The sequence below is a fragment of the Streptomyces sp. NPDC012835 genome, assembly GCF_042900885.1.
In the GTDB taxonomy this organism is placed as follows: domain Bacteria; phylum Actinomycetota; class Actinomycetes; order Streptomycetales; family Streptomycetaceae; genus Streptomyces.
Genome location: NZ_JBIBBW010000001.1, coordinates 528,498 through 1,225,478, shown reverse-complemented (window position 1 = coordinate 1,225,478; position 696,981 = coordinate 528,498). Strand labels below are relative to the sequence as shown.

Annotated in this window: 559 protein-coding genes, 3 tRNA genes, 7 pseudogenes and 2 riboswitches (1 of these 571 cut by a window edge); of the genes and pseudogenes, 307 read left to right on the top strand and 262 right to left on the bottom strand. The window is 71.8% G+C overall.

Features of this window, described 5'->3' with window-relative positions; translation table 11 throughout:
* Positions 1-121: 121 nt before the first annotated feature.
* The 4 genes from ACFY6S_RS04985 to ACFY6S_RS04970 all read right to left on the bottom strand — a co-directional run bounded on the left by ACFY6S_RS04985 (position 122) and on the right by ACFY6S_RS04970 (position 3,578).
* Positions 122-589: a hypothetical protein gene (locus tag ACFY6S_RS04985; protein ID WP_388822952.1), complete on the bottom strand. Its 468-nt coding sequence runs from the start codon at positions 587-589 to the stop codon at positions 122-124.
* A 255-nt stretch (positions 590-844) separates the two neighbouring features.
* Positions 845-1,738 (bottom strand): SigB/SigF/SigG family RNA polymerase sigma factor, encoded by an 894-nt coding sequence (locus ACFY6S_RS04980; RefSeq protein ID WP_388822889.1) that lies wholly within the window; start codon positions 1,736-1,738, stop codon positions 845-847.
* A 29-nt stretch (positions 1,739-1,767) separates the two neighbouring features.
* Entirely contained in the window at positions 1,768-2,337 is a 570-nt protein-coding gene (locus ACFY6S_RS04975; RefSeq protein ID WP_388822887.1) for a hypothetical protein, read from the bottom strand.
* Positions 2,325-3,578 carry a molybdopterin-dependent oxidoreductase gene (locus ACFY6S_RS04970; RefSeq protein WP_388822885.1) on the bottom strand — a complete coding sequence of 418 codons (1,254 nt, stop codon included), beginning with the start codon at positions 3,576-3,578 and terminating at the stop codon, positions 2,325-2,327. The genes ACFY6S_RS04975 and ACFY6S_RS04970 overlap by 13 nt, the downstream gene beginning before the upstream one ends.
* 214 nt (positions 3,579-3,792) lie before the next feature.
* Here ACFY6S_RS04970 and ACFY6S_RS04965 point away from each other — a divergent pair, with 214 nt between their 5' ends.
* Positions 3,793-4,098 (top strand): 4a-hydroxytetrahydrobiopterin dehydratase, encoded by a 306-nt coding sequence (locus ACFY6S_RS04965; RefSeq protein ID WP_388822883.1) that lies wholly within the window; start codon positions 3,793-3,795, stop codon positions 4,096-4,098.
* 96 nt (positions 4,099-4,194) lie between these two features.
* Here ACFY6S_RS04965 and ACFY6S_RS04960 read toward each other — a convergent pair whose 3' ends face one another.
* The 3 genes from ACFY6S_RS04960 to ACFY6S_RS04950 form a co-directional block, all read right to left on the bottom strand.
* Positions 4,195-5,022, bottom strand: coding sequence for an aldo/keto reductase (locus ACFY6S_RS04960; RefSeq protein WP_388822881.1), 828 nt, complete (start codon positions 5,020-5,022; stop codon positions 4,195-4,197).
* A gap of 115 nt (positions 5,023-5,137) precedes the next feature.
* On the bottom strand, positions 5,138-6,961 hold the full coding sequence (locus tag ACFY6S_RS04955; protein ID WP_388822879.1) for an AMP-dependent synthetase/ligase: 1,824 nt from the start codon (positions 6,959-6,961) through the stop codon (positions 5,138-5,140).
* A 278-nt stretch (positions 6,962-7,239) separates the two neighbouring features.
* Entirely contained in the window at positions 7,240-8,154 is a 915-nt protein-coding gene (locus ACFY6S_RS04950) for a LysR substrate-binding domain-containing protein (RefSeq protein ID WP_388822877.1), read from the bottom strand.
* Between the two features lie 205 nt (positions 8,155-8,359).
* Here ACFY6S_RS04950 and ACFY6S_RS04945 point away from each other — a divergent pair, with 205 nt between their 5' ends.
* The gene (locus tag ACFY6S_RS04945) at positions 8,360-9,472 is read left to right on the top strand and encodes a bile acid:sodium symporter family protein (protein WP_388822875.1); all 1,113 of its coding nucleotides are present in this window, start codon (positions 8,360-8,362) and stop codon (positions 9,470-9,472) included.
* A gap of 29 nt (positions 9,473-9,501) precedes the next feature.
* Here the strand turns inward: ACFY6S_RS04945 and ACFY6S_RS04940 are convergent, their stop codons facing one another.
* Positions 9,502-10,143: a TetR/AcrR family transcriptional regulator gene (locus tag ACFY6S_RS04940; protein WP_388822873.1), complete on the bottom strand. Its 642-nt coding sequence runs from the start codon at positions 10,141-10,143 to the stop codon at positions 9,502-9,504.
* A gap of 272 nt (positions 10,144-10,415) precedes the next feature.
* Here ACFY6S_RS04940 and ACFY6S_RS04935 point away from each other — a divergent pair, with 272 nt between their 5' ends.
* On the top strand, positions 10,416-11,240 hold the full coding sequence (locus ACFY6S_RS04935) for an SDR family NAD(P)-dependent oxidoreductase (RefSeq protein WP_388822871.1): 825 nt from the start codon (positions 10,416-10,418) through the stop codon (positions 11,238-11,240).
* Between the two features lie 29 nt (positions 11,241-11,269).
* On the opposite strand, the gene fdhD is transcribed toward ACFY6S_RS04935, so the two are convergent.
* Entirely contained in the window at positions 11,270-12,109 is an 840-nt protein-coding gene (gene fdhD, locus ACFY6S_RS04930) for a formate dehydrogenase accessory sulfurtransferase FdhD (RefSeq protein ID WP_388822869.1), read from the bottom strand.
* Positions 12,110-12,369: 260 nt separating this feature from the next.
* On the opposite strand from fdhD, the gene ACFY6S_RS04925 reads away from it, so the two are divergent.
* From ACFY6S_RS04925 to ACFY6S_RS04835, 19 genes are all read left to right on the top strand, one after another.
* Positions 12,370-13,725, top strand: a complete 1,356-nt coding sequence (locus ACFY6S_RS04925) for an OFA family MFS transporter (RefSeq protein WP_388822867.1) — start codon at positions 12,370-12,372, stop codon at positions 13,723-13,725.
* On the top strand, positions 13,688-13,834 hold the full coding sequence (locus tag ACFY6S_RS04920; RefSeq protein WP_388822865.1) for a hypothetical protein: 147 nt from the start codon (positions 13,688-13,690) through the stop codon (positions 13,832-13,834). The genes ACFY6S_RS04925 and ACFY6S_RS04920 overlap by 38 nt, the downstream gene beginning before the upstream one ends.
* Positions 13,835-13,947: 113 nt before the next feature.
* Entirely contained in the window at positions 13,948-14,895 is a 948-nt protein-coding gene (locus tag ACFY6S_RS04915) for a beta-ketoacyl-ACP synthase III (RefSeq protein WP_388822863.1), read from the top strand.
* Positions 14,896-15,102: 207 nt separating this feature from the next.
* A complete protein-coding gene (locus tag ACFY6S_RS04910; protein WP_388822861.1) occupies positions 15,103-15,780 on the top strand; it encodes a GntR family transcriptional regulator in 678 nt (225 codons plus the stop codon).
* Between the two features lie 249 nt (positions 15,781-16,029).
* Positions 16,030-17,211, top strand: a complete 1,182-nt coding sequence (locus tag ACFY6S_RS04905; protein WP_388822859.1) for an ROK family protein — start codon at positions 16,030-16,032, stop codon at positions 17,209-17,211.
* A gap of 317 nt (positions 17,212-17,528) precedes the next feature.
* Positions 17,529-19,067 carry a sugar ABC transporter ATP-binding protein gene (locus tag ACFY6S_RS04900; protein ID WP_388822857.1) on the top strand — a complete coding sequence of 513 codons (1,539 nt, stop codon included), beginning with the start codon at positions 17,529-17,531 and terminating at the stop codon, positions 19,065-19,067.
* Positions 19,064-20,140 (top strand): ABC transporter permease, encoded by a 1,077-nt coding sequence (locus ACFY6S_RS04895; protein WP_388822855.1) that lies wholly within the window; start codon positions 19,064-19,066, stop codon positions 20,138-20,140. The genes ACFY6S_RS04900 and ACFY6S_RS04895 overlap by 4 nt, the downstream gene beginning before the upstream one ends.
* 57 nt (positions 20,141-20,197) lie before the next feature.
* Positions 20,198-21,238, top strand: a complete 1,041-nt coding sequence (locus ACFY6S_RS04890; RefSeq protein WP_388822853.1) for a substrate-binding domain-containing protein — start codon at positions 20,198-20,200, stop codon at positions 21,236-21,238.
* 130 nt (positions 21,239-21,368) lie between these two features.
* Complete coding sequence (locus ACFY6S_RS04885) at positions 21,369-22,535, top strand: Gfo/Idh/MocA family protein (protein WP_388822950.1); 1,167 nt, start codon at positions 21,369-21,371, stop codon at positions 22,533-22,535.
* A gap of 11 nt (positions 22,536-22,546) precedes the next feature.
* Complete coding sequence (locus tag ACFY6S_RS04880; RefSeq protein ID WP_388822851.1) at positions 22,547-23,551, top strand: sugar phosphate isomerase/epimerase family protein; 1,005 nt, start codon at positions 22,547-22,549, stop codon at positions 23,549-23,551.
* 352 nt (positions 23,552-23,903) lie between these two features.
* Positions 23,904-27,584, top strand: coding sequence for a ThuA domain-containing protein (locus ACFY6S_RS04875; RefSeq protein WP_388822849.1), 3,681 nt, complete (start codon positions 23,904-23,906; stop codon positions 27,582-27,584).
* 136 nt (positions 27,585-27,720) lie between these two features.
* Complete coding sequence (locus tag ACFY6S_RS04870) at positions 27,721-28,923, top strand: inositol-3-phosphate synthase (RefSeq protein WP_388822847.1); 1,203 nt, start codon at positions 27,721-27,723, stop codon at positions 28,921-28,923.
* Positions 28,920-29,867 (top strand): SCO3242 family prenyltransferase, encoded by a 948-nt coding sequence (locus ACFY6S_RS04865; protein ID WP_388822845.1) that lies wholly within the window; start codon positions 28,920-28,922, stop codon positions 29,865-29,867. Before ACFY6S_RS04870 ends, ACFY6S_RS04865 begins: the two co-directional genes overlap by 4 nt.
* Positions 29,864-30,709, top strand: coding sequence for a sugar phosphate isomerase/epimerase family protein (locus tag ACFY6S_RS04860; RefSeq protein ID WP_388822843.1), 846 nt, complete (start codon positions 29,864-29,866; stop codon positions 30,707-30,709). The genes ACFY6S_RS04865 and ACFY6S_RS04860 overlap by 4 nt, the downstream gene beginning before the upstream one ends.
* Positions 30,706-31,350: an EboA domain-containing protein gene (locus tag ACFY6S_RS04855; protein ID WP_388822841.1), complete on the top strand. Its 645-nt coding sequence runs from the start codon at positions 30,706-30,708 to the stop codon at positions 31,348-31,350. The genes ACFY6S_RS04860 and ACFY6S_RS04855 overlap by 4 nt, the downstream gene beginning before the upstream one ends.
* The gene (locus ACFY6S_RS04850) at positions 31,350-32,198 is read left to right on the top strand and encodes a TatD family hydrolase (RefSeq protein WP_388822839.1); all 849 of its coding nucleotides are present in this window, start codon (positions 31,350-31,352) and stop codon (positions 32,196-32,198) included. The genes ACFY6S_RS04855 and ACFY6S_RS04850 overlap by 1 nt, the downstream gene beginning before the upstream one ends.
* Before the next feature lie 4 nt (positions 32,199-32,202).
* Positions 32,203-33,372, top strand: coding sequence for a metabolite traffic protein EboE (gene eboE / locus ACFY6S_RS04845; protein ID WP_388822837.1), 1,170 nt, complete (start codon positions 32,203-32,205; stop codon positions 33,370-33,372).
* Positions 33,369-34,757, top strand: a complete 1,389-nt coding sequence (locus ACFY6S_RS04840) for an alkaline phosphatase family protein (protein WP_388822835.1) — start codon at positions 33,369-33,371, stop codon at positions 34,755-34,757. The genes eboE and ACFY6S_RS04840 overlap by 4 nt, the downstream gene beginning before the upstream one ends.
* 46 nt (positions 34,758-34,803) lie before the next feature.
* Positions 34,804-35,883, top strand: a complete 1,080-nt coding sequence (locus tag ACFY6S_RS04835; RefSeq protein ID WP_388822833.1) for a sugar phosphate isomerase/epimerase family protein — start codon at positions 34,804-34,806, stop codon at positions 35,881-35,883.
* Between the two features lie 60 nt (positions 35,884-35,943).
* Here the strand turns inward: ACFY6S_RS04835 and ACFY6S_RS04830 are convergent, their stop codons facing one another.
* From ACFY6S_RS04830 to ACFY6S_RS04810, 5 genes are all read right to left on the bottom strand, one after another.
* Entirely contained in the window at positions 35,944-37,314 is a 1,371-nt protein-coding gene (locus ACFY6S_RS04830; RefSeq protein WP_388822831.1) for an OFA family MFS transporter, read from the bottom strand.
* Between the two features lies 1 nt (position 37,315).
* On the bottom strand, positions 37,316-37,450 hold the full coding sequence (locus tag ACFY6S_RS04825; protein ID WP_388822830.1) for a hypothetical protein: 135 nt from the start codon (positions 37,448-37,450) through the stop codon (positions 37,316-37,318).
* Positions 37,451-37,529: 79 nt separating this feature from the next.
* Positions 37,530-39,698, bottom strand: coding sequence for an acetate--CoA ligase family protein (locus ACFY6S_RS04820; protein WP_388822828.1), 2,169 nt, complete (start codon positions 39,696-39,698; stop codon positions 37,530-37,532).
* A gap of 1 nt (position 39,699) precedes the next feature.
* Positions 39,700-40,956: a formyl-CoA transferase gene (frc, locus tag ACFY6S_RS04815; protein WP_388822826.1), complete on the bottom strand. Its 1,257-nt coding sequence runs from the start codon at positions 40,954-40,956 to the stop codon at positions 39,700-39,702.
* 16 nt (positions 40,957-40,972) lie between these two features.
* On the bottom strand, positions 40,973-42,655 hold the full coding sequence (locus ACFY6S_RS04810; protein ID WP_388822824.1) for a thiamine pyrophosphate-binding protein: 1,683 nt from the start codon (positions 42,653-42,655) through the stop codon (positions 40,973-40,975).
* A 407-nt stretch (positions 42,656-43,062) separates the two neighbouring features.
* Here ACFY6S_RS04810 and ACFY6S_RS04805 point away from each other — a divergent pair, with 407 nt between their 5' ends.
* From ACFY6S_RS04805 to ACFY6S_RS04790, 4 genes are all read left to right on the top strand, one after another.
* Entirely contained in the window at positions 43,063-44,619 is a 1,557-nt protein-coding gene (locus tag ACFY6S_RS04805) for an aldehyde dehydrogenase family protein (RefSeq protein ID WP_388822822.1), read from the top strand.
* Between the two features lie 195 nt (positions 44,620-44,814).
* Positions 44,815-44,902: transfer RNA gene (locus ACFY6S_RS04800), tRNA-Leu, on the top strand.
* Positions 44,903-45,542: 640 nt separating this feature from the next.
* Positions 45,543-46,370: a trypsin-like serine peptidase gene (locus ACFY6S_RS04795; protein ID WP_388822820.1), complete on the top strand. Its 828-nt coding sequence runs from the start codon at positions 45,543-45,545 to the stop codon at positions 46,368-46,370.
* A 411-nt stretch (positions 46,371-46,781) separates the two neighbouring features.
* Positions 46,782-47,048: a chaplin gene (locus tag ACFY6S_RS04790; RefSeq protein ID WP_388822818.1), complete on the top strand. Its 267-nt coding sequence runs from the start codon at positions 46,782-46,784 to the stop codon at positions 47,046-47,048.
* Between the two features lie 711 nt (positions 47,049-47,759).
* On the opposite strand, the gene ACFY6S_RS04785 is transcribed toward ACFY6S_RS04790, so the two are convergent.
* Both ACFY6S_RS04785 and ACFY6S_RS04780 read right to left on the bottom strand, forming a co-directional pair.
* Positions 47,760-48,548 carry a peptidase S1 gene (locus ACFY6S_RS04785; protein WP_388822816.1) on the bottom strand — a complete coding sequence of 263 codons (789 nt, stop codon included), beginning with the start codon at positions 48,546-48,548 and terminating at the stop codon, positions 47,760-47,762.
* A 139-nt stretch (positions 48,549-48,687) separates the two neighbouring features.
* Positions 48,688-49,770, bottom strand: a complete 1,083-nt coding sequence (locus tag ACFY6S_RS04780; protein WP_388822814.1) for an RICIN domain-containing protein — start codon at positions 49,768-49,770, stop codon at positions 48,688-48,690.
* Between the two features lie 268 nt (positions 49,771-50,038).
* On the opposite strand from ACFY6S_RS04780, the gene ACFY6S_RS04775 reads away from it, so the two are divergent.
* Positions 50,039-52,471, top strand: coding sequence for a helix-turn-helix domain-containing protein (locus ACFY6S_RS04775; RefSeq protein ID WP_388822812.1), 2,433 nt, complete (start codon positions 50,039-50,041; stop codon positions 52,469-52,471).
* A gap of 335 nt (positions 52,472-52,806) precedes the next feature.
* On the opposite strand, the gene ACFY6S_RS04770 is transcribed toward ACFY6S_RS04775, so the two are convergent.
* The 3 genes from ACFY6S_RS04770 to ACFY6S_RS04760 all read right to left on the bottom strand — a co-directional run bounded on the left by ACFY6S_RS04770 (position 52,807) and on the right by ACFY6S_RS04760 (position 56,416).
* The gene (locus tag ACFY6S_RS04770) at positions 52,807-54,114 is read right to left on the bottom strand and encodes a hypothetical protein (protein ID WP_388822810.1); all 1,308 of its coding nucleotides are present in this window, start codon (positions 54,112-54,114) and stop codon (positions 52,807-52,809) included.
* 111 nt (positions 54,115-54,225) lie between these two features.
* Positions 54,226-54,462, bottom strand: coding sequence for a phosphopantetheine-binding protein (locus tag ACFY6S_RS04765; RefSeq protein ID WP_388822808.1), 237 nt, complete (start codon positions 54,460-54,462; stop codon positions 54,226-54,228).
* Between the two features lie 31 nt (positions 54,463-54,493).
* Positions 54,494-56,416: an amino acid adenylation domain-containing protein gene (locus ACFY6S_RS04760; RefSeq protein ID WP_388822806.1), complete on the bottom strand. Its 1,923-nt coding sequence runs from the start codon at positions 56,414-56,416 to the stop codon at positions 54,494-54,496.
* A gap of 762 nt (positions 56,417-57,178) precedes the next feature.
* Here ACFY6S_RS04760 and ACFY6S_RS04755 point away from each other — a divergent pair.
* Complete coding sequence (locus tag ACFY6S_RS04755) at positions 57,179-58,840, top strand: carbamoyltransferase N-terminal domain-containing protein (protein WP_388822803.1); 1,662 nt, start codon at positions 57,179-57,181, stop codon at positions 58,838-58,840.
* Positions 58,841-58,953: 113 nt separating this feature from the next.
* Here the strand turns inward: ACFY6S_RS04755 and ACFY6S_RS04750 are convergent, their stop codons facing one another.
* Positions 58,954-59,580 carry a hypothetical protein gene (locus ACFY6S_RS04750; RefSeq protein WP_388822801.1) on the bottom strand — a complete coding sequence of 209 codons (627 nt, stop codon included), beginning with the start codon at positions 59,578-59,580 and terminating at the stop codon, positions 58,954-58,956.
* Positions 59,581-59,667: 87 nt separating this feature from the next.
* Entirely contained in the window at positions 59,668-61,053 is a 1,386-nt protein-coding gene (locus ACFY6S_RS04745) for a condensation domain-containing protein (protein ID WP_388822799.1), read from the bottom strand.
* A gap of 438 nt (positions 61,054-61,491) precedes the next feature.
* Here ACFY6S_RS04745 and ACFY6S_RS04740 point away from each other — a divergent pair, with 438 nt between their 5' ends.
* The 8 genes from ACFY6S_RS04740 (at position 61,492) to ACFY6S_RS04705 (ending at position 79,225) form a co-directional block, all read left to right on the top strand.
* Positions 61,492-62,451 carry a TauD/TfdA family dioxygenase gene (locus ACFY6S_RS04740; RefSeq protein WP_388822797.1) on the top strand — a complete coding sequence of 320 codons (960 nt, stop codon included), beginning with the start codon at positions 61,492-61,494 and terminating at the stop codon, positions 62,449-62,451.
* Positions 62,452-62,531: 80 nt separating this feature from the next.
* Entirely contained in the window at positions 62,532-63,644 is a 1,113-nt protein-coding gene (locus ACFY6S_RS04735; RefSeq protein WP_388822795.1) for a glycine amidinotransferase, read from the top strand.
* Between the two features lie 42 nt (positions 63,645-63,686).
* Positions 63,687-73,376, top strand: a complete 9,690-nt coding sequence (locus ACFY6S_RS04730) for an amino acid adenylation domain-containing protein (RefSeq protein WP_388822793.1) — start codon at positions 63,687-63,689, stop codon at positions 73,374-73,376.
* Complete coding sequence (locus ACFY6S_RS04725) at positions 73,373-74,449, top strand: branched-chain amino acid aminotransferase (RefSeq protein ID WP_388822791.1); 1,077 nt, start codon at positions 73,373-73,375, stop codon at positions 74,447-74,449. The genes ACFY6S_RS04730 and ACFY6S_RS04725 overlap by 4 nt, the downstream gene beginning before the upstream one ends.
* 128 nt (positions 74,450-74,577) lie before the next feature.
* Positions 74,578-76,314, top strand: coding sequence for an ABC transporter transmembrane domain-containing protein (locus tag ACFY6S_RS04720; RefSeq protein WP_388822789.1), 1,737 nt, complete (start codon positions 74,578-74,580; stop codon positions 76,312-76,314).
* Positions 76,311-78,071, top strand: a complete 1,761-nt coding sequence (locus ACFY6S_RS04715; RefSeq protein ID WP_388822786.1) for an ABC transporter ATP-binding protein — start codon at positions 76,311-76,313, stop codon at positions 78,069-78,071. The genes ACFY6S_RS04720 and ACFY6S_RS04715 overlap by 4 nt, the downstream gene beginning before the upstream one ends.
* Positions 78,072-78,117: 46 nt before the next feature.
* Positions 78,118-78,873 carry an SDR family oxidoreductase gene (locus tag ACFY6S_RS04710; RefSeq protein WP_388822784.1) on the top strand — a complete coding sequence of 252 codons (756 nt, stop codon included), beginning with the start codon at positions 78,118-78,120 and terminating at the stop codon, positions 78,871-78,873.
* A gap of 58 nt (positions 78,874-78,931) precedes the next feature.
* Positions 78,932-79,225 (top strand): Dabb family protein, encoded by a 294-nt coding sequence (locus ACFY6S_RS04705; protein ID WP_388822782.1) that lies wholly within the window; start codon positions 78,932-78,934, stop codon positions 79,223-79,225.
* A gap of 87 nt (positions 79,226-79,312) precedes the next feature.
* Here the strand turns inward: ACFY6S_RS04705 and ACFY6S_RS04700 are convergent, their stop codons facing one another.
* Positions 79,313-80,389, bottom strand: coding sequence for a protein kinase family protein (locus tag ACFY6S_RS04700; RefSeq protein WP_388822780.1), 1,077 nt, complete (start codon positions 80,387-80,389; stop codon positions 79,313-79,315).
* 384 nt (positions 80,390-80,773) lie between these two features.
* Here ACFY6S_RS04700 and ACFY6S_RS04695 point away from each other — a divergent pair, with 384 nt between their 5' ends.
* Positions 80,774-82,807 (top strand): ATP-binding protein, encoded by a 2,034-nt coding sequence (locus ACFY6S_RS04695; RefSeq protein ID WP_388822948.1) that lies wholly within the window; start codon positions 80,774-80,776, stop codon positions 82,805-82,807.
* A gap of 146 nt (positions 82,808-82,953) precedes the next feature.
* The gene (locus ACFY6S_RS04690) at positions 82,954-84,156 is read left to right on the top strand and encodes a cytochrome P450 (protein WP_388822778.1); all 1,203 of its coding nucleotides are present in this window, start codon (positions 82,954-82,956) and stop codon (positions 84,154-84,156) included.
* A gap of 49 nt (positions 84,157-84,205) precedes the next feature.
* Here ACFY6S_RS04690 and ACFY6S_RS04685 read toward each other — a convergent pair whose 3' ends face one another.
* The 4 genes from ACFY6S_RS04685 to ACFY6S_RS04670 all read right to left on the bottom strand — a co-directional run bounded on the left by ACFY6S_RS04685 (position 84,206) and on the right by ACFY6S_RS04670 (position 87,928).
* Entirely contained in the window at positions 84,206-85,030 is an 825-nt protein-coding gene (locus tag ACFY6S_RS04685; RefSeq protein ID WP_388822776.1) for an MIP/aquaporin family protein, read from the bottom strand.
* A gap of 206 nt (positions 85,031-85,236) precedes the next feature.
* Complete coding sequence (locus ACFY6S_RS04680; protein WP_388822774.1) at positions 85,237-86,451, bottom strand: FAD-dependent monooxygenase; 1,215 nt, start codon at positions 86,449-86,451, stop codon at positions 85,237-85,239.
* A 179-nt stretch (positions 86,452-86,630) separates the two neighbouring features.
* A complete protein-coding gene (locus ACFY6S_RS04675) occupies positions 86,631-87,290 on the bottom strand; it encodes a lytic transglycosylase domain-containing protein (protein ID WP_388822772.1) in 660 nt (219 codons plus the stop codon).
* Between the two features lie 95 nt (positions 87,291-87,385).
* Positions 87,386-87,928 (bottom strand): PH domain-containing protein, encoded by a 543-nt coding sequence (locus ACFY6S_RS04670; RefSeq protein ID WP_388822770.1) that lies wholly within the window; start codon positions 87,926-87,928, stop codon positions 87,386-87,388.
* Between the two features lie 192 nt (positions 87,929-88,120).
* Here ACFY6S_RS04670 and ACFY6S_RS04665 point away from each other — a divergent pair, with 192 nt between their 5' ends.
* Both ACFY6S_RS04665 and ACFY6S_RS04660 read left to right on the top strand, forming a co-directional pair.
* A complete protein-coding gene (locus ACFY6S_RS04665; protein ID WP_388822768.1) occupies positions 88,121-89,662 on the top strand; it encodes an alkaline phosphatase in 1,542 nt (513 codons plus the stop codon).
* 133 nt (positions 89,663-89,795) lie between these two features.
* Positions 89,796-90,353, top strand: coding sequence for a hypothetical protein (locus ACFY6S_RS04660; RefSeq protein WP_388822766.1), 558 nt, complete (start codon positions 89,796-89,798; stop codon positions 90,351-90,353).
* Between the two features lie 148 nt (positions 90,354-90,501).
* Here the strand turns inward: ACFY6S_RS04660 and ACFY6S_RS04655 are convergent, their stop codons facing one another.
* The 3 genes from ACFY6S_RS04655 to ACFY6S_RS04645 all read right to left on the bottom strand — a co-directional run bounded on the left by ACFY6S_RS04655 (position 90,502) and on the right by ACFY6S_RS04645 (position 91,535).
* Positions 90,502-90,828, bottom strand: a complete 327-nt coding sequence (locus ACFY6S_RS04655) for a plasmid stabilization protein (RefSeq protein WP_388822764.1) — start codon at positions 90,826-90,828, stop codon at positions 90,502-90,504.
* A gap of 89 nt (positions 90,829-90,917) precedes the next feature.
* Positions 90,918-91,163, bottom strand: a complete 246-nt coding sequence (locus ACFY6S_RS04650; protein ID WP_388822762.1) for a DUF6296 family protein — start codon at positions 91,161-91,163, stop codon at positions 90,918-90,920.
* A gap of 144 nt (positions 91,164-91,307) precedes the next feature.
* Positions 91,308-91,535 (bottom strand): antitoxin, encoded by a 228-nt coding sequence (locus ACFY6S_RS04645; RefSeq protein WP_388822760.1) that lies wholly within the window; start codon positions 91,533-91,535, stop codon positions 91,308-91,310.
* Positions 91,536-91,772: 237 nt separating this feature from the next.
* Here ACFY6S_RS04645 and ACFY6S_RS04640 point away from each other — a divergent pair, with 237 nt between their 5' ends.
* The gene (locus tag ACFY6S_RS04640) at positions 91,773-96,065 is read left to right on the top strand and encodes a hypothetical protein (RefSeq protein ID WP_388822758.1); all 4,293 of its coding nucleotides are present in this window, start codon (positions 91,773-91,775) and stop codon (positions 96,063-96,065) included.
* 13 nt (positions 96,066-96,078) lie between these two features.
* Here ACFY6S_RS04640 and ACFY6S_RS04635 read toward each other — a convergent pair whose 3' ends face one another.
* The 4 genes from ACFY6S_RS04635 to ACFY6S_RS04620 all read right to left on the bottom strand — a co-directional run bounded on the left by ACFY6S_RS04635 (position 96,079) and on the right by ACFY6S_RS04620 (position 100,332).
* A complete protein-coding gene (locus tag ACFY6S_RS04635) occupies positions 96,079-97,437 on the bottom strand; it encodes an NAD(P)/FAD-dependent oxidoreductase (protein ID WP_388822756.1) in 1,359 nt (452 codons plus the stop codon).
* 144 nt (positions 97,438-97,581) lie between these two features.
* On the bottom strand, positions 97,582-97,773 hold the full coding sequence (locus ACFY6S_RS04630) for a ferredoxin (RefSeq protein WP_388822754.1): 192 nt from the start codon (positions 97,771-97,773) through the stop codon (positions 97,582-97,584).
* Between the two features lie 29 nt (positions 97,774-97,802).
* Positions 97,803-99,038 carry a cytochrome P450 gene (locus ACFY6S_RS04625; RefSeq protein ID WP_388822752.1) on the bottom strand — a complete coding sequence of 412 codons (1,236 nt, stop codon included), beginning with the start codon at positions 99,036-99,038 and terminating at the stop codon, positions 97,803-97,805.
* Between the two features lie 64 nt (positions 99,039-99,102).
* Complete coding sequence (locus ACFY6S_RS04620; RefSeq protein ID WP_388822750.1) at positions 99,103-100,332, bottom strand: cytochrome P450; 1,230 nt, start codon at positions 100,330-100,332, stop codon at positions 99,103-99,105.
* A 313-nt stretch (positions 100,333-100,645) separates the two neighbouring features.
* Between ACFY6S_RS04620 and ACFY6S_RS04615 the strand changes: the two genes are divergently transcribed.
* From ACFY6S_RS04615 to ACFY6S_RS04570, 10 genes are all read left to right on the top strand, one after another.
* A complete protein-coding gene (locus ACFY6S_RS04615) occupies positions 100,646-101,542 on the top strand; it encodes a proline iminopeptidase-family hydrolase (RefSeq protein WP_388822748.1) in 897 nt (298 codons plus the stop codon).
* Between the two features lie 38 nt (positions 101,543-101,580).
* Complete coding sequence (locus ACFY6S_RS04610; protein WP_388822746.1) at positions 101,581-102,516, top strand: ACP S-malonyltransferase; 936 nt, start codon at positions 101,581-101,583, stop codon at positions 102,514-102,516.
* A 24-nt stretch (positions 102,517-102,540) separates the two neighbouring features.
* Positions 102,541-102,792 carry a phosphopantetheine-binding protein gene (locus ACFY6S_RS04605; RefSeq protein ID WP_388822744.1) on the top strand — a complete coding sequence of 84 codons (252 nt, stop codon included), beginning with the start codon at positions 102,541-102,543 and terminating at the stop codon, positions 102,790-102,792.
* Between the two features lie 25 nt (positions 102,793-102,817).
* Positions 102,818-104,491, top strand: coding sequence for an AMP-binding protein (locus ACFY6S_RS04600; protein ID WP_388822742.1), 1,674 nt, complete (start codon positions 102,818-102,820; stop codon positions 104,489-104,491).
* Positions 104,492-104,512: 21 nt separating this feature from the next.
* A complete protein-coding gene (locus tag ACFY6S_RS04595) occupies positions 104,513-106,045 on the top strand; it encodes an AMP-binding protein (protein ID WP_388822740.1) in 1,533 nt (510 codons plus the stop codon).
* A complete protein-coding gene (locus tag ACFY6S_RS04590) occupies positions 106,042-107,298 on the top strand; it encodes a type III PLP-dependent enzyme (RefSeq protein WP_388822738.1) in 1,257 nt (418 codons plus the stop codon). The genes ACFY6S_RS04595 and ACFY6S_RS04590 overlap by 4 nt, the downstream gene beginning before the upstream one ends.
* Positions 107,298-107,738 carry a cobalamin B12-binding domain-containing protein gene (locus ACFY6S_RS04585; RefSeq protein ID WP_388822736.1) on the top strand — a complete coding sequence of 147 codons (441 nt, stop codon included), beginning with the start codon at positions 107,298-107,300 and terminating at the stop codon, positions 107,736-107,738. Before ACFY6S_RS04590 ends, ACFY6S_RS04585 begins: the two co-directional genes overlap by 1 nt.
* Positions 107,735-108,982 (top strand): methylaspartate mutase, encoded by a 1,248-nt coding sequence (locus tag ACFY6S_RS04580; RefSeq protein ID WP_388822734.1) that lies wholly within the window; start codon positions 107,735-107,737, stop codon positions 108,980-108,982. Before ACFY6S_RS04585 ends, ACFY6S_RS04580 begins: the two co-directional genes overlap by 4 nt.
* Positions 108,983-109,069: 87 nt before the next feature.
* On the top strand, positions 109,070-120,046 hold the full coding sequence (locus tag ACFY6S_RS04575; protein ID WP_388822732.1) for an SDR family NAD(P)-dependent oxidoreductase: 10,977 nt from the start codon (positions 109,070-109,072) through the stop codon (positions 120,044-120,046).
* A 69-nt stretch (positions 120,047-120,115) separates the two neighbouring features.
* On the top strand, positions 120,116-130,780 hold the full coding sequence (locus ACFY6S_RS04570) for an SDR family NAD(P)-dependent oxidoreductase (RefSeq protein ID WP_388822730.1): 10,665 nt from the start codon (positions 120,116-120,118) through the stop codon (positions 130,778-130,780).
* 90 nt (positions 130,781-130,870) lie between these two features.
* Here ACFY6S_RS04570 and ACFY6S_RS04565 read toward each other — a convergent pair whose 3' ends face one another.
* Positions 130,871-133,594: an AAA family ATPase gene (locus ACFY6S_RS04565; RefSeq protein WP_388822728.1), complete on the bottom strand. Its 2,724-nt coding sequence runs from the start codon at positions 133,592-133,594 to the stop codon at positions 130,871-130,873.
* A 764-nt stretch (positions 133,595-134,358) separates the two neighbouring features.
* On the opposite strand from ACFY6S_RS04565, the gene ACFY6S_RS04560 reads away from it, so the two are divergent.
* The 4 genes from ACFY6S_RS04560 to ACFY6S_RS04545 all read left to right on the top strand — a co-directional run bounded on the left by ACFY6S_RS04560 (position 134,359) and on the right by ACFY6S_RS04545 (position 164,320).
* Complete coding sequence (locus ACFY6S_RS04560) at positions 134,359-139,863, top strand: SDR family NAD(P)-dependent oxidoreductase (RefSeq protein ID WP_388822946.1); 5,505 nt, start codon at positions 134,359-134,361, stop codon at positions 139,861-139,863.
* Positions 139,863-144,656, top strand: a complete 4,794-nt coding sequence (locus ACFY6S_RS04555) for a type I polyketide synthase (RefSeq protein ID WP_388822726.1) — start codon at positions 139,863-139,865, stop codon at positions 144,654-144,656. The genes ACFY6S_RS04560 and ACFY6S_RS04555 overlap by 1 nt, the downstream gene beginning before the upstream one ends.
* Positions 144,657-144,834: 178 nt before the next feature.
* Positions 144,835-160,389, top strand: coding sequence for a type I polyketide synthase (locus ACFY6S_RS04550; RefSeq protein ID WP_388822724.1), 15,555 nt, complete (start codon positions 144,835-144,837; stop codon positions 160,387-160,389).
* Positions 160,390-160,423: 34 nt separating this feature from the next.
* Positions 160,424-164,320, top strand: a complete 3,897-nt coding sequence (locus ACFY6S_RS04545; protein ID WP_388822722.1) for a type I polyketide synthase — start codon at positions 160,424-160,426, stop codon at positions 164,318-164,320.
* 111 nt (positions 164,321-164,431) lie between these two features.
* Here the strand turns inward: ACFY6S_RS04545 and ACFY6S_RS04540 are convergent, their stop codons facing one another.
* Positions 164,432-164,704, bottom strand: a complete 273-nt coding sequence (locus ACFY6S_RS04540) for a PqqD family protein (protein ID WP_388822720.1) — start codon at positions 164,702-164,704, stop codon at positions 164,432-164,434.
* A gap of 360 nt (positions 164,705-165,064) precedes the next feature.
* Here ACFY6S_RS04540 and ACFY6S_RS04535 point away from each other — a divergent pair, with 360 nt between their 5' ends.
* From ACFY6S_RS04535 to ACFY6S_RS04520, 4 genes are all read left to right on the top strand, one after another.
* Positions 165,065-165,865: an ABC transporter ATP-binding protein gene (locus ACFY6S_RS04535; protein ID WP_388822718.1), complete on the top strand. Its 801-nt coding sequence runs from the start codon at positions 165,065-165,067 to the stop codon at positions 165,863-165,865.
* 5 nt (positions 165,866-165,870) lie between these two features.
* Complete coding sequence (locus ACFY6S_RS04530) at positions 165,871-168,384, top strand: FtsX-like permease family protein (RefSeq protein ID WP_388822716.1); 2,514 nt, start codon at positions 165,871-165,873, stop codon at positions 168,382-168,384.
* A gap of 101 nt (positions 168,385-168,485) precedes the next feature.
* On the top strand, positions 168,486-169,799 hold the full coding sequence (locus ACFY6S_RS04525; protein WP_388822714.1) for a sensor histidine kinase: 1,314 nt from the start codon (positions 168,486-168,488) through the stop codon (positions 169,797-169,799).
* Entirely contained in the window at positions 169,763-170,407 is a 645-nt protein-coding gene (locus tag ACFY6S_RS04520) for a response regulator (protein WP_388822712.1), read from the top strand. The genes ACFY6S_RS04525 and ACFY6S_RS04520 overlap by 37 nt, the downstream gene beginning before the upstream one ends.
* Before the next feature lie 22 nt (positions 170,408-170,429).
* Here ACFY6S_RS04520 and ACFY6S_RS04515 read toward each other — a convergent pair whose 3' ends face one another.
* The gene (locus ACFY6S_RS04515; protein ID WP_388822710.1) at positions 170,430-171,641 is read right to left on the bottom strand and encodes an MFS transporter; all 1,212 of its coding nucleotides are present in this window, start codon (positions 171,639-171,641) and stop codon (positions 170,430-170,432) included.
* Positions 171,642-171,679: 38 nt separating this feature from the next.
* Here ACFY6S_RS04515 and ACFY6S_RS04510 point away from each other — a divergent pair, with 38 nt between their 5' ends.
* Both ACFY6S_RS04510 and ACFY6S_RS04505 read left to right on the top strand, forming a co-directional pair.
* A complete protein-coding gene (locus tag ACFY6S_RS04510) occupies positions 171,680-172,258 on the top strand; it encodes a CGNR zinc finger domain-containing protein (protein WP_388822708.1) in 579 nt (192 codons plus the stop codon).
* Positions 172,259-172,483: 225 nt separating this feature from the next.
* Entirely contained in the window at positions 172,484-173,458 is a 975-nt protein-coding gene (locus ACFY6S_RS04505) for an aldo/keto reductase (protein WP_388822944.1), read from the top strand.
* A 122-nt stretch (positions 173,459-173,580) separates the two neighbouring features.
* On the opposite strand, the gene ACFY6S_RS04500 is transcribed toward ACFY6S_RS04505, so the two are convergent.
* From ACFY6S_RS04500 to ACFY6S_RS04485, 4 genes are all read right to left on the bottom strand, one after another.
* Positions 173,581-174,450, bottom strand: a complete 870-nt coding sequence (locus ACFY6S_RS04500) for a helix-turn-helix domain-containing protein (protein WP_388822706.1) — start codon at positions 174,448-174,450, stop codon at positions 173,581-173,583.
* A 133-nt stretch (positions 174,451-174,583) separates the two neighbouring features.
* The gene (locus ACFY6S_RS04495) at positions 174,584-175,441 is read right to left on the bottom strand and encodes a carbohydrate ABC transporter permease (RefSeq protein ID WP_388822704.1); all 858 of its coding nucleotides are present in this window, start codon (positions 175,439-175,441) and stop codon (positions 174,584-174,586) included.
* A complete protein-coding gene (locus ACFY6S_RS04490; protein ID WP_388822701.1) occupies positions 175,438-176,394 on the bottom strand; it encodes a carbohydrate ABC transporter permease in 957 nt (318 codons plus the stop codon). Before ACFY6S_RS04490 ends, ACFY6S_RS04495 begins: the two co-directional genes overlap by 4 nt.
* Positions 176,391-177,749 (bottom strand): extracellular solute-binding protein, encoded by a 1,359-nt coding sequence (locus tag ACFY6S_RS04485; RefSeq protein ID WP_388822942.1) that lies wholly within the window; start codon positions 177,747-177,749, stop codon positions 176,391-176,393. Before ACFY6S_RS04485 ends, ACFY6S_RS04490 begins: the two co-directional genes overlap by 4 nt.
* A gap of 426 nt (positions 177,750-178,175) precedes the next feature.
* Here ACFY6S_RS04485 and ACFY6S_RS04480 point away from each other — a divergent pair, with 426 nt between their 5' ends.
* From ACFY6S_RS04480 to ACFY6S_RS04470, 3 genes are all read left to right on the top strand, one after another.
* Complete coding sequence (locus tag ACFY6S_RS04480; protein WP_388822699.1) at positions 178,176-179,648, top strand: M14 family zinc carboxypeptidase; 1,473 nt, start codon at positions 178,176-178,178, stop codon at positions 179,646-179,648.
* Positions 179,649-179,694: 46 nt separating this feature from the next.
* Positions 179,695-182,463, top strand: coding sequence for an AAA family ATPase (locus tag ACFY6S_RS04475; protein ID WP_388822697.1), 2,769 nt, complete (start codon positions 179,695-179,697; stop codon positions 182,461-182,463).
* A 190-nt stretch (positions 182,464-182,653) separates the two neighbouring features.
* Positions 182,654-183,496 carry a pentapeptide repeat-containing protein gene (locus ACFY6S_RS04470; protein WP_388822695.1) on the top strand — a complete coding sequence of 281 codons (843 nt, stop codon included), beginning with the start codon at positions 182,654-182,656 and terminating at the stop codon, positions 183,494-183,496.
* On the opposite strand, the gene ACFY6S_RS04465 is transcribed toward ACFY6S_RS04470, so the two are convergent.
* Together ACFY6S_RS04465 and ACFY6S_RS04460 are read right to left on the bottom strand one after the other, a co-directional pair.
* Complete coding sequence (locus ACFY6S_RS04465; RefSeq protein WP_388822693.1) at positions 183,474-184,841, bottom strand: D-alanyl-D-alanine carboxypeptidase family protein; 1,368 nt, start codon at positions 184,839-184,841, stop codon at positions 183,474-183,476. The genes ACFY6S_RS04470 and ACFY6S_RS04465 overlap by 23 nt on opposite strands.
* Positions 184,842-185,071: 230 nt before the next feature.
* Positions 185,072-185,962 (bottom strand): helix-turn-helix transcriptional regulator, encoded by an 891-nt coding sequence (locus tag ACFY6S_RS04460; protein ID WP_388822691.1) that lies wholly within the window; start codon positions 185,960-185,962, stop codon positions 185,072-185,074.
* Positions 185,963-186,646: 684 nt separating this feature from the next.
* Here ACFY6S_RS04460 and ACFY6S_RS04455 point away from each other — a divergent pair.
* From ACFY6S_RS04455 to ACFY6S_RS04435, 5 genes are all read left to right on the top strand, one after another.
* Positions 186,647-188,365, top strand: coding sequence for an ATP-binding protein (locus ACFY6S_RS04455; protein ID WP_388822689.1), 1,719 nt, complete (start codon positions 186,647-186,649; stop codon positions 188,363-188,365).
* Positions 188,362-188,769: a roadblock/LC7 domain-containing protein gene (locus ACFY6S_RS04450; protein ID WP_388822687.1), complete on the top strand. Its 408-nt coding sequence runs from the start codon at positions 188,362-188,364 to the stop codon at positions 188,767-188,769. Before ACFY6S_RS04455 ends, ACFY6S_RS04450 begins: the two co-directional genes overlap by 4 nt.
* On the top strand, positions 188,769-189,140 hold the full coding sequence (locus tag ACFY6S_RS04445) for a DUF742 domain-containing protein (RefSeq protein ID WP_388822941.1): 372 nt from the start codon (positions 188,769-188,771) through the stop codon (positions 189,138-189,140). Before ACFY6S_RS04450 ends, ACFY6S_RS04445 begins: the two co-directional genes overlap by 1 nt.
* Entirely contained in the window at positions 189,121-189,735 is a 615-nt protein-coding gene (locus ACFY6S_RS04440; protein ID WP_388822685.1) for an ATP/GTP-binding protein, read from the top strand. The genes ACFY6S_RS04445 and ACFY6S_RS04440 overlap by 20 nt, the downstream gene beginning before the upstream one ends.
* Positions 189,736-189,861: 126 nt before the next feature.
* Positions 189,862-191,490, top strand: coding sequence for a cytochrome P450 (locus ACFY6S_RS04435; protein WP_388822683.1), 1,629 nt, complete (start codon positions 189,862-189,864; stop codon positions 191,488-191,490).
* Between the two features lie 77 nt (positions 191,491-191,567).
* On the opposite strand, the gene ACFY6S_RS04430 is transcribed toward ACFY6S_RS04435, so the two are convergent.
* The gene (locus ACFY6S_RS04430; RefSeq protein ID WP_388822681.1) at positions 191,568-192,650 is read right to left on the bottom strand and encodes a hypothetical protein; all 1,083 of its coding nucleotides are present in this window, start codon (positions 192,648-192,650) and stop codon (positions 191,568-191,570) included.
* A gap of 642 nt (positions 192,651-193,292) precedes the next feature.
* Complete coding sequence (locus tag ACFY6S_RS04425) at positions 193,293-193,910, bottom strand: TetR/AcrR family transcriptional regulator (protein WP_388822679.1); 618 nt, start codon at positions 193,908-193,910, stop codon at positions 193,293-193,295.
* 249 nt (positions 193,911-194,159) lie between these two features.
* Here ACFY6S_RS04425 and ACFY6S_RS04420 point away from each other — a divergent pair.
* The 4 genes and pseudogenes from ACFY6S_RS04420 to ACFY6S_RS04405 form a co-directional block, all read left to right on the top strand.
* Positions 194,160-195,146, top strand: a pseudogene (locus ACFY6S_RS04420) (hypothetical protein); the annotation flags it as partial.
* Between the two features lie 552 nt (positions 195,147-195,698).
* A complete protein-coding gene (tdh, locus tag ACFY6S_RS04415; protein ID WP_388822677.1) occupies positions 195,699-196,727 on the top strand; it encodes an L-threonine 3-dehydrogenase in 1,029 nt (342 codons plus the stop codon).
* A gap of 23 nt (positions 196,728-196,750) precedes the next feature.
* Positions 196,751-197,986 carry a glycine C-acetyltransferase gene (locus ACFY6S_RS04410; RefSeq protein WP_388822675.1) on the top strand — a complete coding sequence of 412 codons (1,236 nt, stop codon included), beginning with the start codon at positions 196,751-196,753 and terminating at the stop codon, positions 197,984-197,986.
* Between the two features lie 82 nt (positions 197,987-198,068).
* On the top strand, positions 198,069-198,983 hold the full coding sequence (locus tag ACFY6S_RS04405; RefSeq protein WP_388822673.1) for a LysR family transcriptional regulator: 915 nt from the start codon (positions 198,069-198,071) through the stop codon (positions 198,981-198,983).
* A 139-nt stretch (positions 198,984-199,122) separates the two neighbouring features.
* On the opposite strand, the gene xylB is transcribed toward ACFY6S_RS04405, so the two are convergent.
* On the bottom strand, positions 199,123-200,598 hold the full coding sequence (gene xylB, locus ACFY6S_RS04400; protein ID WP_388822671.1) for a xylulokinase: 1,476 nt from the start codon (positions 200,596-200,598) through the stop codon (positions 199,123-199,125).
* Positions 200,599-200,867: 269 nt separating this feature from the next.
* On the opposite strand from xylB, the gene xylA reads away from it, so the two are divergent.
* Positions 200,868-202,037 (top strand): xylose isomerase, encoded by a 1,170-nt coding sequence (gene xylA / locus ACFY6S_RS04395; RefSeq protein WP_388822669.1) that lies wholly within the window; start codon positions 200,868-200,870, stop codon positions 202,035-202,037.
* A gap of 155 nt (positions 202,038-202,192) precedes the next feature.
* Here xylA and ACFY6S_RS04390 read toward each other — a convergent pair whose 3' ends face one another.
* From ACFY6S_RS04390 to ACFY6S_RS04380, 3 genes and pseudogenes are all read right to left on the bottom strand, one after another.
* Complete coding sequence (locus ACFY6S_RS04390) at positions 202,193-203,452, bottom strand: ROK family protein (RefSeq protein ID WP_388822667.1); 1,260 nt, start codon at positions 203,450-203,452, stop codon at positions 202,193-202,195.
* A 57-nt stretch (positions 203,453-203,509) separates the two neighbouring features.
* Positions 203,510-203,938 carry a hypothetical protein gene (locus ACFY6S_RS04385; protein ID WP_388822665.1) on the bottom strand — a complete coding sequence of 143 codons (429 nt, stop codon included), beginning with the start codon at positions 203,936-203,938 and terminating at the stop codon, positions 203,510-203,512.
* Between the two features lie 116 nt (positions 203,939-204,054).
* Positions 204,055-204,507, bottom strand: a pseudogene (locus ACFY6S_RS04380) (ATP-binding protein); the annotation flags it as partial.
* A gap of 204 nt (positions 204,508-204,711) precedes the next feature.
* On the opposite strand from ACFY6S_RS04380, the gene ACFY6S_RS04375 reads away from it, so the two are divergent.
* The 3 genes from ACFY6S_RS04375 to ACFY6S_RS04365 all read left to right on the top strand — a co-directional run bounded on the left by ACFY6S_RS04375 (position 204,712) and on the right by ACFY6S_RS04365 (position 206,686).
* On the top strand, positions 204,712-205,575 hold the full coding sequence (locus tag ACFY6S_RS04375; protein WP_388822663.1) for a helix-turn-helix domain-containing protein: 864 nt from the start codon (positions 204,712-204,714) through the stop codon (positions 205,573-205,575).
* Complete coding sequence (locus ACFY6S_RS04370) at positions 205,576-205,812, top strand: DUF397 domain-containing protein (protein ID WP_388822661.1); 237 nt, start codon at positions 205,576-205,578, stop codon at positions 205,810-205,812.
* Positions 205,813-205,885: 73 nt separating this feature from the next.
* Entirely contained in the window at positions 205,886-206,686 is an 801-nt protein-coding gene (locus tag ACFY6S_RS04365) for an SAM-dependent methyltransferase (RefSeq protein ID WP_388822659.1), read from the top strand.
* Positions 206,687-206,778: 92 nt separating this feature from the next.
* Here ACFY6S_RS04365 and mmsB read toward each other — a convergent pair whose 3' ends face one another.
* The 6 genes from mmsB to ACFY6S_RS04335 all read right to left on the bottom strand — a co-directional run bounded on the left by mmsB (position 206,779) and on the right by ACFY6S_RS04335 (position 214,046).
* Positions 206,779-208,029: a multiple monosaccharide ABC transporter permease gene (mmsB, locus tag ACFY6S_RS04360; RefSeq protein WP_388822657.1), complete on the bottom strand. Its 1,251-nt coding sequence runs from the start codon at positions 208,027-208,029 to the stop codon at positions 206,779-206,781.
* 5 nt (positions 208,030-208,034) lie between these two features.
* On the bottom strand, positions 208,035-209,555 hold the full coding sequence (gene mmsA, locus ACFY6S_RS04355) for a multiple monosaccharide ABC transporter ATP-binding protein (RefSeq protein WP_388822940.1): 1,521 nt from the start codon (positions 209,553-209,555) through the stop codon (positions 208,035-208,037).
* Positions 209,556-209,617: 62 nt separating this feature from the next.
* Positions 209,618-210,724, bottom strand: a complete 1,107-nt coding sequence (gene chvE, locus ACFY6S_RS04350; protein WP_388822655.1) for a multiple monosaccharide ABC transporter substrate-binding protein — start codon at positions 210,722-210,724, stop codon at positions 209,618-209,620.
* Between the two features lie 7 nt (positions 210,725-210,731).
* Positions 210,732-211,709, bottom strand: coding sequence for a hypothetical protein (locus tag ACFY6S_RS04345; RefSeq protein ID WP_388822653.1), 978 nt, complete (start codon positions 211,707-211,709; stop codon positions 210,732-210,734).
* A gap of 163 nt (positions 211,710-211,872) precedes the next feature.
* Positions 211,873-212,886 (bottom strand): zinc-binding dehydrogenase, encoded by a 1,014-nt coding sequence (locus tag ACFY6S_RS04340; protein ID WP_388822651.1) that lies wholly within the window; start codon positions 212,884-212,886, stop codon positions 211,873-211,875.
* Entirely contained in the window at positions 212,883-214,046 is a 1,164-nt protein-coding gene (locus ACFY6S_RS04335; protein WP_388822649.1) for a mandelate racemase/muconate lactonizing enzyme family protein, read from the bottom strand. The genes ACFY6S_RS04340 and ACFY6S_RS04335 overlap by 4 nt, the downstream gene beginning before the upstream one ends.
* Positions 214,047-214,212: 166 nt before the next feature.
* On the opposite strand from ACFY6S_RS04335, the gene ACFY6S_RS04330 reads away from it, so the two are divergent.
* Positions 214,213-214,983 (top strand): IclR family transcriptional regulator, encoded by a 771-nt coding sequence (locus tag ACFY6S_RS04330; protein ID WP_388822647.1) that lies wholly within the window; start codon positions 214,213-214,215, stop codon positions 214,981-214,983.
* A gap of 29 nt (positions 214,984-215,012) precedes the next feature.
* Positions 215,013-215,474, top strand: coding sequence for a YchJ family protein (locus tag ACFY6S_RS04325; RefSeq protein ID WP_388822645.1), 462 nt, complete (start codon positions 215,013-215,015; stop codon positions 215,472-215,474).
* Positions 215,475-215,589: 115 nt separating this feature from the next.
* On the opposite strand, the gene ACFY6S_RS04320 is transcribed toward ACFY6S_RS04325, so the two are convergent.
* From ACFY6S_RS04320 to ACFY6S_RS04305, 4 genes are all read right to left on the bottom strand, one after another.
* Complete coding sequence (locus ACFY6S_RS04320) at positions 215,590-217,689, bottom strand: MDR family MFS transporter (protein WP_388822643.1); 2,100 nt, start codon at positions 217,687-217,689, stop codon at positions 215,590-215,592.
* Between the two features lie 162 nt (positions 217,690-217,851).
* Positions 217,852-218,583, bottom strand: coding sequence for a glycosyltransferase family 2 protein (locus tag ACFY6S_RS04315; RefSeq protein ID WP_388822641.1), 732 nt, complete (start codon positions 218,581-218,583; stop codon positions 217,852-217,854).
* A 94-nt stretch (positions 218,584-218,677) separates the two neighbouring features.
* Entirely contained in the window at positions 218,678-219,742 is a 1,065-nt protein-coding gene (locus ACFY6S_RS04310; RefSeq protein WP_388822639.1) for an NAD-dependent epimerase/dehydratase family protein, read from the bottom strand.
* 86 nt (positions 219,743-219,828) lie between these two features.
* On the bottom strand, positions 219,829-220,902 hold the full coding sequence (locus tag ACFY6S_RS04305; RefSeq protein ID WP_388822637.1) for an ATP-dependent DNA ligase: 1,074 nt from the start codon (positions 220,900-220,902) through the stop codon (positions 219,829-219,831).
* Between the two features lie 158 nt (positions 220,903-221,060).
* Here ACFY6S_RS04305 and ligD point away from each other — a divergent pair, with 158 nt between their 5' ends.
* Both ligD and ACFY6S_RS04295 read left to right on the top strand, forming a co-directional pair.
* Complete coding sequence (ligD, locus tag ACFY6S_RS04300) at positions 221,061-222,077, top strand: non-homologous end-joining DNA ligase (RefSeq protein WP_388822635.1); 1,017 nt, start codon at positions 221,061-221,063, stop codon at positions 222,075-222,077.
* Positions 222,078-222,174: 97 nt separating this feature from the next.
* On the top strand, positions 222,175-222,315 hold the full coding sequence (locus ACFY6S_RS04295; protein WP_388822633.1) for a hypothetical protein: 141 nt from the start codon (positions 222,175-222,177) through the stop codon (positions 222,313-222,315).
* Here the strand turns inward: ACFY6S_RS04295 and ACFY6S_RS04290 are convergent, their stop codons facing one another.
* Together ACFY6S_RS04290 and ACFY6S_RS04285 are read right to left on the bottom strand one after the other, a co-directional pair.
* The gene (locus ACFY6S_RS04290) at positions 222,316-222,792 is read right to left on the bottom strand and encodes an SAM-dependent methyltransferase (protein ID WP_388822631.1); all 477 of its coding nucleotides are present in this window, start codon (positions 222,790-222,792) and stop codon (positions 222,316-222,318) included. It abuts the gene before it with no gap.
* 68 nt (positions 222,793-222,860) lie between these two features.
* On the bottom strand, positions 222,861-224,255 hold the full coding sequence (locus ACFY6S_RS04285; protein WP_388822629.1) for a Tat pathway signal protein: 1,395 nt from the start codon (positions 224,253-224,255) through the stop codon (positions 222,861-222,863).
* Positions 224,256-224,603: 348 nt separating this feature from the next.
* Here ACFY6S_RS04285 and ACFY6S_RS04280 point away from each other — a divergent pair, with 348 nt between their 5' ends.
* The 4 genes from ACFY6S_RS04280 to ACFY6S_RS04265 all read left to right on the top strand — a co-directional run bounded on the left by ACFY6S_RS04280 (position 224,604) and on the right by ACFY6S_RS04265 (position 226,267).
* Positions 224,604-225,047, top strand: a complete 444-nt coding sequence (locus tag ACFY6S_RS04280) for an ATP-binding protein (protein WP_388822626.1) — start codon at positions 224,604-224,606, stop codon at positions 225,045-225,047.
* 312 nt (positions 225,048-225,359) lie between these two features.
* Positions 225,360-225,554 carry a hypothetical protein gene (locus ACFY6S_RS04275; protein WP_388822623.1) on the top strand — a complete coding sequence of 65 codons (195 nt, stop codon included), beginning with the start codon at positions 225,360-225,362 and terminating at the stop codon, positions 225,552-225,554.
* Positions 225,547-225,735, top strand: coding sequence for a hypothetical protein (locus tag ACFY6S_RS04270; protein ID WP_388822620.1), 189 nt, complete (start codon positions 225,547-225,549; stop codon positions 225,733-225,735). Before ACFY6S_RS04275 ends, ACFY6S_RS04270 begins: the two co-directional genes overlap by 8 nt.
* A gap of 199 nt (positions 225,736-225,934) precedes the next feature.
* Positions 225,935-226,267 carry a hypothetical protein gene (locus ACFY6S_RS04265; protein WP_388822617.1) on the top strand — a complete coding sequence of 111 codons (333 nt, stop codon included), beginning with the start codon at positions 225,935-225,937 and terminating at the stop codon, positions 226,265-226,267.
* A 418-nt stretch (positions 226,268-226,685) separates the two neighbouring features.
* Here the strand turns inward: ACFY6S_RS04265 and ACFY6S_RS04260 are convergent, their stop codons facing one another.
* Positions 226,686-227,594 carry an amidohydrolase family protein gene (locus tag ACFY6S_RS04260; protein WP_388822613.1) on the bottom strand — a complete coding sequence of 303 codons (909 nt, stop codon included), beginning with the start codon at positions 227,592-227,594 and terminating at the stop codon, positions 226,686-226,688.
* 45 nt (positions 227,595-227,639) lie between these two features.
* The gene (locus ACFY6S_RS04255) at positions 227,640-228,383 is read right to left on the bottom strand and encodes an SDR family oxidoreductase (protein WP_388822610.1); all 744 of its coding nucleotides are present in this window, start codon (positions 228,381-228,383) and stop codon (positions 227,640-227,642) included.
* Between the two features lie 202 nt (positions 228,384-228,585).
* Between ACFY6S_RS04255 and ACFY6S_RS04250 the strand changes: the two genes are divergently transcribed.
* Both ACFY6S_RS04250 and ACFY6S_RS04245 read left to right on the top strand, forming a co-directional pair.
* Entirely contained in the window at positions 228,586-229,542 is a 957-nt protein-coding gene (locus tag ACFY6S_RS04250; protein ID WP_388822607.1) for a LysR family transcriptional regulator, read from the top strand.
* Between the two features lie 108 nt (positions 229,543-229,650).
* Positions 229,651-230,211, top strand: coding sequence for a GNAT family N-acetyltransferase (locus tag ACFY6S_RS04245; protein ID WP_388822603.1), 561 nt, complete (start codon positions 229,651-229,653; stop codon positions 230,209-230,211).
* Positions 230,212-230,505: 294 nt separating this feature from the next.
* On the opposite strand, the gene ACFY6S_RS04240 is transcribed toward ACFY6S_RS04245, so the two are convergent.
* Both ACFY6S_RS04240 and ACFY6S_RS04235 read right to left on the bottom strand, forming a co-directional pair.
* On the bottom strand, positions 230,506-232,689 hold the full coding sequence (locus tag ACFY6S_RS04240; protein ID WP_388822939.1) for an OmpL47-type beta-barrel domain-containing protein: 2,184 nt from the start codon (positions 232,687-232,689) through the stop codon (positions 230,506-230,508).
* A 71-nt stretch (positions 232,690-232,760) separates the two neighbouring features.
* Positions 232,761-235,196 (bottom strand): ThuA domain-containing protein, encoded by a 2,436-nt coding sequence (locus ACFY6S_RS04235; protein WP_388822600.1) that lies wholly within the window; start codon positions 235,194-235,196, stop codon positions 232,761-232,763.
* A gap of 269 nt (positions 235,197-235,465) precedes the next feature.
* Here ACFY6S_RS04235 and ACFY6S_RS04230 point away from each other — a divergent pair, with 269 nt between their 5' ends.
* Together ACFY6S_RS04230 and ACFY6S_RS04225 are read left to right on the top strand one after the other, a co-directional pair.
* Positions 235,466-236,491 carry a multicopper oxidase domain-containing protein gene (locus ACFY6S_RS04230; protein ID WP_388822938.1) on the top strand — a complete coding sequence of 342 codons (1,026 nt, stop codon included), beginning with the start codon at positions 235,466-235,468 and terminating at the stop codon, positions 236,489-236,491.
* 307 nt (positions 236,492-236,798) lie between these two features.
* Complete coding sequence (locus ACFY6S_RS04225) at positions 236,799-237,101, top strand: WhiB family transcriptional regulator (RefSeq protein ID WP_388822597.1); 303 nt, start codon at positions 236,799-236,801, stop codon at positions 237,099-237,101.
* A gap of 153 nt (positions 237,102-237,254) precedes the next feature.
* Here the strand turns inward: ACFY6S_RS04225 and ACFY6S_RS04220 are convergent, their stop codons facing one another.
* The 4 genes from ACFY6S_RS04220 to ACFY6S_RS04205 form a co-directional block, all read right to left on the bottom strand.
* Positions 237,255-238,229, bottom strand: a complete 975-nt coding sequence (locus ACFY6S_RS04220) for an acyl-ACP desaturase (protein ID WP_388822594.1) — start codon at positions 238,227-238,229, stop codon at positions 237,255-237,257.
* Positions 238,230-238,343: 114 nt separating this feature from the next.
* A complete protein-coding gene (gene ddaH / locus ACFY6S_RS04215; protein WP_388822591.1) occupies positions 238,344-239,120 on the bottom strand; it encodes a dimethylargininase in 777 nt (258 codons plus the stop codon).
* A gap of 144 nt (positions 239,121-239,264) precedes the next feature.
* Positions 239,265-240,908, bottom strand: coding sequence for an ABC-F family ATP-binding cassette domain-containing protein (locus ACFY6S_RS04210; RefSeq protein ID WP_388822588.1), 1,644 nt, complete (start codon positions 240,906-240,908; stop codon positions 239,265-239,267).
* A 370-nt stretch (positions 240,909-241,278) separates the two neighbouring features.
* Positions 241,279-241,695 (bottom strand): SsgA family sporulation/cell division regulator, encoded by a 417-nt coding sequence (locus tag ACFY6S_RS04205; protein ID WP_388822937.1) that lies wholly within the window; start codon positions 241,693-241,695, stop codon positions 241,279-241,281.
* 356 nt (positions 241,696-242,051) lie between these two features.
* Here ACFY6S_RS04205 and ACFY6S_RS04200 point away from each other — a divergent pair, with 356 nt between their 5' ends.
* The 4 genes from ACFY6S_RS04200 (at position 242,052) to ACFY6S_RS04185 (ending at position 247,582) form a co-directional block, all read left to right on the top strand.
* Positions 242,052-242,792 carry an endonuclease V gene (locus ACFY6S_RS04200; protein ID WP_388822585.1) on the top strand — a complete coding sequence of 247 codons (741 nt, stop codon included), beginning with the start codon at positions 242,052-242,054 and terminating at the stop codon, positions 242,790-242,792.
* A 144-nt stretch (positions 242,793-242,936) separates the two neighbouring features.
* Positions 242,937-244,073, top strand: coding sequence for a CaiB/BaiF CoA transferase family protein (locus tag ACFY6S_RS04195; RefSeq protein WP_388822582.1), 1,137 nt, complete (start codon positions 242,937-242,939; stop codon positions 244,071-244,073).
* Positions 244,074-244,108: 35 nt separating this feature from the next.
* Positions 244,109-245,323, top strand: coding sequence for an acetyl-CoA C-acetyltransferase (locus ACFY6S_RS04190; protein WP_388822579.1), 1,215 nt, complete (start codon positions 244,109-244,111; stop codon positions 245,321-245,323).
* A gap of 51 nt (positions 245,324-245,374) precedes the next feature.
* Positions 245,375-247,582, top strand: a complete 2,208-nt coding sequence (locus ACFY6S_RS04185) for a 3-hydroxyacyl-CoA dehydrogenase NAD-binding domain-containing protein (protein ID WP_388822576.1) — start codon at positions 245,375-245,377, stop codon at positions 247,580-247,582.
* Positions 247,583-247,659: 77 nt separating this feature from the next.
* Here the strand turns inward: ACFY6S_RS04185 and ACFY6S_RS04180 are convergent, their stop codons facing one another.
* From ACFY6S_RS04180 to ACFY6S_RS04165, 4 genes are all read right to left on the bottom strand, one after another.
* A complete protein-coding gene (locus ACFY6S_RS04180) occupies positions 247,660-248,319 on the bottom strand; it encodes a TetR/AcrR family transcriptional regulator (protein WP_388822573.1) in 660 nt (219 codons plus the stop codon).
* Between the two features lie 38 nt (positions 248,320-248,357).
* Positions 248,358-250,196 carry a bifunctional sugar phosphate isomerase/epimerase/4-hydroxyphenylpyruvate dioxygenase family protein gene (locus ACFY6S_RS04175; protein ID WP_388822570.1) on the bottom strand — a complete coding sequence of 613 codons (1,839 nt, stop codon included), beginning with the start codon at positions 250,194-250,196 and terminating at the stop codon, positions 248,358-248,360.
* Between the two features lie 11 nt (positions 250,197-250,207).
* Complete coding sequence (locus ACFY6S_RS04170; RefSeq protein WP_388822566.1) at positions 250,208-251,077, bottom strand: shikimate dehydrogenase; 870 nt, start codon at positions 251,075-251,077, stop codon at positions 250,208-250,210.
* Positions 251,078-251,150: 73 nt separating this feature from the next.
* Positions 251,151-252,623 carry an MFS transporter gene (locus tag ACFY6S_RS04165; RefSeq protein WP_388822563.1) on the bottom strand — a complete coding sequence of 491 codons (1,473 nt, stop codon included), beginning with the start codon at positions 252,621-252,623 and terminating at the stop codon, positions 251,151-251,153.
* 333 nt (positions 252,624-252,956) lie between these two features.
* Between ACFY6S_RS04165 and proP the strand changes: the two genes are divergently transcribed.
* The gene (proP, locus tag ACFY6S_RS04160; RefSeq protein ID WP_388822560.1) at positions 252,957-254,582 is read left to right on the top strand and encodes a glycine betaine/L-proline transporter ProP; all 1,626 of its coding nucleotides are present in this window, start codon (positions 252,957-252,959) and stop codon (positions 254,580-254,582) included.
* A gap of 64 nt (positions 254,583-254,646) precedes the next feature.
* On the opposite strand, the gene ACFY6S_RS04155 is transcribed toward proP, so the two are convergent.
* The 4 genes from ACFY6S_RS04155 to ACFY6S_RS04140 form a co-directional block, all read right to left on the bottom strand.
* Positions 254,647-256,065 carry a GH1 family beta-glucosidase gene (locus ACFY6S_RS04155; RefSeq protein WP_388822556.1) on the bottom strand — a complete coding sequence of 473 codons (1,419 nt, stop codon included), beginning with the start codon at positions 256,063-256,065 and terminating at the stop codon, positions 254,647-254,649.
* A 143-nt stretch (positions 256,066-256,208) separates the two neighbouring features.
* Complete coding sequence (locus ACFY6S_RS04150; RefSeq protein ID WP_388822553.1) at positions 256,209-257,120, bottom strand: carbohydrate ABC transporter permease; 912 nt, start codon at positions 257,118-257,120, stop codon at positions 256,209-256,211.
* The gene (locus tag ACFY6S_RS04145) at positions 257,117-258,100 is read right to left on the bottom strand and encodes a carbohydrate ABC transporter permease (RefSeq protein WP_389461404.1); all 984 of its coding nucleotides are present in this window, start codon (positions 258,098-258,100) and stop codon (positions 257,117-257,119) included. Before ACFY6S_RS04145 ends, ACFY6S_RS04150 begins: the two co-directional genes overlap by 4 nt.
* A gap of 103 nt (positions 258,101-258,203) precedes the next feature.
* Positions 258,204-259,508, bottom strand: a complete 1,305-nt coding sequence (locus ACFY6S_RS04140) for an ABC transporter substrate-binding protein (RefSeq protein WP_388822550.1) — start codon at positions 259,506-259,508, stop codon at positions 258,204-258,206.
* A gap of 244 nt (positions 259,509-259,752) precedes the next feature.
* Between ACFY6S_RS04140 and ACFY6S_RS04135 the strand changes: the two are divergent.
* A pseudogene (locus ACFY6S_RS04135) lies at positions 259,753-262,002 on the top strand (glycosyl hydrolase); the annotation flags it as partial.
* 55 nt (positions 262,003-262,057) lie between these two features.
* On the opposite strand, the gene ACFY6S_RS04130 reads toward ACFY6S_RS04135, so the two are convergent.
* Positions 262,058-263,095 (bottom strand): LacI family DNA-binding transcriptional regulator, encoded by a 1,038-nt coding sequence (locus tag ACFY6S_RS04130; protein ID WP_388822546.1) that lies wholly within the window; start codon positions 263,093-263,095, stop codon positions 262,058-262,060.
* Between the two features lie 381 nt (positions 263,096-263,476).
* Here ACFY6S_RS04130 and ACFY6S_RS04125 point away from each other — a divergent pair, with 381 nt between their 5' ends.
* Positions 263,477-265,534 (top strand): Xaa-Pro dipeptidyl-peptidase, encoded by a 2,058-nt coding sequence (locus tag ACFY6S_RS04125; protein WP_388822543.1) that lies wholly within the window; start codon positions 263,477-263,479, stop codon positions 265,532-265,534.
* Positions 265,534-266,826 (top strand): M14 family metallocarboxypeptidase, encoded by a 1,293-nt coding sequence (locus ACFY6S_RS04120; RefSeq protein WP_388822540.1) that lies wholly within the window; start codon positions 265,534-265,536, stop codon positions 266,824-266,826. Before ACFY6S_RS04125 ends, ACFY6S_RS04120 begins: the two co-directional genes overlap by 1 nt.
* 131 nt (positions 266,827-266,957) lie before the next feature.
* Here ACFY6S_RS04120 and ACFY6S_RS04115 read toward each other — a convergent pair whose 3' ends face one another.
* Entirely contained in the window at positions 266,958-267,941 is a 984-nt protein-coding gene (locus tag ACFY6S_RS04115; protein ID WP_388822537.1) for an NAD(P)/FAD-dependent oxidoreductase, read from the bottom strand.
* A 213-nt stretch (positions 267,942-268,154) separates the two neighbouring features.
* Between ACFY6S_RS04115 and ACFY6S_RS04110 the strand changes: the two genes are divergently transcribed.
* From ACFY6S_RS04110 to ACFY6S_RS04100, 3 genes are read left to right on the top strand one after another with little or no spacing between them, the layout of a single operon-like run.
* A complete protein-coding gene (locus tag ACFY6S_RS04110) occupies positions 268,155-268,472 on the top strand; it encodes a hypothetical protein (RefSeq protein ID WP_388822534.1) in 318 nt (105 codons plus the stop codon).
* A 31-nt stretch (positions 268,473-268,503) separates the two neighbouring features.
* Complete coding sequence (locus ACFY6S_RS04105) at positions 268,504-270,243, top strand: NlpC/P60 family protein (protein ID WP_388822531.1); 1,740 nt, start codon at positions 268,504-268,506, stop codon at positions 270,241-270,243.
* A gap of 33 nt (positions 270,244-270,276) precedes the next feature.
* Positions 270,277-271,914: an ABC-F family ATP-binding cassette domain-containing protein gene (locus ACFY6S_RS04100; protein ID WP_388822528.1), complete on the top strand. Its 1,638-nt coding sequence runs from the start codon at positions 270,277-270,279 to the stop codon at positions 271,912-271,914.
* Positions 271,915-272,029: 115 nt separating this feature from the next.
* Here ACFY6S_RS04100 and ACFY6S_RS04095 read toward each other — a convergent pair whose 3' ends face one another.
* From ACFY6S_RS04095 to ACFY6S_RS04085, 3 genes are all read right to left on the bottom strand, one after another.
* Positions 272,030-274,420 carry a Tex family protein gene (locus tag ACFY6S_RS04095; RefSeq protein WP_388822526.1) on the bottom strand — a complete coding sequence of 797 codons (2,391 nt, stop codon included), beginning with the start codon at positions 274,418-274,420 and terminating at the stop codon, positions 272,030-272,032.
* A gap of 90 nt (positions 274,421-274,510) precedes the next feature.
* A complete protein-coding gene (locus tag ACFY6S_RS04090) occupies positions 274,511-275,371 on the bottom strand; it encodes a hypothetical protein (RefSeq protein WP_388822524.1) in 861 nt (286 codons plus the stop codon).
* 172 nt (positions 275,372-275,543) lie between these two features.
* A complete protein-coding gene (locus ACFY6S_RS04085) occupies positions 275,544-276,323 on the bottom strand; it encodes an enoyl-CoA hydratase/isomerase family protein (protein ID WP_388822521.1) in 780 nt (259 codons plus the stop codon).
* A 240-nt stretch (positions 276,324-276,563) separates the two neighbouring features.
* On the opposite strand from ACFY6S_RS04085, the gene ACFY6S_RS04080 reads away from it, so the two are divergent.
* Entirely contained in the window at positions 276,564-277,067 is a 504-nt protein-coding gene (locus tag ACFY6S_RS04080) for an ATP-binding protein (RefSeq protein WP_388822518.1), read from the top strand.
* Here the strand turns inward: ACFY6S_RS04080 and idi are convergent.
* The 3 genes from idi to galE all read right to left on the bottom strand — a co-directional run bounded on the left by idi (position 277,042) and on the right by galE (position 279,829).
* Entirely contained in the window at positions 277,042-277,635 is a 594-nt protein-coding gene (gene idi, locus ACFY6S_RS04075) for an isopentenyl-diphosphate Delta-isomerase (RefSeq protein ID WP_388822515.1), read from the bottom strand. The genes ACFY6S_RS04080 and idi overlap by 26 nt on opposite strands.
* Positions 277,636-277,733: 98 nt before the next feature.
* Positions 277,734-278,672 (bottom strand): cation diffusion facilitator family transporter, encoded by a 939-nt coding sequence (locus ACFY6S_RS04070; protein WP_388822512.1) that lies wholly within the window; start codon positions 278,670-278,672, stop codon positions 277,734-277,736.
* 164 nt (positions 278,673-278,836) lie between these two features.
* Positions 278,837-279,829: a UDP-glucose 4-epimerase GalE gene (gene galE / locus ACFY6S_RS04065; protein ID WP_388822509.1), complete on the bottom strand. Its 993-nt coding sequence runs from the start codon at positions 279,827-279,829 to the stop codon at positions 278,837-278,839.
* A 265-nt stretch (positions 279,830-280,094) separates the two neighbouring features.
* Here galE and ACFY6S_RS04060 point away from each other — a divergent pair, with 265 nt between their 5' ends.
* The 17 genes from ACFY6S_RS04060 to ACFY6S_RS03980 all read left to right on the top strand — a co-directional run bounded on the left by ACFY6S_RS04060 (position 280,095) and on the right by ACFY6S_RS03980 (position 298,549).
* Positions 280,095-282,026 (top strand): DUF5941 domain-containing protein, encoded by a 1,932-nt coding sequence (locus ACFY6S_RS04060; protein ID WP_388822933.1) that lies wholly within the window; start codon positions 280,095-280,097, stop codon positions 282,024-282,026.
* Positions 282,023-282,772: a sugar phosphate nucleotidyltransferase gene (locus tag ACFY6S_RS04055; protein ID WP_388822506.1), complete on the top strand. Its 750-nt coding sequence runs from the start codon at positions 282,023-282,025 to the stop codon at positions 282,770-282,772. Before ACFY6S_RS04060 ends, ACFY6S_RS04055 begins: the two co-directional genes overlap by 4 nt.
* Positions 282,760-283,821 carry an iron-containing alcohol dehydrogenase family protein gene (locus ACFY6S_RS04050; RefSeq protein ID WP_388822503.1) on the top strand — a complete coding sequence of 354 codons (1,062 nt, stop codon included), beginning with the start codon at positions 282,760-282,762 and terminating at the stop codon, positions 283,819-283,821. Before ACFY6S_RS04055 ends, ACFY6S_RS04050 begins: the two co-directional genes overlap by 13 nt.
* Positions 283,799-284,578, top strand: coding sequence for a CDP-alcohol phosphatidyltransferase family protein (locus ACFY6S_RS04045; protein ID WP_365385678.1), 780 nt, complete (start codon positions 283,799-283,801; stop codon positions 284,576-284,578). The genes ACFY6S_RS04050 and ACFY6S_RS04045 overlap by 23 nt, the downstream gene beginning before the upstream one ends.
* Before the next feature lie 44 nt (positions 284,579-284,622).
* A complete protein-coding gene (locus ACFY6S_RS04040) occupies positions 284,623-285,468 on the top strand; it encodes a glycosyltransferase family 2 protein (RefSeq protein ID WP_388822931.1) in 846 nt (281 codons plus the stop codon).
* A 100-nt stretch (positions 285,469-285,568) separates the two neighbouring features.
* Positions 285,569-286,498: an ABC transporter permease gene (locus ACFY6S_RS04035; RefSeq protein ID WP_388822499.1), complete on the top strand. Its 930-nt coding sequence runs from the start codon at positions 285,569-285,571 to the stop codon at positions 286,496-286,498.
* Positions 286,491-287,276 carry an ABC transporter ATP-binding protein gene (locus ACFY6S_RS04030; protein WP_388822496.1) on the top strand — a complete coding sequence of 262 codons (786 nt, stop codon included), beginning with the start codon at positions 286,491-286,493 and terminating at the stop codon, positions 287,274-287,276. Before ACFY6S_RS04035 ends, ACFY6S_RS04030 begins: the two co-directional genes overlap by 8 nt.
* Before the next feature lie 377 nt (positions 287,277-287,653).
* Entirely contained in the window at positions 287,654-288,574 is a 921-nt protein-coding gene (hpnC, locus tag ACFY6S_RS04025) for a squalene synthase HpnC (protein WP_388822493.1), read from the top strand.
* Complete coding sequence (gene hpnD / locus ACFY6S_RS04020; protein WP_388822490.1) at positions 288,571-289,521, top strand: presqualene diphosphate synthase HpnD; 951 nt, start codon at positions 288,571-288,573, stop codon at positions 289,519-289,521. The genes hpnC and hpnD overlap by 4 nt, the downstream gene beginning before the upstream one ends.
* A gap of 142 nt (positions 289,522-289,663) precedes the next feature.
* Positions 289,664-291,055: a hydroxysqualene dehydroxylase HpnE gene (hpnE, locus tag ACFY6S_RS04015; protein WP_388822487.1), complete on the top strand. Its 1,392-nt coding sequence runs from the start codon at positions 289,664-289,666 to the stop codon at positions 291,053-291,055.
* A 53-nt stretch (positions 291,056-291,108) separates the two neighbouring features.
* Complete coding sequence (locus ACFY6S_RS04010) at positions 291,109-292,167, top strand: polyprenyl synthetase family protein (RefSeq protein ID WP_388822929.1); 1,059 nt, start codon at positions 291,109-291,111, stop codon at positions 292,165-292,167.
* A gap of 134 nt (positions 292,168-292,301) precedes the next feature.
* The gene (gene shc / locus ACFY6S_RS04005) at positions 292,302-294,317 is read left to right on the top strand and encodes a squalene--hopene cyclase (protein ID WP_388822484.1); all 2,016 of its coding nucleotides are present in this window, start codon (positions 292,302-292,304) and stop codon (positions 294,315-294,317) included.
* The gene (locus ACFY6S_RS04000; protein ID WP_388822481.1) at positions 294,317-294,976 is read left to right on the top strand and encodes a 1-hydroxy-2-methyl-2-butenyl 4-diphosphate reductase; all 660 of its coding nucleotides are present in this window, start codon (positions 294,317-294,319) and stop codon (positions 294,974-294,976) included. The genes shc and ACFY6S_RS04000 overlap by 1 nt, the downstream gene beginning before the upstream one ends.
* Before the next feature lie 5 nt (positions 294,977-294,981).
* Positions 294,982-296,001, top strand: coding sequence for an adenosyl-hopene transferase HpnH (hpnH, locus tag ACFY6S_RS03995; protein WP_388822478.1), 1,020 nt, complete (start codon positions 294,982-294,984; stop codon positions 295,999-296,001).
* Positions 296,002-296,212: 211 nt separating this feature from the next.
* On the top strand, positions 296,213-297,607 hold the full coding sequence (locus tag ACFY6S_RS03990) for an aspartate aminotransferase family protein (protein ID WP_388822475.1): 1,395 nt from the start codon (positions 296,213-296,215) through the stop codon (positions 297,605-297,607).
* Between the two features lie 73 nt (positions 297,608-297,680).
* Positions 297,681-298,304 carry a helix-turn-helix domain-containing protein gene (locus ACFY6S_RS03985; protein ID WP_388822472.1) on the top strand — a complete coding sequence of 208 codons (624 nt, stop codon included), beginning with the start codon at positions 297,681-297,683 and terminating at the stop codon, positions 298,302-298,304.
* Positions 298,305-298,327: 23 nt separating this feature from the next.
* Positions 298,328-298,549 carry a DUF6126 family protein gene (locus ACFY6S_RS03980; protein ID WP_388822469.1) on the top strand — a complete coding sequence of 74 codons (222 nt, stop codon included), beginning with the start codon at positions 298,328-298,330 and terminating at the stop codon, positions 298,547-298,549.
* Between the two features lie 15 nt (positions 298,550-298,564).
* Here ACFY6S_RS03980 and ACFY6S_RS03975 read toward each other — a convergent pair whose 3' ends face one another.
* The 8 genes from ACFY6S_RS03975 to ACFY6S_RS03940 all read right to left on the bottom strand — a co-directional run bounded on the left by ACFY6S_RS03975 (position 298,565) and on the right by ACFY6S_RS03940 (position 306,339).
* On the bottom strand, positions 298,565-299,389 hold the full coding sequence (locus tag ACFY6S_RS03975; RefSeq protein ID WP_388822466.1) for a tyrosine-protein phosphatase: 825 nt from the start codon (positions 299,387-299,389) through the stop codon (positions 298,565-298,567).
* Positions 299,390-299,661: 272 nt separating this feature from the next.
* Positions 299,662-300,339: an HAD-IA family hydrolase gene (locus ACFY6S_RS03970; protein WP_388822463.1), complete on the bottom strand. Its 678-nt coding sequence runs from the start codon at positions 300,337-300,339 to the stop codon at positions 299,662-299,664.
* Between the two features lie 14 nt (positions 300,340-300,353).
* Positions 300,354-301,007: a ribulose-phosphate 3-epimerase gene (locus tag ACFY6S_RS03965; RefSeq protein ID WP_388822461.1), complete on the bottom strand. Its 654-nt coding sequence runs from the start codon at positions 301,005-301,007 to the stop codon at positions 300,354-300,356.
* A 35-nt stretch (positions 301,008-301,042) separates the two neighbouring features.
* Positions 301,043-302,146 (bottom strand): DegT/DnrJ/EryC1/StrS family aminotransferase, encoded by a 1,104-nt coding sequence (locus tag ACFY6S_RS03960; RefSeq protein ID WP_388822458.1) that lies wholly within the window; start codon positions 302,144-302,146, stop codon positions 301,043-301,045.
* Positions 302,147-302,334: 188 nt separating this feature from the next.
* Positions 302,335-303,447, bottom strand: coding sequence for a dehydrogenase (locus ACFY6S_RS03955; RefSeq protein ID WP_388822456.1), 1,113 nt, complete (start codon positions 303,445-303,447; stop codon positions 302,335-302,337).
* Entirely contained in the window at positions 303,429-304,571 is a 1,143-nt protein-coding gene (locus ACFY6S_RS03950; protein ID WP_388822453.1) for a sedoheptulose 7-phosphate cyclase, read from the bottom strand. The genes ACFY6S_RS03955 and ACFY6S_RS03950 overlap by 19 nt, the downstream gene beginning before the upstream one ends.
* Positions 304,568-305,632 carry an ROK family protein gene (locus ACFY6S_RS03945; protein ID WP_388822450.1) on the bottom strand — a complete coding sequence of 355 codons (1,065 nt, stop codon included), beginning with the start codon at positions 305,630-305,632 and terminating at the stop codon, positions 304,568-304,570. The genes ACFY6S_RS03950 and ACFY6S_RS03945 overlap by 4 nt, the downstream gene beginning before the upstream one ends.
* Positions 305,632-306,339 carry a 6-phosphogluconolactonase gene (locus ACFY6S_RS03940; RefSeq protein WP_388822447.1) on the bottom strand — a complete coding sequence of 236 codons (708 nt, stop codon included), beginning with the start codon at positions 306,337-306,339 and terminating at the stop codon, positions 305,632-305,634. The genes ACFY6S_RS03945 and ACFY6S_RS03940 overlap by 1 nt, the downstream gene beginning before the upstream one ends.
* Positions 306,340-307,315: 976 nt before the next feature.
* Positions 307,316-307,476, top strand: a riboswitch (cyclic di-AMP (ydaO/yuaA leader).
* Between the two features lie 4 nt (positions 307,477-307,480).
* On the opposite strand from ACFY6S_RS03940, the gene ACFY6S_RS03935 reads away from it, so the two are divergent.
* Both ACFY6S_RS03935 and ACFY6S_RS03930 read left to right on the top strand, forming a co-directional pair.
* A complete protein-coding gene (locus ACFY6S_RS03935) occupies positions 307,481-308,494 on the top strand; it encodes a peptidoglycan DD-metalloendopeptidase family protein (protein WP_388822444.1) in 1,014 nt (337 codons plus the stop codon).
* Between the two features lie 182 nt (positions 308,495-308,676).
* Positions 308,677-309,501, top strand: a complete 825-nt coding sequence (locus ACFY6S_RS03930; RefSeq protein WP_388822442.1) for an SGNH/GDSL hydrolase family protein — start codon at positions 308,677-308,679, stop codon at positions 309,499-309,501.
* Between the two features lie 123 nt (positions 309,502-309,624).
* Here the strand turns inward: ACFY6S_RS03930 and ACFY6S_RS03925 are convergent, their stop codons facing one another.
* From ACFY6S_RS03925 to ACFY6S_RS03900, 6 genes are all read right to left on the bottom strand, one after another.
* Positions 309,625-310,542, bottom strand: coding sequence for an STM4011 family radical SAM protein (locus ACFY6S_RS03925; protein ID WP_388822439.1), 918 nt, complete (start codon positions 310,540-310,542; stop codon positions 309,625-309,627).
* A 36-nt stretch (positions 310,543-310,578) separates the two neighbouring features.
* Entirely contained in the window at positions 310,579-311,922 is a 1,344-nt protein-coding gene (locus ACFY6S_RS03920; RefSeq protein WP_388822436.1) for an STM4012 family radical SAM protein, read from the bottom strand.
* Positions 311,919-312,731, bottom strand: a complete 813-nt coding sequence (locus ACFY6S_RS03915; RefSeq protein ID WP_388822927.1) for an STM4013/SEN3800 family hydrolase — start codon at positions 312,729-312,731, stop codon at positions 311,919-311,921. Before ACFY6S_RS03915 ends, ACFY6S_RS03920 begins: the two co-directional genes overlap by 4 nt.
* 40 nt (positions 312,732-312,771) lie before the next feature.
* Positions 312,772-313,935 carry an STM4014 family protein gene (locus tag ACFY6S_RS03910; protein ID WP_388822433.1) on the bottom strand — a complete coding sequence of 388 codons (1,164 nt, stop codon included), beginning with the start codon at positions 313,933-313,935 and terminating at the stop codon, positions 312,772-312,774.
* 3 nt (positions 313,936-313,938) lie between these two features.
* On the bottom strand, positions 313,939-314,916 hold the full coding sequence (locus ACFY6S_RS03905) for an STM4015 family protein (RefSeq protein WP_388822431.1): 978 nt from the start codon (positions 314,914-314,916) through the stop codon (positions 313,939-313,941).
* 99 nt (positions 314,917-315,015) lie between these two features.
* Positions 315,016-315,894 carry a carbohydrate kinase family protein gene (locus ACFY6S_RS03900; RefSeq protein WP_388822925.1) on the bottom strand — a complete coding sequence of 293 codons (879 nt, stop codon included), beginning with the start codon at positions 315,892-315,894 and terminating at the stop codon, positions 315,016-315,018.
* Positions 315,895-316,324: 430 nt separating this feature from the next.
* Between ACFY6S_RS03900 and ACFY6S_RS03895 the strand changes: the two genes are divergently transcribed.
* From ACFY6S_RS03895 to ACFY6S_RS03870, 6 genes are all read left to right on the top strand, one after another.
* Entirely contained in the window at positions 316,325-317,572 is a 1,248-nt protein-coding gene (locus ACFY6S_RS03895; RefSeq protein ID WP_388822428.1) for an MBL fold metallo-hydrolase, read from the top strand.
* A 428-nt stretch (positions 317,573-318,000) separates the two neighbouring features.
* Positions 318,001-319,974, top strand: coding sequence for a sensor histidine kinase (locus ACFY6S_RS03890; protein WP_388822425.1), 1,974 nt, complete (start codon positions 318,001-318,003; stop codon positions 319,972-319,974).
* Positions 319,975-319,981: 7 nt separating this feature from the next.
* Positions 319,982-320,419, top strand: coding sequence for a roadblock/LC7 domain-containing protein (locus ACFY6S_RS03885; RefSeq protein ID WP_388822422.1), 438 nt, complete (start codon positions 319,982-319,984; stop codon positions 320,417-320,419).
* 2 nt (positions 320,420-320,421) lie between these two features.
* On the top strand, positions 320,422-320,793 hold the full coding sequence (locus ACFY6S_RS03880; RefSeq protein WP_388822420.1) for a DUF742 domain-containing protein: 372 nt from the start codon (positions 320,422-320,424) through the stop codon (positions 320,791-320,793).
* Positions 320,771-321,418, top strand: a complete 648-nt coding sequence (locus tag ACFY6S_RS03875; RefSeq protein WP_388822418.1) for an ATP/GTP-binding protein — start codon at positions 320,771-320,773, stop codon at positions 321,416-321,418. Before ACFY6S_RS03880 ends, ACFY6S_RS03875 begins: the two co-directional genes overlap by 23 nt.
* Positions 321,419-321,449: 31 nt before the next feature.
* The gene (locus ACFY6S_RS03870) at positions 321,450-321,980 is read left to right on the top strand and encodes a GAF domain-containing protein (protein ID WP_388822415.1); all 531 of its coding nucleotides are present in this window, start codon (positions 321,450-321,452) and stop codon (positions 321,978-321,980) included.
* Positions 321,981-322,054: 74 nt separating this feature from the next.
* On the opposite strand, the gene ACFY6S_RS03865 is transcribed toward ACFY6S_RS03870, so the two are convergent.
* Positions 322,055-322,573, bottom strand: coding sequence for a DUF664 domain-containing protein (locus ACFY6S_RS03865; protein WP_388822412.1), 519 nt, complete (start codon positions 322,571-322,573; stop codon positions 322,055-322,057).
* Between the two features lie 250 nt (positions 322,574-322,823).
* Between ACFY6S_RS03865 and ACFY6S_RS03860 the strand changes: the two genes are divergently transcribed.
* Positions 322,824-322,900, top strand: a tRNA-Pro gene (locus tag ACFY6S_RS03860).
* A gap of 295 nt (positions 322,901-323,195) precedes the next feature.
* Positions 323,196-324,155, top strand: a complete 960-nt coding sequence (locus ACFY6S_RS03855; protein ID WP_388822408.1) for an alpha/beta hydrolase family protein — start codon at positions 323,196-323,198, stop codon at positions 324,153-324,155.
* A gap of 219 nt (positions 324,156-324,374) precedes the next feature.
* Here ACFY6S_RS03855 and ACFY6S_RS03850 read toward each other — a convergent pair whose 3' ends face one another.
* Positions 324,375-324,944: a PadR family transcriptional regulator gene (locus ACFY6S_RS03850; RefSeq protein WP_388822404.1), complete on the bottom strand. Its 570-nt coding sequence runs from the start codon at positions 324,942-324,944 to the stop codon at positions 324,375-324,377.
* A gap of 93 nt (positions 324,945-325,037) precedes the next feature.
* On the opposite strand from ACFY6S_RS03850, the gene ACFY6S_RS03845 reads away from it, so the two are divergent.
* Positions 325,038-325,469, top strand: coding sequence for a nuclear transport factor 2 family protein (locus ACFY6S_RS03845; RefSeq protein ID WP_388822401.1), 432 nt, complete (start codon positions 325,038-325,040; stop codon positions 325,467-325,469).
* A 149-nt stretch (positions 325,470-325,618) separates the two neighbouring features.
* On the opposite strand, the gene ACFY6S_RS03840 is transcribed toward ACFY6S_RS03845, so the two are convergent.
* Positions 325,619-327,172 (bottom strand): MFS transporter, encoded by a 1,554-nt coding sequence (locus ACFY6S_RS03840; RefSeq protein WP_388822398.1) that lies wholly within the window; start codon positions 327,170-327,172, stop codon positions 325,619-325,621.
* An 89-nt stretch (positions 327,173-327,261) separates the two neighbouring features.
* Between ACFY6S_RS03840 and ACFY6S_RS03835 the strand changes: the two genes are divergently transcribed.
* A complete protein-coding gene (locus ACFY6S_RS03835; RefSeq protein WP_388822396.1) occupies positions 327,262-327,684 on the top strand; it encodes a winged helix-turn-helix transcriptional regulator in 423 nt (140 codons plus the stop codon).
* A 34-nt stretch (positions 327,685-327,718) separates the two neighbouring features.
* On the opposite strand, the gene ACFY6S_RS03830 is transcribed toward ACFY6S_RS03835, so the two are convergent.
* The 6 genes from ACFY6S_RS03830 to ACFY6S_RS03805 form a co-directional block, all read right to left on the bottom strand.
* Positions 327,719-328,942 (bottom strand): cytochrome P450, encoded by a 1,224-nt coding sequence (locus tag ACFY6S_RS03830; protein WP_388822393.1) that lies wholly within the window; start codon positions 328,940-328,942, stop codon positions 327,719-327,721.
* Between the two features lie 12 nt (positions 328,943-328,954).
* Complete coding sequence (locus ACFY6S_RS03825) at positions 328,955-330,358, bottom strand: NAD(P)/FAD-dependent oxidoreductase (RefSeq protein ID WP_388822391.1); 1,404 nt, start codon at positions 330,356-330,358, stop codon at positions 328,955-328,957.
* Positions 330,348-330,557 (bottom strand): ferredoxin, encoded by a 210-nt coding sequence (locus tag ACFY6S_RS03820; RefSeq protein WP_388822388.1) that lies wholly within the window; start codon positions 330,555-330,557, stop codon positions 330,348-330,350. The genes ACFY6S_RS03825 and ACFY6S_RS03820 overlap by 11 nt, the downstream gene beginning before the upstream one ends.
* A gap of 197 nt (positions 330,558-330,754) precedes the next feature.
* The gene (locus tag ACFY6S_RS03815; RefSeq protein ID WP_388822385.1) at positions 330,755-332,197 is read right to left on the bottom strand and encodes a pyridoxal phosphate-dependent decarboxylase family protein; all 1,443 of its coding nucleotides are present in this window, start codon (positions 332,195-332,197) and stop codon (positions 330,755-330,757) included.
* Between the two features lies 1 nt (position 332,198).
* Positions 332,199-332,867, bottom strand: a complete 669-nt coding sequence (locus ACFY6S_RS03810) for a GNAT family N-acetyltransferase (RefSeq protein WP_388822382.1) — start codon at positions 332,865-332,867, stop codon at positions 332,199-332,201.
* A 41-nt stretch (positions 332,868-332,908) separates the two neighbouring features.
* Positions 332,909-333,871, bottom strand: a complete 963-nt coding sequence (locus tag ACFY6S_RS03805; RefSeq protein WP_388822379.1) for a polysaccharide deacetylase — start codon at positions 333,869-333,871, stop codon at positions 332,909-332,911.
* Between the two features lie 320 nt (positions 333,872-334,191).
* Here ACFY6S_RS03805 and ACFY6S_RS03800 point away from each other — a divergent pair, with 320 nt between their 5' ends.
* Together ACFY6S_RS03800 and ACFY6S_RS03795 are read left to right on the top strand one after the other, a co-directional pair.
* Positions 334,192-335,712, top strand: a complete 1,521-nt coding sequence (locus ACFY6S_RS03800) for a glutamate--cysteine ligase (protein ID WP_388822377.1) — start codon at positions 334,192-334,194, stop codon at positions 335,710-335,712.
* A gap of 38 nt (positions 335,713-335,750) precedes the next feature.
* On the top strand, positions 335,751-336,986 hold the full coding sequence (locus ACFY6S_RS03795) for an amidohydrolase family protein (protein WP_388822373.1): 1,236 nt from the start codon (positions 335,751-335,753) through the stop codon (positions 336,984-336,986).
* Positions 336,987-337,022: 36 nt separating this feature from the next.
* On the opposite strand, the gene ACFY6S_RS03790 is transcribed toward ACFY6S_RS03795, so the two are convergent.
* Together ACFY6S_RS03790 and ACFY6S_RS03785 are read right to left on the bottom strand one after the other, a co-directional pair.
* Positions 337,023-337,445: a YjbQ family protein gene (locus tag ACFY6S_RS03790; protein ID WP_388822370.1), complete on the bottom strand. Its 423-nt coding sequence runs from the start codon at positions 337,443-337,445 to the stop codon at positions 337,023-337,025.
* Between the two features lie 248 nt (positions 337,446-337,693).
* The gene (locus ACFY6S_RS03785) at positions 337,694-338,632 is read right to left on the bottom strand and encodes a GlxA family transcriptional regulator (RefSeq protein ID WP_388822367.1); all 939 of its coding nucleotides are present in this window, start codon (positions 338,630-338,632) and stop codon (positions 337,694-337,696) included.
* 212 nt (positions 338,633-338,844) lie between these two features.
* Between ACFY6S_RS03785 and ACFY6S_RS03780 the strand changes: the two genes are divergently transcribed.
* The 4 genes from ACFY6S_RS03780 (at position 338,845) to ACFY6S_RS03765 (ending at position 340,862) form a co-directional block, all read left to right on the top strand.
* On the top strand, positions 338,845-339,534 hold the full coding sequence (locus tag ACFY6S_RS03780; protein WP_388822364.1) for a DJ-1/PfpI family protein: 690 nt from the start codon (positions 338,845-338,847) through the stop codon (positions 339,532-339,534).
* Positions 339,535-339,613: 79 nt separating this feature from the next.
* Positions 339,614-339,940: a hypothetical protein gene (locus tag ACFY6S_RS03775; protein WP_388822361.1), complete on the top strand. Its 327-nt coding sequence runs from the start codon at positions 339,614-339,616 to the stop codon at positions 339,938-339,940.
* A complete protein-coding gene (locus ACFY6S_RS03770) occupies positions 339,937-340,392 on the top strand; it encodes a hypothetical protein (RefSeq protein ID WP_388822357.1) in 456 nt (151 codons plus the stop codon). Before ACFY6S_RS03775 ends, ACFY6S_RS03770 begins: the two co-directional genes overlap by 4 nt.
* On the top strand, positions 340,389-340,862 hold the full coding sequence (locus ACFY6S_RS03765; protein WP_388822354.1) for a hypothetical protein: 474 nt from the start codon (positions 340,389-340,391) through the stop codon (positions 340,860-340,862). Before ACFY6S_RS03770 ends, ACFY6S_RS03765 begins: the two co-directional genes overlap by 4 nt.
* A 270-nt stretch (positions 340,863-341,132) precedes the next feature.
* Here the strand turns inward: ACFY6S_RS03765 and ACFY6S_RS03760 are convergent, their stop codons facing one another.
* Complete coding sequence (locus ACFY6S_RS03760) at positions 341,133-341,591, bottom strand: ribonuclease domain-containing protein (RefSeq protein WP_388822352.1); 459 nt, start codon at positions 341,589-341,591, stop codon at positions 341,133-341,135.
* Between the two features lie 223 nt (positions 341,592-341,814).
* Here ACFY6S_RS03760 and ACFY6S_RS03755 point away from each other — a divergent pair, with 223 nt between their 5' ends.
* Together ACFY6S_RS03755 and rpmF are read left to right on the top strand one after the other, a co-directional pair.
* Positions 341,815-343,365, top strand: a complete 1,551-nt coding sequence (locus ACFY6S_RS03755) for a hypothetical protein (RefSeq protein WP_388822349.1) — start codon at positions 341,815-341,817, stop codon at positions 343,363-343,365.
* 55 nt (positions 343,366-343,420) lie between these two features.
* Complete coding sequence (rpmF, locus tag ACFY6S_RS03750; RefSeq protein WP_388822346.1) at positions 343,421-343,591, top strand: 50S ribosomal protein L32; 171 nt, start codon at positions 343,421-343,423, stop codon at positions 343,589-343,591.
* Positions 343,592-344,361: 770 nt separating this feature from the next.
* Here rpmF and ACFY6S_RS03745 read toward each other — a convergent pair.
* Both ACFY6S_RS03745 and ACFY6S_RS03740 read right to left on the bottom strand, forming a co-directional pair.
* Positions 344,362-346,761 carry a zinc-dependent metalloprotease gene (locus tag ACFY6S_RS03745; RefSeq protein WP_388822343.1) on the bottom strand — a complete coding sequence of 800 codons (2,400 nt, stop codon included), beginning with the start codon at positions 346,759-346,761 and terminating at the stop codon, positions 344,362-344,364.
* Positions 346,762-346,892: 131 nt separating this feature from the next.
* Positions 346,893-347,798: a GntR family transcriptional regulator gene (locus tag ACFY6S_RS03740; RefSeq protein WP_388822340.1), complete on the bottom strand. Its 906-nt coding sequence runs from the start codon at positions 347,796-347,798 to the stop codon at positions 346,893-346,895.
* A gap of 362 nt (positions 347,799-348,160) precedes the next feature.
* Between ACFY6S_RS03740 and ACFY6S_RS03735 the strand changes: the two genes are divergently transcribed.
* The 7 genes from ACFY6S_RS03735 to ACFY6S_RS03705 all read left to right on the top strand — a co-directional run bounded on the left by ACFY6S_RS03735 (position 348,161) and on the right by ACFY6S_RS03705 (position 356,370).
* Positions 348,161-349,375: a peroxidase-related enzyme gene (locus ACFY6S_RS03735; RefSeq protein WP_388822337.1), complete on the top strand. Its 1,215-nt coding sequence runs from the start codon at positions 348,161-348,163 to the stop codon at positions 349,373-349,375.
* A 138-nt stretch (positions 349,376-349,513) separates the two neighbouring features.
* Positions 349,514-350,602, top strand: a complete 1,089-nt coding sequence (locus ACFY6S_RS03730; protein ID WP_388822334.1) for an ABC transporter substrate-binding protein — start codon at positions 349,514-349,516, stop codon at positions 350,600-350,602.
* The gene (locus ACFY6S_RS03725) at positions 350,595-351,767 is read left to right on the top strand and encodes an ABC transporter ATP-binding protein (protein ID WP_388822331.1); all 1,173 of its coding nucleotides are present in this window, start codon (positions 350,595-350,597) and stop codon (positions 351,765-351,767) included. The genes ACFY6S_RS03730 and ACFY6S_RS03725 overlap by 8 nt, the downstream gene beginning before the upstream one ends.
* Positions 351,764-352,705, top strand: a complete 942-nt coding sequence (locus ACFY6S_RS03720) for an ABC transporter permease (RefSeq protein ID WP_388822328.1) — start codon at positions 351,764-351,766, stop codon at positions 352,703-352,705. The genes ACFY6S_RS03725 and ACFY6S_RS03720 overlap by 4 nt, the downstream gene beginning before the upstream one ends.
* On the top strand, positions 352,702-353,502 hold the full coding sequence (locus ACFY6S_RS03715; protein ID WP_388822325.1) for an ABC transporter permease: 801 nt from the start codon (positions 352,702-352,704) through the stop codon (positions 353,500-353,502). The genes ACFY6S_RS03720 and ACFY6S_RS03715 overlap by 4 nt, the downstream gene beginning before the upstream one ends.
* Positions 353,503-353,572: 70 nt before the next feature.
* Entirely contained in the window at positions 353,573-354,613 is a 1,041-nt protein-coding gene (locus ACFY6S_RS03710; RefSeq protein WP_388822322.1) for a dipeptidase, read from the top strand.
* 2 nt (positions 354,614-354,615) lie between these two features.
* Positions 354,616-356,370, top strand: coding sequence for an FAD/NAD(P)-binding protein (locus ACFY6S_RS03705; protein ID WP_388822319.1), 1,755 nt, complete (start codon positions 354,616-354,618; stop codon positions 356,368-356,370).
* A 23-nt stretch (positions 356,371-356,393) separates the two neighbouring features.
* Here the strand turns inward: ACFY6S_RS03705 and ACFY6S_RS03700 are convergent, their stop codons facing one another.
* Positions 356,394-357,314 carry an AEC family transporter gene (locus tag ACFY6S_RS03700; protein WP_388822315.1) on the bottom strand — a complete coding sequence of 307 codons (921 nt, stop codon included), beginning with the start codon at positions 357,312-357,314 and terminating at the stop codon, positions 356,394-356,396.
* Positions 357,315-357,618: 304 nt separating this feature from the next.
* Between ACFY6S_RS03700 and ACFY6S_RS03695 the strand changes: the two genes are divergently transcribed.
* On the top strand, positions 357,619-358,947 hold the full coding sequence (locus ACFY6S_RS03695; RefSeq protein WP_388822312.1) for an aldehyde dehydrogenase family protein: 1,329 nt from the start codon (positions 357,619-357,621) through the stop codon (positions 358,945-358,947).
* Between the two features lie 51 nt (positions 358,948-358,998).
* On the opposite strand, the gene ACFY6S_RS03690 is transcribed toward ACFY6S_RS03695, so the two are convergent.
* Positions 358,999-360,363: an MFS transporter gene (locus ACFY6S_RS03690; protein ID WP_388822309.1), complete on the bottom strand. Its 1,365-nt coding sequence runs from the start codon at positions 360,361-360,363 to the stop codon at positions 358,999-359,001.
* Positions 360,364-360,736: 373 nt separating this feature from the next.
* Between ACFY6S_RS03690 and ACFY6S_RS03685 the strand changes: the two genes are divergently transcribed.
* Complete coding sequence (locus tag ACFY6S_RS03685) at positions 360,737-361,651, top strand: 5-dehydro-4-deoxyglucarate dehydratase (RefSeq protein WP_388822306.1); 915 nt, start codon at positions 360,737-360,739, stop codon at positions 361,649-361,651.
* On the top strand, positions 361,648-362,925 hold the full coding sequence (locus tag ACFY6S_RS03680; RefSeq protein ID WP_388822923.1) for a glucarate dehydratase family protein: 1,278 nt from the start codon (positions 361,648-361,650) through the stop codon (positions 362,923-362,925). The genes ACFY6S_RS03685 and ACFY6S_RS03680 overlap by 4 nt, the downstream gene beginning before the upstream one ends.
* 39 nt (positions 362,926-362,964) lie before the next feature.
* On the opposite strand, the gene ACFY6S_RS03675 is transcribed toward ACFY6S_RS03680, so the two are convergent.
* Complete coding sequence (locus ACFY6S_RS03675) at positions 362,965-363,378, bottom strand: ATP-binding protein (protein WP_388822303.1); 414 nt, start codon at positions 363,376-363,378, stop codon at positions 362,965-362,967.
* 417 nt (positions 363,379-363,795) lie between these two features.
* On the opposite strand from ACFY6S_RS03675, the gene ACFY6S_RS03670 reads away from it, so the two are divergent.
* The 4 genes from ACFY6S_RS03670 to ACFY6S_RS03655 all read left to right on the top strand — a co-directional run bounded on the left by ACFY6S_RS03670 (position 363,796) and on the right by ACFY6S_RS03655 (position 367,737).
* Positions 363,796-364,941 (top strand): PP2C family protein-serine/threonine phosphatase, encoded by a 1,146-nt coding sequence (locus ACFY6S_RS03670; RefSeq protein ID WP_388822921.1) that lies wholly within the window; start codon positions 363,796-363,798, stop codon positions 364,939-364,941.
* Positions 364,938-366,698: a CHASE3 domain-containing protein gene (locus tag ACFY6S_RS03665; protein WP_388822300.1), complete on the top strand. Its 1,761-nt coding sequence runs from the start codon at positions 364,938-364,940 to the stop codon at positions 366,696-366,698. Before ACFY6S_RS03670 ends, ACFY6S_RS03665 begins: the two co-directional genes overlap by 4 nt.
* Positions 366,695-367,138 carry a response regulator gene (locus ACFY6S_RS03660; RefSeq protein WP_388822297.1) on the top strand — a complete coding sequence of 148 codons (444 nt, stop codon included), beginning with the start codon at positions 366,695-366,697 and terminating at the stop codon, positions 367,136-367,138. The genes ACFY6S_RS03665 and ACFY6S_RS03660 overlap by 4 nt, the downstream gene beginning before the upstream one ends.
* Positions 367,139-367,269: 131 nt before the next feature.
* Positions 367,270-367,737, top strand: a complete 468-nt coding sequence (locus ACFY6S_RS03655) for an ATP-binding protein (protein ID WP_388822294.1) — start codon at positions 367,270-367,272, stop codon at positions 367,735-367,737.
* 35 nt (positions 367,738-367,772) lie between these two features.
* Here ACFY6S_RS03655 and ACFY6S_RS03650 read toward each other — a convergent pair whose 3' ends face one another.
* A complete protein-coding gene (locus ACFY6S_RS03650) occupies positions 367,773-369,014 on the bottom strand; it encodes a PP2C family protein-serine/threonine phosphatase (RefSeq protein WP_388822290.1) in 1,242 nt (413 codons plus the stop codon).
* 96 nt (positions 369,015-369,110) lie between these two features.
* On the opposite strand from ACFY6S_RS03650, the gene ACFY6S_RS03645 reads away from it, so the two are divergent.
* The 3 genes from ACFY6S_RS03645 to ACFY6S_RS03635 all read left to right on the top strand — a co-directional run bounded on the left by ACFY6S_RS03645 (position 369,111) and on the right by ACFY6S_RS03635 (position 370,768).
* Positions 369,111-369,644, top strand: coding sequence for a MarR family winged helix-turn-helix transcriptional regulator (locus ACFY6S_RS03645; protein ID WP_388822287.1), 534 nt, complete (start codon positions 369,111-369,113; stop codon positions 369,642-369,644).
* 162 nt (positions 369,645-369,806) lie between these two features.
* Positions 369,807-370,196, top strand: a complete 390-nt coding sequence (locus ACFY6S_RS03640) for an STAS domain-containing protein (RefSeq protein WP_388822284.1) — start codon at positions 369,807-369,809, stop codon at positions 370,194-370,196.
* A gap of 149 nt (positions 370,197-370,345) precedes the next feature.
* Entirely contained in the window at positions 370,346-370,768 is a 423-nt protein-coding gene (locus ACFY6S_RS03635) for an ATP-binding protein (protein WP_388822281.1), read from the top strand.
* A gap of 82 nt (positions 370,769-370,850) precedes the next feature.
* On the opposite strand, the gene ACFY6S_RS03630 is transcribed toward ACFY6S_RS03635, so the two are convergent.
* Positions 370,851-373,268, bottom strand: coding sequence for a discoidin domain-containing protein (locus ACFY6S_RS03630; RefSeq protein ID WP_388822278.1), 2,418 nt, complete (start codon positions 373,266-373,268; stop codon positions 370,851-370,853).
* A 292-nt stretch (positions 373,269-373,560) separates the two neighbouring features.
* Between ACFY6S_RS03630 and ACFY6S_RS03625 the strand changes: the two genes are divergently transcribed.
* The 4 genes from ACFY6S_RS03625 (at position 373,561) to ACFY6S_RS03610 (ending at position 379,927) form a co-directional block, all read left to right on the top strand.
* Complete coding sequence (locus ACFY6S_RS03625; protein ID WP_388822276.1) at positions 373,561-376,869, top strand: family 78 glycoside hydrolase catalytic domain; 3,309 nt, start codon at positions 373,561-373,563, stop codon at positions 376,867-376,869.
* Positions 376,870-376,995: 126 nt separating this feature from the next.
* Positions 376,996-377,715, top strand: a complete 720-nt coding sequence (locus ACFY6S_RS03620; RefSeq protein ID WP_388822273.1) for a (Fe-S)-binding protein — start codon at positions 376,996-376,998, stop codon at positions 377,713-377,715.
* Positions 377,712-379,163 carry a LutB/LldF family L-lactate oxidation iron-sulfur protein gene (locus tag ACFY6S_RS03615; RefSeq protein WP_388822270.1) on the top strand — a complete coding sequence of 484 codons (1,452 nt, stop codon included), beginning with the start codon at positions 377,712-377,714 and terminating at the stop codon, positions 379,161-379,163. The genes ACFY6S_RS03620 and ACFY6S_RS03615 overlap by 4 nt, the downstream gene beginning before the upstream one ends.
* Positions 379,160-379,927 (top strand): lactate utilization protein C, encoded by a 768-nt coding sequence (locus tag ACFY6S_RS03610; RefSeq protein ID WP_388822267.1) that lies wholly within the window; start codon positions 379,160-379,162, stop codon positions 379,925-379,927. Before ACFY6S_RS03615 ends, ACFY6S_RS03610 begins: the two co-directional genes overlap by 4 nt.
* A gap of 66 nt (positions 379,928-379,993) precedes the next feature.
* Here ACFY6S_RS03610 and ACFY6S_RS03605 read toward each other — a convergent pair whose 3' ends face one another.
* Entirely contained in the window at positions 379,994-380,482 is a 489-nt protein-coding gene (locus ACFY6S_RS03605; protein ID WP_388822264.1) for a DUF309 domain-containing protein, read from the bottom strand.
* A 106-nt stretch (positions 380,483-380,588) separates the two neighbouring features.
* Here ACFY6S_RS03605 and ACFY6S_RS03600 point away from each other — a divergent pair.
* Positions 380,589-380,662: transfer RNA gene (locus tag ACFY6S_RS03600), tRNA-Pro, on the top strand.
* A 56-nt stretch (positions 380,663-380,718) separates the two neighbouring features.
* Here ACFY6S_RS03600 and ACFY6S_RS03595 read toward each other — a convergent pair.
* The 6 genes from ACFY6S_RS03595 to ACFY6S_RS03570 form a co-directional block, all read right to left on the bottom strand.
* Positions 380,719-381,177 carry a tyrosine-type recombinase/integrase gene (locus tag ACFY6S_RS03595; RefSeq protein ID WP_388822262.1) on the bottom strand — a complete coding sequence of 153 codons (459 nt, stop codon included), beginning with the start codon at positions 381,175-381,177 and terminating at the stop codon, positions 380,719-380,721.
* A 186-nt stretch (positions 381,178-381,363) separates the two neighbouring features.
* Positions 381,364-381,978, bottom strand: coding sequence for a TetR/AcrR family transcriptional regulator (locus ACFY6S_RS03590; RefSeq protein WP_388822259.1), 615 nt, complete (start codon positions 381,976-381,978; stop codon positions 381,364-381,366).
* Positions 381,978-382,826: an oxidoreductase gene (locus ACFY6S_RS03585; RefSeq protein ID WP_388822256.1), complete on the bottom strand. Its 849-nt coding sequence runs from the start codon at positions 382,824-382,826 to the stop codon at positions 381,978-381,980. The genes ACFY6S_RS03590 and ACFY6S_RS03585 overlap by 1 nt, the downstream gene beginning before the upstream one ends.
* 346 nt (positions 382,827-383,172) lie before the next feature.
* Positions 383,173-383,595, bottom strand: coding sequence for a hypothetical protein (locus ACFY6S_RS03580; protein ID WP_388822253.1), 423 nt, complete (start codon positions 383,593-383,595; stop codon positions 383,173-383,175).
* A complete protein-coding gene (locus tag ACFY6S_RS03575) occupies positions 383,592-384,422 on the bottom strand; it encodes an IS5 family transposase (protein WP_388822250.1) in 831 nt (276 codons plus the stop codon). The genes ACFY6S_RS03580 and ACFY6S_RS03575 overlap by 4 nt, the downstream gene beginning before the upstream one ends.
* Before the next feature lie 517 nt (positions 384,423-384,939).
* A complete protein-coding gene (locus ACFY6S_RS03570; RefSeq protein ID WP_329823996.1) occupies positions 384,940-385,866 on the bottom strand; it encodes a LysR family transcriptional regulator in 927 nt (308 codons plus the stop codon).
* Positions 385,867-385,960: 94 nt separating this feature from the next.
* Here ACFY6S_RS03570 and ACFY6S_RS03565 point away from each other — a divergent pair, with 94 nt between their 5' ends.
* The 6 genes from ACFY6S_RS03565 (at position 385,961) to ACFY6S_RS03540 (ending at position 391,797) form a co-directional block, all read left to right on the top strand.
* Positions 385,961-387,070, top strand: a complete 1,110-nt coding sequence (locus ACFY6S_RS03565) for an epoxide hydrolase family protein (protein WP_388822246.1) — start codon at positions 385,961-385,963, stop codon at positions 387,068-387,070.
* On the top strand, positions 387,067-387,846 hold the full coding sequence (locus ACFY6S_RS03560) for an SDR family NAD(P)-dependent oxidoreductase (RefSeq protein WP_388822243.1): 780 nt from the start codon (positions 387,067-387,069) through the stop codon (positions 387,844-387,846). The genes ACFY6S_RS03565 and ACFY6S_RS03560 overlap by 4 nt, the downstream gene beginning before the upstream one ends.
* Positions 387,843-388,733, top strand: a complete 891-nt coding sequence (locus tag ACFY6S_RS03555; RefSeq protein WP_388822240.1) for a fumarylacetoacetate hydrolase family protein — start codon at positions 387,843-387,845, stop codon at positions 388,731-388,733. Before ACFY6S_RS03560 ends, ACFY6S_RS03555 begins: the two co-directional genes overlap by 4 nt.
* Before the next feature lie 57 nt (positions 388,734-388,790).
* A complete protein-coding gene (locus ACFY6S_RS03550) occupies positions 388,791-389,696 on the top strand; it encodes a hypothetical protein (RefSeq protein ID WP_388822238.1) in 906 nt (301 codons plus the stop codon).
* 469 nt (positions 389,697-390,165) lie between these two features.
* Complete coding sequence (locus ACFY6S_RS03545; RefSeq protein WP_388822235.1) at positions 390,166-391,038, top strand: tyrosine-type recombinase/integrase; 873 nt, start codon at positions 390,166-390,168, stop codon at positions 391,036-391,038.
* A gap of 351 nt (positions 391,039-391,389) precedes the next feature.
* Positions 391,390-391,797, top strand: coding sequence for a hypothetical protein (locus tag ACFY6S_RS03540; protein ID WP_388822232.1), 408 nt, complete (start codon positions 391,390-391,392; stop codon positions 391,795-391,797).
* Between the two features lie 52 nt (positions 391,798-391,849).
* Here ACFY6S_RS03540 and ACFY6S_RS03535 read toward each other — a convergent pair whose 3' ends face one another.
* Genes ACFY6S_RS03535 through ACFY6S_RS03525 form a run of 3 tightly spaced genes read right to left on the bottom strand, consistent with a single transcriptional unit; the run spans position 391,850 to position 394,829 of the window.
* Positions 391,850-393,427, bottom strand: a complete 1,578-nt coding sequence (locus tag ACFY6S_RS03535) for a hypothetical protein (protein ID WP_388822229.1) — start codon at positions 393,425-393,427, stop codon at positions 391,850-391,852.
* A complete protein-coding gene (locus tag ACFY6S_RS03530) occupies positions 393,427-393,753 on the bottom strand; it encodes a helix-turn-helix domain-containing protein (RefSeq protein WP_388822226.1) in 327 nt (108 codons plus the stop codon). Before ACFY6S_RS03530 ends, ACFY6S_RS03535 begins: the two co-directional genes overlap by 1 nt.
* Complete coding sequence (locus tag ACFY6S_RS03525; RefSeq protein ID WP_388822223.1) at positions 393,750-394,829, bottom strand: tyrosine-type recombinase/integrase; 1,080 nt, start codon at positions 394,827-394,829, stop codon at positions 393,750-393,752. The genes ACFY6S_RS03530 and ACFY6S_RS03525 overlap by 4 nt, the downstream gene beginning before the upstream one ends.
* A gap of 299 nt (positions 394,830-395,128) precedes the next feature.
* Here ACFY6S_RS03525 and ACFY6S_RS03520 point away from each other — a divergent pair, with 299 nt between their 5' ends.
* From ACFY6S_RS03520 to ACFY6S_RS03505, 4 genes and pseudogenes are all read left to right on the top strand, one after another.
* Complete coding sequence (locus ACFY6S_RS03520; RefSeq protein WP_388822219.1) at positions 395,129-395,572, top strand: hypothetical protein; 444 nt, start codon at positions 395,129-395,131, stop codon at positions 395,570-395,572.
* On the top strand, positions 395,572-396,090 hold the full coding sequence (locus ACFY6S_RS03515) for an AMP-binding protein (protein WP_388822216.1): 519 nt from the start codon (positions 395,572-395,574) through the stop codon (positions 396,088-396,090). Before ACFY6S_RS03520 ends, ACFY6S_RS03515 begins: the two co-directional genes overlap by 1 nt.
* Positions 396,042-396,830, top strand: coding sequence for an AMP-binding protein (locus tag ACFY6S_RS03510; RefSeq protein ID WP_388822213.1), 789 nt, complete (start codon positions 396,042-396,044; stop codon positions 396,828-396,830). Before ACFY6S_RS03515 ends, ACFY6S_RS03510 begins: the two co-directional genes overlap by 49 nt.
* Before the next feature lie 45 nt (positions 396,831-396,875).
* A pseudogene (locus ACFY6S_RS03505) lies at positions 396,876-397,217 on the top strand (VOC family protein); the annotation flags it as partial.
* 54 nt (positions 397,218-397,271) lie between these two features.
* Here the strand turns inward: ACFY6S_RS03505 and ACFY6S_RS03500 are convergent.
* Positions 397,272-397,871, bottom strand: coding sequence for a TetR/AcrR family transcriptional regulator (locus ACFY6S_RS03500; RefSeq protein ID WP_388822209.1), 600 nt, complete (start codon positions 397,869-397,871; stop codon positions 397,272-397,274).
* A 118-nt stretch (positions 397,872-397,989) separates the two neighbouring features.
* On the opposite strand from ACFY6S_RS03500, the gene ACFY6S_RS03495 reads away from it, so the two are divergent.
* From ACFY6S_RS03495 to ACFY6S_RS03485, 3 genes are all read left to right on the top strand, one after another.
* Complete coding sequence (locus tag ACFY6S_RS03495; RefSeq protein ID WP_388822919.1) at positions 397,990-398,742, top strand: SDR family NAD(P)-dependent oxidoreductase; 753 nt, start codon at positions 397,990-397,992, stop codon at positions 398,740-398,742.
* A 13-nt stretch (positions 398,743-398,755) separates the two neighbouring features.
* Positions 398,756-399,505 (top strand): SDR family oxidoreductase, encoded by a 750-nt coding sequence (locus tag ACFY6S_RS03490; RefSeq protein WP_388822206.1) that lies wholly within the window; start codon positions 398,756-398,758, stop codon positions 399,503-399,505.
* Between the two features lie 103 nt (positions 399,506-399,608).
* A protein-coding gene (locus ACFY6S_RS03485) for an IS5 family transposase (RefSeq protein WP_388822203.1) occupies positions 399,609-400,518 on the top strand; the annotation gives its coding sequence in 2 pieces (ribosomal slippage) (positions 399,609-400,304 and positions 400,306-400,518; 909 coding nt in all).
* A 37-nt stretch (positions 400,519-400,555) separates the two neighbouring features.
* Here the strand turns inward: ACFY6S_RS03485 and ACFY6S_RS03480 are convergent.
* From ACFY6S_RS03480 to ACFY6S_RS03450, 7 genes are all read right to left on the bottom strand, one after another.
* A complete protein-coding gene (locus tag ACFY6S_RS03480; RefSeq protein ID WP_388822200.1) occupies positions 400,556-401,053 on the bottom strand; it encodes an EF-hand domain-containing protein in 498 nt (165 codons plus the stop codon).
* Between the two features lie 464 nt (positions 401,054-401,517).
* Positions 401,518-403,623 carry an aminodeoxychorismate synthase component I gene (pabB, locus tag ACFY6S_RS03475; protein WP_388822197.1) on the bottom strand — a complete coding sequence of 702 codons (2,106 nt, stop codon included), beginning with the start codon at positions 403,621-403,623 and terminating at the stop codon, positions 401,518-401,520.
* Positions 403,624-403,649: 26 nt separating this feature from the next.
* Complete coding sequence (locus ACFY6S_RS03470; RefSeq protein ID WP_388822195.1) at positions 403,650-404,672, bottom strand: diiron oxygenase; 1,023 nt, start codon at positions 404,670-404,672, stop codon at positions 403,650-403,652.
* Positions 404,673-404,997: 325 nt separating this feature from the next.
* The gene (locus tag ACFY6S_RS03465) at positions 404,998-405,828 is read right to left on the bottom strand and encodes an arylamine N-acetyltransferase (RefSeq protein WP_388822192.1); all 831 of its coding nucleotides are present in this window, start codon (positions 405,826-405,828) and stop codon (positions 404,998-405,000) included.
* 14 nt (positions 405,829-405,842) lie between these two features.
* Positions 405,843-406,670, bottom strand: coding sequence for a 4-hydroxybenzoate octaprenyltransferase (locus tag ACFY6S_RS03460; RefSeq protein ID WP_388822189.1), 828 nt, complete (start codon positions 406,668-406,670; stop codon positions 405,843-405,845).
* A gap of 79 nt (positions 406,671-406,749) precedes the next feature.
* Complete coding sequence (locus ACFY6S_RS03455) at positions 406,750-407,904, bottom strand: cytochrome P450 (RefSeq protein ID WP_388822186.1); 1,155 nt, start codon at positions 407,902-407,904, stop codon at positions 406,750-406,752.
* 318 nt (positions 407,905-408,222) lie between these two features.
* Positions 408,223-409,260 (bottom strand): polyprenyl synthetase family protein, encoded by a 1,038-nt coding sequence (locus ACFY6S_RS03450; protein WP_388822183.1) that lies wholly within the window; start codon positions 409,258-409,260, stop codon positions 408,223-408,225.
* 690 nt (positions 409,261-409,950) lie between these two features.
* Between ACFY6S_RS03450 and ACFY6S_RS03445 the strand changes: the two genes are divergently transcribed.
* Positions 409,951-411,390, top strand: coding sequence for a cytochrome P450 (locus tag ACFY6S_RS03445; protein ID WP_388822180.1), 1,440 nt, complete (start codon positions 409,951-409,953; stop codon positions 411,388-411,390).
* 366 nt (positions 411,391-411,756) lie between these two features.
* Here ACFY6S_RS03445 and ACFY6S_RS03440 read toward each other — a convergent pair whose 3' ends face one another.
* Complete coding sequence (locus tag ACFY6S_RS03440; protein WP_388822177.1) at positions 411,757-412,590, bottom strand: methyltransferase domain-containing protein; 834 nt, start codon at positions 412,588-412,590, stop codon at positions 411,757-411,759.
* Between the two features lie 260 nt (positions 412,591-412,850).
* Positions 412,851-413,762 (bottom strand): SAM-dependent methyltransferase, encoded by a 912-nt coding sequence (locus ACFY6S_RS03435; RefSeq protein ID WP_388822174.1) that lies wholly within the window; start codon positions 413,760-413,762, stop codon positions 412,851-412,853.
* 553 nt (positions 413,763-414,315) lie between these two features.
* Here ACFY6S_RS03435 and ACFY6S_RS03430 point away from each other — a divergent pair.
* The gene (locus ACFY6S_RS03430; protein WP_388822171.1) at positions 414,316-414,804 is read left to right on the top strand and encodes a 1-deoxy-D-xylulose-5-phosphate synthase N-terminal domain-containing protein; all 489 of its coding nucleotides are present in this window, start codon (positions 414,316-414,318) and stop codon (positions 414,802-414,804) included.
* On the opposite strand, the gene ACFY6S_RS03425 is transcribed toward ACFY6S_RS03430, so the two are convergent.
* Positions 414,686-414,970 carry a LuxR C-terminal-related transcriptional regulator gene (locus tag ACFY6S_RS03425; protein ID WP_388822168.1) on the bottom strand — a complete coding sequence of 95 codons (285 nt, stop codon included), beginning with the start codon at positions 414,968-414,970 and terminating at the stop codon, positions 414,686-414,688. The genes ACFY6S_RS03430 and ACFY6S_RS03425 overlap by 119 nt on opposite strands.
* Positions 414,971-415,030: 60 nt before the next feature.
* On the opposite strand from ACFY6S_RS03425, the pseudogene ACFY6S_RS03420 reads away from it, so the two are divergent.
* Positions 415,031-415,716 (top strand): annotated as a pseudogene (locus tag ACFY6S_RS03420) (transposase); the annotation flags it as partial.
* Here the strand turns inward: ACFY6S_RS03420 and ACFY6S_RS03415 are convergent.
* From ACFY6S_RS03415 to ACFY6S_RS03405, 3 genes are all read right to left on the bottom strand, one after another.
* On the bottom strand, positions 415,685-416,050 hold the full coding sequence (locus ACFY6S_RS03415; RefSeq protein WP_388822165.1) for a hypothetical protein: 366 nt from the start codon (positions 416,048-416,050) through the stop codon (positions 415,685-415,687). The pseudogene ACFY6S_RS03420 and the gene ACFY6S_RS03415 sit on opposite strands and share 32 nt — an antisense overlap.
* Positions 416,051-416,550: 500 nt before the next feature.
* A complete protein-coding gene (locus tag ACFY6S_RS03410; RefSeq protein ID WP_388822163.1) occupies positions 416,551-416,811 on the bottom strand; it encodes a polyprenyl synthetase family protein in 261 nt (86 codons plus the stop codon).
* A gap of 406 nt (positions 416,812-417,217) precedes the next feature.
* Entirely contained in the window at positions 417,218-417,403 is a 186-nt protein-coding gene (locus tag ACFY6S_RS03405; RefSeq protein WP_388822160.1) for a hypothetical protein, read from the bottom strand.
* Positions 417,404-417,953: 550 nt separating this feature from the next.
* Between ACFY6S_RS03405 and ACFY6S_RS03400 the strand changes: the two genes are divergently transcribed.
* The gene (locus ACFY6S_RS03400; protein ID WP_388822157.1) at positions 417,954-418,556 is read left to right on the top strand and encodes a peptidase inhibitor family I36 protein; all 603 of its coding nucleotides are present in this window, start codon (positions 417,954-417,956) and stop codon (positions 418,554-418,556) included.
* Positions 418,557-419,006: 450 nt separating this feature from the next.
* On the opposite strand, the gene ACFY6S_RS03395 is transcribed toward ACFY6S_RS03400, so the two are convergent.
* Together ACFY6S_RS03395 and ACFY6S_RS03390 are read right to left on the bottom strand one after the other, a co-directional pair.
* Positions 419,007-419,870, bottom strand: a complete 864-nt coding sequence (locus tag ACFY6S_RS03395) for a hypothetical protein (RefSeq protein WP_388822154.1) — start codon at positions 419,868-419,870, stop codon at positions 419,007-419,009.
* A 58-nt stretch (positions 419,871-419,928) separates the two neighbouring features.
* The gene (locus tag ACFY6S_RS03390) at positions 419,929-420,633 is read right to left on the bottom strand and encodes a GntR family transcriptional regulator (RefSeq protein WP_388822151.1); all 705 of its coding nucleotides are present in this window, start codon (positions 420,631-420,633) and stop codon (positions 419,929-419,931) included.
* A gap of 148 nt (positions 420,634-420,781) precedes the next feature.
* On the opposite strand from ACFY6S_RS03390, the gene ACFY6S_RS03385 reads away from it, so the two are divergent.
* The 3 genes from ACFY6S_RS03385 (at position 420,782) to ACFY6S_RS03375 (ending at position 422,894) form a co-directional block, all read left to right on the top strand.
* Positions 420,782-421,321 carry a YbhB/YbcL family Raf kinase inhibitor-like protein gene (locus ACFY6S_RS03385; RefSeq protein ID WP_388822148.1) on the top strand — a complete coding sequence of 180 codons (540 nt, stop codon included), beginning with the start codon at positions 420,782-420,784 and terminating at the stop codon, positions 421,319-421,321.
* 203 nt (positions 421,322-421,524) lie between these two features.
* The gene (locus tag ACFY6S_RS03380; protein WP_388822917.1) at positions 421,525-421,893 is read left to right on the top strand and encodes a PadR family transcriptional regulator; all 369 of its coding nucleotides are present in this window, start codon (positions 421,525-421,527) and stop codon (positions 421,891-421,893) included.
* Complete coding sequence (locus ACFY6S_RS03375; RefSeq protein WP_388822145.1) at positions 421,890-422,894, top strand: hypothetical protein; 1,005 nt, start codon at positions 421,890-421,892, stop codon at positions 422,892-422,894. The genes ACFY6S_RS03380 and ACFY6S_RS03375 overlap by 4 nt, the downstream gene beginning before the upstream one ends.
* Positions 422,895-423,098: 204 nt before the next feature.
* Here the strand turns inward: ACFY6S_RS03375 and ACFY6S_RS03370 are convergent, their stop codons facing one another.
* Positions 423,099-423,605, bottom strand: coding sequence for a DUF4232 domain-containing protein (locus ACFY6S_RS03370; RefSeq protein ID WP_388822142.1), 507 nt, complete (start codon positions 423,603-423,605; stop codon positions 423,099-423,101).
* A 278-nt stretch (positions 423,606-423,883) separates the two neighbouring features.
* On the opposite strand from ACFY6S_RS03370, the gene ACFY6S_RS03365 reads away from it, so the two are divergent.
* Positions 423,884-424,039 (top strand): DUF6131 family protein, encoded by a 156-nt coding sequence (locus ACFY6S_RS03365; RefSeq protein ID WP_388822915.1) that lies wholly within the window; start codon positions 423,884-423,886, stop codon positions 424,037-424,039.
* Here ACFY6S_RS03365 and ACFY6S_RS03360 read toward each other — a convergent pair.
* The 5 genes from ACFY6S_RS03360 to ACFY6S_RS03340 all read right to left on the bottom strand — a co-directional run bounded on the left by ACFY6S_RS03360 (position 424,030) and on the right by ACFY6S_RS03340 (position 430,302).
* Positions 424,030-425,100, bottom strand: a complete 1,071-nt coding sequence (locus ACFY6S_RS03360) for an AI-2E family transporter (RefSeq protein WP_388822139.1) — start codon at positions 425,098-425,100, stop codon at positions 424,030-424,032. The two genes, ACFY6S_RS03365 and ACFY6S_RS03360, sit on opposite strands and share 10 nt — an antisense overlap.
* 475 nt (positions 425,101-425,575) lie before the next feature.
* Positions 425,576-426,283 carry an aspartate/glutamate racemase family protein gene (locus ACFY6S_RS03355; protein WP_388822136.1) on the bottom strand — a complete coding sequence of 236 codons (708 nt, stop codon included), beginning with the start codon at positions 426,281-426,283 and terminating at the stop codon, positions 425,576-425,578.
* Positions 426,284-426,421: 138 nt separating this feature from the next.
* On the bottom strand, positions 426,422-427,162 hold the full coding sequence (locus ACFY6S_RS03350; protein ID WP_388822133.1) for an AroM family protein: 741 nt from the start codon (positions 427,160-427,162) through the stop codon (positions 426,422-426,424).
* Between the two features lie 147 nt (positions 427,163-427,309).
* Positions 427,310-429,037, bottom strand: a complete 1,728-nt coding sequence (locus ACFY6S_RS03345; protein ID WP_388822130.1) for an OPT family oligopeptide transporter — start codon at positions 429,035-429,037, stop codon at positions 427,310-427,312.
* Positions 429,038-429,300: 263 nt separating this feature from the next.
* Positions 429,301-430,302, bottom strand: a complete 1,002-nt coding sequence (locus ACFY6S_RS03340; protein WP_388822127.1) for a DUF1177 domain-containing protein — start codon at positions 430,300-430,302, stop codon at positions 429,301-429,303.
* Between the two features lie 392 nt (positions 430,303-430,694).
* Between ACFY6S_RS03340 and ACFY6S_RS03335 the strand changes: the two genes are divergently transcribed.
* Both ACFY6S_RS03335 and pepE read left to right on the top strand, forming a co-directional pair.
* Positions 430,695-431,510: an IclR family transcriptional regulator gene (locus ACFY6S_RS03335; RefSeq protein WP_388822124.1), complete on the top strand. Its 816-nt coding sequence runs from the start codon at positions 430,695-430,697 to the stop codon at positions 431,508-431,510.
* Positions 431,511-431,696: 186 nt separating this feature from the next.
* Complete coding sequence (gene pepE, locus ACFY6S_RS03330) at positions 431,697-432,428, top strand: dipeptidase PepE (protein ID WP_388822121.1); 732 nt, start codon at positions 431,697-431,699, stop codon at positions 432,426-432,428.
* Between the two features lie 89 nt (positions 432,429-432,517).
* On the opposite strand, the gene ACFY6S_RS03325 is transcribed toward pepE, so the two are convergent.
* From ACFY6S_RS03325 to ACFY6S_RS03305, 5 genes are all read right to left on the bottom strand, one after another.
* Positions 432,518-433,279, bottom strand: a complete 762-nt coding sequence (locus tag ACFY6S_RS03325) for an SDR family NAD(P)-dependent oxidoreductase (protein ID WP_388822913.1) — start codon at positions 433,277-433,279, stop codon at positions 432,518-432,520.
* Between the two features lie 130 nt (positions 433,280-433,409).
* The gene (locus ACFY6S_RS03320) at positions 433,410-434,075 is read right to left on the bottom strand and encodes a bifunctional 4-hydroxy-2-oxoglutarate aldolase/2-dehydro-3-deoxy-phosphogluconate aldolase (RefSeq protein ID WP_389461331.1); all 666 of its coding nucleotides are present in this window, start codon (positions 434,073-434,075) and stop codon (positions 433,410-433,412) included.
* A 14-nt stretch (positions 434,076-434,089) separates the two neighbouring features.
* On the bottom strand, positions 434,090-434,314 hold the full coding sequence (locus ACFY6S_RS03315; RefSeq protein ID WP_388822115.1) for a hypothetical protein: 225 nt from the start codon (positions 434,312-434,314) through the stop codon (positions 434,090-434,092).
* Positions 434,311-435,261, bottom strand: coding sequence for a sugar kinase (locus ACFY6S_RS03310; RefSeq protein ID WP_388822112.1), 951 nt, complete (start codon positions 435,259-435,261; stop codon positions 434,311-434,313). The genes ACFY6S_RS03315 and ACFY6S_RS03310 overlap by 4 nt, the downstream gene beginning before the upstream one ends.
* Before the next feature lie 98 nt (positions 435,262-435,359).
* Positions 435,360-435,974 carry a TetR/AcrR family transcriptional regulator gene (locus tag ACFY6S_RS03305; RefSeq protein ID WP_388822109.1) on the bottom strand — a complete coding sequence of 205 codons (615 nt, stop codon included), beginning with the start codon at positions 435,972-435,974 and terminating at the stop codon, positions 435,360-435,362.
* 72 nt (positions 435,975-436,046) lie between these two features.
* Between ACFY6S_RS03305 and ACFY6S_RS03300 the strand changes: the two genes are divergently transcribed.
* The 6 genes from ACFY6S_RS03300 to ACFY6S_RS03275 all read left to right on the top strand — a co-directional run bounded on the left by ACFY6S_RS03300 (position 436,047) and on the right by ACFY6S_RS03275 (position 441,074).
* Complete coding sequence (locus tag ACFY6S_RS03300) at positions 436,047-436,664, top strand: GNAT family N-acetyltransferase (protein WP_388822106.1); 618 nt, start codon at positions 436,047-436,049, stop codon at positions 436,662-436,664.
* Positions 436,665-436,842: 178 nt separating this feature from the next.
* Positions 436,843-437,802, top strand: a complete 960-nt coding sequence (locus tag ACFY6S_RS03295) for an ABC transporter substrate-binding protein (RefSeq protein WP_388822103.1) — start codon at positions 436,843-436,845, stop codon at positions 437,800-437,802.
* Entirely contained in the window at positions 437,799-438,641 is an 843-nt protein-coding gene (locus ACFY6S_RS03290; protein WP_388822100.1) for an ABC transporter permease, read from the top strand. Before ACFY6S_RS03295 ends, ACFY6S_RS03290 begins: the two co-directional genes overlap by 4 nt.
* Positions 438,638-439,414 carry an ABC transporter permease gene (locus tag ACFY6S_RS03285; RefSeq protein WP_388822097.1) on the top strand — a complete coding sequence of 259 codons (777 nt, stop codon included), beginning with the start codon at positions 438,638-438,640 and terminating at the stop codon, positions 439,412-439,414. Before ACFY6S_RS03290 ends, ACFY6S_RS03285 begins: the two co-directional genes overlap by 4 nt.
* A gap of 11 nt (positions 439,415-439,425) precedes the next feature.
* On the top strand, positions 439,426-440,205 hold the full coding sequence (locus tag ACFY6S_RS03280; RefSeq protein WP_388822094.1) for an ABC transporter ATP-binding protein: 780 nt from the start codon (positions 439,426-439,428) through the stop codon (positions 440,203-440,205).
* A 116-nt stretch (positions 440,206-440,321) separates the two neighbouring features.
* Positions 440,322-441,074: a DedA family protein gene (locus ACFY6S_RS03275; RefSeq protein WP_388822091.1), complete on the top strand. Its 753-nt coding sequence runs from the start codon at positions 440,322-440,324 to the stop codon at positions 441,072-441,074.
* 52 nt (positions 441,075-441,126) lie between these two features.
* On the opposite strand, the gene pgm is transcribed toward ACFY6S_RS03275, so the two are convergent.
* Positions 441,127-442,767 (bottom strand): phosphoglucomutase (alpha-D-glucose-1,6-bisphosphate-dependent), encoded by a 1,641-nt coding sequence (pgm, locus tag ACFY6S_RS03270; protein WP_388822088.1) that lies wholly within the window; start codon positions 442,765-442,767, stop codon positions 441,127-441,129.
* A 256-nt stretch (positions 442,768-443,023) separates the two neighbouring features.
* Between pgm and ACFY6S_RS03265 the strand changes: the two genes are divergently transcribed.
* The 3 genes from ACFY6S_RS03265 to ACFY6S_RS03255 all read left to right on the top strand — a co-directional run bounded on the left by ACFY6S_RS03265 (position 443,024) and on the right by ACFY6S_RS03255 (position 445,087).
* Positions 443,024-443,479 carry a helix-turn-helix transcriptional regulator gene (locus ACFY6S_RS03265; protein WP_388822085.1) on the top strand — a complete coding sequence of 152 codons (456 nt, stop codon included), beginning with the start codon at positions 443,024-443,026 and terminating at the stop codon, positions 443,477-443,479.
* Between the two features lie 10 nt (positions 443,480-443,489).
* Positions 443,490-443,900 carry a VOC family protein gene (locus ACFY6S_RS03260; RefSeq protein WP_388822082.1) on the top strand — a complete coding sequence of 137 codons (411 nt, stop codon included), beginning with the start codon at positions 443,490-443,492 and terminating at the stop codon, positions 443,898-443,900.
* Positions 443,901-444,019: 119 nt separating this feature from the next.
* Entirely contained in the window at positions 444,020-445,087 is a 1,068-nt protein-coding gene (locus ACFY6S_RS03255) for a LacI family DNA-binding transcriptional regulator (protein ID WP_388822079.1), read from the top strand.
* A gap of 95 nt (positions 445,088-445,182) precedes the next feature.
* Here the strand turns inward: ACFY6S_RS03255 and ACFY6S_RS03250 are convergent, their stop codons facing one another.
* Positions 445,183-445,647 (bottom strand): SRPBCC domain-containing protein, encoded by a 465-nt coding sequence (locus ACFY6S_RS03250; RefSeq protein WP_388822076.1) that lies wholly within the window; start codon positions 445,645-445,647, stop codon positions 445,183-445,185.
* 101 nt (positions 445,648-445,748) lie between these two features.
* Here ACFY6S_RS03250 and ACFY6S_RS03245 point away from each other — a divergent pair, with 101 nt between their 5' ends.
* Positions 445,749-446,453, top strand: a complete 705-nt coding sequence (locus ACFY6S_RS03245; protein ID WP_388822073.1) for a TetR family transcriptional regulator — start codon at positions 445,749-445,751, stop codon at positions 446,451-446,453.
* Between the two features lie 76 nt (positions 446,454-446,529).
* Here the strand turns inward: ACFY6S_RS03245 and ACFY6S_RS03240 are convergent, their stop codons facing one another.
* Entirely contained in the window at positions 446,530-446,796 is a 267-nt protein-coding gene (locus tag ACFY6S_RS03240; protein WP_388822071.1) for a hypothetical protein, read from the bottom strand.
* Between the two features lie 90 nt (positions 446,797-446,886).
* Between ACFY6S_RS03240 and ACFY6S_RS03235 the strand changes: the two genes are divergently transcribed.
* The 4 genes from ACFY6S_RS03235 to yicI all read left to right on the top strand — a co-directional run bounded on the left by ACFY6S_RS03235 (position 446,887) and on the right by yicI (position 452,338).
* Positions 446,887-448,116 (top strand): extracellular solute-binding protein, encoded by a 1,230-nt coding sequence (locus tag ACFY6S_RS03235; protein ID WP_388822068.1) that lies wholly within the window; start codon positions 446,887-446,889, stop codon positions 448,114-448,116.
* A 15-nt stretch (positions 448,117-448,131) separates the two neighbouring features.
* Positions 448,132-449,091: a carbohydrate ABC transporter permease gene (locus ACFY6S_RS03230; RefSeq protein WP_388822065.1), complete on the top strand. Its 960-nt coding sequence runs from the start codon at positions 448,132-448,134 to the stop codon at positions 449,089-449,091.
* 5 nt (positions 449,092-449,096) lie between these two features.
* Positions 449,097-449,930, top strand: coding sequence for a carbohydrate ABC transporter permease (locus tag ACFY6S_RS03225; protein ID WP_388822062.1), 834 nt, complete (start codon positions 449,097-449,099; stop codon positions 449,928-449,930).
* Between the two features lie 92 nt (positions 449,931-450,022).
* Positions 450,023-452,338: an alpha-xylosidase gene (yicI, locus tag ACFY6S_RS03220; RefSeq protein WP_388822059.1), complete on the top strand. Its 2,316-nt coding sequence runs from the start codon at positions 450,023-450,025 to the stop codon at positions 452,336-452,338.
* A 156-nt stretch (positions 452,339-452,494) separates the two neighbouring features.
* On the opposite strand, the gene ACFY6S_RS03215 is transcribed toward yicI, so the two are convergent.
* Positions 452,495-453,226, bottom strand: a complete 732-nt coding sequence (locus ACFY6S_RS03215) for a chitinase (RefSeq protein WP_388822055.1) — start codon at positions 453,224-453,226, stop codon at positions 452,495-452,497.
* A gap of 118 nt (positions 453,227-453,344) precedes the next feature.
* Positions 453,345-453,863, bottom strand: coding sequence for a lytic polysaccharide monooxygenase auxiliary activity family 9 protein (locus ACFY6S_RS03210; RefSeq protein WP_388822052.1), 519 nt, complete (start codon positions 453,861-453,863; stop codon positions 453,345-453,347).
* A 455-nt stretch (positions 453,864-454,318) separates the two neighbouring features.
* Here ACFY6S_RS03210 and ACFY6S_RS03205 point away from each other — a divergent pair, with 455 nt between their 5' ends.
* The 4 genes from ACFY6S_RS03205 to ACFY6S_RS03190 all read left to right on the top strand — a co-directional run bounded on the left by ACFY6S_RS03205 (position 454,319) and on the right by ACFY6S_RS03190 (position 457,447).
* The gene (locus ACFY6S_RS03205) at positions 454,319-454,519 is read left to right on the top strand and encodes an antitoxin (RefSeq protein WP_388822049.1); all 201 of its coding nucleotides are present in this window, start codon (positions 454,319-454,321) and stop codon (positions 454,517-454,519) included.
* Positions 454,520-454,739: 220 nt separating this feature from the next.
* A complete protein-coding gene (locus ACFY6S_RS03200; RefSeq protein WP_388822046.1) occupies positions 454,740-455,972 on the top strand; it encodes an SGNH/GDSL hydrolase family protein in 1,233 nt (410 codons plus the stop codon).
* A gap of 157 nt (positions 455,973-456,129) precedes the next feature.
* Positions 456,130-456,675 carry a DoxX family protein gene (locus tag ACFY6S_RS03195; RefSeq protein ID WP_388822043.1) on the top strand — a complete coding sequence of 182 codons (546 nt, stop codon included), beginning with the start codon at positions 456,130-456,132 and terminating at the stop codon, positions 456,673-456,675.
* 127 nt (positions 456,676-456,802) lie between these two features.
* Complete coding sequence (locus tag ACFY6S_RS03190) at positions 456,803-457,447, top strand: aspartate/glutamate racemase family protein (RefSeq protein ID WP_388822040.1); 645 nt, start codon at positions 456,803-456,805, stop codon at positions 457,445-457,447.
* A 373-nt stretch (positions 457,448-457,820) separates the two neighbouring features.
* On the opposite strand, the gene gndA is transcribed toward ACFY6S_RS03190, so the two are convergent.
* A complete protein-coding gene (gene gndA, locus ACFY6S_RS03185; protein ID WP_388822037.1) occupies positions 457,821-459,260 on the bottom strand; it encodes an NADP-dependent phosphogluconate dehydrogenase in 1,440 nt (479 codons plus the stop codon).
* 357 nt (positions 459,261-459,617) lie between these two features.
* On the opposite strand from gndA, the gene ACFY6S_RS03180 reads away from it, so the two are divergent.
* The 8 genes from ACFY6S_RS03180 to ACFY6S_RS03145 all read left to right on the top strand — a co-directional run bounded on the left by ACFY6S_RS03180 (position 459,618) and on the right by ACFY6S_RS03145 (position 468,939).
* Entirely contained in the window at positions 459,618-460,715 is a 1,098-nt protein-coding gene (locus ACFY6S_RS03180; protein ID WP_388822034.1) for a DUF1996 domain-containing protein, read from the top strand.
* 92 nt (positions 460,716-460,807) lie between these two features.
* Positions 460,808-462,553 (top strand): discoidin domain-containing protein, encoded by a 1,746-nt coding sequence (locus ACFY6S_RS03175; RefSeq protein WP_388822031.1) that lies wholly within the window; start codon positions 460,808-460,810, stop codon positions 462,551-462,553.
* Positions 462,554-462,889: 336 nt separating this feature from the next.
* Entirely contained in the window at positions 462,890-463,651 is a 762-nt protein-coding gene (locus tag ACFY6S_RS03170) for a DeoR/GlpR family DNA-binding transcription regulator (protein WP_388822028.1), read from the top strand.
* 122 nt (positions 463,652-463,773) lie between these two features.
* The gene (locus tag ACFY6S_RS03165; RefSeq protein WP_388822025.1) at positions 463,774-465,132 is read left to right on the top strand and encodes an ABC transporter substrate-binding protein; all 1,359 of its coding nucleotides are present in this window, start codon (positions 463,774-463,776) and stop codon (positions 465,130-465,132) included.
* Entirely contained in the window at positions 465,129-466,112 is a 984-nt protein-coding gene (locus ACFY6S_RS03160) for a carbohydrate ABC transporter permease (protein ID WP_388822022.1), read from the top strand. The genes ACFY6S_RS03165 and ACFY6S_RS03160 overlap by 4 nt, the downstream gene beginning before the upstream one ends.
* Positions 466,109-467,008 (top strand): carbohydrate ABC transporter permease, encoded by a 900-nt coding sequence (locus ACFY6S_RS03155; RefSeq protein WP_388822019.1) that lies wholly within the window; start codon positions 466,109-466,111, stop codon positions 467,006-467,008. The genes ACFY6S_RS03160 and ACFY6S_RS03155 overlap by 4 nt, the downstream gene beginning before the upstream one ends.
* Positions 467,009-467,998: a zinc-dependent alcohol dehydrogenase family protein gene (locus tag ACFY6S_RS03150; protein ID WP_388822016.1), complete on the top strand. Its 990-nt coding sequence runs from the start codon at positions 467,009-467,011 to the stop codon at positions 467,996-467,998.
* Positions 467,995-468,939 carry a carbohydrate kinase gene (locus ACFY6S_RS03145; RefSeq protein WP_388822013.1) on the top strand — a complete coding sequence of 315 codons (945 nt, stop codon included), beginning with the start codon at positions 467,995-467,997 and terminating at the stop codon, positions 468,937-468,939. Before ACFY6S_RS03150 ends, ACFY6S_RS03145 begins: the two co-directional genes overlap by 4 nt.
* A gap of 133 nt (positions 468,940-469,072) precedes the next feature.
* Here ACFY6S_RS03145 and ACFY6S_RS03140 read toward each other — a convergent pair whose 3' ends face one another.
* Genes ACFY6S_RS03140 through ACFY6S_RS03125 form a run of 4 tightly spaced genes read right to left on the bottom strand, consistent with a single transcriptional unit; the run spans position 469,073 to position 473,672 of the window.
* Positions 469,073-470,428 (bottom strand): GH1 family beta-glucosidase, encoded by a 1,356-nt coding sequence (locus tag ACFY6S_RS03140; RefSeq protein WP_388822010.1) that lies wholly within the window; start codon positions 470,426-470,428, stop codon positions 469,073-469,075.
* Between the two features lie 50 nt (positions 470,429-470,478).
* Complete coding sequence (locus ACFY6S_RS03135; protein ID WP_388822007.1) at positions 470,479-471,357, bottom strand: carbohydrate ABC transporter permease; 879 nt, start codon at positions 471,355-471,357, stop codon at positions 470,479-470,481.
* Complete coding sequence (locus ACFY6S_RS03130) at positions 471,350-472,354, bottom strand: carbohydrate ABC transporter permease (protein WP_388822004.1); 1,005 nt, start codon at positions 472,352-472,354, stop codon at positions 471,350-471,352. Before ACFY6S_RS03130 ends, ACFY6S_RS03135 begins: the two co-directional genes overlap by 8 nt.
* Before the next feature lie 10 nt (positions 472,355-472,364).
* Complete coding sequence (locus ACFY6S_RS03125; protein WP_388822001.1) at positions 472,365-473,672, bottom strand: ABC transporter substrate-binding protein; 1,308 nt, start codon at positions 473,670-473,672, stop codon at positions 472,365-472,367.
* Between the two features lie 154 nt (positions 473,673-473,826).
* Here ACFY6S_RS03125 and ACFY6S_RS03120 point away from each other — a divergent pair, with 154 nt between their 5' ends.
* Positions 473,827-475,224, top strand: coding sequence for an ROK family protein (locus ACFY6S_RS03120; protein WP_388821998.1), 1,398 nt, complete (start codon positions 473,827-473,829; stop codon positions 475,222-475,224).
* A 43-nt stretch (positions 475,225-475,267) separates the two neighbouring features.
* Here ACFY6S_RS03120 and ACFY6S_RS03115 read toward each other — a convergent pair whose 3' ends face one another.
* Both ACFY6S_RS03115 and ACFY6S_RS03110 read right to left on the bottom strand, forming a co-directional pair.
* Positions 475,268-476,386 (bottom strand): LacI family DNA-binding transcriptional regulator, encoded by a 1,119-nt coding sequence (locus ACFY6S_RS03115; RefSeq protein WP_388821995.1) that lies wholly within the window; start codon positions 476,384-476,386, stop codon positions 475,268-475,270.
* A 16-nt stretch (positions 476,387-476,402) separates the two neighbouring features.
* On the bottom strand, positions 476,403-478,958 hold the full coding sequence (locus tag ACFY6S_RS03110; RefSeq protein WP_388821992.1) for a glycoside hydrolase family 3 C-terminal domain-containing protein: 2,556 nt from the start codon (positions 478,956-478,958) through the stop codon (positions 476,403-476,405).
* A gap of 258 nt (positions 478,959-479,216) precedes the next feature.
* On the opposite strand from ACFY6S_RS03110, the gene ACFY6S_RS03105 reads away from it, so the two are divergent.
* Positions 479,217-480,506, top strand: a complete 1,290-nt coding sequence (locus tag ACFY6S_RS03105) for a transglycosylase family protein (RefSeq protein WP_388821989.1) — start codon at positions 479,217-479,219, stop codon at positions 480,504-480,506.
* On the opposite strand, the gene ACFY6S_RS03100 is transcribed toward ACFY6S_RS03105, so the two are convergent.
* The 6 genes from ACFY6S_RS03100 to ACFY6S_RS03075 form a co-directional block, all read right to left on the bottom strand.
* Positions 480,387-481,343, bottom strand: coding sequence for a DMT family transporter (locus ACFY6S_RS03100; RefSeq protein WP_388821986.1), 957 nt, complete (start codon positions 481,341-481,343; stop codon positions 480,387-480,389). The two genes, ACFY6S_RS03105 and ACFY6S_RS03100, sit on opposite strands and share 120 nt — an antisense overlap.
* 192 nt (positions 481,344-481,535) lie before the next feature.
* Positions 481,536-482,552, bottom strand: a complete 1,017-nt coding sequence (locus tag ACFY6S_RS03095; protein ID WP_388822911.1) for an ABC transporter permease — start codon at positions 482,550-482,552, stop codon at positions 481,536-481,538.
* A gap of 5 nt (positions 482,553-482,557) precedes the next feature.
* Positions 482,558-483,523, bottom strand: coding sequence for an ABC transporter permease (locus ACFY6S_RS03090; protein WP_388821982.1), 966 nt, complete (start codon positions 483,521-483,523; stop codon positions 482,558-482,560).
* Complete coding sequence (locus ACFY6S_RS03085; RefSeq protein ID WP_388821979.1) at positions 483,516-485,045, bottom strand: sugar ABC transporter ATP-binding protein; 1,530 nt, start codon at positions 485,043-485,045, stop codon at positions 483,516-483,518. The genes ACFY6S_RS03090 and ACFY6S_RS03085 overlap by 8 nt, the downstream gene beginning before the upstream one ends.
* 1 nt (position 485,046) lies before the next feature.
* Entirely contained in the window at positions 485,047-486,138 is a 1,092-nt protein-coding gene (locus tag ACFY6S_RS03080) for an ABC transporter substrate-binding protein (RefSeq protein WP_388821976.1), read from the bottom strand.
* Between the two features lie 184 nt (positions 486,139-486,322).
* Positions 486,323-487,366 carry a LacI family DNA-binding transcriptional regulator gene (locus ACFY6S_RS03075; protein ID WP_388821973.1) on the bottom strand — a complete coding sequence of 348 codons (1,044 nt, stop codon included), beginning with the start codon at positions 487,364-487,366 and terminating at the stop codon, positions 486,323-486,325.
* Positions 487,367-487,576: 210 nt separating this feature from the next.
* On the opposite strand from ACFY6S_RS03075, the gene ACFY6S_RS03070 reads away from it, so the two are divergent.
* The 8 genes and pseudogenes from ACFY6S_RS03070 to ACFY6S_RS03035 all read left to right on the top strand — a co-directional run bounded on the left by ACFY6S_RS03070 (position 487,577) and on the right by ACFY6S_RS03035 (position 498,856).
* Complete coding sequence (locus tag ACFY6S_RS03070) at positions 487,577-490,162, top strand: PA14 domain-containing protein (RefSeq protein WP_388821970.1); 2,586 nt, start codon at positions 487,577-487,579, stop codon at positions 490,160-490,162.
* A gap of 157 nt (positions 490,163-490,319) precedes the next feature.
* A complete protein-coding gene (locus ACFY6S_RS03065; protein ID WP_388821967.1) occupies positions 490,320-491,105 on the top strand; it encodes a GNAT family N-acetyltransferase in 786 nt (261 codons plus the stop codon).
* Between the two features lie 161 nt (positions 491,106-491,266).
* Complete coding sequence (locus ACFY6S_RS03060) at positions 491,267-492,757, top strand: SDR family NAD(P)-dependent oxidoreductase (RefSeq protein ID WP_388821964.1); 1,491 nt, start codon at positions 491,267-491,269, stop codon at positions 492,755-492,757.
* Between the two features lie 256 nt (positions 492,758-493,013).
* Positions 493,014-493,187, top strand: a complete 174-nt coding sequence (locus ACFY6S_RS03055) for a hypothetical protein (protein ID WP_388821961.1) — start codon at positions 493,014-493,016, stop codon at positions 493,185-493,187.
* A 441-nt stretch (positions 493,188-493,628) separates the two neighbouring features.
* On the top strand, positions 493,629-494,702 hold the full coding sequence (locus ACFY6S_RS03050; protein ID WP_388821958.1) for a DUF6777 domain-containing protein: 1,074 nt from the start codon (positions 493,629-493,631) through the stop codon (positions 494,700-494,702).
* Between the two features lie 83 nt (positions 494,703-494,785).
* Positions 494,786-496,858: a SpoIIE family protein phosphatase gene (locus ACFY6S_RS03045; protein WP_388821955.1), complete on the top strand. Its 2,073-nt coding sequence runs from the start codon at positions 494,786-494,788 to the stop codon at positions 496,856-496,858.
* Between the two features lie 113 nt (positions 496,859-496,971).
* The gene (locus tag ACFY6S_RS03040; RefSeq protein ID WP_388821952.1) at positions 496,972-498,006 is read left to right on the top strand and encodes an aldo/keto reductase; all 1,035 of its coding nucleotides are present in this window, start codon (positions 496,972-496,974) and stop codon (positions 498,004-498,006) included.
* Positions 498,003-498,856: pseudogene (locus tag ACFY6S_RS03035) on the top strand (amidohydrolase family protein). The gene ACFY6S_RS03040 and the pseudogene ACFY6S_RS03035 overlap by 4 nt, the downstream one beginning before the upstream one ends.
* 98 nt (positions 498,857-498,954) lie before the next feature.
* Here the strand turns inward: ACFY6S_RS03035 and ACFY6S_RS03030 are convergent.
* Positions 498,955-499,671, bottom strand: coding sequence for an alpha/beta hydrolase (locus tag ACFY6S_RS03030; protein WP_388821949.1), 717 nt, complete (start codon positions 499,669-499,671; stop codon positions 498,955-498,957).
* 172 nt (positions 499,672-499,843) lie between these two features.
* Between ACFY6S_RS03030 and ACFY6S_RS03025 the strand changes: the two genes are divergently transcribed.
* The gene (locus ACFY6S_RS03025) at positions 499,844-500,719 is read left to right on the top strand and encodes an Fpg/Nei family DNA glycosylase (protein WP_388821946.1); all 876 of its coding nucleotides are present in this window, start codon (positions 499,844-499,846) and stop codon (positions 500,717-500,719) included.
* Between the two features lie 39 nt (positions 500,720-500,758).
* Here ACFY6S_RS03025 and ACFY6S_RS03020 read toward each other — a convergent pair whose 3' ends face one another.
* A complete protein-coding gene (locus ACFY6S_RS03020) occupies positions 500,759-501,421 on the bottom strand; it encodes a zf-HC2 domain-containing protein (RefSeq protein WP_388821943.1) in 663 nt (220 codons plus the stop codon).
* A gap of 114 nt (positions 501,422-501,535) precedes the next feature.
* Between ACFY6S_RS03020 and ACFY6S_RS03015 the strand changes: the two genes are divergently transcribed.
* The 4 genes from ACFY6S_RS03015 to ACFY6S_RS03000 are packed head-to-tail and all read left to right on the top strand — an operon-like array spanning position 501,536 to position 505,303.
* Positions 501,536-502,288 (top strand): LytR/AlgR family response regulator transcription factor, encoded by a 753-nt coding sequence (locus ACFY6S_RS03015; protein WP_388821940.1) that lies wholly within the window; start codon positions 501,536-501,538, stop codon positions 502,286-502,288.
* Positions 502,285-502,647, top strand: coding sequence for a hypothetical protein (locus tag ACFY6S_RS03010; protein WP_388821937.1), 363 nt, complete (start codon positions 502,285-502,287; stop codon positions 502,645-502,647). Before ACFY6S_RS03015 ends, ACFY6S_RS03010 begins: the two co-directional genes overlap by 4 nt.
* Positions 502,644-504,110 (top strand): cation acetate symporter, encoded by a 1,467-nt coding sequence (locus ACFY6S_RS03005; protein ID WP_388821934.1) that lies wholly within the window; start codon positions 502,644-502,646, stop codon positions 504,108-504,110. Before ACFY6S_RS03010 ends, ACFY6S_RS03005 begins: the two co-directional genes overlap by 4 nt.
* Entirely contained in the window at positions 504,107-505,303 is a 1,197-nt protein-coding gene (locus ACFY6S_RS03000; RefSeq protein ID WP_388821931.1) for a sensor histidine kinase, read from the top strand. Before ACFY6S_RS03005 ends, ACFY6S_RS03000 begins: the two co-directional genes overlap by 4 nt.
* Positions 505,304-505,379: 76 nt before the next feature.
* Here the strand turns inward: ACFY6S_RS03000 and ACFY6S_RS02995 are convergent, their stop codons facing one another.
* Positions 505,380-505,901: a hypothetical protein gene (locus tag ACFY6S_RS02995; protein WP_388821927.1), complete on the bottom strand. Its 522-nt coding sequence runs from the start codon at positions 505,899-505,901 to the stop codon at positions 505,380-505,382.
* A 122-nt stretch (positions 505,902-506,023) separates the two neighbouring features.
* Between ACFY6S_RS02995 and ACFY6S_RS02990 the strand changes: the two genes are divergently transcribed.
* Positions 506,024-506,239, top strand: a complete 216-nt coding sequence (locus tag ACFY6S_RS02990; RefSeq protein WP_388821924.1) for a zf-HC2 domain-containing protein — start codon at positions 506,024-506,026, stop codon at positions 506,237-506,239.
* On the opposite strand, the gene ACFY6S_RS02985 is transcribed toward ACFY6S_RS02990, so the two are convergent.
* A complete protein-coding gene (locus ACFY6S_RS02985; protein ID WP_388821921.1) occupies positions 506,176-506,754 on the bottom strand; it encodes a sigma-70 family RNA polymerase sigma factor in 579 nt (192 codons plus the stop codon). The two genes, ACFY6S_RS02990 and ACFY6S_RS02985, sit on opposite strands and share 64 nt — an antisense overlap.
* 263 nt (positions 506,755-507,017) lie before the next feature.
* Here ACFY6S_RS02985 and ACFY6S_RS02980 point away from each other — a divergent pair, with 263 nt between their 5' ends.
* From ACFY6S_RS02980 to ACFY6S_RS02935, 10 genes are all read left to right on the top strand, one after another.
* Positions 507,018-508,196 (top strand): CapA family protein, encoded by a 1,179-nt coding sequence (locus tag ACFY6S_RS02980; RefSeq protein WP_388821918.1) that lies wholly within the window; start codon positions 507,018-507,020, stop codon positions 508,194-508,196.
* Between the two features lie 285 nt (positions 508,197-508,481).
* The gene (locus ACFY6S_RS02975; protein ID WP_388821915.1) at positions 508,482-508,790 is read left to right on the top strand and encodes a GNAT family N-acetyltransferase; all 309 of its coding nucleotides are present in this window, start codon (positions 508,482-508,484) and stop codon (positions 508,788-508,790) included.
* A 16-nt stretch (positions 508,791-508,806) separates the two neighbouring features.
* The gene (locus ACFY6S_RS02970; protein ID WP_388822909.1) at positions 508,807-509,103 is read left to right on the top strand and encodes a (4Fe-4S)-binding protein; all 297 of its coding nucleotides are present in this window, start codon (positions 508,807-508,809) and stop codon (positions 509,101-509,103) included.
* A 909-nt stretch (positions 509,104-510,012) separates the two neighbouring features.
* Positions 510,013-510,675, top strand: coding sequence for a hydrolase (locus ACFY6S_RS02965; protein ID WP_388821912.1), 663 nt, complete (start codon positions 510,013-510,015; stop codon positions 510,673-510,675).
* A 277-nt stretch (positions 510,676-510,952) separates the two neighbouring features.
* Positions 510,953-511,102: a hypothetical protein gene (locus tag ACFY6S_RS02960; protein ID WP_388821909.1), complete on the top strand. Its 150-nt coding sequence runs from the start codon at positions 510,953-510,955 to the stop codon at positions 511,100-511,102.
* Positions 511,099-511,980, top strand: coding sequence for an EamA family transporter (locus ACFY6S_RS02955; protein ID WP_388821905.1), 882 nt, complete (start codon positions 511,099-511,101; stop codon positions 511,978-511,980). Before ACFY6S_RS02960 ends, ACFY6S_RS02955 begins: the two co-directional genes overlap by 4 nt.
* A gap of 67 nt (positions 511,981-512,047) precedes the next feature.
* Positions 512,048-513,379 (top strand): PLP-dependent aminotransferase family protein, encoded by a 1,332-nt coding sequence (locus ACFY6S_RS02950; RefSeq protein ID WP_389461293.1) that lies wholly within the window; start codon positions 512,048-512,050, stop codon positions 513,377-513,379.
* Positions 513,380-513,580: 201 nt separating this feature from the next.
* Positions 513,581-513,874, top strand: a complete 294-nt coding sequence (locus ACFY6S_RS02945) for a Dabb family protein (RefSeq protein ID WP_388821899.1) — start codon at positions 513,581-513,583, stop codon at positions 513,872-513,874.
* Positions 513,875-513,877: 3 nt separating this feature from the next.
* Positions 513,878-514,453: a hypothetical protein gene (locus ACFY6S_RS02940; protein WP_388821896.1), complete on the top strand. Its 576-nt coding sequence runs from the start codon at positions 513,878-513,880 to the stop codon at positions 514,451-514,453.
* 258 nt (positions 514,454-514,711) lie between these two features.
* Positions 514,712-515,179: a MarR family winged helix-turn-helix transcriptional regulator gene (locus ACFY6S_RS02935; RefSeq protein WP_388821893.1), complete on the top strand. Its 468-nt coding sequence runs from the start codon at positions 514,712-514,714 to the stop codon at positions 515,177-515,179.
* A gap of 62 nt (positions 515,180-515,241) precedes the next feature.
* Here the strand turns inward: ACFY6S_RS02935 and ACFY6S_RS02930 are convergent, their stop codons facing one another.
* Complete coding sequence (locus ACFY6S_RS02930) at positions 515,242-515,703, bottom strand: universal stress protein (protein WP_388821890.1); 462 nt, start codon at positions 515,701-515,703, stop codon at positions 515,242-515,244.
* A 60-nt stretch (positions 515,704-515,763) separates the two neighbouring features.
* Here ACFY6S_RS02930 and lysX point away from each other — a divergent pair, with 60 nt between their 5' ends.
* Positions 515,764-518,514 (top strand): bifunctional lysylphosphatidylglycerol synthetase/lysine--tRNA ligase LysX, encoded by a 2,751-nt coding sequence (gene lysX, locus ACFY6S_RS02925; RefSeq protein WP_388821887.1) that lies wholly within the window; start codon positions 515,764-515,766, stop codon positions 518,512-518,514.
* Between the two features lie 104 nt (positions 518,515-518,618).
* Here the strand turns inward: lysX and ACFY6S_RS02920 are convergent, their stop codons facing one another.
* The 4 genes from ACFY6S_RS02920 to ACFY6S_RS02905 form a co-directional block, all read right to left on the bottom strand.
* A complete protein-coding gene (locus ACFY6S_RS02920; RefSeq protein WP_388821884.1) occupies positions 518,619-519,065 on the bottom strand; it encodes a hypothetical protein in 447 nt (148 codons plus the stop codon).
* Positions 519,066-519,336: 271 nt separating this feature from the next.
* Positions 519,337-520,536 (bottom strand): hypothetical protein, encoded by a 1,200-nt coding sequence (locus ACFY6S_RS02915; RefSeq protein WP_388821881.1) that lies wholly within the window; start codon positions 520,534-520,536, stop codon positions 519,337-519,339.
* A 1,104-nt stretch (positions 520,537-521,640) separates the two neighbouring features.
* A complete protein-coding gene (locus tag ACFY6S_RS02910; RefSeq protein ID WP_388821878.1) occupies positions 521,641-521,967 on the bottom strand; it encodes a helix-turn-helix domain-containing protein in 327 nt (108 codons plus the stop codon).
* Positions 521,964-522,992 carry a tyrosine-type recombinase/integrase gene (locus tag ACFY6S_RS02905; RefSeq protein WP_388822907.1) on the bottom strand — a complete coding sequence of 343 codons (1,029 nt, stop codon included), beginning with the start codon at positions 522,990-522,992 and terminating at the stop codon, positions 521,964-521,966. The genes ACFY6S_RS02910 and ACFY6S_RS02905 overlap by 4 nt, the downstream gene beginning before the upstream one ends.
* Before the next feature lie 250 nt (positions 522,993-523,242).
* On the opposite strand from ACFY6S_RS02905, the pseudogene ACFY6S_RS02900 reads away from it, so the two are divergent.
* Together ACFY6S_RS02900 and ACFY6S_RS02895 are read left to right on the top strand one after the other, a co-directional pair.
* Positions 523,243-523,791 (top strand): annotated as a pseudogene (locus tag ACFY6S_RS02900) (amino acid--tRNA ligase-related protein); the annotation flags it as partial.
* Between the two features lie 158 nt (positions 523,792-523,949).
* Positions 523,950-524,798: a polysaccharide deacetylase family protein gene (locus tag ACFY6S_RS02895; RefSeq protein WP_388821875.1), complete on the top strand. Its 849-nt coding sequence runs from the start codon at positions 523,950-523,952 to the stop codon at positions 524,796-524,798.
* Between the two features lie 29 nt (positions 524,799-524,827).
* On the opposite strand, the gene ACFY6S_RS02890 is transcribed toward ACFY6S_RS02895, so the two are convergent.
* Positions 524,828-525,487 (bottom strand): class F sortase, encoded by a 660-nt coding sequence (locus ACFY6S_RS02890; protein WP_388821872.1) that lies wholly within the window; start codon positions 525,485-525,487, stop codon positions 524,828-524,830.
* A gap of 313 nt (positions 525,488-525,800) precedes the next feature.
* On the opposite strand from ACFY6S_RS02890, the gene ACFY6S_RS02885 reads away from it, so the two are divergent.
* Complete coding sequence (locus ACFY6S_RS02885; protein ID WP_388821869.1) at positions 525,801-526,286, top strand: hypothetical protein; 486 nt, start codon at positions 525,801-525,803, stop codon at positions 526,284-526,286.
* Positions 526,287-526,444: 158 nt separating this feature from the next.
* On the opposite strand, the gene ACFY6S_RS02880 is transcribed toward ACFY6S_RS02885, so the two are convergent.
* Positions 526,445-527,008 carry a hypothetical protein gene (locus tag ACFY6S_RS02880; protein ID WP_388821866.1) on the bottom strand — a complete coding sequence of 188 codons (564 nt, stop codon included), beginning with the start codon at positions 527,006-527,008 and terminating at the stop codon, positions 526,445-526,447.
* Between the two features lie 176 nt (positions 527,009-527,184).
* On the bottom strand, positions 527,185-527,949 hold the full coding sequence (locus ACFY6S_RS02875; RefSeq protein ID WP_388822905.1) for a hypothetical protein: 765 nt from the start codon (positions 527,947-527,949) through the stop codon (positions 527,185-527,187).
* An 840-nt stretch (positions 527,950-528,789) separates the two neighbouring features.
* Here ACFY6S_RS02875 and ACFY6S_RS02870 point away from each other — a divergent pair.
* The 3 genes from ACFY6S_RS02870 (at position 528,790) to ACFY6S_RS02860 (ending at position 532,929) form a co-directional block, all read left to right on the top strand.
* Entirely contained in the window at positions 528,790-529,746 is a 957-nt protein-coding gene (locus ACFY6S_RS02870) for an SCO0930 family lipoprotein (RefSeq protein WP_388821863.1), read from the top strand.
* 208 nt (positions 529,747-529,954) lie between these two features.
* Complete coding sequence (locus ACFY6S_RS02865; RefSeq protein ID WP_388822903.1) at positions 529,955-530,764, top strand: SAM-dependent methyltransferase; 810 nt, start codon at positions 529,955-529,957, stop codon at positions 530,762-530,764.
* Positions 530,764-532,929 (top strand): putative bifunctional diguanylate cyclase/phosphodiesterase, encoded by a 2,166-nt coding sequence (locus ACFY6S_RS02860; RefSeq protein ID WP_388822901.1) that lies wholly within the window; start codon positions 530,764-530,766, stop codon positions 532,927-532,929. Before ACFY6S_RS02865 ends, ACFY6S_RS02860 begins: the two co-directional genes overlap by 1 nt.
* Before the next feature lie 2 nt (positions 532,930-532,931).
* On the opposite strand, the gene ACFY6S_RS02855 is transcribed toward ACFY6S_RS02860, so the two are convergent.
* Positions 532,932-533,855, bottom strand: coding sequence for a LysR family transcriptional regulator (locus ACFY6S_RS02855; RefSeq protein ID WP_388821860.1), 924 nt, complete (start codon positions 533,853-533,855; stop codon positions 532,932-532,934).
* Between the two features lie 192 nt (positions 533,856-534,047).
* Between ACFY6S_RS02855 and ACFY6S_RS02850 the strand changes: the two genes are divergently transcribed.
* Genes ACFY6S_RS02850 through ACFY6S_RS02840 form a run of 3 tightly spaced genes read left to right on the top strand, consistent with a single transcriptional unit; the run spans position 534,048 to position 537,419 of the window.
* On the top strand, positions 534,048-534,716 hold the full coding sequence (locus ACFY6S_RS02850) for a succinate dehydrogenase (RefSeq protein WP_388822899.1): 669 nt from the start codon (positions 534,048-534,050) through the stop codon (positions 534,714-534,716).
* A 1-nt stretch (position 534,717) separates the two neighbouring features.
* Positions 534,718-536,676 carry a fumarate reductase/succinate dehydrogenase flavoprotein subunit gene (locus ACFY6S_RS02845; RefSeq protein ID WP_388821857.1) on the top strand — a complete coding sequence of 653 codons (1,959 nt, stop codon included), beginning with the start codon at positions 534,718-534,720 and terminating at the stop codon, positions 536,674-536,676.
* Positions 536,673-537,419: a succinate dehydrogenase/fumarate reductase iron-sulfur subunit gene (locus ACFY6S_RS02840; protein WP_388821854.1), complete on the top strand. Its 747-nt coding sequence runs from the start codon at positions 536,673-536,675 to the stop codon at positions 537,417-537,419. The genes ACFY6S_RS02845 and ACFY6S_RS02840 overlap by 4 nt, the downstream gene beginning before the upstream one ends.
* Before the next feature lie 4 nt (positions 537,420-537,423).
* Here ACFY6S_RS02840 and ACFY6S_RS02835 read toward each other — a convergent pair whose 3' ends face one another.
* Positions 537,424-538,446: an LLM class flavin-dependent oxidoreductase gene (locus ACFY6S_RS02835; RefSeq protein WP_388821852.1), complete on the bottom strand. Its 1,023-nt coding sequence runs from the start codon at positions 538,444-538,446 to the stop codon at positions 537,424-537,426.
* Positions 538,447-538,507: 61 nt separating this feature from the next.
* Positions 538,508-538,723 (bottom strand): dodecin, encoded by a 216-nt coding sequence (locus tag ACFY6S_RS02830; protein WP_388821849.1) that lies wholly within the window; start codon positions 538,721-538,723, stop codon positions 538,508-538,510.
* A gap of 366 nt (positions 538,724-539,089) precedes the next feature.
* Between ACFY6S_RS02830 and ACFY6S_RS02825 the strand changes: the two genes are divergently transcribed.
* On the top strand, positions 539,090-540,340 hold the full coding sequence (locus tag ACFY6S_RS02825) for an extracellular solute-binding protein (RefSeq protein ID WP_388821846.1): 1,251 nt from the start codon (positions 539,090-539,092) through the stop codon (positions 540,338-540,340).
* A 119-nt stretch (positions 540,341-540,459) separates the two neighbouring features.
* Here the strand turns inward: ACFY6S_RS02825 and egtD are convergent, their stop codons facing one another.
* From egtD to ACFY6S_RS02800, 5 genes are all read right to left on the bottom strand, one after another.
* The gene (egtD, locus tag ACFY6S_RS02820) at positions 540,460-541,422 is read right to left on the bottom strand and encodes an L-histidine N(alpha)-methyltransferase (RefSeq protein WP_388821843.1); all 963 of its coding nucleotides are present in this window, start codon (positions 541,420-541,422) and stop codon (positions 540,460-540,462) included.
* Positions 541,419-542,228 (bottom strand): ergothioneine biosynthesis protein EgtC, encoded by an 810-nt coding sequence (gene egtC / locus ACFY6S_RS02815; protein WP_388821841.1) that lies wholly within the window; start codon positions 542,226-542,228, stop codon positions 541,419-541,421. Before egtC ends, egtD begins: the two co-directional genes overlap by 4 nt.
* On the bottom strand, positions 542,228-543,577 hold the full coding sequence (gene egtB, locus ACFY6S_RS02810; RefSeq protein ID WP_388821838.1) for an ergothioneine biosynthesis protein EgtB: 1,350 nt from the start codon (positions 543,575-543,577) through the stop codon (positions 542,228-542,230). Before egtB ends, egtC begins: the two co-directional genes overlap by 1 nt.
* Positions 543,574-544,848, bottom strand: coding sequence for an ergothioneine biosynthesis glutamate--cysteine ligase EgtA (egtA, locus tag ACFY6S_RS02805; RefSeq protein ID WP_388821835.1), 1,275 nt, complete (start codon positions 544,846-544,848; stop codon positions 543,574-543,576). The genes egtB and egtA overlap by 4 nt, the downstream gene beginning before the upstream one ends.
* Before the next feature lie 337 nt (positions 544,849-545,185).
* The gene (locus ACFY6S_RS02800; protein ID WP_388821832.1) at positions 545,186-545,665 is read right to left on the bottom strand and encodes a type II toxin-antitoxin system PemK/MazF family toxin; all 480 of its coding nucleotides are present in this window, start codon (positions 545,663-545,665) and stop codon (positions 545,186-545,188) included.
* Positions 545,666-545,766: 101 nt separating this feature from the next.
* Here ACFY6S_RS02800 and ACFY6S_RS02795 point away from each other — a divergent pair, with 101 nt between their 5' ends.
* Positions 545,767-546,036, top strand: coding sequence for a hypothetical protein (locus ACFY6S_RS02795; RefSeq protein WP_388821829.1), 270 nt, complete (start codon positions 545,767-545,769; stop codon positions 546,034-546,036).
* A gap of 33 nt (positions 546,037-546,069) precedes the next feature.
* On the opposite strand, the gene trxA is transcribed toward ACFY6S_RS02795, so the two are convergent.
* Entirely contained in the window at positions 546,070-546,468 is a 399-nt protein-coding gene (gene trxA, locus ACFY6S_RS02790) for a thioredoxin (protein ID WP_388821826.1), read from the bottom strand.
* Between the two features lie 142 nt (positions 546,469-546,610).
* Between trxA and ACFY6S_RS02785 the strand changes: the two genes are divergently transcribed.
* Positions 546,611-548,050: a dihydrolipoyl dehydrogenase family protein gene (locus tag ACFY6S_RS02785; protein WP_388821823.1), complete on the top strand. Its 1,440-nt coding sequence runs from the start codon at positions 546,611-546,613 to the stop codon at positions 548,048-548,050.
* 151 nt (positions 548,051-548,201) lie between these two features.
* On the opposite strand, the gene ACFY6S_RS02780 is transcribed toward ACFY6S_RS02785, so the two are convergent.
* The gene (locus tag ACFY6S_RS02780; RefSeq protein ID WP_388821820.1) at positions 548,202-548,780 is read right to left on the bottom strand and encodes a DinB family protein; all 579 of its coding nucleotides are present in this window, start codon (positions 548,778-548,780) and stop codon (positions 548,202-548,204) included.
* Between the two features lie 205 nt (positions 548,781-548,985).
* Between ACFY6S_RS02780 and ACFY6S_RS02775 the strand changes: the two genes are divergently transcribed.
* The 3 genes from ACFY6S_RS02775 to ACFY6S_RS02765 all read left to right on the top strand — a co-directional run bounded on the left by ACFY6S_RS02775 (position 548,986) and on the right by ACFY6S_RS02765 (position 555,661).
* Positions 548,986-550,002, top strand: a complete 1,017-nt coding sequence (locus ACFY6S_RS02775) for a helix-turn-helix transcriptional regulator (RefSeq protein WP_388821818.1) — start codon at positions 548,986-548,988, stop codon at positions 550,000-550,002.
* Between the two features lie 145 nt (positions 550,003-550,147).
* On the top strand, positions 550,148-552,169 hold the full coding sequence (locus ACFY6S_RS02770) for a cellulase family glycosylhydrolase (RefSeq protein ID WP_388821815.1): 2,022 nt from the start codon (positions 550,148-550,150) through the stop codon (positions 552,167-552,169).
* A gap of 270 nt (positions 552,170-552,439) precedes the next feature.
* Entirely contained in the window at positions 552,440-555,661 is a 3,222-nt protein-coding gene (locus ACFY6S_RS02765) for an alpha-L-rhamnosidase (RefSeq protein WP_388822897.1), read from the top strand.
* A gap of 499 nt (positions 555,662-556,160) precedes the next feature.
* On the opposite strand, the gene ACFY6S_RS02760 is transcribed toward ACFY6S_RS02765, so the two are convergent.
* The 6 genes from ACFY6S_RS02760 to ACFY6S_RS02735 all read right to left on the bottom strand — a co-directional run bounded on the left by ACFY6S_RS02760 (position 556,161) and on the right by ACFY6S_RS02735 (position 562,571).
* Positions 556,161-556,346: a hypothetical protein gene (locus ACFY6S_RS02760; RefSeq protein WP_389461274.1), complete on the bottom strand. Its 186-nt coding sequence runs from the start codon at positions 556,344-556,346 to the stop codon at positions 556,161-556,163.
* A gap of 655 nt (positions 556,347-557,001) precedes the next feature.
* Positions 557,002-558,276: a serine hydrolase domain-containing protein gene (locus ACFY6S_RS02755; protein ID WP_389461271.1), complete on the bottom strand. Its 1,275-nt coding sequence runs from the start codon at positions 558,274-558,276 to the stop codon at positions 557,002-557,004.
* A 20-nt stretch (positions 558,277-558,296) separates the two neighbouring features.
* Complete coding sequence (locus ACFY6S_RS02750; protein WP_388821807.1) at positions 558,297-559,277, bottom strand: DUF6895 family protein; 981 nt, start codon at positions 559,275-559,277, stop codon at positions 558,297-558,299.
* Complete coding sequence (locus tag ACFY6S_RS02745; RefSeq protein ID WP_388821805.1) at positions 559,277-559,939, bottom strand: hypothetical protein; 663 nt, start codon at positions 559,937-559,939, stop codon at positions 559,277-559,279. The genes ACFY6S_RS02750 and ACFY6S_RS02745 overlap by 1 nt, the downstream gene beginning before the upstream one ends.
* Positions 559,940-560,031: 92 nt before the next feature.
* The gene (locus tag ACFY6S_RS02740; RefSeq protein ID WP_388821802.1) at positions 560,032-560,205 is read right to left on the bottom strand and encodes a hypothetical protein; all 174 of its coding nucleotides are present in this window, start codon (positions 560,203-560,205) and stop codon (positions 560,032-560,034) included.
* A gap of 104 nt (positions 560,206-560,309) precedes the next feature.
* Positions 560,310-562,571 (bottom strand): APC family permease, encoded by a 2,262-nt coding sequence (locus ACFY6S_RS02735; RefSeq protein ID WP_388822895.1) that lies wholly within the window; start codon positions 562,569-562,571, stop codon positions 560,310-560,312.
* A 381-nt stretch (positions 562,572-562,952) separates the two neighbouring features.
* Here ACFY6S_RS02735 and ACFY6S_RS02730 point away from each other — a divergent pair, with 381 nt between their 5' ends.
* Entirely contained in the window at positions 562,953-563,342 is a 390-nt protein-coding gene (locus ACFY6S_RS02730; RefSeq protein ID WP_388821800.1) for a hypothetical protein, read from the top strand.
* 160 nt (positions 563,343-563,502) lie between these two features.
* Positions 563,503-563,997, top strand: coding sequence for an ATP-binding protein (locus ACFY6S_RS02725; protein ID WP_388821797.1), 495 nt, complete (start codon positions 563,503-563,505; stop codon positions 563,995-563,997).
* A gap of 30 nt (positions 563,998-564,027) precedes the next feature.
* On the opposite strand, the gene ACFY6S_RS02720 is transcribed toward ACFY6S_RS02725, so the two are convergent.
* Positions 564,028-564,528: a DUF5709 domain-containing protein gene (locus tag ACFY6S_RS02720; RefSeq protein ID WP_388821794.1), complete on the bottom strand. Its 501-nt coding sequence runs from the start codon at positions 564,526-564,528 to the stop codon at positions 564,028-564,030.
* Positions 564,529-564,837: 309 nt separating this feature from the next.
* Between ACFY6S_RS02720 and ACFY6S_RS02715 the strand changes: the two genes are divergently transcribed.
* Positions 564,838-565,194: a WhiB family transcriptional regulator gene (locus tag ACFY6S_RS02715; protein WP_388821792.1), complete on the top strand. Its 357-nt coding sequence runs from the start codon at positions 564,838-564,840 to the stop codon at positions 565,192-565,194.
* A 194-nt stretch (positions 565,195-565,388) separates the two neighbouring features.
* Positions 565,389-566,354, top strand: a complete 966-nt coding sequence (locus tag ACFY6S_RS02710; protein WP_388821789.1) for a pirin family protein — start codon at positions 565,389-565,391, stop codon at positions 566,352-566,354.
* A 63-nt stretch (positions 566,355-566,417) separates the two neighbouring features.
* Here the strand turns inward: ACFY6S_RS02710 and ACFY6S_RS02705 are convergent, their stop codons facing one another.
* Positions 566,418-567,119 (bottom strand): class I SAM-dependent methyltransferase, encoded by a 702-nt coding sequence (locus tag ACFY6S_RS02705; protein ID WP_388822893.1) that lies wholly within the window; start codon positions 567,117-567,119, stop codon positions 566,418-566,420.
* Positions 567,120-567,633: 514 nt separating this feature from the next.
* Between ACFY6S_RS02705 and ACFY6S_RS02700 the strand changes: the two genes are divergently transcribed.
* The 3 genes from ACFY6S_RS02700 (at position 567,634) to ACFY6S_RS02690 (ending at position 572,470) form a co-directional block, all read left to right on the top strand.
* The gene (locus tag ACFY6S_RS02700; protein ID WP_388821786.1) at positions 567,634-568,620 is read left to right on the top strand and encodes an LLM class flavin-dependent oxidoreductase; all 987 of its coding nucleotides are present in this window, start codon (positions 567,634-567,636) and stop codon (positions 568,618-568,620) included.
* Positions 568,621-569,208: 588 nt separating this feature from the next.
* Positions 569,209-571,242, top strand: coding sequence for a condensation domain-containing protein (locus tag ACFY6S_RS02695; RefSeq protein ID WP_388821783.1), 2,034 nt, complete (start codon positions 569,209-569,211; stop codon positions 571,240-571,242).
* Positions 571,243-571,672: 430 nt separating this feature from the next.
* Positions 571,673-572,470: an FkbM family methyltransferase gene (locus ACFY6S_RS02690; RefSeq protein WP_388821780.1), complete on the top strand. Its 798-nt coding sequence runs from the start codon at positions 571,673-571,675 to the stop codon at positions 572,468-572,470.
* Between the two features lie 207 nt (positions 572,471-572,677).
* On the opposite strand, the gene ACFY6S_RS02685 is transcribed toward ACFY6S_RS02690, so the two are convergent.
* The 10 genes from ACFY6S_RS02685 to ACFY6S_RS02640 all read right to left on the bottom strand — a co-directional run bounded on the left by ACFY6S_RS02685 (position 572,678) and on the right by ACFY6S_RS02640 (position 582,133).
* Positions 572,678-573,145, bottom strand: coding sequence for an NUDIX hydrolase (locus ACFY6S_RS02685; protein WP_388821777.1), 468 nt, complete (start codon positions 573,143-573,145; stop codon positions 572,678-572,680).
* A 231-nt stretch (positions 573,146-573,376) separates the two neighbouring features.
* Complete coding sequence (locus ACFY6S_RS02680) at positions 573,377-573,868, bottom strand: NUDIX hydrolase (RefSeq protein ID WP_388821774.1); 492 nt, start codon at positions 573,866-573,868, stop codon at positions 573,377-573,379.
* Positions 573,869-574,119: 251 nt separating this feature from the next.
* Positions 574,120-575,394 carry a DegT/DnrJ/EryC1/StrS family aminotransferase gene (locus ACFY6S_RS02675; RefSeq protein WP_388821772.1) on the bottom strand — a complete coding sequence of 425 codons (1,275 nt, stop codon included), beginning with the start codon at positions 575,392-575,394 and terminating at the stop codon, positions 574,120-574,122.
* On the bottom strand, positions 575,387-575,953 hold the full coding sequence (locus ACFY6S_RS02670; protein ID WP_388821769.1) for a hypothetical protein: 567 nt from the start codon (positions 575,951-575,953) through the stop codon (positions 575,387-575,389). Before ACFY6S_RS02670 ends, ACFY6S_RS02675 begins: the two co-directional genes overlap by 8 nt.
* Complete coding sequence (locus ACFY6S_RS02665; protein ID WP_388821766.1) at positions 575,950-576,969, bottom strand: hypothetical protein; 1,020 nt, start codon at positions 576,967-576,969, stop codon at positions 575,950-575,952. Before ACFY6S_RS02665 ends, ACFY6S_RS02670 begins: the two co-directional genes overlap by 4 nt.
* Entirely contained in the window at positions 576,966-578,183 is a 1,218-nt protein-coding gene (locus tag ACFY6S_RS02660) for a methionine adenosyltransferase (RefSeq protein WP_388821764.1), read from the bottom strand. The genes ACFY6S_RS02665 and ACFY6S_RS02660 overlap by 4 nt, the downstream gene beginning before the upstream one ends.
* A 40-nt stretch (positions 578,184-578,223) precedes the next feature.
* Positions 578,224-579,027: a histidinol-phosphatase gene (locus tag ACFY6S_RS02655; protein ID WP_388821761.1), complete on the bottom strand. Its 804-nt coding sequence runs from the start codon at positions 579,025-579,027 to the stop codon at positions 578,224-578,226.
* Positions 579,028-579,033: 6 nt separating this feature from the next.
* Positions 579,034-580,056, bottom strand: a complete 1,023-nt coding sequence (locus ACFY6S_RS02650; RefSeq protein WP_388821758.1) for an inositol-3-phosphate synthase — start codon at positions 580,054-580,056, stop codon at positions 579,034-579,036.
* A 113-nt stretch (positions 580,057-580,169) separates the two neighbouring features.
* Positions 580,170-580,940 carry an SDR family NAD(P)-dependent oxidoreductase gene (locus ACFY6S_RS02645; RefSeq protein WP_388821754.1) on the bottom strand — a complete coding sequence of 257 codons (771 nt, stop codon included), beginning with the start codon at positions 580,938-580,940 and terminating at the stop codon, positions 580,170-580,172.
* Between the two features lie 254 nt (positions 580,941-581,194).
* Positions 581,195-582,133, bottom strand: coding sequence for an aldo/keto reductase (locus ACFY6S_RS02640; protein ID WP_388822891.1), 939 nt, complete (start codon positions 582,131-582,133; stop codon positions 581,195-581,197).
* 309 nt (positions 582,134-582,442) lie between these two features.
* On the opposite strand from ACFY6S_RS02640, the gene ACFY6S_RS02635 reads away from it, so the two are divergent.
* From ACFY6S_RS02635 to ACFY6S_RS02600, 8 genes are read left to right on the top strand one after another with little or no spacing between them, the layout of a single operon-like run.
* Positions 582,443-583,435 (top strand): hypothetical protein, encoded by a 993-nt coding sequence (locus ACFY6S_RS02635; RefSeq protein ID WP_388821751.1) that lies wholly within the window; start codon positions 582,443-582,445, stop codon positions 583,433-583,435.
* A gap of 35 nt (positions 583,436-583,470) precedes the next feature.
* Positions 583,471-584,211, top strand: a complete 741-nt coding sequence (locus ACFY6S_RS02630; protein WP_389461258.1) for a class I SAM-dependent methyltransferase — start codon at positions 583,471-583,473, stop codon at positions 584,209-584,211.
* Positions 584,212-584,254: 43 nt separating this feature from the next.
* On the top strand, positions 584,255-584,899 hold the full coding sequence (locus ACFY6S_RS02625; protein WP_388821745.1) for a hypothetical protein: 645 nt from the start codon (positions 584,255-584,257) through the stop codon (positions 584,897-584,899).
* Between the two features lie 31 nt (positions 584,900-584,930).
* Positions 584,931-586,106 (top strand): hypothetical protein, encoded by a 1,176-nt coding sequence (locus ACFY6S_RS02620; protein ID WP_388821742.1) that lies wholly within the window; start codon positions 584,931-584,933, stop codon positions 586,104-586,106.
* On the top strand, positions 586,103-587,167 hold the full coding sequence (locus tag ACFY6S_RS02615; protein WP_388821739.1) for a phosphotransferase enzyme family protein: 1,065 nt from the start codon (positions 586,103-586,105) through the stop codon (positions 587,165-587,167). The genes ACFY6S_RS02620 and ACFY6S_RS02615 overlap by 4 nt, the downstream gene beginning before the upstream one ends.
* Complete coding sequence (locus ACFY6S_RS02610; protein ID WP_388821736.1) at positions 587,164-588,654, top strand: class I adenylate-forming enzyme family protein; 1,491 nt, start codon at positions 587,164-587,166, stop codon at positions 588,652-588,654. Before ACFY6S_RS02615 ends, ACFY6S_RS02610 begins: the two co-directional genes overlap by 4 nt.
* On the top strand, positions 588,651-589,895 hold the full coding sequence (locus ACFY6S_RS02605) for a type III PLP-dependent enzyme (protein WP_388821733.1): 1,245 nt from the start codon (positions 588,651-588,653) through the stop codon (positions 589,893-589,895). The genes ACFY6S_RS02610 and ACFY6S_RS02605 overlap by 4 nt, the downstream gene beginning before the upstream one ends.
* 20 nt (positions 589,896-589,915) lie before the next feature.
* Entirely contained in the window at positions 589,916-591,073 is a 1,158-nt protein-coding gene (locus ACFY6S_RS02600) for an acyl-CoA dehydrogenase family protein (RefSeq protein WP_388821730.1), read from the top strand.
* A 42-nt stretch (positions 591,074-591,115) separates the two neighbouring features.
* Here the strand turns inward: ACFY6S_RS02600 and ACFY6S_RS02595 are convergent, their stop codons facing one another.
* Together ACFY6S_RS02595 and ACFY6S_RS02590 are read right to left on the bottom strand one after the other, a co-directional pair.
* On the bottom strand, positions 591,116-592,249 hold the full coding sequence (locus ACFY6S_RS02595; protein WP_388821727.1) for a nucleotidyltransferase family protein: 1,134 nt from the start codon (positions 592,247-592,249) through the stop codon (positions 591,116-591,118).
* Positions 592,250-592,718: 469 nt separating this feature from the next.
* The gene (locus ACFY6S_RS02590; RefSeq protein WP_388821724.1) at positions 592,719-592,967 is read right to left on the bottom strand and encodes an acyl carrier protein; all 249 of its coding nucleotides are present in this window, start codon (positions 592,965-592,967) and stop codon (positions 592,719-592,721) included.
* 549 nt (positions 592,968-593,516) lie between these two features.
* Between ACFY6S_RS02590 and ACFY6S_RS02585 the strand changes: the two genes are divergently transcribed.
* From ACFY6S_RS02585 to ACFY6S_RS02570, 4 genes are all read left to right on the top strand, one after another.
* Positions 593,517-594,380 carry an HAD family hydrolase gene (locus tag ACFY6S_RS02585; RefSeq protein WP_388821721.1) on the top strand — a complete coding sequence of 288 codons (864 nt, stop codon included), beginning with the start codon at positions 593,517-593,519 and terminating at the stop codon, positions 594,378-594,380.
* 186 nt (positions 594,381-594,566) lie between these two features.
* Positions 594,567-596,501 (top strand): ABC transporter ATP-binding protein, encoded by a 1,935-nt coding sequence (locus ACFY6S_RS02580; protein ID WP_388821718.1) that lies wholly within the window; start codon positions 594,567-594,569, stop codon positions 596,499-596,501.
* A gap of 74 nt (positions 596,502-596,575) precedes the next feature.
* A complete protein-coding gene (locus tag ACFY6S_RS02575) occupies positions 596,576-598,408 on the top strand; it encodes an ABC transporter ATP-binding protein (protein WP_388821715.1) in 1,833 nt (610 codons plus the stop codon).
* Complete coding sequence (locus ACFY6S_RS02570; RefSeq protein WP_388821712.1) at positions 598,405-599,805, top strand: condensation domain-containing protein; 1,401 nt, start codon at positions 598,405-598,407, stop codon at positions 599,803-599,805. The genes ACFY6S_RS02575 and ACFY6S_RS02570 overlap by 4 nt, the downstream gene beginning before the upstream one ends.
* 113 nt (positions 599,806-599,918) lie before the next feature.
* Here the strand turns inward: ACFY6S_RS02570 and ACFY6S_RS02565 are convergent, their stop codons facing one another.
* The 3 genes from ACFY6S_RS02565 to ACFY6S_RS02555 form a co-directional block, all read right to left on the bottom strand.
* Positions 599,919-600,809: a phytanoyl-CoA dioxygenase family protein gene (locus tag ACFY6S_RS02565; RefSeq protein ID WP_388821709.1), complete on the bottom strand. Its 891-nt coding sequence runs from the start codon at positions 600,807-600,809 to the stop codon at positions 599,919-599,921.
* 494 nt (positions 600,810-601,303) lie between these two features.
* A complete protein-coding gene (locus ACFY6S_RS02560; protein WP_388821707.1) occupies positions 601,304-602,599 on the bottom strand; it encodes a cation:proton antiporter in 1,296 nt (431 codons plus the stop codon).
* Between the two features lie 751 nt (positions 602,600-603,350).
* Entirely contained in the window at positions 603,351-603,758 is a 408-nt protein-coding gene (locus ACFY6S_RS02555; RefSeq protein WP_388821701.1) for a DUF5997 family protein, read from the bottom strand.
* A 58-nt stretch (positions 603,759-603,816) separates the two neighbouring features.
* Between ACFY6S_RS02555 and ACFY6S_RS02550 the strand changes: the two genes are divergently transcribed.
* Positions 603,817-604,575 (top strand): LysR substrate-binding domain-containing protein, encoded by a 759-nt coding sequence (locus ACFY6S_RS02550; RefSeq protein ID WP_388821698.1) that lies wholly within the window; start codon positions 603,817-603,819, stop codon positions 604,573-604,575.
* Positions 604,576-604,705: 130 nt separating this feature from the next.
* Here the strand turns inward: ACFY6S_RS02550 and ACFY6S_RS02545 are convergent, their stop codons facing one another.
* From ACFY6S_RS02545 to ACFY6S_RS02530, 4 genes are all read right to left on the bottom strand, one after another.
* A complete protein-coding gene (locus tag ACFY6S_RS02545; RefSeq protein WP_388821695.1) occupies positions 604,706-605,392 on the bottom strand; it encodes a DUF5825 family protein in 687 nt (228 codons plus the stop codon).
* 108 nt (positions 605,393-605,500) lie between these two features.
* The gene (locus ACFY6S_RS02540) at positions 605,501-607,456 is read right to left on the bottom strand and encodes a RiPP maturation radical SAM C-methyltransferase (RefSeq protein WP_388821692.1); all 1,956 of its coding nucleotides are present in this window, start codon (positions 607,454-607,456) and stop codon (positions 605,501-605,503) included.
* Between the two features lie 351 nt (positions 607,457-607,807).
* Complete coding sequence (locus ACFY6S_RS02535; protein ID WP_388821689.1) at positions 607,808-609,820, bottom strand: alpha/beta hydrolase family protein; 2,013 nt, start codon at positions 609,818-609,820, stop codon at positions 607,808-607,810.
* On the bottom strand, positions 609,817-611,382 hold the full coding sequence (locus tag ACFY6S_RS02530; RefSeq protein WP_388821687.1) for an MFS transporter: 1,566 nt from the start codon (positions 611,380-611,382) through the stop codon (positions 609,817-609,819). The genes ACFY6S_RS02535 and ACFY6S_RS02530 overlap by 4 nt, the downstream gene beginning before the upstream one ends.
* A gap of 960 nt (positions 611,383-612,342) precedes the next feature.
* On the opposite strand from ACFY6S_RS02530, the gene ACFY6S_RS02525 reads away from it, so the two are divergent.
* The gene (locus ACFY6S_RS02525) at positions 612,343-612,924 is read left to right on the top strand and encodes a snapalysin family zinc-dependent metalloprotease (RefSeq protein ID WP_388821684.1); all 582 of its coding nucleotides are present in this window, start codon (positions 612,343-612,345) and stop codon (positions 612,922-612,924) included.
* Between the two features lie 322 nt (positions 612,925-613,246).
* Positions 613,247-614,101, top strand: a complete 855-nt coding sequence (locus ACFY6S_RS02520) for a family 16 glycosylhydrolase (RefSeq protein ID WP_388821681.1) — start codon at positions 613,247-613,249, stop codon at positions 614,099-614,101.
* A 255-nt stretch (positions 614,102-614,356) separates the two neighbouring features.
* On the opposite strand, the gene mftG is transcribed toward ACFY6S_RS02520, so the two are convergent.
* Complete coding sequence (gene mftG / locus ACFY6S_RS02515) at positions 614,357-615,910, bottom strand: mycofactocin system GMC family oxidoreductase MftG (protein WP_388821677.1); 1,554 nt, start codon at positions 615,908-615,910, stop codon at positions 614,357-614,359.
* 409 nt (positions 615,911-616,319) lie between these two features.
* On the opposite strand from mftG, the gene mftR reads away from it, so the two are divergent.
* From mftR to ACFY6S_RS02465, 10 genes are all read left to right on the top strand, one after another.
* Positions 616,320-616,964 carry a mycofactocin system transcriptional regulator gene (mftR, locus tag ACFY6S_RS02510; protein ID WP_388821674.1) on the top strand — a complete coding sequence of 215 codons (645 nt, stop codon included), beginning with the start codon at positions 616,320-616,322 and terminating at the stop codon, positions 616,962-616,964.
* 241 nt (positions 616,965-617,205) lie between these two features.
* On the top strand, positions 617,206-617,328 hold the full coding sequence (gene mftA / locus ACFY6S_RS02505; protein ID WP_388821672.1) for a mycofactocin precursor MftA: 123 nt from the start codon (positions 617,206-617,208) through the stop codon (positions 617,326-617,328).
* Between the two features lie 8 nt (positions 617,329-617,336).
* Complete coding sequence (gene mftB / locus ACFY6S_RS02500) at positions 617,337-617,627, top strand: mycofactocin biosynthesis chaperone MftB (protein ID WP_388821669.1); 291 nt, start codon at positions 617,337-617,339, stop codon at positions 617,625-617,627.
* Complete coding sequence (gene mftC, locus ACFY6S_RS02495; protein WP_388821666.1) at positions 617,624-618,874, top strand: mycofactocin radical SAM maturase; 1,251 nt, start codon at positions 617,624-617,626, stop codon at positions 618,872-618,874. The genes mftB and mftC overlap by 4 nt, the downstream gene beginning before the upstream one ends.
* Before the next feature lie 367 nt (positions 618,875-619,241).
* Complete coding sequence (gene mftD / locus ACFY6S_RS02490) at positions 619,242-620,444, top strand: pre-mycofactocin synthase MftD (protein ID WP_388821663.1); 1,203 nt, start codon at positions 619,242-619,244, stop codon at positions 620,442-620,444.
* Positions 620,441-621,253 (top strand): mycofactocin biosynthesis peptidyl-dipeptidase MftE, encoded by an 813-nt coding sequence (gene mftE / locus ACFY6S_RS02485; RefSeq protein ID WP_388821660.1) that lies wholly within the window; start codon positions 620,441-620,443, stop codon positions 621,251-621,253. The genes mftD and mftE overlap by 4 nt, the downstream gene beginning before the upstream one ends.
* Positions 621,250-622,635, top strand: coding sequence for a mycofactocin biosynthesis glycosyltransferase MftF (gene mftF / locus ACFY6S_RS02480; protein ID WP_388821657.1), 1,386 nt, complete (start codon positions 621,250-621,252; stop codon positions 622,633-622,635). Before mftE ends, mftF begins: the two co-directional genes overlap by 4 nt.
* Before the next feature lie 235 nt (positions 622,636-622,870).
* Complete coding sequence (locus ACFY6S_RS02475; RefSeq protein ID WP_388821654.1) at positions 622,871-623,716, top strand: mycofactocin-coupled SDR family oxidoreductase; 846 nt, start codon at positions 622,871-622,873, stop codon at positions 623,714-623,716.
* 374 nt (positions 623,717-624,090) lie between these two features.
* On the top strand, positions 624,091-625,299 hold the full coding sequence (locus ACFY6S_RS02470; RefSeq protein WP_388829718.1) for an MFS transporter: 1,209 nt from the start codon (positions 624,091-624,093) through the stop codon (positions 625,297-625,299).
* 231 nt (positions 625,300-625,530) lie between these two features.
* Positions 625,531-625,686: a hypothetical protein gene (locus ACFY6S_RS02465; RefSeq protein WP_388829736.1), complete on the top strand. Its 156-nt coding sequence runs from the start codon at positions 625,531-625,533 to the stop codon at positions 625,684-625,686.
* 131 nt (positions 625,687-625,817) lie between these two features.
* Here ACFY6S_RS02465 and ACFY6S_RS02460 read toward each other — a convergent pair whose 3' ends face one another.
* The 3 genes from ACFY6S_RS02460 to ACFY6S_RS02450 form a co-directional block, all read right to left on the bottom strand.
* Entirely contained in the window at positions 625,818-627,386 is a 1,569-nt protein-coding gene (locus ACFY6S_RS02460) for an alpha-1,2-mannosidase (protein WP_388829715.1), read from the bottom strand.
* 254 nt (positions 627,387-627,640) lie between these two features.
* On the bottom strand, positions 627,641-628,075 hold the full coding sequence (locus ACFY6S_RS02455; RefSeq protein WP_388829712.1) for a pyridoxamine 5'-phosphate oxidase family protein: 435 nt from the start codon (positions 628,073-628,075) through the stop codon (positions 627,641-627,643).
* 558 nt (positions 628,076-628,633) lie between these two features.
* Positions 628,634-630,409, bottom strand: coding sequence for a flavin-containing monooxygenase (locus ACFY6S_RS02450; protein WP_388829709.1), 1,776 nt, complete (start codon positions 630,407-630,409; stop codon positions 628,634-628,636).
* 271 nt (positions 630,410-630,680) lie between these two features.
* Here ACFY6S_RS02450 and ACFY6S_RS02445 point away from each other — a divergent pair, with 271 nt between their 5' ends.
* Positions 630,681-631,700: an SMP-30/gluconolactonase/LRE family protein gene (locus tag ACFY6S_RS02445; RefSeq protein WP_388829707.1), complete on the top strand. Its 1,020-nt coding sequence runs from the start codon at positions 630,681-630,683 to the stop codon at positions 631,698-631,700.
* Between the two features lie 12 nt (positions 631,701-631,712).
* Here the strand turns inward: ACFY6S_RS02445 and ACFY6S_RS02440 are convergent, their stop codons facing one another.
* The gene (locus ACFY6S_RS02440) at positions 631,713-632,300 is read right to left on the bottom strand and encodes a TetR/AcrR family transcriptional regulator (protein WP_388829704.1); all 588 of its coding nucleotides are present in this window, start codon (positions 632,298-632,300) and stop codon (positions 631,713-631,715) included.
* Between the two features lie 183 nt (positions 632,301-632,483).
* Positions 632,484-632,562, top strand: a riboswitch (cobalamin riboswitch).
* A 122-nt stretch (positions 632,563-632,684) separates the two neighbouring features.
* On the opposite strand from ACFY6S_RS02440, the gene ACFY6S_RS02435 reads away from it, so the two are divergent.
* The 3 genes from ACFY6S_RS02435 to ACFY6S_RS02425 are packed head-to-tail and all read left to right on the top strand — an operon-like array spanning position 632,685 to position 635,671.
* Positions 632,685-633,794, top strand: coding sequence for a FecCD family ABC transporter permease (locus ACFY6S_RS02435; protein ID WP_388829701.1), 1,110 nt, complete (start codon positions 632,685-632,687; stop codon positions 633,792-633,794).
* Positions 633,794-634,579: an ABC transporter ATP-binding protein gene (locus ACFY6S_RS02430; RefSeq protein WP_388829698.1), complete on the top strand. Its 786-nt coding sequence runs from the start codon at positions 633,794-633,796 to the stop codon at positions 634,577-634,579. The genes ACFY6S_RS02435 and ACFY6S_RS02430 overlap by 1 nt, the downstream gene beginning before the upstream one ends.
* A 51-nt stretch (positions 634,580-634,630) precedes the next feature.
* A complete protein-coding gene (locus tag ACFY6S_RS02425; RefSeq protein WP_388829695.1) occupies positions 634,631-635,671 on the top strand; it encodes an ABC transporter substrate-binding protein in 1,041 nt (346 codons plus the stop codon).
* A 102-nt stretch (positions 635,672-635,773) separates the two neighbouring features.
* Here ACFY6S_RS02425 and ACFY6S_RS02420 read toward each other — a convergent pair whose 3' ends face one another.
* A complete protein-coding gene (locus tag ACFY6S_RS02420; protein ID WP_388829692.1) occupies positions 635,774-636,460 on the bottom strand; it encodes a hypothetical protein in 687 nt (228 codons plus the stop codon).
* A 142-nt stretch (positions 636,461-636,602) separates the two neighbouring features.
* On the opposite strand from ACFY6S_RS02420, the gene ACFY6S_RS02415 reads away from it, so the two are divergent.
* Complete coding sequence (locus ACFY6S_RS02415) at positions 636,603-637,097, top strand: DinB family protein (RefSeq protein WP_388829690.1); 495 nt, start codon at positions 636,603-636,605, stop codon at positions 637,095-637,097.
* Positions 637,098-637,122: 25 nt separating this feature from the next.
* On the opposite strand, the gene ACFY6S_RS02410 is transcribed toward ACFY6S_RS02415, so the two are convergent.
* Positions 637,123-638,211, bottom strand: a complete 1,089-nt coding sequence (locus tag ACFY6S_RS02410) for an IS630 family transposase (protein ID WP_388829687.1) — start codon at positions 638,209-638,211, stop codon at positions 637,123-637,125.
* A gap of 46 nt (positions 638,212-638,257) precedes the next feature.
* Here ACFY6S_RS02410 and ACFY6S_RS02405 point away from each other — a divergent pair, with 46 nt between their 5' ends.
* The 7 genes from ACFY6S_RS02405 (at position 638,258) to ACFY6S_RS02375 (ending at position 646,333) form a co-directional block, all read left to right on the top strand.
* A complete protein-coding gene (locus tag ACFY6S_RS02405) occupies positions 638,258-638,587 on the top strand; it encodes a hypothetical protein (RefSeq protein WP_388829684.1) in 330 nt (109 codons plus the stop codon).
* Positions 638,588-638,787: 200 nt separating this feature from the next.
* Positions 638,788-641,556: a class IV lanthionine synthetase LanL gene (lanL, locus tag ACFY6S_RS02400; protein ID WP_388829680.1), complete on the top strand. Its 2,769-nt coding sequence runs from the start codon at positions 638,788-638,790 to the stop codon at positions 641,554-641,556.
* 74 nt (positions 641,557-641,630) lie between these two features.
* Entirely contained in the window at positions 641,631-641,753 is a 123-nt protein-coding gene (locus tag ACFY6S_RS02395) for a hypothetical protein (protein ID WP_388829677.1), read from the top strand.
* A gap of 131 nt (positions 641,754-641,884) precedes the next feature.
* A complete protein-coding gene (locus ACFY6S_RS02390; RefSeq protein ID WP_388829674.1) occupies positions 641,885-642,016 on the top strand; it encodes an ALQxL family class IV lanthipeptide in 132 nt (43 codons plus the stop codon).
* 150 nt (positions 642,017-642,166) lie between these two features.
* Positions 642,167-642,814 (top strand): flavoprotein, encoded by a 648-nt coding sequence (locus ACFY6S_RS02385; protein ID WP_388829671.1) that lies wholly within the window; start codon positions 642,167-642,169, stop codon positions 642,812-642,814.
* A complete protein-coding gene (locus tag ACFY6S_RS02380; protein ID WP_388829668.1) occupies positions 642,792-644,546 on the top strand; it encodes an ABC transporter ATP-binding protein in 1,755 nt (584 codons plus the stop codon). Before ACFY6S_RS02385 ends, ACFY6S_RS02380 begins: the two co-directional genes overlap by 23 nt.
* A complete protein-coding gene (locus ACFY6S_RS02375) occupies positions 644,528-646,333 on the top strand; it encodes an ATP-binding cassette domain-containing protein (protein ID WP_388829665.1) in 1,806 nt (601 codons plus the stop codon). Before ACFY6S_RS02380 ends, ACFY6S_RS02375 begins: the two co-directional genes overlap by 19 nt.
* A 58-nt stretch (positions 646,334-646,391) precedes the next feature.
* Here the strand turns inward: ACFY6S_RS02375 and ACFY6S_RS02370 are convergent, their stop codons facing one another.
* From ACFY6S_RS02370 to lanKC, 3 genes are all read right to left on the bottom strand, one after another.
* Positions 646,392-648,806: a LuxR C-terminal-related transcriptional regulator gene (locus tag ACFY6S_RS02370; protein WP_388829662.1), complete on the bottom strand. Its 2,415-nt coding sequence runs from the start codon at positions 648,804-648,806 to the stop codon at positions 646,392-646,394.
* Positions 648,807-648,917: 111 nt separating this feature from the next.
* Positions 648,918-649,043, bottom strand: coding sequence for a SapB/AmfS family lanthipeptide (locus ACFY6S_RS02365; RefSeq protein ID WP_388829659.1), 126 nt, complete (start codon positions 649,041-649,043; stop codon positions 648,918-648,920).
* A gap of 125 nt (positions 649,044-649,168) precedes the next feature.
* Positions 649,169-651,769: a class III lanthionine synthetase LanKC gene (gene lanKC / locus ACFY6S_RS02360; RefSeq protein WP_388829656.1), complete on the bottom strand. Its 2,601-nt coding sequence runs from the start codon at positions 651,767-651,769 to the stop codon at positions 649,169-649,171.
* Positions 651,770-651,966: 197 nt separating this feature from the next.
* On the opposite strand from lanKC, the gene ACFY6S_RS02355 reads away from it, so the two are divergent.
* From ACFY6S_RS02355 to ACFY6S_RS02340, 4 genes are all read left to right on the top strand, one after another.
* Positions 651,967-652,116: a hypothetical protein gene (locus ACFY6S_RS02355; RefSeq protein WP_388829653.1), complete on the top strand. Its 150-nt coding sequence runs from the start codon at positions 651,967-651,969 to the stop codon at positions 652,114-652,116.
* 222 nt (positions 652,117-652,338) lie between these two features.
* Complete coding sequence (locus tag ACFY6S_RS02350) at positions 652,339-652,767, top strand: XRE family transcriptional regulator (RefSeq protein WP_388829650.1); 429 nt, start codon at positions 652,339-652,341, stop codon at positions 652,765-652,767.
* 62 nt (positions 652,768-652,829) lie between these two features.
* Positions 652,830-653,312, top strand: a complete 483-nt coding sequence (locus tag ACFY6S_RS02345; RefSeq protein ID WP_388829647.1) for a ParH-like protein — start codon at positions 652,830-652,832, stop codon at positions 653,310-653,312.
* A gap of 22 nt (positions 653,313-653,334) precedes the next feature.
* Complete coding sequence (locus ACFY6S_RS02340) at positions 653,335-654,528, top strand: MAB_1171c family putative transporter (RefSeq protein WP_388829644.1); 1,194 nt, start codon at positions 653,335-653,337, stop codon at positions 654,526-654,528.
* Between the two features lie 68 nt (positions 654,529-654,596).
* Here the strand turns inward: ACFY6S_RS02340 and ACFY6S_RS02335 are convergent, their stop codons facing one another.
* The 11 genes from ACFY6S_RS02335 to ACFY6S_RS02285 form a co-directional block, all read right to left on the bottom strand.
* Positions 654,597-655,772 (bottom strand): S8 family serine peptidase, encoded by a 1,176-nt coding sequence (locus ACFY6S_RS02335; protein WP_388829641.1) that lies wholly within the window; start codon positions 655,770-655,772, stop codon positions 654,597-654,599.
* A 163-nt stretch (positions 655,773-655,935) separates the two neighbouring features.
* A complete protein-coding gene (locus ACFY6S_RS02330) occupies positions 655,936-656,136 on the bottom strand; it encodes a hypothetical protein (protein WP_388829638.1) in 201 nt (66 codons plus the stop codon).
* Positions 656,137-656,342: 206 nt separating this feature from the next.
* Entirely contained in the window at positions 656,343-657,554 is a 1,212-nt protein-coding gene (locus tag ACFY6S_RS02325; RefSeq protein WP_388829635.1) for a CoA transferase, read from the bottom strand.
* A complete protein-coding gene (locus tag ACFY6S_RS02320; RefSeq protein ID WP_388829632.1) occupies positions 657,529-658,725 on the bottom strand; it encodes an acetyl-CoA C-acetyltransferase in 1,197 nt (398 codons plus the stop codon). The genes ACFY6S_RS02325 and ACFY6S_RS02320 overlap by 26 nt, the downstream gene beginning before the upstream one ends.
* Positions 658,722-659,540 carry an enoyl-CoA hydratase/isomerase family protein gene (locus ACFY6S_RS02315; protein ID WP_388829629.1) on the bottom strand — a complete coding sequence of 273 codons (819 nt, stop codon included), beginning with the start codon at positions 659,538-659,540 and terminating at the stop codon, positions 658,722-658,724. Before ACFY6S_RS02315 ends, ACFY6S_RS02320 begins: the two co-directional genes overlap by 4 nt.
* Positions 659,537-660,451, bottom strand: coding sequence for an HpcH/HpaI aldolase/citrate lyase family protein (locus ACFY6S_RS02310; protein ID WP_388829626.1), 915 nt, complete (start codon positions 660,449-660,451; stop codon positions 659,537-659,539). The genes ACFY6S_RS02315 and ACFY6S_RS02310 overlap by 4 nt, the downstream gene beginning before the upstream one ends.
* Positions 660,448-661,311: a MaoC family dehydratase N-terminal domain-containing protein gene (locus ACFY6S_RS02305; RefSeq protein WP_388829623.1), complete on the bottom strand. Its 864-nt coding sequence runs from the start codon at positions 661,309-661,311 to the stop codon at positions 660,448-660,450. The genes ACFY6S_RS02310 and ACFY6S_RS02305 overlap by 4 nt, the downstream gene beginning before the upstream one ends.
* Complete coding sequence (locus ACFY6S_RS02300; protein ID WP_388829619.1) at positions 661,308-662,600, bottom strand: MFS transporter; 1,293 nt, start codon at positions 662,598-662,600, stop codon at positions 661,308-661,310. Before ACFY6S_RS02300 ends, ACFY6S_RS02305 begins: the two co-directional genes overlap by 4 nt.
* 285 nt (positions 662,601-662,885) lie before the next feature.
* Positions 662,886-663,635, bottom strand: a complete 750-nt coding sequence (gene fabG / locus ACFY6S_RS02295; RefSeq protein ID WP_388829616.1) for a 3-oxoacyl-ACP reductase FabG — start codon at positions 663,633-663,635, stop codon at positions 662,886-662,888.
* Positions 663,636-663,657: 22 nt separating this feature from the next.
* On the bottom strand, positions 663,658-664,512 hold the full coding sequence (locus tag ACFY6S_RS02290) for a MaoC/PaaZ C-terminal domain-containing protein (RefSeq protein ID WP_388829613.1): 855 nt from the start codon (positions 664,510-664,512) through the stop codon (positions 663,658-663,660).
* Positions 664,509-666,635 carry an acetate--CoA ligase family protein gene (locus ACFY6S_RS02285; RefSeq protein ID WP_388829610.1) on the bottom strand — a complete coding sequence of 709 codons (2,127 nt, stop codon included), beginning with the start codon at positions 666,633-666,635 and terminating at the stop codon, positions 664,509-664,511. The genes ACFY6S_RS02290 and ACFY6S_RS02285 overlap by 4 nt, the downstream gene beginning before the upstream one ends.
* Positions 666,636-666,754: 119 nt before the next feature.
* On the opposite strand from ACFY6S_RS02285, the gene ACFY6S_RS02280 reads away from it, so the two are divergent.
* From ACFY6S_RS02280 to ACFY6S_RS02255, 6 genes are all read left to right on the top strand, one after another.
* Positions 666,755-667,660 (top strand): LysR family transcriptional regulator, encoded by a 906-nt coding sequence (locus tag ACFY6S_RS02280; protein ID WP_388829607.1) that lies wholly within the window; start codon positions 666,755-666,757, stop codon positions 667,658-667,660.
* A 154-nt stretch (positions 667,661-667,814) separates the two neighbouring features.
* Positions 667,815-668,588 (top strand): helix-turn-helix domain-containing protein, encoded by a 774-nt coding sequence (locus ACFY6S_RS02275; RefSeq protein WP_388829604.1) that lies wholly within the window; start codon positions 667,815-667,817, stop codon positions 668,586-668,588.
* Between the two features lie 366 nt (positions 668,589-668,954).
* A complete protein-coding gene (locus ACFY6S_RS02270) occupies positions 668,955-669,992 on the top strand; it encodes an iron-siderophore ABC transporter substrate-binding protein (protein WP_388829601.1) in 1,038 nt (345 codons plus the stop codon).
* Positions 669,989-671,032: a FecCD family ABC transporter permease gene (locus ACFY6S_RS02265; RefSeq protein ID WP_388829598.1), complete on the top strand. Its 1,044-nt coding sequence runs from the start codon at positions 669,989-669,991 to the stop codon at positions 671,030-671,032. Before ACFY6S_RS02270 ends, ACFY6S_RS02265 begins: the two co-directional genes overlap by 4 nt.
* Positions 671,029-672,081 (top strand): FecCD family ABC transporter permease, encoded by a 1,053-nt coding sequence (locus tag ACFY6S_RS02260; RefSeq protein ID WP_388829595.1) that lies wholly within the window; start codon positions 671,029-671,031, stop codon positions 672,079-672,081. The genes ACFY6S_RS02265 and ACFY6S_RS02260 overlap by 4 nt, the downstream gene beginning before the upstream one ends.
* Positions 672,078-672,929, top strand: coding sequence for an ABC transporter ATP-binding protein (locus ACFY6S_RS02255; protein ID WP_388829592.1), 852 nt, complete (start codon positions 672,078-672,080; stop codon positions 672,927-672,929). Before ACFY6S_RS02260 ends, ACFY6S_RS02255 begins: the two co-directional genes overlap by 4 nt.
* Before the next feature lie 69 nt (positions 672,930-672,998).
* Here the strand turns inward: ACFY6S_RS02255 and ACFY6S_RS02250 are convergent, their stop codons facing one another.
* From ACFY6S_RS02250 to ACFY6S_RS02210, 9 genes are all read right to left on the bottom strand, one after another.
* Positions 672,999-673,763, bottom strand: coding sequence for an SDR family NAD(P)-dependent oxidoreductase (locus ACFY6S_RS02250; protein ID WP_388829589.1), 765 nt, complete (start codon positions 673,761-673,763; stop codon positions 672,999-673,001).
* Between the two features lie 213 nt (positions 673,764-673,976).
* Positions 673,977-674,870 (bottom strand): ketose-bisphosphate aldolase, encoded by an 894-nt coding sequence (locus ACFY6S_RS02245; RefSeq protein ID WP_388829586.1) that lies wholly within the window; start codon positions 674,868-674,870, stop codon positions 673,977-673,979.
* A 98-nt stretch (positions 674,871-674,968) separates the two neighbouring features.
* A complete protein-coding gene (locus ACFY6S_RS02240; protein WP_388829583.1) occupies positions 674,969-675,862 on the bottom strand; it encodes an SIS domain-containing protein in 894 nt (297 codons plus the stop codon).
* A 78-nt stretch (positions 675,863-675,940) separates the two neighbouring features.
* A complete protein-coding gene (locus ACFY6S_RS02235; RefSeq protein WP_388829580.1) occupies positions 675,941-677,269 on the bottom strand; it encodes an alpha-glucosidase/alpha-galactosidase in 1,329 nt (442 codons plus the stop codon).
* A complete protein-coding gene (locus tag ACFY6S_RS02230; protein ID WP_388829577.1) occupies positions 677,266-678,240 on the bottom strand; it encodes a carbohydrate kinase family protein in 975 nt (324 codons plus the stop codon). Before ACFY6S_RS02230 ends, ACFY6S_RS02235 begins: the two co-directional genes overlap by 4 nt.
* Positions 678,241-678,297: 57 nt before the next feature.
* A complete protein-coding gene (locus tag ACFY6S_RS02225) occupies positions 678,298-679,221 on the bottom strand; it encodes a carbohydrate ABC transporter permease (protein WP_388829574.1) in 924 nt (307 codons plus the stop codon).
* Positions 679,218-680,240 carry a carbohydrate ABC transporter permease gene (locus ACFY6S_RS02220; protein ID WP_388829571.1) on the bottom strand — a complete coding sequence of 341 codons (1,023 nt, stop codon included), beginning with the start codon at positions 680,238-680,240 and terminating at the stop codon, positions 679,218-679,220. Before ACFY6S_RS02220 ends, ACFY6S_RS02225 begins: the two co-directional genes overlap by 4 nt.
* Before the next feature lie 10 nt (positions 680,241-680,250).
* Positions 680,251-681,591, bottom strand: a complete 1,341-nt coding sequence (locus ACFY6S_RS02215) for an ABC transporter substrate-binding protein (RefSeq protein WP_388829568.1) — start codon at positions 681,589-681,591, stop codon at positions 680,251-680,253.
* Positions 681,592-681,829: 238 nt separating this feature from the next.
* On the bottom strand, positions 681,830-682,648 hold the full coding sequence (locus ACFY6S_RS02210; protein WP_388829565.1) for an endo alpha-1,4 polygalactosaminidase: 819 nt from the start codon (positions 682,646-682,648) through the stop codon (positions 681,830-681,832).
* Positions 682,649-682,935: 287 nt separating this feature from the next.
* On the opposite strand from ACFY6S_RS02210, the gene ACFY6S_RS02205 reads away from it, so the two are divergent.
* Positions 682,936-683,694, top strand: a complete 759-nt coding sequence (locus ACFY6S_RS02205) for a DeoR/GlpR family DNA-binding transcription regulator (protein WP_388829562.1) — start codon at positions 682,936-682,938, stop codon at positions 683,692-683,694.
* Positions 683,695-683,881: 187 nt separating this feature from the next.
* On the opposite strand, the gene ACFY6S_RS02200 is transcribed toward ACFY6S_RS02205, so the two are convergent.
* The 6 genes from ACFY6S_RS02200 to ACFY6S_RS02175 form a co-directional block, all read right to left on the bottom strand.
* Positions 683,882-684,268 (bottom strand): hypothetical protein, encoded by a 387-nt coding sequence (locus tag ACFY6S_RS02200; RefSeq protein WP_388829559.1) that lies wholly within the window; start codon positions 684,266-684,268, stop codon positions 683,882-683,884.
* Between the two features lie 178 nt (positions 684,269-684,446).
* Entirely contained in the window at positions 684,447-685,862 is a 1,416-nt protein-coding gene (locus ACFY6S_RS02195; RefSeq protein ID WP_388829556.1) for a cellulase family glycosylhydrolase, read from the bottom strand.
* A gap of 141 nt (positions 685,863-686,003) precedes the next feature.
* A complete protein-coding gene (locus ACFY6S_RS02190) occupies positions 686,004-687,113 on the bottom strand; it encodes a cellulose binding domain-containing protein (protein WP_388829733.1) in 1,110 nt (369 codons plus the stop codon).
* Between the two features lie 445 nt (positions 687,114-687,558).
* Positions 687,559-688,650: a Gfo/Idh/MocA family protein gene (locus ACFY6S_RS02185; RefSeq protein WP_388829553.1), complete on the bottom strand. Its 1,092-nt coding sequence runs from the start codon at positions 688,648-688,650 to the stop codon at positions 687,559-687,561.
* 145 nt (positions 688,651-688,795) lie between these two features.
* Complete coding sequence (locus ACFY6S_RS02180; RefSeq protein ID WP_388829550.1) at positions 688,796-689,677, bottom strand: aldo/keto reductase; 882 nt, start codon at positions 689,675-689,677, stop codon at positions 688,796-688,798.
* A 467-nt stretch (positions 689,678-690,144) separates the two neighbouring features.
* A complete protein-coding gene (locus ACFY6S_RS02175; protein ID WP_388829730.1) occupies positions 690,145-690,957 on the bottom strand; it encodes an MBL fold metallo-hydrolase in 813 nt (270 codons plus the stop codon).
* Positions 690,958-691,159: 202 nt separating this feature from the next.
* Between ACFY6S_RS02175 and ACFY6S_RS02170 the strand changes: the two genes are divergently transcribed.
* On the top strand, positions 691,160-691,555 hold the full coding sequence (locus ACFY6S_RS02170; RefSeq protein WP_388829547.1) for a MerR family transcriptional regulator: 396 nt from the start codon (positions 691,160-691,162) through the stop codon (positions 691,553-691,555).
* A gap of 17 nt (positions 691,556-691,572) precedes the next feature.
* On the opposite strand, the gene ACFY6S_RS02165 is transcribed toward ACFY6S_RS02170, so the two are convergent.
* The 5 genes from ACFY6S_RS02165 to ACFY6S_RS02145 form a co-directional block, all read right to left on the bottom strand.
* Positions 691,573-692,118 carry a transposase family protein gene (locus ACFY6S_RS02165; RefSeq protein WP_388829543.1) on the bottom strand — a complete coding sequence of 182 codons (546 nt, stop codon included), beginning with the start codon at positions 692,116-692,118 and terminating at the stop codon, positions 691,573-691,575.
* A 127-nt stretch (positions 692,119-692,245) separates the two neighbouring features.
* The gene (locus ACFY6S_RS02160; RefSeq protein WP_388829540.1) at positions 692,246-693,112 is read right to left on the bottom strand and encodes a helix-turn-helix domain-containing protein; all 867 of its coding nucleotides are present in this window, start codon (positions 693,110-693,112) and stop codon (positions 692,246-692,248) included.
* A 439-nt stretch (positions 693,113-693,551) separates the two neighbouring features.
* Complete coding sequence (locus ACFY6S_RS02155) at positions 693,552-694,277, bottom strand: dienelactone hydrolase family protein (protein WP_388829537.1); 726 nt, start codon at positions 694,275-694,277, stop codon at positions 693,552-693,554.
* A 355-nt stretch (positions 694,278-694,632) separates the two neighbouring features.
* A complete protein-coding gene (locus ACFY6S_RS02150) occupies positions 694,633-695,670 on the bottom strand; it encodes an L-idonate 5-dehydrogenase (protein ID WP_388829534.1) in 1,038 nt (345 codons plus the stop codon).
* On the bottom strand, positions 695,667-696,981 hold the 3' portion of the coding sequence (locus tag ACFY6S_RS02145) for an MFS transporter (protein WP_388829531.1). The gene runs 83 nt beyond the window's last position; 1,315 of the gene's 1,398 nt are visible here — the last part of the coding sequence; the start codon falls outside the window, past its right edge — the gene reads right to left on this strand; the stop codon is at positions 695,667-695,669. The genes ACFY6S_RS02150 and ACFY6S_RS02145 overlap by 4 nt, the downstream gene beginning before the upstream one ends.

Here is a 696,981-nt window from a genome sequence, read left to right as displayed (position 1 = left end):
GCCGGTCCCTGTTAACCCCCCGGCGGCGCCGGGGGGGGGGGCGGCCCCCTGCCCGCCGGGGGGGGGGGGGCCCCCGGGGGGGGGGGCCCCCCCCCTCCCGCACGTCGGTCCGCTCACCCGCTCACTTGCTCAGGACGTTGGCCCCGATGATGAACAGCCCGAGCAGCATGTCCACCCCGCCGACCCGGCACGCCGCCGCCCGGCCCCGCCCGGCCACGCGCGCGGCCCAGAAGCCCCAGCCGAACAGGGCGAGCGTGTTGAGGGCCAGCGCGACCTCGATCGCGGCGCCCTCGCCCCACCACCCGGCGTACGAGCCGAGCAGCGCGGCCACCGTCGGCAGGACCGCTGCCAGCAGCGGCCACTCGGCCAGCACGGCCCGTACGGCACTGACGGTGACCGCCGCCCTCTCCGCCGTCTGACGGGCGATCGTATGGGCGTAGCCGTGGGCGGCCGCCGAGGCCAGGGCCGCCAGCAGCACCCACACCGCGTCGTATCCGGGGTCGTCGGGGCCGGCGTCGTGGTCCAGGGCCGCCGCCAGCGCGCTGGCCAGGACCGTGCCGTAGACACCGCCGAACAGCAGCCGTTGCAGGCGTTCGGCGCGCTCCTCCCGACCGGCGTGCGCCGCGTGTGCCCCGTGCCCGGCCGGGTCCCTGGGACCGCTGTCGCTGTCGCGCAAGGTACCGCCTCCCGGGGCGAACGAGTCGTTCCGCTTCGAGAGATGTAACCGCACACAGCGCGGATCCCCGGGGAACGACGCCGTACGCGCCTTCGCCGGGGATCCGCGCCCTGACAGGATTTCCGCACCGGACATCCGGACCGGAGACGTCCGGACCGGGCGGTTTGCTCACTCCTCGACGAGCATCCCCGACCGCAGCCGCGCGATGATGCGGTTCAGCAGCCGCGACACGTGCATCTGCGAGACGCCCAGCTCGGCGCCGATCTGGGACTGCGTCATCTCCCGGCCGAAGCGCATCTCCACGATGCCGCGCTCGCGCTCGTCCAGCTGCTCCAGCAGCGGGGCCAGCGCGTGCAGGTTCTCGACCTTCTCCATGGCCGGGTCCGCCTCGCCCAGCACATCGGCGAAGGTACGGCCGCCGCCGCCCGTCCCGCCCTCGTCACCGGTGGGCATGTCCAGGGAGCCCGCCGTGTAGCCGTTGGTGGCGACCAGACCCTCGACGACCTCTTCCTCCGTGATGCCGAGCAGCTCGGAGATCTCCTTGACCGTCGGATCCCGGTCCAGGGTGGTGGCCAGGTGCTCCTTGGCCTTGGCCAGCTCGACGCGCAGCTCCTGGAGACGGCGCGGGACGTGGACGGCCCAGCTGGTGTCGCGGAAGAAGCGCTTGATCTCGCCGACGATGTAGGGGACTGCGAAGGAGGTGAACTCGACCTCGCGGGAGAGGTCGAAGCGGTCGATCGCCTTGATCAGACCGATCGTGCCGACCTGGAGGATGTCCTCCATGTCGCCGCCGCCCCGGTTGCGGAAGCGGCTCGCGGCGAACCGCACGAGCGACTGGTTCATCTCGATGAGCGTGTTGCGCGCGTAGCTGTACTCGTGCGTGCCCTCTTCGAGGACCTGGAGCTGGTCGAAGAACAGCTTCGACAGGGCCCGCGCGTCCTTCGGGGCGACCTTGCCGGGGTCCTCGATATACGGCAGCGCGTCGACGGGGGCCGTCGAACCGTAGGTCAGGACGCCCTCCGCCTGCTCCAGTTCGGCAGCACGCACAGTTGTGGTCGTCATGACTTCACTCCTCCATCGCGGTGGACCGTTCAAGATGCGCTTCTGCCCCCCTTTCGCCGGCCCATGCGCGATTCTCGCATCCGATCTCGAAATTCAGGTTTACGTACCGCGGCTCCCAGCGCGCAGAGCGCCGACAGCCCGCACAGCACGGCGCTGATCAGCAGCCAGCGGCCCAGGAAGACGTCCGGGTCCAGGCCGGTGGCCTCCTGGTAGGGACCGGGCGCGCGCAGCACCAACGGCCAGTACACCAGCAGCATCAGCAGGGAGAGGAAGACCGGCACGCGGACGTAGCCGACCCCCGTACGGCCCAGGGGCCGCCCGCGCCGCCGCGCCATGCCCTGGAGCGCGCGGTCCCCGAGCGTGTACAGCGGTACGAGCACCAGATCGTGCAGGAGCGCCGCGCCCACGAACCAGATCAGGATGGACACCCACTCGCCCCGCAGCAGCCTGACACCCGCGTATCCGCAGAGCGCGAACGAGGCCAGCAGGAGCAGCAGCACACGGGGCGACCCCGGATACGCCCGCTTCAGGCGCTTCAGGCGCTTCAGTCTGCTGAGCGGCCCGCGGCGGTGCCTCGGGTCCCCTGTCACGTGGGCCATGTCGACTCCCCGAAGTTCAGCTGCCGCACCCACTTGGTGTTCATCACGCCCGGCGCGCCCGGCACGATGACCCGGGCCGGATACCCGTGATCGGGCGACAGCTCGGCCCCGTTGACCCGCAGGGCGAGCAGCGAGCGGGGATCGCGGACCTGGTCCGCGCTGAGCGCGACCGTCCGGAAGGAGCCGTGCCGCTGCACCGACTCCACGAAGACGGCGGGCGGCGCGTCCCCCAGCCCGACCAGCGCGGCGAGATCGGCCAGCCGGACGCCCTCCCACTCCTGGTCGGAGGTGGACCAGCCCTCCACGCAGGCGATGGGCAGCGCCGCCGTGTGCCGGGGCAGCCGCGCCACCTCCTGCCGGGTCAGCACGGACCGCCGTGCCCCGCCCCGTACGGTCAGCCGCCAGTCGGGACCGATGTCGCGCTCCTGGATCCGCGCCGACCGCATCCCCTTGTTGATCTGGAACCCGTTCGGGCCGCTGCCCGGCTCCCGCCCGTGCGGCGCCAGCAGGGCCGTACCCCGCAGGGAGCCGCCGATGCTCTGCCCCGCCGTCACCACGAACAGCGTCAGCGAACCGAGCCCGACCATCGCGAGCGCGCCGCGCCGCGAGGCGGTCGGCGGCGCCGGGTCCCGGGAGACCAGACCGGTCGCGTCCAGCGGCTCGGTCGGCGAGCCGCGTGGACCACGGCGGCGCAGCGTCCGCACCGTACGCGGCAGCCGCAGAGCGACGTGCGTGACGAACGCGCCGATGAACACCCAGGCCCCGTAGAAGTGCAGCGGATAGAACGAGCCGGGGAACACGTACTGCAACTGGATGTTGAGCACACCGGTGACGAACTCGAAGAGGGCCCCGCCGACGAGCAGCAGCAGCGACAGCCGCTCCAGGCCATGGGCCAGGGAGCGCACCGGCGGCATCTCGAAGAGCTTCGGCACCACCGACCACAGCTTGGCGAGCAGCACCGGTACGAGCACGATGCCGAGCGTCACATGCACACCTTGCGTGACCCGGTAGAGCCAGTAGGGGCGGGTGGGCCAGGAGAAGAGATAGAAGCCGAGCAGCCCCTTGTCCGGCGTCTTGTCGTTGACCGGCGTCAGGCCCGGGTTGTAGGCGGCGTACGACAACAGACCCGTCACGAACAGGACGGGGATACCGACCAGCAGCGCCACCGCGAAGACCGAGGTCAGCCACGGCCCGCGAAGCGGGCTGCGCCACCGGGGGAGGAGGCGGTCGAGAGCGTTCATCCACGTGACCGTAGGGCCCCTCCGGGCCGGACGCTGTCGCGACGCGGGGCGCGGGCGCGATCCCGCCCCGTACGGCGGCGGCCGCTTCGCCCGGTCGCGCGCGGCGCGGCGACCCCGGTGCCCGCGCGAGCACCGGCACGGCGGCCCCGCGCCGCGCGCCGCACACCGTATCGTCGGCCGGGTCGCTGCCCGCACCCGGAAGGAGCCGTCGGCCATGGTCGCCGAACCGCTGTCGCAGCACGAGGCCGAGGAGCGGCTGCGGCCGTTGCCCGGCTGGTCGCTGGAGAACGGGCGCGTCACCCGTACCTACCGTCTGGGCACGCACGCGGCCGCCGCCGCGATGGTGGTCCACATCGCCCAGATCCAGGACGAGTTGAACCACCACTCGGAGCTGACCCTCGGCTACAGCACCCTCACCCTCGCGGTCTCCACCCATGACGCGGGCGGCGCCGTCACCGGGCTGGACATCGCGCTGGCCGAGCGCGTCGAGTCGATCGCCGGGGCGCACGGCGCGCACTGATCGGGCTCCGGGCTCCGGAGCCCGGTACGCCACGGCGCCACCTGCCCGTACCGGCCGGTGGCGCCGTGGCGTACCGCGTGCGTCGTCGTGCGCGGGTCAGTTGACGTCCGCCGGGTGGGAGCCGATGCGCCGGCCCTCGTCGAGCGCGGTGAACGCCGCCAGGTCGTCGGCGTCCAGTTCGAATCCGAAGACGTCGATGTTCTCCTGGATCCGGGACGGGGTCACGGACTTGGGAATCACCACGTTTCCCAGCTGGAGGTGCCAGCGCAGCACCACCTGGGCCGGGGTGCGCCCGTGCTTGCGGGCGATCGCCACCACGGTCGGGACCTCCAGCAGGCCCTTGCCCTGGCCCAGCGGCGACCAGGCTTCGGTGACGATGCCGTGCTCGGCGTGGGCGGCGCGCGACTCGGCCTGCTGGAGCTGCGGGTGCAGCTCGATCTGGTTGACCGCAGGGACCACGGAGGTCTCGCCGATCAGCCGCTCCAGATGCTCGGGCAGGAAGTTCGAGACGCCGATGGCCTTGGCACGGCCGTCGGCGAGGATCTTCTCGAACGCCTTGTAGGTGTCGACATAGGTGTCGGCGGCCGGCTTCGGCCAGTGGATGAGATACAGGTCGACATAGTCGAGGCCGAGCTTCTCCAGCGACACGTCGAAGGCGCGCAGGGTCGAGTCGTACCCCTGATCGCCGTTCCACAGCTTCGTGGTGACGAAGAGGTCCTCACGGGCTATGCCGGACTCCGTGATGCCCTTGCCCGTGCCCTCTTCGTTGCCGTAGATGGCGGCGGTGTCGATGCTGCGGTACCCGGCCTCCAGCGCGGTGGCGACCGCCTTCGTCGCCTCGTCGTCGGGCACCTGCCAGACGCCGAAGCCGAGCTGGGGCATCGTGGTGCCGTTGTTGAGAGTGAGGTGGGGGACCTTGCTCACGAGCGGTCGATCCTAACGTCGTCGGTTGCTTCTCGATCGTCCAACGATCTCAGGGGCGGACGGATTCCCCGTCACCCCCACCGTCATCGTTTCCCCGGCGGGCCCGGACAATGCCTCAGCGGTAGAGCGCGTCGATCTCGACGCGGTACGCCTCCTCTATCGCCCGGCGCTTCAGCTTCAACGACGGTGTCAGCAGCCCCTGTTCCTCGCTGAAGGGCTGGGCCAGGATGCGGAAGGTACGGATCGACTCGGCCTGGGAGACCCTCGTGTTCGCGGCCACCACCGCGCGTCTGATCTCCTTCTCCAGCTCCGGGTCCCGCACCAGCTCCACGGGGCTCAGCGGCGGCTTGCGCCGGATGGCGAGCCAGTGCTGCACGGCCTCCGGGTCCACGGTGACCAGCGCCGCGATGTACGGCCGGTCGTTGCCCACGACGATGCACTGGGCCACCAGCGGATGCGTCCGTACCCGCTCCTCCAGCGCCATGGGCGCCACGCTCTTGCCGCCCGACGTCACCAGGATCTCCTTCTTCCGCCCGGTGAGCGTGAGATAGCCGTCCTCGTCGAGCGTCCCGAGATCGCCGGTGGCCAGCCAGCCGTCGCGCAGCACCGCGTCGGTGGCCTCCGGGTCGCCCAGGTAGCCGGAGAAGACCTGCCCGCCGCGCAGCCACACCTCGCCGTCCGCCGCAATGCGCACCGACGTGCCCGGGATCGGCTGCCCGACCGTGCCGTACCGGGCCAGCCCAGGGGGATTGGCGGTGGCCGCCGCGCACGTCTCGGTCAGCCCGTACCCCTCGTACACGGTGACGCCCGCTCCGGCGAAGAACAGCCCGAGCCGCCGGTCCATCGCGCTGCCGCCGGACATCGCGTGCCGGACCCGGCCGCCCAGCGCCTCGCGGACCTTGCCGTAGACGGCCCTCTCGAAGAACTGATGGCGCATCCGCAGCCCGGCGGAGGGGCCGGGCCCGAGGCCGGACGCCCGCTGCTCCACGGCCTCCGCGTAGCGCACCGCCACCTCCACCGCCCTGTCGAAGGCCGGCGCCCTGCCGTCCGTCTCCGCCGTGCGCCGCGCCGCGTGGTAGACCTTCTCGAAGATGTACGGCACGGCCAGCACGAAGCTCGGCCGGAACGCGGCCAGATCGGGCAGCAACGCGCTCGCCCGCAGGACGGGTTGGTGGCCCAGCTTGACCCGGCCCCGGATCGCCGCGATCTCGATCATCCGCCCGAAGACGTGCGAGAGCGGCAGGAAGAGCAGGGTGGACGCCTCGGCGCCGAGGCCGCCCCGGAAGACCGGCTCCCAGCGCTCCAGGACCGTATCGGCCTCGAACATGAAATGGGAGTGGGTGATCACGCAGCCCTTGGGGCGGCCGGTGGTGCCCGAGGTGTAGATCACCGTGGCGACGGAGTCCGGGGTGACGGCCCTGCGGTGCCGGTGCACCGTCTCGTCGTCCAGCCCCGCGCCCGCAGCGAACAGCTCGCCCAGGGCGTCCGCGTCCAACTGCCAGAGCCGGGTGAGCCGGGGCAGCCGGTCTATCACCGAGCCGACGGTCATCGCGTGGTCCCCGTGTTCGACCAGACAGGCCGAGACCTCCGCGTCGTGCAGGATCCAGTGGACCTGCTCGGCCGAGGACGTCGGATAGACCGGTACGGGCCGGGCGCCGACCGTCCACAGCGCGAAGTCGAAGAGCGTCCACTCGTAGCGGGTACGGGACATGATCGCGACCCGGTCGCCGAACCGCACCCCGTGCGCCAGCAGCCCCTTCGCCAGCGCGAGGACCTCGTCACGGAATTCCGCCGAGGTCACGTCCCGCCAGCGGCCCTCCCCGTCCTTGCGGCCGAGCGCGACCCTGGCCGGATCGGACAGGGCATGTTCGAAGACCGCGTCCGCGAGCCCTCCCACGTGAGGGGCGGCCGGCAGAGGGGGGACGGTGAACTCGCGCAATGACTCGCTCCTTGTGGCGCTCCGCACAGCGCCGGTGACGGTACCCCACCGCCCGACCCGGCGCCGAGGCGTCCGCGTCACCGGTGCGAATCCGTGTCGCCCCAGGTCAGCGTGGGATCAGCGGCCGGTGGGCGGGGAGTTGACGAGGGGCGGAGAAACCATCTGACCCCGAGGTAACCCCAGCGGACGCGAATCTCCACCGAATCAGAACACGTCGGTCACCGACGCTCTACGAAGCCGCCCGCCGGGACCGTCCCCCGCGGTCCTCCTCTCAGCCGTCAGCCCTCCGCCGGGGCCGGGCGGTGCAGCCGGTCGCCGCCGGCCAGGACCGCGGCGGCCAGCGCGTCCGCCGCCGCCCGCGTCGCCTCGCGGTCGCGCCCCGGACCGCCGTCCGCCGGACCGCCGCGCTCCCGGTCGCCGTGGAGCAGGACGAAGTCCACCCCGCCCAGCTCGGGCAGGAGCCTCGTCCGCAGCGGCACCAGCCCCGGCGGGACCAGGTCGCGGGTGTGGGCCATCACGCCGAGACCCGCGCGGGCCGCCGCGATCAGCCCGCTCAGACTGGCGCTGGTGCACGCGACGCGCCAGGGTCTGCCGTGCGCCTCCAGGACCTCCAGGGCGCGGGCCCGGGTGAGCGCGGGCGGCGGGAAGGCGATCAGCGGGACCGGCCGGTCGGGGTCCAGCCGCAGCTGCGGGGCTCCGATCCAGGTCAGGGTGGACTGCCAGACCAGCCGGCCATGGGTGTCGCCGGGGCGGCGCTTGGCCAGCACCAGATCGAGCAGCCCCGCGGCCAGCCGCTCGTGCAGGATGCCCGACAGTTCCACCGTCAGTTCGAGATCGACCTCGGGGTGGTCGCGCCGGAAGGACTCCAGGATCTCCGGGAGCCGGGTGAGGACGAAATCCTCGGAGGCACCGAACCGCAGCCGGCCGCGCAGCCGGGTGCCGCCGAAGAACGCCGCCGCCCGGTCGTGGGCCGCCAGGATCGACCGGGCGAAGCCGAGCATGGCCTCCCCGTCCTCCGTCAGCTCCACGCTGTGCGTGTCCCGGGTGAACAGCGGCCGTCCCGTCGCGTCCTCCAGACGCCGCACATGCTGGCTCACCGTGGACTGCCGCAGCCCGAGCCGGCGCGCCGCCTGCGTGAAGCTGAGCGTCTGGGCCACGGCGAGGAAGGTGCGCAACTGTCCCGGCTCGTACATCCCACCAGGCTACGGTCTTATCGCGGAACGCGATGACAGTGAGAGCGGTATACGGGATTCCCGATCAAGTCGAACAGGTGGACCATGGGGAGGCGCGATCCGCGGCCGCCGCGCGATCCGCGCCCGACAGCGAAGGCCCCCGAACGGGAGAGTCGAACCGAACCGCCCGGCCCGCACCGCCGGACAGCAGCCAGTAGTGGAGCACATGAACCGCCGCACGACATCCGCACCGCCCGAGCCGTCCGCACGGTCCGCCTCCTCCCCGCCTCCACCCCGGCCGCGGCGCCGGCTCCGCCCACCGTCCTGGCTGCCCGTCGACCCGTATGTGCTGGCGCTTCTCGCGACCGTCGCCCTCGCCTCGCTGCTGCCGGTCTCCGGCCACGCGGCGGATGTCGCGAGCGGCGCGTCGACCGGCGCGGTGGGGCTGCTGTTCTTCCTGTACGGCGCGCGCCTGTCCACCGGCGAGGTGGTCGAGGGGCTGAAGCTCTGGCGGCTCCATGTCACCGTCCTCGCCTGCACGTTCGTGCTCTTCCCGCTGCTGGGGCTGGCCTCGGCGGGTCTTGTGCCGTATGTCCTGACCCCGCAGCTCCAGGCCGGGCTTCTCTTCCTCTGCCTGGTGCCCTCGACCGTCCAGTCCTCCATCGCGTTCACCTCGATCGCCCGCGGCAACGTGCCCGCCGCGATCTGCGCGGGCTCCTTCTCCAGCCTCGCCGGCATCGTGATCACCCCGCTGCTCGCGGCACTGCTCATCGGCGGCGGGACCGTCGGCATGTCGGCGGACTCGCTGCTGCGGATCGTCGCCCAGCTGCTGTTGCCCTTCGTCGCCGGCCAGCTGCTGCGGCGCTGGATCGTCGGTTTCCTCGCCCGGCACAAGCGGGTTCTCGGTCTGGTCGACCGGGGGTCGGTGCTGCTGGTCGTCTACACCGCGTTCAGCGAGGGCGTGGTCACGGGCATCTGGCACCAGGTGACCCCGCTGCGGCTGGCGGGACTGCTGGCCGTGGAGGCCGTCCTGCTCGCCGCGATGCTCGCGGCCAGTTGGTACGGCGGCCGGCGGCTCGGCTTCGACCGCGCCGACCGGATCGCCATCCAGTTCGCCGGGTCGAAGAAGAGCCTGGCGGCGGGGCTGCCGATGGCGACCGTCCTGTTCGGCGCGGGCGCGAGCCTCGCGGTGCTGCCGCTGATGCTCTTCCACCAGATGCAGCTGATGGTGTGCGCGGTGATCGCGAAGCGCAGGTCGCGCGACGAGGAGCCGGGCCCCGCCGAGCGGACCGAGGGCCCGGAAGCGGTGGCCGCGGGGGCGGCGGCCGGTACGGCCTGAGAGCGGCGGCCGGCCCGGCCCGCCTCACGTCAGGCGCCGCTCCCGGGCTCGGCCGCGACCGGCGCCCACTGCGCGCCGATCATGGTCCGGACCGCCGAGTCGACCAGCGCGTCGGCCGTCTCGCGGGTGGGCTCCCCCAGGCGGCCGTCGAGCAGCAGCGAGGTGAGCCCGTGTACGAGGGCCCATACGCCGATCTTGAGGATCTCGCGGTGCTCGGGAGCCGCGAAGGCGGCGATCCGCGCTGTCACGACGGCCTGGGCCGCGTCGGAGGCCGCGATCACCTCGGGCAGGCCCACGCAGACATGCCCGAACATCAGGCGGAACAGACCGGGATGGTCGAGCGCGTAGTGCACCGTGGCGCGCGCCATCGGCGCCACCGCGTCCGCCAGGGCCGCCTGCGGGGAGCGGGCGCCGCTCCCCGCGCCGTCGGCCGAGGTGGCCTCCAGACGGGCGGCGAGTTCGGTGAACCCGTGCGAGGCCAGCGCGGCGAGCAGCGCTTCCTTGTCGCGGTAGTGGCGGTAGGGCGCGTTGGCGGACACCCCGGCGTCCCTGGCCACGGCCCGCAGGGACAGCGCGTCCACGCCGTCGACGTCCAGGAGCCGCAGGGCGGACCGCAGCAGGGCGCCCCGCAGATCGCCGTGGTGGTAGCTCTGCCGATCAGATGTTGACACTGCACACTTCCTTGGGTGATAGTGGACACCGTACACATTCTGCGCCGGACTCGGCGGGGTGACGGGCGGGGCGTCCCCGGCGCCGGGCATCGGTGTTCGGCGGCTCCCCGCGAGCGGCCCGGCGCCGGTACGCCGGGCGGCGGCATCCGGCGCCGGGCGCGTGCGACGACTCGGGCCGCCGCTGACCGCCGGGGCGCGCCCGCGCTTCACCCGGCCCTCCCTCCCGCCACCTGATCCGGCCTCCCGCCCCCGTCCGAAGGAGCCCCTCGGCCATGTACGACTACCGCGGCACCACCACGCTCGTCACCGGAGCGTCCAGAGGGATCGGCAGGGCCTGCGCGCGCGAACTCGGCCGACGGGGCTCGGACCTGGTCCTGGTGGCCCGCTCGACCCCGGACCTCGAACGTCTCGCCGCCGAGATCCGCGCCGAGCACCGGGTGAGCACCCTGGTGCTCGGCGCGGATCTCGCCGACCCGGCCGGCGCCGGGAGCGTCGTCGAGGCGCTGCGCGACCGGCACACCAGCGTCGATCTCCTGATCAACAACGCCGGGACGGGCTCCATCGGCCCCTTCTTCGACCGTCCCTTCGAGCAGAGCCTGCGGTCGGTCGACCTCAATGTCACCGGCCTGATACGGATGACCCGCCTGATCGGGGCGGACATGCTCGGACGCGGCTCGGGCGGGATCATCAACGTCGGTTCCACCGCGGCGTTCCAGCCCATGCCGTACCAGGCGAGCTACTCCGCGACGAAGGCGTTCGTCCTGTACTTCACCGAGGCGCTCGCGCGGGAGCTGCGCGGCACCGGAGTACGGGTCATGGGCGCCCACCCCGGCGCGACCGGGACCGGCTTCTTCGACACCACCACCGCCGTCATGGACCCCCGGGTCACCGACAGCCCCGAGTCGGTCGCCGCGAGGACCCTGGACGACTTCGCGCGCGGCAGAGCGGCCTCGTACCCCGGCCGGGCCCTCCACCGCTGGTCCACCTGGCTGCCGCGGCTGCTGCCGCGCACGACCGTCACGCGTGTCGTCGCCGCGATCAACCGTAGGGCGGGCTTCCACGACGTCCGGGACGTCGCGAGCGGCTCCGCTTCCTGACGCCCCGGCCGTGCGGTGGCCGGGGCCGCTCACACCTCGCTGCGCAGGGCGATCCGCTCGTCGCCCGCGTACACGTTCATCGACGGGCCGCGCAGGAAGCCGACCAGGGTCAGCCCGCTCTCCGCGGCCAGGTCGACGGCGAGCGACGACGGCGCGGACACCGCCGCCAGCACCGGGATGCCCGCCATCACCGCCTTCTGCGCCAGCTCGAACGAGGCGCGGCCGGAGACCAGCAGGATCGCCCGGGACAGCGGCAGCAGATCCTGCCGCAGCGCCCGGCCGACGAGCTTGTCGACGGCGTTGTGCCGCCCGACGTCCTCCCGGATGTCCAGCAGCTCGCCGTCCTCGGAGAACAGCGCCGCGGCGTGCAGCCCCCCGGTCCGGTCGAAGACCCGCTGCGCGGCCCGGAGCCGGTCGGGGAGGCCGGAGAGCAGGGCGGGTTCGACCCGGACCGGGGGAGTGTCGGCGATCGGGAAGCGGGCCGTCGTCCGTACGGCGTCCAGGCTGGCCTTTCCGCACAGCCCGCACGACGAGGTCGTGTAGACGTTGCGCTCCAGGGTGATGTCCGGGACCGGCACTCCGGGCGCGAGCCGGACATCGACCACGTTGTACGTGTTCGAGCCGTCCTCCTTCGCCCCGGCGCAGTACACGACGGAGCGCACGTCGGCGGCTGCCGCGAGCACGCCCTCGCTCACCAGGAAACCGACGGCCAGCGCGAAGTCGTCGCCGGGGGTGCGCATCGTGATGGCGAGCGGTCTGCCGTCGAGCCGGATCTCCAGCGGCTCCTCGGCGACCAGGGTGTCGGGCCGCGCGGAGACGACCCCGTCCCTGATCCGGATGGTGCGGCGGCGCTCGGTGACCCGTCCCATGGTGATCAGTCCTACTCGTCGACGTGGTGCTGACGTGATGCTCCCGTGTGGCACTCATTGTCCGGCACCCCGGGGACCCCTCGCCCGTTCCTCCCCGGCACTTGTCTACAGTATGCAGTTCCGTGCGCGGCACCTCCGGCGGATACGGGACATCCGGCCGGTAGGAGGTATCGGGCCGCTACGCGCTCCGCGATCCGCTCCGCGATCCGCTCCGCCGAAGATCTTCCCAAGGCGCGATCCGCTTCCTAGAGTTCGCGACCATGACCCCACCTCTCGCCCCCGCAGGCTGGAGCCGCTGGCTGGTGCCGCCCGCCGCGCTGTCGGTCCATCTCTCGATCGGGCAGACCTACGCCTGGAGCGTCTTCAAGCCACCGCTCGAATCCGCGCTGGATCTCTCCGGCACCCAGAGCGCGCTGCCCTTCCAGCTCGGCATCGTGATGCTCGGGCTGTCCGCCGCCTTCGGCGGCACTCTCGTGGAGCGCAACGGGCCGCGCTGGGCCATGACGGTCGCCCTGTGCTGCTTCTCCTCCGGCTTCCTGCTCGCCGCGCTCGGCGCCTTCACCGAGCAGTACTGGCTGATCGTGTTCGGCTACGGGTTCGTCGGCGGGATCGGCCTCGGTATCGGCTACATATCCCCGGTCTCCACCCTGATCAAGTGGTTCCCCGACCGTCCCGGCATGGCCGCCGGCATCGCCATCATGGGCTTCGGCGGCGGCGCGCTCATCGCCTCGCCGTGGTCCGCGCACATGCTGGCGTCCTACGGCTCCGACAGCAGGGGCATCGCGTTCGCCTTCCTGACGCACGGACTGGTGTACGCGGTCTTCATGTCCCTCGGCGTGCTGCTGGTCCGGGTGCCCCCGCCCGGCTACCGGCAGCGGACGCCGGAGGTTCCCGAGCAGCGGGCCGCGCCGGAGAGCGGGCCCCGGGTGTCGGCGCGGTCGGCCGTGCGCACCCCGCAGTTCTGGTGCCTGTGGGTCGTCCTGTGCATGAACGTCACCGCGGGCATCGGAATCCTGGAGAAGGCCGCCCCGATGATCACGGACTTCTTCGCCGGGGCGGCCACACCGATCTCCGTCTCCGCCGCCGCCGGCTTCGTCGCCCTGCTCTCGGCCGCCAACATGGCGGGCCGTATCGGCTGGTCCTCGGCCTCGGACCTGATCGGCCGCAAGAACATCTACCGGGTCTATCTGGGCGCCGGGGCGGTGATGTATCTGCTGATCGCCTGGTTCGGCGACTCGTCGAAGCCGCTGTTCGTCATCTGCGCGCTGGTGATCCTCTCCTTCTACGGAGGCGGCTTCGCCACCGTCCCCGCCTACCTCAAGGACCTCTTCGGCACCTACCAGGTCGGCGCGATCCACGGCAGGCTGCTCACCGCGTGGTCCACCGCAGGAGTGCTCGGCCCGCTCATCGTCAACAAGGTGGCCGACAGCCAGGAAGCGGCGGGAAAGAGCGGCGCGGGGCTGTACGGTCTCTCGTTCGCCATCATGATCGGCCTGCTGGTCGTCGGTTTCGTCGCCAACGAACTGGTCAGGCCCGTACACCCCCGCCACCACGCACGAGACCCGAAGGAGACAGCCGATGAGCAGGTCAGCAGGGACACCGGCCGCACGGTCTGAGCCCAACCGGGCCGGTCTGGTCGTCTTCGCCTGGCTCTGGGTGGGTATCCCTCTCGCGTACGGTGTGTACGAGTTGGTCCTCAAGGCGGCTCAGCTTTTCACCCGATGATGTGGACTCTCCAAACCGCACAGGAGAATCCTGTTGGTTCACCTGCACCCGTACCGGTGAGTCGCTGACAAGACTGGAGCATTCCTGACGTCGAAACAGAGGGGGTCCCGGGCATGACCGGCACTCGTATCGCCGCGCTCGGGCACTATCAGCCCGCCAAGGTGCTCACCAACCATGATCTGGCGGCGATGGTCGACACCAGCGACGAATGGATCAGCAGCCGGGTCGGCATCAGAACCCGGCATGTGGCGGGCCCCGACGAGCCGGTGGACGCGCTGGCCGCGCACGCCGGCGCCAAGGCGCTGGCCGCGGCCGGGCTGACCCCCGCCGACATCGACATGGTGCTGGTCGCCACCTCCACCGCCATCAACCGCTCGCCCAACATGGCGGCCCGGGTCGCCGCCCGGCTGAGCATGGGCTCGCCCGCGGTGATGGACCTCAACGTCGTGTGCGCGGGGTTCACCCACGCCCTCGCCACGGCCGATCACGCCGTACGGGCCGGCTCCGCGAGCCGGGTGCTGGTCATCGGCGCGGACAAGATGACCGAGATCGCCGACTGGACGGACCGTACGACCTGCGTGCTGCTCGGTGACGGCGCGGGCGCGGCGGTGGTCGTGGCGACCGGACCCGACGAGGAGCCGGGCATCGGCCCGGTGCTCTGGGGCTCCGTGCCCGAGATGGGGCACGCCGTACGGATCGAGGGCACCCCGCCGGTGTTCGCGCAGGAGGGGCAGTCGGTCTACCGCTGGGCCACCACGCAGCTGCCGCCCATCGCCCGCAAGGTCTGCGAGCGGGCCGGGGTCACCCCCGAGGAGCTGGCCGGAGTCGTGCTGCACCAGGCGAACCTGCGGATCATCGAGCCCGTCGCCCAGAAGATCGGCGCGGTCAACGCCGTGATCGCCCGCGATGTCGTGGAGTCCGGCAACACCTCCGCCGCGTCGATCCCGATGGCGCTGTCCAAACTGGTGGACCGCCGGGAGATCCCGTCGGGCGCGCCGGTGCTGCTGTTCGGCTTCGGCGGCAACCTCTCCTACGGCGGTCAGGTCGTGCGCTGCCCCTGACGCCCGCCGGGCCGGCTCGCGTGTCGCCGGCCCCCCCGTATCCCCGATGTCCTCGGCCGTGCGACCCGGGGGCACGCGGCTCGAACTCCCGGCCCCAACTCCCCGTCGGTCGGTAGACTGTAGACGATAACCAATGTATGGATGTCGTCACTCTCGATACGTCGGCCGCCGCCGACGTGTCCACGGCCGGCCAGGAGGGGTACCACGATGTTGTCCGCGAAACTGGCACAGGGCGCCCTGCCCAAGCTCGAACGCCCGGGTCCACTGCGTGAGCGCGTGTACGAGGCGCTGCTCGAACTGATAACGACCCGGGCGCTCCAGCCCGGCCAGCATCTGGTCGAGAGCGAACTCGCGGGCCACCTCGGGGTGTCGCGGCAGCCGGTGCGCGAGGCGCTCCAGCGCCTCAACACCGAGGGCTGGGTCGATCTGCGCCCGGCCCAGGGCGCGTTCGTCCATGAACCGACCGAGGAGGAGGCGGATCAACTGCTCACGGTCCGTACGCTCCTGGAGGCGGAGGCCGCCCGGCTGGCCGCGGCCAACTCCGGTACGGCGGGCATCGCGGCGCTGGAGGAGCTGTGCGCCCGGGGTGAGCGGGCCGTCGCGGACGACGAGGTGGACCGGGCGGTCACCGTCAACGCCGCCTTCCACGCCAAAGTCATGGAGCTGGCGGGCAATGTCGTGCTGGCCGAACTCGCGGCGCAGGTCGACCGCAGGGTCCGCTGGTACTACACACCGGTCGCCCGGCAGCGGGGCAAGGACTCCTGGATCGAGCACCGGCAGCTGATCGCCGCCATCTCCGCACGGGACGAACAGGGCGCCACCGAGATCATGAAGGCCCATACGGAACACACCAGAACCAGCTACCACCAGCGCGAACGCACCTGATCGCGAGCGGTGCCGGCGGCTGCCCCGGGCAGCGTCCGGCGCCCGTGGAACTCCGGGCCGTCATGCGTGAGACGCGTGGCGGCCCTCCCTTTGTCCTCGGTGTGGAGAAAGTTGGGACGGATTCACGCGCAACTTCTTCCCCCTGCGGGCAAGCGCTGCTACGTTCCCTCAAAAGCCCGGGACACACCTCCGGGCGCGATCCATCCGAGGGACGGCCGGCCGAGAGGCGGGGAGGGGCGCGTGAGACGTATGACGGCACGACCTGCCAACGCGCACCAGGCGCGACTGCTCCGGCTGTTGCGTGACGGTGGTCCCAACTCCCGCGCGCAGCTGGGTGATCAGGTGGACCTCTCCCGCTCGAAGCTCGCCGTCGAGGTCGACCGGCTGCTGGAGACCGGACTGGTGGTCGCGGACGGACTCGCCGCCTCGCGCGGCGGCCGGCGCTCCCACAACATCCGGCTCGCACCCGCCCTGCGCTTTCTCGGCGTCGACATAGGCGCCACCTCCATCGATGTCGCCGTCACCAACGCCGAGCTGGAGGTGCTGGGGCATCTCAACCACCCCATGGACGTCCGCGAAGGGCCGGTCGCCGTCTTCGAGCAGGTGCTCGCGCTGGCGGCCAAACTCAAGGTCTCGGGTCTCGCCGAGGAGTTCGACGGAGCGGGCATCGGAGTCCCGGGTCCGGTCCGCTTCCCCGAGGGCGTTCCGGTCGCACCACCGATCATGCCGGGCTGGGACGGTTTCCCGGTCCGGGAGGCGCTCAGCCAGGAACTGGGCTGCCCGGTCATGGTCGACAACGATGTGAACCTCATGGCGATGGGGGAGCAGCACGCCGGAGTCGCCCGCTCGGTGGGCGACTTCCTCTGCGTCAAGATAGGCACCGGCATCGGCTGCGGCATCGTCGTGGACGGCGATGTCTACCGGGGCACCACCGGCAGCGCCGGCGACATCGGCCACATCCAGGTCGAACGCGACGGCCGCGCCTGCGCCTGCGGCAACCGCGGCTGCCTGGAGGCGTACTTCAGCGGCGCCGCGCTCGCCCGCGACGCCGAGGAGGCGGCCCGCGAGGGCCGTTCGCCCGGACTGGCCACGCTGCTGGAGACCGCCGGCCGGCTCACGGCCGTGGACGTCGCCGCCGCGGCGGCGGCCGGTGACCCCGCGGCCCTCGAACTCATCCGGGCGGGCGGGAACCGGGTCGGCCAGGTCATCGCCGGACTCGTCAGCTTCTTCAACCCGGGGCTCGTGGTGATCGGCGGCGGGGTGACCGGCCTCGGCCACACGCTGCTGGCCAGTGTCAGGACCCAGGTCTACCGGCAGTCACTGCCGCTGGCCACCGGCAACCTCCCCATCGTCCTGGGGGAGTTGGGACCGACCGCCGGAGTCACCGGCGCGGCCCGGCTCATCAGCGACCACCTCTTCTCGCCGGTCTGACGACCGGTGGCGCCCGATCCGTTCCACCCGCTCCACCGCTTCACCCGCACGGCCCCGCACCACCCGTACCGCCCGCGCCATCCGTAGCACCCGCAGCACCTGTACGAGCCGCACCACCGCACGAGCCGCAGTCCCCGTCCGGCCGCGCCCCACCGCGTCGCCGGACAACAGACGCACGAGCCGCACGAGCCGCATCCGTACGACAGCTCCGCCGCACCCTCTTTCCACCCCGCTCCGCACCACCCCCAGCTCTCCCACAGCTCAGCTCTCCCACAGCCCTGCCCGCTCACCGGCCGCATCCGCCGAGGGGATACGCCATGGCATCCACACCACCCACGACCCCGCTGCTCACCATGTCCGGCATCACCAAGACCTTCCCCGGTGTCCGCGCCCTCGACGGTGTGGACCTGGAGGTCGCGGCGGGTGAGGTCCACTGTCTGCTCGGCCAGAACGGCGCCGGGAAATCCACACTCATCAAGGTGCTCGCCGGCGCCCACCAGCCCGACGACGGTGTGATCAACTGGTGCGGCGAAGAAGTCACACTGAAGTCGCCCATCGCCGCGATGCGGCTCGGCATCGCCACCATCTACCAGGAACTCGACCTGGTCGAGGGCCTGTCGGTGGCCGAGAACATCTTCCTCGGACACGAGCCGACCACCGCCGGGTTCGTCGTACGGGGACGGGAGGCGAGGAGCGCGGCGACCGCGCTGCTGGCCCGCCTCGGCCACCCGGAGATCCGGGCCCACCAGCTCGTCGGCTCGCTCTCCGCCGCCCAGCAGCAGATCGTCTCCATGGCCCGCGCCCTCTCCCACGACGTACGGCTCATCGTGATGGACGAGCCGTCCGCGGCCCTCGACCCCGACGAGGTCGACAATCTCTTCCGCACGGTGGCCACGCTCACCGCCGACGGCGTCGCGGTCATCTACATCTCCCACCGGCTGGAGGAGATCCGGCGCATCGGTGACCGGGTGACCGTCATCAAGGACGGGCGGACCGTCGCCGTCGCCCTGCCCGCGAAGCAGACCCCGACCCGTGATGTCGTCGCGCTGATGACCGGCCGGAACGTCGAGTACGTCTTCCCCGAGCGGCCCGCCACGCCCACCGCCGGCGCACCGCGCCCCGAACCCGTGCTGCGGGTCGAAGGGCTTTCCAGGGAAGGGGAGTTCGCGCCCCTCGACCTCGAACTGCGGCCCGGCGAGATCGTCGGCCTGGCCGGGCTCGTCGGATCGGGCCGCTCCGAGATCCTGGAGACGGTCTACGGGGCGCGCAAGGCCACCTCGGGCCGCGTCCTCGTCGACGGCGTCCCGCTGCGGCCCGGCAGCGTCCGTGCCGCCGTCCGCGCCGGACTCGGCCTCGCACCCGAGGAGCGCAAGGCCCAGGGCCTGCTGATGCTCGAATCGGTCACCCGCAACGTGTCGGTGTCCTCGCTGCCCCGCTTCGCCCGGGCCGGCTGGGTCGACCGCGCGGCCGAGCGCACCGCGGCCCGCGAGGCGACCAGGGAACTCTCGCTGCGCCCCGACAACCCGGACGCCCGGATCCGTACCCTCTCCGGCGGCAACCAGCAGAAGGCGGTCCTCGCCCGCTGGCTGCTGCGGGGCTGCCGGGTGCTGCTGCTCGACGAACCGACGCGCGGTGTCGACGTGGGCGCCCGTGCCGAGCTGTACGCCGTGATCCGGCGGCTGGCCGACGAAGGGCTCGCCGTACTGCTCGTCTCCAGCGAGGTCCCCGAAGTGCTGGGCCTCGCCGACCGGGTGCTGGTCCTGCGCGAAGGGCGGGTCGTCCACCGGGCGCCCGCCCGGGAGCTGGACGAGCACCGAGTCCTCGACCTTGTGATGGAAGGGAGCCCGACACCATGAAACAGCCTGCCTCCGAGGCGCGGCAGGGCGGGCCCGACGCCGCGGCCACGCCCGAGCCGAGCCCGTCGACCGCCGCCTCCGACCCGACCGCGAAACCCCCTGCGAAGAAGGAGGGTTGGCGGGCGCTCGGACTGCGGATCGATGTCCGTAACCTCTCCCTGCTCGGAGTGCTGGCCGCTCTGGTCGTCGTCGGCGGCATCACCAAGCCCGACCAGTTCCTGGACACCAACAACCTCCAACTGGTGCTGACCCAGGCGTCGGTCATCGGTGTCGTCACGGTGGGCATGACCTTCGTCATCACCAGCGGCGGCATCGACCTCTCCGTCGGCGCCATCGTCGCCCTCTCCTCGGTGTGGGCCACGACACTGGCCACCCAGGAGTTCGGGTTCGCCGGCATCCTCTTCACCGCCGTCCTGGTGGGGCTCGGCTGCGGGCTGGTCAACGGTGTGCTGATCGCGTACGGCGGGATGGTGCCGTTCATCGCGACGCTCGCGATGCTCGCGTCCGCCCGCGGCCTCGCCCTGATGATCACCGACGGGAAGACCCAGATCGTCACGGTGACCTCGGTGCTCGACCTCGGCGTCCCCGACTCGTACGTCCTCGGCATCCCGCCGCTCGTGCTGGTCTTCGCAGCCGTGACCGTCGTCGGCTGGCTGATCCTGAACCGTACGACCTTCGGCCGCCGCACGGTCGCCGTCGGCGGCAACCCGGAGGCCGCCAGGCTGGCCGGTATCGATGTCCGCAGGCAGCGGCTCTATCTCTACCTGTTCTCCGGGCTCTGCTGCGGCATCGCCGCCTTCCTGCTGATCATCCTGGCCGGCTCGGGACAGAACACCAACGGCAACCTGTACGAGCTGGACGCCATCGCGGCGGCGATCATCGGTGGCACCCTGCTCAGCGGTGGCCGCGGCACGATCGTCGGCTCCGTGCTCGGGGTCCTCGTCTTCACCACCATCACCAATATCTTCGCTCTGAACAATCTCCAGAGCGACGTTCAGCAGATCGCCAAGGGCGCCATCATCGTCGCCGCCGTACTGGTCCAGCGCCGCACCCTGCGCAACGGCGATAGCTGACACAACGTCAGTCATCGCACCCGCAACCCCCCGCCCTACCCGAAGGGTTGAACCGCCATGCCAGAAACCAGTCGCAGAGGACTTCTTTTCGGCACCGCCGCCGTCTCCGCCGGTGCCCTCCTCACCGCCTGCACCAGCAACGAACCCTCGAAGCAGGAGCCCGCCACGAACAGCGGGCCGGCCGCCTCGGGCGACAAGCCCGGCAAGCCCGTCACCATCGGCTTCGCCGGCCCCCAGGCCGACCACGGCTGGCTGAACGCGATCAACGAGCAGGCCAAGTCGCGGGCGAAGTCGTACGCGGACGTGACGCTGGACATCACCGAGGGCTCCAACGACATCGCCGCGCAGATCGGCCAGGTCGAGACGCTGATCAACAAGAAGGTCGACGTCCTGGTGATCCTGCCCGCCGACGGCAAGGCGCTCACCCAGGTCGGGCTGAAGGCCATGCGCGCCGGAATCCCGGTCATCAACCTGGACCGGATCTTCTCCGACCCGCAGGCGTTCCGCGCCTACATCGGCGGCGACAACTACGGCATGGGCGTCAGCGCCGGCAACTACATCGGCCGGCTGCTCAAGGACAAGAAGGACGCCAAGGTCGTCGAGCTGGCGGGGATCGACGGTCTGGAGCTGACCCAGCAGCGCTCCAAGGGCTTCGACGACGCGCTGAAGAACTACCCGAACATCAAGAAGGTCGCCCGGCAGGCCGCCGACTTCACCGTCGAGTCCGGCCAGGCCAAGATGGCGCAGCTGCTCCAGGCTCAGCGCTCCTTCGACGCCCTGTGGAACCACGACGACGACCAGGGCGTGGGCGCGCTGCGCGCCATCCAGCAGGCGGGCCGCGACGACTTCCTGATGGTCGGCGGCGCCGGGGCCAAGGCGGCGATGGACGTCATCAAGGCCGACAACAGTGTGCTCAAGGCGACCGTCCTCTATCCGCCGACCATGGCCGCGTCCGCCATCGACCTGGCCCGCGCCCTCGGCCAGTCCAAGGGCATCAGCGGCCTCGCTGAGCTGGAGATCCCCGCCCAGGTCACGCTCTACTCGGCGGTGGTGGACAAGGGCAACGTCGACCAGTACCTCCCCACGGGTTTCCGCTGACCGGCCCCGGCCGGACCAGCGGCCCAGCTGTCCCCACTGTGCGAGATGACGAGGAGTTATCCGGATGACCCCCAGTCCCACGGAAGCGTCGGAGCAGGAAGCCGGTCCGCCGCCCGCACTCGGCATCGGCATGGTCGGATACGCGTTCATGGGCGCCGCCCACTCACAGGGCTGGCGCACCGCCGGACACGTCTTCGACCTGCCGCTGCGGCCCGTACTCGCCGCGGTCTGCGGCCGTGACCGGGCGTCCGTCCGGGCCGCGGCAGCGAAACACGGCTGGGCCGCGGCCGAGACCGACTGGCGGCGGCTGATCGAGCGCGACGATGTGCAGGTGGTCGACATCTGCACCCCGGGGGACAGTCACGCGGAGATCGCCATCGCCGCGCTGGAGGCGGGCAAGCACGTCCTGTGCGAGAAGCCGCTCGCCAACTCGGTCGCCGAGGCCGAGGCGATGGTGAGGGCGGCGGAGGCGGGCCGGGCCCGCGGGCAGCTGTCCATGGTGGGCTTCAACTACCGCCGGGTGCCGGCCGTCTCGTACGCCAGGAAGCTGATCGAGGACGGCCGGCTCGGCACCCTGCGCCATGTCCGGATCACCTACCTCCAGGACTGGCTGGCCGATCCGCTGGCCCCGCTGACCTGGCGGCTCGACCGGGAGCGCGCCGGGTCGGGGGCGCTGGGCGACCTGGGGGCGCACATCGTCGACCTCGCGCAGTTCCTCACCGGGGAGCCGCTGGCCGGGGTCTCGGCCCTCTCGGAGACCTTCGTCCGCGAGCGGCCGGTCCTCGGCGGGCCGGGCGCCGGGCTGTCGGGAGCCGCGGGCAGCGAGTACGGCCCGGTGACGGTGGACGACGCGGCGGTGTTCACCGGCCGGCTCGCCTCGGGCGCGCTGGCCTCCTTCGAGGCCACCCGGATGGCCTCGGGGCGCAAGAACGCGCTGTCCCTGGAGATCAACGGTGAGCGCGGTTCGCTCTCCTTCGACCTGGAGCGGCTCAACGAGCTGTCGTTCCACGACCACGCCGAACCGGCGGCCTCGGCCGGCTTCCGCCGGATTCTGGTCACCGAGCCGGAACACCCCTATCTGGAGGCGTGGTGGCCGCCGGGGCACGGGCTCGGGTACGAGCACACCTTCGTCCACCAGGCGCGCGATCTGGTGACGGCGATCGCGGCGGGGTCCGACCCGGCACCGTCCTTCGCCGACGGGCTCCAGGTGCAGCGGGTGCTGGCCGCCGTGGAGGAGAGCGCGGCGAAGAACGCCGTGTACACGCCCGTACCGCCCCCGTCGGGAATCCCTGCCTAGGAGGAAGCCGTATGCCCCGTCCCTTCACCCTCTTCACCGGCCAGTGGGCCGACCTTCCCCTGGAGGAGGTGTGCCGGCTCGCCCGTGACTTCGGTTACGACGGACTGGAACTCGCCTGCTGGGGAGACCACTTCGAGGTCGACAAGGCCCTCGCCGACCCGGCCTACCTGGAAGGCCGGCACCAACTGCTCGACAAGTACGGGCTCAAGTGCTGGGCGATCTCCAACCACCTGGTGGGACAGGCCGTCTGCGACCACCCCATCGACGAGCGCCACCAGGGCATCCTGCCCGCCGGGATCTGGGGCGACGGTGAGGCCGAGGGGGTCAGGCAGCGCGCCGCCGCCCGGATCAAGGACACCGCGCGGGCCGCCGCCGCCTTCGGCGTCGACACCGTCATCGGCTTCACCGGCTCCTCGATCTGGCATCTGGTCGCGATGTTCCCGCCGGTGCCGCCCGGCATGATCGACCGGGGGTACGAGGACTTCGCGGAGCGCTGGAACCCGATCCTGGACGTCTTCGACGCCGAGGGGGTGCGCTTCGCCCACGAGGTCCATCCGAGCGAGATCGCCTACGACTACTGGACCACGCACCGCGCCCTGGAGGCGGTCGGCCACCGGCCCGCTTTCGGGCTGAACTTCGACCCGAGCCACTTCGTCTGGCAGGACCTCGACCCGGTGGCGTTCCTCTACGACTTCCGGGACCGGATCTACCACGTCGACTGCAAGGAGGCCCGTAAGCGCCTCGACGGGCGCAACGGGCGGCTCGGCTCCCATCTGCCCTGGGGGGAGCCCAGGCGCGGCTGGGACTTCGTCTCCGCCGGGCACGGCGACGTGCCCTGGGAGGACGTCTTCCGGATGCTGCGGTCGATCGGTTACGCGGGTCCCGTCTCGGTCGAGTGGGAGGACGCGGGCATGGACCGGCTGGCCGGGGCGCCGGAGGCGCTCGCCCATCTCAAGCGCTTCGACTTCGACCCGCCGTCGGCGTCCTTCGACGCGGCGTTCGGCGGCGACCGGTAGCACTTCGCGTCCGGGCCGGACCTGACCGGCCCGGACGCGGGGCCGGACACCGGACGGGCGGGGACGCCGCCCGTCCGGTGTCCGGGCGCACCTCTTTGTCCTGAGCCTGGGGAAAGTTCAACTTAACCCCCGCGCAAGGTCTTTCGGTCCGGGACGAACCCGGCTACGGTCCTTTGAGGTGTACAGGACATGGCCGGTGCGGGACACCACCGGCCGACACCGCAACAGAGTCGCTCTCCGATGTGACGGCGCACGTCGGTGACACAGCCACCCGGAGGCCGGGCGCGGGACGCGCACCGCCCTTCCGGCGCGGCAACCCGCACGTACGAACAGCCCACTGTGGAGGACTTTCGTGCCCAGAAACCGCCCCAGAGCCAGATCCCTCCTCGCACTCCTGACGGGCGCCGTGCTCGTGGGATCGAGCCTCGGAGCCGTGCCCGCCACCGCCCACGACCCGGCCCCCGCGCCCTCGGAGGAGAGCTTCCAGCAGGTCACCCTCGCCAAGGGCGCCGACGAGGTGGGCGAGCCGATGTCGCTCGCCGTGCTGCCGGACCGCCGGGTGCTGCACACCTCGCGCGACGGCACCCTGCGCATCACCGACGCCGGCGGCGACACCACGGTGGCCGGCCGCCTCGACGTCTACAGTCACGACGAGGAGGGCCTCCAGGGCGTCGGGGTCGACCCGGACTTCGCCGAGAACCGGGCCGTCTACCTCTTCTACGCCCCGCCGCTCGACACCCCGCCCGGTGACGCCCCCGAGAACGGGACCGCCGCCGACTTCGCCCCCTTCGACGGCTACAACCGGCTCTCCCGCTTCACGCTGAACGAGGACTTCACCCTCGACAAGGGCAGCGAGAAGAAGGTCCTGGACGTCGCCACCTCGCGCGGCACCTGCTGCCACGTCGGCGGCGACATCGCCTTCGACGCGGACGGCAACCTCTACCTGTCGACCGGCGACGACACCAACCCGTTCGCCTCCGACGGATACAGCCCGCTCGACGAACGCCCCGACCGCAACCCCGCGTTCGACGCCCAGCGCAGCTCCGGCAACACCAACGACCTGCGCGGCAAGGTACTGCGCATCAAGGTCGCCGAGGACGGCTCGTACACCGTCCCCGAGGGCAACCTCTTCGCACCGGGCACCGCGAAGACCCGCCCCGAGATCTACGCGATGGGGTTCCGCAACCCCTTCCGGATCTCCGTCGACCAGCAGACCGGTGTCGTCTACGTCGGTGACTACGGCCCCGACGCCGGCGCCGCCTCCCCGACCAGGGGACCGGCCGGAATGGTGGAGTTCGCCCGGGTCACCGAGGCCGGGAACTTCGGCTGGCCCTACTGCGTCGGCAAGAACGAGCCGTTCATCGACTACGACTTCGCCACCAAGGCGTCCGGCGCCGCCTTCGACTGCGCGGCCCCGAAGAACACCTCGCCCAACAACACCGGACTCACCGACCTGCCGCCCGCCCAGCCGGCCTGGATCGACTACGACGGCGGCAGTGTGCCCGAGTTCGGCACCGGCTCCGAGTCCCCGATGGCAGGCCCGGTCTACCGCTACGACGCCGATCTGGACTCCCCGGTGAAGTTCCCCGAGGCGTACGACGGCGACTTCTTCGCGGGCGAGTTCGGCCGCCAGTGGATCAAGCGCATCGAGCAGTCCGACGACGGGACGGTCGGCACCATCAACCCGTTCCCGTGGTCCGGCACCCAGGTCATGGACATGGAGTTCGGCCCGGACGGCGCGCTCTACGTCCTCGACTACGGGCTGTCCTGGTTCGGCGGCGACGAGCACTCCGCGCTCTACCGCATCGAGAACGCCACCGGCGGCAAATCGCCCATCGCGGTGGCCGCCGCGAACAAGACCTCCGGTACGGCCCCGCTGAAGGTGACCTTCTCGTCGGCCGGCACCTCGGACCCCGACGGCGACCCGCTCGACTACGCCTGGGACTTCGGCGACGGCGGGACCTCCACCGAGGCCGACCCCGTGTACAAGTACAAGAAGAACGGCACCTACACGGCCCGGCTGACGGTCACCGACCCCACCGAACGCACCGCCACGGCATCCGTACGCGTGGTCGTCGGCAACACCGCACCCAAGGTGACCCTCGAACTGCCCGCCGACGGGACGCTGTTCAACTTCGGCGACAAGGTCCCCTTCAAGGTGAAGGTCACCGACCCCGAGGACGGCACCATCGACTGCTCCAAGGTCGTCGTCCGCTACATCCTCGGCCATGACAACCACGGCCACCCGATCACCTCCACCAACGGCTGCGAAGGCACGATCACCGCACCCGCCGACACCGAGCACGACCCCAACGCCAACATCTTCGGAGTGATCGACGCCGAATACACCGACGGCGGAGGCGGCGGCCAGGCCCCGCTCACCAGCCACGGCCAGGCCCAGCTCCAGCCGCGCCACCGGCAGGCCGAGCACTTCACCAACTCCGCCGGCATCAACGTCATCGAGAAGGCGGCGGCCAACGGCGGCAAGACCGTCGGCGACATCGACAACGGCGACTGGATCTCCTTCAAGCCGTACAACCTGACCGGGTCCAAGACCCTCACCGCCCGGATCTCCTCCGGCGGCGCGGGCGGATTCCTGGAGGTGCGCACCGGCTCCGCCGACGGCAAGCTGCTCGGCTCCTCGCCGGTCCCGGTGACCGGCTCGTGGGAGACCTTCCAGGACATCGACGTACCGCTGCGCTCCGTGCCGAAGAAGACCACCGAACTGTTCCTGGTCTTCAAGGGAGGCTCCGGCGCCCTCTTCGACCTGGACGACTTCAAGATATCCACGGCCGCGCCCGGCAGGACCGAGAAGCGGGTCCTGGTCTTCTCGAAGACCGCGGGCTTCCGGCACGACTCGATCCCGGAGGGCGTGGCCGCCCTCAAGGAGCTGGGGAAGACCACCGGCATCACCGTCGACTCCACCGAGGAGGCCGGCCAGTTCACCACCAACAACCTGGCCAGGTACGACGCCGTGGTGTTCCTCTCCACCACCGGTGACGTCCTCAACTCCGACCAGCAGAAGGCGTTCGAGAACTATGTGAGCACCGGCGGCGGCTACATGGGCGTGCACGCCGCGGCGGACACCGAGTACGAATGGCCCTTCTACGGCGGCCTGGTGGGCGCCTACTTCGACTCCCACCCGGCGATCCAGGACGCGACCGTCCGGGTCGAGGACAAGAGCCACCCGGCGACCGAGCACCTGGACGACGAGTGGCAGCGCACCGACGAGTGGTACAACTACCGCACCAACCCGCGTGAGCAGGCCCGGGTCCTCGCCACCCTGGACGAGACCACCTACCAGGGCGGCACCATGAAGGGCGATCACCCGATCGCCTGGTGCCAGACCTACCAGGGCGGCCGGTCCTTCTACACCGGCGGCGGCCACACCAAGGAGTCCTACGCGGACCAGCCCTTCCGGCAGCACCTGCTGGGCGGACTGCGCTACGCGGCCGGCCAGGTGAAGGCCGACTGCAAGCCGAGGACCGGTTACCGCTCCCTGTTCAACGGCAAGACCCTGGAGGGCTGGAAGCAGGCGGGACCCGGCAGGTTCGACGTCGTCGACGGCGAGCTGCGCTCCGAGGGCGGCATGGGGCTGCTCTGGTACCAGGCCAAGGAGCTGAAGGCGTACTCGCTCAAGCTCGACTGGAAGATGCGGGGCGACGACAACTCCGGTGTGTTCGTGGGCTTCCCGCCCTCCGACGACCCCTGGTCGGCGGTGAACAACGGCTACGAGGTGCAGATCGACGCCACCGACACCCCCGACCGCACCACCGGCGCGATCTACGGATTCAAGTCCGCCGACATCAAGGCAAGGGACCGGGTCCTGCGCCCGCCGGGCCAGTGGAACAGCTACGAGATCAAGGTCCAGGGTGAACGGCTGCGGGTCTTCCTCAACGGTGTGAAGATCAACGACTTCACCAACACCGACCCGGCCCGCAGCCTCACCGGCGGACACATCGGCCTCCAGAACCACGGTGCCGACGACCAGGTGTCGTTCCGCGACATCCAGCTCAAGGAGCTGCCCTCCTAGAGGCTTCCAGGAAAGCCCCGGGGCGGCCCGTCAGCCGGCGGCGGGCGGGGAGGCGCCGTACTCCCCGCCCGCCGTCCCCACCGATCCACCTCCGCGTCCACGCACGTACCTACATACACCGGCAGGGAGGCAGCCCATGACGACGACCGGTCCCATGACGACGACCAGAAGCGCACCGAACGCTGTACGCACCGGAGTGTGGTTCGTCGGAGCGCGCGGCTCCGTCGCCACGACGGCCGTCGCGGGATGCGCGGCGGTCACCGCCGGACTGCACCCCCCGACCGGCATGGTCACCGAGACCCCGCCCTTCGCCGTGGCCGGACTCCCCGCCCTGTCCTCCCTCGTCTTCGGCGGACACGACACCGCCGGCTGCCCGCTGCCCAAACGCGCCGAGGCGCTGACCGCCGCCGGCGTGCTGCCGCACGGCCTCACCGCCGCGATCCACACCGAACTCGAAGCGGCCGACCGGGAGATCAGGGCCGGCGGACCGCACCCCGGCGACACCAGGAGCGACGAGGAGATCATCGCCTCCTTCGCCGACGACCTCACCGACTTCGCCCGGCGTACCGGCGTCGCCCGCACGGTCGTCGTCAACGTGTCCTCCACCGAACCCACCCCGGCACCCGACGATCCCCGGCTGCCCGCCAGCTCGCTGTACGCCGCCGCGGCCGTCCGCGCCGGCTGCCCGTACGTCAACTTCACCCCTTCCACCGGGCTGCGCACCGGCCCGCTCACCGCCGCCGCCGAGGCCCGCGGACTTCCCCACGCGGGCCGCGACGGCAAGACAGGCCAGACGCTGCTCCGTTCCGTACTCGCCCCCATGTTCGTCCAGCGCGCCCTGACGGTACGGGCCTGGTCGGGCACGAACCTGCTGGGCGGCGGGGACGGAGCGGCGCTGGCCGACCCGGCCGCGGCGGCGGCCAAGAACGCCGGCAAGGAGCGCGTCCTCGCCGACACCCTGGGCACGGCGCCCGAGGGCGAGGTCCACATCGACGACGTACCGGCCCTCGGCGACTGGAAGACCGCCTGGGACCACATCGCCTTCGACGGCTTCCTCGGCTCGCGCATGATCCTCCAGACCATCTGGCAGGGCTGCGACTCGGCGCTCGCCGCGCCGCTCGTCCTCGATCTGGCCCGGCTGGTGGCCCGCGCCCACGAGGCCGGGCTGAGCGGACCGCTGCCGGAACTCGGCTTCTACTTCAAGGACCCGGACGGCGGCTCCGCCGCGCTCTCCGACCAGTTCGAGACGCTGCTGTCCTTCGCCGGCCGGCTGGCGCCCGAGCCGGCCACCGCGCCGCCGGGCGAAGACGCGGCGCGGACTGTGGGGGAGGCCCGGTGAACGCCCGCGCCTGGGCCGAACTCCTGCGGGTGTCCGCCCTGTTCACCGTGCCGGGCGACGCCCTGGCGGGCGCGGCGGCCGTGGGCGCGCGGCCCGGCCGGGGCACCGCGCTCGCCGTGGGCGCCTCGCTCTGCCTGTACGAGGCGGGCATGGCGCTCAACGACTGGGCGGACCGCGCCGAGGACGCGCGCGAACGCCCGCACCGCCCGATCCCCTCGGGCCGGATCTCCCCGACGGCCGCCCTCGCCGCTGCGGGCGGTCTGACGGCGGCGGGCCTCGCCCTCGCCGCCCGCGCTGGCCGTCCCGCCCTGGCGGTGGGCTCCGCCCTCGCGGCCACCGTCTGGTCCTACGACCTGTGGCTCAAGCACACCCCGGCGGGCCCGGCGGCGATGGGCGCCGCCAGAGCGCTCGACCTGCTGCTGGGCGCGACCGCCACGGCGCACGGGACGGCCCCGGCGGGAGCGGCCGAGGCTGCCCGGATACGTGCCGCGCTGCCGTCCGCCGCGCTGCTCGGCGCACACACCGTCGCCGTCACCACCGTCTCGCGGCGCGAGACCCAGGGCGGATCGACGGCGGCGCCGCTCGCCGCGCTCGCGGTCACGGGCGCGCTGGGCGCGTCCGTGGCACGGCGGCGGTCCCCGGCGCCCGCACCGGGCGGCACCACCACCACGCCCCCCGGTACCACCGCCCGTTCCGTCACCGGTTCCGTCCTCACCACCGCCCTGGCCGCCGTCTACGCCGGTACCGCGGGACGGCCCCTGCTGCACGCCGCGCTCAACCCCTCCCCGCCCCTCACCCAGCGCGCCGTCGGCGGGGGCATCCGGGCGATGATCCCGCTCCAGGCCGCCCTGGCCGCACGCGGCGGCGCGACCGGGATCGCGCTCGGCGTCATGGGGCTGGTTCCGGCGGCCCGTACCCTCGCACGGAGAGTGAGCCCGACATGAGACCGCGTTTCGGCTACGGCACCAACGGGCTCACGGATCTGCGGCTGGACGACGCGCTCGCGCTCCTCGCCGACCTCGGCTACGAGGGGGTCGGGCTGACCCTCGACCACATGCATCTCGACCCGCTCGCCCCCGACCTGGCCGCCCGCACCCGGCTCGTCGCCCGGCGACTGGCGGAGCTGGGACTCGACGTCACCGTCGAGACCGGCGCCCGCTATGTGCTCGACCCGCGCCGCAAGCACGGCCCCACCCTGCTGGACCAGGACCCCGAAGGCCGCGCCGCCCGGACCGCCCTGCTGGTCACGGCCGTCCGAGTGGCCGCCGACCTCGGCGCCGGCGCCGTCCACTGCTTCAGCGGCGTCACCCCGCCCGGCACGGACACCGACACCGCGTGGAAGCGCCTCGAAGAGGCCATGGGCCCCGTACTCGACGCGGCGGACACCGCCGACATCCCGCTGGCCATCGAGCCGGAACCCGGCCACCTCGTCTCCCGCCTCGCCGACTTCCACCGACTCAGACACCTCCTCGGCGACCCCGACCCGCTCGGCCTCACCCTCGACATCGGCCACTGCCAGTGCCTGGAGCCCGCGCCGCCCGCCGACTGCGTACGGGAAGCCGCGCCCTGGCTGCGCCACGTACAGATCGAGGACATGCGGCGCGGAGTCCACGAGCACCTCCCGTTCGGGGACGGCGAGATCGACTTCCCGCCGGTCCTCGACGCGCTCGCGGCCACCGGCTACCAGGGCCTGACCGTGGTCGAGCTGCCCCGGCACTCGCACGCGGGGCCCGAAATGGCCCGCAGATCCATGGACTTCCTCCGTACGGCAGGGGTGAACACATGACACCGAAGCGCCTCCCACCCACCGGCGGCGGGGACCGGGGCACCCCACCGGCCCGCGAGGAGCCGGCCGCCCCGCCTCCCCCGGACGCCGTGGCCTGGCTCGACACCGCCCTGGCCGAGGCGGCGGCCGGGCGCGGCGCGGACGACGGCCGCGCCGCCGCCTGGGAGCTGCGCTTCGCCGCCGCGGGCCGCCACTGCGGCCCGGAGCAGGCCGGCCCCGCACGCGCCCGGCTGCTGGCGGCGGCCGACGCCGGGACCGCCACCCTCACCCGGCTCTACCGGGGCGGCACCGCCACCGAACGCCTGGCCGTCCTGAACGCCCTGCCGGAGCGGGTACCGGGGCCCGAGGCGCTGCCCCTCGTCGAGGACGCCCTGCGGACCAACGACACCCGGCTGATCGCCGCGGCCGTCGGCCCGTACGCCGCCGCCCATCTCGACGCCCACGCCTGGCGTCACGCGATCCTCAAGTGCCTCTTCACCGGGGTACCCCTCGGCGCCGTCGCCGGTCTGGAGCGACGCGCCCGCGGCGACGCCGAACTGGCCCGGATGCTCGCCGACTTCGCGGCCGAGCGCACCGCCGCCGGCCGTCCCGTACCCGCCGACCTGCACCACGCGTCGCATCTCACCGGCGAGGAGTCCTGATGCGCATCTTCGACCCCCACATCCACATGACCTCCCGCACCACCGACGACTACCGGGCGATGTACGCCTCCGGAGTCCGCGCCCTGGTCGAGCCGTCCTTCTGGCTCGGCCAGCCCCGCACCTCGCCCGCCAGCTTCTACGACTACTTCGACGCGCTGCTCGGCTGGGAGCCCTTCCGCGCCGCCCAGTACGGCATCGCCCACCACTGCACACTCGCCCTCAACCCCAAGGAGGCGAACGACCCGCGCTGCCTGCCGGTCCTGGACGAACTGCCCCGCTACCTGGTCAAGGACGGTGTCGTCGCCGTCGGGGAGATCGGCTACGACTCCATGACCCCGGCCGAGGACACCGCCCTGGCCACCCAGCTCCAGCTCGCCGCCGACCACGGTCTGCCCGCACTCGTCCACACCCCGCACCGCGACAAGCTCGCCGGACTGCGCCGCACCATCGACGCCGTACGGGAATCCGCCCTGCCGCCCGAGCGGGTCCTGCTCGACCACCTCAACGAGACGACCGTCAAGGAAGCGGCCCTGAGCGGAAGTTGGCTCGGCTTCTCCATCTACCCCGACACCAAGATGGACGAGGACCGGATGGTGGCCGTCCTCAAGGAGCACGGCACCGAGAAGGTGCTCGTCAACTCGGCGGCCGACTGGGGCAACAGCGATCCCCTCAAGACCCGCAAGGTCGCCGACGCGATGCTCGCGGCCGGATTCGGCGAGGAGGACGTCGAGACGGTCCTGTGGCACAACCCCGTCGCCTTCTACGGACTCAGCGGCCGGCTCCAGCTGGACGTCCCCGCCCCCGAAGCGCTCCACGAGGGCAACTCCGTGCTGCGCGGCGGGGAGTGACCGCATGCGCTTCCGCCACCCCGACGGCTCCACCGTCCACCTCGCGTACTGCACCAACGTCCACCCCGCCGAGACCCTCGAAGGGGTACTGGGTCAACTGCGCGACCACTGCGAACCGGTCCGCAGACGCCTCGGCCGGGACCGGCTCGGCATCGGCCTCTGGCTCGCCAAGGGCGCGGCGAAGGCCCTGATCAACGATCCGGTGGCGCTGCGCGGGCTGCGCGCGGAACTGGACCGGCGCGGCCTGGAGGTCGTCACGCTCAACGGCTTCCCCTACGAGGGATTCGGCGCCGAAGAGGTCAAGTACCGCGTGTACAAGCCGGACTGGGCCGACCCCGAACGGCTCGCGCACACCAGCGACCTCGCCCGGCTGCTGGCCGCGCTGCTGCCCGACGACATCACCGAGGGCTCCGTCTCGACCCTCCCGCTCGGCTGGCGCACCGCCTGGGACGCCACCGCCGCCGACACCGCCAGGACCGCGCTGACCACCCTCGCCGAACGGCTCGACGCACTGGAGGAGCTGACCGGGAAGTCCATCAGCGTCGCCCTGGAGCCGGAGCCGGGCTGCACCGTCGAGACCACCGCCGACGCCATCAAACCCCTGACCGGCCTCGCCCCGCACCGGATCGGGGTCTGCGTCGACACCTGCCACCTCGCCACCTCCTTCGAGGACCCCACCACCGCCCTGGACGCGCTGGCGGCCGCCCGCATCGCCATCCCCAAGGCCCAGCTCTCCGCCGCGCTGCACGCCGAACAGCCCCATCTGCCCGAAGTACGCGAGGCGCTCGCCGCCTTCGCCGAACCGCGCTTCCTGCACCAGACCCGGGCCCGCACGGCCGCCGGGCTGCTCGGCACCGACGACCTGGACGAGGCCCTCGCCGGAGAGACACTGCCCGACGACACACCCTGGCGTTCCCACTTCCACGTCCCGCTGCACGCGCCGCCCGCCCCGCCGCTCACCTCCACCCTCCCCGTACTCCGGGACGCGCTGACCCGGCTCGTCGGCGGACCGGCGCCCCTGACCCGCCACCTGGAGGTCGAGACCTACACCTGGCAGGCGCTCCCGGCCGAACAGCGCCCCCGCTCGCGCGGCCGGCTCGCCGACGGGATCGCCGCCGAACTCACCCTGGCCCGCGATCTGCTGATCGACCTCGGCCTGAAGGAGCTGCCGTGACCGAGAGCCCGAGCCCCACACCGCTGCTGGTCCTCGACGTGGTCGGCCTCACTCCTCAGCTGCTCCGCCACATGCCCCGCCTCAAGGAGCTGGCCGCCACCGGTTCCCGGGCGCCGCTGACCACGGTGCTGCCCGCCGTCACCTGCAGCGCCCAGTCCACCTTCCTCACCGGCACGCTCCCCGCCGAGCACGGCATCGTCGGCAACGGCTGGTACTTCCGCGAGCTGGGCGACGTACTGCTCTGGCGCCAGAACAACGGACTGGTCGCGGGGGACAAGCTCTGGGACGCCGCCCGCCGCGTCCACCCCGGCTACACCGTCGCCAACGTCTGCTGGTGGTACGCGATGGGCGCCGACACCGACTACACCGTCACCCCGCGCCCGGTCTACTACGCGGACGGGCGCAAGGAGCCCGACTGCTACACCCGGCCCCCCGAACTGCACGACGAACTCACCGAGGCGCTCGGCACGTTCCCCCTCTTCCACTTCTGGGGACCCGGCGCCGACCTCGTCTCCTCGCAGTGGATCGTGGACGCCACCCGGCACATCATCGACACCCGGGGGCCCGATCTGGCCCTGTGCTACCTCCCGCACCTCGACTACGACCTCCAGCGCCACGGCCCCGACGACCCGCGCTCCCACCGGGCGGCCGCCGACCTCGACGCCGTCCTCGCCCCGCTTCTCGACGACGCCGCCGCGCAGGGCCGTACCGTCGTCGCGCTCTCCGAGTACGGCATCACCCGCGTCTCCCGGCCCGTCGACATCAACCGGGCGCTGCGCAGGGCGGGGCTCCTGGAGGTGCACACCCAGGACTCCATGGAGTACCTCGACCCCATGGCCTCCCGCGCCTTCGCCGTCGCCGACCATCAGCTCGCGCACATCTACGTGCGCCGCCCCGAGGACCTGGAGGCGACCCGCGAGGCGCTCGCCGGGTTGCCCGGGATCGACGAGATCCTGGACGACGAGGGCAAGAAGGCCCACGGACTCGACCACCCCCGCTCGGGCGAGCTGGTGGCCGTCGCCGAACCCGACGCGTGGTTCACGTACTACTACTGGCTGGACGACGACCGGGCGCCCGACTTCGCCCAGCTGGTGGAGATCCACCGCAAACCCGGCTACGACCCCGTCGAGCTGTTCATGGATCCGCTCGATCCCTGGGTACGCCTGAAGGCCGCGAAGGCCGTCGCGCGCAAGAAGCTCGGCATGCGCTACCGCCTCGCGGTCGTCCCCCTGGACCCCTCGCCCATCCGGGGCAGCCACGGACGCCTTCCCCGCAGCGACGACGAGGGTCCGCTCCTCATCTGTTCCACCCCCGGTGCCGTCGGCGACCGCGTCGCGGCCACCGATGTGAAGTCCCTGCTCCTCCGACTCGCCGGACTGCGCTGACCACCACCGCACGACGGCGAGCCCCCGACACAAGGAGTCCCCCCTCATGAGCCGCAAGAAGTCAGCCGACCCCGAACTCGCCCACCAGCTCAGCAGACGCGGCATGCTCGGTGTCACCGCCGGTGTCTCCGCCGCCGCTCTGCTGGGCGCCTCGGCCATCCCGGCCGCGGCCCAGGGCGCCCCGGCCGGGCACGGGCACGGGCACGGCCACGGGTCCGGCCCCGGGTCCGGCCCCGGCAAAGGACAGCCCGTCCTGACCCCGGGCCGGCTCGGCGTCCAGCTCTACTCCCTGCGCGACAAGGTCTCCACCCTCGGCTTCGCCAAGGTCTTCGACGAGCTGGAGCGCTTCGGCTACGACGAGATCGAGTACGCGGGCTACACCCAGGGCTCGGCCGGGGCGATCACACTGCCGCAGCTCAAACGGCTCGCCAGGGACCACGGCCTCAAGGGCATCGGCAGCCATGTCAACTACTACGACGACAACAACCCCGGCGCCTACAGCTTCGCGCAGAACCTCACCAAGGTCCTGGACGACGCCCAGGAACTCGGCCTCGAACACATCGGCACGGCCTCGGGACCGTTCCGCTACGGATCGACCGTGGACGCCTGGAAGCGGGCCGCCGCTGACTTCAACACCTACGGCGCGGCGGCCAGACGGCGTGGCATGAAGTTCTACCAGCACAACCACGCGGAGGAGTTCTCCTTCGCCACCGACCGGCCGAACGTCCGCCTCTACGACGTGCTGCTCGCCGAGACCGATCCGAACCTGGTCTATCTGGAGATGGACATCTACTGGGCGTTCGCCGGCCAGTTCCGCTTCAGCAGGACCGCCGAGGGCCGGCCCGCCCCCTTCGACCCGCTGGAGTACGTACTGAGGCAGCCCCACCGCTATCCGCTCTTCCACGTGAAGGACGGGATAGCGGACATCGCCGCCCGCGACGGCTACCGGATGGTGGACGTCGGGGACGGCGACATCGACTACAGGCGCTTCATCTCGGCGGTGAACAAGACCCGCGACGGGCGCCGCGCGCACCACTGGCAGGTGGAGCACGACGAGCCGGTGGACTCGCTCGCCTTCGCCCGGAAGTCGGCCGCGCATCTGCACTCCCTGCGCGAGAGGCGCTGACCGGCTCCCGGGCCCCGCGGCGCACACCGCGGGCGTACGTACGGTCCGCCGCGAGGTCGCTCAGGCGCCTCGCGGCGGGCCGCCCGGCTGTCGCAGCGTCAGCGAGATCCCGGCGGCGATCAGCGACACCACACCGGAGGCCGTGTACGCGCCGACGTACCCCCACGACGCCACCACCACCGCGCCGACGCCCCCGCCGAACAACCCGCTGACCAGCTTCGCGCTGTACACCATGCCGTAGTTCGAGGCGTTGTTGTTCTCTCCGAAGTAGTCCGGTACGAGAGCGGCGAACAGCGGATAGAACGCGCCGCCGCCGAAGCCGGAGAGAAAGGCGAAGACCAGGAACAGCGTCTGGTTGCGTACCTCCCCGGCCCACAGCACACCGAACTGTGCCACGGCCAGCACCAGACAGACATACGTCAGTGTGGTGCGCCGGCCCAGCTTGTCCGAGAGCCACCCCACCACACCGCGTCCGGTGCCGTTGATCACCGACATCACCCCCATCGACGAGGCGGCGATCAGCGGACCGAACCCCATCTCCTTCGCGAAGGGCACCTGGAACGAGATCCCGAAGATGGAGACGCCCGCGCAGCACAGCATGCACAGCCACATCAACGGGACCGTGCCGGTCCCCAACGCCTCGCGTGGGGTGAACTGCCGTACCGCCGGAGGGTTCTTGACCAGCGCGGCCGAGGACTTGGTGTTCCCCGTGCGGTTGACCGGATCGACATGCGCCGGCCACCAGTTCTTGGGCGGGTCCTTGAAGAACAGCCCGGCGATCAGCGTCAGGGCCAGCACGTACACACCGACGAGGTCGAGCACGGTGTGGTAGTTCGCGGTGTCGAAGCCGTAGGTGAACAGGAAGATGAACGGCACCGCGCCGTAGGCGAAGGCGCCGTTGACGAAACCCGTCTTGCCGCCCCGGCGCTCCGGGTACCACTTGCCGACCATGTTCACACTGGTCGAGTAGATCAGTCCCGAGCCCACCCCGCCGAGCAGCCCGAATCCCGCCAGCGCGAACCAGAAGTTCGGCGAGTGACTGATGCTGAGGAAACCGAGCAGCGAGCAGAGCGAGCCGATGAGCATGGCGGATCTGCTCTTCAGGATTCCCTTCTCGCGTAACCGGCCGGCCGGGAAGGAGACCGCCGCCTGGAAGAAGATCCAGACACTGAGGACCCAGAACGTGTTGGTCGAGGTCCAGTGGTGTGCTTTGGAGAGCGTCTCCTCCGCGGCCCCGAAGGCGTACTCGAACACACTGATGGCGAGCATGGCGAGCCACGGCAGTGCCACCATCGTCCAGCGGGGAAGGCCGAGGATCTGCCGGTCGGACTCGCCGACCCGGTAGACCCGGCCGCGTTCGTCGGTGATCTCGTGGTAGTCCGTGCCGGCCGCGGCCGGCACGGACGTACCTGAGAGAGGTTCCGCTGTCATATCAGTCGATCTCCCGGATGAGCGGATTCGGACGGGTCATGACCTGCTGGGCGTCCGGCCTGCCGGGCGCTCTCGCGTGACCGCCCGGCGAAAGGGCGGTGGAGCTGTCCTGTCGTACGAGTCGTGTGCTTCTCATCGGTGTCGCACCCCTTGCGTCGAAAGAACCGGCCGGCGTCCCCCGTCCCAACCTCCGTGCCCACCCGGGTGGGCTCAGGTCATCGACCGCCCCCCAGCAGCCCCGCGGCGCGGGCCCACGCGTACTTGGCACCCAGCACGGCGACCGGCCGTTCCGTGGTGTACGGATAGGCCACCACCCCGTGCTCGAAGAGGTACTGGCACGCCTCCTCGACCTCCACATCGCCCGCGAGCGACGCGACGACCGGCTTGCTGATGCCCCGCTCCCGGAACTCCGCCACCACCCGGGCCGTCAGCTCGGCGAACACCATCGGCGGGGTGACGATCGTGTGCCAGTAACCCAGCACCAGCGCGTGGATCCGCGGGTCCTCCAGGCCGAGCCGGATCGTCGCCTCGTAGGTGGACGGCGGTTCGCCGCCGGTGATGTCCACCGGATTGCCCGCAGCGCCGAAGGGCGGGATGAACGCCCGGAACGCCTGGTCGAGATCCGGCGGGATCTCCATCAGGGAGAGCCCGTTGTCGACGATGGCGTCCGAGAGCAGCACCCCCGAGCCGCCGGCGCCGGTGATGATGACGACGTTGTCACCCTGCGGCGTGGGTAGCACCGGCAGCGCCCGCGCGTACTCCAGCATCTCGCTCAGCCCCGGCGCCCTGATGACCCCGGCCTGGCGCAGGATGTCGTCGTACACCGCGTCGTCCCCGGCGAGCGCGCCGGTGTGCGAGCCCGCCGCCCTCGCGCCCGCCGCCGTCCGTCCGGCCTTGAGGACCACCACCGGCTTCTTCGGTACGGTGGCCCGCGCCGCGGCCACGAAGGCGCGGCCGTCCTTGAGGTCCTCCAGGTGCATGGCGATGCACTCGGTGTGCGGGTCCTCGCCGAACCAGGTCAGCAGATCGTCCTCGTCCAGATCGGACTTGTTGCCGAGCCCGACGATGGCGGACACCCCCGTCCTGGTGGTCCGCGCGAAGCCGAGGATCGCCATCCCGATGCCGCCGGACTGCGAGGTCAGCGCCACCCCGCCCCTGACGTCGTACGGGGTGCAGAAGGTGGCGCACAGGTCCTGCCAGGTGGAGTAGTAGCCGTAGATGTTCGGCCCGAGCAGCCGCACACCGTAGCGCTCCGCGATCTCCACGATCCTTTCCTGGAGGGCGTGTTCACCGGTCTCCGCGAAGCCGGAGGGGATCAGCACGGCGTTCGGGACGCCCTTGCGGCCCACCTCCTCCAGCGCCGCCGGAACGAACTTCGCGGGGATCGCGAACACCGCCACGTCGGGTTCGCCCGGCACGTCCGTCACGCTCTTGTACGCCTTGCGGCCGCAGATGTCGTCGGCCTTGGGATTCACCGGATGGATCTCACCGGGAAACCCGCCGTCGATCAGATTGCGCATGACCGAATTGCCGATCTTGCCCTGCTCGTTGGAGGCGCCGATCACCGCCACCGAGGCGGGCTTCATCAGCCGGCCCATCGAGACGAGGATCTCCTCGCGGGTGTAGGTGCGCCGCCGGGCCGGCTGTTCCGTGGTGAGCAGGATCCGTACGTCGGCGGCCATCACCCCGCTCGCCGAGGCGAACACCGGGTTGAGATCGACCTCCGCGATCTCGGGGAAGTCCGCCGCGAGGCGTGACACCCGTACGATCAGCCCGGCGAGCGCCTCCCGGTCGACGCCGGGGGCGCCGCGCACCCCGCGCAGGATCTCCGCCGCGCGGATGCCGTCGAGCATCGACCGCGCGTCGTCCTCGGTGGCCGGGGCGAGCCGGAAGGTGACGTCCTTGAGGACCTCCACCAGCACTCCGCCGAGGCCGAAGGCCACGATCTTGCCGAAGGTCGGGTCGGTGACCGTACCGATGAGCACCTCGGTGCCCTCGGGCACCATCTGCTGCACCTGGACGCCGAGGATCCGGGCGTCCGGCGCGTAGGCACGGACGTTGGAGACGATCGCGGAGTAGGCCCCGCGCACCTCGGCGGCCGTGGTGAGGCCGATCCGCACCCCGCCCGCGTCCGTCTTGTGCAGGATCTCGGGCGAGACGATCTTCATCGCCACCGGGAACCCGATCCGCGCGGCGAACGCCACCGCCTCGTCGGCGGTCTCGGCGAGCGCCTCGGCGGGGGTGGGGATGCCGTACGCGTCCGTGACGGCCTTGCCCTCGGGCGCGGTGAGCGAGGTGCGCCCTTCGGCGAGCGCCGCGTCGAGGACGGCGCGTACCGCGCGTACGGTCTCCGCGCCCTGCTGACTGTCGTGCGTGGTGTCCACGTCAGATGACTCCGTCCGTCTTGAGAAGTCGCAATTCCTCTTCGCTCAGGCCGAGTTCCTCGCCGTACACCTCCGTGTTGTGCTCGCCCAGCAGCGGTGAGGTGACCACATCGACGGGGGAGTCGGAGAGCTTGAGCGGAGAGCCCACCGTGGTGAAGGAGCCGCGTTCGGGGTGGGGGACCTCGACGACCATCCCGTTGGCGGCGAGCGAGGCGTCCTCGACGATCTCCCTGGTGGAGAGGATCGGACCGCACGGGATGTTGTGGGCGTTGAGCCTCTCCAGCACCTCCCACTTGGGGAGGGTGGCCGTCCACTCCTCGATGAGCTGGAACATCTTGCCCAGCTTCGGCAGCCGCGCCTCGGGGGTGGCCCACTCGGGGTCGTCGGCCAGTTCGGGACGGCCCATCAGCTCGGTGACCGGCCGCCAGCCCACCGGCTGGACGATCACATACACGTAGTCGTTGGGGCCGCCCGGTGCGCAGCGCACGGCCCAGCCGGGCTGCCCGCCACCGCTCGCGTTGCCGCTGCGCGGCACCTCGTCGCCGAAGTCGTCGTTGGGATACTCCGCGAGCGGTCCGTGGGCGAGCCGCTGCTGATCACGGAGTTTCACCCGGCAGAGATTGAGCACGGCGTGCTGCATCGCGACATTGACCCGCTGGCCGCGCCCGGTGCGCTCCCGCTGGAGGAGCGCGGCGAGAATGCCGGCGACCGCGTGCACACCGGTCCCCGAGTCGCCGATCTGGGCGCCGGTCGCGAGCGGGGGACCGTCCTCGAACCCGGTCGTGGACATCGAGCCGCCCATGGCCTGCGCGACGACCTCGTACGCCTTGAAGTTGGTGTACGGGCCCTCGCCGAACCCTTTGATGGAGGCGTACACGATGCGCGGGTTGATCTCCTGGATGCGCTCCCAGGTGAACCCCATCCGGTCCACGGCGCCGGGGCCGAAGTTCTCCACCATCACGTCGGAGCGGCGGATGAGTTCCGTGAGGATCTCCTTGCCGCGCTCCGTCTTGGTGTTGAGGGTGATGGACCGCTTGTTGCAGTTGAGCATGGTGAAGTAGAGCGAGTCGACATCGGGGATGTCGCGCAGCTGCTTACGGGTGATGTCGCCGGTCGGCGCCTCCAGCTTCACCACGTCGGCACCGAGCCAGCCCAGCAACTGCGTTGCCGAGGGGCCCGACTGAACGTGCGTCATGTCCAGCACGCGGACACCGGAGAGCGCCTTCGTGTCCACCGGGTTCTCAAGAGCCGAGGTCATGGGAGGGCTCCTTCGCTTACTTGTACATGGTCTGGTTCATGGTTCCGGGGGCGTACGCGTCGGGGTCCACCCAGACGTTGATCAGCGACGGCAGTCCGGACTCGCGCGCCCGCCGCAGGGCCGGCGCGATCTCGGCGGGGTCGCGGACCTCCTCGCCGTAACCGCCCAGCATCTGGGCGAACTTGTCGTAGTGGACATCGCCCAGGGTGTTCCCGACGCGCTCGCGCTCGTCGCCGTACTTGGCCTTTTGGCCGTAACGGATCTGGTTCATCGAGGAGTTGTTGCCCACGATGCCGACGAAGGGCAGGTTGTAGCGGACGAGCGTCTCGAAGTCCCAGCCGGTCAGCGAGAACGCGCCGTCCCCGAAGAGGGCGACGACCTCCTTGTCGGGCCTGGCCTGCTTGGCGGCGAGGACGAACGGCACACCGACCCCGAGGGTGCCGAGCGGACCGGGGTCCATCCAGTGGCCCGGTGACTTGGGCTGGACGACCTGCCCGGAGAAGGTGACGATGTCGCCGCCGTCCCCGATATAGATCGAGTCCTCGGTGAGGAATTCGTTGATCTCGCTGACCAGCCGGTACGGGTGGATGGGCGAGGCGTCCGAGCGCAGCTGCGGCAGCCGCTTCTCGACGGCCGTCTGTTCGGCGGCGCGCAGCTCGTCCAGCCATGCCTTGCGCTTGACCGCACCGCCGTTGAGCCGCCCGCTCGCGGCCTGGGTGACGGAGGCCAGGACGAGCCCGGCGTCACCGACGATGCCGAGGTCGACGTCGCGGTTCTTGCCGACCGTGCGGTAGTCGAGGTCGATCTGCACGACGGTCGCGTCGGGCGAGAGCCGCTTGCCGTACCCCATGCGGAAGTCGAAGGGCGTACCGACGATGACGATGAGGTCGGCGTTGGAGAAGGCGTAGCGGCGGGAGAGCTGGAAGTGGTGCGGGTCACCGGGCGGCAGGGTGCCGCGCCCCGCACCGTTCATGTACGCGGGCACGTTGAGGGTGCGCACCAGCTCGACGGCCGCGTCCGTCCCCCGGGTCGTCCAGACCTGGCTGCCGAGCAGGATCGCCGGCTTCTCGGCGCGCACGAGCAGATCGGCGAGCTTCTCGACGGCCTCGGGGTCACCGGTCGAGCGGGTCGAGGCCCGGTAGCGGCCGGCCTCGGGGATCCGGGCCTTCGACACCGGCACCTTGGCGTCGAGCACATCGCGCGGGATTTCCAGGAAGGACGGCCCCGGTGCGCCGTGGTAGCACTCGCGAAAGGCCATGGACACCATGTCGGCGGCGCGCGCCGTGTCCGGCACGGTGGCGGCGAATTTGGTGATCGGCGTCATCATGTCGACATGCGGCAGGTCCTGGAGCGAGCCCATCTTGTGCTGGGAATGGGCCCCTTGGCCGCCGATGAGCAGCATGGGGGACTCGGCGCGGAACGCGTTGGCGACACCGGTGACGGCGTCGGTCGTCCCGGGGCCGGCGGTGACCACCGCACAGCCCGGCTTGCCGGTGATCCGGGCATAACCGTCGGCGGCGTGCGCGGCCACCTGCTCGTGGCGTACGTCGACGACATCGATGCCCTCGTCGACGCAGCCGTCGTAGATGTCGATGATGTGGCCGCCGCAGAGTGTGTAGATGACCTCGACACCCTCAGCTTTGAGTGCCTTGGCGACCAGATGACCACCGGAGATGAGTTCCTGGCTGTCGTCGGGCATGAGGAGGTCCCTGTCCCTTCGTAGGGGAGGGCGACCGCCCTCCCTGAACATTGCATACAGTCGACGAATACTGTATGAAGCTTGTTATCCCGCATCCGGTCCGCGGTGTCCAGAGGGCGTCCGGCACTTTCCGGGCCGGGGGCCGGAATCGGCGGCGGGACAAGGCCGGTGGGGGAGCCACCGGCATCGGCGCGTGACGTCCCTCATAGTTGAAGGAGAGTGCGTGTCAGCACGTGCCCGAATGGCTACCGTCCAGTAGCAAGGCGCGGCGACCACGGGCGAACCGTCCCGCGCCGTGCGCTCTGCCCACCGGGCCGGACCGCCCTTCGGGCCACACGCGGCCGGAGCGCCGGCCCCACGCGCAACGGAAGCCACGCACCTCCCGCCTTCTCCGAGCGGAGACCCCCATGGCCCCCACAACCCCCTCTTCGCCCCTCGTCCTCAAACCGGGCACGTCCTGGCCCGACGCCTGGGAGCGCTGCCTCGCCGTCGCCCCCGAGGCGTTCCGCGACGACCGCGTACTCAATCTCTGGGCGTCGTCGTGGCAGGCCGACGGCCGCGCCCTGCCGGCCACCAGCCCGGTCGACGGCACCCCGATCGCCGGCCCGCCGCGGCTGGACGCGGCCACGGCGCACCGGGCGGTACGCGCGAGCCTGGACGCCCACCGCGACTGGCTCCAGGTCCCCCTGCCGGAGCGCAGGGCGCGCGTCGCGGCCACCCTCGACGCCCTCGCCGAACACCGCGAGCTGCTCGCCCTCCTCCTCGTCTGGGAGATCGGCAAGCCCTGGCGGCTCGCCCGCGCGGACGTGGACCGGGCCATCGACGGCGTGCGCTGGTACGTGGACGGCGTCGAACCGATGCTCGCGGACCGCACCCCGCTGCCGGGCCCCGTCTCCAACATCGCCAGCTGGAACTACCCGATGTCGGTCCTCGTCCACGCGATGCTGGTCCAGGCGCTGGCCGGCAACGCGGTGATCGCCAAGGCCCCCACCGACGGCGGCGTGGCGTGTCTGACCCTGGCCTGCGCGCTCGCCGCCCGCGAGGGCGTCCCCGTCACCCTGGTCAGCGGCGGCGGCCGCGAACTCTCCGAGGCGCTCGTGCGCGCGCCGGAGATCGGCTGCGTCTCCTTCGTCGGGGGCCGCGACACCGGGGCCAGGATCGCCACGGCGGTCACCGACCTCGGCAAACGCCATGTCCTCGAACAGGAGGGCCTGAACACCTGGGGCGTCTGGAACTTCACCGACTGGCCCGCGCTGACGTCCGTGATCCCCAAACTCTTCGACTACGGCAAGCAGCGCTGCACGGCCTACCCGCGCTTCGTCGTCCAGCGCACACTCTTCGCCGACTTCCTGGCCGCCTACCTCCCCGCGGTGCGCTCCCTGCGCTTCGGCCACCCCCTCGCGGTGGAGCGGCCGGAGGACGCGTTGCCCGAGCTGGACTTCGGGCCGCTCATCAACGCGGCCAAGGCCAAGGAGCTGTCCGACCAGGTCGCCGAGGCGATCGGCCGCGGAGCCGCCCCGCTCCACCGGGGCTCGACGGCCGACGGCCGCTTCCTCCCCGGCCAGGACACGAGCGCCTACCTCCCGCCCGTCACCCTGCTGAACCCGCCCCCGTCCTCCCCGCTGCACCACGCGGAGCCCTTCGGCCCGGTCGACACCGTCGTGCTGGTGGACACCGAGGCCGAACTGCTGGCCGCGATGAACGCCTCGAACGGCGCCCTCGTCGCCACCCTCTCGACCGACGACCCGGGCACCTACGACCGTCTCGCCCCCGAGATCCGCGCTTTCAAGACCGGCCACGGCGTCCCGCGCTCGCGCGGCGACCGCGACGAGCTGTTCGGCGGCTTCGGCCACTCCTGGCGCGGCGCCTTCGTCGGCGGCGACCTGCTCGTACGAGCGGTCACCACCGGCCCGCCCGGCGAACGCGCGCCCGGCAACTTCCCCGACTACCACCTGATGCCCTGAGCCCCGCCGGGCGCCGCCCCGACCTCCGGCGGCGCCCGGACGCCCTCCCCGCACGGCACGCGCCCACCCGCCCCCACTCCGCGCACGCCGCGCCGCCGCGCACCGCTGACCACCGGATATGGCGGTGAGAGCGGCCCCCGTGCCCTGGTATTGTTGACTCTGTCGCCGCGACCACGGGAAGCGGTTCGACCACTCGTCCGGGTGGCGGAATGGCAGACGCGCTAGCTTGAGGTGCTAGTGCCCTTTATCGGGCGTGGGGGTTCAAGTCCCCCCTCGGACACCAGGGGTAATCCACGTAATCGCCCCGCTTGGCTTCACAGAACTCCCAGCACGGATGCGTCCGGGCTGGGAGTTCTTCGTGTTTTTGGGATCTTGTTCGGTTCCAGGCGTGCGGGGGGGGCATGGCGAGGCCGACGTAGGAGGGCCTCGGTCTGATCACGTCCGTGCCTGTCGTGTGCCGTCCGCCCCACAGGTTCACAGCGGACGGGGCGCCCTTCGGCCCGCGGCAGGCGGTTCCCCGGCCCGCACCGCCCGGCCGGTGTCGTGTTCACCGCTGCTGCGGACGGCCGGGTTCCCGGACGGGTGTCGTTGCGCCGTCCGGGACGCTGTCTGTCCGATAGTGAACTGCTGCGTTGCGCAGGGCGGGCGTCGGCGGAGGAGGACACGGTGTGCACGAGCCGGCGGTGTGTGGCCATGCCAGGTACGGATTGCGGGGCCGGTGGGGCAGCCGACCCGCTCGCGGTGGCAGCCGCTCGGGGGAAGGGCGACCTCCGGGAGAGGCGCGTCGGCGAACTGGGCTATGGCGTGCTGCCCAAGTCCCGCCCGGCCCACGACGCCTGGCACGCACGCTCGCCGCGTTGTCGGGATCACCCCCGTCCGCCCAGTACGGATCGACAGATCACCCCCCCCACGTTGGAGAAGCCATGCGTAGAAGTCGCAGGTACGTAGTTCTCGCCACCACCGCAACGCTCGTACTCACCTCTGCCGCGTTCGCCACGGCCGCCCCCGACAAGGATGGATTCCAGGCGAGTCCCACCCCCTACAAGGACGCGGACTTCAGCCGCATCACCGGCCGTCTGGTCTCTTCGTTCAACTCGGGTACGGGGCTGTGCTCCGCCTCTGTGGTGAAGTCGACCAGCCGCAGTGTTGTTGTCGCAGCCGCTCACTGCGTCTACCACAAGGACACCAAGGAGACGGCGTACGAGAGCTACTTCGTCCCTGCCTCAGAGGGCAGGGAACTCATCATGGGGCAGCCGTACGGGGCGTGGAAAGCCGCGCACATCTACGTCGATGACAGCTACAAGGCGCACAGTGCCACGCACAACGACTTCTCGCTGATCCGGCTGGAACCACATGGGTCCCCCGACGCGATTGATCCGGTCATCAACAAGCCGGTCGAGGACGTGGTCGGGGCCTTCGCGCCGCAGGAACTGAAGGGCGACCACATGATGCGTCTGGTCGGCTACCCCGTGGGAGACACCGAGAACTACACGGACGGAACCCAGGTCTACTGCGACGGCGACTGGGCCTACGACACGACAGCCGACCCCAAGGGCAGCTTCCTGACCCCGGACTGTATCGCTCACAGCGGCAACAGCGGTGGTCCGCTCCTCAAGGGCTCCGAAAAGGACGGTTGGGTCTTCGCGGGAGTCGGCGCGAACATTGACAGCGTCAGCGGGAAGACGGTCACGAAGGTCGCCCCGGTGAACGACATCTTCAAGAACCTCTTCGCGCGGGCCGACCGCCCGTAGGGGCCAGGGCTCAAGGCCCCGGCGAACCCAGCCACCCGCCCTGCCGGCCGCACCGGCCCACCAGGCAGGCCCGCTGTGCCCGCCGGGGGCCGACTCCACCCGGACGGTTCGCTCAGCTCGTCGTGTCCGACTCCTGCGAAGGCCCCAGCCTTCCGGACCTTCCGTCCGTCCGTGAAGTACGGCGTCACCAAGCCCTTGAAGGAGACGGCCCTGGGTGCCGGGCGGTCGGGCCGTCACACTGCCCGACCGCCACAGCAGCAGGCCGGCCCGGGTCCGATGGCCGTGGTCGAGGAGGCCGCCCCTGCCCGAGTCAACTGACCGGGCAGGACACGCTCCGATCGGCTGAATCCGGGCTCCGACAGGGCTACGCACGGTGTGATGGCGAGCAACTGCCCCGTCCTTTGGAGAGACATGCGCACTCGAACCACTGCCGTTGTCATCGCTCTGGCTGCCGCCGGCATCCTTGCCGGCGGCGGCTCCGCCTTCGCCGACACCGGCGCCCGGGGTGGCGAGCCCTCATCTCCCAGCGTCAACTTCGCGGCAAGTGGCTCCGTCGGGGACATTTACTGCGGCGGCGTCATCAATGTCCCGGGCCGCCAGGAGCCGAACATCCACAATTCCTGCGCCAACCAGCGCCAGGAGCTGGAGCAGGAGCAGGAGCAGGGCAACGCCGGCTGACGAACGTCTGGCTTCCGAAGCCCTGATACGGGCCCGCCGGTACGCTCTCCGGGGATCCTGAACCAGTGACGCAGAGACCGGGTCCCGGACGGCCCGTCACCGCGCTGCCGCAGTGGTGACGGGCTCTCGGCGTTCGACCCGGCCGATGAGGACATCCAGGAAACAACTGTGCGCTCTACTCCGGTACGTCCGCCCCGCGCACCAAGCGGTGGAACCGGCCGCCCCTGGACGGACCCGGCGTGACGGACCCGGCGCCCAGCCGCACAGAACCGCTGAGCTGAGCCCGTGCTCCAGCTTGGTCGTCCCCTCCGTGAGCGACCGGGGAGGCGGCAGCAGCCTCTGCGGCTGACCCGCACCATGCGCCGGCCGGGGGACGGGCGGGTCCGGCGCGAGAGGGAATGCCGCCTCCGCCGGACCCGTGGCGTCCGGCCAATGGCCCCGCCGGGGGGCCTCGCCCACGATCAAGTGAAGGCGCGGAGCGCTGTACACCCAATGGGTCGGCTGGGGGCCACTTCAAGAAGTGGGCGTTGAAGCGGCCGACGGGCTTCGGGCCCGGCCCGGTAGGATCCCGCCGCCTGGGGCAGCCGTCTGCCGCTGAGTCCTGGTGGCTGTCCGAAGCGGGCCGCAGTGGGTGCGGGAGAGCGTCCACGGCCGGACTGCGAACGACACGGGTCCGGTGTCTGCGCGTGGCGGCCGGTCCGGCGGCGGGTTTCAGGTGGTCAGATGGAAGCCGGTGCCGACGCCTCCCCGGTTGGTCATCTCGTCGATGATGCTCTGGATCGGCGAACCGTGCAGGGCGCCCCAGGCGTTGCCCACCAGCGTCGTGCCGGCGACGACAGGGGAACCGGAGTCGCCGGAGTCGGTCCAGATCAAATGGGAGAACCAGATCCCGTTGGTGCCGGTCCGCACGCCGCACGTGCGGCCCGTCCGGTGGCCCTGCTTGCACATGCGGGTCCCGACGGCGGGCGGGGTGCCGATCGAGGATATGGTCACGTCGCCGACCGTGTCGGTGGCCTCCACCCGGCTTTCGTCCAGTGCGACCACCGCGTAGTCGAGGCCCTTGGGCCCGTCGCTGAACAGGTTGTTGGGCGTGCTGACGTAGGTCACCTCGCCGATGGCGCCCGTCACCAGGTCGGGACGGGAGTCGGCGACCGGCGCCGGGGCGAAGGCCGTTCCGGCGGGTGAACTGTCCCGGTGGACCTTCGCGCCGACGAGCTTGTTGCCCTCGCCGTCGATGAAGCAGTGGGCGTTGGTCAGGCCGACCAGGTTGCCCAGGGTGTCGCGGCCGACCGCGGTGAGTGTGCAGGTGTAGTAGCTCCGGTAGTCCTCCGGGCTCGGAGCCATCCGGAAGATGATGCCGGTGCCACCGCCGACGGGCGTACGGGCTTCGGCGGCGGCGTGGACAGAAGACGGTGTTGTCGCGGCGGCGCCGGGGGCGGACACGAGTGCCGTGCCCATCAGGGCGAAGGCGATTGCGAGGGCTCGAACGGCGTGCGTCATGTGTTCACTTCCTGGGGGAGTCGGGTCGGGCGGGGCATCGGTCACGGCTTCGCCCGGATGCCCGGTGGGCGGAACGTCGCGCGCCGGGCCGTCCGGTGCCGCTCCGGCGAGCACGGAGGCGGCACCGGGGCCGGCGGGCTCAGGCGCAGGAGGTGAAGACCGGATGGGTGTTCGCGATGTAGTGGGTCGCGCCGCCCGCCGGGTCGTCCTCCAGGGGCACGGTGACGGTGTCCTCGGCGGTCCAGGGCAGTCCGCGCGCGTCGAACGTCCAGGTACCGGTCACCTTCGTGGCCAGCACGGAGAGGGTCACCCAGCCGTACTGTGCGGCCGGGACGGGCACCGCGACCTGGTTGTTGACGCTCTCCGAGCCGCTCCAGACATGGGTCAACTGGTTCTCGAGGGTCGCCGTGACCTTCAGCGCCAGATTCGGGAGATCGCCCGTGGTGAAGCCGGACGACATCTTGGTCGAGACGGAGCTCTGCCAGCCGGTGGTCTTGTTCACCGCGAAGGTCTGGGTGATGGGCCCGCTGGTGTTGTTGAGCCAGACCGATGACGCGCAGACCGTGGGCAGCGGAACCGGAGAGCTTTCACTCTTCGCCGCCCAGGAGCAGGTGGACGTGTCCTTCTGGCACTGTTTGGCGGCGTACTCCACCGCCAGTTTTCGTGCTTCGGGGACGGTGGACCACTGCTGATTCGCCCGGCCGTGGCAACTGGACTGCCCCGTCCACGCGTCGTCGTACTGAGCGCCGGCGATGAGGTCGAGACACGAGTTGTCGTTCTTGTTGCGGATCATGAACGCGTTGGCCGCCCCCGGAACCGGCTGGAAGTACCACTGCTGGCTGTTCTGCCCCCTGCAGGTCTGCTGGCGCAGGGCGGGCCAGCCGATGTCGACGCACTTGCCTGTCGTGTTGTTCACGATGGTGAAGGACGAGTCGGACGAAGCGACGTTCAGGCGCCACGACTGGTGGTGGCCGGGTGCCGTGTTGGTGACGATGAAAGCCCCGTCACCGAGTGACCCGTTCTGCACATCGAGCACCCGGCCATTGCTGAGCGAGGTGAAGTCCAGGCACTGGAGCGGTGATCCGCAGTTCTCCTCGGCGCGGGCCTCGGGCGTCTGGGACGGGGATGCCACGACGCCCAGGGCGACGCAACAGGTCACCAGGACAGCGGCGAGCGCGCGCAGGCAGGGAGACGGTCGCCTGGGGAAGGAAAGTAACGCCATGACGGGGTGGTTCCTCTCATGTCGGGTTCAGGTGGTCGGCACCAGGAGCGCGCCCCCAACGGCCGGAGCGAGCGCCGCAATCCCGGCCCGGAACGCGGTCCACGAGGCCCTGAGCGGAGCGGCCGTGGCCACAGCGCGCTGTCGCGGGTGCCACCTGATGCTGGCGTTCCCGTCGCTCGGCCGGACAGGTCACCGCACCGGTCATATATGACCGGTGGTCACGGTAGGCTCCCCGCACACGGGACACGCAGGCAGAGAGGACGCCGAAGTGGCCGATCAGCTCGGGACGCTCTTACGCCGGCTGCGCAAGCAGTCGGGCCTGACCCAGGAACGGCTCGCGGAGCGGTCGGGGGTGAGCGTCAGCACCATCCGCAGGCTGGAGACCGGTAGTTCCAGGGATCACCGGCTGGGGACGCTGAGTCTGCTGGCGGACGCTCTGGAGATCGGCCCCGAGGAACGGCGGCAGTTGCTGGCCACGCCCGCGACAGCGCGGAGCGAACCGGATCGAATACCTCCGGAACCGGTCACCGTGCCGGCCGCGCGAGTCACCGACGTACCTGATCCGACCGTGGCACAGCGCCGGCAGCCCTCCACTGCGGATCGTGCCGCGCCCCCGAACCTCGCCGCCGCCGCCGACGAACTGGCCGTCGAAGTCAGGCGGCGTTGGCGGCGCGAGGAGGAGCATCGCCGGGTGCACGATCCCTTTCCGCTGCCGGTGCGCTGGCAGGAGGCGCCCGCGCTGCTGACGGACCACTCGGAGAACATCCAACGTCTCCCGCCGGGAGCGACCTCGTACGCGCCCGATCTGACCGGCGACTTGGGGAACGTGGCCGAGGTCTACCGGCGAATCTCCTCCGGACGACTGGTGGTTCTGGGCCGGGCCGGCTCGGGCAAGTCGATTCTCACGATCAGATTCGTCCTGGACCACCTGACGACCCGGGCCCCTGGCGACCGGGTACCGGTGATCTTCACTCTCGGGTCCTGGGACCCGACGACCGTCGCGCTGCGGGACTGGCTGACCGACCGGCTGGTGCGCGACCATCCGCACCTGGCCCGCACAGCACCCGGCGGAGCGACGCTCGCCGCGGCACTGGTCGACGCCGACCTCGTGCTGCCGGTTCTGGACGGGTTCGACGAGACCGCCGAAAGCCTGCGGTGCGCCACGCTCCGAGCGCTCAACGACACCTCGCTTCCCCTGCTCCTGACCAGTCGGGCCGACGAGTTCGGCGAGGCGGTCCGGGCGGTGGGCGCGCCGTTGGTCTGGGCCGCCGGCATCCAGCTCACCGACCTCACCCGCGACAACCTCCTGGCCTACCTGCCCAGGACCGCCCGGCCGATCGCCGGCGGCGACGGCCACGGCCGGACCGGGGCGGTATGGGATTACGTCCTGGCACAACTGAGCGCCCGCGAGGAGACCGCGGCGAGCGCGCACCTCGCCGGCGTCCTGAGCACGCCGTTGATGGTCGCCCTGGCACGGACGATGTACAGCGAAACACCCGACCGCGATACGGCGGAACTCCTGGACGCCCAACGGTTCCCCGCCGAGCACTCCCTTGAGGAACACCTGCTGGCGGGCTTCGTGCCCACCGTCTACCGACGTGGTGTCCCCGAGCGAGCCGACGGCGGTCACCGGCCCCGGAAGCGGCGCTGGGACCCGGAGCACGCCGAACGCTGGCTCGGCTACCTCGCCCACCACATGGTCCGGCTCGAGCGGCAGGACCTCGCCTGGTGGCGGATCGGGGAAACGCTGCGGCGCTCGACGCGGGTCATGATCGTCGTGGCGGTGTCCGCGCTGTGCGCAGCGGCGGCCGACGGGCTTTCGACGCTGCTCCTCCACCAGGCCACGTTCGGCCGGTCCCTCGTCCGGGCCGCCTTCACGGGGTCGGTCGCCGGCCTCACCGTCGGAACGGTGTACGCGATCATGATCGCGCTCGGGAACGAGATCATCGAACCGGCCCCGGTACGGCTACGGCTGCCCGGCAGAGGCACCGGACTGGGACGCGGGACGGTCCGCACGTTCATCGCCCGCTTCGCGACCGCGCTGTTGGGCGGATTCGTGCTGGGCATCGGGAACGGGTGCAGCCGCGCCGTCCAGGGCACGCTGTACCGCGACCTCCCGCTCCCGAACGGTGAGGTGATCGAGAGCGTCCTCGTCGACATGCTGGTCTTCGAGCTGATCTTCGGGGTGGGGGGCGGCCTGGTCTTCGGGCTGTTGGCCGTGTTCGAAGCGCCCCAGGACGCCGCCTCGGCGGCCACTCCCGTCAGCCTGCTGGCCTCGAACCGCGCGACGGTGAGCCGACAGGTCCTCTTCCTCGCACCGATGCTCGCCCTGGCGGTCGTCTTCGGCGGGAGCCTGATCGTCCATCTGTTCCAGGGATCTCTCGAACCGGCCGCCTGGGGAGTGTCCGAGGGGCTCAGTGCCGGTGCCGTCTACGGGTTCGCCGGCTCGCTCACCTACGCGCTCCTGTTCACCGCCTGGGGACAGTGGGTGGTCTTCTCGCGCGTCTGGCTGCCTCTGACCGGCAAACTGCCCTGGGACACCGATGCCTTCCTGGACGACGCGTACAACAGGGGGGTGCTCCGCCAGGTCGGCGCGGTCTATCAGTTTCGCCACATCCGGCTCCAACACCATCTCGGCCGTTCGTTCCGCGGCCGGCGGACGGAAGTCGAGCGGCTCGGTGAAGGCGAACCCCCGATGTGAGGTATCAGAACAACGCCGGGCGAGCGAGCGGCGGTACAGGCAGGAATCCTGCTGCTGTCCCCCCGGGCACCGTCCCTCCGGCCGCCGGCGCCGGACGGTAGGAAGACACGACCGGAATCGCACCCGATGCTGACCACGCTCCGAACGGCCGTCGACGACGCCGGAGGGAGCGGCTCCGTGGAGGAGGGTGAGGGCATCACCCCGCCTTCCGGCCTTCCGCGCCCAGCTGCGGGGGGCAGCGTGGCGCAACCTCCCCGCACGTCGGACGCGCGGGCGCCCGGCGGGATGGTGGCGTGGCCGGCGATGTTCGGTCTGTTCGCCGTCCTCCTTGCGGGTCAGCGAAACGCGAGCGAGATCAAATCCTGCTCCAGCGCGGTGAGGAAGTCTCTCATCTCGTTCCGGCTGAAGCATGAAGGATTGGCGAACATGGTAATTCCAAGGTCTGATTCCAGCTCGTCGAACTGAACCAGAAAATGCCAATTGCCCTTGCTCATCGGAGCTTCCTCCTCCAGTGTGGTGGATTCTCCGAGGCGGGCGATCTCCGCAGGGGTGAGGTCCTGCTCGGTCCGCGTTCGCGGATGACTCAGAAAGTTCGCGTGATAATGGAAGTCGTCTGCTTTGAACCCGCGCCGCACGGCGATGGACCTCTCCGTCTGGTTGCGTTCGGCGGGATCGTATGCCCCGTTGAGCAGGGAGAGGAAAACCTCTCGGTTAGCCGATCTGCTGCCTGCGATGCTGCCGTCCCGTCCGGAGTCGAAGAGGGCGATGCTCCGCTGTGCAAGCACTCCGATGTAATCGCGGGAGGCTTCCGTATTCCTGTTGGACGACATGACCGGGAGTGGACACTGCGGAACGTCGAAGTGCCGGCAGAGCCGTTGCGCCAGAGCCCCGAAGTACACCGCCGATCTGAGGCTCCTGCTGAGCCCGACGAAGCGATCGACCGAGTGCAGGGCAAGAGGGGAGGTGAGCAGCATCCTGAGCGTTTTCGAGCCGTTTCTGCTGGAGGGAGGCAGCAGGGGCGCCGACAGTTTCGACAGGCGATCCGCCCAGTGCTTGACCCCCTTGGCGCCTGCCGGTTTTCCGTCCGGGGAGAGTTCGTACGCTGCTTGCTCCAGCGGCTGCCGGCCCAGCGGCGGCAGCGTGGTTCCCCGCAGGTGTCCCAGGTAGCGCTCGCTCAGGAGGGCGCCGCCCATGGCGTCGGACACCAGCGGGCTGGCGATGAGCGAAGCGCTGTGAAGCTTTCCCCTGTGGGAGAACAAGGCCACTCGGACGGGAGGGCTTTTCGTGTAGTCCAGATGTTCCGAAAAAGTCTCGTCGGTCAATTCGCGCACGCCTCGGCCCGCAGGTATGTCATATATTTCAACGGGCATCGAATACTCGGACCGAACTGTCTGCCTGAGTTCTCCGCCGACGTCGGAGTACGTGGTCCTGAGCGTCTCGCAGTCCTGGACGAGCCGAGCCAGTGCCGATAGCCCCGCCGAAACCTCCAGGCCGTGGGGAATCGGTAGTTCCAGGACGGTATTGAGGTTCCCCTGATGGCCTTCCAGTGTTTGCAGCGAATCCCATTTATCCTGTTGCGCCCAGGTCAGCGGGGCGGATGCGCCACCCCTTGATCCTCGGATGTGGATATCTTCGATGTGCACTGGCAGGACACCCCCGTCTTTCGGTGTGGCCGGATCGGCCGAGCGCTCGCCGGAAGCAGCCCCGATGCCTGCCGGAAATCTCTTCCGGGCAGCCCCGGAGCGGCGGAACTGTCACCGGTGGCCAGGTTCTTCTGTCATGGCCGTCGAGAATTCTTCGAAGTTTTGGACGCTGAGGAGGTCGATGATGTCGACCTCCCTGCCGAGGCGTTCCTCCAGTTGGGCCGTCAACTGTACGGCGACAAGCGAGTTTCCGCCGAGGTCGAAGAAATTGTCGGCCGCGCCGACTTCTGTGCCGAAGATCTCGCTCGCTGTGGCGAGTACCACCGCAAGGCAGTCCGCGGTCTCCATGATCCCTCCTCCGGTGGAGTGAAGCGGGCGCTCAGGCTGTGGCGGACGGCTGCTCGGCGAAGTCCGGGCTTGCCATGAGTTCGGCGATCGTCGGGTACGCGAACAGCGAGGCGATGGTGATGGAGATCTCCAGGTCGGTCTCAAGCCGATTGATCAGCTTGATGACCAGCATGCTGTTGAGACCGAGGCGGAACAGATCGTCGTCCAGGCCGACCCGATCCGGTTCCACGCCGATGATCTCCGCGACCAGTGCCTGGACCTTCGTCTCCAGTTCCGTCCGGGGAGCCGCGCCGCCGCCCTGTGCCACGGGCTGGAGATCGCGCAGTGCCTGGGTGTCCAGTTTGCCGTTGGCCGTCATGGGCAGCTCGGTGACGTGCACGAGCACACCGGGGACCATGTAAGCGGGCAGCTTGAGTTCCAGATGCGGGAGGAGTTCCTCCGGAGCGAGCGGAGTGTCGGCGACGTAGAACCCGACGAGGGAGTCCGCTCCGGCCGCTCCCGGGTGGTGCTCCGCGGGCCCAGCGGGCAGGACCACGCTCTGGGTCACGCCCGGGTGCTCGTCGATGACCGCCTCGACTTCGGCGACCTCGACCCGGAATCCCCGGACCTTGATCTGGGAGTCGTTGCGGCCGACGTAGTCCAGCACACCGTCCAGGCGCCAGCGGGCCAGGTCCCCGGTCTGGTACAGGCGGGCGTTGCGCCCCTGATCGCCGTACGACAGATCGGCCTTCTCCGCGTCGCTCTGGAAAGGGTTGGCGATGAACTTCTCCGCCGTCAGCTCCGGTTGGTTCAGATAGCCGCGCGCCAGCCCCGCGCCGGCGAGGAAGACCTCCCCCACGGCGCCTGTCGGCACCGCACGCAGCGACTTGTCCAGCACCAGGACGTGGGAGTTGTCGTGCGGGCGGCCGATCGCGAGGTCGAACTCCCGTACGAGGTAGGAGACCGTGGAGATGGTGGCCTCCGTGGGGCCGTACTCGTTGAAGACAGGAACCTCGTTGGCCCGCGTCATCTCGCGGAAGCAGGCGGTGTCGAGGGCCTCGGCCCCGACCACCAACCGCTTCAGGCTGGGGACGGTACCGAGACCCATGTGTTGGAAGAAGGTCGGTGTGCCGTTGATATGGGTGACGCCGTGCGTGTTGAGGTAGTCGGTGAATTCCTCGCTCCTGGACCACAGCTGAGGAGGCGTCAACAGGAGGGTGTTTCCGGTCAGCAGGGCCAGGATCATCGGATAGACCCCGCCGTCGAACGCGTAGTTGAGGAGTTGCAGCACGACCTCCTCGCCGGAGGCGGTCATTCCGTACCGGGCGGCGCTGACACAGACGTGGTTCAGCACGGAACGGTTCTCGATCGCCACCCCCTTGGGGGTGCCGGTGGTTCCGGAGGTGAAGATGACGTAGGCCAGGTCACCGGCGCCGGCGCCGGTGACCTGCGGTACCGGATGGTCGCCGCCCTGGCGGGACCGCAGCCAGGGGCCGTCGAAGACCCTGACGGCCGTGCCGTCCGAGGACGCGGTCAACCGCTCCATGCGGGGGCGGTGTTCGTCACCGCTGAGCACCACGGAGGCGGCGGTTTCCTCCAGTATGTACCGTGCGCGACCGTCCGGGATCTCCGGGTCCAGGGGGACGTAGGCGCCACCGGCCTTCCACACGGACATGATGGCCACGATCATCTCGATGCTCCGGCTGAAGCAGAGCGCGACGAGCCGGTCCGGCCCGATGCCGTGCTCCTCGACGAGATCGCAGGCGACCCGGTCGGACCACGCGTCGAGTTCCCGATAGGTGAGCCGCGCGTCTCCGAGGACCACCGCGGTCGAGTCGGGGGACGCGCCGGCTCGCTCCCGGAAGACCTCGGCAATGGTCTTCTCCGCCGGAAAGGGGCGGTCGGCGCCCCTTCCGAGCGCGATGAGCCGGTCCCGTTCATCGCCCGGCAGGAGGTTCAGATCACCAATCTTCATGACACCCTCGCAAGTGCTGGAGAAGGGACGGGGCGCTGCTTGTCGCTGAGTGAGCCGCGCGCGAGCAGGCAGTCATCGTTACCGGAGGACGGGGACGCCTGCCGGGAATTCTCTGCGGAACTCTGGCGTAAGACTCCGGATTGTTCCGGAGGGCGAATGCTTATACGAGTGGCCTGAACTGTGACCGAAACGCACTCCTGCGCATGACGATCGCGACCTGTACGTGAGGGCCGTCCGACTCGAAGAGGGCATGGCGCATGAATGCCAAATTCGATTCCCCGAAACGCTACCCGGCGCAATCGAGCGATGTCAACCAGGCAAACGGATCGCCTTGCGTCGCTTCCGCGCCCGGGTACTCCGTATTGACCCGACGGTCCTTCGCGTGGAAGCATCTGCGGGGCCATTGAGCGCATGCCGGGGTGCCGAGGTGGAGTCGGTTTGAGCCGCTACCGGCAAGGGAAGCTATCCCCGGGCAGCATGAAATCACGTCATGCGGGCATGTCTTTCGGTTTTCTCTCGTATCGGCGTCACCCTCCTTTCCATCTCGGCTCCTCATTGCGCAAGGCCGAGGCCGGGGGCTCCTGTTGCTTTCTTCATACGGCATCACCGACCTGGTTTTCCGGAGTGGGTGACGTATTCGTTTCCGATGTCAGACGGGCAGGGCGTCTGTGTGGCGTGCTTCGATGTGACCGAGTCCGTCCGCGTGCCGATGTGCCTGCCGGACTCCAGGCCGCTGCGCGGCCAGAAAGGTGCGGCTGACCCATGCTCATATGCGGAATCAAGGCATCGCACGACGGCGGCGTGGCCGTCATCGAGGACGGGCGCCTGCTCTTCAGCGTCGAAATCGAGAAGTTGAATAACGGAGAACGTTACAGCGCTCTCGGAGACCTGGGGCGGGTGGCTGACATCCTCGCCGCGGAGGGCCTCTCACCGGCCGACGTGGACCAGTTCGTGATCGACGGCTGGTACACGAAGGACGCCGCGGGCGAGCCGGCCGTCGCCGTGAACGCCGACGGCCGGCCGGTGCGGCTCCGGGTCGCACCGTACGTCGAGAGCCCGGGGGACGACGGGCCGCTGCAACGGCACACCTACAGCGGCCACGGCTTCGACGGCTACGCGAGCTTCACCCATGTCGCCAACCATCTCCTCGGCGCGTACTGCGCGAGCCCGTTCGCCGCCCGGCAGGAAGACGCGTTCGTCCTGGTCTGGGACGGCGGCATCGTGCCGCGCCTCTACCGGGTGGAGGCCGCCACCCGTGAAGTGACCATGATCTCGGCCCTGATGCCCGTCACGGGAAGCAGCTTCGCGGACTTCTGCGGGCAGTTCGACCCGTACCGGCGGGACACCGACGACCTCTCGACGGATCAGCAGATCCGCCACCATCTCTCCATCGCGGGAAAGGCGATGGCGTACGCGGCCAAGGGCCGGGTGGAGACCGGTGCCTTCTCCGTCATCGACGACCTCATCGCCGAGTTCCCCGACATCACCACCGAGAAGGTCGGCGTACTCGGAGCCAAGGTCGCCTCCAACCGCGACGAACTGATGCCGGGCCTGTCCAACGCCGACATCATCGCCACCTATCAGGCGTACCTCGGCCGCAACCTGCTCCAGCGGCTGACCTCGGTCGTGGAACGCCGCTTCCCGGAAGGCGGTCGCAACCTGGTGCTCGGCGGCGGCTGCGCGCTCAACATCAAGTGGAACAGCGCGATCCGGGCCAGCGGGGTCTTCCAGGAGGTGTTCATCCCGCCCTTCCCCAATGACGCGGGAGCGGCGATCGGCACGGCCGTCTGTGAGATGTTCCGGCGCGGACGGACCGCACTGGAGTGGGACGTCTACAGCGGACCGCGCATCACCACCGGCACACTCCCCGACGGGTGGCGGGCGCGGGCCTGTGACGAGCGGCTGCTGGCCGCCCTCCTGCACACCGAGGGAGAACCGGTGGTGGTCCTGTCCGGCCGGGCGGAGCTGGGTCCGCGCGCCCTGGGCAACCGGAGCATCCTGGCGCCGGCGACCGACGTCCGTATGAAGGACCGGCTCAACGACATCAAGAACCGGGCCGCCTACCGGCCGGTCGCGCCCATCTGCCTGGAGGACCGCGCACCGGAGGTCTTCAGCCCCGGCACGCCCGACCCCTACATGCTCTTCGAGCACCGTATGCGGCCCGGCTGGGCCGAACGCGTCCCGGCGGTCGTCCACCTGGACGGCACCGCCCGTCTGCAGACCATCGCCTCGACCCAGGACACCGACACCGCCCGTATCCTCACCGCCTACGCGGAGATCAGCGGCGTGCCCGTCCTGTGCAATACCAGCGCGAACCTGGAGGGACGGGGCTTCTTCCCCGACGTGGGGTCGGCGGCCCGTTGGGGCGGGACGCGCCACATCTGGTCGGAGGGGACGCTGTACACCGGTCCCGACGCGGGGTAAGGGGTGACGCCTTCCCGCTGAAACGCGCCCATGGGCTCCAGGACATCCACGGCTGTGGAGTCCTGGAGCCCATGGGCGCGCTCGGGTCTCGTCGCCGCCGGCGCGGCGTCCGGTCATCGCGCGCCGGCGTCCTCCGCCCGCTCGAACACCACGAAACTCATGGGAGTTCCGATCGACAGCACATCGATGACGGTCATGCCGTAGTACTCGGCACAGGTGGCGTTGGTGATCGCCACCGCCCTTCCTGTGTCGACCATCGCCCGGCGGCAGGCGAGGCTGTTCGACGTGACCGGCTCGGTTTCCACGGGCCTGACGCCGTCGAGTGATTCGAGAAGCTTGTTCGTGGCCGGGTGGTAGTAGATCTTCAAGAATTCAGTGGCCCGCTGCGTGCGCCGGCCGGGAGCCGCCAGCACCATGTCGGGAAGCGGGGCCACGAATGCCTCCACGGCCCGCAGAGCGGGATCGAAGAAGAAGGACCGGATCTCCGGGTAGGCCCCGGCCACCAGAAGGGCGTCGTGCTTGCCGGTTTTCACGTTCTCGGAGGCCGCCTCGTATGTCGGGTACCCGAGAAGGGCACCCGCCCGCCCTCGGGCCGCCCACTTCAGTCCCACCGTGACGCTGCAGGTGAGTCCCGCGGGGTCGTCGGCGAGCGTGGCGGCTGACCTGTAGCGGGGGACACAATCGACCTCCGTGTGGAAGGCCGGTTCCAGACCGGTCGGCACGTGCAGTTCCGTACTCAATGACTTCACCGTTCCCGAAGAGTGTCAGGGATGACGCAAGGGAATGAGGTTGTGGCGGAGCTGCCGGGGTGACAGCGCACAGCGCGCTCAGGCCGCCGGGCCGGCCTCGGGCAGACAGGCGATGAGGGCTCGCTCCAGATCGCGCAGAAACCCCGCGATCTCGCTTGGGGCGAGCGCCGCCGTGTCGGCCCGCAGCGAGATGGAGAAGTCCGCCGAGTTCCCCTGCGCGGCCAGGTAGAAGCGCTCGTTCTCCACGGGGGTTCCCTCGACGTACTCGTACCGGGACTCGGCCAGCAGGCGCTCGGCCCGCTCCCTGGTGACCACGGTGCCGGCCGTCGGCGCTCCCGCGGTGCCCGCGGGGTCCGGCAGGTGAAGGTTCACGACGCACGCCAGCCGCGCGCGGGTCTTCTCCGGGCCGTACGACTCGCGCAGCACGTCGGCCAGGTCGTCGGGGTCGCAGTAGCCGGCCAGGGCCGCGAGCATCCCCGCGCGGTGGGTCCGCGTGATGAGCTGACGCGGTGTGCCGCCGGCCACGTCGACGGCCACCGGGACGCCCTGGACGAGAGTGCCGGGATAGCTCACCGCGTCGGGGTCGAACCGGTGGCTCGCCGCCATGACGAAGCCGCATGTCCGGCTTCCCGTCCGCTGGGCCACCAGCGTCGCGGCCATGGCGTGCACGGCCGATGCCGTGGTGACGCCCAGCTCCGCGGCGAGGTGGAGCGCGGCGACGCGTACGGCGGCGGAGCGCAGCGCGAACGTCTGGTAGCGCGGGCTCTCCGGCCGGTGACCGGAATACGGAAGGGGGTCGTCCGGAAACTTGGCGAGTTCCCGCTCCCAGAACTGGATGCCCCGGGCCGATCGTCGGGCGCTGTCCGCTTCGGCCTCTTCGCGCGCCCGGTCGGCCGGGTGCGTCACGCGGCCGGGGTCCGATGCCTCGGCACCGACCGGATCTCCGGCCAGGAGGGAGGTGAAATCGTCGAGGACGGAGACCATGCCGTGGCAGTCCATGGCCATGTGGAAGGAACAGATGACGACGAACCTCGGAACGCCCTCCGAGGTGACGACCGCCGCGCGCAGGGAGAGTTCGGGAAGCGTGAACGGCACGCTGTTGAACTCGGCTTCGAGGGTGCCGGCCGCCGCCTCGGCGTCGTCCGCCGCGACGTCTCGTACCTCGGCCCGGAGATGGCCTTCGGCCAGAATCAGCTGGCGCGGTTTTCCGTCGGTGGAGAGGCAGAAGCTGCTGCGAAAGGTTTCGTAGCGGCTGAGGAGTGCCGAGAGGGCTTCGGACACGTCATTCATGTTGCATATGTCCGGAATTGCTACGGTGTAGCTGTCGCCCAGGTCGGCGTAATGCGGAGCGCGTGCTGCCACCAAGTTCCATATCCAGCGCTGACCCCATGTGAGCGGAAAATCTCCTGACCGCCTCCCGCTGAATGGGATGTTGAGGAAGTGTGGTTCCGTGGTTAACCGCACATCTCTCCCTCGCCCTGCCTTTCCGTGAGCCCAATGGGTGACGGGGGCCGCTTGTCACCTCTCATCGGGGGAGGGGTTCGAGCCATGAGACTGTTTCAGGCCATCGTGAGGCGCCCAGGAAATGACGCGTCTTCATTTTGAAGCTAGCACGGCGGCAGATGTCATGTCACCGGCGACGTACTGTTGACATTGATCGACGGGGCCGCTTAGCGTTTCAATCAGGAACTCGCTTGCCCCCGCTCGTTTCCGCACGATTGTTCGACGCGACACGTGGTCCGTCATTTCCGTCTCAGTCCTTGAAGCGGTCTGCCGATGCTTCGGTGAAAAGGCACTGCGAGGGGCAGATTTCCATCCCTGTTTCCGGGATTCACCGTACCTCTCCGCGAGTACGGGTGCCCGCGTGTGCCGCAGCACTGGTGACCAGGCTAGGAGCCCAAGGTGAAACACCCCGGCGATGGCGAGGGTATCGAGTTCGCTTCGAATGACGGCCGCGGCCCCGTGCTGTTACGTCCCGGCGCGGGCGCGGACCCTTTCTCGTGGCTTGCCGAGAACCTGTCCCGTACCGAGGAACTCCTCACCACCTACGGCGGGGTCGTCCTGCGCGATCTCGGCATCCATTCGGTGTCCGAGTTCAACCGGGTGGTGCAGACGTTCGGTTCGGACCTTCTCGAGTACGTTCACCGCTCCACGCCCCGCACCAAGGTCGGCGGAAAGCTGTACACGGCGACGGAGTACCCAGCGGACCGGACGATCCCGTTGCACAACGAGAACTCGTACACCGACTCTTGGCCCAGTCGCCTCTACTTCTACTGCGCGGTGGCCGCCGAACAGGGCGGTGAGACCCCGACGGCCGACTCGCGGCGCGTGTACCAGGGGATCGACCCGGTGGTACGGGAGAAGTTCGAGCGTACGGGCGTGCTCTACGTCCGGAACTTCACCGAGGGCATCGACCTGAGCTGGCAGGAGGTCTTCCAGACCTCCGACCGCGCGGAGGTCGGGGCGTACTGCGCGGCACACGGCATCGAGGCCGAGTGGGAGCCGGGGGGCCCCGTGCTGCGCACCCGCCAGCACTGCCGGGCGACCCTGCCGCACCCGCGGACCGGAGAGCGGGTCTGGTTCAACCAGGCGCATCTCTTCCACATCTCCGCGCTCGCGCCCGCCGAACAGGGCTCGCTCGTCCAGGAGCTGGGCATCGACAACGTCCCCCGCAACGCGTTCTACGGCAACGGGGATCCGATCGAGCCGGCGGTTCTGGAGCACATCCGCGAGATCTACGAGCAGGAGAAGGTGGTCGTTCCCTGGCAGCGGGGAGACGTCCTGGTGGTGGACAACCTCCTCTTCGCGCATGGCCGCAACCCGTATCGGGGTGCCCGCAAGACAGTCGTCGCGATGAGTTGACCCACGGGGCCTGTCCGCCGTGTTGGTCACGCACGTTCCGCACGCACCGACATCCTCAACTCGCCATCGGAGGAAGGTACATGCCTGAGACGCTCGGCAACCCCACGCAGCGGGTGGTCAATTCCCACAATGGCTGGGACCCGCTCGAAGAGGTCATCGTCGGGAGTGTGGCGAACTCGGCGAGCCCCGGCTTCGAACCCGCCCTGCGGCCCTACTTCCCGGCCCCCGGGCAGCGGACGTTCCAGGCGGCACGGCGCAGTGACGCGGAGATCGAGGCGGCGACCCGACAACTGGACAACCTCGCAAGGGTGCTTGAGGGCGAGAACGTCATCGTGCGCAGGCCCACGCCGACCGACTTCTTCACCGAGGTGAAGACGCCGTCGTTCCACGTGCGCAGCCAGAACACCAGCGCGTGCCCCCGCGACGTCCTGCTCGTCGTCGGCGACGAGATCATCGAGGCCCCCATGGCCATGCGGAGTCGCTTCTTCGAGTACCTGCCCTACCGCAGGCTGGTGCGGGAGTACTTCCGCCAGGGCGCCAAGTGGACGGCCGCTCCCAAGCCGAGCATGGCCGACGAGATGTACGTCCAGGACTTCTCCGTCGAGGACGGTCCCTTCGACGCGGACGAACACCCGTCGCTGACCGACGTGGAACCCTGCTTCGACGCGGCGAGTTTCAGCCGCATGGGGAAGGACATCTTCTACCAGCCGGATGTCGTGACGAACGACTTCGGTGCCGGCTGGCTGGCCCGGCACCTCGGCCCGGAGTACCGCCTCCACCGGGTCCGCTTCCGTGACCCCCACCCTCAGCACATCGACGCGACGATGGTGCCGCTCCGCGCCGGGCTCGTCATGATCAACCCCGAACGTCCGCCGATCGGCGATACGATCGCGTTCTTCGAGGAGAACGGCTGGCGGGTGATCACCGCGGAGCCCTCGGTCCGGGGCAGCTTCTACAGCACCCCGGAGGTCAGCAACTGGATCTCCATGAACGTCCTCAACGTGAACGAGGAGACGATCATCTGCGAGGAGCGGGAGAAGCCGATGATCGAGCTGTTCAAGTCACTGGGGTTCCGGGTCATCGCCATCCCGTTCGCCAACGTCTACCACTTCGGCGGCAGCTTCCACTGCTGCACGGTGGACATCCGGCGGGCGGGCGGCAGGCAGTCGTACTTCCCCACGCTGGGTTCCTGACTCGTCCGAGAACCGTTCGCCCCATCTCTGAGGAAGATGCGCATGCGTCGTTCGCACGATGACTCCGCCCCGCCCGCAGGGACCTTGGTGCACCATCTGTTCGAGAAGCGGGCCCGTGAACACCCGGAGGCCACCGCCGTCATCTGCGGCGACACCAGCCTGACGTACCGGGAGCTCGACGGCCGTGCCACCGCCCTGGCCCGGATTCTCCGGCGTACGCACGCGGTGGGGCCGGAGTCCCTGGTGATGCTGGTCATGGAACGCGGGCCGCACGTCGTCGTCGGCATGCTCGCGGTCCTGAAGGCCGGAGGCGCGTACGTGCCGGTCTCGCCGGACACCCCGGACGACAGGATCAGGCTCCTTCTCGGCGAAACCGCCTGCCGGGTGGTGCTGACCGACCGGGCCCACCACGCGCGCCTGACGGACATCGTCCGGACCGGCGGCCCGGGCGACACCGCGGTGCGCGCGGCCGACGAGCCCGTGCCGGCCGGGGAGCCGTCGGCGGCGGACGAGGCGGTCGGGGACGAACCCGCCACGGCGGACCGGCTCGCGTACGTCATCTTCACCTCGGGCACGAGCGGCCGCCCCAAGGGCGTCATGGTCGAGCACCGGTCCGTCGTCAACTACATCCGCAACGCCAACGTCCACCTGGGCCTGTCCGCCGAGGACACCTGCGACTACTCGACGTCCGTCAGCTTCGACCTGACGGTGACGACGACCCTGGCCCCGCTCGCCCTGGGCGCACGCGTCGCCGTCTACGACGGGCCGGTCCAGGACGCGGACGCCTACCGGGAGTTCCTGGCCCGGCGGGAGGTCACCTTCGTCAAGCTCACGCCCGGCTACTTCGCCCTGATCGCGGACGGACTGCACAGGACCGGCGTCCGGACGGTCGTCCTGGGCGGGGAGAAGCTGCACCGGACGGTGCTGGAGCGGATCCGTACGCGTCCGGGGCAGGACCTGACGGTGTACGACGAGTACGGTCCGACCGAGGCGACCGTGGGGACATGTGCCGGTCCGGTCCATCCCCTGCCGGCCGGGGCGGTCCCGAACATCGGCCGCCTCTACGACGGATACCGGGGCTACGTGCTCGACCCCGAGGGACGGCCGGTGCCGGACGGCGAGGCCGGGGAGCTGTTCATCGGAGGCATCGGCCTCGCCCGGGGCTATCTCGGCCGGCCGGAACGGACCGCCGAACGTTTCCGGGAGCACCTCCTCCCGGCAGGGGCCGGCGACGGTGCCTCCGGACCCGTTCCCGACGGCGGCGGTCCCGTCCGGCTGTACCGGACGGGCGACTTGGTGCGCCGCCTTCCCGGGGGCGAATTCGAGTACATCGGCCGCAACGACGACCAGGTCAAGATCCGTGGGTACCGCATCGAGCCGGCCGAGGTCGAGCACGCGATACAGACCCACGGAGACGTGCTCCAGGCGGTCGTCGTCGCCCGCGCGGCAGGCGAAGGCCGGCGGTCGCGCGCGCTGGTCGCGTATGTGGTGGCGGGCGAGTTCGGCTGCTCGGAGCAGGAACTGGCCCAGTACCTCGCCGGAACGCTGCCGCCCTACATGCTGCCCGCCGCCTACGTCTTCCTCGACGCTCTCCCGCTGACCGCGCACGGCAAGGTGGACCGCGCTGCCCTGCCGGAGCCCGAACAGCTCCGGCAGAAGACCTATGTGGCCCCGCGTACCGACCTCGAACGTGCGGTGTGCGAGGTCTGGTCCGAGGTGCTCGGCCACGGCGCGGAACCGCTCGGGACCACCGACGACTTCTTCAAGCTGGGCGGTGACAGCATCGTCGCCATCCAGATGCTCAGCAGGGTGCGCCAGCGGTTCGGTGTCCACCTCCTGGTCAACGAGGTGCTCGACCAGCCCACCGTCGCGGCCCTCTGCGCCCTGCTGACCCGCCGGTTGAGCGAGGGCGCCGGGGCGCCGGACGGCGGCGCGGTGAGCGAGGCGGCGGTACCGATGGGTGAGGCGCCGCTGCTGCCCGTCCAACGGTGGTTCTTCGACCAGGAGTTCACCCGGCCGGACCACTGGAACCAGGCGTTCCTGATCGCGACCCCGCCGCTGGATCAGGAACGGCTGCGGCGGGCCGTGCGGGAACTCGGAGACCGGCACGGCGCGTTCCGCCTCCGGTACCGGTACGGCACCGACGAGGAAGCCGGCCAGTACTACACGGACGACTTCCGGCCCACCGACCTGGCGGTGGCCGCGGCCGACGGCACCGAAGACCTCCAGGAACTGTTCACCGCCTGGCAGAGCGACTTCGATCTGCGCCGCGGCCCGGTCTACCGCGTGGGCTACGTGGACGGGCTTCCCGACGGCAGCGCACGGGTGTTCGTCGCCTGCCATCACCTGATCGTCGACGCCGTGGGCTGGCGGATCCTCACCGAGGAACTGGAGGCGCTGTACCACGGGCGCGCCCTGTTGCCGGCCGGCAGCGGCTACGGGCAGTGGGGCGAGGCCCTCCAGCGGTACGCGGACGGGCATCCGGACGAGCGGGACCACTGGCAGCGGACGGTCGAGGGGTTCGCGCGGACCGGCGACGCGGCGCTGCGCGGACTCGTGCTCAGCGAAGACACCCACACGGTGTCCGGACTGACCCTGGACCGGGACACCTCCCGCAGGCTCCTGCGGGAGAGCCACCACACCTACCGCACCCAGATCAACGACCTGCTTCTCGCCGCCTTCGCGCAGGCCCTCCGCGACCTGACCGGCGAGACGGACCACTACATCCTGCTGGAGGGGCACGGCCGGGAGGAGATCGGCCCCCGGCTGGACGTGTCCCGTACCCTCGGCTGGTTCACGACCATGTTTCCCGTGCGGCTGAGCGCCGGGCCCGACCGTCTCGCCGGTCTGCGCGCCACGAAGGAGACGCTGCGCGCGATCCCGGCGAAGGGCATCGGATACGGCGCCCTGTACGGGTACGACGCCGGCCGGCTGCCCCGGATCAACTTCAACTACCTCGGTCGGCTCGACCACGACGAGGCGCCGGGCCCGGAGGCGCGCTGGCGGCTCACCCGGGAGGACGCGGGCATCGCCGTGGACCCGGCCAACCGGGACGGCAACATCATGACGGTCAACGGCTGGGTCGTCGACGGCCGCCTCACGTTCACCCTGGCGAACAAGCTGGGGCAGGAGACCGGCGACCGCTTCGCCCGCCGGTTCGAGGAGTCGCTGACCGCTCTCGTCGACGAGCTGTCGCGGATGGAGCGGACCTACCTCACCCCCTCCGACGTCGACCGCGTGGTCCGCCCGGAGTACCTCGACGAGCTCCAGGCCGACCGCGAGATCGACAGCGTCCACCTGGCCAACAGCCTTCAGCAGGGCTTCATCTACCACGCCCTGACCCAGGGCGGGACCGACGACGCCTACATCGTCCAGATGATGTGGAGCTACGCCACCGCGATCGAGCCGCGGCTGCTGCGCGAGGCGTGGCTGGCCGCACAGCGCAAGTACCCGAGCCTGCGGCTGCGCTTCGGCTGGCAGGACGACCTGGTCCAGATCGTCGACGCGCACGGCACACCGGACTGGCGCTACCACGATCTGAGCCACGAGCCCCCCGAGCGCCGGGCCGAAGCGCTGCGGGCGATCCGGGAAGAGGACCGTGCGGAGCCCTACGACCTCGGCCGCGGCCCGCTGTTCCGGATTCATCTGGTGCGGCTGGGGGACGGGCACCACACCTGCCTGTTCAGCCACCATCACTCGATCCTGGACGGCTGGAGCATCACCGTCCTGCTGGACTTCGTGCACGACACCTATCAGGCTCTGCTCGCCGGCCTGCCCGTGGACAGCGCTCCGGACCGGGGCTACGGGGCGGCACAGCGCTACCTCCAGGACCACCACCGCGACGAGGACGGCTACTGGCGCGAGTACCTCGCCGGGTACGAGGACCGGATGGACCTGCGGGGGCTGCTGCGCCCGGCCGCGCGGGCGGGCGGCGTACGGACCGAGGAGATCCGGCGCGTCGAGGACATGCGGGAAGCCGCGGTCACCATCTCCGGTGAACCGCTCGCCCGGGTGCGGCGGCTGACCCAGCAGGCAGGGGTCACCTCGAACGCGCTCTTCCTCAGCCTCTGGCACAAGGCACTGGCCTGCTACAGCGGCTCGCGGCAGACCATCACCGGTGTCGTCGTGTCCGGCCGCAACATCCCGACGGACGACATCGACCGCACCGTCGGCCTGCTGATCAACACCCTGCCCCTGGTGCTGACGAGCGGCGCCCCGGACGAGCTGGTCGTGGACACCCTGCGTGACGTGCAGCGCCGCATCAATACGCTGAACGCGCGGAGCACCGTGAACCTGTCCGCGCTGCACGAGGGTGCGAACCGGCTGTTCGACTCCCTCTTCATCTACGAGAACTGGCCCAGGATCAGCCCCGACGGCTGGCAGAAGGCGTTCTCGGTACGGGACGCCGAAGAGTTCGAGAAGCTCGACTACCCGCTGTCCATGATCGTCTCCGAGACGCCCGACAGCATCAGGCTCCGACTGGCCTACGCCGCCGAACTCTTCGACCCACACCTGGCGGAGGAGCTGCTGCGGATGCAGCGTCACCTGCTGGACGGGGTGCTCGCCGGGGCCCAGCGCCCCTGGAGCGCGATCCAGCTGCTGACCGAGGAGGAGCGCGCGCGGGTCACCGGCTTCCTCAACCCGCAACCGCCCCAACCCGCCACCGCCGGTACCTTCCTCGACCGGTTCGAGGCTCAGGCGGAACGACGGCCGGAACACACCGCCGTGAGCTGCGAGGGCGCCGCCCTCACCTACCGCGCCCTGGACGAACGCGCCAACCGGCTCGCGCACCTGCTGGCCGGGACGGACGGTCTCGATCCCGAGGAACCGGTCGTCGTCTGCATGGGCAAGGGCATCGACCTCATGGTGGCGATCCTGGCCGTGGCCAAGGCGCGGGGCGCGTACGTGCTCCTGGACCCCAGCTACCTGGACGAGCGGATCGCGTACATCCTCACGGACACGAAGGCGGCGACGGTCCTCACCACCCACCGCGACGCCGCGCGTCTGGCCGGCCTCGGCGAGCCACGCCGGAGCCCGGCGGTCCTCGCCCTGGACACTCCGGAGACGGCCGCCGCCCTCGCCGCGGCGCCCCCCGTCAGCCCCGGTCCGCGTCCCGCCGCCGACGAACTGATGTATGTCCTCTACACCTCCGGCACCACGGGCGACCCCAAGGGCGTCATGGTCGAGCACGGGTCGTTCGACCTGCTCGTCTCCCAGGTGAGCGAGCGGTACTTCCCCGACCGGGAATCCGTCAGCACCTACAGCCTGACCAATCACGTATTCGACATCTTCGGCCTGGAGTACGGCCTGCCGCTGTCCACCGGCGGCATGGTCGAACTCGCCATCGGAATCCCGGACACCCTGGACTGCCGGCCGTACGACTTCGTACAGGCGACACCCACCGTGTGCGACGTGCTGCTGGACCGGCTGACCGGCACCGACGGCACACTGCTGCTCGTCGGTGGGGAGAAGCTGGACCAGGAGCTGCTCGACCGGGTGACAGCGGCCTCGCTGGACCTCGTCCATGTCTACGGGCCGACCGAGACGACGATCTGGTCCACCTCCTGGCGCTACCGGCACACGGAGCCGCGTGACGGTCTGCCGGTCAATCTCGGAAGACCCTTCGGCAACGAGACCGCCCACGTCCTGGACGCGTTCCACCGGACGCTCCCGGTAGGCGCGGTCGGTGAACTGCACATCGGCGGCGGGGGACTGGCCCGCGGCTATCTGCACAGGGACGATCTCACCGCCGAGCGGTTCGTGACCCTCCCCCCGGCCGTCACGGGCGGCACGGCCCCGGTCCGGCTCTACCGCACCGGAGACCTCGTACGCCTCCTCCCCGGTGGGGTTCTGGAGTTCATCGGGCGCAATGACGCCCAGGTCAAACTGCACGGCCATCGCATCGAACTCGGCGAGATCGAGGCGGCCCTGCTGCGCCACCCCGCGGTCCGGCAGGCCGTGGTCGTCGTCAAGGACATCGGCCGTCCGCTCCTGATGGGCTACTACGTCTCCGACAGCGCCCTGGACGCCGACGAACTGACCGGCTTCCTCCGGCGCAACCTGTCCACGCACATGGTGCCGGCCGCCTGTGTCCGGCTCGCCGCCCTGCCGCGCACCATCAGCGGCAAAGTGGACCGCGCGGCCCTGCCCGATCCGGAGTTCGCCCCCACGCCGGAGATCACACCGCCCCGCTCACGCCTGGAGGCCGACCTGTGCGCGGCCGTCGCAGGACTGCTCGGACTGCGGACGGAGGAGGTCGGCATCGACGACGACTTCTTCCGGCTCGGCGGCAACAGCGTGCTCTCCGTCAAACTCGTCTCGCTGGTCCGGCGCGAACTCGGCCTGGCGGTGACCGTCGCACACCTCCTGGAGACCAGGACGGTCCGGGCGTTCACCGAGGGGCTCGACATCCGGCGTGCCCACCCCGCCGAGATCACCCCCACCGTCTTCGACCGACCGGAGGACCAGCTGCTGTCCTTCGCGCAGGAACGCCTCTGGTTCATCGAGAAGTTCGAACGCGGAACCCACGCCTACAACGTTCCGCTCGTCCTCGGCGTCGCCGACCACGTGGACAGCGGCATCCTGCTGGCCGGCGTGCGCGCGGTGGTCGAGCGTCACGAGATCCTGCGGACCCTCATCAAGGAGACCCGCAACGGCGTCGGATACCAAGTCGTACGGGAGAGGGACGAGGCGCCGCCGCCCGTCGTCCGGGTGCCCGACACCGAAGCCCTGCGCGAGCACCTGCGGCGCGATGTGGAGCGGGTCTTCGATCTCGCGAACGAGGGTCCGCTGCACATGCGGCTCTACGAGGTGGAGCGGCCCGCGGCCCGTTATCTGGCGTTCGTGATCCACCACATCGCCTTCGACGGGTGGTCGACCGATGTGCTCCTGGAAGACCTGACGGCCGCCTACGCCCTGCTGGAGCAAGCGCCGCCCGGCACCGGCCCCGCACGGCGCCTCCCCGCCCCGGAGCTGAGCTACCGGGACTTCGCCGCCTGGCAGCGGCGGTACCTCACCGGCGAGCGGGCCGACGCGCTCGCCCGGTTCTGGGCGGAGAAACTCCAGGGGCACGCGCGCCTGGAACTCGTACCGGACCGGCCACGGCCGGACACCATCGACTACCGGGGCGCGGACGTCTACCTCACCGTCGATGCGGAGGTGTCGCACGGGCTCCGGCGACTGGCGCAGCAGATGCGGGTCAGCCTCTTCAGCCTGCTGCTGAGCGCCCACCACCTCGCGCTGCGCTGTTTCAGCGACCAGGACGACATCGTCGTCGGCGTGCCCGTCGCGAACCGGGACCACCCCCGGCTGGAGCGTCTCGTCGGATTCTTCATCAACACCCTGCCGCTGCGGGTGCGCGTCGACCCGGCCGGGACCGTCGCCGACCACATCGAGGCGACCTCGCGCGAGGTCATGGACCTGCTCCTGCACCAGGAACTGCCCTTCGAACAGCTGCTGACGGCGCTGGACGTCCCCCGTGACATGAGCCGCCACCCGGTCTTCCAAGTGACCTTCAGCGTGCAGAGCTTCGGCGCTCCCTCGCGCGGCCGGCGGGACGGGCCGCGCGAGATTCTTCGCACGACGAACCTGACCCGTGAGCTGTACCGGGTCGCGAGGTTCGACCTCAGCACCTCCGTCGACGACTCGTGCGACGAGCTGGAGGTCAACGTCAACTACGCGACCGGTCTGTTCGACCACGCGACCGTCGAGAGCTTCGGGGAGACATACGTCCAGCTCCTGCGGCAGTTCGCCGGTCTCGCCGGGGACGCGACGGCACAGCGGCGGCTGACGATCCCGGACCTGACGTACCGGCACGACGACGACACCGCCCACGCGGGCCACGGCCGGATGCGGTCCGTCCATGTGCTCGACAGCGACCTCCGGCCGCTTCCTGTCGGCGCGGTGGGCGAGCTGTGCATCGGCGGTGCGGGGCCGGGGCCCGTGGACGGCTCCGGCAACGAGCCCCTGTACAGGACCGGCAACCTGGTGCGGTGGGCCCCGGACGGCAGTCTGCGGTCCGTCGGGCGCCGCGGTGTCCCGGCTGAGGCGCCGCCCGCTCCGGCGGCCGGCCCCCAGCTCACCGGGGGCGGCCGGTTCACCGCTCCCCGCAACGGGACGGAGGAGAAGGCACGGGCCGTCATGGCGGGGGTCCTGGCGATGGATCCCGACCGGATCAGCGTCCACGACGACTTCTTCGGACTGGGCGGCAACAGTCTCCTGTCGATCAAGCTGATCAGCGGTCTCGCCGCCGAGACGGGCATCGACCTCGGCGTCGCCGCGGTCTTCCGGTACCGGACGGTCGCGAACCTGGTGGAGGGTCTGGACACCGTGGCGGCCGGGCCCGTACCGATCGAGCCGGCCCGGCCCTCGGACCCGTCGCGGCAGCCGCTGTCGTTCGCCCAGGAAAGGCTGTGGTTCATCGACCAGTACGAGCAGGGCAGCGATGTGTACAACATCCATCTCAGCTACGCGTTGCTGCCGGGCGTCGAAGTGGCGCTGCTGGAACGCTGCTTCCGCGCCGTCTACGAACGCCACGAGGTGCTCAGGACGGTGATCCGGCGCGCCCCCGGCGGGGACCTGCACCAAATGGTCCTCGACCACCGCCACGTGCCCATGGTGGTACGGCACCGCACCGCCGCCGGTGAGGCGGACCTGACCGCCGAGGCCAGGGCCGAGGCCGGCCACCACTTCGACCTCGCCCGGGAGGCGCCGGTCCGGATCACCTTCTACCAGCGGGGCGTGGGCGCCGAACGGCGCGCCTTCGTGGGCATACTGGTGCACCACATCGCCTTCGACGGCTGGTCGGCGGATCTCCTCCTCGCCGAACTCGACGCACTGCACCGGCACTTCACACGGCCGCCCACCGAGAGGGACGCGCGGCCGGCCCTTCCCGCGCTCACCGTCCAGTACCGCGACTTCGCGGCCTGGGAGCGCGGCAGGCTGAGCGGCGACCGGCTCGGCAAACTGCTGGCGTACTGGCGGAACCGGCTGGAAGGGCGCCAGCCGCTGGAGCTGCCGACCGACCGCGTGCGGCCGCGCCGGGCGGACCACCGGGGCGGGCAGCTCGTGGTCGAGCTGGGGGAGGAGACCACGACGGCGCTGCGGCGGCTGGCCCGGGAGGCCGACGCCGGTCTGTTCAGCGTGTTGCTGGCCGCCTACTACCTGCTGCTCCAGGCGTTCACGAACCGCGCCGACCTCGTCGTCGGCATCCCGGCGTTCAACCGCACACACCACCAGACCCACGATCTGATCGGCTGCTTCGTCAACTCGCTCGCCCTCGACTTCGACATCGACCGCGAGGACGACGTCCGGACGATGATCGGCAAGGTCGCGGCACGGGTGATCGAGGCCCAGGAACACCAGGAGATGCCGTTCGAGCGGCTGGTGGGCCATCTGAACCTGCCGGCCGACCCCAGCCGGCACCCGCTGTTCCAGGTCTGGTTCGACGTGAACTCCTTCGCCGAGGCCGAGGCGGACCGGGCCGACAGCGCCGGAGCGGCCGGGCAGGGGCTGCTGCGCACCCACGACCTCACCGGCTACGCGGCCGAAGGGCAGTCGCCCACCGGTGCCAAATTCGACCTCGGACTGGTGATCAACGACGGTGGCCGGGCGCTCGCCTGCGTCTTCAGCTATGCCACAAGCCTGTTCGAGGAGAGCACCGTGGACAGGTTCGCCGACACCTACCGGGCGATCCTCGAACAGTTCGCGGGAGCGACGGGAGGAGACCGGTGAGCGCGGACTTCCCTCTGACGCGGACGGCACACCCCGTGCCGGAGGCCGAACGGGCCCGGATACTCGGCGCACCCGTGTTCAGCCGGTACTTCACCGATCACATGGCCTTCGCCTCATGGACACCGGACAACGGATGGCACGACCGGGGCATCGGCCCGCTGGAACCCTTCACGTTCCACCCGGGCGCCGCCGTACTGCACTACGCCCAGGAGATCTTCGAGGGTTTGAAGGCGTACCGGCACGCCGACGACAGCGTGTGGCTGTTCCGCCCGGAGGCCAACGCACGCCGATTCGCCCGTTCCGCGCGGCGCCTGGCGCTGCCCGAGCTGCCGGTCGAGGACTTCCTGGCCAGCGTGGAAGGACTGATCCGGGCGGACGAGCCCTGGGTCCCCGCGCCTGACGGCGAACGGAGCCTGTATCTGCGGCCCTTCATGTTCGGCGCCGACCCGTTCCTCGGTCTGCGACCCGCCCGGCAGGTCACGTACTCGGTGATCGCGACCCCGACCGGCTCCTATTACTCCTCCGGCATCACCCTGTGGGTGAGCGACCGGTACACTCGCGCGGCCAGGGGCGGCACCGGGGCGGTCAAGTGCGGCGCCAACTACGCCGCGGGACTGGCCGCGCAGACCGACGCCCGGGAACACGGCTGCGAAGAGGTCCTGTACCTGGACAGCTCGGGGGAGGGAAGGCTGGAGGAGGCCGGGACGATGAACCTGTGTCTGGTCCTCTCGGACGGCCGGCTGGTCACACCCGCCCTCGGCACGATCCTCGCGGGGGTGACCCGCGACAGCGTGCTCGGGCTGGCCGCCGCCTTCGGCCTGGTCCCGGAGGAGCGGACGGTCACCCTGGACGAGCTGCGTTCCGGGGCCGAGGACGGCACCATCACCGAGGTGTTCACCGTCGGCACTGCCGTCGTGGTCACCCCGGTCGTGGCACTGAAGGGGGACGGCTATGAGTTCGTCATCGGCAACGGCACCCCCGGAAAGCGGACGACGGCGCTCCGGGAGCACGTGCTGGACATCCAGCACGGCCGGGCGGAGGACCCATTCGGCTGGATGCGGAGAGTGCTCTGAGGGCACTGGACCACCCGGCGTATCACCTGACGCATCAACCGACGGGAGCAGCGTGAGAACCACCATGACGACGGCGTTGATCAAGGACGCACCGGCCCCTGTCCGACGAGTGGTGTGAGCGGGCACAGATGTCATCTCACTCCTTCCGGGACGGGACGGCCCCGGCCCCCGGTTCCGCGCTGAAGCTGCTGCTCCGGGGAATCCGCCGCAACCGGGTCGCCGTGGCACGCTCCTTCGGCCTGCTGGCGGCCTGGCAGCTGTCCGAGGCGATGGTTCCCGTGGTGGTCGGCCTGGTCATCGACCACGCGGTCGCCGGGGGAAGCGTCACCAGCCTCGCCCTGTGGGGCGGCGTGCTGGTCATGGTGTTCGCCTCGCTGATGTTCACGTACCGCTTCGGTGCCGCCGACGCGTACCGGGTCGACCAGCGGGAGAACCACCGGCTTCGGGGCGAGATCGCCCACCACGTACTGCGGCCGGCCGGTGCGCGCACCGGCACCCTGTCCGGCGGCACCCTCTCCCTGGCCACCTCCGACACGGCGAGTGTCGGGGGCCTGGCCAGGGCCGTGGGCTATACGTTCGCCTCGGCCGTCGCGGTGCTGGTGAGCGCGGCCGTGCTGCTGCGCATCGACCTCGCGATCGGGCTCGCCGTACTGCTCGGCGTGCCGCTCGTGCTGGCCGTCATCCAGTTCGTCACACCCGTGCTGTCCCGCCGCAACCGCGACCAGCAGACCGAGATCGCCAGGACCAGCGGCACGGCGGCGGACCTGGTGCGCGGTCTGCGCGTCATCAAGGGCATCGGCGCCGAGGACGAGGCCGCCGCACGCTACCGGGCACGGAGCCAGGTCGCCAGGGCCGCCGGCATCCGGCTCGCGGGCTCCCACGGGGTCATGGAAGGCATCACCACCGGGCTCAGCGGACTCCTCCTGGCGGGGGTCACCCTGCTCGCCGGCAAGCGGGCGCTGGAAGGCGGCATCACCATCGGGGAGTTGGTCGCCATCGTCGGACTCACCCAGTTCCTCGCGATGCCCCTCCAGGCCCTCGGCCGGGTCGGCGCGCAGGTGGCCGCCGCCCACGCCTCGGCGGCCCGGATCGTCGACTTCCTGGGTACGCCGCCCCTGCTGGCCGACGGTCCCGAGGAGCCGCCGCCCGGCCCGGCCCCCGCGGTCTCCCTCCAGGACGTGACCATCGGCCCCCTGAACGGATTCACCCTCACCTCGCGGCCGGGCGAACTGCTCTGCCTGGTCGTGGACGACCCGGTCGTCACCCGGACCCTCATGGGCCTGCTCGCCGGTGAGATCCACGGCCCGGACATCACCGGCGAGGTCCTGCTCGACGGCGTCGCGATCGGCGAGCTGAGCCTCCGGGCGCGCACCGCGCGCCGCCTGGTGAACCCCCATCACACCGAACTCCTGGAAGGCACGTTGCGCAGCAACCTCGACCCCGACAGCCGGCACAGCGACACCGATCTCATGGGCATCCTCGGCGCGGCGGCGGCGCAGGACATCGTCGGCCTCGACGAACAGGGCCTGGACCAGCGGGTGGTGCCCACGGGAGCGACCTACTCCGGCGGCCAGCGCCAGCGCATCGCGCTGGCCAGGGCGCTGGCGGCCGACCCTCCGGCCCTGCTGCTCGACAACCCGACCACCGCGGTGGACGCGGTCACCGAGCAGCACATCGCGCGCGGCATCAGCGCCCGGCGGCACGGCTCCGTGAGCACGCGCACCACCTGGATCGTGACCACGAGCCCCGCGCTGCTCGCCCGGGCGCAGCGCGTGGTGTTCGTGGCGGGCGGCCGTGTCGTCGAGGAGGGCACCCACCGCGAGCTGCTCGGCCGCCCCGCGTACCAGGAGCTGGTGCTGCGGTGAGCCGGGACCTGCTGCCGATCGGCACCTACCGGCAGACCTTCGCCTTCCTCGGCCCCCTGGCGTGGCGCCGCGGCAACCGGCCGACGGCCGTCACCGCGGCCCTCGCGACGGTGCTGGCCGGTGCCTTCGGGCTCGTGGCACCCTGGGTGCTCGGCACGATCGTCGATGACATCCGCGCCGGCCGGGACACCATCCTCTCCTCGGCGCTGGCCATCGCCGCCGCGACGGTCGCGTCCGCGCTGCTCGGCGGAGTGTCGGTCGCCGCGCTGGCTCGGGTGGCCGAGCCCGCGCTGGCCGCGCTGCGGGAGCGCGTGTTCGTCCGGGCGCTGCACCTGCCCGCGGACCGGATCGAGCGGGCCAGCACCGGGGACCTGCTCTCCCGGCTCTCCGACGACGTACGGACCGTGTCGGAAGGGTTCAAGGATGTCGTGCCGATCGTCCTGAACTCGGCTGTCACCGTCGCGTTCACCGCCGCGGGCGTGCTGGTCCTGGACTGGCGGCTCGGCCTGGCCATGCTCACGGCGGTGCCGCTGTACGTGGGCGGCCTGAGATGGTTCCTGCCGCGCTCCGAGCGGTTGTACCGCGAGCAGAGGATCGCCCAGGGAGAGCGCGCCGAGGCGCTCCTCACCAGCCTCAACGCCGCCCCGACGGCGCGTGCCTTCGGGATCGGGCACGGACTGCTCCGGCGGATCGAGGACACGTCCGACCGGGCCGTCGGGATCTCCGTCTCCGTGTACCGGCTCACGCTCCGCTTCCTGAACCGCAACAACGTGGCCGAACTCTTCGGCCTGAGTGTGCTGCTCGGTCTCGGGTTCGTCCTGGTGCGCGAAGACCTCACCACCGTCGGCGCCGTCACCGCGGCGGCGCTCTACTTCCTGCGTCTCTTCACTCCCATCGGAGGGCTCCTCTTCACCTTCGACCAGTTCCAGGCGATCGGATCGGCCCTGGCCCGGCTCGTGGGCATCGCGACGATGCCGCCCGCCCCTGACCCCGGGCCGGCCACCGGGCCAGGGGAGGTCGTGCTGTCGGGGATCACCCATCAGTACGTGCCGGGCAAGCCGGTCCTGCGCGACATCGACCTGCGGATCGCCGCGGGGGAGCGGGTCGCCGTCGTCGGTGCCACCGGAGCGGGCAAGACCACCCTGGGCGCGATCGCCGCCGGGGTGCTGCGGCCGACCGGCGGCACGGTGACCGCCGCCGGTGTCCCCTACGACCCGGAGCGGTCCGGGACGGGCTCAGGCGTGTTCCTGGTGACCCAGGACGTGCATGTCTTCGCCGGTACGGTGCGGGAATCGCTCACCCTGGTCGCACCCGGGGCGTCGGACGAGGAGATCCGGGAAGCGCTGGCCGTGACGCTGGCCGACCGGTGGGTCGCGGCGCTCCCCGACGGCCTGGACACCGTCATCGGGGACCAGGGACATCAGCTGACGGCGGACCAGTCGCAGCAACTCGCCGTGGCGCGCATCGTGTTGAGCGACCCTTGGTTCGTGGTGCTGGACGAGGCCACCGCGGAGGCCGGCTCGACGGGCGCTCTCGTACTGGAGAGGGCGGCGGAAGCGGCGATGCGGGGCCGTACCGCTCTCGTGGTGGCGCACCGGCTGGCTCAGGCCCGTGCGGCCGACCGCGTCCTCGTGATGCACGACGGATCCGTCGTCGAGCAGGGGACCCACGACGAACTGCTCGCGGCCGGCGGCCGTTACGCCGAGCTGTGGCGCGCCTGGTCGGACCGTCACACGGCGGCCGGACGGCAGCCCTGACATCGCCCACCGACCCGACTGGACGCGAGGCTCATGGAGTACGGTCATGGATCTTGAACTGAAAGCCAGGACATTCGTCGTCACCGGGGGATCGCGAGGGCTGGGCCTCGCCGCCGCCAGGGAGCTGGTGGCCGAGGGCGCGCGGGTCGTCCTCGCGGGCCGCGACGGGAGCCGCGCCGAGAAAGCGGCCGCCTCGCTCGGCGGCGGCGCCGCGGGAGTGGCGGCCGACACCGCCGACCCCGCCACTGCCGACCGGCTCATCACCGTCGCACGTGACACCTTCGGGAGCTTCGACGGCGTCCTGATCAGCACCGGAGGCCCCCCGCCGGGAACCGCGGCCACCAGCACGGAGGCCCAGTGGCGGGCGGCGTTCGACTCGGTCTTCCTCGGTACGGTACGGCTCGCCCGCGAAGCGGCCGAACAGCTCCCGGAGGGCGGGGTGATCGCCCTCGTCCTCTCCAGTTCGGTGCGTGAGCCGATTCCCGGCCTCACCATCTCCAACGGCCTCCGCCCCGGCCTGGCCGGGTTCGCCAAGTCCCTGGCTGACGAGGTCGGTCCACGTGGCATCAGGGTCGTGGGTCTCCTCCCGTACCGCGTCGCCACCGACCGGGCGCGCGAGATCGACGCCCGCACCGGTGACGTGGCGGCCGCCCGCGCGCGCAACTCCGCCGACATCCCGTTGCGTCGGTACGGCGCTCCGGCGGAGTTCGGAAAGGTCGCGGCGTTCCTGATGTCCCCTGCCGCTTCCTACCTCACCGGCGTCATGGTCCCGGTGGACGGGGGTGGTCTGCGCGGCTTCTGACGTCGGCCCCGGACCGTGCCCGAGTGACTCGTATCCGCGATTTCGCGACGGAGGATTGATGATCTGCCATGTGGTCCTGTTCAAGTTCCATGACGGGGTGGGTTGGGACGACCCGCGTTTCCTCGAAGCGGACAGGGACGTCCGTGTTCTCCCGGAATCGATTCCTGAGATCCTGGAGTGGAAATGCGGCCGGAACATCGCCGACCGGGAAATAGCGTACGACTACGCCGTCATCGGCGGTTTCGCGGACAAGAGCGCCGTGGAAACGTATCTCTACCATCCGGTTCACCAGCGGGGCGTGGACCAGTGGCGGCAGTTCTCCACCTGGGCGGTCACGGACTTCGAGCTGTAGCCGTGCGATCCGGCCGGGCCGGCGGCGCACCGCGGGCGCGGCCGGATCGCCGGGCGGCCCGCGGTCGCCCCGAAGGAGGCGGCGGCGTCATCCGTGAAGGGGCGGCCCGTCCGTGCGGCTGATCCGGCGGATCTCCTCCAGCGGGTAGGGGGTCTCCCTGCTCTCGTACTGAAGCTTGCGAAGGAAGTCCGCCATCACCGCGGTGAGCGGCGCGTGGCGGGTGAGGACGGCCGCGGCCGCCTCGGGGATTCCCGTGGGGCGCTCGCCACGGGCGTACGCCCGCACCTGCGCCTCGCGGTCGTCTCTCCCGTACCCGTACACGGCGGTGACCAGCCAGTTCACCAGGTAGCTGACCGAGTAGCAGCGGTCGTAGGTCCGATGCCGGTCGAAGAAGCCGACCTCCTCCCGCGACAGCTCGAACCGGGCGGAGAGCGCGAGGCCGTAGTCCGAGAAGTACAGGCGCCTGCCGTCCGTCAGGATGTTCTTGAAGTGGGTGTCGAAGTGCAGGAGACCCCGGGTGTTCATGAACGAGGTCCCGGCCTCCAGCTCCCTCTCCACCATGACGCAGGCCCGGTCGGCGGCCTCGCCGCCGGCCTCGATCCGCTCGCCCAGCCACTGGTGCAGGTTCTGCGGGATGTACTCCAGGAACAGCGCCAGGCTCGCCGAGGACCGCTGGAGGGCCTCGATCCGGCGGCGCACCTGCGGCCCGCCGCCCCAGTAGGCGACGGTCCGTTCCACGTCGGCCAGCTCATCGGGCAGGGGTGTCGAGTCCGGCAGCACCCGCCAGTGGTACATCAGGGGGAAGCCGCCGTATTCGCCCGCGAGCACCCAGTTCGTCGTCATGGTGTGCGCGGCCAGCTCCCGCCAGGCCCCGAAGCCCGGCCCGCCGATTCCGTACTGGCAGAAGACCGGCAGCTCGAACAGGTTCGCCGTGGACCGGACGTTCTCCGGTCGTCCCTCCAGGTCGGTGAGGGGTACGCGCTTCACGAAGACCGGGGTCCCGCCGACCTCCAGCAGGGCCGACTTCCCGCCGATGCCGGAACCGATGGGCACGGCCGCGGCCACCAGTTCGTACAGTGCGCGATCGCTGTAGGAGGCCAGGGAAGCGGAGACGGCCCCATGGGCGGCCCGACGCGCACCGCGCGACCTGTCAGGGGACTTCAACCGCTGCCTCCACCTGGGCACCTACCTCGATCTCCTGTGACGGCTGCGCGTTCCCGCCGAGCGCGGCCACGCGACACGTGGCGGGGCGGTCGGGCCTCCGGAGAGGGCAGGGGAGTGGCCGGGATCTGTGCGTGACGACCGACCGGAACACCACCCTGATCGCACCTTATGCGAAGACCGGTGACCGGACAGCGGGAACCCGACCCCTTGGCGGGCATCGTCAACTCGGGCGTGGCGGCGAACGGGAGCGACGCGATCGAGCGGCGGCGTATGACGGCGAAACGTGCAGCCCCTTGAACGTCTGAGACTATTCCTGGCCGTTTCTGACCAATCTCCGCTACAGGTATCGGCGGCGGATCGTAACGGGTCCAGGATGTACCCGTGCTGGGCAACCTTCCCGTCGTCACCACCAGTTTCGTCGGCCGAAAGGGCGAACTGGGCGCTGTCGCGCGGGCATTAAAAGAACATCGGTTGGTCACTCTCACGGGCAGCGGGGGAGTCGGCAAGACCCGCCTCGCGCTGCGCGCCGCCGGTCTGGCCCGTGACCACCACCCCGACGGGGTGTGGTGGGCCGATCTGTCCCACCTCCACGACGACCGGCTGCTCATCGCCACGGTCTGCGACGCGGTCGGCCTGCTGGACCACAGCCCCCGCCGGCCCGTGGAGGCGCTGGCCGAATGGCTGGCCGGCCTCCGGCCACTGCTGGTCCTCGACTGCTGCGAACGGACCGTGGCCTCCTGCGCCCGCCTGGTCGCCGACCTCCTCGCCGCCGCGCCCGCGCTGACCGTCCTCACCACCAGCAGACAGCCGCTGGGCACCGAGGGGGAGCACCTCCTCGACGTCGGACCGCTGTCCTCGGGCGGGGACGGCACGGAGGCCGTACGCCTCTTCCGCGACCGCGCCGCCACCGCCGCGCCCCGCCTGCCGCTGGACTCCCCGAGCGCCGGGGCGGCGGTCGCCGAGATCTGCCGCAGACTCGAAGGAATCCCCCTCGCGCTGGAGCTGGCCTGCGCCCGGCTCGGCGAGAACAGCGTCGAGGAGATCGCGGGCCGGCTCACCTCCCGGCTCGACCTGCTCACCGACGACACCGTCTGGCCCCAGCGCCACCGGGCGCTGCGCACCGCCATCGGCTGGAGCCACGAACTCTGCTCCCCGCTCGAACGCCTCCTGTGGGCCAGGCTCTCCGTCTTCCCCGGCACCGTGGACCCCGCCGACGCGGGGGCCGTCTGCGCGGGCGGCCCGCTCGCCGCCCGTGACGTACCCGCGCTCCTGGAGGGCCTCGCCGCGCAGTCCGTGCTCCAGCGCGTGGGCGACCGCTACCGGATGCTCGACACACTGCGCGAATACGGCGCCCTGTGGCTCGGCGAACTCGGCGAGGAAGACCTCCTCGCCCGCCGGCACGCCGCCCACTTCGCCGATGTCGCCGCCGACGCCCACGCCGGCTGGCTCGGCCCGCGACAGGTCGACTGGTACCGCAGGATCGCCGACTCCCACGCCGACCTGTGCGCCGCGCTCGACCACCTCCTCGAAGAGGACCCGGAGCGGGCGGTGGAGATGGCCGGGCGCACCGGGCTGTTCTGGAGCTGCTGCGGCCATCTGCACCAGGCCCGCGGCTATCTCGAACGCGCCCTCGCCCGCTCCTGCGCGCGCGGGCCGCACCGCACCCGTGCCCTGTGGGCCCTCGGCATCACCCGTACCCTCCAGGGCGACCACGAGGCCGCCCGCCTGCTGGGCGAGGAGTGCACCCTCGCCGCCTGGCACGACCAGGACCCCGAGTCCATGCTCTCCGCGGCCCACTCCGTCAGCTTCACCTATCTGATGATGGGCCGCCCGCAGGCCGCCCACACCGTCAGCGACCGCGCCCTGAACCAGCTGACCGGCGACCCCATGGACGCCCCCTCCCATCTGCGCTGCCGGGTGATAAGACTCTTCGCGCTGTCCGCGCTCGGCAGACTCGACGAGGCGTACGAGGACGCCACCGGGCTGCAACGGCTCAGCCGGAGCTACGGCGAGCACTGGGCCCGCGCCTACGCCGACCACCAACTCGCCCTCATACAGCTCCTGCGGGGCCGGCCGGGCGACGCCGAGGGCCACGCGCGCGCCATGCTCGCGGGCAAGTACCGGCTGCGCGACAGCCTCGGTATCGCCCTCGGCCTCGACCTGCTCGCCGGGGCCATCGCCGCGCAGGGCGACGGCGTGGCGGCCGCCCGCACCTCCGGCACCGGACACACCTACTGGCGGATGATCGGGCACCCCCACCGGGGCAGCCCGGAGCTGAGCGCGATCCGCGACCAGTGGGAGCGCCAGGCACGTGAGGCGGCCGGCAACCCCGCCTACGAGAGCGCCTACCACCGGGGCGTCGAGCAGGACGCCGAGAGCGGTCTCGCCCTCGCGCTCCAGGGCCAGCTGCCGTCGTAGGCCGGGCCGGGCGCCGCGGCCCGCCCGGCCCCGGCCCCCCCGTGGAGTGCCGTGCCGCCCGCGCGTACCGCCGGGCCGGTGCCGCCGCGCCCTCCCGCACGGCACCCCCCTGGCTCGCGGGCCGCGCCGCCGGTTACGGTCCTGCCATGCCCGACTTCGCTCCCCGGTCGCCCGCCTTCCTTGCCGACCCCTACCCCGCCTACGCCGAGCTGCGGGCGCGGGGCCGCGCGCACTACCACGAACCCAGCGACCAATGGCTCGTCCCGCACCACGCGGACGTCTCGGCCCTGCTGCGCGACCGGCGGCTCGGCCGCTCGTACGGGCACCGGTTCACCCACGAGGAGTTCGGCAGGACCCCGCCGCCCCCCGGCCACGAACCGTTCCACGAGCTGAACGACCAGGGGATGCTGGAGCTGGAGCCACCGGACCACACCCGTATCCGGCGCCTGGTCTCCAAGGCGTTCACCCCGCGTACCGTCGAACGGCTCCAGCCGTACGTACGGAAGCTCGCGGCCGAACTGGTGGGCCGGCTCGTGGCGGAGGGCGGCGGCGACCTGCTGACCGCCGTCGCCGAACCGCTGCCGGTCGCCGTCATCGCCGAGATGCTCGGCGTCCCGGAGGCGGACCGCCCGCTGCTGCGGCCCTGGTCGGCGGCGATCTGCGCGATGTACGAGCTGAACCCGTCCGAGGACACCGCCCGCCACGCCGTCGCCGCCTCCGCCGAGTTCTCCGCCTACCTGCGCGCCCTCATCGCCGAGCGGCGCACCGCGCCGGGCGACGACCTGGTCTCGGAACTCATCGCCGCCCACGACGAGGACGAGAAACTGACCGAGGCCGAGATGGTCGCCACCTGCGCCCTGCTGCTCAACGCGGGCCACGAGGCCACGGTCAACTCCACCGTCAACGGCTGGCACGCCCTGTTCCGGCATCCCGCGCAACTCGCCGCCCTGCGCGCGGACCGCGCCCTGGTGCCCACCGCCGTGGAGGAGCTGATGCGCTACGACACCCCGCTCCAGCTGTTCGAACGGTGGGTGCTCGACCCGGTCGAGATCGGCGGAACCACCCTCCCGCGCGGCGCCGAGGTCGCCCTCCTCTTCGGCTCCGCCAACCACGACCCCGCCGTCTTCGCCGCGCCGGACGACCTGGATCTGGGCCGCCGGGACAACCCGCACATCTCCTTCAGCGCGGGCATCCACTACTGCATCGGGGCCCCGCTGGCCCGCATCGAACTGGCCGCGTCCATGACCGCCCTGCTGGAGCTGGCCCCCGGACTGCGCCCGGCGGGGGAACCCGTCCGCAAGCCGAACTTCGTGATCCGGGGACTGGAGGGGCTGCCGGTGGTGGTGTGAGCGGTGCGAGCGGCACCCGCCGGACGCCCGGTGGGCGCCCGGCACGCTCTCACCCGTTCTCGGGCGCGGGCAGCCGGCCGACCTCCTGGCCCTCGCCCGTCGGCAGATATCTGCCGATCAGGAACTTGTACAGGGCCGCGCCGAGCGGGCCGCCGATCAGCGGGCCGACGATGGGCACCCAGAAATAGATATTGCCGTACTGATCTCGCCATGCGCCGTGGTACCCGGTGATGAAGCTGGCCAGCCGGGGGCCGAAGTCACGGGCCGGGTTGATGGCGTACCCGGCGTCGGTGCCCCACGCCATGCCGATCGCCACGACCAGCAGACCGATGAGCAGCGGACCGAGGTTGGCGCCCGGCGGGGTGTTGAGCAGGTCGGTCAGCGCGAAGAGGACCAGGCCCAGAATGGCCGTACCGATGATCTGGTCCCGCAGCGCGCCCCACTCGCTGACCGGGAGGGTGCCGTTGCCGGGGAGCGTGCTGAAGACGATCTGCGACTTGTAGGTGTGGCCCGGGTCGAACTTGGCCAGCACCTCCGTGTAGTTCCAGCGCACCAGCAGCGCCGCGACGAAGGCCCCCAGCGTCTGCGCCAGCACGTAAGGGAGCACCTTGCGCCAGGGGAAGCCGCGGAAGAGCGCGAACGACAGCGTCACGGCCGGGTTGATGTGGGCGCCGCTGATCCGGGCGGCCACATAGACGCCGAGGGCGACACCGAACCCCCACGCCCAGGCGATGCTGTCGTGGTCGCCGAGCCCCGCCGCCAGCACCTGGGCCACCACTCCGCAGCCGAAGAGGATGAGGACCATGGTCCCGGCGAACTCCGCGGACAGTTCACCGATGATCCCGCCGCCTCTTTTGCCTACGCGTTCCTTCATAGGTTTCTGCCTCCCGCGATCCATGGGCCGACTGCGCTGTACTTCTCGGCATTCTGTGCCGGGGGCGGATGCCCCGCGACGTGCGGACGGCACGCGGAACGCTGCGCCGAGCGTGGTGCGGACGGTGCCGTTGCTGAGGCCGGGCCGCCGCTCCTGGCCCTGTGACGGGTTCCTCCCGGAGGGCCATTGGAGTGGCGGCGCGGGGCTCAGTCCCGGGACGCCTGCGAACGGGCGTGCAGCACCCTGGCGACCCTGGGGCCCAGCCGGCGCTTGAGCCCGCGCAGGACGTCGAGCCGCTCGGCGGTCCGGTCCAGCCGGTAGTAGAGCCCCGGCGGGAGGTGCGGCAGCAGCGGCGAGTGCCGCTGGCCGAGCAGCGCGAACATGCGCTCCGGAGGCAGACCGGTGTAGCGGGGGAGGTTCTCGTACCACTGGGCGCTGTAGCGGGCTGCGCTCTGCACCGGCAGCAGCGCCGATCTGCGCTCCCGCTCGTAGCGGGCGAGCGCGGACCGGGGCTCCCGCTCCGCGCGCAGGGCTCCCGCCAGCGCGATGGAGTCCTCCAGTGCGAGGGTGGTGCCCGCGCCGATGGAATAGTGCGTGGTGTGCGCGGCGTCCCCGAGCAGGACCAGGTTGTCCCGGTACCACCTGCGGTTGGTGAGTGTACGGAAGTTCAGCCACCGCGCGCTGCCGTCCTCCTGAGCCCGGCCGATCAGCGCGTGCCCGTCCAGGGGCCCGGCGAAGAGTTTCTCCAGGACGGCCAGGCCGTCCGCCTCGTTGGCCTCGTGGAGCCCGAGGCCGGTCCAGGTCTCGGCGGAGCACTCGACCACGCAGGTGCTGTGCTCCGCGCTGAACCCGTATCCGTAACACCAGATCCAGCCGTGGTCCGTCTCCACGAAGGCGAAGGTGAAGGCGTCGAAGACCTTGGTGGTGCCGAGCCAGATGTACATGTTCCGGCCCGCGACCGCGCGGGTGCCGAAGTGGTCCGCGTGGCGTTCGCGCAGGGCGCTGTTGACGCCGTCGCAGGCGACGACCAGATCGGCGGCGGGCGGCTCGCCCCCGGCGGGGACCTCGTGCTCGAACTCCACCCGTACGCCGAGGGAGGCGGCGCGCTCGGCCAGGATGCCCAGCAGCCGGTGCCGGCCGATACCGAACCCCTGGTCGCCCCGGTGCCTGGTCGTGCGGTCGCGGATGTGCGCGACCCCGTCGCTCCAGCAGACCGAGTTCTCGCCGATCGCGCGGGCGGACTCGGGGTCGTGGCCGTGCAGGGTGTCGAGGAGGCCGCCCCAGTAGGTCACCCCCCACCCGTAGGTCGCCCCTGCCGGGTTCCGTTCGAGGACGGTGATGTCATGGGACGGGTCCTGCCGCTTCAGCAGGATCGAGAGATACAGGCCGGCGGGCCCGCCGCCGGCACAGACGACCTTCACACAGACTCCCTGACGTCACGCGGGGTGATGACCGAGTGACCAAAGGTAGCGGTGGCGGTGCGGGCCGGGCGGGCGGCGCGCGGTACGAGGGGGCCCGCCCGGCGGCGCGCACCGGCCGCTGCCGCGAGTGCCCGCGGACACGGAGGCCGTCGGCGGGGCGGTGCGGGGCCCGGCCCCGGTCATTTCCTTACGGCGTCCGCGGACTTGGCCCAGTTGGCGCGCAGCCGCTGAACGTACGAGGCGGCCTGGGCGCCCGGTGTCACGCCGCGCGCGAAGGCCAGCATGTTGCCCGCTCCGGCGTTGTAGCCGAGGGCCATCAGCTCGTCCTTTCCGTACGATCCCGATGTCCCGGCGGGCAGTTGGGCGGCGAGGTCGTGCAGATGCCAGGCCGCCGCCTCGATCGCCAGGTCACGGTCGTCGGGCAGCTCCTCCCACCGGCGACCGGCGAAGTCCCGCCCCCGTTTGGTGTCGTCGAAGGCGGCCCGGTGCATATTGGCGATGCCGAACGAGGCTCCGGGCTTCTGGCGCTGCCAGGCCCGCTCCAGCTCCGGATCGTGCGGCTTGTACGCCTCGTTGTAGAGGATCGCCATCAGCAGCCGGGCGCTGATCCCGGCCCGCTCGGCGTACGTCCGCACCGGAGCGGCGAACGCCGCCGGGTCGTATCCCGCGGCGGGCGTGGCGGCGGAGGCGCCGGGCGACGGGGCGGACGAGGAGGGCGCGGAGGACGAGGCGTCGTCCGGTCCCGGCTCCGCCGGCGCTTCGCAGCGGGCGGCCACCGCCAGGGCCGACGCCAGGACCAGCACCGCCCACCACCGTCGTCGTGCTCCTGTACCGGCCATGGTGTCCGCCCTTCCGCCGCTTTCCGGTGCTCTCCGCGCCCCGGGGACACGGTACGGCCCCCGCGGCGCGTGTCCGGTGGTCCGGTCCGTACCGGTCAACCGCGCGGCACGGGCGCCTGACCGTCGGGACCGCCGTACCGGTCGCCGCCCTGCTCCGCGTCGACCGCCGCGTAGATCAGGTCCTTCAGCCCCTCCGGGTCCGGCACATGCCTGAGCGTGAGCATTCCCTGCTCGGACGCCGACTGGATGGACAACGTCCCCTCGCGCAGGAGGCGTTCCCACAGCGTCGCGCGGAACGACACGTCGTTGACCCGGATCAGCGGGATGCTGTGGCCCGTTTTCGTCAGGAAGCCACTGCGCTTGTAGATCCTCTTCGTGGTCACGATATAGACGGTGCCGCGCCACTTGAGCAGCGGTATCAGCCAGAACCAGAGGGAGGCGACCAGGGCCAGGCCGACGATCACGTAGTCTGCGTCGGTGCCCCAGCTCGCGTCCGAGGGGGTGAACCAGAGAAGGACGGCCGCCACGATCCAGATGAGCGCCAGGATCAGGAACTCGCTGACGATCTCGGTCCAGTGCTGGCGGGTGGCGTGCACCAGCTGTTCATCGGGCGCCAGATGGCGGTCTACGGAAACCATGTGCGGAATCCTGGCACAGCGCGTGTCCCGGCCGGAACACGCCGCCCGGGGGCGGGCTGTTCGACGTGGTGTCACCGCGCGGTGGTGGCGTGTTCATGTCCCGCTCCTAGCGTCGGCCTCCTGACCGACGACGTAACCGCGCGCTGACGGCCGACCCGTGGCCGCGTGGGAAGACACGAGGAGTTGCCCCCTATGCGACGCAGACCCGCCAAGGTTCTGACCGTCCTGGCCGTGACCGGCACGCTGGCCGCGGGTACCGCGGTCGCGGCCCATTCCGCTCCGCAGCGCGGTACCGGCGGCACCGAGATCCGCAACGTGATCTACCTGGTCGGTGACGGCATGGGCCGTACGCACGTCACCGCCGGCCGCGACCGCTTCTACGGCGCCGGGGGCAAGCTCGCGATGGAGCGCCTGCCCTACACCGGGGCGGTCGCCACCTACGCCGTCGAGAAGGACAGCGACAAGCCGGCCCTGGTCACCGACTCCGCCAGCTCCGCCACCGCCTGGGCGTCCGGCGTCAAGACGTACAACGCCGCGATCGGCGTGGACTCGTACGAGAAGCGGGTCGTCACGATGATGGAGCAGGCCAAGTCGGCCGGCTTCGCCACCGGCAACGTCTCCACCGCCGAGATCACCGACGCCAGCCCCGCCGCCCAGTTCAGCCATGTGCTGCTGCGCGGCTGCCAGGGACCGGTCTACTCGGACGCGGCGTGTCTGCCGAAGAAGGACGACGGCTCCTACGAGACGAAGCCCAAGGACAAGACGCTGATCACGCCGATCGCCCAGCAGATCGCGCGCAACGGCACCGCCGACGTGATCCTCGGCGGCGGCCTCGCCCGCTTCCAGCCGGACGACCAGAAGGCGCTCAAGGCGCAGGGCTACGACGTGCTCGGCAGCTTCGGCGACCCGAAGCTGGCGACCCAGACGGCCGCGAGCCAGCGGGTGGCCACCGGCTCCGACCTGGAGAAGACCCGCGCGAAGAAGGTCATCGGCCTGTTCAACCGCGGCAACCTCACCGTCGAGCAGGCGAAGAAGGGGCTCGGGGCCGGTGCCCCGGAGAAGAAGGAGCCCACGCTCGCCGAGATGACCAGCAAGTCGATCTCCCTGCTGACCGACGCGCGGCGCGGCCAGGGGAAGGGCAAGTCCAAGGGCTTCTTCCTCCAGGTCGAGGGCGCCCAGATCGACAAGCGTTCGCACGCCAACGACGCGGCGCAGACGCTCGGTGAGATCAAGGCGTTCGACGACGCGGTCAAGGCCGCGCACGACTTCGCGAAGAAGGACGGCCACACCCTGGTCGTGGTCACGGCGGACCACGAGTGCGCCGGCTTCAACATCATCGAGAAGGGCAGCCACGTCAACGCGGAGGCGGCCGCTCCGCCCGCCAACACCGACTCCGGCAACACCGCGAACAACAGCACCCCCTCGCGTTCCGCCTCGGGCGCCAAGGACCCGGCCCGCTCCAGCGGTATGGTCAACGGCTCGGGCTCGGGCGACGCGAAGAACTTCGGCCCGGCCACCTTCCGTACGCCCGACGACGCGAAGAGCGTCAAGGACGGCAGCGCGGACGCCAGCCTGTGGCTGACCTACCTCTCGGGCAACCACACCGGCGCCGACGTGCCGATCTACGCCTACGGCCCGGGCGCCGGCACCTTCGCCGCCAGCCAGAACAACACCGAGCTGTACGGCAAGATGTACCGCTCGCTCTTCGGCAAGGCGGCCCCCGGCCGGCGCTGACCCCGGCCCTGCCGACAGCGCCGGCGCCGGTCGTCGGCACCTTCCGCACGCACCCCCTCGGGGGCCGGAGGGGCGGGCCCGTACCCCGCCCCTCCGGCCCCCGGCCCCTCCGCGACTCCTGGAGCCACCACCGATGAAGCACCTGACCCGCGTGACGGCGTTCGCGCCGGCCGTGGCCCTGCTCGTCGCCCTCACCGCCGGTTGCGGCGCGGGCGGGGACACGGGTGACGGCGCGCGCGAGAAGCCCGGCGAACCGGCCGCCACCGCGACCTCCGTCGCGCTGCCCGCCCCGCGCTCCGCTCCGGAACCCGCCGCCGAGGTCGCCGCACCCACCCGGTCCGGCGAGGTACGGATCGAGCCGGGGCCGTTCACCGACCGGGTGCGGATCACCGGTCTGAAGCTGACCGGCGGACCCGCTGTCACCGGCCGTCTGACGATCACCACCGACGTCAGCCATGTCCTGGCGCTCGAAGTGCGCGCCGCCTACTACGACGACGCCGGACGGCTGCTGGGCACCGGCTCGTTCGAGTACCAGGAGGAGGGCGGGGAGGGCGGCCACGCCCACGCCGACGCGGCCCACGAGGGCTCCCACGCGGGTGGTGAGGGCATCGGCTTCACCGTGCCGGCGAAGAAGCTCACCGGCACGCCCGCGGCAGCGGTGATCTCGGTGCCGGTCCTGGTCAACGAGTAGCCGCCGTTCGCGTCGGACGGTCCGCACAGGCGTGCCGTCCGCGCGGAGGGCGGTGACACCGCACCCGGCCGCCGCAACCGTACGCGTGCGCCCCGGCGGCCCGGACCGCGTGCGGTCCGCGCCGCCGGGGCGCGTCTGCGGGGGCGGGTCAGCGGCCGAGCGCCTTGGCGAGCTGCTGCTTGTTCATCGACGAACGCCCTTCCACACCGCGCTTCCTGGCCTCGGCGTACAACTGGTCCCTGGTCGGCCCCCGCGCACCGCTGTGCGAGCGCTGACCCCCGCGCTGCGACGCGGACTTCGGGTCCCGGAGCGAGGTCCTGCCGGCCGTCCGCGACTCACCGGAACGCGCGCGTTCCTTGTTGACCGTGCGGGACGCGATCTCCTTCGCCCGCCCCGTCGGCTCGCCGCGCTTCTCGGCGCTCTCCTTGATGTGCTCGTACTGACGCTCCCGCTTGGGACTCGCACCTCGTGGCATGGAATCTCTCCTTCGACTGGACCGCGCGCCGCCCGCGCCCGGGGGCCGTGGAGGGTGGCGCCCGGACTCCCTGCCCGGTCCGGGCCGGCTCACACGGGGCGCGCCGTGACCGACGTGGGGAGGTCCTGCTGCCCGCCGCTGGCGATCATCCGTACCTCGTCGAGGTCGCTGATCTCCGCCAGGACGATGCCCGTCTCGTCCGCGTACAACGGGTGCCCGCCGGGCCCCTTGCGGTCCGTGCGGCGCACCACGACCACATCCGCTTCGTCGCCCGGGACGGTCTCCGGTGGTCCGGAGGGGGAGAAGACCAGCTCATAACGGTCGGACCTTCCCATGTCGCCTCCTTGACGAGGAAGCCGTACATGTCCGACCTTCAGTGTAATCGCGGTGGGGCGGCGCCGTCGCGGTGGAGCGGTCCCGGTCCGGACGGGGGAGGCCGGGACCGGGACCGCGCGACGCCGCCCCGGCCGCCGCCGGGGTCAGGACTCCTTGACGGTGTCCGCCTCGCCGCTGCCGTCCTTCTCGTCCAGACCCGCGATGAAGTCCTTCGCCTTCTCGACGCCGGTGTCGAGATGGTCGCTGTACTTCCCGTCGGTCTTGTCGTCGATCACCGAGGCGACCTTCTCCAGCCCCTGACCGATCATCTCGCCGTGCTCGCTCGCGAGGTCGGTCGCCTTTTCCTTGAGTTCCTTCAGCCGGTCAAACACGAATGCTCGCTCCTCGGGATGCGCTCAGCCACCACCGACAGCAACCGTCGGCCCAGCACGGAATCATATCGGCGGCGGACCCGCCGGTGGCCCGCGAACACCTGTCCGCCGGGGGAGTGCTGACCCGCCGTCGGCAGGGGTCCTGGTGCGAGCCGCCCGCGCCCCGCAGGATGGGAAAGCACCGCGCTCGCCGTTCCACGCCCGCCGCCGCACGCATGAGCCCCGGAAGGGTCACGCATGACCGACAGCGCCCCCGTACCGCGACCGAGCCGCCACGCGCACGAGCTGCTGACCCGCTTCACCGATCCGGAACCCCGGTTCGGCCCGCTGCCGATCTGGTGGTGGAGCGGTGCGACGATCACCAGGGAGGAACTGCGCCGCCAGATGGGACGGATGGTGTCCCAGGGCATCCGGCAGGCCGTCGTGATGTGTCTGGCCCCCACCGGACCGATGTTCGGCTCGCTGGCGGACGACCCGCCCTTTCTGAGCCCCCGGTGGCTCGCACTGCTCGACACCGCCTGCGCCGACGCCGAGGAACTCGGTTTCAGCCTGTGGATGTACGACCAGATCGGCTTCTCCGGCGCCAACTTCCAGGGGCGGCTGACCGCCGACCGGCCCGAGTTCGCCGGACTCGCCCTCCACCGCTCCACGGCCCTGTGCCCGGAGGGCGCGCAGACCGTCCTCGCCCCGCCCGAGGGACACACGGCCCTGGCCGCCTACGCGCGGACCGGGCAGGGGGACGGCGCCCCGCGCGTCCCCGTCCCGCTCACCGGCGGCACGGCGCGCTGGAGCGGCCCCCCGGCCCGTCTCACCCTCGTGCACAGCGGGACCCGCGGATTCGACTACTTCGGCGAGGAGGCGTGCGCCGCGCTGCTGGACCAGGTCCACGGCACGCTGGAGCGTCATGTGGGGCACTGGTTCGGCCGTGCCATCGGCGGCTTCTTCCAGGACGAGCTGCCCGCCATGCCCACCTGGGGCAGGGACTTCGCCGAGACCTTCACCGCGTGGTACGGATACGACCCGCTGCCCCGGCTGTGGGCGCTGTGGGAGGACGGGGCCGGTGACGGTACGGACGACGACGCGGCGGCCCGGTTCCGGCGCGACTACCACGCGCACCGCGCCCGCCTCGGGCGGCGCGGATTCTTCGACCGCCTCGACGCCTGGTTCGCCCGGCACGGCCTGATCTGCGGCTTCGACCAGCCGTCCCCCGCCCGCGAGGGCGACCCCAGCGGCGGCGTCCAGGTGTACGGCGACTATCTCGCCACCCACGCCGGGTACGGCGCCCCCGGCAGCGACCACTGGGGCGATCCGAAGCCGCACAGCTCCCTCGCGCACGCGCGCGGGCACGAGCGGACCTGGATCGAGGCGTTCCACTCCACGGGCTGGGGCGGCACCCTGGAGGAGACCTACGACTGGCTGGCGCCCCTGCTGCGCCGGGGCGCCAATCTGTACGACCCGCACGCCGTCTACTACAGCACCGCCGGCGGCTGGTGGGAGTGGGCGGCGCCCTCCACCTGCTGGCGTCAGCCGTACTGGCCCTCGTACCACGTGTTCTCGGGGGCCGTCGCCCGGCTGTGCTCGGTCCTGACGGCCGGGTCCCACGTGTGCGACACCGTGCTGCTCTCCCCGACGACCACCGCCCAGGCGTACCAGCGGCTGGACGGTCCGCTCGGCCCGGCCCGCGACGCTGCGGCCGTCTACCACCGTCTCAACGGCCGGAGTTCGTGGTACGCGGAGGAGCGCGGGTTGCTGGAGCGTGCCGGGATCGACCACGACGTGCTGGACGAGACGACCCTCGCGGCCGGGACCGTCGACACCGACGGCGGTCCCGGACTGCGCGTCGGGGACGAGACGTACCGGACGGTCGTCCTGCCGTCGGTACGGGCCCTGCACGTGCGCGCGGCCCGTACGCTGGTCCGCTTCGCGGCGGCCGGCGGCCGGGTGATCTGCGTCGGCCGGCCGCCCGACCTCTTCCTCGGCGAAGAGGCGGCCGGGTGCGCGGAGGGCGCTGATCCGCACGAGGGCACCCCCGGCCCGTACGGAGGCGCTTCGGACCTGTCCGGGGAGACCTCGGCCCCCCACGGGGACACCGCGGCCCGGGCGTTCGCGGCCGCCCTGGCGCGGGGCGCCTTCGTCCGGGCCGAAACCGCCGAGCAGGTGGCCTGCTCGGTGGCGAGCGGCCCGGTGCGGGTACGGGCGGACGCGCCGTTCCTGCTGCGCCGGCACGGCGACTGCCACGTACTGACCCTGATCGCGCACGACGAGCGGTCCGGCACGGCGGCTCCCGTCGTCCCGCTGGACGCCGACGGCTGGTGGACCGGCGGCTTCCCCTGGGAGGAGTACTGGGAGCGGCTGCGCACCACCGGCTACCGGTTCCGCCCGGCGGGCCCGCGCCGGGCGCGGGTACGGGTGGCGGGCCTCGACCGGCCGCGTGCCCAGCGGTGGGCCCCGGCGACCGGAGACCGTACGGAGCTGGAGGTGGCCCGCACCCCGGACGGACAGTGGCTGCTGGACGTCGGCTTCGAGGACGGGCCGGTCACGCTGGTCGTCCTCGCGGGCGCGCTGCCCGCGCCGACGCGTGAACCGCTCGGGGACGAGAGCGACAGTCTTCCGGTCGACGGCCCGTGGACGGCGCTGGCGACCTCGACGCTGGACAACAGCGGGGGAGACCTGGCGGCGGCCGACCGCACCGGCGTCCTGCCCATCGAGGTCTGGCGCATGGACCACCTGAGCGACGGCGACGGCAGGGGCGGCGACGGCAGGGGCGGCGGCGACCGGGCGGGCCGGCGCGGCGGCGCGGGCGACCGGGCGGCCGCCGTGCCCGGCCCGGCGGCCCCCTGGCGGCCCGTCGTCGCGGGGTACGGGCCGTTCGCGCTGGTACGCGGCCCCTGGACCGGGGCCGAGCCGCCCGTCGACGGCTGGCGACCCGCCCAGTGGTCGCTGTCCCGGGGCATCCGCAACGACCCGGCCCATGCCGACGCGCTCGGCCCCAAGGGATACGTACCCGAGGAGTTCCTCGACTGGAGACGGGTTCCGGCGGGCGGCCGCGTCGCCGTCCGCACCCATCTGACACTGCCCGACCGCGACGGGCTGTACCTCGCCGTGGGCGCCAACGCGGCGCGCCGGGTCACGGTCGACGGCACGCCCGTCACCGTACGCGGCTCCGGCTACCAGTCGGTCGGTCTGCTGCCCGCGCGGGCGGCGGGACGCACCGTCGAGCTGGAGATCGAGCTGGAGGCGGCGGTGGACGGGCCGGTCAGGGCCTCCTTCGCGGTGGTGCGCGGGCCCCTGTCGTACCGCCGCCCGGCCTGGCTCGAAGCGGCCGACGACAGCGCCGCCGTCGTCGGCGAGACCAGGGACCTGACCTTCCACGCCCGCCTCGACGCGCTGCCGCCCGACTGCACCGTCCAGGTCGGCAGCGACGGCCCCTGCGGGGTGTTCGTCAACGGCGTCGAGGTCGGCAGGCAGGGCGACTTCAACCCGTACCCAGGCCATCGCGAGATCCGCCTCCACCCGTACGACATCCGGGACCGGCTGCGGCTCGGCGAGAACACCGTCGTGCTGCGGGTCAGCCGGGCGGGCCCGGCCACCGGCGCCGCCGAGGGCGCGCCGCCCGCGCCGACCGCCGTCGTCCTGGACTCCCGGCCCACACCCCGTGGCGGCCTCGGCTGGCTCAGCGGCCCCGGCTGGCGGGCCTACCGCGACGGCGAACGGGTCCCGCTGCGCACCCGGCTCGCCAGCCCCCGCGACCCGCGCTTCGTGTGCCTCTGGGCCAGGCCCCACCCGCTGCCGGGCGCGCACTGGCTGGAGCCGGCCGCCGCGCCGGGCGGGGTGGTCGAGCCGCTCGTGCCCGACCTGTCACCGGACGGCGGGCGGACCGAGTGGCTGCGGCTGACCGCACCGCTCGGCACCACCTCGCTGGGTGTCCCCACCTCCCTGCCGACCACCGTCCTGGTGGCCGGGAAGGAGTACGCGACGGTCGGGGGCCGGGTCGCCCTGGGCCGCCCCCTCGACGCCGGTACGCCGGTGTATCTGCGGATCACCGCCACCGACGGCCGCCGGGGCGGAGCCCTGCTCGACACGGCCGTGACAGCCCAAGTCGCCGAGACGACAGCCCCGTTGGTGAGCTGGGAGGAGCTGGGGCTGCGCTCCCTGGGCGGCGAGGTGCGCTATCGGACGACGGTGCGCGCGCCCGAGCGGTGGTTCCGGCACACCGCGGCGGGTACGGACGGCGGGCGGGTGCTGCTCGACCTCGGCGAGGTCCGCGGCTGCGCCGATGTCACGGTCAACGGCACCCTCACGGCGCAGCTCGTCTGGTCGCCCTGGACCAGCGATGTCACGGACGCCCTGAGACCCGGCGAGAACCGCGTCGAGGTCGTGGTGCGCGGCACTCTCGCTGGCTACCTGGACGACGCCTCACCGACCGGCGCGGTCGCGGCGGGCCAGCTCCGCACCGGCCTCTTCGGACCCGTACGGCTGGTGCGTCACACGCGCGCGCCCGCACCGGCCACCACCGGGTCCGGCCGGTGACCACGCGCGCCGGTCAGTGACCCTTCGTCAGTGCACCGGTGCGGGAGCGGATCTGATCATGCGTCAGATAGGAGTCGGTGTACTCGAAGTCGCGCAGGGTGGCCGGGCGCCGGCTCTGGAATCCGGTACGGACGTAGTCGTCGCCCGCGGCCGCGTTCAGCAGCCAGTTGGTCATCGTACGGACCTTGGCGACATTGGTGCGCAGCGCCATCAGGTGATAGCCGCGCGCCACGGCCTGGGCCGGGAGACCGGTCAGTTGCAGTCCCAGGGGGCGGGACACGGCGTCCCGGCCGCCGAGGTCGACCACCAGACCCATGTCCTTGTGGACGTAGGAGCGCAGGGCGGTGCCGCGCAGGGCCGCCGCCACGTTCTCGGCGGCCGTCCTGCCCTGGCGCTGCGCGTGCTGCGCCGTGGGCGGGCAGACGGCGTCCTCGCCCTTGGTGAGGTCGGGCACGGCGGCGGCGTCGCCCAGCGCGAAGACACCGTCGGCGCCGGGCACGGTGAGCCGGCTGGTGACCGTGAGCCGGCCCCGTACGGTCTCGGCGCCCAGGGTGGCGACCAGCGGACTCGCGGTGACGCCCGCCGTCCAGACGAGGGTGCGGCAGGGCAGCGCGCGGCCGTCGGTGAGGGTGACCAGCTCGGGGTCGACCTTGGCGACCGAGACGCCGAGGGACACCTCGATGCCGCGACCGCGCAGGACGCGCAGGGCGTCCGCGCCGAGCTTGTCGCCCAGCTCCGGCATCAGCTTGGGCGCCACATCGACGATGTGCCACTTGATCAGCCGCGTGTCCAGCCGGGGGTAGCGCCGGGCCGCCGCCATGGTGACGCGCTGGAGGCAGGCCGCGGTCTCGGTCCCCGCGTAGCCCCCGCCCACCACGATGAACCGCAGCCGGGAGGCGCGCTCGGCCTCGTCGGTCGCCGCGTCCGCCAGATCGAGCTGGGCGATGACGTGATCACGCAGATACGCCGCCTCGGCCAGCGTCTTCATGCCCAGCGCGTGCTCGGTCAGGCCGGGGATGTCGAAGGTCCTGGTGACGCTGCCGGGCGCGAGGACGAGATAGTCGTACGGTTCGTCGACGATCTCGTCGGTGATCTTCTTGACCACACACACCTTGGCGTCCGTGTCCACACCGATGGACCCGCCGGGGATGACGCGCGTGTGGCGCAGCCCGCGCCGCAGCGAGACCGCCACGGACTGCGGCGTGAGCACCCCGGAGGCGACCTGGGGCAGCAGGGGCATGTAGAGCTGGTAGCTGAAGGGCGCCACCAGGGCGATCCGCGCCTGCTCGGGCGAGAGGAGGTGTTCCAGGCGGCGGGCGCACTCGACTCCGGCGAAGCCGCCTCCGACGATGAGGATCCTTGCTCGTGTCATGGTCCCTCTTCTGCTCGCTCCGCGAGAGTTCCAGTCCCCGGCGTCCGGCATTCGGGGGTAACCGGGCCCGTACGGATGAAACGCGGCCGAAGGGGACCCGGCCGGCACCCGGAGCGCGGTGGTCGCACCGGGTGCCGCCGGGTGTCATTCCGCGATGTGGATGAGACGGGTCGGGCACATCATGGCCGACTGCCGCACCTCCTCGTGCGTCCCCTCGGGCGGCTCGTCCTGGAGCAGCAGGACGATGCCGTCGTCCCCCTGGTCGAAGACATCGGGCGCGAGCATCACACACTGGCCCGAGCCCACACACTTGTCGGGTTCGATGCTGACACGCATGGCGGACACACCTCTCTTCCGGGCTCCGGTCACCAGGTGACGGGCAGTTCGTAGACTCCGTAGACCATCGCGTCGTCCTTGAACTGGAGTTCGTCCAGGGGCGCGGCGAGGCGGAGTCCGGGGATGCGGCGGAAGAGGGTGCCGTAGACGATTTCGAGCTCCAGGCGGGCCAGGTTCTGGCCGATGCACTGGTGGATTCCGTAACCGAAGGCGAGGTGGTTACGGGCCTCCCGGCGGATGTCCAGGGTATCGGGGTCGTGGAAGACGGCCTCGTCGTGGTTGGCTGCGTTGTTGAGGGCGAGGATGCCCTCGCCGGCCCGGATGGTGGTGGTGCCGACCTCGATGTCCTCCAGGGCGACGCGGGCGGTACCGGAGTCGGAGATCGAGAAGAAGCGCAGCAGCTCCTCGATGGCCCTGGGCAGCAGGGCCGCGTCGTTCTTGACGGCGTCGAGCTGCTCGGGGTGCTCCAGCAGCGCGAGCACACCGAGCGCGATCATGTTGGCGCTCGTCTCGTGTCCGCCGACCAGCATCAGCCGGGCCATGGTCACGATGTCGGTGTGATCGGCGACCGGCTCGGCGCGGTTCTTCTCGATGAACCGGCTGATCAGATCGTCACCGGGCGCGTTCTCCTTCGTGGTGACCAGCTGGTCCAGATACCTGTCCAGACCGGCCACCGCCGCCCCGTACTCCTCCTGGCTGATGTCGCGGTTCATCATCAGCGCCGACCACTCCTCGAACTGCTTGTGGTCCTCGTAGGGGACCCCGATCAGTTCGCAGATGACCAGCGAGGGCACCGGCAGGGCGAGGGCGGTCACCAGATCCACCGGGCCGCCCGAGGCGAGCATCGCGTCGATCCGCTCGTCCACGATCTCCTGGATCCGCGGCCGCATCTCGCGCACCCGGCGCGCGGTGAACTCGGGGATCAGCATGCGGCGCTGGTCGGTGTGGTGCGGCGGGTCCATGGACAGGAGCATCAGCCGGACGGACTGGAGCATCTCCTCCGGAATGTGGAACTGGTGCGGATAGCCGGGGAGTTTGAGATTGGAACTCACCCGGGCGTCGCCGAGCACCTCCTTGACGTGCTCGTGCTTCGTGACCAGCCAGGTGGGCTTGCCGTTGACCTTGAGGGTGGCGCGGGAGACCGGCTCGGTCTCCCGCAGCTTGGCGTACTCCTGCGGCGGCGCGAACGGACAGGTGCGCACCATCGGGAAGGCGGGATGCTGCTCCGCCACCTCGTCCCGGGTGCCTTCGGCGGACTGGGTCATGGGTGCCCTCTCGAATCGGAACGGGGTGCCGGTGCGGCGGTGGCGCGGGGTGCCGGTGCGGCACTCACCAGGTGACGGGCAGCTCGTAGACGCCGAAGACCATCGCGTCGTCCTTGAACCTCAGCTCCTCCAGGGGCGCGGCGAGGCGGAGTCCGGGGAGGCGGCGGAAGAGGGTGCCGTAGACGATTTCGAGCTCCAGGCGGGCCAGGTTCTGGCCGACGCACTGGTGGATTCCGTAACCGAAGGCGAGATGGCTGCGGGCCTCCCGGCGGATGTCCAGGGTGTTCGCGTCGGGGAAGACCGACTCGTCGTGGTTGGCGGAGTTGTTGAGCGGCAGGATGCCCTCGCCGGCCCGGATGGTGACGCCGCCGATCTCGATGTCCTCCAGGGCGACGCGGGCCGTGCCGGAGTCGGAGATGGAGAAGTAGCGCAGCAGCTCCTCGACGGCCTTGGGGAGCAGCGACGGGTCCTTCCTGACCGCGTCGAGCTGGTCCGGGTTCTCCAGCAGGGCCAGGGTGCCGAGCGCGATCATGTTGGCGGTCGTCTCATGACCCGTGACCAGCATCAGCCGGGCCATGCTGACGATGTCGGCGTGGGTCACGGCCGGCTCGGCGCGGTTCTGCTCGATCAGCCGGCTGATCATGTCGTCGCCCGGATCGGACTCCTTGGTGGTGACCAACTGGTCCACATACTGGTCGAGTTCATAGTGCGCGACGCCACGTTCCTCGTCGCTGATGTCGTGATTCATGATCTGCCAGGCCCAGATCTCGAAGCGCTCGTGGTCCTCGTAGGGCACCCCGAGCAGCTCGCAGATGACCAGCGAGGGGACCGGCAGGGCGAGGGCGGTCACCAGGTCCACCGGGCCGCCGCCGGCGAGCATCGTGTCGATCTGGTGGTCCACGATCTGCTGCACCCGCTCCCGCAGCGCACGCATCGAGCGGACACTGAACTCCGGCGCCAGCATCCGGCGTTGCACCGTGTGGTCCGGCGGATCCATCGACAGGAAGGTGAGCGGCACCGCCTGGAGCATCTCCTCGGGGACCGGTACCTGGAGCGGATAGCCGGGCAGCTTCAGATTCGCGGTCACCCGCGAGTCGCCGAGGATCTTCTTGATGTGGTCGTGCTTGGTGATCAGCCACGCGGGCTTGCCGTTGACCTTGAGGCTCGCGCGGGAGACCGGCTCGGTCTCCCGGAGCTTCGCGTACTCCTCCGGCGGGCTGAACGGGCAGGCGCGCGCCATCGGGAACGCCGGATGCCGCATCGTGTCGTGGTCCTGTTCGGCTGGTTGGGTCATGATGCCCTCTCGAACTCGATACGTCGTACGCGCGGACACGGCGGGCAGCCGCCCGTGGCGGTGCCGGGCACGGTGCCTTCCGACCGCTGCTCGCACGCTAAACAGCACACCGCCCGGATCACACCCCTATACCCCCCTGGCGCGCTCCGCCGCTGGTCCCGGGCTTCCCCGGACCCGGACGGGTCGTATCGCCAAGCCCCCTACGGGTAGGGGCTGTTAGGGGTCCAGATGCGTGGCGCCGCCGGGTTAGCGTCGTCCCGGATCACGGTTCCGTGCATCCTCCGGATCAGGTCTGTCGAGTGAGGTGGTCACCGTGTCCCCGGACCCCAGCGCGAAGGGCACCGTCCCCTTCGGGGAGTACCGAACGTGGTACCGGGTCACCGGTGACCTCGGCAACGGCCGGCCGGCCGTCATCGCCGTGCACGGCGGCCCCGGCAGCACCCACGACTATCTGCTCAGCCTGGCCTCGCTCGCCGAGAAGGGCTGGCCGGTGGTCCACTACGACCAGCTCGGCAACGGCGGATCGACCCATCTGCCCGACAGGGAAGCCGACTTCTGGACGGTGGAACTCTTCCGCGCCGAGCTGGACAATCTGATCGCCGAACTCGGCATCGGCTCCGACTACGTCCTGTTCGGACAGTCCTGGGGCGGACTGCTGGCCGCCGAGCACGCCAAGGCCCGGCCGGCCGGACTGCGCGGGCTGGTGATCGCCAACGCCCCCGCGTCGTACCCGCTGTGGCTCAGCGAGATGGCGGTGCTGCGGGCGGCGCTGCCGCCCGGCGTGCAGGAGACACTGCTGCGGCACGAGGCGGCCCGTACCACCGACACCGACGAATACCTGACGGCCATGCGGGTCTTCTACGACCGCCATGTGTGCCGGCTCCAGCCGTGGCCGCGCGACTTCCTCTCCTCGTTCATGGAGATCTACAACGACCCGACCGTGTACTACACGATGAACGGGCCGAACGAGTTCCATGTGATCGGCACCCTCAAGGACTGGGGCGTCATCGACGGACTGCCGTCGATCGAGGCACCGACCCTGCTGCTCGGGGGCCGCCACGACGAGGCGACCCCGGTGACCATGCAGCCGTACTTCGACCACATCCCCCGGGTGCGCTGGGAGATCTTCGAGAACTCCAGCCACCTTCCGCACCTGGAGGAGCCGGAGCGGTTCGACGAAGTGATGGTCGAGTTCCTGAAGAGTCTGTAGCGGGACGCGAGTCCGTGCTGAGAGAGGGAGGCAAGGCCGTGGCGAACGAAACAGCGATCGTCTTTCCCGGTATGGGCCCGTCCGCCTTCGCCGACGTCGGCAGGTTCATGGTGGTCAACCCCTACGCCAGGAAGCTGGTCGCCATCGCCGACGAGGTGCTCGGCCACTCGCTGGTCGACGCCTTCCGGGAGGCCGACGGCGACTACTCGGAGGCCGCCCAGGTCGCGTTCCTGGTGAACTGTCTCGCCTCCGCGCACTGGGCCACCCGCGCCCTGTCCGTCGAACCGGCGATGTGCGTGGGCGCCAGCTTCGGCGAGAAGGCCGCCATCGCCTACTCCGGAGCGCTGCCGGTCGCCGAGGCCATCCGGATGACCGTGGAACTCGCCCGCTGCATGGACGAACACTTCCGCCACGAACACACCGACATCGTCTGCCTGTCCTTCGTGCGCACACCCGAGAAGGAACTCGACGCGATCCGCGCGGAACTCGACGCGGAGGGCGAGTGGCACGACATCACCTGCTACTTCGACGAGGGCTTCTACATGCTCGCGCTGCGCGAGGGGCTGGTGCCCCGGCTCCAGAACCGGCTGCGCGCGGTGGGCGGCATGTCGCTCTACACCATGCGACCGCCCATGCACTCGGCCGCGTTCGGCGCGCTGCGGGACAAGGCCGAGCGGGAGGTCCTGTCCACCCTCGACTTCCGTGACCCGCACCTGCCGGTCGTGGCCGACCAGGACGGCACCGTCGTCGACACCGCCGACGGCATCCGCACCATGCTGCTCGACAGCTTCGTGCGCCCCCTGAACTGGCCGGAGGCCGTGGCCGCGCTGAAGCGGTCCGGTATCCGGCGGGTCTGTGTCGCGGGACCGGACAGCCTGTTCGGCCGCGTCCCCTGTACGACGAGCAACTTCGAGGTCATCCCGGCCAATCCGCGGCTTGCGATGACACCGCGGCGCCGGGTCGGCGCCGCGTGATCACACCGACCCTTTGGAGTCAGCATGTGGGACGACCAGTTCGAAGAACTGCTGCGCAGGTTCCTGCCCTTCCTGCCGCCGCAGGAGCCGCTGGAGAGCGACGTCAAACTCCGTGACCTGGGGCTCGACTCGCTCGGCACCGTGGAGCTGCTCGGCAATCTGGAGAACGCCTACCAGGTGCGCTTCCTGGACGGCGCGCTGACCATGGAGACGTTCGAGACCCCCGGCGTCCTGTGGAAGACCCTTCAGAACATGCTCCAGCGCACCGCCGGATAGCGGGACACCGACGGTGAGGGCCCCGATGGACGAGATCGACAACGACGCGGCCGGCGGCGTCGACGGCAGCACCCACGACACACTGCCCGGACGGTTCCTGCGCGGACTGGCCAAGTCCCCCGACCGGGTCGCCGTGCGGTCCGGCGAGGTCACGCTGACCTACCGGCGGCTGCACGAGCGCGCCCTGCTGCTGGCGGGTTCGCTGCTGGCCGCGCTGGACACCCGGCCGCCCGCCGTCGGCGTGCTGGCGGGCAAGGGGGCCTCGGCCTACGCGTCGGTCCTCGCCGGTCTCTACACCGGGATCACCATGGTCCCGTTGCAGCCCGCCTTCCCGGCCGGGCGCACCCTCCGGATGATCGAGGCGAGCGGTGTGCGCGCGTTGATCGCCGACGACGACTCACTGCCCGCGCTCATCGCACTGCGCGACCTCGGTGTGGACCTCCCGGTGCTGTACGGGCCGGCCGGGGCGCAAGCGGACGGGGACGGGGCGGACCACGAGGGAGCGGAACACACCGCGACCGGCCGGCTCAGGACCGTACCGCTCGATCCGGCCGCCGCGCTGACGGAACCGAGGCCGGTACGGGCCGAGGACACCGCGTACATCCTGTTCACCTCGGGCTCCACGGGCCGGCCCAAGGGCGTGCCGGTCACCCACGCCAACACCGCGCACTACTTCGGTCTGCTCGACGAGCGCTACGACTTCGGGCCCGACGACGTGTTCTCGCAGAACTTCGATCTCAACTTCGACTGCGGGATGTTCGACCTGTTCTGCGCCTGGGGCGCCGGCGCCACCCTGGTGGCGCCACCGCCGCAGGCGTTCCGTGACATGCCCGCCTTCGTCGCCGCCCACGGACTGACCGTGTGGTTCTCCACCCCGAGCGCCATCGCGCTGATCCGGCGCATGGGCGGCCTGTGTCCCGGATCGATGCCCTCCCTGCGCTGGAGTTTCTTCGCGGGGGAGGCACTGAGCTGCCAGGACGCCGAGGACTGGCACCGGGCCGCGCCCGGCGCTGCGCTGGAGAACCTGTACGGACCCACCGAGCTGACCATCACCATCAGCGCCCACCGGTGGACCGGCGAGCGCGGACTCAACAACATGGTGCCGATCGGCTCGGTGCACGCCGGACACGACGTCCTGCTGCTCGACCCGCCGGAGGACGCCCCGGGCGGTCCGGCCGGCGAGGAGAGCGCCACCGAGGGCGAGTTGTGCATCGCGGGCCGCCAGCTCACCCCCGGCTATCTCGACCCGGCCGACGACACCGGCCGGTTCTTCCACCGGTACGGCAAGCGCTGGTACCGCACCGGCGACCGGGTCAGCCGCGCGGACGACGGTGTGCTCCAGTACCTGGGCCGCAAGGACGCCCAGGTCCAGGTGCACGGCGTACGGGTGGAGCTGGCCGAGGTGGACGCCGCGGTGCGGGCCGGCGACGGGGTGCAGGACGCGGTCACCGTGGCCGTCCCCGCCGACGGGTCCGTGGAGCTGGTGGTGTTCTACACCGGCACCCCCGTCCCCGCCGTCCGGCTGGCCCGTGACGCACGCGCGGTGCTGCCCGCCGCGGTCGTCCCGAGGAAATACGTGCATCTCGACGAGTTCCCCCTGAACTCGAACCGAAAGACAGACCGCCGGAAGCTCGCCCTCCAGGCCGCGACGACCGTCGACCGAGACGGCCCGTCCCCCGGCTCCGCGCGAGGGCTCTGAGGAAAGGTAGTACGGGGCGCCGTGAACCGTAATTCGACATCGGAAGCCCGGCCTGACGTGCTGGTGCACCAGGTGCTTGACGAGGCGACAGCGGACACCGGTCCCGGCGCCGTCGCGGTCTGCGACCGCGACGGACGGTGGACCTACCCCGAACTCGTCGCCCACAGCCACGCGGTCGACGCGTGGCTGGAGTCACGGGGGATCGGCCCCGGCGACCGGGTGCTCGTCCAGGTGCCGAGCACCCGCGAGCTGGTCGCGCTGTTCTACGGGGTCTCCCGGCGCGGTGCGGTGTTCGTGCCGGTCAACACCGGCATGAAGGACTACCACCTGCGCTCCGTCCTCACCAACTGCGAACCCCGGCTGGTCATCGCCGCCGACGCGTCGGTGGCCACACTCGGCACGTTCGCACCGGTCACGGTCCTCGGGCTCACCGAGGTCTGGGACGAGGTCTCCGCGCTGTTCACGGCGGGCGCCCGGGCGGCCACCGCTGTGGAGACCGGGCCCGAGGACATCGCGGTGCTCGTCTACACCTCGGGCAGCACCGCCGCGCCGAAGGCCGTCATCTGCCCGCACGGCCGCATGGTCTTCGCCTCGGAGGCCATCAATCTCGAACTCGGCTACCGCCCCGACGACGTGGTGTTCTGCCGGTTCCCCATCTCCTGGGACTACGGGCTCTACAAGATCCTGCTGTCCGCCCTCGGCCGCTCCGAACTGGTGCTCGCCGACGGCGAGTCGGACCTGGTGCTGCTGCGCCGGATCCGCGAGTCCGGGGCGACCGTGGTCCCCATCGTGCCGTCCCTGGCCACGATGATCTGCTCCCTCGCCGAGCGCGAGCCGGAACAGGTCTCGCGGGTACGGATGTTCACCAACACCGGCGCCGCCCTGCCCAAGCAGACCGCCGACGGGCTGCGGGCCGCCTTCCCCGGCGCCGAGGTGGTGCGCCAGTTCGGCCAGACCGAGTGCAAGCGCATCTCCGTGCTCCCGCCCGAGTTCGAGGACAGCAAGGCCGACTCGGTCGGCCGGCCGCTGCCGGGAACGGCCGTATTCATCCTCGACGAGACCGGGACCGAGGTGCCCGTCGGCGAGACGGGCGAGATCGTGGTCGAGGGACCGCATGTCATGCCCGGCTACTGGCGCGCCCCGGAACTCACCGAACGCACCTTCCGCCCCTCACCGGTCGACGGCCGGCGGCGGCTGCACACCGGTGACTACGGCCATGTGGACGAGGACGGCTTCCTGTACTACGAGGGCCGCCGCGACGACGTGTTCAAACGCAAGGGCGTGCGGATGAGCACCACCGAGATCGAGGCCGCCACGATGGACATCCCCGGTGTCCGGGCCGCCGCCGTACTGCCGCCCGCCGGCGACCGCGACCTCGCGGTCTTCGTCGAGGGCGAGGTGCAGCCGCACACCGTGCTGCGCGAGCTGTCCCTGCGGCTGGAGCCGGCCAAGGTGCCGGGCGTCTGCCGGGTGATCGACGAGCTGCCACTGACCCTGCACGGAAAGCACGAGCGCAAGCAGCTCGCCCTGATGCTCGAAAGGACCCTGTCGTGACCGGCCACACCGAACTCGCCAAACGCTTCGGCACCCCGTCGTACGTGTACGACCTCGACCGTGTCGCGGCGGCGAAGCGCGACCTGTTCGCGGCGCTGCCCGACGAGGTCGACGTGTTCTACGCGGTGAAGGCGAACCCGCACCCCGAGATCGTCCGGGAGATGGGCGTCGGCCAGGAGCGCGGCGCCGCCCGGCGGCGCGGCTGCCGGGCGGAGATCAGCTCCGTCGGGGAACTGACCGCCGTCCTGGACGCCGGGCTGTCCGCCGACGAGGTGCTGTACACCGGACCGGGCAAGACCGACGAGGAGATCGCGGAGGCGCTGGCCCGGGGGGTGCGGCTGTTCTCCGTCGAGTCCCTGGGCGACCTGCGGCACATCGGCGCGGTCGCGGTGGGCCTCGGAGTCGTCGCGGACTGTCTGCTGCGGGTGAACAGCGCCAGCGCCAGCGCGTCGACCAGCATCCGGATGACCGGTGTCCCCTCGCAGTTCGGCTTCGACAGCGAGACACTGCCGGGGCTGCGCGAGGAGCTGACCTCCGTCGCCGGAACGGGCGTGGCCGGGCTGCACTTCTTCCCGCTCTCCAACTCCGCCGACGAGCCGAGCCTCATCGCCGAGTTCCGGCACACCATCGCCCTCGCCGCCCGGTTGCAGGACGAACTCGGCATCACCTTCCGGTTCGTGGACATCGGCGGCGGTTTCGCCGCGCCCTACGCGGTGACCGGCGAGCGGCCCGTCTACGGCGAGCTGCGCGCCGCGCTGGCGGAGAGCCTCGACACCCACTTCCCCGGCTGGCGCGACGGCGGCCCGCGCATCGCCTGCGAGTCGGGACGCTATCTGGTCGCCGACAGCGGCACCCTGCTGGTCGGTGTGGTCAACCTCAAGGAGAGCCGCGGCCGGCGCTTCGTGATCCTCGACGGCGGGATCAACTCCTTCGGCGGGATGTCCGGCCTCGGCCGTATCCTTCCGGTCTCCGTGCGACCGTACGAGACCGGGGCGCCGCACGAACAACTCGCGAGCCTCGTCGGTCCGTTGTGCACCCCGGGGGACATTCTCGGGCGGGACATCGAACTGCCCGCGCTGGCGCCGGGAGACACCGTCGCCATTCCCAACGCCGGTTCCTACGGGGTGACGGCCAGCCTGCTGATGTTCCTCGGCAGGCCCGCCCCCGTCGAAATCGTCGTCAGGGGCCCGGAGGTCGTATCGGCCTCCCGCATTCAGCACATTCGTGACTACGAACCGGGACGGGGGCTGTGATGAGCACAGCGGTCAACAGGGGCGAGACGGTCGTCGTCGCCGGCGGGACATCGGATTCGCACACCTGGAATCTGGTCTTTCTGCAACTGCTGCTGGAGGAAATGGGATTCGACGTGGTCAATCTCGGCCCGTGCGTACCCGAGGACCTGCTGATCGCGGAGAGCCTCGCCCGCCGGCCCGCCCTGCTCGTGCTGAGCAGTGTCAACGGCCACGGGTACCAGGACGGAATGCGGATGATCACCCGGCTCCGGGAGCGCGCCGAGCTGAGCGCCCTCCCGGCGGTCATCGGCGGCAAGCTGGGCATCTCCGGAGCGCAGGACGCGGCGGAGCGGGCCAACCTGCTCCAGGCCGGATACGACGCGGTGTTCGACGACAGCGCCGGCGACATCGACACCTTCCGCCAGCTGCTCGACTCGCTCCCGCAGCGCACCCCGGCGTGACGGGCACCGGGTTCGGCGCCTTCGTGCGCCGGGCCCACGACGCGGGGAAGCTGGTCGTCCAGCCCCGGATGGGGATGAGCGAGCCGGACAGGATGCGGGCGGGGCTGCGCGCGACCCGGGACGCCCGGGCCACGACCGTCGGCACGATCACCCTGGACAGCTACACCCGGGTGGGCGATCTGGAGTCCGCCGAACTCGCCTTGCTGGAAGGGGTGTCGCTCAACGGCTACCCGATCGTCAGCCACGACCTCGCCACCACGGCCGGGGTCGTGGAGGGCCTGTACGGCGCCGGCTTCCCCATCCAGGTACGGCACGGCTCCGCCACCCCCGAGGCCATCTTCCGGGCGCTGATGACCGCGGGACTCGACGCCTCCGAGGGCGGGCCGGTCTCGTACTGCCTGCCGTACGGGCGGATTCCGCTCAGCGAGTCGATGGCCAACTGGTCGCGTTCCTGCGAGCTGTTCGTCCGCTCGCGCGAGGCCGGGATGGACCCGCATCTGGAGACCTTCGGCGGCTGCATGCTGGGCCAGCTCTGCCCGCCGAGCATGCTGGTGGCGATCAGCGCGCTGGAGGCGCTGTTCTTCCACCGGCACGGAGTGCGCTCCATCTCGGCCAGCTACGCGCAGCAGACCAACGCGGACCAGGACGCCGAAGCCGTGGCGGCCCTGCGCCGGCTCTGCGCCGAACTGCTGCCGGGCGCGGACTGGCACGTGGTCGTCTACGCCTACATGGGCGTGTACCCCGTATCGCCACAGGGCGCCTACCGGCTGCTCGGCCGGGCGGCGGAACTCGCCGCCGGATCGGGTTCCGAGCGGCTCATCGTCAAGACCGTCGCCGAATCCGTCCGTATCCCCACGATCGAGGAGAATGTCGGGGCGCTGGAATACGCGGCGGAGGCGGCGGCCCGCACCCCGGTCGAGCCCGCCGACTCCGACTCGCAGACGTACGCGGAGGCGGCGGCGCTCGTCGACGCCGTACTGAACATGGCGCCGGACCTCGGCACCGCGCTGCTGCTGGCCTTCCGGCGCGGATATCTCGACATCCCCTACTGTCTGCACCCGGACAACGGCGGGCGCAGCAGAAGCTATATCGACAGCGAAGGCCGGCTGCGCTGGGCGGATATCGGGAAATTGCCCCTGGGTGGTCTGGTGGACACCCTGGGGGCGCGCGCCATTACATCCGGCGAACTTCTGGAGTCCCTTTCCTATATCCGCCGGAAGTTCGACTGCGAAACGACCGTGTGACCCGTAGGGGTACGTAAGGGTGTAGCCCCTCTTTGGACGTCACTACCGTGTGGAAAAACGGTTTCGGCCGAAAGTGGAGATGCGTGGATGAACGAGTCCGGTTCCAGTTCCCGTCCCGATTCAGCACTGGCACGGCTGCTGGCCACCACCCCGCCGTCCGAGCATCACAGGGTCGTGCTCGACCTGGTGCACACCTGCGCGCTGGCGGCGCTCAGGACAGCGCGCCCCGACACGGCCGACACACTGGACACCACGCTCTCCTTCGCCGAGCTGGGCTTCGACTCGCTCGCCGCGGTCGATCTGCACCGCAGGCTGAGTGAGCACACCGGCCTCGAACTCCCGGTGACACTCGCCTACGACTGCCCGACCCCCGGGGCACTCGTGGAGCGGCTGCTGACCGGGGCGTTGGGCGCCGGGGCCGCGACCGTGGCCCCGGTGCCCGCCGAAACCGCCGGTGGCGAGGCCGACGAACCCATCGCGGTCGTCGGCATCGGCTGCCGCTTCCCGGGCGGGATCGACACGCCCGACGCGTTGTGGCGGCTGCTCGCCGACGGCGGCGAGGTGCTGTCCGCGTTCCCCGACGACCGGGGCTGGGACCTGGCCGGGATGTTCGACGAGGACCCCGACGTACCCGGCAAGAGCTATGTCCGCAGCGGCGGATTCCTCGACACCGCCACCGAGTTCGACGCCGAATTCTTCGGCATCAGCCCGCGCGAGGCGCTCGCCATGGACCCGCAGCAGCGGGTCGTGCTGGAGACCGCCTGGCAGGCGCTCGAACACGCCGGGATCGACCCCACCGCGCTGCGCGGCACGGCGGCCGGGATGTTCTTCGGCGCCGAGGTGCAGGAGTACGGTCCCCGGCTGCACGACGCGCCCGACGGCCTCGACGCCTACCTGATGACCGGGAACGCCTCCAGTGTCATCTCCGGACGCGTCGCCTACGTGCTGGGCGCCCAGGGCCCGGCCGTCACCGTCGACACCGCCTGCTCCGCCTCGCTGGTCGCCATCCACCTCGCCTGCCAGTCGCTGCGCCGGGGCGAGTCCTCGCTCGCGCTGGCCGGCGGGGTCGCGGTGATGGGCGGCCCCGGTGTGTTCACCGCGTTCAGCAGGCAGCGCGGGCTCGCCCCCGACGGCCGCTGCAAGGCGTTCGCGGCCGCCGCCGACGGTACGGGCTTCGCCGAGGGCGCGGGCGTCCTCGTCCTCGAACCGCTCTCCCGGGCACGGCGGCTGGGCCACCCGGTACTGGCGGTGGTCCGCGGGTCGGCCATCAACCAGGACGGCGCGAGCAACGGACTCACCGCGCCGAGCGGCGCCTCGCAGCAGAGCCTGGTCCGCCAGGCCCTGGCGAATTCCGGGCTGACCGCCGACGAGGTCGACGCCGTGGACGCGCACGGTACGGGCACCACCCTCGGTGACCCCATCGAGGCCAACGCGCTGATCGCCACCTACGGCCGGCAGCGTCCGGCGGACGAGCCGCTGCTGCTGGGCTCGGCCAAGTCGAACCTGGGGCACACCCAGGGCGCCGCCGGTGTGGCCGGTGTCATCAAGATGATCCTCGCCATGCGCCACGGCTACCTGCCGAAAACACTGCACATCGACACACCGAGCCCGCACATCGACTGGTCGGCGGGGTCCGTCGAGCTGCTCACCGAGGGCAGGCCCTGGCCCGACCGGGGCCGGCCGCGCAGGGCCGGGGTGTCCTCGTTCGGCGTCAGCGGCACCAACGCCCACCTCATCGTGGAGCACACCGAGGGCCCCGAGCACCCGGACCTTTCGGAGGCACCGGAGCGTCCGGACCGCCACACCGCGCCGGACGATGCCCCCGGCGTACTGCCGTTCGTCCTCTCGGCACGCGGTGAACAGGCGCTGCGGGCCCAGGCGTCCGCGCTGCTCCCCCTGGCCGACGAGGCACCGCTCACCGATCTGTCGTACTCCCTGGCCACCACGCGCGCCGCCCTCCAGGACCGCGCCGTGGTCGTCACCGAGGACCGCGACGCACTGCGGGCCGCGCTCACCGCGATCGCCGCGGGATCGCCCCACCCCGACGTGGTGACCGGCGCCGGCTCCGGGGCCGGCGCCGGGGGAGCGGGTGGGAAACTCGCCTTCCTCTTCACCGGACAGGGCAGCCAGCGCCTCGCCATGGGGCGGGAACTGGCCGACCGGCACCCGGTGTTCGCCGAGGCGCTCGACGAGGTGGCCGGCTATCTGGACATGCAACTCGAACTTCCCCTGCACGAAGTGCTGTTCGCGGAGCCGGGCTCGAACCTGGCGGAGCTGCTGCACACCACCGAGTACGCCCAGCCCGCGCTGTTCGCCGTCGAGGTCGCCCTGTTCCGGCTGATGGAGAGCTGGGGCGTGCGCCCCGACTACCTGGCCGGACACTCGATCGGCGAGCTGGCCGCCGCGCAGGTGGCCGGAGTGCTGACACCGGAGGACGCGGCGATCCTCGTCGCCGCGCGCGGCCGGCTCATGCAGGCGCTGCCCGCCGGCGGCGCGATGGTCGCCGTGGAGGCGAGCGAGGCCGAGGTGACGCCGTCGCTGACCCCCGGCGTCGCCGTCGCGGCGGTCAACGGCCCCGCCTCCGTGGTGCTGTCCGGCGCCGAGGACGAGGTGGAGCGGATCGCCGAGGCTCTCGCCGGACGCGGGCTGCGCACCAAACGGCTGCGGGTCAGCCACGCCTTCCACTCGCCGCTGATGGAGCCGATGCTCGACGAGTTCCGCCGGATCGCCCAGGTGCTGGACTACGCCGAGCCCACGATCCCCGTCGTGTCGACGGTCACCGGAGAGCCGGTGGGCGCCGAACTGAGCACCCCCGAGTACTGGGTGGAGCAGATCCGCGCCCAGGTCCGCTTCCTGCCCGCCGTCCGCAGACTGGAGAGCGCGGGCGTCCGCACCTTCCTGGAGATCGGCCCCGACGGGGTGCTCAGCGCGATGGGCCAGGAGTGTGCCGAGAGGCCCGAGAGCGCCTTCGCACCGCTGCTGCGCAGGGACAGGCCCGAGGAGTGCGAAGCGGTCTCGGCCCTCGCGACGGCCCACGCGCGCGGCGCCCGCGTCGACTGGGAGCGATTCCACGCCGGACGCGGCGCGCGCCGCGTCGAGCTGCCCGTGTACGCCTTCCAGCGCCGCCGGTTCTGGCTGGAACAGGGCTCGGCCACCACGGACACGGCCGACCTCGGCCAGCTCGCCGCCGGCCATCCGCTGCTCGGCGCGGTCGTCGCCGTCGGCGCCGACGGCGTGGTGCTCACCGGACGGCTGTCGACGCGCGCCCAGCCCTGGCTGGCCGACCATGTGATCTCCGGCCGGGTGCTGTTCCCCGGCACCGCTTTCGTGGAACTGGCCCTGCGCGCCGGGGAACAGGTGGGCGCGGGCGCGCTGGAGGAACTCACCCTCGGCGCACCGCTGGTGCTGCCGGCCGACGGCGCCGTCGCGGTACAGGTCGCCGTCGCCGAGCCGGACGAGGCGGGCCGCCACCCGCTGACGATCCACTCCAGGGCCGAGGGCGCCGAGGCCGGGCCGTGGACCCGGCACGCCACCGGTGTGCTCGCCGCCGCCACCGACCCCGCCCCGGCGGCGCGGGCCGCCTGGCCGCCGCCGGGCGCCGAACCCCTCGACCTCACCGGTGTCTACGACGCCCTCGCCGCCCAGGGATACGGATACGGGCCCGCCTTCCAGGGCCTGCGCGCGGCCTGGCGGGACGGCGACGACATCTGCGCCGATGTCGCGCTGGACGACGGGGCCGCGCCGGAGGCGGCCGGGTTCGGCCTGCACCCCGCCCTGCTGGACGCGGCGCTGCACGCCTCCGACCTGGGCGCGCCGCCCCGCTCCGAGGTGCTCGTCCCGTTCGCCTGGAGCGGGGTGCGGCTGCACGCGGTCGGCGCCTGCGCGGTGCGGGTGCGGATCTCCCGCACCGGCCGGGACACGCTGGCCCTCGAACTCGCCGACGCCACCGGGGAGCCGGTGGCCACCGTGGGGGCCCTCGTGTCCCGGCCGGTGCCGGACGGCGACGTGCTCTACGCGGTACGGCCGGTGCCGCTCGGCCCCGTCAGCGCCCCGCGCGCGCAGGACGGTACGCCGCGGATCGCGCAGTGGGACCCGGACCTCGACGCGCTCGCCGGATCCGGGCCGACACCACCGGACGCCGTGGTGCTGCGGGTCGCGGACCACCCCGGAGCCGACCGGGGCGGGGCGGTCACGGAGGCGGCCAGGGCCGCCACCGGGGCCGTACTGTCAGCCCTTCAGCAGTGGCTCGCCGACGACCGGTTCGGTGAGGCCCGGCTCGTCGTGGTGGTGAACCGGTCGTCGGCCCACGCGCCGGTCCTCGGCCTGGTGCGCTCCGCGCAGGCCGAGAACCCCGGGCGCGTCGTGCTGCTGACCCACGAGGGCGCGCTCCGCGAGCCGGAGCTGACCGCCGCGCTCGCCACGCGGGAGCCGGAACTGATCCTGGCGGAGGGCGAGCTGTCCGCGCCCCGGCTCACCGCCCTGCCGCCGGCCGCCCGCCCGGCCCCGGAATGGGGCACCGTCCTGATCACCGGGGGCACCGGCGGACTGGGCGCGCTGGTCGCCCGGCATCTGGTGCGGGAACACGGCGTACGCTCCCTGGTCCTGGCCAGCCGGAGCGGAGCGGCCCCCGAGCTGCACGCGGAACTGACCGCTCTCGGCGCCGAAGTGACCCTGGCCGCATGTGATGTGAGCGACCGCCAGGCGGTGGCGGCGCTGCTCGACGCGCACCCCGTCGACTCGGTGGTGCACGCCGCCGGCGGTGTGCGCGACGGGGTGATCGGCTCCCTCACCGACGAGATGATCGACGAGGTGTTCCGGGCCAAGGTGGACGGCGCGTGGCATCTGCACGAGCTGACCCGGGACCGGCCGCTCTCCGCCTTCGTGCTCTTCTCCTCGCTCGCCGCCGTACTGGACGGCGCCGGGCAGGGCAACTACGCGGCGGCCAACGCCTTCCTCGACGGCCTCGCCACCCACCGCGCGGACCTCGGGCTGCCGGCCACCGCCCTCTCCTGGGGGCTGTGGGCGACCGACACCGGCATGGGGGCGGCGCTGGACACGGCCGCGCTCGCCCGCATCGCCGGGTACGGCCTGCCGGGACTGAGCGCGGCGCACTCGCTGCGCCTGTTCGACGCGGCGGTGCGGACCGGCGAGCCCCGGGTGGCGCCGGTCGAGGTGGACACCGCCGCCGTACGCGACCGGGCCGACGGCATCCCGCCGCTGCTCGGCGCGCTGGTCCGGCCGGCGACCCGGCGCGCCACCGCCGCCAGGGCGCGGCGCGCGGCCGGGGCCGACAGCGCGCTGGCCGCGCTGCCGCCCGCGGAGCGGGACCGTACCCTGCTCGAACTCGTACGGACCGAGGTCGCGGCCGTCCTGCGCCACGAGGGCGCCGCCGCCATCGACCCGCACCGGGCGTTCACCGAGATCGGCTTCGACTCGCTGTCGGCGGTCGAACTGCGCAACCGGCTCAACTCCGCCACCGGGCTGACGCTGCCCGCCACGCTCGTCTTCGACTATCCCGCGCCCCGGGCGCTCGCCGACCACATCCGCGACACACTCTTCGGCGCCGAGCCGGCCGCCCCGGCGCCCGTCGTGACCACGGCCGCCCCGGACGAGCCGATCGCGATCGTCGGGATGAGCTGCCGCTATCCGGGCGGCGTCAGCTCGCCCGAGGAGCTGTGGCGACTCGTCGCCGACGGCGTCGACGGCGTGTCCGGGTTCCCCGCCGACCGGGGCTGGGACACCGAAGCGCTCTACGACCCCGAGCCGGGAAAGCCGGGCAGGACCTACACCCGCGAAGGCGGATTCCTCTACGGGGCGGCGGAGTTCGACGCCGACTTCTTCGGCATCAGCCCGCGCGAGGCCGTCGCCATGGACCCCCAGCAGCGGCTGCTGCTGGAGGTCTCCTGGGAGGCGTGCGAGCGGGCCGGGATCGACCCCGCCACCATCCGCGGCACCAGCACCGGTGTGTTCGCCGGGGTGATGTACCACGACTACGGCACCTGGCTCACCGACGTACCCGACGATGTCGCCGCCTACTTCGGCAACGGCAACCTCGGCAGTGTGGTGTCGGGCCGGGTGGCCTACGCCCTCGGCCTCGAAGGCCCCGCGGTCACCGTGGACACGGCCTGCTCGTCGTCGCTGGTCACCCTGCACCTGGCGGCGCAGGCGCTGCGCCGGGGCGAGTGCTCGCTCGCCCTGGTCGGCGGGGTGACCGTGATGTCCACCCCGGACACCTTCGTGGACTTCAGCCGGCAGCGCGGGCTGGCGGCCGACGGCCGCTGCAAGTCGTTCGCGGCCGGAGCCGACGGCACCGGCTGGGGCGAGGGCGCCGGCATGCTGGTGGTGGAGCGGCTCTCCGACGCCCGGCGCAACGGCCATCAGGTCCTCGCCCTGGTACGCGGCAGCGCGATCAACTCCGACGGCGCCTCCAACGGGCTCACCGCGCCCAACGGCCCCTCCCAGCAGCGCGTCATCCGCGCCGCCCTGGCGGGCGCCGGACTGACGGCCGCCGAGGTCGACGTGGTCGAGGCACACGGCACGGGCACCACCCTGGGCGACCCGATCGAGGCGCAGGCCCTGATCGCGACGTACGGGCAGGAACACACCGACGACCGCCCGCTGTGGCTGGGCTCCATCAAGTCGAACATCGGTCACACCCAGGCCGCCGCCGGTGTGGCCGGTGTGATCAAGATGGTGATGGCCATGCGCCACGGCACCCTCCCCAAGACCCTTCATGTGGACGCGCCTTCGGACCAGGTGGACTGGTCGGCCGGGGCGGTGGATCTGCTCACCGAGTCCCGGCCCTGGCCGGCCGACGGCGATCCGCGCCGGGCCGCCGTGTCCTCGTTCGGGATCAGCGGCACCAACGCGCATGTGATCCTGGAGGAGGCGCCCGAGCCCGGCACCGCAACCGCCGAAACCCCGGCCGGCCCCCCGGCGTCCGGCCTCGTCGCGCTGCCGGTCTCCGCGCGCGGCGCCGACGCGCTGCGCGCCCAGGCCGACCGGCTGCGGACGAGCACGGCCTCGGTACCGGACCCGGTGCCCCTGCCCGATCTGGGCCACGCGCTCGCCACCACCCGGACCGCGCACACCCACCGCGCGGTGGTCATCGCCGCGGACCGCGCCGCGTACGACACGGCGCTCGCCGCGCTGGCCGAGGGCGCGTCCGCGCCCGGCCTGGTCACCGGCGCCGTCGCCGAGGGCGGCCTCGCCTTCCTCTTCTCCGGCCAGGGATCGCAGCGCCCCGGCGCGGGACGGCAGTGGTACGAGACGTTCCCGGTCTTCGCCGAACACTTCGACCGGGCCGCCCGCCATCTCGACAAGACGCTCGAACGCCCGCTGGCCGAGGTCGTCTTCGGCGAGGACGCGCAGACGCTGGGCCGGACGGCGTACACCCAGGCCGCGCTGTTCGCGACCCAAGTGGCGCTGTTCCGGCTGCTGGAGTCCTTCGGCCTGCGCCCGGACGCGCTGGCGGGCCACTCCATCGGTGAGTTCGCCGCCGCGCACGTCGCCGGTGTGTGGTCGCTGGAGGACGCGGCCACCGCCGTCGCCGCCCGGGGCAAGCTCATGCAGGCCCTCTCCGAGGGCGGCGCGATGGTCGCGATCCAGGCCACCGAGGAGGAGATACGTCCCCTGCTCGGCGCGGGCGTCGGCATCGCGGCCGTCAACGGACCGCGCTCCGTGGTGGTGTCGGGCGACAGCGAGCCGGTGCTCGAACTCGCCGCCCGCTTCCCCACGTCCAAGCGGCTGAAGGTCTCGCACGCCTTCCACTCGCCGCGCATGGACCCCATGCTCGACGCGTTCCACGAGGTCGTCGCCGGTCTCACCACCGCCGATCCCGTCATCACCGTCGTCTCGACGCTGACCGGCCGGGCCGCCACGGCGGCGGAGCTGCGCTCGCCCGAGTACTGGGTGCGGCATGTGCGCCGGACGGTGCGGTTCGCTGACAGCGTCGACACCCTGCTCGCCCAGGGTGTCTCCACCTTCCTGGAGCTGGGGCCGGGAGCCGTTCTCACCGCGATGGGCCAGGAGTGCGCCGAGGGCCGCGCGGAGGGGGCGGCGGCGGCCGAGGCGGTGTTCGCGTCGGTGGCCCGCAAGGACCGGCCCGAGGTGCCCGAACTGCTGGGCGCGCTCGCGCTGGCGCACACCCGCGGCGCCGAGGTCGACTGGTCGCCGCTGCACGGCGGCCGTACCGGGCGCCGGGTCGACCTGCCCACCTACCCCTTCCAGCACCGCCGCTTCTGGCTCGACGGCCCCGTCGCGAAGGGCGACGCGGGCGGACTCGGCCAGTCGCCGGTCGACCACCCGCTGGTGAGCGCGGAGATCAGGCCGGCCGCCTCCGACGGCGTCATCCTGACCGGGCGGCTCTCCGCCGCGACCCACCCGGCGCTCGCCGACCACGCGGTGTTCGGCACCGTACTGCTGCCGGGAACGGCGCTGGTCGACCTGGCGATCCGCGCGGGTGACGCGCTCGGCCTGCCGGTGCTGGAGGAACTGACCCTCCAGACACCGCTGTCGCTGCCCGCACGCGGAGCCGTACAGCTCCAGGTGGTCGCGGACCCGGACGGCGGGGTGGAGATCTTCTCCCGGCCGGAGAGCGCCGCGCCCGCCACCGGCTGGACCCGCAACGCCACCGGAACCCTGACGGCCCGGAGCGCCGGCCGGCCCGAGCGGCTCACCGCGTGGCCGCCGCCCGGCGCCGTCCCGGTCGATGTGACCGGGCTCTACGAGCGGCTGTACACCGACGGATACGAGTACGGGCCCGTCCACCGGGGGCTGCGCGCCGCCTGGCGACGCGGCGGCGAGGTCTTCGCCGAGCTGGGACTGCCCGGATCGGCGGCCCAGGAGGCCGCACGCTACGGGCTGCACCCCGCCGTACTGGACTCCGCCCTGCACGCCACCACCCTGTTCGAGGACGCCGAGCAGGCGGCGGACGGCCAGGTCCTGCTGCCGTTCGCCTGGCACGACGTCGCCCTGCACGCCACCGGGGCCCGCGCCGCCCGCGCCAGGCTCGCCCGTGACGCCACCGGCCGGGTGCGGATCGAGCTGGCCGACGAGGGCGGGCTGCCCCTCGCCACCGTCGGGGGATTCGTCACCCGGCCGGTGACGGCCGAGCGGCTCGGCGCACCCGGCGACTCGCTCTACGCCGTGCACGAGGTGCCGCTGCCCGGTCCGGTCGCGGCCGCCGCCGGGCCGCGCGACTACGCGGTGCTCGGCGCCGGCGACCTGGGCCTCGGACTGCCCGTCCACCCCGATCTCGCCGCGCTCGCCGAGGCCGGGCCGGGCGCGCCGCCCCGGGTGGTGCTGCTGCCCGTGCCCACGGGAACCGGCGAGCCGCCCGAGGCCGTACGGTCGGCCCTCACCGCCGTGCTCGCGCAGCTGCGGCCGTGGCTCGGCGACGAGCGGTTCGCCGCCTCGACCCTGGTCGTGCTCACCGGATCCGGCCTCGCCGACGCGGCGGTACGGGGACTGGTGCGCGCCGCGCAGGCCGAGGACCCGGGCCGGGTCCTCCTCGCCGACGCAGGGGACGCCCCGCTCTCGCTGCCGGCGCTGGCCGCCGCGCTGGACTCCGGGGAGCCGGAGGTGGTGCTGCGCGGCACCGAGGTCCGCGTACCGCGCCTCGTCGCGGTCACCGCCCCCAAGACACCCGGCGCCGAAGCGACCGCCCCCGGAGCGACCGCCACCGAAGCGACCGCCACCGCCCCGTCCGGCGGCGGCCGGGACTGGGGGACCGTCCTGATCACCGGCGGCACCGGCGGCCTCGGCGCGCTCGTCGCCCGGCACCTGGTGCGCCGCCACGGCGCCCGCAGCCTCGTCCTGGCCAGCCGGCGGGGCCCCGAGGCCCCCGAGGCCAAGCGCGTCCAGGACGAGCTGGCCGAACTCGGCGCGCACGCCGAGGTGGTCAGCTGCGACGTCGGCGACCGCGCGTCGCTCGCCGCGCTGCTCGCCGCGCATCCGGTGGACAGCGTCGTGCACACCGCGGGCGTCCTCGACGACGCGCTCATCGGATCGCTCACCCCGGAGCGGTTCGACACCGTGCTGCGTCCCAAGGCCGACGCCGCGTGGCACCTGCACGAACTGACCAGGGAGCGCGGTCTCGCCCACTTCGTGCTGTTCTCCTCGTCCGCCGGCACACTCGACGCCACCGGGCAGGGCAACTACGCGGCGGCCAACGTCTTCCTGGACGCCCTGGCCGAACTCCGCAGGGAGCAGGGGCTCCCGGCCCTCTCCCTGGCCTGGGGGCTGTGGCGGGAGGCGGGCGGCATGGGCGGACAGCTCGACGCGGCCGACCTCCAGCGCATCGAGCGCTCCGGAATCGGCGCGCTGGACCGGGCCGAGGGGCTCGACCTGTTCGACGCCGCGCTGCGCGCCGACCGGGCCACGCTCGTACCCGTACGGCTGGACCTCGCGGCGCTGCGGGGACGCGGCGACGCCGTCCCCGCCGTACTGCGCGACCTGGCCGGGCCGGTGGCCCGGCGCGCGGCGCGCGGCGCACACCGCGACCCCGGGGCCGCCTCCGCCGTGCCCGCGCTCGTCCAGCGGCTGGGCGCACTGCCCGCCGCCGACCACGAGCACGCGGTGCTCCAGGCGGTACGGGGCGAGGTGGCCGCCGTCCTCAACCACGAGGGCGCCGCCGCGATCGAACCGAGGCGCGCCTTCACCGAGTTGGGCTTCGACTCGCTCGCTGCGGTGGAGCTGCGCAACAAACTCAACGCGGTGAGCGGACTGCGGCTGCCGTCCACCATGATCTTCGACTACGCGACCCCGGTGGCGCTGGCGTCCTATCTGCTGGAGCGGCTGGCGCCGGAACCCACCGAGCCCGCCGGACCGGCCGAGGACGCCGACGACCTCCGGCTGCGCGAGGTGCTCGCGGGCATTCCCATGGCCCGCATCCGTGCGGCCGGTCTGCTCGACACCTTGCTGAAGCTGTCGGAGCCGCTGCCGGAGCAGACCGGGGCGGCGACCGCCGCCGATCCGGCCGCACAGGACACGAGCGCGGCGATCAAGGGCATGGACATCGCCGCTCTCGTCCGCACCGCGCTCGACCACAGCGACGCCAAGTAACCAGCGACGTACGGCAATCAGCGGCGCCAGGAAATCAGCGACGCCAAGCAATCAGGGAGCGACACGGACGTGGATACATCTGTCGAGCAGATCGTCGAGGCGCTGCGCGAGTCGTTGCTGGAGAACGAACGGCTGCGCCGGCGGAACGCGGAGGTCACGGCCGCCGCCGAGGAGCCCGTCGCCATCGTGGCGATGAGCTGCCGCTACCCCGGTGGCGTCGACTCGCCCGAGGGGCTCTGGCGGCTGGTGGACGAGGGTGTCGACGCCGTCGGGGACTTCCCGGCCAACCGTGACTGGGACGTCGAGGGGCTGTACGACCCGGACCCGGACGCGCCGGGCAGGACCCATGTGCGCGAGGGCGGATTCCTCTACGACGCACCGGAGTTCGACGCCGGCTTCTTCGGTGTCTCGCCCCGCGAGGCCATCGCCATGGACCCGCAGCAGCGGCTGCTGCTGGAGACCGCGTGGGAGGCGTTCGAGCGGGCCGGCATCGACCCGCACACCCTGCGCGGCAGCCGCACCGGAATCTTCGCCGGGGTGATGTACCACGACTACGGCAGCTGGCTGACCGAGGTGCCCGAGGGCGTCGAGGGATACCTCGGCAACGGCAACCTGGGCAGTGTGGCCTCCGGCCGCGTCTCCTACACGCTGGGGCTCGAAGGCCCCGCCGTCACCGTGGACACCGCCTGCTCGTCCTCCCTCGTCGCGCTGCATCTCGCCGCCCAGGCGCTGCGGCAGGGCGAGTGCTCGCTCGCGCTCGCCGGCGGGGTCACCGTGATGTCCACCCCCGACACCTTCGTGGACTTCTCCCGGCAGCGCGGGCTGTCTCTGGACGGCCGCTGCAAGTCGTTCGCCGAGGGCGCCGACGGCACCGGCTGGGGCGAGGGCGTGGGGCTGGTGCTGCTGGAGCGCCTCTCCGACGCCACCCGCAACGGCCATCCCGTCCTCGCCCTGGTCCGGGGCAGCGCCACCAACCAGGACGGCGCGTCGAACGGACTGACCGCCCCGAACGGCCCCTCCCAGCAGCGCGTCATCCGGCAGGCGCTGGCCAACGCCCGGCTCACCGGGGACCAGGTGCACGCGGTGGAGGCGCACGGCACCGGCACCCCGCTCGGCGACCCCATCGAGGCGCAGGCGCTGCTGGCGACCTACGGCCGGGACCACGCGGAGGACCGGCCGCTGTGGCTGGGGTCGATCAAGTCGAACATCGGTCACACCCAGGCGGCGGCGGGCGTCGCCGGTGTGATCAAGATGGTCATGGCGATGCGGCACGGCAGGCTGCCGAAGACACTCCACGCCGACCGGCCCACCTCTCAGGTGGACTGGGAGGAGGGCGCCGTCGAGCTGCTGAGCGAGGCGCGGGAGTGGCCCGAGGGCGACGCGCGGCGCGCGGCGGTGTCGTCGTTCGGGATCAGCGGCACCAACGCGCACGTGATCCTGGAGGGCGTCCCCGAGGCCGCGCTCCCGCACGAGCCCGCCGAGCCCCTGCCGGACACCGCGCCCGCGCGCGGCACCGACGCGTGGACCGGCCCGCTGCCCCTGGTCCTGTCCGGGAAGGGCGAGGCGGGACTCGCCGCCCAGGCGCGGCGGCTGCTCGGCCACCTGCCCGGCGCCCCTCTGCCCGATCTCGCCCACGCGCTGGCCACCACCCGCGCGGCGCTCGACCACCGCGCGGTGGTGATCGGAGCGGACCGCGAGGAACTGACCGCGGGGCTCACCGCGCTCGCCGAGGGACAGGCCGTGTCCCACGTCGTACGGGGCGACCGGGGTGCCGAGTCCAGGATCGCCTTCGTCTTCCCCGGACAGGGCTCGCAGTGGATCGGCATGGCCGCCGAACTGCTCGACGCGGAACCGGTGTTCGCCGCCGCCATGACCGAATGCGCCGAGGCCCTCGCACCGTTGGTGGACTGGGACCTGCTGACGACCCTGCGCGACGGACGGCCGCTGGACCGGGTGGACGTGGTCCAGCCGGCGCTCTGGGCGATCATGGTCTCGCTGGCGCGGATGTGGCGCTCGTACGGGGTGGAGCCCGCCGCCGTGATCGGCCACTCCCAGGGCGAGATCGCGGCGGCGTGCGTCGCCGGGGCGCTGTCGCTGAGCGACGGCGCCAAGGTCGTCGCCCTGCGCAGCCGGGCCATCGCCGGGGAACTCTCCGCACGCGGCGGGATGATGTCGGTCGCCCTGCCGGTGGAGCGGATCCGGGAACGGCTGACGCCGTACGACGGCCGCGTCTCGGTCGCCGCCGTCAACGGGGCGACCTCCGTGGTCCTGTCCGGCGACGCCGGGGCCGTCGACGAGCTGTGCGAGACGCTCAAGGCCGAGGGCGTGCGGGCCAAGCGGCTGCCGGTGGACTACGCCTCGCACTCGGCGCAGGTCGAGTCGATCCGCGACCGGCTGCTGACCGAACTGGCCGGGGTCGCGCCCCGGTCGGCCGAGGTGCCGTTCTACTCCACCGTGACCGGAGCGCTGTTCGACACCGCCGGGCTCGACGCCGAGTACTGGTACACGAACCTGCGGCAGAGTGTGCTCTTCGCCGACACCACCCGGGTGCTGCTCGACGGTGGCTACGGTGTGTTCGTCGAGTGCAGCCCGCACCCCGTCCTCGTCCACAGCATCGAGGAGACCGCCGACGCCGTCGGCGCCGAGGTGACCGGCATCGGCTCGCTGCGCCGCGACGAGGGGGGAGCGGCCCGCTTCCTGGCCTCGCTGGGCGAGGCGTTCACCCGGGGCGTCCCCGTCGACTGGCGAACGGCCTTCTCCGGCACGCCGGTTCGCCGCTTCGATCTGCCGACCTACGCCTTCCAGCGGGAACGCTTCTGGCTCGGCCGCTCACCCGGCGTCGGCGATGTGACGGCGGCCGGACTGACCACCGCCGGACACCCGCTGCTGGGCGCCGCGGTCACCGTCGCCGAGGGCGGCATGCTCTTCACCGGCCGGCTCTCGACCGCCGCCGCGCCCTGGCTCGCGGACCACGCGGTGGGCGGTACGGTCCTGCTGCCCGGCACGGCCTTCGTGGAGCTGGCCGTACGGGCGGGCGACGAGGCCGGCTGCGGACAGGTGGAGGAGCTGACGCTGGAGGCGCCGCTGATCCTGCCCGAACGCGGCGCCGTCCAGATCCAGGTGCGGCTCGGCGACGACGACGGCACCGGCCGCCGGCCGCTGGCCGTGCACTCCCGGCCGGAGGGCGGCGCGGGCGACTGGACGCGCAACGCCTCCGGTCTGCTGGCCCCCGACGCCACCGACGCCGGATTCGACCTCGCGGCATGGCCGCCCCCGGACGCCCGGCCCCTGCCGCTCGACGGTGTGTACGACCGGCTGGCCGGGCAGGGCTACCACTACGGCCCCGCGTTCCGTGGACTGCGCACCGCGTGGACGCGTGGCGACGAGACCTTCGCCGAGGTCGAACTCCCCGTGGAACCCTCCGACTTCGCCCTGCACCCGGCTCTCTTCGACGCCGCGCTGCACGCCGCAGGTCTGGCCGGTCCGCCGGACACCGAAGCCCGGCTGCCCTTCGCCTGGAACGGTGTGTCGGTGTTCGCCGCCGGCGCGACCGCGCTGCGGGTACGGATCAGCGGCACGGACACCTTGCGCATCCAGCTCGCCGACGCCACGGGAGCCCCGGTCGCCTCCGTCGAGGGGCTCACCACCCGCGCCGTCGACCCGGCCGCGCTCTCCTCGGCACCCCGCTCCGAGGACCTCTTCCGGCTCGACTGGCCCCAGCTGCCCGCCGCTGCCGCTCCCGCGACCGCGCCCGGCTACGCGGTGCTCGACGCGGGGCTGCTGGGGGCCGTCGGCCCGGACGCCGACGGCCTCTACGCGAGCGGCCTCGACGCCCTGGAGACCGTGCCGGACTTCGTGGTGCTCCCGATCGGCGGCACCCAGGACTCCGGGCGGGGCCGGGACGCGGCCCACGACCCGGTCGCGGGCGCGCGGGAGGCGGCCGTCCAGGTACTGGAGACCGTACGGCAGTGGCTGACCGACGACCGGTTCACCGCCGCGCGGCTGATCGTGCTCACCCGGGGCGCCGTGGCCGTGGGCGCCGAAGGCGTCGACGACCTGCCGGGCGCGACCGTCTGGGGGCTGGTGCGCGCCGCCCAGGGCGAGAACCCCGACCAGTTCGTGCTCGTCGACGTCGACACCGCGCCGGACGGCGCCATCGAGGCGGCGGTCGCGGCCGCCGCCTCCGGCGAACCCCAACTCGCCCTGCGGGAAGGCCGCGTCCACATCCCCAGAATGGCCAGGGCCCATCCCGCGCGCCCCGAAGGCGAGGCGGCGGGCGGGACCGGCGGCGGTTCCTTCGGCCCCGAGGGCACCGTCCTGATCACCGGCGGAACCGGCGTGCTCGGCGGCCTCGTCGCCCGCCATCTGGTGACCCACCACGGGGTGCGCCGGGTGCTGCTGGCCGGCCGAGGCGGCGTCGCCTCGGACGACCTCTCCGATCTGACCGCCGACCCTGACATCACGGTCACCGTCGCCGCGTGCGACGCCGCCGAGCGCGATCAACTCGCCGCGCTGCTCGCCTCCGTACCCGAGCGGCACCCGCTCACCGGGGTGGTCCACCTGGCCGGAGCGCTGGACGACGGCCTGATCTCCGCGCTCACCCCCGAGCGGCTCGACACCGTGCTGCGTCCCAAGGCCGACGCCGCCTGGCATCTGCACGAGCTGACCCGGGACCTCGGGCTCTCCGCCTTCGTCCTGTTCTCCTCGGCCGCCGGCACCCTGGACGGCGCCGGCCAGTCCGGTTACGCGGCGGCCAACGCCTTCCTCGACGGACTGGCCCACCACCGCGCCGCCCTCGGACTGCCCGCCACCTCGCTGGCCTGGGGCTTCTGGGAGCAGCGCACCAAGATGACCGCGCATCTCAGCGACGCCGACGTGGCGCGGATGGCACGCTCCGGCGTACGACCGCTGTCCACCGCCGACGGGCTGGCCCTGTTCGACACGGCGCTGGCCGGCACCGGGACCGTACTGCTGCCGATCGGCCTCGACCTGCCCGTACTGCGCCGGGCCGGGTCGCCGCCGCCGCTCCTGCGGGGGCTGGTCCGGGCACCGGCCCGGCGGGCCGCCGCCTCGGTCGCGGCGGCCGACACCCTCCAGGACCGGCTGATCGCGCTGGCCCCGGCCGAACGCACCGCCTTCCTCATGGAACTCGTCCGTACCCATGTCGCCGCCGTGCTCGGCCACGGACCCGACATGGTCCTCGACCCGCGCCGCGCCTTCCGGGAAGCCGGATTCGACTCGCTGACGGCGGTGGAGCTGCGCAACCGGCTCGGCGCCGCCGTCGGGCTCCGGCTGTCCGCCACCCTCGTCTTCGACTACCCGGACTCGACCGCGCTCGTCGGCCATCTCCTGGCCGAGCTGGTCGGCTCCGCCGAACCGGCCGCCACCGCGCCCGCAGCCACCGCCCCCGTCAGGGACGAACCCATCGCGATCGTGGCGATGAGCTGCCGCTATCCCGGTGGTGTCAGCACCCCCGAGGAGTTGTGGCGGCTGCTCGCCGACGGCGGCGACGGGATCTCCGCGTTCCCGGCGGACCGCGGCTGGGACGTGGCGGGGATCTACGACCCCGAGCCGGGCACGGCGGGCAAGTGCAGTACGCGGGAGGGCGGATTCCTGTACGACGCCGCCGACTTCGACGGTGACTTCTTCGGGATCTCGCCACGCGAGGCCCTGGCGATGGACCCGCAGCAGCGGTTGCTGCTCGAAGTGTCCTGGGAGGCGCTGGAGCGCGCGGGCATCGACCCGCACTCGGTGCGCGGCAGCCGCACCGGCGTCTTCACGGGCGTCATGTACCACGACTACGGCAGCAGGCTCAGCAACGCCCCCGAGGCGGTGCGCGACTACCTCGGCAACGGCAGCCTCGGCAGCGTCGCCTCCGGCCGGGTCGCCTACACCCTGGGGCTTGAGGGCCCCACGCTCAGTGTGGACACCGCCTGCTCCTCCTCGCTGGTGGCACTGCATCTGGCGGCCCAGGCCCTGCGGCAGGGCGAATGCACCCTCGCGCTGGCCGGCGGCGTCTCCGTGATGTCCACCGTCGACACCTTCGTGGACTTCAGCAGGCAGCGCAATCTGGCCGCCGACGGCCGGGCGAAGTCCTTCGCGAACGCCGCCGACGGCACCGCGCTCTCCGAGGGCGCCGGGATGCTGCTGCTGGAACGCCTCTCGGACGCGCGGCGCAACGGGCACGAGGTGCTGGCGGTGGTACGCGGCTCCGCCGTGAACCAGGACGGCGCCTCCAACGGGCTCACCGCCCCCAACGGTCCCTCCCAACAACGCGTGATACGGCAGGCGTTGGCCAGCGCCGGTCTGGCGGCGACCGATGTGGACGCGGTGGAGGCGCACGGCACGGGGACCACGCTCGGTGACCCGATCGAGGCGCAGGCGCTGCTGGCGACGTACGGTCAGGACCGGCCCGAGGGCAGCCCGCTCTGGCTCGGGTCGATCAAGTCCAATATCGGGCACACGCAGGCCGCAGCCGGGGTGGCCGGTGTGATCAAGATGGTGCTGGCGATGCGGCACGGGGTGCTGCCCAGGACTCTCCATGTGGACGAGCCGTCCGAGCAGGTGGATTGGTCGGCCGGTGAGGTGAGGCTGCTCACCGAGGAGCGGGAGTGGCCGGCGGCCGGACGTCCGCGCCGGGCCGGGATCTCCTCCTTCGGGATCAGCGGCACCAACGCCCACACCATCGTCGAGGCCGTCGAACCGGAGCCCGCCGGGACCACGGACGCGCGGCCCGCCGGGCCGGCGCCGCTGCTCCCCGTCCTGCTGTCGGCCGCCACCCCGGAGGCACTCGCCGCACAGGCCGGGCGGCTGCTGCCGCTGGTGGACGAGCCGATCGCCGATCTCGCGCTCTCGCTCGCCACCGGCCGGGCGGCCCTCGCCCACCGCGCCGGGATCACCGCCCGCGACCGGGACGAACTCCACGCCGCGCTCAGCGCGTTGGCCACCGGAGCGGCCGGCTCCACCGTGCCCGGCACGGTGCTGGGCAAGCAGGCCGGCGGGAAACTCGCCTTCCTCTTCACCGGTCAGGGCGCCCAGCGCCCCGGAATGGGGCAGGCCCTCCACACCGCGCACCCCGCCTTCCGCACCGCGCTGGACGAGGCGTGCCGTCACCTCGACCGCGAGTTCGCCGCTCAGCTCGGCACGCCTCCCGCGCCCGCGCTGCGCGAGGTGATCTTCGCCGCGCCCGGCACCGCCGAGGCCGGACTGCTCGACCGCACGATGTACACGCAGAGCGCCCTGTTCGCCGTGGAGACCGCGCTGTTCCGGCTGCTGGAGTCCTGGGGCGTGCGCCCCGACCTGCTCGCCGGCCACTCCATCGGCGAGCTGACCGCCGCCCACGCCGCCGGGGTGCTCACCCTGGAGGACGCCGCCCGGCTGGTGGTGGCCAGGGGCCGGCTCATGCAGGCGCTGCCCGAGGGCGGCGCGATGCTCGCCGTCGACGCCACGGAGGAGGAGGTGCTCGCGCACCTCGGCGACACCGTGAGCATCGCGGCCGTCAACGGCCCGCGCGCCGTGGTCGTCTCGGGCGACGAGGAGGCCGTGGCGGCGGTCGGCGCGGCCTTCGGGGACCGCCGTACGAAACGGCTCCGGGTCAGCCACGCGTTCCACTCGCCGAGGATGGAACCGATGCTCGCCGAGTTCGCGCGGATCGCCGAGGGGCTGCGGTTCGCACCGCCCGCGCTGGCGATCGTCTCGAACCTGACCGGCGCCCTCGCGACCACCGAGGAGCTGACCTCGCCCGCTTACTGGGTGCGCCATGTGCGCGAAGCCGTCCGCTTCGGCGACGGAATCCGCACCCTGGAGGCCGAGGGTGTGCGCACCTTCCTCGAACTGGGACCCGACGCCGTGCTCTCCACCATGGGCACCCACTGCCTCACCGACCCCGAGCGCTCGGCGCTCGTCCCCCTGCTGCGCCGGGACCGCGAGGAACCCGTCGCGCTGAGCACCGCACTGGCCACTCTGCACGTACGCGGCGCCGCCCTCGACCGGCACCGGGTGTACGGAGGCGGCGGCGCCCGCAGGATCGGCCTGCCGACCTACCCGTTCCAGCGCGAGCGGCTCTGGCTGGAGGACGGCCCGTCAGGCGCCCTCGATGTCAGGGGACTCGGTCAGCTCCCGGCCGAACACCCCCTGCTCGGCGCCGAGATCGCGCTCGCGGAGGGCGACACCGTCGCCCTCACCGGCCGGCTCTCCCTCGACACCCACCCCTGGCTCGCCGACCACGCCGTCGCCGACGTGGTGCTGCTGCCGGGCAGCGCGTTCGTGGAGCTGGCGGTCGGCGCGGCCGACCGGGTGGGCGGCGCGCTGGTCGAGGAACTGACCATCGAGCGCCCCCTGATCCTCCCCGCGCACGGCGCTGTCCACCTCCAGGTGGTGGCCGCGGCGGCGGACGGCACCGGCCGCCGCCAGGTCACCGTGCACGCCCGCGCCGAGGACGACGGCGCCGACGCGGGCTGGACCCGGCACGCCACGGGCTTCGTCGCGCCGGAAGCGGCCCCGGAACCCGACGCGCTCGGCGTCTGGCCGCCGGCCGGCGCCGCCCCCGTCGACCTGACCGGCTCGTACGACCGGCTCGCCGAACAGGGCTACGGCTACGGCCCCCTCTTCCGCTGCCTGCGCGCCGCGTGGCGGCTCGGCGAGGAGGTCTACGCGGAGCTGGCCCTGCCCGAGGGCGCGCAGGCCGCCGGGTTCGGTCTGCACCCGGCGCTGCTCGACTCCTGCCTGCACACGATCGATCTGCTCGACGGCCAGGACCCCACCGTGATGACCCTGCCGTTCGCCTGGGAAGGAGTGTCGCTGTACGCGGCGGGCGCCTCGGCGCTCCGGCTGCGGCTCACCCCGCACGGCGCCGAGCGGATGAGTCTCCAGCTCTTCGACCCGGCGGGCGCGCCCGTCGCACGGGTCTCCTCGCTGCGGATCCGGCCGGTGACGGCGGAGCAGCTGACCCCGGCCGCCCCGGCCGGCGGGGACCTCTTCGAGTTGCACTGGACGCCGCTGGCGCTCTCCGACGGCCCGGCGCACCCGGCCGGAGCACCCGCCGACCGGGTGCTGTTCGCCCCCGCGCCGGGCGCAACGAGCACCCCCGTCGCGGCCCGCGAGGTGGCGGCCCGGGTGCTCGCGACACTCCAGGAGCGGCTGTCCGACGACACCGCCCGGCTGGTGGTCGTCACCAGGGGCGCGGTCGGGGTGGACGGGGTCGACGACGAGCCCGAGCTGACCCAGTCCGGGATCTGGGGTCTCGTCCGCTCCGCCAACGTCGAATACCCCGGCCGGCTGGTCCTCGCCGACCTCGACGACGACCCGGACTCCGAGTCCGCGCTCGCCGCTGCGCTCGCCACCGGGGAGCCGGAGTTCGCGCTGCGCGGCGGACAGGCGTACGTCCCGAGGCTCCGGGCGGCCACCGGCGGCGGCTCCTTCGCGGGGCTCGACCCGGAGGGCACCGTACTGATCACCGGCGGTACGGGCGGCCTCGGCCGGCTGCTCGCCCGCCACCTCGTCGACACGTACGGCGTCAAGCACCTGGTCCTGAGCAGCCGCGGCGGCTCCACGACCGGGCTCGACGGCCTCGGCGCCGCGGTCACCTCGGTCGTCTGCGACGCCGCCGACCGTGACGCGCTGGGCGACCTGCTGGCCTCCCTGCCCACCGAGCACCCGCTGACGGCGGTGGTCCACGCGGCCGGGGTGCTGGACGACGGCCTGGTCTCGGCGCTCGACCGGGACCGGCTCGACACGGTCATGCGGCCCAAGACCGACGCCGCGTGGAATCTGCACGAGCTGACCCGGGATCTCGATCTCGCCGCCTTCGTGCTGTTCTCCTCGGCCGCCGCCACCCTGGGCGCCGCCGGGCAGGGCAACTACGCGGCGGGCAACGGCTTCCTCGACGCGCTGGCCGCCCACCGGCGCGCCGCCGGACTGCCCGCCCACTCGCTGGGCTGGGGGCTGTGGGACACCGCCTCCGGTATGGCCGGCGGGCTCGGCGAGGCCGAACTGCGGCGACTGGCCAGGGACGGTGTGGAACCGCTGCCCGCCGACCGGGCGCTGGCGCTCTTCGACCGGGCACTCGCCTCGGACCGCGCCGTACTCCTGCCGATGCGGGTACGTCCCACCGAGGACGCACCGGCGCTGGTACGCGGGCTCGCACCCGCTCCGGCCCGGCGGACGGTACGGGAGACACCGGCGGCGGCCGAGCGGCCGCAGCCGGAGGCGCTGGCGGGCCGGCTCGCCGCGCTCAGCCCCGCCGACGCCAGGAAACTGCTGGTGGAGACGGTGTGCGGCCATGTCGCCGAGGTCCTGGGCCACACCAGGGCCGAAGCGGTCGACCCGGAGCGGGGATTCGGCGAGCTGGGCGTGGACTCGCTGTCCGCCCTGGAACTGCGCAACCGGATCAGCGCGGACACCGGAGTCAGGCTCTCGACCACGCTGACCTTCGACTACCCGAACCCGGCAGCCATCGCCGGACTCCTCTTCGACGAACTGGCCGTCGCCGAGGAGACGGCGGCCCCGGACGCCGAGGCCGAGGTGATGCGGCTGGAAGCCCTGCTGGACGCCGCGGCCGTCACCGAGGAACAGCGGTCGCGGGTCGGACTGCGGCTGCGGGCGATGGCGGCGAAGTGGACCGGCGGACCCGGCGGGACCGGGGAGCCGGAGGGCGCGAGCGGACCGGGGCTCGAATCGGCCTCGGCGGACGAGCTGTTCGGCATCCTCGACAACGAGCTGGGCACGTACAACTGACCGGGAAACGGGCGACGGCCCGCCGGCGGAGCCGGCGGGCCGTCGCACCCGGTGCGGGGGAGAAGGCGGAGAGGAGCGGGTCGCCCGGGCTCACACGGCCGGCGACCGGCTCCCGGGTATTCGTTCCGACATGGTGGGGATCCGGTGTTCCAGTACCTTCGACGGCAGCTCCGCCCGGCTGGCGACGTTCAGCTTCCGGTAGACGCGGGTCAGATGCTGCTCGACCGTGCTGACGGTCACATGGATCCGGCTGCTGATCTCCCGGTTGGTGTACCCGAGCGCGGCCAGCCCCGCCACCCGGCACTCGGCGTCGCTCAGGATCGGCGCGACATCGTCACCGGCCGGGGGGCCGGTCGGCGGGGGATTGTCCAGCCGGTTGCCCACCGGCGAGGCGATCCGGCAGACCTCCGCCTCCTGGGCGGCCTGGCGCGCCACCAGACGGGCCCGCGCGTAGTCGCCCAGCTCGTAGTGGGCCGCCGACAGATCCGCGAACGCCAGCGACAGTTCCAGCCGGTCACCGCACGCCTGGAGCAGGTCGATCGCCTTGCGCAGCAGCGAGGCGCGGTGCCGGGGCTGACTGGCGCCGGCCAGCACCCGCAGCGCCATGGCGTGCGAGCGTGAACTGTGTCCGCCGGGCAGCCGGATCTGCTTCTCGGCCCACTCCTTGGCGAGCCTGACCTTGCCGATCCGCAGATTGGCCTGGGCGATGTCGATGCGCCAGGGAACGCCCTGCTGGAGATCGGGGTTCCGGTCGCGCATCAACTGGCCGCACGCCTCGAAGTCGTTGAGCGCGCCGAACGCCCGGTCGGTGGCGAGATGGTGATGGCCCCTGGCCCGCAGATACTGGATTCCGAAGATCGTCTGGAACATGGTGTCCGGCACCTTGCGCTTGAGCAGCTCGGCGGCGGCCGCGTGGTTGCCGAGGTGTGTGTGCGCGAAGACCGCCGTGGACAGCGGCAGTCCGACCAGCACGCCCCAGCCCTGCGGATGCAGCAGATCCAGAGCCTCGGTGGCACGGGTGCAGGCGGTCACCACATCGCCCTGGAGCATGGCCAGTTCGGCCCTGATGCTGCTCAGCAGAGCCTGCCAGGTGGTCGCGCGGCGCTCCACCGCGCACTCCAGCAGCGCGTCACAGGTCTCGACGGCGATCGCCGTCCTGTCGGTGTGCGCGATGGCCAGCAGTGACATCGCCACCAGCTCCAGCTTCAGATGACTGAACTGGTAACTCTGGAGCGACTCCGCCACATTGGCCACGGACTCGTCGGTGGCGACCCCGTTGACCAGCAGCGCCACCTTCGTCCACAGACTGTCCGCGCTGTCCGGCGTGGCGCGCTCCAGAACGGCGGTCCTGGTCAGGTCGGCGCGCCGGCTGACGCGCGGCACACCGTAGAACCAGTGTCTGATGAAGTCGACCTCGGCCATGACCTGGGCCTCGGCCACGGTGTGCGCCCCGCTCAGGGTGGTCACCGTCTCGGCGGCCAGTTCGGCGTCGCCCTGCCACAGCATGTGTCGCAGCACCGTCGCGGTGTCCTGCACATTGAGGGTCTCCTCCAGGACGGCCTGGCGCAGCGGCACGAGGTGCGGCGCGGCGGCCGCCGGATTCACCCGCCATTCCGCGCGGGCCAGTTCGGCGGAGAGCGCCTGCCACTCCTGCTTGTCCTCGCACTCCCGCAGGGCCAGTTGGAGGAAGTCCGTCGACTGTCCGACGTTGTCCACCGCCAGCTCCTGTTCGGCGGCCAGCCGCAGTACGGCGGGGCCCCACGGCTCGGTGACCTGATCGGCCGCCACCAGATGCTTCGCCACGTCGGGCGCGGGCGCGCCGTCCAGATAGAGCAGCCGCGCGACCGCGCTGTGCAGCCGTGAGCGCTCGGCCGGCTCCAGATCGCCCAACACCGCGCTGGCGGCGGCCGGGTGGCGGAACCGGTAGCCGCTGAGCAGCCCCGTGGAGTCGAGGACCTCGACCACTTCCTGGACCGAGCCGGGCGACGCGTTCGCGAGGGGCGCGGTGGTTTTGGCGGTCGCCTGTTCGCCGAGCGCGGCGATCGCCCTGGCCACCCGCAGCTGGAGGGGGTCGCCCCGGTGGAGGCAGTCGAGCACGGCCTGCCGGTAGGCGACGCTGGCGACGGGCTCCCCGATGGTGGTGCCGAACCGGGCGCTGTCGTCCAACAGGGCGTTCAGCAGCATGGGGTTGCCCGCGGTCGTGCGGTGGTAGACACCGCTGGCGTCCGCCGGCAGCGGCTGGTCCGTCTGCGCGGCGAGCAGGCGCGCCACGCCCTGCGGGGAGAGCGGCCTCAGCCGGACCCGGCGGTGCGGCAGCCGGATGAGCTCCGCGTGGACCCGCGGCCCGGTCGGGCCGGACTGTTCCCAGCTGACACACACCACCATGATCTTCTTCGACCGTATCTGTCTCAACAGACGGAGAACGGTCTGCAAAGACGCGTTGTCCATGAGATGCGCGTCGTCAATGGCGATGACCATCGGGCGGTCCTTCGCCAGTTCCAGCAACGCGCCGGATACGTCATGGGCGGATTGTGTGTCGCATTTCACCTGATCCAGGGAAGCGGCGGATCCGCCTCCGTTGTGCAGCAATTGCCGGACGACATCCATCGGCTGCGACCTGCCGGTGACGGAGCCAGTGGCCGTCAGTAATGTTACGTCTGTTACGCCCGCAGTATTCAAGAATTCATCGATGAGTCCGGTCTTCCCTGATCCGGGGCCTCCGGTGATGATGACGAGTTGCCCTGATCCGTCGATGCAGTCGGCGAATGCGGCACTCAAGATTTCCAGTTCTTTGTCGCGATCGAACAGGTACATCGTGGTCCCCAGTGGTCAGCATTCCCGGTAGGTTGCCCACCTCCCACGCCAGTTCCGGCAGGCATGGCCGTCCGCTGGTCGTGGGGGGCGAACTGGTGACGTCCGTCAGGTGCCGTGCCATACGGCCGGTCGTGGCACCGGGCGTCGCGGAAGGAGGTGTTCCAGGATCTGCACTAGTCGCGGCGGCGCGCGGGAGCACGGGGTGCCTTTTTCGGCCGCGGTCGAACGGTCGGAAACGGGGAGCGCCCCCCGGTGGTCCGTCCGGCGGTCTCCGGTGGTCGGCCGGGCCGTCGGGGGCGCAATTCATCAAAAAGTAACAAACAATTCATTGCCATTGAAGTTTCCATGGCCCCCGCGCGTATTTATTGACGATGAAAACTAAATCACGTTTTGAGCCTGGCAGGATCGGATGCTAATTGGCTTCGGTAACGATGTCAACCGGCGCTTGAGGGGGCGCACACCGGTACCGACCCGGTCGAAAGTGCTGGTGAGTTTTTGTTGGATCATGGGCAACCGAAAGGCATCGGGGAGTCCGGGATACGGGCGAGCGGAGCGTGCCATTCGGGCTCCGGACGGCCTCCCGGCCGCCCGATCGGACACCGTACGGGTCCCGCTGGGGGCGGTAGGGGTTGGCCGCCGCCTCCCCGGCTCCTTAGCCTCCGACTGGCGGGGACGCGGACGGAGAAGCAGACGTACCCCCTCGCGACGTCAGGGACCCCATCATTCCGAAGGCTTGTTTCGATTTCGATCGGATGGCTGCGCTGGTGAACAACGAGGACCAACTGCTCGACTATCTTCGGCGAACGGCTTCGGATCTGCGTGAGACGCGGCGGCGGTTGCGCGAGTCCGAGAACCGGGCGCACGAACCGGTGGCGATCGTGGGCATGGGATGCCGGTACCCCGGTGGTGTCAGCGCTCCCCAGGAGCTGTGGGACCTGGTCGCCGCCGGCACCGACGCCGTGTCGGACTTCCCCGCGAACCGCGGCTGGGACATCGACTCCCTCTACGACCCCGACCCCGGCCGGCCGGGGAGGACCTATGCCCGCACCGGTGGATTCCTGCACGACGCGGCCGACTTCGACCATGACTTCTTCGGAATCAGCCCCCGCGAGGCGCTGGCGATGGACCCGCAGCAGCGGCTGCTGCTGGAGACGTCCTTCGAGGCGTTCGAGGACGCCGGCATCGTGCCGTCCGCGCTGCGCGGCAGCAGGACCGGGGTGTTCGCCGGGGTCATGTACAACGACTACGCGACCAGGCTGAGTTCGGCCCCCGACGACCTGGACGGCTATCTCGCCAACGGCAGCGCCGGGAGCATCGCCTCCGGCCGGGTGGCCTACACCTTCGGTCTGGAGGGACCGGCCGTCACCATCGACACGGCCTGCTCGTCCTCGCTGGTCGCGCTGCACTGGGCGGTGCGTGCCCTCCAGTCCGGCGAATGCACCCTGGCGCTGGCCGGCGGGGTCACCGTGATGTCGACCCCCGAGACCTTCGTGGACTTCAGCCGCCAGCGCGGACTCTCCCCGGACGGCCGCTGCAAGGCGTTCGCCGCGTCCGCCGACGGTACGGGCTGGGGCGAGGGCGCGGGCATGCTGCTGGTCGAGCGGCTCAGCGACGCGCGCCGCCTCGGCCACCGGGTGCTGGCCGTGGTCAGGGGGACGGCCATCAACTCCGACGGCGCCAGCAGCAGGCTGACCGCGCCCAACGGCCCCTCCCAGCAACGGGTGATCCGCCAGGCGCTGGCGAGCGCGGGACTGAGCGCGGCGGACGTCGACGCCGTCGAGGCGCACGGCACCGGCACCTCCCTCGGCGACCCCATCGAGGCGCAGGCCCTGCTCGCCACGTACGGGCAGGACCGCCCCGAGGGGCGGCCGCTGCGGCTCGGTTCGATCAAGTCGAACCTCGGGCACACCCAGGCCGCCGCCGGAGTGGCCGGGGTGATGAAGATGGTGCTCGCGATGCGGCACGGCGCCCTTCCCAGGACGCTGCACATCGACGAACCCTCGGCGCAGGTCGACTGGGACGCGGGCGCCGTGGAGCTGCTCACCGAACAGGTGGAGTGGCCGGAGACCGGACGGCCGAGGCGTTCCGCCGTCTCCTCGTTCGGCATCAGCGGCACCAACGCGCACGTGGTGCTCGAAGAGGCGCCGGCCGAGGAGCCCGCCGAGGAGCCCGCCGAGGAGCCCGCGGGTCCGGCCCCGGACACCGCCCGCCCCGCCGACCGCCCCGCGGCGCCCGCCGAGGGCTCCACCGTGGTCCCCTGGCTCCTGTCGGGGCGCACCCCGGCCGCGCTGGCCGCCCAGGCGCGGCGGATACGGGAGTGGGCCGCCGCCCGCCCCGGCCTCGACCCGGCCGACGTGGGCCACTCGCTGGCCACCACCCGTACCCACTGGGAACACCGCGCGGTCGTCGTCGGCGCCGACACCGAAGAACTCCTCGCCGCGCTCCTCCCGCTCGCCACCCGGTCCGCGGCGGACGCCGAGGGCGAAGCCGGGAACGACCGCGGCGGCGCGCTCGCGGCCCGGGGCAAAGTGGCCTTCCTCTTCACCGGCCAGGGCTCCCAGCGCCCCGGCATGGGGCGCGAACTGCACCGCGCCTTCCCGGTATTCGCCGCCGCCTTCGACGAAGTCGCCGCGCTGATGGACCCGGAGCTGGAACGCCCGCTGGCCCGGGTGATCGAGGAGGACGCCGAGGCGCTCCACCGCACCGACCACGCCCAGGCGGCGATCTTCGCCGTCGAGGTGGCGCTGTTCCGGCTGCTGGAGTCGCTGGGCGTGCGCCCCGACTTCCTGGTCGGCCACTCGGTCGGCGAGATCGCCGCCGCGCACGTGTCGGGCGTGCTGACGCTCCGCGACGCGGTCACGCTGGTGCTCGCGCGCGGCGGGCTGATGAGCCGGCTGCCCGAGGGCGGCGCCATGACGTCCGTACGCGCCTCCGAGGCCGAGGTACTGCCGCAACTGGCCGAGTGGGCGGGGCGGGTGGGGATCGCCGCCGTCAACGGCCCCCGGGCGGTGGTGATCTCGGGCGAGGAGGAAGCCGTCGCGCAGGTCGCGGCCCGGTTCCCCAAGACCCGCCGGCTCACCGTGTCGCACGCCTTCCACTCACCGCTGATGGACCCGATGCTGGCCGAGTTCGGCGAGGTCGCCAAGACGCTGACGTACGGCACACCGGCCGTCCCGATCGTGTCGACGCTCACCGGCGCCCTGGCCACCGCCGGGGAACTGGGCTCACCCGACCACTGGGTGGACCATGTGCGCGGGCCGGTACGGTTCGAGGCCGCGATGCGCGCGCTGACCGGCCTCGGGGTGCGTACCTCGGTCGAGCTGGGCCCCGACGCGGTGCTGACGGCGATGGCCCAGGACTGCGTGCCCGACGGACTGCTGTCCGCCGCGACCCTGCGCCGCGACGGCGGCGAGGAGCGCGCGCTCCTCGGCGGGCTCTGCCGGCTGCACACCCACGGTGTGCCGGTCGACTGGGCCGCGTACTTCGCGGGCCGCCGCGCCGCCCGCCCGGCGGCCCGGGTCGATCTGCCCACCTACCCCTTCCAGCGCGGCCGGCTCTGGCTGGAGTCGACGGGCGGCGGCGGCGACGCGACCGGACTCGGCCAGCTGTCCGCCGGTCACCCCCTGCTGGGCGCGGTGACCGAACTGCCCGACACCGGCGGCGTCGTGCTGACCGGACGGCTCTCGCGGTCCGCGCAGCCCTGGCTCGCGCACCACGCGGTCTTCGGTACGGTCCTGCTGCCCGGCACCGCCTTCGTGGAGCTGGCGCTCCAGGCCGGCGACCGCGTCGGCTGCGGGACGGTCGAGGAACTGACCCTCCAGGCGCCGCTGGTCCTGCCGGAGCGGGGCGCGACGGTGGTACAGGTGGCCGTCGGCGCCGACGAGGAGGGCCGGCGCTCACTGACGGTGTACTCCCGGCGCGCCGACGCGCCCGAGGCGCCGTGGAGCCGCAACGCGAGCGGTGTGCTGCGCGGCGAGGACGCCCCCGCGGCCGGCTTCGATCTGGGCGTGTGGCCGCCCGAGGGCGCCGAACCCGTCGCACTCGGCGAGCTCTACCCCCGGCTGGCCCGGGTCGGTTACGGCTACGGCGAGGTCTTCCAGGGGCTGCGCGCGGTGTGGCGCCGGGGCGAGGAGCTGTACGCGGAGGCCGCGCTGCCCGAGAGCGCGCGGGCGAGCGCCGGAGCGTACGGGGTGCACCCCGCGCTGCTCGACGCCGCGCTCCATGTGAACCTGCTCGAACTCGGCGACGGCCAGGCGGTCCTTCCCTTCACCTGGAGCGGGATCGCGCTGCACGCGGCCGGAGCGGACACCCTGCGGCTGCGCATCACCAAGGACGGCGAGGAAGCGGTGGCGCTGGCCGTCGCGGACGGTACGGGCGCGCCGGTCGCCTCCGTACGCGCCCTGGTCGCACGGCCGGTGTCGGTGGACCAACTGGCCGGTGAACCCGGCGAGTCGCTCTACCGCCTCGACCTCGTACCCGTGCCGCCGCCCGCCGGGCCCGCCGCCCTCGACCTGGCGGTGTGCGGACCCGACGACCTCGGCCTGGCCGCCGCTCACCACCCCGACCTCCGCTCGCTCGACGGACCGGTGCCCGGCATCGTCGTCCTGCCCGTACCCGTGAGCCCGCTCGCCGATGTGCCGGGCGCGGTCCGCGAGACGGTCGGCCGCACACTGGCGGCCCTGCGCGCGTGGCTCGCCGACCGGCGCTTCGACGGCTCCCGGCTCGCGGTGGTGACCCGCGCGGGCGAACTCGGCCACGCGCCGCTCGCCGGGCTGGTCCGCGCCGCCGAATCCGAGAACCCCGGCCGCTTCCTGCTGGTGGAGACCGACGGCAGCCGCGACCTGACCGCCGCCCTCGGCTGCGGCGAGCCCGAAGTCACCGTACGGGACGGCGGGTTGTGGGCCCCCAGGCTGGCCAGGGCGAAGCCCGGCGGCCCGCCCGGCTGGGACGTCGGCGCGACCGTGCTGATCACCGGCGGTACCGGGGGACTGGGCGGGCTGCTCGCCCGTCACCTCGTCACCGACCACGGCGTACGCACCCTGCTGCTGACCAGCAGGCGCGGCGAGGACGCCCCCGGCGCCGCCGGACTCCGCGCCGAACTGGAGGACCTGGGCGCGCGGGTCACCATCGCGCGCTGCGACGCCGCCGACCGCGAGCAGCTCGCCGCACTGCTCGACCGGCACGACGTACGCGGCATCGTGCACGCGGCCGGCGTGGTCGACAACGGGATGCTCGACTCGCTCACCGACGAGCAGGTGGAGCGCGTGCTGCGGCCCAAGGTCGACGCGGCCTGGAACCTGCACGAGCTGACCCTCGACCGTGACCTCACCGCCTTCGTCCTCTTCTCCTCGACCGCGGGGCTGCTGGTCGGCGGCGGCCAGGCCAACTACGCCGCGGCCAACACCTTCCTGGACGGGCTCGCGGCGCACCGCCGCGCGGCGGGACTGCCCGCCGTGTCCATGGCCTGGGGACTGTGGTCGGAGGTCGGCGGCCTGGCCGGACAGGTGGACGCGTCCGACCTCGAACGCATGCGCAGGATCGGGCTGCCCCCGCTGACCGCCGCCCGCGGCCTGGAACTCTTCGACGCGGCACTGGAATCGCCGGACGCGCTGGTCGTCCCGGTGCGCCTCGACCTCGCGGCCGTACGGGACCGGGCCGACGGGGTACCGACCCTGCTGCGCGGGCTGGTCAGGGGCGCGCCCCGGCGCGCGGCCCGGGCCACCGGGACGGGCGGGGGCGGGGAGACCCGGTCCTGGCGCGAGCGGCTCGTACCGCTGCCGGAGCCCGAACGGGACCGCGCCCTGCTGGAGTTGGTGCGTACCCATGTCGCCGCCGTCCTCGGACACGCCTCGGCGGAGTCGGTGGATCCGGGGCGCGCCTTCCAGGAGATGGGATTCGACTCGCTGGCCGCCGTGGAGCTGCGCAATCTGCTCGGCGCCGCGACCGGCCTCTCCCTCCCGGCGACCCTGGTCTTCGACCAGCCCGCGCCCGTCGCGCTGGCCGCCCACCTCAAGGCCGGGCTCGTACCCGGCCCCGCCGACCGGGCCCGCTCCATGGTCGCCGAGGTGGACCGGCTGGAGGCCGCGCTGACCGCGCTGCCCGACCAGGACGGCTCGCACGCCCGGATCACCGCCCGGCTGGAGGCACTCCTGCGGACCTGGCACGACACCCACGGCAGGACCGGCGACGCCGGACCGCCCGAGGACATCGGTACCGCCACCGACGACGAACTCTTCGCGAGGATCGACAACGAACTGGGAGCCCAGTGATGGAACAGCAGGCCGGCGTCGACAAGCTGCGTGACTATCTCAAGCGGGCGACGACCGAACTGGAGCGCACCCGCCGCCGGGTGCGCGAGCTGGAGGATCAGGACCGGGAGCCGATCGCGATCATCGGTATGGGCTGCCGCTACCCCGGTGGCGCCCGCTCGCCCGAGGATCTCTGGCGGATCGTGGACGAGGGCGTGGACGTCGTCTCGGGATTCCCGGTGGACCGGGGCTGGGACGTCGAGTCGATCTACGACCCGGAGCCGGGGAAGACCGGCAAGAGCTATGTGCGCCACGGCGGATTCCTGCACGACGCCGCCGAGTGCGACCCCGCCTTCTTCGGGATCAGCCCCAAGGACGCGCCCGGCACCGACCCCCAGCAGCGGCTGCTCCTCGAAGTGTCCTGGGAGGCGTTCGAGCGGGCCGGGATCGACCCGCAGTCGGTGAAGGGCAGCCCGACCGGTGTGTTCGTCGGGCTGATGCACCACGACTACGTCGGCGGCACCATCTCCGGCTCCATCGTCTCCGGCCGGATCGCCTACACCCTGGGCCTCGAAGGGCCCGCGGTCACCATGGACACCGCGTGCTCCGCCTCCCTGGTCGCCCTCCACCTGGCCTGCCAGGCGCTGCGCAAGGGCGAGTGCACCCTCGCGCTGGCGGGCGGCGCCGCCGTGATGGCGAGCCCGGAGATGTTCATCGAGTTCAGCGAGCGGCGGGCGCTGTCCGCCGACGGCCGCTGCCGCTCCTTCTCCGAGGACGCCTCCGGCGCGGCGTGGTCCGAGGGCGCCGGGATGCTGCTGGTGGAGCGGCTATCCGACGCGATACGCAACGGGCACGAGGTGCTCGCCGTCGTCCGGGGCAGCGCGATCAACCAGGACGGCGCCTCCAACGGCATGACCGCCCCCAGCGGCCCCGCCCAGATCCGGGTGATCCGCCAGGCGCTCGCCGACGCGCAGCTCTCCCCGAACCAGGTCGACGTCGTCGAGGCGCACGGCACCGGCACCACCCTCGGCGACCCCATCGAGGCACAGGCCGTCATCGCCGCCTACGGCCAGGACCGGCCCGAGGGGCGGCCGATGTGGCTCGGCTCCATCAAGTCGAACATGGGGCACCCGCAGGCCGCCGCCGGGGTGGCCGCCGTGATCAAGATGGTCATGGCGATGCGCGCCGGTGTGCTGCCCAAGTCCCTGCACTCCGACCGGCCGACCACCGCCGTCGACTGGACGGCGGGCGATGTCGAGCTGCTGACCGAGGCCCGGCCCTGGACCACCGAAGGACAGCCGCGCCGCGCCGGGATCTCCTCCTTCGGGATCAGCGGCACCAACGCGCACACCATCATCGAGGAGGCCCCGCCCGTCGAGGCCGGGTCCGCCGCGGAGCGCACGCCGGTGGCGCTGCCCGTCGTGCCGTGGGTGCTCTCCGCCCGTACCGCCGACGCCGTGCGGACCCAGGCGAGCCGGCTGCTCGCCGTCGCGGCCGACCACGACCCCGCCGACATCGGCTACTCGCTGGCCACCACCCGCTCCGCCTTCGCCCACCGGGCCGCCGTCACCGGCCGGACCCGCGAGGAACTGCTCGACGGGGTGCGGGCGCTCGCGGAGGGACACACGGCGCCGGTGGTCGCCGCCGAGCCGGGACGGCTCGCCGTGCTGTTCTCCGGGCAGGGCTCCCAGCGCGCCGGCATGGGGCGTGAACTCTACGACTCCTTCCCGGAGTTCGCCCGGGCCCTCGACGAGGTGGGCGCCGAGTTCGACGCGCACTTCGCCGCCCACCCGGACGCGGCCACGGACGCGCACGGCGGGCGGCCGCTGCGCGAGGTGATCCTCGACGCGGACTCGGAGCTGCTGCACCGGACGATGTACACGCAGGCCGCCCTGTTCACCTTCGAAGTCGCGCTGTTCCGGCTGCTGACCGCCTGGGGCATCCGCCCTGACCTGCTCGGCGGCCACTCCATCGGCGAGATCGTCGCCGCCCACGCCGCCGGGGTGTTCTCACTGTCCGACGCCGTCGCCCTGGTCGCGGCGCGCGGCCGGCTGATGCAGTCGCTGCCCGCCGGCGGCGCGATGGTATCGCTGCTGGCCAGCGAGGACGAGATCACCCCCCTGCTCACCGAGGGCGTCGACATCGCCGCCGTCAACGGCCCGCGCTCGGTGGTCGTCTCCGGCGAGGAGCGGGCCGTCACCGCGCTGGCCGGGCACATCGGGAAGACCACCCGGCTGCGCGTCTCGCACGCCTTCCACTCGCATCTGATGGACCCGATGCTGGAGCCCTTCCGCGAGGTGCTCAAGGGGCTGACCTTCCACCCGCCGCGGCTGCCCGTCGTGTCCAACGTGACCGGACTGATCGGCGACGGACTCACCTCGCCCGAGTACTGGGTCAGGCACGTCAGGGAAGCCGTCAGGTTCCACGACGGGGTGCGCACCCTCGCCGCCGAGGGCGCCACCCGCTTCCTGGAGATCGGCCCCGACTCCGTGCTCACGAGCATGGCCCAGGACACCGTGGACGAGGTGATCGGCACCCAGCGCCGCGACCAGGAGGAGGCGCGGGCGCTGCTGACCGCCGTCTGCCGGCTGCACACCGGCGGACTGACCCCCGACTGGCGGGCGATCTTCGCCGGGGCCCGCGTCGTCGGCCTGCCCACCTACCCCTTCCGGCGCGACCGCCACTGGGAGAACGCCCCCTCGCTCACCGGCCCCGCCACCACCGGCGGCCCGTCCGACGAGGGGGACGCGTTCTGGGAGCTGGTACGCGGCCAGGACATCCCGGCCGTCGCCGCCACCCTCGGCGTGAGCGACGAGGCGTCGGTCGCCGCGCTGGTACCGGCACTCGCCTCCTGGCACGACCAGCGGCAGGCCAACTCCACCGTGGACAGCTGGCGTTACCGCGTCACCTGGCAGACGTTGCCCGGTACGGAGGAGAGCGCGGCCCCGACCTCGGGGCACTGGCTCGCCGTCGTCCCCGAGACCCGGGCAGCGGACGGCTGGACCCGCGCCGCGCTCGACGCGCTCACCGGACGCGGCCTGCTGGTCGACACCCTCGCCGTACCCGCGAGCGCCATGGAACGGGCCGCGCTGGCCGGACTCCTCGTGGAGAAGGGGGAGTTCGACGGCGTGCTCTCCCTGCTGCCGCTGGATTCCCCGCTCACCGCGACCTCCGCCCTCGTCCAGGCGCTCGGCGACGCCGGAACGGCCGCCCCCCTGTGGACCGTCACCCGCGACGCCATGGCCCACGAGCCGTCGGCCCGCCCCGACGGCTTCGACGGCGCCCGCGTCTGGGGACTCGGCCGGGTCGCCGCGCTGGAACACCCCGAGCGCTGGGGCGGCCTCATCGACCTCCCCGCCGACCCGGGGCCCCGCGCGTGGGCCAGGTTCGCCACGGTGCTGACCGCGCCCGGCGACGAGGACCAGATCCTCGTCCGCGAGTCCGGCGCCTTCGGGCGCCGCCTGGAGCACGCGCCGACCCGCGCCGGCGCGCCCTGGCAGCCCACCGGCACGGTGCTGGTCACCGGCGCCACCGGCGCGGTCGGCACCGAGATCGCCACCTGGCTGGCGGCCGAGGGCGCCGAGCACCTGCTCCTCGTCAGCCGCCGGGGCGAGGACGCCCCCGGCGCCGCCGAACTGGTGCGCGCGCTGTCCGGGACCGGTACGAAGGTCACCCTCGCCGCCTGCGACGTCGCCGACCGCGACAGCCTCGCCACGCTGCTGGAGACCGCCGTACCCGCCGAACACCCGCTGACGGCGGTCATGCACCTGGCCGGGGTGCTCGACGACGGCGTGCTCGACGCGCTCACCCCCGACCGCTTCGACGCCGTTCTGCGTCCCAAGGCCGACGCGGCCCGCAACCTGCACGAGCTGACCGAGCACCTCGGGCTCAGCGCCTTCGTGCTGTTCTCCTCCCTCACCGCCACCGTCGGCGGCGCGGGACAGGCCAACTACGCGGCGGCCAACGCCTACCTCGACGCCCTCGCCGGATACCGGCGCGCCTCCGGGCTCGCCGCCACCTCGGTGGCCTGGGGGCCCTGGGGCGGCGCCGGCATGGCCGACCACGGAGCCGTACGCGACGCGGGCCGGGGACTCGGTATCGCCTCGATGGACCCCGCCCGCGCGGTCACGGCGCTGCGCCGCGCGCTGGAGTCCGGCGACACCACCGTGACCGTGGCCGACGTGGACTGGACGAAGTTCGTCCCCGCCTTCACCTCCACCCGGCCCAGCCCGCTCCTCGCCGACCTGCCCGAGGTGCAGGGGCTGGCGACCGCCCGCGACACCACCGTCCCCGACGACCTCGCCCAGCGGCTCGCCGCGATGACCGGCGGCGAGCGGGACCGCGCGCTGGAGGAACTGGTCTGCGGCCAGGCCGCCTCGGTGCTCGGCTACGACGGCGCGGCCTCGGTCGAGCCGACCACCGCCTTCCGCGACCTCGGCTTCGACTCCCTCACCTCCGTCGACCTGCGCAACCGGCTCAGCACCGCCGCCGGGGTGCCCCTGCCCGCCACGCTCATCTTCGACTACGCGACCCCCGCCGCGCTCGCCAAGTACCTCGGTACGGAGCTGGGGGAGCCCGACGACACGTCCGCCGACTCGGTCCTCGCCGAACTGGAGCGGCTGGAGGCCAGGCTCGCCGGGCTGAGCGCCGAGGACATCGAGCAGAGCCGCCTCACCTCACGGGTGCAGACGGTGCTCAACGGACTCAACGAGACGCTGGCCGCCGGCAACGGCGTGTCGGTCGCCGGACGGCTCGAGGACGCCTCCGCCGACGACGTCTTCGCCTTCATCGACAACGAACTCGGCTCGGCGTGACCGGCTGACCGGCCGGCCGGGCGGTACGGCCGACCCGGGACCGTACCGCCCGGCCCCGATCACGGACCCCGGCCCCCGAGCACGGAGGGGCCGGCCGCCGTATCCGCACCGCCCGGTCCGCCGGCCACGCGCGCACCCGCCAGAGGCCAACCCTTCCGCACAGAAGTGGCGACACTCGATGACCAACGACGACAAGCTGCTCGACTACCTCAAGAGGGTCTCCGCGGATCTGCACCAGACTCGGCAGCGGCTGCGCGAGGTGGAGACCGAGGAGAAGGAACCGATCGCCATCGTCGGGATGAGCTGCCGCTTCCCCGGCGGTGTCAGCACGCCGGAGGAGTTCTGGCGGCTGGTCCACGACGGCACCGACGCCATCACCGACTTCCCCGACAACCGGGGCTGGGACGTCGCCTCGCTCTACGACCCCGACCCGGACGCGGCCGGCAAGAGCTATGTGCGCAGGGGCGGATTCCTGCACGACGCGGGGGAGTTCGAGCCGGACTTCTTCGGCATCTCGCCGCGCGAGGCCATCGCCATGGACCCGCAGCAGCGGCTGCTGCTCGAAGTGTCCTGGGAGGCGCTGGAGCGCGCCGGAATCGCGCCGGACTCGGTGGCGGGCGCCCGGATCGGGGTGTTCGCCGGCACCAACGGGCAGGACTACCGCGATCTGCTGGCGAAGCTGCCGCAGGACACCGAGGCGGCTCTCGGCACCGGCAGCCTCGCGGCGGTGATCTCGGGGCGCATCTCGTACACCCTCGGTATCGAGGGCCCCTCCGTCACCATCGACACGGCCTGCTCCTCCGCCCTGGTCGCGCTGCACCTGGCCGTACAGGCGCTGCGGCAGAAGGAGTGCACCCTCGCCCTGGCCGGCGGGGCGACGGTCATGTCCACCCCCGGCTCCTTCGTCGCCTTCAGCCGCCAGCGCGGACTGGCGCTCGACGGCCGCTGCAAGTCCTTCGCGGACGCCGCCGACGGCACCGGCTGGGGCGAGGGCGCCGGGATGCTGCTGCTGGAACGCCTCTCGGACGCGCGGCGCAACGGGCACGAGGTACTGGCGGTGGTACGCGGCTCCGCCGTGAACCAGGACGGCGCCTCCAATGGCCTCACCGCCCCCAACGGCCCCTCCCAGCAACGCGTCATCCGCCAGGCGCTGGCGTCCGCCGGGCTGGGCGCGGCGGATGTCGACGCGGTCGAGGCGCACGGCACGGGCACCACCCTCGGCGACCCGATCGAGGCGCAGGCGCTCCTCGCGACCTACGGCCGGGGCCGGCCCGAGGGGCAGCCGCTGTGGCTCGGGTCGGTGAAGTCCAACATCGGGCACACCCAGGCCGCCGCCGGAGTGGCCGGTGTCATCAAGATGGTCATGGCGATGCGCCACGGCGTGCTGCCCAGGACCCTGCACGTGGACCGGCCCTCCGACCAGGTCGACTGGACGGCGGGCCAGGTCGCGCTGCTCCACGAGGCGCGGCCGTGGCCCGAGGCCGACCGGCCGCGCCGGGCCGGCATCTCGTCGTTCGGCGCGAGCGGCACCAACGCGCACACCATCATCGAGCAGGCGCCCCCGGCACCCGCCGGCGACGACACCGCGACCGCGCCCGTCACCGCGCCCTCCACCCTCCCGTGGCTGGTCTCCGGACGCACCCCCGAGGCCCTGCGCGCCCAGGCCGCCCGCCTGCTGACCGCCCTCGCCCCGGCGGACGCCGTGGACGCCGCGTACTCCCTGGCCACCACCAGGACCGCGCACCAGTACCGCGCCGTCGTCCTCGGACAGGACCGCGAGCAGCTGCTGCGCGGGCTGACCGCCGTCGCGGACGGCTCGGCCGGGGTGGCGCGCGGCCGTACGGTCAAGGGGCTGACCGCCTTCCTCTTCACCGGCCAGGGCTCCCAGCGCCCCGGCATGGGCCGGGAGCTGTACGCGGAGTTCCCCGTCTTCGCCGCCGCCTTCGACGAGGTCTGCGGCCACTTCGGCGCCGGACTGCGCGACCTCGTCTTCGGCGCCGACCCCGAGCCGCTGAACCGTACGGAGCACACCCAGGCCGCGCTGTTCGCCGTCGAGGTGGCCCTGTTCCGGCTGGTCGAGTCCTGGGGGCTGCGCCCCGACTACCTGGCCGGCCACTCCATCGGCGAGCTGGCCGCCGCCCATGTCGCCGGGGTGCTCTCGCTGCCGGACGCGGCGACCCTCGTCGCGGCGCGCGGCCGGCTGATGGGGGCCCTGCCGGCGGGCGGCGCGATGATCGCCGTACAGGCCACCGAGGACGAGGTCGCCCCGCTGCTCTCCGACCGGGTGAGCGTCGCCGCCGTCAACGGCCCGCGCTCCGTGGTCGTGTCGGGCGAGGAGGCCGCCGTCGTGGCGCTGGCCGCCCGGTTCGAGAAGACCAAGCGGCTCCCGGTCTCGCACGCCTTCCACTCCCCGCTGATCGAGCCGATGCTCGCGGAGTTCCGCACGGTCGCCGAGTCGCTGACCTACGCCAGGGCCACCGTGCCGGTGGTGTCGAACGTGACCGGGCGGCTCGCCACCGACGAACTGACCTCGCCCGAGTACTGGGTGCGGCACGTACGCGACGCGGTGCGGTTCCACGACGGGGTGCGCGCCCTGGAGGCCGCGGGCGTCACCCGCTTCCTGGAGCTGGGGCCCGACGCCGTCCTCACCGCGATGGCCCGCGAGTGCCTCGGGCCGGAGCGCGCCGAGGACGCCGTGCTGGCCTGCGCCACCCGGCGCGAGCGCCCCGAGACGGAGTCCCTGCTGACCGCCGTCGCCCATCTCCACATCGGCGGCCGCTCGCCCGACTGGAGCGCCCTGTTCTCCGGGGCGACCCGCATCGACCTGCCCACCACCGCCTTCCAGCGCGAGCGGTTCTGGGCCGACGCGCCGCCCTCCGCCGGGGACGTCGGCTCGGCGGGGCTCGACCCGGCCGACCACCCGCTGCTCGGCGCCGCCACCATGCTGGCGGACTCCGAGGGCGCGGTCCTCACCGGCCGCCTCGCGGTGCGCACCCACCCCTGGCTGGCCGATCATGTCGTCGGCGACTCCGTCGTCCTGCCCGGCACCGCCATGGTCGAACTCGCCGTCCGGGCCGGCGACCAGGTCGGCTGCGGCCGGCTGGAGGAGCTGGCCCTCGAAGTCCCGCTGATCCTCCCCGAGGACACCGGCATACGGGTCCAGGTGACCGTCGGCGCCCCCGACACCACCGGCGCGCGCGGCGTCAGCATCCACTCGCGCGCCGAGGGCGCCGCCGCCGACCAGCCGTGGACCCTGCACGCCGCCGGACTGCTCGCCCACAGCCCCGCGCTCCCCGGCGAGCCGCTCACCGAATGGCCCCCGGCCGACGCCGAACCGCTCGACGCCACCGGCCTGTACGAGCAGCACGCCGCGTCCGGCCTGCACTACGGCCCGGCCTTCCGGGGCCTGCACGCCGCCTGGCGCCGTGCCGACGAGGTGTTCGCCGAGGTACGGCTGCCCGAGGGGCCCGCCGCCGACGCGGGCCGCTTCGGACTCCACCCGGCCGCCTTCGACGCCGCGTTGCACGCGCTGGCGCTCATCGGCGACGGCTCCGACGACGAGACGGCCCGGCTGCCGTTCATGTTCTCCGGGGTGTCCCTGCACGCGGTGGGCGCCTCCGTCCTGCGCGTACGCCTCACCCCGTCGGGACCGCACGCCTTCGCCGTCGACCTGGCCGACGCCGCCGGCGCCCCTGTCGCCACCGTCACCTCGCTGGCCTCCAGGCCGCTGACCAACCTCCGCCCCGCGCGCGGAAGTTCGTCCGAAGGGCTGTACCGCCTCGACTGGGCCGCGCTCCAGCCGGCCGAGGACGGCCAGGACACCGAGTACCGCACCCTGCACACCACCCCGGGCGCCGACGCCGAGGCCGTGCGGGCCGCGACGCACACCGCGCTCGCCGCGCTCCAGGAGGACGACGCGCGCCCCCTGGTCCTCGTCACACGCGGCGCGGTCGCCGTCGCGGGCGAGGACGTCACCGACCCGGCCGGCGCCGCCGTGTGGGGCCTGGTGCGCTCCGCGCAGTCGGAGAACCCCGACCGGTTCGTCCTGGTGGACCTCGACCCCGCCGTCACGGACGCCGACGCGCTCCTCCCCTCGCTCCTCGCCCTCGGCGAACCCCAGATCGCGGTACGGGACGGTGTGTCGCACGCGGCCCGGCTGACCCGCGCCGAGATCGCCGCCGACGCCCCCGCCGAACTCGGCCCCGACCTCGACCCGGAGGGCACCGTCCTGCTGACCGGCGCCACCGGCGGGCTCGGACCCGTACTGGCCAGGCACCTGGTCACCCGGCTCGGGGTGACCAGGCTGCTGCTGCTCAGCAGGAGCGGCGCCGCCGACGCACTGGTCGACGAGGTGACCGGGCTCGGCGCCCACGCCACGGTCGCCGCCTGCGACGTGGCGGACCGCGACGCCCTCGCCGAGGTGCTGGCCGCCGTCCCCGCCGCGCACCCGCTCACCGCCGTCGTCCACGCCGCCGGTGTCCTCGACGACGGGGTGGTCGCCTCGCTGACCCCCGAGCGCCTCGACGCCGTACTGCGGCCCAAGGTCGACGGAGCGCTGAACCTGCACGAACTGACGGCCGATCAGAACCTGGCGGCCTTCGTGCTGTTCTCCTCGGTGGCCGGCGTGGTCGGCGCTCCGGGGCAGGGCAACTACGCCGCCGCCAACGCCTTCCTCGACGCGCTCGCCGCCCACCGGCGCGCCCACGGCGCGCCCGCCCTCTCGCTCGCCTGGGGCCCGTGGGTCCCGGCCGGCGGGATGACCAGCGCCCTCGACGACGCGGACCGCGCCAGGATCTCGCGCGGCGGCATGACCGAACTGACCGCCGAGGACGGCGTCGCCCTCTTCGACCTCGCCCGCCGCACCACCCACCCCGCCGTCGTCCCCGTACGGCTGAACCTCGCGGCGCTGCGCGGCCAGGGAGCCGCACTCGCCCCGGTCTTCCGCGCGCTCGTCGGCGGCCGTGCGGTACGGCGCGAAGCCTCGTCCAGGGACTCCGGGTTCACCTTCGCCGAGCGGATGGCGGAGCTGACGGACGCCGAGCGCGCCGACGCCCTGCTGCACCTGGTACGCGTCCAGGTGGCCGCCGTGCTCGGGCACACCACGCCCGAGGCCATCGAACCGGAGCGCGCCTTCAAGGACTTCGGGTTCGACTCGCTCGCCGCCATCGAACTGCGCAACGCGCTCACCGCCGAGACCGGACAGCGGCTGCCCGCGACCCTCGTCTTCGACTACCCCTCGCCGGACGCCCTCGCGACGTATCTCGCGACACAGCTCGGCGGCGGGAAGGCGGGCCCGCGCAAGCGCACCCGCACCAGGGCGGCACGGGCCGACGAGCCGCTCGCCATCGTCGGCATGTCCTGCCGCTACCCCGGCGGCGTCGCGTCCCCGGGCGAGCTGTGGCAGCTCGTCGCGGACGGCACCGACGCCATCTCGGACTTCCCGGACAACCGGGGCTGGGACACCGACCGCATCTACGACCCGACCGGTGAACGCCCCGACACGACCTATGTGCGCTCCGGCGGATTCCTGCACGACGCGGGGGAGTTCGACGCGGCGTTCTTCGGTATCAGCCCGCGTGAGGCGTTGTTGATGGATCCTCAGCAGCGGCTGCTGCTGGAGGGTGCGTGGGAGGCCCTGGAGAGCGCGGGCATCGACCCCGGAACGCTGAAGGGAAGCCGGACCGGTGTGTTCGCCGGGGTGATGTACCACGACTACTTCGGCAGTTTCGGCAGTGGCAGCATCGTGTCGGGGCGGGTGGCGTACACGTTGGGTCTTGAGGGTCCGACGTTGTCGATCGACACGGCGTGCTCGTCGTCGTTGGTGGCGCTGCACCTGGCGGCCCAGTCCCTGCGGAACGGCGAATGCACCCTCGCCCTGGTCGGCGGGGTCGCCGTGATGGCCACCCCCGACACCTTCGTCGAGTTCAGCCGGCAGGGCGCGCTCGCCGCCGACGCCACCTGCCGCGCCTTCGCCACCGGCGCGAGCGGCACCGTCTGGGGCGAGGGCGTCGGCGTCCTCGCCGTGGAACGCCTCTCGGACGCCCGGCGCAACGGGCACGAGGTGCTGGCGGTGGTACGCGGCACAGCCGTGAACCAGGACGGCGCCTCCAACGGTCTCACCGCCCCCAACGGCCCCTCCCAGCAGCGTGTCATCGAACAGGCCCTGGAGAACGCCCGGCTGACGACCGCCGACGTGGACGTGGTGGAGGCGCACGGCACGGGGACCACCCTGGGCGACCCGATCGAGGCGCAGGCGCTGCTGGCGACCTACGGTCAGGACCGGCCCGAGGGCAGCCCGCTCTGGCTCGGCTCGATCAAGTCGAACATCGGGCACACGCAGGCCGCCGCCGGGGTGGCCGGTGTGATCAAGATGATCATGGCGATGCGGCACGGGGTGCTGCCCAGGACCCTTCATGTGGACGAGCCCTCGGACCAGGTGGACTGGTCGGCCGGTGAGGTCAGGCTGCTCACCGAGGAGCGGGAGTGGCCGGCGGCCGGGCGTCCGCGCCGGGCCGGGATCTCCTCCTTCGGCATCAGCGGCACCAACGCCCACACCATCATCGAGGAGCCCCCGCGCGAGAACGCGCCCCACCGGGCGGCCACTTCGGAGCGGCCCACCGGCGCCCCCGTACCGTGGCTGCTGTCCGCGAAGACCCGCGCGGCACTGCCCGCCCAGGCCGGACGGCTGCTCGCGTACGTCGACGCCCACCCGGAGCTGACCCCCTCGGACATCGGCGCCTCGCTCGCCACCGCGCGGGCGCACTTCGCCCACCGGGCCTCCCTCCAGGGCGCGGACCGTACCGAACTGCGCGACTCGCTCGCCGCCCTCGCCGCCGGCGCCTCAGCGCCCGGCGTCGCGGAAGGCGTCGCCGCCGGGACCGCGCGACCGGTCTTCGTGTTCCCCGGACAGGGCTCGCAGTGGACCGGCATGGCCACCGAACTCCTCACCTCCTCACCCGAGTTCGCACGGAGCATGGACGAGTGCGCCGCCGCCTGCGCGCCGTACGTCGACTGGGACCTGCTCACCGAACTGAGCGGACCGCTGGACCGGGTGGACATCGTCCAGCCGGTGCTGTGGGCGGTCATGGTGTCGCTGGCCCGCACCTGGTCCGCGTACGGAGTCCGGCCCGCGGCCGTGATCGGCCACTCCCAGGGCGAGATCGCCGCGGCCGTCGTCGCCGGGGCCCTCACCCTGGAGGACGGCGCCCGTATCGTCACCCTGCGCAGCAAGGCCATCGCCGACGACCTGTCCGGCGGAGGCGGCATGATGTCCGTCGCCCTGCCCGCCGGGCCGCTCGCCGAGCGGCTCGCCGCCGACTGGGAGGGACAGCTCTCCGTCGCGGCCTTCAACGGCGCGGGATCCACCGTGGTCTCCGGCTTCCCCGACGCGCTGGACCTGCTGCGCGACCAGCTCAAGGAGGAGGGCGTCAGGGTCAAACGGCTGCCGGTGGACTACGCCTCGCACTCCGCCCAGGTCGAGACGATCCGCGAGCGGCTGCTCACCACCCTGGCCGAGGTCGCGCCGCGCCCCTCCGAGGTGCCGTTCTACTCCACGGTCACCGGCGCGCTCATCGACACGACCGAGCTGGGCGCCGAGTACTGGTACACCAACCTGCGCCGTACCGTCCTGTTCGAACAGGCCACCAGGGCGGCCGTCGCCGCGGGCCACGGTGTGTTCATCGAGTCCAGCCCGCACCCGGTGCTCACCGTCGGCATCCAGGAGACCGACGACGCGGTGAGCGCCGTGGGAACCCTGCGCCGGGACGACGGCGGGCAGCCCCGCTTCGTCGGCGCGCTCGGGGAGGCGTACACCCACGGGGTACCGGTCGACTGGAGCGTCCTGCTCGACGGCCCCCGGCCCCACCGGGTCGAACTGCCCACCTACGCCTTCCAGCACGAGCGGTACTGGCTGGACAGCGCGGCCGACGGCGGGGACGTCACCTCGGCCGGTCTCACCCAGACCGACCACCCGCTGCTCAGCGCCGCGATGGAGCGCGCCGACACCGACGGCGTGGTGCTCACCGGCCGGCTGGCCGCGGGCACCCACCCCTGGCTCGCGGACCATGTGGTCGGCGGGGAGACGATCTTCCCCGGCACCGGATACCTCGAACTGGCGGTGCGCGCCGGGGACCAGGTCGGCTGCGGCCGGGTCGCCGAACTGACCCTGCACGCACCCCTGGTGCTGCCCGAGCACGGCGCGACCCAGTTGCAGGTCGTGGTCGGCGCGGCCGAGGAGTCCGTCCGCCCGGTCACGATCTACTCACGCCCCGAGAGCGCGGCCGACGACCAGCCCTGGACCCGGCACGCCGACGGGCTGCTCGCCCCGGGAGGCACCCCGCCGGAGCCGGAGCCGGCGGTCTGGCCGCCCGCCGGTGCCCAGCCGGTCGACCTCGACGGGCTGTACGACCGGCTCGCCGAGGCCGGACTGCGCTACGGGCCCGCCTTCCAGGGCCTGCGAGCCGCCTGGCTGCTCGGCGACGAGGTGTACGCCGAGGTGGGACCCGCCCAGCAGGTCGACGGATACGGGCTGCACCCGGCGCTCTCCGACGCCGCGCTGCACGCGGTCGGCCTGACCGCGGCGGCGGGCGACGACGCCCTGCTGCCGTTCGCCTGGTCCGAGGTACAGCTGCACGCCACCGGCGCCACCGACCTGCGGGTACGGCTGCGGCCCACCGGCTCCGGGACCACCGGGCCGGCGGCCGGCGGCTCCGGGGCCACGGTGTCGCTGACGGTCGCCGACGCCACCGGAGCCCCCGTGGCGACGATCGGCTCCCTCGCCCTGCGGCCCATCCCGGCCGAACAGCTCGCCGCCGCCGCCAGGTCGGCCCGCGCCGGGTCCCTCTACCGCGTCGACTGGACACCGGCACCGGCCACCTCCGCCCCCGGCACCACCCCCGGCCCGGAGGTGCTGCACGCCCCGGCGGGGATGAGCGCCGCCGAGGTCCGCGCCGCCATCGACGCCGTACTCGACGCGCTGCGCGAGCGGCTGGCCGACGACCGGTACGCCGACACCACCCTGGTGGTGGTCGCGGGCGCCGATCTGGCCGGCGCCGCCGTCGGCGGACTGGTCCGCTCGGCGCAGACGGAGAACCCGGACCGCTTCGTGCTCGTCGAGACGGACGGCACCCCGCTCACGGACGCCCTCCTCGCCACGGCCGTCGCCGCCGGGGAACCGCGCGTCGCGCTCCGGGACGGCGCCGTCCACGTACCCAGGCTCGCCAGGACCGAGGCACCGCGGGAACAGGGCCCGTCGGACCTCGGCCAGCCGGACGGCGGCCCCGGCACCGTCCTGGTGACCGGAGCGAGCGGCGCGCTCGGCTCCCTCGTCGCCCGCCACCTGGTGACCGAGTGGGGCGCCACCCATCTGCTGCTGGTCAGCCGGCGCGGCGCCGACCCGGAGTTCGTCGCCGAACTGACCGCGCTCGGCGCCTCCGTGGAGTCGGCCGCCTGCGACGTCGCGGACCGTACCGCCCTCGCCGCCGTGCTGGCCGCCATCCCGGCCGAGCGGCCCCTGACCGCCGTCGTCCACGCGGCCGGGGTCCTCGCCGACGGGGTGCTCTCCTCGCTCACCCCCGAACGGCTCGACACGGTGCTGCGCCCCAAGGTGGACGCGGCGGCGAACCTGCACGAGCTGACCGCCGGGCTCGACCTGCGGGCGTTCGTCCTCTTCTCCTCCGCCTCCGGCACCCTCGGCTCGCCCGGCCAGGCCAACTACGCCGCCGCCAACGCCTATCTCGACGCGCTGGCCGCACACCGCCGGGCGCTCGGCCTGACCGCCGTCTCCATGGCCTGGGGGCTGTGGGCGCACGCCAGCGGAATGACCGGCACCCTCGACGACACCGACCGGTCCCGGATCTCCCGGGGCGGGGTGGCGGCGCTGGAGACCGCCGAGGGCCTCGCCCTCTTCGACGCGGCCCTGCGCTCGCCCGACCCGGCGGTGCTGCCGATGAAGCTCGAACCCGCCGGGCTGCGCGCCCAGGGCGAGGGCCTCGCCCCGCTGTTCCGCGGCCTGGTGCCGGTACGGCGGCAGAGCGCGGCCGCCGCTCCCGCCGGGGGCGCGGACTCGCTGCGCCGCCGCCTGGCCGCCCTGCCGGAGACCGAACGCGAACCCGTACTGGTCGATCTCGTGCGCGGCCACGTCGCCACGATCCTCGGCCACCGCTCCCTGGAGACGGTCGGCCGTGCCACCGCCTTCCGCGAACTGGGCTTCGACTCGCTGGCCGCCGTGGAGCTGCGCAACGGGCTCACCACCGCCACCGACCTGCGGCTCCCCGCCACCCTCGTCTTCGACCACCCCACCCCGGTCGAACTGGCCCGCTACCTCCTCGGCGAGCTGGCCGGAGGGCCGGTCGCCGGCCAGGACCCGGCGGCCCCGGCCCCCGCCCCGGCCGCCGACGACGATCCCATCGCGATCATCTCCATGAGCTGCCGCTTCCCCGGCGGGGTCGACTCGCCGGAGGCGCTGTGGCGGCTGGTCGCCGAAGGGACCGACGCCGTGGGGGAGTTCCCCGCCGACCGCGGCTGGGACCTGGACACGCTCTACGACCCGACCCTCGACCGCCCGGGCACCAGCTACGCCAAGGAGGGCGCCTTCCTCTACGACGCGGGGGACTTCGACCCGGCGTTCTTCGCCATGGACGCCGAAGAGGCGCTCATCACCGACCCGCAGCAGCGGCTGCTGCTGGAGACGGCCTGGGAGGCGCTGGAACGCGCCGCCATCGACCCCGCCCGGCTGCGGGGCAGCGCCACCGGTGTGTTCGCGGGCGTCATGTACCACGACTACTTCGAGAGCTTCGGCTCCGGCAGTGTGGTCTCCGGGCGCGTCGCCTACACACTCGGCCTGGAAGGCCCCACCATCTCGGTCGACACCGCCTGCTCGTCGTCCCTGGTCGCGCTGCACCTCGCGGCGCAGTCACTGCGGCAGGGCGACTGCACACTCGCCCTCGCCGGCGGTGTGACGGTGATGGCGACACCCGGCACCTTCGTCGAGTTCAGCCGCAGGCGCGGGCTGTCCCGCGACGGCCGGTGCCGTCCCTTCGCCGACTCCGCCAACGGCACGGGATTCGGCGAGGGCGTGGGCATCCTGCTGCTGGAGCGGCTCTCCGACGCCCGCCGCAACGGACACCAGGTGCTCGCCCTGCTGCGCGGCACCGCCGTCAACCAGGACGGTGCCTCCAACGGACTGAGCGCGCCCAACGGCCCCGCCCAGCAACGCGTCATCCGCCGCGCCCTCGCGGCGGCCGGAGTCTCCGGCGCCGAGGTCGACGTGGTCGAGGCGCACGGCACGGGCACCACCCTCGGCGACCCCATCGAGGCACAGGCGCTCATCGCCACGTACGGCAGGGAACACACCGAGGACAGCCCGCTGTGGCTCGGCTCGGTCAAGTCCAACATCGGCCATACGCAGGCGGCCGCCGGCGTGGCCGGTGTGATCAAGATGGTGCAGGCCATCCGGAACGGAGTGCTCCCCAGGACGCTGCACGTGGACGAGCCCTCCCGGCACGTCGACTGGACCGACAGCCACGTACGGCTGCTCACCGAGTCCCGCGAGTGGCCCGAGCGCGACCATCCGCGCCGGGCGGGGATCTCGTCGTTCGGGATCAGCGGCACCAACGCGCACGTGGTGATCGAGGCGGCCGAGACCGCCGTCGCGCCCGCCGCCGAAACCGGCGAAGGACCGGACCCCGCCCCGGTGGCGGGCGCCCCCTGGCTGCTCTCCGGGCACACCGAGGAGGCGCTGCGCGCCCAGGCCGACCGGCTGCACACCCACCTCACCCGCACGGACCGCGACCGGGAACCCGCCCCGCACGAGATCGCGGGCGCCCTCGCCACGGCGCGCACCGCGCTCACCCACCGGGCCTCGGTGACCGGACGCCACCACGAGGAACTCCTCGCCGGACTGCGGTCGCTGGCCGACGGCCTCTCCTCGCCCTCCGTCACCACCGCCACGGCCACCGACGCCAAACTCGCCTTCCTGTTCTCCGGACAGGGATCGCAACGCGCCTCCATGGGGCTCGAACTGGCCAGGGACTTCCCCGCCTTCGACCGCGCCCTCGACGAGGTGTGCGGCCATCTCGACCCGCTGCTGGAGCGCCCGCTGCGCGAGGTGCTGGCCGACGGTGAACTGCTCGCCAGGACCGAGTACACCCAGCCGGCGCTGTTCGCCGTCGAGGTCGCGCTGTTCCGGCTGCTGGAATCGTGGGGCGTACGGCCCGATCTGCTGGCCGGGCACTCCGTCGGCGAGTTCGCCGCCGCCCACGCGGCCGGAGTGTGGTCCCTCGCGGACGCCGCGACGCTCGTCGCCGCGCGCGGCCGGCTGATGCAGGCGCTGCCCGAGGGCGGCGCGATGGTCGCGGTCAACGCCCGCGAGGACGAGGTCACACCACTGCTCACCGATCAGGTCTCCATCGCCGCGGTCAACGGACCCGAGTCCGTCGTGCTCTCGGGCGAGGCGGCGGCAGTCCGGAGGATCGCGGGACACTTCGCGCGCACCAAGGAACTCGACGTCTCGCACGCCTTCCACTCACCGCTGATGGACCCCGTGCTCGACGAGTTCCGGGAGATCGCCGCCGGCCTCACCCACCGGCCCCCGCGCATCCCCCTCGTATCGGCCCTGACCGGGGACCGGATCACCGCCGAGGAGATCGGCTCGCCCGAGTACTGGGTGCGCCACGCCCGCGACGCCGTGCGGTTCGCCGACGCGGTGCGCGCCCTCGAAGAGGCGGGCGCCCGGCGGTTCGCCGAGATCGGCCCCGGCGGAGTGCTCACCGCGATGGCCGCCGAGTGCCTCACCGAGGACGCGGCGCTGGTCCCGCTGCTGCGCAAGGACAAGGACGAGACCGCGGCCGTACTCACCGCGCTCGGCACCCTCCACGCACACGGAGTCGCCGTGGACTGGCCCGAGTTGCTCCCGGCCGGACCCGGCACCGAGCTGCCCACCTACGCCTTCCGGCGCAGCCGCTACTGGATGGAGAGCACCACCACCGGACAACGGGGCCCCACCGACCACCCGTTGCTGGGCACGGCGGTCGAACTGGCCGGTACCGACGGGGTGCTGTACACCGGCCGCCTCGCGCTGCGCGACCATCCGTGGCTGGCCGACCACGCCGTGGGCGGGGCCGTGCTGCTCCCCGGTACCGCGTTCGTGGAGATGGCCCTGGCCGCAGGCGCGTCCGTGGGCTGCGGCGCCGTCGAGGAGCTGACCATCGCGGAGCCGCTCCTGCTGCCCGAGGACGCGGCGGTACGCGTCCAGAGCACCGTCGGCGCCCCCGACGCCTCCGGCGCCCGTACGTTCCAGGTCCACTCCTGGACGGGCGACGACACGCCCTGGACCTGCCACGCCACCGGTCTGCTGCGCGCGGGCCGCGAACAGGCGCCGTTCGCGCACCCGTCCTGGCCGCCGGCCGGCGCGCTGCCGCTCGACCTGACCGGCACGTACGAACGACTGGCCGAGCTGGGAGCCGACTACGGGCCGCGCTTCCAGGGGCTGCGCGCCGCCTGGCGCGTGGGCGACGAGGTGTACGCTGAGATCGCCGTCGAACCCGGTGAGGAAGCGGTGGGCTCCCCGGACTCCACCACCCCCATGGGCATCCACCCCGCGCTGTTCGACGCCGCGCTCCACGCGATCGGACTGCGCGAGGGCGCCGCCGAGCGGATGACACTGCCGTTCGCCTGGAGCGGTGTCGAGCTGTACGCGGCCGGCGCGAGCGCGCTCAGGGTACGGATCGCCCCCGGCGGGTCCGGCTCCGTACGGATCGAGGCCACCGACGGCGCCGGAGTCCCGGTGCTGGGAGTCGACTCACTGGTGCTGCGCGAGATCGCCGCCGACCGGCTGGCCTCGGCCGCCGCGGGCCGGCACGACTCGCTGTTCGCGGTCGAATGGGTCGGCTCCCCGGCCGACGCCGTGCCGTCCGCCGGACACTGGGTGGTACTCGGCACGGACGCCGCGGAGGCGGCCGCCGCGCTGGCCGGCGAGGTCGCGGTGGTGCACACCGCCGCCGGGCTCGACGAGGCCGCCGACGCGGCGGCCGGACCGGTCGACACGGTGGTCCTCCCGTACACCGGCGGGAGCGGGCCGCACGCGGTCCGCGCCGGGGCCGGGGAGCTGCTGGAGCGACTGCGGGCCTGGCTGGCCGACGAGCGGTTCGCGCGGTCCACACTCGTCGTCGCGACGAGCGGCGCCGTCGCGCTGCCCGGCGAGGACGTCACGGACCTGGCCGGCGCCACGGCGTGGGGACTCGTCCGCTCCGCGCAGTCCGAACATCCGGACCGCGTCGTCCTGGTCGATCTCGATCCCGCCGACGCCGGCGCGGAGTCGTACCGGCTGCTGCCGGTCGTGGTCGCGTCCGGTGAACCGCAGACCGCGCTGCGCTCCGGCGCGCTGAGCACACCGAGGCTCCACCGGGCCGCGCTGTCCGCCACCGGGCAGCCCGTCGACTGGACGGGCGGGCCCGTACTGATCACCGGCGGGACCGGCGCGCTGGGCCGGCTGGTGGCACGCCATCTGGTCACCGAGCACCGCGTCGGCGAGCTGCTGCTCCTCAGCAGGCGCGGCCCCGAGGCGCCCGGCGCCGCCGGACTCGTCGAGGAACTCACCGCACTCGGCGCCGAGGTCACCCTCCTCGCCTGCGACGCGGCCGACCGGGACGCGCTGGAGCGGGTGCTCGCCGAGCATCCCGTCTCCGCCGTCGTCCACACCGCCGGGGTACTGGACGACGCGACGATCGCCTCGCTCACCCCCGAGCGGATGGACGCCGTGCTGCGGCCCAAGGTGGACGCGGCGTGGAACCTGCACGAACTGACCCGGGAACGGCCGCTGTCGGCGTTCGTGCTGTTCTCCTCGGCGTCCGGTCTGCTGGGCAGCCCCGGGCAGGGCGGATACGCCGCGGCCAACGCCTACCTCGACGCGCTGGCCGCGCATCGCGCGGCGAGCGGTCTGCCGGGCCTGTCACTGGCCTGGGGCGCGTGGGCCGGCGGCGGCATGGCCGACCGGCTCAGCGGCACCGACGCCAGGCGGCTGGCCCGGTCCGGGGTGCTCGCGCTCGACGAGGAGGCCGGACTCGCCCTGTTCGACACGGCCGTGGGCCGCGCGGAGACCGTACTGCTGCCGGCCAGGCTCGACCTGGCCGCGATGGCCGGGACGGGCCGCGTGCCACCGCTGCTGCGCGGCCTGGTCAGGACACCCGCGCGGCGGGTCGTACGGGCGGAGTCCACGGAGTCGGCCGCGCTGCGGCGCGACCTGGCGGCCCTGGCCCCCGAGGAGCGCACCGGACGGCTGCTCGCCCTCGTCGGGGAGCAGGCGGCCGGGGTCCTCGGTACCGGCGCGCCGGAGCCGGGACTCGCCTTCAACGAGCTGGGGTTCGACTCGCTGACGGCGGTGGAGTTCCGCAACCGGCTCAACGAGGTCACGGGGCTGCGGCTGCCGGCCACGCTCATCTTCGACTATCCCAGCCCGGAGGCGCTCGCCGGTCACCTCGCCACCGCACTGGCGCCCGCCTCACCCGCCGAAGGCGGCTCGGGGGAGGAGGACATCCGCCGGGTCCTGACGGCCATCCCGCTCGCCAAGCTGCGCGACTCCGGGCTGATGGACAGCCTGCTGGAGCTGGCCGGGATGAAGCCGCCCACCGACACCGGCGCCGGCCCGGAGGACCGGGCGTCGATCGACGCGATGGACGCCGAGAGCCTGATCAGTCTCGCCCTGGACGACGGTGCGGACGACGACGACATCCTCTGACCCCGCGACAATGCCTGTGACAAGGAGTGGGAACGTGGCTCAACCCGGGAACCCGGACGCCAGGATGGTCGAAGCCCTCCGCGCTTCGCTCAAGGAGACCGACCGGCTGCGGGAGCGCAACCGCGCCCTGACCGCGGTGATCCGGGAGCCGATCGCCATCGTGGGGATGGCCTGCCGCTACCCCGGCGGTGTGGGGACGCCCGACGAGCTGTGGGAGCTGGTCGCCGGGGGCGGGGACGGCATCACCCCCTTCCCCGACGACCGGGGATGGGACCCCTGCCTCTACGACCCCGAACCGGGGACCGAGGGGAGGAGCTACACCGACGAGGGCGGATTCCTGCACGACGCGGGGGAGTTCGACGCCGGTTTCTTCGGCATCGGCCCGCGTGAGGCGTTGTTGATGGATCCTCAGCAGCGGCTGCTGCTGGAGGGTGCGTGGGAGGCGCTGGAGAGTGCGGGGATTGATCCGGGGTCGTTGAAGGGGAGTCGGACCGGTGTGTTCGCCGGGGTGATGTACCACGACTACTTCGGCAGTTTCGGCAGTGGCAGCATTGTGTCGGGGCGGGTGGCGTACACGTTGGGTCTTGAGGGTCCGACGTTGTCGATCGACACGGCGTGCTCGTCGTCGTTGGTGGCGCTGCACCTGGCGGCCCAGTCCCTGCGGAACGGCGAATGCACCCTCGCGCTGGCCGGCGGGGTCACGGTCATGGCCTCGCCGGGCACCTTCGTGGAGTTCAGCCGGCAGGGGGCGCTCTCCCCGGACGGACGGTGCAAGTCGTTCTCGGCCGGGGCGGACGGCACCGGATTCGCCGAGGGCGTCGGGGTCCTGGTGGTGGAACGCCTCTCGGACGCCCGGCGCAACGGGCACGAGGTACTGGCGGTGGTACGCGGCTCCGCCGTGAACCAGGACGGCGCCTCCAACGGCCTCACCGCCCCCAACGGCCCCTCCCAGCAACGCGTCATCCGCCAGGCGCTGGCCGGTGCGCGACTCTCGGCCGGTGACGTGGACGTGGTGGAGGCGCACGGCACGGGGACCACCCTCGGTGACCCGATCGAGGCGCAGGCGCTGCTGGCGACCTACGGTCAGGACCGGCCCGAGGGCAGCCCGCTCTGGCTCGGCTCGATCAAGTCCAATATCGGTCACACGCAGGCCGCCGCCGGGGTGGCCGGTGTGATCAAGATGATCATGGCGATGCGGCACGGGGTGCTGCCGAGGACGCTGTACGCGGACGAGCCGTCCGACCAGGTCGACTGGTCGGCCGGTGAGGTCAGGCTGCTCACCGAGGAGCGGGAGTGGCCGGCGGCCGGGCGCCCCCGCCGGGCCGGGATCTCCTCCTTCGGCATCAGCGGCACCAACGCCCACACCATCATCGAGGAGCCCCCGCGCACCGACCCGGCTCCGGAGCGGGACGGACCGGACCAGGGACAGCCGCCCGCCGACGCGGTCCCGCCCCTCGTCATGTGGCCGCTGTCCGCGAAGACCCGCGCGGCGCTGCCCGCCCAGGCCGACCGGCTGCGTGCCTTCGTCGAGGAGCGCCCCGGGCCGGCCCCCGCCGACCTCGCCGTCTCACTCGGCACCGGAAAGGCCGCCTTCGGTCACCGGGCCGCGGTCATCGGCGCCGGCCGTGAGCAACTCATCGACGCACTCGCAGCGTTGGCCGCCGGGGAGAGCCCGCCCGGCGTGGTCACGGGCCGGGCGCGCCCCGGCGCCCGCACGGCCTTCCTGTTCACCGGACAGGGTGCGCAACGGCTCGGGATGGGCGCCGAACTGCGCGCGCACCACCCCGTGTTCGCGGACACCTTCGACGAAGCGGCGGCGCGGCTCGACATCGGCCTGGCCGATGTCCTCTTCGGCACGGACGCTGACCTCGCCGACCGTACTCTCTACGCGCAGACCGGCTTGTTCGCCTTCGAGGTGGCCCTGTTCCGGCTGCTGGAGTCCTGGGGCGTACGGCCGGACTTCGTCGCCGGGCACTCCATCGGCGAGCTGGCCGCCGCCCATGTCGCCGGGGTGCTCACCCTGGAGGACGCCTGCCGCCTCGTCGCGGCCAGGGGGCGGCTGATGCAGGCCCTGCCGGCCGGCGGCGCCATGGTCGCGGTCCGGGCGGCCGAGGAGGAGGTCCGGCCGCTGCTGACCGAGCGGGTCGGGCTGGCCGCGGTGAACGGACCCCGGGCCGTGGTGCTCTCCGGCGACGAGGAGGAGGTCCTGCGGATCGCGGCGGGCTACGCGCGGACGAAGCGGCTGAAGGTCTCGCACGCGTTCCACTCGCCGCTCATGGAGGACATGCTCGCGGAGTTCCACGAGGTCGCCCGCGGCCTGGACTTCCACGAGCCGCGCATCCCCCTCGTCTCCAATCTGACCGGCGGCCGGGCGGACGGTGACCTGCTGCGCGACCCCGGCTACTGGGTACGGCACGTGCGCGAGCCCGTACGGTTCGCTGCGGGCGTCGCGGCGCTGGCCGAGGCCGGGGTGAACCGCTTCGTGGAGGTGGGCCCCGACGCCGTACTGACCGGGATGGCCGAGGAGTGCGTCGACCGGACGGCCGCCGAGTTCATCCCCCTCGGACGCCGGCGCGGTCCCGAGACCACCGCGCTGCTCTCCGGGATCGCACGGCTGTACGTGGACGGTCTCGCCCCGGACTGGCCCGCGCTGTTCCCGGGAACGCGGCCGGCGCCCGTCCCCGGCTACGCCTTCCAGCGCGAACGGTACTGGCTCGCGGCGGACGTCGCCCTGACCGTGGGACTGCCGTCCCCGGCCGCCGGGCAGGAGCCGCCCCTCGCCGTCGAGCCGCTGCGCGACCGGCTGGCCGCCGCGTCCCGGCACGAGCAGGTGGAGCTGCTGACCGGGCTGGTACGGGCACGGACCGCCGCCGTACTCGGCCATCCGGGACCCGAGCTGGTCGAGCCGGACGTCGGCTTCCTGGAAGCCGGCCTGGACTCGGTGTCGGCGGCCGAACTGCGCACCGCCCTCGCCTCCACCACCGGGCTGCCGCTGTCCGCCGGTGTGGTCTTCGACCACACCACGCCCACCGCGCTGGCGGAACACCTGCACGAGAAGCTCACCGTCGGGGAGACCGGGCCCGCCGCTGACACGGGACCCGAGGACGAGTCCATCAGCGGTCTGCTGCGCCGGGCGGCCGCAGCGGGCCGGATGGCGCAGGGCCTCACACTGCTGAGCGCGGTGGCCGACATCCTGCCCGGCTTCTCGTCGGCGGCCGAACTCGGGCCGCCGGACGAGCCGGTACGCCTCGCCCGGGGCGACGAGGGGCCCCGGCTGATCTGCCTCCCGTCGCCGATGGCACTGGGCGGAGCCCAGCAGTACGCCCGGTTCGCCTCGCACTTCCGGGGCCGCCGCGAGGTCGTCGTACCGCCCGTACCCGGCTTCGGTACGGACGGGACGCTGCCCCTGACCGCCGGCGCCGCGGTCGAGGTGTTCACCGAGGGGGTGCTCGCCGCCGCCGGGGGAGAGCCCTTCGTCCTGCTCGGCTACTCCTCCGGCGGCCAGTTCGCGCACGCGACCGCCGAGACACTGGAGAAGGCGGGCACCCCCGCCGAGGCCGTCGTCCTGCTGGACACCTATCTGCCGGGCGACGAGGGCGACAGCGAACTGTGGCGCCAGATGCTCCAGGGGATGCTGGACCGGGAGTCGTCCTTCGGCCGGTTCAGCGCCGCCCGGCTCGCCGCCATGAGCCGCTACAGCGATCTGATCCAGGACTGCCTGCCGGGCGCGCTGTCCGCCCCGGTCCTCTTCGTCAGACCCACCGAGTCGTTCGCCGCCGGTACGGGGACGGAGAACTGGCGCGCCTCGTGGGACGGCGAACACACACTGCGCGAGGTGCCGGGAAACCACTTCACACTGCTGGAGGAGTCGGCCCTCACGACCGCCGAGTCGGTCGACGGCTGGCTGGCGCGCCTGCGGCGGGCGGAGTGACCGGCCGGAGCTGAAGGCCGGTGGAGGCCGGGGCCTCGGGCCCCGGCCTCCACCGGTCCGTTCCCGGCGGTGTGGTGTGCCCCGGGACGCGCCCGTCCCGGGGCACACCGGTCAGCAGGGGGTGACGGTCACCAGTCCTGCGGCGCTGAAGTGGCGCACCCACGCGTCGATGTCGGCGCGCAACTCGTCGGCCTCGGTGCCCCATTGCGCGGCGAGCGCCCGCGCCGCCGACTCGGGCCGCCAGTCGTGCTGTTGCAGTACGACCCACATCGTCGTCCCGATCGGTCCGCACTCGTGCCTGATCCCGGTACGTGGCGAGTACAGCTCGATGTGGCCGTTGGGCAGCACGACCGCGGACAGCTCACGCTCGGCCTCTATCCGCACGCGCGCCTCCACCGCTGCCCAACCTGCCGGCCTCTGGCGACGTACTGCACCGCGCACATGACTCATGATTCCCTTCGGGGGGGTGTGAGGGCATGCGGACCGGTTGTCCCTGTGCGGTCCGGCCCGCCGTTCGGCCCTGTGTCATACCCGACGCTACCGACCGGTGACGGAACGTGGAACACCGCTGGCAGCCATTCGTACGGTGGTGTTGTCGCCACCACGGGGACGGAGCTTTCTGGGGGGTGGAGAAACTTCTACCCCGCATACACCTACTAGGCCCAATGTGGCGGGCCCGCGCCGCTCCTAGTGTGAGGAATCGGCTCACGCGAGGTGCGTGACATACGTTGTTGAGAGGCCACAGTGCACACACGGGACAGCAGTCGACAAGAGGTGGCGGTACGGCTCCAGGCCGTCAGGAAGATCTACGGCAAGGGCGACAGCGAGGTTGCCGCGCTCAAGGAACTGACCATGAGCTTCGGCACCGGCACCTTCACTGCGGTGATGGGACCGTCCGGCTCCGGCAAGAGCACGTTCCTGCACTGCGCCGCCGGACTCGTCCAGCCCACCTCCGGTTCGGTCCTGGTCGGTGGCACGGACCTCGCGGAGCTGGACGAGGTGCGGCTGACCAAGCTGCGCCGCGACCGGATCGGCTTCATCTTCCAGTCCTTCAACCTGCTGCCGGCGCTGACGGTGATGCAGAACATCCTCCTGCCGCTCCAACTGGCCGGAAAGCGGCCGGACAAGAGCCAGATCCGGATGGTGGTGGACCGGGTGGGGCTCTCGGAGCGCCTCGGTCATCTGCCCGGCCAGCTCTCCGGCGGCCAGCAGCAGCGGGTGGCGATCGCCCGCGCGCTGGTCACCCGGCCCGCCGTGGTCTTCGCCGACGAACCGACCGGCGCGCTGGACACCCGCACCGCCGCGGCGGTGCTCGGCCTGCTGCGGGAGTCCGTGACCTCCATCGGCCAGACCCTCGTCATGGTCACCCATGACCCGGTGGCCGCCTCGTACGCCGACCGCGTGGTGTTCCTCGCCGACGGCCAGTTCGTCGGGGAGCTGTACCGGCCCACCGCCGAGGCCGTCGCCGCGCGCATGACCCGGCTGGGCGCCTGGGACGACGACGCGTTCCAGTCGGCTCCCGCCGTAGCGGAAGGCCGCCGCTGATGTGGATGCTCGCGTTTCGCACACTGAAGTTCCGTAAGACCAGCTTCGTCGCCACCTTCGTCTCGATGTTCCTGGGCGCCGCGATCGTCATGGCCTGCGGCGGACTGATCGAGACCGGCGTCCGGATGGCGGCGCCGCCCCAGCGGCTGGCCGCCGCCCCGATCGTGGTGACCGGTCAGCAGGACCACGACTCCACGGCCCTGACCGAGCGCAACCGGATCGACGCCGGCCTGGTCGAGAAGGTCGCCGCGGTCCCCGGTGTGGAGAAGGCCATCGGCGATGTCTCCTTCCCCGCCTCCGTACTGACCGAGGACCGCCGGGTCGCCGGCGGGTCCGACGCGTCGTACGGACACGGCTGGGACAGCGCCGAGCTGGCCCCGTACCGGCTGACGAGCGGCCAGGCACCCGCCGCCGACGGCGAGGTCGTCCTCGACGCCGGGCTGGCCGCCGCCTCCGGCGCGAAGGCGGGCTCCGACATCGACGTCGTCGTGTCGGGCGCCACCCGGACCTTCGTGGTGACGGGCGTCGCCGCGCCCCGCGACGACACCGTCGAGCGCTCCTCGCTGTTCTTCTCCGGCCCGCAGACCGCGCGGCTGGCCACCGAGAGCGGCAAAATCGACTCCATCGGCGTACTGCCGGCCCCCGGTACCGACCTCGCCGCCCTCACCGACAAGGTGAAGTCGGCCGTCGGCGACGGGGCGACGGTCCTCACCGGCGAACGCCGCGGCCTCGCGGAGCTGCCCGGCACCCTCGCCAGCCAGAAGACGGTCACCATCCTCGGCGCGATCTTCGGCAGCTTCGCCGTGCTGGTCGTCATGTTCGGTGTCGCCTCGACGCTGGCGCTCTCCCTCCAGCAGCGGCAGCGCGAGATGGCACTGCTGCGGGCGATCGGCACCACGCCCGCCCAGATCCGCCGGATGATCGTCGGAGAGACCGCCGTACTGTCACTGCTCGCGACGGCGCTGGCCATCGTGCCCGGCTTCCTCCTCGGCGAGGCGCTGTTCTCCGTGCTCACCAGCAGCGGTGTGGTGTCGGCGGAGATCACCTTCCACGAGGGCCGCGTCCCCATCGCGGCCGGCGCGCTGGTGGCGATCGTCGCGGCGCTGGGCGCCACCCTGTTCGCCGGCCGGCACGCGGCCCGCACCGACCCGGTCGCCGCGCTCGCCGAGAGCGCCGTACAGACCCGCTGGCTCACCCCCGCCCGGCTGATCCTCGCGCTGTTCTTCCTCGTCAACGGGGTCGCCCTGGCCTTCGTCACGGCCACGGTCATGGACGACGGCCCGACGCTCGCGAGCACCGCGGGACCGGCCTGCGTCCTCTTCTCCATCGGCCTCGCGCTGCTCGCCCCCGGCATCACCAAGGCGATCGTCACCGCGATCCGCTGGCCGGTGCGCCTGGTGTCGGGGATGTCCGGCTACCTGGCGGTCCGCAACGCCACCACCAGCAATGTGCGGATGGCGGGCGCGGTCGCGCCGATCGTGCTGCTCGTCGCCATCGCCACCGGCACCCTCTACATGCAGTCGACGGAGGACGAGGTCTCGGCGAGCAGCTACGCGCAGAACGTCCTGGCCGACTACGTGCTCAACTCGTCCACCGGCGGCTTCGCGGCCGGCGCCGCGGACCGGGCCCGGGCGGTGCCCGGAGTGGCCGGCGCCTCCGAACTCGTCACCTCCAACGGCTTCGTGGACAAGAACGGCGGCTCCGAGACCGAGCTGTACGGAGTGTCCGGCGCCGACGCGGCGAAGGTCCTCGCCCTCGACACCGTCGCCGGCTCGCTCGGGGACCTGGAGGGCGACACCGTCGCCCTGTCGCAGAAGAAGGCCACCGAGTACGGCGTCGGCGTCGGCGACACCCTGCCCGTCCACTTCGGTGACGGGGCCGGGGCCACCCCGAAGGTCGTCGCCCTCTACGCCGACAACCCGCAGCAGGAGTATCTGCTGCTGCCCTCCCGCACGCTCGCCCCGCACACCACCGACGGCATGCCGCGCCAGATCCTGATCCGGGCCGAGGCGGGCGGCGCCGACCGGCTCGGCCCCGAACTCGGCACACTGGCCGCCTCGTGGCCGGGCACCCGGGTCGCCGACCGGTCCACACTGACCAGCGAGAACAACCAGATCCAGCAGATTCTCGTCTCGGCGAACTACACCATCGTCGCCATGATCGTCGGATACGCGGCGATCACCGTCGTCAACACCCTGGTCGCGGTGACCCGCAAGCGGCAGGGCGAGTTCGGGCTCCAGCGGCTGACCGGCGCCACCCGGGCCCAGGTGATCGGCATGCTGAGCGTCGAGGGCGCACTCGTCGCCGTCATCGCCACGGTGCTCGGCACCCTCGCCGCCGCCACGACCATCGTCCCGTACAGCCTGGTCAAGACCGGCTCCCCGATGCCGCTCGGCTCCATCGGGATCTATCTGGGGATCGTCGGGGGCTCGCTCCTGCTGATCTTCGGCGCGACCCTGGTGCCCTCCTGGCGCGGGATGCGCACCCCGCCGATCGAGACGCTGACGAAGGCCGCGTGACCGCCACCGTCTCCACCGGCTGTCCTCAGTGCCGTGCCGCCTCCGGGAAGAGCAACTATGCTGACCGGAGGCGTGCCTGTACCCACGACGCATGGGGGAGCATGAGCGAGCGGCGGTGGGCCGGGCCACTGGCGGTGGTGCGTGTCCGCGCGCGCACGGCCGGAGCCGACACCCTGATGGGCATCGCCGTCGCGGCCGGCGCGCTCGCCTCGGTCTGTCTCTTCCTGGTGACCACTTATTTCGTGGGCCTGTTCGTCATCGGTATCGGCGCCGCGGCGCTGCCGGTGGTCACCGGAGCGGTCCGCCGGCTGTGCGACGCCAACCGGCGCGTCGCCGGACGCTACGGGGTGCCGGTCGGCGATCCGTACCGGCCGGAGCCCGAGTTCGAGAAGGACATCGTCGGATGGATGCGCCGCTGCAAGTGGATCCTCACCGACCCGGCGAGCTGGCGCGATCTGCTGTGGCTGCTGCTCAACAGTGTGGTCGGGCTGATCGGCTTCGTTCCCGCGGCGGCGCTCTACTACGCGCTGGAGGGGCTGGCGCTGGCCGGCGGAGTGTGGCGGCCGGTGCTCCGGGCCGGTGGCGAGGGACGCTGGTACTGCCTGGTCCCGGTGGACGACTGGCCCAGCGCCCTGGCGGCCGGGGTGCTCGCCCTCGGGGTCCTCGCCCTGTGGATGTGGGCCGGCCGCTGGCCCCTCGTCGCCCACGCCCACTTCACCCGCTTCCTGCTGGGACCGACCGAGCGGGCCGTCCTCGCCTCCCGGGTCAGGCATCTGGCCGAGACCCGGTCCGGCGCGCTGGACACCCAGGCCGCCGAACTGCGCCGGATCGAACGGGATCTGCACGACGGGGCCCAGGCCCGACTGGTCGGCCTCGGGATGACCCTCGGCGCCGTCGACCGGCACCTCGACGCCAACCCGGAGGAGGCGCGCCGACTGCTCCGGGACGCGCGCACCTCCTCCGTACTGGCCCTGCGTGAACTGCGGGACCTGGTAAGGGGGATCCATCCGCCGGTCCTCGCCGAACGGGGCCTCGCCGACGCGCTGCGCGCCCTGGGACTCGCGAGCCCGCTGCCGGTGGAGACCGCCGTCGACCTCCCCGGCGAACTGCCGCAGCCCGTCGAGTCCGCCGTCTACTTCTCCGTGTCGGAACTGCTGACCAACGCGTTGAAACACGCGGGCGCCGAACACGTCACGATGCGGACCTGGTACGAGGACGGCGCGCTGCACGCCCGGGTCACCGACGACGGGCGGGGCGGCGCCGTCGCGGGGCGGGGCAGCGGTCTCGACGGCATCCGCCGGAGGCTGGCCACATTCGACGGAACCCTGCACATCAGCAGTCCCCCCGGCGGCCCGTCCGTCATGAACATGGAGATACCGTGCGTGTTGTCCTCGCCGAAGACCTCTTCCTTCTGAGGCAGGGTCTCATCCAACTGCTGGAGGCATACGGGTTCGAGGTGGTGGCCGCCGTCGACAACGGCGAGGACCTGTCGGCCGCGCTCGTCGCCCACCGGCCCGACATCGCCATCGTGGACGTCCGGCTGCCGCCCACCTTCACCACCGAGGGGCTGAAGGCCGCCCTGCGGGCCCGCCGCGAGCTGCCGGGGCTGCCGATCCTCGTGCTCTCCCAGCACGTCGAGCAGATGTACGCGCGTGAACTGCTGGCGGACGGCACGGGCGGAATCGGCTATCTCCTCAAGGACAGTGTGTTCGACAGCGACGAGTTCGTCGGCGCCATCCGCAGGGTCGCGGCAGGCGGTACGGCCATGGACCCGGCGGTCGTGGCCCAGCTGATGGTCAGTCACTCCCGCGACGAGCCACTGGGCACCCTGACCGCACGCGAGCGGGGCGTGCTGGAACTCATGGCGGAGGGGTGCTCCAACACCGCCATCGCCGGACGGCTCCACATCAGCGAGGGCGCCGCCGCCAAACACATCTCCAGCATCTTCTCCAAACTGCTGCTGCCGCAGGACAGCGACAGCAACCGCCGGGTCCTCGCGGTTCTCGCCTACCTCAACGCGTGAGCGGACGTTCCGGGGCGCCCCCTCACACCGACGCGGCCCGCCCCGGTCCGCCCCGGAGCGAGGCGAAGGCCAGTACGGCGAGCATCTGGGCCGCGGCTCCGGTCAGCAGGGCGCCCGGCAGCGACCGTTCGGCCAGGGGGCCGGCGAGGGCCGCGCCGAGGGCGAATCCGGTCATCTTCAGACTCGCCCCGATGGTGAAGACCCGGCCGCGCAGCCGCTCGGGAGCCTCCCGGTGACGCACCGCGAACACCGCGGTGAGCTGGGGCCCTTCGGCGACACCGGCGATCACCACCGCGACGGCCAGCAGCAGAGGCCGGCCGGCCGCCGCGAGCAGCAGGGCCGACGCCAGGGCCGGCGCCGCGCACCACACCACGGTGTCGGGGCGCGGCTGCCGGGGCAGGCGGGCCAGAACGGCGTTGGCCGCGAGCGCGGCGGCGGCGACGACGGAGAGCAGCAGCGCGCCCCGGTCGGCCGCCCCGAAGTCCCGCGCGGCGAGCGGCGGGCAGCAGGCGACCAGCACCCCGGCGCCCACGCTGGAGAGCACCGAGGTGGCCGTCGTACGGGCCAGCGGCCGGTTGCGCACGATCGCCCCGAACCCGGCGGTCAGCGCGGAGCCCAGGGATTCAGCGGGTCGGCCGGGCGCCCCCGCGCGTTCGCCGCTCCCCGGCCTGGCGGGCGCCGGGGGCAGCGCCAGCGCCGAGGGCACTGCGAGGCAGATCAGCGCGGCGGCGACCACCACGCCCGCCCGGGCCCCGAACACCCCGGCGGCCACCCCGGCCAGCGCCGGGCCCACCAGACTGGCGACGTTGAACGTCATCGCGTCGAACGCCGTGGCACGCGGCAGTGCGGCGCGTCCCACCAGCCGGGGCAGCTGCGCCGTCCAGCCGCCGGACAGGGCGGGGCCCAGCAGCCCCGCCGCCACGGCGAGCAGCACCGGAACCACCACCGGCACCCGCCCGAGGCCCGCCACCACGACGACGAGCACCGACGCGTACCCGGCGAGCGCCCCGGCCAGCAGCCGGCCCGGCGCGGCCACCCTGTCCAGCAGGACGCCCAGGACCGGCCCGCCGACCGCCGCCGACACCGTCAGGGCCGCGAGGAGCGACGAGGCGGTGGCCGCCGAACCGGTGACCGCCAGCCCCGCCAGCAGCAGCGCGGGCCCCGACATCTCGTCCCCCGTACGGGCGACCGCGGCCCCCGCGAGGTACAACCCGGTCCCGTCACGCCCGCCCATGCGCGGTACGTTACGCGAGTAACGCAAACCTTCGCCACATGCGTTACATTGGCCGAGTGCCGACCCCGAACGACGACTGGTCCACCCGCCACTCCGTCCAGGCCATGGCCCGGCGGACCGTCGCCCTCGTCAATGTCCTGTCCGGCGACCGGCCCGGCCCCCGCCCCGACGCCGTCGCACAGGTGCTGCGCGCCCACGGCGAGAGCGTCCCGCTGCCGCTCTCCGAGGAGGACATCGCACAACTCCGGTCCGCCGCACTGCTGTTGCGGGAGGTCTTCGCCGCCCCCGACGCCGAAGGCGCCGCCCGCGCGCTCAACAGCCTGCTGCCGCGCCACGCCGGCGCCCTGCGCCTCACGTCCCACCACGGCACCGCACCCTGGCATCCCCATCTCGACAGCGACGACGAAGCGCCCTGGGGCGAGTGGTTCCTCGCCTCGTCCTGCCTGGCGCTGACGGTGCTCCTGTGGGACCGGCAGCGCCCGCCCGGCGGCCTCTGCGCCTCACCGAGCTGCTCCGACGTCCACCTCGTCCAGAGCGGCGGCCCACCGCGCCGCTACTGCTCACGCCGGTGTGCGACGCGCGAACGCGTGGCGGCCCACCGCCGGGCCGGAGCCTGAGAGCCCGCGGGCCCGACCCTGCGGGCTCCTGACAGCTGTTGGTATCTGTCGGAAATATTCGGAACTTGTTCGCCGTTCCCAACGACGTTTTCCGTGTGTAGCGTTCACCGGGACCGGACGCGGCCCGCGCGGAGCCGCCCCGGTCCTTCCCAGGTCTCGGCCATGTTCCAGGAGAGTTCGTTGAAACCACCGCCCTACCTCGCCGCCGCCGACCGCTACGCCGACATGCGGTTCGCGCGCAGCGGTCACAGCGGGGTCAAGCTGCCCCAGGTCTCCCTGGGGCTGTGGCACAACTTCGGTGACACCACCCCGCTGGAGAAGCAGCGCGCCGTGCTGCGCCGCGCGTTCGACCGGGGCGTCACACACTTCGACCTCGCCAACAACTACGGTCCGCCCTACGGCAGCGCCGAGGCCAATTTCGGCACGCTCTACACCCAGGACTTCCGGCCCTACCGTGACGAGCTGTTCCTCTCGTCCAAGGCGGGCTACGACATGTGGCCGGGCCCGTACGGCGAGTTCGGCTCGCGCAAGCACGTGCTGGCCAGCCTGGACCAGTCGCTGGCCCGGATGCGCGTCGACCACGTCGACCTCTTCTACTCCCACCGCTACGACCCCGACACCCCGCTCGAAGAGACCATGGGGGCGCTCGCCTCGGCCGTCCGGCAGGGCAAGGCGCTCTACGTCGGGCTCTCCAACTACCCGACCGAGCAGATGCGCCAGGCCGCCGGGATCCTCAAGGACCTCGGCACCCCGCTGCTGATCAACCAGCACGCGTACAACATCCTCGGCCGCGAGATCGAGGACAGCGGGCTGATCGCCGCCTCCGACACGGTGGGCGCCGGGGTCATCGCGTACTCGCCCCTCGCTCAGGGGCAGCTGACCGGGCGTTACCTCAACGGGGTGCCCGCGGACTCCCGGATGGCCGTCGGTCACTTCCTGAAGCGGGACGCGCTCAGCGAGTCCAAGGTCGCCCTGCTGCACGCGCTCGACAAGCTCGCCGGGGAGCGCGGCCAGACGCTCGCCCAGCTCGCGCTGACCTGGGTGCTGCGGGACGCGCGCGTCACCTCCGTCCTGATCGGCGCCAGCAGTGTCGAACAGCTCGACCAGAACCTGGTGGTGCTGGAGGCGAGCGCCCTCGGCGACACCGAACTCGCCGCGATCGACGCGCTCCTCGCCGAGCACGGCTTCGCGGGCGCGTGAACCGGCACCCGTAGTCCCGCCCGCGCGTCCCCCACCCGTCGCCGGGGGACGCGCGGGCGGTGCGGTGCCGCGACCGGCCCCCCGGCAGGCACCGCACCCCGCTCACGCCCGCCCTCGCGCCGTCACCGGTCGAGTTCCGCGCGGAACCCGGTGAGCAGGTCTTTCGTCCGGGTGGCCGGCTCCGCGTGGGTCACCATCATGTCCATCGCCCGCATGTGCGCGGTGACCTCGCGGTCCTCGTCGAGATAGAGCGCGCCGGTCAGGTACTCGATGTAGACCATGTCGCGCACCTCCGGGATCCCGAAGCGGAACAGGACGAACGGGCTGTACGTGCCTGCGTGCGGCCCCGTGGCGAACGAGGCGATCTGGAGGGTCACCCTCGGCAGCTCGATCACCTCCAGCAACCGGTCGAGCTGCGCCCGCATCACGGCCCTCGAACCGACCGCCCTGCGCAGCACCGTCTCGTCCAGGACGGCCCAGAAGGCCGGCCCGTCGCGGCGGTCGAGCAGCGCCTGACGCTCCAGCCGCAGCGCGACATGGCGGTCGACCCGGCCGCGGTCGACCGTACGGCCCACCGATCCGGTGGTCAGCACGGCATGCGCGTACGCCTCGGTCTGGAGCAGCCCCGGCACGAAGTGGGGCTCATAGGCGCGCATGGTCCTGGCGGCCTCTTCGAGGCTGACGTAACCGCTGAACCAGTCGGGCAGTATGTCGTGGTACCGCTGCCACCAGCCCGGTTCGTTCGCCTCCTCGGCCAGCCGCAGGAAGACCTCGGTCTCCGGCGCGGTCAGCCCGTAGGCGGGCAGGAGGAGCCGTACGTACGGGATCTTGAGCGCGACCTCCGCCGTCTCCATCCGCCGGACGGTGGCGACGGCGACACGCAGCAGCCCGCCCGCCTGCTCCCGGCTGAGCCCGGCCTCCTCGCGCAGGGCCCGCAGCCGTCTGCCGAGAACGAGCTGCCCGATCGTCGGGGCGGACCGGGGCTCGCTCACACCCCACCCCCGTGTGCCGGCTCCATGCCCGGGGAGTTTGCCACACCGCGCGGGCCGGAGGCAGGGGAGCGGAACAACTCCCGCGCACAAAAACTGTCCTGACGGCGCGTGAGATGTAAGCCGGTGCCGGCGGTCACTGCCCGGCCAACCCCGTCCTCGCCACGCCCCGGACGATCTGGCGCTGGAAGAGGACGAAGACCACCAGCAGCGGCAGCCCCGCGATCACCACGGACGCCATCATCTGCGCGTACCGCAGCCCGTACGAGGACTGGACGTTGACCAGACCCACGGGCAGCGTCATCCCGTTCGGATCGGTGGTGACCAGGAACGGCCAGAGGAAGTTGTTCCAGGTCGAGATGAAGGTGAAGATCGCGACCGCGGCGAGCACCGGCCGCGACAGCGGCATCACGATGGTCCAGAAGACCCGCCAGCGCCCGGCGCCGTCCACGAACGCGGCCTCCTCCAGCTCGCGCGGCACCCCGTCGAGGAATCTCACCAGGATGAAGACCATCGCGGGGACGGCCACCTGCGGCAGGATCACACCCCAGTAGGTGTCCACCAGCCCCAGCCGGACCATCTCCGCGAACAGCGGTGCCATCAGCACCTGCGGCGGCACCATGATCCCGGCGAGAACCACTCCGTACAGCGCCTTGCGGCCCCGGAAGTCGGTGCGCGCGAAGCCGTAAGCCGCCATCGCGCAGAACACCACCGTCAGCAGTGTCGTGACCACCGAGACGAACGCGGTGTTGAACAGCCAGCGCACCAGATCGCCGGCCTCCCACACCTGCCGGTACGACCGGAGTGTCACGGTGGAGCCGATCCAGCGCAGCGGTGTCCTGGTCGCCTCCGCCTCCGGTTTGAGCGAGACGGCCACCGCCCAGGCCAGCGGCAGCACCCACACCGCGGCCAGCAGCAGCGATCCCGCCAGCAGGACGGCCCTGCCGGGTGTCCAGCGGGGCCGCCGGCCCTCGTCGTCCGCGACCGTGCTCACGAGGACTCCTCCCCACCTCGGCGGGACAGCCGCAGCTGCACCAGGGACACGATCACGATCAGGGCGAAGAAGAGATACGAGACGGCGGACGCGTAGCCGATGCGGTAGCCCGTGAAACCCTTCTGGTAGACGTACTGGAGTATCGGCCGGGTGGATTCGTCGGGTCCGCCGCCCGTCATGATGTACACCTGATCGAAGATCTTCAGGGAGGCCAGCACCTGGAGGATCAGCACCACCCCGGTCGTCCGGCGCAGCATGGGCAGGGTGATGTGCCACAGCCGCTGCCGGGCACCCGCGCCGTCCAGCTCCGCCGCCTCGTACACGTACCGGGGGATGGACTGCAACGCCGCCAGATACAGCAGGAAGTTGAAGCCCACCGTCCACCACACGGTGGCCGCGACGACCGACAGCATCGCGTACCGCTCGTCGGTGAGCCAGCCGATGCCGGGACGCAGTCCGAACGAGGCCAGCAGCTGATCGGCGAAGCCGAAGTCCGACGGGAAGATCACCCAGAGGAAGAGCAGCCCCACCACCCCGGACGGCAGCAGGAACGGGGCGAACCACGCGAGGCGCCACAGCCACTGGACGAAGCGCAGATGGTGGGCGAGCAGCGCGAAGACCAGCCCGCCCAGCACCAGCGGGAGGGTGGACAGGACGGTGAACCACACGGTGTGGCCCATCGATGACCAGACATCGGGGTCGCCGAGCGCCTCCGCGTAGTTGTCGAAACCGACGAACTCGCCGCCGGAGCCGGTGATGTTGTCGCTGCGCAGGCTCATCCCGGCACCGGAGACCAGCGGCCACAGCAGGAAGAGGGTGTAGGTGAGCAGGAAGGGGGCGATGAACAGCAGCCCGTGCTCGGTCCACCGCCGGCGGATGCGGATGGTTCCGGCGGTTCCGGCGGGTCCGGTCGCCCCCTCGCGGCCGGCGGTCCCGGCGGCGCGCGTGGTCATAGGGAACCTCCCAGCGGATCCGGGGTGTCCAGCAGCGCGCGGAGCCGTGCCTTGGCCTCGCGCAGGGCCTCGCGGGGCGTACGGGAGCCGGTGAGCACCCCGGAGAAGACCGCTCCCAACTCGATCCACATGACGGACGCCGACCCCGCGAACCAGGCCGGCTGGTCGAGCGCCACATCGTCGATGACGGAGCGGTACGCGGATTGCGGTGTGAGCCGCAGATACGCCGGGTCGTCGAGCGTGGGCAGATAGGCCGGCACATGGCCGCCCTCGGCCCAGTCCACCGAATGCCGGACCATCCAGGCGACGAAGGTGTGCGCGGCCTCGTTCGCCGGTCCCGAGCGGTCCTGCCGGTGCGGCAGGACGAAGGAGTGGCAGTCGGCCTGGGCGGCGGCGCTGCCGAGCAGGGCGGGCACCCTGGTCATGGAGAACGGCAGCCCGGAGACGGTGAACGTGGTCACCTCCCACTCGCCGTTGAGGTGGAAGGCGGTCCTCCCGTCGTTGAACAGGCCGATGGCCCCCGGGTAGTCGGTACGGCGTGCCATCAGACCCTCGTCGGTGAGCAGTGCCATGTAGTCGAGGGCCCGCAGTGCCTTGGCGTCGTCCAGGGCCAGCCGTTTCCCGTCGGCGGAGAGCACGGCGCCGCCCGTCTGCGCGTACAGCGTGGCGAACAGCCGCCAGGGCGTCGCCGCGTCGGGCCCGAGCGTCTCGGCGGTCAGGGCGGGAACGCCGGTGGCTTTTTTCGCGGCCCGCAGTGCGGCGGTGAACTGCTCCGTCCCGACCATCGGCCGCAGCGTTCCGTCCTCGCCGAGCAGTCCGGCCCGCCCGCAGACCTCGGTGTTGTAGTAGAGCACCATCGGGTGGGTGTCCAGCGGGATCGCGTACTGCCGGCCGTGGAAACGCCCGCGCCGCCAGATGTCCGGGGGAAACCGGTCGGCGACGACACCGTGCCCGGCCAGCAGGTCCAGGTCGAACGGATCGAGCAGCCGGCCCGGCGCGAACCCCGCGAGCCGCGCCAGGTGCGACACCGCCACCTCGGGTGCCCGCCCGCCGGCCCCCGCCATTCCGAGCTTCGTGTAGTACGGGCTGCCCCACTGGAGTTGGGTCGCCTCCAGGCCGATGTCCGGGTGCGCGGCGGTGAAGGCGCGGACCATCCCCGCCATGGTCACACCGTCCCCGCCGCCGAAGAGGTGCCAGTAGCGCAGCCGGGTCTTTCCCGCCACCGCGCCGGAGGGTGCCGCGCACCCCGTCATCACCGCGCCGAGCCCGCCGAGCCCGCCGGTGGCGGCCACCGCTGTGCCCAGCCCGGCGAGGGCGCGTCTGCGGGACAGGGGCGGGGACAGGGGCGGGGACAGGGGCGGGGCCAGGGGCGGGCTCGGGTACGGGGCGGGCTCCGGCCTCGGCCCCGGTCTGCCGTCCGGTGCCGGCCGTCCGTCCGGCGCGGATCGTCCAGGTCGTCCCATACCTCACCTCGTTGTTCGGTATTTCGGATGACGCACGTCATTGCGAACGGGACGCGACCGTAGGGGTGTTGGCGCATTCGCGTCAACGATGCGCGCACGCGGGGGCTCGAATTCCGACCGGGCTCCCCCGTCGACCGTCCCCGCTCCGACGCCCGGTACCGAACCGAGGAGACCGGCGAGCGGGACCGGTCGTGCGCGACCGGTCCCGCACCGCTCCTCGCGCGGGGTGTTGACGTGTGCGCACCTGGTGATGGAGCATCAGTCGCCACGCTCGGTCGGGGGAGCCCTGCGCCGCTACGCCGAAGGAGCCGGTCATGGGTGGAACAGCGAAGACCGACGGCCCCGCGACCGGTCCCTGAGCCGGTCACCATGCCGGGCCGCTATCTCGACATCGACGAACTGACCCTGCGGGCCGAGGCGTTGGTCGCTGCCCGTCCCGACCAGGTCGTCCTGCGCCGGATCGGATCCTCCCGTTCCGGTGAGCCGATCCGGCTGCTCTCCGTCGGCCGGGGCAGCCGCGACATACTCGTGGTGGCCGGGCCGCACGCCAATGAACCGGTCGGCGGTGTCACGGCGCTGCGGCTGGCCCGCTATCTGTGCGGGATTCCCCGGCCGCCCGCGCCGGGCCGCTGGTGCGGGCCCGCCGACACGACCTGGCACTTCGTCCTGTGCGCCGACCCCGACGGCGCCCGCCGCAACGAGCGGTGGATCAAGGGGCCGATGACCCTCTCCCACCACTTCAGCAACTTCTACCGCCCCGGTTTCTCCGAACAGCCCGAGTGGCTGCCCACCGAACCCGGCGCGGTCGCGCTTCCGGAGACGACCGCGCTGCTCGGTCTCCAGGACGAGCTGCGCCCGTATCTCCAGTGTTCGCTGCACGGTGTGGACGTGGGAGGCGCCTTCGTGCGGCTGACCAGCGGCCTGCCCGGCCTTTCCGGCAGACTCACCGAATCCGCCCGCGACCTCGGCATTCCGGTGGAGCGCGGACCGTACGACGCCTTCTTCTGGCCGAGTCCAGGACCGGGCGTCTTCGACATGCCGTGCCCCCAGGAGACGGACCGGTTCGCCGCGCTGCCCGCCGTCACGGTCGACTCCACCTGGTCGCATCCGCGCCGGTACGGGACCGTGACCGCGGTCATCGAGTCCCCGATGTGGGCGGCCGACGTGGTCGCCGACGCCTCCGGCCACCCCGACCCGTACGCCGCCCTGGAGACCGTCAGCCGTACGCTCGCGCGGGACACGCGGTATCTGTCCGGCCTGCTGGAGCGCGTGCGCCCCGGGCTCCCGGACAGCGCGGCCCCGCTGCTGACCCCGGTCGGTGAATATCTGGCCGCTTCGGCGGACCTGGCGCAGGAATGGTCACCCGACGTGGCCCTCGGCGCGTCCGGCACGCTGCCGCCGATGAACCGCGCGCGCGTCACGGCGCTGCGGATCGCCGCGCGCCGGCTCATGCTGCGCTCGGCGGGGCTGCTGCACCAGATACTCGACGACGGCGGCGAAGGCGCTTCGGGACACCGGGTCGCACAGGGGCCCGCCCCCGAGGTACGCGTCGAGCTGCAACGTTTCCTCACCGAGGGGTGCGAAGCCTTCGAGGCCGACTGCCGCGTCCGCTGGATACCCGTCAGCGACCAGGTGGAGCACCAGTTCAGGGTGGTACTGGCCACGGCCGAACTCGCCGCACGGTCCGCGCCGGCCCCATTACTCCTCAAACGGCCGACGCACAGTCGAACGGCGAAAATCGTGCGGAATCCAGGCCGCCAGGGGTTCAGCGGGGCTACCCTCGACACTTGACCTGCGCACTGTTCGAGAAGATCCGAGAAGCACGAGAAGGGACGGGATGCCGGTGCACCGGCCACAGCACACGGTCGCCCTCCCACTGCTGGAGCGTGAGCCCGAACTCGCCGCGGCGGCCAACGCCGTGGACGCACTGTGCGGCACCTCGCCCACCGGCGGCCTCCTCGTCTACCGGGGCGCGGCCGGCCTCGGCAAGACGGCGCTGCTCACCGAGGTGCGGCGGCTCGCCGAAGGACGGTGCGCGGTGTGGACCGCGCGGGGCGGCGAGACCGTCACGCCCGGCCCGTTCGCTCTCGTACAGCAGCTGCTCCGGCCCATCCTGACTCCGCGTCAGCCCCCGCTGCCGCCGGACCGGTCGGCCGGCCCCGGCGACCTCGGTGACGCGGACGGCGTGAGCGACGCCGGCGCGGCACCCGGCGACCGCGCGGCCCCGGAGCTCCCGGCGGCCGGGACGGTGAACGTCAGGGAACTGCTCGGGGACCGCTACGACATCGTCGGACCGGCCCTCGGCATAACACCTCCCGGCGAGCAGCACGCCGATCCCCAGGGGGTCAGGGACGGTCTCGACGCCCTGGTCGAACGGCTCGCCACCACACACGGCCCGCTGCTCCTGATCGTGGACGACGCGCAGTGGGCCGACCTGGAGACACTGTCCTGGCTCGCCTCCTTCGCCCGGCGCCCCGGCCGCGGACTGCCCGTCCTGGTGGTCGTGGCCTACCGCACGGAAGAGGCCGTCGACGAGACCGAGCGGTATCTGCGTATCCTCGGCACCCACGCCCGACTGATCGTCACGCTGCGCGAGTTGACCGGCGAGGCCACCGCGGCCCTCACCCGGAGCGCGCTCGGCGAGTACGCGGACGACGTGTTCTGCCGCGAGGTGTGGGCGGTCACGGGCGGCAACGCCTACGAGGCGGTGGAACTGCTCGCCAAGGTGAGCGACAGCGGGCTGCGGCCGGTCGAGGAGAGCGCGGGCGAACTGCGCGCCCTGGGCGCTTCGGCGCGCGGCACCGGTCTGATCGCCCGGCTGGAGGAACTCGGCACGGCCACCACCCGGTTCGCCTGGGCCGCCGCGGTCCTCGGCACCGACATCTCACTGGATCTCGCGGTCACCCTGGCGGGCATGGACCACGAAGAGGCGGCCGAGTGCGCCGAACGGCTGCGCACCGCGCGCATCCTCGTGGGCACCGACCCGCTGGAGTTCGTCCACCCGCTGATCGCCGGATCCGTCTACCGCGCGACCCCGCCCGCGGTGCGCGCCGCGATGCACGGCCTGGCCGCGTGGGCGGTCTCCCGCAGTGGCCGGGGAGCCGCCGCGGCGGCGCCGCACCTCCTCGAAGTACATCCGGACGGCGACCCCGAACTGGTCGAGCAGCTGCGGGAGGCCGCCGCCGAGCACCTCGCGGTGGGTGCGCCGGACGCCGCCCGCCGCTGTCTCGAACGCGCCTTGCTGGAACCGCCGTTGGCCTCCGTGCGTACCGTACTGCTGTACGAGCTGGGGTGCGCGACGCTGCTCACCTCACCGGCCACCACGGTCGGCCATCTGCGGGCGGCGCTCGACACCCAGCAGCTGGACGATCCGCTGCGGGTGGACGTGGTCTTCCGGCTCTCCCAGGCGCTCACCCACAACAACCAGACCGGCGACGCCGCCCACGTGGTGGCGGCCGAGGCGGCCAGAACCCCCGAGGGTCCCGCCAGGATGCGGCTCCAGGCCGCACACTTCCTCTGGGAGGGTGTCCAGGCCATCGAGGACGACGGACCCGACCGCTCGCGCAGGCTGGCCAGGATGGCGAGCGGACTCGCCGGACGCGGCAACACCGAGCGCGTGCTCCTGATGCTGCGCGCCTTCGACGGCACGGCGCGGGGCGAGAGCGCCGAGGAGATCGTCCAGATCGCCGAACGGGCCCTGGTGGACGGCGGACTGCCGGCCGGCGTCGGCTGGACCGACACCGCGTGGGGCTTCGAACCGCCGGCCCTGCTCGGTCTCTCCTACGCTTTCGCCGACCGGCTCGACCGCGCCGAGTCGCTGTTCACCGAGGCGCTGCGCGCCTTCGAGATCTCCGGCTGGAGCGGCGGGCATCTGGCCTTCGCCCACGCCCTCGTCGGATACACCCAGCGCAGGCGCGGCCGGCTCGCGGAAGCCGAGATGTATCTGCGCGAGAGCCTGCGGCTGGCCGACCGCGTCGGCAACGGCCTGCCCATGCACTGGGACGCGGCCTGCATGCTCATCGACACCCTGCTCGCGCGCGGACATGTCGACGAGGCCGCCGCTGCGGCCGAACGCTACGCGTTCGCCACGCCGTACTCGTCCTCGATCGTCATTCCTGACGCGCCCTCAGTACGCGGACGGCTGCTGCTCGCCCTCGGCCGCCGGGATGAGGCGGTCGCCGAACTCACGGCCACCGGAGAGGCGTTGATCTCGCGGGGCCGGCACAGCGTCGTCATGGCACCGTGGTCCCTCGACCTGGCGCGGGCCGTCGCGGAGGACGAACCGAGGCGCGCCGCCCAGCTTGTCTCGTACGCCCGCGACCGGGCCGAACGCTTCGGTACGCACACCGCCATCGGTGTCGCCCTGTGCGGCGCCGCCGCTCTGAAGGAGGGCCCGGCCAAGGTCGAGCTGCTGGCCCAGGCCGTCGCCCACCTCGAAGCCTCGCCCTGCCGGTACGAACTGGCCGTCGCACGCGTCGAGTACGGCATCGCGGCCGGCTTCCCCGCCGAGCTGGGCTGGGGACTCGAACTGGCGGAGAGCTGTGGCGCGGACGGCCTGGCCGACCGGGCCCGCCGCGCGATGGAGTCCCGGCACGCCCAGCGCTGACCGGCGTTCGCGTGCCGGCGCCGGTGCCCAGTGCCAGCGCCACCGCCAGCGCCAGTGCCACCGCCATCGCCAGTACCGGTGCCGGCGGGGGAGCGGTCGGCCACGGGCCGCCCGGGGACGGCCGCACGCCGAAAGGTACGCTCGCCGCCTGGCCACCCGCCCGTCCACGCTGTCCCAGGAGACCGGACCCTTGCCCGAGCAGCCAGCCCCTACCGCCCCAGGCACCGTCCCCGCCCCGGCCTTGCGGGCCGACTGCGACAACTGCTTCGGACTGTGCTGTGTCGCACTCACCTTCTCGGTCTCGGCGGACTTCCCCGTCGACAAGAAGGCCGGTGAGCCCTGCCGCAATCTGCGCGCCGACTTCCGCTGCGGCATCCACCGCGAGCTGCGCGGACAGGGCTTCCAGGGCTGCACGGTGTACGACTGCCTCGGCGCCGGTCAGAAGGTCTCCCAGATCACCTTCGGCGGCCGGGACTGGCGCCGGGCCCCGGAGAGCGCCGGGCAGATGTTCGCCGCGCTGCCCGTGATGCGGCAACTCCACGAGCTGCTCGGCTATCTCGGAGAGGCGCTCGCCCTGGAACCGGCCCGGTCCCTGCACCGGGAGATCCGCCACGCCCTCGACGAGACCGAACGCCTGACCCTGACCGGCCCCGAGGCGCTGCTGGAGCTGGATATGGCGGCGCACCGCGCGACCGTCAACCCCCTGCTGCTGCGCGCGAGCGAGCTGGTGCGTGCCCAGGTGCGCGGCAAGGGCAAGCGGAAGAACCACCGGGGCGCCGACCTCTTCGGCGCGCGGCTCAGGGGCGCGGACCTGCGCGGCGCCGATCTGCGCGGGGCGTATCTGATCGCGGCGGATCTGCGCGGCGCCGACCTGCGCCAGGCCGATCTGATCGGCGCCGACCTCCGGGACGCGGATCTGCGCGGCGCCGATCTGACGGGTGCCTTCTTCCTCCTCCAGCCCCAGCTGAACGCGGCCAAGGGGGACGCGGCCACCAGCATCCCGCCGTCGCTCAGTCGGCCGGGCCACTGGTAGAGCCGGCCCGCCCCGACCGCCGTACGAGAAAGAGCCCGGCGGCGGCGAGGCAGGCGCCGCCGATGAGCACGGCCGGAAGCACGGGCGAGGACTCCCTGTCCTCCCCGCCGCTCGCCGCCTCCGCCTGCGCGACGTTCGCGGCCGGCGCCGCCGACCCCGCGGGCGCCGTGCGCAGCGCCCGCGCGACGGGCCCCTTCTCCGCACCCGCGGGCGCGATCTCCCCCGGCGACACGGGGGGCAGCGGGGGCAGCGGCGGCGTGGGTGGCTGGAGCGATCCCACGGGGGAGACCCGGTGCCGGGCCGCGAAGCCCCAGTCCAGCAGTGACCGCGCCTCCTCGTAGACCGCGTAACCGCCGCCCGCCTGCGGGTTCATCACCGTCACCAGCAGGGTCCGGCCGCCCTGCCGGGCCGCCGCGACCAGCGTGTTGCCCGCGTCGGACGTGTAGCCGTTCTTGACGCCGATCAGCCCCGGATAGGGTGCGACCCCGTCTTCGCCGCTCAGCAGCCGGTTGGTGTTGATGATGCCGAACGTGCCGCCGCCGTCACCGGGGAACTGCGCGTCGACGGTCGAGCTGTACCGGACGAAGTCCGGCGAGGCCAGCCCCGTACGCGCGAAGACCGCCAGATCGTAGGCGGAGGTCACCTGACCCGGCGCGTCGTAGCCGTCGGGGGAGACGACATGGGTGTCCAGCGCGCCCAGCAGCTTGGCCTTCTCGCGCATCTGGGCCACCGTCGCGTCCCAGCCGCCGTTCATCGCGGCGAGCGCGCGCACCGCGTCGTTGCCCGAGCTGAGGAAGACCCCTCGCCACAGGTCGGCCACCTCGTACGACTGACCCGGTACGACGCCCACCAGACTGCTGCCCGGTCCGATGTCGTCCAGCTCCGATTCGCTGACGGTGTGCCGGGCGTGCCGGGGCAGACGGGGCAGGGCCGTGACGGCGAAGAGCGTCTTCAGGGTGCTCGCGGGCGGGAGTTCGAGGTGCGCGTTGTGGGCGGCGAGCACCTCGCCCGTGCGGGCGTCCGCGACCAGCCAGGACAGCGCGGACACATCGTCGGGCAGCGCCGGCGCGCCCCGCGCGGGCCGGATCTGGGTCCCCGGCCGGTGGAGCAGGGAGCTGTCGACGGGGGCGGCGGGGGCCGGCGGGGCGCCGGGGGCGGGTGAGGCGGGCGGCGAGGCCCCCGCGACCGCGATCACCGGGGCGCCGGGCAGCCCCGGTGCCCGTACGACCGGATCGGTTCCGGCGTCCGCGGCGGCCGGGGCGGCCATGGGCAGCAGGACCAGCAGGCCGGTGGCGAAGGCCACCGTGCCGGAGAGCGCGGAGCGCGTCACGGATCTGATGATCATTCGGCCACGGTAGGAAGAGACCGTCCCCCGCGCCCCTCGCGTGAGCCGACCGGATGTATCGCCGTCCGACCGGTTCCGGCGGCGGTCCACACCCGTTCGGGTGATTTCCGGCGCACCCGGTTCTCCGGCGCGGCCGGTTCTCCGGCGCACCCGGTTCTCCGGCGCGGCCGGTACGCACGTACCCGGTCGGCGGTTGTCCGTCAGCGGCAGTCAGCGGCAGTCAGCGGCAGTCAGCGGTCGGCGGCCGGGGCCGGCTCGGCGGCAGGGGAGGACCCGCCCGTCATGGCGGTGCCCTCGGCACCGAGCACGTCCAGCAGCTTCAGCGTCTTGGCCGCCTCGGTGCCGGGGACGGCCGAGTGGGCGACCACACGCAGATCGCAGCCCGGCACGGTGAAGGTGTCGCAGTCGAGCGTCAGGGGGCCGACGTCCGGGTGGTGGAAGGTTCGCACGCCGCTGTCGTGCGACCCGGCGATCCGGGAGTTCCACAGCCCTCCGAACCGCTGGCTCACCCGCCGCAGCTCGCCGATCAGGAAGCGCAGCCGTACATCGGTGGGGTAGTGGACCGTCGCGGCCCGCAGGTCGGCGACGAGGGCGGCCTCGAAGCGCGCCTCCTGCTCCGGGGTGTACGAGATCCGGCTGGGCTGGCCGGTGAAGTGGTGCCAGGCCGCGTTGCGGGCCCGGGGGGCGATCTCCGCCGGATCACCGACGAGCGCGGCCCACAGCGGATTCCAGGTGATCAGGTTCCAGGAGGCGTCGTGGACGCCGACCGGGGTCACGGGGAGCCGGCCGAGCAGTCGGCGCACGCTCGGCGGGACGAGATCCGGCACCCGCCCCACGGCCGGGGGGGACTGCCCGGCCAGGAGGAAGAGATGTCTGCGTTCGTCGTCGGAGAGCCGCAGGGCCCGCGCCAGCGAGGTGAGCACCTGGACCGACGGGGAGGTGGCCCGTCCCTCCTCCAGCCGGCCCAGATAATCCACGGACAGCCCGGTGAGCTGGGCCAGCTCCGGCAGCCGCAGTCCCGCGGCGCGGCCGGACTCGTCGGCGGGCAGCCCGGCCTCGGCCGGTGCGATCCGGTCACGCCAGCGGTGCAGGGCCGTGCCCAGCTCTCCGTGTCGGGTCATGGAGTCAGTATCGGTGTGTACGGCGTGATTCGCCTGATACCGCCCAGTACCTTCCGATGTCGACGGCCCGTACCGGGCCCGCTGCCACGCGTTCCGCCCTTCCCGGCGCGTGCTCCTGAGCCGCCGGGCCGTGACGCGCTCGCGCCGTCCGGTGCCGGTGGTGCCCGCCGTGGCGCGAGGCGCCGGGTCAGGAGCGCCGGGGCCGGGTGCCGGGGCAAGGGTGCCGGGGCAAGGACGCCGGGCAGTGGTCCGGTGCGGCCGGGAGCCGCGCCGAAAGCGCCGACCCCGTATCCGCTGACCCCCGCCCGGCCGTGCGAATCGCCCGCGATCGTCAAGGAACTCCTCCCTCCCCTCGCGGCGGACGCACCCGCCTGACCGCATCTCCCGTCCCTCCGGAGGCGGTTACCGCCGGGGGAGACCCTTGTCGCGTTTCCCGGCCGGATGTTCGCCGCTCGTACGGAAGTCGTCACGCGCGGTGCCGCGGCGGCAGCACTGCGTGCAAACGCGCGAGTGTATGCCCGATGGTGTGGCCCGTGCAGGAGGTTGCGCGAATATGCCGAAGTGGCGTGTGGGGCGGGCTAAGCTCTGGCAGAGTGCGCCGAGTTGATACGTAATAAGGCACTTGTTCCCAGGTTCCTTGATTGTTCGAATTACCCGACCTGAATCGATCGCCAGAGGGCTTACATGGTTCGTGTTGAAGCACCCCCGAATGATCAAGCGCCCGCCGCCGTGCGCGCGCTCGTGCTCCCCGTCGTCCTGACGGCGGGCGCCACGGCGGCGTCGGTGGCGCTCGTGCCGGAAGCCGCGCGCATACCACTCGCGCTGTACGGCGTGGTCGCGATCGGTCTGTTCGCCTGGTGCGCACGCGAGTTGTCGCGTCGCCGGGCGGCCGTCATCGCCCTGCGGGAGCAGCACGCCGACCGGGTCGCGGCGCTGGAACACCGGCTCGCCGAGCACGACGAGGAGACCGTCCGGCTCGGCAAGGAGCTGATGCCGGCCGCGATCCACCGGCTCCGGCAGGGCGAATCGCCCATGGAGGTGATGCGCGCCGTCGTGGACGGCGACGCGCGGTATCGCGAACTGCCCGACGCGCAGCGCTCGTTGCTCAAGTCGGTGCTCCAGATCGTCGACGACGAGGACGCCATGCGCGAGTCCGCGCAGCGCTCCTTCGTGAACATCGCCCGGCGCGTGCAGTCGATCGTGTACCAACAGGCCAGCGAACTCCGGGAGATGGAGGAGGCCCACGGCCGCAATCCCGAGGTCTTCGACGACCTGTTGCGCATCGACCACGGCACGGCGCTGATCGGCCGGCTCGCGGACAGCGTCGCCGTACTCGGCAAGGCCCGTCCCGGCCGCCAATGGCCCAAGCCCGTACCGCTGTTCAGCGTGCTGCGGGGCGCGATGTCCCGGATTCTGGAGTACCAGCGCGTCGATCTGCACTCGATCGCCAAGGTCGCCATCATCGGCACCGCCGTCGAACCGCTCATCCACGCCTGCGCCGAACTCCTCGACAACGCCACCCGCTACTCGCCGCCGCAGACCCGCGTGCATGTCACCGCGGTCGAGGTGCAGACCGGCATCGCCATCGAGATCGAGGACGGCGGCGTCAGCCTCAGCGAGGAGGCGCGGGCCAGGGCCGAGCGCATGCTGGCCCAGGCTCAGGCGGGCATGGACCTCAACGACCTCGGCGAGACCCCCAGGCTCGGCATGGCCGTGGTCGGCCGGCTCTGCCGGATGTACAACCTCCAGGTCTCGCTGCGGCAGTCGGCGTACGGCGGGGTGCGCGCCGTACTCATCGTGCCGCGCGATGTGATGACCACCGGGCCCGCGCCCGGTGTCGCCCATGGCATCGGCGCCGCGGCGGGTCCCAAGGGCAGCACCAACGACCTGCCCACCACGGACGTGCTCCGGCCCGCCAACCGCCCGCCGCGGCCGGTCACAGGCCCCCGGCCGACGGCCCCGTTCGTGGCCCCGGCCATGGAGGACGACATTCCCGTGGTGACCGAGTGGACGGAAAACGGGCTGCCGCAGCGGCGCAGCCGCGGCCGCGCCCCGCTCGGGTCGCACAATCTGGGCCTGGTGAACAACGCCCGCGCGGCCGACCGTACCGCCGCCCCCGGCGGCGCCGGCGGGTCCGCCCCGGCGGACGCCTTCGGCGGCGGCCCGGCCCGGCGGCCCGACAGCGGCGGCAGCCACGGCGCCGGCGGCGGTGCCCACGGCGACGGCGCGGGTCAGGAGGGCACGGCGGAGCGGAAGCCGGGCCCCGGTATCTGGCTCGAAGCGTTCACGAAGGCGGTCAACGGCACCCCCCAGGAGCCGTCGGCCGGGACAGCACAGCCGCCGGACCTGCCAGGTGACCGCGGCGAATCCGACGATGTGTGGGGCAAGGGAGATCTGAAGTGATCCAGCAGCGGGCGAACATGGACTGGATGCTCAAGGAACTGGCCGACGGGGTGCCGCAGATCCATCAGATCGTGGTGCTCTCGGCGGACGGCCTGCGGATCGCCCGGCACGGCGGGGACCCGGACGCGGCCGACCGGCTCGCGGCGGCCTGCGCCGGGCTCCAGAGCCTGGCCGCCGCCGTGGCCGTCGAGATCCCCCGCAGCGACGGCCGCATGCGGCTCGTCGTGATCGAGATCGGGGGAGGCTTCTTCTATCTGATGGAAGCCGGTGCGGGCGCCTACCTCGCGGTCCTCGCCGACGACACGGTGGACGCCGGGCTGGTGGGTGCCCGCATGCGGGACATGGTCGTGCGGATCGGAGCCCATCTGACGAGCCCGCCCCGTCACGACGGGCCGACCGGATGATCAACCCTCCCCAGCGGGAACGCCGGCGGCCGGACGCCGACGTCTCGGACCCCGAGCGGCTGTACGTGATCACCGGCGGCCCCGACGGCGCCGAGCGCGCCTCCCTCGATCTGGTCACCATGATCGTGGCGCGGGTGGCCCCGTCCCCCATGGTCCCGCCGGAGCAGGCCACCATCCTGCGGCTCTGCGGGGCGCCGCTGTCCGTGGCCGAGCTGTCGGCCTATCTCAGCCTTCCCTTCAGCGTGGTGACCGCGCTGCTGACCGAACTCCTCGTGACCGAACTGGTCGAGTCACGCGCGCCCATCGTGCGCGCCGCACTTCCCGACAGGTCCCTCCTCGAAGCGGTGATGCATGGACTTCAGAAGCTCTGACACGATCACCGGTCCCAGAAGCGAGGACATTCTGCCCACCACGGCCACCTCCGCCGTGAAGATCGTGATCGTGGGCGGATTCGGGGTCGGCAAGACGACCATGGTGGGCTCGGTCAGTGAGATCCGTCCGCTCACCACCGAGGAGACCATGACCCAGGCCGGGGTGGGGGTGGACGACAACTCCGGTGTCGAGTCCAAGACCGCCACCACCGTCGCCATGGACTTCGGCCGCATCAGCATCACCGAACAGCTGGTGCTCTACCTCTTCGGCACCCCCGGTCAGGAACGTTTCTGGTTCCTGTGGAACGGCCTGTTCGAGGGCGCGCTGGGAGCCGTGGTACTGGTCGACACCCGCCGCCTCCAAGTCAGCTTCGACGTGATCGGCCGGCTGGAGGAGCGCGGCGTACCGTTCGTCGTCGCCGTCAACACCTTCCCGGACGCCCCGCACCACCCCGTCGAAGCGCTGCGCAAGGCCCTCGACCTGCCGGACGCGGTTCCGATGGTCGACTGCGACGCGCGGCAGCGGGCGTCGAGCCGGGATGTGCTGCTCACCCTGATGGGCTATCTGCACTCGCTGGCCGCGCAGTCGCGCTGACGGCGCGCGTGCGGTGGCGCGGGGGCGCCCGTACCCGTACCCGCGCCCCCTCCCTGTCCGCAGGCCCGTGCCCCTGCCCCGTCCCCTCCTTCTCTCTTCCTTTCCGGCCCCATCCCTGGAGCGACCGTGAACACCCCCTTCTCCCACCGGCCCGGACCGGACGACCACGCGGCCCCGCCGCCGGGCTGCCCGGCCCACGGCCTGAGCCCCCACGACATGAGCGCCCTGAGCGGCCTGAACGGTACGGCCCCGGGCGCGACCGCCCCGACCGCCCCGACCGGCGGACCCGGCTCCCCGGCCCCGGGCGGGCTGCGGCGGCTGTACGGTCCCGAGGCGGAGAACGACCCGGTGGGGCTGTACGAGAAGCTGCGCGCCGAGCACGGTTCCGTGGCACCCGTACTGCTCCAGGGCGATGTGCCCGCCTGGCTGGTGCTGGGGCACAGCGAGAACCTGCACATGACGCGCACGCCCTCGCAGTTCTCGCGCGACTCCCGGCGCTGGCGCGCGCTGCACGACGGAACCGTGCCCCCCGACCACCCCCTGGCCCCCATCTTCACCTGGCAGCCGATCTGTGTGTTCGCCGACGGCGCCGACCACGAGCGGCTGCGGGGCGCGGTCACCGACTCGATCGCGCGCATCGACCACCGGGGCGTGCGGCGTTACATCAACCGCTACAGCAACCGTCTGGTGAACGACTTCTGCCAGGACGGCAGGACGGATCTGGTCGGCCGGTTCGCCGAGCACCTGCCGATGATGGTGATGGCGCAGATCATCGGAATGCCGGAGGAGTACAACGAACGGCTGGTGCAGGCCGCCCGCGACATGATCAAGGGCACCGCGACCGCCAACGAGTCCAACGCCTATGTGATGGCGGCCCTGATCCGGCTGGTGAAACGCCGCAGGGCCGTGCCCGAGGAGGACTTCGCGACCTGGCTGGTGGAGCACAAGGCCGGGCTGACCGACGACGAGGTCAGTCAGCATCTGCGGCTGGTGCTCATCGCGGCGTACGAGACCACCGTCAACCTCATCGCCAACGCGCTGCGCATGGTGCTCACCGATCCGCGGTTCCGGGCCCAGTTGAGCGGCGGCCACATGACCCTGCCGGAGGCGGTGGAGCAGACCCTCTGGGACGAGCCGCCCTTCACCACGATCCTCGGCCGCTGGGCGGTCGGTGACACCGAGCTGGGCGGCCAGCGCATCAAGGCGGGCGACGCGCTGATCGTGGGAATCGCAGCGGCCAATGTGGACCCGGTGGTACGACCCGATCTCGACGCCCATATGCAGGGCAACCGCGCCCACCTCGCCTTCAGCGGGGGGCCCCACGAGTGCCCGGGGCAGGACATCGGCCGTGCCATCGCCGACACCGGCATCGACGCGCTGCTGATGCGGCTGCCGGATCTCCAGCTCGCCGTGGACGAGCGCGAGCTGCGCTACTCGGGCCAGCTGATGTCCCATCAACTGATGGAACTACCGGCGACGTTCGCGCCGCGGCCCCCGCAGGACATCACCGGCCACCCGAGCCCCACGGCCGCCGTGAACCGGCCGCAGTGGCAGGTGGAGTCGCCCCGCCCCCGGTCCGCGCCGTCATCGACGCCGAGCGCCGGGGGAACCGCCACCGAAGCGGCCCCGGCCGCCACCGCCACGGCCGACGCCCCCGACGCCCCGGGCACCGCCACCTCGATCCCGGAGCAGCGCACGGACAGCGGGCCGCAGCGCGCGTGGCAGGCGCTGTCCCGCTGGTGGAACGGGGACTGACGGCGCGGCGGCGCGGCCCGGGGCCCGGTCCGGCGCTGGCCAGGACCGGACCCCGGCGGCCCGCCGTGCGGGGCGGGTCAGCGTGCCGGCTCCAGCTGATCCCACCACCAGGCGATGGCGGGAATCGGGAGCGGCTCCAGGCTGTCGTCGGCCGGCTGCGGCTTCCACCAGCCGCCGGGGGTGGCCTTCGGCCCGGACGGCACGGCGTAACGGGGGCAGGACGACGCCCAGTCCAGATGGCCCCTGATGAACTGGCCGAGTCCGCTCACGTACCGGCGCAGTTCCTCGCTCGCGCCGTCGAGGACCTGCGCGGACAGCCGGTCGAAGAGCACCATGACGCGGTCCCGCATGGTCACGACCCGGACGAGCGCGCCTTGGGGCTCGCACTCCTGTTCCTGACAGACCACATCGATCAGGTTCAGGTTGTCGTCGGCCCGCTCCAGCTCCTTGTTGCGGGAGTAGAGGTCGTTGTCCCAGCTGACGAGGGTCCAGGTGATCTCGGTGAGGGCCCGGACCCGGGGGTCCTGGAGATCCTCGTCGGCGACCGTGAAACCACCGACGATCTCGATCATCGCGGTGGACGGCGCCATGCCGATGGCCCGCATCCACAGGGTGACGTAGTCGTCCAGCGAGGGAAGTTCGGACCGCCGGCGCCAGGACGCCTCCCACACCAGCCCCGAGGTGTAGACGCGCATGGCGTCCGTCATCCGGCGCACCTGGCGCGGCGAGGCGTGCCGCTCCAGCTCCACCCGGAGCCGGCGCAGCGCCGCCGTGTGCGGCGAGTCGTCGCGCGAGCCCGCTTCCGGCGACTCCACGGCGCGCATGATCCGCGAGGTCTCCTGGGCGAGCAGGTCCGCGGTGGCCTCGGACTCGTCGCACACCCCGTCGTCCAGCGAGAAGAGCACGGCGTGGAACTTCGCCATCAGGGTGAGCGGTTCGAGCCGCCCGTAAGGCATGGTCGAGGCGGTCAGCCCGCCGAAGTCGCACACGGCGAGCCGTTTGAGCTGCTGTTCGTCCGTGTCGAGCCGCTGTTGGAGCATCCACCGTACGGTCTGCTCATTGAGTTCCTCGACGGATCGGTGCCGCGCGGGCGGGACAGGGCAGTAGAACGGCACAGCCGGGAGCTGCTGGACCAAGCGCTGTTCCGAGACGCAGGACATGATCGGCCTCCTGGTGCGGCGGGAATACGGTGCGGGGGGAAAGGTGCGGGGGACAGGGAACGGTGCCGTTCGGGGAGCGTATATGGCCAGGTCGAATCGTCAATAACGAGGCAACTTGACATCTGCTGGCTTGAATTGACTGATTGTGAGCTAGCTCGGCCAACTCCGGTCACCTCCGTTCCGTCGGGGCACATCCCCAACACGCGCTCCCTCATTGCTCCGCCGCCTCCGCCGCGCCCCCTCACCTGCCGTGGTCCGCGCATCGCCTCCGCCCGACCGGGCCGCGTTTTCGTCACGGCTCGTATACCGCGCACCCGGGGCGCGGCAGGGGGCTGGTTCAGTACGACTACGTCAATTGATGGATACGCGGAGAGCCTCTGTGCGTACGTTATGTGAGATCCGCGCGTGACCGCGCGGCCAGATCGCCGCGAGGGACCGGATCGGTCGGAACAGTCGGCTCCGTGGAGGAACGCCGGGGCCGCCCGGACCGTGCGAGCGGCGCCGGCCGGTTCCGGGCCGCGATGTGCGACAGGCCGGTGGGCCCCTCATGGGAGGGCCACCGGCCTGTCGGCGCGCCGCGCCCGTCCCCACGGTGCGGCGCGGGCGGTCCGTCGTCATCCGCTCGGACGACGGGCCGCCCGTCTAGAGAGGGGCGGCCGTACGGCTCAGCCCCAGGGAGGGGAGGATCGAGGCGTCGAGGAAGCGGTTGAGATACGCCTCGTCGGCGTGGCGGCCCTCCAGCGTCGGACGGGCGCGCAGAATGCCGGTCAGCTGGACCGCGACGAACTCCGCAGCGGGGTTGTCCGCCGCGATCTCGCCCCGCTCCACCGCCCGCCCGACCATCGTGTTGATCGCCGCGATCTCCGGGTCGATGACAGCCTCGCGCAGCGCTTTCTGCAACTCCGGATGCTGGAAGGCGGCCTGGCTGAGCGCCCGCATCAGCGGGACGTCGCGCCCCGAGAACGCCGCCGCCGACCGGGCCACGGCACGCAGATCGCCCTCCAGCGTTCCGGTGTCGACATCCGCCAGCCGGAAACACCTCGTGCCCCGCAGCGCGGCGGCGACCAGCTGCGGCTTGGTGCCCCACTGCCGGTAGAGCGTGGACTTGCCGCAGCGGGAGCGTGCCGCGACGCCTTCCATGGTGAGCGCGTCGTAGCCGCCCTCCCGGAGGAGATCGAGAGCTGCCCGGTAGAACTCCTGCTCGCGTTCCGGCGTGATCTTGGAGCGGCGTTGCAGCGTCATCGTCTCCCTGCCCCTCATGGCATCGATACGCCAGTGTACCGATACGCAAGTGTACCGATACTCAATCGTATCGGTACACTTGCGTATCGATAAGGACGCGGTCCAGGGCGCGTCGCCGTAACGCCACCCCGCCCCGCGCGCCGTGGCGACCATGCGAAGGGGTCGGGTGGTGAACATCAACGCCCGCACGGGGCCCGCCGGACACGTAGGGGCGCGGCGGACACGCACCGCGCCGGCCGGCGCCGCACCCGGCCCGGGAGCGGCGCGGTGAACGGCGCGACAGCGGTCGCCGTGGTCCTCTCGCTGGTCTCGGCCTTCGCGTACGCCTCGGCCGCCGTGGCGCAGGAACGCCTCGCCGCCCGCACCGTGCCCGGTACCCCTTCGCTCACCCTGCTCGGGCGCGGCGCCTGGTGGGGAGCGGTCGGACTGAACGCGGGGGGCGCGCTGCTGCACGTCGTGGCGCTGACGTACGGGCCGCTCACGGTCGTCCAGCCGCTCGGCGCGCTGACGCTGGTCGCCGCCGTGCCCCTGGGCGCGCACCGGGCCGGGCGCCGGGTCGGCAGGGGCGAGTGGCGCGGCACCGCGTACACGCTGGTGGGGCTCGGCGTCATCCTGCTGACCGCCGCCGGTACGGTCCCGGGCGCGACGCTCACACTGGCGCAGGCGCTCGCCGTCGCGGGACTGGCGCTGGCCCTGGTCGCGGTCCTGACCAGGCCAGGAGCCCGTCCCGGACTGCGGCACGCGGCGGCCTCCGGGATCACCTCGGGCGTCGCATCCGCCCTCACCCAGACCGTCACGGTCGCCGCGACGGCCCGTGGCGCGGGCGCGCTGCCGTGGTGGCAGGTCGCGGCGGTGGCGCTGGTGGTCGCGGCCTTCGCCTCGGGCGGTCTGCTGCTCTCCCAGACGGCGTACCGCGGCGGCCTGGGGGCGCCGCTCGCGGTCCTCACCCTCGCCAACCCGGTCGCCGCCTCCGTCATCGGCCTGGCGCTCCTCGGCGAGCGCCTCCGGGGCGGCGCCGCGGGGATCGTGGCGGCGCTGGTGGGCGCGGTGCTCGCGGCGCGCGGTGTGGTGCTGCTGACGCGGGCCGCCGTTCTGCCCGTACCCGTACCGGTACCCGTGCCCCGGACGTCGGTCGAGCCGTACGAGCCGGTGGCGACGGTGGTTCCGGCGACATGGGCACGGACCCCCGCGCCGGCCTCCGCGCGGCTCAGGGCTCAGCCCCGGAGCCCGGCCCCCGGACCTGTGCGGGCCGCCCCCGCCGGCCTCGTCGGGCAGCGTTCCCGGCTGCCGCGCCTCCCCCGGCGCACGGGCGGGCGGCCCGCCCCGGTGCCGGAGACCGGCACGGAGCCGGGCGCGGTCCCCGGCGTGCTCCCCGCGCTGGGGCAACTCGTCGCGGAGCGGCCCGCCCCGGTGCCGGAGACCGGCACGGAGCCGGGCGCGGTCCCCGGCGTGCTCCCCGCGCTGGGGCAACTCGTCGCGGAGCGGCCCGCCCGCCGCGCGGGCTCCCGGGTACGGGCGCTCCAGGAACGCGGCCGGCGCCTGCGGCTGCGCCGCGTCCACCGGCGCGACCCGTGCACGTACCGGTAGATCCGGCCCGCGCGTACCCCGAAGCGTGCGGGCCGAGGCACCCGAACACGGCGCGTGTGAAGCTGAGCTGTTGCCCCGGTTAAGAAATCCTCGATGGACCGAACACCCCCGGGCTCGGCACATTGGTGCACGACCACGGAGCGGTGATCACGCACGAGCGGTGCCCACCGCGCGGACGACCGTCGCCGTTCAGCACCACCACCGCGGGAGCCGCCGTCCATGAAGGCACTTGTCAAACATCGGGCCGAACCCGGGCTGTGGCTCATGGACGTGCCGGAGCCGCGCACCGGCCCCGGCGACGTCCTGATCAAGGTGCTCCGCACCGGCATCTGCGGCACCGATCTGCACATCCGCTCCTGGGACGGCTGGGCCCGCAAGGCGGTCACCACCCCGCGCGTCCTCGGCCACGAGTTCGCCGGCGAGGTCGTCTCGGTCGGCGCCGCCGTGCGGGATGTCGCCGTCGGTGATCTCGTCAGCGGCGAGGGGCATCTCGTCTGCGGCACCTGTCGCAACTGTCTGGCCGGGCGCCGCCATCTGTGCCGCAGCACCGTCGGCCTCGGCGTCGGCCGTGACGGCGCCTTCGCCGAGTACGTGGCCCTGCCCGCCAGCAACGTCTGGGTGCACCGGGCGCAGGTGGCCCTCGATGTCGCCGCGATCTTCGACCCGTTCGGCAACGCCGTCCACACCGCCCTCTCCTTCCCGCTCGTCGGCGAGGACGTGCTGATCACCGGCGCGGGCCCGATCGGCATCATGGCCGCGGCCGTCGCCCGGCACGCCGGCGCGCGCAACGTCGTGATCACCGACGTCAGCCCGTACCGCCTGGAGCTGGCCCGCAAGGCCGGCGCCACCCTCGCCCTCGACGTCTCCGGCACCGACATCTCCGAGGCCCAGCGGGTGCTCGGCCTCAAGGAGGGCTTCGACATCGGCCTGGAGATGTCCGGCCGCCCCGAGGCCATGCGCGACATGGTCGCCAACATGACGCACGGCGGCCGGATCGCCATGCTCGGGCTGCCCGCCGAGGAATTCGCCGTCGACTGGTCGAAGATCGTCACCTCCATGATCACGGTCAAGGGGATCTACGGGCGCGAGATGTTCGAGACCTGGTACGCGATGACGGTGCTGCTCGAAGGCGGCCTCGACCTCACGCCGGTCATCACCGGCAGCTACGGCTACCAGGACTTCGACAAGGCGTTCGACGAGGCGGCGACCGCCCGCAGCGGCAAGATCATCCTCGACTGGACAGTCTGACCACCAAGAAAGAAGGAGCCCCCATGTACGGGTCCGTCCGGGACGAACTGTCCGCCACGCTCGACGAGATCCGCGCCGCCGGTCTCTTCAAGCCCGAGCGCGTGATCTCCACCCCGCAGAGCGCCTCCGTCGCCGTCACCGCCGCCGCCGGACCGGGCGAGGGCGGGAGCGACGAGGGCGCCGTCCTCAACTTCTGCGCCAACAACTACCTCGGTCTGGCCGACCACCCCGAGGTCGTCACCGCCGCCAAGGACGCCCTCGACCGGTGGGGCTACGGCATGGCCTCCGTACGGTTCATCTGCGGCACCCAGGAGATCCACAAGGAGCTGGAGCAGCGGCTGTCGGCCTTCCTCGGCCAGGAGGACACGATCCTCTACTCCTCCTGCTTCGACGCCAACGGCGGAGTCTTCGAGACCCTCCTCGGCCCCGAGGACGCCGTCATCTCCGACGCGCTCAACCACGCCAGCATCATCGACGGCATCCGGCTCTCCAAGGCCCGCCGGCTGCGCTACGCCAACCGCGACCTGGCCGAACTGGAGTTGCGGCTCAAGGAGTCGGCCGACGCCGGACGGCGGCTGATCGTCACGGACGGCGTGTTCTCCATGGACGGCTATGTCGCACCGCTCGACGCGATCTGCGACCTCGCCGACCGGTACGACGCGCTGGTGATGGTCGACGACTCGCACGCGGTCGGCTTCGTCGGCCCGGGCGGTCGCGGCACCCCCGAGCTGCACGGCGTCATGGACCGGGTCGACATCGTCACCGGCACCCTCGGCAAGGCGCTCGGCGGCGCCTCCGGCGGCTATGTCGCGGCCCGCGCCGAGATCGTCGCCCTGCTGCGGCAGCGCTCCCGCCCCTACCTCTTCTCCAACTCGCTCGCGCCGGTCATCGCCGCCGCGTCGATCAAGGTCCTCGATCTGCTGGAGGGCGCGGGGGAGCTGCGGGACCGGCTGAACGCCAACACCGCGCTGTTCCGCGGGGAGATGACGGAGGCGGGCTTCGAGATCCTGCCCGGCGACCACCCCATCGCCCCGGTCATGATCGGTGACGCGGCGCTGGCGGGCCGGATGGCGGAGCTGCTGCTGGAGCGCGGGGTGTACGTGATCGGATTCTCGTACCCGGTCGTGCCGATGGACCGCGCGCGGATCAGGGTGCAGCTGTCCGCCGCGCATTCGACGGCCGACGTGCGCCGGGCCGTCGCGGCCTTCGTCGACGCGCGTACGGCGCTGGAACGGGAGAGCCTGCCGACGGCGGGCTGACGACGGGGGCCGGCCGGGGCGGAGACGGGGGCCAACCGGGCCGATACGGTCGATACCTCCCCGGCCTGGCAGGATGGCCCGCGTGATCGATCCCCGGCGGCTGCGTGTCCTGCGGGCCGTGGCGGACCACCGTACGGTGACCGCCGCGGCGGCCGCGCTCTATCTCACCCCCTCGGCCGTCTCCCAGCAGCTCGCCGCCCTGGAGCAGGAGACCGGCCACGCACTGCTGACCCGCAGCGGCCGGGGCGTGCGGCTGACGGCGGCCGGGGACATCCTGCTCGGCCACACCCATGAGGTCCTCGCCCAACTGGAGCGCGCCGAGGCCGAACTCGCGGCCTACGCGGGCGGCTCGGCGGGCGAGGTCACGGTCGCCGCGTTCGCCACCGGCATCGCCGAGGTACTGGCCCCGGCCATCGAGGGACTCGCCGGAGGGCACCCCGGCATCCGGGTACGGGTACGGGACGCCGAGGGCGACGAGAGCCTGCCGCTGGTGCTCGGCGGCCAGGCGGACCTGGCCCTCGCGGTCGAGTACCGGGGCGCGCCGCGCGAGGACGACCCCCGGCTCTCCCGCGTGCCGCTCTACGCGGAGCCGTTCGACGTGGTCCTGCCCGCGGCGCATCCGCTCGGCCTCGCGGAGCGGGTGGCGCTCGCCGAGCTGGCCGACAGCGACTGGATCGGCCCGTACCCGGGCAACCCCTGCCACGACGTGATCCAGCTGGCCTGCGAACTGGCCGGCTTCCAGCCGAGGCTGACGCACTCCTCGGACGACTTCCGCGCGGTCGTCGCCCTCGCGGGCGCGGGCGCCGGGGTGGCGCTGGTCCCGCGTTCGGCGCTGCGCGGGATGGAGCTGAAGGGGACGGCCGTACGGCCGGTGGCGGGCCCGGCCGCCACCCGCCGGGTCTTCGCCGCGGTCCGCAGGGGCGCCGAGGACCACCCGCTGATCCGCCCGCTGCTCGACGCGCTGTCGCTGGCGGCGGGCGGACTCAGAACGGGCTGACGGGGCGCGGCCGGAGGCGCGTCCCGCCCGTCCCGCCGTGCCCGGCGCGCCTGCTCCCGGCCCGTCCGCTCCCGCCCCTCCTGTTCCCGCCGCCCGGCGGGGCTCCGGCAGGCGTCCCGCCGTGCGCGGCGGGCCCGGCTCAGCTCAGCAGGCTCGGCGCCGCCCGGTCCAGGACCGAGCCGACCCGCTCCCATGTCCCGGTGTCCCGCTCGACCGGCGGCAGCAGCGGACCCGCGCCCGTCTCCCAGGAGGTCGCGACGGCCACCGGGTCCTCGCCGGTGGCCGCGCCCGCCGCCAGGGCCGCCGCGCCGAGGGCGACCAGTTCGCCGCTGGCGGGCACGATCAGCGGGCGGCCGGAGAGCCGCCGTACCGTCTCGACCCACATCCGGCCCTGCGCGCCGCCACCGACCAGCCGCAGCGGACGGTCGGCGGCCTCGGGGGCGGCGGGGTCGAGACCGCAGGCGCGCATGACCTCGTCCAGGGCGCGCAGTACGGTCACGGCCGCGCCCTCGTAGGCGGCGCCCAGCAGTTGCTGCGGCGTGGTGTCGTGCCGGATGCCGGTCAGCAGACCCGAAGCGGCCGGCAGGTCGGGGGTGCGCTCGCCGTCCAGGTACGGCAGGAGTACGGCCTCGCCGCCCGGCGTCGCGTCCTCCCGGTCGAGCCGGAGCAGCGCCGCCACCTTGTCCACGGCGAGCGTGCAGTTGAGGGTGCAGGCCAGCGGCAGATACGTACCGTCGGCGGCGGCGAACCCGGCGAGCGCGGCGGACCGCGGGCGGGTGCGGGTGGCGGCGAAGACCGTGCCCGAGGTGCCCAGGCTGAGCACCGGGTGGTCCAGCAGCCCGGCGCCGCCGAAGCCCAGGCCGACGGCGGCGCTCATGTTGTCACCGGTACCCGCCGCGACCGCGATCCCGGCCGGCAGGCCCAGCTCGGCGGCGGCGCCCGGCGTGAGCGAGCCGATCCGGGCGGCGCCGGTGGTGGCGACGGGCGGCAGCAGATCGGTGTCGAGCCCGAGGAGCGCCAGCAGTTCGGCGTCGTACTCCCCGGTGGCGGTCGAGTACCAGCAGGTGCCGGAGGCGTCGCCCGGGTCGGTGGCGGGGGTGCCCGCGAGCCGTTCGGTCAGGAAGTCGTGCGGGAGCCTGATGGCGGCCGTGGCGTCGGCGACGGCCGGGTCGTTCTCGCGCAGCCACTGCCACTTGGAGGCCGTCATCGACGCCACCGGCACCGAGCCCGTACGCGCCGTCCAGGCGTCCGGGCCGCCGAGGGTCTCGGTCAGGGCGGCGGCCTGGGGGGCCGAGCGGGTGTCGTTCCAGAGCAGCGCCGGGCGCAGCGGGCGGCCGGCGCCGTCCAGCACGACCAGGCCGTGCTGCTGTCCGGCGACGGCTATGCCGATGACGGCCGAGGGCTCCACACCGGACTCCTTGAGCCCGGCGCCGACCGCGTCGCGCAGCGCGTTCCACCACACCTCGGGGTCCGTCTCGCGTGCGCCGCCCTCCCCGGTCACGCGGTGCGGCGCGCGGCCCACGGCGAGCAGCCGGCCGGTGGCGGCGTCGGTGAAGGCGGCCTTCGTGGACTGGGTGGAACTGTCCACGCCGATGACGACCTGGCTCTGCGACATGCGGCTCTACCTCCGGTTTTGGATCTGGGAGAACAAATTACGCGATGGCGCGACGCACGGGAACAGCGAGGACGATCAACCTCCGGCGGGTCACGTCACCGGCCCCGTCCGGGCGGTTGCGCCGGTCCGGACACCGCCGAATCAGGGTAAGGACGATTCCGGATCGCCGTTCGGTCTTTTGCCCGTCCGGACTCCGTGCTTTATTAGTCATGTCAGGAAACAAATAGCTCCGGCGCGAACCGGGGCTAGCCATCGAAGGCGGCCAGAGGATGACGGAACGCTTCACACCCACCCCCGCGGACAAGTTCAGCTTCGGCCTGTGGACCGTGGGCTGGCAGGGCCGGGACCCGTTCGGCGACGCCACGCGCCCGGCCCTGGACCCCGTCGAGTCCGTACAGCGGCTCGGGGAGCTGGGCGCGTACGGCGTGACCTTCCACGACGACGACCTCATCCCGTTCGGCTCGTCCGAGACCGAGCGCGAGTCGCACATCAAGCGCTTCCGGCAGGCACTGGACGCCACCGGGGTCGTCGCGTCCATGGTCACCACCAACCTCTTCACCCACCCCGTCTTCAAGGACGGCGGTCTCACCGCCAACGACCGCGACATCCGCCGCTTCGCGCTGCGCAAGGTCCTGCGCAACATCGACCTCGCCGCCGAACTCGGCGCGAAGACCTTCGTCGCCTGGGGCGGCCGTGAGGGCGCGGAGTCGGGCGGCGCCAAGGACGTACGGCTCGCCCTCGACCGGATGAAGGAGGCGTTCGACCTCTTCGGCGAGTACGTCACGGAACAGGGCTACGACCTGCGGTTCGCCATCGAGCCCAAGCCCAACGAGCCGCGCGGCGACATCCTGCTGCCGACGGTCGGTCACGCCCTCGCGTTCATCGAGCGCCTGGAGCGCCCCGAGCTGTACGGCGTGAATCCGGAGGTCGGCCACGAGCAGATGGCCGGGCTGAACTTCCCGCACTCCGTCGCCCAGGCGCTCTGGTCGGGCAAGCTCTACCACATCGACCTCAACGGCCAGAACGGCATCAAGTACGACCAGGACCTGCGCTTCGGCGCCGGTGATCTGCGCGCCGCCTTCTGGCTGGTCGACCTGTTGGAGAGCGCGGACTGGCAGGGCACCCGGCACTTCGACTTCAAGCCGCCGCGCACCGAGGACTACGACGGGGTGTGGGCCTCCGCCGCCGGGTGCATGCGCAACTACCTGATCCTCAAGGAGCGTGCCGCCTCCTTCCGCGCCGACCCGCTGGTCCAGGAGGCGCTGCGCGCCTCGCGTCTCGACCAGCTGGCCGAGCCGACCGCCGCCGACGGGGTGGCCGGACTGCTGGCCGACCGCACCGCGTACGAGGAGTTCGACCCCGAGGCGGCGGGCGCCAGGGGCATGGCCTTCGAGCACCTGGACCAGCTCGCGATGGACCACCTGCTGGGCGCGCGCTGACCCCGAAAGTCCGATGACGCGCGCGGCGCGGGGCGGGGTCGGGGCTGCGGACGCTCAGGGGCAGGGGCAGGGGCAGGGGCAGGGGCAGGGGCAGGGGCAGGACGGGCGCGGGGTACGGGGGAGCCCGGCGGCGCCCCGTCGCCGACCGACCGGCCTCAGTCCGTCCCCCGCCGCGCCCCGTCCGCCCCGTGCCCCGCGTACGCCACCGGATCGGCCAGCACCGACCGTACGACCAGGGCCGCCGCGCCGCGCGCGGCGTCACCGGCCGAGGAGGAGGCGCGCAGCCGTCCGCTGCCGGGCGGCCACAGTCCCGAGACGACCCGGGCGGTCAACTCCCGGTCGGCCGCCGGGGACAGACGGGGCATCAGCTCCCGGTAGATTCCGCCCAGCACCACCGCGTCCGGGTCGAGGAGATTCACCGCGCCCGACAGCACCCGGCCGAGCATCGTCCCGGCCCGCTCGACGGCGGCCACCCCGAGCGGGTCTCCGGCCGCCACCCGGCGCGTCAGCTCGGCCAGGCCGGGCGCGCCGGAGTCCTCGCCGATGCCGGCGGCCCGCAGCAGCGCCGACTGGCCCGCGTACTGCTCCAGGCAGCCCCGCGAGCCGCACCGGCAGAGCGGGCCCGCCGCGTCCGCGACCACATGCCCGATCTCCCCGGCGAAGCCGTGTGCCCCGCGCAGCAGCTCGCCGTCGAGCACCAGCGCCCCGCCGACCCCGATCTCGCCGGTCAGATAGAGGAAGGTGCGGACCGGGCCCAGGCCGCCGAACCACAGCTCGGCCAGCGCCGCGAGATTCGCCTCGTTCTCCGAACTCACCGGCAGCGCGGGCCCGTCCGGGCGCAGCCCGGCGAGCGCCCCGGCGAACAGCTCCTCGGCGGGGACCCGGTTCCAGCCCAGATTGGGCGCTTGGCGGACCGCACCGCCCGACACCAGCCCCGGCAGGGCCAGTTGGACACCCACCGGGTGCAACTCCTGCTCGGCAGCGGACTCCAGGGTCCGCGCGGCGATCCGCGCGGCACGCGCCAGGACCTCGGCGGGACGGGTACCGCGGTTGTCGAGATGCTCGGTCAGCCGGACCCGGTCGGTGCCCGCGAGGTCGACCACGCACACCGACACATAGTCGATGTTGACCTCCACGCCGATTCCGGCGGGCCCGGAGCGCGTCACCTTCAGCACCGTGCCCGGTCGGCCCGCGTGTCCGCTGAACGTCTTCCCCGACTCGGAGAGGAACCCGCTGTCCAGCAGCTGTTCGACCAGCGACGACACGGCCGCCCTGGTCAGCCCCACCCGTCCCGCGACCCCGGCCCTGGTCGTCTCGCCCTCGTCCCGTACCGCCCGCAGCACGAGGCTCAGATTGTGCCGGCGCACGGTCTCCTTGTCGGCCTTCGGGCCGAGGGAGGTGTGGTTGCTGTTCATCTCGCGCACGAGCCTAAGCGATCGGCCACGCGGGCCGGCGGCGCTCGGCGCCCGCCCCTACTCGCCGGCGGCCGTCAGCGCCTGGGAGGCACCGTTGCGCGTCCAGGCGGGAGCCGTGCCGGAGAGCTGGCAGACCATGAGGTAGAAGGGGATGGGCGGGGTGTACGGAGTGTGCGCCTCGGGCCAGTGGATCAGCCGGGGGTGCTCCGCGGGGACGGCCGTACCCGTGACATAGCGGGCCGGTGACGGCCAGGTCAGATCGAGGTCCGAGCCCGCCGGTACGATCCACCACCACCAGTCCGCGTCGGCGAAGACACAGCCGGTCCTCGGCAGCCGTGCCATCAGCCGGAAACCGTGCTCCGCCGGGACGCCGACCGCGTCGCACCCCAGCGCCGCCGGCAGCGTGGGCGGCAGCGGCAGCTCGACCCGTCCGGCGGAGTGGTCACGCCGGCCCCGGGCGAGGCGGTGCAGGGCGCTCCTCAGCACGGCGTCCCCGATCCGCGCGGAACGCCGCCCGATCCCCGTGACACACCGGTCGTCCCGTGGGCCACACCGGTCGCCGGCGCCCCCGGGTGGGCGTCGCCCGCACCCGCGCGCCCGCTGTGCGGCAACTCGGCCCAGACGACGCGGCCGGGGCCGTACCCCGAGGTGTCGTGGGCGCCCCAGCCGCTGCACAGGGAGTCGACGAGAAAGAGACCGCGGCCCCCCTCGCCCTCGCTCTCGTCCGCGCCGGCGTGGTGCAGCTGCGGTCCCGTCGGTCCGTACCCCTGGTCCTCCACGGCGATCCGGAGATGTCCCCCGCCTTCGCGCAGCTCGCAGAAGACCCGGTGGCCGGCCGCGTGCACGATCGCGTTCGTCACGAGTTCGGACACCACGAGGACCGCCGTGTCGAGGGTGGACTCGTCCAGATCCCAATGGGCGAGCCGGTCGCGGGTGAGTTGTCTCGCACGCTTGACCGACTCCGCGTGGGCCGGCAACTGGAACCCGTAACGACGGACGGCGCTGCCGGGGCACAGGGCGATGAGCTGGGGGGTGAGCGCGTTACCAGGTGCCACGACCGATTCCTAACGGTGGGGGAGCAGCGGATGAGCGCGGGCCTCTCCCATGGCAGAGCGCGACAACCGCGTGTACTGGTTCACCGATCCACTCTCCACCCGCCGAGGACACTTGGCAAGTGGCACTCTGAAAAATTCAGAGTGCCGTGTTCTTCGTCCTAAAGGCATGGCAGACTGCTGTCAACTGTGCGTGGGGAGGTAGAAGTGAGTGAACCGCGGTCCGCCCCGACCGTGGGTCAGGTCGTGCTCGGCAGACGTCTGCAAGACCTGCGGGAGCGGCGCGGCCTGAAACGCGAGGAGGCCGCCAGGCTCCTGCGGGTGGCTCCGGCCACGATCCGCCGCATGGAGACGGCCGAGGTCGCGCTCAAGGTCCCCTATGTGCAGCTCCTGCTCAAGGCGTACGGCATCCCCGACGACGAGGCCGACGCCTTCGTCGAGCTCACCGAGGAGGCGAACAAGCCCGGCTGGTGGCAGCGGTTCCACGACATCCTGCCGGACTGGTTCAGCATGTACGTCAGCCTGGAGGGCGCCGCGGCGCTGCTGCGGGCGTACGAACCGCACTTCGTCCCCGGCTTGCTCCAGACCGAGGACTACGCCAGATCCGTCATGGTCGCCGGGGCCGTGGGACAGGCCCGCCCGGACGACATCGAACGCCATGTGGCGCTCCGGATGGAACGCCAGTCCCTGCTGACCCGGGAGAACGCGCCCAGATTCTGGGTGATCATGGACGAGACCGTGCTGCGCCGTCCCGTCGGTGACAGTCCGGACGTCATGCGCGGACAGATCGACCGGCTGCTCGAAGCCGCCGCCCTGCCGCATGTGACGATCCAGATCGCGGAGTTCGCCAGCGGGCATCATCCCGGCACCTACGGGCCGTTCGTGATCTTCCGTTTCGCCGTACCGGAACTGCCGGACATGGTCTACAGCGAGTACCTCACCGGCGCCGTATATCTCGACGCCCGTCCCGAAGTGGCCACCCACCTGGAGGTCATGGACCGGATGGCGGCTCAGGCCGCGACTGCACAACGCACGAAGGAGATCCTCAAGGATGTCCGCAAGGAGCTGTGAATGGACCCCATATACAACGGCATGCCCGCCGCCGAACTCGGCGCCGAAGGCTGGCGCAAGCCGTGGAGCGGCGGCAACGGAGGCAACTGCGTCGAGGCCATGAAGCTGGCCGACGGCAGGGTCGCCATGCGTCAGTCCACCGACCCCGACGGGCCCGCGCTGATCTACACCACCAGTGAGATCGCCGCGTTCATCCAGGGAGCCAAGTCGGGCCAGGCGGACTTCCTGCTCACCTGATCCCGCCCGGCTCAGCCGTCCGCCCGCCGATCGTCCACCGAACGCCCACCGATCCGAGACCCAGGGAGCGCACATGACGGTGCCCGACTCGATCGACACCACGACGCCGCATCCCGCCCGGGTCCACGACCGGTTACCGGACGGCCGGGACAACTACCCGGCGGACGAGGAGATGGCGCGGCGTCTGGTGGCCCTGGACACCCGGGCTGCCGAGACGGCCCGGGTCAACCGGGCCTTCCTGCTCCGCGCCGTCCGGTGGCTCGTCACCACCGCCGGGGTGCGCCAGTTCCTCGACATCGGTACGGGGATTCCCACCGAGCCCACCCTGCACCGGACGGCGCAGGAAGCCGCCCCCGAGTCCCGAGTCGTCTACACGGACAACGACCCGGTCGTGCCGCGCCACGCCGAGGCCCTGCTGCGCTCCACGCCGCAGGGCGCGGCGGAGTACGTCCTGGCCGATGTGCGCGAGCCCGAGGCGATCTTCGAGGCGGCGGCCAGGACCCTGGACCTGGAGCGGCCGGTCGCGGTCTCGCTCATCGCGCTGCTGCACTTCGTCTCCGACGAGGACGGCGCGTACGAGCTGGTGCGCCGGCTGCTGGCCCCGCTGCCGTCCGGCAGCTATCTGGTCCTCTCCCACGCCACGGGGGACTACGACCGGGACAGTGCGGACCGGGCTCCACAGATGTACCGGGACCGGGGTCCGGCTCTCGCCACACGCTCCCGCGAGGAGTTCGCCGCGTTCTTCCGGGGGCTCGAACTCGCGGAGCCCGGCGTCTCGTTGGCCGCCGACTGGCGACCCGGGCCCGGGGAGCCCGTCCCGGTCCCCTGTGGTGGCCCCGTCCCCGGATACGTGGGCGTGGCACGCAAGCTCTAACCGAATCACGGGGGCGCGGCGTCGCAGCACTTTCAGGTGCGCTGCGGCGCCGCGTTTTTTCATCCCCCGCGGGGCCGGGCCCGGTCAGCGCGTCAGGCGCCCACCCGCCGCTTGTTCCAGACGTCGAAGCCGACGGCGGCCAGCAGCACCAGCCCCTTGATGACCTGCTGGTAGTCGGTGCCGACGCCCACCAGTGACATGCCGTTGTTCAGCACGCCGAGCACCAGGCCGCCGATGATCGCGCCGAACACCGTGCCGACGCCCCCGCTCATCGACGCGCCGCCGATGAACGCGGCGGCGATGGCCTCCAGTTCGAAGTTGATGCCCGCCTGCGGCACACCCGCGTTGAGCCGGGCCGCGTAGACCACGCCGGCCAGCGCCGCGAGCACCCCCATGTTGACGAAGACCAGGAAGGTGACACGCTTGTCCTTGACCCCCGACAGCTTCGCCGCCGCCTGATTGCCGCCCAGCGCGTACACATGGCGGCCGATCACGGCGTTGCGCATCACATAGCCGAAGCCGATGAGCAGCGCGGCGAGCAGCAGCAGGACCACCGGGACGCCCCGGTAGCTGGCCAGGGTCATCGTGAAGGCGAGCACGGCGGCGGCGAGCGCCACGCACTTGAGGACGAACAGATTGAGGGGCAGCACCTCCAGTTCGTACGTCTGCTGGCGGCGCCGGTCCCGGAACTCCTGGAAGAGCGCGAAGGCCAGCAGGGCGAGCCCCAGCAGCACGGTCAGATTGTGATAGTTGGTGTCGGGGCCGACCTCGGGCAGATAGCCGGTCGAGATCTTCTGGAAGCCCTCGGGGAACGGGCTGAGCGAACGCGACCCCAGGAAGATCTGCGTGGCGCCGCGGAAGAGGAGCATCCCGGCGAGGGTGACGATGAACGAGGGGATGCCGATGTACGCGATCCAGAAGCCCTGCCAGGCCCCGGCGACCGCCCCGATCAGCAGCCCGAGGATCAGCGCGACGACCCAGGGCATGTCGTGTTTGACCATCATCACCGCGCTGGCCGCGGAGACGAACGCGGCCAGCGAGCCGACCGAGAGGTCGATGTGGCCCGCGATGATGACGATCATCATGCCGATGGCCAGCACCAGGATGTAGCTGTTCTGGAGCACCAGATTGGTGACGTTGTTCGGCTTGAGGAGCACACCGTCGGTCCATATCTGGAACAGGACGACGATCAGGCCGAGCGCGATGAGCATGCCGTACTGCCGCATGTTGCGGCGCGCGGCCTCCAGCAGCAGCTCCCTGGTGGCCGAACGCCCGGCGGGCGGCTTCGGCGGGGAGCCCTTCGGTGTGTCGCCCCTCGGCGTGGCGGTGGTGACCGGACCCATGTCGACTACCTCGTGTTCTTGGTCATGTGGCGCATCAGGACTTCCTGGGTCGCTTCCGCGCGCGGGATCTCACCGGTGAGCCGGCCGGCCGCCATCGTGTAGATGCGGTCGCACATGCCCAGCAGCTCGGGGAGTTCGGAGGAGATGAAGATGACGGCCTTGCCCTCGGCTGCGAGCTTGTCGACGACCGTGTAGATCTCGTACTTCGCGCCCACGTCGATACCGCGTGTCGGCTCGTCGAGGATCAGCACATCGGGGCCCGCGAAGATCCACTTGCTGAGGACGACCTTCTGCTGGTTGCCGCCCGAGAGCCGGCCGACCTGCTCGAAGACCGTCGGCGCCTTGATGTTCATGCTCCTGCGGTACGACTCGGCGACCCGGCTCTCCTCGTGCTCGTCGACGATGCCGCGCCTGGCCACCTTGGACAGCGCGCCCAGGCTGATGTTGCGGCCGATCGTGTCGATGAGGTTGAGCCCGTAGTGCTTGCGGTCCTCCGTCACATAGGCGATGCCGTGCCCGACCGCCTCGGGCACCGTGCGGGTACGGATCTCCCGGCCGTCCTTGACCACCGTGCCGCTGATGTTGCGGCCGTAGCTGCGCCCGAAGACGCTCATCGCCAGCTCGGTGCGGCCCGCGCCCATCAGCCCGGCGATCCCCACGATCTCGCCCCTGCGGACCTGCACCGACACCCCGTCGACCACCTTGCGCTGCTGGTCGATCGGGTGGTGCACCGTCCAGTCGCGCACTTCGAGCGCCGGATGCGCGCCGGGCTCGCCCTCGTAGGGGGTGCGGTCGGGGAACCGGTTGTCGAGGTCACGGCCCACCATGCCCCGGATGATCCGGTCCTCGGTCGTGGACTCGGCCCGCACGTCGAGGGTCTCGATGGTCCGGCCGTCCCGCAGGATGGTGACCGAGTCGGCCACCTCGGCGATCTCGTTGAGCTTGTGCGAGATGATGATCGAGGTGATGCCCTGCGCCTTCAACTCCCCGATCAGGCGCAGCAGCTGGGCGCTGTCCCCGTCGTTCAGCGCCGCCGTCGGCTCGTCCAGGATCAGCAGCTTCACCTTCTTGGCGAGCGCCTTCGCGATCTCCACGAGCTGCTGCTTGCCCACGCCGATGTCGGCGACCCTGGTCTGCGGATGCTCGTTCAGACCGACCCGCTTGAGCAGCGAGGCGGCGTGCCGCAGCGTCTCGTTCCAGCTGATGAAGCCCCGCTTCGCGTGCTCGTTGCCCAGGAAGATGTTCTCCGCGATCGACAGATAGGGGACCAGGGCCAGTTCCTGATGGATGATCACAATGCCCTGGGACTCACTGGCCTTGATGTCCTTGAACGCGCACGGGGACCCGTCGAAGAGGATCTCGCCCGAGTAACTCCCGTGCGGATGAACGCCGCTGAGCACCTTCATCAGGGTGGACTTGCCGGCGCCGTTCTCGCCGCAGACCGCGTGCACCTCACCCCGGGCGACCGTGAGGCTGACGTCCGAGAGCGCCCTCACCCCGGGGAAGGTCTTGACGATGGAACGCATCTCCAGGACCGGGGCGGCCGGTGTACCGGACGCCGCCCCGGCGGCTGGTGCGCAGACTCCGCTCACTTCAGGTCACTCGCCTTGATGTAGCCCGAGTCCACCAGCTCCTTCTGGTAGTTGGACTTGTCGACGCCGACCGGGTCCAGCAGATAGGCCGGGACGACCTTCGCCTCGTTGTCATAGGTCTTCTCGTCGTTGACCTCGGGCTTCTTGTCCTTCAGCACCGCGTCCGCCATCTGCACGGCCTGCTCGGCGAGGGCCCTGGTGTCCTTGTAGACCGTCATGGTCTGCTGCCCCGCGATGATCGACTTCACCGAGGCGACCTCCGCGTCCTGCCCGGTGACCAGCGGGTACGGCTTGGACGGGGTGCCGTAGCTGTCGGACTTCAGCGACGACAGGATGCCGATCGAGATGCCGTCGTACGGCGAGAGCACGGCGTCCACCTGCTTCGAGCCGTACGCCTTGGTGAGCAGGTCGTCCATCCGCTTCTGCGCGGTTCCGCCGTCCCAGCGCAGGGTGGTGACCTGGTCCAGCCGGGTCTGCTTGCTCCGGACGACGAGCTGCTTCTTGTCGATGTACGGCTTGAGGGTCTTCCACGCGCCGTCGAAGAAGTAGCGGGTGTTGTTGTCGTCCGGTGAGCCGGCGAACAGCTCGATGTTGAACGGGCCCTTCTCGCTGCCGTCCTTCAGACCGAGCTTGTCGACCAGGTAATCGGCCTGGAGGACACCGACCTTCTCGTTGTCGAACGACGCGTAGTAGTCGACGTTCTTCGTGCCGAGGATCAGCCGGTCGTACGAGATGACCTTGATGTTCTGGTCGGCGGCCTGCTGGAGCACATCGCTGAGCGCCTTGCCGTCGATGGCCGCGATGACCAGGACGTCCACGCCCTTGGTGATCATGTTCTCGATCTGGGCGACCTGCTGGGCAACGTTGTCTTCGCCGTACTGGAGGTTGGTCTTGTACCCCAGCTTCTTGAACTGCGCGACCATGTTGTCGCCGTCGGCTATCCAGCGTTCCGACGACTTGGTGGGCATCGCGATGCCGATGGTGGCGTCCTTGGGGTCCTTCGCGCCCTCCTTGCTGCCGCCCTCGCTGTTCTGCCCGCAGGCGGCGAGGGAGAGAACGAGGGAAACGGCGGTGACGGCGAGTGCGGCTCGACGGTTTCGCATGGGTGCATCAGTCCTTGTCGTGGGTCAGGGAGAAGCGGTGGAGCGGGCCCGGCAGCCGGGAACCGAGCGGCGACATTCCGCCGTCGGCCCCGTGCCGGGCGAGCAGATCGAGCACGAGCCTGCCGCGGCGGACCCGCTCGCGGGCAGTGCTCAGGGCAGTCTCGCGAAGCTGGGCCCCATAGGGATAGATGCCGGGGGACTTCGACAGACCGAACTTCAGATAGAGCGGGGCGCCGCGCCGGATCAGCTCGGCGGCCTCGTACATCCGCACGTAGCCGCCGAGGTCGTCGGGCGCCTCGATGTAGAGGTCCATGGGCGCGCGGCTGACCCGGCGGATCTCGGTGAAGTGGGCCAGCGTCAGGTCCGAGGGGATGTTGACCGAGTCGGCGCCCAACTGCTCGAACACGGCGTACGACGCGGGATTGACCGGGCCGATCAGCGCCGACACCTTGAACGTGGTGTCGGCGGGCAGCACACCGCGCTCACGCAGCCGGTGCAGGGTCCACAACACCCCCTCGTCCGCGACGAGCAGGCACTTCACCCCCAGCCCGGTGGCGCGCACGGCGTCCTCCACACAGCCCGCCAGCGCGTCGTGGCCCCGGGCGCGCAGCCCCGCGCCTCCGGAGTCCGTACGGACGGAGGCACCGGTGTCCCAGGTGCCGCGCGGCCCGGTGAACAGGCACAGCTCGATGTCACGGGAAGCGCAGGCGTCGACCATCTCGGTGATGTCGGCGTCGGAGAGCATCCAGACGCCGCTGCCCTGGCTGACGCGATGGACGGGCACATCGAGCCTGGCGGACTCCTTGAGCACCTCGGCCAGGCACTCCGGGCCCTCCACGGAGGGGACTTCGGTACGCCAGGTGCCGCCGTCCGGGAACGTGTGCGGGGAGGTGTCCGCGGGGTCGAGGTCGGGCGCGGCCAGCCCGAGCGCGGCGAGCGCCTGCGCGCCGGGGCGGCGGGGGGCGGGGGCGGAAGCTTCGGTCACGGACGAGTCCTTCGGTTCGGTGATGCGCGTGGTCGTGGTGCGGGAACGCGCGGGACGAGCGGTGGTGCTGCGTCGCCGAGGCGGCCGGAGCGGCCGGGAGAGCGCGGGCCGTGGTGGTGTCGCGGGCCGGGGAGAGGGGCGCGGAGACGGTACGGGCGTACGGTCAGGGGCGCAGCAGCACCTTTCCCGTCCCCGGGTCACCGCCTCCGACGAGTGCGACGGCCTCGCCGAACCGCTCCAGCGGGAACTCATGGGTGATGAGCGGCGCCGGGTCCAGCAGACCACCGGTGAAGGCCCGTACGGCATAGGACCAGGCGGCCGACGGCGCGCCGAAGACACTGCGCACCGTCAGCTGATGCAGCGACAGATGCACCGGGTCGATCCCGGTGGCCCCGGGGGTGAACATCCCGGTGAGCACCACCCGGCCGCCGCGCCGCGCCAGCAGGCACGACGAGGCGGCGGTGGAGGGCGCTCCGGCCGTCTCCACCACCAGGTCGAACCGTCCGTGCAACTCCTTCGTATCCTCCGGCGTTCCCGCTCCGCTCGCCCCGAACTCCCTTGCCTGCGCGGTCCTTCGGGCCCTCGGGTCGATCACCGTCAGCTCGCCGGGGGAGGAGGCGGCGAGCAGCTGTACGGCGAGGAGCCCCAGGGTGCCCGCGCCGACCACGGCGATCCGCTCGCCCGGCTCGGGCCGGCCGGCGCGCACGGCGGCGGCGACCACGGCGGCGGGCTCCAGCAGGGCGGCGGCGCGCAGGTCGGCGTCGTCGGCCAGCGGATGCAACAGCCGTGCGGGGACCACGACATGGTCGGCGAAGGCACCGGGCACGGTGAAGCCCGTCTCCTCGTAACCGGCGGCGCACAGCGAGGTCTCGCCCTCCCGGCACCGGTCGCACGCCCCGCAGGCGCGGAAGCCCTCCGCGACCGTGCGGCGGCCGATCAGCTCGCGGGCGACACCCTCGCCCACCGCGTCCACGGTCCCGGCCCACTCGTGACCTGGCGTCACCGGGTAGCGCACATAGGCCGCGTCACGCCGACCGTCGTACACCTCGCGGTCGCTCATGCAGATCCCGGCGGCGGCGACCCGTACCCGTACCTCGCCGGGACCGGGCACCGGCTCGGGGCCCGTCACCAGCCGGTGAACGCCGGGCCGCTCGACGACGACCGACCGACCGCTCACCGGCCTGCCTTCGGGTCGCGCTTCTCCCAGCCCTCGGCCCACAGGTCGAACCGCGCGCGCTGCTGCGGGAATTCGGCCGCGGCCTCCACGTCGAACTCGACACCGAGGCCCGGCGCGTGCGAGATCTCGAAGCAGCCGGTCTCCGGGTCGACCTGCGGCGCGCCCCTGACGACCTTCTTGATCTCCGCGTCCGCGAAGTCGTTGAAGTGCTCAAGGATCTTGAAGTTGGGCGTGCAGGCGGCCACTTGGAGACTCGCGGCGGTCAGCACCGAACCGCCGACATTGTGCGGCGCGATCAGGGTGTAGTGGGTCTCGGCGGTGGCGGCGAGCTTCCTGGTCTCCAGGATGCCGCCGATGTGCCCGACGTCCGGCTGGATGATGTCGGCGGCCTGGGACTCGAACAGCTCGCGGAACTCGATCCGGTCGTGGATGCGTTCACCGGTGGCCACCGGAAGGTCCACCTTCCCGGCCACCTTGGCCAGCGCCTTGAGGTTCTCCGGCGGCACCGGCTCCTCCAGCCAGGCCGGCTCGTAGGGGGCCATCTCACGGGCCAGCCGGATGGCGGTCGATGGACTGAACCGCCCGTGCATCTCCAGCATCAGCTCTGCCTCGGGCCCGATCGCGTCCCGTACCGCCTCGATCAGCGCCACCGCGTCGTTGCTCGCCGCCCGGTCCAGCTCGAAGTGGCCGGTCCCGAACGGGTCGATCTTCAGGGCCCGGTAGCCGCGCGCCACCACCGCCTGGGCCGCCTTGTGATAGGCGTCCGGGGTCCGCTCGGTGGTGTACCAGCCGTTGGCGTACGCCTTGACCCGGTCGGTGACCTTGCCGCCGAGCAGCTGCCACACCGGTACACCCAGCGCCTTGCCCTTGATGTCCCAGCAGGCCATCTCGACGACCGCGATGCCCGACATCACGATCTCGCCGGCCCGTCCGTAGTCGCCGTACTTCATCCGGCGTACGAGATCCTCGACGGCGAACGGGTCCGAGCCCTGGAGGTGGTTGGCCTCGGCCTCCCGCAGATAGCCGATGAGCGCGTCGGTTCTGCCGAGCATCCGCGTCTCGCCGACTCCGGTGAGACCATCGTCGGTATGGACCAGGACGTAGGTGAGGTTACGCCACGGCGTACCGACGACATGCGTGCTGATTCCCGTAATGCGCAAGGCGGTGCCCCTAGGGTGCGTTCGAAATTTCGTCACACGTTCGAAATCGTGGCGTGACGGTATTCAGGCTCTCCGAGGGGTGTCAATGGGTAGTGCACCGGTTAGCCTGTGTTCGTCATCTCGGCCGACGGCCGAAGTACCGAACAAGAGGGGTGGGTGGTCGCTCGTGGGTCGCCTGGTCCCCGCGGTGACGCGGGCCCTGGACATACTCGAACTCTTCCTGGAGGGCGACGGCACGCTCTCCGCGCCCGATGTCATCCGCAAACTCCAGCTGCCGCGCACCACCGTGCACGAACTGCTCACCACCCTCGCGGCCCGCTCCTATCTGGCCGCGGTGCCGGGACAGCCCGGCCGCTACCGGCTCGGGGTGCGCTCCTACCAGCTCGGCAGCCGCTACGCGGAGCAGCTCGACCTCGCCGCCGAGGGACGGGCGGTCGCCCGCGAGATCGCCGAGACCTGCGACGAGACCGTCCATGTCGCCATCCTGGAGGACACCGACGTCATCTACATCGCGAAGGTCGACTCCACGCACGCGGTCCGGATGGTCTCCGCCGCCGGTCGCCGGCTGCCCGCCCACTGCACCTCGGTCGGCAAGATGCTGCTCGCCTCGCTGCCCCAGGACGATCTCGAACTGCGCATGACCGACCACGAGTTCGTCGCGATGACCCCCGCCAGCCTCACCGACCCGGAGGCGCTGCGCGCGGAGCTGACCGGGATCAGGGAGCGCGGCTTCGCCGTCGAGCACCGCGAGTCCAACCCGGACGTGAGCTGTGTGGCCGCGCCGGTACGCGACCGGGTCGGCCGGGTGGTCGCGGCGCTGTCCATCTCCGTACCGATGATTCGCTGGAGCGACGAGCGCGAAGTGGAACTCGCCCAACTGGCCGTCAAGGGCGCGGGCGCGCTCTCCGCGCGGCTGGGACACCGGGGCCGCCACTGAACGCGCGGAACACGGGGGACAATGGCGGCATGGCCCGTCGTACCTCCCGTACCGTTCGCACCGCCCACCGCGCCGTCGCCGCCGGCTCACCCTGCCCCTGCGGGCGGAGCGCCCCGCACGGACAGCCGATCCCGTACGGCGAGTGCTGCGACCGCTTCCACAGCGGCGCCGCCGCCGCGCCGTCGCCCGAGGCGCTGATGCGCTCCCGCTACAGCGCTTTCGTGCTGCTCGACGCGCCGTATCTGCTGCGCACCTGGGACCCCGCCACCCGGCCCGCGCGGCTGGAGCTCGACCCGGGGACGCGCTGGACCGGGCTGGAGATCCTGGAGACCACCGACGGCAGCGCGTTCCACACCACCGGGACCGTCACCTTCCGCGCGCGTTTCCGACAGGACGGCGAGCCGGGGGTACTCCTCGAACGCAGCCGTTTCGTCCGGAGCGAGGGCCACTGGGTGTATGTGGACGGCACCTTCCCTGAGGTCCCCGAGTGATGCCCGTCCGGGACCTCGCCGGGTGACCGGCCCCAGGTGACCGGCCCCAGGAGACCGGCCCCAGGAGACCGGCCACGGGCCACCGGCCACCGGCAATCGGCGGGTGATCCGGCGCTCAGCGGGCTGTCGCCCGGGTGGCCCCCGACGGCCGCAGTCCGTGGCCGCCCGGCAGATCGTGCGCCAGATCCTCGGCGAGCAGCCGCTTCGCGATGGCGTCCACGGCGTCGCGCAGCTCGCTGTCGCTCGGCCGCCCCCGGTCCGCTTCCAGCCGCTCGCCCAGCCAGCGCCCCCAGGCCCCGGTGATCACGGCGGCCTCACGGCGTCCCGCCTCCGTGTGCGCCAGCAGATTGCCGGTCCTGCTCAGATACCCCTCCTCCACCATCCGGTCGAAGACCGGCAGCAGCACCTCGGGCGGGATCCGGTGGCGTCCGGCGATCAGCCCCAGACTGGCGTGGCCCACCATCCGGGTGAACAGTTCGACCTGCATCACGGCCCACGCCCCGGCCGTGTCCAGCCGCGTATCGGCGGACCTGAGCACTCCACGCGCCTCCTCCCGGCGTGTGGAGCGCAGGATCTGGCCCACGGACAGCTCCAGCAGCCGGGCCGAGTCGCCCGAGCCCGGCGACGCGAACCCCTCGCCCATGTCGGTCGAGTTCGCCCGGGCCGAGTCGCGCAGCTTCACCTGCTTGAGGAAGAGGGCCACCACGAACCCCAGCAGCGCCACCGGCACCGTCGCCAGGAACACCGTGTGCAGCGAGTCCGCGTACGCCTGGATCACCGGCCCCGACTGCGCGGCGGGCAGCCGGTGCAGCCCTTCCGGACTCTGTGCCGCCTTCGCGACGGCCGCCGGATCGGCCCCCGCGCCCGCCGCCCGCACGGCCTCGGCGACACCTGTGCGCAGACGCGGCTTGAGCGAGTTGCTGTAGATCGTGCCGAAGACGGCGGTCCCGAAGGCGCTGCCCAGCGTACGGAAGAAGGTGACCCCGGAGGTGGCCGTGCCGAGGTCCGCGTAGTCGACGGTGTTCTGCACGGCGATCGTCAGCACCTGCATGGAGAGCCCGATCCCCAGCCCCAGCACGAACATGGCCCCGGACTCCCGCCACACCCCGGAGTCCGGCCCCATCCGCGACAGCAGATAGAGCCCCACCGCCATCACGAGCGAGCCGATGATGGGGAACAGCCGGTACGACCCCGTCCTGCTGACCACGTTGCCGCTGAAGACCGAGGCGATCAGCAGCCCGACGACCATCGGCAGCGTACGGACGCCGGAGATCACCGCCGAATCGCCGTCGACGTACTGGAGATACGTCGGCAGGAACGTCATCGCGCCGAGCATCGCGAAGCCCACGATGAAGCTCAGCACCGAACAGACCGCGAAGACCGGAGTACGGAACAGCCGCATCGGCAGCATGGGTTCGGCCGCACGCGTCTCCACCACGCAGAACAGCGCCAGCGCGACGATCCCGCCCGCGAAGAGTCCCAGGATGACCGGGGAGCCCCACGCGTACTGATTGCCGCCCCAGCTCGTCGCCAGGATCAGCGCGCTCGCGCCCACGGCCACCAGAGCGATGCCCGGATAGTCGATGACGGGACGGGACACCGACTTGACGGACGGGATGGTCCGGGCGGCGGCGACCACCACGGCGATCGCGATCGGCACATTGATGTAGAAACACCAGCGCCAGGTCAGATTGTCGGTGAAAATCCCGCCGAGCAGCGGTCCCACCACCGTCGCGACCCCGAAGACCGCCCCGATCGCCCCCTGGTACTTGCCCCGCTCGCGCAGCGGGATGACATCGGCGATCAGCGCCATCGCCGTGACCATCAGCCCGCCGGCCCCGATCCCCTGGAGCGCGCGCCAGGAGATCAGCAGTGTCATGTCGGTCGCCAGACCGCACAGGAAGGAACCGGTGATGAAGACGACGGCCGAGATCTGGAAGATGAGCTTGCGGCCGAAGAGATCACCGAACTTGCCGACCAGGACGGTGGCGACGGTCTCCGCGAGCAGATACGAGGTGACCACCCACGACATGTGCGCCGCGCCGCCCAGGTCCGACACGATCGTCGGCAGCGCCGTACCGACGATCGTCTGGTCGAGCGCCGCGAGCAGCACACCGAGCATGATCGTGGCGAAGACGACGTTGCGCTGCCGTTTGTCGAGCACCGGCGGCGCGGGGACCGACGAGGGAGGCCGGGTCACGCTGGCAGTCGTCATCTCTGCACCGTCACACCCCGGACGGCGGTACGCATGCGGGGGCGGCCAGACCGGTGAGAGAGCGTTCAACCGGGTCTACGGGGCCGGGGCGGGACCGGGGCCCGGCGTACGGTTTCGACGGGCCCCCGTCTCCACGGCTCCCGGTGCCGCGGCCCCACGGTGCTACGGCCGCACGGCCGCGCCCGCCCGCGCCGGACCGGCCGACGCGGCACCCGCGGGCACCGGCGCCTCGGCCAGCACCCCGCGCATGTCGCGCACCGCCTGCCAGGTGCCCCGCCAGGTGCCGGTCACCTTGGACTTCCCCGCGCGCGGCAGATACGGAACGTCCCGTTCCGTGACGCGCCAGCCCGCGTCGGCGGCCCGTACGACCATCTGGAGGGGATAGCCGCTGCGCCGGTCGGTCAGCCCCAGATCCAGCAGCGCCGCACGGCGCGCCGCCCGCATCGGGCCCAGGTCGTGCAGCCGCACCCCGGTCCTGCGGTACGTCATCCGGGCCAGCGCCAGATTCCCGGCCCGCGCGTGCGGCGGCCAGGCGCCCCGGGTCAGCGGTCTGCGCCGGCCCAGGACGAGATCGGTCCGGCCCGCCGCCACCTCCGCGACGAAGGCGGGCAGCAGCCCCGGATCCAGGGACGCGTCGCAGTCGCAGAAGCAGACGAACTCGGCCTCGGCGGCGAGCAGTCCGGTGTGGCAGGCCGCCCCGAAACCGCGCCGCGGCTCGCGCACCACCGTCGCGCCGAGCCCGGCGGCGATCTCCGGCGACCCGTCGGATGAGCCGTTGTCGACGACGATCGCGCGCCAGCCGGGCGGCACGCGCTCCAGCACCCAGGGCAGGGCGAGGGCCTCGTCGAGGCAGGGAAGCACGAGGTCGACCGTCGTGGGGGTCGAGTGGGTCATGACCAGCACCGTCCGAATTCCGAAGCCGACAGGAGAGTGAGAAGGGTGAGAGGGGTGAGAGGGACAGGGGCGATGACGGGGGACGGCGCCCGGCTCAGGAGCCGACGGCCACCGCCCGCTGTCCCGCCCGCGCGAATTCCGTCATGCCCGCGTCGAACGTGACGGCGGGAGCCCAGCCCAGCTCGGCCCGCAGCCGCCGGGACGACGCCGTGATGTGCCGGACGTCGCCGAGCCGGTACTCGCCGGTGACCACGGGGTCGGGACCGCCGTGCGCTGCGGCCAGCGCCGCCGCCATCTCGCCCACCGTGCGCGGGTCACCGCTGCCGGTGTTGAACGCGCTCAGCACGCCCGGCTCCCGCTCCCGTACCGCGCGCAGCGCCAGCGCGTTGGCCGCCGCCACATCCCGTACATGGACGAAGTCCCGGCGCTGGCCGCCGTCCTCGAAGACCCGGGGCGCCTCCCCGCGCGCCAGCGAGGAGCGGAAGAACGACGCGACGCCCGCGTACGGCGTGTCGCGCGGCATCCCCGGCCCGTACACGTTGTGGTAGCGCAGCGAGACAGCCCGGCCGCCGGTGGCCCGCGCCCAGGCCGCTGCCAGATGCTCCTGGGCCAGCTTGGTCGCCGCGTACACATTGCGCGGATCGGTGGCCGCCTCCTCGCCGATCAGCCCCGGCACCAGCTCGGCGCCGCAGCGCGGACAGCCGGGCTCGAAACGTCCGGCCGCCAGATCGGCCGCCGCCCGGGGCCCCGGCGCGACCCGCCCGTGGAGCGGGCAGTCGTAACGCCCCTCGCCGTACACGACCATCGACCCGGCCAGCACCAGATCCCGTACGCCCGCGGCGCTCATGCCCGCGAGCAGCGTGGCCGTGCCCAGGTCGTTGCAGCCCACATAGGCGGGCGCGTCGGCGAAGTCCTTGCCCAGCCCCACCATCGCCGCCTGATGACAGACCGCGTCCACGCCACGCAGGGCGCCCGCCACGGCCGCCGCGTCCCGTACGTCCCCGTGGATCCACTCGACCCCGGGCGGGCGTGTCGGCGGTACGGGATGGGCCGAGGGGAGCAGGGCGTCCAGGACCACGGGCTGATGGCCGAGCGCGGTGAGAGCCGCGACGATGTGCGAGCCGATGAAGCCCGCGCCTCCGGTGACGAGTACACGCATGGGGCGACGTTAAGCGCGCCGCGCCCCGCCGTCCGCCTCACGCGCCGCAGCGTCACCGCTCCGTGGGACCGGCTCCCCCCACCGGGTCACCGGTGGTCCGGCGGCGCCAGCACCTCCGCCAGGTCGTAGCGGACCGGTTCCTCCAGCTGCGCGTACGTACAGGTCTCCGGCGTACGGTCCGGGCGCCAGCGGCGGAACTGCGTCGTGTGCCGGAACCGGTCGCCCTCCATATGGTCGTACGCCACCTCGCACACCCGCTCCGGCCGCAGCGCGAGCCACGACAGATCCTTCGTCCCCGACCAGCGGCTCGGCCCGCCGGGCAGCCGGGCGTTCTCGTGCGCCGACTCCTCCGCCCAGGCCGCCCACGGATGGCCCCGCGCCGTCTCCATCCGCAGCGGCGCCAGCTCCTCGGCCAGCTCCGCCCGGCGCCGCATCGAGAACGCCGCGCACACCCCGACATGCTGGAGGACGCCGGCCGCGTCGTAGAGCCCCAGCAGCAGCGATCCGACGACGGGGCCGCTCTTGTGGGCCCGGTAGCCGGCCACCACCACGTCCGCGGTCCGCTCGTGCTTGATCTTGTACATGGACCGGGTGTCCGGCCGGTACGGCGAATCGAGCGGCTTGGCGACCACCCCGTCGAGCCCGGCCCCCTCGTACCGCTCGAACCACTCGGCCGCCAGCTCCGCGTCGGTGGTGGCGGGCGCCAGATGAACCGGCGCGTGCACGCCCGTGAACACGGCCTCCAGCGCCTCCCTGCGCCGCTCCTGGGGGACCGGAAGCAGCGACACGTCCCCCAGCGCGAGCAGGTCGAAGGCGACGAAGCTCGCCGGTGTGCGCTCCGCGAGCAGATCCACCCGGGACTTCGCCGGATGGATACGCTCGGTGAGCAGCTCGAAGTCGAGTCGGTCCTCGTGCACGATCACGATCTCGCCGTCCACCACGCACCGCTCGGGCAGCTCCGCGAGCAGCGCCGCCACCAGCTCGGGGAAGTAGCGGGAGAGCGACTTCCCGGTCCTGCTGCCGATCACCACCTCGTCCCCGTCGCGGTGCACGATCGCCCGGAAGCCGTCCCACTTGGCCTCGTACTGCATACCCGGCGGGATACGGGCCACGGACTTGGCGAGCATGGGTTTCACGGGAGGCATGACCGGAAGATCCATGCACCGATTGTGCTCGGGAACGCCCCGCTCCGCCCGATATGGGCCCGCCCGACTTGGGTCCGCCCGAGACACGACCGGCCGACATCCCGGAGATACGACCGCCGATAGGGCGACCGGCCGATATGCGCCCGGCGCCCGCCCGGCCTACCGTGGCGCACATGGCATCGGGACAGGCGGTGGAGCTGGAGGCGGGCGGCAGGACCGTACGGCTGTCCAGCCCCGAGAAGGTCTACTTCCCCGCGCGCGGCTTCACCAAGCTGGACGTCGCCCGCTACTACCTGGCCGTCGGACCGGGCATCGTCCGCGCCCTGCGCGACCGGCCGACCACCCTCGAACGCTTCCCCGAGGGCGTCGACGGCGAGTCCTTCTTCCAGAAACGCGCCCCCAAGAACCTGCCCGAGTGGATTCCCACCGCCCGCATCGACTTCCCCAGCGGCCGGTCGGCCGACGAGATCTGCCCCACCGAGGTGGCCGCCGTGCTCTGGGCGGCGAACCTCGGCTGCCTCACCTTCCACCCCTGGCCGGTCCGCAGAGGTCGCACCGACCACCCCGACGAACTGCGCATCGACCTCGACCCGCAGCCGGGCACGGACTTCGCCGACGCGGTCAGGGCCGCCCACGAACTCCACGCCTTCCTCGACGAACAGGGCCTGCGCGGCTGGCCCAAGACCTCCGGCGGCCGGGGGCTGCACGTCTTCGTACCGATCGAACCCCGCTGGACCTTCACCGAGGTACGCCGCTGCGCCATCACCATCGGCCACGAACTGGAACGGCGGATGCCCGGCCGCGTGACCACCGCGTGGTGGAAGGAAGAACGCGGCGAGCGCATCTTCGTCGACTACAACCAGACCGCCCGCGACCGCACCATCGCCAGCGCCTACTCCGTACGCCCCCGCCCCCACGCCCCGGTCTCCGCGCCGCTGCGCTGGTCGGAGCTGGACGAGGTGGCGCCGACCGACTTCGACCTGGCGACCATGCCCGTGCGCTACGCCGAACTCGGCGACGTGCACGCGGACATGGGGGAGCGGTCGCACAGTCTGGAGGGCCTGCTGGAGCTGGCCGACCGGTACGAACGGGACCACGGCCTCGGCGACATGCCGTATCCCCCGGACTACCCGAAGATGCCGGGCGAACCGAAACGCGTCCAGCCGAGCCGGGCGCGGCACGAGGAGTGACGGGGGCGGGCGGTCACCGCGTGGCGCGGTCGGGCCGGAGAGGGGCCAGGGGCAACACGCACATCGTGTGTCCTATCGCGGTACCACGGGCCGGGTCATGGACGCGAAGACCGGTGAGTCCGAAGTCCCGGTGGCGCACCTCGGAGTGGATGCCGAGGATCGCCAGCCGGACTCCGGGAAGCTGTTCGGCGGCTTAGTGACGGATCTCGACGGTCACGTGGAGCCTCCCGCACGGTGATCAATGCCGAGGGGACCAGTAGTCGGACAGCATGTCGCCCGGCCAGGAAGGCTCGTGGACCGTGCCACGCGGTCCCATTTCGGTGAAATACGGAGCCAAGTCGTAGACGGCCGTGCCGTCGACGGCGTCCAGGTCGGTGACGTGCAGATCCAACCCTTCAACCTTCAGCAAGCGGGGGAAACTCGTCGCCAACTGGTTGGGCCTCCGATGGTTACGGTGTGCGAACGTGCCGGAAGGAGGCCAGGACGGGTTGTTGCGGGGGCTGCGCGCGTGCAGTGCCACATCGCCCGGCGAGGCCCGGTCGAAGTGCCACACGACGATCAGGTGCGAGAACTCCTCCAGCCCCTGGACCACTTCCGTCGGGTAGTCCGGGTTGAGACGGATCACCGAGTCGACACCACCCCAGTAGTCGTCTGCCACTTCGGGCCGGCCTCCGACCACCATGCCGATCGGCTTGATCTCAAGTGCCCGAACCATGTCAACGTCCTCTCGATCCATATCGCCGTGGGAAGGCTGGGAGGTCTGCGGGATATAGGTCCAGGTGGTCAATGTACCTGTGCCAAGTACGCGTTGGCCCGTGCGTCCACGACGGCGACAGCGGGAATGTTGCGCAGTCTGTAGGGGGAGAGCAGCCGCCGCATGTCGACAACCGCCTGGCGGGCCCGCCCGGAATAGATGCCGTCCTCCATCGACTCCAGTAGCCCGTTCCAGGTGGCGCAGGCTTCCTCGACTCCGCCGGCGACGATCTGTGTCGCTCCCAGGTATCCAAGCGTTACGGCGTGGGTGCGGCGAAAGGCCGCCCCGCGTGTACGAGAGGAGTGCCGGAACTCGCGAATGGCGCCCTGACGGTCACCGAGGTCTCTGAGGGTGCAGGCTGTCTCGTGGGCCAGCGCCGCTTCGCCGAAGAAGAAGGTCCGGTTGGGCTCTGGGGCACTGTCGCCCGCAGAAGCGAGGTCGTCCTCAGCGCGCAGGAGTGCCTTCGTCGCTTGCCCCCTCCTGCCGGTGGCCGCCAGGCATCGTGCGTGGATGACGCCGAGTAACGCCCGTTCCCTGGGCGTGGCCGAGGCATACCGAGCGCCCCGCAAGGATGCTGTCGCGAGTTCGAGTCCCCGGTCCGCGAAGCCGAGGTCCAGCGACTGATGTGCCATGGCTCGAAGGACATGGCCGCTGAGCGGCGGGTCGTCGGCCTGCGCGGCAAGTTTCACGGCGAGGACGAAGTACCGCTGGGCGGTGCTGTGTTCACCGCTGTCGAAGGCCATCCAGCCGGACAGGTAGGCCAACTCTGCGGCGGCAGAGAACATGCCCCTGCGTACCTGATCGCTGTGAAAGCTGCCGTGCAGAAAGTCGCGGACGTCGGAGTGCAGATACTGAACCAGGGCGGTGCGGCCGTGACCGCCGCCCCGCTGCTGGTCCATTGCGGAGAAGGCGGCGGTCAGCTCTTGGACTGTCCGGACATCGCTCTGACCGACTCGTTGGCCGCCTGACGATTGCTTGTCGGGCTGCCGGGCCATCGTCACCCACCATTCGTCGTCCGGGATCGCCAGGCCCACGGCCGAATACACAGCGCCGGTCAGCATCTTTCGTCGGTCCGCATCCAAGTCGGATCTCCCCAGGTAGGTCAGGGCGGTCAGCGGATCGACACGCCAGTCCAAGGCCCCCGGCGTTTGTAAGGCGGCGGATACGAATCCGAGTTCCTCGGGGGCCACGACACGCTTCAGGCGACGGGACAACGCCTGGGCCAAGATTAACGGGGCGGCCCCCGAGGGCTGGGTGCCGCCCACCCACATGCTCATGTGCGAGCGGCCGATACAGGCGTTCTCGCGGTGGCCGCCGCTGCCCGATTCTGCCGCGACGCGGTTGTACGCGCTCACCGCCTGAGCCCGTGACCACCCCACTTCTTCGAGCAGCCTGGCAAGCCGCTCGTTTCGTACGCGCGCCATGACGCTCTCCCGGCTGCAAGACGATCTCTGACCATATTGACCGGACCCGCGATGGCGATGAGGTCTCGCGCCTGCGGCCGGAGCCTCCAACCTACGACTGGCAGCACGTCAGATCTGCGATCTGTAACGACATCACCCATCAGGGATGATCTTTGACCACTTTGACCACCCGGCGGATCGCTGCCCCATACCCAGGCAGCCGGCGAGGCGGTTCTCTGTATGTGTCCACCCGGCAGGCGACATCGGCCGCGCGTCGGTGTGCACCTTTCATGCCGTCCGCGCGCGGGCGGTGAGTCAACGCTCCTGTCCGGGGGCGCGCCAGGCCCATGACGGAGGGGACTTGCCATCGTGACCAGAACCGAGTCGGCGGAGACATTCTCGGTAGCCCGTGAGTGGTCGCTGAAGTACACGATGGTGCCTGGCTCGGTGCGTCTCGCGCGGATACACGTACGTCGGCACGTCACCGCGATGGGTTGGCGGGGCGACGTGGAGGACGCGGTCCTCATCGCGTCCGAGCTGGTGTCCAATGCCATCGCGCACGCGCGGGTCCCGGAGGAACTGCTGACGGTGCGTGCGGCGGTTCTCGATGAGGGGGCCCTGCTGGTGGATGTGTCCGATCCGGTCTGCTGCTTCGGCGCGGTGGGCGGGGAGGGAGAGGAAGCGGAGAGCGGCCGGGGGCTGGTCATCGCCCGGGGGCTGGGGGCGTTTGTCTCCTGGTTCCTGCGCGAGGGCGGCGGCGGGAAGACGGTCCGCGCGTACGTACCCGTCGTACCGGCGAGGCGGCCCCGGTGATCGCTGCCGGGCCGGCTGATCGCGCCGGGCGGGCGTCGGCCGTGCCGGAGATGCTCGACCTGTGGGCGGTGTGATGGCGTCGGATGTCCCGGAGAGCGAGGAGCCCCCGCGCGGAACAGCGCTGACGTGGCCTCCCTGCGCGTGCCCCATAGGAGACCGGTGCCCGGAGCGGCCCGGCGCCGGTGTGACGGAGGGCGGCGAGGACCGGTCGGACAGTACCGCCATGGAACGCATCCGGCCGTTGCTCGCCGCGCGCAACCGTCGTACGGACTGGGGGCGCCGGTGACGGCTGGGCGGCGCTTTTCGTGGCGTGTGGCGCGCTGGGCGGTGCGTTGGCGGCTGTGGCGGCAGCGCCGGGACCAAATCGCGTACCTGGTGGACGTCGTCATTGCCGCGGAACAGACAAGGAACCGTGTGGTGCTCACCGAGCTTCAACTGCTCGACAACAAGGCTTTCTTCGACCGTGTCTTCGGACAACTGCCCCCGGAGGGAAACAACGATGGCTGAGAAGCCGTGCGCCACATGCCTGACGCTGAAGGAGGAGTTGGCGTCCGCCGAGCGGGCCGGGGACAGGTCCAGGGCGCTGGATTGCGTCGTACTCCTCCGCCGACACCCGGACCATGGCGCTTCGCCCGTGGCCGCGCCTCCGGAGAGCCGGCCGCAGTGGTACATCGAGGGCTACGGCTGAGGCCGGTGGAGAAGTGCTCGCTCCCCGGGTTCGCCCGGGGGATCGGGGCGGGCACTGTCCGGGCCCCTGCCTCCCTGTTCCTTTTGATGTCCGTCATCCGGTACCGAGTGACAACCGGGGAAATCCTCTCGTCGGCTGTTTTCTCAAGGGGGGCTCAGTGTGAACTCCATCTGCCTACCGTGACTTCGAGCACGCGTACGTGGACGTACTCGATCACATCGCGGGGAATTTCGAGTACCGGAACGCGCCGCGGGGGAACGCCGCCGGCGAGTGTCTCGGGCTCAGTTTCCAGATCGTCAACCCGCGTGAGCGTCTGCCCTGTCTGGCCGCGCGCAGGGTCAATCCGGTTCTCTCTTTCGCCGAAGCCCTCTGGTATCTGGCGGGCCGCACCGACCTGGACATGATCGGCTGCTACGCGCCCCGGATGCGTGACAGCTCCGGTGACGGTAGGCGGATTGACGGGGCCGCCTACGGTTCACGGGTCTTCAACCCGTCGGCGGCGACACGCTGTCGTCTTCGACCGGGTCATTGAGCTGCTCCGCCCCGCGCAGGACAGTGAGCGCGGGGCTCATGCCGATCCTCACTGCGGCGAACTGGCGGTGGCCGACAACCCTGACGTGTCCTGTGTCGTCGCCCTCCACACGAGCGCGTGTGCCGGGTCCTGGATGAGGCCAGGGGGCGATACCGGCCGGTGCGGGAGCCGTTTCCCGCCATGCCTGTCGGTACGTTCTTTCCCGCCGAGTGGACGAAGGCCAGGGTGTGGGCCAGGCGCCACCGCCTTCACCAGCATCGCCCGCACCCTCGTCTGCTGCCGCAGGCTCACCAATTGAGCTGACTTCTCAGACAAGACATAGCAGCCTGGGGGCGGCGCGCTGGAGATCTCGCCGCTGCGGTCGCACGGCGAGGACGTGCCGCTCGCGGCGGACGAGTCGAGCGGACGCCGCGTTACGTCAGTTCGCCAGGCGATGGGATTCGGCGGCAGGAGCAGGGGACTGGGCGGGTGGCCATCCCATGATCCGGCGTGTGGTGGCGCCGAACAGCGCGGTCCGCTCCGACCGGGACAGCTCGGGCCGGTCGAGCAGGTAGTGCAGACCTTGAGCGTAGGAGTGGTAGCCCGGGTACCTCGGTACGGGATCGAAGCCGTGCAGCCGACCGAAGACCCGGTGCTGATCGGTCGCCCACATGCATCGGTCGGCGCCGAACGCGTCGAGGATCTGGCGCAGTTGGGGCCAGACGTCCGGATACGGGTACGTCCGGGTGGACAGTGTCGGGGCGCCCGAGAGTTTGACGAAGACGTTCGGTAGTTCGGCGAGGGACAGCAGCTGGCCGAGGTCACGCCACGGTGGCTCGTCGGCCGGTGCGAAGGGCGGCTGGTTTAGCCCCATGTGGTCGATCACCAAAGGGAGTTCAGGGTGTGCGTGTGCCACTGGCGCAACGTCGGACAGAACACCCGAGGCCAGGAGGCAGACCGGCATCCGGTGCTGTTCGGCGGCGGTCAGCAGTTTCTCGTAGGCCCCGGCTCGCAGGCGCTCAACGGCAGCAGGGGGGAAAGCGAGGTTGACCCGGAGTCCCAGAACGCCTGGTTCCTCTCGTGCGCGGGCCACCTGACCGGCGATGTCGGGCGAGGTCTCGTCGAGCGTCAGCACGGTGGCGAGACGCCCGGGGTGCCGGGCAGCCGCTGCCTTGCACCACTCGACGGGAGCGACGTCCGGGTGGCTGACGAGGACGGCCGCGTCCACGCCTGCCGCGTCCATCTGCGCGAGGACGATCTCGGACAGCAGGTGCGGGTACGACTCGTCGCCGTGTGCCCACCGCGACCAGGGCCGTGGCAGATGCAATTGTGCGTCGATGATGTCCATGGGTGACTTTCTCCTGTGCTGCCGAACGGGTGGGTGGAGGGATGTTCAGGCCGCGATTCCGCTGCCTCCGCCGACGACGATGTTCTGGCCAGTCACATAGCCGGAGGCGTCGGAGGCGAGAAATGCCACGGTTTCGGCGACCTCGCGGGCTGAACCCATGCGTCCGAAGGGGATGTGGACGGCCATGTTTTCGGCGACCGCCGAGAGTTCCTCCGAAGAGAGGCCCGACTTCGACCAGATCGGGGTTTCGATGGCCCCCGGGCTCACCGCGTTGACGCGTATGCGCCGGGGAGCCAGTTCGATGGCCAATGAGGGGACCATCGTCAGCAGGGCCCCTCTGCTGGCGGCGGTGAGGCTCCCGCCGGGGACACCACGGATCGCGCCGATACCCACAGTGAAGATCACCGAGGCGCCGTCGCGGAGCAACGGCAGTGTCCTCTGGAGCGTGAAGAACTGCCCTTTCGTGTTGATCGCGAACACGTCGTCGTAGGTTGCCTCGTCGACCGCCTCCAGCGGCGCGGCACGACTAATCCCGGCATTGAGGAAAAGAGCGTCGAGTGAGCCGAAGCGCGTGCGGACCTCGGACGTGAGGCGGTCGGTGTCGGACGCCGAGCGCGAGTCCGCCCGGAGTACGACGACGTCTTCGGGTAGCTCTTTCCTCGCGGCCGCGAGGGTGTCCGGGTTCTGTCCGGTGACCATCACCCGGTACCCCCGCTGATGCAGCAGTTCGGCCGTCGCCTTGCCGATGCCGCTGGTACCTCCGGTGATCAGGGCGGCAGGTGAGGACATGGTGCGACTCCGATCGGACGGTGAGCCGAAAAAGGGATGCAACGCGGTACCGGGGGCCGGCCGGGCCGCTGATCCTCAGTCTGCGTCCACCGCCCGCCGACCGGCCAATGAATGTTTCGCACCAAGCGATACTCGTCGCGTATCACTCAAGCTCACAGGCGTGAGCGGCATCCTTTCGTCCCTCCCGGAGGTAGGCTCAGGCATGCCCGACGTGCCACCGACATTCCCCGACCTGGATCTGAGACTGGTCCGCTGTTTCACCGTCGTCGCCGAGCACCGTCACTTCGGTCGCGCCGCCGAAGCCCTGCACACCACTCAGCCCTCACTGAGCCGCCAGATCCGGCGTCTTGAACGGCAGATGGACGCCTGCTTGCTCGACCGTTCCCCGCAAGGCACCGAGCTGACCGAGGCCGGTGAGACCTTCCTCCCGCTCGCTCGGACCCTGCTGGAATCCGCCGCCCGGGCTATGACCTACGCCTGGGCCGCCGCCCAGCCCAAGCGCGTCACCGTCGGCTACACCACCAACCTCATCGTCACTCCGGCCGTCGTCGAACTGCGTCGCCGCAACCCGGACACGGAGGTACGCGCCGTGCACCTGCCGTGGAACCAACCGCGCGAGGCACTGCTCGACGGCCGGGCGGACATAGTGGTGACCCGGCTGCCACTGCGCACCGAGGGCCTCCAGACCACTGTCCTGCGCGAGGAGTCCCGGATCCTCCTGGTCCCCCTCGGCCATCCCCTGGCCGACCGGGACTTCGTGACTCTCGACGACATGGCCGACGAACCCATCCCCCGGATGCCCGACCCGGGCTGGAACGCCTTCTGGCGCGTCGATCCCCGGCCCAGCGGACGTCCCGCACCCGACGGTCCGCTCGTCGAGGACATCGAGGACAAGATCGAACACATCGCCGCCGGGCAGGCCGTCGCGATCGTCCCCGCCGGCGAGTACCTCAACCGCCTGCGCCCCGGACTCACCACTGTTCCCCTGCAAGGCGTCACACCCAGTCACGTTGTCCTGGCCACCCGCGCCGGCGACCACAACCAGTTGGTGAGGGCATTTCGGGAACTCGCGGCACACCACCTGGCCCTACCACCAGGAGAACGGCCGACGGCGAGCGGATCGACCCGGTCACCCTGGCGACGCCGACCGCCACCCTGAGGCCGCGACGGCGCCTCCGGCGAACGTCCCGAGGCCCGAGCGAGCACCACCTGCCGGAGATCGGAAAATCGGTGGCGGGCCCGGCCATCCCCTGGTGAAGATCGCGGCATGGCCAACTTCCTGGAGACCGACCGGCTCGTCCTGCGCGCGTTCACAGCGGCCGACACCGACCACCTGCTCGCCCTGGACAACGACCCCGAGGTCATGCGTTTCATCAACGGTGGCCGTCCCACCGGCCGCCAGGCGATCGAGACGCAGACGCTGCCCCGGTTCCTGCACGATTACCCGTGCTGGAAGACCCGCGGCTACTGGGCCGCACAGGAGAAGACCACCAGCACTTTTCTGGGCTGGTTCGAGTTCCGCCCGTTGGAAGAGCACAGCACCGCCGTGGTCGAACTGGGCTACCGGTTGAACCGGGCGGCGTGGGGACACGGGTACGCCACCGAGGGATCCCGGGCCCTGATCCACAAGGGGTTCACGGACCTGGGGGTCGAGCGGGTCACGGCGAACACCATGGCCGTCAACACCCGTTCCCGTCGCGTCATGGAGAAGTCGGGCCTGTCCTTCGTCCGGAACTTCACCGGGGACTGGCCGGAGGCGATCGAAGGCTCCGGGCACGGTGAAGTCGAGTACGAACTCACCCGGACCGGGTGGGAACAGACCCTATAGACGTCAACGATCGCTCCCAGCGCGCAGCGGCCGCAGGCTTCTCCAGGACGCACCGTCACACTGCTCTGCCCACCGAAGGGATCATGGCCCAGGGCGTCGCGGGCGAACTGGCCCTCACGGTCGGCTGCCCCGACGTCATCCGCTCAGGCACCTGGTCGTCGCCCGTCCTCGGAACGTACCCCACCGGCCGCGTCCCGCACACGACAAAGCCGGCCCCCGGAACCATGATCGGGTTCCGGAAGCCGGCGTCACCGTTCGGGCCGTACGGATCAACTCACCGTGCTGATCAGGTGCTTACAGCTCCTTGATCCGGATGTCGCGGTACGAGATGACGTCCGTCGCGCCGTGCACCTGGAGCCCGACGTAGCCGGTGGCGTAGCGCCGGCCGTCCGTGCCCGGGTCACCGGCGCGTGCCGGGTAGAAGTCCTGGCCGCCGACGTTGTCGAACTCGTTGATCAGGACGCCGTTGCGCAGGATTTCGTAGTGCTGGCCGACCACCCGGATCTCGTAGTCGTTCCAGGTGCCCTTCGGAGTCACCCCGGCGCCGCCCAGGCCCACGCGGTCGAAGCCGTAGACCGAGCCGGTCTTGTAGAGGTCACCGTCCGGCTTGTCGAGGATCTGGATCTCGTGGCCGTAGTTGATGGCGACCCACTCGGGCCGGGACTCCTCGGGGTGGTCGTGGACGAACGGGAAGCGGACGAAGACACCGCCGTTGGCGTTGCCGTTGCCCGGCGCGTCGTCGCGGAACTGGAGCTTCAGCGAGAAGTCGCCGTACTTGCGCTGCGGGAACCACAGCATGCCCATGCCGTCGACCGTGGTGCTGCTGGTGATGGCGCCGTCGTCGGAGAGCCCGAACGCGCCGCCGCCGACCTGCTCCCACTTGGCGAGGGACGCCGCCGTGCCGTCGAAGAGATCACGGTAGCCCTCGGTCTGGCCCGGGGTGCCGATCTTCGAGTCCGTGGCGGCCTTGGTGATCTTCTCGAACTCGCGCTCGTCGATGACGTTGTCGAAGAGGAGCTTGTCGAGCACGGAGCCGACGTGCTTGAGGAAGAGGGCCTGTGAGGTCCACTCCTTCTCGTCCTCGATCAACTCGTTGATCGTGCACCGGTTCCGGGTGAGCCGGTTGGGCACGCCCGTGTCGACCGTACCGACGAACACCGTCAACCGCTCGTCGAACTCGGGGCAGTTGGGCGCCGGAACGCCACCGCTCTGGGCGACGGTGAACGACACCTGCTTGGCCTGCGCGGTGTTGCCGGCCTTGTCCGTGGCCCGGTACGAGAGCGCGTGGTAGCCGACCCGGTCGACGATGACCGGGGCGGTGTAGGCCAGGTAAGGGCCGCTGTCCAGGGAGTACTCGATCTTGTCCACGCCCGACTCGGAGTCGGTCGCGGTGACGGTCACCTTGGCGCTGCTGATGAACGCGCCGTTGGAGTTCTTGTCACCCGTGACCGTCACACCCGTCACGGGCGGCGTGGTGTCCTTCACCGGCGGCGCCACGACGGTGAAGGTGACGGTCTTGGCCGCCGCCATGTTGCCCGCCTTGTCCGTCGCGCGGTAGCGCACGGTGTGCGCGCCGAGGTCGTGCACCATCACCGGAGCGGTGTACGGCTGCCACGCGCCGTCGGTGCCGAGGGCGTACTCGATGGTGTTGACGCCCGAGCCGGTGTCCGAGGCGGTGACGGTGACCGTGGCCATCGACAGGTAGTCGCCCTGGTCGTCCTGCTCGCCGCTGACCGTCGCCGAGGTCTCCGGCGGCGTGGTGTCGTCGTTCGACGGGGCGACGACGGTGAAGGTCACCGACTTCTCCTCCGCCACGTTGCCGGCCTTGTCGGTCGCCCGGTAGCGGACCGTGTGCTCACCGACCTGGTCGATCACCACCGGAGCGGTGTACGGCTGCCACGCGCCGTCCGCCCCGACCGCGTACTCGGTGGTCGCCACGCCCGAGCCGTCGTCGGTCGCGGTCACGGCCACCGTGGCGGAGCCGACGTACGCGCCGTCGGCGTTCTTCTGCCCGGTGACCTCGGCCGAGGTCACCGGCGCTGTGGTGTCCTCGCCGTCGCCCGCCTCGGTCACGGTGAGGGTCCCGGACATCTGGCCGTGGCCCGGGATGACGCAGTGGTAGCGGTAGGTGCCGGGGGTCAGATTGACCTCGACGCTGTACTTGCCGCCGTTGCTGTCGCCGGGGTTGGCCAGGATGTTCACCTGGACATCGCTGTTGTACGCGGGGTCGGAGGTGTCGAAGGTGAGGGTGTGCGGCATGCCGAGGGTGTTGCCGGTGGCCTCGCTGTTCTCGAAGACGAGTGTCGCGGGGCCGGCCTCGGCCGTGGTGGGGGCGGTGAGGTAGTGGTCGATGGGGTCACCGGCGGTCCAGGTGAGGACCTGGGCCGCGGCCACCTTGTCGCTCCCGCCCGCCGGCTGGGCGCCGGCGGGGTCGCCGCCGCGCCCGTACGCGGCGGTCGAGGTCAGCCCGAGCACCATCACCAGCGCGCCCACCAGCGCCGTCCACAGACGCAGGGCCCGGTGTGCGGGCCGATTTCTCAAGCGCTGTCTCACTGATTCGCCTTTCTGACCAGATCCTTGGCGGCCGGGGTCGGCGCGCCGCCCTTGTACGTCACGCGCCACAGCGCGGACTGGGAGTCGGAGGTGAAGAAGCCGCGCCCGTAATCGAGGACGTAGAGCGAGCCGTCCGGGGCGAACTTCCAGTCCATCAGATTGCGGATACCGCCCTGACCGACCGGGATGATCTTCCGCAGCGACTCGGCGGAGGTCGGCAGGCCGCCCTTGGCCATGTTCTTCGGGTCGGTCAGCACCGCGTGGCGCGGGTTGTCGCCGTCGTAGAAGTCACCCACGAACCACTTGCCGTCCCAGTAGGCGGGCCACTTCTCGGTGCTGGTGCTCCGCTCGTCGTACCGGTAGACGGGGCCGTCCATGGCCGCCTGGCCACCGCCCTTGAGCCACGGCAGCAGGTACGTGCCCTGGCTCTCCTGGTAGCTGGGGATGCCGTTGGCGTCGCGCGGGAAGTCAGGCCCGCCGCCCTGCGGCGAGTACCAGATGTTGCTGGGCGTGACGGGCGGCAGGTTCACCAGGCCGTTGTTGTTCGGGGACTCGTTCTTCGGGGCGGCGCAGTCGTACCAGCCCAGCGGCTTGGTCGGGTCGGGAAGATTGCGGTCCCGGTAGGGCTGGTTGTTGCCCATGCAGTACGGCCAGCCGTAGTTGCCCGGCTTGGTGATCGCGGAGAACGACTCGTACTTGGCGGGGCCCCAGGTGGGGGACGGGCCGCCCGCGTCGGGGCCGACCCAGCCCGCGTAGAGGGTGTCGGTCTTCTTGTCGATCGAGATCCGGGACGGGTTGCGCACCCCCATCACATAGATCTCACCGCGGGTCTTTCCGCCGCCCTCGGCCTGCTCCTTGCCGGTGAAGAGGTTCCCGTCGGGAAGGGTGGCCGTCCCGTCGGGCTCCGGGTGGATGCGCAGGATCTTGCCGTTGAGGTTGTTGGTGTTGCCCGCGGTCCGGCGCGCGTCCGCGAACGAGACGCCCTTGTAGGCGGGTTGCGGGTTGTTGCCGGAGTAACCGTCGCTGAACTGGGACGAGTTGTTGTCCCCCGTCGCGATGTACAGGTTGCCCTTCGAGTCGAAGGCCATACCGCCGCCGGCGTGGCAGCAGCTGTGGACCTGTACCGGCCACTTCAGCAGGACCTTCTCGGACGCGAGATCGAGCTTGTACGTCGTCCGGTTCAGTGTGAAGCGGGAGACGCGCCGTTCGGCGATCCGCTTGTCGCGGTCGAGTCCGGAGTGCGGGGTGTAGTGCAGGTAGACCCAGCCGTTGGACTGGAAGGCGGGGTCCAGCTCGATCCCGAGCAGCCCTTCCTCGACCTTGACCAGCTCGTCGCCGCCGCCCTTGTTGCCGAAGACCGTCAGCGCGCCGGCGAGCGTCACCTTCTTGGTCAGCGGGTCGTAGACGTGGATCTGACCGAGGCCCTTGCCGACGTCGGGGTCGTTCCAGTCGGTCACCACCGGGTCGCTGTTGTCACCGCCGCCGCGGCTGATGTACAGCACCCGTCCGTCGGGCGCGGTGACCAGTCCGTGCGGCTCGCCGATCTGGTCCTGCTCGCCCGGCTGGTTCGGCTGGGTGACGCGCTCCGCCTTGTAGTTGGCGTCGATGGTCGCCTTGCAGTCGGCGGCGGAGATCCGGGTGGTCCACTGGAGGGCGCCGCGCAGATGGTCGCGGAAGTCGGTCTCCGCGTAGGAGTCGGCGGTGCCGCCCATCCCGGTGTAGAAGGACCGGCCGCCGTCGTAGTCACGGCACCAGGAGATCGGGTGATCGGCACCGTTGGCACCGGTCCCGGGCTTGTAGGTGTTCTCCCTGACCCGGGCGACGGTGTGCACCTTGCCGGTGGGGTTGCCCGACCAGTTGAACCACTTGTCGGGCCGCTTCCACTCCAGCGGGAGGTTCTTGGTCGCCGGATGGATACGGTCGCCGACCTCGACGGTGGCGCGCTGGACACTGCTCGGGGCGCCGGTCGGCCGGGCGCCGATCAGCCCGGTGAACCAGTCGGAGTACGGCTCCGTACGGGCCGCCTCGTGGATGCCGAGGAAGCCGCCGCCCGCCTTGACGTAGGCTTCCAGGCCCGCTTCCTGCTCCGGGTCGAGCACATCGCCGCCGCCGGTGAGGAAGACGATCGCGTTGTACGTACCGAGCTTGTCGGCGTTGGTGAAGACCGAACCGTTCGCCGTGGCCTCGGTCTTGAACCGCCCGGCGGCCGGCCCGGTCAGGCCGATCGACTCGATGGCCTCGATACCGGCGTTGACGACCGGCGACTCGTCGGTGGCGGAGGCGTGGAAGACCAGCACCTTGACATCCTCGCCGCCCGGCGGCGAGGGAAGGGACAACGTTGTCGACGCCGGTTCCGGGTACGCCTTGGCCGTGGCGGTGGTGCCGCCGAGCAGAGACGCCGCCATCGTGCCGGCCACCAGACCCGCGGCCATGGCACGTCTGGACCGGGACGATCTCGACCGGTGACGTGGTGCGCGCTGCATCTGTTCACCCACCCCTCTTTGGTCACAGCAACAGTTCGTTCACAGCAACAGCGCCTGAAGCTAGACCTCTTTCGCCAACTCGCCAATAGGTACGACCGCAATCACCCCAACTTTGTCCTGAGTGTGGATAAACAAAGATCCCTGGTCTACCGTGTGGCCGTCCCCGGGGCCTCCTGTGCCCCGCAACTCCGTACGGCATCGGGGAGTTCGTTATGGCCATGGACAGACGGAGCTTCAACCGGCGGCTGCTGGCGGGAGGGGCGGTCGCCGCGACCGGGATCACCTCGCTGTCCGTGGCCTCGGCCTCGGCCCCGGCCGCGCGCGCGGCGGACACCCCGCCCAGAACGGCCCCGGCGGGCGGTCAGGTGCGCCGCCTCACGATGTACGCCGAGACCCTGCCGAACGGCCAGATGGGGTACGGCTTCGAGCGGGGCAAGGCGTCCGTCCCCGGTCCGCTGATCGAGCTGAACGAGGGCGACACCGTCCATATCGAGTTCGAGAACACGACGGATGTTCCGGTCAGCCTGCACGTCCACGGCGTGGACTACGACATCGCCAACGACGGCACCCGGATGAACAAGAGCCATGTCGAACCGGGCGGCACCCGCACCTACACCTGGCGTACCCACGCCCCCGGCCCGCGTGCGGACGGCACCTGGCAGCCCGGCAGCGCGGGCTACTGGCACTACCACGACCACGTCGTGGGCACCGACCACGGCACGGGCGGCATCCGCAAGGGCCTCTACGGGCCGGTCGTCGTCCGCAGGAAGGGCGACATCCTGCCGGACAAGCAGTTCACCATCGTCTTCAACGACATGACGATCAACAACAAGCCCGCCGCCGAGAGCCCCAACTTCGAAGCCACCGTGGGGGATCGCGTCGAGATCGTGATGATCACGCACGGCGAGTTCTACCACACGTTCCATATCCACGGGCATCGCTGGGCGGACAACAGAACGGGCCTGCTGACCGGCCCGGACGACCCCAGCCGGGTGATCGACAACAAGATCACCGGGCCGGCCGACTCCTTCGGCTTCCAGATCATCGCGGGTGAACGCGGAGGCGCGGGCGCCTGGATGTACCACTGCCATGTCCAGAGCCACTCGGACATGGGCATGGCCGGCCTGCTGCTGATCGCCAAGCCGGACGGCACGATCCCTGGGTACGAGCCGCACCATCCGGGCCACTCCTCCGCCTCCGCCGACGCCGCCGGTTCCGGCGGCGCCGCGCACGCGGGTCACTGAGTCCGGCCGGGGCGGGCGGTCAACCGGTCCGGGTCCGGGCGTCGATCCGGCCGGCCCGGACCCGGAGCCCTCGACCCGGCCGGCCCGGACCCCGAGCCCTCGAACCGGCCCGTCCGGCGGCGCGCCGCGCCATGGCAACCGTTTCGTGGTGACGGACCGCGAGGCTACAGTTACGGCGGTGCGTGAGCCGGGCGAGGGGGCCGGGGACGGGGACGGGACGCGTCGCGCGGAGTGAACAGCCGTGCGGGCTCAGTCCGTTGACGGTTCGTCAATCACTTGTTTATCCCCTTCGGGCAGGGTGATCGGCATGCCGATCAACATCACCGCCAGCACCACCACTCCGACCGACCGCGCGGGCGCCGGCCGTACGGTCACCGCCCGCGCGAAGGACGAACTCTCCTGGCAGGAGAGCGCGTTGTGCGCCCAGACCGGCCCCGAGTTCTTCTTCCCGGCGCCCGGCTCCTCCACCCGTGAGGCGAAGCGGCTCTGCGGCGCGTGCGAGGGCCGGATCGCCTGCCTCCAGTACGCGCTCACGCACGACGAGCGCTTCGGAGTCTGGGGCGGGCTGTCGGAGAAGGAGCGGCAGGACCTCCGCCGTACCGCGAACTGAGACGGGGCCGCCCGGTACCGGGCGCCCCCGTCATCAGGGGAGAGCGGGCCCTCGCCGCGAACCGGCCGCCGGGCGGGTCCCGTACCGCTGGGGAGCGGTCCGGTACGGGGGTGTCCCCGCCGGGGCGGCCCTTCGCGCGGCCGGGGCCGGGTGTCAGCCCGCCGCGCGCGCGGCCATCCGCGCCTTGCGGGCGGCGAGCTTCTCGTCGAACTTGCTCGCCTCGGAGTCCAGGCCGTTCATGTACAGACCCAGCTCCTCCTGCGCCTTCAGGCCCTCCGGGCCGAGTCCGCTTATGTCCATGACCTTCAGGTAGCGCAGCACCGGCTGGATCACGTCGTCGTGGTGGATCCGCATGTTGTAGATCTCGCCGATGGCCATCTGCGCGGCGGCGCGCTCGAAGCCGGGCATGCCGTGGCCGGGCATCCGGAAGTCGACGACGACGTCACGCACCGACCGCATGGTCAGATCCGGCGCGAGCTCGAAGGCCGCGGCGAGCAGATTGCGGTAGAAGACCATGTGCAGGTTCTCGTCGGTGGAGATCCGCGCCAGCATCCGGTCGCAGACCGGGTCGCCCGACTGGTGCCCCGTGTTGCGGTGCGAGACGCGCGTCGCCAGCTCCTGGAAGGCGACGTACGCGACGGAGTGCAGCATCGAGTGCGCGTTGTCGGACTCGTACCCCTCCGCCATGTGCGCCATCCGGAACTGCTCCAGCTTGTCCGGGTCCACGGCGCGCGAGGCGAGCAGATAGTCACGCATCACGATGCCGTGCCGGCCCTCCTCGGCGGTCCAGCGGTGCACCCAGGTGCCCCAGGCGCCGTTGCGGCCGAAGAGGCTGGCGATCTCGTGGTGGTAGCTGGGCAGGTTGTCCTCGGTGAGCAAATTGACCACGAGCGCGATCTTGCCGACCTCGGTGACCTTGGACTGGTCCGGCTTCCAGGCTTCGCCGTCCTCGAAGAACCCGGGGAAGTTACGGCCGTCCGACCAGGGCACGTACTCGTGCGGCATCCAGTCCTTGGCGACCTTGAGGTGGCGGTTGAGCTCTTTTTCCACCACCTCTTCCAGCGCGAACAGCAGTCGGGCGTCTGTCCACGCGTCCGAACTGCCGAGATGGGGAGAGGTGATCGACACGGGTGCTCCTGGGGGACGGAGTTGTACCTACGGGTTCGTAGGTTACGACACCGTAGGTTAAGGCGCGGTAAGCGGAAGGCCAAGCCCGGTGGCCGAAGGCGTCCTTACGCTCTGTTATGCGTACAGGTCACGCAGGCGAACCGAGAGGCAGGTCACGCACCCTTCGAGCTTCTCGAACTCGCTGATGTCGACCGGGACCGGGGTGTACCCGAGATCCGTCAGCAGCCCGGCGGTTCTGGGCGCGCTCGCCGCGATCAGCAGTCTCCCACCACCGAGCAGCACCACGTGACCGCCGGACTCCTCCGGTACGGGCAGAAAACGCGGAAAGACGGACGGGGTGTCCACCAGCGGCCCGTATCCGATGACCGTGGAGTCCGGCAGCGCCGTCACCGCCGACTTCAGATGCAGCACCCTGCTCACCGGTACGGCCACCACCCGCGCCCCGAGCGGTTCGAAGGCCGCGCGCAGCTGCGCCACCCCCGCCGCGTTCGTCCGGCCGCCCCGGCCCACGTAGATCGTGTCGCCGACCTTGAGCACATCGCCGCCGTCGAGCGTGCCCGGCTCCCGTATCCGGTTCACCGAGCAGCCCAGCGCGGCGAGTCGGGTCTCCACCGCCGCCGTCTCCGGGCGGCGCGAGGGGGCGCCGGGACGCGAGATCAGGGCGACATTGCGGAACATCACCACCGCGTCCTCGACGAACACCCCGTCCGGGCAGTCGTCCACCGGCGCCACCTCGACGGTCTCCCAGCCGTGCCCGCGCAGCGTCCGGACGTACTCCTCCCACTGGCGCAGCGCGAGCCCGGCGTCGACGGCGGACCGCTCGACATGGGTCACCAGCCCCTCGGCGAGGCGCGGGCTCGGGCGGCGTATCAGGGCTTTCCTGCTGGTCACGGGCGAGTCTCCAGGGTGAGGGGAGCAGCGGTCGCTACCGCCCATCATGAACCCGGGGGCCGGGCCGCCGGAACCGGGGTGTCCGGGGCCCGTACGGACCGCTCAGAGCGTCCCGCCCACGGCTCGGCGGGTCCCGCCCGCCGCTCAGAGCGTCCCGCCCGCCGCGCGCACCTCCTCCGGAGTGGTGTCCCGCAGCTCCCCGTCGAGCAGCAGCCAGCGGGTGATCCCGATCGACTCCAGGAACGGCACATCGTGGCTCGCCACGATCAGCGCGCCCCGGTACGCCTCCAGCGCGGCTGTGAGCCGGCGCACGCTCGCCAGATCCAGATTGTTCGTCGGCTCGTCCAGCATCAGCAGGCGCGGCGCCGGATCGGCCAGCAGCAGGGCGGCCAGCGAGGCGCGGAAGCGCTCCCCGCCGGACAGCGTGCCGGCCGGCTGATCGGCCCGCGCGCCCCGGAAGAGGAAGCGGGCGAGTTGCGCCCTGATCAGGTTGTTCGTCGCCTCCGGGGCCAGCCGCGCGACGTTCTCCACCACGCTCAGCCCGTCGTCGAGGACATCGAGACGCTGCGGCAGGAAGCGCAGCGGCACCTGGGCCAGCGCCTCGCCGGAGACCGGTGCCAGCTGCCCGGCGATGGTGCGCAGCAGCGTCGTCTTGCCCGCCCCGTTGCGTCCCACCAGCGCGATCCGTTCGGGACCGTGGATCGCGAACTCGCCACGCGCCTCGGCTCCGTAGCGCAGCCGCAGATCACGCAGGGTCAGCACGCCGCGTCCCGGGTGGACCGTGGTGTGCGGCAGCTCGATCCGCACCTCGTCGTCGTCCCGGACCGCCTCCACCGCCTCGTCCAGGCGCTCCTTGGCCCGGCTGAGCCGCTCCGTGTGCATGATGCGGTGCTTGCCGGCGGACTCCTGGGCCGCCCGCTTGCGCGCGTTCATGACGATCTTCGGTTCGCGCTTGTTGTCCGCCATCTTCTGGCCGTAGCGCTTGCGCCGTGCCAACTTGATGTGGGCGTCAGCGAGTTCGCGTTTCTGGCGCTGTACGTCGGACTCCGCGACGCGGACCATCCGCTCGGCCGCCTCCTGTTCCTGGGCGAGTGCCTCCTCGTACGCGCTGTAGTTCCCGCCGTACCAGCGCGCCTCGCCGTCCCGCAGCTCGGCGATCTGGTCGACGCGCTCCAGCAGATCGCGGTCGTGGCTGACCACGACCAGCACCCCCGGCCAGGAGTCGACGGCGTAGTACAGCCGTCGTCGTGCCCGCAGATCGAGGTTGTTGGTCGGCTCGTCCAGCAGGAGCACGTCCGGGCGGGCCAGCAGCAGCGCGGCCAGCCGGAGCAGGACGCACTCGCCGCCCGACACCTCGCCGATGGTCCTGTCGAGTCCGATACGGCCCAGCCCGAGCTGGTCGAGGGTGGCGACGGCCCGTTCCTCGACGTCCCAGTCGTCGCCGACGGCGGTGAAGTGCTCCTCGCTCGCGTCGCCCGCCTCGATGGCGTGCAGCGCGGCACGGGTCCCGGCGATGCCGAGGGCGTCGTCGACCCGTAGCGCGGTGTCGAGCACCACGTTCTGCGGGAGGTATCCGACCTCGCCGGTGATACCGATCCGGCCCTCGGCGGGCGTGAGTTCACCGGCGATCAGTCTCAACAGCGTCGACTTCCCGCATCCGTTGAGCCCGATCAGCCCGGTTCTACCCGTGCCGACGGCCAGTTGGAAGTCTTCGAACACCTCGGTCCCGTCGGGCCAGGCGAAGGACAGGGCGGTGCAGGTGATGTGAGTGATGGGGGAGGGGGCCATGGCAGGTCTCCGGTCGCGGCGGGGGTTCCCGGGCGAGAGGTCGCGAGGGAACCCGGTGGTTCGGGGCAACGGATGGAGACACCGCGATCCGGAGAGTCCTGGGCGGACGGGAGAGATCCCGGTCGGGAGGACGGCTCGGCAGCCGAGGTCACACACGATCCGCGCGGCCACCGGTAACGGCGGGCGGGCGGCACGGTGTCTCAGGACCTCAGATGCGCAACGTCCTACTCCGATCGACGACAACAGGACATGACCCACGGTAGGGAGCGGGCTCGGCGGGTGTCAACGCGATTGACGCGCCCTCGGACACGCGATCGGGGGACCGGAAGGGACAGGGCGTATGGGGTGTACGGGGTGTACGGCCGAAACCTCAGCGCGCGTCGCGCAGCAGCTCGGTCAGATCCTGGTCCAGATTCAGATGGAGATGCTCACGGCCCGCCGGTACGAGCCCCTGCACCCGGTCCAGGAAGCGGCGCAGCTCCGAGGTGCGCAGATGGACCATCGCGGTGCCCTCGGGGGCGTGGAACTCCAGGACCGTACGCCCGTACCCGAAGGGCCGCACCCGCACATCGCCGACCCCGGCGGCCTCCGTCACCCCGGTGGCCAGCAGTTCGCGGGAGAACTCCCACGTCACCTCGGTCCCTTCCAGCGTCGCCGGGGGCGGGAAGGCCATCCGTACGGCGAACGGGTCGTCCCGGTCGTAGAGCAGCGTCGCGGGAACGGTCTCCATCCGGGGCGCGGACGAAACGAGTCTGGCCTGCACGGCCTGCTCGATGACGGGTGACATGTCCTGCTCCCCTTCGTCGCACGGCGGTCCGACGGCGTCGGACCGGAGATCGATCGCGGTCTTCCCCACCGGGAAAGACGGTCCACAGGGAAAGACGGTGGAGCGGCTCGATACGTGCGCGGAAAAGGGAGTGAGTTGTGTCACCGTACAACGGTGCGATAGCGCCCGCCGTCGCCGCCGGGCGCCCTCGGACTCCGCGATCAAGGAGTCCGGCACCGGGGCGCCGGACCCAACGGCCGGGACCGCCCGAGCGGTTCCGCCGGACCAGGCTCCCGGCACAGGTTCTCGGCACACGACCGGCACACGACCGGCACACGACGGGCATGGCCCGGCACAGGACCTAGGCTGGGGGCGCCATGAAGAAGATCGGAACACCCGCCGACGAGGCCGAGGCCCGCGCCCTCCAGGACGAACTGCGCCGACTGGTCGTGCGCGACGAACCGGGACCGCCGCCCGGCACCGGCCTGGTGACCGGCGTGGACGTGGCGTACGACGACGAACGCGACATCGTCGCGGCGGCGGCCGTCGTCCTCGACGCGGCCACCCTCGATGTCGTCGAGGAGGCCACCGCCGTCGGCCGGGTCGCCTTCCCCTACGTGCCCGGCCTGCTGGCCTTCCGGGAACTCCCCACCGTCCTGGCCGCCCTGGAGTCCCTGACCTCGGACCCCGGGCTGGTCGTCTGCGACGGCTACGGCCTCGCCCACCCGCGCCGCTTCGGACTCGCCGCCCACCTCGGGGTGGTGACCGGACTGCCGGTGATCGGCGTCGCGAAGAACCCGTTCACCTTCGCCTACGACCAGCCCGGCACCCGGCGCGGCGACTCCTCGCCGCTGCTGGCCGACGACGGGGAGGAGGTCGGCGCCGCGCTGCGCACCCGGGCGGACGTCAAGCCCGTCTTCGTCTCCGTCGGCCACCGGGTCGACCTGCCCACCGCCTGCGCCCACACCCTCCGCCTCACCCCGCGCTACCGTCTGCCCGAGTCCACCCGGCGCGCCGACGCCCTCTGCCGCCGGGCGCTGCGCGAGGCGACCGCGGCGACGGGGAGTTCACCGGGCCGGGGCGACGACGCCATGGGAGCCGACCGGCCCACGGCGTAGGCTCGTAGGTGCTGAGCGCTTGCTCACCACGACGGTGGGAACCGGGTGGGGACAGGGGCCCGGCGCCACGACCTGTACGTCCGTCACGCGGCCGCACGGTCACCATCAGTCGGATCAGTTGAGTCACAGAGCGCTGGGGGCCCCATGGCGGCGACAGGAAGCGGTCCGCTGACCGGTGTACGCGTGGTCGAGCTGGCCGGAATCGGTCCCGGCCCCTTCGCCGCCATGACGCTCGCCGACCTCGGCGCCGACGTCGTACGGGTCGACCGGCCGGGCGGCGCGGGGCTGGGCATCGACCCCGCGTACGACCTCACCAACCGCAACAAGCGCTCCGTGCTCATCGACCTCAAGGCCGACGGCGGAGCCGCCCGCGTCCTCGAACTGGCCGAGCGCGCCGACATCCTCGTCGAGGGCTACCGGCCGGGCGTCGCCGAACGCCTCGGCATCGGCCCCGGCCCGTGTCTGGAGCGCAACCCGCGCCTCGTGTACGGCCGGATGACCGGCTGGGGACAGGACGGCCCGCTCGCGGAGCGCGCCGGACACGACATCGACTACATCGCCGTGACCGGGGCCCTCTCCATGATCGGCAAGGACGACGAGCCGCCAGCGCTCCCGGCCAATCTGCTCGGCGACTACGCGGGCGGCGCGCTCTATCTGGTCATCGGGGTGCTCGCGGCGCTCCAGCACGCCCGTACCCCGGACGGCGCCGGACAGGTCGTGGACGCGGCGATCGTGGACGGCACCGCCCATCTCACCACCATGATCCACGCCATGATGGCGGCGGGCGGCTGGCAGGACAGGCGCGGGGCCAATCTCCTCGACGGCGGCAGCCCCTTCTACGGTACGTACGAGACCGCCGACGGCCGGTACATGGCGGTCGGCGCGCTGGAGCCGCGGTTCTACCGGCAGTTCGTGGAGCTGCTGGGCATCGCCGACCAGCTGCCCTCCCGCAACGACTTCGACCGCTGGGACGAGCTGCGGGAGGCCGTCGCCGCCCGCTTCAGGACGCGGACCCGGGCGCGGTGGACCGAGGTCTTCGCCGGGTCCGACGCCTGTGTCGCGCCGGTGCTCTCCCTCGGCGAGGCCCCGACCCACCCGCATCTCGCGGCCCGCGCCACCTTCACCGAGCACGCGGGTCTTGTCCAGCCCGCCCCCGCGCCGCGCTTCTCCGCCACCCCGTCGTCCGTGCGCCGCGCGCCCGCGCGGCCCGGCGCCGACGCCGTCGAGGTCGCCCGCGACTGGGGGCTGCCGAGCCACCACCCGGACGCCGGTCCCGCCTGACACACCCGAACCGACCGAACCGAAAGGCAGTCGCCGTGAGCAACGAAGCGTACGTGTACGACGCGATCCGCACCCCGCGCGGCCGGGGCAAGGCGGACGGAGCCCTGCACGGCACCAAGCCCATCGACCTCGTCGTCGGTCTGATCCACGAAATGCGCGCCCGCTTCCCCGGGCTCGACCCGGCGGCCATCGACGACATCGTCCTCGGCGTGGTCAGCCCGCTCGGCGACCAGGGCTCGGACATCGCCAGGATCGCGGCCGTCGCCGCCGGACTGCCCGACTCCGTCGCCGGCGTACAGGAGAACCGCTTCTGTGCCTCCGGCCTCGAAGCCGTCAACCTGGCCGCCGCCAAGGTCCGTTCCGGCTGGGAGGACCTCGTCCTCGCGGGCGGGGTCGAGTCGATGTCGCGGGTGCCGATGGGCTCCGACGGCGGCGCCTGGGCGATGGACCCGATGACCAGCTTCGCCACCGGCTTCGCGCCGCAGGGCATCGGCGCCGACCTGATCGCCACCCTCGGCGGCTACAGCAGGCGCGACGTCGACGAGTACGCCGCGCTCTCCCAGGAGCGGGCCGCCGCCGCGTCGAAGGACGGCCGCTTCGCCCGCTCGCTCGTCCCGGTCCTCGACGGCAACGGACTCACCGTCCTCGACCACGACGAGCATCCGCGCCCCGGCACCACCGCCGACTCGCTCGCCGCGCTGAAGCCGTCCTTCGCGCGGATCGGCGAGGCCGGCGGCTTCGACGCCGTCGCCCTGCGGAAGTACCACTGGGTCGAGGCCATCGACCATGTCCACCACGCGGGCAACTCCTCCGGCATCGTGGACGGCGCGGCCCTCGTCGCCATCGGCTCCCGCGAGACCGGCGAACGGTACGGGCTGACGCCGCGCGCCCGGATCGTCTCCGCCGCCGTCTCCGGGTCCGAGCCGACCATCATGCTCACCGGGCCGGCGCCCGCCAGCCGCAAGGCGCTCGCCAAGGCCGGACTGACCATCGAGGACATCGACCTCGTGGAGATGAACGAAGCCTTCGCCGCTGTCGTGCTGCGCTTCGTGGACGACATGGACCTCACCCTGGACAAGGTCAACGTCAACGGCGGCGCCATCGCGCTCGGCCACCCGCTCGGAGCCACCGGCGCCATGCTCCTGGGCACCCTCGTGGACGAACTGGAGCGCCGGGACAAGCGGTACGGGCTCGTCACGCTCTGCGTCGGCGGCGGCATGGGCGTCGCCACCGTCGTCGAACGCCTCTGACCGTCGCCCCCGACCGGCCCCGCCTCCCGATCCCCGATACGGAGCAGCAGCATGAGCGAGCCCACCGCCCCCGCTTCCCCCGCCTCCCCGGAATCCCCCGCCATCCGCTGGGAACAGGACGGCACCGGAGTCGTCACCCTCGTCCTCGACGACCCCGACCAGTCCGCCAACACCATGAACCAGGCGTTCCGGGACTCCCTCGCGGCGGTCGCCGACCGCGCCGAGGCCGAGCGGGACTCCATCCGGGGCATCGTCATCACCTCCGCCAAGAAGACCTTCTTCGCGGGCGGCGACCTCAAGGACATGATCACGTACGGGCCGCAGGACGCCCCGCTGATCTTCGAGGGCGGCATGGCCGTCAAGCACGCCCTGCGCCGCCTCGAAACCCTCGGCAAGCCGCTGGTCGCCGCCATCAACGGGGCCGCCCTGGGCGGTGGTTACGAGATCGCCCTCGCCTGCCACCACCGCATCGCCCTCGACGCCCCCGGCTCCCGGATCGGGCTGCCCGAGGTCACGCTCGGACTGCTGCCCGCCGGCGGCGGGGTCACCCGGACCGTACGGCTCCTGGGCCTGGCCGACGCGTTGCTCAAGGTGCTGCTCCAGGGCACCCAGTACGCCCCGGCCCGCGCCCTGGAGAACGGCCTGGTGCACGAAGTCGCCGCCACCGCCGACGACATGCTCGCGCGGGCCCGCGCCTTCATCGACGCCCACCCCGCATCGGCGCAGCCCTGGGACGTCAAGGGCTACCGGATGCCGGGCGGCACCCCCGCCGGCGGGCCGCTCGCCGCGCAACTCCCCTCGTACCCGGCTAACTTGACCAAGCAGCTGGGCGGCGCCCCGTTCCCCGCGCCGCGCGCGATCCTCGCGGCGGCCGTCGAGGGCGCGCAGGTCGACTTCGAGACCGCGCAGACCGTCGAGGCCCGCTACTTCACCGGGCTGGTGACCGGACAGACCGCCAAGAACATGATGCGGGCGTTCTTCTTCGACCTCCAGGCCGTCAACTCCGGCGCGAGCCGCCCCCGGGACATCGCGCGGCGCGAGGTGCGCAAGGTGGCGGTGCTGGGCGCCGGGATGATGGGCGCCGGCATCGCCTACTCGTGCGCCCGTGCCGGCTTCGACGTCGTCCTCAAGGACGTGTCCCCTGAGGCCGCCGACCGGGGCAAGGAGTACGCGCGCGGCCGCCTCGCCGAGGCGCTCGCCCGGGGCCGTACGACCGAGGCCGACCGCGACGCGCTGCTGGCCCGGATCACGCCCACCGCCGACCCGGCCGACCTCGCCGGATGCGACGTCGTCATCGAGGCGGTCTTCGAGGACGGCGCGCTCAAGCGGAAGGTGTTCCAGGAGGTAGAGGACTTCGTGGAGCCCGACGCGCTGCTCTGCTCCAACACCTCCACCCTGCCCATCACCGAACTGGCCGAAGGCGTCCACCGGCCGGCCGACTTCATCGGGCTGCACTTCTTCTCGCCGGCCGACCGGATGCCGCTGGTCGAGATCGTCAGGGGCGGGCGGACCGGCGACGAGGCACTGGCGCGCGCCTTCGACCTGGTGCGCGCCCTCCGCAAGACCCCCATCGTCGTCCGTGACGCGCGGGGCTTCTTCACCTCGCGGGTGATCGGGCGGTTCCTCGACGAGGGCGTCGCGATGATCGGCGAGGGCATCGAGCCCGCCTCGGTCGAACAGGCCGCCGCGCAGGCCGGCTACCCGGCCAAGGTCCTGGCCCTCATGGACGAGCTGACCCTCACGCTCCCGCGCGCCATCCGCGCGGAGGCCAGGCGGGCGACGGAGGAGGCCGGCGGAGTCTGGACCGGACACCCGGCCGACTGGGTCGTGGACCGGATGGTCGAGGAGTTCGGCCGTCCGGGACGCAGCGGCGGCGCGGGCTTCTACGAGTACGACGAGAGCGGCGCGCGCACCCGGCTGTGGCCGGGGCTGCGCGAGCACTTCTGTACGGAGGCCACCGACGTCCCCTTCCGCGACATGCGGGAGCGGCTGCTCTTCTCCGAGGCCCTGGACGCCGTCCGCTGTCTGGAGGAGAACGTGCTGACCTCGGTCGCCGACGCCAATATCGGCTCCCTGATGGGCATCGGCTTCCCCGCCTGGACCGGTGGCGTGCTCCAGTACATCAACGGGTACGAGGGCGCCCTGCCCGGCTTCGTGGCGCGCGCCCGCGAGCTGGCGGAGCTGTACGGCGAGCGTTTCGAGCCCCCGGCGCTGCTGCTGGCGAAGGCGGAGCGGGGCGAGACGTTCGGCGACGGCTGACGGCTGACGGCCGACGACGGGGGACAGGGGACGGCGATGGGCCGGCCGGTGGTGGGCCTCCCGGCCCACCATCCGGGTCAGGCGTCGGCCGTGAGATAGGCGATCACCATGTCGCCCAGCAGCGCGCGGTAGTGCTCCCGGCGGTCGGGCGCCGTCAGGTCCCGTCCGAACAGGCTGCTGAAGGTGTGCCTGTTGGCCACCCGGAAGAAGCAGAAGGAACTGATCGCCGCGTGCAGATCGACGGCGTCCACCCCGGCGGTGAAGACGCCCCGCTCCCTCCCCTCGTCCAGAATCCGGCCGATGACCCCGATCGCCGGGGAGTTGAGCGAGCCGAGGGTCGGCGAGGCCGCGATGTGCTCGGCCTCGTGGATGTTCTCGATCGAGACGAGCCGGATGAAGTCCGGATGCGCCTCGTGGTGGTCGAAGGTGACCTCGGCCAGCCGCCGGATCGCGGACACCGGGTCCAGATGCGCGACGTCGATCTCCTGCTCGGCGGCCCTGATCACTCCGTACGCCCGCTCCAGCACCGCGGTGAACAGCCGCTCCTTGCTGCCGAAGTAGTAGTAGATCATCCGCTTGGTGGTCCGGGTCCGCGCCGCCATCTCGTCCACCCGGGCGCCCGCGTATCCCAGCCGGGCGAACTCCCGCGTCGCGACGTCGAGGATCTCCTCCCTGGTCCGTGCCGCGTCCCGGGTGCGCGTGACAGGCGGTGTCGGCGGGGGGACGGCGGCTCCCATGGGGCTCCTCGCGGCGCGGTGCGTGACGGGCCCCGAGTCTAACGAGAGGGCTCCGTACCGTCCCCGCCCGGAAGCCGGAGCGGCCACCCCCGGTCGGCGGCGTCCTGCACGGCGAGCCGCACGGGCGCGTTCCGGGCCCCGTAGCCCCGGTAGCCGCCGGTGCGCTGCACGATCTCGAAGAAGACCCGGCCCACCGTGGCGGTGTAGCAGTGGTGGAACTCGCCGTCCCCGTCGCGGTCGTAGAGGATGCCGTACTCGCGCAGCGCGGCGAGTCTCCCCGGCGGCCACACGTAACGGGCCGCCAGATCGTCGTAGTAGTTGTCCGGAATGCGCAGCGGCCCGGCGCCGCGCTCGCGCAGCCGGCGCGCGGTGGCCACGATGTCGTCGGTGGCGAGCGCGATGTGCTGCGGGAGCGCCGCCCGGTCGCCGGGCCCGGGGGCGACGTTCAGGACGATCCGCAGGGAGCCGTCCCCGTTGGCCACGGCGCGGCTGCGCACCAGCCCGAACGGGTCCGCCGGCTCCAGGCTCTCGTCCGCTTCGAGGCCCAGCACGCTGCGGTGGAAGAGGGCCGCCTCGTCGAACTGATGCCAGGGCTGGGGCAGTGCGACATGGTCGATCCGGGTGAGACCGGTGGGTTCCCCGCTGTCCGCCGCTCCGCCGCCCGGGAAGTCGTCCCGCCAGCCTTCCGCCCCGTCCGCCGCCGTACCGCAGAAGAACAGCTCGGTGCCGTCGGGCGCCGCCACCGCGTCCGGCGGCGCGTCCCGCCCGGCCCGCCGACGCGGCACGACCGGCGCCAGCAGCGCCTCGGCCCGCCGTACGGCCGCGTCCTGGGCCGGGGTCCGCAGACCGAGCGCGGCGAGGTGCGCCCCGTCCCGCCGGCCGGCCCCCGCGGAGCTGAGCAGGATGCGCGCCTCTCCCTGCTCCCACAGGTCCACCGGCTGGGTGGCGTGCCGTCCCGTCCTGGCGAAACCGAGCGCGCGCAGCAGGGCGCGCAGCGGCTCGGTGTCGGCGGTGACCAGCTCCGCGAACGCGAACCCCGTCGGCACGACGGGCGCGGGCGGCGCGGCCAGCCCCGCCGACTCCTCCAGGGCGATCAGCGAACGCAGCGCGTCGACGGCCGTACGCCCCGCGTCCCCCTGCCGGAAGACGTCGTTGAAGACCTCCAGCGACAGCGGCCCGGCGTAGCCGGCCCGTACGGTGTGTCCCACCAGGCCCGCGAGGTCGAAGTCGCCCTGGCCGGGAAAGCAGCGGTAGTGCCGGCTCCACTGGAGCACGTCCATGGAGAGCCGGGGAGCGTCCGCCAGCTGGAGGAAGAAGATCTTCTCCCCGGGGATCTCCTCGATGCCCCGGGGATCGGAGCCGCGCGACAGGATGTGGAAGCTGTCCAGACAGACCCCGAGCGCGGGGTGCCCGGCCGCCTCGACGACGCGCCAGGCGTGGTCGTACGTATGGATGTGCCGTCCCCAGGCGAGCGCCTCGTAGGCGAGTCTGATCCCGTGCTCCGAGGCCAGCGCGGCGAGCCGGTGGAGGTGCTCGGCGGCGAGCGCGTCGTCGTCGATCGCGTCGGGCGAGACGCTGGAGCAGACCAGCAGCAGACCGGCGCCGAGCCGCTCCATCAGCGCGAACTTCCGCTGCGCGCGGCGCAGATTGCGGGCGAGGAGCTCCTCGGGCACGGCCTCCGCGTCCCGGAACGGCTGGTACAGCTCGATGGTCAGCCCGAGGTCGGCGGCGCGTGTCCGGATCTCCTCGGGGCTCAGGGGGCTCGCGATCAGGTCGTTCTCGAAGATCTCGACCCCGTCGAACCCGGCCGCGGCGGCCGCGCCGAGTTTCTCGGAGAGGGAGCCGCTCAGCGACACCGTGGCGATGGACGTGCGCATGACGGTCTTCCTCACGGAGTGGGGGCGCCGACGAGATCGGCGAGGTCTTCGAGCATCCGCTCGGGGTGCGGCTCCCGGCCGGTGAACAGCCGGAACGCGTCGGCGGCCTGGAAGACCGCCATGGCGCCGCCGTCCAGGGTGGCGCAGCCCAGATCGCGGGCCAGCCGCACGAGTTCGGTGTCGAGCGGCCGGTAGACCACCTCGGCGACCCACAGCTCCGGCCGCAGCAGCCCGCCCGGCAGCGGCAGCCCCGGATGGCCCGCCATGCCGGTGGGTGTCGCGTGCACGAGGCCGTCGGCGCGGGCGAGCTGCCCCGCCAGGTCCCGGCCCGCGAAGGCGACGGCCCGCCCCGGGCCGAAGTGCGCGGTGAGCGCGCCGGCGAGGGCCGCGGCGCGGGCGTGGTCGGTGTCGGTGAGCGCGAGCCGGTCCGCGCCGAGGGTGAGCAGCGCGTGCGCGACGGCGGCGCCGGCTCCGCCCGCGCCGAGCTGGACCACCCGGCCGGTGGGGACCCCCGGCAGCCCGCGGGCGAAGGACTGAGCGAAGCCGCTGACATCGGTGTTGTGCCCGATGGTCCGCCCCTCCCGGAAGACGACGGTGTTGACCGCGCCGAGCGCTTCGGCCCCCGGGGACAGCTCGTCCAGATGCTCGGTCACCAGCTGCTTGCAGGGGTGCGTGATGTTCAGCCCGTCGAACCCGAGCACGCCCGCGGCCCGCACCAGATCACCGACCGCCTCGGGCCCCACCCCCAGCCGGTCGATGTCGAGCACGCGGTAGAGCAGCCGCAGCCCGTGCCGGTCCGCCTCGCGCTCGTGGAGCGCGGGGCTGAGCGAGGGGCCGATGCCCGCGCCGATCAGCCCGGTGAGATACGAGGCGCCGGTCATCGGACCACCGCCGTCGGCCGGGCCGGCCGGGGAGCGGTCGCGGGGAGCGGAGCCGGAGGGGGCGAGGGATCGGTCATCGGGGGCTTTCCGGTGTGGGGGACGGGGTCCGGGGGAGAGGCCGGGGCGGGCCGGCCCCGGACCTGATCAGGCGGGCACGGAACGCGGGCTGCCGGTCCCGGCCGGGGTCGCCGCCGTTCCCGTCGCCCCCGCCCGCCGGCTCGCCCTTGGCGCCGAGCTCAGCGGTGGGTGTCCGGTGGGTCTCCCGGCCGGTCGCCACCGCGAGCGAACTGAGCGCGCAGAAGGCGGCGGTGAAGATCGCCACCCGGACCCAGCCGTCCCCGTCGGGCCCCGCGATCCGCGCCGCGAAACTCACGGCGAATCCGCCGACGGCGAAGCCGATCTGGGTACCGATCGCCATGCCGGAGAGCCGGACCCGGGTGGAGAACATCTCCCCGTACAGGGCGGGCCAGATGCCGTTGGCCGCACTGTAGACCACACCGAAGAAGGCGAGGCCCGCGAGGAACACCAGCGGATAGGAGCCGGTCGAGATCGCCCCCAGATAGGCGAAGATCATCACCCCGGAGCCGAGCGAGCCGATCAGGAAGACCGGCTTGCGGCCGATCCGGTCCGAGAGCCTCGCCCACAGCGGAATGGCCACCAGAGCCACCGCGTTGGCGCTCACCCCGACCCACAGCATGGGCGTCCTGCCCAGGCCGACGGCGTCGCTCGTCGCGTACGACAGGGCCCAGACGGTGAAGATCGTGGAGACGGTCGCGACGGTGGCCGCGGCGACGACGCGCAGGACATCCGCCCAGTGGTCGCGCAGCAGATGGACCAGCGGCAGCCCGGCCGGTGTCCCTTCCGCCGACTCCCGCCGGAAGAAGGGGGTTTCCTCAAGATTGCGCCGGATGACATACCCGGCGACCGCGACGAGGGCGCTGAGCAGGAACGGTATCCGCCATCCCCACGTGTGTAGCAGGTCGTCGGGGAGCGTGGCAACCGGGATGAAGACCAGGGTGGCGAGGATCTGCCCCGCCTGCGTTCCGTTCAGGGTGAAGCTGGAGTAGTAGCCGCGCCGGTCCTCGGGCGCGTGCTCCAGCGTCATCGAGCCGGCCCCGGCCTGCTCGCCCGCTGCCGAGACCCCCTGGAGCATGCGCATCAGGACCAGCAGGACGGGCGCGGCCGCCCCGATCTGGTCGTAGGTGGGCAGACAGCCGATGAGGAACGTGGAGACGCCCATCAGGACGAGGGTGAGGACCATGACCCGGCGCCGGCCGAGCCGGTCGCCCAGGTGCCCGAGGACCAGCGCGCCCAGCGGCCGGGTCGCGTACGCCACCCCGAACGTGCCCAGGGAGATCAGCGTCGCGGTCGCGGGATGGGCCGGGTCGAAGAAGACCCTGGGGAAGATCAGGGCCGCGGCGCTGCCGTAGATGAAGAAGTCGTAGTACTCCAGGGCGCTGCCGATCCAGGCGGCGACGGCCGCCTTGCGGGGCTTGCCCCGCGGGGGCGGTACGGATCGCGAGGCGTCGGGCGGGTGTGCGGACACGCGGGCTCCTCGGAGGGGGCGGACGGGGCAGGCGGCGCGGTGCGCTCGGTGCGCGAGGGCACTCGCCGGGCACGGGCGGCCGAGCAACGCACCGGCGGAGGCAGCTAATGAACGCACTGGATAGTTAATTGCGTAGCCAGGATCCTGGGACCGTGGCGGGACACTGTCAAGGCATCGCGCGCGCCCCTCTTCCGGAGGCTTACGGGGGCGCCGCGCCGCTCCGTCCACCGCGCGTCCGGTACGACACGCGGCATCCGATTGCTCCGCATCCGCCGGACGGCTCACCCAAGGGGAATAATGTGCCGGGTCCTGCCCGCCCGTGGACGGTGTCACATGAGTGCTGCACGACCGAAGTCACCGAAACCCCGACGGAGTGGGAAGCCCGAGCGCGGCGGCACGACCGCCAACGACCGGCTGCTCCGCATCCTGCTGCGCCGGCGCAAGGAACCCCTCAGCGCCGACGACGTGACGGTCACCGACAAGCCCGAGGTGCGCCGGGCGGTCTCCGCCGCCGCCCTGGGCAACACCATGGAGTGGTTCGACTTCGGGGTGTACGCCTATCTGGCGGGCACCCTCGGCAAGGTCTTCTTCCCCTCCAGCTCACCCGGGGCCCAAGTGGTCTCCACCTTCGCCACCTTCGCCGCTGCCTTCCTCGTCCGGCCCCTCGGCGGGCTGGTCTTCGGGCCCCTCGGCGACCGCATCGGCCGCAAACGCGTCCTCGCCGCCACCATGATCATGATGGCGATCAGTACGTTCGCGGTGGGCTTCCTGCCCGGATACGACGCCATCGGCTTCACCGCGCCGCTCCTGCTGCTGGTCTGCCGCCTCGTCCAGGGCTTCTCCACCGGCGGCGAGTACGCGGGCGCCACCACGTACATCGCCGAGTACGCACCGGACAAGCGGCGCGGATTCCTCGGCAGCTGGCTCGACTTCGGCACCTTCGTCGGCTACTCGCTCGGCTCCGGCATCGTCACCCTGCTCACGGCGCTCCTCGGGGAGGACGGCATGGTGCACTGGGGCTGGCGCCTGCCGTTCCTCGTGGCGGGACCGCTGGGACTGATCGGCCTCTACATGCGGCTGCGGCTGGAGGAGACCCCCGCCTTCCAGAAGGAGACCGAACAGGCCGAGGAGCGCGCCCGGCAGAGCGGCGCCGATCAGGACCCGGTGGAGGAGGCCCGGCAGTCCGGCAAGGGGCGGCTCAAGGAGATCTTCACCCGGCACTGGCACGCCGTACTGATCTGTATGGGACTGGTCCTGCTCTACAACGTCACCAACTACATGGTGACCTCCTACCTGCCCACCTATATGACCGAGACCATCGGCCAGGACGCCCTCACCGCCCAACTGCTGGTGCTCGGCACGATGATCGTGGTCGTCCTCACCATCACCACCGTGGGCCGCACCTCCGACCGGTGGGGCCGGCGCCCCGTCTTCATGGCGGGCAGCATCGCGCTGTTCGTGCTGGCGCTCCCCGCGTTCCTGCTGATCCGTACCGGCGGGATCGTGCTCTCGGCCCTCGGCTGCCTGATCCTCGGACTGCTCCTGGTCTCCTTCGCCGGTACCTCCGCCTCCACCCTGCCCGCCCTCTTCCCCACCCGGCTGCGCTACGGGGCCCTGTCGATCTCCTTCAACATCTCCGTCTCGCTCTTCGGCGGTACGACACCGCTGTTCGCGTCCGGCCTGGTGGAGCTGACCGGCGACGACTTGGTGCCCGCCTACTACCTGATGGTCGCGGGCGTCATCGGTTTCGTCGCGACCCTCTTCCTGCACGAGACGGCCGGCAAGCCGCTGAGCGGGTCCGGGCCGATGGTGGAGAACGAGGAACAGGCGCGCCGGCTGGTCGCCCGCAGCCGTACGGAGGCCGGGCGCCGGGCCAGGGACGTCTGGCTGCGGCTGCGCCATCCCCGCGCCCCCGGCCCCGACGACCCCGGCGGCCCCGACGGCCCGGACCGGGACTGACCGCCCGCCGGCCGCTCCGGTGCCGGGGCGTCAGGACCGCCGGGAGACGCCTCGCCCGGAAGGCTCAGCCGAGACCGCCCCGGCCGACGACGTCCGCGTACCAGCGCGCGCTGTCCTTGACCGTGCGGCGCTGGGTCGCGAAGTCGACGTGCACGATGCCGAACCGCTTGCTGTAGCCGTACGCCCACTCGAAGTTGTCCAGCAGCGACCACAGGAAGTAGCCGCGCACGGGCGCGCCGTCGCTGATCGCCCGGTGCACGGCGGTCAGGTGCCCGCGCAGGTACTCCACCCGCTCCGGGTCGTGGACCGCGCCGGACGGGTCGGCGTAGTCGTCGTAGGCGGCCCCGTTCTCCGTGACCATCAGCGGGGTGCCCGGCAGCTCGTCGCGCAGCCGCGTCAGCAGCTCGTACAGGCCGTCCGCGTCGACCGGCCAGTCCATCGCGGTGCGCGGCCCCGGCGCCGGTACGAAGCGCACGCGCCCCTCGGCCCCCGGCCACGGCGACGCCTCCTCCGGCGCCTCGGACGGGGCACCGGGCGAGGCCGCGGCGACGACCGTGGGGGAGTAGTAGTTGATCCCCAGCGAGTCGATGGGCGCCGACGCCGTCTCCAGGTCGCCGTCCCGGACGAACGACCAGTCCGTCACCGAGGCGGTGTCCTCGACCAGGTCCTCCGGCAGCCGCCCGTGGAACACCGGATCGAGGAAGATCCGGTTCCCCACCGCGTCGATCCGGCGCACCGCGTCCAGGTCCGCCGCCGAGTCCGTCAGCGGGCGCAGGGAGTGCAGATTGAGGGTCAGCGAGATCTCGGCCTTCGACGGCAGCGCCTCACGCAGCGCCCGGGTGGCCAGACCGTGCGCGAGATTGAAGTGGTGGGCGGCGCGCAGCGCGGCGGCCGGGTCGGTGCGTCCGGGGGCGTGCACCCCCGACGCGTATCCGAGGAACGCCGCGCACCAGGGCTCGTTGAGCGTGGTCCAGGTGGTGACCCGGTCGCCCAGCGCCTCGGCCGTGATCCGCGCGTACTCGGCGAAGCGCTGCGCGGTCTCGCGCTGCGGCCAGCCGCCCGCGTCCTCCAGCTCCTGCGGCAGATCCCAGTGGTAGAGCGTGGCGACCGGCTTGATGTCCGCCGCGAGCAGCCCGTCCACCAGCCGCCGGTAGAAGTCCAGCCCCCGCTGCACGGCCGGCCCGCGCCCCGTCGGCTGGACCCGCGGCCAGGCCACCGAGAAACGGTAGTCCGTGACGCCCAGCTCCTTGAGCAGCGCGATGTCCTCGTCCAGCCGGTGGTAGTGGTCGGCGGCGATGTCGCCGGTGTCGCCGTTGCGCACCCGGCCGGGGACACGGCTGAAGGTGTCCCAGATGGACGGGGTACGGCCGTCCTCGGCGGCTGCGCCCTCGATCTGGTAGGCGGCGGTGGCGGTCCCCCAGCGGAAACCGCGCGGGAAGCGCAGTTCCGTGGCGATCGGGGAACGGGCGTCGACAGCGGTCATGTGGCAGGAACTCCCGTGAGAAGAGGCGGAACGAGTGGGGGGAACGTATGGGGGAGCGGCGAGCGGTGCGGGCGGCGGCGGGAGACCGGCGGGGCGGCCGGGTACGGGCCCCGGCCTCCGGCAGCGCGCGGCCGGTACGGGTCTCAGCCCTTGACGGCTCCCTGCATGATGCCGCCGACGATCTGCCGCCCGAGCAGTCCGAAGACCAGCAGCACGGGCAGGGTGCCGAGCAGCGTGCCCGCCATGATCACGGACTGGTCGTGCACATAGCCGCCGCCGAGCTGGCGCAGCGCCACCTGGACGGTCGGGTTCTGCGAGGAGAGCGCGATGATCGGCCAGAAGAAGTCGTTCCACGCGGCCATGAAGGTGAGCATGCCCAGCACGGCCATCCCCGGCCGGGCGATCGGCACCACGATCGACCAGAAGATCCGCGCGGTGGACGCCCCGTCCACCCGCGCCGCCTCGATCAGTTCGTCCGGCAGCGACTGCACCAGGTACTGCCGCATGAAGAACACCCCGAAGGCGGAGACCAGTCCGGGCAGGATGACGGCCTGGAGCTGATTCACCCACTGGAGTTCCGCGATCAGCATGAACAGCGGGATGACGCCGAGCTGCGGCGGGATCATCATGGTGCCGATCGTGATGGCGAGCAGCGCGCCCCGGCCCCGGAAACGCAGCTTGGCGAAGGCGAAGCCGGCCAGCGTGCAGCACAGCACCGTACCCACCGTGATCGAGCCCGACACGATCAGCGAGTTGAGCAACGCCTTCCCGATGTCGGCCTGTTCGAGCACCGCCTCGAAGTTGTCGATCAGATTCGGTCCGGGCAGCAGGCTCGGCGGTACCTTCGCCAGATCGGCGTTGGAGCGGCTGGCCGCCACGATCGTCCAGTAGAAGGGGAAGGCGGAGAACAGCAGCGCGACGGTCAGGATCAGATACGAGAGCTTGCCGCCGTGCAGGGTGCGTCCGGCCCGGCTGCGGCGCCCGGCCGGCTCGGTCCTGTCCGCGGCCCCGGCCGGCTCGGTGGGCGGGGTCGGCGGTGCGGCGAGCGCGGTCATCGGCCGGCCTCCTTGCGGGAACGGCGCCGCGCGACCAGGGCGTTGGCCCCGACCAGCAGCACGATCAGAACGAACATCACCCAGGCGATCGCGGCGGCCCGGCCCAGGTGGAAGAAGCCCCAGCCCTGCTCGTACATGTAGAGGCCGAGCGTCTGGTACTGGTGCGAGATGCCACCCGAGATGGAACCCTCGAACAGCAGCGGTTCGCCGAACAGCTGGGTGGCGCCGATGGTGGACACGACGACGGTGAAGACGATCGTCGGCCGCAGCCCCGGCAGCGTGACATGGATGAACTGCCGCCAGCGCGAGGCGCCGTCGACCTCGGCGGCCTCGTACAGCTCGCTCGGGATGGACTGCATCCCGGCCAGATAGATCAGCGCGTTGTACCCCGTCCAGCGCCAGACGACGATGGAGGAGACGGCGACCTGCGAGGCGACCGTGCCGGTCTGCCAGTCCACCGGGCTGATGCCCACCAGCCCCAGCACGTAGTTGATCAGCCCGAAGTCACGGCCGAACAGCTGGGCGAAGACCAGGGTGGCGGCGGCCACGGAGGTGGCGTACGGCAGCAGCATCGCCGTACGGACGAAAGTCCGGCCGCGCAGCTTGTAGTTGAGCAGATGCGCCAGCCCCAGCGCCATCACCAGCTGCGGCACGGTCGACAGCACCCCGATGGTGAAGGTGTTGCGCAACGCGGTCCAGAAGAACTCGTCGCCGAAGACCGAGGCGTAGTTGCCGAAGCCGCGCCACTCCAGGTCGCCGGGGGTCTGGAGCTCCACCCGGTAGAGCGACACATACGCGGTGTAGAGCAGCGGAAAGAGCCCGAAGGCCGCGAACAGGGTGAAGAACGGGGCGAGATAGGCGTACGGCGAGAAGGCGCGCCAGGCGCGGCGCGCGGCGGACGCCCGGTCCGCGGGGCGTCCGGGCGGTGGCGCGGGCGCGGCCTTCGCGGCGCCCGTCTGCGGGGTGCCGGTGAGAGTCATGGAACGGCCTTCGGGAGCGGGGGAGGAGGTGGAGGAGAGGAGTCGGGACGGGGGCGAGTGGCCGGGGGCCGGTCCCGGACGGGACCGGCCCCCTCCGAGCCGCTCAGCCGATGACGTTGTCGACGCCCTTCTTCGCGTTCGACCACGCCTTGTCGGACGAGATGCCCTTGCGCTCCACCTCGCTCAGCGCGTTGGTGATCTGCTGGGCGACGTTCTGGTCGTGCACACCCAGGACCTGCACCGGCGCCTCCTTGGCCGCGTCGCCGAAGATCCGGCCCGTCGGCGCGTCGGAGAAGTACGGGTCCTTGGCGTCCGCGACCTTCTCGATGGCCCCCGTGGAGGACGGGAAGATGCCCTGGTCCTGGAAGAGCTTCGCCTGCTGCTCGGGGGCGGTGAGCCACTTGATCAGCTCGTACGCCTCCTTCTTGTGCTGCGCGGCGCGCGGTACGGAGAGGTACGAGCCGCCCCAGTTGCCGGCCCCGCCGGGCAGCTTGGCGATGTCCCACTTGCCGGAACCGCCCTTGCCCGCCTGGCCCTTGATGTAGCTGAGCATCCAGGCCGGGCACGGCATGGTGGCGAACGAGCCCGCCGCGAACGCCTGGTTCCACTGCGGCGACCACTGGTCGAGCTTGGCGCTCAGCCCGGCGTCCGCCGCCGCGACCGAGGCGTCCCACGCCGTCTTGACGGCGGGGTTGTTCTCGTAGATCAGCTTCCCGGAGGCGTCGTAGTAACGCTCCTTCTCCTGGCCGATCATGATCGCGTAGAGGCTGCCGACGCTGTCGAGCCAGGCGCTCTTGGCCGCCGCCTTCTTCTTGTACTCCTTGCCGAGCGCGAGGTAGCCGTCCCAGGTGGACCACTTCTTCGCCAGCTCGTCCCGGTCGGTCGGCAGGCCGGCCGCCTTGAACAGATCCGTCCGGTAGCACATGGCCTCCGGGCCGACATCCGTGCCGAGCCCCAGCACCTGCCCGTCCTGGGTCGTCGCCGCCGACCACTTGGCCTCGGCGAACTGGCCCTTCAGCCCGTCGGCGCCGTACTGCTTCAGGTCTTCGAACTTGTCGGCCTGCTGCTGGGTGACCGAGGCGATCCGGCCCACCTCGACGCCCTGCACGTCGGCCAGTCCGCCACCGCCCGCCAGCCGGGTCTGGAGCGACTTCCAGTAGTCGGCCTCGTCCTCGGTGTCGCTCTGCTTGATCGTGATCTCCGGGTGGAGCTTCTGGTACTCGGCGTAGAGCCCGGCCTCCTTGTAACCGAACGATCCGAAGAGGTCGACGGTCACAGTGACCTTGCCGCCCGCGCTGTCGGAGGTTCCTCCCGAGGAACCTGATCCACACGCGGCGAGCAGCGCCCCGGAGAGCACGACCGCACCCAGGCGGACCGCGGTCCTGCCGGCGGCTCGGGCGATGGGCATGAGAAGCCTCCTTTGGCTTCGAAGTGCAGACGAGAGCCTATTGAGAGCGCTCTCAAAACCTGGGGTGGAGCGTGCCCCGGCCTGCCCCGTCCCGTCAAGACTCGAACGCGTAACGGCCGGGTCTCGGCGGGAACTCCCGTTTGTGTCGGGCGTATTGACACTTCTGTTTCAGGAGTTTTACGTTTCTTTGCATCTGAGAGCGCTCTCGGACACCCTTTCCCCCCATGCCCTTGAGGTGTCGTCCATGTCCGTCTCCCGAGCCAGACCCACGTCCGCGCTGGTGCTGGTCGCCGCCCTCGCCGCCGCCGGCCTGGGCCCCGCCGCCGCCCCCGCGGCGGCGGCCGAGATCCCCGCAGGCGCGGGCAGTTACTCGGACACCCGGCCCGCCGGCACATCGGGTCCCACCAACAACACCGGAACTCCGGTCACCCCCAAGGTGACCGAGGCGGCCCGGGACAAGCCGGTGCCCACCAACGACTGGTGGTCGTCGCTGGCCTTCCAGCGGTACGGGGACAACCCGTACTCGACCCCGATGTACGGCCACCCGCTCACCTACCAGGCGACGGCCGGCGGTCTGGAGGTCGGCTATCCGACCACTCCGTCGATCGTCGGCGACGGCCGTCAGTACGAGTACGCCCACAAGGCGGATCTCACCGTGGGCCTGACCGGGCTCAACTCGCCCGACACCAAGGCCGACGACTGGTCGGACTGGACCGTCACCCCCTACTGGGCGGACGGTACCCGCACCCTGCGGACCACCATCGGCCACGGGCTGCCCTTCGTCTACGCCAAGGGCTCGGGCGGGGACGCCCGGATCACCACCGCCGCCGCGCCCGAGGTCTTCGCCGACGACGGCAACGTCCTCGGCATCACGGTCGCCGGCCACCACTACGCGCTGTTCGCGCCCACCGGCAGCGACTGGTCGCTCTCCGGGTCCACCGTGACGGCCGGACTCGGCGCCCACGACTACTTCTCGCTCGCCGTGCTGCCGTCCACCGACGCCCTCGCGACATACCGGAAGTACGCGTTCAGCTTCGTCACCGGATCCGAGGCGAGCTGGAGCACCGAGGACGGTACGGTCAGGGCGACCTACCGTCTGACCACCGAGCCGCAGGAGGGCACCGAGACCGGTACGCTCCAGGCCCTCTACCGGCACCAGTGGCTGCACACCACCGACGCGCTCACCCCCTACACCTACGTCTCGCCGCGCTCCACGATGAAGGTGCGCGAGGGCGCGTCCTTCACCACCGAGCAGGCGTCCTCCGGAGTGCTGCCCGCGCTGCCGGAGTCCAGCGGGGTCGACCGGGCGCGGCTCAAGGGATATCTGGACGAGGTGGCGGGCGCCGCCGATCCGTTCTCCGGCGCGACCGACACGTACTGGACCGGCAAGGCGCTCGGCAGACTGGCCCAACTGGTGCCGGTGGCCGACCAGATCGGCGAGGGCGCCACGCGCGACAAGCTCCTCGGGCTGATCAAGGACCGGCTGGAGGAGTGGTTCACGGCGGGCGGCGCGTCCGAGTTCTCGTACGACAAGGACTGGAAGACCCTGATCGGCTACCCGGCCTCGTACGGCAGCGACGCCGAGCTGAACGACCATCACTTCCACTACGGCTACTACGTGTACGCGGCGGCGATCGTCGCCCAGTACGACCAGGCGTGGGCGGCCGACTCCGCGTGGGGCACCATGGTCAGGACGCTGGTGCGCGACACGGCCAACCCCAGCCGCGACGACGCGGAGTTCCCCTTCCTGCGCGGCTTCGACCTCTACGCGGGCCACAGCTGGGCCTCGGGCCACCAGGGCTTCGCCGCGGGCAACAACCAGGAGTCCTCGTCCGAGTCCGTCAACCTGAGCGCCGCGCTGGTGCTGTGGGGATCGGCGACGGGCGACGACAACCTGCGCGACCTGGGCAGTTTCCTGCTCGCCACCGAGTCGGAGGCGATCGCGCAGTACTGGTTCGACGCCGACCAGGAGGTCTTCCCGGCCGGGTTCGACCACGGGACCGTCGGCATGGTGTGGGGCAGCGGCGGCGCGTACTCCACCTGGTGGACCGCCAACCCCGAGGAGATCCACGGCATCAACGTCCTTCCCGTGACCGGGGGTTCACTGCACCTGGGCCGGGAGAAGGACGCCGTCAAGCGCAACATCGCCGAGATGGAGCGGGAGAACGGCGGCCCGGCGGTCGAATGGCGCGACATCCTCTGGGAGTTCGAGTCGTTCGCCGACCCGGCGGCCGCGAAGGCCAAGTGGGACGCGGGACACGCCGACTACACCCCCGAGGAGGGTGAGTCCAAGGCCCACACGTACCACTGGCTCACCACCCTGGACGCGCTCGGTGCCCCCGACGCGACCGTGACCGGCTCCATCCCGACCTCGGCCGTCTTCGAGAAGGGCGGCACGCGCACCTACACGGCGCACAACTTCGAGCCGGTGGCGCGGACCGTCACCTTCTCGGACGGTACGACACTCGACGTACCCGCCAGGTCGACCGCGACCCGCTGACCACGGGAGCGCACCGCCGTACGGCGGGCCCCCGCCCGAGCCCTCCGGTTCAGGCCGAGGCCCGCCGTACCAGCGTCGTCGGGGTGATCACCGAGGACGGGGGGCCGTCCCCCGCGCGCTCCCGGTCCAGACCGCGCAGCAGCAGCCGCGCCATCAGCCGGCCCTGCCCCTCGATGTCCTGCTGGACGGTGGTGAGCGGCGGGTCGGTGGTCGTGACCACCGAGTCCACGTCGTCGAAGCCGACCAGCGCCACCTCGTCCGGCACCGTGCGGCCGTGCTCCTTGAGGACGCGCAGGGCGCCCGAGGCCATCAGGTCGTTGCCCGCGAAGACCGCGTCCAGATCCGGGCACCGCTCCAGCAGCTCCGCCATGGCGAGCGCGCCGCTCTCGGCGGTGAACGCGCCCTCCGCGATCAGCGCCGGGTCCCCGTCGGGCAGCACATCGCGGTAGCCGTCGAGCCGGTCGATGGCCGAGGTCTGGTCCAGCGGACCGGCGATGTGCGCGATCCGCCGCCGGCCCAGACCGCTCAGATACCGCACCGCCTCGCGCGCGCCGCCCCGGTTGTCGGCGTCGACGTACGACACCGTCTCCCGGTCCGCCGTCGGGCCGCTCGGCCGGCCACCGTAGACCGTCGGCATCCCGGCCCGCTGGATGATGGCCGGAATCGGATCGTCGGTGTGCAGGGAGAAGGCGAGCGCGCCGTCGACATGGCCCCCCGCCAGATAGCGGGCGATCCGGTCGTAGTCGCCGGGCCCTTCGAGCAGCAGCAGCACCAACTGCGTGTCGTGCGCCGTCAGTTCCTTGCTGATGCCACGGATCTGCTGGGAGAAGAACGGGTCGGAGAAGATCCGGATCTCCGGCTCGGCGATGATCACCGCCACGGCGCCGGTGCGCCGCGTCACCAGGGAGCGGGCCGCGTGGTTCGGTACGTATCCCAGCTCCTCCACCGCCCTGCGCACCTTGTCGGCCAGCGGCTCGCGCACCCCCGCGCCGCCTCGGACGACCCGGGAGGCCGTGGCCCGGGAGACCCCGGCGCGCGTGGCGACGGCTTCCAGCGTGGGACGGGACCCGGGGGACGGCTCGGACAAGACGTGCGCTCCTCGTGGGCGGTTGAGGCGGTTGACGCGGTTCGGGTGGTTCGGGTGGTTCGAGCGGTGGTGCCGCATTCGCCGCCCACCGGATCCGGCTGGACCGGTAGGGCGCGGATACGGCGGGACAAAGCCGGACGGCTACAGCGTAACCGCTCGTCCCGCCCGTCTGGGAGCGCTCTCAGGAGGTCGCGCGGGCCGGCGGTGCGGGGACCGCCGCTCCGGGGCCCCTCGTCCCCGGCGCCCTGACCCTGCCCGTCCTCCGTCCGCCTCCTGCCCGGTTTCCATGCTTCCCTTGTCTGACTTTCGCCCGTTCCAGGCCCCGGTGGGCCGGTGACTGCCCTCTTTTGAACGGGAGTTGACCGGGGTAGCTTCCGCCCCATGGAGATCCGTGCGCGGGCAGCCCGCAGGTCGTACAGAGCGCTGGTCACAGTGGCGTCCGCCACCCTGTGCGGGGTGCTGCTCGCCCCCGCGGGAGCACAGGCCGCGCCCCCGGGGCCACCGCCGGGCCAGGCACCGACCACGGGCCAGGCGCTGACGACGGCGTCGGCGACGGTGCCGGCGAAGGCGTCGGCGAAGGTGAGCCGGCCCGTCTACTCCTACGAGGACGCCGTCCGCGAGTCCGTCTGGGTGGACACCGGCCTGGACGGCGACGGCGACGGCAGGACCGACCGCGTCGCCGTCGACATCGTCCGCCCGCGGGAACCCGCCCGCCAGGGCCGGAAGATCCCGGTCATCATGGACGCGAGCCCCTACTACTCCTGCTGCGGCCGGGGCAACGAGAGCCAGAAGAAGACCTACGACGCCGACGGCGACCCCCTCGGCTTCCCGCTCCACTACGACAACTACTTCGTCCCGCGCGGCTATGCCTTCGTCGCCGTCGACCTGGCCGGGACCAACCGCTCCGACGGGTGCGTGGACGTCGGCGGACGCTCCGACATCCAGTCCGCCAAGGCCGTCGTCGACTGGCTGGGCGGCCGGGCCCGCGGCTACGCGAGCCGTACCGGCGGCGAGCGGGCTCGGGCCGACTGGACCACCGGCGCCACCGGAATGATCGGCAAGAGCTACGACGGCACGATCGCCAACGGCGTCGCCGCCACCGGCGTCGAGGGGCTCAGGACCATCGTGCCGATCGGGTCGATCAGCTCCTGGTACGACTACTACTTCGCCCAGGGCGCGCCCCTCTACAGCTCCGGCCCCGAATGGCTCTCCGACTACGTGGAGAGCCCCGAGGCCCGCACCCGCTGCCAGGCCGTCCAGCGCGATCTGGTCGAGGGCGCGCCGCGCACCGGCGACCGGACGGCGCTGTGGGACGAGCGCGACTACGTACCCGACGCGCACAAGGTCAGGGCCAGCGTCTTCGCCGTCCACGGCATGCAGGACCTCAACGTCCGTACGAAACACCTCGGGCAGTGGTGGGACGCGCTCGCCGACGCGGGGGTGGAGCGCAAGATCTGGCTCTCCCAGACCGGCCACGTCGACCCGTTCGACTTCCGGCGCGCCACCTGGGTCGACACCCTGCACCGCTGGTTCGACCACTACCTGCTCGGTTACGACAACGGCGTCGAGCGCGAACCCATGGCCGACATCGAGCGCGCCCCCGACCAGTGGTCCACCGACCGCGTCTGGCCGCCGCGCGCCACCGCCGCCACCACTCTGCGCCCCGGCACCGGAACGGTCCCCGGCGTCGGCACCCTCGGCCGCACCCCGGCGGCGCCCGGCACCACCGGGACGTTCACGGACGACCGGCGCCAGAGCGAGGAGGACTGGGCCGCCGCCATCGACCGGTCCACCCCCGCGAAGAACGGATTCATCACCCGGCCGCTCAGCCGCGACCTGCGGCTGTCCGGCTCCGGGAAGGTGACCGTCACCGCCACCCCCTCCACCACCAGCGCCCATCTGACCGCCGTCCTGGTCGACCTCGGACCCGACACGATCCGTGACTACGGGGCGTCCGGCGAAGGCATCACCACCCTGACCGAACGCACCTGCTGGGGGCCGAGCACCACCGCCGACAGCTCCTGCTACCGGGAGACCGCCGCCCGCACCACCGACGTGGCCCACACCGTCTTCAGCCGGGGCTGGGCCGACCTCGGTACGTACGCCGACCCGGACAAGGGCCGTCCGCTCACCCCCGGCACCCCGTACACCCTCACCATCGACCTCGCCGCGAGCGACCACGTCGTCCCGGCCGGCCACCGGCTCGCCCTGATCATCGGCGGCACCGACAGCGGTCTCATCGACCCGCCGTCCACGACCCCCACCCTCACCCTCGATCTGGCCCGTACGGCGGCGAAGCTGCCCCTGGTCGGCGGCGCCGCCGCGTTCCAGCGCGCCACCACCGGCCCCGTACCCCGGCCCGGCGTGTCCGGCGAGTCCCGTCCGAGCGGCGTGACCGAGCCCCGTCCGACCCCTCCGATTCCGGGAGACCGCAGCTGATGACCTTCCGCCCGGCACCACGCGTCCGCACCCTCGCCCTGGCGGTCACCGCCGCCGCGCTCATCGCGCCGATCGTCACGGCGCCCGCCCGGGCAGCCGCCGCCCCCGCACCGCCGCGCACCGGCTTCGAGGCCAACGGCGGTACGCGGTGGACCAGTCAGCCGCAGGAACAGGAACTCCTCTCGGCGGTGGCCCGGGACGGCGCCGCCTCGCTCACCACCATCGGCACCACCGAGCGGGGCCGCCCGCTCCGGCTCGTGGATCTCGGCGCCCGGCACGCGCCCGTCACCGTGCTGCTCGTGTGCAGCCAGCACGGCAACGAGCCCTCCGGCCGCGAGGCGTGCCTGAGCACCGTCCGCGACCTCGCCTACGCCGAGGACGGCGCCACGAAGCGGTTCCTGGCCCGTACGAACGTCCTCGTCCTGCCCACCGCCAACCCGGACGGCCGCGCCGCCGACACCCGCGGCAACTTCGACGGCGTCGACATCAACCGCGACCACATCGAGCTGAGGACGGCCGAGGCCCGCGCCATGGCCGCCGTCATCCGCGACCGGCGCCCCGACGTCATCTACGACCTGCACGAGTACGGCGCCACCCCGCGCTACTACGACAAGGACCTCTTCGACCTCTGGCCGCGCAACCTCAACACCGACACCCGTGTCCACGACGAGTCGCGCACCCTCTCCGAGCGCTACGTACGCCCGGCCGCGGGGACCGGCGGACACTCCACCGGCACCTACGGGATATGGACCGACCCGGTCACCGGCGACCCGATCCGGCAGACCGCGGGCGACGGCCAGGAACGCATCCTGCGCAACGCCTCGGGCGTCAAGCACGCGCTCGGGCTGCTCATCGAGAGCCGCGTCGATCCGCTGACCGAGGAGGAGAAGGCCGACGAGGCGGTCAACAACAGGCGCCGCGTGACCAGCCAACTCGACGCGCTCAAGGGTCTGTTCACCTTCGCCGGCGAGCGCGGGACCCGGATCGCCGCCGCGACGGCGACCGCCCGGCTGGCCGGTCTCAAGGACCGCGGACCGATCTACCTCGGCGGCGCGGACAACGATCCCGCCGCCCCCGACCGGATCATCCAGAACCCGCCGTGCGGCTACCGGCTCGACGCCGCCCAGTACGCGGACGTCAAGGACGAACTCGCCCTGCACGGCGTCCTGTCCCTGCCCTCCGGCAAGGGCGCGTACGTGCCGCTGCGCCAGTCGCAGCGCGCCTTGGCGGCGCTGCTGCTCGACGGGCGGGCGGAGTACCACCTGACGGAGGGGAAGCCGGTGATCTGCTAGGGCGTGTCTTCGAACTCCCGTCGTCGCCCGAGGGGCGGACGGGAGTTCGAAGACAGGTCCCGGGGACGTCCGGCAGGCCCGGACCGGCGGAACAGGGCGGTCGCGACCCCCCGGCGCGGGACCGGGAGGGCTCAGCGGGCCCCGGGCGGGAGCTGACCCGTCGCCAGCGCGGCGGCCTCCCGCGCACATCCCCAGGCCACGGTGACACCCGCCCCGCCGTGACCGTAGTTGTGCACCAGCCGGCCGCCGCCCGGCAGCGGCGCCGCCTCCAGCCGTACCTCGGGCCGCGCCGGCCGCAGTCCCACCCGGTGCTCCAGCACCCGCGCCCCCGCCAGCTCGGGACGGACCCTGACACAGCGCGCGACGATCGCGTCCGCCTCGGCCGTGTCGGGGCCCAGGTTCCAGGAGTGCTCGGTCGTGGTGCCGCCGAGCAGCACCCCGTACGGCTGCGGCATCACATAGGTGGTCTGGGCGGAACCCGGCGGCGTTCCCACGAACCACTCCTCGATCCCCGGGTTCTCCACGATCACCACCTGCCCGCGAACCGGCCGCACCGACGCGTCCGACGCCAGCTCGCGGGCGCCGAGCCCGGAGCAGTCCATCACCACGGGCGCCAGGGCCGCCGGTTCGGCGAGGTCCGTGACCGTGCGCCGCTCGACCGTGCCGCCCGTCGCGCGCAACCGCGCCTTGAGATACCGCAGGTGCACGGGCATGTCGATCAACGGCACGGTGGCCCGCAGCGCTTGGCCGAATCCCTCGGGCAACTCGTCGGCCCGCGCCTCGCGCAGGCCGCGCACCTTGGTGGCCCAGGCGCCCAGACCGTCCAGCGGAGTGTCCGCCATCAGCCCGGCGACCATCCGCACTCCGGTCCTGTCCGGATACCGCGCCAACTGCTCGTAGTGGCGCAGCGACTCCTCCAGCCAGCCGCCCACCCGGTGGGCGGGTTCGATGTGGTACGGCCAGAAAAGCGCCCCCGCCACCGCCGAAGTGGTCCGCCCGACCGGATCACGGGTCCACAACGCGACACGATGGCCGCCCTCCGCGAGAACCAACGCCGTTGTCAGTCCGATGACTCCGCCGCCGACCACGATCACATCGCTCTTACCGCCGCTCATGCCCGGACCGTAGCGGAAACCGGAGGCCAGGCCCATTCCGCGGCCGATACCCGGAAGTGATCATGGCGCCATGTCGCCGTCCCCGGCCCGTCACGCCCGGCCTGTCGGCCGGCAGGGGGGAACTTCCACCCAACTGAGTGGAAAGAGGGCGGAACCACACACGAAACGCGCTGAGAGCGCGAGACTTCGGCCCCTCACCCGAGAGAGGACGACATGGCGCTCATCTGTCCCCACTGCAAGGCCGCCGAGGCCATCTCCTATGTGGAGAACGAGGACGGCAAGACGCTCTTTCCCTGCCTCTTCTGCGATCTGCCGCCCGCGCCGAGCCACACCAATCACATCCTGACCGTGTCCGCTCCGTGCGCCACCGAGAGGTGCGGCGGCGAGGTCCAGGACGCGTACGAATACGGAATCCGGGGTCGCCTGATCACCACGGATCGCCAGCCGTGCGGCTTCTGCGGATCGTCCAGGACGGCAGCTCAGCACGCTCCGGGCATCCGGGGCCGGGCCCGTCGCGCCGCGCGCCCGTGATGGGGCGCGGGCGGAGTGTGATCATGGCGCCATGTCACTCCCTTCCGTTCCCTCCCGCTCGAGCGGCCCCTCCCGGCGCGGAGTCGTCGCCGCGTTCGGGGCCGCCGCCGCGCTCCCTCTCCTGACCTCCCGTCAGCGGGCTTACGCCCAGGCGCCCGTGAACGCCCCCACCGCCGCGGCACCCAGTGAGGCGGTGGCCGCCGCGCCCGCCGGTTCCGCCACCGGGATCACCGTCGCCGCGCGCGACGCCTCCGCCTTCGCGTCGCTGAGCCTGGGCCCCCTGACCGCCGTACCGCTGCCGGGCCCGCCCGCCGGGTTGTCCGTACGCGACGGTGACGCCGAGGTCGCCGTGCTCACCACCGGGGCGCGCACGGTACGGCTGACCGGCCCGGAGCGCACGTTCGTGGAGAACAAGAAGCCGTTCACGGACCTCTTCGCCCGGCAGAGACCCACCGACTGGGGCGCCGCGCCCGGCGGCGGCTCCTGGTCCCACGTGAACGGCGCCGCCACTGACTACGCGGTGCAGGGCGGCGCCGGGGTCACCGTGCTGAGCAGTGCGAACCTCAGCCGGCACGCCACGCTCAGGGACGACGCGATCGGCGACGTCGACGTCCGCGCCGACGGCTCCTTCGACCGCGCCCCGACCGGTGCGGCCCTCTCCTTCGCGCTGTCCTTCGGCTACCAGGACACCAGGAACCACTACCGGGCCCGCCTCGTCCTCTCCACCTCCGGCACCGCCGAGCTGCGGGTCGAACGCGAACAGGCCGACACCGTCACCCTGCTGGCCCCCGCCGTGGCCCTGCCGAGCCCCTCCGGCGACAGCCCCTGGGCGATCCGGGTGTGCCGCACCGGTGACGGCATCAAGGCCCGCGCCTGGCAGACCGCCAGGACCGAACCCACCACCTGGACGGTCGCCACGAGCGACGCGGCGTTCCCCCAGGGGCGGGTGGGCGTCCGGGCGCTCGCCTCCACCAGGGCCACCGGCCTGCCCGTACGCCTGCGCGTCACCCGCTTCCAGGTCCGCCGGGCCGGCTGGACGGCCCCGCCCTCCGTCACCCACCGGGACTGGATACGCGTCCTGCCGGAACCCTTCGACGGCACCTGGACCGACGACATCGAGCGGACCGTGCGCGGCTGGGCGGGATCCACCGCGCCCGATGTCCTCGCGTACGCCTTCATGTTCGTGCAGGGAGCGCCCGAGGTACGGTCCGCCGCGCTCGGCGGAGCGCGGGTGCTCGGCGAAGTGGGCTACGGGCCGCTGTCGACCGCCGGCGTCCCCGCCGAGGGCGCCGACTTCCACGAGTGCATGGGGCTGCCGTGGACGTTCCCGGTGGGCGGCAGCAGCCCGGCCGACTCGGACATCTGGCGCGACAAGCTGGACTGCTCCGGCTACGTCCGGATGGTGTACGGACACCACGCGGGCGTCCCGCTGGCCAAGGGCGACGACCCGACCCGTACCGCCCTGCCCCGCCGCTCGCACCACCAGTCCCTGCACGCCCCCGGCGTCACCGTGGCCCAGTCGGCCGCCGCGCCCCCGGCCGCACCGGGGCTCCGCGTCGGTGACCTGCTGTTCTTCGACGCCGACGAGTCCGACGCCGGTGAGATCGACCATGTGGGCATCTATCTGGGCACCGACCACGACGGACGGCGCAGGTTCCTCTCCAGCCGCAAGACCCCCGACGGCCCCACCGCCGCCGACCTCGGCGGTCCGTCCGTCCTCGACGGCGACGGCCTCTACGCCCGGACGCTCCGCAAGGTCCACCGACTCTGAGCCCCGGCAGCGGCCGTTAGGATCGACGGTCTGATGACTGCCACGCTCGTAGCCAAGGATCTCGCCGCAGGACACGGCGACCGTTCACTCTTCGCCGGGCTCGACCTGGTCGTCGCGCCCGGCGATGTGATCGGACTCGTGGGCGCCAACGGCGCCGGAAAGTCCACCCTGCTCCGGCTGCTGGCCGGGCTCGACACACCCGAGGACGGGCAGCTGCGGCTCTCGCCGCCCACCGCCGCCGTCGGCCACCTGCCCCAGGAGCCCGAGCGCCGCGCGGGGGAGACCGTACGGGACTTCCTCGGCCGCCGTACCGGCGTGACCGCCGCGCAGAGCGCACTGGACGAGGCCACCCAGGCGCTCGTGGACGGCGCGCCCGGCGCGGACGACGCCTACGCGGCGGGTCTGGAGCGCTGGCTCGCCCTCGGCGGCGCCGACCTGGACGAACGGGCCGAGGAGATCGCCGCCTCGCTCGGTCTGACCGTCGGTCTCGACCAGCCCATGACCACACTCTCCGGCGGCCAGGCGGCCCGCGCCGGCCTCGCCTCGCTGCTCCTCTCCCGTTACGACGTCTTCCTGCTGGACGAGCCCACCAACGATCTCGACCTCGACGGTCTGGAGCGCCTGGAGAAGTTCGTGACCGGTCTGCGGGCCGGGACGGTCGTCGTCAGCCACGACCGCGAGTTCCTGGTGCGCACGGTGACCAAGGTCCTCGAACTCGACCTGGTCCAGCAGAAGATCACCCTCTACGGGGGCGGTTACGAGGCGTATCTGGAGGAGCGCGAGACCGCGCGGCGCCACGCACGGGAAGAGTTCGAGGAGTACGCGGACAAGAAGTCCGCGCTGGAGTCACGGGCGCACACCCAGCGCTCCTGGATGGAGAAGGGCGTCAAGAACGCCCGGCGCAAGGCCACCGACAACGACAAGATCGGCCGGAACCTCCGCACGGAGTCCACCGAGAAGCAGGCGGCGAAGGCACGGCAGACGCAGCGGCTGATCGAACGCCTCGATGTCGTCGCTGAACCGCGCAAGGAGTGGGAGCTGCGGATGGAGATCGCCTCCGCCGACCGCTCCGGCGCCGTTGTCGCGACCCTGAACGGCGCCGAAGTGACCCGCGGCGACTTCCGCTTCGGCCCCGTCACGCTCCAGATCGACCGGACCGACCGGGTCGCCATCACCGGCTCCAACGGCGCCGGGAAGTCCACCCTGCTGGCCGCGCTGCTCGGCCGTCTCCCGCTGGACGCCGGGCACGCGACGCTGGGCTCCGGTGTGGTCGTCGGCGAGGTCGACCAGGCACGCGCGCTCTTTCACGGGCCGCAGAGCCTGCTCGACGCCTTCCGCCCCGCCGTCCCCGACACCGAACCCGCCGAGATCCGCACGCTGCTCGCCAAGTTCGGCCTGAAGTCGGACCATCTGACCCGCCCCGCGACGACCCTCTCCCCGGGCGAACGGACCCGCGCGGCGCTGGCGCTGCTCCAGGGGCGGGGCGTCAATCTCCTGGTCCTGGACGAGCCGACGAACCATCTCGACCTGCCCGCCATCGAACAGCTGGAGTCGGCGCTCGACTCGTACGACGGCACGCTGCTGCTGGTCACCCACGACCGCCGTATGCTCCACGCGGTCCGCACCACGCGACGTCTGGTGGTGGCGGACGGCGCGGTGACCGAGGAGTAGGCGCGGCGAGCGGGGCGTAGGCGCGGTCGCGGGGAGTACACGGTCGCGGGGCGCGGGACCTCTCAAGGCCCGCGCGGGGCGGAGGCCCTCGTGACGTCCTCCGCCCCGCGCCCCGTCAGCGCTTGCCGCCCCGTCCCGGGTCCGTCAGCCCCGCCCGGCGCAGCGCGTCCGCCATGGCGCTGTTCGCCGGGGCCGGGGCACCCTGGCGGCCACCGCCCCCGCCACCGCCGCCACCTCGACCGGCGCCGCGCCCGCCACCGCCCTGACGCGGCTGCGGCGGCCGGCCGCCGCCCGAACGCTCCCGCTCGGGCTTCGCCGCGGACGCCTCGTCGTCCAGCCGCAGGGTCAGCGAGATCCGCTTGCGCGGGATGTCGACGTCCATGACCTTCACCCGGACCACGTCGCCCGGCTTCACCACCTCGCGCGGGTCCTTGACGAAGTTCCTGGACATCGCGGAGACATGGACCAGCCCGTCCTGGTGCACCCCGATGTCCACGAACGCGCCGAAGGCGGCGACATTCGTCACGACCCCCTCCAGCACCATCCCGGAGGCCAGATCACCGATCTTCTCGACGCCGTCCTTGAACGTGGCCGTCCTGAAGGCCGGGCGCGGGTCCCGCCCCGGCTTCTCCAGCTCGCGCAGGATGTCCGTGACGGTCGGCAGACCGAAGGAGTCGTTGACGAAGTCGCCGGGCTTCAGGGAGCGCAGCACCGAGGCGTTCCCGATCAGGGACGCGACCCCGCCGCCGGTGGTCTTCACCATCGACCGGACGACCGGATACGCCTCCGGGTGCACGGACGAGGCGTCCAGCGGATCGTCGCCCTCACGGATCCGGAGGAAGCCCGCGCACTGCTCGTACGCCTTGGGACCGAGCCTGGCCACGTCCTTGAGCGCGCGCCGCGACCGGAAGGGGCCGTTGGCGTCGCGGTGCGCGACGATGTTCTCCGCGAGCCCGGCGCCGATGCCTGAGACGCGCGAGAGCAGCGGCGCGGAAGCGGTGTTGACGTCGACGCCGACGCCGTTCACACAGTCCTCCACCACGGTGTCCAGGGAGCGGGAGAGCTTCACCTCGGACAGGTCGTGCTGGTACTGGCCGACGCCGATGGACTTGGGATCGATCTTGACCAGCTCGGCCAGCGGGTCCTGGAGCCGGCGGGCGATGGAGACGGCGCCCCGGATCGACACGTCCAGCTCGGGCAGCTCCTGCGAGGCGAACGCGGAGGCCGAGTACACCGAGGCGCCCGCCTCGGAGACCATCACCTTCGTCAGCTTCAGCTCGGGGTGCTGGGCGCACAGCTCACCGGCGAGCTTGTCGGTCTCCCGGGACGCCGTGCCGTTGCCGATGGCGATCAGCTCGACGGCGTGGTCCTTCGCGAGCCGGGCCAGCCTGGCCAGCGACTCGTCCCACCTGTTCGCCGGGACGTGCGGGTGGATCGTGTCGGTGGCGACGACCTTGCCGGTGGCGTCGACCACGGCGACCTTCACACCCGTACGGAAGCCGGGGTCCAGGCCGAGCGTGGCCCGTGTCCCGGCGGGCGCGGCCAGCAGCAGGTCCCGCAGGTTCGAGGCGAAGACCCGCACCGCCTCGTCCTCGGCTGCGGTCCGCAGCCGCAGCCGCAGGTCGATACCGAGATGCACCAGGATCCTGGTCCGCCACGCCCACCGGACGGTGTCCACGAGCCAGGTGTCGCCCGGCCGGCCCCGGTCGGCGACGCCGAAGCGGCGCGCGACCATCGCCTCGTAAGCGCTCGGGCCGGGGGGTTGTGGTGCCTGCGAGGGCTCCTCCGGCTCCATGACCAGGTCGAGGACATCCTCCTTCTCGCCGCGGAACATGGCGAGGACCCGGTGCGAGGGCAACCGGGAGAAGGACTCGGCGAAGTCGAAGTAGTCGGCGAACTTGGCGCCCGCCTCCTCCTTGCCCGCGCGTACCTTCGCGGCGAGCCGCCCCCGGGCCCACATTCGCTCGCGCAGCTCCCCGATGAGGTCCGCGTCCTCGGAGAACCGCTCGGTGAGGATGGCGCGGGCGCCCTCCAGCGCGGCCGCCGCGTCCGCCACCCCCCGGTCCGCGTCCACGAACGGGGCCGCCGCCGCCCGCGGTTCCACCGACGGGTCGCTCAGCAGCCCCTCGGCGAGCGGCTCCAGACCGGCCTCACGGGCGATCTGCGCCTTGGTCCGCCGCTTGGGCTTGAACGGCAGGTAGATGTCCTCCAGGCGCGCCTTGGTGTCGGCGGCCCGGATCCGCGCCTCCAGGGCGTCGTCGAGCTTGCCCTGTTCCCGTACGGATTCCAGGATCGCGGTGCGCCGCTGCTCCAGCTCCCGCAGATAGCGCAGCCGCTCCTCCAGGGTGCGCAGCTGGGCGTCGTCGAGCATCTCGGTCGCTTCCTTGCGGTAGCGCGCGATGAACGGCACGGTCGAGCCGCCGTCCAGCAGCTCGACCGCGGCCCTCACCTGCCGCTCCCGCACACCGAGTTCCCCGGCGATCCGGTCTTCAATGGATGTCGTCACGCTCACGCTCCGCTGTTCATTGGTCCGCCGTGAGCATTGTGACAGGCGGTAGTGACATCGGCGGGCGCGGCCCGCTGCGGGGGACCGGGCTCAGCGCGTGCCGAAGATTTCCGCGGGGAACGCGCCGGCCGCCACCGCCGTCGCAGTGAACGCGCCCGCCAGCTCGGTGAGCCGGGCCACGCCCGCCGCGCCCAGCCCCTCGTACGGGGCCCGGTCCAGCCGGTCGGTCTCGTGCTCCAGGGCCTTGCGCAGCTCCACGCCCGCCGGGGTCAGCCCCTCCGCTTCGTCCAGCAGTCCGCGTGCCCGCAGCCGCTCCTGGGCGGCGGTCCACTCCTCCTGGCTCCAGCCGCGGCTGGAGCTGACCCACCCGTACGCCATGCCCCGGCCGCTCGCGGTGTGGCTGGCCAGCGCCTCCACCGGGTCGAGGCCCGCGGTCACCAGCACCGCGAGATGGGTGTCGCCCCGGTGTTCACGCAGCAGTGTCGCGGCGTGCCACAGCGCGAGATGCGGCTCCCGGGGCACCGGCAGGTCGGCGTTGGCCGCGTACAGCGGGCGCGCCGGGCGGGCGCCGGCCCCGGCCGCCACCAGCGCCAGCTCGGCCGCCTCGGCCAGCTCCTTCGACGCGACGGCCTCCTCGCCCAGCAGCCGCCGCAGCATCGAGTCGGCGGCGCGCAGGCGCGCTTCGAGCGCCCGCGCGGGGGAGGCGGTGTCCCAGAGGCGGGGGACGTACCGGCCGACCTGTTCGTGGTTGAAGTTGTAGAAGGCCGCGGTCACCACCCCCGCGCCGACGGGGCCGAGCGGGGCGGCGCGGGCCGCGAAATAGGCGCCCCGCGCGTCCACGTCGAGGCGCGCGAACTCGTCCGCGAGGTCGGGGGCGAAGTACAGAGCCGAGTGGAGCGGATTGAGAGCGGCATGACAGTGCCGCACGGCGCGATCGGACAGAGAAGTCATGGCAGTCATGTTACTGACCGGTTGGTACGAGGCCCAGGGGCGCGGTGAGGACGCTCGGGGCCGCGATCCGGCGGGCCCGGCACAGAAGGCGCAGGAGGAGAAGGTCCGGCACAGAAGGTCCGGCACAGAAGGCGCAGGAGGAGAAGGTCCGGCAGAAGGCCCGGAGCACGCCCTACGCGGTGTCCCGTGCCGGTGCCCCCTGGGGCGTCCAGGTGAAGCGCGGCTCCCGGCGCTCCAGGAAGGCGGCGACGCCCTCCGCCGTGTCGCCGCTGCCGCGCGCCTGGTCCGCCCAGTAGGCGCCGGTGCCCGCACGCCCCGAGGCGAACTCCTTGGCCGCCCCCTGGGTCAGCGCCGAGCGCGAGACGAGCAGCCGGGTGAACTCGGCCACCCGCTTGTCCAGTTGGCCGGACGGCAGCACCTCGTCCACGAGTCCCGTGCGCAGTGCCCGTTCCGTGTCGATCAACTCGGCGGAGAACAGCAGGTACTTGGCGGTCGCCGGGCCCACCAGCGAGACCAGCCGCCGGGTGGACGACTCCGGGTACACGATCCCCAGCCGCGCCGGGGTGACACCGAAGAGGGCGCCCTCCTCGGCGAAGCGCAGATCACACGCGGCGGCCAACTGGCAGCCGGCGCCCACGCAGTGGCCCCGCACGGCGGCGATCGTCGGCCGGGGGAAGGCGGCCAGCGCCTCTTCGGCCCGCACCGCGAGGCTCCGCGGATCGTCGCCTGGCCCGGCCGGCTCCCGCAGCGAGGAGATGTCCGCGCCCGCGCAGAACGTGCCGCCCTCGCCGGTCAGCACCAGCACCCGTACGGCGGGATCGGCCGCCAGCCGGTCCAGCAGCGGCGGCAGCTCCCGCCACATGGGTGCCGTCATGGCGTTGCGCTTCGCGGGGTGGTGCACGGTCACACGCGCCGTACCGTCGGTGACGGAGTGCAGCAGTCGGGGCTCCATGCGCCGGATGCTATCCCCGGGGCACATGCCCCCTCAGCACGACCGGTCAATCGACGGAAGAGATCGATCTGTTTCGCGCCGCTTTCCGTCAGAAGCGGTCCTATCCGGCCAATTGCCGCTGACTTCTGTTCAGTAGTCCGGAACGAACTATTTCGGTCCGCACACTCGGTGACCGTGGGAGTCCGTCGGGGCGGGCCCCCACGGGAAAACACCGTTCCGACCGAAGGTGGGTACCTCAGCATGGAGAGCCGCGCGAGTCTTCAGGCCCGGCCACTGCCGTACGAAGGAGTCTGGCGCTTCGCCGCCCCCGCCACCGACGCCTCCGTACCCCGGGTCCGGCACGCCGTACGGGACCTGCTCGCGCGTAAACGCGTACCGGTCAGGGACGTCGTGGTCCAAGGGGTGCTGCTCATCGTCTCCGAGCTGGTCACCAACGCCGTGCGTCACGCGGCGCTGCTCTCGCCCGAGGTGGCCGTCGAGATCGCCGTCGGCGCGGAGTGGATCCGGATCTCCGTCGAGGACAACCATCCCTACCGGCCCACCGCGCTGGAGACCGACCACGCGCGGACCGGCGGGCGCGGGCTGCTGCTCGTACGGGAGACCACCCGCGAGGCCGGCGGCGGCTGCGGCGTCGAGCACACCGCCGGCGGCGGGAAGATCGTCTGGGCGGTGCTGCCCTTCCTCTGCCCGGTCGCCGTGGAGCGTCCGCGCGAGAGCGTCACCAGCCCCCGGCAGGGCCTGTGAGCTCTCTGACCGCCGGACGAGCCGCGTCCAGCACGGTCATGAACCACGCGGAGAACGGCGCCGCGCTGTGCCGCTCGGCCAGCTCCGCCGGGGTGACGAACACGGTCTCGGCGACCTCCTCCGGGTCGGGGTCCGGCGCGGACTGCGCCAGCCCGACGAAGAGGTGGTTGTACTCCTGCTCCACCAGCCCGGACTCCGGGTCGGGGTGGTTGTAGCGCACCGTGCCCGCCTCGGCGAGCAGCGAGGGCGAGATGCCCAGCTCCTCGTGGGTGCGGCGGGCCGCAGCGGCGAACGGCGCCTCGCCCGGGTAGGGGTGCCCGCAGCAGGTGTTCGACCAGACGCCGGGGGAGTGGTACTTGCCCAGCGCGCGGCGCTGGATCAGCAACCGGCCCTGCTCGTCGAAGAGGAAGACGGAGAACGCCCGGTGCAGCCGGCCGGGCGGCTGGTGGGCGCTGAGCTTCTCGGCGGTGCCGATGGTGTTGCCGTTCTCGTCGACCAGCTCCAGCATGATCGTTTCTTGTGCGCCGTTCGACGAGCTGTTCGCCGTAGTGACTGGTGTGGTCGGCATAACCGTCCTTCGCTTCGGGCCTCGACCGCCAAGTCTGCCGTACAAAAGCCCCGCGTCCGCGCTCCGGGGGTGTGGGCATGTCCGTTCGGCCGGGAGCGTCAGTGGCAGAGCCTCGCCTCGTGCTCCGCGTGCCCACCCGGCTCCAGCTGGAAGGTGCAGTGCTCGACGTCGAAGTGGTGGCCGAGGCATCCTTGCAGGTCGTGCAGCATCTTTTCGTGCCCCGCCGCGTCCAGGGACTCCTGGTCCACCACCACGTGCGCGGAGAGCACCGGCATCCCCGAGGTGATCGTCCAGACGTGCAGGTCGTGCACGTCCGCCACCCCGGGCAGCGCCAGCATATGCGCCCGCACCTCGCCCATGTCCACGTCCTTGGGAGCCGCCTCCAGCAGCACGTCGAGTGTCTCCCGGAGCAGCTTGAGCGTACGCGGGACGATCATGAGGCCGATCAGCAGGCCCGCGATCGGGTCGGCGGTCTGCCATCCCGTGGCCAGGATGATCCCGGCCGAGACCAGCACCGCGAGTGAGCCGAGGGTGTCGGCGAGGACCTCCAGATAGGCGCCGCGCACATTGAGACTGTCCTTCTGCCCGCGCGTCAGCAGGGACAGGGAGACGAGGTTGGCGGCCATCCCGATCAGGGCGAAGACGATCGTCAGCCCGCCCCTGGTCTCCGGCGGTGTGATGAAGCGGTCGACCGCCTCGTAGAGCAGGAAGCCGCCGACGCCGAGCAGCAGCAGGCAGTTCGCCAGCGCGGCGAGGATCTCGGCCCGCGCGTAGCCGAACGTGCGCTTCGCCGTGGCCGGGCGGCCCGCGAAGTGGATGGCCAGCAGCGCCATGCCGAGCCCCACCGCGTCCGTCGCCATGTGCGCGGCGTCGGCGAGCAGGGCGAGCGAGTCGGCGAGGAGGCCGCCGACCACCTCCACCACCATCACGGACAGCGTGATCGACAGCGCGATCAGCAACCGGCCCCGGTAGGCGGCGGTCGCGGTCCCCGCCGGTGGCGCTCCGTGCGTGTGTCCGTGGTTGTGCCCTGCCCCCATGAGGACGCCTCCCGACCGTCTGGGCGATCTGCCGACCCACGCTAGTGAACACCGGAGGGGGGTATCGGGCAACACGGGACTGAACACCGTTGTCAACTGCTCTGACCTGCGGAAATGATCGCAGGTCAGAGCGTCGCCAAGGTCACCCGTCCGGGGTGGGCGGATCAGCCGACGGAGGCCGCCGGATGGTGCAGCCGCCAGCCCGCCCACGCCGACTCGACCATCTCGCGCATCCCGCGACGGGCCGTCCAGCCCAGCTCCTCGGCGATCAGCCCGACCGAGGCGACCGCCCGGGCGGCGTCCCCCGGCCGCCGCGCCTCGACCACCGGCGGGGTGCGGTCGCCGGTGACCTCCGCCACCAGATCGGCCAGTTCGCGCACCGAGACCCCCTCGCCCCTGCCGATGTTGACCGTGAGGTCCGCCGGCTCCCCGGCGGCGTCGCTGTCGGCCAGCCGGCGCGCGGCGGCGAGATGCGCCTCGGCCAGATCCGCGACATGGATGTAGTCGCGGACACAGGTGCCGTCGGGCGTCGGATAGTCCGCCCCGAAGATCATCGGAGCCTCGCCCCGGCTGATCCGGTCGAAGAACATCGGGATGATGTTGAACACCCCCGTGTCGGACAGCTCCGGTTGGGCCGCCCCCGCCACGTTGAAGTACCGCAGGCAGCCGGTGGCGATGGCATGGGTCCGCCCGGTCGCCCGCACCAGCCACTCGCCCGCCAGCTTGGTCTCGCCGTACGGACTGATCGGCACCGCCGGGGTCCGCTCAGTGATCAACTCCACATCGGGCACCCCGTACACGGCCGCCGACGAGGAGAAGAGGAAGTGCCGGACATCCGCCGCCACCACGGCCTCCAGCAGCACCGTGAGCCCGTGCAGATTCTCCCGGTAGTAGAGCAGCGGCCGCTCCACGGACTCACCGACCCGCTTCTTGCCCGCCAGATGCACCACCCCGGTGACCCCGTGGTCCGCGAGCGTACGGTCGACGAGCCCCCGGTCCAGCAGCGAGCCCCGCACCAGCGGGATCTCCGGCGGCAGCCGCTCGGCGAAACCGGTGGACAGATCGTCGAGGACGACCACCCGCTCCCCCGACGCGGCCATCGACCGCGCCACATGTGCCCCGATATAACCCGCTCCGCCTGTGATCAGCCACGTCATGGGGCCACATTAGACGGCCGCTCCCGGCCACCGCCCGGGACGGCGGGCCCGCCCACCGGACGCGGTTTGTCGGACGCGCACCGATCGACAATGATGATCTCCGGCCGGGCGGTTCCCCGCCCGGACCATGGCGACCACGGCGTAAACAGCCGGTGAACTCCCCCTTCCGTTCATCCGATAGCCTCTGCCGACATGCCGCCCCCGCCCGGATCCCGGGCGGTGCCGCCGCGCCCCCAGCCCTGTCAGTGCCAAGGAGTGAGTTCGTCTGCCGACCGCCATCCTCGCCGGTTCTCCGGTACCCGGATCGTCGCTCGAAGACGATCTGCGGGCGCTGGGTTTCGACGTACGTACCGCGCCGGGCGCCACCGAGGCCCGGGAGCTGATCGCCTCCGCCCCCGCCGCCGAGCGGGTCGCCCTGGTCGACCCGCGCTTCGTCGGTCATCTCCACGCGCTGCGCCTCGCGCTGACCGACCCGCGATTCCCGGCCGCCGCCGTCCCCGGCGCTCTCACCGCCCAGCCCGAGGCGCGCCCCGCGCTGCTGCGCGCCCTGACCGGGCCGGCGGCCGAGGGGACCCCGGCGCCGACCGTCGCGGCCGCACCGCGCCCGGCCGCCGCCGCGGCGCCCGCCCGGCCGGGCACCGAACCGTCCGGCCCCGCACCGGAGTTCACCGGGACCCCGTACCCGGCCGGACAGGACCTCACCGACCGGGTCGCGCGGGCGCTCGACGCCGGCGGCACCGCGGTCGCCCGGCCGGAGCTGGGCTCGCTCGTCGCCGTCGTACCGGCGGACGCGGGCGCCAGGGAACAGGCCGCCGCCGCGGTCGCCGCCGTGGACGACGAGGCGGTGCGGCTGCGCTCCGCGGTCAAGGCGCGCGACGGCTTCTTCACCACCTTCTGCATCAGCCCGTACTCCCGGTACCTGGCCCGCTGGTGCGCCCGGCGCGGGCTGACCCCCAACCAGGTCACCACCGCCTCACTGGTCACCGCCCTGATCGCGGCGGCCTGCGCGGCCACCGGCAGCCGGGGCGGCTATGTCGCGGCCGGCGCCCTGCTGATCCTCTCCTTCGTCCTGGACTGCACTGACGGGCAGCTCGCCCGCTACTCGCTCCAGTACTCCACGATGGGCGCCTGGCTGGACGCCACCTTCGACCGCGCGAAGGAGTACGCGTACTACGCGGGCCTCGCGATCGGCGCGGCACGCGGCGGCGACGACGTATGGGCCCTGGCGCTCGCCGCGATGGTCCTCCAGAGCTGCCGGCACTTCGTCGACTTCTCGTTCAACGAGGCCAACGCCGACAGCACCACCGCGGCGGCCGACGGCAAGGCCGTGGTGGGCACGCCCACCTCCGCCCTCTCCAGCAGGCTCGACAGCGTCGGCTGGACGGTCTGGATACGCCGCATGATCGTGCTGCCGATCGGTGAGCGCTGGGCGATGATCGCCGTGCTCACGGCCCTCACCACGCCCCGGATCGTGTTCTACGCCCTGCTCGCCGGCTGCGCCTTCGCCGCCTGCTACACCACCGCCGGCCGGGTGCTGCGCTCGGTGACCCGCAAGGCCGTCCGTACCGACCGCGCCGCCGGGGCCCTCGCTGACCTGGCCGACTCCGGACCGCTCGCCGAGATCGTCGCGCGGGTGCTGCGCCACCCGGCCCGTGCGCTGCGCGGCCCGCTGCCGTTCCTGGTCGCGCTGTTCGGCGGCGCCGTGGTCGTCTGCGCCGCGGCCTTCGCGCACCTCGACAGCCCGGTGCTCGTTCTCGGCGCCCTGGTGTACGTCCTGACCTCGGGATTCGTCGTCGCCCGCCGGATGGGCGGCGCTCTCGACTGGCTGATACCGCCGGTCTTCCGGGCGACCGAGTACAGCACCGTCCTGATCTTCGGCTTCCGCGCCGACGTGCCCGGCGCCCTGCCCGCGGCGTTCGGGCTGGTGGCGGCGGTCGCCTACCATCACTACGACACGGTGTACCGGATCCGCGGCGGCGCCGGAGCCCCGCCCCACTGGCTCGTCCGGCTGCTCGGCGGACACGAGGGCCGTACGTTCCTGGTCGTCCTCGCCGCCTTCTTCGCGCCCGAACGCGACCTCCCGCCGGCCCTGACGGTGCTCGCCGTCGCCGTGGCGCTCATCGCGCTCGCGGAGTCCATCCGGTTCTGGGTGTCCTCCGGAGCCCCCGCCGTACACGACGAAGGAGAAACCGCATGATCGGCCTCGTACTCGCCGCCGGTGCAGGACGGCGTCTGCGCCCCTACACCGACACGCTGCCCAAGGCCCTCGTGCCGGTCGACCCGGCGGGGGAGGGCACCACCACCGTCCTCGACCTGACCCTCGGCAACTTCGCCGCGGTCGGGCTGACCGAGGCCGCCATCGTCGTCGGCTACCGCAAGGAAGCCGTGTACGAGCGCAAGGCCGCCCTGGAGGAGACGTACGGCCTCAAGCTCACCCTGATCGACAACGACAAGGCCGAGGAGTGGAACAACGCCTACTCCCTCTGGTGCGCCCGTGACGTCCTCGCCCGCGGGGTCATCCTCGCCAACGGCGACACCGTGCACCCCGTCTCCGTCGAGAAGGACCTGCTCGCCGCGCGCGGCGGGGGCCGCCGGATCATCCTCGCCCTCGACACGGTGAAGCACCTCGCCGACGAGGAGATGAAGGTCATTACGGACGGTGCGGGGGCCGTCACCCGGATCACCAAGCTGATGGACCCGGCCACCGCCACCGGCGAGTACATCGGCGTCACCCTGATCGAGCCCGAGGCCGCCGCCGACCTGGCCGACGCGCTGCGGACCACCTTCGAGAAGGACCCCGACCTCTACTACGAGGACGGCTACCAGGAGCTGGTCCACCGGGGCCTGACCATCGACGTGACGCCGATCGGCGACATCCCCTGGGTCGAGATCGACAACCACGCCGACCTCGCGAAGGGCCGTGAGATCGCGTGCCAGTACTGACCCGGCTCATCCCCTCGCCGGTCGTCGTGGACATCAGCTGCGGCGCCCTGGACGACCTCGCCGGGCTCCTCGCCGACCAGCGCATCTCCAGCTCCGGCCGGGTCGCCGTGGCGATCAGCAACGGTTCGGGGCAGTCGTTGCGCGAGCGCCTCGCGCCGGCCCTGCCGGGCGCCGACTGGTACCCGGTCCTCGACGGCACGATCGACTGCGCGGTCAAGCTGGCGGACGACATCAAGGGCAAGCGGTATGACGCCGTGGTCGGCCTCGGCGGCGGCAAGATCATCGACGTGACCAAGTACGCGGCGGCCCGGGTCGGGCTGCCCATGGTGGCCGTCGCGACCAACCTGGCGCACGACGGCCTCTGCTCGCCCGTCGCGACGCTCGACAACGACAACGGCCGCGGCTCGTACGGGGTCCCCACTCCGATCGCCGTGATCATCGACCTCGACGTGATCCGGGACGCCCCCGTCCGCTATGTCCGTTCCGGCATCGGCGACGCCATCTCCAACATCTCCTGCGTCGCCGACTGGGAGCTGTCCCGCCGGATCACCGGCGAGTCCGTCGACGGACTCGCCGCCGCGATGGCCCGCCAGGCGGGAGAAGCCGTCCTGCGCCACCCCGGCGGCGTGGGCGACGACGCCTTCCTCACCACGCTGGCCGAGGGGCTCGTCATGACGGGCATCTCGATGTCCGTCGCGGGCGACAGCCGCCCCGCCTCGGGCGCCTGCCACGAGATCAACCACGCCTTCGACCTCCTCTACCCGAAGCGCTCGGCGCCCCACGGCGAACAGGTCGGCCTCGGCGCCGCCTTCGCCATGCGGCTGCGCGGCGCCGAAGAGGAGTCACTGCTGTTCACCGAAGTGCTGCGGCGCCACGGGCTGCCCGTGCTGCCCGAGGAGATCGGCTTCACCGCCGACGAGTTCGTACGGGCCGTCGCCTACGCGCCGCAGACCCGTCCGGGCCGCTTCACCATCCTTGAGCACCTCGACCTGTCCACCGACCAGATCAGGGACGCGTACGCCGACTATGCCTCGACCCTCAGTAGCTGAACTCCGCCCGGTCGTCCACCCGGCAGGAGTGAAGGACCGGCGCAGTGGTGAGCACTGGGCCGGACGTATGTACATGCGGGAAATCTCGCTGCGCGTCGACCGGTACCTGGTGAACACACGGGTCACGCCCAACCAGCTGACGTATGTGATGACCGTCGCCGGTGCCCTCGCCGCCCCCGCCCTCCTGGTGCCGGGCATCACGGGCCCGCTGCTCGCCGTGCTGGCGGTCCAGCTCTATCTGCTGCTGGACTGCGTCGACGGGGAGATCGCCCGCTGGAAGAAGCAGTACTCGATGACCGGGGTGTACCTGGACCGGGTCGCCGCCTATCTGTGCGACGCCGCCGTTCTGGTCGGCTTCGGGCTGCGGGGCGCCGACCTGTGGGGCACCGGCCGGACCGACTGGCTGTGGGCCTTCCTCGGTACGCTCGCCGCCCTCGGCGCCATCCTGGTCAAGGCCGAGACCGACCTGGTCGGCGTCGCCCGTCATCAGCAAGGGCTCGCCCCGGTCAAGGAGTCGGCCTCCGAGCCGCGCTCGTCCGGTATGGCGCTGGCCCGCAGGGCCGCCGGGGCGCTCAAGTTCCACCGGCTCATCCTCGGTATCGAGGCGTCCCTGCTGATCCTGCTCCTGGCGATCCTGGACTCGGTCAGGGGAGACCTGTACTTCAGCCGCCTCGGCATCGCCGTCCTCGCCGGGATCGCGATCCTCCAGACGCTCCTGCACCTGGTCTCCATCCTGGCTTCCAGCAGGCTGAGGTGAGCGACCAGCGACCGGGTCCGACCCTCGGCGCGGTCATCATCACGATGGGTGACCGCCCCGAGGACCTGCGCGCCCTGCTCGACTCGGTCGCCCGGCAGGACGGCGACCCCATCGAGACCGTCGTGGTCGGCAACGGCGCGCCCGTGGGCGCCGTTCCCGCCGGGGTACGGACCGTCGAGCTGCCGGAGAACCTCGGCATCCCCGGCGGCCGCAACGTCGGCATCGAGGCGTTCGGCGCCGCCGGCTCCGATGTGGACGCCCTGCTCTTCCTCGACGACGACGGGCTGCTGGCCCGCACCGACACGGCCGAGCTGATCCGGGAGGCGTTCGCCGCCGACCCCGCCCTGGGCATCATCAGCTTCCGGATCGCCGACCCGCAGACCGGAATCACCCAGCGCCGCCACGTCCCCCGGCTGCGCGCCTCGGACCCGCTGCGCTCGTCGCGCGTGACGACCTTCCTCGGCGGGGCCAACGCCGTACGGACGAAGGTCCTCGCGGAGGTCGGGGCGCTGCCCGGCGACTTCTTCTACGCCCACGAGGAGACCGACCTCGCCTGGCGGGCCGTGGACGCCGGCTGGATGATCGACTACCGCGCCGACATGGTCCTGCTGCACCCGACCATGCCGCCGTCGCGGCACGCGGTCTACCACCGCATGGTCGCCCGCAACCGGGTGTGGCTGGCCCGGCGCAATCTGCCCGCGCCCCTCGTTCCCGGCTATCTCGGCACATGGCTGCTGCTCACTCTGGTCAGACGCCCCTCCGCGCCGGCCCTCAAGGCATGGTTCGCCGGGTTCCGGGAAGGCTGGGCCACACCGTGCGGCCCGCGCCGTCCCATGAAGTGGCGTACGGTGTGGCGGCTGACCCGGTTGGGCCGACCGCCCGTCATCTGACAAGCTCGGCTCTGAGAGCATCGGGCGTACTCCTCCCGGGGCGCGGGCCCCCCGCCCGCGCCCGACCGGCTGCGCATCTTGAACACGAAAGTTTCAACTTGTGAGTGACACAACCCAAGAGGGTGCGATCGCTGTGAGCGCCCCCCCTTCGCCCGACGACGGTCTGTCCTCGGCCGATCTCGCCGCCAAGTACGGGCTGGCGGTGAGCGGTGCCCGGCCAGGACTGCGGGACTACGTCCGGCAGCTGTGGGGCCGGCGCCACTTCATCCTCGCCTTCTCCCAGGCGAAGCTCACGGCCCAGTACAGCCAGGCGAAGCTGGGCCAGCTGTGGCAGGTGGCGACCCCGCTGCTGAACGCCCTTGTCTACTACTTGATCTTCGGTCTGATCCTCGGGACCAGGAAGGGCTTCAGCCAGGACGTCTTCATCCCCTTCCTGGTCACCGGCGTCTTCGTCTTCACCTTCACCCAGAACTCGGTGATGGCCGGGGTCCGGGCGATCTCCGGCAATCTCGGTCTGGTGCGGGCGCTGCACTTCCCCCGGGCCTCCCTGCCGGTCTCCTTCTCGCTCCAGCAGCTCCAGCAGCTGATGTACTCGATGATCGTCCTGGTCGTCGTGGCCGTCGGCTTCGGCAGCTACCCCCGGCTGAGCTGGCTGCTGGTGGTGCCCGCGCTGGCCCTCCAGTTCGTCTTCAACACCGGCCTCGCGCTGATCATGGCCAGGCTGGGCAGCAAGACCCCCGACCTGGCCCAGCTGATGCCGTTCATCCTGCGGACCTGGATGTACTCGTCGGGTGTGATGTTCTCCATCCCGGTCATGCTGGAGAAGAAGCCCGCCTGGATCGCCGACGTCCTTCAGTACAACCCGGCGGCGATCTACATGGATCTCGTCCGCTACGCGCTGATCGACGGTTACGGCTCGTCCAATCTGCCCGCGCACGTCTGGATGGTGGCGCTGGCATGGTCGGTGCTGCTGGGCGTCGCCGGCTTCGTGTACTTCTGGAAGGCTGAGGAGCGGTACGGCCGTGGCTGAGGAGAAGAACCAGGGACGGGTCCCCACCGTCATCGCCGACGACGTGCACATCGTGTACCGCGTCAACACCGGCGGCAGCGCGCGAGGCAGCGCCACCGCGGCTCTGAGCCGCATACTCCGGCGCGACAAGGGGGAGTCGCGCGGGGTCCGCAAGGTCCACGCCGTCCGGGGCGTCACCTTCACCGCGTACCGCGGCGAGGCGATCGGCCTGATCGGCACCAACGGTTCCGGCAAGTCGACGCTGCTGCGTGCCATCGCCGGCCTGCTCCCCGCCGAGAGCGGCAAGGTCTACACGGACGGCCAGCCGTCCCTCCTCGGGGTCAACGCCGCCCTGATGAACGACCTGACCGGCGAGCGCAACGTCATTCTCGGCGGCCTCGCCATGGGCATGACCCGCGAAGAGATCCGGGACCGCTACCAGTCGATCGTCGACTTCTCCGGCATCAACGAGAAGGGCGACTTCATCACCCTGCCGATGCGCACCTACTCCTCGGGCATGGCCGCGCGGCTCCGGTTCTCCATCGCCGCCGCCAAGGACCACGACGTCCTGATGATCGACGAGGCGCTGGCCACCGGCGACCGCCGGTTCCAGATCCGCTCGGAGCGGCGGATCAGGGAGCTGCGCAAGGAGGCGGGCACCGTCTTCCTGGTCAGCCACAGCAACAAATCGATCAGGGACACCTGCGACCGGGTGCTGTGGCTGGAGAAGGGCGAGCTGCTGATGGACGGCCCGACCGACGAGGTGCTCAAGGCGTACGAGAAGGAGACCGGCAAGTAGTTCCCGGCACGGCCCCGCCGCGGCCGTACGGCCCCCGCCGGATCGCCTCCGGCGGGGGCCTTGTGTCAAAAGCCGGTCAAGTCCATTGCGCCCGGGGAACGTTGAGGCGCGCGGCGGCGCTGCCCCGAGGGGCTCAACACCCCGAGGTGTTCCTCCTAGTTGTACAACGTAAGCTGTGCTGGGCCGATTCGCGGCAAGTGGGGCCATACCCACTGAGCACCCTGCCCGCCGCGCGGCCTTCCGCACTCGCCGCGACCGGCGGCGTGTCCGAAATGGGATGTATTGAGTCGGCAGTGTAGAACGGGAGATGTGACGGCAATGACGGAAGATCTCCAGCTCCGCGAGGATTCCGCCGTCCCCGTACCGGGCAGCGCGCGGTGACCGGCGACCCACGGGTGGACCCCGGCGGCTCCGCGCGTGCCACCCTGGACAAGGCCACGGAGGAGAACTTCCCCGTGGCCCCGTTCTTCCTGCCGCGCGCCTGGCGGGACGACCTGATGGCCGTGTACGGCTACGCCCGGCTGGTGGACGACATCGGCGACGGCGATCTGGCCCCCGGCGGCGCTGACGCCCGCCACCTCGGTGTGGACCCGGCGGCCGCCGACGACCGGACCGCGATGCTGGACGCCTTCGAGGCCGACCTGCGGCGCGTCTTCGACCCGACGGGCCCGGCCCCCGCGCACCCGCTGCTGCGCGGCCTGATCCCGACCGTACGGCGCTGCTCGCTCACCCCCGAGCCGTTCCTCGGCCTGATCGAGGCCAACCGCCAGGACCAGCTGGTCCGGCGCTACGAGACCTACGACGACCTGCTCGCCTACTGCGAGCTGTCCGCCAACCCGGTCGGCCGGCTCGTCCTCGGGATCACCGGCACCGCGAGCCCCGAGCGCGTCCGCCGCTCGGACGCCGTGTGCACGGCGCTCCAGATCGTCGAGCACCTCCAGGACGTGACCGAGGACCTGGGCCGTGACCGGATCTATCTGCCCGCCGAGGACATGAAGCGCTTCCATGTCACGGAAGCGGATCTGGCCGCGCCGAGCGCGGGCGCCTCGGTGCGCTCCCTCATCGCCTTCGAGGCCGAACGCGCCCGGTCGCTGCTGGACGAGGGCACGCCCCTGGTGGGCAGCGTCCGCGGCAGGCTGGCACTGCTGCTCGCCGGATTCGTCGCCGGAGGGCGCGCCGCCCTCGTCTCGATCGCGGCCGCCGGGCACGATGTGCTTCCCGGGCCGCCCAAACCCACCAAGCCGCGTCTGCTGCGCGAAGTGGGAGCTGTCCTGCGCAGCGCGCACAGAGAGGGATGAGCCGGAACATGGAGGGACAGACGCCCATGTCCGCACCGGTACTGGCGGCCTACAGCTACTGCGAGGCCGTCACCGGGCAGCAGGCCCGTAATTTCGCCTACGGGATCAGACTGCTGCCGACCGACAAGCGGCAGGCATTGTCCGCGATGTACGCGCTCGCCCGCCGGGTGGACGACATCGGGGACGGCACGCTCGCGCCCGCCGTCAAGCAGGCGCGGCTCGACGACACCCGCGCCCTGCTGGAGCGGGTCCGTGCGGGCGAGGTCGACGAGTACGACACGGACCCGGTCGCCGTGGCGCTCGCCGACGCGGCGCACCGCTTCCCGATCCCGCTCGGCGGGCTCGACGAGCTGATCGACGGCGTGCTGATGGACGTGCGCGGCGACACCTACGAGACCTGGGACGACCTCAAGGTCTACTGCCGCTGCGTCGCGGGCGCCATCGGCCGGGTCTCGCTCGGCGTGTTCGGCACCGTGCCCGGCGCGCCGGGGGCCGAGCGCGCCGCCGAGTACGCCGACACGCTGGGACTCGCCCTCCAGCTGACCAACATCCTCCGGGACGTACGGGAGGACGCGGGCAACGGGCGTACGTATCTGCCCGCCGACGACCTCGCCAAGTTCGGCTGCTCCGAGGGCTTCCACAGCGCCACCCCGGCCGCCGGAGCCGACTTCGCCGGGCTCGTGCACTTCGAGGTGCGCCGGGCGCGCGCCCTGTTCGCCGAGGGGCTGCGGCTGCTGCCCCTGCTCGACCGGCGCAGCGGTGCCTGCACGGCCGCCATGGCGGGGATCTACCGCAGGCTGCTCGACCGGATCGAGCGCGACCCGCTGGCCGTCCTGCGCGGCCGGGTCTCGCTGCCGGGCCACGAGAAGGCGTATGTCGCGGTGCGCGGCCTCTCCGGTCTCGACGCCAGGACCATCTCCCGGCAGGCCGTCAGGAGGCGCGGCTGATGCGGCACTCCGTGCGCGTCGCTCCCCGTTCCGCCCGCTGCCCCGCCCCCGCACTCTCATCGAACGCGCGTGCGTACCGGTGTCGCTCAACCTCGGATGCGCATGACGCGTCCCGGACTACGTCAGCTGTGGGAGGGAACGTATGAGGGCGACCGAGGACGGCACCGGGGCCCACCACGCGGTCGTGGTCGGGGCCGGGCTCGCCGGGATCACCGCCGCCCTCCAGCTCGCCGACGCGGGGGTGCGGGTGACACTCGTCGAGGGACGGCCGAGGCTCGGCGGTCTGGCCTTCTCCTTCCGCCGCGGCGACCTCGTCGTCGACAACGGCCAGCACGTCTATCTGCGCTGCTGCACCGCCTACCGGTGGTTCCTGGACCGGGTGGACGGCGCCGCGCTCGCGCCGCTCCAGGACCGGCTGGACGTCCCGGTGCTCGACATCGGCTCCGCCCGCGGGCCCCGGCTGGGACGGATCCGCCGGAGCGGGCTGCCCGTACCGCTGCACCTGGCCGCGGGGCTCGCCGCGTACCCGCACCTCTCGCTCGCCGAACGGGCTTCCGTCGGCCGCGCCGCGCTCGCCCTCAAACGGCTCGACCTCACCGATCCCGCCCTGGACGACACCGACTTCGCCACCTGGCTGAGCCGGCACGGCCAGTCCGCGCGGACCATCGAGGCGCTGTGGGACCTGGTCGGCGTGGCGACCCTCAACGCCACCGCGCCGCACGCCTCCCTCGGACTCGCCGCGATGGTCTTCAAGACCGGACTGCTCTCCGAGCCCGGCGCGGCCGACATCGGCTGGGCACGGGTCCCGCTCGGCGACCTGCATGACACCCTGGCACGCAAGGCGCTGGACTCGGCCGGGGTAAGGACCGAGCTGCGCACCCGGGTCGGCGCGGTCTCCCGGGCTCCCGGCGGCGGCTGGCACGTCGACCTCGCCGGCGAGCGGCTCGAAGCGGACGCCGTCGTCCTCGCCGTACCGCAGCGCGAGACGCACGACCTGCTGCCCGAGGGCGCGCTCGAACACCCCGGCAGGCTGCTGGAGATCGGCACCGCGCCGATCCTCAACGTCCATGTCGTCTACGACCGCCCGGTGCTCCGGCGCCCCTTCTTCGCCGCGCTCGGCACGCCCGTCCAGTGGGTCTTCGACCGCACCGACGCCTCGGGGCTGAAGGAGGGCCAGTACCTGGCGCTCTCCCAGTCGGTGGCCGACGACGACATCGACGCGCCCGTGTCGGAGCTGCGCACGCGCTACCTGCCCGAACTCGAACGTCTGCTGCCCGCCGCCCGGGGGGCGGAGGTACGGGACTTCTTCGTCACCCGCGAGCGCACCGCGACGTTCGCACCCACCCCCGGCGTGGGCAGGCTGCGGCCGGCCGCCCGCACCCGCGCCCCCGGCCTCTTCCTGGCCGGCGCGTGGACCGCCACCGGCTGGCCCGCGACCATGGAGGGCGCGGTACGCAGCGGCTTCAGCGCCGCCGGGGCGGCCCTCCGCGAACTCGGCCGCCGCCACGAACACCCTTTGCGGGAGGCGGCATGAGCCCGAGTACCGCACCAACGAGTACTGGAACAAGAGGAGAGACCGTGCCGACTGTGCCCCCGGCCAATCCCGCTGTCGACACCGAGGATGTCCACGCGCTGCTGGAGCGTGGGAGGAGCCTGTCCACGCCGGTGCTGCGCGCCGTCGTCGGCCGGCTCGCCACCCCCATGGACACCGTCGCGGCCTACCACTTCGGCTGGATCGACGCCGAGGGCCGGCCCGCCGAGGGCGACGGCGGCAAGGCGGTGCGCCCCGCGCTGTCGCTGCTCTCCGCCGAAGCGGCCGGAGCCACCGCCGAGACGGGCGTTCCCGCCGCCGTGGCCGTGGAACTCGTCCACAACTTCTCGCTGCTGCACGACGATCTGATGGACGGTGACGAGCAGCGCCGGCACCGCGAGACCGTATGGAAGGTGCACGGTCCCGCCCAGGCGATCCTGGTCGGTGACGCGCTCTTCGCGCTCGCCAACGAGGTGCTGCTGGAGATCGGCACCCCCGAGGCGGGCCGCGCGACCCGCCGGCTGACCACCGCCACCCGCAAGCTGATCGACGGTCAGGCCCAGGACATCTCCTACGAGCACCGCGAGCGGGTCACCGTCGAGGAGTGCCTGGAGATGGAGGGCAACAAGACCGGCGCCCTGCTGGCCTGCGCCGTCTCCATCGGCGCGGTCCTCGGCGGGGCCGACGACCGTACGGCCGACACGCTGGAGGCGTACGGCTACCACCTCGGCCTGGCCTTCCAGGCCGTGGACGATCTGCTCGGGATCTGGGGCGATCCCGAGGCCACCGGAAAGCAGACGTGGAGCGATCTGCGCCAGCGCAAGAAGTCGCTTCCCGTCGTCGCCGCGCTCGCCGCGGGCGGCCCCGCGTCCGAACGGCTCGGCGAACTGCTGGCCGCCGACGCGAAAAGCAATGATTTCGAGACCTTTTCCGAGGAAGAGTTCGCCACCCGCGCGGCGTTGATCGAGGAAGCTGGTGGCCGCGAGTGGACCTCTCAGGAGGCCCGCAGGCAGCACGCGACCGCCATCGAGGCTCTTGATGGTGTGGACATGCCGGAAAAGGTCAGGGCGCAGCTCGTCGCGCTCGCCGACTTCGTCGTCGTACGGAAGAGATGATCACGATTCCCTTATGCCTCCTCACCTGGTGATGACCCCCATATCCCGAGCAGTCGCCGTCCGCCGCCCTTGACAGCGCCGGACGACGGAGACCCCAGCACAGCAGAAGCACACCACTGCACGAAGGGGAAGCCATGACAGCGACGACCGACGGAAGCACCGGGGCCGTGGGACCCCGCGCACCTTCGGGCAACGGAACCACCGACACCACCGTGTCCGCGCCGGGCGGTGACCCGATCAGGGTCGCCGCCGAGCGGGCCGCCGCACGATCCGTCGAGCATCTGCTCGGCCGGCAGGACGCCCAGGGATGGTGGAAGGGCGACCTCGCCACCAATGTGACGATGGACGCCGAGGACCTGCTGCTGCGTCAGTTCCTCGGAATCCTGGACACCCGCACCGCCCGGGACGCGGCTCTCTTCATCCGGGGCGAGCAGCGCGCCGACGGCACCTGGGCCACCTTCCACGGCGGCCCCAGCGACCTCTCCGCCACCGTCGAGGCCTATGTCGCCCTGCGGCTGGCGGGGGACGGGCCCGACGACCCGCACATGGCACGCGCCGCCCAGTGGGTACGGGAACACGGCGGAACCGCCGGGAGCCGGGTCTTCACCCGGATCTGGCTGGCCCTCTTCGGCTGGTGGAGATGGGACGACCTCCCCGAACTCCCCCCGGAACTGCTCTTCCTGCCCAAGTGGTTCCCGCTCAACATCTACGACTTCGGCTGCTGGGCCCGGCAGACCATCGTGCCGCTGACCATCGTCTCGGCCAAGCGCCCGGTACGGCCCGCGCCCTTCGCCCTCGACGAACTGGCCGCCGCCCCGGCCCCCGCCGCCCGGCGCGCCCGGCCGGCCCCGGTGACCAGCTGGGACGGCGTCTTCCAGCGGCTCGACAAGGCCCTGCACGTCTACCACCGCTTCGCGCTCCGAAGACTGCGCGCGAGCGCCATGAACGCCGCCGCGCGCTGGATCATCGAGCGCCAGGAGAACGACGGCTGCTGGGGCGGGATCCAGCCGCCCGCCGTGTACTCGGTGATCGCCCTGCACCTGCTCGGATACGACCTCGACCACCCCGTCATGCGCGCGGGACTCGAATCCCTCGACCGGTTCGCCGTGCGCCGCGAGGACGGCGCCCGGATGATCGAGGCATGCCAGTCCCCGGTCTGGGACACCTGCCTCGCCACCATCGCCCTCGCCGACGCGGGACTCAGCCCCGACCACCCGGCGCTGGTCAAGGCGGCCGACTGGATGCTCGGCGAACAGATCGTGCGCCCCGGCGACTGGGCGGTGCGCAGACCCGGGCTCACGCCGGGCGGCTGGGCGTTCGAGTTCCACAACGACAACTACCCCGACATCGACGACACCGCCGAGGTCATCCTCGCGCTGCGCCGGGTCGCGCACCCCGACACCGCGCGACTGCACGCGGCGATCGAGCGCGGCGTCGGCTGGAATCTGGGCATGCAGTCCAGGAACGGGGCGTGGGGCGCCTTCGACGCCGACAACACCAGCCCGTTCCCCAACCGGCTGCCGTTCTGCGACTTCGGCGAGGTCATCGACCCGCCGTCCGCCGATGTCACCGCCCATGTCGTGGAGATGCTCGCCTACGAGGGCAAGGCCCACCACCCCGGCACCCGGCGCGGAGTCGAGTGGCTCCTCGCCGAACAGGAGACCTTCGGCGGCTGGTTCGGGCGCTGGGGCGTCAACTACGTATACGGCACGGGCTCGGTGGTCCCCGCGCTGACCGCGGCGGGGCTGCCCTCCTCCCACCCCGCGATCCGGCGTGCCGTGTCCTGGCTCGAATCCGTCCAGAACGAGGACGGCGGCTGGGGCGAGGACCTGCGCTCGTACCGCGACGAGCAGTGGATCGGCCACGGCGCCACGACCGCCTCCCAGACCGCCTGGGCGCTGCTCGCGCTCCTCGCGGCCGGGGAGCGGGAGAGCAGGGCCGTCGAGCGGGGCGTCGCCTGGCTCGCCGGGACCCAGCGGGAGGACGGGTCCTGGGACGAGCCGTACTTCACCGGGACCGGGTTCCCCTGGGACTTCTCGATCAACTACCACCTCTACCGGCAGGTCTTCCCCCTTACGGCCCTCGGCCGGTACGTCCACGGAGAGCCCAAGGCCCTCACCGCCCTCGCCGGTACGCGCAAGGGGAGCTGATGGCGCGGTCCTCGGGGCCGTCGCCCCGTCCCGCTCCGCCCACCTCGCTCCTGATCGCCTGCGCCCTGTCGATCGAACGCCTCGCCCTGCGCGGTGGCCGGGGCGAGGCGGCCGGACCGGTGACCGTGGTGCGTACGGGCATGGGGCCCGGGAACGCCGAGCACGCCGTGGCGCGCGTGCTCGGGGAGCCCGCGCACCGGGACGCGGCCGTCATCGCGTCCGGATTCTGTGCCGGGCTCGCCCCCGGGATGAGGCCGGGCGATCTGATCGTCGCCGAGGAGACCAGGGGCCCGCGGTCCACCATCACCTGCACGGGGACGGGGCTGCTCGTCGACGCTCTGGCCAGGGCCGTCCCCGGGCGCACCGTCCACACCGGCCCGCTGACCGGCTCCGACCACCTGGTACGGGGCCGGCAGCGGGCCGCGCTGCGCTCCACCGGGGCACTCGCGGTGGACATGGAGTCGGCCGCGACGCTCCACGCCGCGCTCGCGTCCGGCCCCCGCCCGGTTGCGGCCGTCCGGGTGATCGTGGACGCTCCAGAGCATGAGCTCATCCGTATTGGCACAGTGCGCGGTGGAATATCAGCCTTTCGCGTTCTTCGTGCCGTCCTTCCCGCTTTTCATGAATGGCACCGTTCTTTGCTGCTCCCCAGGAGGTGAGCTAGATGGCCATGCCGCTCCGTCAGACCATCAGGGTCGGGACGTATCTCTTCGAACAGAAGCTGCGCAAGCGTGAGAAGTTTCCGCTCATTGTCGAGCTGGAACCCCTCTTCGCCTGCAATCTGGCCTGCGAGGGCTGCGGAAAGATCCAGCACCCCGCCGGGGTCCTGAAACAGCGCATGCCCGTCGCCCAGGCCGTCGGCGCGGTGCTGGAGTCCGGCGCGCCGATGGTCTCCATCGCCGGTGGCGAGCCGCTGATGCATCCGCAGATCGACGAGATCGTCCGTCAGCTGGTGGCCAAGAGGAAGTACGTCTTCCTCTGCACCAACGCCATGCTCATGCGCAAGAAACTGGAGAAGTTCACCCCCTCGCCGTACTTCGCCTTCGCCGTGCACATCGACGGGCTGCGTGAGCGGCACGACGAGTCCGTGGCCAAGGAGGGGGTGTTCGACGAGGCGGTGGCGGCCATCAAGGAGGCCAAGCGCCGCGGCTTCCGGGTCACCACCAACTCCACTTTCTTCAACACCGACACACCGCAGACGATCATCGAGGTGCTCAACTACCTCAATGACGAACTGAAGGTGGACGAGATGATGATCTCGCCCGCCTACGCCTACGAGAAGGCCCCCGACCAGGAGCACTTCCTGGGTGTCGAGCAGACCAGGGAGCTGTTCAGGAAGGCGTTCTCCGGCGGCAACAGGGGGCGCTGGCGGCTGAACCACTCGCCGCTGTTCCTGGACTTCCTCGAAGGCAAGGCCGACTTCCCGTGCACGGCGTGGGCCATCCCCAACTACTCCCTCTTCGGCTGGCAGCGGCCCTGCTATCTGATGAGCGACGGGTATGTGCCGACGTACCGGCAGCTCGTCGAGGAGACCGACTGGAGCAAGTACGGCCGCGGCAAGGACCCGCGCTGCGCCAACTGCATGGCGCACTGCGGCTACGAGCCGACGGCGGTCCTGGCCACCATGGGCTCGCTGAAGGAGTCCCTGCGGGCGGCTCGTGAGACGGTCGTCGGGACACGCTGACGTCATGCCTCCCGGGGGCACCGGCCGTGCCGGGCCTCCGGGTGCCACCGGCCCGGCCGGCCGCGACGCGCCGTTTCCGGCGCCGCGGCCGGCCGGCGCCGGTGGCGGTCGCCGGGGGCGCGGCCGGGGCCGCCCACCGGCGCCGCCGGACTCGCCCCGGTGGAGATCGCGGGACGGACCGGCATCGCCCTCGGCCCCAAGGAGACAAGGAATGACGACCGAACCCAAGGGCTTCGACCTGGGAAGGCTCCTCGCGGAACGGGGCGCCGAACGCTACGAGCTGCACACCAGGCACCTCAACCATCAACTCCCGCGCATGCTGCGGACGATCGGCTTCGACCGGGTCTACGAGCGGGCCGAGGGCGCCTACTTCTGGGACGAGGACGGCAACGACTACCTGGACATGCTGGCCGGTTTCGGCGTGATGGGTCTCGGCCGGCACCATCCCGTCGTACGCAAGGCCCTGCACGACGTCCTCGACGCCTCGCTCGCCGACCTCACCCGCTTCGACTGCCAGCCGCTGCCCGGACTCCTCGCCGAGAGACTCCTCGCCCACAGCCCCCATCTCGACCGGGTGTTCTTCGGCAACAGCGGCACGGAAGCCGTCGAGACGGCCCTCAAGTTCGCCCGGTACGCCACCGGCAGGCCGAGGATTCTCTACTGCGCGCACGCCTTCCACGGGCTGACCACCGGCTCGCTCTCGGTCAACGGGGAGGACGGCTTCCGCGACGGATTCGCGCCACTGCTGCCCGATACGGCGATCCCCCTCGGCGATCTCGACGCCCTGGAAAGGGAGTTGAAGCGGGGGGACGTCGCCGGATTCGTGGTCGAGCCGATCCAGGGCAAGGGCGTGCGCGAAACACCGCCGGGCTTTCTGCGCGCGGCCCAGGAACTCCTGCACCGCCACAAAGCGCTGCTCATCGTGGACGAGGTGCAGACCGGCCTCGGCAGGACCGGCGACTTCTACGCGTACCAGCACGAGGAAGGCGTCGAGCCGGACCTCGTCTGCGTGGCGAAGGCGCTCTCCGGCGGCTATGTGCCGGTCGGCGCGACCCTCGGCAAGGACTGGATCTTCAAGAAGGTCTACTCCTCGATGGACCGGGTGCTGGTCCACTCCGCGAGCTTCGGCTCGAACGCCCAGGCCATGGCGGCGGGTCTGGCCGTCCTCGCCGTGATGGAGGACGAGCGGACCGTCGCGAACGCTCGGGCCACCGGGGAGCTGCTCAGGACCCGGCTGGCCGCGCTCGTCGACCGCTACGAGCTGCTGCACGAGGTGCGCGGCCGGGGCCTGATGATCGGCATCGAGTTCGGGCGTCCCGACTCGATCAAGCTGCGCGGCCGGTGGACCATGCTCCAGGCCGCCCGCAAGGGACTCTTCGCGCAGATGGTGGTCGTACCGCTGCTCCAGAAGCACCGGATCCTCACCCAGGTCTCCGGCGACCATCTGGAGGTGATCAAACTGATCCCGCCACTGATCATCGGGGAGCGGGAGGTCGACCGCTTCGTGGCCGCCTTCACGGCGGTGATGGAGGACGCCCACGGCGGCGGCGGGCTCATGTGGGACTTCGGGAAGACCCTGGTGAAGCAGGCGGTCGCCAACAGATAGCGGTGGGTATATAAATTTTTGCCTCTGGGGCAAGGAATTTGCCCCAGAGGAAAGTAGCTGGCGCAATGGAGGTATGAGCCCACCTCCCGCCGGAGGGGCGTCCGACGGACCCCCCGACCAGCTGCCCGACGTCGCACCCCGCCTGCGTGAGCTGCGCCGGGGCCGGCGGCTCACGCTGGAGGCCGCGGCCCGGCGGGCGGGGCTCTCGCCGGCCCATCTGTCCCGTCTGGAGACGGGGCACAGGCAGCCTTCGCTGCCCATGCTGCTCGGGCTGGCCCGCATCTACGGTACGACGGTCTCCGAACTCCTCGGGGAGCTGCCGCCGGAGCACGACCCCATCGTCCGGGGCGACCGGATGGAACCCGTGGCGGCCGACGGCTGGACGTACCACCAGGCCGGCGCGCCCGGCAGGGCGATGCAGCCGCTCCGGCTCCGGGTGCCGTACGGGGCGCAGGGCGACCTCGTCCGCGTACACCCGGGGGAGGAGTGGCTCTATGTCCTCCAAGGGCAGCTGAGGCTGAGTCTCGGGGACACCACGCATGTGCTCGGCCCCGGGGACAGCGCCCACTTCGACTCGCTCACCCCGCACCGGATCGCCGCGGCCGGCCCCGAGGGGACCGAGCTGCTCTTCGTCCACACCCTGCTGCAAAGCCCCTCCGCCGATCTGTGCCTCGGCGGAGGAACCCACCGCCGCTGACCTGCCGAGAGAGGTCCTTCACCATGTCGGAGACAGAGAAGACCGCACCGTCGGCGGAACCCGCGGAACCCCTCGGACCGGAAAGCCCGGCGGCCGGCGCGCCCCCTCGTGCGCCGGACCGGGTGATGGACGAGGAGAAGACGTTCCCCATGGGGCTGGTCATCCGGCTCTTCGCCTATCTGGTGGCGGGCCATGTCCTGGCCTTCTTCCTCTACCTGCTCTTCACCGTGGGAGCCAAGGGGTAGCGGGCCGGGGCGCTGTCAGCCGTCGCCGCGGCCGTCGTCGAGGAGCCGGCCGCGCAGCCGCTCGCGCGTCTCCGGGGCGAGCCTGAGCCCCTCGGTCAGATAGCGCTCGGTGCTTCCCCAGGTCTTCCGGATGCTCTCGAACGCGGCGGCGAGGTACTCGGCGCGCGCGTCGAAGAGCGGGCCGAGCAGCTCCATCACCTCCGGCCCGGCCCCGGCCGGGGAGTCGGCGCCGCGCCGGACCCGGTAGCGGCGCGCGGGATCGTTCGACAGCAGGTAGTCGGCCTCGATCGCGTCGGGCTCCACCCCCACGGCCAGCAGGGTCACCGCGACGGACAGTCCGGCGCGGTCCTTGCCCGCCGCGCAGTGCATCAGCGCGGGGACGGCCTCCTCGGCGAGCGCGTGCAGCACCCGGCTGTGCTCGTCGGTGCGCTCCGTGATGATCGTCCGGTACGACGCGGTCATCCGGGCCGCCGCCTTCCCCTCGGCGAGCAGCGAGCGCAGCTGGTCGAGGTCGCCGTCCCGGACCATCCGCCAGAACTCCGCCCCGTCGGCCGGGTCGGAGAGCGGGATGTTCACGTGGCGCACCCCGGGCAGCTCGACATCCTCGCCGTCCAGCTTCAGATCGGCCGCGTTGCGGAAGTCGAACACCGTGTGCAGCCCGAGGCCCGCGAGGAACGCCGCGTCGGTGGCGGTGGCGTGGGCGAGGTGGCCGCTGCGGAAGAGGACACCGCCGCGCACCCGCCTGCCGTCCGTGGTCGGCAGACCGCCCACGTCGCGGAAGTTGCGCACACCGGACAGCTGGGGCTCTGTCGACGGGACTTGCGGAAGCTGCTGCGTCACGGCGTGCTCCTCCGTGTCTGCCGCCGGCGCGGCTCGCCGGCGAAGTCGACTCCCGACCTTACGACATCCGTTCGATGCTGATCAGGGGTAACGCCCCTGTTCCCGTACAGCGGCGGTCGGGTGGCGCGGAGCTTTCAGTGAACATCGGGCAGCGGTGGTGGTCTTCCGATCCTCGCTCCGGTTCCGGAGTGGGACCTGGGCTCCGGTCCTGGCCGGAGCCCAGGCAATGTGCGTGGGCGTCACCAGGGGTGGTCGCTCGGGTCAGGTCCTGTTCATGCGATCTTGGGATCGAAGGACGTGATCCCGACGGTGACTCCGTTGCGGCCCGGGGTCTGCTGGAACCGCACCTGTGACAGGTCCCGCACCGCAGCGTCGGCCTCCAGGAGCTGCTCGGCACGATGGGTGGTGCACAGGGCCACGACCTGTGTGCCCGCGGCCCGGGCGGCCTCGATACCAGCCGGCGCGTCCTCGAACACCAGGGCCCGGGCCGGGTCGACACCGACCCTTGAGCAGCCGAGCAGGTAGCCGTCGGGGGCCGGCTTTCCCCGCCGCAGCTCGTCGGCCGTGACCATGACGCTCGGTGGGATGATGCCGGCGAGCGAGAGCCGGGCTGTGGCGACCGGCAGGGTGCAGGCGGTCACCACCCCCCAGGCGACCTCGGCCCGGGTCAGCTCCTCTGTCGCCGCCACCGCTCCGGGCTCTGCCCTCACCTCGGCGATATGGCGCTCCTCCAGCGCGTCGATCTCCGCCGCGGCCTCCTCGGTGGCCAGGTGGGGGGCGGCCGCCCTGATGTGGTCGAGGGTGGTGCGGCCGTGACCGAGGGCGAAGGTCCGCTCGGCGTCGAGGCCGTTGCGTTCTGCCCACCGGAACCAGGCACGGGCGACGCACCGCGAACTGTCCACCAGTACGCCGTCCAGGTCGAACAAGATCGCCTCTGTCGTGAGCAGCATGCGGTGCCGTCCTGTCAGATCGCGGCGTGCAGGGCGGCGAAGGCCGCCGCCGCGTCACCATGGGTGGATTTGAACACGGCGGAGGCCGCGACCAGCACGTCGGCACCCGCCTCGGCCAGTTCCTTGATCCTCGCTTCCTTGATCCCGCCGTCGGCGACGATTTTCACCGACGGGAGTCCCCGCCCGTCCAGCAGGGCACGCAGCCGCTTGATCTTGTCCAGGGTCGCCGGGAGGAAGGTGCTGGTGCCGGGATTGCATGTCATCACCATGACCTGGGAGACCCGGTCCAGCACTTCTTCCACCGCGCTGAGCGGTGTGGCCGGATTGACGACAACCCCTCGGCCGACACCGGCCGCGGCCAGCTGCTCCAAGCAGATCGAGAGGTGCTGGGTGCTCTCCACGTGAACCGACACGGTCTCCACCCCGATGTCGGCCAGGTCGTCGAGGAGGCGTTCGGGACCCTGCACCTGGAGGTGGACGTCGAGGGGGAGGGCCGTGCGCTTCCGGACCGCCCGGACGGTGTTGAGCCCGAAACTGATGTCGCGGACGAAATTGCCGTCCATCACGTCCAGGTGCAGGAGTTCCACCGGGGCACGCTCGACATCGCTGATGGCGTCGGCCAGGGCCAACGGGTCCGCGCCGAGCAGCGCGGGTGCGATCGTGGTCATGTCTGCTCCATTCCTGCCGAGGATCAGTCGGCGGTCTACGGACGAGGAGACGTCGTCGCCTCGACCAGCGTCTGCGCTACGTACGTGATCTCCTCGTCGGTGAGGTTGGGCCGGACCGGGAGGCACATGGTGTGGTCGGCCTGTGCCTGGGCGTGGGGGTAGGACGTGCCCAGGTCCAGATCGGCGAAGGCCGGTTGACGGTGGATCGGGACCGGGTAGCGCACGACGGCCTGCACGCCGCGCTCGGTGACGTCCGCCAGTACGCGGTCGCGGTCCCGCACGGAGACCTGGTAGAGGTGGAAGACATGGCGGTCGCCGGCCGGTGGTGTCGCGGTCACGGCGGTGCCGTCGAACGCCTTCGCGTACCGGTCGGCGACGGACGCCCGGCGGGCGTTCCAGTCGTCCAGCAGGTCGAGCTTCGCGTCCAGCACCAGTGCCTGTACGGAGTCCAGCTTCGAGTTGCAGCCGCGTTCGACGTGCTCGTTCTGGGCGCGCTGCCCAAGGCCCCGCAGCACTCGGACACGGCGGTCGATCGCGGCGTCGTCGGTGACGATCGCGCCGCCGTCGCCGGCGGCCGCGAGGTTCTTGCTCGGGTGGAAGCTGAAGCATCCGACGTGGCCGAACCCGCCCACCCGTCGGCCGTTCCACCGTGCGCCGACCGCCTGGGCGCAGTCCTCCACCACGGCCAGACCGTGCCGTCGGGACACGGCTTCGACGCGTCCCATGTCCACCGCCTGCCCGAACATGTGGACGACGAGCACCGCGCGGGTGCGGCTCGTCACGGCCGATTCCAGCTGGGAGAGGTCCATCAGATAGGTGTCGGGCTCGCAGTCCACCAGCACGGGACGCGCACCTACGGCGGTCACGGCGAGGACGGAGGCGTGGAAGGTGTTGGCCACGGTGACGACCTCGTCACCCGGGCCGATGTCCAGCGCGCGGAGCGCCAGGACGATGGCGTCCGTGCCGCTGTTCACTCCGATCGCGTGGGCGACCGAGTTGTAGGCGGCGAATCGTTCCTCGAACCGGGCGACGGCGGGTCCGAGTACGTAGTCGCCCTTCAGCAGCAGGGCCCGTATCCGGTCGGTGAGTCCGTCCAGGTCGTCGAACTGATCACGGTAGTCGTACTTGGTGACGATCACGGTGAGCTCCGCAGGTCGTGGAACGGGGGACACTCCGAGACGCCGTGCGGCGGGCGGGGTGCCGTCGGGGGAGGGGGCAGGCTCTCGACGTCTCGCGCTCTCGACGTCTCGCGCCGAACCGGGGCGCCGGTCCGGGCTGACGAGCCGGTCCGGCGGTGGTCCGCGCGGCCGGGCTGACGAACCGGTCCTCACGTCAAATCCAGGTCGCTGATCTTCGTGACCGGGTCGACCGGGCGGTGGGCCCGGCCCGGCAGGAGCGGGTCGATCACCATCTTGACGCGCTCCCTCGCTCCGACCGGCACGGCGGCTCCCGACGCCACCGCGGGAATGACCTCCGCGGCCGCGGCCAGCGAGAGCACGTGGGTGATCAGTGGCGTGAAGGTGGCCGGAGACCTGCGCAGGAGGCGTTGAGCGGCTTCCAGGTGCCGACGGGTGGTACCCCGGTGGCCCGTGAGGCCGACCTTCCGTCCCGCCAGGGTGCGGGTCCACGTGACGGCTCCGTCGACCGGGTGACCGCACACGTTCGCCCGGCGGACGGCGCCCAGGTCCACGCCCGGCAGCCCTGTGTGCCGGTCCCCCGGTCCGAAGCCACCGAACAGGTCGATCACGCCGTCGGGGGCGAGCACGTCCAGCGCCTCGGTGAGCGCACCCGGCGCCGCCTCCCGCGGGAGGCACAGGAAAGCGGCCGACACCTCCGGCAGCCCCTCGGGACGGTGACGCAGGATCGTGCTGCCGAGGAGATCGCGTTCGGAGAGGTAGCGCAGCCGCTCCTCGCGGGGGTGCACGAGATGCATCTGGCAGCCACGCAACTCGCCGACCAAGGCGGCCAGTACGGCGGTGGTGCCGGAGCCCCACACGGCGACGGTGTCCGTGCGCGTGACACGGCTCAGCAGCTCCCAGCCGTACAGCACGGCGCCGAGCGGTTCCACCAGCGGTGCGAGGTCGGCGACGAGCCCGGCGTCGGCGTCCACCAGCCCGGGCCCGTCCTGATCGTGCAGGAACAGCTGCCGGAAGATGCCGTCGTAACTGTGCCCGAGCACGCGGTCCTGGACCGACGGATCCACGGGGTTGAAGATCACCGGGCGGGTCCCGCTTCCGGTGGACACCGCGGCCAGCCCTTCGTGGCCGAGGACCGCGGCGGCGTCGGAACGCACGCGTCGCATGATCTGCAGGTCGGTACCGCAGACGCCGGCGCGCAGAATCCGGCAGATCCGTTCTCCCGGCGCGGAGGCGGAGATCTCCCGCTGCTCCAGCGCGCATGCCGAACTGCCCCGGACCATGGTCAGATTGCTGCTCGCCACGCGGGCTCCCCCAGGTCGCTGATGGTCAGACTGCGCCGGTAGGCACGGCGGATCTCGGCCGGTGTCACGTCCTCGACGAAGACGGACTCGCCCAGCCCCACGGGCAGGGGAAGGTGCTGGTGACCGTCACGGTGCCGGACGGCGTCGGCGAATCCGCGCAGCAGCAGGTCGGTGGTGACGCCGGGATGGCTGAGGGGGAGGCCGATGCCGTGCATCAGGTTCAGCGCGCGCAGTGCGTCGGTCCTGGAGAGCAGTCCGCGTTCCCGCGCCAGCAGGCAGCACAGTGCCATGTCGATCGCCACTGCCTCACCGTGCAGCAGGGGTGGTTCCGTGGACAGCTCTATCGCGGGGCTGAACGTGTGGCCGAAGTCCACCAGCCGCCGCAGTTCGTGCTCCCAGAGATTGGGCGACAGTTCCGCGAGCATCCCGTCGACCGCGCGCTGTATCACCCGCTGTCCGACGCCCGGTTGCGGCATCAGCCGGACGATGCGGTCGGCGTGGGAGAACATCAGCTCGAAGAGGGTCCGGTCCCGGATGATCGCCATTTTGATGATCTCGGCCAGGCCGTTGACGATGTGCCGCGTGGGCAGAGTCCGCAGAAATCCCTGATCCAGCAACGTGACCGAGGCCGGGAAGTAGGAGCCGAGGCGGTTCTTGTGCGACTGGTAGTTGATGGCCGTCTTGACGCCGACGGCCGCGTCGACCATTCCGACCAGTGTGGTGGGTACCCGGACGAACGGTATGCCGCGCCGGAAGAGGCTGGCGGCCAGGCCGACGATGTCGGTCAGCACGCCGCCGCCGATGGCCACGATCGGGTCGGCGCGGCGGTTCAGCCCCGCCCGGTCGGCCGCGTCGATGACCGTGAAGAGTGTGTCCGCGTTCTTGTGCCGCTCGTCGGTATCCAGCACCAGGAACTCGGGGCGCACCCCCCAGTGGTGGAAGTAGTCGCGGATGGCGGCCCCGCGGAGCTCGTCGATCCGCACGTCGACCACCACCAGCCGGTGCGCCCCCGTCCGCAGCCGGGCCGCGTCACGCAGGTCCGGGTTACCCGGCGCGAGGACGTTCTCGGACGGCCGGATCTCGTAGCTCTCGTGCCGGGTGGCTTCCACGGTCCATGGCCTCATCGGCGATCCCCTGTCCGGCTTTGAGGGCGTGTCCCGGAGAGAGCGAGCGGTGGAGACGACCCCGCGTGCAGCCCGGCCCCGCGCAGGGCGTCCAGCCCGTCCCGGCTGCCGAGCACCATGCGCCGCTCGAAATAGCCGGGGTCCCGGTCGGTCACGCCGTAGACGCCTCCGGCGCCGAGGTTGCGCAGCACGCTGGCCCGGTACTCGTCGCCCAGCAGCTCGACCACGCCGCCGCTGAGCACGGTGAGGTCCACCTCGGGGTCGAGCGTCGTCTGGGTCAACAGGATGCGGGCGAGGGGCAGGGTGAAGGCGTCCAGCAGCCGGACGGCGCGGGGGTCGCCGTCGTGTACGGCCCGCGCCAGCACGACGATCGGACGGTCACCGGACCGGGCCGGGGAGCGCAGCCACGCCGCTTGGTCAAGCGTGGTGAGCAGGGCCTCGATGCCCCGGCCGGAGGAGTAGGCGGCGAGGTGTCCGGGCACGCCGCAGTCGCAGCGGGCCACCACCGGCCGGCCGTCCATCGCGAACTCGACCGGCAGGTGACCGATCTCGCCCTGTAGGCCGTACACGGGGTCGAGCGGGATGTGACCGGTCCGCAGGTCGATGGTCCGGTAGGCGATACCGGTACTGACGGTCACCGCGGCGGCCTTGGTACGGTCCGGCGGCGCCTGCGCACGCAAGGCGACCGCCAGGGCCGAGACATCGTTGATCACCTTCCAGGTGAGCGCGGGGAGTTCGGCTCTCAGCGGTGTCAGGAGGTCGAACGGGGCGATCTCGGCCCCCCAGAGCGGTGCGCTGGCCCAGATGCGCCCGGTGTGCCCGTTCAGCGCGGCGCCCATCGACACCCCGACGCGGTCCAACGCGTGCTCCCGCAGTGCTTCCCGCGCACTGCGGACCAGGAAGTCGACGAGTTCCGTCTGAAGGTCGGCGGTCGGCCGATCGGGGTTGCCGTGCCGGCTGACCGCGGGCACACGGCTCAGCAGCCGTACCTCTCCCTCTTCGGTCAGCAGTCCGACGCGCCACCAGGTGCCGCCGATGTCGAACGTGAGGACGGGCTCCATCACCGACCGACCTCGGCCCAGGCCGCCTCGTCGACGAGCAGCAGCCCGTCCCCGCCGAGAATGCGCGTGGCGGCGTCGTCCGGCGGGACGTGTCCGTTGACGAGCCGTGCGACCGCCGTCGCCTTGGACTCTCCGGCGGCCAGCACGATCCGCAGGCGTGCGGCGGCCAGCACGTCGACTCCCAGGGTCAGCCGGACCGTACCGTCGTAGGGCTTCGTCACCGAGACGGGTTCATCCGAGGTCACCGGCGCGTCATCCGCGAACAGTGAGGCGACGTGCCCGTCCGTGCCCATGCCCAGCAGGGCGACATCGATCCCGGCGCCCCCGGTGAGGGAGGCCAGTCGACCCGCGTACTCACCGGCACGTGCCGCCAGATCGTCGCCCGGGACCGCGCGGATGGGGTGCCAGTGTTCCTCGGGCACGGCCGCGGGTCGCACCAGGGTGTCTTCCACAAAGGCGGCCGAGGTGGCCGACCGCTCGCCGGACACCCGCTCGTCGGTCTGCACCAGGTGGGCCGCGCGCCAGTCGATATCCTCCTTCGCGAGTAATCGATAGGCGGTGGCAGCTGTACTGGCGCCGGTCAGCGCCACCACACCACCTCCGGGCCGCTCGGCAAGCCTGGCCAACTCCGACTTGATCAGGTAGACCACGTCATCCGACAATGCGGCCAGGGTGGGGAATTTCTTGCTCCTCAGCGATATGCGCACAGCAAAACCTCCGAATGCCGCGGATAAGACGCACTTCCACAAGCGATCTCGCGCCACATTCCAGAGTGACAATCCCCGTCCATCACGACGGAGCCGGCGTCTCAGAAAGATCGCTATTTCCTCATTCTGTGCCGCCGGTCTCCTCTCGCACCACAGAAAACTCGCCTATATACGAACGACGTTGACCGACAGATTTCGCACAAGGGGGAGTTCGGGCAGGCCAGGAGCGTGATCGGATTTCTGTCGGGGTTCTGGTCTCCGTAGCTCTGAACACGGTCTATGCACTTTCGGCCACGGAGTTGGCAGGGCTCGTTCGGCGAGGTCAGGCCGACGTGCGGACCCTTGTACGGCTCTGCTCGGCGCGCCGGCCGACTCTATTGTCTTCACCCGCCCGTTGGGTGCGGGGCGATATCGCTGCCTTGATCGCCCTGGCGAACTCCGCGTCGAACCGCTCCCTGCCGACCTTCTGCGCGAGCCCGGTCGGTACCGGACCTGCGCGGCGGTGGCCGGCTCCGTCCTCGCCTCCTCGGCGCGCTCGCGCCGCGGAGCGTGGATCCGCTCGTCCCGCTCCCCGCGGGCGGCCTCCGACTCCGTGCGGCTCACGGGATGTCGCGCCAACGGATGCGGCGAGGCGGGAACCGGATGCGTACCGACCGGATCACCCAGCGAGGCCGAAGGTCTTGCCACGAGAATCTGTCCGTAATGTTCCGTTGCGCCCAACCTGCCCTGTTAGCAGGGGAGATGGGGTGCGGCGGGTGAGCAGGATCATATCCGTGACGTTGCGTGGTGACGCCGGGAAGAGGGAGGGCCATCTCGTAGGGGAACGGAAGATCCTTAATCCACACAGGGTGACGGGTGGTGCCCGGCGATATTCGTGTGACAGGACGCGGCGGAAAACAGCCGCTTGTTCCGGCCGTCCGACTCGCTTACGTTCACCCTCAATCCGGACGGAACGCCGAATCCTGCCGCCGACCGGAACACACATCCACCCATCCACGTGTGGCAGGAGCGGGGGACCCAGGTAGTACGCCGATCCGGACGAGCCGGAGCGGCTAGGGGTGAAGTCGCGCACCACGCGCGGCCGGGCATCTCCAGCCCGAACCCGACAGCTCACCTCGTAGGCGCCGGAGAGGAACGCACCATGCCCGCCAAGGGTAAGCACCGCCGGCCCAAGGCCAAGCCGTTCTCGCGCGGAATCATCGTCGCGGGTACGGGTGGCGCCGCCATCGCGCTGCCGCTCATCGGCGCCACCGGCGCGCACGCGGCCCAGCAGGGCGCCCCCGCCGCCGCGCCCCAGGCGGCGCCCGCCACGGCGCACACGGCGTCGAGCCTGCCGCTGTCCGCGCAGCGGTCCGCCGTGACGGCGACGACCGCGACGCAGGCCGCCGCGAAGGCGACCGCGACGACGAAGACGACCAAGGTCTACTCCGTGGTCTCCGGCGACTATCTTTCCAAGATCGCCGCGGAGCAGCGGGTGCGGGGCGGCTGGCAGCAGCTGTACGAGGACAACCGGCAGGCCATAGGCGGCGACCCCGAGCTGATCCACCCCGGTCTGAAGCTCAGCATCGGGACGCGGGCGGCCTCGGCGCCGTCCACCTCGTCGGGTACCGAGACCGACTCGTCGGGTGCCAGGACCGAAACGCCGGCGAAGTCGTCCGGTTCCGGCACCACCGCGCCCAAGTCCTCGGCTTCCGGGTCCGGCACCTCCACCGGCACCTCCGCCTCCAACACGGCCGCACAGACCACCGGCGCCGGGTTCACCAAGCCCGTCGACGCGGCGGTCGGCACCTCCTACCGCGCGGCGGGCGGCAGCTGGTCCAGCGGCTACCACACGGGCGTGGACTTCATCGCCTCCTCCGGCTCCACGGTCAAGGCGATCGGCGCGGGCACCGTCGTGTCGGCCGGATGGGGCGGCTCGTACGGCAACCAGGTCGTCATCCGGCACAGCGACGGCAAGTACTCCCAGTACGCCCACCTGTCCGCCGTGTCCGTCTCCGCCGGCCAGAGCCTCTCCGCCGGCCAGCAGATCGGCCTCTCCGGCGCGACCGGCAACGTCACGGGACCGCATCTCCACTTCGAGGTCCGCACCGGACCCGACTACGGTTCGGACATCGACCCGCTGGCGTACCTCCGCTCGCAGGGCGTCACCGTCTGACCCGTCCCTGACGGCGATCCGCCACCGGCCCGTCCCGGCCGTCGCCCGGCACCTCGTGCCGGGCGACGGCCGTTTCCGGCTATTCCCAGTTGGGGGAAACTTGACCGATGGGGTTTCTCACCCCTGGTCAACCCCTCCTTACGGTCGCGTAGGTCACATCTCCGGGTGAAGGATGTACCGCTGTGGCAGACGATTCGAGATCAAGAAGAAATGGCACGTTCGGGTCGTACGCGGCGATCGGCGACAGTTTCACGGAAGGTGTGGGCGACCCGGGACCCGACGGTCTGTTCGTCGGCTGGGCGGACCGGCTCGCGGTCCTCCTCGCCGACCAACTCCCCCTCTCCGGTACGACGGCGGACACCGCGCACGGGGACTTCCGCTACGCCAACCTCGCCGTACGCGGCCGGCTCCTCGACCAGGTCGTCGAGGAGCAGATACCCCGGGCCAGGGAGCTCGCCCCGGACCTGGTGACCTTCATCGCGGGCGGCAACGACATCATCCGCCCCGGCACCGACCCCGACGATGTGGCCGAGCGCTTCGAGCGGGCCGTCGCCGACCTCACCGAAGCCGTCGGCACCGTCATGCTGGCCACCGGATTCGACACCCGGGGCGTACCCGTACTGCGGCATCTGCGCGGCAAGATCGCCACGTTCAACCTGCACACCCGGGCCATCGCCGACCGTTACGGCTGCCCCGTGCTCGACCTCTGGTCCCTCAAGTCCGTCCAGGACAGGCGGGCCTGGGACGGCGACCGGCTGCATCTGTCACCCGACGGGCACACCCGGGTCGCGCTGCGCGCCGCCCAGGTGCTCGATGTCGACGTACCCGCCGACCCGGACCAGGTGTGGCCCCCGCTGCCGCCGCGCGGCACCCTGGAGGTGCGGCGCGACGACATCCACTGGGCACGCGAGTATCTGGTCCCCTGGATCGGGCGCAGGCTGCGCGGCGAGTCCTCCGGCGACCACGTGGCGGCGAAGCGCCCCGACCTGCTGCCGCTGCACCACTGAGGCGAAGGGCGCTCGGGCGCGACGGGCCGGGCGGCGGACGCCTCGTGGCGCGGTCTCGTCCGACGCTCCGGCGTCGACCGCACCGACGGCGGAGCGCCCTTCACCCCGGCCTGCCGATCGGCGTCAGGCCGGGTCGACGGTCGCCGCGACGGGCGGCGCCGGAAGGAGCGGCAACGGCGTGCGGCCGCCGGCCGGCGGGACGGCTGCCGGGACACGCTCCAGCACGCCGCCGGCGAAGACGTCGTACAGCGGCAGCATCTCCAGGTGCACATAGCCGATGTGGCAGTCGCACACCGCCAGCGGGCAGGCCCTCGGCGCCGACGCCCGCCGGTAGGAGCCGTCGTACAGATTGCCCAGTTCGGCCCGGACGAAATGGCAGCGCCGCACCGTGCCCGCGCCGTCCACCGAGATCACCGACGCGCCCGTCCGGCAGGGCAGCCCGGCCGAGCGGTGCGGATGGCGGCTGTACGGGAAGAGCGGATCGAGGTCCGTCCAGCGGGCGGCCTCCTCGTCCGTGTACGTGTGCCCCTCGGCCGCGTTGATCCACAGGTAGACGTGCGCGGGCAGCTCGGCGCGCAGCCGGCGGGCCTGCTCCAGATGGCCGGCGAGACCGACGACCCCCACGCTGAACCGGATGCCCAGGGCCGACAGTTCATGGGTCTTGGCGAGGAAGCGGTCGTACGGCGTCTGCCCCGGGTGGTAGGTGCACCACAGCGCGAGCTTCCGGGGGTCGGCGTCCGCCAGCCAGTCGGTGCGGCAGCTCAGATTGGTCTGGATCGCCACCCGGCGCAGATGCGGGAGGTGTGACAGCTCGGTGAGCGTCCGCCGGTACCAGGACCGGACCAGGCCCTCGCCCCAGGGGGTGAACAGCACCGAGAGCCGGTCCTCCGCGGGCCGTGCGGCCCACGCGGCGAACCGCTCCAGGGCCGACCGGTCGGCGCGCAGCTGAGCGGGGCTGTCGCGCCGCTTGGCGAACGGGCAGTAGGGACAGTCGTAGTCGCAGGAGGCGAGCGGTCCGCGGTAGAGGATCGTCAGGTCCACAGGGATCTCACTTCGGCTCGGGCCGGTCGGCGCCGGTCACTTCGGCAGGTACGCGGCCATCGCGGCCCGCACGGCGGGGGAGAAGAGGGCCGGGCCCAGCGCGTCCGAGTGGGCGAGCCCCTCGGGTGAGAGCCGCAGCAACCCGGGGCCCGCGCTCTCGTCCAGCCAGCCGAGCGCGGCGAACCGGTCCAGCTCGGCCGGGAAGTCCTCGACGGGCGCGGCACCGAACCGCTCCCGGTACTCCGCCACCGCCATGCCCCGTGCCTGGAGCAGCGACTGGAGCAGATGACGGCGGCGGGCCTCGCCGCCGTCGACGCGGTACCCCACCTCGGCGCGGGTGAAGTCCTCCGTCGCGGTGTACGTGTCGATGATGGCCCGGATCTCGCGCATGTCGACGGCGTAGTCGAACGAGTAGTGGAGCGCGGAGGTGTAGGAGCGGGCCCCGCAGCCCAGCCCGACCATGCCGTCGGTCTGGCACGCGTGGTCGTCCGGGCCCTGCGCGGGGGAGCCGGGGCGGCGGAACATCCGCATGGACACCTGCTCGTACCCGTGGGCGAGCAGGTGGTCGCGGCCCTCCCGGTAGAGCCGCAGCCGCTGGGCGTCCCAGGCCGCCTCCCCGCCCGCGCCGAGTCTGCCGAGGCCGGTGAGCGGCCGTACGTAGAGGGGGTAGAGGTACAGCTCCTCAGGCCGCCAGGCCAGAGCGGCGTCCAGGGAGTGGCGCCAACTGGCCCCCGTCTGGCCGTCGATGCCGTAGATCAGATCGATGTTCAGCAGGGGGATGCCCGTGTCGCGTATCCGGCCGAGCGCCGCCTCGACCTCGGCACGGCGCTGCGGCCGTACGGCGGCCTTCGCCTCCGCCTCGACGAAGCTCTGCACGCCGATGCTCAGCCGGGTCGCGCCCCGGTCGGCGAGGACGGCCAGCCGGTCGGCGGTGGCCGTGGCGGGGGAGGTCTCGACGGAGAGCGGGACGGAGCGCAGATCCGCGCCCATGCGTTTCTCCGCGATGTCGCAGAGCCGCTCCAGCTCACCGGCGTCGAGGAAGGTCGGCGTGCCGCCGCCGAAGGCCGCGGCGGCGAACCGCACGGGACCGGACCCGCCGGGGCCTTCGATCGCGTCGCGTGCGGCGGTCGCCTGACGGTCGAGGGCGTCGAGGTAGCGCGTCGTCAGCTCGTCGGGGGCGCCGATCCGGGTGAAGAGGTTGCAGAAGCCGCAGCGGACCTCGCAGAACGGTATGTGCAGATAGAGGGAGAGTGCGTCCTTGCGCTCCCCGGCCCACAGCTCGCGCAGCGCGGGCCGGTCGGTCAGCGGGCGGTAGGCCGTCTTGTGCGGATAGGCGTAGACGTAGCTCTCGTACGGGCGTGGTGCGGTGGGTGTGCTCATGGGGCGGAACCGGGCTCCAGGAAGAAGTGGGCGTACGGCACGGTCCACACGGACGCGTGACCCAGCCGGTGGCCGGTCCAGCCGTCGTCCCCGTAGGCGGTGCCATGGTCCGAGCAGACGATGGTGAAACAGCGGCGGCGGCGGCTCGCGGCGGCGAAGAGACGGCCGATGTGCCGGTCGACGTACTCCAGCGCGGCGGCGTGCGTGGCCCGGGAGTCGCCGGCCTCGCGGGTGGCGCCGGGCAGATGGAACCAGTTGGGCTGGTGCAGCGCGGCCACATTGACGAAGAGGAACAGCCGCCGCTCGGGCTCAAGACCGGCGATCACCTGCTCCGCGCGGTCGATCTGGGCCTCGAAGGAGGTCGGCGAGGCGACGCCGAACTCCGGCTCCCAGTGGCTCTCCTGGAACAGTCCGGGCAGTACGGAGCCGAGCGCTCCCCGCTTGTTGAAGAAGCCGACCCCGCCGACGCACACGGTGCGGTAGCCCGCCGAGGCGAGCCCCGCCACCAGGTCGGGGCTGTCGAAGACGAAAGTCCCCCCGGCCGTGGACTCGCTGCCGCCGAAGCGCGCCGCGAACAGCCGGGGATGGGGCCCGGGGGCCGCGGGGGTGGGCAGGAACCCGGCGAAGATCGCCTGGTGCGAGGCGTAGGTGAAGCTGCCGGGCGCGTGCCGCCTCTCCCAGCGGCCTCCCGGCAGATGACGGGCGAGATGGGGTATCCGGCCCGCCGCGGCGAGTTCCTCCGCGACGTCGAACCGCAGGGTGTCGAGGGTGATGAGCAGCAGATCGTCCCGCCCGACGACCTCGTTCATGTCGATCGGGCCGGCCGGACCGGCGACGTCCCGCATCAGATCAGATCCCGGCACGCGTCACGCCCTCCCCCGTGCCACGGGCGGCGCGCCCGGGCAGCGCCGCGAGCTGAGCCGCGTAGGTGTCCAGTCCCTCGGCGCCGCTTCCCGGCAGTCCGGTCAGGCGGGGCAGCAGATCGCCGAAGGCGTTGACCTCGCAGACGGCGAACCGCCGCCAGCCCGGCGACGGCAGCAGGTCCACCCCCACGCAGTGGGTGCCAGGGAAGCACTCCGCCGCCTGCTCGCACAGGGCGAGGGCGGCGGACCAACTGCCGCCGGACGCCTCGGTCTCGGCGCGGACCCGGTCGAGATCGCCCCGTACGCCGCCGAGATGGAGGTTGGTCATGGGGGAGCGGCTGCTCCGCACGACGGCGTGCGTCGCCCGGCCCGCGACGACCACCACCCGGAGGTCCGCCGGTCTGCCGCCCGCCGTGCCCTTGGCCAGCCACCGCTCGATGTGCAGGCCGTCGGGGGCCAGGGTGTCGACGACGGCCGCCACGGTGCGCTCGCTCGTATAGCTCCGTACCCGCAGGGAGTTGTACAGCCGCCCCGCCGGGTCCCGCTCCACGGACGTGACGGCCCGCACCCGGCCGGGCCCCGCGATGTCCACGGCGAGGACCCCGGAGGCCGAGGAGCCGTGAGCGATCTTGACGAACGCCCGGCGCAGCCCCGCCCCGGCCATCAGGGCCCTGACATCGTCCCAGCCACGGACGGCCGGGGCGCCGGCGCCCGAGGTGGGCGACGCGGGAACCGCCACGCCCGCCGCTTCGAGCACGCCGTGGCACAGCCGCTTGTCGAAGAGCACCGCCAACTCCTCCGGGGCGTCCAGCAGATCGGCCCCTGCGCCCCTTACCCGCTCGCCCAGCTCCCGCGCTGCGGCGGTGAACCGCTCGTACCAGCGGCCCGTGCCCTCGACCCTGGTGGGGTCGTCGACGCCGCGCAGCAGCCGGTCCACCTCGGGGTCCTCGCCCGGCGAGTCGATCCGTACGGTCTCGCCCGCCGCGAACTCCGCCCGGCCGCGCAGCACATCGCGCCAGGACACCACCCGGGCGGCGGGCAGGCCGGCTTCGCCGACGGCGTCCTGGAACAGGGTCGTGCGGCGGTGGCCGGGGATCCCGACCACGGTCAGTCGCGGCTCCAGGCCCTGGCCGCCGGGGAGGGGACGCATCGGTTACTCGGCCACCGCGACGTAGCGGTGCTCCTCGCCATCGTCGTCATCCCACTCCTCCGCGCCCTCGATCTCGGACAGGTCGACCTCCACTCCGGCCGCGCCGAGGACGGACCGGAGACGCTCGCGCGTCTCCTCACCGACGTAGTTGTGACGCAGATCGAGTCTCCTCAAGTGCGTGAGCGACTGGCCGCCGAGGAGGGCTTCCGCGCCCTCGTCGCCCAGGGTGCCCATCGAGAGATCGAGACTCTCCAGACGGGCCACGACGGGGGCGCCGGACAGCGCGGTCGCGATCTCGTCCTGGATGACGCTGTTGCGCAGCGCCAGATGGCGCAGCCGGGGGAGCCGGGAGCCGGCCAGGATGGGCGCGAGGTCGGACACGCTCGTGTTCGCGCCGTATTCGTCCGAGCCGAGCCAGAGGTCCAGATGCTCCAGCGCGGGCAGGTCGCTCGCGCCGATGCCCCGCACCACCTCGGCGTCCAGGCCGCCCGTCTCGACGGTGAGCGAGCGCAGCCGCGCGTGCCGGACGGCGGGGAAGGCCAGCTGCTGACCGCCCCTGACGCCGAACTCCATCAGCTCGGGGAAGGCGTCGAGCAGCGGGGTCACCAGCCCCTGGGTGATCCAGGAGATCTCGCACTCCTCGGCGGTGATGTCACCGACGAACAGGGCGCGCAGCGCCGGCAGCCGGTCGCGGGCGGCGAGGATCGCCGCGATCACCGCGTCGGGGCCCGACTCGTACGCGTCGGGCCAGTGACCGACGATCAGCGCACCGACCTCGGTGGTGTCGACGGTGGCGGTGAAGCGGGCGAACGCCTCCTCCCACCGCTCTTCCTCGCGGTACGTCTCGGTGGCTATGCGCCAGGCCACGGAGGCGGCCTCCGGAAGCTTCGCGTCCGAACCCGAGACCGCGTCCGTGCCCGCTTCCGGGAAGTCGAACACGGGCAGCCCGTGGAACTCCCGCAGATGGTCCGAGATAGTCATGGCCGTGCTCCAGACGCCGGTGTGAGGATCGGTCGATCGGGAGCAGTTCTACCAAGCGCCACTGACAACGGGGGTCGCGGGGCGGCGCCCGTGCCCGGCTCAGACGCTGTCGGCCAGCAGCGCTTCGAGTCCGATCAGCGCGTCGCCGCCCTCCGCCGTACAGGCGTGGGCGCCCGCCAGCGCGCCCAGCCGGGCGCACTCCTCCAGTCCGCGGCCGGCCAGCCTGCCGTGCAGGAACCCGCAGACGTACGCGTCGCCCGCGCCGTTGGAGTCCACCACCGGTCCCGGCGGCGGGGTCGCGGCGACCGGACGGGGGGTACGGCCGCCCTCCCGGGTCATCACATACGAGCCGCCCGCTCCGGCCATCGCGATCACGGCCTCGGCCCGGCCCTCGCGGAGGATCTCCCGCATCACGGAGGCGATGCGCTCCTTCGCGCCCGCCGCGCTGAGGAACACCAGATCGGAGCGGAAGGCGAAGTCCCGGTGGTAGTCCGACAGACCGTCCCAGTCGTGCAGATCGGTCGAGACCGGCACGCCCAGCGTCTCGATGTCGTCGAAGAGGAAACGGGTGAAGTTGGTGAGGGAGAGATGCACATGACGCGTACGGCGCAGATGCGGCAGATAGAAATCGCGCGGCATCCGCAGATCGTCCGGGTCCCGGGCGTCGTGGAAGGACATCCTGCGGCCCGTCCTGTCCACGAGGTTGACGGCACGGCGGGTGCCCGCCGGGGAGATCAGGGCCTCGAAGTCCACGCCGCCGGCGGCCAGCCGCTCACGGACCTGGCCGCCCGTCCAGTCGTCGCCTATGTAGTCGAGGAACTTCACGTCCAGGCCCAGGGCCCGGCAGCCGAGCGCCACATTGCCGCCGGTGTGCCCCGGCCATTCGCGGATCGGCCCCACCGAGACCGAGTCGGCGAGCGGTACGGGCAGCGAGTCGACCCGGACGACGGTGTCCACTCCGCTGCCTCCGACGACCAGCACGTCGTGATGGGGCTGCTCGGTCCGATCGGTTCCCTGCTGAGCCACAATCTCCCTCTCCGGTGCCCTGATGTCCGCCGGCCCGCTGCGGCCGGCGTCCCTGTGCGTACCGCCGTGCTCCGGCGTCCCTGCCCTGTGGCGTACCGCCGTGCCTCCGGCCCCGCCCCTGCCCGCCCCCGCTGTCGCCGTCACCCTATCGAGCGGCCCGGCGGCCCCGCTCGTGCCCGGGCGTACCGGGCGTACCGTCCGCAGCGGAAAGCCGGTCCGGAGAGGGCCGGATTCCGGGCGTACCCGGGAATCCTCGGGGCACTGACAACGTTGGACCGGCGTATGAGACGCCGGGTCGTGTCTTGATCGAATGTGATCGACTCGACCCGCGCTGTTGTGCATACGCGGTCATAATGGACGAAACGAACCTTCAGGAGGTGCTGTGACAGGCGCTGGTTCCCCCCTTCCGCTGCGTTCACGGCTGCGCTCGCTGCGACCCACCGCCTTCGGGGCCGACTCCGCCGGGGAGAGGCTGGAGCGCATCCACCGCTCGCCCAACTTCGCGGACGGCGTGTTCCAGAACCCGGTGGGCTCCAGGACCAGGCCGTCCGGCGCCTCGGGCCTGGAACTGGCGAAGATCTACTTCCAGAAGGACGCGCGGACGCGCCGCGCCCCGTCGGGCGCCATCCCCGTGCACCCGACGACTCTCGCGGATCTCGCCCGGCCGCCCGCCTCGGGCCTGCGGCTCACCTGGATGGGGCATTCCACGGTCCTGGCCGAGATCGACGGCCGGCGGGTGCTCTTCGACCCGGTCTGGGGCGACCGCTGCTCGCCGTTCGCCTTCGCGGGGCCGAAGCGGCTGCACCCCGTACCGGCACCGCTCGCCGCGCTCGGTCCTGTCGACGTGGTGGTGATCTCGCACGACCACTACGACCATCTCGATCTGCCCACGATCAAGGCGCTGGTCTCCACCGACACGGTCTTCGCCGTGCCGCTGGGCGTGGGGGCCCATCTGGAGAGCTGGGGGGTGGCCCCCTCCCGGCTGCGGGAACTCGACTGGAACGAGTCCACCGAGGTCGGAGGGGTCACGCTGACCGCCACCCCCGCACGCCACTTCTGCGGGCGCGGTCTGCGCAACCAGCAGCACACCCTCTGGGCGTCCTGGGCGGTGACCGGGCCCGAGCACCGGATCTACCACAGCGGCGACACCGGCTACTTCCCCGGCTTCCGGGACATCGGGGCGGAGCACGGTCCGTTCGACGCCACCATGATTCAGATCGGGGCGTACAGCGAGCACTGGCCCGACATCCACATGACCCCGGCCGAGGGGATGCGCGCCCACCTCGACCTCCAGGGCGGCCGTCCCTCCGGTGTCATGCTCCCCATCCACTGGGGCACCTTCAACCTCGCCCCGCACCCGTGGGCCGAGCCCGGCGAGGGCACGGTGGCCGCCGCCGCCGAGGCGGGCGCGGCTCTGGCGCTGCCGGTCCCCGGGCAGCCGTTCGAGCCCACGGGGGACGGTGTTCCCGACGCCCCGTGGTGGCGCTCCGTTGCGGTGCCGCCGGCCGGTGGCTGGCCGGCGCGTCCCGCGCCCGTGATCGCCGAGGTGATCGCGGGCGAGGAGCTCGGCACCGGATCGCAGGAGACGGCCTCGACGGGCAGGGCCGAGGAGGCGGCGTCCTCCGCGTAGCCGCAGGGGAGGGCGCGTGGCGCCGCTCGTACGACGGACCAGTGGGGCCGGGCGATCGCCCGGCCCCACCGGCGTACCCGGCCCCACCGGCGTACCCGGCCCCACCGGCGTACCCGGCCCCGCCCGCCGAGGTCGGACACGCGAGCGGGGCCACGCGTCCGCCGTCCGCGCGCCACCTGTCGCAGACGATGTTCGACGTCCGAGTTCGAATGCCGTATTTCGTGCTGGTGTGCGATGCCTCATACCGGAGTGGGACGCTCTGTGGGGAACTTCGTCAACTGCCCACCCCGAGGGAGCGCTTGACGACTACCGTGTGTGCTCGGTGATCAACGGAGGGCTGAAGCGGCACGCGCCGGTCCTGCCGCTGCGCCGCTTTCCGGAACACCAGCACGACGCCGCTTCCTGGGGCTCACGTACCGAGGACACTGATGTCTCAACTTCGCGCACCCGCGCGGCCCGAGCGCCGCGAGGGCGGGCGGCACGGCCGCCCCGGCCCCCGCTCGCCGCTCTCCCCGGCCAGGGCGGAGGCGCCGACGCCGCCCGACACCCGCATACGTCCCCAACTCGTGCGCACGGCGGTCCTGCCCGCGACCGTCGCGGCACTGAGCGGCGCGGCGGCCGTGGCGCTCGTCCTGCGCTCCACCGGGGCGGAACCGACAGCGCAGACCTGGGCGGCCCTCTTCGGGACCGCGCTGCTCGCCTTCGCCGCCGTCGCCGCGGCCGCGCTCGGCGCGGAACGTACCGCCAGGTCCGTCCTCGGGCGCTGCGACGAACTGCGCCTCGTCAGCGTGCGGGGGCAGGCCGAACTGCGCGCGGTGGTCGAGCGGCTCGAACGGGGCGAGCGGGTCGGCACACGCCGATCGACCGGTGCGTCGGGCGACGGCGTGCCGGGCGGGCCCGATGCGGCCGCGATCGTCCTCGGCGACGAATTCGACCTGCTGGCAAAGGAGTTGCGCCGCTCCCAGGAAGCCGCCCTCGGGGCGGTGGTGCACGCGTCCCAGATCTCCGCAAGCGTCAAGAACGAACAGAAGGTGGAGGTCTTCGTCAATCTGGCGCGCAGGCTCCAGTCGCTGGTCCACCGGGAGATCCAGCTGCTCGACGAGTTGGAGAACGAGGTCGAGGACCCCGAGCTGCTGAAGGGTCTCTTCCACGTCGACCATCTGGCCACGCGTATCCGCAGGCACGCGGAGAACCTCGCCGTGCTCGGCGGGGCGGTCTCCCGCCGGCAGTGGAGCCGGCCGGTCGCCATGACGGAGGTGCTGCGCTCCGCCATCGCCGAGGTCGAGCAGTATCCCCGGATCAAACTGGTGCCGCCCATCGACGGCACCCTGCGCGGCCACGCGGTCGCCGACGTCATCCACCTGCTGGCCGAACTGGTCGAGAACGCCACGCTGTTCTCCTCACCGCACACCCAGGTCCTGCTGCGGGCGCAGCATGTGACGGCGGGTCTCGCCATCGAGGTGGAGGACCGGGGGCTGGGGATGCCCGCCGACGAGCAGCAGCGGATGAACGCGCTGCTCACCGACCCCGATCAGGTGAATGTGGCGCACCTGCTCCAGGACGGGCGGATCGGACTCTTCGTGGTCTCGGCGCTGGCGCGCAGACACGGGATCGCGGTACGCCTCCAGGCCAATATCTACGGTGGCGTCCAGGCCGTACTGGTCCTGCCGCAGACACTGCTCGGCTCGGACCGGACCGACGAGCCGGGACGCGGCCGTGGTCATGGCTCCGGACATGGCCCCGGCCACGGTTCCGGACCCGGGTCCGCTCACGGCTCGGCCGCTCCGGCGGTCCCACCCGTACAGCAGCCCCAGCCGGAGGCTCGGCCCCAGCCGTCCCGGCCCCGGCAGCAGGCCCAGCCGTACGGACAGCAGCGGCAGCAGCAGCTCCAGCAGCCGCAGCGGCCCCAGATGTACGAGAGGCCGCCCCACGCCCAGTCGTCCGAGAACGGCACCGGGCAGCCGGGCGCCCCCACCCCGCTGCCCGTACGCGGAGCACACGACCGGCGCCCCGGCCCCCGCCACGCCGACCGGCGCCCCGAGTCCGCCGCCGTGCCCCCGCCCCGGCCTTCCGCCGCCCCCGCTCCGGGCGGTGCGGACGCAGCCGTGGAGGCGGACGGCACGATCCACAGCGCCGCGAGCCGCCCTCAGCTGCCCAGGCGACGGGGCCAGGAACATCTCGTACCGCAGCTCCGGGACGCCCCCGCCCCGCCCCGGACCGGCGATCCGGTACTCCACGACCCCGGTCTGATGGCCGCCTTCCAGCGCGGCATCGGCCTCGCCGAATCCCGCCCTGACACCGACGCCGTGCCCGTCCCCCACGCCGATCCGCTCGACGACCGCCCCGCGGACCCTCTGCCGGAACCGCAGCGCCACGACACCACCCCCACTTCGAAGGAGTAGATGAACCATGGCGAGCGATGTACCCATCGGCCATGTCTCGGACCTGGACTGGCTGTTGAGCGGTCTGGTCCAGCGAGTCCCCTATACGCGCAGCGCCGTGCTGCTCTCCTCCGACGGCCTGGTCAGGTCCGTGCACGGGATGGACGCCGACAGCGCCGACCACATGGCGGCCCTGGCCTCCGGCCTCTACTCCCTGGGCCGCAGCGCCGGGGCCCGGTTCGGCGACGGCGGCGAGGTGCGCCAGGTCGTCGTGGAGCTGGACTCCACCCTGCTCTTCGTCTCGACAGCGGGCTCCGGCACCTGTCTCGCCGTGCTCGCGGGACGTGAGGCGGACGCGGCGGTGCTCGGCTACGAGATGGCGATGCTGGTCAAGAGCGTACGGCCGTATCTGGTCACCCCCCTGCGACAGGGCGCCGGTACCGCACCGGGCGCCGAGGCCCGCTGACCGTGCCGCTCCCGACGGAAGGACCGTGGCTCGACGACGCGGCCGGCCGGCTGATCCGTCCGTACGCCGTCAGCGGGGGCCGCACCCGGCCGACGACGGCGCTGGACCTGCTGACGCTGGTGATGTCCACGGGGTCGGTGCCCGAGGCTCCCCTCGGCCCCGAACACGCCCAGGCCGTGGGCCTCTGCCAGGGGCCGACCTCGGTGGCGGAGATCGCGGCGCATCTGCGGCTCCCCGCGACGGTCACCAAGGTCCTGCTCTCCGATCTGGTGGACTGCGGGGCGATCGCCGCACGTCCACCGGACAGCTTCGACAATCCCACCGACCGTTTCCTGCTGGAGGCAGTGCTCGATGGCCTACGACGACAGCTCTGACCCGCTCGCCGGATTCGCCTCCGGCGCCGGCCGGTTCCCGGCGGCCGAGCCGTTCCCGACCGCGCTGAAGGTCCTGGTCGCGGGCGGGTTCGGGGTCGGCAAGACGACGTTCGTCGGAGCGGTCAGCGAGATCGCCCCGTTGAGCACCGAGGAACTGCTGACCCAGGTCAGCGCGGCCACCGACGATCTGACGGGCGTCGAGGCCAAGTCCTCCACGACGGTCGCCATGGACTTCGGCCGGCTGACACTCGACGAACGCCACGTGCTCTATCTCTTCGGCACACCCGGCCAGGAGCGCTTCTGGTTCATGTGGGACGAGCTGTCACGGGGCGCGCTCGGCGCGATCGTGCTGGCCGACACCCGGCGGCTCGCCTACTCCTTCTCCGCCGTGGACTTCTTCGAGCAGCGCGGCATCGGATTCGTCGTCGCCGTCAATGAGTTCGACGGTTCGTACCGCTACGAACCGGATGAGGTGCGGGCCGCCATGGACCTCAAGCCGGAGGTGCCGATCGTGCTCTGCGACGCCCGTATCGCCAGCTCCGGTATCCAAACCCTGGTCACGCTCGTTCAACATTTGATCACCTCGTCCTCGTCGCTCCCGCCCGTACCGGAGAACGCCGAATGACCCTGATATCCCCGACCGACGGAGCCCGCCCATGACGTACGACCCGATCGGCCGTCTGCTGCTCACCCCGGTCGACCGGGAGGCGCCGGAGCGGGCGCTGCGACTGCGCGGCCTCGGACTGGGGGAGCGCCCGGAGCCGGCCCTCGACGCCTTCGCCGGTGAACTGGCCCGGATGACCGGCGCCCCGCACGCGATGGTCAACTTCATCGACGAACACCGGCAGTTCTTCGCGGGACTGCACGCGCCGCCCGGCGGCCGGGGCGAGCGGTTCATGGCCAGGGACCACGGCTACTGCCCCTATGTGGTCGTACGGCGCAAGGCCCTGGTCCTGGAGGACGTGAGGGACTACCCGCGGTTCGCCGGGAACGCCCTGGTGGACGAGGTCGGCATCCGCTCGTACCTCGGCGCGCCGCTGCTCGACCGGACGGGCATGGCGCTGGGCACCGTCTGCGTGGCGGACACGGAGCCGCGGCGCTGGGGGCGGACCGGGCTGGAGACCATCAAATCGTCCGCCGCGCAGCTGATGTCGGAGATCCACCGCAGGGAGTCCGGTCATCTCTGATCGACCGCCCGGACAGGACGGCTGCCGGCAGCCCGGTTGCTCGCGGTGCGGCCGGAGGCGGCGCCGGCGGCCGGTCAGGGGCGCTCCAGCCACCCCCTGACGAACGCGGCCTGTCCTGCGTGCTGAAGGTCGTCCGAGACGACGCTGACCAGCCGTGCGCCGAGGGTCACCGGCGGGGTCCACGCGTCGTCGACGATCCTGCCGAGATCCGCGTCGTCGAGTGTGCCGAGGTACGCGACGGTCCGCTCGTGCACGGCGTCGTGGTACCCGGCGAGCAGCTCGGCCCCGATGCCGCTGCCGCCGAGCGCGGCCACATCGTCCGCCCGGTGGCCGTAGCCCGTTGCGGAGGCCGGGAAGGGCAGCGCGAACCGCTCCGACCAGTGCTTCGCGAGCCAGACCTCCTCCGTGCCCGCCGCGTCCGCGACATGGTCGTCCTGGACCCGGGTGAGATGCCAGACGAGCCAGGCGATGGAGTTCGCGCCGTCGTCCAGCCGTACGGCCAGTTCGTCGGGGGAGAGGCCGTCCACGGCCTCGTGGACGATCTCGCGGATCCGGCCGAAGGCGTCGATCAGCAGGTCACCGCTGGCGGTCATGACTGGCTCCCCTCGTGGGGCGGACAGGACAGGACTCCAGGATCCCCCGTGCGGGCCGTACGGGCACGGGGGCCGCGCCTTCCGTGTCTCTCGCACCGCCCCTCCTGACCACCCCTCCCGCCGTCGCGCTTGGCCGCCGCGCGACCCCGCCGTGCACCCCCGCCCGGAAAGCGGTTCGTGATCACTACCAGGAGTGCGGTATTGTTCTCATGCGCGTTCAGGCCAGCGAAACCGCAGGTCAGACGGGCATCGGGACGTGGCGCAGCTTGGTAGCGCACTTGACTGGGGGTCAAGGGGTCGCAGGTTCAAATCCTGTCGTCCCGACCAGCGTTTTCGCAGGTCGTAGGCGGTATCGGAGAAATCCGGTACCGCCTTTTCGTGTTCCTGGGGGCGCGTGGGGGCCATGGGGTCCAGCGGCGTCGTCCTGCGGGCTCAACCCTGGATTCCTCCCGCTCACTCCTTCCTGGCTTCGACGGCTTTTGACGAAACGGAACCGTGCTCCGTATAGTAATCGGAACAACGCTCCGTTTCGTGTTCTGTCGAAACGGCACACTCCTGAGCCGCCTCGCCCGCTTCTGTGCCGGGCCTGAGCGGCGGAGTCCATGGAAAGGAAACGCGCATCATGAGCGCATCGACTCGCGCGGCCGGCCTGGTCGGCTCACCCGTTCCCGTCCTCTCGGTCAGTCCCGTGGTGCTGTCGACTCCCGGACGGGCCGTGGACCTTGAGGTGCGGGTGTCCGCGCCCATGACCGGGACCGATCTGCCGGTCATCCTGCTCTCGCACGGACAGGGCCACTCCCGCCACCTCTCCTCGCTGAACGGCTACGCCCCGCTCGCCAACTTCTGGGCGGCGCGCGGCTTTGTGGTGATCCAGCCCACCCATCTCAGCTCGCGGACGCTGAGCCTGGATTCCGGTGACCCCGAGGCGCCGATGTACTGGCGATCACGAGCGGAGGACATGCGGCGCGTCATCGACCGGCTCGACGCGGTCGAGGCGGCCGTTCCGCAGCTCGTCGGGCGGGTGGACCGGAGCCGGATCGCCGTGGCCGGGCACTCGATGGGCGGGCACACCGCGAGCATGCTGTTGGGCGCCCGGCTCACCGATCCGCTCGACGGGACGGAAGTGAACCTGACCGAGCCCCGGATCACGGCGGGTGTACTGCTTGCCGCGCCCGGCAGGGGCGGCGACGCCCTCTCCGAGTTCGCCGCCTCGAACTACCCCTTCTTCTCGGCCATCGACTTCTCCGGGATGGCGACGCCCACGCTCGTGGTCGCGGGCGACAAGGACGCCTCCGCCCACCTGACGGTTCGGGGCCCGGAGTGGCACGCCGATCCGTACGTACTCTCGACCGGCCCCAAGTCCCTGCTCACCCTGTTCGGCGCGGAGCACGGGCTCGGCGGGGTCTCCGGGTACGACGTCGCCGAGACCACGGACGAGGACCCGGAGCGACTGTCGGCGGTGCAGTGGCTCACCTGGGCCTACCTCCGCACCCAGTTCCACCCCGGGGATTCCGCTTGGCAGGAGGCGTGCGACGCGCTGGCTGCCCGCCCCGAACCGCTCGGACGGGTCGAATCCAAGTAGGGCGGTTCGTCCGGGCGTCCCGGCGGCTCGGCGGCTTGGCGGATCGGCTCATCGGCTCATCGGCTCATCCGCCGGGTGCGGGGGCGTCCGAGCGGCGTGGTCGAGCGGCGCACTCTCGCCGACGACGCCATCGTGCTCGCCCGCGCCCGGGCTCGTGCCTCCCGATGATCGCCGCGCCCTGCGGTGCGGCTGCTGCCCGGGGCGGTGCGGCGCACCTATTCACCGTTCTGCACGAGTGGTCTGCCTTTCCTTGAGGACGGCCGCGATCCGCAGGCACCAGTCCCGGTGCTCCCGCTCAAAAGCCAGTCCCCGCAGGCAGGTCAGGTACGGCCCGATCCGGTCGCCCCGGCGCAGGAAATCGTCCTCGTCCGCATCGCCGCGAAGCTGCCGCAGCAGCTTGCCGAGAAGCTCGATCTTGGCCTCGGCCGCTGACGCTCGTTCTTCGAGCTGTTCGATCACCGGCGCCGTGCCGACACGGTCGGCCGCCTGGACCTTGACGAGCAGGTCGTCACGGATGAACGAGGGCTTCGGTACGGCGGCGGCGAACTGCTCCAGCTCCGCGCGACCGGCGTCGGTGACCCGGAACAGACGTTTGTTGGGCCGGGTCTCCTGGACCACCTGCCGCCCCGCGACCAGCCCTTCCTTCTCCAGCTTCGCCAGCTCGGCGTACAGCTGCTGGGGCAGGGCGTGCCAGAAGTTCGCGACGCCGATGTCGAACGCCTTCGCCAGCTGGTATCCGCTGTACTCGCCGTCCAGCAGCGCCGCCAGCACGGCATGTCGCAAGGCCATCGCGGCAGCCCCTTCCCTTCCGTCGCCCGTCCCCGCATGATACTCAAGAAATTGACTAATCACTTTCTTGAGTACCGGTTACCGGGAGGGACCATGGAGACTGCCGAACGCTTCCGCGCCGCGGTGGAGAAGGGTGAACTGGACGCACTGGGCGACCTGTTCACCGAGGACATCCGCTTCTTCAGCCCCGTGAAGTTCACCCCCTTCGAGGGCAAACCCATGGTGCTCGGACTCTTCGGTGTCCTGCTGCGCACCTTCGAGGACTTCCGCTACATCGGACACTTCGAGGGCGCGGCCGAGACCAGCACCGACGGCGGCGAGGCTCCATCGGCGATCCTGGCGTTCCGGGCCACTGTGGGCGGCAAGCAGATCCACGGCATCGATCTGCTTCAGTTCGACGGCGCGGGCCGGGTGAAGGAGTTCACCGTGATGGTTCGCCCCCAGTCCGCCGTGCACGCCCTGGGCCAGGCGGTACTGGCGGGTCTGGTCGCCGACGGCCTCGTTCCCGGCACGGTCGACGGTTAGCGTGCTGAAGCGGGGGCGGGCACGATCTCGTTCGGCAGTCGGGTGCGACGCCGAGCCGGGCGTGCGCTGAGCGGATCTCCGCAGGCGCGACCGCGCCGCGCGGACCCGCCGGGTGTGGCCCCGACCTGGCCCGTCCGGCATGCGCCGGATCACCTCGCCCCGCGTGGGCGCAGCAGGGCCGCCGCCGTGGCCGCGGTGGCGGCCAGGCCGGCCGCCGCGATCACGGCGACCGTGGTGAAGCCGTGGTCGTACGCCCGGCGGGCCGCGCTCAGCACGGCTTCCGCGGTCGGGGCGGGCAGGTGGGTCGTCACGTCCTCGGCCGCGGAGAACGACTCGCCCACCGCGGCCCGTTCGTCCGGTCCGAGGCCGGGCACCGACGGCAGGCCGGTGCGGTAGACCATGGTCAGGACGGTACCGAGGACGGCGATGCCGAGGCCCGCGCCGAGTTCGAAGGACGTCTCCTGGATGGCCGCCGCCTCCCCGGAACGCTCCGGTCGCGCCGCGCTCATGATGGAGTCGGCGCCCAGGGTCATGACGATGCCGGCCCCGTATCCCGCGACGAGCAGGGACGGCAGGAGCGGGCCGTAGTGGGCCGTGTCGCCGAAAGCGGCGATGGCCGCGTAGGCGACGGCGAAGAGGGACAGCGCTGCGGTGAGCGCCCAGCGGGTGCCCCAGCGGTTCGCCAGCCGGGGCGCGGTGACCGCGCCCACCGCGTTGGCGGCGGCCAGCGGCGTCAGCGCGAGTCCCGCGCGCAACGGGGTGTAGCCGCCGACCAGTTGGAGCCACTGGGTCAGGAAGAACAGCAGGGCGACATAGCTGCCGAAGCAGCAGAGGACGCAGAGGGTGGCGGTGGTGAAACGACGCTCGCCGAACAGCGAGAAGTCCAGCAGCGGTTCGGGGATGCGCAGTTGGCGGCGTACGAAGGCGTACATGAGTACGGCCCCGCCGAGGCCGGCGACGAGGATCCCGGTGTGCACGCCCGCGTGCTCGCCGGCCTGCTTGAGCGCGTACACCACCCCCGCCAGGCCGGTCACGGACAGCACCACGCCGACCAGGTCCCAGCGGCGCGGGACGGGGTTTCTCGACTCCGGGACGACGTGGGCACCGACGACGAGGAGGACGACGATGACGGGGACGTTGACCAGGAAGACGGCGTTCCACCCCCACCGCTCGGCGACCAGCCCGCCCAGCAGTGGTCCGATCGTCGCTCCCACGCTGTGTGCGGAGGTCCACACCCCGATCGCGCGGGCCCGTTCGTGGTCGTCCGTGAACACGACCCGGATGATCGCCACGGTCGAGGCCATGATCATGGCCGCCGCGACGCCGAGCGCCGCGCGCCCGGCGATGAGTTGAGCCGGCGACGTCGAGAAGGCACAAGCGGCCGAGGCGAGGCCGAAGGCGAAGAGACCGCCGAGCACCATCCGGCGCCGGCCGATGCGGTCACCCAGGGTCCCGCAGGTCACCAGCAGGGCGGCGAGGGCCAAGGAGTACACGTCGACGATCCACAGCGACTGCGCGGTGCTGGGCCGCAGATCGAGGCTCATGCTCGGTACGGCGACGTGCAGCACGGTGAGATCGATTCCGCACAGCAGCAGGCCGCCCGACACCGTGGCCAGGACCAGCCACCGCTGCCGCGGCGAGGCCGCCGGCCGTTCCGATTCCGCTGCCGACCTCGCCGGCGCGGACGTGTCCCCGTTCACCATGGGCCCAGTTTCGGCAGGGACCGGCGCGGGCTACAAGTACGGTCTTTTCTGTCCCTCAGTGTCATTCGGTATACCGATGGAGGTCAGCTGTGCGTTCCAGCGTCGAAGAGGCTCCGGATTACTGCGCGATCGAGTTCGCCATGGAGGTTCTCGGGGGCCGCTGGAAATTGGCCATCCTCAAGCAACTGGTCTCCGGGACCCATCGCTTCGGCGAACTCGGACGCGCGTTGCCCGCCATCACGCAGCGCATGCTGACCCGTCAGCTGCGGGAGCTGGAGGCAGACGGTCTGGTGACCAGGACCGTGTACCGCGAGGTGCCGCCACGGGTAGAGTACGCACTGACCGACATCGGGCGCAGCCTGGACGCCATCACCGACCAGTTGGACAGCTGGGGGCGGTGGTATCAGGAGACGGTGCGCTCGCCGGGGTCGCCGTCCAGCCCTCGTCCGGATGCCCCGCCGTCCACCCCGCACCCGGCGGGACCGCCGTCCTGCCCTCACCCGGCCGGGTGAGCCTGGCCCGGCGCCGCCCTCACCGTCCCCCCCGCTACGTGCCTGACGCGCGCTCGACCCGAAGGTGCCGGGGGCCGCGCAGGATCGGGCTGTGGCGGTACGGCGGCGGGTCCTCGGACAGCCGGAAGCCCTCCAGCCGCGGGAGGAGCGCGCGCAGGGCGAGTTGGGTCTCCAGGCGGGCGAGCGGCGCCCCGAAGCAGCTGTGGACGCCACCGCCGAAGCCGAAGTGCTGGTTGTCCTCACGGGTCGGGTCGAAACGATCCGGGGCGTCGAACCGCAGCGGATCGCGATTGCCGGAGGCGAGGACGAGGACCAGTGGGCTGCCTCTGGGCACGGTGACGCCCGAGACCTCGACATCGGTGAGCGGTGTGCGCTGCGGGAGCAGGTGCACGGGCGGCTCGTAGCGCAGGAGCTCCTCGACGGCCCCGGGCATCAGCCCTGGATTCTCGCGCAGTCGCCGCAAGGCGTCCGGGCGGCGCAGGAGGGTGAGCAGTCCGTTGGTGATGAGGTTCACCGTCGTCTCGTGACCGGCGATGAGGAGAAGGGTCGCGGTCGCCATCAACTCACGCCGGGTGAGATGCCCGTCGGGTCCGGAGTCGTGCACGAGGGCGGAGAGCATGTCGTCCGACGGGTCGTCACGGCGCTTGTCGGCGAGGTCGCCGAGGTACGCCCCGATCGCCTGCCGGGCCTCCAAGCCCGCGTCCTCGCGGCTCTCCCGGGCCTTGCCGGGGCTCAGATCGAGACTGGCGATGATCTCGTTCGTCCAGGCACGGATCCGCGGCACATCCTCGTGCGGCACACCCAACAGCCGGCAGATCACGGTGACGGGGAGGGGATGGGCGAAGTCCTCCACCACGTCGAAGCGGCCCCTGTCCCGCAGACCGTCGATCAGTTCGTCGGAGATCCGGCCGATCTCGGCCCGCAGCCCGTCGATCCGGCGGGGGGAGTGGGGCGGCCCGAAGGGCCGCATCGCGATACGGCGGAGCCGGTCGTGCTCGGGGTCGTCGAAGCCGATGAAGGCCGCCGGCCGGCCGCCCCTCCTGAGCGGCGGGACGGTGTTCGGGTCGGTGCGGTTGCGGCTGTCCGAGCTGATCCGCGGGTCGTGGAGCAGCGCGGCGATGTCGTGGTACGCGCCGACCAGGTAGCTGCCGTCGGCCTGTCGCGTCACCCCGTTCTCACGGAGTTCGGCGTAGAGCGGGTAGGGGTCGGCGCGGTTCGCGTAGTCCGTGATGCGCTCGTGGAGAGTGTCCGGGGGCATGCGCGGGGCTCCTCAAGGACGGCCGGCGACGGTGGGAGGCGAGGGGCGCCGGACCATGGTCAGGCGCCGGTCCGGCAGATGGCCGGTGAGTGCCACGGTCGGGCCGTGCGTGAGCAGCCGGGGGTCCGGGACGTCGGAGGGTACGGGCTCGGCCGATTCGGGACGGTCGGCCGCGCCACGCCCGGGAGGGAAGGGGGCCGCCGTCTCGATGAGGTGGCGGTAGTGCTCCAGCCACTTGGCCCGGTTCACACTGACCGCCGCGGTGATCCGGCCCCGGTAGCCGTAGACCGCGACGAGCCGTCCCTCCCGCACCGACCCCTGGGCGATGACCAGCCGGTCGGAGAAGGTCGGCACGCCGACGGACTTGATGTTGAGGCCGAACTGACTGGACCAGAAGGCGGGCACCGCCAGATGCGGGCGCCTGTCCGGACCCGTACTCACCATGTTGTGGGCCGCCACCTCGGCCTGGGCGACCGCGTTGCCCCAGTGTTCGAGGGCGAGCATCTGGTACTCGAAGAGCGGATGCGGAAAGCGGGCCACGTCACCGGCGACGAACACATCGTCGGTGACGATCCCGTACATGTCGAACGCGCGGCATCCCGCGTCGCACGCGACGCCCCGCGGGCCCGCGGCCAGCCCGGAACCGGCGAGCCACTCGGTGTTGCGTACGGCGCCCAGGGCGACCACGGCGACATCGGCCTCGATCCGGCCGCCGTCGGAGAACTCGGCCCCCGTCAGCTGTCCGTGACGGCCCGTCAGCGCGGTGACCGTCACACCGCAGCGCAGATCGACCCCGTGCGCGCGTTGCAGCCCGGCGGCGAAGGCACCGAGTGTGCCGCCCAGCGCGCCGACGAGCGGCGAAGGACCGCGCTCGGCGACCGTCACCTCCAGACCGCGCTCCCGGCAGGCGGAGGCGATCTCCGAGCCCGTGAACCCGGCGCCGATCACCAGGACCCTGCGCGGCCCGGCGTCGAGCCGGGCCGTGAGCGCCGCTGCGTCCTCGCTCGTACGCAGGGTCAGTACGCCGTCGAGCCGGGCCTCCGCTGCGTTCGGCCAGGGGCGGGCGCGGGTCCCGGTGGCGATCAGCAACCGGTCGAACGGCAGCCGCTCACCGCCGGCGAGGACCACCCGGCGCCCGACCCGGTCGACCCGCTCGGCCCGTACCCCGAGCCTCCAGTCGGCGTGGATCTCACGGCGGCCCGGCAGCCCGACGTCCGCCGCGCCGGTCCGCCCGAGCAGCACCTGCTTGGAGAGCGGTGGCCGGTCGTACGGGGGCTGTGTCTCCTCACCGACCAGCGTCAGTGATCCGACGAAGCCCTCGTCGCGCAGCGTCTCGGCGGCACGCAGACCGGCCAGGGACGCTCCGACGATGACGACGCGGCCGCTGCGCAGGTCGCTCCTCGGGTCACTGCTCACCGGGGCCCGCCCGCTCGCCGACGAGGATGGCCTGCACCGGGCATGCCGCCGCCGCCCGGCGTACGGCCTCACGCTGATCGTCGGGGACGGCGGGTGTGGACATCAGGGCCTCCTCGCCACGCAGCTCGAACATCGCGGGAGCGAGGAACGCACACTGTGCGTAACCCTGGCAGCGATTGAGGTCGACAACGATCTGCATCCAGGCCCACTCCTCCGCGCGTCGCCCGCAGTCTCCGTCCTACGGCCTGCGGGCAGGAGCCGCGAGCGGTACTGGGCCAGGAGGGGCAGCGTGACCGGTCCGGGCCCACCGCCGGTCTCCGCCTCCCCACCGGTGCGGACGGCGGCTCGTCGCGCGAGCGGCCCACCGTCCGCCGGCCGCTGGCCACGGACGGCCGCTCAGGGCCGGGCGGAAGGTTCCGGGCCGGGTGCGGTGGGCTCCCGGTACGCCTGGAGGAACGCGGCCGCGGTGGCTTCGGCGCTCTCCCGGCCGCTCTGCCAGTTGGAGACGGAGATCCGGATCGCGGAGCGGCCGTTCCACGTCGTCGGGGTCACCCAGCACGAGCCGGCGCTGTTGAGCACGTCCACCACCCGCCGCGTACGGTCCTCCTCCCCGATGTGCAGGAGCACCTGGTTGAGTGTGATGGGAGCCAGCAGGTCGATGCCCGGCTCCCCCTCCAGGAGCTGACCCAGTTCGCGGGCCGCGGAGCAGTTGCGTTCGACGATACGCGCGATCCCGTCGCGGCCCTCGTGGTGCAGGATCGCCCACAGGGTCAGGGCCCGGGCCCGCTGGGATATCTCCACGCGGTGGTCCATCGGGTCGCGGCCGGTGCGTTCGCTGGTCTGCAGATAGTCGGCGCTGAAACGCACCGCGTCGACGAAGGGTTCCGGGTGGGCGCAGAGCGCGATCCCGCAGTCGTAGGGCGTGTTGAGCCATTTGTGGCCGTCGCAGGACCAGGAGTCGGCCAGTTCAAGGCCGTTGAGCCGGGGCCGCAGGGCGGGGGACGCCGCTGCCCACATGCCGTAGGCGGCGTCCAGGTGGAGCCAGCCGCCGTGTGCGTGGGTGATGGAGGAGACCTCGACCAGCGGGTCGACCGAGCCGCAGTCCGTGGACCCGACCTGCCCGCACACGATGAGGCCCCCGGGGGCCTTGGCCGCTAGCTCGGCCAGGTGGCGCGGGTCCATACGGCCGTCGCCACCGGCGTCGACCTGCTGGACCTGGCCGCCGAGCCCCAGCAGCCGCAGACAGCGCAGACCGGAGACGTGGGTGTGCTCCCCCGTGAGGACGGTCAGGGGCGGCGCCTCTCGCATTCCCCGCTCGTTGACCTCCCAGCCCGCCGCGCGCAGTTGCTGCTCGCGGGCGGCGGACAGGCACGCCAGGTTGGCCGTCGTGCAGCCCGAGGTCAGCCCCATGACCGTGCCCGTCGGCAGCCCGAACAGCTCAACGAGCCAGCGTTCACAGACCTGTTCGGCCACCGCGGCCAGCGGGCTGGTCTCGTAGACGGCCGCACACTGGTCCCAGAGGCTGACCAGCCAGTCGGAGGCGATACCGATCGGCAGCGCGCCCCCGACCACATAGCCGAAGCTGCGGGAGTCCCCCGACGGGAGCAGCCCCGCCTCGCCGGCCTCGACGAGCCGGCGCAACGTCGTGCGCTCCCCGTGCCCCTTCGCCGGGAGTTCTCCGTCCAGCAGCTGACCCAGTCGCTCCGGGTCGCGTGGCCGTACCGGACGTGGCGTCTCCAGGAAGAAACGCGCGTAACGGGCCACGGATTCGAGGAGGTCCAAGTCCTCCGGTATGACCCGGCCGTCCGCGATACGGCGCTGTCCGGCGCTTCCGGTCATCTCAGCTCCCACCGTGGACCGTGTCGGGGTGTGTCGGCGGGGCCGATGCCGACGGGGGCCGCCAGATGGGAAAAATCGGGGGGCCGTCGGGAAGGGTCAGCAGGGGCCCCCGGCGGCGCTGGCCCAGCCGTTCGTAGAGAGCCAGATTGCGTGGTGACGACGCCTCCGCGTAGGCACCGGCCCCGTCCGCGTCCGCCAGGGCGAACAGACATTTCTTGAGGCGGGTGCCGAGGCCGCCGCCCTGGTGCTCCGGACGGGCCGCGACGAAGGTGCCGTAGTAGTGCGGGGGAAGATCGCAGGGGTGCGAGGCGCTCAGCATCTTCAGGAGATGGACGGTCCGGTTGGAGTCGTCTCCGAGTTCGTCGCGCATCGAGTCGAGCAGCCGATCGCGTACGTCCTTCGGCTGCTCCACCGCGTCGGGCGGGAAATACATGCTGACCGCCCCGTAATCCTTCGTCTGCAGAACGCCGCCCCCGTGGGCGAATGTGTGACCGACCATGACGGTGAAGAACTTTTCGAGCAGAGCCGGACGTGTCTCAGCGTCCGGGAACAGCCATTGGAACACCGGATCCTTGTCGAAGGACTCCCGGTAGACGGAGACGATGTCGCCCTGCCTGTCGAGGGAGGCGGGGCCGCTAGAGAACTCGCTCGCCACAGAGGTGACGTTCATGGGGCATTCTCCTTCGCGAGGGTGAGAAGCCGGATCACGGGTCAGGCGGACGATTCCCGCGCGGAATCGGATGCGATCCCGATCCGGCTTCCGATATGCCGCGCCACCTCTTCGTGAGTGGCGAACCAGACACCCGGTCGGCTGCTGATGTGCGTCAGCAGTTCCCGCAGAACGAGCATGCGGGAACGGTGGCCGATCACATGAGGGTGCAAGGTGAGCTGGAAAAGGCCGCCCTCGGCGACCGCGCCGTCGAATTCGTCCTTCCAGATCTGTAGGACCTGACGGGGCGCCAATATCTGGCGTGCGGCCGGATCGTCGGGAAAGTACGGGGCGTCGTCCCGGATCCAGGCGACGGGGACCTCGACCATTCCGGTCCGCTCGCCGCGGTCCAGCAGCTCGTACGGCTCGTCGTCGGCCATCATCGAGGAGTCGTACAGCAGCCCCAGATGCCGAGCGACGGGAAGGGTGTGCTCGGTGAAATCCCACCACGGCGTACGCATCCCCCGGGGCATGAGGCCCGTGTGCCGGCGCAGGACGTCGGCGCTGCGTTCGGCCAGCGCGTACTCCTCGGCCTCCGAGAGATCGCCGCACCGCTCGTGGATCCATCCGTGCAGACCCACCTCGTGCCCTTCCTCGCGGACCCTCTCGACGGCGTCCGGTGCCAGCCGCATCGCGACGGCGGGCACGAAGAAGGAGGCGCGGGCGTCGTGTTCCCTGAGGAGCGACGTGATTCTCGGCAGACCGACGCGTGAACCGTAGTGGGCCTGGGAGACGCGGCCGGGAGATGTCTCGTCGAGGCAGAAGGGCGCCGTTTCGTTGTCGACGTCGAAGCTGAGGGCCACGGCCACGGAAACTCCGCCGGGCCAGCGGGAAAGCCCCGCGCCCCGGCCCGCCCCCACGCGCGTGGCCAACTTCCGCCACTTCTCCTCCGGCCAGCGCCAGGGCGGTGCGGCGGCGGGGTCTTCGGCGGATTTCCTCGTGGATTCTTCCGCGACTTCATTCACCGCGCTCTCCGTCCGGTTCTCCATCGGAATTAGTCCCATGGCATAGAGGGAAAATCAGTCCCATGACATAGAGGAAAGGGAGTCGGATGCCTGTCGAATTCCCGGCCGCTCCCCGGCGAGTGGCACGGCTCCACGCTATTGTCGTCCCGTCGGTGCCCGTGTGCCAGTCGGCCACGGATGGGCTGGTCCAACGGTCATGTACCGGCGGAATCAACTAGACTCGGGGACCGGACCCACCAGACTCGGAGAGGCAGCGCGAACGTCTCGAAAAGCCCGGACGACTCCTCATGCCAGGGAGCCCTCGTGTCACGGAGCAGAGTATGGGGTTGGAAATCGACCAGGAAACCTTCACAGAGGCCGACTTCTCCATTTTCCGCGGACGTCTGGGCGATTCCGTCGGGGCGCTGAGGGCGACGCTGGCCGCCCCCGGCTTCGGACAGTCGGAGATCAGCGTGGGGGCGGAACTGGAAATGTTCCTCATGGACGCCGACGGCCGCCCGGCGGCATTGAACGACCGCGTCCGGACAGATGTCTCGGACCACCGGATCACGCTGGAAGTCGATCAATTCAACCTCGAAGCCAATCTGACCCCGGCCGGACTGCGGGGGAGGCCCTTCACCGCGATGCGGTCCGAGGCCGACACCCTGATGGAGACGGTCGGCGCGGCCGCCCGCTCCTACGGAGCGCTCCCGGTGCCGATCGGCACGCTGCCCACCCTCACCGCCGCCGATCTGTGCCGGGCGGCACTGACCCCACAAGGCCGGTTCCACCACATAGACCGGGCGCTGTCCCGGTGCCGCAGCACGCCCTACCTCCTCGCCTTCGAGGGCGAGGAGCCCGTCACACTGCTGGCCGACTCCATCGCGGTGCAGGGCGCGACCTGCTCCTGGCAGCTCCATCTGGTGGTGAGACCAGGGGAGTTCACCCGCACCTACAACGCGGCGCAGCTCGCGACGGGACCGGTGCTCGCGGCGGCGGGCAACTCGCCCCTCCTGCTGGGGCGCCGGCTCTGGCACGAGACGCGCATCCCGATGTACGAACAGGGCTTCGGCGACGGGGGAGGGCCGCCGGGAGCCGAGCGTCCGCCACGAACCCCGGGAGCCGGGCCCTGTCCGCGAGCCTCCTTCGGTCAACGCTGGCTGGACGGCGGCGTCGTGCGCCTGTTCGCGGACGCCGTCCGCGAACACGACGTACTGGTCCCCGTACTGTCCTCGCGGGAGCCGGTGGTCCTCACCACGTCGGGCGCCGCGCCTTGGCTGGACGAACTGCGCCTGCACCAGGGGATGGTGTGGACCTGGAACCGTCCGGTGTACGACCCGGGCGGACATGTCCGTATCGAGTTCCGGGCGCTGCCCAGTGGCCCCACCTCCCTCGACATGGCCGCCAACTCCGCGTTCCTCCTGGGCCTGACCCTTCACCTGTCGCGGCAGCCGGACGATCCCCGTACCACCATGCCGTTCGAGACGGCCCGGGGGAACTTCTACCGGGCGGCCCGCTCGGGTCTGCGGGCCAGGATCTGCTGGCCCTCGGCGGACCAGGGCGCTCTCACGTGGAGCAGCGCCGAGGAGCTGCTGCCCCGTCTGCTGCCGCTCGCCGCCGAGGGGCTGGTCTCCGCGGGAGTCGACGCCGAGGAGGCCGAACGACTGCTGGGCGTGGTCGCCGGACGTGTCAGCGCCGGGCAGACCGGCGCGGTGTGGCAACAGCGCGCGCTGACGGCCATGGAGGAGTACGCCGACCGCCGTACCGCGCTGCGTCTGCTGACACACGCCTACACACGGCTGGCCGCGTCGGGTGCCCCGGTGCACACCTGGCGCGTTCCCACCCGGTCCGCCACCAGGTGAACACACCGGACCCCGCCGCTCCCCGGGGAGAGGACAACATGCGCGAAACGCCGCACCGCGACGTGTGGGTGAGACCGGACCGGCTGTGGGACGGGGTCGCCGACCGTCCGGTCGACGGCCTCTGCGTGCTGGTGCGCGACGGGCGCGTGGCCGAGCTGACCGGTACGCCGCCGGAGTCGTCCGACACCGACACCGTCGAGCTGCCCGGCTGCACACTGCTGCCCGGCTTCATCGACTGCCATGTGCACACATTGGACGAACGGCTCGACACCGAGTCGGCCGCCTACCAGACCCTCCAGGCGCTGCCCGCGCTCCGGACCCTGCTGGCGGGCGGATTCACCACCGTCCGTGATCTCGGAGGCGCCCACCAGGCGCTCAACACCGCACTGCGGCGCGCGGTCCGCGAGGGAATCGTCACCGGCCCCCGCATGCAGGTCGCGCCCAACATCCTCTCCCCGCGCGGGGGCCACGCCGACAAGTCGCCGGAACTCGCGGAACGGTACGGGATCGAGGTCGGCACCCTCGCCGACGGCCCCGACGAACTGCGCCGCGCCGTCCGCCAGCAGGCGCGCGCGGGAGCGGACTGGATCAAGTTCGTCGCCAGCGGCGGCTTCTCCTCACCTGCGGACAGCCCCGACGACACCGCCTACTCGCAGGCGGAGATGGACGCCCTGGCCTCGACGGCCCGGGACGTCCATCTCCCGTGCGCCGCCCACGCCTTCGACGACGAATCCATCACGCGCGCCATCCGGGCCGGGGTGCGCAGCATCGAGCACGCCTGTCTGGCCACACCGTCGGCATACGCGCTCATGGCCGAGTACGGCACCTATCTCGTACCGACCCAGTACGCGCAGACGTATTTCCTGGAGAGGCTGGACGACGAGGCTCTCTGGCAGGACCAGCCGCCCAAGATGCGCCACGCCTACCGCCGGTACGCGCAGGATCTGCGCGAAGGGCTGCGACGCCCCGCCCGGACCGATGTGAAGATCGCCTTCGGCACCGACGCCGGGATGTTCCCGTACGCCGAGAACTGGCGGGAGTTCCCCACCCTGGTGAGCAACGGCCTCTCCCCGCTGCGCGCTCTGCGCGCGGCGACCGGCGTCGCCGCCGAACTGCTCGGCCGGCCCGACCTGGGCCGCATCGCGCCCGGAGCCACCGCCGACCTCGTCGCGCTGAGAGGTGACCCGTTCCAGGACATCAACGCCACCGGACGCGTCGGTCACGTCATGCAGGGCGGCCACTCCTTCCCCGCGGGGCCGCCGGGGAGGGCGTGACCTCGCCGCCGGGGGGAGGGGACGGGCCGCCGGGGCTCAGCCGAGGAAGCTCAGCCGGACCTGACGGTCGGGATTGTCCCTGTTCGTGTCCACCAGGCAGACGGACTGCCAGGTGCCGAGTTCCAGTCGGCCCGCGACCACCGGCAGTGTCGCGTGCGGCGGTACGAGCGCGGGGAGGACATGGTCCCTGCCGTGGCCGGGGGCGCCGTGGCGGTGGTGCCAGCGGTCGTCGGCGGGGAGCAGGGTCCGCAGGGCCGCGAGCAGGTCGTCGTCACTGCCCGCGCCCGTCTCGATGACCGCCACCCCCGCGGTGGCGTGCGGCACGAAGATGTTCAGGAGGCCGTCCCGGCCCGCCGCCGCCTCCCGGAGGAATTCCGCGCAGGAGCGGGTCAGGTCGGTCACCGTCTCGTCGGTGCCGGTGGTGAGACGCAGGATTCTGGTGGTGAACGCGTGAGACATACGTACATCTTGCCGACCGCCGGGCGGGATCGCGCGTCCACGGGCCGACGCGGGCGGCGCGCGGGCGGTCATGGGTGCGAGGGGTCTCGCCGCCCCTCGCGCCCGCCGGATCCGTCAGCCCTTTCCGCTCTCTGTGATCCGAGTGGCGCTCGGTCAGGTGAGCGAGGCGGGGTCCCGTCGTCGGCGTCCGACCGGATTGATCTTGCTCGGGCGGAGGACCGTGTGGGAGAGCGGCGCGAGGGGCCGGCTCAGCTGAAGGTGCGGCGATAGGTGTGCGGGCTGACGCCGGTCGTCTTCTTGAATCGGTCGCGGAAAGCGGTGGGCGAGCCGAATCCGACCTGGGCGCCGATGCGTTCGACGGAATGATGTGTGGTCTCCAGGAGATGCTGGGCTTGGCGGACGCGTGCGCGGTGGAGCCACTGGAGCGGGGTGGTGCCGGTCTGTTCGCGGAAGCGCCGTATCAGGGTCCGGGTACTCGTTCCGGCGTGGGCGGCGATATCGGCGAGGGTGAGAGCGGAGCCCAGGTTGTCCTGCAACCAGGCCAGCAGCGGTTCGAGTATCGATCCCCGGGGGGCGGGCGCGTGCTTGTGGACGATGAACTGTGCTTGTCCGCCCTCGCGTTCCAGGGGCATGACGGACAGCCGGGCGGCGTCGGCAGCGACGGCTGAGCCGTGGTCTCGTCGGATCATGTGCAGGCACAGGTCCAGGCCCGCGGCCGCGCCGGCGGAGGTGAGGAACTGGCCGTTGTCGACGTACAGCACGTCCGGATCCACCTCGATGTCCGGGTGGGCGGCGGCGAGGAGATCGGCCGCGGCCCAGTGGGTGGTGGCGCGCAGGCCGTCCAGGAGCCCGGTGGCGGCCAGGGGGAAGGTGCCCGAGCAGATGGAGGCGATGCGCGTGCCGTTCGCGGCGGCTGCGCGCAGCGCGTCGCGGACGGCGGGAGCGAGCGGGGCCGTGGGGGCGGCGGTACCGGGAACGATGATCGTGTCCGCGGCCTTGAGCCCTTCCAGTCCCCAGGGCGCGCGCACGGCGAAGACACCGGCATCGATCTCCGGCCGTTCGGCGCAGACGCGGATCCGGTAGCCGGGGCGTCCGTCCGTGCGGCGGGTGCGGGAGAAGACCTCGATCGGGGTGGACAGATCGAAGGGGATCACCTGGTCCAGGGCGAGTACGGCAATCGTGTGCATGGCCAGAAGGTACCTGCCCGCCAGCGCCCATGCCCCGGCCCCAGTGCCGCGATTTCTGTGGTTTACGCAGCTCAGAGCCTTGCCGACAGCCCTGGCGGTATTCCGTTGGAAGGTGTCACTAATGCCACTGGGGGGCGGGCCGGCGGCCGGTTAGCGTCGGGAGCGACTCCGGCACGGGCCGGATGCCGACCGCCCGCGAAGGGGCTTCTCCCATGCATGCCCAGATCATCCTGTTCGACGGCTTCGATCCGCTCGATGTCATCGCCCCCTACGAAGTGCTGTACGCCGGCGGCACCGCCTCCGGCGGCGTGGTGAGTGTGGAGCTGGTCTCCGCGGAAGGACCGCGAGACGTGGTCAGCGGCACCGGGGGCTTGGTACTGCGCGCCACTGCCACCCTGGACCCGGCACGCGCGGGCCTGATCCTGGTCCCCGGCGCCTCGGGCCGCGTGGGAGAGCCCGGCGAGGTCCCCGACCACGACGCGCGGGCCGGGGAATGGCAGCGGGACGAATTCATCCCCGTGCTGCTGGGCCGTGCCCTGACGACCGAGCTGCCCACACTGCTGAAGGCGGCGAGGGACAACCCCGAGGTGATACTCGGCGCGGTGTGCGGCGGCTCGCTCGTCCTGGCCATGGCCGGCCTGCTGGAGGGCCGTTACGCCACCACCCACCACTTGGGCCTGGACATGCTCGATGCCACCGGCGTCCACGCGGTGAGCGCCCGCGTCGTCGACGACGGGGACCTCGTCACCGGGGCCGGCGTCACCTCCGGCCTCGACCTGGGCCTGTATCTGCTGGAGCGCGAGGTGGGCCCCCGGGTCGCCCACGCTGTCGAAGAACTGTTCGCCCATGAGCGCCGTGGCACCGTCTGGCGCCACGAAGGCCCCGTGCCCGCCGGCCTCTGACCACACCTTGCGCCCCGCACCTCGTCACCGCACCGCACTCGCTCGCCCCCGCACCGCACTCGTGAGAAAGAACAGCATCATGCCCGTAGAAGGCGTCTGGGACCTGTCCGTCTCCACCCCGATCGGCAGGATCGAAGCCGTGATCGAACTCGCCCGGCAGGCCGGTGTCCTGACCGGGGCAGCCCACGGGGCGGGAGAGAACGTCCCGCTCAGCGACATCACCCTCGATGGCGACCGGCTCACCTGGAAGCAGACCATCACCAAGCCCCTGCGCCTGAACCTGGCCTTCGCGGTCACGGTCGACGGCGACACCCTGACCGGCACGTCCAGGGCCGGACGTCTGCCGGCCTCGAAGGTCACCGGCCGACGCCGTGCTGTCCCGGCGGGCGCGGAACACCGGGCATGACGAAATTTCTCCTCTCCCTGCACGTCCTGGCGGCGGTACTGGCCATAGGACCGGTCACGGTCGCCGCGAGCATGTTCCCCAAAGCGCTGCGTCGCGTCCACAGCGCCCCGGACGACCGTGAGGCGCTCGCGGCCCTGCGAACCTTGCACCGCATCTGCCGCGTCTACGCCGGCGTCGGCATCGCGGCTCCCGTCTTCGGGTTCGCCACGGCCAGCAGCCTCGGCGTCCTCGGCAGCGGATGGCTGATCACCTCGATCGTCCTGACCGCCGCGGCGGCCGCCATCCTGGGCCTGCTGATCCTTCCCGCCCAGGACAGCGCCCTCACCGCAGCGCAGGCCCTCGGCCCCGGCCCCGCCGCCCGACTCGCCATGCTCACCGGCGTCTTCAACCTGCTGTGGGCAACCGTCACCGTGCTGATGATCGTCCGCCCCGGCTCCACCACGGGAGCATGACCGTGCACCTTCGCCCCCTGCGCATCGCGGCGCACGTCGAACTCATCTCGTTGATCGTCTTGCTGGCCAACCTCGCCACCGCCCACCTGAAGCCCATCTCCTCCTTGATGGGCCCCACCCATGGCTGCGCCTACCTGTTCGTCGTGATCGCGACCTGGCGCCTGTCGTCGGCCACGACCACCGCCAAGGCCGTTGCCGTCATCCCCGGCATCGGCGGCCTCCTCGCGCTGCGCCAGCTCGACCCTCCCGGCGCCGTCGACCGACACGCCAAGGACTCCGTCCCGCTCACGCCAAGGATTCCGTCCCGCTCCGAGGAACCGCGCCCTCCACACCCCCGCCGAGGAAGTGATACGCCGAGCCCCGGGGCTGCGGCTGCCTCATCGTGCGGGCCGCGCGGACCGGGCACCGCCGCCCGGACGGACAGGTCCAGATCCGGGCGGCTGTTCATGTCCGGCTCGAACCGGCCGTAAGGGTTCACATGGGTGCAGTACAGCGGGGACAGGGTCCGCCGGTCTGCGTCGGTGAGCCACTTCCGCCACGTCTCCTCGCTCAGGATGTCCTGAAGCCCCGCACAGCACCCGGGGCGGCGACGGAGGGCACCGCACCCGTCGGGTGCGGTGCCGTACGCGGAATGACGCCCGGTGCGGGCTGCGTTCGGTTCGCGCCGAGCGCCCCGGCCGAGCGCCCCGGCCGAGCGCCCCGGCCGAGTGTTCCGGTCCGTCCGGGACGGGGGGCAGGGGTCAGGAGCAGCCGGAGGCGATTTCCTGGAAGTTCTCGTAGTGGTCGCCGGTGTACCAGACGGTGTGAGTGCCGGGGTCACGGACCAGGCGCTCGGCGTCGCGATGCTGTCCGGGTGAGCGGGGGTTGACGTCGTACTCGCGGTAGCTGCCGTCGACGGGGAGGTCGCCGGAGCGGTTGCGGTAGGTGTTGCTGCCGCGGATCACGAAGCGGGTGTTCGCCACGGGGTAGTCCGTCGGGCGGTTGGCGGCAGGCCAGTCCAACTCCTTCCAGATCCCGCACGCTTCCTTGACCTGGCCGGGGAACGCCTCGACGGACAGCGGGGGATCGATGATGTCGGCGGCCCGGGGAGCGGGGGCCTGCACGGGGGTTCCGGCGGTCGCGGAGGAAGCGGCCGGAACGGTGAGTACGGCCATCAGTACGGCGGCGGCTGCCGCGTAACGCCTGGGGAAGAGAGTCATACCCCGTCAAACCGGCCGGCGGGCTGATCGGTCACGCCCTGCCGCTCAGCCTTTCCCGTCTCCGGGTGCCGACCACGCGGGAACCCCGACCGACGTCAGGGCCACGCTCCGGGCCTCTCTCCGTGCTCGCCCCGGCCTGCCGGTTCGGCGCCGCCCCGCTCCGATTGGCCCGGCTGCCGCGCCCCGGTGGCCGGAGGGCCGGGGCGGATACAGCGTGAGTGTCATGGCTCAGATTTCGGCGGCGGCTCCCGGTGCGCGACGGACGCGGCTACGGCCGGGCGGGGCCCCGCGGTCCGGCGGAAGCCTCCTCGGTCCTGCGGTCGTCGCGGCGGTCTACACGCTCGTACAGCTGGCGCTGCTGGTGGCAGGGGCCGGGCTCGGCTGGGACGAGACGGTGTATGTCAGTCAGGTCAGCCCGGGCGTGGAAGCCGCGTTCTTCAGCGCGCCGCGCGCCCGGGGCATCACCTATCTCGTCGCGCCGCTGACCGCCCTGACCCCCTCCGTCGAGGCGCTCCGGATCTATCTCGCGCTGCTGTCGGGCGCCGGACTGTTCCTCGCGCTGCGGGTGTGGCGCACGCTGCTCCCGGCGCGCGTACTGACCCTGGCCGGCGCGCTGTTCGCCGGGCTGTGGATCACCGTGCTCTACGGGCCGCAGGTCATGCCCAATCTCTGGGTCGCGCTCGGTTCCCTCTTCACGGTGGGCTGTTTCCTGCGTGCCGCGCGCGACCGCGCCGACCGCGCCGCCCTCGCCGGGCTCGGTGCGGGGGCGGCGTTCGTCGCGCTGATGCGGCCCACCGACGCCTGCTGGCTCGCGCTGCCGCTCGGCGTCGCGGCGCTGTGCGTCGGCGCGTGGCGGCGTCCGGCTCTGCCGCTGTCGCTCGCCCTGGGGGTGGCCGTCGGCTGCGCGCCCTGGGTCGTGGAGGCGTATCTGAGCTACGGCGGGCTCACCGCGCGGCTGCGCCGGGCCGACGAGATCCAGGGCGAGCTGGGCTGGAACCCCGCCTTCCACGACCACCTGCGCGCGCTTCAGGGCCGTGTGCTGTGCCGGCCGTGCGACATGGCGTGGCGGCGGCCGGGTACGGCGGTGTGGTGGTTCGCCCTCCCGCCGCTCGTCGCCGGCGGTGTTCTGACGGCCGTCCGTGGCCGCCGAACGGCTGTGGTCCTGGTGCCTGCGCTGGCCGGGCTGTCGCTCGCGCTGCCGTATCTGCTGCTGGTCGGCTACGCGGCGCCGCGCTTCCTGCTGCCCGCGTACGCGCTGCTCGCCCTCCCCGCCGCGCTCTGTCTGCTGCGGCTCGCCGAGGCCGTCCGGCCCCGGACGGTGGCCTCGGCCGGGCTCGCCGTACTGCTGGCCGCGCATCTGGTCGTCCAGTACGGGATTCTCGCCGGCGTCGCGGCGAGCGGCCGAGCCCACCGGACCGCCTTCGGCCGGGTGGCGGCCGAGCTGGGCCGCCAAGGGGTACGGCCGCCCTGCGTGGTCAGCGGTGAGGAAGCCGTACGGATCGCCTTCCGCGCCCACTGCGCGTCCCGGCAGACCGGCGGCCACGACGCGTCGCTCACCCCGGCGCGCCTCGCCGCCCTCGCCCGCGAACGCCCGGTGGCCGTCGTGGTGTCGGAGGCGGGGAAGCCACCGGCGTTCGCCCGCGACTGGCGTCTTCGGCGCCTCCCGGACCTGCCGGGTGGGCGCGGCCTGCGCGCCTATGTGTCGCCCTCGGCGGGACCGCCCCCGGCGGGCTCGCCGGGCTCGGCGCTGAGCGATCCCCGGCCATTTTGGTAATGGAAGCCATTTCCATATAGCGTGCGGGCAGTCACACGCACACCGGAGGTTCGCCATGGCCGTACCCAAGCGGAAGATGTCCCGCAGCAACACCCGTCACCGCCGCGCCCAGTGGAAGGCGGTCACCCCGCAACTCGTTCCCGTCACCGTCGACGGCGCCTCGTACCTCGTACCCCAGCGTCTCGCCAAGGCGTACGAGCGCGGCCTGCTGCGCCCGGAGGGCTGAGCCCCTCCCTCCCCGGCCCGACCCGCTGCCCGCGACCGCGCGTCGCGGCCCTCGGCACGCCGCCTGTGCAGCGGGAACACACCGACCCCCGAGAGGACCGCCGCGCCTGCGGCCGCCGTCGGCACGAACTCGGCCCGCGAACCGGCGGGCACGGTGTCCGCCGGCCGCGCGGCCGAAGCGGCGTCGGCGGCGGGCGGATCGGTGGCGTCCGGCTCCCCGGGCGCCGCTCGTCCGGTGTGTTCCGTCGCGGAGGGGACGGCCGGAGGAGCCGTGGGGGAGGGATCGGTGGGGGAAGCGACCGGCGCCTGTTGCCGGGGCAAAAGCGTGGAGACGGGCCGGGGCACGATGGCCGCCGGCTGCTCGGGGGGGCACGGCCTCCGCGCCGCCCTCTAACGGGTCCTCGGCCGTGGCGAACGGTTCGGGAGCCAGAGAGTCCCGGGTCGGAGCCGCACCCGGAGCGTATCCCCGGCGAGTGGGACAGAGGCTGAACGTCCCCTCGTGCGGGACGCGTACGCGGGCATCGCGCCGAGCGCCGACAGCGCTGTCACACCCACGAGCAGGAGTGGAACGGTGCCGGCGAAGGCCGCTGACGCGGCGGTGTGAGGGCGGAACATCCGTGAGGGACCTCCTCGGTGGGCCCCGTCGCCCCCGGGGCCCAGCAGCCTGCCGTGTGGTACGGCCGTCCGCCGCCGGGCGTTCAGCGCACCCCAGGGCGATCCCGTACGGGGGGTGGCCGACGCCCCGGCCGCGCAACTCCCTTGCCAGGAACGTCAGATGGGGGCGCCGGGCGGAATGCGCGGTCCGGGACCGAGCCGCGCCCCTGAGCCCTGCCCGTCGAGGAACGCGGTGATCGTGCCGGCGGCCCCGCGTTCCGCGTCGCCGCCGCCCCGCAGCTCCTCGGCGAGCAGCCGCAGCCGTCCGCCGATCCCGGCCCGTACGGTCGCGTGCGGGGCGTCGCTGCCCAGCACCGCGAGTACGGCGCGGAGCACCGCCCAGCCCGCGGCCTCCTGGACGGCCGCAGCGCCGGCCGGAGCGGCGACGCCCCCGGTCGGCGGGCCGCTCGGGCGCCACGCCGCGCGCAGCAGGGTGTCCACCACGGCGGCGGGCGCGGGTACGGCGGGATCCACGGCGTGCTGCCAGCCCAGCCGGTTGAGCCGGGCCGGGTCCAGCAGCTCATCCGTCACCAGCGCGACCGTCGCCTCCACCGCCGCGAACGGGTCGAAGACCCGGCCGGCGCGCGTGTCGAAGTACTCGGCGGTCCGTCCGTACCGGATGGCGGGCGGGGTGAGGACCTCCAGGACGTTCGCGGGCAGCGCGAGGTGCTCGGCACGCAGCAGCTCCGCCAGCCGGTCCAGCGCCCGCAGCTGGGTGTCCGCCTCGACCGGCACGGTGCCCGCGCTCTCCTCGCCCGCGAGCCCGTAGCCGTACCGCACCCCGCCCACCAGCCGTGCGACGGCCGAGAGTTGGGAGCGGTGGTAGAGCTGGAGCAGCACCGCGCGCTCCTCCAGTTCGCCGCTCTGCCGGCCGGGCGGCAGCACCGCGCGGGAGAAGCCGTCGAGCGCGACCCGCCGTACGGCCAGCGCCTCGTCGAGGGCGGCGAAGGCGTCGGGGACCGGCGCGACCCAGACGACGGCGTCCGCGTGCGCCGCCTCGGGGCCCCGCGCGTCCTCGTCCGTGACGTAGCGGAGCCCGCCCTCGGCGGCGGTGTGCCGCAGCCGGGCCAGCGCGGTCTCCTCGTCCTCGCCGGGGAAGCGCCCGTAGGCGTGGGCGACCAGGAAGTGGTCCCAGGGGCCGAGCCCTTCGGGGTACGCGTGCGCGGAGTCGAGGCGGCCGTCCCGGCCGACCGTGACCCGAGGATGCGGATAGTCCATCACCGAGGGGCTCGGATGGTGGGTGCTGGCGAAGTTGTGCATGAAGCCGAGGGCATGGCCGATCTCATGGGCCGCGAGCTGCCGCATCCGGCCCAGCACCAGCGCCTCGACCGCGGCCAGCCGTTCGCTCTCGTCCGGCCGGCCGTACGGCGCGTGCAACGCCTCGGCCAGCGCGGTGATCTGCTCGACGCGCTGCGAGCCGAGCCGGACCCGGCCGCAGATGATCTCGCCGGTGCGCGGATCGGTCAGCCCCTGGCCGTGCGACCAGCCGCGGCCGTCCCGGTGCACCCAGCGGACGGAGTTGACGCCGAGGTCGTGGTCGTCGAGACCGGCCGGAGCCACCTCGACACGGTAGGCATCGTGGAACCCCGCCCGCTCGAAGGCGTCCCGCCACCAGTTCCCGCCCTCGACAACGGCGTCGCGCACGGGCTGGGGGACGGCCGGGTCCACCTGGAAGACGATCGGACGTCGCACGGCCACGGGCGCGTCGGCGGGCGCGTCCGCGTCGACCGGTTCGAGCCGGAAGCGGGGCTGGAACCGCACCGGGACACCCGACCGCGTACCCGCGCCGTGGTCGTCGTGGCCGATGCCGTAGCCGCCGGAGGCCGGGTGGTAGCGGCGGGCGGCCATCGCGGGGGCGGGCAGCGGCGCCAGGTGCAGCTGCTGGACGACGGTGAGGGCGTGCGGCGCGGGCGCCACGCCGCGCAGCGCCGCTCCCGGTGCGGTGCCCGGCAGTGCCTTCAGGGTGAGCAGCGCGGGCAGCCGGGTCCCGCCGGGGCCGGTCGTCGCCTCGTCCGCGAGCGGGAGGCTGGTCTGCGGATCGACCTCGTACGCGCCCTGCTGGTGTGTCCGCAGGTCCTCGGCGACCCCGTGGAAGTCGGTGAGGACGAGGCCGGTCGCGTCGACCACCGCGGCGCCGTCGCGCTCGTGCAGCACCGGGCCGCTCCAGACGACCGAGATGGCGAAGGACTCCTCGCCCGCCCGGACCGCCGCCGGGTCGCCGGTGGCCAGATGGTGCTTGTTGCGCAGCACCAGCAGCACCCGGCCGCCGACCCGGCGGAACTCGGCGACCTTGACCTTTCCGGCCTTTCCCCGGTCGAGGCCGAGCGCGCTGGAGCCCGCGCCGTGCGAGAGCGCGGCCATCAGCAGGAACGGTTCACCGAAATATCTGATCCCGAGCAGCAGCCGGTCGTCGCCGGGCCCCGCGCACAGGTCGAGGAAGTCCGGTGGCGCGTCGGGGCCGGGGCCGGTGGGGTCCGGCGCCGCGCCGGACGTCCGTGCTGGGGGCAGGTCGCTCACGCCGGGCTCGCTTCTCTCGTGTTCCGGAGAATGTCTCGTGTATTTCGGAGAGCAGATCGTACGTCCGTGACATAGCGGCCCGGTCGCCCGGCCCACGGCACCCGACTACCGTCCTCCGCCGGCGGCGGCGCTCAGTCGCCGGTGGGCTCGGCGGGGATCTCGTACGCGAGCCGGAACCGCTCGCCGGGCACCACGAGATCCGCGGTCTCCAGCGGCCGGTCGCCCGCGTAGTAGGTCCGCTCGATGGCGGCGACGGGCGCGCCCGGGGTCAGATCCAGCGCGTCCGCCTCCTCCCGGGTGGCGGTGCGGGCGGTGACGGTCTCGGTCGAGCGCGTGATCCGGAAGCCGATGTACGACATCCGGGCCACCACGCTGCTGCCCGCCATGGGGCCCGCGCCGGGCAGCGACACGGGGGTGCCACCGGTCACGGTGAGCGGTTCCCAGCTGACGCAGAGCATCGCCGGCCGGCCGTCCCTGGTGATCATGTATTCGCTGCGGATCACGGGTTCCGCGGCGGGAACCGCGAGGCGCAGGGCGATGTCCGGCGGTGCCTCGCCGGTGGTGGAACGCGGGGTCCCACGTACCGAACGGCCGTCGTCTTCCGTGGCGCCGAGGTCCGTGGCGCCGAGGTCCGTGGCGCCGGGGACCGTGCCGTCCCGGCCGACGCTGTCCGGGGTGGCGCTGCTCGGGATGGAGCGGGCCGGGGTGGCGCCGTCCGGGGTGGAGCGGGCCGGGGGGCCCGTTCCCGCGCCGGCCGCTCTGACCGCGAGCCTGCCCTGAAGGCGCTCATGCGTCCATGACCTCGCCATCGTCCCGGACGACGGCCGCTCCCGCACGAACACGCCGCGCCCGGCCCGCCCCTTGACGAGTCCGTCGGCGGTCAGGGCGCGTACCGCCGCCGCCGCGACGTTCGAGCCGACGCCGTAGTCCCGCGCGAGCGCGGCGCGGGACGGCAGAGGGTCTCCCGGTGCGAACTCGCCCGTCTCGATACGGCGCCGCAGATCCTCCGCAACCGCCCGATAGGCCGCGACCGCCATCTGATGTCTCACCTTTCGGACATCGTCTCAGCAAGTGAGAAGTTTCTCCTCGGATCCGGCCCGCCCGGGACACTCCGCTCCTGATCTTCCGGAACGGGCGCCAGGTGCCTGATGCATCAGGTGAGGCCGAAAATCCACTATCCAGGGAAGTCTCCCATGTGAGCCCCCTGGCCTGTTGCATCAGGTGGCACCGCACCGGTCCCCCCGGGCGGGCCGCAGCCACGCGCGAACAGCCCGGTTCCGCAGGGGCGGGGGCTTTGCACGGGCGCACCGGGCGGAGCTACTTTCACCTCCTGCCCCACCGGCCCTCGTCCCGACGGCCGGACACCGGGCGGGACCGTCACGGGTGAGGAGGACCGAGAATGAGCCAGGGCACCGAGCACGCCGCTCCGTACCGTCCCGGTCTGGCCGAGCACACCGACGCCGCCCGTCGTGTCCTGCTCGCCCCGGACCGCCCCGGAGCGCTCAGCCCCGCACTCCGGATCACGGCAGCGGCCCGCGCGGCCGAACGGACCGGGCAGCCCGGCCTCGCCGCGCGCTACCGGGCTCTGGCACCCGGCGCCGTACCGGACCGCTCCGGCACGGAGGGTTCCGGTACGGAGGGCCCCACGGGGTCCGAGGCCGCCGCCCTCCTCGCCGCCGTCGAGGACTTCACCGACAGCGTCACGCTCGACCCGGCGGGCACCGGCCCGACCGCTCTGCGGGATCTCGCCGCCCACGGACTGGACACCCCGGCCGTCGTGGCGCTCGCCCAGATCTGCGCCTTCGTCGCGTACGAGGCACGCGTCGTCTCCGGACTCGCGCTGCTGACCGGGGCACCGGCCGCCGCCGGCCCCGACGGAACGTCAAAGGGCGTCGCGCAGTCGGACACCACCACGGCGCCGGAGACCACCACGGCGCCGTCCCCTGCGCCCGTGCGACAGGCGCCGGAATTCACACTGGACCAGCTGACCTGGCGACCGCACATCCCCGAGGTCGACGCCGACGCGCTCACCGACGAGCAACGCGCCGTACTCGACGCGCACACCACCCTGTCGGCCGCCTCGCCGTACTACCGGACGCTGCTGCACGACCCGGCCGCGCTCGACCACCGCACCCACGTCTACAACACCGTCATGTACGGACGCGGCGGCCTGCCGCGCGCAGAGCGCGAACTGGCGACCCTGCTGGTCTCCCGTGCCAACGGCTGCGTCTACTGCGCCTCCGTGCACGGCAGGAAGTACGCGCAGCTGTCCCGCGACGAGGCGACCGCGCTGCGCGTGCTCGACCAGGGCGCGGCGGCGCTCACCGGGGACGCCCGGGGCCTGGCCCTCGCCCGCTTCGCACAGGCCCAGACGCTCACGCCGCCCGCCGCCACCACCGGGGATGTGGCCGCCCTCCGCACGGCCGGTCTCGACGAGGCCGCGCTGACCGATCTCGTCCACGCCGTCGCCCTGTTCGGCTGGGCGAACCGCCTGATGCTCGTCCTCGGTGACGTGCACCCCGCCAGGAAGCTCGACGCGGGCATCCCGCGCACCGACGCGCGGGAGTCCTGTAGCGGGACGCCGGGCCGGACCGCACGGGTGGGCGACGCGTAGCCGTCCCCCGAGGAGCCGACCCGGCGTCGCCCCGTGCCCGTAGCTCCCCGCAGCACTCCCCGGACATCCTCGGCCCTCGTGGAACGTCCCCGGATCCGCGCCCCCGCCCCTCCCGATCCCGCCCGACCGGAGACCGCCATGCCCGCCCTTCGCCCCGCCCTCACCGCCGCCGCCGTACTGACCGGTACCGCTCTGCTCGCGACGGCCTGCTCCTCCTCCGCCACCTCGCCCTCCGGGGCCTCGGGTGACGCGGGCGGCAGACAGACCGTCACCTTCATGGGGTTCTACGGGACCTTCCAGGACTCCTTCACCAAGACGGTGATCAAGCCCTTCGAGAAGGCCAACCCGGACATCACCGTCAAGTACGTTCCCATCCAGAACTCCGCCGAGGTGATGGCCAAGCTGCGCGCCGGCAGCAAGCGCCCGGCGGCCGATGTCGCCCTCATGGACAGCTCCGTGGCACCGACGGCCAACAAGGAGAAGCTGTTCGCGCCGCTCGACGCCGCCAAGGTCCCCAACCTCGCCCGTCTCGTCCCCGCCGCGAAGAGCGAGGACGGCTACGGCCCGGCCGTCACCTTCGACAGCCTCTCGATCCTCTACAACTCCAAGAACGTCAAGAAGGCGCCCACCAGCTGGAACGACCTGTGGGACGCCCAGTACAAGGGCAAGCTGGCGATGCCGATCGCCGACACCCGGGGCGTCGCGCTGATCATCGCCCTGGAGAAGATCCTCGGCGCCGACTACAAGAAGGACATCGACCCGGCGATCGACAAGCTGAGGAGCCTGGCCCCGGCCGTCCAGACCTGGCAGCCCTCGCCCGACGTCTACACCGCCGTCCAGTCGGGCGACGCGGACGTGGCCGTCGGCTGGAACGCCCGGGGCCAGTACTACAAGGACTCCTCGCAGGGCGTCGTCCAGCCGGTGCTGCCCAAGGAGGGCACCGTCACCCAGGTCAACACCATCAACCTCGTCAACAACTCCGCGCACACCGCCGCCGCGCAGAAGTTCATCGACTACGCCATCGGCGCCGAGGCCCAGAAGGCGTTCGACGACGAAGCCTTCTACGCGCCCGTCAACAAGGACGTCCAACTGGCGGCCGAGACCGAGGAGCGCACGCAGGCGTCCGACGAGCAGCAGAAGAACCAGATCCCCGTCGACTGGGCCTGGCTGACCACCCGCTACACCGCCTGGGTCGACCGCATCAAGCAGGAGGTCATCGGTGGTTGACACCCCGGTGAACGACGGACACCTCGTACTGGAGTCCCTGGCCAAGACCTACCCCGGCAAGGACGGCGCCGCCGTGCGCGGCGTCGACCTGACCGTGGAACGCGGCCGGATGCTCGCCGTACTCGGCCCCTCGGGCTGCGGCAAGTCCACCACCCTGCGCATGATCGCGGGACTGGTGCCACCCACCTCCGGGCGGATCCTGGTCGACGGCCGGGACATCACCGAAGCGCCGGTGCACCGCCGCGACATGGGCGTCGTCTTCCAGTCCTACGCGCTCTTCCCGCACCTGGACGTGGCCCGCAACGTCGCCTTCGGCCTTGAGATGCGCAAGACCCCCAAGGCGGAGGTGAAGCGGCGGGTGGCCGAGGCGCTCGAACTGGTACGGCTCGGCCATCTCGCCGGCCGCCGGATCGCCCAGCTCTCCGGCGGCCAGCAGCAGCGCGTGGCGCTGGCCCGCGCGCTGGTCGTGGAGCCGGCCGTGCTCCTGCTCGACGAACCGCTGTCGAACCTGGACGCGCAGCTGCGCTCGGCGATGCGCGACGAGATCGTGCGCATCCAGCGCGAGACGGGCGTCACCACCGTCTTCGTCACCCATGACCAGCAGGAAGCCCTGTCCATGGCCGACAGCGTCGCCGTCATGAACCAGGGCCGGATCGAGCAGGTGGGCACTCCCGAGGCCGTCTACGAGCGCCCGGAACGCCCGTTCGTCGCGCGGTTCGTGGGCCGGGCCAATCTGCTCGACGGCACGGTCACCGGTTCAGGGGACGACACGGCCTCGGTCGCTCTGCCGGGCCTCGGTACGGTCCACGCGACCGGCGACCGGGTCGCGGCGGGCGCCACGGCCACCGTCATGCTCCGGCCGCACCGGATAGCCCTCACCGGCGCGGCCCCCGGCAGCGGCGCCGTACGCGGCACGGTCCTGTCGGCGGGATACGCGGGCGAGACGGTCGCCTACCGGGTGCGCGTGGGCGACGACGGTCCCGTCCTGGACGTCGAACGGCCCACCGGCGCCCACGAGTCGTACGGCCCCGGCGCCGAGGTCGAGCTGTCCTGGGACCCGAAGGCGCCCCGCCTGGTGTCCACCGGCCCCGAAGCCGGCCGCGACACGGAGCCCGGCCCCGGCACCGAGCCCGGTGCGGGGCCCGCGGAGAAGGGGCCGGCGTGACAGCGGACACCGTCACCACGGCTCCCTCGGCTCCGCCGGCTCCCGAGCCCCCTGCCCGCCGCGGGCGGGGACCGGCGCGCGCGGCCCTGGTCCTGCTGCTGCCCGGCCTGCTGGCCCTGCTGCTGACCTACGCGCTGCCGCTGGTCTGGGTGGTGCGCATGTCGCTCAACGAGTCGGGAGAGGGCGGCCTGATCCGGCAGACCCTCTCCCTCGCCACCTTCGGCGAGGTCCTGGGCAGCTCCCACTACTGGAACGTGATCCGGCAGACCGTCGAACTCGGCGTCCTGGTCACCTTCTTCACCCTGGTCGTCTCCTACCCGGTGGCCCTGTTCCTGGCCCGCACCACCAGCCGCTGGCGCAGCCTGCTCATGGCGCTCGCCATCGCGCCGCTGCTGATCTCGTCGGTCGCGCGCACCTTCGGCTGGATGGCGATCCTCGGCCGTCAGGGAGTCGTCAACAAGACGCTGGACGCTCTCGGACTGATCGACGCCCCGCTGCACCTGGCCAACAACCTCACCGGGGTGGTCATCGCCTCGACCGAGATCTACATGCCGTTCGCCGTCCTCGCGATGATCAGCGGCTTCGGCCGGCTCGACCCCGCCCTGGAGCACGCCGCCGCGTCGCTGGGCGCGCCCCGCCGCACGGTCTTCCGCCGGATCGTCCTGCCGCTCACCCTGCCGGGCGTGCTCACCGCCGGGCTGCTGGTGTTCGTCCTCAGCCTGAGCGGCTACGTCACCCCCCGGCTGATCGGCGGCGGCCGGGTCTTCGTGCTGGCGACCGAGATCTACGACGAGGCGATCACCAGCCTCGACTGGCCGGTGGCGGCGGTCCTCTCGATGCTGCTGCTCGCGGTGTTCGGGGTCGTCATCGCCGTCTACCTCTGGGCGCAGCGAGCCCTCGAAGCCCGTTTCACCGGCGGACAGGAGGCCCGTTCATGACCACGCGCCGGCTGACCAGGGCGGTGTGGGCCGTCGTCCTCACCGTCCTCTATCTCTTCCTGCTCGCGCCGATCCTCGTCGTCCTCGTGGAGTCCTTCGACCACTCCACCTATCTGCGCTTCCCGCCGGAGGGCTTCAGCCTGGACTCCTACCGGCAGGTCTTCGCCAACGAAGCCTTCCGGGAAGGCTTCAAGGTCAGCGGGATCACGGCCGCGGTGACCGCGCTGCTGGCGATGGTGACCGGGGTACCGGCGGCGCTGGCGCTGACCCGGCTGCGCTTCCGGGGCCGGGCCGCGATCGAGGCGGTCTTCCTCTCGCCCCTGCTCGTACCGCACATCGTGCTCGGGCTGGCGCTGCTGCTGATCCTGGCGCCGATCCCGCTCACCGACACCTACGGGGGGCTGATCCTGGCGCACCTCGGGGTGAGCGTGCCCTATGTCGTACGGACGGTCTCCGCCGCGCTGGTCTCGGCGGACCCGAGAGCCGAGGAGGCGGCCCGCACCCTCGGTGCGAACGGACTGCGGACCTTCTGGCGGATCACCCTGCCCGCCATCCGGCCGGGGCTGTTCTCCGGGGGTGTCATCGCCTTTCTGCTGTCCTTCGACGAGACGGTGATCTCGCTCTTCGTCTCCGGCCAGAACACCGTGCCGCTGCCGGTCGCCGTGCTCCAGTACGTCGAGTACCGCAGCGATCCCTCCGTGGCCTCCCTCTCCGTCCTGCTGGTGCTTCTCTCCGTGGTCGTCGTCGTGCTCGTGGAGCGCGGCCTCGGACTGCGCCGCACGCTCAGATCCGGCTGACCGGAGGCCGAGCCGCCGCGAAGACACCCGACCCACGCCACCCGCCCCGCACCCCCCAAGGAGTTCCCCCGTGTCCGACACCCCGGCGCAGCCCCTCGACCCCGCCGCGCTCCACCGTGACAGCGTCGTCTTCAACGCGCTCGACTGCACCCCGCTGGCCTGGGCGGACGAGACCTACCTCGGCAAGCTCGCCGCCTCCGGCGTCACCGCGATCAATCACGCGGTCTCCATCTCCCAGGGCTACGACGAGGCCGCCGCGGCGATCGTCGGCTGGCAGCGGCGGCTGGCGGAGACCGACGGCCGGGTCTTCCAGGCGTACGGACTCGACGACGTCGACCAGGCCAAGGCCGAGGGCCGGGTCGCCTGGTTCGCCGGCTTCGAGGACAGCAAGCCGGTGGGGGAGGACCTGTGGCGGCTGGAGACCCTGTACCAGCTGGGGCTGCGCTTCATGGGGCTGACGTACCAGAACCGCAACTACGCGGGCGACGGCAGCGGCGAGAGCGCCAACGGCGGGCTGAGCCGCTTCGGGCGCGCCCTGGTCATGGAGAGCAACCGGCTCGGCATCGCCCTCGACCTGTCGCACACCGGTGAGCGCTCCACGCTGGAGACCATCGAGGTCTCCGACCGGCCCGTCCTCGTCACCCACGCGGGCCTGACGCGCTTCGTGGACAGCCCCCGCAACAAGAGCGACCGCGTGGTGAAGGAACTGGCCGCGCGCGGCGGTGTCTTCGGCCTCGCGGCCAAGTCCGGGTTCCTCACCCCGGACGGGCTGACACGGCGGCCGGGCGCCGAGGTCTTCGCCGACAACATCGACTACCTCGTGGAACTCGTCGGCATCGACCACGTCATCGTCGGAACCGACGTCGGTGACGAGCGCAAGTACTCCCGCGAGGGCATGGCCCGGGTGCGCCGGCTCTACCCGGAGATCCCCATCGTGGGCGAGGACCTCGACCTCGACCGCATCCACCCCGAGGGCATGGGCACCCCCGCCGACCTGCCCCGCATCACCGAACTGCTGACCGGCCGCGGATACAGTGCCGAGGACATCACCAAGGTCCTCGGCGGCAACCTGCGGCGGGCCCTGGCGGAGATCTGGGACTCGGGAGTGTGAGCGTGCGCCGTCCGATCAGCGTCGCGGTCGTCGGGGCGGGGCCGCGCGGCACCGCCGTGGTGGAGCGTCTGATAGCCAACCTCGGGCCGCACGGGCCCTGGGCCGGCGTACCGGCCGAGCTGCATGTCGTGGAGGAACACACGCCGGGCGCCGGGCGGGTCTGGGACCCCGCGCAGCCCGAGCACCTGCTGATGAACACGGTCGCCGGGCACGCGACCGCGTTCCCCGACGACACCGTGACGATGGACGGCCCCGTCACCACCGGACCCACGCTCATGGAGTGGGCGCGCGAGCACGCGCCCGGCCTCGAACCCTGGCAGCACCCCCACCGGGCGCTGATGGGCCGCTATCTGGCCTGGGCCCATGAGCGGATCGTCCGGGGCGCGGCCCCCGCCACCCGCGTCGTCCCCCACCCCACGCGCGCCGTCGGGCTGGACGGGACGACGGGGGACCGGTTCCGGCTGCGCCTCGCCGACGGCACCGCGCTGCTCGCCGACGCGGTGGTCCTCGCCACCGGCCACACCGACCAGCTGCCGTCGCCCGAGGGCCGGGCGCTCGCCACCGCCGCCGACCGGCACGGGCTGCTCTACCTGCCGCCCGGCCACCCCCGCGAGACCCGGCTCGATCTGCTGCCGCCCGGTGAGCCGGTCCTCGTCCGGGGGCTGGCGCTCAACTTCTTCGACCAGCTGGCGCTGCTCACCGCCGGACGCGGCGGCCGCTTCGCACCCGCGGGGCCCGACGGCCGGCTGCGCTATCTGCCGTCCGGCCGCGAGCCGCTGGTCCTCGCCGGATCGGGGCGCGGTGTGCCGTATCTGGCCCGCAATCAGGTGCCCGGCCGGATGCCCGCGGGACACACGCCGGTCCACTTCGACCGGGCGGCCCTGGCGCGTCTGACGGCGCGCGAGCCGGGCACCGTCGACTTCGCGACCGAGGTGCGGCCGCTGATCGAACGCGAGGCCGCCGCCGCGTGGGACGGGGTGGGCGACGCCGCCGCCGGCCCCTTCGACCTGGCGTCCGTCGACCGGCCGCTGTCCGGGCGGACGTTCGCCGACCGCGCGGCGTTCGGCGGATGGCTGCGGGAGTGGCTGCGCGCCGACATGACGGCGGCCCGCACACCGGACCGCAGCCCGCTCAAGGCCGCCGCGGGCGCGGTCACGGCGGTGAAGGGGCAGGTGCGGCGGCTGGTTGCCTCCGGTGTGCTGAGCGGCGCCTCGTACCGTGAGCTGGAGTGGTTCCGCTCCTTCGGGGCGCATCTGTCCAGCGGTCCGCCCGCCTCCAGGATCGCCGAGCTGATCGCCCTGAACGAGGCGGGCGTCGTCGAGTTCGTCGGGGCGCGGCCCGCCGTCACCGTGGACACCGGGACCGGCCGCTTCACCGTCACCTCGCCGACCACCGGCGGCCCTCCGGCCACGGCCCGCGCGCTGCTGGACGCCTGGCTGCCCGGCCAGGACCTGGCGGGCACCGCCGACCCGCTGCTCGGCGGGCTGGTCGCCGCCGGTCTGGCCCGGCCGCACACGGCGGGTACGGAGGGGGGTACGGAGCCGACGGGCGCCCTCGACGTGGGCGCTGACGACCTGCGGGTGCGCGCCGCCGACGGACGGCCGCAGCCGCGTCTCTTCGCGGTCGGCATCCCGATCGAGGGTGTCCACTGGAACACTCCGATCGGAGCGCGGGCACGGGCCGACGCGGAGATGTTCCGCCAGGCCGACACCATCGCCCGCTCGGCACTGACGGCGGCGGCCGACCGGAGCCCTTGAGGAGCCGGCCGACGCCCCGGTCGTCACCCGAGCAGCGCCGCCACCGCCACCAGCACCGGCACGGACGCCACCGTGGACAGCAGAATCGATTCGCGCGCCAGCCGCTCGCCGACCCGGTAGCGCGAGGCGTACGTATAGAGGTTCTGCGCCGCCGGCAGCGCGGAGGTCACCACCACGTCCAGCAGGGCGGCACCGTGCAGCCCGAAGACCCCGGCCCCCAGCGCCCACGCCACCACCGGCATGCCCACGGCCTTCAGCCCGGCGGAGAGCAGCACGGCGAACCTGTCGGGGCCCCGGCCCGGCAGCGCGCTGCCGCACAGCGAGATCCCGAAGGCCAGCAGCACGGCGGGCACCGACATGTTGCCGATCAGGACCAGCGGGTCGAGCACCGGCCCCGGCACCTCCCACCCGGCCGCCGCGACCGCCACGCCCAGCAGTGAGCTGGCGCCCACCGGGTTGCGCAACGGCGTGGTCACCCGCTGCCAGACCGAACGTTTCTCCACGTCCCCCGACAGATCGAGCACCGTCAGCGCGATGGGCGTGGCCACCAACTGCTGGAACAGCAGTACGGGCGCCACCAGCGAGGCGTCGCCCAGCACGTACACCGCGATCGGGATGCCGAGATTGCCCGCGTTGACGTAGCTGGAGCACAGCGCGCCGATCGTGGTGCGTCCCACGTCCCACCGGCGGACCAGGGCGATTGCGACGAACGCGCCCGCGGCGATGACGGTGCTGATCGCGGTGATCAGCAGCCTGCTGGAGAGGATCACCGACAGATCGGCCCGGGCGAGCGTGGTGAACAGCAGGGCGGGTGTGGCCACATGGAACGCGAGCTTGGTGAGCACCTCACGGCCGTTGTCCCCCAGATACCGGCGCCGCCCGATCAGGTAACCGACCCCGATCACCACCGCGATGACCCCGAAACCGGTCAGAACTCCACGCACGGCATGTTCCCGTCAGGAGTGGAGGCGGTGGTCGGCGACGGCGAGGATGGATGGATCATGCAGCAACCTTCCCGAGGAAAGTCGGGCCAGGTCAACGTGATCTCGCGCACCGATACGGGAAGCCGACCGCAGGGTGCCCGCGACGTCCCTTCCGGCGGGTAATACGGTGAGGGAGAGGGCGCATTTCAGCCCAGCCCAGCCCAGCCCAGCCCAGCACGCTCGCCACCGCCACCGCCACCGCCACCGACGACACCGGCACGCACGACACCGGCGTCACGACACGGCCCGACCGAGGAGCACCCCCATGACCTCCGCCCCGCTCACCCCCGCCGAGGCGCCCGCCGACGCCGTCGCGCGCCTCCGCGCGACCTTCGGGACCGGCCGGACCAAGGAGCTGTCCTGGCGGCTCGGCCAGCTGGCGGCGCTGCGCGCGCTCCTCACCGAGCAGGCCGAGACCCTCCAGGCGGCGCTGCTCGCGGATCTGGGCAAGAACCCCGTCGAGGCGTACCGCGCCGAGATCGGCTTCACCGTCAACGAACTCGACCACACGGTCACCCACCTGGAGGAATGGCTGCGCCCCAGGGCCGCCGCCGTCCCCGACGCCTTCCTCCCGGCGCAGGCCCGGGTCGTCCGGGATCCGCTCGGCGTGGTGCTGATCATCGCGCCGTGGAACTACCCCGTACAGCTGGCCCTCGCGCCCCTGGTCGGCGCACTCGCGTCGGGCAACGCGGCGGTCGTCAAGCCGAGCGAGCTGGCCCCGGCGACCTCCGCCGCGCTGACCGCGCTGCTGCCGAAGTACCTCGACACGGACGCGGTCGCCGTCATCGAGGGCGCGGTCCCGGAGACCACGGCCCTGCTGGAGCAGCGCTTCGACCACATCTTCTACACCGGCAGCGGCAATGTGGGCCGCATCGTCATGACCGCGGCCGCCCGGCACCTCACCCCGGTCACCCTGGAGCTGGGCGGCAAGAGCCCGGTGGTGGTGGAACCGGACGCGGACCTTGAGGTCACCGCGCGGCGCCTCGCACGCGCCAAGTTCGCCAACGCCGGCCAGACCTGCGTGGCCCCCGACTACGTCCTCGCCGTAGGTGACACGGCGGCCCGGCTGGAGCCGTACCTCACCGCCGCGGTCCGGGAGCTGTACGGGGACGACCCGGCCGCCGACCCCGGCTACGGCAGGATCGTCAACGAGCGCAACTTCGACCGGCTGACCGGCCTCCTCGGCGCCGGCCGCGTCGTGACCGGCGGCGGCCACGACCGTACCGCCCGCCACATCGACCCCACGGTCCTCGCCGACGTACCGCCGGACGCCCCGGTGATGAGCGAGGAGATCTTCGGCCCGATCCTGCCGATCCTGTCCGTACCGGATCTGGACGCCGCGATCACCTTCATCAACGACCGCGACAAGCCGCTCGCGCTGTACGCCTTCACGGAGTCCGACCGCACCAAGGAACGCCTCACCCACGAGACCTCCTCCGGCGCCCTCACCTTCGGCCTCCCCGTCCAGCACCTCGCCGTGCCCGAACTGCCCTTCGGCGGTGTCGGCGCGAGCGGCATGGGCCGCTACCACGGCGAGTACTCCATCGACACCTTCAGCCACGCGAAGGCGATCCTCGACAAGCCGCTGGACTGACCGGCCGGACGCTCCCGTACCGAATCGGCGGTACGGGAGCGCGCATCGCCCCTATCGGGCCTCGCCGGTGGCCACCTGGCCCTGGAGCGGAGCGGGTTCGTCCGCGTCCGGCTTCGGGCCGCCGGGCCGGCGCATGAAGGCGACGCCCAGGGCCGCCAGTACGGACGCCGCCGCGAGCGCGTACAGACCGCCGTGCGTCGTGCCGGTGGTGTCCTTGAGGTAGCCGAAGAGCGTGGGGGAGACGAAACCACCCAGGTTCCCCAGGGAGTTGACCACCGCCAGCCCGGCCGCGGCGATCTTCAGATCGAGCCCGGACTGCGCCATCGGCCAGAACAGGGTCGCCGCGCACTTGCCGCCGACCGCGGCCAGGGTGATGGCGACCAGCCCGAACCAGGGGGAGCCCAGAGTGGCGAGGAAGGCGCCCACCGCCGAGAGGATGAGACTCAACGCGAGATACGGCCGGCGGTCCGGGGCGCGGTCGGTGAAGTGGCTCATCGAGTACATCGCGATCACCGCGCAGATCCACGGGATGGCGGACAGCAGCCCGATCTGGAAGGGCGACAGCCCGCCGATCTCGGCGACCAGGCTGGGCAGCCAGAAGGTGATCGCGTAGCCGGTGAGGGCCATCGCGAAGAAGACGCCGGTCAGCAGGGCGACCTGCGGGTGGATCAGCAGCTTGAGACGCGACACCTTGGGGGCCCGGCTGCGGGACTCCCGGTCGCGTGCGACCGCCGTGCTCAGCGCCTCCTTCTCCTCGTCGGTGAGCCAGCGGGCCTCGCCGATGCGCGAGACGAGGAAGAACCCGGCGATGATCCCGACCAGGATGGAGAAGGTCCCCTCCAGCGCGAACATCCAGCGCCAGCCGGCGAACCCGCCCAGACCGTGCAGCTCCAGCAGCGCCCCCGTGATGGGGCCGGTCACGATGTACGCGGTGGCGGAGCCGCCCAGGAAGATCGCGCTCGCCCGGCCCCTGCTGGAGTCGGGCAGCCACTGGGTGAAGTAGAGGAGCACTCCGGGGAAGAAGCCCGCCTCGGCGACGCCGAGGACGAAGCGCAGCACGTAGAACGTCGTCACGTTGTGAATGAGACACATCGCCAGGATCACCAGACCCCAGGTGATCATGATGCGGGTCAGCCAGACCCGCGCGCCGAAGCGCTCCATGAGCATGTTGCTGGGCACCTCGAAGAGCGCGTACCCGATGAAGAACAGGCCCGCGCCGAGGCCGTAGGCGGTGGCGCTGACTCCGACATCGGCCCTCAGCTCCTCCTGGACGAATCCCACGTTCGTCCGGTCCATCTGGTTGACCAGGAGCATCAGCACCAGAATGGGCAGCATGCGGCGCAGGAATTTGCCGACCGCGCGGCTTTCGGCGTCGGGCTCGCTCTTGGAAGTCTTCGCAAGAGGCTGCGGGACCATCGTTGTCTCCCACTTCTATTGCCGTGACGGCAAGCCAGATATGTCTGGGGCCCACGCCGTTGACCGCGTGGGCCGGACTCCGCTCGCGAAGGCGAGGGGTCTCGGTGTGCCCCGAGCGGGGCGGTGTACAGCTCAGTCGTATATGTATGTGAATCTCTGTCACACGTGTGGTCACGTTACGGATGGGTGTCCATCGGGTCAATGGCTTGTGGCGCGGAATCTCGGCAGGCCCGCACGGTCGCCTGTCAACGGTGCGAAGCAGGTCAGAAGCGGGGGGTGACGGGAGGATCGCTTGACGGTTCCCGCAGCGCGTCCTAAGTTGACTGACGTTTCCATACACATAGCTCGCGGTTATATACGTGAACGGAGTCTTATGCTTGACGGAGTGCTGTTCTTTCCGGTCACACCGTTCGCACCCGACGGCGGCCTCGATCCCGACGTTCTCCGGGCCCATGTGAAGGCCGGTGTGACGGCCGGCGCGGGAGCGGTCTTCCCCGCCTGCGGCACCGGCGAATTCCACGCCCTGTCACCGGACGAGCACACCGAGGTCGTCCGCCACGCGGTCGAGGCCACGGCGGGCGAGGTGCCCGTCTACGCCGGTGTCGGCGGCCCGCTGCCCACGGCCCTGGCCCTGGCCCGGGCGGCACGGGAGAACGGCGCCGACGGGCTGCTCCTGCTGCCGCCCTACCTGGTCAGCGGGGATCAGGCCGGCCTGGTGCGGTACGTACGGCAGGTCGCGGAGGCGGCGGAGCTGCCCCTGATCGTCTATAACCGCGCCAACGCCCGGTTCACCCCGGCCGCCGCCGCCGAGGCCGCCGCGATCGACGGGGTCGTCGGCTTCAAGGACGGCGTCGGGGACATCGAGACCCTGGCCAGAACCGTCTTCGCCGTACGGGAGGCGCTGCGCGGGAGCGGCAAGCCGTTCCAGTTCTTCAACGGACTGCCCACCGCCGAGGCCACCGTCCCGGCCTACCGGGCCATCGGCGTCCCCCTCTACTCGTCCGCCGCCTTCTGCTTCGCCCCCGAGATCTCCCTGGCCTTCCACCGGGCGGTGACCACCGGCGACGAGAAGCGGGCCGACGCCCTCCTGGCCGGCTTCTTCCACCCCCTGGTCGCCCTGCGGGACAAGGTCCCCGGATACGCCGTCTCACTGGTCAAGGCAGGTGTACGGCTGCGCGGCCTGGACGTGGGAACGGTCCGAGCCCCGCTGAGCGACCCCGCCCCGGAGGACGTCGCCGAACTCTCCGCCCTCCTGGAGCGGGGACTCGAACTGGTAAGGAGCGCCTGACCGTGAGCACCGGACAACTCCGCATCTCCGCCGTCACCATCACCCCCGTCGCCTTCCGTGACCCGCCGCTGCTCAACTCGGTCGGCGTCCACGAGCCGTACGCTCTGCGCGCCATCGTCGAAGTGCACACGGACGGCGGGCTCACCGGACTCGGCGAGACCTACGCCGACGCCCGCCATCTGGAGCGCCTCCAGGCCGTGGCCGACCGGATCGTCGGACTCGACGTCTACGCCACCGAGGAACTCCACCGGCGCGCCGGCGATGTCATCGCCCGCGTCGGCGAGGTCGGCGGCTCCGGGCTGACCGGAATGGTCACCACGAGCAGCACCGTCGACCGGGTGCACTCCCCGTTCGAGGTCGCACTGCTCGACATCCAGGGACAGGCGTGCGGCCGGCCCGTCTCCGACCTCCTCGGCGGCGCCGTACGCGCCGCCGTGCCCTTCAGCGCCTACCTCTTCTACAAGTGGGCCGCCCACCCCGGCGCCGAACCGGACGAGTGGGGCGCGGCGCTGGACCCCGACGGCGTGGTGGCCCAGGCCCGGCGCATGGTCGACGCGTACGGATTCACCGCCATCAAGCTCAAGGGGGGCGTCCTGCCGCCCGAGGAGGAGGTCGAGGCGGTACGGGCGCTGCGCGCCGAGTTCCCCGACCACCCGCTGCGTCTCGACCCGAACGCCGCCTGGACGGTGCCCACGTCCATCGAGGTCGGCCGGGCGCTCGACGGTGTGCTGGAGTATCTGGAGGACCCGACCCCCGGCATCGAGGGCATGGCCGCCGTCGCCCGCGAGGTGTCGATGCCGCTGGCCACCAACATGTGCGTCGTCGCCTTCGACGAACTCCACCCCTCGGTGGCGGTGGACGCCGTACAGGTCATCCTCTCCGACCACCACTACTGGGGCGGCCTGCGCCGCTCCAAGCTCCTGTCCGGCATCTGCGACACCTTCGGCATGGGACTGTCCATGCACTCCAACTCGCACCTGGGCATCAGCCTCGCGGCCATGACGCATCTCGCGGCGGCCACCCCCAACCTCACCTACGCCTGCGACACGCACTGGCCGTGGAAGACCGAGGACGTCATCGAGCCCGGTGTGCTGGAGTTCAAGGACGGCTCGGTGGCGGTGCCCACCGGCCCGGGACTCGGTGTCACCCTCGACCGCGACGCCCTGGGGGCCCTGCACGAGCAGTACCTGTCCAGCGGTCTGCGCAACCGCGACGACACTGGCTACATGCGCACGGTCCACCCGACCTACCGGGCCACCATCCCGCGCTGGTGAACACGTCGGGCCCCGCCCGGCCCCGGCCGGGCGGGCCGCTCAGTGCCGCACCAGCGCCCTGATCAGCTTGCCGCCGTCCCCGAGCACGTCGACCGTGACCTCGGCCAGCCGGTGCACCAGCGGCCAGCCGTAACCGCCGGGCAGCCACTCCTCGTGGTGCGGCACGGTCGCGGGCAGCGCGGGGCTCGCGTCCCGTACGGCGACCTCCACCACACCGGCACCGGCGGAGACCCGGAACCCCGTCACCCCGCCCGCGTGCCGTATGGCGTTGGTGACCAGCTCCGACACGATCAGCAGCACATCGACCGTGGTCTGTTCCGGCACCCCCGGCGCGTGCCGGCGCAGAAAGGAACGCACCAGCGCGCGCGCCTCCGCCGTGCCCGCGGGCCGCGCCTCCAGCAGAGCGGAAGCCTCTGATGCGGCCTGGTCCGCCCCGTCGTCAACCGTAGTCATTCCCGCACCCCCCGTACCGGCTGTGGTGGGGCAGAGCATCGCATGTTTCCCGCGCGGGCGAGCCGGAGTGCCGGAATACGGTGATCCACCGCTCCCCGCGCCGGGCCCGGGCGGCCGGGCGTTCCCCCACCGCGACCGGACCGGTGGCGGGGCCGTCGCATATGCTTCCCGCCGGAACGACGTCGGCCGACCGGGGCCGTCGGCTGAGGGGGTGGGAGTGTGGTCGAGTTGTCCATGGGCCTCTCGGCGCGTCCGGTACGAGGCCGCCGTACCGCGGTGCCCGGACCGGCGGTGCACGGCGGTGCGGGCACCGCGCCCGGCGTCGTACCCGCGTCGCGCGGAGCCCTGCCCGCGCCGGGTCCCTCGCCCGACGCCGTCGCGGTCGTCCGCGACGCGCGGTGGGCGCTCGACGCGGTCATGCTGCTCGTCGAGGACGACGCGGGCGACGCGCTGCTGGTGGAGGAGATGCTCGCCGACAGCGACCTGGACTCCTCGCTCACCTGGTGCCAGACGCTCGCCGAGGGGCAGCGGTTCCTCGCCGACCACGCGGGCCCGGTCTGTGTGCTGCTCGACCTCCATCTGCCGGACGTCCACGGGGTCGACGCCGTCACCCGTATCCTGCGCACCGCCCCCGACGCGGCCATCGTGGTCCTCACCGGGCTGGCCGAGGGCGAGGCCGGACTGTCGGCCGTGGCGACCGGCGCCCAGGACTATCTCGTCAAGGGACGCATCGACCCCGAGGCGCTGAGCCGGGCCGTCCGCTACGCCCTCCAGCGCAAACAGGTCGAACAGGCCACGGCCGCCCTGCGCGCCAACGAGCTGATGGCACAGGAGAACGCCCGGCTGGAGCGCGGCCTGCTGCCCGTGCCCCTGCTGCGCGGCGACGACTTCGAGGCCGTCGCCCGCTACGAGCCGGGGCGCGCCCATGGCCTGCTCAGCGGCGACTTCTACGATGTCGTACAGACCGCCGACGGCACGGTGCACGCGGTGATAGGCGACGTGTCGGGCCACGGCGCCGCCGAGGCGGCGCTCGGCGTCTGTCTGCGGGTCGCCTGGCGTACGGCGGTGCTGTGCGGGACCCGGCCGCTGGAGCGGATCCGGCTGCTGGAGGAGATCCTCGTCGCGGAACGCTCCGACCCGCATGTGTTCGCCACCGTCACCTCGCTCGTCTTCCCGCCCGGCGGCCGGGAGGTGCACGTCGTACGCGCCGGGCACCCGGGACTGCTCGTACGCCACCACGCCACCGTCCGGTGGGAGGAGCCGCAGGCGGGCATGGCCCTCGGGCTGCTGCCCGGCGCGGGGCGGTGGAGCGAGACCGTGCTGCCGCTGCCGCCCGGCGGCCATGTGGTCCTGTTCACCGACGGCCTCTTCGAGGGCCGCACGGGACCCGACACCCGGCTCGGCGAGACCGGCCTGCTCGGGCTCGCCGCCGGGCACAGCACGCTCCCGGCGAGCGCCTTCGTCGACGCGCTGGTCGCCGGCGCCGCCGAGGGGGCGGCGCCGTACGGCGGGCTCGCCGACGACGTCGCCGTACTCCACCTCGGCTGGAGCGACACACCATGACCGCCGTCCCGTCCGGCCCGGACACCACGAGCACCACGGAGAACACCGTCCCCACGGAGAAGAACGCCCCCCGCAGCCCCGCCTCTCCCAGCCCTTTCTCCGGCCTCTCGGTGCAGGGCTGGGTGCAGTTGATCCTCGGAGCGCTGGTGCTGGTGGTGTGCGGCTGCACCGTCGTCGCCGGCGTCCTGCTGGCCCGCACCAACGACCGCACCACCGAACTCGTCGACCGCATCCAGCCCGCCAGATCCAACGCCTTCCAGCTCCAGCGCGCCCTGCTCGACCAGGAGACCGGGGTTCGCGGGTTCGCCCTCAGCGACGAGCAGTCGTTCCTCGCGCCGTACAAGAAGGGCATCACCGACGAGCGGCACTACACCGACCGGATGAGCGCCATCATCGGCGGCGACCCGCGCTTCGCCGGTGACCTCGACCGCATCACCCGCGCCGCCGAGCAGTGGCGGGGCGAGCAGGCGGAGCCGCTGATCGCCTCCGTACGGGCCGAGGGCGCCGCCGCGGCCTCCGCCGACCGGCTCACCCGCAGCAAGCTCGGCTTCGACCAGCTGCGTCAGCTGTTCGCCGTCCAGCAGGGCCACCTCGACGAGGCCAGGGACCACGCGCGCACGGAGCTGAACGAGGCCCGCGAGCTGCGGGACGCCGTGTTCATCGCGATCCTCGTGGTCTTCGTCGTCGCGGTGCTGGTCCTCGCCCTCGTCCTGCACCGCATGGTCGGCCGGCCGCTCGGCACGCTGCGCGCCGCGTCCGACGGCGTACGGGACGGAGCCTTCGACCGGCGCATCGAGGTCGGCGGCCCCTCCGACCTGCGCGCCGTCGGCGCCGCCGTCGAGGACATGCGCCGACGCCTCGCCGACGAACTCGCCGCGAGCCGCTCCCGGGAAGCCCTCCTCGCCGAACAGACCGAGGAGCTGCGCCGTTCCAACTCCGAGCTGGAACAGTTCGCCTACGTGGCCTCGCACGACCTCCAGGAGCCGCTGCGCAAGGTCGCCTCCTTCTGCCAGCTGCTGGAGAAACGGTACGGCGATCAGCTGGACACCCGCGGCAAGCAGTACATCGACTTCGCGGTCGACGGCGCCAAACGGATGCAGGTCCTCATCAACGACCTGCTCACCTTCTCCCGGGTGGGACGGGTGCACGACGCCTGGCAGGCCGTCGCACTCGACCAGATCCTCGACCGGGCTCTCGGGAACATCGCCCTGGTCATCGAGGAGTCGGACGTCACCGTCGTACGGGAGAACCCCCTCCCGGAGGTGACCGGCGACCCGACCACCCTCACCATGCTCTGGCAGAACCTCCTCGGCAACGCGGTCAAGTTCCGCCGGCCCGACGTGCCGTCCCGGATCACCGTCGGATGCCTGCGCGAGGGGGACGAGTGGCATCTGACCGTCACCGACAACGGCATCGGGGTCGCGCCCGAGTTCGCGGAGAAGGTCTTCGTCATCTTCCAGCGGCTGCACGCCAGGGACGAGTACGAGGGAACCGGCATCGGTCTCGCGCTCTGCCGCAAGATCGTGGAGTTCCACGGTGGCAGAATCTGGCTGGAGCCGGTGCCCGAGGGCGGCACCCGGATCCACTTCACGGTCCCGGCCGTGCCCGAGGTCGAACCGGCGGAATCCGGGGAGCCGCGGGCGTCCGAGGAAGCCGCGGACTCCCCGGAGTCCGCGGGGCCGGACGCCGGGGCGGATTCCCGGCCGGGCCAGGCGCACGACGTACCGACGACCGCCCCGCACGGAGGCGCCCAGTGAACAACCGCGTAGAACCCATCGAGGTCCTGCTGGTCGAGGACGACGCGGGGGACGAGCTGATGACCCGCGAGGCGTTCGAGGACAACAAGATCCGCAACACCCTTCACGTGGTGCGCGACGGCGAGGAGGCGCTGGACTTCCTCTACCGGCGCGGCGCCCACCAGGGCGCGCCCCGGCCGGACCTCGTCCTGCTCGACCTGAACCTGCCCAAGTACGACGGGCGTCAGGTGCTGGAGCAGATCAAGACCGACCCGGAGCTGTCACTCATCCCCGTGGTGGTGCTGACCACCTCCTCCGCCGAGGAGGACATCCTGCGCAGCTACAAACTGCACGCGAACGCGTACGTCACGAAACCGGTCGACCTCGATCAGTTCATCGCGGCCGTCCGTCAGATCGACGAGTTCTTCGTCAGCGTGGTCCGTCTTCCCCGGCACATGTGAGGGGGCCGACGACCGACGTGACACCTTTCACGAAACCGGCTGGCATACCGGCGGCGTGTGAGGGCATAAGGGCATCGGAGAAGGGGGTCCCCCGGTCGCCCTCGCCGGTGCGCGGGCAGGGGGCAGGAACTATGAACGAACAGATCATCAGCGGTACGGGGTTCGCGGCACTCGCCGACTCCGTGCAGCCGCTGCGCCGGGCCGGCCAGTTCAGCGGGGAGCCCGGCTGTATCGCCGACGCCAGGCTGCTCGCCGTCCAGTTCCTCCAGCAGCTGGAGGCCGAGTGGCTCGCCACGCTGGGCGAGCGCACGAGCGGCGATCTGCTGCTGGTCGTCAGCGAGCTGGTGACCAACGCCGAGCGCCACAGCCACGGCCCGTACCTGCTGGAGCTGGAGGGCACGGACCGGCAGGTGGTCGTGACCGTGTACGACAGCAGCTCGGTCCTGCCGCGCCGCTACGAGCAGGACCCCGCGCGGCTGGGCGGGCACGGCATGGAGATCGTCCACGCCATCGCCGACGGGCTGCTCGCCGAGCGGGTGCCGGTCGGCAAGCGCGTCCAGGCCGTCTTCGACCTGGAGCGCCGCCGGATCACCACCTGAGCCGGACCGCCCTTCCGGGGGCCGGGGACACGGCGTCAGCCGCCCGTACCCGCGCCCGCGCCGTCCCGCTGACCGCTGTCCTCACCGGCGCCCGCTCGGGTACCCGCGCCCGCGCCGGAGCGCGTGTCACCGGCCCTGCCGAACCAGTCCAAACAGAGCACCAGAGCGTCGTCGTCCGTCGACTCGGTGTCCCGGTAGTCCGCCAGCTCCCGCAGCACAGCGCGCGGCACCATCGCGGCGGGCAGCAGCCCTGTGGCGCCGATCGCCCGCGCCAGGGCCCGGTGCCCGTACACCTCTCCCTGCGGCGAGACCGCCTCGTAGACCCCGTCGCTGACGAAGAGCAGCCGGTCACCGGGGAGCACCTGGAAGATCTGCGCCACATAGTCCGACTCCTCGAACATGCCGAGGGGCAGCTGTGCTTCGAGTTCGATGCGCTCCACGGTCCTGCCCCGCATGCGCCACAGCTGCGGCGAACCGGCGTCCACGGCCTCCACCCGGCCCGTGCCGAGTTCGAACCGCAGCAGCAGTGTGGAGACGTAGGACGCGCCCCCGTGCTGCGCGTACAGCGCCTGGTCCGCCAGCGACGCCTGGTCGGCGAGGCCGATCCCGGCGCGGCGGGCGTTGCGCAGGGCGTTCACGGCGAGGTTGGTGAGCAGGGACGCCTGGATGCCCTCGCCCATGCCGTTGGTCACCGCGAGCGTCAGCTCGTCGGCGTCCGACGCCCAGTCGAAGTTGTCGCCGTGGATGGCGTAGGCGGGCTCCAGCTGCGCGCCGATGGCGTACTCCCGCGCGGTGCAGGCGCGGGCGGGCAGCAGCTGCCACTGCATCTCCGCCGCCAGCGTGAGCCGGGTCGCCCGCCGGGCCCGCTGGTACAGGTCGGTGTCCCGCTCGGCCACCAGGATCTCGTGTCCGAGCAGCTCCGCCACCCGCGTCAGCTCCTCGACGGTCGCCGGTGTGGACCGGTCGCGGGGCAGTCCCACCGTCAGGATGCCGAGCCGCTCGCCCCTGACGGTGACCGGGAGATGGTGGTCCACCGCGTCCCGGTGCCGTACCTGCCGCTCACGCGGCTCCTGGCTGCCGAAGGCCCGGCCCTCGGGGGTGTTGTGCAGCGACAGCGTCCCGGCGGGACGGTCCGCCGGGTCCACGGGCTGGAGCACCGTGAGCCCGTAGTCGGCGAGGTAGAGCTGTACGGTGGCCGTGCCGTAGGCGGTGGTGATCGCGTCGCGCACCGAGTCCAGCAGGGCATGCGGAGCCGCTGAGCGGACCGCTCTTTCCACGTCCGCGAGTAGAGTCACGAGTCGTTCGAGCCTTCTTCTTCAAGGGGCGGTCGGTCCGGGCTGACAAAGGCCCACGCCGGATGAAAGGGTGAATCGATGTCCCGCTTCACCGGTGAGCCGCGTCAACATGATCAGGTCGCCGAGGCCGCCAGCGCTGCCTCGGAGCTGCTTGAGTTGCTCTGGGGGAGGGGCCAGGAGGCCGCGCCCTCGGGGCCTGTCCCACCATCCCAGCTACGGGCCCTTCTGGTCATCGAGGAGCACGAGGGCGTCAATCTCAGAACGCTGGGTGACGCGCTCGGTTCGCGGCCGTCCTCGGTGAGCCGGCTCTGCGACCGGATGGAGGCCATGGGCCTCGTGTCCCGCTCGCCCAGCGCGACCAGCCGCCGCGAGGTCGAGCTGCGGCTGAGCCGGCGCGGCCACACGGTGCTCAACGAGCAGCGTGCCTTCCGCGCCCGCGAGGTCGGACTCGTGCTGGAGGGGATGGCCCCCGCCGACGTCCTGACCCTGGCCGCGGGCCTCAGCGCCTTCCGCGCGGCGGCTCTCGCCCGGCTCGGCCCGGAGGGCGTCGCGTGCGCCGGCGCCGGCGCACGCACCGACGCCGAGCGGGGCGATGTGGCGGACAGCGCATAGCTTCATTCGGCCCACTTCCTCGCAGCGACACGTTACTCTCCGCGCAGAGCAGTTGTGCGGAAGCCGTGAACAGATTGTTGCGCACAGGAGAATGTTGTCAAATGGCAACTGTCACTTCTATCGTGGTGCCGCTGTTCTCCACCTCAGCCTCGAAGGATCCCCGTGCAATCTCCTCACAGCGCAGGTCAGGCCATAGGTCTGGTCAAGAGACAGGTCGGCGAGGCGATGGTCGTCGCCGTCAGCGGTGACCTCGACGTCGAGAACGTCGCCCCCCTCGGCATCGCGCTGGCCGAGGCGGGGGAGAGTGTCACCGGCCCGGTCGCCGTGGATATGTCCCGCGTCGCGTTCGCGGACTCCACCACCGTCAACGTCCTCCTCCAGGCCCGCGGCGCCCTCGGGCCGAGACTGCGCGTCGCCCAGCCCTCGGCCTTCGTGCAGCGCCTGTTCGCGGTCATCGGACTCGAACAGGCGCTTCCCATGTACGAGACGGTCGAGGACGCGCTCGCGGCCGCCGAGCCGTCGGAGGCGCTCGCTCCCGACGGTGGCGAGTGACGGGCGGGCGAGCGGCGCCGGGCGTGGGGGTGAGCGGCCGGGACCACCGGCCGACGGATGTCACTCAGGACTCTTCAGCGTCGATCGCGGGGGTAAACGACGCTGAAGAGATCGAGACAGCGCGACGTCCAACCGACGGGGTGAGACCTATGCACCACCACTCGCTCAGGAGCGACCACGAGTCCGACACCGCCCGAGGCGGGACGGAGTGGGCCTGCCGCCCGGTTCTGGCGGCCGAGGCCCGGGAGGCGTCCTGCGGATTCCTCGACGGGCTGAGCCCGGAACCCTCCGACCACACCCGGCAGAATGTGCTGCTGGTGGTCTCCGAGCTGGTGACCAACGCCCTGCGGCACGCGGGTGAGGTCACCTCTCTGCGGCTGCGCGCGGACCGCCGCAGCCTGCACATCGAGGTGCGCGACCCGAGCCCGGTCGCGCCGGAGGACCGTACTCCCGACCTCACCGGCAGGACCGGCGGGTTCGGCTGGCAGATGGTCCAGCGCCTGGCCGAGCGGGTGACCGTCCGGCCCGCCGCCGACGGCGGCAAGCTGATCCTGGCGGTCCTCGCACGCTGAGCCCGCCCCATGACCGGGAGCCGTTCGCTCCGGTCATGAGGCGGGTGCCGGTGGGCCGGGCCGATCCGCCCCGGCGCCGCCGTCAGTCGGCGTACGCCTCCAGTTCGGAGAGCTGTCCCGCGGGCCAACCGGTGTTGGCCGTGAAGGTCAGCCGCAGATAGCGGGTCGAGGTCCCGTCCAGGGAGACGGTCGCCTTGTTGCCGCCGGCCGGATCGAACGAATAGCCCGCAGAGCCCTTGAGTGTCGCGTACGACGTGTTGTTCGTGCTGCCCGACACACTCAGGGTCTGGGTACGGGTGGACCACGCCGCCGACGGCGGCAGCTTCAGCACCAGGCGCTTGACCGCCCGCGCCGCGCCGAGGTCCACGGTGATGGACTGCGGGAACGCGTTGTTGGTGCTCTCCCAGTAGGTGTTGGCGTCACCGTCCACCGCGTTGGCGGCGCCGTACACATCGGCGTGGCCGGAGTCGGTGACCGGGCGGCCCTGGGCGAGATTCCCGTTGGCCGGGGGAGTGGTGGGCGGGTCGGTCGGGGGTGTGGTCGGAGGTGTGGTCGGCGGGTCGGTGGGCGGAGTGGTGGGACCGCCCGGCACACCGCCGTTGGTCCACACCGGGTCGGGCCAGGTGCCCGTGCAGGCGGGCGGATCGGCGTACCAGCCGGAGTTGCCGGTGCCCCGGGTGATCTGGAAGCCGCTGCCCACGCAGTTGTGGATCGGGTTGGACTGGGCGATGTGGGTCGCGGTGACATTGGTGAACGACGCCGTGCCGGGGGCCTGGATCTGAAGTGCGTACGTACCGGCGCCGTCGATCTTGATGTTGTTGAAGCGCAGCCCGTTCGTCGCGCCCTCGATCAGATGGATCGCGGCATAGGAGCTGTCCAGGATCTCGCTGTCGGTGATGTCGATGGTGGCGTTGACCGGTTCGTTGAGCCCGCTGAACCACATCGCGCCGACGCCGAAGCGCCAGTTGAAGTCATTGTTCCCGGCCCGGATCAGTGTGTTGCGCGCGGCGGTGATCGTGCCGGAAACCGCCGTGCCCTGACCGGAGTTGACGCCGGGATAGCGGTTGGCGACATGCAGGCCGCCGCCGTTGGTGATGGTGTCCGACATGACGTTGTCGGAGATGGTGATGTCCTTGCCGCCGTACGTGACGATGTTGTTCGCCAGGATCGGCAGGATCACCGTGTTGAACGTGAACTTGTTCTTCACGTTCGGGATGTTCTCCGCCCACATGGCCAGACCGTCGTCACCGGTGTTGCGTACGAAGGTGTTGGTGACCGTGGAGTTCGTGACGCCGTAGTGGAAGTTCACCCCGTCGGCCGTCTGGTCCAGGATGCGGCTGTTCTTGATGGTGAAGTTGTCCATCGGACCGTCCATCCAGGCGCCGCACTTGGTGTGCTGCATCCAGACGTTGTCGACCACCGAGTCGGACATCGCACCGCCGATGGCGTTGACCTGGTCCTCGTCCACGCGTTCCCGGATGTCGCCCAGGATGGCGAAGTCCTTGAGCGTCACCTTGCTGCTGCCGCCCGCTGAGGCGTACTTGCCGTACACACCGACGGCCTTCTTGCGGTCGACCGGGTCGCGTCCGGTCAGCACGCTGTACCAGGGTCCGGCGCCGCGCAGGGTGACCTTGTCGACCACGATGTGGTCGCGTACCTGGAAGGTGCCCTGCGGCAGGTAGACCTCCTTGCCCTGGGTGCGCCCCGCGTCGACCGCCGCCTGGATCTTGGCCGTCGAGTCGGCCGCTCCCGTCGGGTCGGCGCCGAAGTCGCTCACCACGTCCAGCGCGCCCGCGGGCTTGCCGATCACCGCGGCGACCTGCTCGAAGTCGGCCAGATCGATGGTGAACGTGGGCGAGTCGGCCGTCGAGGTGACCTGGAGCCTGACCTTCGTACCGCTCGGCAGGGTGGAGCCGAACAGGGTGCGGGTCTCGTCGTAGAAATGGTGCGGATTGGTGTCACCGGGGTTGTTGTTGAAGGGATAACCCCCGTAGAACCAGCTGTACTTGGAGGTCACCGGCACGCTCTTGAGCGATGTCCCGCCGACGCGCAGGTCCAGGCTCGCGTCCCGGCCGGTCCCCGCCGCGTTGTCCGGCAGCGAGTAGCGGAACGACATCGCGTTCGCCGGGGCGGTGAGGGTGAACTCCACGTACTCACCGACCGCGTCGAGCGTCACGGCCTGCCGCCCGGAGGCTTCCGAGGGCAGCGATCCGTACAGCCGGTTCGGGCCGATCAGCGTGCCGTTGGTGGCGGCGTACTCCGCCTCCTGTTCCTTGAACGGTACGGTCGCGCCCCGGCCCTGTACGTCGAGCGGCGAGGGCGCGGGCACCGCGGCCGCCTGCGCCGCGGGTGCGGTGGACAGCACCACGGCCGCGGCCGTCCCGGCCACCGTGAGTGCGAGGGACACGGACGCGGCCAGGCCGCGCCGCAGCAGTCGGCCCCGGAGAACTCCGAGAGGGCCGGGGGGTCTTGGTCGTGCGGGGGGAAGTGTCACCGACATCGTCCTTGCGGCTCGTGGGGACTCGCGGACGCAAAAAGGCTAGGAGCACCCTCACAAGAAGTCTATGAATCTGCGCAAAATTCGACGATGAAGTTAAAAATCATCGACGTTGACGAGAGCGGCCGGCAGGCGGCCGGGGGAGAGGGCCGCGCCGCGGAATCCCTCTGGCGAAACGCGTCCACCGGCGGCCCCACCCGCACCCCTTGTCCTGCGGACTCGCCGCGCCCTACGATGCCTGCCAGGTCATGAAACGTTTCAATCAGCGTCTCGATCCAAGGGAGCCACTATGGGCATGGGCTGGACACGCCGGGGTCTCCTGTACACCTCCGTGGCGGGGGCCGGAGCCGGAGCGCTGGGGGCGGCGGCCACCTCCCCGGCCGACGCGTCCGGCGCGCCGGCGGGCCCGGCGGGCCGAGGCGGAGGTTCCGGGGCGCTGCGGATCGTGGCCGCGACGGTCGAGTACACCGAGCGGCTCCTCGGCACCGATGTGGCCCGCCCCCTGCTCTCCTGGGAACTGGAGCCGGTCGGCGCCGCCGGCGGTCGCGGCCGTGGCGACGGCGGCCGGCGAAGCGCACGGCAGAGCGCCTACCGGATCAGGGCCGCCGCCGACCCGCGCGACCTCGCCGCCGGCCGCGGGCTCCTGTGGGACACCGGCCGGGTCGACTCCGACCGCAGCGTCGCCGTCCCGTACGGGGGGCCCGCGCTCGCGCCCCGAACCCGCTGCCACTGGCAGGTCCGGGTCTGGGACGCCGACGGGCGCCCCTCGCCGTGGAGCACGGCCGGCTGGTGGGAGACCGCGCTCGGCGGCGAACGCTGGGAGGCCCGGTGGATAGGCGCCGACCCGGCCGCCGATCCGCCCGGTCTCGACGGTGCCTCCTGGATCTGGACCCGGGACGCCACCACCTCCAACGCCCCTGTCGGAGCACGCCGGTTGCGCGGCGCCCTCGAACTTCCGCCCGGCGCCGAAATCACCCGCGCCACCGTGACGGCCACCGCCGACGACGACTTCACCCTCTGGCTCGACGGCCGCGAGGTGTTGCACGCACCCGAGCGGACCGACGGCTGGCGGACCGGCAGGACCGCCGATGTCACCGAGGCCGTACGGTCGGCGGGCGCCCGGATCGTCCTCGCCGCACTCGCCACCAACCGCGGCGACGTCGCGGTCAACCCGGCGGGACTGCTGGTCACACTGGTGGTCGAAACCGCCGCAGGGGCCACTGTGCGGCTGGTCACCGGAGCGGACTGGCGGGCCACCGACGCCGACCCCGAGGGCTGGCAGCGCCCGGACTTCGACGACAGCGGCTGGCCCGGGGCGGCCGTCCTCGCCCCGTACGGCCAGGGCCCCTGGGGCAGCGGCGTCTCCGTCGCCGCGCCCGAGGCCCCCGCGCCGCTGCTGCGCCGCGCCTTCACCGTATCCGGACCGGTCACCCGCGCCCGGCTCTACATCAGCGGACTCGCCTACTACGTGGCCGAGTTGAACGGCGAGCGGATCGGCAGCCAGGTCCTCGACCCGGCCTTCACCGACTACGACGAGACGGTGATGTACGCCGTGCACGACGTCACCTCGCTGCTCCGGCGCGGCGCCAACGCGATCGGTGTGACCCTCGGCCGAGGCTTCTACGGCATGACCACCCCCAACGTCTGGAACTGGCACCGACCACCCTGGCACGGCGAACCCCGGCTGCTGTGCCGGCTGGAGGCCGAGCACCCCGACGGCTCCCGAACCACCGTCGTCTCCGACACCGACTGGCGCATCACCGAAGGGCCCACCCTCACCAACTCCCTCTACGCGGGGGAGACATACGACGCCCGGCTGGCACCCGCCGGATGGACGGAGCCCGGCTTCGACGACAGCGCCTGGCGCCGGCCGAACCCGCAGAGCGCGCCCCGGGGGGCCCTGCGGGCCCAGCCGCACGACCCCATCGAGATCATCGAGACCCTCACGCCCACCGCGATCACCGAACTGCGCGACGGTGTGTACGTGGTCGACATGGGCCGCACGACGGCGGGCTGGACCCGGCTGAGCGTACGGGCCCGCGCCGGCACCGTCGTCTCGCTGGTCCACGGCGAGCGACTGGACGACGACGGCAGTGTGCTCGCCGAGACCGGGCATGTGCCGGGCCGGTTCCAGCGCGACGAGTACATCTGCGCGGGCGGCGGGCGCACCGAGGTGTGGGAGCCCTCCTTCTCCTACAAGGGCTTCCGCTACGTGCAGGTCAGCGGCCTGCCCGCCCGCCCCCGCCCGTCCGATGTGCTGGGCCGTGTCGTCCACACCGAGGTGGCGGAGGTCAGCGGTTTCGAGTGTTCCGAGCCGTTCTACGAGCGGCTCGACCGGGCGATGCGCCGCACACTCCTCAACAACCTGCACGGCATTCCCACCGACACTCCCATGTACGAGAAGAACGGCTGGACGGGCGACGCGCAGCTCGGCGCGCCCGTCATGGAGTACGCCTTCGGGGTGCACCGCTTCCTCGCCAAGTGGCTCGGAGACCTGGCGGACAGTCAGAACGCCGACGGACAGCTGCCGGTGATCGTGCCGAGCGGCGGATGGGGCTACGGGGACCTGGGCCCTTCCCCCGAGTGGACGACCGTGTACCCCTTCCTGGTACGGGAGATGTACCGGATCTACGGCGACGACCGGGTGGCCCGCGACCACTGGCCGACCCTGACCCGCTACCTCGACTGGGAGTTGGAGCGACTGCGCGACGGACTGGCGGTCACCGCCCTCGGCGACTACCTGCCGCCCGGCTACGGCGGCAACCCGCCCGAGGACACCCGGCTGACGGCCACCGCGTATCTGCACCGCGCGCTCACCCAGACGGCCGAGCTGGGCGAGCTGCTGGGCCACGACACCACCGCCGGGCGCTACCGGCGGGCGGCGGCCGGACTCAAGGAGGCGCTCAACGCCACCTTCCTCCATGCCGACGGCCACTACAGCACGGCCGAGGACCCCGGCTACCGGCAGACCTCCAACGCCCTGCCGCTGGCCTTCGGGCTGGTCCCGAGCGGCGCCCGGGCCTCGGTGCTCGACAGCCTCGTCGCCGACATCACCGCGCGCGGCAACCATCTCAACACCGGCGCCCTGGGCACCAGTGTGCTGCTCCGCGTGCTGTGCGCACACGGCCGCCCCGAGGTCGCGCACGCCATCGCCACCCAGCGCACATACCCGAGCTGGGGCCACTGGTTCGACCACGGCGCCGACACCATGTGGGAGATGTGGCCGCTCGACTCACGCTCCCGCGACCACTACTTCCAGGGCACGGTCGCGCAGTGGCTGTACGAGAACGTCGCGGGCCTGCGCCCCGGGGACGCCGGTTACCGCACCTTCACCGTGCGCCCCGACGGCCGCACCGGGGTCAGCTGGGCCCGTACCTCGATCCGTACGGTGCGCGGGACGGCGTCGGTGGCGTGGTCCCGGATCGGCCGCGACCTGCGGCTCACGGTGGGCGTGCCGGTCGGGGCGACGGCCGAGATCCACGTACCGGCGGACCGGCGCGAACAGGTGAGGGCGCCGGCCGGGGCGGAGTATCTGCGCACCGAACCCGGCTTCGTGCTCTACCGCGCGGGGCAAGGCTCCTGGGACTTCGTGGGGCGGCCCTGAAGACCGCGCTGTGCCGCCGTGCCGTATCACCGTTCGGAGAAAGGTCTGATCCATCGGATGTCTGACGCACCATCACACCACCTGAGAGACTTCCGCACGCCCCCGAGCCCGACATATGCTCCGCCCATGCGCGCCGCCCTGTTCCTCACCTGCGTCAATGACGCCGTGTATCCGGCCACCGGCATCGCGACCGTACGGCTCCTCGAACGCCTCGGCGTCGAGGTCGACTTCCCCGAGGGGCAGACCTGCTGCGGCCAGCCCCAGTACAACACCGGCTACCGGCGGGAGACCGAGCCGCTCGTCCGTCGGATGGCCCGCGTCTTCGCCGGTTACGACTATGTGGTCACCCCCTCCGGGTCCTGCGCCGCCATGGTCCGCAAGCACTACCCCGGCATCGGCGACGAGGCCGCGGCCTCCCTCGCCGCGCGCACCTACGAGCTCACCGAGTTCCTGGTGGACGTGGTGGGCGTGACCGACGTCGGGGCGTACTTCCCGCACACCGTCACCTACCACCCCTCCTGCCACGGACTGCGGATGCTCGGACTGGGGGACCGGCCCAGAAAGCTGCTGGAGTCGGTCCGCGGGCTGGAACTGCGCGAGCTGCCCGGCGCGGACGAGTGCTGCGGCTTCGGCGGCACCTTCGCCATCAAGAACTCCGATGTTTCAGCGGCCATGGGCCAGGACAAAGTCCACAACGCCGTCGCCACCGGCGCGGAAGTGCTGTGCGGTGCCGACAACTCCTGCCTCATGCACATCGGCGGCATCCTGAGCCGGGAGAACGCCGCCCCGCGCGCCGTGCATCTCGCGGAGATCCTGGCGTCGACCGAAGAGGAGCCCTGGTCATGAGCGGTACGTATCTGGGGATGCCGGCGTTCCCGGTGGCGGCGAAGGAGGCCGTGGGCAACGAGACGCTGCGCGCCAACCTGCGGCACGCCACCCACACCATCCGCGACAAGCGGGCGAAGGCGGTCGCCGAGCTGGCCGACTGGGATCTGCTGCGCGAGGCCGGAAAGCAGATCAAGGACCACACACTGCGCCATCTGGACCGCTATCTGCTCCAGCTGGAGGAATCGGTGACGGCGGCCGGCGGTGTGGTCCACTGGGCGGCCGACGCCGACGAGGCCAACCGCATCGTGACGGAGCTGGTGAAGGCCACCGGCGAGAGCGAGGTCGTCAAGGTCAAGTCCATGGCGACCCAGGAGATCGGCCTCAACGAGGCGCTGGAGGCCGAGGGCATCTCCGCGTACGAGACCGACCTCGCCGAACTCATCGTGCAGCTCGGCGAGGACCGCCCCTCCCACATCCTGGTCCCCGCGATCCACCGCAACCGGGGCGAGATCCGCGACATCTTCCGCGACCGGATGGGAGCCTGGGGGCGGGCGGCCCCCGACGGTCTCTCCGACACCCCCGGCGAACTCGCCGAGGCCGCGCGGCTGCATCTGCGCGAGAAGTTCCTGCGCGCCAAGGTCGGTGTGTCCGGAGCCAACTTCATGGTCGCCGAGACCGGGACCCTCGTGGTCTTCGAATCGGAGGGCAACGGACGGATGTGCCTGACACTGCCCGAGACACTGATCTCGGTGGTCGGTGTGGAAAAGGTGGTGCCGAGCTGGCGTGACCTGGAGGTCTTCCTCCAGACGCTGCCACGCTCCTCCACGGCCGAGCGCATGAACCCGTACACCAGCATGTGGACCGGTACCCATGACACCGACGGCCCCAGCACCTTCCACCTGGTCCTGCTGGACAACGGACGCACCGGCACACTGGCCGACGAGGTCGGCCGCCAGGCGCTGCGCTGCATCCGCTGCTCGGCCTGCCTGAACGTCTGCCCGGTGTACGAGCGGGCCGGCGGCCACGCCTACGGCTCGGTCTACCCGGGCCCGATCGGGGCCATCCTCAGCCCCCAACTCCGGGGTACCGAGAGCGAGATCGACGCCTCGCTGCCGTACGCCTCCTCGCTGTGCGGAGCGTGCTACGAGGTGTGCCCCGTCGCCATCGACATCCCCGAGGTGCTGGTCCATCTGCGCGAGCGGGTCGCGGACGGGGGCGGCAAGGGGCACCGGCTGGAGAAGGCGGCGATGAAGGCGGCGGGCTGGGTCTTCGACCATCCGCGTGTCATGGCGGCGGGGGAGCGGGCCGCGTCGCGGACCCGCGGGCTGCACCCGTCGAGACTGCCGGGCGCCGGGGCCTGGACCGACACGCGCGACCTGCCGAAACTGCCACCTGAACCGTTCCGCGTCTGGTGGAAGAAGAACCGTGGGAACGACGGGAACGACCGTAAGGACAGTGCGACATGAGCGGAGTCACGGGTACGGGAACAGGCCCCGGCGGCGCGGGCGGCGACGGTGACAGCGGTGAGGCGGGCGCGGGGCGAGGTGCGGTGCCGGGCCCGTTCCCCGGCTCGGGCTCCGGTTCCGGCTCGGGCTCGGGCTCGGGCTCGCGCGAGCGGATCCTCGCCCGGATCCGTGCCGCCGTCGCGGACGCCCCGGACGCTCCGGAGCCGGTACGCGACTATCTCGACACGCACACCCCCGACAGCCGCGCCGTCGACCTGCTCGCGGAGAACCTCGCGGACTACCGCGCCCTCGTCCACCGCACCGACACCGAGGGGCTGCCCGCGCTCATCGGACGGCTGCTGACCGAACGGGGCGCCCGCACGCTTCTGGTCCCCCCGCTGCTGCCGCCGGGCTGGCTGACCGGCGCACCGGCCGACCTCACCCGGGTCGCCGACGACCCGGCTGTCACCGCCGGAGCGCTCGACACGGTCGACAGCGTCGTCACCGGCTGTGCCCTGGCCATCGCCGAGACCGGCACCCTGATCCTCGACGCGGCCCCTGACCAGGGAAGACGCCGAATCACACTGATCCCCGACCACCACATCTGCGTCGTACGCGTCCCGGACCAGGTCGTCAGTTCCGTACCGAGGGCCATGCCCCGACTCGACCCGACCCGCGCGCTCACCTGGATCTCCGGCCCGTCCGCCACCAGCGACATCGAACTCGACCGGGTGGAGGGCGTACACGGCCCGCGCACGCTGGAGGTCATCCTGCTCGCCGAGTGAGGCGAGCCGAAGGACCGGAATCGCGGAAGCCACCGAGCCACGACCACGAGGGGCGGGCCGGCGGGATCACCGGGTCAGCCGGGGCGACTCCCCGGCGGCGTCCACGGCCCCGTCGGTCCCCGCCCCCGCGGCTTCCACCCGCCGCGCCAGCGCCCGGGCCCACGCTGCCAGCCCCGCCACATCGATGCCGTGGGGATCCGGGTACGCCCCGATCCCCACCGCGCCCCGCCGCAGCAGCCGCACGCCGCCCGTCCGGTTGCCGCGGGCGGCGTGCGTGAGCCCCACCGCGAGCTGCGCCATCCCCCGCCACAGAGCCCGCTCCTCCTCGGGGCCCGACTTCCAGGCGTCCTCGAACACCTCGTGCGCGTGGAACGGCTTCCCCTCGTCCAGCAGCCGCTGCGCCTCCCGCAACGTCTCCGCCGCCGTACGCACGACCCCCTCGGGCTGCCGCTCAACCCCCTCGGCCCCGTAGGGCAACGGCCGCCCCAGCCCGTCCCGGGGCCGCGCGCTACGAGCCCGCCCCGCACTGTCCCGATCCCGCTCGCTCTCCGCCATCCCTCGATTGTCTCCCCGCCGGGGGGTGTCCTGTCCGCTGCCAGGAGTGAGGTAATGTACTCCTGCGTGGTCGGGCCGGGCGGGAAACCCCCGGCGGACCGGGCACCGGGACGTGGCGCAGCTTGGTAGCGCACTTGACTGGGGGTCAAGGGGTCGCAGGTTCAAATCCTGTCGTCCCGACTGGAGACAGTCGCAGGTCAGGGCCGGTTTCGGAGCAATCCGAAACCGGCCCTTGATCATTTTTGGGGACCAGTTGGGGACCAGCTGGAGGTCCGGCGTCCTTGACCGGGTCTGCGGGTCAGCGGGTCATGACGATCGGGCTCGGCAGTGAGCGCGGCGCGCAGCACGTTGAAGTGGGCCGAGAGCGCCATTCCGGCGGCCGTGATCTGGTGGACGTCCGGGTGAAGGTAGCGCTGGGTGGTGGTCAGCGAACCGTGGCCCGCGATCCTGCGGAGGACGTGGACCTGGACCCCGGCGTCGGCGAACCAGGTGAGTGCGGTGTGCCGGAGGTTGTGGCGGCGCAGATGCGCGTAGCCGCGCTTGGTGACCACGTCGTCCCAGTGTGTGGCGTCGCGCAGAACGGCGGTGGAGATACGTCCGCCTCGCGGTCCCGTGAACAGGCGGGCGTCCGGATTGGGGCCGGCGGACAGGATGCGCTGGGCGACGAGGGGGCGGATCTCCTCGACGATGGGCACCTTGCGGGCCCGCTTGCCCTTGGTGCCCTTGTCGGTCAGCCCGCCGGGCGCGGGTGTGGTCTGAGAGGGTGATATGTGAGTGCATAGGTGATTTGCGTCTCGCGGGATTTTCGCTGGCGGAGTGCCTGGACGGTGGGCCTCGGACACGGGGTTCGGTTTCGCGCCTCACCGTCCACACCAGATGCATCAGGTGATGAGGCCGGCGCTGATCAGCCAGATGTGTTCGCAGGTCGAAGATGCCCTTTGCAACTCCTCGCGGGACTTTTGCGAGGCGTGGTAGAACGTCCGCTCGATCATCCAGCACAGGGCGCGTGCCATCGCCGACGCTTGCTCTGGTTCGGTGCCGGCCTCAACGCCGGCTCGTTCCAGGACGGCGGCGATGGCCGTGATGAACAAGTCAGCTGTGTGGCTCCACAGCTCGCCGATCTCCCACACGGTCAACGACAGGTCGATCGCCGTGCGCATGACCAGACCGTGCTCGTTCCACAGCTCGACCGTGCGCCGCATGGCTGCTGCGATGGCCTGGCGTGGCTCGTCGGTCTGTGCGGTGGCCCGGGACCGCTCCCACAGGTGCTCAACGGTGCGGGCCACGAGCGCCGTGACCACTTCTTGCTTGGAGCCGAAGTAGAAGTACAGGGCGCCACGTGTGATGCCGGCGCCCTGCGCGATGTCGCCAACGGTCATGGCGTCATAGCCCTGTTGCGCCAGCAGAGCTTCGCAGGTGTCGAGGATGGCCCGCTCCCGGACGTCACCCTTGCGTTCGGTGGCGCGTCGGCTCCGCGCGGGGTGGTGGCCGGGCATCAGAGCTGAGCGCCCTCGGTGAAGTCGGTGGTACGAGAGAGCGTCTCCCATGCGCGGATGTCCTCGTCCACGGCCGTGCGCGCGGCGGTGACCAGTCGCAGCGCGTCCGAGCCCAGGACGAGGTGGGCCGGCGGCTGGTCGACCGACGCGATGTGCACGACGGCGTCCCCGGCCTTGGCCGGATTTCCCAGCTGGTTCCCGCTGGCTTTCTGCCGCGCTTCACGGATGGGGGTGAACAGCTCGTCGTAGTCGTCGAGGGACCGCGCGGTGCGTGTCATGGACCGTCCGGCCCAGTCGGTGCGGAAGGACCCGGGCTCGATCGCCGTCACGTGGATCCCGAACTGCGCGACCTCCTTGCCCAGCGCCTCAAGGATGCCTTCCAGCGCGAACTTGCTGCCGCAGTAGGCGGACATGCCGGGCACGGCCATCAGCCCGCCCATGGAGGTGACGGCCATCAGGTGTCCGCGGCGGCGCCGGCGCATGTGGGGGAGGGCCGCCTGCAGCGTGGCCACTGCCCCGAATACGTTGACCTCGAACTGCCGCCGCACCTCGGCCAGCGGCGTCTCCTCGAAGGTGCCCTCCAGGCCGTAGCCCGCGTTGGCGACGACGACATCCAGGGGGCCGACGCTCTGCTCCACCTCCGTGATCACTCTCGAGACGGCGGCGTCGTCGGTCACATCCAGGATGCGACCGTGAGCGTACCCGGGTTTGAGCTCTTGGAAGGCCCGCAGGTCCTCCTCGGAGCGGACCGTGCCGACGACGGTGTGCCCGGCGGTCAGGGCGGCTTGGGCGAAGGCGCGTCCAAGGCCCGTGCTGACGCCGGTGATGAGCCACTTCTGCTGCTGCACTGCTCCTCCAGAAAGGTCTCGCGAGGAGCTGGACTGCCCCCTCACCCAGAGATTCTACACAACGTCGAGTTTTATGGACGTGATGTTGATTCTGTCGCCCTCGACGGCATCATGCTCAGCCGACGTCAATCCGGTCCCTCACCGACCCGCAGGCGCACGCCGCTGTACGCACTGGCTGGTGAGCTGCAGGTGCTGTCCTGCGATGTCACTCCGGCCGGCACCGCCCGCATCTAGCGGATCCTGGCCCGTCATGCTCTGGCGTCGCGCTCCTCAGTCAGCCATGTCCTGAGAAGGCGGGATGAGGGTTGATGGGGTGAGCGGGCAGGTCGTGGTGACACAGGGTGGCTTACGGCCGCGGCTGGGTGAACAAGCCCTGCTCGGTCTCGGCCAGGATCCCGCGCTCGACAAGCCGCTTGAGCTTCAGGCAGGCGTTGTTGATGGTGTTGGGTGCGATCTGCAGGTCCATCGCCTCGCACATCTGCCGGGCCCGCAGCGGGCCGTCGGCCGCGGTGAACACCGTCATGATCTGCTGATAGGCCGGATGGTCCGGCAGCTTCGGCGGTGGCGGAGCGGGCGGGACCGGCTCGGGCAGCTCCAGCAGCGTTTTGCGGGTGATCCGGATCTCCTCGGCGGTCCGGTGAAGCTCCTCCAGCTGCGCGGAGAGTTCCGCGATCCGCTCCCTGGCCGCCTCGGCCTGCGCGGCGAGCTCCCGCTCGCGCTCCTCCAGCCTGGCCAGCACCGCCCCGAGCGTCAGCTCCCCGCCGGTCATGCGGTGCGCCAGGCCGGCGCGGCAGCCCCGGTCAGCCGGCGCAGTATCACCGCGGTCATCGCCCAATACACCCGCGACTCGGAGGTGCGGGGCCTGTGTTCGTAGTCGCGCACCAGCCTGCGGTGCAGCATCAAGATCCCGTAGGCGCGCTCCACGATCCGCCGCTTGGCCTGGGGAACGAACCCGGTCTGCGCCGGATTGCGCTCCACGATCTCCACCTCGATGCCCACCTTCTCCCCGTGCGCGACGACGGTGTTCTTGAAGCCCTGGTCGACCATGGCCTTCTTGACGGTGTCGGTGTCGGCGGCGACCTTGTCCAGCAGCGTGATGCCGACGGCGTTCTCGTGCGCCGACGCGGCCGTCACGACCACCGCGATCACCAGCCCCAACACGTCAACGGCCGGGCCGCGCTTGCGGCCCGGTACTTTCTTTGCCGCATCACGCCCCGTCGTCTGCGCGGGCACCCCGGTCTCCGCGTGCACGCTCTGGGTGTCGAGCACCACCAGGCTCGGGTCCGCCTTCCGCCGCGCCTTCTCCCGCACCTGCCGGCGCAGCAGGTCGTGGATGGTCTGGTCGGTGCCGTCGTCGCGCCAGGTGTAGAAGTAGTACTTCACCGCGCCGGGCGGAGGGAAGTCGTGCGGCAGCAAGGCCCACTGGCAGCCGGTGCGGCCCTGGTAGAACAACGCGTTGACGATCTCCCGCATCGCGTACCGGCCCTGATGGCCGCTGACCGAGGGATGCGCGGCCTTCCAAGCGGTGATCACCGGCTCGACCAGCGCCCACTGCTCATCGGACAGGTCGGTCTCGTAGGACCTGCGCTCGCTCACAGCAGCCAGCCCAGCACGCCCATCGCCGCCGACCGGCCGGGATACCGCACTGCCACACATTCAGGTGACGCCAAATCACCTATGCACTCTCATACCGCCCTCTCAGAGGTCCGGCCACCGCCCGGTCCGGCGCAACGCCGGACGGTTCGCGGGCGGCAGGTCTGCATAACGTGGATGCGCGAGCACGACACCCGAGCCGAGGCCGGCACCGCCAACACCCCGGAAAGGGAACGATGTTCGAGATCGAAGACGGGTCAGGATGGCCGGGGTGCTTTCGAAAGGCTGGCATCGGGCGCGGTGAGCGCGGTGCACACCGGGTGTGGTGCTGACGCGCGAGGTGCAGCCCTGACCGCGCCGTACTGTCTATGCCCTGATCGAGCGCGGCCCGCTCGGCGTCGTCCAGTTCAGCGGTGCGCAGGACGTCCCCGGAGGAGATCCCAGATCTCGTCGGGACGCTGTGGCGGCAGACCAGGCACGGGCCATGATCGCTTGCGTATGCGGGCGGAGCTGCCGCTGATCATGTCGTGCGGATCGGTCCTGCACGGTGGGTTCCGGTAAGCAGAGCTTCGGCATGCTTGCGGAAAGCGGTGACCAGACGGCTGCGGTCGCCGGTGCGCGTGGCGAGTACGACCTGGCTCGGTTCGACCCCATGCAACGGGACGGTGGTGAGGCTGGGATGCAGGCCGGTCGCGTGGTCGAGGGGCGGCCCGATGGCCACGGCCTGCCCGGCGGCGATGAGTTCGTGTTTGTCCTCAAGGGCTTCGACCAGGGGGCCGTCGGGCGCGGGCCGCCCGTCGGGCCGGGGATCGAGCCGCCAGTAGGCGTTCAGCAACGGGTCGGACTGGCGTACGTGGGGGATCGGCTCGTCGGCGATGTCGCCGAGGGTGACCGACTCCTTGCCGGCCAGACGGTGGTCCCGGGGCACGACCAGTACGCGCGGTTCGTCGTAGAGGACGGTGACGCGCAGCTGGTCGGTGGGGAACGGCAGGCGCGTCACCACCGCGTCGACGCGGTGCTCCAGCAGCGCGCCGCGCGAGTCGTTCCAGGCGAGCAGGCGGGTGTGGACCTCGGCATCGGGATTGCGGTCGAGCAGGGCGCGCACGGCCGGAGTGATGACCAGCCCCTTGGTGTAGCCGATGGTGATGCTGCTGGGCCGGGCCGCGGCCCGGGTGCGGGCCATCGCCTCGACCGCGGCGCGCAGCACCCCCTGGGCCCGGGGCAGGAAAACCTCGCCGGCCTCGCTGAGCCGGGTGCCGCGCGTGGTGCGGTCGAGCAGGCGGACGCCCACTTGCTGTTCGAGGCGGCGGATCTGCCGACTCAGCGACGGCTGGGTGGTGTGCAGCGCTTCGGCGGCACGGCCGAAGTGCTGGTACTCGGCGACCACCGTGAAGCACTGCACCAGCCGGAGGTCGAGGTCCACGGGTGCGGGGAAGCGTTCGGACATCACCCCACTCTAGCTGGCCTTATACGCAGCTTGTATTACATGTGTCGGAACAATCATTGGACTGCGAGCTTGTCGCGGCCGCACCGTGGTGACCATGACATCGGACAGCGTGACACCGTTTCGTATCGACATTCCGGACAGTGCCCTGGAGGATCTGAAGGACCGGCTCCACCGGGTACGCCTTGCTGGCCGGGAGACAGCGCCGGACAGCAGCCAGGGGGTGCAGCGGGAGCGCCTTGAGGGGCTGCTGGAGTACTGGGCCACCGGATACGACTGGCGCGATCTGGAGCGGCGGCTCAACGAGCTGGGCCAGTTCCGCACGACCATCGACGGTCTCGGCCTCCACTTCATGCACGTACGCTCACCCCGCCCCGACGCCACCCCCCTGTTGCTGCTGCACGGATGGCCGGGCTCGTTCCTGGAGTTCCTCAAGACCGTCGGCCCGCTCACCGAGCACGGCTTCCACCTCGTCGTCCCCTCGATGCCCGGCTACGGCTTCTCCGACCAACCCGCCTCGACAGGCTGGGGCCCGGACCGGATCGCCCGCGCGTACGGCGTGCTCATGTGGCGCCTCGGTTATGACTCCTACCTGGCCCAGGGCGGCGACTGGGGCGGCGTCGTCGCGACCCGCATGGGGGCGCAGCGCCTGACGGGCCTGCGTGCGATCCACGTCAACTTCCCTGAGTTCCTCGCCGCACCACCGGTCGGCGACGCCCCGGCCCCTGAGGAGAAGGCCGCACTCGAACAGGGCAGCCGCTTCTTCGCCGTCCATTCCGGATACCACGTCGTGCAGCGCACCCGGCCGCAGACCATCGGCTACGCCTTGACCGACTCCCCGGCCGGGCAGGCCGCCTGGATCTACGAGAAGTTCCTCGACTGGGCCCGGCCCGACGCCCTCACCCCCGACGAGATCCTCGACCACATCTCCCTGTACTGGTTCACCGGCACCGCTGCTTCCTCCGCCCGTCTGTACTGGGAGTACGCCCGGCAGCCGCTCGCTCTGACCGAGCTGGACCTTCCCGTTGGGGTCAGCGTCTTCCCGGACGAACTGACGCGTACCCCGCGCGTCTGGGCCGAGCGCGCCTATCACGACCTGCGCTACTTCAACGACGACATCCCCGCGGGTGGCCACTTCGCCGCCCTGGAGCAGCCTGAGCTGTTCGTCGAGGAGATCGTCAAGTTCGCGCGGACGGTGGCCGCATGAAGACGGTCGTGATCACCGGGGGCACGGACGGCATCGGGCGCGGCCTCGCCCGTATCCACCTCGGGCGTGGGGACCAGGTCGTGGTCGTCGGGTCGGACAAGACCAAGGCCGAGCCCGGCGCCTGGTTCATCCGGGCCGACCTGGAGCTCATCGACGAGAACAGGCGGCTGATCAACCGGCTCTCCGCCGAGCTCGACACGATCGACGTCCTTGTCCTGGGTGCCCGGTTCCAGCGCTCCAGGTGTAGGGAGACCGCCGACGGCCTGGAGTCCAACTTCGCGCTGACCTACCGCAGCCGTTTCCTGCTCAGCCACGGCCTGGCCGGCCTACTCGGCCGCGCCGCGGATCCGGTCGTGCTCAACTTCGGCGGCGCCGGGCGTTTCGGGCCCCCACGTTGGGACGACCTTCAGCAGCGGACGCAGTATCACGGCCTCACCGCGATGATCCAGGCCGGAATCCTCAACGCTGCGCTCGCGGTCGACTTCGTCGGCCGTCACCCCGCCATCCGGTACGTGAACACCTTCCCCGGCACCGTCGCCACGAGCTTCGCCGGCGATCACGACGAGGCCGAGGCCGCGCAGATCGGTTGTCTTCGCGCGACCGGTAGATCCGTGGAGACCGCCGTCAAGGAGATCCTGCCGTTCCTGGATTCCGGCGCCCCGGGCCACCCCGTCGCCGTGAGCGAGGGAAGCGCCGTCCCCCTGGACCCTCAGGCATCCTCCCTCGCCGACGCGCGGCGGCTCTACGACTACACCCGGGAGGTGCTTGCCCGATGAAGTGGGTCAGCTACCGCTCCGCCGACGGCTCCACGCGCTGCGGCGTGGTGCACGACAACAGGATCCACGCCGTGGGCTTGGGCCTGTTGAAGCTGCTGCGCGCCGAAGGCGGGCTGGAGGCCGCGGCAACCAGAGAACCGTCTGAGATTGTCGAGTTGGCTACGGCCGACCTGCTGCCGCCGATACCGGTGCCCCCGGCGGTCCGGGACTTCGCCGCGTTCGAGCGTCACATCAGCAACGCGGGTAAGGCAGCCGTTGGCGACGGCAGGGTCAGCCCGGTCTGGTACGAGTATCCGCTCTTCTACTTCTCCAACCCGGCGGCGATCAAGGGACCGCACGACGAGGTCCCCATCGCCCCGGGCGCTCAGTTGTGGGACTACGAGGTCGAGGTCGCCGCAGTGATCGCCGGGGACTGCTCGAACCTTGACGCCGCCACCGCGGAGAATCACATAGCCGGCTACCTGGTCTACTGCGACTGGAGCGCACGCGATATCTCCGCGAGCGAGATGGGGTTCGTGTACGGCCCGTCCAAGAGCAAGGACGCCTCGACCAGCCTCGGCCCGTTCCTCGTCACCCCCGACGAACTGGAGCCCTACCGCTCGGGCAAAGGCTATGCCCTGCGGATGGACGGGTACGTCAACGATGAGCATTACGGCGGCGGCAGCTGGGACGAGATCCACTGGTCGTTCGGCGAGATGCTGGCGCACGCGTCGCGCGGCACCTCGCTGCGAGCCGGTGACATCCTCGCCAGCGGCCCCGTGGGCACCGGCTGCATCCAGGAGTTGTCCGGCCGCCGCCGCTACCTGGCACCGGGAGACACGGTCCGGATCGAAGTGCAGGAACTCGGCGCGATCTCCGCACGGATCACCGCGCCAATGCCGTCCTGACGTACCGGATGCACCAAAAACGATCTTGCCCCTTCCACTTGTCTGGAGACCACCGAGATGCGTCTCGCCAGCACCTTCGCTCGCGCTGACATGGATCTGAACGCCGTCCGCGAGGTCAGCCTCACCATCAACGCGACCCACCTGTTCGTCTACTTCATCCCCGAGGCACCGGAAGAGGCCGCCAAGCTGGGCGTAACCGAGTACGCACCGGCGTACTTCGCGTTCCGGTCAGCCCCGATGGGCGCAGTCCCATGGCAGGTCACACTCGCGGCCTTCTACAACTTCAGCCCGCGGTCGGTGCAGGTCATGGCAGGCGTGTGGGACACAGCGACGCCAGAGGAGTGGCAGGCCGCTCGCTTCGCAGCCGTCGATCGTGCGTTGCAGCGCGTCGACGTGAGCCTCACCGCCGATCAGATCGCCGAGGCACGATCGCTGATCGCCCCGGTCGTCGCGAGCGCCGACTACGCCGGGAAGACGATGGCTGCCGCCAACGCCTCGGTCCCCCTCCCAGCCGATCCGCTCGTCGCGCTATGGCAGCAGATCACGGTGCTGCGCGAGTGGCGCGGCGACGCGCATGTCACCGTGCTCGCCGCCAACGACCTCGGGCCGTGTGACTGCAACGTTCTGCAAACCGCGACAGGTCACTTCCCGGAAGCGATCGCGCGTGCCACCCGGCTGTGGGACGACGAGGAGGTGGCTGCGGCAACAACACGCCTCGTTGCTCGCGGCTGGCTCAACGCCGACGGCACCGCTACCGATGCCGGCATCGCGGCGCGCGAGCAGATCGAGGTCGAGACCGACGAGCACTGCGCGGCGCTGTGGACGCCGATCGGCGACGCCAACATCCGTCGCCTCACCTCGCTCATCATGCCGATCCATAACGCGTTCACCGCAGCCAGGACATACCCCTTCCGCGTGGAGAGGGGAGACACGCAGTCCGCCGATCCGGAGGCCGCCAGGTAGGCCCCGTTCTCGTGTAACCGCGACGAACGGAGAAGTAGCAGGGTGACGCTGAGGGCTGAACCGGGCGCGGGGGCCGAGGGCACAGTGATCATCGGTAGCAGCGATTCCGCTCATCGGACTTCCGGTGCGCCTGACGGCTCGTCAGCGCGGTGCCGCGGTAAATGCCGGATTTACTGCGGCGGAGCCCCTGCCGTGATCACCGCGACCTGCGGCGGGCCATTCCGGCCGCCGGGGCGAGGTGTACGCATTTACTGCGGCAGTCCCTGGGAGGGCGGAGCGGGCATGACAATGGAGCCGGTGACCGAGCTCGGGAGCGAGGGCGCACTTCGGTTGCCGCGCGCTCGGGTCGTACCTCTGTCCGCCCCGCCCCGCGTCGTACACCGCGGCCGTCGAGCGGTACCTCACCGGCGCGGGCCTCGCGAAGTCCTCCGCGCGGATCTACCGGATCTCGCTGACGACCTGGGGGTGGATGCTCACCGGTGAACCGGCGCCGACCGGAGCCGCCCGCCGGGGCGCGAAGCCGCCCGTCTTCCCCGTCGCCGCGATCGACGACCTGGCGCTGCCCGAGGTGCTGGCCGAGCCGGCGGCGGCGCGGGCGGACGAGATGGACGCCGACACCGTCAACCGGGAGTTGTCCGTCGCGCGCAAGGCGATCGGCTGGTGGCAGCGCCAGGGCTGGATAGAAGGCGACCCGACGATCGGCATCGAGCGGCGGCCGGCACCGCCGGACCGCACCAGGGCTCTCGCGGAGAATCAGATCGCTGCCCTGTGGCGCCTCGACGTCGCGCTGCGGGAGAAGACGCAGTGGAAGATGCTCTACGAGTCTGCCGCACGGGCCGACGAGGTGCTGTGCCTGAACGTGGAAGACCTGTACCCGCAGGACAAGCGGGGGAAGATCACCGCCAAGGGCGGGGCGACCGAGTGGATTCACTGGCAGTCCGGCACCGCCCAGCTCCTGCCCCGCCTCATCGCCCGCCGCATCCGCGGCCCGCTGTTCCTCACCGACCGCAAGGCGCCGGCCGGAACACCGACGCTCGACGTGTGCCCGGAGACCGGCCGGGCCCGGCTCTCCTACCGCCGCGCTGAGGAGATCTTCGAGGAGAACACCCGGCCTGCGGCCAACCCCCTCGCCTCACCCGACGACATCGAGGACCTGGACGGCTGGACCCTGCACCGGCTACGGCACAGTGCCCTCACGCACGACGCGGAAGACGGCGCCTCCACCCCGATGCTGCTGGCCCGCTCCCGCCACGCCTCGGTCCGCTCTCTGGAGCGATACGCACGGCCCGGCGTCGACTCGGTCGCTCGGCACGTCGCCGAACGCGACCCCCGCCGCACGTAGATCCGAGCGGATCAGGGCTTCAAGATCATCCCGTTGCTTCTTTGGCGCGTATCTCGGTCACACCCCTCGAGGCCCGTGAGTTCACGGAAACTGAAGGGCTTTTGGCGGGAACCCGAGGATGGATTGTCGGGTTCTCGTGGGTTCGGCCTTCGGGTTCAGGCAAACACACGGGTGGTGCCGAGCGGGCCGCCCCTGGGTGCCTTCCCTGGGAACGGTGCTGACACCGTAGGAGTCATGAGAGCAGAAGGAACGGCACCGGAACCGGAAGCCCCTATGCAGAGTGGCCTCACGTCTCTGGGGGAGGTGGCATGCCGTTATCAGGCGGATGAGATACGGTCGGAGGACCTGCCGATGATCGCGGCTGAGGCACTCGCGGCCGGGCTGGACACCCCGACGCTGTGCGAACTCGCCGGTTGGCCTCGCAACGCGGATGCCCGCGATATTCGCGACGCGTTCGAGCAAGCACTTTCCGAGTCAGGGATCGGGTTGCCGGATCGGGGCCTGGCACGGCGCCACGCTCTGCGCCGGATGGCGGCGAGACTCATCGATGGAGAAATCACGCCCGCCGACCTGGCGACGGACGATTGGTGGGAGACGGAGGTCGAGACCTCGGCGGAGCAATCGTTCGTGGAGCTGATCCCGCAATGCGAATGCTGCATTGAGTACACGTTGGGGCTTGACCAGCAGACGTGGGCGACCCAGCTGCGGATCGCTGCCCTCGCCCTGACATCGTCTCCGCCGATCAGCCCCGGATGCTGACTGCGCCCGGCGTGCTCACTCTCGACAAAGGCGTGGACCGGTCAAGCAGACTTCACTGAAGTGGCTGTTCAGCGACATGGTCCAGCAGCGCCCGCGCGGAGTCCGCGTACCGGATCGCGGTCTTCTCGTCCAGGCCGAAGACCTCGGCGAGGTGGAGGGCGTCAGGGCCATGGGAGAGGGCTTCTTCGAGCTGCCGGTCGACTCGGAGCTGTTCCAGAGTGGCGGCCTGGCCGCGAAGCGGTGCGGTCAGGGAGACCGCGCTGACCGGGCCGGTGCCCAAGGCGGTGAACTTGTTGATCAGCAGGTGAGGGTTGGTGGTGTCGGGCCAGCGGCGGCGCCGGTGATCCAGCCACTCGCGGGCGACGTGCAGCGTCAGTTCGTCCATGGGGCGGACCCTGCCGTCGATCACGAGCTTTCGGTTGCCGATGTTGAGGTCGTCGAGTTGGAGGCGCCGGATCGCACCGGATCGCGCGGCGTGCACGGCGGCGAGGGCGAGAGCCAGGCGGTCCGCTGGCTTGGTGACTGCCGCGACCGAGTTGTTGATGTACTCGGGCTCCAGGGGTTGGAGGATGCCGTATTGGTGCTGGCCGACGCGGATGCGGCTGGTCGGATTCTTGAAGATGGTGCCGCTCTTCTTCGCCCGGCCGAACAGCGACCGCAGGACGATGAGCGTGTGCCGTCGCTGGCTGCCGTGGAGGGCATCGAGCTGAGTGAGGACGTCGTCGCGGGTCACCTCGCGCAGGTGGTCGTGCTGGGTTGACCACTCCAGCAGGACGGGGCGGATCCGGTTCAGGTAGTTCCAGACCGTGGACTCGTCGCGGGGCTGGGACCTGGGGCCACCGTCGTGCAGGAGGCGGGCCCAGTGCTCAACGTCGCGGCGGATTCCGGGGGCGATGCCTTCGAGCTTGCGCTCCAGCCATTGTTCGAATGACGGCGTCCGGTCGTCTTGGAAGACGCCGATGTGGGCGAGTACTTCCACTGTGCGTTCGATGCTGAGCCCGCGGGATCGCAGGGCCGGGAAGATCTCGGAGTGCCGCACGACTTCGCCGTTGACATGGCCAGACAGCACGATGACCAGGGCTCGGCCGACGTCGAGGCGGACACGGCGAGGCCAGCCGTGGGCTTCGCCGAGACGATGTGCGGTATGCCGGGCCCAGGCCAGCCACGGGTTATCGAGCCGGGCATGTTCCTGGCGATTGAACCGGGCGAAATCTCGGCGGGCCTCGAAAAGCGGCGGCTGGAGCCAGCCGGAGAGCGGCCGGTAGGCGGGGGCCGGGTCCGGGTGGCGCGGGCGACCCCGACGTCGTCCCTGCTTACCTCTGGGAGGGCCGGGCTGACGTGGCCGGTGGAGGTTGGTGATGAACAGTTGATGATGCTGAACCTTCTCCAAGTAGGGCTCCAGTACGGTGACTTGGCCCTTGGCTTCCTGGCTTGCCTGATGCCAGCACAGACGGCAGTACCCCTTCTTCAACCGCACGGTTCGCCGACAGCCGCTGCACTCGGCAGGCTCCTCGTTGCGGCGGAAACTCTCGCAGGCGCCGCAGGCCCGGCCGGGCAGCACGCCCCAGCCGAAGCAGGTCGGGCAACTGGCTGGCGGTTTGCACTTGCCGGCTGGCAGAACGTAGGCCATCACATCGGTGGCAGAGACCGGCCGTCACGGCGACGCGGCACCACCACCGGGGCCGGGCCACCCGCAGCGGCAGCCTGCTGGCCGCTCTCCTCGCTGGGGCTCCGGACTTTCTCTGGCTCGGGGATCAGCAGATCGCTGATCCCGCAGCCGAGGGCGACGCAGATGACGTCCAGGTCCTCCAGCTTGAGCGAGACCGGCTGGCCGGACCACAGCCCGGACATCTTGCCGGCCGAGATCACCAGGCCGTGCTCGGCCAGGCTCCGCTGGAGCTCGGACGCCTTCCAGATACCCTTGTTCGCGGCGGTCAGCCGCAGGTTCCACCTCATCGGGCCAGTCCTTCCAGCCGCTTCGCGGCCCGTTCCATCCCGGCGGCCCAGGCGTCCTCGACCCGGGTCTGCTGCACGTGGATATACCGCATGGTCGTAGCAATCCAGGAATGTCCGAGGACCTCCTGGATTACAAGCAAGTCCAGCCCGTTTCCGTAGAGTTGGGACGCGCAGAAGTGCCGCAGGACGTGCGGTGTCAACCTGTCCGTCCAGCTCGGCAGATGGGCCTGGACCGCGCTGTCGAGCCCGTTGCGCAGGGCGTCGTCGCCGACCCGGCGGGCGGAGCCGTCGGTGTTCCTGCGCTCGGAGGGAAACAGTGGGGCAGCAGGGCGAGTGTGATCGTCGTCGAACTGGCCCCACACGTCCTCGATGAACCACCGCAGTGTCCGGTCGGCACCGTTGATCAGCGGAACCATCCGCTCGCGCGGCCCCGAGCCGCGGGCCCCCTTGCCGTGGCGGACGTGGAGTTTGCCGAAGCGGCCCAGGTCCCACTTGATGTCGTCCAGGTCGAGCCCACACGCCTCGCTCACTCGCAGGCCGACCTGGGACATCAACTTCGAGGCGGTGTAGTTCCGGGCGGTCGGGGCGAACTTCCGGCAGGTGGCCAGCTCGCCGCCCCAGCCGGTGAACAACGTCCCGATCTCCGGCTCAGTCGGCGGGATCCGCAGCTGGGCGTCCTTGGCCCCGCGTGGCCGGTTCATCTCGTCGATCGGGCACTCGACCACCCGGCCGGTCATCCGGTGGATCTCGACCTTGTGCCGCAGCTCCAGGAACATGAAATACGTGCTCAATGCCTGCGACCGGCCCAGCCGGGTGCCGCTGGGCGAGTGCCGCAGCACCTTCCCGAAGTACACGTCCGCGTCAGCAGGCTCCATGTCCCACAAGGGCCGGCCGAACCAGGTCCTGATCTGATCCAGGTGACCGACGTCCCCGCGGATGGTGCCGTCCGCCAGCCCTGCTGAGGCCCGTGCCAGGACGAACCCGGACAGCACATCGGTCTCGAACCGCTCCAGCTCCTCAACCGACGCGGGCGCCCAGTGTCCACGGAGGTCCCGTACGACTGCCAGCGCCGCCAACCCGAGCCTCCTCGCCTTCGACCCGACTGCGAATCGGTCGGACAAGATGAGAACGCTTCAAGAATCCCGAAGTTACGTCACAAGCCAACAGAGCACACGAAGGAGGAAGAACTCCCTGGCCACGGGCCCAGGGACTCAGCGGGGCTCAGGGGAACTCGCGGGATGTCGCACAGTTCACTGTCGCCTGCGACACCGAGGTCCCCCTCGCGCACAGCATCGTCCTGACCGACCCGCCGATCATCGACGCGCCGCCATTCCGGTACCCGCTCTACGGGCTCATGGCCGGGTGTATCGCCGCAGTGGCCCAGGCGACCGCCGAACGGGCGCTGGCCGCGTTCACCGCGCTGGCCGTCTCCACCCGCACCCGGCACGCGACCGGCATCCTCGCCCAACAGCCGCCTGCCCAGGCCGCCTTCGCCCGCGCGGACGGCAGACTGCACGCCGCGACAGCGCTGTTGAACAGCGCCACCGAGGCCGCCTGGACCAGCGCTCTGGCCGGAGAGGTACCCGACCGTGAGCGGGGGCAGCTGGGGTCGGCCTGCTGTCACATGACCGAGGCCGCCGAGACGGTGTGCCGGGAGCTGTTCGACGCTGCCGGAACCGCGGCCGTCCACTGCCGCAATGGTCTGGAGGGCTGCTGGCGCGACGCCGTGGTGATCTCCCGCCGCGCCCTGGTGGCTGCCCGCGGCCGCCAACTGGCGGGCGCCTACGAGCTGTCCGCGACCGCCGCGAAGGATCTGTGATGACCAACCAACTCCTCCACCGATTCCTCAGCCACCCCGGCGACCAGCCCGCCACCGTCGCGCTCGACGGCATCAGCTGGTCCTTCGACCAAGTGCTCGGGCGGGCCCTGGCCGTGGCCCACCGGCTGCGCTCCCACAGCCAGGTGACCGGCCGCGTGGTGCTGCTGCGCACCGGGCCCGGCCCGCTGTTCAGCGTCGCCGACCTGGCGGTGCTCCTGGCCGGTGGCGTGCCTGCTGCCCTGCCCGACCTCACCGGCGAACAGCTGACAGCGGTGTGGCAGGTCGTCGACCCGGCCGCGGCTATCGATGTCACCGGCCAAGACGACCCCTTGCTCGTGGACGTGGCCTCCCGGGCCGGAACGCCCCTGTTCCAGGTGGACGAGGCGAACTGCCGTCCCACCGCAACGCCCGCGCATCGGCGGGGGTTGCCCGCCGATGGGCCGGTTCACGCCGGGAGCAGGCGGCCGCTGTGGTGTTCACCTCCGGCACCGCCGGGGCACCCCGCGCGGTCGTCCTGAGCGACGCGGCCCTGGTGAACGGCGTCGGCGCCTGGACCGCGCAGTGGGGTCACAGGCCGGTCCGGTCCCTGTCCTACCTCCCGGTCTCCCACGTCGCCCAGCGGATCATGGGGCACACCCTGATGTGCCTGTACGGCACCATCGTGGTGGCCTCCACCCCCGACCGCATGGTCGAGGATCTGGTCGCACACCGGCTGGACACACTGTTGGGCGTCCCCCAGATCTGGGCCCGTCTCGCCGCCGCCAGCGCGCAGGACAACGCCGCCGCCCGGCGGGTACGTGGCGCACTGGCCGGAGTGAAGGCGGCGGTCACCGGCGCCGCCGCCCTGGACCGGGCCGTCGCCGCCGCACTGAAACAGCACGCTGGGCTGATGATCCGGCCCGGCGGGACGCAGGAGCGCACCCAGCTCGGCGGATGCCGGGCGGGCCAGCGGCGTGGTGCGGGCGACCAACTTCAGACTGCCCACGGCATCGAGGCGGCCGAGCAGGAGGCTCGTGGGAGCGGACACGGTGCCGGTGACGCCCCCGACGATCCCCTCCGTCGTCGTCCTGGCCCACTGGTGGAGTGTCGGTATTCGAGAGTTGCAGTATTCGGCCGCGCAGGGCGAGTAGCCCCGCACTTGGCCGACCTGGTTCCGTCAGCGGTGACAAGGCGTACAGCTCTCGCCGCAACGGGCACTGTCCGCGCGAAGACGCCGTGTGCGGTGGCTCGCCGGGTTGGCGCGCAGACGTACACGTGATCGCCATCGCCTCGCCCCGGCACCAGGACTCGCTGCGGGTCCAGGTTGGGGCCGTCGTCCACTTTGGCGAACGCGTCGAAGCTGGTTTCAGGGGGGCCGCCGGGACGACGTCGGCGGCGTTCCTCGACTTACACGGAGGGGACTACGTGTGCCTTGCTGTCGGCGTCGGGGATCCCCCGGGGCGGATCAACACCGTCGGCTACGAGGCCGCCGCCGCACCCGGGACGCGGTCGGACGCGAGTGCTGAGGGCTGCTCCACGCAACCGTGTGCACTTGGACCTGCTCACCGCGGACCCGGAGGCCGAGATCCGGCGGCTGACCGCGTTGGGCGCGACCGTTCAGGCCAGACAGACGGACAATGTCGTGCTGACCGACCCCGAGGACAACGGGTTCTGCCTGTCCGCGACTGACCGCTGGGCAGCCGCTGGATATAGGGACTGGTCACGCCCGCAGCCCGTCCACCGCCGTGTCGATCGCAGCCAGCGCCGCGCTCTGATCGAGACCCGCCCTCGATACGAGCGACAGGCCCTGGACGATGTAGAGCAGGAGCTGTGCCTGGGCCTCGGGGAGGGAGCTGGCCGTGACCTCGCCGGCGGCCTGGGCACGCCGGAGCGCGTCGGTGACGATCTCGGTGAACCGGCGGTACGAGCGGGTCACGACCTCCGTGGCCTCAACGTCCTGGGGGACGAGTTCGGCGGTGGTGTTGCCAACCAGGCAGCCCTGCGGCACGCCCACGTCGGAGATCAGTTCGTCCAGCCGCGCCGGGTGGGTCAGGATCTCGCGCAGGGCCGGCAGGAGCGGGGCAGTATCGAGCGCGGTAGTCAGGTGCCGCTCGTACACCTCCCAGTAGAGCCTGACGGCGTCCAGGTAGAAGCGGCGCTTGTCACCGAACGCTCCATAGAGACTGCCGCGCTCGACGGCCAACGCGTCGACCAGGTCTTGGACCGACGTCGCCCCGTATCCCCGGGACCAGAACAGTTCGAGTGCGCGCGCCAGCGTCTGTTCCTTGTCGAACTCGCGGGGGCGTCCGGTTCGTGCCACGCGACCAAGACTACGACTTCTTGACTTAGCGTTCAAGAAGACTTAGCTTCTGTTGCGTTACTTCTTGAACGAACGCACAGAAGTCGCTCGGCCAACGGCCGGCGTGAAGGGCGAAGAAATGGAATTCGCAGGCAAGACGGCACTCGTCACCGGGTCCGGCGCGATCGGCGGGCTGGGGCACGCGACGGCCGAGGTGCTGGCCGCGGGCGGGGCCGATCTGATCCTCACCGGCAGTGACGCCGAGCGCGGTGCCCAGGTGGTGGCGGACATACGCGCGGCCGGTGGCGGCTCCTCGGCCGGAACCGTGCGGTTCGTCGTCGCCGACCTGTCCGACCCCGCGGCTGTGCGACAACTGGCCGACGGCGCCGGAACCGTCGACATCCTGATCAACAACGCGAGTGTGATGACGTTCGCCCCGACCCCCGGGCAGGACCTCGCGAGCTACGACGCCGCCTTCGCCGTCAACGTGCGCGCACCGTTCCTGCTCACCGCGCTGTTCGCGGAGAAGATGGCCGCGGGCGGCGGCGGCAGCATCGTCAACATCAGCTCCACCGCGGCCGGCCTCGGCATGCCGGGCATGGCCGTCTACGGCGCCACCAAGGCGGCGCTCGAATCGCTGACCCGCACCTGGGCGGCGGAGTTCGCCGAGTCGAACGTGCGGGTCAACGCCGTGGCCCCAGGGCCGATGCGCACTTCCAAGGTGGTCGCGGCAATGGGCCCGGACATGGCCGGCATGGGTCTGACCACCGCGCTCAAGCGCACGTCGGACCCGGCCGAAGTGGCTCAGGTGGTCGCCTTCCTGGCCGGTGACCGCGCCAGCTACGTAACCGGAGCGATCGTGGCCGCCGATGGCGGCCGGACCGCGATCTGAGGAGATCAGAACAGTGAATCGTCTTGCAGGGAAGCACGCACTGATCACCGGAGGAACGAGCGGCATCGGCCTGGAAACGGCCCGCCAGTTCCTCGCCGAAGGCGCGACCGTCGCCATCACCGGCCGCTCCCGGGAAAGGCTGGACGAGGCAGCCCGCCAACTGGAAGGCCCGCTGCTGACCATCGCCAGCGACGCCGGCGACGTACCCGGCCAGGCAGCACTCGCGGCACGGCTGCGGGCGGAGTGGCCGAAGCTCGACATCCTGATGAGCAACGCCGCCGACGTCACCCACCTACCGCTCGACGCATGGACCGAGGAGGCGTTCGACAGGCTCGTCGCGACCAATCTCAAGTCGCCGTTCTTCCTGATCAGGGACCTGCTGCCGCTCTTCTCGCAGCAGTCCTCGGTCATCCTCGTCGGTTCGGTCTCCGCGTACATAGGACACGAGAACGCGACGGTCTACGGCGCGGCGAAGGCGGGGCTGCTCTCCTACACGCGCGGTCTGACCTACGAGCTGAAGGACCGGGGCATCCGCGTCAACGGACTGAGCCCGGGTCCGACCGTCACCAACGCGTTCGCCCCCCTCGGTCCCGACCGCCAGGCCGCCCTCTATGAGGAACTCCGGCAGACCGTACCCCTCCACCGCCTGGGAACCGCCACAGAGCTGGCGAAGGCGGCCGTGTACCTCGCCTCGGATGAGTCTGCTTACACCGCGGGCACGGTGCTGCGGGTTGACGGCGGGATCGGGGAGCTGGCGTATTAAGCAGCCTGAACAGCCCCGGTTCGAGTGATCCGCCGGGCACACTGCCTAGGCCGTGTTTTAGGTTCGGGTCCCGGCGTTGTCGCGGAACCGTGATGATCGCGGTGTGGGGCGTGGGGATCTTTCGGACGAGCAGTGGGCGGTGTTGGAGTCGGTGTTGCCTGCGGCAGGTGTGCGTCGCAGGTCGGGGAACCGGCGGCGGTTGGTTGATGGGGTTCGGTGGCGGGTGCGGACGGGCGCTCCGTGGCGTGACCTCCCGCCCGGGTACGGGCCTTGGCAGACCGTGTACGGGTTGTTCCGGCGCTGGCAGCGCGAAGGTGTGTGGGCGCGGGTGCTGACGTTGTTGCAGGCGCGGGCGGATGCGGCGGGGCTGATCGTGTGGGAGGTGAGTGTCGACTCCACGGTCTGCCGGGCTCACCAGCACGCGGCCGGTGCACGCCGGGACGGGGCCGGGCAGAAGGAGCCGCCCGGCGGAATGGTGCGCGAGCCGGACGACCATGGGCTGGGCCGGTCGCGGGGCGGATTCGGCACGAGGATTCATCTGGCGTGCGAGCAGGGCCAGAAGCCGCTGTCGTTGCTGGTGACAGCGGGGCAGCGCGGCGACAGTCCGCAGTTCGTGCCGGTCCTGGAGGCGATCCGGGTGCCGCGGCTGGGCCCGGGTCGGCCAAGGCGGACTCCGATGCGGGTGCGGGCCGACAAGGCGTACTCGTCGGACGCCAACCGCGCCTACCTGCGCAGGCGGGGTATCCGCTGCACGATCGCGGAGCCGGCCGACCAGGTCCGCAATCGCGTGCGGCGGGGCCGCTCGGGGCGGGCGCCCGCCTGCGTTCGACGGTGAGGACTACAAGGCACGCCACGCGGTGGAGTGCGCGATCGGCCGGCTCAAGCGCAACAGGGCCGTGGCGATGCGGTTCGAGAAGCTCGCCGTGCGGTTCGAGGCCGTCCGTGGTGGCCGCCGGTGCGGTCCTGCGGTTGGCAGGGAGAGGACCCCTGCGAACCGAATGCCGCACGGGTAGGCGAAGGTCCTTCAGGGCCCCGTCACGCGCTCGCGCCCTACGCGGGAACGGCAGCGAGGAGCCAGAACGCCGGGGCCCCGTCCGGGGCGGTGAAGAAGGCGTGAGCCGCCACCTGGATGTCGTCGCGAGTGAGGAATCCGTCGTGGTCGCGGTCGAGCATCGCGAACTCGCGGTCGGCGACGTCGACGCTGGCCCCCTGGGCCTTCAGGTACGCCTCGAAGCCGGCCTTGTCGACCTTGCCGGACTTGTCGGTGTCCATGACGACGAACAGCGTGGAGGCGAAATCGCGGACGTACGTGGGAAGGGTCTCGGGAGTCGTCCCGGCCAACGACTTGTCCACGCAGGCGGCCAGTTCATCCAGGCTCGCCCTGCTGTCCTTGTTCCGGTCGGCGTCCTGGATGAAGCCCCGGACCAACTGCCCGGTGCTCCGGGCCAGGTCCGACCGCTGGTCACCCGTGCCCCTTGCGAGGATTCCCAGGTCGGCCGGATCGATGTTGCCGTCGTGGTTCTTATCGAGCCGCATGAACAGGCTCATGGCCCTCTCCTTAGTACGCGCCCATGGTCGTGCTCCTTGAGTGTGAAGGGTGCTGCTGCCGGTCTTCCTGACGAACGTAGCCCGGCGGGCATGGGCGCTTCGGGAGCACAGCCGTATTCCCCCGATCGGGTGGACGGGTGACGCTCTGCGGGGCCGGGTCCGGAGGGGGATGGATCCTGCCTGGCCTTCAGGGGCAACGAGGATGACCTCTTGTGCCTGACCAAGGCCATCGATTGATCGTTCTCAGTGCCAATCGCTGTACCAGTCCCGAGGCTGTACTCGCAGGGCGTGGTCAGCGGACCGGCAGAGCCTGGCGTGCCGTAGGCATCTCGGCTGCCACGGACCCGTGCAGAGGCCCGAACCTCAAACACGGCCTAGGGTCGACCGGGCGTTGTAGCCGCAGGTCAAAAGCGTCCGCGCGCGAGCACCGACCGCTCCCGGTGCCGGCGCGCGGCCGGTGCGCGTCACCGCCCGCCGGTCTCCCCGTGCGCGAACGTCTCCTTCGGCAGCGCGCGCAGTGTGGTCCGGGCCTTGAGGAGCATTTCCTCGTACTCGGCCTCCGGGTCGGAGTCGAGGACGATGGCGCCGCCCGCGCCGATGGTCAGTTCGCCGTCGTGGCGGACGGCGGTGCGGATGGTGATGCTCAGGTCCGCCGTGCCCGTGTAGCCGACGAAGCCGATGGCGCCGGAGTAGACGCCGCGGGCCTCGCCCTCCAGGTCGTCGATGATCTCCATGGTGCGCAGTTTCGGCGCCCCCGTCATGGACCCGCCGGGGAAGCAGGCCCGGACCGCGTCCACGGCGGAACTGCCCTCGCGCAGGGTGCCGGTGACGGTGGAGACGAGCTGGTGCACGGTGGCGTACGACTCCACCGCCATGAGCGAGGGGACGGTGACGGTGCCGATCTCGCAGATCTGCCCGAGGTCGTTGCGGAGCAGGTCCACGATCATCAGGTTCTCGGCGCGCGTCTTGGGGTCCGTGCGCAGGGCGTGGCGCGTCGCCTCGTCGGTGGCCGGGTCCTGGTGTCGGGGCGCCGTGCCCTTGATCGGCTTCGCCTCCACCGTACGGGCGGCGTCCACCTTGAGGAACCGCTCGGGCGAGGAGCTGAACACCGCGAGGTCGCCGAGGCGCAGCAGCGCCGCGTAGGGGGCGGGGTTGAGCCGCCGCAGGCGCCGGTAGTAGGCGAAGTCGTCGGCCGGGGCGGGCAGATGCAGATTGGTGGTGAGGCAGATCTCGTAGCTCACGCCCTCGCGCAGCCTGCGGTCGCACTCCTGGATGTCCGCCAGGTACCGCGCGCGCGGGCGGGCCAGCCACGCCGAGGGGTCGTGCTGTTCGGGGGACGGCGGGGCGGAGGCGTCCGCGTGCGCCGCGGGGAGTTCGGCCAGGACGGGGAGGACCGTTCCGATCCACTTCCGCGCGGCGTCGGAGTCCTGCCCCTCGCAGACGGCGACGACGTACGTGCGGTTCTCGGCGTGGTCCACGGCGACGAAGCGGTCCGCCTGGAGCCACACCGCGTCCGGGGTCCTCGACCGGTGGGCGCGCCGCCCGCCGAGGTCGGCCTTCAGCTCGTAGCCGAAGTAGCCGACGTAACCGCCGGTGAAGTCGAAGGGCAGTTCCCCGGCGCCGTCGACCACACGGCCGGTGCGGCGGTCGAGCGCGTCGAAGACGCTGCCGTCCTCCCGGCGCGAGGCGCCGTCGGGGTGGTCCACGACGGTGTGCCCGTCCTCGACGCGGTAGGTCAGCATCTCCGCGCTCGGCTCCTCGGCGGCGCCGAAGAACGAGAAGCGGGCCAGACCGGGTTCCACGTGCGAGCTGTCGAGCCAGAAGGCGCGGGTGCTCGTCCCGTACAGCGCCAGGTACGCGGCCTCCGCGTCCACGGCCCGGTCCAGGACGTCGTACTCAGCGCGCAGCCGCGGCAGTGACGCGTCCGACGCCGCGACCGGTACGGGCCCGGCGCCGGCCCGGCCCGCGTACGGACCCGTGCCGCTGTCGCGCCCGGCCAGCGCCTGGTCCCGGAAGTTGGCCACGAGGCGGGCGCCGTGCTCCGTACAGATCGACTCCGGGTGGAACTGCACGCCCCACCACGGCCGTTCGCGGTGGGCCAGGCCCATGACCACGCCGTCCTCGGCGCGCGCGGTGACCTCCAGATCCGCGGGCACGGGTTCGGCGACGCTCAGCGAGTGGTAGCGCACGGCGGTGAAGTCCTGCGGGATGCCGGCGAAGAGACCCGTACCGCTGTGCCGGATCGTGGACAGGTAGCCGTGCCGGGGCTCCGGCGCGGGTGCGACCGTCGCGCCCGCCAGCAGACCCACGCCCTGGTGCCCCAGGCACACCCCCAGGACTGGCAGCCCGGAGTTCTCCAGGACGTCGCGGGAGCGGCCGAAGTCGCGGGGGAGCGCCGGGTGGCCGGGGCCCGGGGAGATGACAGCGGCGTCGAAGCCGTGCGGGTCGAACCGGTCCCAGTCCTCGGCGTTGTTGTGTACGACGACGGGGGTGACGCCGTACACCTTCGCCAGCAACTGGTACAGGTTGTAGGTGTAGGAGTCGTAATTGTCGATGAGCAGGACGCGCATGGGTCAGCACCTAGGGTGGGTGGCCGTCAGGGGGCTTCGGTCGACACCGTTGTCCAGTCGAAGGGGAGGGAGTCCAGGACGTCCAGCTCCTGGCACAGTCGCCGCAACCCGCTGAAGTCCTGGAGGAGCCGCTTGCCGCCGGAGGCGCCGCCGATGTCTCGCAGCATCTCCTCGCACCCCGCCACACCGAGCAGGTCCAGGATCCTCGCCCAGGTCGTGAAGTCGTGGGCGGCGAACGCCTCCATCCCGTCGGCCAGCGCGGCGAGGAAGTGGTCGCGCTGCCCGGCGGAGAAGTGCTTCCACACCTCCTGGGCGAGAGTGTCGGCGATCGAGGCGTGGCAGTACTCGTCGCGGTTGTGCAGGACGGCCGTCATGCGGTTCACGGGCTGGATCTCGTGGTTCTCGGCGACGAGGTCCAGTTGGGCGTTGACCGAGATCTCCGCGACCGTGGTGAAGGCGAGCGACACCAGGGCCCGTTCCTCGTCCGTCCCGGCCGTGGCGAGCCGGTGCGCCTGCCTGCGCGCCTTGTACGCGAGGGGCAGCGCCGTCTCCGGCATCCGCCAGCCGCGCTTGCGGCGTGTCACGGCACTCGCGTTGAGGTGCATCAGCGTGTGGTACTGCTCGTCGACCATGGCCTGGGTGACCGCGAGGGTCATGGACTCGCTGTCGATGCCCGTGTCGAAGACGTCCCGCGCGACCAGGGCGAAGCCCGGGTTCACCACGTGCTGCTCGATGTCCATGATGTTCTTGTTGAACGAGATCCAGCCCCACGCGAGAATCCGCGCCTTCATCCCGTCGTCGAGCGCGAGGTAGGTGGGGTGCTCGCGGAAGGGCAGCAGGGCTTCGGGGAAGTCCGGCCGGTCGAGTTCGAAGACATCGTCCAGGTTCGGCTCCTCCTGCTTGACCGTGGCACGCCGGTGCCAGTTGCCCGCGAGCCTGCTGATGACGGCGTTCTCCACCGCGTCGTGCGGGTCGTGCTCCGGGAGCGACCGCAGCCGTCGTGCCACGGTGAACGCGCCGGGATCCGCCTCGTTGGGTATCTCGTTCATGGTGACCTCGGTCCAGGTCAGAGCCGTCCGGCGCGCAGGGCGCCGGCCTCGGTCCTGAGAGATTCGATCTCGTCCGGTTCCGGCGCGACGCCGAAGACCCTCTCCGGGGCGGAGCGGCCTCTTCCACACCGAGTTCGCGGTGTGCCGGCGCCACACCGGCCCGGATCGCGGTGCGTGTGTTCCCGATGGGCAGGTGCCGCGCCGCCGGCCGGGTGCGGCAGGAGGATCGGCCGGTGGCCGCAGGGCGAGCTGGGGTGGCTCGGACAGAAGCGGTCGACGCGCACGGAGTCTCCGGGACAGCGGTTGTCCGGCAGCGCGGTACGCATCACGGACCGTCCAGGAATTTCCGCAGCGTCTGGACGTCGTCCGGTTCCAAGGTGATCCCGAAGATCTCCTCGGGAGCGGAGAGCAGCTCGTCCTTGTCGAGTTCCCGGAAGGCCGCCGGCCTCCCGGGACGTATCTCCGTGAGAGTGCGGCCGGCGAGGAGATGCCTCACTTCGGGCTGTGTGCGCTGGAGGACCATCTGGTGGTTGAACGGCGAACGCGGATGCGTGAGGCAGAAGTGGTTGAGGAGCTCGAAGTCCGAGGGATAGCGCACGTCCGTGGTGAAGCCGTAGAGCTCGGCCGGCCCCTCCGGCCGCAGGAACCGCAGCACGTGTTCACCGGTCGGCTCCCGTACGAGATCGAACGACCAGTCGCCGTCCAGCCGCGCGTTCTCCGCGAGCCGGATCGGCTCGTGCGGTCCGTAGGCACCGAAACTCACGTCGTGGAGCCAGCGTTCGCCGTCGAGCTCCACGCACAGGGCCATGTGCAGGGCCGGCCCGAACCTGTTCCCGGTGCGGATCCGCGTCCGGCCGGCGAGCGCCGTGAACGTGAATCCGATGCGGTCGAGCACGGCCGCCATCAGCACGACCTGTTCCAGACACCAGCCGCCGCGGCCCTGTCGTACGAGCTTGTCCTGGACGCTGTCCAGGTCGAGCGGTATCGCCGTGCGGCCGAGCAGCGCGTCGAGGTTGTCGAAGGCGATCGCGTCGACGTGGGCGGTGTGCAGGCCGCGCAGTGTGGCGAGGTCCGCGGCCACGTCGCCCCGGTAGCCCACGCGGGTCAGGTAGGCGTCCAGGTCGACGCCACCGCCCTGCCACATCGAATCCGTCATGCGTAGCCCACCCTTCATGTGAACTGCCCGGCGACCGTGGCCGCGAGAATGAGCCAGCCGAAGTAGGTGTTGGAGACGAAGGTGTCCCAGCACGACTTCGGGTCGTCCAGGTCCACACGTACGATCAGGTAGGAAAGAAAGATTCCGGCGAGCGCGACGATCAGGTAGAACGCCCACCCCATCGACGTCTGGGAACCGGCCCACAGCACACCGCCGACACTGAGCACGGTGAAGACCGCCAGCCACGCCTTGGTGGCCCCGCCGAACAGCAGAGCGGAAGACTTGACACCGATGTGGCGGTCGTACTCCTTGTCCTGATGGGAGTAGATCGCGTCGTGAATCATGGTCCAGAAGGCCCCACCGGCGTACAGGCCGTACACCGCGAGCGGATAGTCGGCGCTTCCGGTCGCCGCTGTCCAGCCGATCAGCGCGTAGACGCTCATCACCAGCGCCAGGAACGCCGAGGGCCAGAAGAAGATGCGCTTCATGTAGGGGTACGCGACGATCAGCGGGTACGACGCCGCGGCGACCACGGACGTCTCCACGTTCACCACCGCCAGGACCAGCAGCGCGACCACGGCCTGGGCGGCGGCGAACAGGAGTGCGTTCCTGACGCTGACCGTCCCCGACGCGACAGGACGCGACACGGTGCGGGCGACTCGGGCGTCGACCTCCCTGTCGATCACGTCGTTGACCGCGCAGGCGGCGCCGCGTACCAGCACCGCGGCGATGGCGAGAAGCACCACCGCCAGCGGGTCCGGTCGTCGATCGGAGGCGAGGACGACAGCCCACAGTCCCGGGAGCAGGTAGAGCACGTATCCCGTGGGCCTGTCCAGCCGCATCAACAGGAGATACGCGCGGACTGACGTGGGGCTTTTGGTGACTACGCCGGTAGATATCTCGTGCAGCATCAGGATCCAATCACCATGTCACCGGAAGTTGGATCAACCCGCCGATCAGCGTGTTGAGGCGCAGCCTCAGCTCGTCCACACCGACAGCCAGACGCAGGGTCGGGAATCGCGCGACCAGCTGGGTGAGCACCACCTGTAGCTGCATCCGCGCCAGCGTCGCGCCGACACAGTGGTACGCACCGTGCCCGAACACGAGACTGCCCGTGGTGTCGCGAGTGACATCGATGCGGTCGGGGCAGGCGAAGGCGGGTTCGTCGTGGTTGGCCGCGATGATGTTCAGCATCACGAAGTCGCCGGCCCGGATGGTGACCCCGTCGATCTCGAAGTCCGTCAGCGCGTAACGGGGCATGCCGCCGTTGTGCGGATTCGGCATCGACATCCGCAGGGTCTCCTCGACCGCGCCGGGGATGAGACCCGGGTCGCGCAGCAGCGCCTGCCACTGCTCGGGGTTGGCCAGCAACAGCGACACACAGGTGCCGATCCGGGCCACCGTGGTCTCGTAACCACCGAACAGCAACAACGCCGTCAGTCCGATGACCTCGTTGTCGTTGATCCCCTCGCTCGCGCAGATCCTGGAGATCGCGTCATCGCCCGGGTTTCGCCTCTTGTCGGCGACGAGTTGCTTGCAATAGGCGAACAGCTCAGCCAGCCCCTGCTTGGACCTGACCGGGTCCCCGACGCCGGCGGCGTCCTGGGTCCAGCCGCCGAACCGGTCCTTGTCCTCCTGGGGCACGCCCAGCCACTCGCACATCACCTGGATCGGCAGCGACAGCGCCAACGCCTCGCGCAGGTCCACCGGTTGCCTCTGGTCGGCCATTTTGTCCAGGAGCCGCCCGGTCACCTCTTCGACGTAGGGCCGCAGCGCCAGCATCCGCTCGGGCGAGAAGTGCGGCTCCAGCAGCGCCCGCAACCGGGCGTGGTCGGTGGCGAAGTCGCCCAGCAGGCCGGCGAGAATCGCGGAACCGCTGTCCTTCGCCGCGGCCTGCGGATCGGGATTCGAGCGGCTGAGCCGGTCGTCGTCGAGCAACTTCCGCACCCAGGCATGACCGGTGACCAGCCACGCCTCGTCGCCCTCGGCAGTACGAACCCGATGGACCGCGCCCCGGGACTGGAGCGTGCGCAGCCCCGGCGCGAGGTGCAGCACATTCGTCTGCTCGAAAGGCAATTGAGCTGGGGTACTCACTGACGGCCTCCGCCGGAATCGAGGTTCGGACCACCGTGTCGAGGACGGTCATGACGTACGGGAGCCCGTCGTCCCGGTGTCCGCCGGGGAACGAGGTGGGCGGACCCGCCGGCCCGCCTCCACGCGGTGGACGGACAGCCGTCCGGCGACAGGTTGACCGGGTTTCGGGTCCGGGGCACGCGGTGGGCCCGCTCCCCGCACTCGAACTCGCCGTGGATGACGGGCGGGGCCGGGTTGTTGTGCGCCCTAGCCATGATCATGTACTCCGATCCAGATGTCGGCCCTGCCGGGAGTCACGGGTCATGCCGTGCGATTGACGATGCGGTCGAACAACGCGGTCAGTTCGGTGGAAGCGGCCGGGGACAGCTCGGCTCGTCCGAGGTGCTCCAGAGCCGAGTCCAGATGGCTGCGGGACAGCTGCTCGGCGGTGTGCCGTCCGCCGGATTCCTCGACGAGGTCGGCCATCTCCCGCAGGTGCGCCGCCGTGGTGCCGTCGGCTTCCCACAAGCGGCGCAGTCGTTCGCCGGCCGGGCTGTCGGCGGACAAGGCCGCCAGCACCGGAAAAGTCGGGTTGCGCCGCAGGATGTCGCCGCGGACGGGCTTGCCGGTCACCGCCGGGTCGCCCCAGATGTCCTCGACGTCGTTGAAGATCTGGAAAGCGAGGCCCAGATGCCTTCCCGCGCCGCGCAGAGCGGTCAGGACGTGCTCCGGTTTTCCCGCCCGCAGCGCGGGCGTCACCAGTGCGCACTCCAGCAGCGCCGATGTCTTCTCCTCCACGATGCGGTCGTATTCCGGGATACCGGTGCCCGGACCCAGCCGGACGGTCAACTCGCGGGCCTGGCCCGCGAGAACGAGACCGAGGGCTTCGGCGAACACGCTGGAGATCTCCGCACGGCCGGGACCGGGGTCGTCGACGACCAGCTGCGTGGCAAGAGCCTGCAAGGCGTCGCCGGCCAGGATGGCGAGGCTGGAACCGAACACCTTCCACGCGGCGGGCCGGCCGCGACGCAGTTCGTCCGCGTCGATGATGTCGTCGTGGATCAGGGTCGAGTTGTGCAGCAATTCCAGAGCCGCCGCCTGGCACCGCACGTCCTCCGGTCGCAGGCCGACTCCCTCGGCCGCCGCCGTCATGAGGGCGGCGCGAGTCAGCTTGCCACCCTCCTCACCGTCGGGGTCGCCGTGTTCGTCGATGAAGCCGAGGTGGTAGGAGCAGACCCGGGCCAGGGTCGGCTCCAGCGCGGAGACCCGCCGCCGCATCACGGGCGATACCGTGGATCGCGCCGTCTGCTGCGACAGAAAGGCGCGGGGCCTGGTCGACGAGGTGTCGAGTGCGCTCATCGGGATTCTCCTCCGGTCGCGCGCCTTCCCTGTTCCTGGTCAGAAGCTACACGCATGGGGTTCGCGAATTGCACACTGAAAATCGCTGTGCCGGATATGTTGCTCATATATTTCTCAGCCTTTGTCCCACCGCGTCGTGCGGTGAAACCTCGGCGAACTGTTGGTGGATGAACGCTTTCCTGAAGCTCAGAATCACCCGGCATCACCACAGGTCAATACGTAGGCGGCTTCCGTGTCTACGCGCAGTGCGAACCCAAGGTGGTGCGCCGGAATTTGCGTGATCGTTCTGACCGCCATCCTGGTGGGCGGCCCTGGGCGTGTCAACGATTCGACGTGCGCATCTTCCGGTTTAGGAAAAACCCCAAAGAAGGCGGCGGGGGACTGGATTTGGGACTACTCTGCGGATTGGTGGTCGCTGGGCGGTGCCCGAGGCGGTACTTCGCGTACGGCTGTCGAGCCGGCGTCCAACGGCGAACAGGACTTCCCGGGACTCGGTTTCCACCGACTGGCGTGGATGCCCTGTTCGGCGACGCGGGCCAGGCGCTCCGAGGCGGACGTCGTGGCGCGGAACGGAGTGGGGACGAGTGGCGGTGAGCGGGTCTTGCCGGCCTGAGGGCTGTCCTCTCCGCGTGCGGCATCCCTCCGCGAGAGCAGTGGACCGCAGGCGCGCGCGGGCCGGACGCGCTCGACATGGTCGCCGAGGCGCAAGCGCTGGACCTCCCCCCCCCCGACGCACCGCGCGGACGCGACGGCGAAGCACTGCCGATTTTCGGCCGGGACGGCCACGCCGAGGTCGCTGAACAGCTTCCGTGCCGAGCGGCATCACACCACGTCACTGATCATTGCCGGGAATGGCTCACAGAAAGCTTGAGAGGCGGAATGGCCATGTCTGTTGATTCGGGGCAATTGCATGAGGACAGGTCGTTCGATCCATATGGCGCGCATCGCGACGACCCGTATTCCTTTCTGGCCGGCATCGGAGACAAAGAACCGGTGTTCTACGCCCCTCTGCTCGACGCGTGGTGCCTCACCCGGCGCGAGGACATGATTGCCGTACTGCGGGACGACCGGAACTTCACGGCGCGCGACCACAATCCCCGCTCCGCGATCGAGTTGCCCGAGGACGTGAGTCGGATGCTGCGCACATGGCGCGGTACCGATGCTCTGGCTGTCGGCTCCCTCGACCCTCCCGAGCACACCAGGATCAGGGAAGTGCTCAATGTCGGGTTCACACCGGCCAGGGTCAGAGCGTTCGAACCCACGATCCGCGCGATCGCCACCGATCTCGCCGAGCGGGTCGCGGCCGCGGAGGAGTTCGACTTCATCACCGAGTTCGCGGTTCCGTACTCCCTGGAGGTGATCGGCCGGCGCCTCGGGATTCCGGACGAGTACCTCGACCGCTGCCGCACATGGTCCGAGCAACGCATCGAACTCATGATGGCGCGGGGCAACCCCGATCTCGACCGGCTGCGTGCATTCGCCCACGGCCTGATGGATTTCGGAGCGTTCGCCCGGTCACTCGTGCAGGAGCGGCTCACCTCGCCGCAGGACGACCTGATCAGTGAACTGCTCCACGAGGGCAAGGCCGGTCGCACGCTCACCGCCGACGAGGCTTCCGTCATGATCCCCACACTGATCTTCGCGGGACACATGACCTGTGCCGAGGCGCTTGGCACCGTCCTCTTCCAGCAGTTGCGGACACCCGGCGGCTGGGCCGAGGTGGTCGACGGGACGATCGCCGTACAGGACCTTGTCGAGGAGGGACTGCGGTTCGACAGTCCGCTGGCGGGCATGTACCGGACCGCGGTCCATGACGTCGTGGTCGGCGACGTCCACCTGGCCGCGGGGAGCCGACTGCTGCTGCTGTACGGGGCGGCCGGCCGGGCCGGCCAGACCTCCGGGTGTCCGGCCGCGTTCAGTCCGGGCAGTGGGTCCGCCTCGCATCTCGCGTTCGGACACGGCGTCCATTTCTGCCTGGGCGCCGGATTCGCCCGCGCGGAACTGGAGATCGCGATACAGGCCCTCGCCACCAGGATGCCGGGTCTGACCCTGGCACCAGGGCCGCTGCCGCATCACCGGCCGGTGTTTCCGCTTCGGGCGTTGACCGAGTTGCGGGTACGGCAGCGGTGAAACGCGGACAGGCGTGCGGTCGTCTCCACTGATGCGTCGGTAACCGACATGCGCAACCGCCGTTGTGACGGCTCGTCAGATCAACTGGCGGGCCGTTTCGGTTTGTCGGACTGAAGACAAGCCTGGGGCTGACCACGCCCGCATGAGGCGGGGCGAGTGCGGCAGGACTGGAGACCAACGAGGCCCCCGAGCAGCGTGATGGAGATGTCGGACATCTCGATCAACGGCTCGGGGGCCTCGCTCGTCGCGCCTTGCCGACCGTCACTTGACCGGTGGCCGGCTCGAAGAAGCTCACCTGTTCAGGAAGCGTCAGGAAAGTACCTCGATCTCGGCCCTACGTCATGAGATCGGGGACAGCGCTCGCGGTCAGGCGCCGCGGACCGCGGTCAGGAAGAGATAGCCGCTCTCCGGGATGGACCCGAGCTTGCGCATGAAGTCGAGGAGCGAGGTGGCCTGTTCCTCGCCGACCAGGTCGGCCAGCTTGTCGTGGACGGTCTCCACGGCGTCGGCCATGAGGCCCAGGGTGCGGATGACGTTGTCCGTGATGTCGGTGATCTCCACGTCGACGAAACCGTTGTCGGCCAGCGCCGTCCGGTATTCATCCACCGTGCCCAGGGCGCGTACCCCGTAGTGCTCGACGACGTGATCCAGGACCTCGCGCCCCTCGGGGGTGATCGGGTCGCGCTGGATGACGTCGGCGATGGCGAGGCGGCCGCCGGGGCGCAGGACGCGGGCGGCCTCGGAGAGCACCTGGCTGCGGTCTGGCATGTGCCACATCGACTCGAACGCCCAGGCCGCGTCGAACGAGCCGTCGGGGAAGGGCATGTCCATCGCGTCCCCGAACTGGAACGTGGCCCGGTCGGAGAGCCCGGCCTCGGCCGCGAGTTTCGTGGCGTCCTCCACCTGGATCCGGCTGATGGTGATGCCCACCACGTCCACGTCGGACGTGCGGACGAGCCGCTGTGCGGGGTAGCCGATGCCGCAGCCGATGTCCAGGACCCGCTGGCCGGGCTGCGCGGCGAGACCTGAGATCATCAGGTCGGTCAGGCGGTCCGTGGCGACTTCGACGGAGCTGTCGTCGGCGTCGTTCTCCCAGTAGCCGTAGTGGATATTGGGGCCCCAGGCGGAACCGTAGATCCGGCCGAACCCGTCGTACACGTTGAGGACATCGCGGTGAGCGGGAGACTGTTCGAGCGTCATGAGGAACTCCGTATCGTCGTGAAGGTGGCGGGCGGCCGGCGGTGTTTCAGCTCTGCCGGCGATGAACCCGCGAATGTTCCTGCCGGTACGCCACCGCGGGTCCTGCCCGTCGTCCCCAGGGCTCTGGTGGTGCGGCGTTACGCGCAGCCCTACCGGCCGGCCGCCGTTTACCTCGACGGTCGACCACCGCGTAAACCATCAGGTGTCGCGAGGGCTCCCGGCTTGCGTGCGGATTTTCGGCTTCTTTTCCCGTTCCTTGCTTACTTCAGCTCGAAGCGCAGGAAACCCAGCCGTACGCCGCCGGCCTGCCATTCGGTGCCGAGCGCCTGGTTCGCCAGCAGAGATATCCTCATCTGCCTGCGCTCGACCGGTGAGAGGCTGCTGTCAGTGTCCAGCACCGCCTTCGTCCAGGCGGCACTCTCATCCCAGAACGGCGCGGTTTCTGCCGTGGCGTCGACGTCATCGACCAACTCGAAACCCGCGGCCTCCGCGGCCTTGACGTAGTCGAGCACCGAGGCTGGTTTCGTATAGAAGTATTCGGCCCACACATCGGCCCCATGAGGGCGTGTGATGAACACTTCCTCGATGCACACACTCGCGCCCGGACGAAGCGCGCGCGCCAGCCGCTCGAACCACAGCGGACGGTCGAAATATCCACTGCTCTCGATTGCCACTGCCGCGTCATAAGGGCCGCCGTCCAAGGGCAGACGCTTCGCGTCGCTGACCACCGCGCGGACCCTCCCGTCCACACCGAGTTCCCGCGCGAACCCTTCGACCACCGGCGCGTGTTCCGGCGCGTTGGTGACCGCCGTGACGTCGGCGCCGTACTCCTGCGCCCAGAAGAGCGAGCCCCCGCCGAGACCGCAGCCGACATCCAGGATCCTGCCCGACAGCCGCTGTTCGGCGTCCCAGAGCTTGGCCGCGTACCGCAGCAAATCCTCCTGATGACGCCGAATGCTGCCGCGAATGTCATCCGGCGTCACATCGTCAGCACGCAGCGGCGCTTCGGCGGAAGGATAGTGACCTACATGATAGTGAATCCTGGGCCCGGGACCGTATTTGCGAACAAGTTTGGCCGTTTTGCCGTCGTAGTATTGGCCAACTATTTTCACCTCATCATCAGGGTCCAGCACTGCTTGAGGTGAACTTGAAAGCTCATCCAGATTCGACACGGGTCACTCCTCCAGAGCTGGGATGCCGACGACGTGGGCGAATGGCTGCTTTGAACGTTACGCTGCGCTCGCCGCGACTTCGGCGAGGACACCTGGTGCGGCAAGGATCGCCGGACCGGATTCCATGTTCATCAACTGTGCCAGCACTTTTCGCATGTGCAGGAGCCACCCGGAAGTGAGGCAAGCAGGCGATCCATGAAGCCGCCTTCACGATCCGGAATCCTGAGTGATACCGAAATCGAGTGGCAGTCAATGGATTCCATCCTGGAGGGCAGCCCTGGTCGTGTCAACGATGTGGCGTGCGCATCCTCCGGTTTAGGAAAAACCCCAAAGAAGACGGCGCAGGACCGGATTTGGGACTACTCTGCGGATTGGTGGCCGCTGGGCGGCGGCCAAGACCGTACTTCGAGTGCGGCTGTCAGGCCGGCGTCCAACGGCGGATAAGAGTTCCCGAGCAGGACTCGGTTTCCATGGAGCGGCGTGGATGCCCTGTTCGGCGACGCGGGCCGGGCATTCCAACGCGGATGTCCTGACACGGAACGGAGTGGGATGAGTGGCGCTGAGCAGGTCTTGCCGGCCGAACCGCGGAGTTTCTGTGCCGGTGTACGCCGGGCGATTGCTGTGGTGCACCGGGCATTACTCCTGCGTGCGCCAGACCCTCGCGGGCCGCCAGGCCGGATTCGACCGGCTGCCCAAGTCGGGCGGGGTCTCCGGTTACCCGAACCGGGAGGAGTCCGCTCACGACCCGATCGAAAACGCGCACGTGTCCGCCGCGCTCTCCTGCGCGGACGGACGGGCCGGAGCGGACGACCACCTCGGCCGACGCGACAGCCCACTGCGCGAGTCGGCATCCCGAGGCGGTTCCTCGGCGACGGCCGGTCATACACGGTCGCGCGGAATGCGATCTCACCAACCTCCAGGTGTCAATCCACACTTTCGACCGCGATGCGCGGGGGCCACGCGTCTGTTCGCAGAATCTGGAGGACGAACGCCCTCGAAACCAACGCGACACGATTCGGTGCCTGAAGCTTGTCGGACATGACGCGGACGTGGTAATCGATGGTCTTCGAACTGAGGTACAACTCCCTCGAAAGCCGTCCGCTGGAGAAGCCGGCCGCGACGCCCTCCAGGATCCTGACCTGGATCGAGCTGGGAACCCAGTCACCGACCTGCTGGGACACTTCGCAGGCATTCTGATCAATACCCATGGCACCCATCCATTCCGTACGCCCAGCTGAGCCGTGTGCTTCGGATGATCTGATCGTTGGCTGATACGTGTTGTTGAGTGGTGTCCCGTGGCGAGGGTCGAGCCGTTGTCGCCGGACCGGACACCGAAGCGGGCAGGCCGGTGGCGTGGTCACCGGCAGGTGATCGACGCGAGCGCGTTCCAGTACCGCGCGCAGACTCCATGGATGGACCTGGCCGCGCGAGGTGGGCCGTGGAGAGCGCGCCACAACCGGCTGCGGAAGTGGGCCGCCTATGGGACCCGGAAGAAGGTCCCCGCCGCCCAGCTCGCCCAACCCGACACCGAGAACGCCCTCGACCGCACCGCCGTCCGCCCGCGCTCGTCAGCACGCATGGGCGGCGCGCGATGGCGCACCCGCATGGCGCGAGGTCGTGGTCCCCGGCCGATCGGTCGGCCCAGGACCACACCGGACGAGGTCGGCGGCGACAGCGCGTACTCGTCCCGGTCGACCCGCGAGCAGCTGCGGCGGCGCGGTATCCGGGCGGTGATCCCGCAGCCGGCCGATCAGACCGCCACCGGGGGCGTCTCGGCAGGCATGGCGGCAGACCTCCGGCCTTCGACCGTGACACCTACAAGCGGCGCACCACCGTCGAGAGCTGCGTCAACAGGCTCAAGCCGTGGCACGGTCCGGTCACCCGCTACGAGAAGACCTCCGCCGACTACCTCGCCGCCACCTTCATCTGGTCCACGCGGCGATCCGGGAGAAACGGCCGATTGGCCACCCCGGGCGGGGCACCCGCGCGAACTTCGCGAAGACACGGGCGTCGGAGGAGAGCGGAGCGAGCTCGCGCGGGACCGGCTCGAACCGCTCGTTCTCCATGGGGCCCGTCCGGGCGAGGACGGCCATCTCCCGCTCGGCCTCGGGGACTTCGCGCGCGGATTGGTCGAGGCCGTCCCCGGCGTAGGGGTGGTACACCCCGTCCTCCTCGCCCGGCGGGAGGTCGGTCGGGTCCGGGGGCCTGGTCGCGTAGTGGGCCTGCGCGCGGCGCTCGAACGCGGAGCGGATGACAGGGGGAGCGGGGCTGTCGTCAGTAGGGAGCATTGTGGGGGGCTACTCCTAGCGAGATGTCGCGCGTGCGGGTGGTGCGGTCATGCCGTGCGATGGACGATGTGGTCGAACAGGATGGGTGGTCGCGGTGGTCGGGCGGTCACGGCGGTCACGGCGGGGGAAAGTCCCGCCTGCGCCAGGTGTTTGACCGCCGTGGTCAGGTGGTGCCGGACAGTTCCTCGGCTGTTCGGCGGCCACCGGCTTCCTCGATGGAAGGGCCGGTGTGGACAGCTGTGCCTCGGCGGCGCCCTCGGCCTCCCCCTGCCGGCCCGGCCGGCTGGGGCGGGGTGGGTGAGGTCGCGGGGCTTGAGGTCTCCCGGGGTGGGCGATGCGCGGGTGCCGGGCCGCGCCGTGCGAGGTGGCCCGGCGCGCTCATGAGCGTCGTGCACCAGGGCGAACGACGGGACGATTTCCTTGGTTTCCGGGGGCGGAGTCGTCCACGACCGGTTCCAGGGCGGCCCCCTGGAGTGTGTTTCCGGTGTGAATCGCCGGACTCAGGCCGAATGCCGTGCGCGCGGCCTGCCCCGCCGCGGGTGGCCGGAATCCGCGATGTCGTCGTGGAGCAGCGCCGCGTTGTGCGGCGTTTCGACCGCCGCCCGTACCCGTACGTCCCCGGGGCGTATCCCGAATCCGTCCGCGACGGCCATCGTGAGGCTCGCGCGGGTCGGTTTCCTGGTGTCGGTTCTGCCGCGTTCTCCGCTTTCGCCGATGAAACCGATGGGGTAACCGCGCATGGGGGCCAGGCCCGGCTTCATCGCCGAAACGTTCCTTCCGGGGAACGGCGCCACCGCGGCGCGTGCTGTATCAGGTGATGTCAGGGCACGCGATCCGGTGGGCGAAGCGATGTCTGTGCTCATTGCTTTTCTTCTCCAGCCGCGCGAGTGGACCACATGGCATTCGCTGACGGAAGCGTCAAACAGTCGTCAATGTGATGAACATTTGGCGAGCGCGTCATGACACTTCTTCACCTCCCGCCCGCTTCGCCGTGCAGCGGAATTCCGCTGCGCGGAGGTGCGGGCAGTTCCTGGGCGCCTGGCATCATCGCAGGTCATCCGGGTTTCTTTCCGGAATTCGGCTAGCTGCCGGAATCAGCCCTACTGGATGTGAGTCTCTGTGACCTCTCCCAGTCGTGTCAACGACTTGCGGCCAGCCTGGCGGGTTTCATGCTCGGCAATCGGGCGTGCGGCCGCAGGTGCGGATGACGCTGAATTCCTGCCCGATGATCATGGTTTGGCCTGCCTTGGGTGTTTTAGGGCTCATGTAATTTTCCATCCAGGATTCGCCGGGACGCCTCGGTGAGCCTTCTGGATAGGTGACCTGCGCAATGCCGAGTTTGACCAGGACCACCGGTCCTCTTCCGTCGCCATGGCGGGTACGTGTGAGGTGGGGGCCATTCGGGCGGGAAGCGGGCTGATGGCATCCGTATTCGGGCATCTTTCGTGTCTGAAAGACAGGGCTTCTCTTCCGGCGGTGGCCGGAATTGTGTGTCGGGCCCGCTTCTGCTCGACGCCACCTTCGCCGGTGTCTCTTTCGCGGGAGTGAACCCGCGTTCGCCTCGGTGAGCAGGCCGGTCACGGCGGTGACGGGCACGGTGTTCGGCGGCGTCGTGCCGGGGGTCCTGACGGCGCTGTGCGTGGGCCGTGGTCGACGGCCCGGTGCTGCGGCCACGGCTTCCGCGAAGGGGGGCGGCAGGAGATCTTTTCCTGCTGAACGGCCGGTCCGGTCAAGGGGGTTGTCCAGCGTCTGTTTGTTCAGTACCGCGGGCCGATCGTGAACATTTTTCCGCCGCTATATCTGGTTGCCGTACAGCGGAGGTGCGGGAGCGGCGGCGGTCGGCCAACGGCCCTCGTTCTTCGGGCACCACCGAAGTCACCTGCGACAGAAAGGCTGTCCCGCAATGAACCATCAGCCATTCACTCCCCTCGCACTGAAGCGTCGGGTCACCACACTGGCGGTGACCCTCCTCGTGATCGCGGCCACGGTGAGCACGGCCGGAGCCTCCGCCGAGACCGCCGGCACCGCCGGTGGCCACCCCATCCCCGAGGCGCAGGCGAAAAGCCTCGGCCTGACCGCCAAGCAGGCCGAGGCGCTTCGGTCCGAGGTCACTTCCCGCCTGGCGGAATCGGGCGGGACGCAGACCGGCGTCAACAAGATCCGTCTGGATTCCGGAGCCGTCATGCTCCTCGCCGTCCCCGGGGAGGAGCGCGCCCGCGACCTCGACTCGGAGGCAGGGAAGCGGGGCGCCGCGTACGTCTGTTCGTACGGTCACATGTGCGCGTACAGCGGGGTGAACTTCACCGGCAGTGTCATCGACATGTACCGGTGTCAGGACTACCCCATTTCGTGGGTCGGGCGCGGGTCGTGGGACAACAACCAGATCTCCGGGACCCGGGCGAAGTTCAAGGATGCCAACGGAGCCGTCGGCTGGACCTCACCCGGCGCCCATTCGACGGACGCCAACGCGGACTGGACCTGGGTCTACTGGGTCCGTAACTGCTGAGAGCGATCCGGCGCGCCGAACCGGTGAAAGCGGCCACGGGTGCCACCTCTGTTGCGGAGGTGGCACCCGTGGCGTCCTCGCCGACCGGACATGAGCATCCCCACCACGGGCGGGCTCTCCCCGGGACCACCCATCCTCTCGGCCTCGTCCGGATGCCGAACCCCGAGCCCACTGCCGAGGAGCGCTCATCAGCGGCACCTCTACCAGGGCACCAGCCCATCTTGGTGGTTGAGGAACTTCGGGCCGGGGCATCGTCACATTCCGGCGGTCAGGTCCGGGCCCGGGCGTCTGTGCACGTCCGTTTCGAACCGCCGGCACCGGGTCCCCGTGCGCCCGGAACAGCGGGGAACCCGCTGTTCAGCTGGGACGTGGCGCACGGGACCGTAAGCAGGACAAGCAGGACAGGACAAGCAGGATGGGACGGCAGCGGCCGGCGCCGGGCTCCTGCCTTCAGCCCTTGCCGAAGTGCACCGAGGGGAAGGCCCCCGCTGCTCTGAGGATTGCGCTGAAGCCGCCGGCCAGTTCGGTGAGGCGCGCGGTGGCGGCCGGGCCGAGGTGGTCGTACGGAGCGGTGTCGAGGCGGTCGGTGAGCGCCTCGGCCTCACCGCGCAGGGCCGTGCCCGGCTCCGTCAGGTCCCCCGCCCCGTCCAGCAGGCCGCGCTCGCGCAACCGGTCCCGGGCGGCGGCCCACTGCTGCGCGGACCATCCGCGAGTCCGCATGAACAGTGCCGAAGTCGGCGCGGTGCCCGTGGCGTTGTGCAGGACCAGCGCCTCGATGCCGGAGAGGCCGACTGTCGCCAGGGCGACGAGGTGACCGTCACCCCGGTGCTCGCGCAGCAGCGTCGCGGCGTGCCACAGGGCCAGGTGCGGTTCCTCGGGTACGGGGAGATCGGCGTTGGCGGCGTACAGCGGCCGGCCTTCGCGGCAGCACGCCTCGGTGGCGCGCAGTGCCAGCTCGGCCGTCTCGGCCATCTCCTTCGATGTGACGGCCTCCTTTCCGAGCAGCCGCCGCAGTGTGCCGTCCGCGCCGCGCAGCCGGGCCGTGAGAGTGGCCTCCGGTGTGGTGATCGCCCACGCGGCGGGGATGTACCGCCGCACATGCTCGTGGTGGAAGTTGTGGAACGTCGCTGTGACGGTGCCCGCGCCGACGGCCCCGAGCGGGGCCGCGCGGCCGGCGAGGTAGGACATGGTTCCGCGCTCCAGCCCGATTGCCGCGAATTCCTCCTCGGGCTCCGGCGCGAAGTACACGGACGAGTGCAGGGGGCTGACGGCGTTGTGGCAGTGGCGGCCTGCGCCGGCCTCGAAGATGGTCATGCGGTGGCTCCGGTGTCTGTGATCAGGTGTGGTCGTGCGGTCGGGTGGGCGAGGCGCATCAGGCTTCGTCCGTGGGTTCGTGGCGGGAGCGGTCGGTCAGTCCGGCCGCGGTCCGGGTGAGGTGCTGGGTCAGCACCTCGGCCGCGGTGTCGGCGTCACGGGCCAGCGCCGCTTCCTCCAGACGGAGGTGTTCCGCGGTGCCGTCCCGGTCGGGGTTGCGCTGTGCCGACCAGCGGCGGGCGAGCTCGCTCGCGGTCCACATCCGGTCGAAGGTCTCCAGCAGGACGGGGTTGCCGCAGCCCTCCAGCAGGGTGCGGTGGAAGACCCGGTGGGCTTCGGCCCACGCGCCGCTGTAGTGCTCGCCTTCCTCCAGCACATGAGCGGGGGTGCGGGCCAGCCGGTGGTGGGCGGCGCGTACGCGGGCCTCCCAGTCGACGTCGCCGCGTTCGACGGACATGCGCAACATGGCCGGTTCGATGGTCCGGCGGGCCTCGGCGACCTCCTGCCAGCGGCGGTCGGAGAAGGCCGGGACGGCGAAGCCGCGGTTGGGCAGCCGGTCGGCGAGGCCCTCGCCGACCACCCGCACAAGTGCCTCGCGGACGACGGCCAGGCTCACGCCCTGCTCTTTGGCGAGGTCCTGGGGTTTGAGGGCGTCACCGGGGGCGTAATCCCCGCGCATGATCGCGTCCCGCAGGTGTGCGTAGACCTGCTCGGAGAGCATCCGCTTTCCCGCCGAGGGTGAGGTGTGGGTCGTCTGGGTCATGGTTACACAATAGACGATCGTTTGGATAATCGATTACTGATGTTATGGTCGATCCAGTGAACAGCGGGCGGCGGCGCTCGGGCCACACTGCGGGCCCCGCCGACCGCGTCACCACCACCCCACAGCACGGCATGAGAGGAAAGACGCGATGAGCGCCAACGACCCCTTCGCCCGCCTCCCCGAGGCGGCCACCTTCACCGTGGTCAGCACCACCATCAGCGACGGCGCCGCCTGGTCGCCCGAGCAGCTCTCCGGCATCTCCGGCGTCCCCGGCGGGAAGGACATCTCCCCGCAGCTGTCCTGGAGCGGCGCCCCGGAAGGCACCAAGAGCTACGCCGTCACCGTCTACGACCCCGACGCCCCCACCGGGTCCGGGTTCTGGCACTGGGCGGTCGCCGACATCCCCGCCACCGTCACCGAACTGCCCGAGGGGGCCGGTGACGACGCGGGATCGGGCCTGCCCGAAGGCGCTTTCCAGCTGCCCAACGACGCCCGCGCGGCACGCTTCATCGGCGCCGCCCCGCCGGCCGGGCACGGCCCGCACCGCTACTTCACCGTGGTGCACGCCCTCGACGTCGAGACCATCGGCGTCCCGGTCGACGCCACCCCGGCCGCCCTCGGCTTCACCATGGCCGGCCACATCCTCGGCCGAGCGGTCCTGACCGCCACCGCCGAGACCGCCGCCTGACGAACGGCGGCGGGGCCGTGGCGCCGCGGAGTCCGGCGTCCCCTGCCGAAAGGGACGCCGGGCGCGGCGGCCGGAGCCGGAGGCCCGGTCCGCCGCGCCCGCACGTCGACGCACCCGCCGACGTGTCCTCGTACTCTTCGCTGCGCACCGCACTCGATATATATCGGAAGCCGAGATATCATGCCGTCATGACATCGAGGAACATGACCCGGGCCGCGTTCTTCGTCCTCACGGCTCTCACCGACCAGCCTCGGCACGGATACGGCATCCTGCGCGAGGTCGAGGAAGTGTCCAACGGAGAAGTGCGGTTGCGTGTCGGCACTCTGTACGGCGTCCTCGACCGCCTCACCACCGACGGCTTGACCGTGCTGGACCGCGAGGAGGTGCAGCAGGGCCGTCTCAGGCGCTACTACCGGCTCACCGACGAGGGCGTACAGGCCCTCTCCGAGGAGGCGGAGCGGATGGCGGCCGGCGCGGGCACCGCCAGGCGGAGGATCGCCGAGGGGCGCCGCGCCTCCGGCGCCGCGGCCGAATCGCCCGCCGGCCCCGGAATCGCGGGAGGATACGCATGACCACGCTCCTGGAGGCGCGCTACCGCGCCGTCCTGCGCCTGCTCCCCGCCTATTACCGTCGCGAGCGGGAGGAGGAGATGATCGAGACGTATCTGTGCGACATGGACCAGGACACCCAGGACCAGAGCAGGCCCACGCTGGGCGAGGTGGTGAGCGTCGCCGCCCTGGCGTTACGCTGCCGGCTCGGCGCCGCCGGAGCGCCCGGTCCGTACGTCCTGCTCGGCTCCACGGTGCGCCTCTTCGCGCTCTTCGCCGTCCTGCTCCAGGCCGCCGACGCGCTGAAGGGCCGCGCCCTCGAACTCACGTGGGCGTTCGGCGGGGACGGGACGGGACGGCGGCTGTTCCTCTCGACGTTCACCGACCACGGCCTCCTCTCCGCCACGGTCGCCGCCTTCGAGTGGATCCTGCCCCTGCTGTGGGTGGTCGCCTACTTCGCCGTTCTGCACGACCGCCGCCGCCTCGCCCGCGCGGCGGCTCTGTCGGCCGCGCTGCCCACCCTCTGGCCGTTCGTCGGACCGCTGGTGATGAGCACCATGACTCCGGCGGACTCGCTGTATCCCTTCGCCTGCGCGGCGCTCGCCTGGGTGCCGGCCCTCACGCTCTGCGCCGCCCACCACCGCGACGCGCCCCCGGCGCGGCTGCCCGTGGGCACCCCGGGACTCGCCCTGATGACCTGCTGCGTGGTGGTGGGTGCCTCGATCGTCCTGCTGCCCGCTGTCGCCGACGCGGCCTGGGCGCCCGTCACTTGCTTCCTCGTGGGCGCGCTCGGGTGGCTGCTGTGGCGGGGGCGGCGGGGCGCCCCGGGTTCTTCCGGCGGGAGTCTGGCCCTGGCTGTGCTGGGCGGGCTGCTCCTCCTGGTGCGCGTCGCCGACACCTATCCGTGGCTGGGTGGGGCAGCGCCCGGTGAGCTGATCGGCGGCGGCCTCGGGCAGACGGCCGCGCTCACCGTTCTCATCGCGGTTCTGGCGGTCGTGGGCCGACGTGACGCCGCCGCTCGCTGACCGTACGCCTCGTCGCTCCGCGCGCGTTGTCGCGGCGCCTCGCCGGTGGTCACCGTGTCCCGGGTGAAGGGCCGTCGCGCCCGGTCGGTGAGCCCCGGTGTGCGTTTGCGGGGAACCACGGGATCGAGGCAGAGGGGCGAACGGCAGGTGGCGTTCCGCGGCGGGGACACCGCCGCGGAACGCCACATGGGAACTGACGTCAGGTCAGGCGCCGGACTGGACCGGACCGATCACGGTGCCGGTCGTCACCTTGAGCGTGCCCTCGGCGAAGGACGTGCCGGGGATCTCCCCGCCCGGGGCCTGAAGCGTGAAGGACGCCTCGTCCGCTGCCGTACCGCTGCCGTCGTTCGGAACCTGGATGTCGAAGTGCACCGGGCTGCCCGGGCCGAAGGTCACCACGGTGTCCTGGTCGCCGTAGCGGCCGGCGGTGACACCGCTGTCCGAGCCGTGGTTCGAGAACCGCACATCGGTCGGCGAACCGGCCAGCTCGCACGGGTCGTACCCGCTCGGCGCGGTCAGTGTGACGCGGTAGTGACGGTGCCCCGCGCTGTTGGGTGCCGCGGTGATCTTCGCGGTGTGGTTGGCCGGACGGCACGCCGAGGGGGCGGCACCGCCGCTCGCCGCGGGCGCGGCCTGCGCGACTCCCACGCCGGCGGTGCCCACCAGCACGGTGGCGCTGAGGATGGCGGCTATCTTCCGGTTCGTACGCATCGTGAGTACTCCTTGCCTTGCTCAATGGCCCTGCGGCTGTTCCCCGGCGGAGCCATGGTCAACACCATCCCTGCCCGGCTGCCCCCGGGGAGAATGTTCCGAAACTGCCACAGGCGGGTCACCAGTACGTACGGGCGCGGCCCCACCCGGTCTTCCTGCCACGCGACGACCCGCGGACGGTGGGGCGGGACCCCGCGGACCGTCTCGGGCGTCGCGGGGTCGCGGGGGGAGCGCGGTGAGCGCAGAATAAGAGAAAACCACCGCGATTGGAGCACACGGTGATCCTCATCGGCATCATCCTGCTTGTGGTCGGATTCGTGACGAGCATCTCCGTTCTGTGGACGATCGGGATCGTCCTCGTCGCGATCGGCGCGATCCTCTGGGTGCTGGGCGCCCTCGGGCACGCGGTGGGCGGCAGGCGCCACTACTGGTGACCCGGTGGCCTCGGCGCCGGCGCGCCGAGGCCCCGTTCGCTGTCGCGGCGCAGAGCCCCGCGCACCGCCCAGAGGACGGAGATCAGGGGCACCGCGACCACGGCTCCGAGCACCCCGGCGGCGATCGCGCCGCCGATCACCGAGAGCGCCACCACGACCGGATGCAGGCGGACCGCCCAGCCCATCACGACGGGCTGGAGCAGATGGCCCTCGATCTGGCCGATCACCACGATGAGCGCGATCACGACGGCCGCCACCACGGGCCCCTTCAGCGCCAGGGCGACCACCGCCGCGACCGCCAGCGCGATCGGTGAGCCGATCAGCGGGACGAAGGTGGCGAAGAACTCCAGCAACGCCAGTGGGAACGCCAGCGGCACGCCCAGAGCCAACAGGGCCAGCCCGACGAGCACGGCGTTGGTCGCCGCCACCAGCACGATGCCATGGGTGTACCCGACGAAGGTCCCCCAGGCCGCGCGACCGGCGATCTCCGTCCGTGCGCGCGCCGCCGTCGGCAGTTGACCGCAGAACCAGCGCCACTGCCGCTCGCCCGAGTGGATGAAGAAGACCGAGCAGAAGACCGCCAGGGCGAAGACGGTCAGGACCTCGATGAATCGGCCCACCCCGCTGAGCGCCGTGCTGATCAGGACGGACCGGTGACTGGACAGGAAATGCCCGGCCCTGGCCCGGAGATCGGTCAGCGCTGTGGGGTTCAGCCGGAACGGCGGCCTTTCGAGCCGGCGCTCGATCCTGGAGAGACCATCGCCGAACTGCCGCTCCAGTTCCGTCATTTGCGCGGCCACCACCTCGCCGACGAGGGACAGCACCCCGAGGAGCAGCACGATGCTGCTGAGAAGTGCCACCGCGACGGCGAGCGACCGCGGCATCAGACGTTCCAGGAAGTCCGCCACCGGGCGCAGCATCGCCGCGCCGACCAGTCCGAGGAAGACCGCCACCGCCAGGTCGTGGAACCGTCCCAGGACGGCGAGCGCGGCGTACACGACCGCTGCCACGAGGAGGATCCGCCAGGCGTAGGCGGCGCTCGTCCGCAGCGTGGGGGCCACGTCCGGCTCCCCTCTCGGAGCGGACGCCGGGCGCCGTGTTCCGGCGCGCCGGGCTGCGGGGCCGCCGCCGCGTCGCGACGCCCGGCGCGAGACGGCGCGGATCCGGCGCCGCCGCCCGTCGCGCGGGAGGCCGGAATCCGGGAGGCCGGGCTCCGGAAGGTCGGGCTGCTGGTGCGATCGCCTGGGCATTCCTTGCTGGTACCAGACGACGGCGCGTCGTTCCGGTTCCCGCGACCGCGTGCGCGCGAAGTCACCCCCACAGGCGGATGCCCGGACCCAGCAGCCCACCGGAGCTGACCGGGGCCAGGGTCGGTCGGCAGCGCTGCTCGCCCCGCCCCCTGTGCCCCGCCCCTGGTCCCCAGGGCGCGTGATCCTGGTCGCGGACGCCGCGCACTGCGCGTCCCCCTACAGCGGCCTGGGCATGTCAGGTGGTCCGGTCGGCGCGTACGCGGAGGGTGCCCGTGGCACCGGCCGTTCAGCGGGTCCGGTTGTACGACGCCATCAGGCCGGCCGCGAGGACCGCGTCGACCACGGGGACGCCCAGCTCGTCTTCCAGGCGGGGACGGATGCCGATCGTGGTCAGTCCGGTGCAGGCGAGCAGCACGGTGTCCGCTCCCGACTCGACCAGCCGCGCCGCCGCCTCCAGTACCGCCACGCCGCCTCGGGGCGTGCCCAGGTCGGTCGTACGGCGCACATCGTGCGGGCGTACGGCGCCGGCGAAGTGGTCTCCGAGGATGGCGCGCACTCCGGGCGGCGCCTCATCGGTGATGCCCAGCACCCCGACGCGGGTCCCGAGGCCGAGCGACACGGCGGCCGCCGCCGCACCGGCCCCGATCACCGGTACGTCCACGGCCCGCCGAGTCTGTTCGAGCGCCGGGTCGGCGGCGCAGCTGATGATGAGGGCGCCGGCGCCCTCGGCGGCCATTTCGCGGGCCAGGGCCACGATCTTCGGCTCGGCGCGGCGCTCCGATTCCCGGTCGTGGATGCCGTACGGCTGCCCGGGGACGCACCGGGAGACGGTCGGGAAGCCGTAGTGACGTTCGAGGAGGCGGCCGTGTTCCGCGACCGCCTCCGCGTCTTCGCTGGTGAGGACCCGGATGATGCCGACGGGCTGCGCGGACGGCGCGGTCGGCGCGGACCGCACGGGCGAGGGGGCCGGTGCGGACGGCGGGGCGTACTGCATGCTGGTCGCTCCTCAGCGGTGGGAGTGCGACGGTCCGGGCCGTCGCGGTGGCCATGGCGGCGGTCGCGGCGGATCCGCGTGGCCGCCGGTGTGGATCGTGGCGGGCGTCGGGGAGCCGGGTCCTCGCCGGCGTCACCGTCAGCCGAAAGCGGCCACCGCCTCCGCGGCCATCCGTACCGCCAGCGCCCGCGCCAGCAGTACGGGGCGGCCCGCCGCCCGGGCCGCCGCGCGCCGCATCTCCTCCGTGTAGCCGATGCAGTCCAGGACGAGCCAGGAGCAGCCGTCGGCGGCGAGCGTACGCGCGGCCTCGGCGACCTCGGCGAGAGCGTCCTCCCGTGCCGCGTAGGGGTTGGCCCCGGCGGCCCGTACGGGACCGGGCAGCACGGCCGACCAGCGGCCGGCCACGTCCTCGGCCTGCGCCGGGTGCGGGCAGACGATCCCCACCGGGTCGTCCCCGACCAGGGCCGCGACGGCCCGCTGCACCAGCGGCTCGGCGAACAGCAGCGGCCGGGCGGAAGCGACGGCGGGGAAACGGCCCGTGCACAGTACGAGGGTCGCGGCGGCCCCGTCCCGCTCCGCGCGGGCCACCGCCTTCTCCATCCGCGGGATCAGCGCGGCGTGCCCGAGCAGCACGGAGCCGCCGTCGCGCAGCCGGGACACCAGGGGCGCCTCATCGGGCTCGGGAGCCAGCAGCCGACGGGTCCCGGCCTCGGCGTCGCCGTCGAAGCGGTCGTCGTCGAGGGCGCCGTGTTCGACCAGGCGCACGCCCGGCAGGAGTGGTTCGGCGTCCGGGCGCAGATCGGTGCGCGGGGCCTGACCGATGGTGACAAGGCCGAGAGCCGGGGTGTGCGCACGGCTTCCGCTGTCGGAGACGTCCATGACCGTTCCTTCGCGACGAGTGATGAGTGGTGGGTGGTGGGTGCTGAGCCGGCGGGCCGGCCGGTGGCGCCGTGGTGACGACGGCGCGCGACCGCCGTACGGACGAGCGCCGTGAGCGGCCGGCCCGCTCCGGTGGGTGGGAGCTGCCTACAGGGCCTTGGTCAGCTGCCCCACGTCGTTCAGCGAGCTGCCGGCGACCAGTCCCGCGCCGACCAGCGCGAGATCGTTCTCGGCCTGCTCGTCGGAGTCCTCGCGCGCCTCGGGATCGGTCAGACCACGACGGCGCCACACGATGTACCCGCGCCGGATGGCCAGCGCGCCGAGCACCATCCAGCCGGCGTTGGGCGTGGCCACGAGGAGTCCGGTGGCCAGCAGGACGCCCATCTGCCGGGACGACCCGCCGAGGAACTGGATCAGCGCGCCGGGAATGGCCCAGAGCAGCATGGTGCGCATGGTGCCCGGGTCGAGTCCGGTCTTGATGGTGGCGACGTACACCTCGGAGACCGGCGGAACGCGGCCGTCGGCGAAGAACGACTTCCAGGCGATGGCGACCACCACGAGAGCCACGGCGAAGCCGACGAGCTGGGCCAGGTACTGCTGGCGGCGGCCGTCCAGCTCGAACACCTTCCACGGGGTGGCGCCCCGGCGCAGCAGCCAGCCCGCCTTGAAGTCGTAGCCGATGTCGGCGAACGCGGGGCCGGTGGAGGCGGTGTAGCCCACCAGGAGGGCGAGCGGCACGGTCGGGATGTGCAGGACCAGACCGACGATGAGAACGATCAGGGTGACGGCGAAGGCCGGGAACCATCCGGAGTGCATCGCCGCCAGCCCCACGATGAGCTGGTGCACGAGGGCGGCGACGCCGGCCAGCACCACCCAGCCGATCAGGCCGGGCACGGACATTCCGCCGGCCACACCGCCGGCGACCGCGACCACGACGGCGCCGCACAGGAAGAGCGTCATGCCTTCCAGCAGGCCCCGGCGGAGCTGCGGGGTCCCGACCGTGGGCTCCTGAGCCTCGTCAGCGGCCGCGTCGCCGTCCGCCCGGACGCCCCCGTCCGCTGTGCGGGCGCCCGCCGGACGGTCCTTGCCACCGCTCTTGCGGCCCTTCATCAGCAGCACCGCCTGTACGAGGGCGACGAGCCCCGCACCGATCATCAAGCCGTGCGGCACATGCTCGGCCGAGAGGTCGACGTGCAGCACACCGGGGGCGTACTGGGCGACGGTCAGCCCGATCCCGAACATCAGCAGCGCCCAGATGTTGCCGAGGAAGCCGACACCCGCCGCGCTGGTGGGCAGCTTCAGCACCGCGCCGACCAGGCCGACCAGCGCGCCGGCGCCGAGCACGGCCGCCTTGCGCCCGCCGCTGTCGCCCGCCTTGATGGTCTCGGCCGCGGCGACGCCCGCTGGCCACGAGTTGGTGGCGGGCAGCAGCTTGGAGTCGAACACACGGAACAGCACCCAGCTGTCGACCGCCAGCCCGATGGCGGCGCCGCCCAGCACGGGCCACACCAGATCCGTACGGCCCAGGGCGAAGGGCACCGCGATGGGTGTGAGCAGGGAGTTGGCGGCGGCGAACGTGGCACCGGAGATCGCCGACTGCACCAGGTTCTGCCGGTGCTGGGAGCGCATCCGCGTCAGTATGCCGACCGGTATCCGGCCGATCAGCATCGCTATCAGCGCACCGATGACCGCCGTGTTCGGGGATATCCCGAGGGAGGTGATCAGCACGATGCCGATCAGGGCACCGAGGACCGACATCACGATCGTGATGATCAGCGTGATCGGTTCGAAGGCGCGCGGGTGCCTGGCCGGGGCCCCCGTCGTGTCCGACGGGGCGGCCGAGCCGGTGGGGGCGGTCGAGGCTCTCGGGTTCAAGGGGACTCCAGAAGGGACGGCGCGGCCGTACGGGTCGACGGCTGTGCGGGGCGACGGCCGTAGGGGGCTTGCGACAGTGCGTACCGCGTGTACCACCGCGGGCTGTGATGCGCGGGAGCGCGGGTCTCCCGGACCGCGGTGCGTCATTGCCCGAGCGGCTCGGGGGAGCGGATGGGGGCGGGCCCCGGTGCCGGTCCGCCGCCGGGGCGCGGCGGCGGACCGGCACCCCGATGGCGATCCGGCGGAATCCGGACGGGACAGCCCTAGGCGGGTGCCCCGGCCGGGGCGGCCTGGAGCCGGGTCATCGGCCCGTACAGCTCCACCAGGCGCGCGAACTCGTCCGGGTCGAGGAACCGGGCGCCCCCGCGCCCGAACTCCTTCGCCGTCTCGATCGCGAACCGGGCCGCCACCGCGATGTCGCCCTCGTGGCTGGCGCCGGTGGCACACCCGGCCACCGCCGTGCCGGCGGTGATCGCGAGGCCGACCACCGGGGCGTCGGTGGCGATGGCGGGCTGGAGTATGGAGTTGATGTGGTGCACCCCGTTGCCGTACGGGGTGATGTCCTGCGTCGTCACGGGAAGGACCCGGGCGGGCTCTCCCGTCACGCTCTCCAGGACGGACAGCAGGTCCTCGCTGACCCGCAGGATCCAGCCCTGACAGACGGTGGGGGACAGGGCGATCCCCCGGTGGTTGAGCAGCCGGTTGCCCTTGGTGGTGTCGATGGAGACGACCGCGTCCATCTCGGACGAGATCTCCTCCTGGTTGCAGATCAGGGTGTCCACCGGGGAATCCATGAAGGGTACGGGGTCGTGCGGACGAGTCGGCGCCCATCCGCACACATGTGTGGAAAGCATCACGTCGCCGTCCAGAACGTCACCCCGGGCGTGCATGTCGAGCAGCTTGGCGGCAGCGGACAGCGCGGCCACCGCGCCGTCGGCGTCGGAGACCAGGCCGATACGTTCCGGGCGGGCGCCCACTCCACCGAGCCGGCCGAGGATGCCGAGGGTGGGGGCGTCACCGCCGCCGAGCCGTCCGTTCCGGCCGGGAATCGTGACGGATACGAAGTCGGTACTGCCCTGGTCGCCGGTGACCGTGCGCACCTCGATCCGGGGCGCCGGCCGGTCGTCGGCACCGGCGTCCGCAGGAGCCTCGGCGGCGTCGGCCGCGGCGGTGGCCCGGACCGCCCGCAGACGCTCGGCGAGCAGCTCCCCGCTGGTCTGCGGACGGTCGAGGAGTTCGATGATCTCAAGGACGTGCTTCAGCAAGAGAGGGCCTCTCGGGACAGGGGTCGGGCGGTGCGGCGGCCTGACCTGACGGGCGGCGGGTGCGGTCGGCCGCATGGCGGAGCCCGGTTCCGGACGGGTCCGGACTGCTCCGGGCGTTCCGCCGCGCGGCCGTCGGCGGTTTCCGTGTGCGCGGTCCCTGGCGGGGGTTGCCCGTAGGGGATCGGCCGTGCGGTCCCGGGTCGTACCCGAAGCAGCACCCGAACCCGCACTCGCTCTCGCCGTACCGGCCGGGCCGTTCGGGGTCGGGCCCTACGGGGGTGTCCCGTCCGGGGTCCATCGCGATGGATTCACGCCAACGTGGCTCACAATCCGCCTCCCCGAGCGCGTAGCGCAATGTTTTCTCTATATGCGGGATTGTTTACGCTTCTGCCATGGCTGACAGCACTCCAGTAACAGACACGCCCCCTCCGCTCCAGACCGCCGACCGCGTCCTGAGCCTCCTGCTCTCCTTCGACCGCGAGCGTCCCGAGTGGGGGGTCACCGAGGTCGCCGCGGAGTTCGGCCTGGACAAATCGGTGGCGCAACGGCTGCTGGCCGCGCTCGCCTACCGGGGCTTCCTGGTCTCCGACGCCCGCTCCCGCCGGTACCGGCTCGGTCCCGCCGTCTGGCATCTGGCGCGGGTCTGGGAGCGGGACGGCGGGATGGCCAGTCTCGTCCGGCCCACTCTGCGGGCCATGGCGGAGGCGGTGGGGGTCGGGGCTCTGTTCGCCGTACCCGACGGGGTGCACATGCGCTGCGTCACGGCGGTGGACGGGGCGACCGGCCCCCTGCGCATCTACGGGCTGGCGGGCGAGCTGTATCCGGCGCACGCCGGCGCCACCTCGCGCGCCTACTTCGGTATGCTCGCGCCGGGTGACCGGGCGGCACTGCTGTACGGTCGGCCGATGGCCCGGTTCAGCGACCGCACGCTGACCGATCCCGCCCTGCTGGAGGAGCGCTTCGCCGAAGTGCGGCGCAACGGTTACGCGTACTCCGAAGGCGAGTACGATCCGGAAACCGCGGCGCTCGCGGCCCCCGTCATGGTGGGCAGGCGGCCGGTGGGCACCCTGTCCGTGGCCGCTCCGCTCGACGCGTTCCGGGCCCGCAAGACGGAACTCGTCGACCCCCTGCTCCACGCGGCGGCGGACCTGGGCAAACTGCTGACTCCGCTGCGGCCGTTGCGGGCCGGGCGACCGGGCAAGGGCTGAAGGACCCGCTCGGAAGGACCCGCTCGGAAGGGACCGTTCGGGAGGGCCCGTTCGCAAGGGGCCACTCCGAGGGGGCGGCCGTACCAAAGGGCCGCTCAGGAGGGGTCGCACCGCCGACGCCCGCCGCCGTGAAACCGTTGGCGTCCCCACCTCGCCACCCACGAATCATCGCCAGGAAAGGCCATCATGCGTCTGCTGCTGCTCTCGAACTCCACCGCGCCCGGACACGGTTACCTCGACCACGCCCGGGAGGAGATCGGCTCCGTACTCGACGGGGCGCGCCGGCTGGTCTTCGTGCCGTACGCCCTGGCCGACCGGGACGGCTACACCGCGCAGGTGGCCGAGGCCCTCGCGCCCCTGGGGGTGGAGGTGACCGGCGCTCACACCGCACCGGACCCGGCCGAACCGATACGGGGGGCCGAGGCGGTGTTCGTCGGTGGCGGCAACAGCTTCCGGCTGCTCACGGCGCTGTACCGGTACGACTTGGTCCGGGCGATCAGGGAACGGGTCGCCGCCGGCGCGGTCTACATGGGGTCCAGCGCGGGCACCAACATGGCCTGCCCCACCCTGCGCACCACCAACGACATGCCGATCGTCCAGCCGCCGTCGTTCGAGGCGTTGGGGCTGCTGCCGTTCCAGATCAACCCGCACTATCTGGACGCCCGGCCGGACACCGCGCACATGGGGGAGACCCGGGCGCAGCGGCTGGAGCAGTTCCTGGAGGAGAACGACGTGCCGGTGGTGGGCCTGCGCGAGGGGACCTGGCTGCGCCGGGAGGCGGACCGGCTCACGCTGGGCGGGATCGAGGCGGGCGGTGTCGTCTTCCGGCGCGGTGCGCGGCCTTCGGAGATCGGGCCCGGCCACGACCTGAGCGCACTGCTGCGGGAGGAGCCGCGCTTCGACACGGCGGCGTCCTGACCGGGCCGGTGAGACGGTCGCTGACGGCCCGACGGCCGGTCCGGCCCGGTGAGAGCGGGGGCCCGCGCCCGTACGCGCGCCGCGCGGGTTCAGGTGCGCAGGTGGGAGGCGCCGTTGACGTCGAGCACCGTGCCGGACGCCCAGGTGGCCTCCGGCGAGGCGAGATAGAGCACCGCGGCGGCCACTTCCTCGGGGGTCCCGACCCGGCCGAAGGGGCTCTGGTCGCGCAGCGCCCCGCCCTCCGGGCCGGCCAGCTTGCCGGCCTGCCGCTCGGTCGCGACGAAGCCGGGCGCCACGGAGGCCACCGCGATGCCGTGCGGCGCCAGCGCGACGGCCATCGACTGCCCGAAAGCGTGCAGAGCGGCCTTGCCCGCCCCGTACGCGGGGAAGTCGGGCTCGCCCCGGAAGGCGCCCCGTGACCCGATGTTGACGATGCTGCCGGGCTCGCCGCGCTCGATGAGGTGGCGCGCGACCCCGTAGGTGACGTTCACCGAGCCCAGCAGGTTGACCTGGATCATGCGCTGCCAGATCTCCTGCCAGTCCGTATAGGAGACGTCGGCCACCGCGTGACGGTTGTCGGCCCCCGGTGCGAGCGCGGCGTTGTTCACCAGGACATCGACTCCGCCCAGAGCCCGCACGGCCTCCTCGACGACGCCCCGGGCCACCTCGGCGTCCGCGAGATCGCCGCCGACCAGCACATGCCCCTCGCCGGGCAACTCCCGCAGCGTCCGCTCCGCGTCCTCGCGCCGCGTCGCGTAGTGCACCGCCACCCGGTCACCGCGTTCGGCGAACGCCCGGGCCACCGCCCGGCCGATTCCCCGCGACGCTCCGGTGACCAGCACTCGCCTCATGGGCATACCGCGACTCCTCACTGCTCGCTGTCCGTCGGGCGTCGGGCCTGTTCCGCACCTGGCCGGCCCTGTTCCGCACCCGTTTCGCACCTGTCCGACGGCTCACACTAGAGCGCGTGTCGAGTCGTGATCAATCGGTGGTCCGGGTGTGGTCCTCGATCCGGATCGCTTCCTTGATCGCCGCGATGAGTTCGGGTAGTTGTGCGAACCGGTCGGGGTCGGCCAGTGCCGACCCGAGTGACACCGCCGAGGCCCCGGCGGCGAGGAATTCCCTGGTGTTGGTGAGGTTCATGCCGCCGGTCGCGACGAAGCGCGCCTCGGGGAACGGGCCGTGCATCGCGGTGATCCAGCCGGGACCGAGTGCGGCCGCGGGGAACGCCTTGAGCCAGGTGAGCCCGAGGGCCTCGGCCTGCTGGATGTCCGAGGCGGTCGCGACGCCCGGCAGGTGCGGCAGGCCCGCCGCGAGTGATGCCTCGGCGACTTCGCGGGAGAAGCCGGGAGCCACGGTGAAGCCCGCGCCCGCCTCCACCGCCCGCTCGACCCGCTCGACGGTGGTCACCGTGCCGGCGCCCACCACGGCTCCGCGCTCCCGCCCGGCCTCGACCGCGGCGCGCAGGGCGGCCACCGCCGTCTCGTTCTGCACGGGCACCTCGACGAGCCGGATCCCGACGTCCCACGCCCGTCGGCTCACCTCCACCGTGCGTGCGACATCGAAGCCGCGCAGGATGGCCATGAGCGGCAGTGTGTCGAACGCGTCCTGGAACAGCCGTCCGGACGCGGTGTCCAGGGGATTCATGGGCTTGATCGGTTTCATTGGGTCCACCCGAGTGTGCGAGAGACGGCCGGTGCGGTGTGTCCGATGGCCGGGAGAAGCGTGTGCGGGACGAGGTCGGTCCGCGCCTTCACCGCGGGGACCGCGAAGGCCGTGCGTACGGTGCCGGTGCCGCCCGGGACCGTTCGTCGCGCGGCCGGGTGCTGCGGGCCCTCGCTCAGCAGCTCCGGGATCCGGATGGATCGCTCGACCGCCTGGCTCATCGGACCGTACCGTCCGGGTCGAGCGCCGGGCGGCGCAGAGACGTGGCGTCGGCGTGGTCCTCGACCGAGCCGAGCGCGAAGGCGGCGACCCGGTGCCCCAGACGCAGCCTCTCGGCGGGCGGTTCGTCCCGCAGCCACGCCGACAGGTAGCCCGCCGCGAACGCGTCTCCCGCTCCGACCGGCTCGACCACGGCGACCGGCTCGGCGGGAACGAACGTGCCCGCGCCCGGGCCCCTGTTCGCTTCGAACAGCACGGCGCCGACCTCCGCGTTCTTCACCACCACGCTCACGGAGGGACCGATGAGGTCGCGTACGTCCTCGGCGGTCGTGGTGCCCCAGACCTCCGCCGCCTCGTCGAGCCCGACGAACACGACGTCGGCCTGCCGGGCCAGGGCGAGCAGCGGCGCGTGGGCGTCTTCGGTACTCCAGAGCGCCGGGCGGTAGTTGACATCGAACGAGCGGAGTACCCCGGCCTCGCGTGCGCGGTCGAGCAGGGCGGTGGCGGTACGGGCGCAGCCGGCCGACAGCGCGGCGGTGACGCCCGACAGGTGCACCAGCCGCGCCCGGGCGATCGGGAGTGTGTCCAGATACGCGGGGGTGAGCCCGGAGGCCGCCGACCCGGTCCGGTAGTAGTGCACCCGGGTGCCGCCCTCGGGGGAGGGGTCCTTGAAGTAGACGGCCGTGGGGGCGGCGGGGTCCCGCTCGACGTAGCGCACGTCCACCCCGGGCCGGGCGACCGCCGCGACCACCCTGTCACCGAGCGGATCGCTGCCCACCCGGCTCGCCCATGCCACCCGGTGTCCGAGATCGGCGAGGTACTGTGCGACGTTCGACTCGGCGCCCGCGACCGAGAGGGACGCGTCGGGCGCGGTGGCGAGGGGCCTGCCCTGCCGGGGCGTCACCAGGACCATGGCCTCCCCGAGGCACAGGACTTCGTGGTCTGACACTTCTTCCGCACCTCTGCGTATTCGGTGGCGATTGACGGTTGCCGCGGGCGTGGCCGAACTGGTCGTCCGCGTACGGCTGTCGCGGTCGGATGGATCAGTCACGGCGGCGGCGTGCCGGGCCCGCCGGCCGCGAGACCGCGCAGGAACCCGTCGACCAGGGAGACCTGTACGGACTCGGGGAACCGTCCGGGGTCGAAGAGGGCCTGGACGACCAGGCCGTGGGTGAACGCGACGGCTGTGGCGGCGAGTTGGTCCGGGTCGGCGTCGGCCGGGAGTTCGCCCCGGTCGCGGGCCGCCTCGATGTGCGGCCGGATCGCGGTGCGCATGCGCGCGTAACGCTCCAACTGGCCGGAACCCAGCTGTTCGTCGGCGAGCGCGAGATCCCAGGAGCTGACCCAGACCCGGTTGCGGGCCGTGTCGTCCTCGGTGAGCGGCAGGATGTCCAGCAGCACCGCACGCAGAGCGGCCAGCCCCGCGACGGGTCTGCCGCGCCGGGGACGCTCGGCGGTGCGTTTCTCCAGGACGTCCAGGGCGTGGGCGACCAGCGCCCGTTTGGTCGGGAAGTAGTGCATGAGCATCCCGGTCGAGACATCCATCTCGGCGGCGACGGCGCGCAGGGTCAGCCCGCCGAACCCCTTGTCCGCGAGCGTCCGCCACACCGCCTCCGAGACGTCCTCGCGGCGGGCATCGCGGTCTCCTCGTGCGGGCGGCATGCTGTTACCTTACATACCGAACACTCGTTACGTACCTGCTTCCGTCAGGTCCCGCGTCGAAATGAGGCCGCCGTGTACGCGCTCCCCCTGGGCGACAACGCCCTGCTCCGCCCGCTCGAACCCTGGCGGGCACCGGAGTTCCTCGCCCACATCGACCGCGCCCGGCCCCACGTCGACCCCTGGATTCCCTGGGCGACCTTCTCCACCGATCTGGCCTCGGCCACCTCGGTCCTCCAGCGGTACGCGGACAACCAGGCCAAGGACACGGCGCGGATCCACGGCATCTGGCTGGACGGCACACTGGTCGGCGGCGTCATGTTCACCACCTTCGACGCCGCCTCCGGGGTCTGTGAGATCGGCTGCTGGCTGGAGTCGGCGGGGGAGGGGCGGGGGCTGGTCACCAGGGCCTCCCGGGCGCTGATCGACTGGGCGTTCGGGGAGCGCGGGATGAGCCGGGTCGAGTGGTGGGCCGCCGTGGGCAACACCCGCAGCGCCGAGACCGCCCGCCGGCTCGGTATGACCCGCGACGGGGTGCTCCGGCAGCGCTACCCGTACCGCGGGGTCCGGCACGACAAGGAGATCTGGTCCGTACTCGCCGACGAGTGGCCCCTCTCCCCGCCGCCGCTGTCCGGCTCCCGGGACACCCCGGCCACCGCCGCGCCCTTCGCCGTACGGGAGACGGACGTGTAGGGCATCGGTCCGAAGGGCGCCGACCCGGCGGGCGGTGTCCCCGAAGTCCCGGCCCCTTAGCGGTCGTTCAGTCGGACGGCGGGCCGTCCGACGCGGACTGGACGCGCGTCGTGTTCGACCCGAGAATGACTCTGCGATCCGCGAACAGTCCGAACAGGTCATCTCTCAAGGGGTGTTCATGCGTCGTCTGCTCATCGGACTCACCGCTCTCGCGGTCCTGGCCCCGCTCACCGCCTGCGGTTCGTCGGACTCCCCGGGCGGACGGCGGGACGACGGCACGGTCGCGATCACCGTGGGGGTCATCCCCATCGTGGATGTCGCTCCCCTCTACCTCGGTGAGAAACAGGGCTTCTACCGCGACCGCGGTATCGACCTGACGCTCAGGACCGCCCAGGGCGGCGCCGCGATCGTGCCCGGCGTGATCAGCGGACAGTTCCAGTTCGGCTTCTCCAACGTGACCTCCCTGATGATCGCCCGGTCCCACAAGGTCCCGGTCAGGGCCGTGGCGAACGGCGGCGCCTCGACCGGCGAGGACGGCGCGGACGTCGGAGGCATCACCGTCGGCAAGGACAGCGCGGTCAAGACGGCCAAGGACCTCGCGGGCAGGAAGGTCGCCGTCAACACGCTGAAGAACATCGGTGACACCTCGGTACGGCAATCGGTGCGCAAGGCGGGCGGCGACCCGGACCGGGTCACCTTCGTCGAGCTGGCCTTCGACCAGATGGCCGCCGCCCTCGACAGCGGCCAGGTCGACGCCGCCTGGGCGGTGGAGCCCGCACTCTCCACCATCAAGGGCAGAGGGGGCAGGGTGATCGCCTCCAACTTCGTCGATGTGGCGCCCGATCTCACCGTGGCCCTGTACTTCACCTCCGTCCCGTACGAGCGCCGCAACCCCGAGCTGGTCGAGAACTTCCGGGCGGCCACCAAGGAATCGCTCGCCTACGCCACCGCACACCCCGACGAGGTACGGGAGATCCTCACCACCTACACCCGGATCCCCGAGGCGACCCGGCGCGCGATGACGCTGCCGCACTGGCCCCAGGAACCCAACCGGGCGTCGATCGAGGTGCTGGCCGCGCTCGGCACCGAGGACGGCCTCTTCACATCGGCTCCCGACCTGGACGAGCTGCTGCCATGACGGCCACGACCGGCGCCGGGAGCGGGGCTGGCCCCGGCGCCGGCGCGTCGTCCGGCCCCGGCGCCGCCGACCCGCCCCACGCCCTCCTCGGCGGCGCCGGGATCCTCGGCTTCCTCGCCTGCTGGGAGACCGTCTCCCGGACCGGCGTCGTCTCCGCCGACTTCTTCCCGCCCGCCACCCGGGTCCTGCGTGCCCTGGCCGCCGAGGCCGCCGACCCCGCGTTCTGGTCGGCCCTCGGCGACACCCTCACCGGGTGGGCCCTCGGCCTCCTCGTCGCCACCACCGGCGCCGTCGCCCTCGGGACCCTGATCGAGGTCGTACCGTATCTGCGCGAGGCGACGGCCTCGACCATCGAGTTCCTGCGCCCCATCCCCTCCGTCGCGCTGATTCCGCTCGCCGTCCTCCTCTACGGCACCGACCTGCGGTCCACCCTGCTCCTGGTCGTCTACGCCGCCTTCTGGCAGGTCCTCGTCCAGGTCCTGCACGGCATCCAGGACGTCGATCCGGTCGCCGCCGAGACCGCCCGCTCCTACGGCCTCGGCACCTGGGCGAGAATCCGCCACCTGCTGTGGCCCACCGCGCTGCCGTACGTCATGACGGGCGTCCGGCTGGCCGCCGCCGTGGCCCTGATCCTCGCCGTCACCGCCGAACTGGTCATCGGCGCGCCGGGGCTCGGGTCCCGGATCGCCGTCGCCCAGACCTCCCAGGCCGTCCCCGAGATGTACGCCCTCGTGGTCGTCACCGGACTGCTCGGGGTGCTGATCAACCTCGGGGCGAGAGGGGTGGAGCGCCGGACCCTGTTCTGGCACCAGTCCGTACGCGGGGAGGCCGCCCCGTGAGACACGCCCTGCGCCGGGCGCTGTTCACCGTCGTACCGCCGGCCCTGCTCCTCCTCCTGTGGCTGACCGCCTCGGCCGGCGCCACCAGCGTCTACTTCCCGCCCCTGCGGACCATCCTCGGCGTCTTCGGCGACGTGTGGAACGCCGACCGGCTCGCCCACGACGTCCTGCCCAGCCTCGCCCGGCTGGCCGCCGGATACGCGATCGGGGCCGTCGCCGGGGTGGCCGCCGGGATTCTCGTCGGGACATACCGCTGGGTGCGGGCGACGGCCGAACCCGTGCTGGAGTTCCTGCGGGCCGTTCCGCCGCCGGTGCTGGTGCCGGTCATCATGCTGTTCGCCGGCATCGGCGACACGATGAAGATCGTGGTCATCGCGAGCGGCACGGTCTGGCCCGTCCTCCTCAACACCGTGGAAGGCGTCCGCGCCGTCGACTCCGTCCTGTCCGAGACGGCCCGCTGCTACGGCGTCACCGGGATCGACCGGCTGCGCCGTCTGACCCTGCCATCGGCGAGCCCGCGGATTTTCGCGGGCCTGCGCCAGGCGCTCTCCATCGGCCTCATCCTGATGGTCATCAGCGAGATGTTCGCGGCCAGCAACGGCCTGGGCTTCGCCGTCGTCCAGTTCCAACGCGGGTTCGCGATCCCCGAGATGTGGAGCGGCATCCTGCTCCTCGGGCTGCTCGGGTTCGTACTGGCCACGCTGTTGCGGCTGGTCGAGCGCCGGGCCCTGCGCTGGTACCACGGTCTGCGCGCGGCCGGACGGCCGTCATGAAGGGAAGCCCCATGCTGGACGTGCGCGGCCTGGCGAAGACCTACGACGGGCACGGCCGCCGGGTGGAGGCGATCCGCGATCTCACCTTCGGCGTCGCCGCCGGTGAGCTGTGCTGCCTGGTCGGCCCGTCCGGCTGCGGCAAGACCACGCTGCTCAAATGTGTCGGCGGACTCCTCGCCCCGACCTCCGGCGAGGTCCTGCTGAACGGCCGGCGTGTCACCGGACCGCCACCCGCGATGGCCGTCGTCCTCCAGGAGTACGGCCGCAGCCTCTTCCCCTGGATGAGCGTGCGCGCCAACGTCGAACTGCCGCTGCGCCGGAAGAAGCCGCTCGGCAAGGAGCGCCGCCGCGCGCTGGTGGCCGACGCGCTGCGGGCCGTCGATCTCGCGGACGCGGGCGCCGCCTACCCCTGGCAGCTCTCGGGCGGCATGCAGCAGCGGGTGGCGATCGCCCGCGCCCTGGCGTACGAGCCCGAAGTGCTGCTCATGGACGAGCCGTTCGCCGCCGTGGACGCCCAGACTCGCGCGGAGCTGGAGGATCTCGTCCGCCGGCTCTGGCGGGAGCGCGGCATGACGATCCTCTTCATCACCCACGACATCGACGAGGCCGTCTACCTCGGGCAGCGCGTCCTGATCCTGTCCGCCTCGCCCACGGTCGTGCGCGCACAGCTGACGGTCGATCTGCCGGCCGACCGGGACCAGCTCACCACCCGGGCCGAGCCCCGGTTCGCCGAGCTGCGCGCCCAGGTGTACGAGCGGATCCAGGCCGCGATCCACCCGGGCCGGGGCTGAGCGGCGCCGGTTCCCGCCCCCCGGCGACCGAAGTTCCCTGTCCCCGGCCGTGTCCGCACGCAGGTCGGCGCCCCCGCGCCCGGTATCGTCCGGACGGACCCGGAAGGACGCGCCGGATGAACACGATCACCAACTGGCTGAACGGGCTCTCCGGCCCCCTGATCTACGCCGTGGTCGGCGCGCTCGTCTTCTGCGAGGACGCGCTGTTCGTCGGCTTCGTCCTGCCCGGGGAGACCGCCGCCATCCTCGGCGGAGTGCTGGCGGGCCAGGGCAGGGTGTCCTTGTGGTGGCTGACGGCGGTGGTGGTGCTCGCCGCGGTCCTCGGCGACAGCATGGGCTACGCGGTGGCCCGCCACTTCGGCGACCGCGTCCTGACCACCCGGACGCTGCGCAGGCGTCAGGAACGCACCGACCGCGCCCGCGAGATGATCCGCGAGCGCGGCGCTGTGGCGGTGTTCCTGGCCCGCTTCGTCGCCTTCCTCCGGGCGCTGATGCCCGCCCTCGCGGGCCTCTCCGACATGGCGTACCGCCGGTTCTTCCTCTTCAACGCCCTGGGCGGACTCAGCTGGGGCATCAGCTGCACGGTGCTCGGCTACTTCGCCGGGGCCGCGTTCACCCGTATCGAGTCGCGGGTGGGGGTGATCGCGGCGGTGGTGATCGCGGCGCTCGTGCTCGTGGCGCTGGCCTGGTGGGGGCTGCGCAGGCGCCGCAGGGCGAGCGCGGAGCGCGCGGAGTCCGGACGGCCCGGCGGGACGGAGGGGCGCGAGGACCCGGAGGAGCGCAGGGGCTCGGGGGAGCGCGGGGACCCGGAGGAGCGCGGGGACCCGGGGGAGCGCGGGGACCCGGAGGAGCGCGGGAACCCCCACTGACCGGGCCGCCGCCCTCCCCCCTGCCTTCCCCGCGCCCTCCCGGACTGCCGCGTCAGCCGCTCAGCGCCGCCGCGACCACCGCCTTGGCCTCCTCCTGCACCCGGGCGAGGTGATCGGTGCCGAGGAAGGACTCCGCGTAGACCTTGTAGACGTCCTCGGTGCCCGAGGGGCGGGCCGCGAACCAGGCGTTCTCGGTGGTCACCTTGATGCCGCCGATGGCCGCGCCGTTGCCGGGCGCCTCGGTGAGCACCGCCGTGACCGGCTCCCCGGCGAGGGTGTCCGCGCTGACCTGCCGGGGGGAGAGCCGGGCCAGGACCGCCTTCTCGGCAGGGGTGGCGGGGGCATCGATACGCGCGTACGCGGGTTCCCCGAAGCGGTCGGTGAGCGCGGTGTAGTGCGCGGAGGGCGTGGAGCCGGTGACGGCGAGGATCTCCGAGGCGAGCAGCGCCAGGATGATGCCGTCCTTGTCGGTGGTCCACACCGAACCGTCGTGCCGCAGGAACGACGCCCCGGCCGACTCCTCGCCGCCGAAACCGAGCGATCCGTCCGACAGCCCGTCCACGAACCACTTGAAGCCCACGGGGACTTCGACCAGCTCGCGGCCGAGATCGGCGGCGACCCGGTCGATCATCCCGGAGGACACCAGTGTCTTGCCGATGCCCGCGCCCGCTGGCCACCGGTCACGGTGGGCGTAGAGATAGCCGATGGCGGTCGCCAGATAGTGGTTCGGGTTCATCAGTCCGCCGTCGGGCGTGACGATGCCGTGCCGGTCGGCGTCGGCGTCGTTGCCGGTGGCGATCTGGTACTGACCGGCCCGGTCGATCAGCGAGGCCATCGCGTACGGCGAGGAGCAGTCCATCCGGATCTTGCCGTCCCAGTCCAGCGTCATGAACCGCCAGGTGGGGTCGGTCAGCGGGTTGACCACGGTCAGGTCGATCCGGTGCTGCTCGGCGATCCGGCCCCAGTACGCGACCGACGCGCCGCCCAGCGGGTCCGCCCCGATCCGGACACCGGCGGCGCGCACCGCGTCCAGGTCGAGGACGGACGGCAGGTCCGCCACGTACGTACCGAGGAAGTCGTACCGCCCGGTGCCCGGAGCGGCCAGCGCGCGGGCGTACGGGATGCGGCGCACATCCTTCATGCCGCCCGCGATGATCTCGTTGGCGCGGTCCTGGATCCAGTTGGTCGCCTCGGAGCCCGCCGGGCCGCCGCTGGGCGGGTTGTACTTGAAACCGCCGTCGGCGGGCGGATTGTGGGACGGGGTCACCACCACCCCGTCGGCGAGAGCCGAGGCACGGTCCCGGTTGTGGGTCACGATGGCGTGCGAAACGGCGGGGGTGGGGGTGTAGCCGTCGGCGCTGTCGATGAGCACCGTCACCCCGTTGGCGGCGAACACCTCGACCGCGGTGACCCGCGCGGGCTCGGAGAGCGCGTGGGTGTCGGCGCCGAGGAAGAGGGGCCCGTCCGTGCCCTGCCGGGTCCGGTACTCGCAGATCGCCTGGCTGGTCGCGGCGATGTGGTCCTCGTTGAACGCGGTGGCGAGCGACGACCCGCGGTGCCCCGAGGTTCCGAACGCGACGCGCTGCCGGGGCTCCTCGGGATCGGGGTGCAGCGCGTAGTACGAGGTCACCAGACGGGCGACATCGATGAGGTCCTCCGGCCGCGCCGGCTGTCCCGCTCGTTCGTGCGGCATCTGCGCACTCCTCCACATCGGTTGGTGCGATCGATTCGTCGGTTCATCTTCCCGGTTGGCGGCGGCGGCCGGTGACTGCCCCGCCGTACGGCCCGGCCTCCGGCGGACGTGGCGTCACGCGCCGGCGGCTCGGGGGCGAACCGGCGGGAGCGTCGCGGCGGGCGGCGGGCTCGGCGCTCCGGGGCGCCGCCGGGTGTTTTCGGGCGTTTCCGCAGGTCAGGGATGCTTTGTCAGCGGTGGGTGTTAGCCTCGCGGCATGGATCAGCAGGACCTCGCCAACCTCGCGCACCTGCGTCGGGCCCGGGACGCGATCGACCGCGACCATGCCCGTCCGCTCGATGTGCCGTCGATGGCGCGACACGCGCTGATGTCCCCGGCCCACTTCTCGCGGCGGTTCCGGGCGGCGTACGGCGAGACGCCGTACAGCTATCTCATGACGCGTCGCATCGAGCGGGCGATGGCGCTGCTGCGTGCCGGGTGGAGTGTGACCGACGCCTGCGTGGAGGTGGGCTGTACGTCGCTGGGCTCGTTCAGCTCGCGGTTCACCGAGATCGTGGGGGAGACACCCAGCGCCTACCGCGCCCGGGAGCATCCGGCCGTGACGGCGATGCCGCCCTGTGTGGCGAAGGCGCGCACCCGGCCCGCCCGGGCCGTGAGGCCCTCCGGCACACCGAGCAGGATTCGAGAAGCGCCCCCCGAGGCCGCCGCCTAACGTGGGCCGCATGAACATCGCACTCCAGTACTGCCATATCACCGTCAACGACCTCGACGAGACACTCGCCTTCTACCGTGACGGTCTCGGCCTCGACATCCGCAACGACGTCGCCTCGGGCGACTTCCGCTGGGTCACCCTCGGCAGCGCGGCTCAGCCCGGCGTGGAGATCGTGCTCTCGGAGCCGCACGCCGGCCGGTCCCAGGCCGACGGCGACGCCCTTCAGGCCCTGCTCACCAAGGGAGTTCTGCCGATGGTGATCTTCCGCTCCGACGATCTCGACGCGACCTTCGAGAAGGTGCTGGCATCCGGCGGCGAGGTGCTCCAGGAGCCCACCGATCAGCCGTGGGGCCCGCGCGACTGCGCGTTCCGGGACCCCTCGGGCAACATGGTGCGGATCTCGCAGACACCCCAGGTGTAGCGGGGGCGCGTGGTGCGGTCCGCCGCCGGACCGGCCCCGCGAGCCGGTTCGATAGGGTGGCCCCTCACGCCCTCAGTACGCTCAGCGGCGTCGTGCCCGCATCATCGAAGGGGTCGAGGATGGCCACCATCAGGGACGTCGCCGAACGGGCCGGGGTCGCGCCGAGCACCGTGTCGTACGTCCTCAACGGCTCCCGGCCCATCTCCGAGGAGACCGGCCGCCGGGTACGGGAGGCGGTGGACGCCCTCGGCTACCACCCGCGGGCCAGCGCCAGGACGCTGCGCAGCAGCCGCACGCACGTACTCGCGCTCGCCCTGCCCCGCGCCGCCGGGGAACGGCACTCGGTCGACGGACGCTTCGCCATCGAGGTCAGCGACGCCGCCAACGCCCGCGGTTTCGATCTGCTGCTCACCACCTCCCGGGACAAGGCCGAGGGGCTGCGCCGGGTGGCACGCAGCGGACTCGCCGACGCGGCGGTCCTGATGGCCGTCGACATGGAGGACGCGCGGATCGACGTCGTACGGGAACTGGTCTTCCCCGCCGCGCTGATCGGGCGCCCCGCGGACGAGGACGCCCTCCCGTGGACCGACCTCGACTGGGAGGCGGCGGCGGCCCTCGCCGTACGCGAACTGGCCGCCGCCGGCCATCGGGACCTGGTCTATCTGGCGCCCGGCGAGTCGGAGGTCAGGGGGCGGCGCAGCTACGCGTTGCGGGGCATCGCGGGCGCGCGGCTGGGCGCCCGTACCACCGGAGCCGCCGTCGAGGTGGTCCACTCGGTCAACGACCCCGCCGGCCTCGCCCACCGGCTGCACCCCCTGCTCGGGGTCGGCCGCGCCGCCGGGGGAGCGCGGCCGACCGCGCTCGTCGTCCAGCACCCCTCCGCACACCATCACATCCTGGCGTCCGTGACGGCGGCCGGGCTGCGGGTGCCGCAGGATCTCACCGTCGTGGTCATCGGCACGCTGCCGGGCGATCCGTCCAGCCGGCGGCTGCCGCGGATCGAACTGCCCGTCGAGACCCTGGCCACCGAGGTCACCCGGCTCGCCGTCTCCGCCGCTGCGGCGCTGCGTGAGGACCCGGCGCGGGGCACGGAGCCGGGTGAGCGGCTCCTCGCCGACGCGGTGGGTCATCTGCTGATCGCCCCCGCCCTGCTGCCGGGCACGGCGCCGTTGGGCCCCGGACGCTAGGTGTTCGGTCCACGGAGGTTGGGGACGCGGTGGGGTTCGGAGATGCCCGCTGTTCAGCGGGTCTCGTGCCGGCCTTGCCGTAGAGCCGCGTGGGGCTAGGGGGTTTCCGGGCGCAGGGTGCCTCGGCCGTCGAGGTCGTTCAGCACGGCGGGCAGGCCCTTGGTGAGCATTTTGGTGCGGACGGTGCCGAGGATTCTGGCCATGAAGAAGCCTCCGGCACCGGTGAAGCCGGTGTGGTCGTAGATGAAGCGCGTTCCGCCGCCGTGCGGTTCGAGCCGGTAGGCGACCTCGGTCACCTCGCCTCCGCCTTCGTCCTGCCACGAGTAGCGCAGCAGCGAAGGCTCGCGCACTTCCAACACCTCGCAGACCACGACGCCGCTCCAGCCGGGCTTCGGTTTCGCGATGAACCTGAACGTGGTGCCGACGGTGGCGGCGAAGCCCTCCGGCCGAGCGCCGGCGCCGGTGGCCGTCCACAGCGGGATCAGCTCCGCATCGGTGACCGCACGCCAGACCTTCTGCGGCGGGTGCGGGTAGTCGCGGACTATGTGGATGGCGCTCATGCGGCTCCTCGGGGATGGGTGCGTCCACCCCAGCGCTAATTTACAGCCAATGACAATTTACAGTAACAGCAAATATATGGCGACGGGACTATGCTTGCGTGATGACTTTGCGGACGGTGGACTGGACGGCTCTGCGCCCGCGCGAGGAGGAACCCGCCGCCGAGGGGCTGCGGGAGCGCAAGAAGCGGATGCTGCGCCGGCAGCTGTCCGACACGGCCACCGAGATGTTCATGGAACGGGGCTTCGACGCCGTACGGGTCGCCGAGATCGCAGAAGCGTGCGGCGTGTCGGAGAAAACAGTGTTCAACTACTTCCCGACCAAGGAATCCCTCGTCCTTGACCTGGGTGAAGCCACGTTGAACTCCCTGCGGACCACACTGGCCGATCCTGACCTGGCGCCGGTCGAAGCCGCGTTGAAGATTCTCTCCGGCGAGCTGGCCGCCGTCACGTCGTGGCTGAGCGCACAGGACGACCCGGCCGAGGCCAAGGCCATGTTTCTGCGCTTCGGCATGCTGATCAGATTCACCCCGTCCCTGCGGGCCTATCAGCGCGACACGACCGACCAGCAGATCGCCGTCGTCGCCGAGGTCTTGGCCCAGCGCACCGACATGAGCCCGGACGACCCCGAACCGCAGATCGCCGCGACCGCCCTGCTCGCCCTGTGGCCGATCCAGTTCCAGGCGCTCCGCAGGCACCTGAACCGCGCCCGCACCCCCGAGGAACTGCGCCACGCAGTCAGCGCCGACGTCCAGCGCGCCGCCCGACTCATCGACACCGGACTTGACTCACTGACCCTCGGCCGGTGAAACAGCCACCCCGGCCCGGGGCGGCGACGAGCGGCATCTCCCCTGCCCGAGGCCGCCCGCCTGTCGACGGGGCCCGTCACCAGCCTCCGTGGGTGGAAAGCCGCTGCGGGTGGAACACCCGGATCGCCGTGTGCTCCCGCGTTCCTGACCGGGCCCGGTTTCCCGCCGCCTTCCGCGCGCCCTGATCGCCGGCGGTCGGTCCGCCACGGGCGTTCAGGCGATCCGTGCCGCACCCCTTGTCGCCGTATCCGGCAGCGCCTAGCATCGCCGCATCGTCAATCGAATCGATTCGACGCGCGTTCGACCCGCTGTTCACCACGCTGTTCACCAACTTGTCCACCACCGGTACGGGCACCTCCGCGCCACCGCCCGCGCCCCCCGCGTCACCTCCGTCTCCTTACAGAGCCGTAGACCGAACGGAGAGCCCCTCGCCATGCCTTCCCTCCGCCGGCGCCCACCGGCGCCGACCCTGATCCTCACCGTGCTCGTGGTCGCGTCCGGGCTGGTCGGATGCGCCAAGGTGCCCGATGCCGGGACCTTCACCGTGCTGAACTCGGCCACGGACAGCCATGAACACAGCGAGCAGCAGAAGTTCTTCGACCGCTGCGCGAAGCCGCTCGGCGTACGGGTCAGGCAGACCAGCGTCCCCGCCGACCAAGTCGCTGCCAAGGCGCTGCGGATGGCCTCGTCGCACTCCCTGACGGACATCCTGGAACTGGACGGTTCCGAACTGCCGCAGTTCGCCGACACCGGCGGCCTCCTTCCCCTCAAGGACGCCGGGGTCGATGTCACCGGAATGTCCGAGGGCGCCGTGAGCATGGGCAGCTTCCGGGGCACCCCGTACGGCATCGCCCGGTCGGTCAACTCCCTCGCGCTCATCTACAACGCGGATCTCCTGCGCGAGGCCGGCGTCGAACCACCCACCACCTGGGACGAGTTGAAGACAGCGGCCAAGAAGCTCACCCGGGGCAGGACCTTCGGCATGGCCTTCAGCGCCACCCCCGACGCGGACGGCGTCTATCAGTTCCTGCCGTTCTTCTGGTCCGGCGGCGGGGACGAGACCCGGCTCGACGACGGCAAGGGCGCCCCGGCCCTCCAGCTCTGGAAGGACCTCGTCACGAGCAAGTCGGCCTCCAGCGCCGTGGTCACCTGGAACCAGCAGGATGTCAACGACCAGTTCATCGCCGGACGCGCCGCGATGATGATCAACGGTCCTTGGCAGGTGCCGGTGCTCGGCGCCCGGAAGGACCTCGCCTGGGAGGTCGCCCCCGTGCCGGTCCCCGAGGCCGGCCGGCCCCCGGTTCCGCCCATCGGCGGCACGGTGATGGCCCTGCCGAGGACCGGGGACAGCGGACGGCAGCGGACAGCGGCGAAGATCATCAACTGCCTCAACGAGCAGCGCAACCAGGTGGACTGGGGCGAGTCCGTCTACAACGTCCCCACCCGCACAGCGGCGGCAGCCGCCTACAAGGCCCAGAATCCCAAGCTCGGCGCCTTCGCCGACCAGGTGGCCACCGCCCGCTCGCGCACCGGCCGCGCCGGGGCCCACTGGCCGGTCGTCTCCGACGCGCTGGCCGGCGCGTTCCAGTCCGTACTGACCGGACGCTCCACGCCCGAAAACGCGCTGAAGCAGGCCCAGTCACGGGCCACGGCCGGAAAGTGAGGTGAGCGAACCGTCATGACCACCACCGTCACCACCGCCGTACCCACGCCGTCCGCGCACACGAAACCCGCCGGCGCGGCGCGCGACCGCCGCCGCGCCACCCTGCTGCGCTGGTGCTTCGTCGCCCCCGCCGCCCTCTACATGCTGGCCTTCTTCGGCTATCCGCTCGTCCGCAACATCCTGATGAGCTTTCAGCACTACACGCCACGGACCTACTTCACCGGTGAGTCGCCCTTCAACGGCCTCGACAACTGGCGCGGGGTCCTCGGCAACCCGCTGTTCTCCGACTCGCTCCGGCACACCGTGATCTTCACCCTCGGCTCCCTGCTCGGCCAGTTCGTCCTCGGCCTCGCGCTCGCCGTCTTCTTCTCCCGCCGCTTCCGGCTCTCCGGATTCGTCCGCGCCGTCCTGCTGCTGCCCTGGCTGGTCCCCATGGTCGTCTCCGCCGTCGTCTGGCGGAAACTCCTCGACCAGGAGACCGGTGTCCTCAACACACTGCTGATGGACCTGCACCTCACGTCGTCCGCGATCCCCTGGCTGAGCAGCCCGAACGTCGCCCTGTTCGCCGCGATCCTGGTCAACGTCTGGATCGGCATCCCGTTCAACATGGTGATCCTCTACGGCGGGCTCCAGGAGATCCCGCGCGAGCTGTACGAGGCCGCCGCCCTCGACGGCGCCGGGGCCTGGCGTACCTTCCGCGACCTCACCCTTCCGCTGCTGCGGCCGGTCGTCACCGTCGTACTGATCCTCGGCTTCATGTCGACGGTGAAGATCCTCGATCTGATCCTCGCCCTCACCGGCGGCGGCCCCGCCGACTCCACCCAGACACTGGGCACCCTCACCTACCAGCTCTCCTTCCAGCAACTGGACTTCGGCCAGGGCGCCGTGGTCGGCAATGTCCTCGTCCTGGTCAGCGCGGTCTTCGCCGTCCTCTATCTGCGCGCCAACCGCTCCGACTTCGGCCAGGGGAAGTGACCGCCGTGCCCACTCGCACACCGCACGCGGCCGGCTCGACGCGCCGCGCCGGCAACACCGTCATCGCGCTGGCCGTCCTCGTCGTCCTGCTCTTCCCGCTGTACTGGATGCTCAACATCGCCCTCCAGCCGGGCGAGAGCCTCGCCGCCACCCGCTGGCTGCCCACCTCGGCCGGCTGGGACAACTTCCAGCGCGCGCTGAGCAGCCAGGGCGGCTCCCTGGTCACCAGCCTCGTCGTCGCGGTCGGCGCGGTCGTGGTCTGTCTGGCGCTCGCCGCCCCCGCCGCGTACGCGCTGGCGCAGTTCGGGCTGCGGTCCGGCCGCGCCCTCGTGTTCGCCACGCTGATCACCCAGATGGTGCCGGGCATCGTCATCGCCAACGCCCTCTACAGCGCCTACGTCGATCTGGGGCTGGTCAACTCCGTGCCGGGGCTGGTCCTCGCCGACGCCTCGCTCGGGCTGCCGTTCTCCATCGTGCTGCTGCGGGCGTTCATGGTGTCGATCCCGCGCGAGGTCGTGGAGGCGGCCCTCGTCGACGGCGCGAACCGGTTCACCGCGTTCGTGCGTATCGTGCTGCCGATGAGCCGCAACGCCCTGATCACCGCAGGGCTGTTCACCTTCCTCTTCGCCTGGTCGGACTTCATGTTCGCACTGACCCTCAACACCACGGACGACGTCAAACCCATCACACTGAGCATGTACGAGTACATCGGCGCCCATGTCAGCGACTGGGGAGCGGTCATGGCGACCGCCGTCGTCTCCGCGGTCCCCGCCGCGATCCTGCTCGTGCTGGCGCAGAAATACGTCGCCGCGGGGATCACCGGTGGCTCCGTCAAATAGCGGGGCCGCCCGGCCCTCCGCACCCCGGCCGCGGACCCGGCCCCCCGCCGCACCGACCGGCCACACCGCTACGAGCAGAAGCAGGAGCACTGATGAAGTTCACCGACGGGTACTGGCAGATGCGCCCCGGCGTCACCGCGCGCCACGCGGTCTCCGTGGCCGACGCCGTCGTCACCGACGACCGGGTCACCCTCTACGCGCCGGTCGCCCGGGTCACCCACCGGGGTGACACGCTCAACAGCCCGCTGCTGACGGTGGAATGCTGGTCACCGGCCGAGGGGGTCATCGGTGTCCGCGTCACCCACCACGGCGGACGGGCCCCGAGGCAGCCGGAGTTCGCGCTCACCACCGGCGCGGACAACGGCCACGCCAAAGTGGTCAGGGAAGGCTCCGTGATCGAACTGGTCTCGGGCGAACTCTCGCTGCGGACCGACACCGCCGCCCCCTGGCAGCTGGACTTCAACGCCGGCGGACGGACCCTCACCTCGCTCGGCCGGCGCGGCGCCGGCTTCGCCACCGACGCCGACGACCGGCACTTCATGGTCGCGCAGCTCTCGCTCGGAGTGGGGGAGAGCGTGTACGGGCTGGGCGAGCGCTTCACCCCGTTCGTCAAGAACGGCCAGACCGTCGACATCTGGCAGGCCGACGGCGGCACCAACAGCGAGCAGGCGTACAAGAACGTCCCCTTCCACCTCACCAGCCGGGGATACGGCGTCTTCGTCAACCACCCGGGCCTGGTCTCCTACGAAGTGGGCTCCGAGACCGTCGGCCGGGTCCAATTCAGCGTCGAGGACCAGAGCCTGGAGTTCTTCGTCGTCCACGGGCCCGGCCCCCGGGAGATCCTCAGCCGCTACACCGCGCTCACCGGCCGCCCCGCGCTGCCGCCCGCGTGGTCGTTCGGACTGTGGCTGTCCACCTCCTTCACCACCTCCTACGACGAGACGACGGTCAACCGTTTCGTCCAGGGCATGGCCGACGCCGAGATCCCGCTGAGCGTGTTCCACTTCGACTGCTTCTGGATGCGCGAGTACCAGTGGAGCGACTTCGTCTGGGACCCGGACGTCTTCCCCGACCCGCGGGGCATGCTCGCCCGCCTCAAGGAACGCGGACTGCGCGTCTGCGTCTGGATCAACCCGTACATCGCCCAGAAGTCCCCGCTGTTCGCCGAGGGGATGGCCGCGGGCTACCTGCTCAGGAAGCCCGACGGCGACGTGTGGCAGTGGGACCGCTGGCAGCCCGGCATGGCGCTGGTCGACTTCACCCATCCCGGCGCCCGCGCCTGGTACGCGGAGAAGCTGCGCGTCCTGCTCGACCAGGGCGTCGACTGCTTCAAGACCGACTTCGGCGAGCGCGTGCCGGTGGATGTCGCCTGGCACGACGGGTCGGACCCGGAGCGGATGCACAACTACTACACACAGCTGTACAACGAGACCGTCTTCGAGCTGCTGCGCCAGGAGCGCGGCGAAGGCGAGGCCGTCGTCTTCGCGCGCTCAGCGACCGCCGGCGGCCAGCGGCTGCCCGTGCACTGGGGCGGCGACTGCGAGTCCACCTTCGAGGCGATGGCCGAGTCGCTGCGCGGCGGACTCTCCCTCGGGCTCTCCGGTTTCGGCTTCTGGAGCCATGACATCGGCGGGTTCGAGGGCACCCCGACCCCCGCCGTCTTCAAGCGCTGGGTGCAGTTCGGGCTGCTCTCCTCGCACAGCAGGCTGCACGGCTCCAAGTCCTACCGGGTGCCGTGGGACTACGGGGACGAGGCCGTCGCCGTCACCCGGTCCTTCACCCGGCTCAAGCACCGGCTGATGCCCTACCTCTACCGGGCCGCGCTCCAGGCGCGGGACTTCGGCACCCCGGTGATGCGCGCGATGGTGCTCGCGTTCCCCGACGACCCGGCCTGCCACCCGCTCGACCGGCAGTACATGCTGGGCGACGATCTGCTGGTGGCGCCGGTCTTCAGCGAGGACGGCACGGTCGACTACTACGTGCCCGAGGGCACCTGGACCCAGGTGCTCACCGGCGAGCGGATCCAGGGGCCCGGCTGGCGGCGCGAGACCCACGGCTTCGACACCCTGCCGCTGCTGGCCCGGCCGGACGCGGTGATCCCGTTCGGAGCCGTGGCGGAGAGCCCCGAGTACGACTGGGCGGACGGGGTGACCCTGCGGGTGTACGCGCCCGGGGACGGCGACGCGGAAGTGGTGACCTCCGTCCCCGCGCCGGACGGCTCCGGCGACGCCGCCGTCTTCACCGTACGGCGTACGGGCAGGGAGGTCGTCGTCGAGACCGGCAGCGACCTGCCGTGGCGGGTGCTGCTCGTCGGGGCCGCTCCCACCGGGGACGGCGTCGCCGATCCGCTCGGCGCGCTCCACACCTGCCCGGCGGGCACCGGACGGCTGGCCGCCCGCTGGGCCTGACCCCGTGAGCGGCCCGGTGTGCGGGGACACCCCCCCGCACACCGGGCCGCCATGGAGTCCCGCGTCCGCTCCGCACGGACCGCGCACGCCGGAGGGGCGGTGCCACCGGCCGGTGAGCCGGTGACATCGCCCCTCGCGGGCGTTACGGTGTGCGCGTCAGCAACTGAGATTGCCGCCCGGGTCGACCCCCAGGACCGACGAGAAATTCGTGTAGAGATCGATCCTGCTCTGCACCTGAGCCGGATTTCCGCCGTTGCATTCGATACTGCCGTTGATGCTGCGAATCGTCTCACCGAATCCGGCGCCGTTCACCATGGCGCTGTGCGGCGTCATGGTGCCGGGACCGCTCTGGGTGTTCCAGTACCAGAGCCCGGTCTTCCACGCGACGGCCGAATCGGTCTGCACGAGATCCGGGTTGTTCAGCAGATCGATCCCGAGCGCGTCGCCCGCGCTCTTGTAATTGAAATTCCAGCTGAGCTGAATCGGCCCGCGACCGTAGTACTTGTCCTGGCCGGCCGGGCAGCCGTACGACTGGCTCGTGTCGCAGTAGTGCGGATAGTTCGCGGTGTTCTGCTCGACCACATACACCAGCCCGCCCGTCTCATGACTGACATTGGCCAGGAACGCGGCGGCTTCCCGCTTCCGCACATCGTCACTTCCCGCCCCGGAGAAATCCGGGTAGGCGCTCAGCGCGGCCGTCAGACCGCTGTAGCTGTAGAACGAGTTCCGGTTCGGGAACATCTGGTTGAACTGGGCCTCGCTGACGACGAAATCGTCCGCCGCCGCGGCCTGCGCGGACTGCGCCGAGGAGGAGGGGGCGAGGGAGAACAGGGAGAACGCGGCTGCCGACGCGGTCGCGGTGAGCAGCCCGATGATGCGCTTGCGCACGTGATTCACTTCCTTGGTCCGGCCGCCCGACCTGCGGCGGCCCCTGCGTGTGGGGGCGGGCGCGCCCCCGCGTGGGGGCCGGGGCGCGCCCGGTGAGAGGTGAGGGACCCGGTGCGGCTCAGCCGCCGACGTTCACGTCGATGCAGGCGTAGAAGGCGTTCGTGGTGTCCGCGACGTTCCAGACGGCCAGCACCTTCTGCTGGCCCGTCAGGCCGCCGAAGTTCACGTCATGGCTCACGGTCGCGCCGGGCTGCGCGCCGTTGTCGTTGAATTCGGCGATCTTCTGCCCGCCGGCGTAGTACTCCCAGGTACTGGTCGAATGACGTGCGGTCAGCTGCCACTGGAACGTCGTGGTGCTGTTGACCGGCGTCACCGTCCAGCCCTTGGAGTCGTCGTCGAGATCCGAGAACCGGGAGTTCCCGCCGCTGCAACTGGTGAGCCCCTTCGGGCCCTCCACGCTCTGCGGCTCGTAGGTGATGTCGCCGCAGCTGACGGTTCCCGCCGCGCATTGCGCCTGCCGGCTGGGCGGGGAGGAGATGTATCCGTGGGCGCTCGCGGAACTCGCGGGAAGACTCACGGCGAGTACGGGGGCGACGACGGCGCCGAGCACGACGGCCAGTTTCTTCTTGCTGTTCATGGGGGGAGAACTCCTTCACTTCAGGACTTCCCGCTTGATATACGGATCGTGGGGGACCCGAATACCGCGGGCCGGCCTCTCCGGTGTGGGGCCAAGAGGCGCGAAGGGCGGCGGCCGATTCCCTTCCCGGCACCGTGCGTTCGGCATTGCGACCGGAAAGGTCTCGACCACTTGGCCTAGACCATACAGGCCGACGTGATCCCGTCAAGAGGGTTGTGTGAAAGGCCGGTTGGGGCGATGGACGAGCGCGGAACCCCGCTCGGGCGATGACCCTCCTCGACGCGCACGCGTGCCGGCCCCGCGGCCCGGACGTCCTGCCGACCCGGCCGGACACGGCAGGACGACGCCGGGCCACCGCCCGCGTGAGCCGTGACGCGGACGCCCACGCGGATGCGGGATCGCGGTTCAGCGGTCATGGTGGACGGGGGAGTACGTCCCGAGCGAGGAGCTTGCACATGTCGATGCTCGACAAGCTGAAAAGCCTGATCAAGGGCCATGAGGACACGGCCCGCCAAGGCGTGGAGAAGGGCGGAGACGCCTTCGACCGCAAGACGGACAACAAGTACCAGGGCCAGGTCGACACCGCCCAGAAGAAGCTCGACGAGCAGTTCGACACGGACGAACCGCACCCCGGCGACCGTCCCCCGAACAGCTGACGCGGTACGGGTGACGCGCCGGCACCCGGCGGCGGACGAGGACGCCGGGTGCCGGCGCGTCACGCGTACCGTCCCTCCGGGCGCGTCGGGCGCCTCCCGTACGCTCTCTCCCGGTCCCGGCCCGGCCGAACCGCGAGCGCCCCGCGGCCGTGCCATGAGTGACCGGTCCGTGCCGCCCCCGGCACGGCCACGACCGTCACCGGAGAGGGACCGACCCGCGATGACCAGAACCGAGTTACCCCGCCGCTCCGCCCGGCGCGCCCGCCACGCGGCCGTCGTCCTCGTCCTCGCGCTCACCGCGCTCCTCGCGGCCCCGACCGCCTCCTCGGCCAGGACCGCCCCCGCCACCGAGGTCGTCACCTGGGCCGCGAGCGCCGACCGGCTGGACGCGGCCGTCCCGGGCCGCACCCACCGCGTCGTCATCCACACCAGTGCGGGCGGCCGTGACCTGCGCGTCCGGCTCTCCAACGCCTTCGGCGAGCAGCCGGTCACCTTCGGCCACGCCTATGCGGGACCGCGCGCCTCCGGCGCCGCCGTGAGGCCCGGCTCCAACCGCGCGCTGACCTTCCGGGGCGCCGCCTCGGTCACCGTCCCGCCCGGCGGCTCCGCCTCCAGCGATCCGCTGCCCGGCACCGTACGCCCCGGGGCCGATCTCGCGATCAGCCTGTACGTACAGGACGCCGCCGGCAGCGCCACCGGCCACCGGATGGGGCTCCAGACCTCCTACATCGCCCCCTCGGGCGACCACGCCGCCGAGGAGTCCGGCGCCGCCTACACCGAGCGGACGGCCTTCCGCCACTACCTCGACGCGGTCGTCGTCGCCGCACCGGCCGGCACCGGCGCCGTGGTGGCGCTCGGCGACTCGATCACCGACGGCGCCGTCTCCACCCCGGACACCGACCGCCGCTGGCCCGACTTCCTCGCCGCACGTCTGCGCGCGGACCGCGGGACCTCCCTCAAGGGCGTCGCCAACGAAGGGATCTCCGGCAACAAGGTCCTCAGCGACGGCGCGGGCGTCAGCGCGCTCAAGCGACTGGACCGCGACGTGCTGTCCCAGCGCGGCCTGCGCACGGTGATCCTCCTCGAAGGCGTCAACGACATCAAGGCCACCCCCGCCCCCACGGCCGCCGAACTCATCGACGGATACCGGCAGATCATCGCCAGGACCCACGCCGCCGGCGCCTGCGTGGCCGGTGCCACCGTCCTGCCGTACCAGGGCTGGGGCGAGTGGAAGGAGAGCGGCGAGGCGGTGCGCCGGGAGGTCAACGCCTTCATCCGCGGCAGCGGCGCCTTCGACGCCGTCGTGGACTTCGACGCGGCGGTACGCGACCCGGCGGACCCGGCGAGGATGCTGCCCGCGTACGACAGCGGAGACCATCTGCACCCGAACGACGCCGGCATGGAGGCCATGAGCGACCACGTCGACCCGCGCGGTCTGAGCTGCTCCCGGTAGAACACCGATGGTGGTCCCGGTGAGCTGATCGGGCCGCCGGAACCCGTACGGCGCAACAACGCGACGCTCCCGCGCCCCGCACCCCGGAGAGTGGGGAACGTACGCCCGTACCCGCCCCGAGGCACCCACGACGTGCCCCGACCCACCGGAGCCCGCCATGACCTGTCACACCCGACGCGATCTCGGACTGCTCGCCCTGCGGCTCGGCACCGGAGGGGTGCTCGCCGCGCACGGCGCCCAGAAGCTGCTGGGCTGGTTCGGCGGCGGGGGGATCGAGGGGACCGCGCAGGGGATGGAGGCCATGGGCTTCCACCCGGGCAGGGAGAGCGCCATCGCCTCCGGGGTCGCCGAGGCCGGCGGCGGTCTGCTGCTCGCCCTGGGCCTGGCCACCCCGGCGGCGGGAGCCGCCGCCGCGGGCGGCATGGCGGGAGCGGCGGCGGTGCACGCGCCCAGCGGGTTCTTCGCGCAGTCGGGCGGCTTCGAGTATCCGGGCTTCCTCGGCTGGACCGCCGCGTCCATCGGCCTGGCGGGCGCCGGGCGTTACTCGCTCGACCACGCGACCGGCCACTGCTTCGACCGGCACTGGATGGTCCCGGTCGCCTTCGTGGCGAGCGCGGCGGCGGCGGTCCTGGTCATCCGCAAGCGTGCCCGGTACCTGGCGGCCGCGTCCGACGAGGCGGCGGACGGCGGCACGGCTCCGTAGGAGGCCGCGCGGCGACAAGGCGCTTCCCCGGCCCGTCGCGGGTGCGGCCCGCCCGGCGGGCGCGCGCCGCCGGACGCCTGCGACCTGGTGCGCGATCAGGGGCGGACCAGGTCATTAGCCTGGCTCCATGCTCGCGCTGCTGCACACCTCCCCGGTCCATGTCCCGGTCTTCGACGCCCTCGCGGAGCGGGACCATGCCGGGCTCGCCCTGCGCCATCTGGTGCGCGAGGACCTGCTCGCCGGAGCCAGGGCGGCGGGTCCCGAGGCCGTGGCGCACGAGGTCGGGGCCGTGCTGGCGGGTGCGGTCGCCGAGGGGGCGACGGCCGTGCTGTGCACCTGCTCGACCCTCGGCGCCGTCGCGGAGAGGGCCGCTCCGGCGCTCGGCGTACCCGTGCTGCGGATCGACCGGCCGATGGCCCGGATCGCGGCGTCGGCCGGGCGGGTCGTGGTCGTCGCCGCGGTGGAGAGCACCGTGGGGCCGACGGCCGCGCTGATTCGCGAGGAGGCGCAGGGACGGAACCTCGCGCTGCGCACGGTGCTGGCCGAGGGCGCCTGGGAGCTGTTCGAGGCGGGCGACCGCGACGGCTATCTCGACGCGGTGGCCGCCACCGCCGACGCCGTCACGGGGGCCGACGTGATCGTGCTCGCCCAGGTGTCGATGGCCGACGCGGCCGAACGCGTCACGAACGGCGTTCCGGTGCTGGCCGGTCCGCGCACGGGACTGGCCACCGCCGTGGCCGTCATGACCGCCGCCCGCAGCCGTACGGGCTGATCACGCGTGGATCCGGCGCGCGGGGGCACGCGCTCCGGGAGACAGTTGGGAACGCACGACTCCCGCACTTCTGGAGGACAGGCATGACCAGTCCCTACCCCGACCCCGTACCGCCGTCGCCCACCCCGCCGCCGGGACCGCCGGGACCGACCCCCGGGCCCGTACCGGTGCCGCCGCCGGGCCCCGCGCCCATTCCGGGACCCGATCCGGTCCCGTCGCCGCCCGGTCCCGGCCCCGCCCCCGTACCGCCCCCCGAGCCCGAGCCGCAGCCCGGACCCGTGTAAGGAGGGGCGGCGGGCGACACACGCGTCGGGCCGTCGGACCCGCCGTTCGCGGCGGGTCCGACGGCCCGACGGCCGTGCGCGCGGAGCGGTCAGCTCGCCACCTCGGAGCGGTCCCCGCCCCACAGCGTGTGGAACGTGCCGTCCCGGTCGGTGCGCCGGTAGGTGTGCGCGCCGAAGAAGTCGCGCTGGCCCTGCGTCAGCGCGGCGGGCAGCCGCTCGGCGCGCAGCGCGTCGTAGTACGAGAGCGCCGCCGCGAAGCCCGGTGTCGGGACGCCCTGGTGGACGGCCTGGGCGACCACCGCGCGCCAGTCGTCCTGCGCCGCGCCGATCTCCTCGGCGAACTGCTTGTCGGAGAGCAGGCTCGGCAGGTCCGGCCGCGCGTCGTACGCCTCGCGGATACGGTCCAGGAACGCGGCGCGGATGATGCATCCCGCCCGCCAGATCGCGGCGACCGACCCCAGGTCGATGTCCCAGTCGTACTCCTCGCTGCCCGCCTGGATCTGGTGGAAGCCCTGGGTGTACGACACGATCTTCGAGGCGTACAGCGCCTGCTCGACCTGGTCGGCGAAGCGCGCCGCGTCCGCCTCGGAGAGCGGCGTCGCCGTCGGGCCCGGCAGGGACCGGGACGCCTCCCGCAGTCCGGCGTGGCCGGACAGCGAACGGGCGAAGACCGCCTCCGCGATGCCGGAGACCGGGACGCCGAGGTCCAGGGCGATCTGTACGGTCCAGCGCCCGGTGCCCTTCTGCTCGGCCTGGTCGGTCACGATGTCCACGAACGGCTTGCCGGTGGCCTCATCCGTATGGGCCAGCACCTCGGCCGTGATCTCGATCAGATACGAGTCGAGACGGCCGGTGTTCCACGTCCTGAAGGTCTCGGCGATCTTCGCGGGGGAGTAGCCGGCGACGGAGCGCAGCAGGTGGTACGCCTCGGCGATCAGCTGCATGTCGGCGTACTCGATGCCGTTGTGCACCATCTTCACGAAGTGACCCGCGCCGTCCGGGCCGATGTGCGTGGAGCAGGGGGCGCCGTCCTTGGCCTTGCCGGCGATCTTCTCCAGCAGCGGGCCGAGCGACGCGTACGACTCGGTCGAACCGCCCGGCATGATGCTCGGGCCGTGCAGCGCGCCCTCCTCGCCGCCGGAGATGCCCACGCCGACGAAGTGGATGCCGCGCTCGCGCAGGTCCTTCTCGCGGCGGCGGGTGTCGGCGAAGTGCGCGTTGCCGCCGTCGATGATGACGTCGCCCTCTTCGAGCAGCGGCGCGAACTCCTCGATGACGGCGTCCGTGGGGTCGCCGGCCTTGACCATGATCACCAGGCGGCGGGGCCGCTCCAGCGCGGCCACGAACTCCTCGGCCGACTCGGCCGGGACGAACGTGCCCTCGTCACCGAACTCGTCCACCAGAGCACGGGTCTTCGACGCGGTGCGGTTGTGCAGCGCGACGGTGAAGCCGTTGCGGGCGAAGTTCCTGGCGAGGTTGCGGCCCATCACCGCAAGCCCGGTGACGCCGATCTGGGCAGTACCACTCATGCGTGTGCTCCTGGATGTCCGTCGGGTGTCGTGCTGGTCGCTGTACCGCGCTCCGCAGGGGGATACGGACTGCTGAACACGGCCGTTCACTCATCGTCAAGCGCCCCGGGGGCTTCCGCATTCCGGGGACCGGTCGGGAGCCGGGGCGGGACCGTTCACAGAGTATTGACATGTTCTCAGCGACGGCGTAACACTGACACCGCCTCGGAGAGCGCTCTCCCACCGCAACTCCGGTGATTCCGGCGCGGATTCCCGCACCGGTCGCACGGTTCGGCACGGCCCCCGCACGGTCCAGATCCACTCGTCCCCCCACCGCGCGCCCCCGGGGCGCGCGGCTGAAGCGGCACGGAGGTCCGCATGGCCGAGAGATTCCGCAGTACCGCTCTGCTGTCCACGTTGCTCGTCGCCACCGCCCTGGCTCTGGTGGCCCTCGGGCTCACCGCGATACCGCGCGCCGCCCGGGCCGAAACCGCCGCCGCTCCGGCGGCGGGGGCGGCGGCCCACATCGGGCACACGATGGCGAAGCCCGCGCTCCTGCCGTCCGGTGACGATCCCGACGGCGACGGATACATTCCGGCGAATCCGCCGGTCACCGGAGTGAAACCGTCCACCGAGATCCCGCCGCACCGCTACTTCCACGAGTTCCAGGCGAACTGCTCGGTCACCCACACCCGGCCCGACGACCCGATCGTCTTCCCCGGACAGCCCGGCGCCTCGCACGACCACACCTTCATGGGCAACAGCACGACCGACGCCCGCAGCACCACGGCCTCGCTGGGAGCGGGCTCCACGGCGTGCAAGGCACCCGGCGACAAGTCCGCCTACTGGATGCCGACCCTGTTCAACGGGAACACCGAGGTCCGGCCGGTGGGCCCGCAGACCATCTACTACAAGTCGGGGGTCACCGACTACCGCACCGTGCGCCCGTTCCCCAAGGGGCTGCGCTTCGTCGTCGGCAGCCCGACGCAGTCGGCCGCCCAGTTCCGCGGCCACCCGGGGTGGGTGGAGGGCTGGGAGTGCGGTGAGCAGTACAACAACACCGAGTTCCCGGCGACTTGCCCGACGGCCCGCGACGTCCAGCTCAACCTCCGCTTCCAGGCGCCCAGTTGCTGGGACGGAAAGTATCTGGACACCCCGGACCACCAGAGCCACATGGCCTATCCGACCGCGCAGGGCGCCAACCAGGACGTGTGCCCCGCCTCGCACCCGGTGGCGCTGCCGATGATCGAGTTCAAGATGGCCTGGCCCGTCAACGGGGACATGTCGCAGGTCCGACTGGCCAGCGGTACCGGCCACTCGTTCCACTACGACTTCTTCAACGCCTGGGACGACGCCACCCTGAAGGCGCTGGTGCGGCACTGCGTCGTCGAGGGGCTCCAGTGCGACGCCCGGGGCTACGACCAGACGCACCCGGAGGCCGGCGCCGCGCTCGACGCCGACTACCAACTGCCCTGACCCACCCCTTTCCCCCCACCGCGCTCTCCCGCCGGGGGTACGCCGCACCCCGGCGGGAGAGCGCTCTCCCAGCCCCGAGGAGACCGCACACCATGCACCGACCAGCCAGTACCAAGAGGCGCGCGGCGCCGCTCGCCCTCGCCGCCCTGTTCGCGTCCTGCGCGGTCGCCCTCCCGGCCCCCGCCGCGCACGCGGCGGGCAGCGTCGTCAAGGTCACCGGAGCGCAGGGCTCCTGGCAGCTGACCGTCGACGGCGCTCCGTACCAGGTCAAGGGCCTGACCTGGGGACCCGCCGCGGCCGAAGCGGCCCGCTATATGCCGGACGTCGCCTCGACGGGCGCCAACACCGTACGCACCTGGGGGACCGACGCCTCCAGCAAGCCGCTGTTCGACGCGGCGGCCGCCAACGGGGTCAAGGTCATCGCCGGCTTCTGGCTCCAGCCCGGCGGCGGCCCCGGCAGCGGCGGGTGCGTCGACTACCTCACCGACACCACGTACAAGAACAACATGCTCGCGGAGTTCCCCGCCTGGGTGAACACCTACAAGGACCACCCGGGCGTCCTGATGTGGAACGTCGGCAACGAGTCCGTCCTCGGCCTCCAGAACTGCTACGGCGGGACCGAACTGGAGCGCCAGCGCGACGCGTACACCACCTTCGTCAACGAGATCGCGAAGAGGATCCACGCCGTCGACCCGAACCACCCGGTCACCTCCACCGACGCCTGGACCGGCGCCTGGCCCTACTACAAACGCAACGCGCCCGATCTCGACCTGTACGCCGTGAACTCCTACGGCGACGTGTGCAACATCCGCAGGACCTGGGAGGACGGCGGCTACACCAAGCCCTACATCGTCACCGAGGGCGGCCCCGCCGGCGAGTGGGAGGTGCCGGACGACGCCAACGGGGTGCCCGACGAGCCCACCGACCTCGCGAAGGCGGCCGGCTACACCAAGGCGTGGGAGTGCGTCACCGGACACCGGGGAGTGGCCCTGGGCGCCACCCTCTTCCACTACGGGACCGAGTACGACTTCGGCGGCGTCTGGTTCAACCTGCTGCCCGCGGGCGAGAAACGGCTCTCCTACTACGCGGTGAAGCGGGCGTACGGGCGCGACACCTCCCGGGACAACACACCCCCGGTGATCTCCGCCATGACGGTCGACGCGGCCGGTTCGGTGCCGGCCGGCCGGGAGGTCACCGTACGCGCCTCGGTCACCGACCCGGACGGCGACCCGCTCTCCCACCAACTGCTGCTCGGCGGCAAGTACGTGGACGGATCAGGGCAGTTGACCAATGTGCCCGTCACCTCCGCGGGTGGCGGCACCTTCAGGTTCACCGCGCCCGAACGGCTCGGTGTCTGGAAGGTGTACCTGAAGGCCACCGACGGAAAGGGCAACACCGGCATCGAGACCAGGTCGTTCAAGGTGGTGCCGCCACCCGTCACCGGCACCGATCTGGCCCTCCGCAAGGCCGCCACCGCCTCCAGCTGGCAGACCGGCGGCACCGGCTGCCCGTGCGGTCCCGGCAACGCCGTGGACGGCTCGCCCGACACCCGGTGGGCGAGCGACTGGAGCGATCCGCAGTGGATCCAGGTCGACCTGGGGGCCAAGGCCGCGTTCCACCAGGTACGGCTCGTCTGGGAGACCGCGTACGCCAAGGGATACACGCTCCAGACCTCCGACAACGGCCGGGACTGGGCCACGCTGAAGACCGTCACCGACGGCAACGGCGGAGTCGATGATCACCAGGTCAACGGAAACGCCCGCTATGTACGGATCCACGCGACCGCGCGCGGAACCGGGTGGGGGTACTCGCTCTACCAACTCGGTGTCTACAACTGACACCTGTCCACGGTCCGCGCCTGTCCGGGAATCGCCCCCGGCCGGGCGCGGACCTTTTCCGTCCGTCCGTGCCCGCATACGGGCAGCGTTTTCTGGGCACGGGCAGACCGAACCGGGCACCGAACGGGCACGCCCGACGGGCGGAACGGGCAGTGATCCGCGCAACACCGACCCTCTTCTCCCCGGTGACCAGTGCGGTTACTCTTCGTCAAACGGGCATGAACGGTCACAGTCGATACTGCGTAGAGCCTGGTCGCAGCGGGTCCGTTGCTTGTACAAACGACGCATGAGCCCGAACGGGTGCTGAGCCGCAGCAAAGCAGGGAAGTGTGTTGTCGTGGACACCGACGAACGCCGACGAGAAATTCTTGAGATCGCCCGACGAGACGGGTCAGTGGAGGTAACGGCGCTGGCCGGAAAACTTCAGGTCGCCAAGGAGACCGTCCGGCGTGATCTGCACGCCCTTGAGGGACACGGACTTGTCCGGCGCACCCACGGCGGCGCCTATCCGGTGGAGAGCGCCGGGTTCGAGACGACCCTGGCGGTACGGACGACCCGGCTCGTACCGCAGAAGTCCCGGATCGCGGCGGCCGCCGCCGATCTCCTCGGCGACGCGGAGACGGTCTTCGTCGACGAGGGCTTCACCCCCCAGCTCGTGGCCGAGGCCCTGCCCCGCGACCGGCCGCTGACCGTGGTCACCGCCTCCCTGGCCGTGGCGACCGCGCTCGCCGACGCCGAGAAGATCGCCGTACTGCTGCTCGGTGGCCGGGTACGCGGATCGACCATGGCCACGGTCGACCACTGGACCACCCGGATGCTCTCCGAATTCGTCATCGACCTGGCGTACGTGGGAGCCAACGGCATCTCCCGCGAGTACGGCCTCACCACCCCCGACCCGGCCGTCAGCGAGGTCAAGTCGCAGGCCATGCGCAGCGCCCGCCGCCGGGTCTTCGCCGGAATCCACACCAAGTTCGGCGCGGTGAGCTTCTGCCGCTTCGCCGACGTGAGCGACTTCGAGTCGATCGTCACGGACGCCGGACTGCCCTCGGCCGAGGCCCAGCGCTACTCGCTGCTCGGGCCCCAGGTCATCCGCGTCTGACACCGCCGGCCCCGGCCGCCCCTCATACCTCCGTAGCCGCCCTCCTCCACGCCGTCCCCGGCAGGAGGCGGAACAGCGGCGCCCCGGACCCCTTCCCGCAACGAACGATCAGGAGAAATCTCATGCCCCTCCAGCAACGACGACGTGGAATCCGCGTAGTGGGTGCGAGCGTGGCCCTCGTGGGCCTGCTCGCGGGGTGCAGCGGCGCCGGTGGCGCCTCCTCCTCCGGAGGAGACGAGACGATCAACGTGCTCATGGTGAACAACCCGCAGATGGTCGAGTTGCAGAAGCTCACCGCTGACCACTTCACCAAGGAGACCGGGATCAACGTCAAGTTCTCGGTCCTCCCGGAGAACGACGTCCGCGACAAGATCACCCAGGACTTCGCCAACCAGGCCGGTCAGTACGACATCGCCACCATCAGCAACTTCGAGGTTCCGTTCTTCGCCAAGAACGGCTGGCTGCACTCGCTCGACGAGTACACCGCGAAGGACAAGGGCTACGACCAGGGCGACATCCTCAAGCCGCTCCAGGAGTCGCTGACCGCCGAGGACGGCAAGCTCTACGGCCAGCCCTTCTACGGCGAGTCGTCCTTCCTGATGTACCGCAAGGACGTCTTCGAGGCGAAGAACCTCACCATGCCGGCCAAGCCCACCTGGAAGGAGGTCGCGGCCCTCGCCGCCAAGGTCGACGGCGCCCAGAAGGGCATGCGGGGCATCTGCCTGCGCGGTCTGCCGGGCTGGGGCGAGGTCATCGCCCCGCTGACCACGGTCGTCAACACCATGGGCGGCACCTGGTTCACCAAGGACTGGGAGGCGCAGCTGACCTCCCCGGAGTTCACCAAGGCCACCAAGTTCTACGTCGACCTGGTCCGCGAGCACGGTGAGGCGGGCGCCCCGCAGGCCGGCTACGCCGAGTGCCTCAACAACATGACCCAGGGCCACTCGGCCATGTGGTATGACGCCACCGCCGGCGCCGGCTCGCTGGAGGCCAAGGGCTCCCCGGTCAAGGGCAAGATCGGCTACGTGCCGGCCCCCGTCGACAAGACGGACAGCTCCGGCTGGCTCTACACCTGGGCCTGGGGCATGCAGAAGGCGTCCAAGAAGACCGACAGCGCCTGGAAATTCATCTCCTGGGCGTCCGGCAAGGAGTACGAGAAGCTCGTCGGCGAGAAGGTCGGCTGGTCCAACGTCCCGGCCGGCAAGCGCGCCTCGACCTACGCCAACCCCGACTACCTGAAGGAAGCCGGAGCGTTCGCCGAGGTCACCAAGGACGCCATCGCCAACGCCAACCCGACCGACCCCGGCACCCAGCCGCGTCCGACGGTCGGCATCCAGTTCGTCGACATCCCGGAGTTCACGGACCTGGGCACCAAGGTCTCGCAGGAGATCAGCGCGGCCATCGCCGGCAAGAAGTCGGTCGAGGAAGCCCTGAAGAACTCGCAGGCACTGGCTGAGAAGGTAGGCAAGAAGCAGCGGTGAGTACCTCCGTCAGCACACCCCCACAGTCCCCGGCCGGCGCGCCCCGCGTCGAAGCGCCCCGGCGCGCCGGCCGGGGCGGTGCCGGGCGCGCCCGCGCCTGGGCCACCCGCGCCCCCCTGCTGCCCGCGCTCGTCTTCCTGATCGCGGTCACCCAGTTGCCCTTCGTGGCGACCCTGGTCATCTCGCTGTTCGACTGGAACTCGCTCTCCCCGGACGACCGTTCCTTCGCCGGCGTCTCCAACTACGGCTCCGTGTTCACAGACGCCGACCTGCGCGAATCGGTGTTCACGACCGTCCTGCTCACCGCGACCGTGGTGATCGCCAGCGTCGTCCTCGGGCTGCTGCTGGCGCTCCTGCTCGACCGCAAGTTCATCGGTCGCGGCTTCGTCCGCACCCTGCTGATCACGCCCTTCCTGCTGGTGCCCGTCTCGGCGGCGCTGATGTGGAAGCACGTGCTCTACAACCCGGAGTACGGCCTGCTCAACGGCGGCTGGGCCTGGTTCACCGGTCTGTTCGGGGTCGAGAACCCCGCCCAGCCCGACTGGATCTCGGACATGCCGCTGCTGGCGGTCGAGACCGCGCTCGTCTGGCAGTGGACGCCGTTCATGATGCTCATCCTGCTCGCCGGACTCCAGAGCAGGCCCGCCGAGATCATCGAGGCGGCGAAGCTGGACGGCGCGACGGCCTGGCAGACCTTCCGTTATCTGACGCTGCCGCATCTGCGCCGCTACCTGGAGCTGGGCATCATGCTCGGGTCGATCTACATCGTGCAGAACTTCGACGCGGTGTTCACCCTGACCTCCGGCGGCCTCGGCACCGCGAACCTGCCGTACACCATCTACCAGACCTTCTACCAGGCTCACGAGTACGGACTGGCCTCCGCCGCCGGAGTCGTCGTCGTGATCGGCACGATCGTGATCGCGACCTTCGCCCTGCGTGTGGTCTCGTCCCTCTTCAGTGAGGAGGCGAACCGCGCATGAGCACCCTCTCCGTACCGAACGCCACCCCGGCCGCGCGTCAGCGCGTCGACAAGTACGCTCCCGCCGCCAGGCGGGCCAGGCGGCTCTCCACCGGACTGGGTGTGCTGGCCTGGATCGTCGGCATCGTCTTCTGCCTCCCCGCGCTGTGGATGCTGCTGACCTCCTTCCACTCGGAGGCGGACGCGGCGACCAACCCGCCGTCCCTCACCGCGCCGCTCACCCTCGACAGCTACCGGGTGTTCTTCGGCGACGGCGGCGGCGCCAGCCCCTGGCCGCCGCTGATCAACTCGCTGACGGCGTCGCTGTTCTCCACCCTGTTCGTGCTGGTGCTGGCGCTCCCGGCGGCGTACGCCCTCTCCATCAAGCGGGTGGAGAAGTGGACGGACGTCATGTTCTTCTTCCTCTCCACGAAGATGCTGCCGGTCGTCGCGGGTCTGCTGCCCGTGTACCTCTTCGCGAAGAACGTCGGCATGCTGGACAACATCTGGCTGCTCGTCATCCTCTACACGTCGATGAACCTGCCGATCGCCGTCTGGATGATGCAGTCGTTCCTCGCGGACGTGCCGGTCTCGATCATCGAGGCCGCCCAGGTGGACGGCGCCCGGCTGCCGACCGTCCTGGCCAGGGTGGTCGCGCCGGTGGCCGCGCCCGGCATCGCGGCGACGTCGCTGATCTGTTTCATCTTCAGCTGGAACGAGCTGCTCTTCGCCCGGGTGCTGACCGGTGTGACGGCGCAGACCGCGCCGGTGTTCCTGACGAGCTTCGTGACCAGCCAGGGTCTCTTCCTGGCCCAGCTGTGCGCGGCGTCCGTCGTTGTCTCCCTGCCGGTGCTCGCCGCGGGGTTCGCCGCCCAGGACAAGCTTGTCCAGGGCCTTTCTCTTGGAGCTGTGAAGTAAATGAGGGCAGCGATCGTCGAAGCCGTCGGCAAGGTCTCCGTCACGACGGTTCCCGACCCGACCCCAGGCCCTCGGGACGTTGTGGTGTCCGTCGCCGCGTGCGGACTGTGCGGTACCGATCTGCACATCCTCCAGGGCGAGTTCGCGCCCACGCTGCCGATCATCCCCGGTCACGAGTTCGCCGGCGAGATCGTGGAGATCGGTGCCGATGTGACCGAGCTGGCGGTGGGTGACAAGGTCGCCGTCGACCCGTCGCTCTACTGCCACGAATGCCGCTACTGCCGCACCGGGCGCGGCAACTTGTGCGACCGCTGGAACGCGATCGGCGTCAGCAAGCCGGGCGGCGCGGCCGAGTACGCCGTCGCGCCCGTCGCCAACTGCGTGAAGCTCCCCGACCACGTCGACGTCAAGGACGCGGCGCTGATCGAGCCGCTGTCCTGCGCGGTGCGCGGATACGACGTGCTCAAGTCGACGCTCGGCGCCGAGGTGCTGATCTACGGTTCCGGCACCATGGGGCTCATGATGCTCGAACTGGCCAAGCGCACCGGCGCCGCCTCCGTCGACATGCTCGACGTCAACCCGGAGCGGCTGACCACCGCGGGCAAGCTCGGCTGCTCACGCTCGGCCGCCTCGGCCGACGAGTTCGACCGGCCCGGCGGCTGGGACCTGGTGGTCGACGCGACCGGTAACGCGCGCGCCATCCAGGACGGTCTGGGCCGGGTGTCCAAGGGCGGTACCTTCCTCCAGTTCGGGGTCGCCGACTACGCGACGACCGCCGTCATCGAGCCGTACCGCATCTACAACCAGGAGATCACCATCACCGGCTCCATGGCGGTGCTGCACAGCTACGAGCGCGCCGCCGCGCTGTTCGCCACCGGGGTGCTCGACCCGAAGGTCTTCATCAGCGACCGGCTGCCGCTGGAGCAGTACCCGCAGGCCATCGACAAGTTCAAGGCGGGCCAGGGCCGCAAGATCGTGGTCGAGCCGTGACGCCGGCGCGGGAGGCAGGACCGGGTGCCGTCCTGGTGATGGGGGAGGCGCTCATCGACCTCGTCCCCTCGCCGGACGACCCGGCCGGCTTCCGGGCCGAACCCGGCGGGGCGCCCGCCAATGTCGCGGCCGGGCTCGCCAGGCTCGGCACGCCCAGCTGGTTCGCGGGCGCGCTCGGCGGCGACGGCTTCGCGCGGATGATCGAACAGCGGCTGGTCTCCGCGGGCGCCGAACTCGGTCTGTGCGCCCGCTCGGAGCTGCCCACGACGCTCGCGGTCGCCGACCCGGGCCCGGACGGCACCAGCTACCACTTCCACCTCGCGCAGACGGCGACCTTCCGGCTGCCGGACCACTCCGCCGAGGTGGAGCGGTTCGCCGTGGTGTACGCGGGCGGGGTCGCCGCCGCCGTGGACCCGTCCGCCGACGCGGTCGCGGCCACCGCGCGCGCCGGAGCGCGCCACTCGCTGCTGGTGGTGGACCCGAATGTCCGCGAGGACCGGACGATCGACCCCGAGCTGTCCCTGCGCAGACTGCGTGAGCTGTGCGAGCTGGCGCAGGTCGTCAAGGCCAGCGACGAGGACCTGGCCCGGCTGTGGCCGCGGGCCGATCCCGACGAGAGCGGCCGACGGCTGGCGGCGGACGGCCGGCTCGTGCTGGTCACCCGGGGCGCCGAGGGCAGCACGGCGTACGCCGGCACCGCCGAGCCGGTGTCCGTCTCCGCGGTCCCCGTCGAGGTGGTCAACACCATCGGCGCCGGGGACGCCTTCATGGCGGCGGTGCTCCACTGGCTCAGCACCGCGCCCGTCGACCGCGCGGGCGGACCGGCGCTGCTGGAGCGCGAACAGATCGCGGAGATGCTCGGCTTCGCGTCGCGCGTCGCCGCCTCCGTCTGCGCCAAGGCCGGTACGGAACCGACACCGCCGTCGCCCGGGGAACACTGATCCGACGCGCGCTGCGGGCCCGCACCGGGTCGCGGAGCACGCACCGAAACCACCTCCCCGCAGTGGCCGAGGCCACCGCCCCGCATCGACGGGACGGTGGCCTCGGCCGTTCACGGGCCGGTGCCGGGCGGTGTCACGCCGCGCGACGGCCGCGCTCCGAGGCGGCCCGGACGATCTCCGCGTACCGGTGGCCGCTGCTCTTGACCGTCCGGCGCTGCGTCGCGTAGTCCACGTGGACCAGGCCGAACCGCTTGTCGTAGCCGTACGCCCACTCGAAGTTGTCCATCAGCGACCAGGCGAAGTACCCGGCCAGCGGGGCGCCGCCCGCCACGGCCCGCGCGCACGCGGCCAGATGCTCCTCCAGGTAGCGGGTCCGCTCCGGGTCGTCGACCGTGCCGTCCGCCCGCACCGCGTCGGGGAAGGCCGAGCCGTTCTCCGTGACGTAGAGGCGCCGCGCCCCGTACTCCGTGGTGAGCCGGCCGAGCAGCTGCTCCAGGCCGTCCGCGTGCACCTCCCACCCCATGTGCGTGGTGCGGGCGTCGGCCACCTCGACCTGCCTGGCGTACGGTACGGGCCCGGCCGGGTCGTCCCGGACGATCTGGCGGAAGTAGTAGTTCAGCCCCAGCCAGTCCAGCGGCGCCGCGATGGTCTCCAGGTCGCCGGGGCGCTCGGGCAGCTCCACCCCGTACAGCTCGCGCATGTCCGCCGGGTAGCCGCGGCCGTGGATCGGGTCCAGCCACCAGCGGTTGGTGTGGCCGTCGGCCCGCACGGCGGCCGCGCGGTCCTCCTCGCTGTCACTGGCGGGCTCGATCGGGCTGAGGTTGTTGACGATGCCGATCCGGGCGTCGGCGCAGACCGCCCGGATCGCCTGGACGGCCAGGCCGTGCCCCAGGTGCAGGTGGTACGAGGCGCGCACGGCGGCCGTCAGATCGGTCAGCCCCGGAGCCATCCGGCCTTCGAGATGCCCGATCCACGACGAGCAGAGCGGCTCGTTGAGCGTCGCCCAGTCCTTCACCCGGTCGCCCAGCCGCCCGGCGACGACGGAGGCGTACGCGGCGAAGTGCTCGGCGGTCTCCCGGGCCGGCCAGCCGCCCCGGTCCTGGAGGACCTGCGGCAGGTCCCAGTGGTAGAGGGTGGCGAACGGGGTGATCCCCGCCTCCAGGAGCCCGTCCACCAGCCTGTCGTAGAAGTCGAGCCCCGCCTTGTTCACCGGCCCGTCGCCGCCCGGCACGATCCTCGGCCAGGCGACCGAGAAGCGGTAGGCGCCGACGCCGAGCCGGCGCATCAGCGCGATGTCCTCGGGGACCCGGTGATAGTGGTCGCAGGCCACGTCGCCGGTGTCGCCGTTGTCGACCGCGCCGGGCGTGTGGGAGAACGTGTCCCAGATGGAGGGGGTGCGGCCGTCCTCGGCCACCGCTCCCTCGATCTGGTACGCGGCGGTGGCGACGCCCCAGGTGAAGTCGGCCGGGAGGGCGTTGAGGTCGTTCACGTACTGCCTTTCCGCAGGGGGCACCCGGGGGTCGGCCGGGCGCCGTGGGGTCACTTGACCGCGCCGGCGGTCAGACCGGCGACGAGATAGCGCTGGAGGAGCAGGAACCCGGCGACCACCGGCACGCTGACGACGAGCGAGGCGGCCATGACCTGGTTCCAGTAGACGTCGTTCTGGGTGGCGTACCCCTGGAGTCCGACGGCGAGGGTGCGGGTGGTGTCGTTGGTCATGACGGAGGCGAAGAGCACTTCGCCCCAGGCCGTCATGAACGCGTACACGCAGACCGCGACGATGCCGGGGGTCGCGGCCGGTACCACCACCCGGAACAGCGCGCCGAACGCGCCGCAGCCGTCCACCATGGCGGCCTCGTCCAGGTCCCTCGGGATGGAGTCGAAGTAGCCGATCAGCATCCAGATGGAGAAGGGCAGCGAGAACGTCAGATAGGTGAGGATCAGGCCGCCGCGCGATCCGTACAGGGCGATGCCCGTGGTGTTCCCGATGTTCACGAAGATCAGGAAGAGCGGGAGCAGGAAAAGGATGCCGGGGAACATCTGCGTCGAGAGCACCGTGATGGTGAAGACCCGCTTGCCCCGGAACCGGTAGCGGCTGACCGCGTACGCGGAGAACACCGCGATCACCACCGAGAGCACCGTCGCCGATCCCGCCACGATCAGCGAGTTCACGAAGTAGCGGGCCAGCGGGACGGTGTCCCAGATGTCGAAGTACGGACGGATCGTGAGATCGGTGGGGATCCACCGGAACGCGCCCGAGACGTCCTGGAGCGGCTTGAGCGAGCTGCTGATCATCACATACACCGGCAGCAGCGCGAACACCGTCAGGAGGGTCAGGACGACCCGCCGGGTCCACCGGAAGGACGGCGGCGGTGCGAGCGGGGAGCGGGGCCCGCCCCGTCGCGGTCCACTAGACATCGGAGCCCTTCCTTCCACGGGTGGTGAGCAGCAGATAGACGGCCGTGACCAGCAGCAGGAAAAGCAGCAGGAGCACGGACATCGCGGAGCCCGAGCCGAAGTTCCAGGTGACGAACGACGACTGGTAGATGTGGATCGAGATCAGATCGGCCGACTCCGGTGCCGATTTGCCGAACAGCACGTACGGCGTGTTGAAGTCGTTGAACGTCCACAGGAACAGGACGAGCACCAGCACCTGGTTGACCGGCCGCAGCGACGGGAGGGTGATCCGGCGGATCTGCTGCCAGATCCCGGCGCCGTCGATCGCCGCGGCCTCGTACAGTTCGCGCGGGATGTTCTGGAGGCCCGCCATCACGATGAGGAAGGCGAACGGCCAGGACTTCCAGACGGCGACGACGATCAGCGCGTAGACGCTGTTGTCGCCGATCAGCCAGAAGGACGGCTGGTCGGTCAGGCCGAGTTGGTCGTGCAGGACGTGATTGACCAGCCCGTTGTCCCGCTGGAACATGAAGGCCCAGGTGATGACGGCCGCGTACACCGGCAGCGCGTACGGGACGAGGAAGACGGCCCGCAGCACCCCCCGGCCCCGGAAGTTCTCCTGGAGCAGGATGGCCGCGGTGACGCCGAACAGCCAGCACAGGGCGACCGCGCACAGGGTGAAGACGCAGGTGACGAAGAAGGAGTGGAGCAGCGCCCGGCCGATCGGGGCGTCGAAGTCCACGGCGACGCGGTAGTTGTCCAGGCCCGTCCATGGCGCGGCCCCCCAGTCGCGGATGTAGAACTGGGTGAGCTGACGGAAGCTCATCACGATCCCGATGACCATCGGGATCAGATGGACCAGCAGTTCCAGCAGCACGGCCGGCAGGAGCAGCAGATAGGGCAGGCCGCCGCGGCGGACCCGGTCGGGGAGGCGCGGCAGCCTCCGGCGCGGGCCGCCGCCCGGGCCCCGCGCGGCGTCCGCCCGGTCCGTACGGCTGGAGGTGAGGGTGGCGGTCATGACAGTGGCCTCACTGCTGCATCTGCTGCTGGGCCTTGTCCAGGCGCTCCCGGACCGATGCGGTCGTCACCGGCCGGCCGGCGGCGGCGTCGGCCCACAACTCCTTGACGGCCGTGCCGACCGCCGTCTCGAACTGTGACTCGGACGGCACCTGCGGCAGCGGCGCTGCGCTGTTCAGGAGCGTGTCGCGCAGGACCTTCAGCTCGGGCGCCGCGAACGCCTCGTCCTCCTGCGCCGCCTTCACCGGCGGAATCGAACCGTAGGTCTTGTTGAGCAGGGTCTGCTCCGCGTCGCTCGTCATGAACTTGACGAACTTCTTGGCGCCGTCGAGGTTCTTGGTGTTCTTGAAGACCGCCATGTTGATCCCGGCGACCATGGAGTTGGTCTTCTTGTCCGCGCCGGGCGCACCGTCCCGCACCGGCACGGGGGCGACGCCCCAGTCCTCGGGCTTCATGCCCTGCGAGGCGAAGGTGGAGGCGGCCGCCTGCCACAGCACCATCGCGGTCCTGCCCTTGGAGAAGTCCTGGAGGGACTGGTTCTGGGCGTACTCCGCGTTGCCCGGCGCGACGATCTTGTCCTTGGCCATGAAGTCGACGTACTGCTTCACGGCGGCGACCGCGCCGTCCGAGGTGAACGCCGGTTTGCCGGACGCGTCGAAGAAGTCGACGCCGTGCTGCTTGGCGAGGACGAACACCTGGTGGATGTTGTTGGAGAGGTTGGCGCCCTCGGCGCCGAGCGCCCATTTGCCGTCCCGGGACAGCTTTTTGCCGTCGGCGACCAGCTCGTCCCAGGTGGCCGGCGGCGCGCTGATGCCCGCGTCCGCGAACATCTTCTTGTTGTAGTAGAGCGCGTAGGCCAGCGAGTACAGGGGGACGGCCGCGGGGGCCTGGTCGGCCGCGCCGGCGGAGGCGACCGCCGAGTCGACGAACCTGTCCCGGCCGCCGATCGCGTCGAAGTTCTTCTCGTCCCACGGCAGCAGCGCGCCGGTGGCCTGGAGCGAGGACGACCAGGTGTTGCCGATGTTCAGCACGTCGGGGCCCTGGCCCGAGGTGGTGGCGGCCAGGATCCGGTTGAGCAGATCCGCCCACGGGACGACTTCGAGTTTGACCTCGATACCCGTCTCCTTCTCGAACTTCTTGAGTTCGGGGGTGAGTATCTTCTTGTCGGCCTCGATGCTGGGGCCCTGGTTGGACGCCCAGTAGGTGAGGGTTCCGGGCGCCTCGTCGCCGCCGCCGGACGACGAACCGCCGCCGCATCCGGTGACGGCGGCGAGGGCGCCGAGGACGGTGACTGCTGCCGCGGCTCTGACTCTGCGCATGTGCGGGGCCCCTCTTTGGGGATGGCCGTGTGCACCGGAGGAACAGCCCGGACGTACGGCCTCCATGACTTAATTTATGCCGTGATTTAAGAGGTGAGGGAAGGTCGCGTCAAGGCTTGTGACCGGGGTATGTTGCGTGGAGGGAAGGAGCACCATGGCGGAGCGCAACAGACGGACGGTGCGTGACCTGCGCCGGGGCAACCGGGCACGGGTTGTGCAACGGTTGTATTTCGACGGTCCGCTGAGCCGCCAGGAGCTGGGACCGGCCACCGGGCTGAGTTCCGGGTCCATCAGCAACGTCGTCGCCGAACTCGTCGCCGAGGGGCTGCTGGAGGAGGCCGGGGTGGTCGACTCGGACGGCGGCCGCCCCCGCACCCTGCTGCGGGTCGCCCCGGGCGGCGGGCTGCTGATCGGCATCGACATCGGGGAGACCCGGGTGCGGGTCGAGCTGTTCGACCTCACCCTCACCGAACTCGCCCGCACCGACCGGCTGCTGGCCCAGCACGGCTACGACGTCGACCGGGTCGTGGAGCATGTGCGCACCGGCGTCGCCGATGTGCTGCGGGACGCGCAGGCCGACCCGGAACACCTGCTCGGTATCGGGATCGGGGTCCCCGGGATCATCGAACGCGGCGGCCCGGACGGCGACGTGGTCCACGGGCCGACCATCGGCTGGGACGCCGTGCCCTTCGAGAAGCTGCTCCGCGCGGCCCTCGAAGTGCCGCTCGACATACCGCTGTTCATCGACAACGGTGCCAAGACCCTGGGCCAGGCCGAGATGTGGTTCGGCGGCGGCCGGGGCGCCGGCACCGCCGCCATCGCGCTCATCGGTTCGGGGATCGGCGCGAGCGTGGTGCACGGCGGCGCCCTCATGGAGGGGAACGGCCGGGGCAGCGCCCTCGAATGGGGCCACACCACCGTACGGATGGGCGGCCGGCGCTGCCGCTGCGGCTCCATCGGCTGTCTGGAGGCGTACGCGGGCGCGGAGGCGATGCGCGAACGCTGGTACGAGGCGGGCGGGCCCCTCCCGGACGACGCGGACGACGAGACGGCGCTCGCCGCCCTGCTCGCCGCGGCCTTCCCGGGACCGGAGGGCCCCGAGCCCGACCCGGTCGCGGTCTCCCTGCTGGAGGACACCGCCGAGTGCCTGGGCGCGGCCCTGGGCGACCTGATCAATCTCTTCCTGCCGGAGCGCGTCCTGCTCGGCGGCTGGGCCGGGCTGCTGATCGGCCCCCGGCTGCTGCCGGAGATCCGCCGCCACACGCGGGCGTACGCCCTGCCGCCCGCCCTGGCCCGTACCACGATCGAACTGGGCCGTCTCGGACCCGACGCGGTCACGGTGGGGGCGGCCACGCTGCCGCTCGCCGGGTTCCTCGCGCGCGGCGGCAGCAGACCGCGGCCGGCCGGACCCGCGGGTGAACCGGAGCCCGGCGGGGTGAGCGCGCCCCGGCGCTGGCAGCGCGCGCCCGCGACGGCGGGAGGGCCCGCGCGGGGAACGGAGCCCGTGGAAGGGGGATCCGGGGGGCCGGGTCCGTGGACGCGGAGTCCGTGAGGGAGGCGCGGGTGCGCGCGGGCGCGCGCCGGCGCGCGGCGGGTCAGGCCGAGTCGCGTACCACCAGGGACGGTTCGAAGACCACCGAGGTGACCGCCCGGTCGGACCCGGCGAGCCGCTCCAGCAGCAGCCGGGCCATCTGCGCCGCCATCTCCTCCACCGGCTGGCGCACCGTGGTGAGCGGCGGGCGGCAGGACAGGGCCGCGCTGCTGTCGTCGAACCCGATCACGGCGACATCCCCCGGCACCCGCCTCCCGTGCTCGCGCAGCACATGGCAGGCTCCCACCGCCATCAGGTCGTTGGCCGCGAACACCGCGTCCAGATCCGGGTGTTCGGCCAGCAGCCGCGCCATCGCGGCCTCGCCGCTGTCCTGGGTGAACAGCCCCTCGGCGACCGCGACGCACGGCTGTCCGGCGCGCGCCATCGTGTCGCGGAAGCCCGCCAGCCGCTCCTGTCCCGCGGGCACGTCCAACGGCCCGGTGATCGTGGCCACCCGCCGGCAGCCGCGCGCGAGCAGATGTTCGGCGGCCAGGCGAGCCCCGTCGCGGTGGGCGAGGTCCACATAGCTGATCCGGGTGGGCCGGGCCGGGCGCGCGTACAGCACGGCGGGCAGCCCGGCCTCGGTGATCAGTGCGGGCAGCGGATCCTCGGCGTGCGTCGAGACCACCAGCGCGCCGTCGGCGCTGCCCTGGCGCAGATACGCCAGGACCTCGGCGCGGGCGCGCGAGGTCTCGGCGAACATCAGGACCGGGTACAGCCCGCGCGGCCGCAGATGGCTGACGACCCCGGTCACCACCCGGCCGAAGAAGGGGTCGGCGAAGACCCGTGCGGTGAAGGAGCCGCTGCCGTCCTCGCCCCCGGCGCCGTCCGTGGCGGCGCCTCCGCCGGAAGCCGGGCCCGTCGCGTCCTGCGGGCCGGGGTCGTCCCCCGCGCCCGAGACCACCAGCGCGATGGCGTCCGTCCTGCGGGTGACCAGCGAACGGGCCGCGCGGTTGGGCGCGTACCCGGTGGCGGCCACCGCTCGCCGGACGGACTCCTGGATCACCGGGTCGACATTGCGGACCCCGTTGACGACCCGCGAGACCGTGGCCCGGGAGACACCGGCGGCCCGCGCCACATCCTCCAGGGTGGGTGCGCCCGCCGACCGCAGATCTTCCGTCATGCTCCCTTTTATAGCATCAGAGGAGAGCGCTCTCCGGAGGGGCTTCCGGCACGGACCGGGACAGCGATGTCACGGCGCGCAGCGGCAGTTCACCGGCCGACCGCCCGCAGAGCAGGGTCACCTCTCCCGGCTCCGCCACCCAGCGGCGCTCCCGCGTCGACCAGCGGGCCGCCGCCCGGCCGTCCACCCGTACCGCCGCGACCGCCCGCTCCCCGGGGTCCGCGACCACCGCCGCGTGTCCGACGAGCCGGGGGACCGGCGGCCCGCCGTCCGGTTCGGGGCCGGCCAGATAGAGCTGGACGACCTCGCGCCCCCGGCGTACGCCGGTGTTGCGCAGCACCACCCGCACGTCGAACGGCTCGCCGGCGCCCACCTCGGCCGGCGCCTCCATCGACTCGTACGCCCAGGTCGTGTACCCCAGGCCGTGGCCGAACCAGTACGCGGGGACGGCGCCCGAGCGCAGCCAGGCCCGGTACCCGATGAACGGGCCCTCGGTGTACGGAAGGACGCCGCCCTCCGGGCGGGTGCGCAGGACGGGAGCGTCCGCCTCGGTGGCCGCCCAGGTGGTGGGCAGCCGGCCTCCCGGCTCCACCCGGCCGAACAGCACGTCGGCCAGACCGGCCCCGGCCTCCTGCCCGGGGAACCAGGCGAGCAGAATCGCCCGGACCTCGTCGCGCCAGGGGAGGGTGACGGGACCGCCGGTGTTCAGCACCACCACAGTGCGCGGATTGGCCCCGGCGACCGCCCGCACCAACGCGTCCTGACCGCCCGGCAGCGCCAGCGTGCGCCGGTCGCTGCCCTCGGACTCGCTCTCCTGCGTCGTCCCCACGACCACCACGGCGACCTCCGCTTCCCGCGCCGCCGCGACCGCGCGTTCGCGCGCCGCCGCCGCGTCGCCCGGGGGAGGGGCGGCGGCCAGGACGGTGGCGACGCCCGTGCCGCCGTCGAGCCCGCGCCTGACGACGAGTTCCACCTCCCGGCCCCCGGTCAGCGGGGTACGGACGTGGCGGTACGGCGGGGCCACATGGACCCGGGTCGGGTCGTCGGAGTCCACCGGGAAGGTCCCGGCCAGCACGGTCCGGCCCGCGACGGTCAGCGAGAGCGCGCCCCATCCGCCGACCGCCAGCGTCCAGAGGCCGTCCCGGTCGGGCCGGAACAGCGCCCTGATCTCCACGGTGTGCGCCCCCGCCACCTCGGCGGGCTCCACGATCCGTCCCGACAGCCGGTGCTCGGCGTGGAGTTCGGCCCCGGCCGCGTCCAGCAGCCGCACCAGCACGCCCGGTCGGCCGCCGCGCGGGTCGCGGGTGTTCGCCCGGTCCAGCGGCCGGGGCCGGGCGCTCGGCGGCAGACCGGGCGCGTGCACCACCCGGGCGGTCCCGGCCAGCGCCGCCGTGATGCCCTCCAGCGGTGTGACCAGATCGGCGGGGAACACCTCGGCGCTGCCGCCGCCCTGGATCCGCACGGCCGTCGCGTGCGGACCGATCACCGCGACCGAGCGCGGCCGCGCCGGGTCGAGCGGCAGCAGGGAACCCTCGTTGCGCAGCAGGACCGCCCCGGCCGCGACGGCCCGGCGCAGCAGCGGGCGCTCCCGCTGACGCCGCTGAGCTGTTGAAGGGAGGACGCCGACCACGCTGGACCCGGGCATGGGTGACATGGCGTCAGGCGATGGTGGGATCACCCCTTCCCGCACGAGGTCCGACGGCTCCGGCCGGGCGCCCGCCCACGCGGCCAGCCGCAGCAGCCGCCGTACCTTCTCGTCGATCAGCTCCACCGGGACGGCCCCCGACTCCACCGCCGCGTACAGCCCTTCGGCCCACGGGCCGGCCGGCCCCGGCATGGCCAGATCCTGCGCCGACCGCGCGGTGTCCAGCAGCGAGCGGACCGCCCCCCAGTCGGAGACGACCGGGCCCTCGAAGCCCCACTCGTCCTTCAACGGCCGCTCCAGCAGCGGCCCCGCGCTCATGGTGACGCCGTTGACACGGTTGTACGCGGACATCACCACCCGTACCCCGGCCTCGACCGCCGCCTCGAAAGGGGCGAGATAGACCTCGCGCAGCGTCCGCTCGTCCACCCGTACGTCCACCGTGAGCCGGTCGGTCTCCGCGTCATTGGCGACGAAGTGCTTCGCGGTCGCCGCGACCCCGCCCGCCTGGATGCCCCGGATCAGGGCCGCGCCCGTGCGCCCGGTCAGCAGCGGGTCCTCGGAGAAGCACTCGAAGTGGCGGCCGCCCAGCGGTGACCGGTGCAGATTCAGGGTGGGCGCGAGCAGCACGTCGACTCCTTTGCGCCGCGCCTCAGCGGCGAGCAACTCGCCCGCCTCGCTGACCAGTTCCTCGTCCCACGCCGCCGCGAGCGCCGTGGGGCAGGGCAGCACGAGCGCCGTGTCGCGTTCGTCCCAGGCCGTCCCGCGCACCCCGGCGGGCCCGTCGGAGAAGGTGAGGGCGCGCAGCCCGACCGCCGGTTCCGCGTGCGTGCGCCAGGTGCTCGCGCCGGTCAGCAGGCGCACCTTCTGTCGGAGATCCAGCTTCTCCAGCAGGCGGCCGGTCTCGGCCCCGGTCGGCTCCGCCTCCATGGCTGCCCCCTCCGTGTACGACGTACGACCACCGGGAGAGCGCTCTCCCGGTGCCACAGGGTCGCCGGACGGCGCCCCGGTGTCAATGGCGGCAATTTCCCGCTCTCGCGGACACGCCGGGCTCCGGGGTGGGACGCTGAGGGACGGCGGACGGCCCGCGTGCGGCGGGCGAAGGCGGTGAGGTCTTGTCACGGTCCTTACTCAGCCCTTACGTTGGCCGCTCGCGACGAGTCCTACAGCCAGTGGGGGAGCCAAGCCATGGCCGCAACCGGTCGGCACCGCCGATACCAGCCGAGCCGCATCAACCGCGCGTCGCTGACCGTCACGGCGGGCGGCGCGGGAATGGCGCTGCCGCTCATCGCGGCGGGCGCGGCGCACGGCGCGTCGGTGGACACCTGGGAGAAGGTGGCCGCCTGCGAGTCGACCGGCAACTGGCAGATCAACACCGGTAACAGCTATTTCGGCGGTCTCCAGTTCACCCAGTCCACCTGGGAGGCGTACGGCGGGGCGCGGTTCGCCGCGCGCGCCGATCTCGCCACCAAGGACCAGCAGATCGTGATCGCGGAGAAGGTCCTCAAGGGGCAGGGCCCCGGAGCCTGGCCCGCCTGCTCGGTCCGGGCCGGCCTGACCCGTGGCGGCGCCGCCCCGGACGTCACCACGGACAGCGCCCGATCGACCAAGAACCGTCCCAGCGCCGAGACCGGGGCGCGCAGCGGGCCGATCGAGGTCAAGAGCGCGAGTACGGCGAGCGCGGCGAAGGCCGAGGGCGCCGTGCGGAAGTCCGCGTCGCCCACCTCCGTACCGACCCAGCGCGAGGGGTACACCGTCGCGCGGGGCGACTCGCTCTCCGGGATCGCCGTCGAGGAGTCCGTCAAGGGCGGCTGGCAGCGGCTGTACGAGGAGAACCGCCGGCTCATCGGCTCCGACCCCGACCTGATCTTCCCCGGCCAGAAGCTCGTCCTGCGGGTCCAGACCCCGGTGAAGGGCAGCGCGGCCACCCGGCCGAAGCAGTCGGCGAAGCCCAAGACCGCCGAGAAGCCGAAAGCCGCCGAGAAGCCCAAGGCCGCCGAGAAGCCGAAGGTCGCCGAGAAGCCCAAGCAACAGGCCAAGGCGCCGGCCCGCACCGAGGCCGGCACGAAGAAGACCGGCACGCTCACCGCCCCGGTCACCGCCTCCACCGGCACCCAGTACCGCCAGGCCGGCTCTTGGGCCAGCGGCTACCACACCGGTGTCGACTTCCCCGTGCCCACCGGCACCTCCGTCAAGGCCGTGGGCCCCGGTACGGTCGTCTCGGCCGGCTGGGCGGGGGCGTACGGCTACCAGGTCGTCATCCGGCACGCGGACGGCAAGTACAGCCAGTACGCGCACCTCTCCGCCCTCAATGTGCGCGAGGGCCAGACGGTCGGCGGGGGCCAGCGCATCGCGCGTTCAGGAACCACCGGCAACAGCACGGGACCGCATCTCCACTTCGAGATGCGCACGGGGCCCGGTTACGGTTCCGACATCGACCCCCTCGCCTACCTGCGGGCCGGTGGAGTCCGCCTCTGAGCACGTGCCGCGCTCGGCCCGGGGCTCGGACGTGAGCAGGATCAGCCCGCCCACCGTCAGGGCGCCCGCGCCGAGCGCCAGCACCGTACCGGGCAGTCCGTAGCGGAAGCCCTCGTCGAAGAGCGTGATCCCCACGGCCGCCGCCACCACCGGGTTGACCACGGTGACCGCCGCCAGCGGCGCGGCCAGCCCCGCGCCCCGGTAGGACGCCTGCGAGAGCAGCAGTCCGAGCGCCGCCAGGGCGCCGATGATCAGCAGACTGGACAGCTGAACGGTCGCCCCGGACGAGGTCCAGTCCACGGCGACGGTCTTGGTGAAGACCGAGCCGATGCCGAACGCCGCCCCGGCGCCCCCGGCCAGCAGCAGACTCCGTGCGGCGGGTCGGCGCGCCAACTGCGCGGCCAGGAAGACCAGTCCGACCCCGGCGAGGGTGGCCGCCGCCAGGATCACCCGCTCCACGCCGTCCAGCGAGTGGGCGTCGCTGGAACCGGTCAGCGCGAGCAGTCCCGCCAGTCCCACCGTCGTCGTGGCCACGCCGCGCCACGCGGTCCGCCCGGCGTCCCTGCCCACGAACAGTGCCGCCAGGGGCGGCGCGAAGACGATGGTCAGCGCGCCGAGCGGCTGCACCAGACTGAGCGGTCCGTACGCCAGCGCCGCCACATGGAGCACCGCGCCCAGCCCGTTCAGCGCCACGGCGGCCCACCACACCCCGTGGCGCAGGGGCGCGTAGGGGCGGTCGGGAGTGGCCGTCGCGACCCGCTCCTGGAGGATCGCCCCGGACGCGTAGGCGATCGCGGAGACCAGGGACAGCAGGACGGACGGGACCAGAGCGCTCATGCCGTCCACGATCTCCCGGCCGGCGCGTTTCGTCGTCACCCTCTGGTTGGCGATCCGCCGTACTACCGGAGCAGTACGGCGGACCGCCGATGTCCACCCGCAGACGGTATCGCCACAGGTCAACGGCGGTACGACGGGCCCGGGGCGGCAGGGGCCTTCCTGCGTCCCCCTTCCCGTTCCTCCCGTTCCCGCTCAGAGCATCCGGCGCCGTCGGCCCAGCCAGGTCTGCGCGATCACCACCACCGCGAGGAACGCGCCGCTGACGACCTGCTGGTACGCGGAGTCCAGCGAACCGATCTGGTTGATGACGTTCTGGATCACCTTCAGCAGCAGCACCCCCACCAGAGACCCGCTGATGAATCCGAAGCCGCCGGTCAGCAGGGTGCCGCCGATGACCACGGCGGAGATCGCCTCCAACTCCATACCGGTGCCGAGAATGGTCACCCCGGAGACCAGCCAGGCCGCGTTGAGCGCTCCGGCCAGTCCCGCGCAGAGTCCGGAGAGCGTGTAGACGGCGATCTTCGTACGGGCCACCGGGGCGCCCATGAGGGCCGCCGCGTCCTCGTTGCCGCCGACCGCGTACACGTACTGCCCGAAGCGGCTGCGGCGCAGCGCGAGCGCGCCCAGCACGAAGAGGGCCACCGTGATCCACACGGGTACGCCGATGCCGAACAGGGTGTCCTGGCCCAGCCGTGCGAAGAACGACGCGTCGTCGACCAGATAGGTCGTCGAGCCCTCGTCGGTGACCGACAGCAGGATTCCGCGCGCCAGCAGCATCGCGGCGAGGGTCACGATGAACGGGGCGAGCCGGGCCCGCGCGATCAGCACCCCGTTGACCATGCCGATCAGCCCGCAGACCGCGAGCGGAAGCAGCAGCGCGACCCCTGTTCCGTACCGCGAGCCCCAGGCCGCGAGCACCCCGCCCAGGGCGAACAGCGATCCCACCGAGAGGTCGATGCCCCCGGTGATGATCACGAACGTCATACCGAGGGCCACCACGGCGAGGAACGCCGAGGAGACCGCCATGTTCTCCAGGTTGTCCCCGGTCAGGAACGTGTCGAAGCCGATGGAGGCGGCGAGCGCCACCAGCACCAGCGTGACCAGCGCGCCGTGCTGCTGCGCGAGCGCGCTGATCCGCTCGCCCCGGCTCGCGCCGAGCGGCTCCGCACGCGTCGGCGCGGGTCCGCTCTCCGTCGTCGTGGTCCGCACAGCGGTCACCGCTTCCCCCGTTCCCGTGCCGCGTACACCGCGAGCACGATCACCACGGCCTGGGCGATCTGCGTCCAGGACGGCGGCAGATCGTGCTTGATGAGCGTGGCGGTCAGCAACTGGATCAGGACGGCGCCCGCCACGGTGCCGCCGATCCGGATCCGGCCCCCGGTCAGGGGGGTGCCACCGACCACCACGGCGGTGATCGCCGACAGCTCCATCAGGGTGCCCAGCGAAGTCGGGTCGCTGGCCTGGAGCCTGGCGGTGGCCAGGACCCCCGCGATCGCCGCGAGCACGCCCGAGCAGACGTAGACGAGGATCAGCACCCGGCGCACCGGCAGCCCCGCCAGCCGCGCCGCCGGCCGGCTGTCCCCGATCGCCAGCAGCTGCCGGCCGAAGGTCGTGCGCCGTACGGTGAAACCGACCGCCAGCGCCAACGCGCCCGCGATCAGCACCAGATACGGGACACCGAGCAGATCGCCCGAGCCGAGCGAGGCCAGCCCCGGGTCCCGTACGTCCTTCAGCTGCGGCAGCAGCACCAGCGCGATCCCGCGTCCCGCGACCATCAGGGCGAGGGTCGCCACGATGGGCTGCACGCCGATGAAGGCGATCAGCGAGCCGCTGGCGAGTCCGACGACCGCCCCGCCGAGCACCGCCACGATCAGCGCGATCCACGGCCCGTAGCCGAGATAGAGGGACAGCAGGGAGGTCGACAGTGCCATCACCGAGCCGACGGACAGGTCGACGCCCTCGCTGCCGATGGCCAGCGCCATCCCGAGCGCCACGATCAGGACCGGCGCGACCTGCACGGCCTGCGTACGGAAGTTCTCCGCGGACAGGAAGTGCGGGGTGAACGCGGCGTTGGCCAGCAGCAGCACGGCCACGCCCGCGTACACGCCGTACTCCTGAAGGAACGTCAGCACCCGTGCGCGGTCCAGGGGAGCGCGCCGGGCGGCCGTCAGCTCACTCATCCCGGCCCCCTTCCCCGCCGGCCGCGCGCTGCCCGGCGATCGCGTGCAGCAGTCGCTCCTCGGTGACCTCGGCCCCGGTCAGCTCTGTCACCACCGCACCGTCCTTGAGGACCACGACCCGGTCGGAGCCCTCGATCAGCTCCTCCATGTCGGACGAGATCAGCACCACCGCGAGCCCCTCGTCGGCGAGTTCGTCGATCAGCCCCTGCACCTCGGCCTTGGCGCCGACGTCGATGCCCCGGGTGGGCTCGTCCAGGAGCAGTACCTTCGGCCGCATGGCGAGCCAGCGGGCCAGCAGCACCTTCTGCTGATTGCCCCCGGACAGCTCGCCGACCCGCTGGTGCGGGCCGGACGCCTTGATCCGCAGCCGCTTCATGAAGGTGTCCACCACCCGGTCGATCCGGGCGTCGTCCACCAGCCCGAAGCGGGAGAGCCCGGGGAGCGCCGCCAGCGCGATGTTCTCGCGCACGGACAGGCCGGGCACGATGCCCTCGGCCTTGCGGTCCTCGGGCAGCAGGCTGATGCCCGCCCTGATCGCGGCGGGCGTGGAGCCGCCGCGTACCGGTGTCCCCGCCACCAGCACCCGGCCGGAGTCGGTGGGCAGCGCCCCGGCGATGGCCCGCGCGGTCTCGCTGCGGCCCGAGCCGAGCAGCCCGCCCAGGCCCACCACCTCGCCCGGCCGGACGCTGACCGACACCGAACGAAGCTGATGACGTACCGTCAGATTCGTTGCTTCAAGTACGGGTTCACCGCCCGTCTCATGCGCACCGCTGAATTTCGTGAGCCCTTCGCCGCGCACCTCGCCCATCTCGCGCCCCAGCATCAGGGAGACCAGCCGCAGCCGGTCGAGCTCCGCGATCGGGCCGGTGTGGACCCGCTTGCCGTCCCGCAGCACGGTGACGGTGTCGCAGACCTCGTACAGCTCGTCGAGCCGGTGACTGACATAGATCACCGCGATCCCGCGCTCCTTGAGCATCCGGATCACCCCGAACAGGGTGCGGACCTCGCGCGGTTCGAGCGAGGAGGTGGGCTCGTCCATGATGACCACCCGCGCGTCGACGGACACGGCCCGCGCGAGCGCCACCATCTGCTGCGCGCCGACCCCGAGCGAGCGCAGCGGTCGCCGCACGTCCACCCGCAGACCGAGCCCGGCCAGCGCCTCGGCGGCCTCGCGGTGCATCCGGCCGAAGTCGATCAGGCCGAGCCTGCCGCGCGGCTCGCGCCCCAGGAAGAGGTTGCGGGCCACGGACATCAGCGGGACGAGGTTGACCTCCTGGTAGATGGTGGAGATCCCGGCGTGCTGCGCCTCCAGCGGGGTCGCGAACCGCACCGGCTCGCCGCGGAAGACGATCTCGCCCCGGTCCGGCCGGTACACCCCGGTGAGCAGCTTGATGAGGGTGGACTTGCCCGCCCCGTTCTCGCCGATCAGCGCGTGGACCTCACCGGGCCCGACCGAGAGGTCCAGGCCGTCGAGCGCCCGGGCGCCGGGGAAGGACTTGGTCAGCCCCGTGACGGACAGCACGTCAGAAAGCCTTGTCCAGATCAGCCTTGGCGTTCTCGTCGGTGTAGGCGCTGTCCTGGATGACGATGTCCTGGTCGACCTTGTCGCCCTTGGTGAAGGTGTCGAGGGTCTCGAAGGCGAGCGGTCCGAAGCGCGGGTTGGACTCGATGACCCCGGAGATCCAGCCGTCCACGATGGACCGCACCGCGTTGCGGGTGCCGTCGACCGTCACGATCTTGACCGCTCCCGGCTTCTTGCCGGCGCTCTTGAGGGCGTTGACGGCCCCGAGCCCCATCTCGTCGTTCTCGGCGTAGATACCGGTGATGTCCGGGTTGGACTGGATGAGCTGCTCGGTGACCTGCTGGCCCTTCTCCCGGGCGAACTCGCCGGTCTGCTCGAACACCACCTGGAGGTCGGGGGCCTTCTCCTCGATCCGGTCCTTGAACCCCTTGGTCCGTTCGGTGGTCACGTTGTTCCCGGCCGCGCCGAGCAGGATGGCGACCTTGCCCTTCCCGCCGGTCGCCTCGATCATCCGGTCCGCCGCGCGACTGCCCTGCTCGACGAAGTCCGAGCCGATGAAGCTCATATAGTCCTTGCAGGCGGTCGCGTTGATCTTCCGGTCGATGGTCACGATCGGGATCTTCTTCGCCGCCGCCGCGCGCAGCACCGGGCCCCACCCGTCGGAGTTGAGCGGCGCGATCACCAGCAGGTCCGCGCCCTTGGCGATCAGGTCCTGCACATCGCTGATCTGCTTGGAGAACTGCGACTGGGCGTTGGCCGTCAGGAGTTTGACGCCCCGTCGCTTCGCCTCCGCCTTGATGGAGGCGGTCTCGGCGATCCGGAAGGGGTTGGCCTCCTTCTCGGACTGGGAGAAGCCCACGGTCGCATGGGCGAGATCGGACTTCGCGCCGCCGAACTGGTCGACGGTGCAGGTGGCGGCCTTGCCGGCGCCGGGAGTGGCGACGACCTGACCCCCGCCGCTCCCGGTCGCGGCGGCGGAGTCGCCGGCCTCGTCCGACTCGGACTTGGCGCATCCGGCGAGCGCGAGGGAGGCGACCAGGCTCGCGGCGAGCACGGCTGTGGTGGTGGAACGGCGGACGGCGGAAGACTTCATGGCGGAACCCCATTCCGGCGCGGACCCGGGCGAAGAACACACGGAGGTCCGGCTCGTACGGTCTGCTGGTCGGCATGGTCCTGCTGCGATCGTTCGATGGGTTTTTACATCGTTGTACGGAGCCTGTAAACCCCACGCGTCATAACAGCCCCTCGCCGCTTCCGCGTGGCGAGGCCCCGGTCGGTCAGCGTCCGCCGATCGTGCTCTCCCGCTCCACCAGCCGGAATTCCGCCCGGAGTTCACGCGCGCCGCCCGGTCCGCCGGCCCCGGTCGGGGCGGCCGGCCCCGGCTCCCCGTGCAGCCGTTCCACCACGCACCGTACGGCGAGGCGCGCGATGGTGTGCTTGTCCGGCGAGATGGTGGTCAGGGTCACCGCGCCGTAGCGGCCCTCGGTGATGTCGTCGAACCCCACCACCGCGACATCCTCCGGCACCCGCAGCCCGCGCTCCGCGAGCACCCGCATCGCGCCGATCGCGATCAGGTCGTTGTACGCGAAGACCGCGTCGGGCCGCTCGCCCGAGTCCAGTACGGCCGCCATGGCCGCCGCGCCGTCCGCGTGCTCCCAGCCGCCCGTCGCGGCGATCAGCGAGTCGGGCGCGGGCAGCCCCGCCGCCGCCAGCTCCGCCCGCCAGCCGCGCACCCGCAGCTGCGAGGGCTCGTTGACCCGGTCGGTACGCGCCCCCAGGAAGACGATCCGCGACCTGCCGAGGCCGAGCAGATGCCGTACCGCCGTCCGGGCCGCCGCGACGTTGTCGATCGCGATGTGGTCGTACGGCAGGTCGTAGGCGCGCTCCCCGAGCAGCACCAGCGGGGCGTCGTGGTCACGGGCGAGCAGGTCCTCGCGTTCCAGCTCGATGGGGCTGAGGATCAGTCCGTCGATGACCCGGGCCCGGAATCCCTGACTGACGAGGACCTCCTGCTCGCGGCGGCCCCCGGTGTGGTCGAGCAGCACGGTGTAGTCGTGCTCGGCCGCCGCGTCGATGACCGCGCCCGCCAGCTCGGCGAAGTACGGATTGCCCAGCTCGGGAACTGCCAGAGCCAGGATTCCGGTACGGCCCTTCCGTAGGTGACGAGCCGTCAGATTCGGTCGGTAGCCCAGCTCGTCGATGGCCCGCTGGACCCGGGAACGCATCGCGGGGGTGACGTGCGGGTAGTGGTTGACCACGTTCGAGACGGTCTTGATCGAGACGCCCGCGCGTTCCGCGACGTCCTTGAGGCTGACGGACACCGACACTTCCCCTCCGGGGCGGACCCGCGGGCCCGCCCTCGTGCTCATGGTGCGCGATGTTGTGCGGTGGGTCCAGGGCGCGCGGAATCGCTCCTTGTCATGACCCTGGACAGTGAGCGGAACGGCGTGCTGTCATGCCAACTGCCGTTCCTTCCAACGTTGTACAGACTGACGCAGCGAGCCGCCACCCTCTCATCACAAGGAGGACTTGTGCGCATCCGAAGAAAACTGGCCCTCTTGCTCGCCGCCGTTCTGGGCGTCGCCGGACTCACCGCCGCTCCCGCGGCTTCGGCCACGGACCCGCCGGTCGAGGCCCACGGTCTCAAGGGCGAGTACTACACCCAGTCGGCACCCGGAGCCTTCGACTTCCACGAGCTGAAGGCCACCGCCTTCGACCCGACCATCGACTTCGGCAACCTGGAACCCCGGCTGAGCGCCACCACCGGCCGCACGACCGATGTCAATGTGCGCTGGACCGGGAAGGTCGTACCGGCCACCACGGGCGCGCACACCTTCTCGGTCATCGGCGACAACGGATTCCGGCTCTGGGTCGACGGCCGGCTGGCCATCGACCACTGGGTCGACGACTGGGACAAGGAACAGACCGCCCAGCCCGTCGATCTCACCGCCGGCCGCGCCTACGACATCAAGGTGGAGTACTTCCAGCACTACGGCGGCGCCAACCTCCGTCTGCGCTGGACCGAGCCCGGCGGCAGCAAGCAGCCGGTGCCGCAGTCGGCGTTCCGGCTGCCGGACGGCTACGCGTACGACGGCGCCCTCGCCGCCACCGTCCTGCCGGACGGCCGCACCCTGCGTCTCGACTTCGCGCAGAAGCTCGCCGCGCCGCCCGCCAGGGCCGTCGCCGGACTGCGGGCCGTCATCGGCGGCGCCGAATGGCCGCTGAGCACCGTCAAGCGGGACCCGAAGGACGCCCGGCGACTGCTGGTCACGCTCAAGGAACCCGTCGTCGGCAAGGGCGGCACCGCCGATGTGCGCTACGACGGCACGGCCGGCCTCGTCTCCCAGCAGGGCAAGCGGGTCGAGGCGTTCTGGAGCAGCGGGCCCAACCACTCGGAGTACGAGCTGACCACCCCCTGGGCCAAGGACGTCGGCCCGCGGAACGCCCACCCCGAGTACCCCCGCCCGCAGCTCACCCGGGACGCCTGGCAGAACCTCAACGGCCAGTGGCAGTTCGCCGCGGCGAAGAAGGGCGAGAGCCCGCCGGTCGGCAGGACGCTGCGCGAGAAGATCCTCGTCCCGTACCCCGTGGAGTCGCAGCTCTCCGGAGTCGAGCGGCACGAGGACCGGATGTGGTACCGCCGTACCTTCACCGTCCCGGCCAACTGGCAGGTGGGCAAGGGCAAGCGGCTGAACCTCAACTTCGACGCCGTCGACTGGCAGGCCGAGGTCTACGTCAACGGCAGGAAGGTCACCGAGCACAAGGGCGGCTACGACCGGTTCAGCGTCGATGTCACCGACGCGCTGAAGCCCGGCCGTACCCAGGAGCTGATCGTCGGTGTCTACGACCCGACCGACGCCAAGGACGGCGAGAACCCGCCCATCGGCAAGCAGCGCCTCGACCCCAGCGGCATCTGGTACACCCCGTCCTCCGGGATCTGGCAGACCGTCTGGATGGAGCCCGTCGCGGCCGACCACATCGGCTCCCTCAAGCTCACCCCCGACGTACCGGGCGAGAAGCTCGCCGTCGAGGTGCGCGGCCTGCGCGACGGGACCCCGGTGACGGCCACCGCCTACTACGGCAAGCGCAAGATCGCCGCGGTCTCCGGCCGCAGCGGGACGGCGCTGAGCGTGCCCGTGCGCGATCCCCGGCTCTGGTCGCCCGACGACCCGTATCTGTACCGGCTGGAGGTGAAGGCGGGGGCGGACACCGTCGGCAGCTACTTCGGGATGCGCTCCATCTCCGTCGAGAAGGTGAACGGCACCCCGCGCACCCTGCTCAACGGCGAACCCACCTTCCTGATGGCCACCCTCGACCAGGGCTTCTGGCCGGACGGACTGCACACCGCGCCGACCGACGAGGCGCTCGCCTTCGACCTCAAGGAACACAAGCGGCTCGGCTACAACTCCGTGCGCAAGCACATCAAGGTCGAACCCGACCGGTGGTTCTACTGGGCGGACCGGCTCGGACTCCTCGTGTGGCAGGACATGCCCGCCATGAACACGATCAATCCGAACGCGGAGTCGCGCGCCGAGTACGAGCGCGAGATGAAGAAGATGATCGACCAGCACAGCAGCAGCCCGTCGGTGATCATGTGGGTCACCTTCAACGAGGGCTGGGGCCAGTACGACCAGGCCAGGGTCGCCGACCAGGCCAAGGCGTGGGACCCGACCCGGCTCATCAACAACATGAGCGGCGTCAACTGCTGCGGCGCGGTCGACGGCGGCAACGGCGACATCGCCGACGCCCACGGCTATCCGAGCGCGCAGTTGCCGGCTCCGGACGGCGAACGGGCGCTGGTCGCCGGCGAGTACGGCGGCCTCGGCCTCGCCGTGCCGGGCCACGCCTGGCCGGTGCAGCACACCTATGTGGGCGTCGACCAGGCCGCGTACACCGACGCCTATCTGGCCGAGCTGGCCAAGGTGCGCACCCTCGCCTGCCGGGGCGGCAACGGCGCGGTCTACACCCAGATCACCGATGTGGAGGGCGAGCTGAACGGCCTGCTCACCTACGACCGCAAGGTGATGAAGCCCGATGTGAAGCGGCTCAAGGCGGCGCATGACGCACTGATCCGCGACGCCTCCGACCCGTCCTCGATGGAGTGCGGCACCTCCTGACCGAGACGCGAACGGCCCCGGTCCCCGCCTCCCCGCGACGGACCGGGGCCACCGCGCGTCCGCGCCCCGCACCCGGGGCGGGGCGCCGGGAATAGAGCGCCGGTGATCCGCATTTTCCCTCTGTCACCCGGAGAACCGACGATCGAGGTCAGCACGTATGAGTGGTAGCCGGCAGTCCGTACAGCATCCGCACGAGCGGTCGCGGGACGGGCGGGTGCCCGGGGACCGGGCATCCGGCTTCCGGCCCGCGCCCTCCGCCGACGCCGGGCGCCACCCGCTGGACCACCCCGTGCACTCCGCGCTCACCGGAGCGCACGCGCACTTCGCCGAGCGGCGCGGCCGGGTGCTGCGCTACCCGGCCGACGTCTCACCGTGGCTGGCGCTGCCCGAGGACGCCGACGCCGCCGACTGGGCGGACGCCGCGGCGCTCGCGGGCCCCGGCGGGAGCGTCTCGCTCGCGGGACACCCGGGTCCGACCCCCGACGGCTGGGAGATCACCTTCCTCGCCGAGGGCGTCCAGCTCGTCGACGCCGGGGCCGCCACCGCGCCGGACCCCGAGGCCGTACGGCTCGGCCCCGCCGACGTCCCCGAGATCCTCGACCTGGTCGAGCGCACCCGGCCCGGACCGTTCCTGCCGCGCACCGTCGAGATGGGCACGTACCTGGGCATCCGGCGCGACGGCGCGCTCGTCGCGATGGCGGGGGAGCGGATGCGCCCGGAGGGACACAGCGAGATCAGCGCCGTCTGCACCGCCCCGGAATTCCGCGGCCAGGGGCTCGCCGCCCGGCTGGTCCTGGCCGTCGCCGACCGCGTCAAGGCGCGCGGGGACGTCCCGTTCCTGCACGCCGCCGCCGGCAACACGAACGCCGTCAGGCTGTACGAGAAGCTCGGATTCCCGCTGCGCCGCACGACCCGGTTCGTCGCGGTCCGCGTCCCCGGCTGAGCACCCGGTCCCGCCGACCGGATAAGATGTTGGGATTTTGTTGACCCCTCGCGCGTCGGTATGCTCCTGACCTGCGGGGATCGCCGCAATAGCCAACAAAAGCCCCAACGGGGACTCCGGCGTACGGGTGACCCACGAGTGATCGAGGAACGGCAACAGCGATGACGGTGACAGAGGACGGCCCCGCGTACGGCGCCACCGAGGCGTACGGCGAGACCCCGGCGTACGGCCCCGGCATCGACCCCGAGCGCATGGCCGTCTGCCTGGCCGTGCTCGACGAACTCGACAAGCTGGACGTCGACCACCCCGACGCCGTCGCGGTCCGGCGCGCCACCGCGGGGATCTACCGGACCGTCAAGCAGCGCCGCCGGCAGGAGCGCAGGGCGGCCAAGACCGCCCACGACAAGTCCGTCACCGAGGCCACCGCCACCGGCTCCGCCGAGCGCATCGACGACGAGACCCAGGGGCTGCTGCCGTCCTCCTCGACCGCCGGTGAGATCGCCGGCATCCTCCAGCGCCCCCGCTCCTGCTACATCTGCAAGTCCCGCTACACCGAGGTCGACGCGTTCTACCACCAGCTCTGCCGGCCGTGCGCGGCCGAGAACCGGGCCCGCCGTGACGCCCGTACCGACCTGACGGGACGCCGCGCGCTGCTCACCGGAGGCCGGGCCAAGATCGGTATGTACATCGCGCTGCGGCTGCTGCGCGACGGCGCCCACACCACCATCACCACCCGCTTCCCCGCCGACGCGATCCGCCGCTTCAAGGCGATGGAGGACAGCGCCGACTGGATCCACCGGCTGAAGATCGTCGGAATCGACCTGCGCGATCCCGCGCAGGTCGTCGCCCTCGCCGACTCCGTCGCCGCGGAGGGCCCGCTGGACATCCTGATCAACAACGCCGCGCAGACGGTGCGCCGCTCGCCGGGCGCCTACCGCGAACTCCTCGCCGCCGAGTCCGCCCCGCTGCCCGCCGGTGAGCTGCCCGCCTCCCACGTCATCGGCGCCTTCGGCAGCGGCGCCCAGGCGGTGCTGCCCGCCGTCGGCGCCGAGGCGCTGAGCGCCTCCGACATCACCGGCCTCGCCCTGATCGGCGGCTCCGCCACGCTCGCCAGGATCGAGGCGGGCACCGCGATCGACGCCGGCGGCCTCGTGCCCGATCTGCACGACTCCAACAGCTGGGTCCAGACGGTCTCCGAGGTCGACGCCGTCGAGCTGCTGGAAGTGCAGCTGTGCAACTCGACCGCGCCGTTCATCCTCATCAGCAAGCTGCGTCCGGCGATGGCCGCCGCCGGGGCCGGACGGACCTACGTGGTGAACGTCTCCGCGATGGAGGGCGTTTTCAGCCGGGGCTACAAGGGCGCGGGCCACCCGCACACCAACATGGCCAAGGCCGCGCTGAACATGCTGACCCGCACCAGCGCGCAGGAGATGTTCGAGAAGGACCGCATCCTGATGACGGCCGTCGACACCGGCTGGATCACCGACGAGCGCCCGCATCCGGACAAGATGCGCCTGGCCGACGAGGGCTTCCACGCCCCGCTGGACCTGATCGACGGCGCGGCCCGGGTGTACGACCCGATCGTGCGCGGCGAGGGCGGCGAGGACCTCTACGGCTGCTTCCTCAAGGACTACGCGCCCGCCAACTGGTAGACCGTCATCCGGTCCCGGCCAACCGGTGGTAGGCCGAATGGCCGGAATATCACCCGAAAGCGAGCCCTATAGAGCGCACTGCCGCTCATCTGGTTACTCTGGTGCGGTGCGCGGTCAACGCAGGCGGATACACCGTCCTCACGGCCGTGTCACGGGGACAGGCCCACCACCAACGGCCGCTCCCGTCCGAAAAACGGCGCCACCGCGACGGAACCCATCCTGTCCCAGAGTTACCCGACACAAAGGAGTGCGCGCGGTGACACCAGAGCTGAAGCGGTACGAGGAACGACCGGCGGAGCCCGTCGAACGCAAGCGCGGGGCCGCCGGCAAGATCGGCAACCTCGAAGTGTGGGCAAGATCCGCCCCGATCAGGCTGGCCGGCTACGAGGACGATCTCGCGGAGCCGCACATCCTGCCCGGCGTCGACTGACCACCCGACCCACCCGGTTTCCGCCCGTCCCGCGAGGCCGGCCGCTCGTCCCCGGCTCGCCCCGGCCCCGTACCCCGCGCAGCACCGGGGTGCGGGGCCGCGTGCGTGTGCGGTGCCGGGGACGGCGCCCGGCGGAGCCGCGTACCACCTGCGGCGTAGCGTGCGCTGGCCGGCGGGAACGTACGGTTCGCCGCTCGGCCGCCGCCCGTCGGTCCGGCCCGTCGCCGACCGGTGCGCCGCGCGTCGCGGTCGGGCTGACCAGCGCGGACGTGCCGCGCTTCGGCGCGGGGCCGCACGGTCCGCCCTTCCGTCCCCGGCGACGGCCCGCCGCTCGGGCGCGTCCGGGCCCCGGGCGTGTCGGCCGCGGCCCGGCTTGCGGCGCGCTCCCGGGTCCGGCAGATATGGAGCGACATCCCCGGAGGAAGAGAACGGGAGACCCAGGTGCGCTCACTCATCCGTCGCCGCTACGCCGCGCTCGCCGCGCTGTCCGCCGGAGTGCTGGTCACGGCGGGCTGCGGAACGGGCGGTGGCGGCGGGCCCGCTTCGAGCGCCAAGGAGCTGTACCTCCAGCCGGCCCGGGCCACGGGGCCGGACCCGTTCACCGCGTCGGCGGCCGTCCCGGCCGACGCCGTCCCGCCGGCCCGCTCCGCTTCCCCCGCCGCGAAGGAGGACGGCCGGGCCGGGGCGGCACCGGCCGTACCGCGCGCCCTGCCGGGCTCCACCCCCGGGCTCTACGGCGGCTCCACGTCCGGCTGCGATGTGGAGCGGCAGGTCCGGCTGCTGTCCGGGGAGCCCGCGAAGTCCCGTGCCTTCGCGCGGGCGGCCGGGATCGGCAAGGAGTCCGTCCCCGACTTCCTGCGCGCGCTGACCCCCGTCGTGCTGCGGGCCGATATCCGGGTGACGGACCACGGCCGGCGCGCCGGCACCGCCGCCGCCTTCCAGGCCGTGCTCCAGTCGGGCACCGCCGTGCTGGTCGACGGCCGGGGGCTGCCGAGGGTCCGCTGCGTCTCGGGGAACCCGCTCGGTCCTCCGGTCGCCTTCAAGGGCTCGGTGGACTACCGGGGCGAACGCTGGCCGGGCTACCGCACCGAGCGGGTCATCGTCATCCACCGTTCCGAGGAGGACCTCGGCGGACTGGTCGTCGTCGACCCCGTCGACCACGCGTGGGTCGAACGGCGGACCGGCACCGACGGCGGCGAGGACATCGTGCCCGCCGTCCTCCCGGCGTACGGGCCCGACGCCGACCTCAGCGATCCCGAAGCGGTGCGGCCGCCGGACGCGCTCCTCCCCGGCGAGCCCCCGGGCTCCGCCACCCCCTCCGCCGGCGCCTCGGCACCCGAGCGGCCCCCGGCCGGCCGGAAGCGGGCCCCGGAGAGCCGGCCGGCGGCCGAGGCGACGGCCGACGGCGGTTCCGTACCGCCCGACGACGTGCTGTTCGGCCCGCTGCCCGACGGACAGCAGCCCGGCGCGGACGCCGACGACGTGCTGGTCGGTCCCGACGCGCTCCAGGAATGAGCGGAGCCCCACGGTGCCGGGGGACGGGCCACGGGACGCCCCGAGCGCTCGAAGAATCCGACAAATGATGACAGAGTGTCTCCATGGTTGAACGGGCAGCGGGTCCCCTGTCGCTCCCCGACGACTGGCCCGCCCAGCCGGTCACCAGCCTCTCCCTCAACCGGATGGGGACCTTCGACTGGGACGTCGCCAGCGGCCTCCTGCATCTGGACGCACCGGCCCTCGAAGTCCTCGGACTGCGCCCCGACGAATTCGACGGCCGGGTCCGGGGCCTGGCGGCCCGGATCCCGCGCGGTGAGATCAACCGGCTGGACGTGGTGGTCGAGCGGGCGTTCCGCGACGGCAGCGCGACCTACGGCGCGTATCTGCGGGTCCGGCGCCGGGACGGAACGCTCTACTGGACCCACACCCAGGGAGCCATCCGCCGCGACGCGGCCGGCCGGCCCTTCCGGGTCATCGGCGTCGTCCGCGACGCCACCCAGGAGCTGGCCGACTCCACCGCCCGGCTGGAACTCAACGCGGTACGCCGGGTGCAGACGAGCGTCGTGGAGGGGACCACCGCCGCGCTCGCCCACGCCAGGACCGTCCAGGACGTCATCGACGTGCTGAAGGCGTCCCACGGTCTGGCGCACCTGGGCGCCACCAGTCTCGTGATGGGGCTGATGGAGGCCGGGCGCATCCATCTGGTGGCGGAGGGGCCCGAGGGCTCGTACGTGCCGGGGACCCGGGTGACCAGGACCGACGAGGGATACCCGATGAGCGAGGTCGTCACCACGCTCAGCCCGCGCTTCATCGAGTCCGCCGAGGAGTTCGCCGACTCCTATCCGCTGCTGTGGCCGCACATCAGCGGATACGGCATCAACAAGGCCGCCTACCTCCCGCTGATCGCCCAGGCGCGCCCCATCGGCGCGCTGGGACTGCTCTACCGGGACAAGGGCGGCTTCACGGCGGAGGACCGCAATCTGCTGGTCGCCCTCGGCAGCAGCATCGCCCAGAGCCTCCAGCGCGCGATCCTCTTCGAGCAGGAACACGATCTGGCGGAGGGGCTCCAGCAGGCGATGCTGCCCCGCCGCATCCCCGCCGTCGAGGGCGCCGAGATCGCCGTGCGCTACCGCTCGGCCCGGCTCGGCCGGGACATCGGCGGCGACTGGTACGACATCATCCCGCTGCCGGGCGGCCGTGTCGGCGCGGTCATCGGCGACGTACAGGGCCATGACACACACGCCGCCGCCGTGATGGGACAGCTCCGTATCGTGCTGCGGGCCTACGCCGCCGAGGGCCACACCCCGGCCACCGTGATGGCCCGCGCCTCGGTCTTCCTGCACGAACTCGACACCGACCGCTTCGCCACCTGCGTCTACGCGGAGGCCGACCTGACCACCGGACTGGTCCAGCTGGTCCGGGCCGGCCATGTCGACCCGCTGGTCCAGGACGTCGACGGCAGCTGCCGCAGACTTCTGGTGCCCGGCGGTCTGCCGCTGGGCCTCTCGGCGGCCTTCGGGGTGCTCGACCACCCGGTGGCCACCGTGGAGTTGGACCCCGGCCAGGCGCTGCTCCTCTACACCGACGGCCTGGTGGAGCAGCCCGGCGCCGATCTGGACGACGGGATGCAGCTGCTGGCCACCCTGGTGGGGGAGGGCCCACGCGACCTCCAGGCGCTGGCCGACCGGCTCTGCGAGGTGGTCGACGCGCGGGGCGGCGAGGACGATGTCGCCGTGCTCCTGCTGCGCCGGGGCGGCGCGCGCCCCGAGCGCTCCGCCGGCCGGCTCCAGCAGCATGTCCCGAAGGACGACCCGCAGGCGCTCAGCACCGCCCGCCACATGATCAGGTCGGCGGTGGCGGCCTGGGGCGCCGGGGAGCGCTCCGACGGGATCGAGCTGGCCGCCGACGAGCTGATCACCAACGCGCTGACACACGCCGAGAGCGCGGCGACCGTGGTCGTACGGGTGCTGCCGAGGGCGCGGCGGCGCATCAGGGTGGAGGTCGAGGACGGTTCCAGCGCCCTGCCGCACCGCCGCGACGCGGGGGAGTCGGGTGTCTCGGGGCGCGGGCTGGTGCTGGTGGAGGAGTTGTCCGACGGGTGGGGCGTCGAATCGCGGGGCAGCGGCAAATGCGTCTGGTGCGAGTTCGTCGTCCCGGACCGCCCGACGAGATGAGCGTGCGGATACGAGCCCGCGACCGCGGGGGCCGGTATCCGCCGCGGTGTTGACGCGTCCCGCCGGTCCGTGAATATTCGTCACGGTCCGGTACACACCCCGGGAGGCGGCGGATGCGACGCACCACGCTCGGACGCACCACGCTCGGACACAGCGCGGTCGCGGTGACACGGCTGTCCTTCGGGGGCGCCGCGATCGGCAACCTCTACGCCCCGGTCGCCCCCGAGCGGGCCGCGGCGGCGGTCGACGCCGCCTGGGAGGCGGGCATCCGGTACTTCGACACCGCGCCCCACTACGGCCTCGGGCTCTCCGAACGGCGACTCGGGGAGGCGCTGCGGGACCGGCCGCGAGCCGAGTTCACCCTCTCCACCAAGGCCGGCCGGCTTCTCGAACCGGCCCTCCCCGCCACGGCCGGCGACGCGTCCCCCGGTGACGGCCTCGACCACGGCTTCGCCGTGCCGGCCACGCACCGCCGTGTGTGGGACTTCAGCGCCGACGGGGTACGGCGCAGCGTCGAGGAGAGCCTGGAGCGCCTCGGCCTGGACCGTATCGACCTCGTCTACCTGCACGACCCCGACGACCACGCGGAAGCCGCCTTCCGGCAGGCGTACCCGGCCCTGGAGCGGCTGCGCGCCGAAGGCGTCGTCGGGGCGATCGGCGCCGGGATGAACCAGACCGCCATGCTCACCCGTTTCCTGCGTGACACCGACGCCGATGCCGTCCTGTGCGCCGGACGCTTCACGCTGCTCGACCAGTCGGCGCTCACCGAACTGCTCCCCGAGGCCACCGCGCGCGGCAGGAGCGTCGTCGTCGGCGGTGTCTTCAACTCCGGGCTGCTGGCCGACCCGCGCCCCGGCGCGACCTACGACTACACCGCAGCCCCGCCCGCCCTGCTCGACCGGGCCCTGCGCATCGACGCCGTCACCCGGCGGTACGGCATTCCGCTGCGCGCCGCGGCCCTGCGCTACCCGCTGCGCCACCCGGCCGTCGCCAGTGTGCTGGTCGGTGCCCGCTCGGCGGCGGAGGTGCGGGACGCGGTCGCGCTCGCGGACCGTACCGTCCCCGACGACCTGTGGGCCGAGCTGTGCGACGAAGGGCTGCTCGAAGGGGAGGGCGGCGCGCCGCCGGCCGGGGGGACGGGCCGATGACCGCGCCGCCCCTCCTCGTGGACGCCCATCACCATCTGTGGGATCTCTCCGTACGCGACCAGGACTGGCTCACCGGCCCCGAAATGGCCCCGCTGCGCCGGGACTTCACCCTCGCCGAGCTGGAGCCGCAGACGCGGGCGGCCGGGGTGGGCGCCACCGTACTCGTCCAGACCGTCCCCGACCCCGCCGAGACCCCCGAACTGCTCGCCGTCGCGGACGGCGCGGGGCCGGTCGCGGGTGTCGTCGGCTGGACCGACCTCACCGCGCCGGATGTCGCGGGCACCCTCGCCGCCCTGCGCGCCCTTCCGGGCGGCCACCGGCTCGTCGGGGTCCGCCACCCGGTCCAGGGCGAGCGCGACCCCGAGTGGCTGCTGCGCCCCGAGGTGCTGCGCGGCCTGCGGGCCGTCGCCGGCGCGGGGCTCGCCTACGACCTGCTGGTGCGGCCGCACCAACTGCCCGCCGCGTGCGGGCGGCCCGGCTGCTGCCGGGGCTGACCTTCGTCCTCGACCATCTGGGCAAACCGCCGGTGGCGGCGGGACCGCCGGAGCCCTGGGCCGGGGACTTCCGGGCGCTGGCCGCCGAGCCGAACACCGTCGGCAAGCTCTCGGGGCTGGTCACCGAGGCCGCGTGGGACTCCTGGACGGCGCGCGGGCTGCGTCCCTGGGCGGACGTCGCCCTCGACGCGTTCGGCCCCGGCCGGCTGATGTTCGGCTCCGACTGGCCGGTGTGCCTGCTGGCCGCGCCGTACGGAGCGGTGCTCGGCGCGGCGCGCACGCTGACGGACGGACTGAGCGCGGACGAGCGCGGCGCGGTGTTCGCGGGGACGGCCCGGCGCGTCTACGGCCTGTGACACCGGCCCGGAGCCCTGCCGCACGTCCCGTGCGAGCGACCCACCCCGCGCGCCCCCCGTACGTCCCGCCGTGACACCCGACCCGCGCGCCGCCGCGCCTACACCCGCGGCACCGGTTCCGTCCGGCCCCCGGCCGCGCTGCCGAGCGCCCGCTCCACCACCTCGGGGAACGGGTTCATCCCGAGCAGCGCGGTCACCGAACCGGTCGCCAGCGAGTGCCAGGTACGGGCCCGGCGCAGCATCGCGTGATCGCTGCCGCAGAGCAGTACGGCGCAGGCGTCGGCGCCCGCGTCGCCCGCGCGAGCGGCCAGTTCGACACTGCCGCGCGGATCCGTCGTCCGGTCCCGGTCGCTGTGCAGCAGCACCACCCGGCGGCCCCGCAGCTGCTCCACCGGTTCCCCCGGCGGGCACCAGGGGGCCAGTCCCACGACGCCCGTCACCAGATCGTGGCCGGCGGCGGCCAGCGCGGCCCGGCCGCCCATCGAATGCCCCACGAGCACCACCGGCACCGTGGGGATCAGCTCCCCCAGGGAGTCCAGCGCCCGCAGCGCGTCGCGTGCCGCGTCGGCGCGGCTGCCGTTCCAGCCCCGGTGCCGGTAGCGGACCCGGCCCACCACCACGTCGCACCCCTCGGTGGCCCGCAGCACCGCGCGGGTGAACGGCCGCATCCGGGCGCCGGCGAGGTTCAGCCGGGCCGGCGGGGCCGTGCTGTCCGCGCGCCCCCCGTGCAGCACCAGGACGGCGGCGCGCGGCCGTGCGGCCGTCCGGTCGAGGACCAGGGCGGACGGGACGGTGGCTCGATCGCGTACGGGCACGTGGGGCTTCCTTCCAACGGTGGTCTCCGCGGCGGAGTACCTCTCGCGGAGTATTCGTCGCCAGGGGGGCGCCGGACGCCTCCGGCCCGCTCCTTGTGGGCCGTATCACGCGGCGGGCCGGGGCCGCCCCGCCCACCGGGCGTCCGCCCGGCGCCTGGGGCACGCTGGACGTATGCCGGAAGTACCCGAAGTCGAAGCGCTGCGCGAGTTCCTCGACGAACACCTGGTGGGCAGGGAAATCGTCCGTGTCCTGCCGCTGACGGTCAATGCCCTGAAGACCTATGATCCGCCGCTGACCGCGTTGGCGGGCGCCACGGTCACCGCCGTGGGCCGCCGCGGCAAGTACCTCGACATCGTCGCGGGGGACGCCGCGCCCGGCGGGCTGCACCTCGTGGTCCATCTCGCCCGCGCCGGCTGGCTGCGCTGGAAGGACTCCTTCCCCGCCGGGCCGCCACGACCGGGGAAGGGGCCGCTGGCCCTGCGCACGGTTCTCGCCGGGGGCGACGGCTTCGATCTGACCGAGGCGGGCACCACCAAGCGCCTCGCGGTCCATCTCGTCCGCGACCCGGCCGAGGTCCCCGGCATCGCCCGGCTCGGTCCCGATCCGCTCGACGGTTCCTTCGACCGGGCCGCGCTGGCCGGTCTGCTGGCCGGGGAGCGGCGCCGGATCAAGGGCGCCCTGCGCGACCAGCGGCTGATCGCGGGCATCGGGAACGCCTACAGCGACGAGATCCTGCACGCGGCGCGGATGTCGCCCTTCAAGCCGGTGGAGAATCTCTCCGAGGACGAGATCACCACCCTCTACGAGGCGATGCGCACGACGCTGGCCGAGGCGGTCGAGCGCTCGCGCGGGGTGGCGGCCGGGCGGCTCAAGGCGGAGAAGAAGAGCGGGCTGCGGGTGCACGGGCGTACCGGCGAGCCGTGTCCCGTCTGCGGGGACACCATCCGCGAGGTGTCCTTCAGCGACTCCTCGCTCCAGTACTGCCCCACCTGCCAGACGGGCGGCAGGCCGCTCGCCGACCGCAGGATGTCGCGGCTGCTGAAGTAGGGCTCCGCCCGCACCGGGGCCGGGCGGAGCCCCCGGCGGTCATCCGCCGACGGTCACCAGCAGACGGTCGTCCGAGGCCCGTACCTCGAAGCGCGCGATCTCCCCGGGCCGCAGCGCGGCCCCGCCCCGGGTGACCAGCCGCTCGCCGTCCTCCGCGTGCGAGGCCCAGGTCATCACCGTCTCCCGCGTCCCGTCGAGGCCCACCGCGATCAGCGCGCAGACCTCGGAGACGCCGGGGCGCACCAGTTCCAAACCGACGTCCGTGCCCCAGACCGTCTCCGCCGTCGTCACGACCGCCGAGATCCCCGTCGCCCGGTCCGACGCGGTCCACCGTAAGGTCGCGGGAGCGCCCGGGTCCGCTCCCGACGCGGCGCCGAGCACCGCGAGGGGGCCGCTCACCACGAGCATCGCCGCCACGGCCGCGAGCGCGAGACGCCGCCCGCGGCTCCCGCGCCGCCCGGCGGCCGTACGGTCGAGCAGCCCGGCCAGCAGCTCCGGGCCCGCGACGGCGTACGGCGCCACCTCGGCCGGGGTCTGCCGGGCGTACCGGTCGAGTTGCGCCTTCACTCCGCCGAAGTCCGCCAGCAGCAGGGTGCACTGCGGGCAGACCATCAGATGGTCCTCGAAGCGGAAGGCGTCCGAGGCGTCCAGCACCCCGAGGGCGTAGGCGCCGACATCACGATGGAGGTCCAGGGTCCGCATATCGTCTGGTACGCAGCGAAGGGGGGAATCACTCAAACCGGCGCGCCTCCGCCCGCCGATCGGGCGGCTCCACCCCGGCCCCGTGCGGCCCACCAGGTCGTAAACTCCGGCCTCATGCTGCGCGTACTGGCTGTGGACGACGAAGAACCGGCCCTTGAGGAGCTGCTCTATCTGCTCAGGGCCGACCCCCGCGTCCTCGCGGCCGAAGGGGCCACCGGCGCGACGGAGGCGCTGCGCCGGATCGGCGCCGCGCTCGACGCGGGCCCCGGCGGGCCCGACGCCGTCGACGTGGTCTTCCTCGACATCCACATGGCCGGGCTCACCGGACTCGACGTAGCGCGGCTGCTGGCCGGCTTCGCGGAGCCCCCGCTGATCGTCTTCGTCACGGCCCACGAGGGCTTCGCGGTGCGGGCGTTCGACCTCAAGGCCGTCGACTATGTGCTCAAACCCGTCCGCAGGGAACGTCTCGCCGAGGCCGTCCGGCGCGTCGCCGAACTGGTCGGCGAGCGCTCCCCGGCGCCCGAACCGCCCCCGGCGGCCGACCAGATCACGGTCGAGCTGGGCGGCGTCATCCGGTTCGTCGCCGTGGCCGACATCGTCCACGCCGAGGCGCGGGGCGACTACGCCCGGCTGCACACCGACACCGGCAGCCACCTCGTACGGATTCCGCTCAGCACCCTGGAGGAACGCTGGCGCTCGCGCGGTTTCGTACGGATCCACCGCCGCCATCTGGTCGCGCTGGCCCGGATCGACGAACTGCGCCTGGACGCGGGCGCGATGAGCGTCCGCGTCGGCGGCGCCGAGCTGGCCGTCAGCCGCCGCCACGCCCGCGCGCTGCGGGACCTGCTGATGCGGCGCGAGCGGTGACCGGGGAGCAGGCGCCCCGGCGCGAGGTCGTCACCGGCGAGCCCCGGCGGGTACGCCCGCTGCCCCGCTACCGCGCCCAGGCCGAGATCGAGGAACACACCGCCCTCGGGGACGCCTATGTCCGCTCCCTGATGCGCGGCCAACTGCGCGCAGGACTAACGGTGTTCATGGTGCTCGCGCTGACCGCCGGCACCCTGCCGCTCGCCTTCGCCGCGCTGCGCGACGCGACCGCCGTCTGGGCGGTCCTCGGATTCGCCGCGTATCCGCTGCTCACCCTGGGCGGCTGGTGGTACGTACGGCGCGCGGAGCGCAACGAGCGTGACTTCGCCCGGCTGGTGAAGGGGCGGCCCGCGCCGTGAGCCAGGGGTACACGGTGACGGCCGTCGCCGTCGTGGTGCTCGCCACCGTGCTCGTCGGCGGATTCGGGCTGCGGATATCCCGTACCACCTCCGACTTCTACGTCGCCTCCCGCACGGTCGGACCCGCCCTCAACGCCGCCGCGATCAGCGGCGAATACCTCTCCGCCGCGTCCTTCCTGGGGGTCGCGGGACTGGTGCTGCTGCACGGCCCCGACATGCTCTGGTACCCGGTCGGCTACACCGCCGGATATCTCGTCCTGCTGGTCTTCGTCGCCGCCCCGCTGCGCAGGTCCGGCGCCTACACCCTGCCGGACTTCGCCGAGGGGCGGCTCGAATCGCGCGCGGTGCGCCGACTGGTGAGCCTGTTCGTGGTCGGCGCGGGGTGGCTCTATCTCGTCCCCCAACTCCAGGGTGCCGGGCTGACGTTGAAGATCCTCACCGGAGCGCCCGACTGGTTCGGCGGGGCGCTCGTCGCCCTGGTCGTCGTGGTGGCGGTCGCGGCGGGCGGGATGCGCAGCATCACCTTCGTCCAGGCGTTCCAGTACTGGCTCAAGCTCACCGCCCTGCTGGTGCCCGCGATCTTCCTGCTGCTGGCCTGGCGGGGCGACGGCCGGCCGCGCCCCGCCCTCGATCTCGCCTCCGGCGCCGCCGTCCGCGCCGACCACCCCCTCTACGCCACCTACGGCCTGATCGTGGCGACCTTCCTCGGCACGATGGGACTGCCGCATGTCGTGGTCCGCTTCTACACCAGCCCCAACGGGCGGGCCGCCCGCCGCACCACCGTGGCCGTACTGGCGCTGATCGGCGCGTTCTATCTGCTGCCGCCCGTCTACGGGGCGCTGGGCCGGCTGTACGCACCCGGGCTGCCGCACGGCACCGACGCCGACGCCGCCGTCCTGCTGCTGCCGGAGCGGGCGATCGGCGGGCTCGGCGGGGATCTGCTCGGCGCCCTGGTCGCGGGCGGGGCGTTCGCCGCGTTCCTCTCCACCGCCTCCGGGCTGACGATGGCCGTCGCCGGCGTCCTCACCCAGGACGTGCTGCCCGCGCGCGGCGTACGGCAGTTCAGGCTGGCGGCGCCCCTGGCCATCGTCGTGCCGTTGTGCGGTTCGCTGCTGGTGAGCAACGCGCCCGTGGCCGACTCCGTGGGGATGGCCTTCGCGGTCTCCGCGTCCTCGTTCTGCCCGCTGCTGGTCCTGGGCATCTGGTGGCGCCGGCTCACCCCGCCCGGCGCCATCGCCGGCCTGCTGCTCGGCGGCGGCCTCTCGTTCGCCGCGACGGTGATCACGGTCACCGGGACCGTACGCTCCGGCTGGCCGCACGCCCTGCTCGCCTGGCCCGCCGTCTGGTCCGTCCCGGTCGGCTTCCTCGCGATGATCCTGGTGTCCCTGGCCACCAGGACCCGGATACCGGCGGGCACCAACGCCGCCATGACCCGCTTCCACCTGCCGGAGGGGCTGACATGAGCCCGACCGCCCTCGCCGCCCCGACGGTGCTCGCCGCGCTGCTCCTCACGGGCGCCTTCCTGCTCGGCCGGCGCACCGGCCGCACCCGCACCGCCCGTCCCAGTGATGTCGGCACCCCCGTGGAACACGCCACCTTCGAGACCCTGCACACCGCATCCCTCGCCGCGCCCCCGCTGCGCGCCGGACTCACCGAGGAGAGCGCGCGCAAGGCCGCCCGCCGGCTGCGCTCCCTGCTCGGCACCGACGCGCTCTGCCTCACCGACCGGGAGCGGGTCCTCGCCTGGGACGGTACCGGCGAGCACCACGGCGAGCGGGTGATGGAACGTGTCGAGGGGGTGCTCGACAGCGGACGCGGCACGGCCTTCGCGGGCGGCTGCGGCGATCCCGACTGCTCCCTGCGCTGGGGCGTCGCCGTCCCGCTCACCGTCGACCACCGGGTGCTCGGCACGCTCGTCGCCTACGCGCCACGCGAGTCCGCCGTACTGGCCAGAGCGGCCGGAGAGGTCGCCCGCTGGGTCTCCGTACAGCTGGAACTGGCCGAGCTCGACCGCTCCCGCACCCGGCTGATCGAGGCCGAGATCAAGGCGCTGCGGGCCCAGATATCGCCGCACTTCATCTTCAACTCACTCGCCGCGATTGCCTCGTTCGTCCGCACCGACCCGGACCGCGCCCGTGAACTCCTACTGGAATTCGCCGACTTCACCCGCTACTCGTTCCGCAGCCACGGTGATTTCACCACGCTTGCCGACGAGTTGCACTCCATCGACCAGTATCTGGCCCTGGTACGGGCCCGCTTCGGCGAGCGGCTCTCCGTGACGCTCCAGATCGCCCCGGAGGTGCTGCCCGTCGCCATGCCGTTCCTCTGTCTCCAGCCGCTCGTGGAGAACGCCGTGCGACACGGCCTCGAAGGGGCCGCCACCGCCGGCCGCATCACCATCAGCGCACTCGACGCGGGCGCCGAGGCCGAGGTGGTGATCGAGGACGACGGGGTCGGCATGGACCCGGACCGGCTGCGCCGCGTGCTGCGCGGCGAGGGCGGCGCGTCCACCGGGATCGGCCTGCTCAACGTGGACGAACGGCTGCGCCAGGTCTACGGGGACGAGTACGGGCTGGTCGTCGAGACGGGCGTCGGCGCCGGGACGAGGATCACGGTACGCATCCCCAAGTACCGCGCGGGCGTGCACGGCAGCTGACCCGCGGCGGGCGGCCCGTACCCCGTACCCGCGGACACGCGCGGACGTGTCCACCGGTCCCGCTCCGTACGCCGGTTCAGAACAGGTGGATCGCCAGATGTCCCAGCGGCAGCCCGAGCTGCCACGCGGGCGTCCACACCTGCGGTCCTTCCTCCTCGCCCGTGGCGAACGGGTCGGCGACGGAGGGCGCCACGGCGTCGAGGTCCGGCGCGAGCAGCTCCGTCTCCTCCAGCCACCGCCAGGCGGTGTCCGCCAGTGCCAGATCGGGGTCGCGCGTTCCCGAGCCCGATTCGAAGTCGACCGCCTCCAGCCGGTCCAGCCGCGCGCAGACCCACTCGCGCCAGCATGTCCCGTACGCCGTGAGCGAGCGCCACTCCTCCATCCTGGCCACCACGCGCGGACCGCCGGCCGAGCCGTCGCAGAGAAAGATGGTCAGGGCCAGCGCGTTCCGCCCGGCCCGGTACTCCAAGGTCGTCGGCGGCATCAGATCGCCGGTGCGCAGCAACTCGTCGGCGATGTACTCCGCGTACATCCACGCCATGGGCACCAGCAGTCCGCCACCGCCCGCCCCTTCCCCTTCAGTACATTCCGGACGCATCGATTTTCCGCCTTCCTTTCCTCCCCCGAAGCCTGCTTAAGGGAGCATTGAACCGGCGGCGGGCCGTCCGCGTGGCCAGAAGGGCAGGATCGGGCGGCTGACGGGAGCGGATTGTGACGGGTGTGGCCGACGGTGACGGGGCCGCCGATGGAGCGGACGATTCCGGCCCGCATGTGCGGTCGCTGCTCGGCGCCTATGTGCTCGAAGCGCTCGGCCCCGAGGAGGACCGGAGGGTCGCGGACCATCTGGCGGGATGTGACGCCTGTGGCGCGGCCTATCTGGAGGTGGCCGACGCGCCGTCGCTGCTCGCGTTCCTGGACGAGGACGACCTGCGGTAGCCGGGCAGCGCCCGGGCCAGCGCCCGCAGGGCGTAGTAGGAACGGGACTTGACCGTCCCCGCCGGGACGCCCAGCACCCGCGCCGCCTCGTTCACGCTCAGGCCGCGGAAGTAGAGCTGGACGAGCACCGCGCGGTGCTCCGCGCTCAGCGTGCGCACCGCCCGCCGCACGTCCAGCGCCGCGGCGGCGCTCTCGGTACGGTCGTCGGGGTCGGGCGTGCCGGCGAGGGCCGCGTCACCGACCTCCGGCGGACGGGCCATCCGTGCCCGGCGGGCGTCGATCGCGAGCCGGCGGGCGACGGTGAACAGCCAGGGCCGCATCGATTCGTACGGCCCGTCGAACGCCTCCGGGTGGAGCCAGGCGCGTACCAGGGTCTCCTGGGCCAGGTCCTCGGCGCGCTGCCGGTCGCCGTAGGTCAGGCCGAGCAGGAAGTTCAGCAGGGCGGCCCCGTGCCGGCGCTGGAGATCGGTCAGCGCCCGCTCGTCGGTCGTCCCCGTGGCCGTGGTGGTGGTCATCGTGGACGCCCTTCTCGCCGGTGCCGCCGTCCTGTGCGGCGCGCTGTCGTGGGGCGTATCCGAACCCATGGCGGCGGCGGGCGACAGACGGCGCGCAGAGGTCTGCGACGAGCGGTCGCTCACTGCGACGAGCGGTGCGGTGAACGGTCGCCGGAGAGCGTTCGGTCCTATTCCGGTGGGATGTCGGCTTGGTTACTTGACATCCATTTATATGACTATATGGATTCATGGGGACGGTATCCCCGGACCATGGAGCGCCACCGATGACTCAGCGCATGCGATTCGGAGCGGTGGCCGCCGCGGCCCTGCTCGGCACGGCCGCGGCGGCCTGCGCCGGTCCCCCGGGGCCACCCGTACCGCACGGGGGCCCCTCCCCGGCGGCGGCCCCGGCCACCGCGCGGGCCCGGGGCTTCACCCTGGCCGCCTCGGGCGACGTCCTGCCGCACGAGTCGGTGATCAGCCGGGCCCACGCCGACGCGGACGGCGCGGGCCACGACTTCGCGCCGATGCTCGCGGCGGTCGAGCCGGTCATCTCCGGCGCGGACGCGGCGATCTGCCACATGGAGACCGTGTACGGCGAGGAGGACGGCCCCTTCACCGGCTACCCGGACTTCGTCTCCCCGCCCGAGGTGGCCCAGGGGCTCAAGGACACCGGCTACGACTCCTGCTCCACCGCCTCGAACCACGCCCTCGACGACGGCTCCGCCGGGGTGCGGCGCACCCTCGACGCCTTCGACCGGGCGGGCGTCCGGCACACCGGCACGGCCCGCTCCGCCGCCGAGGCGACGCGCCCCGCGCTGCTGACGGCGGGCGGCGCCCGGATCGCCCAACTGGCCTATACGTACGGTGTCAACGACCACCCGTTCCCCGACGGCCAGCCCTGGGCGGTGGCCCTCATCGACGAGAAGAAGATCATCGCCGATGCCCGGGCCGCCCGGAAGGCCGGCGCCGATGTCGTCGTGGTCAGCCTCCACTGGGGCACCGAGTGGCAGACGGAGCCCGACGGGATCCAGCTCGACCTCGGCCGCGCGCTCACCGCGTCCCGCACCGGCACCCGGCCCGACATCGACCTGATCCTCGGCACCCACGCACATGTCCCGCAGGCGTACGAGAAGGTCAACGGCACCTGGATCATCTACGGCATGGGCGACCAGATCGCCGGTGTGATGACCAACGACGACGGCGAGCTGGACGGACGGGGCAACCAGGGCACCATCGGCCGGTTCACCTTCGGGCCGCCCGCGGCGCGCGGGCAGCGCTGGCCCGTCCGCAAGGCGGAGTTCGTCCCGCAGCTGATGGACACGGACACCGGCCGCGTGGTGCGGCTGCGCGAAGCCGTCCGGCAGGATCCGGAGCGCGACGACTACCAGGAAGCCCTGAACGACATCAGCGCCACCGTCCTGAGCCGCGGCGCGGCGGCGGACGGACTCACGCCGGGCTGAGGGCTGTCCCGTCCGGCCCCCGCCACCGGGCCCGCGCGCCCCGGTGCCGCGCCGCGTGGGGCTCGACCCTCCCCGGGCGTGGCCGCTCTCGTCGCGGAATGAAGGGGATCGGCCGCGGCCGACTCGGGACGGGGCGTCGCACTCTTCGGTGTCTCGGGCTCGCTCCGCGATGTGAACAGGCCCTGGCCGAGATTAAGTTGATTCATCAACCTGATGTGGTTAAGGTGCAGTCCCGGTCGACGGAATTCGTCGGATTGTCCGTGGGAAGGCCCATGAGGAGGGCGTATGACGGTCGAAGTGCGTGACGTGCCCGAGGCGAAGACCTATGAAGCCCGCGTCGACGGGGAGTCCGAGGTGGCGGGTGTCGCGCAGTACATCCGTACGACGGAGCTGATCGCTTTCGTGCACACCGAGGTCGATCCGGGTTACGAGGGCAGGGGAGTGGGGTCCGCGTTGGCCCGGGTCGCTCTTGACGAGGCGCGAGGAGCGAATCTGCGGGTGCTGGCCACCTGCCCCTTCTTCGCGGGCTGGATCGACCGGCATCCCGAGTACCAGGACCTGCTGTACCAGTCCCGCAGCAGAGTCAGTGACTGAGGAAGCGGGCGTGGCGATGACGGAGGCGGACCCGGGCGGCGGGCCGGGGCGGAAGGCGTACCGGACGCAGTCGATCATGGTGACCTTCGAGGCCGGGCGCTGTCGCCATGCCGCCGAATGCGTCCGTGGCCTGCCCGAGGTGTTCGACACGACGAAGCGTCCGTGGATCCAGCCGGAGAGGGCTTCGGCCGATCGTCTGGCTGAAGTGGTGCGCCGTTGTCCGTCGGGCGCGCTGCGCTACGAACGTGTGGACGGCGGAGGAGAGAACCCCGACCGGCCCGACACGGTCACGGCGGTCCCCGCGGGCGGTTGAGCGGACGCGCGGTGAGCTGAGTGTGGACATACCCGCGAGGCTCACGCGCCGAGGTCGGGGCCGTGCTGTGCGGGCTGTGGGTGGAGCCGTGCGGTCCGCAGGGCCCGCACGGTCCGCGCCGCGACCGTGCGGGCCCTCGCGGTCGGTGGCGCGGCCGGAACCGTACGGCTGTGCCACCACCCGCCCGGTGTCCCGCGCTCCCGTACCGGTCCCGTACCCGGTGCGGAAGCGGGCGACCGGGGACGGGCACGTAAGGCCGCACGGACCCGGAGCCGCCGTCCGGGAAAATCAACACGCCCCCATGTGCGGTACAGGGCGGGGCAGTTCAACGCGGCGAACGCGAAGACTGCCCGCAGAGGGGTTCGGCCGACCGCGCGACCGGGATGACTTACACCTGCGCCACCTTCGTCGGAGCCATGTCCACGGGTATGCCGCCGACGCCTGCCTTCGCGGCGGCGAGGGACGCGGCACATCGAATCATCGCCACCCATGGCCGTGGGTGAAACGCCTTTCCGGGACTGGTGTGACGGCGGCGTCGACGGTTCCCCGCACCCTGCTCACACCGATCGCGGCGAGGTTGTCTCCCTCCCGATCGGAAATGATGGTCCGTCATGTGACGTGTCCAGGTGGTCAGTTGCGCTGTCGGGCCCGCGTCCGGAGGCGAGCCGGCAGTTGGTTGACACGTCAAGTGGTGATGCTTAATGTAGATGACACGTCATCCAGTTGGGCCGGTGGCCACCTGGTATCGCAAGCCGTCTCTCGCGCAGACCGAGCGGGTTTGCGGATCGCTCTCGCCCACCGGGCTGTCAGCCGGCCGGGTTCGCCCTCGGGGTGCCCGTGCGGACAAGTGAAGCCATGCCGACGCGCCGCCGTGTGAGCGCGCGTCCCACGTACTCGGAGAGGTAACTCATGAGCAAGGAAGCCAAGTCCGGACTTCAGGCACTGCTGACGCCGGAGGAGAGCGTCGTCGTCCTGATCGACCACCAGCCGTTCCAGTTCGCCAACCTGCACAGCCACGAGCCCACGATGGTCGTGAACAACGCTGTCGGCCTCGCCAAGGCCGCCAAGGCGTTCGACGTACCGACGATCCTGACGACCGTGCTGGAGGAGCGCGGCGGCTACATCATCAAGGGACTGCAGGACGTGTTCCCGGACCAGAAGCCGATCAACAGGACGTTCATCAACACCTGGGAGGACGAGCGCGTCGTCGACGCCGTCAAGGCGACCGGCCGCAAGAAGCTGATCATCGCCGGTCTCTGGACGGAGATCTGCGTCGCGATGCCGGCCATACAGGCGGCGGGTGAGGGCTTCGAGGTCTTCGCCGTCACCGACGCCTCGGGCGGCGCGTCGGCGGAGACCCACGAGATGGCCGTGCGGCGCATGGTCCAGGCGGGCGTGGTACCGATCACCTGGATGGCCGTGGCGGGGGAGTGGCAGCGCGACTGGGCCCGCGAGAAGACCTTCCCGAGCATGACTGAAGTCCTGCGTCAGCACGGTGGCGCCACCGGCGTCGCCTACGGCTGGGAGACGCAGCTCCTGGCCACGCCCACGCCCGCCGGAAGCGGCGTCTGACCCGGCTGCCGCCCCGGCAGCCGTCCGGACAAATGGCCGCCGGTCGGTCGTCCCGGCCGCCGAGCCTGCCTCCTGGGAGGGGTTCTGGGCCGCGGCGGCGCGGGGCGAGGAGACAGGTGCGGCGGTGACGCGGGCGGCGTGGATCGCCCGCCCTTCCGAGGGTCAGGATCTCCGGTACCGATCCACCGCAAGGTCATCGACCGAACAGCCGGACACGGCGATATCGGAGGCTGCCATGGGTGACCGATCCGGGAAGAAGACATGCGAGGGACAGTCGATGACCGTGAATGTCGCGGGCAGGCGCTGCCTGCCCGCCGGCGAACTCATCCCCCGGCTGCCCGAGGTGTCCGACCCGGCCGGGAGCCCATGGACCGGGCCCGCCGACGGTACGGCCGGCCGGTCGGCAGAAGCGCGCTCCTCGCTGTGAGATCGGGGTCAGCGGCCTTCGCTGGAACCGCCGTTCCGCTCGCCGTCACCTGGCTGGACTGGGGAACCACTTATCTGGCGATCGCGTTCGGGCTGCGCGGTATGGAGCCCTGCACGCTCAGCTCGGTGCGGTTTCTGACGGCGGGGCTGGTGTTGTGGGTCGTGGCCGAACGCCGCCACGAGCCCCGGCTGACAGCCTCGCGGCGACGGCGCGCCACACTCGTCGGAGTACTGCTCTTCTCCATGGGCATGGGCGGCGTCGCGTTGGCCGAGGAGTATGTCGACTCGGGCACCACGGCGTTGTTCATCGCCACGGTTCCGTTGTGGAGCGTGCTGCTGCACACGGCGACGGGACGACCGACGCGCGGCGCTCAATGGGCAGGGGTCTGCCTCGGCCTGGCGGGCGTCGCCGTATTGACGGCCGGACTCGGCCGCGGCGGTCCGGCCGGCGCCGGGATCCTCCTGCCGGCCGCCCTGTGCTGGGTTCTCGGCTCCCATCTGGACGACCACTCGGCCGGGGTGCGCGGGCCGGCCGCGCAGATGCTCGCCGGCGGCGCGGCGCCGGCCGTGGCGGCCGTCGTCCGGGGCGAGTTCGCGTCACCGCCGCGGCCGACCTGGGGCGCCGGGCTCGCCCTCGCCTACCTCGTGGTCTTCGGGTCGCTGCTGGCGATGGCTGCCTACCGCCACCTCACCGCCCACACCGGCCCGGCTCTGGCCACGAGCTACGCCTTCGTGGCGCCGGTGATCGCTGTCCTGTCCGGCGCCCTCTTCCTTGACGAGCCCCTCACCCCCCATGTGCTGGCCGGAACCGCCCTGATCGCCCTCGCCGTCTCCACCACCCTCTTCACTCGATCCCGGCCCGCCGCCCGTCGGATCTGATCCACCCGCTGCTTCCACACCACTTCTGGACGACCGGTGCCCAGGTGCACCAGAGCAGCCGCCGAATGTGCGGGAATCGGAGAATCGAAAATTGGTTGAATTATCTGTCGGGCAACTGCATCCCTCGCTGGATGATCCCGTCCTCCACTCGATGAACCTGCTGAACGACATTGCCGCGGACCACCCGCGGGCGGTGTCCTTCGCCGCCGGCCGGCCTTACGAGGAGTTCTTCCGGATCGAGCAACTCCATGAATATCTGGAAACCTTCTTCGCGCACCTCACCGAGGTGGTGGGGCTGACGGACAAGGAGGCCCGCCGAACCGTTTTCCAGTACGGGCGGACGAAGGGCGTCATCCACGACCTGGTCGCCCGCTACCTGGAGGTCGACGAAGCCGTCACCGTCGACCCCGACGCGGTGGTGGTGACCGTCGGCAGTCAGGAGGCGATGTTCTTGACGCTGCGGGCGCTGCGCGCCTCCCCCCGGGACGTCGTCCTCGCCGTCGCGCCCACCTACTTCGGACTGACCGGCGCCGCGCGCTTGCTGGACATGCCCGTGCTGACGGTCGGGGACGGAGACGGCGGTCTCGACCTCGCGGATCTCAAGCGTCAGGTGGCGGTGGCGCGCGCCCGGGGACAACGGCCGCGCGCTCTGTATCTTGTTCCCGACTTCTCCAACCCCACCGGGGTGAGCCTGGATCTGACCACCCGGATCGCCCTGCTCGACCTGGCGGCCGAACTCGATCTGCTGATCATCGAGGACAACCCGTACGGCCTCTTCCAAGCCGATCCCGGCACGCGGCCACCGACCCTCAAAGCGCTCGACACACGGCACCAGGTCGTACACATCGGTTCCTTCGCCAAGACCGGCCTGCCCGGCGCCCGCGTCGGCTTCGTCGTCGCCGACCAGCCCGTCACCAGGGACGGCCGTCCGGCGGGCACGCTCGCAGACCGGTTGTCGCTGATCAAGAGCAACGTCACTCTCAACACCTCACCCGTCGCCCAGGCCGTCGTCGGCGGCAAGCTGCTGCGCCATGGGTGCAGCATGGTCGCCGCGAACAAGCGTGAGATCGAGGTCTACCGCGCCAACCTGCGGCACGTGCTGGCCGGTCTGACCGGGCGCTTCGCCGCCACCGGCCCGGTGACGTGGAACACCCCGGCCGGCGGGTTCTTCGTCGTGCTGACGGTGCCGTTCACCGTGGACGACCATTCGCTGCGCAGATCGGCGCGCGATCACGGAGTGATCTGGACTCCTATGCACCATTTCCACACCGGCATGACTTCCTCACACCAGATCCGGCTGTCCTTCAGCCTGCTCGACGACGCGGCGATCGACGAGGGACTCGACCGGCTGGCCGCCTTTGTGAGGGCCGAGATCCGGACGCCCGGTCGTTCCACCTGACCGCCGGCCGCTCTCCGACCCCCGGTCCGCCCGGACGGCCCCCACGGCAGGCAGCCGCCCGTATGCGCGGGAGATCGTGTCCGGCGATGCACACGACAACGGGCACCGGCCGTCGCGCATCCGGTCCACGTCTCTGTGCCGGCCCGGCCGCGTGCCGTCGCACGGGTGGTGTGCCGACCACGCGACTCGAAAAGGATGCCCATGATCAGACACATTGTGCTGTTCAAGTTCAAGCCGGGCTTCGGCTGGCAGGATCCCGCGGTCCTCGCGGCCGAGCGGTCCTCGTCGCTCGTCGGCGAAGAGGTGCCCGGCCTGCTGCACTGGCAGGTGGGCCGTAACACCGCCGACCGTCCGGTCGCCTACGACTTCGCCGCGATCGGCCTGCTGTCCGACCAGGACGCCCTGCGCAGCTACCAGGACCACCCCTTCCATCAGCGATCCGCGGCGCTGTGGCGTGCCATCAGCACCTGGGTCGTCGCCGACATCGAGGAGTGACACATGACCGTCGAGCTGGGCTGGATCGACGTCCGGCCGGCACAGGCCGGGCCGTCGGCCATCGGAACGCTCGGCCCCGAGGGCACGAGCAGCGAGCAGGCCGCGCGACTGCTGCGGACCCGCTTGCCCGGCGGGGCGCCGATCGTGCTCAAGGCGACCTACGAACAGGCCGTGCGGGACCTGACGGTCGGCACCGTCAGCCATGTGGTCGTCGCCAACGCCTATCGGGATGTCCACCACTTCTACATGGCCGACGACATCGCGTTGGCCAGTACCTTCGTCATGGACACCCCCCTGTACGGCATCGCCCGGCGCGCGGACGCCGGTCCGCTGCCCGACCGCCCGAGCGTGGTGACGCATCCTTCGCCACGACCGCTGTTGCGGCAACTGCTGCCGGGGGAATGCCAGTTGTCCGAAGTGGCCACCGCGGACTCCACCAGCCAGGCGGCCCAGGCCGTGGCCGAGCACCGCCACGACCTCGCGCTCACCACCGAACCGGCCGCCGCACGGCACGGACTCCGCTTCATTTCGCGGCTGCGGCCGATCCGCATGGTCTGGTCGGTCTTCGTCCGTACCTGAGTCCCGCTGGAGCTGACGACGGCCCCTCTCCGCAGGGGACGCGAATCCCACGCGGCCGGCTCCGAACCCGTACGCCGGCACGCCGACGGTGTCCGTGCCGGCTGTCTCCGACCCCCGCACCCGGGAGTTGCGCACAACACCGAGATCAAGACAGGCCGCATGGAGCCTTCCGGGCGCGACGGAGACAGTGTCGCTGCGGCGTGCGGGACCGGTTCGTGCAAGTAGGTGAGCTGTCAACAATTTTGTTATCCTGCGCTGATGGACGCGACGCCACGCTGGCTCAAGCCGGATGAGAAGGCTGCCTGGGACAGCTTCATCCGTATGCAGGAGATGCTCATCGGACGGCTGTCCCGCTATATCCAGGCCGAGTCCGGCCTGTCCGCTTCCGACTTCGTCGTGCTCGTCAACCTCACCGAGCGAGGGGGCGGGCGGATGCGCTTCCTGGAGCTGGCCAAACTTCTGGAGTGGGAGAAGAGCCGGGCGTCCCACCAGATCACGCGGATGGCGAAACGCGGACTCGTGGCCAAGGAGGACTGCCCCGACGACGGACGCGGAGCGTTCGTCGTCGCCACCCCCGCCGGCTACGAGGCGATCGAGCAGGCCGCGCCCCCGCACGTCGAACATGTCCGACGTCTGTTCGTCGACGCCCTGACCCCACACCAGCTCAGCACACTCGGCGATCTCTCCCAGCGCGTCCTCAAGCACATGGAGAAGCTGCCGGACTGACCGGGAAGCTGCCGCGCCGGCCGGGCGATATGGAGCCGGCGTCGGCGCTCGAGTCGGTACACCTAGGGCACGACCGTCACCGGCCAGCGCCCGGCCTTCACCAGCCGTACCGCCACCGAGCCGACGATCCGGTGCCCCGCCGACTCCGAAGCCCCCACCACCACCGCGTCGGCCGTCAGCTCCTCGGCCGCGGTGACCAGCCCGTTGTACGGGTCGCCGTGGAAGGTGTGGAACTCCCAGCGCACGTCCCAGACGTCCCTGACGCGCTCTATGGCCGTACGGATCTCCCGCACCAGCTCCTCGGCGATCTCCCCGGTCGTCCCGACGGTCGGGACACCGAGCGCCGCGCCGGCCGCCATCACGGGCTGTACGTAGACGACGGCGAGGAGCGCCTTCTGCCGCCGCGCGAGACCGCCCGCGTACGCGGCGGCGCGGAACGAGGACTCCGATCCGTCCACGCCGACGACGATCACTTTCGGGCCGTCGGTCCCGCGTTCGAATCGAGTGTGCTGCTGGTCGGTCACGGCAGGCAGGCTACCGGCTCCCGACGGGCGGCCCGGCGGCGGTCTCCCTAGAGTCGGATCATGAGTGTCCGCGCGCAGGAGTCCCCGTCCGCCCGCGACCGCTTTCTGAGCCGCGTGCCGGGCGCGTTCGCGGTGTTCTTCGTGGCTCTCGGCCTGTACTGCGCGGTGATCGCGCTCATCCCCCCGCTGCGCCGCGCGGCCGGACCCGTCACCCTGTTCCTCGACACGGTGCTGGTCCCGGTCAGCGCCAACCTCGCCTACGCCGTCTTCCTGCTGCTCCTCGCCGCGGCCGTCGCCGCCAGGAAACACGTCGCGTGGTGGGTGGTGGTCGTCTGTCTGGGGCTGCTGGCCCTGGTCGACGTACCGCTGGTGACGCTGGAGGAGTGGGCGTCGATTCCCAATCTGACGCTGTGCTGCGCGGCGGTGGCGCTGCTCGTCCTCGCGCGCGGCCACTTCTACGCCGAGACCCGCCACGGCGCCTTCCGGCGGGCCCTGCTGGTACTGGTCCTCTCACTGGCCAGCGGAATCCTGCTCGGCCGGGGCCTGGTCGAGGTCTTCCCCGGCACGCTCGTCCCCGGCCAGCGGCTGCTGTGGGCGGCCAACCGGGTGCTGGGCGGGCTCGCCTCCGACGGCAGCTTCGACGGCAGCCCGCCCAGGCCGCTGTTCTTCCTCCTCGGGCTGTTCGGCGCGCTCGCGCTGCTCGCCGCCGCCGGCGCACTCTTCCGCTCCCAGCGCATGGAGTCGGCCCTGCACGGCGACGAGGAACCCCGGATCCGCGCGCTGCTGCGGGCGTACGGAGCGCAGGACTCCCTCGGCTACTTCGCCACCCGACGCGACAAGGCCGTCGTCTTCTCGCCCAGCGGCAAGGCGGCCGTCACCTACCGCGTCGAGACCGGCGTCTGTCTCGCCAGCGGCGACCCGGTCGGCGACCGCGAGGCATGGGCGCCCGCCATCGAGACATGGCTCGGCCTGGCCCGCCGCTACGCCTGGGCCCCGGCGGTGATGGGCGCGTCGGAGGCGGGCGCCACCGCCTACGCCCGCGCCGGGCTCGGCGCCATCCAGCTCGGTGACGAGGCCATCCTGCGCACCGACCGGTTCGATCTGGCCGGCCGCGAGACGCGGGTCGTCCGGCAGGCCGTCAACCGGGTCCGCCGAGCGGGCGCCACCACCCGGATCCGCCGCCACTCGGCTCTCACCGAGGAGGAGATGGCCGAGGTCGTCGACCGGGCCGACGCCTGGCGCGGCACCGAGACGGAACGCGGTTTCTCCATGGCGCTCGACCGGCTCGGCGACCCGTCCGACGGCGACTGCCTGCTCGTCGAGGCGATCGACGCGGAGGGCCGGCTGATCGCGCTGCTCTCCTTCGTACCCTGGGGCGGTGACGGCATCTCACTGGACCTGATGCGCCGCGACCGCGCCGCCCCCAACGGGGTCATGGAGTTCATGGTCGCGGAGCTGTGCGGCCGGGCGCCCCGGCTCGGCGTCCGCCGGATCTCACTCAACTTCGCCGTCTTCCGCTCGGCCTTCGAGGAGGGCGCCAGGATCGGCGCGGGTCCGGTGCTGCGGCTGTGGCGCGGACTGCTGCTGTTCTTCTCCCGCTGGTGGCAGCTGGAGGCGATGTACCGCTCCAACGTGAAGTACCGGCCGCAGTGGTTCCCGCGCTTCCTGTGCTTCGCGGACGCCGGCTCGCTCGCGCGGGTCGCGCTCGCCTCCGGGATCGTCGAGGGTTTCGTGCCCGTACCGCGGCCCTTCGCGCGGCGGCGCGGGCGCGGCAGGCCTCGAGGAGTGGCCGCCCCGGCGCCCGTCACGCTCCCGGCCGGCCTGCCCGGCGCCGCCGCGCCACCGGAACCGCCCGGCGGGACGGAGCGGCACCTGCCCGAGCAGACGCGGATCCGCCACCGCACACTCGAACGGCTGCGCGCCGAGGGAACCGACCCCTATCCGGTCGGGGCCGCCGCGCGCACCGGCACCCTGGCCGAGGTCCGCGCCACCCTCGGCGCGCCGTCGGCCGGCTCCCGTACCGGCGAGCCGGTCACCGTCGCCGGACGGGTGATGGCGGTACGCGATCTCGGCGGCATCGTCTTCGCCGTCCTGCGCGACTGGTCCGGCGACCTCCAGATCGCCCTCACCCGCGACGGCGCCGGAGACCTCCTGGGGCGCTTCACCCGCGACATCGACCTCGGCGACCACATCACCGCCACCGGCCCGACCGGCGCCAGCGACCACGGCGAGCCGACCGTCTTCGCCACCGACTGGCAGCTCACCGCCAAGTGTCTGCGCCCCCTGCCCGACAAACGACGCGGGCTCGCCGACCCCGAGGCCCGCGTCAGAGCACGCCATCTCGACCTGGTGACCAGGCCCGACGCCCGTGCGACCGTACGGGTGCGCTCCGCCGCCGTGCAGGGGCTGCGCCAGGGCCTGCTGGACCGGGGGTACCTGGAGGTCGAGACGCCGATGCTCCAGCAGATCCACGGCGGCGCCAACGCCCGCCCGTTCACCACCCACATCAACGCCTACGACCTCGACCTCCACCTGCGGATCGCTCCCGAGCTGTATCTGAAACGGCTGTGCGTGGGAGGCATGGAGAAGGTCTTCGAACTGGGCCGCGCCTTCCGCAACGAGGGCGTCTCCGCCCAACACCACCCCGAGTTCACCGTGGTCGAGGCGTACCAGGCGTTCGCCGACTACGACCTGATGCTCGATCTGGCCCGCGAGCTGATCCAGGGCGCGGCCACCGCCGCCCTCGGCGCGCAGATCGCCCACAGGACCGGCCCCGACGGCACGCCCTTCGTCCTCGACATCTACTGGTGAAGGGGCCCTATTCGGACCGTGCGCTATTCCCCTGCCCGACGCTCGTCGGAGTGGTCGAGCCCAGGGCGTTCGAGACGCGAGGATCCGCCGAGGTAGTCCAGCCTTCAGCCAGATAGCTGATCTGGGCCTTGTGATGGCAGAGGGTTCGTCGTGATGACTTCGATCTGATTGAGCATGCGGACAGCCAACCGCCCGCGCGCCTCCTGGATGTACTCCAGGGCTGAGCGAAGCTCGTCCACCACGTCTGGTCCGGCGGAAGACCCGTTCACCGCCTCTTGGCGGATCCGCCTGGAAGCAGCTTCCAGGTACACCAAAGGTGACCTTTGACCGTCTTGCGAAAGAGGATCATGTACGGGATAGCCGTAGGCGGATTGTCCAATCCATAGCCCGTCACGCAACATGGCGTCTACAGCCGCGTGGGCAGCATCCCGGACACGTGCGAGCGTGACATCGAAGTCCTCCGCACTCAGCTGTCGGCCAAGTTCAAGGTCTTGAACTGCCCTATACAAGAAATCGTTCCAGTCACGCAAGGTGGAACGAACGAGGATCACCCTCTCAACTCTCTCCTCCTTATGTACCTCCCCCTGGGCACGCTCCGTGCGGGCGGCCTGCTCTCGGACCTCCTGCCGCTGTGCTCTCAACGTCGCTCGTTGGACCTGTAGCGGTCCCCAGTACGCCCCCAGCGCAGTGATGAGCGCTCCGCCAAGCGCTCCCAGTACCCCATATAGAACCTCCGGCATGGGACAACCATGCTCGGCGGGCAACATGGCACAGACAGACTTGTTACGACTGAAGTCAATCTGTGATCGATGAGATCGTGTGCTACTCGGTGGCTTTCAGGGCTGCCAGATAGTCCGACCAGCTGTCCTGTGCCAGGGCGGCCCACTCGATCGCGGTGCTGACGTGGATACCGAAGAGTTCGCTGGCGACGATCGGCGGAAGGTCAGCGGCTATGGCGATCATCGCCGTGTTGTGTGCGGCGAGAGTCGGCAGTCCGAGCTCAAGGAGCTGCATCGCCAGTCCGTGCGGGCGCCGAGGCTGATGCGCCAAAGGTCCGGGGAAGAGGAACACGGGTCCGCTGCCGGGAGCCGGTTGCAGCATTGAGCGCGTCAGAGGACTGGCGATCTGCTGTTCGATGAGACGGGCCAGTGTCGGAGGAAGAAGGACGGGTGCCTTGTCGAACGTGATGTAGGCGCCGCCCTGATCGCGCTGAAAGCAGTCCGTCGTGAGGTGAACGATTCGGGTCAGTGGTAGGGCGTAGAGGCGGACGAATGCTCCTGCGATGCGGACGTCGAGGGGGAGCGTCTGGTCAGAGAGGCACCGAAGGAGTTGGTCGTGGTGCTCGTCACCGTCATGGAACACGGACGGTTGCGCTCGCGGTCGTGTGGGGGCTTCAAGCCGGTGCGTGAGTCGGCGGGCGTTCGTCCAGCGTATGAAAGCGCCGATTGCCTTGCGGCGGGTCGGCGGGACGGTGACCAGCCATAGTTCGAGCTGTGGCTGGGTCAGGTCCGTGAAGAGGAGTCCGTTTGTGTCCAGCCAGGCCATGAATTCGATGGCTGTTTGGATCTTGCCCCGGTCCACGGCTGCTGCGGATTGGAGATAGCGGCCGCGCGAGGATCTGCGCCGGGCATCGCGCACGACGGACCACTCGGCGAAGGGGCGGATGATCCTCAGATGATGGGCGGGGAGTGGTGCGAGGACCTGGGGGAGCCAGATTTCCAGCCGGGCCAGGAACTCATTTCGGGTGGGCAGGATCTGCGTGGTGATGAGAATGTTCCGGACCGCGCGTGTGTCGTGGTCTTGGGGGAGGTCGTCTAGAAGGTCGTGAGTGACCTCAGCATGTCCCGCGGCCAGACTCGCCAGGAGCCGGGCGCCGCTGCGGCTCAGCCAGTTGAGGACGGAGCGGGGGAAGCGGCCGAGATGAGTGCTTCGGCCAGTGGAATGAGTTGGGGTACCAGCTGGTCGTTTTCGTCGCTGAGGAAAGCGTGGACCCTGTCGCTGGCGACGCACCGCGTGCAGCATCCGTCGGCGTAGATGTCGCCGGGATAGTTGCAGCGTCGGCAGGCGAAGTCGACGTCGATGCCCCAGCAGGGCCCGCATGCCTCGCTGCCGGCTTCGGTTGATCCCACCAGCACTCGGGTGGTTCCGCAGAGGGTGCAGGCGGCCGGATTGCGGCGACGACGTCCGTAGCAGGTGGGGCAGAGCTGGCCAGCTGGCCAGGACGCCAAGCTGCGGTCCGTCCGGCCGCAGTCTCCGCATTGGTGTAGCCGACGGGGACGGCAGCTGTTGCAGTGGAAGGCTCCGCCCGCCTGGCGGACATGCTTCCCCTGGCGGAAGCGGCCACAGGCAGTGCAAACGCCTTCGATGACGCGGCAGGTGGAGCAAAGCCCCGGTTCGCCGTTCTCGCCACGCTTCGATATGCAGCGGAGTTGGCCCATTTTTCGCACGTGCGTTCCGGGGCGCGGTAGCAGCGTTTGCAGACGGGCCCCTCTCCCCTGAGGTTGGCATGTGCGGGTCCGGTGACGCCGCACCGGACACACTCGCGGTCCGAGGTTCTGACGCAGGAGGAGCACACCAGGACTGCGGTCCCGCCCCTCTTTCGCCTGGTGTGGGTGCCGTGCCGGCCGCATGCCGCGCACGCGCCGATGAACTGTTCCTCTTGGCGGTAGCAGCGATAGCAGAGCAAGCCTTCAGGTCGGCGGGCAGCGATACGTCCGCCGCTCTGGCCGCAGTGCGCGCACGGCTCCGCCACGTTCCGGTCGAAGCACCAGCTGCAACAGCGTCCTTTGGCGGACAGACGGTCGAGTTTGCGGCTGGATGCGCCGCAGAAAGCACAGCCGAGTTGGGTGACGCTGTCGCCGTATCCGATGGCTTGGAGGTGTTGAAGCAGGCGCCCCAGGGCCGCCGGACTGTGTGCGGAGGGAGCAGTCAGCGCATCGGGGTTCTCGGTGAAATGCGCATCCAGCACGCGCGCTGCCTGCGAGGACCAGACCCTGACATGTTCAAGAGCCGACTGGACTTGTTCCGCGGTCATAGCTGGAACGACCGTCTGGACCCGGGTGATCAGTCGTGCCCGTGCCTCGGCGAGCTCGAGTCGGCGGATATGCGGGGCCTGCGCGGGGCGTCTCATTTCGCCCCTGGGCGGCGAACTACGGTACGGCGCGGGGCACTCGGCTTCGCCCCTGCCTCGCCGTCCGCGGTCTTGCGGAGCTGAGCGTTGACGACTTCCGGCTTGATCAGATCGTTCGGGGTGCAGTCGAGGATGTCGCAGAGTGCAACGAGGGTGTCCATGCTCATCCGCTGCGGAGGCTGCGTCACCAGGCGATAAATCTGCTCGCGGGAGAGGACGATGCCCCGCTCCGCGAGCAAGGGGACCAGATCAGAGGTCTGGAACATCTGGCGCTCGGCCATCAGCTGCCGCAGCTGCCATTGGTAGCCCATTTTCTTGATCACGGTGTCACGTCCCAGTAGTCGCCCAGCCGGTTCTTCATCGAAGCCTCCAACAGTGTGTTGCGGTACTCGTTCGAGACCCCCATGTAGATCGCCGTGGTGGAAGCATGCGAGTGACCGACCTGTTCTTGGACGAACCGCGCGGGATAGCCGAACTCAGTCAGGTGCGTGATGTAGGAGTGGCGGAGGCAGTGCAGATCGAGGTCTTCGTCGAGGCCGGCGTCTTGGCGAGCGGTGACGAACGCCTCGTTGATCGACCGGGGCGAGAGCCGTCCGACGCGTTCGGTCATCCACAGTGCCGGATGTCGTCCGGGTGAGAACTGCGGGCGCACTTCTGTCAGCCAGTGCTCCATCGTCTCGACGATCCAGTCCATCTCCGGGACCGTCAGGACAGACCGGCGTCTCGGCGGCGCCCCCTTCTTGGACTTGCCGAACCGCACCATCAGGCTGCCAAAGTTCCGAAACTGCGGGGCCTTCCGGCAACGCCGAAGGTCGGTCAGGTCCAGGCGGGAAGTCTCGGTGCGACGGGTGCCGAAGGCGTAGACCGTCTTGATGACGGCGGCGTCCCGTAGCGCGCCCAATGCTCCCTTACGACCACTGGCCCGGATCTTGCTGGGGCGGGCGTCCAGAGCATCGAACAGGGCCTGGACCTCGTCGTAGGTCAGCGGCCGCCGTCGTGAATCGCCCTCGTACTCGACGGTGTGCAGGACCGAGTTGCCCTCGTGGAACACCTCCTGCGGCGCCTCCCCGAAGCGTTCCAGGCAGATGTGGCCCCACCCATAGCGGGTGTCCAGCAGGTACTCCAGGAACAGGCCGATCGTCACCTCGTACGTCCGGGCCGTGGACATCTGGATCGGCTTGGCACCGCTTCGCAGGTGTGCGATGAACGCCTCGCCTTCAGCTGGTGACCACTGCCAGGGGTACTGGCCGGAGAATTCCCCGAAGCGCTCAAGTATGCGAATCCGCGGGTCGATCGTCGATGACCTCAGGAAACGGGCCGACTGCTGACGTGCCCAGCCCTCAAGCATCGCCTTGAACAAGGCTGGGGCGGGGTCGAGATGTACGACGTTCCCTGCCAACACGAGATGGGCGGATTCGGGCGCTTGAGTACTCACAGGGATGTTGTATCAGATGCAACATTGTTGAATTTGAGTGCTAGGGTCCTGGTCAAGGGCACCGACCTGACAAGAGCCAGCCGGGGGCACGCGCCCCCGGCCAGGGAAAACGGCCATTCTCTTACGTCGCGCAGTGTTGCATCAGATGCAATTCATCCCGTTCTCCGGGAGATGGCCGGTCAGGACCGTGTACGGGGCCCTCTCCGCGGCGCTCGGCGAGGAGGTCGACGCCGACAGCGCGGAGCGGGAGCTGCGCCGCCTGTGCGACCGGGCCGGGGTGCCGCACACCCACCGCGGCGGCCGGAGCGAGGTGGTCCTGGCGATGTACGAGCGGCTGGTCGAGGCGCGGACCGGACCGCCCGTCTTCTACAAGGACTTCCCGGCCGACGTCTCCCCGCTCACCCGGCCGCACCGGCATGACCCGCGTCTCGCCGAACGCTGGGACCTCGTCGCTTACGGGGTGGAACTCGGCACCGCGTATTCGGAGTTGACCGACCCGGTGGAGCAGCGGCGCCGCCTCACCGAGCAGTCCCTGCTGGCGGCGGGCGGTGACCCGGAGGCGATGGAGCTGGACGAGGGGTTCCTGGAGGCCCTGGAGTGCGCCATGCCTCCGACCGGCGGCCTCGGCCTCGGGGTCGACCGGCTCGTCATGTTCCTCACCGGGCTGACCATCCGCGAGACGCTGCCCTTCCCGCTCGTGCGCCGGGGGTGACCGGGTGCCGGGTCACTCGGGTGCCGGGGTGAAGCGTGCCGAGGGCGACTCGTGCGCCGGGGGCGCCCCGTCCCCGCAACTCGCCCCATCGGGTGCTTTCCCCCGGGTGACCGGTGTGGGGGAGCGGCACGGAGCAGCCGCCGTGCGAGCCATTGGTCATGAAAAAGGACCAGATGCTTACAGGGCGGCGTACCGTCCTGCGCATGAGCGCCTGTCTCGGAGCGGCCCTCGCCACCCGCCTGCTGACCGCCGGACAGGCCCAGACCCCCGACCGCGCCGCCTCCCCGTCCCCGGCCGCGGGATCACCGGCGGCCGGAGCGCCCGCGAGCGCCCCCCGGCGGCCCTCCGCCTACCGGCTCCAGCCGATGACGGAGGGGGCCAGGCCCGGCCTCCGCAGGGCGGCCCCGCCGGTCCGGGTGAAGCCCATTCTCGAACTGCCCGAGCTGGGCGACACGATGGTGCTCACCTTCGACGACGGCCCCGACCCCTCCTACACCCCGGCCATCCTGAACACGCTGCGCCGGTACGACGTCCGGGCGATGTTCATGGTGTGCGGCGAGATGGCCCACGACAACGGCGACCTGCTGCGCCGGGTCGCCGACGACGGCCATGTCATCGGCAACCACACCTGGTCGCACCCGCTGATGACCAAGCTCACCCGCTCCGCGATCCGGGCCGAGATGGAGCGCACCAGCGAGGTGGTGGCACAGACCATCGGTGAGGCGCCGCTCTGGTACCGGGCGCCCTACGGCGCCTGGAACCGGCACTCCTTCGAGGTCGGCGCCGAACTGGGCATGGAGCCCCTCGCCTGGACCGTCGACTCGCTGGACTGGACGACGCCCGGGACCAGCACCATCGTCCGCCGTGTGGTGGAGGGCGCGGGCCCCGGCGTCGTCATCCTGTCGCACGACGCGGGCGGCGACCGCACCCAGAGCGTGGTGGCGCTGCGCCGCTATCTGCCCCGGCTGCTGGACGCCGGCTACCGCGTCGCCGTACCGCACCGCTGAGCCGGCGGCCCGGCGGGCGGCCCGGCTGGTCAGCGGGTGCTGACCAGCCGGGCGAAGACGACGACATTGCCGTCGTAGCCGCCCGCCCGCGAGTACCCGCCGCCGCAGGTGATCACCCGCAACTCGGCGTGGCCGGTGTCGCCGTACACCCGGGAGCCGGGGAACTCGTTCTTGGCGAAGACCTCGACCCCGTAGACCTCGAACTCGGCGGTGCGGCCGTCGTACCGGTCCACCTCGATGTGCGAGCCCTTCTCCAGCGAGCCCAGCCCGTAGAAGACGGCGGGCCCGGTGCGGTTGTCCACATGGCCGACGACCACGGCGGTGCCGCGCTGACCGGGCGCGACACCGTTCTGGTACCAGCCCGCCAGATTCGGGTCCTGCGCGGGCGGGGCGGCGATCCAGCCGTCCGGGTCGAGTCCCACGTCCACGACCGGCGTGTCGACCTTCAGGTCGGGAATGCGGACCCGTGACATCGGGGCGTACGGCAGCGGCTTCACGACCGGGGCGGCGCCGGTGGCGAGGGCGGCGGGATCGGGCCGGTCGGCCGACGCCGCCGCGGCGGGCTGCGGTGGTCCCAGCGGTGTGTCGATCCCGTTCCGCATCAGCGCGATGCCGGTGAGCATCACGAGAGCCAGAACGCCCCAGGGCGAGCGCCTCCTCGACTCCGGGGCGTGACGGTCCTGGCCCATGGTTCTCCCTTCGTGCGCACCTGCTGGCACGGTAAGGGCACAGGGCCGGGGCGGCGATCACTGGCGGGCGAACGGGTGGCGGCGCCCGGTGCGGTGACCCATTGGAGGGCCCGCCCCCGTAAAACTTCTGACGGTCCGTGACCTGCGGCTCCGTCCGGTACGGGCGCCCGTCCGGCGGCGTGTCGCCTCACCGGAGTGGACCAGTGCCGAAATGCGCGGTCCCGGGCGCGCGGTGATGGTTCGTCATGGAGGGCGTACTCGTCGAATTTCCCGGAGCACCGCTTTGGGGCGTCTTCCGCTGGAGGTTCAAACGATGCGTGCTTCACGCGCTCTCGCGGTGACCGCGGCCGCCTGCGCGGCCGTGGCGCTCTCCGCTCCGCTCGCCGCAGCCAACAATGGTCCGAGGGACGTCACCGTCAACCCGTTCGAGGTCCACCAGGGCGGTACGCTCCACATCCGCGTCGCCGGCTGCGGCCACGGGGGCAGCGTCACGTCCAACGCCTTCTCCAGGGCGGAGCTGTCGGACAACGAGTCGGGACACTCCTCGGCGAGGGTCCGCATCCACGACCGCACCACGCCGGGCCACTACAACCTGGCCGTGCGGTGCAGCGACAACGACCGGGTCGCCACCCACCAGTTCCGGGTGCTGGAGGGGCGGGGCGCCCTCGGCGGTCTCGGCGGTTCCGTCGGCCCCGGCTCCACGGAGATGGCGGTCGGCGGCGGGCTGGTCGCCTCGGCGGCGGTGGGCGGTTCGCTCCTGCTCGCGCGCCGTCGCCGGACGAGCGGCGCGGGCGTCTGACCGTACGCGTCCGGCGGCCGGTATCCCCGGTCCCCCTGCTCGGTGCCACGCGTGCGGACGCCTGTCGCCCCGAATCCTGGCGGAGGATTCGGGGCGACAGGCGTCCGTGCCCCTGTGCTGAGGCGGTCGGGGTCTGCGAAGGACCGGCGCGCGGCGGGTCAGTGGCCCCGGCCGTCCGCCCGCCGCCGCACCGCGTGGACCGTGCCGAGCGCGGCCACCGCGACCAGCCCCGCCCCGACCGCGAGTTCGCCGCTGCTCACCCCGCCGACGCTGCCGCCCAGCCCGCCTCTGACCCCGCCGGGCACGACGGTGGAGGTGGACCTCGCGGTCGGGGTGACGGGGACGGCCGCCGTACGGGTCGGCCGGGCGGTCGGTGCCCGGGTGGCGCCCGCGACCTTGAGGTCGGTCCGGCCCGTGACTCCGTTGCAGGTGAAGGTCACCTGGTAGGCCGCGCCCGGCTTGGCGTCCCAGTCGACCGTGGCGAGAGCGGTGCGGCCGGCGGGGATGTTGACGGTGTCGAAGACGCCGGAGGACGCGGTGGCGGTCGAGGCGCAGCGGGTGACGCCCAGGGTCACCCGGCCGCCGGGCGCGACCGTGCTGGGGGTGACGGTGAAACCGAACGGCGTGGTGCCCCCGTCGACCGCCGCCGTCGCGGTGGGCGCGGCCAGAGCGAGGGCGGTCGCCGCGAGCAGAGCGGCGCACGGGGCGCATATCGCGCGCATGGTGAATCCTCCGGGTCCCCGAGGAGCAGCTGCGGAACCGTTTTCCACACAAGCCGGTACCTGCGCCTCGATGCCGGAAACGCTAGGAGCGCCCTATCACAGCCGCGACCACTGACAGTCGAATGGGGCACGGGGGTCCCCCGGTCGGCGGACCCCCGTGTCCGTCGCGCGTCCGCTCAGGAGCCGATGTGCGGGAACAGATCGAGGAAGGGCCCGGCTGTCGCGCCGATGCCCCGGCCGTAGGGCGCGTCGAAGTCCCAGATGAGGAAGAGGAGGAAGGAGATCAGCACACTGAACAGACCCGCCAGCAGGAGTTCTCGGAAGCTGCGGCGGATCTGGAGCACGAAGATCATTCCCACGGTGACCACCGCCCCGATGATCAGCCCGAACCAGACGACCCCCGGCATGGTGGCCCCCGCGTTCTCGCCGCGGGCGCCCCTGGCGTCGTCGGCGACGGCCACCTGGTCGACCAGCGGCTGATACGCCTGGCCTTCGAGTTCCGTGCGCGGCACGTACCGGGTGACGTCCGTCCGGATCCGGTCGAACAGCTCGGTGCCCCGCGCGCTGAGCGCCTCGTGTTCCGACATGTGCGGCCACTCCGTGCGGACGACATAGGAGACGTACGCGTCCACGTCGCTCCGGATCCTCTCCCGCACATCCGCGGGGTAGACCTGGGCGCGCTGTGTGATCTCGTGCAGGGCCTGGGCCTCCTGGCGCACGGAGTCCTGGGCCGCGCTGCGGCCCTCCCAGACCCCGGCGATCGCGAGCCCCAGCACGATGGCGTAGATCACGCCGATCATCATCGTCATGTAGTCCATGACGTCCGGGGTCCCGCTGGTGTCGTCGTCGGCCCCGACACGACGGCTGCTGTAGACGACGATGGTGAGGACGACCGCGCAGGCGGCGGCCATCGCGATGCTCAGTACGAGCCATTCCGACATGGTGTCTCCGTGGATCAGCGGGAACGCGGGCGCAGCACGGCGACGGCGAGCACCGCCGGTGCCGTGAGCAGGAGCATCATCAGGACCGGAGAGGTGTGGTTCCGCGGCTGGTGACGGGTCGCCTTGCGGTAGACGGGCACCGCGACCGAGGACGGGGCAGCGGCGGACGGGGTGGCCGAGGGTGTCGGCGAGGGCCGCGCCGGGGCCGTCGTGGCCGGGGGCGGTGGCGGTGCCTGTACGGGGACGGCCGCACGGGGCGGCCGGGGCGTCGGCCGGGCGGCCGGCGGCGGTGGCGTCGGCTTCGGCACCACGACCGGCGGCGGTGGCGCGGGCGGCGTGGGCCGCGGCGGCGGGCTCGGCGGTGTCGGTGGCGGCGGTGGCGGCGGTGGTGTCGACGGCGGGGGCGGTGTCGGCGGCGGAGGAGGCGGTGGCGTGGGCGGTGGCGGTGGTTTCGGTGGCTCGGGCGGCGGGGGAGGCGTCGGGGCCGGTGAGCAGTGTCCGCTGCCCGCCCACGCCCACGCGGAGCCTCCCGCCCCGCCGGAGGCGTGGGCGCAGCTGTCCGCGGCGGCGGGCGCGGCCGACAGGGATATGAGCGCGGCGACTGCGAGGAGCCGTCCGACGAGCGATCCGTACACGCGCAGGAGCTTGTTCCTCTTTCTGCCGCGGCACGCCGGAACGTGCTCGGATTCCCCCGGATAGGTGGAATTCGGCGGGCACTTCACGAGGCTCCGTAAGTTTTTTTCGGCCGCGTTGAACGCGGAGCCACCCGCACCGCGTACTCAGGGCCAGGAAGCAGCGCGGATCGGCGCGGCAACTGGCTCACTGACAACAGGAGTTGACATGAACACCTGGCGGAACGCCTCGCTCGCGGTGACCGCGGCGGCCGTACTGGCCCTGACGACGGCGTGCGGTCAGGACCAGGGAACCACCACCAACGGGAAGTCCGTGGGAGCGGCCAAGCCGGCCGACGCCGGATACGGCGCGGACGCCGGTTACGGCGCGGACGCGGGTACGGCGAACACCGCCGCCGCCAAGCCGGCCGGCCAGCTCGCCGTCGCCACCGACACGAAGCTCGGCAAGGTCCTCACCGACGGCGAGGGATTCACCCTCTACCGCTTCGACAAGGACACCGCCAGCCCGCCGAAGTCCAACTGCGAGGGGGACTGCGAGAAGGCGTGGCCGGTGGTCACCGCCGACAACGCCAAGGCCGCGGCCGGTACGGACGCCCAGCTGCTCGGCGAGATCACCCGCACCGACGGCACCAAGCAACTCACCGTCGACGGCTGGCCGATGTACCGCTACGCCAAGGACACCGCGGCCGGTGACACCAACGGAGAGGGCGTGGGCGGCACGTGGTTCGCCTCGGCCCCCGACGGCAAGAAGGCCGCCGCGGCGGGCGGCGCCGCGGCGGGCGGGACCGCCCCGGCCGATCTCAAGGGGCTGTCGGTGCGCAAGGACGCCAAGCTCGGTGACGTCGTGGTGGATTCGAAGGGTATGACCGTCTACCGGTTCACCAAGGATTCGGCCTGGCCGATGAAGACCGCCTGCACCGGTGAGTGCCTCGACAAGTGGCCGGTTGTCGCCCCTGTCGACAAGAACGACACCGCGGCGGGCATTCTCAAGAAGGGCTTCGTGACCTTCGACCGGCCGGACGGAATCAAGCAGCAGACCATGGACTGCTGGCCGATCTACACCTTCGCGGGTGACAAGAAGCCGGGCGACACCAATGGCCAGGGCGTCGGAGGCACCTGGTTCGCGGTCTCACCGGATTCCAAGCTGGTCGGGGCGTCCGAGTAGTCCCCACGCCGATCGCCCCGGCCTGCCGGGCCGCCGTCACGCCCCTGTGCGCGACGGCGGCCCGGTTGTATGTTCCACTGACGTGTGACCAAGAACGGATCGCTAATTTCCGTTTGGGCTCGCTCTCTTGGCGGTCGATCAGTAGCCTCGGCTCGAACAACCGGCCATGTACATGGCCGTGTCCCGTGGCGACTTGTTGGAGATCTCGATGGAGCGTCCCGCCTGGGCCCCGCAGGGCATCGATATATCGATGCCGAGCGTTTCCCGCATTTACGACTACTATCTGGGCGGTTCGCACAATTTCGAAGTGGACCGGGAGGCGGCCCGCAAGGCCATGGGTTTCATGCCCGGCCTTCCCTCGATCATGAAGGCGAATCGTGCCTTCATGCGTCGTGCGGTGCAATTCGCCCTGGACGAAGGGGTCACCCAGTTCCTGGACATAGGCTCCGGTATTCCGACCTTCGGCAATGTCCACGAAGTCGCGCAGCGCGCGAACCCCGACGCCAAGGTGGTCTACGTCGACCACGACCCGGTCGCCGTCGCGCACAGCCGGGCGGTCCTCGAAGGCAACCCCCGCACCACCGTGTTCAACGGCGATCTGCGTGACCCCGCCGCGATCCTCAAGGACCCCGGGACGGCCCTGCTCGACCTCGACCGGCCCGTGGCGCTGCTGCTGGTCCTCGTCCTGCACTTCCTGGAGGACAAGGACGAGCCGTACCGTGTGGTAGCCGAGTTGCGGGACGCGCTCGCCCCCGGCAGCCTCCTCGTGCTCACCCACGCCTCGTACCACGGCGTCCCGGTCTCCGAGAAGGAGGCGGGCGGCGCGGTCGCGGTCTACAACGACATCCGCAACCCGCTGGTGATGCGCAACCGGGAACAGACGAACCGGTTCCTCGACGGCTTCGAGACGGTCGAGCCCGGCCTGGTGTCCATGCCGCACTGGCGCCCCGATTCCCCCGCCGAGGAGGAGGACCCCTACGCGTTCTCCGGGTTCGCCGGCGTGGGACGCAAGGCGTGATGGTGCCGGAGGCGGCGGGTCCGGAGGAGGACCCCGACGGCCTGGAGGACAGACTCAGGCGTTTCGCGACGATCTGGAGCCGGGCGATCTTCCCGGCGACCGCCACGTCCCTGACGCGCCCCGAATTCGAGACACTGCTGCTGCCTCTGGCGCGGACGTTGCGGGAGGCGCTGCACGCGTACCCGTTCGACACCACGCCGGCCGCCCGCGTCGGCAACGCCCTGATCACGGCCCACTGCACCGACCCCGAGGCACTCGGCCGCACCCTCGGCGTGATCGAGTCGTATCTGGTCCTGTACTGCGGTACGGACGAACTCACCACCGAGGACAACCGGGCCCGCTGCGCCCGGCTCCAGCACGCCCTGGCCGCCGGCTACGCCCACGCCCTGCGCGAGCGCACCCTCGCCGAACAGGAGGCGATCGCCCGCTCCGCGCTCGCCGCGCGCAGCGAGGCCGAGGACGCCCTGCACGCCACCCAGGCCCGTTTCCACGCGGTGTTCGAGGGCGCGGCCATCGGTATCGGCATCGCCGATCTGGACGGCAACGTGCTGGAGGTCAACGACACCCTCACCCAGATGTTCGGCGGACTCGAACATCATGTTCGCAGCCGCAACGTGAACGAGTGGGTCCATCCCGAGGACGCTCCCCATGTCTGGCGCATGTACGGCGAGTTGGTGCGCGGCGAGCGTGAGCACTTCCAGGTCGAGAAGGCGTTCTACCGCAACGACGGCACCGTGCTCTGGACCAACCTCACGCTCTCGCTCCTGCGGGACGCGGAGGGCGCTCCGCAGTATCAGCTCGCGCTGATGGAGGACACCACCGAGCGGCGGCTGCTGCATCTGCGGCTGCGCTACGAGGCCACCCACGACGCCCTGACCGGGCTGCCCAACCGGACCCTGTTCTTCGAACGCCTGGAGAAGACGCTCGCCGCCGCCGACGACGCCCGCTTCGGCCTGTGCTACCTCGACCTCGACGGCTTCAAGGCCATCAACGACAGCCTCGGCCACTCGTCGGGCGACCGGCTGCTGGTCGAGGTCGCCGACCGGCTCCAGAGCTGCGCCACCGCCTCCGGCGAGATGGTCGCCAGGATCGGCGGCGACGAGTTCGTGGCGCTGACCACCGGGCCCGACACCTGCGGCGGGGTCTCGGAGCTGGCCTCCCGGATCCTCGGCGTACTCGCCTCGCCGATCCGGCTCGAAGGCCGGGAGTTCACCGTCCGGGGCAGCATCGGCATCGTGGAGGGTCCCGCCGCGGGGCGCAGCCCCGCCGAGGTGCTGCGCAGCGCGGACATCACCATGTACCGGGCCAAGGCGGCGGGCGGCAACCGCTTCGAGCTGGCCGACCCGGAGGCCGACGCCCGCGCCATCACCCGCCACGGACTGACCACGGCGCTCCCGGCGGCCCTGGAGCGCGGCGAGTTCTTCATCGAGTACCAGCCGCTGGTACGGCTCGACGACGGGGCGGTGCACGGCGCCGAGGCGCTGGTGCGCTGGTCCCACCCGCAGCACGGCGTCCTCGGCCCCGACCGGTTCATCCCGCTCGCCGAACACACCGGACTGATCGTCCCGCTCGGCCGCTGGGTGCTCGAACAGTCCGTACGCCAGGCCCGGTTCTGGCAGCAGCAGCTGCCCGCGGGGGCGCTCGGCGCGCCGTTGCGCGTCAATGTGAACCTGTCGCCCGCCCAGCTCCACCACCCCGGTCTGGTCACCGACACCGTCGAGGTGCTGGAGCGGATCGGTCTGCCGCCGGGCGGCCTGTGCCTGGAGGTCACCGAGTCGGCGCTGATCGGCGCGGACGAGGATCTGCTCAAGCCGCTGCGCCAGCTCGCCGAGATGGGCGTGGACATCGCGCTGGACGACTTCGGCACCGGCTACTCCAACCTCGCCAATCTGCGCCGGCTGCCGGTCAGCGTGCTCAAGCTGGACCGTTCCTTCACCCTGGGCATGCAGCAGCATCCGGCCGACCCGGTCGATCTGAAGATCGTCGAGGGGATTGTCTCGCTCGCACACAGCCTCGAACTGGCCGTGACGGTCGAGGGGGTGGAGACCGGAGCCCAGGCCGACCATCTGCGCCGGCTCGGCTGTGACACCGCGCAGGGCTGGTACTACGCCCGGCCGGGCCCGCCGGAGCGGCTGCACACCCTGCTGCTGGCGGACGCCGTCTGAGCTCAGCCGCCCCGAGGCGCCCGGGCCGCCGTCGCGGCGGTCCGGGCGGCGTCCTGCGTGGACAGCAGGACCCTCTGCAGCTCCCGGGCGGCGCGCGGCGGGGCGACGTCGTTGCGGTGGGCGAGGGCGATCGTACGGCGCAGCCCCGGCCGGGCCAGCGCGGTGACGCGCAGGTCAGGGGTGCGCGCCGCGACCATGCTCGGTACGACCGCGACGCCGAGACCGGCCCGTACGAAGCCGAGGACGGCGTCCATCTCGCCGCCCTCCACCGTGAAGGTGGGTTCGAAGCCCTCGGCGCGGCAGGCGGCCACCGTCAGCTCGCGCAGGTCGTAGCCGTGCCGGAACATCACCAGCGGCTCGCCCTCCAGATCGGCGACGGCGACCGGATGCCGGGGCGCCGGCTCGCTGACCGAGGAGACCACCACCAGATCCTCCTGGAGCAGCTCGACCGTGGTCAGCGCGGGGGACGCGGCCGGCAGCGGCATCACCACCAGCGCCAGGTCGAGCGCCCCGCGCGCCAGCTCCCTGACCAGATCGTGCGAGCCGCTCTCCTCGATCAGCAGCTCGATGCCCGGGTGCAGGTCGTGGAAGGCCCGCAGCACCTCGGGCAGCAGTCCGGTGCACAGGCTCGGCGGCGCCCCCAGCCTGACCCGGCCGCGGCGCAGCTGGACCAGCTCCTGCACCTCGACCCGGGCCGTCTCGGTGTCGGCGAGGATGCGCCGGGCGAGCGGCAGGAGCGCCTCGCCCGCGTCGGTGAGCGAGACGTTGCCCCGGGCGCGGCTCAGCAGCTCGGCGCCCAGCTCCTTCTCCAGCGCCCGGATCTGCTGGGACAGCGAGGGCTGCGAGACATGGACCCGCTCGGCGGCGCGGGTGAAGTGCCGGGTCTCGGCGACGGCCACGAAGTAGAGGAGCTGCTGGAACTGCATGTCTCCGAGAATAGCTCTCGATAGCCGCAGCCTATGGAGATGAGCCGGACCATGTCTTGGACCTCTCGGCCCCGGCGGCCTAGCGTGCTGGACATGGCTCTGGCAACGCGGACGGACCCGAAACAGCGGGCGGACCGAAAACAGGCGGACGGAAAGCAGGGCGGCCGGCGGCGGCCGGACCGGCGACCGTCCCTGGTCCGTATCCTCTGGACCTCCACGATCGGGAAGAAGACGGTCATGGCCGTCAGCGGCCTGATCATGCTCGGCTATCTGGTCGCGCACATGTTCGGCAACCTCAAGATCTTCTTCGGCGCCACGGAGTTCAACGGTTACGCGCACTGGCTGCGGACCATGGGCGAACCGATCCTGCACTACGCGTGGGCGCTGTGGATCGTCCGGCTGGTCCTGGTGGCCGCCGTCGTCCTGCACGCGGTCTGCGCCTACCAGTTGAGCCGCCGGGACCTCGCCGCCCGCCCGACCGGATACGCGCACAAGCGGCGCCGCGCGAGCTACGCGACCCGCACCATGCGCTGGGGCGGTGTCATCCTCGCCCTGTTCATCGTCTGGCACATCCTCGACCTGACGACCGGCACCGTGCACACGGGCTTCCAGCCGGGCCACCCGTACCAGAACGTGCTCGACACCTTCTCCACCTGGTACGGCAACGCCATCTACCTCCTCGCGATGCTCGCCCTCGGCCTCCACGTCCGGCACGGCTTCTGGAGCGCCGCCCAGACCCTCGGCGCCGGCAACGCCACGCGCGAGCGCGTGCTGAAGGCCACGGCCACTCTGCTGGCGCTGGTGCTGACCGCGGGCTTCGTCGCCGTACCCGTCGCCGTCATGACCGGAGTGGTGAGCTGACATGAACGAACCCAACCGCTACGCCGAGTACGCCACCGGCGAGCCCATCGCCGACACCAAGGCCCCGCCGGGCCCGGTCGCCGAGCGCTGGAACCGGCGCCGCTTCGAGGCGAAACTCGTCAACCCCGCCAACCGCCGCAAACACACCGTCATCGTCGTCGGTACCGGACTCGCCGGCGGCGCCGCCGGGGCCACCCTCGCCGAACAGGGCTACCACGTCGTGCAGTTCTGCTACCAGGACTCCCCGCGCCGCGCCCACTCCATCGCCGCCCAGGGCGGCATCAACGCCGCCAAGAACTACCGCAACGACGGCGACTCCGTGCGGCGCCTCTTCTACGACACCGTCAAGGGCGGCGACTTCCGTGCCCGCGAGTCCAATGTGCACCGGCTCGCCGAGGTCTCCGTCGAGATCATCGACCAGTGTGTCGCCCAGGGAGTGCCCTTCGCCCGCGAGTACGGCGGCCTGCTCGACACCCGTTCCTTCGGCGGGGTCCAGGTCTCCCGCACCTTCTACGCCCGCGGCCAGACGGGCCAGCAACTGCTCCTCGGCGCCTACCAGGCGCTGTCCCGGCAGATCGCCGCGGGCGCCGTCGAGATGCACCCCCGCACCGAGATGCTCGACCTGCTCGTCATCGACGGCCGGGCGCGCGGCATCGTCGCCCGCGACCTGATCACCGGTGAGATCACCCCGTACATCGCCGACGCGGTCGTCCTCGCCTCCGGCGGCTACGGCAATGTCTTCTACCTCTCCACCAACGCGAAGAACAGCAACGCCACCGCCGTCTGGCGGGCCCACCGGCGCGGCGCCCACTTCGCCAACCCCTGCTTCACCCAGATCCACCCCACCTGCATCCCGCGCTCCGGCGAGCACCAGTCCAAGCTCACACTGATGAGCGAGTCCCTGCGCAACGACGGCCGGATCTGGGTGCCGGCCGCCCCCGGCGACCAGCGGCCACCGCACGAGATCCCCGAGGACGAACGCGACTACTACCTGGAGCGGATCTACCCCGCCTTCGGCAACCTCGTACCGCGCGACATCGCCTCCCGGGCCGCGAAGAACGTCTGCGACCAGGGGCGCGGCGTCGGCCCCGGCGGACAGGGCGTCTATCTCGACTTCGCCGACGCCATCGCCCGGCTCGGCCGCGCGGCGGTCGAGGAGAAGTACGGCAACCTCTTCGAGATGTACGAGCGGATCACCGCCGAGAACCCGTACGAGGTCCCGATGCGGATCTATCCGGCGATCCACTACACCATGGGCGGCCTGTGGGTCGACTACGACCTCCAGACCACCGTCCCCGGACTCTTCGCCATCGGCGAGGCCAACTTCTCCGACCACGGAGCCAACCGGCTCGGCGCCTCCGCCCTCATGCAGGGCCTGGCCGACGGCTACTTCGTCCTGCCGTCCACCATCAACGACTACCTCGCCCGCCATCCGCACCACGACACCGTCGACCCGTCCCATCCCGTCGTCACCGAGACCCTCGCGGACACCGAGGACCGGCTGCGGCTGCTGCTCGCCGTGGACGGCGACCGCACACCCGACTCGTTCCACAAGGAGATCGGCGAACTCCTCTGGGAACACTGCGGCATGGCCCGCACGGAAGACGGTCTGCGCAAGGCCCTCGACCGCATCCCGCAGATCCGCGAGGAGTTCTGGCGCCGCATCAAGGTGCCGGGCACCGGCGAGCAGCTCAACCAGTCCCTGGAGAAGGCCAATCGCATCGTCGACTACCTGGAACTGGCCGAGCTGATGTGCCTGGACGCCCTGCACCGCGCCGAGTCCTGCGGAGGCCACTTCCGGGAGGAGTCGCAGACCGGGGGCGGTGAGGCCGAGCGGCGCGACGAGGAGTTCTCGTACGCGGCGGCCTGGGAGTTCACCGGCACCGGCACCGCGCCCGTCCTGCACAAGGAAGACCTCGTCTTCGAGTACGTCCACCCCACCCAGCGGAGCTACGCATGAGGCTCACCCTGCGCGTCTGGCGCCAGCCCGGCGCCGACGCCCCCGGCGCCATGGTCACCTACGGCATCGACGGCATCTCCGAGGACATGTCGTTCCTGGAGATGCTCGACACTCTCAATGAGCAACTGATCCTCCGGGGCGACGAGCCGGTCGCCTTCGACCACGACTGCCGCGAGGGCATCTGCGGTGCCTGCGGTGTCGTCATCAACGGCGACGCCCACGGCCCCGAGCGCACCACCACCTGCCAGCTCCACATGCGGCACTTCGCCGACGGCGACACCATCGACGTCGAACCCTGGCGCGCCGGCGCCTTCCCCGTGGTCAAGGACCTGGTGGTGGACCGCTCCGCCTTCGACCGGATCATCGGCTCCGGCGGCTACATCACCGCCCCCACCGGCGCCGCCCCCGAGGCACACGCCACCCCGGTGCCCAAACCCGACGCCGACTTCGCCTTCGAGCACGCCGAGTGCATCGGCTGCGGCGCCTGCGTGGCGGCCTGTCCCAACGGCTCGGCCATGCTCTTCACCTCGGCCAAGGTCAACCATCTCAACGTACTGCCGCAGGGCGCGCCGGAGCGCGAGACCCGGGTGCTGGACATGGTCGCGACCATGGACGAGGAGGGCTTCGGCGGCTGCACCCTGGCGGGGGAGTGCGCCACCGCCTGCCCGAAGGGAATTCCGCTGCCGTCGATCGCCGCGATGAACAAGGAGTGGCTGCGGGCGGCGCGCAAGGCGGCGCGGTAGCCCGTCAGCCGGCACCGGGCACCGGCCCGCGCCCCAGCAGGGCCGCCAGCCCGGTGTACGAGTCGAGCAGCGCCTCGCGGTCGTACGTGCCCGTGGTGACCAGGAACTCGTCCGCGCCGGTACGCGCCAGCAGCTTCTCCAGGCCCGCCGCGACCTCGTCACCGGTGCCGTACAGCCGGCCGCGCACCGCCTCCTCGAACAGGGCGCGCTCGCGCTCCGTCATGGCCGCCTCCCGCACCGTCCCGGCGGACACGAGCGGCGGGAACTCGCCGCGGGTGCGGGAGTACGCGGTGGCCCACGCCTCCGGGAGCAGCAGCGCGTACGCCTCCTCGGTGGTGGCAGCGACCGCGACCGTGCCGGAGACCACGACGTGGGGCCGCTCGCCCCACGCCGAGGGACGGAAGTCCGCGCGGTACTCCTCGATGGCCCGCAGCATCGCGTCCTCGCCCCGCACCGGCGCGACGACCAGCGGCAGGCCCGCCCGGGCCGCCACGCCCGCGCCCTTCCCGGTGGCGAGGACGAAAGCGGGCACGCGCAGCCCCTCGGCGGGGCGGGCGTGCACCCGGGGGCGCGCGTCCTGGCCGCCGGTGAAGTAGCCGAGCAGTTCCGCGAGGTGCGCGGCGAAGTCGTCGGCGTCCCGCTTGTCCCGGCCGAGCGCCGCCCTGATGCCGTCGGTGAACCCCACGGAACGCCCGAGCCCCATGTCGATCCGGCCCGGGAAGAGCGACTCCAGCACCCCGAACTGCTCGGCCACCACCAGGGGTTGGTGATTGGGCAGCATCACCCCGCCGGTGCCGACCCGGATCGTCGAGGTCGCGGCGGCGACGGCCGCCGCCAGCACCGTGGGCGCGGAGCCGGCGATCCCGGGCACACCGTGGTGCTCCGCGACCCAGAAGCGGTGGTAGCCGAGTGCCTCGATCCGCCGGGCCAGGTCCACGGTGTCGCGCAGCGCTCGGGGACCGTCCCCGCCCTGACGGACATGGGAGCGGTCGAGGACGGAGAAGGGAACGGTCGACAGAGGGCTCACGGACTGTTCAACAACGCGACCGCCCCAGGATTCCCCGCACGGCCCGCCCCGGCCCGCGCCCTCACACCTCGTCGTCCAGCCGGAAGCCGACCTTCAGCCCCACCTGGTAGTGCTCGATGTCACCGTCCACGATCTGGCCGCGCACCTCGGTGACCTGGAACCAGTCCAGACCGCGCAGGGTCCTGGCCGCACGGGCGACGCCGTTGCGGATGGCGTCGTCGACGCCCTCGTGGGAGGTGCCGACGATCTCGGTGACCCGGTAGGTGTGCTGGGACATGGGACCTCTCCTCTGTGTCCGCCCCCGACGTGTCCGCCGCCCGTCTCCGCGCGCCGTCCGTGGCCCCGCGCGTCCGGCGGGGCCGCGGTGTCCCTCCACCGTGCCCCACGGCGCGGCGCTCCGCGAGACGGGCGCCGTCTGGCGCCGACGGCGGCGGCGGTACGCGGTGGTCAGAGAGGTTCCGTGCCCGTACGGGCACCCGCCGGGCGTGTCGCTGCCCGTACGAGCCCGTCAGCGGGGCTTGACCCGCACTTTGGTACGTACCAAAATCCCCAACACCCGTGCGAATTCTTTTCGCTTCCCCCACGTCGGGCCTCTCCTCGCGCCATCACGCACTCGTGCCATCACGCAAGAAGGTTGACCTACGTGAAGAACCGCTGTCTCGTCTGTTCCGTGGCTCTGGTGTCCACCCTCACGCTCGGAGGCTGCGGCACGCTGCCGGGCACCGGGTCCGGCTCCACGACGGTCACCGTCTGGCTGATGAAGGACAGCGTCTCCGACGACTTCCTCCGGCGTTTCGTGAGCGAATACGAGAAGGAGCACTCGTCGGTCGAACTGGACATCAAGATCCAGGAGTGGACCGGCATCGGTGAGAAGGTGCTGTCCGCGCTGGACAGCGACGACGCCCCCGATGTGATCGAGGTCGGCAACACCCAGGTCGCGCAGTACGCCGAGAGCCGCGAGCTGCGCGATCTCACCCTGGAGTCGGTACGGGACCTGGGCGGCGACGACTGGCTGCCCGGTCTCGCCCAGCCGGGCAGCATCAGAGGCGCGCAGTTCGGCATCCCCTGGTACGCGGCCAACCGTGTCGTCATCTACAACAAGGACCTCTTCGCACAGGCCGGGATCGAGGAGCCGCCCAAGACCCGGGCGCGCTGGCTGACCGACACCGCCGCCCTCAACACGGGCGGGAAGCAGGGCATCTACCTCGCGGGCCAGGACTGGTACACCCTCGCCGGCTTCATCTGGGACGAGGGCGGCGAACTGGCCGTCGAGTCGGGCGGTCAGTTCCAGGGGAGCGTCGACTCGCCCGCCGCTCTCAAGGGCATGGCCTTCTACAAGGATCTCCAGTCCCTGGGCAACGGTCCGAAGGACTCCGACGAGGCCACCCCACCGCAGGCGGAGGTCTTCGCCAAGGGCGATGTCGCGCAGATCATCTCCACCCCCAGCGCGGCCAGGATCATCGAGGAGAAGAACCCCGCCCTCAAGGGCGTCCTCGGCTTCTTCCCCGTCCCCGGCAAGACCGAGGACAAGCCCGGGACCGTGTTCACGGGCGGGTCCGATCTGATCGTGCCGGAGAAGTCCAGCCACCGTTCCGCCGCCGTCGACGTGGTCAAGGCGCTGGCGGGCGAGAAGTGGCAGACCGAGCTGGCCAGGGCCATGGGCTATGTGCCGAACAAGACGACGCTGGCCGGTGTGATCGAGGGCGACGAGAGCACCGCCGCGATGGCGGCGGGCGCCGCGCGCGGGCGGGCCACGCCGAACTCGCCGCAGTGGGCGAACGTCGAGTCCGACAACCCGATCAAGCCGTACATGACGGCCGTCCTCCAGGGCCGGAGCCCCCAGGAGGCCGCGAAGACGGCCTCCGAGGCCATCACCACGGCGCTCCGGGACTGACCCGCACGGCCGGCCGCCGCGCCCCGGCCGGGGCGCGACGGCCGGCCACGACCGGGGGCGCCGGCCACGACCGGGGGCGCCGGCCACGACCGGGGGCGCCGGCCCCGGCCGGACGCCGGTCACACGGCGGTGGCCAGCGACAGCGCGAACCGTCCCTTGCCGTCCGTCCACCAGTACCTCAGCTCCATTCCGGCACCGGCCAGTTCATCCCGTACCCGGTCCTGGCGGAACTTCGCCGACACCTCCGTACGCACCTCCTCGTCCGCTTCGAAGGGCACCATCAGATCCAGTTCCGGGATCTTCACGGTCAGGGCCCGGCGGGCCCGCAGCCGCATCTCGATCCACTCCTGCTCCCGGTCCCAGCGCGCCACATGGGCGAAGTCGGCGGGATCGAAGTCCGCACCCAACTCCCGGTTGATGACGGTCAGTACGTTCTTGTTGAAGGCCGCCGTCACCCCGGCCGTGTCGTCGTACGCCCTGACCAGCACGGACGGGTCCTTGACCAGATCCGTGCCGAGCAGCAGCGCGTCACCGGGCTCCAGCAGCGCCCGGACCGAGGCCAGGAACCGCGCGCGCTCCGGCGGCAGCAGATTGCCGATCGTGCCGCCGAGGAACGCCACCAGCCGGGGGCCCGGCGTCTCCGGCAGGCTCAGCGCCGCGGTGAAGTCGGCGATCAGCGCGTGCACCCGCAGCGCGGGCCGCTCGGCGAGCAGCGCGGTCGCGGCGCCGGTCAGCGCGCTCTCGCTCACATCGACCGGCACATAACTCGCCAGCTCCGTCAGCTCGTCCAGCAGATGCCGGGTCTTGTCCGACGACCCCGAACCCAGCTCGATCACGGTGCGCGCTCCCGTCGCCGCCGCGATCTCCGGTGCCCGGTCGATGAGGATCTCCCGCTCGGCGCGGGTCGGGTAGTACTCCGGCAGGGTGGTGATCTCGTCGAACAGCTCGCTGCCCCGCGCGTCGTAGAACCACTTGGGCGGCAGGGTCTTGGGGGTACGGGTCAGCCCCTGGAGCACATCGGCGCGCAGAGCCGCGTCCGTGGCGTCCTCGGGAAGCATGCGGGTCAGCTGGAACGGGCTCACGCGGAGGGCTCCTTGAGAGGGGTCAGCAGGACGTCGTCACGGGTCGCCACCAGCAGGGTGCGATCGGGGACCTCGCGCCAGCGGGAGTCGTCGTCGTACGGCTCCGAGGCCACCGCCACGGACCGCCGGCCGGGGTCGGGGAGGTACCACAGGGAGTCGCCCCAGGCGGTCGCCGCGATCCGCGCACCGTCGGTGACCAGCAGGTTGAGCCGGGAGGCGGGCGCCTCCCTCGCCACTTCGGTCACCGTGTCGGCCAGCGCCTGCCCCAGGTCCTGCGACGGCAGCCGTGACCACGGGGGCGAATGCGGCCCGGCGCCCGGCTCCTCACCGGCCCGCAGCCGGTGCAGCAGCAGCGCCCACACCAGCGCGGAGTCGTTGCGGGCCGCCAGGGCGAGCAGCTCCTCGGCGGGCAGGGCCGCGGCCGGAGCCGCGAGCGAGCCCGGCCAGCCGCCCACCGAGCCGTTGTGGCTGAACAGCCACGGTCCGGCGGCGAAGGGCGCCGCGGCCGCCTCCCCGTCGGCGCCCGGCAGCGTCGCGTCCCGCACCGCCCCGAGCAGCGCGCCGCTGCGGACCACCCGCGCCAGATCGGTCAGCCCCGGATCGGCCCAGATGGGTCCGGCGCGCCGGTAGCGGGCCGGCACCGGATCACCCTCGGCGTACCAACCCACCCCGAAACCATCGGCGTTGACCGTCCCGTTGCGCTGCCTCCGGGGCGCCCAGGACTGCCGGTACAGCGAGTGCGACGGCGCCAGGAGCAGCTCGCCGAGTGTCACCGGCGGCCCCGTGTACGCGAGATGACGGCACATCAGGCACGCTCTCCGGCCAGGGCGCCGCGCGCGGTGCGGAACCCGGAGAAGATCTGGCGGCGCACCGGCAGATCCCAGTTGCGGAACGTACCCCGGCAGGCCACCTCGCCGACCGCGAACGAGCCGCCCCGCAGCACCTTGTGCGCGCTGCCGAAGAAGACCTCCGAGTACTCGCGGTACGGGAACGCCGCGAACCCCGGATAGGGCAGGAAGTCGCTGGACGTCCACTCCCAGACGTCCCCGATCAACTGCCGTACGCCGAGCGGCGATGCTCCCCGCGGATAGCTGCCCGCCGCGGCCGGCCGCAGATGGCGCTGGCCGAGGTTGGCACGGTCCGCTGTGGCGTCCTCGTCGCCCCACGGGTAGCGCCGCGACCGGCCGGAGACGGGGTCGTGCCGGGCGGCCTTCTCCCACTCCTCCTCGGTCGGCAGCCGCCGCCCCGCCCAGCGGGCGTAGGCGTCCGCCTCGTACCAGCTCACATGCAGCACCGGCTCGTCCGCCGGGACCGGCTCCACCGTGCCGAAGCTGCGGCGCAGCCACTGACCGCCCTCGCGCCGCCAGAACAGCGGCGCGCCGATGGAGTGTTCCCGGATCTGCGCCCAGCCCTCGGCCGCCCACCAGCGCTCGTCGGTGTAGCCGCCGTCCTCGATGAACCGCTGGTAGGCGCCGTTGGTCACCGGAACGGTGTCGATGTGGAACGCGGGCACCAGCCGCCGGTGTGCCGGGCGTTCGTTGTCCAGCGCCCACGGTTCCGTCGAGGTGCCCATGGTGAAGGGACCGGCCGGTACGAGCACCTCGGCCGGCAGCCCCGTGGTGTCCCCGGCGGGCGGCGGGGGAGCGGTCAGCGCTGCGGGGCCCCGGCGCAGCTGGTGGGTGATGAGCATCGTCTCGTCGTGCTGCTGCTCGTGCTGGGCGATCATCCCGAAGGCGAACCCCGCGTCCAGCAGCGGCCCGCCGCGCAGCGGTGAGCGCTCGATGACGTCCAGCACCCGCCCCCGCACGTCGGAGGCGTAGGCACGCGCCTCGGCGGGCGGCAGCAGCGGCAGCGTCGGCCGCGCCGCACGCGGATGCTCGAACGCGTCGTAGACGGAGTCGATCTCGGGGCGCAGCGCGTCACGTCCCGCGACGGCCCGCAGCAGCCACTGCTCCTCCTGGTTCCCGATGTGCGCCAGGTCCCAGACCAGCGGGGACATCAGCGGCGAGTGCTGCGCCGTCAGATCGTGGTCGTCCACGCAGGAGGTCAGCAGGGCGGTACGGTCCCGCGCGGCCGTCAGGCTGGTGACGGCGCGCCTGCGCAGCAGTTCGGTGGAGAGGTCGACCGTCCCGGCGGGTCCGGCGATGTCGGTCATGAGCGGAGGTCCTTCCCGGTCACGGGGGTACGCAGATCGTCGGCGGGGCAGCGGCCCGGCACCACATAGCGGTCGGTGAACGCGGCCACCGCCTCCTGGACGGCGGAGGGCGCCCCGAGCCGCGGCAGGGCCTCCCGGGCCGCCGCGAAACAGGCGATCGCCGCGGCGTGCAGCTCCGGGTCGGCCAGCCCGTACCGGGCCGCGTTGACCCACAGCGGATTGTGCGGGGCGGGCAGCCCGCCCGCCGTCTCGGCGAGCGGCTTGACGGCCCGGTAGACCGTCTCGGACGCCTCCGGATCGTCGAACAGCGCGGTGGTGACGGCGAGCGGCACCATCCAGCCGTCCTCGCCCGGCTGGGCGTCGATCATCCGCAGCTCCAGATGGCCGCGCGGCCGTACCGGTGGGAAGAGCGTCGTCAGGTGGTAGTCGAGATCGGCGCGGACCGGTGGACGCGGCGAGCCGGACCGTATCCACTGCCGGAAGGTCAGGCCCTCCGGGACCGTCCAGGGCCCCTCCGGCGTCCTGACGCACATCACCGGCGCGTCCAGGGCGTGCGCCGCCCAGCCCGCGCGTGGCTCGTGGTGCGCGGCGGGCGCGCCCGTACGGGCCGGGTCCAGCTCGGACCAGAGCGCCTGCCGGGTGGAGCGCCAGCCGGTCGGACTTCCCTCGCGCACCGAGGAGTTGGCGAACGCGGCGACCAGCACCGCGCCCAGCAGATGGGCGAGCCGCCAGCGTCGGGCGTAACCGAGCGGCCCCGGCTCCTCGTGGCCCGCGTCCAGACACACCTGGATGGAGGCGGTGGTGCGCATCATGGCGCGCCCGGCGGGGCCGATCCGGTCGAGATAGGTCTCCATGGCGTCGTAGCGCGGCTCGCGCAGCATACGGTGCGGGGAGTGCCAGGGGTCCTGTCCGATGCCCGCGAGCGCGAGTCCCGCCGCGCGGAGCACGGGGCGTACCGCGTCCAGGTCGGCGGCGGTGGTGGTGAGGCACTCCGTCAGTGATCCGGCGGGGGCCGAGCTGAGTTCCAGCTGGCCGCCGGGTTCGAAGGTGAGTGCGGAGTTCAGGCGCAGGGTACGCAGCGTGTCGAACGCCTCGGTGAGGCGGCGGGCGGGGACCGCCTTCTCAGGGGTGTGCAGATCGTGTACGAGCCATTCCAGTTCCACTCCCACGGTGCGGGGCGGGCCTGTTTTGAAGCAGATGCCGTGCAGCAGATCCTCGGCGTCTCTCTCGCCGAGAGGGGGTCCCTCGTCGGTGAAACCATCGAATGGCATGGGCCGGATCCTCCTGTCGAAGACCATGACCGGGCTCCGTCCCGGGGTAGGGGGAGTGGAGCGCTTCGTCCAACCTAAAGCCACTCCTGCCGCTTCGCACAAGAGTGCCCCCATGGTCACTGTTCTGTCAGAAATCCGGTTGCCCCGGGGGCGGTCGTTCACTCAGGTTTCGCCCTGCGGGCGCACGACGGTGAGGGATCACCAGGGGAACAGGGAGGATCGTCCGAACGGGGGGCGCCTCACGTGGTCGAAGGGCCCGGACCGGACCGGGCCGGGGCCCGGTCCGGGCGGGGGCCTCCCGCCCTGCCGCACGGACGGGAGGCCCCGGCGCCGGCGGTCAGCTCCAGCCGTAGCGCTCCCGCAGCCGGTTCACGACCAGATTGAACCGCCCCCGGTCCAGGGCGCACGCCTCACGCCGCATACCCGCGTCGTGCAGGCGCAGCACCCGGTCGATGTCCACCCAGGACTCGCGGCCCTCCCGGTCCCACGGCCCGACCCCGATCGGCACCCACTCGTGGTCCGCGTCGTGGCGCTTGCTGGACAGCTGCACGGCGAGCACCGTACCGGCCGCCTCGCGGGCCACCACCAGCACCGGACGGTCCTTGCCGCGCCCGTCGTTCTCCTCGAACGGCACCCAGGTCCAGACGATCTCGCCCGGGTCGGGGTCGCCGTCGTGCTCCGGGGCATACGAGGTACGGACGCGGCCCACGTCGCGCGGGTCCGCCTCGGTGGTCGCGGACGGGCCCAGACGGCCCGGGAAGTCGTTCTCACGGTCGATGTCGCGGCCGCTGCCGCCGGCAGAGGAAAGGAAGGTCATCCGCAAGAGGGTAGATCCCGCACGTCACAGGCGGGGCGCCGGGGCGCACCCCGCGGTGGTCGCGACATGCGGGGCCGGTGGCCGCTGGCTAGCGTCGAGGCATGACTACCGTTCCGCGGCGCTTCGAGATCCTGTTGGTGGCCGCGTTCACCGAGTCCGACGACACCCCGCCCACCTCGGCGAACGCTCTGCGCTCCGCCGTGGTGGAGGCGACGGGCGACACGGGGGAGTCCGGCTATCCGCGCTACGCGGGCAACGGGATGGAGGCGGACATCGACCCCGAGACCCGCACGGTCGAAGCGCTGCTGATCGACGGCGCGGAGATCGACTACGGCCTGTCGGTCCGTGTCGTCGCCGCGCCGGTCACCTGATCAGCGTGGACCGGTCGGGATCCGGGCCCGCGCTCAGCCGGAGCCCTCGGCGCCCTCGCCCGCCTGGTTCTTCGCCTCGGCCTCCGCCACCGACTTGCGCACCTCGTCCATGTCGAGCGCCCGCGCCTGGCCGATCACATCCTCCAGAGCGGTCTCCGGCAGCGCGCCGGGCTGGGCGAACACCGCGACGTTCTCCCGCACGATCATCAGCGTCGGGATCGAACGGATGTCGAAGGCGGCGGCCAGCTCCTGCTGCGCCTCCGTGTCCACCTTGGCGAAGACCAGGTCGTCGTGCCGCTCCGACGCCTTCTCGTAGACCGGGGCGAACTGCCGGCAGGGCCCGCACCAGGAGGCCCAGAAGTCGATCAGGATGAAGTCGTTCTCCGACACCGTCCGGTCGAAGTTCTCCTTGGTGAGTTCCACCGTTGCCATGGTCCGCTACCTCTTCCTGCCGCTTCTCGGGTGAACCGCCTGCGACAACGGCCGTCGCCGCCGACGTATTCCTGACTCGGACGACTGGCCCCTGCCCGAAGATCGTGTGGCCATGCGGAGAGGCGCCCAGCAGACTGACCCCATGACAGTAGTGACGGAAACCCTTGAGTACGACGTCGTGGTGCTGGGCGCCGGGCCGGTCGGCGAGAACGTGGCCGACCGGGTCAGAGCGGCCGGGCTGAGCGTGGCCGTGGTGGAGAGCGAACTGATCGGCGGCGAATGCTCGTACTGGGCCTGCATGCCCAGCAAGGCCCTGCTGCGCCCGGCGATCGCCCGTGCCGAGGCCCGCCATGTGCCGGGGCTGAGCGGGTCCGTCCAGGGACCGCTCGACACGCCGGCCGTCCTCGCCAACCGCGACGCGTTCACCTCGCACTGGAAGGACGACGGCCAGGTCGACTGGCTGGACGGCATCGGCGCCGCGATCCACCGGGGGCACGGCCGGCTGGACGGGCCGAAGCGCGTCACTGTCACCGGTCCCGACGGCGAACGGCTGCGGCTGACCGCCCGGCACGCCGTCGCCGTCTGCACCGGCAGCCGGGCCGTACTGCCCGGACTGCCGGGACTCGCCGACGCCGCGCCGTGGACCAGCCGCGAGGCCACCAGCGCCCAGCGGGTGCCCGGCCGGCTCGTCGTGGTCGGCGGGGGAGTGGTCGGCGTGGAGATGGCCACGGCGTGGCGCGCCCTCGGAGCCGAGGTCACCCTGCTGGTGCGCGGCGAGGGCCTGCTCCCCCGGATGGAGCCCTTCGCCGGTGAACTCGTCGCCCGGGCGCTGACCGAGGCGGGCGCCGCTGTCCGTACGGGTGTCTCCGTCACCGCCGTCGAACGCGACGGCTCCACCGGGCCCGTGACCGTGGTCCTCGCGGACGGCGAGCGCGTCGAGGCCGACGAGGTGCTCTTCGCCACCGGCCGGGCACCGCGCACCGACGACCTCGGGCTCGACACCGTCGGACTGGAGCCCGGCTCCTGGCTCACGGTCGACGACAGCTGCCGGGTCGAGGGCAGCGACTGGCTCTACGCGGTCGGCGACGTGAACCACCGCGCCCTCCTCACCCACCAGGGCAAGTACCAGGCACGGGTGGCCGGCGCGTCCATCGCCGCCCGGGCCGAGGGCGTCAAGGCGCTCGGCTCGGCCCCCTGGACCGCCCACGCGGCGACCGCCGACCACAGGGCCGTCACCCAGGTCGTCTTCACCGACCCGGAGATCGCCTCGGTCGGCCTCACCCTCGCCGAGGCCGAGTCGGCGGGCCACCGCGTGCGCGCCGTCGACTACGACCTCTCCGGAGTCGCGGGCGCCGCCCTCTACGCCGACGGCTACCGTGGCCACGCCCGCATGATCGTCGACCTGGACAGCGAAACCCTTCTGGGCGTCACCTTCGCGGGCCCCGCGGTCGGCGAGATGCTCCACGCCGCCACCGTCGCGGTCGTCGGCGAGGTCCCGATCGACCGCCTCTGGCACGCGGTGCCCGCGTACCCGACGATCAGCGAGGTGTGGCTGCGGCTGCTGGAGACGTACCGGGGCTGAGCCGCGCGGGCGCGACGCCGGGGCGCGCCGTGACGCCACGCCGGTGTGTCGCCGGCCGGAACGGGACCCCGCTCCGGCCGACGAGGCACCGGCGCTCGGGCGGCCGTCTGCTCAGGCGGCTCAGACGCCCTTCGGCTCAGACGCCTTCGCCTCAGGTCGCCTTCCGGCCGTCGAGCGTCTCGCGCAGGATGTCCGCGTGCCCGGCGTGCTGGGCGGTCTCCGCGATGACGTGCGCCAGCACCCGGCGCACGCTGCGCACCTCGCCCGGCGGGAACCAGGGCGCCTCCGGCAGCGGGTGCGACGCCGACAGGTCGGGTACGGAGGCGATGATCTCCTCGCTCCGCGCGGCGACCCGCTCGTAGCGCGCGACGATGCCGGCCAGCGTCTCGCCGGGCAGCATCCGGAATCCGTCCCGGTGGTCGATGGCCCACCGCGGAAGCTCGCCTGCGGTGCCGGCGTCGAGGTCGGCCCAGGTGACACCGTCGGGCAGCTCGAAACTCATCGCCGAGGGACCGTCGAGCGCGAAGCGCATCCACCCCTCCTCGATCGACGCGACATGCTTGACCAGCCCGCCCAGACAGAGCGCGCTGACCGTGGGGCGCTCGCGGCCCTGCTCGTCGCTGAGCCCGCTGAGGGTGCCGGTGAGAGTGGACCGCGCCGCCGCGAGCGCGGCGAGCAGATCGGTCCGCTCGGCGTCGAGGGCGGGGAGGGGAGTGGTCGGGGTGGTCACGGGTGATCGGATCCTTCCGGGTCGTTCTCGTGGTCCGTCACGAGTCGGTACGAGGATGTCGGGTACGCGGCGCGGCACCTGGTACGGCACACGGCCGTCGCCGGGGACGAGCCCCGGCACGCTGTCCGGCGCGCGGGCGGGTACAGGAGAACGTTCGCAGGAGAAGCGGTCAGCAGGTGGCCTCTTCTCGCGGCAGGATGGGGGCATGCCGACGGCCTCCGCGCGACTGCTCTCGCTGCTCTCACTGCTCCAGGCGCGCCGGGACTGGCCCGGGGCGCTGCTGGCCGAGCGGCTGGAGGTCAGCCCGCGTACGGTGCGCCGTGACATCGACAGGCTGCGCGAGTTGGGTTATCCCGTCGCGGCCACCAAGGGCCCCGACGGCGGATACCGGCTCGACGCCGGCGCGGAGCTGCCCCCGTTGCTCTTCGACGACGAGCAGGCCGTCGCCCTCGCCGTCGCCCTGCGGATCGCCATCACCACCGGCGCCGGCATCGACGAAGCGGCGGCCCGCGCGCTGAACACCGTCCGGCAGGTCATGCCCGCCCGGCTGCGCAGCCGCATCGACACCGTCCAGGTCACCGCCGTCGAGTGGCCGGAGAACCAGCCGAATCCGCAAGTGGACAGCGGGGTGCTGGTGGCGCTCAGCGCCGCCGTCCACGCCCGTGAGGTGGTGCGCTTCGACTACGCCCCCGCGTTCCCGCGCCCGGCCTCTGCCGAGGACACCGCCGGCCTTCCCTGGCGCCGGGTACAGCCCCACCACCTCGTCACCTGGCGCAGACGCTGGTACCTCGTCGCCTGGGACCTCGACCGCGAGGACTGGCGCATCTTCCGCGCGGACCGCGTCACCCCGCGCACTCCCACCGGGCCGCGCTTCACCCCGCGCGAGGTCCCCGGAGGCGACGTGGCCGCCTTCGTCGCCGGCCGGTTCCGGGGCTCGGACGGCACCGGCGACTGGCCCTGCCGGGGTGAGGTGATCCTCGATCTGCCCGCCGCGCTCGTGTCCCGCTACACCGATGGTGAAGTCGTCGAGGAACTCGGTCCGAACCGCTGCCGGCTCGTCCTGGGCTCCTGGTCCTGGTCCGGTCTGGCCACCGCCGTCGGCCGGTTCCACACCGACGTCGAGGTCGTCGGCCCGGCCGAACTCAAGGACGCCTTCGCGCGGATGGCCCGCCGCTACGCCCGAGCGGCGAGCGGCGAGCCGCTCCCGCCACGGCAGGAGTGACCACGGGGACAAGGCATCGTCGGCCGGCCCGCACACTGCTCCGGATCGTCGTCCGGAGCGAGTCCGGCCGACGTTGCCACCGGTCAACTCACTTATCTGGCAGTGGTATTGACTATCCGTCAGTAAGTGTCCCAGTGTGGTGCGCATGGCGATAACGGCGGTGCGGCGCGGTGTGCGACGGCAGTCGCGTGTACGGGTACGGGTACGGGGGCTGACCCGGCCACGGGGCCGGGGACGGCGCGGTGCGCTGCTCGGCGCGGCCCTCGCCCTGTTGGCGGCGGGCGCTGTCGCCGGTCCGCCCGCGCGGGCGGCGGAGGGCGCGCCGCTGTGGTTCGACGGCCGGACGGCCACCGAGGTCTCCGCCGACGGCATCCGCTTCACCGACGGCCACGGGCGCGAGGTCGTCCTGCGCGGATTCAACGTCTCCGGCGAGACCAAGCTGGAGGAGAACGGCGGACTGCCCTTCGCCGACGCGGCGGACGCCCGCGCCTCCGCGACCGCACTGCGCTCCCTGACCGGCGGGAACGCGGTGCGTTTCCTGCTGTCCTGGGCCCACGCCGAACCCGAACCGGGGAAGGTCGACACCGGCTATCTGGACCGCGCCACCGAGCAGATCACGGCGCTCCTCGACGCCGGACTGCGGGTGTTCCCCGATTTCCACCAGGACCTCTTCTCCCGGCACCTGTTCCACAAGGACAGCTGGTACACGGGTGACGGCGCGCCCCGCTGGGCCGTCGAAGCGGGCGGATACCCCGTCGAGTCCTGTGGCCTCTGTGTCCTGTGGGGCCAGAACATCACCCAGAACCAGGCCGTCAAGAACGCCACCCGCGACTTCTGGACCAACCGCGTCCTCACCGTCGGGACGGGCGGCGGCGTCCGTACCGTACCCGTCCAGGACGCCTTCCTCGACACCGCGCAGAAGACGATGGCACATCTCGCGGGGCGGCTCACCGAGGACCGGTTCGCCGGGATCGTCGGCTTCGACCCGTACAACGAGCCGTACGCGGGCGAGTACGCCACCGGACAGAACAGCCGTACCTGGGAACGGGACACACTGTGGCCGTTCTACGAGCGGTTCCGGGCCCGGATGGACCTGGCGGGCTGGCGCGACAAGCCCCTCTTCGCCGAACCCAACATGTTCTGGAACTCCAACCTGGACCTCGCCCGGCAGGAGGGCGGCCTGCTCGACGCGGGCGCCCTCGGCAAGCGCTATGTCTTCAACACCCACTTCTACGACCAGAAGGCCATCTCCGGCGTCTTCATGTGGGGCAAGGCGAAGGACGGCCAGTACACCGGGGACCTCGGCACGGTCCGCGACCGGGCCGAAGCGCTCGACACCCCCGCGATCGTCAGCGAGTTCGGCCACCCGCTGAGCGGCTACACCTCGGACAAGGCGCCCACCGTCGACAAGGCGATGTACCAGGCGCTCGACACCCGTCTGCCGGGATCGACGTGGTGGACCCAACCCGCCCGGTCGGGGCCCGTGCTCTCCGCCGCACAGTGGCAGTGGGACATCTACAGCGGACGCCACCGCGAGGCGATGAACGGCAACTCCGACAAGATCCTCACGGCGGCCGACGCCTGGAACGACGAGGATCTGTCGGCCGTCGCGCTCGACTCCTCGGGCCGCGCCGTGCTGCGGCAGGACGCCAGACTGCTCGACCGCCTGTACCCGGGCGCCGTGGCGGGCCGTACCCTCGCCTTCAGTTACGAGGACCGGTCCCGGGACGCGGGCACGGTCCTGACCTGGAACCGCGTCCCCGCCACCATGCCCAGCACGGCGCGACTGGTGGGCGACGGGCGGTACGGCGTGCTGGTGTGGCGCTCCGAGGGGGCCACCCGCGCCCCGACGCAGCTGCATCTGCCGAGCGGGTTCACCCCCTCCTCGGCCACGGTCGTCTCCGACCTCGGTACGGTCACCGGCCCGCCCGACTACACCGCGAGCGGCCGGACGGCGGACCACCCCATCGCCTCCGCCCTCGAACCGGGCACCACCGACGCGCGGCGCCTGCTGCTCTCCGCCCCGGCGGCGGCGGACGGAGCCGGCACCCTCCACTACGCCCTGGTCGCGGACGGCAGCGCGGCTCCCTCGGCGGAGCTGCGCGCGGCGGCGCAGCGCGAACTCGCCGCGTGGGTGGCGGGCGCGGGCTTCCCGGTCGCTCCCTGACCCCGTCCCGCCCCGGTGCCACGCGACGGGGCGGTCCACGACGGCAGCGCCCGCCGCACGCGTGGCACCGCCCCGTTCGCCGTGGGTGAAAGGTTTCAACCAGCCGCGTATCAGGGAAGTTAATCCCGCGTCAACTACCGCGTCAATGACGCGTACTCGGAAATCTTCCGGTCCCTCCCCAAGCGTCCCGAACCCTTGACACGCCCCATGCGCCTCCTTACTTTCACCGAAGTGAAACGATTCATCATCGAGTCGTATCGGAGCCGCATTGTGATCAGCAGAAGACGACTGCTCGGTACCACCGCCACGGCCGTCGGGGCGGCCGTGGTCGCCGGACCCGTTCCGGCCGTCGCCCGGACTCGGGAGGAGGCGAGCGGCGCCCTCGCCGAAGACCGGGCCGCCGGTTCGGCCGTGCGGGTCACCGCGCCGACGGTCGAGTACGCCAGTCACCCGCTCGGCCTCGACACACCACGCCCCCGGCTGAGCTGGCCCGTCGTGTCCGCCCACCCCGGTCAGACGCAGCGCGCCTACCGGATCAGGGTCGCCACCGACCCGGGCCGACTCGCAAAGCCCGATGTCTGGGACAGCGGCAGGGTCGAGTCGCCCGACTCCACCCTGGTCCCGTACGGCGGCCCCGCGCTGAGATCCCGTACCCGCTACCACTGGTCCGTGCGCGTCTGGGGCGCCGACGGCACGGTCTCCGGATGGAGCGCGCCCTCCTGGTGGGAGACCGGACTCACCGATGCCACCGACTGGACCGCGCGCTGGATCGCGGCCCCGGCCGCCCTTGTCGGTGCGCCCGCACTGGACGACGCCTCCTGGATCTGGTTCCCCGAGGGCGAACCGGCGACCGAGGCGCCGGCCGCGACCCGCTGGTTCCGCGGCCGGGTCGACGTGCCGGCGGGCGTCACCCGCGCCCGCCTGGTCATGACCGCCGACGACGGCTACACCGCCTACGTCAACGGGGTCCGCGTCGCGCACACCGACGCCGACGGCCCCGCCGAGAACTGGCGCCGCCCCGCCCTCGTGGACGTGACCACCCTGCTGCGCCCCGGCGCCAACGTGATCGCCGTCTCCGCCGTCAACGCCACCGTCAGCCCGGCCGGCCTGCTCGGCCTGCTGGAGCTGACGACCCCCGACGGGGTCCGTACCTCCGTCACCGACGACAGCTGGCTGACGAGCAGTCAAGAGCCAGCCGGGGACTGGAAGTCCGTCGGATACGACGACACCGCCTGGTCCGCCGCCCGGACGCTCGCGCGCTGGGGCGCGGGCCCCTGGGGCGCAGTGGCGGTCTTGTCCGCGCCCGCGGCCCAGTTGCGCCGGGAGTTCCGGCTTTCGCGCAAGACCGTCGCGCGCGCCCGGCTCTACGCCACGGCCCTCGGCCTGTACGAGGCCCATCTCAACGGGCGGCGCGTCGGCGAGGACCGGCTCGCCCCCGGCTGGACCGACTACCGCAAACGGGTGCAGTACCAGACGTACGACGTCACCGCCCTGCTCGTCCCCGGCGCCAACGCCCTCGGCGTCACCCTCGCCGCCGGCTGGTACGCCGGGAGCGTCGGCATGTTCGGACCCCACCAGTACGGCGAACGCCCCGCCATGCTCGCGCAGTTGGAGATCACGTACACCGACGGCACGACGCAGCGGATCGTCTCCGACGGCGACTGGCGCGCGGGCGGCTCCCCGGTGACCGACGCCGACCTGCTGATGGGAGAGGTGTACGACGCCCGGCTGGAGACCGCCGGCTGGACCCGCGCCGGTTACGACGCGACCGGCTGGACGGCGGCCGAGCCGGTGCCGCCGGCGAACATCGCCCTGGTGGCGGCGGTCGACGGCCCCTCGCGCGTGGAGACCGAACTCGCCGTCGAGAAGATCACCGAACCGAAACCCGGGGTGTTCGTCCTCGACCTCGGCCAGAACATGGTCGGTACGGTCCGGCTCAAGGTCACCGGCGCCGCCGGCACCACCGTACGGCTGCGCCACGCGGAGGTGCTCAACCCCGACGGCACCGTCTACACCACCAATCTGCGCACCGCCCGTGCCACCGACACGTACACCCTCAAGGGTGGCGGCGAGGAGACCTATGAGCCCCGCTTCACCTTCCACGGCTTCCGCTATGTCGAGGTGACGGGCTATCCGGGACGACCCCCGCGCGACGCGGTCGTGGGGCGGGTCATCCACACCTCGGCTCCGTTCACCATGGACTTCAGGACGAACGTCCCGATGCTCAACCAACTGCACAGCAACATCGTCTGGGGGCAGCGGGGCAACTTCCTCTCCGTCCCCACCGACACCCCCGCCCGGGACGAACGGCTCGGCTGGACCGGGGACATCAACGTCTTCGCCCCCACCGCCGCCTACACCATGGAATCGGCGCGCTTTCTCACCAAGTGGCTGTGGGACCTGCGCGACGGCCAGACGTCCGACGGTGCCTTCCCCCATGTGGCACCCGACGTCGGCGCGGTCGGCGGGGGCGCCGCCGGGTGGGGCGACGCCGGAGTCACCGTCCCCTGGGCGCTGTACCGGGCGTACGGGGACACCCGGGTACTGGAGGACGCCTGGGCGTCGATGCTGAAGTGGCTCGACTATCTGGAGCGGCACAGCAGCGGCTTCCTTCGGCCCGCCGACGGCTTCGGGGACTGGCTCAACATCCAGGACGAGACGCCCAAGGACGTCATCGGCACCGCCTACTTCGCGCACAGCGCCGATCTCGTCGCCCGGATCGCCGAGGTGCTCGGCAAGGACCCGGCGCCGTACCGGACGCTGTTCGGCCGGGTCCGTGACGCCTTCCGCGCCGCGTACGTCTCGCCGGGCGGACGGATCAAGGGGGACACCCAGACCGGCTATGTGCTGGCCCTGTCCATGGACCTGCTGTCCGCCGCCGACCGGACCCCCGCCGCCGACCGTCTGGTCGAGCTGATCGAGGCCAAGGACTGGCATCTGTCGACCGGCTTCCTCGGAACGCCCCGGCTGCTGCCCGTCCTCACCGAGACCGGCCACACCGATGTCGCCTACCGGCTGCTGCTCCAGCGCACCTTCCCCAGCTGGGGCTACCAGATCGACCGGGGTGCCACGACGATGTGGGAACGCTGGGACTCCATCACCCCGGACGGCGGCTTCCAGGACGCCGGGATGAACTCGTTCAACCACTACGCCTACGGCTCCGTCGGCGAGTGGATGTACGCGAACATCGCCGGTATCGCGCCGAGCGGCCCCGGCTTCCGCGAGATCACCGTCCGCCCCCGCCCCGGGGGAGGCGTGACCCGGGCGGAGGGCCGCTTCGACTCGATCCACGGGCCGGTCTCCACTCGGTGGCAGACCGACGCGAAGGGATTCCGGCTCACCGTCTCCCTTCCCGCCAACACCACGGCCGAGGTGTGGATACCCGCCGAGGACGCCAAGCAGGTCGGCCACGGCAGTACGGCCTACCTGCGGACGGAGGACGGCTGCGCGGTCTTCGCCGCCGGACCGGGCAGACACCACTTCACGGCCTGACCGCCCGGAACCGCGCGAGAACGGCGCGGGAGTCACGGCGCGGAGTTACGGCGCGGGAGTCACGGCGGAAGCGGTAGGAGAGCGGTGCCACCTCCCGCCGGACGCCACCCCAGCTGGGGACGGCCCCCCGCCGGAAGGCACCCCCACTGGACGGCACCCCCCGCCGGGGTTGGCACCCCCCGCCGGGGATGGCACCCCCTGCCGGGGGCGGCACCCCCTGCCGGGGGCGGCACCCCCTGCCGGGGGCGGCACCCCCTGCCGGGGGCGGCACCCCCTGCCGGGGGCGGCACCCCCCGCCGGGGGCGGCACCCCCCGCCGGGGACGGCTCCCCCCGTGGGCGAGGCGTGGCACGTCGCGCGCGCCTCGCACTCTGCGCGCCGCTCTCTGCCGCCGCCGCCGCCGTGATGCGGCCGCGCTCGCGCCGCCGGCCCGCGACTCCTCCGGTCCGTCACGGTCGGGGACGGGGACGGGACCGGCCCCGAGCCGCTTCGCGGGGAGGTCAGTCGGGCGGGCGGTCGCGTCTTCGACCCGCCGCGTGGGCGCCGCGTCTTCGGGCCCGGCGCACCGGGGTGAGGAGCAGAAAGATGGTGGCGAGGACGGCGACCGCCTGCGCGACGACGGCCAGCCGCTTGTCGGTGAACCAGTGCGGCTCGTACATGTTGGGGACCGGGCCGAGGGTCCCCACGTCGACGTAGCGGTAGACCAGCAGGAGCGCCAGCCGCCCGCCGAGACGAGCCAGGCGAACAGATCGCCCGGCACCCGGCGCCAGACCAGCACCAGCAGCGCGGCGAGTGCGGCCAGACCCGCTTCGATTCGGAAGAGGTCCCCCTGACCGATGCCCCCGGAGACCGCGTCGTACCTGGCGGCGAGGTGCGCGTGCAGATACGCGTCCCAGGCGAGAGCGGCGGCGGCCACCAGCCGTGCCAGCGCCCGCAGCACCTGCCGAGCCCTGCCGGGACGGCCCGAGGGCGAGGACGCGCCGGGCGCCGGCCCCGGCCCCGGCTCCGGGTCCTGCGCCGCATCGGAGTTGACTGATGACATCGCGGCTCCCGAGGGTGAGTACCTCTCCGTGGTCGCCGGTGGTCCGTCACGCGGTGACGGTCGCTCGGCGATCGCGCGTCGGCCACGGCCGTACGCCCCACTACACTCCACCGGCCGCCGAGGGGCCAGCGGGCGGGCCCGTCCGGTGTATCCGCCCTGGAGCAGCCTGCGCCCCGCGCATGAGGTGCCCGTCGTCGACGCGGCCCGCTGATGTCGTTTCATGACCTCAACGATGACCGGTGCGAGGGACGGTGAACATCCGGTATGTCCCTTGAATATGAATCGGGGGAACCCTTGGATCAGCTCGGGGTCGACAGCGCGCGCAGCGCGGAGTAGGCGCTCTGGATGAAGGATCCGTCGGCGGTCGGGCCGGTGTTGGCCAGGGCGACCACGGCAGTCCGTCGCGACGGACAGAACCCGGCGAACGTGCTGAACCCGCGCGTGCCGCCGGAGTGGTGGTAGAGGTCGCCGTCCGGCCTGACCCGGATGTTCCAGACCAGCGCCAGCCGCCGGGCGCCGTCCCCCAGGGCGAGCCGGGGACGCGTGACATCCGCCAGGGCCGCCCGCACCTCACCGTTCACCGGCGCACCCGCCGGGTCGATCAGCGCGTCGAGCAGGGTGAGCAGGTCGCGTGCGCAGGATCGCGCCGCGCCCGCCCCGGCCAGCCCGGGGATCAGCCAGGGCGGCCGGGTACGACCATGCCAGTACCCGGTGGCCGCCACGCCCCCACCACCCGTCCCCCCTCTGCCGCCCGTCCCCCCTCTGCCGATTGCCGAGTCCGCCGCCGCGCCTCCGCCCTCCGCCGCGCCTCCGCCGCTCGCCGCGCCTCCTCCGCCCGCCGCGCCTCCGCCCGCCGAGACCAAGACGACCGGCCCGCCCCCACCACCCGGTGCCACCTCCACCCTCCCCTCCACCCCGGCCTCCGCCGCACACCCGGTGCGGCGCAGCCCGAGCGGCGCCAGCACCCGGGCCGCGAGGAGTTCCCCGTAGTCCTGCCGGTGTCCCGGCCGGCCGGGCGCGGCCCGGACCAGCAGCTCACCGAGCAACCCGACCCCGAAGTTGGAGTAGCGCACCCGCTCACCCGGCCGTGTGCGCGTACGGGTCCTGGCCAGGGAGCGCAGCAGGTCGTCGGCGGAGAAACCGGCGTACGGATTGCTGAACCACCGGGGCGCGGCGCCCGCGAGGAAGCCGGGGGGCAGCCGGGGCAGCCCCGAGGTGTGGGTGGCCAGATGGAGGGGCGTGATGGACCCGCCGGGAGTCAGCGGGAGCGCGCCGGACGGGAGGAACCGGCTGAGGGGATCGCCGTACGCCAGCTCGCCGCGCGCGACCTGTTCGGCGAGCAGCAGCGCGGTGAGGCACTTGGTGACCGAGCCGATCTCGAACACGGTGTCCGCCGTGACCGGGGTCCCGCCGCCGTGTGCCGTCCTGCCGCGCGTCACGACGGACCACCGTTCACCCTGGCGCAGTGCGACGGCCACCCCGCTGGCACCGCGCGCCGCCGCCGTGATCGCGGCGGCCGGGGCGCGGGCCCAGTCGGGCGCCGGTGGCCGCTCCGGGGCCTTCACCTCGTACACCCTCCCGGTGGTTCCCGCCGTCACGAGCGGGCCCCGAGGGTACGGGAGACGGCGAGGGTGCCGGCGACGGCGGCGACCACGGTGGAGTGGTGGTGCGCGTCGAAGCGCTCCTGGTCGTCCCCGGTGACCGGGTGGCCGTCCCGGGGCATCAGCCCGTCCTCGTGCTGGATTCCGGCGAGCAGCTCCCAGACCGAGGGGTCGCCCAGCGGCTCGGGCAGGCAGTTGTCGACGATCATCAGCTCGGTCACCAGGTCCCATTCGCCGATCTCGGCCCAGATGTCGATCCACGCGGGCAGCCAGCGGGTGAGATAACGGCTGATGTCGGCCGGCAACCGGCCGGGGAGCCGCCCCCAGTCGGTGATGTGGAAAACGGTGTGCGTCACGTTGTACGCGGTCATCCAGTCGATCAGCCACGGCTCGGGGAGCGCGCCCAGCCAGGTCGCCGCCGTCAGCCCGGCCCAGTCCGGGCCGCCGGCCCGGTCCGAGCCGCTGGTCCGGTCCGAGCCGCCGGCCCGGTCCTCGCTCGCGCCGCCGTCCTGTTCGAAACCGCTGATCCGGGCCGCGTTGGCGACCGCGAGGCGCCGGTTCGGCAGGACCTCCGCCGCGCGGGTCGAGCGCAGCGAGGTCGTGTGCCGCAGCAGCCGGTCCAGGGACTCGTGGCGGTAGCCGCAGCGGGCGTAGTGGGCGTAGGTCTCCAGCGGGTCGCTCATCATCGGATAGCGCAGCAGCCGTTCGTGCAGCATGGAACCGCGACCCAGCTGCTGCCAGCCGAAGTCCAGCAGCTCGCGGGCCAGCCGGAGTTCCCTGCCGCCGGCCACCGCCTCGCGCAGCACCAGCGAGGCGGCCAGGCCGGTCTCGCCGAGCGGCTTGTAGACGCTGTCGGGCTCGGCCAGTTCCGCCGTACTGCCGGGCGGCAGCGCGCCCCGCTCCCGGTGCGTGTGGAGCCAGCCCAGCGCGCGCGTGGACATGCGGTGGGCGTGCTGTGTGACGGAGATGGCCATCAGGTCCCGGTCCGATCGGATGGTTCGTGCGAAGGCCCGCCGGTGAGCAGCCGTCGGGCGATGGCGGTGTCCAGCGCCGTCCGGTCACCGGCCGCCATCAGGGCGATGTGCTCCACCAGGGGCGCGGGATCGAGCGGCAGCTCCACTCCCTCGGCGTGCAGCCAGGCCAGCCAGCGCGCGATGCGGGCGGCGGTGGAGTAGTCACGGCGCAGCGCGGCACGGGTGGCCCCGCGGGCCAGCCCCAGCGGCGCGGCTCTGGCCGCTTCGTGCACCGGGCCGTCCAGGCCCGGAAGCGCGAGGGTGCACAACTGTCCCATCCGTACCGACCATGAGGCCCAGTCAGAACCGCCGATGCCGGCGGGAGCGGCCGGCCGGGCCGCTGTGACCCCGTCCGCGCCGCGGCCGTTGAGTACGGTCAGCAGGGTGACGGTGCCCCAGTCGCGCCACGCCATCAGCCAGGCCGTCTCGGGCCCGTCGGGCGGCGCGGGAGCCGGGTTCGCGGCGGGCAGAGCGGTGAAGGACTGCGCGACGGCCTCCGCGTCCCGCGCGTGCAGCGCGGCGCCGGCCAGCACGGCCGGGGCGAAGGCGTCGGCACCGATGATCCGGACGGCGGCGAGCGCCGCGCCGGGATCCGGCGCTCGCTCGACATGTTCGGCGACCATGGCCGTACTCCCGGCGCCCAGGAGGGCGCCGAGAGTACGTCGTGCCAGGCCGGCCGCCGACTCCTGATACAAGGTCCGCGACCGGTCGCCGGTCACCGGTCCCTGGGCTCCTTCGGCGACAGAAGGGCCAGCAGCAGCAGAACGCCGCCCGCTTCCGGCGCGTACACCGGAGCGTCACTGACCGGGGCTTCGGGTTCGGCCATCGCCATCCCCAATGCCGTGGTGTCCAGGGTGATCTCTTCCTGCCTGATGGTCTGAGAAAGCATCTTGGCTCCTCGTGTAGATGCCATGGCCCTGAGTGGGCCACGCCACGGGTCACCCTAATATTCATCCGACAAACCGGCTAATTGGGAAGGAAATGGACGCACGGTCAGGGAGTCGACCGCCGTCCGTCCTGGATATGGAAGGGGACCGTGGTCACCACGATTTTCGGCAGATGGCGCAGCGCCCGCCGCAGCCGTCCCGCCAGCGGGCTCTGCAGAATCCGGTGCCACCAGTGGCGTACGACGATCTCCGGGATGATGACCGTGATGGTCAGGTCCGGACGCTGGTGGTGCAGCGACTCGATGTAGTTGATCAGCGGCGCCACGATCGCGCGGTACGGGGAGACGACGATCCGCAGCGGAAGGTGGTCGCCCCACAGCAGCCACGCCTCGCGGAAGCGCTCCGCGTCCTCGTCGCTCGGGCTGACATGCAGGGCGAGCACGGGCTGCTGGAGCGAGGCGGCGTACGCCAGGGCCCGCATGCTCGCCTGGTGCAGCGCGTCCACCGGCACGACGGAGAGATGGCGGATCTCCTCCGGGGTGTCCTCGGCCTCCGAGTCCGCCCCGTCCCCCGCCGCGGTCCCGTCGTCCCCCGCCCGCCGGACAGGAGGCGCGGACCGTGCCGGAGTACAGGTCTCGGGAGGCGGCGGGAGCGCCCCGCCGGGAATCTCGATCGTCTGCGGATGCAGCCGCAGCGCCGCGGTCACCCGGTCGTAGTAGCGCCGGATCCGCGTCGTCACGAGCAGGAACCCGAACACGGCCAGGATCGCGACCCAGGCCCCCTCGGTGAACTTGGTGATCCCCGCCGTGATGAAGACGACAGCGGAGAGCAGCGCGCCGGTGGCGTTGAAGCACAGGCTCTTGCGCCAGTGCCGCTCGCGCCCCCGCCACCAGTGCACCACCATCCCGCTCTGCGAGAGCGTGAAGGCAAGGAACACCCCGACGGCGTACAACGGGATCAAGGCGTCCGTCCTGCCCTCGAACGCGACGTAGACCACGGTCGCCGCCACCGACAGCAGGATGATCCCGTTGCTGAAGGCCAGCCGGTCGCCCAGCCGTGTGAAGATCCGCGGGGCGTGACGGTCCCGCGCCAGCAGGAACAGCACCCGGGGGAAGTCGTTGTACGCCGTGTTCGCGGCGAGCAGCAGCACCAGCGCCGTCGCCGCCTGGGTGAACACGTACATCCCGCCGTCGCCGAAGCTGCGGTGGGCCAGCTGGGACAGCACGGTCTCCCGCGACTGCGGCACCACGCCCTCCAGATGGACCATGGCGATGATGCCGGCGAACATCGTCACCAGCAGCCCGACCATCCACGACAGTGTCGTACGCGCGTTGCGCCAGGGGACCGGCTTGAACGCGGGGACGGCGTTGGAGATCGCCTCGATACCGGTCATCGCGGTGGAGCCGGAGGCGAACGCCCGCATCACCAGCAGCAGCCCCACGCCCTCGGCCGCGTGCAGCGACGGTGTCGGCACGGGATGGAAGTCGCGGCCCGCCGCGTGGAAGAGGCCGACGGCCACCAGCGCGGCGATCGCGATGATGAAGGCGTACGTGGGGGCCGCGAACAGCGCGCCCGCCTGCCGGACCCCGCGCAGATTCCCCGCCAGCAGCACGGCGATGATCAGCACGCCGATCAGGACGACATCGTCGCTCAGCCCGGGCAGCGCCGAGGTGACCGCGGCCATCCCCGACGAGACCGAGACCGCGACGGTCAGGATGTAGTCCGTCATCAGCCCGGCCGCGGCCACCAGCCCCGGCAGCCGCCCCAGATTGTCCGTGGCCACGATGTACGAGCCGCCGCCGTGCGGATACGCCCGGATCGTCTGACGGTACGACAGCCCGACCGCCAGCATCAGGAAGACGATGGCCAGTGCCACGGGTGTCGAGTACGCCAGCCCCGCAGTCCCGGCGAGGACCAGCACCGCGATCAGCGCCTCCGGGCCGTACGCCACGGACGACAGCGCGTCCGCCGACAGGACCGGCAGCGCCACCAGTTTGCGCATCCGCTCCCGCGCGATCGCCGTACTGCGCAACGGCGCCCCCAGCACGGCCCGCCGGACGCGCGTGCTGAGCCCGCCGGGCAGCCCCGCGTCCGGCCCGGGCGCCGCGTCCCGCGCCTCCGCCGTGCGCCCGGCCGCTTCCCTAACCCGCGCGGCGCCCCTGCCCGGCGCCCCGGCGAGCGGAGCGATCCGGACGAACCGGCCGAAGCGGGCCGGCACGATCTGGGCCGGCTCGGGGTAGCTGCCGACGTCGGGATCCACCGGCAGAGCGCTGCGCCAGGCGTCGGGTTCGGCGGACACCCGCCCCCACTCCCGCCCCACCTGCCGCAGCAGCACGGCCTGTTCCGCGTCGGTCCTCGGCATCGACATCGGTGGCGCCGCCGAGTCGTCCGGGCCGTGCCCGGTTCCGCCGTCGCTGTTCCGGTCGCCCGGTGCCCCTTGGGTATCCGTCACATCCGCGAGTCTCTGCGGCGGACCGCGCCACGGGTTTCACATCGGCCCGACGACACACGGGCGGCCCCGCCGACAACCCGTTCGGCCCTGGGAGCCTTCGCCGCGGAAGGGAAGGGCGAGGGCCGGCCGCGCGACCCGCTCACCGCGCCCCGGCGCCGTACATCGGGAAGAATTCGAAGGGCGGCCATCCCTCGGGCGCCGTCGCACCGCGACCGGAGCGGGGTGACCCGCGAGCCGGGCCCCGGACGCTGTCCGGGCGGCTCGACGTGGCACTCGACAACGAGAGGAGAGATCCAGGTGAACAGTACGGATCAGGCCGACGACGGACAGCGGCCCGTGGACGAGGTCGTGGTCGCGCTCAGTGGCGGCGCGAAGGAGGACGCGCGCGAGGTGTTCGGCGCGCTGCGTACCGCGTACGGCTGCGACCGTTCCGCCGAGGACGTGCCGCAGGAGGTGCCGGGGGACCGCCCGACCGTCTGGACCGCCACGTTCGACGCGTCGGACGTACGGGCACGGCCGCGCCCCGCCCGGCTGACGGCCCCGGTCGTGCTCACGCTCCAGGGCGGCTACACGGCGGTGGAGAGCCTGCGCGGCAGCCTGGCCTCGGCGTTCGCCGTACAGGTGGTCGGCACGGCTTCGGGCGACCAGGAGGAGGAAGTGCAGCTCCGGCTGGAGAACCGGCCGTGAGCCCTCGCGCCGGCTCTGGTCCGTTCGTGTTGCGGCGGTGCCCCGGAAGGCGCACGCTGGGGTGACCCGGAAGTGATGGCCGCTCACGCTTCGTGCCCGGGGAGTCGTTGACGCCCAACGTGGTGAAGTCCGTTGGCCTTCCTGAAGAGGAGTCCCGCCCATGTCCGTTCCACTCGTGCGTCACTACGTGGTGGAATCGCCCGCCGCCCCGGAGCGCGCGCCGCGCCTGCGGCGCATCGTCGTCGCCCATCTGCGGTACTGGGGGCTGGGGTTGGAGGCCGGGCCCGTGAGCACGGGGCTCGGCGCCCTGCTGGCCAACGTCCACCGCCATGTCGGCGAGGACACCCGGTGCGCGGTCGAACTGCGCTGGACCGGGCGCCATCTCACGGTCTCGGTCGAGGACGAGGGACCCCGGCTGCCCCGGCTCCTCAGCGCGGGAGGCGGCGGGCTCGCCCGGGTCGCCGCGCTCAGCGACAGCTGGGGCACCTGCGCCACCGACCACGGGAAGGTCGTCTGGTTCACCAGGAGCGTGGCGACGCCGCAGGACATACCGCGACGGCCGGCGACGCCGCTCACTCCGGTCGGCACGGTGTGCGGACCGCCGGAGCGCTCCTCGGACCGTTACGTCGACAGCGAGGCGCTCACCTCCGGATGAGCCGCTCCGGACGGGCCGCGGGGTGCTGACTCAGCCGGGCTCGGACCCGGCTTCCGGGTCGTCAGGTACGAGGTGCACCGCGGCCTCCTCCGCCGAGGCGGCGGCGCCGTCGATGCCGACGTCGCTGGCGATCATGTCCTTCTCGGCATCCTCGTGGGCCCCCTCGTCCGGCGCCACCAGCCTGCCCGAGCGTTCGTCGCCCACCTCGCCGTCCAACTCCTCGCCCTCGCCGTACGGCAGGTCCCCGATGCCGTCCCCGACGGGGGCCGCGACGTCGGGCACCTCGACGGCGAGGCGCTGGTCGAGGGACTCGCCCGCCCGCTGCTCGGCCGCCGTCGTCCCCGTGCGCTCGACGCCCAGCGGGCGTTCCGGCGGCGACCAGCCCTCGTCGAAGGGGTCGGCGCCGCGGTCCACGAGGGTGTCCTCGGAGTCGAGGATGCCCTCGTCCTCACCGATCTCGGAGCCGTCCGGCTGGTAGACCTCGTCTCCCGGCACGTCGTCTCCCGGCGCCTCGCTCCTGTCGCCGCTCACGTCTTTCACCTCGTTCGCCACGTTCCGGTCTGCCGCGTACCGTGCCGCGCGGACACCCGGCCCGGGGACGGTTTCGTCCGTCGGATCCACCCTCCCACCTCTCACCGGTGTGTCAAACGGCAGGTGAAACAGCACGTCAGCCGCGAGTCGGTGCAACCGGAGCGACGGTGCGGCCGGCATGGGAGGACCTCGGTCCGGTACGTCGAGCGGGCCCGTCCGGTGGTTCGGTGTGTCCCGATCTGTTTCGTTCCGGGCCACGGGGTACCCGATACCCCACGCACAGACACCGAGCGGAGGAGGAGATCCCCCATGACTGCCCGGCTGACCACGGCACAACTGGAGATCGGCCAGGACGCCGACACGTGGCAGTGGCTGCGTCACGCCGCCTGCGTCGGCGCCGACCCCGAACTGTTCTTCCCCGTCGGGGATTCCGGCCCCGCCGTTCAGCAGGCCGAGCGGGCCAAGCAGGTCTGCCACAGCTGCCCGGTGGAGAGCCAGTGCCTCGAATGGGCGCTGAGCACCGGCCGTACCACCGGAGTGTGGGGCGGTACGGACGAGGAGGAGCGCAGGCGGCTGCGGCGCCGCGCCGACCGGCGCCGAGGCGCGCAGAGCGGCCAGAGCCGGGGCGCCCGCCCGCCGGCCTCCGGCCGCTCGCGCCGGCCCTGAAGCGGCTCGGGACGGTGCGGCCCACGGGTGTACAGGCGTACGAGGCACGGGCGGCGAGCGGCGCGTAGGGGAGACGGCCCGGTCCCGGCCCCCGGCCGGCGCGAGTCGGCCCCGGCCGTCCACCTCCACCACCCGTCCGGCAGCGGGTGCGGTCCCTGCCGGTAGCGCCGGTCATGGCCATAAGGTGGTGCGCCATGAGCAATCTTGATCGCCAGGCCGCCGTCACCGTCTGCGGCGGTCGCGGCTTCGTCGTCGCCGAGCCCGTACGAGAACTGCTGAGCCCACGCCGGGTCCGGCTGGGCGAGTCCACGGAGGTCCGCAGACTGCTGCCCAACCTCGGCCGACGCATGGTCGGCGCCTGGGCCTTCGTCGACCACTACGGGCCCGACGACATCGCGGACGAGCCCGGAATGCAGGTACCGCCCCACCCCCATATGGGCCTCCAGACCGTCAGCTGGCTGCACGACGGGGAGGTGCTGCACCGCGACAGCCTGGGCAGCCTCCAGACCGTACGCCCGCGCGAGCTGGGCCTGATGACGTCAGGCCGGGCCATCTCCCACTCCGAGGAGAGCCCCCGCGACCACGCCCGTCTCCTGCACGGCGCTCAGCTGTGGGTGGCCCTGCCGGACGCCCACCGCCGGATCGCGCCCCACTTCCAGCACCACACCGACCTCCCCGTCGTGACCGCGCCCGGCCTGACCGCCACCGTCATCCTGGGCGCCCTAGACGGAGCCGTCTCGCCCGGCACCACCTACACCCCTCTCATCGGCGCCGACGTGGCCCTGACCGGCGGCAGCGAGGCCCGACTGCCGCTCGAACCCGACTTCGAGTACGCCGTCCTGTCCATGTCGGGCGAGGCCGAGGTCGACGGTGTCCCCGTACTGCCCGGCTCCATGCTCTACCTGGGCTGCGGCCGCACCGAACTCCCGCTCCGCGCGGTCTCGGACGCCGGCTTGATGCTTCTGGGGGGAGAGCCCTTCGAGGAGGAGATCGTCATGTTCTGGAACTGGATCGGACGGTCCCAGGAAGACATCGCCCAGGCGCGCGAGGACTGGACGAACGGGACCCGCTTCGGCGAGGTGAAGGGCTACGACGGCCCTCCGCTCCCGGCCCCCGAACTGCCCGCCACCCGGCTGAAGCCGAGAGGAAGACTGCGCTGAGCCGCTCCTGTGTCGAAACCTGGGCGTGCGTGAGGTGGGCCGGGTGCAGGCCCACCCGTGGTGTCATCGCGCGGTGAAGGTGAATTCGTACATGTCGTTCAGCCCGCGCCGCAGGAAGCCCGCGCACTGCGTGTAATGCGCCACCTGCTTCTCGTACTCCGCCGCTCCCGCGATGGCGACCGCTCGCGTCCTGTTGCGTTTGAGGTTCGCGACGAAGTGTTCCAGGGTCCTGGTGTAGTGGGATGCCAGGGAGCCGGAGACATCGACGTCGAACCCGGCGCGCACACCGTTCTCGACGATCCTCTCCTTGGGGACGACACGGAAGATCGGGCGATCCGCCGTCACGGTGAGCATGACCATGACACCACCGTCCGGCAGGAGCCTGCGGCAGTGGGGGAGGAAGAAGTCCTTGTCCTTGAAGGTCTCGAAGGCGTTGACGCAGATGATGCGGTCGACCGGTTCGGCGAAGTCCTCCCAGGACTGCAGGCGGAAGTCGACGCGCCGCTCCTCCGGGACGCCTTCCTGGGTCCGGACGGCGTAGGCGTGCTGCTCCGTGCTCAGTGTGAGACCGGTGACCCTGCCGTGGTACTCGGCCGCTGCCAGACGAGCGGCCGCCCCCCAACCGCAGCCGATGTCGAGAACCCGGTTCGACGGCTGGATCCGGCACTTCCGTACTATTTCCGCGTTCTTGGACAGTTGGGCATTGTCCAGAGACATGGCGGCGTCCTCGAAGTATCCCGAGCTGTGGTTCAACCCGGAATCCATGTACAACTTGGCATATTCGGTCCTGATCATCATCGGGGGCGCCTCCGTTCGGGAGCCTGGGCAGCGAAAGCTGACGTGTTCGCCAGGGCCCGCCGCGTGCTTGTCTACCCGTCCGGCATCGATATGTCCACCGTGCGTCTGCGCTGTCTCTCCGCCGGGCACCACCCGTCGCCCGGGTCCTGAGCATCGGCGATCCGGACATGCCTATGCCCGGCTCCCCGCCGATTTCCACGTCGGTACCCACCACCGCCCGCCGATACATAACCGAGGCCGTCCGGCCCTCTGGCCTCCCTCACGCCGGCCGTGTAGAGTCCGGTGATCCAATTTCGGCGGACAAGGGCAGGTCCCAAGAGGATTCCTAATAATCTCCGGCCGTGATCCGGGGATCTCCTGCGCACGGCCATCGGTGCTCTTTGGCCACACGGAACGTGACCGGATCGTACGCCTGCCGTTCCGTGCATCGACGAGTTGGTCACCAGCGAAGGGAAGGCGTATGGGGCGATACCGATTCGAAGTGTTCGGCACTGCTGTCTCCCCTCCATCCGATGAGCCTGATCCTTTGCGGCTCATCGGCGCGCATACCGGTAGGGCGGAGAGCCAGGGGCTGGACGGCCTTCTGTTTTTCTACAGTCACAAGACTTTCGATCCCTGGGTGACGGCCGGTGCGGTACTGCACAATTCCAAGACGCTCACGCCCATCGTCGCACTGCAACCCTATGCCCATTCTCCCTTCACCGTGGCCAAGATGATTTACAGCCTGGTGCGACTGCACAAACGACGCATCGATGTGAATCTCATAACCGGAGCCGCCCGGGAAGAACTCGATCAGGTCGGTGACTCCTTGAGTCACGATGAGCGATACGACCGGGCAACGGAGTATGTGCGAATTCTGCGTCAACTGCTCTCGGAAGATCAGCCCGTGACGCACGAGGGGCAGTACTACCGGTACAGAAAACTGCGAACCCACACGAAACTCGATCCGGAAATGCTACCGCGAATCTTTGTTGCGGGGTCATCCTCATCCGGCAAACGTGCCGCCGATGCGATAGGCGATGTCTCGGTCACCCATCCCGAGCCCGTGCGGCAGTTCTCCGAGACCTTCCTCGGCAGTGCGGGCACGCGACCGAAAATCGGAATCCGCATCGGAATCCTGGCCAGAGAGAGCAGGGACGAGGCATGGGCCGTGGCCCATGCAAGGTATCGATCGAATCGCGCTGCCGAATTGCAGACCACCCTGAAGAAGCGATCCGAGTCCGACTGGAGCCGACGCCTCGCTCACCTTTCCTCGCGAGGAGGTGTCCATGATGAAGTGTATTGGACAGGCGCATTTCATTCAGGAAAGGGGAGCATGCCTCTGCTGGTGGGCGGACACGGTGAGGTGGCCGACTACCTGGAGCGCTACCTGTCTCTCGGCGTGGATACGATCATCCTCGGGGGCCCGCTCGATGAAGGAGAGTTCCGCACCACCTCTCGCGTTATCGCCGACCTGAGGAACCGGTGATGTTCCGTAGCGAGTCGGTTCCGTCCATGAGGAGCGCGGTGCCCGCGCTGAACCGCCCGCGTCGCGCCGGCGGCAGGTGCGTGTACCGGTGAGCCACGACCAGGAGTCCCCGGACTTCCGGTGACCGGCTCGGCGGTCGACCACGAGGTGCTTCGTCCACGGCCACGCCGCCAGGCAGCTCTGCGGCGTGCCACGCTCACCGCGTGTCGAGAGGCGAGAAGCAAGGCCCCTCCGCAGGGGGCTGTCCAGGACGCTGCGGACGCCTCGATCACGCCGGCCGCTGTCCGATCATTCCGCTGCCGATGATTCTGCCCGCTCGAACGCCGGGCGACAGGGGGCCACCCGCTCGGTCATCCGCTCATGAATCAGCGCATGATCTCGCCCGGTACCTCGGACCAGATGTCAATCGGGGGGGACGTATCGGAACCGAATGGCGCGGCGACGACCTGTGTGGTCCTGCATTCCGACAACCTCCGCAGCGTTTCACTGCAACCGGTCACTGGCAAAAGTCGCGGCAGGAATCCAGATCACATGGGTTATTCCCCGGTTTCTGCATATGCCGCTTTCATGGATTTGTGAAGGAGTATGATGGCCGATCGGGAAGAGTCCATGGGAAATGATCACAACGTTTCGTTTTCGGCGGAAGGGCGTCGGGCGCCGCTGATGTGGTCGCAGGAGATGTACTGGTACCTCTACCACCTGCCGCTTCCCGTCGTCGACAGCGCGAAGATTCAAATGACCATCCGAATGCCAGGTCCAGGGGTTGCGGAGAACGCAGTGCTGGCGGCTGTCCGGAGGCTGATGTCGCGCCATGAGGCGCTGCGTACCCTGTATCCGACCGATCGGTCCGGTGCCCCTTTCCAGTTGGTACTCGATCGATTTGCAGATCCTCTTCCGATACGCCGGAACGGCAACAGACCGGAAGATGTTCAAGCGGTCTTTCACGCTCTCTTCGTGTCGCCGATGGATCAGGCCGTGGACCTTCCCTTGCGCGTGGGCTTCACGCTGGAGGGGCGACGCGTGGCCACGCTCGTCCTCCTGCTGAATCACATCTCCGCGGACGCGGCGAGTCTGCCTCTCATCCGAGCGGACCTGGAGCGATACCTGAGTTCCCCGAATGAGGCCGACCCGGCACCGACCGACGGACAGCAGGTGAGCATCCAGCCGTTGGCCCTCGCGGATCAGCAGCGATCAGGAATGCGTGATTCCGTGCAGCGCAAGGCTCTGCGGCATTGCGAAGACGTGCTGTCCTCCGCTCCGGCCGCCCAGTTTCCCCGTTTCCGTCCCACGACGAATACGGATCCGCGCACGGGGATCGAGAGTCACTATCGACAGGTCTCCCTCCAGTCGCCGCAACTTTTCTCGGCCCTTCAGAAGATGCGCAGGAATTCCGATTTCAGTGTTCCAGCTCGAATATCCGTTATATTCACTGTGGCCATCGCTGCCATATCCGGAAATCCCAGAGCTGTATTCAAGATGAACCTCTCCAATCGCTTCCGGGAGGTCAGAAAATCCGTCGGCTGCTTCTTTCAGGAGGCGCTGGTGTCCGTGCAGCCCCTCTCGCACCTCACCATCGACGAACTGATGGTCGAAACCAAAAGGCGGATTTTCGTGGCCGCCCGGCACGCCCAGTACTCCTACCTGAACTTCCGGGATCTGAAAACGCGAGTCGAGTCGGAGCGCGGTGCCCCGATCCGGCTGGGCACGATCCTCAACTGCAGTGAAAAGTTCGAGGAGAGGCTGCGGATTTCGGATACTCCGGCCCGTTCCGCGGAAGCGCAACCCAGCAGTTCGATGAAGACGCTCGAGTGTCTGTGGCGCGATGAGTACACCGACCTCTGTCTCAAGAGTTACGCGGTGAACGGAGAGGTGGTTTTGGACCTCATCGCGCACAGGTCCGTGATGGAGCAGGACGAGATCGAGCGGTTGCTGACTGGGATGGAGCAGTTTCTCATCTCCTGGGCGGACGAACCGGATCTGGCGAACGCAACCGTCTCGGAGGTGGTCAGGCGATTCGGGTTGCCGGTCTCGCGGTACGGCGAAGGCTGGGCCTACGTCGATCACAGTTGGGTGAATACGGCGAAGCTGGAACGGATCATCCGTTCGGTCGAGGGAGTCGAGGCTGCTCTGGTCGGCGTGGTGGAACGCCCTTCGCGGGAGCGGGTCCTGGTGGCTCGACTCGTCGGGGAGCCGACCCGTCAGGCGACGGTCCGCGCACGCGTTCTGGCCGCGCTGCGCGAGGAGGCGGACCTCATGTGCCCGCATGAGTTCGTGTGGTGCGACGAGTTGCCGGAGCCCGGCGCCTCGATGCCCGCAGGGACCGGCGCGGCCACAACCACGGCGGACGCGGGTGATGTCCCGGACCGTCCGGCTCTCGGGGCGGGCGACCGCGCGTTTGCCGCCGCTCTGGCGGTCGCTCTGGGCGATGCCCCGATCGATATGGACTCCTCGTACGCACGACAGGGAGGCAGCGCTGTGATGGCGCCGGCGGTGGTGAAGCATTTGGCGCAGCTGGGATTCGCCGGCCCCACCCCGGACGACCTGCTGGGACCGTGGCCCCTGCGCACCGTGGCGCAACTCTGCACCGCGCACCACGACTCGGCCGCCTTCGACGTGGGGTGACCGGGCGTCGGCCCCTTCGGAGGCCACTGGCGTCGAGCTTCCGCGAACTGTTGTGGCGGTCGGATCCCATGGGTCGGCGGGCTGCCTGGTACGGGACGTTCCCTCAGGAGGCCGACGGCAGGCGGCGCTTCGCGGACGCCCGGAAGGATTCGACGGGCCGGCCGGATGGGCGGACGCGGGCGACGGGGAAGGGTCCGAAGACGTTGGAGGCGCCGATGGCCGGGCCGTGATCCCGAATCGCCGGAGAACGTCCTGCTCATCCCCGTCCGGACATTCCTTGATGATTCGTTCCCTTCCGTCATCGGGGTGCGGGTACGAGTCCGTTTCCGATGAGTCGGCCGTCGCTGCGCCATTACGGTAATGGCATCGGAAATTCGGACCTGAATGAGGTCTTGACACGTTGTGCAGCACAACGCGTATCGTCATCTTCATGACGATCGACTCTCTTCCTCCGATGCTGAGCTTTGCGCAACAGTATGAAGATGCCGTTCTCCGCAGGGCGTTCTCGGAAATCGGTTTCTACGTGGATGTGGGAGCAGGTCACCCGGTCGATCACTCGGTGACCAAATATTTCTACGACATGGGCTGGCGTGGGGTCAACATAGAGCCTCAACCGCGTATTTTTGAAGTGTTGACGGAAATGCGCCCCGAGGACACCAATCTTCAGATTGCTGCCGCAGGGCATGACGGGAAGGAAATGTTAAAAATATTCCCTCAGAACTGGGGCTGGGCAACTTTCGATCAGGGGCTGGCCGAGGAGTACCGGAAGCAGGGGCAGTCCGTGCACTCGGTAGAAGTCGAAGTAAGGCGCCTCGACACGGTTCTCGCCGATGTGAACGCGCCTCACGAATTCGGTTTTCTGAAGATCGACGCCGAGGGCTCCGAGAGTGATGTGCTGAAGGGGCTGAATCTCGACGCCTGGCGTCCTCGGGTCATCGTCATCGAAGCGACAAAGCCGAACACGCCGACTTATTTCACGCCATGGGAACCCACCATCACGGATGCAGGGTATACGAGGTGCTTGTTCGACGGCCTGAACAATTATTACGTCGACAACGACCACCCCGAACTGCATGACGTGATGGCGGTGCCCTGGAATGTTTTCGATAATGCCATAGCGTATGAGGCATGGCGGCACTACGGTCAGGCCAGGCGTAATGAATTCTTGGACTATCATCGAAATCGTGGTGAAGAAGTCGCCCACCTGACCGCCCATATGGCCTGTTAGCGTTTCGTTCATTGCGCGGCGAGACGGCCGGGGCCCGCTGCCCGTTCTCCGTCCCCGGTGCAGGTGAGTCGTCGGAGAGCGCCGTACCCGGCCTGCGGATCGTAGGGAAACCGTCACGTCCGGCTTGCCTGTTCAGGGCATCCTGCTCGCCTGACACGACCGCCCCACCACAGGCCGTGGCGGGGCGGTCGCGGTATAAGAGGCGGGTCAGTGCCGAATGAGATCTCCGACGGTCACGGGCGGTACGTGGCCCGTGACCGGGGTGGTCCGTGCCAGGGAAATACCGACATCGACCAGAGACGACCGGCTCAGCCCGGCCACCGCGTCGAACGGTGTCCATACGGATTCGGCCGTTTCGCCGTTCGGTTCGGGCCGAAACTCGCCGCCGGTGATACGGACCTGATAGAAAATCCCGATGTTCTGGTGTTTGACGCCCGCCCGTGCGAATTCGGCGGGAATCACCCGCGAGTCCACTCCCAGCAGGCGCTCGACCACCGACTCGCAGCCGGTCTCCTCCGCGACTTCCCGGATCACCGCGTCGAACGGATCCTCGGCATGCTCCACCCGGCCGCCGGGAAGCGTCCAGGTGCTTTCCCCATCCGGCCCCACATGGCGTGCCAGCAGGACTCGGTCCTCTTCTACGCATACGGCATAAGCCGCCAATCGGAAACTCATTCCAGCACCTTATCGAAATTCTCTGCGCCCTGCACCGTCGACGACGGATAAAAGAGGCGTCGGTATATTTTTGCCGGGTATCACACACGACAGAGGGCCACGCCTGACACAATGCGGGCACTGAGCACTGCGACGGGAACTTCATTCCGCCGACGAGTCGCGCTCTCCACAGGCGGACATCATTCCCGCAGGTGTCACCACGATGTCGCAACCGTGCGCTGCGCGCGACTTTCAGGAGATCCGCAAGGGAGCGGGAGGCGGCCCGCCGGCCAGCACCTCCCGGACGAGAGCGACGAATCCGGGCGGACGGATCACCTCGGCGGAGGCGGACAACTCCTCCAGCGGCCACCACCGGGCCTCTTTGATGACGCCGCGCTCGTTCTCGGTGAGAAAAGCACGGGTCGTCACGGTCTCTTTGCTACGGCAGAGGAAGTAGCGTTCATGGCTGTGTACCCGCCCCTGCTTGGGCAGATCCAGCTCCAGCTCGCGCAGCCACAGCTCCGCGCCGATCTCCACCCCCGTCAGACCGGTCTCCTCGTGTACCTCCCGGACGAGCGCCGCTTCCACGCTCTCGCCCTCGTGCACGCCGCCACCAGGGGTCACCCAGTAGTGCAGGATGTGCGGATTGGCCGGGTCGACCGGTGTCGTGTCCTCCGCTCGCAGCAGTAAGACCTCGTCCCGGTCGTTGAGCACCAGCCCCCGTGCCGAGCGCCGTACACGCATGATTGTCCTGTCTTTCCGTTGTGGGTCTGAGCCGGTGGCTCCCGCGGATCGCCCAGCGAGCCGGTCCCGCGGGATGGTTCGTGCCGGTCGGGTACTCGGGTGTGAGGGCCTCGGGCGCGATGCGGCCGGCCCCGCACCGGCCCCGCCACACGACAAGTGCCGGGGACGCTGCTCCGTCACGAGAGATGTCACCACAGGTGGCTCCCCACCATGACGGCGGCCCGGTCACGCATCGGAAAGCCTCCCTCTCGTCAGGTCTCGACGCCGGCGTGCCGCCGAAGCTCGGCCGCGCCTGCCGCCACCTTACGGAACGCCTCCGCGAACCCGGCGAGCCTCTCCGCCGACAGCGGCCGCGGGTAGGCGGGCAGCCGCCAGGCGGAGGCCACGTACCCCTCGCTGCGGGGCAGTTCACCGGCGCGGTACAGATGGCGGTCCGGGGCGACGGCGAACGTCTCGATGCCTGTCTCCGCGTGGGTGAAGAACGCCTCGCGGTGCAACGGCTGCGACGAGGGAACGGTAGCCGGCACACCCTCCGCCCGCAGCGCCTCGATGAACACCGAGCGGGGCAGACCGCCCCAGGCCGCCGGGTCGTACAGCGGCTGATAGCTGTAGCCGGCGTGGCGTGTGACATGCGTCTGTCGCGGCGCCGGGTCGAGACCGGGTGTCTCGCGCAACAGCTCGTCGAAGGCGGCGAAGGTGGCGGCGCGCCAGTCGAGATGCTGGTCGAGCCGTTCCATCTGACCGAGCGCGAGCGCCGCCCCCAGCGGGTGCATCCGGTAGTTGAGGCCGTAGCCGAGTTTCGCGAAGGGCACCCGCCGCGGTGTGCGCACCTCCTGCTCCGAGCGGGCGGCGAAGTGGCCCAGCATGACCGCGCGTTCGTACGTGCAGGTGTCGGAGGTGACGAGCATTCCGCCCTCGCCCGCCGCGACCAGCTTGCGCCCCTGAAGGCTGAATGCCGCGACGTCGCCGCGGGTGCCCACCTGCGCTCCGGCGCTCGCCGCGCCGTGTGCCTGCGAGCAGTCCTCCACCACCTTCAGACCGTGCCGCCGCGCGAACCGCATGGCGCGCTCCATGTCGACCGGGTGCCCCGACAGGTGGGTCACCACCATCGCCCGCGTGCGCGGCGTGACGTGCCGTTCCGCGTCGTCGAGATCGATGTTGCCCGTGTCCGGCTCCGCGTCGACGAGCACCGGTGTCGCGTTGCACGCCACGATCGGCATGACGGTGGCCAGGTACGTATAGGTCGGCGCCAGCACCTCGTCGCCCCGCCCCAGGCCCAGTCCGAAGAAGGCGGAGTGCAGCGCCGCCGTGCCCGAACTGGTGGCCAGCGCGTACGGTCGTCCCAGCCGGGCCCTGAACATCGACTCCAGTTCGGCGACCAAGCCCTCGCTGGCGTCGTAGGAGATCTCGCCCCGGCGCGCGGCGTCCGCGACGCGCGCCACATCGGCCTCGTTGATGAGGGGCCATCTCATCGTGACGGGTTCAGGGAGGGCGGGTTCTCCGCCGAAGAGGGCCAGATCAGTCATTCGTGGACTCCTTCCGCCCCGCGGCCGCCGCCCGCAACACGTCGACCAGGGCGCCCGGGTGCGGCCGCCGCACCCGGATCAGTACGACATCGAGGGGCGCCAGGCGCCGGAACAGTTCCTCGTTCGCCCGGCGCTGCGCCCGGTGCACGGAGAGCGCGTACCAGATGACCGACTCGCTCCCGAGCGCGTGCCGCCAGGACTCGGTGTTCCCGGCCGCCCACAACGGCTCCCGCCGCCACGCGCGGCTCAGCGTCCGGCGGACCAGGCGCGGCAGGCTGACGCGAAGCGGCGGGTCGATCCAGATGATCGCGTGGGCCCGGTTCGCGTGGGCGGCGACCGCGCCGCCGTACTGGCCGTCCGCGATCCAGGCCGGCCCGTCGAGCAGCCGTGCGACCGTGCTGCGGAACGTGTCCGGGTCCTCCGGCTGCCAGCCCGCCGCCCAGAAGGGATCGTCCAGTTCGACGTACCGGAGATCGAGCGCGGTCGCCAGCTGCCGGGCCAGGGTCGACTTCCCGGCGCCGGGCGTGCCGACCACCCAGAAGCGTCCGCGTCCCGTCACGGCAGCTCCAGCGCCGTGACGAAACGCTCCGCGTCCGCCCAGTCCAGGTCCTCGGTCAGCTCGAAGAGCGGCCCCGCGGCCGGTCCCGCCTCGATGTACGGGTCCCCGGCCGTCCACGCCACCTGCTTCGCGGAGAGGCCGGCCGCCAGCAGCCGCCGGCCGAACGCCGTCTCCTCCGGGAGGATCGCGGCGCCGCCGCCCGAGAAGTAGCGCACGATGGTGGCCATACCCTCGACCGCGCCGGGCGAGACGTGCACGGCGTTGTGGCGGGTCGATATCCGGCCCAGCCCGAGCGTGCCGGCTTCCCGGAGCAGGATGCCCTTCAACGACTCCGGCTCCGCCTCCAGCGGGTCGGTCGCGCCGATGAGCGTGCGCCGGATCACCGGCAGTGTCAGGTCCGACCAGCACTCCAGCAGGGCGATGGCGCCGCCCGCCGTGGTGAAGTGCGCGATCTGCTGCGGGTGGAACGGGTTGAGGATGGCCAGGTCCTCGCCGTCGACGTGTGCCCGGATCGCGTACGTGCCGGTGCCCAGCTTCGTCACCGGTCGGTTGCGCGTCAGCAACTCGAGCGCGAACGGGGTCATTTCCGGGCTCTCGCCGAGGAGTTCGTAGGCTCCGACCACTCGACCGCCCGCGGCGCGGAAACGGGGGTAGGCCGCGTCCAGCCGCGTCACCGCCGCCGGGGTCAGCCCGGCGAGACCGGTGCGGGCGATGCGGTTCAGCGCCGGGTAGTGCGACTCGACCACCGCGTGGCGCGCCACGAAGGAGCTGGACAGGACGCGGATCGCGCCGACGCCGACGCCGCGGTCGGCCAGCACGCCCAGCACACGGGCGAGCGGTCGCTCGCCGTCGCCGGACGGCGGGAGCACCAACTCGGGCTTGAGCATGACCAGGAACTGATGCCGGTCAGGCGAGGGGGCCGAGGCGTACGGACGCACCCAGGTCTCGATCTCCGCTGACGGCTCGGCGGCGCACCGTCGGACGACGGCGGCTATCTCGGAGGCGAGGACACTCACCACATCGTTATCCCGTCGAACACGAGCCGGCGGGTCACATCACCCATCGCCGCGAGCCGCTTGGTCACGAGGGCGTGTGCCTGCGCGCTGTGCTCCTCGTCCACCTCCCCGTGCACCTCGACCACCACTTCGTCCGGCTGGTCGAGACGTGCCTCCTTGGACGTGAAGATGTGCGTGTCCACCGGCAGGCCGAGGATCTCGCTGATCTCCTGGGCCAGCTGATGGGCGAGAACGCCGTACAGCTTGCCGGTGTGGTCGAGCGGGTTCTTGCCCGCCGGTGCCTCGATGCTCATCGACCGCATGGGTGTGATGAGGCCGTTGAGCCGGTTGCCCCGCCCGACGACGCCGACGTCGCCGGTGTCCGCCACCGAGCCGAGCGCGGTCAGGTACGGCCGGTTGTTCCGGTCCGTGGGGTTGAACAGCAGATCGGGCACGACGCCGAAGGCCGTTTCGAGGAATCGCGCGACCTGCGCGCGGCATTCGGCCTTGCGCCGCAGATACGTCTCCATCGAATCGATGTGGCGCGCCAGGAACGGCATGTTGACGATCATGCGGTACTCGTCGTCGCGGCGGCTGCCGAAGACCTTCACGTCCCATCCGGTGTCGGGGTTGGCCGCCTTGAAGTCCGGACCGTTGATGAGCTGTTCGGCGCCGTAGACCATGGCTTCCAGCGTGCTCAGCGGGTAGTAGCCGTGCAGCAGGTTGCAGTCGTTGGACACCAGGCTGGTGTCGCCGATCTCCGTCAAGTCGTCCAGGTCCCGGGGGCGGTAGCGCGAGTGGCCGCGTCCCGAGCCCTGGTGGTCGACGATCTCGCACCGGACGGTGAGGTGACGCTCCGGGACGAAACCGGTCGTGACCTCCGCGAGGGTATCGGCGGCGGCCCGGAAGAGGATCTCTTCGAGCGGAATGGGCCGGTCGCCGAAGCGGTAGGCGCCCTTGCCCGCGTACAGCACGGTGTAGGGCTTCGTCAGCTCGCCCTCGCCGAAATCGATGGTGGCCTCACCGCCGAAGAGGAGGACCTTGTCGAACCAGTGGTGGGCGACCCGGCCGAAGTGCTCGACGCAGTACCGCGCGTAGTATCGCGACGCGCGCTCGGCTATCGCGTCGCACATCGTGTCCGGGTGGCCGACACCCTTTCTTTCCACGAGTTCGTAGGCCGGATCACCGCCCCTGTCCTGCGGTACGGACGTGATGGACACATAGGTTTCGGGCACCGGATTCTCTCCAGGGTCGGGGCGAAGAAAAGGGATGCTCTTACAGGGGGAGCGCGATCCGGCGGTGTCGCTCGAAGACGTACCAGTGCCGGTAGCCGAGGTCGCGGAGTGTGCGGCGGACTTCCGCCTGATCCTCGCCGATCCGCTCCGGCGTGTGCGCGTCGGACCCGAAGGTCACCTTGACGCCGTGATGCGCGGCCATCTCCAGGACGGCGAGGTCCGGATACCAGCCGCCGCACGCCTTGGTGCGGCCGGACGTGTTGACCTCGATCACCACGTCGGCGTCGGCGATCGTCCGCAGCATGCGCTCCGTGGCCGGTGTCGCGATGGACGACATGACCGGGCACGCCGCCTTCACCACGTCGATGTGGCCGAGGATGTCGAAGAGGCCGCTGCGGGCCGACTGGGCCACCAGGTCGCAGTACTGCTCCTTGGCCCGCAGCAGATCGTCCTCGGTGGAGCCTGCCCAGCGCTCGGGCCGGAAGAGGTCCACGCCGTCCATCACGTGCACCGACCCGATGACGTAGTCCAGGTCGTGGCCCGCCAGCGCTTCGCGGTAGAGCCCGGCGTGCTCGGGGAAGAAGTCGGACTCGACTCCGATGAGGATGCGGATGCGGTCCGCGTACTCCTCGCGCAGACGCCGGGCCTCGGTGATGTACCGGGGGAACTCGCTCTTCGCCATGGCGACCCACGGACGATGATGGTCCTCGGGCTCCGCGAAGAACGGCGTGTGGTCGGAGAAGCCCAGCGTGTGCAGTCCGGCGTCGATCGCGGAGCGTACGTAGTCCCGGAGCGTGCCCTGCGCGTGCCCGCACCGCTCGTGATGAGTGTGGAGATCGAACATCCGCGATCAGTCCCGGGCGACGCTGTCGACGTACGCGCGGAACTGGCGGGTGCCGACGGACTCCGTGGCCCCGACACGTGGGTTCTTGAAGAGGAAGGCGCAGGCGTCGTGGATCGAGCCGGCGTGGCCGTGTTCGGTGGCGGTTTTCGCGACGCGCACCGCGTTGACCAGTGTGCCGGTCGCGTTCGGGCTGTCCTCGACCTGCATCCGGATGTCGAGTGTGAGGCTGGAGTTGAGGATGGAGGTCGCCTCGACACGAATCATGCAGACCTTCTCGTCGCCCAGGTACCGCACGAAGCCGTTGGGTCCGGCCGAGACGGTGCTGGCATCGATGCCGGCCGCGTGCAGCGCGCTGCGCTTGGTACGCATCTTCTCGGCGGCGCGCTGGGGATCGGCGAGGTTCAGGAAGTCGGTGTTCCCGCCGACGTTGAGCTGGTAGGTGTTCACGACGGGGAGACCGCGTGACTGCAGCAGTTCGATCAGCGCCGTGTGCAGCGTGGTGGCGCCCAGATGGCTGCGGAGGTCGTCGCCGAGGAGCGGCACTCCGCGTTCGGCGAAGGCCGCCGCGAGCGCGGGCTCGTGGACGACCGGCTCGGGGGTCGCGTTGATGAAGGCGACCCCGGCCCGCACCGCCGCGCGGGCGTAGGACTGCACGGCCTCGGTCGCACCGGTCGGAAGGAGACAGACCAGCACATCGGCGCGGACCGAGGTGAGGCGGTCGGCGACATCGTCGATCGTCGCCTGCCGGCTCGCCGGGTGCGGTTCGACGACACCGACCAGGTTGCCGCCGATTCCGTCGAGCAGCGGACCGGGCTCGACGGAGACGCCTGTCGGCTCGATATCGGTGTGCAGCACCGCGGCGACCGGCGGTGTGACAGCCGCCTTCGCGAGGTCGAGGCCCACCTTCCGGCTGTCGACGTCGAAGGCGGCGACGAAGCGCATGTCGCTGACGAGGTAGCCGCCGATGCGCTCGTACATGATGCCGTTGAGCGCCGTGCCGTCCTGCCGGACGAAGTCAGCCGTCTGCACGAGACTCGAAGCACAGGAGCCTATACCCGCGAGGGCAACTCTGATTTCGCCCATGGGTCCTCTCCGACCGATGAAAACAATGAAGTGGAAAGCTGTACCGGACGACGGACCGGTCACATCGCTGTGTAACCGCCGTCGATCATCAGGTTCTCCCCGGTGATGAAACTGGCGTCATCGGACAGGAGGAACGCGATGGGGCCCGCGATCTCCTCGGGGTCCGCAACTCTCTTCAACATGTGCCGACCGCCGATTTCCGGGTCGTCCTCGGCCTGTTGACGGGACATTTTCAGTACCTCACGGTGAAAGCGCTCGTTGTTGGCGTTCCACACCGTTCCCGGATTGACGGCATTGACCCGAATCCGCTGGTCAGCGAGGTCCAGAGCCATACAGCGGGTCATGTTCGCCACGGCAGCCTTCGCCGAATTGTAAAGAACGTAGCCCGGCTGCGCAATATGTCCGGAGATCGAGGCGATGTTCACGATCGCACCGCCCTGCGCGGCCATGTGCGGCGCGACATGTTTGACGCACAGCGCTTGTCCCATGATGTTGACATCATTGCTGCGGCGCCACTCCTCGACCGTGGCTTCCACTCCACGCATGACGAATACCGCAGCACAATTGACCAGGTAATCTATCCGGCCGAAACGTTTCATCGTTTCCTCGACCGCGGCGGCAACCTGTTCTTCGACGGACACGTCCACCGAAGCGTGCCATGCGCGGCCGCCCTCGGCGGTCACCTCGGCCGCAGCCGCAGGACCGAACTCCGGATGCATATCGGCAATCGTGACGGTGACGTCTTCCTTCACCAGCCGATTGACCACTGCCCGGCCGATGCCCTGGGCGCCGCCCGTGACAACGGCGACCTTCCCTTCCAACCCTCGCATGGCGGGCCTCCTTTTTCTGACTGATGGGCGTTCTGCGCCGCCAGTACGGAATATAGGTACCGATCTCCGGGGGACGGTATGCATGGATGTCGTGACCCCGCGATCTTCTTGCTCTTTATTTCACCGGCGAAACGCGTGGAGCCGGATCGGACGGGACGCGGAACAGATGGAGCCGACGGTGTGAACGGCGCAGGGCGGAATGAGATATTCGGCGTCGGCACATCCCCGGATCGAACGGGCCTGCGTCAGTTCGCTCATATGGAGTTCGCGGGCACGGACGGGCCCCGGACGGGCCCCCCACGCTGCGGCCGGCCCAGCCACGCCTCGGGTGCCGGACTGCCGCATCCGGCCGGAGGGAAGAGCGCGTCGAGCCGGTCGAGAACCTCCTTGTCGAGCGTCACCGACAACGCCCGTACCGACAGTTCCAACTGCTCGGCGGTTCTGGGCCCGATGAGGGGGGCGGTCACTCCCGGCCGCCCGAGCAGCCAGGCCAGCGCCACCACCGAGGGGTCCTGCCCCAGCTCCGCGCAGAGGTCCTCGTATCCGGCGATCGCGCGCTTCCCGCGCGCGAGATCGCCGGCGACGCGGTCGCTCGTGGAGCGGACCGTGGCGTGCGCGGCCCGCCTCCGCAGCACACCGGACAGGAGGCCGCCGTGGAGTGGTGACCACGGCAGAATTCCGAGTCCGAGTGCCGAAGCGGCGGGGACGACTTCGAGTTCGGCATCCCGGACGAGGAGGTTGTAGTGGCACTGCTCGGAGACCAATCCGAAAAGGTGTCGTGCCTTCGCCGCTGCCTGTGCGGACACAAGATGCCAGCCGGCGAAATTACAGGACCCGGTGTAGCGCACTTTGCCCTGGGCGACGAGCGTCCCCATGGCTTCCCAGATTTCCTCCCACGGGGTGGAGCGGTCGACGTGATGCATCTGGTAGACATCGATCCAGTCGGTTCCGAGCCTCTTCAGGGAAGCATTGCACGCTTGAATGATATGGCGCGCCGAAAGGCCCCGGTCGTTCGGTCCTCCGGCAGTACGGCCATATACCTTGGTAGCCAGTACCACCTTGTCACGGCATCTGCCGCGGCGGGCGAGCCACCGTCCTATGAGCGCCTCTGTCCCGCCGGGAACGGCTTTGCGTCCGTAGATATCGGCCGTGTCGAAAAAATTGATTCCAAGACCGAGAGCGTGGTCCATCATGGTGTGGCTATCGGGCTCGGCGACATGCGATCCGAAATTCATGGTACCGAGGCCGAGTCGGCTGACGGCGAGTCCGGTGTGTCCGAGATGCGTGTATTTCATCAGCTCCTCGCCGTCAATGTTTATTCCGGAGACGGCCGTTACCTGTGATGGCCATCCAGGTGAGCAATGAAGAGTGTTGCATTGCTCCTGTGATTGGACAAGACCTTCAAGCCGGGAGGCCCGTCGAGGCTATCCAGCGAGACGGCGCATGGTCTAGAGTCTCGCGGCGTCGGCGCACCGCCGACTCCCCAATGAAGGGATTTCCCGGTGAGTTCGGAAGGTACCGTCAGCGTTCGATGCACCGGTGTGGCCGCGCGAGCGGTCGAGGTCGAGGTGCCGACCGACATCTGGCCGACCGTCGAGGAGTACCTGTCCGGCTTCGTCGCTGTGGAGCCGTCGAATTCCTCGGACGGACTGTGGCGGGTAGTGCTTTCCATGAAAACGGATACAACCCGGACATTGGGTGCGCATTATGGTGACTATGACGACACTCTTATCTGGCGGAAAATCGATGCCGAAAGGTGCGTGGTTCGCCTCACCGCGGACGCCTCCTCCGCCTATGCGCCGGTCCACGTGGTCCGCAACATTCGAACCCTGCTCCGCCTGGATGTGGCTCGATATGACGCGTCGGCGCTCTTCCTGCACGCCGGGATGGTCGCGTGGCGTGGGCACGGACTCGCGATCGCCGGTGGCAAGGGCAGCGGGAAGACCTCGACCGTTCTGGCCGCCGCCGCGGCCGGCGCGGATTTCGTCAGCAACGACGATCTCTCCCTCCACGAAGGGCCCGACGGCGCCGTCGGACACGGCTGGCCGCGGTCTGTCTCCGTCCGCCTCGACACCCTCGCCCCGCTCGGACTGACGCTCCCCGCCGACGCCGTCCACCCGTCGAACCGTCATCGCACGGACGCGCAGCTCCTGATGCCCGGCGAGATCGGCCGCATGCTCGGCTGCCGCATCGTCCCGAGCGCGCCGCTGAGGGCCATGATCTTCCCCTCGTTCACCGGCGACGACGCGTTCGTGCCGCGCCGGCTGGACGTGAAGGAGACGACCGAGCGGCTTCTCGCCAACCTGCTGACGCCACCGGTCAAGGACGACGAACTCCGCGCGCGGTTCGCCCCGCCGCCGACGGAGCGACTGGCCGACCGGGTGCGGCGTATCGCGGCTGGGGTGCCCGCCTTCGCACTCCGCCAGAGCCTGACCGGGCTGGGTTTCCGCACGGAGCTGGCGGGCATGCTCGACCAAGTGGTGACAGCGCAGTGAGCGGTGGCCGGGCCGACGACAGCGCACTGCGGCATGTGAGCAACATCTATTACGAAGGCCCGCACTACGACCGGCGTTACGCCACGTACACCCACGACATCGACTTCTGGTGCGACCTCGCCCGCGCCAACGGCGGTCCCGTCCTCGAACTCGCCGTCGGCACGGGCAGGCTGAGTCTCCCCCTCGCCCGCCTCGGTCTCGACGTGGTCGGCCTGGACGTGGCGCCCAGCATGATCGAGCAGGCGCTCGGCAAACGCGGACCGTCCGGCCCGCCGACGTTCCAGGTGGGCGACATGCGCTCTTTCGACCTGGGACGGAGCTTCTCCCTGGTGATGCTCGCGTGCAGCAGCGTCTGCCATCTGCTCTCCGACGAGGACGCGGTGAGCTGCTTCACCGCCGTCGCGGCACACCTGCGGCCGCGGGGCGTCTTCGCGCTCGACGTCGCGACACCGGCGCACGAGACCGCACGCGCCGACGGCGTCCTCAAGGACCGCTTCCGCTATCCCGACCCGGCGAGCGGCGGCGATGTCGCGGTGCGAGGCCGCCGCACGTACGACCCCGCCACCCGGTGCCTTACCGATGACATGGTCTACACGTTCACCGCGGACGGCAGGACCGAGTACGCGCACCGAACGAGCCGGATGTACACCGTCGGGCATCTGCGCCCTCTGCTGGCCCGCGCCGGGCTGCGCGTGGCGCGGACGTACGGGGACTTCGCCGGAAACCGGCTCACGGCAGACTCCACCACCCAGGTCCTCCTCTGCACGCCCGACTGATCGCCTTCCGGTTCTGAAGCCGCCTCGACGAGAGGAACACGACATGCTGTCCGAACTCGCCAGTTACCAGGTCGAATGGTCCGATCTGGACAAGGCCCACCAGAACAACGCCGCTTTCCTCGCCGCGCTGTCGGCGGACACCGACGCCCTGCGGCAGCTCGTCGACGGGGTGCGCACCGACCCGCGCCTGTGGGACATGTGCGAGCACAACCGACTCTTCGACAAGCTCGTGCTGCACGACGCCCCGGACCGCAACTTCCGGATCCGGCTGCACGTCTGGTCGAACATGGAGGTCGCCGCGCCGCACGACCACCGCTGGTCGTTCACCACCCGGCTGCTGACCGGCACCTACGACCACGTGCTCTACCACGTCGTCGAGGAGCCGGACGACGAGGCCGCCGCCCCCGCGTTCGAGCCTCGCTTCCGCACCACCGAACGCGCCGGTGACTCGTACACGATCCACCACGACGTGGTCCACGCCACGACCACGCAGGCACACACCGTCTCGCTGCTGGTACGAGGCCCGGCGGAGAAGAGCGTGTCGCGGCGGATGGACCCCGCCACCGGGAAGCTGTGGTTCGGCCTGGGCCGCAAGGACCAGACGGAGGCGGATGTCGCCAAGCGGCGGATGACGGTCGAGCGGTTCGAGGCCATCCGTGGCCAACTCGCCGACACCGGCCTCATCTAACCCCCCCCACTTCCAGGAATGGGGCTCTCCTATGAGTTTCTACGCGCCGCTGGTCGGCCGGGCGGAACGGAACATCACGCTTCCGCCCCTCACCGTTGAGTGGTACCGCGTCCGGCTGCGGGTGCGTACCGCCGACCCGTACGTCCACCGCTACCTCGCGAGCCAGCATCACACCGTCGCACCGGACGCCACCGCGCCGGAGCCGCTCCCGGTGGCCGATCTGTGGGTCCTCCTCGAACCCGACCCGCTCGCCGGACGGAACCCGGGCGCGCCGACAGGCCGCCGTCAGGCGTTCACCGGCGAGTGGTACACCGAACACCGGGGCGCCGACGGCGAAACGGTGCTGGTCTCACAGGACGCCACAACACACCCGCACACACTGATCACCCGGGACTTCCGGTCCTGGGTGCTGGCCGCGCCCCGGGCGGAGAGCCTCGGCCTCCTCGCCACCCGCACCGTACGGGAGCTGGTGCGCGAGGCGGCCGTCGCCGACGGCGCCCTGATGTTCCACGGAGCGGCGGCCCAACGCCCCAACGGACGCGGGGTGTTCCTCGTCGGCGACGCCGGGGCCGGGAAGACGTCCTCGGCGGTGTGGCTGGGCCGCGGAGGCGGCCGCGTGGTGGGCACCGACCGCACATTCCTGGCACCCACCGCGGCCGGATGGCGCGCCGTCGGTCTGCCGGTGTCCACACGGCTGGGCGCGGGCGCCGTCGCGGCGCTCGGCATCCTCGACGCGCTGCGCGGCCACGTCCCGGTCCGGGCCATCAACCCCTTCCGCGCGGGCGCGGGCGCCACTCCCGCCGGGCGGCCGGATCCCGGACCTCCCCCGGAAAAGGTCTGGCTGAGCAACAGCGAGGTCAACGACCTGCTCGGAGCTCCCTTCACCGCGGTCACCCATCCCGACACCCTCGTCGTCCTGGAACGGGCGGCGGCCGACGAGCCGGCCATCGCGCGCCTGGACGCCGCCGACGCGGCCACCGCGCTGCTCCCGTACCTGCTGGCCCCTGACCCCGACTACCGGAGCCGGTGGCTGGCCGCGGACCCGGCACCCGAGCGGGCGGAACCGGTACGGGCCGCACTGGCCGCACTGGTCCGTGAGCGGCCTGTCTTCCGCCTCCGGTGGAACCCGGCGCTCCACTGCGACGCCCGCGTCCACGACCTGGTGGCGGCGATGGACGCCACCGGGACCGCGGCGGTCGGCGCGTGAGCGCCTGGGAGGCGGACCCCGGCCGCACGGTGCCCGAGGTTGTCGAGGCGGCGTACGGCCTCCGGCCGATGGCCGTCGAGCGACTGGTACGCGAGAGCCCCAACGGCGTATGGCGGTTCACCACGGCGGACGGCCGCTACGCGCTCAAGCGGCTGGGGCGGCCCGGCCAGGAACGCTGGCTCGCGTTCCAGGACGCGGCCGTCACCCGGGCCGCGGCACACGGCGTACCGGCCGAACCGCTGCTGCGCACCCTGGACGGCCTCCCCACCGCCTCGGCGGCCGGTGCGCTCTGGCAGGTTCGCCGGTACGTGGGCGGCCGCCACTGCACCGACGGCGACGCCGCGGACCTGCGCGCCGCGGCCGAGACGATCGCCGCCGTCCACGCGGTGCCGCTCGACGGCCTGCCGGAGCCCGGCGCCAATCCGATCCAGGACATGGAGTTCTGGCTCGACGCCGAAGCGGGAGCCCTCGACGACCTCGGTGCCCTGGTGTCCGAGACCGCCGGCCCGGCCCTCTGGGAAGAGACGGCGGACGCCTACCGCGGCGCCTACGCCCGCGCCCGCGCCGAACTGGACCTGGCCGCCTACCAGGCACTGCCCGCCACCCTGACGCACGGCGAACTCGCCGGGTCCAACCTCGTCTTCGACGACCACGGCAAGCTGATCTCCCTCCTCGACTGGGACGGCGTCGACATCAGGCCACGCGTCTACGACCTGGCTCGGGCGCTGCTCTTCCTCGCCCGAGCCGGCCGGGGCAGTTTCCGCGTTCACCACGGCCTCGGGGTCGACCTGCTGCTCCGCGCCTCGGGCGGACATCCGCTGCGCCCCGCCGAATTGCGCGCCGTCGCCCCGATCCTGGAGCTGTACTTCGTACCGACCCCGCGCTACGTGGGGCAACTCGCGGCGAGCAGTCCCGCGACGCTGCGCTGGTACCTCGGCTGGGCCGCCGGTGGGGCGCGTGCCGTGCGCGCGAACGTACAGGGGGTCGTCGCCGAGCTGGGGGCGCACACCGGGCGGCAGTACGCCGACGGACGGGCCGTGCCGCTCCGGGGGCCTTCATGACCGCTGCGGCGTCGGCGGACAGGTCGACGGATTGTGTCCACGAACTGCTCGCGCGCACCGCCCGGACCAGGCCGGGCCACCCGGCCGTACGCGACCGCGATGGCGCCTGGTCGTACGCGGAGCTGGCCGAGCAGGCGCGGCGCGCGGCCGGGTGGCTCGACGGTCTCGGGGCCGGGCGCGGGACGCGGCTGCTGTGCGCGTTGCCCGGCGGCCGGGACTTCGCGGCGCTGCTCTTCGGCGCGGCCTCCCGCGGCGTCATCCTCGTACCCGTCGCCGAGGACGCCTCCGCCTACCAGCTGCGGCATCTGCTGGACGACGCGCGCCCCGCCGTGGTCGTCACCACCGCGCGCCGCGTCCAGGCGCTCGCCGCGCTGACCACCGTCCCGGTCACCGGCCCGCGCTGGGCCGGGACGCCGCCGGCCGAGGACCTCCCGGCGGCGCGCCCGGACGATCCGGCGCTGCTGCTCTACACATCAGGGACCACCGCGCGCCCCAAGGGCATCGTCTGCCCGCACCGCACGGTGGTCTGGGCCGCGCGCGCGATCGCCGAACGCGTCGGATACGGACCGACCGACATCGTCTACTGCCGGGTGCCGGTCTCCTTCGACTACGGCCTCTATCAGATCTTCCTCGCCGTGCTCGCCGGAGCCGAGGTGGTGTACCCGCCGGACACGGCATCCGCGCGCGAACTGATCGCGATCCGGGAGAGCAACGCCACGGTGGTGCCCGTCGTACCGACCCTCGCGCTGCTCCTGGCGCGGCTCGCGGCGCGCGACCGCCGCCCGACCGCGGTGCGTCTGCTGACCAATACCGGTGCCGCCCTCGTCGGGCCCGACGCCGCCCGGGTCCGCGCCGCCTTCCCGGGCGCCGCGCTGATCTGCATGTACGGCATGAGCGAATGCAAGCGGATCACGGTGGCAGCCCCGGACGAGGACCTCGTTCACCCCGGGACGGTCGGCCGCCCGCTGCGTGGGACGCGTCTCTTCCTCCTCGGCCCTGACGGCGTGCCGGTCCCGCCCGGCGCCACCGGCGAGATCGTCGTCGCCGGCCCTCATGTGATGGACGGGTACTGGGGCGAGGACGCCGCAGCACAGCAGCGCGACCGCTTCGTCACCGCGCCCGACGGTGCCGGACGGGCCCTGCGCACCGGCGACTTCGGGCGTCTCGACGCGGAGGGGCGGCTCTACTTCCACGGTCGGCGCGACGACCTGTTCAAGCGCCGCGGTCGGCGGATGAGCTGTCAGGAGGTGGAGAGCGCCGCCCTGGACGTCCCCGGTGTCGAGCAGGCGGTCTGCTGCCCCCCGGGCCCCGACGGGCGGCTGCGCCTCTGGATCACGGGCACCGCTCCGCCGGACGCGGTGCTCCGCGGCATCACCGCGCGCCTGGGGCCGGCCGGTTGCCCGGACACCTGCGTCCCTGTCCGGCGAATGCCGCTCACACCGAACGGAAAAATCAACAGAGCGGCACTGGAGAGAGGCAGACAATGACTGACCGTCAGTTCCTGGCCGAACTCGCCGCCAGATACGGCACACCGCTGTACGCCTACGACCTGGCGGCGGTACGCCGGGCGGCGACCGCGTTGCGCGAGGACCTTCCGGCCGGCGCGCGCACGTACTACTCGCTCAAGGCCAACCCGCATCCGAGGGTGGTCGAGGCGCTGCGCGCGGAGGGCTGCGAGGCCGAGGTGAGTTCGGTCGGCGAACTGCGCGCCGCCCGTGCCGCCGGACACACGCCGGACCGGCTCCTGTACACCGGGCCGGGTAAGTCCACCACCGCGCTGCGCGCCGCGCTGGCCGCCGGGGTGCGCACGTTCTCCGTCGAATCGGTGACCGACCGTGCCCGGCTCGACACCCTGGCCGGGGACGCGGGCGTCGTCTGTTCCTGTCTGGTCCGGCTCAACGGGCCGGCGGGCAGTGTGGGCGGCTCGCTGCGGATGACGGGCGGCGCCTCGCCGTTCGGGGTCGATGTCGCCGACACCGAGGCGGTCCGCTCGCTCCTGACACCGCGCGACCACACCCGCCCGGTCGGCCTGCACACCTATTTCGCCACCAATGTCGCCGACGAGGACGGGCTGCTGGCCGAGTTCGACCAGGCGGTGCGGACGTCGGCGGCCGTCTGCCGGGACACCGGCTTCGTCCCGAGCCTGCTCAACCTCGGCGGCGGTTTCGCCGCGCCGCAGGGGGTGCCGGGCGAGCCGGGCCGCCACCCCCGGCTGGCCGCGGCCGTCGGGGGCGCCCTCGCGGACCATTTCCCCGGCGCGCAGACACGCGGCACGCGGCTCGCCTTCGAGTCGGGCCGCTACCTGGTGGCCGCTGCCGGAACCCTCGTCACCGAGGTGCTCGACGTGAAGGAGGCCCGCGGGCGGACCTTCGCCGTCCTGGACGCGGGGGTCCACACCCTCGGCGGTCTGTCCGGCCTGGGGCGGCTGCGGGCGCCCGACGCCCGGCCGTACGGGCTCGGCCGCTCCCCGGACGGCGCACGGACCGCCGAGCCGTCGCCGGTCTCGCTGGTGGGCCCGCTGTGCACGCCCCTCGACGTGCTCAACCGGTCCGCCGATGTCGGGGACGCCCGCGCCGGTGACCTGTTCGCCGTGCCGAACGTCGGCGCGTACGGCCTGACCGCCAGCCTGGTCGGGTTCCTGAGTCATCCGCTGCCCGTCGAGGTCGTCCACGACGCCGGGACGGTCACATCGGTCCGACGCCTCGGGCTGGGGGAGACGAGCCTATGACACGGAGAGAAGGGGTACCGGTGCCCGACAGCGACGTGGCAGAGGTGGTGGCCGTGCTGCGCGAGCACGCGGCCGACGTGGACGCGCGCAGCCGCTTCCCGACCGAGAGCTTCGCCCATCTGCGACGCAGCGGCTACCTCGGCCTCCTCGTCCCCGAGGCGTACGGAGGGATGGGTGCGGGCCTCGCCGAATTGACGGCGCTGGCACAGGAGTTCGCCGGGGGGTGTCTGTCGACTGCGATGAGCTGGGCCATGCACTGCCAGCAGACCGACCTCGTCGTCCGGCACGCCACACCGGAACTGCGGGCCCGGCTGCTGCCGCGGATCGCCGCCGGTGAGGTCTACCTCGCGTCGGTCACCACCGAGGCCGGCAAGGGCGGGCATCTGCTCTCCGCCCAGGACGCCCTGCGGGCGGCCGACGGCCTCGCTCTCGACCGCGAGGCGCCGGTGGTCACCGGGGGCATGCACGCGGACGGTTTCCTCATCACCATGCGCGACGGGCCCGACGCCGCGGAACACGAGGTGACGCTCGTCTACGCCGACAGGGAGGACCTCAAGATCGAACAGACCGCCACCTGGAGGACCATGGGCATGCGCGGCACGCACAGCGTGGGGGTGCGGCTCACCGGGCGGGTGGCACCGGACTGTGTGATAGGGGAGCGGGGCAAGTTCCGCCAGGCGGCGGCGGACAGCATGGTGCCGGTCGGGCACCTGGCGTGGAGTGCCTGCTGGCTGGGCGCCGCGCGCGCGGCGTTCGCCCGGCTCGTCCGTTGGATCACGGCGCACGGTCAGAAGCCCGGCGGCCCGGACCCCGCCTCTCCGCTCGTCCAGGAACGCGTCGCCCGGATCCGGCTGGAACTGGAGCTGGTCAGCGCGTATCTGGGGAAGGTCACCGACGAGGTGGGCCGGATCCGGGCCCGGGACGGCCGGCTCGACCTTCCCGCCGTCCAGATCCATCTGAACACCCTCAAGCTCGCCGCGTCCGAGCTGACGTTCCGTGCCGCGGACAGGATGGTGCAGCTCGCCGGGCTCGCCACCGGCTACGGCTCCGCCTCGCCGCTGCCGCTGGAGCGCACCTTCCGTGACCTGCGGTCCGCCGCCCTCAACTACTCCAACGACCGGCTGTGGACCGCCAACGGCACGCTCTCCTGGGCGGACCGCGCGGTGACGCTGCTGTAAAGGCGGAACGACGTGACGCGTGTCCGGACCGCTACGGGGCCCTCACGGTTCCGCCCGCGCTGTGAAGTCGCACGGAGCGGGCGTCCGCAGCCGCTCGCGGATGTCCCCGCTCCACACGAGCCGCCGCCCCGGTCCGCCGCCCGCGCTTGCCAGCCACTCCGGGCCGGCATGGGCGGCGAGTTCCAGCTCCTCGACGATGCGGCTGCCGAAGAGGGTGTCGGTGTGCGCGCCCACCCAGGCGATCGGATCGGCCAGCCCGTACGCTCCGACGGCGGTGGCGACCGCCGCGCGTATCTCCGGAGGCTGCTGCGTCCAGTGGCGGAGAATGTCCACGAACTGCGCCAGCGAGACGTCCTTGCGCCGTGCGGTCCGTACGGTCCAGCCCTCTCGGAACACGTGCAGGCAGAGGAAGAGAAAGGTGTGCACCGGCGACAGTGTGGGCACGGTGACCTCGTCGGTGACGGCGGTCGGCACCACACCGTCCATCACCGCGTCCATCGGCACCTGCCACTCGCTGCCGTGCCAGGTCAGGCTGTTGGCGACATCCACCGCCACGTCCGGCACGCACAGGTCGCCGGTGAGGCGGTGGAAGTGCGGCCAGTGGTCCGGCGACAGCCGGTACATCAGCTCGTCGCTCCGGGCGAGGGGCCTGAGTGCCTTGGTCCCGGGGTCGAAGTCGGTGCTCGCCGTGAACCCGGCGTCCAGCAACGCCGCACGGACCGACTCACGATCGGCGGGAGCGATCATCAGGTCGATGTCGTTGAAGTTCCGGATGCCGGGCACGTCATAGAGGCTGTTCTGGAGCACCACCCCCTTGGTGAAGGCCAGGGTGACGCCCGCGTCCGCCAGCGTCGCGGCCAACCGAGCGGCCTCCGTGGTGAGGAAGTGGGCGTGGTACTCGTTGTAGCGGAGGGCGGACATGACCGGCGCGCGCAGACGCGCCGGGAGGTCGCGCCGCAGCCCGTGGCGGTTGAGGAACGCGGCGAGCGCGGCCAGCAGGCCGTGCCGCATCGCCTGCTCGACGAGCCGTCCGTGGTCGAAATCCGGGCGTTTGATCAGCTCCGCTCGTTCGTCCGGCGGCGTGTCGAGCCCCTGATGGGTGGCGAGCAGTTCGACAAAGCTCCACACCGCGTCATCGGGCCGCCCTGTCGCCGACGGGCCGTCTTGCACTGTCACGTGAATTCCTCCGTTGCTCGAACTGTTCGCGCGCCCTGCCCAACGGGGTGGGCGGCAGGGTGAATTTCTTCGCGAATCTTCCTCCGCCCCTCCCCGAGGCACGGCCTTCGCGCATTTTCGGTACGGTCCGCACACTCGCGCGCCTCCGCTGCGGAGAGAAAAGGAGGCAGTGAAATGTTTGGCGTGCCCGGCAATTGAGGAAACATGCGACGGACGGCCCTCGCGACCGGCTGTGGCCACGCCCGCGAAAAAAGAGCTGCCTGGCGCCTCTGTGCTGTCTTCGCCCGTAGAGGAATTCTGTAAAGCGCGTGACGTTTTTCCTGAACACGGCTCGAAGTTGTTGCCGGCAAGGAGCGGAGAGACAAGCCCGACGCTCCCGCCGCGTGTCGGGACCGGGCGCAGCCGATCGGGCACACGCTGTCGGCGGGCACCGGCCCGGCCCTCGCTCGGATACGGAACGTACCCCGCTTCACCGCTCTGAGCTGGGATTTTCCTCGATCTGCTCGTTGAGTTTCGTGTCCAGCAGGTGCACGATCCGGTCGATGGTCGCGAAGTACTCCAGGCTGATCTCGTCGTCCGCGAAAGTGAGTTGGAACTCGTCCTCCAGCGCTAGCGTCAGCTGAATGCTGGTCAGAGAATCGAGGCCGTGGTCCGCCAGGAGATCGGCGCTCGGAAACTCGGCCGGCTTGTCCAGTGCATTGCCGACCTGCTGTCGCACCTTGTCGACTATGTCGCTTCTGTTCATGAGGTCCTCACGGTCGTTCTTCATTGATCCCGGCCGCCGTGCGCTGACGCGCAATACATGTACCAGTGGACGAGGATACGGTGACGATAACTGGGTTGCAATGCCTGGAAGTTGTCGACGGCGGGTATGTATGATGCCCGAATCCATCTACCCGGACAATCCAGGGCGGACGCATGAGTGGGGCATTTCGCGCCGACAGTGCGCCGGTGGGCGTGAGCGGATTCGGCGCACGGATGCCGACCGGTTGTCCCCCGTTCTCCCGCAGACCTCTCCTCAGCCGCCGGATCAGGACGACGGCGACGCGGAGTTCCTCCGGCCATCGGGTGGTCCACCTCGTGGCGACGCCCCTGTCGGCCCGGACGCCACACGGCCGTGTGAGTTCCCGGCGGCCGTCGCCGCGCCACCGTCGGCCCCGCGCTCCAGCCGGAGGCGACGGGCCCGTCCCGCCCCGGCGACTGCCACGACCCGGTCTCGGCCGCTCCCGCCGCCCCAGCCCCCGCGTGGGCCCCGTGCAAGGACCCAGTGAGGAGGCACGCCATCAGCACCGACAGCCCGGACCCCGCGAGCGGCGCCGCCGCGGACCGGCAACGCTTCACGTCGCGCCGGAGCGACGGCCCGCGGTACGCCGCCTTCGACCTGGACGGCACCCTGCTCGACGCGGAGGGCCTGGTCCCGCGATCGGTGGTGGCCGGAGTCTCCCGGCTGCGGCGACATGGCCTCCTGCCCGTGCTCGTCACCGGACGGTCGCTGCCGTCGTTCAGGCGGCTGACGGACATCGGCCCGTTGCTCGCCCTCTGCCACCCTGAAGTGCTGCTGGAGGAAGGCGATCTCGTGTTCGACCGAACCGAGGAAAGCCACCGTCCGACAGCGGCGATACCGCCGTGTGCGGTGGACCGCGTGCGACGTGACTGCGTGGACGTCGTCGCGTCGAGCGACGGCCGTCTCCTCGCGTCCACCCGGCGGGCGGCCGTCGCGTATGCCATGGCCTACGGCATTCCGCGGGACGCCGTCGGAATCGGAGCGCCGACCGGGGCCAGCACCCGGCTGGTGGTGTTCGGCGAGCCTCCGCCGGAGCTGTCCGGTACGGAGCGGCGCGCGCTCCGCGCGTTCGGTGCCACCCTGCTCACGGCGGCCGGGCGGGGCAAGGCCGTCGGCCTGAGCGCCCTGCTCGCCGTACGGTTCGGCGAACGCGACCTCTCCCGGGTGGTCGCCTTCGGAGACGGCGACAACGACGCCGGCCTGCTGGCCGCCGCCCGCCTCGGCGTCGCGGTCCTCGGCTCCTCGGCCGCGGCGCGCGCCGCCGCTCGCCTGCGTCTGGAAGAACCCCTGGGCGCCTATCTGGCGGCGATGGCCCTGCCGGAGCCCGGACGGGCCGATGCCCCGTGACCGGGCGCCCTGACCCCGCCACGCGCCCGGAGCACGACGCGCCGCAGCACCGCCCGCCACGGTCCCCGCGCCGCCCGGGCCACGTCGCAGGAGGGCCGGGCAGGGCGGAGGACGCCATGCCGAGGAGCCGGACGGCATCACCGTTCCGTTTACCGAAGACGTCACAAGGGAGCGTGCGCTGCGAACATGGACGAGAAGACACATCTGATGCGGGCGGGCGCGATGACCGGGACCGCTGAACTCCTGTCCGAGCGGATACGGTTGCTGCGCATGGCGCTCGGCGCCCGCCCCGCGGCCCTGACCGCGGCCCTCGTGGCCGGTCACACGCTGACCATGCTGTGGCCCACCCTCAACGCCCTCGCCACCGGTTGGCTGGCCGCCGAGGCGGCGGCCGTACTAGGCAGCGGTGCCTCGCTCGCCTCCGTCGGCTGGCCGCTGGCGGTGCTCGGCGCGCTCCTCCTCGCCGACGAGGTCTCCGTCGCCTTCCGTGACAGCATCCAGCGGCTGGTGGCCGGACGTCTGGACGGCGAAGCCCTGCGCGAGACGCGCCGCCTCATCCTCGGAGCACAGGACGCCACACTGCCGCTCACTCAGGCCGACGACATCAGCCGCGCCTCGGACATCGGTCTCGACGCCCGCCGTTCACCGGGCGCGGCCGCCGTCGGCCAGCTCACGCTGATGTTCCGACTGCTGTCCGCCGTCGTCGCCACCGCCCTGCTGGCACGGTTCTTCCCGCTCACGGCCGTTGTGCTGCTCGCCGCCTCGCTGACGGCCCGCGCCACCGTGCGCCGCCAGTGGATGGGCCTGGCCGCGGTCAGCAACGCCCGCGAGAGCGAGGCGCGGCGTACGCAGTACTGGTCGGAGATCAGCGCGGGCCGGGCGGCCGCCAAAGAGGTACGGCTGTTCGCCCTGGGCGGCTTCGTGGTCCGCCGACGCACCCGCGAGGCGCTGTCCTGGGCCAGTGACGTCTGGCTGACCCGCCGCATGGTCCTGTCGCGGCAGTGGATCACCATCGGCCTGGCTCTCGCCTCGGCCGCCCTGGGCATGGGTGTCCCCGGACTGGCGGCCCTCCACGGCGAACTGAGCACCGGGGAACTCGTCACCTGCCTCGTCGCGGTCACCGTCGTCTTCCGCATCAGCTCGATGGGCATGGAGGCGTACGACATCACGCACGGCCTGGAGGCGGTGCGCGCCCTCGACGCGCTGCGGGCCAAGGCCGCGCCGGGCGCCGCCGCGCCGGGCGCCGCCGCGCTTGCGCCCGCAGCCGGTGGGGCGCCTGCCGACATCCGGTTCGAGGGGCTGAGCTTCCGGTACCCCGGCTCGCGACGGCCCGTCCTCGACCGCCTCGACCTGCGTATCCGGTCCGGTGAGACGCTGGCGATCGTCGGCGACAGCGGCGCGGGCAAAACCACACTCATCAAGCTTCTCGTGGGCCTGTACACCCCGACGGCCGGTCGCATCACCGTCGACGGCGTCGACCTCGCCCTGCTCGACGACGAGGAGTGGCGACGCCGGATCGGCGTTGTCTTCCAGGACTTCAACCGATACCCGCTCAGCCTCGCCGACAACGTCTCCCTCGGCGCGCCCGAGCACCGTGCCGACCACGACGGAGTCGCCCGTGCCCTGCGGCGCGCCGACGCCGCGGTCCTGGCCGACGGCCTACCGGCGAAGGAGGCCACCCGGTTGTCCGCCGAGTTCCACGGCGGCGTGAACCTCTCCGGCGGGCAGTGGCAGCGCCTGGCCATCGCCCGCGCCCTCTTCGCCACCGACCACGGCCGCGACCTCCTCGTCCTCGACGAGCCGACGGCCCACCTCGACGTCGCGTCGGAGGCCGAATTCCACGAGCGGGTCACGGCCGCCGCCGAGGACACCACCGTCGTCCTCATCTCGCACCGGCTGTCCACGGTCCGCCGGGCCGACCGCATCGTGCGGATCGCCGACGGCAGGGTCGTGGAGGAGGGCAGCCACGACGCGCTGATGACGGCGAACGGCGGTTACGCCCGGCTCTTTCGCCTCCAGGCGGCCAGGTTCGGCAAGGGCCCTGCCGGGGTGCCGCCCCCCGCGCCCGGCCTCGAAGCGACCGATGACCAGGACCGCGACGCCACGCGGGCAGCGCCATGAGTTCCGAGGCGGACGGCTGAAAGCCCCCCTCGCACCCCTCGGACGCTCATCCCTACGAATGGCTGGACCAGACGATGACCAATGTAAGGACCACCGGAACCGGGCACCTGGCCGGGCGCGGTGCCGTCCTGCGCCACCTCATACGCCTGACCTGGCGCACGGACCGCACGATGACACTGCTGCTGACCGCGCTGATGCTCAGCCAGACGGCCGCGGTGGCCCTCACCGGCCTGAGCCAGCGCTGGCTCGTGGACTCCGTGGGCCTGGAGGCGTTCGCCGGAGTCGTGGCCGCGGTCGCCGCCGGGGCGGCCGGCTACGCGCTGACCGCCGCCTGCGGACGCGTTCAGGCGAACATCCTCATCGACCTCTCGGACCGCGTGGACGTCAAGATCAACGAGGAGGTGCTGACGTCGATCGCCACCATCCCCGCCATCGACCACCTGGAGACACCGGAGTACCTCAACCGCCTCGGCGTGCTGCGCCGAGGCACCAGAGCGCTGTCCGCCTCCGCCTGGCGGCTGGCCGACGCGTGCGCCACCGTCACCAGCGTGGTGATCTCCGTATGGCTGCTCATGGACGTCTCCCCCCTGATGGGCCTCCTCGCGCTGCTGACGCTGCCACCGCTGTGGACCGGCCACCGCGCGCAGGCCGTGCTCCGTGAGGCCCGGGACGCCGGCGCCGAACACCAACGCCTGGAGCGCGCGCTGCACGAACTGTGTGTGGACGCCGGAACCAGCCAGGAGGCGCGGATCACCGGCGCGGGCCCGGTCCTCGACGAGGAGGCCGACCGGGCCTGGACGGCCTCCGTCCGCACGCTCTACAGCGCCGACCTGGTCGCTTCCTGCTGGAGGCTGGCGGGATGGGCCTGCTTCACCGCCAGCTACCTCGGTGCCCTGGCGCTCGTCCTGCACCTGGTGCTCCAGGGCTCCGCGACCCTGGGCGACCTCATGCTCGCTCTCACCCTGGGCAGCAGGCTCCGCTCCCAGGTCCGCATCACGGTCGACAGCCTCGGCAAGGTCTCCGAGGCGGGCCAAGCCCTCACGCACTACCTCTGGCTGCGTGCCTACGCCCAGGACTCCGCCCGCCCCGGCGCCACCGCTCCGCACACGCTCACCGACGGCATCCGTCTGGAGAAGGTGTCCTTCACCTACCCCGGCGCCGATGGACCCGCGCTGAGCGACATCGACCTGACGCTCCGGCCGGGAACCACCGTCGCCCTCGTGGGCGACAACGGCGCGGGCAAGTCCACCCTGGTGAACCTGCTCACCGGGATGCACGAGCCGACCGGGGGAATCATGACCGTCGACGGGATCGCGTCGGCCGGACTCTCGCCGGAGAGCTGGCGCGACCGCTGTACGGGAGCGTTCCAGGACTTCGTCGCCTTCGAACTGCCCGTCCGTGAGAGCGTCGCCATCGGCGCACCGGGAGACAGCACCGCGCCCCCGGACACGGTGGCGGACGCGCTGCGACGCGCGGGCGCGGACCGGTTCGTCGCGGCCCTCCCGGACGGGAGTGCGACCCAACTCGGCCGCGTCCACGGTGGCGTCGAGCTGTCCCGGGGACAGTGGCAGCGCATCGCGCTCGCCCGCGCCTTCGTCCGCCGCGACGCGGCTCTGATGGTCCTCGACGAACCCACGGCCGCACTCGACCCGCAGGCCGAACACGACCTGTACGAGCGGTTCACCCACGAGACCGAGGGCCGGGGCGACGGCATCAGCCTGCTGGTCACACACCGCTTCTCCACCGTGTACATGGCGGACCACATCGTCGTTCTGGAGAAGGGCCGCGTCATCGAGCAGGGCGCGCACGACGTCCTCATGGAACGGCGAGGCCGCTACTGGAAGCTGTACACCACCCAGGCGCGCGGCTACGCGCTCTCGGAGGCCGAGCAGACGGAAGACCGATGACGGCGGACGCGGCACACCCGCCCGCGGTCCGTCACGTCGCCTTCGACGGTGCCCGCCACGGAACCCACGGCCTGACCTGGAGCCAGCTGCGCTTCCGGCGCATGATGCTGGATCACCCCGAGGGCCGGCACATCTACGTACCGCTGCACCTGGCGTTGCCGGGGGACCTGCGCCCGGGGACCGAGGAGACGCTGCGCTGCCTGCGCGCCGTGGTGGTCCGCCACGACGCGCTCCGGACCACGTACGGAGCGGACGCGGCGGGCGATCCCGTACAGACCGTCGCGGGCGAGGGCAGCCTGCCCGTCGAGATCTGGCCGGTCCCGGAGACGGGGGCGGCCGGTGTGCACCGGTACCTGTACGAGGGGATGCGGGAGAAGATCTTCACCCTGCGCGCGCGTCCGCTCCGCGTCGCGCTGTTCACCGAGGGCGACACGGTCCGGCGCGTGGCCCTCCTGTTCAGCCCGATCACCCTGGACGACTGGGGTCTCAGCCTCGTCAAGGAGGAGCTGCTCGTCCTGCTGCGGGGCCGGGAGGGCGCGTTGACACCGCATCCCTGGCAGCCGGCGCGGCAGTACTCCTGGGAACAGGGCCCCGAAGGGCAGCGCCGCTCCGAGGGCGCGATGGCCTACTGGGCGCGCCTGTTGACGCTGCCCGCACCGCCGCTCTTCCCGGACCACCACGGCGCCGCGCCGTCCGGCAGCCATGGCTTCCACGAGACGGTCTTCGAATCGCCCGCCGTGTCGCGGGCGGCGCGCGAGGTGGCCGGGCGGTACCGGACCTCCGTCTACACGGTACTGACGGCGGCCGTCCTCGCCGCGCTCTCGGCGCGGTCCGGCACGGCGCACCACCACTTCGGCACCTATGTCCACAACCGTTTCGCGCCTCGCTCGCGCGGCATGGTCGGTCCGTTGTCCCAGTCCGTCACCGTCGGAGTCGAGGCGGGCGGCAAGAGCTTCGAGGACGTGATCGGCGCGACGGCCCGGGCGTTGCTGCCCGCGTACCGCAACGCGGCGTACGACCCGGGCGCCCTGGACGCGCTGCGCGAGCGGCTGCGGGAGGAGACCGGTGAGCCTGCCGCCCCGCGGCTGTTCCTCAACCTCACCAACAGCAGGGCCGCGCCGGGCGACCCGTTCCCCGGGACCGGGGATCCGGTGGAGGAGCCCATGGCGCGCTCCCGCTTCCGCCGGATCGCCCAGCCGGTGCCGGGCTGGACCGATCTGTACCTCGGTATCCGTCCCCACCGGGGCTACACGGGATTCTTCGCTCGCGGTGACGGCCGGGCCGTGACCCGCCCCACCACCGAGACACTGCTGCGCAGCATCGAGACACTGCTCGTCGCCGCGGGCGGAGGGCGGCGGCTCACTGCGGCCGACCTGCGCGCGATCGGGGGCTCCTGACGGGTGACACCGACGGGCCCTCGAAGTCGCCGGCGCCACCCGCAGGGGTCCCGTACGGGCGTGCGGACCGAGAGGGAGGGCGACGCGGCACAGCATCTCCCTTTGGCGCGCCGTTACTTGGCGGCACCGGCCGTGGAACGGCGCAGGTCGTGCGAGATGCGCATCCGCCGACGTGCCTCGGCGCGGTCGACGGGGTGGGCGTCGTCCCACTCGATCGCCTTGCGCATCAGTGCGGAGAGCGCCGGGTCGACGCTCTCCAGATAGCCCGGTTCCCGCATGTAGGAGTAGGAGGTCTGGCCACCGGTCTCCTCCTCCATGGACTGGACGTTCATGTGGAGGGTCCGGCGGAACAGGCCCGGTTCGCACGAACCCCGGTGCACCATGTGGTGGTTCATGTAGATGACGTCACCGGCTTCGCATTCCACTCGCACCTCGCCGTCCAAGGGAGCGGAGCTGTCGGTAGTGACCGCCGCGCGTTCGGCATCGGTCAGTGGCCGCCGGTGTGAGCCGGGGATGGCCCGGAACGAGGTGTCAGCGGCCAGGCAGACATTGAACTGCACGTGCAGGGAACCACCGGACGGATCGTACTGCTCATTGTCGTGCTGGTCCTTGTGCCAACCGAGTTCATAGCTCGTCCGCTCCGGCGACCACAGCAGGTGCGCTGCCCAGAAACGCAGATTCGGCCCCAGGACGGCGTGGCTGAATTCCATGAACTTCGCGTGCCCGAAGATCGCGCCCAGTTCCCTTTCGTACAGCCGGGGCGCGAACATGTTGTCCACCCCCCAGGTGTCCAGCGCGCCTTCCGTCCGGTCGGTGTAACGGGGAACGGTCGGGGCACCGAAGGACTGCGGGTCGGCGCGAACCTTGCTGACGACGCGCTCGCTGGCGGCGAGCATCCGCGCGACCTCATCGGGCCGGAAGACATCTCGCATCACGGTGAACCCCTGAACGGCGAACCGCTCCACGTGGGCTTCCAGGTTCTTCTCAGCAGCTGTCGCAACCATGATGAGCCGTCGCCTCCGTGTCGGAACGATCGATGACCGGAGCATTCTAACTTCGGAGGGTGAACTTGTCCCAACCTTCCCTGTGTCAAGGATTGTTGAAGTCAAATGGCTGCCGGAAGACGGCTTATACGGGGAGGGTTCGAGGAATTGTTTCGCGGCGATGGGCGATTGTGCGGGCCCAAGGGGGGGCACATGCCCGCTTTTCCGCGACGGGATTCCGGTGGGCCAGGGCGAACGGGCCGGCCGAGGGTGCTCGCAGTCCTTGAAGAAGGTGCCCGTGCCTCGGGCGAGTGTTTTGGTCGCCATCTGCCCGGAAGTCCTCGGATACCGATGCCGACGGATTGCTGACCGTCAGCGGTCCGAGACCTACGTGACCGGGGAAGGCTGCGCTGAGCCGCTCCTGTGTCGGGAACCAGGGGTGGGTGAGGCGCTGGAGGAACGCCTCCGGGCGCGCGGCCGGCGGGTCGTGCCGTCCGTGGTCCTGCCGCCGGCGGCTATGACGCGGTGGTATCGGGTGCTCGCCGGGCCCGGTGGTCGGATTCGGGGGTCAGGGCAAGGTCGGTGGCCGGATCGGTGGGGCCGTCGGCGGTGCGCCGGTCCAGGATGCACGTCAGCAGGGGGCCGGCCATCGCCGTGGTCACCACCGCCATCACCACCATGAGCGCGTACAACTCCTTGTCCAGGAAGCCTAGTTGCAGCCCCAGGTTGAGCACGATCAGCTCGGTCAGCCCGCGGGTGTTCATCAGGGTGGCCAACGCGGCGGACTGCCGTGGTGGCATCCGGTTCGCCCGGGCGGCGGCGAACGCGCCCAGGAACTTTCCGCCCACCGCCACCAGCATGATCAGACCCAGGTCGCCGAGGCCGGCCGCGTCGACCCCGGACAGGTCGACCTGGAGGCCGGCGACGAGGAAGAACACCGGCAGCAGCAGAGTCCCGCTCATCTGCCCGAGCCGTTCGTTCACATCGGTGCGCAGCTGCTCGGTGCCGGAACGCGGCAGCACCACGCCGAAGAGGAACGCGCCGAAGATGTAGTGCAGGCCCAGCCACTCGGTGGCGGCGGCGGACAGCAGCAGCCCGCCGAGGAGAAAGGCGAAGAGCGTGGGCGTGAGGCGCGGCGTCTCACGCCGTTCGACCGCCCGGCGCAGCAGAGGGCGTACCAGGAACAGCATGGCGAGCAGGAACGGAACGGCGAGCAGGATCCGCCACTGGTCGGGGCCGGCCGAGCCGCTGATGGCGACGACGACGGCGAGCAGTGACCAGGCGAGGACGTCATCGATGGAGGCGCAGGCCAGTGCCACCACCCCGAGCGGGGTACGGGACATGCGCCGGTCGGTGAGGATGCGGGCCAGGACCGGGAACGCGGTGATCGACATGGCGATGCCCATGAAGAGGATGAACGACGTCCGGTCGCCCTGACCATGACTGTCCGTCAGATGCAAGCCGAGCAGGGTGCCGAGCCCGAAGGGCAGGAGGATCGAGCAGATCGCCACACTGGGTGCGATCGCTCCGCTGCCGCGGATCAGGGCCGCGTCCCACTCCAGGCCCACGATGAACATGAAGACCGCGACGCCCACCGCGGCCAGCGCGCTGAGCAACGGCCGGGTGGAGGAGGGGAAGAGGGCGTCGGAGACCGCCCCGTGGAAGAGAGTGGGGCCGAGCGCGATACCGGCGAGGACCTCGCCGATCACGGGCGGCTGGCCGAAACGCCGTGCCAGTGCCCCCAACGCCCGGGCGAGAAGCACCATGACGGCGAGACCGGCGAGCAAGGACGAGGTCTGTTGCGTGGTCATGAGGTGTGTCTCCGTTCGTATCGCGCCCCCGCCCCCCTCGGTGGCGGAGGCGAAGGGGTGGCCGATCGATGCGAGGGAAGGGGCCGCGCGGCCTCCTGGTGCGGACCGCGTACCGCGACCGGATCCGCATCCTGGATGCCGTGTCCGCGCACGCGATCAGCGACGGCCCGTTTCAGCCGGGCGGCCCCGATCGGCGCGGCACGCCGTGTGTCTCTCGCCGTGCGCACCTACCGCAAAGACAGCTACCGACAGGCTCATGAGCGCAGTGGATCACGCCTTCGCCGCCCCGGTCCATGGGAGTTGACGAGTTACATCGAGGTACGGGGCAACCACGAGCGTGGGCAGCAGAACCGCGTGCACGAGGCGACCGAGCGGAGGCGGAGGCATCAGCCGGAGCCGTCGACCAGCCGTCCGTCGCAGGGCACCCGGACGGCCACACGCGGCAGTGGGGCGCCCCTGACCTCGGGTTCGCGCCACTCGTCGGCCGGGATGAACACGATGCGCACGACGAGCGCCGTGCCCCGTCGCTCCACCCCGATCGCGTGGGACCGGATGGTCAGCCCCGGCTCATGGCCCCACGTGCGCCGGCGCCGACCACACCCCCGGCCGCTTCGGGCGCATCTCCTCGCGGGCCGGCCGGGTCCTGTCGTGGACGGTCCGGGCCACCTCTTCGCCGTCCCGCGCGGCCCCGAACCCGCGCCGGCGGGCGCGGCCGGTCGGGCGGTGCGGTCGTGGCCGGGGTACTGCCGGGTCAGGCGCGGTCGCGGGGGGACTCGACGGCACGTTCCGCGTTCTTCTCCTTGATGCGGGCCGCTTCCTTACGGACCTCCGCCTGCGTGGCGCGTTCCCGTACCAGCCACTCCGGGCTGTCCGACTTCAGCGCGTCGATCTGTTCTGTGGTGAGGGCGTCCGTCACGCCGCCGCGGGCGAGGCCGGCGATGGAGATGCCCAGCTTCGCCGCGACGACCGGGCGGGGGTGGGGACCGTTGCGACGGAGGGTCGCCAGCCACTCGGGCGGGTCGGTCTGCAGTGCGTTCAGCTCGTTGCGGGAGACGACGCCCTCCTGGAACTCGGCGGGGGTGGCCTCCAGGTACACGCCCAGCTTCTTCGCCGCGGTCGCGGGCTTCATCGTCTGGACGGTGGTCTTGTGCGATGTCATGAAGTCAAGCCTAACGAGCCTGTGAGCGGCCTCTGACCACGGCCGGTAACCTGGCCGGGTGACAGGCACGGACACACCTCCTTCATTCAGGCTCTCCTACGTACCGGGGGTGACGCCCGGCAAGTGGGTACGGATCTGGCACGAGCGGCTGCCCGACGTCCCCCTGGATCTCGCCGGGGTTTCCGCCGCCGAGGCGCCCGACGTGCTGCGGGGCGGTGGCGCCGATGCCGGGCTCGTGCGGCTGCCGATGGACCGGACGGGGCTCAGCGCGATTCCCCTCTACACCGAGACGACCGTCGTGGTGGTGGCCAAGGACCACCTGGTGACCGCCGTCGAAGAGGTCTCCGTCGCGGATCTCGCCGACGAGGTGGTGCTGCACCCGCTCGACGACACCCTGGAGTGGGAGCGGCTGCCCGGGCGTCCCGCGATCGAGCGGCCCGCGACGACGGAGGACGCCGTCGAGCTGGTGGCGGCGGGGGTGGGGGTGCTCGTGGTCCCGCAGTCCCTGGCCCGGCTGTACCACCGCAAGGACCTCACGTACCGGCCGGTGACGGATGCCCCCGAGTCGCGCGTGGCGCTGTCGTGGCTGGAGGACGGGACCACCGACCTGGTGGAGCACTTCATCGGGATCGTCCGGGGGCGGACCGTCAACAGCACACGGGGGCGCCCCGCGCCCGCCGCGCAGCCGAAGGCACCCTCGAAACAGTCGAAGCCGCCGTCCAAGGGCGCGGGGCGGGGCGGCTCGGTACGGAAGTCCGGTGCCGGTAAGCCGGCCAAGGGCGGCGCCAAGCGGGGAAAGCCGCGTCGCCGGTCCTGAGCGGTGGCTGTAGGAAGTGGCTGCCGCAGGTCGCCGTAGGAAGCACCTGCCGCGGGACCGGTGCCCCCCCGTACCGGCGGAAGCCGCCCGGCGCCTCCGCCGGGCGGGGGCATGCGGGAGCCCCCCCGGCTCAGATCGTCATCGCCTCCTGTATCCAGCGGTTGACGCGGTACGGCAGCCACCACTCCACCCCGCCGACCGCGAGCACGAGTCGCTCCTCGCGGAAGTCGGCGAGCGCGTCCGACGGCACCGCCGAGGCGGGAGCCCCGTACGCCAGGCTTCCGATCGCTTCCTGGTAGTGCGGCTCGTCCACCGTGAAGCGGCGGAGGTCCCCCCAGCGGCGGTCGCGGATCTGGACGAAGCCCGGGCCCTGGCGCCAGAGGAACTTGCCGAGGTAGTGGCCGTTGCGCCAGGTCCGCAGCGCGTCGTCCGCCGTCGCCGGGGCCACCCCCTCGATCCGCTGCGGCGGCTGGAGGTGGCTCAGGAGGCGGCCGATGTCCTCGGCGGCCGTCGGGCCCCCGTCCGGATCGGGCCGCAGGTCCCACTCGACGAGCACAGCGCGTGCCGTCAGGTCCCTGACCAGGCTGAGGGCCCGTACGGTACGGGCCGCGGCGTCCGGTGTTCCGGTGTCCGCGAGATCCACGACGCCGGACAGCCGGACACGGCGCGCGCCCAGTTCCCACAGCCGGTCGCACTCCTCGGCGACGGGGCCGGTCAGCGCGATGTCGCCGAGGAACATCCCCGGCAGCGCGCAGGCGACGGGGTCGTAGTCACGCCAGACGGCGGCGGACGGGGTGAGGGTGGGGCTGGGACTCATCGGACTGGCCTCCGGGTACGCCTGCTCGGTCGGACGACGGTGGGACGGCGAGGTGGAAGAGGGAGGAAGGAAAAGGGAGGAAGGAAAGAGGGGACGGGAGACGGCGGGTCAGACTCCGGTCATGTGCGGTTCGGCCGACGCCGCCGCCGCCACGGGCGCCGCATCGGGCGACTCCACCCGCGCCGCGTGCCGGTGCCGCATGAAGTCCAGCCGCAGCAGGTCCTCGTTCACCGCCGAGGGCGCGATATGCACGTACTGCCCGTTGTCGGTGAAGACCAGCCCGAGCCCCACCCAGCGGTCGAGCAGCTCCTGCACCTCGTCCTCCTGGAGCGCCCCGCCCGGCACCCGGCCCGCCGCCTTGCGGGTGAGGGCCGACGGCGTGTGCGGCTGGTCCAGCAGCCGGAACGCGGCGATCTCGTACGGGTCGGTCAGCTCCATCGCCCGCCACTCGAAGGCCCGGCGCTTGCTGACCAGGACGATACGGTCGCCCAGATCGGCCTGCGTGAGACGCGCGTCGGCGTGGTGCTTGCGCCAGGCGGCGAGCGCCGCGTTGAGCGCGGTGACGGTGGGTTTGCCGATGCCCCGCTCCGGCGCCTCGAAGACATAGGCGAGGCCGTAGAGCTCCTCCTCCGGCAGATCGTAGGTGAAGCGGTAGTGGGCCTCCGGGCGCAAGCCGGAGAAGCCCAGCTCGGGCCGGTTGAAGTAGGGGCTGAACCGTTCGATGGCGATCCGGGCCGAGAGGTCGACCGGCGGATTGAGGTGTTCCAGCGCCGGTATCTGCGCGATGACCGGGTCGTAGTCCTCCGCGCTCTCTCCCGGGAAGCCGTGCAGATAGTTCCAGGACACGGAGAGGCCGGTCTCGGCGCCGTCGCGGAGCATGCGTACGTTCTGGCAGCCGCTGACTCCCTTGTCCATCAGGTCCAGCACGCGGCTGTTCAGGCTCTCGATGCCCGGTTGCACGTAGATCAGGCCCGCGTCGGAGAGGGTACGGAGGTGGGCGCGGCGCATGTTGGCCTTGATCTCGATGTGCAGCCGCAGGTCGTAGCCGCTCTCGATGATCCGGGGCAGGACGGTGGAGAGGTAGCCCATGTCGAGGATGTTGTCGACCACGTACATGTCGAGCACACGGTGGCGGCGGGCGAGATCCATGATCTCGTCGTAGAAGGTGTCCGGGCTCTTGCTGCGGAACTGCATGAAGGAACCGTTGAGTCCGCAGAACGTGCAGTGGTGCTTCTCGCCCCACCAGCAGCCTCTGGCGCCTTCGACGACGAGCTTGGGCTCGACCCAGTTGCGGGCCACGGAGGCGCCGAGACGTTCGAAGTAGCCGCTGTAGTCGGGCGGCAGGATGGTGGCGGGCGGCAGCGGGCTGGTGGCCATCGCGTTGGCGGTGCTCACACCGTCCGCACCACGGTGGCACAGGCCGGCGACGGTGGAGAGGTCCGGGTTTTCCTCACCGAGCGCGGACAGGAGCCGCGGAAAAGCGGCCTCGCCCTCGCCCCGGATCACGTAGTCCACGAACGGGAAGTTGCGGTGGACCGTGGCGCCCTGCTCGCCGTCGCAGTTGGCGCCGCCGATGACGGTCACGATGTGCGGCGCGAGTCGCTTGACCTGGCGGGCAGCGGCGAGCGCGGCGGTGTTCTGCTGGAAGGTGGAGGTGAAGCCCACGACATCGGGTGCCGCGTCGACGATCCGCTGGGCGATCTCCGCCACGAACTCCGGTACCAGCCGGTGCAGTTCGCGGGTCATTCGCATCCGGGACGCGCCGAGCTTCCCTTTCATCGCGGCGGCGAACTCCTCGTCCCGCCAGCCGGGGTCGTCGTAGAGAGCGGAGGAGAAGGCCCAGTCGCCGCAGCCCATGAAGTAGGAGGCCAGCGCGTAGTACTCGTAGTCCTCGGCGGTGAACTCCACGCGCCGGGTGATCCAGTCGGTGAACTCCAGGTTGGCGTGCAGGACTTCGGCACTGCCGTCCGGCACGTGCTCGTCCACACTCCGCTTGAGGATTCCCAGGGCCAGCGACGGAAGGTCGATGGGCGACCAGGGCATGTTGACCAGCAGTACGCGCATGTCAGCTCCTCGTGGGACGGCCGGAAGACGGGGAACGGGGAAGACGGGGAACGGGGAAGACGGGGAACGGGGAAGACGGGGAACGGGAAAGGCGGCGGGAAGGGGAGACGGGGGCGGGGAGCGGGGCTTCTCGGGTGGCCGGCCACAGTCGTGGCGGCCCCTCGCGACCCCGTCGGGACGGACGCCCTCGCTGCGGCGGACGGCCCTGTGGTGCGGGGCTGACCGGCCGGCCCGGCGTCGGTGGACGCCGGGCCGGCCGGCGAGGATCAGTCCTCTTCCGCGTCTTCCGCGTTGCGGAACGGGATGGTGACCGTGACGCCGACGCTCGGCTTCCGGTTCTCCTCGTCACCCTCAAGCGGGTCGTTGTGGATGATGTCCTTCTGCATGGGCGGTTCTCCTCTCGGTGTGTTCGGCGGTACCTGTCCCGGCCGCCGCCGTGGTACCAAACGCGGCCGGAATCCCCCTCCGGTCGGCGGGGGGTGTCTTGGGGGCACGGCGTGGGCCGTGCGTGCCGCGCAGCTCGCGGTCGAGGAAGACCACGGCGCGGCGCAGTACGGCGACGTGGTCGCCGCCCTCGTAGCCGTCGTGCCCGCTGTCGAGCCACATCGACTCGTGGCGGGCCCCGGCGGTACGCAGCGCGGCGAGGTAGCCGCGCACCTGGCCGGGCGGGCACTTGGCGTCCCGGGTGGCGGCCACGACCAGCAGGGGTGCCCGCACGCACGAGGCGTACTGGATCGGTGAGCTGCGGGCGTACGCCTCGGGCACGTCGTCGGGTGTGCCGCCGTACAGGCGTTCGTCCAGGGTGCGCAGCGCGGACGTGGTGGTGCGGTAGGCGGCGACGGCGTCGGCGACAGGTTTGACGGCGACGCCCGCCTGCCACAGCCCGGGGCGGGTACCGAGGGCCAGCAGCGCGAGGTAGCCGCCCCACGAGGTGCCCCACAGTCCGACGGCGTCCGGGCGCACCAGCCCGCGCCCGATCAGGTCGGCGCGCACCGCCACCAGGTCCTCGACCTGCGTGAGCCCCACCCCCGCGCCGAAGGCGCGGCGCCAGCGGGGGCCGTAGCCGGTGGAGCCTCGGTAGTTGACGCGTGCGACGGCGAAGCCCGAGGCCACGAGCGAGTGCACGACACCGTCGTACGCGTCGCGGTCGTGGTCGGCGGGGCCGCCGTGTACGAGGAAGACGACGGGCGGCGGCGCGCCCCGCTCCCCGGTCGCCCGTTCCCCGGTCGCCCGTTCCCCGGTCGCCCGTTCCCCGGCCGTCCGGCTCTCGGGGGCTTCGCCGCGCGGGAGTTCGGGACCCCGGGGCGGGCCGTGGCCCTCGGGCAGGCTGAGCCATGTGTGCACGGGGCCGTCCGGGGTCGGCGTCCACACGTCGCGGTGGTCGCCCGGTACGCGCCCCGGCACGGTGCCGAGGGCCGGCAGCGCGGTACCGGCCGTCGAGTGCATACGGGGCGGATGGGCCGTGTCCGTCCACAGGTAGTGCACATCGCCACCGGCACGCGGCGCCGCGTCCAGCAGACTGCCGGGCGGTGTCGGCACGCGCGTGAGGGTGCCGGTGTCCAGGCAGGCCCGGTGCAGGGTGCTGCGGCCGTGGCGGTCCTCGCGGATCAGGACGGTACGCCCCTCGGCCTCGTCCGGGTACCAGCGGGCGGTGATCTCACTGTCGAACGCGCACCACGGGTACGTGCGGATACCGGTCTCCGGCCGCCAACTGGCCAGCAGATAGCGGTCGTCGTCCTCGCGCACGAGTAGCAGTTCGTCCCGTTCGGCGGTGGGCGCGAAGCCGAGCGACCAGAGCCTGCCGTGTTCCCCGGAGCCGGAGAGCACGGCGCGCGGTGTGCCGTCCGCTGCCAGGACGGTCACGGCGTGCGCGGAACCGGCGGGGCCGCTGATCGCCAGCAGACCGGCCCCGGCGCTGATCCCGGACAGCGTGGCGTGCCGGTCGACGCGCGTCACCTCGCGTGCGGAGGCGCCGCGCCGGCCCAGATGGACGGTGGTCGTCCGGCCGTCCCCCAGTCCCATGGCGACGGTCCCGCCGTCGCTCACGGCCAGGCCGCGCGGGGTGCCCGGCGGTACGCCGGTCAGCCCGGGGAGGTCCGGGCCGCCGTGGAAGGGCTGGAACCGCCAGTGCCCCTCGCCGTGCGCGTCCTCGTCGAACCACCACACGTTCGCGTCGCGGTCGATCGTTCCGTGCAGAGTGCCCCGAGGCCGGTCGGTGACCTGGCGGGCGCGCCCGGTCCCGGCGTCCCAGGCGAACACCTCGCACCGGCCGTTCGCGTCCGCGGTGAACGCCATCAGCGCCGGATCGGCGGCGCAGACCTCGGGCAGGGCGGCGAGGTAGACCTGGTAGCGGGAGCCGGTCACACGCCTCGCCCCCTCGCCGTGGCGTCTCCTGCCGGTGTGTCCCTGGGCGGTGTGTCCACCGGCGGTGTGTCCATCAGCGCCGCGTCGTCCGGCGGTACGCCCGGCGTCAGTGTGCGTCTCGCGCCGAGGGTCGTGTGCAGAGCGAGCAGGACCAGCACTCCCGCGGCGGTGAGCGCGGGTACGGCGGCCCCCGCGTGAGCCGTCAGGAACCCGGCGAGGGCGGGCGCCACCGCGGCGGCTGCGCCGGCGGCGGTGGCGAGCACGGAGCCCGCGCGGGCTTGGAGTTGCGGCGGTGTCCCCTGGATGGCCCGGGCCTGGAGGATCACGGTGGCCGGCGGCATGATCAGGCAGAACCCGCCGAACAGCGCCCCGTACGCCCACGGCCCCCCGGCCGTCGCGAGCGCGGCGGCGAGCGGGATCATGAGCCAGGACACCGTCACGACCACCCCGACAGGGCTGAGTCCGCGCACCAGCCGGGGCGCCGCGAGCGAACCGGCGAGTCCGGCGGCGCCGGACAACGCCAGGACCAGTCCCATGGGCGCGCCGCCGTGGCCGCTCTCCTGCAAGGTGAAGACGGCGTCGTAGTACAGCGCGGCCAGTACGCCGTTGACGGTGGTGGTCCACACAAGTACCAGCCGCAGCAGGGGTGTTGCCCGTACGAGCCGGACTCCGGCGCTCGCCTCGGCGGCCAGGGCCGACCAGGCGCCGCGTGCGGAGCGAGGCGTGGGCGGTGGCACGGGCCGCGGTGCGGGACCGTCCTGGGCCGCGCTCCCGGCCGCCGCCGACGCACCGTCAGCCCGGTCCGATGCGTCAACCGGGTGCGTCACGTCCGCCGCGTCCGCCGCTTCCGCCCGGTCCGTCACCTCCACCGCGTCCACGCTGCCGGTCCGGTCGGCCCGCAGGTCGGCGCGCATGGCCCGGACGCACACGGCCGTGACGGCGTACGAGACGGCGTCCAGCACGAAGGGCAGCGCCCGCGAGACCTGGTACAGCATGCCGCCCAGAGCGGGTCCCGCGACCAGGGCGCCCCGGTCGCCCGCCTCCAGTCCGGCCACCACGCGCGGGAGGTTCCCGGTGGTGGAGATCAGGGCGACCGTGCCGCGGGCCGCCGCCTCGTAGCAGGCGGTGGCGGTACGTTCCACGAGTACGGCGGTGAGCAGATGGACCAGCGAAGGGCGGCCTTCCGCGACGGCCAGGGACACGGCCACGGAGCCCATCGCGAGCGCCGAGATCACCGCGGACCAGAACATCACCCGCTTACGCGCGCCACGGTCGGCGGGTACGGCGACGAGCGGGCCGAGTACCAGCCCGGTCGCCGTGGACACCCCCGCGACCAGCCCGACCACCGCCGGCGAGTAGCCGAGCCCGAGGAGCAGCAGTGGCAGAACGACCCCGGATGCCTGGCTGCCCAGGGAATCGGCGGCGTTCGCACACCAGAGGAGCCGGACGTCGCGGGTGGCGGCCCCGGTGTGCTCGGCGGGCCCGGTGTCCTTGATCAGGACCGGCGGAGTCGAAACGGCCTGGACGCGCGAGGCCCCCGTTTCGGGAACAGACGATCCCATGCGCAGCCCTCCCCGTTTCGCCGTCACACGTGAAGTCGCAGGCGAGACCGCATGCGACGTAGCGCCACACTTGACAAAGATGCGTAGAAGATGTGCGGGAATTGAAACGCTCGGGAGCTTAACCAGGCGCCGATGTGAAGGACAAGGACCCCCGAACGGGGGCTGGTTCGATTCCACGCGAACACCGTGGGGCGCGCCGGAGCCGCCGTATAGCACCGTCGGGGCGAGCGGGTCTTACCGCGCCCGCCCTCCGCGATCACCGCGCCGGGGTGGCGAATTCGGGCGGTGACGGCGTGGCAGTCAGAGGTTCCCGATTCGCTTTGGCATTCGCGGCGCCGAATGAATCTTCAGGGCGGCCGAAGCACCCGGTAGATCGTCGCCGACCGCGCCGGGCATAAGCCGGAATTCGCCCCTCCGTGCGGCGAACGGTGGGTGAACTGCGCGGGGAACGGAGTGGGGCGCCACCGACCCGCCCCGGCCGCACCACGTGCCACGACGCCCCGCCACGGCCGCCGGACCCGGCCGCGACGCCCCGCCGTGGACGGCGACCCGACCTTCCCGGTGGCGAACACACCGCCCGCCGCCCATGCGCCGTACGCCGCGCCCTCCACCGGAAGGGAGGGCCTCGACGGAAGATCGCGGGCCCGTACCATATCCGGAATCCCCCTCCCCGGATATCACCGGACCGACGACTACGGCTCAACTTATTGGCTGGAAACATACGATCCCGTGGATGAGCCGACCTGGGTCCCACGCGGGAAAGCGATAGGGGCAGAGGTGTGAAGGGCGGTATGAATGGCGAGCGTCGCGGGAGACATCGCGGAGTGACCGCGTACCCCGGCCGACCGGTCGTCCGCCCCCCCCTCGGACCGATGGATTGGTGTCAGTCCTCGCTGGGCAGGGAGCAGAGGAAAACCGAAATGTCATGTGCACGACTTTCTCCTCTTCCGGAGGTCGACCATGAACGTCCGTAAACTGACCGGCGGGCTCGCAGCCGCGCTGGCCGTGACCTTTTCTCTGGTGGGTGGCCAGGCTGTCGCCGCTTCCGCCGCTGACGCGGACAGTGCGGCGGCCGCTCGTGTGGTCACGTACGACGCCAGCGGTTCCGCGGAGTTCCGGTCCGCGGTCGACCGGGGCGCGGCGATATGGAACGAGAGCGTCGGAGCGGTCGAACTGCGGCCGGTGGCGACCGGGCAACGCGCCAACATCCGGGTCCTGGCGGACAACGGCTGGCCGCGCGCCATCACCACATCGCTGGGCAACGGAACCGTGTACATCGGCCGGCAGGCGGTGGACGAGGGCCACAACACGATCCGTATCTCCTCCCACGAGCTGGGCCATATCCTGGGCCTGCCCGATCGCAAACCCGGTCCCTGTTCGAGCCTGATGTCCGGCGCGAGCGCGGGAACCACGTGCACGAACCCGTACCCGAACGCGGCCGAGAAGGCCGAGGTCGAGAGGTACTTCGGCGGGGCGTTCACGAGCGGGACCCAGACGCGCGCGATCGCGGCCGTGCCGCTCGGCGCCCTGGTCGTGGACTGACCCCGGGACCGATGCCTGGCCCCGCCACGGGGCCAGGAACCGATGCCGGCCCCGCCGCGGGGGACGGCGCCGGTGACGCGCCGGCTCCTCCCGGCGACCGGGGGAAGCGGCGCGGTCCTGCGTGCGTCACGCGGCGGAACGGGACGGGCCGAGGGGCGAGTTACGGACGCGAATGGTCCGGACGAATGCCTTGACGCGCTTACGCCACGCATCTTGAATCAACTTCTGAAGTCGGTGCCCCCACGCACCTCTTCAGCAACTTCGGCACCGATGTGTCCCTCGCGGACACGCCCCCCCCACGACACGAAGTGATGTGATGCGTATGCGCCCCGGCCAAAAGCGTCGACTGGCACTGTGGGCAGCCGCTTTGACGTGCTGCTCCGCCGCCCTCGCTCCCACGGCGGTCGCCGCCGAGCAGCCCGGAGAGCGGGCCGCCGCCGCGAACTTCACCGACGACTTCGACGGGCCGGCGGGGTCCGCCGTGGACGGCGGCAAGTGGCAGCTGGAAACGGGCGACAACATCAGCAACCACGAGGGGCAGTACTACACCTCCGGCACCAGCAACGCCGCCTTGGACGGCCAGGGCAACCTGGTCATCACGGCGCGGCGGGAGAACCCGAACAACTACCAGTGCTGGTACGGGACCTGTGAGTACACCTCGGCCCGGCTCAACACGTCGGGCAAGTTCAGCACCACCTACGGGCACGTCGAGGCCCGGATGAAGCTGCCGCGCGGACAGGGCATCTGGCCGGCGTTCTGGATGCTCGGCGACGACATCGGCTCGGTCGGCTGGCCGAACTCCGGTGAGATCGACGTGATGGAGAACGTCGGCCACGAACCGTCCACGGTCCACGGCACGATCCACGGGCCGGGCTACTCGGGCGCGGCCGGCATCGGCGCCGGCTACTCCCTGCCGAACGGCGAGGCGTTCGCGGACTCGTTCCACACCTTCGCGGTGGACTGGTCGCCGAACTCCATCAGCTGGTCGGTCGACGGGAACGTCTACCAGACGCGCACTCCGGCCGACCTCGGCGGCAACCAGTGGGTGTTCGACAAGCCGTTCTTCGTCATCCTGAACCTGGCCGTCGGCGGCGACTGGCCGGGCAGCCCGGACGGCAGCACGTCGTTCCCGCAGCAGCTCGTCGTCGACTACGTGCGCGTCAGCACGAACGACTGAGCCGCCCGCCCGGGCGTCGGGGCACGCTGCCCCGACGACTGATCAGGTGACGATGTCGTGGGACGCCATGTCGGCCAGGGCCCACTCCTCGGTCTCAACGAGGTGCGGGGCGGCGGCCTCCTGGGCCGCCGCCACGTCCCGGGCCGCCATGGCGTCCGGAATCGCGGGACGGACGCGACTCCGGACACCCGGGCGCCCTCGTCGCGCCTCACGCCCACCCGGGTGGCACCTGCTGCGGCGCGGGCCGCACCGTGCTCAGCCCGGCCCGTTCGTGGGTCGACGCATGGCGTGGGCGATGACCTCGCCGATCAGGACAGCGGTGGCCGCCGGACCCCGCAGAGGAGCCGTGGGCAGGATCGAGGTGTCCGCCACGCGGAGCCCCGCGACGCCGTGGACGCGGCCGTACTGGTCGACCGCCGCGTGGGGATCGTCGTCCGGCCCCATCGGTACGGTGCCGCACGCGTGGTGGGACGTCCCGAGGTGTTCACTGATCCACGCGTCCAGTGCCTGGTCGTCGGCGAGCACCTTTGACGCCGGGTCCGTCGCGGTGCGGGACAGCTCGCGAAAGGACCGGGTGGCGATCAGGGCCGCGGTGGTGCGGACGGCCTCACGCAGGTGGCGTCTGTCGTCGGCAGTGCGCAGGTAGTTGTAGTCGACGCGCGGTGTGATCGCCGGGTCAGCGCTCCGGAGGCGGAACCCGCCCGCGCGTCGGGGGGCCTGGGCCGAAACGAGGAAGGCCAGAGGCGCGTCGGCGGCCGTGGTGTGTTCTCCGGCCAGGGAAGCCAACGGCACCAAGGACTGGAGGATTTCCAGATCGCCGCGGTGGGACCGGGCGGAGGACGACAGATGCAGGCAGCCGCCGAGCCAGGAGTCGGTGGGCTCCCGGAGTTCTCGGCGCGGGGACCACTCCAGTATCACCTGCGGATGATCGCTGAAGCGGGCGCCGACCGCGGGGGAGTGCCTGATGACGGGCAGGCCCAGCCGCCGCAACTCCGGCCCCGGCCCGATGCCCGACAGCTGCAACAACTGGGGGGTGACGAAGGAGCCGGCGCAGAGCACGACCTCGGCGGCGTCCAAAACGCGGCCGCGCCCGCCCTGATCGACGATCACGCCGGTGGCACGTCCACGGGAAACAACCACTCTGCGCACTCGGCTGTCACCGGTCACCGTCAGATTCGGTCGGCCGAGGGCGCTCAGCAGATAGCTGACGCCGGTGTTGTGCCGTATGCCGTCGACGGCGTTGCTGGGCAGGGGGCCGAAGCCGGGCCGGGCCTGGTCGTTCTTGTCCGGCTCGCCGGGGAAGCCCAGTTCCCGTGCGGCGGCTTCGAACGCCGCGGCGGCGGGATGCCCGAGGCCACCGCGCCGTACGAGCACCGGCCCGCTGCCTCCGTGCAGGTCGCTCGCGCCGAGGTCGAGGTCGGTCTCCAGCCCGCGCAGGAACGGCAGGACCCGCTCGTAGGCCCAGGCGGGATTCCCGGCCCCGGCCCAGCGGTCGAAGTCCGCCCGGCGCGCGCGGACGAAGTAACCCCCGTTGACGGTGGTGGAGCCGCCCAGATACCGGCCACGGGGCACCGTGTAGGGGTGGTGAGGTGTCAGATGGACGGGGAACGGCTGGACAGCCGGATTCCCGGCCCGGGCGCCCGGAACGAGCCGCGCGTCCAGCAGTTCGCGCGGGAACTCCGAGAACGACCGGGGCACCGGCCCCGCGTCCAGGAGGAGCACCGTACGGTCGGGGTCCTCGCTCAGCCGGGCCGCCAGGGGCGCGCCGCTGGCACCGGCTCCGACGACGATCACGTCGTACCGGCTCACCGGGGTGACCTCACGAGACGCCCGCACCGAGCCCGGCCGCGGGTCGACGCCTCCTTCACCAGCGGGTCCTCTCGGGTAGCCGGGATCGCTTCGCCCGGAGCGCGCGGTCGCGCCAACTGCCGCCGGAATATTGGCACTCGGTGCTGAAACTCGACGCGAGTCAATATAACGGCGCACCGAGGGGAAGAGAAGAACCGTGCGCGATCCGGTACGGGACCACGACCGCCGCACCGACCGGCGCACGTGCGCCCGGCCGGACCGCCCCGGCCGGGCGACGCGCGGTCACACGTGCGGGGAGCCGGGGACTCGTGGAATCGGGCCGGCTCGCTCGTGGGCGTGCCGCCCGCGGGAGACTCGTAGGCTTCCCGTAGCCGGGAGTCGCCCGGCCATGGCGCGGGGAGGAGTTCGGGTGGAGAGCCTTCGGGGCAAGGCGGACGTCACCATGGGGCAGGGCAGGGCGGGCCGGCCCCGGGTGACCTCGCGGGACGCGCTCGAACAACTGGGCTTCGAGCTGTTCGCCCGCCAGGGCTTCGACCAGACGACCGTCGACGACATCGCTGCCGCGGCCGGAATCGGCCGCCGGACCTTCTTCCGCTACTTCGCCTCCAAGAACGACCTGGTGTGGGGAGATTTCGAGGGGCAGCTGGTCAGGCTCGAAGCGCTGCTGACCGACGCCGATCCGGCCATCCCGGTCATGGACGCGCTGAGGGGCGCGGTGGTCGAGTTCAACCGGTTCGACTCCTCTGTGGTGACCTGGCACCGGCAACGCATGTCGCTGATCCTGCGGGTCCCCACTCTCCAGGCCGACTCGGCGCTGCGTTACGCGTCGTGGAGGGATCTGGTCACGCGGTTCGCCGCCCGTCGCATGGACGTGGACCGCTCCGACATGACGCCCCGGCTCATCGGGCACACGGTTCTGGCGACCTGTATCGCCTCCTACGAACACTGGCTGACCGACGAGGCGGCGAGTCTGGAGGTCCTGCTCGACACTTCCCTGCGGCACCTGACGTCAGGCTTCGGCCGCCCGGACGCGCCCGCGGCCCGAATCCACTGAGTGGAGCCTCTCGCGGGGTGAGCCCGGGTGCGGGCCGCCCCCGCTCCTGACGGGCCCGCCCCGCGCATGGCCCTTTGGCCGAAAACACGCGGGAAAACCACCGGCCGCGGAGCGGTGGAGAACTGGCGGCATCTATCCCCTTCACTTTTGGCACCCGGTGTCATTACTCTCTGGGTGTTCGTCGGGAGCGGCTCACGGCACACAGCTGTCGAGCCGCCGGAGGCTACCCAGGGAGAGTCATATGAACGAGCTCAGCTCCGCTCCGTCCGGTGAGGCCGAGGAGGACGTGACCACCGAGGCGTTGATCGAAGCGGTGGACCTCATCGAGGAGGTTTCCATCGACGGCATGTGCGGCGTCTACTAGGAGCCCCTGTGACCAGCGCCCCTGTGACCACGGTTGACCTCGACCGCGGCTGGGACCTGCACACTCAGGTCTCGGTGCGGCCCGAACCCTTCGGCGCGCTTCTCTACCACTTCGGAACGCGCAGACTCTCATTCCTCAAGGACCGTCGACTGCTCGCGGTGGTGCGGTCGCTCGCGGACTCGCCCACGGCGCGCCTGGCATGCCTCGCCGCCGGAGTCCACGAGGACGAACTGCCCACCTACGGAAGGGCACTCGCCGTCCTCGCCCAGTCGTCGATGGTCGTAGGAAGGAACCCATGACCCCGTTAGCGAAGACCGAGGAAACCAAGCCGGGCCCCTCACGGCTGGTCGACCTGTTCGAGTACGGACTCGACGCGCCGATCTGCCTCACCTGGGAACTGACATACGCGTGCAACCTGGCCTGCACCCACTGCCTGTCCAGCTCCGGAAGGCGCGATCCGCGCGAGCTGACCACCCGGGAGGCCAAGGCCGTCATCGACGAACTGGAGGCCATGCAGGTCTTCTACGTCAACATCGGCGGCGGCGAACCCACTCTGCGCCCCGACTTCTGGGAACTCCTGGACTACGCCACCGCCCACCGCGTGGGGGTGAAGTTCTCCACCAACGGTGCCCGGATCACCCCGGAGGCGGCCCGGCGCCTGGCCGGCAACGACTACATCGACGTGCAGATCTCGCTCGACGGAGCCACCGCTGACGTCAACGACGCCGTACGCGGCTCCGGCTCCTACGCCACGGCTGTACGTGCGATGGAGAACCTCGCCGACGCCGGGATGGAGAACTTCAAGCTCTCGGTGGTGTGCACCCGGCACAACATCCCCCAACTCGACCGGTTGAAGGAACTCGCCGACCGCTACCACGCCCAACTGCGCCTGACCCGGCTCCGCCCCTCCGGTCGCGGCGCGGACAGCTGGGACGAGCTGCATCCCACCGGCCGCCAGCAGCGGGAGCTGTACGACTGGCTGCTCCGCCATGGCGAACAGGTCCTGACCGGCGACTCGTTCTTCCACCTCTCCGCCTACGGCGAGGCGCTGCCCGGTCTCAACCTGTGCGGCGCCGGACGTGTCGTCTGCCTGATCGACCCGGTCGGCGACGTCTACGCCTGCCCGTTCGCCATCCACGAGGAGTTCCTCGCCGGAAACGTCCGTGCGCCCGGCGGATTCACCGAGGTGTGGCGTGAGTCGGAACTGTTCCGGAAGCTGCGCACCCCGCAGCACGGGGGAGCCTGCTCGTCCTGCGCCTTCTACGACACCTGCAAGGGCGGGTGCATGGCGGCCAAGTTCTTCACCGGGTTGCCGCTCGACGGGCCCGACCCCGAATGCGTCCGCGGATACGGGGAGGAAAGCCTCGCCCGCCGTGCGGACGACGGCGCGTCCGTTCCCCGCTCCTCGGTGGACCACTCGCGCCGCACCGCCCCGCGCGGGCGCACCGGGCCGGTGGATCTCGTACTCGGACGTCGCGAGGGCCTGGAGGGACCTCCGGTGAGCGACTGCGCCGAGCACCCGTTGGCCGGGCTGCGTCTCCGCTAAGGGCTGTCCCGTCATGCCTGGTGGATCAGCGCGCGGCGTCAGATGCGGTGCGTCGTAAGGCGGAGGAGCGTCCGCATACTGGATGTACGCGGTTGTTCCGACAACGCGGCGAGGTGCCGCAGCTGTCGTCGCGCGCCCGCCGGGCATGACGGGACAGCCCTTAGGGCCTGCCCTCACAGCCCGCCCTGCCCTGCCGACCGTGCCCCGCCACGCCCGGCACCCACACGTCCGCTCGCCGCGCTCGCGGGAGGGGACGAGCGTGTCGCGCCGGCCGCCGCCGGCCTCGGCGGCCGGCGTTCCTCCGCGGACACGCCCCGGTCGCGCTCCGCCGCCGTTCATCCGTCCGCTCATCGGAAGAGATATTCGTATGCCCAAAAACCCCTGGTTCGAGACGATCGCCGAGGCGCAGCGCCGAGCCAAGAGACAACTTCCCGGCCCGGTCTACGGCGCTCTCGTCGCGGGCTCGGAGCGCGGCCGGACGATCGACGAGAACACCGAGGCATTCGCCCGGCTCGGCTTCATCCCACGTGTCGTCGGCCATCACGCGCAGCGGGACCTGGCCACGACCGTGCTGGGTGTTCCGACCTCGCTGCCCGTCCTCATCTCCCCGACCGGCGTCCAGGCGGTGCATCCGGACGGCGAGGTGGCCGTGGCGCGTGCCGCGGCGAGCCGGGGAGTCGTCATGGGGCTCAGCTCGTTCGCGAGCAAGCCGGTGGAAGAGGTCGCCGCGGCGGGTCCCGACATCTTCTTCCAGCTGTACTGGAGCGGCACTCGCGCGTCGATGGTGCAGCGCATGGACCGGGCGCGAAGCGCCGGTGCCAAGGCGCTCATCGTCACCCTCGACTGGTCCTTCTCCAACGGCCGGGACTGGGGGAGCCCCGCCATCCCGGAGAAGCTCGATCTGAGGACCGCCCTGCGATTCGCCCCCGACGTGCTGCCCAGGCCGGGATGGCTGTGGAAGTACGCGAGGTCAGGCCGCCTCCCCGACCTCACCACCCCGAACCTGCGAGCGCCGGACGGCCGGACCCCGACGTTCTTCGGCGCCTACGGCGAGTGGATGCAGACGGCCCCGCCGACCTGGGAGGACATCGCCTGGCTGCGGAAGGAGTGGGGCGGCCCGTTCCTGCTCAAGGGCGTCGCCAGGGTGGACGACGCCAAACGGGCCGTCGACGCGGGCGTGTCGGCGCTGTCGGTCTCCAACCACGGCGGGAACAACCTGGACACCACCCCCGCCACCATCCGGATACTGCCCCCTGTCGTGGCGGCGGTCGGCGACCAGATCGAGGTCCTGATGGACGGCGGTGTCCGCCGGGGCGGGGATGTGGCCAAGGCCCTGGCCCTCGGCGCGCGAGCCGTCCTGATCGGCCGCGCCTACCTGTGGGGTCTGGCGGCGAACGGCCAGGCCGGCGTGGAGAACGTGCTCGACATCCTGCGCGGCGGGCTGGACTCGGCCGTGCTGGGCCTCGGCCACTCCTCGGTGCACGAACTGTCCCCCGAGGACCTGGTGATACCGCCGGACTTCCCGCTGGCGCTCGGCGCCACCACCCGCTCGCCGGTGGTCCGGCCATGACACAGAACATCACCCGGCCCATGTCCGGGCATGAACTGGCAAGCACCACTTGGCCGTTGATCCCCCCGGACGTGGTCGTCCTGGTGCCGCTCGGCTCCACCGAACAGCACGGTCCGCACTTACCGTTCGACACGGACAGTGTCATCGCCGCCGCCGTCGCACACCGGGTGGCGGACCTGCTGCCCGCCCCGCCGGGGTCCATGCCGCTGGTGGCGCCGCCCCTCGCGTACGGCGCCAGCGGTGAGCACGCCGACTTCCCCGGCACCGTGTCCATCGGGCACGAGGCGCTGCACACGGTGATCGTGGAGGTGGTGCGGTCGCTCGGCCGGTGGGCGCGGCGCGTCGTCTTCGTCAACGGCCACGGTGGGAACGTACCCACGCTCGACGCCGCCCTCGGACAGACACGGGCCGAGGGCCACGACGCGGCCTGGACCGGTTGCGACGTTCCGGGCGGCGACCCGCACGCCGGGCGTACCGAGACGTCGTTGATGCTGCACCTGGCCCCGGAACGGGTACGGCTCGAAGCCGCCGTCGCCGGGGATGTGCGGCCGCTGCCCGACCTCATGCCGGAGCTGATGGCGCACGGCGTGCGAGCGGTGTCGCCCTCCGGTGTGCTCGGCGACCCGACCGGCGCCACGGCCGAGGAGGGGCGCCGTATGACGGAGACCATGGTGGCCGGGGCCCTGCGGCGGATCACCGCGCACACGGTCGACAACCGTGGCCGGCTCATCGATCCCGTCCCGCGGACACCGCCGCCGGGCGCCCCCGCCGCACTCGTTCCGCCCGGAACGGAGCGTGTGCCCCGATGACACTTCCCCACGGCTTCGTGATCGCGCTCGACCGGCACACCCGGGTCCTCGACGGCGGCCGGGCCCTCGTCGGCGGATTCCCGACCCGGCTGATCCGGCTGACCCCGAGGGCGCGGCGCCTGTTCACCGGCACCACGATGCGGGTGAAGGACGCGGCGAGCGCCCTGCTGGCGGACCGGCTCCTCGAACTCGGCATGGCCAACCCCGTCGTCGAGAGGCTCGCTGCGCCCCCGGAGCAGCGCTGCACCGTGGTCGTTCCGGTACGTGACCGGCCGCGTCAACTCGGCCGTCTCCTCGCCAGCATCGGCACCGGGCTGCCCGTGATCGTGGTCGACGACGGCTCGCGCGACCCGGAGGCCGTCGCCGGTGTCGTCGCCGAGCACGGGGCCCGGCTGGTGTCGCTGCCCGTCAACGTGGGACCGGCGGGCGCGCGCAACGCGGGCTGGCGGCTCGTCACGACGCCCTATGTGGTCTTCGCCGACTCCGACATCGTGCTCACCCCGGACACGCTCCCCACACTGCTGCGGCACTTCGCCGACCCCAAGGTCGCCATGGCCGTACCCCGCATCACCGGTTTGCCGGTGGACCGGGCGGGGTGGATCGCCCGCTACGAGCACGCCCGGTCCGCGCTGGACCTGGGCGCGCACCCGGCGGCCGTCCGCCCGGGAACACCCGTCTCCTGGGCGTCCACGGCCTGCACGGTGGTGCGGATGGACGCACTGGAGGGCGGCTTCGACGACCGGATGAGAGTCGGAGAGGACGTCGATCTGTGCTGGCGGCTGATAGAACGGGGCCGGAGGGTCCGCTACGAGCCCGCCGCCACCGCCGCACACGAACACCGCACCCGTCTCGACGACTGGTTCCTCCGCAAGGCCGTGTACGGGACCGGGGCGCATCCGCTCGCCGAGCGTCACCCCCGGTTCATCGCCCCGGCCGTGTTCGCCCCGTGGAGCTTGGCCTTCATCGCTCTGCTGCTCGCCCAGCGGCGCTGGTCGGTGCCCGCCGCCGGGGCCGTCCTCGCGGGTGTCAGCCTGAAGATCGCCCGCAAGGTCGACGGCACCCGGCACCCGCACCGGCTGGCACTGCGGCTCACCGCCAACGGAGCCTTCGGCGCGGTGGCACAGACCTCCGCGCTGCTGACCCGGCACTGGTGGCCCCTCACGGTCGTCGGATGTCTCGTGTCCCGCCGCGCGCGCCGGGCCGCGGCGGTCGCCGCGCTGGCCGACCTCGCGTTGGAGTACCGACGCGACCGGGTCTCCCTGGACCCGGTCCGCTACGGCATCGCCCGGCGACTGGACGACCTCGCGTACGGGGCCGGCGTGTGGCTGTCCGCGCTCAAGGGGCGTTCGAGTGCGGCTCTGCTGCCGCGGATCAGCCGGTGAACCTCCGCGCGAACGCCCCTGCGTCCCGGATGTCCGGGCGCCGGGGGCGGCCCGCGCCGCCCCCTCCTGCCGCCGGACCGCACCCGCGACACCGGGGCGGGCCACGGCTGAGGAGCACGTACCGGGTTCGGGCTCCGCCCGCCAGGGGCGACTCCCCGAAGGACCGAACACCCCGAGACCGAACGACGTCCGTATTTCGGCGAGCAACGCCTCGCCCGACGAGAGGATCTGAGCAATGACTCACCACGTTCCCGCGGCTCCACTGCCCAGCGAGCCCATCGCCCGCAGGTTCGAGAACAAGGTCGTGTTCGTGACCGGCGCCGCCCGAGGACAGGGGCGGGCGGAGGCGGTGCGCTTCGCCCTGGAGGGCGCCGACATCATCGCGCTGGACATCTGTGAGGACCTGCCCGGCACGGACTATCCGGGAGCGACCCCGGAGGACCTGGCGGAGACGGCGCGTCTGGTCGAGAAGTCCGGCCGCCGCGTTCTGACGCACAAGGTCGACATACGCGACTTCGCCGCCTTGCGGGCGGCCCTGGAGCAGAGCGTGGCCGAACTGGGGCGCCTGGACGTCGTGGTGGCCAACGCCGGTATGACGACGACCGGCCGTGCCTGGGAGATCGAACTCGACACCTGGAACACCACCCTCGACATCAACCTGACCGGTGCGTTCCACACCGCCAAGGCGGCGATTCCGCTGATGCTCGAACAGGCCACCGGAGGGGCGATCGTCTTCACCAGCTCCGTGGCCGGGCTCAAGGGGCTCCCCATGCTGGCCGACTACGTGGCCGCCAAACACGGTGTCACCGGACTCGCCAAGACGCTCGCCAACGAACTGGCGGAGTACCGAATCCGGGTGAACAGCGTGCACCCGCACGGTGTGAAGACCAAACTCGTACCCGGCATTCTGACCCTCCTGGACAACCACCCCGAACTGAGCGGCTTCTACCAGGGGACCCTTCCGGAGGACATGAGCGACTCCGAGGACATAGCGGCGGCCATCGCCTGGATAGCCTCCGACGAGGCCCGCCACGTGACCGGCGTCCAGCTGCCCGTGGACCTGGGCCGCATGAATCGCTGACGCCAACGGGTGGGCGGGGGTGAATCTCCCGCCCACCGGGTGGTGGCCGGGCTCCAGCAGCGGATCGTGCCCGCCCGACCACCCTCGCCCGATCGTTCCTTCCTACGGCCGCGCCACCGGGTAGTCCCGGTGGCGCGGCCGTCGTCATGTGCCCCGAGCCGGGCCGAGCCTTGCCGAGCCGGGGCGGGGCGGGCCGGGACCGTGCGGAGGCGGGCACTCCACGTGCAGTGTGCGGCACATGCAATATAGCGCGTTTGCAATTAATCGGCGCGTGCAAGTATTGTCCTCGCTTGTAAAGCGCAGCCGCAATCTTTCGTGTCGCGACGCGGTGAGGCGCACACCCCCTGTGGTTCTGCTTCTTGGAAGGACTCTCCATGCCCCTCGCGCTACTGGCGCTGGCGATCGGCGCCTTCGGGATCGGGACGACGGAGTTCGTGGTCATGGGCCTGCTGCCCGAGGTCGCGGGAGACTTCGGCGTCTCGATCCCCTCGGCGGGCTTCCTCGTCACCGGCTACGCCCTCGGCGTCGTGCTCGGCGCCCCCGTACTGGCCGTACTCGGCACCCGTATACCGCGCAAGCGGATGCTCATGCTGCTCATGGGCCTGTTCGTCGTCGGCAACGTGATCACAGCCGTGGCGCCGGTCTTCGGTGTGATGGTGGTGGGGCGTGTCGTCGCCTCCCTCGCGCACGGCGCTTTCTTCGGCATCGGCTCCGTGGTCGCGGCGGGTCTCGTCGCTCCGGAGAAGAGAGCCGGAGCCATCTCGATGATGTTCACGGGGCTGACCCTCGCCAACGTGGTCGGAGTGCCGCTCGGCACCTTCATCGCCCAGAACGCCGGCTGGCGGGTCACCTTCTGGATTGTGGCCGCCCTCGGTGTCATCGGGTTCGCGGGCATCGCCAGACTGGTGCCCGACATGCCGAAGCCCGAAGGTGTGCGGCTGCGCCACGAACTCGCCGCGTTCCGCAACGTCCAGGTGCTGCTCGCCATGGCGATGACCGTGCTCGGCTCCGGTGGCTTCTTCGCTGCCATCACCTACATCACGCCGATGATGACCGAGGTCGCGGGCTTCGCGGAGTCCTCCGTGACCTGGCTGCTCGTCCTCTTCGGCGTGGGCATGGTGGCGGGGAACCTGATCGGCGGCAAGTTCGCCGACCGCCGCTTCATGCAGATGCTGTACGTGTCCCTCGGTACCCTCGTCGTGCTCCTCGCGCTGTTCACCCTCACCGCCCACGACAAGATCGCCGCGGCTCTTACCATCCCCCTCATCGGCGCCCTCGGCTTCGCCATTGTGCCCCCGCTCCAGAAGCGGGTCCTCGACCACGCGAAGGGCGCCCCCACGCTGGCCTCCGCGGTCAACATCGGTGCGTTCAACCTCGGCAACGCCCTCGCGGCGTGGCTGGGCGGGGCCGTCATCTCGGCCGGCTTCGGCTACACCGCACCCAACTGGGTCGGCGCCGTCCTCGCCGCGGGGGCCCTGCTGCTGGCGGTCGTCTCCTCCGTGATCGAGCGTCGCCCCCGATCGATCGCCGGCGGTTCGGTGCCGTCCGCTCCGCCGCTGGTCGGCGCGGACAGCGGGCACTGACTCCGGCCCTCTCGACGGGGTCGGCCGGCATCCCGGCGGCGGACTCGGGCGCCCGCACCTCCAGCTGGAGAGGGGGCGGCTTCGGGTGCGGACGGACGTCGAAGAAGCGCAGCGGCCCTGCCCGGCCGCGACGGGAGCGCCGACCCCACCGGCGGGCTCGGCGCACCCCTCCAGGATGCGACGAACTCGCGCGTCTCCGACGCCGACCCCTTCAAGGCCGTGAACGACGCGATGGGCCACGCGGCCGGCCACACCGTCCTCGCGTCGATCGCGACCCGGCTCCCCGCCCGGGCGGGCCCGCTCGCCGCCGTCGGCCGCCTCGGTGGGCGCCGCGACGCCGGACGTGATCGACAGCCGCGACCCGGCCGCGTGGCAGAGGGCGGCTGACGCTGCCCTGTACGAGGGCAAGCCCTCCGGCCGCGCGGCCCTCGCGACCGCCCGGCACGTCACGGTGCCGTCCGTCAACGGCTGCCGGACAGGCCGGCCTTGGTGTCCCAGCGCCTTCGCGGCGGGTCGGGTCAGGGGGTCCGGAGGTACTCCGCCAGCTTCCCGAGGAGGCGGGCGGCGCTGTCCAGGTCCTGGGCGGTGTCCGTCAGATCACCGGCGAGCAGCTTCTCCCGAGGCCCTTCTTTCCGTATCCCCGCAGGGTCGGACTCCGGACCGGGTACAGCCGTGCCCCGGTACCCGGTGGGGGACTCTCCGGCCGGCCCGTAGTAGCCGATGAAGTCGGAAGCGGCGAGTGCCGGAGCCGTGCCGGCGCCGGCGAGGAGCCGGACCTGGCTGAGCTGGATCTCGTCCCCGCCGGCGTTGTCGGTGATGCGCAGCCGGTAGCGGCGGTAGGCGCCCGTGTTGGCGAAGCGGAAGTCCCTCGTCTCGAAGCGGCGGGTGAAGCGTTCACCGGTCCGGGTGTCGAGCGTCGTCCACGTGCTGCCGTCGTGCGAGCCCTGGAGCCGCCAGTCCCGCGGATCACGGTCCGGGGCGTCGTTGGCCGAGGTCAGGCTGTACGACGCGACGGCGGCCGGGCGTTGGAGGGTGAAGTCCAGCTCGGCGGTGTCATCGGGCACCAGCCACTTGCTCCGGGACCTGCGGAGCAGGTTCCGCGCGACCTCGCCTCCGGCCGCGAATTCGTCGCTCGCCTCGACATCGACGACCGTGTCGGTGATGTCGCGCAACTCGCCCTGCGCGGCGTGACCTTCCGCCGTCACGACGGCGGCAGTCAGGGTCACCGAGGCCGCGTTCCCGCGCCGGTCGGTCCAGGACACCCGCTCGACGGGCGTCGCCCGGCCGTCGTCGAGCAGGATGCGAAGCTCACCCGAGGGGCGCCAGTCGCCGTCCTGCCCCACCTCCGTGGAGAAGCGGAGCGGCGGGACGCCCGCGGTGCCCCCGGGATAGGCCCGGCGGTCGGTGAGCGTGCCGCGGTACTCGCCGAGCGCGCCGTCGGCGCCCCGGTAGTGGCCGTGGAAGCCGGACATGTCCGCCCGGAGCGCTATCGCCGTCTCCGCGCCGTCCGTCCCGCGCCAGGAGAGCTGCGCGGGAACCGCACGGTCGCCCCGGTCGATGTGGAAGAGCAGCGCCGAAGCGGGCTGCCACGCGGTGGAGTTGACCGGGCGCCGCTCGGTACCGAACGCGAAGACCGACCGGGTGCTCGCCCTCGCCGCCATGGCGCGCCGGGCACGGCCGCTGTCCCGGGCGGGGTCCAGGGTGACGGTGGTCAGCCGGAGCAACCCCTCACCGTCGGCGGGGCCGCGTATCTCCAGGAGGTTGGTGCCCGGCGTCAGCAGCTCTCCCGGAAGGGACAGGACCCTGTCCCGGGGAGCGTCGTGTCCGCCGGTCTCCGGGAATACGAGTCCCTCCGCCACGGCCTTGCCGTTGATCAGGATGTCCATGGGAACGCCGGCGCCGAGGGTCGTCACGGTGAGGACGGCCCCGGCGGCTTCCTCGGGTCCGTCCGTCGTGAAGTCGAGCTTGACGTATCCGTCGGCGCCCAGCGCGAGATGCGAGGGCGCGACCCCGCACCGGTGGTACCCCACGACGGCGTTCGACAGCCGGGCCGGAGTGGTGGAGAAATCCGCGAAGACCGGTTCCATGAGCGTCCCTCAGCGATAGGGCAGTCGACCTGCGATGGCATCCGCGGACAACTTCCGTCCTCGGATGCCAAGAAGCTACCGGCACCCACTGACATCGCGAGGAACCACCGCCGGTCCGGACCACCCGCCGGTGACGGCGGAACGGCCCGAGGGCCGGGACGGGACGGCTCGGATACGACACCCCGTCCCCCCTCTTCCCTCTTCCCGCTCCCGCCTCCATGGCTCCGCTCACCACGGGTGGTCGCCGCGGAGGGTCAGGGCGCCCAGCGGCGTACGGTCTCCGGGTGGATGACGATGCGCAGCGGCTCACCCGCCAGCATCGCGGCGAGGGCGTCGGCAAGGGCCGGGTCGGAGAGGTCCCAGTAGCGAGCGCCGAGCCGGGAGCACAGGTCTCGGGCTCCGTCGGTCTCGATCGTGACGCGGCCGGCGACGGACAGCCAGCGCTCGGGCTCGCCCACCGGGGCCGCGACGACGATGGAGGCGCGGGGGTCGCGGCGCAGCCGCCGCACTTTCAGCGAATCCGGCTCCGTGATCAACTGGATCGTCCCCTCCGGCGTGGCCTCGAACCAGACGGGCCTGGGCTGCGGCGGCAGCGTTCCCCCGGCCACGGACAGGAACCCGTGCAGGGGGCGTCCGAGGAAGTCGAGCTCCTCGGCGGTCAACAGGCTGGTGGTGGTGGTGGTGGTCATCGCGACCCTTTCTGAAGATGGTGACGCTGATGCCGGAGGGCCCGCGCCGTTCGCTCGACGCGACCATATCGGGCGTACGGCGCGGATCGGTTGAACGGAAGCGATGGTTCGAAGCCATCCGGCGCGCCGCGCCGCCCGTTCGCCGAAGTCCCGGCCGGCCGCCGGCCGGCCGCCGGAGGCGTCATGGCCTGCCGGGCTCCCGCCGCGGCGGCCCGCACCCACGGAGCCCTCGCGCTCCTCGAAGGGCCTGCGCGCGCCCCGGCGCTGTGGCGACAGCGTCCGTCGTTCAGGTGATCACCCCACGCTTCACTTCGTGGACGAATCCGGTACCCGGGCCGCACGGACGGCGCGTGAGCCCGTACGGGTCCCGTCGCATCCGTACGGTCCCTTCCGGACGGCGGCAGGGTGCCCGGCCCCGCAGGACCGCGCACCTTGCCGCCCCGTCGTCACCGCCGCCCCGCCCATCCCCGCCGCTTCCCCGTGACGGGTTCTCCGTGACGGGTTCTCAGGAGTGGGTCGGGGGAGTGAGTCCGGGGAGTGAGTCCCGGGGATCGAGTCTCAGGACTGAGCGGCATTCCGGGGCTGGAGGATCTCGCTCATGGACTCCGCGCGCCAGCGCCGCAGGAGTTCATGGAACGCGTACGCGCCGTGCGGGTAGGCGATCGGGCCGTTCGGCCGGCCGCGCCCCTCGGCGTTGTAGTAGCCGGGGGTGCACTCGGCGTGGAACCACTCGTGGTCGGGGGCGTCCTCGGCCAGCACGGCGATCCAGGCGTCCTCGCCCTCGGGGGACGGCTCGACGAGGGCGCCCTTGGCCTCGGCCGCCGCGACGAGAGCCGCGGCGTGGACGGCCTGCTCGTCCAGGATGTGCGTGAAGTTGACGCTGCTGGCGTTCTGCAGGGATCCCATCTGGATCAGGTTCGGGAAGCCGTTGCTGGTGAAGCCGTGCAGCGTGCGCGGTCCCCGTCGCGCCCAGGCGTGCAGCAGTTGGATGCCGTCCCGTCCGTGAACGGGAAGCTTGCCGGAGTGGACGCCGGAGGTCCCGACGGAGAAACCGGTGGCGAAGATCAGGCAGTCGAGTTCGTAGGTGGTGTCGCCGACCACGACGCCGTGTGCCGTGACGCGCTCGATGCCGTGGGTGTCCGCGGTGTCGACCAGGGTGACGTTGTCACGGTTGAACGCCGGGTAGTACTTGTCGGAGAAGGTGGGGCGCTTGCAGGCGTACCGGTACCACGGCTTGAGCTTCTCCGCCGTCTCCGGGTCGGCGACGGACTGCTCGACGCGGGTGCGCAGTTCGTTCATCTTGACGGCGTCGGCGGTTTCGTAGGCGGTCTCGAACTCCGCCCTGTCCCCCTGGCGCCGGAAGCTCGGCAGGAGCTTCTCCAGCAGACCGGCCGAAGCGGTCCACTGGTCCGCCACGAGGTCCTCCTCGAACGTCTCGCCGGAGACGACGCGCAGATAGTTGTCGCGGCGCTCGCGGGCCCAGCCGTCGTGGTCGGCGCCGACGTCGCCGGGGGAGGTGCGGCGGTTGGCGCGCACGTCCACGGTGGAGGGGGTGCGCTGGAAGACGTAGACGTGTTCGGCGTCCTCGGCCAGCATCGGGATGACCTGGATGCCGGTGGCGCCGGTCCCGACGACGCCCACGCGCTTGTGCGAGAGGCCCGTCATGCCGCCGTCCGGGGTGCCGCCGGTGTAGGCGTAGTCCCACCGTGAGGTGTGGAAGGTGTGTCCCTCGAAGTCCTCGATGCCGGGTATCCCGGGGAGCTTCGGTTCGGAGAGGGTGCCGGTGGCGGTGACGACGTACGTGGCCCGGAACGCGTCGCCGCGGTCGGTGGCCACGATCCATGTCTCGGATGCCCCGTCCCAGGTCAGCGAGGTGACCGCAGTGGAGAACAGGGCCTCCGAGTAGAGGTCGAACCGCTCCGCGATCCGCACCGCGTGCCGGCGGATCTCCTCGCCGGGAGAGTACTTCCACTCCGGCACGTAACCGGTCTCGTCGAGCATCGGCAGGTAGACGTGCGACTCGATGTCGCAGTGGATGCCCGGGTACCGGTTCCAGTACCAGGTGCCCCCGAAGTCGCCGCCCTTCTCGACGATCCGGACGCGCTCCACGCCCTGCTGCCGCATCCGCGCCCCGGTGAGAAGACCACCGAAACCGCCGCCGATCACGGCGACATCGACGGTGTCGGTCAGCGGCTCGCGGTCGGGCACCTCTCCCGCGTACGGATCGGCGGCGTAGTAGCCGAACTCGGCGTCGGTGCCCAGGTACTGGCGGGCGCCGTCGGGCCGGACCCGCCGCTCCCGTTCGAGGCGGTACCGCTGCCTCAGCGCTGCCATGTCGTCGGGGGTCGGGACTTGCGGCGTCGTCACGTGGGGGCCTCGATCCTGTTGTCGCGCATGTCGTGCGGGCCGCTCCGTGGGTGAGCGGCCATCCGCTACCGTAGCAACTACCGGACAATGGTGTCCGGTTGCGGGGCGGGTGCGTGGCGGTATCCGGCCAGGGCACGTTCCTCCCCGGGTGCGGGCACCGGCCGGACAGTTGCGCCCCCTCGCGCCCCCACGCGTCCGTAGCCGCGGGCACAGCCCGCAGACAGGAAGAGTGACCCCCGTGCGACGACTCCCGATCCGATCCCTCGCCGTGCTCGCCACGATCGGCGCGCTGACCCTCACCGGCTGCGGTACGGAAACACGTGACCCCGGTGACAGGACGGCCGCGCCCGGCCAGGACAGGACCATCACGGCCCGGAAGGTCATGCGGCTGACGACGGTGCACGACGAGACCGGGATGACCCTGCTGGAGGGCCCGACCTTCGACAAGAAGGGCAGACTGCTCGTCGTCGACGTGACCGCGCCCGCGGGCAAGCCGAAGGTGATCCGCGTCGACGTCGAGAAGAAGACGTCGAGCGCGCTCCACACCGACGGACGGGGCGCCTACACCTCCGCCCAGTTCAGCCCGCACGACGGACGGCTCTACCTGACCGACTACGCCCACGGCGAGATCGTGAGCCTGGCCCCCGGCGGCGGCGACGCGCGCACCTTCTTCTCCGGCGAGGTCGACGGAGCGCGGATGAACCCCGACGACCTCGCTTTCGACCAGCAGGGCAACCTGTACGTCAGCGACTCACGCGGCCTGTCCGAGGGCGAGGCGCACGGCCGCGTGGTACGGATCGACCGCGACGGCGACAAGGCCACCGTCCTGGCCGACGGGCTGGCCGCGACGAACGGAATCTCGTTCGACGTGGACTACCGAGGGCTGTGGATCAGCGAACTCACCGAGAACCGGATCTCCTACCTCCGCCTCGACGGAGCCGGAGGCGTCGCCTCGCGGCACACCGCCATCCGCGTCGACGGCGGAATCGCCCAGACCGACTCGATCGCCGTGGACGCGGACGGCAACCTCTACCAGGCACTGCACGGCCGGGCCGCGATGATCGTCTACAACCAGCACGGCGAGCGTCTGGCGACCATCGAGGTCCCCGGCAGCGCTACAGGACTCGAGTCGGCGACCAACGTGGCGATCACGCCCGGCGGGACCAAGGCGTATCTGACCGTCAGCGGTCCCGCCGGCGGCTACCTGTACACCTTCGACGCCCTGGCGGAAGGCATCCGCCAGTCCAACGGCGGCTGACACCGCCCGCGTTCACCCGTCGAAGGGCCGGACCGGCCCCACCTCGACGCCGAGCAGCCGCCACGCCGCCAGCGCTCGGCGCTCCCGCTCCTCGCGGGTGGGGCCGGTCACGGCGCCGGAGACCATGGCCACCGCGAGCATGAGGTCGCCCGACGACCGCAGCCGCCCGCCCTCCGGCGGATGCCCGCGCAGGGCACGCTCCACCCGCTCGGACAGAGCCAGGGCATGGGCGAGGGTGCTGGAGCTGACCGCGCCGTCGGTGTGCAGGAGGCCGATGAATGCCGCCGATTCCGTCAGGTGCCAGGTCAGCACACCGAGGACACCTGCCGGGGTCGCGCCAGGGGCCGCTGCCGCCTGCTCGACCTGCTGGACGTTCTCCTCCAGGACCGCGGCCGCCACGGCGGCCCGGTCGGGAAAATGCCGGTACAGCACGCCCTGCCCCACCCCGGCCCGACGCGCGATCGCGGACAGCGGAGCGTCCAGACCGTACCGCGCGTAGATCTCCCGGGCGGCGGCCACCAGAGCCGCCCGGTTGCGGGCAGCGGCCTTGGGCCCCGGGTTCGGGGGCCGGCGCTCGTCCGAGACGGGGTGTTGCGTCACCACGGAAGGGTACCGGCCGAAACGGACAGGTCCGGGCGGCCCCGCCCCGCACCCTCCACGGCGGGCGCGGACGCCTCCCGGCGGCCGGGCCCGCGCACGCGGGCCGAGCGGCGCGGCGATGCGCCGACCCGGTCCTCCCCGCCGGGACGTCGGTCCGTACCGCTAAGCTGCAGAGGCCCCGCGGGGGAAGTCCGGTCGAATTCCGGCGCTGACCCGCAACGGTAGGCGGAGCCGTCCCACGGCTGCGCGAGCCCGATTACCCGCGGCGGTGACAGCTCCTGTCAATTCGCCGTGGACTGCGAAGAGGCGTGCGCGGGACGCCCGGCGTCCGGGCCGCACCTCGGGTCGCTCAGGTGCACGGCCCGAGGCGAAAGCGATCCGCCCGTGGTCACGCCCGTCGAACGCGTCCCCGCCACCCCCTCGCGCACGGCCCGCGCCGGTGGCGGGCCCGCCCCTCCCCGCCGTGTTCCGCTGCCGCTGCTGCTGATCGCCCTGGGTGTCCTGCTTCCGCTCTCACTTGTCTGCGGCGCCGGAATCGGGGCCTCCGGGCTGTCCTGGGGAGCGGTGCTGCGCTACCTGTGGGCCGGCCTGACCGGCGGGACCCTGGCCCCCGATCAGGTCCCCGGGTACACCATCGTCTGGGAGTTGCGCTTTCCGCGCGCCGTGCTGGCCGCGGTCGTCGGGGCCGGCCTGGCGGCCATCGGCGTCGCGGTGCAGGCCATGGTCCGCAACGCCCTGGCCGACCCGTTCGTCCTCGGCATCTCCTCGGGCGCGGCGGTCGGGGCGAACGCCGTACTCATCTTCGGGGCCCTCGGCAGCCTCGGTATCTGGGCCCTGTCCACGGCGTCCTTCCTCTCCGCGCTCGCCGCCATGACGCTGGTGTACCTGATCGCCCGCAGCGCCCGTGGCCTGACCCCGCTGAGACTCGTCCTGACGGGCACGGCGATGTACTACGGCTTCTCGGCCGTCACGACGTTCATGGTGTTCGCCGCCGAGCGGGGCGACGCCGCGCGCTCCGCGATGATGTGGATGCTCGGCAGTCTCGGGGGCGCCACCTGGTCCTCCGTGCCGATCGCCGCGGGCGCCGTGGTCGGTGGCCTCGCCCACCTCGTATGGTCGGCGCGCCGTCTCAACGCCCTGGCGATGGGCGACGAGACCGCCGCCGCCCTCGGGGTCGACACGCGGAGGCTCCGCAAGGAGCTGTTCCTGGTGTCCGCCGCGGTCACGGGGGCGCTGGTCGCGGTGAGCGGCGCGATCGGCTTCGTCGGCCTGATGGTCCCGCACGCCGTGCGGATGCTGGTGGGCGCGGATCACCGCCGGCTGCTGGCCGTGGCGCCGCTGGTGGGGGCCGTCCTGCTGATCTGGGTGGACATCCTCTCCCGCGTGCTGCTCGCGCCCGCCGAACTCCCGGTGGGCGTACTGACGGCGATGATCGGCGTGCCGTGTTTCGTCCTGCTGATGCGCCGCCGCTCCTACACCTTCGGAGGCGCCTGATGCGGATCGACATCGACGAACTGACGGTCGAGATCGCCGGGGCGCGTCTGGTGGAGGAGATCACACTGCGGGCCGGTACGGGTCAGATGGTCGGCCTGGTGGGGCCCAACGGCAGTGGGAAGTCCACCCTGTTGCGCTGCGTGTACCGGGCGCTGCGTCCCTCCGCCGGAACGGTCAGGATCGGTGGTGAGGACCTCTACGCCATGAGCCCGCGTGAAAGCGCCGAACGGCTGGCCGCGCTCCCGCAGGAGGCGACGTACGAATTCGATTTCACCGTCGCCGAGATCGTGGCGATGGGGCGGACGCCGCACCAGCGGGCGGTGGCACGTACGACCGGGGAGGACCGGCGGATCTGCGCGGCGGCGCTGGCGGAGGTCGGGGCGGGCCATCTCGCGGACCGTGGCTTCCTGACGCTCTCCGGCGGCGAGAAACAACGGGTCCTGATCGCCCGCGCCCTGGCCCAGCAGCCGCGGGTACTGGTGCTGGACGAGCCCACCAACCACCTGGACATCGCCCAGCAGCTGGAAGTGCTGGCTCTGGTACGCGACAGCGGACTGACCGTGCTCACGGCGTTGCACGACCTCAACCTCGCCGCGCTCCACTGCGACCTCCTCCATGTCATCGACGGTGGCCGCGTCGTCGCGTCCGGCGCTCCGCACGACGTACTCACGGCGGAGGTGCTGGCCGATGTCTTCGGCGTCCGCGCGCACCGGGTGCCCCACCCGGAGACCGGCGCGGTGCAGCTTCTCTTCGACCGCCTCCTCCCCGCCCGTTCCCCTTCCTGATCCGTCTCGTTCCGCTGTCCGCTGACCGATCCACAAGGAGTCACCTTCACCATGCCCCACCTGGTACGCCCCGCCGCCCTCGGGCTCGCACTCAGCACCGCCGCCATGGTTCTCAGCGGCTGCGGCGCCGAGGTCACCCCGCCGGGCGGGAAGGAGAACGGGACCGCGAGCGCGGTCGGCGGCCACTATCCGGTGACCGTCGAGAACTGCGGTGAGAAGAAGACCTACGACAAGGCACCGCGGCGCGTGGTCACCAACGACGTCGGAATAACCGAGATCATGTTCGCCCTCGGCCTTGAGGACCACATGGCGGGCTATGTGATGCCCGAGGACAAGGGCGATCCGACATCCGTCCCCTGGAAGGACGGCTACCGGAAGACCACCTGGCTCTCCAAGGAGCGGATCAACAAGGAACTGGTCCTCGACGCCCGTGCCGATCTGGTCTTCGCGGGCTGGAGCTACGGCTTCAGCGAGGGGGACGGATTCACCCCGGCGGAGCTGGAGAAGGTGGGGATCGGCTCGTACCTGCTGAGCGAGTCGTGCCGCAACGGGCAGGGGAAGGCACGAGGGGTGATGCCGCCGCTCGAAGCGCTCTACACCGATCTGCGCAACCTGGGCCGGATATTCGATGTCGAGAAGCGCGCCGAAACCCTCGTCGCAGGGTTCCGGAAGCAGGTGGCCGAAGCGGAGGCGAACGCCCCGAAGGGCGCTGACCGGCCGAGGGTGTTCCTCTACGACGACGGCAGGGACAAGCCCTTCACCTCCGGTGCCTATGCCGGGCCGCACGACATCATCACCAGGGCGGGCGGCGATCACGTCATGAAGGACCTCAAGGACACCTGGACGACGGTGGGTTGGGAGACGGTCGTCGAGCGTGACCCCGAGGTGATCGTCATCAACAACTACGGAGACACCAGCGCGGACCAGAAGCGGAAGTTCCTCATGTCGTATCCTCCGCTGGCGAACGTCTCGGCCGTCAAGAACGACCGGATCGTCGTCCTCGACTATGTGGACCTGGTGGAGAGCCCGCGTAACCCCGCGGCCATCGCCTCGCTCGCGGCGGCTCTGAAGGACTCGAACGGCGGCTCGTAGCGCTGCGCGTCCGCCGGAACTCCGCCGAGCGGGAAGAGAGTTCGGCGCGGGACTCCGGTCTCTGAGCGGCCGCGCCGGGCCGTGTCGGGCCGGAAGAGGTGATCAGCCGCTGACCGCGCGCAGAAAGTGATCGGCGTCTTCCGGCTCGGCCAGTCGGCCCACCTCCAGCCAGGAACCGTCGGCGAAGCGGAGCCGGAAGGTGGCGTACCCGCGCGGCTGGCCCGCCTCGCCCTCGATACGGGCCTGGTCGAGGCCGAACTCCGCGACGGTCCGGAAGTCGTCGGCCCTCGTCGGCGAGAGCCGGCGGCGAGGGGAGGCGGCCACGCAGACGCGGTCACGGCCCAGCAGGACCAGGCGCTTGGGGTTGGGCGACTGGCTGTACCAGCGCAGCAGCAACTGGCCCGCGGTCAGGCTCCAGTCCCCGTCGAAGACACCGGCGCCCGGACCCTTCCCCCGCTCGCCCTCCGGGGTGCTACCGAGAGGGGAGGGCCCGGCGTCGGGCGGAGCCGGTGACTGTCCGGTCCGACCGCCGCCGCGTGCCGACGGCGACCGATCCGGCTTGCGGCCGAGTCTGTCGATCAGGAACATCGGCACGAACATGAAGAAGAACACGACGGCCCCGACGTACCACAACCAGTGATGGCGGGAGGTGAGACGCCCCTTGCCCGCCGCCCGGTGAACGTCCTTGGGCGGTGTGGGGATGGGCCGGTGGATCTCGCACCAGACCAGGGCCACGGGTTCTTCGCCCAGGACCTTCCGCGCCCGCCGCAGCACCTTGCGATTCGCCATGCCGAGGATCCTAGTGCTACGTCGCGTTAGTTCGTGGAGGGTCTATGGCCACGGTCGGTAGTCGCTACCGGGACGTCTACTTGCCTCTGCGGGGGTGCGTTCCCCTCCACGAACTTACGGTGCAGCACTAGGGTCTGCAGTCATGGACTTCCGAGCGACCACCGACCCCGCTACCTTCCCTGCCCCGCTGCGCGAGCAGTTCGAGACGTTCCTCGATGAGCACCGGGCCGCTCTCCACGCCAGTCTGGACGGGCTGACCGAGGAGCAGGCCCGGCGGTCGCTGGTGGCGTCGAAGACCACGCTGCTGGGGCTCGTCAAGCACGTCACGTTCGTGGAGAAGGTCTGGTTCGACGAGGCGATCGCCTGCCGGCCGCGTGCCGAGATCGGTATACCGGACACGCCCGACGAGTCCTTCGACCTGGACTACGGCGATACCGTAGCCTCGGTCCAGCTCGCCTACAGGGAAGCCTGCGAGGCGTCGCGGAAGGCCGCCGCGGAGCTGTCGCTGGACGATGTCGTGCGGGGAAACCGGCGCGGCCCGCTGCCGATGCGCTGGATCTACCTCCACATGCTGCGCGAACTGGCCCAGCACTGCGGCCACGCGGACATCCTGCGCGAGCAGATCCAAACCGCCTAGTCCGCGAAAGTTCGTGGAGGGGTGTTCAGGCTGCTTGGAGTGGGCTGGCGGCGTAGGTCCACTTGAAGGGCCGGGCGGTCTCGTTGCGCTTGATCATGTAGGCGTCCATCTTGTCGATGAGGTCGTCGCGGTCGGCGAAGTCGCCGTGACGCAGGACGCGGCGGGTCAGGGCGGAGAAGACGAGTTCGACCTGGTTGAGCCAGGAGGCGTGGGGCGGGGTGAAGTGCGCGTGCCAGCGCGGGTGGTCGGCCAGCCAGCGTTTGGTGTGCTTCGCGGTGTGCGAGGAGCCGTTGTCCAGCACGACGTGGATCTCGGTGCCGGGTGCGATCACGGCGTCGAGGCGGTTGAGGAAGGCGGTGAAGGTGGCCGCATCGTTGCGGGGGATGACCTCGGTCAGTACCTCGCCGCTTCGCACGTCCAGGGCCGCGATCAGGGAGGCGGTGCCGTGGCGGACGTACTCGAACTCGCGTCGCGCCGCTCGTCCGGGGGTGGCTCGGCGGGTGGGGTGTTTGCGGGCGCGGGCGGCGATGGCCGTCTTCTCATCGATGGACAGCACGACCGCGCCGTGGGGCGGGTTGCGGTACAACTCGCAGATGTCGCGGGCGCATTCCCAGAATTCGGGGGTGTCGCGACGGGTGAGCCAGCCGGTGACCTTGTGTGGCTTGAGGTCGAGGTCGGCCAGGACGCGTCCGGCCCAGGCCGCAGAGACCGGGGCAAGAACAGTGGCCGCGACGCGTTCGGCGATCACGGCGTGCGTCCAGGTGACCGCGCCGTTGGGGACTTCGCTGGTGGCTGCCGCCACGACCGCGATGCGGACCAGGTCGCCGTAGCGGCGCGGACGCCCGGAGCGGTCGGCGTCGGCCAGGCCCGCGAGTCCGTGCAAGGCGAAGCGGTCCCGCCATTTGCGGACCGTGTTGATGGAGGCGGGCAGGGACCGGGCGATCTCCGCGTTCGAGTCGCCCTCCGCGGCGGCCAGTACGATCCTGGCCCGCAGCGCGTCTCGCACGCTCGCCTTCGCGGAGGTCGCGGTCCGCTCCAGCGGCGTCCGAACCTCGGCTGAAAGTTCCACCGCCACCGCCCCGGGGGCGCCGCTGACCTGCTTGTTCCCATCCACGGAGGAAGATCATGCGGACCGCTGGCCGAGACGGCACGATGGGGGCGTGTCCAAGAACCCGCCCGAGTCCATGCAGCGCCACCTGCGTAATAGACTGAGCGCCCACGCTACGGCCCGCTGGCCCCAGGTCGCCTCCGTCGAGGTCTGCTTCCGCGCCGGATCTGCTTACGTGGAAGCCCAGTTGAAGGACAAGGACGAACCCGTCCCGCTGTGCCGCCTGCGCTTCACCGGCGTCCTACACACCTGGGGCTTCGCGCTCCACCTCGCCAGCACCGGCAAGTACGAGGACAACTTCCTCCCCTCTGGTCTGCCTGCCGGGAGCCCCGAAGACTGCGTCACCTGCGCCGGAGACCTCTACCTCGACACTCCGGCCTGACCAGTCGAACGCCCCTCCACGAACTTTCGCGGAGCAGCAATAGATCCTCCTCCCCGGAGGAGTGCCGTCCGCCCGGAGAACGGGCCCCGGCCCGGTGTAGGGGTTTCCCCAATGCTGGCCTCCCGGACCAGGAGGCACTGTGGGACGGCGCGGCCCGCCTCCCCGCCGGGACCGCCGAACCGGAGCCAGGAGGTCATTCCGTGCCGTCCCTCTCCTTGCGGCCGCTGGTGCGTGCCGTGCTCGACGATCTCGGCGCGTCCGGTTGGACGTTCGACGAGGACGAGGTGTGGTGCCGGGTGGCCCCGCCCTCGGCCCCGGCGCGGATCCAGGGATGGAAACTCCACGTCTCGGCGACCGCGCTGTCCGCGCCCCATGTCCTGGACCGCGCCGCGCGGGTCCTGGCGGCGGGCGGGTGCGCGTTCAAATTCGCCCGGAGCCTCGAACTCGTCGAGGAGATGACATCGGCCTCCTACGACCGCGCGCAGTGCGGCAAGTTCCTCACCGCCTACCCCGACGACGACGACCACTTCCGCGACCTCGCCGGCCGGCTCGACGCGGCGACCGCCGGGCTGCCGGGCCCCGCGATCCTCTCCGACCGCCCGCTGCGCGCGGGCAGTCTGGTGCACTACCGCTACGGAGCCTTCCGGGGCGTGCCGGTCCTGAACAACGACGGTTCGTTCGAGACCCGGCTGCGGGAGCCCGGTGGAGCCGCTGTCACCGACCCCCGCAAGCCGTGGTTCTGTCCTCCCGCGTGGGCCGAACTGCCCCTGACCGGAACGCCGGGACGTCCGTCGGCGGCGCCGGCGGAACCCTCGTCGGTGCTGCTGGCCGACCGGTTCGTGGTGAAGGAGGCGATCCGGCATTCGGCGCGGGGCGGTGTGTACCGGGCGCTGGACGAACACACCGGCACCGAGGTGCTCGTCAAGCAGGCCCGCGCCCATGTCGCCGAAGGGCTGACCGGCAATGACGCCCGCGATCTGCTCCGCCGGGAAGCCGCGATGCTCACCGCGCTGAAGGGCGTCTGCCCCGAGGTCGTCCACGAGTTCGAGAAGGACGGCCACGCCTTCCTGGTGGAGAGCCTGATCAGCGGCGAGACACTGACCCAGTGGGTCCGCAGGCGGTACGCGGACGGCGAACCCGGCGTCGACCCGGCGACGGCGGTCGTGATGGCGGGCCGACTGGCCGCGCTCCTGGCCGAGGTGCACCGTCGCGGCCTCGTCCACCAGGACTTCAGCCCGAACAACATCATGGTGGACGACGACGGGCGGCTGTGGCTGATCGACCCCGAATGGGCGACCGTTCCGGGGGCGTGGACGTACCGGGCCCACACGCCGGGCTTCGCCGCTCCCGAACAGTGCGCGGGTCCGCGCTCCGGTCCGGCCCACGGCCCCGCCGCCGACCTGTACTCCCTCGGCGCCGTCCTCTGCCACCTGACCACCGGAGTGCTGCCGCCCGCCGCGCGGGACGACCGCCCGGAGCGCTCTCCGGCGCGGCGCGTCGGCGAACTGCTGGCGCTGATACGGCCGGAGCGACCGGCCGCCCAGCGGCTCGAACCGGCGATCCTCGGCCTCACGGCGGAGGTGCCCGAACACCGCTGGACCATGGAGCGGTTCGCCGCCTTCCTGGCCGACCGGACATCGGGCGGCGCACCCGACCGTGGCGTCGGCCCCGCGACCGGGCCCGCCCGCCGGGTCCTCCCCGCCGCCTCCCCGGGGCCCGTACCGGACGGCGACCTGCGCAGGCTCGTGGACGACGGCCTCACCCACCTGACGCGTGCGCTGCGACCCCCTGCCGCGGTCGACGGCCGGGCCGCCCCGCCGTCCGGTGCGCCGACCGGCCGACGCCTCTGGAAGGCGGGCCCCTTCGGCGACACGACGGACCCGTGCGCGGTCCAGCACGGCTCTGCGGGTGTACTGGCCGTCCTGGGCCGGGCGACCGAACTCCTCGGCGGGGACGAACTGCACGCCGCCCACCGCTGGTTGGCGCAGTGGACCGACGAACGACGCGAGTCCGTACCGCGTCTGCTCCCCGGCCTCTTCTTCGGCCGCGCCGGCACGGCCTGGGCGCTGCACGACGCCGCCCGACGCCTCGGCGACCCCGCGATGGCGCGGCGGGCGGCGGACCTCGCGCTGGCCGTGCCCGTACGGTGGCCCAACCCCGACGTGTGCCACGGCGCCGCCGGCGCGGGAATGGCTCAACTGCGCTTCTGGCAGGCCACACACGAGCCCGCCTTCCTCGACCGGATCGTCACGTGCGCGGACGGACTGGCGGGGTGCGCCGAGACCGTGCGCGGCCGGATCGTGTGGCCGGTGCCCGCGGACTTCGACTCCGCCCTCGCCGGCGCCCGGCACCTCGGGTTCGCGCACGGCGTCGCGGGCGTGGCCTCCTTCCTGCTCGGGGCCGCGGAGGCGACCGGCAACCAGGACTACGCGGATCTGGCCGCCGCCGCGGGCGCCACGCTGGTCGCCGAGGCCGAGCGGGGCCCCTGGGGCGCCCGGTGGCGGGCCGACCTGGACCACGAGCCCGGCAGCGGCCTGCTGTACCACTGGTGCTCCGGCTCGACGGGCGTCGGCACCTTCCTGCTGCGCCTGTGGCGCGCGACGGGCGACGACACCCACCTCCGCCTCGCCGAGCAGGCGGGTGCGGCGGTGCACGCCGCCCGCTGGACGGCGTCGACCGCCGCCTGCCACGGGATCGCCGGTGACGGGGACTTCCTCCTCGACCTCGCCGACGCGCTACCCGACGGCCCCTACCGGAGCTGGGCCGGGGACCTCGCCTCGGTCCTGCGTCTGCGTGCCGTGGTCCGGGACGAACTCCTGCTCGTCCCCGACGAGTCGGGCACGTCGGTACGCCCGGACGCCAGGACCGGTGTGGCCGGCGCGGTCTCCTTCCTGCTGCGGCTCCTGCACGGCGGCCCCGCGCCGTGGATGCCCGACCCGACCACCGGGTCCGCGGCCGTCCCCGGCTGACGCGCCGGGACGCCCGCCGGCCCCTCGAACCGGACACCGCGCCCGCGGTGTCGCCCACCGGAACGGAGAACCCCATGGAAACAGAATTCGAAGCGCTCCAACTGCTCCCCGCCGAGGACCAGGACACGGCCGCCCTCTGCACCGTGACCTGCGGTGTGTCCTGCTCGCCCGGCGGCACGTGCACGGTGACCGGCTGACAGCTCCGGGCACTGTGCGCCGCCGGCCGCCCTCGCACCGAGCGCGGCCGAGGCACCGTCCGGCGGGCGCCGCCGCTCCCGTACCACCACCACCCGGCCACGGCCGAACCGCTTCTCAGAAGGAGACCCCCATGGAGAACGACCTCGACGCCCTGCAACTGCTCTCCGGCGAGGAAGTCCAGGAGCATGCCCTGAACCTCTGCGAGGGCCACACCTGCAACGGCGGCAGCACCTGCGGCATCAGCTGTCAGGTCACCAACTGACCGGACGGGACACGGACGGCCGGTGCGCCCGCGGAACAGCGCGCCGGCCGTCGCCCGCCCCACCGACATGACCACACGCGAGCCATAAGGCGGCGACGCCGGCAGCGATCACCCGGCGACAAAGAGCGTCGAGGAGCGGAGAGAAACACGGTGCAGCCGGACCCCACCCCTCAGCCGCGCGGCACACGGCGCGGCGGACTGCCGCCGATCGTCCTGCCACGCGGGCGCCTGCTGTTCGTCGCGACCGGTGGCATATCCGTCACCGCGCTGCCCGAATGGGCCATGCTGGCGCGCTCGCGCTACGGATGGTCGGTACGGGTCTGCCTGACCCGCTCCGCCGAGACCCTGGTGTCCCGTCAGGCGCTCGCCGCCGTGACCCGGGCGCCGGTGGCGGGCCCCGACTGGGACACGTCGCCGGGCGTCGTACCCCACAAGGAGCTCGCCGAGTGGCCCGACCTGATCATCGTGGCCCCCGCGACCACCAACTTCATCGCCAAGTGCGCGGCGGGCATGACCGACAGTCTGGCCCTGACGACGGTGATCTGCGCCACCGCCCCGGTGGTGTTCGCCCCCGCGATCCCGCAGGGCGCGCTGGCCCGGCCGTCGGTGCGCCGCAACCTGGAACTGCTCCGGGAGGACGGCCACCACGTCGTCCCGATGGAACCGGCGATCTCCGCGCACGACGGCACACCCGTCGCCGAGGGCATGCCGTCCCTGCTCAGCACGTTGCGGTACGCGGCCCGCGTGCTGTCAGCGCCGACCGGGGAGGCGAGCGGTGACCACCCCGGCGCGGCGTGACGCCGCGCGCGGCGGCGGGCGCCTGCTCAGGGACGTCGCACGGGACACGCGCGGGTCCCTGGTCCTGCTGGTGTGCGTGATGGTGTGCCGAGTCTCCGTGGCCCTCGCCGTCCCGGCGCTGCTCTCGTCGGCCGTGACCGCCGTGCTGGAGGGCGACGGCGGGGGGCTCGGCGGACCCGCGCTCGGGTGGGGCGCGGCCGTCGCCGGCGCCGCGCTGTGCGACGCCGTGATGGGCCCGTTGGGAGCCTCCGGAACCAGCCGCGCCACGCGACGGCTGCGCGGCAGGACCGTACGCCACCTCCTCGAACTCCAGCCGCGCGCTCCGCTGACCGCCGGTGAGGCGGTCACGCAGATCACCCAGGCGGCGCCCCAGGCGGGCGCGCTGCCCGCGGCGGCGGCCCAGTCCGCGGTCGCACTGGCCGGTTCCCTCGCGGGCTTCGCCGCACTCTGGGTGATCGACTGGCGCACGGCGGCGGCGTTCACCCTCGGGGTGCCCCTGTCGGTGCTGATCGCCCGGCGGTTCGTGGGCCGGGCGACCGAGGCGCAGAGCGCCTACCTGGGCGCGCAGTCGGACCTGGCGACCCGGCTGCTCGGCGCGCTGGCCGGGGCCAGGACGATCAGGGCCTCGGGAACGCTGACGAGCGAGACCGCCCGGGTCCTCGTGCCCCTGGCCGACGTCTCGGCGGCCGGACACGCCATGTGGCGCCTCCAGAAGTCGACCGTCTGGCAGTTCGGGCTGCTCCTGTCGCTCACCGAGGCGCTGGCACTCGCCGTCGCCGGACTCGGGGTCGCCGGGGGACGGCTGAGCCCCGGGGAACTGCTGGCCGTGGCCGGGTACGTGAAGCTCGCGATCGGCGCGCTCCAGCAGATCGACGCCCTGCTCGCCCTGGCCCAGGCCCGCGCGGGCGGCGACCGGATCGCCGCCACCCTCGCGCACCCGCTGCCGGCCGCCGGCCCGGTCACCGAGGCCACGGGCCCCGGCGGCATGCTCCTGAAGGGGGTCACCGTCCGGTCAGCCGCCGGGGACCCGGTGCTCGACAGCGCCGACCTGGAGCTGCCCGCGGGCCGGTCCATGGCCCTGGTCGGCAGGACCGGCGCGGGCAAGAGCCTCCTCGCCGGGCTCCTCGGCCGGCTGAGCGACCCGGACGCGGGACAGGTCCTGCTCGACGGTGCGGACGTGCGCGACCTGACCCTCGACGCGTTGCGGAACGCGGTGACGTACGCCTTCGAACGCCCCGCCCTGATCGGGACGACCGTCCATGACGCGATCGCCTACGGCCGGCCCGGGGCGAGCCGCCGGACGGTGGAGCGCGCGGCCCGCGCTGCGCGGGCCGACGCCTTCGTCCGCCGCCTGCCCGCCGGGTACGACACGCCGCTGGACCACGCCCCGCTGTCCGGCGGGGAGCGCCAACGGCTCGGCCTGGCCCGGGCGCTGGCCAGGCCCGCCCTGGTGTACGTCCTCGACGACGCCACCTCCGGGCTCGACACCGTCACCGAGGCCGAGGTGAGCGAGGCCGTCACCGGCGCCCTGTCCGGACGGACCCGGCTCGTGGTGGCACACCGGGTCACCACCGCCGCGCGCTGCGACGCCGTCGCCTGGCTGGACGGGGGACGGATCCGCGCGGTCGGCCCGCACCGCGAACTGTGGCGAGACGCCGACTATCGCGCGGTCTTCGCCGCCCACGACGACCCGGCGGCCGAGCGGGAGGTGCCATGTCCGTCACCGGTGTGAGTACGGCAGCACGCGCGGCGCCCCTCCGGGGGCCGGCCGCCCGGCTGCTGGCGCGGTCGCTGCGCGGCGCGGGCGGCCCGCTGCGACGGATCGCCCTCTGGTCGGTGCTGGAGGCCGGGCCCGCCCTGGCCTCCGGCTGGGCGCTCGCCGCCGCGCTGGACCGGGGATTCCTCGCGGGCGAACCGGGCACGGGGCTGATGTGGATCGGCCTGCTCGCCGCGCTCCACGTCGTGCGGGCTCTCGCGGAGCGCGCCCTCTTCGACCCGCTCGCCGCCTGCGTCGAGCCGATGCGGGACGCCCTGGTGACCGCCGTGGTGGACGCCACGCTGTCCCGCGCGGTCCGGGGCGCCGGAGCGTACGACGCGGCCGGGGTGTCCCGGATGACCAGCCAGGTCGACACGGTACGGCTGGTCGTCGGCGCCCTGCTGCGCACCGCCCGCCCCCTCACGGTCACCCTGGTCGCCACGCTCGTCGGTCTCGCCGCGCTCGCCCCGGTGCTCGCCGCCGTCGTCGCCGTTCCGCTCGCCGCCGCGCTCATCGCCTTCGCGGTCTCGATGAGGTCGGTGATCCGGCGCAGGCGGGCGGCGGTCGTCGCCGAGGAGGACGTGGCGGCGTCGACCGGTGCCGTGCTCGGCGCGGGCCGCGACATCGCCGCCCTCGGCGCGGTCGCCCTGGCCTGCGGGACGACCGGGCGCAGCGCCCGCGCGAGCGCCCGCGCTTCGGTCGCCGTGGCCCGGGCCGCCGCCGCGCGGGTGCCGATCGTGCTGCTCGGCGGGCAGCTTCCGCTGCTGCTCATCCTGCTGGCGGGCCCCACCCTCGTCGAGGAAGGAACGGTCAGCGCCGGTGAGGTGGTCGGCGCCTCGCTGTACGTCACCGGAAGCCTGGTGCCCGCGCTCCAGCTGCTCACAGGCACCGTGGCCGGGCTGTGGGGCCAGCTCCAGGTGGTGCTGGAACGGCTCGCCACCGCGACGGCGCCGTGCGGCGAGCCCGAATCCGGCACGGTGCGCGGCGACGGACCGAGCGGCCATCGCATCGACGTCGACAACCTGACGTTCTCCTACGGCCCGCACGCCGAACCCGTCGTGAGGGATGTGCGGTTGAGCGTCCCGGAGGGCGACCACCTGGTGATCGTCGGGGCCAGCGGGGTCGGCAAGTCGACCCTGGCGGGGCTGCTCGCCGGTCTCGAACGACCCTCCGGGGGCCAAATCCTGCTCGGCGGGCGGCCGGTGGCCGATCTCGGCGCCAGGGAGCGCCCGGCGGCCGTGGCGCTCCTGCCCCAGGAGGCGTACGTCTTCCCCGGAACGCTCCGCGACAACCTGCGCTATCTCGCCCCCGACGCCGGCACGGCGGCCGTCGCCGCCTCGATCGCCGCCATGGGACTGGAACCCGTGGTGGAACGTCTCGGCGGTGTCGACGCCGTACTGGACGACCCGGCGGCCGAACTGTCCAGCGGCGAGCGGCAGTTGGTCGCTGCGGCGCGGACCTGGCTGTCCGCCGCGCCCGTGGTGCTCCTGGACGAGGCCACCTGCCACCTCGACATGCGGAGCGAGGCGGTGGTGGAAGCGGCCTTCGCCGCCCGGCCCGGCACCCTCGTCGTCATCGCCCACCGCCTGGCGTCCGCGCTGCGGGGACGGCGCGTCCTGCTGCTCGACGGTACCCGGGCGGTCTGCGGCACCCATGCGGAGCTGCTGGCGGCCGAGCCCGGCTACGCGGCGCTGGTCGGCCACTGGGACGGCACGGCGCCGCCGGCCGGTCGGCCGGGTCCGTCCGCCGTACCGGGCGAGTGAGGGCCCGGCCGCCCCGGCCGACCGGCGCCGCCGGCCCGCGCGGTCGGCCGGTGGCGTGTCAGGCCCGGGCGCCCGCACCTGACTCGACGGGGGCCCGGACCCCGGCCGGTCGCGCGGCTCCGAACGTGGCCACGAGCGCCGCGCGCGACCGGGTCCCGGTCTTGCGGAAGACCCGGGTGAGGTGGGCCTCGACCGTCTTGACGGAGACGAACAGCGCCCCCGCGATATCGCGGTTGGACATGCCGCGGCACACCAGGCCGAGGATCTGGCGCTCCCGCTGCGACAGACCGGCGGGCCCCGCGCCGCCGGGACTCCCCGTACCGCGCGGCCGGCGCGCACCGATCGCGCGCTGGACACCGACGGCCAGCTGCCGCAGGGGCTCGGAACCGGTCGGTTCCGCCCGGGACTTCGCCAGACCCGCGTGAAAGGCGGCCTCCGGCAGGCGGCCCGCTCCCAGCAGCCGCCGGGCCAGCAGCAGGCGGGTACGGCATTCCAGCAGCAGCGCACCGTCGTGGACGTGCTGGTCCACGGCCGAGGTCAGCAGCGGGAGCGCCGCCTCGTCCGGGACGAGGGCCGCCTCGGCGCGCAGTACGGCGGCGTGGTCGGCCGGCAGCCGTGATTCCCCGGCCGCCGCGCGCGCCATCGCCGCGCAGCGGCGCGCGGTGCCGTCGAGTCCGGCGGCCGCCGCCGCGAGGCAGGCGAGGGACCACCAGGGCGCCGGGCCGCTCCCGGGCGGCCCCGACACGTCGGCGGCGGGCGACAGCAGGAGGCGCAGGCTCTCCTGGGGCCGGCCCGCTTCGAGACGGACCGCGGCGAGCAGCAGCGCGGCCGCGCGCCACTGCTCGCCGGACGGGCCGCCCGCGCGTGCCAGCTCCCGCGCCGCCGGCTCCGCGGCGTCGTGCCCCGCCGACCACAGCGTGGTCCAGCCGCCGATCACCCCTGCCTCGTGGGCGAGTTCGGGGCAGTCCAGCCGCCGCGCCGCTCCGGCGGCCTCGGCGGCCGACACCGAGGCCGCCGCGAGCCGCCCCAGCACGGCCTCGGCCCGGGCGTGCCCGATCAGCAGCGCCGGCAGCTCGGCGGCGCGCCCGCCGGCGCGGGCACACCGGACGCCCCGGGCGAACAGCCGGACCGCGTCCCTGTGACGGGACGTCAAGTGTTGGGCCCGCCCCAGTCGGACGACGGCGTCCAGCACATCGGGCAGAGCCGCGTCGGTGAGCAGATCGGCCCGCCGCGTGGCGTCCGCGACCGCCGCGTCGCGCGCGGTGACGTCGGACGCCAGAGCCGCGCCCAGCGCCAAGGTGGCCGCCGCGCTCATCCGCCGTACCGCGTCGCCGGGCGCCGGGCCGGGCGAGGCCGCCGTCACGGTGGTGACAGCGGCCAGCCGCTCGCGTACCGCCGCCAGGTCCCCGGCGGCGGCGCTCAGCGCGGCGGACCTCAGCAGGAGCGTGGTGTCCGGGGCTGCGGGCACCACGGTCGGCCCGGCGACGACCGTCCCGGTGGCGAGCAGTGCCCGCGCCTCACGGTGCCGCCCGAGACCGTCCTCCATCCGCGCGTACAGGTCCACGAGCCGCCCGCGTTCGTCCGGCGGCAGCAGCGGCGAGGCCAGCACCTCGGGCATCCGGCGGACGACTTCGGCCCGCTGTCCGCACCGTGCCGCGGCGACGCACAGCAGGATCCGCGTCCCCAGCGTCGCGGCGCCGCCCTCCGCGTCCGCCGGGTGGACGCGCAGAGCGGCGAGCAGCCAGTCGGCGGCGGAGTCGGGCCGGGTGTCCAGCACCTGGTGCGCCGCGCGGTGCAGCAGCCGGGCCGCCTCCGTGTCCCCGGGCGCGGCGGACCGGGCGAGATGGGGGGCCCGCTGGGGGAGAGGGGCGCCGACACGGGCGAGGGCGTGCGCCGCCGCGGCGTGGGCGGCGATGCGGCGGCCGGGCGGGATACGTGCGTAGGCCAGCACCCGGAGCAGAGGGTGGCGGAAGTGGAAGAGAGGAGCCCCGGACTCGTCCTCGCGTACGACGCGCCGGGCGGCGAGTTCGTCGAGGACGGCGAGTGCCCGGCCCAGGTCCCCTCCGCCGACCGCCGCCAGCAGAGAGGGCGAGACATCGGGACCGAGCAGCGCGCAGTACCCGGCGGCGGTCGTCTGCTCCGGTGTCAGGGCGGCGAGTTCACCCGGCCACCCGGTGGTCCCGCCCGGCGGCCGCACCGAAGCGGGCGAGCACAGCCCGGTGCGGGCCAGTTCCCGCAACGTGGCGTCGGACAGGGCCGACAGGGCGAGGGCGCTTTCCGGCTCACGCGGTCCGAGCGCGTGGAGCAGGTTCTCACGCAGAGAGCGTCCGGGCTCCGCCGGAAAAGTGGCGCATGCCGGGGCGGCGGGATCGGCCGGGCGGCTCCGGGCTCCGGCCGGGCGGGAGATGGCGAGCCCGGTCGGAGCCGGGGCGCCGGCGTGCGTCGGCCCGTGCGTCGGCCGGGGCAGTGTCATGGTTCCTCTCGGGGCGGAGCGGGCACCGGCGGCGTGGACCGGCGGAGCGGCGGCGGCTCACCCTCTCGGGCGGCCGCCGCCGTGGCCCGGTGCGGGCCGGCGCAGCGGGTGTCAGCAGACGACGACGCTGACGTTGCTGTCACAGGCGAAGGTGCTGAAATCGCTGGCGATGACCGCGCCGTTCTCGTCCACGGTGTGCTCGGTCTCCAGCTCCTGAAGGTCGAGGATCTGCTGCATGGCGAACTCCTTGGTGTGTGGTGTGACGAACCCGGGGCGTCCCTGTGACGGCCGGGAGCAAGGGGGACCGGGGCGGTCGGGCGCGCCGGAGCGGTGGCGGACACCGGTCCGGGTGCGGGCTCCGGTCAGGCGCGGGAGGCGGCGACCGCGTCCACGGTGAACAGCGGATCGGGGGCCGGGGAGAGGACCTCGGTGAGGGCGAGCAGCACACCGGCGCTGCCGCTCCACAGCTCCGCGCTGAGGCGCAGCATCTGGTCACCGAGGAACCGCACCCCGGTGGGATGCGGCACCGCGTGGGCGAACAGCCCGCACGCGGCGTCGACCGCGAGCCGGCGGCTGCTCGCCGAGCCGGTGAGCGCGGCGTGCTCGGAGAGGGTGAGCGCGAGCCCGGACAGCCCCTGGCCGAGGCCGCTCATTCCGGTGTAGCTGGTGGTGAGGGCGGTGAGGAGCCGGGGCGACGCCTCGGTGAGCCGCTCGTCGTCCCGCTCGCGCAGATACCGGGTCGCGGTGTGCAGCACCCCGGCGGAACCGCAGTACAGATACGGCATGCGGCGGACATCGGTCGTGGAGACCGGAAAGGACATCTGCACGGCCGTCGGGTCGCTCTCGCGGTCCAACTCGGCGTGCAGCAGCGGAAGTCCCCGGTCGAGATAGTCCTTGTCGCCGGTGACGGCGGCCAGTTGCTGGAACATGAGGGCGACGCCGGTCCTGCCGTGCCAGAGTCCGGTCGCGTCGTCGGGCCCCAGGCGCGGGGTGAGCGCGCGGGGCCCGTCGGCCATGCCGGCGGCGAGTTCGGCCGCGTGCTCCAGATGGCGGGCGTCACCGGTGTGTCCGTACAGCGCGAGATGGGTGAGCGCGACGCCCGCCCCGCCGCCGGCCAGAGTGGCGTCCGACCGGGTCAGCGGGTGCCGGTCGGCCGCACCGAGCAGATCGACCGCCTCCTGCGTGTATCCGCAGTCGGCGAGCACCCGGGCGATACCGGCGAGCCCGGTCCAGAGCCCCGGACCGAGGGAGTCCGCGGCGCGCAGCGCGTCCGTGCGCAGCCGGCCGAGGACGCGGTCGGGCAGCGGCACGCCGGCCCGGCGCAGGGCGTGCACGACACCGGCCGTTCCGTAGGCCAGACAGAGGGTGTTGGCGATATGTCCCTCGGGCACGGTGGGGAAGACCCGGCGGGGATGGTCCGCTTCGGCCATGGCGGTCAGCCCCTCCGCCACCCGCTCGCGCAGCCAGAGCAGGCTCTCCTCGGGCGCCTGCGCGACCCGCTCGGGCGAGGGCGGGGCGAGCGGATCGCCGCCCGGCGCCCGGCCGCCGTCGAGGACCTCGGCGTGGTGGAAGGCGGTGGCGCGCCGCCACAGGGACCGGGGGATGTCGATGCCGCGCCGCCGCAGCCCGTGGCGTACGTAGGTGAGCGCGGCCGGCGCGCGCTCGACCACCTGGTGCAGGGGACACAGCGTCAGCAGGGCCAGGGCGCTGAGCCCGAAGGCGTCGTGGACCGCCGGATCGTCGCCCACCAGCGCGGGCGGCGGGCTGAAGCCCGGAGTGCCGGACGCGACGAAGGGCGTGCCGATCCGGTGTGCGGACTCGAAGTCGATCAGCCGGACCGTGTCGTCCTCCGCGACCAGCAGGTTTCCCGGGCTGACGTCGACGAAGAGGTAGCCGGCCGCGTGCAGCCGGTCCATGGCCTCCTCGGTGCGGGCCAGCACCTTCTCACAACGGCCGTAGTAGTCGGCGAAGTCGGCGGCTTCCGCGTCGCGGCGGATCAGCGGGTTGTGCTTGACGGTCCAGGAGCTGAGCGAGTCTCCCTCGACGAACTCGGTGACCAGGAAGTCGTGTTCCCACTCGGAGAAGTACGCCAGCGGCTCCGGTGCCAGGCCCGGTGCCGCCGTGTGCAGCGCCTGGAGGGTCTCCCACTCGGCGCGCAGCCGCCGCTGCGCGTCGGCGCCGCCCGCCCCGATACCGGTGTGCGCCCTGGCCTCCTTGATGAAGACCTTCCTCCCGGTGGTCCCGTGCCGGCCGCGGTAGGCGCCGCCCCCGTTGCTGTGGCGCAGGGCCGTCTCGAAGACGTAGCCGCCGAAGTCGGCCCGCCCGGACGGCGTCCCGGCCGCCGCCGTGAACGGGTCCTCGATCCCGGCGGGCAGTTGGAACGACACTCCGCGTACGTCCTCCACCAGCCGTCCCCGTCCGTCGGGCACCAGCAGTACCGGAGTGCCGTCGGCCCGCAGCCGCTGCCGTCGCAGGAAGGACCCGTACCGGTAGTGCACCGTGCGGGAGGTGCCGAACCGCCGGTCGCTGAGGATGTACGGCCCCTCCTCGTCCGCCAGCGCCTCGTCGAGGCGCTCCATCAGCCGCCGGGCCGCGTCGGGGTCCGGGGGGTAGGCGGCGCAGAACTTGCCGCTCTGCGGACGGGACGCGTGCTTCTGATGCGTCCAGCCGTAGAAGAGACGGGTGGACAGATGCTTGAACGACACGTCCTGTTCGCAGCAGATGGCCGCCACCACGTCCAGGACATGGCCGAGACGGCCGGGCCGGGCGGAGACGTGCACCTTCCAGCCCGCCGGTACGGCCTCCAGGCCGTCCCGCCGCCACATGGTCCAGATCCCCGACGGTGTGCCGTGCCAGCCGTGCGGCACGGTGGAGGGGCGGAGCTCTCCGCCGCGCGCTTCGGCGGCGTCGAGCGGTTCGTAGAAGTCGGGATCGGCGACGGTGAAGATGTAGGGGGTCCGCATGTGCCCTCTTCCTGAGAGGCGAGGCCGAGCACGGGGGCAGCCGGACGTGAAGGTGACCGGTCGTCACATCCGCACCAGCTGTTGCGCACCACGATGACCGACACCGGATCACACGTCAACTGAAATGAATGACATTGAAGATTCGATACATGTAGGCTTACGTCGGTCACGTAGCCATCCGCTCTCCGGAGGACGCCATGCACCCTGTACTGCATCTCCAGACCCTGAGTTCGGCCGACGAGTCCGCCGCCCTGCCGCCCACCATCACCACCAGCGACAGCTCGCTCAGCGTGATCTTCTGCGACTCCAACACCACCTGGGTCGCGCCGGAGGACCTGGGCGTCTGATCCGGTCCGGCTTCCCGCTCGGACCGGTTCCCCGGAAGGGTGCGGGCGCGGGGCCCGGCCCCGCACCCGCACGTCCCGTCCGTGTCCTCGCCGGAACCAGCCTTCTCCCGCAGCCCCCGGGCCCCGCCCGGGGGCTCCTCGCCGCGCCCCGGCACGCCCTACAATGGCCGGGGCCGACGCGCGGTGAAGCGCCGGCCGACGAGACCGGACCGGAGGCGTGACGTGACGGAGCCCGAGGCCACGCCGCAGACGCTGGCCGGGAGGATCGACGCCCTCTTCCGGGTCGTACGCCGCCCCAACCGCGACCAGTACAGCCACGAGGAAGTGGCCAAGGCGTGCCGCGAGGCGACGGGCGAGAGCTTCTCGGCGACCTACCTCTGGCAGTTGCGGACCGGTCGGCGCGACAACCCGACCAAGCGCCACCTGGAGGCGCTCGCGCAGTTCTTCCAGGTCCCGGTCACCTACTTCTTCGACGACGCGCAGGGCGCCGCCATCGCCGAGGAACTCGAACTCCTCGGCGCCCTGCGGGACGCCGGGGTGCGGAGCATGGCGCTGCGCGCCGTCAACCTGTCCCCCCAGGCGGTCGGGACCATCAGCGAGATGATCGATGTGATAGCGCGCCGGGAGCGGGACGGGGGTTCCCCTGCGTGACCGCCGACCGCGCCATGTCCGGACGTGACCGGCGAAGGATGTGGCGGGCCTGCCGCCGCCTCGTGGACCGCCAGCACCTGCCGGATCCCTTCGACGCCGCCGTGTTCGTCCGGGAGGTCGCGGCGCGGCGCGGACGGCCCGTCGAGCTGATACCGGTCCACGCCCGGCCCGATCTGCCGTGCGGGCTCCTGCTCACCACCGAGGCGTCCGACTACGTCCTGTTCGCGGCCGACACCACCCCGTTCCACCAGCAGCACATCCTGCTGCACGAGGCGGCACATCTGCTCTGCGGCCATCAGGACGCGGCCACCTTGCGTTCGGCCGCCCAGAATCTGCTTCCCACCCTGAACCCGGCGCTCGTCCAGCGCGTGCTGGGCCGCACCGTGTACAGCGAACCGCAGGAAGCCGAAGCCGAGTTAGTGGCGTCGCTGATCCTGTCCCGTGTCAGCTCCCACCGGCCGCGGAGCCCGCACAGCGTCGCGCAGCCCGATGTGGCTCCGCTGTTCGGCCTGCCGGACCGGCGGCCGCGGGGCCCGGCCCGGTGAACCGGGCGCGCGGGACGCGCCCGTGATCGACATCGCCGTCCAGGCCGCGGGATTCATCTTTCTCTGCTTCGCCGTCTTCCGGATCACCGTGGCCAGGACCGGCGGCATCCAGCGCTGCATGTGGGTCTTCGCCCTCTGCCTCGGCTTCTCGCTGCTGCTGAACGCGCCGAACACCCGGCCCGCGCCCAGCCTGGCCGCACTCCTCGTCGTCCTCACCCACGGGCTGAAACTGGCCGCGCTGACCTGCGTCGCCCTCATGGCGGCGATGCTGGACCGGCCGCCCGCGGACCGTGCCGCGCGGGCCCGCCGTCTGGGCACGGGGCTCGTCGTGCAGCTGGCGTCCGCCCTCCTGTACGCGGCCTCGCACGTGACCGTCACCGAGGACTCCGTCCTGGTACGCCCCGGACGCTCCTGGGCGTTCGCGCTGTACGGCGCGCTCTTCGCGGCGTACGGCTGCCTGTGCGTCGTCCCGCTGATCCGGGTCCTCGCCCGGCACGCCCGCCGCGCCGTCCCCGGTCCGATCAGAACCGGCCTGCGCCTGATGACGCTCGCCTGCTGCGCGGGCGTGCTGTGGACCTCGTGGGCGCTGGCGGACGCCCTCGAAGTCCTCCGGATCGGACGGGTGGGCCTGGGCGAGGACCTGATGTCCACGCTGCTGGGCGTCCCGGTGGCGCTGCTCGGGGTGGGCGGCGCGTCCGCGACGTTCTGGCCCGGCGTCCTCGCCGCCCCGGCCCGCTGGTTCCGGGCGCGGCGCACCTTCCACGCCCTGGAACCGCTCTGGGCGGCCCTGTACGCCGAGCTCCCCGGCATCGCGCTCGACGGCCCCCCTGCCCGGCGGCGCGGCGGTCTTCCGTGGCGGGCCACCTTCGAGCTGTACCGCCGCGTGGTCGAGATCCGTGACGCGTACCTGGCGCTGCGTCCGTACGCGGAGCCGGAGACGGCCGAGTGGATCACGTCCTCGGCCCGCCGCCCGGACGCCGCCGACGCCCGCCGTGAGGCGGCCCTCGAAGCCGACGCCATCGCCGCCGCCCTGGAGAACCGCCGGCTCGGCCGCCGGCCCGGCGCCCCGGCCCCCGAGGCCGCGCACCCGGCGCCGCACGCGCCGCGCACGCTGGCCGACGAGGCCGACTGGCTGCGTCGAGTGGCCCACGCCTTCGCCCGCCCGTCCGAAGCCGGCCGCACCGGCCGCCGTGTCGAAGCGGCCGACGACCGCTGAGGCGCTCCGGGCGGCGCGGACGCGGTGGCGGGCCCTGGCACGGTCGGCGGCGCGGACGAGGCATCTGCCTACAGGCCGGCGGTGAACAACAGCCGGTCGGGGGTGCCCGGGTGGACGTCGGTCAGGACGTTCCTGGTGGCCCGGCCGGTGAGGAAGCCCCGTACCGCCTCGGCGCTCGCGGCAGGGTGTTCGGCCAGATACAGGGCGGCCACTCCGGTGGCGTGCGGTGCGGCCATGGAGGTGCCGCTGAGGACCCGGCTGCCGCCTTGGAGCCAGGCCGAGGTGATGGCCTTACCGGGGGCGAACAGGGCGACGCAGCGGCCCCAGTTGGAGAAGCTCGCCGCTCTGTCCTCACGGTCGGAGGCGGCCACGGCCAGGGCGCCGGCGGCGGAGGCGGGCGAGGCGGTGCAGGCGTCCGTGGCGTCGTTGCCAGCGGAGACCACGGGCAGGATGCCCCGCTCGGACAGCGCGGTGGTCGCGTCGTCGATGGCGGTGGATTTCTCCTCGCCGACGGAGGCGTTGACGACCGCGGGGCCCTCGGCGTGGTGGGCGACCCAGTCGAGACCGGCGATGTACTGGGCCTTGTCGCCGTTGCCCGTGCAGTCCACCACCCGGACGGAGACGAGACGCGCCTGCGGGGCGACCCCGTAGGTCCTGCCGGCGACGGTGCCGGCGACGTGCGTGCCGTGACCATTGCAGTCGAGAGCGTTCCCGTCGCCGTCGACGGCGTCGAAGCCGGGGACGGCCCGGCCGCCGAACTCCGGGTGGCTGTAGTCGATGCCGGTGTCGACGATGTACGCGGTCGCGCCGTCCCCGTGGCCGCGCGTCGTGAAGGTGTGGTCGAGCGGCAGCGCGCGCTGGTCGATACGGTCCAGGCCCCAGACGTCGGTCGGGGCCCGGTCGGCCGGGCCGGGCGAGTCGTGGACGGTGAGGCGGGAGTTCTCCTCGACGGCGGCCACGGCGGGCGCGTCGCGCACCGCGCGCAGCGACGCCGGGCCGAGGCGCGCGGCGAATCCGTTCAGCGCGTCGGCGTAGGTGAACCGGGGGGTGACGCGCAGCGTCCGCAGGACCTCGTCGGCCGCGCGGCCGGGTTTGAGCGTGACGATGTACTCCCCGGGCACGGCGTGGGAGGAGAGCCCCACGGGGACCGGCGCGGGCGCGGTGCCCGCGTGCGCGGCGGGGACGCCGAGGAGCGGAAGAGCGAGCAGCAGGGCGGTTGCCGCTCGGAGCGGTGACAAGCGCATGCGGTGTGTGGTCCGTTCGGATCGAGTCGGATCGGCGGGGCCTCGCGGTCCCGGCACGTGTGCTTGTCCGGATCATGGTCCGCCGGCGGGCCGAAGCGGGGCATCCTCGCCGTGGGAGGCCGCCCCACCACTCGTATCGGGTGCGGGTAGCGGGCGTGTGCGGTTACGGGGCCGGTGGCGGCGCGGGGGCCGCGCGCGAGGCGGCTGATCCTGTATCGACGGCGAGCGCCTCGATGTTCTCGGAGAACAGGGCGAGGGCCGCGTAGCCCCCGGCGCTGTCCGCGACGGCGCTGGTGGCGCCGGCGTGGAAGCAGCCGTGCTGCTCGGTGACTTCGGGACGCCGGGGGGAGCTCGATGTGCACACGGCCCGGACCGTGTGGGCGATCCGCCCACCTCGACCCTGGTGATGAAGAACGTCGTCCAGGACCGCCCGCTGCCCGGATAGCGGGGCGGCCCCACGGACCGGGACGCGCGGAGCCGGGCCGTCCAGGACCGAGGCGGCGAGGCCCCGGCCCGGCGGCCCGCCCGACACCGACACCGGCATCGCCCCGGCGGGCCCCCGCCCGCCCGTCAGCTCCGTTCGCCCCCTCGGCTCCTCGGGCTCCCTCCCTCCGCGTGGACCGCGTCGGTGTCCGCCCCGAGCCGGGGCGCCGGCGCCGCCGCGGGCGCCGGGTCGGCGGAGAACACCAGCGGTGACCCCGGCGCGAGCAGCTTCCCGACACCCGGCTGCTCTATCCAGGAGAAGAGCGGGTTCCGCGTGGAACACCGGGGGTCCTCCTCGACCAGTTGCCGAAACGTCTGATACGGCCCCCACAACACCCCCGTGCCCTGGAGCGCGGAGCGCAGCTCGGCCAGGGTCCGCGACGCGAACCAGGGTTCGAGTACGGCGGCGATGGCGTGCCGGGCGGTGTACCGGCCGCCCTCCGTGGCCAGGTCCACGTCCATCAGCGGGCCGGTCATCTCCAGCTTCTCGGTGAGGCCCGTGGCCCGGCCCAGGGACCGGAACTGCCGGGTGGTGAGGGCCACGACCATCACCCGTCGGCCGTCCGCGGTGGCGAAATCGCGCCCGAAGGCTCCGTAGAGGCTGTTGCCGATCGGCTCCCGCGAGGCGCCGTTGATCTGCACGTCCGCGAGGTAGCCGAGATTCCCGACGGTGGCGAGCATGACGTCGGAGAGGGCCAGCGTGACCTCCTGGCCCTGCCCCGTCTGCCGCCGGCGCCGCTCGGCGGCCAGCAGACCGACCGTCAGGTACAGCCCGGCGGCGATGTCCCAGGCCGGCAGGACGTGGTTGACGGGCGCGGGGCCGTCGCCGGTGGCGTGCGGGAAGCCGCTGGCGCAGTTGACGGAGTAGTCGACCGCCGGGGAGCCGTCGTGGTCACCGAGCAGGCGCATCATGATCAGGTCCGGCCGCCGCGCCGACAGCTGCCCGAAGTCGAGCCAGCCGCGCGCCGGCAGATTGGTGACGAGAATGCCCGCGCCCGGGCCGTCCGCGCAGATGATGTCGGCCGCGGCCCGCTGCCCCTCGGGGGTGTCCAACGGCAGGGTGACCGACCGTTTCCCCTTGTTGAGACCGGTCCAGTAGAGGCTCGTACCGTCGCCGGTCTCGGGCCAGCGGTGGTAGTCGACGTTTCCGCCGACGGGGTCGATACGGATCACCTCGGCGCCCAGCTGGGCCAGTGTCATGGACGCGAGCGGAGCCGCGACGAAGGCCGAGACCTCCACGACCCGCAGCCCCGCCAGCGGACCGCGTCGCTCCTCAGGGGCGTTCGAAGACGGCTGCAATGCCCTGACCTCCTCCGACACACATGGTCTCCAGACCGAACCGGGCTTCGCGCCGCTCCAGTTCGTGCAGCAGCGTGGTCATGACGCGCACGCCGGTCGCGCCCACGGGGTGCCCCAGCGAGATACCGGACCCGTTGACATTGACCCGTTCCGCGTCGTCGATGCCCCACTCCTTCAGCACCGCCAGCACCTGGCAGGCGAACGCCTCGTTCACCTCGATCAGGTCCATGTCCGCCAGGGTCAGGCCGAGCCGCTTCAGCAGCCGGGCGGTGGCGGGGACGGGACCGATACCCATACGGGACGGCTCGCAGCCGGCCGCCGCCCAGCCCTTGAGATAGGCGATCGGGGTCAGCCCCAGCGCCTCCAACCGGTCCTCGGCGACGACCAGGCAGGCCGCCGCGGCGTCGTTCTGCCGGCAGGCGTTGCCGGCGGTGACCGTCCCGCCGGGCTCCACCGAACGCAGCGCCGCCAGCTTCTCCGGCGAGGTGTCCGGACGCATGCCCTCGTCGCGGTCGAGGACCAGGGGCTCTCCCTTGCGCCGCGGCACCGTCACGGGGACGACCTCGGCGGTGAAGGCGCCGGATTCCCAGGCCGCCGCCGCCCTGCGCTGACTGCGGACGGCATAGGCGTCGGCCTCCGCACGGGTGATCCCGTAGTCGCGGGCGAGGTTCTCGGCGGTCTCGATCATCCCGGAGATCTCCCCGAACCGCTCCACGGGCTGGGCCCGTTCACGGCCCCGGTCGAGCCGGTCGTGGAAGACCGTGGAGCCGAAGCGCCCGCCCCAGCGCATGTCGGTCGTGTAGTACTCGACATTGCTCATGCTCTCGACGCCGCCCGCCATGACGACCTCGGCCGCCCCGGACTGCACCATCATGGCCGCCGTGGCGACGGCCTGGAGCCCGCCGCCGCAGCGCCGGTCCAGCTGCATCCCGGCGACCTCGACGGGGAATCCGGCCTCCAACGCGATCCAGCGGCCGACGCACGGCGTCTCGCTGCTGGCGTAGGACTGCGCGAAGACCACGTCCTCGATCAGGGCCGGATCGAGACCGGCCCGCTCGACGGCCGCCTTCGCGACGGTGGCGCCCAGCTTCTCCACGGGCACCTGCCGCAGGCTGCCGCCGAAGGCGCCGATGGGGGTACGGACAGGGGCGACGATGGCCGCGCGGGTCATGCGTGGGTCTCCTTCTCGACGGAACGGACGGGAGCCGGGCGGAAGTCGGGGGCGCGCTTGGCGAGGAACGCCCGTACCCCCTCCGCGCTCTCGGCGGAGGTGAACGCCTCGTCGCTGGCGGCCAGCGAACGTTCGATCAGTTCTTCCTCGGTGAGGTCGTGTGCCGCGTCGATCACCGATTTGCACAGCGCCAGCGAGCGGGGCGGGCGCCGCAGCAGGACATCCGCCAGCTCCCGCGCGACAGCGACCGCCCCGCCGCGCGGCGCCACCCGGTTGACCAGGCCCCACGCCAGCGCGGTCGCCGCGTCGACCGGCTCGCCCAGCAGCTGCATCTCCTTGGCGCGCCCGGCCCCGATACGGCGGGCGACCCGGAACGTGCCCCCACTGCTGGGGAAGACCCCGAGCCTGATCTCCGGTGAACCGATGCTGATCTGCTCCTCGGCGACGATCAGGTCGCAGCAGACGGCGATCTCCAGTCCGCCGCCGAGCGTGTGCCCGTTCAGCGCGGCGATCACCGGCCGGGGGAAGGCCGCCAGCCGGGCGAACAGCTCGTGCTGCGGGCGGAGTTTCCTCGCCACCGCCTCGCCCGGTGCCCGCATCGGGGCGAACTCGGCGATGTCGGACCCCGCGCAGAACGCCCGGTCCCCGGCGCCGGTCAGGATCACGACGCCGACGGACACGTCGTCCTCCACGGTGTCCAGCGCCTCGGTCAGGCCGCGTGTCATCGCGGCGTTCCACACGTGCAGGGGCGGGTTGTCGAAGACGACGACCGCCACCCCGTCCGTGATCGTCAGCCGGACGTGTGCGCTGCTCATCCGGCCCCTCCGGGTTCGGTGTCCGTCGGGTGCTCCGCGGCCCGTGCCGCGGCGAGAAGGCCGCGTGCGCGGCGCAGTACGGGCGCGTCGACCATCTGTCCGGCGACCCGGATGACGCCGGGCGCTGACCCGCCGGAGCCCGCGGCGTCCCAGGCCGAGGTCACCGCACGGGCCCAGGCGAGCTGGGATGCGTCCGGGGCCCAGGCCGTGTTGACGGCGGCGACCTGCCCCGGATGGACGCAGAGCGCTCCGGTGACCCCCAGCTCCCGGGCCTGCCGCGCGGCGTCCGCCAGTGCGTCGGGTCCGTCCAGCGAGGCCAGCGACAGCGGCAGCGCGTACGAGGCGATCCCGGCGGCCGAGGCCGCGAGCGCGATCCAGCGGCACGGCTCGGTCAGCACCGAGGGCGTGGGCGCGACGCCCAGCGCCAGCGAGAAGTCCTCGCTGCCGAGCGCCAGCGCGCGCACCCGGGGCGCGGTCGCCAGGGCCGTCAGCGCGAACAGCGCGGCCGGTGACTCGATCAGCGCGATCAGCCCCACCGACCCCTCGGCCAGCCCGCGTTCCCGCTCCGCCGCGTCGAGGAACGCGGCCATCCGGGCGAGTTGGTCAGGGTGTTCGGCCTTGGGCAGCATGACCGCCCGCAGGCCGGGACGGAGCGCGGCCCGCAGATCCCGCTCCCACTCCGCGCGCGCCGCGCCGCTCCGTACCACCAGGTACTGGCCCTGCCCGGCCAGCCGGTCGAGGTGACCGGGCAGGGCGCGGCGAGCCGCCTCCTTCCCGGATTCCGGGACGGCGTCCTCCAGATCGAGGACCAGTCCGTCCGCGCCCCGGAGGTGGGCCTTGGCCAGCAGGCGCTCGTTCCCGGCGGGGACGAACAGCAGCGACCGGGGCGAGCCGGTGGACGTGCCGGTCATACGGCGTCCACCTCCGCGCTCATCACGGTCAGCCCCCGGTCGTCGGCGGCGTGCAGGCTCGCGCCCGCAGCGGTCGGTGTGGCGTGCAAGGTGAGTTCCCGTCCGTCGAAGGCCGGCCGCAGCCCCCGGAAGCGGAAGCCGGTGACGTGGGCGCCGGGCCGCTGCCGGGCATAGAGGTCGAGCAGCAGCGTCGCCGTGAGCGGCCCCTGGACGACGAGTCCGGGATAGCCCTCCTCCCGCTGCGCGTAGGCGCGGTCGTAATGGATGCGATGTCCGTTGAACGTCAGCGCGGAGTAGCGGAACAGCAGCACCGGGTCCGGTACGAGGGAGCGCCGCCATGTTCCGGGCGCGGGCGTCTCCTCCGGTGGCCGCTCCCGTGGAGTGCCGGAGGCGGCCCCGGACGGCGGGGCGGCACCTTCGGCGGCACGGTAGACGAGGTCCTGCCGCTCGGTGAGGACAAGGGCGCCGCCCTGCCGCAGCTCGTGGTCGACGGCGACGAAGACCAACGGGCCGCCGCGTCCCTCGCGCTCCCGTACGTCGGCGACGACCGACCTGCGGCGTACCGGTTCGCCGGTGCGCAGCGGCCGCGAGAAGGTGAGCGCGCCGCCGGCCCACATCCGGCGCGGCAGCGGCACCGGCGGCAGGAAGCCGCCGCGCCGGGGGTGTCCGTCGGGGCCCAGTTCGCTCTGCGGGGCACGGGGCCGGAAGCAGAGCCAGTGCGCGAGGAGCGGCGCGACGCCCGTAGCGGCCGGTGCGCGGTCCAGGGTGGCGGCCAGCGCCCCGACCGTGTCCGCGCCGAGCGTGTCCTCGGCCTCCTCGTACCGCCCCTTCCAGGCGTCGTAGGGGTCCGGTGGTGTCACGGGGTGACCTCCTTGAGATGGATGCGTTCGATACGGCCGACGACCAGGACGAAGGAGAGCACCGCGGCCAGCCCGGACGCGCCGACGAAGATCAGCGCGCCGTCGAAGGAACCCGTGATGTCGACGACGTATCCGATGACGATCGGGGTGGTGATGCCGGCCAGATTGGCGAAGGTGTTGAACAGCCCGCCGGACAGACCGGCGGCCTCCTTCGGGGAGGTGTCCGAGACGACGGTCCAGCCGAGACTGCCGAGCCCCTTCCCGAAGAACGCCATCGCCATCAGCACGATGACCACCGTCTGTGTCGAGGTCCAGGCGCAGGCGATGATGCAGGTGGACAGGGACAGACCGGCGACGATGGGGATCTTGCGGGCCGCGGTCACGGACATGCCGCGCCGCAGCAGCGCGTCCGAGAGCAGGCCGCCCAGGATGCCGCCGACGAAGCCGAAGAGGGCGGGGATGGACGCGGTGAATCCGGCTTCCAGCAGGGGCATGCCCAGTTCCTTGATCAGATAGATCGGGAACCACGTCAGGAAGAAGTAGACGATCGTGGTGATGAAGAACTGGCCCATGTAGAGGCCGATCATCATCCGGCTGGTGAGCAACTGCCGTACGACGGACCAGGTGTCCACCCCTGCCTCGGTGCCGACGGACGCGGCTTCCTCGATGTCGACGAGCGCGCCGCCCTCGACCAGGTGGTCCAGCTCGGCCCGGTTGACCCGCGGGTGGTCGCGAGGCTGGCGGTAGGCCACCCACCACCAGACGCTGAGCGCGATCCCGACGCCGCCCATGACGAAGTAGGCCGACGGCCAGCCCCAACCGTGGGTGAGCCAGGCCATGAACGGGGTGAAGACCACCGGCGCCGCGTACTGCGAGGAGTTGAAGATCGCCGAGGCGGTGCCGCGTTCCGCCGCGGGGAACCAGGTCGCCACGACCCGTCCGTTGGTCGGATAGGCCGGTCCTTCCGCCAGTCCGACCGCGATCCGCAGGATGAACAGCGCGATCATCGCCGAGGCGATGCCGAACAGCGGGACGAACCCCTGGAGCAGGGTCGCCACCGACCACGCGAGGACACTGCCCGCGTACACCCTGCGGGCGCCCCACTTGTCCACGATCCAGCCGCCGGGCAGCTGGGCCAGCATGTAGGCCCAGGAGAACGCGGAGAACAGATAGCCCAGCGTGATGTCGCTGATGCCGATCTGGTCCTGGATCTCGGTCCCCGTGATGGACAGGATCGCGCGGTCGGCGTTGTTGAGCGTGGAGACCACGAACAGAAGCGCGACGATCATGAAACGCGCTCTGCTGCGGCCGGGGGACGGCGCCGGGGCGGCCGGGCGTGGTGGCGAGGCGGTGGCTTTCCGGGGAGCAGCCATGGGACATCTCCATTGACATCGTCGGGCAGGCTGGGATTCTTCGGCACCCCGTGGAACCGGAACTCGGCGCGGGCGGCGCGGCGGTGCCGGGGCGGCGGGGGCCGGGGTGTGCGCGGGGCGAAGGGGGAGCGGCGTCATGCGGTGCGTCGGCCGGGGGAGGCGGGCGCCGGTACGCGGCGGTCGCCTCGCTCCCCGGCGGGGTCAGCCGAACCGGCCGCCGGTCACGTGCAGGGTCTCGCCGGTGATGAAGGAGGCGCGCTCCGAGGCGAGGAACGCCACCGCGTCGGCGATGTCCGAGGGCTGTCCGGCGCGGCGCAGCGGCTGGGCGGCCACCGCCTTGTCCCGGATCCGGTCGTAGTGCCCGAGCGCGCGGACGGCCTCGGTCTCCATGAAGCCCGGGGCGACGGCGTTGACGGTGATGCCGTACCGCCCCTGCTCAGCGGCGAGCGCGCGTGTGAAGCCGAGGACGCCCGCCTTGGCGCTGGAGTAGTTGGCCTGGCCGGGGTTGCCCAGATAGCTGCGCGAGGAGATGTTGACGACCCGTCCCCAGCACTGCTCGATCAGATACGGCATGACGGCCCGGGTGACCAGGAACGACCCCTTGAGGATCACCTCGATCACCGAGTCCCAGTCCTCGTCCGTCATCTTCGTCAGCAGGGTGTCGCGGGGGAAGCCCGCGTTGTTGACGAGTACGTGCACCCCGCCGAACTCCTCGACGGCGGTGGCGACCAGGGCCGCCACGTCCGTGCCCGAGGTGATGTCGGCACGGACCGCGATCGCCCGGTGGCCCAGTCCCGTCAGTTCCGCGGCGGTCGCCTCCGCGCCCGCCCCGTCGATGTCGGTGATGACGACCCGGGCGCCTTCCCGGGCCAGCCGGTGGGCGGTCGCCGCGCCCAGTCCCCGCGCCGAGCCGGTGATGATGGCGGTCTTGCCGCCGATGTCCAGATCCATGATGCGGCTCCTGTGTGTCAGGTCAGATCAGGTCGAGGCGGCCGGCGTCCAGGACGACCGTGCCGCGTTCGACCGCGGTGGTGCGGAAGGACACGACGTTCCCGTCGGTCCAGGACTCGGTGCGCAGCGTCTCCCCGGGGAAGACGGGGGCGGTGAAGCGGACCCGCAGCCGGTGCACCGAGCCCTCCCGGCCCGGCGCACCGGTCAGCAGGGCGTGCACGGCCACCCCGAAGGTGCACAGCCCGTGCAGGACGGGCCGGTCGAACCCCGCCGCCCGTGCGGTCGCGGGGTCGGAGTGCACCGGGTTGGTGTCGCCGTTGAGCCGGTAGAGCAGCGCCGCCTGGGGGAGGGTGGGCGCCTCGTGGACGGCGTCCGGCGCTCGCCCCGGCATCCGGTGCGCCGGCGCGGCGGCTTCCCTCGTGCTGCCGCAGCCGCCGTCCCCGCGCAACAGGCTGACCTGGCCCACCTCCGCCAGGAGCCGCCCGCTGCCCGCCTCCACGATCCGCCGCTCCTGGTAGAGCAGGGCGCCCTTGTCCGCCCCCTTGTCCACGACGCCGGTGACACGGGTGCGGCCCTCCACCTCACCCTCCGGCGGCAGCGGGGCGTGCAGGATCATCGACTGCTCGACGTGCAGCAGCCGCCGCCAGTCGATGCCGGTGTCCTCCTCGCGCGCCCAGAAGCCCGGATAGCCGAGCACGTTCGCCATGGTGGGGAAGGCGCGCGGTTCCTCCTCCCGTACGTACGCCAGCTGCCGGGCGTCGAGCGGATCGGCGCCGATCCCCAGGCTCAGCGCGTAGAGGACACAGTCCCGGGCGGTGTACCGCTGCCGTACCGGCGCGAACTCCCGCCGCAGCAGCCTCCACGGATCCACCGTCACGACACGGCCTCCCGCTCCACCACCAGGGCGTCCAGCGCCAGCACACCCCGCCCGGCCTCCAGGACGACCACCGGGTTCAGCTCCACGGCCTCGATCCGGTCCGCGTGGGCGACCGCGAACGCGGAGAGGGTCACCAGCAGGTCGGCGACGGCGTCGACATCCGCCTCCGGCGCGCCCCGGAACCCGGTCAGCAGGGCGTGCCCGCGCGTCTCGGCGATCATCCGCAGCGCCTCGTCCCGGTCGACGGCGCCGACCCGGGTCGCCACATCGCGGAACAGCTCCGCCCGCACCCCGCCGGTGCCGAACAGCACGACCGGTCCGAAGACCGGGTCCCGGCGCGCGCCGACGATCACCTCCACGCCGCGCGGCGCCGTTCGCGCCACCAGCACCCCCTCCACCCGCGCGCCGGGGCACGCGGCGGCGGCGCGGCCGGTCAGCGCGGTGAACCCGGCGGCGGCGGCCCGCGCGTCCGCGACACCGAGCAGCACACCGCCGATCTCCGTCTTGTGCGGGATGTCCGGCGAGACGATCTTCATGACGACGGGGAACCCGGTCTCCGCCGCCGCCTCGGCCGCCTCCGCGGCCGATGTCACCACCCGGGAGGCGGGGAACGGTACGCCCGCCGAGGCCAGCAGCCGCTGTGCGGCCGCCTCGGAGAGCGGCCCGGCCGGCACCTCACGGCGCAGGGCCGGTGGGACGGCCGACGAGGGCAGCGGGCGTTCGAAGCCCTCCCGCAGCCGGGCGAGCCCGTCGAGGGCCGCGACGGCCCGCTCGGAGTCGTCGTACACGAGGAAGCCCGCCTCCTCGTAGGACCGCACGACCTCGGGGCGGGCCTCCATGCACAGCACGGTCGGCCGGTTCATGAAGTCCGAAGTGCCCTTGCGGATCGCCTCCTTGATGCCTTCGCCGTAGGTCGGCGAGTCCGGCAGCATCGTGAACGAGCCGATCACACTGTCGTAGCCGCCCTGGGCGTACATCACCCGGTAGGTGTCGGTGATCAGGCTCATGTCGTTGAGCCAGCCCGCCGTGGTGTCACAGGGGTTGTCGTCGCTGCCCATCGGGTTGATCTCGCGCAGCCGGGCCCGGGCCTCCTCGGGCAGCCCCGCGACATCCAGCCCGTACCGCTCGGCGGCGTCGCACAACTGCACACCGAAGCCGCCGGAGACGGTGACGACGCCCAGCCGGCGTCCGGCCGGCAGCACCCCCCTGCTGCACGCGTACGCCAGGTCGACCTGCTCCTGGGTGGTGCGGGCGCGGTGCACACCGTACTGCCGGAAGAACGCGTCGTAGACGCTGTCGCTCCCCACCAGCGAGGCGGTGTGGGACCGCGCCGCCACGGCCCCCGCGTCGGAGGACCCGACCTTCATGAAGACGACCGGCTTGCGCCGCTCGTGGGCCACCGCCAGCGCGGTACGCAGCCGGTCGGCGTCCCGTACGCCCTCGGCGTAGGCGAGGATCACCGACACGTCGTCCTGGAGTGCGAGCCAGTGGACGCAGTCGGCGACATCGGTGCCGGCCTCGTTGCCGGTCGACACCCAGTAGCCGATGTCGATGTTGCGGCGACGGCACAGGTAGGCCAGATGGCCACCGTAGGCACCGCTCTGGCTGACCACCGCGACATTGCCACCGGTGGGAATCGCCTCGTCGAAGGCGCTGCTGAAGGTGCCGACGAAGCCACTGGCCGCGTGCAGCAGACCGAGGCAGTTGGGTCCGAACAGCCGCAGGTTCCCCTGCCGGGCCATCTCGGCCAGCTCCTCCTGGAGTGCCTGGCCCTCCTCGCCCGTCTCCGCGAAACCGGCCGCGTAGATGACGGCGGCGCCCACGCCCTTCGCCACGCAGTCGGCGACCGCCTGCTTGAGGAGCCGCGAGGGGAGGGCGATCAGCGCCATGTCCGGCACCTCGGGCACCGCGTCCAGCGACGGATACGCCGGCAGACCCTGCACCGTCGTCCGCTTGTGGTTGACGGGATGGACACGGCCCCGGTAACCGGCGCGGCGCAGGTAGTGCAGGGCCCGGCCGGAGATGCGGCCGGGGTCGTCCGAAGCGCCGATCACGGCGACCGAACGCGGGCGGAAAGCCTGCTCGAAGCCTGTCGGAACAGGCGAGGAAAGCACGGCTGACATGGGGCGGCTCCCTGGGTGCTGTCAGTGCGTGTGTGGTGCGAGTCACCATGCCGACCCCGCCCTGGTCATACAATGCCCGCACTGCGATCGCCAACTCTTGATACGTGTGAGGTATCACCATGGAGCTACGGCAGCTGAAGCACTTCCTGGCTGTGGCCGAGACCCTCAACTTCCGTACGGCGGCGGAGCGTTTGCACATGACGCAGCCCCCGCTCTCGGTCTCCATCCGCAAGCTGGAGGACGAGATCGGCGCCAGACTCTTCGTCCGGTCCACCCACAGCGTCGAGCTGACCGCGGCCGGCGAGGCGGCCCTGGAGCACGCCCGCGCCGCCGTCTTCCACGCGGCGGAGCTGGCACGGGTCGCCGAGTCCACCGCCGCGGGTGCCACCGGGACCCTGCGCGTCGGCTTCGTCGGCTCCGCCAAGAACCGGCTGCTGCCGTTGCTCCTGCGGGCCTTCCGCCGGACCTACCCGGGCGTCACACTGAAGTTCACGGAGGACACCAACACCGTCCTCATCGACTCCCTGGAACGGCACACACTGGACGTCTGCATCGTCCGTGTGCCCCTCGTCCGCCGCAGCGACCTGCAGTACGTGACGGTGGAGGCCGACCGGTTCGTCCTCGCCCTGCCCAAGGAACACCGGTTCGCACGGCAGAAGCGGATCACACTCCGGGACCTCGCGGACGAGCCGTTCATCGACTACACCCAGCACTCCATTCCCGGCCTGCACGCCCTGTCCACGATGCTGTTCCGGGAGGCCGGGGTGGTGCCCCGGGTCACCCAGGAGGCCGTACAGGTGGAGACGGTCCTCTTCCTGGTCGGCAGCGGGATGGGGGTGGCCCTCGTCCCTTCCAGCGCCGCCCGCAAGGGCCGCGACGGCGTGGAGTTCCGCGATCTGATCACCGAGGTCCCGCAACCCCGGCTCGGTCTCGCCGTCGCCTGGAACCCCCGTTACGAGAGCCAGGCCGGGCTGCGGTTCCGCGCACTCGCCGAGGAGGTCGGCACCGAGGCGGGCCGGGGCTGACGGGCCGGGACCGGCCTTTGCTCCGCCGCAGGGGCGGCCCGCCCCCTGCGGAAGGGGACGATCGGGCCCCTCTAGGGTGAGGGCATGCCACTCCTCTCCCGCACCCGGATCCCACGCGCGGGCGGGGTCCCCGGATGACCAGGGGGACCCGAGGATGACCAGGGAGACCAGAACACTGCCCGACCTGCCACCCGGTTCGGTGGACGCGACCTTCGTCATCCGGGGCTACGACGAGATGGTCGCCCACGACACCGTGTGGAGCGAGCACTCCCACCCGTTCCACGAGCTGCTCTGGAACGAGCGCGGCGCCTCCACCGCCGTGGTCGGCGCACGGGTCTGGACGATCACACCGACGCTGGGCCTGTGGATGCCCGCCGGCACACCGCACTCCGCTTCCGCGCTCGCCGGTACCTGGTTCCGCGCGGGTTTCTTCGGTCCGCGCACCACGTCCTCGATCTCCGACACACCGGTGGCCGTCGACATCACCCCGCTGCTGCGGCTGTTGCTGGAACGGCTCGGCGAACCCGGGCTCTCCGCCGTCTCGCGGGCCGCCACCGAGGTCCTGGTGCTCGACGTGCTCGCGCCCTCGCCGCGCGAACTGCTCGTGCAGGTACCCACCTCCGCCCTGCTGCGCCCGGTGGCCGACGCGGTGCGCGAGGACCCGGGCGACCCCCGCACCCTCGCGGACTGGGCCGCCGTGCTCGGCGTCAGCCCCCGCACGATCAGCCGCGCGTTCAACACCGAGACGGGCACGAGCTTCGCGCGCTGGGTGGCGGCGGTCCGCGCCCAGCACGCCGTCGGCCTGCTCACCCGGGGCTGGGACGTGGAGAGCGTCGCTGAACAGGTCGGCTACCGGTCGGCGAGCGCGTTCGGGGCGGCGTTCCGGCGTACGACCGGGCTCACCCCGGGCACGTTCCGCGAGCGCTGAGCGTCCGTCACGTACGCGCTGAGCGCCCGTCGGACCCGCGCTGAGCCCCCCCGCCTCGTAACCCCCCCGCCTCGTAACCCTCCCGTCCCGTAGCCCTCTCGTCCCGTACTCCCGCCCCCGTACGCACCGGCCCGCCCGCCGGGTTCCCTCCCGGCCTCTTGGCGTCTCCGGGTCCCCCACGCGTGTCCCGATCGCTACAGCCGATGTCCCAAAAGATCGATTGCGACACCGGGTCGCCTTCTCATAAAGTGCCAAGGCAAGCCTTACCTAACCTGCTGCCCAGGCGGTGCACCGCTCCACGACGCCCTTTCGCACGCCCCGTGTGGGACCGGCACCCCTGACCTTCCGAAAGCTGAGTACGGACCCATGTCTTCACACCGCCTTCGCCTGCTCGTCGTGGCAGCCGCCCTGGTGGGTCTCTCCGCCTGCGGCGGCCAGGCCGACACCGAGAACGAGAGCCAGGAGGGCAGTTCGCGTTCCGGCCGGTTCCCGCTGACCATCGAGCACGCCCTCGGGAAGACCACCATTCCCGCCAAGCCCAAGCGGGTCGCCACGGTGAACTGGGCCAACGACGAAGTGCCGTTGGCGCTCGGAGTGGTCCCCGTCGGGATGGCCGCCGCCAACTTCGGCGACGACGACGGCGACGGCGTCCTGCCCTGGACCGAGAAGCGGCTCAAGGAGCTGAAGGCCGACACCCCGGTGCTGTTCGACGAGACCGACGGCATCGACTTCGAGGCGGTGGCCGACACGGAGCCGGACGTGATCCTCGCCGCGTACTCGGGACTGACCGAACAGGACTACACCACGCTCAGCGAGATCGCCCCCGTCGTGGCGTACCCGGACGCCGCGTGGGCGACGCCGTGGCGCGAGATCATACGGACGAACAGCAAGGCGATCGGACTCGCCGACGAGGGCGAGGAGCTGATCACGGACCTTGAGGGCGACATCAGAAAGACCGTCGCGAAGTACCCCCAGCTCAAGGGCAAGTCGGCGATGTTCATGACCCACGTCGACCCCAAGGACGTGAGCGAGGTCGGCTACTACACGGCGCACGACACCCGGACACAGTTCTTCGAGGACCTCGGGCTGAGGATTCCGGACAGCGTCGCCAAGGCGTCCGAGGGCACGGAGAAGTTCGCCCTGTCGCAGAGCGCCGAGCGGATCGACGTGTTCGACGACGTCGACATCGTCACCGGGTACGGCGACGACAAGGGCGACATGCTCAAGACGCTCCGCAAGGACCCCCTGATCTCGAAGATGCCCGCCGTCGCGCGCGACTCGGTGTACCTGCTGCCCGGCAGCACCCCCCTGGCCACCGCCGCCAACCCGACACCGCTGTCGATCTCGTGGGTCCTCGACGACTACGTCGCGGCGCTCGCCGAGGCCGCGGACAAGGTCAAGTGACGACCGTCGACACCCGGTGCCCGCCGTACACCGCCGTGGCGCGGCGCACGGCGGGCGCCCGGACGCTGTGGCTGCTCCTCGCGGTCCTGGTGCTGGCCGTGGTGATGGTGGCGTCCCTGGCCCTCGGATCGCGCGTCGTGTCCTGGTCCGACGTCTGGTCGGCGCTCGGGGGCGCGGACGCGTCCCTGGAGCAGGCGGCGGTCACCACACGCGTGCCCCGTACCGTGCTCGCGGTCGTGATCGGCGCGGCCCTCGGGCTGTCCGGCTGTGTGATGCAGGGCGTGACCCGCAACCCGCTGGCCGACCCGGGCATTCTCGGGGTCAACATGGGCGCCTCGCTCGCCGTTGTCTCGGCGGTCGCGTTCTTCGGCCTCACCTCGCCGACCGGATACGTCTGGGTCGCGACAGCGGGAGCGGCGCTCTCGGCTCTCTTCGTGTACACGGTGGGGACGATCGGAAGGGGCGGCGCCACCCCTCTCAAACTGGCACTCGCCGGGGCCGCCACCTCGGCGGCGTTCGCCTCACTCGTCAGCGCGGTGGTCCTGCCGCGCAACGACATCGCCGGAAGCTTCCGGCTCTGGCAGATCGGCGGCGTCGGCGGGGCCTCCTTCGACCGCACCGGGCAGGTCCTCCCCTTCCTGCTGGTGGGGTTCGCCGTCTGCCTGCTGTCCGGGCGGGCGCTCAACTCCCTCGCGCTGGGAGACGAGTTGGCGGCCGGACTCGGGGAACGCGTCGCGTTCGTACGGGCCGTGGCGGCGCTCGGCGCCGTCCTGCTGTGCGGGGCGTCGACGGCGGTCGCCGGCCCGATCGCCTTCGTCGGCCTCGTCGTTCCGCACACCTGCCGGCTGCTGGTCGGCGTGGACCACCGCTGGCTGCTGCCCTTCTCCGCGCTGCTGGGCGCCTCCCTGCTCACCGCCGCCGACGTGGTCGGCCGGGTCGTGGCCCGTCCCGCCGAGGTCGACGTGGGCATCGTGACGGCGCTGATCGGCGCCCCCTTCTTCATCTGGATCGTCCGCCGGCAGAAGGTACGTGCCCTGTGAGCGCCCATCTCGTCACCCGGCTGCCGTCCGCCGGGCCCGCCGCCCTCGGCCGGGCCCGCCGCGCGTCCCGGCGGCGTCTCGTCGTTCTCGCTCTGGCCCTCCTGGTCGTCGCCGCGTTCGCCGTGACGCTGATGGCCGGCCGGACGTTCCATCCGCCCCGCGACGTGATCCGGGTGATCCTCGGCGAGCAGGTGCCGGGGGCCTCCTTCACCGTCGGACGGCTGCGGCTCCCGCGAGCCGTGCTCGCCGCCGCCGCCGGGTTCAGCTTCGGCCTGGCCGGTGTCACCTTCCAGACGATGCTGCGCAACCCGCTCGCCAGTCCGGACATCATCGGCATCAGCTCCGGTGCGAGCGCCGTCGCGGCGATGGCGATCGTGACCCTGTCCCTCGGCAGGACGGAGGTGTCGGTCCTCGCCGTCGTCGCCGGCCTCGCCGTGGCCGTACTCGTGTACGCCCTGGCCTTCCGGGACGGTGTCGTCGGGACCCGGCTCATCCTGATCGGCATCGGGATCTCCGCGATGCTCGACAGCGTCACCTCCTACGTGCTGTCCCAGGCCGCCGAATGGGACCTCCAGGAGGCGATGCGCTGGCTGACCGGCAGCCTCAACGGCGCGACCTGGGAGCAGGCCCTGCCCACCCTCGCCGCCCTGGCCGTGCTCACACCGGTGCTGCTGGCCCGCTCGCGCGACCTCTCGGTGATGCGGCTCGGCGACGACACCGCGTCCGCCCTCGGTGTACGGGTCGAACGCACCCGTATCACCGTGATCGTCGCGGCCGTCGGACTGATCGCCGTCGCGACGGCGGCGGCCGGGCCGGTCGCGTTCGTGGCGTTCCTCTCCGGCCCCATCGCCGCCCGGGTGCTGGGACCGGGCGGTTCCCCGCTGGTGCCCGCCGGACTCGTCGGCTCCCTGCTGGTGCTCGTCGCCGACTTCTGCGGCCAGTTCGCCTTCGGCGCCCGCTACCCCGTCGGTGTCGTCACCGGCGTTCTCGGAGCGCCCTACCTCGTCCATCTGATCATCCGTACCAACCGGACAGGAGGCTCGCTGTGACCTCGACCCACTCACTGGCGGCCGAGCGCCTCACCCTCGGCTACGGCGAGCGCACCGTCATCGAGTCCCTCGACCTCACCGTGCCACCCGGCAGGGTCACGGCGATCGTCGGCGCGAACGCCTGCGGGAAGTCGACACTCCTGCGCTCGATGTCCCGCCTGCTCGCGCCCCGCGAGGGCCGCGTCGTCCTGGACGGCAAGGAGGTGCACCGCCTGCCCGCCAAGCAACTGGCCCGTACCCTCGGCCTGTTGCCGCAGTCACCGGTCGCGCCCGAGGGCATCACCGTCGCGGACCTCGTCGGACGCGGACGCCATCCGCACCAGAGCGTCTTCTCCCGCTGGAACGAGAAGGACGACGCCGCCGTGGTGTCCGCGCTCGAAGCGACCCGTACGACACCGCTGGCCGACCGCTCCGTGGACGAACTCTCCGGGGGCCAGCGCCAGCGCGTGTGGATCGCGATGGCGCTCGCCCAGCAGACCGACCTGCTGCTCCTCGACGAGCCCACCACCTTCCTCGACGCGAGCCACCAGATCGAGGTCCTCGACCTGCTGACCGATCTGAACCAGGCGCGCGGCACCACCATCGTCATGGTGCTGCACGACCTCAACCTCGCCGCCCGGTACGCGGACCACCTCATCGCCCTGGCCGAGGGCCGGCTCCACGCGGCCGGCTCCCCGGACGAGGTGCTGACGCGTGCCAACGTGAGCGCGGTGTTCGGTCTCGACAGCCGCATCATCGAGGACCCCGTCTCGCGGCGGCCCCTCATGCTCCCCATCGGCCGCCACCACGTCGTGCCACCGGGGAGCCTGACCGCGCGGCCCCATCCGGCGGGGGAGGCGGGGCACTGACCGTACGCCGTGCCGCCGGTCGCGCCGGGGGTGCCCCGCGGCGAACCCGGCGGCGCGGGACGGCGCTTCTCAGACGGCGGACCAGCCGTTGTCCACCGGCAGGATCGTGCCGTTGATGTTGGAGGCGGCGTCGGAGGCCAGGAAGACGATGGCGGCGGCCTGTTCCTCCGCGGTGGCCACCTTGCCGGCGAGCCCGAGGTAGGGGGAGAGGGCGGCGGGGCCGCGCGCGTCCTTGCGGGCGTCGACCCGGATGGCGGTCGCGGTGGCGCCGGGGGCTATGGCGTTGGTGCGGATGCCCTGGCTCCGGTACATCACCGCGAGCGACTTCGTCAGCCCCACGACGCCGTGCTTGGAGGCCGTGTAGGCGGCGCCGGCGGCGCTGCCCCGCAGACCTGCCTCGGACGCGGTGAACACGATCGCGCCGCCGCCCGCCGCCAGCATGTGCGGCACGGCGGCACGGGTCAGCAGGAACGGGGCGGTCAGATTGACCCTGATGACCAGCTCCCACTCGGCGTCGTCGGTCTCGTCGAGGGCCGACATGCGGTCCATGACACCGGCGTTGTTCACCAGGACGTCCAGACCGCCCAGCTCCTCCAGAGCCGTGGCGACGACCCGGTCCACCACCCGCTGGTCGCTGAGGTCGCCGACGACCGCGCGGGCGGTGCCTCCGGCGCTCCCGATCGTCGCGACGGTCTCCTCGGCGCTCTCCCGGTTCAGGTCCGCGACCAGGACCCGCGCCCCTTCCCGGGCGAACATCAGCGCCGCGGCGCGGCCGATCCCCGATCCCGCTCCGGTGATCACCGCGGTGCGTCCCTGAAGGCCCGTGCTGGTCATTCCGTGCTCCGTTTCCCGCGTGGCTGTGAAGGCGTCCGCGCTCACGGGGGCCAGCCAAACACAAGCGAATTAATTGAGTCAAGCAACTAGCTGATCGGGTGCCTCCCGCCGTCCCCGCCCCGGTCGGAAACGGCCCGGCCCCGGCCCCCGACGTGCGGACCAACAGCGTCCGACGTGCGGGGACCGGGGCCGGGGCGGCGGCGGGCCCGTGGCTCAGCCGCGGGCCGGGTCGTGCTCCTGCTCACGCTCCGCGTCGTCCGCGTCCGGCTGCCGCGCGTCCGGCCCTTGCCCGAGCAGCCGCAGCAGCCGGGCGACCTCCTGGGCCATCGCCTCCCGCGCGGGCCGCAGATAGGCGCGCGGATCGACGGTCGGGGGCTGCGAGGTGAGCCGGGCGCGCGCCGCCGCGCTGAAGACGGTGTTGAGATGCGTGGCGATATTGATCTTGCGCATCCCCGCGTGCACCGCGGCGGTCAGATTGCTGTCGGCCACGCCCGACGAGCCGTGCAGCACCAGCGGTACGGGCACCGCCGCGCGCAGTTCGCGGATGAGATCCAGGTCGAGCCGCGCGGTGCGACGGGTCATCTGGTGGGACGACCCGACCGCGACGGCGAGCGCGTCGACCCCGGTGTCGGCGACGAACCGGGCCGCCTCGCCCGGATCCGTCCGTACCCCGGGGGTGTGGGCGCCGTCCTTGCCGCCGATCGCGCCGAGTTCCGCCTCGACCCACACGCCCCGCTCGTGACACCACTGGCTCATCTCGTGGGTACGGGCGACGTTCTCCTCCCAGGGGAGGTGGGCGCCGTCGTACATCACGGAGGTGAAGCCGCGCTCGACCGCCTCCTTGATCAGTCCGGTCCCGGTCGCGTGGTCCAGATGCAGGGCGACGGGTACGGAGACCGAGGCGACGGCCTCGTGCGCGGCGGCGGCGAGCGGCCCGAGAGCACCCCGGTAGGCGACGGCGTTCTCGCTGATCTGGACGATGACGGGCGCGTTCGCCTCTTCGGCGCCCGCGAGGACGGCCTCTAGCTGTTCGAGGAGGACGACATTGAACGCGCCGACGCCGTGCGCCGCTTCGTTGATGATGTCGCCGGTGGGGACGAGTGGCATGTTCTGCTTCCCGTGAAGGACGGAGGATGGAGGACAGAGGGTCGGACGGCGGATGGCGGACCGGGACGACGGGACGCCGCCCGGTGCTGTCGCCGGTGTCAGCCGGTCTGGTCCAGCACCACCGAGCGGGTCAGGTGCGTCGGCTGGTCGGGGTCGCGCCCGGCCGAGGTGGCCAGCTCGACCGCGAGCCGCTGGATGACGACGAGTTCGGCCAGCGGGTCGAGGCTCCCCTGGCGCAGGTGGGCACCCGTGGCGCCGATCTGCTCGGCCAGCGGAGCGGGCAGCGGCGAGAGCCCCCAGACCGCGCGGCCCGGCGCGGCCACCGCGATGGGTCCGTGGCGGTACTCCATGAGGGAGTACGACTCGGTCCACCAGGCCGCCGCCTCGCGCACCTTCAGCGCCGCCTCGGCCGCGATTCCGACGCTCCAGCCGGAGCCGAGGAAGGAGATCTGCGCGGCCCCGAGCAGTTCGGGCTCGATCTCGGTGGTGAGCGCCGTGGTGACGTCGGCGAGCGCGCGGGCCGTGCTCTCGCCCAGGTGGGCACGGAGCAGCAGGAGCTGGGTGGTGGGGAAGCGGGTCTGGACCACGGAGCGCTCGTCCGCGTAGTCCAGGCAGATCACGTCGTCGGCAGCCGCGGCTGCCGGGGAGTCACCGACCGCGGTGATCACGGTCGTACGGACGCTCGGCGCGAACTGGTCGAGCGCGGAGAGCACTTCGGTGGTGGTGCCGGACCGGGTCAGGGCCAGCACCCGGTCGTAGGCGCGGGTCGACCGCACCTCGGAGGCCGGGAAGGCGTCCGTCAGACCCAGCCCGGCCTCCTCCCGGAGGTGCGCGTACGACTGCGCCATGAACAGTGAGGTCCCGCAGCCGATGACGGCCACACGCTCGCCCGGCGCCGGCAGGGCGGCGGAGTGCTGGGGAAGCTCCTTGACGACCCGCTCCCAGCAGTCGGGCTGGGAAGCGATCTCTTGGCTGGTGTACTGCTCAGACATGGTTCTCCGATGGGGTGGGCGCGCCGGACGGGCGCGGGGAGACGAGAGGGGTACGGATACGGGTACGGGCGGGCCGGGTCAGTGGCCGAGCGTCGCGCGCAGCGAGGGCTGGAGCAGCTTCGCGTGCGCGCGCACCATGTCGTCGCACAGGTCCCAGATGCGCTCGACGGGCAGGGCGGCCGCGGTGGCCGGGTCGGCCATGGCCGCCTGCCGGATGGACCGGGGGTCATCCTCGATTGCTGCCCGCACGACCAGCTCGTTCATGCTCAGATACCCCCGGTTGAGCGCCGCGCACTGCGCGGGCAGCGCGCCGACCCGGGTGGGCTGCACACCGTTGCCGTCCACCAGGCAGGGCACCTCGACGGTGCCGGTCGACGGCAGATTGTCGATCAGCCCGTGGTTGGGCACGTTGCCGTAGACCGTGCGGGGCGTGCCGGTCGTGATGCTGTGGATGATCTGGGGCGCGTACTCCATGGTGCCCTCGACGGTCAGAGGCGTCCCGGCGGCCAGCGCGTCGCGGGTCTTCTCGTACTCGGCGACGTTCTCCTCGACGATGCCGAGGTAGGCGCCGACGGGCAGGCGCAGCCGTTCGATCTCGCTGTCGTGGTGCAGGTACCAGGGGACGTACTCGGAGGAGTGCTCGCTCGTCTCGGTCGGGTAGTAGCCGAGGCGCCGGTACATGTCGACGCGCACCCGGCGCCGCAGCTGCGGGTCCTTCTCGATGAGGGCGTCCAGCCGCGGGTAGAGGTCGGTTCCCTGGTGTTCGAGACGCAGCACCCACGCCTGGTGGTTGACCCCGGCGGCCCGGTAGGTGACCTCTTGGTGGGGGACACCGAGCAGGTCCGAGAGGTCGCGGATGGTCCAGTACACCGAGTGGCACAGACCGACCACGCGGGTCAGCCCGGTGGCGCGCGTGAGGTACTGGACGTTCATCGCCATGGGGTTGGTGTAGTTGAGCAGCCACGCGTCGGGGCAGACCTCGGCGATGTCCTCGCCGAGCGACTTGAGCAGGGGGAAGGTGCGCAGCGCGCGGAAGATCCCTCCCACGCCGAGGGTGTCCCCGATGGTCTGGCGCAGACCGTGGCGGGCGGGGACGTCGAAGTCGGTGCGCGTCGACTCGCCCATGCCGACCTGGACGATGTTGATGACGAAGTCGGCGTCCTGGAGGGCCGCGCGCCGCTCGGCGTGGGCCGTGATGCGCGGGGTGGCGCCGCCCGGGACGGTCAGCCGGTCCGCGATGTGGCGGGCGGCGCCGTGGGCGGTGTCGAGCCGCTCGCTGTCGATGTCGTGCAGGGCGATATGGGCGCCCTGCAACTCGGGGAAGGCGAAGATGTCGGCCAGCAGGCCCTGGGTGAAGACGACGCTTCCGGCGCCGATGAAGGCGATTTTCGGGTGGCTGAGGGTCATGAGTGGTTCTTTCCGTTGCGGGCGACGGCCGTTCGGGCCTCGTCCCAGGTGGGCTGGGCGGCGGTACCGCCGTGTGCCCGGGTGGACAGTGCGCCGCAGGCGGCGGCGAGTTCGATAGCTTCCGCGGTGGGCAGACCGCGCAGGACCGCGGCGACGAAGCCGGCGTCGAAGCTGTCCCCGGCGCCGACGGTGTCCAGCGGCCGGGCGGCGATGCCGGGGGTACGGGTGAGGGTGCCGCCGTCGTGGGCGAGGGCGCCCTCGGCTCCGTCCTTGACGACCACCAGCGGTCCCCGGGAGGCGAGTCGGCGGGCGGCGTCGGCCAGGGAGGCCGGGGCGTGCCCGGCGTCGGCGGTGGTCGCGAGAGCCAGCGCCTCCTGGGCGTTGGGCAGCAGGAAGTCGGTGACGGCGAGCGTCGCGTCGAGTGTGCCGGGGGCCCACTCGCCCGACGGGTCGTCGTTGGTGTCCAGGGAGGTGGTCGCGGAGTGTGCGCGGGCCCTGCCCAGCAGGTCCGGCAGCGCGGCGGCGAGCTTGGGCAGCAGGAAGTAGGAGGCCGCGTGCACGTGCCGGCTGCCGGTGAGCAGTTCGTCCGGCACGTCGGCGGGTCCGGTGGCGCTCAGGGTGCCGGGGGAGGTGAGGATCGTACGGTCGCCGTCGGCGCGGGTCACGACCACGGTGAGCGGTGTGGGCAGGCCGGGGTCCACACGCAGCGCGCCGGTGTCGACACCCCGGGCGTTCAGCGCCGTACGGACGAAACGCCCCGACTCGTCGTCCCCGACGCGCCCCGCGAAGGCGACCTTGAGCCCGAGCCTGGCCGCTCCGCAGGCCATGATGGCGGCGGAGCCGCCGAGGGTGAGCACGCCGGTGTCGACGAGTTGTTCGCGCTGCCCGAAGGCGAGCGGCGCGTCGAGCGGTCCCAGAACGATGTCGGGGTTGGCGTCCCCGATGACGAGCAGGTCGAAGGTGTGTGACATACGGCTTTCCCGTTGGTTGCGGACCTGGCGACGGATGGGTCGGTGTGCGCGGCGGCCTCAGCCCTTGAGACCGCTGGAGGTGATGGACTGGATGAACGACTTCTGGGCGAAGAGGAAGGCGAGCAGGACCGGCAGGACCGTGATCACATTGCCCGCCATGACCGCCGACCACTGGGTGTGGTGCAGTCCCTGGAAGGTCGTCAGTCCGAGCTGGAGGGTGTATTGGGTGTCGTGGTTGATCGCGATCAACGGCCAGGACAGGTCGTTCCAGGTGGTCAGGAAGGTCAGGACCGCCACGGTGCTCAGGGCGGGCCGTGACAGCGGCAGCACGATGAAGAACAGCACCCGCAGCCGGGAACAGCCGTCGATCCACGCGGCTTCCTCCAGCTCCCTCGGCAGGGAGAGGAAGAACTGCCGCAGGAGGAACACCGCGAACGGTGTGACCAGCGAGGGGACGATCAGCGCGCCCAGGGAGTCGATGAGGCCGAGACGCTTCATCACCAGGAACGTGGGGATCATCGTCAGCTGGAACGGGATGGCCATCGTGGCCAGCATCAGTCCCAGCAGCAGCCGGGAGCCGGCGAACCGCATCCGGGCGAAGGCGTAGCCGCCGAGCGAGCCGAGCAGCAGGTTGGACGCCACGGCGACCGCGGAGACGATCAGTGAGTTGGCGAACCAGCGCGGGAACAGCGCGTTGCCGATCACATAGCGGTAGCCGCCCAGATTGATCCGGGAGGGCCACAGGGCCGGGGGGAACCGGTTGATCTCCGCGTTGCTCATCACGGAGCTGAGCAGCAGCCAGATCAGCGGAATCGCGAAGAGCGCGGTGAGCGGGACGAGCAGCAGATGCCAGCCGCTGAACGGCAGCCACCGGCGGCGTCGCGCCGTTCCGTCGGACGGCCCGCCGGCGGAAGGTGAGGAGGAGGAAGGGGATGAGGAAGGGGAAGAGGAGGGAGAGGGGACAGTGGTCGTCGCCGTCATCGTGCGGCTCCTTCGAGGCGGTCGTTCGCCCGCGCCCGGCCCCGTACGGCCCGCAACACCCGCGGGGCCACACCGAGGACGAGCAGGACCAGCGCCAGCGCGTAGGCGGCCGCGGCCCCGTAACCGGCGGTGAAGTTCTTGAACGCCTGCTCCCAGATGAAGTAGACGATCACCGTGGTCGAACCGAGCGGTCCGCCCTTGGTCGTCACGTACACCAGGTCGAAGACCTGGAGCGCGTTGATGGTCTGCCACAGCAGCAGGAACACCAGGACCGGCGTCAGCGCGGGGAGTGTCACATGGCGCAGCAGATGCCACCGGCCGGCGCCGTCCAGCCGCGCTGCCTCGATGAGCGAGGGCGACACGTCCTGGAGCGCGGCCAGTGTGACCACCACGCAGAAACCGGTGCCGCTCCACACCGAGATCGCCACCAGGACGAGCAGGGCCTGTGCCGGGTCGGTGAGGAAGCCCTGCGAGGAGATGCCGAGCTGGTGCAGTACGGAGTTGGCCGCCCCGAACTCCGGGTCGAGGATGAAGGAGAACAGCACTCCCTGCGCCGTCGCCGAGATGACGAACGGCACGAAGATCAGCGTGCGGTACAGGCCCACCAGCCGGATGCGCTGGTTCAGTACGAGGGCCAGCAGCAGCCCCAGACCGATGCTCAGCGGCACATACAGCGCGGTGTAGAGCAGTGTGTTGCGTACGGCCTGGCTGAAGTGCGGGTCCTGTACCAGCGCCCGGTAGTTGCCGAGGCCGACCCAGCGGCTCGGTGTGACCAGGTCGTCGGCCTGGAAGGACAGCAGCAGGGACCAGGCGACCGGGACGACGCTCAGACCGAGGATGACCAGGACCGAGGGCGACACGAACGCCCAGGCCGTAGCGGTCTCCCCGCGCAGCCGGCGTCGCAGCGCGCGCGGTGACGGCTGCGCGGGGACGGTGTCGGCGGCGTGGGCGCCGGCGGGTTCGGTCGGGTGGTCATGTGCGTCGTCCGGCAGCGTGAGCGGAGTGGGCAGGCGCGGCATCGTATTCCTCTCAACGCGGGATGAGCAGGGCGGCGTTGGCCTCGTCGGCACAGGTGCGCAGCGCCTTGACCGGCGTGCTCCTGCCGAGCAGTACGGCCGCGATGGCCTGCCCGAGCGCCTGCGAAATCTGTGGATAGGCCGGGTGGACGGGCCGGACGCGGGCCGTGTCCAGGGCCTGGGTGAACACCTTCAGCCCGTCGGTGTCCGCCTCCTGCTTCCGCCACGCGGGCAGGGCCTGGGTGGTTCGGCTCAGGGGCAGGCTGCCGGCCTGGACGTCCCAGTGAATGTCCTGGGCGGGCTGCGACAGCCAGGTCACGAAGGTGCGCGCCGCCCGCACCCGCGCCGGGCCGTTGTCGAACACGGTCCAGGTGTCGGGGCCCGATATGGTCAGCGGCTTTCCGCTGTAACTGGGCAGCGGGACCACGTGGTAGTCGATCTTCGCCTGGTGCACGTCGGGCAGTTGCCACGGTCCGGTGAGGACCATGCCCATCCGGCCGGACAGGAAGACCTGGTACATCTGCTCGCTGCCGGCCTTGGGGTCGATGTAGACGCTCTTGTCCTTCGCGAGCGACGCCACCGTCTCCAGGGCCCGTACACCGGTTTCGGCGAAGCCGATGTGCTGTCCGTCCTCGCTGACGACCTCGCCGCCGAGGTCCCACACCATCGGCCAGAGCCGCCACACGGTGTCCTCGTCGCCCACACCGGGCCAGCCGGTACCGAAGGTGCCGCGCGCCCGGTCGGTGAGTTTCCTGGCCGTCGCCACGAACTCGTCCCAGGTCCAGCCGGGTTCGGGGAGCGGCAGACCGGCGTCGCGAAAGAGCTTCTTGTTGCAGATGACGGCGAGCGAGTCGAGCAGCGCGGGAGCCGCCCTTACCTGCCCGTTGAGGGTGACGGCCTCGCGCGCGGGCCGCCAGAAGTCCTTCCAGGGCACGCCGCCGGAGCGGAGCGTGTCGGTGAGATCCACCACCGAGGGGCTGCGCGCGACGCTGGCCAGGTCCGAGCCGAAGACATAGGCGACATCGGGGAAGGAGCCGGATGCGAGCGCCGCGGTGATCTTCTGGAGCATCGCGTCGGCCAGGACCCCGCCACCGGAGTCGACCCGGATGCCCGGGTGGGTGCGGTTGAACTCGGTCGTCAGCGCCTCGATCGCCTTGCGGCCGGTGCCGGTCTGGCCGTGCCAGAGCTCGACGGTGACCGTCCCGTCGGCTCCGACGCCGTCGTCGGCGGCCGTGCCGCAGCCGGGGAGCGCTGCGGTGGCGGCGGCGCCGAGCGCCAGCCCGGTGCCCCGGCGCAGGGCCGTACGGCGCGAGAGTCCGGCGGAAGCGCCGGGAATACGGTGTGCAGCGGCCATATGAGCCCCCAGGGAAAACGCGAAGCGGCACGTTGTGCGCGGTGTGCTGGATGAGTGTGGTGTCGGGAGACGCGTCCCGTGGCGGGCGCGTACGACACGCGGGGGCGCTCCGGACGCGGAGCCGGGCCCGTGAGGGGAAGCGGTGCCGTGGGGGCCCGGGCCCGGCGCGTACCGCCGCGAGGTGCGGCTACGCGCCGGGCCCGGCCGGGCCGGTCGCCGGCCCTGGTGGTGGAGCGTCTCAGCAGGTCTTGCGGACGTACGAGCTGCTGCCGGGCGCGGTGACGTTCACATCGCGCAGTACGACGCTCAGGCTGTCACCGAAGCCGGAGCACGTCTGCTTGAAGTACTTCTCCTTGTACTCGATCACGATCACGTTGTTGCCGAAGCCCTCGACGTAGTCGCCGCACTCGTCCCACTCGCCGCACTCCTCCGCGACGGCGAAGTCCAGGCCGGTCTGCGCACGCTGCGTCGAGAAGTTCGCGGTGTTCTTCTGCGCGATCGCCAGGCCCTTCTGGTGGGCGTAGTCGGAGAGCAGCTTGACGTACGCCTTGGCGTTCGCCTCGCTGATCTGGCTGAACCGGTCGAAGGTGTCCAGATTGTCGGGCTCGACCGCGTTGAAGCCCTTGCTCGCGCAGGTGTCTATCCAGGAGTTCACCTTGGCGGCGATCAGCTTGCGCTTCGCGTCGGTCCGGATGTCGAGGATGGCCTCGCCCCAGCCGTCGTCGTAGACGACATCGCCACTCGAGTCGCGCAGCAGCAGGTCGCCCCACTCGCTCTCGGCTCCCGGCTGGGCCTGGAAGGCGTTGACATAACAGATGTTGTAGAGGCCCGCGGCCGGCGAGGCGGTGTAGTCACGGCTGACGACCTTCACCCCGGTCGGCGGGGTGTACGCCTGGCCGATCTGGTAGTCGAAGTTGCCGTGGACCGGCGGCAGGGTCACGGCCTGGGCCGCCGCGACGGCGGTGGGGGAGACGAACAGCGGCGTGATCACCGCCGCCGTCACGGCCGCGGCGGCGGCGACGAGTCTGCGGGATCGGACACGGTTGACGAGGGGCATCTTGAGCTCCAGAAGATGGGGGGTACGTCCCCGCCTCGGACCACCGCACGCGGCGTGGTGATCCTGGCGACTGTGTCCGGACTGGCGGTCCGTGGACCGCGTTACCGGCTGGGCGTACCTCTGGCGCCGGTGCTCAGCTCTGGCGTTGGATGGAGTAAAGCGAGCAAGTTTCGGCATGTCAACAGATCGAAGATGCGCACTTTGCTCATATGGGCAGCCGATCGAGCCGTTCGGCGGACCGGGAAAACCCCGATCTGCGCTTCTACGCGCGGGTCTATGCTCATCCCATGCTGAAAACTGAGCGCCATGCGCGAATACTTGAGCATGTCTCCGCGCGGGGCGGCACCAATGTCAACGAGCTGTCGCGGCTGTTGAACGTCTCGGGGGCCACCGTCCGGCGTGACCTGCAACAGCTGGCGCGGCTGAACCTGCTGCGCCGCACGCACGGCGGGGCGCTGGTCGGCAGCGTCGGACCGGAACTCCCGGTCCAGCACCGTACGGATCACTGCCGGCCCGAGAAGCAGGCCATCGCCAAGGCCGCGGTCGCGCTGGTGCCGGAGGGCGCGGTCGTCGGCATGACCGGCGGGACCACCGTCACCGAGATCGCGCGCCTGCTCGCCGCGCGCGGCCCGGTGACCATCGTGACCAACGCCGTGAACATCGCCGCCGAGATGGTGCTGCACAAGGACGTCACGCTGGTCGTCGTCGGCGGCTACGCCCGTACCGCGAGCTACGAACTCGTCGGACCCATCGCGGAGAAGACGCTGGCCGACCACCACACCGATATGACCTTCCTCGGCGTGGACGGGATCAGCGCGGCCCACGGCTGCACCACCCACGACCAGCTCGAAGCGGCCACGGACCGTGCCTTCGCCGACAGCAGCAGCCGGACCGTCGTCGTCGCGGACCACTCGAAGATCGGGAAGGTCACCTTCGCGAAGATCTGCCCGCTGGCCGCCATCGACCACCTGGTCACGGACGGGGCGGCGCCCGCCGACCACTTGGAGCGCATCGCCGACACGGGCGTCCCGGTCACGGCGGTCTGACCCGTCACGCGGTCCGGCCCGGACGGGACGTCATCGGGCCGGGGCCCCGTCCGGAGCGGGCCGGGGCTCCCGCTGACACGGGGCACGGGGAGGCGGGGGTACGGGATACACGGGGCACGGGGAGGCGGGGGTACGGCGGAAGCCGGCGGGCCCGGTCGGCCCGCCGGCTGCGCGGTGCCGGGGAGCGCTACACCGTCGCCGGCTCCGGGGCGTCGGCGGTGTCCGTCGCTTCCTTCGGCTCGGCCTTCGCCACAGCCTTCGCGGAGCTCTTGGCCGGGGCGCTCTCCGCGACCGGCTCGGCCTCGTCGGCGTCCTCCGCGCTGCCGGCTGCGCCCTCGACGATGTCGAGGAAGCGGCGGATCGTCGTGACGGACAGGTCGAGCTCGTCGGAGGCGTCCAGTTCGCTCCCGAAGACCTCGACCGCCTCCGCCACGGCCTCGGCCAGCTCGGCCTCGGCCTTGCGCAGTTTGGCCTCGGCCTTGTCGACGGTGTCGACGACCGCCAGCTGGCGGCGCTGCTTCTCCTGGAGCTTCTGCTTGCGGGATGGACTCTTCTCGGGGGTCTGCGAAGTCATGACCAAGATCATAAACCGCCGCCGCCGAACCTGAAAATCCCGAACTGACGTCCGCGAGAAGGCTGTTCCACCCCGCCGCCGCACCACCGCCTCGGCGGTGCCGGCCGCTCCCGGGTCGGGGCGTACGGCGGCACGGACGGGCGAGCGGCGCGGCGGCCGGGCCGACCAGGGACGGCGCTCAGAGACGGTCGCAGGAGGTGGAGTTCAGGGTGAACGCCGACGGTGTGCTGGTGCCGCCCGCCCCGGACGCGGTGAAGCCGAGGGCGACGGAGGCGCCGGGAGCGATGACCGCTGTGTACGAGGCCGAGGCGGCGCTGACCGAGGAGCCGCTCTGCGAGGAGGTGGCGCCCCACATCTGGCTCACGCGCTGACCGTCCGGGAAGGTCCAGCCGAGCGTCCAGCCGTTGACGGCGGTGCTCCCGGTGTTACGGATCACGACCTCCCCCTGGAAGCCGCCGCTCCACTGGCCGCTGACGGTGTAGCCGACCGCGCAGGTGTTCCCCGTACCGCCGCCTCCGCCGCCTCCACCGGACGAACCGCCGTACACCGCGGCCTGCTTGGCGGTGGCGGCGATCCCGTCGGTGCCCTTGAAGATGCGCTGACCCCAGGAGGTCAGGGTGTTCGGGTTGAAGCCGGTCGCCATGTCGAGGTACTCCACACCGCCGCCGTTGCCACTCCACGACCAGCCCAGATACCCAAGCTTCAGGGAGCGCGTGGTGGCCATGATGGCGTCCTCGTCCGGATCGCCGTCCGAGTGCATGTCACCGAACTCGCCCACCAGGATGGGCAGTCCCGCTGAGACGAAGGCGTTCAGGTACGAGCTGACCTTGGCCGCGGTGTCGAAGACGCCGTACATGTGGATCGAGAACATGGTGTTGCGCAGAGGGTCGGCGGCGAAGACGGAAGCGGCATTGTCCCGCATGGTGAAGGACCAGTCCTGTCCCCAGTTGGGGCCGTCGACCATCAAGGTGTGCTCGAAGCCGGCGTTGCGCAGCTTCTGCACGGCCGCCTTGGTGTCGGCGGTCCAGCCGGTGTAATTGGTGTTGCCGTACGGCTCGTTGCCGATATTGACGATGACGTAGCTCTCCTGGCCGGTCAGTGCGGAACGCACACTGATCCAGTAGTCCGCGGCCCGCGCGAGCGAGACCGCGGCGCTCTGCTCGCCGTACCCGGTGGTGTCGTGCGCCTCCAGCACGCAGATCAGTTTGTTCTGCTTGCACTGGGCGACGATGTTCGCCACGTCGGCCGTGTCGTTCTTGGCCCACTGGTCGCCGGTGCTCAGCACCACGCGGACGGTGTTGGCGCCGAGTGCCTTGATGTCGCCCAGGGCGGCCGTGGTCCGGCTCGGGTACCACGCGTGGGCGTGGTTGACGCCGCGCATGACGAAGTCGTCGCCGTTCGCCTCCAGCAGTCGGCCGCCGCTGACATGCAGCCCGGTGGCGGCGACGGCCGCGTGCGCGGCCGGGGTCTGCGGGCCGAGGACGAGCAGGGCGGACAGGGGTAAGAGGGAGAGCAGGGCGAGGAGCAGGCCGAGCCGGGTGGCCGGGGGAGCGGTGCTCCTTCCCGTGGGAAGCGCGGTGCGGGATGCGCTCATGGGGGATCTCCTGGGGGTGTGGTGTTTCCGGACGGACCGGACGGACCGGACGCGCCGGACGGGCGTCGGACGGGTGGGATGTGCGGGGACCGACGCGCCGCCAACGCCCTTCTGCCGAAGCGGTGTTGGCGGCATGCCGGTTCAGCCGGCGGCGCAGCCTCCGACGGTGGTCGCGGACTGCGCCGGCGCGGGCCGCGACGCGAGGAACCCGAAGGTTGTCGAGGCTCCGGCGGCGAGCGTGCCGTTCCAGGACAGCGCGCCGACGCTCACACCGCCCGATCCGGTGGTGAGCGCCCCGTTCCACACCTGCGTGATCTCCTCGCCCGCCGGCACGGTGAGCCGGACCGCCCAGCCGTTCAGCGGCGCCGGGCCGGTGTTACGGACGGTCACCTCCGCCTGATAGCCGCCCTGCCAGGACGAGACCGTACGGATCGACGCGTCGCACGCGGTGTTCCCCGGCCCGGACGGAGTCGGCGCGGGAGTGGCGGTGGGGGTGGGGGTCGGTGTCGGGCCAGGGGTGCCGGGCGTCAGCAGCGCCGTGAGCGCCGGGTACCAGCGGGCGGCGATCTTGTCGTCGCCGGAGCTGTTCGGGTGCACCCCGTCGTACGTGTCGTCGGCGGTACTGAAACCGCTCCACTGGTCGACCGCGATCACCGGTGACCGCGACGTGCTCCGCCCGGCCGCCCAGTCCGGTATCCGGCTGTTGAGCGCCACCACGCGCTGGGCGCACTCGGCGCAGCTGCTCGGATTCATCGGGATGAGCCGGGCGACCAGGATTCTCATGTCCGGGTTGCTCGCCCGCATCTGCCCGACGAGGGTGTCGTAGGCGGCGAGTATCCGCTCGGGATCGACGTTGCTCCACACGTCGTTGGTGCCGAAGTGCATGACAACGATGTCGGGATGGGTGGCGTCGAGCCAGCCGGGCAGCTGGTTCTGAGCGGCGACCGCGGTCACCAGAGCGCCGCCGTGCCCCTCGTTGTCACCGTCGTACGGTTGCGAGCAGCCCTGCGGGCCGAGGGTGCCGACGAAGTCGATCGAGGTGTGACCGGCGTCCTGGAGCCGGTTCCAGAGCACGGAGCGCCAGCACCCCGGCGAGCCGGTGATCGAGTCGCCCAGCGGCATGATCCGTACGGGGTCGGCCGCGGCCGACGCCGTGTTCCCCGGATGCGCGACGAGCCCGGCCACGGTGAGCGCGGTGAGTGCGAGGACGGCCAGGACCGCCCGTAACGCCGTGTTGTTCCGCATGTCCATGTTCCGCATATCCAAGGTCCCTTCTCGTGTATGCGGAGGCCCAACGAGAAATGGGAGCGCTCCCATCTTGGGGTGGAGCGGTCCGCGTGCGCTGGCCACATCAACCCACTGTTGTCGAAGGCACGTCAAGAGTGCTGACGGAGATCGATTCGCGGAACACAGCTCGGGCCCCGCCCCGCCCCGGGGGACGACCGGCGGACGGGGCGGGGTCCTCTTCGATCCGGCACTGCGACGGCGGCCGAGAATTCCACGTGCTGCCCGGCGTTCATGAGGCAAGTCGCTTGTCGGGGGTGAGGGTGTCGGCTTCCCCGGGACGGATCTTCAGGTCTCCGACGCGGGGTGACTTCTGGCCGATTCGGCAGGGTGATCCGACTGCGGTCCCCGGCGACGTGCGTGGTGTGAGCGCCGAGGGTCCTGGCCGCCGAACTGGCCCACGCGGACGTGGTTACGCCGGGAGAGCCCTGGACGCCTGCTGGATGCGGTCGATGAGGCGGTGCTGGTTGACGGCGTCGGCGAACGTGGTGGCTTCGGTGGTGCCGTTGCTCTTGTCGCCGGCGAACGTGGCGTAGAGGTGGGCGAGGTCCTGGACGCTTTCGTCGAGCGAGGCGTCGGGGAGGGACCGGTACTCGTCCGGTACGGGCAGCACGGTCAACGCCGGTGTGCCGCTGGCGCCGTTCACTCCGTGGAGGGTGTTGTCCTCGGTGTTCTCGAAGGCACGGTCGTTGGTGACACGCAGAACGCCCTCGGTGCCGGTGATGTCGATCTGCAGTCCGGTGGGGAACTTCTGGCCTCCCTCCAACTGCACGGAGAACAGTCCTCCGCTTTCCAGGGTGCCGATGGCCATGGCGGCGTCGGGCTTCGCGGAGGGGACGGTCTTCCCGGTCTCCGCGACGGTGAGCTCGGGGAACTGGGTCGCGGTGATCGCGGTGAGGTCTTTGGGGGGTCCGACGAGCTGGAAGAGGACGTCGAGGAAGTGCCCGCCGTAGACGGACAGGACGTGGGTGTAGTTGTCGACGTCGAAGGTCCAGGCGACCTTGCCCGGCATGACGGGTCCGAACGCGTCCACGCCGACGGAGATGCGGGCGGCGCGCACCTGGCCGACGTACCCCTGGGCGAGGAGGTCGCGTGCGTAGCGGTTGGCGGGTCCGAGGCGGCGCTGGAGGCCGACGATGTGCCGCACACCCTTGGCTTCGGCGAGGGCGAGGAGTTCTTCGGAGTCGGCGGTGCGGGTGGTGAGCGGCCACTCGCTGTAGACGTCCTTGCCGGCCTCGATGGCGGCCTTCACGTACGGGGCGTGCTCCGGGGACGGTGTCACCACCGCCACGAGGTCGATGTCGGGGTCGTTGATCAGGTCGCGGGGATCGTCGTAGGCGCGCGGGATGCCGAACTCCTGGGCCGCCTGCCGCGCCGACGCCTTGCGGCGCGCGGAGACGGCCGCCACCTCGAACTCGGGCAGCGACCGTAGTGCGGGGATGTGCCCGTACCGGGCCCAGCCGCCCGCGCCGATGAGTCCGACCCGGATTGTCTGCTCGCTCATGCTCTGTTCCTTCACGTGTGAGGGGCTGGATGTCAGGCCTCGCCTCGTCCGAGGACAGGGGCGACCGCCATCTGTTCGCCCCGGTGACAGCGCCGGCGACCCGCTACCGGGTCGCGCGGCGAGGGGTCGGCGGAGAACCGGAGGGTTACGCGGCGCCGGTCTTCGCCAGCACGTCGAACTCCTCGTCGGTCAGCTCGATCGTCGCGCCGGCCAGGTTGTCCTCCAGGTGCGCGACGCTGGAGGTGCCGGGGATGGGGAGCATCACGGGTGAGCGCTTGAGGAGCCAGGCGAGGGCGAGCTGCGCGGGGGTGGCGCCGTGCTGTTTGGCCAGCGCGGCCAGTGGGCTGCCTTCGCCGGAGAGCTTGCCGGTGGCCAGCGGGAACCACGGGATGAACCCGATTCCCTGCTCGGCCGACCAGTCGAGCAGATCCTCGGAGGAGCGGTCGGTGAGGTTGTAGAGGTTCTGTACGGAGACGATCGGGGCGATCTGCCGGGCGGCTTCGGCCTGTTCGGCGGTGACCTCGCTGAGGCCGATGTGGCGGATCTTGCCTTCGTCCTGGAGCTTCTTCAGCTCGCCGATCTGGTCCTCCAGGGGGGTGTCGGGGTCGATGCGGTGGAGCTGGAAGAGGTCGATGCGCTCCACGCCGAGGCGGCGCAGGCTCATCTCGGCCTGCTGGCGCAGGTAGGCGGGGCGGCCTACGGGCGTCCACAGGTCGGGGCCCTGGCGGGTGAGGCCGGCCTTGGTGGCGATGACGATGTCGTCGCCGTAGGGGTGCAGGGCCTCGCGCAGGAGCGGCTCGGCGACGTCGGGGCCGTAGCTGTCGGCGGTGTCGAAGAAGGTGACGCCGAGCTCGACGGCGCGCTTGAGGACCCGGACGGCGTCGTCGCGGTTCTTCGGCTGGCCCCAGACGCCGGGTCCGGTGAGCTGCATGGTGCCGTAGCCGAGGCGGTTGATCGTGAGGTCGCCGCCGAGGCGGAAGGTGCCGGAAGCCTCGGCGGGGCGAGCGGTGGGAGTGGAGGCGGTCATGGGGGCGTTCCTTCGGGTCGAGTACGCGTGAGTGCGGTGCCGCGCGTGGGCGGGGCGTGACAAGCCCGCCCACGGACAGCCCTACGATGCATGGTTGACACTAATGTCAAGGTCAAGCCGGGCCGGAAGCGCCAGGATTTCGCCTCTCTCGGGGGCGCGATGCCGCGTGTCCGCGCGGGGTCGGGCATCAGCGCTCGGGAGGGAGGCTCGGCCGAGTGCACCTGGGCGTGTGGGTGACGCTTTCCAGGTGGCTGCCGATGGCGTCCCGGTCGGGGGTCCGAGTGGGGATGCCGCTGTCGATCAGCCCGTGGATCCGGAGCACTCGCTCCGCGAGGCAGCCGCTGTCCGGGCGGCGGGGCGTGATCAATCCCTGCTGCTCGTACACATGCTCATCGGCGAACCGGAAAAGGTCACGAGTACACCAGCACGGTCCCCGCGCCACAACCCTCCTCGTCCGGGGCACGGTGTCAGGCGTCGACCGGGTGCCAGGCGAGGCCGTTTCCGTCATGGCGGGCATGGCCGAAGACCATGTCGGCGAAGTGGACGCCGAAGCCGATCGTGCCGGGCTCCTGGAGTTCGGCGACGAGCCGGCGGCGGAAATCGGCGGACTGGACGGTGTCGTGGTCGGGGGCGGCGGACCACTCGGGGTGGCGGACCTGGATCGGGGAGTGCATCGCGTCGCCGAAGGCGATGAGCCGCTGCTCGCCCGCGGTGATGACGTAGGCGGTGTGCCCGGGGGTGTGACCGGGCACGAGCCGGACCGTTACGCCGGGGAAGATCTCCTGCCCGTCCGCGACGGTGCGGACCTTGGGCGCCATCGCGTCGATCAGGTCCTTGCCCACGCCATGGGCTTCCATGGTGTGGCGCGCGGCCCACTCGTCTTCCGTGAGGAGGTACTCGGCCTGCGGGAAGGCGGGCAGGTCGCTCCCGAGCAGAGGTGGTGCGAGCCAGCCGACGTGGTCGCCGTGCAGGTGGGTGACGGCCACGGCCTCGATGTCCGCGGGGGTGCGGCCGGCGCGGGCCAGGCCCTCCAGCAGGTCGCCGCCGTGGAGTGCCCCGATGGGACTGCCGGGCTCGGCCGCGAGGGACTGAGGGCCGAATCCGGCGTCGATCAGCAGTGCCCGGTTGCCGTGCTCGACCAGGAGCGCGCCGATGGACCCGGTGAGCCGGCCGGTCTCGTCCAGGTACTCGGGATGTGCGGCCCACGCCTCGTCGGTGCTGTCCGGGAGCCAGCCGCGGGGCGAGAACTTCACCGCTCCGTCCGGCACGAAGGTCACCATGGTCTCGCCGAGTGTCAGCGACCGTAGGCCCGAGGGGCGGCGCAGCCGCCCGGCCTGAAGTGAGGGGTTGCTCTTCACGTGTGTGCTCCTTGGCTGACGTCGGACGGAGGACTCGGGGCCGAGCTACGGGTCCAGCGTCTATCCTTGACATTAGTGTCAAGGTCAAATGGGTGACCGCCCGACCGGGAGAAGGAGGGTTCGCGTGCGTATCGGCGAGCTGGCGAAGCTGACGGACACCCCGGCACGGTCGCTGCGCTACTACGAGCAGCAGGGGCTGATCACGCCACGGCGCCTGGGCAACGGATACCGGGAGTACGACGACTACCTGGTGGAACGGGTCCTGCAGATCCGGGGGCTGATCGACAGTGGCATCCCCACGAGGATCATCAAGCAGATGCTGCCGTGCCTGGGCGAGCCCCGCACGATCGTGGTCGAGGACGCCGACCCGGAGCTGTTGGTCGTCCTCGCGCGCGAGCGCGATCGGATGAACCGGCGCATCGAGTGCCTCATCCGCAACCGGGATGCCGTCGACGGTTACATGAGGGCTGTCGCCGAGGCGTCGCCGACCGCGGCTGCGGCCACTGTCGGAGCGTTGTAGCTCCGGGGCTTCCGACCTCAGCTCGACTCTGACACTAACGGGCTGCCCCGCGATCGATATCGGGTGTACCCGCCTGGGGTTCGGCTGGGCGGGTGGCTCTGCGGATCGCGGTCCGGTCGTACATGCGGCCGGGCCGCGCGGCGCCGGAGTACAGGGTGCGCCCCTGCTGGTCGCTGATCGTGGTGGTCTTGATGGTGTTCTGTCTGCGCTTGCCGCAGACGGACGCCCGCCGTCCTGGACGGTGCGCTTGCGGACGTCACACCTGGGTTTCGGGTGCCGTCGATCCGCAGCGTGACGTTCTCCGCCCCGGCGTAGGCGAAAACGTCGGCCGGGGTGCGCAGCCGCAGTCCGGGGCGATCGGGCACGGCGAAACCACGCTCGGCCAGCAGCGGGCGGATCTCGTTGATCGCCCGGCCGATGGTGGACGATCCCACCTCGTAGATCACGGCCAGGGCCTCGTCGGTCAGACCGGTGCGCAGGTGGACCAAGGCGGCCAGCACCCGGTCGGTGAAGGCCAGTTCGTAAGGAGGGGAGAAGGCCGTGCGGACGTGTTTCTTGATCACACGCGAAGAACCCGCACGGCCCTCCTCATGTCACGGCCGAACCGCGATCAGTCGCGGGGCCGTAAGCAGAACAAGCGGCTGTACGAATACGGCGGGCTGCTCCGCAGGCCGTAGCCGGCGTCGGGGTTCAGCCGCCAACCCGTTCCACCGGAATCCACACCTCCGCGTCCGCGTGGGTACCGTCCTCGGACACCCGCGTGCGCGAGAGCGACGGACCCGGCCGGCTCCGGTACGGGTTCGACGGGAACCACTGCGTGTACACATCCCGCCAGAGGTACTGGACCGCCAGCGGGAACTCGCCCGAGGACTCGAACACCGCCCACGTCCCCGGCTCGATGTCGAGGCTCTCCGAAGCCCCGGGCACCTCCGCTTCGCTCATCACCCCGTGGAAGTAGCCGAGTTCGGTGCCCTCGGCATCGTCCGCGGAGTGGTTGCTGACGGCGGCAACTACACCGCTGGGCTCCCCGCCCGCATACTCCTCCCAGCGCCCCAGTGTCTCCTTGCCGATACTCTTGACAAACTCCACGATGGCCGGGTTCATCCCCTCGTAGACCAGCGGGACCTGTGTCCCCCTGCCCACGAGCCTGAACCCGTCCTTCTCCACCACCCGGTACCGCATGCTGCTGCTCCCTTCGACGATCAGCCGGAAGGACATCCGCGGCTGGGAGTGCAGCGCCGCACCCGTCCGCCGCGCCTCGCCGGGGCCGACCCCGTGCACGGCGCGAAAGGCACGCGCGAACGCCTCGCCCGAGCTGTACCCGTACCGCACCGCGACATCGAGCAGCGTCCGCTCCCTGGCGAGCACTTCGGCCCCGGAGAGAGTCAGCCGCCGGCGGCGGATGTACTCGGATAGCGGGATGCCCGCCAGCGCGGAGAACATTCGCCGGAAGTGGTACTCCGACGTCATGGCAATACGGGCCAACTCGGCCGCTTCGATGGGCCCATCGAGGTGGTCCTCGATGTAGTCCATGGCCTGATTCATCCGCTCCAGCACTCCTGGCCGTCCTTCCCTTACTGATCTCCACGCTAGGGAAGTCCCACTGTGCCGGACCCGACATCCTGTGTCCGGTGCGGTCGGGTCAGCTCGCCGCCCGGGTGTCCCGCGTGTCCTCATCACGCGGCTCCGGATGGCGGAGGTCACGCATGCCTGACGGCTCCGGCTTTGTCGTCGTTGGTGCCGCAGTGGCCGACGCCGCGGCCGCCCTCACGCTGCGGGCCGCAGGGTCACACCGGCCGGGTCACGCTGATCGGGGCCGACGACCAGGCGCCATACCGGGGACCACACCGCGATCAATCGCGGGACAGGCCGTAGGTCTGGGTCTCAGCAGGGGGTCATGACGCTCGTACGCCCCCTCGCGCTCATCGGGTTCGTTGTAGCAGACACCGTCACCGCCGTCTCCGACGTGTACGCCCGCACCCTGGTGCTGACCGGATCACTCCGTTACGGGCAGGCACTCGGTGAGCAGGTCGATGACGTCGCGCCAGGCTCGCCGCGCGTGCTGTGGGTGGTAGCCGACGCCGGGGACCGTAGGGTGGTCGACCGGCGGGTGGTGGAAGGCGTGCAAGGCGCCGCCGTAGACCGTGAGGCGCCAGTCGACGCCCGCGGCCTGCATCTCGGCGGTGAACGCCTCCCGTTGCGCGGGCGGCATGATCGGGTCTTCCGACCCGACACCGGCCCACACCGGGCAGCGGATGCGCGCTGCCTCGCCCGGTCGGCCCGTGGTAGTTGCGTTGACTGTGCCGATCGCTCGCAGGTCGACGCCGTCGCGCCCGAGTTCCAGCCCGATGGCGCCCCCGGTGCCGTAGCCGATGGCGGCGATCCGGTCGGGATCGGTCCGCGGTTCGGTGCGCAACACGTCGAGCGCCGCATGCCCGATGCCCCGCATCCGGTCGGGGTCGGCGAGCAGCGGCAGGCAACGCGCCAGCATCTCCTCGGGGTCGCTCACATAGCGCCCGCCGTGAAGGTCGAAGGCCAGCACCGCGTATCCCAGCTCGGCGAGAGCGTCGGCCCGGCGGCGCTCGACGTCGCTGAGCCCCATGCCCTCCGGTCCGAGCAGCACCGCGGGCCGCCGGTCGACGCCGGCCGGCAGCGCGAGGTGCCCGATCATCGTCAGGCCGTCGGCCGGGTACTCGACCGTGCGCGTCGTCATCGTCGTCATGAGACCGGACTGTAGTGATCGCCGAGCCCGGTCGGGCCGGTGTTCTCCGCCGGCGGAACAGCGCGGGAGCGCCTCCGAAGTGCGGCGATCCCTGGGGCGAACGGCACGGGCGCGGCGCCCTGTACGACCCGCTGAACAATCGGCACGTGGACGTGCCACGTCCACGGCCGCAGCGGACGGTCCTCGGACCGGTTCATCCCCGGCCGACCGTACCCTCATGAAGCAGACTCCGGGCTGGACCCGGCCCGATCTCCGCCCCCCGAGGCCGGCCAACGCTGGACCTGGATCGTCATCGCAGCCTCCCAAAAACGCCAGGAACCGATGGCGGGCCCGGCGAAGTCGGGCCCGCCCCCGGTCATGTCCCCTTCGCCTCCCCGCCCAGCCGCAGCATGACCTTGCTGCTCCCGCGCCCGGCGGCCACGGCCAGCGCCTCCGCCGCCTGTTCGAGGGCGTAGCGGTGGCTGATCACGGGCGATACGTCGAGACCCTCCCGCATGGCGGCCAGCGCCTCGTCGATCTCCTCGACGAAGCGGTACGAGCCGATCCAGGTGATCTCCCTGGTCACCAGGGACCCGAGCGCGGCGGGCGCGGCGGCCCCCGGCAGGTTTCCGACCTGTACGAGCGTGCCGCCGCGCGCGGTCGCACCCAGAACGGGACCCAGCGCGGCCGGGGCTCCCGAGGCGTCGAAGGACAGCTCGACGTCCTCGGGCAGCGGCGCGCCCGAGGAGATGTCGACGGTCTCGTCCGCGCCCATGGCCCGGGCCACCCGGAGCGACGACTCGGAGAGGTCGGACGCGATCACCGTGCCCGCTCCCCGGTGCTTCACCGCCGCCACGACCAGCGCCCCGATCGGCCCCGCGCCGTTGACGAGCACGGTCCTGCCGCGCACCTCTCCCGCGCGGTGCACGGCGTGCAGGGCGACGGCGAGGGGCTCGGCGAGTGCGCCGTGCTCCGTACTCACCCCGTCGGGCAGCGGGCGTATCCGGGCCGCGCGGACCACGCGGTACTCGCTGAACCCGCCATCGGTGTGCGGGTCGAGGGCGGCCGATCCGAAGTACCGGACCCGCCGGTGGAGGTTGGTGCGGCCGGCGATCCTGTCGGGCAGCGGCTCGTCCCCCTCCGGCTCCGCGGGATGTACGGTGACGGCCTGACCCTCCGTCAAGTCGTATACGTCCGGGCCGATTTCGGCGATCCGGCCGGCGACCTCGTGCCCGAGCACCAGCGGATGCCGGAGCGCGGCTGTCCCGGACGCGCCGTGTTTCCAGTACGCGACGTCGGAACCGCAGATCCCGCCCCACTCCATGGCGACGAGGACCTCTCCCGGTCCCGGTTCCGGGCGGGGGCGCTCGTCGATCCGCAGATCGCGCGGCCCGTGGACGACTACGGCCTTCACGCGGCGTCCTCCAGACGTACCAGGTCGCGCCCGCGCGTCTCGGGGGCGAGCGACGCGGACACCAGGGTGATCAGTGAGTAGACGACGAGCATCGCGGCGATCGGCCACCAACTGCCGGTGACGGCGGTCAGCGTCGCCGCGACGACCGGGCCGATCGCGGTCGCCAGGATGCCGCCGATCTCCTTGGACAGCGCGAGTTGGGTGAAGCGGGTGCGGGAGCCGAACAGCTCGGCCATCGTCACGCTCTCCAGCGAGAACAGACCCAGGACCCCGACGTTGAGCCCGAGGACCATGCCGAGCATCAGCGCTGAGGTGCTGCCGGAAGAGACCAGCAGCATCATCGGGAAGGCGAAGGCCATGGTCAGCAAGGTCAGGGCGATATACATCGGACGGCGGCCGAAGCGGTCCCCGAGCAGCCCGACCAGGGGCACGGTGAGGAAGCCCAGCAGCGAACCGTAGACGATCGCGTCGGTCGGCACGGCCCGGTCGGCGTGCAGATTCGTGGCGATGTAGCCGACCAGGAAGGTCTGGATCAGCCCCGAGTTCCCGGCCTGGCCGAATCGCAGTCCGAGGGCGAGGAAGAACGCCTTGCCCTTGCGCTGGCGGACACCGGCCTCCAGCACACTCTCCCGCCGCTCTCCCGGGGAGGTGTTGTCGAGAGCGGTCTCCACCTCGGTGCGGGTCATCGCCACACCGTCCACGACATCCGGCCGCTCCTCGAAGACGGGGCTCTCCTTGAGGTTGCGGCGCAGCCAGACCGCGAAGATCATGAGCAGGAAGCTCAGCAGGAACGGCAACCGCCATCCCCACGAGAGCAGTTGATCCTCGCTGAGCACGGCGAGCAGGATCGCCCACAGCCCCGAGGCCGCCAGCGTGCCGGAGTTGGTGCCGAGCGAGACCAGCGACGAGACCAGGCCCCGGCGTTCGGCGGGGGCGTACTCGGCGAGCATGACGGTGGCCCCGGCGATCTCGGCGCCGGCTCCGAAGCCCTGGACGAGACGCAGGACCACCAGCAGGATCGGCGCGAGGATGCCGATCGTCGCGTACGTGGGCAGCGCGCCGATCAGCGTTGTCGAAGCGCCCATCAGCAGGATGGTCAGGAACAGCACCTTCTTGCGGCCGATCCGGTCGCCCATGCGGCCGAAATAGACGGCCCCGGCCAGCCGGGCGACATACCCGACGCCGTAGGTCGCCATGGCGGCGATCAGCCCGATGGCCGGGCTGACATCGGGGAAGAAGATCTTGTTGAAGACGATGGCGGCGGCCAGCGAGTAGAGCTGGAAGTCCATGAACTCCATCGCCGTACCGAGC

What these genes read in the sequence shown, in the direction of transcription:
- ACFY6S_RS04980 (WP_388822889.1), bottom strand. Translation starts at nt 1,738, where the DNA reads ATGACGACCACAACTGTGCGTGCTGCCGAACTGGAGCAGGCGGAGGGC.
- ACFY6S_RS04975 (WP_388822887.1), bottom strand. Translation starts at nt 2,337, where the DNA reads ATGGCCCACGTGACAGGGGACCCGAGGCACCGCCGCGGGCCGCTCAGC.
- ACFY6S_RS04970 (WP_388822885.1), bottom strand. Translation starts at nt 3,578, where the DNA reads ATGAACGCTCTCGACCGCCTCCTCCCCCGGTGGCGCAGCCCGCTTCGC.
- ACFY6S_RS04965 (WP_388822883.1), top strand. Translation starts at nt 3,793, where the DNA reads ATGGTCGCCGAACCGCTGTCGCAGCACGAGGCCGAGGAGCGGCTGCGG.
- ACFY6S_RS04950 (WP_388822877.1), bottom strand. Translation starts at nt 8,154, where the DNA reads ATGTACGAGCCGGGACAGTTGCGCACCTTCCTCGCCGTGGCCCAGACG.
- ACFY6S_RS04945 (WP_388822875.1), top strand. Translation starts at nt 8,360, where the DNA reads ATGAACCGCCGCACGACATCCGCACCGCCCGAGCCGTCCGCACGGTCC.
- ACFY6S_RS04935 (WP_388822871.1), top strand. Translation starts at nt 10,416, where the DNA reads ATGTACGACTACCGCGGCACCACCACGCTCGTCACCGGAGCGTCCAGA.
- fdhD (WP_388822869.1), bottom strand. Translation starts at nt 12,109, where the DNA reads ATGGGACGGGTCACCGAGCGCCGCCGCACCATCCGGATCAGGGACGGG.
- ACFY6S_RS04925 (WP_388822867.1), top strand. Translation starts at nt 12,370, where the DNA reads ATGACCCCACCTCTCGCCCCCGCAGGCTGGAGCCGCTGGCTGGTGCCG.
- ACFY6S_RS04920 (WP_388822865.1), top strand. Translation starts at nt 13,688, where the DNA reads ATGAGCAGGTCAGCAGGGACACCGGCCGCACGGTCTGAGCCCAACCGG.
- ACFY6S_RS04915 (WP_388822863.1), top strand. Translation starts at nt 13,948, where the DNA reads ATGACCGGCACTCGTATCGCCGCGCTCGGGCACTATCAGCCCGCCAAG.
- ACFY6S_RS04910 (WP_388822861.1), top strand. Translation starts at nt 15,103, where the DNA reads ATGTTGTCCGCGAAACTGGCACAGGGCGCCCTGCCCAAGCTCGAACGC.
- ACFY6S_RS04905 (WP_388822859.1), top strand. Translation starts at nt 16,030, where the DNA reads ATGACGGCACGACCTGCCAACGCGCACCAGGCGCGACTGCTCCGGCTG.
- ACFY6S_RS04900 (WP_388822857.1), top strand. Translation starts at nt 17,529, where the DNA reads ATGGCATCCACACCACCCACGACCCCGCTGCTCACCATGTCCGGCATC.
- ACFY6S_RS04895 (WP_388822855.1), top strand. Translation starts at nt 19,064, where the DNA reads ATGAAACAGCCTGCCTCCGAGGCGCGGCAGGGCGGGCCCGACGCCGCG.
- ACFY6S_RS04890 (WP_388822853.1), top strand. Translation starts at nt 20,198, where the DNA reads ATGCCAGAAACCAGTCGCAGAGGACTTCTTTTCGGCACCGCCGCCGTC.
- ACFY6S_RS04885 (WP_388822950.1), top strand. Translation starts at nt 21,369, where the DNA reads ATGGTCGGATACGCGTTCATGGGCGCCGCCCACTCACAGGGCTGGCGC.
- ACFY6S_RS04880 (WP_388822851.1), top strand. Translation starts at nt 22,547, where the DNA reads ATGCCCCGTCCCTTCACCCTCTTCACCGGCCAGTGGGCCGACCTTCCC.
- ACFY6S_RS04870 (WP_388822847.1), top strand. Translation starts at nt 27,721, where the DNA reads ATGACGACGACCGGTCCCATGACGACGACCAGAAGCGCACCGAACGCT.
- ACFY6S_RS04860 (WP_388822843.1), top strand. Translation starts at nt 29,864, where the DNA reads ATGAGACCGCGTTTCGGCTACGGCACCAACGGGCTCACGGATCTGCGG.
- ACFY6S_RS04855 (WP_388822841.1), top strand. Translation starts at nt 30,706, where the DNA reads ATGACACCGAAGCGCCTCCCACCCACCGGCGGCGGGGACCGGGGCACC.
- ACFY6S_RS04850 (WP_388822839.1), top strand. Translation starts at nt 31,350, where the DNA reads ATGCGCATCTTCGACCCCCACATCCACATGACCTCCCGCACCACCGAC.
- eboE (WP_388822837.1), top strand. Translation starts at nt 32,203, where the DNA reads ATGCGCTTCCGCCACCCCGACGGCTCCACCGTCCACCTCGCGTACTGC.
- ACFY6S_RS04835 (WP_388822833.1), top strand. Translation starts at nt 34,804, where the DNA reads ATGAGCCGCAAGAAGTCAGCCGACCCCGAACTCGCCCACCAGCTCAGC.
- ACFY6S_RS04830 (WP_388822831.1), bottom strand. Translation starts at nt 37,314, where the DNA reads ATGACAGCGGAACCTCTCTCAGGTACGTCCGTGCCGGCCGCGGCCGGC.
- ACFY6S_RS04825 (WP_388822830.1), bottom strand. Translation starts at nt 37,450, where the DNA reads ATGAGAAGCACACGACTCGTACGACAGGACAGCTCCACCGCCCTTTCG.
- frc (WP_388822826.1), bottom strand. Translation starts at nt 40,956, where the DNA reads ATGACCTCGGCTCTTGAGAACCCGGTGGACACGAAGGCGCTCTCCGGT.
- ACFY6S_RS04810 (WP_388822824.1), bottom strand. Translation starts at nt 42,655, where the DNA reads ATGCCCGACGACAGCCAGGAACTCATCTCCGGTGGTCATCTGGTCGCC.
- ACFY6S_RS04805 (WP_388822822.1), top strand. Translation starts at nt 43,063, where the DNA reads ATGGCCCCCACAACCCCCTCTTCGCCCCTCGTCCTCAAACCGGGCACG.
- ACFY6S_RS04795 (WP_388822820.1), top strand. Translation starts at nt 45,543, where the DNA reads ATGCGTAGAAGTCGCAGGTACGTAGTTCTCGCCACCACCGCAACGCTC.
- ACFY6S_RS04790 (WP_388822818.1), top strand. Translation starts at nt 46,782, where the DNA reads ATGCGCACTCGAACCACTGCCGTTGTCATCGCTCTGGCTGCCGCCGGC.
- ACFY6S_RS04785 (WP_388822816.1), bottom strand. Translation starts at nt 48,548, where the DNA reads ATGACGCACGCCGTTCGAGCCCTCGCAATCGCCTTCGCCCTGATGGGC.
- ACFY6S_RS04780 (WP_388822814.1), bottom strand. Translation starts at nt 49,770, where the DNA reads ATGGCGTTACTTTCCTTCCCCAGGCGACCGTCTCCCTGCCTGCGCGCG.
- ACFY6S_RS04765 (WP_388822808.1), bottom strand. Translation starts at nt 54,462, where the DNA reads ATGGAGACCGCGGACTGCCTTGCGGTGGTACTCGCCACAGCGAGCGAG.
- ACFY6S_RS04760 (WP_388822806.1), bottom strand. Translation starts at nt 56,416, where the DNA reads ATGAAGATTGGTGATCTGAACCTCCTGCCGGGCGATGAACGGGACCGG.
- ACFY6S_RS04755 (WP_388822803.1), top strand. Translation starts at nt 57,179, where the DNA reads ATGCTCATATGCGGAATCAAGGCATCGCACGACGGCGGCGTGGCCGTC.
- ACFY6S_RS04735 (WP_388822795.1), top strand. Translation starts at nt 62,532, where the DNA reads ATGCCTGAGACGCTCGGCAACCCCACGCAGCGGGTGGTCAATTCCCAC.
- ACFY6S_RS04730 (WP_388822793.1), top strand. Translation starts at nt 63,687, where the DNA reads ATGCGTCGTTCGCACGATGACTCCGCCCCGCCCGCAGGGACCTTGGTG.
- ACFY6S_RS04720 (WP_388822789.1), top strand. Translation starts at nt 74,578, where the DNA reads ATGTCATCTCACTCCTTCCGGGACGGGACGGCCCCGGCCCCCGGTTCC.
- ACFY6S_RS04710 (WP_388822784.1), top strand. Translation starts at nt 78,118, where the DNA reads ATGGATCTTGAACTGAAAGCCAGGACATTCGTCGTCACCGGGGGATCG.
- ACFY6S_RS04705 (WP_388822782.1), top strand. Translation starts at nt 78,932, where the DNA reads ATGATCTGCCATGTGGTCCTGTTCAAGTTCCATGACGGGGTGGGTTGG.
- ACFY6S_RS04690 (WP_388822778.1), top strand. Translation starts at nt 82,954, where the DNA reads ATGCCCGACTTCGCTCCCCGGTCGCCCGCCTTCCTTGCCGACCCCTAC.
- ACFY6S_RS04685 (WP_388822776.1), bottom strand. Translation starts at nt 85,030, where the DNA reads ATGAAGGAACGCGTAGGCAAAAGAGGCGGCGGGATCATCGGTGAACTG.
- ACFY6S_RS04675 (WP_388822772.1), bottom strand. Translation starts at nt 87,290, where the DNA reads ATGGCCGGTACAGGAGCACGACGACGGTGGTGGGCGGTGCTGGTCCTG.
- ACFY6S_RS04670 (WP_388822770.1), bottom strand. Translation starts at nt 87,928, where the DNA reads ATGGTTTCCGTAGACCGCCATCTGGCGCCCGATGAACAGCTGGTGCAC.
- ACFY6S_RS04665 (WP_388822768.1), top strand. Translation starts at nt 88,121, where the DNA reads ATGCGACGCAGACCCGCCAAGGTTCTGACCGTCCTGGCCGTGACCGGC.
- ACFY6S_RS04660 (WP_388822766.1), top strand. Translation starts at nt 89,796, where the DNA reads ATGAAGCACCTGACCCGCGTGACGGCGTTCGCGCCGGCCGTGGCCCTG.
- ACFY6S_RS04655 (WP_388822764.1), bottom strand. Translation starts at nt 90,828, where the DNA reads ATGCCACGAGGTGCGAGTCCCAAGCGGGAGCGTCAGTACGAGCACATC.
- ACFY6S_RS04650 (WP_388822762.1), bottom strand. Translation starts at nt 91,163, where the DNA reads ATGGGAAGGTCCGACCGTTATGAGCTGGTCTTCTCCCCCTCCGGACCA.
- ACFY6S_RS04640 (WP_388822758.1), top strand. Translation starts at nt 91,773, where the DNA reads ATGACCGACAGCGCCCCCGTACCGCGACCGAGCCGCCACGCGCACGAG.
- ACFY6S_RS04635 (WP_388822756.1), bottom strand. Translation starts at nt 97,437, where the DNA reads ATGACACGAGCAAGGATCCTCATCGTCGGAGGCGGCTTCGCCGGAGTC.
- ACFY6S_RS04630 (WP_388822754.1), bottom strand. Translation starts at nt 97,773, where the DNA reads ATGCGTGTCAGCATCGAACCCGACAAGTGTGTGGGCTCGGGCCAGTGT.
- ACFY6S_RS04625 (WP_388822752.1), bottom strand. Translation starts at nt 99,038, where the DNA reads ATGACCCAGTCCGCCGAAGGCACCCGGGACGAGGTGGCGGAGCAGCAT.
- ACFY6S_RS04620 (WP_388822750.1), bottom strand. Translation starts at nt 100,332, where the DNA reads ATGACCCAACCAGCCGAACAGGACCACGACACGATGCGGCATCCGGCG.
- ACFY6S_RS04605 (WP_388822744.1), top strand. Translation starts at nt 102,541, where the DNA reads ATGTGGGACGACCAGTTCGAAGAACTGCTGCGCAGGTTCCTGCCCTTC.
- ACFY6S_RS04600 (WP_388822742.1), top strand. Translation starts at nt 102,818, where the DNA reads ATGGACGAGATCGACAACGACGCGGCCGGCGGCGTCGACGGCAGCACC.
- ACFY6S_RS04585 (WP_388822736.1), top strand. Translation starts at nt 107,298, where the DNA reads ATGAGCACAGCGGTCAACAGGGGCGAGACGGTCGTCGTCGCCGGCGGG.
- ACFY6S_RS04575 (WP_388822732.1), top strand. Translation starts at nt 109,070, where the DNA reads ATGAACGAGTCCGGTTCCAGTTCCCGTCCCGATTCAGCACTGGCACGG.
- ACFY6S_RS04565 (WP_388822728.1), bottom strand. Translation starts at nt 133,594, where the DNA reads ATGTACCTGTTCGATCGCGACAAAGAACTGGAAATCTTGAGTGCCGCA.
- ACFY6S_RS04555 (WP_388822726.1), top strand. Translation starts at nt 139,863, where the DNA reads ATGGAACAGCAGGCCGGCGTCGACAAGCTGCGTGACTATCTCAAGCGG.
- ACFY6S_RS04550 (WP_388822724.1), top strand. Translation starts at nt 144,835, where the DNA reads ATGACCAACGACGACAAGCTGCTCGACTACCTCAAGAGGGTCTCCGCG.
- ACFY6S_RS04530 (WP_388822716.1), top strand. Translation starts at nt 165,871, where the DNA reads ATGCTCGCGTTTCGCACACTGAAGTTCCGTAAGACCAGCTTCGTCGCC.
- ACFY6S_RS04525 (WP_388822714.1), top strand. Translation starts at nt 168,486, where the DNA reads ATGAGCGAGCGGCGGTGGGCCGGGCCACTGGCGGTGGTGCGTGTCCGC.
- ACFY6S_RS04515 (WP_388822710.1), bottom strand. Translation starts at nt 171,641, where the DNA reads ATGGGCGGGCGTGACGGGACCGGGTTGTACCTCGCGGGGGCCGCGGTC.
- ACFY6S_RS04510 (WP_388822708.1), top strand. Translation starts at nt 171,680, where the DNA reads ATGCGTTACATTGGCCGAGTGCCGACCCCGAACGACGACTGGTCCACC.
- ACFY6S_RS04505 (WP_388822944.1), top strand. Translation starts at nt 172,484, where the DNA reads ATGCGGTTCGCGCGCAGCGGTCACAGCGGGGTCAAGCTGCCCCAGGTC.
- ACFY6S_RS04490 (WP_388822701.1), bottom strand. Translation starts at nt 176,394, where the DNA reads ATGACCACGCGCGCCGCCGGGACCGCCGGCCGCGAGGGGGCGACCGGA.
- ACFY6S_RS04475 (WP_388822697.1), top strand. Translation starts at nt 179,695, where the DNA reads ATGCCGGTGCACCGGCCACAGCACACGGTCGCCCTCCCACTGCTGGAG.
- ACFY6S_RS04465 (WP_388822693.1), bottom strand. Translation starts at nt 184,841, where the DNA reads ATGATCATCAGATCCGTGACGCGCTCCGCGCTCTCCGGCACGGTGGCC.
- ACFY6S_RS04460 (WP_388822691.1), bottom strand. Translation starts at nt 185,962, where the DNA reads ATGACCCGACACGGAGAGCTGGGCACGGCCCTGCACCGCTGGCGTGAC.
- ACFY6S_RS04455 (WP_388822689.1), top strand. Translation starts at nt 186,647, where the DNA reads ATGGTTCGTGTTGAAGCACCCCCGAATGATCAAGCGCCCGCCGCCGTG.
- ACFY6S_RS04440 (WP_388822685.1), top strand. Translation starts at nt 189,121, where the DNA reads ATGGACTTCAGAAGCTCTGACACGATCACCGGTCCCAGAAGCGAGGAC.
- ACFY6S_RS04430 (WP_388822681.1), bottom strand. Translation starts at nt 192,650, where the DNA reads ATGTCCTGCGTCTCGGAACAGCGCTTGGTCCAGCAGCTCCCGGCTGTG.
- ACFY6S_RS04425 (WP_388822679.1), bottom strand. Translation starts at nt 193,910, where the DNA reads ATGAGGGGCAGGGAGACGATGACGCTGCAACGCCGCTCCAAGATCACG.
- tdh (WP_388822677.1), top strand. Translation starts at nt 195,699, where the DNA reads ATGAAGGCACTTGTCAAACATCGGGCCGAACCCGGGCTGTGGCTCATG.
- ACFY6S_RS04410 (WP_388822675.1), top strand. Translation starts at nt 196,751, where the DNA reads ATGTACGGGTCCGTCCGGGACGAACTGTCCGCCACGCTCGACGAGATC.
- xylB (WP_388822671.1), bottom strand. Translation starts at nt 200,598, where the DNA reads ATGTCGCAGAGCCAGGTCGTCATCGGCGTGGACAGTTCCACCCAGTCC.
- xylA (WP_388822669.1), top strand. Translation starts at nt 200,868, where the DNA reads ATGACGGAACGCTTCACACCCACCCCCGCGGACAAGTTCAGCTTCGGC.
- ACFY6S_RS04390 (WP_388822667.1), bottom strand. Translation starts at nt 203,452, where the DNA reads ATGAACAGCAACCACACCTCCCTCGGCCCGAAGGCCGACAAGGAGACC.
- ACFY6S_RS04370 (WP_388822661.1), top strand. Translation starts at nt 205,576, where the DNA reads ATGGACCCCATATACAACGGCATGCCCGCCGCCGAACTCGGCGCCGAA.
- ACFY6S_RS04365 (WP_388822659.1), top strand. Translation starts at nt 205,886, where the DNA reads ATGACGGTGCCCGACTCGATCGACACCACGACGCCGCATCCCGCCCGG.
- mmsB (WP_388822657.1), bottom strand. Translation starts at nt 208,029, where the DNA reads ATGGGTCCGGTCACCACCGCCACGCCGAGGGGCGACACACCGAAGGGC.
- mmsA (WP_388822940.1), bottom strand. Translation starts at nt 209,555, where the DNA reads ATGCGTTCCATCGTCAAGACCTTCCCCGGGGTGAGGGCGCTCTCGGAC.
- chvE (WP_388822655.1), bottom strand. Translation starts at nt 210,724, where the DNA reads ATGCGAAACCGTCGAGCCGCACTCGCCGTCACCGCCGTTTCCCTCGTT.
- ACFY6S_RS04325 (WP_388822645.1), top strand. Translation starts at nt 215,013, where the DNA reads ATGGCCCGTCGTACCTCCCGTACCGTTCGCACCGCCCACCGCGCCGTC.
- ACFY6S_RS04320 (WP_388822643.1), bottom strand. Translation starts at nt 217,689, where the DNA reads ATGACGACTGCCAGCGTGACCCGGCCTCCCTCGTCGGTCCCCGCGCCG.
- ACFY6S_RS04315 (WP_388822641.1), bottom strand. Translation starts at nt 218,583, where the DNA reads ATGACCCACTCGACCCCCACGACGGTCGACCTCGTGCTTCCCTGCCTC.
- ACFY6S_RS04310 (WP_388822639.1), bottom strand. Translation starts at nt 219,742, where the DNA reads ATGCGTGTACTCGTCACCGGAGGCGCGGGCTTCATCGGCTCGCACATC.
- ACFY6S_RS04305 (WP_388822637.1), bottom strand. Translation starts at nt 220,902, where the DNA reads ATGGATCTTCCGGTCATGCCTCCCGTGAAACCCATGCTCGCCAAGTCC.
- ligD (WP_388822635.1), top strand. Translation starts at nt 221,061, where the DNA reads ATGGCATCGGGACAGGCGGTGGAGCTGGAGGCGGGCGGCAGGACCGTA.
- ACFY6S_RS04295 (WP_388822633.1), top strand. Translation starts at nt 222,175, where the DNA reads ATGGACGCGAAGACCGGTGAGTCCGAAGTCCCGGTGGCGCACCTCGGA.
- ACFY6S_RS04290 (WP_388822631.1), bottom strand. Translation starts at nt 222,792, where the DNA reads ATGGTTCGGGCACTTGAGATCAAGCCGATCGGCATGGTGGTCGGAGGC.
- ACFY6S_RS04285 (WP_388822629.1), bottom strand. Translation starts at nt 224,255, where the DNA reads ATGGCGCGCGTACGAAACGAGCGGCTTGCCAGGCTGCTCGAAGAAGTG.
- ACFY6S_RS04270 (WP_388822620.1), top strand. Translation starts at nt 225,547, where the DNA reads ATGGCTGAGAAGCCGTGCGCCACATGCCTGACGCTGAAGGAGGAGTTG.
- ACFY6S_RS04260 (WP_388822613.1), bottom strand. Translation starts at nt 227,594, where the DNA reads ATGGACATCATCGACGCACAATTGCATCTGCCACGGCCCTGGTCGCGG.
- ACFY6S_RS04255 (WP_388822610.1), bottom strand. Translation starts at nt 228,383, where the DNA reads ATGTCCTCACCTGCCGCCCTGATCACCGGAGGTACCAGCGGCATCGGC.
- ACFY6S_RS04250 (WP_388822607.1), top strand. Translation starts at nt 228,586, where the DNA reads ATGCCCGACGTGCCACCGACATTCCCCGACCTGGATCTGAGACTGGTC.
- ACFY6S_RS04245 (WP_388822603.1), top strand. Translation starts at nt 229,651, where the DNA reads ATGGCCAACTTCCTGGAGACCGACCGGCTCGTCCTGCGCGCGTTCACA.
- ACFY6S_RS04240 (WP_388822939.1), bottom strand. Translation starts at nt 232,689, where the DNA reads ATGGTGCTCGGGCTGACCTCGACCGCCGCGTACGGGCGCGGCGGCGAC.
- ACFY6S_RS04235 (WP_388822600.1), bottom strand. Translation starts at nt 235,196, where the DNA reads ATGGCCGCGGGTCTGGTGGCCGGCACGATGGCGGCGTCTCTGCTCGGC.
- ACFY6S_RS04230 (WP_388822938.1), top strand. Translation starts at nt 235,466, where the DNA reads ATGGACAGACGGAGCTTCAACCGGCGGCTGCTGGCGGGAGGGGCGGTC.
- ACFY6S_RS04225 (WP_388822597.1), top strand. Translation starts at nt 236,799, where the DNA reads ATGCCGATCAACATCACCGCCAGCACCACCACTCCGACCGACCGCGCG.
- ACFY6S_RS04210 (WP_388822588.1), bottom strand. Translation starts at nt 240,908, where the DNA reads ATGGCCCCCTCCCCCATCACTCACATCACCTGCACCGCCCTGTCCTTC.
- ACFY6S_RS04205 (WP_388822937.1), bottom strand. Translation starts at nt 241,695, where the DNA reads ATGTCACCCGTCATCGAGCAGGCCGTGCAGGCCAGACTCGTTTCGTCC.
- ACFY6S_RS04200 (WP_388822585.1), top strand. Translation starts at nt 242,052, where the DNA reads ATGAAGAAGATCGGAACACCCGCCGACGAGGCCGAGGCCCGCGCCCTC.
- ACFY6S_RS04195 (WP_388822582.1), top strand. Translation starts at nt 242,937, where the DNA reads ATGGCGGCGACAGGAAGCGGTCCGCTGACCGGTGTACGCGTGGTCGAG.
- ACFY6S_RS04185 (WP_388822576.1), top strand. Translation starts at nt 245,375, where the DNA reads ATGAGCGAGCCCACCGCCCCCGCTTCCCCCGCCTCCCCGGAATCCCCC.
- ACFY6S_RS04180 (WP_388822573.1), bottom strand. Translation starts at nt 248,319, where the DNA reads ATGGGAGCCGCCGTCCCCCCGCCGACACCGCCTGTCACGCGCACCCGG.
- ACFY6S_RS04175 (WP_388822570.1), bottom strand. Translation starts at nt 250,196, where the DNA reads ATGCGCACGTCCATCGCCACGGTGTCGCTGAGCGGCTCCCTCTCCGAG.
- ACFY6S_RS04170 (WP_388822566.1), bottom strand. Translation starts at nt 251,077, where the DNA reads ATGACCGGCGCCTCGTATCTCACCGGGCTGATCGGCGCGGGCATCGGC.
- proP (WP_388822560.1), top strand. Translation starts at nt 252,957, where the DNA reads ATGAGTGCTGCACGACCGAAGTCACCGAAACCCCGACGGAGTGGGAAG.
- ACFY6S_RS04155 (WP_388822556.1), bottom strand. Translation starts at nt 256,065, where the DNA reads ATGACCGCTGTCGACGCCCGTTCCCCGATCGCCACGGAACTGCGCTTC.
- ACFY6S_RS04150 (WP_388822553.1), bottom strand. Translation starts at nt 257,120, where the DNA reads ATGACCGCGCTCGCCGCACCGCCGACCCCGCCCACCGAGCCGGCCGGG.
- ACFY6S_RS04145 (WP_389461404.1), bottom strand. Translation starts at nt 258,100, where the DNA reads ATGACTCTCACCGGCACCCCGCAGACGGGCGCCGCGAAGGCCGCGCCC.
- ACFY6S_RS04140 (WP_388822550.1), bottom strand. Translation starts at nt 259,508, where the DNA reads ATGCCCATCGCCCGAGCCGCCGGCAGGACCGCGGTCCGCCTGGGTGCG.
- ACFY6S_RS04125 (WP_388822543.1), top strand. Translation starts at nt 263,477, where the DNA reads ATGGAGATCCGTGCGCGGGCAGCCCGCAGGTCGTACAGAGCGCTGGTC.
- ACFY6S_RS04120 (WP_388822540.1), top strand. Translation starts at nt 265,534, where the DNA reads ATGACCTTCCGCCCGGCACCACGCGTCCGCACCCTCGCCCTGGCGGTC.
- ACFY6S_RS04115 (WP_388822537.1), bottom strand. Translation starts at nt 267,941, where the DNA reads ATGAGCGGCGGTAAGAGCGATGTGATCGTGGTCGGCGGCGGAGTCATC.
- ACFY6S_RS04110 (WP_388822534.1), top strand. Translation starts at nt 268,155, where the DNA reads ATGGCGCTCATCTGTCCCCACTGCAAGGCCGCCGAGGCCATCTCCTAT.
- ACFY6S_RS04105 (WP_388822531.1), top strand. Translation starts at nt 268,504, where the DNA reads ATGTCACTCCCTTCCGTTCCCTCCCGCTCGAGCGGCCCCTCCCGGCGC.
- ACFY6S_RS04100 (WP_388822528.1), top strand. Translation starts at nt 270,277, where the DNA reads ATGACTGCCACGCTCGTAGCCAAGGATCTCGCCGCAGGACACGGCGAC.
- ACFY6S_RS04090 (WP_388822524.1), bottom strand. Translation starts at nt 275,371, where the DNA reads ATGACTTCTCTGTCCGATCGCGCCGTGCGGCACTGTCATGCCGCTCTC.
- ACFY6S_RS04085 (WP_388822521.1), bottom strand. Translation starts at nt 276,323, where the DNA reads ATGGAGCCCCGACTGCTGCACTCCGTCACCGACGGTACGGCGCGTGTG.
- ACFY6S_RS04080 (WP_388822518.1), top strand. Translation starts at nt 276,564, where the DNA reads ATGGAGAGCCGCGCGAGTCTTCAGGCCCGGCCACTGCCGTACGAAGGA.
- idi (WP_388822515.1), bottom strand. Translation starts at nt 277,635, where the DNA reads ATGCCGACCACACCAGTCACTACGGCGAACAGCTCGTCGAACGGCGCA.
- ACFY6S_RS04070 (WP_388822512.1), bottom strand. Translation starts at nt 278,672, where the DNA reads ATGGGGGCAGGGCACAACCACGGACACACGCACGGAGCGCCACCGGCG.
- galE (WP_388822509.1), bottom strand. Translation starts at nt 279,829, where the DNA reads ATGACGTGGCTGATCACAGGCGGAGCGGGTTATATCGGGGCACATGTG.
- ACFY6S_RS04055 (WP_388822506.1), top strand. Translation starts at nt 282,023, where the DNA reads ATGATCGGCCTCGTACTCGCCGCCGGTGCAGGACGGCGTCTGCGCCCC.
- ACFY6S_RS04045 (WP_365385678.1), top strand. Translation starts at nt 283,799, where the DNA reads ATGCCTCGACCCTCAGTAGCTGAACTCCGCCCGGTCGTCCACCCGGCA.
- ACFY6S_RS04040 (WP_388822931.1), top strand. Translation starts at nt 284,623, where the DNA reads ATGGGTGACCGCCCCGAGGACCTGCGCGCCCTGCTCGACTCGGTCGCC.
- hpnD (WP_388822490.1), top strand. Translation starts at nt 288,571, where the DNA reads ATGAGCCGGAACATGGAGGGACAGACGCCCATGTCCGCACCGGTACTG.
- hpnE (WP_388822487.1), top strand. Translation starts at nt 289,664, where the DNA reads ATGAGGGCGACCGAGGACGGCACCGGGGCCCACCACGCGGTCGTGGTC.
- shc (WP_388822484.1), top strand. Translation starts at nt 292,302, where the DNA reads ATGACAGCGACGACCGACGGAAGCACCGGGGCCGTGGGACCCCGCGCA.
- ACFY6S_RS04000 (WP_388822481.1), top strand. Translation starts at nt 294,317, where the DNA reads ATGGCGCGGTCCTCGGGGCCGTCGCCCCGTCCCGCTCCGCCCACCTCG.
- hpnH (WP_388822478.1), top strand. Translation starts at nt 294,982, where the DNA reads ATGGCCATGCCGCTCCGTCAGACCATCAGGGTCGGGACGTATCTCTTC.
- ACFY6S_RS03990 (WP_388822475.1), top strand. Translation starts at nt 296,213, where the DNA reads ATGACGACCGAACCCAAGGGCTTCGACCTGGGAAGGCTCCTCGCGGAA.
- ACFY6S_RS03985 (WP_388822472.1), top strand. Translation starts at nt 297,681, where the DNA reads ATGAGCCCACCTCCCGCCGGAGGGGCGTCCGACGGACCCCCCGACCAG.
- ACFY6S_RS03980 (WP_388822469.1), top strand. Translation starts at nt 298,328, where the DNA reads ATGTCGGAGACAGAGAAGACCGCACCGTCGGCGGAACCCGCGGAACCC.
- ACFY6S_RS03970 (WP_388822463.1), bottom strand. Translation starts at nt 300,339, where the DNA reads ATGCTGCTCACGACAGAGGCGATCTTGTTCGACCTGGACGGCGTACTG.
- ACFY6S_RS03965 (WP_388822461.1), bottom strand. Translation starts at nt 301,007, where the DNA reads ATGACCACGATCGCACCCGCGCTGCTCGGCGCGGACCCGTTGGCCCTG.
- ACFY6S_RS03950 (WP_388822453.1), bottom strand. Translation starts at nt 304,571, where the DNA reads ATGAGGCCATGGACCGTGGAAGCCACCCGGCACGAGAGCTACGAGATC.
- ACFY6S_RS03945 (WP_388822450.1), bottom strand. Translation starts at nt 305,632, where the DNA reads ATGGAGCCCGTCCTCACGTTCGACATCGGCGGCACCTGGTGGCGCGTC.
- ACFY6S_RS03935 (WP_388822444.1), top strand. Translation starts at nt 307,481, where the DNA reads ATGCCCGCCAAGGGTAAGCACCGCCGGCCCAAGGCCAAGCCGTTCTCG.
- ACFY6S_RS03920 (WP_388822436.1), bottom strand. Translation starts at nt 311,922, where the DNA reads ATGAGCACACCCACCGCACCACGCCCGTACGAGAGCTACGTCTACGCC.
- ACFY6S_RS03915 (WP_388822927.1), bottom strand. Translation starts at nt 312,731, where the DNA reads ATGAACGAGGTCGTCGGGCGGGACGATCTGCTGCTCATCACCCTCGAC.
- ACFY6S_RS03910 (WP_388822433.1), bottom strand. Translation starts at nt 313,935, where the DNA reads ATGCGTCCCCTCCCCGGCGGCCAGGGCCTGGAGCCGCGACTGACCGTG.
- ACFY6S_RS03905 (WP_388822431.1), bottom strand. Translation starts at nt 314,916, where the DNA reads ATGACTATCTCGGACCATCTGCGGGAGTTCCACGGGCTGCCCGTGTTC.
- ACFY6S_RS03890 (WP_388822425.1), top strand. Translation starts at nt 318,001, where the DNA reads ATGTCTCAACTTCGCGCACCCGCGCGGCCCGAGCGCCGCGAGGGCGGG.
- ACFY6S_RS03885 (WP_388822422.1), top strand. Translation starts at nt 319,982, where the DNA reads ATGGCGAGCGATGTACCCATCGGCCATGTCTCGGACCTGGACTGGCTG.
- ACFY6S_RS03875 (WP_388822418.1), top strand. Translation starts at nt 320,771, where the DNA reads ATGGCCTACGACGACAGCTCTGACCCGCTCGCCGGATTCGCCTCCGGC.
- ACFY6S_RS03870 (WP_388822415.1), top strand. Translation starts at nt 321,450, where the DNA reads ATGACGTACGACCCGATCGGCCGTCTGCTGCTCACCCCGGTCGACCGG.
- ACFY6S_RS03865 (WP_388822412.1), bottom strand. Translation starts at nt 322,573, where the DNA reads ATGACCGCCAGCGGTGACCTGCTGATCGACGCCTTCGGCCGGATCCGC.
- ACFY6S_RS03855 (WP_388822408.1), top strand. Translation starts at nt 323,196, where the DNA reads ATGAGCGCATCGACTCGCGCGGCCGGCCTGGTCGGCTCACCCGTTCCC.
- ACFY6S_RS03850 (WP_388822404.1), bottom strand. Translation starts at nt 324,944, where the DNA reads ATGGCCTTGCGACATGCCGTGCTGGCGGCGCTGCTGGACGGCGAGTAC.
- ACFY6S_RS03845 (WP_388822401.1), top strand. Translation starts at nt 325,038, where the DNA reads ATGGAGACTGCCGAACGCTTCCGCGCCGCGGTGGAGAAGGGTGAACTG.
- ACFY6S_RS03840 (WP_388822398.1), bottom strand. Translation starts at nt 327,172, where the DNA reads ATGGTGAACGGGGACACGTCCGCGCCGGCGAGGTCGGCAGCGGAATCG.
- ACFY6S_RS03830 (WP_388822393.1), bottom strand. Translation starts at nt 328,942, where the DNA reads ATGCCCCCGGACACTCTCCACGAGCGCATCACGGACTACGCGAACCGC.
- ACFY6S_RS03820 (WP_388822388.1), bottom strand. Translation starts at nt 330,557, where the DNA reads ATGCAGATCGTTGTCGACCTCAATCGCTGCCAGGGTTACGCACAGTGT.
- ACFY6S_RS03815 (WP_388822385.1), bottom strand. Translation starts at nt 332,197, where the DNA reads ATGACCGGAAGCGCCGGACAGCGCCGTATCGCGGACGGCCGGGTCATA.
- ACFY6S_RS03810 (WP_388822382.1), bottom strand. Translation starts at nt 332,867, where the DNA reads ATGAACGTCACCTCTGTGGCGAGCGAGTTCTCTAGCGGCCCCGCCTCC.
- ACFY6S_RS03800 (WP_388822377.1), top strand. Translation starts at nt 334,192, where the DNA reads ATGGGGTTGGAAATCGACCAGGAAACCTTCACAGAGGCCGACTTCTCC.
- ACFY6S_RS03795 (WP_388822373.1), top strand. Translation starts at nt 335,751, where the DNA reads ATGCGCGAAACGCCGCACCGCGACGTGTGGGTGAGACCGGACCGGCTG.
- ACFY6S_RS03790 (WP_388822370.1), bottom strand. Translation starts at nt 337,445, where the DNA reads ATGTCTCACGCGTTCACCACCAGAATCCTGCGTCTCACCACCGGCACC.
- ACFY6S_RS03785 (WP_388822367.1), bottom strand. Translation starts at nt 338,632, where the DNA reads ATGCACACGATTGCCGTACTCGCCCTGGACCAGGTGATCCCCTTCGAT.
- ACFY6S_RS03780 (WP_388822364.1), top strand. Translation starts at nt 338,845, where the DNA reads ATGCATGCCCAGATCATCCTGTTCGACGGCTTCGATCCGCTCGATGTC.
- ACFY6S_RS03775 (WP_388822361.1), top strand. Translation starts at nt 339,614, where the DNA reads ATGCCCGTAGAAGGCGTCTGGGACCTGTCCGTCTCCACCCCGATCGGC.
- ACFY6S_RS03770 (WP_388822357.1), top strand. Translation starts at nt 339,937, where the DNA reads ATGACGAAATTTCTCCTCTCCCTGCACGTCCTGGCGGCGGTACTGGCC.
- ACFY6S_RS03765 (WP_388822354.1), top strand. Translation starts at nt 340,389, where the DNA reads ATGACCGTGCACCTTCGCCCCCTGCGCATCGCGGCGCACGTCGAACTC.
- ACFY6S_RS03760 (WP_388822352.1), bottom strand. Translation starts at nt 341,591, where the DNA reads ATGACTCTCTTCCCCAGGCGTTACGCGGCAGCCGCCGCCGTACTGATG.
- ACFY6S_RS03755 (WP_388822349.1), top strand. Translation starts at nt 341,815, where the DNA reads ATGGCTCAGATTTCGGCGGCGGCTCCCGGTGCGCGACGGACGCGGCTA.
- rpmF (WP_388822346.1), top strand. Translation starts at nt 343,421, where the DNA reads ATGGCCGTACCCAAGCGGAAGATGTCCCGCAGCAACACCCGTCACCGC.
- ACFY6S_RS03740 (WP_388822340.1), bottom strand. Translation starts at nt 347,798, where the DNA reads ATGGCGGTCGCGGCCTATCGGGCGGTTGCGGAGGATCTGCGGCGCCGT.
- ACFY6S_RS03735 (WP_388822337.1), top strand. Translation starts at nt 348,161, where the DNA reads ATGAGCCAGGGCACCGAGCACGCCGCTCCGTACCGTCCCGGTCTGGCC.
- ACFY6S_RS03730 (WP_388822334.1), top strand. Translation starts at nt 349,514, where the DNA reads ATGCCCGCCCTTCGCCCCGCCCTCACCGCCGCCGCCGTACTGACCGGT.
- ACFY6S_RS03715 (WP_388822325.1), top strand. Translation starts at nt 352,702, where the DNA reads ATGACCACGCGCCGGCTGACCAGGGCGGTGTGGGCCGTCGTCCTCACC.
- ACFY6S_RS03695 (WP_388822312.1), top strand. Translation starts at nt 357,619, where the DNA reads ATGACCTCCGCCCCGCTCACCCCCGCCGAGGCGCCCGCCGACGCCGTC.
- ACFY6S_RS03690 (WP_388822309.1), bottom strand. Translation starts at nt 360,363, where the DNA reads ATGGTCCCGCAGCCTCTTGCGAAGACTTCCAAGAGCGAGCCCGACGCC.
- ACFY6S_RS03685 (WP_388822306.1), top strand. Translation starts at nt 360,737, where the DNA reads ATGCTTGACGGAGTGCTGTTCTTTCCGGTCACACCGTTCGCACCCGAC.
- ACFY6S_RS03675 (WP_388822303.1), bottom strand. Translation starts at nt 363,378, where the DNA reads ATGACTACGGTTGACGACGGGGCGGACCAGGCCGCATCAGAGGCTTCC.
- ACFY6S_RS03670 (WP_388822921.1), top strand. Translation starts at nt 363,796, where the DNA reads ATGCTGCTCGTCGAGGACGACGCGGGCGACGCGCTGCTGGTGGAGGAG.
- ACFY6S_RS03665 (WP_388822300.1), top strand. Translation starts at nt 364,938, where the DNA reads ATGACCGCCGTCCCGTCCGGCCCGGACACCACGAGCACCACGGAGAAC.
- ACFY6S_RS03655 (WP_388822294.1), top strand. Translation starts at nt 367,270, where the DNA reads ATGAACGAACAGATCATCAGCGGTACGGGGTTCGCGGCACTCGCCGAC.
- ACFY6S_RS03645 (WP_388822287.1), top strand. Translation starts at nt 369,111, where the DNA reads ATGTCCCGCTTCACCGGTGAGCCGCGTCAACATGATCAGGTCGCCGAG.
- ACFY6S_RS03635 (WP_388822281.1), top strand. Translation starts at nt 370,346, where the DNA reads ATGCACCACCACTCGCTCAGGAGCGACCACGAGTCCGACACCGCCCGA.
- ACFY6S_RS03630 (WP_388822278.1), bottom strand. Translation starts at nt 373,268, where the DNA reads ATGTCGGTGACACTTCCCCCCGCACGACCAAGACCCCCCGGCCCTCTC.
- ACFY6S_RS03625 (WP_388822276.1), top strand. Translation starts at nt 373,561, where the DNA reads ATGGGCTGGACACGCCGGGGTCTCCTGTACACCTCCGTGGCGGGGGCC.
- ACFY6S_RS03620 (WP_388822273.1), top strand. Translation starts at nt 376,996, where the DNA reads ATGCGCGCCGCCCTGTTCCTCACCTGCGTCAATGACGCCGTGTATCCG.
- ACFY6S_RS03615 (WP_388822270.1), top strand. Translation starts at nt 377,712, where the DNA reads ATGAGCGGTACGTATCTGGGGATGCCGGCGTTCCCGGTGGCGGCGAAG.
- ACFY6S_RS03610 (WP_388822267.1), top strand. Translation starts at nt 379,160, where the DNA reads ATGAGCGGAGTCACGGGTACGGGAACAGGCCCCGGCGGCGCGGGCGGC.
- ACFY6S_RS03605 (WP_388822264.1), bottom strand. Translation starts at nt 380,482, where the DNA reads ATGGCGGAGAGCGAGCGGGATCGGGACAGTGCGGGGCGGGCTCGTAGC.
- ACFY6S_RS03590 (WP_388822259.1), bottom strand. Translation starts at nt 381,978, where the DNA reads ATGCCCGGCCACCACCCCGCGCGGAGCCGACGCGCCACCGAACGCAAG.
- ACFY6S_RS03580 (WP_388822253.1), bottom strand. Translation starts at nt 383,595, where the DNA reads ATGACCGGCGGGGAGCTGACGCTCGGGGCGGTGCTGGCCAGGCTGGAG.
- ACFY6S_RS03570 (WP_329823996.1), bottom strand. Translation starts at nt 385,866, where the DNA reads ATGTCCGAACGCTTCCCCGCACCCGTGGACCTCGACCTCCGGCTGGTG.
- ACFY6S_RS03565 (WP_388822246.1), top strand. Translation starts at nt 385,961, where the DNA reads ATGACATCGGACAGCGTGACACCGTTTCGTATCGACATTCCGGACAGT.
- ACFY6S_RS03560 (WP_388822243.1), top strand. Translation starts at nt 387,067, where the DNA reads ATGAAGACGGTCGTGATCACCGGGGGCACGGACGGCATCGGGCGCGGC.
- ACFY6S_RS03555 (WP_388822240.1), top strand. Translation starts at nt 387,843, where the DNA reads ATGAAGTGGGTCAGCTACCGCTCCGCCGACGGCTCCACGCGCTGCGGC.
- ACFY6S_RS03550 (WP_388822238.1), top strand. Translation starts at nt 388,791, where the DNA reads ATGCGTCTCGCCAGCACCTTCGCTCGCGCTGACATGGATCTGAACGCC.
- ACFY6S_RS03545 (WP_388822235.1), top strand. Translation starts at nt 390,166, where the DNA reads ATGCTCACCGGTGAACCGGCGCCGACCGGAGCCGCCCGCCGGGGCGCG.
- ACFY6S_RS03540 (WP_388822232.1), top strand. Translation starts at nt 391,390, where the DNA reads ATGATCGCGGCTGAGGCACTCGCGGCCGGGCTGGACACCCCGACGCTG.
- ACFY6S_RS03535 (WP_388822229.1), bottom strand. Translation starts at nt 393,427, where the DNA reads ATGGCCTACGTTCTGCCAGCCGGCAAGTGCAAACCGCCAGCCAGTTGC.
- ACFY6S_RS03530 (WP_388822226.1), bottom strand. Translation starts at nt 393,753, where the DNA reads ATGAGGTGGAACCTGCGGCTGACCGCCGCGAACAAGGGTATCTGGAAG.
- ACFY6S_RS03515 (WP_388822216.1), top strand. Translation starts at nt 395,572, where the DNA reads ATGACCAACCAACTCCTCCACCGATTCCTCAGCCACCCCGGCGACCAG.
- ACFY6S_RS03495 (WP_388822919.1), top strand. Translation starts at nt 397,990, where the DNA reads ATGGAATTCGCAGGCAAGACGGCACTCGTCACCGGGTCCGGCGCGATC.
- ACFY6S_RS03480 (WP_388822200.1), bottom strand. Translation starts at nt 401,053, where the DNA reads ATGAGCCTGTTCATGCGGCTCGATAAGAACCACGACGGCAACATCGAT.
- pabB (WP_388822197.1), bottom strand. Translation starts at nt 403,623, where the DNA reads ATGCGCGTCCTGCTCATCGACAATTACGACTCCTACACCTACAACCTG.
- ACFY6S_RS03470 (WP_388822195.1), bottom strand. Translation starts at nt 404,672, where the DNA reads ATGAACGAGATACCCAACGAGGCGGATCCCGGCGCGTTCACCGTGGCA.
- ACFY6S_RS03465 (WP_388822192.1), bottom strand. Translation starts at nt 405,828, where the DNA reads ATGACGGATTCGATGTGGCAGGGCGGTGGCGTCGACCTGGACGCCTAC.
- ACFY6S_RS03460 (WP_388822189.1), bottom strand. Translation starts at nt 406,670, where the DNA reads ATGCGGCTGGACAGGCCCACGGGATACGTGCTCTACCTGCTCCCGGGA.
- ACFY6S_RS03450 (WP_388822183.1), bottom strand. Translation starts at nt 409,260, where the DNA reads ATGAGCGCACTCGACACCTCGTCGACCAGGCCCCGCGCCTTTCTGTCG.
- ACFY6S_RS03445 (WP_388822180.1), top strand. Translation starts at nt 409,951, where the DNA reads ATGGTCGCCGAGGCGCAAGCGCTGGACCTCCCCCCCCCCGACGCACCG.
- ACFY6S_RS03440 (WP_388822177.1), bottom strand. Translation starts at nt 412,590, where the DNA reads ATGACGCTCGAACAGTCTCCCGCTCACCGCGATGTCCTCAACGTGTAC.
- ACFY6S_RS03425 (WP_388822168.1), bottom strand. Translation starts at nt 414,970, where the DNA reads ATGGGTATTGATCAGAATGCCTGCGAAGTGTCCCAGCAGGTCGGTGAC.
- ACFY6S_RS03415 (WP_388822165.1), bottom strand. Translation starts at nt 416,050, where the DNA reads ATGCTCCCTACTGACGACAGCCCCGCTCCCCCTGTCATCCGCTCCGCG.
- ACFY6S_RS03410 (WP_388822163.1), bottom strand. Translation starts at nt 416,811, where the DNA reads ATGAAGCCGGGCCTGGCCCCCATGCGCGGTTACCCCATCGGTTTCATC.
- ACFY6S_RS03400 (WP_388822157.1), top strand. Translation starts at nt 417,954, where the DNA reads ATGAACCATCAGCCATTCACTCCCCTCGCACTGAAGCGTCGGGTCACC.
- ACFY6S_RS03395 (WP_388822154.1), bottom strand. Translation starts at nt 419,870, where the DNA reads ATGACCATCTTCGAGGCCGGCGCAGGCCGCCACTGCCACAACGCCGTC.
- ACFY6S_RS03390 (WP_388822151.1), bottom strand. Translation starts at nt 420,633, where the DNA reads ATGACCCAGACGACCCACACCTCACCCTCGGCGGGAAAGCGGATGCTC.
- ACFY6S_RS03385 (WP_388822148.1), top strand. Translation starts at nt 420,782, where the DNA reads ATGAGCGCCAACGACCCCTTCGCCCGCCTCCCCGAGGCGGCCACCTTC.
- ACFY6S_RS03380 (WP_388822917.1), top strand. Translation starts at nt 421,525, where the DNA reads ATGACCCGGGCCGCGTTCTTCGTCCTCACGGCTCTCACCGACCAGCCT.
- ACFY6S_RS03375 (WP_388822145.1), top strand. Translation starts at nt 421,890, where the DNA reads ATGACCACGCTCCTGGAGGCGCGCTACCGCGCCGTCCTGCGCCTGCTC.
- ACFY6S_RS03370 (WP_388822142.1), bottom strand. Translation starts at nt 423,605, where the DNA reads ATGCGTACGAACCGGAAGATAGCCGCCATCCTCAGCGCCACCGTGCTG.
- ACFY6S_RS03355 (WP_388822136.1), bottom strand. Translation starts at nt 426,283, where the DNA reads ATGCAGTACGCCCCGCCGTCCGCACCGGCCCCCTCGCCCGTGCGGTCC.
- ACFY6S_RS03350 (WP_388822133.1), bottom strand. Translation starts at nt 427,162, where the DNA reads ATGGACGTCTCCGACAGCGGAAGCCGTGCGCACACCCCGGCTCTCGGC.
- ACFY6S_RS03335 (WP_388822124.1), top strand. Translation starts at nt 430,695, where the DNA reads ATGGCTGACAGCACTCCAGTAACAGACACGCCCCCTCCGCTCCAGACC.
- pepE (WP_388822121.1), top strand. Translation starts at nt 431,697, where the DNA reads ATGCGTCTGCTGCTGCTCTCGAACTCCACCGCGCCCGGACACGGTTAC.
- ACFY6S_RS03325 (WP_388822913.1), bottom strand. Translation starts at nt 433,279, where the DNA reads ATGAGGCGAGTGCTGGTCACCGGAGCGTCGCGGGGAATCGGCCGGGCG.
- ACFY6S_RS03320 (WP_389461331.1), bottom strand. Translation starts at nt 434,075, where the DNA reads ATGAATCCCCTGGACACCGCGTCCGGACGGCTGTTCCAGGACGCGTTC.
- ACFY6S_RS03315 (WP_388822115.1), bottom strand. Translation starts at nt 434,314, where the DNA reads ATGAGCCAGGCGGTCGAGCGATCCATCCGGATCCCGGAGCTGCTGAGC.
- ACFY6S_RS03305 (WP_388822109.1), bottom strand. Translation starts at nt 435,974, where the DNA reads ATGCCGCCCGCACGAGGAGACCGCGATGCCCGCCGCGAGGACGTCTCG.
- ACFY6S_RS03295 (WP_388822103.1), top strand. Translation starts at nt 436,843, where the DNA reads ATGCGTCGTCTGCTCATCGGACTCACCGCTCTCGCGGTCCTGGCCCCG.
- ACFY6S_RS03290 (WP_388822100.1), top strand. Translation starts at nt 437,799, where the DNA reads ATGACGGCCACGACCGGCGCCGGGAGCGGGGCTGGCCCCGGCGCCGGC.
- ACFY6S_RS03280 (WP_388822094.1), top strand. Translation starts at nt 439,426, where the DNA reads ATGCTGGACGTGCGCGGCCTGGCGAAGACCTACGACGGGCACGGCCGC.
- ACFY6S_RS03275 (WP_388822091.1), top strand. Translation starts at nt 440,322, where the DNA reads ATGAACACGATCACCAACTGGCTGAACGGGCTCTCCGGCCCCCTGATC.
- pgm (WP_388822088.1), bottom strand. Translation starts at nt 442,767, where the DNA reads ATGCCGCACGAACGAGCGGGACAGCCGGCGCGGCCGGAGGACCTCATC.
- ACFY6S_RS03265 (WP_388822085.1), top strand. Translation starts at nt 443,024, where the DNA reads ATGGATCAGCAGGACCTCGCCAACCTCGCGCACCTGCGTCGGGCCCGG.
- ACFY6S_RS03260 (WP_388822082.1), top strand. Translation starts at nt 443,490, where the DNA reads ATGAACATCGCACTCCAGTACTGCCATATCACCGTCAACGACCTCGAC.
- ACFY6S_RS03255 (WP_388822079.1), top strand. Translation starts at nt 444,020, where the DNA reads ATGGCCACCATCAGGGACGTCGCCGAACGGGCCGGGGTCGCGCCGAGC.
- ACFY6S_RS03250 (WP_388822076.1), bottom strand. Translation starts at nt 445,647, where the DNA reads ATGAGCGCCATCCACATAGTCCGCGACTACCCGCACCCGCCGCAGAAG.
- ACFY6S_RS03245 (WP_388822073.1), top strand. Translation starts at nt 445,749, where the DNA reads ATGACTTTGCGGACGGTGGACTGGACGGCTCTGCGCCCGCGCGAGGAG.
- ACFY6S_RS03235 (WP_388822068.1), top strand. Translation starts at nt 446,887, where the DNA reads ATGCCTTCCCTCCGCCGGCGCCCACCGGCGCCGACCCTGATCCTCACC.
- ACFY6S_RS03230 (WP_388822065.1), top strand. Translation starts at nt 448,132, where the DNA reads ATGACCACCACCGTCACCACCGCCGTACCCACGCCGTCCGCGCACACG.
- yicI (WP_388822059.1), top strand. Translation starts at nt 450,023, where the DNA reads ATGAAGTTCACCGACGGGTACTGGCAGATGCGCCCCGGCGTCACCGCG.
- ACFY6S_RS03210 (WP_388822052.1), bottom strand. Translation starts at nt 453,863, where the DNA reads ATGAACAGCAAGAAGAAACTGGCCGTCGTGCTCGGCGCCGTCGTCGCC.
- ACFY6S_RS03205 (WP_388822049.1), top strand. Translation starts at nt 454,319, where the DNA reads ATGTCGATGCTCGACAAGCTGAAAAGCCTGATCAAGGGCCATGAGGAC.
- ACFY6S_RS03200 (WP_388822046.1), top strand. Translation starts at nt 454,740, where the DNA reads ATGACCAGAACCGAGTTACCCCGCCGCTCCGCCCGGCGCGCCCGCCAC.
- ACFY6S_RS03195 (WP_388822043.1), top strand. Translation starts at nt 456,130, where the DNA reads ATGACCTGTCACACCCGACGCGATCTCGGACTGCTCGCCCTGCGGCTC.
- ACFY6S_RS03190 (WP_388822040.1), top strand. Translation starts at nt 456,803, where the DNA reads ATGCTCGCGCTGCTGCACACCTCCCCGGTCCATGTCCCGGTCTTCGAC.
- gndA (WP_388822037.1), bottom strand. Translation starts at nt 459,260, where the DNA reads ATGAGTGGTACTGCCCAGATCGGCGTCACCGGGCTTGCGGTGATGGGC.
- ACFY6S_RS03180 (WP_388822034.1), top strand. Translation starts at nt 459,618, where the DNA reads ATGGCCGAGAGATTCCGCAGTACCGCTCTGCTGTCCACGTTGCTCGTC.
- ACFY6S_RS03175 (WP_388822031.1), top strand. Translation starts at nt 460,808, where the DNA reads ATGCACCGACCAGCCAGTACCAAGAGGCGCGCGGCGCCGCTCGCCCTC.
- ACFY6S_RS03165 (WP_388822025.1), top strand. Translation starts at nt 463,774, where the DNA reads ATGCCCCTCCAGCAACGACGACGTGGAATCCGCGTAGTGGGTGCGAGC.
- ACFY6S_RS03155 (WP_388822019.1), top strand. Translation starts at nt 466,109, where the DNA reads ATGAGCACCCTCTCCGTACCGAACGCCACCCCGGCCGCGCGTCAGCGC.
- ACFY6S_RS03150 (WP_388822016.1), top strand. Translation starts at nt 467,009, where the DNA reads ATGAGGGCAGCGATCGTCGAAGCCGTCGGCAAGGTCTCCGTCACGACG.
- ACFY6S_RS03135 (WP_388822007.1), bottom strand. Translation starts at nt 471,357, where the DNA reads ATGTCTAGTGGACCGCGACGGGGCGGGCCCCGCTCCCCGCTCGCACCG.
- ACFY6S_RS03130 (WP_388822004.1), bottom strand. Translation starts at nt 472,354, where the DNA reads ATGACCGCCACCCTCACCTCCAGCCGTACGGACCGGGCGGACGCCGCG.
- ACFY6S_RS03125 (WP_388822001.1), bottom strand. Translation starts at nt 473,672, where the DNA reads ATGCGCAGAGTCAGAGCCGCGGCAGCAGTCACCGTCCTCGGCGCCCTC.
- ACFY6S_RS03120 (WP_388821998.1), top strand. Translation starts at nt 473,827, where the DNA reads ATGGCGGAGCGCAACAGACGGACGGTGCGTGACCTGCGCCGGGGCAAC.
- ACFY6S_RS03115 (WP_388821995.1), bottom strand. Translation starts at nt 476,386, where the DNA reads ATGACGGAAGATCTGCGGTCGGCGGGCGCACCCACCCTGGAGGATGTG.
- ACFY6S_RS03110 (WP_388821992.1), bottom strand. Translation starts at nt 478,958, where the DNA reads ATGGAGGCGGAGCCGACCGGGGCCGAGACCGGCCGCCTGCTGGAGAAG.
- ACFY6S_RS03105 (WP_388821989.1), top strand. Translation starts at nt 479,217, where the DNA reads ATGGCCGCAACCGGTCGGCACCGCCGATACCAGCCGAGCCGCATCAAC.
- ACFY6S_RS03100 (WP_388821986.1), bottom strand. Translation starts at nt 481,343, where the DNA reads ATGAGCGCTCTGGTCCCGTCCGTCCTGCTGTCCCTGGTCTCCGCGATC.
- ACFY6S_RS03090 (WP_388821982.1), bottom strand. Translation starts at nt 483,523, where the DNA reads ATGAGTGAGCTGACGGCCGCCCGGCGCGCTCCCCTGGACCGCGCACGG.
- ACFY6S_RS03080 (WP_388821976.1), bottom strand. Translation starts at nt 486,138, where the DNA reads ATGAAGTCTTCCGCCGTCCGCCGTTCCACCACCACAGCCGTGCTCGCC.
- ACFY6S_RS03065 (WP_388821967.1), top strand. Translation starts at nt 490,320, where the DNA reads ATGAGTGGTAGCCGGCAGTCCGTACAGCATCCGCACGAGCGGTCGCGG.
- ACFY6S_RS03060 (WP_388821964.1), top strand. Translation starts at nt 491,267, where the DNA reads ATGACGGTGACAGAGGACGGCCCCGCGTACGGCGCCACCGAGGCGTAC.
- ACFY6S_RS03045 (WP_388821955.1), top strand. Translation starts at nt 494,786, where the DNA reads ATGGTTGAACGGGCAGCGGGTCCCCTGTCGCTCCCCGACGACTGGCCC.
- ACFY6S_RS03040 (WP_388821952.1), top strand. Translation starts at nt 496,972, where the DNA reads ATGCGACGCACCACGCTCGGACGCACCACGCTCGGACACAGCGCGGTC.
- ACFY6S_RS03025 (WP_388821946.1), top strand. Translation starts at nt 499,844, where the DNA reads ATGCCGGAAGTACCCGAAGTCGAAGCGCTGCGCGAGTTCCTCGACGAA.
- ACFY6S_RS03020 (WP_388821943.1), bottom strand. Translation starts at nt 501,421, where the DNA reads ATGCGGACCCTGGACCTCCATCGTGATGTCGGCGCCTACGCCCTCGGG.
- ACFY6S_RS03015 (WP_388821940.1), top strand. Translation starts at nt 501,536, where the DNA reads ATGCTGCGCGTACTGGCTGTGGACGACGAAGAACCGGCCCTTGAGGAG.
- ACFY6S_RS03000 (WP_388821931.1), top strand. Translation starts at nt 504,107, where the DNA reads ATGAGCCCGACCGCCCTCGCCGCCCCGACGGTGCTCGCCGCGCTGCTC.
- ACFY6S_RS02995 (WP_388821927.1), bottom strand. Translation starts at nt 505,901, where the DNA reads ATGCGTCCGGAATGTACTGAAGGGGAAGGGGCGGGCGGTGGCGGACTG.
- ACFY6S_RS02985 (WP_388821921.1), bottom strand. Translation starts at nt 506,754, where the DNA reads ATGACCACCACCACGGCCACGGGGACGACCGACGAGCGGGCGCTGACC.
- ACFY6S_RS02980 (WP_388821918.1), top strand. Translation starts at nt 507,018, where the DNA reads ATGACTCAGCGCATGCGATTCGGAGCGGTGGCCGCCGCGGCCCTGCTC.
- ACFY6S_RS02975 (WP_388821915.1), top strand. Translation starts at nt 508,482, where the DNA reads ATGACGGTCGAAGTGCGTGACGTGCCCGAGGCGAAGACCTATGAAGCC.
- ACFY6S_RS02970 (WP_388822909.1), top strand. Translation starts at nt 508,807, where the DNA reads ATGACGGAGGCGGACCCGGGCGGCGGGCCGGGGCGGAAGGCGTACCGG.
- ACFY6S_RS02965 (WP_388821912.1), top strand. Translation starts at nt 510,013, where the DNA reads ATGAGCAAGGAAGCCAAGTCCGGACTTCAGGCACTGCTGACGCCGGAG.
- ACFY6S_RS02960 (WP_388821909.1), top strand. Translation starts at nt 510,953, where the DNA reads ATGACCGTGAATGTCGCGGGCAGGCGCTGCCTGCCCGCCGGCGAACTC.
- ACFY6S_RS02945 (WP_388821899.1), top strand. Translation starts at nt 513,581, where the DNA reads ATGATCAGACACATTGTGCTGTTCAAGTTCAAGCCGGGCTTCGGCTGG.
- ACFY6S_RS02940 (WP_388821896.1), top strand. Translation starts at nt 513,878, where the DNA reads ATGACCGTCGAGCTGGGCTGGATCGACGTCCGGCCGGCACAGGCCGGG.
- ACFY6S_RS02935 (WP_388821893.1), top strand. Translation starts at nt 514,712, where the DNA reads ATGGACGCGACGCCACGCTGGCTCAAGCCGGATGAGAAGGCTGCCTGG.
- lysX (WP_388821887.1), top strand. Translation starts at nt 515,764, where the DNA reads ATGAGTGTCCGCGCGCAGGAGTCCCCGTCCGCCCGCGACCGCTTTCTG.
- ACFY6S_RS02915 (WP_388821881.1), bottom strand. Translation starts at nt 520,536, where the DNA reads ATGCTGCACGCGGTGCGTCGCCAGCGACAGGGTCCACGCTTTCCTCAG.
- ACFY6S_RS02905 (WP_388822907.1), bottom strand. Translation starts at nt 522,992, where the DNA reads ATGCTTGAGGGCTGGGCACGTCAGCAGTCGGCCCGTTTCCTGAGGTCA.
- ACFY6S_RS02895 (WP_388821875.1), top strand. Translation starts at nt 523,950, where the DNA reads ATGAAAAAGGACCAGATGCTTACAGGGCGGCGTACCGTCCTGCGCATG.
- ACFY6S_RS02890 (WP_388821872.1), bottom strand. Translation starts at nt 525,487, where the DNA reads ATGGGCCAGGACCGTCACGCCCCGGAGTCGAGGAGGCGCTCGCCCTGG.
- ACFY6S_RS02885 (WP_388821869.1), top strand. Translation starts at nt 525,801, where the DNA reads ATGCGTGCTTCACGCGCTCTCGCGGTGACCGCGGCCGCCTGCGCGGCC.
- ACFY6S_RS02880 (WP_388821866.1), bottom strand. Translation starts at nt 527,008, where the DNA reads ATGCGCGCGATATGCGCCCCGTGCGCCGCTCTGCTCGCGGCGACCGCC.
- ACFY6S_RS02875 (WP_388822905.1), bottom strand. Translation starts at nt 527,949, where the DNA reads ATGTCGGAATGGCTCGTACTGAGCATCGCGATGGCCGCCGCCTGCGCG.
- ACFY6S_RS02870 (WP_388821863.1), top strand. Translation starts at nt 528,790, where the DNA reads ATGAACACCTGGCGGAACGCCTCGCTCGCGGTGACCGCGGCGGCCGTA.
- ACFY6S_RS02865 (WP_388822903.1), top strand. Translation starts at nt 529,955, where the DNA reads ATGGAGCGTCCCGCCTGGGCCCCGCAGGGCATCGATATATCGATGCCG.
- ACFY6S_RS02860 (WP_388822901.1), top strand. Translation starts at nt 530,764, where the DNA reads ATGGTGCCGGAGGCGGCGGGTCCGGAGGAGGACCCCGACGGCCTGGAG.
- ACFY6S_RS02855 (WP_388821860.1), bottom strand. Translation starts at nt 533,855, where the DNA reads ATGCAGTTCCAGCAGCTCCTCTACTTCGTGGCCGTCGCCGAGACCCGG.
- ACFY6S_RS02845 (WP_388821857.1), top strand. Translation starts at nt 534,718, where the DNA reads ATGAACGAACCCAACCGCTACGCCGAGTACGCCACCGGCGAGCCCATC.
- ACFY6S_RS02840 (WP_388821854.1), top strand. Translation starts at nt 536,673, where the DNA reads ATGAGGCTCACCCTGCGCGTCTGGCGCCAGCCCGGCGCCGACGCCCCC.
- ACFY6S_RS02830 (WP_388821849.1), bottom strand. Translation starts at nt 538,723, where the DNA reads ATGTCCCAGCACACCTACCGGGTCACCGAGATCGTCGGCACCTCCCAC.
- egtC (WP_388821841.1), bottom strand. Translation starts at nt 542,228, where the DNA reads ATGTGCCGTCATCTCGCGTACACGGGGCCGCCGGTGACACTCGGCGAG.
- egtB (WP_388821838.1), bottom strand. Translation starts at nt 543,577, where the DNA reads ATGACCGACATCGCCGGACCCGCCGGGACGGTCGACCTCTCCACCGAA.
- egtA (WP_388821835.1), bottom strand. Translation starts at nt 544,848, where the DNA reads ATGCCATTCGATGGTTTCACCGACGAGGGACCCCCTCTCGGCGAGAGA.
- ACFY6S_RS02800 (WP_388821832.1), bottom strand. Translation starts at nt 545,665, where the DNA reads ATGACCTTCCTTTCCTCTGCCGGCGGCAGCGGCCGCGACATCGACCGT.
- ACFY6S_RS02795 (WP_388821829.1), top strand. Translation starts at nt 545,767, where the DNA reads ATGACTACCGTTCCGCGGCGCTTCGAGATCCTGTTGGTGGCCGCGTTC.
- trxA (WP_388821826.1), bottom strand. Translation starts at nt 546,468, where the DNA reads ATGGCAACGGTGGAACTCACCAAGGAGAACTTCGACCGGACGGTGTCG.
- ACFY6S_RS02785 (WP_388821823.1), top strand. Translation starts at nt 546,611, where the DNA reads ATGACAGTAGTGACGGAAACCCTTGAGTACGACGTCGTGGTGCTGGGC.
- ACFY6S_RS02775 (WP_388821818.1), top strand. Translation starts at nt 548,986, where the DNA reads ATGCCGACGGCCTCCGCGCGACTGCTCTCGCTGCTCTCACTGCTCCAG.
- ACFY6S_RS02770 (WP_388821815.1), top strand. Translation starts at nt 550,148, where the DNA reads ATGGCGATAACGGCGGTGCGGCGCGGTGTGCGACGGCAGTCGCGTGTA.
- ACFY6S_RS02750 (WP_388821807.1), bottom strand. Translation starts at nt 559,277, where the DNA reads ATGGCCATCTCCGTCACACAGCACGCCCACCGCATGTCCACGCGCGCG.
- ACFY6S_RS02745 (WP_388821805.1), bottom strand. Translation starts at nt 559,939, where the DNA reads ATGGTCGCCGAACATGTCGAGCGAGCGCCGGATCCCGGCGCGGCGCTC.
- ACFY6S_RS02740 (WP_388821802.1), bottom strand. Translation starts at nt 560,205, where the DNA reads ATGCTTTCTCAGACCATCAGGCAGGAAGAGATCACCCTGGACACCACG.
- ACFY6S_RS02735 (WP_388822895.1), bottom strand. Translation starts at nt 562,571, where the DNA reads ATGTCGATGCCGAGGACCGACGCGGAACAGGCCGTGCTGCTGCGGCAG.
- ACFY6S_RS02725 (WP_388821797.1), top strand. Translation starts at nt 563,503, where the DNA reads ATGTCCGTTCCACTCGTGCGTCACTACGTGGTGGAATCGCCCGCCGCC.
- ACFY6S_RS02715 (WP_388821792.1), top strand. Translation starts at nt 564,838, where the DNA reads ATGACTGCCCGGCTGACCACGGCACAACTGGAGATCGGCCAGGACGCC.
- ACFY6S_RS02710 (WP_388821789.1), top strand. Translation starts at nt 565,389, where the DNA reads ATGAGCAATCTTGATCGCCAGGCCGCCGTCACCGTCTGCGGCGGTCGC.
- ACFY6S_RS02705 (WP_388822893.1), bottom strand. Translation starts at nt 567,119, where the DNA reads ATGGATTCCGGGTTGAACCACAGCTCGGGATACTTCGAGGACGCCGCC.
- ACFY6S_RS02695 (WP_388821783.1), top strand. Translation starts at nt 569,209, where the DNA reads ATGGCCGATCGGGAAGAGTCCATGGGAAATGATCACAACGTTTCGTTT.
- ACFY6S_RS02690 (WP_388821780.1), top strand. Translation starts at nt 571,673, where the DNA reads ATGACGATCGACTCTCTTCCTCCGATGCTGAGCTTTGCGCAACAGTAT.
- ACFY6S_RS02685 (WP_388821777.1), bottom strand. Translation starts at nt 573,145, where the DNA reads ATGAGTTTCCGATTGGCGGCTTATGCCGTATGCGTAGAAGAGGACCGA.
- ACFY6S_RS02680 (WP_388821774.1), bottom strand. Translation starts at nt 573,868, where the DNA reads ATGCGTGTACGGCGCTCGGCACGGGGGCTGGTGCTCAACGACCGGGAC.
- ACFY6S_RS02675 (WP_388821772.1), bottom strand. Translation starts at nt 575,394, where the DNA reads ATGACTGATCTGGCCCTCTTCGGCGGAGAACCCGCCCTCCCTGAACCC.
- ACFY6S_RS02655 (WP_388821761.1), bottom strand. Translation starts at nt 579,027, where the DNA reads ATGTTCGATCTCCACACTCATCACGAGCGGTGCGGGCACGCGCAGGGC.
- ACFY6S_RS02645 (WP_388821754.1), bottom strand. Translation starts at nt 580,940, where the DNA reads ATGCGAGGGTTGGAAGGGAAGGTCGCCGTTGTCACGGGCGGCGCCCAG.
- ACFY6S_RS02640 (WP_388822891.1), bottom strand. Translation starts at nt 582,133, where the DNA reads ATGATGGACCACGCTCTCGGTCTTGGAATCAATTTTTTCGACACGGCC.
- ACFY6S_RS02625 (WP_388821745.1), top strand. Translation starts at nt 584,255, where the DNA reads ATGCTGTCCGAACTCGCCAGTTACCAGGTCGAATGGTCCGATCTGGAC.
- ACFY6S_RS02620 (WP_388821742.1), top strand. Translation starts at nt 584,931, where the DNA reads ATGAGTTTCTACGCGCCGCTGGTCGGCCGGGCGGAACGGAACATCACG.
- ACFY6S_RS02610 (WP_388821736.1), top strand. Translation starts at nt 587,164, where the DNA reads ATGACCGCTGCGGCGTCGGCGGACAGGTCGACGGATTGTGTCCACGAA.
- ACFY6S_RS02605 (WP_388821733.1), top strand. Translation starts at nt 588,651, where the DNA reads ATGACTGACCGTCAGTTCCTGGCCGAACTCGCCGCCAGATACGGCACA.
- ACFY6S_RS02580 (WP_388821718.1), top strand. Translation starts at nt 594,567, where the DNA reads ATGGACGAGAAGACACATCTGATGCGGGCGGGCGCGATGACCGGGACC.
- ACFY6S_RS02575 (WP_388821715.1), top strand. Translation starts at nt 596,576, where the DNA reads ATGACCAATGTAAGGACCACCGGAACCGGGCACCTGGCCGGGCGCGGT.
- ACFY6S_RS02570 (WP_388821712.1), top strand. Translation starts at nt 598,405, where the DNA reads ATGACGGCGGACGCGGCACACCCGCCCGCGGTCCGTCACGTCGCCTTC.
- ACFY6S_RS02565 (WP_388821709.1), bottom strand. Translation starts at nt 600,809, where the DNA reads ATGGTTGCGACAGCTGCTGAGAAGAACCTGGAAGCCCACGTGGAGCGG.
- ACFY6S_RS02560 (WP_388821707.1), bottom strand. Translation starts at nt 602,599, where the DNA reads ATGACCACGCAACAGACCTCGTCCTTGCTCGCCGGTCTCGCCGTCATG.
- ACFY6S_RS02555 (WP_388821701.1), bottom strand. Translation starts at nt 603,758, where the DNA reads ATGACATCGCACAAGACCACCGTCCAGACGATGAAGCCCGCGACCGCG.
- ACFY6S_RS02545 (WP_388821695.1), bottom strand. Translation starts at nt 605,392, where the DNA reads ATGAGTCCCAGCCCCACCCTCACCCCGTCCGCCGCCGTCTGGCGTGAC.
- ACFY6S_RS02540 (WP_388821692.1), bottom strand. Translation starts at nt 607,456, where the DNA reads ATGCGCGTACTGCTGGTCAACATGCCCTGGTCGCCCATCGACCTTCCG.
- ACFY6S_RS02530 (WP_388821687.1), bottom strand. Translation starts at nt 611,382, where the DNA reads ATGGGATCGTCTGTTCCCGAAACGGGGGCCTCGCGCGTCCAGGCCGTT.
- ACFY6S_RS02525 (WP_388821684.1), top strand. Translation starts at nt 612,343, where the DNA reads ATGAACGTCCGTAAACTGACCGGCGGGCTCGCAGCCGCGCTGGCCGTG.
- ACFY6S_RS02520 (WP_388821681.1), top strand. Translation starts at nt 613,247, where the DNA reads ATGCGCCCCGGCCAAAAGCGTCGACTGGCACTGTGGGCAGCCGCTTTG.
- mftA (WP_388821672.1), top strand. Translation starts at nt 617,206, where the DNA reads ATGAACGAGCTCAGCTCCGCTCCGTCCGGTGAGGCCGAGGAGGACGTG.
- mftC (WP_388821666.1), top strand. Translation starts at nt 617,624, where the DNA reads ATGACCCCGTTAGCGAAGACCGAGGAAACCAAGCCGGGCCCCTCACGG.
- mftD (WP_388821663.1), top strand. Translation starts at nt 619,242, where the DNA reads ATGCCCAAAAACCCCTGGTTCGAGACGATCGCCGAGGCGCAGCGCCGA.
- mftE (WP_388821660.1), top strand. Translation starts at nt 620,441, where the DNA reads ATGACACAGAACATCACCCGGCCCATGTCCGGGCATGAACTGGCAAGC.
- mftF (WP_388821657.1), top strand. Translation starts at nt 621,250, where the DNA reads ATGACACTTCCCCACGGCTTCGTGATCGCGCTCGACCGGCACACCCGG.
- ACFY6S_RS02475 (WP_388821654.1), top strand. Translation starts at nt 622,871, where the DNA reads ATGACTCACCACGTTCCCGCGGCTCCACTGCCCAGCGAGCCCATCGCC.
- ACFY6S_RS02470 (WP_388829718.1), top strand. Translation starts at nt 624,091, where the DNA reads ATGCCCCTCGCGCTACTGGCGCTGGCGATCGGCGCCTTCGGGATCGGG.
- ACFY6S_RS02465 (WP_388829736.1), top strand. Translation starts at nt 625,531, where the DNA reads ATGGGCCACGCGGCCGGCCACACCGTCCTCGCGTCGATCGCGACCCGG.
- ACFY6S_RS02460 (WP_388829715.1), bottom strand. Translation starts at nt 627,386, where the DNA reads ATGGAACCGGTCTTCGCGGATTTCTCCACCACTCCGGCCCGGCTGTCG.
- ACFY6S_RS02455 (WP_388829712.1), bottom strand. Translation starts at nt 628,075, where the DNA reads ATGACCACCACCACCACCACCAGCCTGTTGACCGCCGAGGAGCTCGAC.
- ACFY6S_RS02450 (WP_388829709.1), bottom strand. Translation starts at nt 630,409, where the DNA reads ATGGCAGCGCTGAGGCAGCGGTACCGCCTCGAACGGGAGCGGCGGGTC.
- ACFY6S_RS02430 (WP_388829698.1), top strand. Translation starts at nt 633,794, where the DNA reads ATGCGGATCGACATCGACGAACTGACGGTCGAGATCGCCGGGGCGCGT.
- ACFY6S_RS02425 (WP_388829695.1), top strand. Translation starts at nt 634,631, where the DNA reads ATGCCCCACCTGGTACGCCCCGCCGCCCTCGGGCTCGCACTCAGCACC.
- ACFY6S_RS02420 (WP_388829692.1), bottom strand. Translation starts at nt 636,460, where the DNA reads ATGGCGAATCGCAAGGTGCTGCGGCGGGCGCGGAAGGTCCTGGGCGAA.
- ACFY6S_RS02415 (WP_388829690.1), top strand. Translation starts at nt 636,603, where the DNA reads ATGGACTTCCGAGCGACCACCGACCCCGCTACCTTCCCTGCCCCGCTG.
- ACFY6S_RS02395 (WP_388829677.1), top strand. Translation starts at nt 641,631, where the DNA reads ATGGAAACAGAATTCGAAGCGCTCCAACTGCTCCCCGCCGAGGACCAG.
- ACFY6S_RS02390 (WP_388829674.1), top strand. Translation starts at nt 641,885, where the DNA reads ATGGAGAACGACCTCGACGCCCTGCAACTGCTCTCCGGCGAGGAAGTC.
- ACFY6S_RS02375 (WP_388829665.1), top strand. Translation starts at nt 644,528, where the DNA reads ATGTCCGTCACCGGTGTGAGTACGGCAGCACGCGCGGCGCCCCTCCGG.
- ACFY6S_RS02370 (WP_388829662.1), bottom strand. Translation starts at nt 648,806, where the DNA reads ATGACACTGCCCCGGCCGACGCACGGGCCGACGCACGCCGGCGCCCCG.
- ACFY6S_RS02365 (WP_388829659.1), bottom strand. Translation starts at nt 649,043, where the DNA reads ATGCAGCAGATCCTCGACCTTCAGGAGCTGGAGACCGAGCACACCGTG.
- lanKC (WP_388829656.1), bottom strand. Translation starts at nt 651,769, where the DNA reads ATGCGGACCCCCTACATCTTCACCGTCGCCGATCCCGACTTCTACGAA.
- ACFY6S_RS02355 (WP_388829653.1), top strand. Translation starts at nt 651,967, where the DNA reads ATGCACCCTGTACTGCATCTCCAGACCCTGAGTTCGGCCGACGAGTCC.
- ACFY6S_RS02335 (WP_388829641.1), bottom strand. Translation starts at nt 655,772, where the DNA reads ATGCGCTTGTCACCGCTCCGAGCGGCAACCGCCCTGCTGCTCGCTCTT.
- ACFY6S_RS02320 (WP_388829632.1), bottom strand. Translation starts at nt 658,725, where the DNA reads ATGACCCGCGCGGCCATCGTCGCCCCTGTCCGTACCCCCATCGGCGCC.
- ACFY6S_RS02315 (WP_388829629.1), bottom strand. Translation starts at nt 659,540, where the DNA reads ATGAGCAGCGCACACGTCCGGCTGACGATCACGGACGGGGTGGCGGTC.
- ACFY6S_RS02310 (WP_388829626.1), bottom strand. Translation starts at nt 660,451, where the DNA reads ATGACCGGCACGTCCACCGGCTCGCCCCGGTCGCTGCTGTTCGTCCCC.
- ACFY6S_RS02300 (WP_388829619.1), bottom strand. Translation starts at nt 662,600, where the DNA reads ATGATCGTCGCGCTTCTGTTCGTGGTCTCCACGCTCAACAACGCCGAC.
- fabG (WP_388829616.1), bottom strand. Translation starts at nt 663,635, where the DNA reads ATGGATCTGGACATCGGCGGCAAGACCGCCATCATCACCGGCTCGGCG.
- ACFY6S_RS02285 (WP_388829610.1), bottom strand. Translation starts at nt 666,635, where the DNA reads ATGTCAGCCGTGCTTTCCTCGCCTGTTCCGACAGGCTTCGAGCAGGCT.
- ACFY6S_RS02280 (WP_388829607.1), top strand. Translation starts at nt 666,755, where the DNA reads ATGGAGCTACGGCAGCTGAAGCACTTCCTGGCTGTGGCCGAGACCCTC.
- ACFY6S_RS02275 (WP_388829604.1), top strand. Translation starts at nt 667,815, where the DNA reads ATGACCAGGGAGACCAGAACACTGCCCGACCTGCCACCCGGTTCGGTG.
- ACFY6S_RS02270 (WP_388829601.1), top strand. Translation starts at nt 668,955, where the DNA reads ATGTCTTCACACCGCCTTCGCCTGCTCGTCGTGGCAGCCGCCCTGGTG.
- ACFY6S_RS02250 (WP_388829589.1), bottom strand. Translation starts at nt 673,763, where the DNA reads ATGACCAGCACGGGCCTTCAGGGACGCACCGCGGTGATCACCGGAGCG.
- ACFY6S_RS02245 (WP_388829586.1), bottom strand. Translation starts at nt 674,870, where the DNA reads ATGCCACTCGTCCCCACCGGCGACATCATCAACGAAGCGGCGCACGGC.
- ACFY6S_RS02240 (WP_388829583.1), bottom strand. Translation starts at nt 675,862, where the DNA reads ATGTCTGAGCAGTACACCAGCCAAGAGATCGCTTCCCAGCCCGACTGC.
- ACFY6S_RS02235 (WP_388829580.1), bottom strand. Translation starts at nt 677,269, where the DNA reads ATGACCCTCAGCCACCCGAAAATCGCCTTCATCGGCGCCGGAAGCGTC.
- ACFY6S_RS02230 (WP_388829577.1), bottom strand. Translation starts at nt 678,240, where the DNA reads ATGTCACACACCTTCGACCTGCTCGTCATCGGGGACGCCAACCCCGAC.
- ACFY6S_RS02225 (WP_388829574.1), bottom strand. Translation starts at nt 679,221, where the DNA reads ATGACGGCGACGACCACTGTCCCCTCTCCCTCCTCTTCCCCTTCCTCA.
- ACFY6S_RS02220 (WP_388829571.1), bottom strand. Translation starts at nt 680,240, where the DNA reads ATGCCGCGCCTGCCCACTCCGCTCACGCTGCCGGACGACGCACATGAC.
- ACFY6S_RS02215 (WP_388829568.1), bottom strand. Translation starts at nt 681,591, where the DNA reads ATGGCCGCTGCACACCGTATTCCCGGCGCTTCCGCCGGACTCTCGCGC.
- ACFY6S_RS02210 (WP_388829565.1), bottom strand. Translation starts at nt 682,648, where the DNA reads ATGCCCCTCGTCAACCGTGTCCGATCCCGCAGACTCGTCGCCGCCGCC.
- ACFY6S_RS02205 (WP_388829562.1), top strand. Translation starts at nt 682,936, where the DNA reads ATGCTGAAAACTGAGCGCCATGCGCGAATACTTGAGCATGTCTCCGCG.
- ACFY6S_RS02200 (WP_388829559.1), bottom strand. Translation starts at nt 684,268, where the DNA reads ATGACTTCGCAGACCCCCGAGAAGAGTCCATCCCGCAAGCAGAAGCTC.
- ACFY6S_RS02195 (WP_388829556.1), bottom strand. Translation starts at nt 685,862, where the DNA reads ATGAGCGCATCCCGCACCGCGCTTCCCACGGGAAGGAGCACCGCTCCC.
- ACFY6S_RS02190 (WP_388829733.1), bottom strand. Translation starts at nt 687,113, where the DNA reads ATGGACATGCGGAACAACACGGCGTTACGGGCGGTCCTGGCCGTCCTC.
- ACFY6S_RS02185 (WP_388829553.1), bottom strand. Translation starts at nt 688,650, where the DNA reads ATGAGCGAGCAGACAATCCGGGTCGGACTCATCGGCGCGGGCGGCTGG.
- ACFY6S_RS02180 (WP_388829550.1), bottom strand. Translation starts at nt 689,677, where the DNA reads ATGACCGCCTCCACTCCCACCGCTCGCCCCGCCGAGGCTTCCGGCACC.
- ACFY6S_RS02175 (WP_388829730.1), bottom strand. Translation starts at nt 690,957, where the DNA reads ATGGTGACCTTCGTGCCGGACGGAGCGGTGAAGTTCTCGCCCCGCGGC.
- ACFY6S_RS02155 (WP_388829537.1), bottom strand. Translation starts at nt 694,277, where the DNA reads ATGACGACGATGACGACGCGCACGGTCGAGTACCCGGCCGACGGCCTG.